Here is a 922,746-nt window from a genome sequence, read left to right as displayed (position 1 = left end):
AGTATATGAAGGTCTTAAAGAGTGTAAGTTTTCAAATGAAAATAAAATTATATCGGATAAGGAAGTGTACCCACTTGTAAAGGAGATGTTTTTTAATCCAGAATATGCACTGACGGATGGAGAGTCATATGCGGATTGTCAGCGAAGAGTAGTGAGAGTGTTAAAAGAAATATTAATGAATTTTCAAGGACATAAAATTGTAATTGGTACACATGGGCTTGTAATGACACTAATGATGAACTATTTTGATAATCAATATGGACTTGAATTTTTAATGAATACATCCAAACCGGATATATATAAGCTAGAATTTAAAGAAGAGCAATTAATGAATGTAGAGAGATTATGGAGAGAAGAATGAAATGGGGTATATGGAGTGTGTTTTAAAAATTACTTTTAAAACACACTCTTTTGCATTAAGTTGAGTTTTAAATATTTTCACTAATACGTTCTTTGTTTTTGTTATTTAAAGTATGTAAGAGTTTTTGAAATACCTTAAATGAATGCTGGAATATTGGACTTTGAATAAAAGTGTATAGAAAAGTTACGATAAAAACAGGACCTCCTAGCATGTATCCAATGACTAGTACAAAGCATTCTACAATAATTCGAGCACGGCTAATAGATAACCCAGTTTTGTCAGAAATGGTAAGCATGAATCCATCGCGGGGTCCAGCACCAATGCCAGCCGCAACGTACATGCCGCCCCCAATGCCTGTAATTGCAATACCAGAAAATAAAATGAGTAAGTTTATCCATAAATAATCACTAGCGTTTGGAAGGATTTTTGATTGTAAGAAAAAGTCCATAATAGGACCGATAAGTAGTGCATTTAAAAATGTGCCCACGTTTATATATTTTCGATCTACTAGTAAAGAGATAAGAACGAGACATAATCCACATATGACACTCCAAGTGCCAATTGTCCACCCAAATCGTTGGTAGAGAGCCATATTTAAAACTTCCCAAGGGTGTAAACCGAGGAATTTAACTTTGACTGCGAGAGCATTTCCAAGTCCAAAAAAAATTAATCCTAGGAAAAAAAGAAAATAGCGAAAGAGAGTTAGCCTCATCTTTAAAACCTCCCAATATATAATGATGTATATTACATGTTTGAATTTAAATGTACAAATGTTATGTCTTTTTATGATTTATTAAAAATATAAATGGATATATATTTTCATAGTCAAAAAAGTTAAAATATTTCATTATAAGGATTATAATAGAGAGAGAACTATAAAAGGAGTGAACGAATTTGAAACAAGAACTTATTGAAAGATTTACGAGATATGTAAAGATTGATACACAATCAAATGAAGAAAGTCATACAGTGCCTACAACACCAGGGCAAATTGAGTTTGGTAAGTTATTAGTGGAAGAGTTGAAAGAGATTGGGTTATCAGAAGTGACGATGGATGAAAATGGTTACGTAATGGCAACACTGCCTGCTAATACAGATAAGGATGTTCCTGTAATCGGCTTTTTAGCTCATTTAGACACAGCAACAGATTTTACAGGGGAAAACGTAAAACCACAAATTCATGAAAATTTTGATGGTAATGCGATTACGTTAAATGAAGAATTAAATGTTGTGTTAACACCTGAACAGTTCCCGGAATTACCATCATATAAAGGACATACAATTATTACAACTGATGGTACAACACTTCTTGGAGCAGATGATAAAGCTGGTCTTACAGAAATCATGGTCGCAATGAATTATTTAATACATAATCCGCAAATTAAGCATGGAAAAATAAGAGTAGCATTTACACCGGATGAAGAAATTGGCCGTGGACCATCGCATTTTGATGTAGAAGCGTTTGGTGCATCGTTTGCTTATACAATGGACGGAGGTCCATTAGGTGGTTTAGAATATGAGAGTTTTAACGCTGCAAGTGCCAAATTAACTTTTAGAGGGACAAATACACATCCTGGAACAGCGAAAAACAAAATGCGTAACGCAAGTAAACTCGCTATGGAATTCGATAGACAGTTACCAGTAGAAGAGGCGCCAGAATATACAGAGGGATATGAAGGGTTTTATCATTTACTCTCTTTAAATGGTGATGTCGAGCAAAGTAAAGCTTACTATATTATTCGAGATTTTGATCGTAATCATTTTGAAGCGCGTAAAAATAATATTAAAGATATTGTGAAAAACATGCAAGAGAAGTACGGCGAAGATGCAATCGTTTTAGAGATGAATGATCAGTATTATAATATGCTTGAAAAAATTGAACCGGTGAGAGAAATTGTTGATATTGCGTATGAGGCAATGAAAAGTTTAAATATTGAACCGAATATTCATCCAATTCGCGGTGGAACAGATGGATCGCAATTATCATATATGGGATTACCAACGCCAAATATTTTCACTGGTGGTGAAAACTATCACGGTAAATTTGAGTATGTTTCGGTAGATACTATGGAAAAAGCTGTTCAAGTAATTGTAGAAATCGCAAGACGATTTGAAGAACAAGCTTAAAAAGAGAACCAAGTAGTAATGAAGTGCTACTTGGTTCTTTTCTATAGTAAAAATACAAAGTGAAACTTGTTACAAGACGTTTGTAAAAGGGGGAAATGTTATGAGTGAAAATCAGTTTCATGGTTATATAGGGACATATACCAAAGCAGAGAGTAAGGGGATTTATAAATTTATACTTGATACGAACATCGGAGAACTTAAAGGGATTGAATTAGCAGCTCATATAGGAAGTCCGACATATGTAACAATTAGTCATAACAACGAGTACCTTTATTCTGTTGCGAAAGATAATGGGTTAGGTGGAATTGCTAGTTTTTCTATTCATAATAAATCCGGTAATCTAAATTCGATTAGCATGCAAGTTTTAGAAGGGGCATCGCCGTGCTATGTAAGTGTGAATCGGGAGAATAGTATAGTAGTAGCAGCTAATTATCATAAAGGAACAGTAGAGTCCTATTTAGTGAAAAAGGATAATGGAAGTTTAAATGCTGCTACGGTAATTGTAGAACATAAAGGGTCAGGACCAAATAAGGAAAGGCAAGAAAAGGCACATGCTCATTATATAGATTTTACTCCTGATGAAAAATATGTAGTAGCAGTTGATTTAGGAATAGACAAGGTGATTACATATAAAGAAAGTGATGGAGAACTAATAGAAGTTACACGGTTATCTGTAAAACATGGTAGTGGTCCAAGGCATCTTATATTTCATCCAAGTGCGCAGTATGCATATGTTATGACAGAATTAAGTTCAGAGATTATTGTACTTCAATATGATGCAAAGAGTGGCAGTTTTAAAGAAAAACAATACATTTCTACATTACCTGAAGATTTTAGAAAAGATAGTTACGGAAGTGCAATTCACATTTCTTCTGATGGCAAGTTTGTTTACGCAGCAAATAGGGGACATAATAGTATCGCGGTTTTCCGAGTGAATGAGCACAATGGAGAGCTCGCTTTTATTGAAACAGTATCGACAGAAGGGGATTGGCCACGTGATTTTTCTTTAGATCCGGATGGGAAATTTTTAATTGCAGCGAATGAAAGATCTAATACTTTGACTTTATTTGCTAGGGATGAAATGACAGGGGAGCTAACGCTTGTACAGACGGACGTAAATGTTCCAGAGCCAGTATGTGTGAAGTTTTTACATGTGAAAAAATAGATAGGTTTCCCTATCTATTTTTTATTAGGAAATTTTAATATAGCACCCGCCACAAATAAAAAGTCGCGTAAGACTCCCAATTTGTCCAATTTGATGCAAATTCTTTTATTTCATTTTTAGTCGGTTTCTTTTCGGAACCTGTTATAAATTTAATTGCATTATGCAAACCAACATCATCAATTGGAAAAGCTGAAGGGAATCGTAAACAACGCATTAAAACATAGTGAGCTGTCCATGGCCCTATACCGCGAATGCTAGTTAATTGTTTTTCAGCTTGCTTCACATCTTGTATTTGTAATAGAGATTCTTTTGATAATTTACCTTCTGTAATGAGCTGCGCGACGTCAATTAAGTATTCGCACTTTCTTGTAGTCATTTTTAATGTTGCGAGATCTTCTACATCTAAATTTGCTATTACTTCAGGTGATGGGAATATCCAATGTTTTCTACCGTTCCAATCTACATAATCACCAAAATTTTCGACTAATCTTCTTTTTAGAGTATAGGCATATGTGAGGTTGATTTGTTGACCTAGAATCCCCCAGCATAGTGCTTCAAATAAATCCGGAATTCCCAAAGTACGAAGACCGTAAAATTCTTTAATGGGTTTTTGAAGGAGTGGGTCGTGTTTAGCTAATTTATAGAAGGGAGCTAAATCAGTAGTTAAATCAAACCACTCTTTTACATAGTTAGATACGGCATCGTGTGCCCATTTTTCAGAGACATATGATTCTCCTAAAAAACGTATTTGAATATTACTATCGGCATTCAAACCAATTTCAATTAATGGATTTATGTTTTGAACAGGAATGACTTTATAGATTTTATTGTTTTCAATATGAAACATACATTCATTTTTAGAACGCGATAGATAGCGTAAGTTTTCTTGAAAACTAAATTCTTTTGGAACTACTAAAGTCAATGCGCTATTATATTCTGCTGTCATATGAATTCCACCGGTAACTTTTCTAATGTAAGCAATTCTTTCTTCATTTCTAATCCGCCTCTAAAACCAGTTAGTTTTCCATCTTTTCCTATAACGCGATGGCAAGGAATTGTAATAAGAAGTGGGTTGGCAGCAATAGCAGAAGCAACGGCACGTACAGCGTTAGGTTTTTGAATTCTTTCCGCAATCTCTGAATAAGAATGTGTCTCCCCATAAGGAATTTCACGTACCGTATTCCAAACAGCTAATTGAAATGCAGTTCCGTAAGCATCAATAGGGAATGTAAAAGTTTCTCGCTTGTTTTCTAAATACTCGATAACTTCTTTCGTATATGTTAGCAGGTAATCTGGATTGTGAGTCAATATATGCTGTGGCAGTTTTTTTCTAGCCCACAAATTTAGTTCTTCAAAGTTTTCGTTTTGAGATCCAATGAAACATAGTCCATTTTCAGTTGCAGCAATATGCAAGCACCAATTTTTATGTGTAATTAGCGCCCAATATATAGATTTATTTTTATAGGAATTCATTATTGTATCCCTCTTTCATTTCGTTCTTTTTTCGATATTCAGTAGGAGTAAATCCGGTTTTCTTTTTAAATAAAGTTGCGAAATACTCCGAGTTTTCTATCCCGACAGCAGTACTAATTTCCATAATGGATTGATTTGCATGTGAAAGGTATTCTGTCGCTTTTTTAATTCTGAATTGCTGTATATATTCTATTGGACTAATCCCTACAATTTTCTTGAAAGTGCGTTGTAGATGATAAGGGCTACCATGGCATATTTCTGCGAGTAAGTCGAGGGTTAGCACGTCACAATAATGTTTTTGGATATATTCTTTAATTTGCTCTACCCATTCTTCATTAGGTAAAGTTAGCCCGTTTGGTTTACAACGTTTACACGGACGAAAATTTTCATGTAATGCTTGCTCTGCCTTAAGAAAAATACGTACATTGTTTTTATTCGGTATTCTCGATTTACATGATGGTCGGCAAAAAATACCGGTTGATTTTACAGCGTAAAAGAATTTGTCATCATATGTGGAGTCATTATGAATAATTGCTTGCCAATACTCATTTGTTACTGTGAACTCTTCATTATGCACAGAACATCACCTCTGGCATTAGTATAACCTGAATAAAGTACGTATGTACGTATTTACGAATGTAAGAGCAAGATTACAAAGATGAAACTATGATAGGGTATCTATTTTGTGTTAGCATGAAAATTGAAAATGCACATCAAGAGGAGGAACATAGATGAAGTTGATTTCATGGAATGTAAATGGTTTGCGAGCAGTTATTGCAAAAGGTGGATTTCTAGAATATCTAGAAGAATCTAATGCAGATATATTTTGTTTACAGGAAATTAAATTACAAAGTGGACAAATTGATTTAAATCCCGAGGGATATTATACATATTGGAATTATGCTGTGAAAAAAGGCTACTCAGGAACGGCTATTTTCACGAAAAAAGAACCGATTTCTGTTACATATGGTTTAGGGATTGAAGAGCATGATCAAGAAGGACGAGTTATTACGTTAGAATTTGAAGATTTTTACATGATAACGTTATATACACCAAACTCCAAACGTGGATTAGAACGCTTAGATTACAGAATGAAATGGGAAGATGATTTCAGGGCCTATATTAAACGATTAAATGAAAAGAAATCAGTTGTTTTTTGCGGAGATTTAAACGTCGCACATAAAGAAATAGATTTAAAAAATCCAAAAAGTAACCGTAAAAACCCTGGATTCTCTGATGAGGAGAGGGAGAAGTTTACACGTACTTTAGAAGAAGGATTTGTTGATACGTATCGCTACCTTTATCCTGATCAGGAAGGAGAATACTCGTGGTGGTCGTATCGTATGGGAGCGAGAGCAAAAAATATTGGATGGCGTTTAGATTATTTTGTTGTCTCGGAAAGAATGAAAGACAAAATAACAGAGGCGAAAATTAACAGTGAAATAATGGGATCAGACCATTGTCCAGTTGAATTACATATAAATTTCTAAAAAAAGAAGTATCTCGCTAATAATAGGCGGATACTTCTTTTTAATTCAGTTTGTTAAAATTTTTCAAATCATTCTTGAAATAATTGCATATTAAATATATACTTAGTAACGATAATCATTATCATTGGAAAAGATTATCGATGGATGAAGTGTAAAAGAATTATATTTTAGGGGAAGTGAATGAGAATGAGTTCCGGATAAAATTATTAATCTAATGAAATATATGTTTGGGACAAGTTTCATGTAGTTAAGTTTTCATATAAAAATAATCTATTTACAAGTTTTGAGAGGAGATATATAAAGATGAACAAGAAGTTATTTACATTAGGGATGGTTACAGTTTTAAGTGTAGGTTTAGCAGCATGTAATAGTACGGATAAAACTTCAGGGGAACAAAAGCAACAGACAAAAGCTACGGAAACAAAAAAAGATGAAAAACGAAAAATTACATATTTAGGTAAAGAATACACAGTACCAGCAAAAGTAGACAAAATTGCGACAGCTAGTTTAGAGTCAATGGAAGATGCAGCAGTACTTGGAATTAAACCAGTCGGTGCAATTACTGTAGGTGGTAAATTACCAAAGTATCTTGAAAAAGAATTAGAGGGTGCAAAATCTGTGGGTGAAAAAATGCAACCTAATTTTGAAACATTACTTCAATTAAAACCGGATGTTATTACATCTAGTACGAAATTCCCAGCAGAAACAGCTGAAAAGTTTACGAAAGTAGCTCCGACGTTCCCGGTATCACACGTTTCAACAGATTGGGAAGATAACTTAAAGTTAATGGGAGAATTAACTGGTAAAAAAGATAAAGCAGAAAAAATTATTAAAGATTACAATGCGGACGCTGAAAAAGCAAAAGCAAAATTAGGAGATAAGTTAAAAGACAAAAAAGTACTTGTAATTAGACTAAGAGCAAATGAATTATTCCTATATCCAGAAGGAGTATACTTCAACCCTGTAATTTATAAAGATCTTGGACTAACTGCTCCAGAACAACTTAAAACTGTAAAAGCACAAGAGAAAATTTCATTTGAAAAACTTGCTGAACTTAACCCAGATTATGTTTTCTTACAATATGAGGCAAGTGAAAATAAAAACCCGAAAGTGCTAGAAGAAATTGAAAGCAATCCAATTTGGCAAAGTATGAATGCTGCGAAAGAAAAGAAAGTATTTGTAAACGTTGTAGATCCAATGGCCCAAGGTGGCACAGCTTGGAGTAAAACAGCATTCTTAAAAGAAGCAGTGAAAAATTTATCTAAATAATACAATAAGTAAGGTGCGTTGAATGATATGCAGAAAACGAATGCGGTACCAGTAACCATTTTATGTATAGCACCCATATTGATTTTATTTACAGTTATACTTTCTGTTTTATATGGGGCGAAAAACATTGATGCTGAAACAGTGTGGAATGCTTTATTTCATTTTGATTCAAGCGATGTAAATCATAATATTATTATTACTTCACGTTTACCAAGGGTAGTTGCAGCTCTTTTAGTCGGAGCATTTCTAGCCATATCAGGAGCACTTATGCAGGGGATGACAAGAAACTATCTTGCATCCCCTTCTATTATGGGTGTGACGGATGGTGCAGCCTTTGTTATTACACTTTGTATGATTTTTCTTCCGGGAATGTCATCGATTGGTATGGTTTTATGTTCAATGATTGGCTCTGCACTAGGAGCCGGTATAGTGTTTGGTTTTGGCTCACTCCTTCAAAATGGCTTATCCCCTGTTAGATTAGCAATTATAGGGACAGTTATTGGAACATTTTTAAGTAGTGTATCGGCTGCGATGGCTTCATATTTCCAAATTTCTCAAAATGTTAGTTTTTGGTTTAATGCAAAGTTAGATCAAGTGGACCCTAATATCATTAAAATCACGATACCATTTGGGATAATTGGTATAATTTTAGCACTATTAATATCAAAATCTATTACCATTCTTTCTTTAGGAGAAGAAGTTTCTATTAATCTAGGTCAGCGTACAAAACTAGTTAAAGCGATGGCAATTTTATCAGTTATTTTTTTAACAGGAACAGCAGTTGCTTTAGTGGGGAAAGTTGGTTTTGTAGGTTTAATTATTCCACACATTACGCGCTTTATAATTGGGGTAGATTATAAGTGGATTTTGCCTTGCGCAGGCGTTATTGGTGGAGTTTTCTTAGCATTATGTGACATTTTAAGTAGATTTGTAAACTATCCATTTGAAACACCAATTGGAGTCGTTACTTCCTTAATTGGAATTCCTTTCTTCCTTTATTTAATCCGTACAAGAGGAGGAGAGAGACATGCTTAAAAGTTCAAGTCAACGTTTTGGAATGACAATGGGGATTAGTATATTTTTAATATTATGTGCTATTTATATTAGTTTAACGAATGGTACGTTTGATATTACGATTACAGATGTATTTAAAACACTCTTTAGAATAGATCCAGTACCAGACCATGATTTAGTTATTTTTGAGTTTCGCCTTCCGCGCATTGTAATTGCTGGATTAGTAGGATTAGGCCTCGGTGTTGCGGGTGCTGTAATTCAAGGGATTACGAGAAATGGATTGGCGGACCCAGGTATTTTAGGAGTGAATGCCGGAGCAGGTACAGCCATCGTAATTTTCATGTTCTTCTTTCAAGGGCAATTAAAGAGCACAGACTGGGTTTCTATTATGATGATGCCGATGTTTGGTTTAGTCGGTGGGCTAGGAGCCGCTATAATAATTTATCTGTTTTCTTGGAAAAACGGTAAGTTAGACCCGCAACGTCTTTTATTAACAGGGATTGCAATTGGATCTGGATTTGGAGCGTTTTCTATGTATTTATCGCTCAAAATGAAGTCAACTGATTTCGAGATGGCTGCAGTTTGGGTGTCTGGAAGCATATATAGTGCAAACTGGAAGTATATTGTTGCTATGTTGCCGTGGCTTATCATATTAATTCCGCTTATACAAAAGAAAGCTTATTTATTAGATTTATTTCAATTGGAAGAAACGAGTATTACAAGTCTAGGTGTTTCAGTAGAAAGAGAGAAATCTATTTTACTATTAAGTAGTATCGGACTTGTGAGCGCATGTGTTGCTGTTTCAGGAAGTATTGGTTTTATTGGACTAATGGCACCGCATATAGCGAAAAGACTTGTCGGTATTCAGCATAAGCATATAATTCCTACGTGTGGAGTAATCGGAATGTTCCTTGTAATTGCTTCAGACTTTATTGCAAAAACAGTTTTCACACCTGTAGAGTTACCAGTTGGAATCGTTATTTCTATTGTCGGTGTACCGTATTTCTTATATTTACTTTATAAGGCGAAAGCGTAAGAGGAGGAATAAAAGTGAGTATTTTAAGTGCGAAAAATTTAGAGACGAGTTATGAAAAGCTTACAGTGTTTCGCGATTTAAATGTGGAAATACAAGAAGGAAAAGTAACGACAATTATAGGGCCAAACGGGTGCGGTAAATCGACATTGTTAAAAACAATGGGAAGAATCTTAAAGCAAAAGAGCGGTAAAGTATATTTGCAAGGACAGGATTTAAATACAATTCCAACGAAAGAAATTGCGAAGCAGTTAGCTTTACTTCCGCAAACTCCAATTGCACCAGGAGAGCTTAAAGTAGAAGAGTTAATTTCTTATGGACGCTATCCACATCGAAATAACGTAAATAAGTTAACTTCAAAAGATAAAGAAATGATTGATTGGGCATTAGAAATAACGAAAACTTCTGAATTTCGAACGAGACAAATTGCAAATTTATCAGGTGGTCAACGACAGAAGGTATGGCTAGCGATGGCTTTAGCACAAGAGACAGAAGTGTTGCTATTAGATGAGCCAACTACATATCTTGATATGTCTCATCAATTAGATGTATTACAAATTGTGGAGAAGTTAAATAAAGAACATAATTGTACGGTCGTTATGGTATTACATGATATTAACCATGCAGCAAGGTTTTCAGATGAAATTATTGCAATGAAGGAAGGGGAAATCGTTACAACTGGTAGCCCAGAAGAAATAATTACAAATGAAGTGTTAAAAGAAGTATTTCATATTGATGCACGTGTCATGATTGATCCGTATAATGGGTCTCCTGTTTGTTTCGGTTACGATAGCGTTGTATCTCAAGAAGAGAAAGTAGAAATATATGTAACGAGTTAAGAAGGGGGATATAAGATGAATACTACTATTGAAAAACAGCAGATTATTACATTTAATACAGAACAGTGGAAAATGTATTCAAAATTAGAAGGTAAAGAATATCAAATTCATATTTCAAAGCCGAGGCAGCCAGCACCAGAGTCAGGATATCCTGTTATATACGTATTAGATGGCAATGCCTTTTTTCAAACATTCCATGAAGCGGTTAAAATACAATCAGTTAGAGCAGAGAAAACAGGTGTTTCACCAGCTATTATAGTAGGTATTGGTTATCCAATTGAAGGGGCATTTTCAGGAGAAGAAAGATGCTATGATTTTACGCCTAGCGTAATTTCAAAAGATGCTCCTTTAAAACCGGATGGTAAACCGTGGCCTAAAACAGGAGGGGCACATAACTTCTTTACGTTTATTGAAGAAGAATTGAAACCACAAATTGAAAATAATTTTGAAATTGATAAAGAGAAACAAACGTTATTTGGACATTCTCTAGGTGGATTATTTGCATTACATATACTATTTACAAATGTAAATGCTTTTCAAAATTATTTTATTAGTAGTCCGTCTATTTGGTGGAATAATCAATCCGTACTTGAAAAAGAAGAGAACCTTATAAATGAATTAAACAATGCTAAGTTTGAAACAGGGGTATTCCTTACAGTTGGGTCACTAGAACGAGAGCATATGGTTGTAGGTGCAAATGAATTATCAGAGCGCCTTCTCCAAGTAACACATGATAAACTTAAATTTAAGTTTTATGAAGCGGAAGGGGAGAATCACGCATCTGTTGTCCCAACGTCTTTAAGTAAAGGATTGCGATTTATTAGTCAAGTGTAGAAGACGTATATGAAAAAAGGTAAGCAATTGCTTACCTTTTTTCATTATTATTTTATTGCCACGTACCCATCAATTAAAAAGCTAGTGAAAAAACGAGTGATTTGAGTAAAGCCACATTCCTCCATGATAGTTAGTAAATCTGTTTCAGAAATAGGAAACATTTCTTTTTCAAAAGAATTTTCAAATCGTTCCCAATCTTTTAATGGAATTTGATTTTGCATCATATGGTTGCGCCAAGCATTTAATTGTGCAGAAAACATACTTGTATGGGGTATACCATTTATTGAAGAGAGAAAGAATGGAGCACCGGGCTTTAAGCGACTACTAATTTCATTAAGTAACTCTTTTTTCCCCTTCATAGTTGGGATGAAGTGCAGAACAAGCATACAGGTGGCAGCGTCAAATAATGGATTGGTTAATAATGAATGAACAGTTCCATGTACAAATTGAATTTGATTTTGTATGCCTGCGTTTTCAATTCTTTTTTTAGCTAACTGTAGCATGCTTTCAGATGGATCAACACCTGTAAAATAAAAATTGCTATTTTGTTTGCCTATTGAGAGGATTTCTTGTCCACCACCAGCACCTATAATTAGTAACTTTGGATTCATATTTTCTTTAGGGAGTGTAGTAAATAAGAAATGATTCATCATTTCATATAGGGTAAAATATCCAGGGATTTTCAACGGAATTGTTCGTTCATACGTATGTACAGTACAATCATTCCAGCTCATTTTTTAACCTCCTCTTTTACAATAAAGTTTCACTTTATTATGAAATGAAATGGTTAGAGGAAACAATCCCATAAATCTGGGGGAATAAAGATGATTTATGAACAGGCAACGAAAGAAATAACAGTGTTAATGAAAAGCGAGAGCTCAACTAGACAATTCCAAAAAGGGTTTTTAAATATATTAAAAAAGTTAATTCCATTTGATGCTTCCTGCTTCACCGCTATAGACCCACGCACATTTTTATCAACCGGGGCATATACAGATCGAATAATTGAACAGCTGCATTCGCAGTTATTTATGAATGAATTTTTAGAGGATGATTACAACAAATTTAAAGATTTAGCACGAAAGGCCCCCCATGTTGGCGCGATACGTATTGTCACAAATGATAATCCGATAAAAAGCGCTAGGTATCGAAATATTTTAAAACCAGCCGGTTTTATAGATGAAGTAAGAGTGGTTTGTATGAGTAAAGGAAAATGTTTTGGACACTTAAGTTTGTTTCGAGATAATACAAGAGTATCTTTTCAACAAAATGAATGTGAGTATTTATCAAAAATAAGCTCTATTGTGGGAGATACATTAAGAAAATCATTTATAACATGTTCAGAGGAACAAGTGGAAGTAGTAGGAACGGGTACGATTATATTAAATGAAAAATTTGACCTACTATATTGGGATCAAAATGGAAAGGCGTGGCTATCCACTCTTAGAACATATGAACAATTGAATGAAGATGACGTTCCAAGGCCAATACGTGCGGTTTGTTCAAGAGTGAAAGCAAACGAATCTAATAGGGAAGCAGCAGATGAAGGGGAAATGGTAGGTATTGGTTTATCTTGTGGACAATTTTTAGTTATTCGCGCGAGTAGGTTAGAAGGTTACGGTAGTTGTAATGATGGCTATATAGTTTTGTTTGAAAGAGCGAGGCCAGAAGAAGTTTTTCCCCTTATTGCAGATTCTTATAGTCTTTCTCAAAGAGAGAAGCAAGTGATAGTAGGGATTGTTAGAGGAATGTCAACAAAAGACGTGGCGGAAGAATTGCATATTTCTACGTATACAGTTCAAGATCATTTTAAATCCATTTTTGAAAAGGTAGGGGTATGTAGTAGAAATGAACTTATATGGGAGGTTTTTTCGAAGTTTTGTTTTTCTAAAGAGAAGTAATAATAGAAAAGAATCCAAAGTCATTTAGGATTCTTTTTTTATAATTTTTTTTTAGGATAACCAAAAACATTCAAATGAACATTTGAATGTTTTTGGTTAATAAGGTATACTGTATACATAATCAAATATATACTTGAATAAGAGGTGTTACTTATGAAAGAAGAACATTGTGAACTTTGTTATCACGATGAGCAAAAAGTAAAGCATGCAAGTGACATGTTGGAGAAAGAAAATATAAGTAGTGTAGCGAAAATGTTTAAGGCACTTGCAGATGAAACACGTTTGAAAATTGCTTATGCGCTGTATACGGAAAATGAGCTTTGCGTACGAGATGTCGCAAGTATTATTCATAGCAGTATTGCAACGGCATCGCATCATTTAAGACTATTACAAACAATAGGATTAGCGAAAAAGCGTAAAGAAGGGAAACTTGTTTTTTATTCATTAGATGACTCTCACGTAAATGGATTAATTGAATTAGCGTTTAGTCATAGTAGTGAAATGAACAAGAAAGAACTTGATATGTAATCATGCATTTTCATAAAGATACTTCTTTATGAAAATGCAACTTTAAAAGGAGAGGAGATAATAAGTATGGTAAAGCTAGTTTTAATACGGCACGGACAAAGTGAATGGAATGTTGAAAATCGGTTTACAGGTTGGACGGATGTAGACTTATCAAATGCTGGTCTTCGAGAAGCAAGAGAAGCTGGAGAGATTTTGAAAGCCGATGGATTCTCATTCGATATAGCATATACATCTGTTTTAAAAAGAGCGATGCGTACTTTGTGGATTACTCTTGAGGAAATGGATTTGATGTGGATACCTATTCATAAAACCTGGAAATTAAATGAGAGACATTACGGTGCACTTCAAGGATTAAATAAAGAAGAAACAGCGAGAAAATATGGTGATGAGAGAGTAACTTTATGGAGACGTTCAACAAATGTACGCCCACCAGCTCTTACAAAAGATGATGAGAGATATGAAGCGGCACATCCGAAGTATAGAGATTTAAAAGAAAATAAGTTTCCCCTTACAGAAAATCTAGAAGATACAGAAAAACGAGTTGTTTCATATTGGGATGAAGAAATAGCCCCTAATTTAAAAGATGGAAAAAAAGTGATTATTGTAGCGCATGGAAATACAATACGAGCTTTAGTAAAACATTTAGATCAAATTTCAGATGAAGATATAGAATATGTAAACATTCCAACAGGAACACCATTAGTTTATGAATTAGATAACGATTTAAAACCGATATGTCATTATTATTTAAGGGGAAAAGGAGAAGTGATAGAAAGAAAAATAGTGTAAAATAATCATTTCTATATACCCTACCTTAGTATTGTATGAGATTAATGGAGGTAACAAATATTGTTACATTATACTGTTGTAAATAAAGAAACTTGTGAATCATGTGGATTATGCCGCTCTATAGCACCAGATATATATCAATTGGATTGTAAAAGTAAAGCATTTGGTGCATTAGATCACAATGAAGGAATAATTGGAATTCCAACTACATTTTTGAATGCAATGGTGGCAGCATATGAAAGTTGTCCGACAAATTCGATTCGAGTAGGAAAAGAGTCGTTTGAAAATCAAAAATTAGAAAATGGTATGAGAATGGATTAAAGCTGCGTTTCTATATTAATAAAAGCAATAGACAGATAGAAGTGGTGAATTTCAGAACAAATGTTAATAGATTAATAAAAGGAGGAATTTATATGGGACATCATCACGGTCACCAACATCATGGGCATTCCCACGGACATCATCATTTTGAAGAGAGTAGAGAAGGGAATAAGAAAGGTTTAATTACGGCATTAGTAATTACGGCAATTATTATGTTTCTTGAATTTTTTGGAGGACTAGTTACAAATAGTTTAGCCTTATTATCTGATTCAGGACATATGTTAAGTGATACAAGTTCGTTATTATTAAGTTTAATTGCCATTGGATTAGCAGCTAGAACAGTTACTTCTACAAAAACGTATGGATATTATCGTTTTGAAATTTTAGCTGCATTAATTAATGGAATTACCTTATTTGTTGTGGCGGGACTTATCGTGTGGGAAGCAATCGGAAGGTTTTTTGAACCACCAACTGTAGCGAGTGGTCCAATGATGTTAATCGCATCAATTGGTTTACTAGCGAATTTAATTAGTGCAGGGGCTCTTATGAGACAAGGTGATGTGAAAAATAACGTCAATTTACGTAGCGCATATTTACATGTTCTTGGAGATGCTTTAGGTTCAGTTGGTGCGTTAGTAGCTGGTGCACTTATGTCTTTATTTTCATGGTATATTGCAGATCCAATTATCTCAGTAATTGTAGCGCTATTAATTTTAAAGAGTGCATGGGGAGTAACAAAACATTCCATTCATATACTTATGGAGGGTACACCTGTTTCAATTGAGATAGAACAAGTTAAGCAAGCTATTAAAGAAGTAGAGGGTGTACGTGATATACACGATCTCCACATTTGGACAATTACATCAGGATTAGATGCATTAAGTGTCCATGTAATGATCGATAAAAAACAGGACGATCAAGAAGTGCTTCAAAATATTATTACTATGTTAAAACAGGAGTTCCATATTGAACACGCTACAATTCAAATTGAAACGCTTAAGATTAAGCATAGTGAAATGGTCATTTAATAAAATTGAACAAAAAGGCTATGGAGGAAATTCTCCATAGCCTTTTTGTTCACGTAAGTAGAATTGTCCTTTTTGAAAGTTTTGTTTCAACTTTTCGTCTAAATAGACAAAAAGTTGTCACAATTCGGTCACAATTAGCATAAACATAAAATAGACGAAATGAACTTATTTCCAAAAAGGCTTGATTCATTCCATTCATGATTAATAGAGCTGAAAAAGCATGGATTAAAAGTTCACTATATTCTCAAGGAGGTAAATCGTATGAAAACTATTCTTGCTATCGCTGGGCTTATTTGGGTTTTATCACATGGTATTCCAATTTATGAAGGAGAACAAATTCGCAGTGCTCTGAATAAAAATTTTAATGACTATCATATCATTGATCGGCAAGATAATGTTGTGACAGTTCGTGTAAATGACTGTTTTCATACGGTAACCGTTGAAGGAACTTCAGTAGTGAATGATACAAAAGTATGTGATCAGCAATAATTATATATAGGAGGAAAAAAGTCTCAATTTACACGTGTGAAAATTGAGACTTTTATATTTGTGGATGAATAATAAGCGGGGATGGACAATCCCTGCTTATTATTGTTTTTTTGAAAAAAAGAAAGGGTATCATATTAATTGAGACTGAGAAGCTAATGATGTGTTAAGAATAATCATAAAGCGAAAATATACTCATATGGGGTATCCTACATAGATATTTGATGATATAATTGGTATACTCATAAAAGCAATTGTTTTATTGGATGAAGAGAAACTTTAAGAAGGTGATAATATGGATCATAAGGACCATGAATCAGTAACACATAGATCAGAAAAAGAAAAAGAACAAATTATAAATAGATTAAAGAGAATTGAAGGCCAAGTCCGTGGTATTCAAAATATGATTGAAAATGATCGTTATTGCGTGGATATTTTAGTTCAAATTTCTGCGATTAATGCAGCGATGAAAAAAGTAGGAATGGGTGTCTTAAAAAATCATACGAGTCATTGTGTTTCAGGAGCTATTAAAAATGGTAATGGTGACGAAGCAATTGAAGAATTAATGACAGTATTTGAACGTTTTTCAAAAGCATAAAAGCCAAGCTAGTATTTGACTAGCTTGGCTTTTGTTTATATAGGAGAAGATATATAAATTCATAATTGGAGCAAAAAAATAAAGATTTTAGAAAAAAATAAAAATCATGATACAAAACCATTGATTACCTTAGGGGGGTATGGTAAGATGTAGTTGTGATTAATAAACAATGAATAAACAAGAGGAGGATTTTAAATGGAACAGTTAACATTAAAAGTTGAGGGTATGTCTTGTGGGCATTGTGTAAATTCTATTGAAAGTAATGTGAAAGAACTAAACGGTGTTGAACAAGTAAAAGTTCAATTAGCAGAAGGAACTGTTGAAGTTACTATCGACTCATCAGTTGTAACGTTAAAAGATATCGTTGCTGTAATTGAAGATCAAGGTTATGAAATTCAATAATAATTTTTAATATAGAAATAAATCGTACTTTATATGGAGTACGATTTATTTTGCTAAAAATTATACCTTATAAGGGTATATAGAGGTGAGAGACATGAATGAACAAAAAGAGGCCAATCTCCAAATATCAGGCATGACATGTGCAGCCTGTGCAAATAGAATTGAAAAAGGCCTGAAAAAAGTAGAAGGTGTTCATGATGCAAATGTAAATTTTGCACTTGAAAAAACAAAAATAATGTATGATCCCCATAAAACAAATCCACAACAATTTAAGGAAAAAGTTGAGTCGCTAGGATATGGAATTGTAAGTGATAAAGCTGAGTTTACTGTTTCAGGGATGACATGCGCAGCATGTGCGAATAGAGTAGAAAAGCGTTTAAATAAGTTAGAAGGTGTGAACGGAGCGACAGTAAATTTCGCTTTGGAATCAGCTACAGTAGATTTTAATCCTGATGAAATTAATGTAAATGAAATGAAGAGTGCAATCACGAAATTAGGATATAAATTGGAAGTGAAATCAGATGAGCAAGATGGATCAACTGATTATCGCTTACAAGAAATTGAACGACAAAAGAAGAAATTTATCATTTCGTTTATTTTATCATTCCCGTTACTGTGGGCAATGGTAAGTCATTTCTCATTTACATCATTTATTTATTTACCTGATATGCTTATGAACCCTTGGGTGCAGCTAGCTCTTGCAACTCCAGTACAGTTTATAATTGGAGGCCAGTTTTATGTTGGGGCTTATAAAGCGTTACGTAATAAAAGTGCAAACATGGATGTTCTTGTGGCACTTGGAACATCCGCAGCTTATTTCTATAGTGTGTATTTAAGTATTAGGTCGATTGGTTCTTCAGAACATATGACAGATTTATATTTTGAAACGAGTGCGGTACTTATTACTTTAATTATTTTAGGTAAATTATTTGAGGCGAGAGCAAAAGGGCGTTCATCAGAAGCTATTAAAAAGTTGATGGGACTACAAGCGAAAACTGCCACAGTTGTGCGAGATGGAACAGAGATGAAAATTTTAATCGAAGAAGTGGTAGCTGGTGATGTTGTCTATGTTAAACCCGGTGAAAAAATCCCAGTAGATGGAGAAATTGTAGAAGGAAAATCAGCGATAGATGAATCGATGTTAACAGGCGAGAGTATTCCTGTTGATAAAACAATTGGGGATGTAGTAATTGGCTCTACAATGAATAAAAATGGATTTTTAAAAGTTAAAGCAACTAAGGTAGGAAGAGATACTGCATTAGCTCAAATTATTAAAGTAGTAGAAGAGGCTCAAGGTTCAAAAGCTCCTATTCAAAGGGTAGCAGATCAAATTTCAGGTATTTTCGTACCTGTTGTAGTTGTAATTGCTATTATTACATTTGCGGTGTGGATGATATTTGTTACACCTGGTGATTTTGGCGGAGCACTTGAGAAAATGATAGCAGTACTTGTTATTGCTTGTCCATGTGCTTTAGGTCTTGCGACACCTACATCTATTATGGCGGGATCAGGAAGGTCAGCTGAGTATGGTATTTTATTTAAAGGTGGAGAACATTTAGAAGCAACGCACCGATTAGATACAGTTATTCTAGATAAAACAGGTACTGTGACAAACGGGAAGCCTGTTTTAACAGATGTAATTGTAGCAGATGGATTCCATGAAGAAGAAATACTACGTTTAGTAGGTGCGGCAGAAAAAAATTCTGAACATCCACTTGCAGAAGCGATTGTAGAAGGAATTAAAGAAAAGAAAATTGATATCCCAAGTTCAGAAACGTTTGAAGCGATTCCAGGATTCGGCATCGAATCAGTTGTAGAAGGGAAACAATTATTAATTGGTACACGTCGATTAATGAAGAAATTCGATATTGATATTGAAGAGGTTTCTAAATCGATGGAAGCGCTAGAACGAGAAGGAAAAACAGCAATGCTTATTGCGATTAATAAAGAATATGCTGGTATAGTGGCTGTTGCGGATACTGTAAAAGATACTTCAAAAGCAGCTATCGCAAGACTTAAGAAAATGGGTCTAGACGTTGTTATGATTACAGGAGATAATACACAAACTGCTCAGGCAATCGCTAAGCAAGTTGGTATTGATCACGTAATTGCAGAAGTATTACCAGAAGGAAAAGCAGAAGAAGTGAAAAAACTGCAAGCGCAAGGTAAGAAAGTAGCAATGGTTGGAGATGGAATAAATGATGCTCCTGCACTGGCTACGGCGGATATCGGTATGGCAATTGGAACCGGAACGGATGTAGCGATGGAAGCGGCAGATATTACGTTAATCCGTGGTGATTTAAATAGTATTGCTGATGCAATTTTTATGAGTAAAATGACGATTAGAAATATTAAGCAAAATCTATTCTGGGCGTTAGCTTATAACGGCCTAGGAATTCCAATTGCGGCGCTCGGTTTCTTAGCACCTTGGGTTGCAGGTGCAGCAATGGCATTTAGCTCTGTATCAGTCGTATTAAATGCATTAAGATTACAAAGAGTTAAATTGAAATCTTAAACACTTTCAGCTATAAAGCGAATTTAATATGCTTTTTTACAATAAACAATACTTTGTATAAGTATTGTTTATTGTTCGTTTAGAAGGAAAAGTCGATATAATATAGAAAGAGCAGAAGTAGAATCATATATAGTGGAAGAAACTGCTTCGAAAATAAACACGAAATAATTATCCGGATAACCGAAATAAAAGAGTTAGTTTGATAAGGAGTTTTACATATGTTTAAAGATATTAAAATTAGAACATTCCAGAAAGAGGATTTAGAGCAAGTATTACAATTGTTCTATGAAACGGTTCATACGGTGAATGCAAAAGATTATAACGAGTTACAGCTACAGGCGTGGGCCCCAGAGCGACTAGATAGAGAGAGATGGCTACAGTCTTTAGAAAAGAATATTTGTTACGTTGCTGATTATAAAGGTGTGATAGTGGGATTTGGGGATTATAATGATGATCATTACGTAGATCGCTTATTTACGCATAAAGATTATCAAGGAAAAAGGATAGCATCATACATACTACAGAAGTTAGAAAAAGAAGCAGTGAACTTGCAGCATAGGGATATATATACAGAGGCGAGTATTACAGCAAAACCTTTCTTTGAAAGCAAAGGTTTTATTTGCATAAAGGAACAAAATAAGCAGCATAATGGTCAGATTTTTATTAATTATGTCATGAAAAAAATAGCCTTCTCATAAATGAGAAGGCTATTTTTCATTATTTTACAGCTTCTTTTAGTTCTTTACCAGCTTTAAAAGCAGGTACTTTAGAAGCTGCGATTTGCATTTCTTCACCCGTTTGTGGGTTACGGCCTGTACGAGCAGCTCTTTCACGAACTTCGAATGTACCGAATCCGATAAGTTGTACTTTTTCGCCAGCAGCTAAAGAGTTAGTGATTGATTCTACTACAGTTTGTAAAACTACAGTAGCTTCTTTTTGAGAAATCTCAGCGTTTTGTGCTACGTTTTTAATTAATTCTGTCTTATTCATGTTTTTCACCTCATATGTAAATAATGCTATTTAAGTTGTTATTATAACGTATAAAACATTCGAGAACAAGTGTACGTACATATATTCGCAAAAAAAATGAAATTTGTAATATTTTTTAGGACCAATTTATAGACATTCAATTTAAGCGGATACAGATTTTTTCTTTAATGCAGTTTGCTCTTTATTGGAAGGTAGTTTCTTATTATAAGATATGAAATAAGGTAATGCTACAAATAACATACCCCCTACTAAGTTTCCGAAGAAAACAAAAATGAAGTTTGGAAAATATTCAACCCAAGTTAAATGACCAGAAAAAATTGCAGCTGGGATGACAAACATATTGGCTACAACGTGTTGAAATCCAATCGCAACAAAAGTCATAACAGGGAACCAAATACCGACAATCTTTCCGATAAATTCTTTACTTCCCATACTGAGCCAAACAGCTAAACAAACGAGCCAATTACACCCGATTGCAGAAATGAAGGCTTGCAGTGGTGTATCTTGTAGTTTAGCTTGTGCAATAGAAACTGTTTTTGCTAAAAAAGCTCCCTCCGTTAAGCCGACGATATGACCAAAAAAATAAGCGACGAATATAGCACCTATGAAGTTGCTAAACGTAACAATAACTAAATTTCGTATGAAGTGAAATAAGTCGATTTTTTTGTGAAGCCATGCCATTGAAACGGTCATCATGTTGCCAGTTACTAATTCACCGCCTGCAAGGATAACGAGTATAAGACCGATAGGGAATACGGCAGCACCTAAAAAGCTAGTAAATGATCCCCAAGATTTTGGCATTGTTCCGATAACATGGATATCAAGTAAATATCCTAATGCTATGAAAGCACCACCAAAAAAACCGAGAATTAGCATAGGGAGCAATGATAAATGAGCTTTTTTTCTTCCAGAATTAGCAGCAAGTTCCGTAATTTCTTCTGGTGTAAATACAGACATGAATAATCTCTCCTCAATAAAATGATAGAATGAATAGAAGGAACATTTTAAAGAATCTATGTATGATAAAAATATGATATGACTTCTGTATAAATTTGTAAAAGTGAATGGGGATGAAATTGGATATAACGAACATTGTTCATGTTGTCACATTAATGTAACAATAAGGATTTAAAGTGATTTTAGAGGTGAAAACATGAATACGCATCATGTAAAAAAAGAACGAAAAAAATCAATCGTAAAGATATTTATTATTAGTTTCATAAGTATATTAATGATACCAGTAAGTTTGTATTTCTATGCGACTGAAATAGAAAGAAGACTAGTAACAGTTACGTGGAATGAAATAGAAGCTCCTACAATTCCTAAAGAGTTTAATAATAAAAAAATATTGCAGTTCTCAGATGTACATTTAGGACCAGATTTTACATTGAAACAACTAGAAAATTTGGTGGAGAAGATGAATGAATTACATCCAGATATAGTAGTTTTTACAGGAGATTTAATAGATAAGTTTGGATCCTATAGTGCGGAAAGAGAAGAAGCAAAGGTTATTTTGCAGAAAATTACAGCTCCCCTAGGAAAATATGCTGTGTTTGGGAATCATGATAGAGGTGGGGGCGGTAGTTTATTTTACAAAAAGTATATGGAGGAAGCTGGTTTTTCTGTGTTAGTAAATGAAGTGCAGAAAATTAAAGCGGAAAACGGCAAGTATATTACAATATCAGGTTTGGATGATTTTTTATTAGGGAAGCCACAAATAGACTCGACTTTAAAAAACTTAAGACAACAAGATTTCAATATGCTATTAATACATGAGCCGGATGTTGTAGATAAAGTATCTCGTTATCCAGTCGATTTTCAAATGTCAGGACATAGTCACGGAGGACAAGTTCAAATTCCTTTTGTAGGTCCTTTAATTACTACAAAACTAGCTGAGAGTCATGTTGAAGGTATGTATGAATTAGAAGGGAAGAGTAAGCTGTTACATTTATACGTAAATCGTGGTATTGGGACAACCCGAATGCCTGTTAGATTTTTGAGTGTACCGGAACTTTCACTATTTGTATTGAAGCAAAGTAGTGACTGAAGTAGAACGTTTAATATTTTGAAGAATTAAGAGTACTTTTAAAGAAAGTTCTCTTTTTTTATTGATTAAATACAGAATATTATGTATTTTTTATTTAAACTGTTAAAAAGAAAGGGGAATTTCTATGATAGAAACATGGCATAAAGAATTGGAAAGTTTATATAATCAAATGGTTTCGTGGCGAAGAGATTTTCATCAATACCCAGAGCTATCGTTTCAAGAAATAGAAACACCGAAAAAAATAGCTGAAATTTTAAAAAGTTTTCATATTGATGTGAAAACAGATGTCGGGGGAAGAGGGGTAATCGGCGTAATTGAAGGTGGAATACCTGGGAAGACGATGGCGCTACGTGCTGATTTTGATGCACTACCTATTCAAGATGAAAAGAAAGTTTCATATAAATCAAAGGTTCCTGGTGTAATGCACGCTTGTGGCCATGATGGACATACAGCAACACTTTTAGGAGTTGCAAAAATATTAAGTGATAACAGAGACCAACTTTCAGGAAAAATAGTCCTTATTCATCAACATGCAGAAGAGAAAGAGCCTGGCGGAGCAATTGCCATGATTGAGGATGGTTGTTTAGAAGGAGTAGATGTTGTTTTTGGTACACATTTATCTTCTCAGATGCCTTTAGGAATTGTTGGAACGAAAGCTGGAGCAATGATGGCGGCAGCTGATACTTTTGAAGTGAAGATTCAAGGGCGAGGCGGTCACGGCGGTATGCCACATCATACTGTAGATGCTATTATCGTTGCAACACAAGTTATTAATCAGTTGCAACTTTTAGTGAGTAGAAAAGTCGATCCACTTCAATCAGCAGTTTTAACAGTTGGTACATTCCATGCCGGGCAAGCCGATAATATTATTGCGGATACTGCTACGTTTACAGGAACCATTCGAACGTTAGATCCTGAAGTGAGAGAATATATGGAGAAGGAATTTAGACGAGTTGTTGAGGGGATTTGTCAGTCCCTTCATGCTGAAGTTAATATTCAATATAAACGAGGCTATCCAATATTAATAAATCATGTAGCTGAAACACGTCATTTTATGACGGTTGCGGAACACGATCTTGGCAAAGAAAGGGTCATGGAAGTACCACCTATTATGGGCGGAGAAGATTTTGCATACTACTTAGAACATGTTCCAGGAGCATTTTTCTTCACAGGTGCTGGTAATGAAGAAATAGGGGCAACATATCCACACCATCATCCTCAATTCGATTTTGATGAACGTGCGATGTTGGTTGGTGGGAAGTTGCTTTTAAGTCTTGTGAATAGTTATTCAAGAGATGGAAAAGAATTTCTTCATCATGTAGAAGTGAAAAAGTAATTTACATAAATAAAAAACAACAATAGGTCATATAAAACCTATTGTTGTTTTTTATTATTTTTGCAAGGAAAGACTATCAAAATATGTTCTATAGTTATTAGAGAATTCAAAGTTGTTTTTTGCATCCCAATTAATAGACCAAGACATTAGGCCACGGAATGCAGGATAGCCACTCTGATTTGAAAGTTTATACTTTCCTCCGAAAGGAATTCCTTTAATGATATAATCTAAAGCTTTTTTCATTTCAGTTGGAGAAATATATCCGCCACTTGGAGCGGCCGCTGGTGCTGCAGGAAGTCCAATCATGACTTGATCCGAACGAAGAGGCGGGAAAATGTTATTTGCATTACCACCTACAGGAAAACCATGTAAGAGCATATCTGCCATAGCGACTTCGTAGTCTGCAGTACCTTGATTGTAGTTATTACCGTCCATTCCAATCCCGCTACCAGCGTTGTAGTGTTGAACGTGAATGTATGTTAGTTTGTCTTTCACTCCGTAAATAATAGGTAAATATGCACCCCAGATGCTTCCATATGCGCTATAGCCGCCTTGAACATAAGCTGTTTCAGGAGCCATGCTTAATAGGAAATCTGGACCGTAATGGTCTGAAATCGTTCGAATTGCTGAGATAAGATTCACGATTTGAGGAGTTGTTGGGTTTTTAAAATTAGTGTCATTACCGTTTAAGTAAATACCTGATTCAAGGTCAATATCTATTCCATCAAAACCGTATTTATCGATTAGAGATTGTATGGAATTAATAAAACGTTGTTTAGCAGCATTGTCAGGAAGTAAAACGACCCCATTTTGTCCACCTATTGAAAGAACTACTTTTTTTCCTTTACTTTTTAAATAGGAAATATCAGATTTGAATTCTGCATCTGTACCATACACAGGGGAAAATTCAACAGTGGAACGATCACCACCAGTTTCACCGAAAGATACATTGAGTACATCCCATTTTGGTGAAACGTCTCTTAATTTAATAATGCCAGTACCGTTATCAAAGTTATGCCAGTATCCAACGAGTAATTTTGATCCTAAATTGTTTGCTGCTTGTGCTTGAAAGGGAGCTAGCGGTAGCAGTAAGAAAATTACTAAAGTACAACAAATGAATTTGAACTTGTTTAACATATCAACACTCCTATACAAAAAGTTGTCTAGATGTATAATCTTGTTTATTTAATGGTATCTGAAAATTCATTCTCTTGTAAGGTGACTATAATTTTCTCAACAATTGTGTATGGGAAATTATTAAACCTAATGAAATAATTTTTGAAGGAGGTCGAATTACGATTGTTAAATTCAGAATATTTTGATATATTTTAAAGTATAGGATAAGATTTTTCACATAATACTCTTACGTAAATTTCAAAATTAAGTTTGGAAGGGGATGTACAAGAGTTGGATAAAAATCTTAAGAAAGACCTCAAAATACGCCACATTACAATGATTTCCATTGGTGGCGTAATAGGAGCTGGTTTGTTTGTTGGAAGTGGTGCGGTTGTGCATTCAGCAGGTCCAGGTTCTATCGTTTCATATGCATTAGCAGGACTTCTAGTTATTTTCGTTATGAGAATGCTAGGAGAAATGGCAGCTATTAATCCGACAAGTGGTTCATTTGCAACATATGCAAGAGAGGCAATTGGTCCATGGGCAGGTTATACAATTGGGTGGCTATATTGGTTTTTCTGGGTAATTGTTATTGCAATAGAAGCTACAGCAGGTGCTGGTATTATTCAATACTGGATTCCAGAAATCCCACTCTGGTTATTAAGCTTAATATTAACGATTTTATTAACGTTGACGAATGTTTTCTCGGTGAAATCATTTGGAGAATTTGAATATTGGTTTTCATTTATTAAAGTAATAAGTATTGTTTTGTTCCTTTGTCTTGGACTAGCTGTTATTTTAGGATTTGTACCAGGAACGGAAGCACCTGGCACTTCGAATTTGGTAGGTCAAGGAGGATTCATGCCAAATGGTATAAGTTCGGTGTTACTTGGAATCACCGTCGTTATATTTTCATTTATGGGATCTGAGATTGTTGCAGTGGCCGCTGGAGAGTCTGCCGAACCTGTAAAGGCAGTCAAAACAGCAACAAATAGTGTAATTTGGCGTATTCTCGTATTTTTCATTGGATCGATCGCTGTAGTTGTTACACTCCTTCCGTGGAATTCGGCGAACATACTAAAAAGCCCATTTGTGGCGGTACTGGAACATATAGGGATACCAGCGGCAGCGCAAATTATGAATTTTATCGTTTTAACAGCTGTACTTTCTTGTTTAAATTCGGGTTTATATACGAACTCAAGAATGCTTTTTTCAATGGCAGAAAGAGGAGATGCGCCAAAGGCATTTTTGAAATTGAATAGTAGTGGTGTTCCAGTTCGGGCGGTTTTATTTGGAACTTTCTTTGCTTACATTGGAGTTGTTTTTAGTTACATATCTCCAGATAAAGTATTTTTATTTTTAGTGAATGCATCTGGCGGGATTGCGTTACTCGTTTATCTCGTTATAGCAGTTTCACATTTCAAGATACGTAAAAAAATGGGGAAAGCGGAACAACAAAATTTGAAAGTGAAAATGTGGCTTTTTCCATATGTAACATATGTTACAATTGCTGCGATTATAGCAGTTTTAGTTGCCATGCTCGCAATTGAATCTTTACGTTCACAAGCGCTTTTAACAATGCTTGTTACTGTTCTTATAATAATTTCTTATTTTATTTTTAATAGAAATAAAAATAGTACATTGTTGAATCCTAAAAGTAAGAATGAGGAATCTGTTCGATTCTAATTTCTTGTTTTAGAAGAGAGTTACACCCAATCATTGCTATAAAAGAATCATATATAATCATAGAAACAAGTAATTACTATTGTCATAGTGAATATAAACTTTTTTCTTGACTTTTTATATGAAGGCGAGCAAAATAGTAAAAAAGGAAGGGGGGATGACGATGGAAGAGTACGTATTAGAGCTGTATAACTTTTTATATACGACAGAATGGCAAGATATTGTTTCATTTCTAGGAATAATGTTTTGTATGAAAATTGTAATTGTATATATGGAAGAGCAAGGTATGTTCTATTCCTTCTCATCTCCGTTCGATGTGCAGCGCGAGCCGTTGCCAAACTATGCCAAGGTAAATTACGAACAATTTCCTTTTGTGATTTTCTTTATGATTCGATTTATAACAGCAATTGTAAAGAAAAAGGAAAGTGACGATGAAGAGTGCCACTCAACTTGTAATATAGCGACTGCTTTTTAAGCTAAATACAAGGAGGAGATTTATATGTGGTTTCGATTTCTTATGATTGGTTTCTTTTCATTAACAGCAATTTCATTAATGGGATATCAAGTGTCTGAAATATATCAAGCGTATAGCAGTACGTTTTTTAACAAAAACTAATCGCATTGCTATTTGAATAATAAAGCGATAAAATCCTTCTTAAGAAGTATTGTTAAGAAGGGTTTTTTCTTTGCCCTGTCTTACTGTGTCAAACTATTGTCACATTTACACTGTGAATAATATGTTAAAATAGTGAGGTTACGTATACATATTTGAAGGAAGAGGAGTGACCATTTTGGTGGATCAATCAACGAATCAGAAAAGCTATGCTCCTATTGTGATAACGCTTTCTGTAATTGTAAATGCGATTATTTTATTTTTGTTCTTTGGACCTGTTGGCTATGAAGGAGAAGTACATTTTGATGTAACAATTTTACCAATGTTAAATGCAATTTTTAATAGCTTTACGTTCGTATTCTTATTAGCAGCTTTATACTCTATTATTAAGAAGAATGTGAAAATGCACCGTGGTTTCATCCTAGCAGCATTTACAACGACGTTGCTATTTTGTGTTTCTTATTTATCGTATCATTACTTGGCGCCAGCAACACATTTTGGCGGAGAAGGATTCATTAAATATGTGTATTTCATCATTTTAATTACACATATTATCCTTGCAGCAATTATTGTACCGCTTGCATTGTTTGCACTTGTGTTTGGTTTTACGAATCAATTAACACGTCACCGTAAAATTGTACGTTGGACGATGCCGATTTGGTTATATGTAAGTTTATCTGGTGTTATTGTTTACTTAATGATCTCACCTTATTATCAATAAAAAAAATCTCAGCCTGTAGGCTGGGATTTTTTTATTAGGCAACTATTTTTGTGAAATGAAAAAATTGTGGTATACAAAAGTATAGTTGCTTTTTATATAGAAGGGATGGTAAAGATATATGCAAAATTTTGTATTTCGTAATCCGACAAAACTTATTTTTGGTAAAGGACAGTTAGAGCAGTTAAAAACGGAAATTCCACAGTTCGGTAAAAAAGTTCTTCTCGTGTATGGAGGAGGCAGCATTAAAAGAAATGGTATTTATGATAATGTGATTTCTATTTTAAAGGATATAAATGCGGAAGTATTTGAGTTGACAGGAGTTGAACCGAATCCTCGTTTATCAACAGTAAAGAAAGGGATTCAAATTTGTAAAGACAATGGAGTCGAATTTATTTTAGCGGTTGGCGGAGGAAGTGTAATCGACTGTACGAAGGCGATTGCTGCTGGTAGTAAATATGATGGAGATGTATGGGATATTGTAACGAAAAAATCATTTGCTAGCGAGGCGTTACCGTTCGGTACTGTACTCACTCTTGCGGCAACAGGTTCTGAAATGAATGCAGGATCTGTAATTACAAACTGGGAAACGAATGAAAAGTACGGCTGGGGCAGTCCAGTTACATTCCCTCAGTTTTCAATTTTAGATCCACTACATACTTCGTCTGTGCCGAGAGATCAAACGATTTATGGTATGGTCGATATTATGTCGCACGTATTAGAGCAATATTTCCATCACGGCATGAATACAGAGTTACAAGATCGTTATTGTGAATCTGTTTTAAGAACAGTAATTGAAACAGCTCCTAAGCTTTTAAGTGATCTAGAAAATTATGAGCATAGGGAAACAATTTTATATTGCGGTACTATGGCGTTAAACGGCATTTTAGCGATGGGAGTAAAAGGAGATTGGGCAACTCATAATATTGAGCATGCAGTTTCTGCTGTTCATGACATACCGCATGGGGGCGGACTCGCGATTCTATTCCCAAATTGGATGAAGCATGTTATAGATGAAAATGTGAGTCGCTTTAAACAGTTCGCTATTCGTGTATTCGATGTAGAAACAGATGGGAAGACAGATAAAGAGGTTGCATTAGAGGGAATTGAGGCGTTACGTCAATTTTGGACTTCAATTGAAGCTCCAGTAACATTAGCTGATTACGCTATTAGAGAAAGTGAAATTGACTTAATGGCGGATAAAGCGATGGCTTATGGTGAATTCGGTAACTTTAAAAAATTAAATAAAGATGATGTTCTTGCAATTTATAAAGCTTCTTTATAAGTGAAGCGAGAGAAGAAACCTATTTGATTGTTGTATCAAATAGGTTTCTTTTTTTTGTTTATAACCGATTTTGATTGATAGTGATTATTTTTGACTGTTTATGGTTGATTTTTGTGATCGTTTTCATTATACTGTAATCAAAGAAGAGGTGAATAAAATGTTAACTCCTGAACGTCATCAAATGATATTGCAACTTGTAAAAGAGCAGAAGGTTGTTAAATTACAACAATTAGTTGAAAGAACAGAAAGCTCTGAATCGACAATTCGTCGTGATTTAGCACAATTAGAAAAACAAAGGTTATTAAAAAGAGTTCATGGTGGTGCCTCTGTTTTAACAGGAAAAGGACAGGAGCCAACGATGATTGAAAAATCATCCAAAAACATTCAAATAAAACAACAAATTGCCAAGTATGCGGCTAGTATTGTTGAACAAGGGGATTGCGTTTATTTAGATGCAGGAAGTACAACATTTGAAATGATCCCATTTTTAATAAACAAAGATGTTACTGTCGTAACGAATGGACTTATGCATATTGAAGCTTTAGTTGAAAATAATATTCGTGCGTATTTACTAGGCGGGATGATGAAGAGTAGGACGAAAGCTTTAATTGGTGCTATGGCACAGGAAAGTATGCAAAAGTACCGTTTTGATAAATGTTTCTTAGGAGCAAATGGTGTACATGAACAGCTTGGTTTTACAACTCCAGATCCAGAAGAGGCACTTTTAAAACAAATGGCATTAACATTTGCGAACGAAGGATATTTCTTAATTGATGAAAGTAAGTTCTCAGAAGTTGCATTTGCGAAAATTGCTAATGTTGAAGAAGCGAATATTATTACAAACCATTTAGAAATTGATTTAGAAAAATATAAAAGACAAACCAATGTAATTGAGGCTGATAAACAATGATCTATACAGTTACTTTAAACCCATCTATTGATTATGTAGTACAAGTTAATTCCTTCGATTTAGGCGCAGTAAATCGAGCAGAGAAAGATATGAAATTTCCTGGAGGGAAAGGCATTAACGTTTCTCGTGTTCTTCATCGTTTAGGTGTTGAAAATGTAGCGCTTGGATTTACTGGTGGATTTACCGGTCGATTTATTAAAGATGTATTACAGGCGGAAGGTGTAACAACAAACTTCGTCCAAGTAGACGGTGATTCCCGAATTAATGTGAAAATAAAAGGGCAAGAAGAGACAGAATTAAATGGGCAAGGTCCTAATGTGACAAATGAACAATTTGAACAATTAATGAAACAAATCGAAAGTATGAGGCAGGGAGATTGTGTTGTACTAGCTGGAAGTGTACCGGCGTCTATCTCAACTACTTTTTATGAATCAATCGCAGCGCTCGGAGCTGAGAAAGGTATTCGCGTAGTAGTCGATGCAAGTGGAAATGCGCTGCAGCATGTAATTAAAAATAAACCATTTTTAATAAAGCCTAATCATCATGAACTTGGTGAGTTATTCGGAGTAGAGATTTCAACAGTAGAAGATGTTTTACCGTTTGGAAGAAAATTAGTTGAACAAGGTGTAGAGCATGTTATCGTATCAATGGCTGGAGATGGGGCTTTATTATTTACGGCACAAGGTATATATGAAGCAACTGTTCCAAAAGGTGTTGTAATTAATTCGGTTGGGGCCGGAGATTCTCTCGTTGCAGGATTTGTAGGTAAATATGAACAGAAAAAAGATATTGAAAAGGCATTTCAATATGGCGTTGCAACAGGGAGTGCAACAGCATTTTCAGCTGATTTATGTGAAAAAGAAAAAGTAGAAGAATTATTGTCGCAAGTAATTGTAACTAAGCGATAGGGGGAAGTAACATATGAAAATTACAGAACTATTAAAAAGGGATACAGTTATTATGAACTTGACAGCTTCAAATAAAGAAGCTGTCATAGATGAATTAGTTGAGAAATTAGACGGAGCAAATCGTTTAAATAGTAAAGCTGAATTTAAAGAATCTATTTTAAAGCGGGAGTCACAAAGTACAACTGGCATAGGGGAAGGGATTGCTATACCTCATGCGAAGACGAATGCCGTTAAACAACCATCGATTTGTTTTGGTAGAAGTGTAAGCGGTATCAACTATGAGTCGCTTGATGGACAGCCTACACATCTGTTTTTTATGATTGCTGCGAGTGAAGGGGCGAATAATACTCATTTAGAAACGTTATCTCGTCTCTCTACGTTATTGATGGATGAAGGGTTCCGCAAGCAATTATTAGAAGCAAAGGATGAGGATGAGCTTCTCCGTTTATTTGATGAAAAAGAGAATGAAAAAGAAGACGAAGAAGTTGAAGTAGCAAAGCCGGAAGGGAATGAGCCATACGTATTAGCTGTTACAGCTTGTCCGACTGGTATCGCTCACACATATATGGCTGCGGATAGTTTGAAAGCAAAAGCAGCAGAGTTAGGAATAGCGATTAAAGTTGAAACGAATGGATCAACAGGTGTAAAGAACGGTTTAACGAAAGAGGATATTGAACGCGCAACAGCGATTATCGTTGCGGCAGATAAACAGGTAGAAATGAACCGTTTCGCTGGGAAGTATGTCATTCAAGTGCCAGTAGCTGATGGTATTAGAAAAACTGAAGTCCTTCTTAATAGAGCTGTAAAACAAGATGCACCAATCTTTAAAGGTGTCAAAGAGAATGGGAAGGCAGAAAATGTAGAGAAAGAAAAAGGGCTAGGAATTTATAAGCATTTAATGAGCGGTGTAAGTAATATGCTTCCGTTCGTTGTTGGTGGCGGAATTTTAATTGCATTAGCATTTATGTTCGGTGGAATTAAGGCGGAAGGTCCTATTGCTGAAATATTAATGAATATTGGCGGTGGAGAAAAAGGAGCCTTTTTATTCCTTGTACCTATTTTAGCTGGATTTATTGCAAGTTCTATTGCTGATCGACCTGGTTTTATGCCTGGCGTTGTCGGTGGGTTTTTAGCAGCACAAGCGAATGCGGGATTTTTAGGTGGATTAATTGCTGGTTTCTTAGCTGGATATGTTGTTTTAGGATTGAAAAGATTATTTTCAGGATTACCAGTACAGTTAGAAGGAATTAAACCTGTTTTGTTATATCCAGTCTTTGGATTGTTGATTACAGGAGTTGTTATGCAAAAAGTAGTAAATCCGCCTGTAGTAGCATTAAATGAAATGTTAACAGGATGGTTAAATGGTTTGAGTGGTACGAATGCTATATTATTAGGACTTATTTTAGGCGGTATGATGGCAATTGATATGGGTGGTCCAATTAATAAAGCGGCATTTACATTTGGTATTGCTGCAATAGAAGCGCAGAATTTTGGAGTGCACTCAGCAGTTATGGCTGGTGGTATGGTACCGCCACTTGCGATTGCATTCGCAACCACATTCTTTAAAACAAAATTTACAGAAGCAGAACGTAAATCTGGTTTAACAAATTATATTATGGGAGCATCGTTTATTACAGAAGGTGCGATTCCATTTGCAGCTGCCGATCCGGTTCGAGTAATTGTAAGTTGTGTTGTTGGTTCAAGTATCGCGGGTGCCTTATCTATGTTATTCCAAATTACATTGCCGGCACCGCATGGTGGATTGTTTGTTATCGCATTAGTGAATAAACCGTTGCTATATATTGTTTCTATATTAATTGGGACGATTGTTTCAGCTATTATGATAGGTGTTTGGAAGAAGAAAGTTAAATAAAAGATAAAAAGGGACAGCTAATAGGAGTTGTTCCTTTTTCGTTACAAAAAGTAATTTAATAATTGGATTATGATGGATTTTGGTAAAAGATGTAATGAAAAGTGATTTTTTTGTAACAAAAAAGTAATACTGTAATTTTTTCTGGAAAAAAATTCTTATACTAATTTGTGAGAAATATATGAAAACTATTGCTAATTTTGGTAGAAATACAATTCTTTAATATGGAAATTTATGTTACAAATCATTAATCGTTTATTACGAATGCTTTGTAATTGTGTGATTTTCGAAATTCTACAAAAAACTGTTGCTATAATGAGAACACGAAAACAAAGCAAATGGAGGCTATTCATGAAAAAATTATTAGGTATAGCAACAGCAGCAGTTTTTGGTCTTGGGATTTTTGCAGGTTCTGCTAAAGCGGAAACGATTGTAACAACAGATGTATTAAACGTTAGAGAAAACCCAACTGTAGAATCAAAACTTGTAGGTAAAATGTTAAGTGGAAATAAATTAGATGTTATAAATACAGAAAACGGATGGTCCAAAATTAAATTAGATGGTAAAGAAGCTTTTGTAAGTGCTGAGTTTACGAAAAGTTCTTATTATGTAACAGCAAACGTATTAAACATTCGTGCTGGAGCGAATACTGATTCAGAAATTCTTGGCACGCTTAAAAAAGATGACTTGATTGAAACGACAAATCAAGTACAAAACGAATGGTTACAATTCGAATATGGCGGGAAAGCGGCGTATGTTCACATACCATTTTTAACAGGTACAGCACCTGTTATTGAAAGAAAAGAAGTTCCAGCTCAAGATGAAGCGCCAACTAAGGTGAAAACGGCGGTTAAAAATGATACATCAGTTAAGGAGAAAGCGCCGGCTAAAAATGATACGGCAGTTAATGGAAAAGAATCAGTTAAAAGTGGAGCATCAAGTAAACCAGTAGCGCAAGCGAAGCCGGCAACTAAGCCAGTGGCAAAATCTACTGAAACAAGTGAACCTGCTGGTCGTGAAATAACAGTAGAAGCGACAGCTTACACAGCTCACCCGAGTGAAAATGGCACATATGGTGGTCGTGTGTTAACTGCGATGGGGCATGATTTAACAGCGAATCCAAATATGAAAGTTATTGCTGTTGATCCGAAAGTAATTCCTCTTGGATCAAAAGTGTGGGTGGAAGGATATGGAGAAGCAATTGCTGGAGATACTGGTGGCGCGATTAAAGGAAATCGTATTGATGTTTTAGTTGGTTCAGATAGCACTGCTGATAGTTGGGGTCGTAAATCCGTTAAAGTGAAAGTTATAAAATAATTTATTAAAATAAAAAACGGCTGCTTGAAAATGTCTAAGCGGCCGTTTTTTTATATAAGAATTATTGAAAAGGGTAAATTGTTTTACCTGTAATAATTTTATACGCGGTGCAAAATTGAGTTTGCATATACTCTGTATTTTTATTTTCTGGATGTAATGTTGTTTCTTGAAGAGTAGAATGAAAGGAACGTAGTAAACAATTTAGTGCGAAGTATAATTCTTCTTGTGAACAATTTTGTTCTTTTGTAGCAGTAGCTAAAATAAGGTCTTTTATTAATAATGGAAAATCGATAGTCGCTTGTTTCATAGTCATTGCACCCTCTCCGAGCTATTTTTTATCATGTATATGCAGAATTGGACAAGCTATGCTCTTTTTTTGTGTAATTTCATGTACTGGATTCAAAGAACTTGCAATCATGCCGTTAAAATTGGTAAGATTGGGTATAATCAATAGATGGAGTATATTACATAAAGAGAGTTGAATGATATGGGAGAAGTGCAACGTGAAAAAGTTGCTGTCATCATTGGGCCAACTGCTGTCGGAAAGACGAAATTAAGTATCGATCTTGCAAAAGCGTTGAATGGTGAGATTATTAGTGGTGATTCCATGCAAATTTATCGTACGATGGATATCGGGACTGCAAAGGTGACGACAGATGAGATGGACGGAATTCCACATTATATGATTGATATAAAAGATCCGGAAGATTCATTTTCTGTGGCGGAATTTCAAGAAAGTGTCCGTAAGTGCATTCGAGAAATTACAGAGCGCGGGAAATTACCAATTATTGTTGGTGGAACCGGTCTCTATATACAATCTGTTCTATTCGATTACCAGTTTACAGATGAGGCTGGGGACGCTACATACCGAGAACAGATGGAAAAGTTAGCATTAGAACACGGTGTGGAATATGTACATAAAAAGTTGCAAGAAGTAGATCCAGAAAGTGCGGAGCGTATTCATGCCAATAATGTAAGGCGTGTTATTCGGGCGTTAGAAATTTTTCACACGACGGGTGAAAAAATGAGTAACCAGCTCGAAAAACAAGAAAATGAGTTACTGTACGATGTTTCATTAATTGGCTTGACAATGGATCGAGAAATGCTATACGATCGCATTAACTTACGTGTTAACCTAATGATTGAACAAGGTTTATTAGAAGAAGTAAAAGGTTTACATGAAAGAGGAGTGCGGGATTGTCAATCTATTCAAGCGATTGGTTATAAAGAGATATATGATTATTTTGAGAATCGTGTATCTTTAGAAGAAGCGGTATCACAATTAAAGACGAATTCACGCCGTTATGCAAAACGTCAATTAACGTGGTTCCGTAATAAGATGGATGTCACGTGGTTCGATGTTACTGATGGTGAAAAAACGTCAGAAATTTTACGATACATAGAAGGAAAGCTACAACTAAAGTCGAATAATAGTAAGTAGAGAAAAAGAGGAGGATTCGACATGAAGCAATCAATCAATATTCAAGATCAGTTTTTAAATCAACTCCGTAAAGAGAATACGTTCGTTACGCTGTACTTATTAAATGGTTTCCAGCTTCGTGGATTAATTAAAGGATTTGATAATTTTACAGTCCTGCTGGAAACAGAAGGTAAGCAACAGCTTATTTATAAACATGCAATTTCTACATTTGTACCACAAAAAAATGTTTCAATTGAATTAGAGTAGTAATGAATTATTGTACATAACAAAAAAAGAGCGAGTTTCTCGCTCTTTTTTTTATTTGTCATAAACAATAAATAGTGAAATTTAAGCGATTCTAAATACAGTAAGACGAATGTTAGTGTTTCCTGTTGCAGGGATCGTAATCTCGTTAAGAGTAGATTGGACAGAAATGTTTGCTCCGGCAGCTAATGTTTCGATTGTAGTAAATGAAAGTGAGTCGCCTATTAGATTTGAAGAGAAGTTGTCAGTAGCAACTGCTCCATTAATTGAAATTCCTACTCCAAGTGGAGCGCATCCTGGCGCAGTTGTAGAAATAGATACGCTAATTACATAAATACCAGCGTTAATAACAGTAACTGTATTTGTGCCGTTAAAGATAATATTGTTTACGTTAATTGCAGTACTAAAAATAAAGTTATTAAATTGGAGTACTGTTTGTTGGATGTTGTTTGTTACAACGATTGTTGCTACTGGGAAGCTAGGTCCAGTAGGTCCGGTAACTCCTATACCAGTAGCACCCGTTGGTCCTTGAACACCTTGAGGTCCGGTAGCGCCCGTGTTACCTTGAGCGCCTTGAGGTCCGGTAGCACCCGTGTTACCTTGAGCACCTTGAGGTCCAGTGGCACCTGTGTTACCTTGCGCACCTTGAGGTCCGGTAGCACCCGTGTTACCTTGAACACCTTGAGGTCCAGTGGCACCAGTAGCACCTGTGTTACCTTGAACACCTTGAGGTCCGGTAGCACCCGTGTTACCTTGAACACCTTGAGGTCCAGTAGGTCCAGGAGGCCCACCAGAAGGTCCAGTAGGTCCGGTAACTCCTATACCAGTAGCACCCGTGTTACCTTGAACGCCTTGAGGTCCAGTAGCACCTGTGTTACCTTGCGCACCTTGAGGTCCAGTGGCACCAGTAGTGCCCGTGTTACCTTGCGCACCTTGAGGTCCAGTGGCACCTGTATTACCTTGAGCACCTTGAGGTCCAGTGGAACCAGTAGCACCTGTGTTACCTTGCGCACCTTGAGGTCCGGTAGCCCCCGTGTTACCTTGCGCACCTTGAGGTCCAGTGGAACCAGTAGCGCCCGTGTTACCTTGAACGCCTTGAGGTCCAGTAGCACCTGTGTTACCTTGAGCACCTTGAGGTCCGGTAGCCCCCGTGTTACCTTGAATACCTTGAGGTCCGGTAGCCCCCGTGTTACCTTGAGCACCTTGAGGTCCGGTAGCCCCCGTGTTACCTTGAGCACCTTGAGGTCCAGTAGCACCCGTGTTACCTTGAATACCTTGAGGTCCGGTAGCCCCCGTGTTACCTTGAGGTCCAGTAGGTCCAGGAGGCCCACCAGAAGGTCCAGTAGGTCCGGTAACTCCTATACCAGTAGCCCCCGTGTTACCTTGCGCACCTTGAGGTCCGGTAGCCCCCGTGTTACCTTGAACGCCTTGAGGTCCAGTAGCACCGGTAGCACCTGTGTTACCTTGAACGCCTTGAGGTCCAGTAGCGCCCGTGTTACCTTGCACACCTTGAGGTCCAGTGGAGCCAGTAGCACCTGTGTTACCTTGAATACCTTGAGGTCCAGTAGCCCCTGTGTTACCTTGAGCGCCTTGAGGTCCAGTAGCCCCCGTGTTACCTTGCGCGCCTTGAGGTCCAGTGGAGCCAGTAGCACCTGTGTTACCTTGAATACCTTGAGGTCCAGTAGCACCTGTGTTACCTTGCGCGCCTTGAGGTCCAGTGGAACCAGTAGCCCCTGTGTTACCTTGAACGCCTTGAGGTCCAGTGGAACCGGTAGCACCTGTGTTACCTTGAACGCCTTGAGGTCCAGTAGCACCCGTGTTACCTTGCGCGCCTTGAGGTCCAGTGGAACCAGTGGCCCCCGTGTTACCTTGAGCACCTTGAGGTCCAGTGGAACCAGTAGCACCTGTGTTACCTTGAAGACCTTGAGGTCCAGTGGAACCGGTAGCACCTGTGTTACCTTGAACGCCTTGAGGTCCAGTAGCACCTGTGCGCCCGTGTTACCTCTAGGTCCGGTCGCACCAGTAGCGCCCGTGTTACCTCTAGGTCCGGTCGCACCAGTAGCGCCCGTGTTACCTCTAGGTCCGGTCGCACCAGTGGCGCCCGTGTTACCTCTAGGTCCGGTCGCACCAGTAGCGCCCGTGTTACCTCTAGGTCCGGTCGCACCAGTAGCACCTGTGTTACCTCTAGGTCCGGTCGCACCAGTAGCGCCCGTGTTACCTCTAGGTCCGGTCGCACCAGTAGCACCTGTGTTACCTCTAGGTCCGGTAGGTCCAGTAGGTCCTCTGCCGAACGAAGCTGAATTAACTAGAGTAGTTTGTAACTCTGCAATTAATTTAAGGAGTTCTTGGAGTGTACAAGGATCAATTCGGAATAACTTTGTAATGTAAAGTAAATAATTAATTAAAATTTGAAGTTCAACAAATACAGCACTTGCTACGAAGGTTGGATTTTTTAATATAGTTATTAAGTTTTTAATGATGGCTAATCCTTGTGCTTTCAGAGCGGAAGTAGTGTCTAGTGAACAGATGAATTTGCTTAGTAGGTGCAATGTATCTATTAGATTCTCAATGTTTTTGGGAGATGGATTGGCGAAAAGTTTAGGGATTATTTTTATTAAATCGTTAATGATTGCACGGAATGTTCTAATTTGCGCTTTAGTAATTGGAATCGTTGGGGTAGTTGGAATTCGTCCAGCGCTAGTTGGAAAGCATGGATTGGAGTATTTATTTTGATTGTCGTTAAAGCGAGACATTAAATCTCTCCTTTCTAATAAGAATGTGAACGAAACTCATCATAGTAGATGCAGAGAGTAGTTAAATGGTCATAGTGAAATGGATTCTTTCGAGAAAAAATAAAAAAAACGCCTTATTATAGGGCGTTTTTTTTATTTTCAGCATATTGATAATATCGCTTTAGTGAAATTTTTGATTTGAAGCCAACTAATTTTATGATTTCTGGCTCTGGGGTTTGTTTTTTTATTAGGCGTAAAATAAACGTGTTCCGGAAATGTTGTCCAGAAATGCCTTTACGTAAATTGGCTCTTGCTACTTCAAGTCGGATCATTTTTTGGATAGCGATTTCTGTTAGTGCTTTTGGTGCATCGTTTTCGTATACCCATCTGTATGTTCCGCGGTTAAAATCGAATGCAACAAACAACGGGTCATTACTATGGTATTTAGGACGAACTGGTTCTGGAATACTTTTATAATATGTGTACAGTTGTTTTTTGTCTTCGATTGCTAATGTGATTGTTCTTTCTACTCCTGCGGTTGCTGGAATAGAAAGTGTATTAGTTTCAAAATGAACGTGATGCATAGTTAATGCTGTAAGCTCTTGTAAGGATAGTCCGTAGTCGATTAATATACTTAAAATGGCGATATTACGATCCATTAATAACGGACGAACGGGACGTTGTTTTTCTGAAAGTCCTTCTAATGAAGTGACTATATGCTTTAATCTTTTTTCTTCATCGGATGAAATGAAATCTTCATTACGCAATGCACGGTTTGGTTGAATAGTAATTTCCATATCATTCAATGGATTTGGAATGTTAAGAAAATGATGCATTCTATTTAATACAATAAATACACGATGCATTGTTTTCTCAGAGTAGTGTCGATTCTTTTTTAAGTCTGAAAAGTAATCTTCATAGTCTTTTGTACAAAGTGTTGCCCATATATTACTGGAAGGGAGCTTTTTGTTTTTTTCTAACCAATGTCCAAAATCTTCAATGTCATAAACATAACGTTTAATGGTTGAAGACTTTCGGCCTTTATTCAATAAAAAAATAGAAAAGGCTTGTATTGTATCATGGAATTCCGTTGTTTCCATAGTCCCACCACCTTGATTATTTCTTATATTATAGCAAACTTTTCTGAAAATAGGCATTTGCAAGAGGGACTGGAATAATAATATTTGGTGAGTGGATAAAATGAGGTGATTGTATGGAACAATCGATGCGTAAGAAAAATAACAATCAAATTAATATTGTATTAAACCATCGAAAGAAAATTTCGTTACCGGCATCAGAAAATAAAACGGTAATTTCAAGTGAAACCACTACTAAACATGAGATGTTGCAGAGAATTGAAGAAGAGATGGGAAAGCTTGTTGGGATGGATGAAATAAAAAAGATAATAAAAGAAATTTATGCTTGGATTTATGTAAATAAAAAAAGACAAGAGATGGGGTTGAAATCTGAGAAGCAAGTGCTTCACATGTTATTTAGGGGGAATCCCGGTACTGGGAAGACAACCGTTGCTAGAATGATAGGGAAATTGTTGTTTGAGATGAATATTTTATCGAAGGGGCATTTAGTTGAAGCAGAACGTGCTGATCTTGTGGGGGAGTATATCGGTCATACAGCGCAAAAGACGAGAGATTTAATAAAAAAGGCCATGGGAGGTATTTTGTTTATTGATGAGGCGTATTCTTTAGCGCGGGGGGGAGAGAAGGATTTTGGGAAGGAAGCTATTGATACACTTGTGAAGCATATGGAAGATAAGCAGCACGGTTTTGTATTAATTTTAGCTGGATATTCAAGAGAGATGAATCATTTTCTTTCATTAAATCCAGGGTTACAATCTCGTTTTCCATTTATTATTGAATTTGCGGATTACTCGGTAAATCAGCTGTTGGAAATTGGAAAGAGAATGTATGATGAGCGTGAATATCAGTTATCTAAAGAAGCGGAGTGGAAATTTCGAGATCATTTACATGCGGTAAAGTATTCGTCGCAAATTACATCGTTTAGTAATGGGCGATACGTACGGAATATTGTTGAAAAATCGATTCGTACACAAGCTATGCGATTGTTACAAGAGGATACGTATGATAAATATGATTTAATTGGGATATCAAGTATGGATTTAATGCTTGAAGAGGAGACGCACAGTACGTAAACTGTGCGTCTGTTTTTATGCATAAGTTCGTTTACTCTTTTTTTGCTTTTTCTTGGTGAGTTTTATGAAGACGTTCCATTTTAGCGCTCTTTTCGTGCGCTGAATTTGGATCATGTCCAAATTGGTTTACTGAGCTTTTTTGAGCTCCTTTATTAACATGGTTTGTCATTTGCATTCACCTCGCTTTAAAAATTAGTATAAACATTATGTAAAGAAAAACTCGTTAGAAAAGAAAAACCTCTTTACGATATGTAAAGAGGTTAGATTGCTATTTATGCATTGAGCGCTCCTTTGTATCGATGCGTCTATGCGGTAAATGCCATTTGTAATGAATAGAAACCATGCGGAAGCAAACAATTAAAATGAATAAGGTGTATAGAGCCCAATCGCTAACGATGACTTTAGCGCCAATCAAAAAACCGGCTAAAATCGTCCAAAACGCATATACATCAGCTCGAAGGACGAGAGGTTTTCTACGTGCTAAAAGATCACGAATAATACCGCCGCCAATGCCAGTTAAAACAGCAGCTACAATTGTAGCACTAATTGGTAAATTTAATTTTTGGGCGTATAGAGCTCCTTGTACGGCGAACGCTGATAAGCCGATGGCATCTGTGATGTTTTCCCACTTTTTCCAATGCTTAATTAATTTATTAGGAAAAAGAAAAATGATCGTCATTGATAATAGTGCGATTTGGAATAACATGTCTTGTTGCCAAAACGCGACGATTGGATAACCGATTAATAAATTACGAAGGGCACCTCCCCCAAATGCGGTTGCCATTCCTAAAATATATACCCCGAAAATATCATAATCCTCTTCCATTGCAACAATTGCTCCGCTTAGTGCGAAAGCGATTGTGCCTATGATGCTAAAAATCTCCCATGCCATGAATTTTCTCCCCCGCTAACTAGATGAAATGTGCTTCCTCTGCTATTATATTAGAAGGTTTAAATTTCGAAAAGGATGAGTGAACATATTTGATGGAAGAAAAAGAAAAAATCATATTAGTTGGCTGTCAATTGCCACAAGATGATGATGAAAAATTTATGCATTCCATGAAAGAGCTTGCATCGCTAGCGAAAACTGCGCGAGCGGAAGTGTTAGTATCAACGACGCAAAAGCGCCCGAAGTTTCATCCGGCGACTTATATAGGAAAAGGTAAACTAGAAGAGCTTGCAGCGTTGACGGAAGAATTAGAACCAGCTGTTATTGTTTTTAATAATGAGTTAACACCAAGTCAAATTCGGAATTTATCTTCAGTATTAGATGCGAGAGTGATTGACCGAACGCAGTTAATACTAGATATTTTTGCGCAACGTGCGAAATCGAGAGAGGGTAAGCTTCAAGTAGAATTAGCTCAATTGCAATATACAATGCCGCGCCTTATGGGACAAGGTCTTGCTTTATCACGTCTTGGTGGTGGAATTGGTACAAGGGGACCAGGAGAGACGAAGCTTGAGACAGATCGTCGTCATATTCGATCTCGTATTGATGAAATAAAGAGACAACTTGCGGTTGTTGTGGAGCATCGAAAGAGATATCGTGAGAGAAGAAAAGATAATAAAGTGTTTCAAGTTGCGTTAATTGGGTATACAAATGCAGGGAAATCTACGTTGTTTAATAGATTAACGGAAGCTGATACGTTTGAAGAAAACTTATTGTTTGCAACGCTAGATCCGACGACAAGAAAGATGCCGTTACCTTCTGGTTATACAGTGCTTTTGACTGATACGGTTGGTTTTATACAAGATTTACCTACGTCACTAATTGCTGCTTTTCGATCTACGTTAGAAGAAGCTGGGGAAGCGGATGTTATTTTACATGTTGTTGATTCTGCAGATCCTAATTATGTAGGGCATGAGCAGACAGTAAAACAATTATTGTCGGACCTTGAAATTAATCGTATTCCTATTATTACGTTATATAATAAAAAAGATAAATTGCATCAAAACTTCATTCCATTTCCGAAAAGTGATTTCTTAATGACTAGTGCTTTTGAAGAAAGTGATTTATTGCGTATAAAAGAAGCGCTAGAAACGAAGATGAAGGAAGAAATGGATGATTATCAAGTGGAAATCCCTCCGAGTGAAGGTAGGTTATTAACGCTTTTAAAGACAGAAACAATATTAACTAAAATGGAGTTTCTAGAAGATAAATTTGTATATGATTGTACAGGGTATATATTTGCTCATTCATCACTTAAGGGGCAATTAAAGAGATTTTTAGTGGAAGAAGGAGAAAATAATGTTTGATCGTTTGAAAAATGGAGAAAAAATTGCTCCAATCGTAAAAGAAGTAGAAAGTCAAATTATAGAAGTACATAAACATGTGGATGAAGTGATTGAGAGTAACCAATTTCGTGTATTAGAAAGTTTTCGTAAACACAAAATTAGCGATTCGCATTTTATTCCGACGACAGGTTATGGTTATGATGATATTGGTCGTGACACGTTAGAAAAAGTGTATGCTGATGTATTTGGGGCAGAAGCGGGTCTTGTTCGTCCGCAAATTATTTCAGGTACTCACGCAATTTCGACAGCTCTATTCGGTATTTTACGTCCAGGAGATGAACTGCTATACATAACAGGAAAACCATATGATACGTTAGAAGAAATCGTTGGTGTACGCGGAAAAGGTGTAGGCTCATTTAAAGAATATAATATTGGTTATAACGCAGTTCCGTTAACTGAAGAGGGGTTTGTGGACTTTGAAGCTGTTGCAGCTGCGATCCATAGTAATACGAAGATGATTGGTATTCAGCGTTCAAAAGGATATGCTACTCGTCCGTCGTTTACTGTTTCACAAATTAAAGAGATGATTGCGTTTGTGAAAGAGATTAAACCTGATGTTGTTGTATTTGTAGATAACTGCTATGGCGAATTTATTGAAGAAGAAGAGCCATGTCATGTTGGTGCGGACTTAATGGCAGGCTCTCTTATTAAGAATCCTGGCGGTGGAATTGTTAAAACTGGTGGTTACATTGTTGGTAAAGAGCAGTATGTTGAAGCGTGTGCATATCGTCTAACATCTCCAGGAATCGGTGCGGAAGCAGGGGCATCTTTATACAGTTTGCAAGAAATGTATCAAGGTTTCTTCTTAGCGCCGCATGTAGCGGGACAAGCGCTAAAAGGTGCGATTTTTACAGCTGCATTTTTAGGAAAGTTAGGGATGAATACATCACCAGCTTGGAATGCACCAAGAACAGATTTAATTCAGTCTGTTCAATTTGATGATAAAGATCGTATGATTGCGTTCTGTCAAGCGATTCAATATGCATCTCCAATTAATTCTCATTTCACTCCATATGCAAACTATATGCCGGGTTATGAAGATGATGTAATTATGGCTGCGGGGACGTTTATTCAAGGTGCAAGTATTGAGCTGTCGGCTGATGGTCCGATTCGTCCGCCTTATGTTGCTTACGTGCAAGGTGGGTTAACTTATTCGCATGTAAAGATTGCTATTTGTTCTGCGATTGATGCGTTAATTGAAAAAAAACTATTAACAATTTCTTAAAGGAAAGCTGTCGATTTCGGCAGCTTTTTTCGTGTGAAAGTAATGATTTGTGCCATTAGAAAAAAAATGAAAAAATTCACAAAAAAATCATGTAAGAAAATCTAACATCTATTGACACTAAACATAACATGGTATAAAATGAGAAACAGTTAAGGCGAAGGAGGAACTGAAACAATGAAAGAAGATAGACGTTCTGCTCCGCTGTTTCCAATTGGTATTGTAATGGATTTAACACAATTATCTGCACGTCAAATTCGCTACTATGAAGAGCATAATCTTATTTTTCCAACCCGTACAAAAGGGAATCGTAGATTATTTTCATTTAACGATGTAGATAAATTGTTGGAAATTAAAGATTTGTTAGATCAAGGCTTAAATATGGCCGGAATTAAACAAGTATTGCAAATGAAAGAAAATCAAACAGAAGCAGTGAAAGTAAAAGAAGAAACGAAAGAAATTTCAAAATCCGAGCTTCGCAAAATTCTTCGAGATGAACTACAACATACAGGTAGATTTAATCGGACCTCATTGCGACAAGGTGACATTTCAAGGTTTTTTCACTAAAGATAACTGATTCTGAAGGTGTTTAGAGGGACTAAGGAGGAATTTATAATGGCTAGGTACACAAAAGAAGATATTTTCCGTTTGGCGAAAGAAGAGAATGTAAAGTATATCCGTCTGCAATTTACGGACCTTTTAGGGGTAATTAAAAACGTAGAAATTCCAGTGAGCCAATTAACAAAAGCTCTTGATAACAAAATGATGTTTGATGGATCTTCTATTGAAGGTTTCGTACGTATTGAAGAATCTGATATGTATTTATATCCGGATTTAGATACTTGGGTAATTTTCCCTTGGACAGCTGAAAAAGGTAAAGTAGCTCGTTTAATCTGTGATATTTACAATGCTGATGGTACTCCGTTTGATGGCGACCCACGTAACAACTTAAAGCGTGTGTTAAAAGAAATGGAAGCATTAGGATTCTCAGATTTCAATCTTGGACCAGAGCCAGAATTCTTCCTATTTAAAGTTGATGAAAAAGGAAATCCAACATTAGAATTAAACGATAACGGTGGATACTTCGACCTTGCGCCGATGGATCTAGGGGAAAACTGTCGTCGTGATATCGTTCTTGAACTTGAAGAAATGGGCTTTGAAATTGAAGCATCTCACCATGAGGTTGCGCCAGGTCAACATGAAATTGACTTTAAATATGCAAATGCAATTCGCTCATGTGATGACATTCAAACATTCAAGCTTGTTGTAAGAACGATTGCTCGTAAACATGGTTTACACGCAACATTTATGCCGAAACCATTATACGGTGTGAACGGTTCAGGTATGCACTGTAACTTATCATTATTTAAAAATGGTGAGAACGTATTCTTCGATCAAAACGGTGATTTACAATTAAGTGACGATGCTCGTCACTTCATCGCAGGTATTTTAAAACACGCACCAGCATTTACAGCGGTAGCAAACCCAACTGTAAACTCTTACAAGCGTTTAGTACCTGGATATGAAGCACCTTGTTACGTAGCATGGTCTGCACAAAACCGTAGCCCATTAGTACGTATCCCTGCATCTCGCGGTATCAGTACACGCGTAGAAGTACGTAGTGTTGATCCAGCTGCAAACCCGTATTTAGTAATGGCTACATTATTAGCAGCAGGTCTTGATGGAATTAAAAACAAATTAACTCCGCCAGCTGCAGTAGATCGTAACATCTACGTAATGACAAAAGAAGAGCGCGAAGAAGCAGGTATCGTTGACTTACCAGCAACATTAGCGCAAGCGTTAGTTACTTTACAATCTAATGAAATCGTATGTGGCGCATTAGGTGATCATTTACTTGAGCACTTCATCGAAGCGAAAGAGATTGAGTGGGACATCTTCCGCACGCAAGTTCACCAATGGGAACGCGATCAATATATGTCTCTATACTAAGAGAGAAAAAAGCCCTAATACTACGGTATTAGGGCTTTTTCGTCATTTATCTACAGTGGAAAAACACGAATATTGTCACATTTTTTTTAGTGTCATCAGGAAGTAATTTAGTGAAAATAATTTGTGTTGACTCGTTCTGTATAAAGAACTAAAATGGCATTAACTAGAAATGTTTGTATATTAAAAAGAATAAAAATATTGTTTTTTTCTTAAGTTTTCGATGCCAATTTCAAGTTGAAGCTCATTGGTTTTAAATGAGGAGGGAAGTTATGGATAAGGAAATAAATTTGAAAAATCTATTTACTATTATACGGAAAAGAATTTGGATCATTCTATTATTTACAACTCTCACAACAGTAGCAGGAGCGATGTATACTATATATGTGAAAACACCATTATATGCCTCTTCAGCAAGGGTTATTGTTCAAGCTAATGCTGAAACGATGAATACATTGAAAGCGATGGTAAATGAGCCTGTAATATTAGAAAAAGTGGCTGCTGAATTGAATATTAACAGATCTGCAGGTGCATTAAGTGGACAAATAAGTACAGAAAGTGTGCAAGGGTCCCAGATTATGAGAATAAATGTAGTGGATATAGATCCTGTGCTTGCTCATAAAATTGCAAATACTACAGCCGCTGTTTATAAGAAAGAAGTAGCGAATATACTGAATTTTAATAATGTGAGTATATTACCAGAAGACCCAGTTCAAAAAAAATCTATGCCTATAAATATAAATCACTTTAAGACGATACTAATTGCATTCTCTATAGGTATGGTGCTCAGTATTGGATTCATTTTTTTATTGGATTCACTTGATGAGAGAATCAAATCGGAACGGCGAATTGAACAATTGTTAGATGTCCCTGTTTTGGGCGGAATATCTAAAATGAATAGAAAAAATGTGAAAGACAAATTCAGTAAAAAAAATACGGTATTATTGGGGGAGGGAACGGAGTGGCTTACAAAAATAGACGAAAAACAAATAAAGTTAAAGGAGAAAGTATAATTGTACATACCGCTCCAAGATCGAAAATTTCGGAGCAGTATCGTTCGCTTCGAACAAACCTTCAATTATCTTCATCTATTCATAAAAGCAGAACTATAGTTATTACTTCTCCGAGGTATGGTGAAGGAAAATCAACGATTACAGTTAATTTAGCAGTCTCAATAGCACAAAAAGGTGAAAAAGTATTGGTAATAGATGCAAATTTACGAACACCAACGATTCATGAAATGTTTGGATTAGAAAATACAATTGGATTAATTGATATATTGAACGGAAAAACAACTTTAGAGGGCGCCGTGAAAAAAACAGAGATGGAAAGTCTGGATGTATTAACTAGCGGACCGGTACCATTCAATCCATCCGAAGTACTTAGTTCGAGTGCAATGGATATGTTAGTTCAAAAGGCAATGGAACGATATGATACTATATTATTTGATTCTTCTCCTGTACTAGAAGTAACAGATACAAGTGTATTGGCTGATAAGTGTGAAGGTGTATTATTGGTGATCCGTTATAATCGTACTGTGAATGAAGATGCGCTTGAAACGAAAAGGGCGTTAAGTTTTACGAAAAGTAGGATATTAGGTGCGATTTTGAATGGGAAAGTATAAATAACATAAATGTACTTTAGAAAAATAAATTTAATATCCTTATATCAAGATGTTCTTTATAAAGAATTTTTTAAAGGGATAAGATGTGGTGATGTCTCCTTACCGCTATCAACGGAGGCACTCGATTATGCTGTGGGTTGTGAAAACAACCTTAGATGCGAGTCATCAAGAGTGTAATGTGAGGGAGGGTTAGATGCCCCTATTTTATTAAAGTTTCTAACTATGTGTTTTTAATAAAGAGAATATAGTTAGAAACTTTAAATTTGAAAGAGTTAAGTATGGAATTGATTAAAGGAGGAAGTTACATGACGTATCGACGGAGGATATCGTTATTGCTTTTAATGGATTCAATGATTGTGTTAAGTGCTATTTTCTTTAGTTATTTCTTTGTAAATGCTAGCTTTAGTGTTATCACTTTATCATCAATTATTAGCTCTATCACTCTATTAGTCAGTCATCATTTATTTGCTTTAATATATAAGTTGTATAATAAAGCTTGGGAATATGCAAGTATAGGAGAATTACTCATTATATGCAAAGTTGTTACATTTTCTATAATTGCTACAGCAGTTGTGCAGCAACTAATCATGCCAAAAATGTATTTTCGGCTGTTAGTTGTAACTTGGATGATTCATATTTTATTAATTGGTGGTTCACGTTTTATATGGAGAATGTATAGAGATATTTATTATGTAAAAAAGGGTGATAAAAAAAGAACGTTAATTGTTGGTGCGGGATCTGCTGGGACAATGGTTGCAAGGCAGTTGTTGAAGAATAGTGCCGCTGAATTAATGCCAGTCGCATTTATCGATGACAATGCAAAAAAACATAATCTTGATATTTGGGATATTCCAGTAATTGGTGGTATGAATCAAATTGAGTACACCGTTAAAAAACTGAATATTGAAATAATTATTTTGGCAATCCCCTCATTAAACAAAAGAGAGCAAAATGTTATTTTGAAAAGATGTTTAAAAACAGAAGTGAAAACTCAAATTCTTCCGATGTTAGAAGACTTAGTAACGGGTAAAGTATCGGTGAACGAATTCAGGGATGTTCAAGTAGAGGATTTATTAGGGCGTGATCCTGTAGAACTTGATGTGGATGTTATTTCAGATTATATAACTGACAAGGTTATTTTAGTTACTGGTGCAGGAGGTTCAATTGGTTCGGAAATTTGTAGACAAATTGCAAAATTCAGGCCGAAAAAGTTGATTTTACTAGGGCATGGGGAGAATAGTATTTATTCTATAGAAATGGAATTAAACAGAAAATATGGAGATATGAAAGGCACGTTTATTCCTGAAATCGCAGATATACAAGATGAAAAAAAGATGAATTTAATAATGAATAAACATCTTCCAAATGTTGTATATCATGCAGCTGCACATAAACATGTACCACTAATGGAGAATAATCCTGAAGAGGCTGTTAAAAATAATTTGATTGGAACTATGAATGTATCAGAGGCAGCGAGAGCACATGGAGTAGGAACGTTTGTTATGATTTCCTCTGATAAAGCTGTGAACCCGACGAGTGTTATGGGAGCAACAAAGAAATTAGCTGAGATGGTAATTCAACATAAAGATAAAATAAGTCATACAAAGTTTGTTACTGTGCGATTTGGAAATGTCTTAGGAAGTAGAGGGAGTGTTATTCCTTTATTTAAGAAGCAAATTCAAAACGGTGGACCAGTTACAGTTACTCATCCAGATATGATTAGGTATTTTATGACAATTCCAGAGGCGTCTAGACTTGTAGTGCAAGCTGGTGCGTTAGCTGAAGGTGGAGAGATTTTTGTGTTGGACATGGGAGAACCAGTAAAAATAGTCGATCTCGCTAAAAATCTCATTCGATTATCAGGAAATTCAGTGGATGAAATAGGAATAGAATTTACTGGTATACGCCCAGGAGAAAAACTTTTTGAAGAATTACTAAAAGAAGATGAAATGAATGAGAAGCAAGTTCACCCAAGAATTTATGTAGGACAAGAAATGAATGTTCGAATAGAAGAAATAGAAGAGTTTATTTCAAATTATACAGATTTAAACGAAGTAGAATTAAGAAAGCGATTGTTAAAGTTAGTAAATCAGCGTAAAACTTTAAAACTGTTAATACCTGTATCAGGTCAATAGAAAAAATTTATATAAGACGGGTGCGTGGGATGGTGTCTAAAAAAGTTCTGTTTTGTGCAACTGTAGATTATCATTTTAAGGCTTTTCATTTGCCGTATTTGAAATGGTTTTCAGAACAAGGATGGGAAGTACATGTTGCAGCGAATGGGAATATACATCTTCCGTACGTAACTCGAAAATATAATATTCCTATTCAAAGGTCACCTCTTAGTATACAAAACATCCACGCATATAAAAAACTAAAATCAATTATTGATCAAAATAAATATCATATCATTCATTGTCATACGCCTATGGGAGGAGTAATTGCTCGTTTAGCTGCTCAGAAAGCCAGGCAGCAAGGAACGAAAGTCGTATATACAGCACATGGATTTCACTTTTGTAAAGGATCACCGTATATGAATTGGTTGCTTTATTATCCAATTGAAAGAATTCTAGCTTCTCATACGGATTGTCTAATAACAATTAACCAAGAAGATTATGATTTAGCAGTTAAACATCGCTTTCCAGTGAGAGATATTAAGCTAGTTCACGGTGTAGGAATAGATGTACAACGGTTTACTCCTGTAACTGAAATTGAGAAACGAGAATTAAAGCTACAATGTGGCTATAAATCACAAGATTTTTTAATGTTTTATGCTGCTGAATTTAATAAGAATAAAAATCAAAACTTTTTAATCCATGTATTAGCACAATTGAAAAATGAAATGCCACATGCGAAGCTTTTGCTTGCTGGTGAAGGACCGTTAATGGAAGAGTGTAAAAAAATAGCTACTCAACTAGGAGTGACTAAAATGGTTCATTTTCTCGGTTACAGAAATGATATAGCTTCCTTACTACAGATGTCTGATCTTGCAGTTGCATCTAGTTACAGGGAAGGTTTGCCAGTTAATATTATGGAAGCCATGGCTTGTGGACTTCCGGTTGTAGCTACTGATAACCGGGGACATAGGGAATTGATTATTAATAATAAAAATGGTTGGATTGTAGATCGTGATGATATAAAAGCAATGGCTGACAGGATAAAGGGTATTTCTATAAATCCTAAAGTATTAGCTCAGATGGGGCAGTATGGATGTACTAGTATTAAAAATCAATATTCAGTAAATGAAGTGTTAAAGGAGAAACAAGAAATCTATACAACATTTATGGGTGAAATGGAGGATTTAAATTGGGCACTCCATTAAGAGTATTACATGTAGTCGTAAATATGAATAGAGGCGGAGCGGAAACTTTAATTATGAATTTATATCGCAATATAGATCGTTCCAAAGTTCAATTTGATTTTTTAACATGTAAAGAAGGAGTGTTTGATGAAGAAATAGTAAAGTTAGGCGGGGAAATTCATAGAATTCCATATGTTACGGATGTTGGTCATAGAGGATATATAAAAGCACTGGATAATTTTTTCACCTCTCATCAAGAATATAGAATTGTACATTCACACATGGATAAAATGAGTGGATTTGTACTTCGTTCTGCTAAGAAGGCGGGAATACCGGTTAGGATTTCACATAGCCATAGTACAAGTAGTGAAGGTGGAACTATAGCGAAGATATATAAATGGTATGCAGGAGCATTTATTGTGCCATGTGCAACACATTTTTTAGCATGTTCAATTACAGCGGCAAAATGGTTGTTTGCTGATAGGGTAAGTACAACTGAAATTTTAAAGAATGGAATTGAATGTGATAAGTTTGCATTTTCTTCAGAAATTAGAGAACAAGTAAGAAAAGAACTGAAACTTCATAAGGATGCTTTTGTAATTGGACATGTAGGAAGATTTGCGTATCCTAAAAATCATACTTTTCTAATAGATATTTTTGTTCGATTAATAGAAACTCGACCGAAATCTATTCTTTTGTTAGTGGGAGATGGTCCTCTTCGATCAGAGATTGAGAAGAAAGTAGAAAAACTGAATATAAAAGGTCGAGTCAAATTCTTGGGGATACGAGATGATATCAATCGCTTGTTGCAGGCATTTGATATGTTTATTTTTCCGTCTATTTATGAAGGGTTACCCGTTACCCTTATTGAAGCGCAAGGGGCGGGTTTACCATGTATTATATCAGACACTATTACGCAAGATGTAGATCTGGGTTTGAATTTAGTTGAACAGTGCTCTTTGTTAGATGTAAGAGAGTGGACAGGGAAATTACAAAGTATAGCGGATAGGAAGATATCGAGGGGCATTGCACAATTTACGTTAGCTGAAAAAGGATACGATATAAAAAATATTACTGGATTCACTCAAAAATTTTATGTAGCAGTATCGAGGTGATAAATTTGAAAAAACTAACGGTTTTTACCCCTACATATAATAGAGCGTATTGTCTTCAGGGGTGTTATGAAAGCTTGAAGCAGCAAACGTGTAAAGATTTTATATGGCTTATTATAGATGATGGATCTGATGATAATACAAAAGAGTTAGTGCATTCTTGGGTTTCTGAAGATTACATAGACATACGGTATTATTGGCAACCAAATCAAGGGATGCATGGTGCTCATAATAAGGCTTATGAAATGATTGATACAGAACTCAATGTATGTATTGATTCAGATGATTCAATGCCCAGTGATGCCGTAGAGAAAATCATTAATTTTTGGAATGAAAATGGAAATGAACAGGTAAGTGGGATAATTGCTCTTGATTTATATAAAGATGAGAAGCTAATTGGTTCAAAGTTACCATTACATCTTAACCGTTCTACACTTTTTAATCTCTACAATAAACATGGTGTAACTGGAGATAAGAAATTAGTATATCGTACAGAACTAACAAAGAAGTATCCATATCCGATTTTTAAAAATGAGAAGTATGTAGGTTTGGCATATAAATATTATATGTTGGATCAGAAATATGAGATGTTACTGATGAATGAAGCTCTTTGCTATGTTGAATATATGCCTGATGGTTCTTCGATGAATATGTTAAATCAGTATCGTCAGAATCCAAAAGGTTTTGCTTTTTATCGTAAGGAACTGATGAAGCTACCATTTACAAATAGGTTATTTAAATATAGGCAAGCTGTACATTATGTATCAAGTAGCTTTATAGCAAAAAACATAAGATTTATAAAAGAGTCACCATGCAAAGTGCTTACACTTTGTGCACTGCCATTTGGAGTTATCCTTTATAGTTATATAACAGTAAAAACAAGAGTGAAAGCAAATATATAGAAATTTATTTGGTAGTTAAATGAGAGGGAATAATAATGACTATACTTTGGATGAATCTTTTTATAGTGCTCATACTCGCATTTTTTGCAAGGTATTTTGCTATGCCGGTAACTACAGGAATTGTGATGTTAAAACCAAATCGATTATTGATTTTAATGGCGACTACCTCTCTTGTATTAGTATCTGGTTTTAGAAATAATATTGGTGATACGTATTTTTATATGCATGCTTTTAAAGTTACTGATTTCAATTGGGGGTATATTCGAAATAGTAAGGATGTTGGGTTTAGTATTTTACAAATGATATTAAAAGTATATACGGATAATCCCCAAGTTCTAATTTTTATAACAGCGTTAATAACAAATATATTAATAGTAGCAGTTTTATATAAATATTCAAGAATGATTGAGTTAAGTTTATATGTATATATAGCATCGGGTATGTACTTAGTTTCAATGAATGGAGTGAGGCAGTATTTAACAGCAGCAATTATTTTTACCGCCACAAAATATATTTTAGATGGGAATTGGAAAAAATATTTTTTAATAGTTCTGTTTGCATCTACTTTTCATCAAAGTGCTCTTGTATTAATTCCTATTTATTTTGTAGTCCGAAGGAAAGCTTGGTCGACAATAACATTTATACTACTCCTTCTTGCGGTGCTTATTGTGATAGGATTTAATCAATTTGCAGAAGCTTTCTTTGCGACTATAGGAGATACTCAATATGGACATTATAAGGATTTTCAAGAAGGGGGAGCTAATATTCTTCGAGTTGCTGTGGAAGCAACCCCGCTCATCCTTGCTTTTATTGGGAGGCATAAACTAAGAGAGCTTTTTCCGAAGAGTGATTATATCGTAAATATGGCATTATTAGGTCTAGTTTTTATGATTATTTCAACTCAAAATTGGATTTTTGCTAGATTCTCCATATATTTTGGATTATACCAATTGATATTGATATCGTGGGTTATAAAGGTATTTATTGAAAAGGACCAAAAGTTAATTTACTATGCAGTAATATTATGTTACTTTATTTATTTTGTATATGAACATGTTATTACTTTAGGGATAGTTTATAAGAGTAATTTTTGGGGATAAAATGTATATTTGAAAATCATTCTTAGATGGGAGTAATTTTCAATGTGTAAACTAGAACGACCTAAAAGGGTGTTGCATATCGTTAGTGCGATGGACCGAGGTGGTGCAGAGGCGTTGCTAATGAATGTATATAGGAATGTAGATAGAGAAAAGGTACAATTTGATTTTGTTTCCCATAAAAGTGAAGAATGTGATTATGATAAGGAAATAATTGCATTGGGTGGGAAAATATATCGAATATCTAGCTTAGGACAGGCAGGCCCTCTTTCGTACATTAAAGAGCTTGTTAAGGTAATGTCTAGTAATCAATATGTGGCAGCACATGCACATACTGATTACCAAGGGGGATTTGTTGCTGTTGCTGCCAAAATAGCTGGTATAAAAATAAGAGTTTGTCATTCACATAGTAATAATTGGCCGATAGGATCAGGGATGAAAGGGAAAGTTTTGTTGTTTTTTTTACGAACACTTATTGCTTATGCTGGAACAAATTATTGTGCGTGCAGTGTTGAAGCTGCACGCTTTTTATTTAATGAAAATATTGGTAATACAAAGGTAAAGATAGTGAAAAATGCAATAGATACTAATCAATTTATTAATGTAGATATACAGGATAGTAATAAAGTAAGAGAAGAATTCAACATACCAGTTGGAGCGAAGGTGATAGGTCATATTGGTCGTTTTTCTGAATCTAAAAATCATATTTTTATGTTAAAGGTATTCAAAGATGTATTAAAGTCTGATTCGAAATTTATGCTTGTTTTAGTAGGAGATGGTCCGTTACAGGATTCTATTGAGTTAGAAGCAAAAAGTTTAGGTATCTATGAAAAAATTAGATTTTTGGGGGTAAGAAAAGATATTCCAAGAATTATAAGGATGTTTGATGTTTTTCTTTTTCCATCTTTATTCGAGGGATTCGGTATTGTGGCATTAGAAGCACAATGTGCGGGGGTACCATGCGTAGTAGCAAATACAATAACTAAAAATGTTGATATGGGTTTAGGAATAATATCGTTTATTAGTTTAGATGAAAAACTGGAAATATGGTCTGCAGAAATTCATGGAGCTTTATTAAAAGAAAAATTGAATACACAAATAGTAGTTAATAAGATTTCGGAATTAGGTTTTGATATTAAGAATAATATTCCAGATTGGTTAGCGTTATATGGAGTAGAGTATAGGGAGTCATAATTAATTGTAAGTATTTATATATGATGAAGGTAAGGCTATTATTATAAAAATTTACAATAAATTGGGTGAGGGATTAGAAAATGAAAAAGAAAAAAATTCTCATTACATCATTTGATATGGCAATTGGTGGAGTAGAAAGAAGTTTAATCGGTTTATTGAATACAATCGATTATAGCAAATATGATGTAGATTTGATGTTATTTAAACACGAAGGAGAGTTTCTTTTTTTGTTGCCTAAAATGCCTAATTTGTTAAAGGAAGTAAAACAATATACTACTTTTAGAAAATCTATCAAGCAAATATTGCAAGAAGGACAAATTACAATTGGATTGACAAGAACCTTGGGGAGAATTTTAGGTGATGCACATGGGAGATATGTAAAAAGTGAAGAAGCTGGATACCTTGTTATTCAATATGGTTGGAGAATAACGTTACCCTTTATACCGAAATTGGAAGAGGAGTATGATGTAGCAATTAGTTTTTTATGGCCACATTATTTTATTGGAGATAAAGTTCGAGCGAAAAGAAAAATTGGTTGGATCCATACGGATTATTCAAATATAAAACTTAATACAGACATGGAGTATAAAATGTGGAGCAAGATGGATAATATCGTAGCTGTTTCAGAAGGATGTAGAGATTCATTTCTTAGTAGTTTACCAAATGTGAATAAAAAGGTTGAAATTATAGAAAATATACTATCTCCTGAGTTTGTGCGTGAGCAAGCTTATCAAGAAGATATTACCGAAGAAATACAGGTGAAATCAGAAAAAGTAAAGCTTGTTACGGTAGGACGGTTATCGTATGCAAAAGGAATAGATCTTGCTATGTATGCATTAAGAGATTTAGTAGATCAGGGATATGATATTGAATGGTATGTAGTTGGTTATGGAGCACAAGAAGCTGAACTTAGGAAGTTATTAGCTGAACTTAACCTGGAAAAAAGATTTTTTTTACTGGGTAAAAAAACAAATCCTTATCCATATATAAAAGCATGTGATATATATGTGCAACCGTCTAGGTATGAGGGGAAAGCTGTAACAGTTCGTGAAGCGCAAATTATTGGAAAGCCAGTACTTATTACTAATTTTTCAACTGCTAATAGTCAGGTGCGGGATGGGGTCGATGGAATAGTAACTGAGATGGGGATAAATGGGATAGCTAATGGAATAAAGAAACTTATTGGTGATAAAGAGCTGAGGGAAAAACTGGCGGAAAATACGCTTAAAGGTGAATACGGAAATCGTAATGAAATTGATAAATTATATGCATTATTTTCATAAAGCTAGAATCAATAAATGATGTTTAATATTTTGAGCGTAATAAAAACACTTTAGGGTAGTGATAGTTATGAAAAAAAAAGTTTTATTCGTCATAGATTCGTTACAAAGTGGAGGGGCAGAAAAAAGTTTAGTTTCTTTACTTTCTTTATTGGATTATGAAAAATATGAAGTGGATTTGTTAATGTTTTCTGCTAGTGGATTGTATTTGCCATTACTTCCAAAGCAGGTAAACGTATTAGATGTACCGATAGTTATTAAAAGGCAGGCGGAGAAATTTAAAAATTTAATTAAACATAAATACTTTAAAGAGTTATTTCTTAGAATTGGAGCTTCGATATCTCTTAGAAATCCATACATAAATAATAATTTACATGCAGCTCAAATAGTTTGGAGATGGGTGTCTAAAGGGATGGATAATTTAAAGGGAAAATATGATGTTGCCATAGCTTATAGTCAAGGAATGCCGACATATTTTGTGGCAAATAAGGTTTACGCAAGTAAAAAAATTGCCTGGGTGAATACAGATTATAGGTTAGCTGCATATAATAAAGATTTTGATTTGAACTATTATGAGGAATTTAATGAAATAGTAGCCGTGTCCGATGTTTGTAAGGAAGTATTGATTCAAGAAATTCCTAAAATAGAGTCAAGGATCCAGGTTGTATATGATATTATATCGCCGACTCTAATTAAATCGATGGCAAATGAGGGGCAGGGGTTTAGTGATCAGTTTGAGGGATTACGAATATTAACTATTGGTAGGTTAGTGTATGAAAAAGGGTATGAACTGGCCGTAGAAGCTTGTTATAAATTAAAGCAAAAAGGGTATAAATTTAAGTGGTATGTAATAGGAGAAGGGAATCTTCAAAATAAACTCGAGGAGATGATAAGTAAATATAATTTACACGATACTTTTATACTATTGGGTACTCACAAGAATCCATACCCTTTTATAAAACAAAGTGATATATATGTACAACCGTCAAGGTATGAAGGATATGGATTAGCGATAGCAGAGGCTAGAATATTTCAAAAACCTATAGTAGTAACTGATTTTATAACCGTTCATAACCAAATTAAAAATAGAGAAAATGGCTTAATAGTGAAGATGAATTCGGAAGAAGTGTACGAAGGGATAGAAGAAATTATAGAGGACAATTTACTGAAGAAATATTTGTGTGAGAACTTAAAGAATGAGCAGGTTGGAACGGAAGGGGAACTTAAGAAGGTGTATGCCTTATTAGAAAAATATTAACCTGAGTAAATCTAAGAATCCAAAGCTTATTAATAAGAGCGGGAAAGTGAATCTTTAATCAATGAAGATTGTATTCTATTAAATAGTAGGATAAGGTGATTCGGAGGAAATATGAAGAAGAAAATTATATTTATGGTTATAAATATGAATATAGGCGGTACGGAGAAGGCTTTGTTGAATATGGTTGCAGAAATTCCAAAAGATAAGTATGATATAACAATTTTGATGTTAGAAGAAAAAGGGGGTTTTTTGGAGTTTATCCCAGATGGGGTACATGTAGAATATTTAACAAATTACGGGGAAATAAAAGAGGTGTTAAATAAACCACCACGAGTCGTTATAAGCAGTTTTATTAGACAAGGAAAAGTTATAAAAGCTGTTCAAACAACTTTTTGGTATTTAGTATCAAAAATTATGAAAGAAAGGAGTGTTATTTTTAGATATTGTTTGCGTGATTACACTGTTATAAACAACAACTATGATATTGCAGTTGCTTATGCCGGACCTATGGATTTTATAAGTTATGTTGTTGCAAATAAAATAGAAGCTAGACGAAAGGTTCAATGGATACATTTCGATATTGAAAAGATATATTTTAACAAATACTTTGTAAGTAAAGTATATAAAAAGTTCCAGCATATTTTTGTAGTTTCTGATTTAGGAAGGGAAAAACTTACTCAAACGATGCCAGAATTAATTAATAAGACAGGAACTTTTTTAAACATTATTTCACCTGACATGATAGTAAAGATGGCAAATGAAGGAATCGGATTTTTGGATGATTTTGATGGAGTAAGGGTTCTTACTGTTGGTAGATTGAGTGTAGAAAAAGGACAGGATTTAACAATATCGGTATTAGCTAAGCTTAAAGAAGCTGGCTATAAGGTTAGGTGGTATTGTATAGGAGATGGAAAGGAAAAAGTAATGTATGAAAAACTCGTAGAAAATTACGGTATTCAAAGTGACTATATATTTTTAGGGGCAATGTCAAATCCATATCCTTTTATGAAGCAATGTGATATATATGTACAACCATCTCGTTATGAGGGATACTGCATAACACTCGCAGAAGCTAGATGCTTTAGCAATCCAATTATTAGTACAAATTTTACAGGAGCGAGTGAACAAATAAACCATAACCACAATGGATTAATAGTTCAATTTGACGAGCAGCAAATGTATGATGCAATTGTACAAATATTAGGTGATAAACTGTTGGAAGGATGGCTGAGAAAAAACATAGAAAAAGAAATGGTAGATACGAGGGATGAGTTGGAAAAGTTATATAGAATAGCAGATTCTAATGTATAACCTGTTTCATACGGGATTGTTATTATTCTTTTTATAATATTTCAAGAATATGGAACGTTAGTCGTTATGAATTGTATTGCGTGCGAAAACATCTTGGTGAGGATGTTTTTAATTTTGCTATAAAACATTTTGATGGTAGAAGGAGATAGTTATGAAGAGAGTGCTATTTATGATAAGTAGTATGAATATAGGTGGGGTAGAAAAATCACTACTTTCTTTGTTATCTGTTTTACCAAAAGACAAATATGACGTTACGGTATTGATGTTGGAGAAGAAAGGGGGATTTTTAAAACAATTACCAAGCTGGGTAAAGATAGAAGAAGCAGCTTGGTTTGAAAGTATAAAACCTAAAATTATGCAACCACCAAAGAAAACGATTAAAGAGTACTTTAAAAATAAAAGATATATTAAGGCTTTAAATTTTTTACTATCTTATATGGTATCTAAAAAATTAAAGGATAGATATGTTTTCTATAAAGAGATTTTTAAAGACATTCCACATAATAAGAATAAATATAATATTGCAATAGCATATCAAGGACCTACAGACATAATTGATTATTATGTAGTAAATAAAGTAGCTTCAGAAAAGAAGATTTCTTGGGTACATTTTGATGTTTTTCAACATCAAATTAATACCAAATTATATGAAAAATTATACGATGAGCTAGATAATATATTTGTAGTTTCTAAAGAAGCGCAAAAACATTTAATAGAGAAGTTTCCTATAGTTAAAAATAAGACAAGTGTCTTTTTTAATATTGTACTTCCGGATTTAATAAACGAAATGGCAAAAGAAAAAATAGAATTTGATAATGGATATAAAGGTATGAAGATAGTAACAGTAGGTAGACTTTCAAAAGAAAAAGGTCAAGACCTTGCAATTAAAGTTTTATCAATGTTACGTAAAGACGGATACGATGTAAGGTGGTACTGTATCGGGGAAGGGGAAAATAGAGCGTATTATGAGACGTTAATAGGTAAGTATAATTTGAAACAGGATTTTCTATTATTAGGATCAGCAAAAAATCCGTATCCATATGTAAATCAATCAGATATATATGTTCAAACTTCTAGACATGAAGGATATTGTCTCACCTTAGCTGAGGCAAAATGTTTAAAAAAACCTATTGTAACAACTAATTTTACTGGAGCATATGAACAAATAAAAAATGGGCATAATGGTTTTATCGTCGAATGGAATGAGGAAGATTTGTATAACAAAATTAAGTATCTTTTAGATCAAAAGATAATATGTGAAAAAATAACGACGAATTTGTTGACAGAAGAATTAAATAATATAGAAAATATTGATAGAGTTTTTGGATGAATTTAAATGAAGGGAGTCAATTATGAATCCTAAAATTAGTATTATAGTACCGGTATACAAGGTTGAACGATACATTCATAAATGTATTGATTCTATATTGGTGCAAACGTTTGAAGATTTTGAATTAATACTTGTTGATGACGGTTCTCCTGATACTTGCGGAGAAATATGTGATAGATATGCAGATAAAGATATGCGGATTAAAGTAATTCATAAAGAGAACGGTGGATTATCTTCTGCGAGAAATGCCGGATTAGAAAATGCAAAGGGAGATTATATAGGGTTTGTGGATAGTGATGATTGGATAGAACCAGATATGTATGAATTATTATATGGTATGTGTGTTGAACAAGGATGTGATATAGCTATTTGTAGTAGTCAAATCCATTACAGTAATAGAATTGTAACTTCAAGTAACCATCCATTTATTATTCACGATAGAAATACTGCAATGAAGACGATGTTAGAAGGGAAATTGTATGATGAAGTCGTTTGGACTAAACTATTTAAAAGAAATTTATTGGAGGATATTAAATTTCCAGTAGGTATGTCATATGAAGATACAGCATTTACGTATAAAGTTATTCATAAGTGTAAAAAAGTATGTTTCATAGGAGAACCTAAATATCATTATATAAAGCGTGATAATAGCATGATGGATCGGGCTGTAAAAGAGCTTAAAATTGACTCAGTCTTAATTTATGATGAAATGTGTAAATTTATGGAGCGATATTATAAGGAGTTATATAGCTTAGTTATATTAAAACTAGGAAATTGTTCGATGGTAGTTTTAAATTTAATATCAATGAGCGGAAGGTTTAATGAACATAAGGTTAAATATTATAAGGTTATTGGTATATTGAATAATTATTTTTATAAAACGATGAGTTTAAAAGAGTATGGGAAAAGTGTAAAGTTCTTATTGTTTGCGACTAAGCTGCATCCATTATTGTATAAATTTTTAATAAACAATTTTGCAAAAAGGGGGCAGGTATGAAGAAGTCATTGTTAAAGTTATATTATTTATATATTGGAACGAAGAATAAGGTAACCATTCAATATAACAGGATGATTACAGTGAAAAGGCAGCCTCCAACAGTGAAAACTCTTGATGAAACGCTTGACTATATTATAGGTAATAATTGTTCAGTAAGTAGATTTGGTGATGGTGAATTCGCTCTTATAAATGGAGAAAGTTTAATCTTTCAGCCGTATTCAAATGAATTAAAGGATAGACTGGATGAAATTATTAAGAGTAATAAGGTGGGGCATTTAGTTTGTATTCCGAATGTTTTTAAAGATTTAAATTGGTGCACTGAAAAATCAAGAGTATATTGGAAAAGATATTTAGAGTTAAATCGTAGCAGAATTTATAAGAGTATAAGTATGAATAAAGAATATTATGATGCATTAGTTACAAGGTTATATATAGACCATCAAGATAAGAGTATGGCTGGAATTCGCTTTGATAAAATAAAAGATGTTTGGGATGATAGAGAAGTAATTGTTATTGAAGGGGTGCAAAGTAGATTAGGGGTAGGAAACGATCTTTTTAAAAATGTTAAAACAATTGATAGGATAATATGCCCATCGAAAAATGCTTTTGCGAAGTATAGAGAAATTTTAGAGATAGCAAAGAACCAAAAAAAATCTAAATTAATATTAATTGCACTAGGTCCAACAGCTACGGTATTAGCGTATGATTTATCTTCTTATGGATATCAAACTTTAGATATTGGTCATATCGATGTAGAGTATGAATGGTTTTTGAAGAAAGCAACAGAAAAACAGCCTGTAAAAAATAAGTATATTGGTGAAGTAGATAATGGAACTAATGTGAATGCAATTAGTGACTTAAAGTATGAGAGTGAAATTATTGCCAGGGTAATATAATTTTATTATTTCAAACTTTTTGAATAGATATAGTTAATGAAGGGAATTAATCATGCGAACGATGCATTCAATCAAGAACATATCAATAAGTATATTTTCTCAAATAGTTATTGTTATTCTAGGATTTATATCGAGGAAAGTTTTTTTAGATAGTTTAGGAATAGAGTATTTAGGAATAGATGGTTTATTAATTAATGTTTTATCCATGTTAGCGTTAATTGAGGCTGGTATAGGAGCAAGTATAGTATACAATTTGTACAAACCCTTGGCAGAAAATAATCAGCATAAAGTTATAGCCCTTGTTCAATTATATAAAAAAATCTATCAGATTTTGGCAATAATTATTCTAGTGATAAGTGCGATGATATATCCGTTTTTAAGCTATTTAATGAAAGATGGGGGGGCTATATCAAATGTCGCGATAATCTATTCAATATTTGTAGCAAAAAATGTAGTCACATATTTAAATGCTCATAAGAGGTCTTTAATAAATGCGGATCAAAGGGGATATATATTAGCTAGGGTGGATCTCGTATTCCAAGTGCTAACTACTATATTCAAAATATTCATACTTCTTTATACGCAAAATTATGTATTGTATTTAATTATAGAATTGAGCATATATACAGTTCAAAATGTGGTAAACGGTAGGATTGTGAATAAGAACTATCCTTATATAAACACAAAAAAGAAGTATTCTATAGATAAAGATACGAAAGAAAATTTAATTATAAATGTAAAGGCGATGTTTTTGCATAATATTGGAGGATATATTGTATTTGGCACGGATAATATATTGATTTCTTCTTTTATAGGTCTTGCTATGGTCGGGATATATTCTAACTACACAATGATAATAAATCAATTATCAGCACTAGTAAGTCCTATATTAAATGGTATTGAAGCGAGTGTGGGGAATTTAATTGCTACTGAGAATAATGATAAAAATTATTCTATATTTAAAGTGACTTATCTAGTGAATTTTTGGATATTCTCTTTTTGTACCATATTTTTATATAACCTTTTAGAGCCGTTTATAGGGTGGTGGCTTGATAAGAAGTATTTATTAAATAACATAGTTTTTGTAGTGATATTAATAAACTTTTATTTGACAGGTATGCGGACGGCGATAGCCATTTTTAAAAATAAAGCGGGATTATTTGTACAAGATAAGTATATTCCGTTAGTTGAAGCGCTAATCAATTTAAGTTTATCCATTGTATTAGTTAAAATTTTTGGATTGGTAGGTATATTCATAGGCACGGCGATAAGTACAATTGCTACTGTACTGTGGATTCAGCCTTATATTGTATATAAAAATCTTTTTAAGAAATCGGTTTTGAATTATTTTACAACATATGTATTATATATATTTTTAACCATAGTTACAGGTTTCATTACTACGAGTATATGTAATTATTTTATAGAAGGAAGTACTTTTATTTCGTTAGTCGGAAAAGGTGTAATTTGCTTATTAGTACCAAATGTAATATACGTTTTAGTTTTTTATAAAAGTACAGAATTTAAATATATAAGGAACATCTTTAGTACGATGTTTTTACAAATTAAAAAGAAACAAAACGTTATTTAGGTATAAAAAAGTATGGACATTATACTGATTTGAATTAATAAGGAAGTATAATATTGTTGAAACCGGTTAGTATGAAATGAAACCTGATTTTAATTAGAAAACATGAATCATTAGCCCTAACATAGTATTTATATAATGCATAGTATTCTATTAAAGGGATACGTATGTAAGCAGAATATAAAATATTTATCCCAATCTACTGATATAAGTTTGAATTTTCTGGTGAAATTCAGCTTGCATCTTAGTTGGAGGTTATATATAAATCATGGCAAAATTTCAGGTGACATGTGTTTTAAAAAGTAATCTTCCTGTGTTAAGTGAGGGAGAATTTTGTTTTTGTATAGATACTAGTGAGTTATTTATTGGAACGAAAAAAGGGAATGTAAAAGTATCAACAGAGAATACATTTGAGAGGTTAGTAAGTAAACTTAAAAGCAATACATTTGGAGGTTTTAAGTCCAGAAAATCACTGGTTGGAGAAACAGAATCTGCTAATGTGGTTTCAGGCACATATTTTCTTGAGTTAGAGAGATGGAATGTTAAAAATGATGGAACGGACGCTGATAATACTTCTAAAGGGATTAATAATGCATTATTATGGGCATCCCAACAAGGATTTATAGAAGTTGTGTTACCCCTGGGGACATATTTAATTGATGAAAATACACCAATTGAGCCACAAAGCTTTATGACTTTAAACTTAGGTGGATCAACTTTAAAAATAAGAAGTAATGGATTAGTTAAATATGCAATCGTACGATATCAAAGAAATCAAAAATTTTCTCGAGTTACAAATGGAAGGATTGAAGGGGATAAAAATACACACGATTATACAACGATTCCTCATACTCATGAATGGGGGTATGGAATTGAAGTTGGAAATACGACTCCTGCTGAGGGGAGTAATATGAATTATATTTCAATAGATAATATGGAAATTTTAAATTGTACTGGCGATGGTATAGCAATGGAAAGTACATGGGGACAAATTGGAGAATATGATTTTGCTGGTACATTTGAAGTGGGTGGGATTAGTGATGTCAATGGTGCCCTAATAGTAGATGATAATAAAATTAGATCCAATTTAAAAATAGATTTACATCATAGTAGCATTATAAAATGGGGATATTTCGGTTTGTATGGAGATGGCTATGGTGGAACTGGTTCAGAAATATACACAGAATTATATGATGTGTTATTTTATAGGGCTGATAATACTTTTGTAACGGCTGCTAAGAGAGTGAAGTTTTTTGAAGAAGTGAGTGTTCCAGAAGAAGCAGATTATGCGAAAATAGTTCTTCACCAAGGTACAGTACCTACAGAAAACGGTTGTAAAATAACTGTTAGAATTCCGGAATTCTCTAAAAATGTATTTATTGAGAAATGTAAAATACATGATTGTAGAAGGCTTGGGGTAAGCGTATCTGGAGCGAAACAAATTTATATTAGAGATTGTGAAATTTACAAAATGAAAGGTACAGCACCTCAGGGAGCAATAGATATTGAAGATGGATATCGATTAAATCAATATATAAACATTGAGCGTAATAACATATATGATAATCAGGGATATAACGTTGTTGTAGTCGGTGGTAGATATATTAATATCATTCAAAATAAATTAGCTAATAATTCATTAGTAGTAGGCGAAAATGTAGAGAAAGTGATTATAAGCAATAATCACTTAAGGGAAGTTAGTTGTGTTTTAAGCGGAGAAGTAACTTTTACAAATAATCAAATGTATGCTACTCGAGTCACGATAGATCAAGGAGATAAAGAAGCGCTTATTGGTAACTGTACTTTCCATAATAGCGCATTGTTAATGGGAAGAGATACAGCATATTGTATTCAAGTCAACCAATGTGAATTTTTTAGTGATCGAGATTTATTTCATACTTTTTCACAATTGGGTGCAATAATTGGTTTCTCAGCAGAACCGCAAACTATATCAGATTGTGTTATTAAAGGAGGGGCTGTAGAGGGTACAAGTTTGACAGGCGTATCACCTGGTATGAAAAATGGATGGAGATTAAATAATATTTCTTTTATAGATACGAAACACCCGCAAGGAATCATTATGAATTTACCACCAGGAGTATATACGGGATGTAAATTTGAGAACAGTGGTACAATATCATTTGTTACAAACACTCCTCAAGCAGAATATGAATTTAATGGATGTTCATTTAGTTGGGATGCTTATAATCTGTTTACTGTTGAGTCCTCTCAAAGGATAGCGATGCTAAAAGTGAAAAATAGTAATTTTAGAGGGGGAAGATGGGGCTCAGCATTTTTTTTATGGGACATTGGGGGAAGAATAGAATTTAATAATAATGCATTTGAATACCTTAATTCGGAATCGACAGACAGTATAATTAATTTTTGGAATGAAACATTTACGAGTGAGTTTATGTTAATAGAAAATAATATATTTAGGTCAAATAAAAGTATGATAGGCTTGAATGCAATTCAGATTTCATCCTCAATCACTTTGATTTTTAAAGATAATATTGTGGACACAGTAGTTATAAAGTTAAGGGATGAACATATAAAAAAGGATAATTATATTAATGGCGTCTTTGATCCGTACGTGTAAAGTTATAGGGACTAATGGAGTAACAGATCCTTTGCAAGTAAGTAGTGATAGCGCATGGAAATATTCACTTAGGCTAGCTATGTTTAAACTATTTGATGAGATAGAAGTAATGATAGATGACGTAATTAAACAAAACAAGAGGCAACTAACTTTAGTTGCCTCTTGTTTTGTTTAATTGCATATAAAGTTTTAAATGGTCCTTCGTGTTAGGGGTATTAAACGTAAATAAGTAAGGGGGATAGTACATGAAAAGAATTTTTGATGTATGTATTTCTTTATTGTTATTATTTGTATGTTTGCTTCCTATTCTTGTAGTAGCAATCTTAGTTAAGCTGAAATTAGGGTCCCCTGTATTATTTAAACAACAGCGCCCGGGACTACATGGACAACCGTTTAATCTTTATAAGTTTCGAACTATGTTGGATAAGAGGGATAGTAATGGGGAATTACTTTCAGATCAAGATAGGCTGACTACTTTTGGGGAAATCCTTAGAAAATATAGTCTAGATGAGTTACCCCAGCTTATGAATGTTGTAAGAGGTGATTTAAGTTTAGTAGGCCCACGCCCATTATTGATGGAATACTTACCCTTATATTCTAGTAAACAGGCTAAAAGACATGATGTAAAACCAGGAATTACGGGATGGGCACAAATAAATGGGAGGAATTCGATTACTTGGGAAGAAAAGTTTGAATTAGATGTATGGTATGTAGAGAATCGTTCTTTTTTATTAGATTTGAAAATAATTGTACTTACAATAACAAAAGTATTTAAAACAGAAGGGATAAATCATGTTGGGCATGTAACAATGGGGCGATTTACTGGAGAGAAAATAGAGATAAAGGGGGAGGGGAAATGAAAATTTTGATAATTGGGTGTGGTGGTCATAGTAAGGTTGTGAAGGACATCATCTTATCAAATGAAGGATACGAGATAGTCGGTTATTTAGATGATTTATATACAGGTATAACTATTATTGATAACCTTTATTTTGGGGGAATTGAAGATGCACGGGAAATTATCAACAATTTTAATGATATAAAGCTTGTTATTGCTATAGGGAATAACAAAATGAGAAAGATAATTTCCAGAATATTAAATCAACCGGTCGGCATATATGCTACATTAATTCATAAAACAGCAATTATAAGTCCTCATGCGCATATAGGGAACGGAACGGTAATTATGCCGAATGTGGTTGTTAATGCTGATACTATCATTGGTAACCATACGATAATAAATACGGGCTCAATAATAGAACATGATAATATAATTGATGATTTTGTTCACATTTCACCACATGCTACACTTACAGGTTCTATCACAATAGAAGAGGGGGCACATATAGGAGCATCAGCTACTATAATTCCAGGTGTTAAAATTGGGAGTTGGTCTATTGTTGGGGCGGGCTCTGTTGTAATAAATGACTTTCCATCTAATTGTACTGCTGTTGGCATTCCAGCGAAGGTTATTAATGTAGTAAATTAAGAGGGGATGAAGAATAATGATAAAAAATAAGGAGAAAATATACCTTTCCTCACCGCACATGAGTGGAAATGAACAAAAATATATTCAAAATGCATTTGATACAAACTGGATTGCCCCTCTTGGCCCAAATGTAGATGAATTCGAAAGAGAACTTGCATCTTTTGTAGGAGTGAAAGGTGGGGCTGCAGTTAGTTCAGGTACGGCTGCTATTCATTTGGCTTTGAGACTATTAGATGTTAAAAAGGGAGATACAGTGTTTTGTTCAAGTTTTACTTTTGTAGCGAGTGCGAATCCGATTGTTTATTTGGGAGCTGAACCGGTGTTTATTGACTCGGAACCAGAAACATGGAATATGTCACCGCAAGCGCTAGCGCTTGCATTATATGATGCTAATAAAGCAGGGAAATTACCGAAAGCTGTCATTCTTGTTCATTTATATGGTCAGAGTGCTAAGTTAGATGAAATTCTTTCGCTTTGTAATCAATATGATGTTCCTATAATCGAGGATGCAGCAGAATCTCTAGGTTCTACATATAAAGGAAAAGCGAGCGGTACTTTCGGGAGGTTTGGGGTTTATTCATTTAATGGAAATAAAATCATTACAACTTCAGGTGGTGGAATGCTTATATCAGATGATGCGGAAGCATTAGTGAAAGCAAAATTTTTAGCGACGCAAGCAAAGGATCCAGCACTACATTATGAGCATAGTGAGATAGGTTACAATTATAGAATGAGTAATATATTAGCTGGTGTCGGGAGAGGGCAATTAGAAGTGTTAGAAGATAGAGTGAGGACTAGAAGGTGTATATTTAATCGGTATTATGAAGAATTATCTCACATACCTGGATTTTGTTTTATGCCGGAATTAGAAAATACTCGCTCGAATCGTTGGCTTACAACTATGATGATTGATGAAAAGGAATCTGGTATCTCTATTGAAAAATTATTGAAAACCTTAGCAGAAGAGAATATTGAAGCACGTCCTACTTGGAAGCCACTACATATGCAGCCACTTTTTAAAGAAAGTAAGTATTATTCTCATCAGAAAGATAATGATGTATCTAAAAGATTATTTGAAAAGGGGATTTGTCTTCCTTCGGGTTCTAATATGATGGATGAGGATCAACGGAGAGTTATTGAGGCTATTATAAATATTATATAACAGGGAATAATTCACAGAGAAACAAGTGGATTAATGTTCATTATAATGAATGTTTACGTTGTTAATTTGGTGTATATTTCCATTATTGTATTGACGTGAAAGTAATATAATGATAATTTAGATGTATCTATACCTAGGTTTATAAGTGGATTAGGATGTGTGATTGATTGGGAGTTGAAATGTATATTTTTGTTCTTTAAAAAGAATTAAATCAAGGGAGAAAAGTTGCGTTAAATAAAAAAAGAACCTTTGCGGTAACTTGTTGTATATGGGGTGGGGAAAATGAGTGCTATAACAGGTATTATTCATTTTAATGAAGAAACTATATCGATTCAGCATGGCACACAGTTAATGAGTGACTTACAAAAGTACCCTGCTGATGATATTCAAATATGGCATAAAGAAAATGCCTTTCTGGGATGTCACGCACAGTGGATTACACCAGAATCTGTTGGTGAACAACTACCCTTTTATAATTACGAAAAGCAACTGGCAATTACAGCAGATGCTATTATTGATAATCGTAATGAGTTATTTGAAAAATTACAAGTGGATTATGCAGATAGAAAAAACATGACAGATAGTGAGTTGATTTTACTCTCTTATCAGAAATGGGGGGAAGCAGCTCCAAAATATTTGGTAGGCGATTTTGCCTTTATGATTTGGGATGAGAAAAAACAAACCCTTTTTGGAGCCAGAGATTTTTCGGGAAGCCGAACCCTTTATTTTTATCGTGGTGAGGAAAAGTTTGCTTTTTGCACTAATATAAACCCGTTATTTACTCTACCATATGTTGAGAAAAAATTGAATGAGCAGTGGCTTGCTGAATTTTTAGCCATCCCGGTGAATTTTGAATCGATAGATGCTTCTTCAACGGTATATAAAACTATTGAGCAAATCCCACCTTCCCATTCTGTTATTGTGAGAAATGGGAAAGTGAAGTTATCGAGATACAATACACCAATCGTTGGAGAAAGGCTTCAACTCAAATCAAACGAAGAGTATGAAGAAGCGTTTTTAGAAGTGTATCAAAATGCGATAAGATCACGTTTACGTACTCATCATCAAGTAGGGGCTCATTTGAGTGGAGGACTTGATTCTGGTTCTGTAGCTAGCTTTGCTGCACGGGATTTAAGAGCAGCAAATAAACGTCTACATACATATAGTTATGTCCCAGTAAAGGGTTTTGTAGATTGGACGCATAGAAGTAGAGTAGCTGATGAAAGACCTTTTATTCAATCGACTGTACAGCATGTAGGAAATATTAAGGAGCATTATTTGGATTTTGAAGGAAGAAGTCCTCTATCAGAAATAGATGAGTGGCTTGAAATTCTAGAGATGCCGTATAAATTCTTCGAGAATACTTTTTGGCTTAGGGGAATCTATGAGGAGGCACGGTTACAAGGAATTGGAGTACTCTTAAACGGACAGAGAGGCAACTGGACGGTGTCATGGGGCCCGGCTGTGGACTATCAAGCTATGCTTTTGAAAAAGATGAATTTACGTCGATTTTTGCAAGAACTATATTCGTATAGTAGAAATATTGGTGTAAAGAAATCACGAGTATTTTCAGTAGTGAAAAAAAAGGCATTTCCGTTTTTGAATCGAATATCTTCATCAAAAAACCAAATTGTTTTCCCGAGGTTTATTAATCCAGAATTTGCAAATAGAATGAATGTGTTCGATAAACTTCTAGAGCATGATGTTGATATAACAGGAACCTCTATAACAGATGTATATGAAATAAAAAAAAGGCAATTTGAACAGTTATATTATTGGAGCATAACTGGTGCATACGGATCCAAATTATCATTGCGTTATTCTTTATGGGATCGCGATCCAACGAATGATTTACGGGTTGTTCAATTTTGTTTAGCTGTTCCAGAAGAGCAATACGTTCAAAATGGTTTAGATCGGGCACTAATTCGAAGAGCAACGAAAAATTTCTTGCCTGATGAAGTAAGATTGAACCAGCGCACTCGGGGTGTTCAAGGTTCTGATGGTGTTTACCGTATGGCTCATCAATGGAGTGAATTTATTGAAGAGCTTGAGCAGCTTAGTAAGGATCCTATAATTTCAGAATTCTTGGATATAGGGGTTATTAGAACTGCGATTTCTAAGATTAAAGAAGAACCCCATCCAGAATATGCATTTGATTTGGATTTTCGAATTTTAATGCGTAGTTTAATAGTATATCGATTTATGAAAAAAATTATTTGAAGGGAGGTGACATCATGAAAAAGGATTGGACAATGCCTACACTGGAAGTGCTTGATATCAATATGACAATGGCTGGACCGGGTATTAAAATACCTGATGCTGCCCAACCAGATGTTGATGAAACGATTCACCATAGCTAATTTATCAATTAGGATGCACATTGTTATTCCCTTATACAGTAAAAGTATAAGGGTTTTTTATAAAAATTTTGAAAGCTATTTGGAGTGAGAGAGTTGATGGAAACTACAAATAAAAATGTATATAAAGTTTTTGGGTTAAGAGTTTTGAGTGAAATGAAGTTGCCGGAATTACCTCAAATTAATGAACAAGAAGAGAATGTAGAAATTGTAATTCGATTAACTGATTTATCTGAGAAGTGGAGTGAACTTGCTAGCGCAAAACAAAACTTTGTAGTTGATAAAAACGTAGTTATGATTCGTATTCCTGATACTGCTATATTTTCTATACAAGGAGGAAAGCAAATATTTGTTTCACCAATGAAGGAAGCTTGTGAAGATAAGATCCGTCTTTATATACTTGGAACTTGTATGGGTGCCTTACTAATTCAAAGGGGAATATTACCATTACATGGTAGTGCAATAAATATTGATGGGAAGGTTTATGCCTTTGTAGGTAATTCAGGAGCAGGTAAATCAACTCTTGCAGCGGCTTTTTTAAGTAAAGGATACAAAATTTTGAGTGATGATGTAATTGCTGTGACAGTTTCGTCAGAGAAGACTCCAATTGTGATTCCATCTTATCCGCAACAAAAATTATGGGCGGAAAGTTTGAATGCTTTTGGAATGGGAACGGCAAGTTATAATCCATTGTTTGAGCGAGAAACAAAGTATGCTGTGCCTGTACAATCTCATTTTTTCTCTGAACCATTACCTCTTGCTGGTGTTATTGAGTTAACGAAAACAGAGGGTGAGAACGTTGAATTGATTCGAATTGAAGGACTTGAACGACTGCGTACATTGTTTTTTCACACGTTTCGTAAGTTTTTAATTACGCAATTAAAATTGACAGAGTGGCATTTCACTACTTCTACAAGTGTGATAAACCAGGTAGATATGTTTCATTTGAAACGTCCAAATAATAGGTTTACAGCGCATGAACTTGTATCAATTATATTAAAAACTATACATGGAGGAGTAATAGATGATGTATACAGAGAGAATTTCTCTAGAGTGTCAGATTGTGCAAAGTGAAGGGAATATTGTGAGTGATATGGATGGGGAAAAAGTAATGCTAAATGTTCAAAAAGGGAAATATTATAATTTGGGAGAAACAGGAGGAGAAATTTGGGAACTAATAAAAACTCCAATTATGGTTACTGAACTTGTCAGTACATTGTTGTCAAAGTACAACATTGAACGGGGCGATTGTGAAGAGCAAGTTCTTTCCTTTTTAGAGCGTTTATTTCAAGAAGGTTTAATTCAAATAAAAGATCAATCTAATAGATAGATTCGCAATTTCAAGAGAACTGTTAGGAAGGGATTAATGAATATTGTGAAAAGGTTAAGGGTATTTTTATCACTGAACATGGAAACAAAGCTTTTATTTTTAGAGGCTTTTATTTTTTTAGGATGGGCACGTGTATTAAAAAGTATTACCTTTTCCAAAGTTGCACCTTCTTTAGGGGATTACATGAACGAAACATCAGTTGCTCAAATTCAGCCACACGGGGATACACTAAAGAAGGTGTCTGAAGCTATTTCTATTATGAGTCGTTATACTTTTTGGGAAAGTCAATGCCTTGTTAAAGCTATAGCTGGGATGAAAATGCTCGAAAAACGTCACATTGAGAGTACTCTTTATTTAGGAACTGCTAAGGATAGTCATGGTGAATTAATTGCGCATGCATGGTTACGGAGCGGTTCTTTTTATGTTACTGGATCGGAAGGAATGGAGAAATTCACTGTCGTTGGATCATTTGCAAAGAGGCTAAGTGAGAACACTATTAAAGGAGAGTAAAATGGAGAAAGATTTTGGTCTTAATGTAGAGTTCATGTCTAAGGAATTGAAACTTCTTTTTGCAATTTTGAAGTTACAAGATGACGAAACAATGCAAACTTACAGTAATGAATGGTTTTCGGATATTGATTGGGAAGTATTTCTTGAGCAAGCCGTGCATCATCGCGTTTATCCGGTGATATATCAAAAACTTAAACAGGTGGACAAGGAGCTGATTCCTTCACATATTGTACAAACCTTGACTAGAAAATATAAAAGAAATACATTTCAAATGCTTTATTTAAGTGCTGAAATGGAAAGAATAAATAAATTATGTAATGAAAATGAGATTCGTACGATTTTTCTAAAAGGGCCTGTACTATCTCAGGACTTATATGGAGATCTTTCTTTACGAACATCCTGTGATTTGGACGTTCTCATCCCTATTCAAAATTTAGAAAAAGCAGAAAAACTACTTTTAGAGCAAGGGTATGTGAAAGATGATTATATTCAAACGATATTAAGTGATTGGAAATGGAGGCATCACCATATAACATTTTTCCACCCAACAAGGCGGATCAAACTTGAAATTCATTGGAGATTAAATCCCGGACCGGGTAAGGAACCTGGGTTTGAAGAGCTTTGGAAGCGAAAGAGAAAAAGTGCACTTACAAGTAATTCGGTATATATGTTAGGGAAGGAAGACTTATTTTTATTTCTTGTATCTCATGGTGCCAGACATGGTTGGTCCAGGCTACGTTGGTTAGTAGACATAAAAAAAATTGTCGATCAAGATCTTAATTGGAGTGAGATTCATAAATTAATGAGAAAATATCAAATGCTTCATTTAGGAGGACAAGCGTTAATTTTGGCATCTCAATTGCTAGGTGTACGACTAGATGAAAGAATGATGGAATTAGTAACTAAAAAACATTCGAAGCAGTTAGCGCAAGAAGCGCTGTTTTATTTCAAGCAAATGATAAACTTGCATACCGATCCTGTTCCTGAAGAAGTACTTGCTTATCATAGTAGGCATTTATTTTCACTGATGTCTAATCAGCAAAAAATTTTATTTATTATGAGCCAACTCTATCCTTATCCGATTGATGCAAAAACATTGCCGTTACCTAAATTCCTTCATTTTTTATATTTTCCTTTACGTCCGTTTCTATGTCTTTGGAGGAAAACAAAGAAGCTTGCTTTGTCATAGGGGGAACATCGATGAATCATATTATATATTTTATGAAGAAATTATATTCTTCTGCAGGGAAAATTCTGTATGTGAATTTGTTTGGTATGGTTTTAATAAGTTTACTTGAAGGGATAGGTATTATTTTATTAATTCCTATGATAAGTATGGCTGGAATAATTAATATAGGCGAGGAGACTGCTTTTATTGCACCTGTTTATAGATTTTTGCAGGATTTCCCTAAAACAACAAGCCTAATTTCTATTTTAGGTATATATATACTAATAGTGTTAGGGCAAAATCTATTACAACGAAACATAACACTAAGGGATGCGAGAACGCAACAAGCTTTTGTACGAGAATTAAGAATAGAAACATATAATATGATTCTAAAAGCGAAGTGGAGTTTTTTTTTAGAGAAAAGGAAAACAAATCTAATAAATATATTAACTACAGAATTAGCTCGCGTAAGTTATGGGGTTAATTTAATTTTACAATTGTTAGCTGTTATTCTGTTTACATTCATACAGGTGGGGCTTGCGTTTTTATTATCTCCCCAAATAACTATATTTGTTTTGGTCTTTGGCTTATTATTCTTAGTAGCTTCTCGTGCTTTTATAAAAAAAGCACGAATACTAGGCGGTAAGACCTCGAAATTAGCACAAGACTATCTTTCTGGTATAACAGATCATTTTAATGGAATTAAAGATATAAAGAGTAATACTTTGGAAGCATCACGTTTAGATTGGTTACAATCTATAACAGAAAAGATGAGTAATGAACAAATGGAGTATATGAGAATAAGGTCGAACTCTCAATTGTTTTATAAAGTTTCAATGGCTATTTTAATTGCATTTTTTATATTATTATCAGTAAGTATATTTAAATCTCAACCTACCCAATTACTATTAATCATACTCATCTTTTCGAGACTATGGCCACGATTTATGACAATTCAGTCAAATTTAGAACAGCTTGCTGCAAGCATTCCTGCTTTTAAGTCATTATGGGACTTACAAGGGGAATGTAATGAAGCAATTGAAATGCAGGATATACATCAGCAAAAACATATAAAGCTGATTTGTATAGAGCAGGGTATTGAATGTAAGGGTATTTATTTTCGATATAATAAGAAGGAGCATTTGTATGCACTTCAAAATATTAATGTGAAAATACCAATCAATAGTATGACGGCTATTGTGGGACATTCGGGAGCTGGGAAGAGCACATTAATCGATGTTTTAATGGGATTGATTCAGCCAGAGAAAGGTCAAGTATTAATAGATGGAACTCCTCTTACAAGTGAAAATTTATTGTCATTGAGACGGGCTATTAGTTATGTGCCACAAGATCCTTTTTTATTTAATGCAAGCATAAGAGAAAATTTATTGATGATTGAGCCGAATGCGAGTGAAGAACAAATTTGGACTGCATTAGATTTTGCGGCGGCAGCTGAATTTGTACGAATGCTTCCAAAAGGGCTTGATACTCTCATTGGAGATCGTGGAGTGAGACTTTCAGGTGGTGAACGTCAACGACTTGTACTAGCTCGAGCTATTTTAAGACAACCATCCATTTTAGTATTAGATGAAGCTACGAGTGCATTAGATACTGAAAATGAAGTAAAAATTCAATCAGCAATAGAAAGGTTGAAAGGAACGATGACTATTGTTGTTATTGCGCATCGGTTATCTACGATCCGCAATGCAGATCAAGTTATTGTTTTAGGAAAAGGTGAGATTGTTCAAAAAGGTGAATTTAATCAATTGGCTAAAGAGAGAAAAGGTGTATTTCGAAATTTATTAGGGTCACAAATGGAAGTGGGTTTATAGAGGAGAAAGATTGAATGAAATCTTGTATTATTGTAATTCAAGTTGAATGATAGCCCGGATAATGGTCAGTTACAAAAGGTCTTATTCGGGCTTTTATATTTGTGTTTTCTAAATTTAGGGAATAAATATAATTCAGTACCTTGCAATAAATAATACTAAGTGGTATATTATGGATAAAATAGCTACCGTTTATTGAACAGTACTAAAATGAGAAAGGGGGATTGTCCTTGAACGTTCAGTTTAAAAAAGGTGTGTTAGAACTATGTGTTTTGGCACTAGTGAAACGTAAAGATAGTTACGGTTATGAACTTGTTCAGCAAATCTCTAATAAATTTTTAATATCGGAAGGTTCTGTATATCCGTTATTACGTCGTTTAACGAAAGAGGGATATTTTCAAACGTATTTAAAAGAATCGACGGAAGGACCGCCCCGTAAATATTATCAACTAACAGAGCAAGGGGAGATGCAACTTACGTTATTAGTAACAGAGTGGCGTGATTTTGCTAAAGGTGTTCAAGAAATTATTGAAGGGGTGGAATGGGATGAGTAAAGAGCAGTTTCTTAAAGAATTATCAAGTCATCTTAGAAAGTTACCAGAAGAAGAGAGACAAGATATTTTATTCGATTATGAAGAGCACTTTCAGTTTGGGGTAGAAGAAGGGAAAACTGAATCAGAAATAATAAAGGGTCTTGGCTCTCCGAAAGTAATTGCGAAAGACTTACTTGCGATGTATCGATTTGATGAAATGAAAAAAGATCCGTCGACTTCAAATGTGACAAGAGCTGTCATGGCAGCGGTTGGACTTAGTTTGTTTAATTTTATTATCGTGTTAGGCCCGTTAGTTGCAATTATAGCTTTTATATTTTCCTTTTGGGTCGGTGGTATTGCTAGTGTAGTGACACCATTTTTCGTTATTGTAAAAGTATTTATGGGCACTTTTATATGGTTGGATCTTTTCGTTAGTATAACGTTTGTCGGAGTAGGTTTGTTGTTATGTATTGTAGCTTATTATAGTACGAAGTGGTTTAAAAGATTATGTGTACGCTATGTAGTCTGGAACTTCAAAATGATAAAAGGGGAGTAGATGATGAAAAAGATATTATTAGTAGCTATCGCTTGTATCATTATTGGAGTAATAGGGATTTCACAAACATATGAAAAAGCAGTACAAACTGCAGAAAAAGGAGATAAAGAGGACGTAATTAAAAACGAAACGCTAAAAAATGTAGAAGTTAAGTTAGATGCTGGAGATATTGTTGTCCAAAAATCTCCTGATTCCTCTTTTTATGTAAAGCAAAAAGGAGACGTAAGTAAACAGGAGATTCGTATTGCTGAAGATGGTGATACATTAAAAATCATAGGGGAAATAGAAAAAGGTGTTTCATTTGATTTTTCATTTTACAATTTCGGATTTCAAACGCCTACATTGACTATATTAGTACCTGAACGTTCTTATCAAGAGATAAAAGTAAATTCATCCGCTGGACAAATAGAAATAAGTAATGTGAAAAGTGACCGCGTAAGTGTTGAAACACTCGCCGGAGAAGTGGATTTGAAACATGTAACAGCAAAGAGTGTGGAGGGGTCTACAAAAGCTGGTGAGGTGAATTTTAAAAAAGTAATAGGGAAAGTAACAGCAAAAACGGCTAGTGGGGATATAGATATTATTGATCATGATTCTAAATATGATTTAGAGGTAAGTTCAACTGCTGGAGATGTAGATATTACTTTATTGGAAAAACCACAAGATGCAGTTATAACTGGGCAAACTGCTGCTGGAGACGTGACAATTTTTAATGAAGACAATAAAAATATAACGATTGGTAATGGTAGTAAAAAGATTAGCGGTAAAACCGCTGCTGGAGATGTTACTATTGAAACGCGTTAATAATTAATGAAACGCATTCTTTTGAATGAACGGAAATCTATCAAAATATAAAAAGAAGATAATTACCTATATAAATAAGGGAATTATCTTCTTTTTATTATTTTTAATGTAAATCACGATATACGCCAATTACTTTTCCAATAACTGACACTTGTTTTAAAATAATAGGTTCTAGTGAAGAGTTTTCCGGTTGTAGACGGAAATGATCTTTTTCTTTATAGAAACGTTTAACAGTTGCTTCGTTATCTTCTGTTAAAGCAACTACAATTTCACCGTTGTATGCAGACTGTTGTTGGCGAACAACAACTAAATCACCATCAAAGATACCGGCTTCAATCATGCTATCTCCAGAAATGCGTAACATAAACACTTGATCTGCTCCAGCAACGATACTAGCTGGAAGTGGGAAGTGATCTTCTACACTTTCGACTGCTGTAATCGGTAAACCGGCAGTAACTTTTCCGATGATTGGAACTTGAATAACAGATTGTGTTTCCGTTCGGTTGTCACCTAAAATTTCAATTGCGCGTGGTTTTGTTGGATCGCGTCGAATATATCCCTTTTCTTCTAGTCGTGATAAATGTCCGTGCACTGTAGAACTAGAAGCAAGGCCGACTGCTTGACCGATTTCACGTACGGAAGGTGGATATCCTTTTTCTTGTACTTTTAGCTTAATAAAGTCGAGAATGTCTTGCTGGCGTTTCGTTAACTTTTCCATGTTTTCTAACACCTCGTTTTCTTTCATTTTTCTTATTATTAAGTATAACATGCGAAAAAACATTCTACAAACATAAGTTCGAACGAAAGGCAAATTTATGATACACTATAAGGAAAATATAGTGAGAAAGAAGGGTTCAAAATGAATGCAATTATTTACGCACGTGTGAGCACAACAAAAGAAGAGCAGGAAACATCATTATTGCGTCAAAAAGATGAATTATTGCATTTAGCTGAGCGCTATCAAATGGATGTTACAAAGGTAATTGAGGAGCAGGCTAGCGGTTATACAATTGAACGTGATGGCATATTAGAAGTGCTAGATACAATTCGAGATGAACAAGTTGATGTACTACTTATACAAGATGAAACGCGTCTTGGTAGAGGAAATGCAAAGATTGCATTAATGCATTGTTTACATAAAGAGGGGATAAAAGTTTATACGCACACGCATAGTGGTGAATTACAGCTTTCAGATTCTGATTCGATGGTGCTAAATATAATTGGGATCGTTGAAGAGTATCAAAGAAAGATCCACAATTTAAAAATTAAACGTGGCATGCAAAGAGCAGTGGAGAAAGGATTTCGTCCAGAAAATAATTTGAAAAATCGTCATTTAAGCGTAGGACGTGAGAAAAAAGAAGTGCCAATTGAGGAAATTGTACGTTTGCGTCGGAATGAATTAACTTTTGAAGAAATTGCAGCAACACTTCGTGGTTTTGGTCATGATGTTTCAAAAGCAACTGTACATCGAAGGTATGTAGAATATACAAAGCAATTGCTTGATAAAGAGGACTAACTATTGTATGATAATAATCAGTTTTGAGTAGAAGGGGGATTCGAGATGCCAAGTCAAGAACTCATTGAACGCATTAACTTCTTAGCGAAAAAAGCAAAAGCTGAAGGCTTAACTGAAGAAGAACAACGTGAGCGCCAATCGCTTCGTGAACAATATTTAAAAGGATTTCGTCAAAATATGTTAAACGAATTAAAAGGAATTAAAGTCGTTAACGAAGAAGGCACGGACGTTACACCGGCGAAATTAAAAGCTTTAAAAAAGCAGGATAATGCAAAATTAAATTAAAAGATGGGCATAGCCCATCTTTTTTTATTTGCTAAAATTGTTATTTAATAACTTTCCAGTTTTCATTTTTCGTTGCTTCTATCCTTTTATGCTTCAATATATAGTTAGCGATAAGTTCAGACATATCTGTTGGTATGTCTTTTACTACTGGTTTATTTTGAAACATAAAGAAGTTCCCGCCACCGCTTGCACGATAATTATTCATAACAACGTCATATTCTTCATTCATATTAAGGGGAGTGCCTTTATACTGCAAAGACTCTACTCTCTCTCCAATTGGTTTTGAAATGTTTAATACATACGAAATCCCTTCCCACATATCGTAATTATAGTGTTGTGGTTTTGGTTCTATATAGGTAGGGTTTACGATGATGGTTCCATCTGCTTTTAATGTGAAATAAGAAGCAGAGAGTTCGAGAGCATCTTTTATATCCGCTCCAGTTATTCTAATTACTTTTAATGTATTTGGATAAATATAATTAGAAACGATGTCACGCATTGTTACATGTTTCGGGAAACCTGGAGATGTATTATGAAACAAACTTGTACAAGAAATTGAAACATTAGCTATATCCATCTGTATTTTATTTATGAATTCAATAAAAGGATGGTCTTGCAAACGTGTTTGCATAGCATCGGAAATTTGCATATCCCCATAAATTATTCCAATAGGTTTATCAAGCCAATTTTGTGTTTTCTCTTCATAATTGGCAACCAAGGAAAGAACATCTTGGTCTGCCGCAATTCCTTGTACGGGCAATAACTCTGAATAACTCTCTTTTTTCACCCATTTTTGTTCTGCTTTTTCGAATGTTACTGTTACTTTTCCAACTGAGTGTCCATTGCATCCGGTCTGTAAAATTGTTACACCATTAATCACGGTGTGAGCGATTTCTCGGTGTTGGTGGCCTGTTAGTAAAATATCTATGCCTTCAATTTCATGGCACATTGCATATCCTTGGTTTTCACCTGTTAAAACTTCAGTCGGTACTCCGGTTTGTAAATCACGTTCAAATCCCCCGTGATAGGCTACGACTAGTAAATCTGGTTTTTCATGTTTACGGATGTAAGAAACCCATTTTTTTGTTGTTTCAAATGCATCTTCAAATTGTAAATCTTTAATATGATGTGCTTGTTCCCAATGGGGGATGTAATGCGTTGTCACCCCTAAAATAGCAATTTTTATATTTGATTCAATATGTTTTATTATATATGGTTTCCCGAAATAAGGTTCTTTTCTGTTTTTATCTAAAATGTTTGCTGATAGATAAGGGGAATTTGCAGTAGCCACAGCATTATTTAATATATCCATTCCGTAATTAAATTCATGATTTCCGATAATTGCAATGTCATACCCTAAGTAGTTGGCTAATAAGGACATTGGGTTTTCCATATCTTTTTCGTATGTAGCGTAATGATAAGTAAATGGTGTTCCTTGAATGAAGTCCCCGTTATCAATCAGAAGAACGTTTGCATTTTGAGAACGTTCTTTTTTTATGAGAGTAGAAATTTTAGCTAAACCAATTTCTGCTTTGGAGTTATCTTGGTAGTGAATTGGATACACAGTACCATGTACATCGCTTGTTAATAAAATATTTAAAGTTACAATTTGATTTTGATTCAACGCCATTCACCTTTTCTATAGTTATCTTTCAATTAATCATATCAAATATATGAAAAGAATTTTAATGTGAATGTATAGAATGTGTAAAGATTCTGTAAATAAGCAATTATTTGTAAAAATATGTGATATATTTCTTCATGTTTATGGAAGGTTATTTTATAACAACGAAAAATGGAGGCATTAACATGTTGAAAAAAGTTTTTGCAATGAGCACAACAGTTGTACTAGCAGCGGGATTATTAAGTGGATGTGGAACGAAGGAATCAAGTGCAAGTAAAAATGAAGATACGAAAAAAGGTTATGTACCGAAGACACTAAATGTTCAATTTGTTCCTTCTCAAAATGCAGATACGTTAGAGGCGAAGGCAAAACCATTGGAAAAGCTATTAAGTGATAAATTAAACATTCCGGTAAAAGTTAGTATTTCAACGAATTACAATACAATTGTAGAAGCGATGGCATCTAAGCAAGTAGATGTAGGCTTTTTACCTCCAACAGCGTATGTGTTAGCGCATGAGAAAAAGGCTGCAAACGTAATTTTACAGGCGCAACGTTTTGGGGTAGATGATGAAACTGGAGCTCCCACAAAGGATTTAGTAGATGTTTATAAATCAGAGTTTGTTGTTAAGAAAGATTCTAATATTAATAGTGTAAAAGATTTAAAAGGTAAAAAAATTGGCTATCAAGATGTAACATCATCAGCGGGTTATGTATGGCCTGCGGCTGTATTGTTAAAAGAGGGAATCGATCCGCTAAAGGATGTGAAACCTGTTACATTAAAAGGTCATGATCAGTCACTTATTGCTCTTTTAAATGGTGATGTAGATGCAGCTGTTGTATTCCAAGATGCTCGTAATATTGTAAAAAAAGATTATCCGAATATATTCGATCAAACGAAAATAGTAAAATTTACGGAGAAAATTCCAAACGATACGATTTCTGTACGTTCTGATTTAGATGCAGAGTGGAGCAAGAAATTACAGGATGCTTTCATTGAAATAGGAAAGAATGAGGAAGGGCACAAAATCATTAAAGAAGTATACTCACATGAAGGATACGTTAAATCTGATGATAGTAAATTTGATATCGTTCGTGAATATGGAAAGAAAGTGAAAACGCAATAATACATATGGAAATGGCGACTAACTGGAAAGTGTGTGATTTCAGTTAGTTTGCCGTTTTTCAGTTATTGATAATACATAGAAGGTAGGTAAGATGTGTGATAGAGTTTCGAAATGTTTCCAAAGTGTATCCGAATGGTACAAAAGGATTGAATAATATAAACTTGAAAATTCAAAAAGGTGAGTTTGTTGTAATGGTCGGGCTATCCGGTGCTGGAAAATCAACACTTCTTAGATCGGTAAATCGCCTTCATGAAATCACAGAAGGAGAAATCATTATTGAAGGGGAGTCTATTACTGCTGCAAAAGGAAAAGGATTACGACGCATGCGCCGAGATATTGGTATGATTTTTCAAAGCTTTAACCTTGTGAAGCGATCAACGGTACTGAAGAATGTATTAGCTGGGCGGGTTGGATATCATTCTACATTGCGTACAACGTTAGGTCTGTTTCCGAAAGAGGATGTGGAGCTTGCATTCCAGGCGCTGAATAGAGTGAATATCTCAGAAAAAGCATATGCACGAGCTGATGAATTATCAGGGGGACAACAGCAACGTGTATCAATTGCTAGAGCATTGGCACAAGAAGCGAAAATCATATTGGCAGATGAGCCTGTTGCTTCGTTAGATCCTCTGACAACAAAGCAAGTAATGGATGATTTGAAGAAAATTAATGAAGATTTTGGAATTACGACAATTGTAAACTTACATTCTATTGATTTAGCGAGGCAATATGCTACTTGTATTATTGGATTACATGCTGGTGAAATTGTTTTTGATGGATTAGTAGAAGAGGCAACGGATGAAAAATTCGCTGAAATTTATGGGGACGTAGCTCAGAAAAGCGCATTATTAGAGGTGGCAGCTAAATGAATGAAGTGACGATATATTCGAAATCGATACCGAAGCCGCCGAGTAAATTGAAACATATGTTAACGGTTATTTTAGTTATTTTACTGTTGTGGGGTAGTAGTGTACAGGTCGACGCATCATTTTCAAAACTAGTAGTTGGTTTTCCGAATATGATGGATTTATTGAAGGAAATGGTGCCACCAGATTGGAGTTATTTTCAAATTATTACAACAGCAATGTTAGATACAATACGTATGGCGATTATTGGAACGACTTTAGGGGCGATTTTAGCCATTCCACTTGCACTATTTGCGGCAAGTAACGTATTTACTAGTGTATTTTTGTACAGTCCAGCTCGATTGATTTTAAATTTTATACGAACAATACCAGATTTATTATTAGCGGCGATTTTTGTAGCGATTTTTGGAATAGGACCACTTCCAGGTATTTTGGCTCTTACTTGTTTCTCCGTTGGACTCGTAGCGAAATTATTGTATGAGTCAATTGAATCAATTGATCCAGGTCCATTAGAAGCGATGACAGCTGTAGGAGCGAATAAGGTGCAATGGATAGTTTATGGGGTCATTCCGCAAGTGAAAGCGCACTTCGTCTCCTATGTACTTTATACATTTGAGGTGAATGTACGTGCAGCAGCTGTTCTAGGTTTAGTAGGAGCAGGTGGGATTGGATTATATTATGATCGTACACTTGGATTTTTACAATATCAACAAACTGCTTCTATTATTATTTATACCCTTGTTGTTGTATTGCTAATTGATTATATAAGTACAGCGTTGCGGGGGAAATTATAATGAGTAAAACGACAATAATCGTACCAAAACCGAAGAAACCGAGTATATATCGCTGGATTATTTTTATAGCACTTACAGTTATATATGTATGGGCCTTTTCAGGAGTCCCGTTAGAGGGAATAAAGAATACGGCGGGAGAAATTACAAAAGCAATTATGACAGGCGTATTGAACCCAGATTGGTCGTATGTATCTTTGCCAGATGGTGAAGATTTATTACACGGTTTAATTGATACGTTGGCAATTGCGATATTAGGTACATTTATTTCTGCTTTTTTATCTGTTCCATTTGCTTTTTGGGCGGCAACGAATATGAGTAGTGGAAAATTAACTTCAGGAACTGGGAAATTTGTACTTAGTTTTGTTCGTACATTTCCTGAATTAGTTATGGCTCTTTTATTTATAAAAGCTGTTGGTCCAGGCTCTTTTGCCGGAGTTCTAGCTTTAGGGTTACACTCTATCGGAATGTTAGGGAAACTATATTCGGAAGGAATTGAAAATATAGATAAGGGACCGACGGAAGCGTTAATAGCAACGGGTGCAAATCGGTTTCAAATACTTTGGTATGCCGTATTACCACAAGTGTTACCGGATTTTCTATCGTATACGTTATACAGGTTTGAAATTAATGTACGATCCGCTGCGATTTTAGGTGTTATTGGAGCAGGTGGTATTGGTACGCCATTAATTTTTGCACTTAGTTCACGTAATTGGTCTCGTGTGGGAATTATTTTATTAGGTATCATTTTAATGGTAATTATAATTGATTTTATTTCAAGTTCTATTCGTAAGCGGATTATTTAATTTGTTTTAAAAGCATCTAATTCAGATGCTTTTTTGTATTTTTAAAGGTTATCAAAAAGGAGATATATCAGAAATTAGTATATTTGTATAAATATACAGATAATTATATTTATTTTTAAAATAAAAACAATTAAAAAGTATGTCATATTGAATGCCCATACATTCCCTAAATCACTGTGTTTTTTATGGAAAATCAAAAAAACATCAACATATTTGTCGATACATGTTGTATAATCTTGCGTGGGAAGCTATCATATAAATGTATAAAACGTTTACTAACATACGCGAAGGGAAGAATAGCATGTCACATTCAATCGAACAACTTTCTATCAACACGATTCGCACATTATCCATTGATGCGATTGAAAAAGCAAACTCTGGTCACCCAGGAATGCCAATGGGTGCAGCACCAATGGCTTATACATTATGGACTCAATTTATGAAACACAATCCAAATAACCCAACGTGGTTTAACCGCGATCGTTTCGTATTATCTGCAGGTCATGGCTCAATGTTACTATACAGTCTACTTCACCTATCTGGTTATGACTTAACAATGGATGATTTAAAGAACTTCCGTCAATGGGGAAGCAAAACTCCAGGACATCCTGAGTATGGTCACACAGCAGGTGTAGACTCAACAACTGGTCCACTTGGACAAGGTATTGCAACTGCTGTAGGTATGGCAATGGCTGAAAGACATTTAGCGGCTAAATACAACCGTGATGCGTATAATGTAGTAGATCATCATACATACGCTATTTGTGGTGATGGAGATTTAATGGAAGGCGTTTCTGCTGAAGCATCTTCATTAGCTGCTCATTTACAATTAGGTCGTCTTGTTGTACTTTACGATTCAAACGATATTTCATTAGATGGCGATTTAAATCGTTCATTCTCTGAAAGTGTAGAAGATCGTTACAAAGCATACGGATGGCAAGTAATCCGTGTTGAGGATGGAAATGATATTGAAGCAATCGCAAAAGCAATTGAAGAAGCGAAAGCTGACGAAAAACGCCCAACGCTAATTGAAGTAAGAACGACAATTGGTTTCGGTTCTCCAAACAAATCAGGAAAATCAGCTTCACATGGTTCTCCACTTGGTGTAGACGAAACAAAATTAACGAAAGAAGCATACGCTTGGACTGCTGAACAAGACTTCCATGTAGCAGAAGAAGTATATGACAACTTCCGTAAAACAGTACAAGATGTTGGTGAAACGACGCAAGCTGCGTGGAACACGATGCTCGGTGAATATGCACAAGCATATCCAGAATTAGCAAACGAACTGCAAGCAGCAATGAACGGTCTTCTTCCAGAAGGTTGGGAACAAAGCTTACCAACTTATGAATTAGGATCAAAAGCAGCAACACGTAATTCTTCAGGTGCTGTAATTAATGCAATTGCAGAGTCTGTACCATCATTCTTCGGTGGATCTGCTGACCTTGCTGGTTCTAACAAAACATACATGAATAACGAAAAAGACTTTACAAGAGCTGATTACAGCGGAAAAAACATTTGGTACGGTGTACGTGAGTTCGCAATGGGTGCAGCAATGAACGGTATCGCACTTCATGGCGGTTTAAAAACTTACGGTGGTACGTTCTTCGTATTCTCTGACTACTTACGTCCAGCAATTCGTCTTGCAGCATTAATGCAATTGCCTGTAACGTATGTATTCACACATGATAGTATCGCTGTTGGTGAAGATGGTCCAACACATGAGCCAGTTGAACAATTAGCAGCACTTCGTGCAATGCCAAACGTTTCTGTTATTCGTCCAGCAGACGGTAACGAATCAGTTGCAGCTTGGAGACTAGCTCTAGAATCAACAAAAACACCAACTGCATTAGTGTTAACTCGTCAAGATCTTCCAACATTAGAAGGTGCAAAAGACGATACTTATGAAAAAGTAGCAAAAGGTGCATATGTAGTTTCTGCAAGCAAGAAAGAAACTGCTGATGTAATCTTAATTGCAACTGGATCTGAAGTAAGCTTAGCAATCGAAGCGCAAAAAGCTCTAGCAGCAGACGGCGTTGATGCAGCTGTTGTTAGCATGCCATCTATGGATCGCTTTGAAGCTCAAACTGCTGAGTACAAAGAATCAGTACTACCAAAAGCAGTAACGAAACGTTTCGCAATTGAAATGGGTGCTACATTCGGATGGCACCGTTACGTAGGCCTTGATGGAGATGTACTAGGTATCGACACATTCGGTGCTTCTGCTCCTGGTGAGAAGATTATGGAAGAGTATGGATTTACTGTAGAGAACGTTGTTCGTAAAGTAAAAGAAATGCTTTAATGATTTTAGAAAAATCTCTCCAGCATGGGGAGATTTTTCTATGTAATTGAGTTTTTTCGACAGGAAAAGTTTTTTCTCTCTCCGTAGTCAGACAATCATTGCAAAGCTTCTCTTATATAATGTAGGGAAAAGGTTGTCCAGATCGGGAGGGGAAAAATGAAAACGTATGAATTGTATTTAATTCAAGAGGATATTGCGAAAGCTTACTTTGGTCGTGAATATTTGTTTTTTGATTTATTTGCTCGATTTTCAGAATCTGGGTTCCTTTCGGAGAAGAAAGTATTATATAAACAAATGACGTATATTACGATGCCGTTACAAGTAATGAAAATTCATCATAAATTAGAACAAGCTTTGCGTGTTCTTGGTAAATATGAAAGAACAAATCATACTCATACGCTTTATACAGGAGCCGAATACGGAGAAATAATGGTGAAACCACAATATATTCGAATAAATACTTCTGGAAATGTATCCATGGAAACAACTTTCTTTGAGGTGCTTAGAAAGTGTGAGTTAACATTTTTAGCGATGGATTATGAAAATAAAAAGTACGGTTGGTTAAATCCTCTCAAACAAGTACGAACATATGTGTAAAAAATGTCGAATAGTATCTTGTCTTATTGAAAAGGTTTTAGTACACTGTAAGGTAGACAACATGAAGGAGGAAAAGATATGCCAATGTGGTTAGGTATTCTAGTGGGCGTAGTAGCACTAGTAGCAGGCGTGGCGTTAGGATTTTTCATTGCCCGCAAATACATGATGAATTACTTACAAAAAAATCCACCAATTAACGAACAAATGTTAAAAATGATGATGATGCAAATGGGACAAAAACCTTCCCAAAAGAAAATCAATCAAATGATGAGCGCGATGAACAAGCAACAAACAAAATAAGCGCAAAAGGGCACTCTTACCGAGTGCCCTTTTCTTTTGGTTATAAAACATATTTAAAACTTTTAAATATTCTGTATTTTTGTTACACTGAAAACATCGCTCATTTTAAGGGAGGAGGATAAATATGAAAGTGTTTTTTAATTTAGCTTGGTTTTTTAAGCAAGAAAAACGAGCGTACATAATTGGAATTATTATGTTATTTGGTGTCGCGCTTCTTGAACTTGTAGCGCCAAGAGTACTAGGGATTGTAGTAGATGAAATTAATAGTGGAACATTAACGTCTGAAAAATTGTTGAACTGGGTTATTCTATTAGTAGTTGTAGGAATTATGATGTATATATTACGTTACTTATGGCGTATTATGATTTTTGGATCTTCTTTAAAACTAGCTCGTCAACTGCGAAAGAATCTATATGAACATTTTACTAAGATGAGCCCATCCTTTTATCAATCACGTCGCACAGGCGATTTGATGGCACATGCGACAAATGATATTCAGGCGATTCAGCAAACTGCGGGGGCAGGTGTTTTAACACTCGTTGATTCATTAGCTGTTGGAGGATGTGTACTCGTAGCGATGGGATTTACAATTAGTTGGAAGTTAACGTTATTAAGTTTAATTCCGATGCCAATTGTAGCTATTTCTACAAATTATTATGGAACTTTATTGCATAGAAGATTTCATAAGGCACAGCAATCGTTTTCTGAAATCAATGATAAAGTGCAAGAAAGTATGAGTGGGATGAAGGTAATTCGCTCACTTGGACAAGAGAAAGAGGATTTACAAGCGTTTCGGAAAAAATCTGAAGATGTCGTACATAAAAATATGCTAGTTGCACGTATTGACTCGTTATTCGATCCAACGATTTCCCTAATTGTCGGATTTTCATTTTTGATCGCAATTTGTTACGGATCATTATTAGTCGTACGAGGTGAATTAACTGTAGGGGAATTAGTAACATTTACAACGTACTTAGGGACACTTGTATGGCCAATGTTAGCTTTTGGATGGTTATTTAATATTATGGAGCGTGGACGTGCTTCGTATGATCGTGTGGAGAAAATATTTTCACAAACTTCAGATGTAGTGAATAAGGAAAATGCTATACATGCTATAGCAAGTGGTGATGTTTCGTTTGCTGTTGATTCGTTTTCTTATAAAAAGAATGAACTATTAAACTTAAAAGATATTTACTTTAACTTAAGAAAAGGTGAAACGTTAGGAGTTGTAGGGCGTACCGGTGCAGGGAAGACGACGTTATTAAAATGTTTAATTCGAGAGTATGATCATTTTAATGGTGAATTAAAAGTTGGGGAGCGGGATATTCGAGATTTAACACTTCACGGTGTGCGTTCTGCAATTTCATATGTACCGCAAGATCACTTTTTATTTTCAGCGAGTATTGGGGAGAACATTGCTTTTGGAAAGGCCGATGCTACATATAAAGAAATTAGCCGAGCTGCTGATATTGCTTGTATTCATAATGATATATTTCAATTTCCAGAAGGGTATGACACTGTAGTAGGTGAAAGGGGCGTTTCACTATCAGGAGGTCAAAAACAGAGAATCTCTATTGCGCGTGCATTATTAACAAATGCTGAAATTTTAATATTAGATGATTGTTTATCAGCCGTAGATGCAAAAACAGAAGAAACTATTTTAACTGCATTGAAACGAGAAAGGGCAGAGAAAACGACGATTATTACTGCCCATCGTTTAAGTGCTATTCAGCATGCAAATCTTATTCTTGTTATTGATGAAGGTAGGGTTATGCAGCGAGGGACACATGAGCAATTAATGAAAGAAAATGGTTGGTATAAAGAAATGTACGAAAGCCAGCAGTTAGAGGCATTAGTAGAGAAAGGAGGCGTATGATGGCTGAGAAAAAACGGAGTGATTTAAGAAGGTTGCTTTCTTATATGAGGCCCTATAAAGGGTTATTGGCGTTAGCATTTTTATTTCTAGTTGGTGCAACTGTAACTGAAATGATGGGTCCTTTTTTAATTAAACAATTTCTTGATGAACACTTAGTGCCAGGTAACTTTGAACAATCAGCACTTGTAACCCTATTTGTAGTGTATATTATTGCTCATTTATTAAAAGTATTATTTACTTATTTAGACTTATTGTACTTTCAAAATATCGCTTTTAAGATTGTCCAAGATATGCGAGTTGAAGTGTATGAACATGTTCAAAAATTGTCATTAAGCTTCTTTGATCGTACGCCGATTGGTACGCTCGTATCTCGCATAACGAATGATACAGAAGCGATTAAGGATTTTTATGTTAGTGTACTATCAACATTCGTGAAAAATGTAGTCTTTTTAGTAGGGATTTTAGTAGCGATGTTTTTATTAGATGTAAAATTAGCGCTATTTTCGCTCATATTAATTCCGGTAATGTTTGCAATTATGGTGTTGTATCAACGGAAAAGTGCAGCTTTTTATTTAGAGGTACGTAATCAGCTGAGTATATTAAATGCAAAGTTAAATGAGTCCATTCAAGGTATGAATATTGTTCAGGTGTTCCGGCAAGAGAAGCGGATGAGAAAAGAATTTGAAGAAGTGAACAATAAACATTTTAGTGCTGGACGTCGTACATTGAAATTAGATGCATTACTTTTACGTCCAGCAACAGATCTTGTTCATATTGTAGCAATTGCGTTAGTACTTGGTTTATTCGGAATCGATGCTTTAAAGAGTCCTGTTGAAGTAGGGGTTTTATATGCTTTCGTTAACTATATTCATCGTTTCTTCCAACCGGTAAATGAGATGATGATGAAACTATCTTTCTTCCAGCAAGCGCTTGTTTCATCATCGCGTGTATTTCATTTAATGGATGATAAAGATTTAGCTCCTGTTCAAATGGGGAGTGAACAGCCACGAGTAGCTAACGGGGAAATTCAGTTTAAAGATGTTACTTTTTCATATGATGGAAAGCGTGATGTTTTAAAAAATATATCTTTTCATGTAAAGCCAGGGCAAACGGTTGCTTTCGTAGGGCATACTGGTAGCGGAAAGAGTACGATTATGAATTTATTAATGAGATTTTACAATATTAAATCAGGAAATATTGTAATAGACGGAGTAGATTTAGAGCAGTTTGAAGAACAAGAAATTCGAAAGAAAATCGGTCTTGTGCTGCAAGATGCATTTTTATTTGCTGGAAATGTAAAGCAAAATATTCGTATGTATAATGAAGAGATTACGGATGAAGAGATAGAGGAAGCGGCAAAGTTTGTGCAAGCGAATACGTTTATTGAAAAATTACCAGAGCAGTATGATACAGAAGTTGTCGAAAGAGGAGCTGCATTTTCTAGTGGTCAAAGGCAATTAATTGCTTTTGCTAGAACGATAGCAACCAATCCGAAAGTATTAGTGTTAGATGAAGCGACGGCAAATATTGATACAGAAACAGAGGAGGCTATCCAAACGGCATTGCAGCAAATGCGAAAAGGTAGAACAACGATAGCGATTGCGCACAGATTGTCTACAATCCAAGATGCGGATCAAATATTTGTTATGCATGAAGGGGAAATTGTAGAAAGCGGAACACATCAAGAGTTACTTAGTAAACAAGGACTTTACTACAATATGTACTTGCTACAAAATAAAGGGAGTTTGCAACAGGCCTTGTAGAATTACAAGGTCTTTTTTCTATTCTCTCAGATATTAAAATGTAATAAAATTTTCGAAATATGTGAGAGGTTTGTCGTGTCCTTTAACTAGAGTTGTACATATTGTATATAGAATAACAAAATTTGATAGGAGCTTTTATATGCAAAATAGATCCAGTTCAAATATTACGTTTATTGATGTGTCTCATTGGGAAGGAAACATTAATTGGAATGCTGTGAAGTCATCTGGCATTCCAGCGGCGTACGCAAAAGCGACGGAAGGTGTGAACTATATTGACCCGACTTTCGTTCAAAATGTACAAGCTGCGAGAAATGCGAATGTATTAATTGGTGCATATCATTTTGCTCATCCAGAACAAAATGATGCAATTTCAGAAGCGAAATATTTTGTGAGTATATTACAGAGTAATCAGACGGACTTAATTCCTGTTTTAGATTTAGAATCCCCAACGGATACTAGCAATAGTAGTTTAACGGGGGCGACTATATCGAATTGGGCAAGAAGTTTCGTAAATTATGTGAAACAAGCTACTGGGAAAGATGTAATGTTATATACAGGAATTTGGTATATTAATGAATTTGGAATTAGCGGGTTAAGTGACATTCCACTTTGGATTTCCAAATATTCTAGTATACCGCCTGTTGATGCTGGTGGATGGACAGAGTGGACAGCATGGCAGTACACAGATTCTGGTCAAATTTCAGGTGTAGGAAATTGTGATGTATCAGCAGCTGTTTCATTAGAAGCTTTACAAGGAAATGGAGCAAGTGGTGGAGGTAATGTTTCCACGCCTAATAATGCGACTCCAGTATACGGAGTTGCTGTAATTAATGGAGATAATGTGAATTTACGAAGTGGACCATCTTTACAGTCTAGTGTAATTCGCCAATTGAATCGTGGCGAATCATATGAAGTTTGGGGAGAACAAAATGGATGGCTCTGCTTAGGGACAAATCAGTGGGTATATAATGATTCAAGTTATATTCAGTATAAACATTATGTAGCAACTATTACTGGTGATAATGTGAATCTGCGAGATGCTCCATCATTAAACGGGAATGTTATAAGACAGTTACATCATGGTGAATCATATCGAGTATGGAGTAAGCTAGATGGATGGCTTTGTTTAGGGACAAATCAATGGGTATACTATGATTCAAGTTATATTCAATATGGTGTACAATAAAGTGAACTTAAAAGGTATCTCGACTGAGGTGCCTTTTATTAAAAATATATAATTTTTACAAAGTATATATTGATAGCATAGTATAATGTAATTGATATATGTTTAAAAATAATCGGAAATGAAATAAAGGAGTAATAATATGGAGTATGTGCTAATAGGTGGGATTTTAATATTATTAGCTGTAGTGTTTGTACTGTTTTATAAAAATAAACAGTTAGAATCAGAGAGTCAGCAAGTAGAGTTTGAAAAGAAACAAGCGATTGAAACGTATGAAAATGAGATTGCAGCTACGATTACAGGGCATAAAGAACAACAGGATACTTTAAAGAATATGGAACAGAAAAAATATAATGATTTACAAGTGAATACAGCTAGAGAACTTGAAAATATGCGTATGATGAAAAATCAATTGGCTGTTCAACATAGTAAAGAATGTAGTGAAATGCAAGATAAGCATAGTAGTGAAATACATATGTTTCAAAATTTAATTGCGGATTTACGAGAATATACCAAAAATGGTGCTGAAGTGAATGCGCATGAAATATTACATTATATGAAGCGAGGTTTCGTTGAGCAAGGAATAATACTAGAAGAAGAGTTTCATATTATACCGAACGTTTTTATGATACGCAATAAATATAGAGATAAACGTGACATAAATGATAATCGAATTCAACACCTTATCTTATGTAAAACTGGTATTTATCTACTTGAGACGAAAGAATGGACAGGGAAATTAATCCATGGCTTAACGAAAGAAAATGCGGGTATATATTCATTTATGATTGAGGAAATTGGTAAGTATCAACATGAAATTGAAAAAGAAGAGACATTTGAATTTATTATGGATGGAACTTCATTAACTTTGCAAGTAAGAAATGAAGGGAATCCAGCGTATAAAGCGAAAATGCTATCTCAAACTTTATATAATTGTTTGGAAGAAATGCAAGTAGATATTGTAAAGGAAAAAGTAAAACCAATTGTATATTTTGAAAATGAGAGTGGAAAAGAAGTTATTGATCTTTCTAATGAAGAATTGCCGAGATTTAAAGATAGAGAGCAAATTGTAACGTTTTTCAGAAATGAAGTTTTAACAAGTAAAGTAATATATACAGCACGAGAACTACAAAAGATTAGAGATATGATTGGCCAGATGAATTATGTTGCGAAGTGAAAAATAAAGTAAAAATTTAATTAGTGGGGGTTTATGGGCAACCCGACTTCTACCCTTTACAGCCGAATTTTGAGGTGGGAGTCTAACTGCCCGCAAATAGCGGGATAAAGTAGGTGTTATTTGGGTGGAGAAAGGTAAAAGCTCTATATTGTGGGGAATGTTGTACATTTATTTTTGTTTGCATATATTAATGTACATTGCGTTTATTGTCGTTATTGATATGGTTCATGTGTCATTGAGTGTAATGAGTATTTTGGTGGTAGTAATGCCTTTTATTTTATTAGTTATTATTCAAAAGTCTATCTTACATGTTTCGGCAAGACGTAATAAAGGTAAGAAACAACTGTTCACTATAATGATGGTAGGTCTGATTCCATTGCTAGTATGCACCGTACAATTAAGTATAAATAAATACACTTCAAATTTTAATCAGGATCGGTGGTTAAATTATGAAGAAAAACGAGTACATATGGTAGATGACCTATTACAGGAGCATAAATTGATAGGGAAATCAAACGAGGAAATTACAAAATTGTTAGGGGCCCCTACGAAAACAAGCAGTTTGGAAACGGGAATTACTACACTATACTATCTTGGGAATGAACGTGGTTTCATTCCTATAGATAGTGAATGTCTTGTTTTGCAATTTGATAAAGATGGTAGAGTTATAGAGTATAAGGTACAACGAGATTGAAATAGTGAGAGGAGAAGCTATATCTTTTATAGCTTCTTTTCTATATTCCAATATAGAAAAATTAGGCAAATAGTAGTCATTCCTATCTATACGAATGAGATAGAGTTTGTTATATTGTAAAGGGTTATTTAGTTTAGAAGTCTGCTAGATAGCCTTAAATATTTTAGATTAGGGAGGGAAGTTAACACGAATTAAGATATAAACGTGTTAAATAATTAGTATGAAAAAAGAATTTTATAATGTTTTAGCTGCATCAATTGTATTTAGTATGGTAACGATTCCGAGTTTTTCCTATGCAGACACAGTAGAAAAGACCGTAACAATTTCAACAGACGAGCAAGCATTAAAAAGTATTGAAAGCCATATGAAAGATGAAGATGGACGTGGAGAGAGCAAAGGAATAACAAATGAAGTACAAGGAGATTTTTTTGTACATATAATAGGTTCAGCATCTTTATTTGATTCTGCTGAGTTACAAAAAGCGACAGGTGTTCAGCTTTCTAATCAAGTAGTGAAAGCCGAAAAACAAAAAGGAAGCGCTTACTATATACAAACAGAATCTGGAGCTGGGTGGATACAAAGTAGTGAAGGAAATGTAGAGGTTAAGGAAGTTTATCACTTGGCAAACGAAAAATTAGTAATTAATGAAGAGACAGCTACATATTCCGCACCATTTAATTCATATAAAGACGAGAAAGTGTTACAACCGCAAACAATTATTGCAATTGGACAAGTTGGAGAGTGGTTCCAAGTCCAAATAGATAATGAGGTGAAATGGATTTATGCACCTTCAGCAAAATTTGAGGGTACAAAAGCATCTCTTATTCAAAGCACAACTCCAACTCGTACGAAACGTGCAGCGGTTATGTATACTGCACCAATAGAAGAGAAAACAACGGATATTTACGGTGTACCATTAAAGGAAATGATTTTACCAACAGGTAATGAAAATATTCGTCCAGGTTATGCGATGAAACCAAAATACATTACAATTCATGAGACAGATAATTATAGTGTTGGAGCAAATGCTAGAAATCATGCACAATATTTATACAGTCAAGCAACAGGAACGACTGATCGTTCAGCATCTTGGCATTTTACAGTAGATGATAAAGAAATTTATCAACATCTACCATTAAATGAAAATGGTTGGCATGCTGGAGATGGATCAGAAGGAACCGGTAACAGAGAATCAATTGCAATTGAAATTGCTGTCAATCAAGATGGTGATTATAATAAAGCTGTGGAAAATGCTCGCAAACTAGCAGTCTATTTAATGGGGGAATTAAATATTCCTTTAGAAAATGTAAAAAAACATCAATTTTGGAGCGGAAAGAATTGTCCGGCCATTATGATAAGGAATAATGCGTGGGAGCCATTTTTACAGGGAACGAAAGCTTATTATGATGCGAATCATAAAGATGATATAACTGGCGGTTGGTATGAAGCAGATATTCGTGAATTAGATAAAAGAGGTATTATGGTTGGAGACGGGAAGGGTTCTTACTGGCCAGAACGTCTTGTAACACGTGGTGAATTTGCGAATTTAGTTTCAAGATCATTGCAATTACCAGAGGGGAAATCGAATTTCAAAGATTTAAGCACAGCTCATCCATCGCTAGTAGATGGTATTAATCGTGCAGCTAGTGCTGGGATTATAAGTGGACGAGGAAATGATATATTTGCTCCGAATGATACGATTAAACGTGATGAAGCTGTCATTATGATTGATCGTGCATTGCAATTCAAAAATATTAAAGGTAATTTAGTTCCATTACCATTTACGGATCAAAATTTAGCGTATGATAAACAGGCGGTTCAACGTGTTTATGGGCTAGGTATCGTAAAAGGGAATGAGAATAATGAGTTTATGCCAAAAGGTTCTGCAACACGTGGGGAATCGGCAGCATTTATTAATAGAATGTTAAAAGTAATAGAGAGTAAATAATGGAAAGGCATTCGCTTTGGCGAGTGCTTTTTTATTTTTCAATATGTTATAGAAAGGTGATGTGAATTTTGACTGGAATAAGGAATGAAAGCGGAGGTGATGCATATATTTAGATGCATTGGGTAGTTTTTTGTAATTTCGTATAAAATGAAAAGGAGGTAGGACGGTGAAATCAATACCGACTGAAGTCCTGAGTAAGGAATTGATGGAAAGAGAAGGGGTTATATCTATTACAGTGATGGAATTTGAAAAGATAGAAGTGGCCGGAGTAGTTGTTTCTGGTCCAGCTGTTATTTTAATTAATCAAGATTAAGTACATATTATCAATAAAGAAAAGTAGTCAGAGCATCCGCTTAGGGTGCTTTTTGTTTGTATGGAAGTGTGTATATGATAGATAATTGGGATATTGGAGGGGAATTATGTGGCAATTATTATAACAATGTTATTAATGGGAGTTTTATTAGGATTTGTCGGAGCAGGGGGAGCAGGATTTATCATCGCGATACTCACTCTAGTATTCCATATCCCTATTCATGTTGCTCTTGCAACATCTTTAACTGCGATGGCATTTACGACATTATCTGGAGTAGTAAGTCATTACCGAGAAGGGAATGTTGTGCTTGTAATAGGCGGAGTTGTTGGGGGATTTGGCGCGATTGGTTCCTTTATTGGTTCAAAGTTTGGTTCGTTAATACCAGCACATCTGTTGCATTGGTTTACAGCTGGTATGTTATTTTTATCGGCAATTTTTATGTTTATTCGGTTGATTATGTTTCAAAAAAGATCACAGTCGTCTTTAAAAGGGCATAAAGAACTTTCGAAAGATAACGTGATTAAATGTATATTCCTCGGATTGGTGACTGGAATTTTAGCAGGTGCATTTGGTATTGGCTCAGCACCTTTTATCCAACTCGGATTAATGGTTCTATTAGGTTTAACAATCCGTCAATCTGTAGGGACGACAATGCTCGTTATATTACCAATCGCAATTGGAGGTGGGTTTGGATATAGTTCGGAAGGGTATTTAGATTATGTATTATTAGTACAAGTTTTAATCGGGACAATGTTAGGAGCATATATAGGAGCTAAGTTTACAAATTATGCACCTCGCATGCTTCTAAGATTTTCGATGATTATGACACCAATATTAGCTGGATGTATGTTGTTAGTAGATTAAAGAGAATATATAGAAATCTATTAATATATTTTACGAATGAATTATGTAAGTAATTCATATTTCTCATATAAAAGGATTTGCTTTAATATAATGAGTATAAAGTTCGAGTATTCGAAGTATTACTTGAATTATATCCCTATCCCTTTTCTAAAAATGCGAACAAGTTTTGCCCTATTCTATTCAATAGTTTATTGTATAGAAATATATTGTTCGATGACCATTATGGAACGAACATAATGGGTAAATCCCGATCCTTAAAGAGGATGCCCCTAATCTTCATGTGAAAATATGATCGGATAAGAAAGCTGGCCAATTTATGGTCAGCTTTCTTTTTGTTCAATGAGTAAGTCTTCTTTAATTTCTGTTTGCAATAATAAAGTTTTTCCGAAGCGACGTTTACATTCAGCTCGTACTTTTTGAATGGCTAGTAGCTGAGAAGTAGCAGGCACTGTGACAATGGATTGCCGAGGTTTTCGGTTTTCTTCACAAAAAACACATTCCACAACATATTTAGAAATCATAATTTCATCCTTCCGGTTTGAATTTCTAAGAAGGGACTGCTCATGAAGTTGATGTAAACTTTCGGCATCTTTTTACTTATTTCCTCTTTTTTTCAAAGGGGAAATAAAAAAGAAGGTGAATTTTAGTAGGGGAGGGATGTATATGGAGAGATGGATAGGTACGGCAGCTATTTGTATGAATGAAAGAAATGAAATTTTAATGGTATTGCAAGGAAAAGAAGGGGAAGAAAAAAGGTGGTCTGTCCCAAGTGGAGGACTTGAAAAGGGAGAAACACTAGAAGAATGTTGTATCAGGGAAGTTTGGGAGGAAACAGGCTACAATGTGGAGGTTGTAAATAAAATATACGAAAAAGAAGGTATTACATACGGGATTCCGGTGTATGTTCATTATTACTTTGTTAAAAAAATAGGCGGTAATATGAAAATCCAAGATCCGGATGAGTTAATACATGAGATTGATTGGAAAGGGATACATGAAGTTGGAAAATTATCGTTAGCTTTTCCGGAGGATTACGAGCTAATATACCGATATATAAATAAAAAAGCAAGTGTGTAGATACTTGCTTTTTTAGTGTATCCACGATAAGAAAAGTGGAACGATAACTAAACTAGCTCCAGCTGTTAAAAGCATTGATAAACTTGCAATTGTACCTTCTACAGGGCCGATTTCAAATGCTTTTGATGTTCCGGTTCCATTCGCGCTAGTACCTAGCATTATACCTTTTGCGAGCGCTGTTTTAATACGGCATATGCGTATGAGTGTAGGACCGAGTAATGCTCCAGTTAAGGCAGTTAATACAACGAAAACTGCTGTTAATTGTGACATGCCGCCAATCATTTCTGAAATAGCCATTGCAATAGGTGTTGTTACAATGTGCGGTGCTAAACTTTGTTCTATTGTAGAGTCAATTTGAAAAAAATTAGCTAGTAGTGCGGAAGTAATAACAGATAGAAAAGAACCGACAATGACATTAATTAAAATAGCAGTGCCATGTTTTTTTAATAGATCAAAATATTTATAGATTGGCCATGCGAAAGCAACTGTTGCAGGTTTTAATAATTCTGTTAGCCAATGACTACCAGATTCGTAGGTTTCGTATGGTGTATCTAATCCAAGTAATAAAGCGATTAAAATGATTGGGCATACAAGAAGAGGAGAAAGCAAACTCCAATTCCAGCGTTGATACATTTTTTTAGATACCCAATATGCGAATAGTGTTAATAGTAAACAAAGAAAGCCGATCATTGTGTTGATCCTTTCCGCTTTAATAGCAATTCTGTTAAAAGTCCTGTTACGAGAGTGACACAAAGTGTACTAATCACGATAATTAAAATGAGATCGATTCCATACTGTGATAATGTATCTTTGTAACGAATGACAGCGACTGCAGAAGGGATGAAAAATAAAATAAGTTCTTTTAATAAAAAGTCTGCACCGTCTTGTATCCATTCTTTTTTCACTATATTAAATTTTAATGAGATTAACAATAAAAAAATACCGATTATACTTCCTGGAACTGGGAGGTGTGCCTGTTTTGCAATCCATTCACCTGTCCAAGCGAAACAAAATAATAATAAAATTTGTCCGCTTAACTTCCACCATTTCATACAGTAACCACCTCTTTGTTTTTTACATAAAAATTGTAAAAAAGAATTCACAATTTCTACTATACGTTCATTCGAAATATTTGTCTAATATATAAATTATATGTTATTAATATATTAGATGTATTAATCGAAAGTGAAAAGGGTGTCCAAAATGGAATTACGGCATTTGCAATATTTTGTTGTAGTGGCAGAGGAATTACACTTTGGACGAGCAGCTGCTCGTTTACAAATGACACAACCACCGCTTAGTCAACAAATTCAGCAATTAGAAAAAGAAATGGGAGTTATGTTATTTTCAAGAACGAAGAGAAAGGTTGAATTAACAGAAGCAGGAGAAATGTTTTTAAAAGAAGTGAAAAAAGCGTTTGAACAAATTGAAAAAGCAGTAGAAGTTGCACAAAGTGCTCAAAGGGGAGAAGTTGGATCACTTTCAATTGGTTTTGTAGGTGCGGCGATATATGATATTTTACCGTCAATCGTCAGAGAGTATAGAAAGAAATTTCCGAGAGTGTCTGTAGCATTACATGAATTGTCCACACCGGATCAGGTGCATGCACTTCATGATAATCGAATTGATATTGGATTTTTACGTCCGCCAATTCCAACGCAATTACTTGAGTTAGAACCAATTCAAAAACTTTCATGTACGTTATGTTTACCGAAGGCACATCCTCTTGCTGAAAAGGACGAAATACATATCGAAGATTTAAGGGATGAACCGTTCGTATTTATTACGAGACCAGTATGGCCAGCGTTATATGATACAATTTTATCGCTTTGCCGTGATGTAGGTTTTAGTCCGCACATTGTACAAGAAGCAACGGAGTATCAAACTGTTATGGGGCTTGTAGCGGCAGGTATTGGAATTACGGTAATACCTGTATCCGCAAATAAATTGTATAGAACAGAAGTTGTATATAAAGAGTTATGTGATTCTAATTTTGTTGCAGAAATGTCAGTGGCTTATAAAAAAATGAATAACAATCCAGAGTTGTTAGAGTTTTTGAAAATTGCAAGAGAGAAAAAAAGGATTGAAGTGGAAGATGCGAAGGCTGAATAGTTGATGAAGTTACAGGATAGTCATGATAATTAAGTTATATAAAGATTCACCTCGTTAAACAAAAACGGAAATGTAACTAAAGTGCATTTCCGTTTTTTGTTTTTTTATTCAATGCTAAGGAGATCAATATGCGTGGTTTCTAGGACTAAAGGCTTAGTAAAGATTCCGATTGAAGTGCGATGTTTAAAATGTCATATTTTTATACACTAGTAGTATAGAATGCGTATGTTATGAAGCAAGGTAGGGGGAAATTATGTCTTTATTTCGGTTAGCGAGAAAAAATATACAAACATTTGCTGCCCAAAGGTTAAAACAATTTATGTGGATTGCTATGAATACAATGATTTGTTTTTTTATGATATCATTCCGATTCAATGAAGCTGTAATAAGTAAAGCGGAATATACACCTATATTTGTAAAGTGGTTTTATGCTATGTTTCTATTTATAGTTTTTGTGTGTATTTTCGTTACATATAAAATGACAACCTCTCTTTTACGGGTAAGAAGAGAGGAGTTTAAATCGTATGAAGTAGTGAAGATGACAAGAAAAGAAATGTTATGTTTATTATGTCAGGAGCAATTATTAACTTACGGAGGAGCTTTTGTTTTCGGATTAATTCATGGTATGTTATTTTTGAAATTATTTATTATTATTTTTATGAAAGCAGTAGGAATCCAAGGGATAACCAATGCACCGATTACGATGTATGCGGTAGTGATAACAGCAGTTGTTATGATAACTGTCATTATAATATCAATGTGGCAATGTTGTAGGTTTACACAAAGGTTAAAGGGTGAAAAGTCATATGAAACGAGGAGAAAGGCATGAGAAATCATGGGTTTTTCTTCATTTTACACATGTTATTAATCATGATACAGTGGGAAGAACTGAAAAAAAGAGTTAAGAAGAAAGGTTGTATGGAATGATAAATGAGCAAGCGATCGTAAAAGTTGATCGATTAACAAAGCGAATTGGTTCAAAGACGTTAGTAGAAAATATTAGTTTTGAAGTGAAAAAAGGTGAAGTAGTTGGCTTATTAGGACCAAATGGTGCTGGAAAAACGACATTAATGCGAATGATGGTCGGAATGATTCGTATGACAGAAGGAGAAGTATGGATTGATGGTCAATCTGTAAAACAGCAATTTGAAAAAACTGCTGCGAAAATTGGTGCTGTAATTGAGACACCAGAATTTTATCCTTTCTTAAGCGGCTATGAAAATTTAACATATTTCGGACGAATGAATGGAAATGTGACTGAAGAGCGTATCGATGAAGTAGTGCAATTGTTAGGAATGGGACAAGTAATTGACCGTAAAGTAAAAGCATATTCACTCGGTATGAGACAGCGTTTAGGAATTGCTCAGGCGCTTATACATAATCCAGATGTATTAATACTAGACGAACCGACGAACGGATTAGATCCTAGTGGTATACATGAAATGCGGATGTACATAAAGAAAATTGCGCATGAACAAGGAAAAGCTGTTCTTGTTTCTAGTCACTTACTCTCAGAAGTTGAATTAATGTGTGACAGGGTTATTATTATTCAGCATGGAGAATATGTCGCAACACAAAATATTCAAAGTGATAAAAAGGAAGAAACAGAAGAAATACATATACGTGTAGATGATGCGAATAAAGCGGCAGAGGTTTTAGAATACGATGTTTTAGTAAAAGAAAACGAATTAATTATAAACGTGAAAGATGAAGAAGTTCCAAATATTCTTCGTACATTGATGGAGAAAAACATTCAAGTTTATCGTGTATATGAAGAAAGAAAAACGCTAGAAGAGCAGTTTTTAGAATTAACAGGAGGAAAAGATATTGTTTAATTTAGTTTATAACGAGCTGTATAAAATATTTAAGCGAAAGCGAACGATTATTCCTTTTGCAGTTATTGCGGTATTAATTATTGGATTAGGATGGGTTACGGTAAAATATTTAGAGCCAGAAACAAAAGGGTGGAAAGCGGATTATACAGAACGCACTGTAGAAATTGAGAAAAAGCTCGGCATGAAAAAAGAGGATATTTTAACAGAAAAGTCAGGAGACGAGCTTGTAAAGGAATACCAGCTTAAAATGAAGCATTTAGATACGAATACAGCGCCAGCAAGTAGTTCTCCGCTTTCATTTATGAGAGATACAGGTTTTATCGTATTTCCAATTTTACTTCCGTTTATTCTCGTATATGCGAGTACGATTTTTGCGAATGAATATAGCTGGGGAACATATAAATTTTTAACAATTCGTCCAGCGAGCCGATTTAAAATTTTAACATCTAAGTTTTTGGCAATCGTTATATTTGCGGCATTATTATTTATATTTAATATGATTTTTTCCGTATTATGCGGGTTGATTATTTATAAATTCCAACAACCAGCTTGGGCTGAATTTGTCGTTCAAAATGGAAATATAATAAAACAAAATATTTTCGTAGAAGCAAGTAAATATTATATTTTATCTTGGTTACCAACTCTTGTGTATGCTGCATTTGCCTTTATGATTTCCGTTTTAACGAGATCGAGCGGAGGTGCAATCGGGATTTCTTTATTTCTTGCATTATCAGGGGGAATAGCGCTAATTCCGGCAGCAAGATATGAATGGGCGAAATATTTATTACCAGCGAATACAGATTTATATGGGCTTTTAAAGGGTGGAAGCTTTATTGATGGAGTAACATTCCCATTTGCTTCTTGTATGCTTCTTCTATACTTAGCTGTATTTTTAGGGGTTTCCTATACTGTATTTATAAAACGAGATTTAACAGCATAAGCAAAAGCCGTTAAGGGTAACTTAACGGCTTTTTGTTTGTAATAATTGATGAATAGCTTCTTCGGCTAATAGGGCGAAATACTCTGCGCTAATAGGCAATGCTTTTTCATCTACTGTAAAAGCTGGATGATGCCATTCATGTGTACCACTTGTTCCCATAAAGACGAATGAACCTGGTATTTCTTGTTGGTAAAAAGAAAAGTCTTCTCCTGCCATTGATGGTGTAGGAGAGGTAACGTTTAGATTCATTTTCTCTGCAATATGAATAGAAAAATCAGTGAGTACTTTATCGTTTTGAACAGCAGGAGGACCTGGATAAAATCGGAATTCTGTTTTTACACCTAATGCATCAGAAACGCCATTAATGATACGTTTCATTAATGCCGGAATCTTTTCACGTGTTTCAGCTTGGAATGTACGGACAGTTCCTTCTAATATTGCTTTTTCGGGAATAACGTTCCACGTATTCCCTGAATGAATGTTTGTTACACTTACGACAGCGTTATGAGAAGAACTAATATTTCGGCTTACAATCGTTTGAAGTGCCATAACGATTTGAGATGATGCAACGATAGGATCGACGCCGGCATCAGGCACAGCTGCATGTGTACCAACACCATGGATTTCAATTTCAAATCGATCAACTCCGGCCATTAGTGGCCCATCTTTAATACCGATTGTACCTACTGGTAAATCAGGTTTATTATGCATACCGAAAATAGCTTGCACGCCACGTAAATGCCCAGCTTCAATAACTTTGCAAGCACCATTACTACTTTCTTCGGCTGGCTGGAATATAAGGCGGACAATTCCATTAAGAGAAGCTTCTTTTTCTTTTAATAAGTAAGCCGCACCCAATACAGCAGCTGTATGAAAATCATGCCCACAAGCATGCATTTTACCTTGTATTTTTGAAGTGTATGGAAGGTCAGTTTCTTCCTGGATAGGAAGGGCATCGATATCAGCACGAAGCGCTACAACCGGTCCGTTTTTATTACCAGAAATTTCAGCGATAACTCCTGTTTCTAAATTGGAATCAATAATAGTGATATTGGCCTCGTCTAACCAATTTTTTATCGCTTTTGTCGTTTCAAATTCTTCGTATGATAGTTCTGGATTTTCATGTAAATGCCGACGAATGGAAATAAGTTTTTCTGTTAATTGATCAGGAATAGATGTCACTTATTATGCCCTCTTTCTTAAGTGAAGTATTTGTATTAATTATACAATAATAAAAGAGAGGATTCTCAAATGAAAATCCTCTCTCGTTTTATGCTGCAACTTTTTTATGAGTATGCTGTTTTCGATAACGCCCACGCATTGCGTATGCAATTTGCGGGATTGCGATACCGATTAAAATAAGTGATACACCGAACCATTGTGAAGATAGTACAGCTTCTTTTAAAACGAATACAGACATAATAGTTGTAACTGGTAGTTCTGCTGCACCAAGAATAGTTGCTAATCCAGAACCGATTTTTGGAATGCCAATTGTAAAGGCAATGGACGGAATAACGATACTAAATATTCCTAATCCTAAGCCGTATTTCCAAAGGCCTTGAGAGATCGCCCCGTTAAAAATAAATGTTGGCGGGAATACGATCATGACTAAAGTTAAAGCGCCAGCCATTAAAAGGACACCACGTGGTAAAGAAGGTACTTCAACGGCAACTTTCCCGCTTACGAAAATGTATGTTGCAAATGTAATAGCAGATAATAAGCCTAAAATGATTCCAGTCGTATCGAAATCACCAGCTGATGTTTCTAATAACCCACTTGATAAAAATGTACCTGCAAGTAAGAAGATTACTGAAATAACTTTTTCTCTTGAAGGTAATGTTTTTGTTGCGACTGCTTCAATGATAATTCCAACCCAAACGAACTGGAATAAAAGTATAATTGCAATAGAAGCTGGTACAGTTTTTAAAGAAGCGTAATAAAAAATTCCAGTAAAACTTGCAGACGTTCCTGCGACGAATAAAATTAACATTTGTTTTAGTGGAACACGATGTCTAGAAAATAGAAGTGTAATAGCAAGTAAAATAATCCAACCGAACAAATACTGGCTACCAATTACCTCTCCAAGTGAAAACCCTTCTGCATATGCAAGTTTAACAAAAATAGCTAAAACCCCATAACTACACGCTCCTAATAAAACTAAAAGAGAATAACGAAGCATGAAAAATTCCTCCCATCTATATGAAATTGTTCCGTAACGGACATATATAACTAGAGGGAAGTATACAAAATTAAAAATGAAGGGTCAAATGAAAGAAAAGTGCAAAATTTTATAGAATAATAATAAAAGTATGATATTTATGCATAATCTTGAAATTAATAATAATTAAAGTATTGTAAAATCAGCTTTATGTTGTATAAAGACAGCATTTGAAAAAAAATTTTAAGGCCAATAGGTGTGAAGTCAATTGTAATGTGCTAATCATTTGAGAAACTGTGGAACCTTTGTTATGTTAGTAACAATTAGAAAGAGTTTCATAATTCAATTGAGATTTTTCTATATAATAGAAGGGAATGAAAACGTTTTATTAGAAAATGTGTGAAAGGGTAGTTTTTCTTATTGTCATGTTGGAAAAGTGAATTCATGAAATGTCCATAGTATTTTCAATTGTTTTTGCTACAATATTGAAGAGGAGAGGAGTGGAATAATGCAAGATATTAGTATTTTTTTAGCGTTTGGAGCTGGGTTCTTATCATTTATATCCCCATGTTGCTTACCGCTTTATCCGGCATTTTTATCATACATAACAGGTATGTCGGTTTCTGAATTGAAAGAAGAAAATGCAATGCTTCGCAAAAGAAGTATGATACATACAGCGTTTTTCTTACTTGGTTTTTCAATTATTTTTATTGCAATTGGATTTGGTACAAGTTTTATTGGAGGCATCTTTACAAATTATAAAGATTTAATTAGACAGTTAGGCGGTATATTTATCATCGTGTTTGGTCTTATTATTGTCGGTGTGTTTAAACCGAAGTTTTTAATGCAAGACCGTAAATTTACGTTTAAAAATCGTCCGAGTGGTTATTTTGGTTCAGTTTTAATTGGATTGGCTTTTGCTGCTGGATGGACACCTTGTACTGGACCTATATTAGTGTCTGTAATTGGATTAGCTGCAACAAATCCAGAATCGGCAATGATTTATATGATTGCTTACATACTTGGATTTGCTATCCCGTTTTTCGTACTTTCATTCTTTATTACGAAAATGTCTTGGATTAAAAGAAATAGTATGAAATTCATGAAGATTGGAGGATACGTTATGATTGTCATGGGTATCTTCCTATATTTTAACTGGATGACGAAAATTATCGTATATTTCTCAAGTTTATTTGGTGGTTTTACCGGTTTTTAGTATTATTCTGTGAAAATGTTGGAAATACTAACGGAAAAGCATATAATAAAATTATATTTTGCATATAGCCACAAAAAAGGATGAGAAAATATGAACATAGTTCTGTTATCAAGTATCGTTGCTGTTTGTATGGCTGTCGGTGCGATGTTTATTCGTTTAAAAGCAGCTAAGAAACCTGCAACATTGAAAAAAATTATACTTCCCCCATTTTTTATGAGCACGGGAGCGTTGATGTTTGTTTTTCCTGAATTTCGATTAACTCCAGCAGAAATGTTAGAAGCAATTGGCGTCGGTTTGTTTTTCTCTATTTTTCTTATTAAAACATCTAAATTTGAAATTAGAGGACAAGAGATTTATTTGAAGCGTTCAAAAGCATTTGTTTTTATACTAATTGGATTACTTGTCGTGCGGATTGTATTTAAAACATACTTAAGCCAATCTCTTGATTTAGGACAACTTAGTGGCATGTTCTTCTTGCTTGCGTTTGCAATGATCGTTTCATGGAGAATTGCAATGTACCGTTCCTTTACGAAATTACAGAAGGAAATGGAAAAAGAAGACGGTTTTTATAACGAAAAAGATATGAAGTTAACGTGAAAATTGTACATGTATAAAATAAAAAATACAGCGTCTTTGACGCTGTATTTTTTATTGGTATTGTTAGCACCTTCTGTCCCAACCACGACGTATAAAACGTAACTTGTCGAAAATAGGGAAATAAAAAATGAAGATTATTTTGCAAGTAAAGATTTGTAATTTGAATAATCAATCTTTTTTTCTTGAAGTTTCTTAATTAAAAATTTATGGTCGCGCTTCGGTGTGGCAACGATATATCCTTGTATAATTAAATCTTGTGTAATTTTTGAAGCGTTTTCCTTTATTGCAAGTTCACCAATTTTACCGGCAATCTTTGACGTGGCAACATCACGAAATAGTTCAGGAACGGGACTTACTAGTTCTTCTAATAATTGTTTTTGTTCATCATCCCATAAATGTCTCGTTTTATTAATATAGTGCTCTTCCCAATCTAAAATGGACATACCGTCTTCTTTCGGTAATCGTTTTAAAAATTTTCTGAACATAAAGTATCCACCGATAGACATAAGTCCTAATAAAATAACAGTCCATAATACAATAAACCAACTGAACCATCCTTCGAGCAAGTGTATCCCCCCTTAATGATTGCGGTTTTCTTTTATTCATATTATAAACAGTGAGATTCATAGAAAGCAAGAACGCTTGGTCAGTTTGACCAAGCGTTATAGTTTAAACGAAGTATAGTTGTTCAACACATAAATTATTATTATCGTCTTCAACGTACTCAATAATAAGTGTGCCAACTTTACGATCTTTATCTTCAGTTGTGAAAATAGAGTAAGAAGTAAAACGCGCTGTTGATAGGCCGCTTATATGTGTAGGTAAAGAAATGTAGTCGTTATCGCGGAAGAATTCCATTAGTTCAATATCTTCAAATTCTTTTCGGTCAACTTGTTTGTTTGTATAGCGGCGTTGAAGTTGTTTTAAAGATGCATTCCAAGAAATTGCTTTTGTGTCGTATACCATTGTTCTATCTCCTTACTGTATGTAATTATTAAGAACATACGTTCTAATTTAGTATACTCTTTTTATAAGAAAAGGGAAAGCAAAAAATAATGTAAGCTTGGATTTCCAAGCTTACATTATTGATGCGTCCGTCATAATCTCTATTTTTTATTATAAGTTACATAAGAATAAGAAACAAGATGCTATATATTATGTTGATAGTTTTCAAAATTCTGTATATTATCAATGTATTATAAGAAAAGGGAATGAGAGGGATGGTATACGTAATTTCACTTCAAGGACCGATGGCAAGTGGAAAAACAACATTGGCCAAAAGCTTAGAGCGATGTGGGCTTTCAGTTATATATGAAAATCCTTATCCAATTGTAGAAAAGCGAAAAAAATTAAATTTGGATATGTGTACAAAAGAGGGGTTTAGTACAAATCAAAAAATGTTTATTGAAGCAAAAATAAAAGAGTTTCAAAATGTGAAAAGTTCAGTCGTGATTTTTGATCGTGGGCCAGAAGATATTGAATTTTATACACTCTTTTATCCGAAAGTGATAGGGAAAGAGTGGGGTATAGAAACAGAATTAAAAGATGAATTGTATAAATTAAGAGAATGTCGTTCAGATGCAATTTTTTATTTAGATGTTTCGAAAGAGAATTTGTATGATAGAAAAAATAATGATAGGGCAAGAAATCGAAGTACATTTGAGGAACAATTTAGATTAGTAGAAGTTGAAAAAGAATGGTATAAACAATTTCCCGTAACTTATGTGGACACTAATATATTATCAGTGGACGAATTAGAGGCATATTTTATAGGGTGGCTAAGGGAGAAAAGGCTATGAAAAAAATATTATTACAGCACAAGGACATGCATTTGTACCATTTGGAATAGCGATTGCCTCTTATTTTGGGGTAGCGAATGAACATAATATAAATTTTTATAGTGGCAAGGGCAATATGATGATGGAGAAGCTCTTACCAGAAAACGTGTAAAAGCTAGCAAATGCTAGCTTTTTTTACATTGATAAATCACTAACGTTTTCGGATCGCTCCATATACCGTCATGAATTGTTAATTCATTTTCTATTTCTTCTTTTAGCCATTCCTTCATTTCGGTGTGAAGGGACATATTATCAGGTATATTCAGCGACGGAAACATGCTAGAAATATAGTTAACGATTGGAGTGGAATGATGAAAAACAAGTGCATTATGAATAATTGTTTCTTCAACAATTGGAAAAACAGATTGTAATAGATCTTTACCATTTTCTAAACAAAATGGAGCGACTGCTGGTGATGTTTTCGGTAAATCAAATGCGACTAACATTTTGTTGCACATTTCAACTATACGAGGCAATGAAACTTTAGAATTTGTTGTAGCTAAAAGGGCGCCGCCGGGACGAATTACTTTATGGAATCCTTGAATTGTTTTCTCGACATCTTTCATATGGTATAACATATGTCTTGCGATTACCCAGTCATAACAATTAGCTTCGAAAGGAAGTTTACTAGCGTCACCGAGTTTCCATTCAATCGTATTATTCGTTATAGCGGCTTCAGAAATCATGGTTTTCGATTGATCAAAGCCGGTTAACTGGCCTTTATGACCATTGTTTTGCAAAAGGGAAAGGAATTTTCCATTAGCGCACCCGACCTCTAATATTTTTTCTTCCCCTTGGAGTTGTAAATGTTCAATGACGACTTCATCTACATGCACTCGTTTCTCTTCGAAATATGTATGCGTATCGATACGTGTTTGTAAATAGTTACTAACGTTGTATTGGCGTTTTACATCATTCATTTTTTCACATTCCACCTTTATGCAAAATTGCTGGATCGCATGTGTTAATACGTCTGTTTTATTTAGACTTTCGTAATGGAGTGCCGATTCAAACCTTACAAGTAATTTTTCTTCAATTCGAAAATGAATATCCTTTCGCTTCGCCACTGAAATCTCGCCCCTTTGCATCTGTTATGTACAGAGATAATAAAGTTGTTTAATTTATAATAAAGTCGTTTAAAACATAATAAAGTTGTTTAAAAAACGCCAGTCATGTTATTCAACAATCGGGCCATTTTGTTGAGTATGAAAATGTAAATTTAAGAGGGGGTAAGAAAAAAGAAATGATGATTATAATTTTTCTTTTAACAGGTTGGATATTAAGTTGGTTTAAGTTTGATAAGTTGTTTATTCAGGCATTTAAAGAGCTGTTTAACAAAGAAATCACAATTGCAAGTTATTATTTTATGTTTTTTTGTATTGGTGCACTTGGCGACTTGATTTTATTTTTCAATGGAGATTATATAATTCGTTTAGTCAGCTAAAGGGCGCTATTTTTGAAGAAACTTTAGATTTTTAAACGACTTTATGGTTATATTTTTGAGTACAGTGAAGTATCATATATAGCAAATTAAACAACTATATTTTAACCCCGTCTTAAATTTAGAACGGGGTTATGCTTGTTTTAGGTTTTAAAATTAAATAACTTTATTGTCTTTTTACATGTTAGTGAAACTATAGCACGTCTGAAAAAAATCTGTAAATAAATTGTGTACACAAGTACAAGTATGAGAGGGATAAAAAATTGCTTGAATAATATTTTAAACTATTGACGATTTAACCGTTTTCATATATTCTTAAATTAAGTAATATTCAAATAATTCAAAAGAAATGAGAGAGTCACATGCTTCTTCAAGGAACACATCGAATTGGTCGTATGGCTATGCTGTTGGCACTTGCGGATGAGAATGAAAGTCCCGTATTATCTATTCCGAAAGGTTGGAAATATTGTACTGGGAAAGTTGGTTCTATGAATTCGCAAAAAGTAGTAGCAGCAATGGAAACAGCGGCTAAGAGCAACCGAGTTATTGAAACAGATGTTTACAGAGAAACACATGCACTTTATCATGCAATTATGGAAGCTTTGTACGGAGTGACGAGAGGTCAAATTCAGTTAGCAGACGTTCTTCGTACAGTAGGACTTCGCTTTGCGATTGTGCGCGGTACACCATACGACGGAAAAAAAGAAGGCGAATGGGTTGCTGTTGCGCTTTATGGAACGATTGGTGCACCTGTAAAAGGATCTGAGCATGAGGCGATTGGTTTAGGAATTAATCACATATGATTTGCCCATAGTCTATTAGTTAGAAGGGGGCCTTATTTTTTAGGACAGGAGTCTGTCTTAAAAAGATAAGGTCCCCTTTTGCCTTTATAAGGAGGAAAAAGAATGATTACGTTAACAGGACACACATTGACAGTTGAAGAAATGAAGAGGTTGTTACTTGAAGGTGAAGGTGTAACAGCTTGTCCAAATAGTATGCAACAGGTAGCAGAGTGCCGCGAAGTAGTTGAGAAAATCGTAGAGGACGGAAAAGTCGTTTACGGTATTACAACTGGATTTGGAAAGTTTAGTGATGTGCTTATTCAAAAAGATGATGTAAAAGCACTTCAGCACAACTTAATTCAGTCACATGCGTGCGGAATAGGCGATCCATTCCCTGAAGAAGTATCACGCGGTATGTTGATTTTACGAGCTAATACGATGTTAAAAGGAGTATCGGGTGTTAGACCACTTGTTGTAAACATGCTTCTTGAGTTTGTAAATCGTAAAATTCATCCAGTCGTTCCGCAACAAGGATCACTTGGTGCGAGTGGCGATTTAGCACCTTTATCTCATCTTGCTCTCGTTTTATTAGGTGAAGGTGAAGTGTTCTACAAAGGAAAACGAGTTCATGCGATGGTTGCTCTTACAGAAGAAGGACTTGAACCTATTGAACTTGAAGCAAAAGAAGGTCTTGCGTTAATCAATGGTACGCAGGCAATGACAGCGCAAGGGGTTCTTTCTTATATAGAAGCTGAAGCAAGTGCTTATCAATCAGAATTAATTGCATCGATGACAATGGAAGGATTACGCGGCATTATTGATGCATTCGATGAAAATGTTCATAAAGCGCGTGGTTATAAAGAGCAAGTCGAAGTGGCAAGCAGAATTCGTGATATTCTTCATGATAGTAAACTTGTGACAAAACAAGGAGAACTTCGTGTACAAGATGCATATTCACTTCGTTGTATCCCGCAAGTTCACGGTGCTTCTTGGCAAGTTTTAAATTATGTGAAAGAAAAATTAGAAATTGAAATGAATGCAGCAACAGATAATCCACTTATTTTTGATGGCGGTGAAAAAGTAATCTCTGGTGGTAATTTCCACGGACAACCAATTGCATTTGCAATGGACTTCTTAAAAGTAGGGATGGCGGAGCTTGCAAATATTTCAGAGCGCCGTATTGAACGCCTAGTAAATCCGCAATTAAATGACTTACCACCATTTTTAAGTCCAGAACCAGGACTTCAATCAGGTGCCATGATTATGCAATATGCAGCGGCTTCACTCGTTTCAGAAAATAAAACGTTAGCTCATCCAGCGAGTGTAGATTCAATTCCGTCTTCAGCTAACCAAGAAGATCACGTAAGTATGGGAACAATCGCTTCACGTCATGCGCATCAAATTATTCAAAATGCAAGACGCGTTCTTGCAATTGAGATGATCTGTGCGATGCAAGCAGCAGAATATCGCGGAATTGAAAACATGAGTACAGTTACAAAAACGTTCTATCATCAAGGTCGTCAGCAAGTGCCATCTATTACAAATGACCGTATATTCTCAACGGATATTGAAAATATCGCGCATTGGTTAAAAACGAATTATTCAATAAAGGAAAGATTGGATGTAAATGCAGCACTATAAAACGAGAAAAGGGAGAGATTGAAATGGAAAAAGTACAACAAACAATTCGTGCGGCAAGAGGTACTGAGTTACAAACGAAAGGATGGGTTCAAGAAGCTGCACTTCGAATGTTAATGAACAATTTAGACCCTGAAGTAGCTGAAAAACCAGAAGAATTAGTTGTATACGGCGGAATTGGCCGTGCAGCTCGTAACTGGGAAAGCTACCATGCAATTGTTGATTCATTAAAAACGTTAGAAAACGATGAAACGTTACTTGTTCAATCAGGAAAACCAGTTGCAATTTTTAAATCACATGAAGATGCGCCTCGCGTTCTTTTAGCGAACTCAAACTTAGTACCGAAGTGGGCGAACTGGGATCACTTCCGTGAATTAGAGAAAAAAGGTCTTATGATGTACGGACAAATGACAGCGGGTAGCTGGATTTACATTGGGACACAAGGGATTTTACAAGGAACATATGAAACATTTGGTGAAGCGGCACGTCAACATTTCGATGGTTCATTAAAAGGTACTGTAACGATTACTGCTGGTTTAGGTGGCATGGGTGGCGCACAACCGCTTGCTGTAACGATGAACGGCGGTGTTGTAATTGCTATTGATGTAGATAAGCGTAGTATCGATCGTCGTATTGAAAAGAGATATTGTGATAAGTATACAGAATCATTAGAAGAAGCATTGGCTATTGCAAACGAATATAAAGAGAAGAAAGAGCCTATTTCAATTGGATTATTAGGTAATGCAGCAGAAATTTTACCTGAGTTAGTAAACCGTAATATTATCCCTGACTTAGTTACGGATCAAACTTCTGCCCATGATCCATTAAACGGTTATATTCCAGTAGGTTACACAGTAGAAGAAGCAGCGAAGCTTCGTGAAGAAGATCCAGAACGTTACGTACAATTATCAAAAGAAAGTATGAAAAAACATGTAGAAGCAATGCTTGCAATGCAAGAAAAAGGCGCGATTACATTTGATTACGGAAATAACATTCGCCAAGTTGCTTTCGATGAAGGATTAAAAAATGCTTTCGATTTCCCGGGATTCGTTCCAGCATTTATCCGTCCATTATTCTGTGAAGGAAAAGGACCATTCCGCTGGGTAGCACTTTCTGGTGATCCAGAAGATATTTATAAAACAGACGAAGTTATTTTACGCGAGTTCGCGGATAATGAGCATTTATGTAATTGGATTCGTATGGCACGTCAGCAAGTTGAGTTCCAAGGTCTTCCATCACGTATTTGTTGGCTTGGTTATGGCGAGCGTGCGAAATTTGGCCGCATTATTAATGAAATGGTGGCTAATGGTGAATTATCAGCACCGATCGTTATCGGCCGTGACCATTTAGATTGTGGATCAGTAGCATCTCCAAACCGTGAAACAGAATCTATGAAAGACGGTAGTGATGCAGTAGCAGACTGGCCAATTTTAAATGCATTAATTAACAGTGTAAACGGTGCAAGCTGGGTGTCTGTTCATCACGGTGGTGGCGTTGGTATGGGTTATTCACTTCACGCTGGAATGGTTATCGTTGCAGATGGAACAGAAGCAGCGGCAAAACGTATTGAACGCGTATTAACTTCTGACCCTGGTATGGGTGTTGTTCGTCACGTTGATGCTGGCTATGACTTAGCGGTTCAAACTGCGAAAGAAAAAGGCGTTAACATCCCAATGATGAAATAAGGAGGCAGAAACATGCTGGACACTTTACTAATAAATATCGGTCAATTACTAACAATGGATCAAGAAGATGGCTTGTTAAGACGGGAAGCGATGAATACGCTTCCTGTTATTGAAAATGGTGCGGTTGGAATTGAAAATGGTGTAATTACTTTTGTTGGAACAGCGGAAGAAGCTAAAGGATTACAAGCGAAAGAGGTTATTGATTGCGGCGGGAAAATGGTGTCTCCTGGTCTTGTTGATCCGCATACTCATCTTGTATTTGGTGGATCTCGTGAAAATGAAATCGCGCTAAAACTACAAGGAGTTCCGTACTTGGAAATTTTAGAACAAGGTGGAGGTATTCTTTCAACTGTAAATGCAACGAAACAAGCGTCGAAAGAAGAACTTGTTCAAAAAGCTAAATTCCATTTAGACCGTATGCTATCTTTCGGAGTTACAACTGTAGAAGCGAAGAGTGGTTACGGATTGGATGATGAGACAGAATGGAAACAATTAGAGGCAACTGCACAATTACAAAAAGAGCATCCAATTGATTTAGTTTCAACATTTTTAGGTGCTCATGCAGTTCCGAAAGAGTATAAAGGAAGATCGAAAGAATTTTTACAATGGATGCTAGATCTATTACCAGAAATGAAAGAAAAGCAATTAGCTGAGTTCGTTGATATTTTCTGTGAAACAGGTGTGTTCTCTGTAGAAGAATCAAAAGAATTTTTATTAAAAGCGAAAGAGCTTGGCTTTGATGTGAAAATTCATGCAGATGAAATCGACCCTCTTGGTGGTGCGGAAGCAGCGGCTGAAATTGGTGCAGCATCAGCGGACCATTTAGTTGGCGCTTCTGATAAAGGAATTGAAATGCTTGCGAATTCTAATACAGTAGCAACTTTATTACCAGGAACAACTTTCTATTTAAATAAAGAAAGCTTCGCACGCGGCCGCAAAATGATTGATGAAGGTGTTGCAGTTGCTTTAGCTACAGATTTTAACCCAGGTAGCTGTCCAACTGAAAACATTCAGCTTATTATGAGCATTGCGATGCTGAAACTGAAAATGACACCAGAAGAAGTTTGGAATGCGGTAACAGTGAACTCATCTTATGCCATTAATCGAGGCGATGTAGCTGGGAAAATTAGAGTTGGTCGTAAGGCGGATTTAGTTTTATGGGATGCTTATAATTACGCTTACGTACCGTACCATTACGGCGTAAGTCATGTAAATACAGTATGGAAGAATGGGAATATCGCATATACAAGAGGTGAACAATCGTGGAGCACGGCCACTATTTAAAGAAAAATGCAAAGTTTATCGATCGGGAAGTGACGAAATGGAGCGAAATGATTAAAGATTGGGAGGAAGGCGTAGAAATATTCGGTGCTGCCTTAATTGGAGCACCCCTTTCTAAACCATCTATTAGTCATTCAGGAGCATGTTTTGCACCAAAAACAATTCGTTCAATGTTGGATGCATATAGCACGTACGCAATTACAGAAGAACACGATATGAAAGAAAGTGTTCTTCATGATTGTGGTGATATTACGATGCATGTGACAGATATAAAAGAGAGTCATAACCGAATTGCGAAAACAGTTGGTCACTTGACGAAAGTAAATCCGAAAATGATACCAATCGTTCTTGGTGGTGACCACTCAATTAGTTTTCCGAGTATAACTGGTTTTGCAAATAGTAAAGGGAAGGTCGGCATTATTCAATTTGATGCCCATCATGATTTACGTAATTTAGATGATGGTGGTCCATCAAATGGTACACCGTTCCGTAGTTTGCTAGAAAATGATGTGATTACAGGAAAACAACTCGTTCAAATTGGGATTCGTAATTTTTCAAATGCACGAGCGTACCATGAATATGCAAAAGAGCATGGCCTGACAGTGTATACAATGAAAGATGTAAGAGAGCGAAAAATAAAAGATCTTATTTCAGAAAGTATTGAAGTATTAAGAAAACAAGATGTGACTTCTATTTATATTTCTCTTGATATGGACGTACTAGACCAAGCGTTTGCGCCAGGCTGTCCAGCAATTGGCCCTGGTGGGATGGATAGTACAACTTTACTTGATGCAATTGAATTCCTTGGTAAAGAGCCACTCGTTCAAGGGATGGATATAGTAGAAATTGATCCAACTCTTGATTTTAGGGATATGACGAGTAGAGTAGCTGCGCAAGTGATTATGAGTTTTCTTTTAGCGCGAGAAACGATTAGTAAACAGGTTAGTATATAAGCGAAAGATCGTGTGTGAAGTTTTGAAGCAACCGTTTTTGTCATTATATAAAAATACATCGCTATTTATATGTAGTGATGTGTTTTTTTGTTTTACAAGGTATATAAAATTGGAGAAAATGGGTGTGGAAATGTAACAAAATCGCGGGTTTTTTAGTGTTTCTGTACAGCTTGAATTTTTATGTGTAAATAAATTGACATAGAAAATAATTTTGTGATATTATAAAAATTTTGCTAAAAAAATAAATGTGTGTTAAGATTGAGAAGGTTACCATATATGGAGGTGGATTATTTGTTTCAAATTGGCGATAACATCGTTTATCCAATGCACGGAGCAGGTATAATTAAAGCCATAGAAGAAAAGGAAATCTCAGGAGAAAAAAGACAGTATTATGTTATAAAAATGTCGGCTAGTAATATGGAAGTAATGATTCCTATGGGGAAAATATTGAGTTCAAATATACGACCAGTTACAGATATAAAGGCATTAACAAACATAATAGATATTTTTCAGCATGGGGAATCAGATAGATTACTTACGTGGAAACAAAGGTATAAATTGAACACTGATAAAATAAAAACGGGTAAAATACAAGAAGGTGCTGAAGTTGTACGTGATTTATTACGTATGCAGAAAGAAAAAGCACTTAATGCAAGCGAAAAGAAAATGTTAGATAACGCACATGAATTTTTGATTAGTGAGCTGGGATTAATTGAAGGTATCACAGAAAATCAAATAAAAAGCTTTTGTTAAGATTCATTGTAGATAATGTATTACATCCCAAAAAAGATCTTGAATTTTTTGGGAATATAATTATAGAAAATCAATCATTTCAAAGACATTCAACTCTTTCAAACCACTTTTAGAGCATTAACCTCTTTTGTTATTACTACAATTTAATCCATTTTTATTTTTTAATTTCTTTTACGAATGTTCGAAGTTTAATTAAATAACTCGATAAAATAGTTACTTGATTTTTGCAATCCTGATTCACACTGGCACGGACGAGGAGCCGTAAGGATGAAAGAGAGGTAGGGCTTTCATTGTTTTAGGTATATAAGTTATTATTTTTAGAAGAATACTGAACCACTCCCACTTCTATTGTTAAGAGATTTTCCATATGTGAGGAGATAATAATTGTTTATTTTCTTTATTTAAAAGAGATAAACGAATTGTTAGCCTTATATGGTCAACTAAAAAAGGTTTCCTAATTAGGAAACCTTTTTAATTTTTGTTTTTATCATTCTATTTGTTTAATATTCGAATCTTTAATGGTAAAGACGTATAAATTGACGTTACTATCTAAAAGTAAGTATGATGCGATTATAGTTAGATTTTTTTAGGGGGAAGAAAAATGACAAGTTCAAATAATAAAGCGGCAAGTATTTATGAAGGAACAAATATAAACGCTTGGGGGTCTTTTGAAAATATTGAAGAAACGAAGTTATTTCATCCGATTCAAATTGGATCTTGGTCTCTTCGTAATCGCATAGCGATGGCACCGATGACGAGATGTTTTGCAAATAATGAGACTGGGGTAGTTGGTACTGATGTAGTAGAGTATTATCAAAAACGTGCTGCTGATGGGATTGGATTAATTATTACAGAAGGAATTGTCATTAGCCCGAGAGCAAAAGGGAATCCGGGAGTACCAGGTATTTATACACAAGCGCAAATTGATTCTTGGAAACCTGTTACAGAGGCAGTACATAAAGAAGGCGGAACGATTATTGCTCAAATATGGCATGTTGGACGTATGAGTCATCACGAAATAATTGGTGGTCAAATGCCGCAAGCACCGTCTGCTATTGCTGCGGAGGGTAATGTTCCGCGTTTTCGTAAACCGTTTGATACACCAGAAGCAATGACAATAGAAGAAATAAAAGAAGTTATCGGTCAATATGCACAAGCCGCAAAGAATGCGATAGAAGCTGGATTTGATGGTGTAGAAATTCACGGTGCACACGGATATTTAATTGACCAATTTACTTATGAATTTGCGAATAAGCGTACTGATAAATACGGCGGGGACTTAAAACAAAGGTTAACGTTTATGAAAGAAGTTGTTCAGGCTGTAATTGAAGCAGTTGGAGCTGATAAAACGCTTCTTCGCTTCTCTGCCTTTAAAGGTGATAATCCTACTTATATGTGGGAACATCCTGAACTTGCAATTGAAACGTTTGTAAATATGTTTAAAGAAGTTGGATTAACGATGATTCACCCTTCAACGATGAATTATACGCAAGTTATTGCTGACGGTAAGAATTTTCATCAATTAGTAAGAAAGTATTGGGATAGTACTATCGTAGGAGTAGGTAATTTGAATCCGAAAGAGGCAGAAGAAGCACTGCAAGAAGGAACAATTGATGTAGCGGCGTTCGGAAGACCATTAATCGCTAATCCAGATTTTGTGCAGCGAATTAAAAATGCTGAAAGTTTGGTTGAATATGACGCGAAAGAGCATCTTGCTACGTTAGTGTGAATAAGGATAAAAAGAGAACACATGGAGTGTTCTCTTTTTATTATGGAATTTCATATATAGGGGGAAGCGGAATGAGTGAAGCGCTACTCATTATTATTAGTATATTGCTCTTTTTGATGCTACTTTTAATTGTCTTTTTTATCATTACATTTTTTATTAAAAAACGGACGCATCATTCTATATTAAAACTGCATCCATACTTAGGTAGAATGCGCTATTTACTCGAAAAAATAGGTCCGGAATTTCGGCAATATTGGTTTGATCATGATACTGACGGAAAGCCCTTTTCGCGCTACGATTTTCAAAGTGTTATGTTTCTAGCAAAATACCGTTCTGAAATACTTGGTTTTGGATCAAAACGAGATTTTGAGGAATCTGGCTATTATATTGCTAATACATTATTCCCCACATTAACAGATGAATTAAGTGTGAATCTCACGCAAGAACGTGAGGGGAAAAAATATATGATTCATAAAGAAGGGTTATTTTCAAGAAGAGAAAAATTGACAGCGGATACAACAAACCTTTGGTTGTATGAAGAAGAAGATGCAATTATAGTGGGCGAAAATCGTAAATATCCATGGAAACTGTATGGGATGTTTGGAGCGTCAGCGACATCTTACGGTGCGATTGGAGAAAATTATATTTTATCAGCTGGGTTTGGTGCAAAAATGGCAGGTGGTTCGTGGATTAATACTGGGGAAGGGGGCGTCATTCCAGAACATTTACATACGGGTGCAAATATCGTTGCCCAAATTGGTCCGGGATTATTTGGATACCGTGACGAGGACGGGAATTTTTCGATGAAGGAATTTATGGAGAAGGCGAAAGAAAGTAATATTAAAGCGTTTGAATTGAAATTTGGGCAAGGAGCAAAAATACGTGGTGGTCATTTAGAAGGACAGAAGGTAAATGAGAAAATCGCTTCCGTTCGGAAAGTACGAGAAGGAGAAACGATTAATTCGCCAAATCGTTTTTCATTTATTAGTAGTGCCACAGAGGCTTTATATTTTATTCAAGATTTACAAGAAAACGGTGGTAAACCAGTGGGCATGAAAATTGTAATTGGTCAACAGAAGCCTTTGGAAGATTTATTAAAAGCAATGAAAGAATTAAACATCTATCCAGATTTTATTACAATCGACGGTTCAGAAGGTGGATCAGGGGCAACATATAAATCGATGGCAGATAGTATGGGGCTTCCGCTTATACCGGCATTACTTACATTTATTGATACAGCAAATCATTACGGTGTCAGGGATAAATTAAAGGTGTTTGCCTCCGGGAAATTAATCACGCCAGATAAAGTAGCGATTGCTTTAGCTATCGGTGCAGATGCCGTAAATTCAGCACGTGGATTCATGATGGCAAGTGGTTGTATTATGGCACTTCAATGTAATTCAGGGCAATGCCCATCTGGGGTTGCAACTACGAATCCACACTACCAAAAAGCATTAGATCCGTATGAGAAAAAATGGCGAGTAATGAACTATGTTATTAGTATGAGATATAGTTTGTTTTCATTAGCGGCAGCAGCAGGGGTAAAGAGCCCGCGCCATTTAACGAGAGAGCATATTGTGTTTAAAGATGAGATGGGGAAAGTAGTTCCACTTTCGGAATTGTTTCCTTCCGTAATTGGGAAGTAAATATGTAGCTGAACAAAAAATAATCAAAAAAGTCATACATTTGTATGGCTTTTTTGGTTATGGGAAAAGTAGAAATTTATTACATGAATGTTCCCGCTTTTTGGTTGCTCTTTTTCAAACAAATTATTTGATGGAGATGAGTTATCAGAATATTGTTTTTGATGAAAAAATGAAACGATATCTGCATTGACAATAAAAACTAATTAGACTATAATAAATCTCGAATTCAAGATATTTTTTGAAGGATAGTCAAAATCATAAAATCAATATTTAAAATATAATCATAAGAACTGTAGTTTTTTTGTCGATTATCTCGAATTCGAGATAATTTTTGAACTAAATGAAATGTGTTAGTTTTTTAGAGAGATACCTCAATTTTGTAAAAGATAGTATTGCGGATTGAACTTTATCATATGGACAAAATGAATAATGAATTTTAGCGAATAAACGTTTTTTGTAATGAAATAAAAAAAGGGGTGGAGAAAGTGGAAAAGAAAACGATGGGAATTCATCACATTACAGCAATCGTAGGTCACCCACAAGAAAATGTAGATTTTTATGCAGGTGTATTAGGATTGCGTTTAGTAAAACAAACAGTGAATTTTGATGATCCAGGTACGTATCATCTTTATTTTGGTAATACAGGAGGAAAGCCTGGAACAATTATTACGTTTTTTCCATGGGCAGGTGCTCGTCAAGGTATTATTGGGGACGGTCAAGTAGGCATTACGTCTTATGTCGTACCAAAAGGTACAATGGAGTTTTGGGAAAATAGATTAGAAAAATTCGACGTACCGTATACAAAAATGACTCGGTTTGGAGAACAGTATATAGAATTTGATGATCCACATGGTTTGCATATAGAATTAGTTGAAAGAGAAGAGGGCGAATTAAATAATTGGACTTTTGGGGAAGTTACGCCAGAAGTAGCAATTAAAGGATTTGGCGGTGCTGTTCTTTTATCTGCACAACCTCAAAAAACTGCTGAATTGTTAGAGCATGTTATGGGTCTTGAGAAAGTAGGAGAAGAGGGAGAGTTTATGCGGTTCCGTTCTTCTGCTGATATTGGAAATATTATCGATTTGAGATTATCAACAATTGGACGTGGGCAAATGGGTGTTGGTACAGTTCATCATATTGCTTGGAGAGCGAGTGATGATGCTGATCAATTAGACTGGAAAGAGCATGTGTCTCGCTTTGGATATGGTGTAACCCCTGTACAAGACCGAAACTATTTTAACGCAATTTATTTTAGAGAACACGGCGAAATCTTATTTGAAATTGCAACAGACCCTCCTGGTTTTGCCCATGACGAATCTTTAGAGACGATGGGTGAGGAGTTAAAATTACCGGACCGATACGAACAACATAGAAAACAAATTGAACAGACACTCTTACCATTTGAAGTGAGAAATCTAGATTAAAGTGATTGAAAGGGGAAAAGGAATATGATGAAACATGTTTTTCAAAAAGGAAAAGATACATCAAAACCAGTATTGTTATTGCTTCATGGTACAGGAGGAAATGAATTAGATTTATTACCGCTTGCAGAAAGAATTGATCGGGAAGCTTCTGTATTAAGTGTTCGTGGAAATGTATTAGAAAATGGGATGCCTCGTTTCTTCCGCCGATTAGCAGAAGGTATTTTTGATGAAGAGGATCTTGTTTTCCGTACGAAGGAATTAAATGAATTTTTAAATGAAGCAGCAAAAACATATGAATTTGATAGAGATAATATCGTAGCTGTTGGGTATTCAAATGGAGCAAATATTGCAGCGAGTTTATTATTCCATTATGAAAATGCATTAAAAGGTGCCATTCTTCATCATCCAATGGTCCCAAGAAGAGGGATAGAACTTCCTAATTTAGTAGAGAAAGCAGTGTTTATTGCTGCTGGAACAAATGATCCAATTTGTTCACCTTCTGAGTCAGAGGAATTGAAGGTGCTATTAGAAAATGCAAATGCTAATGTAACAATACATTGGGAAAATAGAGGGCACCAATTAACGATTGGTGAAGTAGAGAAGGCAACGGAATGGTATGAAAAAATGGTTTCACAGGCATAAATATTAGACTAAATCGAGTGTAAAATCATAAAGATTTTATACTCGATTTTTTTGTTGCAATTTAAGGGGTTAAAAGAGAATAGGAAAGTTATGTTAAAATATAAAGAAAATGTAGAATAATGGAGGGGGACTATTAGATGTCAAACTACGAAAATGAAGAAATGCTAACGGGAGGGAATGTCTCAAACGTATATCGTTCGGAAGATACTGTTCGACGAGAATTAAAGCAAGGCAGTACCAAAATTCATAAGCTATTAAATCATTTGGAAAACAAAGGTTTTAGTTATGCACCAAAGTTTTTAGGTATTGATGATAAAGATAGAGAGATATTATCATTTATTGAAGGAGAAGCTGGTAATTACCCTTTAAAAGAGTACATGTGGTCTAATGATGTTTTAAAAGAAATAGCGAAGATGCTCCGTCTTTATCATGATGCTGTGAGTGATTTCCCGTTATCAGATGATTGGAAACCGATGGATAATACTCCAAATACAATAGAGGTTGTATGCCACAATGATTTTGCAATATACAACATTATTTTTAATAACGAAAAACCAGTAGGTATTATTGATTTTGATGTTGCTGGTCCTGGACCCAGACTTTGGGACATAGCCTATACTCTTTACACTTGTGTCCCATTAAGTAGAGTGTATTATAAGGAAACAGGTGCGGCGGTTTATTATAATTCATTACAGCATGCAGACCGCATAAAGCAAAGAGTTAAATTGTTTTTTGAGTCCTATAAAAGTGATGGCATCGCCGAGGATTATTTGGAGATGGTACTTCTACGATTAGAAGGATTATGTAAATACATGAAAAGAAAAGCACTAGAAGGCGATATGAACTTCCAAAAGATGATAGATGAAGGGCATCTTGAACATTATGAAAATGATATTCAGTTTATTCGTAAACATGGAAAAGAGTGGATTTAATAAAATAAATCGTATACAAAAATAAAGCTCAGAGTCATATAGGGACTTTGAGCTTTTTAGTGTAGATGTTTTCCACAATAACTGAACTACTTATAATATCTTGTAGATGTATAGTTAAGAGTTTGTTACAGGATGAGCTGTAGCAATCGGTAATTGGATATCGACAGTTGTTCCTATGTTTAATTCACTGGAAATGAATAATTTCCCGTGATGCTCTTGAATGATTTTATAGCACATCATTAAGCCAAGGCCAGTTCCTTTTTCTTTCAAGCTATAAAAAGGTTCGCCAAGACGAGCCATGCGCTCTTCAGGAATCCCACAACCTTCATCCATAATGCGTATTGAAACAAAATCATTTTCTAACGAAGTTGTTTGAATGAAAATGTTACCACCATCAGGCATCGCCTCGATTGCATTTTTTAATATGTTAATCAAAACTTGTTTTAATTGATTACTGTCACATTGAATGTCAGAAATATAATCGAAATGATCCATGATGATATGAACGCTATGCATAATTGCTGTTGGTAAAATAAAAGTTACAACTTCTTCAATTAATGTTTGTACGTTGCATGTATGAATAGATAACACTTGTGGTTTAGACATCGCCATAAATTGGCTTGTTATAGATTCCATTTGTGAAATTTCACTCAACATAACGTCCACATACCATTTATTTTCCTCATTTATTTCTGGATGTAATAACGTTAAAAATCCTTTTAATGAAGTGAGCGGGTTTCTAATTTCATGGGCAATTCCAGCTGTCAGTTGTCCTACTACTGCAAGTTTTTCGGATTTCCGTAATAACTTTTCAGTTTCTTTTAGTTCGGTAACGTCTCTTCCCATCACTATAAGACCTTTGCGTGAGCCATCAGGATGGAAGAGTGGGACTTTTGAAATGCTTAAAACTAGGTCGAAATCATTTCTATGTATAATAAATTCCTCTCCGTGAAGAATTTGTCCTTTTTGCCATGTTAGTTCATCGACTTCTTCACAATGCAAAAAAGATTCGCGGTATGCTTCGTTATATTGAATGAGTTCATTATCTCTTTTTCCATGATAAGGAACGTTATGGAAATTGAAACAAGAAAGCGCATAGTCATTCGCTTCAAGCCAGCGTCCTTCATGATCCTTAAAAATAACAAATGCAGGCATTGAATTCATTAATGTGCGTAATCGTTTCTCACTCTCTTGTAATGCTTTCTCAATTCTTTCTGATTTTTCAAGGGGTTTCATAATGGCGTATACACCTGTTAAACGGTTTTTAACAAAAATAGGAACTAATTTTGTTACGACATCTAGTAAATATCCGTCTTTATGATAAATAGAGACAATATACTCTTTTTGATTGTCAGCTGCAGCATTTTTTATGTATTGTAGCACTTGATCAGAAATATGTGCTTCTAAAATAGAAGTGATTGTTTTCCGCTCTAATTCGTTAGAAGTATAACCTAATATTCTTTCCGCAGAGGGGTTAATATGTAAAATAACTCCTTCTAAATTCAATGAAATAATACTATCAGGGTTATGTTCAAAAAGAGATGCATACATTTCTGCTAAAGAACGATTTTGTATATGGTTTCGCAAGCGCTCCGATACGTTTGGGTGACGCTTTTTTTGAGTAGATGAATGTTTTTTACGACTCATAATATTTCCTCCGTACAACTAGCATCTAAAAAAGATGAATCTAGTACTAACTATAATATAGGTGCAATGTGTATTTCTATAAAAAATGGAAATTATATAATAAATTTTCTTTTTTATTTTTAGTGGAAGGTAAAAAAAGGTAGTAATAAGAGAATCTTATATTGCTTTATTAATATTTTCTAAGTTACATGAATGTATTTTCGTTATAACATTAGAATAGAAGAGGGGGAAGGAATATGAAAAATTATATTCAAGGAATTGATCATGTACAAGTAGCGGCGCCAGTAGGATGTGAAGAAGAAGCACGAGAATTTTATGGTAATAAAATTGGTATGGAGGAAATTCCAAAGCCGGAGGAATTAAAGAAGCGTGGTGGGTGTTGGTTTAAGTGTGGAAATCAAGAGATTCATATCGGAGTTGAGCAAAACTTTAATCCAGCTAAAAAAGCGCATCCAGCTTTTTATGTTTTGAAAATTAATGAATTTAAACAAGGGTTAATAAAGCAAGGTATTGAAGTAATAGATGATCATGCGCGACCAGATGTAATCAGATTTTACGTGTCAGATCCGTTTGGAAATCGAATTGAATTTATGGAAAATAAAAACTAGGTGGAGATCCATCTAGTTTTTTACACTTTTCTAAACAATCCTAATACTTCAACAGTCTCCGTAATATTAACGAATGCATGAGGATCAATTTCCGAAATCGTTAGTTTCATACTTGCTAATTCTTCACGTGAAACGACTGTCATAAGTACACGTTTTTTCTCGTTTGAATAAGCACCTTCACCATCAAGTAACGTAATTCCGCGTACTACAGTTGAAAGAAGCTTTTTTTTCATTTCTTCCGCTTGATTTGTTACAATCATAAGTGTAACTTTACGATGTTTCGTATGAACGGCATCAATTACTTTACCAGTTACATAAATTGAAAGTAAGCTTGTAAGGGCAACATCCCAAGTGAAGAAAAATCCTGCAATGACAACAACAACAGTATTTAATGCAATAAGGAATCCACCAAGTTTAATATCTCGCTTACGAGATAACAACATACCGATAATATCAAATCCACCAGTCGAACCATGGCAGTTAAAGACAAGACCGATACCAGCTCCGGCGATGACACCGCCAAATACAGATGATAAAAGTGGATCTGTTGCTACGACTTTTACTGGAACATAGTATAATGCAACAGATAATACAATTACAGAAACAACCGTGTTAAAAATTACTTTTTTTCCAAGACCTATGTATCCTAAAATAAGGATAGGTAAGTTCAATACAAAGTTAATAATACCTGTGTTTACAGGGGTTACAATCCCTAAAATAATAGCAATTCCGCCAATTCCACTACTTAAAATTTTATGGGGGATAAGGAAAAGATTAAAGGCAATTGCGATAATAATAGAACCAAAAATAACACCAAGAAATCTGACCATCTCTTTCCCGTCCTTCACTAAAAAATCATATTATTTCAAGATTATATATGAAATTGAAAGTTTTAGGTAAAAACAGTTTATTTCGGAAAATTAGATTAATCTAAACAATTTGAGTATTTGATGATTTGGTAATTTGAAAGGGGATACAGATATGAAGATAACAACATATCAACAGAAAAGTCCTTTAAAACAAGAGTGTGAGGATTCATTTTTTTGTAATGAAGATAAAATGATTTACGGTGTATGCGATGGAGCAACTCCGCTCGTCCCGTTTTGTGATGAAGAAGGACATAATGGAGCATACATCGCTTCGCATTTATTTGCAAGTCATTTTACTTCGTTACGGGAGATTAATAGTTTACAAGGTGAAGTTGCAAAGGCGAATGAATTATTGCAAAACAAGATGCTAGAGTACAAGGTTGATACGAGAAAAAAAGACCATCTGTGGTGTACATGTATTGCAGCAGTTCAAATAGAAGGCGAAAAACTTGAATATGCACAGTTAGGTGATTGTATGATCGTTGCAATACTTCAAAATGGGGCGATGAGAGTATTAACGAAAGATACGGTTCAAGGAATTAGTAAACGTGCAAAAAAGAAGAGAGAGGAAGATAGAGAAAAGGGATTACCTGTACCTGAGGAACACGTTTTTCAAGATGTTCGGGAGCAGTTAAAATACAATCGCTATCTTGCAAATATGCCAAACGGCTACTCAGTTGCAAATGGGATGAAAGAAGCTATGGATTATTTACAATATGGTGAATTACAGGTAGCTGAAGTAAGTGGGATTTTTATTTGTTCAGACGGATTGTTTCACCCAGAGTGGTCGTTAGAACAAACTGTAGCATATATAAGAAAGAATAGTATAAAAGAATATGTAGCAATCATTGAAAGGTTAGAAGGAGAAAATAGAATAAGGCCAGATGATAAAACAGTTATTATGATCGATTTGTAAGAGGAGGATGTTCATATGGAAATTAAATGTGCAAATTTAACATTTCAAAATGAGTTAGTTCCTTTAGAAAAAGTAAATAAACTGATCATCCACCATACGTCAGAAGATGGCTGGGATGTGTATAAAACTCACGAATTTCATCAAAAGGTAAGAGGATGGAGCGGGATTGGTTACAATTATTTTATTGAAGAAGATGGAACTGTAGTCGAAGGGCGAGGTTTACATATTGGAGCACATGCGAAAGATAATAATAGTGACACAATTGGAATATGTATGACGGGAAATTTTGATAAATATGATCCAAATACTGCACAAATGAATTCATTATATTCTTTATGTAAAATGTTTATGAAGCAGTTTGCCATAGAGAAAGGAAATATACTCGGCCATAGGGAGTTAGAAGGGGTTACAAAAACTTGTCCAGGAAATCGCTTTTCTATGGTAGAGTTAAGAAAAGTATTATCTTAAATATAGAGGAGTAACGAATGATGATGAACATAAAAATACCGACTGATAAAAAAGAAGAGCTTGTAGCACAAATTCAGCAATTTTTCGTTGAAGAAGATTTAGATGAAATTGGACGTTTCCAAGCAGAACGTTTAATAGAGGAAATGATAAAGTTAGTAGGACCATTTGCATACAATCAAGCAATTGGAGATGCAAGAAAACTTGTAAGTGAGAAATTAACAAATATTGAAGAAGATTTGTATGTGTTAGAGAAGAATGAAGGGAAATAAAAAAAGACTAGAAATTCTAGTCTTTTTTTATTTGATTAGCAGAAAAAAACATGGAGAAAACACGGAAAGGACATTGGAAGTACATCTTTTATTTTTAGAATATTCTTAGTTTTAAAATACTTTAGAAAGGAAGATTGTAATGAGATTAACTCCAAGAGAAATTGATAAACTGCTGGTAGTTGTTGCGGCTGATTTAGCGTATCGACGAAAGGAGAGAGGGCTTAAGTTAAACTATCCAGAAAGTATCGCTATTATTACGTATGAAATTTTGGAAGGAGCAAGAGATGGTAAAAATGTAGCGGAATTAATGGAGCTTGGAAAAAATATTTTAAGTGCTGAAGATGTTATGGATGGTATTGCAGACATGATATCAGATATTCAAGTTGAGGCAACTTTTCCTGATGGAACAAAATTAGTAACTATTCATCAACCAATTCATTAAAGGAAGTGAATGTTATGATTCCAGGGCAATATATCCTTGCGAAAGAAGACATAGTATGTAATGGAAATAAAAAAGCAACGAAAGTTAAGGTGTTAAATCAGGGAGATAGGCCGATTCAAATTGGATCTCATTACCACTTTTATGAAGTGAATGAGGCGTTAAGGTTCAATCGTAGTGTAGCAATTGGACAACATTTAAATATTCCAGCGGGTACAGCGGTAAGATTCGAGCCTGGGGATGAAAAAACGATTGAATTAGTTCCATACTCAGGGAAGCAAGAAGTATATGGATTTAAAAATAAAGTGGATGGCGATATTCAATCTTACAAAAAAAGAGGGAGATAGCATGAGTTTTAAGATGTCACGTAAACAATATGCTGATTTATATGGTCCAACTACAGGAGATTCTATTCGTTTAGCGGATACACAATTATTCGCACATATTGATCGAAATTACACGGTATATGGTGATGAAGCTGTCTTTGGTGGAGGAAAATCAATTAGGGATGGTATGGGACAAAATTCGCAACTTACAAGGGAACAGGGTGTTGTGGATGTTGTTATTACGAATGCAATTATTATTGATTATACAGGAGTATATAAAGCGGATATTGGTATAAAAGATGGAAAGATTTCAGCAATTGGTAAGAGTGGTAATCCTTCAGTTATGGATAATATTGATATCATCATTGGAACATCAACGGAAGTAATTTCTGGTGAACGAAAAATCGTTACAGCTGGAGGTATTGATACACACGTGCATTTCATATCCCCACAACAAATTGATACAGCATTAGCTTCAGGTATAACAACTTTAATTGGAGGAGGAACAGGACCGGCAGAGGGTACTAAGGCAACTACAATAACGCCTGGATCTTGGAATTTAAGAAAAATGCTAGAGGCAGCAGAAGCTTTTCCTATAAATATTGGGTTTTTAGGGAAAGGAAATAGTTCAAGTTTACCTGCCCTGGAAGAACAAATATTTGCAGGAGCTATTGGATTAAAAATTCATGAAGATTGGGGAGCGACTTCTTCAGCAATTAATCACTCGTTACAGATTGCTGATAAATATGATATTCAAGTTGCTATTCATACTGATACGTTAAATGAATGTGGTTTTGTGGAAGAAACGATAAAGGCTATTGATAATCGTGTTATTCATACGTACCACACTGAAGGGGCTGGTGGTGGGCATGCACCAGATATTATAAAGATTGCTGCACTGAATAATATTTTACCTTCTTCAACGAACCCGACCTTGCCATATACAGTGAATACGTTGGATGAACATTTAGATATGCTCATGGTATGTCATCATTTAAAAGCAAATATTCCAGAAGATGTAATGTTTGCGGATTCAAGGATTCGAAAAGAAACAATTGCGGCAGAGGATATTTTGCAAGATTTAGGGGTTTTCAGCATGATTAGCTCTGACTCGCAGGCGATGGGAAGGGTTGGAGAGGTTATTATTCGCAATTGGCAAACCGCCGATAAAATGAAAAAGCAGATTGGTAGTTTAGAGGGAGATAAAGAGTATAACGATAATAATAGAATTCAACGCTATATAGCTAAGTATACAATTAATCCAGCTATTACACATGGGATTTCAGAATATGTCGGCTCTATTGAAGCTGGGAAATATGCAGACCTTGTAATATGGGATCCTCAATTTTTCGGTGTTAAGCCAGATATGGTTTTGAAAAACGGGATGGTAGTGATGGCATTAATGGGAGACGAGAATGCTTCGATCCCCACACCACAACCATATTATGAAAAAAAGATGTTTGGTGCATATGGAAAAGCGGTACAGTCAAGTTCGATTACATTTGTATCTAAAGTAGCTTATGAGAATAATATTAAAGAAAAATTAGGTTTAAATAAAGTTGTATTACCTGTTAGAAATACGAGAGAGATTTCTAAGCAAGATATGAAGCTGAATAATGCAACACCAGAAATTGAAGTAGATCCGCAGACATATGAAGTTAAAGTTGATGGACAAGTTATTACGTGTGAAGCAGTAGATGTATTACCTATGGCTCAAAGATATTTTTTATTTTGATATAACGGAGGAGATAAAATGATTATTGAAAAAATTAATAACAACGTATGCAATATGAATGATTTTGCAAATACAAAAAAGCATCTTGATAGAATATTGATTTCTAGTGAGCTTTTACTAAAGAGGGTTCAGAAATTATATTCAGAATCTGGTTTTGAAATTGGGGTGTCTTTAGATAATGGAGAAACATTAAAGAACGGTGATATTTTATATGAAGATGAACATCGTATTGTATATATTGAAGTGTTACCAGAAGAGGTAATTGTAATTACTCCAACGTCAATAAAAGAAATGGGAATTATTGCGCATAACTTAGGAAATAGACATTTGCCAGCACAATTCGATGAAGGGTGTATGATTTTGGCGAACGACTACTTAGTAGAAGATTTACTCAAAAAGGAAGGTGTTCCTTATCAAAAAGAAAATAGAGTATTACCCAAACCGTTCAAGCATGCTTCACACAAACATATTTAACCTACTTAACCTACTCCAAATTAGTGATTCGAACTTCCCAACAGGAAGTTTTAGTCACTCTTTTGGATTAGAAACATTTATTCAAGAGGGACAAGTTACAAATAAAGGAGAATTTTTCAAATGGATTAATCGATATGTAAAAGTGCAATTAACACACACGGACGGCTTAATTTGCAAATATACTTACGAAGCCACTAAGAATAATGATGGAAAACAAATTACATTTTTAGATGATTTAATAACAGCACAAACATTGCCTTTTGAATGTAGAAGAGCAAATAGAATGATTAGTAAAAGTACTTCTAAACTATTGTGTGAACTGTTCTCATTTGCAAATTTAAATATATACAAAGAAGATGTTATGGGTAATAAATTACAAGGTCATCCGAGTATCGTATACGGAATATTAGGGGCGGAATTGAAAATGACAATAGAAGAAACGCTCTTAGTTTTCTTATATTCAAGTGTTGGAAGCATAATTCAAAATGGTGTGAGGGCCATTCCTCTTGGACAAACAGATGGTCAAAAACTATTACAAGAATGCCATGAATTGATCTGTGAATCTATTGATAGAATTCAAATACTTTCATTAGAGAATTTTGGATTGAATGATCCTGAATTCGAAATAAATCAAATGCAACATGAAGATGTAAATGTAAGAGTCTTCATGTCATAGGGAGGAAAAATAAAATGATAAAACCTATTAAAATTGGTATTGGTGGCCCCGTAGGTGCTGGGAAAACAATGTTAGTTGAAAAGTTAACAAAATATTTAAATACAGATTATGAAATTGCAGCAATTACAAACGATATTTATACGAAAGAAGATGCAAAGATTTTATTGAAAACGGGTGTTTTACCAGAAGATAGAATTATTGGTGTAGAGACAGGAGGGTGTCCACATACAGCAATTCGAGAGGATGCTTCTATGAATTTTGAAGCAATTGAAGAGCTCATGATTAGACATAGTAATTTAGATATTATTTTTATTGAAAGTGGGGGTGATAATTTAGCTGCCACATTTAGTCCAGAGCTAGTGGATTTTTCAATTTATATTATTGATGTAGCACAAGGAGAAAAGATTCCTCGTAAAGGTGGACAAGGAATGATCAAATCTGATGTATTTGTGATTAATAAAACGGATTTGGCACCTTATGTAGGGGCTGATCTTGGAGTTATGGAGCAGGATACGAAAAATTACCGACATAATAAACCATATTTTTTTACAAATTTGAAGGATGAGGAAGGCTTACAGGGATTAATAAATTGGATGCGACAAAACATCATGTTAGAAGGATTGAAGAAATGAAAGCCCCTACAGGTGTCTTAAACATTGATGTGATGGAAAAGAGACATAAAACGGTACCTATTAAGGTTTATCATAAAGATGCCTTAAAAGTAACGCAGCCAATATATTTGGACGATTATGGTAGAGCATATTACTATATCATGAATTCTGGTGGAGGTTATTTAAAAGGAGACTTTTATTCTATAAATATAAATGTTCATGAAGATGCGAAAACATATATAACAAGCCAATCAGCAACGAAAGTTTACAAGACTCCAAATAGTTATGCTTTGCAAGAATTGAATGTTTATATTGGTGAAAATGCTGTTATGGAGTATTTACCAGATCCGTTGATTATGTACAAGGATGCAGCATATAAGCAAAAAACAAATATATATATGCAAAATAATTCTACATTGATTTTATGCGATTCAGTTACGCCTGGTTGGTCTCCAAATATGGAGAAGTTCACATACCAGTATTTTGATTCGCTAACAAAAGTATATATGGAAAACAAACTTGTAGTTTACGATCATCTATTGTTAAACCCTTTCAAAGAGTCGTTAGATCAAATGGGAATATTAAATCAATATTCCCATTATGGTACTTTCATGGTTATTAATGAGAACATTACAAATGATTTAATTGTAGCATTAAAAACTTCGCTTTCTAACACTAACAATATGAAGATTGGAATATCTTCTATGCCATGTAAAGGCTTTGTCATACGCATACTTAGTCATAATACAGAGGATATGGAGTCTATATTTTTTCAGTGTCATCGTTTTGTTAGAAAGAATTGTCTGCATGAAGAATTAACATCCTATCGAAAATATTAAGTAGGAGAAGGGGATACTATGACTAATGTGGGATTATTATTTGTCGGTGCAGTTCTATTTATGAATGCACTAGCAGCTTTTAAACTCATTGATAGCAAAAGTGTAGGGTACTTCAATTTATTTGTAGGGGCATTACAAACTTTGACACCACTATATTTATTATTTACAGGAAGTCAATCTAATGAGTGGACTATCCTATCTAATGGAACTATTTTTTTATTTGGTTTTACTTATTTATATGTTGGCCTTACGAATATATTAGAACTTGATTCTTCAGGTGTAGGCTACTATTCTCTTTGGGTTGCTATTATTGCAACGGTTATGGGAATAGCGAATCAATTACATGAGAGTGGAAGTCTACAAAGTACAATAATTTGGTTCTTTTGGGCGTTCCTTTGGTTTTTATTTTTCTTGCAAGATGGGTTGAAAAAGAAGATTCATATTTATGTAGGGATTGTTTGCTTCATTGAATCTTGGATTACTGCAACGATACCAGCCCTGTTAACACTTACAAATAATACAGGCATGTTAAATGATTTTGTAATTATTTTAGTGACTATTATAACGATTGTAGTTTTTATGATGGCACTTTTCTTTTTCAAGAGTATTCAATCTAAAGTAGAAAGGGTTAGTAACTATGTGGAAAAGTGAACTGAAAAAAGCAACTAATTTTTTTGTTATTATTATATTTCTTCATGTGCTTGGAATTCTCTTATTATTACCTGCACTGTATAAAGGCAATAGCATAATTGGAATGGCTATTATTGCATATTCTTTAGGATTGCGTCATGCGTTTGATAGTGATCATATTGTCGCAATTGATAATACTGTTCGGAAATTAATTGAAAAAGGTAAAAACTCACAGGGGGTGGGGTTTTACTTCTCATTAGGACACTCTACTGTAGTATTTGTGATGATCGTATTAATTGCTTTAATTGGAAAAACAGCAAAACATGGAATGGAGAGTTTTTCTACTATAGGCGGTATTATCGGCACAATTGTTTCTAGTACATTTCTTATTATTATTGGGCTTACCAATCTGTTGTACCTTATTAAAGTGTTACGAAGCCAAGAGGATAAGCAACCAGAAAACTTAGGATTTATATATCGTTTCACGCAGCGCTTATTTAGGTTTATTGATAGTCAAAAGCAATTGTATATGATCGGTTTTTTATTTGGGCTTGGTTTTGATACAGCAAGTGAAATCGGATTAATTGCTCTTTCTACAGTAACTGCAACAAGTCAATCTATCCCGCTTGTAAGTATATTTGCTTTTCCCATTTTGTTTGCTGCAGGAATGTCGTTGATGGATACATTAGATAGTACATTCATGAATACGAATTATAAGTGGGCAATGGAAAATAGTCGAATTAGAAATTCATATAACGTATTAATTACCTCAATATCTGTTATAACGGCTTTTTTAATAGGGGGTTATCAACTATTATCTTTACTTATTGAAAGCTATAATTTACAGGGACCGTTTTGGAATCTCATTCAGGTAGTTAATTTTGATTATTTGGGTATATGTCTTGTTGTATTCTTTATTATTTCTCTTATTGTTTTCGCTGTATGGAATAGAAATGCATTTAAAGAACCACTTACAAAGAGTATAGAGAAATAAAAATATACCGTATGATATTTGGTTAATTATGTATATAAGCTGAACTAAAAAACACGTCAGATGAAAATGCATCTAACGTGTTTTTTATTATTTATGTTCCTTATATTCATGTGCTTTTTCTTTTATATTACCAACCGTATCTTTAGCAGTGCCTTTCACCTTATCCCATTTTCCCTCGGCTTGTAATTTTTTATTGTCAGTTACTTTCCCGACAACTTCCTTTACTTCACCCTTTACCTTATCAATGGCACCTTCTACTTTTTCTTTTAAACCATGATCATGTTTAGTCATACATTTCTCCTCCTTGTAGTTTGAGTAGACTTCTCTTTTCATATTGCAAGTTGAATGATGTATCTGGTAATAGCGTAACAAATTTAGTTTGAATATTCAAATGAGTAACAGGATAGAAAGGTAATTGTCATAAAATGTATACATTCGTAATAGAAAGAAAAAGAAAGTTAATTATATGTCTTTCGCAGTCCATATTGATTTTGTATAAGCAATTTTCATATGGGCACGTTCCATATTATTTTGACTGCCGCTACCGAATCTTGCTTGTCCAACTATTAAATTACAATTGGATTCAAGAGCGGTCTCAATTCGTTTTTGAATTAATACGGTATGACAACCTTTACGTTGAAATTCTGGCAAAGTAGCAGAAGCAGCTAATGAAGCAACACCTTTATTTATATAAAGTACCCCTATACTAGCAGGAGTGTTTTGAACTTCGGCTATGAAAAAATGCCATCCTGGTTTATTGTAAAGAATTTCATTATTTTGACGAACACCATTTTTTGTAAAGGACGGCATATTAAATCCACGTATATAAATATCTGCAAAAGTATGAAACTCATTTTCTTTCAGTTTGCGTACTGAAATGTTAGAAGGGGGAAGCGGAAAATCTTGTCCCGGTATACTATATAAAGCGGTATGGAAGCTAGATTGATAAAAACCTTTTTTAGATAAGTATTGAAATAGTTCATCTGTACCTTGCGCTGGTGTAATTTCAAAACGACAAGGGATTTGTAGCGATTCATAATAAGAGATGATTTCATCTATCGCATCTGTATTTGTATATGTAATGCCTTTTACCGTATTAAAAGCAGGACCAGCAATTACTTTTGATGAAAAGGCAGTAGCACTCCCGAATTTTTTCATTTGTATTTGCATTGGATTTCCGCTCATCGCTTGCAGTGCCGCTAATCTAGAAGAGAGCATATCTATTTCTGCGTTTTCAATTTCTTGTGCTGCATTGAATGTCATAATAGTACTCATAAGATTCCTCCGTCAATTAATATAGTTCATAGTACATATACGATTTTTGTTCTGAGATTCCTGTTGAAATGTAAGAGAATAAGAGGTTTTTTGGAAGGGAAATGGAAGTGAACTGTCGAAGGGAGTAGAAACAGATTAAAGGTGGTGCTCTCATGAAACAGAAAGACGTGCAGACATGCTCTCATTGCGGTTCTCATAACATAGGAGAAGGTGAGTTTATCGGTTATGCACAAATACGGAAAAAGGAGACGATGTTCACATCTTCACCAGTGGATGCTTATATTTGTACAGATTGCGGGAATATCCTTTTATTAAAGGTACGGAATTATGAAAAGTTTAAACAGAAGCCGTTATGATTGTTGAGAAGTGGTCATATCCAGCGTTGTATACGAAACGTCTTATATTAAGGGAAATTAATATGAGTGATATTTTACATATATCCGAGTATGCTTCGGATAATAAATTAACAACTTATACTGTATGAGATGAACATCGATCGTTAAATGGTACGAAAAAGTTTATTTATGAAATCATGGAACGATATGAGAAAGAAAAAGTCGCTCCTCTTGGAATAGTATTAAAAGAGAAGCAGAAACTCATAGGGACATGTGGATTTATAAGTTATGATTCAACTATACATAAATCGGAAATTGCATACACCTTGTCGCGAAAATATTGGGGGAAAGGACTAGCTACCGAAGCGGCGTTAGCTTTTTTTAGTTATGGATTTAATGAGTTACATCTTAATAGCATCGAAGCGGGATGTAATTCAGAAAATGAAGCAACTGAAAGACTAATGAAACGTTTAAATATGGAGTATGAGTGTACGATTCAAAATGATTTGTTTGTAAAAGGTAAATATCGTGATACGAAAAGGTATTGTATATCCCGAGAAAGATATAGGAATAAATGAAATATGTCATAACGAAAACTCCTTTAAATGAATAAGGGAGTTTTTTATTTCTATAACAATAATTACCTTTAATTGTTATAATTGGTTATTGAGAGGGGTTGTTTTATTAACGCCATAATCATAGAAGAAAAACAGCTAAAACGTATACAAAACCGCCATATAACATAATCGCAACCGTAAGTTGACAAAGTGCAACCGCAGGAAGATAGAGATAGGGGCAATGTTTACATACAATTTAGTTAAGAAAACAAGGGGGACACACATATGGGATTTGGTGAGAAACTTTTTAAATTAAGAAAGGAAAAAGGCCTTTCTCAAGAAGCATTAGCTGAGAAATTAAACACGACAAGGCAAGCGGTTAGTAAATGGGAAAACGGTCAAGGTTTTCCAGAAACTGAAAAGCTAATAATGATTGGAAATGTATTTGAAGTATCGCTTGATTACTTATTAAAAGAAACTGCTGAGCAAAGTAATGAAAAGGAACATGGTTATTATGTAAGTAAGGAAATGGCAGAAGGGTATATAGTATATGGGCAAAAAATTTCTAAATATATCGCATTAGGGTTTAGTTTGCTTATTTTATCTACAATACCGTATTTATTATTCAAAGAAGATCCAACAATGTCTACATTCCTTATCATTATTATTGCTGTCCTTGGAATTGGAGCGATTATGGTACCTGTAACGATAGAAGAGAGTCGATACAATGTATTGAAAAAGGAAGAACTACTATTTGATCCAAACTTTTTAAAAGAATTGACAAAAAGATATGCGACTATTAAAAAGAAATATGCTGCAGTAGTAATTGTTGGACTTTGTTTCATAGCAGCGGGTGCAATACCATTTTTGTTTGAGAAAAAGCATATCACTTCAGGAGAGTTAGTACAGTATTATCCTTACTGTGTGGTTCTTATTGCAATTGGTTTTTATCTTTTTGTTAGTGTTTTAGGAGTATTAGAAACGTACAGAATTTTAGCGGAAAATAAAGAATATAGCAATCGTTTTATCTTTAAACTAAAAAAGAAAGTGAGAGAAAAAGTGGATAATTTTTAATAGGAGAAAACGTGTTTTAATTCGTTTTTTTATTAAAAGCTAAGATAGGAGTGGAATGATGTCAAACCTTTTAGAAATTGAAAATTTGAGTAAATCATTTGGAAACAAAGTTGTTTTAAGAGATGTATCATTCAGTGTGCCGTCTGGATCAATTGTTGGATTTATTGGTGATAATGGAGCAGGTAAATCAACAACATTTAAAACAGTACTACAATTAATTTCTAAAGATAGCGGTACAGTAAAAATATTTGGTGAAGAAAATATAAATAAACATGCCAAGATTAAGGAAAAGATTGGAGTCGTATTTGATGCTATGAATCTACCGGCTCATCTTACAATAAAACAACTAAATAAGGTTTTTGAAAAGATGTTTGAATCTTGGGACATAGAAAATTTTTATCGATTAGTTCATTCTTTCTCTTTACCTACTGATGAAAAAGTAGGTGAATTCTCACGTGGGATGTCAATGAAACTATCCATAGCTGTTGCATTGTCGCATAATGCAAAATTATTAATCCTAGATGAAGCGACGGGAGGTCTTGATCCTTCATCTAGGGAGGGCGTGTTAGAGGAATTAAAAAGTTTTGTGAGTAAAAGTAATGGTGGTATATTACTTTCTTCTCATATTATGAGTGATGTAGAAAAAATAGCTAGCCACCTTATCATTATAAAAGATGGAGAAATTTTATTGAATGAAGAAAAAGATAAGGTTTTGGACAGTTACGCCATTGTAGATGTTGATGTGGAACAACTAACTTTAATCAACAAAGATATAGTTGTGGCAAAGAGGAACCATGGTTCTTATTTCAATGTACTCGTATCAGATGTATATAAATTACCAAGTGGGATTGCTCATAGAACCATCTCGATAGAAGAAATGAGTGTCTTATTAACGAGGAGTGAAAAATAAATGAGAGGTTTATTATTGACAAACTATTACCTAGTGTATCGAACTTTCTTTATGTTCATGGGAATAGCGATATTGGGAGCGGGATTCGTGTTTTATTTTGGTGATGCTTCAATGTACCGTTTAATTGCTACGTTCATTATCTTATTTGCTGCGATTCCTGCACTTGAAGTTATTAAATATGAGAGTAAGTCGGGTTATGAAAAGTATGTACTTACTTTACCGGTTACTAGAAGTAATATTGTGCAAAGTCACTATTTTTTCTATTTTTTAGTTGTAATTATTGGTACCTTATTATCTTATGGCGTATTTTATGTATATGGTTTAGTTTCAGATACACCAATTGATGATGGTATATTCAAGAGTGTTTCTTTAGGGACTTTCATCATTCTTAATGCCGGAGCAATAGCCTATCCACTCCTCTATATTTTTGGAGCAGAAAAATCTGATGCTATTACAATTGGAGGCGCATGCGGGGGACTTGTTACTTATTTTGGATTACAAAGTGTAATTGGCTATCTAATAGAACAATTTCCAATATCAAATTTAAATTCATCTGTATACATTTCAATTCTATATACAATATTTGGCGTTATCCTATATATCTTTTCTTTTTTTATTTCGGTATTTATATATCGTAAGAAGGAATTTTAATAGATTCTCTCCTAGTATTTTCTGAATTATTTCCAAAGAAATAATTCAGAAAATACAGAAAAAATATCGTAATTTTTTGTAGAAGTCTGTTATAATGAACAAAATGAAAACGCTTTAAAGGGAGGATGTAAACAATATGATGATGAATGTACCTCTAACGATTAGTTCTATGATGGAAAGGGCAGAAAAACTATTCCCAAAGAAAGAAATCATTTCACGGACGCATGATACAGTTACGACCTTAACGTATAAGCAGCTAGGGGAAAGGACACGAAGGCTTTCCAGTGCGTTAAAAAAGCTTGGGATTAAAGAAGGCGAGCGCATAGGAACGTTAGCATGGAATCATCATCGACATGTGGAAGCATATTTTGCTATTCCAGGTATTGCTTCCGTTTTACACACAATTAATATTCGTTTATCTCCTCAACATATTTCATACATTATTCAACATGCAGAAGATCGAATTTTACTTATTGATGAAGATCTCGTACCACTTGTTGAAAATATTCAATCACAATTATCAACCGTACAAGCCTACATTATTATGACTGATAAAGACGAACTTCCAAAAACTACACTGCAGCCTGTATATCATTATGAAAAGCTATTAGAAGAAGGCGATTCCAATTTCCAATTTGTAAAAGATATTGATGAAAATACACCTGCTGGTATGTGTTATACGTCAGCGACTACAGGGAATCCAAAAGGTGTTGTTTATACACATCGTAGTACAGTTCTGCACTGTATGGCACTTGGTTTAGCAGATACGACAGCTTTATCAGAAAGTGATGCGGCAATGGCTATTGTACCAATGTTTCATGTGAATGCTTGGGGACTTCCTTTTGCAGCCACTTGGTTTGGAACTAAACAAGTTCTTCCAGGACCGATGTTTACTCCGAAAATTTTATTAGAAATGATTCAAGCTGAAAAAGTAACGATAGTAGCAGGTGTGCCGACAATTTGGCTCGGTGTATTACAAGAGTTAGAAAATAATAGTTACGATTTATCTAGTATAACGAGAATATTATGCGGTGGTGCTGCTGCACCGAAAAGCGTTATTAAAGCATTTGAGCAAAAATATAATGTTCCTTTCGTACATGCATATGGTATGACTGAAACAAGCCCGCTCGTAACACTTGCACGTTTAAAAAGTTATGAAACAGAATTATCATATGAAGAGCAATTAGAAATCCGCTCAAAACAAGGATATCTTGTCCCTGGTGTAGAGATGAAAGTAGTCGGTACAAACGGTGAAGTGAAGTGGGATGGTACTGAGATGGGAGAGTTATGTTTACGAGCACCTTGGATCGCTGAAAGCTATTATAACGATGATCGTACTGTCGAAGGATTCCGAGACGGTTGGTTATATACTGGTGATGTTGTTACAGTTGATGAGGAAGGCTGCGTGAAAATTGTTGATCGTACGAAAGATGTTATTAAAAGCGGGGGAGAATGGATTTCTTCAGTGGATCTTGAAAATGCTTTAATGGCACATGATGCTATATTTGAAGCGGCTGTCGTTGCAATTCCTCATCCGCAGTGGCAAGAACGCCCAGTTGCCTGCGTTGTTCAAAAGAAAAATAGTACGGTTACAAAAGAAGAAATATATGAGTTTTTAAAACCGCAGTTTGCGAAGTGGTGGTTACCAGATGATATTGTATTTATGGAAGAAATACCGAAAACATCTGTTGGGAAGTTTTTAAAACAGGCACTTCGAAAAGAACTTGAGCATTTGCATAAAGAGAAATAATTGAATTTATATTTGTAAACCAATATTAAAAATAAGTTGACAAAAAGCTAGTGAAAAGATAATATAACTCCTATAATATGTTACCTAAAAATCATTTTAAGTTTACAAATGGGAGAAGCAAATATGAATACAAAAAACTTAGTTTTCGTCGCTTTATTTAGTTCTATTATGGGAGTGTTAGGATTAATACCCCCAATTGCTCTTGCTATTACACCAGTTCCGATTACATTACAATCACTCGGTGTTATGCTTGCTGGTGGATTGTTAGGATCACGTCTTGGTGCGTTAAGTCAGCTTATTTTCTTACTTATAGTTGGAGTTGGAGCACCATTACTTGCTGGTGGACGCGGTGGTCCAGGCGTATTTGTTGGGCCAAGTGCAGGATATTTACTTGGTTATATCGTTGGAGCGTTTGTCATTGGTTATTTAATTGAGCGTTTACGTGAAGTTTCTATAATAAAGGTATTATGTATTAATATAATTGGTGGTATTTTCGTAGTTTATGTATTTGGTATTATTGTACAAGCTTTCTTTATGGATGTTTCTATATGGCAGACGATGAAAGTAAGTGCCGTATTTTTACCAGGTGATTGCATAAAAGCGATTATAGCAGCAATTCTTGTAACGAAATTACATCGTTCATTGAAACATATTATTACGCCTGCTCTCAAGAGTGGGAAATATACAAATGCGGGATAAGAAAGAGAAGAAACACGTTTATTGCGTGTTTCTTTTTATTATTTTGTAAAGAAAGGACGTCTCAAATGGGGATTACAAAAGAATATAAAAAGTATGCCTCTTTACAAACAAATAAAATAGCAATAAAGGAAAATGATCGAGTATTAACATATAAAGAGTGGTTTGAGTCAGTATGTAAAGTAGAAAACTGGTTGAATGAAAAAGAATCGCAGAATAAAACGATAGCAATTGTATTAGAAAATAGTATGGAGTTTTTACAACTATTTGCGGGTTCCGCGATGGCTGGATGGGTTTGTGTGCCGTTAGATATAAAGTGGAAAGAGGATGAGCTCAAAGAAAGAATTGCAATTAGTAATCCGGATGTGATTGTGACAGAGCGATATAAGGTCAATGATCTACCGGATGAAGAAGGAAGAGTAATTGAAATTGATGAGTGGAAAAGAATGATAGAGAACTATCTTCCTACATATAATCCTGTAGAAAGTGTACAAAATGCTCCGTTTTATATGGGATTTACATCAGGATCGACTGGGAAGGCAAAAGCATTTTTACGTGCACAACAATCGTGGGTTCATAGTTTTGATTGCAATATACATGACTTTCATATGAAAAAAGAAGATTCTATTTTAATAGCTGGGACGCTCGTTCATTCTCTTTTCTTATACGGGGCAATAAGTGCATTGTTTTTAGGGCAAACGGTACACATAATGAGAAAGTTTGTACCAGTTCAAGTGCTATCTACTATAAGGATAGAGAATATTTCTGTAATGTATACAGTTCCTACAATGCTTGAGTCTTTGTATAAAGAAAATAAAGTAATTGAAAGTGAAATGAAAATTATTTCGTCAGGAGCGAAATGGGAAGCTGAAGCAAAAGAGAAGATGAAGAATGTGTTTCCTTATGCAAAAAGATATGAGTTTTATGGTGCGTCTGAGCTAAGCTTTGTAACGGCATTGGTTGATGAAGAGAGTGAAAGAAAACCGAATTCAGTAGGGAAACCTTGTCATAATGTACAAGTTCGAATATGTAATGAAGCAGGAGAAGAAGTACAGACAGGTGAGATAGGAACTGTGTATGTGAAAAGTGATCAATTTTTTATGGGCTATGTATCGGATGGAGCTATAATCCCGCAATTGTCCGAAGGTGGCTGGATGACAGTGCAGGATGTGGGCTACCAAGATGAAGAAGGCTTTATATATATTGTTGGTAGAGAGAAGAATATGATTTTATTTGGAGGAATTAATATTTATCCAGAAGAAATAGAAAGGGTATTACAGACACATCCAGCTGTTGAAGAAATAGTTGTGGTTGGTGTAGAAGATAGTTACTGGGGTGAAAAGCCTGTCGCTATCGTAAAAGGAAGTGCTACAAAGCAACAATTAAAGAGTTTTTGCTTACAACGATTATCATCTTTTAAAATACCGAAAGAATGGTACTTTGTTGATGAAATACCTTATACAAATAGCGGGAAAATAGCTCGCAATGCAGCAAAAAATATGATTGAAAACCGGGAGAAGATATATGAATAGAGCGGTTATTGTAGAAGCGAAAAGAACACCTATTGGTAAGAAAAATGGGATGTTGAAAGATTATGAAGTTCAGCAATTAGTAACGCCGCTTCTTACGTTTTTAAGTAAAGGAATTGAGAGAGAAATAGACGATGTCATATTAGGGAATATTGTGGGGCCGGGAGGGAATGTTGCAAGATTATCTGCTTTAGCGGCAGGACTTGGTTATCATATTCCTGGTGTAACGATTGATAGGCAATGCGGCGCTGGATTGGAAGCGATTCGCACCGCATGTCATTTCATTCAAGGCGGCGCAGGTAATTGTTATATTGCAGGAGGAGTAGAGAGTACAAGTACATCACCTTTTCAAAATAGAGCGCGATTTTCACCAGAAACAATTGGTGATCCAGATATGGGATTAGCGGCTGAGTATGTTGCAGAGCAATATAACATAACAAAAGAGATGCAAGATGAATATGCTTGTCTTAGCTATAAAAGAACGCTGCAAGCATTAGAAAAAGGATATATACAAGAAGAGATATTACCTCATTATTTTAATGGATTATTAGATGAATCTATAAAACGAGAAATGAATTATGAAAGAATGATTAAAAGAACAAAGCCCGCATTTTTGAAAAATGGTACAGTAACGGCAGGTAATTCGTGCGGTGTAAATGATGGAGCATGTGCTGTTCTTGTAATGGAAGAGGGGCAAGCCCGAAAATTAGGATACAAGCCTGTACTTCGTTTCGTTCGTAGTGCTGTAGTTGGCGTGGATCCCAATCTTCCAGGGACTGGTCCGATATTTGCGGTGAACAAATTATTAAACGAAATGAATATGAAAGTAGAGGACATCGATTATTTTGAAATAAATGAAGCATTTGCTTCAAAAATTGTTGCTTGTGCAAAGGAGTTACAAATTCCTTTTGGAAAATTAAATGTAAATGGTGGAGCAATTGCGCTCGGTCATCCGTACGGTGCATCTGGAGCTATGCTTGTGACACGTTTGTTTTATCAAGCACAAAGAGAGCATATGAAATATGGAATTACGACGTTAGGAATTGGTGGTGGAATAGGGCTTGCGCTATTATTTGAGAAAGTAGAAAACTAGAAAGGGACTAGTTTTCTACTTTTTGAGGAATATAAGCATTACTACCAGGTTTTGCTTTTATTTCATTCCAAGCAGCGATAGCATCAGCTTTTGATTTCCCTTTGTTATTTGGATCTTCGAAAAAGTCGCGAGTGAAACGATTGTATTCAAACTGCGCGCTGATAGTTGTTTTGTATGTAGGATCTTTTTTTCGTTCGTTTTCTTCATACCAAAACGTTATCGCGTCTTCATATGTTTTTCCAACATTCTCTTTAAAAAATTTTTGAAGAGCTACTGTAAAGCGGAAGTTTGCTCCGATTTTTTCTTTGAAAAAAGAACGAACATCTTCGCTACAGCGGTGATTGTTAGTAATAATCGTTTGAAGAGAAAGTTCTTTATAAGAGAGGGAAGCTTTACTCACCTTTTGACTAGAGCTGTTTTTTAATATTTTACCAGTATGTAAATAATGTGAGATACGCTCGGTTATTTCAATCTTAGAGCCACTAGCTGACAAACCATGCTCACGACAAAATGTTTGGAGTTCTGCTTTTAACCAATAAAAGTTTTGGAAATCTTCAAGTGATATAGACTTTGTTAAAGGTGGACGCATAGATGTAACAACTTCTTTCTTCCATAATTTTCTTTAATTATAAAACATATGTTCTTTTTGTAGAAGGATTAATTTGTAAATATAACGGGAAGAGGAGATTACATATGGAAAGTGTAATGCAAGTTCGTGTTACGGGAATTTTAATTGAAGATGAAAAAGTATTGCTAGTAAAGCAAAAAGTTGCTAATCGCAATTGGTCTTTACCTGGGGGAAGGGTAGAGAATGGTGAAACGTTAGCAGAAGCGATGATTCGAGAAATGAGAGAAGAAACAGGATTAGAAGTTAAAATTAAGAAGCTACTCTATGTTTGTGATAAACCAGATGCTAGTCCATCTTTATTACATATTACGTTTCTGCTTGAAAGGATTGAAGGTGAAATTACGCTACCATTTGTACATCATGAATTTGATCTTAATCCAATTCATGATGTACAAATGGTAGCGATAGAAGAATTGAGTAGATATGGTTTTTCTGAGAAGTTCATTAAACTTGCATCTGAAAAGTTCTTGAACGCAGGAAGTTATCAAGGGTTAAAACAAAATATTGGTTTGTAAACATAAGAGGAGGCTGTTATTTTAGAACAGCCTCCTCTTACTCTATAAGTTGTGTTTATTGTCGTATTTTGTTGGGAAATCGATATTTTTTATAGAATCGTTCATATAATTTCATTTACTGTACTACTGTGCACGAAGAAGAAAAGAGAAGTGGATGTCACACAGTTCAATGACATCCACTTTATAAAATAATCTACACTTCTGACTGTAAAGAAGAAACAAGTTGATTTAAAAATTCGTTCCCACTCATAATTGCTTTCCCACCACCACGAGCACTCTTTTTATTGCCTCCGCCTTTGCCTTCAATTGTAGGAAGGGAATCTTTTAAAAGTGTATTCATATCGAGTGTCACTGCTTTACCACAAGCGAGAATACATTGTAATTTGTCCTCATTTTCAATAACGAAATATGTAATTGCGTGTTCTTGTTGTTCCGTAATAATAGCAGCTAGTTTTGCGACTTCTTGCATAGAGCGATTTGTAAATGCTCGAGAGATAAGTGTTCCAGCATATATTTCTGCAGGTTGTTGTAATAGTTCATTTGCTTCTACAAATAATAGTTTTTCATTCATTGCTTGTACTGCCTTTTCGTTTTCTTTTTGAGAGGTAAGAAGTTGTGCTACTTTTGCTGGAATATCAGTGTCGCTACTGTTCAATTGTTTAGAAACATCTTTCATAATTTGTTGCTGTTGTCCCATTAATTTAAGAGAGCGCCAACCAGCGATAAATGTTAATCGTATACCACCTTTATTGCGCTCCCATCCTAGTACTTGAATAGGGCCTACTTCACCTGTATGTTTCGGGTGTGTTCCACCACAACCGTTGTAGTCATAGTTTTCGATGATAACAACCCGTATATTTTCTGTCATAGTTGGTTCTTTGCGAAGGGGGAATGCTTTGGCCTCTTCTAAGTTCATCCATTTAATACGAATAGGGTGGTTTTCAAAAACAATTTGATTAGCAATTTGTGCGGCCTTCTCAACAGTTTCTGTAGAAAGATTGGCAGTTTCTAAATCAATGGTTATAGTTTCTTTTCCAAGATGGAACCCGATTGTCGGTATGTTAAAGTGATCCCAAAAAGCAGCGGATAAAATGTGCTGAGCTGTATGTTGTTGCATATGGTCAAAACGGCGCTCCCAATCTATTTTACCTTCTACTTCTTCTGTATGTAATTGTTCTATTATGAAATGACGAATTTCTCCATTTACTTCTTCAACGTTAATTACCGGAATACCATTTAAAGTTCCAGTGTCATGTGGTTGTCCGCCGCCTGTTGGATAAAATGCAGTTTCATTTAAGACAACATATAAGTTTCCTTCTGTATCATGCTCTTGTTTTATAACTTTAGTAGTAAAGTCTTTCTTATAAGCGTCGATGTAATATAATTTTTTCTCCAATTTTCTTTCCCCTTTCGTGTTAGCTAGTTTCATTGTAAAGCAATTGAAATTAGTTTCCTAATATTTCAGAAGAAAGAAACTTTTTTTAGAATTTTCTTGCTATAATAAGAAGAAAATGCGGGGGGGAATGAAAATGCCATATGAAAACGGCGTAGATAAGTTGCTTAGTTTAAGCAGAAATATTTCCGAATTATATCGAGAATTAAATGAGATGACCCGGATTTTAACGGATTGTAATCGAGAAAGTGTGAAATTTGATCGGTTATATGTAAAGGAGTTACTTTGGAAAAAAGAAGATGTCATAGAGAAGTATGAACAATTACTCGTCCAGCTTTGTATTAATGAATGCTTTGATTTGAAAAGTGTAATTACTGGCGAATATAAGTATACATATGAAGAAGTAGAAAGCATTGTTTTAGAATTTAATGAAAAGTATAATGTAGCTATTTTAATTAAAGATGTTTGTAAAGAACTACAGTTTACATACGGAATTGATATGGAAATAACGAGAACAGCTCGGGTATAAACATCTCAAGTGTAGAAAAAGGAAAAAGAAAGCAGATCCTTTGCTTTCTTTTTTTATGTAAGAAAAGGGAGAGTAGGTTTAAAGATGAAGGGGAAGTTACAAAATATTCATCCACTTGGAATGAGTATCATTATAGGGACATTATTTGCTAGGTTTGCAACTTCAATGAGCATTCCTTTTTTAGCGATTTATTTAACGACTGTTAAAGACGTATCGGCTGGAATGACCGGTGCTATCATTGGAACGAGTGCGCTTGTTGGAGTGTTTGCTAGTTTTATTGGAGGCAATTTATCGGATCGATTTGGTCGAAAGATGATTATAATATGGTCCATGATTGTTTGGGTGTTTGTATTTATAGGATTTTCAGTTGCAGATCATGTTTTGAGTTTCTTTCTATTAAACGCTTTGAATGGATTATGTCGTTCTTTTTTTGAACCGACATCAAGAGCTTTATTATCAGATTTAACGAAACCAGAGTATCGTTTACTCGTATATAATTTGCGTTACGGTGCAATAAATGTTGGAGTAGCGATGGGTCCACTTGTTGGATTACAGATTGGAAGTGCAAAATCAACGATTCCTTTTTTAGTAGCCGCTGGAGTGTACATTTTATATACAGTTATATTAGCGTTTCAATTTAAGAAATATCCACTTGATAAAAAGAAAGTAACTACAGAAAATCCGGTCACAATGTTAAGTGCGGTTCGGATTTTGCGAAAAGACATAGTATTTTTAGTTGCTTTAGTCGGAATCATTTTGAGTAATAGTGGTTTTTCACATTTAACGACGACACTATCTCAATATTTTGCAAACGCACATATATTTCAAGATGGAGTAAAGTTGTTCTCATATATGCTAACTTTAAATGCGGTTACAGTAGTAGTTATTCAATACCCTGTTATTCAAATGTGTAAAAAGTATACGCCGTTAGCATCTATTATGGTTGGAACGTTATTTGTGAGCGGGGGATTGTTTGGATTTGGACTAGTAGAATCTATGTTAGGGGCTGCTATATGTACAATTATTTTTACATTCGGAGAAGTATTAATGTTTTCAATGACAGATGTATTTATTGATGAGATAGCTGTTTCACATTTGAAAGGGACATATTTTGGAGCTATGGGCTTTTCAGGAATTGGAGTAGTAATTGGTCCTTGGTTTGGCGGGATACTTCTCGATCATTATGGATATCAAAATGGCTTTATAGTATTTTTAACATTAGCTATATTTTCAAGCATAGCGTTCCCAGTTCTTTTAGTGACAAAAGGTTTAATGAAAAAAAGATATATTAGAAATTCTAAAATAGAAATACATGCGAAATAACATGAGCCCGAGCAAACTAAAATGTTGCTCGGGCTTATATTTATATCAATCGTTAATTCGAAAAAAGACTTTCTCTTCATGCTTATTGGCAACTTCGTTTTTGGAAATATGAATGGCTAAATATCCATTCTCTAAACAGGCTAGCATCTTGTTATAAATGATATTAGTAGGTAAAGGAACAATCCGCTGTAAAGAAGTGTTTTTATAAAGTATACAAATGTTTAGGCCTGTCTCCATCTTTTTAATGAGTACATTTTGTGCAGTTGCATTTGGTACATCTGTTTCCAAAATGTATTCTTGCTCTGTTTCACAAAGGTCAATATGAATTTGATTTGGAAAACTAAAGTTACTACAAGAATCAGAACAAAATTGATCCATCCATTCTTCGAAACCATCAACATGAAAAAGACAATCCTTCTTTTTCTTGCCCATGAAAGACACCCTCCGTAAAATCTCAATTCATACTATGTTATGCATGAATGAAATGGAGGTGAAGAACAAATAGAAAAATATAAACATTTTATGTGAAAGATACAGTGTGTGTGAATACTTTTGCTTTACATATCATGATGTGCATGATTTTTTTGACGTGAATGATTACGATTTTTAACTTTGTGAGATCCACTTAAAGGTTCGGGCTGTCCAGAAGATTGCCCTTTTTTCTCGTTTTGACGATTAGATTGATTATTGTTTTTACCCATTGTATTTTACACCTCCTCTCCCTATTTAGAATGAGAGAAGTTTGCGAATTTATACGAGAATGTTTTTTGAGAAACGGGTAAAGATAAGTAGGACTAACTCATATAGGAAGGGGAAAGTGTTATGCCATATCATAAAGATAAGCAACAGGCTTTTCAGGCTGCGCAGCAAGGGGTTGTTCAAGCGGAAAATATATTCAATAATATTGTGAAAAATGACCCGAATTACGGCCATGATTTAAAAGAGTTACGCCAAGAAGTGCAAGAGGCGTACGAACAGATTCAAAATGCACTTGAAGTAGCATCAGAAACGCAGCGTCCACAACTTGAGCAATATGAAAGTAATCTCCAAAATATTATGCGAAATGTAGATCAAATAGAAAAGTGAAAAAGGTTGTTGTGAATTCAACAACCTCATTACTTTTAGTGCTACTATGCTGAAACGAAAAATTATTCTATCAATTTTTTCTTTAATTTGTGCAGTACATATATTTCAAGTGGACAAAGTGGAAGCTAAAATGTTGTTAAGAAAAGAGCTAGAGCCAACTGGCTATGTAACATGGGAAGTGCCAAATAATGAAAAAATTATCGCAATTACATTTGATGATGGACCGGACCCAACTTATACACCGCAAGTATTAGAGTTATTACGTCAATATAAAGCGGAAGCGACTTTTTTTATGATTGGCTTTCGAGTTCAGCGTAATCCGTACTTAGTAAAGCAAGTGTTGAAAGAAGGGCATGAAATCGGAAATCATACGATGAATCATTTGTATGCGAGTAATTCATCAGATGAAAAGTTAGAACATGATATTTTAAATGGAAAGCAATATTTTGAAAAATGGGTGAAAGAACCTTTATTGTTCCGTCCACCAGGTGGATATATTAATGATGCTGTATTTACTACGGCAAAAAGAGCTGGGTATCAAATTGTTCTATGGTCATGGCATCAAGACCCTCGTGATTGGGCGAATCCAGGTACAGAATCCATAGTCAATCATGTTGTGAAAAATGCTAAAAGTGGAGATATTGTACTGTTGCACGATGGAGGAAGTGATCGTAGTCAAACAGTGGCGGCATTAGCAAAAATTTTACCTGAGCTGAAAAAGCAGGGTTATCGATTTGTAACAGTTTCGGATTTGTTACGTTATAAACATTAGAGAAAATCCCAAAAGGTATACCTTTTGGGATTTTTCGTTACTGATTCTTTTTTCGTTTCTTATTATTTTGTCGCTCTGCCGGAGTTAAAGGTTCATTTGCGAACTCTTCATTATAGCCAGTTCCTTGCCCTTGGGCGGATGCAGCATTCATTCCTGAAATAATATGATTGGCTTTTCTTTTACCCATTTTTCTCACCTCTATAATGTTTTTTATAGACGAACCATGAGTCGTTCATAGCATATATGAACGTAAAGTAAAACGCTGAAAGAGTGCTTTACTTTATAGTAATAGTATTAATAAAGAGCATGGACACTATTCAAATTTAGAAAGATAAAGAAAACTTATGATAATCCATAAGTTTCTTATTATTTACTTATTTAGAAAGTTGTAATAAGATATTATCGTAAGGTATTGAAAAGTTTGTCTACATTTTATATTCAGACAAATTAGTCACGTTTAACAGGGGGGAAACATAATGGTCAAACATAATCCATTTCAATCACGTGCAACTTTTGAACTAGATGGAAAGACGTATCATTATTATCAATTGAAAGCGCTTGAAAACGCAGGGGTTGGCAACGTATCTCAATTACCATATTCCGTGAAAGTTTTACTTGAATCTGTACTTCGTCAAGTAGACGGACGCGTAATTACAGAAGAACATGTTACAAATTTAGCGAAATGGGGAACGAAAGATGTTCAAGATATCGATGTTCCGTTTAAACCATCTCGTGTAATCTTACAAGACTTCACAGGTGTTCCAGCTGTTGTAGATTTGGCTTCGCTTCGTAAAGCAATGGCAGATATGGGCGGAGATCCTGATAAAATTAATCCAGAAATTACTGTAGACCTTGTAATTGACCACTCTGTACAGGTTGATAGAGCGGGTACAGCGGACTCGCTTGCATTCAATATGGACTTAGAGTTTAAACGTAATGAAGAACGTTATAAATTTTTAAGCTGGGCACAGAAATCATTTGATAACTACCGTGCAGTTCCACCAGCAACAGGTATTGTACACCAAGTAAATCTTGAATATTTAGCACCGGTTGTTCATGCGGTGAAAAATGCTGAAGGTGACTTAGTTGCATACCCAGATTCATTAGTTGGAACTGACTCACATACAACAATGATTAATGGTATTGGTGTTCTTGGATGGGGCGTTGGTGGTATTGAAGCAGAAGCAGGAATGCTTGGACAGCCTTCATATTTCCCAGTACCTGAAGTAATCGGTGTGAAATTAACTGGTACACTTCCAAGTGGTACAACAGCAACTGATGTTGCATTAAAAGTAACACAAGTGTTACGTCAAAAAGGTGTAGTTGGTAAATTTGTTGAGTTCTTCGGTAGTGGACTAAAGAGCATGCCTTTAGCTGACCGTGCAACAATTTCAAATATGGCACCAGAATACGGTGCAACTTGTGGATTCTTCCCAATCGACGATATTTCATTAGAATACTTACGTTTAACAGGTAGAGATGAAGAGCAAATTCGCATTGTTGAAGAATATTGTAAAGCAAACGGTTTATTCTATACAGCAGATAGTAAAGATCCAATCTATACTGATCTTGTTGAAATTGATTTAAATACAATCGAATCTAACCTTTCTGGACCGAAACGTCCGCAAGATTTAATCCCGCTTTCAAATATGAAAGAGGAGTTCCATAAAGCTGTTGTAGCACCAGTTGGAACACAAGGACTTGGATTCAATGAGCAAGAGTTTGATAAAGAAGTGAAAGTTACATTGAAAGATCAAGAAGTAACGATGAAAACAGGTGGAATTGCAATTGCTGCAATTACAAGCTGTACAAATACGTCAAATCCGTACGTGTTAATTGGAGCAGGGTTAGTTGCGAAGAAAGCAATTGAAAAAGGACTTAAAGTACCTGGTTACGTAAAAACATCGTTAGCACCAGGATCTAAAGTTGTTACAGAGTACTTAGATAAGTCTGGTTTAACAACGTATTTAGATCAATTAGGTTTCCAAACAGTTGGTTACGGCTGTACGACTTGTATCGGTAACTCTGGTCCATTAGCAGAGGAATTAGAAGAAGCAATCGCAGCAAATGATTTATTAGTAACATCTGTTTTATCTGGTAACCGTAACTTTGAAGGTCGTATTCATCCACTTGTAAAAGCAAACTACTTAGCATCACCACCACTTGTTGTGGCATATGCACTTGCAGGTACTGTTGATATTGACCTGAAAAATGATGAAATCGGTAAAGATGTAAATGGTAATGCTGTTTACTTTAATGATATTTGGCCAGCAGCTAAAGAAATTGAAGATGTAGTTCAAAGTGTTGTTACATCTGAATTGTTCAAAAAAGAATATGCGCAAGTATTTAACAGCAATGAGCGCTGGAATGAAATCCAAACTTCAAATGAAGCTTTATATACTTGGGATAATGATTCAACATACATTCAAAACCCACCGTTCTTCGAAGGATTATCTAAAGAGCCGGGTGAAGTTGAAACGTTATCAGGTTTACGCATAGTTGGTAAATTTGGTGATTCTGTAACGACAGACCACATTTCACCAGCAGGTTCAATTGGTAAGCACACGCCAGCTGGACGTTATTTACTAGAAAACGGCGTACAACCAGTCGACTTTAACTCTTACGGTTCTCGTCGTGGTAACCATGAAGTTATGATGCGTGGTACATTTGCAAACATCCGTATTAAAAACCAAATCGCACCAGGAACAGAAGGCGGATATACAACATATTGGCCAACTGGTGAAGTAACATCTATCTATGATGCTGCTATGAAGTATAAAGAAGATGGCACAGGCCTTCTAGTTATTGCTGGTAAAGACTACGGTATGGGAAGTTCTCGTGACTGGGCTGCGAAAGGTACAAACTTATTAGGTATTAAAGCAGTAATCGCAGAAAGCTTCGAGCGTATTCACCGCAGTAACTTAGTATTAATGGGCGTATTACCATTACAATTTAAAGATGGCGACAGTGCTGAAACATTAGGTCTTGTTGGTGACGAGTCATTTGAAATTCAAATTGACAAAACGGTTAGACCACGCGATCTTGTAAAAGTAGTTGCAATCGATGCAGAAGGAAAAGAGAAGCAATTTGAAGTAGTAGCTCGTTTCGATAGTGAAGTTGAAATTGACTACTACCGTCACGGTGGTATCTTGCAAATGGTTCTTCGTTCGAAAATCGAAGAGTCTAAAGTGTCAAACTAAATAATTGAAATGAATGATAAGGAAGCTAACATTTGTTAGCTTCCTTACTTTAGGTACAGAGGGAAAGGGATGAAACCAATTGGTTTCATCCCTTTCCTTTTATTATGCAAAATTGGGGGAATGACAATGAATGAATATAGAAGAATAATGTTGCCGCTGTTGCAAGAAAAGCTATTGCTAATTAGTGCGATTTGTAGCGGAATAGTAGCTGACATTTTGAATTTATCCCGTCCGCTATTTATGGGGCTAATTGTAGATAACATTATTCAGCGGGAGTTAAAAGGTGCGTATGTATATATTGCTTTGTTTGCGGGGAGTCGCTTTTTGATGTGGGTGAACAATCTGTTATTTGATTATGTAAGCTCAAAAGTAAGTCAGCGAATATTACGAGAGAAGCGTATAGATGTATTACGTCATTTCTTCTTATTACCGTTTGAAGAAAGTGAGAAGGTAAAACAAGGGGAGTTAGAAACATTAGTCGTTTCTGATATTCCGAATTGGGTAAGGTTATATGGATCTATATTAATAGAATACATCCACGCCATTGCACAATTTATTGGTGCGTTCATAGCTCTACAACATATCGATGTACAGTTCATATGGTGGATAACCCCGTTTTTATTTTTAAGTGCAATTGTTCCAATGATTATGGGGGAAAAAGTAAGAAATATTGCAAGTATTGCTCAAAAAAATCAATCAAGTGTTGTAGAGATAATGTCACAGTTTGTAAAAGGTATACAAGATTTACGTAGTTTACAAAAAGAAAAATGGGCAATTCATTTGTTTAAAGGAGTGACGGCACAATCTTATAAAACGGAAGTAAAGAAGACGATGATACAACATTGTATTGGGATAGTTGGAACGGTAATAGAAACAGGAGCATATATAGTTGTTCTTATTATAGGAGCAAAAAAAATAATAAAAGGGGATATGGAAGTCGGTTCGCTTGTGGCGGTATTAGCTACAATTGAGATGTTATTTTTCCCCGTTCGTTATGCGAGTGATTTATTGATGATGACACAAGTTGCTATTGCTTCGGCAAATCGAGTTTTTGGCTTTTTAGATATACCGGCTGAATACAGAAATGTAGAAAGAGCGATGGGAATGAAATTAACAAACGTTTCATTTCAAGAGAACGGTGAAGAGAGGTGTAGAATTAAAAATATACATTTGCAAATTAATCCTGGCGAACTCGTTATTATTGTGGGGGAAAGTGGTGCAGGAAAAACGACGCTTTTAAAGTTATTAACAGGGTTATATAAACCATCTAGTGGCAAGATTACTTATTACGGTAATAAAGCTCGTATGACTACTATATGGCAGGAACCACGTTTTTTTCGAACGACAGTAAAAGAGAATATATATTTCGGGGAAGGGGGCTTAGAAAAACAGTTAGAAAAAAATATGGAACTTGTAAATGCGAAGTCGATTATTAGGAGTTTATCTGAAGGTATTCAGACTGTACTACATAAAAGCGGTGAAGAGTTTTCGGGAGGAGAGAGAAAGCGTCTTGCATTATTGCGAGCGATTGTATCAAATCCGAATCTCATTGTTTTAGATGAGCCGACTGCGGGATTAGATCCGGGCAATCAAGAAATGGTTTGGAATCTGCTTAAAGGGCTAGAGGGGAATGTAACGAGAATTGTGACGACACATGATGTCGAGAGGGCGATGATAGCAGATCGGGTTGTTGTCATGAAGAATGGAATTATGGTGGAATGCGGGGATCCTAGAGAATTATTAACGTGTAAGTCATTGTTTAAAGAGATACTAATAAAAAGATAAGAGCTACATAGCGCTCTTATCTTTATTCACTCTTATTAAGTTGATACGTATAAGACTCAGTATCGTTAGTGCTAAACTCTTTGACTAGAGTAAGGTGATTTGTATCCGGATTATATTTGAAAATTTTGACCGTACGTTCGCTACTTAGTGATGGATTATATTCTTGAATAGCAAATGTATTTTCAGCAATCTGTGTCATATTACTGGTTGAAACGTTTTCTACGGCATCATGATTTGTAGAAATTTCAACAACTCTTTCACCGTTGAAAAATAAAAGAACGATTACTAAAACAACTAAACATATTCGTATATAGCGAAGTTCTTTACTAATAGGGTAACTAACTGTTACGATTTATTTAACCAATTATAACCAAAGCTAATTAAATATATCAGTAAGCCCTGCTAGTCAAGTGATTGGCTAGTAGTGAGGGTTAACTGCGGGCAATCCCTAAAGCTGATTGAACTACAACGTGGCTAGAAATGGTGAGCGTGAATGTTGCGAAAGCAGAAAAAATTAATCAGATGATTAAGGAGTTGACTTCTGATGATATTGGCGAAGAAAGTCAGACTGATTCCAACGCCTGAACAAGAAAAAGTGCTTATAAATCATGCTGGGGCTTCAAGATTTGCTTATAACTATTGTAAAAGAATCAGTGATAGATACTATAAGCTATTCGGAAAATCTGTTTCACAGTTAGCTTTACAGAAACGATTTACAAAGATCAAGAAACGAAAGAGATATGAGTGGTTAAATGACATCAACGCACAAGTTCCAAAACAGGCTTCAAAAGATTTTGATAAGGCGAGAAGAAATTCGTTCAAAAAGTACAAAAATGGTTATCACACTTCTTATAAATCCAAAAAAGATTTAATTCAAGGATTTTATGCCAATTATGAAAGACTGATTATAGGAAAGAAAGTAGTTGATATTCAGTCTATTGGAGAAGTGAAAACAAGCCAACAACTACCAAGAAATAAAAAACCATCAAATCCAAGAGTTACATTTGATGGTCGTCACTGGTGGATTAGTGTAGGGTTCAAAGAAGAATTCGAACCACAAGAACTAACCAATGAGTCGATTGGTGTGGACGTTGGTTTAAAAGAGTTGTTTGTAGCTTCTAATGGTACGAAAGAACGAAATATAAACAAAGATGCTAAGGTTAAAAAACTTTTGAAAAGGAAAAAGTCAGCGCAAAGAGATATGTCTAGGAGATTTAAAAAAGGTGTGAAATTTCAATCTGCCGGATATGAAAAAGCTAAAACTGAGCACCTGCGGTTATTTAGGAAAATTATGAATATCCGAAATAACCATATCCATCAAGCAACAGCTAAATTGGTGAAAACCAAACCAATGAGGATTGTTGTGGAAGACTTATCTATCTCAAACCTGTTAAAAAACAAAAAACTATCGAAAGCATTTTCATTTCAAAAATTAAACTTCTTCTTTCAATGTTTATCATACAAGTGCGAGAAGTATGGCATTGAGTATGTAAAAGCTGATAAATGGTTCGCCTCAAGCAAGATTTGCTCATGTTGTAGCGTTAAATACGACCATTCAGTTCAACCAGAAGGACAGTGGAGTTTAAAGATTCGTGAATGGGACTGTGTTGGGTGCAATAGCCATCACGATAGGGATTTAAATGCTTCGATAAATTTATCAAGATGGGTAAAATAAATGCTTGGTAATATGAGGTAACGATACTGCCTCGTGTGGAGTGTTATACCCCTCGTCCCTTCGGGGTTGCGAGAACACTTTGAAGCACTAACTTGTGTGAATTTGATTGAATTGTATAGATTTAGTTAAGTTTATCGTATCGGTTGATAAGTAATTGTAAAATATATATCCTCGCAAGTTTTGTATTTATTTCTAATTATATGGTTCATCACCATAACTTGGGGTTGAATTAAGGGAAGTTGAATTTTTTTCCATAAAAGACTGTAAACAAAGTGAAAACTCCCGTATCGTAATTGTTGTCGAGACAAACCACGAGAGGAGTTTTCACTTTGTACTCTAAGTTTATCAAAATGATTTTGCCATTACCATGTTTTTTTACAATTGCTTTGCCTTCCGAGAAAGAACCAGCTGTTTTTCCCGTTCAAGCCCCACCACAATCTGTTCTTTGTCCGATTTGTTTTGGAAAAACACATCGTCATGAATCCGCGATTCGTCGTTTGCGCCATGGCTTTGCTTGGCATATTGGTACAACTCTGAATTGAACTTGCCGTTCCTCGCCACCGTTGTACGTGCTGCGGCTTTACATTTACATATGATTATGGACTTGGGTTAATTCGTTCTTCCACGGCTTCATTTCGCCGTAAAATTGTGTGTCGTTGTCATTGGCGCACCTTGTCAGATGTGGCACGAGAATATGGTGTTCCTTATACGACATTAGAACGCTGGTTTTATTTCTATGCGCCCGAACAACTTGTTGAAGAAGAGGCGCAACACATTTGTGTAGATGAGTTTGCGATACGTAAAGGGCATTCTTATGCGACAAGCGTGTTAAATGCAGAAACTGGACGTATTTTGGCGATTGCCTCGGTCTTATCGAAGGTAACAGGAAACATCAAAGCGGTGGTTAGTGATTTTGCACCAGCCGTGGCGAATGCAATTCAATCCGTTTTTCAAGAAGCGGTTCACGTACTGGATCGCTTTCATTTAATCCAGTTTTTCACTGAAGCATTACGTAGACGCAGACGTTATTTAAATGAAGCGAAAAAGCATCACAAAGTACGTTTTATCGATCGTTGCCTTGCACGTCGTCCGCGTAATTTAACCGAGGAAGAAAGAGGATTTATCGTGCAATGTGGTGTTGTTTCAAAAATCGTTAAAACCTTGATTGCACGTGAAAAATCATTACTTGATACGATTCTTTCACCACTTTCAAATGGCATTATGGAAGGCACAAATAATGAAATTAAACTAATCAAAAGACGTGGTTTTGGTTATAGAAATGATAGTCATTTCTTCCTACGTCTTCGCTTGGAAACGGGCGTTGATTTTGTCACCCCCAACTTTCGGTGATGAACTAATTATGTGATAAAAAGGGAAATATTTCATCTAGACTATAAATATTCTAACTATTTCGAATGTGAATATTTCCAAGCTTGTCCGTATAAGCTAAAATAAGGTATATAGCATTTTGGTGATTATGTAATAAGAAGATAAACACGTAAGGGTGATATAATATGTGGCGGAAGCTTACCATTATTGTAGTGTTACTTTGTTTAGCGGGATATGCAGCTTATGAACAGTTTGGTAAAGAGGATCAAGTAATGCAAGAAAAGCCTGCCAAAAGTGAAGCTGCTATGAAAGAGATTTTCGCAAGGAACGGTATTGAAATTGGAAAGAGCGCACCAGATTTTGAATTAGCAAAGATAGATGGAACGAATGTAAAGTTATCCGATTTAAAAGGAAAGAAAGTTATTTTAAACTTTTGGGCAACGTGGTGTGGGCCTTGTCAGCAAGAAATGCCTGATATGGAGGCCTTTTATAAAGAACATAAAGAAAACGTAGAAATTTTAGCTATAAACTATACTCCTTCAGAAAAAGGAGGCGGAGAAGAAAAGGTAAGGAACTTCGCTAAAGAAAAAGGAATTACTTTTCCTATTTTATTGGACAAGAACATTGATGTGACAACAGCGTATAAAGTAATTACCATTCCAACTTCTTATTTTATTGATACAGAAGGTGTTATTCAAGATAAGTTTATTGGACCGATGACACAAAAAGAGATGGAGAAACGGATTGCTAAATTAAAATAACGGTGAAAAGGTGGAGATGGAATATAATCATTTCTGCCTTTTCTTTTTCAAGTAGTGAAAGCTTCGTGATATGATAAAAGAAATATAAATGTTTAGAGATAAAGGAGTGTCTGGAGTGGGGAATGTATCCTTACCGTTAGATTATGTTGTAATTGATTTTGAAACAACAGGATTTAACCCTTATAATGATAAAATTATTCAAGTTGCAGCAGTGAAATATTGTAATCATGAACTAGTAGATCAATTTGTATCGTATGTGAATCCAGAGCGTCCAATTCCGAGCCGAATTACGAGTTTAACAGGTATTACGAATTATCGTGTTTCAGACGCACCAACAATTGCAGAAGTATTGCCTTTGTTTTTGGCATTTCTAGATACAAATATTATCGTGGCACATAATGCTTCTTTTGATATGCGTTTTTTAAAGAGTAATGTAAATATGCTTGGACTACCTGAGCCTAAAAATAACGTTATTGATACTGTGTTTTTAGCGAAAAAATATATGAAGCATGCGCCTAATCACAAACTTGAAACGTTAAAACGAATGCTTGGAATTCGCTTAAGTTCTCATAATGCATTTGACGACTGTATTACGTGTGCGGCTGTTTATCAAAAATGTGCAGCCGTTGAAGAAGAAGGAAAAAGAAAAGCGAATAAGGAAGTACTTGATGAAACAGCGGTATTTGAAGCAGTAAAAGAAATGCTTGTACGAAATAAACGTGATATTGAGTGGATTCGTTGTATGAATGTTGGGAGTTATTTAGATATAAAAGCCTTTTACCCAATTATAAGGTTAAAGGTCAAAGGGCGAAAGAAATATGTGTTAACAGAAAAAATGGAAGACGATGTAAGAGAAATTTGTACGAGCTTAACATACGAGGCAGCATTGAAAAGTGAGATTGGCAACACGAGAATTATGATTGACAGTGTAGAGGACATTTTGAAGCTAGAGAGCTACATTGTAGCAGAATACGATTCTGTATTACGAGCGCTGGATGAATATAGAGCAAATAAAGTAAATGCGGATGAAGAAATTAAAAAATATTTAAATACGATGGTGTAAAAAATCCCATGTGCAATATATGCGCATGGGATTTTTTATCAAAACATAAAATTTTCTTACAAATCTGATTAAAGAGTTTTTCATTTGCTCATACTATGTAATAAGAAAGCGTAGAAGAAAGGGTGAGCAACATGAGAAGAAGTCGCCGTAGATCGTTTGAAGAACTTGTAAATGAAAATAAACAACAATTATTAAGCGATCGTGATGCAATGGATCGAATTGAAAAACGAATTGAAAAACGTTATGAAATGAAACTTTTTAAGCAGGCTGAATAATTCTTAACACTAGTACGATACTAGTGTTAAGGAGGCGATAGTAATGGGTAATCCGAAAAAGAATTCAAAAGACTTTGCACCAAATCAAATTGGAACACAATCGAAAAAAGCTGGTGGCAATAAAGGGAAGCAAATGCAAGACCAAACTGGCAAACAACCAATTGTTGATAACGGTTAAAAAAAGGAGAATGTCATCATTCTCCTTTTTGTGTGTTTGGATAATATTATAAAAATATTTAAAAAGCTGACTTTCGTCAGCCTTTTTTCGTAATTGTAAAGTTTTCAACGAGTAAACGCCAATTTTGTGGGAATGGTAGACCAATCTTCCAGTAACTAATACCACCAATGCCTTGTTCTTTCATTAAATTGAATTTACTTTGAATAGACCTCGAATCTTCAAACCAAACCTCGTGTTGTACGCCGTTTTCATCAAAGTAATTAAAATGTGGAGCTTGGGCTGTGAAATCATAGCGGATAGGAACATTGTATTTACGAGCAAGTGCAACAGCTGCGACAGAGCTAACTGCTTTTGCGGGTGGATTCCCTTGTTTGAAAGGGAGTTTCCAATCAAATCCATATAAATTTTGCCCCATCATAATTTTTTGTGGTGGCATTTGAGATTTTGCATATTGAAGTACTTCTTTTACAGGACCAATAGGGGAAATCGCCATCGGTGGTCCACCTTGCCAACCCCAGTCGTATGTCATAATGACGACGAAATCAACAATTTGTCCTTGTGCTTTATAATCGTGAGCCTCAAAAAATTTCCCTTTTTGATTTGAGCTCGTTTTCGGTACAAGTGTTGTACTTAATGTGTACCCGCTAGGTAAGCGTGTTTTCACATTTCGTAAAAAACGATTATACGCTTCGCGATCTTCAGGTGCCACACTCTCGAAATCGAAATGAATGTCTCGCATGCCATATTTTTCAGCTGTTTGCAAAATGTTAGTAATAAACTTGTTTTGAATTGTTGCATCGCGTAAAATAACCGAGGTCAGATCGGCACTGAAATTTCCATTTTCAATATTTGTAATAACGAGCATAGGGATGGTGTTACCTTGCGTTGCAATATTAGCGATTTTCGCTGTTTCCGTCGGTTCTTTTAAAGTGCCGTCTCTTTTTGCTTCAAAGCTGAAGTAGGCTAAATATGTTAAAAATGGATTAATAGCACGTGTAGCATTTACTAAACTTTCTTTTATCGGTATTGTTGAAGGCTGTAAATAAGCAATGGATTCTACTGCTCGTTTTGTTCCTTTCGGTATATATAATTGCTGTCCGACATGGAGAATAGATTTTAATGAAAGGTTATTAACTTTAGCTAAACTGGCGAGAGGGACGTTATACGTTTGAGAAATTCGATAAAGGCTGTCACCTGGCTGTACATAATAATTATTGCCTTTTGTATTAACGATAAGTGCCTGACCAACAACGAGTGTTTCAGCTGGATTTAGTCCATTGTCTTTTACAATTTCTTCAGGTGTAGATCCGTACTTTGATGCTAAACCATAAACACTATCACCGCTACGAACAGTTACAATTTGGATCATGTGCTTGCCCCTTTCGGTAAAAGATTCACTGTTTTTATTTTATTTTTGATTCCACTGTATTATGATTAAATGTATGCAAGGTAGCAGAAGTGAAAGAAGGCGAATAGAAATGTTTGTAGCAGAACATGAAGTTGAAATCCGTTATGCGGAAACAGATCAAATGGGTGTTGTTTACCATTCAAACTATTTAGTGTGGCTTGAACTAGGGCGCACGAAACTTATACAAGATTTAGGATTTTCATATGTTGAAATGGAGAAAGAGGGAATTATTTCTCCTGTGTTAGACTTACAAATTTCATATCGTAAAGCGATGCGTTATGGAGAAAAAGCTATTGTGAAAACGTGGGTTGATACCGTGAGCCCGCTCCGCGTTGTATATGGATATGAAATTTATAATGGTGATGGCGAACTTTGTATTACTGCAAGCACGACGAATATTTGTGCGAAAAAAGAAGGGTTCCGCCCTGTATCATTTAAAAAATTATATCCTGAGTGGTATGCGAAATATGAGGAAATTAAAAAGAAATAAAAAAGCGTGGCAGAAGCCACGCTTTTTTATTTTTCATAATTAAATTGAGGGAAATCATCACCGTCGTTAAGTGTAACTAATAAATTATGTCCATCGAAGAACCACTCATCATCGCCTTCAATAAAGAAGTTAATACCTTCTTCTTGAGTTTGAACAGCAGGGTGCGCAGGGTCATCTTTACGAATACCTAAAGAAAGTCCTTTTTGCACAGTACTGCAACCGCCGTATTGTACGAAAAGGCGTATTGTTTCACCCGATTGTAAGTTTAATTCGTTTTTATACCATTGTGCTGCTTCTTTTGTTACGGAAAGATTCATGTATAGTTCCTCCAAATTATGTTGCTTTTTCTTTTAGTATAAAAAATAACGCAAAAAGACGCTATTAATATGCTTCACGTTTTCTTTTTGCGTTATGTGGGTTACGATCTTATTTTTGCTTTTTTGAAAAGTTTGCTTTTGGTTCAGTTTTATTTATAATTCGTCCGATATTTGCACGGTGTTTATAAATAACCATACCTGCTAATAAACACATCGCAATAATGAAGATTTTATCCCCGCTAACAATGGATGCAATAACAGCAACGACAGCTGTTATCATAGAAGAAAGTGATACGTATCTTGTTGTAAATAAAAGGCTAAAAAAGACAACAGCTAATATTGCAAAAACAACTGGTGAATAGCATAATAGCACCCCAGCAGAAGTTGCAACTGCTTTCCCCCCGCGGAATTTTGCGAAGATCGGATAGACATGTCCAAGAACAGCGGCTAATCCAAACCATAGTGGGTGAATATCTGACCCGAAAATAATCGGTAGACCTGTTGCTAATGTACCTTTTAAAATGTCAGCAATTGTTACGATAAAACCTGCTTTTTTCCCTAATGTACGGAATGTATTTGTTCCGCCTAGATTACCGCTTCCATGCTCACGAATGTCGATTCCATAACCAATTTTTCCAACGACTAATGCAAATGGAATCGAACCGAGTAGATAGGCAACGATAAATAAAAGATATGTAATAACCATGAGTTCAGTCTCCTTTATACAAATGTGTTGATAAAGGGTAAAAAGAGTTTTTCCCATTTATTGTACCATACATTTGTAAAGAGCACATTTCTTTTTTATAAATGAAAAAGTCATTAATTTTTAAAAAAACTTTCACAGGAATGTTACATTTTTCACAGGAATAGAAGAACTATATGTTGTATGATTTTAATCAAAAGACAACAACATGTTGGTGGAGGGTTATGAATGTTGAAACAAAATGTACGTGGAGAAGAATTAATGAAAGTATTTGAGACAATTATCCACGGTAATGAACAAGATTTAATGCAGGAAAATGCAAATGTAGATGGTCGATCTCCAATGGGAGTAATGGGAACGTTCGCATCTGAGAGCGCAAAGTATTATGCAGTAGAAAAATTATTATCAGATCAAGTGAAAAAAGCGATAGATCAAAATATATTATATCCACATGATTTAGATTTTTATGCAACAGGAACGACGACTTGTTCGCAAATTCCGTTAGCGCAAATGCTAGCTAACGGTTTTCATACTGGACATGGACATATGAGACAACCGCAAGACATTAAAAGTGCGTTGGCGCTTTCTTCAATTATTTTTCAGGCGAATCAAAATATGCAGCACGGTGGTCAATCGTTTGCACTCTTTGATATTGATTTAGCTCCATATGTGAGAAAAACAGTAAAGAGACATAAAAAACGACTACAGTCATATCCGCTTACGAAAGAACAAATAGAGGAATTTGCATGGAAAGAGACAGAAAATGATACGTATCAGGCGTGTGAGGCTTTCGTTCATAATTCAAATAGTATGCATAGTAGGGGCGGGGGACAAGTACCATTTATTTCAATTAACTACGGTACAGACACATCGAAAGAGGGAAGACTTTTAATTAAGCAACTTTTAAAAGCGACGCAAGCTGGACTTGGTAAAGGGGAAACACCGATTTTTCCTATTCAAATTTTCAAAATGAAAAAAGGCGTGAACTTTGAAGAGTGTGATCCGAACTATGATTTATTTGAATTAGCGTTAGAAACGACCGCTGAGCGATTATTCCCTAACTTTTCGTTTTTAGATGCTCCGTTTAATGCTGTGCATTATGATGGTCGACCTGAAAGTGAAGTATGTTATATGGGGTGCCGTACTCGTGTTATGTCTAATATACATGGGGAAGAAACAGCAATTGGAAGAGGGAATTTATCGTTTACTTCTATTAATTTAGTGAAATTAGCGCTAATTAGTGGATCGAAAGAAGCGTTTTTTGAAGCGCTAAGTTATTATTTAGATTTAGGCGTTAAGCAATTATTAGAGAGATTTGCTTATCAATGTACAAAGAGAGCAAGAGATTTTCAGTTCTTATATTCACAAGGTGTATGGCGTGGTGGAGAGACGTTACAACCTGAAGATGCTGTGGCACCGATTTTAAAACAAGGGACGTTAAGTCTTGGTTTTATCGGTCTTGCAGAATGTTTAGTAGCGTTAACTGGAAAGCATCATGGAGAAAATGAAGAATCGTGGAAGCTTGGATATGAAATTATTTCCTTTATGAGAGAGAGAATGGATAAGGCGATGGAAGAACATCAACTCAATTTCTCTGTAATTGCAACGCCGGCAGAAGGGTTATCAGGAAAGTTTGTGAAAAAAGATAGAGAAGAATTTGGTGAGATTAGCGGTATAACGAACCATAATTACTATACGAATTCATTCCATATTCCAGTTTATTATAACATTCAAGCGATAAATAAAATTCGTTTAGAAGGACCTTTCCATGCCCTATGTAACGGGGGACATATTACGTATATTGAACTAGACGGAGCAGCTATGCATAACAAAAAGGCATTAAAGCAAATTGTGCAAGCGATGGCAGAGAATGGCGTTGGGTACGGTTCAATTAACCATCCTGTTGATCGTTGTAAGTGCTGTAGTTATCATGGCATTATCGGGAATGAATGTCCGAGTTGTGGGAATGAAGATGAGAATGAAATAGAAAGAATTCGCCGCATAACAGGATATCTTGTTGGAGATATGTCAAAGTGGAATAGCGCGAAACGTAGTGAAGAGATGGATCGGGTGAAGCATAAATGAAAGTTATGAATATCATTCATGATAGTGTAGTAGATGGAGAAGGATTGCGGACAGTCGTGTTTTTTGCGGGCTGTCCGCATCGTTGTATCGGTTGCCATAATCCGAAATCATGGAATGTTTGCAATGGAACTGAAATGACGGTAGAAGAAATTGTGAAAGAGATTGAAAAAAATTCATTAACCGATGTAACATTTTCAGGCGGAGATCCATTTTTTCAAGCTGCTGAAGTGAAAAAAGTAGCAAAAGCAGTGAAGGATTTGAGAAAAAATCTATGGATTTATACAGGTTACAGGTTAGAAGAGATACAGAGTGCTCAAAATAATGATATGATAGAATTGTTACATTATGGGGATGTTTTGGTCGATGGAAGATTTGAACTTGATAAAAAAGATTTAACACTTCCATTTCGTGGAAGCTCCAATCAACGTATTATTCGATTGAAAGAGTAAAAAGGCGGGATAGGTTATATGAATAAAACAGTATTACTTGTTGAAGATGAAAGAAGATTACGTGAAATTGTTAGTGATTATTTTCGTAATGAAGGCTTTGAAGTAATCGAAGCGGAAGATGGAAAAAAAGCGCTAGAATTATTTGCTGAACATACAATTGATTTAATTATGTTGGATATTATGTTACCAGAAATAGATGGTTGGTCTGTTTGTAGACGAATTAGAAAAGAGTCAGCGGTACCAATCATTATGCTGACAGCACGTTCTGATGAGGATGATACATTACTAGGCTTTGAACTAGGTGCAGATGAGTATGTAACAAAACCTTTTAGTCCGAAAGTGTTAGTAGCTCGTGCAAAGACGTTATTGAAACGTGCGGATGGAGCGGTAGGAGTATCAGAAGAAAATACTATGTCTTTAGCTGGAATAGAAGTGAATCGACTATCTAGAACAGTTTTAGTAGATGGTGAAGAAATTATATTGACACATAAGGAGTTCGAACTTCTTGTTTATTTAATGGAGAACAAAGGAATTGTGTTGTCACGTCAACATTTATTAGATCAGTTATGGGGATATGATTACTACGGTGATGACCGAACGGTTGATACACATATTAAAAAACTGCGAAATAAGCTAGGAGATAAGGCGAGGCATATCGGCACTGTTATTCGAGTAGGTTACAAATTCGAAGAATAACCTTTAAGTTACTATGCATCCCGGCTTTGGGATATAGCAAATTTACACTCTCCTTTGTAGGTGGAATGTACAAAAAATACTTTTCTTGTCTACAATGGTAGATAGGAGTATTTTTTTAATTGGATTTCACGATGAGTTCACAAGAAGGACACAAAATGTGACTATACTGAAAGTACGAATTCACCAGGGAGGGGAAATAAAACATGGGATATTACGACGGACCGAATTTGAATGAAGAGCATAGTGAAACAAGAGAAGTGAAAAAATCAGGTAGTAAAAAAGGATATTTTTTCACAGGTTTAGTTGGAGCTGTAGTCGGGGCGGTTTCGATTAGTTTTGCAGCACCGTACATGCCATGGGTGCAAAATAATAATGCAGCTGTTTCGTCATTCAATTCTAATAAACAAGTAGAAGGAACTGTAGTTCCAGTTGTAAATAAAGCGAAAAATGAAACTGATTTACCGGGAATGATCGAAGGCGCGAAGGATGTTGTTGTAGGTGTTATTAATATGCAACAAAGTGTTGATCCATTTGCAATGCAACCGACAGGCCAAGAGCAACAAGCTGGCTCAGGATCAGGTGTTATTTATAAAAAAGCAGGGAATAAAGCGTATATTGTAACGAACAACCATGTAGTAGATGGAGCAAATAAACTTGCTGTAAAACTAAGTGATGGTAAAAAGGTAGATGCAAAGCTTGTAGGGAAAGACCCTTGGTTAGATTTAGCGGTTGTAGAAATTGATGGATCTAATGTAAATAAAGTTGCCACTTTAGGTGATTCAAGTAAACTTCGTGCGGGTGAAAAAGCGATTGCAATCGGTAACCCACTAGGGTTTGATGGAAGTGTAACAGAAGGTATTATTAGTAGCAAAGAACGTGAAATTCCAGTAGATATTGATGGCGATAAGCGTGCAGATTGGAATGCTCAAGTTATTCAAACAGATGCAGCGATTAACCCAGGTAATAGTGGTGGTGCGTTATTTAATCAAAACGGTGAAATAATTGGGATTAATTCAAGTAAAATTGCACAACAAGAAGTTGAAGGAATTGGATTTGCTATTCCAATTAATATTGCAAAGCCAGTTATTGAATCCCTTGAAAAAGAAGGAGTGGTGAAACGTCCAGCACTAGGAGTCGGTGTCGTTTCATTAGAAGATGTGCAAGCTTATGCAGTAAATCAATTAAAAGTGCCAAAAGAAGTAACAAACGGCGTTGTATTAGGTAAAATCTATCCAATATCACCAGCGGAAAAAGCTGGTTTAGAGCAATATGATATAGTAGTAGCGTTAGATGATCAAAAAGTAGAGAATTCACTTCAATTCCGTAAATATTTATATGAAAAGAAAAAAGTAGGCGAGAAAGTAGAAGTTACATTCTATCGCAATGGCCAAAAAATGACGAAAACAGCTACATTAGCAGATAATTCAGCTACAAAGAATCAATAATCGGAATAAAAGAAAGTCTCTTTCATGTTGAAAGAGACTTTCTTTATCGGATATACTAAAGAAATAGGAGGGATAAATTATGATAATTGAAAACCCAACTCGTACGGAAATTGGTGAAGTATTAAAGAAAAGTAAAACGATTGCAGTTGTTGGATTATCAGATAAGCCAGAACGCACATCGTATATGGTTTCAAAAGCAATGCAAGATGCTGGGTACCGCATTATTCCAGTAAATCCAACAGTAGATGAAGTACTCGGAGAAAAGGCGGTTTCTTCACTGATGGATATTAAAGAACATGTTGATATTGTAAATGTGTTTCGTCGCTCAGAATTTTTAAAGGATGTTGCGAAAGAGTTTGTAGAGATTGATGCAGATGTTTTCTGGGCACAATTAGGAGTACAAGATGAAGATACATATAAACTTTTACAAGAAAAAGGCTACACAGTAATAATGGATCGTTGCATTAAAGTAGAGCATGTAATGACAAAATAGTATAGATTTTAAAGATAGAAAGATTGATTCAGCCCTCGCTTTTTACATAAGTAGGGCGGATGAACGAGGTGTTCATCATGAGATTTTTTAAAGGCTGTTTTTGGGGATTGTTACTTGTTATCCCATTTTGGATATTGATCATTTGGATCATGATAAAGGTTTGGAATGTATAATGTTGGAATACATATCCATTTCTCGTTGACAAACGATTATTTTTCTGAAATAGTAGCCTAGAGGAATCCTTGTGAAAAAAAACAAGGATTTTTCTATTGAAAATAGTATATAAAAGAGATAAGATAACTTGCCAAAACTATAGTCGAGGCGTTATTCTATAATAGAAACATATGTTCTGATTTGATTAGGAAAGGGGCAAGGAGTTTGGCGAAGCATCAGTTCCAATATAATGAAGATGCAATTCAAGTGTTAGAAGGACTTGAAGCCGTTCGAAAACGCCCGGGTATGTATATCGGGAGTACGGATAGCCGTGGATTGCATCATTTAGTATATGAAATAGTAGATAACTCCGTTGATGAAGCATTAGCGGGATTTGGCGACGAAATTTCTGTCGTAATACATAAAGATAATAGTATTAGCGTAATTGATAAAGGGCGAGGAATGCCTACGGGAATGCATAAGCTTGGAAAGCCGACACCTGAAGTTATTTTAACAGTACTTCATGCTGGTGGTAAGTTTGGCCAAGGAGGCTATAAAACGAGTGGTGGTTTACACGGTGTTGGGGCATCAGTTGTAAACGCCTTATCAGAATGGCTAGTAGTAACGATTAAGCGAGATGGTAGCATTTATGAACAACGCTTTGAAAATGGTGGTACTCCTGCAACGACGTTAGAGAAAATCGGGAAAACGAAAGAGTCTGGTACAACGATGCACTTCAAACCAGATACAACTATTTTCAGCACAACAAATTATAATTATGAAACATTATGTGAGAGATTACGTGAATCTGCATTCTTATTAAAAGGAATGAAAATCTCGATAAAAGATGAACGTAATGATTTAGAAGATGTGTTTCATTATGAAACAGGAATTGAGGCTTTCGTTTCATACTTAAACGAAGAGAAAGATTCGATTCATCCAGTTATATATTTCTCGGGTGAGCAAAATGGAATTGAAGCAGAGTTAGCCTTTCAGTTTAATGATGGTTACTCAGAAAACATTCTTTCGTTTGTAAATAATGTACGTACAAAAGACGGTGGTACACACGAAGCTGGATTTAAAACAGCAATGACACGTGTGTTCAATGAGTATGCTCGTAAAGTTTCTTTATTAAAAGAAAAAGACAAAAATTTAGAGGGTACAGATATTCGAGAAGGATTAGCTTCGATTGTTTCTGTACGTGTACCAGAAGACGTACTCCAGTTTGAAGGGCAAACGAAAGGGAAACTAGGTACAAGTGAAGCTCGTTCTTCAATTGATGCAATTGTATCTGAGCATTTAGCTTACTTTTTAGAAGAAAACCCGGATGTAGCTACACTTCTTGTGAGAAAGGCAATTAAAGCAGCACAAGCACGTGAGGCTGCTCGTAAAGCGAGAGAAGAAGCGCGTACTGGTAAGAAGAAGAAAAAATCAGAAGGTACTTTAAGCGGGAAGTTAACACCTGCACAATCACGTAATCCTCAGAAAAACGAATTGTATTTAGTAGAGGGTGACTCGGCTGGTGGTTCAGCAAAGCAAGGGCGAGATCGTCGTTTCCAAGCGGTACTACCATTACGTGGTAAAGTAATTAACACGGAAAAAGCAAAGCTTGCTGATATTTTTAAGAACGAAGAGATCAATACGATTATTTACGCAATTGGCGGAGGCGTAGGGAATGAGTTCGCTGTTGAAGATATTAACTACGATAAAGTTGTTATTATGACCGATGCAGATACGGATGGAGCACATATTCAAGTGTTACTACTGACGTTCTTCTACCGTTATATGAAACCACTTATTGAAGCTGGTAAAGTATTTATCGCACTTCCACCTTTATATAAAGTAAGTAAAGGAAAAGGGAAAAGTGAAGTAATTGAATATGCATGGTCTGATGAAGAATTAGGTGATGTAACGAAAAAGGTCGGTAAAGGCTACATGTTGCAGCGCTATAAAGGACTTGGCGAAATGAATGCCGATCAATTATGGGAAACAACGATGAACCCTGAAACACGTACGTTAATCCGTGTGAAAATTGACGATGCATCAAGAGCTGAGCGCCGAGTTACGACATTGATGGGGGATAAAGTAGAACCTCGCCGTAAATGGATTGAGCGTAATGTACAATTTGGTATGCAAGAAGAAGGAAATATTTTAGAAAATGAAATGATTATGGAGACGGAGGTGGAATAACATGCAGGCAGAGAAGTTTCATGACCTCCCGCTTGAAGACGTGTTAGGTGACCGCTTTGCACGTTATAGTAAATATATTATTCAAGACCGCGCGCTTCCAGATGCGCGTGACGGTTTAAAACCGGTACAAAGACGTATTTTATATTCTATGTATGTAGAAGGAAACGTACATGATAAAGCGTTTCGTAAATCAGCTAAAACAGTAGGTAATGTTATCGGTAATTATCATCCACATGGTGATTCCTCTGTATATGAGGCGATGGTCCGTTTAAGTCAAACTTGGAAAGTACGTAATGTTTTAGTTGAAATGCACGGAAATAACGGTAGTGTTGATGGGGATCCAGCAGCGGCAATGCGTTATACGGAAGCACGTTTATCACCAATCGCATCTGAGTTATTACGTGATCTTGATAAAGAAACAGTAGAATTCGTGTCAAACTTTGATGATACGAGTGAAGAACCTATTGTATTACCGGCAATGTTCCCGAACTTATTAGTGAACGGATCTACAGGGATTTCCGCTGGTTATGCAACAGAAATTCCACCGCATCATCTTGGAGAAGTAATTGATGCTACAATTATGCGTATCGATCAACCGAATAGTTCTGTGGAGGACTTGTTAACAGTTATTAAAGGACCAGATTTCCCTACAGGTGGTATTATACAAGGGATAGATGGCATTAAAAAAGCGTATGAAACAGGTAAAGGTAAAATTATTATTCGCGGAAAAGCAGAGGTTGAAACGATTCGTGGCGGGAAGCAACAAATCGTTATTACAGAAATTCCGTACGAAGTAAATAAAGCGAATCTTGTTAAGAAAATGGATGAATTACGTATAGATAAAAAGCTAGATGGAATTGCTGAAGTACGTGATGAGACAGATCGTACAGGTCTTCGTATCGTTGTAGAATTAAAAAAAGAAGCGAATGCTGAAGGTATTTTAAATTATTTATATAAAAATACAGATTTACAAATTCCATACAACTTTAATATGGTAGCGATAAATAATCGTCGTCCGACACTTATGACATTACCTAAGATTTTGGATGCATATATTGGACATCAGAAAGAAGTTGTTACAAAACGCTCACAATATGAATTAAGAAAAGCAGAAAATCGTCAGCATATTGTAGAAGGTTTAAAGAAAGCATTATCAATTTTAGATGAAGTGATTGAAACAATCCGTGGGTCTAAAGATAAGCGTAATGCGAAAGATAATTTAAGTGCGAAATTTGGATTTACAGAGGCGCAGTCAGAAGCAATTGTTTCACTGCAATTATATCGTTTAACAAATACAGATATTACAGCGCTAGAGCAAGAAGCAGCGGAACTTAGTAAGAAAATTATAGAGTTACAGTCAATTTTACAAAGTGAAAAAAGACTTTTTCAAGTTATTAAAACAGATTTGAAGAGAGTAAAGAAAACATATAGTGATAATCGCCGTGCGATAATTGAAGAGGAAATTGAAGAAATTAAAATCGATGTGGAAGTTATGATTCCGCAAGAAGATGTCATCGTTACTGTAACGAAAGAAGGCTATGTGAAACGAACAGGTTGGCGTTCGCATAATGCATCGAACGGGAAATACTTCGGTATGAAAGAGGGTGACATCTTACTTGAGCGTTTCGATACAAACACGACAGAAACCGTTCTTTTATTTACGAACAAAGGAAATTATATTTATCTTCCTGTGTATGAAATGCCAGAAATTCGTTGGAAAGATTTAGGTCAACACGTTGCGAATCTTGTTTCACTCGAGCGAGATGAATCGTTAATTTGGGCAACAGTCGTACCGAATTTTGAAGAAGAAAAACGATTTATCGTATTTGTTACACGAAACGGTATGATTAAGAAAACAGAATTAAACCAATATAAAGTGCAGCGTTATTCACGGGCATTCGTTGCTGTAAACTTGAAAAAAGATGATGAAGTTGTTGATATATTTGCGACAGATGGGACAAGTGATATTGTTCTTGCAACACATGGTGCATATGCACTTGTATTCAATGAAGAAGAAGTAAGTCCAGTTGGTGTCAGAGCAGCTGGTGTGAAAGCAATTAATTTAAAAGAAGATGACTATGTTGCTTCTGGTAAACCGTTAAATGGTGAAAAAGATCAACTTATTCTCGTTACGCAGCGAGGTGCTGTGAAACGTATAAAGGCATCGGAAATTGAGAAATCAACGAGGGCGAAGCGAGGCCTTGTAATTTTTAAAGAGTTAAAACGTAATCCGTACCGCATTGTCGGTATTGAAATTGTTCGAGATGATGAATTAGTTTACATGAAGACAGAGAAACACATTGTAGAAGAAATTGATCCGAAAGCGTTTCGAAATAAAGACCGGTATAGTAATGGTAGTTTAGTACTAGATGTTAATGATACTGGTGAAGTAATTGAAACGTGGACAAAGAAAAGAACGGAATAAAGTGAAACTTTAATTAGTGGTTTTTTTTTCCATCCCTCACTGATTATTAGCCTTCACCAATCGGGCTTTTACGGGCAGTTGGTCTCCCGCCTAACTTCCCTCGCATTCGCCTTATTTTGAGGTGGGAGTCTTACGGCGCGTTAATGCGGGATAAAGGGAGCATCTTGCTATGAATGATAGCAAGATGCTTTTTTCTAAGCAAATCATTATGTATATAAAAATAATCTTGTTATAATGATGAAATGAAATCGTTCTCATAAAGTGAAACTTTAATCAGTGGGGATTTTCTTTATCCCCACTGATTATTAGTTGAACCAATCGGGCTTTTACGAGCAGTTGATTCCTCACCTAATTTCTTTGCTTTCGCTGAATTTTGAGTTAGGAATCTTACTGCCCGTTAAAGCGGGACAAATGGAGGGGCAACATGAAAAAAATAGGTGTAGGGATTGTAGGATTTGGATTTTCTAGTACAACATTTCACATCCCGTTATTACAAACGATAGAAGAATACGATATTCGTGCTATTTTATCATCAAAAGAAGAAGTAGTGAAACAAGCATTACCAAATGCTGAAGTTGTTGGTACAATTGATGAATTAGTAAATCGAGCTGATATTGACTTAGTGGTCATTACTTCGCCGAATACAACCCATTTTCCATATGTAAAAGAAGCAATTGTACACGGTAAGCATGTTGTTGTGGAAAAACCATTCGTTGTTTCAATTGAAGAAGGAGAAGAACTTATTTCATTAGCGAACCGACATAATGTCGTTTTAAGTGTGTATCATAATCGCCGTTTGGATAATGATTTCTTAACGATAAAGAAATTATTACAAGAAAAAAGAATAGGGAATGTATACGCATATGAAGCGCATTTCGATCGTTTCCGCCCACATGTACGCGATCGCTGGAGAGAAAAGAACTTACCAGGATCAGGTATATTATATGATTTAGGATCGCATTTAATTGACCAAGCATTATCATTATTTGGGAAACCAGATGCGATAAGCGCAGATGTAATAAAACAACGACCAGGTGCAGAAGTGGATGATTACTTCCATGTTGTACTTCACTATGGAGTGAAGCGCGTTATTTTACATAGTAGCAGTTACGTAAAGCAAGCTGGACCACATTTTACACTGCATGGAGATAAAGGTTCTATCGTGAAGTATGGTATGGATTCACAGGAAGAACAATTAAAGACTGGAATAAAGCCAGGGGATAATGGTTATGGATCAGACTCTGAAGAGAATTTTGCTACTTTAGAAACAGAAGAAAGCTTAGAGCGTATTCCAACAGAAGTCGGCTGCTATGACATGTATTATAAAGGCGTGCGAGATAGCATATTAAATGGTGAAAAACTACCTGTAACTGCTCAAGAAGGTTTAGACGTTATTAAATTGATTCAATTGGCGACTGAAAGTAGTGAAACGGGTAGAGTCATTGCGGTAAAATAAAAAAAGACACGAATTTCGTGTCTTTTTTTATTAGGAATATGCGAATATGACTCATTATTTAGTTTAGTCGTTTATCATACATTAACTGGATTTGTATGCCGTAAGGATCTTCAATAATACCATATGCTTCACTAAATATATTTTTTTCTAATGGAGAGATTATTTTCACATGCTTATCGGAAATTAAATTATTATAAAATCTTTGTATTTCTTCTAAATTAGCACTTTGAATGCAAAGTGACATGTTATTTCCAACGCTATAACGTTCAGTAGGGTTCATTGTATCTTCGGCTATCATTAGCTTTGTATTCCCAATTTGTAAAACAGAGTGGGCAATATGATCTTTATTTTCACTTGTAATTTCAAAAGAACTATCTCTTTTGGCCAGTTCTTCATACGTAACAATCATTAACTTCTTGGCCTCTAAATTACGTGTATAAAAATTAATTGCCTCCTTTGCTTGCCCATTCATTGAAAGAAAAATAGCTATTTCTAATGTCATAAATATATAACTCCTTTATTAGTTAATAATTATAATATAGACTAAAAAGGTTTCAATACATGACACCTTTTATGGAGGGAAATATGAAAAAAACTGAACGAATAAATGATATGCTTATTTTCTTAAATAATAAAAGATATTTTAATTTAAAAGATTTAATGGTTAGATATGATATTTCTAAAAGTACCGCGTTGCGAGATATTCAATCATTAGAAGAAATAGGTGTACCAATATATTCTGAACTAGGTAGAAATGGGAGTTATAAAATTATAGAAAATAGTGTGTTATCACCAATATATTTTAGTGTGGATGAAATGTATGCGTTATACTTTTCGGTGCTTACATTAAATGGATACAAAACAAAGCCATTTAATATAGAAAGTATTGCGCTTGAAAATAAATTTAAACATGTATTACCTGATAATGTGAGTAAAAATATTTCAATCATGGAACGAACGCTTTCCTTTGAAGTAACAAATCATAGTAACTTTAGTCCGTTCTTAAAAGAACTTTTACAGGGGATTTTTGCTGAGCGAGTTTATCATTTAACATATTTAAAAAAAGATGAGGAGAAAGTATTGGTCGCCCAATTTATTCGAATAGAATCTAAATTTGGCCAGTGGTATGCTAAAATCTTTAATTTTGAGACAAATCATGTTCAAATAATTAGATGTGATAAAATTCTTTCTATTGTGGAAACAAGCAATACTAATTCAAAAAATCTTGAAGAATTGTTAAGTTATCTTACTAATTTTCATAGAAGGCCTGATGCAACTGATTTTATTGTCGTTGTTAATCAAAAAGGAAAAGACATTTTTGATAAAGAGAATTATCCCTCCATGAAGATACAAAAAGAAAACGAAAATTACATTATAACAGGCTATTTTAATAAACAAGAAGTTGATTTTATCTCGAACTATTTTCTGAATTTCGGTGAAACGATTATCTCAATTCAGCCTGTCATGCTAAAAGAGTTAATTTATAATAAGGTATTATCTATAAAGCAGCATTTAACTTCGTTAAGATAAAGTTAGTATTAATCATTTTATTGACATGAAAAAGCCCTTGAGATTTAAATATCCAAAGGGTTTTTTTATGATTTTGTTTGTTCTTTAGAAAAAATTATTTTTCTGGAACAGAAAGTCCGTAAAAGAACATCGTAACTATATCTTGTATATGTTTTTCTCGATCTCCTTCAAGAAGCTGTGCCCCGAAATCATCACCTAATTTAGTGAACATTTGAATGTAAAGTAACATCATTTCTTTTGAAAGGTGTGGATTAATTTCATTTTTGCGCTGTGATTGTTCTAATATTTCTAAATACCAAGGCAAGATTTTTTCGTTTTGATAACTATAAATAAATTCTCGGAGCGCTTCGTCTCTTTGCATCATTTGTAGTAACATATCAGGCTGAAATAACCCCCCCGTATTCATTTTTCTTACAATCATTTTTTGCATCATATCATGAAACGGTAATTTTGCTTCCGCAAGCTCTTTATAATATTGAAATTCAGATATTATAAATTCTTGTATAAGCTCCCTAAATAACGCATCTTTACTTCCGAAATGATTATAAATTGTAACTTGAGAAACGTTTGCTTTTTTTGCAATATGTTCTATTTTTACTTCATTAAATCCGCGTTCTGAAAATAATGTAAAGGCCGCATCTTTAATGGCACGTTTTTTCTTTTCTTTCACTTTTTCAAAGCCGTTCAATATAATCACCTCATTTAAAATATACAAGAAAAAATAATTGAAAACAATATTTTTGAAATATGGACATATAAATATTTCAAAAAGTTGTTGCGAATATGAAAGATGAGGAGTACAATAATTTTGAAATATCACATGTTAAATATTTCAAAAAATGAGGTGGGTTTATGATTTCAGTTCAAAATGTTACAAAACAGTTTTCAAATGGAAAAGGCTTGTTTGATATTACATTTGAAGTGAAAGAAGGAGAAGTTTTTGGCTACTTAGGACCAAATGGTGCTGGGAAATCAACAACGATTCGTAATTTAATGGGATTTATAAAACCGACGGCTGGTAAAGCGACAATTTTCGGATTAGATTGTTGGGAAGATGCTGCGAAAATTCAAAGAGAAGTTGGCTATTTACCAGGAGAAATTTCTTTTATTGAAGGAATGAATGGATTAGAATTTTTAAATTTGATGCAAGGAATGCGTGGGTTAAAAAATATAAAAAGACGAGATGAATTGATAGAACGTTTGCAGTTCGATGTGAAAACACCAATTCGAAAAATGTCTAAAGGAATGAAACAAAAAGTAGGTATAGTTGCGGCATTTATGCATGATCCAGAAGTGTTAATTTTAGATGAACCGACATCAGGACTCGATCCACTTATGCAGCAAATATTTATAGATTTAATATTAGAAGAAAAGCAAAGAGGGAAAACGATTCTTATGTCATCGCATATTTTCACTGAAATTGAGAGAACTTGTGACAGAGTAGCGATTATTAAAGATGGTTGCCTTGTAACAGTTGAAAATATTCATGATTTACAAGAAATGAGACGACAGGTGATAGATGTAACAGTATCAGCGCAAGAAGAAATTGAGTCACTTACACAATCAAATTTACAATTCGAGGCTGTGAAAGGGAAAACAGCATCAATTATTGTGCAAGGAAACTATCAAACTGTTTTACAAATACTTTCAAAATATAATGTAACTGCACTTCAAACAAGAGCAATGGATTTAGAACATTTATTTATGCATTATTACGATAAGAAAGAAGGGATAAAGCATGAATAAACAATTATTTTTAGCTAGTTTGAAAGAAACACAAAAAAGTATTTTGAGTTATGCGACTGGTGCAGCTCTTTATTTATGGCTATTAATTTGGATATTCCCATCGATGGTATCAGCGAAAGGGTTAAATGAATTAATAAGTGCCATGCCTGATAGTGTAAAAAAAATCGTTGGAATGGAAAGCCCAATTCAAAATGTAATGGATTTTTTAGCTGGTGAATATTATAGCCTGTTGTTCATTATCATTTTAACAATTTTTTGCGTCACGGTTGCAACGCATTTAATTGCTCGTCATGTAGATAAAGGGGCGATGGCATATTTATTAGCAACACCTGTATCCAGGGTGCAAATTGCAATTACACAAGCTACTGTTCTCATATTGGGGCTACTAATAATTGTAATTGTTACTTATGTAGCTGGTATATTAGGTGCAGATTGGTTTTTAAAAGATAATAACTTAAATAAAGAATTATTTTTGAAAATAAATGTAGTTGGAGGGCTTATATTTTTAGTAGTTAGTGCCTATTCATTTTTCTTTTCTTGTATATGTAATGATGAAAGAAAGGCACTTAGCTACTCAGCCAGTTTAACAATCTTATTTTTCGTATTAGATATGGTAGGGAAATTAAGTGATAAGTTAGAGTGGATGAGAAATATATCTTTATTTACATTGTTTCGTCCGAAAGAAATTGCTGAAGGAACATATAATATATGGCCAGTAAGTATAGGCTTAACTGCTGGAGCGCTTTGTATCTTCATAGTAGCAATTGTAGTGTTTAGGAAGAGGGATTTACCGTTGTAAATTAGAAAGTCCACTGAGAAAGTGGGCTTTTTTCGTTTTTGTAGGAAAGAGATTTCTAAAATATACATTATTTATTAACGACAATCTACAGTCTATTTATTGGAAAGTATCATTAACACTATTAAATTAGTGTATATGTAACGATAATAAATGATGTAAAAAAACTATATGGAATTTTTATGAATATTACTGTAAAAAAATAATTTTTTAATAATTTTCAATAATAACACTTTACAAATTTAAAAAAATTAGTAGAATAAGAAGTAGTAAGAATCGTCTGATAAATATATAAAGAAAAACGGAATTATCAGAAAATTCTTAAATAGCTATCGTTTAGAATTAGGGAGGGTACAAAAATGAAAAAGAAAAAAATGAAAAAACTAACAGCAGTTGTAGTACCGGTTTTAGCAATGAGCATGGCACTAACAGCATGTTCTACATCAGGTGGAGATAAAAAGACAAGCACAAATTCTAGCACTAGTGGAGATAGTAAATCAGGAGAAAAACTAGCAGCGAAACAAGTATTAAATCGAACAGAGACAAATGAAATTCCAACGATGGATACTTCGAAAAATACGGATACACTTGGTTCACAAATTTTAGGAAATACAATGGAAGGTTTATATCGCCTAGATAAAGATAATAAGCCAACCCCAGCTGCCGCGGAATCTAGTACGAAAAGCGAGGATGGCAAAAAATATACATTTAAATTACGTAAAGATGCAAAATGGTCAAATGGTGATCCTGTAACAGCGAAAGACTTCGTATTTGGATGGCAACGTTTATTAGATCCAAAAACAGCTGCTGAGTATGCATTTATCGCATTCCCAATTAAAAATGCAGAAGCGGTGAATAAAGGTGAAAAACCTGTAACGGAACTAGGAGTAAAGGCAGTAGATGATACTACTCTTGAAGTTGAATTAGAACAAGCAGTACCATACTTCTTAAACTTAGTAGCATTCCCATCGTACTATCCATTAAATGAGAAGTTCGTGAAGGAAAAAGGAGATAAATACGGTTTAGAGTCTGATACAACAGTTTATAACGGACCATTCGTTCTTACTGATTGGAAACATGAACAAGGCTGGAAACTAAAGAAAAATGATCAATATTGGGATAAAAAGACTGTAAAATTAGATGAAATTAATTACAGTGTAGTAAAAGAAGTAGCTACAAAGGTAAACCTATATGATACAGGTGCAATTGATTCTGCACTTTTATCAGGAGAATTTGTTGATAAGTATAGAAATAATAAAGATGAGTTTGGGACTTATTCACAAGTAAGCACTTACTTTATTCGTATGAACCAAAAACGTGGTGGACAAGATACACCATTAAAGAGTCAAAAATTACGTGAAGCAATTGCCTACTCTATTGATAAGAAAAATTTAGCAAATGTTATTTTAAATGATGGATCTAAACCAGCAGACTTCTTAGTGCCGAAAGGATTAGCAACTGGACCAGATGGTAAGGACTTCCAAGAAACGTTTAAAAACGGTATCAAACCAGATGCGAAAAAAGCAGCCGCTGCATGGGAAGAAGCGAAAAAAGAACTTGGAAAAGATCAAGTTACAATTGAGCTATTAAACTATGATACTGGTAATGCGAAAAAAGTTGGAGAATATGTTAAAGATCAAATCGAGAAGAATTTAAAAGGTGTAACAGTTAATATTAAACTTCAGCCGTTCAAGCAAAAACTGAAATTAGAAACAGAGCAAGATTATGATATTTCATATGGCGGTTGGAATCCAGATTATGCGGATCCAATGACATTCTTAGATATGTTTGAGTCTAAGCATTCTCATAACCAAATGAGCTTCTCTGATCAGAAGTATGATGAAATGATTAAAAAAGCTGGTGGAGAATTAATGGGTGATGCGAAGAAACGTTGGGAAGAGCTAGGACAAGCTGAGAAATTACTTCTTGAGAAAGATGTAGCAATTGTGCCTTTATACCAACGTGGTGATGCATACGTTCAAAAATCGAATGTAAAAGACGTTGTTCACCATAACATCAGTCCAGAGTATAGCTTTAAATGGGCTTATGTAACCGAGAAAGACGGGAAATAATAGAATTTAAAAAAGGCATTGCAAAAGTGGCTAATCTACTTTTGGAATGCTTTTTTTAGTGTAATTAAATAGAGAAGAATAAGGGGTATAGTATGTAAATACAGTAGATGAGGGATAAATCATACTAAATTACGGAGAAAAAATCTGAATATTTAAAATAAAACTATTTACAAACACAGAAAATAGAGTAGAATAATATTAGTTATAATTTTCTGAAAAGTAAACCCTTAGCAAGGGGTCTCTCAAGGGTTGGTATTGTACATATAATTGGGGAGGGTATAAAAATGAAGAGAAAAAAGATGAAAAAGTTAACAGCAGTTGTAGTACCAGTTTTAGCGATGAGCGTTGCATTGACAGCGTGCTCTGGGTCAGGTGGAGAGAAGAAAACGACTACTACATCTAATAGTGGGGAAGAAAAAAAATCTGATATTAAATATGCAGCGAAGCAAGTATTGAATCGTACGGAAAATCAAGAAATTCCGACGATGGACACTTCTAAATCTACTGATACGTTAGGGGCACAAATTTTAGGGAACACGATGGAAGGATTATATCGTCTTGATAAAGATAATAAGCCTATTCCAGCTGCTGCAGAATCAAGTACGAAAAGCGAAGATGGTAAAAAATATACGTTTAAACTGCGTAAAGATGCGAAATGGTCCAATGGAGACCCTGTAACAGCGAAAGATTTCGTATACGGATGGCAGCGCTTACTTGATAAAAATACAGCTGCAGAATATGCGTTTATTGCCTACTATATTAAAAATGCAGAGGCAATTAATAAAGGTGAAAAACCTGCAGCGGAATTAGGTGTAAAAGCGGTAGATGATTATACACTTGAAGTAGAATTAGAAAAACCAGTACCATATTTCTTAAACTTATTAGCATTCCCATCATACTATCCATTAAATGAAAAGTTTGTAAAAGAAAAAGGAGATAAGTTTGGTTTAGAAGCAGATACAACGGTGTATAACGGACCATTCGTTATGTCTTCATGGAAACATGAACAAGGATGGCAGCTGAAGAAAAATGATAAATATTGGGATAATAAGACTGTGAAATTAGAAGAAATTAATTACAGCGTTGTAAAAGAAGTGGCTACAAAAGTAAATTTATATGATACAGGATCAATTGATTTCACACTACTATCAGGAGAGTTTGTAGATAAATATAAATCGAATAAAGATGAGTACGGTGAGTATGCAGAATCAAGTACATTCTTCTTACGTTTAAATCAAAAGCGTAACGGACAGGATACACCGTTAAAGAGCAAAAAACTGCGTGAAGCAATTGCGTTATCAGTTGATAAAAAGGGCTTAGCAAACGTTATTTTAAATAATGGATCAAAAGCAACAGATCAATTGGTTCCAAAAGGGCTTGCGACAGGACCTGACGGTAAAGATTACCAAGATACGTTTAAAAATGGTCTGAAACAAGATACGAAAAAAGCAGCAGCTGCATGGGAAGAAGCGAAAAAGGAACTTGGAAAAGATCAAGTTACAATTGAATTACTAAGCTATGATGATGGAACTGCGAAAAAGATTGCTGATTATGTTAAAGATCAAATTGAGAAAAATTTAAAAGGTGTAACGATTAATACGAAAATTCAGCCGTTCAAACAAAAATTAAAATTAGAGTCAGCGCAAGATTATGAAATCTCTTATGCAGGCTGGAGCCCAGATTATGCGGATCCAATGACATTTATTGATATGTTTGAATCGAAGAGCCCATATAACCAAATGAGTTATTCGAATCCGAAATACGATGAAATGGTGCAAAAAGCAGGTAATGAATTATTATCTGATCCGAAGAAGCGTTGGGAAGCGTTAGGAAAAGCAGAAAAATTATTCCTTGAAGAAGATGCAGGATTAGTTCCTTTATATCAAACAGGAAGATCATATGTAATGAAACCGAATGTAAAAGGCGTCGTTAAACATAACATCAGTCCAGAATATAGCTTTAAGTGGGCGTATGTAACTGAGGATGGCGGGAAAAAATAATATAGAGGCATTTTAAAAGTGGCTAAGCTGCTTTTGAAATGCTTTTTTGTATGAATAGGAGAACAAGGCACATGGAAATTTTGAGAAATGTTGAGGGTGCTTTTAAAATTCTACTGTAGGAAATTAGAAAAGAGTTCAACAATTGGATAGATAAATGATAGCAGAGAGTTCATATTGATGAGAAAAATATAGAACTTAGTAATAGAGAAGAATAAGAGGAGGTATGTTTACATATAGTAGATGGGGGATAATTCATATAGTAGTAATAGTAAAATAACAAGTTACTATCATAAAAAAATAAACTTTTAGAATATTCTTAAAAATGCTTTACAAAACTGAAAAAAATAGTAGAATATTAATTAATAAGAATTTTCTGATAAATAAAGTTGGTAGAAATCTCTAAAAGTTAGTAGCGTACATATAATTGGGGAGGGTACAAGAATGAAGAAAAAGATGAAAAAGTTCACGGCGGTTGTAGCGCCAGTATTAGCGATGAGTATGGCGTTAACAGCATGTTCTGGGTCTTCCGGTGGGGAAAAGAAAACGACTACGACGTCTAATAATGGTGGGGAAGAGAAGAAATCCGATATTAAATATGCGGCAAAGCAAGTGTTAAATCGTACAGAAACGAATGAAATTCCGACGATGGATACTTCAAAAAATACAGATACACTTGGCTCGCAAATTTTGGGGAATACAATGGAAGGTTTATATCGCCTTGATAAAGATAATAAGCCAATCCCAGCTGTAGCAGAATCTAGTACAAAAAGCGAGGATGGTAAAAAATATACATTCAAATTACGTAAAGATGCAAAATGGTCAAACGGTGATCCTGTAACTGCGAAAGATTTCGTATTTGCATGGCAACGTCTAGTAGATCCACAAACAGCTGCTGAGTATGCATTTATTGCTTACTATCTTAAAAATGCAGAAGCAATTAATCAAGGGAAAGCAGAAGTTTCTACGTTAGGCGTAAAAGCAGTTGATGATTATACGCTTGAAGTTGAATTAGACAGACCGGTACCATATTTCTTGAACTTAATGGCATTTGCATCATACTATCCGTTAAATGAAAAGTTTGTAAAAGAAAAAGGGAAGAAATACGGTTTAGAGTCCGATACAACAGTTTATAACGGTCCATTTGTGCTTACTGATTGGAAACATGAGCAAGGTTGGAAGTTGAAGAAAAATGATCAGTATTGGGATAAAAAGACAGTGAAATTAGAAGAAATTAATTATAGTGTAGTAAAAGAAGCAGCTACTAGGGTGAATTTATATGATACAGGTGCAATTGATTTTGCACTTTTATCTGGAGAATTCGTTGATAAGTATAGAAATAAAAAAGATGAGTTTGGAGCATATTCGGAAACAAGTACGTTTTACTTACGTCTAAATCAAAAACGTGGTGGGCAAGATACACCGTTAAAGAGCAAAAAATTACGTGAAGCAATTGCATTATCGGTTGATAAGAAGGGTTTAACTAATGTAATTTTAAATGATGGTTCAAAACCAGTTGATTACTTAGTAGCAAAAGGTTTAGCAAGTGGACCAGACGGTAAAGATTTCGCAGAAACATTCAAGAATGGTTTAAAACAAGATTCCAAAAAGGCAGCAGCAGCTTGGGAAGAAGCGAAAAAAGAACTTGGAAAAGATCAAGTGACAATTGAATTATTAAATTATGATACTGGTAATGCGAAAAAAGTTGGGGAGTACGTGAAAGATCAAATTGAAAAGAATCTAAAAGGTGTAACAGTAAATATTAAACTTCAACCATTTAAGCAAAAACTAAAATTAGAATCAGATCAAGATTATGATTTCTCATATGGCGGCTGGAATCCAGATTATGCGGATCCGATGACGTACCTTGATATGTTTGAAACAAAGAATTCTCAGAACCAAATGAGCTACTCAAATTCAAAATATGATGACATTATTGATAAAAGTAAGACAGAATGGATGGCTGATGCAAAAAAACGTTGGGCAGAGTTAGGGAAGGCAGAGAAATTGTTACTTGAAGAAGATGTAGCGCTTGTACCTTTATATCAAAGTGCTAAAGCATATGTTATGCAACCAAATGTAAAGGGAATTGTGAAACATAATATTAGTCCGGAATATAGTTTCAAATGGGCGTATGTAGAAGAGAAATAATAAAAGAAAAAAGCATTTTCAAGTTGCGGTATTATAGCACTTGAAAATGCTTATTTTTCTGTGCACTATTTTTTTATGGATGAATATATGTATTATAGAAAACTCAAAGGAGAATCTCATGAAACGAAACACATACATCGATTTTCTAGCTTATTACGGAATAGGGAGTGCTCATCCTGGTGGTTTTACGTTAACGAAGCAATTGCTATCTCAATTGCCACTTAGACACGGAGCAAATGTTCTTGAGATAGGTTGCGGCACTGGGAAAACAGCGGCGTATATGACAAAAGAATTGGGTTATAAAGTGACAGCGGTTGAAAAGAATGAAATTATGATTCAAAAAGCGAAAGATAGATGGTTGTTTGATGGTTTAAATATACAATTGATTCAAGGCGATGTAGAAGGGTTACCGTGTTTAAATGATTCTTTTGAGCTTGTACTTGGAGAATCTATACTCGCTTTTACAAATAAAGAAAAGGTTATTTCGGAATGTTATCGTGTATTACAAAAGGATGGAAAGCTTGTTGTCATTGAAATGATTACCGAAAAACATATTGAGAAGAAAGAGGAGGAAAAGATTGGACAGTTATACGGTATGAAAGAATTATTAACTGAGGATGAGTGGATTCATTTATTTCAAGCAGCAAATTTTAAAAGAATTACAATTGCGGGTGGCGGAACTATTGCAGAAACAGTTGCAGGACATGTGGAAGAACCAGAGTGGAATGTATCACCGTTTATTCCGGAAGAATTGTATGAGGCGTGGGTGCAACACGAACAAGTACTGCTTATGTATCAACATATTTTAGGGCATCGGATTTTTATATGTGAAAAATAGAAAAAGAGTTGGCTAAAGATAGTCAACTCTTTACTATGTTAGATGAAAAATAATGCAGCCAAAGTAATTCCAAAAATAAAGCCAAATCCGAGTTCAAGGCCCCAGCCACCGCCGCCACAACCACCGCAACCACGACCGCCGCATCCACAGCCACTAAATCCACCATCGAATCCACCACCGCATCCAAATCCACAGTTATCACATCTGCTAATACCACCGCAAATATCACATCCGCCGTTTGAATATGCGTTATAGTACCCGAATCCTGTATCAAAAGATGAGCGCTGTTGCATTGGTTCAATCCAAACAGAATCGTTTGTTACATCTATTATTTTGCCTAAGTGAATGCGACCATCCCGATCTTCAATTCGAACAACTTTACCGAAATAACGTTGGCATGTATCATAACATCTTTTTCTATGCATGTTCTTTCCTCCTTCCGTATTACCGTAATACGATATGTAAGCAGGACAAGTGCGGCTTGTACGAATGACCTATCTATCATAATTGTTATACGAAAGGGGAAATATACGAACAGGATACATAACGAGGAGGAAGAGAAATGAAATCTACAGACCAATTTCAGACGTACGAAATTCCTTGGGAGGAATTAATAGAAGCACTGCGAGGTGAAATGAAGAAACAAGTAGGGGCGGATATTATTGATACGGTCGTATGTAATTTGAAAGATGGTTTTGAAGTGTATACATATGTGCAGGGTGATTTGGATTTCGAGTATACAGAAGCTCTTGAACGAAAATATGGAAGTGACGGGAAAATCCCTAATTTGTTAACAGTTATGCTGGTAGCTAGCATTTATAATACGGGTGAAGAGAATATACGTTTACATGCAGATCAAAAGGAAAATCCGATTGTTGAAGTATATGTGAAGAAGTAAAGAGTGCGCTAATTATAGCGTGCTCTTTATTTCTTGTATTGAAAAGAAAATCAAACTTTAATGGTGGAATTTATAGCGGGAAAAGTATGAAATCTATGTGTTATTTCAGATATATATAATAAGGAAAAAATTCGAAATAAAATATGGGAGTAGTTCATTTTTGTTTACATAATGTAATTGCTGTGAACTGTTGTCCTAAAATACAAGTCATATATCTTGTTTCCTCTCATAAATTTAAACATAGGAATTTGTCTACAAAGGTGGCGAAGCCTCATCATGAAAATTCGAATTTGTGCCACGTTCATGCTGTTTCTATTTATATGTTTACCTTTTTCAGTTTTTGCAAAAGGAGAGGAGGCAAAGGAAAGGGTCGTTTCACTTGTATATGATGATTCGGGCAGCATGAGAAATAACGATCGCTGGAAGTATGCCAATTACGCCTTGCAAAGTTTAGTTGCGCTATTAGATGAGAAAGATAAATTTTCTTACGTTCCAATGAGTAAGCCGGATGCTCCATTAAACATTTCATTAACAAAGGATCAAAGGCAAGCAGAAATTGAGGGGATTGGGGCGTGGAAAACATATTTAAATACTCCATTTAGCGCAGTAGAAACGGCGATGCAATCTATAAAAAAGGAAGCAGATATAGATGGGAAACGTGAATTTTGGCTTATTGTATTAACTGACGGGGCATTTAATGATTTGGAGAAAGATAAGATTGGCGGAAAAGAACAAATTACACAGAAGTTAGCACAGTTTAAGAAAGAGATGGATTCTAAAAAGATCTCTTTACACCCAGTCTTAATCACGATGGAAGAGGATTTAGGGCAGCAAGAGAAGCTGCAGTTAAATACGTTTAAAGAGATTTGGAAAAAAGAAATGAATGGAGTTGTCATGCCGTCTAGCGGTGAGAATGGTATTGTACAAAGTGTGAATCAAGTGGCAGCATTAGTTGCAAATCGTGATCCATTTTCTTCTGTTGAGTCGATTGTCAAAACGAAAATAGTAGGGAAAAAAGTAGAGATTACAACACCGTTTCCATTAAAGCGTATGACGCTTGTACGACAATCACCTTCTTTGTTTAATTATAAAGTTATGCAACTTTCCAAACCGTTACAATTGCAGTCTTCTTTTTCTATACATGCACCAGGAGAAGCTAAATTATTCGGAAATATAGTGCATGTAAGTACAGCGAATCAGGAAGTGATTAAGCCAGGGACATATACGATAGAAGTGGATCAGGACATTGAGAAAGAGGGATTACAAGTACTTGTTGAACCAGCGCTTAATTATACTGTTTCTACGTACGACAAAGATGATAAAGATAGAAAAAATGTTGAGAAAATGTATGAAGGTGTGACAGCTGTTATTGAAGCGAAACCTACTGAATTACCAATTCAAACTTCTTATTTCGAAGCAGAAGTAGAAATAGACGGAAAGCAGTATCCGATGAAGTGGGATGATAAAAGCCATGTGTTTTATTACGAGACACAGGTTGGTAAAGAGTTAGTACGCGGGAAAGTCCATATGAATATAAAGGGATTTTATAGACAGACGAAAGAATTCAAGATTGAACCAGCTGAAAAACCAAAATTAACACTTCAAGCTGTTACGAAAGATTATGAAGAAAAGGTAACAAATTTAGAACATAGTAAACCATTTATTTTACAGCCCCAGTTAAATGGTAAACCGATGACAGAAGAGGCTGTAAAGAAACTATTAAAATCTACTGGTGTCACATCGAATCAATCGATCAACTATGAATTAAAACAGCATGGTAGTCAAGTTTATGTTTATCCTCGACCTTATTACTCCGACACATTCAATTTTACAGATACCGGCACCGTAGAGGCTACCATCACGATCAATGATTCAAAATTACAAGAAGTAAAGGAAAAGATCGTACTGCACATTGAAAATGCGCCGTTTTTTGAGAAGTATGCGCTCGTTTTTAAATTTGTAATTCCTATTACTTTATTACTTTTAATAGTAGGAATTATTATTTTAGGATGGATTGTTCGTCCGAGATTTCATCGGAAAGCATTACTATATTACGAATGGGATCAAGAAGTAGCGAAAGATTGGCTTTATCAATCTGAACCAGAGTTACTTAAAAATAAATGGTGGAAGCACTATTTTGGCATTCCATTTCGAGCAGAAAGAAAGGCGGTGCAATCTGTAACATTAATAGCGAAAAAAGGATCGAAATCTATATTTGTAGCGAAAGAATCGCAAGTGGTTGGGATGATTATTGATGGGATGTTTATAACAGAGGAAGAGGTAGGAATGGAGCATAAGACGTTGTATCCAAATGAACTTTTAGTAATTGATAGAGGATATGGTAAGGAGATTTACCGGTACGAATGTGAATAGTAGATAGGGTGTAAGAGGGGCGGAGGAGGCCCGGCTCTCTTTATTCTTCTTTTCAAACAAGCAAGAATAGGAAGGTGGTTCACATGACATTACAAGTTCCAACAATTTTAATTGGCTTAGGTGGAATCGGTAGTACTGTCACACATCAAATATATGAAAGATTACCTGAGGAGCGTCGTAAAAAGGTAGCGATGCATGTATTTGATACAGATGTGAATACATTGAGTAAATTTGATCATATTCGGAAGTTTAAGACGCAAACGAGCTCGAGTAAAACACCGAGAGAGTATATTGCGGGAGATCCAACGATTCCAGAGTGGTTTCCGATGGATCCGACTATACTTGATAAACCGTTAACAGAAGGGGCTGGACAGTTACGCGTCATTTCACGGTTAGCGTTACGTGCTGCGATGAAAGAAGATAAACTCACATCGTTTTGGCAAGAAATCGAGAAGATTTTTCCAGTTACAAGTGATCAGACCGAATATGGTGTACGTGTCATTATTGTAACATCACTAGCCGGCGGAACAGGCTCAGGGATGTTTTTACAAATCGCATTATATTTGCGTGAGATGCTCCGGAAGAAATTGCAGCATCATAACATTTTAATTCGCGGTGCGTTTTTAATGCCAGATGTTTTAGTTAAGACGAGAACGGTTAGTGCGAAAGAGTTTGAAACTGTGCAAGCGAATGGTTATGCATCGTTAAAAGAGTTGCACGCTATTACGCTTGGATCGACTGGTGAATTATCAAAACGAGGCGGCGTAACGATTGAATTAGAATATCGTCCTGATCAAGTGGATGAGGACGGAAGAACAAACCATACGATAAAGCAGCATCATTTACCGTACAATTATTGTTTCTTATATGATTATGAAAATTTACATGGGCACCATTTGCACAATTTATCAGATTATATGGAGCAAATGGCAAATACGATTTATTTACAGTTATTTAGTCCAATGTCTGCAAATCATTTTGCACAAGAAGATAATCAAATTCAGCAATTGGCAGAATCGAGTGGGAAAGGGAGATATTGCGGAGCAGGAACGGCAAAACTTATTTATCCGTATGAGCACGTTTTGAAATACTGTGCTTTAAAATGGGCGGTGCAAGGTTTAGATGAATCTTGGCTTCATTTAGATCAACTGTTTCAAGAAAAAAAGCAAAGATACGACCAAGATGTCAAACGTGGTATGCAGCGTGAAAAGCCAGAGCGCGGGAAAAGTTATTTAGAAGACTTAGAGCATCTTGCTACTCGGCCAGAACAAGCTCATATTTTTTATAGACAAATGTACCATGAAACACGTGAAGGGGCAGAGGGTGGTAAGCTCGGTGTTGCAAAATCAAAATTGTTTTTAGATGCTGTAGAGAGTTACGTACACCGTACAGTGCAAAAAGATGAGGAATTAAACCGCCTGCAGCATGAGTGCAAAATATCGGCTGCGAAGCTTAAAATGATGGAACAAATGAAGGGGGAAGTAGCGAGAGTTGATCATGCGGTTCGTTTATATGCTTATGCCATTCCGAGCCGTGTACATGAGCATGTTACTACCCTTTTATATGACATGATTGAATCAGACCGCTTTACACCGAGTGGCTCAGAAGGACAGTCTTACCAATTAAATACATGGTTTTTAAAGAAAACGGATCCAGTTCATCCAGTTGCAGCACGTTTTATGCTGTATGAAATTCGTAAGCAGTTAGTAGAGAAGATGAATCGACTACATGAAAATAATGAACAAAAGCGTAATTTAATTCAAAACTACGATAAGAAATTTAATGTGAGTAATATTGATGGAACTGTAACGGCTGTTCGCCGCGTTGAAATTGCGCAGCAACAAGGCTGGTTTGGAAAAATGATTAATAATCAGCAGCGTTTGTTTAAAAAAGAATTTGAAGATATTGTAACGCAGTACGTACACAAATTAAGTGAGTATCGTAAAGAAATGTTGTTAGAACTCGTGTATCAATCGCTATACCAAGCAGTTGATAAAATGATTCAATATTGGGAAAGATTCTTTGATAATTTATACGAAACACGTGAAAATTTATTGTTTGAAATCCAAAAGCGAAGCAAGGAATTTGAGGGGAAAACGAACCCGACGAATGTATACGTATTAGCTGAAGAGAAATTGCAAGAAAAGATTTGGCAAGATATGCAGCAACATTTAAATTTAGGTGTATTACCGAAAGATATATCGTCCGAAATTTATATGAGCTTGTACGGGGAATATTGTCGTGATGCGAAAGCCGAAGAAATTCAGTCGAAAAAGGTGGAAGACTTCTATCGTGAACATATATTGAGTTATTGTTATGACGAACTTCAAGTGCGCTATCGTGACAAATTAGAGCTTAATATCGTTGAAGCATTGCGAAAAGAAGCAGATTTCAAGAAGCGTGATCGTGATGAATACGTTCGTGAAAAAATTGAAGATCTTTTCCATTTAGCAAGTCCGTTCATTCCGAAAGTTTCTCATCATAGAGAATTACAATATTGGGGCGTACATCCATCTTTAAAACAAGAATTGCAAGAAGAGTTATTGCAAGAAATGTTTAAAGAAAAAGATACGGTAAACGAGGCGTTTTCACCATTTGAAGTGATTTGTTATCGTGCTCATTACGGATTATCGCTACAAGATTTTCCTAAGCTTTCATCTGGACATATTGCGAATGGTTTTATGAACGATAAAGGTGATTATTTTCAATCGTATTATCGCCGCGTGAACAAATTAAATAGTAAAAAATCTAGTTTGACGCCGCATTTAGATAAATATTGGCACTTACCAGCCTTTATGCCAGACTTGAATGCAACGCAAACGAAGTTAGATTACGACAAATGTAATCGTGCTCTTCTATACGCGTATATGTATCGCTGGATTAGCTTAGTTGCTGTTGATGGACAATTCGTGTATCAATATAATGGTGTCGGCCGTAGCTTTTTAATTCAGTCGATGGGGAAAAATATTTCAAGTGAAAGTTATAAGTTGCACAGAGCATTGCTTCATAATCCGTTTATTTATGAAAACATCTTGTCACGATTTGAAGAAGAACAAGAAAAGGCAATGATACAAGGTGGACATTTATATACACATGCATTTGTATTAGGCGCTCAAGATATAAGATGGCTCCGTAAAGAGCATGTTCATAATATTTTAGATATGATTTTAATGTATGACCGTGAGGCAAAATATGACCCGACGTTAGAAGAAACATCTGACGATTTGTTAAGGTTATTCCTTGATGAAATTGAGCTGTATTTCCAAAACTATTACGGAACAGGTGCAGATATGGTTGCAAAGAAAGAGAAAGAGATGTTTATGAAACAATTGTGGGATCGTTCGTATGCGAAAGGGTATGTGGATCCAAATAGTGCGCCTTATAAAAAATGGCAAAATATATTACATGTTCCCGATGAAGAAGAAGTGCCAAAAACGAATGTATAATGAGTGAAAAGGGAATCCTTAAGAATGACAATACAACTTTAGAAATGAGGGATTCCGATGCCATTTTTAGGAAGTGTATATCAAATATTTGGATTATATCCAGAAATTTATTATGGAATGATTTCAGCAGAGCTGCAAGAAGAAGCTCGAAAGGAACATATCGATAATAGTAGTACAGAAATTGAAGCGGAAGAATAAAGCGCAGATGAACATCTGCGCTTTTTTTATTGTCTTAAGTGAAAATACTGTTTGTAATTTGCAGGAAAGTTAATTGCTCTAATAAGATGAATAGTTATTTCTATATAACAAATCGACTGATTTTATCATGTTTGCATACGGGGATTACATTGAGTTAAATGTATAAAAATGAATTTTGGAATAATGGAAATTGTATTAAAATGGGAATCGGCAGTGTTCGTGAGTGGTATCGTATATTTTGGAATGCTATTTTATTTATAATTATTCAATTCGGGTGAATTAATTATATTGTTGACAATATAATTAATCCTGTGATAAATTCAATCAATCTTCTAAAAACAAGCTTGTTTTTAGAAGATTGATTTTTCTGATTTTAAATTATGTAATTTGTGGAGTCTATATAGGGAGTGAAAGTAAAGCATGAATATTATTAATGTGTAATAGCAACAGTAATAAAGATTGTAATGAGTAAGGGATAATTTTGAAAAAGAGGTTTCTACGAATGAGTTTATTTATAAAGAAAGCAATGAATGAAGAAAAGAAAAAAGTGTTAAAGCAAACTTTAGGAGCAATTGATTTAACGCTTTTAGGAATTGGAGCAATTATTGGTACAGGTATTTTCGTATTAACAGGTATTGTAGCGGCGAAACATGCTGGTCCAGCAATTGTATTATCTTTTATGTTAGCTGCAATTGTATGTGCTTGTGTAGCCTTTTGTTATGCTGAATTTGCATCTACAGTCCCGGTCTCAGGAAGTGTGTATTCGTATACGTATATGACATTAGGTGAGATTTTTGCTTTTATAGTTGGCTGGTGTGTCATGTTAGAGTACTTATTAGCTACTTCTGCGGTGGCGGCGGGATGGTCAGCCTATTTTCAGTCATTGCTACTAGGGTTTAATATTCATATTCCGGCAATCATTGCTTCTGCACCAGGGATGGGGAATGGCGGGATTATCGACTTGCCAGCGGTTATTATTATTTTAATTGTTACATTTTTACTAAGTCGTGGTGTGAAAGAAAGTGCACGTATAAATAATATAATGGTTATTATTAAACTGGCTGTTATTTTAGTATTTATTATTGTAGGAGCAAACTATGTAAAGCCAGAGAATTGGCAGCCGTTTCTTCCTTTTGGATACCATGGTGTTATTGGAGGAGCTGCTACTGTATTTTTTGCCTTTTTAGGTTTCGATGCAGTTGCAACAGCAGCAGAGGAAGTGAAACGCCCACAACGTAACGTTCCAATTGGATTACTTATCTCTTTATGCATTTGTACAATTCTTTATGTTGGTGTTTCATTCGTGTTAACTGGAATGGTTCCATTTACGGATCTGAATGTAGCTGATCCAGTTGCATATGCACTGCGTATTGTAGGAGAGGATAGAATTGCTGGTCTATTATCAGTTGGAGCGATAGCTGGTTTAACAACAGTTCTGTTAGTTGCTATGTTCGCATTTGTTCGAGTATCATACTCGATGAGCCGAGATGGATTGTTACCAAAAAGATTTTCGAGTGTTCATAAACGTTATCAAACACCATTTTTTAATACATGGATTACGGGTATTCTTGCGGCTGTATTAGCAGGTTTATTGGACTTGAATTTGTTGGCAAATTTAGTGAATGTGGGAACGATAACAGCGTTCATATTTGTATCTATAGCTGTAATTGTATTAAGGAAGACACATCCTAATTTGAAAAGACCGTTCCGTGCTCCGTTAGTTCCATTCTTACCTATACTTGCGATAGTAAGTTGTTTATATTTAGCATTAAATCTTTCTAAAACCACTTTAATCAGTTTTGCAATTTGGGTTATTGTAGGTATTTTTATTTATTTTATATACGCGAAAAAACATAGTAAGATTAGAAATAGAGTATAAGGTATTACAATTATGGCTGTAGGCTAAAGTTTTTTTACCTATAGCCATTTTTATTTGTGCGCACCTTATTTTCGTGTTAACATAAAGCGAATTTTTTAAGGGAGAGAATAAGATGAAATGGATATACTTTATTATTATTAACGTTATAGCATTTAGTATGATGGGGCTTGATAAGCGAAAAGCAAAGAAAAAACAGTGGAGAACGCCAGAAAGTACGTTGTTTTTATCAGCTGTAGCTGGAGGAGCGGTTGGAGCTTGGATTGGTATGTATATGTTTCATCATAAGACACATAAAAGTAAATTTGTCTTCGGTATTCCAGTGCTCGTTATTATAACAGTAGGAGTGTTTTTATACATATAAAGGATTTGCAAGAGGAATGTCGAAAGAAATGCAGATTGAATATTGGTAAAGTAAGTATGTGAGACTTTATAATGAAGAAAAAAGAGAAGAGGAGAAAAAGGAAGATGGGGAGTCAAACAGCAGAGCAAAAGCAGGGGATTATATATGCAGCAGGTGCGTATACGATGTGGGGAGTCCTTCCGATTTATTGGAAATGGGTGGAGGAAGTACCGGCAGATGAAATATTAGCGCATCGCATCGTTTGGGCATTTGTTTTTATGTTGTTAGTTTTAGGAGTAACGAAGAGGTTTCGTCAGTTTGGTGGGGAGTTAGTGGCCCTTTTTAAACGACCTAAATTATTAATGTCATTAACAATTGCTTCGGTACTTATTAGTGGAAACTGGTTTGTATACATATGGGCCGTAAATCATAACCATGTAATCGAAGCAAGTCTTGGGTATTATATTAATCCACTTATAAGTATTTTACTTGGTACAGTTGTTTTAAAAGAGAAGCTTAATTTTTGGCAATATGTTGCGGTTGGTTTAGCTGGATTGGGCGTTGTTATTTTAACGATACGTTTCGGATCAATTCCATGGGTTTCTCTTTCACTTGCTTTTTCATTTGGATTATATGGATTAACGAAAAAATTATTAAATTATGATGCAACAATTGGGCTTACGATGGAAACGATGTTAGTGACGCCATTTGCACTTATATATTTGTTTATGACAGGAGTTCATGGCTTTGGTTCGTTCGGTTCTATTTCGGCAATATCAACGTTTCTTTTAATAGGGGCAGGTATTGTTACAGCGTTACCACTCTTTTATTTTGCTAAAGGAGCACAACTTATTCCGCTCTATATGATAGGATTTTTACAATACATCGCGCCGACTATTAGTTTAATTTTAGGTGTGTTCGTTTTTGGTGAACATTTCACATCTACTCATATGATTGCGTTTTTCTGTATATGGATTGCTTTATTTGTCTTTTCAATGGCGAAAACAAAGTTTCTACTACAGAAGCAACCAAAATTTATTAAAAATAAATCAGCAAAAGTGTCATAATGCGTAGTATTTTCTACGCATTTTTCTTTATACTTATATTATATAGAAATTCCATTATAGTCAGTGAGGAGCTGAAAAACATGGAAACAATTTTACATAATGATCCACTTATAGCAGCTATAATTTCTTGGTTTTTAGCACAGTTAACGAAAGTCGTTTTTAAATTAATAAAAACAGGCGAGTTTGATTTTGCTAAGTTCTTTGCTTCAGGTGGAATGCCAAGTTCGCATGCTTCGACGGTTACTGCACTTGCTACAGGTGTCGGAGTGGTGGAAGGTGTGGAGAGTCCAATATTTGCGGTTGCCGCTATTTTTGCCATTATTGTTATGTACGATGCTTCAGGAGTAAGGCTTGCGGTAAGTAAGCAAGCGAAAATATTGAATGATTTTTTTCATGGTAGACAAACAGAATATAAAAAGTTAAATGAGCTCGTTGGACATACACCGTATCAAGTTGTTGTTGGTGCACTATTAGGAATTGTTGTTGGGGTTGGGTATTGTTTGTAAGCAGAATGTGTGTAATACACGTTCTGCTTTTCTTTGTTTTCATACATATTTAGATGAGTTTTCGAATATCGTATACGGACTTAGAAAGGGTGGGTGAGCGGTGTGCTACTATATGACAAAGTGCATGAGGAGATAGAGCGGAGAACGACTGTACTTCAAACGATGCAAAGGCGAGATGGAACGTGGCAATTTTGTTTTGAAGGAGCTTTGCTAACGGATTGTCACATGATTTTTTTACTCAAATTATTAGGGCGAAATGACGAAATAGAACCGTTTGTGAAAAGGTTAGTATCTCTTCAAACAAATGAAGGGACTTGGAAATTATACGAAGATGAAAAGGGAGGGAATTTATCCGCGACGATTCAAGCATATGCTGCTTTACTTGCTTCGGAAAGATATTCGAAAGAAGCTATGAATATGAGGCGAGCTGAAATGTTTATTAAGGAACACGGGGGAGTTTCTCGTGCTCATTTTATGACGAAATTTTTATTAGCGATTCATGGAGAATATGAATTTCCTGCGCTTTTTCACTTTCCAACGCCAATCTTATTTTTACAAGATGACTCCCCCCTCAGTATATTTGGGCTAAGCAGCTCAGCGCGTATACATTTAATTCCGATGATGATTTGTATGAATAAGAGATTCCGTGTAGAGAAAAAGTTATTGCCAAATTTAAATCATATTGCAGGCGGGGGTGGGCAATGGTTTCGAGAGGAGCGGTCTCCGCTGTTTCAATCGTTTTTAGGTGATGTGAAAAAGGTAATATCTTATCCATTATCGTTACATCATAAAGGATACGAAGAAGTAGAGCGCTTTATGAAGGAGCGTATAGATGAAAATGGAACATTATATAGTTACGCCAGTGCTACGTTTTATATGATTTATGCTTTGCTTGCATTAGGACACTCTATTCAGTCTCCAATTATTGAGAAAGCTGTGACAGGATTAAAATCTTATATATGGAAGATGGACAGAGGAAGTCATTTGCAAAATTCTCCTTCTACCGTATGGGATACCGCTTTACTTAGCTATTCATTGCAAGAAGCTAAAGTTACAAATGAAAATAAGATGATTCAAAGGGCGACGGAGTATTTATTGCAAAAACAACAAACTAAAAAGGTAGATTGGAGCGTACATGCATCATCACTTGTAGCTGGCGGTTGGGGATTTTCAGATGTTAATACGACGATCCCTGATATAGACGATACTACAGCTGCCCTTAGAGCGTTAGCGCGAAGTAGAGGGAATGATAGAGTAGATGATGCGTGGGGAAGAGGCGTGGAATGGGTGAAAGGATTGCAAAACAATGATGGAGGCTGGGGAGCTTTTGAACGAGGGGTAACGAGCAAGTTACTATCGAATTTGCCGATTGAAAATGCGAGTGATATGATAACCGATCCGTCCACACCAGATATTACAGGTAGGGTGTTAGAATTATTCGGAACGTATGCACCGAATGAGTTGCTTGAAGAGCAAAAAAAGAAAGCTATCAAATGGTTAATGGATGTACAGGAACAGAATGGATCATGGTATGGAAAATGGGGGATATGTTATATATATGGGACATGGGCAACGATGACAGGCTTACGTGCATTAGGAGTGCCTTCTACTCATCCAGCGTTGAAAAAAGCCGCTTCATGGCTCGAACATTTGCAGCATGAAGACGGAGGGTGGGGAGAATCCTGTCAAAGTAGTGTAGAGAAAAAATTTATTTCTTTACCTTTTAGTACGCCGTCACAAACAGCGTGGGCACTTGATGCACTCATTTCTTACTACGATCAAGAAACACCGATTATTCGAAAAGGAATTTCATATTTGCTCGCGCAGTCTACTATGAATGAAAAATATCCTACTGGTACAGGGTTACCGGGGGGCTTTTATATTCGCTATCATAGTTATGGACATATATATCCGTTACTTGCTTTAGCGCACTACGTAAAGAAATATAGAAAATAAACCGAGAGATACTCTCGGTTTATTTTGATGGGTAGTAGGTCCCTGTTGAAAAGAATAAGGAACGTTGTAGTTCCTTATTTTTCTGTTGATTGGCGTTTTTGACGTGCATCAGCGGCATTTGCACGTGCGTTTGCTTCTAAGTCATTGTGGTCAGCGAGTTCGCGAGCGAACTCAACATCAATGCCATCGGCAGCTTTGTTTCGATCTACATTCTTTTTTTTCATTCGAAACAATCTCCTTGTGTTTTATGCGGCGTTGCAAAGTTAGTTTGACACAAATAGACTTTTTTATACAAAGAGGATTTGGAAAGCATAGAGCCGAAATATACAATATAACTAATAGAAATGGGGGATAGGGATGGACTTGTTGAATGGGAAAACAGCTGTTGTAACGGGTGCTGCGCAGGGGATTGGAAAAGAAATCGCACGAGTTTTTGCAAAACTAGGGGCCAAAGTATTAATTAGTGATGTAAATGAAGAGAAGCTACAAAAAACGACACGTGAATTATCAGATGAAGGGTATGATGTGAGTTTATATCGATGTGATGTGAGTAATCAAAATGAAGCGAAGTCGTTAATTGAATATGCGGTGCAAAAATTTGGTACATTACATATTTTAGTGAATAACGCTGGAATTACAAAAGATGCAATGTTACATAAGATGGAGAAATCAGCTTGGGAACAAGTATTACAAGTGAACTTAACTGGCGTTTTTTACTGTATGCAGCCAGCGCTTCTTTATATGAGGCAACAAGGGTATGGGCGGATTATTAATATTTCTTCTATTAGTAGGGAAGGAAATATTGGACAAGCAAATTATGCGGCTACAAAAGCAGGGGTTGTAGGTTTAACAAAAACAGCAGCGAAAGAGGTTGGAAGTTTTGGTATTACGTGTAATACGATTTGTCCAGGATTTATGGATACTGATATGACAAAAACAATACCGGATAAAGTAAAAGAGAAAATGGCTGGAGCGATTCCAGTTGGAAGAATCGGAACGCCGGAAGATATTGCAAACGCAGCTGCCTTTTTAGCATCAGAGTATGCGTCTTACATTACAGGAGAGGTATTAAATGTGAGCGGTGGGTTGCAAGTGTAAATGAATACATAATGAAAAGAACCTGACCGAGTAGGTCAGGTTCTTTCTCGTTAATTTAAGTTAATCCAAACGCTCTTCACTTCTGTATAGTTGTTCAGCGCGTAAGATCCCATTTCGCGGCCAAGACCGGATTGTTTAAATCCTCCAAATGGAGATGCTGCATCAAAGACGTTATAACAGTTTACCCATACAGTACCAGCACGTACTTTACTTGCAACATAGTGTGCTGTTTTAACATTTTCTGTCCACACACCAGCCGCTAAGCCGAATTGTGATTTATTTGCACGTTCAATCACTTCATCAATATCGTTAAAAGGTATTGCAGAAATAACTGGACCGAAAATTTCTTCTTTTGCGATCGTCATTTCGTCATTTACGTCAGCGAATACTGTAGGAGAAACGAAGTAGCCTTGATCGAATGGATTACTTCCTCCGCAAAGTACTTCAGCGCCTTCTTCAATCCCTTTTTCAATGTAGCTCATTACACGTTTTTGTTGTTCTTCGGAAACGAGAGGACCGATTGTTGTTTCAGGGTTAAGACCGGCACCTTGATTTAGTTTTTTAGAATAGAGGACGAGATCAGCCATGACATTATCATACATTTTCTTTGGGATAAATAAGCGTGATCCAGCAGAGCATACTTGTCCTTGGTTAAACATAACACCAGAAAGTGCACCAGGAATCGCGCGAGATAAGTCGGCGTCTGGTAAAATAATGTTCGGTGATTTACCGCCAAGCTCTAAAGTAACACGTTTCAATGATTCAGATGCTTGTCGCATAATTTGTTTACCGACTGGAGTAGAACCAGTAAATGCAATTTTATCAACGAGTGGATGATTAACAAGTGCTTGTCCAGCTGATTCACCGAATCCAGGAACGATATTAATAACACCTTTCGGGAATCCAGCTTCTTCAATTAATTCAGCTAAGTATAGAGCGGATAGTGGAGTTTGTTCTGCAGGTTTTAAAACGATTGTACATCCTGTAGCAAGCGCAGCTCCCATTTTCCACATTGCCATAAGAAGTGGGAAGTTCCAAGGGATAATTTGACCGACGACACCAACAGCCTCATGGCGTGTATAGTTAAAGTAATCACCGGAAACAGGAATTGTTTGACCAACAATTTTCGTCGCCCAGCCAGCATAATAGCGCATATGCTCAATTGCAAGTGGTATGTCTGCCGCCATTGTTTCACGGATTGGCTTTCCGTTATCTAACGTTTCGAGCTGTGCGAGCTCTTCTTTATGCTCTTCCATTAAATCAGCGAGCTTGTACATAAGACGGCTGCGTTCAGCAGTGCTCATGCGTGACCAAGGACCTTCATCGAAAGCCATTCGAGCTGCTACCACAGCTTTATGAATGTCTTCGCGACCAGCTTCAGCAACGATAGCGAGTGTTTCACCAGTTGCTGGGTTAGGAGTTTTAAATGTTTTTCCGGAAGCGCTTTCAATGAACGCTCCGTTCACATATAGTTTCTTTGTGCCCTGAAGAAATTTCTCTACCTTTTCATGAAGATTTACAGCTAGTTGACTCATTGTATAACCCCCTTGAAAATATAATTTAAACGCAGTACGAGACGGCGTTTATTCCGAAATCAAGGATGTGGGAACTAGATGAAAAGCCTCTACTTAAAATCATAAATAAAAAATGCTGAAAATTCAAATTTCATTTTCGTTACAATTGTAAAAAATATGTAATGAAACATTGTATTCTATATAATTACAAAAAATCCTGCGCGTTTTTGTTTTCTAGTAGGAAAAACTAGAAAAACAGTGGTACAATTATACATCGTGAGAGGAGGGGGAAAATGAAGAATTATCATGATGATCCGCGCTTTCGAGTTGCCCATAGAGAAGCGTTAATTGGTCTTGGATTAGCTATTATTAATTTTATAATATGGTATGGATTTGCTTATGGGCTTGGAAGTAAGGATCCAAGTGAATATACATATGTATTAGGTTTTCCAGCATGGTTTTTTTATAGCTGTATCGTTGGATTTATCGTAATGGTTATTTTGCTTATTTTAGTTGTTCGTTTTTTATTTCAAGATATTTCACTCGATGAGGAAGAAAAAAGTGAGGAATGATAGATGAATTGGTATGTAATAATCCCAATGATAATTTCTTTTATCGTTGTGTTTTTAATTGGTGTATATGCATCAAGACGTGTACAAGCAACCGCTAATAATAAATTTTTACAAGAATATTTTCTTGGTGGGCGTGAACTTGGTGGCTTATTATTAGCTATGACGATGATTGCTACGTACGGTAGTGCAAGTAGCTTTATCGGCGGGCCTGGTATTGCTTACAATATGGGTCTTGGATGGGTGCTGTTATCAGCGATTCAAGTTGTAACAGGATATATCGTTTTAACGGTTATTGGTAAAAAGTTTGCTATTATCGCTAGAAAGATGGAAGCAATTACGCTTATTGATTATTTAAAGGGCAGATACAATAATAAAGCGGTAGTTGTTCTTTCTGCGTTATGTATTATAATCTTTTTGTTCTCAGCAACAGTAGCCCAGTGGGTTGGCGGCGGACGATTAATTGAGTCGCTAACAGGACTTTCCTACACAACGGCACTATTTTTATTTACATTTTCTGTACTTGTGTATGTGTTAATTGGTGGATTTCGTGCAGTCGCTTTATCAGATACGTTATTAGGAATCATTATGTTAGTCGGAACAACAATCATTTTAATTGCTACTGTCATTGCTGGTGGCGGAGTTGAAAAGATTATGCAGGAACTTATTCAAATTAATCCGAATCTAATAACACCGTTCGGAGCGGATGGAAGTTTAACGAAATCATATGTCACATCATTTTGGATTTTAATTGGGATTGGTGTCGTTGGATTACCGCAAATTAGTGTGCGTGCTATGTCTTATAAAAATTCAAAAGCTATGCACCAAGCATTAATCATTGGAACGGTTGTCGTCGGTACAATTATGATTGGTATGCATTTAACAGGTGTGTTTGCAAGAGTAGTCCTTCCAGGCATAACGGTACCAGATAAAGTAATGCCGCTACTCGCAATGGAAGTGTTGCCACCTTGGTTAGCTGGAGTTTTCTTAGCTGCACCAATGGCAGCGATAATGTCTACTGTGAACTCATTATTATTACTTGTAAGTTCGTCAATTATTAAAGATATATATGTGAACTACATAAATAAAGATGCCGCGGATAGTACGATAAAGAAAGGTAGCCTATTGATTACTGGTATCGTAGGATTACTCGTATATGCTGCCGCTATTAAGCCACCAGACTTTTTAATTTGGTTAAATTTATTTTCTTTCGGTGGTTTAGAAGCAGCGTTCATTTGGCCGATTGTGTTAGGTTTATATTGGAAAAAAGGAAATGCAACTGGAGCTCTCGCATCTATTTTAGTTGGAGTAGGTTCCTATATGTTTATTCACCTTTGCTACCCTAATCCATTCGGTATACATACAGTTGTTTTCCCGATTTGCTTTGCATTTATCTCTTATATAATTGGTAGTATGGTTACGATGAAAAAAGTAGCATAAAAATATAGAAAAACGTAGGAACTTCTAATATGAAGTTCCTACGTTTTTTGTTTATACAAAATTTATCTTTTTCATTCTGTATTCCGTCATGTATTCATAAAGTAATAACAATTGATGGGATGGAGTTGAGGTCTATGAAAAAAATATTATTTTTAGGAGACCCAGGAATTGATGACTCTTTAGCAATTATGTATGGATTATTGCATCCTGATATTGAGATTGTTGGAGTAGTAACAGGATATGGGAATGTAACGCAGGAAAAGGCGACGAGTAATGCGGCGTATTTATTGCAAATGGCGGGCCGGGAAGATATACCTGTTATTAATGGAGCTAAAATTCCTTTATCTGGGGATTTTGTAACATATTATCCGGAAATTCATGGGGTAGACGGTTTGGGACCTATTAAGCCTCCTAAAACTTTTTCTCCCAATATTAAACCTTTTTGTGCATTTTTCGATATCATTGAAAAATATAAAGGAGAACTAATCATTGTTGATGCCGGCAGATCAACAACATTAGCGACGGCATTTATTTTAGAAAAACCAATGATGAAGTATGTGAAAGAATATTATATAATGGGCGGAGCTTTTTTAATGCCCGGAAATGTTACACCGGTCGCGGAAGCCAATTTTCATGGTGACCCAATTGCATCACAATTAGTTATGCAAAATGCGAAAAATGTGACATTAATACCGCTTAACGTTACATCAGAAGCGATTATTACACCGGAGATGGTGAAATACATTACGAAACATTCTAAAACGAATTTCAAGAAATTAATAGAACCGATTTTCGATTATTATTATAAAGCTTATAAAAATCTGAATCCTAAAATAACAGGGAGCCCAGTGCATGATGTAGTAACGATGATGGTAGCGGCAAATCCATCTCTTTTAGATTACGTGTATCGTCGTGTTGATGTAGATACGGTTGGAGTTGCGAAAGGGGAAAGTATCGCTGATTTTCGCCCGCAACCTGAAGCAAAAGCGTTGAAAAATTGGGTTAAAATTGGCTGGTCTTTACATTATAAAAAGTTTCTAGAGGATTTTGTGAAAATTATGACGTAGACATAATAGTAGCATACAAGTTAAAATAATGGAGATGATTGTTTAAATAATCATCTCCATTATTTTGTTTTTAAGAGATAAATAGAGAAGAGTTACACAATAGGAGAGGAATTTTACTTGAAAAAAACTATAGTATGCGCAGTGATTGTGGGTATTTTTGTTTTGCTGATATCAGGTAACTTTTTAGTGAAAAAAGTGTGGAGTTCAAATAATGATGATGCGCAGTACATAGCATCCTTTATTGAAGAACATAAAGATGAAAAGAATAGTGCACTTTTAATAAAAAGAAATGATAAAGTCGTGTATTCTGTAAATCCGGATGTTGTATTGCCAGTTGCTAGTACGATGAAGTTAATTGTGGCGCTTGAATATACGAAACAAGTTACAGAGGGGAAAATCGATCCGTCTAGTTTCGTTTCAATTAATGATGTGAATCGTTATTATGTGCCGGGTACAGATGGTGGTGCACAAGATAGATGGCAAAATTATTTGCAAAAAAAAGAAAAGATAACTGAAGGAGCGGTTTCTTTAGAAGAAGTTGCAAAAGGAATGGTTAAGTTTAGTTCTAATGCAAATGCTGAATATTTAATGGAGGTATTAGGATTAGACAATATTAATCGGAATTTACAAAGTTTAGCACTTCCTGCACATCAACCGCTATTTCCGATTGTTTCATCTTTATACATTCCGGGATATTTGCATAAAGAATTACATGTTCCAAAATATAAAATAGAGAAAAAGTTAAAAGAAATGTCTCAAGAGCAATATCGTGAATATGCTATGATTATTCATGAACGCTTAAAAAAGAAGGGACCATTATTACAGAAGGAAATTCCTCTGTATTTAGAGGAACGTTACGACAAAATTTGGTCGGATAGATTGCCGGCTGCTTCCGCTAACGATTATATGGTACTGCTTCAAAAGGCAAATCATCAAGGTGGTCTTACAGAAGCGGAAGAAAAAGTGTGGGCGAATATCGTTGAAACAGATATGAGCGCAAAGAAATATCGTAAAACATTCAGGCATGCTGGACAAAAGAATGGTTATACACCATGGACGGTAACAAAAGCAGTTTATGCAATGGATAAACGCGGAAACTGTACAGAAATTGTTTTCTTGGCAAATAATTTAAATGAAGATGACAGTGCTGAAATACGTAAACATTTAGCAAATCTACACTTTCAAGTGTTGCAAAGTGATAAGTATGATGCGACTTTTATTAAATAAACTCGGTGCTATGAGCGCCGAGTTTATTTTTATGTACAAGCACTTTTTCACCATCCTTGGGTATGATGGGTAGTAACACTTAGGCGAAAGGGGAAAAGGTGATGAAACAGAGTAAAGAAGAGTTTATTAAGAATGAAGGCGCTGATTTCCCTGGGAAAACATATGTAGATTGTGTATTACAGCACGTATTTAATTTTCAGCGTAATTATTTATTAAAAGATATGTTTCAAGTGCATAGGGCACATATTACTATGTTAACTGAAGAGAAGTTAATGAAAAGAGAAGAAGCGAAAGTTATATTAATCGCACTTAAAAAAGTAGAGGGGATTCCAAAGGAGAAGTTGCTATATACAGAGCAACATGAAGATCTTTTTTTCTTAGTTGAACATTTGCTTTCTCAAGAAGAAAAGTGTGAATTTGTAAGTAATATGCATATCGGTAGAAGTAGAAATGATATGGGTGTAACGATGTATCGCATGAGCTTAAGGCAATTTGTATTGCGGTTAATGGAACATCATTTATTGCTGCAAGAAAGTATGCTGGAGCTCGCCGGTGAACATATGGAAACAATTATGCCCGCGTATACACATACACAACCGGCGCAGCCGACAACATTTGGTCATTATATTTTGGCAATTTATGATACGATGCAACGAGATTTAGAAAGAATGAAAAAAGCGTATCATCTTTTAAATCATTCTCCAATGGGGGCAGCTGCGCTTTCTACAACAAGCTTCCCAATTAAGAGAAAACGAGTGGCACAGTTACTTGGGTTTACAAATGTAATTGAGAACTCATATGATGCTGTTGCTGGAGCAGATTATTTATTAGAAGTTAGCTCGTTACTAATGGTTATTATGACGAATACGAGTAGATGGATTCATGATTTTTTACTATTAGCGACGAAAGAATATGATGGGATTACTGTAGCGAAGCCATATGTGCAAATAAGTAGTATTATGCCGCAAAAACGAAATCCTGTTTCAATAGAACATGCCCGTGCTATTACGAGTAGTGCTTTAGGGGAAGCATTTACTGTATTTCAAATGATTCATAATACACCATTTGGCGATATTGTCGATACGGAGGATGACTTGCAGCCGTATTTATATAAAGGAATCGAAAAGGCGATTCGTGTTTTTTGTATGATGAACGCAGTTATTCGAACGATGAAAGTAGAAGAGGAAACGTTAAAAAGTCGTTCATATAAACACGCGATTACGATTACAGATTTCGCAGATGTTTTAACGAAAAACTATGAAATACCATTTCGGCATGCACATCATGCAGCAAGTGCGATTGCGAATATGTCATTGGAGCAGAAAAAGGAGTTACATGAATTAAATTTCAAAGAGATAAATGTATACTTACAAGAAAATTTGAAAGTAAATTTATTAGAAGAAGAGTGGAAAGAAATTATATCACCAGAAGCTTTTATTCAAAAAAGAAATGTATATGGTGGACCGAGTAAAAAAGAGATTGAGCGTATGATTAAAAATCGAAAAGAGTCATTTCAAAAAGAAGAAGAGGTATTTGAAAAGGAAAAACAAAGAATTTTACAAGCTGAAAATGATTTGAATACGTTAGCTTCGAACATTATTAAATCGTAAAAGAAGGATTTAATGAATTAATCGCCAATACTTAATGAAACTATAAATAGAGAGAAGAGATTGTCGATGATTCAACTACATGTATATGAAGAGATTCTTAATTTTACAGAAGAGGTTAAACCATTTTTAGAGAAGAATGAGCAGGAAAATAATCTCATATTAGGTGTATTACAAATGGTCCAAGAACCGATATTTATAGGAGTAGCAAAACAAGAGGAAGAAATTGCAGCTGTATTTCTTCAAACAGAAGAAAAGAAACAAATAATTGTTGCTACGTCTGAGATTTCGGCAGTAGCTATTAAGGAACTTGCAAAAGAGTTAACGAAAGTATATCCACATATTCCTGGATTGATTGGTAATAAAAAAATCGTACAGAAATTAGCGGAAGAGATTGCAGTGTTAGAGAATAAGAAAACTAATGTTGCAATGGAGCAAGGTATATATGAATTAAAACAAGTAAAGAAAAAGTGGAACGGAGATGGAATCTTTCGAGAAGTAAGTAGTGATGAGCTAACATTAATAGAGCAGTGGATATATCAATTTTGCGAAGATGTGAAGCTTCCTACTACGAAAGAAGAAGCGAAACAAACTGCTCATACATTAATTACTAATCGTTGTCTATTTGGTTTAGAAGTAGACGGGAAGATTGTTTCTGTAGCTGCAAAAACGAGACCGACTACAAACAATATAACAGTTAATTTTGTATATACACCGAAAGAAGCTCGGAAAAAAGGGTACGCATCTAGTTGTGTCGCTGCACTTAGTCAACGTATGTTAGATGAAGGCTACAAAACAACGACATTATATACGGACCTGGCAAATCCGACATCAAATAAAATTTATCAAGAAATTGGTTATGAGAAGATTATGGAGTCTGTACTTATATTTTTAGAGAAATAGAATGAAAAGGCACGCTATTATAGCGTGCCTCTTTGTTATTCATCAATTCGAATTACTTCACCCTGCGGGAAATTCTCAGTTTCTAGTAAGTTACGAATAGCTTTCGCAACATATTCAGGTGACAGCAGCTTTCCTTCTTCTTTTAATGCGGTGAATCGATCTAAGTTAATAAAGTCTTCCTTATTTGTTTCACGAATTTGTGCTTGCATATTTGTATCAACAACACCGGGTGCGAAAGCGACAGTTTTTACAGGATATTCTTTCTCCACTTCTTCAGTAGCTACGCACTGTGTAAACATATTTACACCGGCTTTCGTTGTACAATAAGCTCCCCATCCGAAATAAGGATTTTTTCCTGCTCCAGATGAAATATTTATAATGCGTTTTTCTACTTTCCAGTCTTTCGTATGTTTCATGAAAGTGGAAGTAAGAATCATTGGTGCGATTAAATTAATATGAACGTTCGTAATGAATTGTTCACTTTCTGACTTTTCAATAGGTTTCATTGGTGCAAGTGTTCCTGCATTATTAATTAAATGAATCGATGAGACATTGTCTTTTTGAATAGATGAAAAGACTTCGTTAAAATGAGTTTCTAAATTATGTACATCTTGAAGATCTATGGAATGGAAAATATAATTGCTGTCGTTTTGCTCTGCGAGTTTTGCAAGCTGTTTATTTTCTCTCCTAGAAATAGAGATAACGGTTGTATTTTTTTCTAACAATTGCACGGCGATTGCCTCACCTAAACCTTGTGAAGTTCCTGTTACGATAACGTAGCGCATAGTATAGTAAACTCCTCTCCATATATGTGGAATTTTGTTGGACAACGTACATTATATAGTTTGTCTACATTTTATAGTATAGAGCACTTTTTACTATAAATGAAATGAGATGATTGTGTGCCTTTTATGAATCGTTTTACAACAACAGTAACTGGTGCTGTCACGTTCACTGGGAACACGTTGGGACTAAGTCCTACATCACCTGCACCAAACAATAACTTCGGCACGATTGATGTGTTTACAACGATAAATACATCGCTTCAAGTGCCTGGATTCCCGGCAGGAACAACGAATGACTGGCCATTAAATTCTTCAAGTGCAATTTTGAACCTTCCAGCAGGGAGTAGTGTTTTATACGCAGAACTAGTATGGGCCGGCACATACCGAACCGATACAGAGGATGTTACAGCATTTTTAAATGATAATATTTCATTTACAACACCAGCAGGAACATTTTCTGTTGCACCAGATCCTGCAACTGCGCAGCAAGGTTCGGTAGGAAACCAGTTTTATTATGCTCGCTCTGCTAATGTAACGAATCTTGTAAGTGCAGGTGGGGCAGGCACATATACAACAGGTGCCGTGCCAGCTGCAAGAACTTCAGCTGATCCAACAATCAGTCGTTCAGCTGGCTGGACGCTTGAGGTAGTTTATCAAAATGCAAGTTTACCACTTCGGAATTTGTCAGTATATGCAGGTCAAGAAATTATCGATGCTTCATCCCCGCCAGTTGATGCTACTATTTCAGGATTTGCTACTCCAGCAACAGGAGCTGTTACAGGAAGAGTGCTCGTAACTGCTCAAGAAGGTGATTCTAACATTGTTGGAGATCAGCTTCGCTTTGGACCGAATGCAAATGCTACAGTCGCATTATTCGGACCGAGAAACCCCGCGAATAATTTCTTTCAATCACAAATTTGTAATGATAGTGGCAATCTAGATACGAGCGGCACATTTGGAGATTTGAATCAGCCGTTAGGAATCGCTTTAGCGGTCCGAAGACAAGGGTGGGATATTACGAATGTAGACGCCTCATCTTCTTTAGTAAACAATCAGACGTCAGCAACTGTTCGCTTTGTCACAAATGGAGATGGATACGCTGCAGCTGGTTTTGGTGTTCAAATTGATGCGACAGGTCCAATCATTAATCCTGTTAAATCGGTTAATAGAACAGTTGCAGGGGTAGGGGATACTCTCACCTATACGATTACGGTCCCGAACACAGGAACAGGAAGTGCAGAAAACGTTGTATTACAAGATAGTATTCCGAACGGAACGACATTTGTAGCAGGTAGTGTAACGGTAGGTGGAGTAACACAACCGAGTGCGAATCCAGCGAATGGAATTAATTTAGGTACAATCCCAAATAACACGCAAAGAATTGTTACATTTCAAGTTCGAATAACATCGTTCCCGAACCCAAACCCTATTCCAAATCGTGCAATGGTGTCATATCAATTCCGTCCTTTTGTCGGTAGTCCCCCTATTACAAGTACGTCTTCTTCAAATACAGTACAAACGACAGTGAATCAAGCAACTATAAGTATGCAAAAATCTGTAGACCTACAGACGGCAACGCTTAATGACGTATTAACGTACACAGTTAATGTCACGAATAATGGGAATGTTGCTGCAAACAATGTTATTTTTGTTGATAGTATCCCTGCAGGAACAACATTTGTCGCAAATAGTGTTACGGTAAATGGAGTAGCACGTCCAGGAGCGAATCCATCAAGTAGTATTAATCTTGGAAGTATTAATGCTTCACAAACGACTGTAGTGCGCTTTCAAGTTCGAGTAACATCTAATCCTCTTGTAAATCCAATTCCGAACCGTGCAAGTGTAACATTTAACTTTACTCCAGTGCCTGGCCAACAACCAATTTCAGGTCAAGCGACAAGTAATACTGTATTTACTACTATTAATATAGCTGATATAAGAACGAGAAAAACAGTGGATAGAGCTTTTGCGACAGTTAATGACGTTCTTACGTACACCGTTACAATTGAAAATACAGGAAATGTACTTGCGACAAATGTTATTTTTCAAGATCCGATCCCAACTGGAACGACTTTTATTCCAAATAGTGTGACTGTAGATGGGGTTTCACAGCCTGGAGCAAATCCTGCGACTGGGTTTACAGTAGCGAATATATCTCCAGGTGGAAGTAGGACAGTGACTTTTCAAGTACAAGTCACATCTACGCCATCAGGAGGGACGATTGCGAATCGTGGAAATGTATCGGCTAATTTCGTCGTTATTCCGAATCAGCCGCCAGTAACGATTAATAGACAAACGAATACAGTTGTAACACAAGTTAATACAGGTGGTTTAAATGTAATAAAGGAAGTGAATACAACGCAAGCGGCAGTAGGGGACACTTTAACATACACGATTGCCGTCCAAAATACAGGAAACGTTCCGTTAACAAATGTGTTTTTCCAAGACACTATTTCTTCCGCTGTTTCATTTGTTGCAAATACTGTAACGATTAATGGAGTACCGCAAAGTGGATTGAATCCGAATACAGGATTTTCTCTTCCAAATATTCCTGCGGCTCAAACCGTTGTAGTCACATTTGACGTATTAATTGTACAGGATCCAGAAAATGAAGATATTTTAAATCAAGCAAATGTAACAGCAAGTTTTCAAGTGAATCCGAGCGAACCGCCAGTAACAATCAATGTTCCTAGTAACATTGTGAATACAACTGTACAATCAGGGAATTTTGAAGTTGTGAAATCAGTCAATACGGATGTTGCAACGGTAGGGGATGTTTTAGTATATACAATCGAAGTCATAAATGCGGGTAGTGTACCAGCTACAAATGTATTTTTCCAAGATTCAATTCCACAAGGGACATTATTTATTGAAAACAGTGTATTTGTTAATGGTGTTTTACAAGAAGGGGCAGATCCAGAACTTGGATTCCCATTAAATAATTTGCCTACTGGCGCGAGTGTAATTGTTACGTTTGAAGTATTAATTGATGAAATTCCCCAAGGAAATAATGTCGTAAATAATGCGAATGTAACTGGAGATTTCCTTGTAAATCCAACAGAGCCACCGATTACTGTAACAGTACCAAGTAATACTGTTATGACAGTGGTGAATTCTTCAGGGTTAAATGTAATGAAGAGCGTAAGCGCTACTGAAGCAGGAGTAGGAGATACGTTAACGTATACAGTTCGTATACAAAATAGTGGAACGGTAGCAGCGACAAATGTGTCATTCCTTGATCCAATTCCATCTGGAACAACGTTTGTTGCGAATAGTGTAACAATAAACGGGATATCTCAACCCGGTTTAAACCCAACAACTGGATTTCCACTTGCTAATATTCCAGTAGGAGGGATGGTAACAGTTACTTTTCAAGTGACGATCACGAGTGTACCACCAAATAGAGTTCTTCCGAATAATGCGAATGTAACTGCGGATTTCCAAGTAAGTCCTCTCCAGCCACCAATTACAATTGTAACGATTAGTAATATTGTTGTGACGCGATTGAATGTAGGATCAATTAATGTAATAAAGAGTGTAAACACACCGCAAGCAGGTGTAGGAGATACGTTAACGTATACGATTCTTATTCAAAATACAGGAACTGTTCCTGCAACAAATATTATTTTTCAAGATCCGATTCCTGTTGGAACTGCGTTTGTAGCGAATAGTGTCACGATAAATGGAGTTGTTCAGCAAGGTGCAGACCCTGTGGTAGGTTTTCCAGTTCCGAATATTCCAGTTGGGCAAACCGTTACAGTTACGTTTCAAGTTATAGTGACGAGTGTCCCGAGTGGTGGAAATATTAGAAACCAATCAAACGTTACTGCAAGTTTTCTTATAAATCCAGCTAATCCTCCAATAACGACTGTTACGAATAGCAATTTCGTCGTGACGCAAGTAAACACAGCACAGTTAAATATACAAAAATCTTCATCTGTACAACAAGCGGCACTTGGAGAAATTTACACGTATTCTGTTGTCATTAGAAATAATGGAACGGTAACAGCAACGAATGTCTCTTTCATTGATCCAATTGCTCTAGAAACAACATTTGTAGCAAATAGTGTAACGATAAATGGAACTCCTCAACCTGGATTTGATCCAAATATAGGTTTTACGCTTCCTAATATAGCTGCTGGCACATCATTGACTGTAGCGTTCCAAGTAACAGTAGTTGCTCCATCCACGCGTGGAGCCGTACTAAACACGGCAGCTGCTACGGCCACTTTTTTATTAAATCCTTTACAGCCCCCTGTAACAACGACAAATTCAAGTAATACGACAGTAGTTACGATACCGTTACCTCCTCCTGGTGAAGTAACAGCAACCAAAACAGTTGACGTTGCAACTGGAGCGGTTGGGGATGTATTAACGTATACCGTGCTAATTTCAAACGTAGGAATTATACCTGTTACAGATGTGTTCTTCCAAGATGTCATACCAGAAGGAACGACATTTGTAGAAGATAGTGTAACGATAGGTGGGGTGCAGCAACTTGGTTTAAATCCAGAAATAGGATTTACAGTTACTCCATTATTAATTAATGGTGGAAGTATTGAGGTAACGTTCCGAGTGACGATTACAGAAATTCCAGATAATGAAGTCATATTAAATGATGCAGACGTTACATTTACTTCACAACCAAATCCGCAGGAACCACCGATTACGGAAACGATATTAACAAATTTAGTCGTTACGACAATTAATATAGCGTTTATTTTTCCGTTAAAACTAGTAGATAAAGAAGTAGCGACTGTAGGAGAAATTTTAACGTATGATGTATTGATTTTTAATTTTGGAACAGTGGCAGCGACGAATGTTCAATTTATAGATACTACTTCCGCGGGTGTAGCATTTGTACCAGGAAGTGTGAGCATAAACGGGGTACCAGCACCAGGATTAGATCCTTTTATCGGTTTTACAGTTCCAGATATACCTGTAGATGATTTTGTACTTGTCACATATCAAGAGATGGTAACGAGCATACCAGAAGGTGGAACAGTTGTTAACTTTGTAGATGTTACGGCTACATTTGCTGTAAGTGAAACAGAGCCGCCTATTACTGAAACAACGACAAGTAACACGACATTAACCGAAATAAATGAACCTGGTTTGAATGTTTTAAAATCAGTAAGTGAGCCAATTGTTGCAGTAGGCGATACAATCACATATACGACAGTAGTTCAAAATACAGGGACAGTGACAGCGACGAATATTCAATATAGTGATGTATTACCTTCCTCTATAGCATTCGTGCCGAATAGTGTAACGATAGGTGGTGTGATACAACCTGGGTTCAATCCTAATAATGGATTCCCACTTCCAGATATAAATTCAGGGGGAAGTGTAGAAGTCACATTCCAAGTAACCGTTGTTAGTGTTCCATCAAACGGAACAATTGCCAATACGGCAAATGTTACTGGAAGCTTTATATTAGTACCAGGAGAACCACCAGTTATAGTAAATCAGCCAAGTAACACAACGCTCACAACTGTAAATAGAGGACGCTTTAATGTTATTAAACAAGTCAATAGAGCTGCTACCTTAGTTGGAGATGTATTAACGTATACAGTGCAAATAACGAATACAGGAACAGTAACAGCTAACGATGTTCAGTTTATTGATACGATTTCAGCAGGAGCGTCATTTGTACCAAATAGTGTAACGGTAAATGGAACTCCGCAACCTGGTTTGAATCCGATTACTGGGTTTGGAATTGGCGATATACTTGTTGGCAATACGACTATAGTGACGTTCCAAGCGATAGTGACAAATATTCCATCTTCAGGAACGATAACGAATGTTGCAAATATAACAGGAAGTTTTACTTTAGTACCAGGAGAACCACCAGTTGTAGTAACAGAGCCGAGTAATACGACAATAACAAGGGTAAATAGAGGGCGATTCAATGTTATAAAAACTGTCAACAAACAGGCGACACGATTAGGAGATACGTTAACGTATAGTGTGCAAGTTACAAATACAGGAACGGTAACAGCGACAAATGTGCAATTTATTGACGTTCCATCACCTAGTTTAGAATTCGTTCCAGGGAGTGTACAGATAAATGGGATTCCACAAGTAGGTTTAGATCCTTTTGTAGGCTTTTCATTACCGGATCTTGCAGTAGGAGATAGCATACTAATCACATTTGAAGTAAATGTAATCGTAATTCCGCCTTCTAGTAGCATTATGAATACAGTGAGAGTAACTGGAGATTTTGAATTGATTCCAGGAGAACCACCGTTTACAATTACGAATTCAAGTAATACGACAGTCACACCAGTAAATAGAGGCAGTTTAGATATGCTGAAAGAAGTAGATCATCCAATTGTTGGAGTAGGAGAAACGGTAACGTACCGTGTTCGCATATTAAATACTGGTACGGCTGATGCAATGAATGTTCAATTTATTGATGTGTTATCTCCGGAAGCGGCTTTTGTACCAAATAGTGTAACGGTAAATGGAGTAGCACGTCCAGGAGTAAATCCGCAGGTTGGATTTACGATTTTAGACATTCCAGTCGGTGAGACGGCGATTGTAACATATGAAGCTACAATTACAAGTTTTCCAGATGGTGGTACAGTAGTGAACGTTGCTGGGGCATCGGCAGAATATATTTTAGTACCAGGGGAACCGCCAGTTACAGTGATGGACACGAGTAATACAGTTATTGTAACGGTAAATACTGCAATCTTATTTGTTGCAAAAGGAGCAAACTTTGAAGTAGCAATGGTAGGAGATGTTGTCACTTACGGAATTGCTGTTATAAATGATAGTACAGTTCCTGTGACGAATATTATTTTAACAGACATCATTGACCCAAATACGTTATTTATAAATGGCACGGTAACGGTAAATGATGTACCTTTTCCATTTGCCAATCCGAATACCGGTATCCTTTTAGGTGATTTTCAGCCGAATGATGCAGCAATTATTAATTTCCAAGTTGTAATAACAGGAGGGCAAATAAATAACTTAGTAACAAATACAGCTACAGCGAATGGGCTTGCAACTGTAAATCCTAATGAGCCGCCAGTAGTAGTTGAAGGCGATAGTAATACAGTTGTTATCCCGTTTATTCCTCAAAATGTTTCAACAACAGTCGTAAAAACGGCAGATCTTCAATCAGCAACAATTGGAGATGTTATTACGTTTACGACAGTTATTACGAATACGGGGGATACAGCGATACAAAATATTTGTTTTCAAGATATGTTAGATAGTAGTTTTCGATTTGTTCCTGGAAGTGTAACTGTTGATAATACGCCAGTGCCAAATGTAAGCCCAGTATCAGGGTTTCTTATAGGAAGTTTAAATCCAGGTGAAGCACGGACAGTTTCGTTCCAAGTAACAGTTCAGAGTGCACCAAGTGGTTCAGGAAATTATATTAATCAAGCGAGTATTCGCTTCGAACATCAAGTAGGCACAGTATTGCCACCTGTTACACAAATAATAGATAGTAACATAGTTGTCATTCCATTTGTTCCAACGATAGAACAAATTTGTGAAACAAACTTTAATTGTTTAGACAAAATTCCATTTCACTGTTCTCCGTGTAATCAGTTGCGAATAAATAAAAAATAAACACAAAAAGAGCATCCTGAAAGAATAGGATGCTCTTTTTGTTTAGATCAAGTAGCTTCTTCTTCGGGAGAAGTGAAAAATTCGTTGACTTTGTTGGAGAGTAGAAATGGAATAGCTCCTTTTATAACGGAAATGGCCCAGTCCCACCATGCAAGGTTTTCTAGTTTTTCAATGATTTCTTGCGAGAAACGATATCGAACTAGTTTGGCAGGATTACCAGCGACGATTGCATATGGAGGTACGTCTTTTGTAACAACACTCTTGGCCCCGATAATGGCCCCGTTACCAATTATAACACCAGATAAAATGCAGGATTGATAACCAATCCATACATCATTGCCGACTACGATATCACCTTTTGAAGAAGGATGACCAGTAATGTGTGCTCCTTCTTCGAAGAGGACATTAAATGGATAAGTTGTTATCCAATCAGCACGATGTTCACCGCCAAGTACGAAAACGACTTCTTCTCCTAATGAACAAAACTTACCTATTTTTAATTTTGTTTCATCATTCCAAGAAAAAATAATAGGGCCTACTTTACTGTAAGTATAATCACCGATATCATATTTATTATATTCAGGTTTTTGATTTAAATATAACATACCAATTTTAGCATCCTCTCTAAAGAAAGTAATGGATATGGAACATTATATGTAAGGTGAAGTAAGGCGAACTATGTTGTATGAAATGGTAATGTGCAAAAATGTTAGTAGGCAAGATGAATAAAAGGGAGTGAAATGTATGAGATACGAAATGGGATTATATAATAAACCTTTTCAGTCGATTCAATTAGGAAAAAAAGTATATGAAGTACGCTTATACGATAAAAAACGTCAACTTATAAAACAAGACGATGAAATTGTATTTACGAACCTTACGACAGCAGAAACGATGGCTGTAAAAGTAACGGAGATAAAACGATACGAAAGCTTTAAAGCGATGTACGAACAAATTGATAAAAAATTATTTGATTGTGAAGAACTTAGTATAAAAGAAATGTTAGAAAGTACATACGGAATATATACGAAAGAACAAGAAAAAGAATGGGGAACAGTTGCGATTGGTGTTGAGGTAATAAAGTGAGAAGAAATCGCGGTGCAGCTATAATTATACAAGGTGGTAAAATCGCTCTTATAAAACGTGTTCGAGAAGGTGAGATGTATTTTGTTTTTCCAGGCGGGGGAATTGAAGAAGGAGAAACGCCTGAAGAAGCAACGAAGCGAGAGGTTTATGAAGAATTAGGGGTACATATACAAGTGGAGCATCTGATTGCAAAGGTGGAGTATAAAGGTACGGAGTATTATTATAATGCCCATATTATAGGTGGAGTTTTCGGAAGTGGTAAAGGCGAGGAGTTCGAGCTGAAAGATAGAGGGAGTTATATTCCTTTATGGATGCCGGTAAATGAGTTGCCAAATTTAAATGTAAAACCTTATGATGTGGCCAAATGTGTATTTGATTATTATGGAATATAAGGTCTGACAACATACAAAAAAAACCATTGACATAGCCTTCTGATTTAAGTATTGTATTCGAGTATGTTTATAATCAGGAGGTTTATATGAGCAATCAAACTACTACACATCATGTGAAAATGACAACAGCAGATCCATCTGGAATCGGTCTATTTGGATTAGCGATGGTAACACTTGTAGCATCGTCTCAAAAGTTAGGCTTAACAGATGGCGTTTCACTTGTATTACCATGGGCAATCTTTTTAGGAGGATTTGCACAAATCTTTGCATGCATTCACGATGCAAAGCACAACAATACGTTCGGTACAACAGCATTTGGTGCGTACGGCCTATTTTGGTTAGGTGTTGGAATGACTTGGTTAATTCAACTTGGAGTATTTGGCGAAAAATTAGCCCAAACTGCAGATTCAAAACAGCTCGGTGTAGCCTTTATCGGATACTTGATTTTCACGATCTTTATGACAATTGGTGCAATGGAAACACATAAAGTATTATTTATGATTTTCGTCCTTATTGATTTCTTATTTATCGGTCTTTCATTAAGTACTTTAGGTGTTATGCCGCACGCAATGCATAATTTAGCAGCGTATTCTGAACTATGTATTTCATTATTATCTTTCTATGGTTCAGCAGCAGCTGTGTTAAATACACACTTCGGAAAAGTTGTATTACCAGTTGGAAAACCCTTTGGTATTTTTAAAAAGTAATAAAAAAGAACAGATGATTGTATAGTCATCTGTTCTTTTTTTTATGGAATAAAATAAAATAGCAAAAAATATAATTGAAATTGATTCTCATTATCAATATAATGAGAATGAGAATCATTTATTGTAAGAGGGGGATGCCAAAGTGGCGAAAATTTTAATAGCGTATGCAAGTATGTCAGGGAATACAGAGAGTATTGCTGATTTAATTAAAGTAAGTTTAGATGCCTTTGATCATGAAGTAGTATTACAAGAGATGGAAGGTATGGATGCTGAAGAATTATTAGCTTATGATGGAATCATTTTAGGATCTTATACGTGGGGTGATGGTGAATTACCATTTGAAGCGGAAGATTTCCATGATGAGTTAGAAAATATAGATTTAACGGGTAAAAAAGTGGCTGTTTTTGGATCAGGTGATACGGCGTATGAGCTGTTTTGTGAAGCGGTAACGATATTTGAAGAACGTCTTGTAAAATGTGGGGCAGAACTTGTACAAGAAGGATTGAAAATTGAATTAGCTCCAGAAGATAAAGAAGACGTTGAAAAATGCAGTGATTTTGCAATTGCTTTTGCCGAGAAGTTCTAGGAACGGGAGTGTCAACGTGGAAACAATGTTAAGTGCAACTGCTATTACAAAGTTAAGAGATGGAAAGCTTTTGTTAGCTACTACATATAATGGTTTATTCATTGAAAAAGATGGAGAATGGAAACAGGCTTTAACTGGTTTCCAAAAACGAATTCGAGATTTACATAGTGAAGGTAACGTAGTTTACGGAGTAGGAGACGAAGGAGTTTTTATTCGTAGTATGAATGGTGGAGAAACGTGGACGATCCAGCGCTTTCCAACGAAAGCAACGAGCTGGAATGTATGTAGTAATGAGAATGGAACAGTAATTGCTCATGGAGATAAAACACTGTATCATTCTAATAATTTTGGTTCCACATGGGAGACTATTCAGCCATTTCTTAATTACGGTAGTGAGGCACCATCTATTCGATCATTATTTTTATATAAACATTACTTATTTATCGGTACGAAAATACATACTAAATATGGTGGTGTTTGGCTTTTTGATTTAGAGACACGTAAATTAAAAAGGATTAAAATAGCGATGAATCAGATGATTTCTGCGTTGACTATACATAATTCCTATTTAGTAGCGGCAAGTGGATCGTGCAAGGGGATTAGCGGAAATATTTCTTTTTGCAGAATAAATGAGAGTATCGAAAGTGATAAAATAGGTTGGCATACATGTCAAAGTGAACAAAAAGCGAGTAGTTATTTAGATTTAAGTGTGGATCAACATGTGTTATATACAACGTCAACGCAAAATAAGGCGGGAATTAGCACTGTTTGCCGTGTGCTTCTTGAAGAAGGAATTGTTACAGTATGTGATTCGGTTAAAGGGCATGGTTGGCGCATTGTTAATGAAAAAGAAGGCTATGTTGTAGCTGGATCAGGTGAATTAAAAACGATGCAGTGGAAAAAAAAAGCTGTATAACTTAAAAAAAACTTTACTTTTATTATATTGGTATGATATAGTTACTTTAAACCATTTTACTTTTAATAATATAGAGATTTAAATGAGCTGTAACTTCCGAGGAGGATAGCAATGTTAAATCTCCTCTGGGGTTGCAGTTTTTTAATATATGATGTATTATTGTAAAGTGGTTGAAAATGAATATGTACATATAGGTACATTGTAGGAGGATTTTTTAAATGCAAAACGGTAAAGTAAAATGGTTTAACGCAGAAAAAGGTTTCGGTTTCATCGAGGTTGAAGGCGGAGAAGACGTATTCGTTCATTTCTCAGCTATCCAAGGCGACGGCTTCAAATCTTTAGAAGAAGGTCAAGAAGTTACTTTCGAAGTAGAACAAGGTAACCGTGGACCTCAAGCTACAAACGTAAACAAGAAGTAATTATGAAAAAAAGAAGGGCTTGCCCTTCTTTTTTTTTGCGTTTTTATTGAATATCCTCCTATGTACATGTAATAATAAGACTGAATTTTTGATTTTTATGCGAAGTTTTTCATGCATAAAGTGCATTAATAAATAAATACTGAAAATAAAGTATGTGTGTGAAAAGGAATTTAGAAAGAGGTAAATAAATTGAAAAACGCTACACACTTCATTGTGTTTGATATTGAAAGGAATTTTAGGCCGTATAAATCAGAAGATCCGTCAGAAATAGTTGATATTGGAGCTGTAAAAATAGATGTGAGTACAATGAAGGTTATTGGAGAATTTTCAGAGTTAGTAAAACCAAGTGCCCCATTAACTCGTCATACAACAAAATTAACTGGAATTACAAAGAAAGATTTAATAGGGGTAGGGAATTTCCCTCAAATTATAGAGAAATTTATTCAGTTCATCGGAGAAGATTCAATATTTGTTTCATGGGGAAAAGAAGATTACCGTTTTCTATCTCAAGATTGTACATTATACGGTGTAGAATGCCCATGTATGGAAAAAGAGAGTAGATTTGATGTGCAAAAATTTGTTTTTCAGGCGTATGAAGAATTATTTGAGCATACACCAAGTTTACAATTAGCAGTGGATCAGCTCGGCTTAACGTGGGAAGGGAAGCAGCACCGGGCTTTAGCAGATGCTGAGAATACAGCAAATATCTTTCTGAAAGTATATGGCGAGAGAGATATTAACAAGCGATACAAGAGACATGGTGAGCTTGAACTTGTAAAGAACGGAAAACTAACAGAAAAAGCGAAAAAAAGGATGCGGAAATGGGTGTTTAAAGAACTGAGAAAAAATACAGAGCGTCCTTTTGTATGGAATGCATTTGAAAGTAGTGACACGTGGGAAAGTATAACGGAAAGATATTATATAAGTGAATCAGCAGTAGAACTTCTGAAAAAACACTTTCCTACTGCGGTGAGAAAAGCGGAGCGGCAGCTTAGGTATTTGGCTGAGATGGAGAAAGTAGTAGAAGAAAGTTAGTAATAAAATTTATTTTATTCATATGTACAACTAGACTTCAGGATTAAGTTGCTGAAGTTTAGTTGGAGAATTCACGGCTTGTCCTGTATTGTTAATGGAATATTTTGTTGTTTTTAGTACGGATATACATAGAAAAGAGTGTAGTTTAATGGAAGTAATCTTTAACATTTTAACCGTTTTAGTTTTTTTGATAATATTTACCACACTATTTGCACTAATTACACTTCCTTTCATAGCAAAGAAGAAGAATTGGAAAAAGCTTAATATATCTTTAGCTCGTGGTGTATTAAAGATTAAAATCGAAGAATAAGATAAGAGTTTTATACAAGGGAGGTGTGATAGTGATAGACTTGGATATCAAAGACGTCACCGTAAAGATGGAATTAAACGGGGTCTTTTGGAATGAGGATGGGATCGCTGAAATGACGGTGACTACAAAAGCGGAGCATTCTCTTATTCTTCGTCTAGTAGTTGACTTAGAAAGTAAAACGATTCGTGCGATGAATGCCGAGATAGTGGGTGGGTTCTGTCCTCTATGTAAACAGAAAAGGAACGAATGCAGTGAACTTAATGACGTGCAAAATAAAATGGATATTTTAGAAGAAGCCTACGATTGGGTGAGAGAGCATCCGGAATATCGTTTTCAATTATCTTTTTACGAGTACAATAAATTTGAGGTAGTAAAGTGAAATTTTCATTTTAACAACATACATAATGACTAAAAGGAAAAACACCAAAAACTTATAGAAGGACTTGGTCAACTAGGAATATTGAAGTAGATGTCTCTCATGGAAATACGCTTGTACAACAAGGAAGGAATCTGCTTGATTCTACAAGAAATGTCATCTTGGACCAAAAATATTTTTTGAAAATAAGCATATTTGTTATAAAGAAGAAAAACCGATTCTTAGTAGAATCGGTTTTTAGTATAAATGTCAACTATGTCCCAAATAAAAGAGCGCTTGTTAATAGAGCTCAGTAAAAATAGGTATATGGAAGCATTTATTCGATCCCATTCGGATCATAAGAATACTGCTGTTTATTCTCAATCCGCTCAATTACGTCTTGTAATTCATCCGGCTTCAAAAACTCAATTGGAGAGAAGCCTTTCTCAAACGTAAGTGTATCAGCCTCAATCATTAATACATATCGGTCGTTTACCTTTGCAATATGTATTAGGTCTCCGAAATCAGCAAGCAAAGCCTTCACAGAGATATGATCTGCTTTTAGCTTTAATTCCACTTCAGGGGCGTGCTCGACGATTTGAGCGGTAGCTTCCATTACTTCTTCTGTTGAAAATTGTTCCATAATTTCGCGTTTCGGACTGGCAGCCCATACTTCCATCGCTTGGTCGAACTGTTCACGTTCTTCAGTACCTTCTTCAAATACATCTTCAATTTGGTCGTATACCATGTCCATTACTTGTGTTTTCATAATTTCAGGCATAGAGCGTTCGTATTCGACGAATTTTAAGAAGTCTTCAAAGTAGCGGGCGTGTGATGCTTGGTGTATTTTTAGTTCGCCAGGCTCCACCATACCTTCTTCAGGCATGTATGGGTACTGGATAGATTTCATATTCTTTGTTGTGATGGCCATTTCAACGTTACGAATAAGTGTTGATTCATCAGAAATGGAAGCAACCTTTGGTTCGAAGTCACATTTCATTACGAATACGAATGGATCATCAAAGTATTTGCGTAGTTTTGCTTGAGCGATTAAAAACACACCACCACGTACAGCGCTTGTGTCAAGGTATGTATAAACGAGAGGTTCGCTCATATCTTTGAAGTTTTCTTTTGTTTCTGCAAAGCGAATACGATTAAATAAGTTGTAATGAGGGTTTGAATCGAGTTCATGCCCTTCTTCTACAATAAAGCGACCGATCTTCGTTGGGGCTTGTTCTGTTTTTGCGTGACGTTCTACTTTTCGCTTTGAAATTTTTAATAATTCACCATTCAAAAATTCTTTTAAAGAGCTATCTTCATACTCTTCAGCGTCTAATGTTTGAAAATGTTTATAGCGCTTATCAACTGCTTCACCTTTTCCTTCTACTTGTACTACATAAAAGGAAAGAAAATTTATTTCAAAATCCATATTTATCACCTTGTTTCATTTCATTAACTCTTATCAGTATAGAGATGGAAAAAACTTTCGTCAATTTATATAAGGAAGGGGGAGCCCCTTCCTTATATATTTGTTATTTTCGAAATTAAAATCCGTCTTCTAATGCTGAAAATGGAATATTTAGCCTATTTTCTACTGTACGTAAACGCTGATTTAAGCGGTTTAATCTACGCGTATGACGCTCAACTGTGTTTTCTAGTTGACGTACTCTTTGCTCAAGCTCATTTACTCGTCTTTCTAATTGACGGTTTCCAGTACCAGGGAAAGAGATTGGAAGTTGAAATTGTCGATTTTGATCATATGGATTAACTTGTTCTGTTTGATCTATATATTGTTGGTATTGTGCCTGTAAATCATACTGAGGTTGGTAACCATATTGGTTATATGGATCATAAGGATTGTAGGGATACATAAAAACATCCTCCATTTCTTTATAATAGGTTAAATTCATCATAATGTATGTGCAAAAGCGGAGTAGTGGCACGGCAAATACCTATATACCTGAAGTGAATGATTGTTTTTACCGATAAAAGCTCGGTTTAAGTTGTTAATAATGATCACATATGAGAAAGCGGTATTGCGGTTTCTGAAGCATGCAGGTGAATAGAGAGGTGAAATGAAAGGGTGTTACATTTGTATTTCATCTGTTGAATGGTATATACTGGATGGAGATAGGTTGCATAAAAGTTACAATTTTATCAAACTCGAAAATTTATATAAATATGTATAGACATTTACAAAAGAAAAGAGTAATTTTAATAGAGTAAAAAACAACTTGTAACATTTTCTAAATATATTGTAAAATGATTGTAACAAAAGATACATAAAAATGAAATAATACATAAGAAATAATGTTGGGGAAAAGGAGAGAGTATATTGTTCCGAAAAATAAAGGGTATATTAGTAGGGGTGCTATGCGTAGCTGTAGTAAGTGGTTGTGGTACAAAAGTAAGTGATGTGGCATTAGTAAGTGATTTTGGTGGGAATGTTGTAGAGGCTAAGGCTGATGTACAGGATTCAATTAGCTTAGTGGATGGGCGTACTGGTACTGAAGTGAAAAAAATAGACTTATCGAGTTTAGGTTATTTTGAAGATGAGGCGAAATTCAAAAAATCCGTAACGAAGGTTGCAGGTGAAGTCGGGAAAAGTGTTGACAAAAAGATGGTCCCTTCACGTATAGCATCTGATGGATCATGGCAAGAAGGAAAGCCTTCTTTTGAATTAATGGAAAAAGAATTAGTAGATAAATTATTAAACGTTGGTATGTGGGATTCTTCATATCAGTTACCTATCGTTGAGAAAAAGCCTACCGCAACATTAAGTGATGCGCAAGGAAGTGGCACGGTAATTGGTAGATATGAAACGAATTTAGGTGGATCAGCAGGTGGCCGTATTGAGAATATTCGTTTGTCGGCAGCGAGCATAAATGGAGTTGTATTAGCAAAAGGAGACAGTTTCTCTTTCAATGCATTAATCGGTGATACAACGCCAGATAAAGGGTATCAATTAGGTAAAGAAATTGTAGATGGTAAATTAGTAGATGGTTATGGTGGTGGCGTTTGTCAAACATCATCAACGCTATACAATGCAGCAGATCAAGCTGGTTTGAAAATGGTAGAGAGAACTACACATTCTAAAACAGTAGGTTATGTCCCTCAGGGAAGAGATGCAACAATTGCGTATCCATATTTAGATTTAGTATTTGAAAACACGAATGATGCTCCTGTTAAGCTTTATATGGGCATTCAGGGCGGAAAGTTAGTTGCTGAAGTACATAAGATGAAATAAATATGTAGTTAAAGGATAAGAAAGTAAAATATTTATAGTTTCTATAATTGAAGCCATCTCTTCTGAATTTCAGAGGAGATGGCTTTTGTGTACAGTTTATTAAGAATAGTAAATTCATGTATTACTAGTATGTTCGAAAAAGGGTTGAGTTTAATTCTTAGTTTTCCTATTGACATTGTTTAATTTTAACTGTATTCTTCATAATAACAACTAAATAAATGGAAAAATTTATTAGTTTTCTTATCAAGAGAGATGGAGGGACTGGCCCGGTGAAATCTCAGCAACAGGCTAAAAAAGCACTGTGCTAATTCCAGCAAACGTAAAAGGCGTTTGGAAGATGAAGGGAAATGGATTAACATTCAACTCTTCTTATATGTGTAAGAAGAGTTTTTTGTTTAGAGAGGGGGGATAGCGTGAAATTTGATGTAGCGTATTTTTTAGAAAGTTTTCCGCAATTATTTAAGTATGTATACATAACTTTAGGGATTACTGTAGTTTCAATGATTATTTCTTTCTTTATAGGGATTGGCTTGGCGATCATTACAAAAAACAAAACGAAATTTTTATATCCAATTGCAAGGGTGTATATCTCTTTCTTTAGAGGGACACCGTTATTAGTTCAATTGTTTGTGTTATATTTCGGATTGCCACAAATATCTCCGGCTTTTACAGTACTTACAGCTATGCAAGCAACTTTAATTGGCCTCAGTTTAAATAATGCTGCTTATTTGTCAGAAATCATTCGAGGTTCATTAAATGCTGTGGAATCAGGGCAAATGGATGCTTGTTTATCAGTTGGAATGACAAAAGCACAAGCGATGCGACAAATTATCTTTCCGCAGGCTATTCGTGTAGCAGTGCCGTCACTTGGAAATAATTTTGTTGGATTGTTAAAAGAATCTTCGTTATCTTTTGCACTTGGAGTGGCTGAAATATTGGCACAAGCGAAAATGCTGGCGGCACAATCGTATCGTTACATGGAAAGCTATTTAGCGGTAGCGATTGTGTATTGGATTATTACAATCGTAATCAGCTGGGGACAGAAAAGGTTGGAGAAGAAACTTGATGCACCGTATTTATAAGAGAAATGAGGTGATATATGTGATCGAGTTGAAAAAATTGTATAAATCTTACAAACATAATGAAGTGCTGAGAGGAATCTCACTTACTGTAAAAAAAGGGGAAGTGGTAGTAATTATTGGACCTTCTGGTTCAGGGAAATCGACATTACTACGATGTTTAAATTTATTAGAACAACCGGATGATGGCAGTATTAGAATTGAAGATTTAGAGATTCATACGAAGAAACTTTATCAAAAAGAAATCATAAAATTACGTCAAAAAACAGCTATGGTTTTTCAAAACTATAATTTATTTAAAAATAAAACAGCATTGCAAAATATTACAACAGCATTAACGGTTGTACAGAAAAAAAGTGAAGAAGAGGCAAATGGAATAGCGAGAGAAATATTAAAGCAAGTAGGCTTAGCTGATAAAGAAGATTTTTATCCGACGATGTTATCAGGTGGACAACAGCAAAGGGTAGGGATTGCTAGGGCAATGGCTTTAAATCCAGCTGTATTATTGTTTGATGAACCGACTTCAGCACTTGATCCAGAATTAGTTAATGAGGTATTACAAGTTATTAAAGACTTGGCAAGACAACATATAACGATGGTTATTGTTACACATGAAATGAATTTTGCAAAAGAGGTGGCTGATCGCGTTATTTTTATGGCTGATGGAATTATCGTAGAGCAGGGAACGCCAGAAGAGATTTTTCGAAACCCACAAAATGAACGTACGAAAAAGTTTTTACGGCAATTAAATGCATCTGAAGAAGGAAATCATTTCGTTATTTAGGAGGAAGAGTTATGAGAAAATCGTCATTATTACTAACATTAGCATTAATACTATCTGTTGGAGCTTTGTCTGCATGTGGTTCTAATGCAGCAAGTAAAAAGACAGATGAAAAAGTAGTGAAAGTTGGGACTTCTGCAGGTCGTAGCCCATTTATATTTAAAGAGGGTGAGAAAGTAAAAGGTTTTGATGCTGAAATTATTGAAGCGGCTGCTAAAAAAGCTGGATATAAAGTAGAATGGAATGTTTCTGATTTTGAAGGATTATTCGGTTTATTAGATTCAGGCCGTATTGATACGATTGCAAATGAATTATCCGTTTCTCCGGAAAGAAAAAAGAAATATGACTTTTCGATACCGTATGTGTATTCAGGTTCTGTTTTTGCGGTGAAGAAAAATAATAATACAATTAAATCGCTAGAGGATCTAAAAGGAAAGACTGTAGGTGTTGGACTTGGTACAGCAGGAGAGCAAGAGTTAAAAGCTTTAAATAAAAATAATGCTTTTACGATTAAAACGTACTCAGAGGATCCAACGGCGGAATTGAACGAAGTAGGGTTTGGACGCGTCGATGCTTATTATAATGATAAAGTTCAAGTGGAAACAACAATAACAAAGGCGAAACTAGATAATGTCAAAGTTGGATTTGGCCCACTTGAATGGGGAGAGATTGCATTTCCATTTGCAAAAAAGAGTGAAAAGTTAGAAGATATAAACAAGGCGTTAAAAGAATTAGAGCAAGATGGAACATTAAGTGACATATCGAAAAAATGGCTAAAAGTTGATGCTACAAAAAATAAAATTAAGGTGTATTCGTTGAATGGGCCTATTGCCTATCAACTTACATAAAAAAACTAAAGGGAACTGGAGAGGACGTTATTCATGGTACAAATTCATCCGAAAACACGTATTGGTCATGTTGCATTTAAAGTAAAAGATCTAGAGCGTCAAATTGCTTTTTATGAGAATGTAGTAGGGTTAGAGGTAAGTAAGCAAGAGGGGAATAAAGCATATTTAACAGGAAAAGGTGGTAAGAATACGTTACTTGTTCTTGAGCAGTTGGAAGATGCAGCGCTACAAGAACCGCGTACGACGGGTATATATCACGTAGCCTTTTTAGTTCCGACTCGTGAAGCTTTTGCTTCGGCACTATTTGGTGTTATTCGCAATAAAAAGGTAATTGATAGTCCGGCTGAGCAAGAAGGGCGTTATACATATTCAAATGAAATTTTGCCAATTTCAAGATTTAATAGTGCAAGTGATCATACGTATAGTGAGGCGTTTTATTTACAAGATTTAGAGGGGAATGGTATCGAGATTTATGCAGATCGCCCTCGAGGTCAGTGGGGAGAAGGGCCAGGAGGAAGTACGCCACTTGATTTAAAAGAACTGGCAGTGCTCGTTGATTATGAGTTTGATGGCTTACCAGCCGAAACGGTGGTTGGACACGTCCATTTACGAATAGCTGATGTAGAAAAGTCACATGAGTTTTATGTAGAAACAGTAGGCTTTGAAGTGCAGCAGCGTGAAGATGATTGCTTATTTATTTCGGCAGGAGGGTATCATCACCATATCGGTGCAAATACGTGGAATGGAGTAAATAATCCGTATCCACCAGCACATGCAACTGGACTAAAAGTGTATACGATAGTACTACCGCATAAAGAAGCGTTAGATGAAGTGAAAGAAAGATTAATAGAAAAACAACATGAAATAAATGAAACTACAAATGGATTTACTGTAGTAGATCCAAGTGGTATTACAGTGCAGTTTGAAATAGAAGCAGTATAAAGTGAAACTTTAATCAGTGGGGGCTTTGTTCATCCCCACTGATTATTAGCCTTCACCAATCGGGCGTTTATGGGCAGTTAATCTCCCACCTAACTTCTTTGTTCCAGCTGAATTTTGAGGTGGGAGTTGTACTGCCCGTTAACGCGGGATAAAAGGAGCCAGAAAGTGTTTAATCACTTTCTGGCTTGTTTTTGATTATTTAGAGCTCAATCCAATACCTTCTCACAACATTCCCATCTTCTTCAGTGAAATCATCATCACGGAGACCTCCGTTATGTAAAATCGTTTTCTCTGAAGCAGTATTCACTTCGTCGCAAACGACAAGTGCTTTCGTGATGTTTAATTCTTTCGTTTTTTCTAATGATAACTCTAGTAACTTTGTAGCATAACCTTTTCTTCTTTCAGAAGGGCGAATACCATAACCGATATGGCCTCCAGCATTAAATAAATGCTCCGTCAAACTATGACGAATATTAACAGCTCCTACAATTTTATTTTCATTTGTAACAAGCCAATAAGTAGAATCTGGTACCCAAGTTTCAGGAATATTTATTCCGTTATGTGCGTCGTGTAATTCTCGAATCATTGCCGTGAAATTAGAAGGATTTTTTGAAATAACCCATGGAATCATCGTTTCACCGCTATCTTTCCATTCGTTATAAAAATCTAAATATTCTTCTTGTAAATCGGTAGTAGGTGCAAGTAAAGAGACGTTCATTGTTAGTAAGCTCCTTTTATTTATGTTTTATTTCACAAAAATTATGATATAAAATGAAAGCGTTTCCTTATTTTCTCAACCTCATTTCATCCAACTCATATGCCATTTTTAACTGAAAATAAGTTAGACGTTGAACTTTAAAGTTTTTTTGTATGAGAAGTAGGTTGTTTTATTTATGTTAATATTTAAAATATTAACATAAATAAGTTGAGATATTAAGTATATTTTAATGAAATGCTTTTATATCGATAAACGGATGTTTGTGATAATTTTTATTTTATCTATCTATAATGAATGAAAGGGGGAAGTGCCCGTGAGCTTACATATTGATTTTATTATACGAATCGGTGTTGCCGGTTTATTAGGAGCAATAATTGGAATTGAAAGGGAAATTCGCTCAAAAGAAGCTGGATTAAAAACACATTTCCTAGTAGCCGTAGGGAGTGCTTTAATAATGGTCGTTTCGAAATATGCTTTTTCGGATATTGTGTTTGAAGAACATATGGCTCTTGATCCGAGCCGGATTGCAGCGCAAGTTGTTAGTGGAGTTGGATTTTTAGGTGCAGGTACAATCATTATTCAAAAGCAGGCAGTGAAAGGATTAACGACAGCGGCTGGTTTATGGGCTACAGCAGGAATAGGGCTAGCAATTGGAGCAGGTATGTATGTTGTAGGGATTGGAGCGATGATTCTCGTTTTGATTGGTTTAGAGATGGTAAGTCGTATTTTTAAGGTGCAATTTTTATTTCCGCAAAATATAACGGTGCAAATGTGTATAAATAAACACGAAGCGGTACAACAAATAGTAGAGACGCTACGAGTGAAAGGTATTCCAATACTTTCATATGAAGTTGAAGCCTTACAGCAAGATACAGAAATAGTTTATAAGGTAGGAATGCAATTGAAAAATATATCGTCAGAAGAAAAGAATGCATTTATTCAGCATATGCAAACATTGCCGGAAATTACGTTTATAAAGTTAAAATCATAGTGTTGAAATAGAGGATAGATGTAGCAGGAATTTCGCTATTATCTATCCTTTTTTGACATGAATCACATGTGAAGTCAAGTGTTATTTTCGCTTTGAATGGATACATGTGTGAACGTTCCCTTCTTTTTTCTCAATACAGAATAAATAGTCAGAATAGTAAAATAATGGAGCGAGACACTAAAAAATGTAAGGTAGGGGAGAGCATGAAAGGCTATTCAAAAAAAGTTTTAGTAGGGGTAAGTTTTGCTAGTTTAATGTTAGGGAGTTTTCAAGGAAGCATATTGGCGGAAGATACTAAGGGAGAGCAAGTTTCATATCGAAATGTGCTAAAAATGGAGCCGGTTGGTGTACAACTGCCCGTGGAAGAATTAGCTCATTCATCGAAAGTATTAGAAAGCAAGTCTTTTGAGAAAAGGCTACAATTTGCTGATTTATCGCAAAGACCGCCTGAAGTAAAAAAGGAAAGTAAGCAATTAGCTGTAGCAAAAACTTATACAATTGCTGAATTAAATCAATTAAGCAATCAACAATTAGTAGATTTACTTGTAACAATCGATTGGGAGCAAATTACGGGGCTATTTCAGTTTAATAAAGACAGTCTTGCATTCTATCAAAATGATAGTAGGATGCAGGCAATTATTGATAAATTGAAGCAGCAAGGACAGGCTTATACGCAAGACGATTCAAAAGGGATTGAGACATTAGTGGAAGTTTTGCGATCAGGGTTTTATTTAGGATTTTATAATACAGAATTAAGTAAACTAAATGAACGTAGCTATCATGACAAGTGCTTACCTGCATTAAAAACGATTGCGAACAATCCAAATTTCAAACTCGGTACGTTAGAACAAAATAAAGTTGTATCATCATATGGGAAATTAATAGGAAATGCTTCGAGTGATGTGGAAACGATAACATCGGCTGCAAAGATTTTTAAGCAATATAATGATAATTTTTCTACATTGGTAGATAATCTTTCAGCTGGAAATGCGATTTACGATATTATGCAAGGTGTTGATTACGATATTCAATCGTATTTGTACGATACGAGAAAAGCACCGAAAGATACAGTATGGTACAAAAAAATAGATAGCTATATTAATGAATTAAGTAGATTCGCGTTAATGGGAACGATTACAGAGAAAAACGGATGGCTTATTAATAATGGAATTTATTATACAGGTAGACTCGGCACATTCCATAGTACAGGGACAAAAGGATTACAAGTTGTAACAGATGCGATGAAAATCTATCCTTATTTAGGTGAGCAATATTTCGTAGCAGCTGAGCAAATTACGACGAATTATGGCGGGAAAGATGCAAACGGTAACGTTGTTAATTTAGATCAAATACGAGAAGATGGGAAGAAAAAGTATTTGCCGAAAACGTATACGTTTGATGATGGTGCAATTGTTTTAAAAGCGGGAGATAAAGTGACTGAGGAGAAAGTTAAACGTTTATATTGGGCAGCAAAAGAAGTGAAGGCACAATTCCATCGTACGGTTGAAAGTGACCAACCGTTAGAAAAAGGAAATCCAGATGATGTATTAACGATGGTTATTTATAATAGCCCGGCTGAATATCAATTTAATCGTCAATTGTACGGGTATGAAACGAATAACGGCGGTCTTTATATAGAAGGAACAGGTACGTTCTTTACTTATGAACGTACGCCAGAAGAAAGTATTTATAGTTTAGAAGAATTGTTCCGACATGAATTCACGCATTATTTACAAGGTAGATATGAAGTGCCAGGACTTTGGGGACAAGGTAAGATGTATGAGAATGAGAGATTATCTTGGTTTGAAGAAGGGAATGCTGAGTTTTTTGCAGGTGCAACGAGAACGGACAACGTCGTTCCAAGAAAGAGTATTATAGGAGGACTATCTTCGAATCCAGCAGAACGTTATACCGCAGAGCGAACGTTAAATGCAAAGTATGGAACGTGGGATTTCTATAATTATTCCTTTGCTTTACAATCGTATATGTACAATAAGAGATACGATATGTTTGATAAAGTTCATGATCTTATTAGGAAAAATGATGTAACAGCATATGATGCATATCGCTCTGCTTTAAGTAAAGATGCGAATTTAAATAAAGAGTATCAAGACTATATGCAAATGTTAGTAGACAACCGTGAGAAATATAATGTTCCGTTAGTGTCAGATGATTATTTAGCAACTCATGCACCGAAACCAGTTTCAGATATTGCCGCAGAAATTACAGCGGAAGCAAAATTAAGTAATGTATCAGTAAAGAAAAATAAATCACAATTCTTTAATACATTTACACTGCAAGGAACGTATACAGGTACTGCTGCAAAAGGAGAAAATGAAGACTGGAAAACAATTACGCAAAACGTTAATGATACGTTAAAACGTTTAAGTGCAAAAGAATGGACAGGCTATAAAACTGTAACAGCATACTTTGTGAATTATCGTGTGAATGCATCAGGGCAATTTGAATATGATGTTGTGTTCCACGGTATTAATACAGAAGAAGGTGCAGTGAATAAAGCGCCGGTCGCGGTTATAAATGGTCCGTATAGCGGACATACGAATGAAGCGATCTCGTTTAAAAGCGATGGATCAAAAGATGAAGATGGGAAAATTATTTCTTATAAATGGGAGCTTGGTGATGGTACTGTAAGTAATGAACAAAATCCAACTCACGTTTATACAAAAGAAGGGACGTATACAGCGAAATTAACAGTAACAGACGATAAAGGGTTAACTAATACTGCTACAACAAGTGTAACGGTTCAAAAGAAAGAAGATAACAGTGTAGAAAAAGAGCCAAATAATTCATTCCAAACGGCAAATAAACTGCAGTTAAATCAAGTTTTACGTGCTAGTTTAGGAAACGGTGATACGAGTGATTACTTTGAAATAAATGTAGAAACTGCGAAAAACCTTCAAATTAATGTAACGAAGGAAAATAATATCGGAGTAAACTGGGTTCTTTATTCAGAAGCAGATTTAAATAATTATGTTACGTATGCACAGCAACAAGGAAATAAATTAGTAGGTAGTTACAATACGTATCCAGGGAAGTACTATTTACATGTATACCAGTATGGTGGTGGAACAGGGAATTATACGGTAGAAGTGAAGTGAAAAAAAGGGTCGCCATGAATGGCGACCTTTTTTGTTATGCGTTATACCCGAATAATTTTAGATTTTCTCCTGAGTCTGAAATTATTTTTTCGAATCGCAATCCTGCTTTTTCTAACAGCGTGCCTGAAGCAACATTATCTATAGAAGTAATTGCTACAATTCGTTTCAGTCCGAGCTTTTGTACACCGTATTCGATTACTGCAGCAGCTGATTCATAGCCGTACCCTTTTGAACGGAATTTTTCTAAAAAAGCAAAGCCGATATCAACATCTTCTAATGAATCTCTTTTAATAAGGCCGCACATACCAAGTGGAGTGAGATCTTCTTTTCGTTCAACTAAGTAAAGACCAAAGCCCATTTTATTGTACATATCGACGGGTCCGTTTAAGATGTATTTTTTTGCATCTTCTAAGTTTTTAATGCCTTTATCACCAATAAATTGAATCCATGCAGGATCATTTACTAATTCAAGAATAAACGGAGCATCTTTTACATCGAGCCAGCGAAGAGTGAGTCTTTCAGTTTCAAGAACTATCAATCTATTGCACCACCTTTAAAAGTTATAACAATTAGTATGGATTGTGCGAAATAAAAGTGCAAGTTATTTTAATTGAGAGTTACTGTTCACATAAAGTTCGATTGTTTTGTATAAAAGGATATTTTATAATTAGGATTGATTGTAAAGAGTGAGATACTTATACAATGACTCCTAGGAAACTAGGAGTTTTTACTATATAACTATCATTATTACTAAATATGACACACTACACATTCTACTCAAGGAGGTACATAATGAAGAAATTATATAATGCATCGTTTACTTATTTGATTATCGGTTTATTGTCAGGAATATTTGCTAGGGAGTATGGGAAATATAAAGGGATTTTAGGCTCTACTTTATTAAATCTTTTGCATACGCATACGTTAGTACTTGGCTTTTTCTTCTTTTTAATTGCTTTAGGATTAGCGAAAGTATTCGCGTTTCATGAAGTGAAAGGATTTAATAACTGGTTTATTTTACATAATATCGCATTAACTTTAATGTTAGGATCGCTGGCAGCGAGAGGACTTCTTCAACTAAATGGAGCGGACTTTAAAGGGTTAACTTATATTGTAGGGTTCTCTCATTCTATGATGGCATTTACTTTAGTTTGGTTTATGATTTTATTGAAAAAATCGTCTAAAATATAGTTTTAAAAAAGAACTTGTAGGGAATACTGCAAGTTCTTTTTTGTATATAAAATTTCATAAATTTAACTATTCTAATTATTTTGTATAAAAATGGTATAATTAATGTAGAGTAAATAATATAAAAGGAGAGTATGTAATGGAAATAACAATTGAGCGTTTAGTAAATGAATTAAAGGATGTACTTCCTGAAGATCAAGTAGTGGTTAATAAGACAGTAAGAGAGTTACATAGTAAAGATGAATCTTACCATAATAGTAGTTTACCTGATGTAGTTGTTTTTCCAAAAACGACGGAAGAGGTTAGAGCAATAATGAAAGTAGCGAGTGAGCATAAAAAACCTGTCATTCCATTTGGAGTAGGTTCTAGTTTAGAAGGTCATATAATTCCTTATGAAAAGGGGATTACAGTTGATTTTTCATTAATGAACAAAATACTTGAAATAAGAGAGAAAGATTTTCTTGTGAAAGTACAACCAGGAGTGACTCGTTCTCAGCTCAATAAAGAATTGAAAAAGTACGGTTTGTTTTTTAGTGTAGATCCAGGTGCAGATGCAACGTTAGGGGGCATGGCTGCTACGAATGCGAGCGGAACGACAGCGGTTAAGTATGGCGTAATGCGTGATCAAGTTCGTGATTTAGAAGTGGTGCTTGCTGATGGGCAAGTGATACATACTGGCAATTTAGCGGCGAAGTCATCATCAGGTTATCATTTAAATGGTATTTTCGTAGGATCAGAGGGTACGCTTGGATGCTTTACAGAGCTAACATTAAAAGTATACGGCATACCAGAACATGTTATGGCTGCGAGAGCATCGTTTCCAACTATAAATGATGCAGTAGAAGCTGTTATTAATATACTGCAAGCTGGCATTCCAATTGCGAGAATAGAACTTGTTGATGAATTATCTATGAAACAAGTAAATCATTATAATGAGACAAATTACAGAGAAGAACCAACACTGTTTTTAGAGTTTCACGGAAATGAAGCAGGGCTAACGCAAGATATCGAGTTTACGAAGGAAATTGTTTTTGATCATAAATGTAAAGAAGTCGCTTTTGAAACTGAAACTGCCGCAAGAAATAAATTATGGGATGCAAGGCATAATTTAGCTTATTCTTACGTGCATAGTTATCCTGGTAAAAAGCTAATGAGTACAGATGTTTGTGTACCAATTTCGGAATTAGCTGGCGCAATACAACATGCGAAAGAGACATTAGATAAAGTGGGACTTGTTGGTGGTATTCTTGGCCATGTAGGAGACGGGAATTTTCACGTGCTCTTAATGATTGATCCAAATGATAAAGATGAAGTGAAAAAAGCGGATGAAATAAATGAAAGTATTGTACTGTATGCTCTTAAGCGTGGCGGAACTTGTACAGGAGAGCATGGCGTTGGAATAGGAAAGCAGAAGTATCAAGAAGAAGAACATGGTGCGGCATTATTGGTAATGGAGAAAATAAAGAAAGCTCTTGATCCGCAAAATATTTTAAATCCGAATAAAATTTTCAAGCTAACAGATAAGGAATGATGAAGTTTGGAGAAACGAATTATACACTTTGAAGGATTGGTGGTCTTATTAGCTGCAATTTATATATATGGATTATGTGGATTTAGTTGGTTATTATTTATTGTATTACTTTTTGCACCTGATTTAGCAATGGTGGCGTACGCTATTAACAAACGTATCGGTGCACAAATATATAATCTATTTCACACATATATCATATCAATATTACTTGTTTTAATAGGGGTCTATTTAAAGATGGATACGATTTTAATGATTGGTTTAATATGGACAGCACATATTGGAATGGATCGAATGCTTGGGTATGGATTGAAGTATGAAACTGATTTTAAGGATACGCATATTCAGAGGTTATAAAAGTGATTTGAGAAGGGTGGTCAATTGAAACAATTTATTACTGTTGAGAAATATAATACACAATGGGAAAGTGAATTTTGTAAATTACAGACGTTGATTAATAACGTAATGGGAGAACTCATTTTTTCTATAGAGCACGTTGGGAGTACATCTGTTAAAGGCCTTGCTTCTAAACCGATATTAGATGTCGATGTTGTAATAGAAGATTATGATGTTTTTCCAAAAGTAATAAATAGACTTGAACAGGTAGGTTATTTTCATCAAGAAGAGTGGAGTTTTAAGGGGAGAGAGGCTTTTGGGAGAAAGGGTCAATATGTTCCGAGGGACGGGAAGAATACAATTTGGATGGAACATCATTTATATGTATGCGATAAGAATAGTGAAGAGTTAAGAAGACATGTAGCGTTTCGTGAGTATCTTCGTGGAAATCCAAACGTTGTTATTGAATATGGAAAGCTAAAGAAAGAATTAGCGGAAACGGCGGAAAATCGCTTAAATTATAGCTTAGGTAAAACGGAATTTATTGAATATGTATTAGAAAAAGCTATGAAGGATCGTTGAATAAGGGAGTTTGTATAAATAAAAAAATTGACTAAGGTGGCAGAAATCATATAATGCCACCTATTATTTTTGAAACAAAGGTTTTACTATATGCACTGACCTTATAAAACAATTATCATCTGTCCCTGCCCAATAATAAATCTCGTAAATATAATGGGAAATAAGAAGATAAGAAAAGAGGGAGCTTATGTACATACCAAAACATTTCACTATACAAGATGAAGAGACGAAGTACGAAATGATTGAACAAAATAGCTTTGCAACTTTATTTTCTCAACATAACGGAGCACCGTACGCAACGCATTTACCGTTATTGTTAAATAGGGAAACACTTACTTTATCCGGGCATTTTGCACGTCCAAATGAGCAGTGGAAAGATAGTGGAAATCAACAAGTGTTAGCTATTTTTCAAGGGCCACATAGTTACATCTCTCCGTCATGGTATGAAACAAATAAAGCAGTACCAACATGGAACTATGTTGCGGTGCATGTATATGGAGAGTTGGAAATTGTTGAAGATGAACAGGAATTAATAGATTCTCTTCAAGATTTAGTACATAAATATGAAAATCCAAAGAGCACCTACTCACTGAATAATGTAGATCCGAATTATATGGAAGGATTAAGTAGGGGAATAGTTGGGTTTAGAATAAAGATAAATAAAATAGAAGGAAAAGCGAAGTTAAGTCAAAATCATTCTGTGGAGAGAAGAGAATTAGTTATAGAAGAACTTGAGAAAGTTGGGAGTGAAGGGAGCAGGGGGATTGCAGGGTTGATGAAGAAGGGTGTTTAAAATAATGGTGGAGTGTGAATACACATTTATAAAGTGTTAATATATTGTATTTATAGATTTTTATAGTGATTTAGACGCTGTATTTATGGGGGCGATTTTCTTTAGTGTTTTAAAAAATTTACAGCATGTGTGATTAATTTAATGGATTTAATGTTAAATAAATGTTGAGAAATATTAATGAGATATTTATATCTTAATATCTATTTGTTATTATTTATGTGAGAATATTCAAAAAAGGGGGATCTTATGAACATTCCAGTGAAGGGAAGCGAACAGGTTACAAAGCAACTTAATGAATGGTATCAAGCAATGTTACAACAACAATTGTCAAAAGCAACTAATTTAAAACAAGAAATTGATAAAAATATTGATGTTTTGAAACAAGAATCAAATAAAATGTTGCAAGAACAAAATTTATTATATTATTTCTTACTAGATTTTCGTTATAAAACGCTTGTTGATAGATTTAGTATTACAAAGAGAAGCTTTGACGAAATAGATTCTTTTAAAATTCCGACGGATGGTTTCTTATCTTATTATTATCATTTTTGTAAAGCGGTATATGCTACTATAATTAAAGATTATAAAGAAGCGAAAAAATATTATGAAAAAGCAGAGTTTCTTTTGAAAGACGTTCCAGAAGAAATTGAACAAGCTGAATTTCAATCTAAGTTAGCCTTATTCTATCATAATAATAATGAACCACTTTTAGCTGTTCACTATGCAACTATTTCAAAAGATATCTTCTCTAAACACCAAGGTTATGAAAGTAATACTGCTTCTTGCGAAAATACTATTGGAATGAGTTGTGTATCTCTAAAACAGTTTGAACAGGCCGAGGAACATTTAAATTCTGCATTAAATTTATTACAAAAAAATAATGAAGAAAGATTAATTTCATTCGTGCGGCACAACTTAGGGTGGCTATATGCAAATCAAAACCTTTCTGAATTAGCTATCCGTCACTTATCAGAAGTAACAGAGAAAATACCTAATCATTTCAAAGCTGTTTTTTTACAAGCTAGGGAATATTCTAAGTTAGGTGAAACAAATGTATCTTCTATCCTTATTGAAAAAGGATTGGAACTTTGTTTAGAAGTAGAGAATGAAGAATATACACATCATTTCAATATTTTAAAAGCATTAAATAATAATGTGACTATCGAGGAATTAAAAAGGGTAATTGTTACAGGGATTTCTTATTTCAAAGAAGAGAATCTTTCTTATTATGTAGAAGAATATGCTGAGGTGATGGCAGCTAGGTTATATGAGGTGTGTGATTATAAAACGTCTAGTGAATATTTTTGTTTAAGTCTTGAAGCAAGAAAAACAAATTTAGCTAAAGGGGCGTTAAAATAATGAAGAAACTGAGTTTAATGGTAATGAGTTTAGCTGTTACAGGTATTACAGTTTTTACGATAAATACTACTCCAAAGATTCAACAAACAGCAACCGCAAATACTGTCGTCAATAAGTTACAATCGACTCACGGAGAAGGGTGGTCTCCAACGAGACCTGAGTTAGTATACTTAGAGGGAAGACAACTCTAAAGTATTATTTTAAGAGTGCTAGCTTTAGTTGATATTATTTACTGGCTTGTAAACATTAAAGGTTTACAAGCCAGTTTTTTGTTGTTAGAGCTACCTTCACATTATGTTGAAAGTAATCCGTCATAATTTTAAACTATTGTAATGAATTTTAATAAAAGATTGTTGAGGAATATAGTGAAGATATTGGAACATACAAATTCTCATTAGTTATATTAAAATGGATTCATTCTCTTCTCCTTTATTTTTTATCAACATTTGTACAATAGCTGGATTTTTATATTCGAGAATAGTTGTTCCTTATCGATGTACCTGAATATAATAAGAAAAAATGAAGATTGAATAGAAGAATTTTAATAGAACAGTTACCAAGTTAACGCATTAGGAAAGAAATAGGTAGGAAGTAAGGAGCTCTCCTTTGTTCGTGACAGCTTGTTTGGTGTATGTATCTTTTTCGCATGGGAGGAAATTGATAGAGTTGATAATATATAACTGTAATCACATAGAATATGCTAACGATATGTAATACATAAAAGAAACGCAAACTAGAGTATTAAATTACGTTTTTTTTTTCACAAGATGGAGAAAAAAGTAGAAAAGGTGTTTTTATACGAAAACACCTTTTCTACTTATAATGTTCCTTTATGGAAAATAACGAATCGTGTACTTGAATTTAGTGGGAATTACACTAATAAATAATACAATTAGGAGCAGAAAAACAGTCTTAGTGCTCTAAATCACGTCCCGCAAAAAGTCCGATAAGGACGATTCGACGGCACAGGAGGCGTGCAGTAATCCGCTTGTTCTTGAGAATATTCATAAGGATTTGCTAAAGCTTGAAGAAGTTTCTCCATTACGCTATAGTCTCCATCTTTAACAGCTGCTTCTAGTGCTTCTTCTACTCGGTGGTTTCGAGGGATGATTACTGGGTTGTTATTTTTCATTAATTTGTATGCATCATCTTTCGATTCTTTTTGTCTTTCTAACCGAGATTGCCATAGCTCGTACCATTCTTTAAATTCAGGACTTTTAAATAAAGGTGCATTTTCTAATATATTGTCAGTTAATGCACGGAATGTATTTGTATAATCTGCTTTATATTTTTCCATTGCTTTTAAAAGTTTCTCAATAAGGGATTGATCATGCTCTTCATTGCTAAATAGTCCTAATTTCTTCTTGATTCCGAGGAACCAATTGTTTTCGTACTGCACACTGAACTTTGAAATTTCATCTTGTGCAATTTTTAGTGCTTCTTCTTCATCTTCATGTAGTATCGGTATTAAAGATTCAGCTAAACGTGCGAGATCCCATGCAGCCATATATGGTTGATTTCCGTATGCATAACGGCCTTGTGTGTCAATAGAGCTAAATACTGTTCCTTGATTATAACTATCCATAAAGGCACATGGACCGTAATCAATCGTTTCACCGCTAATCGTTATATTGTCAGTGTTCATTACGCCGTGAATGAAGCCAACGAGTTGCCATTTTGCGATAAGGATTGCTTGTCTCTTAATGACTTCTTGTAGTAGTGCGACATATGGATTTTCAGTAGATTCAACCTCTGGATAATGTCTTTTTATCGTATAATCAGCTAAAGCTTTGAGATCTTCGATTGAGCCTCGAGCTGCGGCGTATTGGAATGTTCCAACGCGTATATGACTGCTTGCAACTCTAGTTAAAATAGCTCCAGGTAACTTCGTTTCGCGATAGATTGGTTCGCCAGTTGAGACTACTGCTAAACTGCGAGTAGTTGGAATATCAAGCGCGTACATCGCTTCACTAATAATATACTCACGTAGCATTGGACCGAGTGCAGCACGACCATCACCGCGGCGTGAATATGGAGTTGGACCGGAACCTTTCAATTGAATATCAAACCGTTCGCCTGAAGGAGTAATTTGTTCTCCAATTAAAAGGGCACGACCATCTCCTAACATGTTGAAATGACCAAATTGGTGCCCAGCATACGCTTGAGCTAGTGGATGAGCTCCTTCTGGAATAGTATTACCAGCTAAAATGGCGATTTCAGCGTCCTTTTTTAGTTCCTCAGGATTAAAGCCAAGAGATATTGCTAAAGAATTATTTAGTTTAATTAACTCCGGTGAGTGTACAGGAGTTGGGGGGATTTCTGTATAAAATGATTGTGGTAAAGTCGTATAACTATTATCTAAATTCCAACCTGCTTCATTATTTTTAGTCATTTTATCTCCTCCTTGTTTATTTTTTTATTATGTATTTGTACGTATGTATTCTTTGTAAAATTAGCTAAAAGTATAATATGATATTTCCCCTTGAAATCTATTGTAAGGACTTCATTGCACTATGTCTATTTAACAGCAAATAATAAAACTCCATTTTAAAAAAATGGAGTTTTATTATTATTTGATTTTTACAATTATCTTTCCTTTTGCTCTTCCAGACTCTGAATATTCCATTGCTTTTTGAGTATCTTCAAAAGGAAAAATACGATCGATTATAGGTTTGATTTGTCCAGATTCAATATACTTTGCAATTATACGTAATTGATCTCCGCTTGGTTTCATAAACAAAAACGAATATTGAGCATTATGCTTTTTTTCAAGTGCAGTAAGTTTTTTGCTTGCTAATGAAAATAAGAGTGTTTTGAAAAATCCTGAACCAAATTCTTTACCGAAGCGAGCATTCGGCATTCCTGAAACGGAAACAATGTTCCCTTCGCTTTTTATAATATCGAATGATTTTTCAAGTGTTGTACCGCCAAGTGTATCAAATACCGCATCATAATTTTTCAGTATATCTTCAAACTTTTCTTTTTTGTAATTAATAATTTCATCTGCGCCAAGAGACTTTACTAAATTTTCACCAGCTTCACTAGCAGTTGTTGCAACAGTGGCACCCATTATTTTTGCTAACTGAATTGCGAAAGTACCAACACCGCCGGATCCAGCGTGAATCAAAATCTTTTGTCCTTTTTGTAATTGCATGATGTCATGTAATGCTTGATATGATGTTAAGCCAACGAGTGGAATCGACGCCGCTTCCTCAAAAGTTAAATTTTTCGGTTTTAAGGCTATATCATCTTCATGAATGGCTATATATTCCGCAAAAGTACCGATCTTATCTTTTCTTGGACGTGCATATATTTCATCACCAACTTTAAATTGAGTCACCTTTGTTCCGGCTTTTACAATGACACCAGAAAAGTCATTACCAAGAATAAGGGGCATTTTATATTTAAGTAACAACTTCACTTTTCCATCGCGTATTTTAAAATCAATTGGGTTAATGCTAGCTGCATGAATTTCTGCGAGCACCTCATACTCATTTATTTCAGGGGTGGGCATCTCAGTCATACGCATTGGAACTTTCCCGTACTTATCAATCACCATTGCTCTCATTTCTTATACCTCCAAAGTTCAATAAAAGTTTTGCAGTAGCTTCTCAATATCTAATACAAGGTTTTTTAATAATCCTAATTTTGTACGTATGTCAATATAATAAAAGTTCTTTGTACCTTCTTTACGCATTAAAATAATACCAGCTTCTCGTAAAATCTTAAGGTGATGTGATACTGCTGGTCGAGAAAGGTGTGTTTGTTTCGTGATTTCTCCTACACGTAATCCGGTTTGACATTCCGTTTCCATGAAAACTAACAAAATAGCTTGACGAGTTTCATCGCCAATTGCTAATAATACTTTTTGAGAATCAATAAAACCTTTTTTTATAACATTTAATTGCTCTTGTTTATTCATTTCAATCACTTTACCTCCAATAAGTAGTCGAAAGGTTTAAGATGATGAACCATTACATCGATACGGTAATGCTACATGAATGTTGTATGAGCTGCAATATTGAGAAAGAAAATCGAGACGAATCTATTTTTACGTATTGAAAATTATGGAGTAGTTATTATAGGGAATAGAAAATAATGGAGTTGAAAGGTAGAAAATGATTTAACAATACGATGTCTGCCGAGGATAAAGGGTAGCCATTTAACAATAAAATAAGCGGTCGTAACCTTGTATAATTTACAAGGTTACGACCGCTTATAATGTTTTTATTATTTTTGATGTCTATATCAGAGAATAGTTCAAAGTAAAGCCTTCTTTTTTATCCTTTCATACACACACAAATTAAGTGACTTGTAGATGTATGAAAGGATAAAAGTAATTTGGGGCGTAATCTATCTATATGATAATTTAAAATGAAATATAAGTCTATATCTTTGTTGTTTTTTTGATTATATTTATGTCACTGAGCTCAGAACAATGATGTGGAGGGGAAATATATGAAATCGAATTATATACCAGTTTTAATTGTTGGAGGAGGATTATCAGGATTAGCATCTGCTTTATTCCTTGCAAAACATAAAATTGATTATTTACTGATTGAAAGGCACCCGACTACTGCAATTCATCCAAAAGCAGGTGGAATCACTTTTCGTACGATGGAGTTATTTCGAGAATTAGGTTTAGAACAAAGAATTAAATCAGCGGGTAAAGCATTAGAAAATTGCCGAGGAAGACGAGCAGTTCATACAATAGCTGAGGTGGAAAAGGAAGAATTGGCAAAAATGAGGACCGCTCAGTATGGAAACGATGAAAAGTTACTTCAAAAAATAGAAGAGATTAGTCCATCAAAACAAACGGCTTGTTATCAAATTATTTTAGAAGAGATGATGTTACTAGAAGCGAAAACATTAGGTGGGCAACTATCTTATTATCATGAATTAGTTTCATTTGAACAAAAGGAAAACGGAGTAATAGCAACGATTCGAGATCGTGACACGGAAAAAGAGAGCGTTGTTCATTGTGACTATGTAATCGCAGCAGATGGAGCGAAAAGTAAAATACGTGAGCAGCTAGGGATAAGTACCGAGGGGCGAGGTACAATCGGTGGCTATTATATGAATATTTATTTTGAAGCTGATTTAAGTGAGTTTATACAAGGAGATGCATTTGGTTTTTCTATGGTACTTCATCCGGAGGTTCTTGGTGCGCTCATTCCAGTCGATAACGTAAGAAAATGGATTTATCATGTAGCTTATGATCCAATAAAAGGGGAACGATTAGAGGATTTCTCTATAGAACGCTGTAAACAAATTATTCAAACAGCAATTGGAAGTACAAATGTTGAACCAGAAATATTAAGTGTTTTACCGTGGGAAGCGAGTGAAAGTACAGCGGTAAAATTTCAAGATAATCGCACTTTTTTAGTTGTTGATTCTGCACATATTATGCCGCCAACAGGGGGATTTGGTTCAAATACAGGAATACAAGATGCGCATAATTTAGCTTGGAAATTAGCTGCTGTTATAAAAGGGAAAGCAAAGCCAAAATTGCTAGAAACATATCATGAAGAGAGATATCCAGTTGCAAAATTAACCACGGATTATGCGAGTAGTTTATTATTTCGTGCTGCGAATAGAGAGGTAGGCAGTTTGAATAATATGGACGGTTTAGCTGTAACTGCTGGGTATCAGTATTGTTCACAAGCGATTATAGATAAATGCACTATTCCACATAGAATGGATATCGTAGAGTTTAACGGAAGACCTGGCACGCGAGCACCACACTTTTGGGAACGTATGATGGAAAAGAAGTTTCGATACTTGATTTATTAGGTAACGATTTTGTGTTATTTACTGGAGTAGAAAATAGTGCTTGGGCCAAAGGTGTACATGATGTTTCATCTAAGCTAAGAGTAAATATAAAAGTGTATCGCGTTGGTTTAAGTGGAGACTTTATTACTCAAGAAGATGTTTTTAATGAAATATATGGGATGGAGAATGGAGGAGCTGTATTAATTAGACCAGATGGCTTTATAGGATGGCGTTCGGAAAAAGAGGTAGTAAATCCAGATGTAGTGCTTGGAGAGGTAATGGATAATTTATTAGGTGACTTTTAAGTAACTACGGAAGTATTGTCCTATATGGGACAATACTTCTATTTTTTTAGCTTACAAAATAAAAATTATGTAGTGAAGAGACATTATTATTATAAAAATATATTTGAATTAATCCCCTTTCTTTTTGTTTTTATTAGAATTTTTTTAGTTTTTAGTTTTAAGTGTTGACTATTACTAGATTGGACCATTTTTTTATTGTATTATATTTCTTAGGGATTACATATTACGCTAGGGAGTGGGACTATTTGACTATTGAACCTCTTATTTTATCAAGTAAAGAAGTATATGTATTAACTGGTATGTTTGACCGTGAAACTATGATTGGAATTGAGAACCCCTTTGAAAATTGGTCAGATGAGGAAATAGACAAAGAATTAGATGTAATGCACGAGAATTGGACAAACGAAGAACTGCTCATAATAAAAGAAGATGAAACATTATGCAACAAACAACTTTTAGAATATTTTCGCATTTGTTTAACTACAGGATTTGTTATTGAAGTACAGATAAGTAAAAACAACGCTTTAGAAAAAAACATTTTCTATTTTAGTGAAAAAAAAGTTATACAAAATGTAATAACAGATGATAACGGTGATAAACAATGTACATTTAAAGAATGCGGGACACCAGATGTAGCTTGGCAATTTATATATCAAGCATTACAGCCTAAAAATACTTTCTCTCGTCCAAATTATACATTTAAAATCCCTTCTTCTGCATATAAAGAAAACATTTTAAATCAATCAAACAAGCAATTAGTAGATTACTTGAAATTTTACTTAGATGATGAAGCTTCCTTAGAGTTAGCAAACATTATACATAATCGTGAAGAGTTAAATACTGTTCAAGTTCATTATTATATAAAGGACTCATGGTCTACAGACTGTATTCAGTTTTTATATAGTCAAAACCAATATTGGCTAATCCAAAAAGTTTTAGATAATGAGCAAACACAAACGAATTTTATTTGCCTTGATACCTTTACAATTACTGAAGAGATAAAGAAAATGGTACTTTATCTTAAATCATTAGGCGGTAAAACAAGGTGAGCGGTGAAATTAAGGTTACTCCTGACCATTTAAGGAAACTGGCTTCTAATATAGAACAAACAGCTCATGAGCTATCTGAAACATATCAACGTATCAATCAGCAGTTATTTGATCTACCTTTCCAAATATCTGGAAGAGATGCTGTGTTAAATCAATCCCAATACGCAGGATCCATGTTAGCTACTATAACGACCGTTTTAAAAGAACATAGTGATTCATTAAGAAAAGCTGCTGATCGTTTTGAGAAGGCTGATCAACAAGAAGTTTCATATGGAGAAGAAGCAATTGAGATAAATTGGTTTGCACCGTTTGGTGGCGATATTGGTGATTGGAAAGATAACCCTGCAGGGTCTTCATTTACTTTACTGGGTACCGTAACGGAAGGTGCAGCTGCCTACAAATTGGCATCTTTACATAATAAAGGCTTGCGTGTAACACCCTACACAGATAGAAAAGGAAAAGAAATGGTAAGATTTCAAAATCGCACCGTACTAAAGGATAAAAATGGACTTAATGTGATAAGGCGTACAAAATTACCTTTAGCCGAAGTAAAGCAAATAGACGATGTAAAAAGACATGTTTTATCACCAAAAGAAATTCTTAAAGATTCATTGAAATTAAAAACAAATGTTTTAGGCTATGCAGCTGTAGGATGGGATGTAATTAATGATACAAAGGAAAATATTGAAAATAAAGCGTCAAAAACTAAGATAGCTGGTGATATTATTGGTGATGCAGCAATCGGGGTTGGTACAACTGCTGTAAGTGCCTTTGCGGGAGCCAAAGCAGGTGCATTGGTTGGAACTTTTTTGGGAGGTCCAATCGGAACTGTTGCTGGAGCTTGTATTGGCTTTGGTGTTTCTATAGGAGCTAGTATAATAACAGATGGAATTAAGTTTAACAAAGGTGATTGGAATCATGATGGTAAACAGGATTCGATAAAAGATAGAGTTAAATCTGGAATCGGAGCAGCTTTAGATAAAATTTTTTAGTTTTTGGGAGATTAATATGGAAAAATACCACGGAAAAAGCACAGAACAAATTATTCGGAAATTGATGCCTGGCAGTGTAAGATCGAGTGTCGTTATGGTGTGGGTAGTTATTAATTTTATGATTTTAACCCCATTTTTATTTCCTCCAACCTTTACCATATACTTATATATAATTTTACCTTTTCTTTTGACTGCTAATATATGGGGGGTATGGGTATTTTTTTGTAAACCAAATGAGCCAAGGTTGGTACACATTTTATATAATGGATTTATGGGAATAACTTTTTCTTTTGGAAGCTTTATAGTGATTCAAAAGCTTGCATATACTTTTATTAAAATTGAAACACCTCTGTTTTTTATTGTTACTTTTTTGCTTTACATTTTTACAAATTATAAATTGATTTCTATTGGAATGAAAAGTTTTTTAAAGCGATTAAACAATGAAGAAAATGGAAATATAAAAATTTCTCCAATTGTTTATTTTTCAGGATTGGGATATATTATTGGACAGATATGTATAGGTTCATTATCACAAAATGCTTTAGCGACGGTCTTAATTTTAGTCTTTTCTTTATTTGCTGTTGTGTTTAGTATATCCGGAGCGTATATATGTATATATATCGATTTAAAGAAGCAGAAAGCCAAGCTAGGTTCCTTAAATTCTTAGTGAAAAACAATTAATAAGGAGGGGCCATACAATGAATTCGCAACTTTTTCCTATAGGCTCTATTGTAATTTTAAAAGAAGGTACAAAGAAACTCATGATTTTCGGGCGGAAACAACAAGTAGAAACGGATGAGGTAAGGAAGTTCGATTATATGGGGTGTCCTTATCCAGAAGGCTATCTGAATCCAGATTTCACATATTTATTTAACCATGATGATATTCAAGAAGTTGTTTCAACCGGATATGAAGATCAAGAAGAACGTACTTTTCAAGAAAATGTATTGTCTAAAATATAATAAGAAATAATGTAAAAAAACTGTTTAAATAAGCAGTTTTTTTATATTATTTCTTATTAGTGATGCAGCAAATGGAACCTTTATTGGAGTGGAATAAGCTTGGATGTTTTTATGGAAATTAGTATGTTCACTGATGGAATCGAATTTAACAAAGGTGTTTGGAATAATGATGGTAAACAAGATTCAGTAAAAGATAGAGTTAAATCAGGAATTGGAACTGTATTAGATAAAATCTTTTAATTTTTTATGAGGTGTATAATGGACAAATATAATGGCAACAGCATAGATGATTGTATACGAATATTAATACCATTTGATATAAGAAATATTGTAGGGGCTTTTGTGTGGTTTTTTATGAATTTTATGCTACTTATCATTCTATTCATATTTCCACCGTACAATATATACTCTTACATAGCTTTACCATTTTATGTGATATGTAATCTATGGGGAATTTGGGTTTCTATTTATAAGCCTAGGCAGCCGCAATTGCAACATTTACTATACTCTGGATTTGTTGCATTAAGTATTTCATTTTGTAGTTTTATAGTTGTGCAAAAGTTAGCTTACGAATTCGTAGAAATAGAGTCTCCTTTATTTTTAATTTTATCACTTATTGCATATAGTTTAATTGGTTATAAATCTGTATTATTTTGGATTCAATATTTTACAGACCGCTTAAGAGGGACAACTAATCAAGAAGTAAAAATCCCTAAAATTGTACTTTTTTCAAGTTTAGGTTATATGGTTGGTCAAGTTATTATTGGTATTTTGAGTCAAAAGGCTATGGCTATCGTATTAATCATTCTCGCCTCATTGTTTTCCGTTGTTTTCTTAGCTCTAAGTACACATTTGTATTTTTACTTTGACTTCAAAAAACAATCTATTGCTTCAGGACATTTAAACAAATTACATTCTCAAAAGAAGCCTAAACTGTCAAGGAAGGAAAGGAGACAATCCACGGCTGCTTCGGGACATGTAAATACACCACATTCCCAAAAGAAACCTAAACTTACAAGAAAGGAGAAAAGACAATGAATTCACAACTGCTCCCTATAGGCTCTATTGTAATTTTAAAAGAAGGTACAAAGAAACTCATGATTTTTGGACGTAAACAACAAGTGGAAACAGATGAGATAAGAAAGTTCGACTATATGGGATGTCCTTATCCAGAAGGCTATATGAATCCAGATTTCACTTATTTATTTAACCATGATGATATTCAAGAAGTTGTTTCAACAGGATATGAAGATCAAGAAGAACGTACTTTCCAAGAAAATGTATTGTCTAAAATATAATAAGAAATAATGTGAAAAAACTGTTTAAATAAGCAGTTTTTTTTACATTATTCCTTAATTCCAGTTTGGATGTTTCATTCCATGTAAACTAGTACCACCTGTGACGATAATTTGTGCACCTAAACCTTGTTGATAAGCATGTAAAGGAGTTTGCCAATTACCAGGATGGGAACCACCGAAAACGAAAATTGCATCACACTGTTGTCGTGTTGATTCTTTTAGGAAAGCGATTTCGGTTATTTCTTCAATTTGTTTTTTCGTAAGATGTGGGACTTCAGGATATTTAGGGATTACCATATGAAAACCTCCTATATAGTGAAATGTTAAATTCATTATATAGCGATGTTGTTTAGTGGAAAAAGGGAAGTTTTTCATTTGACAGTTCCCCTTTTATGATAACTCTCCTATAAACAAAAGTTCTCCTTCATCATAAAATCCATCTTCATCATGAATTATCTCTTGGAAATGCAATGTTTGGATGCTGTTAGAAATTGATATTTTCCATTCATGCCCGGAGTCGGAAGCATTGGAGAGGGGAATCCATTTTTGAAATTCATTATCTCTATTGAAAAAATTTTGAAAGTAGTCATCGTTTTTAAATATGATGATTTGTGAGTTCCATAAGCTTGCTATTTTGATCATAACAACGACTCGATATGTATTTGTATCGTTCGGTTTCATTGTCATTAATTGATTCGCTTGATTTAACAGGGTTTGAATGCACAATCGCTTTACTTTCCTAGGTGTTGTACTAGAATCGATAAAAGCTTGAGAGCCTGGTAAAGGCATATGCCAGTATTCATCGTTATAGAAAGTAGACGGAAATGCTTTAGTAGAGTCTTCAATTCTTTTTATAAGAGTTTTTGTTTTTCGTTTCATTCCGCGTATTTTTTTTTCACGCATTGTTGATCATCTCCATAAATTTTTGCAAGGCAGCTGAGTGGAAAATATCTTTTCGAATAATAAAAGTAGTAGGAACCTTTCTAAAGTGATTTGGTAATGTATTTAAAGATAAACCATGTTCGTAATCTGGAATAATAGATTTCAGCATAATAGCCGTACCCATACCTGATTTTACACATGCAAGTATTGCTTCAATTGTTCCGAACTCTAGTATTCTTTTAGGTGAAATCCCTTCTTCTTGAAGCCAGTTTTCTAATAGTTTTCTGTAATAACAACCTTGACTAAAAGCGAGTAAATTCAGTTCTTCTATTGTTTTAAAGGAAGATAGAGGAGTCTTGCTAATGAGAACGAGTTCTTCTTCTCGAAATGAAAGTGTATGAAGTTCAGTATGCTGAATATTTCCAGCGATAAGAGCCCCGTCTAGTTTTCGCTCTAAAACGAGCTGAGTTAATTGGTCTGTCGTATTTGTTTCTAGAATCAATTCAACTTCTGGATACTTTTCATAATAGGTCGTTAATATAGGCGGGAGACGAACGGCTGTTGTCGATTCTGTACACCCGATTTTTAACGTGCCTTTCGGATGGGTTTCGTTACTTTGAACAGCTTGAATGGATTGATCGATTAGATGGATGATTTGTTTTGCATATGTTAATAAAATTTCTCCGTTAGAAGTTAAAGTAACGCCTTTTCCATTTCGATAAAATAAAGGCACACCTAACTCAATTTCTAGTTGTTTTATACGCATCGTTACACCTGATTGTACATAGTTTAAGTTTTTAGCAGCATGAGATATATTTCCTACTGTCGCAACTTCGTAAAAAACCGTTAAATCTTTTATGTCCATTTATTATCACCCCGAAAAAGGTATCAATTTTTTTGATGGATTCTATTATTAACACTTATTTTACATGATATCAGAACCTTCATACAATGAAAGGGATATGGGGGAGATAACGTTGATAAGTGAAGAAAAAATTGAAAAATGCAGTAGTTCTAATAAATGGATCATGTTAACTTTGGCAACGGTAGCACAGGCAAGTACAACACTTATAACATATGGATTAGGGGTACTTGCGTTATTTTGGAAAGAGAAATATGCACTTTCGAATATGCAGGTTGGGTTGTTAATAAGTGCTGTAAATATTGGTCCGCTGTTTTGTATGCTTTTTGCCGGAAGGTTACTTGATCGATATAATGAAAGAATATTAATTGGAGCGAGCACTGTATTACTTGGCGGGGCACTTTTACTTGCTCACATGGCAAGGGGCTTTATTGGGTTATTATTTGTCCTTCTTTTAATAGGAACTTTTTATAGCGTATCTCAGCCAGGGGGAAGTAAAGTAATCTTGAAATGGTTTCCGAAAGAAATGCGCGGATTAGCTATGGGAATACGGCAAGCTGGTATACCTATTGGCGGGGCATTAGCAGGAGTAACGATCCCTTTGCTTACAATTAAATTTAGTTTAGCTTATACGATAAATGTAATTGCAACTATATGTATAATAGGCGGGTTATTGTTTTTCATATTTTATAAGGAATCGTACGTACGAGAACACACGAGCCAAGAAAATGTAAGTATTTCTTTTTGGATGCAGTTAAAAAAGGTAATATGTAAAAAAGAGCTGTATCCAATTTTTATTACAGGTATTTGCATGATTTCTTTACAAATGATATTAGTCGGACATTTTATAAAATTTTTAGTCATTGAAAAATCGATAACACCTATTGTAGCAGGGAAAGTATTTTCAGTTATGCTAGTTGCAGGAATGATTGGGCGAATTATATTAGCTACAATAAGTGATACATATTACAAAGGTGATCGTCGTACACCTTTATTAATAACTGTATGTATTTCTTTTTGCTTAATTTTAGTTGTTGTAATGAGTATAAACACAATGACACTTGAGGCATTGTTTGTGATGAGCGGACTGCTAGGGTTCTTTGCGATCGGTTGGTTTAGTCTTTTTATGGTTGAAGTTGCTGAGTCTGCAAGTGAGGAATTGGTAGGCGTAACAGTGAGCTTTGCGCTTACGCTTAATCAAATTGCTATTATCTTTGCGCCTGCTTTGTTTGGTTATATAGTAGATGGAAAAGGCTACACATATGCATGGATGGGGATAGCTGCATTACTAAGCGTTTCAGCAGTGAGTTTATGTAAAAGTAAACGAATATTAAAAATGTAAATCTTTTATGAAGAAAATCTAAAGAAATGTCGTGGGAGTGACATTTCTTTTTTAATATGTTGTATAATCAAGTTATAAATGAGATTCGTTTTCATTAACGCTCATTTCCTCTTTTGAAATTACCTGTAATTTTAGCCATAATAAGCTGTTTTTCTTTTTCGTTACTTGCCCGATTTATTTTGTTTAAAAATTTTTCAGCATCATTTCCTTTTAAAATTATAATCCATTTTCCGTAATATTCAATTGAAACTATATTGTTTTTTGTTACTCGATAATGAAACATCATATCATCTAAACGATTGCGCTTATCGGTCTTTTTCAAATTAACGCCTCCATCCTTGTTAATGTGTAACGAATGTTACATAAAAAATTTAAATTAAGGTTGGATGTATCCGATTGTAAGGTGGAAATTTTGTAAAAAAGAACTACAATAGAGAGTAGTTAAAATTTGAACGTTAGAAAAAGGAATCTAGTTTAATATGAGGAATAATAGAGTAGATAGATTATAAGATATTTAAAAACTAAAAGATATAGAATAGAATGGAAAAGTATAAAGTGAAACTAGATAAAAGAGGGTTCCCATATGTTTAAGAAATGGTTAATCGCTTTCTTTGTTTTTGCTATTTTTTGTGGGAGTGTCGCTGCACTCATACATGCAAATAAAGAAAAGAAATACAGTTTGAAGGCATTTTCAAATTTTGAGGATAAAGTTGGAAATGTTCACCCGAAAGTTGATGCGAATCAGCAAAAACGTTATGATATTGCAGCAACGAAACTCGATCAATATTTAAAAGATAAAGGATTTAACGGAACGGTTCTCGTAACGGATAAAAATAATGTGGTTTTACGAAAAGGCTACGGGTATGCGAATATAAAAGATAAAGTTTTAACAACGCCAAGAACAAAATATCGCATCGGTTCCATAACGAAAACAGTAGTTGCAATATCTATATTACAGCTAAGAGAAAAAGGGAAATTGAATATTGAAGACAATGTAAATAAGTATATTCCATCGTTTCCAGCAGATAAAAACATTACGTTACGAAATTTGTTAACACATACGTCCGGGTTACCAGATCAGGGACAAGGTAGTGTTGATGCGGCATCACGTTTAAAGTTAGTAACGTGGATTGGAGCGCAAAAGTTGCAATTTGCTGCAGGGACAGGATGGAAATATACAGATTATAATTATATGGTACTTGCGTATATTGTAGAAAAGATATCGAATAAACCGCTTGCTGAATATGTGAAAGAAAACATTTTTACTCCTGTTGAAATGAATGAATCTGGTATGGGTGCAACTCTCCCTGAAGATATTTTCTTAGCAGAAGGTTACACGAAAAAAGATAATGAGTTAATAGCTGCACCCCGCTTAAAAATGAACTGGCTGTATGGTTGTGGTGAAATGTATACGACCGTTGAAGATATGAAAAGATTAGATGAGGCTATTATGGATGGAAAGCTGATTTCTAAACAAAGCGTATCAGATATGTTTACAGTATCACCTGCGAGAAAATATGGATTTAGCTTCTATATTTACCCAGATTATTATCATAACCACGGTGTATTAGCTGGCTGGAACACTTTTAATAATTTTAACTGGGATAAAAGAACGTTTGTAATATTATTCTCTAACGTACAAAATGGTATGAATGATACATTTAATCAAGAGTTTAGGAAATTAGCGAATGATTTAATAGAAGGAAAATAATTATTTAAAAATCGGTATTGATATAAAATTATCAATACCGATTTTTTTTATTTAGTGAACAAGCATGTATGAGAGGGGATTAGTATTAGAATAAATTTATGAAGGAAGTTAAATGATATGGATGTTAAATATAGGAAGTGTATTTTGTGAATGTCATCTATTTGTATTGAAATTATGTGATTATCATGCGGAAGAATAATTGGTAATTTTTACATTGATGAAAAAGCTTGAGCTTCACACTATGTTAAGCCTTACAGTATTGTAGACATGAACAGGAGGTTGAAAAATGAAAAAAATAGTAAAGTTTTGTTTAATAGCTACATTATCTACAACGATTATTAGTGGATGTTCTTTTGAAGGGAATAATGAAAATGCCAAAGGGAAAGAGAAAGAGGATAAAAAAGTAGAGGTACAGAAAAACGCTGGAAAATATACGATGCCGGATGAAAAAGATAAACATGAAGGTACATGGCTACAATGGCCTCATGAATACACATATGGTCAAGAGTATAAACAAGAAGTTGAACCTATTTGGATTAAGATGGCAAGTGCTTTAACTGAGGGTGAAAAAGTCCACATTGTTGCATATGATGAGGAAGAGAAAGAGCGAATCAATAAGCTTTTAATAGATAAAGGGCTGAATATGGATAAAGTTGATTTCTTTATCGCTCCTACTGATGATGTGTGGGCAAGAGATAGTGGACCGATTTTTGTTTATGACAATAATAAAAATCTGAAAATATTAGATCCAGCATTTAATGGTTGGGGAAAGAAAACTCCATATAAAAATGATGCCCGTATACGTGAGAATGTTAGTAAACAATTAGGGATTGAAAGAATTGATTGGGGGAAATTTGTCCTTGAAGGTGGCGCAATTGAATTAGACAGCAATGGGACTGCTTTATTAACTCGAAGCGCAGTAACGAATAAAAATAGAAATCCTGATTTATCAGAAGCGGAAATTGAAAAATATATAAGTGACCTTGGGGTGACAAACTTTATTTGGTTAGATGGAGTGCCTAATTTAGATATTACTGATTTTCATATTGATGGATTTGCTAAATTCCATGATAAATCTACAATCGTAACGATGGCAGAAGATGACTTGGCTGAATGGGGCTTGTCAAACAAAGATATGGATAAATTGTTAGATGCAAAAAATGCTTCAGGACAGAAATATAAGTACGAATACTTACCGCTTAGTAAAGATAAAGTTACTTTAGAAGGTGGAAAAACTCTAGATTATAAGGGGTCGTATATCAATTATTATGTTGGGAATACAGTTATATTGGTGCCTAACTATAATGATCCAAATGACAAAATCGCAAACGATACGATTCAGAAATTATACCCGGATCGTAAAGTAGTGGGAATTGATGTGAGAGAGCTTTATAAAAATGGCGGAATGATCCATTGTGTGACACAGCAACAACCGATTCAATTGAAGTAATCGATTATAGTTTCGTTATGTTGCTTTATAGACAAAATAGGTGAAATGCTATCTTTACTTATTTTGTCTTGTTTTAACATCTGTAACAAGATAGTAATGTGTAATTTTAATGTAACGATAATTAAATAAAACTATATTGTCATTATTGTTTTATATGGAAAAGGAGAAAAATGTTTGTGTTAAAGAATTTTAAAAGAGTATTTTCGTTTTTTCCTATCGTTCTACAGTACATTATAAATGTAGCTTTGATCTGTTTGGGAATTGTTTTAAGTGTGTTTCTTATGAAAGAAGTCATTCAATTTATACAAGAACTTAAATTAAATAGTGAGGAATCTAGTTATCATTTAATTGATAGCATTGTCGTATTTTTTTTATATTTTGAATTCATCGTAATGATTATAAAGTATTTTCAAATGAACTTTCATTTTCCATTACGTTATTTTATATATATAGGTATTACGGCTATTGTTCGTCTAATTATTATAGACCATGATAGTCCAATGGATTCATTGATATATGCTTGCGCGATTCTTGTATTAATTAGTGCTTTATTCATTGCAAATTCTAAAATAATGCGTCGTGATTTAGAAGAGTGAACGTTTGTTGTTTAAATCAAAAAAGATGTTTTATCTTTTGATAAAAAGGAGTAATAGTATTGAAAGAAATAATCTTAACCAGTTTTATAATAATAGGGTTTATGATTCTACTATTTAATTGTATACTTTCATAATTTAAAAGAATAAAAGGTTAATAAGGAAAGAGGTTTTTGTAAATATGGTTCATTACAATAATCAAAATAGTTTACATCAAATATTTACATTAAAGGGAACAGTTATAAGAGATATTTTCCCGCAAATTTTATTATATATATGTATTTCAACGATAGTAACTGTGATTAATTATTATTATGTAGAAATAAAAATTAATCAAACTCCTTGGGTAATTGTTGGAGGAGCTTTAGGGCTACTGTTAGTTTTTCGTACTAACACTGCCTATGATAGGTATTGGGAAGGTAGAAAGTTATTTGGCACGGTTGGTGCTTGTACTAGAAATTTGGCAGTTAGTTTTTTGTGTTATTGGGAGTCTGAAGGGAAAAAGACGGATCAGGAAAAATTAAAATTTTTACATTTGTTAATTGCTTTTCCAAAGATAGCGAAAGGACATTTGAGAGACGAAAAAGATTTATCCGAAATAAAAGCATTGTTTGATATTTGTTCTGAGAAGGAAAAAGAAATGTTGGCTGAGTCTATTCATTTACCGATTAGTATAGTTTTTATGTTAAAAACTATACTATCAAAAGGTTTGAAAACGGGTCAAATTCACCCAAATGCAATAATTAATATGGAAGCTGATTTGAATACTCTGCTTACGGCTGTGGGTGGATGTGATCGGATCAAAACAACGCCTATTCCTTTTGCATATTTTGCTCATATTAAAATTTTACTGCTCATATTTTGCGGGACTTTATCGATTGGTCTTGTTGATAGTCTTGGATGGTTTACAGTACTTGCAACTACGTTCATAAGTTTTGCATTTATAGGGATTGAAGCAATAGGGGTTGAAATTGAGGATCCATTTGGTCAAGATCCAAACGATCTTCCGCTAGAAGGGATTTGCATAGGGGTAGAAACACATTTAGTGAATTTATATAATCAAAACGCCCTGTTAGAAGTAATGGATTTGAATCTTGATAAAAAAATCATCTAATCCGTCATTGTGTACGGCGATTAAAGTTTTAAAATCTTGTCAAGAGTCAGTTTATGGCTTAACGACGGCTTTATATTTTTTATATAAATATATAATATTTCTCCGTGCTATAATCCATTCATGAAATGTGCACGTTTCAAAAATTGTAATGAAAAGAGAAATGAATTGGGGAATAGTTGGCTTATTGAAAACAGTTATTCAATCATTATTAAAAAGCGAGGTAAGTAATATGGAACAAAAACATAGTGGCATTATTTTTACTGCAATACCAGATGAATCGAATGAATATTATCGACCATTTTATGAAGACATTATTTATTTTAATGAATACTTAAATGAAAATAAAGCATTTACCGATCAACTTATATCTTTATCTGTTGAAGAGCAAAACTTTCATACAAACTTTTTTGAGTATGATGATATTTGGCTAAGAGATGTTGCACCAGTTGTAACAAATCATCTAGTTAAATTCAAATATCAACCAAATTACTTACCGAAAGATCAAGGACGATATTTAGATCAACAATTTAATAAATGGTTGAAAAAGAACGACTTTGAATATGTGACATCTCCATTGATATTAGACGGTGGAAATCTTATTTGGAATAAAAAAGATACCGTTATATTAACGGAACGCATATTTGATGATAATTATGATTGGACGGAAGAAGAAATTATAGAGCAACTGGAATGGGATTTAGATGTGAGTCGGGTTATTATTATTCCTGCTGAAGAGGGAGATGTACTTGCACACGCAGACGGGATGGTTAAATTTATTGATGAACATACAATGTTTATTAGTGATTTTTTAGGGGATCATGAATTTAGATATAAGGTTCAAGAGATTATTCAAGAGCAAATGCCAGAGGCTGAATTTATAGTTGTTCCTTCGTCATATACAGAGAAGGGTCAATACGATGAAGAGATAGCGTCAGCAAAAGGTTTATATATAAATATGTTAGAAACATGTGATACGCTTTACGTTCCTAAGTTTGGATTAGCTAAAGATGAGGAAGTTTTACGATATATTCAACAGCATACTGAGAAACAAGTTATTCAAAGTCATGTAGGAGAAATATCGACAATGGGAGGCGCCATGAATTGTTTAACGTGGTATTGTCCTAGTCATTTGTTACCTTCAAAAATGAAAAGGCTGAACGATCAGAATGAAGGTTCTTCAATCAGAAAAATATTTGATTGGTTTTAATAAATAAGCTTATATATAAGAAAATGTATTCAAGGGGTATTTATATGTATACAATTACTGAATTTTCACGGATTTGTAAAATGAGTACACGAATGCTAAGGCATTATGATAAAGAGGAAATATTGAAACCAGCATATGTGAATCCGGTAAATGGATATAGATATTATGAGCAAGGACAGCTTGAAATAGCGTTGAAAATTAAAAAGCTAAGGGAGTACAAGTTCCCTTTACCGAAAATTAAAATAATTCTTCAATCATCAGATCAAGATTCATTTATTAAACATATGCAATCACAAATTATAGAGTTGTCTCATGAGGTGAAACAAAATTTACAGGTTATTTCAGAAATGAATGAAATGGTAAATATGAATCATGCTTTAAATACTGCTTGTCATAGAAATTACGATATATTTATTGGAATGAGAAATGAAATAACAGTAATTGCCCAAAGACTGCAAATAAATATAGATGATATGGATGATTATTTTTATGACTTATATGAAAAAGTACAAAAGCATAACTTACAAATGGTTGGTTCGCCCTCTACGGTCTTTTATGATGAAGAGTATATTCCAAATGAAAGTGATGTTGAATTAAGGATTCCGGTCATGCATGGGAACAATAAAGATGTAGTACAAGAATATGAAATGAAAAAATTAAATCCACATCAAATCGTTACTACTATGCATTATGGAAGTTATGACTATATAGGCTACGCTTATATTGCGTTAGAAAAATGGATTGAAAGAAATGGTTATGTAATAGATGGTTCACCATATGAGGTCTACATAAAGGGACCTGAATGTGATTGTTTAGTAGAGGAGTATGTGACACAAATTTGTTTTTTAGTTATGAAAATAGACTGAGAATAAGGATTGACATTAACATTATGTCAATCCTTATTCTATTTATGTAAGTAATTCATCATAATAAAAAGGAGAAAGAATATGAAAAGAACAATCATGATTATTTGTCTGATTCTAAGTATGACATGGGTTTCAGCGTGTACTCCTGGAGTAGGAGAAGGTGAGAATGGTAGCTTCGTTCTACCAAATCAGTTGCCAAAAAATGTAGTGTTTAAAAATGGTACAATCTATACTTCAAATGACAAGCAAGACATTGTAGAGGCTGTAGCCGTTAAAGAAGGGAAAATTACATTTGTTGGTTCAAACAAAGATGTAGAAGGATTTATAAATGAAGATACGAAAGTGGTGGATTTACAAGGGCGTTTTATTCTTCCTGGTTTTGTGGACAATCACAATCATATATTTGAGGCGAAATCACCAGCAGCAGGGAATTGTAGTGTTTCACCGGATGCTGCGCTGCAAGAACAACGCTCGTATTTAAAGGCTTGTAAAAAAGATGTGAAAGATGGCGAATGGATAAGCGGAACAGGATTTAGTTTGGAAGAGCTGTTAAAAGATATGGACGAAAAATCAGAACAACAAACACCATTACAAGTTCTTGATGAATTATTTCCTAATAACCCTGTATTAATTATGGAAAGAACTTCTCATTCTGTATGGGTTAACTCAAAGGCATTGGAATCAGCAGGAATAAATAAAGAGACGAAAGATCCGCAAGGCGGAAGAATCATCCGGGATCCAGAAACAGGAGAACCTTTCGGGCTTCTGTATGATACAGCAGGGGATATCGTGATGGAAAAAGCATGGAATTCCCAGCCCAATCTCTTTGAAAAAAATTATGAAGGTTTGTTAGACGGTTTAGATGAGGTTGCGAAGAATGGTATTACTACAGTCGGCGATGGACGTCTTTATTGGAAACGAGGCTGGTTAGATGTTTGGAATAAAGTTAATGATGAGAAAAAGTTAACGTCGCGAGTAGTACTTCGTCCGTGGGTATATCCGAACTTAAATGAAGCAGAGCAAATGGAGTATTTCAAAAAAATTAAGCGTGATGATGTATCATCTAGAATGCTTATTAATCAAGTGAAGATGTATAGTGATGGAATTAGCATTAACAGCACAGCTAAAATACTAGAAAAATATAAATTTGAGTGGTTTAAAGGAACACCGTACGGTTTGAACTATATTCCAGAAGAAAAAATGAAGTGGTGGTTGAGTGAACTCAATAAAATTGGTTACGGTGCACTCATCCACACAATTGGAGATGGCGGAGTAAGAGAAAGTTTAAATGCAATTGAAGCAGCGAAAAAAGAAGGGGCGAATCAACCTTATACGCTTACACATGTGGAAATGGTAGAAGATAGTGATATAAATCGTTTTGCTAAGTTAGGTATTAGCGCTGATTTCCAAGTAGGTCATGATTTTGCAGAAGATCCTAAACAAAGCTGGGCAAGTGCGTATTTTACAAATCAACAGATGAAACGAATTATGCCGTTAGGACGCATTTGGAAAACAGGAGCAAACGTATCACTTAGTAGTGATTGGGATGTAAATGAACTAAATCCACTTGTGACGATTTCGAATGCACTAAGTATTGATGAAAAGGGCTTGTCTGATGTATACGCAGCTATTGATGCATATACAATTAAGCCCGCCAAAGCATTAGGTCTTGATAATATTACTGGTTCAATTGAAGTAGGTAAATCAGCCGATATGGTATTACTAAATGAAGATATTACTAAAATGAGTGCCGATAAGATTCCGAATGCGAAAGTTTTAGTGACGGTTTTACAAGGAGAAGTAGTGTATCACAAGGGAAAATAAAGAATCGGTTTATGAAGTAGTTAATATATTTCTGTTGACCTTAACATGATGTCAAAGTTTAGACTGAACTTACATTTGAAGAAGGGGTGAACACGTATGAGAAATATAGAAAATAGTTTGTTTTATATGCCTGCTGAGTGGGAAAATCATGAGGGGACATGGCTCCAATGGCCTCATGATAAGGCTCATAGAGGCGAAGGTTACAGATCTAAGCTAGATGATATTTGGGTAACGATGGCAAAGGAGCTTCATTACGGAGAGAATGTGCATATTGTTGTATTTGATGAGGAAGAAAAAGTACATGTACAATCGAAGTTAACTGAAGCGAATGTAGATATGGATAAAATTGATTTTTTAATTGAAGAAACGGATGATGTTTGGATAAGAGATAATGGACCGATCTTTGTAAAAGACAAGGAAGGCAATCTCTGTTTAACACACTGGGTATTTAATGGTTGGGGGGATAAATATCCGTATGAAAATGATGCTGTTATTCCGGAAAAAATAAGTGGAATGTATAGCATTCCAAAAGTTAAATCTAGTGTCTGTATAGAAGGTGGAGGAATAGAGATAAATGGAAATGGCACCTTAATGGCGGCAAAAACTTCTATTATAAATGAAAATCGAAATCCTACACTAAGTCAGGAAGAGATTGAAATAGAGTTAACGAAGTATTTGGGAGTAACGAATTTTATATGGATAACTGGTATTCGCGGAGAGGATAATTATGATGAAGATACAGATTACCATATTGATGGGGCAGCGCGTTTTGTAAATGAAAATACAATTCTTTATGAATATGATCCTTTTGGGGAGAGTGAATCCTACCTTTTGGAGGCGTACGAAAAGCATTATCAAGAATTGAGACAAGCGAGAAATATAGATGGAAATCCATTTCAGCTCATCCCAGTACCGGTGACAAGAAAAGTGGTAAAAGAAGCAGACTGTAAGGGCTCATATTTGAACTTTTATATTGGAAATGAAGTTGTATTGGTTCCTATATATGGCGATGAGCATGACAAGTTAGCGCTTCAAATCATGGAAGGGCAGTTTCCGGGAAGAAGAATTGTTGGTATTTATGTAAATGAACTGTTTGCGTATGGTGGTATGATTCACTGTGTGACACAGCAACAAGTGAATAAATGAAATGTATATTTTATATGAAAAAGCATGCAGATTCTATAATCTGCATGCTTTTTTCTATAATGCTGAAAACTCTTCAACAAGTTGGGTGAATCGATTTAATGCACTTTCAATCGGTTCTGGTGTAGTTAAATCAACGCCAGCTTTTTTCAGTAGGTTTAATGGATAGTCAGAACTTCCGCCTTTAAGGAATTCAATATAGTTTTTCTGAGCATTTGGATCACCGCTTAATAATTTATCGGCGATTTGAATGGCAGAAGCGAATCCAGTTGCGTATTTGTATACGTAAAATGGACGGTAGAAATGAGGGATTCTAGACCAGCCATATTTTACTTCTTCGTCAAATACGAGGGAGTCGCCATTATATTCTCTAAATAAGTTTTCGTAAATTTCACTAAAGACTTTGGCATTTAATGGTTTACCTTGTTCGGCCATTTCATGTGTGATTTTTTCAAATTCTGCAAACATGATTTGTGTAAAGAAAGTACCTTTAAAGCTATCGATAAAGTAGTTAATTAAATGATTACGTACGTTCGTTTCTTTTGCTTCTTTTAATAAATAATGAATTAATAACACTTCATTTACTGTAGAAGCGACTTCTGCAACAAAGATAGTATAGTGTGCAGAAATTCTTGGTTGGTATCCGTGTGAGTAATGCGTATGCATACCGTGCCCGCATTCATGAGTAAGGGTGAAAAGGCTATTTAAATCATCATGATGATTTAAAAGAATGAAAGGATGAACACCGTATACACCAAAGTTATAAGCGCCAGAACGTTTTCCTGGTGTTTCTCTCACGTCTATATAGCGTTTATCTTTAAAGTTTTTTAATGTTTCGATATATTCTTTACCTAAAGGAGCTAGTGACGCGATCATTATATCAAACGCTTCGTCGTATGGAATGTCTTGTTTTACACCTTTTACTAAATCAACACTCAAGTCGTATTGTCGTAGTTCATCTACATTTAATTTTTCTTTTCTAAGTTCATTATACGTATGTAATGATTGAATGTTTTTTTTCGTTGTCTCAATTAAATTTTCATATACTTCTTTCGGAACCATGTCGCCAAATAATGATTTTTCTAAAGCTGATGGATATTTTCGTAGCTTTGAGACAGTAACATTGTTTTTAATAGCTGCGGACAAAGTAGAAGCGATAGAATTCTTTAATTGAACGTATGGTTTGTAATAAGCTTTATAGGCTTCTTCACGATTCTCACGATTCTCATCTTCTATTAGCTTTGAATACATTCCACGTGTTAAGTTTACTTTTTCTCCATCATCAGTAGTCACTTCACCAAAAATTATATCTGCATTATTTAACATGCCAAATGTATGCTGCGGGGAGGAGAGTGCTTCACCCATTTGTGATAAAATCTCTTCTTGGTCTTTATTCAAAACGTGTTTTTTATAACGGTATAGCTCAAATAAGTCTTCTTTATAATAGTGTAAGCCTTCTGTTTCTTCTATGTAAGAATGTAATGTGTTTTCATCTACACTAAGTAAGAATGGGGAAAAGAAAGATTTAGCTGCACTTACTTTCACGTGTAATTGTGATACTTTATCGACAAGGGATTGAGCGTCAGTATCGCGTGTGTCAAGATCGGATTGTAATCGTGCATAAGCAAACATTAAAGATATTATGCTAGATATTTCTTCACTCTTTGTTAAATAAGCTAATAAACTATTGCCATCGTGAATATTTCCATTAAACTTGTGTAATTCATTCGTTAATAATTCAATTTTATGAAAATCGTTTTCCCAATCTTCAATTGTATGGTAAATATCCGTTAAATCCCATTTTTCTTTATCAGCTACTTGTAGTCGATCGTTAAGTTCTGTCATAATCATTTCCTTTCTAAATATGTAGTTATATTCCTATATAACTATGAAATACAACAAATTGCAAAAAATCCCTGCTGAAAAATAAAAAGCCTTGCCGAGAATGGCGAGGCTTTAAAAGTTATAATGTAATGCCGAACGTTGAATGAAGGAGGTTTGTATATTGCTCTTTTGTAATTGTTTCTTTTGTTTTATTTCTATTTTTCGTTACTGTAAGGCTATCTTTTGTTAATGATGCGTGCCCGTCATGAGTAAGTTTTACAACAAGAGGTACTTTGTTAAATGGTGAACCTTCATGTTCAACAATAATTTTTTGTGCTGCATTTGCTTTCGTTTCATCCACTTCTTCCAAGTAAAATGCATAACCTACTGTCCAATCATCAGTAGAAGATTGCTCTAGAAACTCATTACTTTTACGCATTTCTAAAATATAATTACCTTTTTCAGTCGTTTCTTTACGAATACGATAGTCGCCTGTTACAGAATGAACGATCTCACCTGAGAAAGGAACAGGGGAAAGGGGTAAATATGATCCGAAACCTACTTCAATTAAGTAAAGTTCATTATGATGTTGTAAAACAGTTGCGATATGCCCTGAATCTACAGCCCATATAGAATTTGCAGCGTTATAAACTGTTCCTGAAACGAGATGGACATCGAATTTAGAGTCTTTAAGGAAGTAATACATAGCCGGATTCAATTCATAACAAAGGCCGCCACGGTTGTTTATTAAAATTTTTTCTTTTAGATTTTCTTTTGATATTTCTTTAAAGTTGTTTTCGAGAATATTTAAGTTTTCAAAAGGGACAGTTTGTGCCATTGCGTACATAATGTTAGGTAAATCTTCAAATGAAACTTTGTGTTTTTCTTCTATATTTAATCTTGCAAAAAATTGTTTTTGAAAGTCGGTCATAGAAATCCCTCCGTTATGCTTTTATAGATAAATTGTAAACAATTTTGAATCCGATGTGAATTTTAAACTATGTGGGGTACTTGTGGAATAGTTGAATTCATATTTTGAAAAATAATGTGAGAGATTAAAAGATTGTTACTTTACTAACTGTAGAACGAATATTATAATAACTTTAACGAATTATGCAAACGTTTTCTTAAAGGGGATGGTGTAAATATGTTGAAAAGGATTACGGTAGTCTGTTTATTGTTTATTTTGCTTTTTCCTAATATATATGAGGGAAATAAGGCAGAAGCAGCAACAGTGAACAATGGAACATTAATGCAGTATTTTGAGTGGTACGCTCCAAATGATGGGAATCATTGGAATCGTTTGCGTTCTGATGCTGAAAATTTAGCTCATAAAGGAATTACATCTGTATGGATACCACCTGCATATAAAGGGACTTCGCAAAATGATGTAGGGTATGGAGCGTATGATTTATATGATTTGGGGGAATTCAATCAAAAAGGAACGGTGCGGACGAAATATGGGACAAAAGCACAGTTGAAATCTGCAATTGACGCTTTACATAAGCAAAACATCGACGTATACGGTGATGTAGTTATGAATCATAAAGGTGGGGCTGATTATACTGAAACCGTAACAGCTGTTGAGGTAGACCGTAACAATCGAAATATTGAAGTATCAGGTGATTATCAAATTAGTGCATGGACGGGGTTTAATTTTCCAGGGCGCGGAGATGCTTATTCTAATTTCAAATGGAAATGGTATCATTTTGACGGAACGGATTGGGATGAAGGAAGGAAATTAAATCGAATTTATAAATTTAGGGGTGTAGATAAAGCGTGGGATTGGGAAGTGTCTAGCGAAAATGGAAATTATGATTATTTGATGTATGCAGATCTTGATTTTGATCATCCTGATGTTGCGAATGAGATGAAAAATTGGGGGACGTGGTATGCGAATGAATTAAATTTAGATGGTTTTCGTTTAGATGCTGTTAAACATATTGATCATGAATATTTACGCGATTGGGTAAATCATGCCAGACAGCAAACGGGGAAAGAAATGTTTACAGTAGCTGAATATTGGCAAAATGATGTTCAGGCTTTAAACAATTATTTAGCGAAAGTCAATTATAATCAATCTGTGTTTGATGCACCGCTTCATTACAATTTTCATTATGCTTCAACAGGAAATGGGAATTATGATATGAGAAATATTTTAAATGGAACAGTAATGAAAAATCACCCTGCACTCGCAGTTACTCTCGTTGAGAATCATGATTCTCAGCCTGGGCAGTCATTGGAATCTGTAGTAAGTCCGTGGTTTAAGCCGCTGGCATATGCATTTATTTTAACTCGTGCAGAGGGCTATCCTTCAGTTTTCTATGGTGATTACTATGGGACAAGCGGAAATAGTAGTTATGAAATTCCAGTGTTAAAAGATAAAATTGATCCAATTTTGACGGCACGAAAAAACTTTGCATATGGTACGCAGCGTGATTATTTAGACCATCCAGATGTGATTGGCTGGACAAGAGAAGGCGATGGTGTACATGCTAATTCTGGTTTAGCGACATTACTCTCGGATGGACCAGGAGGATCAAAGTGGATGGATGTTGGAAAGAATAACGCTGGGGAAGTATGGTACGATATTACGGGTAATCAAACAAATACTGTAACAATTAATAAGGACGGATGGGGGCAGTTCTATGTAAGTGGAGGCTCAGTTTCCATATATGTTCAGCAGTAAATTGGTGATGAAAAAGATGAGGTAGACTGAAATATAAGTTTTCTTCTTCTTTTTTACATTCTGCATAGTTATTAAAGTATGACACCTTTACTTCTTATAAAACATATAGTATGATGATTTCAATAAATTAGATTTCAATGAACATAAAATATAAATTAATGAGAGGTGCTTTTTGTGAGTGCGGTAGGTACTAAATAGGAAAAATTTAATGAAATAAATCGGATAAGACCAGGGGATTTTTATGTACATCATACCCCTAATTTTGTCATGGATTTATTTCGAAACCTATGAAGATACCTACAATACTTTATAAAGCGTGTAATAAGGGGATTGCCATCTGTTTTTTTATGGCTTATTTCCTCATATGTTATTACACTTGCCTTGTAAATGTAAAAGCTGCGGTATCCCCGCAGCTTTTTTGTATATGTTTTTAATGTATAAAAATGGTAATTGAATAATGTAGAACTCATTGGAATCTAATGAGTAGGTATCTTCATTGATGATAAAAACCAATCATAGTGAGGAGAAACAAAATGAATACGATGACTTTTGAAAAGTTACAATATAACGAATTAATGGAAATAGTGAAATCTTATTGTGTAAGTGGATTAGGTAAGGAATTATTAAATAAATTAGAGCCGAGTACGAGTATAAAAGTAGTGAGAAATCGCTTAAATGAAACGACAGAAGCACGAGCTATAGTAGATGCAGAAGGGCATGTGCCTTTCTTCGGAATTTCTAATATCGCTAGTACGATTCAAAAATTAGAAAAAGGGATGATTTTAGATCCAGCAGAGTTAGTGAGCGTTTCAGACTTTTTACGTGGGTGCCGAAAGATTAAAAAGTTTATGCTAGATAAAGAATTTTTTGCGCCAGTATTAGCTTCCTATGCAAATTCAATGACTGAATTTAAAAGTATTGAAGAGGAAATTAACTTTTCAATTAAAGGAAATAGCATTGATGCAGCGGCTAGTAAAGAGTTAAAACGAATTCGAAATAACATTGATTCTGTAGACGGAAAAATAAAAGAACGTTTAACGAAGTTTTTAAATAGTAGTGCAAATAAGAAATATATTCAGGAATTCTTTATTAGTAAGAAGGACGATAGGTATACGATTCCAATTAAATCTTCTTATAAAAATCAAGTTGCGGGAAGTATAGTTGAAGCTTCCGCTAAAGGTTCAACTGTATTTATAGAACCGCATACGGTTACAAAGTTAAATACGGAACTCGCAAGTTGGAAAGCAGAAGAAGCGATGGAAGAGTATCAAATTTTAGCGACTTTATCAGGAATGGTATTAGAAAATATTTATCATATAAAAATTAATATGGAACTAATTAGCCAATATGATATGGTATTTGCGAAAGCGAAGTTTAGTAAATCAATCGATGGAATAGAGCCGAAATTAAACGATCATGGCTACATTCATTTAATGAATTGTAAGCATCCGCTTTTAAGTGGAAAAGTAGTACCATTAAACTTTGAAATCGGTCAAGAATACCGTAGTTTAATTATTACTGGGCCGAATGCAGGCGGGAAAACAATTGTGCTAAAAACAATTGGATTGTTAACATTAGCGACAATGTCAGGCCTTCACATCGCTGGAGATAAAGAAACGGAAATTGCTATTTTCGAAAATGTATTTGTAGACATTGGTGATAACCAAAGTATCGAAAATGCACTAAGTACATTTTCATCTCATATGAAAAATCTTTCTGAGATTATGAGGATGTCAAATAATAATACGTTACTGTTATTTGACGAAATAGGAAGCGGTACAGAACCGAATGAAGGTGCGGCGCTTGCGATATCTATTTTAGAAGAATTTTATCTTGCGGGATGTATTACAATTGCGAGTACGCATTACGGTGAAATTAAACGCTTTTCAGAAATGCACGATGATTTTATGAACGCAGCAATGCAATTTAATAGTGAAACACTAGAGCCACTTTATAAATTAGTGATCGGTAAATCAGGTGAAAGTAATGCACTTTGGATTGCGAATAAAATGAATGTGAGAGAACATGTACTGCAAAGAGCGAAAGAGTATATGGGAAATAAAGAATACGCTATAGAAAAAGTGAATGAAAGTAAGATTAGAAAACCGAAAATGGTGCAAGAAAAAAGAGAAAATGACTATGAATATAAAATCGGCGACCGTGTGAATTTGTTAGATCATAACGATTTCGGGATTGTATATAAGGAAAAAGATAATTTCTATAATGTCGTTGTATATTATAACGGTGAATTCGTTGAAGTGAATGTGAAACGTATTACTTTAGAGGTAGCGGCGAAAGAATTATACCCAGAAGGATATGATTTAAATACACTATTTGTTGATTATAAAGAAAGAAAAATGCAACACGATATTGAGCGCGGATCGAAAAAAGCGCTTCGTAAAATTGAAAAAGAAATAAGAAAGAATAGAGGATAATATAGAATGGTAACGATTAGACAAGAACAAAAAAATGATTATAGAAAGACAGAAGAAGTTGTAAAAGAGGCATTTTTAAATGAAGAATTTAGTGATAAAAAGGAACATGAACTTGTAAAACGTATTAGAGAATGTGACTCGTTTATTCCTGAATTATCAATCGTTGCAGTAGATGAGGAAATAGTCGGGCATATTATGTTATCGAAAATTACAATAGAACAAGATGGGACTACTGTAGATTCATTAGCACTTGCACCAGTTTCAGTAGCACCAAGCCATCAGAAGAAAGGAATTGGTGGAAAGCTTATTGGAGCTGCGTTAGAAAAAGCGAAAGAACTTGGATACGGGTCAGTTGTAGTATTAGGACATCCAGAGTACTATCCGAAATTCGGATTTAAAAAAGCAAGTGAGTGGAATATAAAAGCACCATTTGAAGTGCCTGAAGAAGTGTTTATGGTAATGGAATTAACGGAAAATGCTCTTGAAGGTGTAGAAGGGGTTGTACAGTATTCGAGTGCTTTTGCTGAGTAGGAGAATCGATTAAGAAATGTAATCATAAAAGATGCTATCTTTTTGTAGGGATATACAGAAAGATAGCTTTTTTTATTAAGCAGATCTACTTACGTATATTTTGCTCAATGAATAATTGAGATGGTAAAATTGATATAGAAATGTAAAGGGAGAGAATATGATGAAGAATCGAGAAACAGATAGCAATGAGAATGTAGTTACGTTATATGTTACAAGACACGGTAAAACAATATTAAATGCGAATCATCGCGCGCAAGGTTGGGCAGACTCTCCGTTAGTAGAAAAAGGTGTGGAAGTTGCCTCTAATTTAGGAACGGGATTAAAAGATGTTCATTTTGCGAATGCGTATAGTAGTGATAGCGGTCGAGCGATTGAAACTGCTAATTTAGTATTAAAATATAGTGAGCAATCAAAATTGAAACTTGAGAAAAGAAAAGATTTACGAGAATTAAATTTTGGTGTTTTTGAAGGTGAAAAACTTGAAAATATGTGGGATGTGGTTGGAAAAGCTGCGGGCGTTGCATCTCCAGAAGAACTCATGAAGTTTTCTATTCAAGAAGTGATTAATCTTATTAGAGCAGCAGACCCTACGAAACAGGCGGAAGATTGGGAATTATTTTCTACTCGCATAAAAACAGAGATTGATAAAATTAGTGAAGAAGCTGCTAAAAATGGAGGTGGCAACGTTCTAGTTGTCGTTCATGGGCTTTTGATTACTGCCTTAATAGAAATGTTAGACAGTAGTAAAACAAAACTTGGAGTGGAAAATGCTAGTGTGACGAAGATTGTATATCAAGATGGAACATACACAGTCGAGTCTGTTGGAGATATGAGTTATGTTGTAAAAGGGAAAGAAAGTGTGGAAATATAATTATATCTCAAATAGAAATAAGAAAGGGAAGCTAGAAAATCTAGCTTCCCTTTCTTATTTTGTAAATTATGGGGTTAATAAAATCTTCCCAGTACTTTTTCGGCTCTCTAATAATTCATGTGCAAGAGCACCATCTTGTAAAGAGAATGTAGTAGGACTTGCAATGTTTAGTTTTCCAGTTGTAATCCATTCGAATAATTGAGAGGAACGCTCTTTTCGCTCTTCGTGAGTCGTAAGCACATTCCAGAGATCTCCGCCGGTTAAAGTCTTTGAAGTATCCATAAGCATACGTGGATCTACAGGCGTTGGATTACCGCCAGCCATTCCGTAAAATACGACAGTACCACCAACTTTAGTCGCTTTAAAGCTTTCTTCTAATGTAGAACCTACGGATTCATACACAACATTTACTCCGGCACCATTAGTTAATTCAAGTACTTTCGTATGCCATGCTTCAGTATATAAAAATACGTGATCAGCACCAGCTAACGTAGCTACTTGTGCTTTTTCTTTTGATGATGTAAGACCGATTACTTTTCCGCCCTGTAGTTTAATCATTTGGATGAGAAGCTGACCAACACCACCAGCTGCGGCATGTACTAAAGCTATATCACCCTGTTTTATTTGATAGCTATCTTTCGTTAAATAATGTGCTGTTAATCCTTGTAATAAGACAGAAGCGGCTGTTTCAAAAGAAATAGAGTCTGGAAGTGTAATTGCTTTTTCAGATGGAACGGCAACTAATTCTGCATTTGAGAATGGAACGTCAGCAAATGCAATGTGGTCCCCGGGATTGATAGTAGTAACGTTAGCTCCTACTTTTTCAACAATACCAGCGCCTTCATAGCCTAATATATAAGGCGGGTTACCAGCGAGATGATAATCGCCGCGGCGTCTATAAATATCAGCGAAATTTAAACCGATTGCTTGCATGCGAACAAGAATTTCATTTGGATGTATGATTGGATCAGGTATTTCTTTATATTGTAGTACATCAGCGTCTCCGAATGCTTCGAAACAAAGTGCTTTCATATGGAATACCTCCATTTATATTGTTTGTCGATGTTCTTTATCATACAATACAAATGTCAATAGGCAAAGAGGATTATTTCGATAAAATCAATCGGAAATATCGATTGAAAAGAGGGATGATAAATGGAGATAAAACAATTAATTACATTTAAAGTAGCTGCAGAGACTTTGAACTTTACACAAACTGCGAAGAAATTAAACTTTGCACAATCGAGCGTAACGGCGCAAATTAAAACGTTAGAGGCTGAGCTCGGTACGCCATTATTTGAAAGATTAGGAAAACGTCTTTTCTTAACTGAAGCAGGCAGGAAGTTTCAACTATATGCTGATAAGATGATTGCACTCAGTAACGAAGCGAAAATGGCTGTGAAAGATGATGAGGAAATAGCGGGTACGTTAATAATCGGTGCACAAGAAAGTCAATGTACATATAGGCTTCCATCTATATTAAAGAAATTTAAAGCACAATTTCCCCAAATAAAGCTTATATTTAAACCTGCACATTCCAATAAAGATGCGAAGGAACAATTGATGGAGGGGAAAGTAGATCTTGTATTTATTTTGGACGAATGTAAAACAGAGGATGTTTTGCATGTGGAGCCACTTATGAAAGAAGAATTAAAAATAGTAGCTGCTCCTACGCATCGTTTACTTGAACAACCTTCCGTTTCTACAAAAGATTTAGAAAGCGAAACACTTTTACTAACAGAACTAGGTTGCTCGTATCGGACTTTATTTGAAGAGTTATTCCGTGCGGAAGATGTATACCCAGCAAATAAGATTGAATTTGTTAGTGTCGAGGCAATTAAACAATGCGTTATTGCAGATTTAGGTATAGCAGTTTTGCCAGCAATAGTAGTAGAAAAAGATATACGAGAGGGAACGATAAAGGAATTAGTCTTAAAGAATACAATCACTCCGATCTATACGCAAATTGCTTGGCATAAAGATAAATGGATGACAGCGCCATTGCAGCAATTTATTGAGGTGACGAGGGAGTCATTTCATTAACAGTTGTTATAGGTGAACCAGTAATATAGTAAACGATTAAGTTATTTAAATAGAGAAAGAGCATATTTTGAAAAAGATTAATCAAAACGTGCTCTTTATTTTTGTGTGCATTAAGTTCAGTTGTAGTAATTAACTAAGATCTGTATCAGGAGGCGTGTATCCGAGGTGACGAGCCATTGATACAATTTGGCCTTTATGGTGAAACTCATGAGTTTCTGTATGAGTTAAAAGCCATAGTGGAGTTGTACTCCAATGTTCTTTTTGCCATTTCACTTCATTTGCTATATTTTCGAGCCAACGGTCATTGTATTCATCTAAAAAGCGTTGTACAACTTCATCTACTAACTTAAACCTAGCACGGATTTTCTCGACATCTGCATGCTCAATTTCATCATCACTAGCGAATGAAAAATCTGCCCGTTTTTGCTTGAATGCGAATGTTCCAAGCCAGTATCGATAGCAATCGGCTACATGAATATGCGTCTTCATAATGCTACCGCTTCCGAAATTAGGAACCGTACTGTGCAATTTTTCTTGTGGAATTTCTTCCAAAAATGTAAATAGATTTTCCCTTGTAGAACTAATAAGATTATATTGTTGTTTTAAAACATCTAACATGTAATTACACTCCTCTTTTGTTTACTGTAATATTTGTGCAGTAAGTATTTCTATATTTATGAGGAGTGGTCCTTTTTTATTGTTTTCAGTAAGCATATTAGATGTATTTTTTAATTGTTTCTGATAGATTAAACAAGGTGAAACTTTAATAAGTTTAACATCCTTAGTTCATAATAAATTGTACATAAAAAAGGAGACGATAAAATGAATAGAATAATTGGTTTAAAACAATTTGAAATAACGCGTGGGGCATTACTTCAATTTATGGAAACGTTAGATGACAAAACTGCGGATACGCAGCCGGAGGGCTTTAACAATACAATTCGCTGGCATATCGGTCATGTGTTAACGGCAGCAGAAGTTTTCATGTTTGGAAAAGAGTTTAAACAATTACCAACTGAATATCCAGGTATGTTTGGATATGGTTCAAGACCATCTAAATGGAAAACAGAAGGGCCATCATTAGAAGTGTTAACGGTTCAATTAAAAGAACAAGCGAAGCGCATTCAAGAAATTCCAGCAGAAGCATTTGAAAATAAACTTCCAGAGCCATTTTTAGGGTTGGAAACAGTTGGAGAGCTTTACGGTATGATGCTTTATCATGAAGCAGACCATATTGGGCAAATGAAGGCGATGGAACGTCTTGTGAAATCTCTGTAGTTTTGAATTTAATTGCTTGAAAAAACGAAATCCCAGATGGATTTCGTTTTTTTGTAATTAGAAAATCGTTATCGGAAGGGTATTTAAGATTAATATCAACTTAATTAGAATCTAATATCTCAAGTTTCTTAGCTAACACCCAACCACTTAGACCATAAGATGCAAAAATGTTGTAATAAACATAATTCTCTTTTACCAATGTTTCCTCTAATTCTGTAATATTATCATAAGATATTGGCCAACCATAAGGTTTTTGTTCCTCTAATAATTTCTTATTCTCTTTAAAAAAATCTAGAAGGGGATATTCGTCTATATTAGAAATAATGCTAGAACTTAGATGAGTTTCAAAAAAGTGTGCTAAGACACCAGAAAAAATTATATTTACATTCCTTCCTGATTCAGTAAGGGTGTGTATATGAATTTCTTCTTTCTCAAGATTAACTTGGTATGAAATAATGGTATTGTCGTGAACGCTTATCATAGATTCACTCCCTAAATTATAGGCACTTGTTTTTTTGTTTATTCAATATGATTTTTTCCTTATTGTAATGTTTGAGAGAACTAGTGTGTTCAAATCTTTTGATGCATGATATTTATTTGAGTATAATGTGATGTATCATTTTATTATCCTTTCGACTGCTTCAAATGTTTGAGTTGTGTAACAATCATAATGCTAATAACAACGAGTAAAAACCATGAGCTAATTTTGCTTAAGTGAACGAGGCTCCATGTTTCCCGTTGATTTGGATATTGCCATGCTCCGAAGAAGGTAGCGATGTTTTCTGCAATCCAAATAAAGAATCCGATAAGGAAAAATGAGAGTACGAGCGGCATTTTATATGTAACGCCTCGTAATGAAAATTCCACAAATGTGCGAAAGAAAACAATGAATAAAATTAAAGTTAATACCCATCTAAAGTCATATAGAAAATGATGTGTAAAAAAATTAAAGTAAATCATTGCTCCTAGAGGTATTGCAAAAATAGCTTTCGGCCAATGATGCATTTGTAAATGCAATCTTCTCCACGCTTGGCATATGTAACTTGCGACACTCGCATACATAAAACCGCTGTAAAGCGGAACTCCGAAAACTTTTGAATACGCCTCTTCAGGATAACTCCATGAACCGAAATGTACTTTATATATTTCTAGTAAAAGGCCGATGAGGTGGAAGACAGTAATTACTTTTAGTTCATCTTTTGTTTCAAGACCTGTTTTGTACATAATCCACTGCATAAGAAGACATACGATGAGTATGAAATCATATCGGTACAGCCCTGGAATCGAAATGATTTTTGAAAGAGCAAGTGTTAAAAAAATAATGACAGGGAACAAACAGGATAATGCTTGTTCATAAGTAAAATAGAGTAGTTGTTTTACATAAAACATGTTTTCACCTTCAGGATTATTATTTGAAAAATCAAAATAATAACTTAGTATACTACAAATTTGAAAATAAAACAGTACGTCATTTTGCATGTATTTGGAAGTTTTAGAAGGGAGTTGTAATAAGTATTTTGATAGTTTAACAAAGTAAAAAAAAGTTTGCTATTTAAAAAAAGTGGGGATATAATATCTAAATGAAAATGATAATTATTATCAATAATGATTATAAATAAAAAATAATTATAAAAAAGAACTGAATATAAAGGATGAAATGAAACATGTTACATAAGTCTACTGTACATGCTGGCAATAATCGCTGGATACATATTAAGTTCATATGTTTCATGAGCTTAACAATTATATGTTTAATTGGAGCTATATTTTTAGCCGTTGCATTTGGTGCAAAGGATATCCATTTGCAAACTGTGTGGGCAGCGGTTTTTGATTATAATCCGAAATTAACACAGCATCAAATTATTTATGAATTAAGGCTCCCAAGGGTAATTGGCGCAGCAGTTGTAGGAGCTGCTTTTGCAGTCGCTGGAGCTGTTATGCAAGGGGTAACACGAAATCCTTTAGCTGATGCAGGTGTACTTGGAATAAATGCAGGTGCGATGTTTGTAGTAGCACTTAGCTTTGCTTTTTTCCCGCATATGCCGTATTCCTATTTAATGATTGTCTCCTTTATTGGAGCAGTTTTAAGTACAGTACTCATTTTTATTATTGGATCAGCAACATCAGGCGGGCTAACGCCGATGAGGTTAACGATTGCAGGGGCAGTTATGGCCGCGCTTTTACATTCGTTAAGTTCAGGTGTCGCGATTTATTATGACTTAAGCCAAGATTTAGCGTTTTGGTATGCTGGTGGTGTTGCGGGGGTTAAGTGGGAACACTTGAAATTTTTAGTGCCTATTATTCTCATAACAATTGTTTTTGCGACAGCGCTAGGGCGATCTATTTCACTCATATCCATGGGGGATGATGTCGCTACAAATTTAGGTGTAAAAACGAACCGAACGAGAATACTCGGGATGATTACGGTAGTGATTCTAGCAGGTGTTTCTGTTTCAGCTGTTGGTTCCATTGGATTTGTAGGATTGGTCATCCCGCACATTGCTAGAAAATTAGTAGGTGTTAATTATCAACTTATTATTCCTATGTCAGCATTATTAGGAGCTATTTTATTAGTTTTAGCTGATCTAGGAGCAAGAACAGTAAATCCTCCTAAAGAACTTGCGATAGGAATTATGGTAGCTCTTGTTGGAGTTCCGTTCTTCCTTTATATAGCACGTAAAGTTGGGAGGGAGTTATAAGTGAAGGATCTTTTTAGCACGGATAAAAAGAGAGCTATTACTGTAACTACAATTTTCGGATGTATAAGTATCGCTGTAATTTTGATTAGCTTAAATACGGGAACGCTGAGCATCGCACCGCTCAAAGTAATTCAAACGCTTTTTGGCTATGGTGATTTTGAGAGTGCAACCGTGCTATACGATTATCGTATGCCAAGAATTATAATCACAATGTTAGCAGGTATTGGCCTTGGGGTTTCCGGTGCGATTTTGCAAGGATTATCTCGTAATGCACTCGCAGATCCCGGGATTCTTGGATTGCATTCAGGTGCATCTTTCGGGATTATTATATTCGTTACTCTCTTTCATTCTATTAACGAGAGTGCATCGATTTTAATACCGTTATTTACATTTGGCGGAGGAGTGTTAGCTGCATTTCTTATTGTTTTGCTTGCTAGTGATCGGTCAAAAGGTTTACTTCCCATTAGACTTATTCTTGTTGGTATTGCAGTTTCAGCTGGTTTTAGTGCACTTTCGTTATTTTTCTCGCTCAAGTTAAATGATGAGACGTATACATTCGCTTCTAGGTGGTTAGTTGGTAACGTGTGGGGAAGAGATTGGATTCATGTCCTAGCATTATTACCTTGGATTTTGATACTAACTCCGTACGCATGGCTGAAATCCAAAACGTTAAATGCACTGTCACTAGGTGATAGTGTAGCAGCAGGACTTGGTGTATCTGTTCAAAAAGAACGGTTACTGCTTTTAGCTACAGCGGTAGGATTGTCTTGTGCAAGTGTATCAATGGCAGGGGGAATTGGCTTTATCGGCTTAGTTTCTCCGCATATCGCAAGAAAGTTAGTAGGTAGTACATATCAACATTTCCTTCCGTTAGCGGGCATAATTGGAATGATTATTTTAGTACTCGCGGATACGATAGGGCGATCTTTATTTGAGCCAAACTCTATTCCAGCTGGCGTAGTAGTAGCGGCTTTAGGTGCGCCATATTTTCTTTATTTACTTACAAAAACAAAATAAATACTTCAAAGAGGAGAACATATGAAAAAGAAACTTACTATTTTATTTAGCATTATGTTTATTTTAGTATTATCAGCATGTGGTCAAACGAAATCTAGTGAAGAGGCAACTAAAAAAACTGAAAAAAGTAATGATCCAAAAATTGCTTCTATGTCTATTCATTTAACGAATAACTTACTTGCATTAGGAATTACACCGGTAGGTTCTGTAATTGGTGGAGATTTAAAAGATTTCTTACCTCACGTGAAAGAACAGTTGAAAGATACGAAGAAACTGGGCGTTGTAACAGATCCGAATATGGAAGCATTACTACAATTAAAGCCATCTGAAATTTATGTGGATGAAAAATATGCTGGCAAAGATTTAGCGAAATACGAAAAAATTGCAAAAACACATACTTTTAATTTAGATGAAGGTACGTGGAGAGATCATTTAAAAGAAGTAGGTAAACTTGTAAACCGTGAGAAAGCAGCAGATAAATATATTCAAGACTATGAAGAACAATCAAAACGAGTAAAAAGTTTAATAGATAAAGAGTTAGGTAATAACGAAAAAGTAATGGCAATTCGCGTTACTGCAAAAGAATTACGTGTATTTAGTACGAAAAGACCGATGGGACCAATTCTATTCCAAGACTTAGGATTACAACCTGCAAATGGTGTAGAGAAAATTGATGGAAACCGTCCTTTCGAAGTAATTTCACAAGAAGTATTACCTGACTTTGATGCGGATGCTATTTTCGTTGTCGTAAACAGAGACGATAAAGCAAAAGCAGCATTTAAACAACTGCAAGAAACACCAATTTGGAAAGACTTAAAAGCTGTTAAGGGTAAGCACGTATACATTATTAATGATCAACCATGGCTTGACTATTCTGCTTTAGGTAACAAAATGGCAATGGATGAAGCAGAGAAAATGTTTACGAAATAATACAGTTTTGCTATTAGGAAAGGCCCTCTAAATTTGGAGGGTCTTTTTATTGTTGTTATTGTTAGAATAAATGAAAAATTATACAATGAAGTTAATTCAATGCAAGGGAGATGTGCCAATGTCAGCACTTATTGTAAGTATCCCGTTAAAAAAACAGTTTATGGAACAAGGGGATAAAGTGAAACTTTAATCAGTGGGGGTTTTGTTCATCCCCCACTGATTATTAGCCTTCACCAATCGGGCGTTTACGGGCAGCCCGACTCCCACCTAACTTCTTCGCTCCAGCTGAATTTTGAGGTGGGAGTCTTACTGCCCGTTAATGCGGGATAAATAGGCTAGAATTATTGTCCCCGCTATTTAAAAAAGGGGGAGTTTTAGATGACGATGAATCTTTTTCAAAATAAAACTATTAAATTATCAGCTATTAGAGAAGCGGATGCTGAAGTAATGGCTATGTGGCAAGAGGATAGTGAGTACTTAAGAAATGTAGATACAGACTTGGCATTCCCGCAATCGTTACATGAAATAGCGAGTGATGGGCTATTAAAGGGACGGAGATCGAATAGTGTTTCTTTCATGTTAAGAACAGTTCAAGATGATCGCTTAATTGGTTTTGTTGCAATTCACGGCATAGAGTGGAATAACAGAACAGGTCTATTAGCAATTGGTATAGGAGAGGCAAATGATAGAGGAAAAGGGTTTGGGAGAGAAGCAGTGCATCTTATTTTAAAGTATGCGTTCTATGAAATGAATCTACACCGCGTCGGTCTCGATGTTATTTCTTATAATAAAGCAGCCATTGTACTGTATAAAAAGATGGGATTTCAGATGGAAGGATGTATGAGGGAAGCAGTTCAAAGAGATGGAAAGTGTTTTGATCGTATGATTATGGGGATATTGCGTGATGAATGGATAGAGCTGCAGAACTAGCAAAAACATACAGAATAATTGTGTAGTGTAGAGTGAAAAGTTGTAATATTTGGGTAATGATGAGCGGAGGAGTGTACTAATGGAAGGTTTATCTTCATTAAGAGAGTGTTTATATCAGCTAGAGGAACGATTACTTAAACCAGGGGTTCGCACATCTCAAAAGGAGCTTAAAAAGATACTTGCCGCTGATTTTTTTGAGTTTGGGAGTTCTGGTAAAGTTTTATATAAAAATGAGGATATCGATAAAAATGGAATTGGTGTGGTAAAAATGACTTTGAGTGATTTTGAAGTACATCCATTATCCAAAGATGTAGCATTAACTACTTATCAAATATTCAATGAAATGAATAATCAACACTCTTTACGTAGTTCGATATGGAAATTTAGAGAAGGAAGATGGCAAATGTATTTTCATCAAGGTACACCTGCTAAATTTTAGTGAAGCTTTTTGTATGAAAAAGAAACTATAAAGAATAGAATTGTTGAATATATTAGTCCTTTATATATATAAAGAACTAATGAAAGTTGTCTTTCTAAAATATCTAAATTTATTCTTAAAAGGGTCTTGTTAATAAAGGTACATTCCATATTATATATGTAGTATGCAGGAGATATAACGATAATTGGCGAAATTTTACAGTGAACTGATTGAATTTATAAGGAGTTATGCGAGATGAACTTAGAAAAAAGTAAGCCAGTAAATGAAGAGGTCGCTGAATTAAAAGAACTAATTAAAGAACTACACGGAAGTGTACATCAACTTCAAAGTGAAGTGCAGCAACTAAGGCACGAAAGGCCGGTTGTTGAAGTGAGGAAAGGTGTTCAATTATCACCAGCAATCATCGGACAAATTGGTGGTATGATTTTAGGTGGATTAGCAATTATAGGTATATTTTGGTGATGAAAAAAGGTTTGTAGCATAGTGCTGCAAACCTTTTTTATTTGACGACATAATTTCATGCAATACAACTTCTACATTAAATAACGTAAATAAATGTAAGCATGTGATAACAATAGCGCAATGATCGTTAAGGGGAAACCGATTTTTAAGAAGTACATATAAGAGAACCCATGTCCTTCACGTTTTGCAATACCAGCAACGACTACGTTTGCTGATGCTCCAATTAATGTTCCGTTGCCTCCTAGGCAAGCTCCAAGTGATAACGCCCACCATAGTACTTCAATTTGCGGAGAATCGACAGATAGTCCGAGTCCTGTAGCTAAATCTTGAATAAGTGGAATCATCGTTGCGACAAATGGGATGTTATCAATTGTCGCAGATGCGATGCCAGATACCCATAAGATAAGTATAGCAGCGAAACCGATATCGCCATTTGTTACGTCGAGTACTTCTTTTGCGAGTGAAGAAATAAGTCCGATATCAATTAATCCGCCAACGAGAACGAATAGTCCAGCGAAGAAGAAAATTGTTACCCATTCAACGTGGGCAAATACATCTTCAATATCATGTTCTTTCACACCGATTAACATAAGAAGTGTAGCACCTGTCATCGCAATAACGGCAGCGTCTACATGAATAATAGAATGAAGTACAAAGCCTAAAATAGTTAGTCCTAAAATCGTAATGGATTTTAAAAGGAGGCTCTGATCTTTAATATAATCTTTTTCATTTAATGCCATTAGCTTTTCGATTTGCTCAGGCGTTGTTTTTAGTTTGTTGCGATACATGAAGTAAATAATGCCAAGTGTAACGATAGAAATAATGATTACGATTGGAGCTAAGTTTAGTAAAAAGGCATTAAAGTCTAAATGCTTATTAGCTGATCCAATCATAATGTTAGGCGGGTCACCAATTAATGTTGCTGTTCCGCCTATATTTGAAAATAGTACTTCTGAAATTAAATAAGGAACAGGATTTACTTTTAAAATACGTGTAATGGATAGTGTAACAGGTACGATTAATAATACGGTTGTTACGTTGTCCAAAAATGCAGAACCGACAGCAGTTAATAGGGATAGTAATAATAAAATGCGGATTGGTTTTCCGCCAGCTGCTTTTGCTGCTTTTATGGCTACAAATTCAAATACGCCTGATTGACTCGTAATATGTACGAGAATCATCATCCCAATTAAAAGGGTAATCGTTTCCCATTGAATATGCGATGTGAAAGCAGTATGTAAATCTACAATTCCAAAAATAATCATAATAGCAGCACCGAATAGTGCGATTACAGCACGATTCAATTTCTCAGAAATAATAAAACCGTACGTGACTAAAAATACGGCAATTGTAAAATAATATTGCCAATTTGCTACTTCATGTGCTGATTGTTCCAATCATGTCACCTTCTTTAAAGTATGTATTCAATTGTCGAAATGTATCTCGCTGTATTAATACGGGATAAAATATATTGTAGCAAATTCAAAAAAGAAAGAAAACTATTTAACAATGTGAAGGAAAAAATGTGATTTTTACATATCATATAAAGTGAAACTTTAATCAGTGGGGGTTTTTGTTCATCCCCCACTGATTATTAGCCCTCACCAATCGGGCATTTACGGATAGTTGATTTCCCACCTAGCTGACGTGTGTTCGCTGGATTTTGGGGTGGGAATCTTACTATCCGTTAATGCGGGATAAAAAATATAAAAAACACAGTGCAAATTATTAGGAAAAGTGGGCGTTGTCCTCTAATATAGAGATAGCAATTTACATTATTTTTGCGTAAAATGGTTTAAAGAGGTGAATTCCGATGGAAATAGTAAAAGATAGTTCTCTTATTCAAAATGAAATTGAACGTTTTGTAAATAAAGATGTATATATTCATTTAGAAACGACGAATGGAGCGTATGCGTCACACTTTAATGAAAAGATGATGACAGTAGGAGCATTCATTCGAAATGCAATTATTCGCTTTGAGCGTGGGAAAATAACTGGAACAAACCCATACCGAGTTGGTTTGAAAATGGATCATGGCTGGGTATATGCAGAAGGCATTACGCACTGGGAAGTAGACGATAAAGAGCGTTTATTACTAGCAGGGCATGATAACCAAGGCCGCTTAGCGGTAGCGCTTGAGCTAAGCTTAACGCCATTTAAGTAAGAAGGAGGGAAACTTATGGAGAGACATGTACTTGTTGTATTTCCGCATCCAGATGATGAAGCATTTGCTGCGGGAGGAACAATTCGCTTATTAACAGATCAAGGAGTACCTGTAACGTACGCATGTGGTACTCTTGGACAAATGGGACGTAACATGGGGAAAAACGTATTCGCTAACCGTGAAACGATTCCAAATATACGTGAAAAAGAATTAAAAGATGCATGTGAAGCGATGGGGATTCAAGATTTAAGAATGCTCGGTTTCCATGATAAAACGTTAGAATTTGAAGATGTTGATTTTGTTGCTGATAAAATCGAAGCGATTATTCAAGAAGTAAATCCATCTCGAATTATTACATTTTATCCAGAACACGGCGTACATCCGGATCATGATGCATTTGGTCGCGCTGTAGTTCGCGCTGTATCACGTATGCCTAAAGAAGAACGTCCAGCCATTCATGCGGTTGCGATTACGAGAAATCGCGAAGCAGTACTCGGTGAACCGGATGTTGTAAATAATATTAGTGAAGTATTTGAACATAAATTAGCTGCACTAGGCGCGCATCGTTCACAAACGGAAGCGATGCTAGAAGAAACGCATGCAAAAATAAAAAACAAAGACGCAGCAACATTAAAATGGCTGCAACTTGAACAGTTTTGGACTTATAAATGGGAGTAGGCTAGAAGGGTACCTTCTAGTAGCTCTTACATAGAAAAAGCGCCGTCACTTGTGATGGCGCTTTTTGTATTAAAGACTATATATTTCTTAGAGCCGTACTTCAAATTTTAAAATTAGCGTGCAGTATAGCCTCCATCAACAAGAAGTGTTGTACCATTAACAAAGCTAGCATCATCACTTGCTAAAAATAAGACAGCTTTGGCTATTTCTTTTGGTGTTCCAAGTCTGCCTTGTGGATGAAGTGAAGCTAAATATTCTTTCTGTTGAGGATTAACACTACCAAGTAAAGGGGTGTCAATATAGCCAGGGCACACCGCATTAATACGTATTCCATATTTAGCGTAGGCAGTACATAAATTTTGAGTTAATAGTTTCACACCACCTTTTGCAGAGGAGTATGCTGTTGGGGTAGGTAATGAAACAAAACTATGAATCGAACCAGCGTTAACGATGACACCGCCTGTACCTTGTTTAAGAAATTGTTCAATCGAATATTTATCAGAAAGGAATACCCCAGACAAGTTAATATCAATGGTTCTTTTCCATTTTTCATAGGACAGTTCGTTTGCCGGTGCATCATCAGCAACGCCGGCATTGGCATACATAATATCTAATTTACCGTATTTACTTACTGTCTCATGGATTAGCTGTTTAATATCTGCTTCTTTTGTTACATCAGTTTTAATAAATAATGTATTATATCCATGTGCATTCAATTCATCTGATAGGCCTTTTCCACGTTCAGAAAAGTCAGCAATAACTACTTTTGCACCTTCTTCAATAAAAAGGCGAACAGTGGATTCACCAATTCCACTTGCACCACCAGTTATGATTGCTACTTTGTCTTTTAATTTCATATAAACCTCTCCATTCATCAATGAATTTAAGTCAAATTTTTTAGTCTGGTTATATCACTATTAACCTTAAATAATAAGTAGATAGAAGAAAAAATTAGAGTTTACTTAATTGTGAGAGTACTAATTTTTTTCTTTACTTTCTTTCTTTCTTTTTTGCACTTAATCCTTTTAGAAATGATATTTAGTAATAGTGTATAAGAAGCGTATATTTTGAATTACTTAATAGATTGATATATATTTATATTGATTAAATGATTTTAGTTTGTTAAAAATGGGGAAATCGATATGAAGATTAAATTTGCTGTAATAAAAGATGAAAATTTTGATTTTAGTCTATTAGAAACAAAATTATTGAAAACCTTTAAAGAAGTGGATAGTAAAGCTGATATTGTAAAAGTTGAGGATGAAATTTTTGAAAACAATGCTATTCAAACACATTTAGTGGCAATCAGCATTAATGTTCATGGGAAAAATATCGGATATAGATCTGCTTCAGCTAGTATATTTCTTGTACTAGAGAGTTTATCAATACAGCTAGTTCATATTAATATTAGTATACATTAAGTAGCTAAAAAAGCTGATTTTTAAGAAGAGAATACTGACTATATTGAGTTTTAAATGTGAGAATGGTGATTTAAATAATAGTAATTATCGTAGGTGCTACCGCATGTTGGATTGCATCTTGTTTGTTGTTAAAAAAATAAAAAAGGCTTTAAATATGCTACAGGTCTTTATGAAACGGCATATAAAGAGTACTTAGAATACATTATTAAAGTGGAATAATGAGATTTCTTTTTATAGCACATATTATCTAAACGAAGACTTATATATAGGAGAATGGAAACGTGTAAGTAATTCAATTAGATTGTACAAATAATTTGGTGTGCGGATATACGGAATGTATTCACAGGTAAGAGGGTTGTCTCATAATATATATATAGTTTTTTCTATTGAGATGAACAGATGGTGTGAATATATGGAAGATGTTTACGCTAAAATTGACAGTCTCAAGGCGGAGCAAAAAGAAATTATGAGAGACATTCGTAATTTAGAAACGCGTACCACTATTAATGAGAAAGACATAGCAACAATCAATAAGCAATTGGAAAAAATAAGTACAAACATAACTTGGATTTTGCGAATTATTATAAGTGCAATAGTAATGTCAGTTTTGGGGTTGATATTAAAAGGGATGATTTAATCTTGTGAAATAGGACGATATAAAAGAAAGAGGGGAGCTTCCCCTTTCTTTTATGTAAATGAGAAGCTATAAATTTTCCGTTTCTTTTTTATCTGCATATTTTTCCTCTAAGGAAATTAATAGAGGAATTGATATAGTTACAAGAATGATTAAAGTGGTTATAAAAGATTTAGAAAGAGAAAAAGAACCTTCGATTAAAGGTGATAAAAACTTGAATGAAAGTATACTTGTTATTAAGAAAACTACTAAAAAGCTAAAAAGAGACACATTTTTATTTTTGATAGATGTTTCTATAAAATCTTTAAGACAGCTTATGACGACAAATATAGTTAATATAATAAGAGAAATAAAATAATGTGTTAAATTTTTCATACTAATAGTAGAGTCGTCTATTATGTAAGCAAGTAACTTAGATACTAACATACCTCCAAACAATAAAATAATAAAAGCAAGTAATCCTTCTGATATATAAGTGCTGAAATTATCTTTCTTGTTAAATAGTTTATAGTTTAGAGTAGATTGGATTATTTGAATTAGGAATAGGGTAATAATCCACACATAATATACAATTGTTAATTCTCCTGAGAATAGAGAAATTAGGAAGTTTACTATGGTCCTTAAAATTTCAATCATTACAAAAGTCCTCCTGTTTGTAAGCTTTGCGACATTAAAAAATGCTAGTCTATCGTTTGATAATTAAATCCATTAATTCAAACTATTCCTAATTATTCCATAAAAAGGTGATGGTATCAAGTTATCCTTCTAACAAATCCTCCAAGGCTCAACACTAGAAAAAGAAATGTAATATGTAATATAATTGAAAAAGCATATATTAAAATCAATGTTAATATTACCCTCCTATATGTATTAACATGCGTAATTGAGGTGTTTTCTTTGTTGTTTTATGATCGAATTTCTATAATGGCCCCTCCTGTTCCGTAGCTAAGGAAAGTCTATTCATTTCTGAGATTTTCAAAGTTATAGGAGGGTATTAAAAATGAAAAAAGTCTCAGTACCATCACTTTGGTTAATGATCATTCTTGTGGCATTTCCGCAAATTAGTGAAACGATTTACACACCGTCTTTACCAGACATTTCAAAGGCGTTGCACGTAAGTAATAATGAGGTACAGCTAACACTTAGTGTTTATTTTGCTGGATTTGCTTTAGGTGTATTTTTTATTGGATGGTTATCAGATATAATTGGTCGTCGCCCAGCAATGTTATTTGGAATTGTAGTATATGGGGCTGGAAGTTTCTTATGCTATATTGCCAATTCTATTGAATTTTTATTGTTTAGTCGTTTTATTCAAGCATTTGGAGCAAGTGCTGGCTCAGTTGTGACACAAACGATTCTTCGTGAAAGTGTCGAAGGGCATAAACGTCATGTTATGTTCGCTCAAATTTCGGCAGTCATTGCTTTTACACCAGCGATAGGTCCGCTAATTGGGGGCTTTCTGGATCAAATGTTTGGATTTAAAATGGTATTTTTAAGTTTAGTAGTTATGAGTGTCGGGATTTTTCTGTATACTTTTGTTTCTCTTCCGGAAACAAAAACGGACTCAGTAACGAATAAAATAAATGTCTTTTCAGTGTTAAAAAGATTAATTACAAATCCGAAAGTAGTAACATACAGTCTATTAATTGGAGGAGCGAATGGTGTTTTATTTAGCTACTATGCAGAAGCGCCGTTTATCTTTATTGAATACTTTCAGTTATCGCCTAGTATGTACGGATTTCTAGGAATTGTTGTTGCTTCCGCTTCTATTATTGGGGCGAAAGTTTCAAAGCGGTTACTTGCTACTTATAAACCAGAGAAAATTATATATATCGGTTGTCTTGTAATGACAGGAGGAGCTATCTTCTTAACTGTTATTAATTCATTTGGATCAAATCCAAACATAATATATATGATTGGATTTTTAGTAGCGATGTTTATATTGCTATTAGGAATTGGGGTAGCATTGCCTAACTGTTTAAGTTTAGCATTAGTAGATTTTCAAGATGTCATTGGTACAGCTGGAGCATTGTTTAGCTTAGGCTACTATGTAATTGTAACGATGACAATTTGGGGAATGAGTCAGCTTCATACGGGCTCGTTAATGGTGATGCCACTTTATTTTCTTGCTATTGTAGTTATAATGTCAGTGTTTACTAGAGTGTTTATTTTTGGTAAGCAAACTTCAAAATCGATTTGAATATGAAATCGTAAAAGAGTCTCATTTTTTAATGAGACTCTTTTATATTTTATGAACATAACTATAGGTATGAATATGTAATTAATGTTAAAATACAACAAAATTGTATAGTTATAGTTTTTAGGGAGGGTAAAAATATGTTAATGAATTTAGCATGCGCTCTACTAATCATTTCCGGACTTACAGTAGTTATACGAAAAACTTTCATTTTAAACCACTATCTTTGTAATTTAATGGCATTCTTTTGTGCTTATATGACAACATCTTCCTACGTATTAGAGCAACTTTCGTTAACAAAAACCATATTGATACTATGTTTGTTGCTGATAACTTTTATTCTTATATACTCACATTTCGAGATTAGAGGGCTCGCTTTTAACGATTATACGGTATTTAATCTAGCTTCTAGCCGAGTGAATATATTAGTGAAAGACGGGTTAACCGAAGCGAACATAGAATTTACATTGGATAAAAATAATATATATTTATCAGGATCTCCTGTTAAAATTCGAATATTGAATAGACCATTACATACAACTAATATTTTATTTAGAAAATGCCCAGAGGATATAAAGACAAAAATTAAAGGTATTATTAAGGAAAAGATAAAAGCTGAGGAGAAGAGTTTTCCTCTTTCCGGTGTATTGTTGATTGTTTTAAGTGTAGTTATATTTTTCTTAAAGTAGGAGATGGGATAGAGAATTTTTAGTTGTGAGAACGGGATAAATAAGAGATGTAGAAGCTAGTGACTTTGTTGTTTTACTAATATATTAAATTTATGTGAGAGGTGTTAATCGCATGTGTAAGCAATTACGGTACAAACTATAAATAGTGAAGTATATGCGGTATGAAACCGAGGTAGATAAGATCTTCTCGGTTATTTATATTGTAATAACATTCATACCGGAATCATATTGAATAGATGTATTTTATTGTTAATTTAGTTAAAAATTAATCAAACTAATATATAATAATTTACTGAAAAAATAATTGAACTTTTCAGATAAATGAATTAATATGAAGTGAGCAATTTTAAATTTTATAGAAAATAGGAAGATGAGGGGTTTGGGAAATTTTATAAGAGGCAAAATGAGATTTTAGGATAGCTTTAAAGTTAGTCTAAAATGACGTTTGTTTCATCATTTTCAGGGCCGAAAGGAATTAGGGTACACCATCTTACTTTAAATGCGGCTATGAATCATCTAAGAGGGGGAAATGAAGTGGCAAACAAAGAATTGAAACGAGGTTTAGAAGCACGTCATATTCAAATGATTGCTTTAGGCGGAACAATTGGTGTTGGTTTGTTTATGGGGTCAGCCAGCACGATTAAATGGACAGGTCCGTCAGTAATGCTTGCATATGCAATCGCAGGTGTTTTCATCTTCTTCATTATGCGTGCCATGGGAGAAATGTTGTATATGGAGCCAAGCACAGGTTCATTTGCGACATTTGGTCACAAATATATTCATCCGTTAGCTGGTTATATGACAGCGTGGAGTAACTGGTTCCAGTGGGTTATTGTTGGGATGTCAGAGATTATCGCAGTTGGAGCGTATATGAAATATTGGTTCCCGGATTTACCGGCTTGGATACCTGGTATTATCGCGATGGTTATTCTTGGTGCGGCCAACTTAATTTCGGTTAAGTCATTTGGTGAATTTGAATTTTGGTTTGCGATGATCAAAATCGTTACGATTTTATTAATGATTATTGCGGGATTTGGACTTATTTTCTTTGGAATTGGTAACGGCGGAGAAGCGATTGGCATATCTAATCTTTGGGCAAACGGCGGTTTCTTTACAGGTGGTTTTTCAGGATTCTTCTTTGCATTATCACTTGTAGTTGGAGCGTATCAAGGTGTGGAATTAATCGGGATTACTGCTGGTGAAGCGAAAGATCCGAAGAAGACACTTACTAGAGCAATTCAAAGTACAATTTGGCGTATTCTAATTTTCTATATTGGTGCTATTTTCGTTATTGTAACTGTTTATCCTTGGGATCAATTAAGTTCAATTGGTAGTCCGTTCGTAGCAACTTTTGCGAAAGTTGGTATTACGGCAGCTGCGGGACTTATTAACTTCGTTGTTATTACAGCGGCAATGTCTGGTTGTAACAGTGGTATTTATAGTGCTGGACGTATGCTTTATACACTAGGTGTGAATGGACAAGCACCGAAATACTTTACGAAGATTTCTAATAACGGTGTACCTTTATTCGGTACAGTTGGTGTAATTATCGGTTTAGCGGTTGGTGTTGTTTTAAGTTATATTGCACCAAAAAACTTATTCGTATATGTATATAGTGCAAGTGTACTTCCTGGTATGGTGCCATGGTTTGTTATTTTAATTAGTCAAATTCGTTTTAGAAAAGAAAAGGGAGCAGAGATGAAAGATCATCCATTCAAAATGCCATTTGCTCCTGTAACAAACTATTTAACGATTGCCTTTTTAATTATGGTATTAATCGGTATGTGGTTTAACGATGATACTCGTATTTCACTAATTGTGGGTATTGTTTTCTTAGCTATCGTTACAATTAGTTTCTATGCTTTCGGAATAGGGAAGCGAGCTCCGTTAGACGTTCAAAATGATCAAGAGGTTTCAAGTAAATAAAGATAGTAAAAAAGTCCGATTTCTTATTTAGAAATCGGACTTTTGTTATTAAAATTTCTCTAATACAATCTTCCCAATTGTACGTCCACTTTCAAGTAATGCATGTGCTTTTTTAAGATTTTCTGCATTAATTGGTGTTAACGTATCATTTAAAGTAGTTTGAAGAATACCTTCATCTAATAGCTCGCTTACTTTATTTAATAGTTCGTGCTGCGTACTCATATCACCAGTTTCATACATCGCTTTTGTAAACATAAACTCCCAAACGAATGTAGCACTTTTACTTTTTAAAATCCCCATCTCAAGAGGGTGTTCATTTTCTACGATAGAGCAAATTTTCCCTTGTGGTTTAATGATGTCACCCATCGTGTGCCAATGTTGATCAGTATTGTTTAAGCAGAAGATATAATCTACATCTTTTAGCCCAAATTCTAATATTTGATCTTTTAAAGGTTGGTGATGATTAACTATATAATCGGCACCGAATTTTTCAACCCAGTGTATGGTTTCGTTGCGGGATGCGGTTGCGATTACGTTTAGTCCAGCCCATTTAGCTAACTGAATAGCAATCGAGCCAACACCACCAGCTCCGCCGATAATTAAAATGTTTTTAAATGAATTTTCATCTTTTTTATTATAATCAATCCCTAAACGTTCAAACAAACCTTCCCATGCTGTGATGGCTGTTAAAGGAAGTGCTGCAGATTCAGCATCACTCAAAGTTTTTGGTTTTTTACCAACAATTCTTTCATCAACTAGATGGTATTCACTGTATGTACCTTGCCTTGTAATGCTTCCAGCGTAAAACACTTCATCGCCTTCTTTAAATAACGTACAACTTTCGCCAGTTTGTACGACAACGCCACTAGCATCCCAGCCAAGTATTTTTGCTATATCTTCTTTTTTATCTTTCGGAGATCGAACTTTTGTATCAACTGGATTAACGGAAATAGCGTTAATCTTTACAAGTATATCTCTTCCTGTGGCAACAGGTCTTTCAACTTCAATATCAATTAAACTGTTTTCTTCTTCAATAGGTAAGTATTCATGTAAACCAATTGCTTTCATTTTTATTCCCTCCATTAAAGTAAGAGTTTTTCTCTTTTATTATAGTAGGTAAAGTGTCATTATGTAAAAAGTTGAGTCCTTTCCATTTTGTTAAAGGCTTGTTTCAGCCTCATTTAGAACTTTGTAACTGGAGAGGAGCCATCGTTTTGATTTTATAAGCGTCGAATGAAAGGTATACTTATTTTTCCAGTGTACCTTGCAATGAACAATACCAAGTGTTATATTATACTTGTAGTTACTTGTTATAAAACAGTACTAAATAATAAACAGTAGTAGATGCCAATTAGAATAGGGTGAATGAATATTGAATGTACAATTTAAAAAAGGAGTTTTAGAACTTTGTGTTCTTGTCTTACTTGATAAGCAAGACCGTTATGGGTATGAATTAGTTCGAAGTATTTCCAATCAAATTGAAATATCAGAAGGGTCTGTTTATCCTTTACTTCGTAGATTAACTAAAGAAGAATATTTTACAACGTATTTACAGGAGTCTTCAGAAGGCCCTTCAAGGAAGTATTATACACTGACGGATAAAGGTAGAACGTATTTGTATCAACTTTTGGAGGAATGGAATGAGTTTTCACAAGGTGTCAATCAATTAATAAAAGAAGGTGTACGTAATGACGAAAAATAAATTTTTACAACAATTAAATGCATCTCTAAAAAGATTATCTGAAAAAGAGCGTACAGATATTTTAAAAGATTATGAAGAACATTTTACTTTCGGATTAGAGGAAGGGAAAAGTGAAGAAGAAATTGTAGCTTCATTAGGTTCTCCAGCTCAAATCGCCAAAGAGTTATTAGCAGATTATCATATTGAGAAAGTAACAGCAAGTGCAACAACAGGGAATGTTTTTCGGGCAATTTGGGCAGTAATTGGATTAGGTTTTTTCAATTTGTTAATCGTGCTTGGACCTGCAATTACATTAGCGGCATTGATTTTTTCAGGATGGGTTCTAGGAATCTCATTTTTAGGTTCACCATTACTTGTTCTAGTTGATACTATTATACATCCAAATACATTCTTGCTATTTAATCTTTTCGTTTCTTTAGCACTTTGTGGACTTGGATATTTCATTGTAATTGCTATGTTATTTTTAACGAAGCTAGCAAAGAATGGATTTGTTTGTTATTTAAAGTTCAATATAGCACTAGTAAAAGGTGGTTTGAAGCATGATAAATAAAAAGAGTCTTTCAATCATTGCAGGTATTATTTTCATTATTGGTATTATCGGGAGTTTATTCACTTATCGTTCAATTGCGGCAGTACCAATTTCAGAAGAAAAGGTCATTAACAATAATAATGTGTTAAGCGTCATTATCGATACGAATAACGTTCGTGTTAACATCAATCCTACAACAGATAGTAACATGAAAGTAAAATTAGATGGCGAAGTTAATCCTAACGTAAAAAGAACATTAGCTATGGATGAGAAAGATTCGACGCTTCTTATTTCTTACAAAGAAAAACAACAGAGCTGGTTCAATTTTAATATTTCTGAAGTATTGGCGCCATTAACATTAAATGTGTATCTACCCGAAAAACAATATGATTCATTAAAAGTTTCTAATAGTAATGGTTTCGTTTCTATAAAAAAATTAAACACAACGCATTTGAATGCCAATACAAACAATGGACGTGTTGAATTAAGAGAAATCAATTCGCCAAAAATTATCGCGGAAACAAACAATGGAATTATGGATTTCAAAGATATATTGGCACAAAATATTCATGTGAAATCGAACAACGGACGAATAATGCTAGACCATGTTGAAGGTGAAATAGAGGGGCAAACTAAAAATGGAAGTCTTACTCTGAAAACGAATGAACTGGATCGAAATCTCAATTTTACGACTCACAATGGAAAAATTAATATTGAAACCGAAAAAGAACCAACTAATGTTCAATTTAATGTTTCTGTCGACAATGGCAACGCGAATATCCTGAATAAATATAACGGGAATACGGTTATTGGAAAGGGAGAAAATATAATTAAATTAAACACACATAACGGAAATATTACAGTGAAAAAACAATAGCATATTATCTTTTATAATCTCAGCTCTTCACACATATAGAGGAATAATAAATAAGAAAAAGAACCGACTCCTTTTCTCAACATCTAGGTAGTCGGTTCTTTTATATTTAACATTTGTTTAAGTTTGTATCCTTTTCATATTTCAAAATACAAACAGTGGTTTTATTACTCTCGATTCTTAGGAGAGTAACGAATAGTAATTAACGATGTAAGGAGAATTTGTGAATGACTCAAAAATAATAGCTGAAACAACGAAAAGTGAGAAGGAGTTTATTTCTAACAAGAGGAATTCTTTACTGTATTGTTTTATTCAAAACTAAATGTAAAGGTGGATACATAATGACAGTAAAGAAGCTTTATTTCGTACCAGCTGGTCGTTGTATGTTAGATCATTCCTCTGTTAATAGTACGCTCACACCGGGGGATTTATTGAACTTACCTGTATGGTGCTATTTGTTGGAGACAGAAGAGGGGCCTATTTTAGTAGATACAGGTATGCCAGAAAGTGCGGTTAATAACGAAGATCTTTTTAACGGTACATTTGTTGAAGGACATATTTTACCGAAAATGACTGAAGAAGATAGAATCATAAATATTTTAAAACGCGTTGGATATGAACCGGAAGACCTTCTTTATATTATTAGTTCCCACTTGCATTTTGATCATGCAGGAGGAAATGGTGCTTTTACAAATACACCGATTATTGTGCAGCGTGCTGAATATGAGGCGGCACAACATAGTGAAGAATATATGAAAGAATGTATATTGCCGCATTTGAACTATAAAATCATTGAAGGGGATTATGAAGTCGTACCAGGAGTTCAATTATTGTATACACCGGGCCATACTCCAGGGCATCAGTCGCTATTAATTGAGACAGAAAAATCCGGTCCTGTGTTATTAACAATTGATGCATCTTATACGAAAGAAAATTTTGAAGATGAAGTGCCGTTCGCTGGATTTGATTCGGAATTAGCTTTATCTTCAATTAAACGTTTAAAAGAAATTGTGATGAAAGAGAACCCGATTGTTTTCTTTGGACATGATATAGAGCAGGAAAAGAGTTGTAAAGTGTTCCCTGAATATATATAAATAGAAAAAGTCATGGGCCTAGTAGCTCATGACTTTTTCTATTAAATAACCTTTTTAAATAAGTTATATACTTTTTTTGAATTATCTTCATTTAATTGATAATAAGTAAGGTCTACGTCATCAGGAGTGTTTTGATGGGCAATCATAACTTCACTACTGTTGTTATCTACTATCCAAATTAAATATTGTTTATAAGTTCCATCTTGGAAAGTAATCCACATGTTACAATCTACTAAATCAGAACCTTCTTCATCTAGCGTTAAATCGCCTTTTTTTGCTGTATCCATACTGTTAATGAATGTTTTTAATTCATCTGTTTTTGTAAGGAAGATAGATTTTTTTGTCTTAAGCGACTCTACATGTATATCTTTTATTTTCTGCTTTCCTAAAAAAACAGGAGGTGCATTTGGGTCCCTTTGAGTTGAAATAATAGTAGCTTTCTTCTTTGGTTTACTTGCTGTATAGAGATCTTGAATAGATTTTCCAGAGTTTAAAAACCATACGGTTCCAAAAACAATCAATGCGCTACCTATCAATAAAATGATTTTCTTAATAGGGTATTCTCCTCTCTATGGCTTCATGTGAAGAGCTTTTCTATTAATATATGATAGGTAAGCGTAAAGTATTATAGTTGAACGTGGTTATGCTTCACGGTTTTTATAGGGCGATCAACGAGTAAATTGTAAGTGAGCCCTATTAATACGAGAATTCCACCGATAATTTTTCCGGTTGATAGTTCGTGTGACAGGAAGAAATCGATGATAGTCCCCGTAAACAATTGTCCGATAAAGATGAGTAATGTTAAATAAAATGCTGATATTTTAGGAGTAATATAGTTTGATAATGAGATGACGATAACGCCTACTAATCCGCCTAAGTATACAGCGATAGGTATGGATTGTAACGTATGACTAGAAATATACAACGAATCTGAACTGAAAATTAAAAATAACATGGAGAAAAATAATCCAGTAATATAATTGAAAAATGTGCCTTCCCAATTTCCAATTTCCTTTGCTAAATTCGCGTTAATAATTCTAGCAACAACGATAGAAACACCAGCTAAAATAGCGATACAAATATATAACATTTTCTTGCCTCCATTAATAAATTGTCATGACTATAATTCCAGAAGAGATGAATAATAATCCAATTAATTTTTTCTTATCAAACTTCGAAACTTTCATTCCTAATAAACCGAAATGATCAATAACTATGGAAGCGATGGATTGACCAAGTAAGCTTAATGCAATCGTAATAGAGGCACCAAGAGCAGAGAAACTTATATTATTAAAAAGAACAGTGAATACTCCAATTGCCCCAGCGCTATATAAAAAAAGTGGAATACCTTTATCAAAATGGATTTTATTTTTGTTAAGGATTAAAACGAAAATAACTGCTATTAAACCGACAAGATGAATGACAACGCTTGCTGTATACTTGCCAATTAACTCAGATAATATCCCATTCAATGGGAGCATAATGGCAATAAGCACACCAATAAAGACAGAAAGAAAGTTATACAATGTAATATCCCCTTTTTATATTTCATATTTGTAATGACTGTATCATGCTGAAATTGTGTATTACTATGACATATGTCATAGTGAAAGAAGAAAATTTTGTTTACAATTGGGATGAGTTGTAAAGGTGGGGGACTATGAAGAAAGTATGTAATTCTAATAAATTAGCAGAGTATATGAAACAAAATAATATTGATTCATTTTTTAGTAGTGATATGAAACCATATATGGAACTTATATTTTTTAAAAAGAATGAGTTCATTTGCAGAGAAAACGAAGAGATAGATTATTTATATTTCTTTGTTGAAGGAAAAGCGAAAGCGTTTAACACATTAAGTAACGGGAAATCGGTATTATTATGTTTTTATGATAGTTTGCAGTTACTAGGAGATGTGGAGTTAATTCATTCTCAAAAGACTGCTTCAAACGTACAAGTGATGGCAGATTCGTATTGTGTTGGGCTACCTTTAGGGAAAGTGAGAAACCAATTATTTCATGATGCGAAATTTTTGAGATGTATTTGCGGTTCTTTAGCCCATAAATTAAATCGACTTTCAAAAAATAGTACAATTAATTTACTGTATCCACTTGAAAATCGACTTGCGAGTTACATGTTAGCAGCAGGGGAACGCGCTGTTCAGCACGGGAATCGAATTGTGTTTAGTGGGAATTTAACGGAAATAGCTGAATTGTTAGGGACGAGTTATCGGCATTTATTGCGTACATTAAATGTGTTTTGTGATAAAGAAATTATAAAGAAAAGCAATGGTTGTTTCGAAGTGATGAATGTAGATGTTTTGCGGGAATTGGCGGCGGATGTTTATAAATAGGAGGGGATTATAAATGATTACACCTATATTTAGAATTTTTGATATTGAAAAGGCTCAGTTATTTTACTTGAATTTTTTAGGGTTTAAACTGGATTGGGAACATCGGTATGAGGAAAATATGCCATTATATATGCAAATTTCGTTAAATGATACTGTAATACATCTATCTGAACATCATGGGGATGCTTCACCAGGCGGTGCAATTCGTGTGAAAATAGAGGATTTAAAAAGTTATTATGCTATTTTATCAAGTAAAGATTATGCGTATTCAAAACCTGATATAGAGAGAACACCTTGGGATACAATTGAATTAACTGTGATTGATCCATTTTTAAATAGAATAACATTTTATGAGGAACGGGTTTAGAAATTGAGGTGTTATAAATAATTTATCAAAGTAGGGGTTACAATGAAGAGAAAAATAGCGATGATTTCAGATATTCATGGGAATAGTCACGCTTTAAAGGCGGTATTAAAAGATATTCGAAATGATAATAAATTTAGGTGATAGTGTGTAGGGGCCGTTAGATCCTTTGGGGACAATTGAAATATTAATGAGTAACGAGATGATACATATTAAGGGGAGTTTACTTTATAGTGAACTGCTCTTTTTTATTTTGGATAGATATTGAATTATAAAAAAATAAAATGTTATGATTATGGAAACGCATGAACATATGAACATGTATTCATGTGTTTGTGAGAAGGAGGAATTGGAGTGAAAGATATAATTATCGTTGGAGCTGGTCAAGCTGGATTAACAATGGGATACTACTTGAAGCAGGAAGGATATAGTTTCTTATTACTTGAGGTGGGAAACCGAATTGGCGATTCTTGGAGAGACCGCTATGATTCTTTGCAGCTCTTCACACCAAGGGAATATAGTAGTTTACCAGGTATGATATTAAAAGGAGAAGGGAATGGATTTCCATGTAAAGATGAAATTGCAATTTATTTAGAAGAATATGCAAGGTATTTTCAATTGCCGGTACAATTACAGACTCAAGTTTTAAAAATAAGAAAAGAGAAAGAAATATTTGAATTACACACTCCTACAGAAATTTTACAATCGAAAAAAGTTATTATCGCATCAGGTGGTTTTCAGCAACCATTCATCCCCTCATTTTCACAACATCTTTCATCACATATTTTTCAAATACATTCATCACAATATAAATCACCATTACAAATTCCAAAGGGAAAAGTACTTGTAGTAGGTGGTGGGAATTCAGGCATGCAAATAGCAGTAGAACTTGCAAAAACTCATGAAGTTACAATGGCTATAAGTCATCCGTTAACCTTTTTACCGTTATATCTTTTTAGAAAAAGCATTTTTAATTGGTTAGAAAAAATGGGTTTATTGTATGCTGAAATACATACAAAGAGAGGAAGGTGGTTTCAGAAGCGAAAGGATCCCATTTTTGGTTTTGAAGGTAAGGAACTTATTCGTAGTGGAGCAATAAAACTACAGGGAAAAGTGGTAAGTTCATCAGGAAATAATATTATGTTTCAGAATGGTGGCACGTATAGTGCACAAAGTATTATATGGTCAACTGGTTTTGTTCAAGATTATAAATGGATTGAAATAGAAAAGGCAGTGAATATGAATGGATTTCCTAATCATACAAAGGGAATGAGTCCAGTAAGAGGATTGTATTATATTGGACTGCCGTGGCAATCTCAAAGGGGTTCTGCGCTTATTTGTGGTGTAGGAAAGGATGCGGTGTATTTGCTTTCTGAAATCAAAAAATAGATCAGTAGCAACAGCTACTGATCATCCATATGTACATGAATTAGGAGAGGTCAAACATTTCAAACGTTTATTAGCTTTAGTATAATAGATTTTCATGAAATAAAAAACTGAAAATTATATTTTTTTTGTTGAGAAAGTTTTTTGTATCGAAATATATAAAAAAACGGGGATTTCTATTGAAAGAAAATATGATATTTATATTTTAGTAAATTATGATATAGTCTATATAAGATTCTTTTCCTTAAATTAGTTTTTTTGTATAGTAATTACATTCGTAGTTGGAAAGGGGAAAAAATTGTGAAGTTTGATGATCAACGTCTACTAGGAATACGATTAGGTTCTGTGCTCATAACAGAAGAAAATCAATATTTAGTAATTAAGAAGAAAGATCATTATGCACTATTAAACATACATAATTTAGAATGCACACATGTCGAAGTGCAGTTAGAGCATATTGAAGAACTGCTGCATGAAGATTTCCAAGAAAGTATAACGGAAATTATCGCACCAGAACATATTAAAATTGTGGTGAAAAATGTTATATAAAGAAAGAAGCTGGGAGAATCAGCTTCTTTCTTTGTTTTACTTCGTTAATTATAAGGATAACATTTTTAAAATCTCACCAATAATCCCATCCTTTTGATGAACACCTAAATCCGAGTTCGTCATAATAACAGCGCCATTACCTCGGTGTGGATTACATACCATCATACATTGAAATCCAACACCCCAGCCAAGTGAATGAATTTGTAAGTCTTCATTAGAATACTCTAGAAAAACACCTAATCCAGTCCATTTGGTGCATCCTTGAGGAGAAATCATATCTTGTACTGTTTTTTGAGAAAGTTCCAGTTTGCTATTTCCCTGTAAGGACTGAATGATTTCAATAATTAAAGTTGATAAGTCAGTTGGTGTTGTCCAAATGCCTGAAGCTGCTGCGAATGGATAAAATGGATACTTCTCATTTGTAACGGTGCCATCTTTATTATGTCCACAAGCAAATGTGTTTAATTTATTTATATCTTCAGTAGGGAATACCGTACTATTCTTCAGTTGAAGTGGCTGAAAGATATATTCTTCAAGTAAAAGGTTGAATGGTTTTCCAGTAATATCTTCAATTAGTAGTTCGATAATACAAAAGTTTGTGTCAGAGTAGTGAAATTCGCTTTCTGGTTTATAAGTTACCTCTATAGGTACGGGGCAATATAGTGTTTTACCGGCAAGGACCTCATCCATTTTAGGTAGACCTTGTACAAGTGTATAATGTTCAAAACTATTAGGAGGATCAATCATCCCAGATTGGTGACTTAATAAGTTTCGTAACGTGACTTTTTTCTGCGAAGTAAATAGATTGGTAGGGATGTTCCAAGATGTGAGTCTATCATTTACGTCTTCATCTAAATATACGATTCCTTGATCTGATAACGTTAGTCCAAGCATTGAAGTGATGAATTTGCTAATAGAACAAGAATTGAATATGGAATTCGTAGTGACAGTTCTAGTTGTTCCAGATTCGAGTGTTCCGAAAGCAGTAGCTTCATCAAGTTTACCGTCACGTATAACGGCAAAGCTTAACCCTGCAACAGAATATTGGTTCATTTTCTCATATATATTGTTACTTTTTAAGTTCATAGTGACTCCTTTCTTTTAAAGACAGAATATTAATTTTATTATACAGTAGTAAATAGAGAGAAAAGGAAAACACTTCATCTTTTATCGATGAAGTGTTTTCTTAGTTTAAGTTAATTCGAAGTAAATGCTTTAAAAAATTTATCTCTGTACATGTACATAAGCCATGAGGCTGTTATAAAGGAAATAAAGATTTGTTTGTTTTTAATTGGTGCATTGAAAACAAGCCAACCAACTATATCAAATAACAAATGTAGTGCAATTGAAAGAACTACAAATTGTAGTAACGTCTTAAAAAATCTTTTCATAAAGTGTCCCCCTAAAATAAAAGGTTTTATCCCGCATTAACGGGCAGTAAAACTCCCACTGATTAAAGTTTCACTTTTTCAACAGTGTTGTATATTACTATTATACATTAAATGTTTCCTATGGTAAAATTTACATAAGTTACTTAAATAAAACATATGAAAGCTAGTGAGGAGGAATAGTCATGGAATTTTGGATGATCATACCGATAGCGGTCTTTGGGTTTATTTATATCGTTGAAAAATTAAATAAAATCGAAAAGAAAACGGATGCGCGTTTAAAGCGGATGGAAGATAGATTACAGCTAATTACGAAAGAAATGGGAATTATAGATAGAGAACCCGAAATTAATAAAGAGTTGCGGCAGCTTATGGAAGAAGGAAAAACAGTTACGGCAGTTAAGAGAGTAAGAGAGGCTTTTGGATTTTCATTGTTAGAAGCGAAGCAATATGTTGATAAGTTATAAAAAAGATCATCCAATTGGATGGTCTTTTTTTACTGAACCATACGTGTATTTACATAAGCAGCGATTATAACGTGGCCAATAATAATGATAGGAAATATAATTTTAACATTAGGAGTAATGAAGACACTGCCAATTGTGGCAATAACACCAGCAATTAAATTATAAAGACCAACTATTTTTGATAACTTCACTTTGTCAGGTACACGGCGTTCATTGAATCCTGATAAGAGCCAAGTGTATTGTTTTACTCCGATGAAATAAGCTAGTGCAAATGAAATGATGGCTAGTATGAATAATGATGGCGAAGCGAAGAGAGTCATTGAGAACACCTCCGTTAAAGGGCTATAAATAAATTATAGTGTAAATGTTATAATTTAACAAAATACATTTTTGATTTTAAGTTTATAAAAAATGAGATATTTACGATGAAGGGAGATTACATATGAATATTTCGGAATTCCAGCAATATGTATCGAGTTTCAGTAAAGAAAAAGGCTTTCAAGATACAACAATTGAAGAGCGTACGATGTATGCGATGGCGGAATTAGGTGAATTAGCGGAAGTTATATTAAAGCGTGATAAAATACAAGATTCGAAAAGAGAGATTGGTTTAGAAATGTTTGATGTAATTTGGAATGTATGTGATTTAGCAAACAAGTTAGAAATTGATTTAGAGAAGGCGTTTGAAGAAAAAATGATGATTAATAAAAAACGTGAATGGTAAAAGGAAGGTTAAAGAGCGCACAAAATTTTGTGCGCTTTTTATTAATGGTATGAAAAATATGTAAAAAAGATGGAACAAACATTTGAGACGAATTGTCTAATATAGGAAATAACTATTTAGTTTGAAAGAAAGGGTGGAGAAAATGAAAAAGAGTATATTATTAAAAGTAGGGTTATGTGTAAGTTTACTAGGAGCAATTCAATTTGTTAGTGTAATATCTCCAGTACAAGCAGAACGAACGGTAGAGAAAAAAGTAATAAAGAATGAGACAGGAACTATTTCAATTTCTCAGTTAAACAAAAATGTATGGGTTCATACTGAGTTAGGTTATTTTAATGGAGTAGCAGTTCCTTCGAACGGTCTAGTTCTTACTACTTCTAAAGGGTTAGTGCTTGTCGATTCTTCTTGGGATGATAAGTTAACGAAGGAATTAATAGAGATGGTAGAAAAGAAATTTAAGAAGCGCGTAACGGATGTTATTATTACACATGCGCATGCTGATCGAATTGGCGGAATTAAAACGTTGAAAGAAAGAGGCATTAAAGCGCATAGTACAGCATTAACTGCGGAACTAGCAAAGAAAAATGGATATGAAGAGCCACTTGGAGACTTACAAACAATTACGAATATGAAGTTTGGAAATATAAAAGTAGAAACGTTCTATCCAGGGAAAGGGCATACAGAAGATAATATTGTCGTATGGTTACCGCAATACAACATTTTAGCTGGAGGCTGTTTAGTGAAATCTGCGGAAGCTAAAGATTTAGGGAATGTTGCTGATGCATATGTAAATGAATGGTCCACATCGATTGAGAATGTGTTGAACCGATATGGAAATATGAACTTAGTAGTGCCTGGTCATGGAGAAGTAGGGGACAGAGGATTACTTTTACATACATTGGATTTGTTGAAATAAGAAACTGTGGGAATATAAAAGCGAGGAGAAATAATTTTCTCCTCGCTTTCTTCTAACTATATTTAAATGCGAAGCTATCAATTATGCCTGCATAAGTTACTGAGATTTTAATTCCAAGTATACAAATACCAGTACCGTCATAATTGCTATAACAACGTAAGTAACATCAAGCATTATAAGTGTCTTTAAAGTTTCAGTCATCCTAATTCACCCCTGGTATGAAAATATAACATAATCTCTTATCAATCAGTTAAGAGATTATAAAGATAACAATGCACATGAAATTTCTTAAGTATTTTCTATATAAATATATCATATAAATAATGTAAAAAATGTTAAGATGGTGTAAATGTATTGTAAATAAAGAGGTTTCCTATAAAATCTTTAATCAAAAAATTGATAGTTCTTCAAAATGAAAAAACGCTATTCTTTCTGTTGAATGATAGAATAGTGTTTTTGTATGCTTATTAGTTGCTAATAGTTCTCTAAATCAATTATCTAGCTATTTGAAAGCATCAACAAAGTTGTCCATTTTTCTGTATGTTTTTTTGATGTCAATAAAAATATTATGTCAACAATATGAACTGTCACAAATTTATATATATTATTGTGATTGATATCACATCCCTTTTTCTCAATGAGTATTATGCTTAATTTGTAACGAATGATTGGGAGAGGGTGGGATGATATGTTTTGTTATCAATGTGAACAAACGCCAACAGGCGGATGTAAAGTGATGGGTGTTTGTGGTAAGAATGAAACAATTGCAAGTTTACAAGATACGATTGTGTTTGGATTAAAAGGAATTGCTGCTTATCGTACTCATGCTGCTCAGCTAGGGTATACAGATGCATTTGTAGATGCTACAACTCAAGAAGCGCTATATATGACATTAACAAATTCTAACTTTAATGAACAAGAACATATTGATATGGCTATGAAAGTAGGGAAATCGGCTTTACGAGTAATGGAGTTATTAGATGAGGCACATACGAATCACTTTGGTGTTCCGGAGCCTGTTCAAATTACGCAGAACCATGTAGAAGGTAAGGCAATTGTAGTTACTGGTCATAATTTATTTGCATTAGAAGAGTTATTAAAGCAAACAGAAGGAAAAGAAATTAATATTTATACGCATTCTGAAATGCTACCAGCACACGGATATCCACAACTGAAAAAATATAAACATTTAAAAGGAAACATCGGTAAGGCATGGTATGATCAACGACGCCTTTTCGAAAAATTTACAGGTGCCATATTAGCTACAACGAACTGTGTTATGCCAATTAAAGGATCATACTCTGATCGATTCTTTTCATATGATATTGCAGGTTTAGAGGGTGTACAAAAAATTGAAAATGATGATTTTGCACCATTGATTCAAAAAGCGCTTGAACTTCCAGAAGTACATATGGAGTCGGATGAGCAGTTAGTAACAGGGTTTCATCATAATACAGTATTATCATTAGCTCCGGAAATTATTAATGCAGTAAAAGAAGGAAAGATTAAGCGTTTCTTTGTCATCGCAGGTTGTGATGCTCCGGGAAAAGGCGGAGAATATTATCGTGAATTAGCAACGTCGCTTCCGCCAGAAACGGTTATTTTAACAACTTCTTGCGGGAAATTCCGCTTTAATGATGTGAGTTATGGTGTTGTACCTGGTACGGAGATTCCGCGTTACATTGATTTAGGACAATGCAATAATTCAATTTCTACAGTGAAAATAGCGGCCGCTTTAGCAGATGCTTTCCAATGTGAAGTGAATGAATTGCCAGTAAGTATTGTCTTATCATGGTTTGAACAAAAAGCGGTTGCTATTTTACTTGGGCTATTTAGCCTTGGTATTCAAGATATTCGCATTGGTCCAAAGGCACCTGAATTTATTTCACCTGGTGTGCTTGATGTATTACAAGAGACATTCGGTTTAAAACTAATTACAACCGCAGCAGAAGATATGAATATGATGTTATCGTAACAAAAAGGATGTCCTATATGTAGAGTTGACTTTATAAAGAGTTTGTATGTATTCGCAAGCTCATGTATTAGATGCACAGGTGCATTAGTAGAAGAACAAAAAAAATGATCCGTCTTTTTAATAAGGAGAGCTATCTACATTCATTAACTTCGGAATATTATAACGCCCAAAATAAAAATACGGAATTTTTGTTTTGGGTATTTCCTTTTCTTAGCTGGATAGGTATGTGGTGAGATTTCTTAAGAAGAAAATAGGCAGTATCCAATAGATAATAGCGGATTTAAGAAAAAATTTAAAAATCGAGTTGACATTACATCTACATAGTCATACAATGTAGATGTAATAAGTAATACTGAATAGTGAGGTTTCTCAAAAGCTATTCAGTAAAAATTAGCCTTAGTACTCTGTGATACTGAATATAAGTCAGACAGAATAGGGGGTAAAGGAGGATCAGAATATGGAGAATTTAACTGAAATGTTGAAAGGTTCGCTGGAAGGATGTGTTCTGGAAATCATTAGCCGCCGTGAAACTTATGGCTATGAGATTACCCGCCACCTGAATGAGCTTGGGTTTACTGAAGTCGTGGAAGGAACGGTCTATACCATCCTTGTGCGATTAGAGAAGAAAAAACTTGTGAATATTGAAAAGAAACCGTCAGACATGGGACCGCCTCGCAAGTTTTATTCACTAAATGAGGATGGCCGTCAGGAGCTTGAATTATTTTGGAGAAAATGGGATTTTGTATCATCAAAAATTAACGTCTTGAAGTCAAACTAGCCTCATAAGATTAAATATTCGGCCGATATTTTGGGAGTTTCTTGTTCTGCTTTATAAAAAAGGAGGAAAAATAATATGTTGGAAATGTTCAAAAAATTAATTGGTGATAAAAAAGAGTACAAAATGATGATGGCACGGGTTGGAGCTCTGCCAGAGGACTATCAGTTTGTGTTTAAGAAAATTCAAAACTACATGTGGAATTTCTCAGCTGGTAACGGGATGGATATGCTACACATACAGTATGAACTAATCGATTTGTTTGAAGCCGGTGCGGCGGAAGGAAGACAAGTGCTAGAAATCACTGGGGAGGACGTGGCATCCTTTGCTGACGAACTAGTGGCAAACGCTAAAACTTATGTTTCCAAGTATCGTGAAGATTTGAATGAAAGTATCATGAAGCAATTGAGAAAAAAATAAATGCAACAGGTAATACCGACTGATTAGCTGGTTACAAATGTGAATTGACGCCATTGCTATTCAGTTATATTTTTAAATCAGTACTAAGTAATACGGATTATCAGTAATACTAAATAGAGGGTGTAGGCAGTCTATCTTTACAAAACATTTTTTAAGGAGGAAAAAAGCATGACCAATACAGCGATTTCTGTAAAAGGATTAAAAAAATCCTTTAAAGATAAGGAAGTGTTAAAAGGGGTAGATTTTGAAGTGCAGCGTGGCTCCATTTTCGCACTGCTGGGCTCAAATGGAGCGGGCAAGACGACGATAGTCAATATCCTCTCGACGCTGATGAAGCAAGATGGCGGCGAAGTAGGTATTTGTGGTTTTGACGTTCAGCGTCAACCGGATCATGTTCGTCAAAGTATCAGTCTGACAGGGCAGTTTGCAGCTTTAGACGGAATGCTCACGGGGAGAGAAAACTTGATAATGATTGCCAATTTGCGTGGAGTTTCTAGTCCTGCTCAAGTCGCTGATAATTTGCTTGCAAGATTCAGCCTGACTGATGCAGCCAACCAGAGGGCAGACCAGTATTCAGGTGGGATGAAGCGCCGGCTTGATATCGCCATGAGCTTGATCGGGACGCCAGCAGTCATTTTTCTCGATGAACCGACGACAGGGCTTGACCCTGAAGCGCGTATTGAAGTGTGGGATACCGTCAAGGAACTTGCCGGCGGCGGCACAACCATCTTGCTCACGACCCAGTACCTCGAGGAAGCCGAACAACTGGCGGACCGTATCGCTATCTTGCATGGCGGAAAAATTATTAAGACTGGTACTCTTACAGAACTTAAAGAGATGTTCCCGCCAACAAAAGTGGAGTATATCGAGAAGCAGCCGACATTGGAAGAAATTTTCCTTGCGATTATTGGCAAAAAGGAGGAGATGTAAATGAAGAGCAAAACAGGGGTATTATTAGGGCGCTTAATGCGCAACATCATGCGCAGTCCAGATACAATTATTACGGTAGCGATTACGCCGATTATGATGATGCTGTTGTTTGTCTACGTATTTGGCGGCGCCATAAAGACAGGAACGGATAACTACGTCAATTATTTATTGCCGGGAATCTTGCTGATGGCTATCGCATCCGGTGTCGCTTACACTTCCGTACGGTTGTTTACGGATGTAAAGAGCGGGCTGATGGCACGTTTCATTACTATGCCTATTAAGCGTTCGTCGGTATTATGGGCTCACGTATTAACATCACTTGTTGCTAATGTGCTTACTATCGTGGTGGTTATTCTTGTTGCGCTCTTAATGGGCTTCCGTTCCAGTGCTAATATTCTGGATTGGCTCGCGGTAGCTGGAATACTCGGGATGTTTACGCTGGCGCTGACATGGTTGGCTATCATTCCTGGGTTGACAGCGAAGTCTATGGAAGGGGCGACAGCCTACTCGTACCCACTAATTTTTCTGCCCTTTATTAGTTCGGCCTTTGTTCCTACCGAAACTATGCCAAAAATTGTTCGTGCGTTCGCTGAAAACCAGCCTGTGACTTCAATCGTGAATGCGATTCGTGCCCTCTTATATGAAGGGACTGTTGGCAACGATATTTGGATTGCACTTGCTTGGTGTGTGGGCATTATGGTTATCGCTTACTTCTTCGCCGGCAAAGCATTTAAACGTCAGTTAGGGTAACACCACCAGTTCGGTGCACAATGGCAACTAAACCTTCTGGAATAATATATATATGGGAAAATGGATTTAAATCACATTAATCTTAGTTATTGCTATAATTGTTAGTATTCTTACTGGTTATGCAGTTGGTACGTAAGTAGGTTCAGACGTTGAGAAAAAGCAGACTGAGAGAGTTAAAAGGGAAGAGATAATATTTTGACCTCAATTCTAATTGCCATATAATAAATGCAATTTTTATACATGAAAAGCCCACCTATTTCCGTAGGTGGGCTATATCTTTACTACACAATTCGAAAGTATACTCTCTTTTTCTAAATATGTAATTATGCATATTTAGAAAAAACTACACTTAATAAATATTACATATAGTAAATGGAAACTTATGGTGTAATTCTTTTAACAGGCTCAACATGATAACCATTATATAAGGTGCGTAGGCTCCTTTGGAAAAGTTCTTCTTTTCTGAAAAATGAATATTAATTCGTTATATGTAATAAAAATTCGTGAAAATGATTTTATGTTTTCTAAATTTATTCCTTTACATCAATGTGTATTATTTATTACAACAGCTTCATGTCAAAGATAAGATGTGAAAGCAAAGGGAAATATAAGTATCTTTATAACGAGTTCCTAATATAATCAATGTGTTAACGAAAGGAACTCTGTATTATGTTTATTTTTCTATTAACTAATACAGCTTCAAAAAATAGACACAATTGATACATACCAATTGTAATTTATTATCTATTCATAATTCTGTTTATTCTGTCTTTCTAAAAATAAAAAAATATTAGACTCGCAAATATAAACGTTATAATGAGGGCGTCGAGAGGTAACCGATTACCTACGAAGAAAATATCAAACATTTTAAAATTGGACAGACTGAAACGATTAATTACAGAAAGGTGTGTGACCAGAAGGGGGATTTCTTCAAAATAGTTTAGTAGCAGTGGACATCGTATTAGCTGGTGTAAACAATATCATCAATGGAAGTATAGGGTTGGAGGATAAATGCCTCGCACATTAAGAGAGACAGCTTTAGGTGGAATCGTTTACAATATGGTGCATCAAGTAAGCGGTTCATTTTTTAAGAATGGTCTATATTCTTAAGCCTAAAAAGAGACGTAAAAATAGGATACAAGGGGGATTTATTATATGAATGGGAATACTGCAAAAAAAATAGAATTTCAAGCTGAAAATACTGCAGTGAAAAATGAGAAATATCTAGATCCTAAAAAGTGGCATAAACAAGATACTACCTGGGCATTGAGCCTTTTTGGAACAGCAATTGGAGCAGGGGTGCTCTTTTTACCGATTAATGCAGGTTCAGGTGGTTTATTATCATTACTACTAATTACATTGCTTGCATATCCAGTTATGTATTACTCACATAGGGCACTTGCTAAAATGATTTACACTTCTAATTCTGCTGATGAGGGGATTACAGGCACAATAAGAGAGTATTTCGGAAATAAGGCAAGTATCATTTTTAACATCGTATATTTCGGCTCAATTTATACAATCGTATTGATGTATTCGGTTGCGCTTACAAATACCGCAAGTAGTTTTATCGTGCATCAATTGCACATGCCGGAGCCTCCAAGGGCCATTTTATCTCTTGTATTAGTGCTCGGCCTTATTGCTATACTAAATTTTGGTCAAGATATTACTGTGAAAATCATGAGTATGCTCGTATATCCTTTCATAGCTTCTCTACTTTTCATCGCAATATCTTTAATTCCACAGTGGAATACGTCAATGCTTAGCTTTTCAAGTGTTTCTACTGCTTCAACAGGAACAGGATATTTTGGAACGATATTAATGATTTTACCAATCATCGTATTCTCATTTAATCATTCACCTATGATTTCATCATTTGTTGTGAAACAGAAGGCTACGTATGGAATAGAAGCTACTGATGCTAAATGTGCACAAATACAAAAAGTTTGTTATATCATGACATTCGTTGTAGTTATGTTCTTCGTTTGGAGTAGTACACTGAGTTTGACTCCAGAGGATTTAAAAATGGCAAAAGAGCAAAACTTATCAATCCTTTCATATCTTGCTAATGAGCTTAATTCGCCTGTAATCACTATTGCAGCTCCAATCATTGCTTTTGTGGCTATTACAAAGTCTTTCCTTGGCCATTATATAGGAGCATTTGAGGTAATGCGTGACGTGATTATGAAGTTCGGTAAAACACGTGGAAAAGTTATTGAAGAAAAAACAATTAAGACAATGATCCTTACTTTTGTCGTATTAACATGCTGGTTTGTCGCTTATACAAATCCAAGTATTCTTGGAATTATTGATTCTCTGAGCGGTCCATTAGTTGCTGCTATCTTATGTCTATTACCGATGTATGCGATTAGTAAAGTACCAGTACTAGCTAAATACAAAGGGAAAATGAGCAATGTATTTGTCATTGTTGTAGGTATACTTACTGTCCTAGCAAGTATTAAGTCATTATTCTAATTCGCTATTGTTAGTTCAAGTGCTAAAATAGTGGGATATGAAAAAAGAATGAAAGAGATTATGGATAAGATACGTCCATATTCTAATTTTAAACAAGCTGTTTTATGAGGGTTAAACTCTAATATAAAAAGACATGAACAAAGATTAGTTCATGTCTTTTTTTTGTGTTGGCGTTATTCTTAGAAGAGCGTTTCAAGTAGCGGTAGCGAATAAAATGTTTTTACTAGGTATTTAAATAGAGGTAACTGGCATCTAGTCAAACTCAATATTATTTTGGGTTTAACTGGCCACTGCTTATGGGCAGTATAAACATAATCTCTCTTTTAAACCTTCTAACACTTCTTCAGGAACTTCCCTGATTTTGATATCTTTACCTAGGAAAAGTAGCCAATTTGTTATTTCTATCAATTCATCGAGATTGTTAACATTGATAAAAGTTTTTAGAATGGCTGTGGATTGGTAAGGATTTGTATAGGAAATAGAAATTTTTATAGGATGATATTTTTTGAACTGGGTAATCGCTTTTGGACCAAGTTCAAGTACAAGGTTGATTGCTTCGTCCCTCTTACTTAGTTTTTCTGAAATTTTTTTCTTACTTAATCTGTTTTTCGGCGTATAGGTTTCGACATTAATGAGATGATCAACGAGAAACATCTTCTTTTTTTCTTCTTTTATGTCAAAGCCTTCAATTATCCAATGGCTTTTTTCTTGATAAAGGTGCAGTAGATAAATTGGATAAAACTTGGTTTCCTCCTCTTCTTTTACGGTAATCAATAAATGGCTATCTAAAAGAAGGATTTGGATGAGTTTTTCTAACATAGGATGGGGGAGGTCAGAAAGCTCAAGTAGGTCAGGATTATGAGGGTTAGTCCCTTCAAAAAGCAAGATTTGATTTAAAAGAACAAGGTCATCCTGTTGGATTTCTGAGATGAGTCCTAGTAGTTTTTCGGCTAAAGACTGACGACTCTTTAGATAGGGAAGTTGTTGATTTCTTGTGGCCATAAAGGCAATAAAAAGAGCTTTGACCTCATTATCAGTAAAGCGAACAACGGGCAAGATAGAGTTATGCATGACAAAATATCCTCCATCCCTGCCAACTTCAGCGACGAGCGGCATCCCCATGGCTTCAATTTCTCTAATGTCTCTAATAGCTGTCGATCGTGAGATGTTAAATTCTCGTATGATTTCAGAAATTGTAAAGTGGGAGCGGTTGTTAATATAGCGCATGATCGTATTAATCCGTTCAACTTTTTTCATGTTGGTCTCCTAAACAGTATCATTTTTTGACATGATTTAAAGATATTATAAACTCATCAAGTGAAAAGATAAATCGTTTGATCAATTTAAAAGTGAGGAAGGTTTTAAATATGAAAAATTATACAATAGAAGAAAAAGATAGCTTTATCGTGTTAGGTATTGGAACTGAACTTAAGAGCCACTATACAGACTTTGCGGGCATAAACAAGGAAAAGGCAGACTTTTGGCTGGCTGTCGAACAAGATGGAAGGTTGGACACTTTAAAAGCTTTAGCTACAAATGATTACATTTTTTCTGTGAGTGAAGCGGTGAATAACAAGATGATGTATTACGCTGGTGTCATGACAGAGGAAACGATACAAGAAGAGTCTAGAGTTATCCAGTTTCCGAGGGGAGAATACCTAGTAGTTAAAGGGGAAGGCGATACAGCTGAGGAGCTAAGTAATAAGCTTACTGGTATTGCATTTGGTCAAGCATTAGCAGAAGTAAAAGATTTTTCCTATGTTGGTGGGCCAAATACAATAGTTGAGATGGGGCAGCGAAACGGCTTAGTATTTGGTGAAATATGGATTCCAGTTGTTAGGAAGTAAAGTATTAAAAGGAGAGATGGAATTGTCCGATATCGTTGGTTTTAAAAACGTAACTACAGATGGCATGGAGTCTTCACCTGTAGCAGAAGCACTTGCTGGTTTACGTGCCCATGAAGCACGTTACTTTATGAATAAATACAAGCATGAATTTACGGTTGTACCAGCTAGTGAAAGCGAGAAGACTCTTGATTATGTGAACCGCATTTTGAAAGAAGAACGTGATATTGAGTTTGCGGAAAAACCTTTAGAAACATCGTGTTTTCAAGTGGAAAATATTAAATTTGCCTATGTCTTCTATGAGGATGGTCTTGCAGTCAACGTCATGTATACGTTGGATAACCCAAAGAAGCGGGCTGTTGGATTTAAGCTTTCTGAGGGAATGGAGATACCAACGGAGTTAGTAGAGAAGTTTAAGTTTGCTAGACAGAAGTCTAAACTTGCTGGAACAATTCGAGGTTCGTTTTTTGTAATTAAAGGAGAATATATTGCAAGTTGAAGAATCAGTCATTTGTTGTATTGAGTTATTCTTTTAAAAGGCGCGATTAAGGCTAACAATCTTGAATTGTTAGCCTTTTTTTACATAAGTAAATAATATTTACAGTCTGCTACACACTACGTTCTTATAAAATGAAACAAAGGGAAATTACTGTAAGGGGGTGGTGGGGTGAGCAAAAAAAGGCTATTTGAGTTATTCTTAGTAACTTTTGCTTTACTATTCCTTCATGTAAGCGCATTTACTAATGAAAAATTGAATGATAAATTTGGTAACTTTACCTTCTTTGTTGTATTTCTCATGTTTTATATCAACGTTGCATTTATAGAACGGTATTTTGATGATATACAAAAGTGGATTCGAAATATCACATTTCTTCTTGCCCTGTTAGTAGTAACTTTAATATCACTATGGATAGGTTACTTTTAAAACCTTGTGATCACGAAAGTCCCCCAGTTTTAAAAAATGGAGGACTTTTCATAGTCTTCTAAATACAGTGAATCCCGATAATAATACGCTATGTTAACCTTATATGAATAGGCATACATTAATCTTTTTCTCCTCAATCATGATAAAATGGACGATAAGAAATTTATGTAAGGTAAAGGGGTGGAAGATTCATGGTCAGTTTTAGCACTTTGCTAGCTTTTGCAATTGTTTCACTTAGTATGGTTTGTTCACCTGGGCCTAACATGATTTATCTCATTTCTCGCTCGATTACGCAGGGGCGTATGGCAGGATTCATTTCTCTTTTGGGTATCATGCTTGGCTTCATAATTTATATAATTGCAACAATGTTCGGACTTACAGCCCTTTTCCTAGCTGTTCCGTCTCTCTATGAAGCAGTTAAGTGGGCAGGTGCTGCTTACTTACTCTGGCTCGCATGGAATTCGATTAAGCCTGGTGCTACATCTATTATGGAACCTCGTACTATTGCTATTGAGCCGCCACGGAAATTATTTTTAATGGGACTTATGACAAATCTGCTGAATCCTAAGATTGCTATTTTGTATGTGTCACTTCTACCTCAATTTGAAGATCCTGAGAAAGGATCGTTGCTTCTACAAGGTGCAGTTCTGGGCTTTACACAAATAACGGTTAGCTTTATAGTCAACCTCCTAATTGTATTTACAGCAAGTAGAGTTGCCAAATGGTTTGGCACACGCCCAACGTGGCTGCGAGTGCAGCGTTGGCTTATGGCAAGCGTCTTGACAGGTCTTGCTGTACGTCTTGCTTTTGAACGTCGACAGTAAGAGTCTTCTTGGGGAAAGTTACTATCTTTTTGGAACGATTGTAAGGGGAATAAGAATGATATTAAAAATAAAGCCAGCTACTGTATGTTCTTACTTTTACCTAACGTTTTTTCAAAAATGCTAGTAGATGCTGTTTCTTTTTTTAGAGGATACGGTAGGAATACCGTATTTTTTATTATAGGGGAATTTTGTTTTGTTAGCTTGAGAGCAATGTGAAACCTAAAATAATATGATCATATTATTTTAGGTACTTTTTTTATAATATAACCATATTATAAAGAGGAGGGGGAGATGAATGCCTAAAATAGTTGATCAAATACAAAGGAAGAATGAGATAGCCACCGCTACTTGGCGTGTAATATTAGAAAAAGGTATTGATAAAGCTTCCATACAGCAAATCGCTGATGAAGCGAACATGTCGGTTGGCCTTGTTCAGCATCATTTTTCGTCTAAAAATGCATTAATTTACTATGCAATGAATTTAGTATTGAATCGAATGGAAGAACGGGCGAAAACTCGTACAAGTGAATTTAAGGGAACGAAAGAAGAAGCACTTAGAAGGTTAATGAAATTTATTATTCCTTCTAATAAAGAAGAAATGTTGGAAGGTAAGGTTTGGATTACATTTCTAGGGATATCTTTTAGTTCCCCGAAACTTATTGAACTTCGGAAGAAAATGGATGATCATACGAGATACCTTATGGGAATCATTCTAGATTTAATGGAGGATCTAGGCTATGTCACACAAGGTTACAATAGAGATTTTGAATTAGAAATACTGTATGGATTTATCGATGGACTAGTAATCCATGTTCTTCAAAAGCCAGAATTGTATCCAGAAGAAAAAGTAAATCAACTTATTGAGTATTATTTAATAGAAAAAAAGAAGGATTGATCGCATGAATAAAGTTTTCATTATTATTCTTGTAGTCGTTATTGTATTGATTCTTAGGCAGCTTATCCCTAAGAAAGTAGATAGCTTTGATCTACTCGGTATACCAATCATGGCTATAATTAGAACTTATATCGGTCTTCCAAATAGATTGGATTTTATAATAACAATTGAATTAATTAGCTTGCTTATATTAGGAGCGATAGTTGGTTATTGGCAAGCTAAGAGGGTGAAAGTTTTTCATCATAACAATCAATTATGTAGTGTTGGAGGCTATTCGTATATTATTGGATGGATTATTATGCTTTTGGGAAGGATTGTTATTTTATTGTTGTTCAACCTTAATTCTCTCGTATCAACATTTCATGCGGGACAGGAACAGTTTACGAGTGAAGTAATTAAAGTTCTTTCGCACGCTGGAGATTGGTTAATATGGTCTACTATTCTTGCATCTTCCATCATGTATACTGTCACCTTATATAAGGATCACACGGATATCAAGAAATTAATACATGATCGTTTTAAAGAAATAAAACAACGAATAAAATATTAATTTAACTAATTGTTGTTATATGGGCCATTGCCACATGCCCATCAACTTAAGAAAACAAATTAGCCCCAAAACGAAAAAATGAGCTTTTTTGTTACAAATTAGCACAAAATCTCGTTCTGGGGATAGCTGTATTTTCTTAGCTTAATAGCGATAATACAAAATGATTACAACAGTATTAACAGGGCGCTTTTTTAAGTACAGGAGATTATTAACAGGTGGAGAAAATGTTGAAGATGTACAGACAGATAAACATAGTCCATATGAACAAAATGAATTGCAGCAAACCCTAGAAAAGTACGATTCGAAGAAATTTGAGTTATAAAAAGAAAATAGATAAATATAGTGAAAATAGATAAATTGACAAGAGAAAAGCACTTTGTGTATATCACAGGTGCTTTTTATTTTCATTTTGATATAGGGCTTGAATTAAATTTTTACAATAAAATATATAAGGTAAAAAGGGGGGAGTTCATTGCACAAAGTTATTTATGGAATATTAATTTTAATTTATACTTTGTATTCATTTTTTGTAAGTGATGGAAGTGAAGTAAGGTTTATTATGCTGTTAACTATAGTACTTATCTTTTCTGTAGTTTTAGAAAAAGGAAATGCAAACAAAACGACTGATTAAAGGTCGTTTTGTTTGCATTTTTTAAATTGGATATTAAAGTCCAGATGTTTTAGGGATAGCACCGAATCGCCATCAAGCTTAAAGAACGATTTATCCCCAAACAATAAATACGAACAACATGCATAAAATTTTCGTTCTGGAGGTGGTATGAGATTTTGATTTGATGGAGATTTGACGCTACCCCTATAAAGGTATAGTTTTCGTACTTTCATATACAATCATGTCACTTAAGTAATGTGAGCGTCGCTGCTATTACATTGTCCACAAATGAACGTTGGGGGCGAGATTTCATCATAACCGTTAGACCGATTAACGATACAATCAGTGCCTGTGCCAAAGACTTTGCATCTGTGTTGACTTCCAGCTCACCTGATTGAATTCCTCGTTCGATCGTCTCCTGAAAAATGACGGCGAGGTACATTTGATGTTCTCTGGTCAAAATTTCAAATCTCTCATCATGAGGTGCTAGTTCAACCATTGTATTGATACAAAAACAACCTTTACTAAGATCCCCTGCGTATTCTTCATTGACGACATCGGCAAAGAAAATAGAAAATGCCTCTTTTACAGAGGAGTGACTTTGAAGCCTATTTCGTATATCAGAGGCCCGAGACATTGTATACCTGCGAAGTGCGGCTTCAAACAATTCTTTCTTATCTCCAAAAGCCGAATAAATACTAGGGCGTTGAATGCCCATTCTAGAAGTAAGATCACTTAATGAGGTAGCCTCATATCCCTTCTCCCAAAATAACTGCATTGCTGCATCTAAAACTTGATCCTCATCAAATTCACGAGTTCTTGCCATTAAGAATTCTCCTTCTCAAACTTTGATTTTATTAATTGTTTTAGGATAGGTGTGTAGGTAATTACAATTGTTTTTTTTTTGTTACCAAACAGTATGTAATTAATTATATAATTAGCCCTTCTTCATGTCAAATCAAGCTCCATTCATTTAATGCAACATTAACTTTAGTGAAAAAAACGTTGACATCATGAATGAGGCTAAGTTATATTTACCAGTAATCATATTGTACTGAACAGTACGTTATGATCGAAAATCTAATGTGATTGGAGGTTAAGGTATGTTTAAAACAGAGACAAATATAGAAGATGATCCACTCTACACTAAGATAAGTCATAAATCTTCCATAACAAAACCTAATTTGAATCAACAGCCATCCATGTCTCACGCTTTGGCATTATTGTTTGCGACTGCCTGTGGAATGTCTGTTGCCAATATTTACTTTGCACAGCCGTTGCTTGATCAACTATCTAATGAGTTTAGTATTAACCATTCCATTATTGGTATTGTTATTACCGTTACACAAATTTTTTATGGAGTGGGCTTACTGCTACTCGTACCACTTGGAGATTTGCTAAACCAGCGACGTCTAATTGTCGGTCAGATGCTATTATCTACAACAGCTCTGGTTATAGTTGGTACTGCTTCCTCCAGCATGGTACTTTTCGCAGGTATGGCTTTGGTGGGTCTGCTTGCAGTTGTGACACAGACTCTCGTGGCGTTTGCAGCGACCATCGCTTCCCCTACAGAAAGAGGACGTGTCGTTGGCATTGTAACAAGTGGGATTGTTATTGGCATACTTCTTGCACGTACTTTTGCTGGTATATTAACAGATGTTGCGGGATGGCGTTCTGTATATCTATTTTCTGCTGCGCTCATGCTTTTGATGGTTTTTATGTTTATAAAGATGTTGCCCAATGTTGAGCGCGAGGTAAAATCGCTATCTTACCCTCAGTTGATTAGATCGGTGCTTGCTTTGTTTATTCAAGAACGAACGTTACGCGTTCGCTCTGTTCTAGCCATGCTGATTTTTGCTGATTTCAGCATTTTGTGGACTTCACTAGTACTGCCACTTAGTACACCTCCAATTGCTCTATCTCATAGTGCAATTGGCGCATTCGGTCTTGTAGGTGTGGCTGGAGCCTTAGCTGCGGCACGGGCAGGGAAATTAGCCGATCAAGGTTACGGACAACGAACGACAGGTATTGCTTTAGCTCTATTATTGATTTCATGGTTGTTCATCAGTTATATAGAGCAGTCATTAATCGCATTAGTGATAGGGATAGTTCTACTTGATTTGGCCGTACAGGCAATACATGTCACGAATCAAACCATGATCCTTCCATTGCATACAGAAGCACGGAGTCGACTTACTGCTGGATATATGGTGTTTTATTCTATCGGCAGTGCTGGTGGTTCAATTGCGTCGACTCAAATATACGCACACTTTGGCTGGGGAGGGGTTTCCTTACTCGGAGCCTCTGTCAGTGCTTTCGCTCTTCTTTTTTGGGCTATGACCAGACGAGTTAAGATTTCATGAAATAAACGTGTGTTAGCCAATATGAGAAACACGTTACTACCATAAAGGAAATGATTAATTTTTTTGACTTAAAATCTAATTGGACTAGGAGAGATAACAAATGGAAATAGGTATTACGTCTTTTGTAGAAACGAAACCAGATGTACATAGTGGTGAAGTGATAAGCCACGCACAGCGATTACGTGAAGTTGTTGAAGAAATCGTTCTTGCTGATCAAGTAGGACTTGATGTGTTTGGTGTTGGTGAGCACCATAGGAAGGATTATGCAGCATCCTCTCCAGCGATGGTTCTATCAGCCGCGGCACCACAAACGAAAAAGATACGGCTCGCGAGTGCAGTAACTGTGCTTTCTTCAGCTGATCCTGTGCGCGTTTTTCAGGATTTTTCTACACTGGATGGCATCTCAAATGGACGCGCAGAGATTATGGCGGGTCGCGGTTCCTTTATCGAATCTTTTCCATTGTTTGGCTATAACTTGAAAGACTATGAAGAACTGTTTGAAGAACATTTGGACCTACTGCTCAAAATACGTCAGTCCGAAAAAGTGACTTGGGAAGGCGGACATAGACCAGCAATCAATAATTTAGGTGTGTATCCAAGACCTGTTCAAAATCCTTTACCGATATGGGTTGGTAGTGGTGGGAATCAGGAATCTGCTATCCGTGCCGGTTTTCTGGGATTACCACTTATGCTGGCGATTATTGGTGGTAGCCCAATGCACTTTGCACGAATTGTACAGCTATATAAGAAAGCGGCGGCTCACGCTGGTCATGATGTATCAAAACTTCAGGTGGGATCTCATTCAATTGGATTTGTTGGAGAGAATACGGAATTAGCAGCAGATACATTTTTCCCTTCCACTCAGGCAGGCATGAATAAACTTGGTAAAGAGCGGGGGTGGCCTTATTATGATCGTTCCAGCTTTGATGCTGCACGAAGTTTTGAAGGGGCGTTGTATGTTGGTGATCCAGATACAGTCGCTGAAAAAATCATACATCTTCGTAAGCATGTAGGGATTACACGCTTTATGATGTATGTACCATTAAGTACCATGCCACATGATCAAGTCATGCGTGCCATAGAATTGCTTGGAACAGAAGTTGCCCCTCGTGTACGAGAGGAAATTGCCAAATGGGAAGCTGAAGGAGAACAGGAGACACATCTATTCCGTTAATCATTCCATAAGAATTGAATCAAGTCTCATTATTTACCTGGAGGAATTTATATGAAAATTGACAGTCGAGTATTACCAGAATTAAAACAGGCTTTCTCACAATTTCCAGGCTTTCAATTAGAGGAGAATTTAGAGTCGAGTCGAAGTCTCTTGTCGAATCCACATTTGGAAAAATCAGAACTTGTACACATGACCAAGCGAATGATTCCTCGCGCTGCCGGCGAGATGTTAGTTAAAGTTTACGAACCAGTTGAGAACAATCTTGATAAACTTCCAGCTATGCTGTGGATTCACGGTGGTGGATACGTAATGGGACACCCTGATATGGACGATGTTTTGTGTGAACGCTTTGTTCAGACTGCTAAATGCGTTGTTGTGTCTGTCGATTATCGACTTGCTCCCGAACATCCTTATCCAGCGGCTATCGAAGATTGTTATGCAGGCTTGGTTTGGATGACAAATGAGGCAGACTCGCTTGGCATTGATGTGAATCGAGTTGCGATCGCCGGTGCAAGTGGAGGCGGTGGACTAACAGCAGCGCTTGCGTTAATGGCTCGGGATAAAGGAGGTCCATCTATTATTTTTCAGATGCCGCTGTATCCGATGCTTGATAGCCACAACATAACACCATCAAGCTATGAGATTATAGAAGACAATGCAACATGGAATAGATCAAACAATTTAACGGCTTGGAATATGTACTTGGGAAAGAAGAACGATACTAACGAACCATCTCCCTATGCCGTACCTTCGAGAGCAGACAACTTAGCAGGACTACCGCCAACTTATACATGTGTAGGTCAACTCGATTTATTCCGAGATGAAATTATTGAATATGTAACACGACTTGCACAAGCAGGAGTAGATGTTGAATTTCATCTCTACCCCGGCTGCTTCCATTGCTTTGAAGTACTTGTGCCTGAAGCCGAAGTGAGTCAGCGTGCCAGTCAGAATTATTTTGATGCGATGGCACGGGCGCTTCATCCATAACTTATCTTAGTTCAGTCATCGGGGTGTTCAACTGAAGGCATGAGTGATAGCTCTAAATTTATTCGATGAGTAGAGATTACAGAAAGAAGTACAAATAGTGCCACCATATACTTTAAATTTTGCCCCTTACTCATTGATTAAAAACAGGAAATATTTCAAAGTTGGAATAGTTAACCAAGGTTTCAAAATAGTGTGCTAGCAATTCAACTTTTTTACTGCGATTACGATGATAAGCACAATCAACACTTTGGAGCGTTTTTTTTCGTAAGCCGAGTTACTTTTTTAATCGCATTCATACTAAACAGCAGCAGGAAAGGGCGCCAATTGAACATTGGCACCGTTTATAAGAAGCGATAGACTGCATCCTTAGCTGGATCTTCATTTCAAGCTCGGAAAAAATAGAATTAAGTTCTTTTGGTAGTTGATGATATTGGTTATTTTGAGCTATTGTAGTTAAGGCACCTCTTCTGTGGTAGTGATTTCTAGGTAATCTCACTATACCAAGGATCGAGGTGTTTTTCATTTTACTCAAGTTGTACAGTACACAATTGATAGACTCTAAATTCAATATAGCTAAATCTCCCCGCTTATTTTATAGGTGCGAAAGTTGAGTTATTTGATTCCCATCTTAATGAAGAAGTATTGAAATATATTTCTCCATTAGAATGGGAACACATTAATATTCTAGGAAAATACCGATTTAGTATAAAAGAAATTGCATCATTAGACTCCCTACAATCACTACAAACAACTTAACAGTTTCTCTTAGAGTACCGGAAATCGGCTTTTTCTTATGAAATTTTGCTTAGCGTACGAAATTCGCGTTTTGATGGTGCTCCCCCATTATGTTGAAAAGGAAAAGAACATCTGTGGAACTAGTGGTGACAATAGAGTTGTTCCACAAATGAGACAGAAGAATAGTGTGCTCTATCTGATAAAATTGGGATATTATGATTATAGAAACTGCAGTTATTGAAAATAGAACAAATAAAAGCTAAATAACAATAATATAATCTCTTTTCTAGATATGCCTTTATCAAGAATCAAAAAACTTAATACCACTTAGTACAAAAGCATCAGAACTTGGGCTATAACCAACTAACTTTCTTGTTCCTTCAATATCAATTCGTTTAAACCTGTTGTTAGATACACCATGTAAAATTGAAAATGGAGGTAAGTTCTTTGCCGTCATCGACTTTAAGAGAAGGTCCATAAAATCTTCTGGGCTTAAGTATGCACTCATATCTCTAGCTGTTAGTGGTTTACCATATGGATTATAATCATCATATGCACCTATACGAATAGCAAGACTTTGTAACCCTTCTTCATAAGCAAAGTAAGAAGCAACAGCCTCTGCAAAACACTTACTTACCCCGTACATATTTTTGGGTCTCGTGGGTGAATAAGTATGTGGTTGATAATCCAAAGGATAGCCTTCAATTGTTTGAGCACTGGAAGCAACTATCACTTTGGATACATTATTATCACTAGCAGCTCTAAAAATATTATAGGTTCCCTTTATATGATTTTCTAATAAGGAGCCATAAAAATCAGCATTTGGCGAAGGATTACCTGCCAAGTGTATAACTATATCTATACCTTTCGTAAATTCTTGACAAGCAGCTAAATCAGAAACATCTAAATATATGATTTCATGATTTGTATCTTTAAAAGTTTCTAAAGCAGATAAGTTAATATCTGCTAGCCGTAACTGGTAATTCCCTTGCTTATCTAGGAATCTTGTAACATCTTGGCCAATCTTACCTGCAGCACCTGTAACTAAAATTTTTTGCATTTCACTTCATCCTTCCATAAAAAATACATCCCTTGTCAAGGGTCATATAATAGAGCATGCACTTATTGTATGTTGGTAATGGCATTAAATAAAACGAAGAAATATAATGGAGACATGAATAAAATTCATGAGGAGGACCATAGTGACTTTAACAAAATATGAAATATTTAACAAAGTGGCAGAACTCAATAGTTTTACAAAAGCTGCAGAAGTGTTAGGTTTCACCCAATCTGCTGTAAGTCATGCAATTAGCAGTTTGGAAAAAGAGTTTTCCTTTCCTTTATTTATTCGTAATCACTCTACTTTAACATTGACCAAAAATGCAGAGGAGCTTTTAATTACCGTTCGGAAAATTTTATACTATAACAACATGCTGAAGCAGGAAGTAGCCGCTATCAATGGGTTCCAAAAAGGAACAGTAAGAGTGGGGGTTTTTTCGAGTATTTCTAAAAACTGGATTCCTGGTATTCTTAAAAAAATGGAGGGAAAGTTTCCAAATATTGAAATCGAATTACTGGAAGGAAACTATGCTGAGGTTGAGGATTGGTTACAAAACGGGAGATTAGATTGTGGATTTATTAATAATGATACTTACTTTGAATCCTTTGAAAAATCCTTTGAAATCGTACAATTGAAGAGGGATCGACTTTTATGTGTTGTATCTAACCAATCCCCATTATGTAAGGAAAACCAAGTATCAATGCAACAAATAGAAAATGTACCTTTTATTATGCCAACATATCAGTGTTATGATGATATTCAAAAAATATTTAGGGAGAATAAAGTTAGCCCCAATATTCGATTCGAAAATATGAATGAATACTCAGTGATCTCCATGGTGGAGAATAATCTAGGAATTAGTATATTGCCAGAAATGATTATACCGACATCAAAAATTTCTTTTGCAGCAATTCCACTTGAAAGTGATAGCTATCGAACTATTGGATTAGCTATAAGAAAACCAACCTCACTCGCGACTAAGAAATTTTCTGAGATTACTAAAAGGTGGGTATCATTTGAATCAACTTAATTTTGCCAAAATCTGAGTTATTTAAACTGATATGGTTCTTCTTGAACGGAGCAGATTAATTCAATAAGCAATGAGAAAAGTTATATATTATGTGTCGATGTAGAACTATAATATACAAAAATCAGGAGGTGATTATATAGTAATATATAAATTTTACGACAGAACACCCTAATAACTTTGACTAATTACTAAACCTATATGAATCTTTATGATGGAATTCACTTAAATTAACAAGTAATGATTTGGAACGAATGTGCAATCAAAGTTGATACGCCATACACATTTGATGGAAAATAATTAGTGGGTATGGGACGTGTTATTTCAGATGGTGTAATTACTGGAGTAGTTTGGGAAATATGCGTTCTATCAATCTATCTGTCCGAAGGAATCGCCGCCATGTACAAATCGCGCTGGGCAATTGAATCATTTTTCCGCTGGATTTAGCAGAATTTGAACGTTCCCGTATTGTTTGGCACAACATCCAATGCGTTGTTCAATCAGTTATTCACAGCTATAATTGCCTATGCTTTGCTGAAATTTCTTCGTGCACAAGGCCAAAAGACAAAATAAACGCTTGTCATTTGCAGGTTTCACACGCCTGTTTCTTTGTGAAGCCTCGTCAATTGAGTGGCAAATTAGTTTGAAAGAAACACTTGAATTCTACAGGTCGATAAATCAAGAAACTGTATTACTTTGGTTAATCAACATACGTGTTAATTTATAGTATAATGATTGCTTGAAATAATGCGGTGGAAAACAGGGAAAAGAGGGAACCGATGCCTACTATACTAGTTGCTGACGACGATGCGAACATTCGCGAACTCGTCTGTTTATTTCTACGCAACGACGGATTCGCAACAGCTGAAGCAGCGGACGGCAAGGAAGCACTGGCCGTCTACATCTCAACGAATGTCGATCTTGTCGTACTTGACATTATGATGCCGATTATGGATGGTTGGACGTTAAGCAAGGAGCTCCGAAGAGCCAATCCTGATCTACCTTTACTTATGCTGACTGCGAGAGGAGAAACATGGGAGAAAGTGAAAGGTTTCGAACTTGGGACGGACGATTATTTAACCAAACCATTCGATCCGTTAGAGTTGACGGTTCGTGTTAGGGCACTACTCAAACGATACAAGATTGGCTCCACGCAGAAGATCCATTTCGGGAACGTCATCCTTGATCGACAGACCTATAAGGTGATGAACGGGACGGAGTCGCTTACGTTGCCGCTAAAGGAGTTCGAATTGCTGTATAAGCTCGCTGGAACACCCGGACAAGTCTATACGCGCGTGCAGTTGATCGATCAGATTTGGGGTATCGATTACGCCGGAGATGATCGAACGGTAGACGTACATATTAAACGGCTGCGTGAACGGTTCGCGACAACACCCGATTTTCGGATCGAAACGGTGCGCGGGCTTGGGTATCGGCTTGAGGTTTATGAATGATCAGATCCTTATATATACGTGTTGTCCTGACATTTTTAGTCTCCATCATCGGGGGCACGATCATTTCTTTTTTTGTGTCAACTTGGATATTCGAAGATAAATTGAACGAAAATGCTCAAATCAACTTACGTAACTTTGGCCAAGACATCGTCCGGATTTACAAGACCTTTCCGTTACGTGAAGCGGACTTGTTCGTAAGTGAAATGAAGCAGCTCGATTCTTATTATATTCGAATCTACGAAGCAACGGGTCAGTTCAAGTCTTACGGTAAACTTCACGGACACAAACCTGCGCCTGTGACGATGGAGCAACTAAAGAAAGTATTAGATGGAGGTGTTGTTCAGGACACTCCTAATGGTATTGCCACGGTCCTCTTAGGGTTGCCGTTGAAAACGGAAATGGGAACGAAAGCGATATTTTTGGAAGCGCTCGCCCCTCCTTCAGCCTCTTTTGTCACAAAGTGGGCATTGGTCTTTGCAACATGTTCGTTGATTGCAGGAAGCTTATTGATTCTAGTTGCCTCTGTATTCCTGGTAAGACCGATAAAAAAGCTGACAAAAGCGACCAAGCGGATAGCATCTGGAGATTTCAACGTCAAGTTGAATATTAAGCAAACGAGTGAGCTGGGTACTTTGGCTCGCAGCTTCGAAGAAATGATGCACGATCTGCAGCAACTTGAGCAGATGCGCAGGGAATTCGTAACGAACGTGTCGCACGAGGTTCAGTCTCCGCTCACTTCGATATCCGGTTATGCTCTAGTGCTTAAGCAAGTTGACCTTTCAGAATACGAACGAAGCCGTTATCTTGATATTATCATCGCTGAAGCGAAAAGGATGTCCAAAATGAGCGATAACCTGCTAAAGCTGAGTTTTCTTGAATCGCAGTCAAAGCAACTGCGACTCGTCACACTCAGCCTCGATGAACAAATCCGACGGATAATCGTGGCGCTCCAGCCACAATGGTCTGCTCGCGATATACATTTCGAGCTTGATTTACAGACAGTTAAAGTAACGGCTGATCATGACCTGTTAAATCAGGTATGGACGAATATCCTCAGAAATAGCATCAAATTTTCCGAGGATGCCGGCGTGATTAACGTAAGCATCAAACAAGATATCAAAAACGTGACAATCCTAATATCCGACACTGGTATTGGTATTCACCTTGACGACCAGAAGCGTATATTCGATCGTTTTTTTAAGGCCGATCGTTCCCACAGTCGTAAGTATGACGGAAGTGGTATGGGACTCGCTATCGTTAAACAGATCGTGTCGCTTCATCAAGGTGACATCCGAGTGAAAAGTGAACTTGGTCAAGGAACGACCTTCATTGTCACCTTGCCAATCACTACACCAACAGATTAGTTAGATTCATTCTCTATGCTACGACTCATATGCAAGCTTACTTGCATATAGAGCTGTAGCATTTTTTTTGGCAGTTCATATTCAGTTCATATTGTCGTCATGGTGAGTACATCTTCATTGGTTAAGTTTTCATTACAGGCACATGAAGGAAGGCAAACAGATCAGGACAGGAGAAGATGAAAGTGACACAACAAGAGGAAAAGAAAATGCTGAGGGGAATGAAAATAAAGAAAGTGCGAAACATCTTACTTAAAATCATAGGAGCAATCGTTCTAGTCATTGTACTTTTTTTAGGTATTGTTTATATCGTAAATGTGATGAGTAGTCATTCGGAGCAAAAACGAATAGTGCCCTACGGGCAGCACGTATCTGTAGACGGGAAAAACATGAATGTGTTAATTCAAGGCGAGGGCGAGGAAACGATCGTGCTCCTGCCTGGTTATGGAACAGCTACTCCAGGGCTTGATTTTAAGCTTCTTATCGATGAATTATCTCCATTTTACAAAGTTGTTGCGGTAGAGCCTTTCGGTTATGGATTAAGTGATGAAACTGTAAAAGAGCGAACCACGGAGAATATGGTAAGTGAAGTTCATGAAGCTCTACAGCAGCTTAATATTAACAGATACATGCTCATGGGCCACTCCATTACAGGTATTTATGGAATTGATTATGTGAACAAATATCCAAACGAGGTGACTGCATTTGTCGGAATCGATAGCAGTGTTGCAACACAACCGGGTATGGATAGCAATTTCCCATTAAAAACGTTTGCATATCTCAAAAAATCAGGTCTCTTAAGATTGGCTATGAAAATCAGTGCTGACCCCTATGCTGGACTGGCATTTGATGAAAAAACCGTAGAGCAAATGAAAATGATTTCGAATAAAAACATGTATAATGACACAACCTTGAATGAGATGGATCATATTTCGTCTAATTTTAAAGGGGCTCAAGGTTTAATCTTCCCTAAATATCTTCCACTTCTTCTCTTTGTACAAGCGAATAATGAAGATGTAGCAGGATGGATACCTCTGCATGAAGGGCAAATCAAAGACTCGGTACATGGAAAAGTAGTAACCATGGATGGATCACATTATTTACACCATACCAAATTCAAAGAAATCGCTGAAAACGTTAGACTATTTATGAAAGAAGTAAAGTAAGTGTTCAGAGAAAGGTTCATCCGTTATTTTATGCATTTGTCTACAGTCTGCAAGACCATCATTTCGATGGTCTTTTTTATGTCCAAACAGTTGTATATTTCCAAACCAAGATTATACTTTCGCCTGAAAGACATTGGGTTGCATTTTCATATTAACTAACGAGGTAGGTGTGCGACCGAGCCTAGGTCGTATCATATAACGGGTGGGATTCCCGTCGAGTAAGAACTAGCCATTCGCTCGTAGCGAGTCTTGGAGGGCTAAAGGTAACTTTAGTCTTTAAGCGTTAACAGTTAGGTGGCGGATTTGCTTTACTGATCGTTCTATTCATCCTGTTAATCATTATAGGATGTAGTTGTTGGGGCGGCGGTAGCGGCGGATTCGGTTACTATAAAAAGGGGTACTCATAAGAGTGTCTTTTTTCTCAATATAAGAACTCTAAGAATATGATATTATTTTAATGCAAATTCCCTTTTGTGCAATGAGATAGTAGTGCCCAACAAAAAACCCACCTATTTCCGTAGGTGGGCCTTATCTTTATTACACAATATCAAAGTATACTCTCTTTTTCTCGTAAATTTTATGTAATTATACATATTTGTAAAAATTACATAAAATAAATATTACATGTAGTAAAATATAAATTGTGGACACGTTCTATAAAGCTGATTCTCCGATTAGAAGGCGTAACACATCTCAACCATATAGGTGTGGTGTGGCGTTGCGTTGCTTTAATCTAGCCAAACAAACGATCTCGATTCTCTTGTATTTGTACACTAACAATCTGTTGAAAATAAATGATTCTGTTTTATAGGACGTGTTTACTTAATGTCCAATACATATTATTAAATTAAAGTGGTTCAAGTCGGAGGAAGGCACCTTAGGGTGTCTTTTCTTTATGGGGTCTCACAACATCGGTATCTGACTTATTTTTTATGTTTATCATGCAATTTTTTGTTGTTGCATTTATTTTTATTAGCTTGATAGCGATGTGGCGGTACCCCATTAATAGAAAACTACTGCAAGAGTTATAGTTTTATGTTTTCATTTCCCTTTTGGCATTTATCTTTTAATCAGATGAATGCTTTTTTTAGTACATAATAAAAAAATAACCAGAAAAACTGTCACAAAATCCGTTTTTCTGGTTTCTCTATAATACAGGCATCAAATTGAAAGTGAGGTTTAAACTAACATGTTAACCATAGAAAATGAAGAAAGTCATGCTTCTGATATACCTTTTGAAGATTTATTTAAGCAGTACTATGCTTATGCTGTGAAGCAGATTATATGGATTGTTAAAGATCAATCTATCGCTGAAGAGTTAGCACAAGAAGTGTTTTTACAATTATATCGTAGCGACTGGAAAGTAATTGAAAACATACCTGGATGGTTGATTAAATCTTCTACTATTTATACGCGTTGTTACTATACGCTAAGGAATAGTAATAAAAAGATGATGCCGATAAAACTATATAAAAACCAAAAGAATCCTAAGATGGGGAATGTTTTATGAAAATTAAGCATGGTAAACCTCCTTGGGTATATAAAGGATTATAATACATCGTTGGTCTATTTAGAATACTAACCATGAATTGGATGGCATTAGGCATGGTTAAACTAATAGAAATGATACATTAAACATATTTAATGAGTCTGCTAGGTATAAAGATAATTGATAATCATACAATGATATGGAAGGGCCTTTTCTAACGTGTTAGTTACCTCAACGTATATGTATCTCTTGGCGCCTGGGCGAGGGTGCTTTTTTTATTGCACATTTATAATATGGACAAGCATAATATTATGTAACAGGACGAGTTCTTCGTGTCCTATTCAATGCTCAGGATAAACCCCAATTCACATTGAGAGCACCAATAGCGAGGGTACTCTCTTTTTATGGAATCTACATTTATTTTTATGCCTAATGAATTCGCTAAGTGGATACTATTTCATGTAAAATGGTGATTTTATTTATATTCTGGATAGATTTCTTGCGAAATATGTAACTAGAGCCGTATTTAAATTGAAATATGATACGATAGTTGTATATATACATTTAGATGGTAAGAGGGGATAAAAGTTGATGAAAAACCATATAAAAGTAAATGGAAAACTCCTTCAAACAAATATATACAATTTTAATTTTTTTGGAGGCGTTCTTCAATAAGTTTTGCTTTTTCATTCACTTTTGTTGTATATGTGAAATCACCGTAACAATATGGATATCTAAAATTTTGTTTATTTCCACCACAAGTGTATGTAGCTGGATTCTGATCAACTTTCAACTTAGAAAACTGTTTAGCTGTATCTTCCGAGTGTTGTTTAGCTTCTTGATTGGCAATAAAATCAATATAGCCTGGCCCCATATTATAGCTTTGAATAATTGTATCCATGCTAACACCTTTTTCTTCTCCATATCTATACATTTGAACAAAGTGCTTTACCCCTTGTTTAATGCTCAAGTTTATCTCTTGGATTTCATTTGGCTTTAATCCAAGTGATTCGGAAGATTGCATAGGGTCGTTGCCCTCACCCCTACTCTCGTGGTACATAATTCCTAGTAAAATTGCTGTTTTTTCTCCCAAATTATATTTTTCTAATTCTTTTTTCATGATGGGCTCATATTGCAATAAACGTTCCTCGGTAGCAAACGCTTTATTTTTTTGAGTATTGGTTTTGTCATTAAAATATAGTATCCCGATTATTGTTCCTAACCCTAAAATACTAATAAAGAATAATATAATAGTTTGTACTTTTCTCTTATTCTTCAAATATTACTCCTCCTTTTACAAGAAACCCTATTTTCAATGGTGGCTGGTTATTAAAAAAATTCAATAATTCTCTATTTCCCAGCTTTTTTAGACTCGAAAATTTTTTTCTAAATGCTAAGTTTAATAGAAAAATTTAAAGATAAGGTAAAGATAAGATAAAGATAAAATAAAGTCCATTTTTTAGGGTATCCATTATGTGTTCTAAAGGCTCCAGATTCAAGAGATATATTATCTACATAACCCATAAGAGAGAAGGAGGTAAGCAAAATATCACTTGAAACAGACATAATTCTTTCTTTATTAGATATAAAACTGTGGATGGCCCATCATTCGGAAATTAGTCGCTTAAAAATAAAAAAAAAATTAAAATCAGAACCGTACCTCAATAAGTCTTCAAGTGTTAATAAAAGAAAACTATATAAGGTGAGGGAATAAAGATTCAACACCAATGATTATCAATAATTGAAGTGCTAATGATTATAATAAAAAGAACCTTCAATAGGTTCTTTTTTATAGTTGGTAAATATGTTATCAACAATAGATGGTAATAAAGATAGAAATTTAGACACTTTTTATTAATGGGCTAAGTTTTCTTAGGAAGAAATCTATTTCTCATGACTGATCGCTAGATATAACAGGATATATCATTTATTAATTTTGGTGGGTGATTTAGCTTTTTGAGTTTACCACACTAAAATTTAAATTTTGTTTAGGGACAAAATGTTACATTCTGAATTAACAGAAAATTAAGGCGGTAAAAATCCTATTAAATCTTTTATCAGGTAACTCATATTTCTTTGGCCTTATTTTCATGGTATTACCGAACGTTTATATGTCTCTAAGGGAAAGAAATACTTTAAGTTTTATTACCATCTAATGTTTGATTAAGATGGTAACATGAAAATAAAACGTTTACAACTAGAAAATAAAGAAAAAATATAAAAATTCGACTTTTTTCGACATTATTACTATGAGAGAAAGAATCTAAATTAAGTAAATCTTATATTTAGAGGGGATATTTACCTTATACATAACGGTTAAAACATTTGCAAATGTTTCACGAGTAATTAAAAACGTCGAATATAAAATTATATTGTGACAATTTTAAACGAACATACTTTATAATTCATACTTAGACTAATAAATTAATTACTAATAAATTAAATACGCTATATTTAATAGAGTATAATACGGAATATTTAACTTTAATGTTCCATATTATATATAATTATGAATCATTTAACATATTTGTTGCGGAAAATTTTGACATAAGATATTTTAAATATTAAGCACAGAAACATTTCAAAGAAAAAGAGCTATTTTAAAATGTACCCTAAAAACGTTTTTCCTAAAAAGTAGTAAAATTTTGCAAAACGTTTCTGTGCCTAATTAGATGAAAATAATATAATAAATTGTTTAAAAGAGATAAAAATAAGTTACTTTTATGGAGAAATATACATCTCATACTATTAGAATTATGTCAAATTGTAGTTTGCAAATTACATTTCAAAGTATAAAAGGGGCATTTATTGCAGCTCGAATATCTATTACTGATTTATTGCATAAAAAAGTAGCTGCACAAAAGTACAGCTACTTTTTTCTTGAAAACATTATTATGCAAATAGCATACTTAACGTAAACTTGCGCTTAACGGTACTTGTGAATAAATTGTGAAATTGCTGCTCTATGTTTCTAACTAACATTTTTGCACCAGAACCATATAAAAAGAGGACGAATAGTTACGTCTTCTTTTTATATGGTTATATTAGCTACAAAATAATATCATTTAAATAAATCTTCTATTATATTAGCAGGGGATAGTGATAGAAAAGTGTGTTCCTTTTCCTAGTTCACTTTCTATCTCTATATCTCCGTTTAATTCTTTAATAATACTGTACGCAATCATAGTACCAAGCCCAGTACCTTTTTCTGTTGTTGAATAAAATGGCAAGGCAATACGTTTTATTTGTTGGGAAGACATTCCTATTCCTGTATCAATAATATCAATTACAATATTACCTTTTATTTTTTGTATATTTATTTGTAATACGCCACCATTTTTCATAGCCTCAATTCCATTTTGTATGATGTTGGTTAGACATATTTTAAATTTTTCAGTATTAGCATTTATGTAAAGGGAATCTGTTGTAATATGCTGTTTTATTTCAACATTATATGAAAGAGCGAGTGGTGAAATATTATCTTTCACTTGATTTAATATGTAATTAATATCTAGTTCCTCTTTTATAATGTTTTGTGGTTTGGTTAAAGATAAATAGTTATTAATAGTAGATTGTATTTGCTGCATTTCAAGTAACATAATTTCTAAGTACTTATCTTGGGACATCTTAGCACTCTCATCTTCATTTAGTAATTGAGTGAATCCACGTACCGTGGTCAGTGGATTATGAATTTCATGCGCGATCGATGCAGCTAGTTCGCTAGCTATATAAAATTTTTCTGCTCTTTGCATTCTTTCTTTTATTTTATATTTCTCGATCATTCCTTCTATTAAATAAACTGATAATAATACTGTGAAAATATTTATGATTATATAATTGAATAAAAATTCAATGAGAGTAGAGTCAATTTTAACACCTGTATTTATTTGCGTTACAATACCGCAGATAGAAAGGGAAGTTGTACATATCAAAATAAGTAGAATACTTAATAATATCTTCTTTTCCTTGAAATAAGTAGGTGACAAGTAACGAAACATGATTGTAATAACAGAAATAATAGTAAAGATAATAAATGATGGGAAGACTCCGCTTCCACCTAAGTAAAATCTATAAGAAAGATATAAAACTCCAATACAAATAATGCTCTTTGTATTTCCATATAGAAAAACTAATATAATGGGAATAAAACGTAAATCATAAATGAACCCAGCGTGTAAATGAAAAGGAAAAGTCATACAAAAAATAATTGCAATGGAGGAAAGTACAGAAATTAATATATTATTACATGCCATTTTTTCTTTATGTTCTAGCCAAAATACTTGGTAACTAAGGATACAAATAATAATAATAAATGTATTTAATAATAGTGTAGGAATTCCCATAGTTTATACCTCTCTGAGAGTTTGTAAGTAGGATTATGTATGTGTTTAATCTAGGTGTTTGATTTTATTAGATTTTCTATCTTTAAAAAAGAAAAGGAAGGGCACTTGAAAAAGTGCTTTTTTACCATTTATATTAAAATCGATGAGGAAGATAGAAATAAAAAGTTACTTTTACTTATGAACAAAAAAATTGAAAGTAGCCCTTGTATAGGTAAAAGATAAAGAAAATTACAGAAATAGTTACGTTTCTCTGGAGTGAATATTCCGAAAAAACATTGTGTATGGCGAAATCCATTTTATAACCTTCGCCATATTAACATGTAACTTATTAAATTACAAAGAAAAAAATTAAAAATTATTATTTTTTTGTTATTTTAATTTATTTAAAAACGTAAAAGTATTCAAGAGGTTACCATTGAGATGCTAGGGTACTTAGACCAATATTCGAACTTAGTAATAACGTTGTTACTTTTATACTAATATTCTTAATACTAATTTTAGTATAATTAATTGATTGAAAGTTCTAATAATTATCTACGTGCCCCTTTTTTTATATCATTTTATATTAAATACAATGATATTTATTGTCACATAATAATGCAAATTTCCAGTAAACTAATAGAAAAAATCCTATAAAAACATAATTTACTATCTTTTATATAAACATTGCAGGTGTAAATGCAATAAAATTTCATTATTAATACATATATTCAATCTGAAAATATCTGTTTACATATTAAAATATCTTTGTAGTGGTCCTTCATGCCAAGAATCGTTTCCGTACTCCAACTACCGTTATTCTAGTATTTTACCAAGTTTCTTATTTTGCTAAGGTATCCTAATATTGTTACTTTTGTGAAATGGAATATTTTAATATTATAATTTATAGTGGTTGTTGAGAAAATAAATAATTTGTAAAAATAATATAATATTTGTAACTTTATGTCTTATAATATGAAATATCTTCGTTGTGATTATTTTAAATATTTGAATAATACATCGGATTCATTTTATCTAGGGAGGTTTTAAAATTGGGGAGAAGAGTTGTTAAAAGAGTTTTTGCATTATTATCAGTACTAGCATTATTCTTTAATGTGTTTCTACCGAAGGCAAATGCGGAGGTTATGACGCATGAAAAGTATTCAATGAACTGGAGTTATAGCAACAGTTTAGGTAAGTACATTCGAACTGAAATTATTAAAAATTCAAGCGGTCAAATTGCTTATTGTTTAACTCTTGGCTTAAAATCACCAAATGGTGAAGATCTTCCTGAAATGGGGAAAACAGATAATGTAGTATATAGGGTTCTATTAAATGGTTTCCCACAAAAAAGTATAGAACAACTGGGAGTAGCTAATAAGAATGAAGCACATTATGCAACTCAGCTTGCGGTTTGGAATGCATTAGGTCAACTTGATGTAAATGAATTAAAGCATGAAAATAAAAATGTTGAAAAAGCGGCTAAGACAATTATTAATGCTGCAAATACAAGTGAAGATACTCAAGATATTTTTATGAATGTGATTCCTGCTGAAAAGCAAAAGGCAGAATTAAAGGGTGAGTTTTTTGAAACAAACCTATACACAGTACAAACAAATGCTAAGAGTGGTTCTTATAAAGTAGTAGCGAAAAATGCACCTAATGGAGTTAAAATTGTTAGTGAAAATGGAGAAGTGAAAGATCAGCTTTCACTTGGGGAAAAATTCCGTATCCAAATTCCTAAAGATACAAAAACAGGTGAATTTAATCTAAGTGTTGCTACAAATTTAACTAAAGTTCAAGCAATTGCTTATCGCGGTACTGATACTGTTCAGAATGCTACAGTGCTACTAGAAAGAAATGAGGAAAAGCTTAGTAGTGACCTTGCAGTAAATTGGGAAGCTGCTGGTTCTTTAAAAATTAAAAAGGTTGGGGAAAATGGAGAAATATTAGCTGGTGCAGTATTTGAAGTCTTTAATGCAAATAATGAATCAGTTGGAAAAATCACGACGGGTGCTGATGGTACTGCAGAATTAAATAACCTACCAATTGGTACCTACATAGTAAAAGAAATTAAAGCACCAACAGGTTATGTTTCAGGTGATAAACCACAAACTATTGAAGTTAAGACAGGGGAAATAGGAGCTGTTCAAGTAGTAAACAACAAAGTAAAAGGTAACATCGAAATAAAAAAACTTAGTGATTCAGGTAAGATGTTACCTAATGTTGAATTCACGGTCTTTACTGAAGATGGAAAAGAAGTGAAAAAAGTAGTAACAAAAGAAAATGGAATTGCAAATGTTGATGGTCTTACGTATGGTAAATATTATTTCTTAGAGACAAAAACACCTAATGGATATATTGGAAATAAAACAAAGTATCCTTTTGAAATTAAAGAGCACAATAAAACACTTACTTTTACAGTGGAAAATGCAGAAGTGAAAGGTAGTGTGAAATTACTAAAAGTAGATAATGAAGATATCAGTAAAAAATTAGAAGGTGCAGTATTCGAGCTAAAAGATGCAAGCGGGAAAGTAATTGGGGAATATAAGACAGATAAAAATGGTGAAGTTAACGTCAAAGATTTAGCGTATGGTAAATATTCATTTGTAGAAAAGGCTTCTCCAAATGGTTACGTTCTTATTACAGAACCGATTGTGTTCGAAATAAAGGAACACGGAAAAATTATTGAGCTATTAGCAGTTAATCATCTTATCAAAGGTAATCTAGAAATTACAAAAGTTGATGTAGCTGATGGAAACAATAAGCTTCCGAATGCAGAGTTTACTATTTATAATGAAGCAGGAAAAGAAGTAGTTAAAGGGAAAACAGACGATAAAGGTATCGCGAAGTTTGAAAAGTTACCATTTGGAAAATACACATATAAAGAAACTGTTGCACCAAAAGGTTATGTATTGAATGAAGAAATATTCTCTTTTGAGATCAAAGAGAATGGTCAAATCATTAAACATATTGTCAAAGATGAAAAGATTCCATCAGTAAAAACAACAGCTACTGATAAAACCGATGGTACAAAAGAAATGCACACTTCTAAGTCTGTAACAATCCAAGATAAAGTGGAATACAAAGACCTACAAGTAGGTAAAGAGTACACTTTAAAAGGTAAATTAATGGATAAAGAGACTAATAAACCATTAGTTGTAAATGGTAAAGAAGTAACTGCTGAAACTAAGTTTACACCAAAAGAAGCAAACGGTTCTATTACACTAGATTTCACTTTTGATGCAACTGGTTTAGAAGAAAAAGAAGTAGTAGTATTCGAAGAGTTACTGAAAGACGGAAAAGTTGTTACTACACATGCTGATATCAATGATAAAGGTCAAACGGTTAAGTTCGTTAAGCCATCAGTAAAAACAACTGCTACAAACAAAGCTGATGGTGGAAAAGAGATTCATTCAAAGGATTCTATCACTATTCAAGATAAAGTAGAGTATACTAACTTAGTTGTTGGTAAAGAGTACACTGTAAAAGGTAAATTAATGAACAAAGCTATTAACAAACCATTATTAATTGATGGTAAAGAAATAACAGCAGAGACTAAGTTCATTGCAAAAGAAAAGAATGGTTTTGTAACATTAGACTTTACTTTCGTTGGTGCTGAACAGCAAGGAAGAGAAGTAGTTGTGTTTGAAGACTTATTGCATGAAGGTCAAGTAATTGCAACTCACGCTGACATTAACGATGTAGGTCAAACAGTTCGATTTGTAGAGCCTTCTATTAAAACGACAGCTACAAACAAAGCTGATGGTTCTAAAGAGTTAGACGCTTCTAAATCTGTAACAATCCAAGATAAAGTGGAATACAAAGACTTAATCGTGGGTAAAGAGTACGTTGTAAAAGGCAAACTAATGGATAAAGCAACAAAAAAACCATTATTAGTTGATGATAAAGAAGTAACAGTAGAATCTAAGTTTACTGCAAAAGAAAAAAATGGTTCTATCACACTCGATTTCACATTTAATGCATCTGCATTACAAGGTAAAGAAGTGGTAGTGTTTGAAGAATTGTATCAAGATAATGTCTTGGTTGCTATTCACGTTGACATCGAAGATAAGGGTCAAACGGTGAAATTTAAAGAAGTAAAACCGGAACAACCAAAACCAGAACAGCCAAATCAAGATAAAAATACTCCAACATCAGAGCAACCTAAAGAGCAACCACAACCTAAGAAAGAAATTCAATCTAAAATTGGATGGTTACCCCAAACAGGTGCTGACCTTACAAGTTGGATCTCTATGGCTGCAGGTGCATTATTGTTAATTGTTGGTGGAGTGATTTTCCTAAAACGTAAAAATGCATAAAAATTAAAAAATAAGCACATCTGTTTTTTTACAAGATGTGCTTATTTTTATGTTAATAATTTAGTCCTATTTACAGTATTTTAATCTATTTGCTTATTTTTGAGTTGTTGTAATAATTCCCTGTTTTCTTTTCCTTAGCTTCCAAAGTGTCAGCTTCTAAATTCACTGTGAGACAAAATCCCTTAGCTATTTCAAAAGGTCTCATAGAGAACTGGGGGATATAATGCTCTTTTTTTACAAACTGTGTTTTTTCTGCCGTGATAAAGCAACAAATCCTTTCCTGCTATCATTATAGAGATAATTTTATCAAAAAAAGAGAGCGTTATCTCTTCAATTTAGATAAATGGGACACAAAGTAGTATGGTGTGACAGAAGTGGCTTTGGCCTTACTGAAATGTTAAAGGGAATTTTCATTCATATAGATTGTTTTAAAAAAGGTGCGAAGTCAATTCTATGACTTTGCACCTTTTTATTTCACTTGAACTTTGTTTAAGCGCGTTTATCTACTCATTGTTAAGCGTGAATTGCGTTTAAAATCGACACTTTATTCGTAGTAAATAATACATAATTTTGTTTTACAGTTCTAATTAATATACGATCAGTTGTCCCATATGCTGTTCCGATACGGATTGCACTTGGTTCTTCAACACCCGCATAGGTAGCATCTTCGGTAACCTCAATCACATCACGTAATGGAATCGTGACCTCCGCAAATTGCCATGAAATAATTAACTCTTCTTTTGTTTTTTTGACATCAATACCTAGCATTATACCAAGACCTTTCTATAATAGAATGCTACACTTCTTATCTTGTTATACAAATTTTTAGATTATTTTTCTACATGTATGAATAGAGCTGATATTTTAAGGGTGCCAAAAGAAAGGGAAGATATACTATCAATCTATTAAGGAATGCGTTATGAAGAAAAGTTCACAGGGAATTAATATGGATTTGATATGGTTGAAGTATGATGAATGAGTAACAGTAGGAGTTGCAGGAAGGAAATGAATGATGAGACTTAAATTAGTAGGAACCTTAACTTGTATAGTAGTAATGTTAGGTATCTTTATCATTTACACCAATATATCTATTGGTAAAGAACCCTATAAGACAAACCATGAAACTAGTGAAAACTCCATAAATAAAGAAAAAAATAGTAAGCAAAATGGGACCTCAAATAAGATAGCAAGTTCCTTTGCTAGTATACAGGCTGTAGTAAATAAGGAATATGGTTTACCCGAAGACTATATGCCAGAGGATTTAGTTGTACCAAATGTACCGTTCTCATTTAGTGGAACGGTAGAAAAGAGTCATCTTCGTAAAGAAGCAGCGGAAGCGTTAGAAAAACTATTCCTTTTAGCTAAGCAAGATGGGATCCAGTTGAATGCTGTTTCAGGATTTCGTTCCTATGAGTATCAAAAAGGTCTGTATGCCAACAATGTTAAAAAGAAAGGGCAAGAGCATACGGATCGCTTCTCTGCAAAGCCAGGGCATAGCGAACATCAAACAGGGTTAACGATGGATGTTTCTTCTAAAAGTGCGAACAATGAACTAGAGCTATCCTTTGCGAATACGAAGGAAGGAAAATGGCTGAAAGAAAACGCGCATCGTGCAGGGTTTATCATTCGTTATCCTAAGGGGAAGGAAAGTATTACGGGTTATGCATATGAACCTTGGCATATTCGCTATGTAGGAGATATTGCTGAAAATATATATAAGGAAAAACTGACTTTAGAAGAATATATGAATCTGTGAAAATAGAATTGAAGAGTTAAATTGTATTCATTGTTTATGAATGCTACTTTTTCTATTAAAAAGCCTAATTTCTCAATGTTTTGTAGAGAAATTAGGTTTTTTTCATCACTTCATTAGAGTTTTTTTAGGCTTCGTTCGTTGGTATACTTCACACAATATTATAAAGGAAATAGAACTTACTGAAGATAACATATGAATGTTTTATAAATGTATCAAAAAAGTGAACAAAATCGTTATTTTGCACAACAAGATAGTCAGCGTAATGAAATAACTGCTTGTAAAAAAAGAAGCCCTATAGGAAATATTACAGGGCTTCACCAAGTTGAGTTATGTCGTATTCACAAGGGATTTTAACATGATATTTGTGTTGAATAAACTGGCAAATGTGTCCAAGTAATTTGGAGCTATTTTATAAAAAAAGAGAAGCGCTTAATCAGGACGCTCCTCTTAATGCCAATACACAATAACTATCCCATTATACTGTATAAGCGTAAAATATTTAACAATTACCTTCATGGTAAATATTTCATTTTGTCTTAGTACCTTTAAATCACGAAAAAAGGTTCCGCTGTTTCCAACAGAACCTTTCCTAAAATGGCAAAGAGTAACTCTTACCTTACTCTTTGTTCATATACTACAGGAGTTTTAATGAAAATCCAAGGATCCTTATATTGAGAAATAAAGAAGAATCATTCTAAAGAATCTTATCTTTGTTATAAATATAAGAGCAGTTAGCAAAAGCTAACTGCTCAATACAAGGAGATACAGAGAAAACTAAATGGATTTTGGCATACAGCCTATCAACATTATGGACATAATATTGATTTTTATTCGAAGGAATTCATGTTTTACAAATCAGATTATGATAGTCGATATTCTCCATATTGACCAGAAAAGAACCAAGAATTCTAGTGAAATTCCAAGTGTTTTTTTCCTAGTTTTTTGAAATTCTTTTACTAAATAGCCAATAGCGCTAATTGCTAGAAGAATGAAAAGAATAAGTTCTAGTGTAACTGGCATTTGATCTACTCCTAATCTATTATTTTAATTTAGTATATAACGATTATAAGATATTTTTTTGTGGTTAGTGGTGAGAAATTAAACAAAACCATCTCTTTACGAAAAAAGGTCCTGTTGTTTCCAACAGAACCTTTCCTAAAATGGCAAAGAGTAACTCTTACCTTACTCTTTGTTCATATACTACAGGAGTTTTAATGAAAATCCAAGGCTCCTTATATTGAGAAATAAAGAAGAATCATTCTAAAGAATCTTATCTTTGTTATAAATATAGGAGCAGTTAGCAAAAACTAACTGCTCATCTCCAAGGGGGAACAAGGAGAAAAATCTAATGTCATCTATATTATTGACGGAATATTGAGTTTTACTCATAAAAAACTACGTTTAACTTAATGCATAACCCACAATCAAAGTTAGTGTTAAAAACACTGATAATAACAATGTTAGTAAGACTGTTGCTACACTCCTAAGCATCGCAATCCAATTATTTATCTTAGAAAATCCTATAATGCCAGCAAAAAAAGTTCCTATTGTTAAAAATAGTAATATAAATAAAGGGTGAATGTGTAATGAATCCGTGAAAAATTTGAATAATTCAAGTGGAATTTCAAAATATAAACGGAATAGTCCAACGCAAATCAAAGAGCATATAAAGGACCATAGATTGAGGTTATGCTTCATAGCTTTCTCCTATGTTTTCAAAATAGTTTTACTCAATTTTAATGGGAAATGAAGGAAAAAGATAGAGGTTATAAATTAGAATCAATTTTTTAACAAAATAATCCTTTTAATAAAAAGCGAGGAATAACAATGGGACTCGGAAACCGTGGGATGGCATTTGAAATGCTTATCAATCTAGCGAATGAAATGTATCATAGAAACAATTAAAGAAAAAAGGCGCTTCTATTAAGTCGTTAAAAGACAATTGGTTTGATACTACAAGCGATAATCCATACAGCACTTTCCGACTCACTGTAATGGCTGGTGTTAATCAGTTAGAACGTGACCTAATTCGAATGCGGCAACGAGAAGGTATTGAACTAGCTAAAGAGCGTGGTGTTTATAAAGAGCGCCCTAAGAAGTACGATGATGATAATCCTAATATGGAACATGCTTTAGATCTGCTTGCAAACCGAAAGGAAAACAAGCTTACAGTAAAGAAGATATGTGAAGTTACAGGTGTAAGCCGCACGGTTCTTTATGAGAGAGCAAAAGAAAAGGGAGTTATGTAGATTTTAAAGCAGCGAATCCGCTGCTTTTTTATTTTATCAAATAAATTGTTTTTGAGTAGAAATGAAAATAGGGGTTTGCCTTAAACATTTATTATTAATCAAGAATATGAGTATAGAAACAGGTTTAAATTTTGTAATGGTGGAGGGGATTGTTGTGGACATAACTCAAAGTGTGGTAAGAATAGTGGTTAATGGGAAAGACCTTCCGTTCACTTCAGTTCAAACCTCTGCATGGAATCATGGACCTGTAAATGATTTAATCGTTTCGACGAATCAGAGAGTGAATGAGCTTTATCAATTCATATGGTCACAAGTACCAGTTACGATCTCGGTGTATTTTCTTCAAGGGGAGGACTTAATGAGATTCGCTAGGATCGCTGGAATTAATGAACGTGTAACGGGAGAATATATCATTTCATTTGGGGATAAGAAGAATTCAAAGTAGCTTAACAGCTGCTTTTTTATTTTGCATAGAAAAAGGAACCATAATAGGCTCCTTAATTTGATTCAGAAGTTGTGTAGTTTTTCTTGATGATATCTTTTATGTTGATAATTAAGGATATAAGGAATCCAGCAGCTAGGATACCGTTTACCCAGTAATATGTATTCTCGGATGTAAATTTATTATAAAAGGAATCGATATTATAATACACTAAGCCTGCTGAAATGACGGTAGAGATTACTAACGTACCAAAACTTTTCATGACGCTGCCCTCCTATTCTGAAATTTTAGACTTTTAATACAATTATACATTTAAATAAAGAGGTTTACAAAGGAATTACCATAAGGAGGAGTTATAACGAGTTTCTTCCAATTGATGGTTTTTATTTTTGAAAAAATAACTATTTTATAAAAAATATTTTTTTGACCCCCATAAAATTATTTGTTCCTTCGAATATATATAAGTAGAAGAAAAAGCTAAAATTACCAAAAATATAGCGAAGAGTTATTCAAAGATTGCAGCTAAAATAGAAAAGAGCAAGAAGAACAAGTGGTATTGCAAAAGAAAACAAGAAAGTAATACAAAATACAGACTTCACTTTAGTACAAGTGGAAAAAATAGTCATATAAAAAAATCGGCCTCGAAAAATATGAGCACCAGCAAGTAGACAAGCCCAAAGAAAAGTACTAAGAAAATGTGGTTAAATGGTCACTTGTTTAGTGACCATTTTGCTATTTGAAGCAGAAGGAGGCAGGGAGATTACTAGTGTTGAGTTTAGTAATGAAAATCTTAAAAAAAACGAAAATAGAAGATATCGTATTTAACATACAAAACAACGGTGGAGATAAGGAAGCTTTTATCGTACAGTATCAGCCGTTTATTAGAAAATCAATATCGTCTGTCTGCCGCAGGTACATTACAGAGCAAGATGATGAATATAGCATTGGGTTATTTGCATTTAACGAAGCAATTGAACAGTATTCATATAAAAAAGGAAAATCTTTTCTAGCGTTTGCTGATCTTCTTATAAAAAGAGATGTAATTGACTATATACGCAAGGAGTCTAAGCATAATCTTGTCTTTTTAAAAGAAGATAAGCAAGAGGAAATGTTAGAAATGCAAGTGTCGCTTACGGAGTATATGAAAGAGATGGAAAATAGTAACCGTAAGGAGGAAATTCTTCATTTTCAAAGTGTACTAGCTGAGTTTAAAATCACATTTTCAGAGCTTGCTAAGGAATCTCCTAAGCATCGTGATACGCGTGAGCACTTAATAGAAATTGTAAAGATTATTATAAAAGACGAGAAAATGATGGAAGAGCTGTTCCGAAAGAAAAAGTTACCCCTTAAACATATTGAACCACGTGTTAGGGTAAGTCGTAAAACGTTGGAGCGACATAGAAAATACATTATTGCGATGTGTATTATCTTTGCAAACAACTATACATATATTCTGGATTACATAAGAGGGGAGAAGCATGATGAATAAAGGAATTGTGATGGATATAAAGAAACATAACGTAGTTGTTTTAACTCCAAATGGAGAGTTTATTACGTTTAAAAGAAAAGTACACTCTTACATGATTGGAGAGGAAATCTCGTTTAACGAACAAGAGCAAAGAGCACCGCGTTTTTCAATGCCACCTTTCTTAAAGCCTACAACAGTAATTGTTGCTGGTTTTCTATGCGTATTGCTGTTTTTCTACAATCAACCAGAAGAAAAAGTGTTTGCTTATGTCTCAGTTGATATAAATCCAAGTTTAGAGGCGAGCGTAACGGAAGATCTTCGTGTTATAGATTTGCGGGCTTGTAATGATGACGGAAGGCGTATTTTAAAAGAAATGAAAGGGTGGGAAAATAAGCATCTGCAAGATGTGATACGCACTATTATAAAGCAGAGTCAAAATGATAAGTACTTAACGAATGATAAGCAAGTTATGCTAACAGCTGTTACAAAGGACAAGTCGCTAGAACCACAGTTGGAAAAGGCTATGCAGGAATTAAAGAAAGAGTATGAGATAAAACATGTTACAGTCGAATATCAAAGCAGTACGATGCAAATGCGGGAGGATGCCAAGAAAGCAGGGGTTGGAACGGGCGTTTATATAAAACAAGAGAATGAGAAGCAAAAATCGCTTACTCCACCTGCACCTCCTTCTAATCAAGAACAACAAAAGTCATCTTCTGATGCATCATCGGACGCATCTCCTGTAAAAGAAGAAAGCAACGAGAAGAAAGAGCATATAGAACAAAAGCAATCTAAGGAACAACAACCGAAGCAAATAAAAGAAAATAATGGGAATCAGCAAGAGAACAACGGAAGAGGATCACAAGGAAATAATGGAAATGGGCAAGGAAACAACGGCAGAGGGTCACAAGGAAATAATGGAAATGGGCAAGGAAACAACGGAAGAGAGTCACAAGGAAATAATGGAAATGGGCAAGGAAACAACGGAAGAGAATCGCAAGGGAATAAGGGGCATCAGCAAGAGAATAAAGGAAGAGAATCGCAAGGGAATAATGGAAATGGTCAAGGGAATAATGGAAATGGTCAAGGGAACAACGGAAGAGAATCGCAAGGGAATAATGGAAATGGTCAAGGGAACAACGGAAGAGAATCGCAAGGGAATAATGGGAATGGTCAAGGGAACAACGGAAGAGAATCGCAAGGGAATAATGGGAAGCAGCAAGGGAACAACGGAAGAGAATCGCAAGGGAATAATGGAAATCAGCAAGGGAACAACGGAAGAGAATCGCAAGGGAATAATGGGCAAGAGAACAACGGAAGAGGATCACAAGGAAATAGTGGGAATCAGCAAGAGAACAACGGAAGAGGATCACAAGGAAATAATGGGAATCAGCAAGGGAACAATGGTAGAGGGTCTCAGTAAGGAAAGTTCCTCCACATAATATCGAGTGAAAGAAAAATCTATAGAATATTGAACAGAGGGATTCCTTCCATCTGAAGGGATTTCTTAATATTTTTTAAAATGACGGACATAAAATCGTATATCCTTTCGAATTATATATATGCATATCATTAATAGTTATATAAAAGGGGAGAAAAAATATGAAAGAAATGTATGAAGAAATCACTGAAGTATTAAAGGTATTGGCGCATCCTGTCCGTTTATCATTAGTAAAGATAATGCTTGCAAAAGGTCCTATTAACGTAACGACAATGTATGAAACATTACAAATGCCTCAAAGTACAATTAGTCAACATTTATCTAAATTAAAAGCTACTAAAGTCGTTACAGGTACTCGGAAAGGATTAGAAATTTATTATGAAGTAACAGATAATCGTACAAAAGCGATATTATTAAGCTTGGCTTAAAGGGTAACTGTTTAGATTTCAAAATTAAGTAAGCAATTCAGCGACTATAATTTTCTTATTAACATTAGTCGTATGTGTTGTTGTTTTTAATTTGTTTAATACATTTCTTTATTAGGGTCTTGCCGTATCACTATCAAGCTAAAGTTTAAATGGATTATAAAAATGAAAGTTTTCTTATTAGGGTCTTTTTGTTAGCTTGATAGTGATGTGCCATTCCCACTAGTATGTAAAGAATTTGGTAGTTTTTTTAGTCATGTAATCTTTTAATCTGATGGTCTTTTCCCCATTCAAATAGTTCATCCATAATTTGCATTAAAGATTTTCCATGTTCGCTTATTGTGTACTCAACCTTTGGTGGTACTTCTTGATATACAGTACGATGGATAATCCCATCAGCCTCAAGTTGCCGAAGTTGCTGTGTGAGAACTTTTTGTGTAATGTTTGGAATTTCTCGTTTTATTTCATTTGTTCGCATTTTTCCATCCGCCAAAACACATAAAATATGAATTTTCCATTTTCCACCGATCACGTCGAGTGTCGTTGCGATTGGGCAATTATCATTTTGATTCATATAACACCTCCAAAGGTACTTTAAGGTTCCTATAGCACTTTAAAGTACGTACTTTTCAATTATATGTGACTCACTCATACTAATACGTAAAGGATTGAATAATTTAAAAAGGGGATGGAAGATGATGAGAACACTTGTAATTGTAGCACACCCTGATATTGAAAAATCAAAAATTAATAAAAGATGGATCGAAGAACTTGAGAAACATTCGGATGAAATAACGGTGCATGAATTATATAAAGCGGCACCAAATTGGGAGTTTAATATTGAAGAAGAGCAAAAGCTATTAGTAGAACATGACAGATATATATTTCAATTTCCGCTTTATTGGTACAGTTCACCACCATTATTAAAAAAATGGTTCGATGATGTATTAACATATGGATTTGCCTACGGATCAAAAGGGGATAAAGTGAAGGGGAAAGAATTTGGTGTAGCTATTTCTATAGGTGGGTTAGAAAAAGACTATAAAAATAGCGGAATTACAATGGATGAATTAACGAAACCATTCCACGCTACGAGCTTATATACAGGAATGGAATTTATACCATCATTTTATTTATATGGTGCGGAATATGAAATCAGTGATGAAGAGATTGACAAAAGTGCACCTGAGTATGTGAAATATGTGATGAATAAGGAGTATTCTAATATATAAGGAGAAATAGCCATTTACTTGTTAAGTAGATGGCTATTTTTGTTTATCCCGCATTAACCGCCCGTAAGGTGTGGACTAATAATCAGTCGGGATGAACACCTCACATCGACTAAAGATTCACTTCATTTAAATTCACTAAGTTTAATCTTTAGTAAATTAATAGTTAATCTGGTAAAATAAAATCCTAACATATATAAAGGGGAGTTTTACTTGAGAACGATGCGACAATTATTACAAAAAAGAGCAATGCAGTCACCAAATTTGGAAGCGCTTATCGGTGGAGAGAAAAGGTATTCGTTTCAGCAGTATAATGAACGAGTAAATCAGCTTGCACATTATTTGTTACATACCGGTGTGAAAAGAGGGGATCGTATAGGAATTCTATGCAAAAATAATCATCCGTTTCCAAGCGTTATGATGGCAAGCTTAAAAATTGGAGCGGTATTTATTCCGCTTAATCATCAGCTTACTGCTTATGAATTAGAATCGATTGTAAAAGAAGCGAGATTAAAAGTATTAATTATTGATGATGAATTTAGTGAAGTTGTATTAAAGATTAATGGAGTTAAAGAAATTCCTTATGTAATTGAGACGACAAAAGAAGGGTTTGGCTTATTTGAATTAAAATTAAAGGAACAGCCAATAACAGAGCCGAATGTGGAAGTTCATGAAGATGATGATGCTATTTACTTATTTACTTCAGGAACGACTGGACAGGCAAAAGCATGTGTAATTGGTCATAAAAACTTACACCATTATTTTACTGAAATTGCGGGGCAAAGAGAAATTCCAGCAGGTGAACGCTTTTTATCAGTGCACCCATTGTTTCATATGAGTGGTGTGCTTTCTATTTTAAATTGTATTTATCATGGCGTTACGATGGTCTTTTTAGCTGATTCGAATCCTACTCTTATTTGGGATAAGATTGAAGAAGAGAAAATTACTACGATGCTTGCGTTCCCAGCTGTTTATAGTTACATGCTTGATGAATTAGATAAAAAAGAGCGCAACATTTCGGCCTTTAAAGTAGCGCAAAGTGGTGGTACAAAGGTGCCAGAAACACTCATTCAAAAATATATGGAAAAAGGCATTTATATGGTGCAAGGTTATGGGAGTACAGAAGGTTGGGTAGTAACTTCTTGGCATCCAAATATGGGAAAAGAAAAAATGTCTTCTGTAGGGAAAACTTTGAAACATGTAGAGCTGAAAATTGTTCATCCAGAAACAGGTGATGAGCTAACAACAAATAAAGTTGGAGAGATTCACGTGAAAAGCCCGTACATGTTTAAAGGATATTGGAATAATGAAGAGGCAACAAAGAAGGTAGTAAAAGATAATTGGTTTAACATGGGTGATGCCGGTATGATAGATGATGATGGATTTCTACATATTATGGGAAGATATAAAGACGTTATCGTACGCGGTGGTGACAACGTATATCCAGATCAAGTAGAAGATGTAATTCATGAAATAAATGGCGTTTTAGAAGTTGCAGTAGTTGGGATTCCAAATGACTTTTGGGGGGAGGTTCCAACAGCTTACATTGTAAAGGACATTCAAACGTCTTTAACAGAAGAAGAGATTATTCAGCATTGTAAAGAAAAACTAGCAAGCTATAAAATACCAGAAGTTGTATTTATGGACGAATTACCGAAAAACGCTTTAGGGAAAGTGTTGAAGAGGGAATTAAGGGATGTTTTTCTTGTGAAATAAAAGGTTATTAAATAATGAAGAATCCAGTTATGTAAAAAGCATAACTGGATTTTTGTTTATAAAAAACATAATGATTTACTAGATTTTGTATTTTGTGTAAGATAATAAAGAATATTCAATTAACAATTAAAGGAAGAGATATAAATGAAGCTGCCACTATTACAAGTAGAGACAGAGAGACTGATTATTCGTCCGTTTCAAAAAGAGGATTATGAAAGTTGGTTAGATGGATTCAATAAGAGGTTACCATCTCAATATAAATACGATGATGGCTATCATGACATGTCGTCTTCAACGAAAGAATGGTTTACGGAATGGATAAGAGGATTTGATGAGGCGGCACGACGGGATGAAATGTACGTATTAGGCATATTCCGAAAAAAAGATGGAGCGAATATTGGAAAACTAGAGCTTATTAAAATTTTACGTATGGATTATCAATGGGCAATGATGGGTTATTCTATTCATAATCAATATTGGAAAAATGGATACGGAGTAGAAAGTGTAAAATCTGCACTACCGTTATTTTTTAATAGTCTTCAATTTCATAGAATCGAATTACATATACATGTTGATAATGAGCCATCCGTTCGTCTTGCGGAAAGAGCCGGATTTTCCTTTGAATGTAAGAGGGAAGCATTTTCGCAGGAAAATGGTAGGTGGGTAGATTTTCTTATTTATTATAAAAATAAGGAGATGAGTATATGAGAGTACTTATTACAGGTGGAAATCGTGGATTAGGGTTACAGTTAGTGAAAGTGTTTCATGAAAATGGACATATTGTTTATCCGCTAGTTAGAAGTGTGGAAGCGATAGAACAGTTAAAACAGATGTTTTCTTCTAGATGTTTTCCTATATTAGCAGACTTATCGATTGATGAGAGTACGGAGCAAATTAAAAAGCAGCTTGAGGAATATACAGAGTATATTGATCTAGTTATAAATAACGCTGGCATTACTGGGAAAGAGACTGAGGTTTTACATACAAATTCAGAAGAGTTAACGGACTTATTTAATATTCATTGCTTAGGTGTAATTCGAGCTGTAAAAGGTACATATGTGACTTTAGCTAAATCGGATCATCCGAGAATAATAAATGTGTCCTCTCGATTAGGTTCATTGCATAAAATGGCGAACAAAGAGTTTCCACAAGGTAAGTTCTCATATTCATATCGAATTGCTAAAGCCGCACAAAATATGTTAACGCTCTGCTTACAACAAGAGTTTGAGAATAAAGGAATTCGTGTAACCGCAATTCACCCTGGAAAATTAAAGACTGACATTGGTGCCTTTGATGCGAATATGACTCCGGCTGAAGGAGCACAAAATATATATGATTGGGTAATAGATTCAAATGAGAAGGTTTCAGGGAAGTTTATTGAGCCGGGTGTAGGTGAAATAAAGTGGTGAAGTACGATCTTACAGTTGTTCAAAATTTATTTGGTCCTTCGAGAAAAGTATTAAATGGTTTACCAAATGCAGTAACGATTGAAGAAATAGAAGAAGATGTTTTTTATAGCGCACAAACTTACAAAGAAAAGGTAAGTAGATTTGAAGAAGTTTGTTTTAACTGGGAGTTAAAAAGAGCGAGTATTGTATTAAACAAAAGGTTTAGTAGTTATAACGCAAGTGTACAAGTGTTACTTGATGAGGGCTTTGATTTGTACGCGACAAAGATAGAAGTGTGTAGAGAGTTGAACAATATAGAGGCGCTTGAAAAACAATATACATATCGCTCGATAGAAGAAGGGACATTATCGGAAAGAGAATTCACATGCATTTGGGAGCAATGTATGTTGGAATCAGGAAATCGACCGTCAATTCTGAATGTCGATGAACATTTGCATTCAGTGCAAACAGAGTTAGGTAAAGGTTGGGAAAAGTCATGCATTGTTTTTTATGATAAAAATGAGCCGATTGGTTTGTCCATACCGCATATAGAGCCTGGAACAGAAAGTGAAGGACGTTTATTTTACTTTGGGGTAATGCCTTATTATCGCGGGAAAGGAATTGCTTCCCAACTGCATCTTCAATCTTTACATATGTTAAAGGAAATGGGGGCTACTTATTACATCGGAAGCACACATACTTCAAATGAAAAGATGCAGAGGATATTTTGGAGAAATAATTGTGTGATAAAAACGGAGATAGAGAGTTATTATAAATTATTTAAAAAGGGTTAGGAGATAGGTAAATGAAGAACATAAACGTATTTCATCACCTTATTCTGGAACGATTGAAGATCCAGTGACAGGAACAGCTTCAGGTGTAATGGGAGCCTACTATGCGACGTATTTGGAGAAAGATTTTGACCATGAACTGGAGTTAATCGTTGAGCAAGGACAGGAAATAAATAAAGATGGTCGTGTAATGGTTTATGTAACGAAAGATGTAGAAAATGATAACTTACAAATTGATATTGCTGGAACAGCGGTGTATGTAAAAGAGTTTGAAATTTCAATATAAAAGAATGAAGCCCAGTATATAACCGGGACTTCTTCTTACCTGTTCAACACTTCAATATACGAAGCATCCCCAGCTGTTCTAATAGTAGAGCGGAAATTATTGTTTTCTAACGTTTCAGCAACTTGTTTTAATTGCTGTGCATCATCATGATGAATGAGTAAACTATCTGCACCACTTTCTTCTATATGAATATGCTCAACATTTCCAATCGCTTCATGTATAGCTTTTAAAAATTCAGGTTTCATATTGTCCTCCTATATGTATGTAACGTCGTTAAATAGTATTTCCTTATTTTTGAAATATAAAAGTAAATGAAAGGAGAAATGAAAATGAATATAACGCAGTTTAAAGAACATATTACATCACTTTTTGAAGAGCACCTTAATAAATACGGTGATGACGAGTATGGCTTCACTCACATTAGTAAAGAGGAATTTCACAAAATAGGTTACACGACAAATTTGACGCTAGAGACAATTGAAGAAGCATATAGAAATGGTGTCGATATGATAGTTACACATCATGCACCGTGGAGTTTTCTATTCGGTATGGAAGAGGCTTGTATTGAGAAATTAAAAGAATATGAAATGAATCATTTTTGGATTCATTTGCCGTTAGATTTTGTAAAGTTTGGCACGTGTACGTCGTTATTTAATGAAATTGGGATAGATACAATACTGGAATATTCCACGTATGAGGAAGAAGAGCTACCGGGAATAGGAGAATATAAAGAAGCGATTCCGTTTTCAAATTTAGTTGAAAAACTTGAAGAGAGAATGGAAGAGAAAGTGAAGAGCTGGAAAAATCATGACAGGCCAGTAAAACGGATTGCGATATTAACAGGTGCAGGAAACAATACAAATCTTATTGAGCGTGCGCTAGAAAAAGGTTGTGATACGTACATAACGGGAGAAAAAACATTATATACAGTGCAACATGCGAAATTTAAAGGCATCAATTTGATTGTAGGAAGCCACACATTTACAGAAGTATTTGGTGTAGGAAGTTTGGCTCGTAAGTTAAAAGAAAGAGATCGTGCAATAGAGATTATTAGATTAAATGAAGAGCATTTGGAGTGAGGGAAATGGTAACTATATGCGCAAATTATGGGGAATCAAAAGTGAGGTTAACGTGGAAAAAAGATTGTATATTGCCAGAATACGAAAGAATCACGAGTGTTCACGGTTTTTGTTTTCATAATAATAATAATAAGGTTTTACTGATAGACCATGAGCAGCGTGGTTGGGACTTTCCTGGTGGGCATATAGAAGAAGGGGAACTACCAGAAGAATGTTTTAAAAGAGAAGCGTGGGAAGAAGGTTATGTAAAAGGAGAATGTACTTTATTTGGATATATTATCGTTGACCATAGTGATAATCCAAATTGGAATGAAAATAGTCCGTATCCAAAAGTAGGGTATCAGCCGTTCTACCGGATGGAGATTAATGAAGTGCATAAGTTTGACGGTGAGTATGAATCCGATAAAAGGATGTTTGTTAGAGTAGAAGAGAGTGCAGCGTATCATTATAAATGGAATGAATTATATGATGAAATCTTGAAGGAAGCCGTTTTGATAAAATGAAAATTAATTTCTGCAATATTAAGATGTTAGAAGGGATTCTCTTGCGATTGTCAAATAATAGTAAAGTTGTCTTTCGAATTGGGGGAATCTTCGGAATTAAAGGGTGAGAGAATGGACATTTCAATAATTGCTGCACAACTAGTTAAGGAGAAAGTTATTTCACATGATCCAAATAGCGTAAAAGCGTTGAACGGAGGAACGACAAGTACTGTATATTTGTTGGACGAAAAATATGTAGTAAAGCTGAATGAAGCGGAAGTAATACGTGAAGAAGCTAATTTTCTTTCATTTTATGAGGAGAATAGTTTATTTTCAAAGCTTTTGTATAAGGAACCTTTACATACATATTTCGTGTATTCTTTCCTTGAAGGTAATACTTTGTGTAAACAAGGATATAAACGAAGTACGCTTCGTACACTTGTAAAAGAAGTTATCAATAAGTATAAAATGGTTCCAGAGGCAGAAGGCTGGGGATGGAAAGAAAGTCCGGTTCAATGTTGGAATGAATTTTTAACGGCAAATGTGATGGAAGCTTATGAAAATGTAAGACGTTACATAAGTGAGGAAGATTATAGAATTGTTCTTAAACTAGCAAATAGGGATGCCGGAGTAAATCAGCCATTTTTATTACATGGTGATTTCGGATTTCATAATTTTATATTTCGGCAGAATAGGTTACATGGGGTAATTGATCCGTTACCTATTTTAGGAGATCCTTTATATGATTTAATTTATGCGTTCTGTTCAACTCCGGAAGATGTAACGAAAGAAACGATTGATTATGTGATGAAGCAATGTGTATTTCATAAAACAGAACGAGATTTATACGAAGAAATAGTAATAGGATTATATTTGCGTATAGATACATGTGTAAGACACCACCCGAAAGATTTAGAAGATTACTTAATAGCTTGGCGTTATTGGATGGGCGAAATTGAGCCGGCTTTATAGTACAAATAGTTTGGGGGAGATAGTGAAATGAACATAGCAGAAGCAAAACGAGATTTAGCACAAAGAACGAAAAAAGGATTTCCAGTTATAATAGCTGGTATTTTATTTTGGGTTGTAGCGAGTATAACGGGTGTTCTTCTTTCAGAAAAGCAAGTTGTGTGGGTGTATTTAATTGGTATGGGGTGTGTGTTTCCTTGCGGCCTAATGATAGCTGCCATATTAAAAATTGATATGTTTGCGAAAGGAAATCCGCTCGGGACTTTAGCAGGAGTAATTGGCGGGATAAATGTATTAAATATTCCGTTTGTGTTACTTGCCTATTTTCAATTTCCAGAGTGGTTACCTTTTGTAGTAGCGATGTTAATAGGTGTTCATTTTGTACCGTACGTATGGATTTATGAAAGTAAAAGTTATGGTTTACTGTCAGTAGGGACCGTATTCGTAACGTCAGTTTGCGGGATTCTTTTTGCTGACAATGGATTTACTGTAATTCCATTGTCAGTTACAGCTGTCTACTTACTAACTCTAATAGGTTTATTAATTGAAAATAAAAAAATAGATCATTATCAACAAAAATCAGCTTAATAAAAATATATGGATAGGGGGAATTATTATGAAAAATTTCGTTTGTACAACGTGCGGCGTACAGTATGCAGCGAGTGTGGAAGAACCGGTAAGTTGTGTTATTTGTGATGAGGAGAGACAATATGTGAATCCGAAAGGGCAGTCTTGGACGACTTTAGAAAACTTGCGAACGAGTGATACATATAAAAATGAAATAATAGAAGAAGAGCATAGACTTTATAGCATTACGACAAAACCTAAATTTGCGATCGGTCAAACAGCATTTGTCATAAAAACAGATTCCTATCGTTTATTATGGGATTGTATTACTTATTTAGATGAAACGACAATTGGGAAGATAAAAGAGTGGGGCGGGTTAGATGCGATTGCACTATCTCATCCTCATTATTATTCGATACAAGTAGAATGGGCAGAAACGTTTGATGTACCAATTTATATACATGAAGACGATAAAGAGTGGGTAGTACGCCCGAGTAGTCGTATTATTTATTGGTCTGGTGAGTCTTTACAATTAGCGGACGGAATTACTATTCATCGTCTCGGAGGACATTTTAGCGGCGGTTCTGTATTACATTGGGAAGAAGGAAATGATGGGAAAGGTATTTTATTAACAGGTGATATTATTCAAGTCGTAGCGGATCAGCAGTGGGTGAGTTTCATGTACAGCTATCCAAACTTAATTCCATTGCCAGCGAGAAAAGTGGAGGAAATGGCGAATCGAGTGAAGCCATTACAGTTTAATCGTTTATATAATGCTTTTCACGGAGTAGTGAAAGAGAATGCAAATGAGGCAGTGGAACGTTCTGCTGAAAGATATATTAAGGCGGTAGAAGGAAAGTTATTTCGTACGTGAAAGGAGAATTAGCTCTATGAAAACGTTAGTATGCTTCGGTGATAGTATTACAGCTGATGAAACGTTTTTTGATGGAACGCCAAGGTTAACACCGCGTCTGCAAGAGATGTTTCCAAATTGGAAGGTGGTAAATGCGGGGGGTCCGGGCGATAATACGTTCGATGCGTTACATAGGGTTGAAGATGATGTACTATCACATAAACCAGACTTTGTAACAGTTTTTCTTGGTACGAATGATTCGGTGTTATTTGATCCAGTGCCATTACAATCTTACAAAGAAAATTTAGAGAAAATTGTAAGTGCGATTTCATCAGAAAAAGTATTACTTATTAGTCCTGCACCAGTTGATGAAGCAAGGCAACATAATAGAACGAATGAAGTACTCGGTCAATATGCAAATGTGGTTGAGGAAGTGGCGAAAGAAACAGGTAGTCATTTTCTAAATTTGTACGCTGAAATGATTCAAGAAAAGGATTATAAGAGATTTGTAGAAGATGATGAAAAGGACGGTTTACACTTCGGACCACAAGGTTATGAATATTTAGCGAAGTTAATTTGTGAAAAGTTAAAAGGGATTTTGTAGGAAGCAAAGCGTGGGCGCTTTGCTTTTTTGTTCGCGTATTTCCTCCTACAATGCAGTAGCTTTTATTATGCTAATTATATTTCATAGTAGCACATGTAAGAATGAAATGAATAAAGTGAAATATAATTAGACCTTACCAATTGGGTTATTAAGGGGAGCCCGACTTCGACCTAACTTTTTTGCTCTTGCCAAATTTTGAGGCGGTGCACTCAAATAGCGGGATAAAATGTACTTTAAAGAGGTGGTTAGCCGTAACACTATGAGACATTCGTACAAAAGAAAATGATTTGTTCCGCTAATGGAATGTATCCAAGACTTAACAGTTGATTAATTGAACTGTAAAGTTTAAAATTACAGTATAGTTTTTAGAAGTGAGTTGCTATTTTTTGTGAAAAACAGATAAATTAAATATTCTCGAATGAATAATATAACGTGTATTTCATTCTGAACTGTAATTTTTTTAAATACATTTCAATAATCTATATAATAATTTAAAAAGTAAAGGAGTGTGTAAAATATGGTGATTTTATATACGACAGCAAGCTGTAGTTCATGCCGAAAAGCAAAAGCATGGCTTGAAGAACATCAAATTGATTATACCGAAAAAAATATCGTATCAAATTCTCTTACAGTCGATGAACTTAAATCCATTCTTCGTTTAACTGAAGATGGTGCTACTGAAATTATTTCAACTAGATCTAAAACTTTTCAGGAATTAAATATAAATATTGAGGCGCTTTCGCTTAATGAGTTTTATAAATTAATAATTGAGTATCCTCAAATGTTACGTCGTCCAATTATGCTGGATGAAAAAAGATTACAGGTTGGTTTTAATGAGGAAGAAATTCGCAAATTTTTACCGCGTAGCGTTCGAACATTTTTGAATATAGAATTGCAAAAAATGGCTAATTAATAAGTAATATTTTGAAAGGAGGAAACAGAAGTGATTGAAGTATGTGTTACAGTTAATTATAAAGATAGAAACTATCACACAAATGTTATTGTGAGTAAAGATACGATTTGGACAAAAATTAAACAATTGGCAGAAGAACAAGTTAAGAAACAGTGGACTGTTTAAATTTATTTGCAACTTAAAAAGCTAAATGAAGTTAGGAGATATAGGGGAGTTCTGATAGAATATAAAGGAATTTATTTTTTCATGCTAAGCATGCTTCTTATATATTTTAACGTTTGACTAACCTATCTGTAATATTTATGGCTACAGTATGTTACTAAACGAGAAATCATATTTTTTATCGTAGGAGGACAACAATGAACAGCGACTTTACCTTGGCCATTCACAGTTTAACTTATTTAGCTTTACAGCCAGATCGGATGTCAACAAGTAATGCTATTTCCGAAAGTGCAGGTGTTCATCCAGTACGCATTCGCAAAGTGCTAAGTTTGTTAAAAAAACATAAGTTTATACAATCAAAAGAGGGAACGGGTGGAGGTTTTATTTTTGCCCGTGATTTAAGTGAAATTAATCTTTGGAATATGTATCAAATAACCTCTGAAGGGGCATTGCAGCCGAAGTGTCCAGAATCAAATGATCAGTGTATTGTAGGTTCGAACATGCGGAAAGTTCTTTTTGCTATTTTCTTAGGTGCGGAAGAACATCTAGGTGAATATTTAAAGAATTATACAATGAAAGAAGTTGTTGATCTTATTAATCAAGAACGTTAAGCGGCTTAATTATTATGTAGCCGTGAGTTCTTAAAAAATAAATGTAATAAAAAACATTACAGTTTAAATTGGTTTTTATATCTTTTTTATCGTTACAAAAAATATTTATAAGCAGGTGAAAAAGTATGATGTCAAATAATAATCATGTTTTAAAAGTGGGAGATTGGGTTCGTGGAATATCAAATGAGGGTGAATTCATAGTTGGTTACATTGTATCACTTGATGAAGTGGAGGGTGTAGTTACAGTTAGCATTGTGAAACGTGACGACAAGTACACAATGAACGAAGCGATTTTACTCTTTAGTAAACATGTTAACAAACTCCCTGAATCAAAGGTAATAAATAAGGAGCAAATCCTTTATCTTATAGACCTTGCATTATTAACAGGGGATGAAGAATGGTTTATTGAGCTCTCTGCAAAATTAAACTTGATAAAAGAGCTAGTTAATGAGGGGTTTTAAAGATTACATTATTCGTTTTTAATAGGTTGGATCGTGCAATAAGCAATAATAGGATCTAAAAGGAAATGAAATAAAACCCATTCAATACAAACATAGAAATACCCCTGAAGAAGAGTTGAAAAAACTAAAATTAAGATGACATTGAAGTGATTCGTTTGCCCACTCCTAACAATGATAATGATGTAAATAAGCTGTCCATATGGGCAGCTTATTTTATTTTTTCGTTTAGCGAAGATTTTTGCAAAATGTTAGCGGTTCTCTTATTTTCATCAAGTTAAAATATGTATTTTCCTAAAAATGTATATGAATGCAATATTGATAATATACAACCTAAAAATTGGTTTATGTATTTAAAAATAAATTTCTTTTTAACCACGTTAATTATTTATTAGAATATCTTTTTCAAGTCAAAATAAAATTTTTAGATAAAGAAGAATATAAATATTTTTAAAATGAGTAGCTTGAATAAACAATATTTTACTGTGTTTTTTGCTGATTAATTCCGTTATAAGCGATAGGAACAAGGGTTGCATGCTAACTGTAAATTATTATCCATGTAAAATTATATCCATTAAATATTTCTGGAAATATAAAAATATTAATTTTATAAATATACACGTTATAATGAGGGCGTCGAGAGAAATTTTATGATCTCTGGAGAAAATATAAAAAATGCGATTAATAGAAAGAAAGGCGTGTGATTAGAGGCGAAATGTATGTAAAGTGCTTCAGTGGCTTGTGTAATCAATACCATAAATGCTGCCGAAGTTATGAAAGTGATGTATAGAATTGAGAAAGAAATGCCTCATAAATGAAGAGAGGCCGGTTTATCTAAAATTACTGTTACAAGTAAGTAAGAGAAACCATTAAAGTAACACACTGTTATTAGAAATGTTGCAACGTATTTATGAAGTCTATTCAATATTGTTCTCTTAAGCGGTCTTTATATAAAGAGCGGATAGTACGAGTAAACTTTTTTGTGAACGCTAACATTTATGTTAGGACGCTAACTAGCGAATGTTTCAATTTGGATTCATTATGATGAAGGACATACAATGTGGGGCAACTTGTATGGAATTTATTTTCCGAAAAAAGGGAATGTTCGTTAGCTATAAAGAGATACGCAAGAATAGGATACAAGGGGGAGTTATTATATGAACGGGAATACTGCAAAGAAAATAGAAATTCAAGCTGAAAATATCGCACTAGAAAATGAGCAATATGCAGATCCGAAAAAGTGGCATAAGCAGGATACTACATGGGCATTGAGCCTATTTGGAACTGCAATTGGAGCAGGGGTGCTCTTTTTACCGATTAATGCAGGTTCAGGTGGTTTATTATCATTACTACTAATTACATTGCTTGCATATCCAGTTATGTATTACTCACATAGGGCACTTGCTAAAATGATATACGCTTCTAATTCTGCTGATGAGGGGATCACAGGTACAATTAGAGAGTATTTCGGAAATAAAGCAAGTATCATTTTTAACATCGTATATTTCGGTTCAATTTATACAATCGTGCTAATGTATTCGGTTGCGCTTACAAATACTGCAAGTAGTTTTATCGTGCATCAATTGCACATGCCAGAGCCTCCAAGGGCTATTTTATCACTTGTATTAGTTCTTGGTCTTATCGCTATACTGAATTTTGGTCAAGATATTACTGTAAAGATCATGAGTATGCTAGTGTATCCTTTCATAGCTTCTCTACTTTTTATCGCAATATCTTTAATTCCACAGTGGAATACGTCAATGCTTAGCTTTTCAGCTGTTTCTACTGCTTCAACAGGAACAGGATATTTTGGAACGATACTGTTGATTCTACCGATCATCGTATTCTCATTTAATCATTCACCTATGATTTCATCATTTGTTGTAAAACAGAGAGCTACGTATGGAATAGAAGCTACTGATGCTAAATGTGCGCAAATACAAAAAGTTTGTTATATCATGACATTCGCTGTAGTTATGTTCTTCGTTTGGAGTAGTACATTAAGCTTGACTCCAGAGGATTTAAAAATGGCAAAAGAGCAAAACTTATCAATCCTTTCATATCTTGCTAATGAGCTTAATTCACCTGTAATCACGATTGCAGCTCCAATCATTGCTTTTGTGGCTATTACAAAATCTTTCCTTGGCCATTATATCGGAGCATTTGAAGTAATGCGTGACATGATTATTAAGTTCGGTAAATCACGTGGGAAAGTTATTGAAGAAAAAACAATTAAGACAATCGTCCTTACTTTTGTTGTATTGTCATGCTGGTTTGTTGCTTATACAAATCCAAGTATTCTTGGACTTATTGATTCTCTAAGCGGTCCATTAGTTGCTGCTATCTTATGTCTATTACCGATGTATGCAATCAATAAAGTACCAGTACTAGCTAAATACAAAGGGAAAATGAGTAACGTATTTGTTATTATTGTAGGTGTACTTACTGTTTTAGCAAGTATTAAATCATTATTCTAATTCACGATTGTTAGTTCTAATGCAAAATAAAATAGAACGATTTTGGGACAGACTTCTCCGTTTGGAGAGTTTGTCCTTTTTTAATGCGTAACAATTTTATCTTATTGATTTTATGAGATATTTCCGCATAATTGTAACTAAGGGAGATGATTCCAAGTTGAGTAAGCTGAATATAAGCACAACAGTTTCAGGAGATATAATTGTTACCCATCTTATTGGCAAGATTAAAACAGATGATGTTTATGAATGGTTTAATGGCTTCGAGCAGGTTTGTCAGCAATTCATTTCCGAGGGTCGGAAATACAAATTGCTGGTAGATAGAAAAGGGTACACGCCAGATCATTTTTCTGTTCAAAAAGCATGGAAAGATAAGTTTTTCAATGAAACGATTTTGAATCACAGTAAGGCAATTGCTTTTCTCCTTGAAGAAGGGGAGATACTGAATTATTTACAACAGTCCAATACAAAAGAATCTGTGAAATTTTTTGATGATTATGAACAAGCATTAGTTTGGTTGAATGGATATCCCATATGAAATTGTTAGCGAACCAGTTGCCTAAGTAACTGGTTTTTTTATGCTTGTAAGAAATATCCGGAAGAAAACTTCTATACGAGATGTTTAGTACGAAAGGACATACTTTTTTAAGGCGTTAAATATAATTCATAATAGCACCAAGAAGAAAAGAATACGCTTTACGGTATTAGTTATATGGAAAGGCTGTACGATAGAGTCACAGAAATTCAAAAATATCAATGTGGCATAAAGTGAGTAAGGGGGATAAACATATGAGCGCTTCAAATTTGAATGAAATAAGTAAGCAAATTTTAATAGAGGAGGAAACACTTCAATTTTCCTCTTTTACAAATGAAGATGCACTGCAAATAGGTTTATTTATCGTTGAAACGGCGAGGCAAGAAGGGAAATTGATTGCTGTTGATATAGCGAAAAATGGTGTGCAACTATTTCATTTCAAGATGACAGGGACAACTGCGGAAAATACGCAATGGATTGAGCGTAAAAAACGAGTTGTTTCTTTGCATAATCATAGCTCGTATTATATGCAGATACAAAGTGAAATAACGGGCGTTCCATATAATGAAAAGTATCTTTTAGATAGGTCGGATTATGCTGCGTTTGGTGGCTGTGTTCCTGTCCAAATAAAAGATGTAGGAGTTATTGGAATGATAACAGTTTCAGGATTACCACCAGAAGAGGATCATGAATTAGTTATAAGGGCAGTTAAAAATCATTTGAAACAATAGTAAAAAGGCAAAATCGAACAAGAATATGTTCGGTCTTGCCTTTTTATTATTCAGTTCATGAACATATTTCTAATAAGATGTTACGGAATTAAAATCTTTAATTCGAGACACTTTTCTTGACGATAATAATCTATGTAGTTAATATGATAGACATAAAATAACTTAATTACTTTTAATAATTAAGTTATTTTATGTAAGTTATAATGAGTAAGTAGGATTTGGGGAAAATGCTTTGAATTGCCACTATTAATATTGGGGACAATTAGAAAGCGACAAATATAAAAAATTAGAAGTTAAGAAGTAAGATTGGATCAACAATAATAGTAGCTTCTGGACAATGCATTTTTACTAAGGTGACAATGACTATACATCACGAGGGGGACTGAAATTGGAATCAATGACCTTTGTTTTATTTGGAGCAACAGGAGATTTAGCTAAAAGAAAAATTTACCCCGCGCTATATAACTTATATAGAGATCAAAAGATTCCAAAGCCAATATCCGTTATTGGGCTTGGAAGACGTGAAGTATCTCATTTAGATTTTCAAAAAAGAGTAAAAGAATCCATAGACACTTTTTCTCGTCGCAAAGATGAAGGTACTCCGAAAATAGAAGATTTTTTAGAGTATTTTCGTTATTGTCCGTTAGATGTGAATAAGCCAGAAGATTATAAAAGGTTATTACAAGTAGTTCGTGAAAGGGAAGAAGAACAAAATATACAAGGGAATAGAATGTTCTACCTTTCAGTTACTCCTGACTTCTTTGAGACCATTGCTTTAAATATTAAGGAAAGTGGACTCGATGGAACGGATGGATGGAAGCGCCTAATGATTGAGAAACCGTTTGGTCATGATCTTACATCTGCCCGAGAGCTGAATGATAAGCTTAGTCGAACGTTTGAAGAAGACGAAATATACCGTATTGATCATTATTTAGGTAAACCGATGATTCAAAACATTGAAGCACTTGAATTTGCAAATCCTGTTCTCCAATCGATTTGGAATAAAGAACATATAGCGAATGTACAAATAACAGCTAGTGAAACGGTTGGGGTAGAAGAAAGGGCAGCATATTATGATCATGCAGGAGCCATTCGCGATATGGTTCAAAATCATATGTTGCAAATATTAATGATGACTGCTATGAATCTGCCGGAAAAGATAAATGCATGTGAAATTCGTGAGGAAAAACGAAAGGTAATGGAAACTCTTCGTAAAGTGAAAAAAGAAGACGTTCAGAACCATATCATTCGCGGACAGTATGCTTCAGGGGAGATAAAAGGACAACAAGTTGTAGCGTATAGAGAGGAACCAGGAGTAAATCCTTCTTCTCAAACAGATACATATGTTGCGGCTCGCTTATGGATTGATAACCCATTTTGGACTGATGTTCCTTTTTACATACGAACAGGAAAAAGAATGAAAGAAAAGTCTACTCGTATTGTAATTGAGTTTAAAAATACATTAAAACAGCAATATCAAGATAGTAATCCAAATGCAGAGCCTAATTTGTTAATCATTGAAATTAGCCCAAATGAAAATGTTTCACTCCAATTAAATAGTAAAAATCCATTGAACAATGGAGAGCTAGAACCGATCCGTATTCATTTTACTTGTGAGCAAACAGGAGTGGGAATACCTGAAGCCTACGAAAGGCTTATCTATGATGCTGTATGTGGAGATTCTACATTCTTTGCACACTGGAGAGATGTTGAATTGTCATGGGAATGGGTGCAGCCAATCCTTGAAGCGTTCGAAGAAAACTTGTTACCTCTTCATGAATATGAGTCTGGCTCGTATGGTCCGGATGCTGCTCATGCTCTATTACAAGAAAGTGAATTTAAATGGTGGTTAGATGAGGGATTGAAAAAATAAGTACATTCTTATAAGTAAAGCAATATGACAAAAGATATTCATCATTTTATTAACATGTATTTATGATGAAAGGTAATTCAAGGAGGAATTGTATTATGAGAGTAGGATTAATTGGTTTAGGTAAAATGGGATTAAATTTAGGGAAGAATTTAATTGATCATAAACATGAAGTAGCTGCATTCGATTTAAATACGAGTGCAGTGGAAGAAATGAAAGCGTATGGGGCTACAGGTACGTCTAGTTTAAACGAACTTGTTCAATCATTAGAATCACCAAGAATTCTATGGGTTATGGTTCCGCACGCTGTTGTTGATTCTGTTATTAATGAGGTTACACCGCTGTTATCAAAAGGAGATATTTTAATTGAAGCTGGGAATTCACATTATAAAGAGTCTATTCGCCGATATGAGCAACTAAAGACAGATGGCATTCACTTTATGGATGCAGGAACTTCTGGCGGAATGGAAGGTGCTCGTAATGGTGCTTGTTACATGATCGGAGGAGATCAAGAAGCTTGGGACATCGTTGAACCTATTTTCCGAGATACAGCTGTAGAAAATGGATTCTTATATGCAGGAAAAGCTGGTAGTGGTCACTTTTTAAAAATGATTCACAACGGAATTGAATACGGAATGATGGCTGCCATTGGTGAAGGATTTGAGGTTTTAGAGAAGAGTGAATTTGACTACGATTATGAAAAAGTATCAAGAGTATGGAACAACGGTTCAGTCATTCGTTCATGGTTAATGGAATTAACTGAAAATGCATTTTCTAAAGATGCAAAACTGGATGAAATTAAGGGCGTTATGCATTCTTCTGGTGAAGGAAAATGGACAGTAGAAACAGCATTAGACCTTCAAACAGCAACTCCTGTTATCGCAATGTCTCTATTAATGCGCTACCGCTCATTAGACAATGATACATTTACAGGAAAAGTTGTAGCAGCACTGCGCAATGAATTTGGCGGACATGCAGTAGAAAAGAAATAAAAATTTTAAAATTATAACTCGTTAGCGTTTAAAAAATGGAGGGAATGAATTATGAAGTTTTTTATTGATACTGCAAATCTTGAGGACATAAAAAAGGCATATAAACTAGGGGTTTTAGCTGGCGTTACAACGAATCCTTCTTTAGTAGCGAAAGAGGGCATTAAGTTTGAAGACCGTATTGCAGAAATTTGTCAGGCAGTACCTAACGTTGAATCTGTTTCGGCAGAAGTAACTCCAGATGTTGTTGCAGCTGAAGAAATGATCTCTCAAGCAGAAGAACTAATTAAAATTAACGGTGGTGATAAAAACATCACGATAAAACTTCCGATGACACTAGCAGGATTAGAAGCTTGCCGCTACCTTACTGAAAAAGGTGTGAAAACGAACGTTACACTTATTTTCACTGTGAACCAAGCTCTTTTAGCTGCTCGAGCAGGTGCAACGTACGTCTCTCCATTTTTAGGACGCTTAGATGATATTTCTGAAGATGGCGTATTATTAGTTGCTAAAATTGCTGAATTATTCGATGTTCATCAATTAGATACACAAATTATTGCGGCTTCTGTCAGACACCCAGACCATGTCACTCGTGTAGCGATGGCAGGTGCTCACATTGCAACAATTCCTTATAAAGTCATTGAACAACTTGCTATGCACCCATTAACAGATCAAGGTATTGAAAAGTTTGCTGCGGATTGGGCGAAAGCGCCTAAGTTATAATGAAATGAAGATTTCACTTTTCAAAATAGCACTATAGTTATGAAAAGGACCTCCTTATGAGAGAGAAGTTTATTAAAACGTAGCTCTCATAAGGGAGCGTCTTTTTTGTATACATCATGGTGCTCTTTTGTTATAGGAATAATTTGAAAGGGGTTACATAGTGAGCTCGAAATATATGATTGGTGTAGATATTGGGACAACTAGTACAAAATCAGTTTTGTTTTCGATTGATGGATCAGTTATTGCAAGTCATGGGATTGAATATCCTTTATATTCTCCCGCACCAGAAACAGCAGAACAAGATCCAGAAGAGATTTTTCAAGCGGTCATACATACGATTAAAGAAACTATACAATCAAGTAATGTGCAGCCAGTTGATATTCTTTGTGTTTCTTTTAGTTCGGCAATGCATAGTGTCATTGCTGTAGACGAAGCAGGGAAGCCGTTAACGAGATGTATCACTTGGGCAGATAATAGAAGCGCAAGCTGGGCAGAAAAAATAAAGAATGATATGAATGGTCATGAAATTTACCTTCGTACTGGAACACCAATCCATCCTATGTCACCACTTTCGAAATTAGTTTGGCTTAAGAATGAACATGATGAGTTGTTTGCAAAAAGCTATAAATTCATCTCTATTAAAGAGTATGTTTTCTATAAGTTATTTAAGGAATATGTAATTGATTATTCTATTGCATCAGCAACAGGAATGTTCAATTTGAAATTTTTAAAATGGGATGAGGCAGCTCTTCGTGTCGCAGGAATTACCGATAAAAAGCTATCTACAGTTGTTCCAACGACGCACAGTTTAATAGGGATAAATGAAGAACTTGCAAGAGAGATGAATGTACTTGTTACTACTCCTTTTATAATCGGTGCGAGTGATGGGGTACTATCGAATTTAGGTGTAAATGCAATAGAACCTGGAGTAGTTGCTATTACAATTGGTACGAGCGGTGCAGTGCGAGTTGTCACAAATCATCCTGTAACGGATCCGAAAGGTAGGACTTTTTGTTATGCGTTAACTGAGGACCTTTGGGTAATTGGTGGACCGGTTAATAATGGTGGTATGATTTTTAGGTGGGTTCGCGACCAATTATGTACGTTAGAAGTTGAGCATGGGAAGCGTTTAGGAAAAGATCCATATGAAGTGCTTACGGAAATAGCGGCAAAAGTGAATCCTGGATCTGATGGTTTATTATTTCATCCGTATTTAGCAGGCGAAAGAGCTCCTTTATGGAATGCAAATGCGCGGGGATCTTTCTTTGGGCTTGGACTACATCATAAGAAAGAGCATCTTATACGTGCTGTTTTAGAGGGAATCATTTATAACTTGTATACAGTTCTTCTTGCGTTAAAAGAACTAATTGGCGAACCGAAAAAAATTCAAGCGACAGGTGGTTTTGCAAGGTCAGAACTTTGGAGACAGATGATGGCAGATATTTTTCATCAAGACGTATACGTTCCTGAAAGTTTTGAAAGCTCTTGCCTAGGAGCGGCAATCCTCGGTTTATATAGCTTAGGTGAAGTAGATACATTACATGTAGTTTCTAATATGGTAGGTGCCAATTTTTATCATGAGCCAAACATGGAAAGTGTGGAGAAATATAAAGATTTAACACCGATCTATATTCGTTTGGCCCGTCACTTGGAAGAAGAATATGAAAGTATAGCAGCTTTTCAGAAAAAGTGGGTTTAGAGGCTATTTGGCAGAAAAATATGGTAGCGTATAAAGAGGTACTCCGATTTTTTAGGATATTCTTTCAATGAATAATAGTTTTAGGTTGCTTAGTAAGAAGTGTGATGAACAAAAACTATAGGGAGAGGGTTATGAAAATGACGGATAACAAAGAGTTTATTGGATATGTTGGAACTTACACGAAAGAAAATAGTGAAGGAATATATACTTTTACTTTACATACGGAAGCGCAAAAAGTTAGTAATGTAACACTTGCGGCTAAGCTGGATAACCCTACATATGTAACGATTAGCAAAAATAATCAATATCTCTATTCTGTTGTAAAAGAAGGAGAAGCTGGTGGTGTAGCTGCTTATTTGATTAATAGTCATACTGGAGAGCTAGAGGAACAAAATAGACAAGTAGTAGAAGGGGCTTCTCCTTGTCATATTAGTGTGGATAGTGGAAATCAAACGGTAGTTACAGCGAATTACCATAAAGGAACGATTGAGTCTTTTGAAGTAGATGAAGAAAATGGAACTGTAAATCCTGCTTCATCTATTATGGCACATGAAGGTTCAGGTCCAAATAAAGAAAGACAAGAAAAACCACATGCACATTACGCGGGATATACTCCTGATGAAAAATATGTGGTAGGTGTTGATTTAGGGATTGATAAAATAATTACATATGGAATAAAAGATAGTACATTAAAAGAAGTGAATAGCTTGTCTGTGAACCCAGGAAGCGGTCCGAGACATATTGCTTTTCATCCAAATGGAAAGTACGCTTATGTGATGACTGAACTTAGTTCGGAAGTCATTGTGTTAACATATTATCCGGAAGAAGGATCCTTTACAGAGTTGCAGTATATTTCTACAGTTCCAAAAGAATTTGATGGAAATAGTCAAGGAAGTGCTATTCATATTTCTTCTGATGGCCGTTTTGTATATGCGGCGAATCGTGGGTATAATAGTATCGCTGTTTTCAGTGTAAATCAAAACTCAGGTGAACTTATATTTGTTGCACATACATCTACAGAAGGAAATTGGCCGAGGGACTTTGTGTTAGATCCTACTGGAAAATTTCTTATTGCTACAAATGAAAAGTCACATAATCTTGTGCTATTTTCAAGAAATGAAACGACAGGGAAGTTAACACTGTTACAATCTGATGTTGTTGTACCAGAGCCTGTTTGTGTTAAGTTTTTAAATGTTTAATTTGTGATTGGTAGAATTTCTATATACCCCAGAAACAGAAAAAAGCAAAGCGATATCGCTTTGCTTTTTTCTATTTCTTCTTCGGTCTACGTACTAACTCGCCGCCACAATTTGGGCAAACGTTTTGTCTTTCCTCTGTACATGGTGCACAAAATGTACATTCATACACGCATATGTATGCTTCAGAATCAGGCTGAAGGGAATGGTCGCAAATTTGACAGTTTGTTTTCATTTCTAATGCCATCGTAATCCTCCTCGTTATTTGAAAGTTCTTAATTTAATTATAATTAATATTGTAGTGGGTGTCCTTTTTAAATGAAAAGAAATAGACGGATTATGTTGTTGTTTGAAAAGAAATAGGTCCATTTGTTTTAAAATTGATTATTTAGTGCAGTTGGAATATTATGAAATAGTCAAAAGACAACAGACAACAGGGGGTATATATTTTGACTAATCATAACGACTATTTTCGTGTAGAAGAGGATGTAAATTACAATAGTTTAAAAGCGGATTGTGAAAAATGTTTTGGATTATGTTGTGTAGCATTACCGTTTGCAGCATCAATAGATTTTGCGGTGAATAAAGATGGTGGTAAACCTTGTACAAATTTACAATCAGATTATAAATGTAGTATACATAGAGATCTTAGAGGAAAAGGGTATAAAGGTTGTACAGTATTTGAATGTTTCGGTGCTGGACAAAAGATTTCTCAAGTTACGTTTAAAGGAATTGATTGGCGGAAAGATGCTCAGCATGCGAGAAAAATGTATGATGCTTTTCCAGTTATGCATCAGCTTCATGAAATGCTGTGGTATTTGAATGAGGCTATTCTATTAAAGTCGACGCAAACAATTCATAAAGAGCTGAAGGAAGCAATTGAAGAGACAGAGCGTCTTTCTAATTTAAGTCCAGATGAGTTAATGGAAGTAAATGTGCCATTACACCGTGCAGAAGTGAACATTCTCCTTTTAGAGACGAGTGAATTAGTATGGAAGGAAATGAATGTTGCACGTAAAAAACGAATCAGTCACCGCGGAGCAGACCTTATGGGAGCGAATCTGAAAAAGAAAGATTTACAAGGAGCAAATTTAAGAGGGGCGTACCTTATTGCGGCTAATTTACGAGATGCAAATTTAAGGGGAGCGGATCTCATCGGAGCAGACTTGCGAGATGCAGACATTCGCGGGACAGATTTTACAAATAGTGTTTTTCTTACGCAAGTTCAAATTAATGCGGCGAGAGGGGACAAACATACGAAATTGCCGAAAGTGTTGTCTCGTCCAGCACATTGGACTGCGTAAATTGCATGTAGTGGAGTACAAAGTAGTATACCAATTTGTATAGGATTCCATGATCAAGACCCAATTATGCGAACAGGCAGAGACTAAGTCTCTGCCTGTTTTTTTATACTATTTTTGCTTTTCAAAAGTAGTAATTATAACACTGCATATAATAAGGATACCACCAATGAAAAAGTTACTGTTTAACGTCTCATTTAACAGGAGCCAGCCAAGTAGCGAACCGACGATAGGTTGAAAGAAGAAAAATAATGAGCCAATGCTAGCATCCATTAATTCTAACCCTTTATTCCAAAGAAAAAATGCACCTGCGGTTGAGACGATTCCTAAATAGAGTACGCCTAATAATACGTACATGTTTATATGTTCAATAGGACTTGATTGGAGTTCCCATACCATGCACGGTGTAATGAAAAAGAGTGAAAAGAATATTGCATGCGTTGTAATAATTAAAGATGAAAATCGAGCGGAAGCGATTTTTACATAAATGGATAGTAAAGCCCACGTAATAGCGGCTCCAACTAAAATGATTGTACCGATAAAATAGGAGCCGATTTCAATATCCCATCCGATAACGATAATGACACCGATTGTCGCTATTATAGTTGATAAAAGTCTACGAGCAGTTAGTTTCTCTTTTAAAAGGAGCGCTGCAAATATAACCATAAATGCAGGGGTAGCTGATGTCACTAAGGAGCCTGTATGAGCATCGGATAATTTCGTTCCGATAAATTGACATGTGATTGAAATGAAATACCCGATGAATCCAATCCAAGCAAATAATAGCCAATCTTTTTTGTGGATGGGTACTTTTTTCTTTTGCTTTTTTTCAGTTGTTTTCAAAATCACATATAAAACAACAAAAGCGATAATAAAACGTAGCCAAACGAGTGTAAGTGGCGGAATAAAGTCGAGTACGTATTTACTAACGACGTACATACCGCCCCAAATACTTGCTGCTAGAGATAAACATATAGCTCCTAAAATTGTTTGTTTCATTTGAATTACCTCCGTCTATTTTTAGGGTTATGATTTATTCCCTAAGACGAGGCATAGTGCACTTGTTATATGAATGCCCGTCTTAGATTATAGACGGACTACAGGTTGATCGTTTTCGAATGAAGTGTTGTAGTACATGAGCGCATTCCTCCTTCATAATTTTATAATGATATTATAACTTAATTTTCAGTTTATTGGGATGTTAATTGTACGGAGTTGATTCTTTAGAAAATGGTGGTTGTCGAAGAAAGCATAGTATATGGTAGAAAAACATATTTTAAAAATAAAAGAAACCAATTACATAACTGATAAGTATATTAAGAGTAGGATGAAAAAGTAGATTAATAGAGAAAGAGGAGGAGATTATTATAACTACAACCGTTATTTCTCATTTTTACAATGAAGAGTATTTATTACCGTGGTGGCTTATGCATCATACGAAACTGTTTGATCATGGTATTTTAATTAATAAAGGTTCTACAGATCGCTCTGTGGAAATTTGCAAAAAGTTCGCACCGCATTGGGAAGTGCGAGATTCTGAAAATCCAGAATTTGATGCACTAGCAACAGATCGTGAAGTAATGGGGGTTGAACAAGAGGTAGAAGGGTGGAAAATAATTTTAAATACGACTGAGTTTCTTTGTGTACAAGATAAAGAGCAGTTCTGGAAATCACTAAAAGACTTAGGAGGGAGGATGTACTGGTTAGAAGGCCTTATAATGGTAGAAAATCCAAACTATAATTATCCAAAACTTAGGTATAGTATTTCTCTAATGAAACAGCGATTTCACGGTTACTTGCCTGAAGATTGGGAGCTGTGGAGAAGAGGGAGGTTCATTCACAATCACGAATATGGAAGTTATACGGCTGGAAGACATTTAACTATGCATGAGTCTATGAATTACCCACCTTTTGCATGTATTGTATGGTTTGGATTTAGTCCGTGGAATGATGCGATCAAAAGGCGCAAATTACAAATCGGGCCAACTCTTTCTCAAGGTAGTATACATGCGGGAATGGGGACGCATCATATTATTACACCTGAAAGATTAGAAACATGGTATAGAGAACTAGCGGGAGGAACAAAGGATCTGCGTTTCAGTGATGCATATCGTTATGCTTTTTTATAAATGATTCCCACCAAAAAATAGTTTCCTCAATTCCTGTGTTTAGATCGTAAGTTGGTAGCCACTTTACTTCAGTTTTTAAACGTTCCACATTAACGCCGACAAATAAAGGTTCATCTTTAGGAAAAGGGATAGCACCTAGTTTAATTAAATTTTCTTTTCCTATCTTTTTGGCAATGATAGAAGCTAATTCTTTAATTTGTACAGAGTGACCAGAAGCGATATTTATCGTACCTGTAACGTTACACTGTAATAAGGTCACAAGAGCGTCAGCGACATCACTCACATGGAGAAAATCTCGAGATTGATTTCCATGTGTACATAGTGCTTCCTCGTTTTTTAATAATGAAGTGATAATGTTAGATACAAGTCGATTACCATGTTCGTAAGGGCCATACATATGAAAAATTCGGCCCCAACACATGCTGAGGCCGGTTTGTTTTGCGTACGATTGTAACCAGGAGTGCAATGCATTTTTACATAATGAATAAGGTGTTTTATAGGAAAGAAGCGGTGAATCTTCAAATAATACACCGTTAAACCACTCGTACTCAGCACCGGTACCTGCTACAACTACTCGTTTTCCACCACATGTTGTGAAGTGTTGGATTAAAGAAATACTGGACTGGAGCCAATAATAATTATTGATGGATACATAGCATTTGGGCGGCACTGCTTCCCAAGCTAAATGAAAAAGGTAAGTAGGTTTAATTTCGTAAATGAGTTTTTTTACTTCTTCATCGCGAAGTAAGTTTACTTTATGCCAATCGCAAGAAAGGTGAGAAGGCTTATTTGTATGGAAAGTGGCGTGCACTTCATAGCCCTTTTGTATAAGAGAATTTACAACATATTTACCAATCCATCCACTACCGCCTGTTACAAGGATTTTTTTCATGGCTCAATTACCTCAACTTCTGGAATCGTTACTAAAAATTTGCCGCCCCATTCACGAATGAAAGAGCATTCTTTCATAATTTCGTCTTTCAAATTCCAAGGAAGTATGAGAATGTAATCAGGTTTTGTACGTTTTATTTCTTCAGGAGATTGTATTGGAATGCGGGTTCCTGGTAGAAGGAGACTTTGTTTGTGAGGGTTTTTATCTACAGTATAATTTAGAAATTCTTTTCCTATCCCGCAATAATTTAAAAGGGTGTTTCCTTTAGCTGGAGCGCCGTAACCGATAATTTGTTTGTTTAAAGCTTTTGCTTCGATAAAAAACTTTAAAATACTTATTTTCAATTGTTCTATGCGTTTAGAAAAAAGGAGATAGCAATCTAAAGTATCTAGCCCGTAATCTATTTCTTTTTGGATTATATTTGTAACACTGGAATGGATAGTGGATGAGTCACTGTGATGGTTTACAAAAATACGCAATGAACCACCGTGCGTTGCAAGTTCTTCTACCTCGACAATTTGTAAATGATGATGAGCTAAAACTTTTTGAAGACTTATAAGAGAGAAGTAAGAGAAGTGCTCATGATAGATTGTGTCAAACTGTTTAAAGGATATGAGGTTTAATAAGTGCGGGAATTCAATTGTTATCGTGCCATCTTGTTTTAATAATGTTTTTAAACCGGCAACAAAATCATGCAAGTTTGGAACGTGTGCTAATACGTTATTTGCGACGATTAAATCAGCTTGTGGTAATTTTTTTGCTAAGTCATTGCTGAAAAAATTCACTTCAGTAGGAATTCCTTTTTGGATAGCGATTTCTGCTACATTTTTTGCTGGTTCAATTCCTAACGTTTTGATATTTTCTTTTTGAAAGTATTGTAATAAGTACCCGTCGTTACTTGCGATTTCAATCACTTTCGAATGGTTTGTTAAGTTGAAACGCTTAATCGCCATTTCTACATATTGCTTAGCGTGTAGTAGCCAACTGGAGGAATAAGAGCTAAAGTATAAATAATCATGAAAAATATTGTGGGGAGATTCAAATTCATCTAATTGTACAAGTAAACAAGAGTTACAAACAAACGTGTGTAGCGGATAAAATGGCTCCATTTTATAGGAGTGTTCTGGAGCTACAAATGAGTTAGCGAGAGGAGAAACGCCTAAATCTAAAAAAGTATTTGTTAGTAATGAGTGGCAAAAACGGCATTTTTTCTGTTCCATTTTATAGCCCCCTTATAAATTTTTGAATGCATTGATTTGTTGTCGCGTGAATGATTCTATATTTTCACCGGATGCATATTTTTCGTACCATTCAACGGTCCAAGCGATAGCATTTTCTGTGGATAGCTTAGGAGTCCAGTCCAGTTTATTTACTGCTTTTGTACTATCGAGTGTTAAAATAGGTGATTCATAAGGAGTATTTATAGTGGGAGAAAGTATTGTTAATGGTTTATTCCATAATTTTATTACAGATTGAATGACATCATGGACGGTTCTGTTAGCCTCGTTAATTGGTCCGAAATTCCATGCTTCTGCATACTCTTTATGCTTCCAAAGTTTCTCAGCTAAAAGGATATATCCATGTAAAGGATCCAAAACATGTTGCCACGGTCGGATAGCATTTTTGTTTCGAATACTTAAAGGACGGTCTTGTAAATATGCACGAATGATATCTGGGAATAAGCGATTTTCTGCCCAATCACCACCACCGATGACATTGCCTGCTCTTACTGAGGCGAGTGAAAGGGTGTTCGTGTGAAAAAAAGATTTTTGATATGATGTTGCAACTAATTCAGCGCAAGCCTTACTAGCACTGTATGGATCATAGCCCCCTAAACGGTCGGATTCTACAAATGCTCGATTACCGCTCCCATCATTCGCATAACATTTATCACTCGTAACATTAATAATGAGACGTACGCTTTCGACGTACTTTGCTGCTTCTAATACGTGAACAGTGCCTAAGACGTTTGTTTTAAATGTATCAATAGGATCTTTGTATGAAGTGGTGACGATTGGTTGAGCTGCTAAATGAAATATCATATCAGGTTTGTGCTGTTTTATGGCATGGAATAAAGAATCGTAATCTGTAATGTCTCCTTCAATTGTAATGCACTCTTTTGCTGCGTTACATTGTTCAAAAAGGTTAGGAGTGGAGGGAGGGTGAGAAGAGTAGCCGATTACTTCTACACCTAAAGAAGTTAAAAAAAGGGTGAGCCATGAGCCTTTAAAGCCAGTATGTCCTGTAATAAATACTTTTTTCTTATTCCAAAAAGATGATGAAGTCATATTACCAGACCTTCCATGGAGCGTCATTATTTTCCCATAGCTCGACTAATTTATTTTTATCGCGCAATGTATCCATGGGATGCCAAAAACCAGTATGCTGAAATGCTGCCAGTTCATTTTTGTTTACTAACTGAACTAAAGTTTCGGTTTCCAAAACAGACTTATCTCCACTAATGTAATTGAAAATATCATGATTTAAAACAAAAAATCCACCGTTAACCCATCCACCATCACCTAGTGGTTTTTCTTGAAAGGATGTGACAGATTGTTTATCTAAAACGAGAGAACCAAATCTACCAGGAGGTTGTACGGCTGTAACAGTAGCCATTTTTCCGTGTTTTTTATGAAATGCAATAAGTTCTTTTATATTTACATTACTTAATCCATCACCATAAGTGAGACAGAAAGGTTCGTCTCCAACATAATTTTTTATCTTTTTAACTCGTCCACCTGTTTCGGTATTTAGACCAGTATCAATTAATGTAACTTTCCATGGTTCTATAGGATGAGAATGGCTAGTAATTGTGTTATCGCTTAAATGTATTGTGAAATCTGACATGTGTAAGTTGTAATTTAGAAAAAACTCTTTAATTGCATATCCTTTATAGCCTAAGCAAATAATAAACTCAGTGATCCCATAATGGCTAAACAAACTCATAATGTGCCATAGAATAGGTTTTGTTCCAATCTCAATCATAGGTTTTGGTTTTAAATGTGTTTCTTCCCCAATTCTTGTACCGTATCCACCAGCAAGAATAACAGCTTTCATTTTTTCCTCCTAAAATAAAAATTTATAATATATACAGTATTCATATTTTATGCAAATGAGATTGTTTTTGATTAAGCGGATGAAATGGTGTGAGGTGATGACCATGCAAAAAACATTATGGTTTAAACTTTGGAAATAATTCTTGATATTCAGGATTATTACGGAGGTCTTGAGTTACGTTACTAAGCTCTAAAAAACGTGTTTCCAGTTCTTCAGGAGATTGACCGTAATGTGTTTGGAGTCCCATTTGAACACCTATTTTTGAAAGGGTAGGTGTAATTTGTAATTTTCTTGCCTTTGACTGTTCATTCCAAGGGCTAAAATAAAATTTTAAAATAAATGAAGGATAGTCATAAACTATATTCCCGTGCCGCGAATAATGTCTACCAGGTAAATATGCACCATCTAGATGATTGTGAATAAATCTCCAGGCACATCCGAGTTTTGGGTTATAAGGGAAGACGCCGTGGTATCGTTGTTCTACTAATGGGATAGAGTATCTTGGCTTTGAATAATTGTACTTATGGCTATCTATCATTAAAATCATTCTAATCGCATACATATTTTGTCCTAGTGCATGAAGAGATGAGAAAAACTCTTCTGTATTATTACAACAAAAGAATTCAGTAGTATTTAAAACGATTTTCCAACCTGAAATTTCTCTTTCAATTCCCATCACTTCAATATCAGTATTTGTTGGATCAAACTCAAGAAATCTGGAATCTCGCACTTCCCAGTGGGGTGCGAATAATTTACAAATCTCTACGGAACGATCAGTAGAACCTCTATTAATTAATATGCCGTGATCAAATATTTTTGTATGATGCATAAGCCACCATGGAAGTAGGTATTCTTCATTATAAAAATGAGAAATGATAGTTTTTTTAATATTAATCTCCTCCTATACAAGCAATCGTTATTAGTAAGGTATGCTGTTAAATAAGAAAGGTTGAAAGGAAAAAGCTGTATAGTTATAGATTAATTGTTTTTATTAATAAAGGATGAAATTTAGAAATTTGTGAATGATAACCATCACGTTTGACTGTACAGTTTATGTATTGTATGATAATAGTAATATAAACAAGGGGGGAAGATCGTTGGGAAGGTGTATCGAATCGGACAGTTGGCTCTCATGGCTCACGTGTCGAAACGAACGATTGATTATTATACGAATCTAGGTATCTTAAAAGCGGAGCGATCTCAATCTAATTATCGCTATTACGACGAAACAGCATTTGAGACATTACAATTTATTGAGAAGTGCAAAGAAATGCATATGCCGCTTTGTGAGATTAAAGAGAAGATCGAGGAGAAGAAGCTGCTCGGTATCAATGAACACGTTTCGAAACATGTGAATGAAGTGACAGACCATATTCATAGATTAGAAGCAGAACTAACAGAGTTAAAGCCTCTTTTAGATGAATTGACTGATTCACAACGTGAAAAAATATCGAAATCTTTATCTGGTCAAACGACAGCTTTAATACAGACACTTGCTCTATTATTATAGAATAAGTGAAATCCGACCTCTTTAATTTTTGTATCGGGCTATGTTTTCTAACGAACAAATAAGAAAACATTATAGTATACAGGAGGTGGACACCTTAGTTTTTTAACTAAGGGGATTCATTGGAAATATTTAATTTAGTCATGGTTGCGATTTTAATCGCATTTACTGGATTTTTCGTAGCAGCAGAGTTTGCGATTGTTAAGATACGTTCAAGTCGCATTGATCAGCTTGTTGCGGAAGGGAAACGCGGTGCGTTAGCAGCGAAAAAGGTAACAACAAATTTAGATGAATATTTATCTGCTTGTCAATTAGGTATTACAGTTACAGCTATGGGATTAGGTTGGTTAGGTGAACCGACAATCGAAAAGTTATTACACCCGTTATTTGAGAAATGGAACATAAATCCTTCTATTTCATCAGTATTAACTTTTGGTCTTGCTTTTATGCTAATGACATATTTACACGTTGTAGTAGGGGAATTAGCTCCGAAAACGCTGGCAATTCAAAAGGCTGAAAAAGTAACGTTGTTATTGGCAACTCCGTTAATGATGTTCTATAAAATCATGTATCCATTTATTTGGGTATTGAACGGTTCAGCTCGTGTTATAACTGGTTTATTCGGTTTGAAACCAGCTTCTGAACATGAAGTAGCTCATACAGAAGAAGAATTACGTCTTATTCTTTCGGATAGCTATGAAAGTGGCGAAATTAATCAAGCTGAATACAAGTATGTAAATAATATCTTTGAATTTGATAATCGCATTGCGAAAGAAATCATGGTACCGCGTACAGAAATCGTTGGTTTCTATCTTGAAGATTCAGTAGAAGAACACATGAAAGTAATCCAAAATGAACGATACACACGTTATCCGATTTTTGGAGAAGATAAAGATGATATTATCGGTATGGTCAACGTAAAAGATTTCTTTATTCGATATATGAACAACGATCAAGAAGATTTATCATCGATTCGCACGTATATGCGTCCGATTATTGAAGTTATGGAAACGACTCCAATTCATGATTTATTACTGCAAATGCAGAAGAAGCGAATTCCAATGGCTGTTTTATATGATGAGTACGGAGGAACAGCTGGAATTGTAACGCTTGAAGATATATTGGAGGAAATCGTCGGCGAAATTCGTGATGAATATGATGAAGATGAAGCACCACCAATTCAACATGTGAACGAGTATCATAAAATTGTTGATGGAAAAGTGCTTATCTCAGAAGTAAAAGATTTGTTTGGATTACACATTGAAGAAGACGATGTGGATACAATCGGTGGATGGATTATGATGCAAAATCATGAAATCGAAGAAGGACAATACGTTGAAGCAGAAGGCTATGAATTTAAAGTGTTAGAAAAAGATGCTTATCAAATTAAACGTGTTGAAATTCAAAAAATGGAACAAGAACAAGAGAAAGCAGCAACTGTGTAAGTTGCTGCTTTTCTTCTGACACATAATAAAATGTGAAATTAGGAGCGGATATTTTGATTCAAGTAGCCTTACGTGTATATCGATTACAATTGTATACGATCTTTAGTGGTTTACTACTAATGTGGGCGGTTACTCCGTTTGGGAAACAAGTGACAGGGTTCGGTATCGGTTTAGCAGTTAGCGCATATTGTCTTTGGCTATTAGCTCGCAGAGTGGAGAAATTAGGAAGAAGTATCGTGATGAAAGAAAAGGCTCCTGGATTAGGAGTTCTAAACCGATTTGCAGCCGCAATATTAGGGGCTATCATTATGTTTGAAATTGAGCATGAAATGGAAATGTGGGCATTCGGTACTGGAATATTGGGTGGACACTTTTTAATGATTGCGAATTTAGCCTATGCAAATATGCAGCTAGTAAAAGAAGAAGAGAAGCAAAAGGAAAATGCTTCGAAAAACATAGAACTCTGATGAAAGGGACCTAATCAGGTTCCTTTTTTGCGTTTAAAAATAAATGATATAATACGAATGATTTACTGGTACTTATCGAATTTATGCCAAACATAATACGCTTATTTTTGGGGCATTTCAATAGTATGAAAAAAAATTAAAAAAAATTAAAAAACCCATCGATTTCTAAAGCTTATGTATGTTATCATGACAAAAGAATTTGCGAAAGAGGTGGATACCAATGTTACAAGCTTTACTTATTTTTGTGCTTCAAATTATTTACGTTCCAACTTTAACAATCCGTACGATTTTGCTTGTAAAGAATCAAACAAGATCCGCTGCAGGTGTAGGATTGTTAGAAGGGGCTATTTACATTGTCAGTTTAGGTATTGTGTTTCAAGATTTATCAAATTGGATGAACATTGTTGCCTATGTCATCGGCTTTAGTGCGGGACTATTATTAGGCGGTTATATAGAAAATAAATTAGCAATTGGATATATTACGTATCAAGTTAGTTTGCTAGACCGTTGTAATGAATTAGTAAATGAATTACGCCATTTTGGATTTGGCGTTACAGTATTTGAAGGTGAAGGAATAAATTCTATACGTTATCGCTTAGATATCGTTGCAAAGCGTTCTAGAGAAAAAGAACTGTTAGAAATTATTAATGAAATTGCACCAAAAGCATTTATGTCTTCTTATGAAATCCGTTCGTTTAAAGGTGGATACTTAACGAAGGCGATGAAGAAGAGAGCGTTGTTGAAGAAGAAGAAAGATGAACATGCATCGTAAAAAAAAGGAGTAGTATGGCTTAAAAATAAGTTTATAACCATAATCCTATATGAATACGAAAATGTAAAAGAGAGGAATCTATTTTTTGAAAAATTCCTCTCTTTTTTTATGATTTCTCGTATAATTCTAAAAAAATTATGTATGATTATTTTTTATTGCTCTTTCTCAAATTAACAATTAGCCATATAGATTGAATAATTATCGGTAATATAAATGCAATTAATAAAACGATAAATGCCACTAATTTAAGCTCTGGTGTTTGAGTAACACCAGCACCATCAACCTCTCTTAGCCAAATGATAGCTGCCAATATCCCAAAAATGGTAATCCAAAATATGTTACCAATCCACCAAAAAATCCATCGTCTTTTCATATTAGCACCTCTTATATTTACCCTCTGTTAAAAGTATATTTTCGGTTGTTATATTTAAATGAAATAACTATAAAACTACTTTTTTTCAACTGTATATCTAACTTGTTTAAAGGTTGCCATGTCTCCATCTTCGTTATCATCTTTCGTTTGCAAAAGTTGAACTCTTGGCTTGTAGTCTGTCCTATGAGCGTGCTCGATATCTTTAATGTTAAGTTTGTAGGATTCACCATTATTTATTTTTTTTTCCAATACTTTTTTATTGGCAACATAAATAAAAGTTACTTTATTTTCATCAATACCTTCAGTCTTAATTTCTAATTCATTATCTTTTGTTGTAATCGTTGGTGTTAATAATTCAATACTGCCGCTTCCGGTTTCTAAAGAATTTTCTACTATAGTTGAACATCCGGATAAAATGATTCCGATGAATAGAAGAACAATTAATTTCTTTTTCATAACATCCCCCAATTTCAAGTGATTTTTGATTTTGGTATTGCTAGACTGCTAGTGTGGAACGTAAATGTTTAGCTAGCACTTTTTATTGTACCATAATATGTAAATTAATATAGGTTATATATCCAATTTAAGGGAGAGTGAAAAGTTTACTTATTGTTGAGAATCAGTATTTTTACAGTAGGTATTTATTTTCTTTACAAAGCGGTGTTGATAAAATCATTACGAATTGGATATCCAAATATATGATGAAATGTAGACAGGAGAAAGAGCTTAATACGAAGCAATCTTATTTTTATAGAAATTACAATTTTTACATATTAAAATAATGATAGGGAATAGATGAATTCATTCACTTCGGAGGTAGTTACTTGAACATTAACAAGAAGGCAATTGAAATGTTTGAACAAAATGAATATGAGGAAGCAATGGAAGAGGAAGTGGATATTCCGAAAGGGTATTTTGATATTGTATATTCCATTTATGCATTAGGTTGGACTTCAGATTTAGGAAAAACGTTGGAACTGATTCATTCATATGTAAAGCCAGGAGGAAGCTTTGTTTTTAGTTGGGAGCATCCGGTATATTCAAATTTACAATATGGTACAGAAGAAATTGCTTTTAAGTCTTCTTATCATGAGGAAACTCCTATTACGTTTGAAACATTTAAAGGAGAAAATGTACAAGCGACATTATATAAGAGAAAAATAAGTACATACATAAATGAGTTAAATAGAGTGGGATTTACAATTGAGAGAATAGAAGAGCCTGAACCGTCTCGTGTATTTGATGAAGAAGTAGCTACACCTTCTACGAAATATTATTCTTTATATAAAGCTAGAATGGTACCAACTACTTTTATTATTAAGGCGAGGAAGTAAAATGCTTTATAAAAAGAAGCCTATCATTTCAAATAAATGAAATGATAGGCTTCTTTATTTTTAAAAAATGAGGTCAAAGATGTACTTTTCATATAAAAATGCATTTCATATAAAAAGTGTAATTATTTTGGGGAAGGGGGATTGTTGTGCGTCATCATAGAAAGTGCAAAAAATTTGGAGTGGCACTGCCTCTTCCACTTGAAGGAGCAACAGGCCCTACTGGTAACAGTGGTCCAACAGGCCCAACTGGAGGGCATGAAGGTCCGGTCGGGCCTCCGGGAATCACTGGACCTAGAGGAGCAACTGGTCCACAAGGTCCTCAAGGTATTCAAGGAATCCAAGGTCCACAAGGGATAACGGGGCAGGCAGGAGCAACTGGATCGACGGGAGTAACAGGTCCACAAGGTCCACAAGGAATTCAAGGTCCACAAGGTGCCACGGGAGCAACCGGAACAACCGGGGCAACTGGAGTAACAGGTTCTCAAGGAATTCAAGGAGTGCAAGGTCCACAAGGAGTGACCGGATCGACTGGAGCAACTGGATCGACTGGTTCAACAGGTGCGACTGGACCGACAGGGATACAAGGAATAAGAGGAGTAACCGGTGCAACCGGTTCAACCGGAGTAACGGGTCCAACAGGTGCGACTGGCCTAACGGGCTCAACCGGAGCAACTGGATCATCCGCTATATCAACAGGTGGTGGGTATTTCTTTTCTACATCAACAAGTACAATTGTAGCAAATGCCAACATTCCAATTAATTCAGGATCTACTGTATATGGAACTGGTGTATCTTTAACTAGTGCTACAACTGTCACAGTATCCACATCAGGAATATATTTAGTAAGCTACTATTTCCAAGGGGATGCAAGTGGTGGGAATGAGACAGTATCTGTCAGATTGCTATTAAATGGAACTCAAGTAACAGGGAGTTTTATACAAAATGTAACGACATCAACTGTAGTAATCGAACCAGCTATTTCAAATACACTTCTTGTGAATGTCGCGAGCGCAAATTCAACGTTAATATTACAAAATGGCCCATTAGGTGTTGGGCATGTGACCACTATAGCAGGCACGATTACAGCAAGTTTAAATGTAGTGAGGATATTATAAAAAGTATAGGGAATATAAAAAACACAAGGAATGTCTTTATAGACACACCTTGTGTTTTTTAATATTAAATAAACATTTTCTTTATCTTTTCGGTTGAAAAATATGCTGAAAGAAGTATTTGTGATGTAAGTTATCTACAACTTTATTTGCTTGATATGTGCGGTGTTGTTCGAGTCGAAGTCTTTGCTCCATCATTTTTATTGCGTGATCTGATAAACGTAACATTGTACCAGTCTCCTTTTCTATAAATATAGTTTTCTGATTGATATCGATTCCATATTTATAACTAAGGAGGCAAAGTGTGTAACATAGGCAAAAAGCACCTTCCTCTCCCATTACGCTTACGAGGTTAGCTGTCGGACTCGGGAAGTGAGAGTTTCCCTACTTAAAAAAGATTCGCCCCAAGTAGCATAGCTACAAAAATGGTTCCCCCGCTCCAAAATTTGGATTCAGCAAAAGGTTGTATAAAGTAAAAAATAACATAAATAAATAATTAAGTCAAACTATTTTTTGTTTTCTGTCTTTTTAGTTGCGTAAGGATCATGCCATCAGGTAGTGTTGTATCTGTTACTTCAATGAAGCTGTGTTTTTTATATAATGCGAGAGCTGGAGTATTGGCTTTACCTGTTTGTACAATGTATGTCATTGAAGACGAGAACATGTTAAATATATAAAGTAGCAGTTTCGTTGCGATTCCTTTTTGAAAAAAATTGGGCAATACAACTAATCTGTGGATATCGATTAGTTCTTCTTCTTGTATAAAAGAAATAAAGCCGACGAGTTTATTTTCAGAGAAATATCCATAGAATGTTTCATCACAATTTTGAATATCGTTTACAGTATCATATAAACGAGGTATTGCAGTACTGTTTAAAAAGTCTGCTTCAATTTTATAAGCTGGAAGTTGAACATTTAAAATGGATGTTGCTACTTCATAAGAAGTGGGAAGTAATTTATGAATCATAGATAATAACGCCTCCTTTAAATATGATATATTAATATAATTGATTTGTGGGTAAGTTTGACAATTTTTTTCTTTTTTGCATATAATATATGTATCTCCATACATAAAATGTTCGTAGGTATATTTCTATAGTAGGATATGGTTAGCGTAGATAAATACGTAATCTTATATAAGAGTTTAGCTACTCTTATATTTGATAATACAAACTATAATAGAAATGAGGGACTAAAAATGGGATGGATTATTACATTAATAGTTGGTGCTATTATAGGAATAATTGCTAGTTCTATAACGGGTAAAAATTTTCCAGCTGGTATGTTTGGAAATATAATTGCTGGTTTACTAGGAGCTTGGTTAGGTAGTAGATTATTTGGATCTTTTGGGCCATCATTTGGTGGGATTCATGTCGTGCCAGCATTATTAGGTGCAATTGTGTTAATTCTTATTGTATCATTTGTAGTAAAAGTTGCAAGAAAATAAAGGCTATTACTGATTGTTTTATAAAGCCCTTTTAGGGCTTTTCCTAATTAGAGAGGTGGTACATTTGGAGAAAGTAAATATAAGAAAAAGAGATAAGTTGAAAAAGTTTTTTAAAGAACAAAATTATTTAGCTGTACTACTTGGATTCGCGTTGCTGTTTGTAAATATATTATTACTTACAAAAATATCATTCGTCTTTACACCGTTCGTCGTATTTTTAAAAACAATCTTTTTCCCAGTATTATTAGCGGGAGTACTATTTTATATATTGCATCCATTCGTTTCTCTTTTAGAAAGAAAAGGTGTGTCGAGAATTGTGTCAATTGCCTCGATATATATAATTGTTCTTGGATTATTTGTTTTTCTTGCGGTCACGGTTATTCCAATTATTAAAGATCAAGTAAATGCTTTAATAGATAACTTGCCATATTTCGGGCATGAAATCGAAAGGGCAGCACGTAAATTTGGAGAAAGTAATGTAATTGGTAGAATGCAGGAAAGTTTAAATGTTGATTTTGCTAATATTGTAAAAGATTCTACAATGAACTTTACAAAATCATTATCATCAGTAACAGGAAATGTAACTGGATTTTTAAGTACAATTACTGAAGTTGTTTTAACATTTGTAATGGTTCCATTTATTTTGTTCTATCTTTTAAAAGATGGTGAGCAATTACCGAATCATTTTTTAAAGTTTATATCTGAGCAAAGACAACCAGCTGCGAAGAGAATACTAGATGATATGCATTATGCGATTAGTTCGTATATTAGAGGACAAATTATTGTTAGTTTATTTATCGGTATTATGCTATTAATCGGTTATCTTATTATTGGTATTAAATATGCGGTACTACTTGCTATTTTAGCGATGATTGTAAATATCGTTCCGTACGTAGGACCAATCATTGCAATTACACCAGCTTTAATTATCGCATTTATCGACTCGCCATCAATGGTGTTAAAAGTAATTATCGTTATGATGATTGTACAATTAGCAGAAGGTAAATTTATTTCTCCGCAAGTCATGGGGAAAAAGTTAGATATTCACCCGATTACTATTATATTTATCATTTTAACTGCGGGAAATTTATTTGGAATTATGGGGATTATTTTAGCAATTCCAGGGTATGCGATATTAAAAGTTTTAGTTACGCACGGTTATAGATTTGTGAAGTTGAATACGTGAAAAAAGAGCTAAAACAGAGAAACCTGTTTTAGCTCTTTTTCATTAACAATTGATTTGTGTATTGGCGTGCCCATTGATCAGCTTCTAATATATCATCGAGTGAAGGATCTTTTACGTTATGATGAGCTTCAACTGTATTGTAAATTGTTTTTTCGATATCGAAAAATGCAATTTCATTTTTAAGAAATAGTGCATTTGCAATTTCGTTCGCTGCATTTAATACGGCTGGAGTTGTACCGCCAATTTTTCCGCATTCAAATGCATATTGTAGACAGGGGAACTTCTCTAAATTTGGTTTTTCAAAATGCAAACTACCAATTTCTAATAAATTTAATTTTTCATAGGATGAAGGTAGTCGAGTAGGGTAGTGAAACGCATATTGAATCGGCATTCTCATATCAGGAGCACCGAGCTGTGCCATGACTGATCCATCAATAAATTCCACTAAAGAGTGAATGATACTTTCTTTATGAATCATAACATCAATTTTTTCATAAGGAATATCGAATAGCCACTTAGCTTCCATCACTTCAAACCCTTTATTCATTAACGTGGCAGAATCTATCGTTAGTTTTGCGCCCATTAACCAGTTTGGGTGTTTTAAAGCATCCTTCGCTTGTAATATTTTCATTTCTTCACGTGTTTTATCACGAAAAGCGCCGCCAGAAGCTGTAACAATTAATTTTTCGATTTCCTTATTATTTTCCCCATTTAAACATTGGAAAATGGCTGAATGTTCACTATCAACTGGAATTAGGCGGCATCCGTTTTGTTTCGCTAGTTCGGTGACGATATGTCCAGCTGCAACTAAAGTTTCTTTGTTAGCGATAGCGATATCTTTCTTCGCCTTTAATGCTTCAATTGTTGGGAGTAAACCTGAAACACCGACAACTGAACTTAATACAAGATTTGTATCAGGATGGGTAGATACTTCAAGTAAACCATCAGTTCCATATGTAATTTTTGTATTTGTTGAAATACGAGAACGTAATGTGTCCGCTAATTCTTTTGTCGCTACGCTTACAATACGAGGCTGAAAAGATTCGATTTGTTTTTCGAGAAGATCGATATTATAATTTGCGGTTAAACCGACGATTTTAAAATGTTCAGGATGAGCGGAAACGACATCTAATGCAGATGTGCCAATGGATCCTGTTGAACCTAAAATGGATATATATTTTACCATGAAAAAACCTCCAAAGTTGTTTCGAGTATTTCTGCAAACCTATATATTATTAGACAATTAAGGTGGAAATTCCTGCTATATAAAACAGAAAATCAGGGTTTAATTGGAAAGGAAATGTGATAAACTGTAAAAAAAACTAAAAAGCAATGAAAGAGAAGAGTACATATTCAAAACTTTTCAGAGAGCTGATATTTGGTGGGAATCAGTAAGTGATGAATATGGAATGGGCTCTGGAGCTTCTAGCTTAAATGAGTAGGCGAAGACGGTTACTTCACGTTAAGAAGTTGAAGTGAGCTATAATATAGCTAATTAAGGTGGTACCGCGGGAGTCTCTCGTCCTTTTTTTAGGATGAGGGGCTCTTTTTATTTTGAGAAAGGAGGAGTTAGGATGAGCGAGAAAATTATGTTAACAGGAATTAAACCAACAGGTTACCCGCATTTAGGCAATTATATTGGTGCGATTAAACCTGCATTACAAATGTCAAAAAACAAAGAAGGAAAAGCGTTATATTTCATAGCAGACTATCATGCGTTAAATGCTGTGCATGATCCAGCAAAGTTCAGTAGTTACACGAAAGAGGTAGCAGCTACATGGTTATCACTCGGACTTGGAGAAGATGTTATTTTCTATCGACAAACAGAAGTGCCAGAGATTCTAGAATTAGCTTGGATATTAGCTTGTCTAACTCCGAAAGGACTTATGAATCGTGCCCATGCATATAAAGCGAAGGTAGAGCAAAATAAAGAAGCGGGATTAGAAATTGATGCAGGTGTGAATATGGGATTATATACGTACCCGATTTTAATGGCGGCTGATATATTATTATTTCAAGCTACTCATGTACCTGTCGGAAAAGATCAAATTCAGCATATTGAAATTGCTCGTGACATTGCGACGTACTTTAATCATACATTTGGTATGACATTTACGCTTCCAGAGTATGTCATACAAGAAGAAGGGGCAATTTTACCGGGACTTGATGGAAGAAAGATGAGTAAAAGTTACGGAAATGTTATCCCATTATTTGCAGAGCAAGAAAAACTTAGAAAGTTAATATTTAAAATAAAAACAGATTCCTCACTTCCGAATGAACCGAAAGAACTAGAAACGTTATTTATGATATATAAAGAATTTGCGAAGGAAGACGAAATTCAGGCGTTACGCGAAAAGTATGAGACTGGAATCGGATGGGGCGATGTGAAAAAAGAGTTATTCCGCGTTGTAAATCGTGAACTCTCAGGACCTAGGGGAAAATACGGAAATTATATGAATGATCCACATTTACTATATGAAGCGTTAGAAAAAGGTGCTGAGAGGGCGCGGGCTATTGCGAAGGTGAATTTGGTGGAAATTAAAAAACAGATTGGATTTGAGAGGGGACGCTGAGCGCTCCCTTGTTTTTTTCTATGTGAATCTTAATTATTTATTCGTTTTATCTGCATGTAAAATGAGGGATTCGCATTTTTTACTGAATTTATTAATTGCATATTAATAAAAATATGTTAATATAGGGTTACTTATTAAACATGTTTAATAAGTAACATTAAAGTCACTTATTAAACTAATTTAATAAGTTTGGTTCATTCGATAACGAAGGAGATGATTAGATGAAAACTGAGAAAGAAAAGATGTTGGCGGGAGAAATGTATATTGCGGATGACGAAGAATTAGTAGCTGATAGGATTGAGGCAAAACGTTTAACACGCCTTTATAACGAGGCGATGGAGACTGGTGATGAAAGCCGCTTTACCTTGTTAGAGCAGCTTTTAGGTTCTTCAGCTGACGGAAAAACCCACATTAATCCTGATTTTCGTTGTGATTACGGCTACAATATCCACATTGGAAAGAGCTTTTTCGCAAATTTCAATTGTGTTATTTTGGACGTTTGTGAAGTTCGAATCGGTGATAATTGTATGTTTGCACCTGGTGTCCATATTTATACGGCCACTCATCCTTTACATCCGGTAGAGCGGAATTCTGGAAAAGAATATGGAAAGCCTGTAAAGATTGGTAACAATGTTTGGGTTGGTGGGGGAGCTATTATTAACCCTGGTATTTCAATTGGAGACAACGCTGTAATTGCTTCAGGGGCAGTTGTGACAAAAGATGTACCTAATAATGTAGTAGTTGGTGGTAATCCAGCCAAAGTTATGAAAATGATAGACTTATAGAAATCATTTTTCACGGATGCATGAATAAACTGGTGTCGTATCGTATAGACAATGTGAAAGGTGTTTCATATGAAGAAAAATAGTGCGTATAATCATACAAAGACATTACTTGCCTCTCGAAATGCTCTTTTTCTCTTATTTGCTTTGCCAGGTGTCGCGTTTGCTACATGGATTTCAAGAACAGCAGCTACTCGAGATATGTTAGCAGTGTCAAATGCAGAAATGGGCTGGATTTTATTCGGGCTATCTGTCGGTTCAATAATTGGTTTACTGAGTGCAAGCCGCTTCATTGACTGTAAGGGAGCTAGAGACGTTATTATAGGCAGTATGTTTTTTATGATTGTTGGATTGATTTGTTTAGGTATAAATATTTATTTTGTTTCTAGTATGGGGGCTTTTAGTAGCTTACTAGTATTTGGAGTAGGCTACGGATTGGCGGAAGTCGCATTGAATGTAGAAGGTTCTTCCATTGAGCAGAAATTAGGAACAACTCTTCTTCCGAAATTCCATGGCTTTTTTAGTGTAGGAACTTTAGTAGGCGCGCTCAGTGGTTCTGTCGCAGCGTCGCTTCACATCCCGATTCTGTATCAGTTTCTTGCGATTTCGGTCGTGTTTGTATTACTTGTATGTATGGTGTATCGTTTTCTTCCGCATGGAACAGGAAAGAAGGAGAAATCGTGGAACAAAAGGAGAGAGAAGCATACGACCTTACGTATGGAAAAAAAGGTGCTTTTAATTGGTCTTTTTGTACTCGGAATGGCATTTGTAGAAGGTAGTGCAAATGATTGGCTACCTATCGTGATGGTAGATGGACACGAGCAAAGTATAGTGGCAGGTTCTATTATGTACACAATTTTTGTATTAGCAATGACGTTAACTCGTATGTGTAGCAGCTATTTCCTTGATCGATTCGGTCGTGTCGCTGTCGTACGTGCCACCATTATGATGGCGATTCTAGGAATTTCAATCGTAATATTTGGGAGTAATTCGTATTTTCTAGCATTTGGTGTAGTACTGTGGGGGATTGGTGCAGCGCTAGGGTTCCCAATTGGTCTGTCAGCTGCTGGAGATGACCGTGAAAATGCGACTTCTAATGTTGCTGCAGTTTCTATAATCGGTTATACAGCATTTTTAGTCGGACCACCATTCTTAGGTATACTGGGGGAAGCATTCGGGATACGCAATGCCTTGTTAGCTGTTTTATTATTTGTTCTCTTGTCTGGAATTATATCGTCTGTTACGAGAGAGAATAAATCGAGCTAAATAAGGAGTGCATGCCAGCGGAAATGTATCATCTCTATTGCTTTAGAAAATGATGTATGATATATTGTCAACGCAACTTATTAAAAGTGTTTAATAAGTATGTTGATTAAGGTGGTGAGCGATTTGAGTGAACAATTTGTTACTCAAAAATCGATTAAAGAGACGATCCTTCGCGGCATTCGTACAGCTCTTCTAGAGCAAGGTAGTGCAACGAAAGTTGAACTTAGTAATACATTAGAAATCAGTTTTCCAACTGTGAGTAAATTTATAGAAAAAATGAAACAAGACGGTGAAGTCACTTTAGTCGGTTTAGATGATTCAAGTGGCGGAAGAAGAGCGAAACGATATGCGTATAATCCGGAATATATGTTAGGTCTAGCGATATTTTTAGAAAAAAATGAGACAAACTATACAATTTTCAACTGTTTAGGGGAAGTAAAAGAACAAGGAAGTACTTCAAGTGTATTAATTGATACTGGCGTAAATCTATTATCTAAACATATTGAAAGTCTTATAGCTACATTCCCGAAAATAAGCTCTATATCAATTGGTGTGCCTGGTTCGGTTGATAATGGTCGTATTTTTTATATACCTGGTTATGAAAAGTTCCAAAATTTTAATTTGAAAAGTCATTTGGAGGATCTGTTTTCTATACCTGTAGTAATAGAAAATGATATGAATGCCGCAGTCCTTGGCTATTATAAAAATACTGGAAATAATGATAAATCATCTCTTGTATATTTGTATTCAGGTCAAAACGGCCCAGGGGCGGGAATTATGATAAATGGAGATGTGGTACGAGGGAGTACCTTTTTCTCAGGGGAGATATCTTTCGTTCCACAGTATGATAATAAAAACTTCTTACAATCTTTGAGAAGTGAAGATGCAGTAAGAGATTCAAATAATCCAGAGCAATATAATATAGATGCCATTACTCGTTTAATAGCTACATGTATAGCTATTATTAACCCTCATGCCTTTATCTTCTGTGATGATGAATTGAATCAATTCGTAATAGATCAAATTGTAAAAACTTGTCCGAAGTACATTCCGGCAGAACATATTCCGAAAATAACAGTGAGCGATTGGAAAGAAGATTATTTATATGGATTAAAAAGTCTTGGACTTGATCTGATGATAACAAGAACAAGCAAAGAAAATTAAATATCAAATTGTTGGTTGAATACTGTAAAAGAAAAGGTGTCGATTATGAACATTGAACATGTAGCAATTTGGGTAAATGATTTAGGAGGAATGCGTGATTTCTATAAACAGTACTTTGGTGGTGAAGAAAATAGCTTATATCACAATTCGAAAAAGCAGTTTGAATCTTATTTTATAACTTTTGAAGGTGGAGCGCGTCTAGAACTTATGAGACAAGTAGGGATAGACGGTAAAACACAAGTACAAACAATAGGATATGCGCATATTGCTTTTTCTGTAGGTAGTAAAGAAAAAGTGAACGAATTAACTAATACATTAAGAGAAGCAGGATACCCTGTGTTAAACGGCCCGCGTACTACAGGGGATGGTTACTATGAAAGTGTAGTAAGTGATCCTGAAGGAAATCAGATTGAGATAACAATCTAACATTATATTTATTAATAACTGATAAAAAATAAAACTTTGTTGTTCCCCAAAATGTTTACGAGAAACCTATTATTTCTTCAGAAAGGGGGACATAACAGTGAGTGAATTCATTTTTATTTTCTGTATATATCCATTGCTTATTTTTATTTTTTCAATAGCTGGGACATATAAATTAGGTGCATTTTATGTGATGCCAATGGTAATATTTCTTATTTTTCTTATGTTAAATGTTACATTGTATGATCCATCATTTTTCTTTTGGGTGGGCATGTATACTATTTTTTCATTCATTACTTCTTATATAACACTCTTATTTGTAAGGGGATATACAGCTGTAGAAAGTGAACGTTAATATCATTTGGTTATTTTTGGGGGAATAGGGATTTATGCTGAACGATAACAACCTCATTTCGCGTTATCATGACGGGAAATGAGGTTGTTTTATTTCTATATACAATATGTAATGTTTTTTAATTGGAGTGCTGAAACTCCCTAATAATACGTTCAATAACTGGATGAAGAGTAATAGGTAACTCATCAAGCGGAAAGAAGCGTAATTCTTTTGACTCAGTTTGATCACATATAAGCTGACCGTGGAATTCTCGGCAAATATAAACAACGAGTACACCATGTACTTGATCGCCGTTTGGATAGATTTGAAAGAAATCAGGTCCTGAGTATGTACGGAATAGTTCTGGATTTTTAATGATAAGTCCAGTTTCTTCATATACTTCTCGTTGTAAAACGTCTTCTAACGTTTCGTTATATTCTAAGGCGCCACCAATAATGCCCCAGCGATTAAAATCTGTACGGAGCTGCAATAATATTTCATTTTTCTCATTTAATATAATGGCGTGTGATCCGATTAAAATGAGTGGATGATTTCCTACTAGATTTCTCATGTCTTCAATATAGCCCATAATTCTTCTCCTTATATTTAATAATAATTAGGCAGTTCTTTTAACATTTTTTCTGTTTTACGTGCTGTAAATGCTAAGTTATGATCATCTTTTGTTCTAAAAAATAATGTGCGTAAAAAGATTTTAATGTTTGCGCATAAAATACAATACTCATTAAGGGAAAGGCGTTTTCTAATTTGAGGAAGCCTTTTTATTTTTTTATAAATAATTGAAATTAACTCATCTTGCGGGAAGTCATGATATAGCATAGATAGTAACGGTGTAACAATTCGTTCATCTTCATTATTATGAAAAAGATCCGATGGGATGAAAATTTTATTTAATAAACAATGAATTAATTCCTCGTACCATTCAAAGGTCGTATAGGAATTGTGAACAATTTCAGAAAAGGCATCAGATACGTGGGCAAGACAATGAGCCCATCCTTTATTTTCAATATAGCCTCGAAAATCCATTTCTAAGTTTGTGTATGTAATGAGTTTGTTTTTTATTTCTTCGATATCCTCCTCTGTAAAAAAGTAGTGCGAGTTAGCGAATTGGAGTATTAATGCAAGTAACGAAACAGTATAAGAACGTGTGAAAACCCCATCTGTAAGTGGGGAGTGAATGTCACAATATAAATACTCATCACTTAAACAAGTTTGTAGAAGTAATTTCAACTGATCATCCATAAGGAATTCATGATGAATGAAATGTGCAAAACATTTATATATAAGTTGGTAACGAACGTAACTATCAGTTGTTCCGATATACTGAAGCATATTGAGCGTTAACTCATTAATATCTATATGTTGCAGTTGCGTATAGTCATTTTGTTGTATAAGCTCTAACTGTTGTTGCAGCGCTGTAATATCCAATGGAGAACCTCCTCCGCACTTTAAAGATGCGATGTTTTCTAGTATTCTATATATTCAAGGACAATCCTGCTCATGCAAGGAGAACAAGTAGAAATTCGAGTATGACATAGATGAGGGAAGTATATGATGACTATAGAACAGTTAGAAAAACATTTTAAAATAAGAAAAAATGCTTCTTCTATAATGATAAAAGAAAATGATGCAGAGGTTTTTACAGAAGAGCAATTAGAAGAGATAATGCAATATTGCGTTGCTGAAGCTGAAAAAGATGGAATAGAAGAATTTCAATTTGAGATTTCTTCAAAAAGCCCAAATTATGATGTGTATAAGAAATGTTTCGAAACGTATTCATTTGAATATATTACTGAAAACATGATTGTATTTAAGGATATATATGAAGTGGAAGATATAAAAAATGATATTGATTTTAAGCTTATTGAAGAGATGGGCGAAGACGCTTTTTATTCACTGTGGAATGAAGTGACGGGAGAACAAATCGATTATGAGCAATTTGTAAATACGATGCTACAAGAAATAGGTGGGCAATGGAAAGAACATTGTTTAACAGCAAGTATCGATGAAGAGCCAATAGGAATTGTAATCCCGCATATTGAAAGAGGTACGTTAGAAGAAGGAAAACTTATGTATTTCGCAGTCGCTCCAAATATGCGAAATAAAGGGTATGAAGCAGCATTCTTTACAGGGGCAATGTTTGTCTTAAAAGAAATAGGCGCATCTTATTATATTGGCGAGACAAATGTACAAAACGAGTGGATGAAGGATGTCTTTGAAAAGAACGGATGTCAGCAGCTGAGCTCTACTGAGCGATATGTGAGAAGGTTTTAGAAGGATGGATGGCTTACTCTCTCGAACTCATTTAGCGGGAATCCGTGTACAACTTATGAACAAGTAAAAGAACTTTTTGCATGTTTGTAAGATAAAAAGAAAAATCGAAACGACAAAGTAAGCGTTCCTATAATACAATAGAGAAGGATTAGACTATACGAAGAAAGCGTTGGTGAAAGTATGAAGCAACAAAGAAATTGGCTACAAGCAACTGTAGAACGAAATGAAGATAATACGTTACATATAAAGTGGGAAAATAATATAGAAGAAGTTCGTATTTATTGGAGTACTTCACCAAATCATATTGAAGAAAATGGAGAATTACTTGTAACAGTAAGTGGGGATTCAGCATGTACAATTGAAAACCCGAGTGAAAATGAGCGTCCATATTTTAGGTTAGTAGGAAGTAATGGACAAGCAGTGACAGTAGCTGAGCGTAGATTACCATTACAAGGTGCGTTTAACTTCCGTGATATGGGAGGATATGAAACGACTGAAGGCCGTAAAGTAAAATGGGGTAAATTGTATCGTTCTGAAGAATTAGCAGGATTAACAGAATGGGATATCGAGTATTTACAGAAGTCTAGCTTAAAATTAATTTGTGACTACCGTACAGATTTTGAAGTGAAGCATAAGCCGAACCCAAGTGTTACAGGTGCTCGTCAAGTGTGCTTACCAGTTATGCAAGACTTGGCGAAAGACTTGAATATAAATGAATTTTTCCAAGTTGGTGACCTTTCTATGTTAGGGAAACCAGGCGAGTATCTTGTGAAAATGAATCAAGATTTCGTAAGTGGTAATGAAGCATTCGTGAGCTTCTTAAAACTGGCGCAAAACCCGGAAAACTTACCGTTAGTAAACCACTGTACAGCTGGAAAAGACCGTACAGGATTTGGCTCAGCATTATTATTACTTTTACTAGGTGTACCGGAAAAAACAGTAATGGAAGACTACTTACTAAGTAACGGTTTCCGTGAAAAGTTAAATGAAAAAATGATGGCCTTTTTAGGTGCGAAATTACAGAACGACGAAAGTAGAGCAATATTAGGTGCAATGTTTGAAGCACGTGCTGAGTATTTACAAGCTGCGATTGATGAAGTTAAAAAGCAATATGGATCAGTGGAAGCATACGCTGAAAAAGCTCTTGGCTTTACGAAAGAATCGTTAGAGGAAATGAAAGTGTTATTGCTAGAAGATAAAGTGAAACTTTAATCAGTGTGGGGGCATCCCCACTGATTATTAGCCTTCACCAATCGGACTGCCCGTTAATGCGGGATAAATAATGAGGAGGGAGGCTGATTGGATTAGCCTCCTTTTATTATTGTTGCTATAATTAAGCTATGAGAATATAGGAATTGAGGCGAACATCATGAAATACAAAGTAATACTATTCGACGTAGACGATACATTATTAGATTTCCCTAAAACAGAAAGAAACGCATTACATAACGCGTTTGTACAATTTGGCATGCCTACAGGGTATAATGATTATCTTGCAAGTTATAAAGAGATTAGTAATGGATTATGGAGAGATTTAGAGAATAAAATGATTACGCTAAGTGAATTAGCGGTAGATCGATTTAGACAATTATTTGCTCTTCATAATATAGAAGTAGACGCGCAGCATTTTAGTGACGTATACCTTGAAAACTTAGGTAAAGAAGTACATCTTATAGATGGTGCAGTGCAATTATGTGAGAACCTTCAAGATTGTAAGTTAGGTATCATTACGAATGGATATACAAAAGTGCAACAATCTAGAATTGGAAATTCGCCTTTATGTAACTTCTTTGATCATATTATTATTTCTGAAGAAGTCGGCCATCAAAAACCAGCGCGTGGGATTTTTGATTATGCTTTTGAGAAGTTTGGGATTACGGATAAATCAAGTGTACTAATGGTTGGAGATTCGCTAACTTCTGATATGAAAGGCGGAGAAGATTATGGTATTGATACGTGTTGGTATAATCCGAGTCTGAAAGAAAATACGGCAGGCGTTAAGCCGACCTATGAAGTGGAGAACCTGCTACAAATTTTAGAAATTTTAGGAATTTTAGAAATTGCGGAAGTGGCGGAAGAAAAGGTAGCTTCATTTTAATAGAGTTAAGATTTTTCGATTAGTTGATATATATTAAGTTACGGTAGATATATTTGAAAAATCGTTCATATAAGTTCATATACTATGATATGGAACAAAAAAGATGGTACCAAGTCAAAATAATTTTACTGAAAGAAAACAGAAATAACACAAAATAATATATTTAGCTGTTTGTAATTGGTCATTACAAACAGCTAAAAAAAACGATTGCCTCTTAGGATCCAAGCAATCGTTTTTTTTATTTTTTTCGGAGATGAAATTTGTATTTTTATACCCTATCTCCATCAAGTTTAAAAAATGTTTGTTCCCCAGTAATGGAAAAAATGAATTTAATTCTCATAAATAACTGTAAAGTGGTAAAAATTTCGTTTTGGGTGTAATTCAAAATCTTAAGTTAATGGGCATGGAGTGGAACCCTTTCCTTGTTTAGACCGGATATCCGCCTGTTGGCGGTGGCCAAGCACTAAATAATCTGCGAATCAGCACAATTTCTCCTAAATGGTAGGAGTTATGAGATGCAATATTCCGTAGAACACCGCCAGGGGTTTCACCAGGCCATTCCTCCAATGTTTTGTCCAATTGAACAGTTTGGGCGATCGTGCATGCCTGTTCAATCCCTTGAAGAAAATACTGAATAATCTGTTGCCACTCTTCCTCACTGCCAGGGCATTCTTCTTCAGGCCAGCTCTCTTTTACATGGGCAGGCAATGTAGGATTCTTCCCCTGAGCGGATAATAAGAGAAAATCTTGCCAATAGGTCATGTGTTTTACTAATTGATAAATAGAATAAGGCAGTTCCTCTCTGCGTTTTCCCGCAAGCGCCACGTCTATATCCGACAAAGCATTCTTGATGGGAAGATGTCCTCGTTCTCCTCTTAACGATTTTACTAATGCCTGGCTAAACGCTTTATTTGATTGCTCCATAATAACTGACTCCCATCCTGTTTTATTTTCTAATTTGCTGATTTTATGATTCCGTCTTTTTTATATGTACTAAATAAATTATAGAAGCTTTACGACTATTAAGAGAAAGTAAAATAAGGCAAGAATCACTGACTTCTTAACGTACAGGAAATCGTAGGTTTTTATTTAATTAGTACCTTAATGTACAATTGTATTAACAGATAAATCAAAGGTTCGAATGACAACATTCAAGTCTGCGTTAATGTCAGCCACTTTTGATTTTAGCGTTTCCGATCCCTCCTGAATTTTATCCAATTGATTTTATTGTGAATGAACTATGAGTTGATTATAATAATTAGAGTGAACTCTAAGTCAAGAAAAAAATAATAAAAGGATAGTTATTCTATTATGAGGGAGTTCGCGAAGCAAAAATAGCGCTACTATACTAAGGTCATTCACGTGTTATAATGCGATAATTAAATATTCATATATACATAGTTTCTCAGAGTGATGCGATGTCATGTATGAGCTGTGTAACAACTAGAGGTGAGTGAAGGATGTTAACGTTTTTATTTGAGTTAGACAAGGCTATCCCGCAGAAGGATGAGCCACGGTATGCCGCGTATGCAAATGGCTTTATTGAAGGGGATTTAACAATTCGCGTGAGTGACAGCGTATTTTTTCAGAAGTCATGCATGAAGGTTGCAGAGCTTGGCATTTATTTAGGACAGTGGATGGAACAAGTGCAACATGGACAGAAAGAACAATTGAATTATGAAACGAGTGACCGTGAGGAAGTAATTCTCGGATTCGTATATGAAGAGGAAGATCAGTGGAGAGTTTTTTCCAGTTGGCAGCAATTTGAACTTCAAGAGCGTATATCAACTACAACATTAGTAGAGAGCGTTCAACGCTATTTATATGAGCTAAATAAGGAACTGCGCGCGATAGGATATCCTGTGACGTTTGATCAGTACTTAAGAGGAGAGCGAATGATGCAGCTTTCTTATAAACGACTGTGTGATAGTAAAGCGGATACGACTTCGATAGAGGTTTACAATGGAAGCGAAGGAGTAGGCGCAGTACGGGGCTATTATAAAAATACGTTGATGAAAGTGCTAGACTTCATTCCGAAAGTCGGTAGTAATATCATTTATGAAATAAAGGATAGTAAGAACAATATTCGCGTCATTGCAAAGGATGTAAGTAGGCAGCGTCAAAGAAGGATTTTAGTAACGTACATCGATAATAATGATGCAGAGCATGAAATACTTGTATGTGACGGAAAGTTATTAGATGCAAATTTCTTATTTACTTTTACATATAAGACAGAAGAATATGTTGTTCACAAAACTTCAATTGGGCTTGGAAAATTATTACGAAACGGCTATGTAATCGCAGATTGGAATATTCGTCTTGAGGAAGATATGTATTATATCGAGATGGATGTATATGATGAGGATTATATAGAGGATCAATACTTACTGTTAGGTGTATTTCATGCGGTTTTGTATGGGTGATAAATGAAAAGTACTGGTATTCTTCATGGGAAGGATACCGGTATTTTTTATGTGGTTCTGGTGTGAAGATTGCATTTTGTCGCTTTTCTTTTTTTAGGAATTTACAGTTATAACATCTCATATTTTGTTTATAATTGTAAATAGTTATTAAAATGTATAAATGTTATTTCTTTTTTAATAAATAAAAAATATAAAAAGGAAAAAATAATGCAACTTTATAACACGCTTATTCGTGTTATATATGAAAGGAGGAGGGGGATGGAAATTGAAGAAATATATAAGGTTTATATAAACGATGTGTACCGGTATTTATTTTCCCTTTCTCGTAGCCATCACGTAGCGGAGGACTTGATGCAGGAGACTTTTTATCGGGCGTATCTTTACCTAGAAGACTATGAAAACCAAAAGGTAAAATCATGGCTTTTTAAAGTGGCATATCATACGTTTATTGATTTTGTAAGGAAAGAGAAAAAAGTAGCTTTTGTAGGAACGGAGGAATTAGAGACAATACAAGCAGGGGAATCTACAGAAGAGTATGTAGTCGCAAAAAATAGTTATGAAAAATTAATTCAGATTATTCATACTTTACCAGTGGTAGAGGCACAAGCTATTTTATTATGTGACGTACATCAATTAACGTACGAAGAGGGTGCTACTGTATTAGATTTAAAGGTAAATACTTATAAAAGTCACATATTTCGTGGGAGAAAGAGATTAAAAGAATTGTTAAAGGAGGAAAAGAGTCAAAATGACAAATGATAAACCTCATTCTGAACAAGATGATTATAAAGAATTGTTACAAGAAGCTCTTCATCAAAGACCAGATTCACTTCCTGATGGAAAACAGCAGCAAGTGTTGAAAATAGGTAAAAAAAGAGCTCGAATTACGAATGTGTTGATTGTATTTACTTTTTTATTACTTATTCAACCTATTTTATATATATCTACACTTTTATATTATACATTGGCACCTACAAACGCGATGGAGATACGGAATGTAGTAAATCAAACATTAAGTGTAACAGAACCTAATGTATTTATGAAAGAAAGGGACATGGAGCAAACATTGTTACCGCTTAGTTTACAATTGCATTTTGATTTGTATAAAAGGGTAGGAAAGAAAGATATTCGAATAGGAGAAGAGAAAACAGATTATTTATTAAGTAGAGCAACGAAAGTAAGCCGTGAATATACAACAGATGAAAAAATTCCGGAAGTCCCATATATAGATAACGAGGTATTATCTCATCCTAATAATTATAATGTGTCTTATAATAGTAGCGAGGAAGCTCAGGTATTAAAAGGTCTTCCACAAGAATCTGTTGTAGAAGCATTTGTATCTTTTAGAGAATTATTAAGTGTACAAGAGGTAACGGATACGTTTCCTACTATTGATATCGTTTGGTATGCCGTGAATACAGGATTAGAGGAGAAGCAAAAGAATGATGAGGGTCAGTATGTTGCCCCAATCGGTTTTCCAGCAGATATGATTTCAAGTCCAAGTGGTCCTTTTTTAAGTGACTCACCTCATGAGGAACAATTTATTGATGTGTTAAAGTCATTACGGAAGCATGAAGATTTAGCGGTGAAGCTATCTAGAGCGAAAACATTAGAGTTGTCACAGCGCATTTCTTTCCTTGAAAAAAATGGGATGAAAACATACGGGGCAGTTGTAACTGGACCTAAAGGAGAAGTTGAAAAATTGATGAGCCATGAAAAAGTTAGAAACTTGAAAGTAGGTGAAGCGAGATTATGGAATTGGCATTCTTAAAAAAAAGAAAGAGTCATATTTATAAACAGGAAACGTGGATGGGTATTATTTCATTAATTATTGCCTTTCTAGCGTTATTGTATTTGAACATTACATTGCTTATTCAAGAAATATTTATAGGCGAAGGTTTTCGAGAAATAGTTGGAGCTGGATTGATGTGTTCAGTCGTAGGCATGCTCACAAAAAGCAAAAGTCGAAAATATGCATTGTGGGCATGTAGTTTATTTGTTTTTATGTTACTGTTTGCTGTATTTGGATTTATACTAGGTTGGATGATAAGCTTTACGCCATAAATATGTGGAAAAGAGCGAATATAGATTCGCTCTTTTTTAATGTGTAAAAAGTAAACTAGATAAGAGAAGAACCTATCAAATTTGAAAGGAGAGCACTATGCATCTAGGCTGTGGTTTTGTTGATATGTTTTCCGCTCACGATTCAGTATTATATATTAAACTTGGTGCTCTTTATTAATCCTCAAAAATAAAAACCTCATCAATCGTACTATGTAGTGCCCTTGCTATATCGTGAGCAAGCTGTAAGGAAGGGTTATACTTTCCTTTTTCAAGATGGCTAATCGTTTCACGACGTACACCAACCTTTTTCGCTAAATCTTCCTGCGTCATATGTACTTTGGCACGGTATTCTTTTATCTTCGTTACGAACGCCATGGTGCATCTTCCATTTCATCAACTGGTTTATCGTAAAAGAAGGTAGAGAATCCGAATGTAAGAATGAGTGTGCTGAAAATAAGAGCAATATCAATCTCTTGTAGTGTAGGATTCGGAAATAACATTTCAATAAAGATAATGATAGCGGTAGTTAATAACGTAATGATAAAGGCGTTGCGGCAAGATTTATTGACGATTTGTTCAAATAGTTCATCGTGTTGAACTTTTCTATACGTCGTGAAAAAGGAGAAGAAACAAAACATAGTAAACAATCCTTTTTCATAAAAAAATCCGAGAAACCCAAAGAAACCGAGAAATCCTAAATATTTTATCCAAGTCGTTTTCATGATAGATTCTCCTTTCGATGTTAGAAATAAAGTGAAACTTTAATCAGTGGGGGGTGTTCATCCCCCACTGATTATTAGCCTTCACCAATCGGGCGTTTACGGGCAGCAGGGCTCCCACCTAACTTCTTTGCTCCAGCCGAAATTTGAGGTGGGAGTCTTACTGCCAGTTAATGCGGGATAAATCACTATATGTTATAAATATATCACATATGGAAATTCATAGTAATAATAGTTTTGCGATTTATTTCATAATAATAGTAAAAAAGGTTAAATATTCTGTAAAATAAAAAGGGAAATATCGTAAAATGGATGTAAGGAGGGGGAGGACGAAATGTTAACTGGGATAATGATCGTTATATTACTTGTAGTTATTACTGTAATTGGAACGGTGTTAATTGGGCGAAATGGTGATGCGAATTATAGTAAAGCGACAAAAGGAAATATTAAACGACTTACGATGATTTATATAATACTAGCTGTTGTTTTAATTGTTGGATTAGGAGTTTATATTTATTTTAAAGGTTAAAAAAACTGAAAAATGTAAAAATCTATAAATATAAGTATGCTATAATGTTAATATAGTTAATTGGTAATTAAGGAAAGGATTGGATGTAATGATCGAAATTTTGAATGTGTCAAAAAGTTATAATGGATCTACCTATGCAGTAAAAGATTTAAGTTTATCTGTACCGAGCGGAGAAATCTTTGGGTTTTTAGGACCGAATGGTGCGGGTAAATCAACGACAATTAAGATGATTACTGGTATTCATGGGGTGGACAAAGGAACCATTACAATCAACGGTAAAGATATTATGAAAAATCCGATGGAAGCGAAGAAAACATTTGGCTATGTTCCAGATAGCCCGGATATGTTTTTACGATTAAAAGGGATTGAATATTTAAACTTTATGGCTGATATGTATGAAGTACCGAAGGAAGTAAGACAAGAACGAATAGAGTCATTAGCGAAGAAGTTTGATCTGTACAATGCTTTATCTGATCAAATTCAAAGTTATTCACACGGTATGAGACAAAAGATTGTTATTATCGGTGTGCTCGTACATGAACCAGATGTGTGGATTTTAGATGAACCGTTAACAGGTCTTGATCCGAAATCTGCATATATTTTAAAAGAAATGATGAGAGAACATGCTGATAAAGGGAAGATTGTATTTTTCTCGACACACGTATTAGAAGTAGCTGAAAAAATATGTGACCGCGTCGCGATTATTAATAAGGGAAATCTTCAGTTTAAAGGGAATTTAAATGAAATGAGAGATCATTTTGAATCCAATGAATCACTTGAAAAAATGTTCTTGGAGATGACGGGCAATGAGTAAAATTTGGACGTTAACGAAAGTATTATTGAAATTAAATTATGCAGATTTCATAACAGATAAAAAGAAAAGATGGGCGTATTTATTTTCATTTGCAGCCATTTTATTTGTAGGTTTTTTAATATTCGGTTCGATGACCCATGGAATATATGAAGGAATGATACACCTCGGACAGGATCCAGGAATTGTTATTGCGATGGGATTAGCAGTTGCTAGTATATGGGTATTTTTGATGAGTATTATGAACATTTTAACAGTGTTTTACTATAGTAATGATGTTGAAATGTTGCTACCGTTACCGTTAAAACCAGCGCAAATTATTTCGGCAAAGTTCTTTACAGTGTTAATTACACAATACGTAATGAGCTCGTTTATTTTATTGCCTATCTTTATTACTTACGGTTTAAAGAGTGGGGCTTTCATTACATATTACATTTATATGATTGTCATTTACTTATTCTTCCCGATCATTCCGCTAGTTTTAGCTTCGTTAATTATGACAATTATTATGAGGTATACGAATATAGCGAAAAATAAAGATCGAGGAAGTATATTTATTGGAATCGTAAGTATACTATTTATCGTCGGAATCAATGTATTTATGCAATGGAGAAATAAAAGTGCAGTATCTGGAGCTGGAGATTCAGTTGCGAATTATCTTACAAATAATCAATCCTCCCTTTTTATACAAATGACAAATTATTTTCCGACTACATATTTTGGTGCAATGGGATTAGTAGAAAATGCATCGTGGAAGGGAATATTATACGTACTAATATATATTCTTATTTCTATCGCATTTTTCGGTTTGTTTTATTACATTGCAGAGCGTACATATTTAAAAGGGGTTATTGGACTTTCAACGAGTACAGCAAAGAAAGAGGTAATTTCAGCAGAAGGCTTACAGAAATCAACAGTACAAAGTTCTCATTTAAAAGCATATGTGAAAAAAGAATTTAAAACGTTATTCCGCACGCCACAATTTTTCTTAAATTGTATTGTGCAAACTTTCGTTATGCCAATTATGCTGTTCTTTGTTTTGTTTGTACAAGATGGAAATTTAAAATGGATTACAGGGTATATTGATAATCCAGAATCAGCAGGTTTCGCAATTGGTGTTGGCCTTTGTGCATCCTTATTTTTAATGGGGAGTAACGTTATTGCAACAACGTCATTCTCACGAGATGGAAGCTCTTGGTTTGTTAATCGCTACTTACCAGTAAAGGCTTCGGATATCTTTTTTGCGAAAGCGATAACGGCCTGGTTAATTAATGTAGTCATTTTAGGAGTATTCGGTATTACAATGGCATTTGTAGCAGGTATTTCGCCAGTCTTCATGATACTTTGGTTCTTACTAAGTGCGAACGGTTTATTGTTAATTAATTTAATCGGTACACGCTGGGATGCACAAACTGCAGATATTCATTGGGATACAGAACAGAAATTATTTAAAAGTCGATATACAACTTTGTGGAATTTTTTAGCTAATATCTTAATAGCTTTAGTTATTGTAGCGGGTGTAAGTGTATTATACTTCTTCCTTCAAGTAGGACTTTGGATTATGTTTATCGTTTTATTTGTAATGTTTACGATTGTAAATTATATCTTTATTAAAATTTTAAAATTAGGCGCTGAGCGTATATTGTCAAATATTAATTAAAAAGGTAGATCCTCTGTATTCGTGCAGGGGATTTATCCATAGATGGAGGAGAAAAGGTGAAGAAAATAGCAATTGTAACAGGGGCAACTCGTCTGAATGGAATTGGTGCAGCTGTATGCAAGGTGCTTGCTCAAAATGGGATAGACATTTTTTTCACGTACTGGCCTCGGTATGATAAAGCGATGCCATGGGGAATGAATGATCAAGAGCCCTTTTTGTTGAAAAAGGAAATTGAAAGTTACGGCGTTCGATGTGAAATGGCAGAAATCAACTTATCGCAGTCTTATTCGCCTAATCGTGTATTGTATATGGTATCAGAACGTTTAGGGGATCCATCTATTCTTATTAATAATGCGGCGTATTATACTCCTACGAAAATTGAAGAGTTAGATGTAGAACAGCTAGATAAACATTATACGGTTAATGTTCGTGCTCCTATGCTATTAAGTTCATTATTTATTAAACATTTTTCACTTAAAACGAGTGGAAGTATTATAAATCTTACTTCTGGGCAGTCATTAGGCCCGATGCCAGATGAACTAGCATACGTAGCAACGAAAGGAGCAATAGAAGCATTTACAAAGTCAGTTGCACCAATTGCTATGGAGAAGGGGATTACAGTCAATGCTGTTGATCCAGGACCAACGAATACAGGATGGATTACAGAGGAATTACAGCATCATTTAGTATGGAAATTCCCGCAAGGAAGAGTTGGAGAACCGGTGGATGCGGCACGCTTAATTGCTTTTTTAGTAAGTGAAGAAGCGAAGTGGGTTACTGGGCAAGTCATTCATTCGAACGGTGGTTATTCATAAAAATACTATGTTAACAATTGTTGAGAAATAAAAAAATTAGTAATTATTTAGTTTTTTGTATAAATAAAATGTCAAGAAAGATAAAAAATTGATAGGGGAGTATGTTGTCATTTGTAGATTGTAAATCTTCATGTGACAACATATTCTTTTTCTTTTGCTACAGAGGAGGAAAATGTAGTAGAAAAAACTCGAATATTAAAATAAATTTATCGTTTTTTGTACGTATTATTATGAAGATTACTGTCGGAAAGATGGTGATTCGTATGAAAAGGGATTTTTTAAGGGGAAATAGAATCGTAAAGAGAAGGATAAAATTGTAAACATAGGGGGATTTTTATGAAAATGAAAAAGGTCGCTATCGCATCAGTAGCAATTGGTACAATGCTTACAATGGCAGCTTGTAGTACCTCCACAGATAAAGATGCAGCGAAGAAGGATCAGGCAACTGCACAAAATGAAGAGCAATCGAAAACGACAAGTGCAGATGAAGCGTCAAAAACAACGAAAGATACTGAAAAAGACACAAATACTTCTTCGAATGAAAAAACAGATAAGGATGCAAAAAATACAAAGGAATCATCAGGAACAGAAAGTAACGGCAAAACAACAAAAGAAAAAGAAACGACAGGAAAAACGAATGATCAAACTACTAGCGGAAAAACAACAGATCAAAGTACAAGTACAAACAACAACGGAAAAACAACAGATCAAAGTACAAGTACAAACAATAACGGAAAAACAACGAAAGATCCGAAGAAAAGCGTCGCTGTGAAAACAAATGTAAAAGAAGTCGTTACATTAATTGAAAGCTTGGACAAGCAATTAGCTGCAAATCCTAAATTAGAAACAGTTAATAAACTTGGAAAACAAATTAATGAGAAGTGGGATGTCATTGAAAAAGAGTTAGAAGCATCACATCCGACTGAATATAAAACAATTGGCCAAAGTATGTATCCGTTAATTGTAGGAGCGGAGAAAGAAAAGATCGATATTAATAAAATGAAGTCATTAACGACGAAAACGAAAAAAGATTTAAATCAATTATTAACGAAGCTTTCATAGTTTCAAAAGCCTACTCGAGTGAGTAGGCCTTTTTAGTTTGTTGTACATTTTCGTTTGGTGTTAAGAAATAAAGACTTCATTTAAAAGGAACATCACAATGATAAAAAAGAGTGATAACTATTAAAGATATTTTTTGATAGGGAGTCATATAAAACGCTCCCTTGTATTTATATTTGCAATTTAGTAGTTTTTAAAGTTCATTATTTTCTACAAAAATTTCATTTTGTAGAAAAGGAGAATGAATTGAGATGTACGATAAAGAGGAAGTTTATGATGAAGAAATTGCACCAGTATCGCAGAAAATCCTAGAAATATGTAAACGAGAAGAACTTCCAATGGTCGCACAATTTTATTTAGCGGAAGAGTCTCCATACAGTGGCTGTTCAACCATTATATTGTTCGTCAGCAATTGTTCAGGGAGAACATAATGAAGAAGGCATTCAGCAGTTACAATCAATTGCTCAAATTATGAAATACGGAACAAATGGACCACCAGTAGTAATGACGGCAATGATTCGAAAATAAAAAAGCAGCTAACAAAAGCTAGCTGCCCGACTCTCCAAGGGGGAACAAGGAGAAAATCTAATGTCATGTATAGTATTGACGGAATATTGAATTTTATTCAAGGGGGGCTTATTTTTAAATGTAATTTAGGGTTGGTTCCAGAAAAGTGACATACCACAAAAATATAAAATTATTAAAAGGACAATTACTATGAAAGCAATTAAAGAAACTTTCTTCCATAAATTTTTCATCAGTAGACCTCCTTTATGAAGAATATTAACACGTTTCCAGAATCTGACCAAAATAATCCTTTTACTCAAAAAAAATCGCTTGTATACTAAGAGGCAATCTTTTTTGAGTTGTTTGTAATGGCTAATTACAGGTTTTAAATGCTATTTAGTGTTATCTCTACTTTCCAAAACCTGCTCCATATTATTAGTCGCCCATTCCATCATTAAAAGGATAATTGGACGTAATGACTCGCCAAGTTCAGTTAACGAATATTCTACTTTAGGAGGTACTTCACGATATACCTCCCGATGTACGATGCCATCTGCTTCAAGTTCTCTAAGTTGAAGTGTTAGCATTCTTTGGGTGATATTAGGTTTTAATCTTTTTAATTCATTAAATCGTTTCTTACCATCTAATAAATGATAAAGAATAACACCTTTCCATTTCCCGCCAATAACCTCGACGATAGCTTCTACTGGACAAGAATATTTATTTAAAAATGGATAATTTACATCATCTTCTTTTGAACTAATCATAAAAAGACTCTCCCTTAACAATAGTATCTTTTTTGATACTATAGCACATAAATGTGCGTACTTGTATCATTGTTACTTTAAAAATATAATTTGGTTAAATAATAATTTAATGAAAAGGGGATCTTTTATGACTAACACAAAACAAAATACAAAACAAAAAATTATTGAGGCTTTTAACTTTAGACATGCATGTAAAGAATTTGATCCTATGAAGAAAATTTCAGAAGATGATTTTAAATTTATTTTAGAAACAGGAAGATTATCTCCTTCTTCTTTTGGATATGAGCCTTGGAAATTTATTGTGGTACAAAATAAAGAATTAAGAGAAAAACTATTACCATATTCATGGGGAGCAGGTGGGCAACTTTCAACAGCAAGTCATTTTGTCATTGTTCTTTCAAGAAACATCAAAGATATGCACTATGATGCAGAATATATTCAGCACATGATGAAAGATATTATTGGATTGCCTGAAGAAGCCCAAAAAATGAGATATGAATTCTTCAAAAAATTCCAAGAATCGGATTTTAAATTGTTAGACTCCGAACATGCTGTATTTGATTGGTCATCAAAGCAATCTTATATTGCTTTAGCTAATATGATGACTAGTGCAGCTCAAATCGGTATTGATTCTTGTCCAATGGAAGGATTCGATAAAGAAAAAGTAGATTCTTTACTTCGTCAAGAAGGAATTTTAAAAGATGATAATCTTGAGGTATCAGTTATGGTTGCATTTGGATACCGTAAAGGAGAACCAAAATTTAATAAAACAAGACAAACTATGGATACTATTGTTGAATGGATTTAATAAGATAAATTTGTATCCATATAACGAAAAAAACGCTACCCTTTCTATAGAAAGGATAGCGTTTTTTTATGTCTGTTTTTAAATTTAGCGAGAATGCTTTGTGAATAGTTGAAGTGCTTTTTCAGGTACATAGAATTTCTCGTTGCTTTCTACAACGATGCCTCCTAATTCATAATCTTTCCCACCAATATATATAATGCTTTTATTAACAAACAATTTGGCCTCCGTATTATTGCGTTTTACTACAAGCACCGGGTTTCGTGCATCTTTTTTGTCAATCGTTACAGTTGCACCAATTTGTTTAAAGGATGTTTCAGCATCTAAGAATAATTTCTTAGATAATTCTCCTAATTGAAAGCCCATTGCTTTGGCCATTATTTTCGCAATGTCTGTATTTTGGACTAAACCGTATGGCTTTTGAGGACCGTAAGAGTATAAGAATACATCTTCACCCGTATGACCACCAGTTGTAAAACCGATGTTCGCACGGTTGGCCAATAATTTAGTAAGGATTGGACCTACATCAGTTTTCTTTTGTGCAGCTTTTAACAGCTCTTTTTCATTATCAGTTAGGTCGTCTAAACCGTAAAGTGCAGCGACCTCTTTTATATTAGATAAATCATCTTTTAGTTTATTTGTAGCACCTTCAAGTGTCATTTTCGCCTTTTTCAGTGGGGCAATGTAAGCTGATACTGGTGTAGTATCATAGCCTTTTGTGGTATTGCTGTTGCCAATGGAAATACCGCCATTACCATGATCCGCTAAAGCAATGACCATAGTGTTACCGTCTTTCTTCGCAAATTCTAATGCTTCTGTAACTGCATCATCAAATGCCAATACATCGCTAATCATCCCGATTGGATCATTTGCATGTGCTGCCCAATCTGCCTTACTACCTTCTACAAATAAGAAGAAACCATCTTTATCTTTTGATAATGTTTGAATTGCTTTTCTCGTCATCTGGGAAAGAGTTGGCTGCTTAGGATTGGTTATTCTACGATCCATATCGAACGCAAGGGCAGTATTAGAGAAAGAACCCCAGATTTTATTTGATTTGGAGTTTAATAACGCATCTTTTGTTTCGACAAAGTCGTACCCTTTGTCTTGAATCACTTTTACTAAATCTTCGTTGTCTTTACGAATTCCGTTGCTTGTCGTAGGCTGAAGTGCTGCTTTTCCACCACCTAATACAACTTCTATATTTTGATACACTTGCTGTTCACCAAGTACTTCGAAATCTTTACGGTTAACGTGGTGGGCAGAGAAACTAGCCGGAGTAGCATGTTGAATTTCTGATGTAGCAATGATTCCTGTCGCGCGGCCGGAACGTTTTGCGCCTTCTAAGACGTTGGCAACTGGACGAAACTTGCATTCTTCTTTCACTGGTTCTAAGCCAGGTGAATTCACAACAGAAGGTAATACGCCCACGTAGCCTGAATTTGATTTATTTCCTGTCGCTAAAGCTGTGGCTGCTGGTGCAGAGTCCGTAATAGCCGATTCTGCTGAGTATGTACGAACACCTCCGGATACAATTTGATCTAGCGCAAGAGGTGAACCTTTATACCACCGGGCTAATGTTGTAGCAGAAGAACTTGTCCCATCTATAACCATGAAAATCACATTTTTAGGTTGCTTTCCTGCTTTTTTCGCCTCAGCTTTTACCTCGTTATCGTTCATTATGATTCCTGTTGCTAATGTAAATAGTGCTACCGTTCCCGCTAATGTTAGTCCCATTATTTTTTTTCGAAGAGTAGTCATTGTGGTTCCTCCATAGGTCGTTTTCGATATCCCAATCTAACGTTCGTATGTAAACAAGATTTATTATTAGTAGTACCCCATTGCAACGAAACTAACAATAACTATGGAGTCGAAAAGTTCAATTTAAGCTACTTCTTCAGCAAAATATTCTCTTCATATAAAACTTCTTTGCATCCTTAGTTACATGGTCTTTCCTATAAAAAGAATCTTCTCTTTATTTTAGGGGAAACATTAAAAAAAGGATGGTGGGGACATGACAATTGATCGAGTTTGTACAATTGGGCCAGCGAGTAATAATGAAGAAACGTTAGCGCAGTTAATAAACAATGGTATGAAAATTGTTCGGTTAAATTTATCACATGGTACGCATGAAAGTCATAAAGACATCATTCGTTTAGTAAAATCGTTAGACGATTCTATTAAAATTCTAGGGGATGTACAAGGTCCTAAAATAAGATTGGGTGAAATGAAAGAGGAACAAATTACACTTGAAGCAGGGGAGTTATTTACTTTACATACCAATCCAGTGCAAGGGAATAAAGAAGAAGCAAGTGTTGATTATGTGGGGATTGCGAATGACGTAAAAGTTGGAAGTAGAATTCTTATTAATGATGGAGAAGTTGAGTTAATCGTTGAAAAGATAAGTTCGGAAAAAATAGAAACGAGAATAAAAACAGGTGGCAATATTTCCTCTCATAAAGGGGTGAACTTACCAGGTACAATTGTTAGTTTGCCAGCTATTACGGAGAAAGATAAAAAAGATATTCAATTTCTTTTAGAAGAGGAAGTTGATTTTATTGCGTGTTCTTTCGTTCGAAAACCTAGTCATATAAAGGAAATACGAAGTTTTATACATGAACATAAAGAAACTTCCCCAAATTTAATTGCAAAAATAGAAACGATGGAAGCAATCGAGAATTTTCAAGACATATGCAAAGAAGCGGATGGCATTATGATCGCAAGGGGAGATTTAGGTGTGGAATTGCCGTATCAATTTATTCCGCTTTTGCAAAAAATGATGATTCGTGAGTGCAATCGAACGAATACATATGTCATTACGGCGACACAAATGCTTCAATCTATGGTAGATCATTCTATTCCTACAAGAGCTGAGGTGACAGATGTATTTCAAGCTGTACTGGACGGGACGAATGCTGTTATGCTTTCTGCTGAAAGTGCGTCAGGAGAGCATCCAATCGAAAGTGTGAAAACGTTACGTCGCGTTTCGGAATTCGCTGAGCATGTAAAAAAAGACGGTCCTTTTGCGATGAAAGATGTATTGGAATTGCTGCATAAGTCTCTTTAGTTTATATAGAAGGATTTATCTCTCATCCTAAAAACGTACGGAAAGGAATCAGGATAGGAGGTGCTATTTTAGTATTTACTTACAGATTGAAAGGTGGCATTCCAGCTGCCTATATGAAAGAACCATTATGGAACATGGAGGTCTTTCGGAAATCTAAAGAAGGATTTTAAATTAATTAATCCAGTTATCTCATTTAAAATATGTTCATTCCTATTCATAAATGATATCCTTATAGTTGAATACTTTTGCTGAATCAGCAAGAATTTGTTGTTCTTTCTGTATGAATTCAACTTTTTTATGGAAAGATATGTTAGTAAGTGTGCAATTTGAACGTTTTATTTTTTAGAGTATGATAGGAGGAGAATGAATATGGAAGCAATTGAAGTAGGCGAAATTTTTAGTCTTACCGATGAGAATAATGAAGAACAGGAAGTTGAAGTGCTTGGAGCGATGGATGTCGAAGGTGCAGAATACATTGCGGTTGCCTTTGTAGAAGACATTCAAACAGAAACTGAGGAAGACATTGATATCTTCTTTTTAAAAGTAGAAGAAGATAATGAATTCTCATACATAGAGAATGACGAGGAATTTGAAAAAGTATCTGCGGCGTTCGAGAAGATTATGGACGAGCAAGAACAAGAATAATAATAAAAAGAGTTAGACAAAAGAGGGAGATGCATATCTGCCCTCTTTTTTTGTATATGGTTGAAAATTACATTTATAGAAATCAATAATTATATTATGTAAACTGAATGACTCTTTATTTATGCACTAGAAAAACCACCCAAATGAGGGTGGCGCTTATTATATATAGTTATTAAATGTGTTATTTTCCAAGGAAGAGAGGGGAATCTTCACTTCAGTACCTTCCTTCATATTACGCAATACAACTGTTTCTGTAGATAGTTCCTCTTCACCAATTATTAGCACATACGGGATGTTTTCTTTATTTGCATAATTAAGGGCACGTTTCAATTTACGTCCGGCTAGTTCAAGTTCGACTTTTAAAGAAGTAGTAGAGCGCAATTGCTGGGCAATTTGTAAGCATTGTAATTCTGTCCCGAGTGGGATGATAAATAAATCCGCTGTAGATGATATGGTTTCTTTCTGTGATAGTGCTGTATAAATAACGTCTAAACCGAATGAAATACCGACTGTTGGATAGTTCATATTATCACCACGGAATGCTCCGATAATATTATCGTATCGACCACCGCTACCGATGCTAGATGTAATCGTGCCATCTTTTAGAAAGATTTCATACACAGTGCCTGTATACATTGTGAGTCCTCTTGCTAAAAACGGATTGAATATCGTATTTTCATTTATTCCGAGAGCGAGTAAGTATTGCTGTAGTTGTTGTAGTTCCTCTACTCCATCGGCGACAAGTGTATTATTGAAAGTGTCTTTAAAGTCGGCTATAGGGAGCTTTAGGCAAGATAAAACAGTATTACATATTGTATCGGCCATTTCTACAGTAATCCCGCGCTCCAATACATCTTTTCGTACACCATCAATCCCAATCTTTTCGATTTTATCCAATGATAAAATTACGTCACTCGTTAGTTCAGTAGGGATGTTAATAGACTGGAGAATACCGTTTAACAATTTTCGGTTATTATATTGGATCGTTACTTCTAAGTTTAACGTTCGGAACAGCTCAAACGCCATGCTCATGAGTTCAGCTTCCGCCATGACTGATTCTACACCGACTATATCAACGTCACATTGAATGAACTCACGGAATCTTCCTTGTTTAATTGGCCCATCTCGAAATACTTTCCCAATTTCATAGCGTTTAAAGGGTAGGCGGATGTTCGGATTCATCGCCACGACTTTTGCGAATGGAATTGTTAAATCATAACGTAAGGCAAGATCGCGTTTTCCTTGATCCTTAAGTGTATATATTTCTTTTAAAATTTCATCGCCACCACCGTACTTGTAAGACATAAGCTCATACATATTTAACGTCGGTGTCTCTAACGGTTTACAGCCATAACGTTCAAACGTATCTTCACAAGCTCTTTTAATTTTATTTCGTAGTACTTGTTCCTCTGGTAAATAGTCTTTTGTCCCTTTTACATTTTTCATTTCCACCATAATCACTCCTCTTTTAAATTAAAAAAAGCTATGCGGGTATAAAAATACCCACATAGCTTTATGAACGCTTCGTGGGTCAACAGGAAAAGCCCTGTACCCACGAAGAAAAATTTTTCTTCGGATACACGGCGTTACGTATGATGATGAAGTTGGAAAGACGTATTAAAAGTTCGCATTAAAATCTCTCCTTAACATAAGTTTTTCCAAATTATATCAGATTAATTTGGAAAAATCAATATTTTCAGTTTTGAAGAATACGTGAAGTTATGTAGGAGAAATTGAAAAGAGTGTATAATAAAAGAAAATTTAATAATATGAAATAACTTTTTAAGGAGAACACTATGAAAAAAGATAAAACAAATGCGATGCGAATATTAGAAAAAGAAAAAATTGAATATTCGATGATGTCATATGATCCGGACGATGGGAAAATTGATGGCGTATCAGTTGCTGGGAAAATTGGTAGAGAAGTGAGAGAAGTATATAAAACACTTGTCGCTCAAGGGAATAGTAAGGATTATCATGTGTTCATTATCCCAGTAGATGAGGAACTAAATTTAAAAGCAGCCGCAAAGGCGGTCGGTGAAAAGAAGATAGAAATGATTCCTGTTAAAGATATTACGAAAGTTTCAGGGTATATTCGCGGTGGTTGTTCACCAGTAGGAATGAAGAAATTATTTTCTACATGTATTGATGAAAGTGCCCAATCACTTGAAACAATCATTGTAAGCGGCGGGAAAATCGGCGTGCAAATTGAGCTTAAAGTTGAAGATTTGATGAAAGTGACGAGAGCGCAGTTTGGTGAGATAACGAAATAAGTATACATAGGAAAAGAAGTTCTAATTTTATTAAATTTAGATAAAGATTTATAGGATAATTAGTCCATTATGAGGGCGGATTATCCTTTTTTATTTACATAATGAATGAAATAAAAAGAGATTGAATTTTTAGTTTAATAAGTATAATATGGATGTGTAATTTTAATCATTTGTTTGGCTTTAGGAGGAGTACAATGCCTCGTTTCAAGGACTTTAAATAAACAAGCAGAGTTACTTTTAAAGATAGACAAAGGACGGGAAAGTGTTTTAATGAGGGTTCAAGAAATACCCATAAGAAAGCACATATTGGGGGATGCCAGTATTTTGGAAAACCCCACGCTAAGAGTATGCAAGATTTTATACAGTTTTTTGGCTAATCCAGTAACAAACAAGAACCCTAAAACCGTGCCAGGATAGGAATGTATAAAAAAATGTATAGATTCATAGAACTAAAAAAGAAGGTTCCCTTGTGAGAGCAGGGTTCTTCTTTTTCCTTGCTACTGATAATGAGACGTTATGTTAACCAAGTATGCATACAATATACAACCAAAATCAAACAATATATCACTTCTCTCATATGGTAAAATAGGGAAAAAGGAGATGGGAGAAAAAATAAGGGAGGGGTATAAATGAAATATATTAATGGATTATACATATCACTTATATTAATAATGTTTATTAATTTACTTAATACTACAATATTTGAAAATAAATATTCAGGGATAACAATGTATCTTTCTTCCATTATATTCATAATTGGGAGCGCATTTTTCGGAAGTGCAAAACGGCTTAAAATTAGTGAGAAAAAATAAACCATTTAGGAGGTGACAATCATTAATGAAACAACAAGAACAAGTTATCTTTCGTGAGGTTCAGCGATCCCAAATTTGGGTATGGATACTCATATTAGGGATTTCCATACTGATGTGGTATGGATTTATTCAACAAATTATTCTTGATATCCCGTTTGGAGATAAACCAGCTCCTAATGGTGTATTAATTGTTATGTGGTTGTTTTTCGGGATTGCCTTTCCTGTATTAATGCTTGGAGTATTGAAACTGATCATTGAGGTCCGTGAAAAAGGTCTTTATGTTCGTTTTGTTCCTTTTCATTTTCATTTTCAATATAAGCAGTACCTTTTCAAAAATATACATCATTATGAATGCATTACTTACAGTCCACTAAAACGATTTGGGGGATGGGGAATTCGTTTTAACCTTAAGAATGAAAAAGCCTATAACATGAATGGAAATAAGGGTATAGAGTTAAAGTTGCAATATAACACAGTAGTAATCGGCACTCAAAAACCAGACGAATTAAAAAAAGCACTGGACTCAGTACAAAAAGTATAATGAAAATTAATATTCAACAAACGGGCGCAATTCAAGAATTTGTACTAGGTATACCTACTTTAAAAATAACTTAAATTTACTTCCACTTTCGAAAACTATGCAAATAAGTTGTTCACTGGATTCTCATAGAAAACTGTGGTGAGATGAAATTTTTGATTTTGAAGCACTTCAAAATCTTAGCTAGATGGCTATGTATCGGTACCCCACAATAAAAAGGCAGGAACATATCAAATATGTTCCTGCCTTTGATTTTATTAAGTTTAATATCTATGACCTAAATATAATAAAATTTGGAGCTTCTTTTATTTTAGAGAGATGTTTCCTAACAGTTGATTTTGTTAACGAAAGTCGACTTTAAATCTATATTTTGTGTGAAATAAAGTACATATAATAAAAGTATGAGGTGATACAGTGAGAGAAATTCATATTCATAAAATCATTGCGGATAAGAGAAAAGAAAAAGGAATTACACAGGAAGAGTTAGTGGCGTATATCGGTATTACGAAAGCATCTGTTTCCAAATGGGAGACTGGGCAGAGTTATCCGGATATTACATTTTTGCCACTGTTAGCATCGTACTTTAACATAAGTATAGATGAATTAATCTGTTATACACCGCAAATGGAACAGGAAGATATTAAAAATTTATATCATAGACTAGCGGAAGCTTTTAGTGAAGAACCGTTTGATGAAGTAATGATGGAGTGCAGGGAAGTGACAAAAAAATATTATTCTTGTTTTCCATTATTGATTCAAATGGGGCTACTTTTTATTAATCACCACATGTTAACAGAGGATATGGATAGAAGAATTGAAATTTTAGAAGAGGCAATGTATCTCTTTAGCCGAGTGCAGGGAGAAAGTGAAGATGTTTCTCTTGTGAAAGAGGCGGCATCTTTTCAAGCAACTTGCTATCTTATACTCAATAGACCAAATGAGGTGCTTCAATTACTTGGCGAAACGATACGACCTAATTTTCCAGAGGAAGATTTAATCGCACAAGCGTATCAAATGCTTGGAAATACTGAGAAGGCGAATGAAATGATGCAAATTAGTATGTACCAACATTTAATACAACTCGTTGCGACAATACCGAATTATGTAGTAGTAAATGCCTCAAACGCTGAAAAGGTAGAGTAATTGTCTGTAAAAGATCGGTTGTTGTAGGTTAATCTAGTTTAGTATATGGGTTATGAGTTTTTTAGCGTCGTTATCCATTTAGGAATGATGAATCCTAACTATTTAAGTTGTAAAAACGAACATTTTTATTATTTTTATTAAAAGTGTTCACTTTTAGATTGTGTATACACTAAAAGTTTGTTATATTATCAATATAATAATTTTAAATAACATCACTCGTATATACTCGGTAATATGGTCCGAGCGTTTCTACCTAGTTCCCAATGAAAGAACTGGACTACGGGTTAAAGTATTCGGTCATTCGGTGTATTGAGCCGCTACCGTTCTATAATTTAGCAATGGCCTTATCTTTTGCTTAATTAACTTTGACTACCGTAGTTCTAGAAAGTAGAGATTTTTCTACAATTTCTAGAGCTTTTTTCTTTGGACCAAAACATCGAGTATAGAAAACAACAAGAGAAAGAGGAGATTATTTATGAAGAAGAATACGTTGAAAAAATGTGCTGCCCTAGTAACTACTGTTGCATTGTCATTCTCAATACTTGCGGGATGTAATGCGGGTCCAAAACAAGTTGAGGCAAAAAGTAATCAAAAACCAATCTTAATTCAAGGTCCAATGCCAATAGAAGCTGAAAAATTTGCAAAAAGGTTAAAAAATGTGAAAGAAGAAAAATCTGGAACTTTTACCTTTTATAAAGGAACTGTAGACAATTATCCTGTAATCGTTGCGAAAACAGGTAAAGGAATGGAAAATACAGCAGCCGCTACAGCAGTGGCTATTGAAAAATATAAGCCTATAGCGATTATTAACCAAGGAACATCAGGTGGACATGATCCTAATTTAAACGTATTTGATATTGTTTTAGGAAAACAAGTCGCGAATATAGGGTCATTAAAAACAACAAATATGGATGAGAACCAAGGGATTGAACCGGCAAAATGGATATCTATGGACTTAATGGCTTCTGAAGGAAGTGCAGGAGAAGATCCAAATGCTGAGAAAATCCGATACTATGAGGGAGATAAGGATTTACTTGCAGCAGCTAATGCAGTGAAAGATAAATATACAAAAGGTAAAGTGGTGGAAGGTACTATAGGTTCAGCAGACGTTTGGAATAATGAAGTTGATAGAATTAAATGGTTCCATACAAAATACGGTACATCTGTAGAAGAAATGGAAGGTGCAGCAGCAGCGCAAATCGCAAAAGCTTATGACGTACCATTCTTAGGGATTCGCGTATTATCTAACAATAAAACAAACGGCGGAAAATACAACCCAAATACCGCAGCGGCAAATCAAGAATATGTATATGAAGTAGTTAAAAAGTATATAGATTCGATACCAAATAAATAGTAGTAGTTCTGTCTCAATATAAAAATGTTATCATTACTGCACAATGTGTTGTGAACTCAGAATTACCAAAGTTTCTTTAATTAAAATAGATTGGTGCCTTACATGGTATCCAATCTATTTTTGTACTTATTCTACAGAGGAAGAAGGGTTTTACACAAAAAATAAAGACAGTTATAGAAAAAAGAAAAGTCGAACGATTTATCAAATATGCATAATTGCATAAAAAAATTGAAATTTATAAGTTAACATTAAACTACTTTTTAATTGTAAAGAATATTTTAATAATCTTTACTAGAGAAGGATATTCCTTGTGAAAAGTAGATAAACAAAAAGTGTGGAAATAATACAGACTCAATAGAGTTTTGTATTAAATAAAAAGAAAAGGATGGGTATGGCTTTCTAAAAGTTTTTGGGGGCTAGAAAGCATTTTTTAGTTAATAGCTTCAAATTATATTTTAAAGGGGAAATGGGTATATGAAGTTTAGAAATACAAGGCTTGCTATGGTTACACTATCTTCATTTTTTATTTTAGGTACTGCATCTCTATCATTCACAGATATCATACACGGTGAAGTAGCTTCTGCATCACCACAAGAGATTATTGTAAAAAGCTATGACGATACATATTATAATAATGCAATAGGAAAAATGGGTTTAGAATTAAAGAAGGAACTTCATAATATTATTGATGATCATACAAAGTTATCATACAGTGCGGTTTGGGAAGCACTAAGAGATACTGATGAAGATCCAAATAATAAAAACAATGTGCTACTCTTATATACTGGGCGTTCGCAAGGGAAACTTACGAATGGTTCAGGAGTTGATAATTGGAACCGAGAGCATGTTTGGGCAAAATCTCACGGTGATTTTGGAACGACTGCAGGAGCTGGAACAGATTTGCATCATTTAAGAGCGACGGATGTATCTGTAAATAGCTCACGTGGAAATCTGGATTTTGATAATGGTGGTGTGAATCATTCAGAAGCGACAGAATGTAAGTACGATAGTGATTCTTGGGAACCTCGTGATAGTGTAAAAGGAGATATCGCTAGAATGCTATTTTACATGGCTGTTCGTTATGAAGGAGACAACGGCGAAATAGACTTAGAATTAAATGAAAAGGTGAATAACAATAAAGATCCATACATGGGTAAACTATCCGTTTTACTAAAATGGAATGAACAAGACCCTGTCGATGATTTAGAGCGAAAGCGTAATGAAGTGATTTTTACGAAATATCAACATAATCGTAATCCTTTTATTGATCATCCAGAATGGGTAAATAAAATTTGGAATTAAGATTTTTAAAGAGTTTTTAGTGAAATTATACTTTGACAGAAGGGATTGATCATTATGATCAATCCCTTCTTATCTTTATGCTAGAATAAATGGTTTTCATAGGAGTGGAATAGATGATAATAAAGCTTTTTACTTAAAGCAATAGTTTCAAGTGGTAAGCTTTATTTTCCTTCATTTGTATATGACTTTCACCGCACATACAAATTCTTGCAACATTAGACAGGGAAACGAAAATAACCCAAGAATATGTTATATAGAAGGAATAAGGAAAAGAGGGGAAAAAGATGTGGAAAACTACGGATCTATGTGATGAATTTGAAAAGGAATTACAAATATGTCGCCAGTCTTTTCGGTCTTTCGGGAAGAAAAAACAATTCTATGGGAAAATCGCAACGGTAAAAGTGAAGGATGATAATGTACTAGTGAAGGAAGGATTGCAAACATTACCAGAAGGAACGGTATTAGTTGTTGATGGCGGAGCGTCTACGAATTGTGCGTTACTTGGTGATAATTTGGCAGCTATTGCGGAGGAAAGAAAGCTAGCAGGGATTATTGTGAATGGATATGTTCGTGATTCTAGTGAACTAAAGAATATAGATATTGGTATTTTAGCGTTAGGGACGATGCCAAATAGAAGTATAAAAGAAGGAAAAGGAGAGCGTGGTATTTCATTGCAATTTGGACAAGTAGAATGGAAGCCAAATGAATATGTGTATGCGGATGAAGATGGCGTCATTATTAGTGAAAAGAGTTTGCATCGTTAAAGGTTAGTAAGTTACTATTCTTAGAAAATAAATCAGATAAAGCATGGACAAAATTCTTTGTCAATAGTAAAATAATACAGAAAATCAAAATTTGTAGAATGTATAGGTTTATCGTATTTACGATAAAGTGAAATTTTAATCAGTGGGGATTTTGTTCATCCCACTGATTATTAGCCTCACCAATCGGGCATTTACGGGCAGTTGATCCCTACCTAACTTCTTTGCTTTCGTTGAATTTGAGGTGGGGGTCTTACTGCTCGTTAATGCGGGTAGGAGGTGTTGTACATTCTTGTTCGACACTTACAAAAAGAGAGTGTCAACCGCATACCCTTAAAGGGTCTTTTTTGTGTGAATGTTAGTAAAGGGAGGGAATTTTGGGATGGCAATGTTAAAGAAATGGCTGCTTACATCATTAATGGCAGTGGCACTTGTATTTGTTTCTTTTGCGAATACAGTACATATTACGTTTGCTGAAGGAAAGACAGCGAAACTTGCAATTATTGGTGAATCACAAAAAGGAATTATGTTATGTCCGAAAGAAGTTTCCATTGAAGATGGAGAAACAGCTTTTAGTTTGCTACAAAAAGTTATGGGTGACAAAGTAACATCTGAAAGTATGTCATTTGGAACGTATATAAAGGGCATCGATGGATTAATGGCCGGAGCAACGAGCGGTTGGTTGTATGATGTAAATGATAAATCTGCAGAAGTTGGGGCGGATAGTTATAAATTAGAGTCTGGGGATGTTGTTGCATTTCGTTACGTTGCAGACTGGAGCAATATGAGTCAACAAACGTTGCAACAAACGTTAGATAAATTTGGCACTTGTAAAACTGTAGAAGAGCCAAAACCAGAGGAACCGAAAACAGAAAAGCCAAATGGTAAACCAGAGGAACCGAAAACAGAAAAGCCAGATGGTAAACCAGAAGAACCGAAAACAGAAAAGCCAGATGGTAAACCAGAGGAACCGAAAACAGAAAAACCAGATGGTAAACCAGAAGATAAAGTAACAGAACAACCAAAGGAAGAGAAAGTTGAAATTCCAGCAGCACAATTAAACGAAGCGATTTCTAAAACATCAGAAAAGATGTTACAAGATGGAATTGGTAGTGATTGGGTTGCGATTGGACTTGCTCGTTCAGGTGTAAATGTTCCGCTTGAAACGAAAATAAACTATGTTAAGCCAGTAGCTGAAAAGGTTAAGAAGCGTTTAAATCGTTTTTCAGCAACAGATTTAGCTAGAACGATTATTATGATGAATGCAATGAATGTCGATCCTACAAAGGTAGAGGGACAAAATTTAGTACAAAATTTATTTGAATCAGATAAAGTGAATTCTGTTACAGGATACGCATTTACATTACTTGCATTAGATACAAAGAAATATGAGATTCCGGCCGAAGCAAAATGGAATCGAGCTGCTTTAGTACAAGCACTTTTACAAGCGCAGCATACAGACGGTGGCTGGACATATGATAGTTCAAGTAGTAAAGAAAGTGCTAGTAACGTTGATGTAACAAGTATGGTATTAGCAGCATTAGCTCCTTATCAAGATCAAGCAGATGTAAAGCCAGCTATTCAAAAAGCTGTTGATTATTTATACAAGCAGCAGCTAGGTAATGGTGGTTTTGCCGCTGATGGACAAGAGAATTCTAATAGTACTGCACAAGCAATTATTGGACTATCGCTAGTTAAAGATGTAGATCACGATCGTCTTAATAAAGCAGTACAAAATTTAATGTCATACCAGCTTCCAAATGGTGAGTTTAAATGGTTACCAAGTGATCAAAAAGGTAGCGGAATGGCTACAGAGCAAGCATTTTTAGCTTTACTTCAGTTTAAAGATCTTGGAAAATCGATTTATGATTGGTCAAATGTAGTAGAGAATGAAATTGATACGAAACCAATTGTAGAGCCAGAGACAACTGTAGAAGAAAAAGAAGTTGTAGAACAGCCGAAACAACAAGAAGAGTTACAAGAACAACCAAAAGATGAAAATCTAAAAGTTGTTGTAGATAACGAACGAGTTAATAAAGAAACAAACAAGAATAAGAATCAATTACCACAAACAGGAGCATCTTCTCATAGTGCAGCTACACAAGTAGGTATGGGTGTATTATGTATCGCTTCTGCATATGTATTATGGAGACGTAAAGCAGCTTAACAAAAATTAGGAGCAATCATTTGCTCCTAATTTTATTATAAAAGTGAGGGCTAATAATGAGTGGGGATGAACAAAATCTCCACTCATTAAAGTTTCACTTTAATATGAAAGGTGAGGGACAGCATGAGTAAGATGAAATGGTTCATTTCTTTAGTTCTTTCATTGGGATTATTAGCCGGATGTGAAGAAACGGCTGTAAAACCTGAGAAGAAGGCAGAACCGAAGCAAGAAGAGCAAAAAGAAGTAGCGAAACAGGAAGAACAAAAAGATGTACCGAAACCGGAAGAGAAGCAAGCTGAACCGGAACAAAAACCACAAGAAGAGCAGAAAGATAAACAAGAACAAAAAGTAGAAGAGAAACCGAAAGAAGAAAAAGCGCAGGAACAACCTGAAGTAAAGAAAGAAGAGAAACCAAAGGAACAGCCTGCTGCAAATAAACAACCAGAGCAACAAAAAGTACAAGAAGAGAAACCCCAGCAACAGAAAGCGCCAGAAGTAAAAGAAGAGGCGAAGGTTGTTAATCAGCCGAAAGAAACACCGAAACAGGAGCAAAAGGAAGATCCGAATAAAGAGGAGAAAACGATACCGACTCCGGTAGTACCAACTCCTGAACCACCAAAACCAGATCCAGTACTAGTACCGAAACCGCAATCGAAACAAGTTACTATCTCCGTAAAAGGTCATGAAGGATACTTATTAGGTGCGAAAAAGGTTGATGTACAAGAAGGCGACACAGTTTACAGTGTGCTAACGGGCACAGGACTAGAGGTTGATGCAATGGGCTCTAAAGGTGATATTTATGTAAAAGGTATTAATGATTTATACGAGAAAGATATTACTACTACTAGTGGCTGGAAATATCGTGTGAACGGTGCTTTTCCAAACTATAGTGCTGGTGTAGTTAAAGTAAAACCAGGCGATACAATTGAGTGGGTGTTTGTATTAAAATAGGAAAGGATCTTCGGTAAAGGACTATGAAAATAAGCTTTTCTTCTTTACATCCTTTTGTTAATTTTTTCTATTATATTGGGGTGATGATACTATGTATGATGTGTCTTCATCCTCTATTTTTAATTGGAGCGATTATACTAATAGTAATCTTAAATATAGTACAAGGAAATGGCGAGAAAATAAGAAACATGCTGCCAAGTACTATCGTATTCTTTCTAATGGTAATTTTATTTAATTCTTTATTAACGCATAGAGGGGCGACTACGTTATTTTGGTTAGGAGATAGCCGGATTAAGCTTGAGGCAGTTATGTTTGGGCTTGTTATGGGGTTATTATTAGTTGCGATTATGTTTACGTTTGCTTCTTATAACGATATTATTTCGAGTCATAAATTTTTATATTTATTTTCGAGAATTTCACCGAAAGTAGCATTGTTAACGATGATTACAGTGAGGTTTGTTCCTTTGTTTATTAGGCGGTTAAAGAAAATTACACTCGTCCAAAAAACGAAAGGTGTGCAATTAGATTCAGGTTCACTCATTGAGCGTATAAAAAATGGAATGAAATTACTGCAAGTGTTATTAGTTTGTTCGTTAGAAGATGCACTTCAAACGGCAGATTCTATGCAAGCTCGTGGGTTTGGTGTAACGAAGCGTACGACATATATTCGATATAGAATGGAAAGACGTGATTTGTATACGCTAAGTTATTTAGTTTTTCTATTAATAACTTCATTTATATTTAGTTATTATGGCGGTGGGAAATTGATTATCTATCCGAAAGTGGAATCAATACTGTTCCAGCAATACGATGGAATGATGTTTTTCCTATTTATGATGTTTATTAGTTTACCGATTATGATGGAAGGAAGGGAATCGATATGGTGGCGCATGCAGAAATAAAGAATTTATCATTTATATATGCTGATGAAAATGAAGAAGCGTTACAGCATATTTCTCTTTCTGTTCAAAAAGGAGAATTTATAGTACTTGCTGGCGGTTCAGGTTCTGGGAAGACAACTTTATTAAAACATTTTAAAAAGGAATTACTGCCAATTGGCACGCGTTCAGGAGAGATATTTTATGATGACGTTTTATTAGAGGAAGTACCTGATTTATTATCTGCACAAGACATTGGTATGGTATTTCAAAACCCAGAAAATCAGCTCGTAATGGATACAGTGATTCAAGAATTAGCATTTTCTTTAGAAAATATCGGGTTACCATCACATATTATTCAAAAAAGAATAGCGGAACTTATTAGCTTTTTAGGATTTCAAGATTTGTTACATCAATCTGTTCATACTTTATCTGGTGGTCAAAAACAACTAGTAAATTTAGCAGCAGTATTAGTCATGCAGCCGAAGTTATTATTACTGGATGAACCGACAGCGCAGCTAGATCCGATTGCTGCAAAAGAGTTTTTAGGATTATTAAAACGTATTAATGAAGAACTTGGAATTACGATCGTTTTAAGTGAACATCGTCTGGATGAAGTGATACCACTTGCAACACGCGTTATTTGTATGAATAACGGCCGAATCGTTTATGATGGTAGTCCTAAAACGGTTATAGCTAACATGTGGGAAGTTGAAAAGTTCCGTCCATTTATCCCGCAAATTCCAAGATTGTTTTTAGAGTGGAATGTAGAAGATATTCCGTTTACAGTGCGAGAAGCGCAAATGAAAATGAATGATTTTTCAGCGATATCATATAGGGGTGGGCAAGTAGAACAGTGTGAAAAGCAAGAAGTGATCTTAAGTGCAGAACATATATCTTTTCAATATGAGAAAAATAGTCCCCTTATTTTACGAGATTTAACAGTGAACATCGAAAAAGGAAAATGGACAGCTCTAGTTGGGAAAAACGGAACCGGGAAGTCTACACTGTTAACGATTTTAGCAGGATTACAAAAAGCTAGAAGAGGGAAAGTAAAGTGGAGTGGAAAAGTGATACATAAAATTGATTCGAAAGAACGATTTAAAAGTATAGGATATGTATCGCAGCACCCATACTATCATTTTACATTTGATACAGTGTGGGAAGAAGTGTATGAACGTGCAAGTGAATTATACGGAGAACAAGGAAAAGAAATAGCAGAAAATATGCTAAAACAGTTTTGGTTATATTCGCTTAAAGAACGTCATCCGCATGATTGTAGCGGCGGGGAACAACAATTACTCGCATTATGTACAACGTTATTATCAAAGCCGACTTTATTATTGCTTGATGAACCGACAAAGGGTAACTAACTGTTACGATTTATTTAACCAATTATAACCAAAGTTAATTAAATATATCAGTAAGCCCTGCTAGTCAAGTGATTGGCTAGTAGTGAGGGTTAACTGCGGGCAATCCCTAAAGCTGATTGAACTACAACGTGGCTAGAAATAGCGAGCGTGAATGTTGCGAAAGCAGAAAAAATCAATCAGATCGTGCAAGGTTAAATCCTAAACACTAGAACAATGGGTCTTCCGCCTCGAATCATCTAAGTCAAAATGGATAAGATGAACGTTCAACGACTATCTCGTATAACTGACGAGAGTACATCACAAGCCTATGGTGGTGGAAAAATCCTCTATCTCTAAGTAGATAAACATATAGTCTGCGCTCATGTGAAAACATGAGAAGTTCATAAGAGAACTGGCTAAGGAATTGCGCCCTTAGTTGAACAAGATAAATTTTATTGAATCTATCAAACTTCATTGAAGATATAGAACGTATGTGCTATGTTTGGTTCGATGAGGTGAGAATCATAATGAAATTTTCACGAGTTAGTCAAGTATCAGAATTAACAGGTTTGCATCCGAGTAGTCTAAGGAGAATGCTGGTGGAACACGCTACTATTCAGAAGAACAAATCTTTCATTAAAGGAGTTAAATTCTGATGATATTGGCGAAGAAAGTCAGACTAATTCCAACGCCTGAACAAGAAAAAGTGCTTAGAAACCATGCTGGTGCTGCAAGATTTGCTTATAACTATTGTAAAAGAATGAGTGATAGATACTATAAGCTATTTGGAAAATCTGTTTCACAGTTAGCTTTACAGAAACGATTTACAAAGATCAAGAAGCGAAAGAGATATGAGTGGTTAAAAGACATTAATGCACAAGTGCCCAAACAGGCTTCAAAAGATTTTGATACGGCGAGAAAACATTCGTTCAAAAAGTACAAAAATGGTTATCACACCTCTTATAAATCCAAAAAAGATTTAATCCAAGGATTTTATGCCAATTATGAAAGACTGATTATAGGAAAGAAAGTAGTTGATATTCAGTCCATTGGAGAAGTGAAAACAAGCCAACAACTACCAAGAAACAAAAAACCATCAAATCCAAGAGTTACCTTTGATGGTCGTCACTGGTGGATTAGTGTAGGATTCCAAGAAGACTTTGAATTACAAGCACTAACCAATGAGTCGATTGGTGTGGATGTTGGTTTAAAAGAGCTGTTTGTAGCTTCTAATGGTATGAAAGAACGAAATATAAACAAAGATGCCAAGGTTAAAAAACTTTTGAAAAGGAAAAAGTCAGCACAAAGAGATATGTCTAGGAGATTTAAAAAAGGTGTAAAAATTCAATCTGCCGGATATGAAAAAGCGAAAACTGAGCACCTGCGGTTATCTAGGAAAATTACGAATATCCGAAATAACCATATCCATCAAGCAACAGCTAAATTGGTGAAAACCAAACCAATGAGAATTGTTGTGGAAGACTTACCTATCTCAAACCTGTTAAAAAACAAAAAACTATCGAAAGCATTTTCCTTTCAAAAATTAAACTTCTTCTTTCAATGTTTGTCATACAAGTGCGAGAAGTATGGCATTGCATATGTAAAAGCTGATAAATGGTTCGCCTCAAGCAAGATTTGTTTATGTTGCGGAGTAAAATACGACCATTCAGTTCAACCAGAAGGACAGTGGAGTTTAAAAATACGTGAGTGGTGTTGTGTTAGGTGCAATAGCCATCACGATAGGGATGTAAATGCTGCGATAAATTTATCAAGATGGGTAAAATAAATGCTTGATAATAGGAGGTAACGATACTGCCTCGTGTGGAGTGTTATACCCCTCGTCCCTTCGGGGTTGCGAGAACACGATGAAGCACTAACTCGTGTAAATTTGATTGAATTGTATAGATTTAGTTAAGTTTATCGTATCGGACTAGATCCATGGAAAAAGGAAAGAGTAGGAGAGCTATTTAAGCAGTTGCAAAAAGAAGGTACAACAATTGTAATGGCAACACATGATATTGAGTTTGCAGCGAAATACGTTGATCAGTGCATGATGTTATTTGACGGGAAAGTCATTATGAATGATGCACCGAAAGAGTTCTTTAGTGGTAACTTCTTTTATACAACATCTATTAATCGATTCATCCGTAGAGAGTTGCCATTTGCATTAACGTGGGAGGATGTGTACGAAGCGTGTCCAAACGATATGTTGCATTCATAATATTTATTTTTGCCGTTGTAATATGTACACTACTCTTTACGACTCTGATTATGGACGGGTATTACATGGTAAGTAGCTTGTTTTTATTAGCTGTCATTATGCTACCTTTCTACGTCCGTTTTGAAAGGAAGGCGTTTGTTTCACGTGAAATTGTTATCGTTGCTGTGTTAGCGGCGATTGCAGCGGTTAGCCGGGTACCATTTTCTATTTTACCAAGTGTACAACCGACTTCTTTTGTCATTATCGTTTCTGCAATTGTTTTTGGGAGTGAAACTGGCTTTATGATTGGGGCAACGGCGGCTATTGTATCTAACATTTTTTTAGGACAAGGTCCGTGGACGCCGTGGCAAATGTTCTCTTGGGGCATGATAGGGTTTATAGCTGGATTACTTCGAAATACATTTTTGATGAAAAAACTATGGGGACGACTCATATATGGATTTATCGTTGGATTTTTATTTGGCTGGATTATGAATTTTTGGGGACTTCTTGGTTTTATACAGGAAGCAACGTGGGAAACAATTATTGCCTACTATATCGCAAGTTTTTACTTTGATCTGAGTCACGCAATATCGAATGTTATTTTCCTTCTGTTATTTAGTACGTCATGGATTACGATCCTCACAAGATTTAAAAAGAAATACGGTATATTAGATGAGCATAACGTGACATAGAAAAGCATACTCATATAAGGTAGGGTCGCGACTTACATATTTGTTTGCCTCTTTCATGCTTCTTACATATTGTAAGGAGCATTTTTTATTGTCAAAAAATAGATCTAATATATATCCGTTATTATATGAAATTATTTGTATAATAGTAGGTGAGAACTATTTTCAAGAGGGAGGTGTATAGTTAATGAAGTTAGTTATTCCGAAGCAACATGGAGCATGGGCGATGCTTGTCATACCATTTCTATTAAGTGTATTACTTGGTAAACCTACTTTTTATCATATCCCATTGTTTTTAGCCTGGTTCTTTATCTATCTAGCCACGTATCCATTTCTCATGTACATAAGGCAAAGACGAAAAAAAGAATTTCTACACGCTACAATTGTTTATTTTATCATTGCATTTGTATTTGGGATGATTTCTTTATTATATGAATGGCGAATTCTTTTATTCGCAGTATTAATGATTCCATTGTTTATTGTAAATATGTATTACGCTCATCAAAAAAATGAACGAGCATTACTAAATGACATTTGCGCGATTATAGTGTTTTGTATAGGCGGCTTAATAAGTTATTATTTCTCCATGAAATTTATTGATAGAACAGCATTATTCATTGCGCTTATTTCATTTCTATATTTTTTAGGAAGTACCTTTTATGTGAAAACGATGATTCGTGAAAAAAATAATCCGAAGTATCGTTTTATATCTTGGGGATACCATATTGTATTAACAGTAATTGTATTTGCTATAAATCCATGGTGTTCACTCATATTTGTACCAAGTGTAATTCGGGCCATTATGTTGTATGGCAAAAAGATTTCTATATTAAAAGTAGGGATTTTAGAAATTGTTAATTCTGTATATTTTTTAATAATAACGGTAATAATGATGAAGTATGCCATTTGAAAAAACTTCCCATCTTTTGATGGGAAGTTTTCATTCTTGTTCTAAAATGTGAACGGTATAATCACATCTTTGTAATGCCTGCTCTACAGCGTAAAGGGATTGTTCAATGCGTGCGCGATTAAAATCTTCTTCAACAGTTTGTAATGCATCTTCTAAACAATGTTTCGCTTCTTGTAAGGAATGAAAAGAATCTTGTACGTATCCACGAGCATTCTTTTTCAAAGTAGTAGCCTCCTTTTGTACATCTTTTTGTAGTATGAACAATAAAGAAGAAAATATGATTTTTTATATGTATCCCGCTATTTGTGGACAGGAAAACGTCTATGTCAAAATTTAAAGAAGTGGGAGTCGGGCGGTCCGTAAATGCCCGATTGGTGAAGACTAATAATCAGTGGGGGATGGACCACTCCCCATTGATTAAAGTTTCACTTTATTTGACAATTATAATAAAATTGCGTATAGTAAGATTTAAGTGAATATTTTCTTATCCAGAGAGGTGGAGGGACTGGCCCGATGAAACCCAGCAACCGCGATGCAGGTGCTAATTCCAGCAGAACATATTTGTTCTGGGAGATAAGACGAAGATATACGTAACTTCTTCTTATCGGAGAGGTTTTTTTGTTGCAAAAAAACCGATTACGAAAACATATAATAAGAAGAAAGGGGTTGCGAAGTACTGTGACACTCGAAAAATACGTAAAACTGCGTAGTACAGTTTATGAATATATGATAGAGCAAGATAAGCCAATATCATTGTTAGATATTCAAGAACATATCGTTTCGCATCATGAAGGAAAATTCACTAAAAAAATGTTACATCAATTTTATTTATCAAGACTATTAGATGAACTCAAACTGGATGGGAAAATTACTTTAGCTGATGATGAATATCGCTATGCTGAAAAAGGGGTATTTTATAAGGCGGGAAAAGGGAGCTGAGCTCTCTTTTTTTTGAAGTATGTAGAGTAAAAGACTGCTAAAGCAGCCTGATACAAGGGAATGGTGTTGAGTGTGTAGTGTCAAAGATTGAATGTGCCTGAAAGAGGCACTTCATATCGGCTGCAAATGAAAAGAGACACCTCCGCCGAATAGGTGTCAGTCGTTTTGTCACGTAGACTCGCTACTTGACAGTTATTAGAATAACATGCAGGATTTTGGAAGTCAAAAGGGAATTAGAGGAAGAGGTGTTGTGATGTATGCATACTTATTAAAAGATATAATGAAATGGATTCCAAAGTACATTATAGATAGAGGATATGAATATTATGAAGAGGGACATGTAGAAGATGTTGAAATACACGACAAGAAAGTATTTGCTTTCGTTACTGGAAATGCAGGGAATTATGAAGTGATTATTGATCTTGAAGATTTTGCAGAAAGCAGCTGCGAGTGTCCTTATGAAAATTATTGTAAACATATGGCGGCAGTTGTGTATGAAATTCAAGGTGCTGGTGAGAGTACAGTTAAAGAGCAATTGAAAGGTTTAGAAAAAGAAGAGTTACTAACAGTATTAAATCGTTTGTTACAAAGTTCGAAAAATGTGCAAATTGTAGAGAAGATGTTAAAGAAGGAGAAACTTTAACTAAAGAGGGAGTTGTTTTGTAGTGAACGTACTAATTATATATGCTCATCCTAATCCTTCAAGCTTTAATGGGGCAATTTTAGAGCATGTGCAAAAAGGACTTGAGGAAACAAATCATTCTGTTACGCTACTTGATTTATATAAAGAACAATTTGATCCAGTGCTTGTATTTAATGAAGAGAAGAAAAGACGTGATTTACTAAATGAAGAAGAGACGAAGCGATATAGAGAATTAGTGCAGAAAGCGGATATTCTTCTTTTCATATATCCGATATGGTGGTGGGGCATGCCTGCTATTTTAAAAGGATTTATCGATCGTATTTTTATAGCTGGATTTGCTTATAAATATGAAGGAGCTTTACCGAAAGGGTTATTGAAAGGAAAGAAAGCATGGGTTATTAATACGTTAGACTCACCGTTATGGTACGTGGCACTATTATATCGATCAGCGGATTGGATTATGATGAAAAGAGGGGTTTTACGTTTTTGTGGTATTGGCAATATAAAACGTTCTACTTTTCAATCTGTGAAAACGAGTAAAGTAACGAAGCGTGAAAAATGGCTGTTACAAATAGAAGAAGCGGCTCGTACATTATGAATGAAATCGATCGTATTATAAAGTGTTGCAATTATGATGACGAACTTTTGCGTACGTATATTAATTGTTTAGTCCAATTGAAGAAATACAGCGAAACGTTTCAACAAATTCAAATACAATTAAGAAATGATTATTTAATAAGAGGGATTTGTGAAAGAGAAGTTGATGAGGTGATAAAGGGAAGTAAAGAATATGAAACATATTTTCTTCCTAAAGTATTGCAGTGGAATTTCCTTAAGAACAATCCTCATATGATTGAAAAAGTATGTGAAGATTTGTTTACATATGAAGCATTAAATCATGCAGGTAGAGTGGAGAAAGGTAATAAGCTGTATAGATAATGAATGATTTATTATATAAAAAAGCTAGTATAAAACTAGCTTTTCGTTTAAATAAATAAGAAACATAGACTAATGATAAATCCTGCATATAGTAAGTTAACAACACAAAATCCCATAATATCACGCGCGCTTAAACCAGCTATCGCTAATGCCGGTAATGCCCAGAAAGGTTGAATTAAATTTGTCCAAGCATCGCCCCATGCAATTGCCATCGCTGTTTTCGCGGCAGGTACACCAAGTTCAGCGCCAGCTGGAATCATAATTGGTGCTTGCACTGCCCATTGACCGCCTCCAGATGGAACGAAAATATTTACAATGCCAGCACTTAAAAATGTAAAGAGCGGGAATGTGGTTTCATTTGAAATACTAATAAAGAAAGTAGAAATAGCTCCTCCAAGCGAAAGACCTTCACTATTTACTCCAATCATCATCCCCATAATTCCAGCATAGAACGGAAACTGAAGTAAAATACCTGAAGCACTCTTAGTTGAGTCAGAGAAAGCGCGAATATATTGAATCGGAGTACGGTGGAAAATAAGACCGGCAATTAATAACATAAAAATAACGATATCAAGTGTAAGGTTAAAGCCTTTCGTACTAAAATAGTTAAAAATATAAATAAGACCTAATAATCCGATGCAAAGTGTAATAATCATACTATTTTCCATTTTTTCAGCGAACGTATTGTTCCCTACTTCTTGAGCGGCAGCTTCTTCATGGAATACGCTAGGATCTACAGTAATTGTATGCTTTTCATCTGGATGCATGGCCCGGTTAATGAGAGGCATCGTAACGAGAAAAATAATAACTGGCACGAGTGCGTATGGTGAGAATAACGTTTCTGTTATTGGAATCGCTTCTTTAATACTTCCAGCTGTCGTTTTAATTAACGTTTCGCCGCCAGTTGCTAACGTAAGAGGGATAGAAGCAGACAGACCTGCATGCCAAATGAGAAATCCAGAGTAGGAAGAAGCAATTGCTAACCTATAATCTAAACCTTCTAATTGTCTTGCCACTTCTTTTGCATATAAAACAGATACAACAATACCAAATCCCCAGTTTATGTATGCTCCTAGTAAACTTACGATTGAAATTGCAATAATACCTTGTCCATTTGTTTTCGGTAATTTCGCTGCTCTCGTTAATCCTTTTTTAATAAGAGGAGCGTTTGCTAATGCAGATCCTGTCACGAGTACAAGAGCCATTTGCATAGAAAAGGCGAGAAGTCCCCAAATGCCATTGCCCCAATGCGTAATCATTTCGACCGGTGTTTGGTGCGTGGCAAACATGCCGAAGAAGATAACGAAAACAGTTAATAAAAATGATAAAATAAACGGTTCTGGTAAGAAACGCTGCACAAGGGCAACACATCCATTTGTAAATGAACGAAACAAAATAGATCAACCTCCTTATGTATGTTTATTACAATGTTCGAGGTTGTTTGGGGGATAACCTTTAATTTACGGAAAATTCAGACATTCAAGATGATTGTAATTTATTGATAGATTGATATTATTAATAAATGGATAGGCTTATACTAAGTTGGATAGATTAAAAAAGTGCACCTCCGATTGTTAGACTGTGTCTAATAATCGGAGGTGCACTTTTTTATTTACCTTATTGAACTAAAGCATCTGTTAGCATAATAGCAAATGATTAAAATCCACTATTTCTCCCAAAGCTCAATCAATCGCCCTTCAGGATCTTTAATCCAAATAAACTTTCCAAATTCACTAATCTCTTCTTTCTTTTCAAGAGGTACGCCAATTTGTTCAAGATGCTGAATAGTCTCGTTTAGATTATGTACTTGGAAATTTAACATCACTTGTTGTTCTGTAGGAAAATAACTATCATTCTCGGCAAAGAAAGAAAAGATAGTCTCAGTTCCTAATTCGGGTTTAATCACAGTCCCGTTCCAATTTTCTATTTCAATCTTCAACACTTCACTGTACCATTTTTTTATAACATCAAGATTTTTAGTTCTCCAAAATATTCCTCCGAAACCTTTTATCATCGTATTTAACTCCTATCTATCTTTAAATTTTTAATGACATAAGTTCAACCTTCAATAAAACGCAGTGCACAACGGGAATGGTGATCGGTAAGATCTTTTGCAAATTGTTGATTCGGAAATCCTCTGTGAAGCAATCTCAACCCGCCTGAAGTTAAGGATATATGATGATGGAATCGATAGAATAACATCCTGTTGGGGTCGAGAGTATCATTCTTTAAATATCGATAATAATCCCCAAATCGGAACTGCAAAAAACTGTGCTCATGCTCAATATCAAAGAACTCGGCTCCTTCGATATCAATCAAATAAGGTTCTAGTTTGTCATTAATTAATACATGATCAGGGCCGAGTTCCCCATGTATAAATCCATAACGACTTCTTGGTTCAATTTTTGATTCAAGCTCGTACAATGTATCGAGTAGATTGCTATGACTAGCCCTGATGCTGTCAATATGTTGGTATGCGTAATCTAAATCTCTTTTTGCATTCTTTATTTGCAAGTGATGACATTTTTCCGTGTTGATCCCACTTTGATTCGCTTTCCCATGAGTAAGTCTCTCGTTGGCATGCATGTCTGCCAGCATATCTCCTATCCGCTGAAACACTTTATCTTTAACATATGAATCGGAATGTTGAAAATAAACTTCTGCCTTTTGTCCATTTACATATTCAACGAGAGCATAATCATAAGGATAACGGTTTCTTTCCTTATTCAGATCATATAGAAGGGGGGTTTGAATTCCTTGTTGAATTAAATACTTGTTATTTAATTCAAATAAATCACTACTATAGGAGTGCTCATGTATATCTCGGTTTGCTATTTCTTCTTGAAAATAATTCATAGTAAGATCCCAAACATACAGAACGCAGGAAAATCCATTGCTGCAGTCAATCTTATAGACTACCTTTTGTGCACCGCCATGCATTTTCGTTACACTAGAAACCAAATAATTGGTACCAAAGACTTTTTGCATATACTCCTGTAAATCAGATTGATCAAGGTGACAAGTGATTCTCAATGAATAACACCCCTTTTCTTAGGTTTTGCTGTCAATCAAACTATATAAAAAATCTAACCAAAAGTATAGACTGTTTATTTATAATTTGTTATGATGTTAGATTGTGTCTGGAAAAATAGTCATATAAAAACCCGTTGGAGCTTCAATGTTTTTTTGATGAAATCATTCTTACTTCTCAAATACCTCGCCACACAAAAACTTAAAATGTATTACAATGAATCTATACGATTTTTAATCCTTCTTCTTTTCACTAACTTTACCATTATTTTCAATTGAGTATTACTGCCCCGTCAGTTTAAGTAAAAAACCTTCACAATCTCAATGATATATTCAAACTCGAATAATCTAATTTCCTGAAAACGTTCCTCAACAATCTCGCCCTTTAGTGGAGTAACTTTATTGCTACTCAGCAGTTTCTTAATACGTCTTTCAGTTCAGATTTTCTTTTCACTATAAAAACCTCTCTTTAGATAAACAGATCTAAAGGGACAAAACATCGCGTCTTTTAAATAAACACCGTGACTTTATTTAAAAGCGATATTAAACATATTCTTCAAATCCTGGAAGCATATGTTTGCCGCAAATGAAAAGAACCATAAGCTTGCCAAACGGAAAAATTATAATTTTGATAGCTGTCGTCATTTTTTATTCATATATTGGAATTGATTTTCATAATGCGGAAAAATAGGGGGATTTATATGTCAAAGTGGCAATCTAAAGAACAATTGGTTCAATTATTAAGCAATCTTGTTGAAATTCCTAGTATTACAGGTTCAGAAGCTGAAGTTATATTGCCAGACTTTGTTGTAGAACAATTATCTGACTTACAGTATTTCAAACAAAATCCGCATCATTTACAAAAAAATCCGACGGGGGATGGACGATATTTTGTTACAGCCCTAGTAAAGAAAAGTGATAGTACGAAAAATACTGTAATTCTTGTTAGTCACTTTGATGTTGTAGATGTACAGGATTATGGAGTGTGGAAAGAAGATGCATTTAACCCTAAAAAATTAACATCTATGTTTTATTCTCATAAAGATGAGTTACCAGATCATGTACGTGAAGATATTGAACAAGGAGATTGGCTATTTGGTAGAGGAACGATGGACATGAAATGTGGTCTAGCTTTACAAATGGCGATGGTTGAGCAAGCTTGTGAAGGAAGATTTGATGGGAATGTTCTTTTATTGGCTGTTCCAGATGAAGAAGTGAACTCTGTAGGGATGAGAGCTGCTGTTCCAAGATTATTAGACTTAGCAAAAGAACATGACTTAGAGTATAAAACGGTCCTAAATTCAGAGCCTATGTTTTCAAGACATCCTGGTGACCAAAATAAGTATATTTATACTGGTTCTATTGGGAAGGTGTTACCTGGTTTCCTTTGCTATGGAAAAGAGACACATGTAGGCGAACCTTTTGCAGGATTAAATGGGAGCTATATGGCTGCATTATTAACAGCTGAATTAGAGTTGAATACGGACCTTTGCGATATTGTAGATGGTGAAGCAAGTCCTCCACCAACTAACTTGCTTCAAAGAGATTTAAAGGAGGATTATTCTGTACAAATTCCTCATCGTGCAGTCACGTTATTTAACTTGTTTTTACTAGAAAAAACGATGACAGATGTAGTTTCATTGTTACGCCAAAAAGTAACGAAAGTAGCAGAGAAAATCGAAGAATCGTATGAGGAGCGAGCGTATCATTTTTCTAAGTATAATCCGTTCATACCGCCGAATCTTAAAGTAAATGTATTAACGTATGAAGAGCTTATCGCTTATGCAATTGAACAACATGGAAGAGAAAAAATAGATGAAATTCAATCCGATATTATAAAAAATAGAGAAGATAAAGATGATCGTGCAGTAACTATTGATTTAGTAGACAAATTATCTATCTTATGTAAAGAAAAGGCTCCAATGATTGTACTTTTCTTTGCGCCGCCATACTATCCAGCTGTGAGTTCACGCAACAATCCTTTAATTAAAGAGGTAGTTGTAGAAATGGAAAAGTATGCCCACTATAATCATAGCATTACATTTGAAAACCAAAATTATTTTGGAGGAATTTCAGATTTAAGCTATGTGGGCTTACAAAACCCATTGGATTCAATGAGTTCTCTTGTAGACAATATGCCATTATGGGATAAAGGTTATTCGATTCCACTAGAGGAATTAGAAGAGTTTGACGTTCCAGTATTAAATATGGGACCAGTAGGAAAAGATGCACATCAATGGACGGAGCGTCTGGACGTAAATTACGCATTTGAAACGTTATTAGATATGTTACCTATATGTATTGAAAAACTACTTGTTTCTAATAAAGTTACACAGTCATAGTGTTTGCATAAGAGCGAGAAAAGGACCGTAGTGATACGGTCTTTTTTTCGTAATGAATAGTTTGAAACCTTAGATTTATGAAATTGTGATGTAAGAATTCTCCTTAAAATAGATTCGCAATAAACTATTTAGAGAGAGTAGATATGGCTTGTACACTTTTTGTAACGATATTTGCCGAGTTTTTGTATAATATAATTATGTGAAGTTAACATAACTTATTGTATCAATAATATATATTTGCGTAGAATATCCATTTTAAGGTTTTGAAGTACCCCCTAAATGAAAATTTTATTTCGCTCAAGTTAGTTACTTAGTGAAGTCTGCTCATTTTTTTCGTATTAGGGAAGAATGTACTTTTTAACTTGATGGGTATGGGGTAGTACCCCTTGTAGCAAAACCGGAGTGGGAATGATGAGTATAAATAGTTTTGTGAGATTGATAAAGGACGAATTATTAAAAGAGGTAAGCATAAGAAGTGAGGATGAATTCGAGCCTATAGTAGTTAAAGATATTCCTAGACTTTGGAAGTGTTTAGGGACAGGTAATTATGCCGCAGTATTTATGCACAAAGAATACAAAGATTGGGTAGTGAAAGTTTACGCGCGAGAAGGAGAAGGAATTGAAAAAGAGTCAGAAGTATACCGAAGAATCGGAAATCATCCTTCTTATTCGAATCTTATATATAAAGGAGGAAATTTCATAGTATTGAAACGTTTAAAAGAAATTACCTTATACGATGCTATCCATAAGGGGATTAAAATTCCTAAGCAGGTAATCCTTGATATCAATGAAGCTATAGAGTATGCAAGGGAGCAAGGATTAACTCCTTGTGATGTTCACGGAAAAAATGTGATGATGGAAAATGGAAGGGGATATGTAGTCGATGTATCTGATTTCTTAAAAACAAAAGAAGATAGTAAGTGGAGAGACTTAGAAAAGGCATATTTTACATTTTACTTGCCTTTCATTTATAAATTGCCTTTCCCTGTTAAAATACCGTATTTCATGTTAAACATTGTTCGACGTTCATATAGAAAATATAAGAAGCTTACAAAGAAATTCAAATTGTAAAAGGACCACATACTTATCTTTAGGTTAGATAAGTGAACCACTAGTAAACAAAAGGACCGTACATTTTAGATATGTCTAATATGTACGGTCCTAATTTTATAACTTCATGAAGTAATTTATTTATAAAATGATTGTAACAATAGAATATACCCATTTCAGTACATTTCATTTTAAACATATTGATGTACTATAGTTCTAAACAAATCACAATAATGGATTAGAAGGGGAATAAACTATGTACACAGACGCAATTGAGTATTAAAATTTCAATCTAATTTACCTTTGCATAGATGCAGGTATCAATTAGTTTTTTACCGTCAGCTGAAAGATCTTCATTACGTAATATCCCTTCAAGCTCAAAACCTAGTTTTTCAGGGATCGCACGACTTTTAGTGTTAGTAGATTCACATCTTATTTCAATCCTTCTAAATTTGAGTAACTGAAATCCAAGGTTTGTTAACTCACTTACTACCTCTGTCATATATCCATTGCCACTAAATTGCGTGTTAATCCAGTATCCAATTTCACATTTAGAAATCTTCCAATTAATTCCGTGAAGGCTAGCGGTTCCAATAAAATCATTAGTATCCTTATGATAGATAAGATAGCGAAAGCTTTCTCTTTTTAAAAAATCTATATGGGCATTTCTCAGGATAATTTCCGTTTCTTCAACAGTAGGAATTGACTGAAATAAAAGCAACCATTGTTTTAACTCATTAATTGAATCCTTAATAGCTTGGTGTACGACATTCCCGTCACCAGCTTGAAGTGGTGCTCGAAGAATTAGTCTGTCTGTTTCTATTTGTAACGGAACATCTAATAAAATAGAATTCATATCATTTCTCCTCTCGAAAACTTTAAATTATGACAGAATGAAACTTATATAATAAAAAAACTTTCACCCAAAAGAAATAATTCTTGAGGACGAGAGTTGCAATTTCGTGGTACGTTATTATGATAAATAAATTAAAAAACACCCTATCTCACTAACAGGAGATCCCGTCACAGCATCACTATAAATTATTATAGAACCGTGCGAAACTCCTAGTCTTTCTTCATTAAGAACTTGATATGCAGCAATACAGTAAAGCTTATCTCCCATAAAGGGACCTCCTAAAAATTAGTGAACAATAAATGTATATTCAATTAATTACTTGGAAATCCCTTTTCACATATTGAAAACTAAACTGCCAGTTGGTACAAAAAATGGCTACCGAAGCAGCCTTAGGTTATTCAACTAATGATTGTAGAAGGAATGAGTGTCGCATTTATTAATCCCGATTTATTTGATTAAAAAATTTACTTCTATGCAGATGGCGAAACAGAATTAATGAGAAGGTCTAGCCGCGATATTGCTGAAAGGAGAGCCGATATCAATTATTTAAGGCGGTCTCATGCAGAACGTCGGATTCAGTACGAAGTGTTTATGCATCCATACAGTCAATGTTTTGATATTATTATCAAAAATTCCGATGAAGCAATATGTCTAGAAAAAAATACATTTGAGTTTTATAGAGTGTAAATGCAAATACTCTATTTGTTATGTTTATTATGAGGGTTCATTTTCATTATTTGGCTCCCAAATGAAGCAACTTTAGTATTCACTCAAAAATCCATTGTCTATGAAACAACTAGATTTTTAAACGGCTTTAATAGACAACTGCCATTTACATAGACAGATGTCTATTGTATTTTTGGCGGCAAGATTAAATAGCTTTTTTGTTACTTTACAATAAAGTATACTTAATATCAGTAATTCATGTAATTAGGAGTGATTTCTATATTTAGGGAAAATGCAAAAAGGTTACTTCTGTCATTAGTAACAAATCCAATACTAATAATTGTATACGGCATTTTTTGTTATGAGTTAGCCTTATACTGTAAGTACGGAAGGATGAATTATAATATTTATATTTTGTTATTATGTATAGTACTTTTTATATCCATGACTACATTTACTACAATGCGGGTGATAAAAAATAGAGAATATGAATCTAAAAAATTAACTAATTCAATAGCATGGAGATCCATTTCTATTATCATTATTGTTGCAATTACATCATTTTATGGGATGCAGATTTATAAAAGTGCAATAAATTACAATGGCAAATTGGCATGGTTTATAGAAAGGTTAAAACATGAAAGGTCAGTTAAACTTAAACATAATAATATATATGAATCTGGAGTAGAAGGTATTTTTGAAGATATAAATAAAAAATATCCTTTGCCAAAGAAATTGTATATGGCAACTGATTTTGATCTTACATTTCATTCAGATGGAACAATCACAGCGTTTGATACATTTGTTTATGGGAAAAATGTTGATGGGAAAGAAGAAACTTATTTAATCTCTTATAATAAGAAGAAATCAGAAGATATTACTATAATACGAGACGGGTATGCAAAGCCTGATTATGATGATGATAAATTAGTAGAACCTTTAATTAAAACGGTTAAGGCGATTCCAGTTAAGCAAACGGTTAGAAAGTGGAATGAAAGTAAGTATGGGTTGATTTATTATGGAAAAAGAAATTGGGGATCCAATACAGAGGGAATTATTAATATTACTGAGGATGGTAAGGGGCAGAGTCTTAAAGAAGCAGCTTCTGAAATCATTGGATATACTGTATCTATATTTGTCCCTGGAAAAGAGAAAGAGCTAGTACCTGCTAGATATAACTTAATATGTGACGCAAGTTGGAGTAAATCAAAGACGCCTCCAAATGAAGATAGGCTTAAAGAGAAGAAACAACAAGATTTAAAGAATGAAAAAGAACAGTTTTTCCTATCAAAAGAAGTTGGTTATAAACTAAATATGACAGATAAAGCATTAGGGAGCGCCTTTTATTCATTAAGCAAGACTAGTGATGAAGGGGAAACATGGGAGGTTATCAATCCAGACCCATTTAATAGGGGGATTGGTAGTGTATCAGGAATCACTTTTATAAATGATAAACTTGGGTTTTTAGGAGCAGTTAGACCTTCTGGTAATGAGGGAGAGTTATATCGCACAGATGATGGGGGGGGATCTTTCAAAAAGGTAGAATATCCGCCGCATGAAGTCAAATTAGATCATACACAGTCCACAATAAGTCCTTTTGATTCTCCTAGTATGCCATATGAGAAAGATGGGGTTTTTAATATGTTAGTTGGACAAGGGGCAGATGGAGACTACAATGGCGATAGTAGTGTACTTTATCAATCAAAAGATAACGGAGAGACATGGGAATTTGTAGAAGAAGTGAAAAAGAAGCCCGTAAATCTTTAGATGATCTTAAGGCTTGGATACAATAATCTGACTTATTAAAATCTCAAAAGGATTTTGTTGATACGTTACCTGAAAAAGAAGCAAGTATCTCTAAACTACAGGAAAGTAAAAAATAAAGAAAAGAGGTTACCTAAAAGTAACTATTCAGCGACTTTTGGGACAACCTCTTCTTTTCGTTGTGGATTTTTAAGAAAATTTAGAATAGAATAAAAATATAGTCATCTACCTATTATTCACTAATGAAAAGAAAAGGGGGTAGCGAAATGCAACTGAAGTATGGGAAGCACATTAATATATTATCTATTGTTCTAACTTTGTTCTCTTTTTCCGTAATTGTAAGTTTCTCTACCTGGTTGAGTGGATATTCAATTCCCAACCTTTCTACAATGCTTAAGGTAACAATGTGGAGTGCATTTATTCTTGGAATTATAGGGTTTAGACAAGAGAAAAGCGCACTAGCGATTATAATTATGGGAATATGTGCCTTTGCTCTAGTCGTTCTATATACTTATGCGGTTATAAGTTTTCTTGAGCATTAAACACCATAAAAAAGAAACGAACATTTTTGTTCGTTTCTTTTTTGGGATGATTATTATAAAATAGCCTCTTCTAATGATTGAGTGCTGAATCCAAGAATTGATTTTTGAATGTTATTTTCATGATCTTTTACAATAATATATGGAACGCCCTGTACGTTAAAGGATTCAACCTCTTTTTTTTCTTCTGGGGTATTAGAGGGGGACCACCCACATTTTTTACTGAAAAAGAAATTGTATTTATAAAGCGAAAAAAACGCTATTCTTTTTGTAACAATATACAGAAACGCCATCCTTTCCTATGATTCTACAGAAAGAATAGCGTTTTTTTCATTTTAGGGGGCATTTCTTTTTATTAGTTTGATAGCGAGGTGACGATACCCCTTTATTGTTTTTCAGACTTCGCTTGTTCTAAAATGTATGCTTCTTCTTGTTCCGGTGTCGCTAATTCGTATGCTTTACCAGTGCTGTTATTGTCCCATTCCCATAATAAATTATGTTCCTCAACCGATTGAGAGAAATCGCCTTCATACCAACGAACCAAAATCTTAAGGTACTGTTCTTTATGTTGTAAGGTTCCACTATTACTTTCATCAATCGCTTGACGTACTTTTTCGATGTTTTCTGGAGTCATTTTGATAAATCCTTGCTTTTCGTGGGATAATACTTTTTGATGAGTCATTTTGTGCATTGCATTGATTATATGACGATCAGAGTTGAGGTCAAGTATTACCTCTTCCCCTTTAATTCTCTCAGTCTGCTTTTCCTTAACGTCTGAACCTGCATACGTACCGACTTTGTAGCCAGTAAAAATACCAACTGCTATAGCAATAACTAAGGTTGATGTGATTTTAATCCACTTTTTCAAACATCTTCCCCTCCTTTTATTGAAGTGTACCATAAAAGAAGAACTGTATGCCCATATCTATCTGTGAGGTCTACATAACGCATCATTATCAATAGTCAACGATGTATAAAATTTTCGTTATGGGGGTAGCTAAAAATATTAGCTTGATAGCGATGTGGCGGTACCCCTTAATGGGCATCTTTTTCATATTCAGCAATGAATTTCATAGTATACTAATATTTAGGTGTTTATATTGGGAGGATTAAAATGATGAAGAAATCAGTATTAGCAGTTGGTTTATCGGTTGCAATGTTAGCGGCTTGCGGCGAAAAAGAAGTGGTTCAAAAAGAGAAGCCAAAAGCACAACAAACAACTGCGAAAACAGAACAACCAAAAGATGAGCAAACACGAATGATGAAAAGTTTTGAACGTAGAACCAAAGAAATTAAAGAATATTTCGGCGGTACTGTTACAGCGGTTGAATTAAAAAAAGAAAATAACTTGTATGTCTTATATGTTTTCGTTGACAAAACAGCATTGTCAAATGCAGACGAAGGCCTACGGGAAAATTTCGGCTACAGAACGAGAACAAAGTTAAAAGACGCCGTTGCGCAGAGTGGCTTGCAAGAATACGGCAAAACAACCATAAGATACTTCACATCAGACAATAAAACAGAAATTGAATTTGAATAAGTATTCCTGCGGGAGTGCTTTTTTATTTTATTTGCAGGAAATTATCACCATTTGTCGAATTATATAAGCTGAAGGGTGATAAAAATGAGTCATAGAAATCTTTTTATGCTGGCAATGAATACGTAAAAACAAAAACATTCACTTATAACGGTTAATAGGAGGAATTATCATGAAAAAATTAGCTGCAATTGCATTAACAGGAGCTTTAGCTTTAGGCGGTTTAACGGTTATGAACATTAACACACCTGAAGCACAAGCAAGTGAAGATTGTCATTACATCTGTGGTCCTAGCGAAACGGTGAATGGTGTTACAGTTCAAGTTCACGCTACGGAATACACTTTTGGTGGAAACGTAATTGCAAGAATTACAAATAACCGAGCTGAGGACATTCATTATAATGTCAGCATCGAAAAGAAATATGGAGACAATTGGGGAGAATATGATACTTTCTTCCATTGGCAAAATCAATGGGTTCCAGCTGGAGCAAATGATGAAATTTCAACTTTCACAGGATATGGAGAAAACATTTACAACAATGGAACATACCGTTATAAAGTTGAAATTGTAAGTGCTGACGGTTCTGTAGATACAATTTACACAGCAGCAATGACGGTAACAGGGCGATAGCTCATGACTGAGCTTCATTATTTATGATTGTATTTTCAATAATATCATTGATAATTGCGTTGATAGTATTAAAATAAGCTCTTCGGAGCTTATTTTTTTATATAAAAATTGAATATTAATATTCTATTATTGAGTTTTATCCTCTGTTCATAAACATAAGATTTTCTGGACAGATGTCTCTTAACGTACAGAAAACGCTTAAAATATGTCCGGATTGTGTCTAAACGTACAATTTTCCCGAAATGGTATGGTGAGACCACATCCATCAACTTAAGAAAAGTAAACACCCCAAAAACAAAAAAATGAGCTGATTTCTCAAAAAAACTAACTGTAGAGAAAGAAAATTTTCATTTAGGGGGTACTTCAAAACCTTGGTCTGATGGGCTTTTTTCTTTTTTCTAAAGATCCAGTGTAAGTTCTTTAAATATTTTCATACCAGATAAACCCTATTGGGTTTTAATTTTTTGGATTACGCTACATGCTTGTGAGGCATAGAAAGGCTATATACGACGCCTAAGATATCAAAGACGGTTTTCTTCTCATACCTATGGGATTTTCGTCTGTTTTTCTGTAAGAGATCAAACAGACGAAACAATATCTTTGTTAATTCTTTGGTGTCTTTTTGTAGAGATTCATAAATAAGTAACAAATAATCTTTTATGATATAAATCGCTTTATATTCGCTTAATTCTCGTTTCTTCTTGATGAGAATTAATTGGCACATTTGAGACACAGAGGCTATTTTGAACGTAAGGGATTTGTAAGGAATAGGTAAGGAAAAAGAGAATTTCATTGTGTATGATGAAAATATAAAGAAGCATGAAAGGAGGAACAGATATAACTTATATATGAAAAACAAACCAGTTAATAAGAGTGTTTTATGGAAAAGAAATAACTTCTGAGGTTAACATACATGCAAAAAGAGGGATTTACCGTTTGTTAGGACAGAATGGAGCTTGTAAAAAATAATCATTATGAAGATGATTACGAATTCAATGTTGACTTTTTATCATCGGTAGAGATGATAGCTGTGTGGTGAGTATGAAATATCAAGCAACCACCTATACAATATGAATAGAGGAGAGGAATGCCTTATGAAAACACGTAGTCAAATTACATTTGCAAGTCTGGCTCTTTTAATAGCTGGAAGTTCCCTGTTATACACAACGCCAACCTCAATTGTAAAAGCAGAGCCCACTCAAAATGTATCTAGTTCGTTACAAACAAATACTCAACGAGATCGTACTTCCGTCAAGCAAGCAATGCGGGATACATTGCAACTTGGATACCCGGGGATACTTGCTAAAACTTCTGAGGGTGGAAAAACTTGGGGTTATGCCGCTGGGGTAGCGGATCTGAGCAGCAAGCAACCAATGAAAACAGATTTTCGCTTTCGCATTGGCAGTGTGACGAAGACGTTCATCGCAACGGTTTTACTTCAATTAGCTGGAGAGAACCGCCTGAATCTAGACGACTCCATCGAAAAATGGTTGCCTGGTGTCATTCAAGGAAATGGATATGATGCTAAACAGATTACTATCCGTCAGATGTTGAATCATACAAGTGGCATCGCTGAATACTCAAGGTCAAAAGAAGCTGATTTTACGCATACAAAAAGATTGTATACCGCTGAAGAGCTAGTGAAGATTGGACTTTCGATGCCCCCAGACTTTGCCCCAGGAAAGGGCTGGTCTTATTCAAACACAGGATACGTATTACTGGGTATCCTTATTGAAAAAGTAACCGGAAACAGTTATGCGGAAGAGATTGAAAATCGGATTATTGAACCGCTTGAATTGTCGAATACATTCCTACCTGGCAATTCAAGCGTTATTCCAGGCACTAAGCATGCCCGTGGATATGTCCAACCAGACGGAGCAAGTGAGCTAAAAGACGTTACTTATTTTAATCCAAGTATAGGTAGCTCGGCTGGAGATATGATTTCTACTGCTGACGACTTAAACAAATTCTTTTCTTACTTGCTCGGGGGTAAATTACTGAAAGAACAGCAACTAAAACAAATGCTTACTACAGTTCCTACAGGAAAAGAAGGAATCGATGGATATGGTCTTGGAATCTATGAAACTAAGCTTCCAAACGATGTCTCGATATGGGGACACACAGGTGGCATTCTAGGGTTTACTACTCTTGTTGGAGGTAAACTTGGAGGCAAGCATACGTTGGTCGTCAATTGGAATAGTTTGGGTAGAGCTGACAGTCCTAATCCTTTTAAAAATATTTTACTTGCTGAATTTAGCAAGTAGGCAAAAAAGAAAAACGGATAAATTTTGTCATATTTTTTATAGTTAAACAAATAAGTGATGAATTCGATTACTTATCTAAGGAGGTAATTCTCTCATGAAAAATAAACTATCTGGGGTGTTAGCCGCTACATTAGCGCTAACGATGATCCTACCAACAGGGGCGATAGCATCTTCAAGCAGTAAGACTCCGGTTGTAGCTAACCAAGAAGTTGCTAACCAAGAACTGGAGAAGATTGCGGCAGAGAAGGCTGCGCTACTCACGAAGTCCTATGGGACGACTAGCGTGCAGTATGCGCTAATTGATAATGGTAAACTTATTTTGTCGGGTCAGACAGGCAAGAACGATATGGAAGGAAAACAGCGGCTGAACAAAGATACTCTATATGGGATTGGTTCAGTCAGTAAAATGTATGCAACAGCGGCTGTAATGAAATTGGTCGACGAAGGAAAAGTCGATTTGGATGCTCCTGTCGTCCACTTTGTTCCTGATTTCAAGATGAAAGACGAGCGGTACAAACGCATTACGCCACGTATGCTGTTAAACCACTCCTCCGGTTTGCAAGGTTCCACGTTAAGTAATGCATTTTTATTTAACGATAATGATACCTATGCCCATGATGTCTTGATGCGGCAATTGTCCAACCAAAGCTTGAAGGCGGATCCTGGCGCGTTCTCGGTATACTGCAACGACGGCTTTACGCTGGCCGAGATTTTGGTGGAAAGAGTCAGCGGTATGAGCTTTACCGAATTTATACATCAACGGTTTACAGAACCCTTACAGCTGAATCATACGAAAACGCCGCAGGATAAATGGGAAGACGATAAGCGGGCTGGACTCTATTTTCCGGCGTACCAAGGGAAGCTTCCCATTGAATCGGTGAATGTGATTGGTTCGGGAGGGATCTCTTCCACGGCAGAAGATATGGTACGATTCTCACAATTATTTATGGGACAGGGAAAAGGGATCCTCTCTGATAAGGCAGTCAAGGCGATGGAGCAAGAGGAATATAAAAAAGGAATGTGGCCGGGGGATGGAGGTAATATTTTCAACTATGGTCTTGGCTGGGATAGTGTGAAACTATACCCATTCAGTGAATATGGGATAAAAAGCATGGCTAAGGGCGGCGATACAACACTGCAACATGCTATACTGGTCGTGCTTCCGGAACAGAAGATGGCAGTGGCTGTGTTGTCATCCGGCGGCCAAAGCTCTACAAATCAACTACTGGCAACTGAATTACTGCTCGCCGCGCTTAAAGAGAAGGGCTCAATTAAGGACATCAAGCCAAACAAATCCTTTGGCAAGCCGGTCAAGGCCAAGATGCCTCAAGACGTGACGAAGAAAGCGGGCTTTTACGGCAATAGCGAAAGTCATTTCAAAATAGAAATTACGAAGAATGGAGAACTGTTCTTACCATCTAATCGAGAAGAAAAATATGTATATACTGCGAATGGAAGCTTTATTAATGAGAAGGGTACTTCCAAGCTCAACTTCGTCACTGAGAAGAATGGAAGCACTTATTTGAAGGAGAGCACATATAAATCGACGCCAGGCTTAGGGCAAAATGTGATGACTCACTATTTAGCCGAGAAACTAGAAGACAACGTGCTATCGAAGAAAACCGCTGCCGCATGGGCGAAGCGGGAAGGCGTCAAGTTCTATCTCGTGAACGAGAAATTTAGTTCTATTGAATATCTCGTTCAACCGAAACTTATTACCACACAAATTACTCGCAAGGAAGACCTGGAGGGCTATTGGGACGGCAGAAAAATTACAGGTCCGAACACCGCGGCGCATCAGCTCCAGATCCCCGTGATGAATGGCCGTGATACGACGGAAACTCATTTCTATACAGAAGGCGGCAGTGAATATATGGAGATGGCCGGATTGTTATATGTAAGTGGATCCAACGTAAAACCGCTTGATGCAGGCCAATCATCCAAAGTTACGCTACAAGCAAATGGGCATGCGAAATGGTTTACGATTCCACAAGCGACAGCAGGGAAAACGATGAGCGTGACGTTGTCATCGAAGAGTTCATTCGCGGTGTATGATGAGAAGGGAGTATGCGTCAATTTTACCGTTGTGAGCGGCAATAACAAAGTAAAATTGCCGAAAAACGGATCGGTTGTATTTGCTGGCGCGCCGAACTCGGAATTTGCAATCACGTTGAACTAGCTACAATTCAAGATGGACTTCAACAAAACCAGTACGACACAGAAAAGGTGTTTTGCTGGTTTTGTTTGTATTTACGCATTATCTTTACGAAGAGGCTTTCCACGAATAATATCACGCTCAAACTCTGCAAGAACAGCTATCATACCAACTTTTTAGCTGTTAAGAAACTTTGCAACAGAACCAGACATGTACTCCTTCATCACTAAAAACAGCCAGTTTTGATTTTAAATTTTTTTATTTATTGACTATGAAGTAACCACATAGTTTATAGTATGAATATTATTCCTTATAGGAGGCAATATAATTAGATGGATAGCTATAAGTTAACTAAAAGTGATGTAATTAAGATTTTTAATACTACGAAAGAAACACTTCGATTCTATGAAGAAAAAGGATTAGTTCAGCCAAAGGTAGGTAAAAATAACTATAGATTGTATGGAAATGAAGACCTACAAAGAATTAGCCAAATCTTCTTTTGTAAAGATATGGGTTTTTCAATTGAAGAAATTGATTTAGTAATAAATAAGAGAAATATAATAAACAATATGAATATCTTACAGAACAAAAAAAATGAAATTGAAACTGAAATTCATCGATTTATGGAAGTGCAAAAGAAAATTACTAGGCTCCTAGATCTCCTTCAAAATAGAAGCAGAAATTTCAATAAAATTCAGAGTGTCTATTTTGAAGAAAGAAAATATTATCACATCAAAGGAGAAAATTTTAATAGTGTAAAATCCTTTTTTGATAAATTCCGTTCTATTTTTAAGCAAGGTGAACTTTTTCAAGAACAATTTATAACAATGTGTCCAATTAAGAATTTCTTCAATGATGATTTGGGACTTTCAGTTTATTATCCTGTTTTGAATGATACAGAGATCGAGCATGTTGATATTCTTAGTATACCTGCAGGTAATTATCTTTGTGTTGATTACGTATGTACAGAAGGGCATATGGATGAAGCACGACGTCAAATATATACAAACATTAAAGACTATATAAAGAGAAATGGTTTACAGTTTAGATCATGTGATGTAATTGAATCAGATTTACACGGATTGAATCTGTTTTACCCAGAAGGACAGATAATTATGAATATGCAAATTCCTGTTGAAGAAAAATCGAAACACCAAGAGAAATGAGCATTTATTTATGCAACACAATTTACAAGAAAATTGGAAAAATCGGCTCTTTTATCAAAATGTGTTTAGTATGATTTTTTTAAAAAGTGCTGGTAGTCCACTTACTATAAAATCATAGAATCTCTTTAAATTAATACAAACTAAAGCCAATTTGCTTAGCGTGGGTTTTATGTCAATTGGTTGGCGGGGCCCCTACTATAATTGGGGTCTGTGTACATGCCCATCAAATTAATCTATTTTAATACTCCATTGCCATCAAGCTAAGACTTTAAAGTACTCTTTAAATGGAAATTTTGTGTTTTTTATAGCACCGAAGTTCATTTTTATCATTTTGGGGAAGAATGTGTTTCTTAACTTGATAGCGATGGGGTAGCACCACATCGCTATCAAGCTAAGATTATGCAAAGTCAATTTTAGGCGAGATTGTTTCTTTTTTCTAAAGGGCAAGTATAGGTGATTAAAAGATTTGCATACGAAATAAACCCTAACGGGTTTCATTTTTTGAATTAAGCGGCTTGATTATCAGACATGGTACAATTGTAAACGACACCTAATATATCAAAGACCGTTTTTTTCTCATATCGATGAGATTTCCGCCCGTTTTGCTGTAGGAGATTGAACAAGCGAAGTAACACCTTTGATAGCTCTTGGGTGTTTTTTTGTATAGTTTGGAATAAAAGAAGAAAATAGTCTTTGATCATATATATGGCTTTATACTCACTAAGCTCTCGTTTTTTCTTCATTAGGAGCAATTGTCGCATTTGAAACATGATAGAAGAACAGAGTAGAATGGCAATCAATTGACCATATAAATGGCACTCCAATCGTTCTGGTTTTATCTTTTTACAATGATGAATTTGAAAGAATGACTTCCACGTTTTAAATAAAATTTCGATTTGCCAACGTAAAGAATACCAATCATGTACTTGTCCCGTCGGGACAATATCTGTAGGGGTGTTTGTCATATATACATTGATACCACTGAGTCGTTTACTACGAGGAGAATACTTCATTCCTTTCTTTTTTTCTCTTACAATTTGATCTTGTAATCGTTTTTGTTGCTGTTGTTTTGTTAATCGATGAACAATTACACGAGCTGACATTTTATCAATCATTCCTGCATAAGCATCAGCTATTTCACATGTTTGTCCTGGTTGAAGGGAGTTCATTAACGTCTCCATATCTATCTGTATATACTCTGTACCTTTCTTAATTCTTCCATCTTGAAAATAATCAGGGGTAGGATTTTTTTGATAAATACGTGTATTCGACTTGATACGAGAGATATAGTAGGCCTCCTTATCTTGTATATATTGAAGGTCTTTCAAACGAAAATAACCTAAATCTCGGATACATAAATCATTCGCTGTCACAGTTGGGGCACACAGAGAGCCGTAAGTGCGATCAAGTTGTTTACCTGGGCCTGTATGAATATGTAGGAACTGTCCACTTAACAAATCATACTCAAGTTGAATTTTTATTCCAGCTGTATGGCTGCATCCTCCTGCACCTGGATAAACCGATGAAAATACATCTGGGAGTTGAAATGCAGTTGAATCTAAAATACGAATACGCTTGAAAACAGAAGTGTATGGCGAAGAAATCGGCATAGATGCGTCCATTTTTTTGTTTAGTAGTTCAGCTAGTAGGCGTTGTAAAAGTTGGACAGCCGCCTCATTAAACCGTTGATTCAGTCCTTCAGGACTGATGAGCACTTCTGTTGATGCTTCTAAACAGCTACATAACTGAGTTAAAGAGGTTTTAGCGACATTTTGACTAATCCATACACATAAAGCGACTAAGTCTTTTGCTTGGTACTTACTGGTTCGTTTTACAAAACCAACATCTCTAGCAAGATCTCGTAAGAAATTCGGAGATAAGAAGCTTTGAATTTCTTGAGCAAACAGTTGTAATTCGTCAGACACAGAAACAGACATAAAAAACGCCATCCTTTCCTATGATTCTACAGAAAGAATAGCGTTTTTTCTACTTTTAAATAGTCTATTAAGAGTTACTTCTTGAAACGAATATATGACTTATTTGGTAAACGATAGGATATAAGAAAACCAGAAAGATTAACGGTTTATTATGCATATGGTTAAAATTCCATGTTCCTTCTGATAAAAATAAAGTACCTAAAGTTAATACATACATTACAAAACAACAAATTGATAAGCTTTTCTGTCTGATATGTAAAAACATTTCATCAATAAAATTCTCACTCTCTTTTTTCCCTTTCAAAATTCTCTTCATAAATAATGATTGCAAAATGATTGTTGCTACAAATAACGAAGTTATAGAGAGCTGTTGCTTATCATACCATTCAAAAGCAAGTAAACCCATAATCACAATGTATAAACAAGTAAATAAGATATTAATTCCATTTTTCATTTGTTTCTTCTCCTTATCTAGCTTTAATAAATAAATAATTGATCAACTGTTACACCAAGGGATTTAGCTAAATTAAAAGCAAGTTCCAATGTAGGATCATATTTGTTATTCTCAATCGCATTAATCGTTTGTCTTGAAACACGACATAATTTAGCTAAATCTTCTTGGGAAAGCTTTTGCTCTTTACGTAAAATACGAATTATGTTCTCCATTTTTATGAACATCACCTCTAATTTTGTCAAAAACTTTTTACATTTCCAGTTTATATAAATCCACCATAAATATCAAAAGTTTTTTACATTTATATAAGTAAAAAAACGATAATCCTTCTACAATTTAGATAGAAAGAATATCGTTTTTTTCATTTTAGGGGTATTTTTATTTGTTAGCTTGATGGTGATGGGGTAGCACCAACAAAACACAAATTTCGTACGCTACGACAGCGTAACGATTTTATGCTACCAGTAAAAAACTGATTATTGAGAGCTCATAATCTGCGGGGGAGGGACACCCCCGTGAATTTAAGTTTCACTTTATAAAAAAGTAAGGGCCGGTACTGCTTGTTATTTGACTATTACTTTCCCATCCATTCCTTTCAAGTAGTGGAACCGACATATTAGTTCATATGTACCGGGAGTTTCAGGTTTTACGGTAATTGTTATTTCTTTTCCTGACGGGACTTCGGCGTCAATTCCGAGCTTTTTCACCGTAAAGGTGTGATCTCTATTTCCTTTGTTTTTCAATAGTAACGTCGTCGTTTTCCCAACCGGAACAGTGATGATACTCGGATTAAAGTAATCATCATTCAATTCAACCTCAATAGGCTGTCTCACAACGTCGGATTCGGCAAATACACGGAGCGAACCTAAAGTAGTCATAACTACAATCGTCGCAAGTGAAATGATTAATCCAGTTAATAGCTTTTTCACAGACATTCGTAATCCCTCCTTTCCTAAGCACTAGTGTTTTCAAATTACTAAAATATTATCAATATAAATGGGGTTTAGGCGTGGCTTAAATAGTAATTCTTTCGGCAACTCCTACTAACCAAGTACTAACTGGAATAGGATTTGGGTAAATAAAAAAAGCCTCCACTACTGTGGAAGCTTCTCCAAATGATGTGCAATATCAATATACATATCGGAATAAACCGAATGGATTTCATTACTAGGCGCAGCGTTAGAAGAGAAGTGGACGATTACCATACTTGCTTTCGGATCGATGTAAAGGGTTTGTCCGTAACTGCCTAACACTTCGAAAGCACCTTGTTCATTGTGCGGAATCCACCATTGATTATGATAAGAAATGGAAGCACCATGACCAATTGCGAGCTCACCTTCTTGTACATTTTTCACACTTTCTGTAATAGAAGAAGGGACGATTTGATTTCCGCTATATTGACCATTATTTAATAGTAATTGTCCGAACCTGGCCATATCTCTAGCAGTTGCATTTAAGCCAGCGCTTGCTTGTTCTACTTTTGTTTCATCTGTAACGTAATAAGCGTCTTCTTCCATACCAATGTGAGACCAAATTCGTTCGCTTACATTTTCAGCTAACGATTTCCCTGTAATCGTTCGGATAATCCAAGCGAGTGTTTCAGTTGATCCGTTATTGTAAGAAAAAGCTGAACCAGGTGGTGCAGTTTCTTCTGCTTCTAGTAACATATCATAAATTTTCATAGGCCCCTCGTAATTTTTACCTCGGGGTAAAATATTACTAGCTAAATATAGTTGTGCATCTTGATTTTCTAGTCCTAGCTGCATATATCCGTGAGTAGGGTATTCAGCGGAAACTTGCATGTCCAGTAATTGCTGAAGTGTTGCTTTTCCAAACGGTGTATTTTTTAATTCTTTTATGTAAGTGTCAGCTGTTTTCTCTACATCAATAAGATTTTCTTCAGCGAGAGATTGTATGATTGCACCAGTAAACACCTTTGCTAATGATGCCATTCCATGAGGTTCACTCTCGTTATATCCATTGAAATATCGTTCATAAACAAGTTGACCATTATGTACAACGACAAAAGCATCTGTTTTGTTTTCGTCTAAAAGTTTTTTTAGAGGAGTCGTACTTCCAAATCTACGCTCCACAGCAAAATCGTCTAAGTTTTGTAACGCGGTAGGGAAGGGAGCAACTTGGTCAGGGATGTTTTTTACTTCATTTATTAAAGTGAATTCTTTCATATGTGTATACGACCAGCGTAAGTAAGGATCGTCCAACCAGTTTTCTTTTGTGACATTTGCTTTAGTGGGGGGCGCTTTATTATTTTTAAAAAAAGTAAACCCAAGCCCTGTAACTACGAATAGTAATACTAGTAACAGTAATAGCAGGGGAGATTTCTTTACATTCATATAGGTACCTCCTTTAGTTTCTATTATAAGTATACGCTCGTCTTAAAATAAATACAAAATAAGGAAAGTAAACGGGTAAGTTTACTTTCCTTATGAACGTTAAGCAGATATTTGTCCGTCTGTACTTTGTTTCTTGAATTTTTGTTTTCGTCCGTGTAATCCATAATATAGAAGTAAAGTGAACGCAACGATAATAGCTGCGATAAAATACATATTATGATAACTTGATTTGGCAGCGACTATACCTAAAATGAAAGAACCGAAGCCAATGCCACTATCAAAGAACGAGTAGTAAGTAGCTGTCGCAGAACCACGTCGATGGTTTGGAGCGGCAGAAATTGCAATCGTTTGGAAACTTGGAATTAATGTTCCGTATCCTAAACCGATTAACATACCTGCGCCAAGGAACCAAAATGAAGTTTGCGCTTGGCTTAAAATGAACATCCCAATTGTGAAAATAATAATAGCGGGATAGATAAGTACATTTTCACCAAAACGATCAAATATTTTCCCTGTAAATGGACGAGAAATGACCACAACAAGTGCGTATAAAATAAAGAAGTAACTTGCAATTTCGCTTAAACCGAGCTCTTTCGCATAAATAGGAATAAAGGATAAAATGCCACTATAAGAAAAGGCTAAAACAAATCCTGTCAGAGCGATTGGAATAGAAGATGGTTCAATTAAGTCTTTCCATTTCATTTTTTCTCGTTTTTGTTTGTTTACTGGTGCTTCATGCGGAATATTGACTAGTAATCCTAATAAAAATGCGAGTAATGAAAATACTGAACAAACGATAAATAGTACAGTAAATGAAAAATGAGAAATAATTGTTAAACCTAAAAAAGGACCAATTACCATCGGTAGACTCATAAATACGCCGTAATAAGCAAGTGCTTCGCCGCGTCTATGAGCTGGTGCTACATCAGTTACAATTGTTCCAGTTGCTGTTGTTGCCATTCCGAATCCAATACCATGTAAGAAGCGAAGGGCAAGTAATAAAAATAAACTTTGCGTACCGAAATACATAACGGTAGCGGCTAAAAATAGTGAAAGTGAAATAAATAATATTTTCTTTCTTCCTAAATCATCGAGCCATTTTCCTGTGAATGGTCTACATAAAACAGATGAAATAAGAAAAACAGTTGCAACTAAACCAATTTCCTCAGGTTTTCCTTTTAGGCTGTCTATAACATAGACAGGCAGAGTAGTCATAAGCATGTAAAATGTTAAAAAGAGAAACAGACTACTAAAACAAGTTCCGAGGAAATCCTTCGTCCAAAGTTTTTCACTTTGCATCGTCATCCCTCCATATTAATGATCTAAATTTTTGATAATTTGTTGTAACAATTGAAAAGCTTCATGTAAGTCTTCTTCTTTAATACCTTCTAGCGTCTTTTCTTCAAAGGAATCAACTTCTTCTTGCCATACTGGAATCATTTTTAGTGCAGTATCAGATAATGAAATCAACTTTTCACGGCGATCTTTTCCTTCAGTACGAATAATCCAGCCCATCGTTTCCATACGTGTTAACGTACGAGTCATCGTTGGTGATTCAACATTTAAATATTGACATAATTCTGTTTGGGTACAAGATCCAGTTTGATTAATGCGGAAAATAACAGCCCATTGCGCACTAAATAATCCTGTTGGAGATACACGTTCATTAAATTTCTTCGTAAACTTACGAGAAGTTTGACTGACAATGTGGAAAAAATGTTGTTTTTCGTCCATGTATTTTGATCCTTTCAAATTAGTTACCTAGCTAACTATATACTTTTTTATAATAATTGTCTAGTAATAGACATGTTGAGTTATGTAAAAATTTCGTATAGGCTTTATGTTGAGAACGTACATTCTGTATGTTATTCTTTAAGTAAGTAAAGAATTTTCTTTCTATTAAATAGAATGGGGGAACTTGTGATGATTAAGCCTGCAACAATGGAGTTTGTTTCACTATCGAACGGAGAAACGATTGCGTATCAGGAAGTTGGAAGGCAAAATACAGAAATTCTTGTACTCATTCACGGGAACATGACATCGTCACAACACTGGGATTTAGTTATTGAAAAGTTGCAAGATCAATACCATATTTACGCTCTTGATTTAAGAGGATTTGGCCAATCAACATATAATCAATCGATAGATTCTTTACAAGACTTTGCAAGAGATGTAAAACTATTTATCGATCAATTAAAACTAGAAAAATTTTCATTAATGGGCTGGTCAATGGGCGGTGGTGTTGCGATGCAATTTACAGCGAATCATCCAACATTTGTCGAAAAGTTGATTTTAGTAGAATCAGTGGGAATGAAGGGATATCCAATTTTTAAAAAAGATATTAACGGGCAACCGATTGTATCAAGTTTAGTAAAGACGAAAGAAGAAATCGCGCAAGATCCAGTACAAATTGCTCCAGTGCTAGATGCGATAAAAAATATGAATAAATTATATTACCGTACAGTATGGAATCTATTAATATATACACATAATCAACCTGAACCGGATCGTTATGAAAAGTATTTAGATGATATGTTAACGCAACGTAATTTCGTAGATGTGAATTATGCGCTCATTACATTTAATATTTCGGATGAACATAACGGGGTTGTAGAGGGAAATAAGCAAATTCATCATATTAAAGCTCCAACACTCGTCATACAAGGTGACAGAGATTACGTCGTACCGCAAGTAGTCGGTGAGGAATTAGCAAAACATTTGCCAAATGCAGAGTTGAAGATATTAGAAGATTGCGGACACTCACCGTTTATAGATTGTTTAGATGTATTTATAAAACATGTTGAGGATTGGTTAGACAATAAATAATTCCCGAAATATAAAACTTGCATATACTATAGCATTTGTATGTATAAGGGGAGAGAGTCAATGCATAATCCATTTTTAATATATCATTCTCCATATAATGATTATCCATATATAAAAATGATTATAAATCCGATGTATATGCAAGTTTCACCAGCTGTAGTTCCTTTGCAAGTGCAGCAATCAATGGTCCATACACATCCGATTTTATTTGGGCCTTCATTTTATGAAAATCCATATTTTAAGCATTTTCATTACAATGTGAAAGCGCAAGTATGGGAAGGATAAGAAGCTAAAAGGTTCATTCTTTTAGCTTCTTTTTTATTATGAATATTCGTACACGCATTTGAAGAAACAGTTTATAATGAAAAGTGGAAAGCGTGAGAAGGAGAGGGAAAGGGATGTCGATGCGTTTTACTTTTTGGATTATGGTTGGAATTGTAGCAATCTCAGGTTTGTCACAAGGGATGCTTTTACCTGCCATTGCAATGATTTTTGAACAAGAAGGGGTTAGTTCAAGTATTAACGGTATTCATGCGACGGCATTATATATTGGGATATTAGTTATTTCACCGTTTCTTGAAAAACCGATGCAAAAGTTTGGAATGAAGCCAATTATCGTTATTGGTGGGTTTCTCGTTATTATTTCATTATTCTTTTTTACACAAACTTTTTCATTTTGGGTATGGTTCGTTCTTAGATTTCTAGTTGGAGTCGGAGATCATATGCTTCATGTCGGAACACAAACATGGATTACGACAACATCAGACCCGAGTAAAATAGGTAGACAAGTATCGATATACGGTGTATTCTTCGGAATTGGTTTCGCAGTTGGCCCGTATTTAGCAAGCACTGTTCAGTACGGTCTTGCAACACCATTTATCGTATCTACTATACTTTGCTTAATAGGATGGCTTTTACTACTACCAACGAAAAATGCATTTCCAGCACAAGATGAGGCAAAAACTGAAAGTGAATCATCCTTTTCTCGTTATAAACAAGTCGTTGGATTAGCTTGGATTGCGCTAATTGGTCCGCTCGCATACGGCGTACTTGAAGCGATGTTAAATAGTAACTTACCAGTATACGCGCTTCGTAAAGGATGGTCTGTATCGGAAGTTTCCTTCTTATTACCAGCATTCGCAGTTGGAGGTATTATTACACAAATCCCGCTCGGTATATTAAGTGATAAATACGGAAGAGACCGTATTTTAACGTGGACGTTCAGTGTAAGTACGGGCATTTTCCTACTTGCAGCAGTATTTGATCAATATTACTGGATCGTCTTTGCATGTATGCTTATAGCAGGTATGGTCATTGGCTCGTGCTTCTCACTAGGGCTTGGATTTATGACAGATTTATTACCGAGACACTTACTACCAGCGGGTAATATATTATCCGGAATCGCCTTTAGTATAGGAAGTATTATGGGACCTGTATTAGGAGGCGTATTTATAGAAAAAATACAGTATACAAGCTTTTTTATTGCGGTTATGATTATAATGGGAATTCTCGCAATGGTATATATGGTCTACATGAAGAATCAATTCGCATCAAGAAAAATAGAAAGTAGGTTAGGGCATGACAAAACAACCTAATAAAAAGAAATTTGAAGTACTCGAAAACGAAACAATTACAGACTGCTTAGCACGTATGGAACAAGAAGGCTATGCACCGTCTCGTCGCATGGAAGAACCAATCTTTCATGAAGTGAAGAAAAACGGCAAAACAGAAGTTGAACCATGCGGTAGAAAAATTGTTTTTGAGGGGAAATTGAAGTAATCAAATAACAGATTTTCTTTTTGATACAGAACAAGCCATCTAATTCATCCTCTATGAATTGGATGGCTTGTTTTTTTACACTTGATCAGTGAAGGAAAATATATTTTCTGGGAAGAACGAAAAGACATGCCCAATTCTTCTAAATCCTGTTTTCTAGACTGTAGCTTCATGTAGAAAACTTTGCAACAGAGCCTTTATTTATTGTTTTTGCTAAAACTTATGTACAATTCACAGTGCGAAACAACACATATAAAATGCCACTTCCTTTTTCATTTCTCCTAATTGGCTTCTTTATATGGATCGCAGAAAATATTGCTACTTTTTTCGTATATTGATAAAATAAGTTCTTGGGTCTTACTTGTTGTTATCAGTATAATGATTGTCGCTCAACTTAAAGAAATTAGTTACACAGATTTCGCACTATCTAAAGAGGGGACGGCAGCGATTCCCTCTTTTTGGAGCCACTCACAAACGTAAAGCAAGAGAGGAGGCTATATGAACTATTCTCCTCTCTTGTTTAGATTAACCAGCTACTACAATTGGAACAGGTATATCAAGTTCAATATCTGGAGGATGTTGATTGGAACCTAGTCGACATCCTGGTGGATAATGTTTTTCTAGCAATCTATCAATTCTGATGGAATCGATAGATTGTTAGAAAGTGGAAAAAATATCCGTATATTCCGAAGCAGATGTAACAGAGTGTCCTTCCATAATTAAGTGTAAAACCAAAATACGTTGTTTTAAAAAGTTATTTGTTAGAACTGGTTATAAGTAATAAAACAGAAAAGAGGATTACATGTTACATAATTTACAGAGAAGTAAAAGAATTTTTTTATTATGTCTTATTTTTTTAGTGCTTTTAACCGCTTGTGGTAATACGGATGTTAAGACATCTAAAGCTTCATTACCACCGGCTCAATCAAATATAGATAAATCCTTAAAAGCACCAAATTGGGTAGATAAAAGTCCTATTCAACAATCTCCTAATTTTACGGAAGATAAAAAAGTAAAATCGGTTGTGAATTTAATAGCAACGGGTGATAATTTATACCATGACGCAGTAATTAAAGATGGCAAACAAAAAGACGGTTCATATGATTATAACTATATTTATGAAAATATCAAAAAAGCTGTTAAATCAAGTGATCTTGCTATAGTGAACCAGGAGACCCCGATTGCAGGAAATAATTTAAAAGTACAGGGATATCCTACTTTCAATACACCTGAAGAAGTAGGTCAATCTTTAGTGGATACTGGATTCAATATAGTGACTCAAGCGACAAATCACGCTATGGATATGGGTATTAAAGGTGTTGCGAATACAAGAGAATACTGGAAGAAATATCCGGATGTTATCCCGGTAGGCATTAATGAGAGTCAAAACGAGCGCAATGAAATAAAAACGATTACAAAAAATGGGATTCGTTTTGCATTACTTAATTATACATATGGTACGAATGGAATTAAAATTCCAGCTGATAAGTCTTGGGCATTAAATTTAATTGATAAAAAAGCGATACAAAATGATGTGGAAAAGGCAAAGAGTAGTTCTGATATGGTGATTGTTATGGTGCATTGGGGAGTTGAATATACCTCTACACCTTCAAAACAACAAAAAGAAGTTGCTCAATATTTAACAGATTTAGGTGTAGATGTAGTAATTGGAAATCATCCACATGTAATTCAACCAATTGAGTGGAAACAAAATAAAGATGGACATCAAACGCTAATCTATTATTCTCTTGGAAATCTTATTTCTGCTCAAGAAAAATTAGAAACATTGGTTGGAGGATTATCTTATATACAATTTGTTAAGTATGAAGATAAAACTTTTGGTATACGACAAGCGGCACTCGTACCGACAGTAACCGACTATGCTGATGGTAAGAAACAATTTAAAATTCAATTTTTAAAAGATTATTCGGATGAAAATTCTAAAAATCATGGGATTAAAAAATTTGTAGGTCCCGTTTCTTTGAAGGATTTCAAGGATATTCCTAGAGATGTGTTGGGAAATTGGTATAAAGACTAATAAACAAAAAGGGAATGAGATACAATTAAAAAATTTATAATTTTAGCATTGGTATTGACATTGGGATGGAGCCTTGCTGCTTGTAGTGGAAAACAAACATCTCAGGAAACTACTAATAATAACGATAAAAATAAAAATGAGATAAATGCGAATAAAAAAGATGTTTTACCTATCTCTGATCTTAATGATTGGAGAATTATTCTTGTAAATAGAGAACATATGTTATCAAAGGAACTAGGGATTGAATTAACAAGTATCACTCAAAATGCTAAGCCAAATATGAAAATCGATAGCAGAATTGCAACTTCCTATCAGGATATGGTAACAGCTGCAAAAAAAGAGGGAATCAATCTTTATTTAAGATCAGGTTATCGAGCTATAAAATTACAACAAACTTATTATGATGCTTCAGTTAAAAGCTATAAATCTCAAGGTTTGTCGGATAAAGAGGCTAGTGCTAAGGCATTGGAATATCTTCAGTATCCTGGTGCAAGTGAACATCACACTGGATTAGCATTAGACATTATTTCAGTTGAATGGCAGAATACTGTAGAAGATTTAAATGCAAAATTTGAAACGACTGATGCATTCAAATGGTTAGATAAGAATGCTGCAGAGTATGGGTTTATTCTCCGCTATCCAAAAGATAAAGAGAATATTACTGGCATTAAGTATGAGCCATGGCATTATCGTTATGTAGGAAAAGAAGTTGCTGTTTATCTAAAAGAAAAAGGATTAACTTTAGAAGAGTATTGCGAAAAAATTAATCCTAGCAAGTAAAAATACAATTTGCTTCTATTAAAAAGCCAGTGGACATATTTCCTTTCCTCAAAGGAAAAAATTATGTACTGCTACGGGAAAAGGCGGATCTAGAGGATGTGTGAACCTTCCTTCTAGTATTGCGAATACTGTGTATAATAATTTAAGCACGTATGAACCGGTTATCGTGTACTAGTAAATAGCAACTTCGTGTGAAGCGATGTATGTATGAAGAACTTAAATGTATAAAAGAAGCAGTGAAAAAGGATCTGATATTCATATCAGATCCTTTTTCATTCGTAACATAGAATAGTTGATTACTGTATCTGCTTAACTAAGCTTTAGAGACTGCCTGCTTTCGAGATGTTACAACATTAACCTCGCCATCTTTTTTGTTTTGGATGGTCGCTTTTCTTAGCTTACTAGATATGTGGAGGTAGCCGGAACACTGCGCTTGGCAGTGTTTTTTATTATTTCTGCACATAAATATATAGTCATATTGATCCCAGTTTCTTTAGGATTCCCAATATTTAAAGGGGACGATGTTAAATTTACAATGAGACTAGATAAGAATTTACATATTAGTCCAGATGAGGCACAATTTAAGGAATGTACAAGGAAATTAAAAGAAGCGATTGATTCAGGCAAGATTCCAAAAGAATTGTTTTCTCCAGGTCAATTAGCTCAAATAAATGCTGGTAAGGCAAGAATAAAAGGATTAACTTGGCATCACCATCAAGTCCCTGGCAAGATGCAATTAGTTATTTCAAAAGTACATAAAGTAAATCACTTAGGTGGAAATAAATTATGGGGAGATGGAATTAGATGAGAAAAGTAGAGTGGCAATTTGCTGATGCAACTGTAAGTGAAGATTTTGTAGAGGAAATTGGTAATGAAATAGGTGTTAAATTTCCAAACGATTATATAAAATGTGTAGCTGTGAATAATGGTGCTAATGTGGAACCAGAAATATTTAATGTGAATAATAATGATAATATTCCAGATTTGATAGAAAAGTCAGCAGCGAGTGATATTGAAATTCAAGCAGTAGAAAGTCGCATGAATGTTACATTACCTAATGTATATAAGGAATTATTGAGATGTACAAATGGCTTTTCAATCGGTGGTGGGTTACTTATTTATGGTACGGAGCATATTGCAGCAAGGAACGAGGTTTGGGAAGTAGATGAGTATGCGATGGGCTATGTCTCAATTGGTGATGACGGTGGTGGTAATGTATTTTTAATGGCTCAACATGCAGAGGAAGAAGAGGTGGTAGTAATTGATTCTGGGGACATGAATCCAAGCCATGCTACTGTAATTACCGCTGATTTTAAAAAATGGGTAAGTAGTGGTTGCGTAAGTGAAATTGAACAGAAAACAACAAATAAGTCATCTGATATTTGTAATATAGTGTTAGTGAAAATTCCTAGTGAAGGTTTGAAGGATTTAATAAGGATAAAGAACGTATTAGGGCTTGAGATTTCCGCATCAGATTTGCTAAAGGGTTCAAAAAATCCTCCTTGTATATTAGTAGAGAAATTTCCATATGGTAAGGCGAAAAAACTTATTGAAAAATTAGCAATTGATAGTACTATACTGCGTATAGAAATGACTGGGAAAAACAGTTAATGTTAGAGGGTAACTTTCATATTATTAGAGAAATCGATATGGATCCAAGAGAGTAAATAGGGAGAGTTAAAAATGATTATAAATGATGCAGTTTTTGGTGAGATTGAGTATACATATGGATGGGTTAAGGACATTACCGTTGAATTTTGTGGAAAAGAAGTTGAAATAGCATTGATAGTGAAAGGTGGAGAAGACGGTAAGTTTGATGAAGGACAATATACTGCTTATAATTCATTATTGCAAAATTGGGAACAACTGCAGCAAGGTTTTTTACAAGTGATTTTAGACTATTACAAGCAAGAGCGTCAACAATTAGGGTATGATATTGGATTTAATGAAAATTATCCGTATATCGAAACAATTGACCAATTACTTAGGAGAATCACTTTAGTTGGAATTGTAGTCCCATATGGAGATATTCATGAAGAGCGAGATATTGGGATAACTTTCGATTGTACGTGGGATACAGAGAATGGATTAGGAATACGTTTACTAAATGAAAAAGTAACTGAAGTGGGGTATCAAGACGTTGCCATTTAAATTTTTATAGGAGGTAAAAATCTTTGTTTGTAAGGTGATTTTCATGTGGGAGTATATTATAGGAGGCAGAATTATATGGGAAATATAGAATGGAAGTATGCGGATGATTCGGTTACTGAAGAATTTGTTAGAAAAATAGGAGGATTAATGGGAATCAAGTTTCCAAAAGACTATATTGATTGTGCAAAGGAAAATCACGGTGCTAATGTAATGCCATATTGTATGGATGTTGAAGGAATAGAAAGAGTCTTTGGCTCGTTACTTTCATTTGATAAGGAGAGTAGTGATTATATTGTAAACGATTACCATAATTACCGTGTCACTTTGCCTAATGGTGTAGTTCCTTTTGGGATTGATCCAGCAGGAAATTTAATTTGTTTTGATTATAAGGATCATGAAGAGCATCTTAATATTGTAAATTATCTCGTTCAGAACGGTATTGATATTACTGTAAAGTATACAGGGGATACTATGAAAGATATGGGAGCTTATGAATTTGCTATTGAAAGAGGACAAGTGGAAATCGCTGAATATTTAAAAATGTACACTTGAGATGGAAGCCACATATTGATGTAATAGAAAAGTATGGAACACTTACATAGAATGAATGTTTCGGGTTTGTTCCTTTTCTTGGGTTAGATATTTGTTTAATAAATGAAGAAATAACAAGAATAGGTTATTAGGATGTCGCGATTTAAATAGAAAAATGAAGACGTCAATCCGTTATAAAACTATTAATATGATGTTATAAGTACATCGTATTAATAAAGGTTAAGAAGGGTTGTATTATGGTTGAAAGTAAGAACACCCTAGCGAAGAGCTAGGGTGTTTGTGTTATATAGTTTCACCATATGCTTCCGAATTAGGAGCAGGAGTAATCAACGAACCTTTTGTAGCGTTTCCTATAATAGAATGAAAGTGTTTAACGTTTAAATATAGGAAGAAAAACAATTAAGCTTTTATTTTATTTAAAATGGATACTCTATTAGTAGTGAATAATAAATAATTTTGTTTTACTGTCTTAATTAAAATACGATCAGTTGTACCATATGCTGTTCCAATTCGGATTGCGCTTTTTTCTTCAACACCAGCATATGTATTATCTTCCGTTACCTCAGTGATTTCACATAATGGAATATGAATTTTAGAGAATTGCCATGAAATAATTAGTTCATCTTTTGTTTTTTCAACATGAATACCTAACATATTACCAGAACCTTTCTATAATAAAATTTCACTCGTACTATTTTATTATACAAATTTATAAATTATATTTCTATTTTTTTACAGAGAGTATACAATTAACAACGAGAAAATGTTCATTATTACTTTCATTCCTATTATAACGAATTCTACAATAGAAAACAGAACGTATATTTGGTATAATCAAAATATACTATATGAAACGATATACATGAGTTTGAGGTTTATGAAAAAAGGTAAGTAATACATAATAATACATACGCTATAGGATTCAGTTCATGTTATACAAATCAATCGTTAGAAAGGAAAAGAAGTATGAATCAAATTTCATTCGAAGATTTATTTGAAGAAGAAAACAAACCAGAAAAGGTGGAGGTAGCTGAGATTTCCGTACCTTTATCGCCCTTACAAAAGGATATTTTAGAGTTAATTAATTCTGAAGAAATAAGTGCACTTGAGTTATGCGAACAATTAATACGAGCTGGTAAAATATCAGATGAAAGATTCACAACGAATAAGCCTAAAGCATATGGGCAAGTATGCTTACTATTAGAAGGGTTTGTTAAAGAAGAAAAGCTTATTTTTGTCAAAAGTGATGAGAAAAGAGATAGAGTATATAAATTGAAAGACGAAGATTCTAACGAATAAAATGTATAAAGTATAGTAATGAAATAAGGAAGTCCTCATATTTATGTTGAAAGCTTATTTTCACATAAGCGTGGGGATTTTTTTGAGGGAGGATGTATGAAAGATTGGGAGTATAATGAATTATTTCATGCAATTCGGGAGGCGTATGAAGAGTTATTAGATGAAGAGAGAGGGTATCGATATGCTATAGCAAAACTAGTGGATGAATTTGATAATGTAGGAAAGATTGAAGATGTTATCGTTGATACTGCCATAGGAGAAATAGCAGTCGATCATCATATGGTCTTTGTTGGGCGTATTAAAGGTATAACAAAGAGGCTAAGTATGTTTAACCTTCAAGAGGTAGAAGGTGAATTGACAGTAGAGGAAATAAAAGATTTATCGATAAGAATAAATAATGTTATAGAAGGATTAAAAAATGTAAAGGTTGCTTATAAATCTTCGATTGAATAGTTCATGGAGACATAGTTAGACAAGAGAACAGAAATATAGGAGGTGATGTTATGGAGGAGAAAAGTATAAATAAAACAATAAGAAATGCTATTAAGCTTGGTGATATTAATGAAGTAAAACATCTAATAGGTGATAATCCAGAATTTTTACATTCAATGACACCATTTGGTACGTGGTTACATGTTGCAGCAAAGAAAGGGCATATCGAAATTGTTCAGTATTTGATTAATAAAGGGATAGATATGAATGCTAGAGGCGGTACATTTGATGCTTCTGCATTAAATTTGTCCGCAGGAGCAGGACATTTGGAAATAGTAAAATATTTAGTAGAGTCTGGTGCCGAATTGGATGTAAGTTTAGCAAAAAGAAATCCACTATTTGGAGCAATTTATGGCGGACATAAAGAAGTAGTGGAGTTTCTAGTTGAAAAAGGAATAGATATTTCAATTAGATATACTGGAGAAAACTTTAAGAATATGAATGCTTATGAATATGCTGAAGAATTCGGACAAACAGAAATTGCTGCATACATAAAGCGTAAGATGGATAAGAGATAATAAAGATTGTAAAAGGGATAAGACTAAGAATAAAGAGATTAATAGGGGCAGTGATAAATGAAAATAGTTACATAACCTTGTTCCTAATAAAGGGGGGATTAAAATGAAACCGAATTATTTTACAATCGCAATGTATCCCAGTAGCATTTAACGAAGAAGAGATATTAAATCGTCTTTTAGATGTATTTGAGTCAAATGAAAAATTTGCTCCTACTCATTGGGGGAACTGTGAAACAGTGAAGATAGAATATAACCGTCAGGAAATTATAGAAAAAGTAATTTCGGAGCGTAGAGTATCTGAAGTTCACCTGTATCGTGATAAAACAGTGCACTAGTAACTCTAAAATCAACCATTATGTATATTTTGGAGTTACTTGACGGTTAACTCTACATCAGTAGAGTTAATAAATTATTTAAATAAAAAACTGTTAATATACAACTAGAATTAATGACGGGTTATATTCACTTAAGAATATAACCCTATTTATTAGAACCAGTAGTATATAAGGAGATTATCCCACGGGTTATTTGCAAATATTAGACGAGGAATATTTGACGCTGTAAAAGAAAAAACATTGACTCTTATATCATTATTGATGTTGTCCTCAATTTTCCTCATGTAGCACTTGAAAATCAGTAACAAGTGAAACGATTTTTCCTGCTTCATCGATTCCCCAATAGGAAGGATAAAATCCATCTCCATAACCTGAACGGAATATAATGATATTACTTCCTGTTTCCTCACACACCACGCAATTTCCCCAATCTTCATCATGTTCTGTTAGTATGTCATCTATAAGATCATCATACAAACTAGTAAATTCTTCTCCTAGTTCTTGTTGTAACCTATCTTCTATTTCTTCTAACTTACCAATTGCTTCAACATCTGCAAAGCACCCTAAGCCTGTATCAACTGGGTAACCAAAAATATATCCGTCTTCCAGTTCACTTACATTTTGTCCTGGTTTTGTTGCCATCTTCCATCCTACCGCTTTTGACTCCGACAATTTCAATTCAGCACCAGCAATGACTCCATCTTCCTTATGCCACCAAGCAACAATTGGATATGTACCTGGCTGAATTGTTTGTTCGAAGTGATTTTCATTAAAAATAAGAGGATCACAAGCAACAATTTTACCTGAAGTAACTTTCAACTGTTCTAGTGCTTCGGAACGCAGGGCCTCACTATCCGGTTTAGATAATTCACGTAATAACTTTGACATAATGTTTCTCTCCCTTTCCTTTTAAAATATTTGTTGGTGCTGCCTCCCATATATTTTTACATGAGTTACATTTGTGTTCTGTGGTATTTCTAGCGCCTTTGTATGTTCCTATAACTTCGATATTATCGCCATGAACTTCTAAAACCTCTGCGGCATATCGTACCCGCATTTTTCTAATAGTTCCGCAACATATTCTTCATGCGTTTTACGTTTTCGGATACATTGCTCCCCCGTACAAGTGTAGATGGAACAAACCTTTATTCATTGAAAAATATAACAAATGAATTTGACTTTAAAATTAGACCCAGTTTTGAGGATGTAAATAATAATCCACCCGTTGATTATATTATTTTAAGGGTGAAAATGCATTAATTAAAAATTCAATAAAAGAAGATCGAACTAGATAGTCTTTCTAGATTGATCTTCTTATTTTATATTCTCAAGGGATATTTCCCTTCACTGCAACTCATTGCAATATGTCTACTTCTGTGACACATTACACAATTGTACAGAGATAAAGTAATATGAAAAATAATATAAAGATTTTAATTTAATCCTATATATTTTTTATAAATTCTAAAAGTAAATCCCTTATTTTTGGTATGATTGACAGAGATTATTTAATTTCTTATGAATATTCTTGAAAAGGGAGTCATGCTGTATGAAATCAATAAATGTAAATGGGAATATATATTATATTGAATCTGTTCCTTTTGAAGATAAGAGTGAGCAGGATGAAGAAGGATACTACGAATATTTTTACAAAGGAGTCAATTTATCGTTTCACTCGGACAAAGAAATAATTAAAGCCCGAATTTATGACGACGAAGAAATAATATATTTCTTAAAAAATCCATTTCTTGCTTTTGGTAAAGATTTTGAAGCTATAAAAGTATATATAATTAAAGAATATGATGTAAATAAATTTAAAATTCCAGGTGAAAAAAAAGCCTATATAGAATTATAGCTATAATTCTATATAGGCTTTACCATGACCAATTATAATAAAACAGGAAAACTCACAAAGTACTTATGCCTGTGGGCGATGAAAGGAATGTATTCGAAATTGAGTAAATCAAGTGAAATAAGTAGATTTGAAAATAGATTCTCAGAAAATGTGATTGAAATAGCAGCTGTCACAGGGGCATTAGGAATCGGTGCATCAAAAGGCGGTGACAACATTTTGTGGACTGCGTCAATTGATTTGATTGCGTGGAAAGGCTTACATAACAATGAAACGATTACAAAAGAAGACATACGACTCGCATGGTTGGTTGATGATGCAGAATGGAGAAAATCAAAAGACATTTTGACAGCAAATACAGTTGTAACATTACAGGTGCGCAAGTCAGAAAATTCATTGATGCTTGTTAATGTTTTGGAAACACCATATAAAGATGATGAGTTGGAAGTCATCTTACAAGATGCAATGAAACCGCTTTTTTATCATGATGAGATGTTGGGTGTGTTTGAACTTGATAAAAGAGTGAAAACTTTTGAAAAGAGAATATCTTGGGCTGGTGAAGAATGTCATTTATATTTTGATTGGAGTGAAGACAAACATATGATGAAGTCTGCACTGGAAACAGCATATGTACTTTTCAAAGAGCAAGATGAATGGAAAATGAAAATGAAAATGTACGCTGCAAAAGAACTGGTAGAGTTAGCAAATGAATGGCTACAAGATGATGATGAAGCAGAAATCGACGAAATTACAAAAGAAATGTTCATTAATTCCATCACATTAAGCAGCTTAAGCGTTTATTCAGAAGGGGATTTTGAAATATTCTTTTCGGATGGAGATATATTTTGGGGACATTCTATCATTGTAAGCGGAAATATTCATGAGGGGCTCTCTTCGGCTGAGATTGCAGGATAAAGTGAAACTTCCATCAGTGGGGATTTTTCTTCATCCTTACTGATGGATTATTTGAACCACTCGGGCACTTACTGCCCAAAAGTAGCGCGATAAATTGTTATAATTTTTGATTATTAGACGTTTTCTTCTCGTCTATCTCTTCTCTTATTAAGTGAGAACTCCAAACCTCTTTAATAATTAATGAAATTTAGGGTTTACATATACGGTGGAACTTGCATAGATGTTTTAAATATTCCCTTAGAATCTGATGTGGATACGTTACTTGATAGTTGGTTATCTACAATGAAATATTTAGAACCAGCACAAGCAATGGCTATACCAAGTTTTGATGAGGATCGGAGGGGTGTATCCTTTTCTCCAAATGTTTCTTGGAAGGATTATCTGAAAAGTTAAAAGAAACGAGGTCTTAATTAGACTGGAATTTACATAGAAGCTCAGATGATGCAATAAGTTATTTCTGATAAACGTGATGTGATTTGTTAGGAGGTGAAGTTAAATGAGAAATGACTTAACATGGCCAGTACCGGATGAGCCAGTTTCAACAGAATATATAAACAATGTGGGAAAAGAGATAGAGTTTATATTTCCAAGTGACTATGTAGAATGTGCTACAAATAATAATGGTTCGGCTGTGTTACCTTATAAATTTGAAATAGGCACGATAACAAAGGTATTGGGAACTTTACTTTCTTATGATGTGGATAGTAGCGAATATATCGTTAAAGTATATAATCAGTATATTTCTACTCTACCAAATGCATTGGTGCCATTCGCATTTGACCCAGCAGGAAATTTAATTTGCTTTGATTATAAAAATCATGAAGAAGATCCAATTGTCGTCTTTTGGGAACATGAGGGAGCAAGGGAAAAGGAAACATTGATGGAAAGTGAAGGGATTACGGCTGAGGAAGCAGAGGAAAGAGCAAGAGAAAATGTATTCTATATTGCTAATAATTTTACGGAGTTTTTAAATAAGTTACATGATTAATAATATTATCCATATAAAATGGTTCGTATAAATGTAAGCAGCAATAAAAGGCGGGAGAATTATGGAATTAGAGCATTTAAAAAAAGATATTTGGTATGGAGAAATTTCTAATCATACAATTGAAACTCTTAAGTCTAACTTAAGGGATAGTGCAACAGAGACAGAATCCTTTATTTTAATTAACGAATTGTTAAAGTTAGGTGATTTCTCCGTAAAGAGGTTACTAATTGAACTTATGAATAGTACTCGAAATGAGCTTGTTTTACATTTATGCACTAGACTATTTTGTTCAGTAGCTACTCACGATGATTTATTAGAAATGAATAATTTGAAATTCCTTTCAAGTGCTTCAGAGGATGGAGTTCATAATTTTGTAGTAAGTGCTGGTGAAACTCTTTCATATCATGTAGTACCATATCTTTTAGCGTTACTAGAAGAGTGGGAAGATACCTTTGTTGAAAAAGCTATAAGAAATGAACTTTCATGGATGCTTGGAATTGAGGACGAGTATTATGAAGTATCGTTAGAAGAATTTAATGAAGCTTATTCTGGTTTTATCGAAAATAACGATACGCAAGAATACTATTATCGTAATAGACTATCTTTTCCTGGAGATTTGGCAAAGGAGTTAGTTTCGGAAGTTATGAGTTCTTTAAGAGATAGAAATACTTATAATGTTGTTACTATACCTTCCGTTTTATCAATTTGGAGTGGAATCAAATGTCCAATTCAATACGATACGATAATAACAAATGAAAAAAATAGAGAGTTGATGTCATATATTGATGTTTTAACAAAGAAAGAATGGAAGATTGGTAAAAAGTATTTTTATGGACATGTAGTCGTATAAGAAAACGATACATGTGATGAATATAAAACATTCTATGGCACCCTGTTAAGGAGTGATTTTTACTATAACGGAAAGCTTTAATTGTTGTTTAGGGGTGAAAAAATGATACTACCAGAGGAGTTTCGAGAGAAATGGGATGTTAATAAAGATGGCCCACTTATTACATTTCCTGAAAAAGAATTAATAAACAAAAACTGTTCAGCTGAAGTGAAACGATTTTTGTCTATAGGAGGCTTACCGGAAACACCGCCACCGTATTTAGAATTTACTTCATCTCAGTCTTTCGTAAGGTCTATTATAAATGTATTTCATATGCCAGAAGAGTTTCGAAAATATTGGTATTTAGGAACAACAAGTTCTGGAAATCCAATTTGTATAATTGAAAAACAAGAAAATATAGTGTTTCTAAATAATAGTGATACGTATAAAGAAGTGTTTATGAATTCTTCTATACAACAATTTGCAGCATGTTTATTAGTATATTCAAAAATGATTGATAAGGCAGTAGAGATAAATGGTGAGGATGCCTTTATCGATAATAATATACCAGAGTGTACAATAAGTTGGTTGAAGGAAGAATTGAAAAAAATTGATGATAAGTGTATGGAAAAGGGTTCTTTTTGGTGTATTGAAATTGAGAGCTTATATGAATAATTGGAAGTGAAAAGGAGGATATTCCGATATTTTTATAGGCAGTAAAAAGTTATTCTAAAAGGGGTATGTTGGGTGAATCATAGACGCAAGAAAAAGAAACCGAAACAAATAAGAAAAGAAGCTGTTCAGATAAAACCGATAGTAGAAGAAGAAAAAACACTAAAGAAGAGTAGCAACAAGTTGGTCGATATTCTCCTAGGTATTCTTCTTTTCCCAATTCTTATATGGGCTGTCTTGGAAGGTTGTACAACACAAGTAAGCAAAGGGAAGACTTTCCTTATTATCGTTTTCTTTCTCTTAATTGCAGTAGGGTTATCTATGATAGGAAACAAATAAGGGGGAGTTCAGATGTTTAAGAAGAAGGAGAAAAAAACATTTACGTTAGACTTGTAAACACACAAGGGGAAATCATTCGAGAGTTTGATTGTACAGAAAAAGACTTGCGGAAAGTAAAAGAAAATGGTGCTGAAATTCGTGTGGTTGGAGATAACTCATATGAGATGGTAGCAACCGATGAACAACTAGAAAAACTAGCAAGAGCCGAAGCGGAAATCGAAGCAGAAATTAAGGCGTGGGAAGACGCTTTAAATGAGAGTTTGGATGAACGCGAAGAAAGAGAAGCAAGACAAAAGGAATTGAAAGAAAAGAATAAATGGAGTACAAAGAAGAAAGTGACCGTATTTGGGCTGATATTCTTTGTATTTATTGGATCACCTATTATCGAAGGGTATCAGAATAGTAAATTAGTTGAAGAAGGTACATCATTACATGCAGAAATAGTAGGTAGGCATGTAGAGGAGGAATTCATATTTACACACCCAACATTAGTAGTTGAGGTAGACGGTAAAAAGCATAATGTATGGGTAAGTGAAGAGACATATAACGGAGCAGAGTGGTTAGGTAGACTAAAAGTCATCAAAACAAAAGATGGTAAAGTTGAGAAAGACCCTAGATATGAAGGCGAAGACTTAATCACGAGTTATTAAGGGACTAGATAAGATTCCTATAGGGGTAGAAGGAAATGGTTCACTCAGTACATTTTGAAGGTGGAGATGAATTACTTTTAAATGGAGAATTAAAGGAAGTTGGCCAACGTTTTATATGTTTTTGAAAGAATATTTCAAATGTTAAATGTTGATAGGAGTTAACAATAAGCAGGGACACCTTAGTAATAAGCGCGAGAGGAATGACGGATAAATGAGAGTGAACGATTCAGTTTTTGGAGAGATTGAATATAATTATGCTTGGGCTAAGTGTATGCCTATAACTTTTATAGGTAATGTAACTGAGATTCATTTGATGATAGATGGTGAAGAAGATGGAGTGTTTGATGAAGGGCAGTATGTAGCGTATCAATCATTAATAAAAAATTGGGAAGAGGTACAAATAAGTTTACTACAGTCTATATTAGATTATTACAAACAAAGGCGATGTGAATTAGGATATGATATTGGAGTGCGAGAAAATTATCCATTAGTTGAAACAACTGATCAAATACTAGAGATGATCGGTTTAGAGGGTATTGTTGTTCCGTATGCAGATATTACGGAAGGACGAGAGGTTGGAATTACATTTAATTGTACGTGGGATATAGAAAATGGTGTAGGAGTTCGTTTATTAAATGAAAAGATAATGGAAGTAGGTTATCAGGATATTATTTTTTAATATAAGTTAAAAGTAAATGAGGGGATATATAACCTGAATGAAAAAGGTGTCAATCTTTATCGAATTGACACCCAGATACGAATCTGTTTAACATCTTACATACTTACGTTTGAAACCAAGTCTTCCTCTATCAAGTTCTTTCTGAATACTCTCTGTAGCATTTAGCAAACTGCTTTTTTTATTATCACGTTTGACTTCAACTATACCAACTTCTTTTGCAATCTCGACTGCTTTTTCGTGTAGTGGTACATATGAAATTGCCACGGTGTTTAGGAAATTATTCATAGCGGATTTTGTTCGTTCTGGCGAATCATGGATCGTATCTTTCACCATTTTAAGCATATCGGAAATTTTACTTTCGGAAAACTCATTGTCTTTGCGATTTCCTAAAAGCCAGCAGTAGCAACTCCAGCCTGCAGACATTGTAAGCTCATCCCCACTTGCAATCCATCTATCAGCAACATCTTGTGCAATATTTGACTCTGATAAAGTTACTGCCACTACATAATCGGATAGCATATAAAAATATGCCCCGTCCATCCAGCGATCAAAATCAGACTCACTCATAGCTTTTGGATCTGCAATAATACCTGCAAAGTACATAGCATCGTAGTTACCTGTGGCATAAAGTTTCTCAGCCAACTCTTGATTTAATTTTATTTTCTTAGCGATTGGTTTCATAGCACCTGTAGCTACGCCAAAAACTGGCTCGTGTGCACCGTTAGATATGTATATTTTTTTCGTTCTTTCCTTACCGAGGGATTCAAGCTCTTGCATAACTGTTTTAAAATCCATAGCTGTGCACTTCCTTCCTTAATATAAAGATCATTTTAATTGTAATTATCTAGTTTATATTTTTTATCGAGTCTTCCATACTTCTCAAATTTAATACTCATCTTATGTGAGTAGGATGTCTACTTTCTATAATTCCTTTGCAATTCAGTTTGTGATTTTGACCTTCCATCTAGTTATAATTATGAGAATATTACATTAAGGTAAACGGGAAAGAGACAAAATAGATGTATAACTTTCCGCATAGGTTTTTAAAGTGGGAGAATGCAAATAATATTTTATCTTTGGCACTTTCTCTGTAGTGTTATGTTATTATTTGGTAATGGGGTAAATGGAAGTTAAAGTTAAATATGTGAGGTTGGTTACAAATGATAAAGAAATTTACTAGAGTAGTATTAACGGTGGTTATACCAATCAGTCTTATTGCGGGGTGTGGAACTGCTGAAAAAACTGAAGCAAAAGAGCCGAAAGCGGTACAAGCGGAGAAAAAGGATTATACGGATTACTCATACGGTAGCAAAGGTATATTAGTAAGCGGAAAAGCGAAAGAACGTCTACAATACGAGGTTGGATATATGGATGATAACAAGTTAATTGGAATCGATGAAACTATTGAGGACTGTATTATTTTAGATAATAAAGATGAAGCAAGCCACATTTGGAAACAAATAGAGCGCGGATCTATTATTGAAGTGCAATATGGTAAGGACCGCAACGACATCGTAGGCGTACAATTAGTAGGAGATCGTAAGCCATACGAAATTAGTGATAAGTTTGATCGAAATACGATAAACGAGATTGTTGGACAAGTTAAAGGTAATTTGTAATAGAGGTATTTCGCTAGTATATGATCTATTATCATGACATGGCGAATCGCATACATAAAAGTTTGGAATCAACGGCATTTTTAATATGAAAATGCCGTTGATTTATTTTAAAAAGTGAATGGTATTCTATAGTCTTGTAGAAAAATACATATTAGAAAATATACAAATGAATTATTTTTCTTTTAGTTGTGACGATTGCCGTAAGGTCATTGCCCAAAATAAAAGAGCACAAGCACTAACGGATGCACCTAATATACAAACTCCGTTCCATCCGTAGCTTGCATAAATGTTTGTGGAAAGAATTGCACCTGTTGCACTGCCGATAGAATAAAAAATCATGTAACTGGCAGTGAGGCGACTTCTTGCTTCTGGACGCACTGTGAAAAGTATACTTTGATTGGTGACATGTACAGCTTGCACAGCTAAATCTAAAAGGATAACACCGATAACTAGTAGGAATAGAGAATGGTTCATTAATTTAATGAGGAGCCATGAAAGTAATAATAAGGATAAGGCTATGCCAGTAGTTCTCTCTCCGAATCCGCGATCAGCAAGTTGTCCGGCTTTAGTGGCAGCTAATGCACCAGCAACTCCAGCAAGACCAAATGCTCCGATAGCTGTATGGGATAGATTATATGGTGCAACACTTAGAGGTAAAACTAATGAAGTCCATAAAATACTGAATGAAGTAAAAATAAGCAATGCTAATATTCCGCGAATACGTAAGATCCTTTCTTCTACAAATAATAAGAGAACAGAACGTAATAATTTACGATAGGTCATAGCTGTTTTTTTATGTTCAAGACTAGGTAAATTACGATATAACAAACCAATTACGAAGAGCATAAGTACAGCAGAGGTAAGATAAACGGAACGCCATCCCGCTAGATCTGTTAATGTTCCGGCAAATGTACGTGCAAGGAGTATACCTATTACAACGCCACTTGTAACGAAACCTACTATGCGTCCACGTTCTGATGGATTAGCTAAAATGGATGCATATGCGACGAGTGTTTGCGTAACAGTCGCAAGAATTCCGACTAAGGCCATACCTATAAAAAGTACGGTACTGGAAGGAGCGACTCCGACCACAATTAAAGCGAAAACGGATAAAAGCATTTGAACAATAATAAGTCTTTTTTGGTTTAACAAATCACCAAGTGGAACTAATAAAAGTAATCCGAGTGCATAACAAACTTGAGTAATCGTAATAACGACACCAATAGTTGAATGGTTGATTTTAAACGCATTTGATAAAGAATCAAGTAGAGGATGAGCGAAGTATATATTCGCCACAGCCATCCCGCAAGCTATTGAAAATAATAGAGTTATATAGCGGGGCATGATTGTATTAATAGGTGATTGGAACTGATCATTATTCTGTGTAAGCGCAGTTGTCATTTTTTCTTTAGCATCCATAATATCATCTCCTTTTGTTTTTAAAATAATTTACCGAACGGTATGTTATTTCGTAAGTCAAATATAATCAAGGATAAGTTGATATGTCAAGTTAATTGTAAAATAAATTCAGTTTCTTTTGACATATCATTTATAATTTAATACGATATATAATATACTGATTAGTACATAAAAACGTGATTTATAATTTAGAAAACAGGTGAAAAAAGAGGAGGGATTAAATGGCTCGACTACGTGAATTTGATAAAGAAAAAGCTTTAGATGCTGCTATGCAACTTTTTTGGGAGAAAGGATACGCTGCTACTTCATTAAGTGATCTAACTGCTAAAATGGAAATACAAAGACCGAGTTTATATGCGGCATTTGGTGATAAAGAAGGGCTATTTGAAGCTGCATTACGGAGATACACGAATTTACACGCAGCTAGCATTCGAACAAAACTTCAAAAAGAACAATCTGTAAAAGAGGCCATTCGTATATTTTTTGAAAATATGGTGGAAGAGGAATATAAAAAAGAATCAAATAAAGGCTGTTTTTGTATTAACACAATGGTTGAGATTGCCCCTCATAATGAAAAATTTGAAGTGCTGACTAGAGAACATCAAATGTATCTTTCAGTTATATTTCAAGAATTAATTACTAAAGGAATTCAGTCTGGAGAACTGCAAAGTGATGTGAATGCTAAAGCATTGGCACAAACGCTAGTCACTTCATTAATTGGATTAACGGTGTTAATGAAATCTCGCCCAGAACGTTCAGTTGTAGATAATTCGGTATGTATCATATTATCGTTACTAAAATAAATGTAACAGAATTGTATTTCAATCAACTATGTCGATTATAGACACTTTTATTTATAAGCTTTTAACTTTAAGTACTGAATTGTCTACGAAGGCAACAAGTGCTTTTTATTTTCGTGTAAATATGAGCAGGTGAATCATAATGGTTGTCTGCAATATATGAAGATTGTTGGAGACATTTGTAATTAGGAATCGGATAAGAGAGGAATGAAAACACTATATAAGCCCCTTCAAAGCCCCTCATAAGCACCTACCAAGTAATAAATCACTAAGAAAAAATAAAAACAAAAACAAAAACAAAAACAAAAACAAAAACAAAAACAAAAACAACTACAAGAACAAAACAAGCGCGAAAAAATAAAACCGTCGTTGTAGTAGTTAAAAAAATTTGGAACTCGAATGCCAAAACTGTTACCTCATTCCTATATTTATATTGAAGGATTGGAATTTTCCTTTTTACTAGTAAAGAGCGGGAGGAAAACTGATGGCGGTGTACCGTAATGTGCAGGTGAACTTTTGGCAAGATGAATTCATATTAGATTTAACGCCAGAGGAGCGTTATTTTTACATATATTTGTTAACTGGTACGAAAACGAAGCAATGTGGAATTTACGTATTACCGAAGCGTGTGGCAGAACTGGAAATAGGCTACAGTATGGAAACTGTTGAGAAGCTGTTAAATAGATTTGTTGAATACGGAAAGATTTTATACGATGCGGAAACGAAAGAGTTATACATACTAAATTGGCTACACTATAACCCTATTTTAAATACAAATGTAGAGAAGTGTGTGTTACGTGAGTTAAAGACTGTAAAAAATAAAGAGTTCATACATATATTTTTACGTAAATGTCTTGAAGAAGAATGCAAGATTCCATTATTACTTCAGTATTTTGGTATGCCAGAGGAAGAGATTGATAGTAATTCACAACAAGTAATTATTCAAGAGAAGGAAGAGGTAGAAAGAGTAGAGGATGCCACTCCGCATAGTGAAGTTTATAAATTTTACGAACAAAACATTAGTAGTCTATCTCCATATATCGCGAAGGAATTAAAGGAATGGATGCAAAGAGTTTCAGGAGATAAAGTACTAGAGGCACTTAAAATTGCGTTTGAAAATAATAAGGGGACACTTGCTTATGTAAAGGGTATCTTGAGGAATTGGTGTAGCGAATATAGTGGAGAAAAGTGTGTAATGGGAAGTTTAGAGAGAAGGAGAAGTGTTTTGAGTAGTGTTTTTTAATTTACATAAATTTAATGCAGAATATACGTTCGTATACGATGGGTTGTATGCTATACTACAATTAAATAAGGGTATTTTTATAATAGATAAAAAGATGCGGGGGAACAAAGTTTGACTACTAATACATCTCAGTTGTTTCAATATATTCATATGACAGAAGAACAGGAACAATTATCATCACGTTATTTAGAAACGAGAGAAGAAGAGATTTTAAATAATATTCAACTAACGACAATTAGAGATCAAAAAAGAGGCGATTTTGCCGAGCGATTTATAAATGATTTTAGAAAAGTATATAAACAAGATCCGGATTTCTTTCGGTTATTTTATTATTTGCTAGGGGAGCAATTGTTAAATGTTCTTATAATAAGGTTTAAATATGTGAATTTTTCTAATATGAAGGTTTATTTAGAAAAAAGTGAACTTCCTTTGGAGAAACTTGTAGCAAGTGCATGCAAATATTTATCCAATATTTCAAGTTATGTGGATGAAGCATATGTTTTTCTTAGAGAATTAATAAGCGAGAATCCGAACTATATAGAAGAGCAGTTGTCAGCTTTATCAATAAAGCAGCAATTATCGCTACTTCTTGTAATGTTTGAAGTAGATTATGAGAGATTCCGTACATATAGCTCTTTATTGGACGAGAGATTAGAAGAACATGCTGAATTTATATTGAATTTGAATGGAGAAAAGGAAAAGGTTGAAGCTGTTGAACGGTATATAAAGGGTGAAAGTGATAGGGAATTATTTGTAGGTGGGGCTTTACCAGAATATATTTGGCGGCTATTATTTAGTATTCATAAGTATTCAAATGTTGCGAGGCGATATGTTGAAATCTTAGCGAAGAGAAACGTTTTGGGTTTTATGAACCATGCTACGCGTTATATGTGTCAAGCTCTCGGTCAGCTTCAAAACTACAAAAGAACAGGTAGTGTAAATAAGAAAACATATGATGAAATTCAAAGTTTTTGTAAACAGTTTTGGATTTCTGAGGAAAGATTTTTTGCGCACCGTCTGAGGCAACATGATTTAAATAATGAAGAATTTTGTAAGACGTATGAATATGAATTGCTATGCTTCATGGCGAAAGAAAATCCTGAATTTGTTCAACGTACTTTGCATTATTTAAGTAAAATTAATTATCTCATCATCGCACGAATGTTAGCTGGAAAAGGACATGAGCTAAATAGAGGGAAAATGCGAGAAGAATTTTTTGTGGCTGCTTTGCAAATTAAATTGTCTACAGTGCGGGATAAATATCGTGATTATTTAATAGGGAAAGTGTCATTTGAGGATATGAAGCAAATACTTAAAAATCCTAAGTATAGAAGTATGTATTGGGGGATGCCAGTATTAGAGGTTGCACTCCTTTGGGATGTAGATGATGTAGCGAAGAGGGAAGCTGTACTTACACTGCAATTCGGAGATGAATATAACGTTAATTTATACGAACTTCTGTACGAATGTTCTGTCAGAGGGATAGAACCGAAACAAGTATTAGAAGATCTTCTTTCGTATGGATTAAGTCAGGAAAAGCTTATCACTTATGCAGTTGAACAAGCTGCATGCTATAGTGAAGAGAGAAACAAGGCGAAGGAAGCGCTTGTTCATGTCATTGTAAAAGAACAAGCATACATAATTGAACGATTTGATGAGTATTCTGCTGTGGCAAAAGCATATATTTTAGAAGAGTTAGCAAGGGATAACATGGTTGAAATGCGTCCAATTTTAATCAAAAGCTTAGGCGCTTCATCTAAAAAAATGCGTGAGTCTGTAGTTAAACTTCTTTCAAAAGATGTAGAAGCGGCAGAAAATGTAGCAGTTGAACTTAATAATAAAAAGAAAATTGTTCGTGAAAATGTGATGAAAATACTACTAGAGTATAAGGTTGGGAAATATATGCAACTGGTACAGGAAGCTTTGCAAGAAAAGAAGAACGCCTCTTTTATTGAGAAGTTTGCTCCGTTACTTGAAGTGGGGAGAAACTCAGAAAATATAGAAGAACTTTGTAGTCGTATAGTAACGGAACAAAAAAGAAATGCACTTCTGCAATTGATTGGGGACGAACCACAAATTCAAATGAAATAGCAGACGCAACAGTTCCGTTAGCTTATATACAGCAGTATATTTCAGATTCTGTTATTGAGAAGAAAGAGGCAGCTGAAGTAATTGGTAGTACTTTAAATGAACAAGACTTGAAAGAGTATGTACAAGTAATATATCAAATATGGATTTCTCAAGATGCAGATGTGAAGAAACGGGGAATCCTTTCATTATATGGAATGTTTAGTGATGACAAAATGGTAGGCATACTTAAAAAGAAAATTGATGAATGGGTCCTTCATATGAGAGGAAAGATTGCAGCGGATGCTGTTCGCGCTCTGGGGTTGTCCTCATCTAAGCTTGCGCTTGTGTCTATTCATGCGATGGCATTTAAATATAAGCATAAGTTAGTGCGTAATGCGGCAAAAGAAGCACTAAGTCTTGCTGCGAAAACACGTGGTATAACGGAAGAAGAGCTGGAAGATCAATTGGTACCAAACCTTGGTTTCAATATACGTTGTGAAAAGAAGATTGATTTTGGAAATAGATTTTTTACTGCTATTTTAACTTCAGAGTCAAAAATTGAATTAGCGACAGAAGAAGGAAAACGTATGAAGTCACTTCCAAAGCCAAATGCAAAAGATGATGTAGAAAAAGCTGAAGAAGCTAAGAAAGAGTTAGCCGCTTTAAAGAAAGAGCTTCGAAGTGCTCTTTCCATGCAGAAACAACGTTTGGAAACTGCTCTATCACTAAAGCGCTATTGGTCATACGATACGTGGAAGCCGGTATTTATGGAAAATCCAATTATGAAGCAATTTGCCATTTCACTTGTTTGGGGTGAATATACGGAAGGAAAGTTGCTGAGAACGTTCCGTTATGCGGCGGGTGATATGTTTTATTCAATGATAGGAGAGCATCATGAGCTTTCACCTGGAACTGTTATTGGTTTAATTCATCCGTTAGAATTATCCGAGGTGGAAAAGGAAGTGTGGAAAGAGCAACTGACAAATTCCGGAATTGTTCAGCCATTCCTACAAATTGAACGTCCAGTGTTTGTAGTAGAGGAAAATGATGAGGTTGATGTTGAGAGATTTGGCGGTATTTTGTTAAATGGTCGCTCGTTATTCGGTAAGATGACGACACTTGGATGGACTCGCGGATCGGTTCAAGATGGCGGTGTTTATTATACGTTTTATAAAGAAGACACTAGAACTGGAGTAGGAGCGGAACTTTCATTTAGCGGAGCGCCAATTGGATATGAAGGTGAAGAAGAAGTATGTGTATTTGAAATTCAATTTTATAAGGCAGGAAAAGTGAACCACGGTTCATATGAATACGACGAAATTGATGATGAGAGACGCATTGTACCAAAACAAGTAGATAAGCACTTCTTTAGTGAAATGTTATATGATGTGCAATTAGCGACCGATTCAAATCTTGGTCATAATGAAAGCTGGCGTAGCGGACGATAAGAAAAACCCCCTTCATTGATAGGAAAATGAAGGGGGTTTTTCAATTTTTCTAAAAGGTTCTTTCACAATAGAAGCGAATAGATTGAGAGAGGAGGGATTGTATGGAAGTCGTCATAAAAAAGAAACGAAATAGGGGAAAAAGAATTTTTATTTGGTCTAGTAGTATCGTTCTTTTTTTGTTTATTTGCGCTATGATTTTTTTGAACATATATACGCTTAGTTCTGTGCCAAAGATAGATGGAACGATAAAACTTGAGGATTTACAACATGCTGTTGCGGTGAAACGAGATAGTAAAGGTGTACCACATATTAAAGCGGAAAATGCGCATGATTTATATTTCTCACAAGGGTATGTACAAGCGCAAGATCGTTTGTTTCAAATGGATTTAAGTAGAAGACAAGCTTCTGGTATGTTAAGTGAAGTTGTAGGGGAAGCAGCTGTTGATCGAGATAAATTGTTTCGAACGCTCGGTTTACGGCGAGCAGCCGAAGCGTCTGTTAGTCAATATGATGGAGAAGCGAAATATGCCCTGCAGTCATTTGCTGATGGGGTGAATACTTTTATACGTGAAGCGAAGGCCGAAAAGAAATTGCCAGTGGAGTTTACTCTATTAGGTTATGAACCTGTTGAATGGTCAATTGTGGACTCTTTAACGATTGGAAAGTATATGGCGTTTGATTTAGGAGGACATTGGCACGGACAAGCATTTCGATATTGGGCGTTGAAAAATCTTCCGGAAGAGCAAGCAAATGAGCTATTTCCTACATATCCGAAAGATGCGCCTAGATTGCTAGCTGAATTGAAAAATACAAATGTGGACGTAGCACAAAGTTTTTCAAAGACAGTTATTCCACCAGAGTTTAACGGTAGTAATAACTGGGTTGTGAGTGGTGAAAAGAGTGTATCTGGTAAGCCAATTTTAGCGGATGATCCTCATTTATCTCTTGCGACACCTTCTATTTGGTATCAATCGCAACTTGAAATGAAAGATTTACATGTGAGTGGCGTTATTTTCGCAGGAGTACCAGGCGTTATATTAGGACACAATGACAAAATAGCATGGGGCGTTACGAATACAGGTCCCGATGTGCAAGATTTATATATTGAGAAGCGAAATCCTAATAATGAAAATGAATTTTTGTATAAAGATAAATGGGAAAAGGCTACGGTTGTTGATGAATCTATTAAAGTAAAAGGCGGGAAAACAATTCCGTATAACGTTACGGTTACGAGGCATGGTCCAGTTATTTCAGAGTTTGCGGATAAAGGAAAAGAGAAAACAAAAACAGTATTCGCTTTGAAATGGACTGCTTTGGAGCCTTCCGCTGAATTAAAGGCTGTATTAAATATGAATAAGGCGAAAGACTGGAATGAGTTTGAAACTGCTCTTCAAGATTTTCATACACCAACTCAAAACTTTGTGTTTGCATCAAATGACGGAACCATTGCTTATAAAGCGAACGGAAATATACCAGTGCGTAAAAAAGGCGATGGTAGTTTGCCTGTACCTGGATGGACAGATGAATATGAATGGGAAGGGTATATTCCGTTTAATCAGCTTCCGAAAGTAATAAATCCAAAACAAGGGTTTATTTCAACTGCGAATAATAAAATCGTTGATGACGCTTATCCGTACCATATTAGTAATACGTGGGCGCAGCCATATAGGCAAATGCGTATTCAAGAGTTTTTACAAGAGAAGGAAAAGTATACGGTGAAAGATTTAGAAGATTTACAGATGGATCAAAAAAATTTATATGGGAAAGAGTTTACTCCTATATTGTTAAAAGAGTTAAATAAAGCATCTTTAAATGAAGTAGAGAAAGAAGGCGTAAAACAATTAACAAAGTGGAATTTTTACGATAGTAAAGATGAAGCGGCACCATTAATATTCCATTTGTTAATGAAAGAGATTTCGAATACGCTATTTTCAAAAGAAATACCGAAAGATGTGATGGAGTTATTTGAAGGGAAGTCACAAGTAGTTGATGAATTGATTCGAAAAGAAGTAGCAGGAGAAAATAGCGCTTGGTTTACGAAGTACGGAGGCTTCACAGAAGTTGTACATACATCGTACGAGAATGTAATGAAGAAATTACAGAAGGAATATGGACCGAATGTTGCGGAGTGGAAGTGGGGCGATTACCATCAACTTGCTTTTACACATCCAATTTCGAGATCATCTAGTATATTAGCATTACTCGCATTTAATCGTGAGAAACCAGTTCCAATAGGTGGAAGTCAAGTTACCGTTCAAGCAGCGAGTTACGGAGATAACGGTATTGTAAATCATGGGGCATCTTGGAGATTTGTTATTGATACGAAAGATATGTCAAACGGTTATCATATCGTAGGGCCAGGACAATCAGGAAACTTTAGAAGCGATTGGTATCATGATCAAATAGATGATTGGGTGAACGGTGAGTATCATACGACTACATTGAATACAGATGGGATAGAAGGGAAAGTGTTAAATTTACAGCCGAAGTGATAATATTTCCACTGATGAAAACTGTTAAATTAGAACATAATCAAGTTCTTAAATAATTTTAAAAGCCTACTATCAGTTAAATTGATAGTAGGCTTTTGTATTTTAGAGGATAATATTCAATGATTTTATTATGACAAAACAGTAAGTGTTTTAACATTTACTTATACGATAACGGCCCTTATGTACTCTGTTACAAAAGAAACCACACAAAGCGTTCTGTTTCTTTGTTACTCATTTTTATACACCGCAAAACATTTTGTTATTCAATAATTCCAATTTCTAGAGCCTTTTGAACAGCTTCTTCTTTGTTACGGACTCCTAGCTTTGTATAAGCTGTGGAAGCATAATTTCTGACCGTACCACTCGATAAATATAATCTTGATGCTATGGTAGTGTATCGAAGTCCTTTTGCTACTAGCTGCAATATTTCTATCTCTCTAGCTGTTAGTTCATAAGCGATTGCTTTTGATTGTGGTGTCTCTTTTTGCTCATCAAATTTCTCAAATATTTTGTGAGACATTCCTTGATCAATCAGTGTCCCACCTTTGTGAATAAGTCGGATCGTATTAGCTAGCTCCAACGTTTCAATAGATTTGAGTAAAAAACCATCCGCACCGTTGCGAAGCGATTCCAACGCCTGCTCGGTATCTTGAAAAGTTGTAAAAATCAATACGCGGATATGTGGCCATTGTTGCTTAATCTTTTTGGTTGCTTCGATTCCATCCATATGCTGCATATCTAAATCCATAAGTATAACATGGGGTTGAAGGCGCCCACACAAATCGATGGCTTGATTGCCATCCTCAGCCAAACCGACTACATTTAAATCTTCATATCTATCGAGTAATGTCCTCAAACTTTCCCGAACAAATGGCTGGTCGTCTACAATTAACAAACGAATATGTCCATCTTTTATTTCAGTCTGTCGCGGTATGGTACATGTAACAAGCATTCCTTCCTCTGGCTTTGTATATACAGACAATTGACCTTGCAAGTTCATTGCCCGCTCTTTCATCGCATTCATACCGAAGCCTTCCTGCCATTCTACATTTCCTTTTCCATTATCTTGAACTTCTAACCTCGTATATTGTTGTTCAAATTGCAATGAAACTATAATTTCAGTCCCCTGACCATGACGTACTGCATTCGTAAGGGACTCCTGTAAGCAACGAATGAATGCGATCTTCGCTTGCCGAGACAGTTGATATTCCTCTCCGAATGTCTTCAAACTTACATTTACCTGAGCGTGCTCCTGAAATTCGGCTCCAAGATTTTGTAGAGATTGAATTAAGGAAGGCGATTGACACGGAGAATCCATTTGATGTAGGTAACCTCTCACGTCCTCGATGCTTTTACGTCCCATTTCAAGCAGAGAATCTAGCCTCTGTATACCCATTTCAGTAGAAATTTCGGTACGCAATGTTTCCATCCCCATAATAATAGAAGTATAAGCGTGACCAACTGTATCATGAAGCTCACTCGACAGTCTGTTCCGTTCTTCTGCCAGTGTAATACGTTCAATCTGAGACATATATTGCTCAAGTACCGCGTTTTGTTTACGAATCGCTTCATTTTGCTTATGATTGACGATTAATAAATGGAAAGCGAAGCCCATTACATAAGCAAGTCCATAGTAGGTAACCAAAATCCAATAGCTATTACTTGGCGCAACCGCATAGAAAATTCCAGTTGTTATAAAAACTGTTGTTGGAGCTGTCCAATAATAGGACAAATGCTTACTATTCGCAGCAATCAGAAAAGCCGATATCAGAAATGTAACGTTAGCTTCCGGAAATAAAGAGGTTAAATATATACACAGTCCACCATATAGCAGTATTTCTGTGAACAAGTAATATTTGTAATTGAACAGTAAGGCTACCCATGGAATCGAGAAGGTAAGAACCTCCCAAAAAATAACAATCCAAAGTGGCAATGTTAAACTATCCTGAAAATCTAATGTGGTTATGGCGATAGAGACACTAACAAGTATACGGACTCCTAACATAATCCAATCGTACCAAAACCAATACTTAACCATATCTAACAAGTCATTTACCCCCTAAGTAGCCTACCTTTTTACTTCATATATTATAATTTAATCCTTCATGCCTATTATACTTTTAAATTTAAAACTGCGATACTACGCACAGATTGCAAACTTCTATCGATTTAGTTGCCGAATCATGCTACGTGTATAGCCCCCAAGTTTCTTTGTCAAACCATCTACTATTCTAATACTTATGGCGGTAAATACTATACCCATAAACATTACAAAGAGGGACTTGGCAAAAGTATCTATCTGTATGAATATAATATTCATTTCGATGTATTGATACAGTAGTGGTGCCAACAGCAACATAAGTGGCATTACATAAAAAATGATTGCACTAATGAGACTGAAAATGCCAATCACTAATTTCTGCATTAACCAAAAGACAGCAGACCAAGTGCGACGATCTGTAAGCACTAATTTCACCTGAGTCCAGTTCGATGTATCCATTTTTATACTTTTATCGTAAGAGTCGGTCGAAATATTGGTATAAATTTTCGTCTGTATACGCTCGAATTGGATAAAAGGTGTAGTAGTCTGTAGTACACGTATAACTAGTGGAATCCCAATTACCGTAAATGAAAGGGTGAAGCTGAATAGCAGAGCTATTAGGTAAAAACAAAAATAAAACAAGCCTGTAACGAAAGTTAGCAATAAAAAATAACCATTCTGGATGAATCTTGATTTCATAAAGTTCATCGCTCCTATCTATGTAATAACCGGATTATACTGCTTTTTTTGTCATTCTCACTAGTGTAAAAGTGTCATATGACAGTTTTAAATGATGTTAAAAAGAGGAGAGTAACCTACTTCTGGTTAAAAAAGTTGCTTTTATTAATCTCCACAAAACAATCCCTTCTTGCAGATGCAAGAAGGGATTGTTTTGTACTTTTATTTAATATGAGATGGACTTGTTTTTCGAATGTGAAAAATAATATCAAATTGCTCAAGCAATGATTTATCAAAGTATGCCGATTCGTTTGGGAAGATTTGTCCCCCTATACTTAGTAATGGTCTTTTTGCTTTAACCCATTTCTCTGCTTGTCCTTTAAGGTGACGGTTATCCAATAAAAACATGTTATATGGTACTTTTCCAAGGGTATAATTAAAACTATTTACATTTTGTGGAATATCACGTGTTGTAATCTTACCTCCAGTGGAAGGGTCATATTCGCTGTATAAGGTGAAATTCCCCTCCGTAGTTGTACTACCAATTGTGACATAATTATTGTCTAAACGTTCCTTCAAAAACTGCCCCGCAACATAAGGGTATAATTTCTCATCGATAATTCCTTTAGCTATATGAATATTGTGTCCCCATACCATCGTTTTACCACCCAATGTCTCTTGTGCCCACATTGCATGATCTGCCAAGTATTGCTCATGTAGCTTTAACATACTTGGATAGTCGTTAGGAATTAGCATTGTGGTAAATTTTTCTATTGCACTTGCCGTTGCTTTCGCCCAGATGTACTCGGGTAAAACTATTTCTGTGTTGGCTTGATTATTCTCATCTTTTAGTAATCGAGCTACTTTCTCAGCGTTTGCTTTGAACTTTTCTTTTATTTCAGGAGCAAGGTTCATATATTCCTGTGTACTTCCATTAAAAGCCGACAATTCTTTATAGTTTTCTTCTACTTCTGCCAGCAAATCTGGTCGATGCAGCCTTACATAATCAATTACTTTATTAAAGCAACCTTGGTCCAATTCCTTTAAGTCGAGCCCGATAAATTGGATCTTTTTTTTATTGGATGGATCAGCATTATAATCTTTCATCCACTCAATCATGGCTATGATTTCATCAGTAGGATATAACAAGTTTAAAAATTCCCTAGGGTTTCCTTTTCCTGTTTGGATATATTCATTTAGCTTTAAGCCGTTTCCCCAATCTTCTTCCATTGTGAAATTTGTAAAACCCATCTCAGTAACCAAATATTTCACAAGGCGAAACTTCATAGTGAAAATTTCAGAGCTTCCATGAGTATTCTCTCCTAATCCTACATATTGTGCGCTCCCAATCATTTTCTTAAGTGGTTTTAAATCCTCAAATGATTTTGACGGCTCTATCGTTTTTAATGGGTAAGCCTGTGATTGTATTGATTTAACTATATTTTTTTGGATTGATTGACCTGAATTTTCGACTGCTACTGTTTGAGCCTTTCCTACTTCTACACATCCTGTGACTAATAAAGCTGTACTAACCATTGCAATTATTCTTTTCTTATTCATTTTTTCCACCTCAATTGAATTATTTGTAAAAACAAGATTGATTCATTGTACTTGCACGAATCAATTGCCTTAATTCAATTGTTATTTATTCCATATCATATTTTCTAGTTACATATTGTCATAAGGTTAATTGACACAGGTCATATGCTAATCATTACACTTTTGTACTATCGGTTATGACAACTTATAAATAATAATTGCATGGATGAGTCGCAAGTAAAACTAGATTATGAATTGGGGAGGGATTTTAAAGATGAATGAATCTGTATACAAAAATATTTTTATTCTAAGTTGTGTCTGTAGAAATGACAAGAAGTAAATTCGATAAACAAGTGAATGAAAAGGGAAGGGCGGATTAAAATGAGATTACACGCAAAATCGTTCCACAATAAAGATAAAATCCAACGTGCTAAAATAGGACTTCAACTCTTTCTGAGTATCTTAATCATTACTTCTATTATCCTAAATGTAGTAGTAATAATTACGAAAAGTATGCCGCTTATTGTGGTATATATGTTTACCCCAGCATTATCTTCTATTTTGACTCGCATAATACTGAAAGAAGGGTTTAAAGATGTATCTTTTAGTCTCGGTAACTTAAAGATATGGAAGGGGATTGGTTTTGCTCTGCTAATCCCTATGATTATTTGCGGAATTACTTATTCTATCGCCTGGTTGAGCGGAATTGCGGGGTTTCAGCATCCCGAAGGTGGTATGTTAGAACCAATCTACAATATGCTTGGACTTCAGTATGTAACGGCACCATTCAGTTTCATTTATCTAGTAGTATTGAGCGGCATTTTCGGAAGTTTGCTTGGCTTAATCCCAGCTTTGGGAGAAGAAATGGGGTGGCGAGGTTATATGCTCACAAGGCTAGTCGATGCAGAGTTTTCACGGCCCATCCTTATTAGTGGATTGATTTGGGCAACGTGGCATGTTCCAATTGTTATTGCTGGCCTATATGTAGCGGGACCATCTGTCGTTCTTTCAGTACTTGGTATCTATCTTTGTATTGTGCCATTCGGTTATATTACAGCTTATTTACGACTTATCACAGGTAGCATTTGGCCTTCGGTTATCATCCATGCTACTTGGAATGCCATTATTCAAGGACCTTTCACACGTGCAAGTACAGGATATCAAACTGAGATTTGGATTGGAGAATCTGGCTTGATAACCGCCCTTATTATCTTGATTACGGCAATAATTGTGTCTCGGATAATAAGATTTACTAAATATAGATTTTTCACATAAATTTTTAAAAAAAGATTGTGAATCAGAAAAACGGACTCTCAGATTGCTTTTTAAGGATTTTTAGTGGTCGTGTGAATGTCATATGTATCGATAAGGATTAAATTTCACACGATTAAAAACAGGGTGTTTAAACGCTGTTTTGTTTTTATTCGTGATTTTAAATCTGAAATACTGAAGCCAATGTAATACAATTTCATTGGCTTCAGTATTTTGATTCTTAACTAAAAATAGAGTGGGAAATTAAGGGTGTCATATATATTAATTAAAAGTAGCATACAAAGAATGCTTAAGTGACATTTCTTTTGTTATAGAATAAACAAATCCTGATATTGCAGTAACTATTATTTTGAGGTCAATTTACTGTGAAATAAGTGTCTAATGTCTACTATTACTTTGGATTTATGTTACTGCACCTCATAATTAGAGGTGTTGTTTTTGTTAATTAATAGCCATTGTACTTAGAAAATAAATAATATGTTTATGTGATGGAGTAATAAAGCTAGGTAGCATAAAGACTGATACTACAAAGATTAACAACATATAAAAAAATTATTTATATGTTGTGTCACCGCTGCTATTCCTAATAATTTTGGAATCTATTTATTTCTTCCGCTTTTGCGGAAACTAAAACTAATGTTGCGACCAGTAATATAGTGCCAATTAGATAAAAATAGTTGGACCTATATCGTCAGTATTTTTAATATTCCATTCGCTTTTTGTGTTTTCTATTTTTATTTTTGTACTGATGATAAGACCTTTCCCTCAATTAGATCTTTAAATAACGTAGACCTATTTGGTGCTTGAATTTCTTCCAACGTGAATTTTTCGAAGCATAGTGGTTCAGAAATAGCTTTATCATTTTCATCTGCTGTTAAATTTTCGACTTCTTTATTATCTTTGTAAAAAATTTGGAATACAGCAGTTTATCAGTTTTATATTCGAATTTGCAGCATCCACTTTTTTAATCTCAGTTTGTCCAAGTGATTGAATTTTTGGCTGTTAGTTCTTACGGTGATACAGTATCTCCTTGGACTTTCACTGTATTTTTAATCTTTTTTCCAGCTTGTCCCTCGCATGGAGTACCATTGTATGCCACTCTGTATGTGTCACATTCCAAAATTCTTCGTTTTCTTTTCCTACATTAAATTTACTTTTGTCTGTATCAAATGTATCTGTCACTGTTTAGCCTACTATTTGTAATGTACCTGGGGCATATTCTAGTCCGTCTGGCAATGTATCCGCAAAGGCTAGATTTTTCGCAGGATTAGCAAGAAGCTATTACTTACTAGAGTTGTATACTCCAATCATCCCTTGTTTCTGTATTTTGTAGGTTCTTCACTGTTTTCTCAAGTTCTATGATTAGATCTTGGAGAATTAAGAAACGACCTCAGCTCATTTCATTGTCGTTTAGAAAATTATAAGAAAAGAATCTATTTCTTTCACACTTTTCCTAACTACTCCGATATTTAGATGCTACTTACAAATAAATAATATATGATTTTCATAAAAAAAATATAGTAATATTTTGTCGTGAATTGTACTAATTTGATATTTTATAGTAATATTTTGTCGTGAGTTATACCTGACGAAAAATAATTTATGAACCTATACAGGAACGCTGTAAAAATTTATCAGTAATCTAATTAAGAGGAGAAGGTAATGAATAATTCTATCGATATACAACACTTGTGTGATCTTGCACATAAAGCCTTTAATGTACCTGTTCACATTTTATCCACAGACAAAAAAATCTTATATCATTCTAATTCTGAGGATATTTGTAGTCCTTTTTATTCTTCTAAAGAAGAACATCTTAGTGACATTTATCAAGAAAATGATCCCTATAATTTGCCCCTTTTCAGATGTAACAGTTATCTTGAAAATTTCATCCTAATTCATATAGAAAATCATGATTATATAAAAGGGACTATAATAATTGGCCCCACTATACATCCAAAGGGATCGGATGATGTAACCTTTAAACTTCGAAAAGAATTTAACTCAAATAATAATATTCAAGAAAGACTAACCTACTTTCAATCCCTACCTGAGGTTAAAAAAACTTCTTTAATTGATATGGGAATTTTATTGCATTACATGATTTCCAATGAAAAGTTAGATGTTGATATTGTTGTAGAAAAAAATAAAGTGTTAGAGGAAGTTCCCTATAAAATTGTGAAACCTGATCTATATATTTTAAAACGTCAACAAAATAAACCAAAAACTCACAACATGGCATTAGTACATAATTATTTTTCAGCAATCAAAGAGGGAAATAAAAAGAAGTTGTTGCAATATATGTATGCAGTTTCGCAGGAAGATACTGAATTAATTTTAACAGCGGATCCACTCAGAAACCAAAAAAACCATGGGATTATTGCGATTACTTTAGCTACTCGATATGCGATAGAAGGTAATCTCCCACCAGACATTGCTTTTGCTCTTAGTATTTTGTATATCCAAACCATGGAACAACTAGATAACGTGGACTCTGTAAGGCGATTGTCAGGAGATGCTTTACGTACTTTTGCAGATCGGGTGAAAGAATTCAATGCGCAAAAATTTTCAAATGCGGTTACTACATGTATGAATCATATTAGTAAAAATGTTTACGATGGAATATCTCTCAATGAACTCGCTAATCATTTGGATATTACCCCTACTTATTTATCTAAATTATTTAAAAAAGAAGTTGGGATTCCTTTAAGTGAATTTATTCAAAGGGAACGAGTGGAAGAAGCAAAAAAATTATTAACACTCACTACATATCCACTATCAGATATTTGTGCCTGGCTTAATTTTAACGACCAAAGTTATTTTACAAGGGTTTTCAAAAAATCAACTAACATGACACCTAGACAGTATCGTGAAAAATATACCGTAATATAAGCTTAGTATCAGTTTCTTGTGAAAAAACTTTAATATACGCGCAAGTAACTCTAAAACTTGAGCATACTGTTTCTTTTACTCTAGAAAGAGTATGTGATTGATCTAGAAAAGGAATATGTATTCAAATAGATCTTGAAGAGTCCATGAAACATTTAGTGAAGCCAAAGGACAAGGGTAAGATTTATAACATGTTGTTAATTTTAAAGAGTACACTATCCATTATTTTTCTAAGGAGACAAAAAAACAGAAGGCTGCAAAGATTCTTTTCGAGAAAGCTTTGCGGCTTTTTTTATATTTTAAAACCCATAGTTATAACGAGGAATAAGTTTATAGATTAATATCTTCATGTTAAGTATTTAATAATGGTGATATTAGGGACTATTACATAAAGTTTAACATTATAACATATATCACTTGATATATCTATATTATATGTAATTATACATAACCAAATAAAGGGGAAAAAGTATAAAAAAACCTATTAAATTATTCTATAAGTATTTTTTTAAAAATAAAATTGCTTGGTTGAGCTAAAATGGTTATTTATTAACCGTATACACTTTAATTTGTAATCATTACAATTACAGAGCTGTAATTCCTAATTAATTATATCAGTATAATTTTTTAGGATTGTATTTTTACTTAATAGTTAAATTATCGAGCTCAATCGACAAAATTTTGCTATTTACGCATTGGAAATTTAATGTTTTAATGAACAACATAACTGGTATGACCACACAGAAGGGAGAAGAGCAAGCTAATAGAGGTTATTAAACTTGCAAGTAACATTATGTTGTAGATATTTTTCTTAATAATCAGTCTATTTTTAAGATATTTAGAATCTCAAAAATAGTATTTTTGTAAAAATGGGTTTTAAGTTTCTACATAGCAAAAGTGAATTTATTCCGCTATAAAAGTATAAGCAATGTACAGTATAATTTCATCTTTTGTAGTCTTGTAAGGCTCTTGCTGACAAAACTAAAAACCATATTATGAAATTGATATTAAAAAAGTCATGACGGGATTAACTCAAGAATCAATGGTTTATTTATCTTCACGGTTCTGTAAGTTAACCAGCCGCTCTAGGGGGAAGTATTTTACTACTCATTGGGCAGCTAATCCAAATATAGCTGATGAATTTTTATCGTTTATTATTTGAAAAATAAAGTATCTAAATGAGAGGGAAGTAAAATCCTTAGATCCTATTAGAAGTAAATAATAACGATAACACCCTATCTAAAAAACTTCTCCTTCCTCATGCGTGTGTAAGGAGTGAACCTAGCGATAGGTCGTACAAGCTATATGAATCAAATTATAAAAAACAATGGTAAAGGAGTGTACGGAATGAAAAATAAAATAATGACAGGATTTTTAATAACATCCATTGTAACTGGAGCAACTATTCCTATCAATACTCTCGCAACACCAATCGTTCAAGCAGAAACTCAACAAGAAAACATGGATATTTCTTCATCATTACGAAAATTAGGTGCGCAATCTAAATTAATCCAAACGTATATTGATCAATCTTTAATCAGTCCTAATGTACAGCTAGAGGAAGTCCCAGCTTTAAATACAAATCAATTCCTAATCAAACAAGATATGAAGGAATGGTCATCGGAACTCTATCCACAGTTAATTCTATTAAATTCAAAAAGTAAAGGATTTGTAACAAAATTTAATAGTTATTACCCGACATTAAAATCGTTTGTAGACAATAAAGAAGATAGAGAAGGGTTTTCGGATAGACTTGAAGTTCTTCAAGATATGGCTATGACGAATCAAGAAAATGCGCAACGACAAATTAATGAATTAACAGATCTTAAATTACAGCTTGATAAAAAATTAAAAGATTTCGATACTAATGTGGCAACTGCGCAAGGCATATTAGGTACAGATGGAACAGGAAAAATAGATCAGTTAAAAAATGAAATATTAAATACTAAAAAAGCAATTCAAAATGATTTACAACAAATTGCATTAATACCAGGAGCTTTAAATGAGCAGGGATTTGCTATATTCAAAGAAGTTTATAGTCTTTCAAAAGAAATTATTGAACCGGCTGCTCAAGCAGGGATGGCAGCGTATAACAAAGGAAAAGAAATTAACAACTCTATTCTAGAAGCAGAGAAAAAAGCAGCGCAAGAAGCGAAAGAGCAAGGTAAAACTGCTCTAGAAATTGAATCAGCCAAAAAAGCAGCTCGTGAAGCAATTGAGCGAAGCAAACAAGGTGAAATAGCTGCAGCTGCAGCCACAAAAACGCAAGAATATGACCTGATGAAAGCCATTGATACTGAAAAGATTAAGAAAACACTTGGTGTCTTCGCTGAAGTAAATAAACTAACAGCAGAACAGCGAGCATATTTAGATGATTTAGAGAAACAAAATCAAAAAATATATGATTTAACAACGAAACTATCAATAGCAGATTTACAAAAATCAATGCTTCTTCTTACACAAAATGATGTGCATACGTTTGCAAATCAAGTAGATGTAGAACTTGACCTACTAAAGCGCTATAAAGAAGATTTGGATCTAATAAAAAATAACATTACAAAATTATCTACTAATGTTGATGCAACTAACGAGCAGTCTCAAAAAGATACATTAAGACAATTAAAAAATGTAATAAGTTACCTTGAAGAACAGGTATATAAATTTTGATATTACGTTTTTGAAAAAACTATAAAGATTATAAGAATCTAGCGAAAGAAGGAGAATAGTTATGAAAAAATTCCCATTCAAAGTGCTAACTTTAGCCACTCTGGCAACGGTTATAACTGCTACTACTGGTAACACTATTCATGCATTTGCACAAGAAACGACCGCTCAAGAACAAAAAGTAGGCAATTATGCTTTAGGTCCCGAGGGACTGAAGAAAGCATTGGCTGAAACAGGGTCTCATATTCTTGTAATGGATTTGTACGCAAAAACAATGATTAAGCAACCGAATGTAAATTTATCTAATATCGATTTAGGATCAGAAGGAGGGGAGTTGCTCAAAAATATTCACCTTAATCAAGAACTGTCACGAATCAATGCGAATTATTGGTTAGATAAAGCGAAGCCACAGATTCAAAAAACAGCTCGTAATATTGTAAATTACGATGAACAATTTCAAAATTATTACGACACTTTAGTAGATACTGTACAAAAGAAAGATAAGGCAGGTCTAAAAGAGGGCATAAGTGATTTAATTACTACAATTAATACAAATTCAAAAGAGGTTACAGATGTAATTAAGATGCTACAAGACTTCAAAGGGAAACTATATCAAAATTCTACAGATTTTAAAAATAATGTTGGTGGTCCAGATGGGAAAGGTGGATTAACTGCAATATTAGCAGGTCAACAGGCAACGATTCCGCAACTTCAAGCTGAAATTGAGCAACTTCGTTCTACTCAGAAAAAACATTTTGATGATGTATTAGCATGGTCAATTGGTGGTGGATTGGGAGCAGCTATTTTAGTTATTGCAGCTATTGGAGGAGCAGTTGTAATTGTTGTAACTGGTGGTACAGCAACACCAGCTGTTGTTGGTGGACTTTCAGCTCTTGGAGCAGCTGGTATCGGTCTAGGAACTGCGGCGGGTGTCACGGCATCTAAGCATATGGACTCCTATAACGAAATTTCTAACAAAATCGGAGAATTAAGTATGAAAGCAGATCGTGCTAATCAAGCAGTTCTTTCGCTTACTAACGCGAAAGAAACATTGGCATATCTATATCAGACTGTAGATCAAGCGATATTATCTCTAACAAATATTCAAAAGCAATGGAATACAATGGGCGCAAATTATACAGATTTACTGGATAATATCGATTCTATGCAAGACCACAAATTCTCTTTAATACCGGATGATTTAAAAGCTGCTAAAGAAAGTTGGAATGATATTCATAAAGATGCAGAATTCATTTCAAAAGATATTGCTTTTAAACAGGAATAGAACTGAAAATTAAAACCTAAATTGGAGGAAAATGAAATGATAAAAAAAATCCCTTACAAATTACTCGCTGTATCGACGTTATTAACTATTACAACCGCTAATGTAGTTTCACCAGTAACAACTTTTGCAAGTGAAATTGAACAAACGAACAATGGAGATACGGCTCTTTCTGCAAATGAAGCGAGAATGAAAGAGACCTTGCAAAAAGCCGGGTTATTTGCAAAATCTATGAATGCCTATTCTTATATGTTAATTAAAAATCCAGATGTGAACTTTGAAGGAATTACTATTAATGGATATGTGGATTTACCTGGTAGAATTGTACAAGATCAAAAGAATGCAAGAGCACATGCTGTTACATGGGATACGAAAGTAAAGAAACAGCTTTTAGATACATTGACGGGCATTGTTGAATACGACACAACATTTGACAATTATTATGAAACAATGGTAGAGGCGATTAATACAGGGGATGGAGAAACTTTAAAAGAAGGGATTACAGATTTACGAGGTGAAATTCAACAAAATCAAAAGGTTGCACAACAACTAATAGAAGAATTAACTAAATTAAGAGACTCTATTGGACAAGATGTTAGAGCATTTGGAAGCAATAAAGATCTCTTGCAGTCGATTTTAAAAAACCAAGGTGCAGATGTTGAAGCCGATCAAAAGCGTCTAGAAGAAGTATTAGGATCAGTAAACTATTATAAACAATTAGAATCTGATGGGTTTAATGTAATGAAGGGTGCTATTTTGGGTCTACCGATAATTGGCGGTATTATAGTGGGAGTAGCAAGAGATAATTTAGGTAAGTTAGAGCCTTTATTAGCAGAATTACGTCAGACCGTGGATTATAAAGTAACATTAAATCGCGTAGTTGGAGTTGCTTATAGTAATATTAATGAAATGCACAAGGCACTTGATGATGCTATTAACGCTCTTACTTATATGTCCACGCAGTGGCATGATTTAGATTCTCAATATTCGGGCGTTCTAGGGCATATTGAGAATGCAGCTCAAAAAGCGGATCAAAATAAATTTAAATTCTTAAAACCTAATTTAAATGCAGCGAAAGACAGTTGGAAAACATTAAGAACAGATGCTGTTACATTAAAAGAAGGGATAAAGGAATTAAAAGTGGAAACTGTTACTCCACAAAAATAGGGAAATATTAATTCTGTTGCAAAGTGAACCATAACATAGAGAGTCTATGATTACACTGTTAAACAGTAAAGCGATAATTAATAAATCCTTATATATTAAAAAGGCGGAGTCTCATTAAAGACTTCGCCTTTCACTTATATATAAGTTTTATCCAAATAAAAAGATAGCCATGTAGTTTACTTGTTTTTAAAAATTTGTAACAGAATCGATTAATAGGGGACAGTTTATATAGATTCGCTTAATAATATCGAATCTATGCAACTACATCGTCTTTTAATAAGAATAGGACTTGAAATCATACTCTATACAGGAGGAATAAGAAAAGATGAAAAAAAAACCTTATAAAATACTGGCTGTATCAGCATTTTTAATTATGACAACTACCTATGCAGTCACACCAGTAGCAACCTTTGCAATTGAAACTGAACAAACGAACACTGGAGATATGTCTCTTTCAGCAAATGAAGAAAAGATGAAAAAAACTGTACAAGATGCTGGGTTATTTGCAAAAGCTATGAATGAATATTCTTATTTGCTAATTAATAATCCGGATGTGAGTTTTGAAGGAATTTCTATTAATGGGTATGCAGATTTACCTAGTAAAATTGTACAGGATCAAAAGAATGCAAGAGCACATGCTGTTACATGGAATACAAAAGTAAAAAAACAGCTTTTAGATACATTGACCGGCATTATTGAATACGATACAAAGTTTGAAAATTATTATGAAACATTAGTAGAGGCGATCAACAATGGAAATGGGGATACTTTAAAAAAGGGGATTACTGATTTAAGGGGGGGAATTCAACGAAACCAAAAGTCTGCAAAAGCATTAATAGAAGAATTAACTAAATTTAAAAACGCTATTGGAGAAGATGTTAGAGTATTTGGAAGCCATAAAGAGACCTTGCAATCGATTTTAAAAAACCAAGGAGCTGATGTGGAGACTGATCAAAAGCGTTTAGATGAAGTTTTAGGACAAGTAAACTATTATAAGAAATTAGAATCTGATGGATTAATAATGGTGAAAATACCTTTTATCCCCACGCTTATTTCTGGTGGCATAATGATAGGTACTGCTAGAGATAATTTAGGTCGATTAGAGCCTGCTTTAGCAGAATTACGTAAAAATGTAGATTATAAAATTACATTAAATCGTGTAGTCGGAGTTGCATTTCATAATATTAGTGATATGCATAGTACGATTGATAGTGCTATTACTGCTCTTACTTATATGTCCACACAATGGGATGATTTAGACTCTCAATATTCGGGCGTACTGGGGCATATTGATAAAGCTGATGAAAAAGCTGATCAAAATAGATATAAATTTTTAAAGCCTAACTTGAATTCAGCTAAAGATAGTTGGAAAACATTAAGAACAGATGTTGTCACATTACTAGAAGGCATAAAAATTGCAGAGAAGAAAGAACAGGATTTTATGAATCTACTTCGTCCATCAAACGTTTTTTACTTTTATAAAAAAATCCATAACGCATACACTTTTGAAATAAAGACTGGAACAAATGCACAAAATGCGTCTTATAAAGTTATGAATTTAACTAAAAACACTGTTCATCATATGTGGAGTGGAGGTGCTAATACAAGCATGTGGGCTGACTGGCTTTCATTCAATCCAAATGATGAATTTGCGGTGGTAGCAGTAGTGGATGGGAAAGAATATGTTGTGTATAAAGACAAAGTAGAAAATATAATGAACTGAACCCAAAAAAATGCATTAATTGGGGATGGTACACTAAACTAGACACCAAGTTAAGTGAAAAATTGAACGGCATAAGGCTCCTTATTTCCTAGAACACCTAGCTAAAGCAAAAGAATTTGTACAGCAAAAAAAGTGAATATTGAATCAAGGCGCTGGTTGCTTTATCATTTTAGCCAAGAAGACTCCTTCCTCAAGGAACGCGAAGTGAGTAGGTGGGGGATGAATTGGCTTCGGATAAGGGATGGCAGGAAGCTATCTTAATTGTTCGACATACATAAACTGTTACTTCACTACCTATCGAATGTACGTTTGTTGTATAATAGAACCATATCGAAATGGGGGTGAAACGAATGATGATTAATAAAGGATTTAAATTTCGTATCTATCCAAATAAAGCACAAGCGACCCTAATCAATAAAACGATTGGTTGTTCTCGTTTTGTATTCATTCCACCAGTACACCCTTGTAATCTTCTAGATAACATTCAAACAAACGCAATTTCGCGTTGGTCTTTATAACATGCATGTCTTGGTAAAGTTTTGCATTTTTTATTGATTTGCAATAGAAAACGTTGATTTTATGCCTATCTCAGCAAATAAAAAAGTAGAATAGAGAAATTTCACTTAGCGAGTGAAAAATGATTCACCTAGGGATAGCATCAGGATTTTGCGGATCTACAATGTTAAGGTAAGAATCCTTGTCTCAAAAGTCTTATCGTCGTTAAATCTTTCGTTTTTAATTCAGCAAACAACTTTACGTTGTAAATCCGCATTTTCGGGACGCTACCCCTTATTGAACTAACGCATCTGTTCGTTTAAGTGTAACTCTTCACAATTACTTGATATTATATAGGTGAATAGAAAGATAAATTAAAATTTAGTTTCGTAGTTGTAAAAGGAGGTTATTTATATTATTCTCTTATAATTTTCCAAAAAGGAGAGTTTATGAAAAAGATTATTGTTTTTGTATTAACGATATTTATATTATTCTCAGGATTCGCAACACAAAGTTATGCGTTGTCAGATTCGCAATCTGCGGCAATACAAGCGTTGCTAGATGATGCCTGTCGTATATCAGGTGTGCCGGGAATGTCAATCTCAATACTTGCTGATGATGAAGTGTTCTACTTTTCTTCAGGGTATGCAGACCGTGAAAAGGGGTTGTCTGCAAGTGAAAATACACTCTATGAGTTAGCCTCGGTCAGTAAAGCTTTTACCGGTATGGGTATTATGCTGTTGGAAGAGCAAGGGCTGCTCTCAATGACTGACCCTGTCCAAAAATATTTACCTTGGTTTACGTTAAAGTATCAAGGGAAACCTGTTGATATGCAAAGTCTTACACTAAATAACTTTCTTCACCATACCAGTGGTCTAACAAATATTAGGCATACTCAAAATATTCCACAAGGCAATACACCGGATATGTTGCAAAAGACTGTGGAAATGCTCGTGGATGCTGAATTGGCGTTCCCTCCCGGTGAACAGTATGACTATGGAACCGTTAATTATGACGTATTGGGTTTGGTTATTGAGATTGTGTCGCGACAAAGCTATGAAGACTTTATGAAGGAACAGGTATTTCAGCCGTTAGGTCTTCACCAGACGTATGTTTATAAAGAAGATGCTCAAGCCACTGGACAGTTGGCACAGGGCTACCGTTCTTCCTTTTTTATGACAACTCCATTTAAAGCTCCGGATTATGCTGGGAATAAACCCGCAGGCTACATCATTTCTAATACAAAAGATATGGCGCGTTGGATGGGCATACAGATGGGTATCGTGCAGGACATACCCGAAATATTTCACACGGTTATCGAAAAATCACATAGGGGTGATATGTCTGTTTCGGCTGTCAACGGTATGTATTATGCGGCAGGCTGGTCCGTAAACGCCGAACAAACGATTATAGAACACACTGGGGGCAATCCAAATTTCAGAACCGAAGTAGCCATACTGCTAAATGAACGAACAGCCGTCTCCTTGCTGAGCAACGGCGCAAATACCAATATAAACATGGTACTAAAAGTTAAAGATATATTAGAAGGCAATCTAACTCAGTCATATGAAATAAGCGGCACACAGCTTTTGGATATCATTTTGTCGTCTATCACAATTATTCTTTGCCTATTGGCCGTTTTGCTATTTCTCTTAGGATTACGCAGAAGGAAAACGAATGAGCGGCAGCCAATGACAAAAAAGAGAATAACCGTAACAGTTATTTTCCTGATCGCTACGATTGCCCTGGGTATACTGTGCTGTGCTTTAGATTGGTCAACAATACTTATTTGGCAAACATATAGTGTTCTTACAGCTTTGATTTCGTCAGCATTATTAACAGCAAGCATTACATGGTTTGTATACACTCACCGATAAAATACCTCGCTCCCAAGATAAGCATAATGTTAAGTAATTAAATTTCAATTTATCGGTATGCTTAATTTGAAAAACATAAGACACTTCGGTGTCTTTTTTAATATCATCGACAATTTTCCCAGTCAAACCTAATTACTATTGCTTCCACTAACCTGCTCCGTTCGTGGAATAAAGATTTTTAAACAACTATAATATTTTTTAAATGACTTTATTGTAAATTAAACAACTTTATTATTTCTGCACAATAAACACCTTATTTTTGGGGGATTTGAATCAATATGATACTGTTTACATGTACTGTCATGTAGGGAATTATATTTTTTGCACCTGAACTGTTTGTACTATTTGTAGGATTTTCTGTTTTTTTGTCGAATGTATCTTTAATGCAAGGAGGGACATTACATGATTATTAAAGACTATTTCATCAATCTTTCTATTTTTTCTTTATTAGTTAGCGCAGCGATATTTATTCAAGTGTTTTTGATTCATTCCAGACGATATTTCGAAAAATTCTATGGAGGGATTATTGCAGTTACTTTGATGCTCTTTTCTTTTCCATACATGGGATTTTCCTACGATCTTCGAGTTGTTCCTCTTATTCTATCTTTTATTTACTTTGGTCGCATTGCTGGTTGGATTACGTTAATTAGCATTATTATAATGCGTATCTTTTACATTGGAGGTTACTGGGAACCTCCTGTGATTGCTTATTTAGGTTTGGGTATCCTATTTGTTACTTTTAAAACATATTTTAAAAACCTTCATCCTTTTAAAAGTGCATCTTTATATTTTTCTGTTTTTGTCGGAATAAAGTGGTTAGTTGGTGTATTCTTTAATACTATGTTACTTTACACTGGAGGCTTATTATATATAGCTTTAGGGCTTTTAATTGGGCTATTTCTTATGGAAGCCTACCAGAGATTATATTATTTAACACAGGACTTATCTAAAATGAATCGGGAATTAAAAAAATCCAAGCAAGAACTCACAGATACCGTACATGAGCTTCAAGGAGGGATTTTTAAATTTAAAAAAGTGGGTAAGCACTTTATACACACTTTATGTGATGGACAGTTTTATTATCAAAAAGGATTTTATTCTGAACAGGTGGTAGGGAAAAGCTTACGGACTATTGATGCTTCTATTGTTCCACCACATTTAGTTCCACAATTGATGAAGTATTATCTTCAGGCATGGGAAGGGAAAGAAATTATATTCGAATTACCCTGGCCAGATGATAAAACGATTATTCTTATTGCACTTAGGCCGATTAAACGAAATGGACAAGTTATTGAAGTTGTTGGTTCTACAGTCGATATAACCGAAAGGAAAAAGGTAGAATCAGAATTAAGAGCTACCAAAGAATTACTAGAATCATTTATAAAGCATAATGTAGATGCTATTACCATTTCTGATCGAGAAGGGCATATTTTACAAGCAAATAAAGCTTATGAAAAGATATTTGGATGGTCATTACAAGAAATCATAGGTAAGAGATTACCCTGTGTACCAGATTTCTTAATGGAAGAATCACTTAAAAATATTCAGAAAATTCTAACAGGGGAATCCGTAGTTACCAGATTAGAAACTGTTAGACGACGTAACGATGGAAGTCTTCTTGATGTCAGTCTGACAGTTTCTCCTATACTAGACGTAAGAGGAAATGTGATAGCTTTATCTGCAATATGTAGAGACATCTCTGAAAGAAAACAAGCAGAAAGAGAACGACATCGATTACACCAACAATTAAAAGATAGTGAAATGAAGTACCGTGCACTAATCGAACAAGCAACTGATGCAGTATATGTAGTAGAGCTGAATGAAAATCATGTTCCAAGTCGATTCATTGAGGTAAATCCTGTTGGTTGTAAAAGATTTGGATATAGTAGGGAAGAGCTGCTCTCGTTACCATTTCCAAATGTAGTACCACAAGATTCTAAAATGATTGTAAGGTTGTTAGAAAAAATTAGAGAGGGACAAACTTCCTTCACTTTGCAAGATGAATATGTTTTTCCGACAGGAAAAATAATAACAACTGAGTTTAGTGTCCGTGTTTTTAACTTAAATGGTAAAAAAGTTTTCCTAAGTATTTCTCGTGATATCACTGAACGGCTAAAAACAGAAGAATTACTACGGAAATCTGAAAAACTTGCTGTCGTAGGACAATTAGCGACTGCAATGGCTCATGAAATTAATAATCCATTAACCGCGATGAAAGGGTTTATACAATTACTAAAATCAACGGAAACTGAGAATAATCGGGGTTATATAAATATAGTATCATCAGAGATTGAGCGTATAGAAAGTATTACTAATGAATTTATGGCGGTAGCCAAACCACAGGTGGTAAAGATACAACCTAGTGATATTAGTGTGCTAATGGATCAAGTTTTAATGCTACTGCAACCTCAAGCAATGATGAATAATATAAAAATTAGAATTGATTTTACACCTGATATTCCACTGATTCCATGTGAAGGAAATCAATTAAAACAAGTATTTGTTAATATTATAAAAAATGCAATTGAATCCATGCCAACGGGAGGAGAAATTTTGATTCAATTTGATAAACTTGATAATAATCAAATAAGGATTCGCTTTATCGATCAAGGGTGTGGGATTCCAAAAGAACGTATACCATATTTAGGAGAACCTTTTTACAGTATTAAGGAAGAGGGAATCGGCTTAGGATTAATGGTCTGTTATAAAATTATTGAAACACACCAGGGGAAGGTATTTATTGAGAGTGAAGTGAATAAGGGGACTATAGTTGAAGTCACTCTCCCAATTTGCACACTTCAAAATTAATACATTCTTTTACTGAAATTTTATAAGTTAGTGAGCAGTTAGCTTTGGCTAGCTGCTTTTTTGTATATATTGTAATCGATTCTTCATATTACGGCTTTTTGATGTTTCATATATAGATTTTACAGCTTTTAAAAACTCTGTAAGTGTTTTGTAATATTTACGAGAGACTTTTTTAACAGTTATGAGAGAGAAAAGAAAGATTTGTTATATATGATGAAATTAATCTTACTAGTAGGTGTTCTAATTGACCTAGAAACCAAGGAGGAAAAATAACAATGAAACAATTGAAGCCAGCAATTAGTGTATTAGGTAGTGTATCGATGGCATTGACTTTAGCATCTCCTGCTTTAGCAGATGTAAAACAACCGAATCCAGGAGGTACAGTTGAAATATTCAAAGAGAATGCAAATGCAAAAAAGAAGATAAGAATTTCACGCTTGGATCTGATGGGGAAATAGGTTCGCTCATTACACAAAACATTGAAATGGCAAACAATAATTGGGACAAAGATGGTATTTCTAACGACTTAGAGATTAATGGATATAAAATTGAATTCAATTCACAAACTGGAAAAAATGAAGCGAAAGCATGGGATCTCGAGAAGGATAAAGGGAAACCAAAATTTATATCGAATCCTATGAATGCAAATACGGATGGTGTAAATTAGTGGATATTACCAAAGTATTACTTTAAGTTAAGATTATAAAAAGAAGTTCCTTTTTTCTGAAAATGAATATTAATGCAAAATTAATGATTAATATTCGGAAATGATTTTATAGTTCACTAATTTAATACTTGCTATCTATATTAATCATTTATTGTAACAGCTTTCATGTCCAAAATTAAATGTTTCAACAAAGGATAATATAAGTATCATTATAATGATTTTCCAATATAATCAATGTGTTAATGAAAGGAACTCTGTGTTATTTTTGCTTTTCTACTAACTAATACAGCTTCAAACAAGGGACACAATTGCTACATGCTAAGTGTAATCTATTACCCATTCAAGATTCTGTTTATTCAATCTTTCTAAAAATAAAAAAATATTGTACTCATAAATATACAAGCTATAATGAGGGCGTCGAGAAAGAATTTATTACCTCTAGAGAAAGTATCAAACCTAGTTTTTTTGCAAAAATCCTAATGACATTGTAAGTAACCTTTTAAATTTGGACATACTGACATGATTACTCTAAGAAAGGTATGTGATCAAAAGGAAAAGTGTATTTGACATGATAATGAAAGCGTATTCAATAGGGTCTTGTTTTGAATCAATCATTTTAATAACTTAGATTCAACTGCAATTAAAAATAATAAATTATGGGGGTGCTTATATGAACATGAATGTAGCATCTATTAAAGAAAAAAAGGTTGTTAAATACAAAAGTTGTTTTGATGTGATTGGGCCCATAATGATAGGTCCTTCAAGTTCACATACTGCAGGTGCTTTGGCTATTGGAACGGTAGCCAATAAATTATTTCAAGGTCTTCCAAAAAAAGTCGTGGTAAGGTATTATGAATCATTTTCTGAAACCCATAAAGGCCACGGAACTGATTTTGCAATTATTGCTGGGATATTAGGATTTGCTGCCGATGACAGCAAAGTGCCAGATGCTATTGAAATAGCAGAATCTAAAGGAATTGAAATTACCTTTATTGAAGAAGCAGGTGATAGTCCTGCTGGCCATCCAAATACGGCAGATGTATATTTAGAGGATGAAAATCGAAGTATTAGAACGATGGGGATTTCGGTTGGCGGTGGATTAATTGAAATCAAACATGTTGAAATTGACGGATTTAGCTTAGACCTGCAGGGGCCATTGCCAGTTATTATTGCAATTTCCGAAAGAGCTGACTTTGAATTTGTTTTACGCAGGATTTTTAAACAATATGATGTAGAAATTAATAACTTTCATAGTTTAGAAGAAAATAGGAAATATTTATATGCATTCGCATTGGATTCGCTATTGTCTGGTAATGTCCAGGAGGAATTAGGAAATTTAAGCAATATAGCTAAGCTCATTATTCTTTAGTTACATTAAGGAGTGAAAAAATATGTATATGGCCATAAAAGAAATTGTGGATGCAACTAATAAAAGCCAAAAGACAATTTATGAATTAGCAATTGAACAGGAAATTGAACAAACTAAATCTACTTATGAAGAAGTTTGGAGTAAAATGGAACGAAATTTAGCGACTATGCAAAATGCTATAAATAAAAGTATCGAGGGCGACGGTGTATTTTCTCCAACTGGTTTAACCGGAGGTGATGCTGTTAAAATTAAAAACTATCGAGAAAATAGGAAAACCCTTTCTGGAGATTTGATGGTGTTAGGAATCCAAAGTGCTATCGGTGTTAATGAAGTAAATGCTGCATTAGGAGCTATTTGTGCAACTCCAACAGCAGGTGCGAGTGGGACGATTCCGGGAGTACTATTTAGTATTAAAGATACGTTGGAGTTAAGTCATGAAGATATGATTCATTTTCTATTTACTTCAGCGTTATTTGGAACGATAGTCGCAAACAACGCTTGTATTTCAGGAGCGTACGGAGGATGTCAAGCTGAAGTAGGCAGTGCCTCAGCAATGGCGGCTTCAGCTGCGGTTGAAGCTGCAGGTGGAACGCCACAGCAATCTTCTGAAGCTTTTTCGATTGCATTACAAAATTTACTCGGTTTAGTTTGTGATCCGGTCGCTGGTTTAGTAGAAATTCCTTGTGTAAAGAGAAACGCCATTGGAACTGCAAATGCTTTAGCAGCAGCGGACATCGCATTAGCCGGCGTAAACAATATCATCAATGCTGACGAAGTTATTGAAGCGATGTATAGAGTTGGAAGACAGATGCCTCGCGAATTAAGAGAGACAGGTTTAGGTGGAATTGCAGCTACACCTACAGGGATTGCAATTAAAAATAAAATCTTTGGAGAGAAATAATAAAATCAATGAACAATTATCGGGTATATTGTGAAAAAGTTAACAATCTATTCTCTATTGTTCGCCTAAGGATGTCTGTATATTGGGGGAATTACTAATAAAATATACTACTATATAATTGAAACATTTTGTAAGTGGTAACAACCCCGTCAAGTTGATGCTTCGCTAATTTTTTGATTTTGATTAACTTAGAAGAAGGATATACGATGTGGCGCACTTTATAAGCAATTCATTTTTCAAGAACGGTCTATATTCCAATGCCTTAAATAGAGAAGTAAGAATAGGAAACTAGGAGGAATTATTATATGAATGGGAATACTGCAAAAAACATAGAATTTCAAGTTGATAATACTGCAGTAAAAAATGAGAAATATCTAGACCCTAAAAAGTGGCATAAACAGGATACTACCTGGGCATTGAGTCTATTTGGAACAGCAATTGGAGCAGGAGTACTCTTCTTACCTATTAATGCAGGTTCAGGTGGTTTATTATCATTGCTGTTAATTACCATACTTGCATACCCTGTTATGTATTACTCACATAGGGCGCTTGCTAAAATGATATACGCTTCGAATTCTGCAGACGAGGGGATTACAGGTACAATAAGAGAGTATTTCGGAAATAAAGCAAGTATCATTTTTAACATTGTATATTTCGTCTCAATTTATACGATCGTGCTGATGTATTCGGTTGCACTTACAAATACTGCAAGTAGTTTTATTGTGCATCAATTGCACATGCCGGAGCCTCCAAGGGCCATTTTATCACTTGTATTAGTACTCGGTCTTATCACTATACTAAATTTTGGTCAAGATATTACTGTAAAGATAATGAGCATGCTAGTATACCCTTTCATTGTTTCTCTACTTTTTATCGCAATATCTTTAATTCCACAGTGGAATACGTCAATGCTAAGTTTTTCAAGTGTTTCTACTGCTTCAACTGGAACAGGATATTTTGGAACAATATGGATGATACTACCGATCATAGTATTCTCGTTTAATCATTCTCCTATGATTTCGTCATTCGTTATGAAACAAAGAGCTACGTATGGAATAGATGCTACTGATGCCAAGTGTGCTCAAATACAAAAAGTTTGTTATATCATGACATTCGCTGTTGTTATGTTCTTTGTTTGGAGCAGTACTTTAAGTTTGACTCCAGATGATCTTAAGGTGGCAAAAGAACAGAACTTGTCAATCCTATCATATCTTGCTAATGAGCTTAATTCGCCAGTAATCACTATTGCGGCTCCTATCATTGCATTTGTGGCTATTACAAAGTCTTTCCTTGGCCATTATATAGGAGCGTATGAGGTAATGCGTGACATGATTATCAAGTCAGGTAAAAAACGTGGGAAAGATATAGGAGAGAAAACAGTTAAGACAATGATTCTTACTTTTGTCGTATTAACATGCTGGTATGTTGCTTATGCAAATCCAAGTATTCTTGGACTTATTGATGCCCTTAGCGGTCCGTTAGTTGCTGCTATCTTATGTCTATTACCAATGTATGCGATCCATAAAGTACCAGTACTAGCTAAATACAAAGGGAAAACGAGCAATGTATTTGTCATTATTATAGGTATCCTTACTGTCCTAGCGAGTATTAAGTCATTATTCTAATTCACTATTGTTGGTTCTCATGCAAAAATAGTGGGATATGAAAAAAGAACGAAAGATTCCTAGCGGAATTGAATCTTATATTGTTAAACCAAAGAGATTATGGTTTTGGACAAACTTCTCACATTGGAGTGTTTGTCCTTTTTTAATCATATGCATAACTTCTATTTGGTCGCAGCATGGCATATAAGATACTTAGAAGTACAGCGGCAGAGTTCGGATTAGATGAGATAGGTACACATACATTACGTAAGACATTCGGATATCATATGTACATGCAAACAAAGAATATAGCCTTGTTAATGGAGATATTCAATCATTCATCCGAAAGAGTTATATTAAGATACATAGGTGTGAACCAAGATGCAATGGATAAGGCAATGATTAGGTTTAAAATCTAATCATTGCTTCTTTCTTTTTAATTGTATACAGTTACTCATTTTTATTGAGTTGTGTAACTCGAAAGAGCAATTAATATAAAGTTATGAATATTAAGGGATTTGGTGTTTGGCTTAGTTACTCAAAATATAAGATATGGGTAACTGCAGGTATCAAGGTATAAAATAGTGTATATACATAAATATAAAATATAAGGGGGAGGTAATTGTAATTCATGTTAAATGAAGAACTATTAGAAGTAATAATTAAATATAGAAGGAATACAGGAAGAAATCCTGATATGTTAAAGTTAAATCCAACTTATTTTAAAAATATGCTAGAAGAGTTGAGTTATCCAAAGTGGATTATTAAAAAGAAAATGACAGAAATGAAAAAAAGTATATTCGGTGTACCAGTGGAATTAATAGATGTAGTGGAAAGATTTGAACTATGAAAAAGTGGCAGAGTCGTGACCGCTTTTTGTCAGGAAATATGCCGGTTATTTTGGGATTTTCGTGTTATATTTGTATTGTGAGAAGTGGCGGAAAACACAACTCACTATGTTATTTTTAAAATTCTAAACGGTTCGTAATGATGGCACATAAATCCGAAATCAGCAGATGATACTGATTGAATGTGACCGTTATTAAGGAGAGATTTTGCTCTTTTTCCAGTTACTTAATATTGTTACATAGATAAGTATAAACAAAGTTAGGTGGTTGGAATAAGAATAAAACTTCATTTACCGTAATTGAAGTACAAATTAATACTTAATGAAAAAAGCATTCATTAGGGTGCTTTTTATTTTACAAAAATTATATAAGTCGTGTGAGAGTTGAAAAAATAGTATATTATCTTTCCTAATGTACATATTAAGTAAAGCGTTTAATATCGTACATAAAAGGCGGGGTAATATGAGTGAAAATAAGAAAAATGAAGAATTGAATAAGGTGAAGAAGTATTATTTTAATGAGGATAATCAGCCAGTAGCTGGTATAGAGTTAACTTTGCCGCCTGATATAGGAAGCATGTTAGACCCGAAATCAGATGATGATGTTGAAAGTAGAGATATTGATAATGAATAAATTTAATCTAAGCATCCATTAGGTGCTTTTTATTTTGAAGGAAGATGAAGGAAAGGAGATGCGTTTAATGGATGAAGTTAAAATAATTAAAGTAATTGAAATAGAAGGAAACAAAATACAATTTATCACCGGCAAGGTTTGGGCTGAACCTTCATGTGACTATGTTCCGATTCCTAGTGAATATCTTGTTAAATAGAAGTGAAAATAGGAGTTTTCCTTAAACATTTATTATAGTCAGGAATATGAGTATAGAAAAAAAACTGATTTTATTAATGCTGGGGGTAATTGATGTGGATATAACACAAAGTATGGCAAGAATAGTGGTTAATGAGAAAGATCTTCCGTTTACTTAAGTTAGAACTACTGCATGGGATATTGGACCTGTGAATGATTTAATTGTTTCAACTAGACAGAGAGTGAATGAGTTTCACGAACTTATGTGGTCGCAGGTGCCAGTTATGCTCACGATGTAATTTATTCAAGGGGCGGATTTAATGAGATTTGCCACGATTATTGGAATTGATGAAAGGATACGTGGAGAATATATATATATCATTTCTCATGGGGATAAAACGAATTTAAAGTAGCCTAATAGCTCCTTTAAATTTGTTTTATAAATATGATTCGTTTAGCATCCATTTGGGTGCTTTTGATTTTGGAGGAGAATGAAGAATCAAACTAACTAAACAAGAACAAACAGCTATTATTGGCAATTTAATAAATCATGCTATTGGTTTGGAGTTAGTAAAGGAACACATTGCACCGCTGAAATTAAAAAAGGCTGTAGCTTTGTATAATGAAATTAGTGATGATATGACACCGAAACAAACAAGAGAATCACTTATTAATGTATTGGATAAAACGATTGATGTATTCTTAGTGAATAAGGAGTGAGGATAGATGTGTGAACATAAGTATCAAGTGTTAGATAGCGAGACTACTTCTTTCTATATTAAGCGGGGTCTTGTGGACTAAACGGTTCGGTTGGCGTAAACTGTTCATTCAACACCGTATTCCCTTGCTGAATTACTCTCGCAAAGTTAATGCCCCATGTGTTTATGATAGCTGGACGGATAGGGTCTACCGGTTGCGTCACCCGAACTACGTATATAGGATCTTGCGGTTGTATCGGATCAGTTGGGCTAAACACCCTTATACTAAACAGCTGTCGAGGTGGAATCGTAAATGTAACCGGATCAACAAACGGAGTTACTCCTTCGGGTTCGCAATAGATGCAGCCGCCGTTACGCACTTCGCCGTTACCATCGTCGTTAATTAACTCTCCACAAAGGTATCCATAAGAAGGGTATACATCACCATCACAAGTATCTTGATAATTCTGTACCGCATGGTTACGGTCTGTGGTTCGTCTGTTTGATTAAGTGCAGAAACTTGAATGAAGTCTGTGTTTGCGTTACGGAATAAAGGTCCAGATGTTAACGTTTGGTAGCGAGATTCAAAATAACAATCACAGTCGCATTTTTTACGCTTCTTACGATAGCACTTATGTGAACGGTCGTAATAATAGTTTGACATAAAAATCACGTACCGCCTTTTTAGTACATGCTATGCAGAAAATGAAAGTTGTGTTTGGACAGTAAAGTGTGGATGTGTAGATAGGGGAAAATGAAAATAGAAAAACCGCCTATTTAAACGACGGTTTTTATTTTAACGATATTAAAATTTACTTTTAGATAACGCCTTTAATATAGGATTCATAATTTTACTAAATAAACGAACTGCTTTAAAAATAGACCTCATAATCTTCATGGTATTGTTTCCTAATTTCAGATTTTCTATTTCAAAGTCTGATATTCCCGGCTATATTTGGAAAACTGTATGTTTTTTATCTTAAATCGATTATATCTATAAAATCAAGAAAAATTCTGTTATAGGATGCATCAGTGCAAGTTATTAAATTCTTTATCGGATTTATGTCAGTTACAGTCATATATCTAGTAAGCAAATGACCATCTCTATAATAAGTAATCAATATCTTCTCTTCAGAAAGGAATGAACATATTAACTTGTTTTCAATAATTTCTTGTTCGTCTTGGGTTAATGTAGGACGCTCCACTTTTGATTGTTTTTTTACAATCTTACCAATACCGATGACTTTCTTCGGTATCGAAGCGAATTGAGTCCGCTTAGCCGTTCCTATTTCTTTTGGCATATTTGTATCGTTCATGCTGTATATCTCCCTAATTGCTATTAATAACTGTATGATTATATCAAACTTTAGAGATGTTGGTATTGTTTATAAAAAAATATAGTGTATCTCTAATGGGGTTCATATTAAATATAGAACCCAAATCTTTTTTTAATCCAACTAAATTACAAATTGTTTTTTGTAGACTTGTAATATTTACTATACATTTGTATAATTCTACATCGGGATTGATAAATGTTAGATTGAGTTTGGGCAGAGGAATATTTAAAGAATATTTGCTTGGAAGGAAGGAGTAATTAATGGCGGTTATAGGTGCTTTTAGTTTTGTAGCGTGTTTATTGTTGTTATTAGCAGGAATTGTATTTAAAGTAAAGAAAAAGGGTAAGGCAAAGAACATGTTCTTATTCTCATTAGCAGCATTTATCTTATTTGTTGTAATGATAGTTATGTCACCAGCTCCAGATAAATCAGCTACAGCGAAAAATGCAAAAGAAAGTGTAGAGTTTAAAATAGTTAAAGATATCAAGTTTAAAAAGACTGAGCAACGTCAAGTTAGAGTAACTACAGAAAAAACATCCGAAAAAGATCTGGAAGAAATCACAAAAGAAATTCAAGAGCTATATAAAGGAAAAGGATTAGATTCTTTGCATTTATTCATACATAGTCCTAAAGGTGATACTTTCGGAGAATTTAAGGCACATTCATTTATTGCATACACTCAAAAAGGTGCAATTCAAGTTGGATTAGAAAAGCCAAACACATATAGAATTGAAACAAACTAAATGAAAGAAAGAGAGTGTAAGTTCGTGCATACACTCTCTTTCTTTTTTAGTTATTAGTTTTCAATTAGTACAAATTATGTTGAATTAAAATAGTTCAGCTCACTATCCTGTTTTATATTATAAAGAAGAAATTAAAAAATGGGGATTTTCGCTAACCCTCAGTTGGATTCAACCTTGGTATCTGGTCTGATCACTAAATGAATAGCGAAAGAGATGATAAATAATGGGTTACAAAATAGAAGTAGAGGTGATAACAAATGAAAAAAATACTATTAGTTACGTTTTTGCTTATTTTCGGAGTTGGTTCTTGTACAGTTATAAAATTCATAGATGCAGTGAATCCCGTATGGGCTATGTCGTCTCAAGAACAACAAGAAATTAAAGATAAAGCTAAGAAGGCTACAATTGAATACTTTAAGAAAGAAAAAAATGTTGATGTTACTATAACAAATGCTGAATTTTCAGGTGAAATGGGAGGTTTAAAGGTTTTTGTTGATGGATACATCTCTAATGATAAAAATAAGGGTTTTTCTGTTAAGGTATCTACTCATATGGATTATGAAGTAAAAGAATTCTTTGTAGAATAAAAAAGAGACCTAGTTATATAGGACTCTTTTTTTACTTACTTCATACCGAAAAACAAAGGGTATGGGTATACTTTCCTGTTTGATATTTGTTTTGTTTAAAATATTGTTCGTATAGGAAGCGAATAAGCTTCCTATACGAACCACATTACATATTAATAATTTAGAAGGTTTTAAAAATAAAGAGGTGGTTTTTAAATGTATAGTGAGTCAATATATTATCCTTATATAAATTATGATCAATACTTCGATCGTCAATTCCCTGGTCCTCAGATTCCAGGTATACCTGGAATGCCAGGTTTTCCGGGTGTACCAGGTTTTCCGGGTGAACCAAGTTTTCCAGGACAGCAAAGTTCACAAGCTCCAACATCTCCTCCCCCATCATTTATTCCTCAACAATCAACGGCTTCACCATTTGCTGTTGATCCAGGAGCAATTTCATTATGTTTATTTCGAAATACTTATATATGGCTTAGTAATGGTGAACAGTTTTGGTATTTCCCAATTTTTGTAGGACCAAGGTCTGTTGCTGGTTTTAGATGGAACGGTAGGTTTTGGGTTATTTTTGGAGTTGATACGAGAAGGATTATTTCATTTACATGTTTTTAAAAATTATAGAGTAACGATAGAGGTTTAATTATATAAACAAAAGAGGTATTTGAATGAAAAAATTTCAATCATTTGATGGTACAATAACTATGATTAACGATTTTGTAACAGGATCAAACGAAGATATAGGATGTAATAAATTAATGTCCGTAGATAATGGTTATGGGAATCTAATAAATTTTGTAGTGAAACCAAATACGTATTTTATCGACTATGCAACGGTAGTAGTAGGAGATAAAGTAACTGGGTTTTACGATGCCAATGCTCCTGCTCCTCTCATTTTCCCACCACAATTTCAAGCGATTGTTATGGCAAAGTATACACCGCATCAAAATGTAAAAGTGGACTATTTTAATGAACAGTTGGAGAGTAGTGATGGGAAATTAAAATTAAATATTTCTCCTTCTACTCAAATTTTATTAACAAATGGTCAAATCTTCACAGGTAATCTTGTAAATCGAAATTTAATAGCTATTTATAGTTTTACAACAATGAGTATACCAGCTCAAACTACACCATATAAAATCATTGTTTTGTGTCAAAAGTGATTTCTATTCTAAAGGGTCTCTCGGTTTATCAAACTACAATCCTAAGTTGATCAAACTGTTTCCGTTCTTAAGTTGATGGGCATGTATGGTGATCCCACATCCATCAACTTAAGAAAAGCAAATACCTCAAAACAAAAAACACACTCGTTCTGATTAGGAACGAGTGTGTTTAGGTTATCTGAAAGGTACAAACTTCCATGTACTAGGTTTTTGTGTTTTTTCACCTAGTACAATCCAACTTTTCTCTGCATTTATATTCTCATAATTTAATGGATAACCATCTGTAAAAATATTATATTCTGTAGGGTTATCCGGGTTAATTTTAATTTTAAAGTCTGCTAGACTATCAGATTTCTTAGCAAGGTGAACCCAACTAGAATATTTGGACCAATTTAAATATTGATATTGATCATAATTAGAATGCTTCATGCGAAGGTATACGCTTTCACCGTGGTGTAGCTTTGCATCATTATCTTTATAAAATACAAATTCTATAGGTGTACCAGATAAAGCATTGTTCTTATTATTTGCAAGTAAAACATAATCGTAACGATTTGCTACATACCATTCAAACATTAGACCTTGAAAAGGAGATTCACTTGGTACGATATAATAGTTTTTCCCTGCTTCTATAACATTTCCTGCTATATCATAGATTTGTGCAGTTTCTAAACTTGGAGCTTGTACATTTTTAGTAAACGTTTTAAACCAAAGATTTAGGAAACCTGCTGTATTACGCTGAGATTCTCCTAAGCTTCGCTGCACAGCTGGGGTAACCATTTCTTGCCACAATTGCGCCTTACCGCTATTGTAATACTCAAATGTTTTATCATTAGCGATATTTTGAATTTCAGGTTTAGCTACTCGGGCTGCATAATCAATCCATTCTTCAGGTGTAGATAGAGAGTCGTTATAATTCCCTCCAGTAGTGACTGCAAATTGATCTTGAATGGTTGTAACATAATTTTCAAAATAGCTATGATATTTTATAGCCCCCGTATCAATTGCGGTAAAATTTGCTGCATGCATAGGTTGTGTCGCATCTGTAAAGTAGTGCGTGGCTACCCCTAAGTAATAGAAAGCTTTTTCATAGTCTTTATTTCGTAAATGTTTTCCAGATTCTTGAACTTATAGATATTTGAAAAAAAGGAGTAAAATCCGTCTCAAAATGAAAAGAATTCTTATCTTATTGAGCCGAAAGGGGAAATTGCGAAGTTATATTTTAAAATCTGTATTAGAATTAAAAATCACTGTATGTTCACATAAACAAAGTACAATAAAGAATACTTTTTCCAGGAATATAGGAAACATTCTTTTTCAATATAAAAACAATCAAGTTTTGGGTAAAGCACAACCTATTTAGTCTTAAGTGGTTAAAGTTACCCGTATTGCATTGAAATTTTTTTAACATGTATTTATATGCTAGCTATACCCTATAAGCAACCATGTAATCAATACTAAAATGTATAGGTGAATGTATCTGCAACTAAAAGATATTCATACTGATGAAAGGTGCATGATGCATTTTGTTGGATGAACATAAAAGAATTATAAAAAGGGGGAAAAATAAACACTCTACAACTTCGCACGAAATAACAATTTAATGAACACTTGGATAATATACGTATCTCTCTCTTCTTTATTTTTTAACTAAAAGAATTAATTATAGGTATAATATTCATGAAGTAATTATTACTTTGTACACAGTTAAGAATTTATTTGTATGATGGTTTGATTTTTGAAAAAAGAACAAAGAAATTATTAACTATAAAGGTAAATAATGAAGTAAATGTGAAATTAATAAAAAAAGCGAATATAGATAAAAATTTTTTTATATGAAAAAATAGATGTGATTAGATTATCAGAGAAAATTCAATAACTTCAATTGTGAAAAGATAAAAAAGGAGCGGAAATACGCTCCTTTTTTATTTATCTTACTATTTTTAGGGGAATTATATGGATAAGACTTTTATTAATGGAAATGTATTTAATTTTTTTCTGGAATATATGTGAAATGTTGTATAAAATAATCAAGAAAGTCAAAAATTATGGGGGGAAGTTGTGAAAAAAAATAAGAGTTTAATAAGTTTTTTAGGAGTGTGTATCATGTTGTTTTCTTTTTGTTTCCAGGGAAATGTACAGGCAGATGTAAATACTGTTCAATCCGGAAAAATAAAATCAGGAAACGTAACGGTATGGGAAGTAGGCAATGTAGAGAAAGTGTTAGCTGATGTAGAGCGCTTGAATTTAAATACGGTGAATGTACCGGTCCAAGTTGATATTCCGAATGTGAATTCTGCTAATATGGTAATTAATCAGGCGCAAAAGAAACAAGCTATTATTTTAATTCAAGAATTATTAAAGCGTAATATTCAAGTTATAGTGGAACCATTCCCATTTATTCAGCAAGGAAATATTGGAGAAACAGAGTGGAACCCTAGTAATATTAACGATTTCTTCTGGAATTGGAAAACGGTTGTTTTACAAGATATTTTTAATTCCATTACAAGTAAGTATAATATTTATGGGCTGAAAATCGCTTCTAATTTCGTGAATATGGAATATGCAGAAGGATACTGGAGCGATACAATTGATTTTGTTCGTAAACAGTATAAAGGAAATGTTTTGTATCAAATGAATTGGTGGTTAACTGCAAGCTTTGATCCTTCTTTTGAGGCGAAATTTAAAGAGAAAATAAATCGTCCGTATTTAAAAAAGGTGGACATTGTAAGTATTGATAGTTGGTTTGAAGTTTCAGGAAAAAGAAATCCATCATACGAAGAAGTAAAACAAAGCTTATTTGCGACGACAGTATACAATCGTGGCCAAAATGTCATTCAGCAACTTGAGACATTACATAAAACAACTGGAAAGCCAGTTTATTTTGGTGGATTTAATGTGCCAGCACGTGAACTTGGACTACAAAGCCCGTGGAACCCAGATGTTACGAATGTGTTTTCGAAAGATGTACAACTTAACGGGTGGCGTGCTTACCGAGATGTATTAGAAGCGAAGCCATATTTTAAAGGTTTTTCAATTTGGTTTATCGGATCTAATGATAGTAATCATTCATATCAAATACATAGTAAAGAAGCAGAGACAGTTATTAATGGCTGGTATCGAAAATAAATTTTATAAAATAGGTAAGTTTTAGAATCTATTACATATATTTTAGTGAAAGGCCTTTCACCATCTTATCACCTAGGGGGCAATCATAATGAAATTTTTGTCATACCTTACAGTAATTTTGGTGATTCTTGGCGGTTTGAATTGGTTGTTTGTGGCGTTAGATTATAATGTAGTTGAGAAATGGTTTGGTTCTATGCCGGCGCTTGTGGATACTATTTATTGGCTCTTTGGTCTTTCAGCTATTTATCAAATTTTCGATCGGTTCTTTACGAGTAAGTAGCTATTATACTTAATTACTAGAGTGTTAAGTACGATTATGTACTTAACACTTTTTTGTATGTTTATAAAAAGCAGGGTGCACATGCAAGCGATTCCATTGCGTCTTGCACCGTAATAACGGAAAACAAATTGACCGTGTATTGTATATAGGTTATAATTCAGAAAGTTTAAAAAATAATAAAAATGAGAAATAGGGAGGTTATCTGGGTGATGGAGAGAGTGTATAATTTTTCAGCAGGACCATCTATACTCCCTTTGCCAGTTTTAGAGAAAGTGCAAAAGGAGCTTGTAAATTATAACGGGACAGGCATGTCTGTTATGGAAATGAGCCATAGATCTTCTTATTTCCAAAGTATTATTGATGAAGCAAGTAGCTTACTTCGTGAATTAATGAACATTCCTGATGAGTATGAAGTTTTATTTTTACAGGGCGGTGCGTCATTACAATTTTCTATGATACCGTTAAATTTAATGAGTACGTATAAAAAAGCTGGGTACGTACTGACAGGTTCATGGTCTAAAAAGGCGCTGCAAGAAGCCGGAAAAGTAGGAGAAGTACAAGTGATTGCTTCTTCTGAAAAAGAGAAGTTTACTACAATTCCTAAAATGGATGATTTACCAAATGATGAAGAACTAGATTATGTACATATTACAACGAACAATACAATTGAGGGGACAAAATATGTGGATATTCCACATTTAGAAAGAGTGCCGCTCGTTGCGGATATGTCCTCAAATATTTTATCAGAACAATATGATGTTACGAAGTTTGGTCTCATATATGCGGGTGCGCAAAAGAATTTAGGGCCAGCGGGTTTAACGATTGTAATTATAAAAAGAGATTTAATTGGCAGTGCAAATAGTACTTGTCCTACGATGTTAAACTATGAAACTTACAGTAAAAATAACTCCCTATATAATACACCGCCAACCTTTAGTATTTATGTAGCAAAACTTGTACTAGAGTGGTTGAAAGAACAAGGCGGGGTATCTGCGATTGAAGAACAAAATAGAATGAAATCTTCACTTCTTTACAATTTTTTAGATGAATCTAAATTGTTTACTTCACCAGTTGATCCCACGTATCGGTCACTTATGAATATTCCGTTTACAACACCGTCAGAGGAGCTTAACAATCAGTTTTTACAAAAATCGAAAGAGCGCGGTTTCGTTACGCTAAAGGGACATCGTTCAGTCGGCGGTATGCGCGCTAGTGTTTACAATGCGATGCCAACCCAAGGTGTACAAGAATTAGTAGACTATATGAAGGAATTTGAGCTTGAAAATAGATAGGGAGATGGGGATATGTTTCGTGTTCAGACGTTAAATCAAATTGCCGAAAAGGGTTTGCAAATTTTTGATGGGAATCGCTATGAAATTGGAGACAAAGTAGGTCATCCAGATGGTATTTTACTTCGAAGCTATTCTTTACATGAAGAAGAGTTTTCAGAAGATTTAAAGGCAATTGCAAGAGCTGGTGCCGGTGTAAATAATATTCCTGTTGAGCGTTGTACGGAAAAAGGGATTGTAGTATTTAATACGCCAGGGGCTAATGCGAATGCAGTGAAGGAACTTATTATCGCAAGCCTTATTATGTCTTCCCGTAATATTATAAACGGAGTGAGCTGGACGAAAGAGTTGGATGGAGAAGAAGTACCACAGCTTGTTGAAGCTGGGAAGAAGCAATTCGTTGGGTCAGAAATTGCAGGGAAACGTTTAGGTGTTATCGGTCTTGGCGCAATCGGTGCTTTAGTTGCGAACGATGCGTTAGCTTTAGGGATGGACGTTGTCGGATACGATCCGTATATATCTGTTGAAACAGCATGGCGTCTTTCTACGCAAGTACAAAGAGCGTTTAGCTTAGATGAAATTTTTGCAACTTGTGATTATATTACACTGCATATTCCACTTACGAATCAAACGAAGGGGATTGTTGGTGAACACGTTATAGAGACGATGAAAAAAGGAATGCGTCTATTCAATTTCTCAAGAGGAGAACTTGTAGATGAAAATGCTCTTCAAAAAGCGTTAGAAGAAGATATTATTACACATTACGTAACAGATTTCCCGAATGAAAATGTTATAAAGATGAAAAATGTAACAGCGACGCCTCACCTTGGTGCATCTACGTCTGAGTCTGAAGAGAATTGTGCAGTAATGGCAGCTCGTCAATTACGTGAATATTTAGAGACAGGTAATATTCGTAATTCAGTAAACTATCCAAACGTAGAGCTTCCTTACATTGGAAAAAAACGAATTACAATTATGCATCAAAATGTACCAAACATGGTAGGACAAATTACAAGATGTTTAGCAGAACATCATATTAATATTGCGGATATGATTAATCGTAGTAAACATTCTTGGGCGTACACAATGATTGATATTGATAATGGTATTGATGATATAATTAAAGAGAATATTGTGGAAAATATACGGAAAATTACAGGTGTTGTAGCAGTTCGAATGATTGTGTAAAGGAGAGAGAAATTTGGCAAATATCCGACCGTTTCGGGCCATCCGCCCAGTAGAAGAAAAAGCAGTGCAAGTTGCAGCTTTACCTTACGATGTATTAAATAGTGAAGAAGCAAGAGAAGTTGTAAAAGGGAATCCATATTCTTTCTTACACGTTGATAAAGCCGAAATTGATTTAGATCCAGCACTTTCACCGTACGATGATCGCGTATATGAAAAAGCGGGTGAAAATTTAAAGCAATTTATACAAGAAGAAGTGTTCGTTCAAGATGAGGAGCCAGCGCTTTACATTTATGAACTGACGATGCAAGGAAGAACACAGTCAGGCCTTGTCGTTTGTACATCGATTGACGAGTATGAAGATGATACAATTAAAAAACATGAAAGAACGCGTCATGAAAAAGAACTTGATCGTATTCGCCACGTAGATGTGTGTGACGCAAATACGGGGCCAATCTTTTTAACGTATCGTACAAAAGAAGAGGTGAAACGTTTCATTGCAAGCTGGAAAGAAGAACATGCGCCAATCTATAAATTTACAGCAGAAGATGGTGTTAGGCATGTTGCGTGGAAGATTGCAGATGAAGAAGTAATTGCAAATTTAGTAAACGCATTTGAAGATATTCCTAGTCTTTACATTGCAGATGGACATCACCGCTCTGCATCAGCTGCAAAAGTAGGGCTAATGCGAAGAGAACAATATCCGAATTACACAGGAGAAGAGGAATTCAATTTCTTCCTATCTGTTTTATTCCCTCATGATGAATTATCAATTTGGGACTATAACCGGGTTGTGAAAGATTTAAATGGTTTATCAGTCGAGCAGTTTTTAAAGCAAATTACGCAGTACTTCTATGTAGAAGAAGCAAATGGTTCTCCGTATAAACCAAATGAACCAAAATCATTTGGCATGTATGTAAACGAGAAGTGGTATAAGCTCACTGTGAAAGAGGAAACGTTTGATGCGAATGATCTCGTTAAAGGTTTAGATGTATCTATTCTGCAAGATCATTTATTAAGCCAAGTACTTGAAATACATGATCCACGATCTGATTCACGCATTGATTTTGTCGGAGGAATCCGCGGATTAGAAGAATTAGAACGCCTTGTAAATAGCGGTGAATATAAAGCAGCGTTTTCATTATATCCGACATCAATGGAAGCTTTATTAGCAATCGCAGACGCAGGGGAAGTTATGCCGCCAAAATCAACGTGGTTTGAACCGAAACTGCGCAGTGGGTTGTTTGTTCATTCGTTAAAGTAAATATAGACTTCTACAGTTTGGAAAAACCGAAATGATTTTTAATTTCGGTTTTTCTTTTGTAACAAATGGAACGTCAGTTTAATTAATTGTGGACTGTTTTTGAGGAGGGGTATCGATGAAATTGCAAGTAGGCGAAAAAATCACCTTTGAGCGAACTTTTACAAAAGAAGATGTTGTTTTATTTACAGAAGTATCTAAAGATGAAGGTGTTCATCATGTCACACCAGATGAGCAGGGGAGATTTGTTGTACAAGGGCTGTTAACATCAACGCTGCCTACAAAAATTGGCGGTGACTATAACGTACTAGCTCGCAAGATGGATTTTGAATTTTTACGTCCTGTTTTTAGCGGTGATACAATTCGTTGTGACGTAACTATTGAACAATTTGAACCCGATGAAAAACATCGTACAAAAATTATTGCGATGTTTACATGTAGGAATCAAGTTGGAAAAGAAGTGTTGAAGGGGAGTTTTTCTGGGAGTATTCTTTAAATTGGTAGGAAAAGGAATTAATGAAAAGATGTAATCATTCAATGGGGGAATTGGAAACAAAAATACACCTAGTTAATAGGTGTATTTTTTAGACGTGAAAACCACATATGTATTGGAGATTTCTCTCGGGTACAGTGTATCACAATAGAAATCATGTATATACATAATATTCTTTACATCGAATGGTTTTCTTGTGAATATATAGAAACAGTAATCTAAATAGATTTTAATTTTGTTAACTTACACACCTGTACCATGTTCAGAATTAGCAGGGGCGCCGCCATAATCTCCAACGCTTTCTAATTGAGGAGCAGGGAAATGTGTATGCCCTTCTTGCTTAGGAGCCCCACCGGTGTCACCGATGTTTAATGCAGGAGCGCCTCCAGTATGTCCGTCAGATAAAGAAGGTGCTGGTGGGGAAGGGAAGTGAGTATGTCCAGCTTGGCTTGTGAAACCTGCATTTAATCCAAATGCAGCAATACCCGTAAATGCAATACCTAAAGCGATTTTACCAATTGTTTTTTTCATTTCTTTAACCCTCTTTCATTTGATTTTTTTGCTACTGTACTATTAAAAAAGTATAAGCTTGCTTTCTCATGTTGTTGTTTGTTATAAAACGCAAGAGCTAGTTTTTCAAGATACTCAGAAACATAGATATATAAAGATTCTTTATTGAAGTATTCAATTCCTTCTAAAACAATCGGCTCAATTTTGTCTAATTCAGTTTGATTCGTGAAAGCTTCTAATATAGCAAAGTGATGTTTGTGCTCTTCATTACCAAGTTCAGAAATAAGTTGTTTCCCTATTTTAATGTAGTGGTTTGCTTTGTCTATAAGTCCTAATTTTTCATGTTCTTGTGCAAGTAAGAATATAGCTTTGTAGTGAGATGGGATTTTTTCAACAACTTGTGTCAAGTGACGAATCGCTTCTTCAGAAAGATTCTGGCTAGCATATAGATGACCTAGATTACCGCGCACATACAGTTGTAATGATTCTTCATTTAATTTTTGGAGAATATCTAACGCTTTGTTATAGCTTTCCTCAGCTTGTTCAAAGTGTCCTACGTCTACATAAGAAGCACCAAGTACACTTAAACAGGATGAAATATTTCTTTCACATCCGTGTTGCATTTCAAAAATTTCTAATGCTTTAGAAGCGTTTACAATCGCAAAACTTGGTTGTTGTTGGTGACAATGATAAGCAGCGTATCGGTAATAGAAATCAGCTTGTTCAATTTGACTGTGTCCGGATAGAAGTGCCTGTGCTTTTAAGAAATATTCTTCTGCTTCTTGATAATGATTAATTGCTGCAAAATGAATCGCTTTATAATAATGATATAGATAAGATAAGTGTTTATCTTCTGGTTTTTCCTGGTCTTCTATGATTTGAAAACTATCTTTCGTGATTGATAGTCCATCTGTCAGAGCTGTATGTCGGAACTGGAGTAATGCGTAATATAAGTGATAAAGTGGAATCGTTTCTGTTTCTTTCAAAAGCATTTCTTCATGTTCTTTTTTAGCTTCTTGAAACTGAATTTGTGCAATCTTAACGTTTTGCGTTAAGATTGCATGGTACCAAGCTTCTAAATGTTTTGTTGTATATGTATGTCCCTTTAATGAAATGTTCATATTAGCCCCCTTGTATATTTTTCTATATAATTGTAACTATAATGGTAACACAATTAAAAGTAATTATATGGAATTTTTTCTTGATAAATAATATTCTGAATTTTTTAAAAAAATAAACCTGTCAATCCTTGTGTTTTTATGATGTTGTCCATGTTTTTGGGGGAAAGGGATCACAATTGACTATAGAATCTTAATAAAATGATGTCACATGCACAGTACTAAAATAAAAGTTGAGAAAGTATGCATGAGGTGTCAATAGGATGAAAAGATAAACCTCCTAGTTACATAGTGAAGTGAACCCCGAAAACGGGACACCTATCAAAACACCTAAACCATCTGTTCCCTAAATTCTTTAGGGGATAGGTGGTTTAATTTTTCTTGAATTCGCACACAATTGTAGTAATGAATGTATTCTAGCACAATCTTTCGCACAGTTGTGTTGGATACTTTTGTTATCTTTTGTGAGTAGAAAGCTTCACTTTTTAAATGACCAAAGAAGCTTTCCATGACGGCATTATCATGGCAATTTCCTCTCCGGGACATGCTGGTGATAATGCCGTTTTCTTTGGCACATGCTTGAAATTCCTTCGCTGTATAATACTCCCTTGATCTGAGTGAAGGATCACATCTTTTATTTTTCTTCCTCGCATTGCTTGTTTTAATGTCTTCATCGCTAATGTTAGTGTTTGTGACTCACTGATGACATAACTAATAATTTCACGATTAAAGGCATCCATAATCGTCGATAAATACAAGGTACGCTCTCCAAATAATAAGTAAGTCACATCTGTGAACCACTTTTCATTTGGGGCTGATGCTTCAAATTGACGCTCCAATCGATGAGGAGCTACCACTGGTTCCGCACCATTCATATATTTCTTTTTCTTTCGACGCACTTTTGAGAGTATATGATATTGTCTCATAATCCGTAATACTTTTTTATGATTCACACACAGTCCCATTTTTCGAAGAGTGGCGGTCACTCTTCGATATCCATACCGCAATTTATGCCTAAGGCAGATTTTCTTTACTTTCTCTTCTATCTCGTCTTTAGGGCGTTCGGCTATCTGTAACCAACGATAAAATGAGGAACGTGGTAACTCTAATACTTTACACAGTTCTTGTACGGTTATTTTTGTTTTTAATTCATTCCATAGGGTAATAACGGTATGTGGTTTCAGCTCCTTAGGGTAATAACGGTATGTGGTTTCAGCTCCTTTCGATTTCCAGATACTTTCCCCATACAAGTAATTTTGTTTTTAAATGTTTATTTTCTAATCGTAGCTGTTCCAATTCACTTAGCTCTTTTGACCCTTTTCCATAAGAATATTGTTTTCCTACAGGTTGTTGAAAACGATATGTTTGATCTGTACGATACCATTTCATCCATGTCTTAATTTGGGAAACATTTTTAATGCCGAGTGTCTCCATAATGGTACGATTTGAATAACCATCCTTTTTCATCTCAATCACTTTCCACTTTATTTCTTCTGGGTAATGAACTCTTGTCTTCAAACGAAAAACACCTCCATTGAATTTGCATACTTAGTATGCGAATTCAGGAGGTGTTTTTTTCATGTACCACTATTCGGGTTCACTTCATAGCTAGGGGGTTTATGTTAAATAGTCTCACCGTGAGCTTCTAGTTTCGGAGCAGGGAAATGTTCGTGTCCTTCAAGCTTAGGAGCGCCGCCAGTATCGCCACGTGAATCTAATTTAGGAGCAGGCGTATCACCACCATTTAAAACAGGGCCGCCAGTATGACCATGATTTTCTATTTTCGGAGCAGGAGGTCTACCATGATCATAAGCAGGAGCCCATGAATCTCCATGTGAATCTAATTTAGGAGCAGGAAGATCCCCATGTCCCTCTAATTTCGGGGCAGGAAGATCAGCATGGCTCTCTTGTTTAGGAGCAGGAAGATCCCCATGTCCCTCTAATTTCGGGGCAGGAAGATCAGCATGGCCCTCTTGTTTAGGAGCAGGAAGATCCCCATGTCCCTCTAATTTCGGGGCAGGAAGATCAGCATGGCTCTCTTGTTTAGGAGCAGGAAAATCCCCATGTCCCTCTAATTTCGGGGCAGGAAGATCAGCATGGCTCTCTTGTTTAGGAGCAGGAAAATCCCCATGTCCCTCTAATTTCGGGGCAGGAAGATCAGCATGGCTCTCTTGTTTAGGAGCAGGAAAATCCCCGTGTGCAGCCTTTACAACGCCGCCATCCCCAATATTTATACCAAAAAGACCAAAGCTAAACACTGATAACCCTACAACAGCTGTACTAATTTTTCTTTTCAATCTATATCTCTCCTTTTATTATGTTTTTTCATTTTGTCTAAACGTGATAGAGAAAATGAAACGAATCGTAAAAAATCACCAATTATATTACGATATACGAATAATTCTGTGTAATATTTTGTAAAACCTCCTTGGAATTTGAATTTTTTGAAAATAAAATTCGACATAGTTCATTTTTAAATTAGTTGAATAGATTTTGATTGAGTTTTTATAAAGCGATTCGCTAACTTTAGGACTGAAAGCAGCTCTAAATTTCTATATACCGTGCTCATAAGGTTATTTTAGCTTTGAATTAAATTAACTATTATAATCCGAGAATTTAATTCTCTTGCTGTATATTTAAAAATTACAGTATGCAACATTGTATGAAAAAGATGGTTGCTATTTTTCGTAATTTGTAACTGTAATGGTTACATGTTGGTTGTATCCAATCTAAAAATATAATCATCATGAATGGAGAGGCTATATATAGATGTGGTTCTAGAATAAAGTTGAATGAATATCTTATATTAAAATAAAGAAAGTCCACTGTTTAATTTGAATATTCTACGATGTAATGGTGAGGATTTATCCGTCATTAACGGGCAGTAAAACTCAGACCTCGAAATTTAGCGAATGAGAGAAAGTTAAATGGGAGTCGGGCTAACGGAAAAAGCCCGATTGGTGAGGGTTAATAAGAAGTGGGAGGTGGCCCCACTTCTTTATTCCACGCCACTCTCTAAAATAGAGAAAGACTCATTTTCACAATTAATTTCTGCCATCGCACCGTAAGGTAAAATAAACTTTGGTTCGGTATGGCCAAAATTTAAATTATAAAGAATCGGCAAATCTTCTAAGTTATGTTCTTTCATAACTTTCAATATTTCGTGTTTATATTCTTCATAATATGTTTCGTCTTTTGGTTTACCAAAAATAATGCCCTTTGCTTTTTGCAGAATGCCTTGCGCTGCGTAATTTCGTAACCAATACTTTATATAACTTGGTTCTGGATGATCTTCAGAGGTTTCAAAGAAAAGGATACTATTCTCCCAATGTTTTTTCTCAGGCCAAAGTTCCGTTCCTTTTGCAAATTCCAGTACTTCTATACAACCACCAATTAAACGCCCTTGTACAGTGATAGAGCCTTGAAGTAGCTCATATCCGTTGTTTTGTTGCATTGTACGCCTTTTATCTTTATTTATCTCTATCCATTCTAAACGCTCACTCGTCCATTGATGAGCTGGTTCAATCTCGCCAATATTCTCATTTGAAAAGAGAGTTCGATTTACCATTTCAATTGTATATGGATCCATCTCTAAATTTTCGGCAAAATCGGTTAAAATTGCTGGACCGTAAAAAGAGGAGATTCCTGCTTTATGACAAAACAAATGTGAAACGGTAACGTCAGAGTATCCCATAAAAATTTTCGGGTTTTCACGTATCGCATTAAAATCCATATAAGGAAGTAAACGGATGCTATCTTCACCGCCAATATTCGCAATAATGGCTTTCACGCGCGTATCTTTAAATGCTGTCATTAAATCTTCCGCACGAGCCTCTGGGGTGTTATAAATGAATTCGCTGCCTTTTAAACTATTTGGCATTGGGACAACTTTCAGACCGAAAACTTCTTCTAATCTTTTTACTCCTTGTTCATATCGCCATCTTATCTCAGAATCACCTGCTCCTCCCCACGAAGGACTTACTGTTGCCACAATATCTCCTGCCTGTAATCTCTTTGGTTTTATTAACATTTTAACTCCGCTCCTACATAATGTAATGGACTACGATTATACAAACTGTAGCATTGAAAAAATATGATGCATCACATTAATTTCTTCGTTATCAATCCGTTTACCTGCTGGTATTCAAGAATTTAGCACTCGTGTTGAATATAGGAATAATCGATTTATATTTGAAAATTACAGTATGCAACATTGCATAAGAAAGATGGTTGCTATTTTATATAACCTGTAACTATAATAGTTACAGGTTGGTCGTATCCAATCAAAAAAATATAATCATCATGAATGGAGAGGTTACATATGGGTATGAAAAAAATAATTTTAGCAGGTGCTTTAGGGATCGCAGCATTATCAGGAACGAATTTACCAGGATTAGAACTATCAAAAGCGAGTGCCGCTTCTATTGAATCGAATTTCTCGACGTTAGAAGGGCGAGTAGTAGAAGTAGATAACGGTGTAATTGTCGTAAAATCTAAGCAATATGAGGAGCCTGTAAGTGTATATATAGATTCCCTTTCAAATGTGAAAGTAGGGGATGAGGTTAAAGCTACTGGATCTATGATGCGTAATTTTACTGAATATATGATTGCAAATACAGTTGAAAATACGTCAAATAAATTAGGTATGCACATGAAAGAAGATGGTTCTCCTGATTATGTAATTGGGGAAGTATCAAAAGTAGGAACGATGGAAGATGAAGGAGATAGTTCTACTAAATATGTCGTAGTTGAGTATCCATCGCTAAACGGGAAAAAAGATATTATTGATGTTTTCTTAACGAAGGAACAAGTATTTAATACAGGTGAGAAAGTAAAAATTGATATGAAGTATGTAGGATGGGGCGGAATTTCTATTAACTACAACACAACGGATCATATCGAAAAAGTTCATGAAGTAAAGAGCAACGTTGAAAATAATGAGGATGTATGGATCTGGTCTTAATAAGGCGAGTATAAGTCGTTATTTGCAATTTACTCCAAACAATAAATGTAAAAACTAAATGTATCATGCAGTACCCATCGAATGATCATATGTATGACAATTCGATGGGTACTTTTTTGTTTTATGTTTTTTTGAGAATAACGGATTTCCGATTAGAATATGATGTTAATACTGGAGCGAAGGTGAAAAAAACAATATGGAAAGAGGTGTTTAAGGGTGGAGCAAGATGAGGTTTATTTAAGAGCTAAAAAAAGGGTAGAGAATTTACAAGCGTTTTATATTCATTTAACGGTTTATATACTAGTGAACTTAATGCTTTTTATTATAAATATAAGCTCTGATTCAAGTAAATTATGGTTTTTATATCCACTTGCAGGTTGGGGGATCGGTATCGTTATACACGGTTTGACAACTTTTCCAGTTGGGATATTCGGAAAAGAGTGGGAAGAACGAAAGATTAAAGAATATATGGAGAAAGATAAGTAAATTTATTTCTGGAATGTATGAATATAAATCTCTTTGATCAAATGTTTGATGCGAAGTCTATTCTATAGCTTCGCCTATTTGTTTTGTATTCGAAGTTTGTGCGAGTGAGTGTTCCTATTCATTTTTTTAGCATCAACTGCATGTGAAATCAAAACTTTACTTGTAGTACATAATAAATAATGTTGTTTTACTGTTTTAATTACATGTGGATATAGGATGAAGTTGATTTATTACCCTATATTAAAATAAAAATAAACCACTGTTCGATTTGAATATTCCACGATATAATGGTGAGAGTTTATGGCAGAATAAATATTTACATAAGAAGTGAGGTACGGTATGAAAAAAAGAACGACAGACATTATTTTTATTATTATTGGTGCATTTCTTTTTGCGTTAGGTGTGAATTTGTTTGTTATTCCGAACGAGTTTGGTGAGGGCGGGGTAACAGGTATCACGATTATTACGTACTATTTATTTGAATGGTCACCAGGCTTAGTTAACTTAATTTTAAATGCGATTTTGTTAATAGCTGGTTATAAATTTTTAAATAAGATTACAACAATTTATACGATTATCGCTGTAGTTACGAACTCGCTATTCCTTCATTTAACAGAAGGTTGGACGATTGCTTCGGATGAAATGCTTGTAAATGCCATTTTCGGAGGAATATTTATTGGGTGCGGGATTGGTCTTATTATTCGTGTTGGCGGAACAACAGCAGGTACTACCATCTTAGCAAGGATGACGCATAAATATTTAGGATGGAGCATTAGCTATGGTTTACTGTTCTTCGATTTAATTGTTGCGTTTTCATCTTATTTCATCATTGGTGCAGAAAAACTGATGATAACAATTATTATGCTATATGTAGCAACGAAAGTGATGGAGTTTGTAATTGAAGGTTTAAATCCGAAGAAAGCCATTACGATTATTTCTGATAACCCGAATGAAATTGCCGGGAAGGTAACTACCTTAATGGGCAGAGGGGTTACTGTGTACTCAGGTCATGGCTATTACACGAAAACGCCGAAGGAAATTCTTTATATTGTTATTAATAAGCAAGAAGTAGTGAAGCTAAAACGGATTGTTCAAACTACGGATCCGGCTGCGTTCATCGCTATACACGATGTTCGTGATGTGTTCGGAGAAGGATTTGTTGATATTTCTAAAGCTTAGTAAGAGTTAGAATTAGTTTTTAAAAAGGCAGAAAATGAGCAATATTTTTTATTGAAATAATCTTAATGCGAAAATATGAGAATCTATTTTGATCACTTAATTATCAAGACCTAAATTTTTAAAAACAAATAAATTCAAGGACATTATATATTTTATATGACTAATATGTAATGTCCTTTCTTATTCCACAATGATACCCGTTTGTTGACGATTAATTTTCATTATGCTTTTTGTGCCGAGTCCAATGCTTTTTTTAATTCGTCTGGTTTTTGAGTGCCGATTACCACTGTGTTATATTTCAACTTTAACTCTATACCTTTCTTTCCATTCATGTTATAGGCCGTTTCACCCTTAAGGTTAAAACGAATTCCCCATCCTCCGAATCTTTTTAGTGGACTGTAAGTAATGCTTTCATAGTGACATATATTTTTGAAAAGGTACTGTTTATATTGAAAATGAAAAGGAACAAAACGAACATAAAGACCTTTTTCACGGACTTCTATAATCAGTTTCAATACCCCAAGCATTAATACAGGAAAGGCAATCCCAAAAAACAACCACAAAGCAATTAACACACCATTGGGAGCTGGTTTATCTCCAAACGGGGTATCAAGGATAATTTGTTGAATGAATCCATACCACATCAGTGCTGCGATCCCAAATATGAGTATCCATACCCAAATTTGTTGTGGTCGCTGAACCTCACGAAAGATAATACGTTCTTGTTGTTTCATTAATAATTGTCACCTCCTAAATGATTTATTACAGGGAATCCTTTTTGATCCAGTAATATGTATCCTTTGTTGTTATTCTCTATGAGAACCTCTTGTACTCTCATAGCACTTCACCCCTAAAAAAATTAACGCTCAGTCTAAAGACCTCACAACGCTTTCCGTTATGAGATACGTTAGCTACCTAAATTATACAAACTCTTCAGAATTCAGTATATATATAGTTTTATTTTTATTATCTGTATAAGTAATCTAATGTTTATAAGAAAAGAGGATATATACTCATATATTGAACGTAATATCCTCTTCTTAGTTTAGTCTATTTAAAATCTATTTCAAAATGGATTCTTTTTATTTATCGTAAAATATTGGCTTGTAGGTATTATTTATGAACCTTTATTCCAAAGCTACATTATCATACGATCTGTTGTACTGTATTGCGGTTCTAATGCGTAGTATCTTTGATAACCTCAATAATTTCACGTAATGGATTTTAAAATTTAGCTCATTGCCATGAAAAAATTAATGCTGTAATTGTTTTTCTTTTTCTTGCAAAAAATCCAATTGTTTCTTAATGTAAGGATGTAGAAGGATGAACAAGAGAGGGTTTAATGAAGATGATACATATTTTATTAGCTGATGATGATAAACATATTAGAGAGTTATTGCATTACCATTTACAAAAAGAGGGGTTTAAAGTTTTTGAAGCGGAAGATGGAAAGGTAGCGCAAGGCGTTTTAGAGAAAGAAAATATTCATCTTGCGATAGTAGACATTATGATGCCGTTTGTTGATGGCTATACGTTATGCGAAGAAATCCGGAAGTATCATGATATACCTGTTATTTTATTAACTGCAAAAGATCAGCTAGTAGATAAAGAAAAAGGATTCATTTCTGGTACGGACGATTATATTGTAAAACCGTTTGAGCCAGCTGAAGTCATTTTCCGTATGAAAGCATTATTGCGTCGTTATCAAATGCTGAGTGCTGATATTATTACGCTGCACGGTACAACAATTGACCGAAAAGGGTTTGAAGTGAAGTGTAACGGTCAGACGATTTTGCTTCCATTAAAGGAATTTGAATTATTATCACAACTTGCTAGTTATCCTGGAAGAACATTCTCGAGAGAAGAATTAATTGAATTAGTATGGGGAATGGATTTTGAAGGAGATGAACGAACAGTTGACGTTCATGTGAAGAGGCTACGAGATCGTTTTTCAAAACGAACAGATGATTTTCAAATTACGACAGTACGCGGACTCGGTTATAAGTTGGAGTTGAAATAAAATGAAATCACTATATTCTAGATTTGTTTTTATGACAGTCGGTATTATGCTTCTTAGTAGTATTATCGGTTTTTTATTAACGAACGTATATTATCAAGTGAAGTTAAAACCGTACAATAGTGAAAAGATTTTAATGTATGCTAAAGAAGTAAAATCATTATACGAAAAGCAAAGTGAAGAGAATAAAGAGGCATACTTACAGTCTATTGCGAAGTTAGGGTATGAAATTTATATTGTAGATGACGAAAATCATGGAAAGCGTATTGGGAATGCGTTTCGTAAGATAACAATTAGTGATGATACCGTTCATAAAGTATTGCAAGGTGAGACGTTTAATGGCGTTTCCACATATCCAACGCGCCTCTTTATTACAGGATTTTTCGATAATGAATTAATTAATAGTGTCGGTGTACCGCTAAAACACGATGATAAACAGTACGCTTTATTCATTCGCCCTGATATTCAGCAACAATTTGGTGAAATGAGAATTTTTCTAGCGGTATTACTTGGTTTCATCGTTGTATTAAGTATCATTTTTATAGCGATCGCAGCAGGGTATATTGTTCGTCCTATTCGAACATTTACGAAAGCGACTCAAAAGATTGCAAGTGGTGAATATGATATCGAATTAGATGAAAATCGAAAAGATGAAATTGGTACGCTAGCAACTAATTTTCAAAAGATGACGAAGAGTATTAAAGAATTAGATCAAATGAGACAAGAGTTCGTTTCTAACGTTTCTCATGAATTCCAATCTCCACTTTCTTCGATACAAGGTTTTTCGAAAACATTACAATCGGAGAATATGAGTGAAGAGGAAAGAAAACGTTACTTGAAAATTATTGAGGGTGAAAGTAAGCGGATGTCTAGTTTATGTAAACAGTTACTTACGCTTGCTTCATTAGATAAAGAAGAGAAAGTTCTACAAATGAAAGAGTTTCACTTACAAAAGCAAATTAAAGACGTCATTTTTATGCTCGAATGGAAATGGCGGGAAAAAGATATCGCTGTTGAGTTTGATGTGCCAAACATCGTCATAAAAGGTGATGAAAACTTACTTCATCAAGTATGGAGTAATATTTTTACGAATAGCATTAAGTTTTCAAACGATGGCGGAACCGTTGAATTTGTTGTAGAAGAATTAGAATCTAGCGTTATAATCTCTATATCAGATAACGGAATTGGTATGGAAAAAGAAGAAATGGATCGTATATTTGATCGTTTTTACAAAGTAGATACAGCAAGAGCGAGAAACGTAGAAGGTAGCGGTTTAGGGTTATCAATTGTGCAGAAAATTGTTGAACTGCATCAAGGAACCGTTTCGGTATATAGTACGAAAGGGGAAGGGACGACTGTTCGGGTTGAGCTTCCGAAATAAATGGAAGAGGCTGTTTCGGAACGGCCTCTTCTTTTTGTCATTTTTTGTCGGTAAGTCGATAAAATCGAAAAATCGCTGATATAAATTTCACGTACTATCTCCCTATTATAAAGCCGCACCTTTCCCACGTTCTTCCTTAAACCGAACTCCAAAAGTATCCGCTGTAATCTCATCAGCTTCCGGTAATGAACGTAATTTCGGATGTAACAGCCATACGAGAGAAATGAATAAAATTCCGATGCTAGCGAGTGCGAAAATGAGTTGGCTACTATATACATTTGCAGTGTATCCACCAATTAAAGAACCGAACGGCATAGCGATTGTACCCATACTTCGCATGACTGAATTGATGCGTCCAAGGTATTGATTTGGAGTTGCCATTTGACTGATCGTCGCAAATAATACGTTTATCGCACCAATTGGTATCCAAGCTAAGCCGAATAAAAAAATAGATAACCATTGAAACGGTACAATCGTAGAAAGAAACCAAAAGAAAGCGCCAGCCGCAAAGCTAATAATAGAGACACGGCCAACATTACGTTTACCAACCCATGAACTGAATAGTGCTCCAATTAAACTACCGGCTGATATAGCAGCTAAAAAGAAGCCGTATAATTTCACACCACCTAAAGAATCAGCGAAAGAAGGGAGTATTGCCATCGTCATACCAATTGAAAAATTAGCGACAACTGAACCGATTAAGAATACTCTCATTAAAGAACGAAAGACGATTGAAAAGCCTTCTTTTAATTCGGAGAAATATTGTTTGACCGAAAAGGATTTGTTGCTTTCAGCAGGAAAGTCTACATTGGTTTCTGTTTGTTTCGGTATTTTTAATGAAATAAATAAAAGCGCAGTAATCGCGAATGTGAAGGAGTCGATTACATATAAAGTGATTGCGCCAAGTAGAGCGACTAATATTCCAGAAAGAGTCGTGCAAATTAAATCAATGCCTTGATACGCAAATGAAAAGAGTGAATTTCCTTTTAATAATTGTGTTTTATTCAGTAGAAGTGGTAAAGCTTTCGATTGTGCGGGATAGGCGAATTGTTCGATAAAGGATACGATGGGCATGATGATGAGTAGTAGTTGAACTGTTAATAGATCGAAGTAGTGTGTAATAGGAATAATTAATATAAGAATGCATTGCAAAACTTGTGTGATTACGAGGGTGTTTTTTATTGACCATCTATCAACGAATGGACCAGTAAGAAATTGAAGTGCAGAAGGTAATAACGTAAGAAAACCAGCTAATCCAGAATAAAAAGGATTACCACTCAGCTCATATACGAGCCACATCGCTGCTACATAATACAAACTATCTCCTATGTTTGTAAAAATTCTCCCTAAAAATAATAAGAGGAAATTCCGGTTTTTTAATACGTCCACTTTATCTACTCCTTTATAATAAATTTATTCGGTAAAATAAATTTGACCGTCTCGGTAAAAAAAATCGTATTACGATTTTTCTTCTTTTTTCACAAATCGTTGCATTGCTCGTTCGTCGATTTGCAGTGCAGTAGTAGAAATGTAATAAGATTTACTATTTGGATCTTTATCCGCGTCTTTTGTGATCTCGTTTAATTCAGACATCACTTCATAAAACTTTTTCACCCACACTTGAAATTGGTCTGGCGTGGCATCAAATTCCCAGCAGGATGAAACGTAATTCCATTCAGCTGGGTCTTCGCTTACTTTTCGTAATGTAAAAGCTTCTTCTGGTGCAGCGAGAATATGAAGTTTCGTTCTTTCCGTCATTTGTAAAAAAATTTGGCGACCTGATTCGCTTAATAATTCTAAATGAGGTAATAAATCTGCGGCAGGAGTGAAGCCTTTCGCGACAGATTGATAAAACTTTTGAACGATGCCATTTTTTTCTTCTGTATATACGATTTCTATAAAACCATTCTTTTCTAATTCTTTTAAATGATAATGAATTTTCGCCCTTGAAATGCCGAATTTCTCAGATAGTAGTTGCCCTGTATAAGGACGTTCGCATAGACGCATCATCATTTCGACTCGTAGTGGATCGCTCATTGCTTTTAGTTGGCTATAAGTAGTTAGTGTGAACATGGGCTTCAACATAATCAACTCCTCTAATTAAATTACTCGGTCAATATTATTTGACTGAATTGTATCAAGGATTTTGGTTATTTTCAATACTTTCTGAAAATTTAATTCTTCCTCTGTAATCTTCCGTTCATATTCCGTTCATATTTCTTTTTTATGATAAGTGCATAGAAAGAAAGAGGAAGGAGCGAGCGAAATGTTTTTAGCTCTGCGTGAATTGAAACAATCAAAATTAAGATACGGATTAATCGGACTTATTATGGTTTTATTATCATTTTTAGTCCTTGTTATTTCAGGATTAGCAAATGGATTATCATATGATAATGCTTCATCGATTCAAAATATGGAGGCAAATAAGTTCGTTTTAGCAGATGATGCGGAAAATAAATTACTTCGTTCACAAATTAAGAAAGATGATGTAGATAACGTAGTAAATCAAGTGGGCGAGAAAGAGGCAGTTCCGTTTCGTGTGAAAGTTTCAACGTATGAAAAGAAAGATAGTTCGAAAAAGGTTGATATCGCTATTTTCTCAAGTGAACGCGATACATTTTTAGAACCGAATATTGTAAAAGGTGAGAAGTTAGGTACAGCAAACAACGAAATGGTTGCCGATGAATCAATTAAAGAAAAAGGTATCGATATTGGGGATACAATTATTGATCCTGTTTCAAAGAAAGAATTTAAAATCGTTGGATTTACGAAAGATCAAATGTTTAGCCATACACCAGTCGTTTATGTAAATGAAGACGTATGGGGCGCTATTTCACAACCAAACCAAAAAGATTATAGTGCAATTGCGCTTAATACAGATAAAGAAATTAAAAATGCACATGTTATCGACAAAAAAGAAGTATTACAAAGTATTCCAGGATTTAAAGAAGAGCAAGGAACATTAACGATGATCATTGCGTTCTTACTTGTTATCGCTGCGTTACTAATCGGTGTATTCTTCTACGTAATTACGTTGCAAAAAACACAGCAATTAGGTGTACTAAAAGCAATCGGTACGAAAAATTCTTATTTAGCAAATAGCTTAGTCGTGCAGGCATTATTCTTATCAGTCGTTGCGATGGTAATCAGTATTGTTCTTGTACAAGGATTAGAACAAATTTTACCAGCGGGTATGCCGTTCTTATTAACAACACCGATGATTGCACAATATGCAGCAATCTTTATCGTCATTAGTATTTTAGGAACACTTATTTCGTTATATCAAGTGTTAAAAGTTGATGCATTAGAAGCAATTGGAGGCGGGATGTAATGACTTCATTATTAAAATTAGACAAAGTAAGTAAAGTGTACGGAGAAGGGAATACGGAAGTAACAGCCCTTCATCCGATGTCGCTTGATGTGAAAGCTGGAGAATTTATCGGAATCGTCGGTCCTTCTGGATCAGGGAAAAGTACGTTATTATCAATTGCGGGTGCTTTACTATCACCGTCAAAAGGGGATATTTACATTCGTGAGCAAAATATTACGAAGTTATCAGAAAAAGAAATGACAGACATTCGTTTGAAAAAAATCGGCTTCATTTTCCAGTTTGCAAATCTTGTTCCATATTTAAATGTAAAAGAACAATTGCTTTACATTGCAAAGCTAAAAAAAGAAAACAAACAAGAATCTGAAAAGCGTGCGGATCACTTGCTAGCAGCATTTGGATTATCTGAAAGAAAAACTCATTATCCAAATCAACTATCGGGCGGGGAAAAACAAAGGGTAGCAATCACTCGTGCTTTCATGAACAACCCAGATTTAATATTAGCGGATGAACCAACTGCAAGCTTAGACTCAAAACGCGCACGTGAAGTCGTGGAAATGATGAAACGTGAAGTGAAAGAAAGTCAAAAAGCAGCAATTATGATTACGCATGATGAAAGAATGCTTGATGTATGTGATCGTATATTGACGCTTAGAGATGGAAAGTTAATATAAAGAAAAAAGGCCAACCGTACATATATGTGCGGTTGGCCTTTGTATGATTATTTTAAAATAGATATAATGGCTTTATTTTGAGAATAACGTTTTAATTTTATTGCGTGTTACTAATAAAATTCCACCTAGAATAGATAACATACCTAAAGCCATATTACTTGATTGCTCACTACCAGCGTTAGGAAGTTCTTTAGCATTGTTTTTCGCTGGAACAGTAGAAGGTGTAGTAGTGTTATTATTCACTGTCGTTTGTTTAGGTTGTGATACTTCATTAATTTTGTTATCTACATTTTGCTTTGTTGTATGTAACTCAGCTAATTTGTCATCAATTTTTTTCTCAGTATGTTTAAAGTCGTTTATTTTAATATCTAAGTCTTGTTTTTTCTTTGATAAATCATCTGAAACAGTTTGTTTCGCTTGTTTCATTTCGTTTATTTTATTTAGTAAATCTTGTCTAGCTTCTTGTAATTCAGCAAGTTTGTTTTTTACATCTTGTTTAGCTAGTTCTAAGTTAGCGGAAAGACTATCTAAATTGCCTTTAATTTTCTTCAGTTCCTCTAACGTGTTACCTGTATTCGGCTTATTTTCTTTAATTTCAGCTAGTTTGTCCTCAGCAGTTTGTTTCGCTTTCTTTAACTCAATTAATTTTTCATCTACTTGTTTTTTAACTTCCTTAAGTTCATTAACCTTCTGATCGATGTTTTCTTTATGCTGCTTAATTTCATTCACTTTTTCATCAACACTTTGTTTATGTTCTTTAATCTCATTAACCTTTTCATCAACAGTTTGCTTATGCTCTTTAATTTCAGCAACTTTATCTTCTACTTGTTTTTTATGCTCTTTAATTTCAGCGATTTTATCTTCGGCGATTTGTTTGTCTTGCTGAAGTTTTGCATCTAACTCTTGTTTATGTTGTTTAATCTCGCCAATTTTTTCATCTGCAACTTGTTTACGTTCATGTAGTTCATTAACCTTTGTATCAACATTTTCCTTAACTTGGTTAAGTTCATTTAATGTTTGATCCACATTTTCTTTGTGTTGCTGTAATTTCGCATCTAACTCTTGTCTATGTTGCTTAATTTCAGCTAAGCGATCTCCCGTACTTTGCTGGGGAGTAGCATCAGTTACTTCCGCATGAGCAGAGTTTGCGCCAGCAATCATTGCTAAAGCTAGTGTAGACGCAGCGATTGTTTGTTTTGTTTTCATATTTTTGTACCTCTTTTCTTTCATATGCATGAGCTGTTTTGTGTAAAATTGAGCATATAGAAGTAGATTATTTTATTATTATATACCATGTTCGGCGCCTAGAGGAAGTATTTGCATAATAATCTATGATTATGTGATTCTTATAGTCTTTTATTTTGGGATAGGGGACAAATCTTCAGCAAGATGAACAATTTCTTCTATAGTAGATTTCACATCTTTACTATCGCGAATAACAAACAAATAATCAGCCTCATTTTCTACAGGATCTACTACATCTTCATGTTGAGATTCAGCCTGTTGCCGAACGAGTACTTCTTTGAAACTGGAATAGTTACCTCTAAATATATTTATACTTCGCTTACTACGAGCTACTCTTTCATAAAGAATATCATCTGGAATGTCAAAACGAACGAGTATGCGTACATATTCCTCTTCCTTAAACAGCTCATTCAGCAAATACATCCGGCCGTTTCGGCTTCTATTTGAGTTGCAAATGATAAGGTGTAAATTTGTATGTTCTTTTGCATAATCAACAATGAATTTCGAAAGAGCGTGCTTAAATGTATTAGGGCCTTCAGCCGGCTGCAATTTTTCATAATGTGTGTTAATAAATTCGGCTTGGTTGTCTTGATCCATAACGAAAGAGTGGGGTAACTTTTTTTCTAGTTCTTTAGCAAATGTTGTTTTTCCACTGTGGGTTTTTCCTACTGTAATAATGACTAATCGTTTCATATTGGCCTCCATATGTATTGTTATAATCTGGAATGTTCGGTGTGAATCGACAATTTTCCTGCCGGAGAAAATACAAAGTGGCTGAGTAGTAATGGGCTGAAAATTTCACCAAAAAACTTATTTATCCAATAATCCCCTAATGTGAAAAGTGTGATTTGATGTTGTCCTAACTCAAATGAACTAAAAAATATTCTGTTTAGAAAGGGGCGACAATGCTATCGTTATTGAAATATATTATGGAAATGTGCCTGGTGAAAAGGAGGTCTAGAACAAATATTAAAAATAGCTGTTAATAATAAAAAGGTAGGAAACATATACCCTTTATTGTTAAGTACAGCCTTTCATAATCTATGTTGAATCAATTGGAAAATTCATGGAAAAGTGTTATGGTTTATTTGGGAGCTGCACATTATTTATGTTCAGTAAAAAAGGGGGATTAAAGTGAGGGCTAAAATTTTTAACGGCAGGCATATAGCCAATAGCAAGGATCAAGAATTTGTTGTTTTTATTATTGGTATGCGTATTAATAACCTATTAAAATTTTGGAAGTGGATACCAGTTTTTAATGCTATGGGACCTATGATTAAAGAATTATATCAAAATCCACAATGGGGTTTCTTACATACAGAATTCTTATTTAGTTGGAGAAAAGTAATCTTAATTCAATACTGGAAGGGATTCGACGAATTAGTAAACTATGCTCACGGAAAAAACCATTCATATGCTTGGAAATCATACAATAATAAGATTAAAGATAATGGGAGTGTCGGTGTTTTTCACGAGACATATCAAATAGAAAAAGGTGCTTCTGAAGCAATCTATGTTAATATGCCAAAAACAGGTTTATCTAGAGCTACCGAACATATACCAGTATCTCAGGATACTAATACTGCTCAAAAAAGAATGGATAAATAATTCAGGAAATTTCGTATGTAGTTTCGATTTTCCTGCCAGAGAGTATACAAAGTGTCGGAGTGGTAGTAGGCTGGGAACTTGACAAAAAAACTTATTTATGCTATAATTTACCAACATAAAAATAAAGTGTATAATAGGGTTCTCCTGGCCAGGGGGACCCTATTTTTGTTGTGAAAATGAAGGAGTGTATGTGCGTGAAAAAAGGTGAAGCAATTGTAACGTCGTTAGTATCAGCTTTCGGAAGGGCGTATCATAGTGAATTTGATAGTTCTAAAATCTTTGATGATTATGTAGCTAAAGATTTCATTCCACAAAAAGAACGTAACGATATTGAAACGAATATGGTTCAAGGAATACATTTTTTCAATACAGACATTGCAGAGAAGTTTCAAGATAATCCACAAGAAATATTAAAATGGATTACACAAGTTCAATTATCACCAACACCTTTGGCACGTGCAGCATATTGTGAAAGAGTGCTATTACATGAAATTACATTAGGCGCGAAGCAATACGTCATACTCGGTGCAGGCTTAGACACGTTTAGTTTTAGACACCGAGAATTAGAAAATAAAATAGAAATATTTGAAGTGGATCATCCTTCTACGCAAGAGTTTAAGAAGAAAAGAGTGAAGGAAGCAGAACTTGAAATGCCAAATAATCTTCATTTTGTTTCCATGGATTTCACGAAAGGTGTTTCCTATGAACAGTTACGTAATGAAGGATTTGAAAATAAAAAGACGTTCTTTAGCCTTTTAGGTGTTACGTATTATTTAACGAAAGAAGAACTTTCCAGTTTAATAGAATATTTATTCGAGATAGTTCCAGCAGGAAGTTCTATCGTTTTCGATTATCCTGATGAAAACTTATTTACGGAAAAAGGATTATCCAATCGAGTTGAAAATATGATAAAGATGGCTGAGATAGGCGGAGAACCGATGAAATCATGTTTTTCTTACGGAGAAATGGAAGCACTGTTAGAGAAATCGGACTTACTCATTTATGAGCACTTATCACCAGAGGATATTCATAAAATGTATTTTGAGGGACGAAACGATTATTTAGAAGCTTTTGAGACGGTGCATTATGTACATGCGGTGAAGAAGTAGAGAATTAGTAGGCATGGGGAGAAATCTCTGTGTCTTTTTTTGTGGGAAAAAGGAAATGGGGTGTAGTGATGGGAAGTATTAATTGGAAGGGAAATTCGATAATTTACAGAATATGCAATATGAATGTAAAAGTTTAAGTAGCAATGATAAAGGAGAACGTAATGTACACAATTGGACAAGTCGCTAAATTTTTAGATGTATCTAGAGATACTTTGAAGTTTTATGAGGAAAAAGATTTGGTCAAGCCAAAGCAAAATATTGAGAATGGATATAGAAAATATAATCATTTTGATATATATGATATAACAACGGTCAATTTCTATAGGGAAATGGATATCGAAATAAAAAAAATTCAGGAATTAAGAAAAAGTAAGAGTATAGAGGGAATAAAATCATTGTTAGAAGAGAAAGAACAAGAAGTTTTAGAGGAGATAGAATATAAAAAACTTCTTTTAAAAAAGCTTCAAATTGTAAAAGAAGATTGCGAAAAAACAACGCAATTCTTAGGGAAATACGTAGTAAAAGAAATGAAGCCATTAGAAGTAAACGGAGAAATAGAGCATTTTACTGCATATGATGAATATGAATCTTTGAAAAAGAATACGGATAGTTTAAAAAAAGCAGTTACTTTAACATCTTTACGAAGAGTTATAAGTTTTAATAAAGAAGGTATTATAGAAGATAAATTTATAATTGTAAGAAAAGTAGAAGACTTTGATAAAGGATTAGAAGGGGAAATTCTATCGCATCCAAAATGTATTTATACAGTTATTGAAGATGGAAGATGGGCAACTGGTGGGAAAAGTATTGATCATAATGTGGAATCCAGTTTAAGAAAAGCAGCAATAGAACAAGGGCATGAACTTTTGGGGCTAGTGTATATAAATATATTACTTACCACATATGAAGATGAAATTGAGCGTATATTTTTAGAGGTTTATGCACCTGTAAAATAATGAAGGTATGTATTGACCTGTGAGTAACCCCCAGGTTTAAGCTGAAAGTATCTGTGAATATAACTACTATTATGTTTACGAAATACTTAGTTTGAAATGGGGATTTTGCATGAATAGGGAAAAGAAACTCAAAAAACCAGTAGCGAGTTTTATCGTACTAACCAATATCATTTTTCTGCCACTTTTTTTGCTTGTAGGTGCTATAAGTATACTAGGATTCCCAGCATGGGTTTTTGATGTAATGTTTTGTATATCGTCTTGGTCCTCAACTTTTGCTTTTGCCGTGCTATTTAAGAAAATCTATCCGGGGCAGAGCTTTATACAGTTTGTAAAAGAGAAATTCAAGAATAAACTTAAATTTTCTGTGATTCTTACTACAATTATGATTCAAGCCTTCATATTTTTGATAATTTTATTTCTCGTATCTAAAAATAGTAAAGTAGACTCTATTTTTACTGTCACTTCATGGGGAACGCTAATCTATTTCTTTGTTAAAAACTTTCTTGCGGGGCCATTGGGAGAAGAACTAGGATGGAGAGGATTTGCACAAATTGAGCTTCAAAAGAGGCATTCACCACTAAAAGCTTCGCTAATTATAGGATTTTGGTGGGGGATGTGGCATCTACCTATTTGGTTTACTACAGGATTTGTAGGCATGGACCTAATTAAATATATTCTATTTTTTATGATCTCTATCATATCTATAAAAATCGTCATGACTGCATTTTATAATTTAAATCAGAATTTAATTATCCCAATCATCATTCATCAATTTTTTAATTTCTTTATTGGTATTATAAAAGGAAACTTAATCGATTTAATTATGTATAACGCGATTTTTTATTTAGTAGTTGCAGTTTTTCTGATTATTATAAATCCAAAGAGGGCTCTGTATGGAGCGGAAGATATAAATAGCAGGAATGGAAAGTATTATAGGGCATAGTGATGCATTTATGAAAGACAAGGAAAGCAAATTTAGTGATGGTAGATATGTTTGTTTTATGCAGTATCACTTAAAGCTCCGCCAATTTAATTATATAAATTATTTTTTTATGGAAACAAAAAAGGGAAAAGAAGATGTTCAAATGAGTTGTATGTACACCCCATATGTGTATATTTGCTGCTCAATAAACTATCCTCTCGCGTAAGTTTGTACCACATTTTCACTTTTATTTACAAAAAATACTATTAAATATTTTTGGATAATTGTTATAATATAATTAAATTGATATAAAAGTTTTTTCTAGAGTATGTATTTGAAGAATTCTCATGCAAAAAGAGCAAGTTCTCAAGTAGAGAGCTTGCTCTTTTTTGAAGAAAAATAGGATTAGAAGTACATAAGGAGATAGCAGAATTTTATAAAAAAACTTTCTGTATGTATCCACAGCAATGTTTAGATGTAAAGGATTTTTAAATTTATAAAAAGATTAAGAGGCGATAGAGAATGAAAAGATATATTAGAATAAAAGGAATTGGCACATATCTTCCAAAACGCAAAGTAGATTCTTTTGAAATAGATCGTATGCTAGATGTGCCAGAAGGCTGGACATTAAAAAAAGCTGGGGTAAAAACACGATACTATGTTGATGGTGAAACATCTTCTTATATGGGTGCTGAAGCTGCAAAAAAAGCTGTAGAAGATGCTCAGCTAACGTGGGATGATATCGATTGTATCATCTGCGGAAGCGGAACGATTCAACAGGCAATTCCTTCTACTGCATCACTTATTCAAGAACAGCTTGAACTACAGCATTCTGGTATTCCATGTTTTGATATCAATTCAACATGTCTAAGTTTCATAACAGCACTTGATACAATTTCTTACGCAATGGAATGCGGGAGATACAAAAATGTTGTTATTATTTCTTCTGAAATTTCTTCTGTTGGATTAAATTGGGGACAAAATGAAAGCAGCATTTTATTCGGTGACGGTGCGGCAGCTGTTGTCATAACAAAAGGTGATCATACATCTTCTATTATTGCTTCCCATATGGAAACATATAGCTCTGGTGCGCATTTATCAGAAATTCGTGGCGGTGGAACGATGATTCATCCTCGCGAGTATAGTGAGGAACGAAAAGAAGACTTCTTGTTCGATATGAATGGAAGAGCCATTTTTAAACTATCTTCTAAGTATTTGTTGAAGTTTATTGACAAGCTACTTATGGATACTGGTTATACTCTAGCCGATATTGATTTAATTGTTCCTCACCAAGCAAGTGGACCAGCTATGAGACTCATTCGTAAAAAATTAGGGGTTGATGAAGAGCGTTTTATGACCATTTTTGAAGACTACGGTAATATGATTTCCGCATCTATTCCAGTCGCTCTTTTCGAGGCGATTAAGCAAAAGAAAGTGCAACGTGGAAATAAAATACTATTATTAGGTACTTCTGCAGGACTTTCAATCGGGGGCATCCTTCTTGAATACTAAGAAAACAGTATTAATTACAGGGGCACGTGCACCAGCAACTCTGCATGTATGCAGACTGTTTCATAACGCTGGACATACCGTTATTATTGCAGATAGTATTCCTTATCCATTAAGTAAAGTTTCAAAGAGTACGGATTACTTTTATGAAATTCCTTCTCCAAAGTGGAAAACAAAAGAAAGTATCCGTGCGCTACTATCCATTATTAAACGTCACAATGTGGATTTGCTTATTCCTACTTGTGAAGAAGTGTTTTATATATCTAAATATAGAGAAGAATTAAGCGCATTTTGCCATGTATTAGTAGATGATTTTCAAAAGCTATCATTACTGCATAATAAGTGGGAATTTATTCAGTTCGTAGCGAATTTAGGGTGGCAAGTACCTGCAACATATAGAATAGATGATGAAGAAGCGATAAGTTCAATGATGCATAAAACACCAGCTCATACTCCTTTTGTACGAAAACCGATTTTTTCCCGGTTTTCTGATAAAGTGGAATTTATTACAAAAGAGGATGCTCTAAAAGAAAGCATGATAGATAAGTCGAATTATATTATGCAAGAGTTTATACGAGGGACGCAGCACTGTTCCTACAGTATTGCACAATCTGGGAAAGTGTTAGCTCACTCTACGTATAAAACGGAATTTACGGCAGGCTTAGGCGCTACCATTGCTTTTCAGCATATGGATCATCCTAAAATTGATCAGTTTGTTACACATATTGTAAAAGAGCTAAATTTCTCAGGACAAATTGCTTTTGATTTTATCGTTACAGAGGATGGAGATGCGATTCCGATTGAATGTAATCCACGTACTACAAGTGGATTACATTTATTCGATGAGGAAATATTGCCGGCCTTCTTTCATGAAAAGGTAAACAATACACTCATTCCAAGACCGAACTCTGAGTGTGCAATTCGGTTAGCGATGCTTCTATATGGATTTCCTTATTTAAAAAGTAAACAAAAACGTAAGCGATGGTTAAAAGTTCTATGCTCTTATCCAGATATCGTTTATCGTCACAATGATTGGAAACCATTTTTTTATCAGTTTTTTAGCATGTATAAATTGTGGCGTGAAAGTTATAAACAGGAACGGACTATTTTAGAGCAAACAACATATGACATATCGTGGGATGGTGAAGATTTATGAAAATGCTAGTAACTGGTGGAACGGGCTTTCTAGGACAAAAACTCGCCTTTCGACTGAAAAATATGGGCTATGAAGTAACGGCAACGGGAAGAAATAAAACAATCGGTAAGGTATTAGAACAAAATGGAATCGAGTTTGTTCATTGTCCTCTTGAAGACAGGGATCGTGTGCTACAAGTTTGTAAAGGTAAAGATTATATCTTTCATAGCGGCGCACTTTCTTCCCCTTGGGGCAAATATGAAGATTTTTATAATGCGAATGTGTTAGGAACGAAACATATTATTGAGGGATGTCAAAAGTACGGTATAAAACGCTTGATCCACGTATCAACACCAAGTATTTATTTCTATTATGATGAGCGACAAAATGTAGTAGAAAACGCGAAACTTCCTAATACATTTGTAAATCATTATGCAACAACGAAGAACATGGCTGAACAAGCTATTGATCAAGCTTTCATGCATGGTTTACCAGTTATTACAATACGCCCGCGCGCTTTATTCGGACCAGGAGATAACGCGATTCTTCCGCGTCTTATTAAAGTATGTGAAAAGGGTGCTTTACCGAGGATTGGTACTGAAAATGTTCTTGTTGATATTACGTATGTTGAGAATGTTGTAGATGCTGTACTTCTTTGTATGCATTCCCCAAAACATACATTAGGGCAAAAGTACAATATAACAAATGACGAACGTGTAAATTTATATGAGGTCATAGAAAATGTAATGAAGCGTCTTGATAAGGAAGTAAAATATAAAAAAATTTCCTACAAAACCGCTTTTTCACTAGCTGCTATACTAGAAGGAATCTCAAAAACTATTTTATTTGGAAAAGAACCTATTCTCACAAAATATACTGTTAGTGTCCTTTCAAAAAGCCAGACATTAAATATCGATAAAGCTAAAGAAGAACTAGGGTATGCTCCGAAGATCAGTATAGAAGAAGGAATTACAAAATTTGTAGACTGGTGGAAAACACAATGAAAATCAAATCTTTAAAGCTATATGATACAGGATATTGCACACATCCAGAAAAAATCGCATATTCCAAGGGCAGTTGGAAACAAATCTGTTTTCCAGCTACAGTAGGATTACTCCAGCATCCAGTATTAGGATATATTTTATTTGATACTGGATATGCGGGACATTTTAAAGAGGCAACAAAAAAATTCCCTTACTCTGTATATGCAAAACTTACGCCTGTTCATTTCACGGAAGAGCAATCTATTAAAGAGCAACTTCTTCTTGATGGTATTCAGCCAGAAGAAATTAAATATATTATTCTATCTCATTTTCATGGCGATCATACAGCTGGTTTACCTGACTTTCCAAAAGCGAAAATATTAACCTTCGCAAAAGCTTATGAGGATATTAAAAAGAGAAGTAAATTTGGTGCTCTATTAAAAGGGTGTCTAAAGGATACACTGCCGATAGATTTAGAGGAAAGAATGTCATTCATTGATCAAACTCCATCCCTTAACTTACCTTCTACATATGGAAAGTTTGAAGAGGGGTATGATGTATTTGAGGATGGCTCATTATTTGCTGTTGACTTAACAGGACATGCAACGGGACAATTCGGTTTATTCGTCCATTTACAGAGTGAAAAAATTGTCTTTCTTTGTGCAGACGCAGTGTGGCTAAGTAAAACGTATCAAAACCTTGTATTTCCTAGTAAGGTTGCCAACCTTTTAACTAGCGATCCAAAATCTTACCGAAAGAATATTGAGAAGTTACACCATTTATCACAAACATCACCTGAGATTGAAATTGTACCAACTCATTGTGAACATACATGGGATAAAATTAAAGCAGGGGTGTACTATGAATAAACTACGAATTCTCAAGCAATACTTGAAAATAAAATATGGCTCGAGATTTTCAAGTCGTAAACAGTTGGAACAGTTTCATAAACAACAAATAGAAAAACATCTTTTGTTCACGATAGAGGCGTCTCCTTTTTATCGCCAATTATATACGCCTTTTTTAATTGAAATTCAAAAGGGGGATTTGTCTGCACTCCCCATTATTGATAAAGAAGTAATGATGGAACATTTTGATACATTAAATACAGCCCATATTTCAAAGGAAGAAGCGTTTCATGTAGCATTTGAAGCAGAAAAGACCCGGAATTTTTCACCAACCATTCGTAATATAACTGTTGGTTTATCATCAGGAACTAGTGGAAATCGTGGGGTTTTTCTCGTTTCTGAGGAAGAACAAACGTTGTGGGCTGGATCGATTATTGGAAAGGTGCTTCCTTCTAGCATTTTACATAAACACACGATTGCTTTTTTCTTACGTGCAAATAGCAATTTATACGAAGCGACAAAAAATAAGCGAATCTCATTTCATTTTTTTGATTTACTAGATTCGTTTCAGCAGCATATTACGCGATTAAATGAAATACAGCCCTCTATTTTAATTGCACCTCCGTCTATGTTACGGAAAATCGCTGACTGGCAGCAAGAAGGACTCATTACGATTTGTCCCAAAAAAATTATCTCTGTAGCAGAAGTGCTTGAAGATATTGATAGAGAGTTTATTTGTGCAACTTTCAAGCAGACAGTACACCAAGTTTACCAATGTACAGAAGGTTTTCTTGCTACCACCTGCAAGGAGGGGACATTACACATTAATGAAGATCTCGTTCATATTGAAAAAGAATACTTAGATCAAGAGAAAGGGATATTCGTTCCCATTATTACTGATTTCATGAGGAAAACACAGCCGATTATACGCTATCGTCTCAATGACATATTAATTGAGAAAAAAACGCCGTGCAGCTGTGGTTCACCTTTCTTAGCATTAGAACGAATTGATGGTCGATGTGACGATATATTTATTGGAATAAGTGAATTGGATAATAAAGAAATATCTATTTTTCCAGATTTCATTAGAAGAGCAATTTTGTTTGCATCTAGTGACATTCAAGAATTTAAAGTAATACAGCATAGCGTAGACAAAATTGAAATTAAACTTAAAGCACTCCCTGAAAATCTGGAATTATGTAAATCAAATGTAATGAAAGAGTTACATACACTATGGTCTACTAAAAAGTGTGCGATACCACAGTTCTTCTTTTCACATTACGATATTCAAGTATATGATAAAAAATTAAAAAGAATAGAAAGTCTTGTAAGGCGTGGTGAACATAAATGATTCAGTTACATGATGTTCATTCCTCGCATAGCATTGATTGGGAATCGAAAAAAGATGGAGCATATGTGCGAGATAGTTTCCTGCCTCTTTTTCAAAAGGGCGTTACAGCATTTATTGAAAATGTTAACACGCAGCTCTTCCTATTAGAAATTGATGATCTCATCTTACCAGTTACTCTTAATAACGCAGAGTTCGAAAATTCATATGTATGTTCTCCTTATACACATTACGTATCTTATGCGTTAGAAGAGCTATGGGAGTTGAAAAAACCGTGGCTAGAGAAGCTATTAACCTATCCGCTTCATCTTATGGGAAGTTGGTTACGACGAACGAATATTAATAAAGTAATTGTCGTAAATAATTGGATGCTTTCAACAAATCTTTATCACTCTATCAACGAACGACAAATCGAACAAATTACGAATCTATTTGTTGAGAAATTTTCAGAGCATACAATTTTATTTCGTTCTTTAAATAACGAATTATATCCCGTAACGACAGAAGCACTATCTACAGTAGGTTACAAGAAAATTATGTCTCGTTCTATATACTTATTTGATCCGAAACACTATAAAAAAATGAATCGAAAAAAACGAAAAGACTTATTAAACGATAAAAGTTTATTAGAGAAAAGCAATTATGAAATCATTGCGAATGAAGAATTAACAAAGGAGGATATTTTACAAATTTCCCAGCTATACAACCAACTATATATTGAAAAATATTCCGCCCATAACCCAATGTTTACACCCGCTTATTTATGGAATGCTCTTCAGCATCGTTTATTTGAGATAAAGGCCATAAAAAAAGGGGATACAATTGATGGTGTTATTGCTTATTTTATTAGGGATGGAGTTATGACAACGCCGATCCTTGGCTATAATACAAACTCTGACCAGCAACAAGGTTTATACCGTATACTTTCCCTCCTTATTACAATGGATTCTATCGAAAAAGATTTAATTTGTCATTGTAGTGCTGGGGCTGGAGAGTTCAAAAGAAATCGTGGTGCAACACAGCAGATCGAATACAGTTATGTGTATAACGCTCATTTACCACCTAGCCAACAAAAGGTATGGAAAGTATTAATGTGGATATTAAATACATACATAGAACCGATGGCAAAAAAACATCGCTTTTAAACAAAAAAACTTTTATGATTGCTTGTTACTAGGAACTCTTTATTTAAGTGTAGCTGCAATACCCACGTTATGGAATTTATATAGTATATTTTTAATGATCTATTTTATATTTATCGTTTGGATGAAAGAGAGAAGTGCTTGAAGAGTAGTTCTCTTTTTTATTAAGTTTTTGAAACATCGCATTATATACATACAGTAAAGAAGTAGAAGATTAGTAGGCATGGGGAGAAATCTTTATGTCCTTTTTTATGAGGATTTTTAATTTTAAAAATAAATTGTAAAAAATAATTTACAATTTGTAAAAAATAAATTACAATTAGCTCAAGAGGTGTTACTATTGTTGCATAATAAAATTGTAGTTTGTCGAGCAGAAAAAGGTTGGACCCAAGAAGAACTGGCAACAAGAGTGGGAGTTAGTCGTCAAACTATCGCTACTCTTGAAAAGAATAAATATAACCCTTCTCTAATTCTTGCCTTTAAAATCGCAAATGTATTTGAAAAGCCGTTAACCGACGTATTTGATTATCTAGAGGAGTGATACATATGTTGTTGTTAAAAAGTTTATTATTTGGTTTAATAGTGATAAGTAAGATGTATGTAATAAAATTTCAATCAAGTGATGAAGCAAATGACGAAAGAGGAAGAGAAATTCTATATAAAACAAATAATGTTTTGTACAATATTCTATATTTAGGTATCCTTTCCATTATTGTTTTACAATTAATTGATATTATTCCTTTGAACTTTCTACCTGATTTGTTATTATATTTTGCACTTTCATTAAGTGTGTTAGGCAGTATTTTTATATTTATCAACAGAAACAGTAAAAATTACTAATACGAGTTAAGTGTTTAATCTTGTTCTGTTAGTTGATTGAACAAAATTTTTTTTAGTAAGCTACATAAAATAATCAATCTTTTTCATGAAAATTTAAGGAAGCCAAAAGAACCCCACACATTTCAATCAAAATGTGTGGGGTTCTTCTTTTTATAAAATAAATATTTGTAGTGTGGAATATATCCAATTGATTAACCAAACTAGTATTTTAGGGTCTTTAAGTGAAACAATACATATAACTTCATATCAATCTTGTTAATGAATTTCATTGCCCTCGGATAAAGGACAATAGTAGATCTTTGATTTTTATTACAATTTTGTAAGGTTAAGTAATGAAAATCGATAGAATGGGATATTAGAATGGGGTACTCTGATTGATGGATAGAATATTCTGAAAAAAGGGGTAGAGCAAATGAAGAATAGACAAAAAGCATCGATAATATGCAAAAGTATTTTATGTTTAATGATTTGTATATTCATTACGAATGAAGTATGGTTTACAAATGTGGTGAGGGCAGAATCTGGCACGTTGAATGATAGGAGTATAGAGGATTTCAAAAAAAAGCTGGATGAACAGGTCCCAAAATGGCAGGAGAATTATGAGGTACCAGGGGTTGCAATAGGGATTGTACATGAGGGGAGTATTGCTTATACACTAAACTACGGTTATGTAGATAAAAAGACAAAAAAAGCGGTGAGTGATGATACTTTGTTTCAGGCTGGTTCCATATCTAAAAGTCTTACAGCATGGGGAATCCTACATCTTGTAGATGAAGGTCGTTTATCACTAGATGATCCCGTTGAAAAATATCTAACTAAATGGAAATTACCTAATTCAGAGTTCAATAATAATGAAGTCACAATAAGAAGATTGTTAAGCCACACAGCAGGGCTTTCTGCACATAAAGGATACCTTGGGGTTGCACCCGGGAAACATCTTGATTCTATCGAGGAGTCTCTATCTGGAAAAGGATGGTTTAATGAGCCAGTGGAGATTACCAAAAACCCCGGTGCAGAAACAATTTATTCTGGTGGTGGATATACAATTTTGCAACTTGTTATTGAAGAGGTTACCGGAATACCTTTTGATCGTTATATGGAGGAACAAATTATGAAACCTGTAGGAATGAAATCTAGTTCATTCCTACAACGTCCTGAAAATCCTAATCTTTCGAAAGCCTATGGGTATTTTGGAGAGGAACTCCCTAGTTACCAATTTACCGAACAGGCTGCTGCAGGTCTTAAGACAAATGTTACCGATATGATGACATTGATACTTGCAAGCATGGATGCAAATAATAAAGGTAATGGTGTCATCAAAAGTGAACGTGTTCAGGAAATGCAAAAGCCGGTATTAGGGGAGAGCGGTTTAGGTGTATTTGAAAAAAAGTTATCTAATCAATGGAAATTAATTTATCATTCTGGTGACAATCGAGGCTGGCATTCTTTTTATGGTTTCATTCCTAATACAAAGGATGGATTGGTAATTCTTACGAATAGTGAAGGTGGTATAGACTTACGACAGGATATTTACCACGCATGGATTGAATATGAAACTGGAAAATTACCTGAAAGTCACTTCTCTCTAGCTGAGCAAAGAAAAAACAACTCAATTATATCAATTGTTATTGGAGCTGCACTAGGTGTATATTTGTTGCTATTTTTGATTAGATTGTACAATGGTAGAGGAACCTTCATTTTTAAGCACGAGAAGAAACCTTACATAAGATTAGTGGTTAGGGTATTTTTACTTATTATTACCGCTATGCTCGTATTTTTTGCTGCCTATTTGTGGAGGATTTTAAGTTTAAATTCTGGTAATACAATAAATTTTATTCTAATAATGGCGTGGATTATAACATTATTAATTAGTGGATTTTTCCCGAAAATTAGAAGGACTAAAAAACAATAATTAGACAGCAAATAATTAAAATATATATTTTTATATAAATACTTAAGGGTTTATAAGGGGGACCACCCCATATGTCTATTAACTTAAAAATATTAACTACTCAAAAGAGTAAAAACACTATTCTTACTAAAAGAATAGTGTTTTTTCATTGTTTAAATAGGATTTCATCTGAATTTAATGGAGGCTCTTCCTACAAAAGCAGTAGAAATTTTATTTGAATTTACTACTTCAGTTCGATATATCATGTTTTAATTTCGATAGAATAGTAAATAGGTATAACAGATATGGAGATACATACTTCAGATTTAAAATTACAGTAACTACTTAACCCGTTGTTACCAATACAAATACAGAAAGGAGCAAGTAGAATGATACAGAACATATATGAAACTCATTTACATGTAAGAGATTTAGAAAAGGCGATAGATTTCTATCAAAATAAGTTGGGGTTAGCATTAGCAAGAAAACTATCCAAAAGAAAGGTGGCCTTCTTTTGGGTAGGAGAAAGTAAAAAGCAAATGCTTGGACTATGGGAAGTACATAATATTGAAGATTTTGAGATAAAACACTTTGCTTTTGGTGTAGATTTAGAATTTCTAAAGACTTCTAAATTGTGGTTAGAGAATCGTGGAATAGAAGTGGTGGGAAGCCAAGGGAAAGGAAATCAAGAGCCAATTGTCCAAAGGTGGATGCCAGCTGCAAGTGTATACTTTCTGGATTGTGATGGGAATAAATTAGAGTTTATTTCTATGTTACATGATGATCCAGATGAATTAGAATATGCATCTTATTTAAGTGAGTGGGAGCGGAGCACCAAGAAAAATAAATGAGATTGTATCTATAAAAGGGGAAAAACGTTATTTTTTTGTGAAAAATATACAGAAAAGATGGACGTTTTACTTTACCAGAGTTATTCGGATTAAATGAAGAGAACTTAAAAAGATAGAGTATTGTGTTGCGGTTATATAATTTAGATTAAAACACAACGTACCTAACTAAGAGATTTATCGTATAAATTTACATTTATTTAATGTTAGTGAATAGAGAGCAAGATTGGCGCGCTTCGGTAATTGTGGAGTGCGAAAAAAAGACAAAATCTCTTAAAAAACACTTAATTTTTTACTTCATCAATCTTTACAATCCCTCTCTATAATATGAATTGGACAAGCACCTAAGAGAAAGCAGAATATGTCAGATTATACATTCTATTATTAGGGAGAGAATTTGTATGAAAAAGACAGTAGCTTCATTGGCTGTTATGGCAGCTTTATTACCGACACTTTCGATGCATGCGGAAGGGAAAGAGCAAGTTCGAAAATCAGCTACAACTTTTAACGTTATTAGTGACATTCAAGGAGATTTAGGGGACTTTGATCACGTGTTAAAAGATATGAACAAAGTGACGCCACTTTCTAGAGCGCTTATTATGAATGGGGATATAACGCCAACTGGACAGCAGTTACAATATGATGATGTAAAGCGTGTGTTAAACAAGAATAAGCATCCGGAAAATGTATGGTCAACTGTTGGGAATCATGAATTTTACGCTGGTAAATGGACAGCTGATGGGAAACTCTCTCAAAATACATGGCCAAATGGTGTAACGGAAGAAACATTGTTTAATAGATATTTAAAATTTAGCGGACAAGATAAGGTATATCATAAAAAAGAATTAGACGGTTATCCGCTTTTATTTTTAGGAACTGAAAAATATATGAAATACCACGATTCAAAAATGTGGGATGAAGTATATATGAGTGATGAGCAATTAGGATGGCTAAAACAAAATTTAGAAGAGTATAGTCAAAAAGATAAAAATAAGCCAATTTTCATTTTCTCTCATCACGTTTTACCTGATTCTGTATCCGGATCAAGACAATCACCATATTTACAAGACTATTTAAACATGGATAAATTGTATGATGTATTAAAAGACTACCCGCAAGTTGTTTTCTTTACGAGTCATACGCATTGGGATTTAAACTTGCCAGACTGGGCTGGTAAAAAGAAAATTACAGGCGGAGACGAAAAAGGATTTACGGTTGTAAATACGGGCGGAATTGAAACTGGTTGGATGTCGGCTGGACCAAATGGTGGCGAGAAGACTGCGCCGGATGGATATTCTTTCAAACAAGGATTACAAATAAAAGCATATGGTAACGATGTAGTCGTAACGGCTTATGATTATAAACGTGATAAGGATATTAAGAAGTTATTAATTAGTGGTGCAAAAATCGCACAAATGGCACCAAATGTAACCGCTGATGATAAAAAAAATATAATCGTTGGTGCCACTGAATATATGGAGTACTCTATAGAAGGAACGAATGAGTGGCATACGTATTATACAGCAAATCCGCCAAAATTTGATGGGGACAAGATTGTATATGTACGCCATAAAGGAGAAATGAATTTAGAAGCAGGATTAACGCAGCTTCTTCGTTTTTCGGCAAATAAGTGATTGGAGAGAGCCCACATTTAAATGTGTGGGCTCTTTTTTGAGTGATGAGAAATGGATTTTGTAAGCCGTTTTTTGTCGGTAAGTCGATATTCTATGTTGAATGCCAGTAAAAGTAAAATATCGCCTATATAATTTCATTTACTGAATTTCGATACATTTTTAATCCAGAAAGGTGACTTCATCATTTTTCCATGTAATAATAGTATGGTTACATTTACTGTGAAAGAGTATAAAAGGAGCGTTATTGATGAATTTAGCTAAATTTCCGAGAAAAAAATATACAGAATCATATACACCAATTGAAAAATTAAACAATTTTTCTGAAGCACTTGGTGGGCCAACTATTTATTTTAAACGAGATGATTTACTTGGTTTAACAGCTGGCGGTAATAAGACGAGAAAGTTAGAGTTTCTAGTTGCGGATGCACAGGCAAAGGGTGCAGATACGTTAATTACAGCTGGTGGTATTCAGTCAAACCATTGCCGTCTAACACTTGCAGCTGCGGTAAAAGAAAAAATGAAATGTATTCTTGTGTTAGAGGAAGGGCTTGAGCCAGAAGAAAAGCCAGACTTTAACGGAAACTATTTCTTATATCATTTATTAGGTGCTGAAAACGTAATTGTTGTGCCAAACGGAACAGATCTTATGGAAGAGATGCATAAAGTAGCGAAAGAAGTAAGTGAAAAAGGAAATACACCATATGTCATTCCAGTTGGTGGATCGAACCCTACTGGCGCAATGGGATATATTGCTTGTGCGCAAGAAATTATGGCGCAATCATTCGAGCAAGGAATTGATTTCAGTTCAGTTGTTTGCGTAAGTGGTAGCGCTGGTATGCATGCTGGTTTAATTACTGGTTTTTCCGGAACGCAAAGTAAAATTCCTGTAATCGGAATAAATGTAAGTAGAGGAAAAGCGGAGCAAGAAGAGAAAGTAGCAAAACTTGTAGATGAAACTTCAGCTCACGTAGGTATTCCAAACTCTATTTCACGCGAAGCAGTTACATGCTTTGATGAATATGTAGGACCAGGATACGCTTTACCAACACCAGAAATGGTAGAAGCAGTTCAATTACTTGCGAAAACAGAAGGTATTTTACTTGATCCAGTTTATACAGGGAAAGCAGTAGCGGGACTAATCGATTTAATTAGAAAAGGTAAATTTAATAAAGAGGACAACATTTTATTCGTACATTCAGGTGGTTCGCCAGCTTTATATGCGAATACTTCTCTATTTGCGTAAGTGTAAAAAGCATTGGGTATCCAATGCTTTTTGTTTTGAATTAATGTTGAAGTTTGATACAATTTCGTGAATATGCGATGATTTTTCAACATTCAACGGTAAACAACGATATATAAAGGAGATTGATGTATGACAGAATTTTGGGAAGCAAGTTTTATAGAAAATCAAATGATGTGGGGATTTGAACCTTCAGACTCTGCAATTTTGACGAAGGACATTTTCCTTGAAAAGAAAGTGAAGGATATATTGATTCCTGGTATTGGGTACGGTAGAAATGCAAAGGTTTTTATTGATAACGAAATACAAGTAACAGGTATTGAAATTTCAAAAACAGCGATTGAATTGGCGAGGGAAAATGAACTTAATGCTGATTTCTTCCATGGTTCAGTTACGGATATGCCTTTTGATAACAAACTGTATGATGGCATATTTTCTTATGCACTTATTCATTTGTTGAATAAGGATGAGAGAGAGAAGTTTATTAAAGATTGTTATAGTCAGTTAAAACCAAACGGATATATGATTTTTACTACTATTTCTAAAGATGCCCCAATGTTTGGGAAGGGGGAACAACTTGGTAAAGACTACTTCGAGATAATGGAAGGGGTAAAAATGTACTTTTATGATGTTGACTCGGTACAACAAGACTTTGGAAAATATGGACTGATAGAAACTACGGAAATTTTGGAGCCGCATAAAAATATGGCAAGTAAACCTCCATTTAAATTTATAATGATCAAATGTCAAAAAACACTATAATTACAATTGTGTAAAAAATAGTGAAAGGTTACTTAATAAGCTTGATGTGTAAGCTACTCACTAATTATTCTTTAAAGGCGAAGTAAGGGAAGTCAAATGGCATCCCTTACTTCGCTTAATTTAGTTTAAAACATGTTTTAAACTTCTAACGAATTATTTGTTATATAATGGAATTGTTGAAGCGTGAGAGGGGTGATTATATGAGTACAACATTAAGAGGGGTCATATACACAATACTCAGTATTTCTATAATATTAATAATTTTTTTAGGTTACGGATTATATTTGTATTTTAAGTGAAATGATAACCGAACCAAAGGAAAGATAAAATAATTGCTGTATTAAATAACGTAAAGGTTAAACCGATAATAGATAAAATTTTCTTTTCGGTGCGACTACAAAATGAGATAACTGCTAATATAATTGCTATAACAGCGGAAGTTAATATGAAGTACGCGAAAGGAACCACATATTCTACTCCAACTCTGTCTAAAATAGGTGAGAAGAGAAAGAGATTAATAGTAACGAATATACTTATAATGAGAAACGTATAACTTTTCCAAGTGTATGTTTTCAGTTGCATTGAATAGCATTCCTTCCTTATTAATGTTTATATGTAAAATTAAAAGGTACCTTTTATTAAAAAGAGGGGGACTAATATGCGAATTAGAAATTTAACTTTAGTTATTGTTTTTATGTGTATATTCATAGTAACCGGCTGTTCAAATATACTAGGAAATGAAGGTCAAAGAATCGAAGTGCAAAAACGTGTTGGTGATGATAATTATGAGGATTTGAAAGTAGTTACAGACAATAATCAAGTGTTGCAAGTAAAGAAAATATTAAATGATATTCATTTTGAAAATAAAAAAGTGGAAATGTCTCGTTCAGCTGATTATCACTTTGTTTTTCAATTTAAAAATCCGAAAATAGAGGCGAAAGCTGTGTTGTATCAAATTTGGATAAGTCCTAATAAAGATAAAGTAGAAGTTATGGCGGGGGATAATCGCTATGCTCAATTAGAAGGGAAAAATGCAGCCACTTTGTTTGAGATTGTTACGGGAGAAAAGTTAGTTGAATAAAAGTATATGGCACTTAACTTTTTCAGATTTATTGTAATGATTCACTACTTGTAAGGGATTATTCAGTGTGTCTTTCTATTAAAAAGTCTAAATTTGATCAATTAAATGCGATAAAATCTTTTTAAAAATAATGAAATTTTAGGAAAAATAAGGTACACTAGTCAATGGTTTTAGTTTAAAATCGATTGACGTTAATGTATACGGGGGAAAGATTGATGAACAATAATCCAATAAATGAATCAGTTGAAGAAGTTGAGAGAAAACGAGTAAGATCAAGCAAACGTTTTACAAATTGGAAGTTTATTGCAGCGGGTGTTGGTGTAATTGTACTTCTCATTGGAGGAATGAGTTATTATCAGGCAACTCACTTCAATTCAAATGTTACGATTAATGACACAAAAGTCGGTGGTCTGAACGCTGATCAGGCAATACAGAAATTAAAAACATCTGGACTAGAAAACAAAGTCTATGTTGATCAACAACAAATTTTAGATGAAAAAGATACAAAAACGGAACTTACGGAAAAAGATTTTCCTCAAGTTAAGAAACTATTAAAAAGCCAGTGGACATTTTTCCCTTCCTCAAAGGGAAAAAATTATTCAGTGCTACCGGAAAAGGCGGATCAGTATCGTAGTGAAACGATGAAAAAACTTGTAGAAGAAAAGCTCATCTCTATGAATGAAAAATTACAAGCGCCTCAAGATGCTATGGCGAAGCTCGAACAAGGAAAGATTGTTATCTCGAAAAGCGTTGAAGGAAAACAGTATGACGTTACGAATCTATTGAAAGATTACGACAAGCAGAAATATAAAAGCGAAATTCATCTGAAGTCTACATACATAAAGCCTATTAAAGAAGACGATCCGATTGTCAAAAAAGAGGAGAAAGCACTACAGAATCTTCTTGGGCAGTCTGTTGAGTATAAAGTGCAGAATGAAGTGTATCCTTTAAAAGCGAAAGATTTAATTCAAAATGCCTCTATGTCAAAGGATATGAAAGTTACAATCGATGCGAGCGACATTAAAAATAAGATTGCTGAAATTAATAATGCTAAATCAACATTAAATAAAAATTTCAGCTTTAAAACCCATTCCGGTTCGGTCATATCAGTAAAAGGACAAGGCTACGGCTGGGCACTAGATGTTGAAAAAGAAACAAAACAAGTTCAACAAGCTTTTGAAAAGGGTGAAAAATCGCTATCTGCTTCTAATATCCATGGAAATGGTTGGGAGAAGGAAGGTATCGGTTATGAAACAACATCGAATAATGGCATCGGAGACACGTATGCGGAAGTTTCAATTGCAGATCAACAAATTTGGATTTATAAAGATGGGAAATTAGTCGTCACAACAAATGTAGTAACTGGTAAACATAGCACGAGTGAAGATACATCACCAGGTGTGTGGTACGTTCTATATAAACGAACACCATACACGCTGAAAGGCAGCGCAGTAGGTAAAGCTGATTATGCAGTTAAAGTAGATTACTGGGTTCCATTCACAAATAGCGGCCAAGGATTCCATGATGCAGGCTGGCGAAAAGACTGGGCAAATAATGCTTATTTAACAGGGGGATCAGGCGGGTGTGTTAACCTTCTTCCTAATGTAGCAAAAACTGTATATGATAGTTTGAACACTAATGATCCAGTTATTGTGTACTAGAAAATAGCTACGTATCAAGAAATAAATAAAGCAGGAAATCTTATCTGATGGTACATGAAAAAACACCTCTTGAATTCGCATATTTAGTGTGCAAATTCAATGGAGGTGTTTTTTGTTTGAAAACAAGAGTTCATTGCCTATAAGAAACGAAGTAGAAAGAGATTGAGATGATAAATAGATATTCAAATAGTCAATAAAATTGACACTGAATATCATTTTCATTTATTATGAAATCGTCGCATGTAATTGGACATGATTTTTGTGAAAAAGTTTACTTTTTTATTAATATAATAGATTTCTATTAAGGTGTCCCATTTAAGAATTTAAGCGTAGGAAAGGGTAAAATAAAAATGAACTGGAAAAAAGGCGGATTATGGATTATTATTTTTTTCATTGTAAAAGGTACGATTTCTACACTTTTAATAGTTACAGGTGCTAAATATTTTGATTTATCATTTATGCAAATTTTCGTACTAATACTGATCTTATTACTGATTTCTCTCATAAGTCGAAAATTGCTGCATAGACATAAACAAAACAAAAAGCAAAAAGAGCTAAATATATAATGAAGCCCCAGGGACCTTTGGATTTCTGGGGTTTTACTATATATTTAGCTTCTTACTATTTGTGGAAAGTAAAACTCACAGTTCAAAATTTAGGTGGTACAGAAGTTTGTTGGGAGCTGATTAAAGTTTCACTTTATTTCATAGTGCATGATCTATGTTGATTAAAGGAAGTCACTGAATTTGTTGCTACAATTATTAAACAAGGACTGAAGAGAGCTTTTTAATCAATCTGTATTCTAAAGCTAAAACCGAGCATACATTATGCTCGGTTTTCAATAGGTAGTTTAAATGTAAAAGTACTGCCTTCTCCTAATTCACTTTCAACGGTAATTTCTCCTCCGTGTAGTTCTATAATCCATTTTACCATCGACAATCCTAAACCTGTGTTTCCATTGTTTGAAGATGTTCGTGCTGCGTCAACTCGATAGAAGCGGTCCCATATATTCACAATATGTTGCTCGCTGATGCCTATGCCATTATCGGAGACTTTACCTATTATGTTGGTTTCATCCCGGAACAGTTGCATATTCACAGTGCCGTTCGCTTTGCTATAAGCAATCGCATTCGTTAGTAAATTCATTAATAAACGCATCATCAATGTTTGATCTGCTTTAATAAACAGGTCTTCCTCTATATTTGTTGTTATATTAATCGAAGCTTCTTGAACCATTAATGAAAGCTCTTCTACAACGATTTCCGTTAATTCACTCATATTGATACATTCAAATTGAAAAGTATTATGCTTTTCTTGGTCAGCTCGTGCTAATAATAAGAGTTGCGAGATTAACGCGGACATTTTACGCGATTGCCTTAAAATTACTTCTAACGATTCTTCCATTTCTTTCGGATTATTCCTCTGCGATAAAGCGTATTCGCATTGCGAAATAATAACAGATGTTGGTGTTCTTAATTCATGAGATGCGTCAGATGTAAATTGTTTTTCACTTTCGAATGATGTCTCCAATCGCTCAAACATTTTGTCAAAGGTTTGTGCTAAATGATACATTTCGTCTTTCGATGAACCTTGTAAATTAATTCTCTTCGAAAGGTCTTTACCATCACCAATTTCATTGGCTGAATCACTTATTTGTTGTACAGGTCGAAACGCTCTTTGCGTAATAAAATATCCTCCCGCTGCTGCAATGAGAATAAGTAATGGAAATGAGATGAGTGTTACCACAATAAGCGTATTCATGGTCGATGATAATTGATTCATGGTCATTATGCCACGAACCCAGACTTGCTCATCGCCGCCTACATTATGGAGAAAATCATATACTATCCATTCCTTATTACTGTCTTTAATGGTTTGTATTTCATCGGATTTAAGCGATACCTTTTTATTAAAGGTTGTTGGATTATGTCCTGCCAGCAGCTCACCTTGTTTACTATAAATGATGATATTTACTCCATCTTCTAAGGCTTCAAATTCATCGTCAATCTTTAACTGCCCATGCTTATATTCGATATCTTCAACACTTTCTTTTACTGTGCTCTTCAATTGATTTTTCATATTAAAAAGCAAAACTTTATCTGAAGAAGTTAAAATAAAAGCTAACACGAGTGCCATAATAATTACAACTAGCCCCGTATACCATAGGGTCACTCTCATTTTTATTGATAGTCTTTTCATGATTCTACTCGCAATACGTAACCAGTTCCTCGTACTGTATGAATTAACTTCGTTTCAAACTGGCTATCAATTTTTTTGCGAAGATAGCGGACGTAAACATCAATAATATTCGATCCACCTTCATAGTCGTAATTCCACACATGTTGCTCAATTTTATCTCGTGTCAACACAACTTCTTTATTACGAATCATATATTCTAAAATGGCAAATTCTTTACTGGAAAGAGTGATAACCTGGTCTCCTCTTGTTACTTTATGCATATTGCAATCCACCACTAGGTCAGCGATTTCAAACACATTAGATGTATTTCCTGTGTTTCTTCGCATCAACACTCGAATTCTTGCTAACAGTTCATCAAAAGCAAACGGCTTTACTAAATAATCGTCCGCACCTAAGTCGAGTCCTGTTACGCGATCATCAATTGTATCTTTAGCTGTAAGAAGCAAGACAGGAGTTGTATTATTGTCCGCACGTAATCTTTGTAATACTTGTAAACCATCTATTCCGGGAATCATAATGTCAAGCACAATCAAATCGTAGGTAGCCATGCTTATATAATCCAAAGCATCTTCTCCATTCCCACATCCATCGACACTATAATATTCTGCATTTAATCGTTTTACCAATATATTTTGTAAGTCTTTTTCATCTTCGACAATAAGAACTCGCATTAACATTCTCCTTTTCTTCTTATTTATATGTATCACTATAATTTCAAAACATTAAAGAAAGATTAGAAACTATTTAATTATATCATTTTATTTTTTTGCGCATTAATCTTCCTTTAATGTTTGTTCAGTAATATAAAGACATGGATAAGGTGCACATGTAAAGGGAGGAGAACATAATGGGAAAATGGATGATGATTGGAGCAATGTCTTGTTTATTCTTAACAGCTTGTTCGACTCAAGCTGATAACGATACAGAAGTACAACAACTGAAAGTAGAAAACGATACATCACAAAAAGAAGGTACGCAACTACAACAAGAACCACACAAAACAGGGCCTGCTATGAATGATACTAAGCAAACACAAGATTTCAAAAACGAAGTCACATCTATTGTAGAAAAGGCAAATAATACGAAACCAGTTGGAGCAAAAGAAGATAACTTAAATACGTACTTAGCAGCAAAAAAAGAAATTGACCAATTAGATGACAAGATAGATCTATCTGATGATCAGCTAGAAGCAGATTTTCACGCTGGAACGATAACTGTTGAACAATATCAAATACAAGAAAGAGAACAAGATATACTTGAAGATCAATTAGAGCAAGCAGAAAATGTACTTGAAGCAAGATTTGGAATAAATGATTAATTATTAAGGAGTGGATGGAAATGTTAAAACATAAAAAGAAAATAATTATAAGTGTAATTGCTATTTTAGTAAGTGGTATTGCTATTGTTGGTGGATATTATGGTATGGGCTACAATTATGCGAAAAAGAATGAAAACTATACAGAGAAACAAGTTCGTGAAATTTCTTTAGCTCATACAAATGGAGAAATTATTAATGTGAAAAAAGAATTCGAATTAGAAGATGACAACTTAGCACAATCAAAATTTGAATATGAAGTGGAAATCAAGACACCTGATAATCTGTTAAATATTTTAAAGGTTAGTGCTAGAACAGGTACAATAGAAATCAATAGTGAAGATTAAAAAAATATCGCGTATTTGAAAAAATACAATAAGCTGCCCATATGGGCAGCTTATTTACATAATTCTCGTTAACAGTAGTCAATGATGCATATAATTTTCGTTTTGGGGGTAATTGCTTTTCTTAGCTTGATAGTGATGGGATGAGCTTCCGATTGTGGAAAATCTCCAGGCTTCTATTAGTTGGTTAGTGGAAGAAAAATTTGTTCCACAGCCCGTAAGTTATTATAATACATAAAAATTAAATTCTTCTTCTGCAATTCATTCAAATCGGCCAATCTCCGCATCTTTTGAATTCCCTGAAAGTGCTAAACTTAAGCAAAAAAATTAACCATCCTATGCAAGAAAGTTTAGATAGCTAAAAGCATATGTTTTATTGAAAGGGTGTGATTGAATTATGGAACGGACGAATTGGGGAATTGGAGGATTAGTATTTGTTGGCTGCATGTTTCTTGGCGGAGGAGTGGGATCTATATTAGGCGATACTCATGCTGGATGGCTAATAGGAATGGGCGCTGGATTTATTGGGATGGCTTTAACGAGACTGGTCAGAAAGTAATATAACGGGATTCTTCTTATGATGAACAATGTAATTAATTAATGGCATAAGAGCTCTATAAATTATAGTTAGAACCTTATCTTTAGTATTTGTCTTTTCTAAATTTCTCCATACATAGATACGATTCTCAAGTTGGAGGCGGGCACCTTAGGGTGTCTTTTTTATGCTCTTTAAAAATGTTTTAACATATAATAGCCGAGTTAATTCAAGTAATCAAGCTAATAGATTTCGTTAGATTGCTATCATCTTTTTTGTAATAGAATAGATTCATTACCGTTTCAGACCGATGTATTCATTCATAACCTAACAGTAAAAGGGGGATGATTAAAGGCATGGCGATTAATGATGAATTAATTTGTCAACAGTTTGCAAGAATTATCGGTGGCCAAGAAGGATTCGCCGGTGGAAAATGCGTGGCAACAATAAATCGGGATGAAATACAAGCAACTATCTTAGGAAAACGTTTTAGAGTAACAACTTCCTTCTCATTCGAATCAAGAGATAATAAAACTGGACAGGCATTATGTCTAGGTCGGATAGCGCTCTTACAAAAAGAAGTTACTGAATTTGTTGCTACAATTATTAAACAAGGAATAATCGTTTCGTCTATACACAATGAGTGGTTATGTGATGAGCCGAATTTAATTTACGTTAATATCGAAGACGTTGATGATCCGCTAAGTTTCGCAAGGAAAGTTAGAAGAGCGTTATGCAATTAACCAATTTATTTAGTTAAATGAGCAATATAAAAGGATCTTTAATTGAAAGATCCTTTCATACATAAGATGAAGGTTTTCCCTTGTATTTTATTAATTAAGTTCGCTTGACTAGCAAACGAACTTGGAGGGAGTACTGGAACCATACAATAAATACATTGAGGGGGCATGTTTGAGCTATGGACCTATCCTCCCGTTCTAATTAACTAAAAGAAGAATTTTCCCATACCGATTAGACTACTAAGCATTCCGATTCCATTCATGGTTCCTTTTCCTGCTGTCAGTAAGTTTCCAAGCATTCCTGGCTGCCCGCTATTCCCCCATCCCATGGGATTTATCTGTCCTCCCCATCCTGGAGAATTTCCAAAAACACCCCAGTTATTATTGGTATTAAAATTAAAAGCTTTGGCTGGCGGTGATAGTAAAGCGGCAATATGACCTTGTGCGAACATCCCTGTATGATTGAATGGTTGGGGCCAGGGGATGGGAGGTTTTTGAAAATTAAAACCTGCATGGCCTGGTAATAGAGCCCAATTAGCAGGATGTCCTTGGGGTATCATCCCTGCATAATGGATTGGCTGACCTAAAGGGAAGGGAGGGGGCTCGGGAGTGAAACCTGTATAATTGGCTGGTGAATCCCAACCAAATGGATAGACTCGACAACTCAAATTCTCAGGAACCTTCAGACCATTCATTTCCTCAGCTTTAGTTATTTGGGGCTGTGAATATAATGATGACATTGAAATTTGGTTATTATATTGCTCCCCGTTTCCATTTGAATTCAAATACCAATATTGGTGCATAAGCTTATTCCCCTCACTTTAAAAATGTAATGTTAGACTTAGCCTATGTAATATTCCTTTTTATGGATGGTTACATAACTAGATTTACAAGCCCGTATTTAAAGGAATGGGTGTGTGGTCTTGTTGATTTATTCCGCTATTTGTGGACAGTAAGACACCGTCCCCTCAAAATTCAGCGAAAGCAAAAAAGTTAGATGGGGGGCTTTTAGAAGGGTATTTTCAGTTGCTCCTTTTGTTTATTTCAGCCTAATTTAATTTCGGTTAACAAACGTGTTTATAAAGGTTTAATCAACAAAAAAAATTAAAATGTTATGTTGAGCAAGTAGAATTGCTAAAAAGAGAATACCCATTCGAAGAGTTTGGCAAAATACTGCAAGGACAATGTATTCTTGTGCAGATATGCAAAAGATTTAAACGAATCAATGGAATTTATAATGAAGGGGCAAATGAATATATGAGTGAAACATTACATAAAAGAAAACCACCATATTTAATGCTTGTAATCCTTTTTATTGGGGCATTTGTTTCATTTCTAAATAACTCGCTTTTAAATGTGGCCTTGCCATCAATAATGAAGGATTTAGATATTAAAGATTATTCAACGATCCAGTGGCTTTCTACAGGGTATATGCTTGTAAGTGGTGTATTAATTCCGGCATCAGCATTTTTAATAACCCGCTTCTCCAATAGGAGCTTATTTATTACATCTATGGTGATTTTTATTCTTGGTACGGCCTTAGCGGCTTTAGCACCGAACTTTAGTTTATTACTTACTGGCCGGATGGTTCAAGCAGCAGGTTCTTCAGTCATGGGGCCTTTGTTAATGAATATTATGCTAGTAAGCTTTCCAAGAGAAAAAAGGGGGACAGCAATGGGGATTTTTGGATTGGTTATGATTACAGCTCCAGCAATTGGACCGACACTATCAGGTTATATTGTAGAGTATTATGACTGGCGTTTGCTTTTTGAAATGATTTTACCGTTAGCAATCATTAGCTTACTGTTAGGGATTTGGAAATCTGAGAATGTCATGAGACAAAACAAAAATGTAAAACTTGATTATCTCTCATTATTATTATCTTCTGTCGGTTTTGGCGGTTTGTTATATGGATTCAGTTCTGCAAGCTCTGACGGTTGGACGAATAAAGTTGTCTTAACGACCTTAATCATAGGCGCTATTGCCCTAATTACTTTCATTATCCGTCAATTAAAAATGAATGAACCGTTATTGGATTTACGTGTTTACAAGTACCCAATGTTTGCACTTGCGTCTGTAATTGCAATTGTCAACGCAGTGGCCATGTTTTCGGGTATGATTTTAACCCCAGCTTATGTACAAAATGTCCGCGGTATTTCACCGCTGAGCTCTGGGCTGATGATGCTTCCAGGTGCGGTAATAATGGGGATTATGTCACCAATTACAGGTAAACTATTTGATAAATATGGCCCTCGTATTCTTGGTATAGTAGGACTTTCCATTACAGCCGTTTCAACTTATATGCTAGCAAACCTGCAACTCGATTCTAGTCACACACATATTATTCTTATTTACACATTGCGGATGTTTGGGATGGCGATGGTGATGATGCCACTTATGACAAACGGACTTAATCAATTACCAACTCGCTTAAATCCGCACGGTACAGCTGTTAATAATACAGCTCAACAAGTGTCCGGTTCGATTGGTACTGCTATTCTTGTTACGATTATGAATTCTGTAACAAAAACAAAAGCTGAAAGTCTAATGGTTGATGTAGATCCTACAACCTTCACAGAGGCTACGAAGGCAATGTTAACTCAGAAGGCTTTATTATCCGGAATTCAATATTCATTCTATGTAGCGCTTGGCATGAATGTTGTTGCACTACTATTAGTTTTTTTCGTTAAACGTGTAGATACAAGTGCGGAAGCTGTGGAGAGGTTAAATCGGTAGAGTAAAATAAAACTTAAGATCATGATTCCTATAAGTTTTTGCTGTTTAGTTAGACTATGAAGAAATGCAAATTTCTGCTGCTAAGGCGCTGGTATTTAAACTTGGAAAAGGACCAGTGAAATAATTATATATAGTAAAAAGGATCTGATATTCATATCAGATCCTTTTTCATTAGTAACACAGTATACTTGCTTATCGTATTTGTTTGAATTGACATTAGGAACTACTGGTTTTCCCAATACTACAATCTTTAGCTCTCAATTTGTGATAAACATTATAATAATACGCTTCATTTTAATTTAGTATTTTCTCTGCAAGTTATAAATCTAATATCAACAAACAACTTAGATTACCAACCTTATAAGCAATATCATAATCGTGAATAGTTCGGGAAAAGATAAAATAAGGTAATCAATTACATATCTTTATCCCAGGCGATTCATTGCTATCTTCTTTTTATTGAATGGGATATTTTATTTCATGCTTTTTTGAAAGGGTGTTTTTAATGGATAAAAAAGTATCTGCCATTCCTCAACCGAAAACATATGGATTGCTGGGGAATCTCCCATTAATCGATAAAGATAAACCGACCCTATCCTTTATCAAGATAGCGGAAGAGTATGGTCCCATTTTTCGAATTCAAACTTTAAGTGATACCATCATTGTCGTTTCTGGACATGAACTAGTAGCAGAAGTCTGTGACGAAACAAGATTTGATAAAAGTATAGAGGGTGCTTTAGCGAAAGTTCGCGCCTTTGCTGGAGACGGATTATTTACAAGCGAGACTCACGAGCCTAACTGGAAAAAAGCTCATAATATTTTGATGCCTACATTCAGCCAACGAGCAATGAAAGATTATCATGCTATGATGGTCGATATTGCTGTACAACTCGTTCAAAAATGGGCACGGCTTAATCCGAATGAAAACGTAGATGTTCCGGAGGATATGACTCGCCTTACATTGGATACAATTGGTCTATGTGGTTTTAATTATCGATTTAATAGCTATTATCGTGAGACCCCTCATCCTTTTATTACTAGCATGAGCCGTGCTCTAGATGAGGCGATGCACCAATTACAGCGGCTGGATATAGAAGATAAACTCATGTGGAGAACGAAACGTCAATTTCAGCATGATATTCAATCCATGTTTTCTTTAGTAGATAATATTATTGCTGAACGTAAAAGTAATGGAAATCAGGAAGAAAATGATTTACTTTCCCGTATGTTAAATGTGCATGATCCGGAAACTGGTGAAAAATTAGATGATGAAAATATTCGTTTCCAAATTATCACTTTTTTAATAGCTGGGCATGAAACAACAAGTGGATTATTATCTTTTGCAATCTATTTTTTATTAAAGAATCCAGATAAATTGAAAAAAGCCTATGAAGAAGTAGATAGGGTTTTAACAGATCCCACTCCAACATACCAACAAGTTATGAAACTAAAGTATATCCGGATGATTTTAAATGAATCGCTACGTCTATGGCCTACTGCTCCAGCATTCAGTCTCTATGCAAAAGAAGATACAGTGATTGGTGGGAAATATCCAATTAAGAAAGGAGAAGATCGTATTTCTGTTCTGATTCCACAGCTACATAGGGATAAAGACGCGTGGGGAGACAATGTGGAAGAATTCCAACCTGAACGATTTGAAGAGCTGGATAAGGTTCCTCATCATGCTTATAAGCCATTTGGAAATGGTCAACGAGCATGTATCGGTATGCAGTTTGCACTTCATGAAGCCACACTTGTAATGGGAATGCTTCTTCAACATTTTGAATTAATTGATTATCAAGACTATCAGCTGGACGTAAAACAAACATTAACGCTAAAGCCTGGTGATTTTAAAATTAGGATTCTACCCCGAAATCAAACTATTAGCCATACTACTGTTCTTGCGCCTATAGAGGAGAAACTGAAAAACGATGAAATCGAACAGCAAGTTCAGAAGACTCCTTCTATTATTGGGGCCGATAATCTTTCGCTTCTTGTTCTGTATGGATCGGATACAGGGGTAGCGGAAGGTATTGCAAGAGAACTAGCAGATACAGCTAGTTTAGAAGGTGTTCAAACGGAAGTGGTAGCTCTTAATGATGGAATTGGAAGTCTGCCAAAAGAAGGGGCGGTTCTTATTGTAACTTCTTCTTATAATGGAAAACCACCAAGTAATGCAGGGCAGTTTGTGCAGTGGTTGGAGGAATTAAAACCAAATGAGCTAAAAGGTGTTCAATACGCAGTTTTTGGTTGTGGAGATCATAATTGGGCGAGTACTTATCAGCGAATTCCAAGATACATTGATGAGCAAATGGCTCAAAAAGGAGCAACAAGATTTTCGACACGTGGAGAAGCAGATGCAAGTGGTGATTTCGAGGAACAGCTCGAGCAATGGAAACAAAGTATGTGGCCTGATGCGATGAAGGCATTTGGATTGGAACTTAACAAAAACATTGAGAAAGAACGCAGTACATTAAGTTTACAATTTGTTAGTCGTCTTGGAGGATCTCCTCTTGCGCGAACATATGAAGCAGTTTATGCATCTATATTGGAAAATCGTGAACTTCAATCACCTAGCAGTGAAAGAAGCACGCGACATATTGAGATATCCTTGCCAGAAGGCGCTACGTATCAAGAAGGTGACCACCTTGGGGTGCTGCCAATTAATAGTGAGAAAAATGTAAGCCGGATTTTAAAACGCTTTGGATTAAGCGGGAAGGATCAAGTCATATTGAGCGCAAGTGGACGAAGTGTAAATCACATACCTTTAGACAGTCCTGTTAGTTTATTTGACCTTCTTAGTTATAGTGTAGAAGTTCAAGAAGCAGCCACTCGAGCACAAATACGAGAAATGGTGACATTCACAGCATGCCCTCCTCATAAAAAGGAATTGGAATCATTATTGGAAGAGGGAGTTTATCATGAACAAATATTAAAGAAACGTATGTCAATGTTGGATCTTCTTGAAAAGTATGAGGCTTGTGAAATCCGATTTGAACGCTTTTTAGAACTTCTTCCTGCGCTCAAACCGCGTTACTATTCTATTTCAAGCTCTCCACTCGTTGCACAGGATCGTCTGAGCATTACGGTTGGTGTTGTTAATGCACCTGCATGGAGTGGGGTAGGGACATATGAAGGAGTCGCTTCTAATTATTTAGCTCAGCGTCATAATAAAGATGAGATTATCTGTTTCATTCGAACGCCACAATCAAACTTTCAATTACCTGAAAATCCAGAAACACCAATTATCATGGTTGGGCCAGGTACTGGAATTGCACCATTCCGTGGATTCTTGCAAGCGCGTCGTGTTCAAAAGCAAAAAGGTATTAACTTAGGACAAGCACATCTATATTTTGGTTGTCGTCATCCTGAAAAGGATTATCTCTATCGTACAGAACTAGAAAATGATGAAAGGGATGGATTAATCTCTTTACACACAGCTTTTTCTCGCCTAGAAGGATATCCTAAAACATATGTACAGCATTTAATAAAACAAGATAGAATCAATTTAATTTCGTTATTAGATAATGGGGCTCATCTTTATATATGTGGTGATGGAAGTAAAATGGCTCCTGACGTAGAAGACACCCTTTGTCAAGCATATCAAGAAATTCATGAAGTCAGTGAACAAGAAGCAAGGAATTGGCTGGATCGTGTACAAGAAGAAGGGCGATATGGAAAAGATGTTTGGGCCGGAATCTAAATTCTTCTTAATTAGATAAGTAATATTTAATTTACGAACTTCTTTCGACTAAGTATAACTTTAAACAAAATAAACTGCTTTATAAAAACCCTGTATTTTTTATTGAATATGGGGTTTTCTTATTTTTAAATAAAAGGGACGTATATGTTGATTCAAAATCCAACAATCTTTATGCTTTATATACACAACATGAATAAAAGGATGACAAAATTTTTATGGTTAGTATGATAATTTGGAAACAGAAGTCAGCTTAATCTATGAAAACCTTATAAGAGGAGTGATGTAAGTGAAACAAAATGTTTACGATAATCCGAATTTCTTCAAAAACTATACAGCGTTGCGTGAAAGTGGAATAAACGCTAATGACTTCATAGAACAGCCAGCAATCAAATCATTAATTCCATGTTTGAAAGGGAAATCGGTATTAGACTTGGGTTGCGGTGATGGTCATTTTTCAAAGTATTGTATAGAAAATGGTGCAAAAAACGTAATAGGTGTAGACATATCCAAAAATATGATTGAACGTGCTAAAAAGTTAAATCAGGATGATAACATAGAATTTATGTGTCTTCCTATGGAGGATATGGGACTAACCAATCAAAAGTTCGACCTGATTATAAGTTCTCTCTCTATACATTACATTGAAGATTACTCGGCAATGATTCAAAAGATTAATGAACTATTAAAAAGCAGTGGTGAATTTATCTTTTCAACTGAACATCCAATAGCAACAGCTCGCAAAGGAAGCAAACATTGGATAAAAACTGAGGATGGTAATAAATCACACTGGGCATTAGATAATTATCAAGAAGAAGGAATCAGAGTACACAACTGGTTTGTTGACGATAGTGTGGTTATTTATCATAGAACTGTTGCTACATTAATAAATACTTTAATTGAACACGGGCTTTCGCTGGATAAAATAATCGAACCGCAATCAACTTTGGCAGGGATAGAGACAATGCCAGATTTAATAAACGAATCGCGAAGTCCATCTTTTATTATAATCAAGTCAAAAAAAACAAAATAATATTTTAAAATATTTACCGCAATCTGGGAGCTTTTATTGAATTACGAAAACAGCCGTTTCACTAAGGAATGGCTGTTTTTTTTAAGAACATAACCGAAAGCCGTTAAACTGTATGCGTTCAAGTTGCTATCATTTTGTAATTATTTTATAAAAGGGGTTGTGAAAATACAGGTGAAATTTCAAATGAGTGCAGGAATAATTGCAGTACTCATTTAAGGTATTATCTGCATCCGAATTGAAAATATTGAACATAGGAGTGAGTGGAAATGGCATATTTATTACAAGTTGATTTTCCGTTTGAAGGTCCTTTTGGTGAAGAAATGGAAAAAGTATTTTGGGATTTAGCAAAAAGTATTAATGAAGAAGAAGGATTCCATTGGAAAATATGGACGGAGAATCAAGAAACGAAAGAAGCTGGAGGCATCTATGTATTTGAAGAAAAACAAGATGCTGAAAAATATGGAGAAATGCACAAGAACAGACTTCAAGCATTTGGTGTTAAAGATATTAGAGTGAAAATTTTTCACATTAATGAAGAGTTAACTAAACTGAATCATGGTTATAGTAAATAATAAGGGACACGGAATTCAAAGAAGGAGGGGATAATCCCTTCTTTTTTGAATTCTTCCTTTATAAAAAAATCCCTATATAGATAGGGATTTGTGTATCGGCATACAGTTCCTTGGAAAAGGTAACATATGAGAGTTCTTGAATTTGTGAAATTGACGAGAAAGTACTGTGAAAAAAGTTGTATTGAAATAATTATTTATAAAAGGGTACGCCCCTTACTGGGAGGTAAGGGGCACAGGAAATGCAAATTTATTTGTAATTTGATTATAATATATATACCCATCTATACACGTTGCAAAATTATGAACATAACTAATATTTAGTAACTAGGAATAACGAAGGTTGTATGACTTAAGCTGTTTTTATATGAATGCTTATAATGATTTACATAAATGGATAGAAAAAAAGGGATACTCAAGATCATTAACGGAATGGCACTTAGAAATATATCATAGCTGGGAAGATCCTAAAGAATTAGTTGTAGAGTTATTAGATACAGTTGAATAATAAAAGTTGAAATACGGGTTCTTCGGCCAAAGGATGCCTTGATGGAGGAACGAAAAAAAGCTCAAGTTCTCTATTTTAACGAATTTACCGAAAGTCATCTCCCACCTACCGCTGGGCTATCGCCCTTCACGCGCCTCTGGACGGAGAATTTTTTCGGTAAATTCGTTAAAATGTACCCTATAGAATAGAAACTTAAAAAAGTCTATTCTATAGGGTACAGATTAATCTATCGCCTTTTTTATTTTTTATTAAAAAATAAATTTAAATCAGTTTTATCCGTATCATAAGCTAATGCTTCAGCAATACAATCTTGAATAATTTCCAATTTAGCTTTTTCAAAGAATGGTACTGAAAAAATATAATCCGATCCTGCTCTTTGAATAATCAATACATTTTGCATACCACTACCTAAAATACCAATTCCAATTAATAGTAAAATAAGTCCGAATATAAAGTTATTTCCTATGGTACTAAAGGAAAAAAGAATAATAATCAATCCTAATATAATGGGTTTTATTCTATACTGAGAAGAAATCATTGTAGAACTAATATTTTTCAAAGGAATGCTTTGATTATCTTTTCCAGCAGGAATAAACCCTAATATAGTGTTTCCAGTGGATACTTTTACAAATCTTGAATCAACTGAAACAAACCCTTTAATCCAAAAAAACAAAAGTGACAAAGAAAAATCTGTTTTTTTTCTCCATTTTAACCTCCTAAAATGTAAAATATTCAATTTATGAAAATAGTATATCAAATTTCCCGTAAATTGGGAATAGCGCAATTTGTTCTTTGTAGGTAATACTTTTTTTCTTTGTTGCTTGTTCCTTCAACCTTTTCACGGTTTGTTTTTTTGTTAATATTCCATTTATGAAAAGGATAATATTTAATAGGATTCTTCCAACAAAAACGGAAACTCCTTGTATCTTCCAATTCTTTATTAGGATTACATAAAGGATTGGAAGTAGTATAAGGGCCAAAATCCTGACTCCTTTTCTATCTCCCCGTCTCAAAAAACTCAATCCATTCTCCGTCAGGGCCAGCGAAGAATATGTAACGTGTTCCATCTGGCAATGTTTCGATTTCTTCGCCTAGTAAAAATGTTACTTTGTGGCTTTCTAGTCTTTTGATTTCATCTTCTAATGAATCCACTTTAAAGCAAATGTGATGTACTTTTCCTTCTGCCGGAAGGGAAGAGTTGTAACCTTCAATTAGTTCAAGTATCGTTTCTTTCGATTCTTCCACACCTAAAAAAGCGAGTTTTAAGTCTGGATTTGGGTGCCCCATACGTTTAATGAGCTGTAAGCCGATTACTTCTTCATAAAATGAAATAGATGTTTCTAATTTTGCAACCATAAGTCCAACGTGTTCTATTCTTCTAACTGGCATGTAGATTCCTTCCTTCTTTCTGAAAATTATATACAATATATTATTGAAAATTGAGAAAATAAGCAAGATAAAAACCTTACAAATTTTAGCGTGTTATATGGTATAGTGAGAAAGTATGTTTGGGGAGAAGGAAGGAGATTATACGATGAATACAACTACTCAAACTCCTTCATTATCGGAAACAATGAAAGAGTGGCATTATGCATTAGCATATGAAATTAAACATTGGAAAACGATAGGTGGTAGTAAAATTTCTATCATGAACGGTCGTTTTTTATATACAGATTATGAAAGTACAGTATACGTATTTCAGCTTATTTCGGAAGTAAGCTTACCTGAAGGTTCACCAATTCGAATTGAGTTCGATGGTGAGGAAGCGACAGGGGAAGTATTATCTGTACATGGATTAGAAATAGAACTGAAATTAAATGATTATATACAAGGTGAAATACGAGAAGCGGTTTTATACAGTGAACCGTGGCAATTGTTAGAACAACTACAAGAGCGATTGAAAGAGGCACATAAAGATAAGCTAAAACGTAATCGTATAAAGCGTCTTGTTGATGGGACGAGCAGTCCGAAACATATTGAAAAGATGAAAAATACGAAAAATGAATTGGCGTATCGTTCTTTTTACAATCCAACAACGTACGTGTGGGGACCACCGGGAACAGGGAAGTCGTACAATTTATCACGTATTATTTCGGCTCATTATCAAAAAGGAAAATCGGTACTTGTGTTAGCTCATAGTAATGCGGCAGTAGACGTATTAATGAGCGAGGTAACGAAGCAAATTGAGAAGAAAAAGAAATGGACGCCTGGCGAAATTGTTCGTTACGGTTATAGTCAACATGAACATATACGAAATCATGAAACGTTACTTGCATCGAAGTTAGTTGAAACGACGAATGGATCTTGGGGAGAAGAAAGACTCTATTTAGAAGAGACACGACAAGATCTTCGTGAAAAGATTTTATCATATAAAGCGACTTCTGCTGATAAGAAGCGTATACAAGAGATTGAAAGTGATCTTCGAAAGCAAAAAGCGAAAATTAAAGAAGTAGAAAAAGAATACATTGAAAATGCGAAAGTAATCGGTGCGACTTTATCGAAATGTGCAATTGATTCACTTATTTATGAGCGTACGTTTGATTTAGTTGTCGTAGATGAAGTGAGTATGGCTTATGTTCCGCAAATCGCATTAGCTGCTTCACTTGGGAAACGTATTGTCGTTTGTGGTGACTTTTTACAGTTACCTCCGATTGCGATGGCGAACCATGAACTCGTTCGAAAATGGCTCGGTGAAGATATGTTTTATCATGCAGGGATTGTTGATTCTGTAAATAAATCAGAAGCACATCCGAACCTTTTTATGCTGCAGGAGCAAAGACGTATGCATACGGATATATCGAAGTTTACGAATTCATTTATTTATAAAAATAGAGTGTACGATCATCCATCTGTTTCAGAGCGTAAAGAACTTGCGAAACTGCAACCGTTCGCAAATGAGGCGAGTGTTTTATTTGATACGAGCTTAATGGGAGCCTTTTCTTTAAAAGACGCTGCTTCCGGTTCTCGTTTTAATATTATGTCTGGTTTAGTAGCGATGCAAATGATGTTAATTGGATTGTTAGACGGTGTTCAATCTATCGGTGTAGTTACGCCTTACAGGGCACAGTCCCGCTTTTTATCAACGTGCATTAGAGAAATGTTGCAGAAAACGAAATATCAAAACATACCAGTTTTAGCGGCGACAGTTCATAAGTTTCAAGGGTCTGAAAGAGATATGATGATCTTTGATACGGTTGATAGTTATCCGCAAGAACGACCTGGCGTGTTATTCTTTGACCATAAAAATCATCGCCTCGTCAACGTTGCAGTGACAAGGGCGAGAGGGAAGTTCATTCAATTATCAGATTGCCACTACATGCGTAAAAATCTTTCGAGAAAACAAGCGTTATCGCAATTAACAGCTCATATAGAACGTCACGGAGATGTGTATGATCGCACGACATCAAGACAATTGTGGGAGCGGAAAATTTCGAAACGTTTACGCTGGTTTATGGAAATGAATTTTGAAGAGCCGAAAGGGTTATTGAAAGATATTTTAGCCGCAAAACAAAAAATTATCATTTCCCTTCCAAGTACAAGGCAAGTAGATAAACGAGTATGGCAAGCGTTAATGCGTACGAATGCGCAAATAACGGTGTATAGTGATGGACCAGTTCCATTAAAAAATGTAAAATTACAAAGGCAAAACAAAGCGTTCCCGTTTATAGTAATCGATGATGAAATCTTTTGGGCAGGAGCACCTCTTACATCTCAAATGATGTTTGAAGGTAGTATGGAATTTCCGTACATATGTGCAAGATTACAAGCACCTGAAACAATTGGCGTATTAAAAGGGTTTTTAGATATTCGGTAAATTCAGATAGGAATTCCTTGACTTTTGCCTGGAATGAACTTAGAATGAAAATAATTTAATATAATTTTATGAAAATTCTTATCACGAGAGGTTGAGGGACTGGCCCTATGACACCTCGGCAGCGGATTCTTTATGAATACTGTGCCAATTCCAGCAAGGTAACTTGAAAGATAAGAAAGAAGCTCATTTTGACTGTATATACAGAAGCCTCTTTCTATCTTTTAGAAAGAGGCTTTTTTACGTGAAAATAAAAGGAGGAAGAAAAATGGGAGCGACAGGAGTAACGTCACAAAGAAAAACAATTGAAGAGAGTATAGAAAGAAATAAGGAAAAGTACATAGAAACAAGTCATAATATTCATGCGAATCCGGAGATTGGTAACCAAGAATTTTACGCATCAAGAACGTTAAGTTTGTTGTTAGGAAGCGCAGGATTTCAGTTGCAGCACAATATAGCTGGACATGAAACAGGTTTTATCGCGCGAAAAAGTTCAGGAAAACAAGGGCCAGTTATCGCATTTTTAGCTGAGTATGACGCTTTACCAGGACTCGGTCATGCGTGTGGTCACAATTTAATTGGCACAATTAGCGTTGCGGCTGCGATCGCATTATCAGAAACGCTTGAAGAAATTGGCGGGGAAGTTGTCGTGTTTGGTACTCCAGCTGAAGAAGGAGGACCAAATGGTAGTGCGAAAGCGAGTTATGTAAAAGCGGGGTTATTTAAAGATATTGATGCGGCACTTATGATTCATCCGAGCGGAAAAACAGCGCCAACGAGCCCTTCACTAGCAGTCGATCCACTTGATTTTCATTTTTACGGAAAAACAGCTCATGCCGCAGCTTCACCGGAAGAAGGAATTAACGCATTAGATGCGATTATTCAGCTGTATAACAGCATTAATGCACTTCGCCAACAACTTCCGTCAGACGTGAAAATTCATGGCGTTATTACTGAGGGCGGAAAAGCACCTAACATTATTCCTGACTATGCCGCAGCAAGGTTCTTCATCCGCGCAGCAACGAGAAAAAGATGTGCGGAAGTAACAGAGAAAGTAAGAAACGTCGCACAAGGTGCAGCATTAGCAACAGGTACGAAAGTGAAAATTCATCAATTCCAAAATGAAATCGATGAACTACTCGTAACAAAAACATTTAATGACGTCGTAGCCGAAGAATTAGAATTACAAGGTGAAGACGTAAATCGTAAAGAAAGATTTGGCATCGGCTCAACAGACGCAGGAAACGTAAGTCAAGTCGTACCGACAATTCATCCGTACATTAAAATCGGACCAGATGACTTAATTGCGCATACGAATGAATTTAGAGAAGCAGCACGTTCAGAACTTGGAGATAAAGCGCTAATCACATCGGCAAAAGCACTAGCAAATACAGCGTATCGATTAATTACAGAAGAAGGTTTGTTAGAGAAGGTGAAGGAGGAGTTTAGGGAGGCGCGGAAGAATCAAGGATAGGGAAGAAGGAGAATTATACTCGGGATTTTTTAGTAGGAAATTGAATGAAAAAAGAACCAGCCTATGGCTGGTTTTATTATATTATAAAAGAATTTTTCCACATACACTTCATATTTCTACCTTAGTACCCTCTTATCAGAACGACAATTTCTCTTCAAATTCACTCTTTAAAACAATTAAAGGAGATGATAATCCAAATTGCATTAAGGAGTCTAAAAATGTAGCGAGAGAATCCATCGAATCGCTCATGACCTTCATCATATAATTAAACTCCCCGCTAATTCGATATAAATCAGTTACTTCGGGAGCGGCATTACAAAATTGGATGAAATCAGAGCATTGACTCGTTTTGAACATAATGAATGCTTGGATGTTTTTATTAATTTTGGAAGGCTCAAATTTCGTTCGGTAAGCAGCTATAACCCCTTGATCTTCAAGCTTGTTAATGCGTTCTTTTACAGCAGGCTGCGTCATGGATATAATACGTCCTATTTCTGAAACAGAAATTCTCGCATTTTCATACAACAAGTTCATAATTTTATGGTCAATTTCATCTAGTTTTACTGCGTTTTGCATTGGATAACTCCCCTTTTTATTTTCTAAATTAAATCGTAAATTATAACTATAATATCATAAGTGAAGGAACTAAATTACCTATAAATCTATATTTAAAATTAGTAGTATTTGCTTAAAAATATAAGTGTAGGATTTATTAAACGGAAATTTAGGAAGGGTGGAAAAAATGAAGAATCTTGATGGGAAAGTAGCGTTAGTAACAGGGGCGAGTCGCGGTATTGGTCGTGCGATTGCGATGAGATTGGCAAACGACGGTGCATTAGTTGCAATTCACTATGGCCGAAATAAAGCAGCTGCAGATGAAACAATTAGTGAGATTGAATCAAATGGAGGAAAGGCATTCTTAATTGAAGCGGATTTCAATTCAATTGATGGTATCAAAAAGATAGTAGAACAATTGAAGAATGAATTACAAATAAGAGTTGGTACATCAGAGATTGATATTTTAGTAAACAATGCAGGGATAGGTACACAAGGAACAATTGAAAATACGACAGAAGAAGTTTTTGATGAAATTATGTCTGTAAATATTAAAGCACCGTTCTTCTTAATTCAGCAAACATTACCGTTATTACGAGCGGAGGCGCGAGTTATTAACATTTCATCAGCTGAAGTAAGACTTGGTTTTGCAGGGTCCATTGCATATGGTTTAAGTAAAGGGGCACTAAATACGATGACACTTCCTCTAGCTAAACATCTTGGAGAAAGAGGTATAACAGTGAATACAATTATGCCTGGATATACGAAGACAGATATAAATGCGAAATTGCTAGATAATCCGGAAATACGAAATTTTGCTACGAATTCATCTGTGTTCGGACGAATAGGGCAAGTTGAAGATATTGCAGATGTAGTAGCATTCCTTGCTTCTTCTGATAGCCGCTGGGTAACAGGGCAAATTTTAGATGTTTCTGGAGGATTTTGTTTATAGGGGCACTACTTCATACCCATAAAGCTAATATTTTCATATCCCCCTAAATTAAAATTTTCTTTCTCTACAGATAGCTATTTTGAGAAGCCGCTCATTTTTTCGTTTTGAGGGCATTTCTTTTTCTTAAGTTGATGGGTATGTATGGTGACCCCTATTAGACGATAGTGAATTCACAATTTCGGGGTTCAGTTCCACTTTATTCAAAATAAGATTTTTTTGCAGTAAAATCAATGTTAGTGGAACTTTTTTAATCAAACTTTTTTCTAAATTAAAATAAATCCTTGTAACATTTAAATTAGTACTATATAGTTCTAGTTATGAAAAAGGTAAAATTAATGAATCAAAAACGTGTGATTGAAGTAGCTGCAACATTATTTTTAGAAAAAGGGTTTGCTTATACAAGTATGGATGAATTAGTACGTGTAAGCAAAGTTTCAAAGTCTAATGTGTATTATCACTTTTCTAATAAGGAAGTATTATTAGAAGGGGTCGTTGATTATTGGATTGAAATGTATCAATCTGCAATTGATGACGTACTTTCTCAGAACCAATTTTTAGTTGAAGATCGTATCCAACTGTTTTTAAAGCAATTATCACAAGGAGTTCAGTCGAGAGAGTATAAGGGGAGCTGTCCATTTATTACTCTTTATATTCAAAGTCCTAAACAGGCCACGCAAATAAAAGAAAAAATAGGTCTTTTTTTTACAGGATTACAAAAGAAAGTTTCTCTATTACTTAAACAAGGGGTAGAGAATGGAGAATTCAGAAACACGATTAATATTGATGAGGTTGCATCACTTTTTATTACAAATCTTGAAGGAGCGTTATTTATTTCAGAAACATTGAAGGATGCAACTGTAATTACGAAAACAGCAGATCATTTTTTAAAATTGCTTCGATAAAAGAAGCATTTTTTTTACATCAAATTAGTACTAATTAGTACTAAAAAGGGGATTTTATATGAGAACAGTATTTTTAACTGGTGGAACAGGCTTTATTGGAAAGCAATTAGTAAAAGAATTAGCCAAAGAGGATGTTAAAATTCTTCTTTTAGTAAGGTCGAAAAGTAAAGCAATACGCATTTTTCAAGAAAGAGGCATCTTAAAAAAGGCAGTTATGCACTTTATTGAAGGTGATTTGACGAAAATAGATTTAGGTCTAAGTGCTGAAGATAAGGAGAGGGTATTGAAAACGGATGTGATTATTCACGCAGGAGGCCCCATGGATATTCAAGCGGCAAGTAAAGAGGCAGCTTCCGTATTTTTAAATGGCGCCAAACACATTAGTGAATTAGCTAAAAGCATTCATCAATTGAAGGGCTTGCAACAATTTATTCATGTTGTAGGTTATATGAGTCCCTTTGATGATAAAAATAGCAAGATTGCAATTGATGTGTTTAAAGAAGGAAACAATTATTTGAAAATAAAAAATCCATATGAGAGAACAAAATTTTTAGCAGATCTTTATATCCGTCACCAGGCATCAGCAGTAGGTTATCCGCTTTCTGTAATTAATCCGCCAACTGTAGTCGGTAGTAGTAAAACAGGAAGTACAGAGCAGATAGCAGGATTAGGTTTGCTTGTGATGAGTATGCGAAGAGGGCTCATGCCAGTGATTCCTGGAGGTAAGGGATATAGGTTACCACTGATTTCAAACGATGAGCTTGCGAAGTTTATTGTGCAGGTTTTCAGATTGGAACAACCGACTATTCAAACATATACACTTGTTGAAGACAAACAGCACGATCAGAACATTGCTGAATTATTAAGTATTATGTCGGAAAGTATGAATATGAGGGCACCAAAAATCTCTGTCCCAATGCCACTTATGAAAGCAATTATGAATAGTGGAGTAAGTAAAATAACAAAAATTCCTTCTGATGGACTGAATTTTATTACAAAACGAAAATTTTCAAATGTTTCAGCGAAAAAAATTATGGGAGGAGATTGGTTTAAGAAGACGAGTGTAATGAAATTTTTCCCTGCCGTAGTAGCTGATCTGGATTATCGAATGATGTATCAAAATGGCCAGCATAATCATTTATTTAAACGAACATTATGCGATAACACTACCCTTTACCAATTACAAGGAGAGGGTAAACCGTTTATTTTATTACATGGTTTATTGAGTGATGGAGAGGATTTATTTCCTTTAGCACAAGAGCTTCATGAAAAAACTGGTCAACCTGTATGGATCTTGGATCTTCCAGGTTTGGGACGTTCTCCTTTTAAACAAGAGAAAAATCTTCTAGATATCTATTTGAATGTAGTGAAAAAGTTATTGGAGAAAGCTACTAATGGTGCACATCTAATTGGCCATTCATTCGGTGCGTTTATTCTTCTGGAAGCATTGGTACAAGAGTACATAGATAAGAAGTATTCAATCACTTTACTTCAGCCAGCTGTTGCTAAAAAAAATGCTAAATCGCTAAATGTTCCCCAATTTATGAACAAATGGACATTAAAATTGGCAACTACTAATTTGATAGGGCGTTATTTATTAAGTAATGGTTTGTTTGAAAGTATGGAGAGCATCCCTGAACATTATATCGAAAAAATAAGTAACAGTTTTACTTCTCCTAGAATTTTAAATACTACGGTTCAGCTTAACAGTTTACTACTGAAAAACGATCAAGGTGATTTCAATGAAGTAACAAAGTATAATCTTCACATTATTTGGGGGGAGTATGACAGAGGCTATTCTGCTCCATCGCATCTTGGTAAGGTTGATTTTGTTCCATATGGCCATCATTTTCCTCTTAGCCATCCGAGTGAAACGGCAACATTAGTAATAAAAAATAGTAATACTAGCAGATGAGAGTGTGGGATAAATAAACAGTGTGTAGTAAGATCGTTGTGTCTTTGAAATAAAATCGTACTGTGTGGGGCCCACCCCATCACTATCAGACTAAGAAACGCAAATACCTCAAAACGAAAAAATGAGCATTTTGTTACAAGATAGTACAAAATTTCGTTCTGGGGGTGCTATAAAATTTTAGCTTGATGGCGATGTGGTGCTACCCCATGCCCATCAACTTAAGAATTTAGAACTCCCAAAAAAAATTATGAGTTTTTTGTTACAAGTTATCACAAAATTTTCGTTTTTTGGGTAGTTTTATTTTCTTAGCTTGATTGCGATGAGCGGTACCCCATAAAGGCCCCTGATACATAATTGATGTTCTGCCATTTGTAGAAAACAATCTACTTATACCATTTTAACAAGAAGAAATATCTCGTCCATGTTGTAATATTGGCTTAGGTTAAGCTTGTGAAAAAACATATTCATGTATAATACAATTGATGTATGATACATTAGTTGTAGGAGGGTGACCTATTTGAAAAGAGAAGATGCCTTAAAACTAAGAACAGATATTAAGAAAATGATTATAATAACTGGGGTTTTTGAATCTCAAAATTTGCCCAATGGACCATTTGAAAAACCTTTACCAACTTCTCAAATGATGGCGTTAGAGGAACTAGAGGTGGAAAAACTAACTGTTTGGCAACTATCCAATAAACTTAGATTAGAGACTTCAACTGTAAGTAGATTGGTAGATAAGTTAGTAAAAAAGGGGCTTATTTATCGTGAAGTAAATGAAAAAAATAGAAGAGAACTTTTTCTGCACCTCACAGAAAAAGGTCACATAACTGTTAATTGCTTAAGAGAGCAATCCATTACATTTTATCAAAGTATTCTCAATAATTTATCAGAATCAGAACAAAAAATAGTTGTGGATGGTTTTGAATTATTTATTGATTCTATTTCTAAGCCTTTTGATTAGAGTGAGGTAAGTCATAACATTTGGAGGATAAAATGAGTTTGCATTTTGAACGTCCTATTATTGAATTAAAAGAGAAATTTGATGAATTAAAGAAAATTATGAAAGAAAATAATGTAGATTTATCGTCAGAAATTCATGAATTAGAAAAACGTTTAAATAAAATGCAAGATAAAATTTATTCTAATATTACACCTTTTCAACGAGTTCAAATTGCAAGGCTACGTAACCGACCCACGACATTGGACTATATACCTTTATTGTTTACAAACTTTCTCGAACTTCATGGTGATCGATTATATGGTGATGATAAAGCAATGATAGGTGGTATTGCAAAATTTAAAGGGATGCCCGTTACGGTTATTGGTCATCAAAGAGGTAGAAATACAAAGGAAAATATAGAAAGAAATTTTGGAATGGCACATCCAGAAGGTTATAGAAAAGCGCTAAGACTTATGAAACAAGCTGATAAATTTAATCGCCCTATTATTACATTTATTGATACAATAGGCGCCTATCCAGGGAAAGGGTCTGAAGAACGTGGAATTTCTGAAGCGATAGCTCGAAATCTATTTGAAATGGCTACACTTAAAGTACCAATTGTTTGTATTGTAATTGGAGAGGCATCAAGTGGTGGAGCTCTTGGCATTAGTGTCGGTAACCATATCCATATGTTAGAGTATTCATGGTACTCGGTAATTTCGCCAGAAGGAGCAGCATCTATCCTATGGAAGGACGCTAAGTATGCTCCAGAAGCTGCTGAACATATGAAAATTTCAGCAAAAGATTTAAAACATTTGGGAATTATTGATGAAATCATTCCTGAAATTAAAGGTGGAGCACAAAATGATATAAAATCACAGGCAAAAATGATTGAATCTGTAATCGAATCATCTCTAAAAAAATTGATACTATTATCCTCGGAAGAGCTTATACAACAGCGGTATGAAAAGTATAGACAAATAGAGAATTATAAATGAAAATATTTAAAGTCCGTATTACATTTCGGAGGATTCTCGCAAAAAAAATTTAAATATTTTGTAAGTAACCTCTTAAACTGGGATATGCTTATACTATTACTCTACAAAAGATGTGTGATCGGTATGGAAAAGGAAAATTTGTTCAAATGGAAGCATTATCACATACCCATCAACTTAAGAAATTGATTGTTCCCCAAAACGAAAAAATGAGCTGAATTCTCATAAGTAACTGTGAAAAGGTGGAAATTTCGGTATAGGGGTATCTCAAAAGCTTAGGTTGATGGCAATGGGGTCCCGCCACATCGCTATCAAGCTAAAAAAATAGGTCACCCCCAAAACGAAAAAAACATGTTAAATTCCCATAGATAACTATCTTATATTAATTACATAACCTAGTGTGTGATATAATAATATAAAGATATTATATTTAAAGGGGGGATTCAAATTGGTTAAAAACTTACCTTTACTACTAGTGATTTTAATACTTGGTGTAAGTTCTTCTACATTAAGTACGACTGGATACTTTTCTCCAGTTATAGAATGGTCTTTAATGATTATAAGTATTATTTTAAACATTACTGCAGTGATAGGTTTATCACTACACGTTCTTGTATATCAACCTATGAAAAGATTTGAAACAAATTTAAAAGAGACCTTCAAATAAAATAATTATATTTGAGGTAATACCACATCGCTATCGAGCTAAAAAAATGTATCCATAAAAAGAAAAAATACGCTATTCTTTCTGTAGAATCATAGGAAAGGATGGCGTTTTTTATGTCTGTTTCTGTGTCTGACGAATTACAACTATTTGCTCAAGAGATTCAAAGTTTTTTATCTCCAAATACCTTACGGGATCTTGCTAGAGATGTTGGCTTTGTACAACGAACCAGTAAGTATCAAGCAAAAGATTTAGTAGCTTTATGTGTATGGTTGAGCCAAAATGTAGCTACGACTTATTTAACTCAGTTATCTAGCTGTTTAGAAGCATCAACAGGAGTACTTATCAGTCCTGAGGGACTGAATCAACGATTTAATAAGGCGGCCGTCCAACTTTTACAACACCTACTAGCCGAACTACTAAGGAAAAAATTGGCCGCATCTATGCCGATTTCTTCTCCATACACTTCTGTCTTCAAGCGTATTCGTATTTTAGATTCAACTGCATTTCAACTCCCGGATGTATTTTCATCGGTTTATCCAGGTGCAGGAGGATGCAGCCATACGGCTGGGATAAAAATTCAACTTGAATATGATTTGTTAAGTGGACAGTTCCTACATATTCATACAGGTCCAGGTAAACAACATGATCGCACTTACGGCTCTCTGTGTGCCCCAACTGTGACAGCGAATGATTTATGTATCCGAGATTTAGGTTATTTTCATTTAAAAGACCTTCAACATATACAAGATAAAGAGGCCTACTATATCTCTCGTATCAAGTCGAATACACGTATGTATCAAAAAAATCCTAACCCTGATTATTTTCAAGATGGAAGAATTAAGAAAGGTACAGAGTATATACAGATAGATATGGAGACCTTAATGAAATCCCTTCAACCAGGACAAACATGTGAAATGGCTGATGCTTATGTAGGAATGATTGATAAAGTGCCAGCTCGTGTAATTGTTCATCGGTTAACAAAACAACAGCAACAAAAACGATTACAAGATCAAGCTGTAAGAGAAAAAAAGAAAGGAATGAAGTATTCTCCTCGTAGTAAACGACTCAGCGGTATCAATGTATATATGACAAACACCCCTACAGATATTGTCCCGATGGGACAGGTACATGACTGGTATTCTTTGCGTTGGCAAATCGAAATTTTATTTAAAACGTGGAAGTCATTCTTTCAAATTCATCATTGTAAAAAGATAAAACCAGAACGATTAGAGTGCCATTTATATGGTCAATTGATTGCTATTCTACTCTGTTCTTCTATCATGTTTCAAATGCGCCAATTGCTCCTCATGAAGAAAAAACGAGAACTGAGTGAGTATAAAGCCATATATATGATTAAAGACTATTTTCTTCTTCTATTCCAAACTATACAGAAAAAAACCCAAGAGCTATCAAAGATGTTACTTCGTCTGTTCAATCTTCTACAGCAAAACGGACGGAAATCTCATCGATATGAGAAAAAAACGGTCTTTGATATATTAGGTGTCGTTTACAATTGTACCATGTCTGATAATCAAGCCGCTTAATTCAAAAAAGTGAAACCCGTTAGGGTTTATTTCGTATGCAAATCTTTCAATCACCTACACTTACCCTTTAGAAAAAAGAAACAATCTCGCCTAAGATTGACTTTGCATAAGCTTAGCTTGATAGCGATGGGGTCCCGCCAACAAGACACGAATTTTGCATGCTAAGCAAAAAAACAATAAGCTGTCCACATGGACAGCTTATTTACATAATTCTCGTTATCAGAAGTTCATTATTTACAGGTTAAACTCATTGAAATTTGTCGATCTACAAAGCCAAATTCTTTGTATAATTCTCTTGCAAAGTTCTTTGCATGAACATTTAATCGTATTTCTTTATGTCCTTTTAAAGACAATTCATCTATACCTGCCTTCATCAATTTCTTTGAAAGTTTTTGACCACGATACTCTGGTAAAATGTATAATTCGTAAATGAATCCTACACTCTCTTGTGAAAAATAATCTTTACCACTGCCAATTAGAATCCATCCTTTTAAGTCGTCATCATCTTTGGATACTAGGTAGTATGCTCCTTGTTCTAATGTTGTTTGTACAATCTCTTTTACTCGTTCTTGTGTAGGTTTAAAGGTCTTGGCCGTTCCTTCGTATAGAGCATTATCTGATTTTGCTAGAATTTCATTCAGATCATTTTTACTAGCTTGTTTAATCATATTTCCCCTCCTTTTTTTACATAACGCACGTTAGCGGAAGTCAAAATGTTACGTTACAATGATTACAATAGGGGGCAAAATTTCCTCTCCTAATTTTCCTACCGCATTTTGGACAAGTTACCACTCGACTTTCACTTGTTTGAAGTTCTATCTTACTTATTGCTATTACTCGTAAGGCAGCCATCCCTCCTATTAGAAGAAGCGTAATGAGCATTTCCATTTTTCTTGTTCTCCTTTCTTTTCATTACAGTTACCTCTAATTATTTTCTAAGAGGTTTTGTGATTTTACATTTTTCCGATGCTTACGCAGATGTAACGAACCCATCAATAAATTGCTTAGACTTAATGCTATGAGTACCCATGTAATTGCTATTCTTATACCTTCTACATATTGTCCATACGCAACTTATCCAGAAGCCACGGCTAGCATGAAACATGAAATACTCATCCATAAATGATTGACCTGTCTTTTCATGATGAAACCTCCACCTTTTTTCCTTATTGTACCATTTCGAAAAAGTGATGTGCTGTGTTTTTTGGATTGTATATTCCATACAAGTATAGTTAACATAACGTCCTATTGTCGGTAGCAAGTTTTTCATAAACTCCTTGTTTTTACTAAATTTTTTGTCTCTATGTCTATCTATCTCTTACACAAGATTTTATACATCATTGATATAGCGGGGATTCTAGGGATCTTCGCTATTCTTTTTTGCATAAAATCTTGTATGAAAAAGTAGTTAGACTAGCGTGTTTTACTCCGGTTCATTTCAAAATACAATTGAAAATTCATCTTTAAATTAAAAAAGAAAGTGTTACCTATATATATTAATAACTTCGAAATATTGTATAACAGATAATTTTTATTGTGCTAACGAATCAGGATAGTGTGGCGACTGACCAACTAAATAGTTGCTTATCCTCAATTATTAGAAGGGAAGTTCTATCATTTCGCGAATTTATTAGACATAGACGAGCGCTATAATTTTCTATATGTACATAAAGAGGTGAATACGCATGAATCAAAGACCTTCAGAAGAAGAATACGCCGGGAACTCCGGCGAATATATCCGTTTGGTGCCGGACGGTAACATCATCGATATTCTGTTCGCCCAGGAAAAGCAAATGACCGAGCTCCTGGCATCGTTGACCGAAAGCCAGGCCGCATATCGGTATGCGGAAGGAAAATGGACGCTGAAAGAAGTCGTGGGCCACATTGCAGATGCGGAACGCGTCATGACCTACCGCCTGCTCCGGTTCGCAAGAGGGGACCAGACGTCTCTGACTGGTTTTGATCAGGAATTGTTCATGCCTCCTTTCGGAAGTTGGACAACCGAGCAATTGGCCGAAGATTACCGGGCCGTACGGCAATCAACGATCACATTGCTGCGCGGGCTACCGGCGGAGGCGTGGACCCGCAAGGGCACAGCCAACAACCTAAGCATTACGGTGCGCGCCCTCGCGTACGGCATCGCAGGACACGAACTTCATCACATGGGGGTCATCCGAAATCGGTACTTGAGTTAATCTTCGGCTGAGGCCTTTGGAATGGAACTAACACCTCTCATCCAACCTTAGATACCGTTCTTATTGGGGTCCCGCCCCACAACCATCAACTTAAGGATTTAGACTATTTTTGAAATTAAAAGCACATTACTATTCTCTTATGTTAATGAGAAAGGGTGACGTGCTTTTTATGAATATGTACCAAAAACAAGAGTTATCTTTATTTGCCGAAGAGTTATATCGATTTTTTTCATTTGGGGGTATTTGTTTTTCTTAGCTTGATGGTGATGGGGCACTACGCTATAATGGTCAAATTAAAATTTAAAACAGTTATAGAGACTCCATTCCTCGGAAACATTGTAACTATTAAGTTGTAAAAAGAACCGTAGTTTTTTATTTTTGAAAAGGCTATGGTCCTTTTTAGTTGTAGCAAAGATATGATGTGAGGAGGTTTTTGTAAATCAAAAAAAATTGATTAATTAGTTGCATAATAAATTAATCAGCGTATATATTATAAATATCAAAAAAAATTGATGAAGGGAGAGGAAACTACAGTGGCACAGGATTTTAAGTTATATGAGAAAAAATTCAAAGCGTTGGCCGATCAGAAGCGTTTAGAGATTATGTATGAACTTTGCCAGCGAGGCCAGACTTGTGTATGTGATTTAACAGAAGTTTTTGAAATGACGCAATCTAAGTTGTCGTATCATTTAAAAATCTTATTAGATGCAGGTTTAATTGTAAAAGAAACAAAGGGTACGTGGAGTTATTATGATTTAAATGATGCGGAAGTAAATAATTTATTATCAGAAGAATTATGCTGTATCTTTAGAAAAACAGGCAAAGGTAGTTGCTGTTAAAATTTTGCACTATTAATCAAAAAAAATTGATTAATAACATGTAAAGAGGAGGAAGAAGCTATGAGATATGTTCACGTTGGGATAAATGTTACGAATTTAGAGAAGTCTATTGAATTTTACGAAAAGGTATTTGGCGTATCACCAGTAAAGGTGAAAGTAGATTATGCAAAATTTTTATTAGAGACGCCAGGACTTAATTTTACGCTAAACGTACGAGATGAAGTGAAGGGAAATCAGGTAAATCATTTTGGTTTCCAAGTGGATACAGCTGAAGAAATTACATTTCATAAAGAAAGATTAGAAAAAGAAGGGTTCTTTGCACGTGATGAGATGGATACGACTTGTTGCTATGCAGTTCAAGATAAGTTTTGGGTAACGGATTTTGATGGGAACGAGTGGGAATTCTTTTATACGAAAGCACATAGTGATGTTCATAAAATTGAAGATTCATCTTGTTGCACGACTTCTAACGTAGTAGAAAAAAATTCTTGTTGTTAATAGGAGATGGAAAATAAAATGAAACGTTTATCTTTTCTAGATCGATATTTAACACTATGGATTTTTCTAGCTATGGCTGTAGGGATTGGTTTAGGGTTTGTGTTTCCTAGTGTAGTAGACGGACTAAATACATTACAAGTTGGAACAACGTCTATCCCGCTCGCTGTCGGTTTAATTGTCATGATGTATCCACCATTAGCGAAAGTTCGTTACAAGGAAATGGGCCGAGTATTTAAAGACGTAAAAGTATTGGTTTTATCTTTAGTACAAAACTGGATTATTGGGCCTGTACTTATGTTTGTTTTAGCAATTATTTTTCTTCCTGATAAGCCAGAATACATGGTCGGACTCATTATGATTGGTTTAGCACGCTGCATTGCAATGGTGATTGTTTGGAACGACCTTGCAGATGGGGATAAAGAGTATGCAGCAGGTTTAGTAGCTTTTAACTCCGTATTCCAAATGTTATTTTTCTCCGTTTATGCATACGTGTTTGTAACAGTCATTCCAGAATGGTTAGGGATTGAAGGGGCTATTGTCGATATTACAATGGTAGAAGTAGCGAAATCAGTATTTATCTATTTGGGAATTCCTTTTATAGCAGGTATGTTAACACGTTTTGTACTCGTTAAGTTAAAAGGAAGACAATGGTATGAAAAGGTGTTTATACCTAAGATTAGTCCACTTACATTACTTGCATTACTATTTACAATCATCGTTATGTTCTCTTTAAAAGGGGAAATGATTGTTAGCGTACCATTAGATGTAGTAAGAATAGCAATTCCGTTATTAATCTATTTTATTGTAATGTTTTTTGTTTCTTTCTTTATGGGAAGAAAAATTGGTGCAAACTATCCGGTGACTACAACGTTAGCATTTACAGCAGGTAGCAATAACTTTGAGTTAGCAATTGCTGTAGCAGTTGGTGTGTTTGGTATTCATTCAGGCGCAGCATTTGCAGCTGTTATCGGGCCTTTAGTTGAAGTACCTGTAATGATTGCACTTGTAAACGTCGCTTTTTGGTTTAAGCGTAAATATTTTAATGATCAACCAGTATAATTTAAAAATAAAGGCGGAAAACAACATGAAAAACAAAAAGACAATCTATTTCTTATGCACAGGAAATTCATGCCGAAGCCAAATGGCAGAAGCATGGGGCAAACAATATGTAGGCGATAAGTGGAATGTATATTCTGCAGGAATTGAAGCACACGGAGTAAATCCAAATGCTATTAAAGCGATGAAAGAAGTAAATATCGACATAACAGATCAAACATCAGATATAATTGATGTAAATATTTTAAATAACGCTGATTTAGTTGTTACCCTTTGTAGTCATGCGGATTCTGTTTGTCCTTCGACACCTCCGCACGTAAATCGTGTTCACTGGGGATTTGATGACCCGGCAGGAAAAGAATGGTCTGAATTTCAACGTGTTCGCGATGAAATTGGGGAACGTATAAAACGATTTTCTGAAACAGGGGAGTAAATAAAGGAAAGAGTCAATTTTCTATTGTATAGGGGATTGGCTCTTTTTCTATACATAGTCACTACTGCATTGGTTTACAACAACTATCTCAACGAATGCAGAATATTATGTAAGAATGATATAGTTAGAATGGTAGTCTGCCTCTATTAAATTTATATATAGAAAAAAACACTATTGGTAATTAACAATGAATAAAATTTTGGTTTTTAGAGTAATCGAGATAGTAATCATAAAAAATAGCGTGTAATAAAAATTTTTTCACATGAAAGGAAAAAAGGGTGAAACACATAATAAAAGACGTATTAATAAATTATTTTAAAGAAATTCATTCACTAGCAGTGGAAGAAGAGCTACATAAAAATAGCTGGAATACAGATCTACACTATAAAATTATGGTGAATGGGAAGCGATATTCCGCACGGTTTATCAATAGCAAGCGAACAATCAATCCAGCTTTTGGGGCGTTATCAAACAAACAACTGATAGAGCAAGTACGTTTTACGTATTATTTACGCGAGCATGGAGTCCTTTTTATGCAAATTAATAAAAATAGGTCAGGGGAGTCATTTACATTAGTCGCTTGGAATGATGAACAATACCGATTTATATTGTCTAATTGGATTGAAGGAGAACATATTACACTCTGTACGGAAGCTATCGCAGAAGCATTTGGAAAGGAAGCAAGAAAGGTTCATGATATTTCTAGTGCATTTCAAAGCGCGATTTTTCAGAAGAAATCTCATTTGGATGGGTATGTTGAGTTTATTAATATGTTAGAAAGCAAGACAAGCGCATGTAAGGAATTGCGGGAGTATATAGATCTTGCTAAATATCATATAGACTGCGCATATACGAGTGAATTAGAGTTTATTGTACAAACAGACTTAAATCCTTTGAATGTTTTATGGGGCTCAAGTCAACAGGTAAAGGGAATTGTAGATTTTGAATCTATTAGTTATGTTGACCGTATTGAAGGGTTAGCCTTTTTAATAAAATGGTACTCTCGAACGAAAGGAATACAGTCGCATAAAGTATGTCCGGAAGTTGCTAGAGCATTTTTAGAAGGGTATAAAGCTAATAATATTTTAACTTCAAATGATTATAAAAGACTTTCTTCGTTGCTATGGTTATCCGGTAGTTTAAATTGGAACTTCGTTAAAAAGACGATGAGCCTATTAGGTGACGGGAGAGAATTAGAGGAACATTTGAAAGTTTATAGAGTAAGGGGAGAAAGGTTGTCTTCATTGTTTTAATTTGTAGATAACATTTCTTCTCTTTTGGGATTTATAAAACAACGCATATGAGGTGTTCTAAAAATGAAAATACAAATTGTATTGTTTGACGGATTCGGAGAGCTTGTCTCCTTTGCACCTTTTGAGGTATTGAAAAGAGCGATAGAAGAAGGGGCTCCGTTTACGGTTGAGTTAGTTTCTAGTGAACAAAAACAAGAAGTTACTACCTCGTTTGGAGTTACGGTGAAACTACATGATTTTTTACGAATGGATAATCGCCCAGATTTGTTAATTGTACCTGGTGGTGGTTGGAATCATAAAGCTGAACATGGGGCACGAAAGCAAGCAGAACTTGGTAATTTGATCAAAATGATTAGAGAGATGCACGATGAAGGAACAATTGTTGCTGGAGTTTGTACAGGAGGTATGTTACTAGCTATATCCGGTATATTGAATGATAAAAAGGCAACAATGCATCGTTTGGCGCAGAATGAAATTCGTACATATGGGGCCGAAATTCTTCCTTACAGAATTGTGGATCAAGGCGATATTATTACTGCAAGAGGAGTTACTTCAGGACTTGATTTAGGACTTTGGATCACGGAAAGGTTCGCAAGTCCCAAAATTGCAGCTGCTGTTGAATATAGAATGGAATACGAGAGGCGAGGTGTTGTTTGGAAGTGATTTGAATTCTTTTTTATTGGCGTAATAATAGGGTGCTTGCTGTAGTGAAGTGAATCCGAATAGTGGTACATGAAAAAACACCTCCTGAATTTGCATATTAAGTATGCGAATTCAGGAGGTGTTTTTCGTTTGAAGACAAGAGTTCATTACTCTGAAGAAATAAAGTGGAAAGTGATTCAAATGAAAAAGAATGGGTATTCAAATCGTACCATTATAGAGACACTTGGAATTAAAAATACTACAATTGTGTGCGAATTCAAGAAAAATCAAACCACCTATCCCCTAAAGAATATAGGGAACAGGTGGTTTAGGTATTTTGATATGTGTTCCGATTTTGGGGGTCACTTCAAAAAAAGATAAGTGCTTTTTATTTTTTAGCAACCAGGTAAGACAATCTCCACATTAAAATCAAAATATATATAAGAACTATCTCGACGAATGCTTACTAAAGTTGCTGTACCATTTACTTGTGAAAGTCCATTTACACATAATAGAGGTAAAGATCCATCACAGTTATAGCAAAGAACATTGTTTATTTGTACAACATCATTTAAATATGCACTAAATCCTGTTCTTGGACCTGTACATGGAAAAAATTGAGCTGGAAATCCAAAATAGAATGGTAAATTTCCAACTGCAGTAATTTGAGATACAGAAACATTACATTCTATAACACCACAAGGAGTAGTTACAGATGCTTGAGCATCACATTGAGCAACATTAAGTTTTAAATAAAATGGATCTGTAATTACAGGGAAAGTATCACCAACATGTAATGGCTCTGGAAAAATAATTGATGAAGGATTACTCGTACCGGCCGTTAATCTAATTGTCCCAGAAGTATTTATGACGTTTTGACAAGGAGTAGAACAGTCTAATAATTGTTCTACATCTGATGTACTTTCATTATCTATCTGAATTTTTTCAGAAGTGTTTAAAACTTGATTTAATTCCTCCATTTTTTCACACACCTTTAATTCATTTTTAATCTGCCTTAATAAAAAATGAAATTAAATAAGAATTAGTACATGTATCACTTGTTTTTGGATGTGAGGTATTAGTTCCTAAATAAAATTTTTCTTTTTCTGCAGTGGATTTCTTATAAAATGAAATCAATCATAGAGTGCCTTGCTCCGACTTGAACAATCTTAATTTTACATCAAATCGCTATCAATCTAAGAAAATAGAGCTACCTCCAGAATGAGGTTTTGCCCTAACTTGCAATAAAAAAGCTCATTTTTTCGTTTAAGGTGGATCTGTTTTCTTAAGTTGATGGGCAGGTGACGGTACCACATTTAAAGAAATTTAGTTTTGTTAGCTTAATAGTAATTCAATTTTAAACTTTTCACTTTACTATTATTAGATTTGTTAGAAGGGGTATCATTTATTTGATATAATTAATGGATGTGAATCAAGAAATAGAAAGAAAGATACTTCTAGTGATTTTATACTTAAAATGTAGGGAGATTGAACAGAGTTATGGGGAATGAAAAAGAAATTAGTTCCGCTAAATTAATATGGAAGATGACGCGCCCGCATACTTTAACGGCGACGTTTTCTCCTGTGATTTTAGGAACAGTAGCATCACTTTATGTTGCAGAAATTCATTGGCTTTTATTTATTACGATGATGAGTGCGTGTTTAGCATTGCAAATAGCAACGAATTTATTTAACGAGTACTATGACTTCAAACGTGGATTAGATACCGCTGATTCTGTTGGGATTGGTGGCGGAATTGTCCGTCACGGATTGAAACCAAAAAATGTGTTAACAGTTGCACTTTTATTGTATGTAGTAGCAGCAATTATTGGAGTTTATATTTGTATGAATAGCAGCTGGTGGTTAGTCGTCATTGGTTTAATTGGGATGGCGGTTGGCTATTTATATACAGGCGGTCCATTACCAATTGCGTACACTCCGTTTGGAGAATTAGTTTCTGGATTGTTAATGGGGACATGTTTTGTACTCATTGCTTTCTTTATTCAAACAAATACGATAACGATTGAAAGTGTATTGATTTCCATTCCAATTGGAATTTTAGTAGGTGCAATCAACATGTCGAATAACATCCGAGATATCGAAGAAGATATTAAAGGTGGAAGAAAGACGTTGGTAATCCTCCTTGGGAGAGAAAAAGCAATAGTAACACTAGCTGTAGCCTTTTTCATTGCTTATTTATGGATTGCGGTGATTGTATTGATGGGTTATATAAGCCCTTGGGCATTAGTTATGTTCCTAGGTTTGAGAAAGCCAATCTCTGCAATTCAAAGTTTCCAAAAAGGAGCAAAGGATCCTGGATATATGCGCATCGCAATGAAATCAACAGCGATGACAAATACGATTTTTGGCTTCTTATTATCAGCAGGATTATTAATTAGTTATCTGTTTTAAATAAAAAATATTGTTAAGTAAATTAACCCCACTTTTTCAATTTTAGTATAGAGAGAGTGGGGTTTTTATTTTGATTTTGTTTAACGTTAAGAACATTCTCATTTGAAATGCAAATACCAATAAATTGCAACTTCATCACTTGTCATATCCAAACCTTTATAAACAAGAAAATCAAATCCACCAATTACAAATCCACATTTTTCATAAAATTTACATGCTGCGACATTATTATTTTGCGTTTCAAGCATGATCCCGGGCATGTTGCCTTCTTTTGCCCATTGCTTTGCTTGATCAACTAAATTTTTACCAACTCCGAGTGTACGATATTTTTTATCCACCGTGATATCTTCTATGTAAGCATAGTGATTCCAATTCTTTTTCAATACTATGAATCCAATGATTTGGTTATGTAACAGTGCTATGTAAATTACTTGATTAGGCTTATTCATATATTCATTGTACGCCAGTTCTTCATTATCATTTTGTAAATAACTTTTTTCATAACTCGGAACGTCTTCTACTGTATATTGTATGCGTCTATTTCCTTTTGAAAGAGAAAGAATTAACCGAGCATTCACTATAAAACTGTCATCAATCTCCGGGAAATTATCTAAATCATTTGTTTCTAACTCTCTAATTACAAGGCTCATCGTGATACCTCCAAATAATAGTATTTCTTCTGGTTCTTTATGTGATTCAAATTCATTCCAATTACAAAATTATAATAGCATTTCAATAGTAAGGCTATCTCTGCATTTTATCTTTATACTGTCACGCTATTATCTTGATATAACTATGTTGTATGTAGTAGTGACGGAAATAGTGAAAGATTTCTAATTGGTTAACATATAAAATGAACTATTTCTTCCTAACAATAAAATAAATCGTGGAGAAGATAAAAGATGCAAAGAACAATATTAATCGTAGAAGATGAAGATATTTTACGTGAGATTATGAAGAAAATGATATTAAATATAAACTATTAATCAAACCAACAATAGATGCAGATGGTAAGGTAAATTACATATTTGCTATGACATCATTGCAACCAGTTGATGAAGCTGTGCAAATGATAAAGGATTATTATGTATATTTAATTCTATTTGTACTGATTTTAATTGTTTTGACATCGTTCTATTACTCAAAGAAAATTGCCAAACCACTATTACAAATAAATGATACTACAAAAAAATCGCAGGCTTAGATTTTTCAGAGACGATACCTATTACTACAAAGGATGAAATAGGTGATTTATCACAAAATATTAATACACTTTCTAAAGCGTTGCATTCGTATATTCATCAATTGCAGCAAGATATAGAGAAAGAAAAGCAATTAGAAAATACACGTAAAGAATTTATTGCTGGTGTTTCACATGAGTTAAAAACACCTTTAAGTATTATGAAGAGCTGTATTTCAATTTTGGAGGATGGTGTTGCTAGTAATAAAAAGGATTATTACTTTAAAGCAATGTCAAAGGAAGTAGATAAAATGGATATGCTCATTATTGATATGCTGGAGTTAGCAAAATTCGAATCTGGTACGTATAAAATGGAAATGGATGTTTTCCATATTGACGAGATGATTGATTATATATGTGAGCAATTAACTTCGGATATAACAGCTAAGCAATTACATGTGCATAAACAACTTTCTAAAATTGAAGTTGTTGCAAATCCACATCGAATAGAACAGGTGGTTACTAACTTTATTACGAATGCGATTCGTTACACACCAGAACATGAGGATATTATTATTTCTACAATAGAAGAGAATGAACGTGTAAAAGTATGTGTAGAAAATAAAGGAGCACATATTGAACTAGAACATTTAGAGAAAATATGGGATTGTTTTTATCGAGGAGATACGTCCCGTCAACGCTCCAAAGGTGGAACCGGATTGGGACTTGCTATTTCAAAAAAAATATTAGAGCTGCATGGCGCGGAATATGGTGTTTCGAATACAGAAGATGGCGTATCATTTTTAAACAAAATCGACATTATCTGCATTTTATCTTTATCAGCATTCATTACTATTTTCATTAGAAATGGAATGAAAAGCTGATAAGGAGATTGTTAAAATGAAAAAAAGAGCGATATTGCTTTTACTTATTATAATAATAATGGGTACAGGCGTTAGTTTCATACATGCTAAAGGGTACAAAAACATATCAAAAGAGGATTTACGATTAAGAGGAAAAACAATTGTAATTGATCCGGGGCATGGTGGAGGAGATAGAGGGACGAAAGGAAAGCAATTTGGAACGATTGAAAAAGAGCTTAATTTAAAAGTAGCACAAAATATAAAGAAAGAATTAGAAGAAAGAACGGATGCAAAAGTTATATTGACACGTGAACAAGATATGAGTTTACTTCCAGAAACAAAGCAAAAGGAAGAATTACAAGCGCGTGTTAAAGTAGTGAAAGACCATTCGGCGGATCTTTATATTAGCATTCATCATGATGCTTTTGAGGATACAAATGTAAAGGGAATAACAACTCATTATGGATCTAATAAAAGGAAAGATAAAAAATTAGCTAAGATTGTACAAGAAGCTATTTTTGATCAAAATATAGACAGCAGAGATAGAGGCGTTCATGGCAGTGATTTTCTTGTCTTACGAGAAAATCCTTCTCCGGCTATCCTAATAGAATTAGGGTTTACATCTAATGCGAGTGATGAAAAAAGAATGAATTCAGAAGAATTCCAAGCAAAATCGCAAAAAGGAATTGTGGATGGCATTATTAATTATTTTACGATGTAATAAAATAGGCAAATAGAAAAATACTATTCTTTCTAAATCTTAATTAGGAAGAGTAGTATTTTTTATTTTTGGTGTATATCCAGTTTTTAAATTAAAAACAAATATTTTTCTAAAGAGTGGATGCAATACGCTATTCTTTAACTGATTTCGACATTATCTGCATTTTATCTTTATCCATCTCTATTAATCTATTTATTGTAAACACCGGTTGAAACTAATGATTCAGCCTTATAAATAATGAATATGAAAATTAATAGGGAAAGGATCGAAAAATAATGAAAGAATCACAAAGTAAGAAAAAAAAAGTCGATTAACTAAGGTAATAATATCTCTAGGAGTTGTTTTAGCAACGACCTTTTTCACTTTCTTTTTAATTGGAAAATGGCACTCTATCCCAGCGAAGGGAGTAGCTAATGAAAGTATGAAACAAGTTAATACGCAACAACAAGAAAAGAAAAAGGAAACATCACCAGCAAAACAAAAAAGACCTGATGGAAAACCGGTAGGAAAAGTTGTTTATTTGACATTTGATGACGGTCCTAGCGAATTGACTGGGAAATTTTTAGATGTACTAAAAGAACAAAATGTTGCCTCGACATTTTTTATGCAAGGTAGCAATTTACAAAATACAGGTTTTCAGGAAAATGTAAAAAGAGCGGTAAAAGAAGGACATTATATTGGTGCTCATAGTATGACACATAACAGTGATAAGCTATACAAAAAAGGACAATTTGTACCGGAGATGAAAGAAACGTTAGCTCTTATCCATAATATTACGGGTACAACTCCTAAACTAGTTCGTCCGCCATATGGATCTGCACCAGGATTAAAGGGTGAGGAAATTCGTAATCAAATTGTAGAAGCGGCAATAAAAGTTTGGGATTGGACAATAGACTCAAATGATTGGAAATTAAAAGATAATCCAACTCAGATTATCGAAAATGTAAAGAAACAGACAACAGAAGAAGTAGAAGTTGTTTTAATGCATGAAAAGGCGCAAACCTTACAAGCTCTTCCTGAAATTATTAAATTTTATAAAGAGCAAGGATATGAATTTGGTGTATATAATGACGAGGATCATTTTCGTTTAAACTTCCAGAAAGATCAACGTCTATAGTATAAACTTAGTTATCTTAAAAAGGTGTTTTTATTACTAAATCAATAACTAAGCCAAAAGCTGATTTCCTATACGATAAGGAAATCGGCTTTTTCTTTATAAAATTTTACTTAGCTTATGAAGCTTACTTTTTAAAATAATATATTGAATTTATGTTAAAACGGCATTTCAGGGCTCGTATTATTTTTTCTAAACTTATTAGTTAAGATTATTCGACAATTATAGTAATAATAATTAAAGTATAGAATATACACATCTTAGGGAGGGCATATATGTGAAGAAGTGGTTGAAAATTGTTCTGTACTCTTTACTAGGTATTTTACTTATGGGAAGTATTGCTTTTTTGACTTGGTCTCAGTTTACTTATAAACCAACGAAAGAGGCTTTGTCGTTAGTGGATGATAAAAAAGATGAAGAGAATATAGTATTTGGAGAGAAAGGTGCTAAAATAGGGGTTATTTTTTATCAAGGAGCTAAAGTAGAAGTTGAGGCTTATAGTTACTTAGGGGAAGCTCTTGCAAAAGATGGGCATTTTGTAGTAATGCCTAAGTTACCATTAAACTTAGCGATACTTGGAATCAATGCAGTAGACAGTGTAATTGAACAGTATCCTGAAGTTCAAAAATGGTATGTTGCGGGGCATTCAATGGGGGGAGCTATGATTTCTAAGTATGCTTTTCAACATGAAGACAAGGTAGACGGGATCATTTTCTTAGGTTCGTATCCTGCAGATGATTTCTCTACTAAATCGCTTCCGATGTTATCAATTTATGGGGAAGTAGATGCTTTAGCAACCGTAGAAAAAATAGAGAACAATAAAAAGTTAATGTCAAAGAATACAACTATGTACATGATAAAAGGCGGCAATCATGCTCATTTTGGCATGTATGGTGAGCAAAAAGGTGATAATGCGAGCTTAATTACGTCAAAAGCACAACAAGATGAAACAGTGAAAGTAATTGAAGAATGGTTATTAAAACAATGATAGCGAATGTAATAAATTTACCGAAAGGATTCTCCCATCTCAAGCATGTGTAGGAAGATAGCCTAACGGTAGGTGGGAGAGATAATAAAGAGCCAACTCGTACGAATTGGCTCTTTTATTTATTTGCTATCTCCAATTGTCCCCTTATTTTCTCCGGAATGTCCTTTTCAGAAATAATGTCGTAGGAATAGACATACTTACCTTTCACATGAATTTTTAAGTAAGTTTTTCTTATAAAATCATTAGGAGTGTTCGTTCCTATTTTATATTCCTTCTCATTCCTTAATTCATCAACACCTTTTAGCGAGTACATAGCTCTTCCTTTATGATGGTAATCTGGAACGCCATATTCCTCCGCAATAGCGTATACATTTTTTTCTTCAGCAATCGGATTAAATCTGTCTAAATCTCCGCGTAATATGAAAGGTAGTAAGTATATAGGGAGGCCTATTCCTAGTATGCAAATTACAAATTTCTTCATGATCGTTTCTCCTCTTGTTCATTTACATGATTCAGTATAAAAAAAAAATCTTATAAATATAGAGGGAAATTCCTTAAGATTTTCTTAATAAAGTTTAACCGTGTGAAAAAAGATTAACTTGAGCATTAAGCTTACGGAATGAATAGCCAAATAACCTGTTTTCTTTATTTTTTGATGGTAGGTTATTTGGTTTTATATTGGTATGAGTGAATTAAGAAATAAGTGGGATTTAGGAACTAGAATAAATTTATCTTACAGTAATAAGAGAATTATCTAAATAAATTATAGTGAGAACAATTAAAGAAAGCATCTAGTCGGGTGCTTTTTCTTTTGGAATAGAGAATCCCATGGGCAGTTACATGTAATGCAGCGCTGTGCTTCTATGTCATTGGAAAATCCAATGATAAAAAAAGAGGGAGAAGGCATTTTTTATTGAAGTTTGTTAATGATAGCTTTTTAACTTGAGAGGGGGATCGTAAAATAGATTATTAATCTCTTTGATAATTTTTATTTTCCTTATAGTTGGCATACTGTATTAGAAATTTTTAATTTTGAAAGGAGAATCAATAATTATGGGTAAGAAAAGAAGAATAAGTAATAAGTTATTACTTGTCAGTGCAATTTGTACAATAACAATTCCCTCAGTCTCATATGCGGAGGAAGTAATTTCACCTGAAAATTTTACGAGTTCTTCAAGTTTGTATGAGGGACGGAATACGGAAGTATTGAAAACAAGCTTATATCCTGATACATATAATTATCTGTTTAACCACCAATTTATTTCGAAATTAAAGGAAGCAAACACAACTATAAAAAAAGTAGACAATAGTGATGATGAAAATCCTATTATATCTACTACTCTTTCATTTATTCGCCATATGAATAGTGAAGATTATAAATCTGCATTTGATTTAACCTCAAGGTCATTACAGAAAATAATATCCAAAGAATGGTTGAAGAGCTATTGGGAGGGACTGCCAGTTCAATTACAAGCAGGTTCTTTTATAGAAATTGGAGAGGTTACACAAAAAGAGACAAATCCTGTTCATACAAATGTGGAGATTCAATTAGTTTTTGAACAAATGACTGTACCGTTACTAATAAAACTAGATCCATCTGGAAAAATAGACGATTTTCAACTCAGCATGTCGTTTAGTCCTGTTGCAGAGCGTCCATCATATAGTAAGCCTGAATCATTTGTTGATAAAGAAGTAGTAGTTGGAAGTGGTGCATTTCCATTACCAGGAACATTGTCTGTTCCAAAAGGAAAGGGTCCTTTCCCAGCGGTTATTCTTGTTCAAGGATCTGGAGCAACTGATCAGGATGAAACAGCGTTTGCTTTAAAACCATTTCGCGATTTAGCTGAAGGTCTTGCATCGAAGGGAATTGCTGTCCTTCGCTATAATAAACGAACATATGAACATGGGTTGAAAACACAATTCAGTCCCTTTTATACAGTTGATAAAGAGACAACAGATGATGCTCTTCTTGTAACTCAATTTCTTAAAAATGAGCCTCTAATAGATAAGAATCAAATTTATATTCTGGGTCATAGTCAAGGTGGAATGATGCTTCCGAAAATGATTGAAAAAGACCAAAATCAAAATATTGCTGGGGCAATTGTAATGGGAGGGCCAGCTCGTACGATCCAAGACGTTGTTTTAGATCAATTTGAGTACCTTTTTTCTATTGGAGCAATGAACCTAGAGGAATATAAATTCTACAAATCGCAATTTGAATTATTAAATGATCCCAATTTCTCTAGTCAGAATCCCCCAAAAGATTTTTACTTAGGATCAGCAGTATTTTGGGATTCTATCCGGAAAATTAAAGCAGCAGAAATGTCAAAAGAACAAAAGACACCGCTTCTTATTATTCAAGGAGAAAGAGACTATCAAGTTCAATCAAAAATCGAAATTCCTCTTTGGAAAGAACAATTAAAAGAACGAGATAACGTTGATTATCGACTATATCCAAAGTTAAATCATTTCTTTACAGAGGGTGATGGGGAAATAAGTAAGCCGGATGAATATTATAGTCCTGCTAATATACCTGAGTATGTTATAAATGATATTGCTGCTTGGGTGCAAGGAAGATCGCAATTAAATTAGCAACCATATGTTTTAATAAAGACTTTCTTTCTGTAATCAAAATAGAAACATTTTTATTAGGTTATATGTTTTTTAAAAGCACTCTTTGAAAAGGAGTGTTTTTATATTTTCCTTTGATTTAATTAACGAAAAAAATATTTCGTACTCCTTTTGTAACTTTTTCTAAATAGAAATTTTCTATAAAATAAGGGGCTTGCCTTCCAAACAAATCGTTATTTGTAACGCTTTTATTAAAGTAAAGTTCTCGTGACATCGCTTTGATATTCAAAAACATTAATAACCTATTGTATTAAGTTTTTTGAAAATTTAGGTTTAACATCTTTAAAATAGGTGTATTACATATTACATAACAACTAAATAAAAAATCTAAAGGAGGAAAGATACCATGCATAAGAATGAAAGAAAACCGGTGGTTCATGAATATCAAAATGAACAGGAAGTAGTTATGAAAGTAAAAGAGCTTGAATTGCAAGGGATTCGCCAAGATGACATTTATGTCTTAGCACATGAAAAACATCTAACAAAAAGGATTGCGGATGATACAAACACAAATACAATTGGAGTAAAAGAACAAGGATTGGGCACAAGTATTATCAACTTTTTCTCCAAAAAAGGGGACGAACTCCGAAATCAAATGGAAGAAATGGGGTTGTCGAAGGAGGAAGCTAACCTATATGAAGAAAAATTAGATCAAGGGAGAATTTTACTCCTAGTAACAGCTGAAACACAAATGGCGAGTGATAGGCAGCCGCAAAACTATCATTCGCTCTAATAGATTGCAACATCTGATAAATAGGTAAGGTAATGCTAATTTCCTATTTCAAGAAAAGATTTAAATAGACTATATTTTAGGCTGTAGCATTGAAGAAAATAAAAGTAGAGAAGGATGAGAAAAATGAAACATATAATATTTAAATATGCTTTGATTGGGATTACGACCGGAGTCATGGTCTCCCTATTAAAAAAAGAAAATCGGAAAGCTATACAAACAAAAGGAAAAAGCGTAAAAGACAAACTACAAGAAGGAAACATAAAGGAAACATTGGAGAAGGTAACTGAGACAAGTAAACAATTCTCTGTAACTGCAGCTAATGTTGCAAAACAAACATTACCACATTTGCTTACAGCCACACCGGTTGTCATTTCTACTATTAAAGATTTAACAGAAAACGAAAATGACAAAAAGAAAAAAGATGAAAAGGATTACGAAATAAATCAAAATAGTAAGGACATAGACGGTGAAAAAAAGAAAAATGAAAAGAAATCTATGAAAGAAGGGAAAGAAGAGAGTGCTTAGATTTAATTCTAAAAAGAGAAAGTGAGGAAAAAAGTATGAAATCTCTGTATGCAATTGATGTAGGAATTGGCTTTACCAAGCGGGCATATCGAAAGGATGTAGATTATGAGGTGACGATTAAGAGTGAAGCTTCCACACTAGCCCCTGTACCTAATCATGCTGAAAGTGAAGATTTAACAAAGGTGAGTTTTATAGACTTAGACTTTGCATACTACATGGGAAATGAAGCACATCAATCTGACGCTTCATTTCTTCCTCCATTTGACGAAGAAATAGAAAATTATTATGAAAGCGAACAGTTTAAACAACAAATATTTGGTTGCATTGCAAAGGATTATAAAGAAAATGTCGTGTTACCTTTAGTTGTTACCGGGCTTCCCGTTACTTGTTTTGGTAGTCAGCATGAGCAATTACAAAATGTATTAAAAAAAGAAACTTCCGTGCAAATTGATGGGAAATTTATTAATATTACGGTGGAAAATGCTTTGATTCTTCAGCAACCGGTCGCTTTACATGCCTATTTCTTAAAAGAGGGAATCATTCAGGAACGAGATCGTATCTTAATTATTGATGGTGGATTTCGTACATTAGAAATGACAGATATGAAACAGAATGTCATTTTAAATCATTATGAGACAAAACTAGGATGTAGCAAGCCTTTGAAAAATATTAAGAATATCCTGCAGAATCATGCGGGGGAAAGTAATCACTTGCATATTAACGACATGCCAAAAATATTAGAAAAAGGATATGGAGGTCGAGAAGAAAATCCTCAGACAAGTCAGGTTGATACTTTGATTCAAAAAGAGTTGGATAAACACTTCCAAGACGTTATGCGTGTATTACAAGAACAGACCAGTATGAAACTATTATTTGGACAGGAGGAATAGTAGATATCCACAAAAAACGAATTGAAAAAATGCAAGGTGAAATTTCTTCTTTCCGTATGGTAGACGCTTCGAAAGAGGCTGCACTTCATGGATACTATATGATTGGAAGTCAAGTATTTGACGACATCACCAATCAATCTGCATATGAATCTAAATTATAATAACGACCGAAATGGAGTTCGTTGAATAGACGTGCCAAATTATGTAGCTTCTTTTCCACATATAAAAAATTCTTTATAAGAAAAGATAAAAAGTGCTTGTATAGAGGAAATGTTTAAAATTGAGAATACAAATAACTAATATATAGGGGGTCTTCCTTGTAACAGAATAAGACCTCCTATGCCATTTATTTTGTAATTTAGATGATTTAAAAACTTTTCCTCCAAGACATGAATACCTATATACAAATTTCATTTTACGGATATTATTCGATCAAACATAAAACTATTCAGAAAGGAAGAATAATATGGAATGCATAAAAATGCCGAAATGGAATTGGTATCATGTGAAAACTAGTGAGCTTGAAAAACTTTCTTCTATAATCCCTCGTGATGTAACATCTTATTTCTCTCAATTTGTAAAGAAAATAAGTTCTCCTTGTGAAAATGGATTATATGTTTATACGTTATCACCAAGTTAAACTTGTGTATATGGTTCGTTTTTATATGATCAAGATAAAAAGGACGCCAAAATTCAAAAATTTCTTCATTATTTCGTAGCTCATGGAATATTGATAACGGTCCAGGAAAAAGAGGAAGAGGATTTCCAAAAGTTAATACATAATTTCCCTATGGGTACAAAAAATTGTAATAGTTCCGCTGAAGGATTATGTGCCATCTTATCAATGTTTATATCTCACTATTTGCGAGAAGTTGACTATTTTGAAAACCATTTTAGAAATGTATTATGGGATTTTTATCATCATAATAACATAGCAGTTTTAGAAAAAATTTATCATATTCGTCATGAATTATTTATGAACACACATGTGTTTCGTTTAATACAAGAGGTGTTACAAGGCTTGGAGGAAGCTTGGTTAGAAAATATAACAAAAACTCTTTGTTATAAACAAACACACTTGAAATTAGAGCGTGGATTACAACTTGTTAAAGAGTATCAAGAAGAATTAGACACGATGATTCATTTACAAGAAGTGGTTTCTTCTCATCGTGGGAATGAAATTATGAAAGCTCTTACTGTATTAACTGCTGTGAGTACGCCTTTGACAGCCTTAGGAGCATTGTGGGGTATGAATTTTAAATACATGCCTGAACTAGAATGGAAATATAGCTATTTAATCGCTCTCTTATTTATTATTTTCACAACAGGGGGTATGTATTTATATATCCGAGTCAAAGGATGGACAGGTGATTTATTACGAGTAAAGAAAAAGAAATCTTTTTTTAAATCTAATTAGTCCTGTTTTTAAAAAATATGATAGATATTAACCTAGATATATGGTTAGTAATATTTATTAATTGGGGTAGTGCCATATATCCACCAAGCTAATATTTTGATGTCCACCAAAACAAAAATTTTATCTCTTCACAGATAGTTGTCTATGAGAATTGAGGTCATTATTTTGTTTTTGGATATTTGCTTTTCTTAGCTTGATGGCAATGTGGTTCTACCTCTTATAAATGTTACAAAAATCTTTCAAATAGCTCTAACTTGCACAATGCTTCCCGTTAATATAATACGCTGATTCTGTGAAAACCGTAAATACAACCTCTACTTCTGGAAGTCCAAAATCCATTACATATGTAGTAATGGCCTTGGCAAATCGATCACGAATTTCCTGTCCACGCTCGAACCATTTCACTTCAATAAGAGGAAACGCTTCTATTTCTTCTCCATTGAATACAAACGTAGAACTTGGTAGTTCCAACGTAAAATTATCCGTACCACACTCACAGATCTCTGCGAGCTCTTCTACTAATGGCTTGCTTATGCGTTTTAATTGTTCAGTAGTAATTCCACGAAACACAACATGCGGCATGTGAATCCCTCCGTTAGATAGCTTTATATTTGCTCACATCATAACACAATTTATTTTGCTGTACTAACATCTATTGGTACATTTCAATGACATTCTTAAGAATAATCATATGTTATTGAAGCAATACATGTATTGTAACTATTTAAAATATTTGAGAGCTCGGTAATTGGGTAAATAAAAAAAGCCTTATCATTCTCCCTGTAAGGAGGCATGAGGGGAGGCCTCTATTAGGAAAGGGATGGTACGCTTATATATTTTAAAAAGAAAAGACATCCTAAGATGCCTTCCTCCGACTTGATAACCACTTTAATTTTAATAAAATTGGATTCCCATCCGAATACTATTTTACCACGTTAAGTAATGTTGGTCATTGAGAAAGTCAAATACGTAGCGTTCATATATAGTGACCTCTAGGAGTATGCAAGATTTAATACAGTTTTTTTATTGATCCAACAACAAAAAAGAACCATAAAACCGTGCCAGGATAGGAATGTATAAAAAATGTATAGATCGATAGAAAAAGAAAGGAGGTTCCCTTGTAAGGGGAAGATTCCTCCTTGTCCTTACTACTGATAATAGGACATTATGTCGACTCGATATGAATAGAATATACACTCACAGATCATAACAAATTATTCTTACGAATGGTATAATTAGGAGAAGAAGGTTGAATTTCTAACTTTCAATAAAGCTGCTTAACAGTAGACTAAATAAATGAAAAACAATATATTTATAGGTTAGTAACCAGATCTTGTTAAGTCGTATGTCCTATTTTTAGTTTAGCGTTGCCCAGAATGTACACCAATTAATCTCGCGAATTACAAGAAAACTATTATTGAAATGAGGCGTGCATTGTGAAGTTGGACGTGAATGAGTTAGCAGAGTATCTTGCCAATAATCCTTTCCGAGTAGAAGGAGTATATCGTTATGCTAAAAATCCAGGTGTGCCTTATGCTGAGTCTACAGACTATTTCCCAGGATTTGTATTTCCGCTTACAGGGAAGACGCAATTTCAATTTAATGGTACGCCGTATACCCTTTCCCCAGGAAAAGTTATACATGGGGGTGCAAAAATGACATTAGCCCATAAAATGCTTGGTGAAATAAACTGTTACTCCTTACGCTGGCAAATTGAACTTATTTTTAAAACATGGAAATCATTTTTTGTATTCATCACTGTAATTCTGTAAAATTAGAACGACTAGAATGTCACTTATACGGACAATTAATAAGTATCCTTCTTTGTTCCTCCACCATTTTTCAAATGCGCCAATTACTCCTCATCAAGAAGAAACGAGAATTAAGTGAATATAAAGCAATTTATATCATCAAAGATTATTTTCCACTTATTTATCAATCTTTACAAAAAGACACCCAAGAATTAACAAAGATTCTCTTTCGTCTGTTTAATCTCTTACAGAAAAAAGGACGAAAATCCCATAGGTATGAGAAGAAAACAGTCTTTGATATCTTAGGCGTCGTATACAACTTTTCTATGTCTCACAGTCATGTAGCGTAATCCAAAAAACTGAAACCTGATAGGGTTTATTTGGCATGCAAATCTTTAAAGAACTTACATTGGTCTTTAGAAAAACGAAAAAATTTCACGTGAAATTAAACTTATATTAGCTTAGCTTGATGGCGATGGGGTACCACCCACATTTTAACGAAAATATACGCTAAGTAAATTTTGAAACAAAAAATCCAATTTTTACCCAGTTAAGAAAGGGTATATCGGCTCGTTAATATTTAGCAGTAATTTCGTACTGTGTGCATAAAGATCTTTCCGTTATCGCTCACTTAGATAGAATCCAGCTTCACTTAGTTTTCTACCAATAATTTGAAAAAATAAGTTTAACGGCTTGATAATTAACTTTAAATGATTTATATTTGTATTGAATGATAGTATTATCTATCAAAAATGACTTTATACAGAGAAAGGTGTGATTGAAATTGTTAAACGCCTCATTGGTGGAAAGCCTATAGGTGCAGCATTGAAAAGGTTGGGAAGCAATGAGTGAGCTTTCACAATAAAGAACGCTATAAATTTATGTAGTGCTTGATACCCTTGGATTGGATTATTTGGTAAAAACACCGAAACTCATTAAAATATATTTTCGTATAGTAACTACATTAATTTCAAGAGATAAATAATGAATTGAAAAATCTATTGGTTGTTATCGTGTCTTGATGAAAAACGTAAAAATAGACAAGAGAAAATCCTGAAAAACCTATTCACAAAGTATGGTATGAAGGCAAGCTAGTAAGGGGAATTCAAAAATTATTGGATAAAAGCGAGGTAAATAATATGACTTTTGAAGAAAAATTACAAGCATATGCAGAACTTACGGTGAAAATTGGTGTCAATATTCAACCAGGGCAATACTTATTAGTCAATACATCAGTGGATGCATTGGATTTCGTTCGTTTAGTTGTGAAAGAGGCCTATAAGGCTGGGGCAGGGCGTGTTCATGTTAATTTTTCTGATGAGGAAATGGATCGTGCTTACTTTGATTATGCCTCAGATGAGGAATTTAATCGTTTCCCAGAATGGATAGTCAAAATGAATGATGAGCTGATTGAACGTAAAGGCGCACTATTAATAATAGATGCTACAGACCCTGATAAATTTGCAGGTATTTCAGCTAATCGTCTAGCTACCTATCAAAAGGTATCAGGAGCTGCTCTAGGAAACAATCGCAACGCCGTAATGAAGGATTTAATAGCTTGGTCGATGGTAGCAGTTCCTTCATCAAAGTGGGCATCGAAGGTGTTCCCGAATTTAGCAGTTGAGGATCAAGTACCAGCATTATGGGAGGGTATTTTTAAAACTGTTCGTATCGGTGAAGGCAATGCTGTTGAAAAATGGCGTGAACATGTAACAAATTTAGAATTTCGTGCGGTCCTACTGAACAATAAAAAATATGCGAAGCTTCACTATACAGCACCAGGTACTGATTTAACAATTGCATTAGCACCAGAGCATAAATGGATTACTGGAGGTGGTAAAACGCCAGATGATACTATCTTTATAGCTAATATGCCGACGGAAGAGGTTTATACGTTACCGATGAAACAAGGTGTAAATGGCTATGTAAGCAATACAAAACCATTAGTTTATCAAGGGAATATTATCGACGGTTTTAAACTGACATTTGAAGAAGGAAAAATTATTAAAGCTGAAGCACAGATAGGATATGATTTATTACAGGAGCTTATTAATGTGGATGAAGGCTCTTGCTATTTAGGTGAGATAGCACTTGTACCACATGAATCGCCAATTTCAGCATCGGGGATTTTATATTTTAATACATTGTTTGATGAAAATGCATCGAACCATTTAGCGATTGGTAAAGCTTACCCAACTTGCTTAGAGGATGGAAGGGATTTAGAAAACGATCAACTCGAAACGTTAGGTGCAAATATTTCAGTAACACATGAGGACTTTATGATTGGCAGCAGTGAGATGGATATCGATGGTATTTTACCAGATGGAACTGTAGAGCCGATTTTCCGTAAAGGTAGCTGGGCATTTTAAGTTTTTAATTTGAAGAAAGGAGTATATGAAACGATTATTAAGCATAGTTGGTGCAACTATATAGGTGTTTCATATGTTTTTGTTCGGATTGAAAATTACCTCTTTAATTAGAAGTAAAATGCATTTAAAGGAGATAGGCCAATGAATTTCTGGGAAATCGTTTTGATAGTTGTGAATTTTAGTCTATTGAGTTGGATACTGTTAATAGGCAGAGAAACGAAAAAGTGGTCTAAATTAGCTACTTTGGTTGCTGTTGTAATGGTTACAGTTCAGCTATTGGTAGAAGGTTTTAGATGGCAGATGATTCCGGCATATGCATCCCCAGTTATCTTGATTTTATGCTATTTATTAGCTGGGTGGAAAAAGGACTTTAGAAGCCGGGGTATATTCATAGTTGAAACTTTGTTGTTTTGCATCTATTTGTCTGTAGCAGTTGCGCTACCCTTACTTATGCCAGTATTTTCATTTGAAGAACCAACTGGCCCACATAGGGTCGGTACGAAGGTATATCATTGGATTGATCATCAGAGAAATGAACCATATTCGAAAAATCCAACCGATCGGCGCGAACTGATGGTGCAAATTTGGTATCCTGCAGCTGAAAAAAGCAAGGGGGACCAAGAACCTTATATTCGTAATATAAATGAGCTCTCCAAGGGATTGGAAAAAACATTGTCCATTTCTGCATTTGCATTCAGCCACTTGGAATTGGTAAAATCTCATTCGTTTATGAATTTACAACTCTCAGACTCAGAGAATCATTATCCCATATTACTTTTCTCTCATGGTTTTAATGGTTTTCGTAATCAAAACACGTTTGAAGTTGAGGAGTTGGCTAGTCAAGGCTATATTGTTCTAAGTATCGATCATACCTTTGATACTGCAGCTACCGTCTTTCCAGATGGTCGAGTTGCTTACGTACAGCCCTTCAATTTAACTGATGCCGCAGGGGATAGCCACATAAAATTATGGGAGGAAGATGTCACCTTTGTGCTTAATCAGATAGAGAAACTTAACCAAAACGATGAGACCGGCTTCTTTACAGGAAGGCTTGATACCTCACGAATTGGAATGTTTGGGCACTCTTATGGTGGAGCTACCGCAGCACAAATACTTGCAAAAGATTCTCGTGTCAAAGCAGCTATCAATATGGATGGCGCTTTGTATGGGGAGATTTTACCTGAAAGTGGGATTGGAAAACCATTTCTGCTCATGAGTGCAGTAGAGCCTGATGAAGCAGATCCCGATAAAGTGACGGAGCGATATGGGCGTGGGTTAGCTGGCGGTGGTATGTCAATGGTCATTCCTCATACAGATCATACAAGCTTTACTGATTTACATTTGTTTTCCCCACTGTTGCAGAGCCCAGGTGAAAATCCAAAGGAAGTTCATCGCATTATCAACGAATTCAGCCTGGCATTTTTTGACCAGTATGTAAAACAGAAGGATGATGGCTCAACCCTTAAAAGGCTGATGACCAAATACCCGGAAGTGAATTTTAAAGTAAACCGATAACTTTATGCAGAAAGTACCTTCATTATAAAATATTCAGTAATTAAATGAAGTGCAAATGGATTCAATATCAGTAGAAAAATTACTGTAATTATTAATTCTTCATGAAAAAATGCTGGGAAAATTAGCGAGAAGGATAACTGTATTAGTGAAAAAAATAAAATATCACAAGGGAACATCGTGATAAATAGCTTAAGAAACCCAGCTAATGTGATCATTTTCTCTACTAAGAAAGCGACTCGTACCAATTCCTTTGGCTTTTGTATTTATTACATCAAAAAATTAATTTCTTCATCGTCATCTAAATAATGAAATGCTAAAAATGAAACATTCAAAGTACTATCAGTTTCAGTAATATAATTCTTTTGGAAAGCTACATTCAGCAGCTGGACACTTTGTTTGAGATTGTTTATCATAATATCAAATGATATATTTATCTATCAAAAAATGACGACTTTATATATAAAAAGGGAGAGATTGACGATGAAGAAAGACTTATCAACGTTAAAGGAAGCGAGATTTAACGCAATTCTTGATTCGGCTACTATATTGCTTGTTGAAAATCCTACTGCTTCGATGAATGAAATTGCGGAATATGCGGGAATTGGCATTGCTACACTCCATCGCTACGTCGAAAGCAGAGAGAAATTGATGCTGTTCTTGGGTCATCGGGCTATACAACTGGTAAGTGATACCGTAAACCAAATCCCACTGGATGAGGAAAGAAGCGAAAACTATATTCCAGAACTCATTGAAGCATTAATCCCTTTAGGTGACAAAATCTATTTTCTAGGTCATGATGCATCTGTATTTAACAACAAAGAATTAGGTGAAGCTGAAGAGAAGCTGAGGGAACCTATACGACGCGTTATTGAGTTGTTACAACAAAGAGGTTACTTTCAGCAAACGGTTAGCAGCGAATGGATTTTGAATACGCTTTATGCCTTAGTTTTCCATACCTGGGAACAGGTACATGAAGGAAATGTGGCTAAAAAATCTGCTGCAGGGCTTGTTTTAAATACATTTTATTATGGTTTCAAAGCTAAGGATGAGTCGAGAGGGAAGTGAAATGATACAAATCCATGATAATTAACATCAATAATATAGAAAGCGAAAAGGAGTACTGGGAAATGAATCAAATCTCTATTGTAAAGGCTGTTCATCAATCCATAGTCGGTGCCCAGCTAAATGTAATGGCATTGGAATACATGGCGTTTTCACTTGCAGGATCTGAGGAGAAGAACACAGTCGAAGAGACATTTTCTAAGCTATGGCGGCAGGGGAACAACCGTTTCAGTCATCAATACGCTTATGAAGCTCAAATGGACGGGAAAACTTTAGGGATGATTACTTGCTATCCCATCCCCGTTTTAAATCGTCTTGCCGGGCCCACTTTTAAACAGCTGCTTTCATTCCGAAAGTTGGGTTTTATTTTTTATAACATTCTGAATATCGAAATGCTTTATTCCATGATTACCTTGAAGGAGGGAGAAGATGATGAGTTTCACATCGGAACAATCGCCTTATTGCCCGAAAGTCGGGGACTGGGGATAGGTACCAGACTACTTGAGTTTGCCGAGGAACAGGCTTCCCTGCAAGGCTTTGACAAATGCTCTCTGACGGTAAAGAAAGAGAACCAACTTGCCATTAAATTGTATCAGAGGTTAGGCTACCAGATTACAAGTGAAATTAATAAACCAAAGTTATCGTTGTACAGAATGGTCAAAAACGTAGAACCTTACAACCATTTATAAAAAAGTTGTACCGTATTAGGATAGTAACAGGGCTACCGCCACATCACTATCAAGCTAAGCTCATTCAATGTCAATTATAGTAGAGGCCGTTTCTTTCGAAATAGAGTAGATAAGTGGTTAAAAAAAGCAACCATCTATCTAAAGCGAGTGATAGAATTCGGTACAATTGAAGCGATTAATGGTTGTGTGAAGGCTAGAATGGGCATTGCTGTCATGGTCAAATCAATCATGGTTGATTTACCTGAGAAATATTCTAAAGTACCAACTTATTATATTATGAGAAAAGATGTACGTTTTTCGGCTGTTTTACAGAGATTTGTTGAGATGAAAAATGAAAAAACTATGTAACCTAATTTTGATTATTGAAGATTGTTTTAGTACGCATAAAATGTAGAACCCCATATCCATCAACTTAAAAAGTTTATTACGACCCCAAATAAGATTTTTGTACATTTTTACCCAGAAATATCAATTTTACTGTTTTTGAGGTGTTTTTTTCACTAGCTTGATAGCGATGTGTTGCTACCCCATATATAAAAATAAAACTAATTTTAGGTATTTATATAATTTGTAAAATATGCCGTTGAATATCCAAATAAAAACCCAGTAATATCATACATAGGTACCGATATTACTGGGCTTTATGAGTTTAACATTTTGTATGTTTTATAAAACTAATTTTCTTTCGGAAGTACAATTCTTTTATACAATTGAACTGTAATCAAATAGTAAATTAAGTAAATTACTACGAAAATGACAAGTGGCAACCAAATTCTGAAATACGGATCAATCAAAAGCGGACCGAACATGTTCATACCAACTAATATATGAGCAATACCCACAATTGCCGGTACTAAGAATATGAAGAATAACTCTTTATAAATCGATTGTGTTAATAACCCCCGGCGGACACCGATTTTACGAAGCATTTGATAACGTTTGCTGTCTTTCGATGCGCCAGATAGAATTTTAAACATTAGGCAACTTGCCATCATTGCTAAGAACGCAATTCCAACGAAGAAGCCCATAAACATGAATCCACTGGCCATACCATGACTCTGATTATACATTTGATACGTACTACCTAATTCTTCCACTTTCACATTTTTATATTTCGCTACCTGTAATTCATCAAGCTTTTTCCATTCTTTTAAGTGTGCTCCAAAATCATCTGTTTTCCCAATAAACACAGTATTTTCTTTAGCCTTCATACTATCGTATATGTTTGGGTCTATAATTTTTATTTCATGATCAGGATACATATAAGTTGGCTGGATTGTGAAGAAAGCTTCTTTCCATTGTTTTGTTTTCGTATCATCGTTATACAGTTTATATAGTTGTTTTGGCAATGTAAATGCATCCTTAGGAAATTCCTCTGAAACTTTCATCTTCTTCCTATTTTCACTATCTTGTGCTAAAGGACGATTTTTCTCTACATCTTCTTTTATATAATACACATACTGATCATCTACTTTGTAGCGATATTCAAACTTCTCTTGAAATAAGATGCCACTCAAAATTTTCTTTTCTTCCGCTGTTGGATTATGAACGACTGAATCGTAAACTTTTTCTTTATCAGTCGTCTTTAGAACATTATTTTTAAATGCCATACCACACGCAATTCCACCAGCGCCAAGAGCCACTAGGATTGCTACCGTTGCAAGCACCCGTGTTAGGCTATTAATTCGGAAATTCAATTGTGCAAAAGTAAAAGCATTCAACCCTTTTTCACGACGTTTTTTATTACTCTTTATCTTGTTAAGCATAACTGGGAGAAGTGACCCAAATAACATGTAAGTACCGACTGTTGCTGTGATTAATCCAATACCCATGAATTTAGGTACGGTTAATAGCTCTTTTTCCTGTAAATGTGCTATATGGATCAGTGATGCATACCCAATACCTAGAAAAATCAGACCAAGGAATGCAACTACACCTGTCATTTTTCCTTTTACAGCGATACGCTCTGTTTTTGCATCTGCATGTACAAGTTGTAATACAGAAATACGAGATAATTTCATACTATTCATGATTGCTGATACTATAAATAGTGCAAAGAAAAAGAGGCAAGTAACAGTTATAGATGGAATATAAAATGCTTTATAATCTTCACCAGAGAATTCCAACTGCTTCATTAATAACTGACCAATACCTTCTGCAAGCCCTACACCAACTGCGATTCCGATTGCAAGAGATGCGGCACCTATTACGATTGTTTCGATAAACATAAGTGAGGTAACTTTATGCTTTTTTGCCCCTAACATCATATACATACCAAATTCTTTTTGGCGAAGAGATAATAAGAAAGAATTTGCATATAAAATATAGAAAAACGTTACAATTGCTAATAAAAAGGAACCGATTTGGAATGCAATTGCAACCGTAACAGCATGTGGATTGGATTCAAGGAACGCTTTATTTAGTGATAACGTTTGAAACATATAAAAAGTTGAAATAGAGACAATAAGACCAACAAGTAAAACAATGTAATCTTGCAACTTACTTTTTAGGCCTGACATAGAAAGCTTAAATAACATGATTGAACTTCCTTCCTTACGCTTTTTGTGTGCCTAAGTTTGCAAGCACGTCTAAAATTTCTTTATAGAATTCTTCACGGGTACCACCACGATAAATTTCTTTATATAACTCACCATCTTGAATGAATAAAATACGCTGACAGTAACTTGCGCTGTAAGGATCATGCGTAACCATCATAATAGATACACCTTGCACTTTATTTAAGCTTGTCATGGCATCAAGTAAACTCGTTGCATTTTTAGAATCAAGAGCTCCTGTTGGCTCGTCCCCTAAAATAATTGCTGGTTCATGAACTAACGCGCGCGCTGCTGCTGAACGTTGCTTCTGTCCACCAGATACTTCAGATGGATACTTTTGAAGTATTGCTGAAATGCCTAACATAGCAGCTACTTTTTCTACTTTCTGTCCAATATTTCGTGATGAAACACCTTGAAGGGAAAGTGGAAGAGCGATGTTTTCGTAAATAGATAAGTTCTCCAATAAGTTAAAGTCTTGGAAAATGAATCCTAACTTTTGTGAACGGAAATCAGAAAGTTCACCTTGTTTCATTTTCGTAATATCTGTTCCTGCAATTTCAACAACGCCGCCCGTTGCTTTATCTAACGTTGAAATTACATTTAATAATGTCGTTTTACCAGAACCAGATGGCCCCATAATACCGACAAACTCATCCTCTTGAATTGAGAATGATACACCTTTTAACGCGTACGATTGATTCTCACCTTTTTTACCGTACAATTTTTGAATGTTTTTTACATCTACAACTGGTTTTATCATATATATCCTCCTATGTTTGTTTTTTCATTTCTTTAAAATAAGCTGCTATTCATATTTGCTACTAACAAAATAGTCATGTTGCATCTACCTTTTCCATAAGGCTGTCACGATGTATCCAATTGAAAGCCGTAAAGAAAATTTTATTTTTAATTTCTCCACCCACCTCATTGCTTTGAATACATACATGATAAACTATGAAAATTAGGAAACACCCTGTAAAATCCTTAAGAATTCTTAAGTTTTATACAAAAAAGCTTATGGAACCTGTAATTCCATAAGCCAATCTATTTGATGGGATGTTCAACAATAAAGGATATCCAACCTTCTTTATATTCTGCATGTATATTACCATGATGAAGTTCAACAATTCTTTTTGAGATAGCAAGTCCCAGTCCATTGCCTTTATCATTTTTTCTTGCCTTATCACCCCTGAAAAATCTTTCAAACAATTTATTAGGGTCGCTAACAGGTGGCTTCTCGACTTTATTCGATACTTTCAAAATTGCTTTATTACCTATTAGTTCAAGACAGACGGATAATTCCGATGGTTTCATGCTGTACTTTATCGCATTCATAAACAGATTTTCATATACACGTACCATTTTTTCTACATCCATGAAAATAGGTATTGTTTCTTCCGTTATTGATTTTTGAACGATTAAACTTTCCTTTTCAAATATAGGAATGTATTCTCCAACTATTTGCTCCAACAAACCTGATACATCAACTTCATTAAAGTTTAACTTAGCATCTATGCCTGATAAACGAGTATATTCAAACAGCTCATCAATTAAATATTTCAGTCTCTGTGACTTTGAATAAGTGGTTTCAAGGTATTCCTGTAATTGTGTTTTACTGTTGTATTGCCCTCTTTTTAATAAATCTATATAGCCAATAATAGATGTTAACGGTGTGCGTAAGTCATGAGATACATTGGTTATAAGTTCATTTTTTGTACGTTCTAATCGTCTTTCTTGTTCAAATGTATTTTCCAATTCCTTGGACATATAGTTGATATTTTGAGCAAGTTGGGTCAATTCGTCCTTCCCCTTAATCCCAATTGTCAAACCCAGTTTTCCATTTGCAATATCATTTACATTATCCGAAATGAGCTTCAAATATACTATTTTCTTTCGAACCAATATCAAAAAAATTATTATAAAGTTAAAGATTGCGAACGCGAATAAGAACAACAATGCCAAATTGAATTCAAACATACCAAATTCTTCGTGTTTTACAAAAAATGGATCTATGACGTATACCAAAATGAGGATTGTTAAACCAAATGAAATAAAAAAACTAACTGCAACAGCACCAAGAAGTTTTATAATGATCTTATTTCTAAAACTAACATTCTTCATATTTTATATCCAATTCCCCAAACAGTTTTAATATAAATAGGATGTTTAGAATCCTCTTCAATTTTGTCTCTTATTTTTGTAATATGCACCATGACGGTATTATCCGATTTATAAAAAGCATCTTTCCAAACTGCTTCATATATTTTTGCTACACTCAGGACAATCCCTTTGTTACGGGCAAGTAGTTCGAGTATATCAAACTCTTTTGGAGTTAGCCTTGTTTCCTTGTCACTTACCCATACTTGACGTGTATCTGTATTCACGGCTAAATCACCAATTTCTAGGACACTTTTATCATTATCTGTATTTGTATTATATTTTTTAAACCTTCTTAATTGAGATTTTACCCTAGCGATTAATTCCAATGGGTTAAACGGTTTTGATAAATAATCGTCGGCACCAGAGGCTAGACCCTGAATTTTGTCTATATCCTCTGATTTTGCAGATAGCATAATGATAGGCATATTGCGGTCTTCCCTAATCTTCATGCAAGCTTCAATACCATCCATATCTGGCATCATAATATCTAAAATAATAAGATCAAATTCCTTTTCTTCTAACAGTTGTAAAGCTTCCATAGCATCTTCTGTCTTTTGAGTTTTCAGTCCTTCATTTTCCAAATAAACAGAGATAAGATTTCTAATCTCTTTATCATCATCAACAATAAGAATTTTTGAATCCATATTATTCCTCCACATTTTTTCTCATATTGAACAACTAAAGACATAAGCAGGAGAGACATTTCTATCTTACTTTCTTCAAATTAATCCCTTCAATTATTTTGTCTCCAATAAACCTTGAATTTGAAAGGGCTGCAACAACTGAGTTCTAGTTCATTATATACATGAAATAAGAAAGTTAACTATTTTCATACTTAACCCCTCACAGGTTTGAATTCATAATCATACACTAGCATCCAAATCTTAAGAAAAAGGGGAAAAAGTTCTTAAGAATTCTTAAGCTTTCTACAGCATTTTGTCATAAGAATATATGGTGAAAGGGAAATTAAGTTGTCTTAGTTTAAAAAAGGCAGAAAGGATAATGAATTGAATGGATAAATGGGAATGTTTAAAGCAACAAATAAAAGAAAAGTATAAAAAGCATAATGTAGATAGGCCCTTTGTTCTTGCGATAGATGGTTTAAGTGGTGCTGGGAAAACGACACTAGTACATCAACTAAAAAATATCTTAGATAATATAGTAATTATCCATATAGATGATCATCTTGTTGAGAAAGCTAAGAGGTATAATACAGGGCACGATGAATGGTTTGAATATTATCAGTTACAATGGGATACTAATTATCTAAAAGAACACTTATACGACAAATTGTATCAAAATGAAAAGTATCTTTGCCATTTTACAACAAGGAAAAAGATACATTTACACAGAGAACGATAAAGATAACACCTAAAAGTATTGTAATCATTGAAGGCATTTTTCTTTTGAGGGAAGAATGGAAAACATTTTATGATTACGTAGTATTCTTAGATTGTCCTAGGGATATAAGATACGAGCGTGTACTTCATCGTGATACATACATAGGGGATTTGGAAGAGCGATTAAAGAAATACCAAAATAGATATTGAGTAGCAGAAGATTATTATTTAAAAAAGCAACAGCCTTTAGAATTTGCTCATTACGTTCAACAACTAGAGGGGGCTAATTAATAATTATTCGCTATTCTAGAGAATAAGCGTATTCAAATTTCATTATTTAATGCTTACAAAAAGAGCACTAAAAATCAGTGCTCTTTTTTATATTTAATTGGGGGTCTCATCGCATGTCTATCAAGCTAATATTTTGAAGTATCCCAAAACGAAAATTTTATATTACTACAACAGTTATTTATGAGAATTTAGGTCATTTTTTTCGTTTTGGGGAATAATGAATTTCTTAGCTTGATGGTGATGGGGTAATACCCCAATAGGGAGAATATTGTATTAGGGGGAGGAATTTGACGTGTGTTATTTATGAGAGGCTCATTGTACATATACATGTGTACAATGATTGGGACATTCATATTTCTAGAAAACTTGAAAAAATGTCTTGATAAAATGGCAACCGTTTGCTAGTATGCCAGAACAGTTCGTCTGTATTAAAGAAATGATACAGGAGCAAACGAAAGTCCCGCGTCCAATTTTAACGCAAGATGCAAAAAAAAGGATTGAAAATAAGCTGTTAATTTCATATTTAGGTGAAGAAGAGGTTTTACTTACATATTATAAAGAGGGCTATCTATATAAAAATTACATAACAGTAGCTGATATAAATCCATTAAATAAGACGATTACTTGTACCGATGCTTTTCATAATCAAAGGATGTTTAAGTTTGTTGATGTAATTGAAGTGAATTAGAGGGGGAGAAATAAAAAATCATCTCTTCCTAACTTAATTATATCATGTAAATCACGTTCGAAATAGACTGTTTATTCTTATTTACTACTGCTACAATCAAGAACACATGCACAGTAAGGAGAGATGTTACATGAGTTCTTTCGTTCTCGATTTTCAGGAAATAGAAAAAACGCAGCTTTCGCTCGTTGGCGGAAAAGGATTGAATTTAGGGGCATTATCAAACATTCAAGGTATACAAGTGCCAGAAGGTTTTTGTGTTACAACGGTAGGGTATGAAAAGGCCATCGAGCAAAATGACGAGCTTCAAACTTTGTTGCAGCAGCTAACAAAGTTGAAAATGGAAGAGCGAGCCCAAATTGGTGGAATTAGTAAGAAGATTAGAGAAGTCATTATGGCAGTAGAAATCCCTTCTGAAGTAGTGGAAGCGGTAGCTCATTATCTCTCACGTTTTGGAAATGAACATGCGTATGCCGTGCGTTCTAGTGCTACGGCTGAAGATTTACCGTATGCCTCATTTGCTGGTCAACAAGATACGTATTTAAATATTATCGGAGAAGAAGCGATTTTGCAGCATGTAAGAAAGTGCTGGGCTTCTTTATTTACAGAGCGAGCAGTTATGTACCGCATGCAAAATGATTTTGAACATAATCAAGTTTCTATATGTGTTGTCGTTCAAAAAATGGTTTTCCCTGAGGCTTCGGGAATTTTATTTACTGCTGATCCGGTTACTTCTAACCGAAAGGTAGTATCAATTGATGCCAGTTTTGGACTTGGTGAGGCGTTAGTATCAGGACTGGTCTCTGCCGATAATTATAAAGTAAAAGAAGGCGAAATTACTGGAAAGATGATAGCAACTAAAAAATTAGCTATTTATGCTTTAAAAGAGGGCGGAACGGAGACGAAACAGATTGATCCGGCTCAGCAAAAAATTCAAACATTGTCTGAACAACAAATTTTACAACTAGCACAGATCGGAAGACAGATTGAAGCTTATTTTGGTTGTCCGCAAGATATTGAATGGTGTTTAGTGGATGATACATTTTATATTGTCCAAAGTCGCCCAATCACGACCTTATATCCAATACCAGAAGTAAATGATGGGGAAAATCATGTGTATGTATCGGTTGGTCACCAGCAAATGATGACCGATCCCTTGAAGCCATTAGGGATGTCTTTATTCCAGTTAACATCTTTTGGACAGAGGTTTCAAGCTGGAGGAAGGTTGTTTGTTGATGTTGCACAAAGATTGGCTTCGCCTACTAGTAGAGAACTTTTATTAAATATGATAGGGAATTCGGAACCGCTTATTAAAGATGCATTAACGACTGTAGTCGAGCGAGATGATTTTATTACATTGTTACCAGATGATGAAAAAGAAAAGAGTGTTGGTAAAAGTGGACCACCTGGAAGTACGCAACCACAAGTCGAAAACAATCCAGCAATCGTTACGGATTTAATAGAAATGAATCAAGCATCAATTGAAGAGTTAAAACGAAACATGCAAACGAAATCAGGGGTGGATGTACTTGATTTTATTTTGGAAGATATGCAGCAATTAAAGAAAATATTATTTCATCCGCAAAGTATGGCTGTCATTATGGCAGGTATGGATGCTTCAACATGGATCAATGAAAAAATGGAGCAATGGCTAGGCGAAAAGAATGCAGCAGACACACTTTCTCAATCAGTACAAAACAATATTACGTCTGAAATGGGGCTAGCATTACTCGATGTTGCTGATGTGATTCGGCCATATCCAGAAGTTATTGCGTATTTACAACATGTAGAAAATGATAACTTTTTAGATGAATTCGTTCAATTTAAAGGCGGAGAAAAAGCTCGAGATGCCATTTTAACTTTTCTAAATAAATACGGAATGAGATGCAGCGGAGAAATCGACATTACGAAAACGCGCTGGAGTGAAAAGCCAACAACCATTATCCCGATGATTTTAAATAATATAAGAGATTTTGAAGATGGTGCTAGTAAACGGAAATTTGAAGAAGGACTGCAGGAAGCTTTGAAAAAAGAAGAAGAGTTAGTAGATCGATTGCAGCATTTGCCGGATGGTAAACAAAAAGTAGAAGAGACGAAGCGAATGATTCGTAACATCCGAAATTTTATCGGTTATCGTGAATATCCAAAATACGGTATGATTAATCGCTATTTCATATATAAGCAGGCAATATTGAAAGAAGCCGAGCAACTCGTGCAAAATAAAGTTATTGATGAAGTAGAAGATATATACTATCTAAATTTTGAAGAACTTCACGAAGTTGTCCTTACGAATAAACTAGATTACGAGCTTATTCATAAACAAAAAAATGATTACAAATTATATGAAAAACTAACGCCTCCACGTGTAATGACGTCTGATGGAGAAATCATTACTGGGAAGTACAAACGAGAAAATCTCCCGGCTGAAGCAATCGTAGGTCTGCCTGTTTCTTCAGGAGTGATTGAGGGGAGAGCACGCGTTATTTTAAATATGGAAGATGCGAATTTAGAAGATGGAGATATATTAGTTACTGCCTTTACTGACCCTGGATGGACACCATTGTTTGTGTCTATAAAAGGGTTAGTCACCGAAGTTGGCGGATTGATGACACATGGAGCAGTTATTGCACGTGAATATGGATTACCAGCAGTTGTCGGAGTAGAGAATGCTACGAAACGAATAAAAGACGGACAGCGAATTCGGGTACATGGAACAGAAGGGTATATTGAAGTGTTGTAATGAAATAAAAGATCATCCGCTATTATAGTGGATGATCTTTTATTATATAGCGGACTTATTTCTTTAAACCAGCCGCATAAAAAGGTCCATGAACTGCGATTGTTGATAAAATACGAGCAATCTCCTCAGGTGTTTCTTTTTGTCCATTATTTAACCATTGCTGAATGACACCTATATGAGCAGATGCCATATAAGAAGCTAAGTATTGGCTTGGGACAAGTAAATTCTCCTTATTAATGAGAGGACCATTCGTATCTTCAAATAGTGTTTTCCACATAAAGTCTTTCAGTTTCGTTTGGAAAGATAAATCTCCTTTTGGGCTTAGTACAGCTTTCATAAAATCACTATTTTCATTTAGAAATTCAAGAATAGAAGCGATAAGTATAAATGGCATTGTTGGGGAAGGGCTTGATCCAAGATCAGCAATAACTTCCGGTAATCTCTGTTTAGCAATGCTAGAAAATTCATACATAATTTCTTCTTGGCATTTTGTCATTAAATCAAATTTATCTTGGTAATGTGTATAAAATGTACCACGATTTATGTTTGCTTTCGTAGTAATATCTTTCACTGTTATGGCGTCAAAACCTTTTTCCTCAATTAATTCCACTAATGCATTTCGTATGGCAGTTTTCGTACGAATAACACGTAAATCTAAATTACTATCGCGCAAAGTATGTCCCTCCTTAATTTTAGCCAACACATTTCAAGGATGTGTCTTATAACCGACACATTCACGATTTTTGATTATTGTATAAGGTTCAACTCGAACATATAATTCAAATATAAATAAACAACACGTTGTTGGTTATTATAAATCAAATTAAAGGAGGAGAAAAGAAAATGTTTAAAAACAAACTTTTATTGTTATCTCCAGTTATTGCACTACTTGTTGTTTTTATTTTTTCATTAACATTATTTCCAACCGTTCAACCTAAGCCGAAAAACTTACCAATCGCAATTGTAAATGAGGATCAAGGAGTAGAAATTCCGAATCAACCGAAGATGAATATGGGGCAAACGATTGTTGATAATATGAAAAAGACATCAAAATCAGAGGAAGAACCTGCGGTAAAGTGGGTAGAAGTGCAAAATAAAGAAGAAGTTCAAAAAGGCTTAAATAATCAAGAATATTATGCAGCATTGGTTATTCCGAAAGACTTTAGCACAAAACAAGCATCATTACGAACACCACAGCCATCTTCGCCAGAGGTAGAAATATTCATCAATCAAGGAATGAATACAGCAGCATCAACTATGGCAGGACAAATGTTAAATGCGATCGTTGATAATATGAACAATATTGTTCGTACACAACTATTAGAAGGATTGAAAGCAAAAGGAGCTACATTAACAGCAGACCAAGTTTCAAATGTAGTAACACCTATTACGAAGAAAGTGACAAATGTGAATGAAATCGGCAAAAATAGTGCGAACGGTAACTCGCCAATGTCTTTATTCCAGCCGTTATGGATTGCAAGTTTAGCGAGCGCAGCAATTATCTTTATTGCGATAAGTAAAACGCAAGTGGGTACAAGAAAAGAGAACTTCGTATTGAAACTAAAACAAATAGTAACAGGAGCAATTGCTACACTTGTAATTGGGTTTGGTCTTACATGGATAGCTGATGGAATGGTAGGATTAAATATCCCGAATTTCACGGATACGGCTCTGTTCTTATCCATTACTTCTTTTTGTTTCTTCTTAATGATTTCTGCGGTGCTTTCATTAGTTGGTTTAAAGGGAATCGGGTTATTTGCACTGTTACTTTTCTTTGGTGCACCGCTATTGGCGCTAGCACCTGAAATGATGTCTCCATTTTATCAAGACTGGGTGTACGCATGGTTGCCAATGCGATTTATGATTGAAGGGCTTAGAGAAATATTCTTCTTTGGAAAAGGATTAGCTTGGAATACTCCTCTAACTGTACTCGTTTGGATTGGTGTAGTAAGTATGGTTATCATACTTGGAACAGCTTTAAAGCGTAGTGCAGTAAAGGGGCATAAAACGGAATTAAATGCTTAAAAATAAAAACCGTTTCACTCGTAGTGAAACGGTTTTTTGTGATGAAATCGATAGGGAAATAATTCAATGATAGATAGGCTTTTTCGATGTTTTAAAGGTGAGTGAAGAACTAGTATTTGCTGTCCCTTTATATATACATGCTCCTACTATTTCAAAATGCATAAAATGTTATGCGAAATAATGGAGGGGATACGATGTATAATTCGAATTATGATAATTGGTATAGACAGAATGATAAGCTAATTAGTGATATTGAAAAAGCTATAAACGGAGAGTATAGCGCTATAAGTTGCTATGCAAAATTAGCTAATATGGCTCCAAATCAAGTAGAACAAAAACAAATTCTTGAAATCCGTAATGATGAAATAAGGCATTTTCATCATTTTGTACAAATCTATACGAATTTAACTGGCAGACAGCCGAAACCACAGATTACGGAAAATTGCCCTAATACGTACTTACAGGGATTAGAGTTCGCTATACAAGATGAGCAAAAGACCGTAGATTTTTACTTGGAAATTTCAGATGACGCAGCAGATGCATCTATGAAAGAGTTATTGCGCAGAATAGCTGCAGATGAACAAAATCATGCGGTGTGGTTTTTATATTATTTTGTGAAGTCGAAGTGAGTGTTAAAAATGAATGGCTGATGTGCTGAACATATTAGAAATTATTTTAAAACGCAGTGCAACAATTGAATAAGATATGTAAATGTAAGCAGAAGGAAACCGTTTCACTAGTAGTGGAGCGGTTTTTTATGATGTGCATAGGTATCGACAAAATATAGTAATTATATTTGATATATAATGTATGAAACAAAAATAAATAAGCTAGGAGCAGACATATGAAAAGAGGGATTACAGTAGATATTCTAGATGGATATGATAATTTACTTTGGAAAGTGTTAAAGCCAATTGATATTACTGCATTTGATTGGCAAGTCATGGGAAGGGAGGAAGCTTATATAATAATAGGGAATGAATTAGGTCCAGAATTATTTTCAGAAGATAACGAGATCATGGAAGGATCAGAATTAAAAAAGCTAATAAAAGATAACATATATTATCTTTTATTTGTAGACTTAAAAGCATATCCAAAAGGGAAAGTACTAGGAGAAATTGAAACATATGAAGAATTTAAGAAGAGTAAGTGTGAAGTAGTCGTATTAGTAGCGGATGGTGATTACATACAAATTTATGCAAAAAACCAAGAAGAGATTGAAATGATATATGAAAACGCACTGAATCAAGGATTTTATGTAGAATATATTACAGATGAAAATGATGGAAGGACTCGTATGTCAGTATGGTAGCAATTTGAAAGGGGAACGGCAATATGGAGAGAAATATAAGTAAAGAATATACAATTCGAATTGCTACTGAAGATCAAAGTGATAGTATTATCATTTTATTAAAAGAAGTAGCACAATGGCTACAATATAAAGAAGTGGATCAGTGGCAGTATCTTTTAGGAGAGGAAGCTACGGCTGAAATACTAGAATGTATAAGAGAGAAATATACATATGTTGTTATGAAAGAAGATGAAATAGTTGGTACGGTTACAGCTTCTCCTAAACAAAATGAATGGGATGAACATATTTTTGGAAAAGAGGAAGTTTCTAATTCATTATATATTCATAGATTTGCGGTGAAACGGAAGTATAAGGGGGATGGAATAGGAGAATGGATTATACGGTGGGTAGAAGAGAATGTGCAACATGACAAAGAGTATTTGAAGTTAGATTGCGTCCGGCATAATCGTATATTGAATGATTTTTATAAGAGAAGTGGTTTTGACTATGTTGGCAGTACGGATGGACTTAGTAAGTTTCAAAAGAAAAGAGGAGAGTGAATGAATCAAATTAACGTAAGTTTAGTTGCAAAGTTAATACAACAACAATTTCCCGAATGGGCCCATTTAGAAGTGAAACCTGTAAAGTTTAGTGGGCATGATAATAGGACGTTTCACTTAGGGGATGAGATGAGTGTAAGATTGCCAAGTGATACAGCATATGCACCGCAAGTAGAGAAAGAAAATAAGTGGCTACCTATATTAAGTAAGGAGCTTTCTTTACCAATTTCTACACCAATTGCGAAAGGGAAGCCATCTGAAGCGTATCCATGGCCTTGGTCTATTAATAAGTGGATAGAGGGAGAAACAGTCACGAAACAAAATGTCCGTGACTTAAATGAATTTGCGGTGGACTTAGGAGCATTTTTAATAGAGTTACAATCAATTGATGCGAGTAACGGGCCATTAGCTGGAGAACATAATTTTTACCGAGGCGGGCTTATATCTGTATACGATGAAGAAACGAGAGTGGCTATTGAAAATAATAAGGATGTTTTTGATGAGACATTGTTAAAGCATCTTTGGGATTTAGCACTTAGGTCAACATGGGATCGCAAACCAGTTTGGGTTCATGGAGATGTAGCGCCAGGTAACTTACTTGTTAAAGAAGGAAAACTTTGTGCCGTAATTGATTTTGGTATTTTAGGAGTAGGAGATCCGGCTTGTGATGCAGCGATGGCATGGACATTTTTTGATAAGAATAGTAGAAACGTATTTAAAGAAGTATTGCGCATAGATGAAGGAACGTGGAATAGAGCGAGAGGATGGGCACTTTGGAAGGCGTTAATTACATATGATGCGAATAAGACTAGTAATAAGATAGTGGCAGAAGAATCTTATCGTGTAATTCAAGTAATTGTGGATGATTATAAGAGGTAATAGAAAAAGCTTATTTTGATTGTATATTTCAAAATAGGCTTTTTTGCATGATTAAATATTCAGAATTAAAAGAAGGGATCTGGCATTATTATACAGAATATTTAGATAATTGGAGGTGTCGAATTTTGAATGAAATTGAATTAAAAAGTAATGTAATTAAGACAGGGCGAGAGAGGGGGATTATACTTCGGTTTATACTCGCAAGTTTAGTAGGTGTGTTTATGTTTTTCGTACCAGTTACGATAAACGGTGCTTCGTCTATTATGATTGATCATATCGTATCGTGGATAAGAGCTACGGTTCCTTCGGTAGTACCTTATTATGCACTGCTTGTTATGGTAATTGGTGCGATTTATCCATTTTATACGAAGAAGTGGAATGCATCTATCGTAGACATTTGTTTTTCTTTATTAAAAGTAGTTGGTGTTGTTTTTGGCATATTATATTGTTTGAAAATAGGGCCAGATTGGTTCTTTGCGCCAGATGTTGGACCGTTTTTGTATGAGAAGTTAGTTATATCAGTAAGTTTACTCGTACCAATTGGTTCGGCATTTTTAGCGTTATTAGTCGGGTACGGATTACTTGAATTTATCGGTACGTTTTGCCGTCCAATTATGAGACCTTTATGGAAAACACCAGGACGGTCAGCAATTGATGCGGTCGCTTCCTTTGTGGGGAGTTATTCGCTTGCACTTCTTATTACGAATCGAGTGTACAAAGAAGGAAAGTATACGACGAAAGAAGCAGCAATTATCGCTACAGGTTTTTCTACAGTATCTGCAACATTTATGATCATCATCGCAAAAACATTAGACATTATGCATTTATGGAATGTTTATTTTTGGACTACTCTTGTTGTAACATTCATCGTGACCGCTATCACCGTAAGAATCCCGCCTCTTAGTAGAAAACCAGATACATATATTACGAAAGAAGGGTTCCCAGAGCCCGTTTATAAAGAGAAAATGTTAGAGCGAGCTTGGGAAGATGCATTAGAAGTATCGAAATCTGCGCCAAGTATTATGAAAAATATCGCAGTGAATTTAAAAGATGGATTTATAATGACGATGGGGATTTTACCATCTATTATGTCAGTAGGATTAATTGGTATCGTCTTGGCAAAGTTTACGCCAATATTTGATTGGATTAGTTATATTTTCTATCCATTTACATGGTTACTGCAGCTTCCAGAAGCGGAACTAGCTGCAAAAGCAGCATCAGTTGGTATTGCAGAAATGTTTTTACCTTCTCTTTTAGTTGTAAGTGCACCACTCGTGACAAAGTTTGTTATTGCGGTTGTGTCCGTTTCATCCATTTTGTTTTTCTCCGCATCAATCCCTTGTATATTATCGACAGATATTCCGTTAAAAGTATCTGAACTTATTATTTTATATGTGCAAAGAACGATTTTAACGTTGCTTATTATTACACCGATTGCTTATTTATTGCTTTAAAAATGTAGCCTTAAGTTTCTGAAGTTATGCCATTTTCCGATTATTCAAATCAGAAAATGGCATAACTTTAATTATGTTCTATAGTAACTCCAGCTGTTTTTTCATAAATAACGTATGAGCTAAGTAAATAATCATACCAATACTTGTGATTAAAACTCCTGCGAGTAGAAAAACTTTATCCATAGGGCTAAAAGTGAGCCTAATGTAGGTGAAATAACCATAGCAACGTGCACCAGTGCATTTGCGGTACTAATTACTTTTTCCATTAATCTTGCAGGGGTTTAGATTTGAAGTAAGTAACTATAGCATACAGAGATAGAAGCGATAAATATACCAATAAAAACCCAAATGATTAACGATAAAAATAAATTACTCGATAAAAAGCCGAACCCTCCAAGTCCAGTAAGGATCAACATTCCTCCAAGTAATATAGCTGAACCGTTTAAGATATTCATTTTGTTTACTGTATTTCCCTATTTTCCAATGGTTATAGCTCTGACTAAAGCGTCTAACCCAACGATACTTATAAAGATTCCAAACAAACTATCACGTATGTCCATTTCTTTTGCCAATAAAACAACTAAACTATCAAATAAAAAGGTGACAAAAAATACTATAGCGTTAAATAGTATTAAAAGTGTTAAAGCTTTCTTGGACCAGATAAAAACAAAGCCTTCGCGGAAATCGTTCCAAAACCCACTGACTAAAGCACCACTTTATCGTAAAACATAGGTTTGTGAAATGTTTTTAATCCATTCGTATTATTAAGTAACGATGTGGTATTACTTTAGTTTTCGAATATTCCTTGAAAGGAATATTCCTATTTGGTTATAATCGATTCAACAGGAAAAAAATATTAGTGATGATATTGATGTGTTATAACCGGAGACCATCACTTAACGAGGTGAGTGATATGTCGGGGAAAATTCCGGGCGTGAATATGACGACGTTGAGCGCTTTATCTGAACCGAATCGTATGAATATCGTTGAACTCTTGCGTGACGGTCCCTTAACCGTTGGGGAAATCGCCGAACATTTGGGATTAAGACAACCACAAACTTCGAAACACCTAAAAGTGTTAAGCGATACAGGGATTGTGGAAGTGCAGGCTGAAGCTAATCGCCGGATTTACAAGCTCCGACCTGAGCCTTTCCAAGCACTTGATTGTTGGGTACAGTCATTTAAGCGTGTGATGGAAGAGAGATTCGATAATTTAGATGAGTATTTGAAGGAATTGCAAAACAAGGAAAAGTCATAAAATCAGTTCATATTTAAGGAGGAATTAACATGTCAAACAATACAATGGTATCAAGAGTAGAGAACGATCGGGTATTAGTACTGGAGCGCGTTTTCGATGCGCCGCGCGATTTAGTATTCAGTATGTTTAAAGAACCAGAGCATTTGAAACATTGGTGGGGACCAAGAGGTTGGGAAATTCCAGCATGCACTGTCGACTTCCGTCCGGGAGGCGTTTGGCACTACTGTATGAAGTGTGTCAATCAGAACTTGGAGCAATTTTTTGGTATGGAATCATGGGGAAAAGCAGTCTATAAAGAGATTATTGAGCCAGAGAAAATCGTCTACACTGATTACTTTTCAGATGCTGAAGGCAATGTAAATGATTCTATGCCGTCAACCGAGATGACATTGGAATTCATCGATTTAGGTGGAAAGACAAAGCTAATAAACCGTGCTGAATATGTTTCCGAAGAAGCCCTTAAGACCGTTATGGACATGGGCATGCTACAAGGTATCACCGAAACTTGGGATCGTTTGAATGAGCGATTGGAGTCGCTGAAATAGATTTTTGCACCGCAACTTTATTTTCGGTGATAATTAGGTATAAGTGTATGGAGTTTAATAAAAATTGTTTATAAAGGAGCGTTAAAATAAATGATTAATAATGTTGGTCAAATCATGTTATATGTGAATAACCAAGATGAAGTGAAGGAATTCTGGACAGAAAAAGTAGGATTTATTGTCATTTCAGAGGAAGATAACGGTCAAGGAATGCGATGGATTGAAATTGCTCCAACTAAAGAAGCTGAAACAAGTATTATTCTCCATAATAAGGAGCTAATTGCTAAAATGCAGCCGGAGTTAAATCTTGGCACACCTTCTTTAATGTTCTTCTCAAAAGAATTCGATCGTTTATATAGTGATTTAGTAAACAAAAACGTTACAGTCGGAGAAATTGTAAATATGCCTTCAGGTAGAATATTTAATTTTGCAGATAGCGAAAATAATTATTTTGCGGTAATGGAAAAGAAGTAAATTTCAATTCAATTTATGAGTGCGATGCTTGAATAAAGGCATCGCATTTTTTATTTTAAAGATATATTTTATTCCTTAACATAAATATAATTATATGTTCTTATATAACAATTAAACAGTAATGGGGTATGATATAGTTACAACAAAGGGGGCTTACAAATGGAAATTATTCACGAAAGAGCAAAGTTACGGTTAATGGATAGCAATGATGTCGAAAAAATGTTTTCAATCGTGGAAGGAAATCGAGACATTTGGGCGTATTTAATCTCTAAAATGGATACTGTTCAAGATATGCAGCAATATGTTCAAAAGGCGATAAAAGCTTATGGGGCAGGGAAGGATTTGCCATTTGTTGTTGTGGATCAAAAGACAAATGAAATAGTAGGGAGTACACGCTTATATAACATTTCAGTTGAAGATAAGACGGTGGAATTAGGGAAAACGTGGTATGACCCAAGTGTGCAACGTACGAGTATGAATACGGAATGTAAGTACATGTTATTACAATATGCTTTTGAAAAGTTGCATATGCGGAGGGTACAAATTAAGACGGATGCACGAAATGAAAAAGCACAAAGAGCAATTGAAAGACTCGGCGCAGTAAAAGAGGGTGTACTTAGAAACGAAAGAAAATTACCGAGTGGGCATATTAGAGATGCAGTTGTATATAGTGTTATTGCAAGTGAATGGCCAGCTGTAAAGGAACGGTTATTAGAAAAATTAGAATCGTATAAAGAAAAACGATAATTCATATTAAGAAAGGTGTATTGATCGTCTAGTTGAAAAATATACCTTTTTTCTTACAAAATAGTTACTTCTTTTGTTTCATCATTCCATTATGATAAAAAATTCGTTACAATGTAGTTGTATGGTAATAAACTTATAAATTACATAAATGTAATGAAAACCGCAAACGAAAAATGAATTGATAATCCTCAATTTTAAATGAAAACCCTTTAATGCATATATATGATAAGAAAAATTCCTTCTTTTAAACAAATTCAAACAAAATGATTTGATATATACGTTTTTATATAGAAGTATGGATGATGTACGGAGGCAGTTATAAATGAAAGAAAATAAGAAAAGTAAGAAAAGAAGAATCTTGCAAGTATTCTTGCTTATGATTTGTTCTATTATTTTATATGTAAGTTATGCAGCTTACGATATTTGGAGTTATCGCTTTAAAACAGATGATGGTGTGAAGACAGATGCTGGTATCGTGCTGGGAGCAGCTTCATGGAACGGAAAACCATCTCCTGTATTTAAAGAAAGAATTAATCATGCAATTTCCTTATATAAGAACGGTAATATTAAAAAGATTATTTTCACAGGTGGTACAAAGTTTGAGGCAGAGCTTGAGGAAGCGCGTACTGCTAGAGTGTATGCACTGAAAAATGGTGTGAAAGAAGAGGATATTCTAATTGAAACAAAATCCCTTTTCACAGAGGACAATTTAAAGAATGCAAAGCAAGTTGGAATAGAGAACGGAATACGCACATATACGATTGTGAGTGATCCACTTCATATGAAACGTGCAATGAAAATTGCAAAACATATTAAAATTGAAGCGTATGCATCACCAACTCCAACGTCAGCGTATAAAACGCTAGATACAGAAATCCCTTTCTTTTTTAAAGAATTATGCTCGTATATTGGATATGTAACCTCCTTGCCATTAAAGGCATTGAAAGGGGATTAATATAAGAAAAGAACCTATCTTTTTTATAGGAACTTTTCTTATTGTTCAAAAGCATTGTATTTTTATCGGAATAGTGAAACAATAGAGAAGTAACTTCATATAATCATAATGACAAAATGAACGGTTTATGAATCGGACATAAAGGAGATTATGTATGGCACTCTCATTTGTTGAAACAGAAGAACAATCTTTAGTTATTGAGAAAATAAATAAATTGATTCCGAAATTCATGGAAAGGGAGCATCAACTAAGTGAATTAGGATCATTTCCGTATGAAAATATTAATAATTTGAAAGATATCGGATATACGAAATTAACGTTGCCAAAAGAATTGGGAGGCAATGCGATTTCTTTATATGACTTCGTTTTATTTCAAGAGAAAATAGCAGAAGGCTGCGGTGCTACCGCATTATCGATTGGATGGCACCTTGGCATTGTAAAGGAATTAGCTGAAAATCGTTCTTGGAATGAGGAAATGTTCACTTGGTTTTGTGAAGAAGTACGTAATGGTGCGCTTTTTAATCGAGCAGCGACAGAGCCGAATACAGGTAGTCCTACGCGCGGCGGGAAACCAGAGACGTTAGCTGTCAAAAAAGGTGAGAAGTGGATTATAAATGGAAGAAAAACGTTTACGACAATGGCACCAGTACTTGATTATTTTATCATTTCAGCAAGTATTGAAGGCCAGGAAGATATCGGAGAGTTTGTCATTCCAAAGAATACGCAAGGCGTGACAATTGAAGAAACGTGGGATAGCATCGCAATGCGAGGAACTGCGAGCCATGATCTCGTTTTACAAAATGTAGAGATACCAGATCGCTTTTTCACTGATATAAAGGGTTCAAAAGTTAAAGCTAAGGGTATTGGCTGGTTGCTACATATACCAGCATGTTATTTAGGAATTGCACAATCAGCAAAAAATTATGCAGTTCAGTTTGCGGTATCATACAAGCCAAACAGTTTAAATCATTCTATAAGTTTATTACCGAATGTTAGAAGGTTAGTTGGAGAATTAGAACTTGAGCTTATGCAAGCTCGTGTCTTTTTATATCAAATTGCGAAAAAATACGATGAGGCAGAAGATAAATTATCATTGCAAGCCGAACTAGCAGCTGCAAAATATGTTGTAACGAACGCGGCGATATCTATTGTAGATAAAGCAATGCGTATTGTCGGGGCGAAAAGTTTATCAGAAAAAAATCCGCTTCATCGTTATTATTTAAACGTAAGAGCAGGACTACACAATCCGCCGATGGATGATGCAACACTATCTATGCTGGCGGATGCAGCGTTTCGGTCGTAATGAAGAAATATAAAGTCTGTTCCGTTCAGGAACAGGCTTTTCGTTGTAGGTGAATCGGTATTCTATGTTGAATCGTTGATATAATTCCATGTATTATGTCATTGTTCAAAGAAGAGGGAATTCTCGTTTTACAAAATAAAAAGGCTATTCTTTTGATAAGAGGATAGCCTTTTTATTTTGTTCTATTGTGGCTGCACTTCAAGATTCATACTACTTTCAGAACCGTCTTGATTATGTGCAAATAATGAATACTCACCTGGTAAAGGATTGGCGATGAGTGAACGTAAAGGAAAGGATTCACTTTCATTTGGCTGTAACGTGTGTTTGACTAAACGATCTTCTTTGAATTTAATTGAATAGGTAAAACTGTTTGTACTAGTATTTTTAATTGCAATATGTAAGTCACCTTGGCCACTAAAGTCAAAGTCTGTACCAGTATCGCCTCTGAATACAGTTGAGTTATTAAATGAAGATGAACGAAAGGTTTGAGTTTCTTCTTTATTGCTTGATGAAAGGGTAATCGTTTCTGTTTCTATACTTGAAGTTGAGGAATCTAGTTTTGTATTTTGTTTTGTTAATAAAGTAATCGCGCAAAGTGATGCAATTACAATAAATGAACTAGAGATAACGAACCTTTTTTTTGTAAGAATCATATATTCATCTCCTTTTATGGAAATATAAGAATGTATAATTTTAAGAAAAACATAACATATATGATATTTATTATCAATTCAATAAATCTTTCTTTTCATTCTTCTTTTTATAGTTTTATAGTGGAATGCTATGTTTCTTATTTCACCTACTGTATAATAAGAAAAAAGTACGAAAAGAGGTTATCTCATGCTAGAGGTTATTGCAACTTGTTTAGAAGATGTGAAGCGAATTGAAAAGGCTGGTGGAAATCGAATTGAACTCATTTCATCATATACAGAAGGTGGTTTAACACCGAGCTATGCTTTTATAAAAAAAGCAGTAGATGCAGTGCAAATACCAGTTCATGTTATGATTCGTCCGCATGCGAAGTCTTTTACATATACGGAAGAAGAAATTGAAATGATGAAAGAAGATATTGTAGTTGCTCAAAATCTTGGAGCTGCTGGTGTTGTATTAGGTGTATTAAACGTACAAAATGAAGTTGATGAAAAGAAATTAGCAGATATATTATCTGTTGTGGATGGAATAAATGTAACGTATCATCGTGCGATAGATGATACAGAAAATCCAGTAGAAGCGATGAAAGCTTTGAAAAAATTCAATAAAGTTACTCACGTGTTAACTTCAGGCGGACAAGGAAATGTAGTAGATAATATTCCGGTGCTTCGAGAGATGAAGAAGGAAAGTGAAGGGAATATACAGCTTGTTGTCGGAAGTGGAGTAACGAAAGAGAATGTAAAGCAATTGCTAGATGAAACTGGAATTTCTCAAGCTCATGTCGGTACAGCGGTAAGAGAAGGGAAATCATGTTTTTCTGAAATTGATCCTAATTTAGTACAAGAATTAGTTCAAATAATAAAATAAACACTTAAGAAAGAGGAGAAACGATGAAGGAAAATACGAAGAAAGAATTATTCTCATGGGCTAAAACGATAGGATTTACCCTTGTATTAATCGCTATTATTCGCGGTGTTTTATTTACACCTTCATTAGTACAAGGGGAATCGATGATGCCCACTTTAGAAAATAACGAACGAGTTCTCGTGAATAAGATTGGTTATAGTATAAGTGGATTAGACCGTTTTGACGTTATCGTCTTCCACGGAAAAGAAGGGTACGATTTAGTAAAACGAGTAATTGGTTTACCGGGTGATACAGTTGAGTATAAAGATGATGTTTTATATGTAAACGGAAAAGCGATGGAAGAACCGTATTTAAAAGAATTTAAAGAAAAGGCGTCTGGTCGTGTATTAACTCCTGATTTTACGTTAGAACAAATCACAGGGAAAACGAAAGTGCCAGAAGGCCAAGTGTTTGTTTTAGGAGATAATCGTGAAGTTTCTAAAGACGGTCGTATGTTTGGATTTATTTCAGAAGATGAAATTGTCGGAAAAGGACAAGCTGTTTTCTGGCCGTTGAAACAAGTGAGAGCGTTATAAAGTAAAGCGAAAGTATGGGAGAAATATTCTTCCATACTTTTTTTGTTTGTAAAAAAAATATTGATAGAATTGAAAGAATATTTTATAATTTTAAATTATATGTTTGTTTCGAAAAACGGAATTGAAGTTCCGAAATTCGGAACGAGAAGGAGATAGGATGAGTATAAATAAAACGGCAGTTAAGACAATGGATATTTTAGAGTTGTTTTATGAGCATGAGGAGCTAAGTTTGACAGAGATGGTTCAGCTTACGAATATGCCGAAAACATCTGTTTATCGTTTAATTGGTTCGTTAGAAGAAATGGACTTTTTACAAAAAACAGAAAAGGGAAAGTATCGTCTCGGAGTCGTTTTTTTACGATTTGGTCAACTTGTTTCACAACGGTTATCCGTAAGAAATATCGCGATTCCTTATATGAAAGAGCTTAGGGATAGTTTAGGGCAGGCAGTAAATTTAATTATTCAAGATGGTAATGACGCAATTTACGTTGAGAAGATGGAGGGAGTTCAGCCAGTACGTGTTTATACGGCGGTTGGAAGAAGGGCACCACTGTATGCGGGTGCATGTCCTAGAATTTTACTATCGTATTTTTCTGAGGAAGAGAAAAGAAAGTACGTAGAGGAAACGGATTTAAAGCAGTTTGCAGATGGAACAATCGTGAATAAGGAGCATTTGTTAGAAGTATTACATATGGCGAAAAAAGAAGGGTACACAATTAGCTACTCTGAATTAGAAAATCATACAGCGGCTATAGCAGCTCCAATTTTTGCAAGTGATGGAACGGTTGTAGCCGGCATTAGTATTTCGGGATTAGCAATTGAGTATAGCGAAAGTAACATTTCATATTTTACTGCGAAAGTGAAAGAAACAGCATACCGCATTTCGAAAGAACTCGGCTTTTTGGCATAGAAAGAGGGAGTGGGATGAAATTTTCTGCGTTAGGGGATCAAGCAATTATTGTTACATTTGGTGAAGAAATTGGGATGGATATATATGAAAAAGTGCAACGGTTATTTCAAGCGCTAAGGCGGCATCCATTTGCAGGAATGGTTGAATGCGTTCCGTCGTTTACTTCATTAGCGGTGTACTACAATTTGTACGAAGTATGGATGAAAAATGATAGAAATATAAGACCATATGATTACGTTTGCCAGTATATACGGGAGCTGTCTGATTCATATAAAGAAGAAGTGAACCGAGATGTGAAACATATTTCTATACCAGTGTGTTACGGGGGAGAATATGGACCAGATTTAGAAGAGGTTGCGCATTATCAAGGATTACAAGTAGAGGATGTTATTCGAATACATAGTGAAACAACATATTTCGTGTATATGTTAGGTTTTACACCTGGGTTCCCGTATTTAGGCGGATTACCGAAAGAACTAGAAACACCTAGAAAAGAAACACCTAGGTTACAAATTGCTCCTGGTTCAGTAGGTATTGGCGGAAATCAAACAGGTATTTATCCGCTAGAAACACCAGGAGGCTGGAATATTATCGGCCGAACACCTATTTCTCTGTTTAATCCAAAAGAAGAAACACCAACATATATTCAAAGTGGTATGTATTTACGGTTTATACCAATAACAAAGGAAGAGTACGTATCGCTTGAGGGGGCTAAAGAATGGATGTAGAGGTTTTGCATGCAGGAATGTTTACAACAGTCCAAGATTTAGGACGATCTCATTATCAACAATACGGTGTACCTGTTGGCGGGGCTATGGATAAAAATGCGCTCAGGATGATTAATATGTTAGTAGGTAATGAGGAGAATGAGGCTGGACTCGAAATTACAATAATGGGACCTAAATTGTTAATCAAGAAAACGACTTTGCTCGCGATTGGCGGTGCGGATATGGAACCGTTGTTAAATGGAGAACGCATTCCATTATGGCGCCCTATATTAGCTGAAGAAGGAAGCATGCTTTGTCTCGGAAAAGCGAAAAGCGGTTGCAGGGCGTATGTGACTTTTGCGGGTGGTATAAATATTGATCGTACGATGGGAAGTAAAAGTACTTACATACGTGCTGCTCTTGGCGGTATTGAAGGGAGAATGCTGAAAAAAGGAGATTATTTTCAAATTGGTACAGGGGCAGAAGTTGCAAGTCGTTTCATTCAAAATTTACAAGAAGAAAAGCGTATAAAAAAGAAGTGGGCAATTTGTAACAATGCTTTACCAAAATATAAGAAGTATCCTATTCTTCGCGTCATAACAGACTTTGAATATGATCAATTTACAGAAGAAAGTATAAAGTCGTTTTTTTCGAAAGAGTATAAAGTGTCCAATTATGCTGATCGCATGGGATATAGGCTTGACGGAGATGTTTTAAATAGAGTTGAAGAGATAGAAATTTTATCGAGCCCAGTTACATTCGGAACAATTCAAGTACCAAATGGTGGACAGCCTATTATATTAATGGCGGATAGACAAACGACAGGTGGTTATCCGAGAATTGGAAATGTAATTTCAGTAGATTTACCTCTTCTAGCGCAGCTGAAACCAGGAGACTATGTAACTTTTGAAAAAATAACTATGGAAGAAGCTGCACAATTATATATAAAGCAGGAAACAAGTATGAGTCTATTAAAGAAATTCATCGCTTTACGAAGCTGAGATTAGGAGGAAAACATCGTGACTACGATCGATTTAAACTGTGATTTAGGAGAAAGTTTTGGAGCTTATAAAATGGGGAATGATGATGAAATTCTTCCGTTCGTTTCCTCTATAAACGTTGCTTGTGGTTTTCATGCTGGTGATCCGTCCGTTATGAGGCAAACGGTTGAAAAAGCTCTGCAGCAAAATGTAGCAATAGGGGCACACCCTGGATTTCCTGATTTAATTGGATTTGGAAGAAGGAACATGCATGTTTCAGCAAGTGAAGTATACGATTATGTTTTATATCAAATTGGCGCATTAGAAGGATTTGTTAAAGCTGCTGGAGGGAAAATGCAGCATGTAAAACCGCACGGTGCCTTATATAATATGGCGGCAACTAATTCGGAAATTGCAGATGCAATCGCAAAGGCAATTTATCATATTAACCCTGGATTATTACTTTACGGATTAGCGAATAGTGAGGCGTTTATAAAGGCAACAGAAAAATATAATATAACTCTCGTACAAGAAGCTTTTGCTGATCGCACGTATAAGCAGGATGGAACTTTAACGAGCCGTACAGAAGAAAATGCTCTTATAAAAAATGAAGATGAAGCAATAAAACAAGTACTTCAAATGGTGAAGGAAGGGTATGTAGAAGCAGTTAATGGAGGAAAAGTAGCAGTTCAAGCGCAAACGATATGTTTACACGGGGATGGAGAGAAAGCAGTCCAATTTGCGGAAAAAATATACAGAACATTCAAACTCAATGGCATTTCTATATGCGCATCAAATAAAGTGAAACTTTAATTAGCGGGATTAAAAATGAGAGGAAGTGTTAAAATTGATTAAATTAATTGGGATACTACTTGTTGCAGTTGGGTTTTTATTTAGACTAAATACACTGTTAGTAGTAATGGTTGCGGGTATTGTTACTGGTATGGTTTCAGGCTTAAGTTTTTATGATGTGATTAGCATGTTCGGTAAATTTTTCATAGAAAACAGATATATGTCTATGCCAATCATATTAACTTTACCGGTAATCGGAATTTTAGAGCGTTATGGTTTAAAAGAAAGAGCAGAAGCACTTATAACGAAATCAAAAGGAGCAACAACTGGAAGAGTATTAATGTCATATTTTACGATAAGAGAATCATCAGCAGCACTTGGACTGAATATTGGTGGGCATGCACAAACGGTAAGACCGCTTGTTGCGCCGATGGCAGAAGGGGCTGCGCAAGGTAAATATGGTAAACTCCCTGAAAAATTGAGAGAAAAAATTAAAGCAAATGCAGCAGCTGCGGAAAACACAGCTTGGTTTTTCGGAGAAGATATTTTTATCGCAACTGGTGCCATTTTATTAATGAAAGGGTTCTTCGATTCAGTAGGTATGCATGTCGGTGTATGGGATATGGCGCTTTGGGGCATTCCAACTGCGATATCTGCCCTTATTGTGAGCTGGATCAGGTTTAGAAGGTTTGATAAGTATATAGAGAAAACAATGAAAGCAGAAGAAAAACAAGAGAAGGAGGCTATATAAGATGAACATCATAACAATGGATACAATTTATTATGTATTAGGTATAATCGTTGCATTTATCGCCGTTCGTATTGCATTTGATCGTGAACATCCAAACCGATTCGGTTCTAGTTTATTTTGGGCATTGTTTGCAGTTACATTTTTATTCGGAAATGTAATCCCTTCGTTTTATGTTGGCTGTATTGTGCTTGTTATGGTTGTTTTGGCTTCATTAAATAAAGTAACAAAATCCGAGGAGAAAGAAGTACCAGTACAAGAACGTGTGAAACATGCTGAGAAATTAAAAAATAAAATTTTTATGCCTGCAATATTAATACCTATTTTTACAATTATCGGAACGTTAACGTTAGGAAAAATCAAATGGGGAAATGTCGCCCTTGTTGATCCAGATAAAGTAACATTAGTTGCATTAGCGTTAGGAGCATTACTCGCATTCATTGCGGCGATGCGTATTACAAAATCAAAAATAACAACGCCTGTTCAAGAAGGAAGTAGGTTACTACAAGCAGTTGGTTGGGCAGTTATTTTACCACAAATGTTAGCAGCACTTGGCGGTATTTTCGCGAAGTCTGGCGTGGGACAAGTTGTTTCAGATTTAGTCGGACAAGTGTTACCGACAGAGTATCCATTCGTTGCTGTTATGGCGTATTGTTTAGGAATGATGCTCTTTACAGTCGTAATGGGGAATGCCTTCGCGGCGTTTGCAGTAATTACTGGCGGAATTGGCTTACCTTTAATTGTACAAATGCACGGAGGGAATCCAGCTATTATGGCAGCACTCGGTATGTTTGCTGGATATTGCGGAACGCTGCTTACTCCAATGGCGGCAAACTTTAATATTGTTCCGGCGATGCTTTTAGAATTGAAAGATAAAAATGCAGTCATTAAAGCGCAAGTACCAATTGCTCTTTCAATTTTTATCATAAATATGTTTATAATGTACGGCCTTGTATATCGTTTCTAATTAGGAGAGTGAAACTATGAAAACAGTATTAGTAACAGGATTTGATCCGTTCGGGGGAGAAAGTATCAACCCAGCTTGGGAAGTCGCAAAAAGTTTGCATGAAAAAACAATCGGAGAGTACAAGATTATTAGTAAACAAGTTCCAACCGTATTTCATAAATCAATAAGAGTATTAAAAGAGTATATAGAAGAGTTGTCGCCTGAAATGATTATATGTATTGGACAAGCTGGGGGCAGACCAGATATTACGATAGAGCGTGTAGCAATTAATATTGATGATGCAAGAATTGCTGATAATGAAGGGAATCAGCCGGTGGATATGCCGGTTGTAGAAGAAGGCCCTATTGCGTATTGGTCTACACTTCCGATGAAAGCAATCGTGAAAAAACTTCGCGAAGAAGGTATACCGTCATCTGTTTCACAAACTGCAGGTACATTCGTTTGTAATCATTTATTCTATGGACTCATGCACGAACTAGAGAAGAACGATAAGAAAATAAAAGGCGGATTTGTTCATATTCCGTTCTTACCAGAACAAGCGAGCAACTATCCAGGTCAACCGAGTATGTCACTTTCTACTATTAGTAAAGGTATAGAATTGGCAATTGAGGTAGCGATGGAAGTTGAGGTGGATATTGTGGAAATTGGGGGTACGACGCATTAAATAGTAGTAGATTAAAGAGGGCTGATGCAGCCCTCTTTGTGTGTTTGTATTTTGTAATTGAAGATGCAGTATAGAATATAAAGGGAAAGGTTGCAATGGGAGTATTCTAACAAATATGGAATTGTTCCAAATAAAAGGGAACTTTTTAAATAGTTTCTTAATGATGTAGAATTTTCGTCTATATGAATGGATAAAAAGTTAAGTTCTGATAAACTCAAAGACATACAAAGTAATGATTTTAAAATGGTGTGATAAAAATATCACACCATTTTTATGTAAAACAAACAGAGTGAATTTTTTTCCATTAGTAAAGTATAACTGGGTAAGAGATAATCATCAGAATTGTTAATTGTACTATGATTTTTCAAAACTGATAAATTTAAATATAAGTACGGTAAGAATGCGATGTTTATCTAACTTTTACAAAAAAGAGTAACCCATTTGGCTACTCTTCACATAGAAACTTGTATTTGTTCATTTCAATAAGAGACCGTTATTGAAGTCCCTTCATGAAATTTTGGATTTTTGATGATAATGTAAACAGCAGGATGCTAACTAAAATGGAGATAGCACCAATAATACCAAAGTAAATTGCTTCTGTTGCAGGATTATACAGTTTAACAACTTGGGCATTTATTGCTTGCGCAGACGCAGTTGATAAGAACCATAAGCTCATGGTTTGCGAAGAGAAAGCAGCTGGAGCCAGCTTCGTCGTTATTGATAACCCTGAAGGAGATAAACAAACTTCTCCAATTACAATTAAAAAGAAGCTAAGGACTAACCACATAGGATTCACTAAAGAGTGAGTACCGTTGATTAAAGCCGGAATAATCATAACTAAGAATGATAAACCTGCAAATAGCAATCCAATAGCGAATTTTTTTGCCGTTGAAGGCTGCTTCTTGCCTAACTTTATCCAAACCCATGCAAAAATCGGGGCAAGCGTTACGATAAAGATTGGACTTAATGATTGGAACCAAGCGGAATGCAATGTAATTCCATTGAACTGTAATTGAGTTCGTTGATCCGCGTATGTCGCTAAGATAATAGCACCTTGTTCTTGTATAGACCAAAATATTGTAGCTGCAATAAAGAGTGGTATATACGCAAGAAGACGAGATTGCTCTACTTTTGTTGTTTTAGGACTACGATACATATAAATGAAATAATAGGTTGGAATAACAATCCCTAAGATACTAATCAGGAATGTAAAACGATTTATAGTTAACAACCCAGTTGGAATTGTAACCACACCTAGCAATGTTAATACAACTAGACCAACACTGAAATACTTAATAGTCTTTTTTCTTTCCGAATCTGATAATGGATTAGGTACTTGCGTACCGACTAGACCAAGGTTTTTCTGTTTTGTTCCAACAAATACCCCTAACCCAATTGCCATACCAATTGCCGCAACTCCAAAACCAAGGTGGAAATTATATTGCTGACCTAATGTTCCGACAACTAAAGGTGCAAGTAAGGCACCTAAGTTAATACCCATGTAGAATATACTGAACCCTGAGTCACGACGCGCATCTGTTTCACTGTATAAACTTCCTACGATGTTCGATATGTTAGGCTTTAACAACCCTGTTCCTAGAACTAAGAAGACCATAGAGATAAATAACGCACTTTTACTACCCGGTAAAGCTAAAATAAGATGGCCAATCATAATTAAAACGCCACCAAAGAATACGGTTTTACTTGGACCAAATAAACGATCCGATATCCATCCACCGATAATACTAGACATGAACAGTAAGGAACCGTAAATTGCCATTATCGAGGTTGCGGTAGATTGTTCAATTCCTAATCCACCTTTTGCGACTGAATAGTACATATAATACAGTAAAATAGCTCTCATTCCGTAATGAGAAAATCTTTCCCAAAACTCAGTGAAGAATAAAGAGAATAATCCTTTTGGATGCCCAAAAAATCCTGTTTGAGGAATACTTTGAACAAGTTCGTTTTTTTCTTTCATAATGTTAATATTACCCCTTGTTAATTTTTTATATTATACAAGTATAACTTAAGAGGCTCCCAGTAGTCCATAACTATCTAAGCCTACCGATGAAGAAAAGCAGCCTTCTGGCTGCTTTCTAAATGATAACTTTATTTTAATTGAACAGTAGTTATCTTTGAAACTTTAATTACACCCAAAAAAGTTGGGGGTTAATTCATGCAATGAAGTAAGTAAAATGAATTGTACAACAACTATTGTAAACAACTGGTATAATAAGTTTAGGAATATACTTAGAGGTGATTTTTGTGCAATTTGAAGAAGTACGTTCAATTTTAGAAAAAGCGAAGAAAATTACAGTGTTAACAGGTGCTGGTGCAAGTACGGAAAGTGGTATCCCAGATTTTCGTTCAGCAAATGGATTATATGCTGATGCGAATGTAGAGATGTATTTGTCGAGAGGCTATTATAATAGAAATCCGAAAGAGTTTTGGAAGCATTATAAAGAAATCTTTCAAATTAATACGTTTCATCAATATAAACCAAATCGAGGGCATCACTTTTTAGCGGAGCTAGAAGAACAAGGGAAAGACATAACGATTTTAACGCAAAATATTGATGGTTTGCATCAAGTAGGTGGTAGTAAACATGTAATTGATTTACATGGAACACTTCAAACTGCACATTGTCCGAAGTGTAAAACGGGATATGATTTACAATATATGATTGATCATGAAGTACCGCGTTGCGGGAAGTGTAATTTCATTCTAAACCCAGATGTTGTTTTATACGGAGATACGTTACCACAATATCAAAATGCAATAAAACGTTTATATGAAACAGATGTACTTCTCGTAATGGGAACGTCATTAAAAGTGCAACCTGTCGCTTCATTCCCAGAAATCGCAAAGAGAGAAATAGGCGCAACAACAATTTTAGTAAATGAAGAGTTAACAGGGCAAGAATACAATTTTGATTTTGTTTTTCAAAATAAGATTGGTGAATTTGCCAAAGGGTTATCTTCGATTAAATAAGTTTTTGTTTTCGTAAAGAAACTGAGGTGAATGATGTCCACCTCAGTTTTTTTGTATGAATTATATTCATGTTATTGCGTATAAGGGGAATGGTAATAAATAGGATGAAAAAATCGAAAACTGAAAATTAAATCTTTTATTTCTTTTGTAATTAATATAAAATTCTATATATAGCATATAAATAAATTTAATACATAATGGTTCATGCGTAGAAATGTTAATAGAATGAAGCGAGGGAGCAAAATGAGACAGAAAAAGGAGAAACAGAAACAGTCGAAAAAGAAAAAGACTCATATTCCATTTCGGTTAAATGTACTATTTTTTATCGTTTTTCTTTTATTTTCAGCTATTATTATTCAATTAGGTAAAGTACAAATCATCGACGGAGAAACGTATCGAAATGAAGTGAATAAAAAGGAAGATATAACGGTGAGTACTCCAGTTCCGAGAGGGAAGATGTTTGACCGGGAAGGGAAAGTTATTGTAAATAATAAACCGTTACGAACTGTTACATATACGAAGATGAAAGGAGTGGACTCAAAAGAGGTTTTAATAGTGGCAAGAAATTTAGCAAAGCTAATTGAAATGCCGCAAGAAGATATGGACAAGTTAACAGAGACAGATAAAAAAGATTTTTGGATGCAGTTAAATGAAAAACGTGCAGCAACAAAAGTAACGAAAGAAGATGAGAGTAAATTTAGGAAACAGGAAATAGAAGGGAAAGACTTAGATAAGAAAGTAGAAGAGTTGAGACGAGAAAGAATTACACAAGAAGAATTAAACGAGCTTTCGAAAGAGGATATAGAAGTACTAGCAATTAAAAGCAAAATGAATGCGGGATATAAAATGACGCCACAAATCGTCAAAAAAGATGTAAGTCAAAATGAATATGCAGTAGTGAGTGAAGGATTATCGAGCTTGCCAGGCGTAGATACGACTGTGGATTGGGAGCGCGAATATCCAAATGACAAAATACTACGTTCTGTACTTGGTAGTGTTTCTACTGAGAATGAGGGATTACCAAGGGAGCAATTAGACTATTATTTAGTGCGAGATTATAACCGAAATGATCGTATTGGTAAGAGTTACATCGAAAAACAATACGAAGATGTGTTACATGGAACGAAAGAACAGTCTAAAAATATTACGGATAAAGCTGGAAATATTATTCGGACTGAAAAAGTGACAAAAGGAAAAAGTGGAAATAATTTAATGTTAACAGTTGATATGGATTTACAGAAAAAGGTGGAGGAAAGTCTTGAAAGGAATTTAAGGGCATTTCATTCTTCTGAACCGATGATGGATCGTGCATTCGTCGTTATGATGAATCCGAAAAATGGTCAAATTCTATCATTAGCAGGAAAGAAAATTGTAAATAAAGATGGCGGGATGCAAATAGAAGACTACGCTTTAGGAACGATGATAAGTTCTTACGAGTTAGGATCAACGGTGAAAGGAGCTACGGTATTAGCGGGATATCAAACAGAAGCTATTAAGCCATATACGCATTTCTTTGATGCACCAATGTACTTTAAAGGAAGTTCGAAGCCGAAGAAATCGTGGAAAGACTTTGGAGATATTGATGATTTAAGAGCATTGCAAGTTTCATCCAATGTCTACATGTTTAATACGGCGTTAAAGATTGCGGGGATTGATTATGTACCAAACAATCCGTTAGATATTAGGCAAGAAACATTCAATAAAATGCGCTATTACTTTAGACAATTTGGTTTAGGTGTACCAACCGGTATTGACCTTCCAAATGAATCGATTGGTCAAATGGGTAGAACAGATAATATACCTGGTTTTTTACTTGACTATGCCATTGGACAATATGATACATATACGCCGCTTCAGCTTGCGCAATATATGTCAACGATTGCAAATGGTGGTTACCGAATGAAACCACAAATTGTACAAGAAATTAGAGAGCAACCGAATAGACCAGAGGAAGTCGGGAAAGTTATGCAATCGATGGAACCAGTCGTGTTAAATCGAGTGGATATGGATCTTTCATATATAAATCATGTGAAAGAAGGGTTTAGAAGAGTTTTCCAAGAGGTAGATGGGACCGGTGCTGGAACTTTTAAAGGTTTACCGTATAAACCGGCTGGGAAAACAGGAACAGCAGAAACAGTGTACGGTGGAGAAAGTGATATTGGAAGAGATGAAAACAACTATCGAAAAAAATGTTATAATTTAACTCTCGCCGGGTATGCGCCATATGATGCTGATCCGGAAGTTGCTTTTTCTGTTGTTGTGCCATGGGTAAATAATGATAAATCAGGTATTAATTCTGCAATTGGTAAAGAGGTTTTGGATGCATATTTTGATTTAAAAACGCAGAGATCGGGTGTAAGTCCAGTCCCAGTAACACAATAGCCGAGTAAGGCACAGTAAAAAATTCAAATTGTAGTATATCACTGCGCAAATGAACAGGTGCAGTGATATATTTTTGAGTTAAAAAGTGTTTTGATAAGGTGGGAATGGATATGAAAGAGGAGAATAAGAGAGGTTGGGGAAAGTACATACTATTTATATTTGTCCTAGTAGTAACGTACCAGTCTTTCACTTTATGTAAAGTGGAAGGAAAATCAATGCAGCCAACTTTACATGAAGAAGACTACGTATTTGTAAATAAAGCTACGGTACATTTTTCTAGCTTACAGCACGGAGAAATCGTCATTATTAAGGAAGAGGATGAGTCGAAATATTATGTGAAACGTGTAATAGGGCTTCCTGGTGACATAATTAACATAACGAATGGAACTGTATACGTAAATGACAAAAAGCAAGATGAACCTTATATAAATAAAGATTTATATAACAATACACAAGTGTTTTATAATTTTCAAAAGACAAAGATTCCGCCAAATAAGTTATTTGTAATGGGAGACAATCGTGAACAAAGTAAGGATAGTCGAAATGGTTTAGGATATATTGAAGAAGATAATATAATAGGAAAAGTGGAATTTGTGTACTATCCTTTTTCGAAAATGAAAATCATAAAATAAGTGGGGATTCACAAAACCCCACTTATTAAAGTTTCACTTTATCTTCTTTAAAAAACCTTTTGGATTAAATGATATGAAAAACTTATGTTTAGATTCATCGATTATGAAATTGCTATTTTTAGTTAAAAACTCTTCCACAGCTTCCATTGGGCCAGGTCCCCAATCAGGAAGGAGAGGATTTCCGTTAATACTTGTATCTTCTACAATAATGTAACTGCCAGTGGTTACAATAGATTTATAAAGTAAGAGTTCTTTCGATACATGTTCTTTACTATGATCAGAATCTAAAATAACTAAAATCACATCATCAGGTTTGCGCATACTTAATATTGATTGGACGGCCTGTACAGAAACAGATGAAGCTGTTAAATACGTAATTCGATTATGGGATGGCCGATTTGGTTGCGGAGTTATATCGATAGTAAGTACGTGACCTTTTCCAATTAAATCTAACATAGAAGCTAAAAACAGTGCACTACCACCGTGAAAAGTTCCGCATTCAATAATTAAATCAGGCTTTAATTCGTATAATATTTCTTGATATAAAAAGAGATCAGAAGGAAGTTTGCAGATTGGAACCCCGAACCAGTGTGTACCATGTAACCAAACGTTGCTGTCGTAATATTGTTTTAGAAATTCGCTACTAATGTTATCGATTTTGAATTCTCCTTTCTAAAAAGGATTCTTTCATACGTAAAGAGTTTACGTATGAAAGTTGTACTATATATTATGTGGTAAGGGATTATAAGGCGAGTGTTTTCACGTGAAAATAAGCCAAATAACACATGTGGAAAATGAATTGCTTGCAAAAGAAGATGTAAATGAAAGGAAATGATCGTATGTATAAGTACACAATTTGCTTCATTAGAAAAGGAGATAGAATACTTTTACTAAATAGAAACAAGAAGCCGACAATGGGAATGTGGAATGGTGTCGGAGGGAAAATAGAAGAGTATGAAACGCCATACGAAGGAGTCATTAGAGAAACCTTTGAGGAAACAGGAATAGAGCTTCCAAGTGTAACGTATAAAGGGAATGTTAGTTTTAAAGTTAAAGACGAACCTTTGGGTAGTGAGGGAATGTATGTATTCCTAGCTGATTTACCAGATGGAGTACATATTGATACGCCAGTAAGCACTCATGAAGGTATATTAGAATGGAAGTCAATTGATTGGATATTAGATGGTGATAATAGAGGTGTAGTTAGCAATTTGCAAAGATATTTACCAAGAGTATTAAAAGAAGAAAACAATTTAGAGCATACATTCACATATGATAACCGGAATATTATTGATTACACAACTACACTTTTGACAGAAGATGATACGAAAAAACGATATGAAAAACATCTCATTTCTCAATAGGATAAGATGTGTTAAAATAATAAGAAAAAGCCAAGTCCTTTATTGGGACTTGGCTTTTTTGTAGGGAATGCTAATTCAAATTTTACTCTACATAATTTGCTTTAATAATAAAGCGGTGTTGCTTCACATCGAAATATCCTTTTTGCAAGATGATCTCATGTATGCGATATAATTCCTCGTTATAGCTTTCTACTGTAAAATCAGGAATTTGCCACGGAATTGCTTGCAAGTAATAGACAACAGCACCGACATCATAAAAACGCTGAAGAGGGAATTCTTCTTTCGCTTCTAAAATAGTAAATCCATTTTGTTCTAATTCACTACATGCCGTTTCGAGTGACCAACTTGAAAATTCGCTATTCAGCGGTGTGCCAAACTGCTCATTCAGTTCCGCACAATCAAGACCACCGACTTGTTGTGTAAGAAATGTTCCATTGATGGAAAGACTTCTTTTCACTTCAGAAGCAGAATAGGATTCATGTTGATTCACAATTAAATCAAACTGACCATCTTGAAATGGTAAAGCAGTATCATCAGTCACTTCTACGACTATAACTCCTAAAGGTTCTAATTTCTTTCGTGCAATTGGGACATTCGGAGCATAGCCCTCAGTCGCATAAATAGTTGACGGGAACGGTTGTAACATAGATAAAAACTCTCCGCCACCAGTCCCCATATCTAGCATTGATTTTGCACGTTGCATAAGCTGGAAAGCAGTGCTACCGTATGACCATGATAGGGGCTCGCTATTCATACGGCCAGTTTCTGAAATGAAAGAGAAATCCCAGCCGCTAAAGTTAGTCTTTGCACTTTCTAATAGTGCTGAAAATAATGGATCACGTTTCATATTGTTGTCCTCCTATTTCGTTAATAAATGATATAGTAAGAAAAGAAAAAGGGAGGACCTCTTATTAAAGTGGAACGGTTTTATGTTTCGTGTTCGAATAGATTCATATAAATTAGCTCCTTACGAGAATGGTTATTTATATATTCGGGAGTATCGAGTGAAAATCCTTTGAAATTATAGGGGAAGGCAGTTGTTTAATGAAAAATTGGATGGAGTTTACAGACAAAGAGTACGACCAAATATGGGATAGGGTATATAGTGATTTTGAGTTTTCGCCAAGTCCCTTTATAACATATGATATTTCTCATTACTTCAGAGAGTCGGTAGATTTAGATGTATATGACGACCTGGAAGAAAAAGCATTACTAGTTTTTAAAGAGAATACGGTATCGAATGAATATATAATGGCACTTGATTGGCAACATGAATGTTACTGGGTAAATCCACATTTAAAGTTTGATAGAAATGAATTTGATGAGTGGACAATCCCGATTTTTCCAAATGGAGATTATTATTTCTTTATTCAGAAGGACTTTAAGTGGGGCTATTTAGGGCATCCGTGGGAGGAGAGTATAACGATATTTGGAAAAGAATTAATAGATGCTTTTGATCAACATAAACCGGAAATATTTCATAAGATTTTAAGGCAGGGTTAATGTTTAAAAAAGAAAAAACGTTTATACTTCCAAATGAAGTATAAACGTTTTTATTATTAGCTGTTTTCATATAGATTGTTGCTTTCTTTACAAATACTTAAAAACAAAAATCTTTTGGTAAAGTGCCATTTTTTATTACCGTTCTTAATCCATGTTTCATAATCCAAGGATTAACAGGATGGTTTTTATCGAGTAATTCTCGCAACCATCGAAAAACGAGTTCTTTATCTTCTTTCGTAATATCATTAATGTGATTGGCTACAGATTTTTGAACATACTTAGAAGGGTCATTCATTAATGGCTCAAGAAGCTTTAAATTATTTCTGAAGTCACCTTTCAAAGCTCCTATTTTTTTTGCCCAAGGAAGTCTTGGCCTAGTACCTTCTGAAGCTAATCTTCTAATGTGGCTGTTTTCATCACGTAACCATTGCTGCAATATGTCTAAGGTTTCTTCATGGTATTTTTCAAGATAAGGACGAATGGCATATTCAGCAGTATTTCTTTTTGTTATTTCATACATTGCGTTGAATGAGGAGTCAAAATCGTTAAGCCCATATTTTTCAACGTATTTTGCGATAGGCATATACATATAACCCTTTGTAAATGTGCCGACTTCTGTTGTATTTTCTGGTCCTAATGTTTTCAGTAATATATGTATTGCTTCATTAAAATCTTTTTGTAATGCATTGTGTAATTCATCTGCTATTACTTCTATACGTTGCTTTAACTCTAAATTTTCAACTTTATATGTTACGGAATCTACAAAATTTTTTTTAGAGAAATTAGGAACGTGTTTAGAAATAGAATCAGCCATTTTTTCTGCTAATTCTTCGTTAAATAAAAATTTTAACGGAACATATTTACCCATTTTTTCACCCCATTGGTCGGATAAAAACAATGTTTATTTTTTAATCGACAACCCATACACCAACGTCTCACTTGGAGTCGTAATACTAAAACCAGTTGTTTTATAATCAAGTTTTAACGTACCACCAGTGTAGTCTTTCGTGAATGAGTCCATTTGTATAATAAGCTGTTCATCTTCATATACAACATCATCCGCATTATATGTATCCCAAATTAAATCAACATCAACAAAAATGCTGCAAGAGTTTGTCATAGTTCCTCTAATGCGAATGATCTTTTTGTCTTCACGTTCTAGTCTATGTATAGCTGCTTTTGCTTCATCAGTAATACGAATGTTCATGTAATCCCAACCTTTATTTATATTTCCTCTATTATTGCAAAAACAGGAGAAATAGGGAAGGGAGAAGCATTGCATTAAAAAAACGAGCAAACAATTTTGTTTGCTCGTTTTACTTTATTTCAGTTCACATTTATCAAGTGGAATGACTTTCGTTTTCTTAGTAAATTTATAACCTAACCATAGTACTAAGAAGAGTGGTAAACCGATGTAAGAAACGAGTACACCGTTCCAGTCGATAGATGCTCCTGTAAATGCTCCGTAGTTTTGACCTAAAATAACAATAACACAAAGTGTAAATGCAAAGATTGGACCGAACGGGAACCATTTCGCTTGATATGGTAAATCTTTCAAATCTTTCCCTTGTGCAATATAGGCTTTACGGAAACGGTAATGACTAATAGCAATCCCTACCCAAGCAATAAATCCTGACATCCCTGAAGCATTTAATAACCAAATGTATACAACACCGTCACCGAATAAAGAAGCGATGAAAGCGACGCTACCAACTACTGATGTTGCGATTAATGCGTTAACAGGTACACCGCGGCTATCTAATTTTCCTAAGAACTTTGGTGCTTTTCCTTGGCGAGCTAAATCCCAAAGCATACGAGTTGATGCATACATTCCAGAGTTACCAGCAGAAAGTACTGCAGTTAAAATAACAGCGTTCATAACAGAAGCAGCGAAGGCAACGCCCGCTTTTTCAAATACAAGTGTAAATGGACTTACTGTAACATCGCTTGCTGCAAGGCTTTCAGTCGTATAAGGAATTAATAAACCGATAACGAGAATTGCTAAAATATAGAATAATAAAATGCGCCAAAAGATAGAACGAATTGCTTTCGGAATATTGCGTTCTGGATCAGCAGTTTCACCAGCAGCTACTCCTAATAATTCAGTTCCTTGGAATGAGAAACCAGCAGCCATAAATACACCGATAATTGCCATGATTCCGCCATTAAATGGTGCATCTGCAACAGTGAAGTTTTTAAAGCCAACAGATTCGCCGCCCATAATTCCAAAAATCATCATAAAACCGACAATTAAAAAGATAATAATAGTAACTACTTTAATAAGTGCGAACCAATATTCAGATTCACCAAAACCTTTAACAGATAAATAGTTTAAGAGAAAAATAATAGCTAAACAAAGTCCACTCCAAATAAGAGAAGGGGTATCTGGGAACCAAAATTTCATAATTAATGTTACGGCCGCTAGTTCAGCTGCAATCGTAATCGCCCAGTTATACCAATAGTTCCATCCAAGTGCAAAACCAAGTGATGGATCAACAAATTTTGTTGCATAAGTACTAAAAGATCCAGTAACAGGCATGTAAGCCGCGAGTTCTGCTAAGCTTGTCATTAAAAAATAAACCATAATTCCAATTGCGGCATATGCGACTAATGCACCGCCAGGACCAGCTGAATGGATAACACCACCACTGGCAAGAAATAATCCGGTACCGATTGTACCACCGAGAGAAATCATCGTAAGGTGACGAGATTTTAATCCGCGTTTTAATTCACCTTGTCCTTGTGTAGTTTGCGTTTTAGAGGTAGATTGATTTGTTGCGCTATTCATGTTCAACACTCCTTTTCTTGTAGGTTAGGAAGGAGCGGGGGAGAAAAATACAAAAAACCGCCAAAGGAATTAGGCGGAACGTTTCACAAATAACCACCCCATCATACCCTTCCGTTAAGATAGCACACCACGTTTACACGGTAATTTTGTAAACGTGACAGTTCTGTTCCTTTCGGAGACAGCCCCAGCTCATATTTCCAGAGAAGAAATATAAACTTCGGCAACTTTTCCTTTCAAACGGAGTCAGTGACATTCGCTGTGTCTCGTCCATTTTACTTTTAAAAGTCGCAACCTCTACCTCATCGGATTGATGAGGATTTATATATTGCTAAGATATTTAATATATGGCAATTGTAATGACTTTCTGAATATATTGCAAGGAATTTTGTTAGGAAAAGTCAAAAAATATCGGTTATTGTATAGGAAACGCTTGCAAAACTCCACCCGAACCTACTATTATGTAGCAATAAGCAAAGAAAAAATTGTTATACAAATGTTTCGCAAAAAATATTGAAAAACCCTTTAAAATTAAAAGAAAATTCAGAAAATATAATTCGACATAACTATCAGAAGGGGATTATTCCTTAAATTCGTTTCAAAGAATAAGTATAAATTCGATAAATAGAATGAATATTCTTTTTATTTCTGATAAAATTGAGGTATTGTTTAATTGAAAAGGGGATATCATTATGAAATTAGAAACGGAAAGATTATATATAGTACCGTGTACAGAAGAATGGATTCAAATTGCGGATAATCAAGGATACAATAGTGGTCCGCATATTGTAGGACATATAGAAAATATGAAACGAGATGCGGCTTCATTACCGTGGGGACCGTGGTATGTTATTCGGAAAGAGGATGATGTTGTTCTAGGTGATATAGGATTTAAAGGGAAACCGAATGAGCAACATACGGTAGAAATTGGTTACGGATTTATTGAGAAATATTGGAATAAAGGGTATGCAACAGAAGCAGTTAGTGAATTAATGAAATGGGCTTTTCAAACAGGGGAAGTGGAAACGATTATAGCGGAGACACTCCTTGATAATTATAGCTCTATTCGTGTCTTAGAGAAATTACATATGAAAAGAGTAAATAGTACTGAAACGATGGTCAATTGGAAAATAGAAAAATAAAAAATACCGCTCGAAGTAAATCGGGCGGTATTATTATTAATTATGGTAGCATTTGTTTTTGATCTTTCGGATAGCCGGCTGTCGATACGTTAGAACGATTGGAATGATTACGAACAGCAATAAAAATAGATATAATAACGACAAGACCAACTGCAACGTAAGAAAGTGAAATAATAGTTGGATCTACTTTAAATGTAGTAAGCAGTGTACGTATATTCGTAAAGATAATAAGTCCGCCAACGAGTACGCCAAGTAAATGAGAAGGAACGATGCGTACTAACCATGCGGCGATTGGTGCGGCAACAATACCACCAAGCATGAGGGCAAATACCCAAACCCAGCTTACTTGTTCCCAGCCAAGTGAAATGAAAAAGCCAATCGTTGCAGCGAGTGAAACAGGAAATTCACTCGTATCTACAGATCCAATAACTTTTCTAGCTTCATTTCCTCTTGCAAGAAGAACAGGTGTCGTAATCGGCCCCCAACCACCGCCGCCAGTTGAATCGACGAATCCAGCGAATAAGCCAAGTGGTACAAGTTGTTTAGCAGACATACGCTTATTTGAAGAAACAATTTGTTTTTGAATGATGAATCGTAATAAAATATAAACCCCTAAAGTAAATAAAAATATGGAAATGTACGGTTTAATTACATCACCAGGTAAATTGCTTAAAAAACATGCCCCAATAAATGCGCCAATTGCTCCTGGTAATGTAAGTCTGGAAACTGTATATTTATCAACGTTTCCAAATTTGATATGAGATGCACCAGAAGCGGCGGTTGTAACGACTTCAGCTAAATGAACTGATGCGGAAGCTACAGCTGGTGCGATACCAAACATTAATAATAGTGAGGTAGACGTTACCCCGTACGCCATACCAAGTGCGCCATCAATCAATTGAGCGAAAAATCCAATAATAGCAAAGACAATTAATTTCTGCATAAATAATCCCCCTGTAATAATAAATGAAAAAGACACTTTTCCCGTATGAGAAAAGTGCCTTTGGTTTTTCCAATCAGCAATAATTAAATTTGTTTTATTATAATACACATTAATCGTATAAATCAACTGGGTTTTAAAGTTTTTTGAATTGAACGAAAGAAAAATAAAATATACAATAAAAGGATGGAGAGAAAGGGGAGAAAGACTATGTTAGCATTTGATCATCTCGTTCACGCAGTGCATTGTACACCGGAGGAAGCGGCAAAACAAATGCAGGAGCATGGATTTCATACTGCATTAGGCGGTGAGCATACGACTTGGGGTACTTGGAATAGTTTATGTTATTTTGATTTATCATATATAGAATTTTTAGCAGTTCAGCATGAAGAAAAAGCGAAAGAAGCAGAAAATCCATTAGTACAAGAAACAGTGGTGAAATTAAAAAATGGAGAAGGGATGCTACAAATCGCAATTCGAACAGATGCAATTGAAGAACTAGCAGTTAAATTTAGTAAGCACGGCTTACATACGATAGGACCATTTGAAGGGAAACGGATGAGAAAAGATGGCCGGCTTTTAGAATGGAAAATGTTATTTGTAAAGCAAGAAGAGAATGGACCGAAATTACCATTCTTTATACAGTGGAATGAAACGGATGAAGAAAGAAGAAACGATTTACGTAAAATAGGAACGATCACTGAACATAAAAATAAAGTACAAGAAATTGAAACGATTCATTATACGGTGAAAAATGTTCGAGAAACAGTGCGGAAATGGAAAGAAGTAATGGAGCTAACTGCAAATTCAATCATACAAAATGAAGAATGGAATGCTGAGTGTCAAAGTGTATCGTTTGGTGATGTTCATGTGCAGTTTTGTGAACCAGTTGGAGAAGGGCTAGTACTAGAACGTTTGAAGCATCATGGCGAATATCCATTTGCAGTGGAGTTTAAAGGGGAAAATAAACGAGAGTATGAAGTGTTAGGTAGTTTGTTCGTATATTAATAGAGGTGAGTTTTGTGGAAGAAATGTTAAGAGAGATAGAAAGAAAACTAGAGTGGTCACGTATTGTAAAATGTACAGCTATTACAAAAGGTTTTTCACATGAAGAGAAGTATAAAATTGACCTAGAGAATCGAGAAACTTATTTTGTAAAAGTGTGTGATTCTTCTAATTATGAACGAAAACAAGAAGAATATATGTATATGAAACAATTGGAGTTATTACATATTCCAACGCCGAAGTTAATTCATTTCATAAAACTTGAGGGATTAAATAAATGTGTTCAAGTATTTGAATGGACCCAAGGTGTAAATGGTCAAGAGAGCTTAAGCAAGCTATCGGTGGAAGAACAGTATAATGCAGGAAGAAAAGCAGGGGAAATATTAAAGAGAATTCACTCGATAGAAAGAGAAAGTGCAAGTAATAAATGGGAAATATTTAGGTGGAATAAGTATGAAAGGTACATAGAGGCATTAGCAGATTATGAGGTGAATTTTCTGGATTTGAAGCCAGTATTAACCTTTGTAGAAAATCATAAAGACTTATTGAAAAATCGGCCTATCACATTTTTACACGATGATTACCACCCAGCAAATAGTATGATTCATAATAATGAATTTATCGTTATCGATTTTAGTGGATATGATTTTGGCGATCCAATACACGATTTTTACTACAAGAATAAGCAAACCATTTGCGGTTGGACAAGTTCACGGTTATTGCGGAGGCGATCCGTCAATCCACTTTTGGAAACTGTATTCATTATATGCAGCGATGACATTCCCAGCGGATATCGTATGGACAAACCGAACTACACCACATTTAGTAGAGGATATGAAAGAAAGATTGAACCGAATTATAGAAGATCATAATCATTTTTCATCTTATATTCCAAAATGGTATCAATCACAACATGAGGATATAATAAACAATAAATAACGGAGGGATTCATTTGGATAAAATTGCGGTAATTTCAGATATACATGGTAATATTCCGGCATTAGAATCAGTACTGAAAGATATTAAATTAAGAGGAATCGAACGTATTATTTGTCTTGGAGATTTAGTAGGAAAAGGTCCGCATTCTAGCGAAGTAATTGAAATCGTTCGTAAAGAATGTGAAGGAACCGTAATGGGAAACTGGGATGATTTCATTACAAAACCGACTGAATTTGAAGCGTTAAAATGGCATCAAAAACAATTGTCAGAAGAACAAAATGAGTATTTAAGAAGCTTACCATTTTCAATCGAGTTTTATATGAGTGGGAAACTGATTCGTATGTTCCACGCTTCACCGAGAAGTTTGTATGAAAGAATTCAACCACATGCAACAAGAGAAGAGCGTATTAGTATGTTCGAAAATAGTGAGCTCACAGAGAATATAGAAGGGGAAAGAAAACCAGATGTCGTTTGTTACGGTGACGTTCATCAGGCGTATGTGCAAAATTTTAGAGGGAAAACGTTATGTAATGCTGGTAGTGTAGGTAATCCACTTGAAATTACACAAGCTTCCTATTTAATTTTTGAAGGAACATACAATGAAAAAGAAGCAGCAAGCTTTTCCATTCAACTCGTACGTGTACCATATGATATTGAACTAGCCATCAGACTAGCAGAAGAACTCGATATGCCAGAAATTGAAGAATACAAACAAGAGTTACGGACGGCTTTATATCGAGGGTTTAAGGGGAAATAAGGAAAATATAAATCAATAAAAATATATCTATCATAACTTAAAATATATCAACGATTTTTTTAAATATATCGATTTACCAACAAATAGCGATGAATTTAATTTACTGCAATTATATTATGTAAACAATATACAGGAGGGAATGTCATGCTCCGAAAACAATACATGAAAGAAATTGCTGATCATATTTTAAATTTAAATTTAACTCATCCAACAAGAGTTGGAGTGAGTGGTATTACAGCTTCAGGAAAGACAACATTTGCAAACGAACTGGCAGAGGAAATGAAAAATCGGGGAGTACAAGTAATACGCGCCAGCATTGACGATTTTCATAACCCTAGAGTGATTCGCTATACACAAGGCAAAGAATCAGCAAGAGGGTATTATGAAGATGCACACGATTATACAGCTTTCAAAGAAAGGCTATTAAAACCTTTAGGACCTAACGGGAATTTACAGTATGAAACGATTTCTCATAACTTAATAACGGACATCCCTGTACATAATACGCCGCTAGTGGCCTCGCCAAATATGGTGCTAATAGTAGATGAAACATTTTTATTGAAAAAAGAAATTGAGTATCTATTTGACTATAAAATTTTCATAGATACAGATTTTGAGATTGCGAGAAAACGTGGTGCAGAGCGCGAGACTGAGGCTTTTGGAAGTTATGAAGAAGCAGAGAAAATGTTTATAAACAGATATCATGCGGCTTGTAAGATGTATATAGATGAGCATAATGCGAAAGAATGTGCAAATGTTATATTTCAGAATAGTAATTTTGATGATCCGGTAGTTGTATTTAAAGGAATTTAAAATCTTTTATATAACAAAAAGTTCGTGAAAGGGGATGCGTCGGGTGGATAAAAAAGATAATCCGAACGATTGGCCTGTATGGGCGAATGAGTCAGTAGAGATAGTTAATGCAAATCCTGATTGGCAAGATAAAGGCCGATATGAAGAACGGCAACTTTATGAACTGCTTACTCCTCTCGGTATTAGCAAAGTAATACATATAGGAAGTACATCCATACCTGGTTTACCTGCAAAACCTATCATTGATCTAATGGCTGAAACAGACTCATTTGATAGAGTGCTCGATATTTCAGCAAAATTGGCTATATATGATTGGCATTATGTAGGCCCGGAATTAGATGAAAGACCTTGGAGAAGGTTCTTTGTGAAAGTGAAGAATAATAGGCGTGTAGCTCATCTGCATTTGATGGTTAAAGGAACTGAACGATGGGAGCAACAACTTTTATTTCGTAACCGCTTACGAGAAAATCCACAATTAGTTTATGATTATTCAAATCTAAAGCAAGAGTTAGCAAAAAAGTTTAACCAAGATAGAGAAGCATACACAAAAGCTAAAACAGAATTTATTAAACAAGTTCTAAAATGATTTAATTTTTGATTGTAACTACGTTTGAATATAAATGAAAAAAATACTTTATTTTATAGCCTAAACTTACATGAAATGCATGTAAACAAAGTGAGAAGCTTTGGTGTTCCAATGTATTTCCTTTTATTTCTCGGGAGAAATTTATATAATTGAATCAAGTTCATAGAAAGATAGGGACTAAAACTATATTAAAAGTCGACTTAATTTATGAGGGGAATTACAGGGGATAAGGCGAAAATAAGTTGAAAAACGTAAAAAGGGGACAGGGAATATAATGACAGAAGTGCTAGAACTAAAAGAAGAATTACAACAAATTCAAAATAATAATTATGCTGTGCCAGAAGACGTAGACGCATATCCATATGCACAGTGGATGTTAGATTATATCGGATCACCTGATGCTGAATTACGTGATGATTTGATTTATAGTACGCTTCACAAATGGATTACAAATGATGTATTTAGACAAAAAGAATTACGAGGATTAATGTTACAAGCAATTAGTCCTGATTATTTATTTTATAAAATTGGTGAAAAGGGCACAGATTCTGTTTTTAAACGTGCGTTCTCTGTTTTAATTCCACCACTTATTTTATCTGTTCATGAAAGAGAACCATTGTTATCTGAAGAACAACTGTACAGTGTAGCAGAACAAGTTCTGGAATATGTCTATTTAGAAGAAGATGTAAGGGGTTACGTAGAAGGAAAAGGCTGGGCGCATTCTACTGCACATGCGGCAGATGCACTAGATGCTTTAGCACGTACAATACAAAATCGTGAGTTTTCATATGCAATACTAGCTGCTGTTCGTCAGAAGATTCGATTGAATGACTACGTATACATACACTTTGAGGATGAGAGATTAGTAACGCCAATTATGTCGTTGCGTAACCAAAATATTTTAACTGAAGAAGAGTGGAGCAATTGGCTACATAGTATAGCAATTGTTGAAGACATCCCGCATCCTCAGCATGATATTTTAGTACAAAATATTAGAGCTTTCTTAAGAAGTTTATATTTCAGAGTTTTAGAGAAAGAGGGAAGCACGACCTTTACAGATGATATATTGGAGACTTTGGAGAAATTGCGTAGGTATTAAAAATGACCAATACTTTAGAAACAAAGAGAAAATAATAATTTTCAAAAATTTATTAGAAATTTATTTTTACATTGTACCCTTTCAGTATAAGTTGAAAGGGGTGTCAAATGAAAAAATTATTGAAGATAGGAAAGATTATATTTTTTGTGTGTATTAGCATTATTTTTCTTGGAATAGGCGCTGTATTTATATATCATAACTATCAATTAAGAATGGAATCGAAATTAATTAATAATGAAGGTGAACTTGTTAATTTCAATAATAAAAATGTGAATGTTTATAATGAGGGGAGCGGGAAGGATACGTTTGTATTTATGGCCGGATCTGGAATTGCCGCTCCTGTTTATGAATTGAAAGGCCTATATAGTAAATTTTCGAAAGAAAACAAGATTTCTGTAATTGAGAGAGCTGGTTATGGATACAGTGATGTTTTTCATGATGATAGAGATATTGATAAGATATTAGAACAAACGAGAAAAGCGCTTATTAGAAGTGGAAATAAACCTCACTATATTTTAGTGCCACACTCTCTATCGGGTATAGAGGCTATTTATTGGGCACAAAAATACCCAAGTGAAGTAAAAGGGATTATTGCGTTAGATATTGGTTTACCTAATCAGTACGTAACTCATAAAATAGACGAGGTTGATTCATTAAGAATAAAAGGAATGAATATTTTAACGAAAATTGGTTTTCAGCGATTAGTTCCTTCTATTACTTATAATCCCGAAGTAATTCAGCAATCCTTTTTAACCGAACAGGAAAAAAATATTTATAAAGCGCTCTCATATAAACAAGCTTTTAATGATGATATGAAGCAAGAACTTTTACAAAGTTACAATAACAGTAACAAATCTAATTCCTTATCATTCCCAAAAGAAACACCAATTTTATTTATAGATGCGATTGCTAGGGAAAATAAAAACTCGAAATATACAAAGCAAAAAAACAGAGATTATGAGGAGTTTGCTAGCAAGTTATTGATAGCTGATGTGAAAAAAATTGAAAGTACACATAGTATTTATTTACACGCTCCTGATGAAATATACAAACTTGCTACGGATTTTATTAATAATAAAGTACTGAAGAACTAAGCTATTGTTATTTTAGTGATGGAAGGTCTATATAATGAAAGAATATAACATATTAATTGTTGAAGATGATTTGATGATAGGAGATTTATTACAAAAAATTTTGCAGCGTGAGAAGTATAAAGTGTATTGGGAAAAAGAAGGAAAGAATGTTCTTGATGTAATTCATGAAATAGATTTAGTCATAATGGATGTTATGTTACCAGGTGAAGATGGTTATCAAATTACAAAGAAAATAAAAAATCTAGGATTAAATATTCCAATCATATTTCTATCAGCTCGGAATGATATGGATAGTAAACTAAAAGGTCTTATCATTGGAGAAGAATACATGATAAAACCTTTTGATCCTCGAGAATTATTGTTAAGAATTCAGAAAATGTTAGATAATCAATATGGTACTTTCACGCAAATTAAACATTTATTTATAGATGCAGAATATAAAAGGGTTTTCATTAATGGTTTGCGTGATGAAGTTGTGTTTACAGCGATTGAGCGTAAAATATTTTTCTATTTGTATGAAAATAGGGATAGAATTCTAACAAAAGAACACTTCTTTGATTACTTATGGCAACTCGAAGATAGAAATCAAAATATCATGAACGTACATATAAAGAAAATTAGGACCAAAATCGATGATAAAACAGGTAACATTATTCAGAACATATATGGAGAAGGGTATAGATTAAATACCTTTATGAAGAAATGAAATTAAAGAAGAAATATCAGTTACTACTATTCTCCGCTATTGTTAGCGTACCACTGTTATTGTTGTCGATTAGTATCTTTGTATCAGTTATTTATAATGTTGTCTTTAAAACTAAAAACAAAAACATTCCTTTTCACGAATCCTTTGCATATCCTACTATGTTAATCATATTTTTATTATCACTATTAGTATTAGCTTTTTTATTTTCAAAATCGATTAACTCATTATTAAATAAAATTAATGTATTAAATCAAACGATTCGAGATTTAGCAAGTGATAAAAAAATCCCTAATATAATAGATGTCAAAATCGATGATGAGATGGGGGAACTGATTAAATCAGTAAACTTGCTTATAGAAAGAACGACTTATCGAGAATTAGAACTACAACAACAGGAACAAATAAAAAAAGAACTATTAAATAAATTACGGCATGATATTAATACACCCTTAACTGCGGTTAGATTACAATTATATTATTTAGAAGGTGAGTACGAGGAACAAGCACCAGTACTTGAATCACTGTATGAGCAGATACAATATATAAGTAATTTAACTAACGAATTTAATATTCAATCTACAGAGACCTTAGAGAATACTTATATTGTGAACGATGAAGTGAATATACATAATTTAATAGAAAATATGATGAAAAAATGGAGCTATTTGTATAGCATTCATAAAATTGAATTAGTATATAATCCACAAGATAAAGAGTTGATATGGGATAGTAATGAGTTATGGATTCAAAGGCTATTCGATAATATTTTTCAAAATGTGCTTAAACATTCACAAGCTAAAAAACTCAAAATCATTATAGATGAAGATATTGTTTCCTTTAGAGATAATGGAATTGGCTTTGATATAAATGTCAAAGGAACGGGGATAGGATTAAAAAATATTGAAGATATATCAAAGATGTTCAATATAAAATACACTTTACAATCAAATAGTGAGGGGACGATGCTTTCTTTTAAAAACACTCAAAAAAATATATAAATTTCATTTTGAATTTCTAGTTTAAGCTTTATTAATAACGCCTATCATGTCGTTACGGAACCCAAACCTTTTTACTGAAGCAGAGGGGGATACTGCCTTTACAGATGATATATTGGAAACTTTGAAGAAATCGCGTAGGTTTTAAAAAAGGGGGAATATTTGGTCCATCACTCGATCCCATCATAAATGAGCATTTCAGCAAAGAATAAGAATTAAAAAAACGATCTTTTCTGTAGGTTCCTACAAAAAGGATCGTTTTTGTAGTTAAATTGAAATTTCAGACTAAATAAGATTGCTGTTAAAATAGAATGTTGATTTCTGCCGAGTGCTTTGGAATTTATGCAGTACTTCTGTCTTTTCGAGAAGATTTCTTTCTTCAAGTTTTGTTGCAATAAAACGATATATTACTTTTATTAGACTAGAAAAGAGCACTTCCATCTTGATAAGAAGTTTATAAATAATAAATTATTGCTGATAAGATAAATACAAATAATACATAGTTAAATATTTTCGCTGTGCCATTCATTATTTTCACTATATTACTTAATAATCCAATTGTACAAAGACTGAATATCACCATTGTGGATCCTATAAAGTCAATTGAATAACATTGATATATAGATGTTATATTTTAAACAATTTATATAAAATTACAATAATTTAATGTGAATTATTTTCGTATCAAAGGGTACACCGTTTGAAGTGGCGTGATTTCTATGAAAAACAATGTGTCAAAAAGTTGGAGATAACATTTTGAAGTAGGGGTACCTCCACATGCCCATCAACCTAGCAGAAGAGCTTGTCCCAAAAATGATAAAAACGAACTTTGTTTCTACAAAAGACATAAAACAATAAACACGTACTTCATATTTACTTTTGTTGTGGACGATAAAAAGCATCTACCAATTGATTATACTCGCTTCTTGAAATTTCTTTATTATATAGTTTAATTAATAACTCTTTATGCGCCTTCGAAAACGCTATTTTATCAATAAATTTTGGATACATACGATCATTTTCTCCCTGTCTGATAAATTATTCTGTTGAATTCCGTCTATTTCCCCTGAATATTTTAAAAAATAAACCAACAATGTTTTATGAAATATTACATATCGAAATGATTGGACATTTTATAAGCGCTTACTATTACGAAAATGACAACAACCCTTCATTTCTCCTATGAAGAGGGTGAAGCAAAAACATTAAACTATTATATTTAAAGTTTAATCTACATGAATCGACATGGAAAGACTTTTTTAGACGAAATTATACATAATTTTATGTAATTGTACATATCCAAATAAAGTAAAAATGTATTTAAAGTATCATTGGTCTTAATATCTCATGGCACTGGTGGTTCACCATTAGTTTATCGAACGATTGCTCGTCACTTGGCTCGTAACGGATTTGTTGTGGAAATGCTTGAGCATCCATTCAATAATCGAAACGACAATACAGTGGAAGGTACAGTCGATAATCTAACTATTAGGCCAAAACATATTTCTATGGCGATTGATTGGTTCTTTAATAGTGAAGATTTTACAAAGGTTTTAAAACCTGATTCTGTTTCAGTCATCGGACATTCTATGGGAGGATACACAGCATTAGCAGCATCAGGAGGAATATCAACCTCTTTCCCTTATGAGTCTTTTGATGAGAAATCTCATCTTATCAATGTTACACCTGATTACAGAATAAAATCTTTAGTTCTTTTAGCGCCAGCTTCAGTTTGGTTTAAAACAAAAGGGGCTTTGGAAGGCATAAACATCCCTATTTTGATGCTTGTTGGGGAGAAAGATCGATTTACACCTTATTTTCATGCGGAAATTATATTGAACGGGATAACTGACAGTACTAAAATTCAACATAAAATAGTTGAGAACGCAGGACATTTTTCGTTTCTTAGCCCGTTTCCAAAAGAAATGACGAATGCGTCTTTTCTTCCGTCGCAAGATCCACCTGGTTTTAATCGAGAATATTTCCATCATGAACTAAATGAAGAGATTACAGAATTCTTATTAAAGAATATACAATAATAAGAGACGTTTGATAAAGATTAGGACTATGTATCTGAAAAAACAATTGATCTATTCACAAAGCATTCTCGTTAAACAAATGGAACCATAAATTTTCTCATTTTACTTTCCTGATCCTACATGAACATGTAGAAACTGACCACTTGGTAAAGCATACTCTAGTTGAAATTTTACACTAGCATTTTGGCTACTCCGATCCAATCCTGATATGTAGAAGCAAATTCATAAAATCTTAAAATATTTTATAATACAGTGTAAAGATATGGTGAAAATAGATTGTTTACAAAGTTGGAATTTTGCTTGAAGAACAAAATTGCTGCTGAAGTAAATAGTGGTATAAATCCTTTTAAACTATACACAATAAAAATACTGAAAAGTCTTTTCGAGGGGAGTCAATGTTGTGTTTTCTATATTTAAATTTTTAAAACAAGGACGTTATTCTATAAATGATTCGGAGAACAGAAATTCAAATGTTCAGAAAGAAACTATGGGAAATCATAATATCAGCTGTGACTTATTCCAAAACACAAATGATCTTCAAAAGCTTTTTCAACAAGCTCCTGATTTGGTAATTCGTCAATTTCAACTAGTAAATAAATCAGAAGCCGCTTTGATATACTTATCTGGATTAACAGATAAACAATCTATTCATAATAATATACTGCCCCCTTTGATGCATAACCCATTTGATGTTAGTAATGGTCTACCTGTCACAATAGGAGAAATTCAAACAATCAATACTTGGAATCAAGTCGAAAATGCTATTTTTCAAGGGGATAGTATTTTATTAATTCACGGTCAAAACACAGGGTATCAACTAAATACAAAAGGATGGCCACAAAGAGATATAACAGAACCTAGAAATGAAATATCTCTAAAAGGGACGCATCAAGGGTTTGTAGAAACATCTAGTCAGAATATAGCTTTAATACGAAGATATATTCCTAATAGAGAGTTAGTATTAAAAGAGGTTTTAATTGGAAGTAGAGGGAAGACCAAAGTATCTATTTTATATTTAAGAGATGTAGCTTCTCAAGATGTACTTAAGGAATTGGAAACTAGATTTCAAAATATTAAGGTGGACTCGATTATTAATACTGGCGAAATAATTGAATTTATTGAAGATAATCCATATTCACCCTTTCCGCAGTTTATCTTGACCGAAAGACCAGATTCAACTGTATCACACATCCTTCAGGGGAGATTCGCCATTGTTGTGGATCGAAGTCCAAATGTTTTGATTGCCCCCATAAATTTCATTTCCTTCTTTCAATGGGTAGATGACTACAACACACGTTGGTTAGTATCTTCCTCTGTTCGATTACTACGTTTTATAAGTTTTTTTATAGCCTTATTGTTACCTGCAACATATGTAGCGTTTATTTCATTTAATTATGAAGTTATTCCTGTACAGCTCTATTTATCAATTGCAGAATCGAGAGAACGCGTTCCGTTTCTTCCGGTGATAGAAGCTTTACTTATGGAGATTACCTTAGAAATGATGAGAGAGGCTGCCCTTCGTTTACCCACTCCCATTAGCCAGACCGTAGGGATTGTTGGAGGTATTGTGATTGGACAAGCTGCTGTTCAAGCAGGGATTGTGAGTAATATCATGATTATTATTGTTGCTATTACAACTATAGCTTCTTCTATTGTTCCTAATTTTGAAATGGGTTTGGCAATAAGATTACTGCGTTTTCCTATGATGTTATTAGCTGCTTTATTTGGAATTGTAGGAATTATTATCGGCTGGATGACTATAATTGCACATCTTATAAGTTTAGAGTCTTTAGGTACTCCTTATGGTAGTCCTTTGTCACCTTTTCGAATATCAGGTATGAAGGACACGTTCGTTCGCTTTCCTTTGTGGTCAATGAAGAGAAAATCTAAAAATATTACGAAGAATCACAAAGAAACCAATCCTGATAAAGGGTGAAAATATGAAAAAATATGCATATAATGACATCACTGTCATGCAATACATCTTTATTATTAATGCCTCACAAGTAGGAACTGGAATTCTGTCCCTTCCAAGGGTACTTGCAGAAAAAGCTGGAACAGATAGCTGGATAGCACTATTTATTGGTTGGTTTTGCGCTATGACTGCCAGTATTTTGCTAATTCAAACAGCCAAACACTATCCAAATGATACCTTATATGAAATTCTTATTCGATTGTTTGGGAAAATCATTGGTACCATGGTAATTATTCTTTATATGATATATTTTGCTTTTTACGCATGGACAGTTCTAATTAATGGCATGCTTTATATTAAGGGCTGGCTTCTTCCAAAAACACCCGACTATATTATTTTGTTTCTATTCTCTATTCCAACCTTTTTGGTTGCACGCAATGGTGTTCGGATAATAGGTCGATACTGCGAATTATGCTTTTATATGACAATGTGGATTCCATTTTTTTTCTTCATACCATTAAAAGATAGCAATTGGTTACACTTTCTTCCAGTATTAAAGGAGGGTTGGAAACCTGTCTTTTCGGCTGTTCCGTCTACTATCTTTTCCTTTATAGGATTTGAAATTGCATTTTTTCTTTATCCTTTTTTGCAAAAAAAGCAATATGCAACGCAAGGAATTATTATAGCAAATACCTTAACATTTATATTTTATCTATTTACTATCCTTATCTGCTTTTCGTACTTCAGTCCAGATGCAATTTTAGAGTTTAATCAACCTGTACTAAACTTGCTTAAAGTTATTGAATTTCGTTTTTTAGAACGGTTTGATATGATTTTATTGGCTATTTATCTAATTGTCGTCTCTACTGCATGGATTCCTTGTGCATACGGTGCTGTATTTTGTTCTAGTCAACTAATTGGAAAACAAGATCATACTCTTCATGTAGCTATTTTATTATTGGCAGTAATTATAGTAACGTTTTGGATCCATCCCTCATGGAATGAATCTGAACTATTTCAAAAGCTTACATCGAAAGCTGGACTTGTATTAGCTTTCTTATTCCCTGTATTTTTATGGATATATAACTTAATCCACAAAAAATACTTTCGGAGGGAAGCACATTGAAGCAGAAAATATTATGCAGTGTTTTAATTCCGCTAATATTGCTCACTGGGTGTTTAGACCAAATGAATGTAGAAGATGTTACACTCACGCTTATACTGGGTTTAGATTTGGACGAAAATGATAATTTGAAAGTATACTTATCCAGTCCTGTTTTCAATAAAGAAGCCAAGATTAAAGAGGAACAATATGGTGTGAAATCTGTTACAGTGCGAAACTCTCGTGAAAAATTCGACACCATGGCTATGGCTTTGACATCGGGAAGCAAGACACAACTTATTTTGATTGGTAAGCGACTTTTAAAACAAAAGAAGTGGGCGGATTATTTAGATCCTTTTTATCGAGATCCCAAAAATACGGTTACTACAAGAATTGTTGCTGTGGATGGACCTGTTTCAGACATAATTTATTATGCTCCCAAAAATAAACCACGTCTTCCTATATATTTGGCAAAATTAATTGAGACTGCACATAGAAGAAATATTACTGTAAAAACTACTCTTCAAGATTTTCATAACCAAACAAAAGAAAAAGGAATGACGGCGAGTGTTAGCGCACTTAAAAAGAATAACAATATAAAGTTGATAGGTTCAGCATTACTTGATGAACAGAATAGATATAAGCTAACTATTACACCAAAAGAAAATTTATTATTAAGTATCTTACAGAATCACATACAGGGAGAATTTCCATTTACTATTGCCGTACCGCTACAATCTGAAAGCAAAGAAAAACATTGGTTAAGCTTTAATACTCAAAGTACCAAAGTAAAAACAAACGTACAATACAAAAATCATTTTATGTTTAATATAAATGTACATATGAGAATTTCAATTTCAGAACGACTGTTTCCTTTTAATGTTAGGAATGATGGAGAAAGATTAGAAAGAAGCATTGAAAAACAGTTAAAAAGTGATTTAGAACGTTTAATAAAGAAAATACAAAAAGCAGAAATTGATCCTATAGGATTGGGGTTGTATGCACGAGCTTATACATATAAAGATTGGAAAAGAGTCCAAAAGAAATGGGGAAAAGCATTATCGAAGGCTGATGTTAAAGTTAATGTACATGTTAAAATTGGTGGAATGGGTACAATCAAGTAACAAGAACTCAGAGTAATAATTTTTTTTAGAAACTTCCTGGGTAGCATCACATCTCCATCAGCTTAAAGGTTCATAGCGCCCTTAGAACGTACTTTTTTGTTAGTCTGTAACAAAAAAGTACATTTTTTTCTTTTTTGGGGTGTTTACTTTTCTTAAGTTGATGCGCATGGGTCACCATACCATTTCGGGGAAATTGTACGTTTAGACACAATTTGGACGCAAATTAACCGATTCCCTGTACGTTAAGGAATCGGTATTTATAATACAGGTTAAAATAAGCAGCACTGTAGACTAATTGCTATGGTGTTTTAGCAGATGAAATAACCCATACTTTATATAGCTAAGGTTCATTATTTACGTCTATTTCTGTATGAACTTTAAAATGAGGGACCTCAGCCAATAGAACATAGGCAATCTTATAATCAGGTGTTACATAACCATCATAAACACGTCCATATATTTCATTCCCGATTGAGTCCGTCCATACTTCAGCTTCTCTCAATGTCTCAAATATAATGTTTTCACTATTCCATTTGATATTCATCTGAACAGCTCTATTTCTTAAATGTTTTCGATATAATATTATCGGTTTTGAGTATCTTATATTGAGAGGTACTCTATAAAGTTCTAAAATAAATTTGTAATAGATTGAAAAATTATGATCCGGGTTATCTTTTTGAGGGAGTGTATTTTTGTGAACTTGATGGAAGAAGTACATAAAACCAATACCTTCCAAACATACTAATAAAATATTTTGGAGGTGAGTTTTATGGATAAAAAAGACTTTCAAAAAGTTTATAATGAATACTTACATCAAGGAGAAGAGCAAGCTCAATTGGAAGTAGTCCAGGACCAGGAAGTCGATTCGGGAGCAGAACAAATTGTTGCCGTTCGTAAAAATGATGATGGGGATTTAATTGCTTTTAAGACAAGTAGCGGGAGAGAGTTAGATTATATTACTGCTCTTAGTGAAGCGAAATCAGGGAAGTTAGTTCATGTGGACGTATTTCATAAGTATGGTAGAGATATTATACGTAGTGAACCTGATGGAATAAAGGAAAATAACTTAGATAATTTACCTTCATTTTAAACAGGTAAACCTCAAGAAGAGAATGTTCATTTGGATATTCTCTTCTTTGTTTTGCGAAGTTTTCCTTGCAAATAGACGGTTCATTTTTAAAGTGCGACTATACTTTTAAAGAGCACTCTAAACTTCTCTTTATCTTCTGCTGTAAATGGTTTCGGTCCCTTTGTACGTTTACCGCTTTTTCGAACCATTGCACTTAAATACCGTGTTTGTAACAATTGTTCAATGTTTTCATTCGTATACTTATAGCCTTTATGGTGTAGAACGATACAGCCTTTTGCTAAAGCTAGCGAAGCAAGACCATAATCTTGCGTTACGATTAAATCTTCTTTTTTGGCTAATTGCATTATTCGGTAATCCGCAGCATCTGCTCCGGAATCAACATAAATTGTTTCTACACCTTTTGGTTGTTCCGCATTAGAATAATGAGAAAAGCTAGTAACGAGGGTAACGGGAATTTCTGCATTCGTAGCCTCTAAAATAATTACATCTTTTACAGGACAAGCATCTGCATCAACGTAGATCTTCATTTTATCACTCCTATGAATAGGTTCGTGTTGATAATAATGGTAGATTTTGCTTTTGTCAAACGAGACTTCTTTACATAATGTTATTTCCCACAAACCAAAATAGCCTCACGCAAACGAGAAATACCTTTTTCAATTTGATCAATATTCACTTTCCCGTAAGATAAACGAATATAACCGTCTTTAGCACCGAAAATACTACCCGGCATAAAGGCAATTTCTTGTTTTAAGCTTTGCATAATGAGTTGTTTTTCATTTATCGGTTCGTTTAATTTTCCCCATATGTATATACCACCGGTCGGGTTTGAAAAAGAGATTTTATCGTGAAGTTGCTCGTTTAGGGCGCGAACGATAATGTCTCTTTTTTCTGCTAGTTGTTTTCGTAACGGTACGATATGCGACTGAAATGGTACAGTTTCGAAAAATTGTTGTATAAGCCACTGCGGGAATATACTCATTCCTAATTCCATTTGGTGACGCGCATCTGATAATCGCTCTATGACAGACTGCGGAGCGACAAGCCAGCCAACTCGTAACCCTGGTGCAATCATTTTAGATAAGGAATGTACATAAATGACTGTTCCATTTTCATCAATTGATTTCAAAGTAGGACAAGGTTGTTTCTTTTCTAGCGTAAGTAAACTGGATGGATCATCTTCAACGATTGCAATTCGTAGGTCTGCGCAAAGTGATAACAGTTTTTTTCTACGGTTTGGATGCAACATTGTGCCCGTAGGATTTTGGAAGTTTGGATTTAAAAAGATCATTTTTATACGATGCTTTCTATATAATTCTTGCACATCGTCTGGATTAATACCGTGTTCATCGACAGGTAACGGGAAAATACGAATACCTGCTGATTGGAATAGCGGTAATGAATAACAGTGTGATGGACTTTCGAAAGCGACCGCATCACCTGGGTTTAATAAACATTGTACGATAAGGTGAAGTGCTTGTTGGGCGCCGGATGTAATCATAATCGATTGTTCGGTCGCTTCAACTTTTAAATATTCCTTCATATATTTTACTACCGCTTGTCTTAGCGGGAGATACCCCTGGGGATGATCGTAACTTAATGACTGCGTTAACGGTTGTTCTCGCAAAATTGTTTGTAGTTGATCGTGAGGATAGAGATTACAACCGAGCTCTCCGTTTGCGAAATCTATAATGTTCTCATTTTGTTGTACTTCTGCCCGAATATGGCGAAGTAACGGTAAGTTTGGTAAGAAAGTACCACCTTCTACGAAATTTCTCCAATTCGGCGTTAATGTTGGAGAAACGCCCCACATATGTGTACTCACACGTGTACCTTTACCAGTCGTACTTTCTACAATTCCCATAGCACGTAGTTCATTATAAGCAGTCGTTACCGTACTTCGGTTTACATTTAACTGCGTAGCTAATTTCCGTTCTGAAGGGAGGAAGCTACCTGGGGGAAGTTCTCCGTATGTAATACGTTTTTCAATAAAGTCAACAACTTGCTGATAAATTGGGATTTTACTGTCGTTATCTAGCTTCCATTCCATACAAACGCCTCCGAAAATCTTATATACATTAAGTATAACAAATTGGCTGGGTAAAAAAACAGCCAATTGGACGGTGTTATATCCAGCCAATTTTACTATGCTAAATAGGGAAGGGGAGATTCGGATGAAACGATGGCAAATGGAATGGCTCCTAGTATCAGTAGCATTAGTATGGGGAGCAAATTATACAATTGGAAAGTATGGCGTGGCATATATGTCATCCATTCAATTTAATAGTTTACGATTTTTAGTAGCATCACCGGTATTATTACTTATTACATTTTTAATGGAACGCTCATTACGTATTGAAAGAAAAGATTGGTTACGATTACTAGCAGTCGGTATCGTTGGAACGACAATGTATCAAACGATGTTTATGCTATCTGTGAAATATACTTCAGCAACGAACGCCTCATTATTAATTGCGATGTCACCTATATTTACAGGGATATTAGCAGTATTGCACAAACAAGAACGTTTTTCGATGAAAGTACAAATTGGTTCAATAGTAGCGTTTATTGGTGCAGCATTCGTTTTATTAACAGGGCATACGGGAGGAGCTACATACGAGTATGCGTGGCTCGGAAATGTAATTGGATTAGTCGCAGCAATTGCGTGGGGATGGTATCCCATTTTAGCGCAACCACTTATCACAAAATACTCCGCAATGAGAGTCACATCATGGTCTACTTTAATTGGAATTGTACCTCTCGTTATATACTGTTTATTCAACGTAAATACATTAACGTGGCCAGTAGATACGCCAAGCTGGGGATCACTAGCATATTCAATCGTCTTTGCGACAATCTTCGGACTTGCAATGTGGTATGTCGGTATTAGTAAAATCGGTTCAACGAAAGTAATGGTTTATATGTATCTCGTACCATTGTTCGCAGTTATCTTTGCAGCTGTAACAATTGGAGAGCAAATCAATATGATGCAACTTGTTGGCGGTCTTATTATCTTTATCGGTTTATATGTTGTAAAAAAAGGCGGAATCAAAAAGACAGCTCTCAATTTGAAAAAAGTAAGCTAACAGTAAAAAGGATCTCTTTCACATAGAAGGAGATCCTTTTTTATTTAGTAGTAAAAGTGCTTGTTCAACAGCCCATTTTGATGATCATGAATTAAATGTTCTATAGCAAGCGATGGAGACATCCATTGTAAAATATGGTCTTATTCATGAACTTCAACTGCATGAATCTTCTTTTTCGGCATAAAAATATCGTGCTGCATTACCGATAGAACGATCAATTTCAATCGCCCAACCTAATTCCTCTAGTAATTCACGATGTAAACATGCTTCTTTCGTTTCCGTACTTTCCATACCGTCACCAGGTAAAAAGTAATGTTCTCCTTTTTCGATGATAGCTATTTTTGAGCAAGTATTGTTAAAAATAACCGCATAGCAACTAGGCCGTAATACATACTGGACGGTAGGGTTTTTAGAGATAAATGTCGGTTTCGAAATCATAAAACACGACCTTTCTCTATAAAATACATAAAAGGGATATTAAGGTAAATCCAGAATTATGTAAGTATAATCTTATATGAGTGGAGTGATATCAACATGATAAATCGAAAGTGTTCACGATGTAAAGAAATAACAGGTACATTGCATGGTGGTAAAAAAATTAAAGAAGAATTTCTATGTGAAGACTGTTTGCAAAAAGGAATTGCGAGTGGGGAAATCGAATTATCACAAGTGGAGCAAGAACAAACCTCGTATCTTTCTATAAAAATATTAAAAATAATGAGTGTTATTTATTTAATAGTATCTATTATAACTGCTTTTTTTGCTGGAGCACTTATACAGGATCCAGGGCTTGGTGGAATATCATTTTCAATAACAGGTGCAGTTGGTGTTATGGTAATTGGATCGATATTCCAGTCTGTTCTTGTATTTTCAGGTATTTGGGTATTCATTCTGTTAGTCGAAACGGTTATTAAAATATATGAAAAAATGAAGTGAGTGAGAGGGAGAAATACATGCGAGTAAGAAATATTCAAGGGGAAGATTATGTAAAGATTCATTCTGTATTAAATGATTGGTGGGGCGGAAGAGATATGGCTAGTATGTTGCCGAAGTTGTTTTTCGTCCATTTTCAAGAAACGAGTTTTATCATTGAAGAAGATGGCGAAACGTTAGGTTTTCTATGTGGTTTCTTTTCACAAACGCATAAAGATGAAGCGTACGTTCATTTTATCGGTGTAAATCCGAAGTTTAGACGAAAAGGAATCGCATCGACGTTATATTCTTATTTCTTCGATAGCGCTCGTGCAAATAACCGTAAAGTTGTAAAAGCAATTACGTCACCAGTTAATAAAAAGTCAATTGAATTTCATCAAGAAATCGGATTTCGAATTGAAGCTGGGGATGATGAGATAGATGGTGTATCCGTACATACAAATTATGATGGGAACGGCGGGAGTAGAGTTTTATTTTTAAAAAATGTGTAAAGTAGGCTGACGTAAAGTTAGTCTTTTTGTTGTGAGGAGGGATAAATGTGGAGAGTTCTCAAAGTAGAAACGAGTATTTACGACGTGTTTATAAAGTGCAAGACTATATAGAATCACATATAAATGATTCACTTTCAATTGAAGATTTAGCTAATGTGGCAGGCTTCTCAAAATTTCATTTTCATAGAATTTTTAAAGGGATGATGGATGAGCCGTTATCTCGGTATGTGAATCGTTTGAAATTAGAGAGGGCAACACACCTTCTTACTTATCGTACAGATATGACGATTACAGACATTGCGTATTACTTCGGGTTCACAGATTCAGCAGTTTTCTCCCGGACATTTAAAAGTTATTACGGAGTAAGTCCGTCTCACTATAGAAATCACAATAGCAAGAATTGCAAAGACGTAAGTGAAACTTCTCAATACAATGAATGTAAGAAGGTTCGAGGAAATGTTGAAATTGTAACAGCGGACAACGTAAACGTCGCATACATAAGACATGTAGGTACATATAAAGAGTTAGCTATAGCTTTTTCAAAAATGATAGAAAAACTATTTCGTTACGCCACAGAGCAAAACTATCATGTATTCGAGGATACGAAAGTATTAACAATTTACCACGATCATCATGAGTTTACAGAAGACTATCAGTTAAGAACAAGTCTATGTATAACAATTCCGAATGAGTCCGCAGTAGAAACGAGCGACATTGGAATAATGGTAATACCTTCAGGCAAGTATGCGGTAGGTCATTTTGAAATATTCCAAGATGAATATAAAGGAGCATGGAATTTCTTATACGGTGAATGGCTGCCAAATAGCGGATATAAGCCGAGAGATTCGTACCCTTTTGAAGTATATAGAAATGATCCAAGGCAGCATCCCGAACATAAACATATAGTTGATATATATGTACCTATCGAACTTTTTTAATCATATATTAAGGGGGAAGAATGATGAAGACTGCTGAACAGTTAGATTGGATTATAAAAGAAAACTATAAAAATATAAATGGTGTATTAGTTGTACAAAAAGGTAATGTTACTTTTGAAAATTATTATAATGGTTACGGTCCAGATGATGCATGTCATGTAGCATCAGTAACAAAAACGATAATCTCCGCGTTAATTTGGGTATGTGTAAATAAAGGGTATATAAAAAGCGTTGATCAAAAAGTAATAGAATTTTTCCCAGAATATAATTGTAATTCATCTGAAATAACAGTACGACACCTTCTTACGATGACAGCGCCACATCCTTTCGTAGATTGGCAGGAACCGTTAGAAGAATTATGCACACAAAAGGATTGGGTGCAGTATACGTTAAATAGGGTAGGGAAAGGCGGAGAAATTGGATTTTTTAAATATTCATCTGCAGGAGCTCATTTATTATCAGCAATTATTACGAGCGCAACAGGAAAAAGTGCGCGTGAATTTGCGAATGAATACTTATTTCAGCCGCTTGGCATGAGAGAAATTCCAAACTACAATATGAAATCTTTTGAATTCGATGACTTATTCGGAAAAGATGTGAAAGGATGGGTTCACGATCCAAATGGTATTTCGACGGGCGGCTGGGGACTAACGTTAACAGTTAAAGATATGGCTAAGTTTGGACAGATGTATTTGAATGAAGGTATTCATAATGGAAAGGAAATTCTTTCAAAATCGTGGGTACAAGAATCAATAGCGATGAATTCAAATCAATACGGTTACTTATGGTGGTTACGAGAAGAAGAAGGTGTCTATTCATACTGTGCAATGGGCGATGGTGGGAATATGATTTGTTGTATTCCGGAGAAGGAATTGGTGGTGGTGATTGCATCTGAGATTATACCGGAAGCACAGGATAGATGGAGATTAATCAAAGAGTGTATATTTCCTTATTTAAAAGTTTTACAAAAGTTACAATAGGAGAAATAGTTATACTTGCTATGTTCTACATAATTGAAATAAGTGCTGTGAGAACGGAGTCGTTCAATTAAAATTAGAAAACTTCAACACCTATACGATTATTGAATAATTGAAAGGTGTTGAAGTACTTAATGAGCTAATTAAGGTACATTAAACTGAAACACTTTTTTTAATTGTTAACTATTTTTTAACTTTTCGATGTATAAGATACATAATGCAGAGCGCAATTGCTAAAAAGATAAATTTAATTAACGCCATTAGGCTGGCATCCCACTTGTTTTGCAATCCATCTGTTAAAAAAAATACATTAAACATACCATGTAAAATTGCGGGTGGTAGTACAGAACGACCGTACTCTCTCGTGTACGTCAAAATTATAGATAATATAAATAATAACGATAGATAACTTAATATTCCTACAAACCATAACTCATAGTTTTTATAAAAGAGTGCTACTGGTAAATGCCATAAAGACCAAAGTGAAGCTGTAATTATTGCGGTTTGTATTAATGAATATTTTTTTCGTAAATAGTAATGAAGATTCCCGCGCCAAATAATTTCCTCTAAAAATGCAGACAAAGCTGCAATTGTAAGACCAATGAGTAGGAGAAATCCCAATTCATTGCAGTGATTAAATAAGAACTTTATATTATAAATATAAAAATAGAAATGGAGAAATAGACCTAGAAGTAGTGGGAATAAAATGGAGAAAATTAGTGATTTTAATGTTGGACGTGAAATGCTAAATGTATGGAAAATTTCTTGTTTCTTATATGCTTTTTGATATAAAATAACGGCTAACAACGGAACAACCATCGTGAAACCCAAATAACTACGACCATTTTCTATGTTTAGCAAAAAGATATAAAAGAACGATGTGAGAGAATAAATGTAAAATGTTGAATGATAAACTATGTTTTTATTAATATTTATCACCTACCTAAGTACGTATAATTTGTTAATCAAATATTGGATATTTTAATTATATATGAAATGGAAATAGACAGAATGAATATTTTCATATTGTTGATTCTAGTAATAGAGAAGGGGATTAAATTATATCCCTTTTTTTGCTAGTATAGTAAGAGATAGAAAGAGATTTCACTAGATGGATAAAAGACGTTGTTTGAAAGGTGAGGGTATGATGACAAAGTCTAATGTTGTAGAAATCATTTCAGCTTTAGTAGCTATTATCGGTGTGTATGTACTAATAAATGCACCAGAAATGGGGAGTAAGGCAACAAGTGAATCTGTTGCAGAGCAGGGCGGTCATATGGATACAAGTACGTATTTAGCTTTATTACAAGGATACGGAAATTCTTATACAATTCTAGGCGCGACTTGTTTATTTATGGGGTTGCTCAGTTTAATTTCGATCATTTCAATTCAAGTATATAAAAGTAAATAGAGGTTGAAAAAACAATGCTCCTGCCAAATTGACAGGAGCATTGCTCGTATAAATAAGTATTTTCGTAGATGTGTACTTATCACTATGACTTAGTTGAAATATTTTTCAACCCCTCTTTATCGTCTTCATTACTGTCGAATTCGATAAAAAGTTATGTCACAAGTTGCAAATTTAGATGACGTTATATTAACTATAGAAAAAAATGAAAAATACCCGTAACTTTTTACAAGGGAAAATCGTTAAACAAAAGAAAAGGTTTTTAATCATGCGCTTGATTGAATGGGGGAAAAAGAATGAAGATTCTAATACTGGGCGGTACACGTTTTTTAGGAAGGGCTTTCGTAGAAGAGGCTTTGAATAGAGGGCATGAAGTTACATTATTCAACCGTGGAACAAATAAAGAAATTTTTCCTGAAGTAGAGCAGTTAATCGGTGACAGAAATGATGATGTTTCAAGTTTAGTAAATCGAAAATGGGATATGGTCATAGATACATGTGGATTTTCTCCTCATCACATTAGGAATGTAGGAGAAGTACTTAAAGATAATATAAAGCACTATACATTCATCTCAAGCCTTTCCGTATATAAAGATTGGATCCCGCATCACATAAAAGAAGATTATAAATTACTACCTGAACCACCAAGTGATAAGGTAAAAGCTGTAGAGAATGGTGAAATATCTCCTTATGAGTATTACGGTGCGCTTAAAGTATTATGTGAAAAAGAAGCAGAGAAGTATTGGCCGGGGCGTGTTTTACATGTAAGAGCAGGACTTCTTTCAGGAATGTTTGATTATACAGATCGGCTTCCATACTGGATTGGGCGTTTAGCAAAGGGAGGAGAAGTGTTAGTGCCTGGAAGAAAAGACCATCCAGTACAGTTCGTTGATATAAAAGATGTCGCAAGCTTTGGGCTAAACATGGCAGAAAATAATAAAGCGGGTACATTTAATGTAACGGGTCCGAATTATGAATTGACGATGGAAGAACTATTAAATACGTGTAAAAAGGTAACGAATAGTGATGCTGAATTCGTTTGGGTAGATGAATCGTTTATGCATGAGAATAAAGTACAGCCATGGACGGAAATGCCATTGTGGCTTCCAGAAACTTTTTCATTAGAAGGTGAAACAGATCCGTGGAAAGGTGGATTTTCTATTAATATAGAGAGCGCAGTTAAAGAGGGTCTTACTTTTAGAAGGTTAGAAGACACAGTTACAGACGTGTATGAGTGGATGAGAGAAACGAAAGATAGGGAATTAAAGGCAGGTATTTCAATTGAAAGAGAAAAGGTGCTGTTAGATAAGTGGTATGAAATAAAGAGAGCTTAAATAGGAATCTTATGAAAAAAGGACTCTGTCTATTGGTTAAACAGAGTCCTAATATTAGTCTACCACTCAATCGGTTCTTCCCCGTACATTTCCCATAGCTTAGGAAACATCTTTTTCAAACCTTCTTCGTCATCTTCATCCCAGTCTAACTCGATATCAACTTCCTCAAATTCTTCATTTGATAAGACATGGTATAGTGTAAAGTATGTATCATCTTCATCCCCAGTCTTCTCCAAATATACTTCTTGTCCGAAATATAGCGTAAGTTCTTCTATTTCTGGAACATCAAACTCGCTCAAATTTTCTAATACAGGAATTAACCGTTCTGGATCTTCAATACACGCTTCGTATGTTTCTTTTCCTTGATATAATAACCACCCGCGGAAGTAATCAAAACTATCATCCGAACAACCGCCCATAATTATATAAGCAGCCGCCCATAAGTGAGACGTATAGGAAGCTTTTAAAATATGGTGCATATGTGTGTCAAAAGCTACAATTTCATGTACTGTACGTTTGGCGATATGAGAAGTGAGCCATTCTATTTGTTCTTCTTGGTTTTCGCCTTTCGATTTTGCACGAGCGAGTAGTTCCCAAAATTCTTCTTCTGTTATCGTTTTTTCTTTTATGTAATCTTCCCCTAGAATAGGGTCGGTATATCCTTTTTTTCGTTTGGAAGCGATTAGTTTGTTAGCTTCTTTTATGCATTCTTCTTCTGTTTCAAACTCTTTCGCTTTCACACTACCAGCTGTGCCAATTTTTCCGTAAAACACAACGTAGTCTCTATCTTTCACAACGATTTTCCAAAACTTATTTGATTTCTCAGTTTGCTGGATTAATAACGTTTCCATTCGTACCCCCATATTGCTTTTCTAGTATGCATTGTGATTGTAACATATGTATAAATACCTGTAATGACAAAAAGGTAAGTGTAGTTTTCGGAAAGTTCGAAAATCATTGAATGAAATAGAAAAATTTAGTAATCTTATTTGTACAGCACATACATAATAGTTTTGTAATGATACATTGGAGGGGTTTGTTGTGGATCTTACGTTTAAAGTAGAGGAAACATGTTTTAATTACCGAGTCGGAGCAATTTGTAAACAAGGTAGTAAAATACTTATCCTTCAAGATGAAGGTGAAGAGTATTGGTACGTACCAGGCGGAAGAGTGAAAATGCTAGAAAATAGTGAAGATGCATTAAAACGAGAGCTTGCAGAAGAACTAGGCGTACCTATTGAAGTGAAGAGATTAATATGGTCAGTAGAAAACTTCTTTACACTTTCTGAGCGAAAGTTTCATGAGATTAGTTTTTATTATGAAGTAGAATTGCATGAATTACCTGCAAATGGGGCGGATCAATATATTCTTGAAGAAGCAGGTAGAAAATATTTATTTAAGTGGGTGCCGGTAGAAGAGTTACATGCATATAACTTACAGCCAGCGTTTATAAAAGATAAAGTAAAGGATGTATCAGTTCATACAGAACATATCGTTTTACAAAAGTAAGCGTGCTTGGAGGGGAAAACGGTGAAGGGGACTAAAAAGGAAATACATATAGACGACAAAGTCATTCGTTACACACATATCGAAAAAGGTTCTAATACAATTTGTTTTATGTTCTCAGGTTCAGGCTACAATTATGACAAGCCGTTATTTTATTATGCAACGATGCTTATGCTTGAAAATAAAATAGATGTAGTACATATTCATTATTCCTACGATGGACAATTAATGGAAAAACCAATGGAAGAAATAACGAAAGTAATGATGGATGATATTAATCCTGTCATTATTGAAGTGCTAAAAAGTGGGCAATATAGCAATTCGATGTTTTTAGGAAAATCACTCGGAACAATCCCGATTGCGAATGATTTAATGAAGAGAGAAGAATTTCTACGGTCAAAAATGATGTTGCTTACACCAGTACTAACTTTTGATTCTATTTTTGATTCGATCTTACATAGTCATCACGAAGGGCTTTTAGTAATTGGAGATAAAGATCATCAATATAATGCAAATCAAATAAATCAGTTACATAAAACGAATTTACAGATTGAAGTTGTCAAAAACGCTAACCATTCTGTAAATGTTGGAGAATTTGAAACCGAGAATTCGATCGAAGCGATAGCAAAAATAATAGAAAAACTTAAAGAAGTTGTTAGGAAAAACTAACCTATCAATACATGCAAAAAGAGGTGCGAATGGCACCTCTTTTTTATTTAATAAGCCTTCAAAACACGAAGAAAATAATCCCTCCGATTTAGCGGATTAAAGTCAACACGTTTTCGAGTAGGAAAGGGAGCCGTAAGTTTTGTGAAACCAGTTGGCTTTGTTATAAAGATACCTTCTCCTTCAGTAAATGAATGGAGCATTCGTTTAAAATCCTCTGTTTTTGCAACAGGTAATGATCCTGTTAAATGGTAAGAATCATTATGCAACGTAGGCTCTGCAAAAGTTGCTGGGATAGCAGCTAGTTTATACATTGCGGTACTAATTGCGTGCTCTGGTACAGTTAATTCAAATTCGTTTAATGGCTCATATACACATGTTTTGGCTTGTTTTAAAGCATCCATTAATACGAGCGGTGTTAAATTTCTAAAGTCACTCGCTGTTGTAACAGGACTGGCATAGCCGGTATGTGTTAATGTGACGATAATGTCCGTAACTTCCCATCCAAATAAACCTTGTTTTAACGTTTGAAATACTGTATCTTCAATCGCTTTATGAAATGCTAAAGGCAGTGATCCAAGTTCAACACCTAAGTTATACGTTATGCCAGAGTTAAGCGCGCCACGTTCAACTTTGAACCCAATTGTTGCGTAAAAAGGATTTTCTTTTTCACTCATTACTTCAACGCTATTCCCTAAGTCAATTGGTTTTTCAATACATACAACTCGCGTGTTTGAAAAGGTAACTTGTAGACGGTATTTTTCATAAAGTGTTGTTTCAATAACTTCTTTTTGCACTTCACCGAAAAGGCGAATATATAGTTCATTATGAACATTGTCTTTCCAAACCTTAATGAGAGGATCTTCTTCGCATAGCTCCATAAGTGCAGCGTATAAATCATGAATTCGTTCTTTAGGCACTGCTTCAATAGCAGCTTCCATTTGTGGTTCGGCAAAGTGAATATCCTTTATATAATCCGTCCGCTTACCGATAATATCACCAATTTTAATATTCGTAAGTCCCCACACTTTGCAAAACTCTCCGCTTTGAACAGTAGAAGATTGAACGGCATCTCCATTATGAAACATGCACATTTTTTTAATCTTTTCCTTATGTGGTAGAGACTCTCCACGCTGTATATCAACATATTTTCTAACGTGTAAACAACCAGAAAATAGTCTTACGTAAGCAATCTTTTCGCCAGAAGATTCACGTTCAATTTTAAAAACAACACCGGATAATGTTTCATCTTGTGCCGATTTAGTAGCTGGAATTAAGGCTGAAATATTTTTAAGTAATTCAGTTACTCCGATACCTGTCATTGCTGAACCAAAAAAGATAGGAAACACATTTGCTTGCTGTATTTGCTTTTCAAGTTCTTTTCTTAATAGTGCATCCGGTATTATTTCGTTATTTACATATGACTCAAGCAATGATTCGTTAAATGGTGCTAATCGTTCAATACAATCGTCATAGGATTTATATTCAATAATCCGAGCGTCCTTTGTACCTTCGTTTTCTACAGAGTAGAAGGGGGATGCTTCATTTGAAAGAAGCTCTTTTATTTGTTTCACAACTTTTTCAGTATTTGCGCCACTACGGTCTATTTTATTAACAAATAATATAGTAGGTATGTTTAATTTCTGTAATGTCCGCATTAAAATCTTCGTTTGTGCTTGCACACCTTCAACGGCAGAGATAACTAAAATCGCACCGTCTAAAACGCGGAATGATCGCTCCACTTCAGCGATAAAATCAGCATGTCCAGGTGTATCAATAACATTTACTTTTAAATCATCAATAAAGAAAGAAACGACAGATGCTTTAATCGTAATTCCGCGTTGTCTTTCTAATTCCATTGAGTCAGTTTGCGTATTACCACTATCTACTCGGCCAATTTCTTTAATCACATTCGTCTCATAAAGAATTCGCTCAGTCAAACTCGTCTTGCCAGCGTCTACGTGCGCGACAATCCCTATATTTATTGTTGTCATATATAAATATCCTCATTTCATTTTCCATTTTCATTTCCTCATTTCTATTTGTGTATTGCCGCATTACAATCACTCTCCAGTCATTTGAATTATTACTATTATAATGTAATTTACATTTTTTGTAACATCATAAAACGTCTTATTTTGGAAAAATATTAATAGACGAATTTCAAAAAAATAAATAGTGAAAACAAAATGCTTGCATTATAAATCGATATAGATTATATTAATTGACATATCAACTATTGATACATCAAATATTTTTGTTTTGCATGTAAAGGAGGGGTAATTTGACAAGTTCATGCTCAAAAGAAGCAATAATTTTATATAAATTACACTTTCTAAATAAAGAAGTAAGTTCGAAGTTTGAAGGGTGTACGGGTATGAGTCAATCTAGACTAGAGCTTATACTTCAGTTATATGAAGTAGATGAAATTAGTCAAAAAGCACTTCAGCAAGAAGTGAATATTGATAATGCCGCGATTACGAGGCATTTAAAACAGCTGGAAGCAAACGGAATGATTACAAGACGTAAAAATCCAGATGATAACAGAATTACGTTAGTTTCTCTTACAGAAGAGGGGCGAAATAAAATTCAAGTGTATCAAGAGGAAAAAGAGCGTTTCGCTACTTCAGCATTTAAAGGATTAAGTGAAGAAGAACGCGACAATCTTTTAACGATGTTAGACCGCATTCAAGAAAATATAAAAGAACTTTAAAAAAGGGAGAATACAGCTATGACTAACTCAGTAAAAACAAATGATTTTAACGAAATTTTAACAGGACGTCGTTCAATTCGTAAGTACGATCCTTCAGTAAAAATTAGCAAAGAAGAAATGACAGAAATTCTTACAGAAGCAACACTTGCACCATCTTCAGTAAACATGCAACCATGGAGATTCCTTGTTATTGAAAGTGACGAAGCAAAAGCAACACTGGCTCCACTTGCAAAATTCAATCAATCTCAAGTAGAAACATCTTCAGCGATGATTGCTGTATTTGGTGACTTAAACAACTTTGATAACGCAGAAGAAATTTACGGTACAGCAGTAGAGCGCGGACTTATGCCAGCTGAAGTAAAAGAAGATCAAATGAAAAAACTTTCAGGTTACTTCTCAATGGTTACACCAGAAGTAATGAAAGATACTGTACTAATTGACGGTGGTCTTGTAGCGATGCAATTTATGTTAGCAGCACGTGCTCACGGCTATGATACTTGCCCAATTGGTGGATTTGAAAAAGACCAAATCGCAGAAGCTTTCGGATTAGACAAAGAGCGTCACGTACCAGTTATGTTAATTTCAATCGGAAAAGCTGCTGACAGTGGTTATCCATCAGTACGTCTTCCAATTGAAAAAGTTGCTGAGTGGAAGTAATTTTATAAAAAAACAGAAATAAGTGAGATATGAGAGGGGAAACACCATGATTATTATTCACGCAATATTTCAAGTAGATCCAGCAAAACAACAATCATTTTTAGAAGAAATTCAGCCACTACTTCATGGTTCAAGAGAAGAAAGTGGAAATGTATCTTACGATTTATATAAAGATACTGAAAAAGAAAGTGTTTATACGATGGTAGAAGTATGGAAAGATGAAGCAGCAGTTGCGAGTCATAATACGAGTGAACACTTCACATCTTTCGTTAGTAAAGCATCACAGTTTTTAACTGCTCCGCTTGATATAAAGGTTTATAGCGGTGAACTAGTAAAATAATATGGTTATAGAAGATGACTTTGGCGTATGCTGAGGTCATCTTTTTTATTTACTTATATTTAATTGCATGTTAATGTATACTTAATTTTTTAATATCTCTACCAATGGAAAAAGAATATACAAGCTATATGGAACTCTTTGTAGAGTATTGCTTCTTTAATTGTTCATGAGTATATCTTTGTTTTATTAATATAGAATGAAAAAAGGATACGCTAGAGCTAAACGATTAATGGGTAGCATGTTAATAAAAAATTACATGAGTTTAGTAAAAACTTATAATTTATTTTTAAGGGTGTGAAAATATAATGAAACCGGTATTGAAAAGCATACTTATTTCCTTTGCTTTTTCTGCAGTAGGGATGTGTTGGTTGCTGTTCATGTTATTTAGAGGAGGCGGAGACTGGTTATTGTCTTGGATAGGTGTATTAATGGCATATTTATCTTTATACACTTTAATAGATTTATATTGTAAAAATACATACGAAAAAACATTAAATATAGTGCTTATAAAATCAACAGTTACTACCTTTAGTTTTGGAGTATTAGGAATCATATTTGGTATAATACACGAGCTATTAACACCATGGAGTCTCAGTTTAATGGTTTGGTATTGGTTGCTAACTCTACTTTTATTTTTAACGACCATAATATTATTAGTTATTTTAGTATTTGTAAATCGTAAAGATCAAAATTTCCCCGGGGTATATAGATTACTTATACTTCTAAATTTACTTCTTACGTTAGGACCAGTATTGTGGCCACTATTTCTTACTATTATTGGAAATGGCATGAACGCTAGTGCAGGATGGTAAAAGTGAATGAAATAAAAATTTGATATAGGGTTTTAAGTATGTAAAAGAACGTGTTCTGATAAATTGAAAACACGTTCTTTTTTATTGTTAATCTTAATATGAACTCCTTAAATTTATAAGATAATTCGATTGGGAAAAAGATATGTTACTGGAACAAACATATATGTACCTTTGAAACGAACACAATTAATGAATCATCTTAAAAATAATAAAGACGAGGTGAAATGAAAATAAGGGCAGTTAAGTGGCTGTCCTTATTTTATATGCCCTTTTTATTTTCATGCATAGCTCTTTCTCAGTTTATCGTATCAAAATTTGAACGTAAGTATTTCGTAAGGAATGGATAAGAAAAAAGAGAGTTTTATCATATAGGATTAAAGTATAACTTGAATTAATCCTATATTAATAGAGGAGAGGGAGTCTTATGAAAAAATGTAATTCAATTAAGTTAGCAAGTTTGGCAGTTTTATTAGCGGGTACTACTCTATTCACACCAGGTTTTACTGTGAAAGCAGAGTCTGTTCAAAATTTATCTAGTCCGTCACAATCACATGATCAAAAGAATCGGAATGGTTGGAAACAAGTAATGCAGGAAACAGTACAGCTTGGAACCCCAGGAATATTAGCGAAGACGTCTAACAATGGAAAGATTAGTAGTTATACTGCTGGCGTCGCGGATTTAAATACAAAGAAAACAATGAAATCGGATTATCGTTTTCGGATTGGGAGTGTGACGAAGACTTTTACCGCTACGACTGTTCTTCAATTAGTAGGAGAAAATCGCGTGCAACTTGACGATCCAATTGAAAAGTGGCTACCGGGTCTCATTCAAGGAAATGGGTATGATGGCAATCAAATTACGATACGTCAACTTTTGAATCATACGAGTGGTATAGCTGAATATTTAAAGTCAAAAGACGCTGACATAATGAATTCGAGAAAAACGTATACAGCAGAAGAAATAGTGAAAATAGGACTTTCTCTACCCCCAGATTTTTCGCCAGGTAAAGGATGGGCGTATTCAAACACAGGATACGTAATATTGGGAATGCTTATTGAAAAAATAAGTGGCAATAGTTATGCAGAAGAAATTGAAAAACGAATTATTGAACCTTTGAATCTGTCAAATACGTTTTTACCAGGGAATTCACCCGTTATTCCAGGAAAGGATCATGCTCGTGGGTATATGAAAATAGACGAAACAAGTGAATTGAAAGACATGACGTATTATAATCCGAGTTTAGCTAATGCAGCTGGAGATATGATTTCAAATGCGGACGATTTAAATACGTTCTTTGCATCTTTACTCGGTGGTAAGTTACTGAAAGAACGCGAGCTAAAAGAAATGCTTACTACAGTTCCTATAGAAGGAAAAGGTCTTGGTGATGGATATGGTCTTGGGATCTATGAGACGAAACTTTCAAACGGTGTTTCAATTTGGGGTCATGGAGGGTCGATTCCTGGATTTACAACTTTTGTTGGCGGAGTAATTGGAGGCAAACATACATTGGCTGTCAGTATTAACTCTTTAGGTGCGATTGATATTTTAACACAGTTTAATAAAATGATGCAAGTTGAATTTAAGAAATAGATGAAAAGAAAGCGAATGGAATCCGGCTTTAGTTGTAAATAAAAGAGATGCTTTTTAATTTTGCAAATAAGGACAGTATTAGCATTCATGGTATGGCAGCAATCAAGTATATGTAGAACATAAATACGGATACAAGTGTAATTCAATCTTATAGTCTAGTATAAAAAAGATGTCAGTTGCATGACATCTTTTTTATTTTGGATCAAAGAGATATATTATAAATTTCGAAAATTGTTATTTTTGTAATCATTCCATATAATAAAGAGTATAGGGGATATACAGGGGAGTTAGGAATGGATAATACTTTAGTTAGTTAATTATTTTTGTTTTAATAAATAAAAGTAAATTGATGTGGAGTGAAATACATTGGGACAAAATCAGTTTAGATGGAGTAACACACAATTACGAGAACATGTTGAAGTAATAGATGGCACAAGAAGCCCGCACATTTTATTCAAGAATGCAACATATTTAAATTCCTATATGCGCGAGTGGGTGCAAGCAAATATTTGGATCTATGATGACCGCATTATATATGTAGGAGAAAAACTACCAGAGCAACTACACGAATGTGAAGTCATTAATTGTGATGGAAAGTATGTAGTTCCTAGTTACATAGAACCGCATGCACATCCATATCAATTATATAATCCTGAAACTTTAGCAAATCATGCGATGCAATTTGGTACAACAACTTTCATTAATGATAATTTAACTTTGTTTTTCACATTACAACGGGAAGTAGCGTTTCGTTTATTAGATGAATTTAAAAAGATTCCAGCAAGTATGTATTGGTGGTGTCGTTTCGATGGACAGACTGAACTACAGAATGGGGAATCTTTATTTAATAGTGAAGAAATAATGGAATGGCTGAAGCATGAAGATGTTCTTCAGGGCGGCGAGTTAACAGCATGGCCGAAACTATTACATGGCGATGATGAAATGTTACATTGGGTGCAGGAAACGAAACGATTACATAAAAAAGTGGAAGGGCATTTCCCAGGAGCATCTGAAACGACTTTAGCGAAGTTAAAACTGTTAGGTACAGATTGTGATCATGAAGCGATGACAGGGCAGGAAGCTTTCGCGCGTCTTATGCAAGGTTACACTGTTTCCCTTAGAAACTCTTCTATCCGTCCAGATTTAGAAGTTTTACTGAAAGAATTGCTGGAATTAGGTGTCAAGCAATTTGATAGATTCATGTTCACAACAGATGGTTCACATCCGTCATTTTATGAAAACGGAATGACGAATAGGATGATAGAAATCGCGATAAAGCAAGGAATGCCAGTAATTGATGCCTATAATATGGCAAGCTATAACATTGCTCGTTATTATAATATGGAGCATTTACACGGCGCGATCGCGACAGGAAGAATTGCAAATATTAATATTTTGGAAAGTAAAGAAAATCCGATTCCAATAAGTGTAATTGCAAAGGGGAAATGGATGAAGCGTGACGGAATAAACAAAAATGCATCATTACATATAGACTGGAGTAAATTCAAAGTAACTCCATTATCATTAGACTGGTCTTTAAAGAAAGAAGATATGATTTTTTCTGAAACAACAGGTATAAAATTATTAAATGATGTTATTTCAAAACCATATGTAACTGAAATCGACTTAAACGGTGAAGAACTTTCTATTGAGCATGATGAATGTTTCCTTATGATGATTGCTCGTGATGGTACTTGGCGAGTGAATACAGTTGTAAAAGGCTTTGCAAATAAATTAGGAGGCCTTGTTAGCTCCTATTCCGGTACAGGTGACATCATCCTCATTGGAAAGAGTAAAGAAGATATGCTTACAGCTTTTCATAGGGTAAAAGAGCTTGGCGGGGGAATGGTAATAGCTGAAAAGAATGAAGTATTACACGAAATAGCATTACCATTGCTCGGGATTATGTCTAATTTAAAAATGAGTGAATTAATACAGGAAGAAAAACAGATGGTGAAATTGCTACAAGAGCGTGGCTACGCGTATGACGATCCGGCATTTACGATTTTATTCTTTTCTGCGACGCACTTGCCTTTTATACGAGTAACGCCTATAGGATTATATGATGTGAAAAGTAGTAAGGTACTTGCTACGCCGATTAAATGTTAAATATAACCCCCCTATAAAAATCAATTTTATAGGGGATTTATTATTTACAGCATAAGAATAGAATCACCTCAAAAACAAATAATATAGTATCTAAATCATTTGAGGTGATACTTAAATATGAAAAAACTATTGTATGTTTTAAGTGTATTTATTTTGCGCGTATCTATACAGCATGTGGTACATTCTCAGTCAAATGCACCAAGGTTATCTTCAGATTGTCTGGAAGAAAGTAAAATTCGTGATGAAAAGTATGTGAAAAACATTATGAAATGACATTATATCTACATTTGATTTAAAGATTGATGAAAATAGTTTTTGGGAAATTAGTAAAAGAGACCTAGAGGCTGCGCATTTGATGTATGGCGGAAGGGAAAATGATTCTTATTATAATTCGCTAACTAAAGTTTATGATAGTGGTGGATATAGGGGAGAGCCTAGATTATTTGTGAAGGCGCAAGAAGCATTTTTACTTTATAAAGAAATAGACGATACTAATGTAATGAAACGCCTAAACCTTGAAAAAGGGGAATGGATTGTTACCGAAACGAAAAAGAAGCAAGGGAAAATCGTGGAATACAGACCATTACAATGTGAAAAAGATTATCTGAAAAAGAGAAATGAATACCATAATATAAAATGATGTAACGAAAATCTTGAATGGGAAAGTTTTCGTAAATAAATGTAAATTGGTCGATAGAAATCACTAGTAAGTTCGCCATAAAAAAACGTCATTTTCATCATTAAAAATGACGTTTTTTATATTTTTAAAGCCTTTGCATCGCACTCTCAATCCTATTCACCAAATCAGCTGACACTTTATGAAAATACCCCAAAACTACCTTTTTAATATCCTCAGATATAACTTTCAAATCACTAGCTAAGTTTTCGGCAAGATGTTCTTTTTCTATCGGTTGTAACTTCGCATAAAATTCACCAGCCTGCTTAAAGTCATCTTGTTTAGTTATAGAAGTCCTTTCGAGTTTACCTTCAATGTACCTTCCGTCACCGCTTGTTATTTGGTTAGCTGGTGTCCAATCTTGCTGCTGGTTAACCTGTAATTTACGAAATTCAGCCCCAATTCTTCTTCTTTGAGAATCACTATAAATGTTAGCACGGCCTTGCAGTATTTTATCATCAGATAATTCTGTGCCGTCTAGTAAATTAGAAGGGGAGAAGGCGACTTTTTCTACTTGTTCCATATAATTATCAGGATTTTTATTTAATACCATTTTGCCTACTGGTATTAGGGGATACTCTTTTTCATCCCATACTTTTGTATCGTCTAAAGGATCATAAGAAAGATTTGCTTCATCCTTAGGGTCCATAAGCTGAACATATAGGCCATATTCCACCGGTTTGCCACCCGCAATCGCATCGTATAAATCTTTACCAGCGTAATCAGGATTTTCAGCGGCTAGTCTATTTGCTTCTTCGCGACTAATGTATTGTACACCTTCAAATGGGTACCAATGGTATTTAACGTACTTTCTAATACCTTGAGCATTTCTCCAAACATATGTATTTACACTATGTCCTGGAATGTGGCGAAGACTTTTTATCGTACCAGCATCAGAGTATAAACGTACAATAAAATGAATCGATTCAGGCGCTCTTGCTACAAAGCCCCAAGACCTATCAGGATCAATTAAATTATTTTTAGGTGAAGGTAAGAATGCTTTAATAAATTCTGGGAAACGCATCGGATCACGAATAGAAAAGACGGGAATGTGATTACATATAAGGTCAAAAATGCCTTCTTCTGTATAAAATTTTGTAGCAAAGCCACTTACATTTCTAGATGTATCAGGTGTTCCTTTTATACCGACAGCTAAAGAAAAGCGAACCATAACAGGAACTTTCTCATTAGAATTTTGTAAAAATATTAGTTTTGTATGCTCAGACATCGGATATATCGTTTGGAAATAACCAAATGCACCAAATCCTTTTACATGAACAGGTCTTTCTAAAATTTTTTCATGAATGAATTCTTGTAACGCCTCGTGCAGTACACTATCTTGCTTTAAAATAGGTCCACGTGAACCAACTGTTTGAGAGTGAAGTTTAGCTGGTTCATTAAGTTCTCGATCTTGGTTAAAGTCTTCTCCTGATAAAGATTGCCTCTGTTTATCATATTTTTCATTCATCGATTTAGCCTCCAAATTTTTTTCGTCGATTGTTACTAAATATGATTCTTTAGCCTTGATTATGTATTACATACAAAGTTCAAATTGGTAACATACCGCTAGATGAAAAAAACGCACATGCAGTGGACCTGTTGAAATAGAAGAAATTATGGAAAAATGAATATCGGGAAGAAAATTACTATTAAAATTACAATCTTAAAAATGAATTTATACATGACTTTATAGAGAATGAACATAAATAAACAGGGAAAATAACTAGGAGGAATTTAAAATGTCGGATTGGTTTCAATTAGATAAAGAATATATGATGCCTACGTATTGTCGTACGAAGGTTGCAATAGAAAGAGGAGAAGGGTGCAAGCTTTATGATGTGGATGGTAAAGAGTATGTAGATTTATTTTCTGGTGTCGGAGTGAACGTATTAGGGTATAATCACCCGAAAATCGTGCAAACGACAATGGAACAAGTTACGAAATCTCTGCATCTTCCGTTTCATTTTTTAAACCCAGTTGCGATTGAGTATGCAAAGAAATTAGTTGAGTGCTCTTTAAAAAATGGAAAAGTCTTTTTTACAAACTCTGGTACGGAAGCGACAGAAACAACGTTGAAATTAATTGATAAATATAGAGCGAATACGCATGAGGAACGTGAAGGAATCGTAGTGCTGAAGAATAGCTTCCACGGGCGTACGTTAGGGGCACTTCATTTTACGAGACAAGAAAGTGTATATCAAAATTTCCCTAAAACATCGATTCCTGTATATGAAGTAGAGCGCGAGAATATAGAGCAATTAGAAGAAACAATTGTTAAAGAAAATCCAATTGCGATTATGCTAGAGCCTGTATTAGGTAGCGGGGGGATATACCCTTTATCGGGTGAATATTTACATGGTGTTCAAAACTTATGTGATAAATATAATGTCATTCTTATCGTTGATGAAGTTCAAAGTGGTATGGGGAGAACTGGTAAACTATTTGCTTATCAAAATTTCAATATTACACCGGATATTATTCAAATTGGTAAGGGAGCAGGAGGCGGGATACCGCTTGGCGGAATTGTTGTAGGTGAAAAGTTATGTGATGTATTTGCACCAGGAGATCACGGCACAACGTTTGCTCATTCTTCAATGGGAACGGCTTTAGGGTTAACGGTTTTAAATACATTGATTGACGATGGTTTAATGCAAGAAGCGTATGAAACATCACACTATCTAAATGATAAATTGCAAGAAATTCAGAAAGAAAATTCTTATTATATTCAGGAAGTACGTCATGCTGGAATGATGTTTGGAATTAGTTTGAATGATAAGAATGAAAATGTTAAGAAATTACAGGTGGAGCTAATGGAGAAAGGAATGTTAGTTGATGTTACACAAGGGAACATCATCCGTTTACTTCCTCCATATATAATTACTAAAGAAGAAATTGATGCATTTATTTATGAGTTTATCTCCTGTATTCATAGCTTATCAGCTATAGCGAGTGTTTAAAAAACTTTATAAAAAAGCACCTTATTTTTAATTCAAATAGGAAGAAAATAGGGGTGAAAAAAATAAATTTAGATATTAAAATAAAAAGCTGAAAAAGGTACTCGTATAGCGCCTTCTTCAGCTTTTTAAAATAGTAAATTACTTAATCTAGGAAGCATCTCGTTGGACAAATAATTAATTATGTGAAACAATAATAACAGATAAGGAGACGTTGCTTTTCCTTAAGTGCTTCGTATTGAATTTATTCTAGTAAGAGAAGGTGTGCTTAAAGAAGTTAAATTAAATAAGGGGCTGTTTTACTATATGCAACAAAATAATGATTTAAATTTTGAACCTCAAGACGTTAATATTGTCAATTCTAAACAAGCGAAAAAAGCAGTTATTGCTACTGGCATTGGGAATGCAATGGAGTGGTTTGACTTTGGATTATACGCGTATTTAGCGGTAATATTAAGTCAATTATTCTTCTCAGGTGTGGATAATAGTGGTTTGCAACTTGTATTAACATTTGGTACATTTGCGGCGGCCTTTCTCGTTCGACCAATCGGAGGTATTTTCTTTGGTAGAATAGGAGATAAATACGGCCGAAAGATTGTTTTAAGTACAACTATTATTTTAATGGCACTTTCTACATTATTCATCGCATTACTACCAACCTATGAACAAATTGGTGTATGGGCACCAATACTACTTTTAATTGCTCGAATGATTCAAGGCTTCTCTACAGGCGGCGAATATTCAGGAGCAATGGTTTATATCGCAGAATCTTCTCCAGATAAAAAGCGTGGTATACTCGGTAGTGGTCTTGAAATTGGAACACTCTCAGGTTACATTGCTGCCTCGGTAATTGTTACCATTTTGACGTTATTATTAACAGATGAGCAAATGCTCAGCTGGGGATGGCGTATTCCTTTCTTAATTGCTGCACCAATTGGTTTGGTCGGTTTATATTTACGACGTCATTTAGATGAATCTCCAATCTTTCAAGAGATGGAAAAAGCACAAGAGGAATCTGAAGACAACGAACAATTTTCGTTTATGGATATATTAAAATATCACAAAAAAGACTTCTTATTAAGCACAGTAATTGTTGCCTTCTTTAACATTACAAACTATATGATCCTTTCGTATATTCCTTCTTATTTAACACAAGTACTAAAAGTCAAAGAAACAACGGGCTTATTAATTATTTCAATTACGATGGCACTTATGATTCCACTGGCACTTTATTTCGGTAAATTAAGTGATAAAGTAGGTAATAAACGAGTAGTACAAATTGGCTTACTTGGTTTAGCATTATGTTCAATTCCAGCATTTTTATTAATTGGTAACGGACATATTGTAGCCATGTTTGCGGGTATTTTCATTTTAGGTTTCTTCCTTAGTGTATATGAAGGAACATTGCCTTCGTTATTACCAGCACTCTTTTTCACCGATGTACGTTATCGTGCGCTTTCTATCTCCTTTAATATTTCTGTATCTATATTCGGTGGTACAACACCGCTCGTATGTTCATACTTAGTTCATGCTACTGGTAATCCACTAGCACCAGCATTTTATTTAACAGGTGTAAGTGTAATTGGATTAATTGTGTTTAGTGTACTGTTTGTCACAACCTCAGGACGTGCACTAAAAGGTTCTTACCCTACTGTAGAATCGAAAAAAGAAGCACATCAAATTGCTAAAGAGGATCCTGAAGAAACACTTTGGTGGCATGAAGAATCTTTAGAAATTGAAGCAGGAAAAAAAGCATAATTTGTGAAAAGCAACGTGGACTTTTACACAAAAAGACTCCTAGTTTAATAGGAGTCTTTTTGTATACATCATTTTCTCTTCTTCTTCAAACTCTTCTGATACGCATAAAGCTTATGAACCTCTTCCTTAAATTCATGCAGAAGTACAGTGTTTTCACCATTTGAATAACGAACTGCATTATACGCGTCTATAATAATATGACTCTGAATATTTACCTCTTCTTCATCATTAATTCTTTCTAGCCAAGCTTCAACAGTTTCTCCTCGTTCTCGGTTTAAAGGAGGAGATAGCTTGCTCTCGAGTTTGAAAATTTCTTTCCGAATTTCGTTATTTGGTGGTTTATTTCGTTTGAAGCGTTTTTGGTTAATGCCTTCTTTATCAGTAATGATTGTAGATTCAAAGACAGGCATATTTGGTAAACTTAAATGTTTTCGTTTTTTTACTATTTTCCAAACGACGTAAATAGCGATGGCTGTACAGGCTATTATTGTAATGCTATTTATGAGAGTTGGATCAAAAGGACGCTGCCCCAATTCCTCTTTAATTTGAGGATCTTTTAAATTTCCTTTATTCGACCAAAAGTCGTCTGTATCTTTTAATGCAGCTGCCGAGAACAATGGATTTAAAGCATAACCAAATCCTAAGGCAACTACTTGTATGATATAAGAAAAAAGAAGCCGAATATAAGGAAATACCGGAATAAGTAAAGCGCTAATTATTCCAATCGTAATAATAGAAGTGAAACGTAATAGCTGTTGATTACGATTGGAACCTGTTAACCAAAATGTAATCATAATGTGTAAAGTTAATAGTAACAATTTCCACAATGGCGGAAAGGGGGCATAAAATATAGCTGAAACGACAAACCATACAATACCGCCTAACGATTTTTGTACTGGATATCCCGGTCCAACAGAGTGTACGATAAAGAAAAACAGTGGTAATAATATTGTGCCTAAAATAGAGAAAGGTAGAAATAAAGAACAACCGATTATTTGAATAACTAACAGTAGTACAAAACCTGTTGTTTTTTTATTCATAAATTTATGAATAAAAAATACTCCTACATAACCGGTCACTAAAAATATAGCAATACCAACTAGTTCGTCCCTTTCTGTTAATAACGAAAGGAGGAGGAGCAGAATAAAGTCATTAACGTGATAGAGCCAAGTTTTCAAGCTTTTCCACCATCCCTTCATTATTAATGAGGAACGTAGGCTGAGATAGAAGAGGGAGCTCCTTTTTCTGCAAACCAATGTATATCATTGTAGATGAGCGTTCCCTTTTTCTCGTTACATAGTGAAGAAATCCTTGTTTCGGAAGTAGCGTACTATCATCTGAAATACGTGCTAATTCTTCTAACGCTTTGGCGTAATGTGTTTGTCCTTCGTTTAATGGTAAAAGCAAAGGGCCACCTTCTGCTAAAACGCTAATAAATAACTCAAACGGAATTTGATGCTTCGTTGCGAATTGACAAATGTACGTTGTAAATGAAATAAGGTCTTCTACATTTTCTTTCCAACCAAACCCACGATCAGCAGCTAAAGAAAGACAAATCGTCCAACTATAATTTTTTACAGGTTCATATTGCTTCGCTTGTAACGCCTGCATTTTAGCAGATGCTTTCCAATGAATAGAGCGGAAAGATTCACGTTCATATCGTTTAACACCGATAATGGATGTTTCATCATTGTAAAAAGAGAAATTCGTTCGATACGAACCTGTTAATAGTTGCTGAAGTTCTTGTAAACCGGCTACCTCTTTAGGAGAAGGGTACACAATAATTTCAGTCTTTAACTTATCGAAAACAGGTAAATGTACAGTTAAAAGATGAAAAGGATCTTTTAAAACACATTCGAACTGTTCAATTTGAAACACACCACGCTTCGTTGCGGTTAATGTTAAATCCCATTTTTGTGCTGAATGAGCAGGTTGTGAAAATGGGAAAGAAAATAACGTTTTCGATATTTGTTCAATCCCTTGATCCTTATGCGGTATAAGAGATGAATTTAAATGAAAATAACAAACGCCGTTAACGAGTGGTATATTTGCACCATTTTTTAAATGAATAAAAAACTGTCCAGATTCATCAGGGAAAAGCCGAGTTGTTTGTTTTTCATTTATAACTTGAAATCTTTTCTCTATGTAAGCGACATATTTATAAATGAAAATCGCAAATAAATAGTAGAAGAAAAAGAGAAACATAATAATTCGTTGCGGCAGAAAAAACGTAAATAGTATAGCGCCTGGCACAGTTAATTGAATAATATGGAGTTGAAAAAATAAAGGTACAGTTACAACGCGCTGTCCATTCATGCTTGTTCAATCTCCACAGGTACGTCAACTTCTTTTAAAATCCTTTGCGTGATTTCATTTTTTGTCGTGCGTAAGGCACCTTCCATTGATAAGACGATACGGTGATTCCAAACAGAAGGAACTAAAAATTGTATATCTTCAGGTGTGCAATATTCTCTGCCGCGTAAAAAGGCTAGTGCTTGAACGGCACGTACTAAAGCTAATGTAGCACGCGGGCTTACACCGTTAGCAATGTAATCATGATTTCTTGTAGCGTGAGCAAGCTTAATAATGTAATGTTCTAACGGTTCTGATACGAAAATTTCTTTCACTTGTTTCTGTGCTTCTAAAATGTCTTCTAAAGAAATGACAGATGTGACGCTTTCTAACGGTGCATTGTTACGAAAACGGCGCATCATTTTTAATTCATCTTCAGGAGACGGATAACCAATTGAAATCGTCATTAAAAAGCGATCAAGTTGTGCATCTGGAAGAGGGAAAGTTCCTTGTGATTCAATCGGATTTTGCGTCGCAATAACAAAGAACGGTTTCGGAAGAGGAGTAGACTGCTTTTCAAGCGTTACTTGTCGTTCTTCCATCGCTTCTAACAAACTAGATTGTGTTCTCGGCATCGCGCGGTTAATTTCATCTGCGAGTAGTATATTTGTCATAACTGGTCCAAGTCTTAATTCGAATTCACTAGTTTTTGGATTGAAATATTCAATACCTGTTACATCACTCGGAAGTACATCAGGGGTAAATTGAACGCGAGAAAAATTACCACCAATGCTTTTAGAAATTGTTTTTGCTAGTAATGTTTTTCCAGTGCCAGGTACGTCTTCAAGCAGTACATGTCCATCAGCAAGCAGTGAAACGAGGAGTAAATCAATTACATTTTCCTTACCGACAAAAACAGATCCTATGTTTTCTTTCAATTTAGTTATCATATGTATCATTCCTTTCAAAATATAAGCGGATATTTCTATATTTTAACAAATTATTCAGAAAATTGATATGATTTTTTAATTCAAAGAAATGGATATTTAATTTTAATATTACACTTGCATATTTTGGAATATGATTATACAATATCGCTATACGATATATCGCGAGTCGATATATCATGAAGCGATGTATCGGAGGTAGTTATAATGAATGCGAAAGCGCAAAAATACATTCCATTAACTGAGGCGACATATTACATATTGTTGTCACTTGTAAAGCCAATGCATGGTTATGGAATTATGCAAATGGTAGAAGAGATGACAAATGGGGAAGTAAAGCTCGGTCCTGGTACTTTATATGGGAATACTACGAAGTTATTAAAAGAGAAATTGATTGTTGAAGTTGCCTCTACAGACAGAAAGAAGTGCTACGAGTTAACACCATTTGGTAGAGAAGTGTTAGAGCTAGAGTATAACAGACTGCAGAGATCTGTAAGGAATGGAAACAGTATATTAGGGGAGTGAATGGAAGATGGAGACAAAGAAGATATTCAAACCTTTCGCGGTATGGAGCGTAGAAAAAGAAGAAGCTTTTTTACGGAATATGCACCAACAAGGCTGGGCATTACAAAAATATAATATAATGTATACATTTAAGAAAACTAAGCCGAAAGATGTAATATATAAAGCAGATTTTAGATTGGATTATAAAGATTCAAAAGAAAAACAAAAAGAATATATTGAAATATATGAAATGTGTGGATGGAAACATGTAACGAGTTTTACAAAATGGAATTATTTTTGTAAAGAAATGGAAGAAGAAAATGAGTTACCTGATATATATTCAGACAAGGAAACGAAGATACAAAAACTTACTGAGTTGTTACAGTTCATTGCAATTATGTTTGCAATGTTAATTCCAGCGCTGTACTTATGTTTTTTTGGAGTATCAGAATCTGGATTATATAAAGGTATGATAGGATTTTTTGTTTGTATATATTTATATATATTTATTAATTTATTTTGGAAAATTAAAAAGTTAAAAAAGGAAATATTGTAACAAATCGTGAAATTTTTAAGAAGATGATTTCGTATTATGATTTATGGGAATCATCTTCTTTTGTTATGTAAAAAATTCTTTTTGTTCACTCTTTTTTACATAATAAAAGACTGTATATTTAAGGCATAGAACTAACAGTTATAAAGATAGTACTAGTAATAATACCTAAAAAAATCATAAATGATGAAGAAACGATTAATAATAATGAACTACTGATTAATACTATTTTATTAGAGTTTTGATGTTTAAAGTGGTAATAAAGTAAAAAGCCGCAAACAGTAGAAACAATCCATATAGCTAGACCGTAAGGAGTTGTTATCTTCTTCCAATCGAAAATCCAAAAGTAAAAAATACCTATGTGACAAGTTAATAGTAGAAATGTAGATGGAATCATTAACTTTTTATTTAAAATCATTTATTTCACCTCTCTTATGTAAATATTACCAGAAGAGTATGGAGTTTAAAATATAATATGGAAGTGAATAAGGTTTTCACTTAAAGAAACTACGAGATGAGTAAGAGATATTTCTAAATCAATTTTCATTTGCATGGGAATTTAATTGGAAAAAGAACCATATAAAATTATGAAGGGAGGAGAGTCATAAAATGCAGAGAATGAACAATTATTTTCGTGCTCGTGCGAGTATGGTATACATGATGACTAATAATGAAGTAATGAATCACATTGTTGCTTTTCATATGGATACGAATGGAATGCTCACCTTTGTGGGTTCTTACCGAACTTACGGAAGAGGTACTGGTATAAAGGAAGTTTCTACAGAAACGGCAAACGATGGTATAGATCCTCTAGCATCACAAGGTTCTCTGACTTTGTCCCGTGATGGTCGTTTCCTATTTGCAGTTAACGCAGGCAGTCATAGTATCAGTAGTTTTATCATAGCAGATAACGGGGTGCCGACTTTCGTGGATGTAAAGCCATCAGGAGGTGCTCAGCCCAATAGCATTGGTGTGTATGATAATCTTCTCTATGTCTCCAATGTAGGTAATGCTGCAAACAATTTTGCATCAAATATTACTGGATTTCACATAGATGATAAGGGAAACCTTACACCTATTCCACGATCCACTCATGCTCTCAGTACCTTTAATGCTCAGCCCGCACAAGTTCTCTTCACCCCGGATGGTAGTAAAATTGTTGTCTCCGAGCTTACATCAAACCATCTCAGTGTCTTCCATGTAAATAAAGATGGTACGGTCACAGGACCAATTGTTAATGATTCTTACGGTAAAGGCCCATTGGGTGCTTACTTTCTATCGTCCGGAATTCTCTTAGTTACAGAAGCAGTTTCAAATGCGTTGTCATCTTATTCATTGAGCAATGACGGTACTCTTCATGTAATCAGCGGCTCTGTACAAAACGGATATAAAACTGCCTGTTGGGTTATAACAACGAAGGATGAACGTTTTGCCTACACTACGAACACTTTAAGTGGCACCATCTCCACCTACCAAATCGCCCCCAATGGAGTACTGTCAGTAGTAAGGCATATTACTAGTACACCGCCGGGGACAGCACCGGGTCTTCCGATGGATGTTGGAGTGAGTAAAGATGGACGACATTTTTACACCCTTAATGGAAATCAGGGCACAGTGTCAGTATTTAATATTCAAAGTGATGGTAGTCTAGTAAGGTTGCAGGTTGTTGCTTCATCAAATTTTCCTTACTTTGGGTCGCAAGGCTTAGCTGTTCTTTGATTCTATTGGGCCGCTATATTTGTGTGGAAAAGAAAAATATATGACGGTGTATGAATAGTAGACATGTAGATGAATTAGGGACCTTTGATTAAACAGCAATTGTCCACCTTGCTTACGTAAAACGGAAAAACCCCCTATAGAAAATTGATAGGGGGTAGGGAAATGTTTAAGAGAAAGACTGATTTTGCGCAGGTTTTATAAATTGTTCTGGGTTTTCAACAAGCCCACATACAGCACATTGGACGCGGTAAGTAGGTCCTTGATAAGCCATATGAAAAGCGTTCATCGTTTCATTCGTGTATTCTTCTTCTACATGACCAGTTTGTGGATTTAATTTTACTGGTTTTACTTGTTGCTCGAGAATATTAAAGCGAGTTCGGTTCGTTTTACAACTTGGACAAAGCATTGGTTCCATATGTATACACCTCCATTTGTAGCATTTCTTAAGCGGTATGATTTTATGCAAGTAAAAAAACTTTCTCAACATAAATAGGTATTTATTATATTTAAAATTCAGAAAAAATAAAATATAATAAATGTAAGAACTGGTTATGTCCAAACCAAATCTCCTGTTTTATGCCAATAAGCTGGGGGGCCGAGAAATCGGCCTCATTTTTTTGTGCTCATCTCAATAAGGTACAAGGTTTTTAAAAACATTTGTCGAATTTTTAGAGGTGAAGGTTAAGGGGGAATAATTATGAACTTAAAAATGAAATACATTATTTTATATGTAGAAAAGTTTGAGCAATGTCATCAGTTTTATAAAGAAATTTTAAGATTGCCAATAAGAGCAGAGCACGGTACATATATTGAATTTGAAACAGGAGCAACAATTTTAGCGATGAATACACGAGAGGATGTTAAGGAGTTAACGGGACTACCTCTTACAGAAGGTGTACTACAATCTTCTCATTTTGAGTTAGGGTTTGTTGTAGAAGATGTAAAGGGAACGATTGAGAAATTAAAAGAACAAGGGGTTAAAGTTCTAGTTGAGCCAATCGTAAAACCGTGGGGACAAACAATTGCTTACATTGCCGATCCAGACGGTAATTATATTGAAATTTGTAGTTCATTAGAATAGAAGGAGAAAAAGAGGATGGGGTTTCCAAAATTAGAGACAGAACGTTTACTATTAAGAGAACTTACACTATTAGATGCAGAAGCGATGTTCCATTATTTTTCAAAAGAATCCGTTATTCGTTATTTCGGAATGGACTCTTTCGAAAATATTGAGCAAGCGAAAACAACTATTCAAACGTTTAGAAAGCGTAATGAAGAGGGAAGTGTATTTCGCTGGGGAATAGAGAAGAAAGGAACGGATCAATTAATTGGTACGTGTGGGTTTCATTTAATTAACAAGCATCATAAACGAGCTGAAATTGGTTATGAGCTAGATGATACATATTGGGGACAAGGATACGCAACCGAAGCACTGCAAGCAATGCTAGCTTACGGATTTGAAACGTTGCATTTTATAAGAATTGCAGCTGTCGTATATATAGAAAATGAAGCTTCCCGTAATTTATTAAAAAAATCCGGATTTCAAGAAGAAGGATTACTTCGAAAATATATGATTCAAAATGATGTTGCTCATGACACGGTCGTTTATTCATTATTAAAAGAAGATTGGCAAAAGTAATGAGCACAAATGAGATAATGAAGGTTATTAAGGACCATAAAGATGAGCGATTTATATTAGGTATAGACGGACTAAGTCGTTCGGGTAAAACAACGTTGGTTAAAAAATTAGAAGAAAATATGAAACGAAATGGAATCTCGTTTCATATTTTTCATATTGATGATCACATAACCGAGCGTAACAAGCGATATAATACTGGATTTGCAGAATGGTATGAGTACTATAACCTTCAATGGGATATCGATTGCTTGCAGCAAAACTTATTTCAAAAGTTACAAAGTGACATGCAATTAGAGTTGCCATACTATCATGATGAAACAGACTCATGTGAAATGAAAGAAATACAGCTTCCTTTAGTAGGTGTAATAATTGTAGAAGGGGTTTTTCTTCAACGAAAAGAATGGAGAGATTTCTTTCATTATATGGTGTATTTGGATTGTTCAAGAGAGACGAGGTTTCTACGTGAAAGTCCGGAAACGCAGAAGAACCTTCCAAAGTTTCAAAGTAGGTATTGGAAGGCTGAGGAGTATTATTTGGAAGTGGAATTGCCGAGGGAGAGAGCGGATTTAGTAATTACAAAATGAAGTTAAGTATCAAGAAATGCATGAAAAATTTGATAGCAAGATGAAAACCGCATTATCAGAGGGGAAAATGAAAGATCTTACGCCTGTAATGTTAAGCGATAATAAAGTTGTTTAAAAAATAATAAAATCCTTTAAAAAATAATAAAGTTCTTTAATTCTTATAGAACTAACCATGCAGGTTAGCTCTATAAAAAAATTCAATTTATTACAAAGTGTAGAAAAGCATAATTTTTCAAAGGCAAAGCAAGAATGGGTATATTATGGAATGGTAGACAATAAGTTAACTGTCATCTATGTTGCCATGAAAGAGTTTAAATGGCATGAACTACAATTTGTAGGGCAGTTTATGAGTTCACAACAAAGAGAACGCTATAATATCATATTAAAATAAAAGAGGGGTAGAACATGCCATTCCATATAGGTAGTGCAAGAGCAGGTTTTACTAAGGTAAGTGGTACTAGGGGTAGGTGCATTCTATAAGTATTTAGGATATAGAGAAAACGGTAAAGATGTAATGGAACGACACGAAGCTTATGTTGAGGATATTCATGTAGAAACTGTAACGAAATACGGTAAAGTATACTGGAATACGATTGATAGTGAACTAGAATATGCAAAAAAAAGATTAGTGAACTAGGATATACAGAAAAGGAAACTCTTAGAGATGTATAACTTAGGGCAGATAGATGTTTGAGAGACTATGGTTACGCTATAAAATAGTAGACTTTAGGAGAAATAAATCTATTTAAAGGGGTACCAAGGATGGGGAAATTCAAGAAAGACCAAAAAGTAGTTGCACTTACATTTGAGGGGTTAACGCCATGTACCATTGTAAGAGTTGGTTGGATTTTTATTACGGTACAGGTAGAGGAAACAAAACATTTGTATTCGATTACAAAAGGTAAGATAGTTCCTTTAGAAGAAGACAAATACTACTTATTAGAAGAGTGTATAAATGAAGAAGGTAACTTTGAAATAGGCGATGTGTTTGGTATTATTGATTCATCGAACTTAGAAAGTGTAAAGAAAGAATTTGCTAACAACGGTGAATTCGAGAAGAAAGATGGACAATATTATACAAGACTTAAAACAGGTAGTGAGTTACTGAAACAATACTTCAACTAATATTTCACAAAGGAGTATGCAATATGATTGAGATGAAACAGGTAAAAGTAGGGAGAGACCAAAAGGAGTCTCTTTTTGTTTTAAATGGTGAAGGTGACATTATATTAAGTACAGAGAAAAGGTCCATCTTAAACAGTTGGTGTAATCTATTAGGGATAGAGATACCGACTAATGTAAAAATAACAGAAGTAGACAATGTACATATAACTACATATCAAGTAGAGAAGACTGTCATGTGTAAGGAATTTATAGATAAGAAAGAAGTACCTTTAGGGGTATCTCCTTGTCTAACCTTTGTACCTATGAAAGACTGTGATGAATACATGGAAGTAATTGCTTACGTACATATTGACGAGAAAGTCACAACAATCTATATACCGCATGAAACTTCAAATGTATTTGTAGAGTTGTATACAGGAGAAGTAGACACTAGTGTAAAGTTACCATTTTTAAATTATAATTTCTAATTTCTAATAGGATGGTAGGAACATGATTCCAAATATAGAACTAGGTATCAAAACGGTAAAGGGTCAAGACTTAAAATTAGGTGATATATTAAGTGCAGATGGGTTAATAGACACAGTTGTAGTAATAGACGAAGAAGGTAACTTACATACACAAGTAAATAGTGAACCATCAATGGCATTCGAGTTAGAAGGTTTTATCATAGTAGAGTGAAAATGACCTAATTTTGATATTTACAGACATATTTCAAGTGGGAAAATATGCTCAACTCACCCTATCAATAATTACAATGGGATTATCTGCTTACATTTGCTTGAACAAAAAGATGAAATGAGGCTTTCGATAAAAGTGAATAATCTTATTTATGTTAGGTATATAGACTAATAAAAAAATTTTATATTTTATTATTGGGAGGACGAAATAATGGATTTGGTAAACAAATTTTTAAACGGCTTGAGAGCAGCATTATCAACAGATGATCTCGAGGCACTAAATAAAGCGTACGGTGCTACAAAAGATGATATTGATACATTAAGGTCAGAATATCCAAATTGTCCAGAATCACTAATCTCTTTACTTGAAAATATTGATGGTACATATTGGCGGAAATATGGAGAAAACAAAGTTGCGGTATGTATTTTAGGCTCAGATGTTGAAGAGTATCCATATTATTTGCTTTCTACACAGCAGATGCTCGAAAGTTCAAAAGAAGAAGAAGACGTCTCTTATCTTTTAGAATACCAAGATGACGAGGATACTGTTGATTCTAAGATAAATCCAAAAGGACTTCTCCCTGGCACTTATATTCATTTTTCAGACTGTATGAACAATGGTGGAACATCAAGACTCTATATTGATTTTAACCCTTCTGATGAAGGTGTATGTGGTCAAATAATTCGTTTTTTGCACGACCCTGATGAATATGAAGTGATTGCAAACAGCTTTAATGAGTATTTACAGAATCTTATTGATGGTGATTTTAATTTTCTAGAAGAAGAATCTCAATAATTTGTGAAGAATTACACTTCAACTAATGGGAGCTTTAGTTGAACAAGATTTAAACAAATTTATTATTTATATTTGTCTACAAACTCATTTAAAAGGTTAGAAATTAAACAACTTTAAAGAGCCTTACTACAATATGATTTGTAGCGAGGCTCTTATATTTTTAAATCAGAATTAAATAACATTATTATCACTTTACATGTAATTGAAAAAGCTGGTATATTCGAAAAGATTGAAAAAAAGTCGATTGAAGAAAAAGATGGTTTATATACTGTTGTTCTTGTAGCAAAATATAGTAAAGAACAACGTACCTTTATCATAACTTATAACGCTAAAGAAGAAATAGCAGGTTTATATATTAAATAAAAAACAGATACAGTGGAAGTTTCCACTTTATCTGTTTTTTGTTTTAACCAAATTATGGTTATTCGCGCTAATATGAACACATAGCTATATAAAAGGGGTGGGTATTATGAAAACCGAAATAGTTCCCAAAAAGAAGTACAGTATAATAAGCTATATATCTTTACTCATCGGAATTATGTGTTTTTTATTCGTTTTTATAACTCCGACGAGAATAGCGAATGCGGGAAATATAGTTGGAGATTATGTAACGATTGCTCTTACAGGTGTAGGTATTATACTTTCAATAATCACAATGACGAAAAAAACAGAGAAAAAGGGGATAGCTATTATTTCATTAGTACTGTCCGCATCATTTTTTATATTTTGGATCATCGCAATTATTTTAGTTTTGACGGGTCAAGTTAGCTTCGCGCCGTAATGAGCAATAAAAAGAGTCCTTCATTAATAGAAGGACTCTTTTTATTCGGTATCTTCAGGTTGATATTCTAAAATATCCCCAGGTTGGCATTCTAATGCTTTACAAATAGCATCTAAAGTTGTAATTCTAATTGCTTTTGCTTTTCCATTTTTTAATATAGAAAGGTTAGCCATTGTAATTCCAACCTTCTCCGAAAGCTCTGTTACACTCATTTTTCTTTTAGCTAACATTACATCAATATTAATTATTATTGCCATGTTATTCACCTCAGACCGTTAAATCATTTTCTGATTTTATATCTATCGCATCTTTTAAAAGTCTTTGGAGAACGGCAGCAAAGACTGCGATAACCATTGAAGCAAAGATTAGGAGCATGCCAAGTATAATAATACCAGGTGCGTCATCTCTCTCTGCTACAAGATAGAAGAGTGGCATACCTACCACATATAAAATACTGATTGTTACTGCGCAGTTTTTTATCTTTTTTAAAGCCCTAACAGATAATTTCGAGAAAGCGTTACCCTTGTCAATGAAGCTTACAAGTTTAAAGGCTTGATATAGAGCAAAATAAAAAGGTATCACGGTTGCATATAGATTGATTAAAACAAGATATTTTATAAATGCAATATCCGGGAACAATTCCGCTGCATATTTCCCTATGTTAGGAACTAAAAATATACATAAAGCAAGAACAGGGATTCCAATCAGAATAATAGCTGTCTTTAAAAAGAGTGTTGATCCTTGTTTCATATGAAGCACCTCATTTATTAATTATCTATTTAATCTAACATGAAATTTATCGTTTAACAATAAATTTTTATTTATTATAATCTTGTTTTTATTGCTAAACCAATTTGAATTTTAGATGAAAATAAAAAGTGCACTCTTTATAAAAAAGGGCGCCAAACAAATAGATTTCCTGAAATAAAAAAGTATGATGAATATGGTGATATATATCATTGTTCCTTTGACGGAATATAGTGAAGATAATCGTTCCTTCTTTCTGTAAATGATGTTATGTTAAAAGTAACGATTAAGTCTTTCTTATCCCGCCTTTAGAATTTATTCAACTGCTACAAGTAATTGAATAGTAAAACGCCCGATTATCCTTTAGATTACGGGAAATCAGCTTTTTATATACAAGATCGCTTAGTGCACGTTATCAAGACATAAATTCAAAAAACGTTTAAAATATCAAGCTCTTAACATATTGTATATAACTAATATGTTAGGAGCTTTTATTTTTGATAATGATTATTACAATTACTATTACGATAGTTGATTAACCATACTTTCTAAAAATTTGTCTGCTTTTTTTGATGTATCCGGCGTATGATAACCGATCGTAAATGTAAGCCTTCCATTATATGAGCTTACTCTCATTGTAAAGGATGGTGCATACATAATAGGTGATGACATATAACCGTCCTCAGCTTGAACTTCACCAAACTAAATAAGTGCATTTGCTATCACCCTAAAAAATTTATACCCTGAACATAATACCTACTACTAACAATTTTGATTCATTTCTGTTATAATATGAATTAGCAACATAAAGGAAAGGAATTAGAAAAAATGACCTTACAAAATACTAAAAATTTAAAAAAACAAGTTGCTCCTTTTGAAAAATCAACGGCAAAAAAAAGTGTTTGGCAAATCATCAATACGGTAGTGCCATTTATTATTTTATGGTACCTTGCTTATAAAAGTTTGTCCGTTTCTTATTGGTTAGCATTAGTCCCAGCTGTGTTAGCCGCGGGATTTATGACACGGGTTTTCATTATTTTTCATGATTGTACCCATCATTCTTTCTTTAAAAGCCGTCGTGTAAATAGAATAGTAGGGACATGTATGGGTGTTTTAACTTTATTCCCGTTTGATCAATGGGGGCATGAGCATTCCGTTCATCACGCTACAAGTGGTAATTTGGATAAGCGAGGTACAGGAGATATTTGGACACTTACAGTGAATGAATATTTGGCAGCGCCATTTAGACTCCGTTTAGCATATCGTTTATATCGCAATCCATTGGTTATGTTTGGGTTAGGTCCGATTTATGTTTTCCTGCTTAAAAATAGATTTAACAGAAAAGGTGCTAGAAAGAAGGAACGCATGAATACCTATTTGACGAATGTTTTAATCGTTGCGTTAGTAGGGTTACTTTGCTGGACACTCGGATGGCAATCGTTTCTTTTAGTACATGGTTCCATATTCTTAATAGCAGGTTCAATAGGTATTTGGCTGTTTTACGTACAGCACACATTCGAGGATTCTTATTTTGAAGAAGATAAAGAGTGGGAATATGTGAAAGCGGCAGTGGAAGGAAGTTCTTTTTATAAACTACCTAAAATCTTGCAATTTTTAACTGGTAATATTGGATTTCATCATGTTCACCATTTAAGTCCAAGAGTACCTAATTATAAATTAGAAGAGGCACACAATAATACGCTTCCTTTAAAGAATGTACCAACGATTACTCTTGCTACAAGTTTGCGGTCACTCCGTTTCCGTCTTTGGGATGAGCAAAACAACAATTTTGTTAGCTTTAAAGAAGTTAAAAATTTAGTGAAAAATAATGTTTCTATTCCAGTGAAATCAGAACTATAACTTCATCAAATATGACTGACTCCCCTTAATCATTTTCGATTTAAGGGGAGTTTTTGTTTAACTAGTAGATGCACGATATGGAGAAAACTTAAATGATTTAAATTGTAATTGCGGAGGATTAGGAAACAGGCATTAATAAAGGAGACAGTAAATATGTTATGTTAACAATGTGAAGCGTTAGATACCACAACTTTTTTAATGAATATCATGCTTCGTCTCTGAGAATATTTCAATAGACAGGAAATGATGTAAACGTAATACCAAAAGTATCTTAATCTGCAAAACAAATAACAATAAGAGTTATGAAGTTATTTTGAGATAATAAAATGTAAAACGGACAAACTCAATTATTCATGAATTTGTCCGTTTATCTTTTAGTGGAAACAGGGGAGTATGTAAACCACATGTGCATAAAGTGTAAAGCTGTTTAAAGATTTGTGCATTCAGCTAATCTGGTCTTTTTTACAGTTGTTACTTTTTAGTTTGACCGGATAGTTCAACAGACTTTTGCGTACAACGCTGCATAGCTGAAATGATGGCTGTTCGTAAGCCTTTTTCCTCTAATGTTGCTACAGCTTCTATAGTTGTTCCGCCAGGGGAACAAACCATATCTTTCAATGCACCTGGATGCATTCCTGTTTCTAGTACCATTTTTGCAGAGCCTAACACAGCTTGAGCTGCGAATTTATATGCTTGATTTCTTGGCATACCATCTAATACAGCTGCATCTGCCATTGCTTCTATAATCATATATACATATGCTGGCGAAGAGCCACTTACAGATGTTACAACATCCATTAATTTTTCACTTACGATCTCCGTTTGACCAAAACTATTGAAAAGGATTAATACATCTTCTAAATCTTTTTCTGTCACCATTTCATTAGGACATAGCGCAGACATTCCTTCTCCAACAAGAGCAGGTGTATTAGGCATTACTCGTACAACCTTCAACTTTTTATCAAAAGCATCTTCAGTACTTTTAATGCTTTTCCCTGCAGCGATCGTTACGATGATAACATCGTTTTTTATCACTTCTTTTATTTCGTTAATTATTGATGCGTATAGGTCTGGTTTAATTGATAAAATTAAAATATCAGCATTTTTAGCTACTTCATTGTTGTCAGTTGTTGTAGTTAGCCCATATTTTTCACTAGCATGTTTTAAATTAGTAGTGTTTAAATCTGAACAAATGATTTTATTTGAAGACACTATATTTTTGTTTATCATCCCGCCAATCATAGCCATTCCCATATTTCCGCATCCGATGAATCCAATTTGTTTGTCCATAATAACTCAATCTGGCTCCTTTTATCATAAATTATATCGGTTTCAAATTATTATTCTAAAATAACAATAACATCCAAGTGCAATATAAAGAAACATTCTAAGAGAATACGTTCTTTTTTGCAATACAAAAAATAAAGAAATCAATTTTATTCTGTACTAAACAAGTGCATTCTCAATTATTTAATATTTTATGTTATTTACTATTTGGTAACGTTTAAAAGCATGTTGGAGAATAGGTATAGTTATATCAACTTTTTCTAGATATGGTGATATTCATAAGTGTGTACATAATTTCATACTTAAAGCTTGTCGCTCTATTCATTTTGCAAAATACCTCTTGACACAAAAACGAAATATATAGCATAATATAAAAAATCAAATGGAAAATCGTTGAAGGGAAATAGTACATATGTCTTCTTGCGAAAGAGAGTGGAATTCACCGGCTGAAAGATTCCTCGTATAGAATGTATCGAACCTATCCCTGAGTCTTAAATGAAAGTTTAGGCGTACGCCTGCGTTATAGGCGCCAAGTGGATATCTGTGTATATCAATTAAGGTGGTACCGCGGAACAATGACCGTTTCGTCCTTTTTATTTTATTAAGGGCGAAGCGGTCATTTTTATTTTGCCCTCTAATACTATAGGTGCAGCATTGATGAGGATAGACATAGCTGCAAACTGTATAAATAAAAGTGTAATTTATAAAAACTTTGATTTTAGACTTGGGGGATAAAAAAGTGAAAAAACAACGAATTGTTGTAAAGATTGGGAGCAGTTCCTTGGCAGCAAGTCATGGAGGCATCTCTAAAGAACAACTTTCAGATCACGTTGCTGCATTGGCACGATTGAAAGAGGAAGGGCATGAAGTTTTGTTGATTACATCTGGGGCAGTCGCTGCAGGTTTTTCTGCTCTAGGGTATTCTAGTAGACCTGTTACAATTAAAGGGAAACAGGCTGCTGCTGCTGTCGGACAAAGTTTATTAATGCAGGCATACACGGAGGAATTCCGTAAATATGGTATCGTTACTGCACAACTTTTACTAACGAGAAGTGATTTTTCTAGAAAAGAACAATACAGTAACGCTTACGCTACTTTAGGAGAGCTACTAAACCGTTCCGCTCTTCCAATAATCAATGAAAATGATTCCATTTCTTTAGAAGAGCTGACGTTCGGTGATAATGATATGCTGTCAGCTTTAGTAAGCGGACTTGTTTCGGCAGATATGCTCATGATTTTTACCGATGTGAACGGTTTATATGACCAAAATCCTCAGAAAAATGCGGATGCGAAAAAATATCATTTCCTTCCTGAGGTAACGGAAGAAATTGCTTCTCTTGCAGGAGATGCTGGCTCAAAACTTGGGACTGGCGGTATGAAATCAAAAATCGATGCTGCAAAGACGGCACTATCTCTTGGAGTGAGTGTATTTATCGGAACGGGATGTGGACAGGAGAAGTTTTTAGATGTTATGAAGGGCAAAGGTGATGGAACATATATCGGGAATGCTCCTCAAAAAGTGATTAAGATGAACAAGCAATGGATCGCCTTGCATTCGCTTGTTAGCGGACAAATTGAAGTAGATGCGGGGGCAGCCACTGCCATCATTCAACATGGAAAGAGTTTACTTCCTGCTGGTGTTACTAGTGTGTCTGGATTTTTCCAAGTGGATGAAGTCGTGGAAGTAATTACGCAACAAGGGCGCGTAATAGGAAAAGGACAATGCACATATAGCGCAGAGGAACTAAGGAATTTAAAAGGTATGCAAAGCCAAGATATTCAAGCAAGAGGCGAAAGGCATAATTATGAAGTCATCCATAGGGATCATTGGGTTTCATTTTAAGAATAGCGAGGGCAGAGTCCACTGCTCAAATTCTTTAATTCCATAGGCGGGAAACAATTAGTTGGTGGAGATAAACGGGTCTTGAATTTTTACTTATTAACTTTTTAAAAGGAGGAAATAAAAATGAATGAAGTGGTGGCAAAGGGGAAAAAGGCGAAAGAGGTTGCTCGAGAACTTGTTCTTAAATCTACGAGTCAAAAAAACGAAGCACTTGCTGCGATTGCTGATCAGATGATAGTAGAAACAGCTTATATTTTAGAGGAAAACAAACGGGATATTGAAGAAGGGAAGGCAAAAGGATTTTCTGATTCTCTTCTTGATCGTCTTATGCTGAATGAACAGCGTATCATTGATATGACTGAAGGTATTAAGCAACTAATTGATTTACGTGATCCTGTTGGAGAATGTGTTAGTGCATGGGAACGACCAAATGGACTGTCTATTCAGGAGATGCGCGTACCACTTGGTGTTGTCGGAATGATTTACGAGGCAAGGCCGAATGTGACAGTGGATGCTGCTACAATTTGCTTAAAAACAGGAAACGCAGTAATACTACGTGGTAGTTCTTCTGCTATTCATTCTAACAAAGCCATCGTTAGCGTTATTCACCGGGCGCTCAAACAAACAAGCTTGCCTTCAGAAAGTGTGCAGCTCATAGAAGATACAACGCGCGATAGTGCAAAGCAGTTGTTTACATTGAATGAGTACTTGGATGTTCTTATCCCAAGAGGCGGCAAGCAGTTAATAGATACTGTAGTGAGAGAAGCATCTGTTCCAGTACTTGAAACAGGTGCGGGAAATTGTCATATTTTTATTGATGAAACAGCGGATAAACAAATGGCATTTAATATTATTATAAACGCAAAAACGCAGCGTCCATCTGTATGTAATGCAATAGAAACGATTGTACTTCATGAGAAGTGGGCGCAGCAATTTGGTAGCGAGCTGTTTTCTTCTTTGAAGGAAAGAGGCGTGGAGCTACGTGGAGATAGTAAAGCATTGGCAATTGATTCTTCTATTGCATTAGCTTCAGAAGAAGACTGGGAAACAGAGTTTTTATCTCTCACACTGGCAGTTAAAGTGGTTTCCACTACGGAAGAAGCGATTCATCATATAAATACGTATGGATCCATGCATTCCGAAGCGATTATTACAGAGAACGAGGGAAATGTCAGCAAGTTTTTCACATCTGTTGATGCCGCGGCACTTTATCATAATGCATCGACTCGTTTTACAGATGGATCTGAATTCGGATTCGGTGCAGAAATTGGCATTAGTACACAAAAGCTACACGTAAGGGGACCAATGGGGCTACCTGCATTAACTTCTACAAAATATGTGATTCGTGGAAATGGTCAGATTCGAAGATAAAAGACACGCAATTAGTTTTATATATGAGTAAGGACAGTAAGGGACGATGTTCCTAGTGTCCTTTTTTTATGCATAATTTTAGATTGTTAATAAAAGGTAGTTTAAGGAACTTACCTAAAAAATGAATGCTTAGCTTAGTAAAAGGTCGTGGATGAAGAAAACAAAAAACTAAAAAAGACAATGCCATTTTACTTGGTAAATTGTCAAAATTGTAGACGTAGTAAAGGAGGATCGGCGCATTTTGAAAAAACAAGCTAAGACAAAAATACAATAAGCTGCCCATATGGACAGCTTATTTACATAATTTTCGATATAGGGAAGTTATTGTATTTAATTTATTCAATACTTATTATTGCTCTATAAGTAAATAACGTTAATTCATTGACCTTGCGATTTCTAGCATTTTTTCCTTTGGTAATCTTGTACTTTGCATTTTTACATATGTTCCAGCTTGTGTCCAACAGAGTAAACCACCTGTAATGAGTTCTCCATTCTTGTCCAGTGTTCCACTATTTCCCCATGCTGAAAAATAACCTTTATTTCCGTTAATCAAAATTTGTTCAGCATGGGTGAAGTCTTTATCAGATAATGGAATTCTCCTACTCAAGTGAATAGCAACCATTAGCTTTGTATCCTTGCTATCCATATAATGTAGGCTTATCCAAGGAGATGTTTTTGTATCTAATGTCCAATCATCTGGAATCTTTTTTGGAGATAAAATAGTGAAATTAACTTTTTTCTGTATTTCTGGAATAGTAGTGCTGTTGTGATTATACTTAATTTCTTTAGCAATGATTGTCATTGGGTAACTAATTAAAAGTATTAAGGTAATGAATAAACGAAATGGAGCTATCAATTTATTACCTCGATTCTAATTTGATTTTCTGACAGGTAGTATTTCCAAACTATTATTTTTTATTAAATAACCTGTCTCTTTTGTTTAACGAGGAATCATGTATATTTCATACATATTCAGTTAACGCATCATTATCGGTAGAGAGGAAAAAGAAGGACCCTGTAAAGTAGTATTCAATTTTTTGGATGAATATAGAGCGACCTAAATAAAAGGAGCCTCTATCAAAAGTTACTTAGTAATTTTTGATAGAGGCTGTTAATTATAATACTTAATTGTAGTTATATATCTTTAACATATAGTGAGTGTCTTTTATTTTAAAGATTATTTACCATACAAATAGCCCAACGAGCATAGCGCTTAATAAGGAAACAGCCATTCCGCTAACAAGAAGCTTCCAAACATTTTTACCGATTATTGATGATTTTTCCCCGCCAAATAATGAATTGTAAGTTCCATAAATCATACCTACTGTACTAAAGTTTGCAAAAGAAGCTAGAAATGTAGTTGCAACTGCAATTGTATGTGGCTGTAAAGATTTTAGATTTGATTTTAAATCCATCATTGCAACAAATTCATTCGTTGTTATTTTTATCCCCATCAATTCAGCTACATACATAGCATCTTTGCCTGTTAAACCGAGTAAAAAAGCAAAGGGACTAAAGATAATAGAGAAGATTTTTTGAATTGTTAAATCTGTTACAAAAAAGCTCAAAATACCATTTAAACATGCTGTTAATGCTACATACCCAATTACCATCGCTAAAATAACAATAACCATATTCATCCCAACTAACATACTGTTTGAAATAGTAGAAAAGAAATCTTTTTTTTCATTTTTTGAAGGTGAATAAATAACATCGTCTTCTTTAGTAACTTCTACAGGATTTAAAACATTAGCCAAGATTAATGCGTTAATACAGTTTAAAGGAATAGCGCTGAAAATATATGTTGCTGGAACCATTGATAGATAAGCACCAAGAATGGATCCGCTGACGCTACTCATACTCATAATTCCAAAAGTCAACAAACGATTTTCTTTTAACACAGATAATTGATCACGAACAACTGCAAGTGCTTCCGTATTTCCTAAAAACATCATTTGAATGGAAAAGAAGCTTTCTAACTTTGGTAAACGAGAAATCTTTGAAATGATTGCACCAACTTTATCGATAATCCAAGTTAAGATTCCAAAATACGAAAGAATATCAAAAAAAGTGATAACAAAAATGATAGGAAGTAATGCGCTAAAGAAGAAATCAACTGTTTGATTTTCCATAGCTGAAGGAAATGCAAATCGAATTCCTTCATTCGCACATGATAGTAGCCAACTGAAAAATGACGCAATTTTATTAATGATAATACTGCCCAATTTCGTGCCTAACATAAACCACGTAATAAAAAGCTCCAATATTATTAGAATAACGATTGGTCTCCATTTTATTTTTCTTTTATTAGGCGAACATAGGAAAACGATTAATATTACAATGAAAATCCCTAACATATTTAATATGAAATGCATGTCAACAACTCCTTGAGGCTTATTATTTGTATATAAAAAAGCCCCTATTCTTCCAAATTTGGATTATGATCAGAAGTTATGAAGAATGTAAATTATGTTTGGGATTAGTCTATTTCAATTTATGTAGTAAAAATTAATGTTTTTTCGCTTTATAAAGGATATGTATTAATAAGGTAAAGCAACAAAATAAATCTATTGGTAGAACGAAGGACAATTAATAGCTGCATCCATTTTTAAATTGTTTAGGTGAAATACCAGTATATTTTTTAAAGATCTTTGTAAAATGACTTTGGCACGCTGAATATATTCATTTAGAGAAATTCTAACTTCCTTTTTGAAAAGGGAAGATAGATAACTTGGATTTAATGTGACTATTTCTGCTAGATGGGATAGTGATGCTTCTGAAATGATGAACTATATGCTGAACTATATGCCATTACGAGCATTAGTGAACTTTAGCGCAGGTGCTTTTACAGAAGAAATGTTGAATGAAATAATTGGGCTATTGAACGATGCACAAATGAATTAATAAGCGGTGAATGCAAGGAAGTTAGGCGGGAGATAATGGTCCGTAAATGCCTAATTAAAGTTTTACTTTATCCATTGAACATTCTTTGTTGAATTTTAATTAAGCTTAATAAATCATTGCAGGACGTTTCTCCAGCATGCAAAAAGGCAAATGAGAGTTAGAATCTCATTTGCTTTTTTTGTACTTATTCTGCTAAATGTAGAATCATATGCTTGTCTATCATCTTTAATCATTGCTTATAAATATGAACGATGAGATGGCCATGAACCTTGGAGTTTACGAAGTTGTATAATTTGACCTGTATGATAAGCATCATGCAATAGGATATTCAGATATTGTTGCCAAACTGGTAGAGACGGACTTGGTTGATCCAGTTCTGCTTCTTGAAGGGATGTTAATGAAGATCGTAAGGCATCATGTACTTGGAGCGTTCGCTTCACTGTTTGTTGCCAAGCATCATCATCATTAGGTCCACCTTGGACAAACGTGTCATCATTATTTTGTGGAGCAACAAATGTGTCATCTTGATGTAAGCGGGAAAGTAAGCGCTCTTTAAAGATTAGTAAATGGTTTGCATTTTCCCAAATCGTATTACTGGCCGTTCCTTCTGGGTGCCAACATGCTTGTGCAGCAGTAAGATTCTTTAACGCTTCTGATATCGGTGGATACCATTCTTCTTCGTAAAAAACTTGCTTGACCCCATTTTGTAATATTTCTTTTTTACCCATTCGTATAGCCTCCTTAACTATGAGATAGACCAACAATAAGTGTTAGATAAATTAGGTAGAAACGTACCTACTTATCATCTGATTGATGTTTAGAAGGTTCTAAAAGAACAATACGGCGCCGTTGTAGTAATTGCAGAAACAAACTTAGGCTTTCTAAATCATTTTTCTTACTGCAATAAATTCTCCTTTCTCTTAAATAAACCTGCCTCATAGTTGAACAAGAAAATTAACTGTAGCTTAAATTTAAAAATTTGTAGCAATATAAAGTTTCAGAAAGTTTTAAAATTCTAAAAAATTAGAAGGTATAATTCGATAAATATAGAATTTAATACATAGCAAATAAGGAGGAGATAAAATGGAAGTCTTTCACGTAACGAGTAGAAAGAGGGAAACGTACAACGTTCAAATGAAGTATTCGATACTTTTCGAATGTGCACTTGGCATTGCGGCAATTACTCATAAGAGGTTAATCGATACTCTTGAAAAGACTCAAAGTGAATGGGAAGAAATTAGAAAATCGTTACCTCATGAAATGATAGAACATTTACAATTTGTCGAGAGGCATAATACGTGGAAAGCGTTGCTACAGTTACTGTATGATGGAGATTTTACGGATTTAACTCAGTTTATTCATAATATCAATTCGTTATCGGAAGTAGATTTTAAATATGTGTGTTTACCGTTTTTAGGAGAAATCCATCAAGAAAAAAGACGTTTAGCCGCAAGCGGAGAAGCATCTGTAATACACGAACTAAAGGAACTGACACATGATCATCAGTTTTTCTCTACGTATATAGAGTTTGTATGTCATGCCGATGTGCGTGAACTAAAAACGCATTTAATTGCCGTTATGACAGGGTGGTATGACAGTGTTGTTAAAAAAGAGGCAGAAAAAATTGTTTCTATACTAGAGCGAGATTATGAAGCGAAAAATGAAATGAATAAAAAGATGCAACCGGAAGAGTTTGTAGAGTGGGCAACAGGTGGCGTTACATATATGCCAGAGCCAAGTGTTCATCACGTACTTCTTATCCCGCAAATTACATACAGACCGTGGAACATAGAAGCTGATATTGAAGATACGAAAGTGTTTCATTATCCAGTCGCAAATGAAAGTATACATCCAGAAGATCCGTATGAGCCGAGTTATTTTTTAGTTCATAAACATAAGGCGCTCGGGGATGAGGCAAGGCTTCGTATTGTAAAACTACTATTTGAACAAGAGCGTACGCTGCAAGAAATAACGGAAAGATTACAACTAGGAAAATCGACAGTACATCATCATTTGAAACTTTTACGTTCAGCAAAGTTAGTTGATATTCAAGACGGAAAATATGTGTTGCGAAAGAAAGCAGTGCAGTCTTTAGCGAAAGAATTAGATGCATTTTTGAATAGATAATATACAACGAGAATGTACATAAAGGGAGGAATTTAATAGAAAAGTTGGTGAGCTATAGTGAAGAGTGTATTGAAAAACCGTTCATTCTTTTTTATGTGGATAGGTAGTGCGATTTCGGAATTAGGCGGGGCTTTCGGGACGTTATGTAATTCAATTCTCGTTTATGAATTAACAGGATCAAAAACAGCATTAAGTAGCATGTGGTTACTATATTTTATCCCGTCTCTCATATTGCAACTTATAAGCGGTCCATATATTGATAAATGGAGCCGAAAGTGGATTATGATTTTTTCACAATGGATGCGGGCATCTGTTTTCTTACTGCCTTTGGCGATGCTAGTTACTAGCAGTATAGAAGTTTGGCACATTTACGTTGTCCAAATTATAGTTGGTCTCATTACGCCTCTTTATACCCCTGCGAGCCAAGCGATTACACCAACTGTTGTGAATAAAGAGCAGCTTCAAGATGCAAATGCGTATATAGATGGAATGACTCGTCTTATGATGTTTGTAGCGCCAGTATTAGGTGGTATCGTCATTCATTTTATTGGAATGAAGCTTACATTATTTTTTGTGTGCGTTTGTCTATTTATAAGTGGAGGATTATTACTTTTCATTACAGAAAAGAGGATAAAGCAAGAACTTCGAAAAACGTGGCTAGAAGAGTTTCTTCACGGCTTTACATACTTTTTCACAAAACCAATAATCGTTTGGCTCGGTATATTTCTTACTTTCGTTCAATTTGGAGTTGGGGTAACGATGGTTACAAACCTACCTTATATAAAAGATGAGCTGTCAGCGGGATATGCGGAGTACGGTTACTTCATGGCAGGTTTCCCACTTGGCTATGTAGTTGGATCAATATTAGTCGGAAAAGTAACATATAAAAGCCGGCGAATACTTATGCTTGGAGGATTGTTTATAGGTGGCCTTACATACATTTCTTTAGGGTTCAATCACAGTATTATAATTGCGGTAATTATTGAAGTAATTGCAGGTATTTGTATTTCATTTTTCAATGTTCATAATACGACGATATGCCAACAAACTGTCCCAAGTAATATGATAGGAAAAGTATTTTCAGTGCGATTATTTTTCATACGATCGGCAATGCCATTAGGTGTGTTATTAGGGGGAATACTGAGTGAAATGTGGGGAGTGAGAGTACCATACTTTATCATTGGCTCGATTATATGTGTCACTTCTTTAATAGGAATATTGCTTCCGTATTTCAAATTTTTAGATGAGGCGATTGAGGAGAAATCTGCATAATGCTAAAGATTCGAAACTTTATAATTGAAAATAATTATCATAATCAATTATAATAGAAGAATACTAGTATTCGTATTACAAAGAGGGAGTGGAATATATGTTTATCGAAACGAAGACATTTACAGTAAAAGAAGGTACATCTAATATAGTTGTAGAGCGTTTCACAGGAGAAGGAATTATTGAAAAATTTGAAGGATTCATCGACTTAAGTGTTCTCGTTAAAAAAGTAAGACGCGGAGACGAAGAAGTTGTAGTTATGATTCGCTGGGAATCGGAAGAAGCATGGAAGAACTGGGAAACGAGTGAAGAGCACTTAGCTGGACATAGAGCGGGCCGCGGTAAGCCAAAACCAGATCATATCATTAAGGTTGAGCACGGGGTTTATTATGTGAAATCATCGAAATCGGCTTATCAACAGTCGTAAGAATACATTTGTTTAATTATATTCTTTCGAATAAATAACCATCTATCTGCTTACTGATAGATGGTTATTTATATTGAATAAAGAGAATGATTCACATGTGATGTAAGAAGAATTAACGGACAGGTTAAAACTAGAAATGTTATAATATAAACTCGATCAGTGAGTAAGATTAGGAGGGACAGTAATGATTCAATCGATAGTTCATATTGCATTAGTAGTAAAAGACTATGACGAGGCAATAGAGTTTTATACAAAGAAACTAAATTTCACATTAGTTGAAGATATTTATCAGCCAGAAGAAAACAAACGTTGGGTAGTGGTATCTCCTCCAGGTTCAGTCGGCACCACAATATTACTAGCTAGGGCATCTAAACCTGAACAAGAGCCCTTTATTGGTAACCAATCAGGTGGTAGAGTTTTTCTTTTCTTAAATACTGACGATTTTTGGAGAGATTATAATGAAATGATTTCAAGAGGAATAGAATTTGTGAGAGAACCGAAAGAGCAATCATATGGAATTGTGGCAGTGTTTAAGGATTTATACGGGAATTTATGGGACCTGCTGCAACTAAAGGATAATCACCCAATTGCACAAAGAATTAAGTAGATTACTACGATTGACAGCCTTTATCGGTAAATTGAGATTCCGTGTCGAATCGTTCATATAATTTCATTCATTGTATTCCAAATGTTGCATTTTAAAAAACGTTCTAGACTATACGGAACACTTGAATATCTTTCCTTACATATGTAAGTGTTATTAATATGAGTATATATACCCTCTGCTTAAAAGGAGATGAGTGAATGAAGTTGAATCATTTAAATCTATGTGTTGATGATTTATCAGAAGCTAGACATTTCTTTGAAACATTTTTTGATTTTCAATTTTTGGAGCAAAAGGGAAAGGCACTTGTAGTAATGAGTGATGAGAGTGGATTTATACTTGTGCTAAGTGATCCAAAAGCATTTAAGGGGAATAAGGAAGTTATGTATCCTGAAGCTTTTCATATTGGTTTTTTAGTGGAAACTTCAAGTGAAGTTGATCAATCATATAATCGTTTAGTAGCTGGTGGCATTGAAATAGACAAGAAACCGTATTCAATGAGAGGTAGTAGTTATGGTTTTTATTTTACAATGTTTAATGGATTGTTAATTGAAGTATCTTGCCTTGACTATAGAGATGGTAAGAAAGTCTCAAAACTGAATGGCACTCATCAAGAATAATTCTTTGAAGGTGTATATATAGCCCCTTATCCAGTTTGGAAAGGGGCTTGATCATTTTATTCGCTTATTTAATGGAACACCAAAGTAAAAAATAAGCATCTTTTAGTCAAAACCCCCACTGATTAAAGTTTCACTTTATTAATCTAACCGAATTTCAAATTCAAGCATAGCTTGATCTTTCATAAATGGCATACTTTGTCCTTTAAATAATAAGCTAATTTCAGAGAGATTATTAGGAAGAGTAGGGGAAACTACAAATTGGTAGCTCACATGTCCATCTGTTCCAGTCCATCCTTCTGCCCAGCAATCGTATGTATCATTTATCGATAATTCAACAAGGCTATGTGTATTATTCTCATTAAGTGTATTGTTTTTTGGATCCCATTCCTTATATAAATTAATTACACTAGCGTTAGAATATTGACGAATAAAGGTTACAGTATACACAGTTTCTTTATGTTCATAAGTTTTTAAAACGGGTATATGTTTTTTAAACTTAGTCGGTTCGACGCGAGGTTTAAACTCATCTTCGTCCATCATAGATGAGAATAATGAATTTAAATAATCGGGATATAACCCGTTCTGCTTTGCCCAATTAGAAATGGCTTCATCTGGTGGGAAACCCGGATTCCCATTCGAAAGTTCTTTCCGTTCTTTTAATAAAGAGCAAATTTTTTCATCAATAGAAGATAAGCGTTCATCATAATGATCAGTAGGGTGTTCAAAAGGCATTCGTTGCATAATTATTCCTCTTTTTCTTTATTTTGTTTTCATATTTTATTATAATTGAAACAATTCTCATTTTTTACAATATAATCAATTAATTTAAATATTTAGAAAAACAGGATGTTTATGTGTTAAAATAAATATAGAAAACCATTTATTAACTATCGGCAGGTTAATAGAAAAAGGGTGTAAATAGTTAATAATGTCACAATTAAAATGCAACTAGATAGTTAGGAGGAATGATTATAATGGATACTACACAACAAAACAGTAATGCATGGGATAAGAAGGTTGAAGAAGGTTCTAGATACACTCAACCTGTAAGTAGTGAGGTTATTGAAAAAAGTAAATCAGGTGAATGGGAAATCACAGTCACCACAGAAAAATCAGTTCCTAGAGATTGGTTTCCAAAGTCATTAGAGGGATTAAAGATACTTTGTTTAGCATCAGGTGGAGGGCAACAAGCACCAATACTGGCTGCTGCTGGAGCAGATGTAACAGTTACTGATATATCTAAGAAGCAATTGGAACAAGATGAAATGGTGGCGGAACGGGATGGATTAACTTTAAAAACAGTACAAGGAGATATGTCAGACCTTAGTGATTTTGAAGATGAATATTTTGATATTGTCGTAAATCCTGTTTCTAATTTGTTTGTAAAAGATGTTCATCTTGTATGGAATGAGATTTCAAGGGTTTTAAAGAATAAAGGTATTCTTATTTCTGGATTTACAAATCCTTTACTATGGATTTTTGATGACAACCAAGAACAAAAAGGTATTTTGGATGTTAAACATTCAATACCTTCATCAACATTGGATTATTTACCAGAGGATGAAGTTCAAGATTATATTAATTTAAATCAAACAATAGAATACGCACATACTCTAGAAGATCAAATCCAAGGTCAAGTTGAAGCTGGTTTTGTTATAACGGGTTTTTACGAGGATGATTTTGGTGGAACAAGGATATTAGATAAGCATATTAAAACTTTTATTGCTACAAAAGCTATAAAGTTAAAGGGTGATTAAAATTTTTGGCTCGTTAGTCGAAGAAGGAAACTTGAAAACAGTAAAAGTTCAATGTATGTCAAAAAGGATGGCAAGTGCCATCCTTTTCCTTGTGTAGTTTGAGTGTCAAAACAAGTTTTACTCCTCTTAACTGAACCCGTTATAATAAATAGTCCATCTTTTCACATTAATTTTTCACATCATTATATAGTTCCAGCGCCTCTTTCACATTCAATCTATTTTTTACAATGCCATGAATCGCTTGAATCATCGCAGTTGGATGTTCGGATTGCCATATGTTTCGGCCCATGTCTACTCCGATTGCGCCTTCTTGCAGCGCATTGTACGTAATGTTTAATGCGTCTTCGATTGAATCTAGTTTCGGTCCGCCCGCGATTACGACTGGAGCAGGGCATGTGCTTGTGATTTTTTCGAATCCTTCGCAGTAGTACGTTTTTATAATATCAGCTCCCATTTCAACACATACGCGGGAGGCGAGTGCTAGAAAGCGAGCTTCACGTTTTTGTAGTTCTTTCGCAACGGCGGTAATACCGAGTACTGGCAGGCCGTAATCGTGAGCTTCAGAGACTACGTTTGCGAGATTTGAAACAGTTTGTGTTTCATAGTCTGATCCAACAAAGACAGATACGCCGACGCCAATTGCGTTTTGTTTTACTGCTTCTTTCACAGGTGTAACAATTGTTTCATTCGCTAAATCTTTGCCTACTACAGTTGCCCCGCCTGATACACGCATAACCATCGGTGTGTTGCAGTTTTCAGGAATACAGGAACTTAATACGCCTCGTGTTAAAAAGAGGGAATCAGTATATGGAAGCAAGTTTTTAACTGTTTCTAACGGTTGTTCAAGTCCGTGAATTGGCCCTAAAAAGTAGCCGTGATCTATCGCTAACATAACCGCTCTGCCGTCAGGTAAAATTGTGTTTAATCGATTTTTAAATCCCCAAGTCATTAGGAATCACTCCTTCGTTAATGTTGGATTTTCAGTTTGTACAGTATCTTTATTTGGTAAATGTGGTGACTTTATAAAAACAGCTTTAAAAGGCTTATCAGAATGGTTAATAAGATAATGGGATTCATGAGGTCGAACTTGCAAGACATCCCCTTGTTTGATCGGAACTCTCTCGTTATTCACATAGAAATCTATTTCGCCTTCTAACGCATAGAAGACCTCTTCGCACGTTGTATGATAGTGATTTTGAAACTCTTGCCCAGGCTGAATCACGACTAGGCCAAGATCGATATTTGGACCTTGTATTAAATATTTAGGCCCGTTATCACCGAAGCGATAGGAGAAATCATTTTCATTCGCTTTTAACATACATTTCACTCCTTTATGTAATGTGTTACAGAGCACCGGGTGCAATCCACATATGTGAGGTGAGCCCTTTATCGGCTAAAGCGAGCTGACTGTTATACACAGTTTTCCATGTTTCATAGAATTCCTTATATAGTTCATGATTTTCAGTGACTGGCTCAAATGTTTTTTCCCACTGTACAAACTGTTCGGCAGTCGCTGCCATAGATGAATATATGCCAGCACCAACCCCAGCAGCAATTGCAGTTCCTAAAGCTGCCGCTTCTTTTACAACTGGTACTTTCACTGGGATTCCAAGAACGTCTGAAAGAATTTGCGGCCAAAGTTTTCCTTTAGCAGCGCCGCCAGCAAAAATCACTTCAGAAGGAAAGTTACCTGTGAGAGCCTCTATTAATTTCAAGTTGCCGAATGTAACGAAGGCGGCATTTTCTTCTATTGCCCGGAACATTTCTTTCTTCCCACATTTATCAGCATCTAAGCTCAAATTTAAAAAGGATGGTGCAGCATGTCGCCAAGAAATATAATTCATTACATTTGAAAAAGTGGGGATTATGCCATGTGAGCCTACAGGAACTTCTTTCGCTTGTTCTTCTAGTAATTCATAAGCATCTACACCGAGTTTTTCAGCGAGCCGTTTTTCTTCATGGCAAAAGGCATCTCGAAACCACCTCATAACAAGGCCAGGGAAGAAAGCAATTGTTTCGTATTGCCATAGGTTAGGAATGACGTGGCAATTAACACGAATCGCCGCATTTGGATCAGTTTCTGGTTTTGTTATATTTACTTCTTGTTGCCAAAAACTGCCTCCGCATATAAATGTTTGTTCAGGCTTTACAACTCCAGTTCCAAGCGATGCCATTTGTGCATCTCCGCCGCCAGCAACGACCGGTGTTCCTTCATGTAATCCTGTTAACTCAGCACTTCGTTTTGTGATATTCCCGATAACTGTACCAGCTTCATTTACTTTTGGAGAAAAGGCTAGAGTAAGACCGCATTGCTCAGCAACCCAGTTATCCCAAGCTCTATTTTGTAAATCGAATATACCGGACGTACATCCATTTGAAGAATCAATTTGCAGTACGCCGCACAATTTATATAAAATCCAATCGTTTAACATCGTGAAAGAATGAATGTTTCTGTACACGTCTGGTTCATGCTTTTTTATCCAAAGTAAGCGAGGTAAAGCACCTAATGAAAAAGTTTGACCGGATTTTCTATATAAATCTTCTTCAATTTCGGAACGGATTTTTTTTAGTTCACTAACTTCCGCTGACGCGCGGCCATCAACATTTGCACAAGCCCATATTTCTTGCCCGTTTTTATCGTATAAAACAAAGCCTTCACGCATACTCGTTGCACTAATACCTTTAATAGAAGAGGGGGGCGTATTACTTTTTTGAAGTACTTCTTTCGTACATTTTTGAACGAGCTGCCAGTTTTCAGTTACATCAAAATTCATAGAACCAGGGTAACGACTATCTGATTTATGAATCCATTCTTTTTGACTAACAGCAAGTTGATTACCGTTTAAATCAAAAAGAACTGCTCGAATGCTCCCTGTACCAGCGTCGTAAGCTAATAGAGTAGACATTGAGAGTCACCTTCCTTTCTTAATAAGGAGAGGGCAGTTTCTTCATCGGTAATTAATGTATGAATGAACTTTCCTTTTAAGGCGCCGTAAATTGCAGCTATCTTTTCCGTACCGCCAGCTACACCAACGACATGTTTCATATTTTGAAGAACAGAGAGTGGTGTGCCGATAAGACGGTTATGATGGGGAAGTTCTAATTGTTTTCCGTCAGTATTATAAAATTGCCCTAAAATATCTCCAGCCCCGTGTTGACTACGTATATAAGTCATTTCACGTAGTGTTAATTTTTCTTCTTTCACAATTGTGGCGTCTTGAGATAAGCTGCCAATGCCAACTACTGCTGTATGAGCGAGTGAAGCGACGTGAAGCATATCTTTCACGCTCGGTTCAGATAGAATAATTTGCGTCATTTCGTTTGTAGATGTTAGAAAAGGGGTAGGAATAATATGAAGATCACCTTGCATGTAGTTTAAATAGCTTTGGTTTCTTGGAACATAGTGATTTACGCCTCCTGTAAGAGTAACGATTGAAAGATTCATAGAGCTATCAAAATGAATGTTTTCTAGCATTTTACTTATCGTCTCTCCCCAGCCAATCCCAAGTAAATCTCCTTGTTGCAGATGAGTTTCTAAATATTGTGCGGCAGCTTTTCCGAGTGAAAATGCATAATCTTCTGCTGGCGTTGGAATAACGAAAGCATCTTTTAGATGGAATTTTTTCATAAGGTCACGTTCGATGCTTAAACAGTGCAAACCAGTACCTTTTACGTGAAATGTGACGACACCTTCCGTCCGTGCTTTATCTAACAACCGAACGACTTTATTTCTTGAAATGTGAAGAAGTGAAGCAATTTCTTGCTGGGTTAATTGATCTTTATAATAGTACCAAGCTACTTTTGTTAACAAATTGTCTTCAAAGTTGAGCTGTGACATACTCTTCATCCCTTTCAACAATTGACCACTGCTTAAACATATGTGCTCGTTATTTTGTTTATTCCAGTTGAGGCGATAAATAGCCCAGTGAAAAAAGTGTTCTAGATATGAAAAAAGAAATATACAATGCTACAAAACAAGTAGAACAAAAAATCATTTTCTCAAAAAATGTTCTGCATAAAGGCAGGTGACAACATGTGGAGAGCGTGCCCTTATTACAAGTTACAAAGATGAGTAAATCATTTGCAGATCAACTCGTATTAAAAGAAGTCAATTTACAATTAGAGCGTGGAGATATATACGCTTTAGTTGGAGGAAATGGTGCCGGGAAATCAACGTTAATGAAAATATTAACGGGTTTGTATTCATACGATGCTGGCAAAATGTATGTGAAAGGGGAAATACAACAGTTTTCAAACACAGCAGAAGCACATCAACATGGCATATATTTAATACCACAAGAGCCACTCATCTTTCCGCATATGACAATTGAAGAGAACATTTGTATCGGAATGAAAGCGAAAAAGAAAGAACTTAGAAATAAAATTAATAAGTTGCTAGAAGGCTTAGGTTGGAACATTCAACTTCATGAGCTAGGGTTATCGTTATCCATTGCCCAGCAACAATTAGTAGAAATATTGAGGGGATTAATAAGAGAAGCTGAGATTCTTATTTTAGATGAGCCAACATCGACATTAACAACTCACGAAATTAAGAGTCTTTTTGTGTTGATGAAAAGTTTAAAAGAAAAAGGAATTGGCATGATTTACATTACGCATCGTTTTCCAGAAATCTTTGAAATTGCGAATAAAGTAGCGATTTTGCGTGACGGAATGATTGTAAGTCAAGGGGATGTATCAAGCTATACATATGACATGCTAATGGAGGGGTTATTACCGAAAGGTTATAAACTTGAGGAGAAGAAAGAAATCACGCAAGAAGAAATAGAGCATTCGGAAAAAGTATTAGATGTCACGAATGCGTCTAGTTATGCGTTTCAAAATGTATCATTAACTGTACACGCTGGAGAAGTTGTCGGGATTGCAGGTATCGTCGGATCAGGTAGGACTGAATTAGCTGAATCAATATTTGGATTAATGCCTTTGAAATCAGGTTCCGTTTTATTAGAGGGAAAATCCATTACGAAGTATTCGGTACATAAGCGAATAAAGGAAGGTATGGTGTATGTACCGGAGGACCGGGCAGGGAATGGCATTTTTTCAATTGCGTCTGTGAAAGAAAATATAACATCTGCATCTTTAAACAGTATGAGTAGCTTCTTTTTAAATAGCAAAAAAGAAAGCGCTTTATCTGAATTGTATATAAAACAGTTTAGAATTGTTGTCCCTCATATGAATGAAGAGCTGACGTCTTTATCAGGTGGGAACCAACAGAAGGTCGTGCTAGCGAAATATCTTGCATGTAATCCGAAAGTGATTATTCTTGATGAACCGACCCGTGGTATTGATGCGAAAGCAAGATTAGAAGTATACGAAACGATACAAAGTTTGAAGAGAAAGGGACTTGCGCTCATATTAATTTCTTCAGATATGGAAGAAATCGCTCAATTAGCGAATCGTGTTTATGTGATGAGAAACGGAGGATTCGTCTCTCGTTTGGAGAAGAAGGAAATTTGTATTGATGAAGTTACACGCCTTGCGTACGGAGGAAAGGGAGGTGTAACGGAGTGAACCGTTTATTTAAAATGCATGAGACGTCTATTATTATTTTATTACTTCTTTACATAGCCTTCGTTGGAGTAATGAATCCTAGTTTTGTTCAGTTTAGCTCTTTATCTTTAATTATGAAATCAAGCGTTATTTTAGTTATTTTGGCAATTGGTCAATCTTTCGTATTGTTTACGAAAAACATAGATGTATCAGTAGGATCTATTATGGGATTAAGCGCTGCGGTTTGCGGGATGTTGTTAACAGATGGATACAGTGCCTTTATTTCAATATTTGTGGCAATTATACTTGGTGCTCTTATTGGTATGGTAAATGGAATTGGCGTTACGAAATTTCGAGTGCCAGCTATCATTATGACATTAGGAATGCTCGGTATTATTAGAGGTGCAATGTTACTATTCACGGGCGGAAAGTGGATTGAAGATATTCCGAATGAGTATAAACAAATTTCTTCTATTATGATGTTAGGCATTCCGGTAACGGTATGGACCGTTCTTATCATATTACTACTACTATATTTCTTTTTAATGAAAGTACAAATTGGAAGATATTTTTATGCTGTCGGTGATAATGAAGATGGTGCAAGGCTTATTGGAATACATGTAGATAAAGTGAAAATATACGCGTTTATCATATCAGGCATAAGCGCTGGGCTCGCTGGATGTATATTCGTAATGAATATTGGATTCGTTCCAAATCAAACAGGTACAGGGATAGAATTGCAAGTTATCGCCGCTGCTGTTTTAGGTGGTATACATTTAAAAGGAGGAACAGGTTCTATATTTGGAGCGGCATTAGGTGCATTTTTTTTAGAAGTGATAAGCAGTTCACTCGTCTTTTTAAAAATACCTGCATTTTGGAATAGTGCTATTTCAGGATTTTTACTTTTACTCATCATCATATTAGATAGTGTCTTGAAAAAATGGAAGAAACTCCGGCAACTAGAAGAAAGAAGGGTGAATCTATGAGGGGAATACGTAGTTTATATAGATGGGAAGGGGTTCTTCTCATATTGCTTCTCGTAGAACTCATTCTCTTTAGTTTCATAAATAGTGATTTCTTAAACATTAGTAACCTCCTTTTTAGTATGAACGATTTCCTCATTATTTCAATCGCGGCTATTCCGATGACATTTGTCATTGTAACTGGCGGAATTGATGTATCAGTAGGATCTATTATGGGGCTTACTTCGATTCTTATCGGAGCACTTTGGATGAATGGCATGCCTATACTGTTGGCCGTTATCATTGCGCTCGTAATAAGTTGCATAGCGGGCGGATTAAATGGACTTATTATAAAAATGACAGATGTAGAACCTCTTGTCGTTACACTTGGAACGATGTTTTTATATGCAGGAATCGCCCTTGTTATTTCAGGTGGTTCGGGTGCAGCGGGCTATGAAGGAATAAGTGGTTTACCAGATTCGTATGTGCAAATGGCAAATGGTAGTTTTATCGGTATACCTAATCTATTATGGCTCCTTGTCATTTTAACGATAGTATTTACGATATTGTTTCACCGTACAACATATGGTCGCTACGCAAAATTAACTGGCGCAAATGAAAGTACGGCGAGATATTCCGGCATTCGAACGAAGAAAGTAGTAATTATTGCTTACGTACTTTCTGGGTTAGGAGGTGGATTAGGAGGAGCTTTCTTAACAGCTTATTTCGGTTCAGCTCGTGCAGATATTGGAAGTGAAACGATTTTGCCAGTAATTACGGCAGTTGTATTAGGCGGTACACTTATTACAGGCGGAAAAGGGAGTATTATTGGGACAGTACTAGCGAGTATTTTTATAGGACTCATGCAGTACGGTTTACAAATGACGGGCTTAACGAATGAACAATCTAATGTAGTAATAGGTATTATCCTTATTGTTTCTGTTATTATGAGACATTTTAAATTACAACGATTCACTACGGGGAAAAGAAGGAATTTGCATAAGGGGGAAATGTCATGAAGAGAAAACTGGGGATTTTTATTATTATGTGTATTTGTTTAATCGGTTTAATTGCTTGTTCTAGCCAAACAGCGGACAAGAAAAAAGCAGATGATGTGAAATTTGCATTCATTCCGAAATTAACGGGAGTTGGCTTCTTTACATCAGGCGGTGAAGGTGCAAAAGAGATGGGAGATAAGTTAGGTGTACAAGTGAAATATGATGGACCTTCTGAAGCGAGCGTATCAGGGCAAGTAAAATATATAAACAATTTTATTAATCAAAACTACGATGCAATTATGGTTTCATCTACGTCAGTTGATGGTCTCTCGCAATCATTACAACGTGCAAAGAAAAAGGGGATGACCGTATTAACGTGGGATTCTGATGTGAATCCGAAAGACCGTTCGTTTTATATTAGCCAAGGTACACCAGACCAACTAGCAAAGTTATTAATAGAAATGACATCTAAGCAAATTGGAGATAAAGGGAAGGTCGCATTCTTTTATTCAAGCCCGACTGTAACAGATCAAAATCAATGGGTAACGAAGGCGAAAGAGATTATTAAAGAAAAATATCCGAATTGGGAAATTGTAACGACGCAATACGGTGAAAATAATGCGCAAAAATCTTTATCGGTAGGGGAGAGTATTTTAAAAACTTATCCAGATATTAACGCAGTAATATGTCCAGATGCAACAGCACTACCAGCAATGGCGCAAGCAGCTGAGAATTTGAAAATGGATAAGAAAGTAGTCGTAACGGGATTTTCGACACCGAACGTTATGCGTGATTATGTAAAACGAGGAACAGTACAACAATTTGGATTATGGGATGTAAAACAACAAGGTGCCCTCGCAACGTATGTTGCAAATGAAATTGTTGTAAAAGGGAAGAAGTTAAAAGTCGGGGATAGCTTTGAAGTAAAAGGAATCGGAAAAGTGAAAGTAGAGCCGAACTCTATTCAAGGGTATGATTATGAGGCAGAAGGAAATGGTATTATCGTATTACCTGAACGAGTTGTATTTACGAAGGATAATATTGATAAGTATACTTTCTAGTAGAAAATAAAAACGTCCGAATATATCGGACGTTTTTATTATGTCGTTTTTTTAATCTATTCATTAATTGTGAACAGCTTCTTTTTCATTTAACCCAAGTGTGCGTCCTGTTGAAGCGTGAAGCTCTTGGAACAGTCTTGGATTTTCCGTAAGTGACACGCCGTAAGAAGGGACCATTTCTTTTATCTTTGGCTCCCATTCTAGTATACGTTCTGGGAAGCATTTTTCTAATACTTCAAGCATAACGTGAACAGCAGTAGAAGCACCTGGAGAAGCGCCAAGTAACGCAGCGATTGATCCGTCATTTGCACTAACAACTTCCGTACCAAATTGAAGTGTTCCTTTCCCACCTGCATCAGTATCTTTAATTACCTGCACACGTTGTCCAGCAACGACAGTATCCCAATCTTCACTTTTAGCGTTCGGAATAAACTCACGTAATTCTTCCATACGCTTTTCGTGTGATAACATAACTTGTTGGATTAAGTATTTTGTTAATCCCATTTCTTTTACACCGGCTGCTAACATCGTTAAGACGTTATTCGGTTTTACAGAACCAATTAAATCAAGGTTTGAGCCAGTTTTTAAGAATTTAGGTGAGAAACCTGCAAATGGTCCAAACAGTAAAGCTTTTTTGTTGTCTATATATCTTGTATCAAGGTGAGGTACAGACATTGGCGGAGCACCAACTTTAGCTTTTCCGTATACTTTTGCATGATGCTGCTCTACAATTTTTTGGTTTTTACATACCATAAATAGTCCACTTACTGGGAATCCTCCAATATGTTTTGACTCAGGAATACCAGTCTTCTGAAGTAGAGGTAGGCTACCGCCACCGCCGCCGATAAAGACGAATTTTGCAGTATGGTGTTCGATTTTACCACTATTCATATCATGTACTTTTACTTCCCACAAACCGTTCTTCGCACGTTTAATATTTTCGACACTATGTTTGTAGTTAAGCTCCACATTTTTAGTTTTTAAGTAATCAAATAACATACGTGTTAGCGCACCAAAGTTAACATCTGTTCCAGAATCAATTTTTGTTGCAGCCATAGGTTCATTAGAATTACGACCTTCCATAATGAGTGGAAGCCATTTTTTTAATGTGTCAGGTGCATCAGAAAATTCCATTCCTTGGAATAGAGCGTTTTTTGAAAGCGCTTCAAAACGTTTTTTTAGAAACTCTACATTTTTTTCCCCTTGCACCAAACTCATATGAGGTAGTGGCATAATAAAATCTTGTGGATTACGAATTAAGTTTCTTTTTACAAGATAAGCCCAAAATTGTCTTGAAAGTTGAAATTGCTCATTTACTTTTACAGCTTTACCAATATCTATAGACCCGTCAGATTTTTCGGATGTATAGTTAAGCTCACATAGCGCAGAATGTCCTGTACCAGCATTATTCCATTCGTTAGAACTTTCTTCTCCGGCATTAGCGAGTTTTTCAAATACTTTAATTTCCCATTCAGGTGCCAATTCTTTAAGTAATGATCCTAACGTTGCGCTCATAATTCCTGCGCCAATTAAGATAACGTCTGTTTTTTGCTGCATGTTGCTCATGATAATCTCTCCATCCCCTATATTGGCAAAAAAGAGTAGGTGTTTTTATATCTAAGCCGTAAAAAGAAAACACCGCCTAGGCCCCACCTAGGTATTTACCTTTTTTGTCTCAATTATATAACCATCTCATAGTCTATTATAATAATTAATAGACTAAAATATCTAGTGTTATCTGATAATTTTAAACTATTTAACGTTTTATTTCATAGAATTCTTCTGTCATAAGGATAAAAAGCATAGTAGTAAAGCGGAATTTGGAGAAGAATTCCATTTTGATGTTATCTCAAAAAAACTTCTATTTTTATGTTTTATCTTTGAAAACTAGTAAAATTCTATTTTTGTAACATCTAATTTGAAAAAATAGAGTAAATAACAAATAAATGATAAGATTATTCTGAAAAAAATAAGGAGGGATACCAATGCTTACAAAAGAACAAGTCGCAAACTTATTTTGAAATTTTTCTGTGAATGAATGTAAAGGATCTAGTGACTTATACGAATATTTATCAATAAAAATTTCTGAAGATGAGGAAGTTCTTACGTTAGCTTCCTACGCACAACCTGGTCAACCAGTCCCAAACTTATTATTAGGTGCAGTCCATTATTTATTGTTAAAAGGAAAAGAGCACAGTTTAAAAAACTATTATCAAAGTTTAGTTGAAAATGCTGATATAAATTTTGAAAATGCCTTTTACCAATTTAAAGATTTTTGCCATGTATATCGAGAAGAAATTATCTCTTTATTACAACCGAAACTTGTTCAAACGAATGAAGTAAGACGATGTGCCTATTTATATCCAAGTTTCTGTTACATATTTAATAAAGTGAACAAACCATTGGCGTTAATAGAAATTGGTACAAGTGCGGGATTACAACTATTTTGGGATCAATATCGTTATTCATATGGAACGGAAGAAATGTATGGAAATAGACAATCAAATGTTCATTTACAATCAGAAATAAAAGGGGAGAAGAAGCCCTCCTTTTTAGAACAAAGTCCACCTGTTATGGAAAGAATCGGACTAGATTTACATGTGAATAATTTAAATGATGAAGAAGATTATTTATGGTTACGCGCGCTTATTTGGCCAGAACATAAAGAAAGACTTGAACTATTCTATCAAGCAGCAACGCTTGTAAAAGAAAAATCAGTACAATTAATTGAAGGGGACGGTGTAGCACTTCTTCCAGCCATTGCAAATCAAATAAGGGAAGATGCTGTAATCTGCATTTTCCATACACACGTCGCAAATCAAATACCTGAAAATGTAAAACATAAGCTAGAAAAACAAATTAAAGAAATAGGTGCAAAACGTGATGTATTCCACCTATATAACAACATGTGGGACCGTGACCTTCATATTGATTATTATATTAACGGAAACGAATATTGTGAAACTGTTGGGGAAACGGAAGGGCATGGGAGATGGTTTAGTTGGGGGCTTGGGGATAAGCCGCTTTGTTAATGTAATCCTATATAGGATGGGGCCATTTTGTTTTAAAATTAATTTTTTTGATTAATATGATAATAATTTATGATAACTTGTATATAAGGATAAAATAAAAAGGATGATAAGCATGCAAAAGAGACCAGAGGCAAATGAATATAACCCGTATTATTCAACGTACATAAACTTAATACCAGATGGAGATATCATACATATTCTAGAGCAACAAATGAAGGAAACGAATCTTTTATTGAAGGATATTTCTGATAGTGAGGGACATTTTAGATATGCTCCTAATAAATGGAGTATCAAAGAAGTAATCGGTCATATTGCGGATACTGAACGTATCATGGCGTATCGATTGCTTTCCATAGCAAGAGGCGAGACAGCAGAACTTCCTGGATATAACGATGATATGTATGTTCTTAGAGCAGCTTTTGATAAGCAATCTATGCAAGATCTTCTTGAGAATTTAATAGTTGTTCGCCAATCTACTATGCATTTGCTTAAAAGTTTAGATAAAGAAGCTTGGTTACAAAGGGGAATTGCGAACAATTCTGAAGTCACGGTTCTTGCATTAGCAAACATAATTGCTGGTCATGAGCTTCATCATCGTCAACTTGTAAAAGAACGTTATTTGGGTTCTAAGGCATATCCAGCATGTTAAAATATGAAAATAAAAAGAGAATGATTCATAGGGAATTTCTGAATTATTCTCTTTTTATTTTTCTGCGTATCAGTGGAATTATAAATGTTTTTTTACAAGGTCTATTCCTTCTCGTTGATGCTAATAGGGGGCACTATACATGCCCATCAAGCTAAGGGTGGGTATTGGGGTTTGTGTAGCAATGGAACCAAATCACGCAATAAGCATTAGCGAACATTAGAAATAGTAAAAATGCCACTTTTTCCTGTTAAAACGAGGTGATTTTAAATTTCAAATTCTTCTTTTACAACAGTCGCTAGTCCATCAATTGATTTACGTAAATCTGTTTCCCCTTGTGCAAGATATACTTTTTATATTGTGATTTCTGACAGCTTATTTATTAGTAAATTCATCGGGAGTCCAAGTAGCGATTTCATTTCCAGGTGCAGCAACTACAAACCAATCCTCAAATTGGACCCCAGCTTGCCAGCATTCATAGTGATCATGAAAACCATTTACAAACATGATTTGCCCATTTTTAAATGTAATAATTAAATGCGGAGTTGCCTTACCTAGTTGTATGTCTGTAACTTTTTTTCTTCTCATTTCAAATATTATCTTATATTCTTCTTCCTCAGTATAATCGTCAAATTCACCCTCATTAGATGGATATTTTTCAGGTGGAGTATGAAATAAACACCATTTCGATTCGATGTTGACATATAATTGCCCGTCATAATCAACGGTGGCTTCAAAATCTGTAAAATGAATCTTTATAGTTGCTGGAGAAATACCAAATTGCAATCCATCAACTTGTGCTCCTATGAAGAGATGTTTTAATACATTTTCAGCATAAAGTTTGTCTTCTTTGTTCATTATACGAATCCTCCTTTCTGTAAAATATACAGCATGTCTTTATTGTAATAAATAAATTTTTATGTAAAATGAACCTTTTGTGAGAAACGGGCGAATATAGTGTGAAAGATCATGAGAGGGTAACGTAATTTTGGATGAAGTAGAATTAAAAGAATGGCTGAATAAAATGGAGTCTGGAGACCAAGAAGCCTTTCGAGTTATTTATAAATTAACAAGTAAAGATATTTATAGACAGTAGTATTTTTATTAGGGAATCAAAAGCAAGATGTCAAAATTGATGAATGTACAGCTTGTTAAATAGTTCAATATTTTTGATTTTTCTATGGCTGCATAAGTATGATGTTTGTAGGAGGGGATCATATGAGTATACACAAAAAAATCATAGCGATTTCAGGAAGTATTAGGGAAGGATCATCCAACACAAACATATTAAAAACTTTAGCAGCATTTATTCCAGAAGGTATAGATTACACTATTTATAATGGGATAGAGGAACTACCTCATTTTAATCCGGATGTAGATCGAGTTGGAGCACCGGTTGTTGTTGAAGAATTTCGAAAGACATTAAGTGAAGCACATGCACTTATTATTTGTACACCAGAGTATGCAAAAAGTATTCCAGGAGTTTTGAAGAATGCTTTAGAATGGCTTGTTTCATCAGCGGAACTTTATAAAAAGCCAGTGGCTATTATAACAGCTTCACCATCAATTGCGGGAGGGGATAAAGCCCATGAATCTTTATTACTTACACTAGGTATGCTAGATACAATTGTCGTTCAAAATGGCTCGTTATTAATCCCATCTGTGCGAACTAAATTTAGTGATGATGCAAAAGTAACAGATGAGGATACAAAGAAAGCTCTTATCTCTTTAGTTCAAAGTGTAGTAGACGAGATAAAGAAATAGTGATTTAGTTCGTATTAAGGTGAAAATGGGACTTTTATAATAAAAAAAGATAAAGGCAATGCTACGGTTAGTTCAAATGTAGCATTGCCTTTTTATATAGTTAAATATATGTACTCAAAATCTCCCCAGGCAATCCATCAATCTCGCAAACTTTTTCAGATGTAAAACCAACGTTTAGTAAAATCTTCCGAGAGGGGGTATTGCTCGGATCGATAATTGCTTTTAGTACGTTTACATCTGTCTGCTTCGCTATTTCAATTAATTCTCTTGCAATATAACTACCATATCTTTTTCCCCAGTGCTCTGGCAAAATCATATACCCAATTTCAGCTTCTTTTACATTATCCTCATTTACCGTAACATGTCCAAGGCCGATAAATTCATTTGTTGCACTGTCATAAACTTTATAAGACCCAAACAGTTTATGCTTTTCATTGCGCCTTAACAATTTTTCATAGTCGTTTTGTGCCTCTTCTAGCGGAATAGCACGCTCTGTAATTTGTGCCATCACTCTTTCATTTGATACGAGCTGGAAATATGGATTAAAATCTGTTGCTTCAAATTTTTTGAAATGTAGTTTATGCATCGGATTCCTCCAAACGAATTTTTAATTGTTCTTCAGAAAAGATAAACGATTGTTAAATAGTGATTTCTATTTGATTGCCTTCCGGATCACTAATTACACTTTCGTAATAGCCATCTCCAGTGAAACGTGGTCCATTTAATAAAGGATAACCCTCATCTTTTAATGTTGAAGTTAATTCATTTACACGTTCTTCACTTCCAACTGAGAATGCCATATGTGCATAGCCAGTTATATTAAGATTAGGCTCATTTTCAATACCTTTTTTACGCATAAGTTCAATCCTCGCTCCAGATTCGAACGTAATAAAATAAGATTCAAAGTGTTTCGCTTCATTATGATATAAAGAGTTTGCTTTACCGTTAAAGTGCTTTGTATAGAAAGTACGCATTAATTCTAAATCATTTACCCAAATTGCTATATGTTCGATTTTCATTCGTTTCACCAATCCTATCTTTATGTAAATTTTAAAATATGTACTCTGTAATAATTAGCGAAATTCAACAACACTAATTAGATGTTCACTTTATTAAATTTGCATGCATATTGCAAGAAATAAGAATGGACGTTAGGAAAAAGCGGATTGTAATGAAAAAATTTTATTAATGGTATTAGATAATTTTTAAGTCATAACATGCATACAATGTCTAATTAAGTGAATTACGTACGTCAAAATTTCAAATAAGGAGGGACATTTGTGGGGCAATTTGAACAAATGGTGATTGCCGGTATTTCCATGTCTTTTATACTGTCTATTATGATATTAGGGTCTACATATTATAATCCTCGCCTTTGGTTAAATGATTATCCGAAAGATATTCAAAAAGTAGTTTTGCCAAAATCGATAAATGAAAAAAAACAAACGTTTTATTTCGGAATTATTTACAATATTATTCTCTTCGGAACGCCTTTAGTTTCTACATATATACTACATCACCATGGGAAATTATTGTATATTGAAGCCTATTTACATACTTTTGGGATTGTAATGATTTTCAATTTAGTAGATTTATTAATAATCGATTGGCTTATATTTTGCTGGATTACTCCGAGGTTTGTTGTTATTCCTAGTACTGAGGGAATGAAAGGATATAAAGACTATAAGTTTCACTTAAGAGTTGCAATAGCTGGAACGCCATTTTTAGCAATTGTAAGTTTATTTTTGGCAGGAATTGCGACAACTATCTAGTGTGAAGTAGAAGGTCATGAAGAGTTTATAGAAGATAAGTAGATTTATAATGTATAGAATTAGAAATGAAAATTTGATAATATTGGAGTGGGAAGTTTTAAAAACAGTATATTAAGTGGTATTAATATACTGTTACAAATGTTTTGATACTCTGTGGAATTCCCTAATTTTATGGAAGCATTTGATAGAACTCAAAAAAACGCAATGGAGGCTAATATGAAAAAAATAATTGGCGCAGCAACAGCAACAGTTCTTGGATTGGGGGCTTTTACCACATCTGCTATCGCAGAAACTATCGTAACAGCGGATGTACTCAACGTACGTGAAAAGCCAACTACGGAATCAAAAGTTGTCGAAAAAGTAAAAGAAGGACAAAAGTTAAAGGTCATACATACTGAAGAAGGATGGTCAAAAATTGAGTTAAATGGTAAAGAAGTATTTGTAAGTTCGGAGTTTACAAAAGATATTTACCATGTAACAGCAAACCTATTAAATGTACGTACTGAAGCAAACACAGAATCAGAAATTCTTGGCAGACTGAAACAAGATGATGTAATTGAATCAACACATCAAGTAAAAGATGGATGGCTGCAATTTGAGTATAAAGGAAAAACAGCTTATGCAAATGTTTCTTTCCTATCAAGTACAGCACCAATTGAAAAGAAAGCTGAAGAGAAAACGAAGCGAGTAGCGAAAGTACAAAAAGCAGTTAAAGCAAAGGAAGAAGTAAAAACGCATAAAGAAGCAAAAGTACAAGAAATAGCAAAAGCGAAAGAAACAACAAAAGAGCAGAAAGAAGTGAAGGTAAAAGAAATAGCAAAGCCTAAAGAAGAAGCGAAAGTAACAGAGAGAGTAAAAGTTAAGGAAGAAACGAAAGCAGAAGAAATAGTAAAGCCTAAAGAAGAAGCAAAAGTAAAAGAAATAGAAAAAGAAGAAGCGAAAGCGCAAGAAATAGCAAAGGCTAAGGAAGAAGCAAAAGCACAAGAAATAGCAAAGGCTAAGGAAGAAGCAAAAGCACAAGAAATAGCAAAAGCTAAGGAAGAAGCAAAAGCACAAGAAATAGCAAAAGCTAAGGAAGAAGCAAAAGCACAAGAAATAGCAAAAGCTAAGGAAGAAGCAAAAGCACGAGAAATAGAAAAAGCAAAAGAAGAAGCAAAAGCGCAGGAAATAGCAAAGGCTAAGAAAGAAGCGCAAGCAAAAGAAGCAACAAAGACACAAGAAGTATCTAAAAATAACACACAGTCTGCTAAACGTGAATTAACGGTAGTAGCGACAGCATATACTGCTGATCCAAGTGAAAATGGTACATATGGTGGACGCGTTTTAACTGCGATGGGTCATGATTTAACGGCAAATCCTAATATGAGAATTATCGCAGTAGATCCGAAGGTAATCCCATTAGGATCTAAAGTATGGGTAGAAGGTTATGGAGAAGCTATTGCTGGTGATACTGGTAGTGCTATTAAAGGAAATCGTATTGATGTTTTAATGGGTTCAAAAAGTAAAGCTATGAACTGGGGAAGACAAACTGTTAAAGTAAAAGTTTTATAATAATGGTTATCCAAATAGAAGTCAGTTCTCTTTATTGAGACTGGCTTTTATTTTTTACCTTAATGCGATTCATTGGAAAAATTTGAAGGATATGTAAAAGGGTGAAACCTTAATTTTGCTGCTGAGTACCGTGAGCAGTAAAAGTAACCCTATTGAATTATATAATCCTTATTTGTATTTCTGACAACCATATTGTTCTTCTATCACTATTAAAATACAATTAGATAAATAGTCATAAAATAGTAATTGTTTTATTTGGTCTTATACTAGGGTTTATAACGTTCCAAATCCCTATAGTGTCAGAATGGATACAGAACTCAGTCTTCTTGTAAATTGTTATTATTTTATTATCGTATTCATACTAAAAAGATAACGGTGATAAGAATGAGAAAAATGATGATTAGCAACAATAAAAAATGTTTTATGTACCGAAAGTTATTAAAAGATTAGTATCGAGGATTACCTTTATAAGCGAGAAGAGGATAGAATATGACAATGGAATTATATGGCGAACATTGGGATGGAATAAAAGGGTATAGAGTAATGGAAGGGAAAGATTCATATAATCATTATTTCGGTGGTCAAGATTGTGAAGTACCATTGTGTAAGTTATGCGGTGAGAAAATGCATCAAATTTTTTGTTTTGATTTGAAAGATGAGAAACTTGCTGAACTTAAAAATGCTGAATTGATTGTATTACCATTTATCTCTTGCTTGAATTGTGCGATGGTGTGGGAGCCGCAATATTTTCAATTAAGTAATGGGGGCAAAGCGGTACAAATAATAAAACAAGACAATACGGAAGAGTGGATTATGGAAGCTGAGTATAAGCTACCGGTCAATCTTCCAAAAACTAATGTAAAGCTAACGAATATGAAAAATGAAGATATACCTACTGATGAAGATAGTTACTGGGAAGCTTTTGACTTATTCGGTTCGGAATATATATGTAGATTGTTAGGAGCGCCTTTATACGATGAAGTTCCAGAAGATTTGGGATGTCCAGCTTGTTCTAAAGAGATGAAATATGTTGCTACAATTACACAAGATCTTGAAGAACGGGAACTTATTTCAGTAGTTGATTTTCAGTTTGGGGAAATGAATATATATTATTACTTATGTAAAGATTGTTCCGTTATGAAAACTGAAATACAAGGAACATAATAAAATAAGACTGACAAATGATTCAGTCTTATTTTTGTTGTGTAACGTCATTAAGAATAGTGTGAAATACATCTTTTTGCGTGAAATCATCTGTAAATACAGTTTCTCTAGCAACTTCAATTGTATCGTGAGGATTATACCATTTCCGTAATGCATCCTCACCAAATTCATGCCTTTTTCCCCTTGTGTTATGGCGTCTAATTGTTTCCTCTAATGATAAATCGAAGTAATATGTAAACGTATTTTCATCAAAAAAATGTATTAATTCTTTCAGCATATCACCGTATCTACGACTGCTCAGTATACCTTCTAAAATAACAAATTCACATTTTCCTTTTCCGTACTTCGTAATTTCAAATAATAAATCATGAGATAAGTTACCTATTGTATCGTGAACTTTTAGCATATCTCTGCGCACAACGTCTTGTGAGATTAGAAGTGTTCCTTGCCCGAAATGTTCTTGCATTTCCTTTGCGATTGTTGTTTTGCCACTTGCGGAGTTTCCACGAAGAATGATTAATGTCGATTTCAAAGTCTCATCTCCTATGTGTTTTTATTAGACAATTTTCAGTAGGGCTATACTAGATTTTTAGAATAAACTCGTTTACAGAGCTTATTTTAGCTTTGTAAACGAGTGGTGTTATGCGAAGAGTTATTGTACGAATGTATTTTGTCCAGATGCAATTTTCCACGTATCTTTTTCTTTAACCATAACATACATAGCGAGGCTACTTTGTTCATTTTCTATTATCGTTCCTTCAGAAGTTGTTGGATATTGTTTAATGTGTACGATAGCTACATCGGAACGTATGAAATGAATGTCTTCAATTTCATACTGTGCATAAGAGTTGTGAAGTGGTCCTGCTAAAAGAATTTTGTGAGCTTCATTGATTTGTTTCCAGCCCGAGAGGCGAATTCCTAAGACATTTACCCATGAAGCGTGTAATGTAAAGTGACGATCAAGTTCATCGGCATCATGTTTATTGAATGCAGCTTCAACTTCATGAATGGTTTGTTCAATGTGCTTTATCCCTAATTGTAATTCTTCTTTGGAATTATAGTATTTAGTCATGTGAATTCCTCCAATTTATTGTTTATTACTTTTATTTTATTACGGGAAAATCACATTATCCTCCAACGATAGTAGTATTTATTTTAATTAAAATATAGGCGGAAGTATGATTTGTAGTAAGGGGAATAAAATGAATTTTTCGGTAATTGAATAAGGTTAAGTATATAATCAATGTAATGGATCATAAAGAGGGATGTTAAATAGAGTAAGTAACAAAAAAGTCTCAGTCTTTTTGGAAGCGAGACTGGGTATGCACTCTTTTTGCATTTCTTGTTATGCAATTCATACTTTTCTTCTGTGAATTAAACTCATGGTGGTCTCCGAAATTTAGTGAAGGGGGGTTATTTGAAAGAATTATGAACTCACAGTTCTTTACAGAAACATTTGCTCCGTATAAAACTTCACAATTTAACTTGTATACAGTATTTTTTTATCATTGCATTACTACTATATGCGCATTAATAGGCACAATTAAAGATTTAACATCAAGGGAAAATACAAAGATTTAAGCTATTAACAAAGAGGTGTAATATGCTATTTCAAAAAGAAAATTTATCGGTTAGATACGTAATAAAAAACGATGCACCTATCATTTCAAAATGGCTAACAGACCCAGAAGTCCTGCAGTATTACGAAGGACGAGATAATCCGCAATCTGTAGAAAAGGTGCTTGATCATTTTATACATCATCCAAACGGTCATGAAAAAAGATGTTTAATAGAATTTGATGCCGTTCCAATCGGTTACATTCAAATGTATCCTGTTGATTCTGAATGGAAAGCTTTATATGGATATGAAGAATCACAAAATATATGGGGCATGGACCAATTCATCGGTGAGCCAGTGTATTGGGGAAAAGGAATTGGCACAAAACTTGTTCAATCAGCAAGTGCATACATTATGGAGAGTTTAGGAGCAGAAGCGATAGCGATGGATCCTAGAGTAAATAATGAACGTGCGATAAAGTGTTATGAAAAATGCGGATTTAAAAAAGTGAAGGCTTTAAAGGAACATGAATTGCATGAGGGGAAATTAGAAGATTGTTGGATGATGGAATATAAACAATTATAATGATTTATGAAAGGGCTTATACAAACAAAGGGAGCTGTGTGAGATGAAAAAAGCATTAATAGTTATTGATGTGCAAGCTGGTATGTATACAGCGGGAATGCCAGTATATAATGTGGAAAGGTTTTTACAAACATTACAAGAACTTATTGGGGCATGTCGTTCAAATGATATTCCAGTTATTTATGTACAACATAACGGGCCGAAAGATCATCCTTTGGAAAAAGGTACAGATGGTTGGAAAGTGCATGCGGCAATCGCACCACAAGAGGGTGATAGTATCGTTGAAAAGACGACACCAGATTCATTCTATAAGACAAACTTAAACGAAGTGTTACAAGAAAAAGGAATTGAGCACGTAATAATTTCAGGAATGCAAACAGAGTACTGCGTGGACACGACAACGCGCAGAGCATGTAGTGAAGGGTACAAAGTAACGTTAGTGAGTGATGCGCATAGTACGTTTGATACTGATGTATTACGTGCTGAAGATATTGTGAAGCATCATAACGTAGTGTTTGGAGCATTTGCGGATGTTGTTGCATTTAAAGATTTGAAAGTGGAAGCGTAAGTGGGAAAGTGGCTGTCTCTAAAAGAGTGGCCGCTTTTTTATTTGAAAACAAGTTGTCGAAGTGAGTCGATAAAACGATTTCAAATAAAAAAATGCCGGAAAATTTCGATTTACGGTCGATATAGATTGAGAGAATCATTTGCTACGTGTTGATTAATCCAAATACATAAAGCGACCAAATCCCGAGCACCGTACTTACTTTTACGTTTTACGAAACCCGTCTCCTGCGCGAGCTGTTGAAGGATGTTTGGAGATAGAAATCACTGTAGTTTTTCAGCGAATAAATGAAACTCATCTTGAATCGATAGAGTCATACAAAACACCATTCTTTCTGTATATTTCTAAAAAAATAGCATCTTTTTTGATTATATGCATACAAATTAATCTTAGCTTGATAGCGATGTGGTGCTATCCCTTGAAGAAAAAATTCACTATCACAATCCGTATAATTAGTGTTTTGCACTTCTCTACTAAATACACATCTACAAATTAGACATTCCCCTGTTCCTATACTTTATTATGACTCCTTAGGCAGTTTTATCTGTTTTAAATACCCAGTGTAGAAGAGTGAGTTGATAATCTGGTATCATCAACTCAAAAATTTTGCCTATAAAAGGGGCGGCAATTAGTGTACCGATTCTAATTGAGCCTAATGATTGAATGAAAATTACACATATTGTACCAGCCACACAAATATTTATTAAATCGCTTGAAATTTTGGCTTTACCGAATTTTAAATTAAATTTTTCACTAATTGCATAAGTTAACGCATCGTACGGCATTAATGGGAGTTTCGCTGGTGTATAGCCCATATAAAAAGCTCACTTCTCATATAAAAATAGATGAGGAGTGTTTTTTTTATTATGAATAATGACAGATTATAATAATTAGAGTTATAAGAGATGTGATTTTTAGTATATTTTTCTCTGTTGGTGTATATATGTTGTTTTTATTCTTTTTGGATTTCAAATGAAATTTCTTTAGCTGCTTCTAAAGCTATTTTTTTCGCTTCTGTTTTAAAATTGGCTGCTGCTAAAACGTATCCACATCGATGTCCCATTGATGAAGGTGGTTTTAAGATAGTTCCTTTTTTAGGTTTTATATAAACTTTCTCTACACCACGATATTTAGAACTACGGTTTTTCCCTGTAACTCGAATTAGCTTTCCTTTAGATTTAACTGTTAGGTAATGAGCGTACACATATTTATAATGTTTTTTATTTAGTGAAGGTTTATTTCCTAACATTAACTGAATAGTCTCTTGCACTAAGTTGATTCCATGTCCAATTTCAATTATGTCATTCATTGCTCCACCTGATATTCTGGGATTTATCTCAATTAATTTCCAAATATCTTTTATTCTCCGGAGTTCTAGATGACACGCTCCATTTTTCATATTAAAAGCCTGAATAACAGAATTAACTGCATTGAAAAGACTATTATATAGTCTTTTGTCTACCTGTCCTAGTAAAGAATAACCAGTAACAATAAAGCGTTCAAAAAGTGTAATTTCTTGTTCAATTACTGCTATAATATGGACTTTTCCATCTTGAACTAAAATTTCAACTAAGTACTGAGGTCCATCTATATATTCTTCAAGTAGAATTTCTTCATTAGGTAGTTTTTTTAAAAGACTTTGTATAGATAAGATTAATTGATCTTTATTTTTTACTAATAATACATCTTTGGATCCTGTTGATTTAGGGGATTTTACAATAAGAGGGAAATTCATCTCTTTAGTTTTTTCAAGAAAAGATGATAATGATTCTGTTGGTTTGTAAATTAAATATTTGAGTGAGATTGGTAATTCTTTAAGTACATTACGAGTTAATATTTTGTTTTCCATACGATAGATAGCTTTAGTAGATACAGTATGTGAGTTTGAGCAAAATTTTTCTGATAAACGCGCAGCCACATAAACATAAGGGTCAATAAAACTAAATATCCCTTTTATGTTTTTTCCTGATTTATTTAATTTTTCAATTGTTGTAATCATATTATCATAATCATGTATATCAGTGAAAATCATCTGATGTACATCAGGGAATATAGTGCGTTCATTAATAAATTTTGTTTTTTTAGTTAATAAAACAGTAAAGAAATTAAGTTTTTCAGCTGCTTTGATTGCTTCCCTACTTGATCCAGATTTATTTGTTTCAATGAAAACGATAGTATCCATTTTATGTCACCTTAACCTTTATCATTTATCATTTTATAAAACCTGAGGTTTATTATTTCTATAGGTAGAATATTAAAATGAGGTTAAGCTTGTTCTGGATTTTTCGAAAAATGGTTGAATGAGGGAGAACATGAATATATATATTATGAATTTGATATTTGTTTTGAAAAAAATCTTTAGAAAGAAGGGAAGAAGAACTAACATGACTATAATTGGTATGCTTCATCATCGGAAAGATCCGAATGACGTAAAGAAAGCATATACTTACGCTGCTGTAGCTAAAGCTGAAGGTGTGGACTTTTTTTATTTTACTTTAGGGAAAGTAAATTTAGAAACGAAGAAGATTTTAGGTAAAACTTATGAAAATGGTAAATGGATGGAACAAGAATTTTCTTTTCCAGATGTTATTTACAATGCAAGTGTTCATGTTAGTGATAAAAATCAGCAAATCTATGATTATCTACATGAAAAAGTTCCTTTTACAAGTCATTCAATTGGAAATAAATTAAGTGTATATAACAGAATAAATAGAGCGAAAAAATTTAAGCAATATCTTATTCCTTTTTATGAATTAAATGATGTTAATAAGTTTTTTGACATGATTAATCGTTATGAAAAACTTATTATTAAACCTATTTCTGGACATCAAGGTAGTGGTATTGTTTTCATTGAAAAAAATGGGATGAATTACAGTATGAATGAGTCAGAACAAATTTCATCTATTAATAAAAAACAATTACGGAGCTTTATATCTGATAAGATTCAAGAGCAAGGCTACATAATTCAACAGTTTATTTCATGTCAAATGAAATCTGGTCATGTTTATGATTTTCGATTGCATGTTCAAAGAAATGGGGAAGGCAGGTGGGTTGTTACTTCTATATTCCCGAGAATAGGTCCATTAGGAAGTATTGTATCAAATATGGCTAAGGGTGGTTATAGTACTTATTTAGATGTTTTTTTAAAAGCGGAGTTTGATAACGATTGGTATAATATTAAAAGGTATTTAGAACGATTTGCAGTAACTTTTTCTAACCATTTTAATTCTTTATTTAGGGATGTATTATTTGATGAGTTAGGAATTGATGTAGGGATTGATAAAGATCAAAAATTGTGGTTATTTGAGGTGAATTGGAGACCAGGGGTACCTAATATATTTAATCTTGAACTAGATGTAGCTAGAAATTTAATTCACTATGCTAGATATTTGGCTGATAAATCTAAATAAGAAAAGGAAATAGAAAAATATAATCAAACCTAGAAACCTTTATATACCAATGTTTCTACTAATCTCTCTTTCTATATCTCCTATAAGTTTTTTCGCCATGCATCAAAATTTGGCGGATGCTGGACTGTCGCCAAGCCAACGTACCTAATACGAGGAAAATACCGGAACCTGGTAATACATCTTTCATTGTGGGCGGGGGCACATATTTATAAAAAAAATACGCTTGTCCAATCCATTATCATTCTCCAGTCATTTAATATTACAAAGGGGGGAGAATATGGAAAACAATGAAAAAATCACGTTTCGATTTGTAAAAAAAGATGGAGAAGAAATTAATTTGGGAAATCTTGCTGATAAACGAAAAATTGTCATTGTCATTAATAATCAGATTACATTTGCACCGAATACAACACAAATTGCCAGTGGAGCCGGACAAAATAGTGCAGCAGGAAGTAATGCAGCAATCGATTCATCGAATACTCGACAGCAAGAAACGGTGGGCGCTGGAGGCGAAGCCATAAATAAGGGAATTAGTGGGGACCAGATTGAGTCGCATAAAATGAAAAAAGAAACTTCGGATGAAGAGGTGGAATTTGTACTTATCGTCAATAATCAAATTAATAAAACCCGTAAGGAACAGGCTGGTGCTACTCAAGTGGCAAGTGGTGGTGGAGAAGACAGTGCAGCGGGAACCAATGCTGCCATCGAAAGTTCTAATACTAAACAGCAACATGCAGTGGGAGGCGGAACGGATAGTTCGGCAGAAAATGCAGGTGAAGAAGGCGACCAAATAGAAAAATGCGATTAAAGAAAAGGGCAGAATCTGGATCTTCGGATACAGATTCTGCCCTTTTCTTTAATTAGTTATTACAGTTAAGATGGTTTACTCTCGATAAACACTGTTTTTTACTTTTTTAGAAGGGGTAGCACACATGCCATGCTCATCAACATAAGCGTTTTATTACACCAAAAAACAAAAAAATGTACAATATCTCTTGGAGATATCAATTTATTCATTTTGGGGTATTTGCTTTTTTTAGCTTGATGGCGATGGAGCTCCTTCATCAAAACATTACTTCTTTTTATCTTTATCCAACACATTCTGTTCTTCAGCAAACTCTGTACCATATGCAAACCGGCGATTAATTCGAATGTTGTCATTGTTGTGCCTTGTGTGGGAATTAGAAAAGCGATGGACGATTACTTCTGATAATGTAAAGACGATGGCAGAAAGGATACTGCCCCATGCAATTTGCATGTAGTTGTCTAATAAAATATTACCGAAAATCCAAACGCTTAAATACGTAAGTAAGAAATCCGTCATAATGGCAGCGGAATTGCCAATTCGATTTAAAATAATTTTATCAACAAACATATAAGAAACGATTGTGACGAAGAGACTAAAAGAAATGATTTGGACGAGCGTTGCTGGGAAAAATAGAGCTAGTCCGATACTAAAAGCGATGATGCATGATATAAATTTGATAAGTATTACAGTAATATCATTCAATATTTACACCTCCCATTTATACATAGTTTTACAATAAATGCAGGAGTTCATACATTGGAACGGTTTAATTTATATAAAACTTTATCATGCTGAAATTTTATCTAAATATTAAAAAAATAATCAAAAAATGTTATAGTGAAATGAGAGCGTATGACATTTTTAGGTAAGGGGGAATCCGGGATGTGGATAACTTCAGAAGTAGAAATTCCAGATGAGTTAATCGATCACCTTGAACAAGGTAAGTTAGTATTATTCGTTGGAGCAGGAGTTTCTATGAAGGGGAAATCAAACTTACCGAATTTCGATGATTTAGTTGATGAAATTTCGAAAGCTTTATATGTCGAAAGGCGTGAGATGACAGAACCCCACGATTATTATCTCGGTAAAATTGCGAAAACGAAAGATGTGCATCAAGTTGCAAGAGACCTCGTTAATATAGAAAAATCAAAACCAAATCCATTACACTATGCGATTCCAAGGCTGTTTCCGTTAGATACGGATGTTCGAATTGTAACGACAAACTTTGATCAACATTTTACGTCTGTAATTACAGAAATGAATAGAGAGCTGAATATTTATTATGCACCTGCTTTGCCGACAGGGAGAGCGTTTAAAGGGTTGGCTTACATACATGGGAATGTAGAACAAGAGAAAGAAGCTTTAATTTTAACGGATGGTGATTTTGGAAGGGCTTACTTAACAGAAGGGTGGGCGAGACGATTTTTAGTTGATCTATTCTCAAATTACACTGTTTTATTCGTTGGGTATAGTCATAATGATCCTGTAATGAAATATTTAGCAACAGGCTTACCACCGAGTACAAGGCGTTATGCTTTCGTCGCACAAGGTGATAATACATATCATTGGGAGCATTTAGGGATAAGACCGATTGTGTATCCGAATAAAGCAAATAATCATCAAGCGCTTGTGAAAGCGGTGAAGCGGTGGGCGGAATTAATGGGGGATAATTATATTACGAAAAGAATGCGTATTCGTGATATTGTAACCGTTCCTCCATCAGTAGAGCAGGAGCAATTATCCTATATAAAACAGTCAATAAAAAAAATTGAAACCGTTCGGTACTTCGTTGAATTTGCTCGTGATTATGAATGGGTGGAATGGCTTGAAGCAGAAGGGAAACTAAGAAATTTATTTCTGCTTACAGCAAATTATGATGAAGTAGATGAATTGCTTGCGGAATGGTTAGTGGAGCAATTTCTATTTAGTCATCAAAAAGAACTATTTCAATTGATTTTTAAAAATCATTCTAAAATATCCCCGTTATGGTGGCGAACAATTTGTACTTACTTAAACGAAACGAAAGAAACGATGGACCCTTTGTTGTTTGCAAGATGGACATTGCTTTTATTAGAAACAGCAGAGAAAGATAGTAGCTCTATTGAAATGATCACATATTTATTGCAAAAATGTTCTTTCCCTGAGCATAAAGAAATTGGCTTGTTGCTATTAACGTTTATTTTAGACGGGAAACTTAAATTGAAGCGTGTAAGAAGATGGGGAAATGATACGCAAGAGTCGATTGAACTCGAGGAATCGAGTCGTATACCAATGCCTATTTTTTCTCATGTGGAGCGAATTTGGAAAGAGAAAATGAGACCACATATTACTTACTACGCAAATCCGATTATGGTTACGGGGTTAGAAAAGATACAACTATTGTCATTAAGACAAAATGCACTGAAAAGAAGAGATAGAGAAATTTCAGAGCAGGAGTTACAGCAAAATGATTTTACATTTTTAATTCAAATTGTAAAAGAGTGTCTTACATATTTATGTGAAAACAATGAGAAAAAAGCAAATCATTATATTACAGAAATGATAGAAACTGATAGTGTACTTCAAAAGCGAATTGCAATTGAAGCAATGATTAATAATGTTTTCGTTACAGCGGATGACAAACTGAAGTGGCTGTTACATGTAGATGTTCTGTTAGATTTCACATGTAAACATGAAGTGTTTCAACTTTTAAAGAATTATTACGCAGATGCTTTAGAGGAAACGAAAGAAGAAGTAATTCAACATGTATTAGAGTATCTTGCAGAAGAGAGGGCGTTTGATGCTTGTCTTGTATTAGACTTACTATTCACGTGTGATTCGAATAGTAAGTGTACGGCGGAAGGATACGAGCTAATGAAACAGAAACACCCCCATTTTTCTTCAGATCTATACAGTGTTCCAAAGAAAGAGGCAAATGAACAACGTATTACATGCAATGTAACAGCTGATGGATTACTGCAGCTGAAAGACGATGAAATAATGGAGCAAGTTCGGCATTTTTCAAGAGACGGTGTTTTTGAACAACGCCATTTTTTAGAGATGTTATCAAAAGCGTGTAAATTGAATGTAGAGTGGAGTATTTCGTTTGCTTATCAACTAGTAGGCGTGCACGAAATTAGTAATGAAGTATGGTTTGTATGTATTAGAGAATGGCGAAATAATAGGAATTTAACGAGTGAGCAAATTCAAAGGATTATTCCGTTATTGCAGAAGTTTTCTCGAAATACTACTTTTCATTGGCTAATTAGTAGTTTTCTATATGAAATTAGCAATCGATTAGAAGAGCTAGAAGAAAACAGTATACGGGTTATAAAGCGCTTTGCTTTTTCAGTATTTCCACATGTTATGAGAGGGGAAACAGATTTTAAAATTGGAAAACAAGAGTTTTACAATGAGTCTATACAGCATCCTGTTGGGAAGATGACAGCTGTATTGCTAAAACTGTTAGCGTACGATCACTTATATGATCGCAATGTATATGAATATTTATTTTTATTTGAAGAACAGGTAAGGGGTACTTCGGAACGAACGAACTTTATGTTAGCTCGTTTAACAGCAGATATTACGTTTTTATACCATATTGAGAAGCAATGGTGTCGGAAAAATGTACTACCTTACTTAGATTTAAAGAAAGAAAGTGAGCTTACAAAATATGCGTGGGCGGGATTATGTTATACGCAAATTAATGTACCTTTGTTTACAGAAATAAGACGATATATTAAGTATGCAGTAGAACATTTAGATGCACTACATCCATATACGAGAGAAGCATTTTTAAAATGGCTTAGCTTTGTATTTATTAAATGCGTATTATATTGGGAGCAAAAAACAGATTGGTTATATCCACTTTTGATGCAAGAAAACGAAGAGAATAAAATTAAGTTTATGCAGTATTTATGCTACTACGTAAAAACGTTAAGTGGTAAGGAACAACAAAAATTTTGGACAGCGTGGCTTAGTGTGTTTTTAAGAGAACGTCCGAAAATGGGCTTAATAACAACGAGAGAATACATGATGCTTTTACGTATTGTTTTATGCATGGATGAGGTTTTAGAAAAAGGATTAAATATTATTTCTAGTAAATTTCAAGGTGTGGAAGGACAATCTAATCAAGAAGAAATGAAACAGTTGTTTATAGAGATACTTGAAAAGAAAGAACGTATGAAAGCGTATAAAGAATTGTATGCAAATGTGTTTTTTACTTTACTTCAGACGTGTCAAGAAGCCGATTTACTTGAAAGTGAGATCATACAAATAAAAGAACTATTAACCAGGTATGAAGTAGAAAGACATGTATTAAATTTAATCGAAAATGAAATAATTCGCATCGGAATCGTAACGGAGAATTTACAAGAGGAATCATAGGGCGGAAGTGGAATTTTTAAAAAATATATAAAAAGTTATTGACAGTGTTTTGAAAAGCGTTCTATAATACGAATCATACTTATTCAATTTCAAAAACATTTGAATAAACAAAGTGCAATGAAGAGATCACAGTAGTGGTTAGTCTTACTGTAACAGAGAGCTGGTGGTTGGTGTGAACCAGTACAGGGATAATCATGAATTACAGTCTTGGAGCATCTTTTTCGTAGTAAAGATAGTATTGTCTTTATGAAGGAAAAGCGGTCAATTGATCGTTAACAGTGAAGAGAGGTAGACGGAAAGTTAGTCTACAACTAGGGTGGTACCGCGATAAATATCGTCCCTACTGATTTATTCAGTAGGGACTTTTTGTATTTTAGTGGTCCAACTTGAAAATAAAATAGTCATGCATTGAAAGGAAAAGCAGTAGTTGTTGTTTCCCTGTAACAGAGAGCTGGTGGTTGGTGCGAACCAGTACAAAAACAAGAGCGAATTACAGTCCTGGAGCATCTTTTTCGTAGTAAAGATAGTTATTGTCTTTATGAAGGGAAAGACGGTCAGATGATCGTTAACAATGAAGAGAGGTAGGCGAAATAAGTCTACAACTAGGGTGGTACCGCGATAAATATCGTCCCTACTGATTGAATCAGTAGGGCTTTTTTGTACAAAAAAGTGGCTTATTAACTAGTAGTTAGTGTCTTTATGGTAATTATTAGTTTAAAATAAGAAGAGGTATCGATTCCACTTTAAATTTGTATAATTAACCAGTTCAGAAAATAGAGAATTTTTTATTCTCTTACTATACTTTTAAAACATTAGAGGAGGATTTCCAAATGGCAAATCATGAATTAGATCAATTACGTAAACAGGTAGATGAAATTAACTTACAATTATTACACCTATTAAACAAACGCGGTGAAATCGTTCAAAAGATTGGGGAGCAAAAACAAGTACAAGGTACGAAACGCTTTGATCCAGTACGTGAGCGTGAAGTACTTGATATGCTTGCAGAGCATAACGAAGGACCATTCGAAACGTCAACGATTCAACATATTTTCAAAACGATTTTCAAAGCAAGCTTAGAATTACAAGAAGATGATAACCGTAAAGCATTACTAGTTTCACGTAAAAAGAAAAAAGAAAATACAATCGTTAATGTGAAAGGTGAATTGATTGGAAACGGAACACAAACGTTCATCATGGGACCTTGTGCGGTAGAAAGTTTAGAGCAAGTTCGCCAAGTAGGGCAAGCTATGAAAGACCAAGGCTTAAAATTAATGCGCGGTGGTGCTTTCAAACCGAGAACATCTCCATACGATTTCCAAGGTTTAGGAGTAGAAGGTTTACAAATTTTACGCCAAGTAGCAGATGAGTTCGACTTAGCGATTATTAGTGAAATTTTAAATCCGAACGATGTTGAAATGGCGCTAGAATACGTTGATGTAATTCAAGTTGGAGCACGTAACATGCAAAACTTCGATTTACTACGAGCTGTAGGTAAAGTTAACAAGCCAGTATTACTAAAACGTGGGTTAGCAGCAACAATTGATGAGTTCATTAATGCAGCGGAATACATTATTGCACAAGGTAATGACCAAATTATTCTTTGTGAGCGCGGTATTCGCACATACGAGAGAGCGACACGTAACACATTAGATATTTCAGCAGTACCGATTTTAAAGAAAGAAACACATTTACCAGTTATCGTTGACGTAACACATTCAACTGGACGTAGAGATTTACTATTACCAACAGCGAAAGCAGCACTTGCTATTGGAGCAGATGCAGTAATGGCTGAAGTTCATCCAGACCCAGCAGTTGCGTTATCAGATTCTGCGCAACAAATGGATATTCCAGAATTCCATAGATTCATGGATGAGTTAAAAGGTTTCAAAAATAAATTATCTTAATTCCATATCATAAATGCACTGAAGAGGAAACAGTAGTGCTTATCTCACTGTTAAAGAGAGCTGATGGCCGGTGTGAATCAGTACAAAGGTAAGCATGAATTACAGCCTTGGAGCATCTTTCCCGCCAACTTTTGGAGAGAAAGACGGTCAAACGATCGTTAAAGAAGAAGAGAGGTAGACGAAAGAAGTCTACAACTAGGGTGGTACCGCGATAAACATCGTCCCTACTGAGCGCTCAGTAGGGACTTTTTTGTACAAAAAAATAGTAAAGGGGCAAGAGAAATGAGATATATTACAGCTGGAGAATCACATGGGCCGCAGTTAACAGTTATTTTAGAAGGTGTACCAGCAGGTTTAACATTAACAGCGGAACATATTAATAAAGAATTATTAAGAAGACAAAAAGGGCATGGGCGCGGAAGACGCATGCAAATTGAAACAGATACAGTTGAAATTGCAAGTGGTGTACGTCACGGAATGACACTTGGTTCACCAATTACGTTAATCGTAAAAAATGATGATTTCAAACATTGGACGAAAGTAATGGGTGCTGAACCAATTTCGGAGCAAGAAAGTAAAGAAATGAAACGTACTATAACGAAACCACGTCCAGGACATGCGGATTTAAACGGGGCAATTAAATACGGCCATCGTGATATAAGAAACGTATTAGAGCGCTCTTCTGCAAGAGAAACGACAGTTCGTGTTGCTGCTGGTGCAGTTGCGAAACAAATTTTGAAAGAATTAGGCGTGGAAATTGCAGGGCATGTTCTTGAAATTGGTGGGGTACAAGCGAAGCGTATTTCAAACTTACCAATTGAAGAAATTCAAACGATAACTGAAAATTCACCAGTTCGATGTTTAGATAAAGAAGTAGAACAAGAGATGATGAATGCGATTGATGATGCGAAAAGTAGCGGAGATTCTATAGGCGGTATTGTCGAAGTCATTGCAGAAGGAATGCCAATTGGAGTTGGTAGCTACGTTCATTACGACCGCAAATTAGATGCAAAACTTGCCGGTGCTATTATGAGCGTGAATGCGTTTAAAGGTGCTGAGATCGGAATTGGTTTTGAAGCGGCAAGACAGCCGGGAAGTAAAGTACACGATGAAATTTTATGGGATGAAGAAAAAGGATACACGAGAAATACGAATAATGCCGGCGGTTTAGAAGGCGGTATGACAACAGGTATGCCAATTGTCGTAAGAGGCGTAATGAAGCCAATTCCTACATTATATAAACCGTTAGCAAGCGTAGATATTGATACGAAAGAAGCGTTCCAAGCGAGTATTGAGAGATCTGATAGCTGTGCAGTACCAGCAGCAGGTGTTGTAGCTGAAGCTGTCGTTGCATGGGAACTTGCCGGTGCACTAGTCGAGCAATTCGGAAAAGATCGCATGGAATTACTAAAACAAAATATTTCGCAACATAACAAATACGCAAAAGAATTTTAATGAAAAGGTGGATTTAACATGCGAGTAAAAGATCAACTATCATCATTACAACCGTATAAACCAGGTAAATCACCAGAGCAAATGAAAGAAGTATACGGGAATCATTCATTTGTTAAGTTAGCATCAAATGAAAATCCATTTGGCTGTTCACCTCGTGTTTTAGGAGAATTACAAAAATCGTGGCAGGAACATGCTTTATATCCTGACGGAGGTGCTGAAGTACTCCGTCAAACAATTGCAGAGAAATTACAAGTGCAAATGGAACAAGTGCTTTGTGGTAGTGGACTTGATGAAGTCATTCAAATTATAAGTCGTGCAGTGCTCTGTAAAGGAGATAATATCGTAACTGCTGGCGCGACATTTCCTCAGTACCGTCATCATGCAATTATTGAAGGCTGTGAAGTGAAAGAAATTTCTTTAAAGAACGGTGTATATGATCTAGATGAAATTTCTTCAGCAGTTGATGAACATACAAAAATCGTATGGATTTGTAATCCGAACAACCCGACAGGCACATATGTGAATGAGCGAAAATTGACTCAATTCATTGAAAGCATTAGTGAAAATACGTTAATTGTCATTGATGAAGCGTACTATGAATACGTAACAGCAAAAGATTTCCCTGAGACATTACCGCTTCTAGAAAAACATAACAACATTCTTGTACTTAGAACGTTTTCTAAAGCGTACGGATTAGCTTCTTTCCGCGTTGGTTATGCGATTGGACAGGAAGAGTTAATCGAGAAATTAAATGTCGTACGTTTGCCATTTAACGTATCTTCATTAGCGCAAAAAGCAGCGACGATTGCTTTTAACGATGAAGCGTTTATTGAAGAAATAGTTCGTGTTAATACAGAAGGATTACAACAATACGAGAGTTTGTGTACGGAAAATGAAATTCCATTTTATCCGTCGCAAACGAACTTTATCTTCTTGCCGGTAGATGATGCTGGGGAAATTTATGAAGCTTGTGCGCATGCAGGGTTTATTATTCGTCCGTTCCCAAATGGCGTCCGTATTACAATCGGAACTAGGGAACAAAATGAAGGAGTGATTTCAGTGTTAAAACAACACTTTGAAAATAAAAAAGGTAAGTCTCGAGATGAGACAAATGTGTAAAAAGGTAGTATTAATCGGTACTGGATTAATAGGAGGCTCTCTTGCATTAGCGATTAAAAAAGAGCACGATGTAACGATTATCGGTTATGACATATTTAAAGAGCAAGTAGAGCGCGCAAAAGAATTACATGTAGTTGATGAAGTAGCAGTAGATTTACAGCGTGCATGTGAGGAGGCAAATTTAATTGTATTTGCCTCTCCAGTTGAAGAAACGAAAAAGTTGTTACACAAACTTGCATCATTTCATTTACGAGAAGATGTCATTGTTACCGATGTAGGAAGTACGAAAGGGACAATCATGAATGAAGCAGAAGCTTTATTAACAAAGAAAGTTTCATTTATCGGCGGTCATCCGATGGCAGGTTCTCACAAAACAGGAGTTGAAAGTGCAAAGGCACACCTTTTTGAAAACGCATTTTACATTTTAACGCCAATGAATCACGTGCAGGCGGATCAAGTAGACGAGCTAAAAGAATGGTTAAAAGGAACAGGCTCTCATTTTCTTGTATTAAATACAAAAGAACATGATTATATAACAGGAATAGTTAGTCATTTCCCACATTTAATTGCAGCAGGATTAGTAAAACAAGTTGAGAAACATGCTGGTGATAATCCGCTTATTCATCAACTAGCGGCAGGCGGATTTAAAGATATAACACGTATTGCATCAAGTAGTCCGAAAATGTGGAGTGATATCGTAAAGCAAAATCGCGGGCATTTATTGGAACTATTAGAAGAATGGATTTCAGAAATGGAAGAGCTATATAAGACGGTTTCTAAAGGAGATGCAGGAGAAATACAAAGTTATTTTGCAGATGCGAAAGAATATCGTGACTCTTTACCAGTTCGAAAAAGAGGGGCGATTCCTGCCTATCACGACTTATACGTCGACGTTTTAGATAAAGTAGGGGCATTAGCCCATATCACAAGCATTCTAGCAGAAGAAGAAATTAGTATTACGAACTTGCAAATATTAGAAGCGCGAGAAGGATTGCTCGGAGTTTTACGAATTAGTTTCCAAAGAGAAGAGGATCGAACGCAGGCAAAAATTGCGCTCGGAAAAGAAGAATACCAAACGTATGAAACAATTTAATGAGGAGGGTGACAACGTGAAAGAAAAAACAGTACAAACTGTAAATAACGGATTGAATGGCACAATTACAATCCCTGGAGATAAATCAATTTCCCATCGCGCTGTCATGTTTGGCGCAATCGCGGAAGGTAAAACAACAATTAAAGGATTTCTTCCTGGTGCGGATTGTTTAAGTACTATTTCTTGTTTTAAAGAAATGGGAGTAGAGATTACACAAAATAGAGACGAAGTTACGGTAATTGGAACAGGATTAGAAGGTTTACAAGAGCCAAAAGCTGTATTAGATGTTGGTAATTCTGGTACAACGATTCGATTAATGTCAGGAATACTTGCAAACACACCATTCTTTTCTTGCGTGCAAGGTGATGCTTCAATTGCGAAGAGACCGATGCAACGTGTAACAAATCCACTAAAGCAAATGGGTGCAAAAATTGATGGCCGAAAAGAAGGAACGTTTACGCCGCTCACAATACGAGGCGGGAATTTAAAGGCGATTGAATATACTTCACCGGTAGCAAGTGCGCAAGTGAAATCAGCTATTTTACTTGCAGGCCTTCGCGCAGAAGGTGTAACAGCTGTTACAGAACCTCATATTTCCCGCGATCATACAGAAAGAATGCTTGAGGCGTTTGGCGTTACAGTAACTCGCGTGGGGAAAACAGTGAAACTAGCAGGAGGACAGAAGTTAACCGCAACAGATGTTCAAGTGCCAGGTGATGTATCATCAGCGGCATTTTTCTTAGTAGCAGGTGCAATTATTCCAAATAGTAAACTACTATTACAAAATGTGGGAATGAATCCGACTCGTACAGGTATTATTGATGTTCTTGAGAAAATGGGCGCTACGTTTACTGTAGAGCAGATTAACGAAGGAGCATCAGAACCTGCTGCAAATATTACAATTGAAACATCGCCGCTGAAAGGAATCGAAATCGGTGGAAATATCATTCCACGACTGATTGATGAAATCCCAATTATCGCTTTAGCGGCAACACAAGCAGATGGAATTACAGTCATTAAAGATGCACACGAGCTAAAAGTGAAAGAAACGAATCGTATCGATACAGTCGTTGCTGAACTAACGAAACTAGGAGCTCGTATTGAAGCGACCGACGACGGAATGATTATTTACGGTAAATGTAAGCTAAAAGGAAATACAGTACATAGTCACGGTGATCACCGCATTGGAATGATGCTTGCGATTGCCGGCTGTATAGCTGAAGGAGAAACAACGATTGAAGATGCAGAAGCAGTAGGTGTATCGTATCCTACATTTTTTGAAGAACTGCAAACGTTAGCTAAATAAATTGATGAGAAGCAGATGCGTAATGTATCTGCTTTTTTATGTTAGATTGTTTCTAAATCGATATCTTTTGTTGAAACATCCTCGTAATTTCACTTACCGAACTATAATAGTTTGAATTGTGGTATAATTCGAACGAAGGATGGAGGAGAAATATATGAACGTTATACAATTAAAAGAAGATAAGTTTAGAGAAGCATTACGTTTATCAGAATATGCTTTTCAATATAAAGCAAATGAAGAATGGATAGAGCAGAAAATTGCAAGAATGAAGGAAAGCCATCAAATATACGGTATTATGGAAGGAGAAGAGTTAGCTGCAAAGTTGCACTTAATTCCTTTTCATATTTACATAGGAAAAGAAAAGTTTAAAATGGGCGGCGTTGCGGGGGTAGCGACGTATCCGGAACATAGAAGAAGTGGATATGTAAAAGAGTTACTTCAGCATTCACTGCAAACTATGAAAAGAGATGGATATAGTGTATCGATGTTACATCCATTTGCCGTTTCATTTTATCGTAAATACGGCTGGGAACTTTGTGCGAATCGAATCGTATGTCAGATGACAAAGAGCGATTTAATAATTAAAAAACAAGTGAATGGTACAGTGAAACGTTTTAGTAAAGATAATCATCCAGAAGAAGTAGAGAATCTATATGAAACATTTGCAGAACGATTTTCTGGTATGTTAGTTCGCGGACGTAAATGGTGGTTACAAGCGGTGTATCATGATTTAACATTGGCAGTTTACTATGATGAAAATAAAACGGTAGCTGGTTACATTTTATACAAAATAGAGAATTCTAAAATGAAAGTAGAAGAATTTGTCCCATTACATAATGAAGCAAGAATTGGTCTTTGGAACTTCATCTGCCAACATGATTCTATGATTAAAGATCTAGAAATGATACTAAGTGAAAAAGAACCATTGTTATATACATTGCAAGAACCGCGAGTGAAGGCAGAACTGAAACCATATTTTATGGGTAGAATTGTAGATGTGGAGCAGTTCTTAAATCAATATGAGTTTAATTGGAACAGTGCGCAGCAAGAAGTGATCTTACAAATTACAGATTCATTTGCACCTTGGAATAACGTAACTGTGAAACTTGCAAATCATGAAGTAACAATTATAAACGAAGAGACATTGCATAAAGGAATTAGACTAGATATCAATGCGTTATCTACAATAATGTTTGGCTACAAACGTCCGTTAGAGCTAAAAGAACTTGAATTAATTAGCGGAAGCGAAGAGGAAATACGAGTATTTGAGAATTTAGTACCGGTACGAGAAGCATTTATTTATGATTTCTTTTAATTCACATATATGAAATCGAGCTGTCCAAAATAAAATTTTTGGATGGCTTCCTCTTATGTTGTCAGTTTTTGTCGGTAAGTCGATATATCTTAAAAATCGCGGATGTAATTTCATTCACAAGCATGGGCTATAAAAATTCTGTATTACTTTGTCACGCACTTGACTTTTAATCCGTGTAATTTATAATTAAAAACGGAATGAATTTTCATTCCTGAAAATTGAGGTGAGCAAAATGGCTAAAAATAAACAAGAGGATATTTTTGATGCTGCTATAAAACTTTTCGCAGAGCGTGGTTACGATGGTACGACAATTCCGATGATTGCTGAAAAAGCAAATGTTGGCGCTGGTACTATTTATCGCTATTTTGAAAATAAAGAGGCACTCGTTAACTCACTATTTTCAAAGAGCATGTTGCAATTATCTGAAATACTAAAAACTGATTTTCCTGTTGAAGCAAATATTCGTGAACAGTTTAGTCATATTTATAACCGTTTATTTGAATTTGCGAGAAACAATGTGGATGCTTTTCTTTTTACAAATTCTCACTGTGATAGTTATTTTCTTGATGAACAGAGTAACAAAATATTTGACGATTTTATAGGCTTCTTTATGAATATTATAGAAGATGGAATCGCAAAAGGTTTGCTCCGTCCATTGCCTCCAGTTGCTTTAATTATTATTGTATATCAACCGCTAGAAAAATTAACTAAAGTAATGGCAACAGGGCAATTAGAATACTCAAAAGAATTAGTAAAAGAATTGGAAGAAAGCTCTTGGAATGCTATTAGAATCATTTGATTCTATAGCTCTATAAGGATAGGAATGAACATTCATTCCTAAATAGATATATAAAATGAGAACAGGAGATGATATATCCGTACAACTAAAGGAATGAATATTCATTCCTTTAGAGGTAGGTAAATAGATTTAAAAATAATTTAATAGAATAATAGGAATGAACGTTCATTCCGAATGCAACATGAAATTCTAAAAGTAGGAGATGATTCATATGAGCAAATTAAAAAGTTGGAGAAGTTTATCTTTTCTATTATGGGTAGTTATTACTATTACAATGGTCGTAACGATGCCTAATATGGATAAGTTAGTGAAAGAAAAAGGGCAAATTACGATTCCTAATACAGAACAAAGTAGTATTGCTGACAAGATGATAAAAGAGATGGATAAAGAAGGTGTTGAAAAGTACGAAATTATAGCCGTTTTTAATAGTGGTAATAAAGCAGCTTTAACTACTGAGCAAAAAGAGGAAATAACAAAAACAATCAATGCGTTACAAAGTGAAAAAGAGCAATTAGGAATTAAGGAAGTTGTTTCACATTTAGATAATAAAGACTTGGAAAAACAGTTAATTTCTAAAGACAATACGACTATTTTAACGCAAATATCGGTAGATAAAAAGCATGGTGAAATATCAAAAGTTGCAAATGTACTTCATAATAAAATTAAACCGAAAGGAGTTAAAACGTACTTAACAGGAAGTGATTTAATAGCGGGTGATTTTCTTACATCCTCTCAAGAGGGCGTGAAAAAGACAGAAGTTATTTCAATCATTTTCATTCTTGTAGTATTAATCATTGTATTCCGTTCACCAGTTGTTCCGATTGTTTCTCTTCTTACAGTTGGTGTATCGTATTTAGTCTCAATGGGGATTATTTCTCATCTTGTAGATCAATTTAATTTTCCGTTTTCTAACTTTACGCAAGTATTTGTAGTTGTCGTACTGTTTGGAGTGGGAACAGATTATAACATTTTATTATATACGAGGTTTAAAGAAGAATTAAGTAAACAAGAAAATGCATATTTAGCTACGAAAGAAACATTTAAATCAGCAGGTAAAACCGTTTTATATAGCGGAATTGCAGTGCTAATTGGTTTTGCATCACTTGCTTTAGCAAGTTTTAAATTATATCAATCTACTTCAGCGGTAGCAATTGGTGTCGCAGTATTACTACTCGTATTAACCACTTTAAATCCATTTTTCATGGTGCTATTAGGAAAAGGAATGTTTTATCCAGTTAAAACATTTAAAGGACATGAGGATAGTCGTTTATGGGGATTCTTTGCGAAAAATTCAGTAGCAAGACCATTTATCGCTTTAATTATCGTATTCGTGATATCGATTCCATTCGTATTAAAATATTCTAACACGCTTAATTACAATGATTTATTTGAAGTGGATAATAAATATGAATCAAAAATGGGGATTAACGTAATAGAAGAGCATTTTTCGCCTGGTTTTTCTTCACCAAGTACGTTAGTCATTCAATCGGATAAAAAGTTAGATGAGGCGAATTCTTTACAAACTTTAGATGAACTTACTGATAAAATCTCGAAAGTTAAAGGAGTCTCAGAAGTATATTCACCGACGCGTCCAACTGGAGATAAGATTAAAGAATTATATATAAATAAACAAGCCGGAGAATTGAATACAGGCTTAGGAGATGCAAATGGTGGCATAAAAGAAATTAATGAAGGATTAACTGATGCGAAAGATAAAATGGGTAGTAATGATTCAAATAGTCTTGCAAATGTTCAAAAGTTAATTGATGGAACAAATGAAGCGAAAAATGGCGTATCAGCATTAGGGACAGCTTTAAATCAATTATCGAATGGAATAAACAATGGAGCACAAGGAGTGAAGCAAATAGAGGATGGGCTAGCATCATTAAACGGAAATATCAATGCCCTGTCAAATGCAACTTCGCAGCTTCATGCTGGTTATGCTCAGTTAGAAAAAGGTTTAAGTTCGTACGATCAATATTTCGGAAGTATTTCTCAAGCGATTGATGGTGCGAAAAAAGGATATGAACAAATTGAAACGTTAATGAACAATTTCATTCAAACAAAACCAGAATTAGCAAATGATCCTAATGTGCAGCAAACATTAGGAATTGCAAAAGAAGCTCAGAAGCAATTGAGTGTTCTTTCAAATGAATTAAATCAATTAGCGACGCAGCACAAAGCAGCGATGAGTTCATTTAAAGAAGCAAATCAATCATTATTAAAAGTAGATAATGGTTTAAAGGAAATGAACAATGGAGTAACGCAACTACAAAAAGGAGCTGCTGAACTGAAAAATGGATTGAACGAAGGAGCTACAGGTTCAAAACAAATTTCGAACAAATCGGCTGACTTACAATCTGGATTAATGAAAATAAACGATGGGCAAGGACAGTTATTAACTGGACTGAAAGATTTACAAGAAAAGATGGGGCAATTGCAATCAGGTTTATCTAAAAGTACAGAGGGGTTAGGAAAAGTAAGTAACGGTCTAGGTGACGCTCAAAAATATTTAGGAGAGTTAAATGAGTCGAAAAGCTCTGAGAAATTTTATATTCCGAAAGAAGTTTTAGAAGGAGAAGATTTCCAAAAAGCATTGAATACGTACATGTCACATAATAGAAAGATTGCTAAAATGACAATTATTTTAGACGTAAACCCGTATTCAAAAGAAGCGATGCCTATCATTCAAGAAATTAATAAAACGATAGATGGTACGTTAAAGGGAACAGAACTAAATGATGCGAAAAAAGCAATTGGCGGGACAACAGCTAGAAACGTTGATTTAAAAGAAGTAACCGGGCAAGATTTCCTACGTACTGCTACGATTATGTTATTAGGGATTTCGCTTGTATTAATCGTGATTACACGCTCATTCTTAAACTCAATCTTTATTATTGGGTCGTTAATTTTAGCGTACTTTGCATCACTTGGTATAAGTGAACAAATTAGTGCACATGTATTAAACATAGGGTCATTAAGCTGGAATGTTCCATTCTTTAGCTTCATTATGATTGTCGCTTTAGGAGTGGATTATAGCATCTTCGTTATGATGCGATACAATGAGCTAGAAGGGGATTCAGTAACGAAAATTGTAAATGCATCTCGTCACATAGGAGGAGTCGTATTATCAGCGGCACTTATTTTAGGAGGGACATTTGCAGCGTTAATTCCTTCAGGAGTATTGACACTTATACAAGTAGCATCCGTTGTTGGCGTTGCTCTTTTACTATTAGCTTTAATTGTAATGCCGATATTGTTACCTGCTTTAATAGGATTGACGAATAAATTGAAGAGTTATAAAGAGAAAATAATGAATACGAAATAAGAAAAACCTGTAGGGAATGTTTTCTCTACAGGTTTTTTGTATATAAAATATGAAATGAAAAAATGATTCAATGTATTACAGAATGAGAAGCGAATAGGGATATTAGAAAGAGGTCGATGATATACAAAAAATAGCTAGGGGAATGGATAAAAACTATTCGATTTCGTTGTAGAAAGCTAATCAACCGTTGCTATTCATCCAGCTTCTACTATATAATAGCTATAGTCTACAATAATTGAGTCGTAATATGCGATTTTTTAAGACAATCGGTGAGAAAACGCTGAAATAAGCGGTATTAGTAGGAGGACACAAATGATTACAGTAAGTAACGTTAGTTTGCGTTTCGCGGATCGCAAATTATTTGAAGATGTTAACATAAAATTCACGCCAGGTAATTGCTACGGTTTAATTGGAGCAAACGGTGCTGGTAAATCAACATTTCTAAAGATTTTATCTGGAGAAATTGACCAATCAACAGGTGACATACATATTACGCCAGGTGAGCGTCTAGCAGTATTAAAACAGAATCACTTCGAATATGAAGAGTTCCCTGCACTAGAAACCGTAATGATGGGTCACACACGTCTTTATAAAGTAATGCAAGAGAAAAATGCAATTTACATGAAAGAAGACTTTAGTGATGAAGATGGCATGCGTGCTGCAGAACTTGAAGGTGAGTTCGCTGAGCTAAACGGTTGGGAAGCTGAGTCAGAAGCTGCAATCCTTCTAAAAGGATTAGGTATTGGTGAAGATATTCATGATAAAAAGATGTCTGAATTAACAGGGGCAGAGAAAGTAAAAGTATTACTTGCTCAAGCTTTATTCGGTCAACCTGACATTCTATTACTAGATGAGCCTACCAACCATTTGGACTTAAAAGCGATTCAATGGTTAGAAAACTTCTTAATGAACTTTGAAAATACAGTTATCGTTGTATCCCATGACCGTCACTTCTTAAATAAAGTATGTACGCACATGGCTGACCTTGATTTCGGTAAAATTCAATTATACGTTGGTAACTATGACTTCTGGTATGAATCAAGCCAATTAGCATTAAAACTAACGCAAGATTCTAACAAGAAAAAAGAAGAAAAAGTAAAAGAGTTACAAAACTTTATTGCACGCTTTAGCTCAAATGCATCTAAAGCGAAACAGGCAACTTCTCGTAAAAAATTGTTAGATAAAATTACATTAGATGATATTAGACCATCATCACGTCGTTATCCGTTCGTTGGTTTCACACCAGAACGTGAAGTAGGAAATGACCTATTAACAGTTGAAGGTATTTCGAAAACGATTGATGGCGAAAAAATATTAGATAATGTGAACTTCACTTTAAATAAAGGTGATAAAGTTGCATTTATCGGACGTAACGATATTGCGATGACAACATTATTTAAAATTCTTATGGGTGAAATGGAGCCAGATAGCGGTTCATTCAAATGGGGTGTAACAACATCTCAAGCTCATTTCCCAAGAGATAACTCTGAGTACTTCGAGAACAGTGATTACACTTTAATTGATTGGTTACGTCAGTTCTCTCCACAAGATGAGTCAGAAAGTTTCTTACGTGGTTTCTTAGGCCGTATGCTATTCTCTGGTGAAGAAGTAAAGAAAAATGTTTCTGTTTTATCTGGAGGAGAAAAAGTTCGTTGTATGTTATCTAAAATGATGTTAAGCGGTGCAAACGTATTAACACTTGATGATCCGACGAACCATTTAGACCTTGAGTCTATTACAGCATTAAACAACGGTTTAATCACATTTAAAGGAACATTACTATTCACTTCTCATGACCATCAGTTCGTACAAACAATTGCAAACCGTATTATCGAAGTAACGCCAAACGGTGTAGTTGATAAGGTAGCAACGTATGATGAGTTCTTAGAAAGTCAAGAACTTCAAAAACAAGTTGATGCAATGTACAAAGGTCAATAATAATTGATTAAAACCCTCGCTTTCTATTATGAGAGCGGGGGTTTTTTTTAGTAAACAAATATTCGTTTTAATATAAAGTGGGGGGAGGATTAAAATGGATAATTATTCAAAAATAACATTAGCGATGGTAAGAAATTTTTGAAGCGTGGATAAACCCTGAAATGATGAAGAAATGGTTTTTTACATTGGAAGGGACGGATAAAGTAACGGGAAATACTCCTGAAGTAGGAGGGAGTTGGGAAATTATTGATCATCGTGGCGAAAAAGATTATCGAGCAATTGGGGAATATATCGAAATGAATCGTCCTAAAAAAATTAGTATTTACATTAAAAACGCCGCAGTTTAGTGAATTATTAGATAAAATCACAGTTGAAATAAAAGAGAAACAACAAGGATTTAAAATGATATTTTCACAAAATATAATCGTTGCTCATGAAGAAGATTGGACAAAATATGATGTTGAAAAAGCTTTAAAGGGGTGTCATGCTGGCTCTGAGCATGATTGGAATGTAATATTCATGGGACTGAAAGAATTGGTTAAAAGAAGAGGGGATAGCTACAAAGGGTGATAAACGGTAGTCGAAAAAATGTAGTTTGAGCAAATTGCCCAAACTACATTTTTTATTTTATGAAATTGGGTAGTTTACATGAATGTACCAAAATTGGAGATAGATTAGTTTGCAAATGAGGAAATAAAGGATTATAGTTTGTGGAGTCATAATTAGTGGATGGGCCCCTGGGAGAAAACAGGAAATGTTACAAATGTGTTTTGTTAAATAGAAACCAAGGTCAAAATGTTTAAAAAGAAATAGTTGAATAAATAAAAGCTACAAATTATAATTACTAATATTCTTCATATAGTTAAACAAATAAAATCTATTTGAAGAAGAAAAATTGAATAGAGAGACAGACTTATATAAAATAAGCCTTGGATGATCAAAAGAGGTGGAGAGATGCAACAATTTTTATTAAAGAGTAAACGAGTATTAAGTAATCATTTTGGATTTTTCGTATTTGCCGTTATTTTAATTTGGTTAAAAACATATGCCGCATATGTGACAGAATTTAATTTAGGGATATCGAACACAATCCAAAAGTTCTTACTGTTTTTCAACCCGTTAAGCTCAGCAGTTCTATTTTTAGGGCTCGCATTATTCGCAAAAGGGAAACGAGCTTACATTTGGTTAATTATTATTAATTTGCTAATGTCTATACTTTTATACGCAAACGTAGTATATTATCGCTTTTTCAGCGACTTTATTACGTTCCCGACATTAACACAAACGAATAACTTTGGAGATTTAGGTGGTAGTATTTTTGCATTGCTACACTTATATGATCCACTATATTTCTTAGATACAATCATTTTAATTGTTTTAGTAGCAACGAAATTTGTAAATCCTAAACCAATTCGTGTTGCGAAGCATAAATTATCTCTAGTATTTGTAGCAGGTATTTTATTCTTTAGCGTTAACTTAGGTCTGGCAGAATCTGACCGTCCTGAGTTATTAACTAGAACGTTTGACCGCAATTATATCGTGAAATATTTAGGGGCGTACAACTTTACGATTTATGATGGTATTCAAAGTGCGAAAGCATCAACAGAACGAGCATTAGCGGATGGAGATAATATGACAGAAGTTAGAAACTATCTTACATCAACTTATGCAAGTCCAAATCCTGAGTATTTCGGTAAAGGAAAAGGAATGAACGTAATTTATATTCATTTAGAGTCATTCCAAAACTTTTTACTAAACTATAAACTAAATGGTCAAGAGGTTACACCATTCTTAAACTCATTTACAAAAGATGCGAATACGTTATACTTTGATAACTTCTTCCATCAAACAGGGCAAGGTAAAACATCTGATGCGGAGTTCATGTTAGAGAACTCAATGTTTGGATTACCGCAAGGATCTGTTTTTACAAATAAAGCTCATAACACGTATCAATCAGCACCAGCTATTTTAGGTCAACAAGGATACACATCAGCAGTGTTCCACGGTAACTACAAAACGTTCTGGAACCGTGATGAAATTTATAAATCGTTTGGTTTTAATAAATTCTTTGATGCGTCATACTATGATATGAACGAAAAAGATGTAGTAAACTATGGCTTAAAAGATAAACCGTTCTTTAATGAATCAATTCCGTTATTACAAACGTTGAAGCAACCGTTCTATTCGAAGTTCATTACGTTATCGAACCATTTCCCTTATCCGATTGATAAAGCGGAAGCAACGATTGAACCAGCTAAAACAGGTGATTCATCAGTAGATACGTACTTCCAAACAGCACGCTATTTAGATGAATCTGTAAAAGGATTCATTGATTACTTGAAACAATCTGGTTTATACGATAACTCAATTATCGTTATGTACGGTGACCATTACGGTATTTCAGATAATCATAGTGCAGCAATGTCTCAAATAATGGGTAAAGAAATGAACTCATTTGAAAATGCTCAATTACAACGTGTACCATTAATCATTCGCGTACCTGGAATGGAAGGCGGCGTACAACATCAATACGGCGGAGAAATTGACGTTCTACCAACCTTATTACACTTACTAGGTACAGATACGAAAAATTATGTCCAATTCGGATCAGATTTATTATCACCAGAGCATAAACAAGTCGTTCCGTTCCGTAACGGTAACTACGTAAGTCCAACAGTTACTGCACTTAACGGCAAATACTATGATACAACGACTGGGAAACCTGTAGAATTTACAGATGAAATAAAACAAAATGAACAAATGGTTCAAAAATCACTAAAATACTCCGACCAAGTTGTTAACGGTGACTTATTACGATTCTACACACCAGAAGGATTTACACCGGTAGAACCTTCTAAATATAACTATAACAATCGTGATAAAGATAAAACGAAGGTGAAGACGACAGAAGACGGGGAAACGAAATAAATAATAAAAAATCCTACTCGTATAGAAAACGAGTAGGATTTTTTGTTTTAAGATTTACTTTCGGATTTTTGGAGTGCTACTTTTTTAGGCATAAAACATGCAATAATCAAAGCTACAAAGGATAAGACTAACATAAATACGTAGGCATCACTTGAGCTGAAGATAGAAGCTAATTTCGTTACTTGCATAGCTGATATGCTTCCATTCTCACTAGATAACTGTGAAGTATGTGAAGTGGATTGAATTGTATACACAGTGATAATGACTGCTGTTCCTATAGCACCTGCTAATTGACGTACGGTATTATTCACTGCGGAACCATGTGAACCCAGTTCTCTTGGTAAAGCGTTTAAACCTGCTGTATTTAAAGGCATCGAAATGAAACTTAGTCCAATGCGTAGAATAATGGTACGAACCATTAAATACATATAAGTGGTGGATTCGGTTAAATCAATTACACCCCACATCGATATAATGATACATATTAAACCTGTAATAAAGAGTGGTTTTGCCCCGTATTTATCAAACATTTTACCTGTGATAGGTGATAATAAGGCATTAATTACAGCGCCGGGTAATAGAAGTAAACCTGATTCAAAAGCAGTGAAACCTCGTCCATTTTGCAAGTAAATCGGTAAAAGAATTAAATCAGCATACATAATCATCGTAATGAGTACGTTAATGACTGATGTAAGAGTGAAAATTTTATACTTAAATACGGATAAATTTAATAGTGGATCGCTAGACTTTATTTGACGTAAACAGAATAGAGTTGTAACAATTATTCCGATGATAATTGTAGTAATAACAACTGGATGATCCCATCCTTTACTTCCTGCACTACTAAATCCGAATATGATACAACCAAAGCCAATCGTTGATAAAATGACACTTACGATGTCTAATTTTGCTTTTGTTGTTTCAGCAACATTCATTAAATATTTAAGTGCGAGAATAATAACAATGCATACAAAGGGAGCTAATCCAATAAATAGCCATCTCCATGATACATATTCAATAATAAAGCCAGATAATGTTGGGGCGATGGCTGGCGCAAAAATTATGGCGAAACCGATGGTTCCCATAATACTGCCACGCTTTTCACTAGGGTATAAATATAAAATAACTGTCATCATTAGTGGCATAATAATTCCTGCCCCAACTGCTTGAATCATTCTTCCTGTTAACAAAGTGCCAAAATTCATGGCGCATGCACACAAAACAGTCCCAATAAACAAAGAGAGCATCGAGCTAATAAATAGCTGCCTTGTAGTAAATCGTTTCATTAAAAATGCAGTAATTGGCACGAGAACGCCATTTATGAGCATAAAGCCTGTTGATAGCCATTGTACGGTTGCAGCTGTAACATCAAATACTTCCATTAAATTACTCATCGCTACATTTAATAGCGTCTGATTTAATGTTGATAAAAAACAACCGGAAATGAGCACAATTAATATAATTTTTTTATTTCTTTCTGATATTTCCTTTTGCATTGGTAAACTCCTTCATTGTTGTCTTGATTTATCGACATTGTGTCGATAAAATTAATGGTAACAAAATAAATTTTCTTTGACCATGAACAGTTTTGTTGAAAATGTTCACTACTCGACATAGAAGGTATGCACTGTCGAGTAAGTAAAGAGAAAATCTATAAAGGAGTTTCAAAATGTCTACACCTAAAAAAGAAGATCCTCGTACAGTTCGTTCAAGAGCAATGTTTAAAAATGCTGTTTTTTCTCTCCTATGTGAGAATCCTAGTATTTCAAGTTTAACGGTTCAAAAAGTCGCAACAAAAGCAGGATTAAACCGAACAACCTTTTACTTACATTATCAAGATATTCAAGATTTACTAGACCAAATCACGAATGAGATTTCAAATGAACTTTCAAATAAAATAGCTGATTTAATACATGCAAAAGATTTATCAGAAAAACAAAAGCTAACACAATTACTTGATTATTTATATATCCATCGAAATTATTTATTTATATTATTTAAAATGAATCAATTTGAGGAGCAATTATTTTTATTTTTAAAAGAGTTAATAGAAACGAGAAGAGAGAATACGAAAAAGGATTTACCAGACGATTATGTTGCAGTTGATATTAAAACAGCTTCATTAGTAGGTATTATCATGTGGTGGATAAGGAATGGACTTCACTTTAGTTCAGATTATATTGCAAATCAAATTTATTTTATGTATAAAGGGTAATAAATGCAAACAATTTATCCGTATTAAAAAAAGATTAAAATAACCTAGTATAATTTAAAGTATCGGGATTAATAAAAATTTATAAAACAAAAGATCCAGAGATAGAAGGGGGATATGCATGAATTTTCAAAATGAAAAAATATCATTACATTTAGAGGTTGTAAATTACCAATATGCAGATGCAAAAGACGAGTGTGATAGAAATTGGTTAAGAGTAAAAGCGAAACTATCAGAAGAAAATAAAGTTTTTGAAACGATGGATCCTTTTTTACAAACATACGATTTACAGTACATGATAAAATGGTTTGAATCTTTACCAAACCCTAAATATAACGAACTAGATTTCATAGAACCAAATTTAGCGTTGGAATTTATGGGGGGAAAAGCAGGGGAGTTTAACATTGTTATTCGCTTATCGCTGGAACTTAACCCCACATGGTGTAAGGAAGAAGAATACGAATTTTTTATCGGTATAACTCAAGAGGATAGGGAGAATATTATTCGTTCTATTGAAGAGCAACAAAGGAAATTCCCAAAACGATAAAAAAAGACTTGATAACCTACAAGAGGGAATCAAGTCTTTTTATTACATACGATTATCATGCCAGAAGTTTAATGGGAAGTGTTCGTTCTCATTATAGGCTTCTAATTCATATCCTCTTTCTTTCAGCCCTTTAATAATACCAGGTACTGCTTTAACTGATTGTGGATGAATATCATGCATTAGAATAACTTCTGTTGGGTTTGTAGCACCATGTAGAACGTTTTCTACGATTTTAGCAGATGCAGCGTCTACTTGCATTTTGTTGTATTTCCAGTCTAATGAATCAATTGTCCAATCCCAAACTTTTAAACCATTTTCAACAACTTTGTTGCGAAGAGCTTCATTTAACCCTGGCATTGAGCCGTAAGATGGACGAGTTAATACTGGAGATTTTCCTAGAACGCCAGCGATTAAGCCTTGGTCTTCTTTCATTTCATCAACGTAATGACCTTCTGTGTAAAGTTTCTTGTAGTTATGAGTCATACTGTGCATCCCAACATAGTGGCCTTCAGCATCTTCACGTTTTACAAGATCAGGGAAAGCTTTTACGTTTGAACCAATTAGGAAGAATGTTGCTTTTGCATTTTCACTCTTTAACATATCTAAAAGCTCAGCTGTGTATTTTCCAGGACCATCGTCAAATGTTAAGTAAGCGACTTTTCTAACTTGCCCGTTATAGTGCTTTGGAGCTTCTTTCGGAGCAAGGGACGTTTGAATTTCACTTACAAGTTGAACAGATTTCGCTTCATCCTCTGTACTTGCTAGAGCGATATGTGTTGATCCGTAAGCAGCTTCGTATGTAAATAATACCCCAGCGCAAATCAACAGAGCCCTTTTCACTAAAGTTGTCATCCGAATTCCATTGTGCATAATTTTCCTACTCTCTATAAAAGTTCTACTCTACTATATTAGCAATTTTAGAGGGGGAAATGCAAAAAAACTTTTTTACAAGCGCAAAAAAGTTTGTTAAAAAGCATGTAAGATTTCACTGTTTTGCAGGTTTGAAAAAATGAAACAAGAATTAAATGAATGGAACTGCATGTAATAATGGTTCATTCACGTTTTTTGTTTTAGAAAGGGAGGAAAAGTATGAAAAAATTAGCTTGTTTACATGCTCATCATTCAAATATTGAATACATTGACCGAGCATTGCAATCTTTTGGAATCGAAATACTCCATTTTGTAGATCCCATCTTATCACGCATATTAAAAAAAGATTGCGATTTTGAAAAAGAACAAGCACGGAGTAATTTAAAAGATATTATAAAGTATATAGCCAAAAGTGATGTAGATACACTTTTATTAACTTGTACAGATTATATTACGCTATTAGATGAGAATTTCAAAATAGACATACCTATATTGAAAATTGATGAGCCATTTTTTGAAATGATTTGTCATATTGAAGAGCCACAAACAATACTTTTTACAAATAATCGTACGGTTTCAGGAACGATGGAACGTTTAAAACAATACGCTCGGCAGAATAATAAATCCATACATGTAAAAGTAGAAGTGATAGAAGGGATATTTGAGTTAATTATGCAAGGTCGTAAAGAAGAGCATGATGTTAAATTAGAAAAGTATTTATATGAAATTATGAAAGATAGAAACGAAATGCTTTCAGTTGCACAATTATCTATGGTAGACGCTACTACAAGGGTAGAAAATATAATAGGAAGGAACATAATAAATCCGTTGAATGCGCTTGTGGAGTATTGTATACAGAGTGTGAATGAACAACCGTGTGAAAAATAAGGAAGAGGATGTTTTTTATTTTAAAGAACATCAATAAAATTTCACATACCGTATTTTAAAAATAAATATAGGAAAACCAAAAAATAATGTAGAATATATCGTACATACATATGTGAAGGCAACAAAATATATAAAAGAGGTGGATCTATGTTACTTGAAGAAGTAATGCAGCAACTAGAAGAGTATGGGACAGAACAAACTCGTAAGACGTATAAAAACCACGGAGCGAAAGAGCCGTTATTTGGAGTTAGTTTTGCAAGTTTAAAATTGTTAAAAAAGAAGATAAAAAAAGATCATGATTTAGCAATCTCATTATGGGAAACGAAAAATATGGATGCAATGACTTTAGCAACGATGATTTTAGATCCGAAGAAACTAATGTCAGAACAACTAAATAGATGGGTTCAGGATGTTGATTACTATTGTTTAATGGATGTTCTTATGACAGCTATATGTACGTCACCAATCGCGATAGAAAGAATGGAAGAATGGACGAAGTCTGATGATGAATGGATTGGAAGAGCAGGTTGGTCATTATTAGCAAATATAGCGATTAAAAATAAAACGTTACATGATGAATTCTTCACTCCGTATCTAGAAGAAATTAAAGCAAATATACATAATGAAAAAAATAGAAAAAAAGAAGCGATGAATAGTGCTTTAATCGCGATAGGGATTCGAAATGAAGCTTTAGAGCAACAAGCAATTGAAATTGCACGTGAAATTGGAAAAGTAGAAGTTGATCATGGTGCAACGTCATGCAAAACACCAGACGCAGAACCGTATATAAAAAAAGCGAGAGAAAGAGCTGAAAAAAAGAAAGTGAAATAAGAAAAGGGGAACGGTTATGAAACCAATGGAAGCGGCACAAAGCATAATTACATCACAATTTTCGAATTGTGATGTTGCTTTACTAGGGGGAAGTGTTGCTAGAGGAGAGGCTACAAAAACATCTGACCTTGATATTGTAATATTCGACCAAAGTTTGTCATCTTGTTATAGAGAATCTTTCTATAGTAATGGCTGGCCTGTTGAAGTATTCGTACATAATTTTGAAACGTATAAAACCTTTTTTAAAAGTGATTGTGAGCGTGGGAGACCTTCATTACCTCAATTAGTTTCAGAAGGGATTGTGCTAAAAGGAAAAGATGAAATTGTAGAGATACTTAAAAGAGAAGCGAATGATTTATTAAATAAAGGACCAAAAAAATGGACAGAAGAAACGATGAAGCAGAAGTGTTATTTTATTACGGATACTTTGGATGACTTCATTGGTGCAACAAAGAGAGAAGAAGAATTGTTCATTGCCAATTTATTAGCTGATTTAGTACATGAATATGTTTTAAGAGTAAATGGTCAATGGCTTGGAAATTCAAAATGGTTTATTAGGGTGTTAAGAAGGTATGACGAGCAATATGCAGAACATTTTGTAGCGGCTTTTGATCATTTTTATAAAACAGAGGAGAAAAATGAATTAATTACTTTTGTAGAAAACACGCTAGATCAATACGGAGGAAGAATGTTCGAAGGATTTTCTATAGGGAAATGAAAAGGGGATAGCAAAATGAATGTACCATTCGTTCAATTAAGAGAATTGACACAAGACGATGTAGAAGATCGATATCAATGGTCATTAGATACAGAAGTAACAAAACATTTAGTTGTACCAGATCAATATCCACCGTTCACTCGTGGCGATACGAGAAGATGGATTGAAGCATGCATAAGTCGAAAGAATGGTTATGAACAACGAGCTATCGTTACAAAGGAAGGTATACACATTGGATGGGTAGACCTAAAAAACTTTGATAATACAAATAAAAATGCTGAACTAGGGATTGCAATTGGAAATAAAGAATATTGGGGTAAAGGATATGGAATGGCGGCCCTATACAGTATGTTACAAATCGGTTTTTCTGAATTCAAATTAGAAAAAATTTGGCTACGAGTAGACGAAGATAATTTACAAGCTAGAAAGAGTTATGAAAAAGCAGGATTTGTTTGTGAAGGAATAATGAGAAATGATCGGTTACGTAAAGGGAAGTTCATTCATCGCTATCGTTATAGTATGTTAAAAGAAGAATATCAATCTTTATTTAATAGTCTATAAAAATGTTATGTAAACTAAAAAGGGGATGGGGAAAATGATTCGATTACTTACGAAAGAAGATGCGGAAAAATATTGGGACTTACGTTTACAAGCTTTACAAGTAAATCCAGAGGCATTTGTAACAACTTATGAAGAGGCGATTCGCCAGGAAAATCCTATTAAGCGAGTGGAAAGTAATTTAACAGCTACTACTAGTCGTACATTTGGTGCATTTAATGAAGGAAATCATTTAGTTGGAGTTGTCACTTTACTAACAGAAGAGAGAGAGGCGTATAAACATAAAGGTCATATCGTTGCGATGTATGTAGATGCACAAAACAGGCGGAACGGATTGGCACGTGAGTTAATAACAAATGCCATTCAAAGAGCGCGAGATATAAAACTAGAGCAATTGACATTAGGTGTTGTATCTACAAACGAACCAGCAAAAAAATTGTATGAATCAATGGGCTTTAAAACGTATGGAATTGAAAAAAGAGCTATAAAGGTGAATGGTGTGTATAGTGATGATGAAAATATGGTGTTGTTTCTTTAAAGGAAGGATATTATCATGAAAGATCTCCATTTAGAAAAAGATATGAACCCCAACGTGGCAATTTTGTATGCAACGGTTACTGATACATTTAAACGATTGCAAAGGTTAGTCGAAGGTATTGAAAAGAACGAACTATCCTATAAAGAGTCTGAAAATAATGAAAATAACATTGGACAGCTACTTCAGCATTTAGCAGTAGTCGATTTACACTGGGTGTACCGTTTAAAAGGAGAGGGAGTTCCGCCTGCACTTGAAAATAAATATGGACCAATGTTGAATGAAATGGGAAAATTGCCTAGTTTAAGAAAGTAAAAATTACAAGAATTAATGCAAGATTATGAAGCTGTGCAACATATGTTTTATGAGGAATGTATGAAACTAACAGAAAATGATTTAACACGAGAAGTTTTTTATGAAAAGGGAGAAAATGCGACTATAAGGTGGGGAATATGGCATATAGCCGATCATAATCGGTACCATCAAGCTCATATTAGTCGATTACGAAAGTTATATAGAAGTAGACCGCATGTATGATTAAATTTTTGAATATTAATTATATTCATTTTGTTATATAGTAGAAAAAGAAACTATATAAGGGGTTTTATAATGAAAGCTATTGCAGTAGGGATATTGGCATCGTTTTTCTTTGCCTTTACCTTTGTGTTAAACCGGTCGATGGATTTAGGGGGCGGGAGTTGGATTTGGAGTGCATCACTACGGTATTACTTTATGGTTCCAATGCTACTACTTATTGTCATGTATAGAGGGAATTTAAAACAACTCTTGCAATATATGAAAAACAATCCGAAAGAGTGGTTGTTATGGAGTATTGTAGGGTTTGGTCTCTTTTATGCACCGCTTAGTTTCGCGGGTGCGTTTGGACCGGGGTGGCTTGTCGCTTCGACTTGGCAAATTACAATAGTTGCAGGGATTTTGTTAACACCATTTTTTGCGGTAGACCCATTACATAAAAAACTTCCAATGAAAGAATTAGTAATGTCAGGCATTATTTTATTCGGTGTTGTTCTTATGCAAGTAGAACACGCTTCTTCTTTAGGGATTCGTGAAACCATTTTATGTGTGGTTCCTGTACTCATTGCTGCGTTTGCATATCCACTTGGAAATAGAAAAATGATGCAAGTATGTAAGGGCGAATTAGATGTCTTCCAACGAGTTCTCGGTATGACATTAGCAAGTTTACCATTTTGGTTTTTACTATCTGGTTATGAAGTATCAACAGGCGGACTACCGTCAAGTAGTCAAGTTTTCCAATGTTTTATTGTAGCAGTTAGTTCAGGGTTAATCGCAACGGTATTATTCTTCTTTGCGACAGATCTTGTAAAAGATGATCCGCAAAAATTAGCAACAGTCGAGGCGACACAGTCTGGTGAAGTTTTATTTGCATTAGTAGGAGAGCTGCTCTGGTTATCGGCTCCAATTCCGTCTTCTTTATCGTGGGTTGGAATGAGTCTTGTAATTGTCGGAATGATACTTCATAGTTATGTAGCTGTAGTTGTGAAAAAAGAAGAGAAAATAACGGCATAAAAAGATTAGCTCTTTTTCAATAAAGAGCTAATCTTTTTTCATGAGAAAGGATGGAGATAGGATGTTACAACGTGTTGAGCATTTAGAAATAGATCCCATTAAAAAAGTATTAAAGCATGCGACCGGTCCGAGTGAAGCAAGCTTATTTAAAGCAGTTTCAATGTATAAAAATGATCAGGCAGTGCTATATAAATATGGGAATAAGGGTTGCATAGGTATAGCGCTAATTCATACAAATAGAGCGAGAATGTGTCACATAGCTGTTGATGAAAAATATCGCAATCAAGGAATTGCACTTCAAATGATTAAAGAAATAATTAGGGAATATGAGTTAACATATATTGAGGCTGAGACAGATACAGAGGCAGTCGGATTTTACAAGAAATGTAACTTTAAGATTGAAAGCTTGGGAGAGAAATATCTGGGGGTAGAGAGGTTTTATTGTTATTTAGAGAATGAATAAAATAAATAGCTCATCATTTGTGATGGGCTATTTCATATTAGTATAAATTAAGATTGCTAGATTGAAAGTTTTTGATTGTGTTTACCTTTCTATATTTATTTTAAATTAATATACAATAATTTAACTGTTTCCGATATGATAAAAACGACAGAGGTATAGTAATTGGAATGATTAAGTTAAAAATTAAGAAAAATATGATAATATATGTATGTATTAGTTTAAAGCAAAATGGGGGAACAATCGTGAAAATGAATGACATAGTGGCGAATACACAATTTCCAAATACAATCGAAACAATTACAAATGATTTAAAAGCATTAGGGATAGAAAAGGGAATAACAGTTATTGTACATTCTTCATTAAGTTCAATCGGTTGGATATCAGGCGGTGCAGTTGCCGTAGTAGAAGCGTTAATGAAAGTTGTTACAGAAGAAGGAACGATAATTATGCCGACGCAATCTTCGGATTTATCCGATCCAAAACATTGGTCAAGACCACCTGTACCAGAAGAATGGTGGCAAATTATTCGGGATAACGTCCCAGCATTTGATCCACGTATAACACCAACAAGGGCAATGGGAGAAGTAGTTGAATGTTTTCGTACATATCCGAATGTATTGCGCAGTAATCATCCACTCAGTAGTTTTGCAGCATGGGGGCAACACGCAGAAGAAATTACAGCGAATCATTCACTTTCCATAAGTTTTGGTGAAGAATCGCCATTACGAAAAATATACGATTTAGATGGATACATATTATTACTTGGTGTTGGTTATGACTCTAATACGTCTATACATTTATCTGAGGTACGTACAGGTGCACGCGAGTTAATAAAGGTAGGAGCACCTATTATAGAAGAAGGTGTAAGAGTATGGAAAGAATTCGTTGAAATGGATTACGATTCTGATACGTTTGTAGAAATCGGAGTTGAATATGAGCTTAAAGGAACAGTTACGCGTGGGAAGATAGGGAATGCGTCGTGCCGTTTTATGAGGCAGCGTGATGCAGTTGACTTTGGAACAGAGTGGTTTCGTGCGAAAAATCAGTAAGGGATGGTTATTATGCAGGAGAAAAAAGTATTAATTACGAGCGGCGGCTGCCTAGAAAAATGGGATCAAGTACGTGGACATACAAATTTAGCAAAAGGTACGATTGGAAGAATTATTGCGGAAGAGCTAATGACAAAGGGCGCACATGTAATATATTTGCATGGCTATTTCGCTGAGAAGCCAATGGATGTAAATAACCAATTAGAATTGCACCCATTTGAGGGGATTATTGATTTACAAGATAAGATGAAAAGTATTATTACACATGAAAAAGTAGATGCAGTTATTATGGCTGCTGCTGGCTCAGATTGGGTTGTCGAAAAGATTTGTGATCAAGATGGAAATGTTCTTAATATGAACGGAAAGATTTCAAGTGACATCGCTCCAATTATTCATTTTCAAAAAGCGCCAAAAGTATTAAAACAAATAAAGAGTTGGGATCCAGAAACGATACTCGTTGGCTTTAAACTTGAAAGTGACGTAAATGAAGCAGAACTTATTGAAAGAGCAAGTAAAAGAATGGAAGATGCAAAAGCAAGTGTAATGGTAGCAAACTCACCGCATTCTTTATATTCTCGCGGTGCTGTGCATCACGTTATTGGACAAGACGGTAATGTGAAGTTATGTAATGGGAAAGATGAAACTGTAAAAGAAATTGTCAATATGTTAGAGCATTTATGTAATCGTATCACTGCGATGTAAATTTAAGCTTTTAGAAAGAGATGCAGTCGCATAGTATGTAATGGAGTTAATATTAAATTAGTGGGGGAACTTAGCCCTCACTAATTATTAAATTGAGTCAATGGAATAAATAGGCCATTAGCTGCTCGTAAATGTGTAATACATGATATATGCATAATGAACATTTTGTGAGGAGTGGATTGTATGGAACATTTATTAAAGCAAGCTATTAAACTTAGAAATGAAAAGAAATATGCGCAGTCTAGAGAGATACTTATAGGATTAACAAACTTTACGAGGGATGCAGAAGTACTATATCAATGTGCTTGGATACATGATGTAATGGGTCTTGAAACGGAGGCGGTTCCGTATTATGAACAGGCAATTGCGAACGGACTTGATGGTGAATCCCTTTGCGGTGCGTATATCGGTCTTGGCAGTACGTATCGTTGTATAGGGGAATATGATAAAGCGATTACTTTATTAGAAGCAGGGATAAAGAAGTTCCCGGAAAATGACGTGATGAAAGTGTTTTTATCATTAGCAAAATATAACGTAAACGAACATGAAGAAGCGATGAAATTACTGTTAGAGACAGTTGTGAAAGTAGATGAGATAAAAGAATTTGAACGTGCTATTTCATTTTATAAAGACCATTTAAATGAGGTTTTTGAATAGAGGAGAGAAGGAATGAATCCATCAATTTCAAGAAGGAAAAAAGGCATTTGGATTGGACTCGTATCTTTAATTATGTTATCAAACTATTTATTGTATGCCCTGCCAATAGTGCCAGCTGCCCCGAAAGAAGTAGTCCTCGGTTCATTATTAGATTTTATGTTTGTAATTCCAGTCATCACATATTTCTTTATTATACGGAAAAGATATTCGTTAACGTATATGTTTCCTGTAGTTATAGCTGGATATGTATTCGCAAGATTTATAATTCCTAGTGATTATTTACAAGCTTTTTCATTTGTTTCGTATGTAATAGTTGCTGGAGAAATTGTGTTCGTATGTTTTGAACTGTTTCTTATATATAAAATTATAAGAGTACTTCCTAAAATAATAAAACGATATAAAGAATATAGAAGTGAGTATTCTTCATTTTCTTATGCGATTGATGCAGCGTTTGATGCTACTATGAAAAGAAGTAAGGCTGTAAGTATCATTCTTACTGAGTGTAAATTAATCTATTATGCATTTTTATCGTGGCGTGAAAAAGTACCAGATGATGAATGCACATATTCCTATCACAAAAAGACCGGCGCTATAGGTGTTTATATTATGATTATTCACGCAACAGTAATTGAAAGTATCGGTTTTCACTATTTACTGCATCAATGGAATCCAGTAATAGCTTGGATTTTACTCATACTAAACGTATATGCGATGATTTATTTTTTAGCTGAAATACAAGCGATGCGTAAAAATCCAATTGTCGTAACAGAAGAACAAGTTATCATTCAAATTGGATTAGGAAAGAAAGTTGTATTGCCATTTACACAAATTGATAATAGTGCATTCTACAAGGGGGAATCCCTAACAGCAAAAGAAGAAAAAGAGGTGCTGGATGCAACTGTTATGGAGTTCATAAAAGAACCTGCTACTTTTGAAATAACGCTAAAAGAGCCAGTGAAAGTGCAGTTGTTGTATGGATTTACTAAAACAGTAAGTCGTGTTCACTTAAATGTTGATGAGAAACGAAAATTTTATGATGCGGTTACTGAAAGGTTAAAACATATGAATGGTGGATAGTGAAAAACTCCTTCTAAATAAGAAGGAGTTTTATTGTGTAATTGTAGACCGTACACTTCTTTATCGCTATATAAACGGATATAATTAAGACTAGAAATAGCATAAGGGGAAACAAAAAATGAATAAATTACGAACACCTAAAAGTGAAATTATAGAAAGAAAAATCCGATATGACTCGACAATAGTAGATCACAATTGCTTAATACTTGAAAAGAAATCGCAAAGTATCGTGTTATTTTATGAGGTTCAGTATTCATTTACGATGAATACAAATGATTCGAGTTTAACAATCCCAAAAGGAAGTTACACCATTGCATACTACTGGGAAAATCGTCCGTACAATTTATACATATGGAGAGATAAGAACGGAATGTATTTAGGCGCTTATTTTAATGTTGTAAAAAATACGCAAATAACAGACGAACTAGTGTCATTTGAAGACTTAATTATTGATATTATGGTAATGCCAAGTGGAGAATGTTTTATTTTAGATGAGGATGAGTTACCTGAGCCCTTAGAGAGTTTTGAAGGTGGCTATGTGGATGAAGCTCTTTATGTATTAAAGGAAATAATTCAAAAGTCGCTTCCTCAAATGATTGTAGAGACAGAAATGGTGCGGCTAAAATAAAGTTTAATCGATTTGAAAAGAGAATACGTGTTTAATGAAAATGAGTAGTCTCAAGTTATATGATCTAACTTTTTTGATAAATCTAAGGTTAGAAGCATATTTCTTGGGATTACTCTTTTTTTGTAGGAATTTTGTTGCTTAGTTTCTAAATTGATTTTTAAATTTATCAAATAAGATTGACTGAATCAAGTTCAGTCGTTTATGATTGAATCAGATTCAGTCGTGGTAAAAAACATAGTAGGAGATGACGTATGAAAAGAATATCAAAAGAACCCGATATAAGACGCCAAGAGTTAATGGATATTGGTTTTGAACTATATATGAAAAATGGTATGGGAGGATTTAGCATAAAAGATGTTGTTAGTCGGGCTGGTGTAGCAACAGGGTTGTTTTACTATTACTTTAAATCTAAAGAAGATTTTGTTGATGAGACTTTAAATAGCTTCATTGTGAAAAATATGGAGTTAATTGAAGAAATACTTATTTCAAATGAACGGTCTGTAATGCAGAAGATGAAAGATTCTCTAGATATATTTTGGACATTTATTGAAAAATTAGCACCCTATAAAAATGTGAGTTCGTTTCAGACGGAACAACATTTTCAACTGGAACAGAAATTATTCACACGAATTCAACCATTAATTCGACAAGTAATTGAAGAAGGAGTGAAAACGGGGATTTTTTATACTGACAACTCCTCATTAGCTTCTGGATTTATTTTATACGGTCTTAGCAGTATTGCTCATTCAGAAGTAAAGTTGAATCTAGATACGAAGCAAGAAATGGTTAATTTAGTATTAACTACACTACGATACGATCAAAAAGAAGGTGAATGTATATGAAGATTATTATCGATGGAAACAATATTTCGCAAGAGCAACTTACAAAATGGAAAAGAGAACGTATTAAAAAAGCATTAAATACATTAGGACATAAAGGGCCTGAAATAAATGATACAGACGTCATGATAAAAAAGCTAACGGAAGTAAAGTTGGAATATTCATATAATGAAATGTATGATAAACTGAAATCAAAACTTAGATTAAGTGGAATAGGTATGCGTATCTGTACTGTTTTATCTGGTGATAGACGAAAATTTTCAAAAACAAGCATCTATTTAGATGGGATTACAGCAGAAGAAGCTATAAATGGAATTGATAGTTTTATGCTTGAACAATCACGTGAAAATAATCAAGTGAATTTATCGGCTTGTCCTGATCACTATGTACTAAGCCCCTTTGGGGAAAATGAATTAGAGGTTATCGAAACTACAGGTAATTCTCCGTTCCCAGTTCAATTTTTCATTGTTTTTGGTGACGAAACGGGATTGAAAACACCTAGAGATAAGTCTTACCAATACCAATCAACAGGTGTTGCACGTATGAAAGATGGTACTATTATTGGTGGAGTTCGGCATCAATTTAAAGATATTGATACTGGGATAGAAGTAAGTCTAGTTGTTGAGTTCCCAGCACTTTGTCCTAATAGTCTTATTAAATCACATCAAATGCATTTAGCATGTGAGTTTTCTTATTGGTTACAGCGGATTAAGGACCATAAAAAATAGTAAGTGAAAAATACCTTTCAAATAAAGAAATATACAATTTTTATGAATATAAATCGAACTGTATTTCAAACAAACAGTAACGATGTTCAAACGAATCATATGTGTCTTTAAATAAAGACTAGTTAACTTATAGGAAATGTTTTTATAATATGTAGTTAATTCTATAACGTATCGCTGATTGGAAAAATCGAATCCATTCATTTATATGAATCAGTTCAAGGAGGGGGAAGAAGTGGCAGAACTGTTATTCCCTTTATTAAAAGACGAGAAGCAACAAGAAAATAAAATCGTTGGTGAAATGATAGCTGATGCATATGCTTTAAAAAAATAGTGAGAAATAAAAAACGCGCAAGTTTTTAAGCTTGCGGGTTTTCATCGTAAACAATTAATAAATATGATAAAATTAAGAGGTAACTTATGGTACGGTTGGTTGTTCAATTATCACTTCTCCAAAGTAGGAGGGGGGTGATAATAAGTGAGTGAAATTGCGTTGTTATTGCAAGGTGGACTGTTTCTCATTGCATTGTTAACGTTTATTGTCGTCTTAATTGACAAGCTCAAAAAATAACAACCCACCTATGCCTATAGAAAGTGGGTTGTTGTGTTTGTACGAAACAAATAGGATAAATGAACAATCCAATCTGCTAAGTTACGTGGACTAGTGTGTAGCCGCACACTAGTCTTTTTTATTTATATACAGGTTTTAATTGTTTTATGTGATTGTATTGTTCTTTTCACACTCATTATAACACAGTGTCTTTTCATGAAGAAAGGAGACCGTATGTTCCTATATGGATTAAATAGAACGTGTAGTTTCTTTAAATAGCCCATCCATATACTGTTTTAAACTTTCCACAAAAAATCCTTTTTTGTCTACATTATTTACGCCGACAATTGGTGATGGAAGATTGTATCTTTTTTCTGATAAATGAACAACAACATCAAAAATATCAAATAGGCGAATGAAGCAGAATAGACCGTCTTTATCACTAAGTAAAATAAAGTAATGGTTTTCGCTCGTTGTATTTAATGTATTCCATAAAGAGCTTTTGCTTAAGTCACGAACGATACTCTTTTCCTTTAATTCCATGAAATCGGCATTTAATAGAATGGTAGAAATATCAATCGCATCTGGATCGTCAAAGTAGCCATCAATTGTTTGTACAGCAAAAGTATAAGCCATTTTTAATACACTCATTTTATATTTACGGTTATCTAAAAGCAATTCACGTTGAATAGAACTAGCTACTTTTGTTACGCGCTCTTCTTTCCAAATTTCATTATGTAATGAAATATCGTGCTTTTTACATAGTTTCATAATTAATGCATTGGAATAAAGTATCTCATCACTTACTTCGACTACATCTGTCTCAGCGGCTGCTAGCTCCTCACCATGTTCATTCGTATAGAGAGGGGAATCGATTTGTTTTTTCATTTGCTCAATCTTATATTGACTTAATTTATGTCTAATTAAAGGACGATCAATATTTGTTGTCATATGTTCATGACATGAATCACAAATTGAATTTATGAAATAATATCCACATAATATCTCTGGAATGACATATTGTTCACTAAGTTCTTTCGTATCTTTTCTGCAAATGATGCATTGTGTCATATTTATCACCTTTACCTGCAAATTTGTCTGTAATCTCATTGTAGTGTATTTAATGGGATTTTGGAATATTGTAAAGGAAAATATTATGTGAAATCTAAGTTTAATTTGGTACAATGAAGAGAAGTGCTAGTTTAAAGGAGGACGTTTTTTTGAAATCGAAAGTGCACTTTTGGACATTAGAAGTGCTGATGGTTGTAGGAATTATATTTATTTGCACAAAAATATCGTTTCTATTTCAACCGATTGGTATCTTCATATCAACATTATTTTTCCCAATTTTAATCGCGTTATTTTTATACTTCATATTTAACCCATTGTTAGTCTTTTTGGAGAATAAAAAAGTACCTAGAGGTCTAGCGATTTTACTACTGTATCTTTTTATCATCACATTAACTGGAGTTGCTATTGGAGTAGTTGTTCCAACCATCTCACAACAGTTAATGGATTTAGTAAAAAATATGCCGACTTACATAAAAGAGGGAAAAGTATACATACAAGATCTATCCCATCATAGATTATTTGAATGGCTATCTACACAAAACTACGTTTCCATTGAGACAATTGAGAAAAATGCAATTGAATACTTAAAGGAAATACCAAACACACTTACGTCGAGTGCAACGGCTTTATTTGGTATTATCACGAACGTGGCGTTAGTTATCTTTACAGTACCGTTCATTTTATTTTATATGTTTAAAGATGGACATGCATTTCCAGGAAAAGCTGTTAGTGTATTACCAGAGTCTTACCGTGAAGAAGGACTTCGTATCATAAAGGAAACGAACGAAACATTATCTGCATATATTCAAGGTCAAGCGCTCGTTTGTATGTTTATTGGTGCCTTTACATTTACTGGTTATTTAATCATCGGTTTACCGTATGCTTTCGTTTTAGGAATTATCGCAGCATTTACAAATATAATTCCGAACTTAGGTCCATTTATCGGAGCAGCACCAGCTGTCATTATAGGTCTGTTCGTATCTCCGATGCAAGCTCTGTACGTAATTATTATAGTAACAATCGTACAACAGTTTGAAAGTAACATCATTTCACCGCGTATTATGAGTTCAAAATTAAATATCCATCCGTTGACAATTATCATCCTTATTTTAGGGGTAGGTAATTTCGCGGGAATTATCGGAATGATTTTAGCAGTACCAGCTTATGCGGTAACAAAAACAGTTGTTTCGAACTTAGTGAGATTGTTTAAGACGAAACGAAGTAAACGGAAATAGAATATGTTGAGAAAGATACACCGCTTAATAAAAAGGGGTGTATCTTTTATTTTTTAGTGTATGAAATACTTATTATTGTATATTTTTTACACATCAAATCAGGCGGTGAATTTTTGTTAAATGAACTATGTGGAATCCCTCTGAACTATCCAAATCATTTCTTTACACCGCGTTATTAACATCATAATCGACTCCTTTCATTTCTAATATAAGTTCAAACAATTATAGGTGAGTGTAGTACTTGCTTCTACGATCACGAATTTCATCTATAATCTTTTTATACTGTTCCTCTTGTTTTACTTCATTTGCAGATATAGTTTCTTTTTGAATCGTAATGGTTAAAAAGAAAAGGTGAAACTTCATACATGAATTCCTCCTTTCGAATAGGAATTACAGGTGACTACAATAATGACTTTGTCGTTCTTTTACGTTGTACATAGCCTGCTCAATTTGTCGGTCATGAAGCATATCAGACTCAGACAGTTTGTTTTTTTGAATGGTAATTGTTAAAAATAATACTCTGAATTTCATTGGATATTACCCCTTTATAATTTATTTAGTAAAGACGATTGTAATAAGAGGACTGACGCTCTTTCACATCATCCATAATATTTTTAATTTGTTGTTCACGAGAAATTTCATCTTTTGAAAGTTTACGCTTTTGAATGGTAATCGTTAAAAAGAAAGCTTTAAATTTCATTAGGATATTACCCCTTTATAATTTATTTAGTAAAGACGATTGTAATAAGAGGACTGGCGCTCTTTCACATCATCCATAATGTTTTTTATTTGTTGTTCACGAGAAATTTCATCTTTTGAAAGTTTGTTTTTTTGAATGGTAATCGTTAAAAAGAAAGCTTTAAATTTCATTAGGAAATTACCCCTTTATAATTTATTTAGTAAAGGCGATTGTAATAAGAGGACTGACGCTCTTTTACTTCGTCCATAATAATTTTAATTTGTTGTTCACGTAAGATTTCAGCTTTTGAAGATTTACGTTTTTGAATGGTGATAGTTAAAAAGAAAGCTTTGAATTTCATTAGGATATTGCCCCTTTAAAAAAAATTTTAATACATTTGTGTATAATACGAACTTTTAATGTCCGTTATTTTATCCATAGTTTGTTTTAATTGTTGTTTACGAAAGATTTCAGCTTCAGATAACGTTTTTTTCTGAAGTGCTGTCGTAAAAAAGAAAATATGAAAAGTCATGGACGAATTCCTCCTTTCGAAAAGGAATTACAGGTGATCGCAATAAAGCACTTGGCGCTCCTTAACATCATTCATAGCTTTTGTAATTTGCTCATTATGAAGAATTTCAGCTTTGGAAAGTGTATTTCTTTGAATCGTAATACTTAAAAACAATACGCTAATAGTCATCGAATGTTGCTCCTTTCTTTAAAAAATAATGTATGAGACTAAAAAATCGCACGAAAAAGCCACAGGAAGATATCGTTTTCCTATGGCTGGGCGTGAAAAAGCCACAGGAAAGTATACGACCTCCTGTGGCGAATTTATGAATTAATAGAAATAAAGTACGATTTTCAATTCTCCGTTAGGGTGGTCGAATTCATATTTAATTGTCCGAAAAACACAGGTGCAGTTAACGCTAAAGTTAAAGCATGTAATTGTAATTTCATCATTTCCTTCGACCTCCTTTTAGAATATTTTTCTTACGTTAGTAATTATATACAATTAATGGATAATTGTAAACGTAAAAAGTGAAAATTTTTAATTTTGATTAAAATGCGTATATTTAAAAGGGCTTTTTAAAGGATACATTGTATGGATTGGATAATAAATAGAACGTGGGGGTGTCTAATGAAGTATATGAATAGAATAGCAGGTATTATGCTAACAATTTTATTAGTTGTTACTGCTTGTTCTAATGGGGAGAAAATAAAAGAAATATCACATATTGAACCTGGGGCTTTTAAAAAATATACGGGGACATACGTTGGAAATAATTCCGATGTGTTTGCGATTGTTAAAAACTTACCTGGTGGTGAAACAGTTCAAAGTATAAATTTGAAAAATGAGAAGATCGCGGTGAAATACGGTGAGAGAAAGAACGGTAACTTAACAGAAGATATCATTGAGACGTATTGGTTTGACGAAAAGGGTACGATGAAAAAGAACTTTCTCTTTAATGCTATTTATCTTGCAGTTTTAGTACCGAATGCGAAAGGGTATGAGTTTCAGATTGAAAATCAAAGTTTTGCATTAAAAAGAGAAGAACTTTTACCCATACTGTATAAAGAATTTAATGATTTGCCAAAGGATGATCTTATATGGAATAAGGGAATCGTAATGAATTTCTTTTACGGTAATCAAGAAAAAATAGAAAAGCTAGTTAATAATAAAGATTTTCGAAAGCAATTTTTTAATGAACATCCTGTGCGGGAATTTAAGTGATATGGAGGAAGATGTGGTTATTTTATGATTGAAAATACGGATATTTTTTAAAGGGAGTCATTCAGTATCGAATGATTCTTTTTTTTGATGAAAATTATGGAAAAAAATATACCGTTGTGCTATGGTTAATTACATAAGTAATGAACCTATGAACCTATGAACCTAAGGTGGTGAAATCGTGAAACCTACTCTAGAACAAAATAAGTTAATATACATACAAATTGCAGAAACAATTGAATCTGATATTTTAAAAGACATATTACTTGAAGAAGAACAAGTTCCGTCGACAAATCAATTTGCGAAGATGTTACAAATTAATCCGGCTACAGCTGCAAAAGGAGTAAATCTACTAGTAGATGAGGGGATTTTATATAAAAAGAGAGGGATCGGGATGTTTGTTACAAAGGGAGCAAAAGAAGTCGTACTAAAAAAAAGACAAAATACTTTTATGACCGAGTATTTACCTAAAGTGTGGGAAGAAGCAAAAGTACTAGAAATATCAAAAGACGAATTGATGGACATGATACACAAAATTACGAAGGAGGGGAAAGAGGGATGATTGCACTTGAAACGAAAAACTTGTCTAAAAAATATAAAAAGAAATTAGCTGTTAACGAAGTAACTATTTCATTGGAAGAGCATAAAATATATGGTTTGCTTGGAAGAAACGGAGCGGGGAAAACAACTTTATTAAACATACTCGCAGGTCAGATTATTTCAAGTAGTGGAAGCGTATCTGTATTTGGTGAAAATGTATTTGAAAATAGTAAAGCGATGCGAAATATTTGTTTCGTAAAGGTGAAAGAAAACATTAATTTAAGTAGTAAGGTAAAAGATGTTTTTTATTTGTGTAACATGTTTTATGAAAATTGGGATCAAGAATATGCTGAGGAACTTATTAAAAAATTTCAATTGAATGCAAAAGAAAAGTATTATGATTTATCCCATGGTATTCAAACAATTGTTGGTATTATTAAAGGTTTAGCTAGTAGAGCACCAATTACTATTTTTGATGAGCCGACTACCGGTTTAGATGCAGCACATCGAGAGTTGTTTTACGAATTACTATTGGAAGATTATAGTGAATATCCACGAACAATCATCTTATCAACACATTTAGTTGAGGAAGTGTCCCATGTTATAGAAAATGTAATCATATTAAAAGAAGGATCATTAGCTGTTCAATCCTCTGTGGAAGATTTTTTAGAAAAAGGACACATAATATCAGGACATAAAGATAAAGTGACAAATTTTTTAATGGGGAAAAATGTTGTAAAACAAGAGTTGTATGGGAATAAAGAGATTTCTGCGATATGGGGAGATCTTTCTGCTAGAGATTATGAGCTGATAGAAACTGAAGGGTTAGAAATAGACAGAGTAACACTGCAAAAACTATTTATTTATCTAACAGATAATGAGGTGAAATGAAAATGCTTTTAAAACAATTAAAGTTACATATGAAATTTCATTATAAGGCTATTCTTATCTTTTGGTGTGTGGCATTACTTATAAAATGGACAACAACTGCAACTGATATAAAGGGACTAAAGGTAGCATTTTTACATGATATATTCAATAATTCATCTATTGCAAACGCAATATTTATTGTGGCAAGTGTTTTTCTTGTTCAAGATGACATATTTCGTACAGTTGTCTCATTTGGCGTTACTAGATTACAATTCTTTATTGGTTCAGTATGTTTTATCATATTACAATCAGTAATTTTTTCATTTCTACAAGTTTTGCTTTTACAAGGTACATTTTATGAAACGAAACATATAAATTTAGGAGCACATACAATCGAACAATTCTTTGCACAGTTCGTGTTCTATCTATTATTAGCTAGCTTATTTCAATTAACAACTATTTTTCAGAAAAGATTTAATTGGATAGGCTTTGCTTTTAGTGTGATTTTTTTCTTGGGGTTGACGAGTACAATTTATGGTAAGGTAGGTTTGAAAGAATTGGTATTTATTGATAGTAAATCGTTACTTGATATACCCAATTTTATATCAATTTCGATAGTACTTATTTTAATATACTTTATAATTAGCGCTCTATTTATTCGTAAAGTTTCTTTTGAGGATACGATTTAAGCACAAATACTTTAAGAGAGAAGGAAGACTGTATGGGAGATACTTCTTCACTAATAACCGTCTTTTTATGCGTGGCACTGCTAATTTTTTGGCGACGATATCGTTCTATGTATAAGCCGATAAAGGGAACGGGAAAACGTATTTTGTGGCCATTACTATTTTTAACACCGGGTATTTTATTGTTTTTTGGTCCAGTACATCCAGCTATATTACAAGTGACTATAGCAGGATCCATTGGGGTGATTTTCGCAATCCCACTTATATTTCTAACAAACTATGAGCGAAGAGAAGACGGAAACATTTATACGAAAAAAAGTGCTGCCTTTTTAATTACTTTTATCGGAATTGTTATTTTAAGATATAGTTCAAGACAATATATCGTTGGCTTAGATCCGCAAATAATTGGTTTATTATTTTACGTCGTTGCGGTGTCTTATATTATTCCGTGGAGAATTGCTTGTTATATAAAATTCAGGAAAGTTTGGCGCGGGAATAGTAATCATGTGATATAAAAATAAAAACTTCTCATTTGAGAAGTTTTTATTTTTATGGGCTATTTGCTTGTAATACAAGTTTCGAAACATCTTTAACAGAACCTATTTCAAATGCCCTCATACGAGCATTTACTGCACGTTTAAATTGCTCTGTTTGAGGTGTCGCTCCTGTAACAGTTGGGAGAAAACATAGCACAGAGTTAGCAACTGAAATAGCGAAGGATATTCCTAGTTTTCATGAGAAGTTAAATTGTGTAATTGATAGAATTAGTGTGGAACGAATTGGTGAGAATGGAGAATCAATTATTGAATTTGAAGTACCATTGCAAAAAAGCTGACAAAAGTCAGCTTTTTTATTTCGAACTATGAAGTAAAGCACCAATTGCACCACTATAACCGCCGTCTTGTAAAAAGACTGGTATTTTGTTTTGATATTCTGTATAGCTACTAATAATATTTTGAAGATGTACGTTATTACATAGAGTAGAACCGATGTAAATGATATGGTCAATATTTTTTGCTTCGGCGAATTGAAGACTTAATGCTGTGACGACTTCACCGACAAGTCCTTGAACGGTAGCTAGTATATCTGAACTACTATAATTTGAGTCTGTAATGGTCGCTTTTCCGAAATTGCTAGCAGTTAAGTTATTATCAAGAGGGGAGAGAATCCCGCCATAAATATCTCCAACTGTAATATCTAGACTGTTTCTTGAACCAATTTTCGTAAGCGGAATCACGTCTTCAAAATGATCTATATTTGTTAATAGTTTTGAAAGACCCATAATAGTACCACCGCCAACTCCAGTTCCACCAGCGCGAACATATTGCTTGTCGTGAACATAGTGAATGGAAGTACCTGTACCGATATTTGTTAATACAAAGCTGTTTATAGCACGTTTTTCTTCTTTTAGTATGTATCGTACTCCTGCTAAAGTAGCTTCAAACTCGTTTAATTCTACTATTTTATATGAACTTGAAAGGAGTTGTTCTAACTGTGTAGCTTTACCACCTGTAATGCATAATTGTGTAATTGAATTATTATTATGAAGCCATTCTTTAATTCTTTCATGTTCATATGAATAAAATTTTTCAAAAACTAATTTGTTCATTTCGTTAAAGTAAGCAATTTTTGTTAATGTTCCCCCAGCATCAATACCAACAACATTCCGCATTTCCCTACCCCTTACTATGTAATCTGTTTAATCAGCTTGATATATTAATAGCTTTTCAATGGTAACGATTGATTGACCGTTTACAGAGGCAATTCCTTTCCCAAGAACAAAGCCTCGTCTGTTACGTGTTAATTCATAATGTAAGTCAAGTTTATCACCGGGATACGCATTTTCATGAAATTCCACCCCATCTAAAGAGGAGAGGAAACCAAGTCCTTCAGATTCACCTGTACTTACAAAAGCACTAAGTTGAGCCAGTGCTTCTACAATTAGCATATGAGGCATATAGTTTTGATTTTCATTAATAAACCACTCGTTATTTGTGATCAGTTTGTATCCTGTAGCTGATTGAGATTCTTTAACGTTTGTAATTTTATCAATCATTAAAAATGGATAGCGATGGGGAAGAGTATCTTTAATATTCATATCGTACCTCCAGGAATAATAATACCCCTGCTAAAGTTAAGCAGGGGAGTTATTATTAATTCTTAACTAATTCTTCTATTTTTTCAATAGAGAAAATACCGCTATTTTTAATGTTTTCAACTGCTTCTTGTAATACTACTTTATCTTGAACAAGTGCAATACGTACAAAACCTTCGCCATGAGGACCAAATGCATGGCCTGGTGTGACAACGACATTTGCACGATCCATAAGTGCATAAGCGAACTCTAGCGAAGTCCACCCTCTCGGAATTTCAGCCCAAACGAACATACTTCCAGCTGGTTTATTGACATTCCAACCGAATTTGCGGAATCCGTCCACTAAAGTATCTCTACGTTCTTGGTAAATTCCACGGTTTTTTTCACAAAATGCAGCGCCGTGTCGTAATGCAGCGGATGCAGCTTTTTGAATTGGTAAAAACACACCGTAATCTGTATTAGACTTAAATTGCGTAAGCGCGCTGACAATTTCTTCGTTACCAATCATATAACCAATACGGCTACCAGCTAAACTATAACTTTTAGATAAAGAATTAATTTCAACGCCAACTTCTTTTGCACCAGGTACAGATAAGAAGCTAATTGGCTTTTGACCATCAAAATAAAATTCAGCATAAGCAAAATCATGGACAACGATAATATTATGTTTTTTCGCGAATGCGATTACATCTTTAAAGAAATCTTCATGTGCCATTGCTGGAACTGGATTTCCTGGGAAGTTCAAAATCATCATCTTTGCTTTATTGGCGATTTCTTCAGGGATAACTTCTAAGTTAGGTAAGAAATCATTTTCTTTTTTTAATGGCATGTAGTAAGATGTTGCACCGGCCATTTGAATTCCTGTTTCATAAGCTGTATATCCTGGATCAGGAACTAGTATTATATCTCCCGGATTTGCAAAAACCATAGGTAAATGAACGAGTCCGTCTTGTGAACCCATTAATAATAAAACTTCTTTTTCAGCATTTAATATAACGTTATGAGTGTTGTTGTAATATTCAGTTACAGATTCGTGAAATTCTTGAATACCAGATAATGTATATCCGTAACTTTCTTTTGCACTTGCTGTATGTACCATTTCTTCTCTCACAAAATCAGCAGGAGGCATATCAGGATTCCCGATACTTAAATCGATCATTTTATGACCTGCTGCAATTTTCTCTTTTTTATAGGCCCCTAATTCACTAAATATAGAAGATTGGAATGCTTTCATTCTAGTTGCTAAAGTGTAAGTCATCAAAACCCCTCCTAAAAACAGTGTTTTCTTTCTGCATTTTTAATTATTCTGAAAACACATGTTTACATTTTATCATTTTTTTATGAAAATTAAAACGATTGACAAATTTAGAGGGAGGATAATAAGGGGAAATATAAAAATAACGTAGAAAATATTTTCTACGTTATAAATGAAGATTAATTGTTTGTTTTTTTATATGTACATGTGTTTTCAGTTGTAAAAAAGTATACATTTAATTCATTATCGACAACTTTTAAAGATTGATCCGATGTAAACGAGTTACCATAATCAATACGATACACGTTAGAATTTTTAACAAACGATCCTTTAAATAAATCCTCTTTTTTATTTGTTGTTTGCATTTCCACTAAATTGTGAACAACCTTTTCTTTCTTTTCTTCTTTCACAACTGTTTCAAATTTATAATATACAGGGCATTCACCTTTTTTATTATCAATGACTTCCCAAGAGCCGTATATATCATTATTGCTACATCCACTAAGTAGAACGATTAATATAGGGAAAATAAATAGAAACTTTTTCATTGTGTACTCCTTTCTTATTCGTTTTTATAAACGTGCGAATACGATAGGAATATTGTAAAAAATAAAGTTTAAATTTTCATAAAGAATTTTTAAATTTCACATAAAAATTTGGAGAAAGGTGAGATTTTTAAAATGAAAAGGCATGAATCTAGTGTAATGCTAGATTCATGCCTAGTACTCTATCTTATGTTATGTTTTTTGAGGATAAATGAAGCGGAAAGAAGAATGACAATTCCATTTACAATATATACATTTAAAATAACGAAGACTAGGTTAGCTACTCCCAAACCACCTTTATCGAATATAGATGTGAGTGCTGTAGTAGTCAAAAAGATAATGGGAGTTAACAATAAAAATAGGAAACCTGCAACAATCCTTCTTTTAAAGTTATTTTGAGATAAGGAAATGGCTAAAAAATTAAGGACGCCAAACATGACCAATGAAAAAAGAAGGATAATTAATAATTGGATGCCATAAGACATTTCCACAGCTCCTTTTTGAAAAATCTATAATTTATTTTATTCGAAAGTAGTAGGGGATACTCCTTTAAATATTTGAACTACATAAAGAAAATAGATTTTAATCCTTGAAATTCAAAAAGAATGGACCCAGTAAAATACGGGATCCATTCTTAAGAAGTATTAGTTTTATATATTCGCAGATTGTGACGTTTGTTTTTTAAATTGTTTCTGCTTAGATAAGGAAATAAAAATAATCAACAACGAAATAACTCCGAAGATGAGAACCATATATTGTAACCCAATCGTATCTAAGAAGAAGCCAGTTCCAAGTAAGACAATTTGGAACATAACTCTTTCAAACATATTACGGAATGAGAAGAGACGTCCGTGATAGCTTTTTTCGACTTTCGTTTGGAAAATTGTCGACATAATAGGGAAGAAGCAGCCTACACTAAATCCAAACAAACCAAATGAGGCAAGTGCCATCCATTTAATATCGCTAAAGAACAACGAAAGGTGTGCAAAAGCGGTACAAATTGCGAAGAAGTATAGTAACTTTTCAGGTTTGAAATGATCAGATAAACGTTTAATAACGAAGGCACCTAACATAAATGCTACACCTTCAATTGTATATATGAATCCTTTAATCGTTGGGTCATGTTGCATTTCGCTAATGTTAATAACCATTAAATTGAATCCAGCTATAAATAATAGAGGGATAATACTTAATATAAGTGCTGTAAAAGCAATAGGAATTCCTTTTAAAATACGAAATACTTCCATAAAACTATTATCTTTAGCTGATTGTTTACTTGATGTAGCGGATTTTTTATCTTCAAATTGTAGGAAGAAAGTTGAGAGGAATAATAAAGCGTATGCTGCCATTGAGAAGGCATACATATACTGTAAACTCATTACAACTAAAAGAATGCCACCTAGTGAAGTACCTGCAATACGAGCGATTGTACCGATATTCATATGTACACCGTTCATTTGTAATAGCTCATGTTCATTAACGATGAGTGGAATTACAGATTGTAATGCAGGGAAATAAAATGCCGCGGAAATTTGAAGTGCAATCATAAATGCAATCATGAAAGCGATACTTTCATATTGAATAGCGAAAAACATGAAAATAACACTAATAACACGACCAAATCCAGCGTAAAGAAGAACTTTCTTTTTTTCATATTGATCAATGACACGCCCAGCCATTGGGCCGACTAGAACACCAGCTAACAGTCCGATAAATAATATAACGGATTTCATAAAATCAGAAGGGACGTATTTTTGCATAAATTCAAGATTACCAAGAATACCAAGCCATAACCCTAGACCAGCAATAAACTCCCCAATTAATACGATCCAAACATTTTTATTACGCCACATAATTTAAACCTCTCAGTCTTTTAAAATTAACAACTCGTATATAAAACCTCCTAATTTATTCATTATTTTTTAACGCGCTTTTTTTAGAGTCAGAGTCTATATTACGTGTTTCATTAGTGAATTTCAATCTTTTTGATTTGTTGAAAATTTGATTAATTATATGATGAAATAAGTAATTCAAAATGTGAAAAACTCTTGATTAAATACAAATTGAAAATAAAGAAAAACATAGAGAAAATAAAAAAGTGAGAACGTAGTTACTACGTCTCACTTTTCTCAAATGCAACATCAAACAATAGATTCCTTTAGCAACACTTATGATCTTGTCCAATAGCTAAACCACTAAAAGATAGAGGGCCAACAACGTCTGCACTTGCAGCATTTGTTAGATTTTCCACAGTTAATGAATATTCGTGAGTCCCGCAGCTTACATCTTTATCAATAGCTTGAAATGTTTGAGCGTAGAATTGCTCTGAATCTGTAGATTCAATACCTACTTGCGTGTTGAAAATTTCAGTGTTGTCACGGAAAATTCTAAATAATATTTGTGATATATCAGTTATACCTTTAACTCCAACTGTAGCGATTAATTCTACTCGATTATTACGTGAATCGCTTCTTGAAATTTTTAATTTAATATTTGCTAGAATTGCTTTGTTTGGGGAATGAGGAATTACAAAAGTTGTTTCACCTGTTTTATTTATTGGTTGAGTAGCTTGGTAATCAATGATATGAGTCATGTTCGTCACCTCCTCATATACTAAAATATGAAAGTAACGATGAATTAGCTTGGACATATACTATAAGATGTTAATAGAATTGAGGAGTAATGTTGAATAAAGAGAGATAATATAAAAGCATCAAGAAAAAACCAAATTATGAGAGTCATTTTTTGATGCTTTTCATACTTTAGGCAGAATATTCTTCTTTACGTACTTCGAAGAATTCATTCCGGCGTAAGTAATTAAAAATTTTTTCCGAAACCTCTTCTTCATGAGACACTAAGAATCGTTGATCAAAAGCATAGAAAGATTGACCTTTAATTAGTTTTACGTAGTATATTTTACACGCCTCCTTTAAATTAGGATTCTTAAATACTTTATATTATGATGACCTATCTGGTTGTTAATAATACTTAAAGTTTCAAAGGGGAGAAGTATAAATTCAAAAAAACATTGAAATAGCTTACAAATCTGTAATGTTTTTGTCACCTTTACCGATAGTTAAAATTAACCAGTATCTTCTATACTACAAATAGGTTCCATAAAACAAGGGGGTAGAAAGATGGAGGAAGTAATTGGAGAAGTTGTAGCAGGGATTTGTGAATTTGTAGTTGAAGTTACGGTGGATGTTTTAGGAGATTTAGTTTCCGGAAATGATGAAGAGAAAGAAACATTATAAAATTTGTAAAAAGGTTTAAAGATAAACAATGTGTAAAAGCTGATTTCTAAAGGGAAGTCAGCTTTTATATTTTTTACATTATATTAATAATATCTAAATATTAACCTGTTACGATATTAATGAAATCAATAAAGGAGCTGACCGATATGAATATGCCGAATTCTAGATGTGATGTACCTGATTCTAATACGATTGTAGCGAATATAAATGAAAAAGAATATCACTTTATAGTTCGTATACATCCACTTGCAGGAAAGATGATAGCGCTATTTGAAAATGGGAAAGAATATGGATTGCTTGATAAGGAAATCGCTAGTAGGGATAAATTTATTAGGTCAGAGCTTACTAAGTTGAAGCATTTCAACATAGATATTCTTTATGATAGTCCTGGGTGGATATGGATTGGCATGGACCAATATGGATTGCATGCAAGAGAGGCTACTAATAGCGAAGTAGAAGTTATTGTGAAGTTACAGGGGGATTAGACGTGTAAGAAGATCCTCAAATTTAAGAGATACTTTGTGGGGTTGTGGGATAATTCCCCATAACCTTTTTTGTTTTGTGCTTAAAAATAAAAGAGTTAAATTTTTTTGATAGAAGGTCTCTAGTACAAGAGACGAGACTAAACTAAAAGAGGATTTGAAATTATATAAAGAGAACTTATAAATTAAATATAATACTTTATAGAAAGAAGATGATAAAAGTGAGTAAAGAAGAACTTGTGAAACAACAATTTGGTAGTAATGCAGAGAAGTATGTGAAAAGTAAAATTCATGCAAAAGGACTGGATTTACAATATGTAGTTCAGCAAGTTGAAACTCGTCATAATACTCGTCTTCTTGATATTGCTACTGGTGGTGGACATGTTGCTAATTTGTTAGCCCCAATGTTCAAAGAGGTAGTCGCTCTTGATTTAACAGAAAAAATGTTAGAAAAAGCAAAAGGTTTTATAGAAGGGAACGGACATGAAAATGTATCATTTGTAGCAGGACATGCAGAAAGGTTACCATTTGCTGATGAATCCTTTGATACAATTACATGCCGAATTGCAGCACATCACTTTGTTGATCCTTTGCAATTTATTTTTGAAGTAAATCGAACGTTAGAAGATAATGGGTTATTTATATTAATTGATAACGTTTCACCAGAAAATAATGAGTTTGATACATTTTATAACTTTATCGAAAAGAAGAGAGATCCAAGCCATGAACGAGCTTTGAAAAAAACAGAATGGATTACTTTATTAGAAAAACATGGTTTGCAAATGCAGTCATGTCATACTTTTGACAAGAAGTTCGATTTTGATTGGTGGTGCGATATGATGGATGTTCCTATGCAAAAACGTGTAAAGTTAACAGAGTGTATGATGAAAACATCAAATGAAATGCAAGAATTTTTCGAAATTCAATCTGAAAACAATAAAATAGAATCGTTTTATACTGAAATGGCACTGTTCGTATGTAAAAAAAGTTCAACATTAAAAAGATAAATTTCTTGCAGTCTTTCTGATGTACGATATACTTAGTACAGAGAAAATGAGAATTGAGGAATAGTAATAATGATTCGTGTACGTATTGAGGGAACTGAGGAAGAGATGCTTGAATTTTTAGAGAAAATGCCTGACATTCCTGGGTTTGAAAAAACACATATGAGAAAACCGAGAAAAGGGAATAATCCGAAATATGATTCAAGCAAAAGTATACTAGCATATTTATCTTATAAAAAGATTGAAGTCGCCAATAAATAGGCGGCTTTTTTTATTATCTCTGTTTCACCGCCTTGTCTTTTTCGCATAATAATGATAGTAGATTATGCTGGAGAGGGGTGAGGAAAGTTAATAAAAAAATAATCTTTTTCGGAGATTTTGGTATTGATGATGCAGTGACGTTAATTTATGCGAATAAAACATGCAAATTAGATATTATAGGTATCGTTGCAGAGTATGGAAATGTGTCAAGAGAAATTGTAACGGAAAATGTTTATTTTTTAGAAAGATACTATGCTACAAAAGTGAAGATTATTGAAGGTGCCAGTAGACCGATGACAGCTGAAGAACCTTTGTTTTTCCCTGAAATTCATGGGGATCACGGTTTAGGTCCAATTATTCCACCGAAAATGAGAATTTGTGACAGAGAAAATTTTTGTGAATTGATTAAATTAATTGAGCCTTGTCCAGAAGATATTATTATAGTCGCGACGGGACGATTAACAACACTTGCAACATTATTTTTATTGTACCCCAATTTAATGAATCGAGTATGTTCTTATTATATAATGGGCGGTGCTTTTCTATTTCCGGGAAACGTTACACCTGTATCAGAAGCTAATTTTTACGGTGATCCAATTGCCGCGAATATCGTTATGAAATATGCGCAGAATGCTACAATATATCCGTTAAATGTAACGCAGCGTGCTCTTATCACCCCTGAAATGGTCGATATTATTGATAAAGAAGGAACAGGGCAGGCGAAACTCATAAAGCCAATGATCGATTTTTATTACGAGAACTTTTACAAAAAAGAATATCCAGGTATTGCTGGGAGTCCGATTCACGATTTACTTCCGTTCATTTCATTTATAAATGATGATATTTTTGAATATAAAAAATCAGCAGTTTGGATTAGTACGACGAATGATGTAACGAGAGGTCAAAGTGTTGCAGATTTTAGAAAAATAGCTGAGCCAACGACGTTTGATAATCGTCCTATACAAAAAATTGCCGTTGAATTTAATTATCAAGCGTTTAAAGACGAATTTATGAGAACAATATTGAAGCCAGATTGTCCTTAAAAGGGTGAGCAGATTTGAATGATTTTCATAAGACGAATAACTTACGAAAAATGTAACATAACTAATGGTAAGCAATTGTTTCTGATTATAATTTTTATTGGTCAATTATAAAGGAGGAAATGATATGATTTGGTCTTTAATCGTTGGTGGTATATTAGGATGGTTTGCAAGTTTAATTACTGGGAAGGATGTACCTGGTGGTGTAATCGGTAATATTATTGCAGGTATTGTCGGTTCTTGGCTTGGTACAGCGTTACTTGGTAAATTCGGACCTGTTATAGGCGGATATGCGATTGTTCCGGCTTTAATAGGCGCCATTGTTTTGATTTTCATCGTAAGCTTTATATTCCGTGCAATGCGGAAATGAATACAGGGGACTGTTTACATTTGTAAGCAGTCCCTTTGTATTATGTTGTCTAATCTGTTATGCTACTGTTATACAATCAGGAGGTGTCAGCATTGAAATCATTTACAGTAAATTTTCATCAAGAGGATAATGCAAAGGCAACAACAGTACATAAATTAAGTGAAGAGGACTTCGAGAAAGCAACAGAAAAAGGTACTCGTCATCTATTTGATTTAGATACAAACGTTGGTTTCTTCGTATTCTTTGATGCTGAAGATACAGAAGGAAACGAGCAATACTTAATGTTACAATATGAAGGAGATCATGAAGAACCAAGTGCTTGCTACGGATTTGATTTGAAATTGTTCTATCAATTTTTAGCACTATACTTAAATGATCTTGAATTCCAAGGTGAGACAAATGAAGAAGAGGAAGAAAATGGTCCAATTCATCATTTAGCGCACTTACTTTACCATATCGTTGAAGACGGTAAATCTATCGAAGTGTAAAAATACATATTTGAAGCTGTCCTTTAATAGGGCAGCTTTTTTAATTATATAAATAGGTAATCTTAGTAGGTGTAGTTTTATATTTCTTCCATGTTTCACCCGCAACATTTCAGTTATAATTGGCGTAACTAAATTCATGGAGGCTATTTCTGTGCTCGTAGATGTAAAACATTTTATAAAAGCAGTAGGATTAACTGTTATCACATCGTTAAGTGGGGACAATACATTTACTCACAATTTTAAAACTGTAAAAAGCACTTTCACTACATACATAAAGAAGTTAAGATTAACCTTTTAATTTTATTTTTATAATTTAAATAGACACATTACTTAGGGGGGATAATTTGTTTACAATAGAAAATTACACAAATTCTTTAAAAAAAGGCCTCGAAGAAAAATCGGATGATTTGATTCGAAATATAAAAGAGACACTTCAGTTTAATTATTATGAAGGGATAGATATATTAGATTTCACAGCTTTTGTTCAGTCATTTGAAATGTCCGTTGTCATGTTTTCGATGGATAGAGGAGCAAATGAAGTTTTTTATGAAGGAAAGGATAGCAGTGTCTTTTCTGGTAGTCACGATTTGATAGATGATGTAGAATATTATAAATTCCATGATGACGAATCAGACGAATTTTGGGAGTTTTATGAAGAAAACGATGAAGCATTATCTGAAATTGAAACGAAAGCTATAGTGGAATGGTTTGCGATGTGCTGGAATAAAGCAGGTGGTACGAGCGTTAAATTACCGTCTTACTTTAGTTTTCATGATTATGATGAATGCTTTGATTTACATAACAGCAAATGGATTTCTGACGGCGACAAATGGTTTGATTAAATTTCAGAAACCCCAAAAATATTAAACCAGCAGGGAATGATTATTCACTCCCTGCTGGTTTTTTGCATTTAAAGGAGCCTTTGTGACAGTGTATTTTAAGTTATAGAAAAAAGATATAACGAGTAAGGAGAGAAGGTGTATACAAGGAGATGAATAAGATGATTAACAATACAATTCCAAGCTTTTTGAAGCTTTTGGAAAGCGATGATATAGGATTACATGACTTGAACAAATATTATGATATGCACCCAGAGGCATTCGAAGAGTATTTTAATTATCATTGTCCTAAGACGGAAGAACGTCTTTCTAGTACAATTAAAAAATATCCTGAAAAACTAAAAGACATCCGTATTATTTCGGAAACTTTACCATCTATTATTCAAGAAATTAGTGAGGAGTATCACATTCAATTTGGTTTTAATATAGATTTGACTTTTCATCTATTTGTAGGTGGATTTGGTTCTAATGCATTTGTGGAAAGGGAGATTATTGGGGATATATTTTTTGCGGCTGAGAAATTATCTCCTGTAAGGGAGCACCTCCGTGTTATCGTTGCTCATGAAATCGGACATATATATCATAATGTAGCATTACAAGAGAGTGGAATGGATTGGACTAAAGCAGAATGGAATGATGCCCCGGTAAGTTTATATCGTGAAGGGGTCGCGACCTATTTATCACAACTAATAGTTAAAGGTTTAAGTGAGTCCGTTTACTATTCATATAGTAGTAATGGTGATTCATCGTTACAATATTATAAAGAAATTGAAGAGAACATTAAGAAACGTTTTTTACAGGATTATGTTGAAGGATGGACAGTTGAAAAAGAGAAAGAATGGTTCCGTCTATCAGGAGGGACTTATTTCGGATACAACCGACTCGGTTATTTTTTAGGAAAATCATATATAGAGTATATGGTCCGTACTTTCGGAGAAACGGAAGCACTTACTTTTTGGGGGAAAAATAATTTGAGGAGTAGTGTTATGGAATGGTTACAAAAGTGAATATATTGAAGAGGGAGGTTGAAAATGATGAAAGTATATATGAAAGTACTTATATTTTTCCTAACTTTAACGTGTGTAGCGGCTTTAACCGCATGTACTAACGCTGAGGAAAAGAAGCAAACTAATTCAACATCAGAAAATAGTACGGAAAAAAAGAGCGATACGTCAGAAAAGAGTAAAAAGAATGAAGAGACTGCTCCCAAAAAAGAGAATGAACCTGTGGAAAAACCAAAAGGTCAAGAATCGGTAAAACCTTCAACGGAGTCTAATACGAAAAATACAGTGCTTAATCAAAAATCAATTAACCATGTAAAAGATTTATTTGAGCAAGCGAAAGAAGGTAAAGTACCTAACGTACCATATGCAGCTCATACAGGAGATATTGAAGAAATAGAGAAGGCATGGGGAAAGGCAGATAAGACTGAGCAAGCAGGAAACGGGATGTATGCAACTTTTACAAGTAAAAATGTAGCATTTGGCTTTAATAAAGGATCACAAGTCTTTGACGTACGCTCTTACCATTCAGAGCTCAAATCGATTACGTTACAAGAAATCGAAAAGGCTTTAGGAAAACCAGCGTCTGTTAAAGAAAATGGTAATGATAAAATTTATGTTTATAAAGTAAATGACCAGTTTGAATTGAAATTCGTAATTCCAAAATCGACTGGTAAAGTACATCATATTTCTGTGTTCTCACCGGAGGATAGTATTAATAAAATGGCAGGTTAAATGAAGAGCTGTTCCTATAGGGACAGCTCTTTTGTTTTGTTTCTTTCTAACGATTGAACAAAAAAAGCTTGAATGATACCACCGATTATTAATAAGAAGGCACAAATATAAAATAGAGTACTACCGCTTAATTTACTTAATAACAATGCACCTACAAAAGGCCCGCAAGTCCTTGAAATATCCCAATGTATACCGTATATAGAAAAATATAATCCGCGTCTATGACTTGGAGCGATTTGTGAAACGAATCGTAGTAAGTGATTCAAAGCTATACTTTGCCCAATTACTAAAAAGAGCAATGTGAAGAATAATGACCATATTGTTGTGGAATAACCGTAGCCAATCGCAGCTAACGTATAGCAAGTATAGGAAATAACAATGATTTTAGGCATAGAAAACTGTTCAGACCATTTCACAAGGGAAATTTGGAGAATCACTTCCATGACAGCTTTACAAGTTGAGATAAACACGAGTACAAATAGAAAATTTGGAAATACACTTTCGGCGAATATACGATAATTTGATTCGGTTTGGGCGTAGAAAAAACTAATCGGTAGCGTAGAAACCATAAGTCCAAACACAGCGTAATGCTTTGAAATAAATTGTTTTGGCGAATATACTTCTTTAGTTTTATTAACGTTTTTCATGAGTGGAGCTGTTTCAGGAAGCTGCGTCCAAACGAGAATAGCATATAGCGTAAGGGCTACACCTTGCAAAATAAATAAATACTCAGGGTGACTAGTATAGAAAAAGGCGCCGATTAATGGGCCAATTACAGAGCCGATTGCTCCCGTAGTATGCAGAACAGCAAATATTTCTGCCTGTTGTTCTTCCTTCGTTAAGTCAGCGATTTGTGCTCGCTGTGCCGGAATATATAAAGAGCGTCCAATACCATTTACTACATACAATAAGGCGAAAAAGGCGACCGATTCAGCAAAAACGAAGCCGCTTACGGCAAAAGCTTGTAAAAGTAATCCGAGTACCATTATTTTCTTTCGGCCGTATTTATCTGTTACACCCCCAGCGATTAATGTAAACACAATATCAGCGAGAGGCTGTAATCCGAAAAGAAGCATTGTAACGATGACATTACCATTTAACGCTTTATTAACGTGAACAATAAAAATGATAGCTAACATCGCTTCAGTCGTTCGGACTAACAATTCACCGAACAATCGAATGAGAATAGGCTTATTATAACGTTTTAAAAGATACTTCATTTTTATTTCCTCCTTTCTATATTGAAATGATAAGATGGAAGCCAGAAATGAAAAAGGGTAGAATGAAAGAGGAAGATTTTTCATCTTTTAGGGGGCGTTTTATGATTATTTTGGAGCAATATATGCACCTGTGGCTCCAGTATGGAAATGGGAAAGCAGAGGGAGAACAATTAGAAATAACAATACAAAATATATCTGAAACTTTATTTTGTACAGAGCGAAATAGTAAATTAATCATAAAAAAATTAGAAGAATTTAATTGGATTATGTGGTTTCCAGGCCGAGGGAGAGGAAATCGTTCAAAGTTGTTATTTCAAAAACATCCACTTTCTTTAATTTTAGAAAGAGGAAAAGAAATAACGAAACAAGGGGACGTAAAAAGTGGAAGTGCATTTATTGAAAGATATAGCTCGTATTTTCCATCACTTCAAACGCAATTTCAAACGTGGATTGATTCGATATTCGGTTATCAAGTCGAAAGGACATCTAAAGGGAGAAGAGATGTGCTACGTTTGCAAGTCCAAATGAATCTAGATATTGCATTAGATCCTGTATACGCTACGATGCGTTCGGAATGTCATATGGTAAAACATATATACGACACGTTAGTGTATATAGACGGAAATACAAACAGTGTAGAGCCAAGACTTGCGTTTTATTGGGAATATGATGACCAGAAATATATATGGACCTTCTACTTACGAAAAGGTGTTCAGTTTCATAACAGGAAAGAATTTACTGCTTATGACGTTGTACATACATTTAAACGATTCTTGAAAGCGAAAAATAATCCGCATGCGTGGATGTTACAGCACGTTGAAAGTTTACATATTCTTGATGACTACATTGTGCAGATTCGTTTATCTACAGATAATAAGCTGTTTTTACATGCTTTAAGTACAGAACAGTGTTCTATTGTAAATGAAGATGGAGATGGAAGGTTAATCGGTACTGGACCGTTTCGATTATGTGAAAAGAATGAGGATGTATTCGTATTAGAAGCAAATGATTTATATTTTCGCGAGCGACCATTTCTCGATCGAATTGAATTATGGAATGTAGAGCACAGCGTAAATACGTGCGATATTTTAGCGAAAGCACACTATAACAATATAGAAAAGCATCATAAAGAACTAACTAGACTTGAGTCGAATGTAACATACATTACATTAAATACCGCAAAAGAAGGACCTATGCAAAACACGATGTTTCGGAAAGCTCTATATAAAATCATTCATAGCAATGCACTTATCGAGGAATTGCAAGGAGCGCGCGGAGAAATAGCAGAAGAATTGGTTCTAACAAAGGGTGGCACTATACATATAAATGAGGACATATATACGCTTATTAAAGAGAGCTCTTACCGTAATGAAACACTGCGACTATATACATTTACAGAACAAGATCATGTTGAAGACTCATATTGGATACAAAAAGAGTGTGCGAAGTATGGCGTCACTATTGAAGTCATTTTTCTTGAAACAAAAGAGTTATTGCAAGCAAGTACGATACAAAAGGCTGATATAATACATGATAGTGCGACAATTAGTGAGCGTATTGAAGAAAGTTTACTATATATGTTTCTTACAAAAAACAGCTTTATTCATCAACATAGCAATATAAAATTTAACGAAGTATTGCAGTCTTATTTTATAGAGAATCAATTAGAGAAACGGATGACACTGTTACACAATATTGAAGACACATTGTTACGCCAAATTCATATTATTCCTTTATATCGTAACAAACAGCAAGTAAGTTCACACGAAAAAGTGCAAAATATAATGATTAATCCACAAGGTTGGATCGATTTTTATCAAATATGGTTTAAGCCTTGATATATAAAGGTTCTTATGCATTTTAGTAAGATGTGTAAGAACCTTTTTTGTATGGAAATGAAGTTTGTTTTGCACATTTTTACGCTACATGTTATAAAAGTTCATTTACAGCGTAACAGTGTTATGTTACATTGTTGTTAGGAAGGAGTGATATACAGTTGATTACAGATTTAATTTCAAAAAAAGATTTATTAGAGTTAACTGGTATTTCATACGGACAGTTATATAGGTGGAAGAGAAAAAATTTAATACCGGAAGATTGGTTTGTACGGAAGTCAACGTTCACAGGTCAGGAAACATTTTTTCCAAAAGAAAAGATATTAGAGCGTATTGATAAAATTCAAACGATGAAAGAGGATCTATCGCTTGATGAATTGGCAAATATGTTTTCACCAAGCGTAACAGAGATTCTTTTAGCAAAGGAAGATCTCATTCGTAAAGAAATTACATCAGAACCTGTTTTACAATTTTTCATGGAGCAAACGAACAAAACGGCAGATTTTCAATTTGCAGATATTCTTTATGTATACGTGTTAGAAGAACTTCTTCAATCAGGAGACGTTAGCTTAGAAGAAGGGAAAATGGTTTTACAAGTTTTACGTGAAAATTATGAAGCGATTAAACATAAAAATTGTGACTTAGTTATTATTCGGAAGTTAGGGATTTCTACATGTTTCTTAGTATCAAGCGTTGAGGATTTAATTTTTGAAAAGGGAACAAAGATTGTTTTACGTGTAGCAATTATGAAATATACCGAAGCATTAAAAACTAAACTGTTGTAGTGGAGGAGAAATAATGCGTACAGAAAATTTAATTATAAACGGATATGGTTCATCAAACGGTGGAGAGTTTCATAAAGTGCAACTAAATGGAAAAGGAACTGTTAATGGAAACGTTGAGTGCGACCAATTTGAATGTAATGGTTACGGAATTGTTACTGGTGATTTGAAAAGTAGCGATGCGAGAATTAGCGGATCAGGTAAAGTTGAGGGTACAGTTAGTGCGGAAATGATGCGAATCGATGGGAAAGGGACAATTACACAAGATGTAAAGGCGACCACTTTAAAAATTGCAGGAAAAGGGACGATAGGTGGTAATGTAACTGGTGAAGAATTTAAAATCAATGGTCAAGCGACGATTGATGGTAATTGTGAAGTTGATATTTTTTCTTCAGAAGGGCAATTTACAGTTGGTGGATTATTAAGCGCAGATGAAATTAATATAAATATTCATGGTACATGTAGAGCGAAAGAAATTGGTGGCCAAACCATTAAAGTAAAACATAGATTGAGTGCTTTTAGTAGACTATTTAAAACAGTATTTGGCTTACAGTTAGAAGCTGAACTGCTAGAAGGTGACAATATCGATATTGATTATGCTCACATTAAAACAGTAAGGGGAAACAATGTTACTGTAGGGCCGAACTGTGAGATTGAACTAATTGAATATACTGGGGTTCTTACTGTTGATAAAAGTGCAAATGTAAAAGAAATTAAGCAAGTTTAAGTTTAAAAGGGAGAGAGGAATCGGTATGGAAAATCAACATAGTCTTACTGTAAATGGATCAGGTAGCTCAGCAGGTGGAGATTATAACAAAGTAAAGATACGCGGCGAGGGAACAATCTCTAATCATATGAGTTGTAATGATTTTAAAACGTATGGTACGAGTGAAGTACGTGGCAATATGAAAGCGAAAAATTATGTCGTGTATGGAGATAGTGAAGTACAGGGGAATATGGAGGCGGAATATGTAAAAGTATATGGCAATGCCCAAGTACAAGGCGACGGACAAATTAATAAAACAAAAGTTAGAGGTATGATAGAATTTAAAGGGAAGCTATCCGGTGATTTCGTAGATGTGAAAGGCGCTTTAAATGTAAAGGGAGATATAGAAGTAGAGGAATTATTACTAACTGGTGGTCTTGAAAGTGATGGTTTGCTTAATGCTGAAAATATTGAAATCTCACTTCGTTATGAAGGAAGTAAAGTGAGAGAAATCGGTGGGAAAAAGATTACAGTACGTAAAAAAGCGAGATTTATTCCTTTTACAAGTCATGCAGGAAGCCTTCAAACATCAATTATTGAAGGGGATGATATTTATTTAGAACATACAATAGCAGACGTAGTAAGAGGAAATCATGTTATAATTGGCCCTGGCTGTGAAATTAGTGTAGTAGAATATCACACTAGTTTTAATCAGAAAGGTAATGCAGTCGTAAAAGAACATAAACAAATATAAGTAGTATGAGGGAGAGCAAGGTTATGGTTGAGAAGAATAATAAGCTCGGTTTTGTTGTGGCGGGCTTATTGCTAGGGATTTTAATGGCATCAATGGATAATACCATTGTCGTAACAGCGATGGGAACAATCGTTGGTGATTTAGGAGGTCTTGAAAACTTTGTATGGGTTGTTTCTGCATATATGGTTGCAGAAATGGCAGGTATGCCGATTTTCGGTAAACTATCAGATATGTATGGTAGAAAGAGATTCTTTATTTTCGGTTTAATCGTCTTTATGATTGGTTCGGCACTTTGTGGTACTGCTGAAAATATTACACAGTTAGGTATTTATCGTGCCATTCAAGGTATTGGCGGCGGGGCACTAGTGCCGATCGCATTTACTATCGTTTTTGATATTTTCCCTCCAGAAAAGCGCGGGAAAATGGGTGGTTTATTCGGAGCAGTATTTGGTTTATCAAGTATTTTCGGGCCATTACTTGGCGCATATATTACGGATTATATTAGCTGGCACTGGGTGTTTTATATTAACTTACCACTTGGAATTTTAGCACTTATTTTTATTACATTATTTTATAAAGAGTCACGAGTTCATAGAGAACAAAAGATTGATTGGTTTGGCGCAATTACTTTAGTTGGTGCAGTAGTTTGTTTAATGTTCGCCTTAGAATTAGGCGGACAAAAGTATGATTGGGATTCTAGCTTTATTTTAAGTTTATTTGCTGGGTTCGCTATTTTAGTAATTGCTTTTATTGTTATTGAACGAAAAGTAGAAGAACCAATCATTTCATTTGAGATGTTTAAACAACGTCTATTCGGAATGAGTACAATCATTGCCTTATGTTACGGGGCGGCATTTATGTCAGCAACTGTGTACATTCCGTTATTTATTCAAGGTGTATACGGTGGTACGGCAACAAACTCAGGATTATTGTTATTACCAATGATGTTAGGATCAGTAGTTACAGCGCAGTTAGGTGGATTTTTAACATCGAAACTTAGCTACCGAAACATTATGATTATTTCTGCTGTAATTATGCTAATCGGATTATTCTTATTAAGTACATTAACGCCAGAAACAAGTCGTATATTATTAACAATTTATATGGTTATTATCGGTTTTGGAGTTGGTTTCTCATTCTCTGTACTAAGTATGGCTGCTATTCATAACTTCGGTATGGAGCAACGCGGTTCTGCGACTTCAACGAGTAACTTCATTCGTTCATTAGGTATGACACTTGGTATTACAATCTTCGGAATGATTCAAAGAACTGGTTTCCAGGATCAATTAGAAGAATCGTTTAAAGGTATGAGCGGGGGAATGAATACAAACGCTTTAGGAGATTCAAGAGCTATTCTATCAGAATCGGCAAGATCTCAAATTCCGCCGCAAATATTAGATAAAATTATTGAAGCTCTCTCTAGTTCAATCGTTCAGACATTTATGTGGGCGTTAGTCCCCGCAAGTTTAGCGTTCGTATTCGTTTTCTTTATGGGAAATGAGCGCATGGTATATAAAAAAGAACAAAACAAGGTGAAAAGTGAAACATCAAAAGCATAAAGAAAAAGCTCCTTTCAATTTTGAAAGGAGCTTTTTCTTATGTACGGAGTCGAATTAGCCTTCGATAATTTCGTATTCTTCGTCTGCTAATAATAAAATTTGTGTTTTCTTACCTTTGTTTTGAACTTCGATTACATCATATGTACCTAAGTCTCTTAGCTTGCTTTGAGAAGCGTTAACCATAACTTCCATAGAATCAATTAAGATATCTTCTTCAACGTATGATTCAGGTAATGCCATATCTTCAGTATCTAATACACATGTATATAGATTTTGTAAGTTCTCAGCAGTTGGGTTTTGTTCCTCAACATCAATGATGTTTTTTACTGCTTCCATATTTTCTTCTTTTACTTGATATACTTTAATTTTAGTCATTGTTTTAATCTCCTTTATTACGTAATCTTAGAGGCTGCATCTCATTATAACGCTTTTTCATTGAAAGATGAAATTGTTATATGTATTTATAGTAAAAATTATGTGTTATTACTTATTATTGGTGTAATTTCCATATTGATGTTAGGCGTAACTAATTATATCCTTACGTTAAAATTATATTGTCCAAGCTTTTCATATATCCCGCTCATATTATGTGTATTAGATAAAAACATATAGGGAAGGGATTGAATGTAAGTGGATTGCGAGCCGAAACGAAATTGTCAATGTTGTCAAAATAGTATATGTGAATTTTTGAAAAGTTTAGATCCTTATTCTAGGATTGAGAGTATCACAATAGACGGAAACGAAATAGTTGTATCATATTTCATTTCATTTAATGAGATAAAAGGTATAGTTTCATTTGCACAAGAAGACAATGAGGTAATATTTGTAGATTGTTCAAGGATTGATGCGATTCGAATAGGAAAAGTGTGTAGTTGTAAAGCGAAAGTTAAATTTATTGAAGAGGATTTTAGTCTCCTTGGAAATGTTTGTCCACAGTGTTTAACGGAGGGAAGTACACTCTTTTTCGATTTTTATAATTCTGAATTGAATTTATCTCTACAAGCAAAAACAATTGATGCGCCTAGATGTATTGAATTTACAGATGAACTTGGGAATGTAGTAAAGCAAATTACAATAGTAGGTGAAGCGATTGTTTCTAAAGATTTTGTTCAAGTGCCAGAACTACTAGATTTCCGATTGCTTTTATCGCATCCAGCTGGGGATCCTTTGAACTATGGATTGCTATTTATTAATTTCCCTGATGTTACTTTTATTATTATTTTAGTATCAAGCGGATACCTTTCCATTTCGAACTGTTTAAAAATAGAGAGTGGAACTGGCAATGCCGAAATAGAAGAGATGAAAAAAATGATAGTGGATGACAATAATACGTACAAGTCGATTATTAAGTTGACCAAAATATATAAAAATGGTGCGACGGAATCTTTTATTTCTAAGAAGGAGCTATAACGTACCTATTGATTAATCCTCTTAAAATATACGAGGCGGATTGTAGTAACGGAAGAAATCGCTTTGTTAGTATGGATGTTAGAAGTAAATAGGATGGCTAGTTGTACTAATAATTGCTATTTGTAATTTAAATATAGTGACGGAGGAACATACAATATTGGTAAAGCAATTAAGAAAAGGGCTATTAAAGCAGCCCTTTTCTTAATTATGTAAAATAGCTATTGGTAGTGTTTATTGAGTTTACATAGTTATTCAAAATTGATATCAAGTTTAATCAAGAATTAATTTATTTACTAAATTCTTTTTGAGCTCCCATATAGCTTCCGATGATATTTTGATAACTTGGAAGATGCTTAGCAAGTAAAGCTCCAAAGCCTTCAACATCATTTCGCCAGTCACGCTGTAATTCTGCTGCAACGCTAAACCAATTCATTAGATGGACTCCTCCGTGAGCCATGCGCATAAGGGCAGCATCAGCAACTTGTTTACTAAAAGTTCCAGATGCATCCGTTACAACAAATACCTCATACCCTGCATTTATAGCTGATAGAGCTGGGAACGCAACACAAACATCAGTAACGACACCTGCGATAATTAACTGTTTTTTACCGGTTGCTTCAATAGCTTTTACAAATTCATCATTGTCCCACGCGTTAATTTGTCCAGGACGCGCTATTTTAGGCGCATTTGGAAATAGTTCGATTAATTGCTGCATGAGTGGACCATTAGGACCGTCTTCGAAGCTAGTTGTTAAAATAACAGGTAAATCAAAAAACTTAGCGGTATTCGCAAGAGCTAAAACATTATTCTTGAATTCATCAACACCATAGTCACGCACTAGACTGGAAATAAGACCTGTTTGATGATCCACTAGAAGAACCGCGGCATCACTTTTTGAAAGACGAGAATACAAATCAGACATTTAATAATCCCCCTTAAAAAGTTTATTTATAAATCAATCTTACAGTTATTAATCTTGATTTGGTATACATGCAAAAATTTATCAATAAATAGGTTTCATTAGAATATTAAGATGCTTTTATTTTATGTTGAGGAATTACAAATTTTTCGTTTTGGTGAACAATGTATTTATTGAGTAAATAGTAATGTTTTTACCTGTAAATAGAAAATGAGATATGAGGATTAAAATGAATCTGAAAATAGCAATTCTTGATTGGTAAATCATTTCAATGAAATTAGATGTTATAATAAAATTGAATTTATGTATAATTTATAATCATTTGATATTTTAGAGTTGAGTTTCATAGACATTTACTTAGAAAATAAATAAGTGTGTATAAGAATACTAATAAAAGTTAACTCATGAAAATGTTGAGTCTAGTTGATTTTAAAGAAAGCGGGAATGTAAATGATATATGAGGCAAAAATACATACAAGAAAAAAATTAGTTTCTATGTTCGAGGATTTTAATAATGTTGTTCTACTTTCTTATTTACAAGGACATATGGGCAATGCCTGGGTGAACGATCTTGAAAACCCGACAGTAGCGCAAATTACGGTAGGGATTTTCACATTTTACGCTGGGGATCCAAATGCAAAAGAGACAGAAGAGTTATTACGTAACATCCCTGAAAGAATTTTAGTAATCGTAAATAGTGATCAATGGAAAAAGCGTTTAGAAACATTCCATGAAAGAAAAATAGATAAGTTTTTACGATATAAATTTAAAAGAAATGCAGAAGTGTTTAATCGCTCAAAATTACAATCTTTTATAACTGCACTTCCAAAAGGATATGAATTAAGAAAAATAGATGAGCATATCGCAAATAATCCAACATTACACAACGTTTCTGAAGATTTTACAAGTCAATTTCGATCAATAGATGATTATGTAAATCGAGGTATAGGTTATAGCATTTTGTATAATGGAGAAGTCGTATGCGGTGCATCATCATATAGTATTTATAATGATGGTATTGAAATTGAAGTTGCTACTGATCTTGATCATAGAAGAAAGGGATTGGCAACTGTAGTTTGTGCGACCTTAATATTGGATTGTTTAGAAAAGGGGAGGTATCCAAACTGGGACGCAGCGAATAGTACTTCTGTCAAATTAGCAGAAAAGCTAGGGTATGTTTTTGATAAGGCATATGATACTTATTTTGTAAATAATAAGTGAATGAACGGGAGCGTGTACGGATTGTACAATGTCATAAGACTAGTAAATTAACGTTTAGTAGTCTTATTTTTTATAATTGCAAACAAAAACTAAACTATCCAAAGATAAAAAGGTATTAAAAGAGATGTTAATAAATGAAATTAAGGGAAAAGAATGACGACAAGATTGGTTTCCTAAGAAGAGTTGATAAATTTTAGTGAAAAATTTGAGAATAAAACAATGATATTAATGATAAGGATGAAGGGATTCCGCAAGAATTTGGGTATAAAAACCGACTTTTTTTAGTCGGTTTTTATTTTTTTCAACAGTAGAGTGATACTAATATTGATTTTTCTTCTATTACTAGTGAATATAATTAACACATCAGTTCCTACTTCCACGATGAGGGTTCAGAAATTCTCTTTTTATATAGGTAGATAATCATAAAGGCTTAATATATTAAGTTATGTGTGTTTAACTAACAATAAATTTGCTATTTTTTTGTAAATGATGAAAGTAACTATTATACAAACCCACGCATTAATAGAAGAGATACATATACAGTATAGAGAGTTAAAAAACTCCAAAATATTGTATAAAGGAGATTATAAAATATGAGCGAACAATGCCCAATTAATGTACCATGTCAGGTAGATGGACAAACTCAAACGCCATTAAGTGATGCAGCTGCAACACCAATTCTTACTCCAGGAACACCGATTGTAAAAATACCAGTTGTATTAGCAGAAAGAACAATTCAAATTGTTGTAGAATCTGATATTTCATTAGATCCTCCAGCAACTGAGATTAAACGTGTGTTAAAAAATGTATTTTTAACACAATGTAAGTTAGTTCCTGTAGCATTTACTCCAGTACCAGGTACAAATTACCGCCGAGTTACAAGAGCAAAATTATTTGTACAAGGATATATTCGTAAAAATATTGAATATGCAAATGATGAGTGTAATGGAGTGCTATATGATCGTATTGCAAATGTTCCATTTTCTGGTTTTGCAGATTTAACAGCAGCTGATTTTCTATCACAAGCTGTAGTAGCTTCTTCCTCAGATACTACATCTCACTTTATTAATCCTAAAAATGGTGATTTACCACGTTTAGACAAATACTTCTTCGAAAATACAGTTTTTTATAATGAACAACCATATTGTGAATTAGTAAGCGCACAATTTTTCGAATTAGACTTTTCACCTTGTCCAACAGAATTAAACGAGCCATTTGGAACTCTTCGTGAAAAAATTGTACTAGATCTTACTTTAAAAGTTTTACAAGTACAACAAGTACAAGTATAAGACTAAAAAAGCATTGTCTTTAATAAAAAGACAATGTCTTTTTTATTATTATAAAACATATATAATGATGGAATGGTCGCGTACAAAAAGCATATTTTTATGAATTTCATCAGATGGGGGGATGGTGATGAATAAGCCATGGGTTGGTAAGGAAATATGGAACAAAGTTTACAAATGGAAAATGCTGAATGTTCAAGATGATTCGCGCGAAATAAGAGAAAAAAAGGAAAGTAAAGAAACAGAGTCAAAAAAAGAAGATAAAGCAATGGGAATAGAGGAAGAAAGTAAAGAAACAGAGTCAAAAAAAGAAGATAAAGCAATGGGGATAGAGAAAGAAAGTAAAGAAACAGAGTCAAAAAAAGAAGATAAAGTAATTGGAATAGAGAAAGAGAGTGAAAAAACTGGATTAACAAAAGAAAATAAAGCGATTGGATTAGAGGAAGAAGAGGTGAAAATTGAATCAGTAAAAGAATATGAAGAAAGAGAATTAGAGAAAGAAGAAATAGCAATTGAATCAAACAAAGAAAGTGAAGAGACTGAACCAGCAAAAGAAAATAAAGTGATTGGATTAGAGAAAGTAGAAGTAGCAAATGAATCAGAGAAAAAAAGTGAAGAAACTGAATCAAAGAGAGAAAGTATAGGTTTAGGATCAAAAATAGAGACTTCAGTGCATTCAATGGTAGTGAAAACGCCATTTTCTATTATTTCAGAAGTGTCTAGCTTTAAAGTATTTCCAAAAATAAATGTGAAAAATCAAGATGCATTTGTATTTCGAAATGAAAAAGATGCGGAGGGGCGTGAATTAGATTCTAAGTTATTAACTACAGTGCAACAGTATCATTCGGAGGCTTATTGTAAATTAGTTTTTTTAAATCTTCATGAAAAGAGAGTGCTTGTTGAATTATATAATCAAAAAGTTAAAGGGAATAATGAAGAGAATAAGGTAGAGACATCTTCATGGATTCCTATTCACAGCATAATATTAGAGAGTGAAAATGGGGGAGAAGTAAGTAATTATATAACAGCGAGACTACCAATAGAAATAGGAAGATATAAAGGTGAAATTAGTTTACGAGAAAAAGTTATATTTAAAGAAAAAGTCATAGGAATAAAAGAGGTGGAACAGGAGATTATTTTGACAAAAACCGAATTTTTAGTACCACAAGTAAAAAAGAATGGACAAAATACATTTAAAGTTGAAAAAGGGAGCTTATTGGTAGAAGGATATATATATCAATGTATTGAATACATATCAGAACAAAGTACATTTCATGACAATGTGTATCAGTTAGTACAAAATATTATATTGGAATTAATCATTCAAGTGATACAAGAACAGGAAGTACAAGTGCGAATTACATAAAAATGATTATATTCCCTTGATTAGCTCATTATTTTTATTCGTAGCGTATCGATGCGTATTCTTTTGTAAATCATTCAGTGCTATAGAATATCCTCCAAACAGTTTATCTTCAATGAATTCATTTTCATATTTATGAAGGATGATATTGTTGCTAGCTAGGATAGTTACTTAATCGTATGAATTTCTTCAGGTTTATGCTTTAAAAAAGTGCTAACAAGTTTGTAAACGTTCTTGCTAACACTTATTTAAAACGGACATAAAATTGGCGTAAATGTTGTTTGATTAATGAAGCTAATTAAATAACATAGATAATTACATCTTATAACCTAGGGTGTAATGTAAAGTATATTCACTCCTTTTTTACAAAACTCACAATTTAAATAGTAAAACATGTTTATCGTAATTTTCCAAACACCAATTATATTTTTTTAGAATAATTGGGTGGACAACTTCTTTCGTAGTATCGACTTCAGTATAGCCGTATTTTTTATAAAAGCTTTCTAGTTCTTCAAAAGGAAGACAATACACATTTTGTATTTGTAATTTTTTCGCAGTTTGTACTAAAAATGAAACGAGTTTCCCAGCTAATTGTAGACCTCTAAATTTAGGGAGAATAAAAATTCCGCCCATTTCAATAGTACCTTCATCTATTTGGACTAAACGTCCAACACCTGCATACTCGTTGTTATATGTAATGATCGCAGCTGTGTCTCGTGTTAAATCACTTGGTACAAATCCTATCGATTCATAGTGATTATTAATCCATTCTAAATCATTAGATGTAGCTAGTTGAATACTCATATGTATCCTCCCTCAGAAAAAATGTAATATTCTCATTATACACAGTGTAATAACTTGTAAAAAGAGGTTAAAATGAAATCATTTTTATTTGCAGTTCAAGTTTTGAATAATAGTGCATACAATATAAAGTCTTTTCCTTTCTTCATTTAAGTTTTACGTATATAATTTAAAAGTAATATTTTTATTTTATTTTTTTATATATTTATAACAGAATAGAGGTTTAAAAATGGGCGTTAAAATCATTACGGATAGTGCGGCGGATTTACCGGTAGAATTGCTGCAAGCATATGATATTGATTTAATTCCACTCCGTGTATATGATGAAGCAGAAACAGAGTATTTAGATGGGGTTACATTAAAATCGGTTACATTACTGCAAAAAATGAGAGAAGGCGCAGTTTATAAAACGTCATTGCCTTCACTTGAAACATTCCAAGAAAAATTTGTTTCCTATGCAAAAGAAGGTAACCCTTGTATATATTTAGCTTTTTCATCTGAATTGTCTGGTACATATCAATCGTCAGTTCTCATTAAAAAAGAAGTGAAAGAAACATACACTGATTTAGATTTAGAAATTATCGATACAAAATGTGCCTCACTCGGTCAGGGTATTGTCGTATTAGAGGCTGCAAAAATGGCAAAAGAGGGCGCATCAAAAGAAGAAATATTAAACCGTGTCGCTTTTCTAATGGAGCATATGGAGCATATCTTCACTGTAGCTGACTTACAGTACCTTGTTAGAGGTGGACGTTTAAGTAAAGTAGCCGGTTTCATCGGTGGTTTGCTAAACATTAAGCCAATCTTAAATGTGGATGAAGGAAAACTTATACCACTTGAAAAGGTACGAGGGAAAAAGAAAGTATTAAGCCGAATTGTTGATATTATGGAAGAGCGCGGGAAAGACCTTAAAGGTCAAACAATCGGTATGACTCACGGTGATGATTTAGAAACGGCCGAAGCATTAAAAGCATTAATTACTGAAAGATTTGGCTGTGAAGTATTTATCGTAAATACAATTGGAGCCGCAATCGGAGCGCATACAGGACCAGGTGCGTTAACATTGTTCTTCTTAAATGAAGTAGAGTAAAGGATTGATCTTTTGATCAATCCTTTTTTCTTTAAATTAAATATAGAATTTATTATTTATGAGTGCTTTGTTTTTTAGGTAAGAAGGTATAAAGGAAACAAGTGAAGGCTAGTATTAAACTAAATGTTTCAGTATCATCAACTACTAAACCATTGTTCCACTGATAAAGGAAGGATGCTAGTATTAAAAGAGTTGCGGATCCTCCAGAATATCTTACTATTTTTCGTGTTGAATGGTTTTTAGGTTTTATAATCATATTTGTCATCCTTTCGTATTTACTGAATAATTCGACAAACTAATTGTATGTAGGAACGAGCCATTATCTAAACTTAGATAAAAGGATGCAGGGAATTATTATTTATCAACTGATAAGAACGTTTGTTCTTTCGTGTGTAGATTTATGGTATAATTTATCTAAATCTACTATTAGAATGGGGATTAGATGATGGGAGAAAATAAAATTATTAATGATTTTAAAGATTATTCAATATGGATAACCACATTGAAAGGTATGAAAGAAGAATTGTGGACAGCGCCAATATCAGAGGGGAAATGGACTATTGGTGAGATTGTATCTCATATTATGAATTGGGATGACTATCTTTTACGTGAGACATTATCATCAGTGAGAGATAGACAGGGAATGGAGTTCCCTGACTTTGATACATATAATAAACAAGCCTCTAATTATGCAAAGTCAGGTATATCTAAGATAAAACTTCTTGAAGAAGCACAAGCTAAAAGAGATTTACTTGTTCAAGAGCTTAACCGACTGTCTATTGGAAAGCTAAAGGAACATTTAACTGCCAATGGAGTATCATATTGTCCTCATACTGGAATGCCGTACTCTCTAATATATATTATTAAAGAATTCGTAGATCACGATAACCATCACAAAAGGCAGATTATTAATTTTTTAAATGAAAATCAAGTTGTTAACTGATAAAGAAAGATCCCGCGAATGATACTTGCGGGATCTTTAATTAATTATAATTTAACATTCATTTGTTTCAATAAAGTTTTCGGATCACCTTTTACATAATAAAAATGTGGATTATTCTCATCATCGTAAAGCATAATGTAAGGTTTTTCATTAAGTGGGAGAAGGATGAGTACTTCATCGATTGTTGTATGTAACCATTGATTTGTAATAGGAACAGGTTTCGATAATGGGATTTTTATCATATGTCCATCTTTCGGAACGACATTTAAGTTTTTGAACGAGCCAGTAATGGATTTAGCATATTGAACAGCTTCTTTTTGAATAGCTGGATCTAAAGATTGTTTTTGAACGACCATTTCTTTTTTACAATCAAATACTTCAATTTGTTTATTTGTATTTGCGAACGCATTTGTTGATAATAAAAAGAAGAGAAGAGTAATGACTCCTATTTTTTTGAACATGAAACAACACCTCACACTTACTATACCCTCAAACGTTGTAAATATTTTTATGTCACATTGATGTAACAAAGAAGTTGTATGATAAAATTGATATTTGTTTATAAGTAATGGAGGAAATGTAATGAAAGTATTAATCGCAGATGATGAACAAGATATGCTGAAAATTTTAAAAGCGTATTTTGAAAAAGAAGGCTTCGAAGTTTTATTAGCAAAAGATGGAGAGGAAGCACTTCAAATATTTTATGATGAGAAAATTGACTTAGCTATTTTAGACTGGATGATGCCGAAAAGTAGTGGTATTACTGTCTGTCAGGAAATAAAAAAGAATTCGAGTGTAAAAGTATTAATGCTTACTGCGAAAAGTGAAAGTGAAGATGAATTAGCAGCTCTTCAAAGCGGGGCAGATGAGTATGTGAAAAAACCATTTCACCCAGGAGTGCTAATTACGCGAGCGAAAAAGCTTGTACAGCATGAAGATGTTATTCAAGTTCAAGATTTAAAAATAGATTTCACCAAAAATAAAGTATATAAAAATGAGAAAGAATTAGACATTACAAAGACAGAATTACAATTAATAAAGTGCTTTTTAAATCACAAAGGCACGATTTTAACGAGGAAAAAGTTGTTAGATATCGTCTGGGGATTTGATTATTTTGGGGAAGAGCGAACGGTTGATACGCATGTAAGAAGATTACGTAAAAAAATAGGAGAAAATATTATAAAGACACATCGCGGTTTAGGATACAGTTTGGAGGAAGAGTGTGAATAAACTCGGTAAAAAGTTATTTTTCAGCATCTCTTTAACAGTCATCCTTATTTTTGCCATCTCTTTATTATTAATTAACTATTTTTTACCAAAATATAATGTGCACAAAACACGCGAAAGCTTAGAAGGCATTACAGCGCAAATCCAGTCAATACCGCGTAAAGAACTGGATGATGCTATAAATCATATTGAAAATGAAGGTAATGTTACGATTGCGTATACATCAATAAATAGTTCAGAAGATGCTATTAATGAAGAATTACGCATGCAACTTACAAAAAAGAGAGTTGCATTGAATAAACTTTGGATTACAAAAGAAGAAATTACGAAAGTGAAGAACATCGGACAATCGAATAAAATATATGATCAAGAAAAGATAAAATCTAGTTTTTTTGCGAAATACATTGCGAAAGATGATATGTTGATTTTAGTAGGAGTTTCTATCGCACATTCCAATGAAGTAATTAAAACGCTTAACTCATTTTATATATACATTTTGGGATTCTCACTATTTCTTATTATCGTGCTCGTCTGGATTTTTTCAAAAACAATCACTACACCACTGAATGAATTGAGTGATGTCGCAGAAGATATTTCACGTCTGAAATTTAAACGGACGAAAGTTAAAACGAATGATGAAATAGGTGATTTAGCAAATAGTATAAACATTATGAGTGATAAATTACATGAAGCACATCAAGATTTAACAGATCGAAATGACCACTTAAAACGATTTATGGGCGATGTAACTCATGAATTAAAAACACCAATCGCATTAGTAAAAGCATATTCTATGGGAATAAAAGACGGTTTAGATGATGGCACATATGTTGATACAATCATTAAACAAACAGATCAAATTTCAAATTTAATTGAAGAGTTATTGCGATTTTCTAAACTAGAAAGAGATATTTTACAAAAAGAAGAATTCCCTATTGAACCACTAGTACAAAGTATAATAGATAAGCATAAGATTGAACTGGAGTCGAAAGAAATCAAGTTGCAAGTGGACTATAGTGTTGGTGACACGATTGTTTATGCTGATTTAAATAAAATGAGAATGGTCTTTCAAAATTTAATTTCTAATGCGATAAAATATACAACGAATCAAAATATAAAAATCATATTAGAAGAGAAAAATGGCATTGTGTATTTTCAAATTCAAAATGGTATTGCTGCTGAGGGAATTAAAGAGATAGATAAAATTTGGGAGCCTTTTTACGTATTAGAGTCTTCTCGCAGTAAAGAAAAATCAGGTACTGGATTAGGATTAGCGATTGTAAAAAGTATATTAGAAAGACATGGTTTTGAATACGGAGTTTCGGTAGAAGATGGAGAAATACAATTTTATATGTATATAGAAAGGAACTAATTGTTATTAGTTCCTTTTCTATTATCTTGAAAGATTCGAATGTTTTACAAAATTCTCAACTTTCTACGAAATATAAACTGAATTTTCTGCATTTTTAATGTATAGTAAAAGAAGGAATATATGGGGAGGGAAGGGCATGAGGAAAAAGAAATTAGCAATAACACTTTCAGCTATATTATCTTTAACAATTACTTCAGGAGTTTCTAGTATGACTGCACATGCAGAAAATGAAGGGAGCTCTGTAAAAGGGAGTGATATTAAGTTAAATGGTCAAGTTTCAGAAGCTTTAACTCCAAACACAAAAATTCAATTGGAAAATGGGATGACAAAACCAATCTATTCTCTTGATGAAGCAATTATTGAAAATTTATTTGTAGAGACAGAAGTCGATAGTGATAGAGATGGTAGGAAAGATCGAGTATCGATTAAAGTTATGCGTCCAAAGACAGAATCAAATGTAAAAGTTCCTGTTATATATGAAATGAGTCCATATCGATCTGGATTAAAAGATGTGCCTGTTTATAATGTTGATGAAGAATTGTATGCGTATGAAGGAAAACCGTATGGGGCAGTTAATCTTGGGTCGTATGGTAATTATTATGTTCCGAGAGGATATGCAGTTATTTTAGGCGAAAGTATCGGAACTGGAAAATCAGATGGATGTCCGACAACTGGAGATGAACAAGAAATACTAGGGACGAAGTCTGTCATTGATTGGGTAAATGGGCGTGCAAAAGCATATACAGAGGATGGTAAGGAAGTAAATGCAAATTGGTCTACGGGAAATGTAGGAATGACAGGAGTTTCTTATAATGGTACGTTACCGAATGCTGTCGCAACGACAGGAGTGGAAGGGTTAAAAACAATTATTCCAATCGCAGCGATTAGTAGCTGGTATGATTATTATCGTGCAAATGGGGCGGTTATTGCGCCAGGTGGATATCAGGGAGAAGATACAGATAATATGGCAGAAGCAGTACTAACAAGAAAGAACCCTGAAGTTTGCGGGCAAATTATTAAAGAACTAACAGCTGGACAAGATCGTAAAACAGGCGATTATAACGATTTTTGGGATAAACGTAACTATGTAAAAGATGTTAAGAATGTGAAGGCTAGTGTGTTTGTTGTTCACGGTTTAAATGATTGGAATGTAAAAACGAAGCAGTTCGCACAGTGGTGGGAAGCTCTTGGCAAAAATAATGTTCCTCGTAAAATGTGGTTACATCAAGGTGGACATGGCGGAACATCAAGTAATAACTGGCAACAAACCCAAAATAAATGGTTCGATTATTGGTTATATGGAATTGAAAATGGAATTATGGATGAACCGATGGTAGATGTACAACGTGAAAATAAATCGTGGCAAAAAATAAAAAATTGGCCAGATCCAGCAGCTGTACCATCAAAAGTCCGTATGTATTTAAGTAATAAAGCAGTCAATCTACCATTAAGTATGGGATCAGTAAACAATGTTTTCTCATTAGTAGATGATGCTAAAATAAAGTCAAATCAACTAGTAGAAAACCCTGAGTTAGAAATAGCGAATCGATTAGTATATACAATGCCTGTACTGCAAAAAGATATACGAATAAGTGGTACGCCTAAAATTTCAATAACAGGAAATATTGATCGATCTGTTTCAAATTTAACAGCTTTACTTGTTGATTATGGCGGAGCGAGGCCTGAAATTGTAACGAGAGGTTGGATGGATCCGCAAAACTTAAATAGTATAGAAAATTCAACAGCGATTCAACCTGGTAAAGATTACACATTTACATGGGACATGCAGCCAGATGATTATGTATTTAAAGCAGGGCATCAAATGGGGGTCGTTTTAATCGCAAGTGATTACGATTATACAATTAGACCGAAAGCAGGAACGAAGCTAACGGTGAAATTGAGCGAAGTGACATTGCCGATTGTGAAATAAATAGTTTTTGATAAAGAGCTTACTATAGTAAGCTCTTTGTTTATAATCGGAATTTTCAACTTTTATATGTTCAATCGCGAGGAAATATTATACAATGTAAATATATTACATGGAAAGTGAGTGATAAATTATGACAGTCAGCTCTTTCGAATTCTCATTAAAATTTGAGGTACGGAAAGATTAAGTAAATTAGAATCTTCCGTACACATAAAACGGAGGAGAAAATAAATGTTTAGTTTTTATAGTACACTTTGTACAGAACTATATGATTTTACAAAACCTGTCGGTTATTCTTTAAATGGTGATATTGAGTATTACCAAGAACGTTTAAATAATTGTGGGGGAAGAATTCTCGAAGCGGCAGTAGGATCAGGGCGTGTCATTATTCCACTTCTTGAAGTTGGATTTAAAGTTGATGGGATAGATTATTCAACTGAAATGCTAGATTCTTGCCGTAAGCGTTGTAAAGAGAGAGGCTTAAACCCTAATTTATACCAAGGAAGCTTACAACAATTTTCATTACCATATAAATATGAGGCGATAATAATTCCTACCGGATCCTTTTGTTTAATTGAAAATCGTGATGATTCTATAAACGCTTTGAAATGTTTTTATGAACATCTTAATCCAGGTGGGCGTTTAATTGTAGACCTTGGACTTCCGTATGATTGGAAGACGGGTGAGATTCATACATCGACTTTTTCCTTACCAAGCGGAGACGGGATTACATTAGAAAATAAATCAATTGAAATAGATTGGCTTAACCAAGTAACTGTATCATATTTAAAATACGAAAAATGGAGTAAAGGAAAGTTAGTACAAACTGAACTACAACGTTTTGCAATGCGGTGGTATGGAATAGAAGAGTTTAAACTCCTTTTAGAAAGTATAGGTTTCACTGACATTACTTGCTCTGCTGACTATGTTTATGAAAAGCAACCGTCAAATGCAGAACAAATTATTACTTTTGAAGCTGTACGAAAGTAATAATATAGGAACTATTCATGAAAATAAGGCAATCGACACAACATCGACTGCCTTATTTTCAATTTTAGGATATGTTTTATTTCATTGTTTATAGAGAAAAATCGGAGGAAAACAAATGAAATTCATCTTAATATTTGGCCCGCAAGCAGTCGGGAAAATGACAGTCGGACAAGAATTAGCGAAACTAACAGATTTGAAAAATTTTCATAATCACATGACCATTGATTTAGTAAGTCCATTTTTTGATTACAGTACAAAGGAAGCAAAAAGATTAGTAAGTTTGTTTCGTAATGAAATATTTGAAGAAGTGTCTAAAAGTGATTTATACGGAATGATTTTTACATATGTATGGGCATTTGACCTTCAATCGGATTGGGAGTACATAAACCATGTAGTAAGTATTTTTGAATCAAAAGGCGCAGCAGTATATTTTGTAGAGCTCGAGGCAGAATTAGATGAAAGATTAGAGCGAAATAAAAGTCCACATAGACTAGAGCATAAACCGAAAAAAAGAGACATTGAATGGTCTGAAAAAAATTTAAAAGAAACGATGAAAAAACATAGATTAAATTCATTTCATGATGAAATTGAAAAAGAAGAGTACATAAAAATTAATAATACTCATTTGAGTGCTAAAGAAGTAGCTGTAATGATTAAGGAAAAATTCCGATTGTAAAATACTTAAATGCTGTTACGTTTTCATTGTCCAAGCATTCTCCTACTAACTACATATACTATTTATATTAAGGACGGTCACTAATTTATTGAGAAACCGTCATTTATATATAAATGACAACTTTGGAAGGAGGTAAGAAAAAATTGGAAAATGAACAGCCAGGAAGAATTGAAAATCAAGTGTATTCTAATCGAGTTGTAAGATCAGAATTTGATAAGCATTGGGAAACTTGTATTTCAAAAAGTGGTTATGTAATCTATGTAGCGACAAGTGATCATGCTGAAGTAATAGTACTTCTTTCAGATGGTTCAAGTAAATTGTTAATCTTCGAAAAAGGCGGAAAAGTAGTAGTGGGTGGTGGTGGAACAAGTCATTACAGCAAACCGCATATTGCAAGAAATATTTAATGTGAAAAATATTAATCGAGAAGATGCTGGTAGCCTTATAACCTTTAATTTATATATAAAAATACAAATCATAAAGTAAGTTTTTTTAGATTCTGGCGTTTTTTGTAACAAAAATAAGATGAAAAAGATCTTTAACGTATAAAGGTCTTTTTTGTTTTATTATAGCAGGGATATACTGTATACATAAAAAAGTGTAGTGAAAAACAATCAGCCTTTCATGTACTATACATGAAAGGCTGATTGTTTTTATGTGTTGAAGGAGTCTTTTACAAGAATTGTAGTTTTTAGATTGATAGTTAAAACTGTAACAGCTTATGTATAATTAATATCATTTTGTCAAATGAATGTCACATAAAAGTCTTATAGTGTATATAGAAAGTGAAACATATACAAAGCAGGAGATGAAATGATGAAAAAGGCACTACAATATATATTCATATTATTTACGTTAGTTACTTTAAGTTATGTAATTTATATTAACTATGAAAAGCAGAAAGAGATTAAAAATAATAAACAAGTAATTAGTGAAGTTGCAAAGAGGTATGATATTCCAGATTGGATACCATTATCTATTGCTGATCATGAAACAAAATTTGATCGAAAAGCGATAGGGGATAACGGAACATTTTTCGGATTATTCCAATTACATCGTGGTGGATTAGCACCAGCGCAATTATCGGAAGAGAGTTTAGTGGATTCGCGTATAAATACAACGATAGCAATTTCAAGTATGGTCAAATCGTATGAACGTGGTGTGAAAAAAGGACTGCAGGATTGGGAGTTGCTTAAATATGTTGCTAATACATCAGGGTGGCCAGGAAACTTAGGGGGAGAATGGACAGATAATAATACGAAATATAATAAAGGGCTAGAACAATCATATCAATTATATAAAAAAGAGAAGTAGATATAAAAAGGCATTTTCAATTTGGGGAAATGTCTTTTTTATGTTATAGTATAAAAGTGTTTGGGTGTTATGTTATTTCGATATATCTTCAAATTTGTTGTGTAGTATTTTTATATTAAATAACTACTAAAATCATTTTTTTATATAAGGAGTAAGAAGTAGGGATATGAAAAATATAGATTTTATACTAGAAAGTGATGAAACATTAAAACCGTCAGAACGATTAGTGCTATTATTATTAGAGAAGCATAGAATGTTATATACGAACGATCTATTAGCTCTTTCAAATTTATCATATAAAACATTAACAGATTCACTAACAGCACTCGTTTTAAAGTCTTATGTTTTAAAGGATACAGGTAAGGGAAGAAGGCAGAATTGTTATAGATTAGTATGATAAGAGTACTGCTATAGATTCTTGCTATATATGTATTTTTCAAATGTAAGGATAAATTCCATTTTTATTTTCAAGTGATAAAAAACTATTAATTTAAGTAAATAGCCGGTTTTGAATATATAAAGAGTTCATGGCTGCTAAATATATAATTTCATTTCATTTTTATTAATGTTTATTAGTTGTAAGTGAAAATGATATTTTTTTAAACAAATATAAAAATGAAATTCAAAAACAATCTACTCATTAGAGTGGGTTGTTTTTTTATTAGGATAGCGAATTATAAAAATAATATTATTATGTAAACTTAATTATTTAGAAAGGAACATGTGATTATTAATGGAATTTATTAAGGGGTACTCAACATTTGTATACATGGAGGTTCATTATGGAACAAATCATATCAATATCACAAGCAGTCATAAGAGGGGAAAAAGAAAAGGTAGTAGAAATCATTAATACGGATCCAAGTGTTGTTAACTCATTTAGTGAAGATGGATGGACACCGCTTCACTTAGCTGCTTATTTTGGACAGAAAGAAATTGCAAGTTTCCTTTTAGAACAGGGAGCAGAAATACATATTAGAGCAAAAAACGAAAATGAAAATACACCTCTTCAAGCAGCAATTGCGAATAAGCAAAGCGAGCTTGTAGCTTTCTTAATTGAAAAGGGATCAGATGTGAATGCTGTGCAAAGTGGTGGCTGGACAGGACTTCATGAAGCGGCGTTATTAGGAAATGAAGAAATCATTATATTACTTCTTGAAAATGGTGCTAATAAAATGATTAAGAAAAATGATGGAAAAACCGCATATGATATTGCTTTAGAAAAAGGGTATGAATCCCTATTACATCATTTGCAAGAGGAAGTGAGCTTATGATTAGCCACTGGAATGTAGGGATTTTTCTTTTTAATGAAGTGGAAGTGTTAGATTTTGCGGGTCCATTTGAAGTTTTTTCCGTTACAGCAACAAGTGAAGGTCAACTATTTACAGTTCATACTGTTAGTCAAGATGGAGAAATGATTACAGCGAGAAATGGATTAAAGGTACAACCGGACTATAGTATCGAAAACTTGCCTCCAGTTGATATTTTAATTATTCCTGGTGGGTTAGGTGTTAGAGAAAACGAAATGAAAAATGAAATAATAACAAATTGGATCCGCGAGCAAATGAAAGAAGTAAAGTTAATGACTTCTGTTTGTACCGGTGCGCTTTTACTTGCGAAAGCTGGATTACTCGATGGCTTCAAAGCGACAACACATTGGGCAAGTATTGAAAGTTTTAGAAATGATTTTCCGAATGTGGAAGTATTAGAGAATGTAAAGTTTGTAGATGAGGGGCATATTATTACGTCTGGAGGAATTTCAGCTGGAATTAATATGTCATTTCACATTGTGAGAAATTTGTTGGGTGCTCGGGTTGCTGAAGAAACAGCGAAGAGGATGGAATATGATATAGATTTAAAGTATTAAAAGTAAAACAAGACCAGCAGTTGGATATTTCCAGCTGCTGGTCTTGTTTTATATTGACTGAATATGCGCTAATTCCTCATCTGTAAGAATCGGACGGATAGACGAGTCTGCATTTTCTTTCGCTTGTTTTTCTGTTTTTGCGCCAGGAATTGCGATCGATACCGCTGGATGAGTGAGGACATAACGAAGTGCAAGTTGCCCTAAGGTTTGATTTTCATTTGAGAGTAATCGTAGTTTCTCTACTTTTTGTAAATCTTCTTGAAACCACTTTTCTTTTGGCCATTCTTTGCGTAAATCTCCGTCAAGAAAAGTTGTTTTATTTGTAAATTTTCCAGTTAATATCCCCATTTTTAAAGGGCCGCGTATAACAGCTCCTAAATTGTTCTCCTGTAGGTAGGGCAGTATGTCGTTTTCCGGTTTTCGGTTTAATATGTTGTAATCAAGTTGCACAACATCAATTTCATTGTTTTTATTGAAGTGTTTTATATATTGTATGTCGTGAGTTGAAACACCAACAGCTCTTACTTTTCCGTCCCGTTTTAATATTTCAAATGCTCGTAAAAATGATTCTGTTTCTTCTTGTTTATCCCACCAAATGTGACAGAAATAAACATCAATATAATCTGTTTCTAGGCGCAGTAAGCTAGTTTCAAATACTGCGATCACTTTTTCTGCAGTATTATAAACAGGCTCTCCACTTGGATCATAGTGATGCCCAATTAAACCGCCTTTCGTTGATAAAACGATATTATTGCGGTGCTCTCTTATCGCTTGAGTTACTAACCTTTCACTATGTCCTAATCCGTATACATCAGCAGTATCAATAAAGTTTACGCCACATTCAATTGCTTTCTTCATAGCGGTTATAGATTGTTTGTCGTTAACAGGACCCCATTCATCGCCGCCAATCGCCCACGCTCCAAAGCCAATTTCAGAAACAGTAATTCCAGTTTTACCTAATGTACGGTAGTGCATCATTTTTCCTCCTTGTAAGCATGTTATAACATCGGTATGCAAAACTAGAATTTATATGTGTAAAAATGTTTTCTACAATTGGGGAAAAAGAATAACATAAACTACTATTTTATAGCAGCATAAATAAAAATTCTCATTTTAAATACAGAGATGTCGTCGAACGCTATCTCTAATTGGTTAATTTGTGAGATTTTTTTGTGAAGGAGGTTATTTTATAAGAATAGAATTTAAGTTAGTAAGAGATCGTGCCTATGGTAGTGAGAAAATATGGGTTAGGGGGATTTGAAAATGAGGAAACTCAAAAGAGTCAATGTTCCTAATATACCAGAGCAACTATCACAGCCTAACGACAAGCGAACTATAAATAAGAAGAAGTTAAGGCGTTTTATTTTCATGTTCATTTTTATTGCTGCGACTACTTTGTACGTTCAATATATTTTAACGAAACAACAAGAAGTAATTAATGGCAAAAAAAATACAATAACAAATCAAAAGAAACAATTAGTTTCTTTAAAGAAAGATCAAGGTTCTTTAAAGATTAACATTGAGAATTTAACCGATAATGAAGAAGAGATTTTAAAGTTTGCTAGAAAAGAGTATCAATTTTCTAAGTCAAACGAAACAATATTCGTATTGCCAAAGTGAAGTGGTGGAACAGTTAGCGATAGCTAACTGTTTTTTGATGTATGAGGGAAAAGTTGTTTGTAGTGTGAATGTCATGGTACAAGGAGAAATGACATATTGTAAAAATGAGAAGTTTGAGCCAATTTTAATTGTTTTAAGAGATTTTCATAATTATGGAATATATGTCAAAATAAATATTGTTAAAATTCTGTCAATTGTATATAATACAAGGTAAGCGGATACATTTTTTAATCAACGTTGAGTTAACAGCTTATACGTCTGTTAAGAAAACCGTTATCCTCGTATAAGAAAGGAAGATAGCTGTGTACGCTTCAAATACAATTTACGTCGTAGGGGATGCGAAAGCACCTCAAAATAATCCCATTACCGAAAAGTTCAAAAGTTATTTTGTAGCATTTGTACTTGAGAAGGATACAGGGGAAATTGTAGATGCAGATTGCTCAGTCACAATTGCATTAACATCTCAATTTGTTAAATATTTGTTTCTACATAAAAATATTAATGACCCAGCATTAGTAACAGAAATAAAAAATCGGTACTTCGGTTCGTGTCAAAAGGCGCTACTTGTAGCGCTAAAGGATGCACAGAAAAAATATAATCAGATCGCTGCTTTGTCTACCCATTCATAGACAAAATCCAGCCGTAAGAATCTTCTTATGGCTGGATTTTTTTGTTTCGCATTAACGGAAAAGCCACCCGGATATTAAAGTATCACTCTATAAACAATGAAAGGATGAACAAAATGAAAATTACCGATGTGAAGGTAAACCGCCGACATGTAAAGCTTCATACACCGTTTAAAACTGCGCTTCGCACTGTAACGGAAATCGAAAGTATAGATGTGTTTATTCATACAGATGAAGGGATTGTTGGAAAAGGAGCTGCTGCAGCAACACCGGTTATTACAGGTGATTTTGCCAACGGGATTGAGGAAGCGATATTAGGGCCAATTCGCTCCGTATTAGTTGATAAAGATGTGCTGCAATTTCAAACGTTATTGTTACACATTCAAATGAGCTGTATAGGAAATACAAGTGGGAAAGCGGCGGTAGATATGGCTTTATACGATGTATATTGTCGATTTCACAACATACCGTTATATGCATTGTTAGGTGGGAAGAAAGAGATTTATACTGATATTACAGTAAGTGTTGATGAGCCTTTATTAATGGCAAAAGAAGCGAAAAAGCATATCGAAAAGGGATTCCAAACATTAAAAATTAAGGTGGGTAAAGAGGCACATTTAGATTTAGAACGCATAGAGGCAATTCGAAATGTAGTACCAAAGAATACGACGTTACGTTTAGATGCAAATCAAGGATGGAAACCGAAAGAAGCGGTTTCTATTATTAGAGAAATGGAGAATAGAAATTTAAATATAGAATTTGTAGAACAACCAGTTCATGCGAAAGATTGGGAAGGATTAAAGTACGTGAAGGACAATGTACAAACGCCTATTATGGCAGATGAAAGTATGTTTTCGGCAAGAGACGCATTAAAGATTGTCCAAGGAGGATATGCAGACCTACTTAATATTAAATTAATGAAATGCGGCGGCATACGAGAAGCATGGAAAATTGCGGATATTGCGGAAGTAGCAGGTGTGAAATGTATGGTCGGAAGTATGATGGAATCTTCACTTTCAGTTAGCGCTGTTGCCCATTTAGCTGCGGCTCATCCGAATATTCATTACTTTGATCTTGATGCACCGTTATGGTTAGTAGAAGAGCCAGAAGGGATGACTTACACTGGTCCAAAGGTAAACCTGCATTCTAGAGTGAATATACAATCTTAGAAGTAGTACCTAGTAAACTATCTTATAAGGGGGATATATATGAAAAAAGTAGGAACTGCATTTTTAACAACTTTATTTATATTTTCATCGTTTACTTCGGTGAATGCTGAAGAGAAGAAGGATAGTAAAGCATTTATAGATGTATCTGCTGCAACGTTATGGACTGCACCAGATTCATTACGACCAATTGATGCACCGAGTGCGACAAATCCAGTTGATTTATGGAAGTGGACGAAATCAATGACGCTAGATGAGAAGCTTTGGTTAACGAGTGCAAATAAATTAGAAACGCAAGCGCTACTCGGTCAAGAAGTAACAGTAATTGATAAAAAAGGTGATTGGGTAAAAGTACTAGTGCACGGACAGCCAACGCCGCGAAATGAAGAAGGGTATCCAGGGTGGATGCCTGAAAAACAATTAACGTATAATCAGGAATTTGCAGATAAAACAAACGAAGCTTTTGTATTAGTAACGAAACCGACAGCAATTGTATATATTAACCCTTCTGAAAAACATAAATCGCTAGAAGTCAGTTATAATACGCGTTTACCGCTATTAAGTGAAGATACGATCTCATACCGCGTATTGTTACCAAATGGTCAGAAGGCGTGGCTACGGAAAAATGATGGAACTGTTTACCATTCTCAAAATGATATTCCGACTCCAACCGCTGATGACTTAATAAACACCGGAAAAATGTTTTTAGGATTACCGTATATATGGGCTGGTACAAGTGGTTTTGGATTTGATTGCTCTGGATTTACACATACGATTTATAAATCACATGGCATTATAATACCGAGGGATTCTGGGCCACAATCAAAAGCAGGAATTGCGGTTGATAAAGAAAACCTACAAAAGGGCGATTTAATATTCTTTGCACATAATCAAGGAAAAGGTAGTGTTCATCACGTTGCCATGTATATTGGTGATGGAAATATGATTCACTCTCCAAAGGCTGAAAGATCGGTAGAAATTATACCGCTAAATACACCAGGATATATAGAAGAATACGCTGGTGCTCGTCGTTACTTACCTTAAAAAAGATAGGGGGGCTTTATATGAAAAAGGTTGTTCACTACTCATTAGTTAGTACTCTACTTGTATCTTCATTTTTAGTAGGCTGTGCTAAAGAAAAAACAGCTACAAAGCCGAAAGATGAGAAGAAAGTATTACAACTACTAGAAACGGGTGAAATTCCATCATTAAATTCAGGGAAAGTAACAGATGCGGTATCATTTAACGTTTTGAATAACGTAATGGAAGGGTTATTCCGTTTATCGAAAAATGATGAAGTGATTCAAGCGGGAGTACAAAAATATGAAGTGAGTAAAGATGGTAAGACATATACATTCCACTTACGTGATGCGAAATGGTCTAACGGAGATCCAGTAACAGCTCATGATTACGTATATGCTTGGAAGCAACTTATAAATCCAGATACAGCCTCTCAATATGCATATATCGCGTACGATGTGAAAAATGCGGAGAAGATAAATAAGAAACAATTAGGCTTAGAAGAATTAGGTGTGAAAGCAAAGGATGATAAAACGTTCGTTGTAGAGCTGGAACATCCTGTACCGTATTTTACGAAACTACTCATTTTACCATCTTTCTATCCAATTAATGAAAAATATGCGAAGGAGCAAGGTGATAAATACGGGTTAGAGGCAAATAAAGCGATATATAATGGGCCGTTTACATTATCAGAGTGGAAGCACGAAGCGAGCTTTACAATGAAGAAAAACGATAAATATTGGGATAAAAAAGAAGTGAAGTTAGATGAAGTAAACTATCAAATTGTTAAAGAAATTTCAACTGCGGTAAATTTATATGAGACAGATAAAGTTGATAGAGCTGTCATTTCAACAGAATTCGTAGATAAATATAAAAATAATAAAGATTTGAAACAATATACAGATCCGGTTATGTATTTCTTCCGTTTCAATGAAAATGTGCCGATTCTTAAAAATAAAAATGCACGTCTTGCGCTAAGTACAGTGTTTGATAAAAAGGGCTTGGCGACATCATTTTTAAATGACGGATCAGTTGCTGCGAATTATTACGTACCAAAAGGATTTTTAAAAGGACCAGATAAGAAAGATTTTAGAAGTACGGCAGGTGAGTTTAATAAGACGGATGTAAAGCAAGCGAAAGAATATTGGGAAAAGGCGAAGCAAGAGACAGGCACAAATGAAGTGACGTTAGAACTATTAAACTATGACTTAGAGAACTTTAAAAAGGTAGGCGAATATATTAAAGAACAGCTTGAGAAAAACTTACCGGGGCTAAAAGTAAATGTGAAATTACAACCACATACGCAAAAATTAGCGTTAGAGAAGAAAAAAGAATACGAAATGTCGTTATCACGTTGGTTACCTGATTATCCAGATCCAATGACATACTTAGAAGTTTTCCTTTCGGGAAGTACCGTAAATAATACAGGATATGCAAATCCAGAATATGATGCGTTAATTAAGAAGATTAAAACAGAATTAGGTAATGATGAAAAAGCTCGTTGGAAAGCACTGCAAGATGCGGAAAAAGTGCTCCTTGATGATGCGGTAATTGCACCAGTATTCCAGCGCGGTCTTTCTTACTTACAAAAACCATATGTGAAAGAATTATATGTACATCAATTCGGTCCAGCTACAAGTTTAAAATGGGCAGATGTACAAAAATAAAGTGATGGAGAAACAGACTTCACGTATGTGATAGTCTGTTTTTTCTTATAGATTCAAATGAATTATAGACATTTTATAAGTTTTTTCATAGCTTAAAAATAAAATTATTACATAAATTCCAGTGTGAAATTTATGTAGAATCTTGTATAATTAACATGTTTCTTTGGAAACATTTTCTTTCTCTATGAATGTATGAATTTGCAGAGAAAAGAGAGGAATACATACATGTATACAATAGATAAATAGAATGGGACATGTATAGAAAAAAGGAGAAAAATGATGACGTGTCATAAACAAGGGTTACAATTTATTAGCAATAGAAAGAGGAATAAACGATGAAGATGAAGCATGCTTTCGGACCAATTATTTTAGCCTGTGTACTCTTTTTCATTGTATTGCTTATTCCATCTAAGAGTTTAGTGTCACTAATAAGCGATAAAAAGATAGAAGATGCAGCAACTTCCTTACAAAAAGAGAAATTACAAAGTGTTTTCTTGCAACAGAAAATGTTAGAGAATTCGCAGTATTTACCGATGTATGGTTCATCAGAGTTTTTACGAATGGATGCATATCATCCATCTAACTATTTTAGAGTAAATCCAGCAGGTTTTACTCCATTTTTAATAGGGACTGGTGGTACGCAAAGCTTGGCTCATATATTAAATATGACGTCTACAATGGATGAATTAGAAGGTAAAAAGGTAGTCTTTGTTCTTTCACCACAATGGTTTACAAAAACCGGTGTATCACAAGGGGATTTTACAAATAATTTCTCCAAACAACAAGCCTATCACTTTATTTTTAATGACGAAATAAAGCCTGAAATGAAGAAAAAAATCGCGAAACGTTTACTAGATTATAAAGTTGTTCGTAAGGATGCGATATTAAGTAGTTCGCTAGAAAGTATTGTATATAACGATACAAAACATAACATAAAAGCTGGACTAGCTAAACCGCTAGCGTATATGTACCGGAACATTTTAGATCATCGAGATTTATTTAACTCTCTATTTAAGATCGAACCGATGAAAGAGGAAACAAATATGGGATTACGTTCGCTTTCTTGGGAAGATGCACGTAAACATGCGGAACAAGAAGGTAAAGTAGGATCCACAACAAATACATTCGGAATTGAAAATCCATATTATTATAAACATAATTTAAAGAAAAAATTAAAAGGTTTAAAAAACTTTAGAGCAAATGAATCGTATGATGATTCACCAGAATATGATGACTTACAAATTGTTTTAGATCTTTTCAAAGAAAAAAATGTAAAACCACTCTTTATTTCTGTGCCTGTAAACGGACCGTGGTATGATTACGCTGGTTTCCCAAAAGAACGTCGTGATGTGTATTACAATAAGGTTCGCGATCAAGTTGAGAAAGCAGGATACCCAGTAGTCGATTTTTCTAGCCATGAATATGATAAGTATTTCTTAAAAGATACGATTCATTTAGGCTGGAAAGGATGGATCTATTTTGATGAAGCAGTGCAGAAGTTTTACTCTGAAAAATAATGCATAAACAATAGAAACAGGAATGGCAATAAAGCCGTTCCTGTTTTTTAGTATAGAGGATTTTGGTGTGGGCAATTTGGAAAGGCGTGTATATCTTGAATTTGTCTAAAGTCATAATGTTTCATGGCGAACTGGGCTTGGTAAAGGTATTCATAAACAAATAATTGATTATTTTGAACGCCGCATAAAACGCCGGATGTCCCTTGCCCATTAATGAGAGAAACACCAACAGGGCGTCCGATTAAGTATGGTGCTTTTTGCTGCCAATGCATAGGGAATCAATCCTTTTTGAGTTACTATACGTATTTTATAGTGGAATTGTTGCTTATCCATGTAAATCTTAGACTGGAGGGGTTTTTATGTAATGTCTAGAAGTTATATATGAATCGATTATTAGTGTGAAAGAGGAAGGAATGAATTATGGAGAAAGAAAGTATTCTAGAAAAAAAGTTAAGTCTAATAGATTGGTGCCAAACGTTGAAGTATGTAACTAATGATGTATGGTTTAAACCTTTTAGAAAAGGTTCATGGGGAACCGCGGATGTGATTTCACATTTAATCGTTTGGGATGAGTTTTTAATGAAGTTTAGAATTCCATACTTTATAAGCGGACAATCTGTATCCAATGTTCCAACAGGTGTTGAGGAAATGAATGAGGGTGCAATAAAATATGCGAGATCCGGTATTTCAAAAGAAGAACTATTAGATCAATTCAGCTTTACTCGTAAACAATTAGTTGATCAAATTAATCAAATTCCTGCCCAGAATTTTAATGGTGACTATCAATTCGGCACAAAAAGAGTGAGGTTAAACGATTATTTTCCATCACTCATTCAGCATGACTTAAAGCATAAAGAAGAAATAATGCAATTTATAATATATAAACAAGCCTATAATAAAAAAACGCTATAATTCTACATGAATTTATAGCGGTTTTTATTATAATCTTAAGCAAGATTTTTACGTTTTTTTGTCCACTTTTTTATTACGAAATATAAAAGTATAAGTACAACACCACCGATAGCGAACGATTTCACATACGGTCCAGCAATATCGTTAATATTCTCCCAATTTTCACCTAGTTTCTCACCTAAATAAATGAAAATGATAGACCAAGGGATGATCGCAAGTGCTGTTAATGTAGTGAAACGTAGTAATGGCATTTTTGTAATACCAGCAGGAATTGATATCGCATGACGAACGATAGGAATGAAACGTGCAGTGAAAATTACGCCAGTTCCGTAACGATTAAACCAATCTTCAGCAGCATCCATTTGTTTTTTATGTATGAAAATATACTTACCGTAACGTTCTAATACAGGGCGACCACCATATCGACCAATCCAGTAAACAAAGATTTGGGCAATAACACCACCAATTGTACCGAATATAACTGCGCCTACAAATGAGATACTACCATTGAATACTAAGTATCCCGCATAAGCAAGGACAATCTCACTTGGAATAATTTCAATCATAAGTCCAAGCATTATGCCCCAATAACCTAATCCCTCAAAAAATGTTAATACTGAATGAATAAAACTACTTAACATTGTTGCACCTTCTAATTTATGAATTTTGAATATAAGCCCCTTTATTTAACAATATAAAAGGTTCACTATATGTAGATTATACCTTATTTATATAGGGGATTGCCATTTCAATTCTTTTATGTCTCTCATAAGTATTATAGTAAAGGATATAAGCCCAGTTTTCATGAAGAGATAATGAAAAGATTATTAAAAATTTCTCATAAAAAAATAGAAGCATTTCTGCTCCTATTTTTTACGGTTTCACTTCTAAATTTTGTAAAAATAAAGTTGCTGTTACGTAACGTTTCGCTAACATTTGTACATATGCGGTATGTACAGAAAGGGTGGCGATAATAATGGCGTTACGAATTGCTTCGCGTTGTTCGTTGTTAACCTGATCGAAATTGCTTGCAATTTTATCAGCTCTTTCTTTCACGATATTTTCAATTGTATGGATTGTGTCTGTTGCATTTAATTGTAAGCAATTCCCTTGATTGAGTTCTTCAAATAGAGAAGAGTATGCTCCGTACAAATGAACAGGATTGATTAAGTCATCACTTCGATCGGCCGGGTCATTTACGATGAGTCGTAATAGTTTGCGAATAGATTCAAAATCAAGCGCTGTTTTTAAATCTTCGACAATGAATAGTAATGCTGCTTGTTCGATTGAGTATTTCTTCCCTTTTTGAGGGGAGCCAATCATTTCTTTTATATCTCGTTTCACCCAGTTTTGCATAGCAGTTACAGAGAAACTCGTGTTTTCAATCTGATTGCCAAGCGCAACTATTTCATTTAAAGAAAAACCGACATCCGTATCGTCAATCTTAATCAATTTTTCAAAAATAGGTGAAAGTGCGGTTGTAATAAAAGCAGTAACGCTTTGTCCGCTTTCAATATCTTTTTTATGTGACTTTGCCCAAGCTTCTTGTAAAATGCCGAGAGGCTTCTTCGTATTCCATCCTCTTAGTGATAGAAGGAGCGTTGCCATTTCGTTTCGTGTGAGATGAAATGTTTCCATCTTTTCACCTCCAAAATTATAAAAAGTTCTTATGAACTTATAATATGTTTTGTTTCATTTAAAGTCAATTCCGTTTTGCTTAATTTTTCCTATGTCATGAAATTGTCGTAAGTAAATAATGCTTGCATATTTCGACAAAAGTTCATATAATAAGTTCATAAGAACCTTTAAAATGGTTTTAAAATAAATCTATCATTCTGAATTTACTAGAAAGATAGATTTCACATATATCTATATAAAAGGAGAATGGATATAATATGTTGAAAAAACTTGTAGCAGTAATGACAGCATTCATGGTTATCTTTGGGGCTAGTAGCTTTATGTTCGTAGATCATGCGGCAGCGAAAAGTTACAAATCTGGTAAAAAATCATATACACCAAGTTCAGGTCAAAAGTCAAAAGTTGATTTAAACAAAAAAGATTCTAATGTGAATTCACAAAAAACGACAACTGATTCAAAAACAAAAGCAACAAACACAGCGCCAAAAAGTAATAAAGGTGGCTTTATGAAAGGCCTATTACTAGGTGGTCTTGGTGGTTTACTAATGGGTAGCTTATTTGCAAATATGGGAGCACTTGGTTCTGTATTAGCGTTTATGGTAAATATGTTAGTAATGGCTGGTATCGTAATGTTAGCAGTTCGTGCATTTAAATACTTCAAAGATCAACGTAAGAAAAAGGCAGATGAAGTAGCATGGAAACAATAAAAATTTCTGAACAAGAACTTATAAATGCACTTTGCGTATATATCGCTGAAAAACGACAAGTTGGTCCAGAAGAAGTTTCAGTTGAACTAATGTATGATGATGACTACGGTTTCTCTGCAGAAGTAGAGGTAAATGGTCGCCAGCAAATTTTAATTCAAGCAAACTTAATCGAAGCACTACGCTTGTTGCTTGATCGAGAATACAACGTCAATTCATTTGCAGCAAGATTGCAACTTGAATTAGATGATGAAGAAGGCATCTACGCATTAGCGAAATTTAATAACTCGGACGAGTAGTGAAAAGAGCTGTTGAGAGTAATCTCAGCAGCTCTTTTTAGTATGTGCATATGTAGAAGAATAATCACGCCAAAGTTCATTCATCTTCCGTCTACCAACATCAATCATTGGATTAAATTGAATCGCTGCTTTTTGACGAACAGAGTGAACGTTTTGAATTGCTTGTTGTAATTGTTGGTCGACTACGTCAAGTTTCTCACTTGCATGTTTAGCGACAGATAGACCTGCAACTGTCCCTTGCACCATCGCGATTTTTCCGCTTTCAATACCAGTAATATTTCCAGCTACAAATAAACCTGGAAGAGGGGTTTCCATTTCTTCTGAATGAAGTGGAACATGTCCGCCTAATTCTGGAATGTAATGGAAAGGGCATCCTGCTACAGCGGCAAGCTCAGCAAGCGGATATAAACCTCCGGCTATACAAACGAAGTCTGCCTCATAGATCTTTTCTGATCCGTTAATAATATTCCCTTTAGAGTCAATGTTAGCAACACGTACACCCTCTACTTGATCTGTACCGATAATTTCAAGTGCAGCTTTACGAAGATGAAGCGGCGTCCCGTTTATTTTCATGCCGCTATTTGGATAAAATGTTAATCCAGCTTTTCGAATCCAATCATATTTCATAAAACGGCTACCTATACGTAGGAAGGGAGATGGGGCGAGGTGAGCCGCATTTAAGAGCGATTTTAAAACTTCTTCTGGTTCACCGGCCTTTTGGCTTAACTCGCTTTTTTCAGGGATTACAATATGATCCACTGTGATGCCAGCTAATTGCAATTCGTTTAAAATGGCGAATGACAAAATATTAGCACCGATAATGATTCCCTTTTTACCAACTTGAACGCGGTGAACATTTGTCATAACTTGAGCTGCGCCAATTGACATAACCCCTGGAAGTGTCCAACCGGGTAGGGGAATAGAATACTCCGCAGCCCCAGTAGCAATTAGTACGAACGGTGCTTCTAACGTACCGATATTTGTATGCACGAACCAACAACTCTCATCTTTATCTAAATTATATACGGAAACACCGCACCGAATATCGACTGAAAGGGATTTTGCTTCTTCGTGAAGACGTTTTGATTCTTCTATTCCGTTCCACCATTCCCCAGTAGGCTCTTGATGCAACTGTCCTAACAATCTCCCGCCCGGCTTCATAAATTCATCAATAACAAGTACGTTAAGTCCAAAACGTGCACAAGAGATGGAAGCTGATAATCCTGCTGGTCCTGCACCAATAATAATTACATCGATCATCGCTTTTTCACCATCTCTCTCACGATATTTGGATGCTGTTTTCCGCTGTCAACAACCATATCGTTTTCAACTACAGTTAAGCAAGCTCGTACATTCGTTTGATTGTTTACAGTCACGCGGCATTCAGAACAATGCCCGATATTACAATAAATACCTCGCGGAGTTCCGCTATCTTCATGTACTCTTAACGTTCTTATTCCGTTTGCAAGTAGAGCGGCCGCTATCGTTTCATGTTCATATGCTTCGTATTGTTGACCGTTAAATTGAAAAGTGATGTGCTGATTATTATTTAAATTACCTAAAATAGGGTGATTTGTAATTCTACTCATGATTTTCACCTACCGCTCCAAAAGTAACTGCACGCACGGGTGGTTGATATTTTAATGGAATTTCATTTTGGGATATGTTAGGATTCGCATTTTCTACCATTCGTTCTATCGTCATTCTACATGTTCTACCGCCGCAAAAACCCATACCAGCACGTGTTCTTAGTTTTAGCTCACGAGCTGAGCAATTATATTCAGCAATTGTCGATTGAAGTTGTCCGTATGTAACTTCTTCACAACGACAAACAATTAAGTTCTCTTTATTCGTCATATGTATTCCTCCTCTAGTTCGGTTTACATAAATTATTATGCAAAAACTATGCCAATATAGAGGAGGAGAGGGGTTATTGTAACCCTAGTCTTTTTAAACGGTTATATAAAGTGGCCCTCGTTACGCCAAGTTGTTTCGCACATTCTAATTTATTACCATCTAAAATGCGTAAAGCTCTTTCAATTACCTTTTTCTCGTGCTCATCCATTTCTTCTTGTAAAGAAAGAATCGTATTATTGTTGCTGATTAATAAGGAATGAGCCGTATGATTGTCTAAAGTATCATTTGTATGAAACGGTAAATATTCTTGTTTTATAATGCCGTCTGTCGCAAATACGACGAGTCTTTCAACTACGTTGCGGAGCTCGCGAATATTACCAGGCCAATTGTAATGAAGCAGTTCATGCATAATATTTGAAGGTAAGTCTCGAATAGGCCTGTTATAGTTTATTGAAAAATCGTTTAAAAAGGAGTACGTCAATTCGATAATATCCTCTCGTCTTTCGCGCAGCGGTGGAATAAGCAAGCTAACTACATTTAAGCGATAGTATAAATCTTCTCGGAAAGTTCCTTTTCTCATTTCTTCTTGTAAATCACGGTTTGTAGCAGCGATAATGCGGAAATCAATATTTATTTCTTTTTCTCCGCCAACTCGGTAATACTTTCGTTCTTGCAGTACACGTAAAAGCTTCACTTGCATATCGAGCGGCATTTCACCTATTTCATCGAGGAACAAAGTACCGCCTTGTGCGAGCTCTATTTTACCTTTCTTACCTTTACTATTTGCACCAGAAAACGCCCCGCGCTCGTAACCAAATAATTCACTTTCAAATAACGCTTCTGGGATTGCGCCGCAGTTAATTGAAATGAAAGGGGCATTTGCTGTCTCACTTGCTTCATGAATTGCTTTCGCAAACACTTCTTTTCCAACTCCGCTTTCTCCGAGTATTAAAACCGTGGATTTCACTGAACAAACCTTTCTAGCTAATTGAATCGTTCTTTGTATAACAGGGCTTTTTCCATTCATCGCAAGGAAAGGATCGGATGTATCTTTATATTTTGCTACTTCTTGTTCTAAACGGTGCATTTCATGCGACATATTAAATAGTTTTTCATTTAATACGACTTGATTTGTAACATCCGTTTCTGAAACGACTGCTCCAATAATTTTATCGTTGCAATAAACTGGGTTTGAATTAATTAATACGAACAAATCTGGACGTGGCTGATGGAACTGAGCAATTATGCTTTTTCCGTCATGTAATGATTGCAGAATTTCTAAATCTTTATAATCAAAAAAACGGGTGATGGGTTGTCCGATAATTTCATTATGGTTCACTGAAAAAATCTTTTCAGCGCCATCTGTCCAAGTACGAACGCATTCTTTATCGTCGATGACTGTAACAGAAGAATCAGACGTTTGAATAACAGTGTTATAAAAAGCTAGTAGTTCATTGTAATACTTATAAAGAAAAGGAATCATTTGCTGAGCAGTTATACAGCATAAAGGCTCTTGATTTTCTTTAATGATGACAACGGCTAGTTCATGAGAAAATGCGTCGATTAAAGTAGTGAAAGAGTCAACTTCATAAATAACTGCGCAACTACATTCTTCAGTAGATGAAGGAAGGTAATAAAAATTTTCACCTTCCTGTTTCATGTGCTGAATGGTGCTTGTACGATCAATTGATAAAATTTTTATAAACTCTTTTATTGTTGGAAATGAAAATGTCATAGTGTCCTCCTGGTATGTATAAAAATTTAGACAGTGATAAAGAAATAATACACCTATTTACGATAAATTTAAAATATTTTTACAAATAAAAATTATTTCATATAAATAGTTCTGTATGTAGAGTTGGCACACCAATTGCATGAATAAAAAGTGAGAGATTTAGGAGAAAGGAGGAGTGCTATATATGAGGCACTGTGACGTTTTAATAATAGGTGGTGGAATTATAGGATGTTCTATCGCTTATTACACTTCAAAATACGGAAGAGGCGTAACGATCATTGAAAAAGGAGAATTTGTAAGTGGAACGTCTTCACGGTGTGACGGGAACATTTTGGCGATTGATAAAGACCCAGGGTTTGATAGTCAAATGTCGTTAGTAAGTCAAAATTTAGTAACTGAATTAAGTGAAGAATTGGAGCACTCATTTGAATATAGAGCGCCAGGAAGCATTCTCGTTTGTGAATCAGACGAAGAGATGGAGGCAGCGCAGCAATGGGTAAATCGTCAAAAAGAAGCTGGATTACCGTTTCGAATGCTTGATAGGCAAGATATAAAAGAAGAATCACCATTTTTTGCAGATGATTTATTGGGTGGTTTAGAATGTGCAACGGATTCAACTGTAAATCCATATCTTCTTGCTTTTTCACTTCTTGCAGAATCGAAGAAATTTGGTGCAAAAGCTTTTAATCATACAGAAGTAAAAGAAATGAAAAGAGATATAGATGGTTCCTTTATTGTAGAAACAACAAATGGGACGTTTACTGCGAAGCAAGTGGTGAACGCAGCCGGTGTGTGGGCTCCTAAAATCGGACAGATGTTAGATGTGAATATCCCAATTGAACCGAGAAAGGGACATATTATTGTAGCTTCAAGGCAACAACACGTAGGTTGCCGTAAAGTAATGGAATTTGGTTATTTAATTTCTAAATTTGGCGGAAAACGAAAAGTGGATGCTTTAACTGAAAAATACGGGGTGGCACTTGTATTTGAACCGACAGAAAGCCAAAATTTTTTAATTGGTAGTAGTAGAGAGTTTGTAGGCTTTCATACGAGGATTAACAATGAGGTTATTAAATGTATTGCGAATAGAGCAATTCGTTTTTATCCGAAAATGGCAGATATGATGGTGATTCGTTCATATGCTGGATTACGCCCGTGGACAGAAGATCATTTGCCAATCATTTCAGGAGTGGAACATATTCCGAACTACTTTATAGCAGCAGGACATGAAGGTGATGGAATTAGTCTTGCGGCAGTTACTGGGAAAGTGATTGAAGAGTTATTAAATGAAAAAGAAACAATCATTCCTATTGAACCACTTCGTTTGAGTCGTTTTACAGAAAGGGTGTTAAACGGATGAGGTCACAAAGAGTCTTTACGACAATTGATACACATACGGGCGGGAATCCAACAAGGACATTAATTAGCGGACTTCCTAAGTTAACTGGAAAGACAATGGCAGAGAAGATGTTACATATGAAAAAGGAGTATGACTGGATTCGTAAATTGTTAATGAATGAGCCACGTGGTCATGATGTAATGTCAGGAGCACTATTAACAGATCCGTGTCATCCTGAAGCTGATATAGGTGTTATATACATAGAGACAGGTGGATATTTGCCGATGTGTGGCCACGATACAATCGGTGTATGTACAGCTTTAGTTGAATCAGGTTTAATTCCAGTAATTGAACCGGTTACTTCTTTAAAGCTAGATACACCAGCTGGCTTAGTTGAAGTAGATATTTCTGTTCAAGATGGGAAAGCGAAAGAAGTCTCCTTCTGTAACATACCAGCTTTTTTACTGAAAAATATTTCTGTACACGTCGAAGAAATTGGAACTGTAGAGGCTGATATTGCGTATGGAGGGAATTTTTATGCCATTATCGATGCGAAGTCAGTAGGTTTAGAGTTAGTACCAGAAAACGCATCTACAATCATTGATAAGGCTATTCATATTAGAAATACAATTAATGAGAAGTTTGAAATCATTCATCCAGAGTATTCGTTTATAAGAGGATTAACACATGTTGAATTTTATACAGATCCTACTCATGAAAGTGCGCATGTGAAAAATACAGTTGTTGTTCCGCCAGGAGGAATTGATCGATCTCCATGCGGCACAGGAACATCAGCGAAGTTAGCTGTATTATATGCTCATAAAAAAATTGATATCGATGAAGAATTTGTTCATGAGAGTATTGTAGGTTCTTTATTTAAAGGGTGTGTTATGAATACAACATATGTAGAAAATATTGAAGCTGTAGTAACGAAAATTACGGGATCAGCTTGGCTTATGGGTATGCATAGATTTTTTTACAATGAAAAGGATCCACTTAAAGAAGGCTTTTTGCTAATTCCGCCGATGGAACATGAAACGGAGGATGTAAAATGAACATTCAAAAAATGTATACAGCAGTAGACGTACACGTAAATGGCGAGGCATTTCGTGTAATGAAAGACGTACCATGTAAATACTACTACAGTTTGGAGCAATTAAACGAACAATTTTCAGGTGAATTAGCAGAAGAAATGAAGCTTTTATTAAATGAACCACGTGGTTTTATCGGTTTAAATGGATGTATTGTCGTTCCTTCTATTCATAATGAAGTGGATGCAGCTGTATTGTTTTTTAATCATGAAGGATCCATTCCTCTTCATTACGGAGGCATTGTCGCAGTAATAACGATGTTACTAGAAAGCGGGTATTTAAAAAAGAGAGAGTCTAATCAATACAAAATCGAAACGCTATCTGGCATATTTTCAGTGAATGCATATGTAGAGAATGATGAAGTTGTATCTGTTTCGTTTGAAAGCAAACTATGTTATATGATTGAGAAAAATTTAAAGGTTGGTAATATAAGTTACTCTCTCATACAGGCAGATAAAGTATATGCAGTTGTAGAAAAGGATACGTATTCGCCAGAAATCAGTATTGAAAACATCTCTAAATTAAAAAAATGGGGTGAAGCTACACTTCAAGCTATACAAAAACAGTCATTAATAAAAAGACTTATTTTAGTAGATTCTATGCAAAAAGAAAAGAACCATATAAAGTCGATTACATTTCATGAAGATAACTTTATAGTACGTTCACCAGGTTTTGTTTCTACTATTGTGTCTTATGTTCATACATTATTTAAAAATGATTATATAGCGGATAAACCTTTTAGAAATGAAAGTATTTTTAATAGCTTTATAACAGTAGAAAAAGTGAAGAAAGAAGAACTCGGATACATTTTTCGATTTGAAAGTAGAGGGTTTATTACAGGTATGCAAACATTTATATTAGATCCTACTGATCCGTTTCCAACAGGTTTCTTATTAAAATAATATGTTAAAGGGAGAGATAAAGATGCAAAAAATTAAAGGGGCATTTCCAGTATTAATAACACCGATGGATGAATTTCAAGAGATTGATTGGAAAGGCGTAAAACAAAACGTAAACTACTTTATTGAGCAAAAGGTAGCTGGAATTATTATTAATGGAAGTACAGGGGAATTTGTTAGTTTATCAAAAGAAGAACGATTTAACATGGTAGAAACAGTATTAAAAGAAGTTGATGGCCGTATTCCTGTCATTGTTGGAACTGCTGCAGAGACGACGAAAGAAACGATTGAATATACGAAACATGCAGAAGCGCACGGAGCGGATTGCGCATTAATTATAAACTCTTACTATTGTAAACCGAAGGAAGAGGAGATTTATTTTCATTTTAAAGAAATCTCAAACGCTGTAAATATACCAATTATGCTATACAATAACCCATTTACTTCTGGTGTTGATATGAGCACAGAGTTAATGCTCCGTATTGGAAAAGAGTGTAAAAATGTTACACATATTAAAGAATCTAGCGGAGATATTCGAAAAGCGAGAGATTTAGTAAGACAAGGTGAAGGTGCTTTCCAAGTCTTCTGCGGATCTGAAGATTTAGTTATGGAATCTTATTTAGTTGGTGCATCGGGATGGGTTTCAGTAGCCGGAAATATCGTTCCAGGACTCGTTACGAAAATGTATGAGCATTTTCAAAATGGTGAATTAGAAAAAGCCTGGGAAATAAACGATGCTATTTTACCTCTTTGCGCGTTTCTTGAAGGATCAGGAAAATATGTACAAATCGTTAAACGCTCAATGGAATTACACGGGCAAGCGGGGGGACCTTCTCGTTATCCAAGACTCGGATTAACTGAAGAAGAAGATCAAAAACTTCAAACGATTATTTCAAAAATTGCAGCTCATGCAGCTGTTTAAATAAGGAGGAGATCATATATGTTAACGACAAACATTGAGCTGAGACCAAAAGTGAAAGCGTTTTTAAATGAAGAAATTAAAATGTTTATTAATGGTGAATTTGTTCCTTCCATTAGCGGGAAGACATTTGAGACATACAATCCAGCAACAGAAGATGTTCTGGCTGTCGTATGTGAAGCGCAAGAAGAGGATATTGATGTCGCAGTAAAAGCAGCAAGATCTGCATTTGAATCAGGACCTTGGGCAGAAATGACTACCGCTGAAAGAGCGCACCTTATTTATAAATTAGCAGACTTAATTGAAGAGCATGGAGAAGAATTAGCGCAGTTAGAAGCTTTAGATAATGGGAAACCCTATCAAGTAGCACTGGATGATGATATTGCAGCGACTGTAGAAAATTATCGTTATTATGCGGGATGGGCTACGAAAATTATCGGGCAAACGATTCCGATTTCAAAAGATTATTTAAATTACACACGCCATGAACCTGTTGGCGTTGTAGGGCAAATTATTCCTTGGAATTTTCCGCTCGTTATGTCTTCTTGGAAAATGGGAGCTGCACTAGCAACAGGTTGTACAATCGTATTAAAACCAGCAGAGCAAACGCCTTTATCTTTACTATATACAGCGAAGCTTTTTAAAGAAGCTGGTTTTCCAAACGGTGTTGTAAACTTTGTACCAGGTTTCGGCCCTGAAGCAGGATCGGCAATTGTAAACCATCATGATATTGATAAAGTAGCTTTCACAGGTTCAACAGTTACAGGGAAATATATTATGCGTCAATCTGCAGAAACAATTAAACATGTAACGTTAGAACTTGGTGGTAAGTCACCAAACATCATTTTAGAAGACGCTGACTTAGAAGAAGCGATTAACGGTGCGTTCCAAGGCATTATGTATAATCATGGTCAAAATTGTAGCGCAGGATCTCGAGTTTTCGTTCATCGGAAACATTATGAAATAGTAGTAAATGAACTTGTGAAAATGGCAAATAACGTGAAGCTAGGGGCAGGTATGGAGGCGGAAACTGAAATGGGACCGCTCGTATCTAAAAAACAACAAGAGCGTGTGCTAAATTACATTGAACAAGGAAAATCTGAAGGTGCTACTGTTGCAGCTGGTGGTAAACGTGCATTTGAAAAAGGTTATTTTGTACAGCCAACAGTATTCACAAATGTTACAGACGATATGACAATCGTTAAGGAAGAAATTTTCGGACCAGTTGTCGTTGTACTCCCGTTCGATTCGACAGAAGAAGTAATTGAAAGAGCAAATCGCTCGTCTTACGGGCTTGCTGCGGGCGTATGGACACAAAATATTAAAACCGGACATCAAGTTGCCAATAAATTAAAGGCAGGAACAGTGTGGATTAATGATTATAACTTAGAAAATGCAGCTGCACCATTTGGTGGATATAAGCAATCTGGTATCGGACGTGAATTAGGTTCATACGCCCTTGATAACTATACAGAAGTGAAAAGTGTTTGGGTAAATATAAAGTAATAGAGAGTCTAACTGTTAATAAATAGAGGGATGAAATAATGAGAGATGCGGACAACTGGAAGGTTTAATAATAGTTGTCCGTTTTCTTATATATAAAATTGCTTTTTCAAAAGAATTATAAGGGGGATTTGGATGGAGCAGTTAGTAGAATGGTTAGTAGGGCAAGTTTGGAGTATTGGCTTAGTTGTTTTCGCATTAGGAGCAGGAGTGTATTTCACAATTGCAACTCGTTTTTTACAAATTCGCTATTTTAAGGAGATGATTAAACTATTATTTGAAGGGAAGAGCTCGGAGACTGGGATATCATCCTTTCAAGCATTTTGTTTGGCGTTATCAGGTAGGGTTGGAATTGGTAATATCGCAGGAGTAGCGACAGCTATCGCTTTCGGCGGACCTGGAGCTGTATTTTGGATGTGGGTGATGGCATTATTAGGAGCAGCTAGTGCATTTGTTGAATCAACATTAGCACAAGTATATAAAAGTAAAGTAGGCAATGAATACCGTGGTGGTACGCCATATTTCATTGAGAAAGGCTTGAAAATGAAATGGTTTGCGGTTATTGTAGCGGTCGTTGTAACACTATCATATGGCATTTTATTACCAGGTATTCAATCGAGTAGTATCGCAGTTGGATTTGAAAATTCTAATGGTATTAGCAAATATATAACTGGTATATTGTTAGTCGTATTATTAGCAGCTATCATTTTTGGTGGCGTAAAGAGAATTGCGGGCGTTTCTCAAATGCTAGTTCCATTTATGGCAATTGGTTATGTAATTGTTACATGTATCGTATTAATTGCGAATGTAACGGAAATTCCAAGTATGTTTGCTTTAATTTTCTCAAGTGCTTTTGGTGTAAATGAAATGTTTGGCGGCATCGTCGGCGCAGCTATTGCATGGGGTGTAAAGCGTGCTGTATTTTCAAATGTTGCTGGTGTTGGAGAAGCAACGTATAGCTCTGCCGCTGCTGAAGTATCTCATCCTGCAAAACAAGGGCTAGTTCAAGCGTTTTCTGTATATATTGATACAATTGTAGTATGTACAGCGACAGCTCTTATGATATTAATAACAGGTATGTATAATGTAATACCTGAAGGGAAAAGCGCTATTGTAAAGAATATGGGAAATGTAGATGCAGGTCCAATCTATACACAACAAGCAGTTGAAACTGTTATGACAGGATTTGGTCCATTATTTATTTCAATCGCAATCTTCTTTTTTGCATTTACAACTTTACTCGCGTACTACTATATCGCTGAAACGACACTCACTTATTTAGATCGTGACCTCAAATATAGCTGGTTAAAACCAGTTTTGAAAATTGGGTTTTTAATTATGGTTTACATCGGTAGCGTAGAATCAGCTTCGCTATTATGGAACCTTGGAGATTTAGGAATCGGTAGTATGGCATGGTTAAACTTAATCGCGATTCTATTATTAAGTAAAACGGCATTAAAAGTGTTAAAAGACTATGAAACGCAGAAAAAAGAAGGGAAAGATCCAGTGTTTGATCCTAAAAATGTGGGAATTGAAGGTTTAACATTTTGGGAAGAAAGAAGTAAAGAGGTTGAAAGGAAAAATTCTAAAGAAAAAGTGTCAGTAGATAATGGGCTGAAACTGTAGATGTGCAAATTTCAAAGTAAAATAAACTGAAAATTCATTCTATTTTTTAAAGTAAATATTTGTATATGTCCTTTATTTTATCTCATACTAAAGTAAGTGTGAATAAAATGAATGGAGGATATATGATGGAAAATCAACAATATGGCTCTATAAATGATGTATTACTTGATTATAAAGAAGGTATAGGGAATTTTACGCAACAAATCCCTGAAATTGCAGAAACATATAACGCTTTTACACAAGCATGTTTTCAGGAGGGTACATTAACTAAAAGAGAAAAGCAGCTCATTGCATTAGGGATTAGTTTAGCAACAAAAGACGAATATTGTACGATTTATCATACGAAGGGCTGTATTGACCAAGGATGTTCTGATAAAGAAATTTTAGAAGCTTGTGGTGTTTCAGCCGCGTTTGCTGGGGGAGCTGCAATGAGTCAGGCAGTAACCTTAGTACAAGAATGTCTGGTGGAATTGAAACATCAAAATCATTAAACAAGAAAAAGCCCTCCTTAAAATATTCTTTTAAGGGGGACTTTCTAGTTTAGTCTAATTTTTTTGAAAGAGTTTCAATTGTTTCATATAGTCGATAGCTTTTGTTTTATTACTCTGTTTAGAAACATAGTGTGCCTCGTTTAAATTTCTATAAAAACTATTAAATATTTCTTCAGAAAGTATGCCGTCAGAGATAGCTTTTTTTACTGCACAGTGTGGTTCATTTGTATGCGAACAATTAGAAAATTTACATTTCCGAGATATACCCGCAATATCTTCATATCCAAAATCAAAGTTACCTTTATGTTCTATCAAGTCAAATCCCATTTTAATATTCTATATTTTTATAAATCGATGTCTCTATATTAGGGAGAAGTGTGTATATGCTCTTACCAATTAAAGATTCTAATTCTTTCTTAATTGCATAGAATCCCTTCCAATGTAAAGAAGTATGAGAGGTTGTGCCATGACGTAAACCAACTGAAATCAATCTTTTTTCAAGAGTAGTAAAGCCTTCCGCATCAGCAAGTGCGTCACAAAGGGTAATCACCTTATTGTATAAGTCGTAGTCACTGTTTTCATTTAATATTTCAATTAATCGGCTTTCCGTATAATCAGGAACAATGCTCCACTCTGCCGCGATATCTAAATGCTCATTTTTGCAAGGAAATGAATGCGTCACACATATAATGGCGTTTCCTGTATACCCTAAATCATTCATATACATATAACCATCATAGGAATGAATAACAGATTTAGTAAAACCTTTATATCTTCCTATGTCATGCAGGAGGGCAGCGTTGTATGCTATATCAGCATCTAGGTCGTACCCATTATTAATAAGTTCAACAACTATCTTTTCAGTTGCAAGGGCAACATTACGTGAATGATCGAACCACGGACCTGGGTTTTGTTCATATGCCCACTGGAGTAATTCTCTTGCATATGTCCTATCTAATATATATTTCATATAGGTATCCTTTCTTTAAAAAATCATATATTTAATAATTTCATCTTAGAATTTCATTATTCCTTCTTTAAAAGTTGTTACAATGAAACAAAAGGGGGAAAAGGAATGCGAAGTATAGTAATAGAAGAAATTAAACGACTTGATGAAGACATTGAAGAGCTTTCTGAACTGTTGAAAACTGTAGTAAATGATGGGGCGTCAATTGGTTTTTTACCTCCACTGGAACAAAAAGAAGCAACAAATTATTGGCAAACTGTATTAGCACCAGAAGTGATATTGTATGTTGCTAAAATAAACAATGAAGTGGCAGGGAGTATTCAATTACATTTAGTTACAAAGCCTAATGGGATACATAGAGCTGAAATTTGCAAGTTAATGACTCATCCGAATTATAGACGAAATGGTATTGGGCGTTTACTTATGCAAAAAGCAGAAGAACGGGCAAAGCGAGAAAACAGATCTCTTTTAGTATTAGATACTAGAGAAGGGGATTCTTCCAATAGATTGTACAAGTCATTAGGCTTTCAAGAATCCGGTAAAATACCGGGGTATGCAATTTCTCCGAATGGTGAGTTAGATGCAACGGTTATTTATTATAAAATGATTTAGTATTTTTATTTAAAAAGAGGGATATTTTCAAACCACAAAGTTGTTATTAGGTCTGAGTATTGATTTATAAAAAGATTGATAAACCCCTGTATAATAGGGGTTTTCTTTTCATTCATTAACTTTATATTGAATGTTCAATTTGAGGGCCAATTTGTATAAGGTTTTAATAGGTTTATAAGAGGTATTATTTAAATAGGAATTTTGAAGTCTTTTGGTGAATATTAAATGTTAATCTAAAAGATGGAGGTTGCTGTGATGTTGAAACTGTTTCAATATAACTGGCAAGTTCGTGATGATTGGTTTACATTGTGCGAAGACATGTCGGCTGAAGAACTGGTAAAGAAACGGGTCGGTGGGTTCGGCAGTATACTACATACCCTATTTCACATTGTAGATGTGGAATATATGTGGATCTTAGGTTTGCGAGGTGAACCAGTGCCTGAGGAGCCATTGTTTGAAGATTATGCTAGCTTGCAAAAAGTGAAAAATCTTTCGGATCAATACCACGAGAAAGTGAAGCCATTTGTGACCTCTTGGACAAATGAAATGGATTCTCGGAAACTTTCAGAAACTGATTTCAATGAAGAACCGATTAGCTCTAGAGACGCCCCAATCAGGCGCCGAGTCATTGAATGTACACACGGAGAGATAATACGTCATGTCATTGTCCATGAAATCCACCATATCGGCCAGTTATCTATATGGGCACGTGAGATAGGAAAGGAGCCAGTTTCCGCAAATCTGAGAGGGAGAGGGCTATTTGATAACTAGACTACCTTTGCCAATTTCGTAATTTATTTATAAACGAATGGTTTAATTGAGTATATTTAAAGCGTGTTTAGATCAATCTTTTTCAAAACACACTTTTTCTTTGTATTATTTTATCTAGGTTTATAGAGTTAATGTAATCAAACTTTTTTCGAAGCTACACTGTGATATATAATTGTAAGTAATTATTAACTACTTTAACGCCGTTTGTATTTTCAGACGGTGTTATAAGTATTTAACAGTAAAACGACAAAATAAATAATAGATTTGATAACTGGTAATTAAAATGCGTGAAGAATTGATATTTTTGTAGCTAGAAGAATTTGAGAAAGTTTTTAGAGGGTTCTTTTAGTAATACTCTTCCACTTATAATGGATGTAGAGAAGATGACTAGGCAACTATAGTTATTTTCATTTCATTTTTGGGAAGGGGATGAAAGAATGAAAAAGACAAGTTTACAAAAGGTGAAGAAGGTTATATTAAGTGGCGGGATATTACTTACGGGGGTATTAACATTTGGATTTTCAGAAAAGGCTTCAGCACATGGGTATGTAGAATCACCAGCGAGCCGATCTTATTTATGTAAGCAAGGGGTAAATGTAAATTGCGGTCCAGTTCAATATGAACCACAAAGTGTAGAAGGAATAGGGGGTTTTCCGCAATTAGGACCTTCTGATGGACAAATCGCAGGAGCTGGCCATTTTCCTGCTTTAGACGTTCAAGCAGTTGATAGGTGGAAGAAAGTTACGTTAAACGGCGGGATGAATACATTCAAGTGGAAACTAACCGCTCCTCATAGTACGAAAGAATGGAAATACTACATTACAAAGAAGGATTGGAATCCAAATATGCCTTTAACAAGGTCTAGTTTAGATTTAGTGCCGTTCTATGTAAAAAATGATGGCGGAGTTAGACCGGGGACAACAGTAACGCATGAAGCAAATGTACCAACTGACCGTAATGGCTACCATCTTATTTTAGCTGTTTGGGAGATTGCGGACACTGGAAATGCGTTTTATCAAGTTATTGATGTGAACCTTGTGAATAATGGTTTAAATTCCAATTTTGCTTTTAACAATGTAGTGCAAGTTCCTAAACTATTTTAAATTAAATATACATTTTGATCATCTAATTCATTTTAGATGATTTTTTTTATGAAAAATATAGAAGAAACTGCAATTATTTATAAAAAAATGTGTCTAAAATATTGTCATATTTGCTTCTTTAAGATATCCTTTTCATGAAGAGGTGGAAAACATGGAAAAAGTACTAGTTTTCGGGCATAAAAACCCAGATACAGATGCAATTTGTTCTGCGATTGCTTATGCAGAATTGAAAAAAGAATTAGGAATGAATGCTGAGCCTGTACGTTTAGGCGAAATCAGTGGTGAAACTCAATTTGCGTTAGACTCTTTTAAAGTAGAAGGACCGCGTTTTGTTGAGACAGTAGCAAACGAAGTGGACAACGTTATTTTAGTTGACCATAACGAGCGTCAACAAAGTGCTAACGATATCGAATCTGTTCGTGTGTTAGAAGTTATTGACCATCACCGTATTGCTAACTTTGAAACAAGCGATCCTATTTACTACCGTTGTGAGCCAGTTGGATGTACAGCTACAATCTTAAACAAAATGTACAAAGAAAATGGCGTTACAATTCGTAAAGAAGTTGCTGGTTTAATGTTATCTGCAATCATTTCAGATTCTTTACTATTCAAATCTCCAACTTGCACAGAACAAGACGTAGCAGCAGCTCGTGAATTAGCGGAAATCGCTGGTGTAGATGCAGATAGCTACGGCTTAGAAATGTTAAAAGCTGGTGCTGATTTAAGCGGAAAAACAATGGAGCAATTAATCTCTCTTGACGCTAAAGAATTCCAAATGGGTAACGCGAAAGTTGAAATCGCACAAGTAAACGCTGTTGATACAAACGACGTTCTTGTACACCAAGCAGAACTTGAAAAAGTTATCACTACAGTAGTAGAAGAAAAAGGTTTGGACCTATTCTTATTCGTTGTAACTGATATCTTAACTAACGATTCTGTTGGTCTTGCGATTGGTAAAGCAACAAACGTTGTTGAGAAAGCTTACAACGTAACATTACAAAACAACACAGCTACTTTAAAAGGTGTTGTATCTCGTAAAAAACAAATCGTTCCTGTATTAACAGAAACATTCCAAGCTTAATATTATTGAGTATGGATAAAAGAAAGGACAAGTAGTCATATTGGCTACTTGTCCTTTTTATTATAAAATTACAGAAGAGCCTATTGGATGGAAATAAAAAAGGATAGCAATAGCTATCCTTCTTATCATTTATTCATAAGATCGTTTCTTATTTATATAAAATGTGATAATAGCTGCAATAATGAAAATAGGTATTGCGTACGCTTGCCCAACAAAGAATTTCCAACCTACAGTATTATAGCCCTCAGATGCTGGAATGATAATCGCGATGATACAAACAATAATATAAGCTAATAATGCTGGGAGTATATTTTTCATAGTTGTTCACCTCCTTTTTATACTATATTTATATATTGTGCTATTGAATAGAGATTGGGAGATTAAGTGTACTTGATTTTACGAAATCTTTACAAATTCACTAAAGGATGAGGAGTCTGCATGCTGTATGAAAGTGACTTTAGTACGGTGTGTTTATGTAATAATACATATGCTTAATAGACTGTTCTGAAATAAATTAAACCAAATATAGGATATAATGTAATTTTATCTTTCGAGATAAGTATATAGTATTCTGTAAAAAAATGTACTGAAAAATTGATATTTCATAAGAAATATAGAATCGAGGTAAGAAATAACGATGAAAAGGTTATGCATAATTCCATGCGGAAAGAAGAAAATTTGGGATAAGTACTCAGATTACGGAGAGGCAGAGGCAAAAGATGTATATATTAGTCCATTCGGAAAAGCATGTCAGGCGTATGCAACTGAGTTTTTCGAGAATTGGGTTATATTATCAGCAAAGCATGGATTTTTAAGACCAAATGATATTGTAAAGGGAAATTATGATCTTGCATTTGATTCAAATAGTAATGAGATTATTAGCATAGATCAATTAAAACAACAGATGATTGATAAAGATTTACTTCAGTTTGATGAAATAGTATTACTTGCAGGGAAGAAGCATAAAAAAGTTGTGACGAAGCTATATCCAGAAGAAATCATTACATATCCATTAGAAGGGTGTAAAGGAATTGGGTATATGTTGCAGAGGTTGAATGGGGCAGTGGAAGCGCAGAAGGAAGTATAGGGATAAATTAGTAATATAGATTCAAATTATACCAAATTAATACATTTAAAATAGACTAGTAAACAAGCCTTTTTACGTTTTTAAACATAGAATATGATGAACGCTATTGAGGGGAGAGTCATATTCATGTGTAATAATTGTGGTTGTAGACGCAGAGATTGTAATAGATTTTGGGATGATTTAATGTTTGGAAGATGTAGACGCAGAGATTGTGATGATTGTGGTTGTAGACGTAAACGTGACTGTGATTGTGATGATTGCCGTCGCAATCGTAAACGTGACGACGATGATGATAAATGTCGTAAGTGGTAATATTTTAAAAAGAGTACTTCGAAGTAAGTACTCTTTTTGTGTATAAACCTTTTAAATTCCATCTTGAACAGATTTTTTTTCAATTTCCCATGAATCCTGTTTTATAATCTTTAAAGCTACATTAGTACCATTAGATTCCTTATAAAAGATATATCCGTGGTTTGATTTAACGTAAGTTAAAGGCTCGCCAATGCAATCTTTAGAACAAGATGTGTTGATAAGTTCAATTAAGGATAGTTCGCTAGGATCGGTTTTACTAGCATCTATAAGTGTATCAAGGTTTGTTTTACGAAAACCTTGTAAGTTTACATCGAAATTCTTTTCTATTTCTCCAGTAACGCTAGTATTCATTACTTCAACTGAATTTTTCTTTTCTAGAAGAAAACCATTTCCATAAAGGAATTTTGTATATCCAAGCCAGGCGATTAAAAATAGTATAAAAAACATACCAGTTGTTTTAAGTTTTCGAAGCCGTTTACTTACGATTGATTCTGAATATTTCATTCAGCCTAATCCTCCAATGTTTTTATTTTAAAGTATGCTTGGGTATATATATTTAGAAGGAGATGAAAGTTAGAGAGTTACTGATTCAAAAAAAGAAAGCATCTGAAGTTAGGTGCTTTCTTTTTGAATACTGTCCGCTATCTGTTAGTTACTTGTTTCATAAGCGGTCTTATTTCTTTAACAGGTGGTTTTTTATCATAGGCATCAACGTAAGAAAAGTAATAATTTAAGTTTCTAAGAAGTCCCTTTCCTATTTTTGTGCTTAAGAAGGGGAATACTTGTCCAGTATAATCATCGAGAGATTTACAATAGTATTTTTCATCTAAGTATATGCTGTATTTACATGTTAGTTCTACTAATGAGTTACCTTCATCATCAAATACTTCTTTAGAATCAATAATGTCTATTAATGCGAATTTTTCATTCAGATAAACTTTCTTCTTTTTCTCGTGCTTATTTGTGAGAATAAATACGAGACCAATTGCGTTAATCAAACTATTTCCTCCTATAAAAAACGGATATTAATAAAATATATCGATATACGTTAAATGTAAAGAGGAGTAGTGAAATATCATTGATAGAAAACTAAACAAGCCGATTTGTTTTTTCAAATCGGCTTGTTTTTATTGAAATACTTGCGGAAATTGTTTTACGATTGCGTCTGTTATCATGTCGGCCATTTCTAATGCTTCTTTTTCAATTTTATCGTATAGTTTTACACTGGCATCATAATCTTTATTTAGGAAGGCAAGTGCTTCCGCTTTCGTTAACGCTAAATGCTCATAAAACATTTTTCTAAATTCTTCTTTTTCTATATGTGGATTGATACTAGTTAGAAACTCAACAATTTCGTCTCCATTAGCGTACCATTTCTTTTCTATAGCGGCCGCTTCGTTTTGATCACCAGCTTTTGCGGCTTTAACAAGATCAGCAGCGATTGTTAAGTGGTCTTTAATTAATGCACTATATTTTTTTACTGCATTTTCTCCGTAGAATGGTTCAAGTGATAGCCCCATGTGTGTTGCATTTTGTAGAAGACGTCCAACGGTAACGTTTACGTCGGGCAAGTTAAAGATGATGCCTATAATGGCTAATCGTGTCCAAGCAACGTGTTGTTCCCATAAAGAACGCATATATCCTTTTAGAAAGTTTTCGTTTTTACTAACTCGGTAATTTCGTACAAATGAATCGAAGTTTCCATTAGTGATATGATAAGGGGAGTAATACGATTGCCAATAAGTATACATAAATAGTTACACTCCTTTGAACATGTATATCTCACAATATGATAAACGTTATTTTTAAGTTACGTGTCCAAGAGATTTTTTGAGAGTTGGAAAAGGAGAAAGTTGAAGGGGAATAAAAAACACATTTATGATATATATGAATAAAAAGAATTTTAAAATAATAGAGGTCCTGCAAGGGAAATTGCAGGACCTCAAAAGGGTATTGCCGAGATGTCGGACTCGACTACGTAATATTAACATAAAATTCTTTCGAAAAAACCTGGTAAATGTGTCCAAATGAGAAGGGTGCTTTTTAATAAAGTTAAAGGGATCTGCTTCCCGCGGCAGATCCCTTTAACTAGATAATGTTGATGAGCAAAAACTCATCTAGAGTACTTTTATAGTAACAAATGAAATTCACTTTGTGTATTGAGAAAAAATGAATTGCTTGTATGAATGTAGCGGATTTATATTTTGCTTTTTGGAATTATAATCATTTGTGGAGAGCGGAATAGGGTTCTAAAATGGAGAAAAGACTTTTCAGCCAGGCTACGATACATTGCAATATGTAAGTATAAAAAAAGACCTGCTAATTTAAGCAGGTCAACATAAGGGGTTTATCTAACAGATTATTATATATGGTAACAACTGTATTGTAGTAAGTCTATAAGTTATATGTTGAGAAAATTTGTTTGAATGATATATATTTGGCACATGTATTAACGTTTAAAAAGTTGAGAAAGGAAATTCATAAGCTTGCTATAAGAAAATAAGGGCTGATACTTATAAAATGATTCATATTTCCACGCATCATTATTAGAGAATTGGAGTTGTTTATTTGATGCTTTAGGTTTGTTGGAATTATTGTAACGACTCTTCATAATTTAACCTCCTCAAATTCATATGTATACGATTAGTAGTATTCTAGGAAGGTAAATTAAATGAATATTTATTTTGAAATTCTTTCTTCTTGTGTACTAGATTTGTTTTTTTATGTTGGAAAACGTAGGAAGCAAATAGAACTCAAATACTTATAAAATTCAAAGTGGCGAGAATCAGTTTGATGATATAATGGGAATAGATGAAAGATAAAGAAAAGCAGGTGACTCTTTTTTGTTTACAAAAGCACAAGAACTTTTAGCGTCTTATTTCGGTTATTCGTCATTCCGAAGAGGACAAGATGAAACAATTAAAAATGTATTAGATGGGAAAGATACAGTCTGTATTATGCCTACGGGTGGTGGTAAGTCAATTTGTTATCAAATTCCCGCATTAGTATTCGAAGGAACGACATTAGTTATTTCACCTTTGATTTCACTTATGAAAGACCAAGTAGATACATTAGTACAAAACGGTATTTCAGCGACTTATATTAATAGTTCTATTTCTATTACAGAAGCAAATCAACGAATTCAATTAGCGAAACAAGGCCATTATAAGTTACTTTATGTGGCGCCTGAGCGTCTTGATTCAATGGAATTTGTTGATCAACTTATCGATATGAAAATCCCGATGATTGCAATTGATGAGGCGCACTGTATTTCGCAGTGGGGACATGATTTCCGTCCTAGTTATTTACATATACATCGCATATTAGATTATCTTCCAGAAAAGCCGCTCGTATTAGCGTTAACTGCTACGGCAACACCACAAGTTCGTGAAGATATTTGCAACACGCTTGGAATTAATCAAGAAAACACGATTATGACAACGTTTGAGCGCGAGAACTTATCATTCTCTGTCATTAAAGGACAGGATCGTAATGCTTATTTAGCGGATTATATTCGTCAAAATCAGAAGGAATCTGGGATTATATATGCAGCTACAAGAAAAGTTGTCGATCAGTTATATGAAGATTTAGGGAAAGCAGGAGTTTCTGTATCGAAATATCATGCTGGTATGAGCGACCACGATCGAAATGAACAGCAAGAACTCTTTTTACGAGATGAAATAAGTGTTATGGTGGCAACATCTGCATTTGGAATGGGTATAGATAAATCGAATATACGTTACGTTATCCATTATCAACTTCCAAAAAATATGGAAAGTTACTATCAAGAAGCAGGACGTGCTGGTCGTGATGGATTAGATAGTGAATGTATTTTGTTATATTCTTCTCAAGATGTGCAAGTACAACGCTTTTTAATCGATCAATCAACTGGAGAATCACGTTTTTCAAATGAGCTTGAAAAACTCCAAAATATGACCGATTACTGTCATACAGAACAATGTTTACAATCATTTATTTTGCAATACTTCGGAGAAGAGCCGAAGGAAGATTGTGGTCGCTGCGGTAATTGTACGGACGACCGTGAAAGTATCGATGTGACGAGAGAATCCCAAATGGTACTATCTTGTATGATTAGGACGAACCAACGATTCGGAAAGCAAATGATTGCACAAGTATTAACTGGATCTAAAAATAAGAAAGTCATTGAATTTAATTTTCATACTTTGCCAACGTACGGTCTTTTATCAAACCGTAGTGTAAAAGAAGTCAGTGAGTTTATTGAGTTTTTAATTTCAGATGAGTTAATTGCAGTTGAACATGGTACGTATCCAACATTAAAAGTAACGGAAAAAGGAAAAGAAGTATTACTTGGTAAAGAGAATGTTTTACGCAAAGAACGAGTAGAAACGAGACAAATTGTTCAAGACCATCCTTTATTTGAAGTGCTTCGTGAAGTGCGTAAAGAAATTGCACAAGGAGAAGGTGTACCACCGTTCGTTATTTTCTCTGACCAAACGTTAAAAGATATGTGTGCGAAAATGCCACAAAGTGACTCCGAACTCCTAACTGTAAAAGGAATCGGAGAACACAAACTTGTGAAGTACGGGTCTCACTTCTTACAAGCAGTTCAGCACTTTATTGAGGATAACCCAAACTATGCGGAAACAATTAAGACTGAAGTTGTTTCAGAGAGTAAAAAATCAGGAAAAGCGTCAGCGAATTCTCATTTAGAAACGTATGAAATGTATAAACAAGGCATTGATCTAGATGAAATTGCTAAAGAACGTAGCTTATCAAGACAAACAATTGAAAATCATTTAATTCGCTGCTTTGAAGATGGAATGGAAGTAGACTGGAACAGTTTTGTTCCTGCAGAATATGAATCACTGATTGAAACTGCCGTGCAAAATGCAGAGGGTGGTCTGAAATCGATTAAGGACCAACTTCCAAATGAAGTGAGTTACTTTATGATTCGTGCTTATTTACAAATTAGAAAGTAGAGACATATAAAGGGGATAGGGATTTATGCATCACGTTTTCGTGTATGGCACGTTAAGAAAAGAGCAAACGAATGCTCATTTTATGCAAGGTGCAATATGCATCGCAGACGAAGCATGGACGTATGGTAAATTATTTGATACATACGAAGGGTACCCTGCGATGATTTGTTCAAATGAGGACAAAGTATACGGAGAAGTTTATGAAGTAAATGATGATGTTCTGCAAAAGTTAGATGAACTTGAAGAATACACAGGTAATACAGAGAGTGATTTATATGACCGAATCACCGAAACGATTTATTTAGGTGATAGAGAAATACGTGCATTTGTGTATATTGCTCAAGATAAAGAGATGCTAAAGAAAGTCATCATTTCTGGTGATTGGGTGGAGTATCAACAAGGAAAATAAAAGCAGCTATAGAGCAGATAGTGGAATCGACCATTATCTGCTTTTTATTTTGATAAATCATAAATATAGAGAAATAAAAATGGTTTTTTTCATGGGTGTCAGAAATTTAGTTTCTCACCTGTAGCAGAAAAATCTAGTGCAGGAGGAGAATAATAATGAACGAATTAAATGTGAAGGAATTTTACCAAAAACAATTCGAACTGTCGAATTACGATATCAATACAGAAAGCTGGTTAGAGCAGGTTGCTAAAGAAGTTCAAGAACAAGTTGGTCATCCATTTCAAGCGATGTTAGAACTAGGAGCAGGAAATGGTAGATTTGCAAGGGCGATGTCTAGGTTACAAGTGAAAATGACTACGGTTGAACTTGTACCAGAGTTAGTTATGTTTGCAAAAGAACATTCTACTAATAATATAGATATTCATTGCGCTGATTTTTATAAAATTAACTTTGAAGAAAAGTTTGATGTTGTTAGTTATTTAGACGGATTTGGTGTAGGAACAGATGATGAGCAATTGATTCTATTAAAACGGATTAAAAATTGGATGAAGGATGATGGATGTGCACTTATTGATATTTATCAACCATTGTATTGGAAAAAAGTAAGTGGACAAGAAATGTCCTTAAGTGTAGCTATGCGAAAATACGAATATGATAGTATAAATGAAAGAATGTTAGATCATTGGTGGGACCCTAATTATCCAAATGATGTAGTAACACAGTCTTTACGATGTTATACGGTAGATGAGATTAGCAATCTATGTGCTGAAGCTGGTTTAAGTATTATGGGATTCTTCCCTGGGGGAGCATATGATTTTGAAAAACGAAAATATAAAGAATTGGCAACATTAAATGAATGTTTGGCATATCGAATTAAATTAAAAAAGAGTAGGGATTAATCTCTACTCTTTTTTAATTTAGAAAATTCTTACTAAAACTATTGACTTTATGAATGGATTTTTAATACAATTATATTTCGACTGAAAAAATTGGAACGGACAGGAGGGAATCATCAAATGAACAACATTTTTGACGAAGAGTTACAAAAAATGAAAGATACTTTAAGTACGATGGATGATCAATTAGAACAGCTTGAAAAAATCCCGGTTTATTATGGAGAAGATTTTAAAGAGCAAATTCTTGAAAGTATGAGGGAGTCTAATAGACAAAGCTTACGTATTGGTGTACATGAGCCGTATTTTGGAAGATTAGACTTTCAGGAGGATGGCAAGGAAGACGTAATGCCGATTTACATCGGTAAAGTAGGTGTTTCAGATAAAGATACGATGAAACCAATTGTAATTGATTGGCGTGCACCTGTCGCAAGTATGTTTTATTCATTTACCGGTGGTGAAGAATTAGCATTTTATCATTCACCAGACGGATTAGTAGAAGGCGATGTTTATTTAAAACGAAACATTTCGATTCGAAAGAGAGAACTAGAACGTGTTGTTGATACATATGTGAAAGGAAATGAAGATGTCTCACATGCTGATGATTTTCTTCTATATCGATTAGGCGAGAATAAAGATAATAAATTGAAAGATATCGTTTCGACTATACAATCGGAACAAAATGATATTATTCGTGCGGAAAGAAACTTACCATTATTAATTCAAGGGGTTGCAGGGAGCGGAAAAACAACGATCGCTTTACATCGCCTTGCTTTTTTAATTTATGAATATCGTGAACAACTTGAAGCGGAGAGAATGATCGTATTCGCTCCAAACAGTTTGTTTTTAGACTATATTTCGAGTGTACTTCCTGAGTTAGGGGTAGGAAATATTAGTCAAACAACGTTTCCAGATTGGGCATTACGTACGTTAGATGGTTCGGTGAAACTAAAGCAGACAGAAGAAAAATTGAAAGAAGCTTTTTCAATTAATCGCGATGAAAAAAAGGTTATGCTCGGAAAATTAAAAGGCACGCTGGAATTTAAGTCGTTTATTGAAGAAAGAATGATTCAATTTGAAAAAGAATTAGTACCGACAAAAGATTTTGAGGCATGGGATAAAGCAGTTATTCCAGTGGAAGACGTTAAAAAATGGATACAAGTTGAATATAAACATTATCCATTAAAGAAAAGAAGAGAACGTTTAGTCGGCCGAATGAAGCGCTGGATTGAAATTGAACTTAAAAAGTTTGGAGAAACAAACGAGAAAAAGTTACTAAAAAAAGAAGCAACAAAGAGATTAAACACATATATGAATTTTTGGCCAAAAATGAGCCCACTTTCACTATATAGTTCGATGATGAAGAGTAAAGAAATACTCGAAGTATTACCTGAAGAACTTGTTCAAGAAACAGAAAAGAATTGCCGTAAAAAAGAAGTATATGTAGAAGATTTACCAGCTTTAATTTACATACACCATCGCATAAATGGAATTGAAATCGGACAGAAGTTTCATCACGTCGTTATTGATGAAGCACAAGATTTTTCACCATTCCAAGTGTATGTATTAAAAGAAATTACACTAGGTAATTCTTTCACCATATTAGGTGATTTATCTCAAGCGATTTATGATTATCAAGGAATTGAAGACTGGAATGCTTTTAAGGAAGTATTCCAAGAAACAGGTTATTATGAACTGACGAGAAGTTATCGTTCTACAAAAGAAATTATTGAATTCGCGAATGAAATAATTAAAAATGCAGAGATTCCAGTGGGACTCGCAACTCCAGTTTTCCGTAGCGGTGAAGACGTGAAAGTAATTCCGTCAGAGGACCAATTTACTGAAGTTTTAAAGACATTACAGCATTTGCAAACTGAAGATGTGAAAACAATCGCGGTAATTGGAAGAACAGACGATGAATGCCGTGATATATATGAGAAGTTAACAAATGCAGAGTTGACTGTTAATGTCATTGAAGCAGATCAAAGCAAATATGAAGGTGGTATTTCGGTAGTACCTGTATATTTGGCGAAAGGTTTAGAATTTGATGCCGTACTTCTAATCGACGTTGATGAGGAACATTACAAAAATACAAAACATGATGCGAAATTATTGTATGTCGGATGTACGAGATCGCTTCATGATTTATGGATTTTCCATAGTGGGGAAGCGTCGCCATTAATTAAGGGATTAAAATAAATAAAAAAGAGGATTTTCTAGTAATAAACAGAAAAACCTCTTTTTTTCTATATAAAGATATAGGAGGAATGGATATGATTACAAAAGTAATAACAAAAAGAAATTGGGGAATCGCGAAAAACATTGGAGAGATTAATGAAGCTTCACTTAAAGAAGAGGGATTTATTCATTGTTCATTATTAGACCAAGCTTTAAAAGTTGCTCAAAAACATTTCAATCATGAAAAAGATGTTTTATTACTTACAATAGATCCATCTCTTGTAAAAGCAGAAATAAAATATGAACTTGCTTCAAACGGTCAAGAATACCCGCATGTATATGAAGTAATTAATGTTGAGGCGATTGTAGAGGTTGTCCCATTTTCTAAAGAAAAAGGAGAGTTTATATTACCAGAGGTACATAGTTAAAAGTATTAATGGTATTTAAGTTTGTTAGTAAGCTGCAAGAAAATAAGAAAAGCACAAATTATATAGTTTGTGCTTTTCTTATTTTCTGATTTTTATAAAAATATATTGTTTTTGTCACAACTATACTGTACGATACATAGTATAAAACACATACTGTATGACATATAGTAATGGAAATGAGGTGGGTGAATGGATACTTTATTAAATTCATTAATTACTGAGCTAAGGAGAGGGACATTGACATTAGCGGTTTTAAGTCAACTAAGAACGCCGCAATATGGATATTCGCTTGTCCAATTATTGGAGCAATCAGGAATCATGATAGATCAAAGTACTTTATATCCACTACTTCGCCGATTAGAAAAGCAGGAGCTAGTGACGAGTAGTTGGGATAAAACGGAGAGTAGACCTCGTAAGTACTATGTTTTAAGTGAATATGGATTAAATATATTTTTGCAGTTGAAAAAGGAATGGATAAAGGATTCAAAAGAACTTTATAACTTATTAAAGGAGGAGGACGAGAATGAGTTTGATTGATATGTACGTCCAAGAAGTTGCGAAGAGATTACCTGAAAAAAATCGTGAAGATATTACGCTTGAGCTACGGTCGACAATAGAGGATATGTTATCAGACGATTATAATGAAGATGATGTGAAGAGCGTTCTCGAAAAATTGGGGAGCCCGGTTTCATTGGCTAATGGGTATTTGGATAGACCGATGCATTTAATTGGACCACGCTATTTTGATGTATATACGACGCTATTAAAAATGATTATACCAATTGCAGCTGTTATCGCACTCATTGCAATGATTGCAGAAAATTTTATAGGCTATACTGGTGATCAAGCAGTATTAAATGTTATTTTACAATTGATAGGTAAAGGCATTGGGGAAATTGTCGAAGTAGGCCTCCATGTATTTTTCTGGTTGACACTTGTATTTGCTATTTTAGAAAGAACAGATAAAGACAAAGGTACCCAACCGTTGACGACAAGTTTAAAAAAATGGACTCCTGATGATTTGAAAAATATCTCGTATGTTCCAAAGAAAAAGTCGATCTCAAAGTTTGAAGTTTTTGGAGGTTTGATGTGGACAGCAGTTTGGGCTACCCTTTACTTTTATGCGAATCATCTTGTTGGCGTATATAATGGTGCAGCAGATGGACTGAAATTTGTCGCACCAACTTTCAATCAAGATGTTTTACTTCAGTATTGGCCAATCGTTGTAATCATGATCGTTTTCGAAATAGGTATATCTCTTTATAAGTTAGTGCAAGGACAATGGACGCAAAAATTGGCAATTGGGAATGCAATCCTACAGTTAGCTGCAACAATAGTATTCATTGTAATTGTAGTAAATCCTCATTTATTTAACGAAGGATTCATTATGTATGTGGCAAATGTGTTTGCAATTTCTCCAGAGGAATTTAAAACGTGGTTAATTGGTGGAGGGATAATTATCTTCATATTATCTGCGGTACTAAATGCAATTGATGGTTTTCGAAAATCTAGAATTCGGTTGTAAAAATAAGTTTGAATTATTATTAGGTAGATCAGTTGAAAGAAAGGTACAGAGAAATATCATTATGAAAGGAAGAAAACAATGATAAGGGAAGCAATGAAAAAAGATGTAACATTTATTTTAGATATTTATAATGATGCAATCCTTAATTCAACAGCTGTATATGCGTACAAACCTGTAACCCTTGAAAATAGAATAGATTGGTATGAACAAAAAAAGGCTGATGGCTATCCAATTTTAGTCTACGAGCTAGATAATAAAGTAGTAGGATTTGCGACATTTGGCCCCTTTAGGGCATGGCCTGCCTATAAATATTCAGTTGAACATTCTGTGTATGTTGATAAGGAATATAGAAAAAATGGAGTTGGGTCCTCTTTAATAGAAGAATTAATTACAATAGCAAAAGAAAGAGAATATATGACCTTAATTGCTGGAATTGACGCAGAAAATGAGAAAAGTATTGCCTTGCATCAAAATTATGGATTTGTTCATGCCGGAACAATACAAAAAGCTGGTTATAAGTTTAATAGATGGCTGGATTTAGCCTTTTATCAATTGGAGCTTAACGGGCCTGAAAATCCTATAGAAGAATAGAGATATTTATTACGGTACAAATAAATTTAAAAAGAAATTGTATATATTTCAAAAGATAGTATGAAGAAATCTCATGCTATCTTTTTATATTCACCAACATAATTAAACAAAAAAAGGTTTTTTACATTTTATATCGAATTTTCAGAGGTGATAAAACAATATAAAAATAGAGATGAATATATATGACAGGTGGATTGCCCACAGCTACAATAAATATTGGTATAATGGGAATGTTTAATAAATTCCTGTTTCTTTATGTAATTGGAGGAAAAGATTTACCCGAGCGAGTTCATAATATAGAGGTTGATGAAACTATTACAACAGCTTTGAAATACATATACAAAGCATATAGTGAAAGCATGCTAGGAGTGAGCGATTGAAACGAAACTTAAAGACTTCAACAATTATTATTCTAATTGTAACGATTATTGCTCTTGAAGTTGGAATTGCACTATACGATCACACGTTGTCATTAGATACAATTTACTTTGCAGCGATTCTTATTTGTATTGTATTGCTTTTTGGCACACGTGTTTCTGAAGAGAAAGAAAGTACATCGAAACAAAGACGAAGACAAACAGCTTTTATATTTTGGCCATCTATTTTATTATTAATTGCTAGTTTTGCCGTTATAAGTTATGTGAGAACAGGCTATGTCTCTGTACCAGGCATAATTGGTTTTTCATGCTTTGTTACATATGCTGGATTTATATTCATCAGTATATTAAAGAGAAGAAGTAAAAATTAAATGTAGCTTACTAAGTTGAAAGGAGGAAATATATGAAAAGCATAGAGAACGGTACTCGCACTGAAGGTGAATACATTAAAAATAAAGTAATTCAATATAATATGTCTATCTTAACAGATGAAGTAAAACAGCCCATGGAACAAGTAAGTTTTGTAGTGAAAGATGAGGAAGGGAAAATCTTTGGCGGCGTTACAGGAACGATGTATTTTTATCATCTTCATATCGATTTTTTATGGGTTGATGAATCGGTTCGTCATGATGGTTATGGAAGTCAACTGATACATAAAATCGAAGACATTGCGAAGGAAAAAGGATGTAGACTCATATTACTAGATTCATTTAGTTTCCAAGCACCAGAATTTTATAAAAAGCACGGCTACCGAGAGTATGGTGTCGTTGAAGATCACCCGAAAGGGCATAGTCAGCACTTTTTAGAAAAGAGATTATAATAATGTTATGTAAACTGTTTGACAGGAGAAAGAAAATGTACACGTATAAATTACAACATGAACAACCAATCTGTGCAGAGAAAATAAAGAAGCTTTATGATTCAGTCGGCTGGTGGCCGGAAAGAAAAGAAATTGATATTGAAAAAATGTTAAAGAATAGTATAGCAATTGGAGTATGGGAAGAAAATGAATTAATTGGATTTGCTAGAGTCATTTCAGATGGTGTTTTTCGAGCGTACATAGAAGATGTTGTCGTACATGAAAGTGTAAGAAATAAAGGTATTGGAGAGAATATGCTTACAATATTACTGGAAGAGATATCTCATATTGATATTGTTAGTCTATTTTGCGGAGAGAAACTAATAAAGTTTTATGGTGAACAGCAATTTAAAGCGACGAAGCAAATTGTGATGCATCGTAATCAAATAGTGGAAGAATAAGAGGTGCCAGAAGAATGAATGCAACGAGAGAGTATTGTTTATCGAAAAGAAAAGCGACAGAAGATTCTCCGGATGGCTGGAGTGCAACATGTATGAGGCTCAATAATAAAATATTTGCGATAGTGAACCATGAAGAAGGTGAAAAAGCTGCAATTACATTAAAATGTGATCCAGAACTCGCATTAAGAATAAGAGAAGATTACCCAGAAACAATAATTCCTGGATATCATATGAACAAAAAGCATTGGAATACAGTGTACATACATAAAGATGTAGGACAAGAACAAATTAATAAGATGATAGATTGGTCGTATGAGTTAGTACTGCAATCATTTTCAAAGAAAAAGCAGCAAGAGTTATTGGATTAATATGTATTAGGAGTGGATGTAATGAAAGACTCAATCAAAGATACGTATGATAAATTAGCGAGTACATATAAAGAAAATCTAGATTTGGCAAATCCATATAACAGTTATTATGAAAGACCAGCGATGATGGAGATTATTCCAAAGAAACTAGAAGGGAAGAGAATACTAGATGCTGGATGTGCAGCTGGATGGTATACTTCTCAATTCGTAGGAAGAGGAGCAAACGTTACAGCAATTGATGTAAGTTCTGAAATGGTAAAAGCCGCAAAGGAAAGTACAGGTGATAAAGCAACATTTCTTTGTCATGACCTTCAAGAAACATTACCATTTGAAGATAATTCTTTTGATATGATTGTAAGTTCGCTTACTCTTCATTACTTGCAAAATTGGAGTAATGTATTTCAAGAGTTTCATCGCGTCCTTAAAACAGGTGGTTTATTTGTGTATTCCGTTCATCACCCATTTATGGATTTTACAAAGTTTCCGTGTGAAGATTATTTTAAAACGCAATTGTTAGTAGATACTTGGCGGAAACCTAATATTACAATTGAAGTAAGTTTCTTTAGAAGGTCACTTCAAGATATTATAAATGAAACAACGAGTAATTTTGTATTAGAAGAGTTAGTCGAGCCGAAACCGATTGAAAAGATGAAGGAAGTAGATGAAAAATCATATTATTATTTAAACACTAACCCGCATTTCCTTATTATAAAAGCGAAGAATACAAAGTGAAACCGTATATAAATAGCTAGTAAAATGATTATATTTTACTAGCTATTTGCAGTTTTACATTATATATTAGGAGATTTTGAAATGAATACGAAACGAAATAGATTACTATATGCAATGTTTACTATAGTTGTTATTATTTTAGGCCTTAGTTCAAGAAAGTTTGCTTTTGCGTTACCTGATTTATTAAATGATTACTTAGGTGATGCTTTATGGGCGTTAATGATTTTCGTTGGATTCGGATTTTTGTTTCCTAAAATAGAAACGAGGAAATTAGCTTTTATTAGTTTGATATTTTGCTACGGGATTGAAATTAGTCAATTGTACCATGCGGAATGGATAGATAGCATTCGAGCAACGACTTTAGGTGGACTCGTATTAGGTTACGGATTTTTATGGAGTGATCTAGTTGCTTATACAATTGGTGTTGGGATTGGAATGTTTTGTGAGTTTATGCTACGGAAGAAATAAGTGACTTTAAAAAGGGGGATTTGTACATGAAGGATATATTAGAAATTGCAAAGTTTTGGTTTCAAGATAAAGGTGTCACAGCTACTGAAATTCAACCAAACGTAACGAAGATTCATTGTAATAATAAGGCGTATATTTTAAAGGGAAAGGGATCGATAAAACAGTTTCTAGTTGAACTAAATGTATTAGAACAGCTTGATGAAAAAGGAGTTAAAGTACAAAAATTAGTAAAAACGAGAAATGATGAAAGGTACGTATTGTATAAAGAGAAGAATTATTGTTTGTACGAATATGTTGCCGGAAGTGTACTAGAAATCAAAGATACAGAAAAGCTAAAAGTGCTAGGAAGCACAATTGGAGAGGAAATGGCTAATTTACATCACGAACTAAATTCAGTGAATAGTGCTAACGAGTTAATAAAAAGAGAGTTATATAAAGTGGTATACGAATGGGCTTTACCGAATTTAGTAAAGAATGAGCATGTTCATCAGGATGTAATTCAAAAAATGGATCAAATACATACAGCTTTCAAGGAAACGGTTCACTCATTACCGAAACAAATTATTCATCGCGATATGCACTTATCAAATGTAATCTTTAGAGAAAGTGATTTTCAAGGGTTTATCGATTTTGAGCTTCTAGAAGAAAACGTTAGAGTATTCGATTTATGCTATTGCTGTACAAGTATTTTAAGTGAGATATTTAGTGATGAAACATTAAGAGGGAAATGGTTACAAATTGTAAGTGAAATTTTTAAAGGATATTATAAGCAAAACATTTTAACGAGAGCAGAACTACAATCAATTTGGTATGTAATGCTTTCAATTCAAATTATATTTATTACTTATTTTGTTCAGTTAAAAGATTTACTAAAGTTAAATGAAGAGATGTTTTTATGGATTTTTGCTAATAAGGAAGATATTGAAGAATCTATAGAAAGAAGCGTACTCATATGAAAAAAATTATATTAATAGGTTCTGGTGGTTCAGGAAAATCTACATTAGCAAAACAGTTAGGGAATAAATTAAATATTAAGGTGCATCATCTTGATGCACTATTTTGGAAACCAAATTGGGAGGGTGTACCGAAAGAGGAGCAAAGAACGGTTCAAAATGAATTAGTTAAAGGGGAAAAGTGGATTATTGATGGGAATTATGGCGGGACAATGGACATAAGAATTAACGCAGCTGATACAATTATCTTTCTTGATATTCATAGAACAATTTGTGTTTATCGTGCTTTTAAAAGAATTGTGCAATATCGGAATAAAACAAGACCGGATATGGGGGCTGGATGTGAAGAAAGATTTGACTTGCAATTTTTCAAATGGATATGGGAATATCCTAAAACGAAACGACCTTCAATTTTAAAGAGGCTAAATCAATTGAGTAAGGATAAAGATGTTATTATTTTAAAATCTTCAAATGAAGTAAGACTATTTTTAGAGAAGCACGATACCATAAATAGTTAGATTATAAAAAGAAGTAACATGGGGGGATAGGATTGAATAGATTCATTGGCCCGGTTGACTCTAATATGGTGAAAATTCCAACAGGAAAAGTAGAATTAAGAGATGATCGAATAAAAAAAGAATGGCAAGTTCAAATAAAACCATTTCTTCTTGCAAAGTATGTTGTAACAGCGGAATTATATTACGCAATTACGAATCGTGCACTAAATGGTAATGAAAATGGTAATAAACCTGTTGTAAATATTTCATGGCATGATGCAATTGCTTTTTGTAATTTACTGTCTAAAATAGCAGGGTTTACAGAGTATTATTCTATACAAGATGATGGGAAAAAGGTTAGTTGTAACTTGCATTCAAATGGCTATCGATTACCGTCTGAGGCAGAGTGGCAATATGCATGTAAAGCAGGTACGACGGGATATACGTATGGGGAACTTCAGAAAATAGCGTGGTATAATGAAAATTCAAGTGGGCAAATTCATGACGTCGGTAAAAAAGAGCCGAATGCATGGGGACTTTATGATATGTTAGGGAACGTTTGGGAATGGTGCTATGATTTGTATGATGAAACAGTGTACGGGTCATACCGCATTTTTCGTGGTGGTAGTTGGGCTGAAGCAGCTAGAGGTTGCGGTGCCACTTGTCGCCGTCGTAGTCATCCTACGTTTCATATAGATGATCTCGGTTTTAGGCTTGCTAGGTCAATTTAGCAGGAAAATGATACATATAACTCCGTAAAGAGTATGGAAAGTATCCATACTCTTTACAACATAGAAATTTTAAAATTTAAGGAGTGTTTTGAATGGCACGTGTTTTATTCATTAACGCTGGATCAGAAGGACATATAAATCCAACATTACATGTTGTAGAAGAACTGATTTCTCGCGGTGAAGAGGTAGTTTATTTTTCAATAGAGGCTTTCAGGGAGCGTATTGAGAAGACAGGTGCTACTGTACGAACGATTGATGATGAAAAATTTATAAAAGCATTTCTTTCCGGTGGTCGAAATTATTTACAGGAAAGAATAAACGGCCTTCTACATACAGCTGATATTGTAATACCTAGTGTTCTAGAACAAATTGAAGGTGAACATTTTGATTATATTATTCATGATTCGATGTTTGGCTGTGGTCGCTTAATTGCCCAAATTCTTAATCTTCCAGCCATAAATTCATGCACATCTTTTGCACAAGATGAAAAATCATTTAAACAAATGTTAGACCATCTTTCTAAAAATATCCCACTGGAAGTTCAGGATAGAATACATAATGATTTTGAAAACTTAACTAATGGAATTACAGAAAAATATGGTGTTAATATAAACTCACCGTATGAAGTTTTCTGTAATCCAGCTTCACTTACTATTGTGTATACAATTAAGGAGTTCCAACCTTTTGGGGATACATTTAATGCAACATTCAAATTTGTGGGACCATCTATCTCTACACAAGTGAAAAATGAAGGTTTTGATTACACTTCAATTGAAGAAAAAAGCCTGATTTACATTTCATTAGGTACTGTTTTTAATGAAGCGCTTGATTTTTATAAACTTTGTATGAAGGCGTTCGAGAATAGTAAGCATACACTTGTTATGTCTATTGGCAACAAAACGGAAATAAGTGATTTAGGTAATATCCCTAAAAACTTCATTGTGAAAAACTATGTACCACAAACTGAACTTCTCAAATATACGAAACTATTTATTACACACGGCGGTATGAACAGTACGCATGAAGGGATATATAACGGTGTTCCACTCGTTGTAATTCCGCAAAGTGCAGATCAGCCAGTAATCGCAAGGCAAGTTGAGAATCTCGGAGCAGGGGTTACATTACAAATGCAAGGATTAACGGAGAGTCAACTACGTGAGAGTGTAGATCTAGTATTAAATAACTCTTCATTCAAAGAAACTGTTTTGAATATGAAGGAGTCTTTCCGAAAATCAGGTGGGTATAAGCAAGCTGTTGATGAAATTTTTAAATTTACAGGCTGTTATTAAAACTATACATGTGAAAGGGTGTCTATATTAAATGATATAGACACTTTTATGTTATATGAAGCGAGGAATTGATGAAATGGAAAGAATGAAAATACTAGATGTAAATTTTGCTGATATGACAGCTACACCATTTTTTCAAGTGGAGGCGAAAAATAGAATTAGATTCGATATAGAATTATTTGAGAGTAATTTGAGAGGATTAAGAGGGATTTTGACTGAACTTTTTAAAAGTCCTGATACGATTGATGTTTCATTTATTTCCGGTTACATAACATATGGTAAAAGTAAGAGAATAAATGAGAAAACAAAAATTGGGAGGTTCATGAAGATTAAGAATTGGACAGAAACGAAAGTAGACGTTGATGATCTTGAAAGTACAATCATATTTACTACGATTAAAGGTGTACATGAAGATGAAGTATATAAGTATTGCAAGTATGTCGTTAATGGTGGTCAGCAAGCGTATATTTTTTTTTATAACGATACTTATTTATTGTATATAAGTACAGACGTTATTGACATTGTTTCACCAGATACAAGTTTAATAGAAAAGTTAAAACTTCAATACAGTGAAGAATATGATAAGTTTTATGAAACTATATTGACGGATTCGGAAATGTTTACAAGTGATAAGTAATTTCAAAGTATTGATAGAAAGATATATGGAAAATGGAGATGGCACGTTGTTTTAAAATAATGTGATCTCACATTGCCATGCGTTTTAAGTTAACGATGAAGGGTTTCAAGACGACTTGGTGCAATTCATCCATATATATACCTAAAATTTTTCATTACAAGTACTACAATTTCTATTGCTCACTTTTACTTTATAAATTTAGGATGTAGTTTTACGTGTTAGTAGTAATTTCACTGTTTCTGCACAACTTCTGCACACATTTAGGTGATTTCTATGTCATGATATATTCAGTAAGTGAAATATATCACAAGAAATGAAATGTTTCTTTACGACGGTGTATGCATATTTACGTATACACGAAATAAGGTTGACTCTTGTTATTCTTTTACATCAAAGCCCACATTACACTACGAAGTATAACAAGAAGGGGACAGGAACATGAATAATCGATTTTTAAAACAACTACAAAACTTGAAAATGAACAAAAAAAGTATAGGAGCTGTTGCATTAACAGCTGGAATTATCGGCACGACACTTATCCCTCAAAATGCATACGCGCACGGCTTTGTTGAAAAGCCTGGTAGCCGTTCCGCTTTATGTAGTCCAACTTATGGTGCTCTAAATGTAAACTGCGGAAGTGTTATGTATGAACCACAAAGTTTAGAAGCTCCAAAAGGATTCCCACAAGGTGGCCCAGTTGATGGGCAAATCGCTTCTGCAGGTGGCAAATTTGGCGGTATTTTAGATCAACAAGCAGCGGATCGTTGGTTTAAAAATACAATCACTGGTGGGGAAAATACATTTACTTGGAAGTATACAGCGCCTCACTTAACAAGCAAATGGCATTACTATATTACAAAAAAAGGATGGAATCCAAATAAAGCACTAACAAGAGCAGACTTTGAGCCGATTGGCACTGTACAACATGATGGTTCTGCAGCTTCAAATAATTTAACTCACAAAATCAATGTACCTACTGACCGTAGTGGATATCATGTGATTTTAGCAGTATGGGATGTAGCTGATACAGTAAATGCATTCTATAATGTAATTGATGTTAACCTCATCAACGATGTGAAACCAGACACAGAAGCTCCAAGTATTCCAAATGGACTTCAGACGCAAAAAGTAACAGCAAATAGTATAGAACTAACATGGAACACTTCTACGGATAATGTAGGGGTGAAAGGATATCAAGTTTTCCGTAACGGAGAGATGATTGACACTGTACTAGGCACTCATTTTATTAATAAACAATTAAAACCAAGTACAGAATACACTTATACTGTAAAAGCAATTGACGCGGCTGGCAATGTATCGAAAGAAAGTACAGCGCTTACAGTGAAAACGACAGTTGAGGCTCCTGATACAGAAGCACCAACACAACCAAAAGGATTACATAGCATGGGAACAACAGCGTCAAGTGTGGATCTAATGTGGAGTCCATCTGATGATAACGTTGGTGTAGACTATTACGATATTTATAGAGAAATAGAAGGAACAATGAAAAAAATTGCAACATCCAATACGACTTCTTATATGGATAAAAATTTACTCGCTAATACTACTTATAAATATGCAGTGAAAGCAGTGGATGTAGTTGGAAATGAATCCGTACAAAGTGATACGTTCACAATTACTACAAAAACTGAAAGCGCTTCATATGAAGCGTGGAATGCAAAGAAAGCATATAAAAAGGGAGATAGAGTTTTACACAAGGGAAAAGTGTATGAGGCAGTCCAGAATTATGAAGGACATGGGGATCCAAACTGGATTTTTGCTTTATCCTTATGGAAAACAGTGTAAGCTTTACCTTAAAATGAAATGAAAGATGATGGGCTTTGATACAAAAAAAGGAAGCTTGAGAATTAACTTTTCTGCTTATAAAAAAGACGACGTATTCAGCGTCGTCTTTTTGTATTAATCTAGAATATTCATCAAAGAGACTTTCAAACGAATACGCTACAGAAAGGTTACTATACGAATACATAATGTAGAATCATATAGTAACCTTTCTATTATGATAACACTTTCGTCATAAGAATATGTGGAATTCCATCTTCCATAAATAGGTCGGAAGAAGTTTGATAGCCTAATTTTTCATAAAACCCTTCAGCTTGTGTTTGACCGTGTAGTTTAACTTTGTTTGCTTCTTTGTTATGAGCAATCTCTTCTAACTTTTGAATGATTACTTTGCCTAATCCGTATTTGCGATAGTCTTTTAAAATACAAATTCTTTCTAGTTTACCCATTCCGTCAACGAATTGTATACGGCCAGTTCCTACAGGAAGTTCATTATAATAAACTAATATATGTTTGCATGCCTCGCCAATTTGGTCATATGTATCGAATTCATCTTCAAGTGGGACACCTTGTTCTTTTACGAACACTTCTTTTCGAATGTGAAAGGCAGTTTCTAAATCTGTAAGTTCTGTTATAAGTTTGGATTGCAAATTGTTCAGTCCTTTCTAGTGTGATATGAATGTGTTTTCATAGTATATCATAATGTAATACTATAAAAGAAAAAACTGACTTGCAAAAGTCAGCCTTTAAAATGCTTAATATTCTTTTATACCGTTTTTTGTTCCGATGATCGCTTTGCTCGTCATATTGATAAATAATCCTGTTTCAACTACACCGGTAATCATCTTTAACTCTGTATGTGTATCATTTGGATTCAATATTTTGTTTGGAAAAATACAATCAATAATTAAATTGCCGTTATCAGTTATAAATGGTCCGCCATCTTTCATACGTAAACGTGTTTCGCATCCTAAAGATTGAATTCTCTTTTCAGTTTGCTTCCAAGAGAAGGGGATGATTTCAATAGGAAGTGGAAAGGTACCTAAATGTGAAACGAGTTTGGATTCATCTGCAATAATTATAAGCTTTTCAGAGGAGGTAGCGACAATTTTTTCGCGAAGTAATGCACCACCGCCACCTTTTATTAATTGTAAATCATTATTGATTTCATCTGCACCATCGATTGTAAGATCGAGTATGTCGATTTCATTTAAAGAGATTAAAGGAATAGCTAGTTGTTTAGCTAATACTTCAGTTTCTTTTGACGTTGGTACAGCTTGAATGGATAAACCTTCTTGCACACGTTCACCTAACTTTTGTATTGTCCAATATACAGTTGAACCCGTACCAAGTCCAACCTTCATTCCATCTTTTACAAAGCCAGCAGCATATTCACCGGCTAGCTGTTTTAAATTCATCCTTTTACTCCGCCGGGCGTGATCCAGCATCTAAACCGGAATTTTCAACTGTAAGTATAGGGCGAACGGTAATATCTTTATGTACACGCATTTGGCACGATAATCGTAAGTGGTCTTCAATTCCTTTTTCCGTAATAGCTTGTTTTTCATCATTTGTCGCCTCACAAAAATCACCTGCAATGACTTCAACTCTACAAGTTGTACATCTTGCTTTGCCACCGCAACGATGAAGAATGTGTACACCGTTATCTTCAAGTGCTAAGACTAATTTCGTTCCTTCTTTAATATCAAAAGTTCCGGTACCTTCAACTGTTAATTTTGGCAAATTGATTCCTCCTCATGTAAAATGCTATATAACATATTTATGACCCGTATTCATGAACATAAACATAAAATTAATTATAAGCCCCGTAACTTTTTTATTTGTTCAATCGTTTATTAAGTAAGCGCTGAAAAGGAGTGGTTATTTTGTGCACAAAAGTAACTCAGGTTTTAAAGGATCATATCGATATGAATCATTCAAATATAAATTTTTTAATTACACATTATGCAGAGGTAAAAAGATACTGTACGTTTTTGACGAAAAACAAATGGGATGGGGAAGACCTTGCCCAAGAAGCAATTTGCAAAGTTCTTCAAAAGTATAGTGAGAAGGAAATTTGTATAACGCTTCTGTATAAAATTGCTCGAAATCAATGGTTAGATCAAATGAAATCAAAATCCGTTCAAGAAAAGTTAGAACAGCAAAATACATTTGAAGAACCACATGGAAAAATTGCAGATTTGCATGAAATGGTAGGGAAAGTATTGTCTTCGTTAAATGTGCAACAATCCGTAATTTTATTATTGAAGGATGTTTTTCAGTATAGTATCGCGGATATTGCAAAAATATGCTCTGTATCAGAAGGGGCAGTGAAAGCATCTTTATTTAGGAGTAGAAATAGGCTGAAAACTGTAAATGAAGAAGGCATTGAAATAGTGGAGTACACGGATGATGTTGAAATCGTTGTAACTTCTATTCGAGAAGAAAGACCTGAATTGTTGACGAAACTTCTCCCAACAATAGATTTCACTAAGTTACCATCAATACAACCAGTGTTATTCTTCAGTATGAAACAATCTTCTTCTTACAGTTGTATGCTTAATGCGGCATAAAACAGATGGAGGGATTTATAATGAGTGTAATTCCTTACGTAATAGAACAAACGAAATTAGGAGAACGCTCCTATGATATATATTCAAGATTATTAAAAGACCGAATTATTATGATTGGTTCAGAAATTAACGATCAAGTTGCAAGCAGTGTAGTAGCACAATTATTGTTTTTAGAAGCGGAAGATGCAGAAAAAGATATATTCCTGTATATCAATAGTCCGGGTGGTTCAACGACAGCGGGATTTGCAATATTAGATACGATGAACCTTATTAAACCAGATGTGCAAACACTTTGTATGGGCTTTGCGGCATCATTTGGTGCGCTTTTACTATTAGCTGGCGCAAAAGGAAAAAGATTTGCGCTCCCTAACAGTGAAATCATGATTCATCAACCGCTCGGCGGTGTAAAAGGGCAAGCAACGGAGATTGAAATTACAGCAAAAAGAATATTAAAGTTAAAACATGATATTAACAAAATTATATCTGATCGAACAGGGCAACCAGTAGAAAAGGTAGCTCATGATACAGAAAGAGATTATTTTATGACGGCAGTAGAAGCGAAGGAATATGGAATTGTTGATGCAGTTATTGAGAAAAAATAACGTAAAACAGGCTAGAGAATATACTAAATTCTCTAGCCTGTTTTTGTCATTCTTTATTCTTTTATCCATTCATCAACTAAAGCTTGATTCTTTTTTATCCATTTTCGAGCAGCTTCTTCTGGATCTTTCGTTTTATTTAACATGACCATTAACGTACCAAGTTGTTCATCGTTCATTTTCCATTGATCAAAGTATTTCACAATATCCGGATGAGCTTTTTCGAAACCTTTACGAACGGAGTAATAAATGTCATCTTTTTCACCATATACTTTCTTAGGGTCTTTTAAATATTTTAAGTCAAATTCTGAAAAGCCCCAATGAGGATTCCAAAGCGTAACAGCGATTGGTTTCTTTTTAGTATATGCCTTCTTTAGTTCGCTCATCATCGCAGCTTCTGAAGATTGGACAAGTTTTAGTTTTATATCATATTCCTTTATTGCTTTATTCGTTAAATTCATTAGGCTACTACCAGGTTCAATCCCAACAATTTTATTATCTAGTTCATCTTTATGTGCATTTAAATCTTCAATACTGTTAACGTTTTTCACATAAGAAGGGACGACTAAACCAAGCCCAGTACCTTCATACCATTTTGATTTTAAGACGAAGTCATCTTTGTAACGGGCATTTAATGGTTTATCCGTAACAGGAAGCCATACTTCTAGATTCGCATCAACATCACCACGTGCGACGCCAGTCCATATCGCAGCTTTTTCTAAATACATGAGTTCAACTTTATAGCCTTTTTCTTCTAATAAAACTTTCCACATATTTGCGGTTGCGATATTTTCTTTCCAACTTGTTACACCAAGTTTAATTTTTCCTTTCGAATTTGCATTTGTTGCATTACAAGAAGTGAAAATCATACTAATAAATAGTAACAGACTTATAATCCATATTTTTTTTCGCATTCAAAACCTCCTGTGAAGCTTTTGCTTTTTATAAATTAATCTATAAGTGAACCTTCTTATTATGAACGGAAACAAGAATTTTTAAAGAAATCTTATATATGTCATTTTTATGTAATATTTCTCTGTAAAATCGCAACACTATGTAAATAGATGGGTAGAAAAGGAGTAGTGACATGGATAATACAAAGGTACGTGTTGAAAATGTAACAAAAGTCTTTGGGAAACATCCGCAACGAGCGCTTACCTTATTAAAAGAAGGAAAAAGCAAATCCGAAATTTTAAAAGAGACAGGAATGAACGTTGGTGTGAAAAAGGCAACGTTTGAAGTATACACCGGAGAAATTTTCGTTATTATGGGTTTATCCGGTAGCGGGAAATCAACGCTAGTTCGAATGCTAAATCAATTAATCAAACCGACAGCCGGGCATATATACATAGATGGTGAAGACATCGCAACGATGGGAAAAGAAGAATTGCGAAGAGTAAGAAGGACGAAAATGAGTATGGTTTTTCAGAAGTTTGCTTTATTTCCACATCGCACGGTAATACAAAATGTTGCGTACGGGTTAGAAATTCAAGGAGTTCCAGTAGAGGAACGAGAAAATAAGGCGTTAGAATCGCTACAGTTAGTAGGACTCGATCATCATAAAGATAATTACCCTAGTCAACTTAGTGGTGGTATGCAGCAGCGTGTTGGAATTGCAAGGGCACTAACGAATAATCCAGATGTATTACTAATGGACGAGTCATTTAGTGCATTAGATCCACTAATTCGAAAAGAAATGCAAGATGAATTGTTAGAGTTACAAGATAAAATGGAAAAAACAATTATTTTTATTACACATGATTTAGATGAAGCTCTTCGAATTGGTGATCGTATCGCATTAATGAAAGATGGAGAAATTGTCCAAATTGGAACACCGGAAGAAATTATGATGAGCCCTGCAAATGAATTTGTAGAGAAATTCGTGGCGGATGTGAATTTAGGAAAAGTAATTACGGCAGAATCTATTTTAAAAAGACCAGAAACGTTATTAATCGATCGTGGGCCGCGTGTAGCTCTGCAAATTATGAGAAATGCAGGTGTTTCTACGGTATATGTTGTGAACAAAAAGTATGAGTTTTTAGGTATTTTAACAGCGGATGATGCAAGTAAAGCAATGAAAAAACAATGGCCAATTGCTGATTTATTACTTAACGATATTCCACACGTTTATCTAGATACATTACTGGAAGAAACGTATGCAAAAATGGCGGAGATGAAATATCCATTACCCGTAATTGATGAAAAGAAAAGGTTGAGAGGAATTATTAAACGTGAAAGTGTCATTCAAGCTCTTGCAGGAAACATCGAGGAAGAGGTGAAAGACGATGAATAATATTCCGCGCATTCCATTAGGCGAATGGGTCGATTCATTTGTTGCAAGTTTATATGAGCACTTTGAAGGCTTGTTCCGAGGATTCTCCTATATTATCGGTGGATTTGTTGATTTACTCACTAATTTTTTAACAATAATACCAGCCATAGTGATGATTATCATCTTATGTTTCCTCATTTGGTACACAACGAGGAAATTATCTTTAGTCATTTTTACGCTCATCGGATTATTATTTATTTTAAATATTAACTACTGGGCACAAACGATGCAAACATTAGCGCTCGTACTTACGTCAGTTATTATTTCAATTATTATCGGAATTCCCATTGGCATTTTAGCATCTCAAAATGAACGTTTCTCAAAATTTTTAAAACCGACATTAGATTTTATGCAAACAATGCCGGCATTCGTCTATCTCATTCCCGCGATAACATTTTTTGGAGTAGGCGTTGTACCAGGCATTATTGCTTCCGTTATTTTTGCTATGCCACCGACAATCAGATTTACAGACTTAGGAATTAGACAAGTTCCAGAAGATTTAATTGAAGCTGCGAATGCGTTTGGCTCTACCGCATCACAAAAATTATTTAAAGTACAATTACCGCTCGCAACGGGAACGATCATGGCTGGCGTGAATCAAAGTATTATGCTTTCGTTATCAATGGTTGTAACAGCTTCACTTGTAGGAGCGCCAGGACTTGGCGTCGATGTATATCGCTCTGTAACACAAGTAAATATCGGAATGGGATTTGAAGCTGGACTAGCTATCGTCGTGATTGCGATTATATTAGACCGAATTACGCAAGGGTTTTATACAAAAAGAAAATAATTCAAAAAACACACTTTATACTACAAAGTGTGTTTTTTGAATTCGAATTACATCCGAACAATAACAGAACCTCCAGCTGGTGCACAAACTTGGTTTTGCTGTTGTTCCATTGATTTTATTAATTGATTATTTTCTTCGATTAATGAGATTAATTTAGCTAATTGGCTTTCAAGGCTTGCGATGCGCTGCATCATGTATTGCGAATCATAATGCAGTGTATTCCTTACTGGATGGGGGGAGTAAGCATATTGTTGATTTATATTTGGATTCCAATGAGGATACATTTGAATCGTTCCTCCTTCAATAAATTACTGATCTTTCTTATAGTAAATGCCTATGTATATGTAATGGTGACTTAAAAATTCTTTCAAACGAAGAGGATTATGTAGGGGGAATGGAAAAGTAATAAAGTACATTTTTTGGAAATTTTCAAGCGGAATAGCAAATATATTAGTAGACAGCAAAGTTCATGTAAATGGATATTATATGGGGAGAAATTATGAGAGGAGATACTATTTTGGCTAATAATAAAAAAAGAAATGATGCTATGACAATTGGTGTCGCTATAGGTGTTGTAATCGGTGTAATTCCTGGTGTATTTAATGATAATATAGCAATCGGAATAGCGATTGGGATTGCAGTTGGAATGGGGATTACGCTTTTGAAGAAATAATGAGTTGTAAATTATTTTAATGTGAAAATTCTCATTTCAAGAGATTGAATTTTCGGAATATAAAACCTATTCTTCCTTTTTTTATGATATTATATATGCAAAGGATGGTGATGGATATGCCAATAAACAATCAAGCAGAACAAAACTGCTTCATTTGTGAAAAACATAAAGGGAACATTACAGTTCCAGGTGGAGCTATTTACGAAGATGAACTCATTTACGTTGGACATGTCCATTGGGATGCAGAAGAAACATATCTTGGTTATGTAATGATTGATATAAAGAGACATGTACCTGGTCTCGCTGAATTAACTGAAGATGAGGCAAAGGCATTTGGACTGATAACAAGTAGAGTAAGTAAAGCGCTTAAAGAAAGCAAAGGTGCAGAACATATTTACAGTTTCGTTTCAGGTAATGGTGTACCACATTTGCATATGCACATTATTCCGCGTTATCCAAATACACCAAAAGAGTTTTGGTCACCGACTGAAGTAGCAAATTGGACTGGTGCACCACATGGAGATTCAGAGAAAATTAAAAAACTATGCGAAAGAATACGAAAGTATATGGTAAATGAGTATGCATACAACAAATAATGCACAATATTCATGGGTTGGAAGTAGGGAAATGTGTTTAGACGAAGCTTCAGTCAAGCAATATGGTGATATCGTACTTGGTAAATACGGTGGGAATATAAGTGCCGGAGCAAAAAAGAATGAAGACGGTGCATTAGTTTGGTCGAATGGTGATTGGGAATTTACCGTTATATTAGACGGACATAATAGTGCAGAAAGTGTTGATTTAGTAGTAAGTACGATTCAAGCAGAATATGAAAATATAAAAGTAATTATGAATGAACTGATTGAAACAGTATTTCGATCTGTTGAAAATCATATACTTACAATTTTTCAATCCTCCTCATTTAAAGAAAAGTGCAAAAGAGTAAAAGGTGAAACAGCTTGCTTAATATGTGTAAGAAAAGAAAATTACATATGGTGGCTATCTATTGGTGATTGCCTAGTTTATGTATTTCATGATGAATTACATAAATTAGGACAATATACATTAAACCAACGTCAATTTTATGAATGGATTGGTAATGTAAACACGTTTGATTTACCCGTTCCATGCTATTCTTCAGGAATTCGTGAACTACGTACTGGAAAGAATCGAATTGTAATGGTGACAGATGGGGTATTAGAATGCGGGGAACGCCGTTATGAAATGCCATTAAACCTATACAGTGATATGAATAAAAATAATATAGAGCTTAAAGAAAATGTTCACAATATTTTAGAACACGTTCATCATCAATTAGGACGAGATAGTGCGACCATTATTAGTTGGGATTATGAAAATGATGCATATGCTACGTATCCGAGTGATCAGCCGGAGAAAATTAAAGTGAAAAAATAAAAAGGAGAGGGTTTTCTGTCAGTTACAAAAATATCCTTATTAATTTTATGGGTGCTATCTTTATTGGTTTTTGAAAGAATAGCGAGAAGACAGTTAAATATACCGAAACAAAAAGGATGGAATAACCAATATGTGAATGATACACATAAATGGGGAAATAGAATTATTATTTCCTCTTATATAGTTGTTATTGCTATAAGCACTTTTCTTCCAAATCGTATATATATGGGCTGTGTACCTCTTTTGTTTTTTATTACGTTATATGGATTTCAATCATATATGGAGTGGAAATATGATAAGGAATCGCGGGAGTTTTTGATTTCATTATTAGGAGTTACAGCATTAATAATAACAGGGTTCATACTATATTTCTTCTTTTAATATAGTATAAATTTAAAGGAAGAGGGAGAGAAGAAATGAAAACCCCTTTCTTACGTGCAGAATCGATCATTTTTAATGAAGATCATTCAAGAATACTCGTTCAATAACCGTTAATATAGTCCACTTTATTTTAAACAATTCAATGAAGTAATAGGAGGAATGATATTGAGAACCTATACATTTTGGATTATAATTTTTGGTTTTTGTATAGCGGGCTACTTTTTGGATCGATTTTTAAGAAAAAAATTGAATATGCCAAAGAGCGGGTTTTGGGGATATAATAAATATGTAAATAGCTTACATAAAAAATTGGAAATAGGACTGCTTTTTGTTTATTTAATAATTAGTTTTATTTACATATTTAAATTCGAAAGCACTAATATTTGGTTTATCATTTTCACTTATTTAGGGGTTACGTGGATCCTAAGGACATGGATGGAATGGAAGTATGATAGAGAATCGAAAGAATATATTTTTTCGATAATTGGATTATTTGCATTTATTTTTATGACTTCGATGCTATTTTACTTCGTTCCACCTGCTGCATAATAAAATGATTATTGATGGTACATATAATGAAATCATGAATTAAATAATAACCATTTATCCGTTCGATGATAAATGGTTATTATTTACTTTACAGTTACATCTTCTTAAAGCTCCTCAATACAAGAAACTCCCACAATCTCCAAGGAAGAACCTTCTTCGCAAAGATCATAAATTTTACACCTTTCCCAATTGGATATCGTAATGTAGTACGCCTTGCTTCAGCAATTTCTACGATTTTATTTGCAACATCCATCGGATTACCAAGTGTATCGTTGCCATTGTTTATGTGCTTTTGTATTTTATCCATATATTCTTTGTAAGGAGAGGTTGTATCAGATTGGTTTTCAGCTAATTGTTTACCAACTTCCCATATATTCGTGTTATAAGAACCAGGTTCAAGTAAGGCAACGTCTATTCCGAAAGGCTTTACTTCTAAGCGAAGGGATTCACTCCAGCCTTCTAATGCATATTTTGAAGAAACGTAAGGAGATAGACCAGGGAATCCTACTTTCCCGCTAATACTGCTTATATTAATGATTTTTCCGCTTTTCTGTTCTCTCATATATGGTAAGGCAAGCTGAGTGATTGATATAGCTCCAAAAAGATTTGTTTCAAATTGTTTACGGTAGTCCTCCACTGGGATTTCTTCGATAAAGCCCCCATTTGCATATCCTGCATTATTTATGAGAATGTCTATTCTGTTTATTTCGCTTAAAAATAATTGGAAGTTATGTATAGAACCTTGATCTGTTACATCTAATTGTTGAACTTTTATATTTTGTTGTAAGTGGAGTTTAGTAGCTTGAGATATTAAGTCTATTTGTTTCTCAATATTGCGCATTGTAGCAATGACAAAATAGTCTTTTTTTGCAAGTTCAAGTGTCGTTAAAAGTCCGAATCCACTTGATGCTCCTGTAATAATCGCGATTTTTTTATTCATTGTTCGCTCGCTTTCTTTTTCTTTTATCATAACGAGTTATAAAGAGAAAATCTATTTATTGTATAAAGATATTTGATATAATTGAAAATAATTATCAATTAAATTTTGGTTTTTACATAAAAGGAGTGTGGGTTTCATGGAGACTAACGGTTTTCATGATATTTTTCATAAATATTTTTATGGTTTACAAGTTGTAGAGGAAAGACATATGAATGTTCCAAAAACAATAGGTATGGGTGAAATACGAAGATGGACTTCATTTTCAGGTATGGAAATTGTGTTATCAAATTATCAATTTCATAATAACCATCGCATCCAGTTTGCATCTGATGCAGCAATGGTGGAGCTTAATTTTTGTTTACAAGGGTTCGGAGGAGTGCAAGTTGGTCATTCTTCGTATGAATTAATGACTGGAAATAGCTATTTATATTTTATGAATGATTTTGATGTAGTATTTGAATATGAAAAAGAAACGCCTCTATATTCATTAGCGATTGGGATTCCTGTACAATTGTTTAATCATTTCATGATGAATAATGCTATTGAAAAAAGTCTTGATTTTCATTCTATATTAGGAAATCAATCTTTTAAAAAGTTTCAAAATCCAATTGACTCTATAACATCTAGTCTTATTAAGAGAATGATAGAGCATCCCCAAAAGGATCGTATTAGTCAACTAGAATTAGAAAGTAAAGCGCTCGAATTGCTTTCTATACATTTTGGGAGAGTGTTGTTTAATGATTGTGACGCAAATAAAAGGAGTCAATTATCAAAACAGGATTTGAATAAAATAAAACAGGCTGAAGAAATTTTACTTCAACGAATGGAATCACCCCCATCATTATTAGAATTAGCTAAAATAGTAGAGTTAAATGATTATAAATTAAAAATTGGGTTTAAAGAATTATTTGGGATGTCCACATTTGCATATTTACGAGAAAAGCGTATGGAACATGCGATAGATTTATTGCGTTCGGGAAATAGTAATGTGACCGAAACGGCATTTGCAGTTGGATACAATAATGTCAGTCATTTTTCAGAGTTATTTCGTAAAAAGTATGGAATGAATCCATCAGAACTTTTACGTATTTATTAACGTAAAAAAGGAATAATCCGCTATACCGTAAATTCCTCCGTCATTTGGTAGTTGCTTTTTGTAATGGTCATTATAATTACAAACAACATCCAATTGGAAATAACTTTTTATGGAGGAATTTAAATGAAAGAACGGAATGAAAGTCATTTTTGGATATTTGTATTAACAGGAATGTTTCTTATTATAACAACGACGGGTTTTGCACGTATGGCATATGGAATTATATTACCGTTTATGCAAGAAGGACTCCATTTATCTACAGCTCAAGCAGGTATGTTAGGAACTATACTCTTTTTAGGGTATTTATTAACAGTCGGAACATCTGGAATACTTACTATCCGTTTTGGAGCAAAATCAGTTTTATTAATAGGGAGTTGGCTCATCGTTATAAGTTTAATAGGATTATCATTTGTTCCTTCAGTTTGGATAGCTGCTATTTTTATGCTATGTTCTGGAGCTGGAAGTGCTCTTGTATATACACCACTCATGTCAATAACAGTAGGATGGTTTCCAGAAAAAAGAGGAACTGCAATGGGGCTATTATTAAGCGGTGCTGGCATAGGCATGCTATTTAGTGGAATAATCGTTCCTTATATAGTACGTACATTTCCAGAGTATAGTTGGCGTGGTTCATGGCTTTTGTTTGGCGTTATTACATGTATTGTTGTATTCGTTGCCTCAATTGTTTTGAAAAATCCAGAAGTTACTGAAGATGAGGGGGAAAGGAATAATAAGTCGTTTTTATGGAAAACGAAAGAGTTATACATCATTGCATGGATGTATTTTATTGTGGGCGTTGTTTATTTAATTCCAAATTTATATCAAACTAGTTTTATGATTAATAATGGTATTTCGGCATCAATTTCGGGAACTGTTTATGCGATTGCAGGAATGTTTTCAATCGTAGGAGCTCCTGTCTGGGGATTGATTTCGGATCGGATTGGTATAAAGAAGACGTTATGTATTGCACTTTTATTAGCTGTAATAGGTGATATGATTCCAATTATATTTGGACATACCATTGGCTTTATCATGTCGGCAATTATTTGGGGTTCCAGCCTCGGAGGTATCCTTTTATTAATTCAAGTTGCTGCTTCAAAGCAAGTATCTCCGAAATATGTCTCAATGGCAATTAGTTTTATATCCGTTTTCTATGCAGTTGGTCAAATGATTGGACCAGGACTTGCAGGATGGATTATCGGGGAAAGTGGATATACAACAGCTTATGGATTAGGTGCTTTCGGTTTCTTTATGTGCATATGTTTGGGATTAAGGCTAAAAAGAGGGGATCTGGCAAACTCAGCGTATATAGAGAAGTGAGTATTGTCTTGAAATGAATCTTTTTAATGGGGGGAAGTAAAGTGTTCCATGTTAAAGACGTATTAGCAGATCAGTTATTAGCAAATGCGAATGATCCCAGTTGGTATATTCCATTTTCAGATGCAGTTAAGGATTTATCTGAGAGAGAAGCTTTCTGGAAACCGAATGAAGAGTGTAATAGTATAGCTGAAATTGTACAACATTTACTGTATTGGAATACGACGTGGCAAACTAGGTACAAAGAATCAAATGTTAATGCTGTGCCCGCTATTGGTGATAATAACAAAAGTTTTATGCTTTCAGATAATCAATCATTTGAAGAGTTAAGAGAAAAACTATTAGAGAAACTGTTACAATGGCAAAGTCTCATAAATGAAGACAAGGTTGAAAGTGATGTAATTGGATTTCCTGTATCTGCGAAGTGGTGGGAAGTATTAGCTAATGTAACGACTCATAACGCGTATCACATTGGTCAAATTATTTACATTCGGAAATTACAGAAGAGTTTTGATAATGAATAAGATAATAATTCTCAAATTAGGTGAACAAAAGTGGACAAAACGAGACAGATGTCTCATTTTGTCCACTTTTTTATTATGAAAGAAAAGAGAAAACCTGTTAAATCAGGAATTAGAATTTGGCACAGTACTTGCAATATAAAAGATGAACAAGAAAATAGGAGGGCTGGACATGTTAAAAACAACTGAAAGTAAAGGGAATGAAATTACGAAAGAACAAGCTCGTTGGATGTATGAAAAAATGTTAGAAATTCGTAAGTTTGAAGACAAGGTGCATGAATTGTTCGCGCAAGGCGTTCTGCCAGGTTTCGTTCATTTATACGCTGGTGAAGAAGCAGTAGCAGTTGGTGTATGTGCCCACTTAACAGATAGTGACAGTATTACAAGTACGCATAGAGGTCACGGCCATTGTATCGCAAAAGGTTGTGATTTAAATGGCATGATGGCCGAACTTTTTGGGAAAGCGACAGGGTTATGTAAAGGTAAAGGTGGTTCAATGCATATTGCCGATTTAGACAAAGGAATGCTTGGTGCAAATGGGATTGTAGGCGGAGGTTTTCCACTTGCTTGCGGTTCAGCATTAACAGCTAAATATAAAGGAACGAAAGATGTAAGTGTTTGCTTCTTCGGTGACGGAGCAAATAATGAAGGAACATTCCATGAAGGGGTTAATTTAGCAGCGATTTGGAAGTTACCAGTTATTTTTATCGCAGAAAATAACGGTTACGGTGAAGCAACAACATTTGAATATGCTTCTAGTTGTAACTCTATTGCTGATCGTGCAAAAGCATATAACATTCCGGGTGTTCAAGTAGATGGAAAAGATCTATTAGCAGTATATAAAGCGGCGGAAGAGGCTGTTGAGCGTGCACGTAATGGCGGTGGCCCAATTTTAATTGAATGCATGACATATCGTAATTACGGTCATTTTGAAGGAGAAGCACAAACGTATAAAACAGCGGAAGAAAAAGAAGAACATTTAAATGAAAAAGATGCGATTGTGCATTTCCGCAAGCATTTAATTCATGAAGCTTTATTAACGGAATCCGAACTTGTGGATATGGAAAAGGCAGTAGATGAAGCAGTACAAAAATCAATTGAATTTAGTGAAAACAGTCCATATCCGGAAGATGAAGAATTATTAAAAGATGTATACGTTTCTTACAAATAAGAGGAGGGTGAAAAATAATGAATAGAACAGTAAGTATGTCAACTGCAATTAATGAAGCGATGAAAATATCAATGCGTCGTGATGAAAACGTAATTTTAATCGGAGAAGATGTTGCAGGCGGTGCACAAGTGGATCACTTGCAAGATGATGAAGCATGGGGCGGTGTACTCGGTGTTACGAAAGGACTTGTACAAGAGTTTGGTCGAAATCGTATTTTAGATACTCCAATTTCAGAAGCGGGTTATATGGGAGCGGCGATGGCAGCTGCTGCAACCGGTTTACGTCCGATAGCTGAATTAATGTTTAATGATTTTATCGGTAGTTGTCTTGATCAAGTATTAAACCAAGGTGCAAAGTTCCGCTATATGTTCGGTGGAAAAGCGAAAGTGCCAGTTACAGTACGTACGATGCACGGTGCTGGATTTAGCGCAGCGGCACAGCATTCACAAAGTTTATATGCGTTATTTACGAGCATTCCAGGTATAAAAGTTGTCGTTCCTTCCAATCCTTATGACGCAAAAGGCTTATTATTAGCGGCAATTGAAGATGACGATCCAGTAATCTTCTTTGAAGATAAAACACTTTACAATATGAAAGGCGAAGTACCAGAAGGGTACTATACAATTCCTTTAGGAAAAGCAGATATTAAACGTGAAGGTTCTGATGTAACAATCGTTGCAATTGGAAAACAAGTTCATACAGCACTTGCAGCTGCAAAGCAATTATCGGAAAAAGGACTCGAAGTAGAAGTAATCGATCCACGTTCTTTATCACCGCTGGATGAAGATACGATTTTAGCATCTGTTGAAAAAACGAATCGCCTGATTGTTATTGACGAAGCAAATCCAAGATGTAGTATCGCAACAGATATTGCGGCAATTGTAGCGGATAAAGGATTCGATTTGTTAGATGCACCTATTAAACGAATTACAGCACCACATACACCAGTTCCGTTTTCGCCACCACTTGAAAAGTTATATTTACCAACGCCGGAGAAAGTAATTGAAACTGTATCAGAAATGATCGGAGACCAATCTTTATTACGTGTGTAATGAAACGATGAGAAGGGAGAGAGAAACATGGCTGTAGAAGTTGTAATGCCGAAGTTAGGTATGGCGATGAAAGAAGGTATTATTACGAGCTGGAATATTAAAGCAGGTGATAATGTAGAAAAAGGTGAACTAATTGCTAGTATTAACTCGGAAAAAATCGAAACTGAAATAGAAGCACCAGCTGATGGAACTGTTCTTGATATAGCTGTAAGTGAAGATGAGGGAGTGCCGCCGGGTACTGTAATTTGCTACATCGGTAAACCGGACGAAAAAGTAGAAGTTCATGAAAACATACATGTTGTAGAAGAAAAAGCATCTAATCCAGAACCTAAAAAGGTACAACATCCAGAACCATATGCGATAGATGTGACGAAGCAAAGAGTTAAAATATCTCCAGTAGCAAAGAAAATTGCAAAAACTGAAAATCTCGATATTAGATCATTAATTGGTACAGGACCTGGCGGAAGAATTACAAAGGTAGATGTATTAAAGGCGCTTGAAGAAAGAGTAGCAATTCCAGAAGTACTTGAACAAGAAGAAAGTAAAGTCATTCCTATTACTGGTATGCGAAAAGCAATTGCGAACCGTATGCATGCAAGCTTACAAAATAGTGCGCAATTAACATTAACGATGAAAGTAGATGTTACAGATTTAGTTGCTTTACATAAAGAAATAGCGGAAGTTGTACAAAAACGATACGATAACAAACTAACTATTACTGATTTCGTTTCTCGTGCTGTTGTATTAGCGCTTAGAGAGTATAAAGAAATGAACAGCGCGTATATAAATGATGCCATTCATCAATTTGAACATGTTCATTTAGGTATGGCGGTCGCGTTAGAAAAAGGATTAGTCGTTCCAGCTATTCGCTTTGCTAATAATCTATCTTTAGTAGAGTTATCTAAAGAGATTAAAAATGTGGCACAAAAGGCACGAGCAGGCAGTTTAAGTAGTGATGATATGCAAGGGACAACATTTACAATTAGTAATTTAGGTAGCTTCGGGATTGAATATTTCACACCAGTATTAAATACACCTGAAACTGGTATTTTAGGTGTAGGTGCAATTGAACATGTTCCTGTATATAAAGGGAAAAAATTAAGAAAAGGAAGTATGTTACCTTTAAGTTTAACATTCGATCATCGTGTATTAGATGGTGCACCAGCAGCTACATTTTTACGCACAATTAAAAGTTATTTAGAAGAGCCTGTAACAATTCTTTTATAAAGAGAAGGTGAGAAAATGAGTAATTTAGTTGTTATTGGGGGCGGACCTGCTGGTTATGTAGCGGCAATTACCGCGGCTCAAAATGGAAAAGATGTCACTCTTATTGATGAATCTGATCTTGGTGGGACTTGTTTAAATGTCGGTTGTATGCCTACGAAATCATTGTTAGAAAGTGCGGAAGTGCATGACATTGTGAGAAAAGCGAATAATTATGGAGTTACACTTAACGAAGGAAGTATATCAATTGATTGGAAGCAAATACAGGCGAGGAAATCACAAATCGTAACGCAGCTCGTCCAAGGAATCCAATATTTAATGAAGAAAAATAAAATAAAAGTTATACAAGGTAAAGCGAAATTTGAAACGGATCACCGTGTGCGAGTTACACATGGTGATAAAGAAGATGTAGTAGTTGGAGACCAGTTTATTATAGCGGCAGGATCAGAACCAACTGAATTACCTTTTGCTCCATTTGATGGGAAGTGGATTTTAAATAGTAGTCATGCAATGTCCCTAGAAAATATACCAAAATCATTATTAATCGTTGGCGGTGGTGTAATAGGTTGCGAGTTTGCAAGCATTTATAGTCGTCTTGGAACAAAAGTTACGATTGTTGAAATGGCATCGCAATTATTACCTGGTGAAGATGAAGATATCGCACAAATTTTAAGGGAGAAACTAGAAAATGATGGTGTAAAAATATTTACAGGAGCGGCTTTAAAAGGATTAAATAATTATAAGAAGCAGGCTTCATTTGAATATGAAGGAAGTATCCAAGAAGCCAACCCGGAATTCATTCTCGTTTCTGTCGGTCGAAAACCACGTGTACAAGAATTAGCTTTAGAAAAAGCAGGCATTCAATTTTCAAATAAAGGAATTTCTGTGAATGAACATATGCAAACAAACAAATCACATATTTACGCAGCGGGTGATGTGATTGGTGGAATACAGCTTGCTCACGTTGCCTTCCATGAAGGAACGACAGCGGCATTACACGCGAGCGGAGAAGATGTGAAAGTAAACTATCATGCTGTACCTCGCTGTATTTATACAGCTCCAGAAATTGCTAGTGTCGGTTTAACAGAAAAAGGAGCAAGAGAGCAATACGGTGACATCCTCATCGGAGAATTCGCATTTACAGCGAACGGAAAAGCGCTTATTATTGGAGAACAAACGGGGAAAGTAAAAGTTATTGTGGAACCTAAATATCAAGAAATTGTAGGGATTTCTATTATCGGTCCTCGTGCAACCGAACTAATCGGACAAGGAACGGTGATGATTCATACAGAAGTAACCGCTGATATAATGAGAGATTATATTGCAGCACATCCAACTTTATCTGAAGCAATCCATGAAGCATTATTGCAGGCAGTAGGACATGCTGTACATGCTTGAAGGTAAAAAGACCAGTCTAATAGGACTGGTCTTTTTAGTAAATAATATTTAAGTAGCAATATGTATAAAAAGATACTAGAAAAATCACTATACTCTCATGTTTTTTTTATCGATGAGAGTATAGTGATTTTGAAACTTCTTCACTTATTTAATTAAAATGCCCTGTTACTATTTAATTTCAATAGCTGAAGTAATATCGTTCCAATCGGCAGCTAAATTAGCAGTTTGACCATACCAATCAGAGTGTCTAAAGGAGACACCTTTTCCATATCCTTGAGTTGAAGAATGTTCCCATAGCGTTGTTGAATAACTTGCAGAAGGTGAAGCTGTACTTACAGAAGAAATTCTGTCGTTCCAGCTAGAAGGTAGGTTTTTAAAGCCACTGCTCCAATAAATATACTGTCCACCTTTATTTTGATGCTCATAAAAATCGGTACTACCAGCACCACTACCTAAAGGGTTAATTTTATTTTTAAGTGCCTTTTTATCCTTTTCAATAAAAGCATTCAATGTTTCTCTGCTAGTAAAGCCATAAGCTAACCAATCTCCATTTTCATTTTGCTTAGGTAGTACCATAGTAATTTGGATGTCTTTTTTTGATTGATCGCTTAATTTTGTGAATGAATTAACATTCTTTTCATCAACTTTTAAATAATCAAATGATTTAATTGTATTATCTTTTTCTGCAGCACTTACTACTCCTAATCCTCCAGTTAATGCAAAACCTGCTACTAATGTCCCTGCTACTAATTTCTTCAACATATAACCATCCCTTTTTGTTTAGATTTTTGTACAGGTAAAACTTGTACATGTAAAATGTATTCTAATTTCATATTTTTGTAAATATTCTGAAGTTTTAGAAATAATAGGCGGAATATTTACAGTTTTGCATTTATTCTTTAGAAAAAATAGCTATTGGAATGATATAATAAATAGATATATTGCCTTTGTTGGATGTTGAAATGTTTTAGGAGAGATATCATTGAAATATTTTACAAGAGATTGGTATAAAGAAATGCAACTTTCAGGATTTGTACATTTCATAGAATCAATAGAAAAATGTAAAGAAATAGATCCCGATTATTTACAAAGTTTGAAAGATGAAGTAGAAGAAAGGAAAGAAGATTTATTAAATTATCTTCCTGAAACGCTACATTCATACTTTTATAACAACACTATTGATTCAGAATATCCCCCTAATGAATTAAAGAAACTTTTGTTAGAGTGGACAGCAGATTATGAAAAAAGAATGACACAATTAGATCAATCATACTTAGAATATTTTAATTCGATTAAGAAAAAACTTCCGTCAAACGTTGTTCAATTACATGAATTCTCACTGCATGATAGTGTGATTAAAGTAGTAAAGTGTAAGTCAGAATATACTTTGTCTATCGTATTAGATTGCACTGGTACTTTTAGTGATTTCAATAAACTTCAAGTTTTTTTACAGGAGTGACCAAATGTTCTATACCTGAAAATTTTGAAGGTGCTTGGTGGCTATACCATGAAATAGAGCTTACTGAAGACGGTTTCGAACTGGGTGTTTTATTTGACTGTCCATTTAGAGAAGTGACGATTTGTGCAACGAATTTATTACTTGAAAAGAAATAATATCATGCCTTTAAATTACAAATGTTTGACATGATGAAAAAATGAAGATATTGTAGATACATGAAGTCTGCAATAGGAGCCGTATTATGAAATATTCTAAAGCTACAAATTACGCTCTTCACACAATGCTTTTTCTGGCAAAGGCTACGCCAAATAAGTTAGTTAGTGTTCATCAGTTAGCGGAAATGCAGAATGTTTCACCAACATACTTGTCTAAAATACTAACTAAATTGACGAAGGAAGGCATGATTCATTCATCATCAGGACCTAAAGGTGGTTATTCACTTAGCAGTAATTGGGAAGATATCTCTTTTTTAGATATTATACATGCTATTGAAGGAAAAACATCATTGTTTGAATGCTGTTTACATCAGGAACCTGGATGTTTAATTAATGAAGTAATGCTTGCGGCAGAGGAAAAAATGGAAGAAGAGTTACGAAATCAAAAAATCGTAGATCTTGCGAAAAAAATAAATGTGGATTTTTAATCCGCTTTTATTTTTAAGTTAATTAAGGATAAAAAGACTCTTTAATATCTATAATTATAGTTAATGAGTTAAGCTTATTCATGGAGGATGTTTATTTATGAAATGTTTTGACTGTGCAGTAATAGGAGCAGGTCCAGCAGGGCTTAATGCAGGTTTAGTTTTAGGGAGAGCTCGTAAACAAATAGCGTTATTTGATAATAAAACGAATAGGAATCGTGTAACGCAAAAGTCTCATGGATTTATTACACGTGACGGGATTAAACCAGAAGAGTTTAAGGAATTAGGGTTAAATGATTTGAAGAAGTATCCATCGATTCATTATTATGAAAAAACAGTTTTAACGATAACGAAGCAATCGACTGGTTTATTTGAGATTATGACATTAGATCATAAAAAATATTTGGCGGAAAGAGTTTTATTAGCAACAGGTATACAGGAAGAATTTCCATCCATCCCTAAAGTACGGGAATTTTATGGAAAAAGTTTATTTAGTTGTCCGTATTGTGATGGATGGGAATTAAAAGACCAACCTCTTATTATTATTTCTGAAAACGAAGATTATACGTTGCATATGACAAAATTAGTTTATAACTGGTCTACGGATTTAGTAATTGCAACAAATGGTAATGAGTTAAGTACGCCTTTCATGGATGAACTGTGTAATAAAAATATAAGAGTTATTACAGAGCCTATTCGTTCAATACAAGGTGAAGAGGGTTATTTAAAGCGAGTAGAGTTTCATTCAGGTTGGCACATTGAAAGAGCCGGTGGATTTATAGTACCTACTTTTTTTAGGCCAAATCAATTTTTAGAACAACTTGGTTGTGAACTGCAAAGTAATGAAACTTTTGTAATAGATGATTTTGGTCGTACTTCAGAAAAAAATATTTACGTAGCAGGAGAAACAACGACTCAAGGTCCATCGTCGTTAATTATTGCTGCATCACAGGGAAATAAAGCGGCGATTGCTATTAATAGTGATATTACAGATGAGCGGTTCTAACTAGCATTTAGAAGGAGGAGAAGAAGATGAATAACATGTGGGATGATCGATTTAAATCGGATGAATATTATTATGGGGAAGAACCTAATACGTTTATTCAAGAACAAGCATTTCGTTTAGCAAATTATACTAAAGTAATAGCTTTCGCAGAGGGAGAAGGTAGAAATGCTGTTTTTCTAGCAAGAAAAGGCCATGAAGTGACTGCTATTGACTACTCTGAGAGTGGATTAGAAAAAACAAAAAAATTAGCCGAGAAGTATGACGTAAACGTGCATACAAAAAAGGTAGATTTATTAACTGATGGTTTGCCAGATAATGAATTTGATGCGGCAATTATGGTATTTGGACATTTTCATACTGACAATCAAAAAATGGTATTGAATAAAATGATTTATATGATTAGGCCTGGTGGATTAATAATGTTTGAAGTTTATTCGAAAAAACAATTAAATTATGGTACTGGTGGGCCGAAAGATATTGATATGCTGTATGAGCCAATTGATATTCTTACTTGGTGTGAAGGGCATGAGGTTATTCATTTCTTTAATGGAGAACAAGAGCGAGTTGAAGGGAAAGGACATACTGGTTTAGCTCATGTTATTCAAGTTGTTATTAGAAAATCAATATAAATGTTATTGGATGTTGAATACTTGAATGTAAAAAGACCAGTCATTTAAGACTGGTCTTTTTATTTAGATACTAGATTATCAAGCTTCCAATATGTATTTGTTAATGGAGCAACTTTACTATCAATATACAAATACATGTTATTTAAGTCTTTAGGAGAAGTTTTCATTTCAAATACAACGTCAGTAGTTAAAGAGAATTCGTGTGGAACATTTTTATAGTGCTCGTCACCTATCGGATGAGCTTCACCTTCATATTTCTGACCAGTTTTTTCATTTTGTATGAAATATTTTATTTCCGAAAGATCAATAGTTTGTCCATCGTCTCGAACATTATTAATCATAACACGAGTTGTTAGGCGCCACTCTTTGTTTATTTTTTCAAATTTTGCATTTTCAACTGTTGCTCTATAGTATCCGTTTTTAAATATTTCCCCATAATGCATTGCATTCTTTTCGAGAGCGCTCTTTTCTTGTTTTGGTGTAGCACTGCTATTACATCCTGCCATGATTCCTGTAAATATTAATGCTGTACAAGTTACCTTAATTAAAGATTTCATAGTAATTCCTTTCTGTATTGAAAAGTGAAACATAGGAATAATTTTACATCAGTAGGAAAATAAATGGAAGTTTTTTTGTGGAATATGCAAATATGCATGTATTTGGTATTAAAATTAATGAAATAGAAAGAGAGAAAAAACCCGCATAAAGCTGGGGAAATAAGAATTGAAAATATTGTAAAACGGAAGAAACGTGCATATAATTAACATGAAGTTTAAATTTCAGAATCTTCAATAATGGTGGTGGTAACATGTTTACTGAAGAGCGTCGAGAGAACATTTTAGAATTGCTTAAGAAAGATGGAAGAGTAGTCGCAAAGGATCTTGCTGAAATATTTGATATGTCTATTGATTCTATAAGGAGAGATCTATCTATTATGGAGAAGGAGGGGGTATTAAAAAGAACGCACGGAGGTGCAATTGAACTTGCAAGAGTGAGGAACTTAGCCGTAGAGCCATCTAAACGTTATAGTAATGGCTCTATATATGAGGACGCAATCGCTAAAGTTGCTGCATCTTATATACAAGAAGGAGATTCTGTTTTTATTGGTGGGGCTTCAATTCATTGTGCCATGTTAAAATTTTTACCCGAAACATCATTCACAGTTATTACGAATTCTATAGAGATAGCTAGTTCGTTACGAGAATATAAGAACATAGAAGTGTATTTAATTGGTGGTAAGGTAAAACCTTCAGGAAATATTACTGATACACTTGCCTCTGAATTGATTAATAGTTTTACTATTGATCTTTATTTTTCTACAGGTGGTGGAGTTTCATTACATGGTATAAGTACTGCAACACCGGAAGTTGCTCATTTTGGAAAAACAGTAAGCAAAATCGCTCGAAGAAATATTTGTTTAGCTCCTCATAATAAACTCGGAATAGACTGCTTTATAAAAGGAGAGTCACTTAAAGAAATTGACCTTATAATAACAGATGAAGAGGCTAGTAAAGAAACTATTCAAGAATTTGAGAAACAAGGTAAACAAATTGTAATAGCGCCAATAGACTGCATGTAAAAGGAGTTTGAAATGATTATAAAAGGACAAGAGTTTCATATAAATGGATTAACTTATACAGTTCGTTCTGCAGCTGAGACAGATGCAGAGCAGCTATCGAAAATAAGAGTACAAATCGATGGAGAAACTGAAAATATGGATAGAGAAGAAGGTGAGGGATTTATAGATACGAAAGGTTTCCAGGAAATAATAAAAATGGATAGTGAAAAAACGAGAAATCTCTTTTTAGTTGTGGAAGTTCATAACCGTATCGTTGGATTTTCGAGATGTGAAGGATCGGACTTAAAGAGATTGTCTCATAAAGTAGAGTTTGGCATTTGTATTTTAAAAGAGTTTTGGGGATATAGAATGGGTAAGAGCCTATTACAACAATCTATTAATTGGGCTGATGCAAATGAAGTGAAAAAGATAGCGTTACAAGTGTTAGAAATAAATGCAAAAGCAATTCAGCTTTATAAAAGATTAGGCTTCGAAGTAGAAGGCATTCTGAAAAATGATAAGAGGCTGTCGGACGGTAATTATTACAATACGTTTGTAATGGGTAGGGTGAATAGTACTTTTCATAAAAGAGGTGAAGAAGTATGTTTTACAGAAGGAAGTACTATGTAGTAAAAAATGAATTCATAAAAATATTTAATGATCATTTCAATGATACTAATTTACCTAATCAATTAAAATATGGTTCGCGTTTAATAGGAAGCTGGATGAAAGATAATAATGATGGTACGACTGATGTATTTGCAATATGGGAATATGATAGTTATGAAGATTATGAAGAAATTGAAACTAAAGTTAGAAGTGATAAGATGCATGTTAGAAGAATACATGATTGGTATGAAAAGCATGGCGGGAAAGAATATGTTTTACGAGAGTACATAGTAGAGATGAAAAATGAAGAGTTACTATGTACTGTAAAATGATAGGGAGTGAAGCCTAATGGAGATTAAAACGAAATTATATATTAGTCTAGCATCCACTATTTTATTCGCAATAGCGATGATAATTTTCTTTATAAATAACAATCCGCAAAAGTGGTTTTGGTTATGTATTTTCTTTGGATCTATTATACAAAATATAGTGCTACTAAAAAAGAATAAAAAAGTGCATTGAAATATTCGAATTTTAAACATACCCGTATCTTTTTCTAATTATGTTGAAAACACTATTTCTCCTGTTCGATTGAGTCTTCACATCATGGGTAACTTCAATTGCCCATGCGATTGAACGTGAATTAGCATTCAAATACATCAAAATAAACTATATTTAATTCACCGCTTTTTAGATGAAATTGCTAGTGATGAAGAAGTTGTTATTTGTAATCAATTTTCAAAATATAAATGGACGGAAAATATGCGAAACGTAAATATCATTTTATTACAGACAATGATGGGAAATCAAAATAAATTGAGTTACAAAACGGAAATGTTTCATTAGCTGCAAAACTATTAGATGTGCCACGCAGTACATTTTATAAACGTATGCAAAAATTTAGGCTATAAAAGTAGATTTTTGTAATCTACTTTTTCTTTATGGGCTCACGTTCTGTCGGAATGTGCGCTTGCCAGGGAAATAATAGAATAATTAGAAAGAAGATTTCCTGAAGGGGGTTAGCATGTGAAGTATATTGAAATTGGAATCGGGAATAGGTGGTTCATTCGAACGGAAACCGAAAATAAAGATGGAACTGAATTCGAGGAACGAGGAATTATTAAACCTATTTATTTTGAGTCTTTATATGTACGGATTTGGTTTCGGAAAACGTGTTTTATTTTTGATACGAAAGAGGGCTTTAAGAAAGTAAGAAAAAGTAGAGCTGAGTATAAGTTTATTGTTGGAATGGTGAGTAGGTTAAAACAATAGAATCACACAGGGGGGTGTTTTTATGATTAGAATTATCACATTCATACTCGCTTTTATTATAATGGGCTATTCTATTTACAGTTGGAATGATGATTCGAAGCAAAGTATGCTCATTTTACAATTACTTTTAGGTTTTATGCTTGCCGGTATGGGGATACAAAACGTTAAGAAGGATGAAAAAGAGAATAAGAATATGGGGCTTTTGCTATTACTTACATCACTTTTTTGTATTATTGTATCGTTAATAAAATATTTTAAATAAACCGTTACTAAGCATATTGAGTAACGGTTTTTTGAGGTTATAATGTGCTATTTATATAACCCCGTCGTATACATTACCGTTAAATTATGTACAATTTCTTCTAATTCTAGTTCTTTATCATTTTGCACGATTGTCCAAAGAAACGTTTCATTCATAGAGAACCAGCCGCATGCGACAATCTCTTTATTTAACTCATTTCGTACTAATTCATTTTCCTGGGAATGAGTAATGTCTTGTATAATCCGTGTTACAAAGCGTTCGCGAATCTCATCCCATTTTTGACGTATTTCTTTTGAGGTTCTTATTGCTTCTTCAACAACTTGTAATATAGCTCTTTCTTCTTGTGCTAACTGTAAAAAAGCGCGCACTTGATTCTGAATCATATCTCGTGCTTCGGCCTTTGTTTGAGGGGAAAAAGAGCGATCAGCAATATCATAAAAGCGATTCATAACATCTTCCATCAAAACGACGAGGAGAGCATCTTTGTTTTTAAAATATACATATGCTGTTCCATAACCAGTTTCTGCATGTTTAATAATTTGCGTGATTGTAGTTTTCTGAAATCCGTTTTTTATAAACATAGTATAACCGGAATGTAATAGTTTCTTTTTTGTTTCTAAGGAGCGGTGTTTTCTTGTTGAAAGAGTAGAATTTTTCAAGGAATCACCTCTTTATACTGAAATATCTGAAAATATAATTGTATTGTAAAAGAAGTTCGTATATAAAGTCAACTGACATAATATCGTTGACGTTATATCAATTTAAGTGATATATTTCAATTAGTTAGAATAAAAAGAAAATTAAAAGAAGGTGACACCATGTATAAAGAACCATTTCAACCAACTTATGAGTATGCGCTTGAATGTGATAAACATGATGAACTGAAAGATTTTCAATCTGAATTTTATAAAAAAGAAGGAACAATATATTTAGATGGTAACTCTTTAGGGTTGCTTTCAAAAAGAGCAGAGAAATCGTTACTTACCTTGCTAGATTCATGGAAAGAGTTTGGGATTGATGGATGGACTGAAGGTGAGCATCCATGGTTTTTCCTTTCGGAGAAATTGGGTGAATTGACAGCACCTCTTATTGGATCTTTACCGGAAGAAACGATTGTAACCGGTTCCACGACTGCGAATATACATCAAGTTATTGCGACGTTTTATGAGCCAAAAGGAATACGAACAAAAATTCTTGCGGATGAATTAACTTTTCCGTCAGATATTTATGCACTTCAGAGTCAAATTCGTTTAAAAGGCTTAGATCCAGATGAACATTTAGTACGAGTGAAAAGCCGAGATGGAAGAACATTTTCTGAAGATGATATTATTCATGCGATGACCGATGATATCGCTTTAATATTATTGCCTTCTGTACTATATAGAAGTGGACAAATTCTTGATATGAAGCGATTAACAGCTGAAGCTCATAAACGTGGTATTCATATCGGTTTTGATTTATGTCATTCAATCGGCTCCATTCCGCATCATTTTAAAGAGTGGGATGTAGATTTCGCTGTATGGTGTAATTATAAATATTTAAATGCAGGTCCTGGTGGTGTTGCAGGCCTTTATGTAAATAATAAACACTTTAATAGACTCCCAGGATTATCTGGTTGGTTTAGTTCTAGAAAAGATAAGCAATTTGATATGGAGCATTCATTAACAGCGGCTGACCATGCTGGAGCTTATCAAATAGGGACACCTCACGTATTAAGTACTGCACCATTAATCGGTTCTCTTGAAATTTTTAAAGAAGCTGGTATTGAAAAGTTACGTGAAAAATCATTACATATTACGAGATATATGCTTGATTTAATTGAACATGAATTAAAAGGCTTTGAATTTACAATTGGAAATCCATTAGAGGATGAAAAACGAGGCGGGCATATTTATTTAGAACATGCCGAGGCGGCACGTATATGTAAAGCGTTAAAAGCAAATGGGGTTATTCCAGACTTTAGAGCTCCAAATGGAGTTAGACTTGCGCCTGTTGCTTTATACAATACGTATGAGGAAGTATGGAATTCTGTACAAATCTTAAAGAACATTATGAAAAATGAAGAATATAAAAACTTTGAAAATAAGCGAGAGGTTGTGGCGTAAGCATGAAAACATCGCAGTGGATTGATATTTCACAACCGCTAAATAATGATATCGCGACATGGCCAGGGGATACACCGTTCTCGTATGAAGTTTCATGGTCAAAAGAAGACAGTGGTTCAGTAAATGTCGGAAAGTTAACGATGAGTATCCATACAGGTACTCATATTGATGCACCTTTTCATTTTGATAATGACGGTAAGAAGGTGTTGGATTTAGATATTCAAGTTTATGTTGGTCCAGCACGGATCATTGACGTTTCTAATCTTGAAAGCATCGGGAAAAAGGAATTAGAAAACTTTCATTTAGAAGGTGTAGAACGATTGTTATTACGTACATCTTCACATGGTAAAGCAAATGAATTCCCAGATGTAATCCCGCATTTACGCGCAGATATTGCAGCCTTTCTTTCTGAAAAGGGAATTCGTTTAATCGGGGTGGACGTACCATCTGTTGATCCTTTAGATGATAAAGAACTAGCAGCGCATCATCAATTATTTAAACATGGAATTCATATTTTAGAAAATGTCGTACTAGATCACGTAGTAGACGGCGATTACGAACTTATTGCATTACCACTTGCATTAACAGATGCGGATGGGAGTCCAGTTCGAGCTGTTATTAGACCAATATAAGTAGAAATGAACACAAAGGGGCGTTTGGCTAATATGAAAGAAAATGAAAAGGTAATTATGGAAAAAGGGATTCATACGGATTTTAAGGAGAATATGACGTACGGAGAGTATTTACAGCTAGATAGCTTATTATCTAGTCAACAAAGATTATCAGATCATCATGATGAAATGTTATTTATCGTCATCCATCAAGCGAGTGAGCTTTGGATGAAACTAATTTTACATGAATTGAATGCAGCGATTGAATCTATTAAACAAGATAAATTACCACCAGCCTTTAAAATGTTAGCACGTGTATCAAAAATTCAGTCGCAAATTATTCAATCTTGGGATATTCTTGCGACATTAACGCCATCAGAATATATTGAGTTCCGCGATTCACTTGGTCAGGCTTCAGGTTTTCAATCGTATCAATATCGAATGATTGAATATGCACTTGGTTATAAAACACCACATGCATTAAAAATTTATGAAAAGGACCCAGAATTACATGCTCGTCTTCATAAAGCACTTCATGCACCAAGTTTGTATGATGTGGCGATACAAGCCCTTGTTAAAGAAGGATTTCCAATTCATAAAGATGTGTTAAATCGTGATGTTACGCAGCCTTACGAAGAGGATGCAACTGTAGAAGCGGCTTGGATAGAAGTATATGCGGACGTGCAGAAATATTGGGATTTATATCAGCTTGCAGAGAAATTAATCGATATTGAAGACTGGCTACAACAATGGCGTTTCCGTCATATGAAAACGGTAGAACGAATTATTGGTCATAAAATGGGAACAGGTGGCTCTTCTGGCGTATCTTATTTAAAGCGAGTGCTTGATCAATGCTTCTTCCCAGAGCTTTGGAACGTTCGAACGAAATTATAAAAATAAACTTGTCAGCTATTAAATGCTGGCAAGTTTATTTTTTTGTTTTAATAACAAATATGATTTAATAGAGAGAACGAGATGAACTACAAATATTACATAACCGTTTAGATGGAGGAAGATTTCTTGAATTTCGAGCAATTACAAAATAAATTTGAAAAGAAAAAGGTTAATACATTTCTTGTTTATCAAAAGGGGGAATTAACGACTGAGTACTATAAAACGATAGACTGTGCAAATGACTTATTTAAAATTAATTCGATTACAAAAAGTATCGTATCTATATTAATTGGTATCGCAATTGATAAAGGATTTATAAATAATATACATACACCAATCACAACATGGATTCCCAATGTACCGGAGAAAAAAAGGGAATTAACACTGTATCATTTATTAACGATGACAACAGGAGAAGATTGGCAAGAATTCGGCAATGGGGTTGTTTTCCCAAATGACTTTGTGGAATCAGACAATTGGGTGCAATACATTTTAGAAAAGCCGTTCATTGAAGAAATGGGTACGAAAATGAATTATAATTCAGGTTCTTCTCACTTACTTAGTTACATCATTCAAGAATCAACTGGAATGTCGACGGAGCAGTTCGCGAAAAAGTATTTATTTGATCCATTAAACATTACGGAATATGAATGGCAACAAGACCCGCAAGGTGTATATGTCGGGGGATTCGGTATGAAAATGAAATCTATAGATTTATTAAAGTTAGGAAAATTATGTTTGCAGAATGGATATTCGAAGGGAAATGAAATTATATCATCGAAATGGTTAGAGCAATCAAGTACAGCTCTATTTGAAACGTATGAACATGTCGGGGCATATGGATATCACTGGTGGGTGTTAAATAACGAAAGATTTCACATACCGTATTGTATGTATTTTGCTATGGGATACGGAGGGCAATACATTATTATCATTCCACAGTTAGAGATCGTAGCAGTAATTAGTAGTCACATGCCTAAACGTGGCCTCGTACCATTAAAGTTATTTATAGAACATATAAAAGAGAATTCCAATCATAAATAAGAAGAGACAGGAGGTGTTTTATGAGAAGTGCAAAAATGATAGCGATATTAAGATTGTTTTTAAGTCTTTTAGCGTTTAGTGCACTTGTTACTCAATTTGTTACAAGAGCACAAGTGAAACCGTTCAATCCAGTTAATTTTTTTAGTTACTTCACAATTGAAAGCAACATTTTAGTGGCGGTAATTCTTCTATTAAGTAGTTTAGGGACAACCCTATTTGGACGTTCGGAGCAGTTTGGAGTTCTTCGAGGTGCAGCTACAGTATACATACTGACTACAGGGCTTATTTATTTTTTGTTATTAAGGGGATTAGAAGAGTCACTTCAAACACCAATACCGTGGGTAAATACTGTGCTTCATTACATCATGCCATTAGCGATGATTTTAGATTGGGTTATAAATCCACCTACGAAGACCATTACATGGAAACAGGCTGCGAGTTGGCTTGTTTTCCCGCTTTTATATGTTGTCTATAGCTTAATACGAGGTCCATTCGTTAATTGGTACCCATATCCGTTTTTAGATCCGAGAATAGGGGGATATGGTAGAGTGTTTTTATATAGTATAGGGATAGCAGTTGTTATTGGAGGTATTTGTGGATTGGTGAAAATGTTAGGGAATCGATCTTTAAGTTTAAAACAATAACTTTCATTATTAAATGTGTATGAATAAACCCCTCTGTTTTAAGTAAAACAGAGGGGTTTATTTGTTCTACCGATTTGTTTTGTGAAAGGACATCTTTAAAAATTTCTCTGTTTTCGTATCGAATTCTACATCAACAAAAACACCATATTCTTTCCCACCTTCACGCAGCCACAGCTTAAATTTTTCAACTGTTATTTGAACAGTTTTTGGTTTTCTACCTATATGAAGGTAATCAATAATCTCTGCTTTCGGATATTGTTCTTTCGTTTTTTCAACGGCCAGTTTACCCCATTTTGCATAGGGTGGCTGTGCGTGAACTATAGATTGACCAGTATATATAGTTGAACATGTTGTTATTAAAAAAATTATAAATGCTGTGCGTGCGAAGAAATGCCTCATAATAAGCTCCTTTTGTCTTTTTTTATATTATTTACATATTTCTTTAAGCATATAAGTTTGGATTTTTTTGTCTTCTTTACATAAAAACGAGGGTTTTACAAAACATAACCATGAAATCATTTCCGTAATTAAGGAGGGAAATACATGCGTCAAAAAGCTGTTTTCAAGATAGCGATTTTGCTTGTATTTGTGGGACTATCTTTGATGGTCAGTAGTATACAAACCAAAAATGTAGAAGCCTTTTCTAATCAAGTGATTCAAAGGGGAGCTTCTGGAGAAGATGTCATTGAACTGCAAACTCGTTTGAAATATAACGGATTTTATACGGGGAAAGTTGATGGTGTTTTCGGATGGGGTACATATTGGGCACTTCGAAACTTTCAGCAAAAATTCGGATTACCAGTTGATGGTTTAGCGGGTGCTAAAACGAAGCAAATGCTTGTAAAGGCAACGAAGTATGATAAGTCGACCGCTAATAAAGATACTACAACTAATAAAGGGAACAGTGGTGGAGGTACACAGGAAAATAAGCCGCCAAAAAGTACAGGGACAAATGTTCCAAACGGTTATTCTCAAAATGACATTCAGTTAATGGCAAACGCTGTATACGGAGAATCCCGTGGTGAGCCGTATTTAGGACAAGTTGCAGTAGCTGCGGTTATTTTAAACCGTGTCACAAGTGCATCATTTCCAAATACTGTTTCAGGAGTAATCTTTGAGCCGAGAGCATTTACAGCAGTAGCAGATGGACAAATATATTTAACGCCAAATGAAAATGCGAAAAAAGCCGTATTAGATGCGATCAATGGATGGGACCCAACTGGGAATGCATTATATTATTTCAACCCAGATACTGCGACAAGTAAATGGATTTGGACTCGTCCACAAATTAAAAAAATTGGTAAGCATATTTTCTGTAAATAGAGCGGAGGTGGAAACATGTTACGAGGTATTATCATCGTATTGTTAACAGTAGGTGTAGTCGGAACAGGGTATTGGGGCTATAAAGAGCATCAAGAGAAAAATGCAGTATTAATTCGAGCGGAAAATAGTTATCAGCGTGCGTTTCATGATTTAGCATATGAAGTTGATTTATTACACGATAAAATTGGAACAACACTGGCGATGAATTCACGTTCCTCATTATCGCCAGCTTTAGTAGATGTATGGCGTTTAACAGCAGAGGCTCGTTCTGATGTAGGACAATTACCTTTAACATTAATGCCATTTAATAAAACGGAAGAGTTCCTTGCGAATATCGGTGATTTTAGTTATCGTGCAGCGGTTCGTGATTTAGAAAAAGATCCGTTAAATGATCAAGAATATAAAACGTTACAAGGTTTATATTCAAATGCAGCAAATATACAAGATGAACTGAGAAAAGTGCAGCATCTTGTATTGAAAAATAATCTTCGCTGGATGGATGTAGAAATGGCTCTTGCGTCAAACCAAGACCCAGCAGATAACACAATTATCGATGGATTAAAGACGGTAGAAAAGAATGTAACCTCATACTCGTCCACAAACTTTGGACCGACTTTTACAAGTGCACAAAAGAATAAAAAAGGCGGATTTGAGGCAAAAGGAAAGGCGATTTCGAAAGAGGAAGCGGAAAAAATCGCGAAATCATTTTTAAACTTAAAAGGGAATGAAAAAGTAGAAGTTGAGAAAAGTGGAAAAGGTGCAAAAGAATCATTCTACAGTGTGAAAATTCAAGATCCAGCAACGAACAATGAGTATTATATGGATATTACTGAAAAAGGCGGATATCCAATTTGGGTAATGAACAACCGAGAAATTAAAGAGCAAAAAATTAGTTTAAATGATGCAGGAAGTAAAGGATTAACATTTTTAAAGGATCACAAGTTTACAAATATGGAGCTGTTTGATAGCTCTCAATATGATAATATCGGTGTGTTTACGTACGTTGCAAGTGAAAATGGAGTGCGTATTTATCCAGAAGCAATCCAAATGAAAATTGCTTTAGATGATGGGTCGATTGTTGGTTTTTCCGCAAAGGAATATTTAGCATCACATCAAAAACGAACGATTCCGAGTGCGAAGCTAACCGCTGCTGAGGCGAGAAAGAAAATTAACCCCGATGTAAAAGTTATGGAAGAACGTAAAGCTGTAGTAGTAAATGACTTGCATAATGAAGTACTTTGTTATGAATATATTGGTACTTTAGGGAAAGATACGTACCAAATTTTTATTAACGCAAATAGCGGTGCAGAAGAAAAAGTGAAGAAGATGCAAGCTGTTGAGAAAATTTATGATTAAACATCAATGATAAAGTGGTGAAAATAATGAAAATCATTATATATATGTTAATGCTTTGTTTCGTTATTACTGGATGTAGCATTGGAAAAAAAGACAATCCTAATGAAAAGCCAGAACAAAAAAATGTCTCGATGAAAAATGTTACGTATACAAATAAATCAAATAAGCCAAATGAAAAAGCAGCTGATCATCTGGCATCTTTAGCTGCAAGTATACCTGGTGTAAACGATGCGACAGCAGTAGTAGTTGGGAAGTATGCTGTTGTAGGTATTGATGTGAAAGCGAAACTTGATCGAACTTGCGTTGAGTCAATTAAGTATTCTGTTGCAGAGAGTTTGAAGAATGACCCAAACGGTGCAAATGCAGTCGTTGTTGCAGATCTCGATACGTATGAACGACTAAAACAAATAGGGAAGCAAATTAAAAAAGGTAAAACTGGTGAAGGTATACTTGATGAATTAGCAGCAATTGTTGGCCGAGTAATGCCGCAAGTTCCAAATGATATGATTGAAAATAGAGAAACGAATCCGATTAAAGATAATGATAAACAATTACCAAA

General features: G+C 34.6%; 937 protein-coding genes, 57 pseudogenes, 6 riboswitches and 5 other annotated features (2 of these 1005 only partly in view). Of the genes and pseudogenes, 743 read left to right on the top strand and 251 right to left on the bottom strand.

Annotation, left to right across the window (positions count from 1 at the left end; all coding sequences use genetic code 11):
- Positions 1 to 361: the 3' portion of a histidine phosphatase family protein gene (locus MKY90_RS18795; protein WP_341092273.1), read on the top strand. The gene continues 215 nt to the left of window position 1, outside the view; 361 of the gene's 576 nt are visible here — the last part of the coding sequence; the start codon falls outside the window, past its left edge; its stop codon occupies positions 359 to 361.
- Between the two features lie 67 nt (positions 362 to 428).
- On the opposite strand, the gene MKY90_RS18790 is transcribed toward MKY90_RS18795, so the two are convergent.
- Positions 429 to 1,073, bottom strand: coding sequence for a YczE/YyaS/YitT family protein (locus MKY90_RS18790; RefSeq protein WP_002128666.1), 645 nt, complete (start codon positions 1,071 to 1,073; stop codon positions 429 to 431).
- A 182-nt stretch (positions 1,074 to 1,255) separates the two neighbouring features.
- Between MKY90_RS18790 and pepT the strand changes: the two genes are divergently transcribed.
- Both pepT and MKY90_RS18780 read left to right on the top strand, forming a co-directional pair.
- Positions 1,256 to 2,488 (top strand): peptidase T, encoded by a 1,233-nt coding sequence (pepT, locus tag MKY90_RS18785; protein WP_002128664.1) that lies wholly within the window; start codon positions 1,256 to 1,258, stop codon positions 2,486 to 2,488.
- Positions 2,489 to 2,588: 100 nt separating this feature from the next.
- On the top strand, positions 2,589 to 3,653 hold the full coding sequence (locus tag MKY90_RS18780; RefSeq protein ID WP_002128663.1) for a lactonase family protein: 1,065 nt from the start codon (positions 2,589 to 2,591) through the stop codon (positions 3,651 to 3,653).
- A 34-nt stretch (positions 3,654 to 3,687) separates the two neighbouring features.
- On the opposite strand, the gene MKY90_RS18775 is transcribed toward MKY90_RS18780, so the two are convergent.
- The 3 genes from MKY90_RS18775 to MKY90_RS18765 are packed head-to-tail and all read right to left on the bottom strand — an operon-like array spanning position 3,688 to position 5,703.
- Positions 3,688 to 4,599 (bottom strand): DNA-3-methyladenine glycosylase family protein, encoded by a 912-nt coding sequence (locus MKY90_RS18775; protein WP_098168937.1) that lies wholly within the window; start codon positions 4,597 to 4,599, stop codon positions 3,688 to 3,690.
- On the bottom strand, positions 4,596 to 5,126 hold the full coding sequence (locus MKY90_RS18770) for a methylated-DNA--[protein]-cysteine S-methyltransferase (RefSeq protein WP_215599415.1): 531 nt from the start codon (positions 5,124 to 5,126) through the stop codon (positions 4,596 to 4,598). The genes MKY90_RS18775 and MKY90_RS18770 overlap by 4 nt, the downstream gene beginning before the upstream one ends.
- Complete coding sequence (locus MKY90_RS18765) at positions 5,113 to 5,703, bottom strand: bifunctional transcriptional activator/DNA repair enzyme AdaA (protein WP_098168935.1); 591 nt, start codon at positions 5,701 to 5,703, stop codon at positions 5,113 to 5,115. The genes MKY90_RS18770 and MKY90_RS18765 overlap by 14 nt, the downstream gene beginning before the upstream one ends.
- 154 nt (positions 5,704 to 5,857) lie before the next feature.
- Here MKY90_RS18765 and MKY90_RS18760 point away from each other — a divergent pair, with 154 nt between their 5' ends.
- The 6 genes from MKY90_RS18760 (at position 5,858) to MKY90_RS18735 (ending at position 11,605) form a co-directional block, all read left to right on the top strand.
- Positions 5,858 to 6,616 (top strand): exodeoxyribonuclease III, encoded by a 759-nt coding sequence (locus tag MKY90_RS18760; protein WP_341092265.1) that lies wholly within the window; start codon positions 5,858 to 5,860, stop codon positions 6,614 to 6,616.
- A gap of 303 nt (positions 6,617 to 6,919) precedes the next feature.
- Complete coding sequence (locus tag MKY90_RS18755) at positions 6,920 to 7,885, top strand: iron-hydroxamate ABC transporter substrate-binding protein (RefSeq protein ID WP_002014659.1); 966 nt, start codon at positions 6,920 to 6,922, stop codon at positions 7,883 to 7,885.
- A 27-nt stretch (positions 7,886 to 7,912) separates the two neighbouring features.
- A complete protein-coding gene (locus MKY90_RS18750) occupies positions 7,913 to 8,920 on the top strand; it encodes a FecCD family ABC transporter permease (RefSeq protein ID WP_002014660.1) in 1,008 nt (335 codons plus the stop codon).
- On the top strand, positions 8,913 to 9,935 hold the full coding sequence (locus MKY90_RS18745) for a FecCD family ABC transporter permease (protein WP_341092263.1): 1,023 nt from the start codon (positions 8,913 to 8,915) through the stop codon (positions 9,933 to 9,935). The genes MKY90_RS18750 and MKY90_RS18745 overlap by 8 nt, the downstream gene beginning before the upstream one ends.
- Positions 9,936 to 9,949: 14 nt before the next feature.
- On the top strand, positions 9,950 to 10,771 hold the full coding sequence (locus tag MKY90_RS18740; RefSeq protein WP_002014663.1) for an ABC transporter ATP-binding protein: 822 nt from the start codon (positions 9,950 to 9,952) through the stop codon (positions 10,769 to 10,771).
- Positions 10,772 to 10,786: 15 nt separating this feature from the next.
- Positions 10,787 to 11,605 (top strand): alpha/beta hydrolase, encoded by an 819-nt coding sequence (locus MKY90_RS18735; RefSeq protein WP_341092259.1) that lies wholly within the window; start codon positions 10,787 to 10,789, stop codon positions 11,603 to 11,605.
- 47 nt (positions 11,606 to 11,652) lie between these two features.
- On the opposite strand, the gene MKY90_RS18730 is transcribed toward MKY90_RS18735, so the two are convergent.
- Positions 11,653 to 12,339, bottom strand: coding sequence for a class I SAM-dependent methyltransferase (locus MKY90_RS18730; protein WP_078203093.1), 687 nt, complete (start codon positions 12,337 to 12,339; stop codon positions 11,653 to 11,655).
- Positions 12,340 to 12,429: 90 nt separating this feature from the next.
- On the opposite strand from MKY90_RS18730, the gene MKY90_RS18725 reads away from it, so the two are divergent.
- The 10 genes from MKY90_RS18725 to MKY90_RS18680 all read left to right on the top strand — a co-directional run bounded on the left by MKY90_RS18725 (position 12,430) and on the right by MKY90_RS18680 (position 20,871).
- Positions 12,430 to 13,506: a helix-turn-helix transcriptional regulator gene (locus tag MKY90_RS18725; protein WP_016096283.1), complete on the top strand. Its 1,077-nt coding sequence runs from the start codon at positions 12,430 to 12,432 to the stop codon at positions 13,504 to 13,506.
- 153 nt (positions 13,507 to 13,659) lie between these two features.
- The gene (locus MKY90_RS18720; protein ID WP_002066747.1) at positions 13,660 to 14,034 is read left to right on the top strand and encodes an ArsR/SmtB family transcription factor; all 375 of its coding nucleotides are present in this window, start codon (positions 13,660 to 13,662) and stop codon (positions 14,032 to 14,034) included.
- A gap of 66 nt (positions 14,035 to 14,100) precedes the next feature.
- A complete protein-coding gene (gpmA, locus tag MKY90_RS18715) occupies positions 14,101 to 14,823 on the top strand; it encodes a 2,3-diphosphoglycerate-dependent phosphoglycerate mutase (RefSeq protein WP_078203092.1) in 723 nt (240 codons plus the stop codon).
- Between the two features lie 60 nt (positions 14,824 to 14,883).
- Positions 14,884 to 15,144: a ferredoxin gene (locus MKY90_RS18710; RefSeq protein WP_002066749.1), complete on the top strand. Its 261-nt coding sequence runs from the start codon at positions 14,884 to 14,886 to the stop codon at positions 15,142 to 15,144.
- A 92-nt stretch (positions 15,145 to 15,236) separates the two neighbouring features.
- The gene (locus MKY90_RS18705) at positions 15,237 to 16,172 is read left to right on the top strand and encodes a cation diffusion facilitator family transporter (protein WP_002167777.1); all 936 of its coding nucleotides are present in this window, start codon (positions 15,237 to 15,239) and stop codon (positions 16,170 to 16,172) included.
- 261 nt (positions 16,173 to 16,433) lie between these two features.
- Positions 16,434 to 16,661 (top strand): hypothetical protein, encoded by a 228-nt coding sequence (locus MKY90_RS18700; RefSeq protein ID WP_002190443.1) that lies wholly within the window; start codon positions 16,434 to 16,436, stop codon positions 16,659 to 16,661.
- A gap of 292 nt (positions 16,662 to 16,953) precedes the next feature.
- Positions 16,954 to 17,256: a metal-sensing transcriptional repressor gene (locus tag MKY90_RS18695; RefSeq protein ID WP_002014668.1), complete on the top strand. Its 303-nt coding sequence runs from the start codon at positions 16,954 to 16,956 to the stop codon at positions 17,254 to 17,256.
- Positions 17,257 to 17,451: 195 nt separating this feature from the next.
- Positions 17,452 to 17,658, top strand: coding sequence for a copper chaperone CopZ (gene copZ, locus MKY90_RS18690; protein WP_002033654.1), 207 nt, complete (start codon positions 17,452 to 17,454; stop codon positions 17,656 to 17,658).
- A 94-nt stretch (positions 17,659 to 17,752) separates the two neighbouring features.
- A complete protein-coding gene (locus tag MKY90_RS18685; RefSeq protein ID WP_098168932.1) occupies positions 17,753 to 20,173 on the top strand; it encodes a heavy metal translocating P-type ATPase in 2,421 nt (806 codons plus the stop codon).
- Positions 20,174 to 20,391: 218 nt separating this feature from the next.
- Positions 20,392 to 20,871, top strand: a complete 480-nt coding sequence (locus MKY90_RS18680) for a GNAT family N-acetyltransferase (RefSeq protein ID WP_002033656.1) — start codon at positions 20,392 to 20,394, stop codon at positions 20,869 to 20,871.
- Positions 20,872 to 20,890: 19 nt separating this feature from the next.
- Here MKY90_RS18680 and MKY90_RS18675 read toward each other — a convergent pair whose 3' ends face one another.
- Together MKY90_RS18675 and MKY90_RS18670 are read right to left on the bottom strand one after the other, a co-directional pair.
- Positions 20,891 to 21,163: an HU family DNA-binding protein gene (locus tag MKY90_RS18675; RefSeq protein ID WP_002033657.1), complete on the bottom strand. Its 273-nt coding sequence runs from the start codon at positions 21,161 to 21,163 to the stop codon at positions 20,891 to 20,893.
- A 141-nt stretch (positions 21,164 to 21,304) separates the two neighbouring features.
- Positions 21,305 to 22,120 (bottom strand): formate/nitrite transporter family protein, encoded by an 816-nt coding sequence (locus tag MKY90_RS18670; RefSeq protein WP_002014675.1) that lies wholly within the window; start codon positions 22,118 to 22,120, stop codon positions 21,305 to 21,307.
- A 196-nt stretch (positions 22,121 to 22,316) separates the two neighbouring features.
- Between MKY90_RS18670 and MKY90_RS18665 the strand changes: the two genes are divergently transcribed.
- Together MKY90_RS18665 and MKY90_RS18660 are read left to right on the top strand one after the other, a co-directional pair.
- Entirely contained in the window at positions 22,317 to 23,210 is an 894-nt protein-coding gene (locus tag MKY90_RS18665) for a metallophosphoesterase (protein ID WP_002167779.1), read from the top strand.
- A 124-nt stretch (positions 23,211 to 23,334) separates the two neighbouring features.
- Positions 23,335 to 24,546: a M20 metallopeptidase family protein gene (locus MKY90_RS18660; protein ID WP_002167780.1), complete on the top strand. Its 1,212-nt coding sequence runs from the start codon at positions 23,335 to 23,337 to the stop codon at positions 24,544 to 24,546.
- A gap of 54 nt (positions 24,547 to 24,600) precedes the next feature.
- On the opposite strand, the gene MKY90_RS18655 is transcribed toward MKY90_RS18660, so the two are convergent.
- The gene (locus MKY90_RS18655; RefSeq protein ID WP_078185578.1) at positions 24,601 to 25,683 is read right to left on the bottom strand and encodes a chitinase; all 1,083 of its coding nucleotides are present in this window, start codon (positions 25,681 to 25,683) and stop codon (positions 24,601 to 24,603) included.
- A 270-nt stretch (positions 25,684 to 25,953) separates the two neighbouring features.
- Between MKY90_RS18655 and gabP the strand changes: the two genes are divergently transcribed.
- The 8 genes from gabP (at position 25,954) to MKY90_RS18615 (ending at position 34,966) form a co-directional block, all read left to right on the top strand.
- Positions 25,954 to 27,348 (top strand): GABA permease, encoded by a 1,395-nt coding sequence (gene gabP / locus MKY90_RS18650; RefSeq protein ID WP_000360102.1) that lies wholly within the window; start codon positions 25,954 to 25,956, stop codon positions 27,346 to 27,348.
- 160 nt (positions 27,349 to 27,508) lie between these two features.
- Positions 27,509 to 27,820 carry a hypothetical protein gene (locus MKY90_RS18645; RefSeq protein ID WP_002087964.1) on the top strand — a complete coding sequence of 104 codons (312 nt, stop codon included), beginning with the start codon at positions 27,509 to 27,511 and terminating at the stop codon, positions 27,818 to 27,820.
- A 316-nt stretch (positions 27,821 to 28,136) separates the two neighbouring features.
- Positions 28,137 to 28,679, top strand: a complete 543-nt coding sequence (locus MKY90_RS18640) for a DUF420 domain-containing protein (RefSeq protein WP_000228316.1) — start codon at positions 28,137 to 28,139, stop codon at positions 28,677 to 28,679.
- A gap of 118 nt (positions 28,680 to 28,797) precedes the next feature.
- The gene (locus MKY90_RS18635; RefSeq protein ID WP_002128630.1) at positions 28,798 to 29,961 is read left to right on the top strand and encodes an iron-containing alcohol dehydrogenase; all 1,164 of its coding nucleotides are present in this window, start codon (positions 28,798 to 28,800) and stop codon (positions 29,959 to 29,961) included.
- 157 nt (positions 29,962 to 30,118) lie between these two features.
- On the top strand, positions 30,119 to 30,871 hold the full coding sequence (locus tag MKY90_RS18630; RefSeq protein WP_002128628.1) for a DeoR/GlpR family DNA-binding transcription regulator: 753 nt from the start codon (positions 30,119 to 30,121) through the stop codon (positions 30,869 to 30,871).
- Complete coding sequence (gene pfkB / locus MKY90_RS18625) at positions 30,868 to 31,779, top strand: 1-phosphofructokinase (RefSeq protein WP_098168929.1); 912 nt, start codon at positions 30,868 to 30,870, stop codon at positions 31,777 to 31,779. Before MKY90_RS18630 ends, pfkB begins: the two co-directional genes overlap by 4 nt.
- Before the next feature lie 13 nt (positions 31,780 to 31,792).
- The gene (locus MKY90_RS18620) at positions 31,793 to 33,652 is read left to right on the top strand and encodes a PTS fructose transporter subunit IIABC (protein WP_098168928.1); all 1,860 of its coding nucleotides are present in this window, start codon (positions 31,793 to 31,795) and stop codon (positions 33,650 to 33,652) included.
- A gap of 348 nt (positions 33,653 to 34,000) precedes the next feature.
- Positions 34,001 to 34,966 (top strand): 3D domain-containing protein, encoded by a 966-nt coding sequence (locus MKY90_RS18615; RefSeq protein ID WP_002014694.1) that lies wholly within the window; start codon positions 34,001 to 34,003, stop codon positions 34,964 to 34,966.
- A gap of 61 nt (positions 34,967 to 35,027) precedes the next feature.
- Here the strand turns inward: MKY90_RS18615 and MKY90_RS18610 are convergent, their stop codons facing one another.
- Positions 35,028 to 35,273, bottom strand: a complete 246-nt coding sequence (locus MKY90_RS18610; protein WP_002014695.1) for a hypothetical protein — start codon at positions 35,271 to 35,273, stop codon at positions 35,028 to 35,030.
- Positions 35,274 to 35,453: 180 nt separating this feature from the next.
- Here MKY90_RS18610 and miaA point away from each other — a divergent pair, with 180 nt between their 5' ends.
- On the top strand, positions 35,454 to 36,407 hold the full coding sequence (miaA, locus tag MKY90_RS18605) for a tRNA (adenosine(37)-N6)-dimethylallyltransferase MiaA (RefSeq protein WP_002185122.1): 954 nt from the start codon (positions 35,454 to 35,456) through the stop codon (positions 36,405 to 36,407).
- A 21-nt stretch (positions 36,408 to 36,428) separates the two neighbouring features.
- Complete coding sequence (gene hfq, locus MKY90_RS18600; RefSeq protein WP_000813896.1) at positions 36,429 to 36,653, top strand: RNA chaperone Hfq; 225 nt, start codon at positions 36,429 to 36,431, stop codon at positions 36,651 to 36,653.
- 81 nt (positions 36,654 to 36,734) lie between these two features.
- Here the strand turns inward: hfq and MKY90_RS18595 are convergent.
- Positions 36,735 to 39,403, bottom strand: a pseudogene (locus MKY90_RS18595) (Gly-Xaa-Xaa repeat protein).
- Positions 39,404 to 39,519: 116 nt separating this feature from the next.
- Positions 39,520 to 40,482 (bottom strand): tyrosine-type recombinase/integrase, encoded by a 963-nt coding sequence (locus tag MKY90_RS18590; protein WP_002128613.1) that lies wholly within the window; start codon positions 40,480 to 40,482, stop codon positions 39,520 to 39,522.
- A gap of 113 nt (positions 40,483 to 40,595) precedes the next feature.
- Here MKY90_RS18590 and spoVK point away from each other — a divergent pair, with 113 nt between their 5' ends.
- Complete coding sequence (gene spoVK / locus MKY90_RS18585) at positions 40,596 to 41,552, top strand: stage V sporulation protein K (protein ID WP_098167666.1); 957 nt, start codon at positions 40,596 to 40,598, stop codon at positions 41,550 to 41,552.
- 31 nt (positions 41,553 to 41,583) lie between these two features.
- Here spoVK and MKY90_RS18580 read toward each other — a convergent pair whose 3' ends face one another.
- Positions 41,584 to 41,721: a hypothetical protein gene (locus tag MKY90_RS18580; RefSeq protein ID WP_002087943.1), complete on the bottom strand. Its 138-nt coding sequence runs from the start codon at positions 41,719 to 41,721 to the stop codon at positions 41,584 to 41,586.
- A 99-nt stretch (positions 41,722 to 41,820) separates the two neighbouring features.
- Positions 41,821 to 42,444 carry a trimeric intracellular cation channel family protein gene (locus tag MKY90_RS18575; RefSeq protein ID WP_002014478.1) on the bottom strand — a complete coding sequence of 208 codons (624 nt, stop codon included), beginning with the start codon at positions 42,442 to 42,444 and terminating at the stop codon, positions 41,821 to 41,823.
- Between the two features lie 92 nt (positions 42,445 to 42,536).
- Here MKY90_RS18575 and hflX point away from each other — a divergent pair, with 92 nt between their 5' ends.
- The 34 genes from hflX (at position 42,537) to MKY90_RS18405 (ending at position 79,243) form a co-directional block, all read left to right on the top strand.
- Positions 42,537 to 43,808 carry a GTPase HflX gene (gene hflX, locus MKY90_RS18570; protein WP_002069969.1) on the top strand — a complete coding sequence of 424 codons (1,272 nt, stop codon included), beginning with the start codon at positions 42,537 to 42,539 and terminating at the stop codon, positions 43,806 to 43,808.
- A complete protein-coding gene (locus MKY90_RS18565; protein ID WP_002128611.1) occupies positions 43,801 to 45,072 on the top strand; it encodes a methionine gamma-lyase family protein in 1,272 nt (423 codons plus the stop codon). The genes hflX and MKY90_RS18565 overlap by 8 nt, the downstream gene beginning before the upstream one ends.
- Positions 45,073 to 45,246: 174 nt before the next feature.
- Positions 45,247 to 45,636: a transcriptional repressor GlnR gene (glnR, locus tag MKY90_RS18560; RefSeq protein ID WP_002014475.1), complete on the top strand. Its 390-nt coding sequence runs from the start codon at positions 45,247 to 45,249 to the stop codon at positions 45,634 to 45,636.
- Positions 45,637 to 45,684: 48 nt separating this feature from the next.
- Complete coding sequence (glnA, locus tag MKY90_RS18555; RefSeq protein WP_002014472.1) at positions 45,685 to 47,019, top strand: type I glutamate--ammonia ligase; 1,335 nt, start codon at positions 45,685 to 45,687, stop codon at positions 47,017 to 47,019.
- 269 nt (positions 47,020 to 47,288) lie between these two features.
- Entirely contained in the window at positions 47,289 to 48,029 is a 741-nt protein-coding gene (locus MKY90_RS18550) for a YveK family protein (RefSeq protein WP_002137825.1), read from the top strand.
- Positions 47,978 to 48,640 (top strand): CpsD/CapB family tyrosine-protein kinase, encoded by a 663-nt coding sequence (locus MKY90_RS18545; protein ID WP_098167667.1) that lies wholly within the window; start codon positions 47,978 to 47,980, stop codon positions 48,638 to 48,640. Before MKY90_RS18550 ends, MKY90_RS18545 begins: the two co-directional genes overlap by 52 nt.
- 305 nt (positions 48,641 to 48,945) lie before the next feature.
- The gene (locus MKY90_RS18540; RefSeq protein ID WP_098167668.1) at positions 48,946 to 50,775 is read left to right on the top strand and encodes a polysaccharide biosynthesis protein; all 1,830 of its coding nucleotides are present in this window, start codon (positions 48,946 to 48,948) and stop codon (positions 50,773 to 50,775) included.
- 29 nt (positions 50,776 to 50,804) lie between these two features.
- A complete protein-coding gene (locus tag MKY90_RS18535) occupies positions 50,805 to 51,962 on the top strand; it encodes a glycosyltransferase family 4 protein (protein ID WP_098167669.1) in 1,158 nt (385 codons plus the stop codon).
- Positions 51,947 to 53,056 (top strand): glycosyltransferase family 1 protein, encoded by a 1,110-nt coding sequence (locus tag MKY90_RS18530; RefSeq protein WP_078185569.1) that lies wholly within the window; start codon positions 51,947 to 51,949, stop codon positions 53,054 to 53,056. Before MKY90_RS18535 ends, MKY90_RS18530 begins: the two co-directional genes overlap by 16 nt.
- Positions 53,057 to 53,061: 5 nt before the next feature.
- Entirely contained in the window at positions 53,062 to 53,955 is an 894-nt protein-coding gene (locus MKY90_RS18525) for a glycosyltransferase family 2 protein (protein WP_078185568.1), read from the top strand.
- A gap of 35 nt (positions 53,956 to 53,990) precedes the next feature.
- Positions 53,991 to 55,055: an EpsG family protein gene (locus tag MKY90_RS18520; protein ID WP_012261453.1), complete on the top strand. Its 1,065-nt coding sequence runs from the start codon at positions 53,991 to 53,993 to the stop codon at positions 55,053 to 55,055.
- A 42-nt stretch (positions 55,056 to 55,097) separates the two neighbouring features.
- Entirely contained in the window at positions 55,098 to 56,246 is a 1,149-nt protein-coding gene (locus MKY90_RS18515; protein ID WP_078185567.1) for a glycosyltransferase family 1 protein, read from the top strand.
- Between the two features lie 80 nt (positions 56,247 to 56,326).
- A complete protein-coding gene (locus MKY90_RS18510; protein ID WP_012261451.1) occupies positions 56,327 to 57,529 on the top strand; it encodes a glycosyltransferase in 1,203 nt (400 codons plus the stop codon).
- 67 nt (positions 57,530 to 57,596) lie between these two features.
- Positions 57,597 to 58,784, top strand: coding sequence for a glycosyltransferase (locus MKY90_RS18505; protein WP_012261450.1), 1,188 nt, complete (start codon positions 57,597 to 57,599; stop codon positions 58,782 to 58,784).
- A gap of 111 nt (positions 58,785 to 58,895) precedes the next feature.
- A complete protein-coding gene (locus MKY90_RS18500; protein ID WP_078185565.1) occupies positions 58,896 to 60,095 on the top strand; it encodes a glycosyltransferase in 1,200 nt (399 codons plus the stop codon).
- A 151-nt stretch (positions 60,096 to 60,246) separates the two neighbouring features.
- Positions 60,247 to 61,425 (top strand): glycosyltransferase, encoded by a 1,179-nt coding sequence (locus MKY90_RS18495; RefSeq protein ID WP_098167672.1) that lies wholly within the window; start codon positions 60,247 to 60,249, stop codon positions 61,423 to 61,425.
- A 22-nt stretch (positions 61,426 to 61,447) separates the two neighbouring features.
- Positions 61,448 to 62,422, top strand: a complete 975-nt coding sequence (locus MKY90_RS18490) for a glycosyltransferase family 2 protein (RefSeq protein WP_061689942.1) — start codon at positions 61,448 to 61,450, stop codon at positions 62,420 to 62,422.
- Positions 62,419 to 63,318, top strand: a complete 900-nt coding sequence (locus MKY90_RS18485) for an SP_1767 family glycosyltransferase (RefSeq protein ID WP_078185563.1) — start codon at positions 62,419 to 62,421, stop codon at positions 63,316 to 63,318. The genes MKY90_RS18490 and MKY90_RS18485 overlap by 4 nt, the downstream gene beginning before the upstream one ends.
- 52 nt (positions 63,319 to 63,370) lie before the next feature.
- Positions 63,371 to 64,909, top strand: a complete 1,539-nt coding sequence (locus MKY90_RS18480; protein WP_098167673.1) for a lipopolysaccharide biosynthesis protein — start codon at positions 63,371 to 63,373, stop codon at positions 64,907 to 64,909.
- A gap of 265 nt (positions 64,910 to 65,174) precedes the next feature.
- Positions 65,175 to 67,505, top strand: a complete 2,331-nt coding sequence (locus MKY90_RS18475) for a right-handed parallel beta-helix repeat-containing protein (protein ID WP_098167674.1) — start codon at positions 65,175 to 65,177, stop codon at positions 67,503 to 67,505.
- The gene (locus tag MKY90_RS18470) at positions 67,480 to 67,680 is read left to right on the top strand and encodes a hypothetical protein (protein ID WP_002137801.1); all 201 of its coding nucleotides are present in this window, start codon (positions 67,480 to 67,482) and stop codon (positions 67,678 to 67,680) included. Before MKY90_RS18475 ends, MKY90_RS18470 begins: the two co-directional genes overlap by 26 nt.
- A 70-nt stretch (positions 67,681 to 67,750) precedes the next feature.
- The gene (locus tag MKY90_RS18465; protein WP_078185604.1) at positions 67,751 to 68,365 is read left to right on the top strand and encodes a sugar transferase; all 615 of its coding nucleotides are present in this window, start codon (positions 67,751 to 67,753) and stop codon (positions 68,363 to 68,365) included.
- Positions 68,362 to 68,994 carry an acetyltransferase gene (locus tag MKY90_RS18460; protein ID WP_078185603.1) on the top strand — a complete coding sequence of 211 codons (633 nt, stop codon included), beginning with the start codon at positions 68,362 to 68,364 and terminating at the stop codon, positions 68,992 to 68,994. The genes MKY90_RS18465 and MKY90_RS18460 overlap by 4 nt, the downstream gene beginning before the upstream one ends.
- A gap of 16 nt (positions 68,995 to 69,010) precedes the next feature.
- On the top strand, positions 69,011 to 70,156 hold the full coding sequence (locus MKY90_RS18455) for an aminotransferase class I/II-fold pyridoxal phosphate-dependent enzyme (protein ID WP_078185602.1): 1,146 nt from the start codon (positions 69,011 to 69,013) through the stop codon (positions 70,154 to 70,156).
- A gap of 282 nt (positions 70,157 to 70,438) precedes the next feature.
- Positions 70,439 to 72,376, top strand: a complete 1,938-nt coding sequence (locus tag MKY90_RS18450; RefSeq protein WP_012261441.1) for a lasso peptide isopeptide bond-forming cyclase — start codon at positions 70,439 to 70,441, stop codon at positions 72,374 to 72,376.
- Positions 72,377 to 72,390: 14 nt separating this feature from the next.
- Positions 72,391 to 72,516, top strand: coding sequence for a paeninodin family lasso peptide (locus MKY90_RS18445; protein ID WP_040963111.1), 126 nt, complete (start codon positions 72,391 to 72,393; stop codon positions 72,514 to 72,516).
- Between the two features lie 93 nt (positions 72,517 to 72,609).
- Entirely contained in the window at positions 72,610 to 73,587 is a 978-nt protein-coding gene (locus MKY90_RS18440) for an aldolase (protein ID WP_078185600.1), read from the top strand.
- Entirely contained in the window at positions 73,538 to 73,843 is a 306-nt protein-coding gene (locus MKY90_RS18435) for a lasso peptide biosynthesis PqqD family chaperone (RefSeq protein WP_012261439.1), read from the top strand. The genes MKY90_RS18440 and MKY90_RS18435 overlap by 50 nt, the downstream gene beginning before the upstream one ends.
- Positions 73,844 to 73,879: 36 nt before the next feature.
- Positions 73,880 to 74,353 carry a lasso peptide biosynthesis B2 protein gene (locus tag MKY90_RS18430; protein ID WP_061689952.1) on the top strand — a complete coding sequence of 158 codons (474 nt, stop codon included), beginning with the start codon at positions 73,880 to 73,882 and terminating at the stop codon, positions 74,351 to 74,353.
- Position 74,354: 1 nt separating this feature from the next.
- Positions 74,355 to 75,542 (top strand): nucleotidyltransferase domain-containing protein, encoded by a 1,188-nt coding sequence (locus MKY90_RS18425; RefSeq protein ID WP_078185599.1) that lies wholly within the window; start codon positions 74,355 to 74,357, stop codon positions 75,540 to 75,542.
- A gap of 11 nt (positions 75,543 to 75,553) precedes the next feature.
- Positions 75,554 to 77,353, top strand: a complete 1,800-nt coding sequence (locus MKY90_RS18420; RefSeq protein WP_098167676.1) for an ABC transporter ATP-binding protein — start codon at positions 75,554 to 75,556, stop codon at positions 77,351 to 77,353.
- A gap of 227 nt (positions 77,354 to 77,580) precedes the next feature.
- Complete coding sequence (locus tag MKY90_RS18415) at positions 77,581 to 77,904, top strand: PadR family transcriptional regulator (RefSeq protein ID WP_002185126.1); 324 nt, start codon at positions 77,581 to 77,583, stop codon at positions 77,902 to 77,904.
- Positions 77,897 to 78,439, top strand: a complete 543-nt coding sequence (locus tag MKY90_RS18410) for a DUF1700 domain-containing protein (RefSeq protein ID WP_012261435.1) — start codon at positions 77,897 to 77,899, stop codon at positions 78,437 to 78,439. Before MKY90_RS18415 ends, MKY90_RS18410 begins: the two co-directional genes overlap by 8 nt.
- Positions 78,440 to 79,243, top strand: coding sequence for a DUF4097 family beta strand repeat-containing protein (locus tag MKY90_RS18405; RefSeq protein ID WP_002014437.1), 804 nt, complete (start codon positions 78,440 to 78,442; stop codon positions 79,241 to 79,243). It abuts the gene before it with no gap.
- A 103-nt stretch (positions 79,244 to 79,346) separates the two neighbouring features.
- Here MKY90_RS18405 and lexA read toward each other — a convergent pair whose 3' ends face one another.
- Positions 79,347 to 79,961: a transcriptional repressor LexA gene (gene lexA, locus MKY90_RS18400; RefSeq protein ID WP_002087894.1), complete on the bottom strand. Its 615-nt coding sequence runs from the start codon at positions 79,959 to 79,961 to the stop codon at positions 79,347 to 79,349.
- A 141-nt stretch (positions 79,962 to 80,102) separates the two neighbouring features.
- Here lexA and MKY90_RS18395 point away from each other — a divergent pair, with 141 nt between their 5' ends.
- Together MKY90_RS18395 and MKY90_RS18390 are read left to right on the top strand one after the other, a co-directional pair.
- Positions 80,103 to 80,759, top strand: a complete 657-nt coding sequence (locus MKY90_RS18395) for a YneB family resolvase-like protein (protein ID WP_002128580.1) — start codon at positions 80,103 to 80,105, stop codon at positions 80,757 to 80,759.
- 45 nt (positions 80,760 to 80,804) lie between these two features.
- Positions 80,805 to 81,044 (top strand): DUF896 domain-containing protein, encoded by a 240-nt coding sequence (locus tag MKY90_RS18390; RefSeq protein ID WP_002014431.1) that lies wholly within the window; start codon positions 80,805 to 80,807, stop codon positions 81,042 to 81,044.
- A 40-nt stretch (positions 81,045 to 81,084) separates the two neighbouring features.
- On the opposite strand, the gene MKY90_RS18385 is transcribed toward MKY90_RS18390, so the two are convergent.
- Complete coding sequence (locus MKY90_RS18385; protein ID WP_078185597.1) at positions 81,085 to 82,668, bottom strand: bifunctional metallophosphatase/5'-nucleotidase; 1,584 nt, start codon at positions 82,666 to 82,668, stop codon at positions 81,085 to 81,087.
- Between the two features lie 185 nt (positions 82,669 to 82,853).
- On the opposite strand from MKY90_RS18385, the gene MKY90_RS18380 reads away from it, so the two are divergent.
- The 15 genes from MKY90_RS18380 to MKY90_RS18310 all read left to right on the top strand — a co-directional run bounded on the left by MKY90_RS18380 (position 82,854) and on the right by MKY90_RS18310 (position 99,272).
- Positions 82,854 to 83,792, top strand: coding sequence for a phosphate/phosphite/phosphonate ABC transporter substrate-binding protein (locus MKY90_RS18380; RefSeq protein ID WP_002137777.1), 939 nt, complete (start codon positions 82,854 to 82,856; stop codon positions 83,790 to 83,792).
- A gap of 95 nt (positions 83,793 to 83,887) precedes the next feature.
- Positions 83,888 to 84,661 (top strand): phosphonate ABC transporter ATP-binding protein, encoded by a 774-nt coding sequence (gene phnC, locus MKY90_RS18375; protein ID WP_098167677.1) that lies wholly within the window; start codon positions 83,888 to 83,890, stop codon positions 84,659 to 84,661.
- A complete protein-coding gene (gene phnE, locus MKY90_RS18370) occupies positions 84,658 to 85,452 on the top strand; it encodes a phosphonate ABC transporter, permease protein PhnE (RefSeq protein ID WP_002137773.1) in 795 nt (264 codons plus the stop codon). Before phnC ends, phnE (MKY90_RS18370) begins: the two co-directional genes overlap by 4 nt.
- Positions 85,452 to 86,255, top strand: a complete 804-nt coding sequence (gene phnE, locus MKY90_RS18365; RefSeq protein WP_002066554.1) for a phosphonate ABC transporter, permease protein PhnE — start codon at positions 85,452 to 85,454, stop codon at positions 86,253 to 86,255. Before phnE (MKY90_RS18370) ends, phnE (MKY90_RS18365) begins: the two co-directional genes overlap by 1 nt.
- Positions 86,256 to 86,556: 301 nt before the next feature.
- On the top strand, positions 86,557 to 88,557 hold the full coding sequence (gene tkt, locus MKY90_RS18360) for a transketolase (protein ID WP_002033482.1): 2,001 nt from the start codon (positions 86,557 to 86,559) through the stop codon (positions 88,555 to 88,557).
- A gap of 156 nt (positions 88,558 to 88,713) precedes the next feature.
- Complete coding sequence (gene sirA / locus MKY90_RS18355; RefSeq protein ID WP_002014415.1) at positions 88,714 to 89,154, top strand: sporulation inhibitor of replication protein SirA; 441 nt, start codon at positions 88,714 to 88,716, stop codon at positions 89,152 to 89,154.
- 78 nt (positions 89,155 to 89,232) lie between these two features.
- Positions 89,233 to 89,454, top strand: coding sequence for a YneF family protein (locus tag MKY90_RS18350; protein ID WP_001132292.1), 222 nt, complete (start codon positions 89,233 to 89,235; stop codon positions 89,452 to 89,454).
- 124 nt (positions 89,455 to 89,578) lie between these two features.
- Positions 89,579 to 91,330, top strand: coding sequence for an ABC transporter transmembrane domain-containing protein (locus MKY90_RS18345; RefSeq protein ID WP_002033485.1), 1,752 nt, complete (start codon positions 89,579 to 89,581; stop codon positions 91,328 to 91,330).
- Positions 91,330 to 93,093, top strand: a complete 1,764-nt coding sequence (locus MKY90_RS18340) for an ABC transporter ATP-binding protein (RefSeq protein WP_098167678.1) — start codon at positions 91,330 to 91,332, stop codon at positions 93,091 to 93,093. Before MKY90_RS18345 ends, MKY90_RS18340 begins: the two co-directional genes overlap by 1 nt.
- A gap of 139 nt (positions 93,094 to 93,232) precedes the next feature.
- Positions 93,233 to 94,279 (top strand): GH25 family lysozyme, encoded by a 1,047-nt coding sequence (locus MKY90_RS18335; protein ID WP_078185596.1) that lies wholly within the window; start codon positions 93,233 to 93,235, stop codon positions 94,277 to 94,279.
- Positions 94,280 to 94,418: 139 nt separating this feature from the next.
- On the top strand, positions 94,419 to 95,453 hold the full coding sequence (locus MKY90_RS18330) for a nuclease-related domain-containing protein (RefSeq protein ID WP_098167679.1): 1,035 nt from the start codon (positions 94,419 to 94,421) through the stop codon (positions 95,451 to 95,453).
- A gap of 124 nt (positions 95,454 to 95,577) precedes the next feature.
- On the top strand, positions 95,578 to 96,147 hold the full coding sequence (locus MKY90_RS18325; protein WP_341092224.1) for a hypothetical protein: 570 nt from the start codon (positions 95,578 to 95,580) through the stop codon (positions 96,145 to 96,147).
- Positions 96,148 to 96,367: 220 nt separating this feature from the next.
- A complete protein-coding gene (locus MKY90_RS18320; protein WP_098167680.1) occupies positions 96,368 to 98,095 on the top strand; it encodes an S-layer homology domain-containing protein in 1,728 nt (575 codons plus the stop codon).
- Positions 98,096 to 98,261: 166 nt separating this feature from the next.
- Positions 98,262 to 98,408: a BC1881 family protein gene (locus MKY90_RS18315; RefSeq protein WP_002014405.1), complete on the top strand. Its 147-nt coding sequence runs from the start codon at positions 98,262 to 98,264 to the stop codon at positions 98,406 to 98,408.
- A 108-nt stretch (positions 98,409 to 98,516) separates the two neighbouring features.
- Positions 98,517 to 99,272 carry a sulfite exporter TauE/SafE family protein gene (locus MKY90_RS18310; RefSeq protein ID WP_002137766.1) on the top strand — a complete coding sequence of 252 codons (756 nt, stop codon included), beginning with the start codon at positions 98,517 to 98,519 and terminating at the stop codon, positions 99,270 to 99,272.
- A 320-nt stretch (positions 99,273 to 99,592) separates the two neighbouring features.
- On the opposite strand, the gene MKY90_RS18305 is transcribed toward MKY90_RS18310, so the two are convergent.
- Complete coding sequence (locus tag MKY90_RS18305) at positions 99,593 to 99,793, bottom strand: DUF3903 domain-containing protein (RefSeq protein WP_002167816.1); 201 nt, start codon at positions 99,791 to 99,793, stop codon at positions 99,593 to 99,595.
- A gap of 142 nt (positions 99,794 to 99,935) precedes the next feature.
- Here MKY90_RS18305 and MKY90_RS18300 point away from each other — a divergent pair, with 142 nt between their 5' ends.
- A complete protein-coding gene (locus MKY90_RS18300) occupies positions 99,936 to 100,349 on the top strand; it encodes an NUDIX hydrolase (protein WP_002142750.1) in 414 nt (137 codons plus the stop codon).
- Between the two features lie 12 nt (positions 100,350 to 100,361).
- On the opposite strand, the gene MKY90_RS18295 is transcribed toward MKY90_RS18300, so the two are convergent.
- Complete coding sequence (locus tag MKY90_RS18295) at positions 100,362 to 101,039, bottom strand: LrgB family protein (RefSeq protein ID WP_063219759.1); 678 nt, start codon at positions 101,037 to 101,039, stop codon at positions 100,362 to 100,364.
- Complete coding sequence (locus MKY90_RS18290) at positions 101,036 to 101,401, bottom strand: CidA/LrgA family holin-like protein (protein WP_000872360.1); 366 nt, start codon at positions 101,399 to 101,401, stop codon at positions 101,036 to 101,038. Before MKY90_RS18290 ends, MKY90_RS18295 begins: the two co-directional genes overlap by 4 nt.
- Positions 101,402 to 101,552: 151 nt before the next feature.
- Here MKY90_RS18290 and alsR point away from each other — a divergent pair, with 151 nt between their 5' ends.
- The 4 genes from alsR (at position 101,553) to MKY90_RS18270 (ending at position 105,236) form a co-directional block, all read left to right on the top strand.
- Positions 101,553 to 102,461 (top strand): acetoin biosynthesis transcriptional regulator AlsR, encoded by a 909-nt coding sequence (gene alsR, locus MKY90_RS18285; RefSeq protein ID WP_002128558.1) that lies wholly within the window; start codon positions 101,553 to 101,555, stop codon positions 102,459 to 102,461.
- A gap of 253 nt (positions 102,462 to 102,714) precedes the next feature.
- Entirely contained in the window at positions 102,715 to 103,290 is a 576-nt protein-coding gene (locus MKY90_RS18280) for an FtsX-like permease family protein (RefSeq protein ID WP_063219757.1), read from the top strand.
- Positions 103,291 to 103,384: 94 nt separating this feature from the next.
- On the top strand, positions 103,385 to 104,296 hold the full coding sequence (locus MKY90_RS18275) for an ABC transporter ATP-binding protein (protein WP_002014392.1): 912 nt from the start codon (positions 103,385 to 103,387) through the stop codon (positions 104,294 to 104,296).
- Complete coding sequence (locus MKY90_RS18270; RefSeq protein ID WP_002128553.1) at positions 104,289 to 105,236, top strand: ABC transporter permease; 948 nt, start codon at positions 104,289 to 104,291, stop codon at positions 105,234 to 105,236. Before MKY90_RS18275 ends, MKY90_RS18270 begins: the two co-directional genes overlap by 8 nt.
- A 21-nt stretch (positions 105,237 to 105,257) precedes the next feature.
- Here the strand turns inward: MKY90_RS18270 and MKY90_RS18265 are convergent, their stop codons facing one another.
- On the bottom strand, positions 105,258 to 106,418 hold the full coding sequence (locus MKY90_RS18265; protein WP_063219756.1) for a M20 peptidase aminoacylase family protein: 1,161 nt from the start codon (positions 106,416 to 106,418) through the stop codon (positions 105,258 to 105,260).
- 88 nt (positions 106,419 to 106,506) lie between these two features.
- Positions 106,507 to 107,415, bottom strand: a complete 909-nt coding sequence (locus MKY90_RS18260; RefSeq protein WP_002128551.1) for an EamA family transporter — start codon at positions 107,413 to 107,415, stop codon at positions 106,507 to 106,509.
- A 487-nt stretch (positions 107,416 to 107,902) separates the two neighbouring features.
- Between MKY90_RS18260 and ccdA the strand changes: the two genes are divergently transcribed.
- Positions 107,903 to 108,610, top strand: a complete 708-nt coding sequence (ccdA, locus tag MKY90_RS18255) for a cytochrome c-type biogenesis protein CcdA (protein WP_001152684.1) — start codon at positions 107,903 to 107,905, stop codon at positions 108,608 to 108,610.
- A 90-nt stretch (positions 108,611 to 108,700) separates the two neighbouring features.
- The gene (locus tag MKY90_RS18250) at positions 108,701 to 109,207 is read left to right on the top strand and encodes a CcdC family protein (protein ID WP_002014224.1); all 507 of its coding nucleotides are present in this window, start codon (positions 108,701 to 108,703) and stop codon (positions 109,205 to 109,207) included.
- 134 nt (positions 109,208 to 109,341) lie between these two features.
- On the opposite strand, the gene MKY90_RS18245 is transcribed toward MKY90_RS18250, so the two are convergent.
- Together MKY90_RS18245 and MKY90_RS18240 are read right to left on the bottom strand one after the other, a co-directional pair.
- Positions 109,342 to 109,773, bottom strand: coding sequence for a DUF2621 domain-containing protein (locus MKY90_RS18245; RefSeq protein ID WP_016092107.1), 432 nt, complete (start codon positions 109,771 to 109,773; stop codon positions 109,342 to 109,344).
- Positions 109,774 to 109,876: 103 nt separating this feature from the next.
- The gene (locus MKY90_RS18240; RefSeq protein WP_000262392.1) at positions 109,877 to 110,173 is read right to left on the bottom strand and encodes a hypothetical protein; all 297 of its coding nucleotides are present in this window, start codon (positions 110,171 to 110,173) and stop codon (positions 109,877 to 109,879) included.
- 254 nt (positions 110,174 to 110,427) lie between these two features.
- On the opposite strand from MKY90_RS18240, the gene MKY90_RS18235 reads away from it, so the two are divergent.
- Positions 110,428 to 111,006 (top strand): AAA family ATPase, encoded by a 579-nt coding sequence (locus MKY90_RS18235; RefSeq protein ID WP_063219755.1) that lies wholly within the window; start codon positions 110,428 to 110,430, stop codon positions 111,004 to 111,006.
- A gap of 4 nt (positions 111,007 to 111,010) precedes the next feature.
- Positions 111,011 to 111,157: pseudogene (locus MKY90_RS30450) on the top strand (DJ-1/PfpI family protein); the annotation flags it as partial.
- 13 nt (positions 111,158 to 111,170) lie between these two features.
- On the opposite strand, the gene MKY90_RS18230 reads toward MKY90_RS30450, so the two are convergent.
- Positions 111,171 to 112,112 (bottom strand): class I SAM-dependent methyltransferase, encoded by a 942-nt coding sequence (locus tag MKY90_RS18230; protein ID WP_063219754.1) that lies wholly within the window; start codon positions 112,110 to 112,112, stop codon positions 111,171 to 111,173.
- A 176-nt stretch (positions 112,113 to 112,288) separates the two neighbouring features.
- On the opposite strand from MKY90_RS18230, the gene MKY90_RS18225 reads away from it, so the two are divergent.
- The 12 genes from MKY90_RS18225 to MKY90_RS18170 all read left to right on the top strand — a co-directional run bounded on the left by MKY90_RS18225 (position 112,289) and on the right by MKY90_RS18170 (position 125,951).
- A complete protein-coding gene (locus MKY90_RS18225; protein WP_078185589.1) occupies positions 112,289 to 112,489 on the top strand; it encodes a hypothetical protein in 201 nt (66 codons plus the stop codon).
- Positions 112,490 to 112,848: 359 nt separating this feature from the next.
- Positions 112,849 to 113,289, top strand: a complete 441-nt coding sequence (gene hutP, locus MKY90_RS18220) for a hut operon transcriptional regulator HutP (RefSeq protein WP_000926519.1) — start codon at positions 112,849 to 112,851, stop codon at positions 113,287 to 113,289.
- 102 nt (positions 113,290 to 113,391) lie between these two features.
- Complete coding sequence (gene hutH, locus MKY90_RS18215; RefSeq protein WP_063219752.1) at positions 113,392 to 114,909, top strand: histidine ammonia-lyase; 1,518 nt, start codon at positions 113,392 to 113,394, stop codon at positions 114,907 to 114,909.
- Positions 114,910 to 114,932: 23 nt separating this feature from the next.
- Positions 114,933 to 116,591, top strand: a complete 1,659-nt coding sequence (gene hutU / locus MKY90_RS18210; protein ID WP_002033512.1) for a urocanate hydratase — start codon at positions 114,933 to 114,935, stop codon at positions 116,589 to 116,591.
- A 12-nt stretch (positions 116,592 to 116,603) separates the two neighbouring features.
- Positions 116,604 to 117,875, top strand: coding sequence for an imidazolonepropionase (gene hutI / locus MKY90_RS18205; RefSeq protein ID WP_000887529.1), 1,272 nt, complete (start codon positions 116,604 to 116,606; stop codon positions 117,873 to 117,875).
- On the top strand, positions 117,854 to 118,825 hold the full coding sequence (hutG, locus tag MKY90_RS18200) for a formimidoylglutamase (protein WP_098167681.1): 972 nt from the start codon (positions 117,854 to 117,856) through the stop codon (positions 118,823 to 118,825). Before hutI ends, hutG begins: the two co-directional genes overlap by 22 nt.
- A gap of 291 nt (positions 118,826 to 119,116) precedes the next feature.
- Entirely contained in the window at positions 119,117 to 119,578 is a 462-nt protein-coding gene (locus MKY90_RS18195) for a CarD family transcriptional regulator (protein ID WP_170935206.1), read from the top strand.
- A gap of 601 nt (positions 119,579 to 120,179) precedes the next feature.
- Positions 120,180 to 121,307 carry an alkene reductase gene (locus MKY90_RS18190; RefSeq protein ID WP_002066589.1) on the top strand — a complete coding sequence of 376 codons (1,128 nt, stop codon included), beginning with the start codon at positions 120,180 to 120,182 and terminating at the stop codon, positions 121,305 to 121,307.
- 71 nt (positions 121,308 to 121,378) lie between these two features.
- A complete protein-coding gene (locus tag MKY90_RS18185) occupies positions 121,379 to 122,953 on the top strand; it encodes an FMN-binding glutamate synthase family protein (RefSeq protein ID WP_098167682.1) in 1,575 nt (524 codons plus the stop codon).
- 485 nt (positions 122,954 to 123,438) lie between these two features.
- On the top strand, positions 123,439 to 124,377 hold the full coding sequence (locus MKY90_RS18180) for a ring-cleaving dioxygenase (RefSeq protein WP_002167825.1): 939 nt from the start codon (positions 123,439 to 123,441) through the stop codon (positions 124,375 to 124,377).
- Between the two features lie 27 nt (positions 124,378 to 124,404).
- Entirely contained in the window at positions 124,405 to 125,019 is a 615-nt protein-coding gene (locus MKY90_RS18175) for an alpha/beta hydrolase (RefSeq protein ID WP_063219777.1), read from the top strand.
- A 137-nt stretch (positions 125,020 to 125,156) separates the two neighbouring features.
- Positions 125,157 to 125,951, top strand: a complete 795-nt coding sequence (locus MKY90_RS18170; protein WP_063219749.1) for a phosphotransferase — start codon at positions 125,157 to 125,159, stop codon at positions 125,949 to 125,951.
- A gap of 114 nt (positions 125,952 to 126,065) precedes the next feature.
- On the opposite strand, the gene MKY90_RS18165 is transcribed toward MKY90_RS18170, so the two are convergent.
- A complete protein-coding gene (locus MKY90_RS18165) occupies positions 126,066 to 127,598 on the bottom strand; it encodes a BA3702 family sensor histidine kinase (RefSeq protein ID WP_098167683.1) in 1,533 nt (510 codons plus the stop codon).
- A 236-nt stretch (positions 127,599 to 127,834) separates the two neighbouring features.
- Here MKY90_RS18165 and MKY90_RS18160 point away from each other — a divergent pair, with 236 nt between their 5' ends.
- On the top strand, positions 127,835 to 128,206 hold the full coding sequence (locus MKY90_RS18160) for a VOC family protein (protein WP_002087825.1): 372 nt from the start codon (positions 127,835 to 127,837) through the stop codon (positions 128,204 to 128,206).
- Positions 128,207 to 128,226: 20 nt separating this feature from the next.
- On the opposite strand, the gene MKY90_RS18155 is transcribed toward MKY90_RS18160, so the two are convergent.
- The gene (locus MKY90_RS18155; RefSeq protein ID WP_000251329.1) at positions 128,227 to 129,036 is read right to left on the bottom strand and encodes a YitT family protein; all 810 of its coding nucleotides are present in this window, start codon (positions 129,034 to 129,036) and stop codon (positions 128,227 to 128,229) included.
- Positions 129,037 to 129,187: 151 nt separating this feature from the next.
- Here MKY90_RS18155 and MKY90_RS18150 point away from each other — a divergent pair, with 151 nt between their 5' ends.
- From MKY90_RS18150 to MKY90_RS18095, 12 genes are all read left to right on the top strand, one after another.
- Positions 129,188 to 129,991: a protein phosphatase 2C domain-containing protein gene (locus MKY90_RS18150; protein ID WP_044443636.1), complete on the top strand. Its 804-nt coding sequence runs from the start codon at positions 129,188 to 129,190 to the stop codon at positions 129,989 to 129,991.
- 15 nt (positions 129,992 to 130,006) lie between these two features.
- Positions 130,007 to 130,459, top strand: a complete 453-nt coding sequence (locus MKY90_RS18145) for a peptidoglycan recognition protein family protein (protein WP_002033528.1) — start codon at positions 130,007 to 130,009, stop codon at positions 130,457 to 130,459.
- 17 nt (positions 130,460 to 130,476) lie between these two features.
- A complete protein-coding gene (locus MKY90_RS18140) occupies positions 130,477 to 130,728 on the top strand; it encodes a DUF2164 domain-containing protein (protein WP_002087817.1) in 252 nt (83 codons plus the stop codon).
- Positions 130,729 to 130,867: 139 nt separating this feature from the next.
- Positions 130,868 to 131,170 carry an urease subunit gamma gene (locus tag MKY90_RS18135; protein WP_001241327.1) on the top strand — a complete coding sequence of 101 codons (303 nt, stop codon included), beginning with the start codon at positions 130,868 to 130,870 and terminating at the stop codon, positions 131,168 to 131,170.
- 14 nt (positions 131,171 to 131,184) lie between these two features.
- Positions 131,185 to 131,514, top strand: a complete 330-nt coding sequence (locus tag MKY90_RS18130; RefSeq protein WP_098167684.1) for an urease subunit beta — start codon at positions 131,185 to 131,187, stop codon at positions 131,512 to 131,514.
- Between the two features lies 1 nt (position 131,515).
- Entirely contained in the window at positions 131,516 to 133,228 is a 1,713-nt protein-coding gene (ureC, locus tag MKY90_RS18125; RefSeq protein WP_002128526.1) for an urease subunit alpha, read from the top strand.
- A gap of 18 nt (positions 133,229 to 133,246) precedes the next feature.
- A complete protein-coding gene (locus MKY90_RS18120; protein WP_000582803.1) occupies positions 133,247 to 133,702 on the top strand; it encodes an urease accessory protein UreE in 456 nt (151 codons plus the stop codon).
- Positions 133,680 to 134,378 carry an urease accessory protein UreF gene (locus MKY90_RS18115; protein WP_002128524.1) on the top strand — a complete coding sequence of 233 codons (699 nt, stop codon included), beginning with the start codon at positions 133,680 to 133,682 and terminating at the stop codon, positions 134,376 to 134,378. Before MKY90_RS18120 ends, MKY90_RS18115 begins: the two co-directional genes overlap by 23 nt.
- Before the next feature lie 14 nt (positions 134,379 to 134,392).
- A complete protein-coding gene (ureG, locus tag MKY90_RS18110) occupies positions 134,393 to 135,010 on the top strand; it encodes an urease accessory protein UreG (RefSeq protein ID WP_000594929.1) in 618 nt (205 codons plus the stop codon).
- Positions 135,007 to 135,828 carry an urease accessory protein UreD gene (locus MKY90_RS18105; RefSeq protein WP_098068994.1) on the top strand — a complete coding sequence of 274 codons (822 nt, stop codon included), beginning with the start codon at positions 135,007 to 135,009 and terminating at the stop codon, positions 135,826 to 135,828. The genes ureG and MKY90_RS18105 overlap by 4 nt, the downstream gene beginning before the upstream one ends.
- 18 nt (positions 135,829 to 135,846) lie before the next feature.
- Positions 135,847 to 136,479: an AmiS/UreI family transporter gene (locus MKY90_RS18100; RefSeq protein ID WP_098167685.1), complete on the top strand. Its 633-nt coding sequence runs from the start codon at positions 135,847 to 135,849 to the stop codon at positions 136,477 to 136,479.
- Complete coding sequence (locus MKY90_RS18095) at positions 136,466 to 137,452, top strand: HoxN/HupN/NixA family nickel/cobalt transporter (RefSeq protein ID WP_002128522.1); 987 nt, start codon at positions 136,466 to 136,468, stop codon at positions 137,450 to 137,452. The genes MKY90_RS18100 and MKY90_RS18095 overlap by 14 nt, the downstream gene beginning before the upstream one ends.
- Positions 137,453 to 137,539: 87 nt before the next feature.
- Here the strand turns inward: MKY90_RS18095 and MKY90_RS18090 are convergent, their stop codons facing one another.
- Together MKY90_RS18090 and MKY90_RS18085 are read right to left on the bottom strand one after the other, a co-directional pair.
- Positions 137,540 to 137,743 carry a CsbD family protein gene (locus MKY90_RS18090; RefSeq protein WP_002137730.1) on the bottom strand — a complete coding sequence of 68 codons (204 nt, stop codon included), beginning with the start codon at positions 137,741 to 137,743 and terminating at the stop codon, positions 137,540 to 137,542.
- A 171-nt stretch (positions 137,744 to 137,914) separates the two neighbouring features.
- Positions 137,915 to 138,727: a GNAT family N-acetyltransferase gene (locus MKY90_RS18085; protein WP_098167686.1), complete on the bottom strand. Its 813-nt coding sequence runs from the start codon at positions 138,725 to 138,727 to the stop codon at positions 137,915 to 137,917.
- 152 nt (positions 138,728 to 138,879) lie between these two features.
- Here MKY90_RS18085 and MKY90_RS18080 point away from each other — a divergent pair, with 152 nt between their 5' ends.
- The 9 genes and pseudogenes from MKY90_RS18080 to MKY90_RS18040 all read left to right on the top strand — a co-directional run bounded on the left by MKY90_RS18080 (position 138,880) and on the right by MKY90_RS18040 (position 147,322).
- Positions 138,880 to 139,083, top strand: coding sequence for a hypothetical protein (locus MKY90_RS18080; protein WP_002146302.1), 204 nt, complete (start codon positions 138,880 to 138,882; stop codon positions 139,081 to 139,083).
- A pseudogene (locus MKY90_RS18075) lies at positions 139,080 to 139,640 on the top strand (GNAT family N-acetyltransferase). The gene MKY90_RS18080 and the pseudogene MKY90_RS18075 overlap by 4 nt, the downstream one beginning before the upstream one ends.
- Before the next feature lie 264 nt (positions 139,641 to 139,904).
- The gene (locus MKY90_RS18070; RefSeq protein ID WP_002146304.1) at positions 139,905 to 140,693 is read left to right on the top strand and encodes a helix-turn-helix domain-containing protein; all 789 of its coding nucleotides are present in this window, start codon (positions 139,905 to 139,907) and stop codon (positions 140,691 to 140,693) included.
- A 58-nt stretch (positions 140,694 to 140,751) separates the two neighbouring features.
- Entirely contained in the window at positions 140,752 to 141,603 is an 852-nt protein-coding gene (locus MKY90_RS18065) for an ABC transporter ATP-binding protein (RefSeq protein WP_098167687.1), read from the top strand.
- Entirely contained in the window at positions 141,604 to 142,254 is a 651-nt protein-coding gene (locus tag MKY90_RS18060; RefSeq protein ID WP_002146309.1) for an ABC-2 transporter permease, read from the top strand.
- Between the two features lie 136 nt (positions 142,255 to 142,390).
- The gene (locus tag MKY90_RS18055) at positions 142,391 to 144,004 is read left to right on the top strand and encodes a long-chain fatty acid--CoA ligase (protein ID WP_098167688.1); all 1,614 of its coding nucleotides are present in this window, start codon (positions 142,391 to 142,393) and stop codon (positions 144,002 to 144,004) included.
- Positions 144,005 to 144,127: 123 nt separating this feature from the next.
- Positions 144,128 to 144,703, top strand: a complete 576-nt coding sequence (locus MKY90_RS18050; protein ID WP_001093321.1) for a biotin transporter BioY — start codon at positions 144,128 to 144,130, stop codon at positions 144,701 to 144,703.
- Between the two features lie 65 nt (positions 144,704 to 144,768).
- A complete protein-coding gene (locus MKY90_RS18045) occupies positions 144,769 to 146,232 on the top strand; it encodes an acyl-CoA synthetase (RefSeq protein WP_098167689.1) in 1,464 nt (487 codons plus the stop codon).
- Positions 146,225 to 147,322: an acetyl-CoA C-acyltransferase gene (locus MKY90_RS18040; protein WP_002142717.1), complete on the top strand. Its 1,098-nt coding sequence runs from the start codon at positions 146,225 to 146,227 to the stop codon at positions 147,320 to 147,322. Before MKY90_RS18045 ends, MKY90_RS18040 begins: the two co-directional genes overlap by 8 nt.
- A gap of 7 nt (positions 147,323 to 147,329) precedes the next feature.
- Here MKY90_RS18040 and MKY90_RS18035 read toward each other — a convergent pair whose 3' ends face one another.
- The gene (locus tag MKY90_RS18035) at positions 147,330 to 147,911 is read right to left on the bottom strand and encodes a DUF6434 domain-containing protein (RefSeq protein ID WP_002033539.1); all 582 of its coding nucleotides are present in this window, start codon (positions 147,909 to 147,911) and stop codon (positions 147,330 to 147,332) included.
- A gap of 104 nt (positions 147,912 to 148,015) precedes the next feature.
- Here MKY90_RS18035 and MKY90_RS18030 point away from each other — a divergent pair, with 104 nt between their 5' ends.
- Entirely contained in the window at positions 148,016 to 148,465 is a 450-nt protein-coding gene (locus tag MKY90_RS18030; RefSeq protein WP_341092196.1) for an NUDIX hydrolase, read from the top strand.
- A 193-nt stretch (positions 148,466 to 148,658) separates the two neighbouring features.
- Here MKY90_RS18030 and MKY90_RS18025 read toward each other — a convergent pair whose 3' ends face one another.
- Positions 148,659 to 149,861: an alanyl-tRNA editing protein gene (locus MKY90_RS18025; RefSeq protein WP_176523416.1), complete on the bottom strand. Its 1,203-nt coding sequence runs from the start codon at positions 149,859 to 149,861 to the stop codon at positions 148,659 to 148,661.
- 133 nt (positions 149,862 to 149,994) lie between these two features.
- On the opposite strand from MKY90_RS18025, the gene MKY90_RS18020 reads away from it, so the two are divergent.
- Together MKY90_RS18020 and MKY90_RS18015 are read left to right on the top strand one after the other, a co-directional pair.
- A complete protein-coding gene (locus MKY90_RS18020; RefSeq protein ID WP_002137716.1) occupies positions 149,995 to 150,387 on the top strand; it encodes a hypothetical protein in 393 nt (130 codons plus the stop codon).
- Between the two features lie 84 nt (positions 150,388 to 150,471).
- Positions 150,472 to 151,710: an MDR family MFS transporter gene (locus tag MKY90_RS18015; protein WP_061676016.1), complete on the top strand. Its 1,239-nt coding sequence runs from the start codon at positions 150,472 to 150,474 to the stop codon at positions 151,708 to 151,710.
- A gap of 45 nt (positions 151,711 to 151,755) precedes the next feature.
- Here the strand turns inward: MKY90_RS18015 and MKY90_RS18010 are convergent, their stop codons facing one another.
- Positions 151,756 to 152,142: an Hsp20/alpha crystallin family protein gene (locus MKY90_RS18010; RefSeq protein ID WP_002033545.1), complete on the bottom strand. Its 387-nt coding sequence runs from the start codon at positions 152,140 to 152,142 to the stop codon at positions 151,756 to 151,758.
- A 125-nt stretch (positions 152,143 to 152,267) separates the two neighbouring features.
- Entirely contained in the window at positions 152,268 to 152,411 is a 144-nt protein-coding gene (locus MKY90_RS18005; RefSeq protein WP_002014281.1) for a small acid-soluble spore protein P, read from the bottom strand.
- Between the two features lie 121 nt (positions 152,412 to 152,532).
- On the opposite strand from MKY90_RS18005, the gene MKY90_RS18000 reads away from it, so the two are divergent.
- A complete protein-coding gene (locus MKY90_RS18000) occupies positions 152,533 to 152,796 on the top strand; it encodes a hypothetical protein (protein ID WP_002014282.1) in 264 nt (87 codons plus the stop codon).
- Positions 152,797 to 152,842: 46 nt separating this feature from the next.
- Positions 152,843 to 153,568, top strand: coding sequence for a polysaccharide deacetylase family sporulation protein PdaB (gene pdaB, locus MKY90_RS17995; RefSeq protein ID WP_080683322.1), 726 nt, complete (start codon positions 152,843 to 152,845; stop codon positions 153,566 to 153,568).
- Positions 153,569 to 153,605: 37 nt separating this feature from the next.
- On the opposite strand, the gene sspO is transcribed toward pdaB, so the two are convergent.
- On the bottom strand, positions 153,606 to 153,755 hold the full coding sequence (gene sspO, locus MKY90_RS17990) for a small acid-soluble spore protein O (protein WP_002033549.1): 150 nt from the start codon (positions 153,753 to 153,755) through the stop codon (positions 153,606 to 153,608).
- Positions 153,756 to 154,044: 289 nt separating this feature from the next.
- Here sspO and acnA point away from each other — a divergent pair, with 289 nt between their 5' ends.
- Together acnA and MKY90_RS17980 are read left to right on the top strand one after the other, a co-directional pair.
- Complete coding sequence (acnA, locus tag MKY90_RS17985) at positions 154,045 to 156,768, top strand: aconitate hydratase AcnA (RefSeq protein WP_061676017.1); 2,724 nt, start codon at positions 154,045 to 154,047, stop codon at positions 156,766 to 156,768.
- A 69-nt stretch (positions 156,769 to 156,837) separates the two neighbouring features.
- Entirely contained in the window at positions 156,838 to 158,553 is a 1,716-nt protein-coding gene (locus tag MKY90_RS17980) for an ABC transporter ATP-binding protein (RefSeq protein WP_341092190.1), read from the top strand.
- A gap of 22 nt (positions 158,554 to 158,575) precedes the next feature.
- Here MKY90_RS17980 and MKY90_RS17975 read toward each other — a convergent pair whose 3' ends face one another.
- Entirely contained in the window at positions 158,576 to 158,905 is a 330-nt protein-coding gene (locus tag MKY90_RS17975; protein WP_078204935.1) for a YmzC family protein, read from the bottom strand.
- A gap of 192 nt (positions 158,906 to 159,097) precedes the next feature.
- Here MKY90_RS17975 and MKY90_RS17970 point away from each other — a divergent pair, with 192 nt between their 5' ends.
- The 7 genes from MKY90_RS17970 (at position 159,098) to sspN (ending at position 163,834) form a co-directional block, all read left to right on the top strand.
- The gene (locus MKY90_RS17970) at positions 159,098 to 160,228 is read left to right on the top strand and encodes an RNA-guided endonuclease InsQ/TnpB family protein (RefSeq protein WP_341092188.1); all 1,131 of its coding nucleotides are present in this window, start codon (positions 159,098 to 159,100) and stop codon (positions 160,226 to 160,228) included.
- Between the two features lie 329 nt (positions 160,229 to 160,557).
- A complete protein-coding gene (locus MKY90_RS17965) occupies positions 160,558 to 160,770 on the top strand; it encodes a hypothetical protein (RefSeq protein WP_078205708.1) in 213 nt (70 codons plus the stop codon).
- A 139-nt stretch (positions 160,771 to 160,909) separates the two neighbouring features.
- A complete protein-coding gene (locus MKY90_RS17960; RefSeq protein ID WP_141506976.1) occupies positions 160,910 to 161,578 on the top strand; it encodes a transposase in 669 nt (222 codons plus the stop codon).
- A gap of 164 nt (positions 161,579 to 161,742) precedes the next feature.
- Complete coding sequence (locus MKY90_RS17955) at positions 161,743 to 162,318, top strand: TlpA family protein disulfide reductase (protein WP_002190375.1); 576 nt, start codon at positions 161,743 to 161,745, stop codon at positions 162,316 to 162,318.
- A gap of 115 nt (positions 162,319 to 162,433) precedes the next feature.
- Complete coding sequence (locus MKY90_RS17950) at positions 162,434 to 163,381, top strand: 3'-5' exonuclease (RefSeq protein WP_002190374.1); 948 nt, start codon at positions 162,434 to 162,436, stop codon at positions 163,379 to 163,381.
- A 131-nt stretch (positions 163,382 to 163,512) separates the two neighbouring features.
- A complete protein-coding gene (locus MKY90_RS17945; protein WP_002014298.1) occupies positions 163,513 to 163,656 on the top strand; it encodes an FbpB family small basic protein in 144 nt (47 codons plus the stop codon).
- 43 nt (positions 163,657 to 163,699) lie between these two features.
- Complete coding sequence (sspN, locus tag MKY90_RS17940) at positions 163,700 to 163,834, top strand: acid-soluble spore protein SspN (RefSeq protein WP_000527988.1); 135 nt, start codon at positions 163,700 to 163,702, stop codon at positions 163,832 to 163,834.
- A gap of 76 nt (positions 163,835 to 163,910) precedes the next feature.
- Here sspN and MKY90_RS17935 read toward each other — a convergent pair whose 3' ends face one another.
- A complete protein-coding gene (locus MKY90_RS17935) occupies positions 163,911 to 165,203 on the bottom strand; it encodes a glycosyl hydrolase family 18 protein (protein ID WP_002066644.1) in 1,293 nt (430 codons plus the stop codon).
- A 109-nt stretch (positions 165,204 to 165,312) separates the two neighbouring features.
- Between MKY90_RS17935 and MKY90_RS17930 the strand changes: the two genes are divergently transcribed.
- Positions 165,313 to 165,732 carry an acyl-CoA thioesterase gene (locus MKY90_RS17930; RefSeq protein WP_000495812.1) on the top strand — a complete coding sequence of 140 codons (420 nt, stop codon included), beginning with the start codon at positions 165,313 to 165,315 and terminating at the stop codon, positions 165,730 to 165,732.
- Between the two features lie 26 nt (positions 165,733 to 165,758).
- Here MKY90_RS17930 and MKY90_RS17925 read toward each other — a convergent pair whose 3' ends face one another.
- Complete coding sequence (locus tag MKY90_RS17925; RefSeq protein WP_002033558.1) at positions 165,759 to 166,049, bottom strand: HesB/YadR/YfhF family protein; 291 nt, start codon at positions 166,047 to 166,049, stop codon at positions 165,759 to 165,761.
- A gap of 109 nt (positions 166,050 to 166,158) precedes the next feature.
- Positions 166,159 to 166,755 (bottom strand): glycerol-3-phosphate 1-O-acyltransferase PlsY, encoded by a 597-nt coding sequence (gene plsY / locus MKY90_RS17920; RefSeq protein ID WP_002014306.1) that lies wholly within the window; start codon positions 166,753 to 166,755, stop codon positions 166,159 to 166,161.
- 225 nt (positions 166,756 to 166,980) lie between these two features.
- Here plsY and MKY90_RS17915 point away from each other — a divergent pair, with 225 nt between their 5' ends.
- The 8 genes from MKY90_RS17915 (at position 166,981) to MKY90_RS17880 (ending at position 178,144) form a co-directional block, all read left to right on the top strand.
- Complete coding sequence (locus MKY90_RS17915; RefSeq protein WP_098168402.1) at positions 166,981 to 168,837, top strand: anaerobic ribonucleoside triphosphate reductase; 1,857 nt, start codon at positions 166,981 to 166,983, stop codon at positions 168,835 to 168,837.
- Positions 168,834 to 169,286: an anaerobic ribonucleoside-triphosphate reductase activating protein gene (nrdG, locus tag MKY90_RS17910; protein WP_002128495.1), complete on the top strand. Its 453-nt coding sequence runs from the start codon at positions 168,834 to 168,836 to the stop codon at positions 169,284 to 169,286. Before MKY90_RS17915 ends, nrdG begins: the two co-directional genes overlap by 4 nt.
- An 18-nt stretch (positions 169,287 to 169,304) precedes the next feature.
- Entirely contained in the window at positions 169,305 to 169,982 is a 678-nt protein-coding gene (locus MKY90_RS17905) for a response regulator transcription factor (protein ID WP_002185181.1), read from the top strand.
- 203 nt (positions 169,983 to 170,185) lie between these two features.
- Positions 170,186 to 171,427 (top strand): S1C family serine protease, encoded by a 1,242-nt coding sequence (locus tag MKY90_RS17900; protein ID WP_002014311.1) that lies wholly within the window; start codon positions 170,186 to 170,188, stop codon positions 171,425 to 171,427.
- 79 nt (positions 171,428 to 171,506) lie between these two features.
- Positions 171,507 to 171,920: a CoA-binding protein gene (locus tag MKY90_RS17895; protein WP_063217629.1), complete on the top strand. Its 414-nt coding sequence runs from the start codon at positions 171,507 to 171,509 to the stop codon at positions 171,918 to 171,920.
- 378 nt (positions 171,921 to 172,298) lie between these two features.
- On the top strand, positions 172,299 to 174,263 hold the full coding sequence (gene parE / locus MKY90_RS17890) for a DNA topoisomerase IV subunit B (RefSeq protein ID WP_063217630.1): 1,965 nt from the start codon (positions 172,299 to 172,301) through the stop codon (positions 174,261 to 174,263).
- A 1-nt stretch (position 174,264) separates the two neighbouring features.
- Positions 174,265 to 176,688 carry a DNA topoisomerase IV subunit A gene (gene parC, locus MKY90_RS17885; RefSeq protein WP_098168401.1) on the top strand — a complete coding sequence of 808 codons (2,424 nt, stop codon included), beginning with the start codon at positions 174,265 to 174,267 and terminating at the stop codon, positions 176,686 to 176,688.
- 424 nt (positions 176,689 to 177,112) lie between these two features.
- The gene (locus MKY90_RS17880) at positions 177,113 to 178,144 is read left to right on the top strand and encodes an oxidoreductase (RefSeq protein ID WP_098168400.1); all 1,032 of its coding nucleotides are present in this window, start codon (positions 177,113 to 177,115) and stop codon (positions 178,142 to 178,144) included.
- Between the two features lie 58 nt (positions 178,145 to 178,202).
- Here the strand turns inward: MKY90_RS17880 and MKY90_RS17875 are convergent, their stop codons facing one another.
- Positions 178,203 to 178,646, bottom strand: coding sequence for a VOC family protein (locus tag MKY90_RS17875; RefSeq protein WP_002142698.1), 444 nt, complete (start codon positions 178,644 to 178,646; stop codon positions 178,203 to 178,205).
- 59 nt (positions 178,647 to 178,705) lie between these two features.
- On the opposite strand from MKY90_RS17875, the gene MKY90_RS17870 reads away from it, so the two are divergent.
- The gene (locus MKY90_RS17870; RefSeq protein WP_098168399.1) at positions 178,706 to 179,674 is read left to right on the top strand and encodes a helix-turn-helix transcriptional regulator; all 969 of its coding nucleotides are present in this window, start codon (positions 178,706 to 178,708) and stop codon (positions 179,672 to 179,674) included.
- Between the two features lie 94 nt (positions 179,675 to 179,768).
- Here MKY90_RS17870 and MKY90_RS17865 read toward each other — a convergent pair whose 3' ends face one another.
- A complete protein-coding gene (locus tag MKY90_RS17865) occupies positions 179,769 to 180,362 on the bottom strand; it encodes a TetR/AcrR family transcriptional regulator (protein WP_063219663.1) in 594 nt (197 codons plus the stop codon).
- Positions 180,363 to 180,526: 164 nt separating this feature from the next.
- Between MKY90_RS17865 and MKY90_RS17860 the strand changes: the two genes are divergently transcribed.
- The 6 genes from MKY90_RS17860 (at position 180,527) to MKY90_RS17835 (ending at position 189,274) form a co-directional block, all read left to right on the top strand.
- On the top strand, positions 180,527 to 181,420 hold the full coding sequence (locus MKY90_RS17860) for an ABC transporter ATP-binding protein (protein WP_098168397.1): 894 nt from the start codon (positions 180,527 to 180,529) through the stop codon (positions 181,418 to 181,420).
- Entirely contained in the window at positions 181,413 to 182,219 is an 807-nt protein-coding gene (locus MKY90_RS17855) for an ABC transporter permease subunit (protein WP_098168396.1), read from the top strand. The genes MKY90_RS17860 and MKY90_RS17855 overlap by 8 nt, the downstream gene beginning before the upstream one ends.
- Before the next feature lie 356 nt (positions 182,220 to 182,575).
- A complete protein-coding gene (locus tag MKY90_RS17850; RefSeq protein ID WP_098168395.1) occupies positions 182,576 to 184,288 on the top strand; it encodes a peptide ABC transporter substrate-binding protein in 1,713 nt (570 codons plus the stop codon).
- Positions 184,289 to 184,572: 284 nt separating this feature from the next.
- On the top strand, positions 184,573 to 186,288 hold the full coding sequence (locus MKY90_RS17845) for a peptide ABC transporter substrate-binding protein (RefSeq protein ID WP_133116707.1): 1,716 nt from the start codon (positions 184,573 to 184,575) through the stop codon (positions 186,286 to 186,288).
- A gap of 441 nt (positions 186,289 to 186,729) precedes the next feature.
- A complete protein-coding gene (locus MKY90_RS17840) occupies positions 186,730 to 188,436 on the top strand; it encodes a peptide ABC transporter substrate-binding protein (protein ID WP_016092063.1) in 1,707 nt (568 codons plus the stop codon).
- 118 nt (positions 188,437 to 188,554) lie between these two features.
- Positions 188,555 to 189,274, top strand: coding sequence for a class I SAM-dependent methyltransferase (locus tag MKY90_RS17835; protein WP_341092162.1), 720 nt, complete (start codon positions 188,555 to 188,557; stop codon positions 189,272 to 189,274).
- Positions 189,275 to 189,312: 38 nt separating this feature from the next.
- Here MKY90_RS17835 and MKY90_RS17830 read toward each other — a convergent pair whose 3' ends face one another.
- Positions 189,313 to 189,699 carry a hypothetical protein gene (locus MKY90_RS17830; protein WP_002128474.1) on the bottom strand — a complete coding sequence of 129 codons (387 nt, stop codon included), beginning with the start codon at positions 189,697 to 189,699 and terminating at the stop codon, positions 189,313 to 189,315.
- A gap of 137 nt (positions 189,700 to 189,836) precedes the next feature.
- Between MKY90_RS17830 and MKY90_RS17825 the strand changes: the two genes are divergently transcribed.
- From MKY90_RS17825 to MKY90_RS17785, 9 genes are all read left to right on the top strand, one after another.
- Positions 189,837 to 190,172 (top strand): hypothetical protein, encoded by a 336-nt coding sequence (locus tag MKY90_RS17825; protein WP_002190357.1) that lies wholly within the window; start codon positions 189,837 to 189,839, stop codon positions 190,170 to 190,172.
- A 276-nt stretch (positions 190,173 to 190,448) separates the two neighbouring features.
- Positions 190,449 to 192,545, top strand: coding sequence for a vWA domain-containing protein (locus tag MKY90_RS17820; RefSeq protein ID WP_341092159.1), 2,097 nt, complete (start codon positions 190,449 to 190,451; stop codon positions 192,543 to 192,545).
- A gap of 83 nt (positions 192,546 to 192,628) precedes the next feature.
- On the top strand, positions 192,629 to 195,991 hold the full coding sequence (locus MKY90_RS17815; RefSeq protein ID WP_341092156.1) for a tubulin-like doman-containing protein: 3,363 nt from the start codon (positions 192,629 to 192,631) through the stop codon (positions 195,989 to 195,991).
- A gap of 57 nt (positions 195,992 to 196,048) precedes the next feature.
- Positions 196,049 to 196,189: a hypothetical protein gene (locus tag MKY90_RS17810; RefSeq protein WP_002066460.1), complete on the top strand. Its 141-nt coding sequence runs from the start codon at positions 196,049 to 196,051 to the stop codon at positions 196,187 to 196,189.
- A 502-nt stretch (positions 196,190 to 196,691) separates the two neighbouring features.
- A complete protein-coding gene (locus MKY90_RS17805) occupies positions 196,692 to 198,068 on the top strand; it encodes an APC family permease (RefSeq protein WP_341092153.1) in 1,377 nt (458 codons plus the stop codon).
- Positions 198,069 to 198,180: 112 nt separating this feature from the next.
- On the top strand, positions 198,181 to 198,429 hold the full coding sequence (locus MKY90_RS17800) for a DUF1294 domain-containing protein (protein WP_016092058.1): 249 nt from the start codon (positions 198,181 to 198,183) through the stop codon (positions 198,427 to 198,429).
- 104 nt (positions 198,430 to 198,533) lie between these two features.
- Positions 198,534 to 199,475 (top strand): EamA family transporter RarD, encoded by a 942-nt coding sequence (rarD, locus tag MKY90_RS17795; protein WP_002014350.1) that lies wholly within the window; start codon positions 198,534 to 198,536, stop codon positions 199,473 to 199,475.
- 80 nt (positions 199,476 to 199,555) lie between these two features.
- A complete protein-coding gene (locus MKY90_RS17790; RefSeq protein WP_000447809.1) occupies positions 199,556 to 199,981 on the top strand; it encodes a divergent PAP2 family protein in 426 nt (141 codons plus the stop codon).
- A gap of 102 nt (positions 199,982 to 200,083) precedes the next feature.
- Complete coding sequence (locus MKY90_RS17785; RefSeq protein WP_098168394.1) at positions 200,084 to 201,937, top strand: terpene cyclase/mutase family protein; 1,854 nt, start codon at positions 200,084 to 200,086, stop codon at positions 201,935 to 201,937.
- 74 nt (positions 201,938 to 202,011) lie between these two features.
- On the opposite strand, the gene MKY90_RS17780 is transcribed toward MKY90_RS17785, so the two are convergent.
- Positions 202,012 to 202,161, bottom strand: coding sequence for a YfhD family protein (locus tag MKY90_RS17780; RefSeq protein ID WP_002128468.1), 150 nt, complete (start codon positions 202,159 to 202,161; stop codon positions 202,012 to 202,014).
- 133 nt (positions 202,162 to 202,294) lie between these two features.
- Between MKY90_RS17780 and fabG the strand changes: the two genes are divergently transcribed.
- Positions 202,295 to 203,035 (top strand): 3-oxoacyl-ACP reductase FabG, encoded by a 741-nt coding sequence (gene fabG / locus MKY90_RS17775; protein ID WP_341092148.1) that lies wholly within the window; start codon positions 202,295 to 202,297, stop codon positions 203,033 to 203,035.
- Positions 203,036 to 203,085: 50 nt separating this feature from the next.
- On the opposite strand, the gene dhaS is transcribed toward fabG, so the two are convergent.
- Positions 203,086 to 204,570 (bottom strand): aldehyde dehydrogenase DhaS, encoded by a 1,485-nt coding sequence (dhaS, locus tag MKY90_RS17770; protein WP_002014355.1) that lies wholly within the window; start codon positions 204,568 to 204,570, stop codon positions 203,086 to 203,088.
- A 272-nt stretch (positions 204,571 to 204,842) separates the two neighbouring features.
- On the opposite strand from dhaS, the gene MKY90_RS17765 reads away from it, so the two are divergent.
- The 6 genes from MKY90_RS17765 (at position 204,843) to MKY90_RS17740 (ending at position 211,362) form a co-directional block, all read left to right on the top strand.
- Positions 204,843 to 205,121 (top strand): YhdT family protein, encoded by a 279-nt coding sequence (locus MKY90_RS17765; RefSeq protein ID WP_002014357.1) that lies wholly within the window; start codon positions 204,843 to 204,845, stop codon positions 205,119 to 205,121.
- Between the two features lie 3 nt (positions 205,122 to 205,124).
- A complete protein-coding gene (panF, locus tag MKY90_RS17760) occupies positions 205,125 to 206,558 on the top strand; it encodes a sodium/pantothenate symporter (RefSeq protein ID WP_002087740.1) in 1,434 nt (477 codons plus the stop codon).
- 134 nt (positions 206,559 to 206,692) lie between these two features.
- Positions 206,693 to 207,625 (top strand): nucleoside hydrolase, encoded by a 933-nt coding sequence (locus MKY90_RS17755; RefSeq protein ID WP_033708028.1) that lies wholly within the window; start codon positions 206,693 to 206,695, stop codon positions 207,623 to 207,625.
- A gap of 117 nt (positions 207,626 to 207,742) precedes the next feature.
- Positions 207,743 to 208,852 carry a serine hydrolase gene (locus tag MKY90_RS17750; protein WP_098168392.1) on the top strand — a complete coding sequence of 370 codons (1,110 nt, stop codon included), beginning with the start codon at positions 207,743 to 207,745 and terminating at the stop codon, positions 208,850 to 208,852.
- A 101-nt stretch (positions 208,853 to 208,953) separates the two neighbouring features.
- Positions 208,954 to 210,462 (top strand): argininosuccinate lyase, encoded by a 1,509-nt coding sequence (gene argH, locus MKY90_RS17745; protein ID WP_098168391.1) that lies wholly within the window; start codon positions 208,954 to 208,956, stop codon positions 210,460 to 210,462.
- Between the two features lie 66 nt (positions 210,463 to 210,528).
- Positions 210,529 to 211,362: a GNAT family N-acetyltransferase gene (locus MKY90_RS17740; RefSeq protein ID WP_016127398.1), complete on the top strand. Its 834-nt coding sequence runs from the start codon at positions 210,529 to 210,531 to the stop codon at positions 211,360 to 211,362.
- A gap of 35 nt (positions 211,363 to 211,397) precedes the next feature.
- On the opposite strand, the gene MKY90_RS17735 is transcribed toward MKY90_RS17740, so the two are convergent.
- Positions 211,398 to 212,147 (bottom strand): (S)-benzoin forming benzil reductase, encoded by a 750-nt coding sequence (locus MKY90_RS17735; protein ID WP_341092142.1) that lies wholly within the window; start codon positions 212,145 to 212,147, stop codon positions 211,398 to 211,400.
- Between the two features lie 117 nt (positions 212,148 to 212,264).
- On the opposite strand from MKY90_RS17735, the gene MKY90_RS17730 reads away from it, so the two are divergent.
- Positions 212,265 to 219,737, top strand: coding sequence for a DUF7507 domain-containing protein (locus tag MKY90_RS17730; RefSeq protein WP_341092139.1), 7,473 nt, complete (start codon positions 212,265 to 212,267; stop codon positions 219,735 to 219,737).
- A 47-nt stretch (positions 219,738 to 219,784) separates the two neighbouring features.
- Here the strand turns inward: MKY90_RS17730 and MKY90_RS17725 are convergent, their stop codons facing one another.
- Positions 219,785 to 220,342 carry a CatB-related O-acetyltransferase gene (locus MKY90_RS17725; protein ID WP_341092136.1) on the bottom strand — a complete coding sequence of 186 codons (558 nt, stop codon included), beginning with the start codon at positions 220,340 to 220,342 and terminating at the stop codon, positions 219,785 to 219,787.
- A 139-nt stretch (positions 220,343 to 220,481) separates the two neighbouring features.
- Here MKY90_RS17725 and MKY90_RS17720 point away from each other — a divergent pair, with 139 nt between their 5' ends.
- The 8 genes from MKY90_RS17720 to MKY90_RS17685 all read left to right on the top strand — a co-directional run bounded on the left by MKY90_RS17720 (position 220,482) and on the right by MKY90_RS17685 (position 225,567).
- A complete protein-coding gene (locus MKY90_RS17720; RefSeq protein WP_002128458.1) occupies positions 220,482 to 220,823 on the top strand; it encodes an ASCH domain-containing protein in 342 nt (113 codons plus the stop codon).
- Positions 220,820 to 221,215, top strand: a complete 396-nt coding sequence (locus MKY90_RS17715) for an NUDIX hydrolase (protein ID WP_002128457.1) — start codon at positions 220,820 to 220,822, stop codon at positions 221,213 to 221,215. The genes MKY90_RS17720 and MKY90_RS17715 overlap by 4 nt, the downstream gene beginning before the upstream one ends.
- Before the next feature lie 86 nt (positions 221,216 to 221,301).
- Complete coding sequence (locus MKY90_RS17710) at positions 221,302 to 221,922, top strand: acetate uptake transporter (protein ID WP_000070943.1); 621 nt, start codon at positions 221,302 to 221,304, stop codon at positions 221,920 to 221,922.
- 142 nt (positions 221,923 to 222,064) lie between these two features.
- Complete coding sequence (locus tag MKY90_RS17705; protein ID WP_001062757.1) at positions 222,065 to 222,508, top strand: flavodoxin; 444 nt, start codon at positions 222,065 to 222,067, stop codon at positions 222,506 to 222,508.
- A gap of 16 nt (positions 222,509 to 222,524) precedes the next feature.
- Positions 222,525 to 223,424: a WD40/YVTN/BNR-like repeat-containing protein gene (locus MKY90_RS17700; RefSeq protein ID WP_002087724.1), complete on the top strand. Its 900-nt coding sequence runs from the start codon at positions 222,525 to 222,527 to the stop codon at positions 223,422 to 223,424.
- A 218-nt stretch (positions 223,425 to 223,642) separates the two neighbouring features.
- The gene (gene cspB, locus MKY90_RS17695; RefSeq protein WP_001179147.1) at positions 223,643 to 223,843 is read left to right on the top strand and encodes a cold shock-like protein CspB; all 201 of its coding nucleotides are present in this window, start codon (positions 223,643 to 223,645) and stop codon (positions 223,841 to 223,843) included.
- Between the two features lie 189 nt (positions 223,844 to 224,032).
- Positions 224,033 to 224,878: an exonuclease gene (locus MKY90_RS17690; RefSeq protein WP_063219682.1), complete on the top strand. Its 846-nt coding sequence runs from the start codon at positions 224,033 to 224,035 to the stop codon at positions 224,876 to 224,878.
- 341 nt (positions 224,879 to 225,219) lie between these two features.
- Entirely contained in the window at positions 225,220 to 225,567 is a 348-nt protein-coding gene (locus MKY90_RS17685; RefSeq protein ID WP_141506975.1) for a hypothetical protein, read from the top strand.
- Between the two features lie 313 nt (positions 225,568 to 225,880).
- Here the strand turns inward: MKY90_RS17685 and MKY90_RS17680 are convergent, their stop codons facing one another.
- Both MKY90_RS17680 and MKY90_RS17675 read right to left on the bottom strand, forming a co-directional pair.
- Positions 225,881 to 226,972, bottom strand: coding sequence for a DUF3900 domain-containing protein (locus tag MKY90_RS17680; RefSeq protein ID WP_002014380.1), 1,092 nt, complete (start codon positions 226,970 to 226,972; stop codon positions 225,881 to 225,883).
- 115 nt (positions 226,973 to 227,087) lie between these two features.
- Positions 227,088 to 227,414 (bottom strand): hypothetical protein, encoded by a 327-nt coding sequence (locus MKY90_RS17675; protein ID WP_002087720.1) that lies wholly within the window; start codon positions 227,412 to 227,414, stop codon positions 227,088 to 227,090.
- Positions 227,415 to 227,878: 464 nt separating this feature from the next.
- Here MKY90_RS17675 and MKY90_RS17670 point away from each other — a divergent pair, with 464 nt between their 5' ends.
- From MKY90_RS17670 to MKY90_RS17650, 5 genes are all read left to right on the top strand, one after another.
- On the top strand, positions 227,879 to 228,790 hold the full coding sequence (locus tag MKY90_RS17670) for a VanW family protein (RefSeq protein ID WP_002128453.1): 912 nt from the start codon (positions 227,879 to 227,881) through the stop codon (positions 228,788 to 228,790).
- Positions 228,791 to 229,027: 237 nt separating this feature from the next.
- Positions 229,028 to 229,134: riboswitch (SAM riboswitch) on the top strand.
- Positions 229,135 to 229,203: 69 nt separating this feature from the next.
- Positions 229,204 to 229,872, top strand: coding sequence for an amino acid ABC transporter permease (locus tag MKY90_RS17665; RefSeq protein WP_002066492.1), 669 nt, complete (start codon positions 229,204 to 229,206; stop codon positions 229,870 to 229,872).
- Between the two features lie 19 nt (positions 229,873 to 229,891).
- Positions 229,892 to 230,653 carry an amino acid ABC transporter ATP-binding protein gene (locus tag MKY90_RS17660; RefSeq protein WP_165689470.1) on the top strand — a complete coding sequence of 254 codons (762 nt, stop codon included), beginning with the start codon at positions 229,892 to 229,894 and terminating at the stop codon, positions 230,651 to 230,653.
- Positions 230,654 to 230,664: 11 nt separating this feature from the next.
- Entirely contained in the window at positions 230,665 to 231,498 is an 834-nt protein-coding gene (locus MKY90_RS17655; RefSeq protein ID WP_341092130.1) for an amino acid ABC transporter substrate-binding protein, read from the top strand.
- Positions 231,499 to 231,531: 33 nt separating this feature from the next.
- Positions 231,532 to 232,440 (top strand): VOC family protein, encoded by a 909-nt coding sequence (locus MKY90_RS17650; protein WP_078185278.1) that lies wholly within the window; start codon positions 231,532 to 231,534, stop codon positions 232,438 to 232,440.
- Between the two features lie 199 nt (positions 232,441 to 232,639).
- Here the strand turns inward: MKY90_RS17650 and MKY90_RS17645 are convergent, their stop codons facing one another.
- Entirely contained in the window at positions 232,640 to 233,158 is a 519-nt protein-coding gene (locus tag MKY90_RS17645) for a GNAT family N-acetyltransferase (protein WP_098168386.1), read from the bottom strand.
- A gap of 313 nt (positions 233,159 to 233,471) precedes the next feature.
- On the opposite strand from MKY90_RS17645, the gene MKY90_RS17640 reads away from it, so the two are divergent.
- Together MKY90_RS17640 and colA are read left to right on the top strand one after the other, a co-directional pair.
- Positions 233,472 to 234,149: an MgtC/SapB family protein gene (locus MKY90_RS17640; RefSeq protein WP_063219687.1), complete on the top strand. Its 678-nt coding sequence runs from the start codon at positions 233,472 to 233,474 to the stop codon at positions 234,147 to 234,149.
- Between the two features lie 203 nt (positions 234,150 to 234,352).
- Positions 234,353 to 237,268, top strand: coding sequence for a collagenase ColA (colA, locus tag MKY90_RS17635; RefSeq protein ID WP_078205532.1), 2,916 nt, complete (start codon positions 234,353 to 234,355; stop codon positions 237,266 to 237,268).
- Positions 237,269 to 237,302: 34 nt separating this feature from the next.
- Here the strand turns inward: colA and MKY90_RS17630 are convergent, their stop codons facing one another.
- Positions 237,303 to 237,806 carry a GNAT family N-acetyltransferase gene (locus MKY90_RS17630; RefSeq protein WP_002033615.1) on the bottom strand — a complete coding sequence of 168 codons (504 nt, stop codon included), beginning with the start codon at positions 237,804 to 237,806 and terminating at the stop codon, positions 237,303 to 237,305.
- Between the two features lie 254 nt (positions 237,807 to 238,060).
- On the opposite strand from MKY90_RS17630, the gene MKY90_RS17625 reads away from it, so the two are divergent.
- The 7 genes from MKY90_RS17625 (at position 238,061) to MKY90_RS17595 (ending at position 243,245) form a co-directional block, all read left to right on the top strand.
- Positions 238,061 to 238,459 (top strand): DUF2871 family protein, encoded by a 399-nt coding sequence (locus tag MKY90_RS17625; RefSeq protein WP_002033617.1) that lies wholly within the window; start codon positions 238,061 to 238,063, stop codon positions 238,457 to 238,459.
- Positions 238,460 to 238,595: 136 nt separating this feature from the next.
- On the top strand, positions 238,596 to 239,987 hold the full coding sequence (locus MKY90_RS17620; protein ID WP_078205530.1) for an FAD-binding oxidoreductase: 1,392 nt from the start codon (positions 238,596 to 238,598) through the stop codon (positions 239,985 to 239,987).
- Between the two features lie 6 nt (positions 239,988 to 239,993).
- Positions 239,994 to 240,341 (top strand): DUF4260 domain-containing protein, encoded by a 348-nt coding sequence (locus MKY90_RS17615; protein WP_012261366.1) that lies wholly within the window; start codon positions 239,994 to 239,996, stop codon positions 240,339 to 240,341.
- 24 nt (positions 240,342 to 240,365) lie between these two features.
- Positions 240,366 to 240,902, top strand: coding sequence for a GrpB family protein (locus MKY90_RS17610; RefSeq protein WP_012261365.1), 537 nt, complete (start codon positions 240,366 to 240,368; stop codon positions 240,900 to 240,902).
- A 187-nt stretch (positions 240,903 to 241,089) separates the two neighbouring features.
- A complete protein-coding gene (locus MKY90_RS17605) occupies positions 241,090 to 241,695 on the top strand; it encodes an FMN-binding negative transcriptional regulator (protein ID WP_215599439.1) in 606 nt (201 codons plus the stop codon).
- A 246-nt stretch (positions 241,696 to 241,941) separates the two neighbouring features.
- The gene (locus MKY90_RS17600; RefSeq protein WP_002128443.1) at positions 241,942 to 243,054 is read left to right on the top strand and encodes a response regulator aspartate phosphatase; all 1,113 of its coding nucleotides are present in this window, start codon (positions 241,942 to 241,944) and stop codon (positions 243,052 to 243,054) included.
- The gene (locus MKY90_RS17595) at positions 243,054 to 243,245 is read left to right on the top strand and encodes a Phr family secreted Rap phosphatase inhibitor (RefSeq protein ID WP_002165311.1); all 192 of its coding nucleotides are present in this window, start codon (positions 243,054 to 243,056) and stop codon (positions 243,243 to 243,245) included. The genes MKY90_RS17600 and MKY90_RS17595 overlap by 1 nt, the downstream gene beginning before the upstream one ends.
- A gap of 734 nt (positions 243,246 to 243,979) precedes the next feature.
- Here the strand turns inward: MKY90_RS17595 and MKY90_RS17590 are convergent.
- The 3 genes from MKY90_RS17590 to MKY90_RS17580 all read right to left on the bottom strand — a co-directional run bounded on the left by MKY90_RS17590 (position 243,980) and on the right by MKY90_RS17580 (position 246,985).
- Positions 243,980 to 245,446 carry a protein adenylyltransferase SelO gene (locus tag MKY90_RS17590; protein WP_341092119.1) on the bottom strand — a complete coding sequence of 489 codons (1,467 nt, stop codon included), beginning with the start codon at positions 245,444 to 245,446 and terminating at the stop codon, positions 243,980 to 243,982.
- Positions 245,447 to 245,623: 177 nt separating this feature from the next.
- Positions 245,624 to 246,622, bottom strand: a complete 999-nt coding sequence (locus tag MKY90_RS17585; protein WP_063219691.1) for an NADP-dependent oxidoreductase — start codon at positions 246,620 to 246,622, stop codon at positions 245,624 to 245,626.
- An 18-nt stretch (positions 246,623 to 246,640) separates the two neighbouring features.
- The gene (locus MKY90_RS17580) at positions 246,641 to 246,985 is read right to left on the bottom strand and encodes an ArsR/SmtB family transcription factor (protein WP_078205528.1); all 345 of its coding nucleotides are present in this window, start codon (positions 246,983 to 246,985) and stop codon (positions 246,641 to 246,643) included.
- 527 nt (positions 246,986 to 247,512) lie between these two features.
- Here MKY90_RS17580 and MKY90_RS17575 point away from each other — a divergent pair.
- The 8 genes and pseudogenes from MKY90_RS17575 (at position 247,513) to MKY90_RS17540 (ending at position 253,432) form a co-directional block, all read left to right on the top strand.
- Positions 247,513 to 249,131, top strand: a pseudogene (locus MKY90_RS17575) (FAD-dependent oxidoreductase).
- A 245-nt stretch (positions 249,132 to 249,376) separates the two neighbouring features.
- A complete protein-coding gene (locus tag MKY90_RS17570) occupies positions 249,377 to 250,180 on the top strand; it encodes a hypothetical protein (RefSeq protein WP_040963105.1) in 804 nt (267 codons plus the stop codon).
- Positions 250,177 to 251,172 (top strand): WXG100 family type VII secretion target, encoded by a 996-nt coding sequence (locus tag MKY90_RS17565; RefSeq protein ID WP_012261360.1) that lies wholly within the window; start codon positions 250,177 to 250,179, stop codon positions 251,170 to 251,172. Before MKY90_RS17570 ends, MKY90_RS17565 begins: the two co-directional genes overlap by 4 nt.
- A gap of 16 nt (positions 251,173 to 251,188) precedes the next feature.
- Positions 251,189 to 251,839, top strand: coding sequence for a hypothetical protein (locus MKY90_RS17560; RefSeq protein WP_341092114.1), 651 nt, complete (start codon positions 251,189 to 251,191; stop codon positions 251,837 to 251,839).
- Between the two features lie 31 nt (positions 251,840 to 251,870).
- Positions 251,871 to 252,134: a DUF4176 domain-containing protein gene (locus MKY90_RS17555; protein ID WP_012261358.1), complete on the top strand. Its 264-nt coding sequence runs from the start codon at positions 251,871 to 251,873 to the stop codon at positions 252,132 to 252,134.
- Between the two features lie 120 nt (positions 252,135 to 252,254).
- Positions 252,255 to 252,374 (top strand): annotated as a pseudogene (locus MKY90_RS17550) (type VII secretion protein); the annotation flags it as partial.
- 18 nt (positions 252,375 to 252,392) lie between these two features.
- Positions 252,393 to 253,172: a hypothetical protein gene (locus MKY90_RS17545; protein ID WP_445661550.1), complete on the top strand. Its 780-nt coding sequence runs from the start codon at positions 252,393 to 252,395 to the stop codon at positions 253,170 to 253,172.
- On the top strand, positions 253,169 to 253,432 hold the full coding sequence (locus tag MKY90_RS17540; protein ID WP_098168578.1) for a DUF4176 domain-containing protein: 264 nt from the start codon (positions 253,169 to 253,171) through the stop codon (positions 253,430 to 253,432). Before MKY90_RS17545 ends, MKY90_RS17540 begins: the two co-directional genes overlap by 4 nt.
- A gap of 57 nt (positions 253,433 to 253,489) precedes the next feature.
- Here MKY90_RS17540 and MKY90_RS17535 read toward each other — a convergent pair.
- The 3 genes and pseudogenes from MKY90_RS17535 to MKY90_RS17525 form a co-directional block, all read right to left on the bottom strand.
- Positions 253,490 to 253,729 (bottom strand): annotated as a pseudogene (locus MKY90_RS17535) (hypothetical protein); the annotation flags it as partial.
- A 93-nt stretch (positions 253,730 to 253,822) separates the two neighbouring features.
- Entirely contained in the window at positions 253,823 to 254,335 is a 513-nt protein-coding gene (locus MKY90_RS17530) for a DUF3916 domain-containing protein (RefSeq protein ID WP_098168576.1), read from the bottom strand.
- Complete coding sequence (locus MKY90_RS17525; RefSeq protein WP_098168575.1) at positions 254,328 to 255,179, bottom strand: LysR family transcriptional regulator; 852 nt, start codon at positions 255,177 to 255,179, stop codon at positions 254,328 to 254,330. The genes MKY90_RS17530 and MKY90_RS17525 overlap by 8 nt, the downstream gene beginning before the upstream one ends.
- Before the next feature lie 112 nt (positions 255,180 to 255,291).
- Here MKY90_RS17525 and MKY90_RS17520 point away from each other — a divergent pair, with 112 nt between their 5' ends.
- The gene (locus tag MKY90_RS17520; protein WP_098168574.1) at positions 255,292 to 256,518 is read left to right on the top strand and encodes an MFS transporter; all 1,227 of its coding nucleotides are present in this window, start codon (positions 255,292 to 255,294) and stop codon (positions 256,516 to 256,518) included.
- A gap of 94 nt (positions 256,519 to 256,612) precedes the next feature.
- Here the strand turns inward: MKY90_RS17520 and MKY90_RS17515 are convergent, their stop codons facing one another.
- Positions 256,613 to 256,840: a hypothetical protein gene (locus tag MKY90_RS17515; protein ID WP_098168573.1), complete on the bottom strand. Its 228-nt coding sequence runs from the start codon at positions 256,838 to 256,840 to the stop codon at positions 256,613 to 256,615.
- Positions 256,841 to 257,101: 261 nt separating this feature from the next.
- On the opposite strand from MKY90_RS17515, the gene MKY90_RS17510 reads away from it, so the two are divergent.
- The 8 genes from MKY90_RS17510 to MKY90_RS17475 all read left to right on the top strand — a co-directional run bounded on the left by MKY90_RS17510 (position 257,102) and on the right by MKY90_RS17475 (position 266,429).
- Entirely contained in the window at positions 257,102 to 258,229 is a 1,128-nt protein-coding gene (locus tag MKY90_RS17510) for a serine hydrolase domain-containing protein (protein WP_098168572.1), read from the top strand.
- Positions 258,230 to 258,515: 286 nt separating this feature from the next.
- Positions 258,516 to 259,679, top strand: coding sequence for an agmatine deiminase family protein (locus MKY90_RS17505; RefSeq protein ID WP_002142629.1), 1,164 nt, complete (start codon positions 258,516 to 258,518; stop codon positions 259,677 to 259,679).
- A gap of 176 nt (positions 259,680 to 259,855) precedes the next feature.
- Positions 259,856 to 260,275, top strand: coding sequence for a phosphate-starvation-inducible protein PsiE (gene psiE, locus MKY90_RS17500; protein ID WP_016100895.1), 420 nt, complete (start codon positions 259,856 to 259,858; stop codon positions 260,273 to 260,275).
- 178 nt (positions 260,276 to 260,453) lie between these two features.
- Complete coding sequence (locus MKY90_RS17495) at positions 260,454 to 261,386, top strand: bestrophin family protein (RefSeq protein ID WP_002087673.1); 933 nt, start codon at positions 260,454 to 260,456, stop codon at positions 261,384 to 261,386.
- A gap of 229 nt (positions 261,387 to 261,615) precedes the next feature.
- Complete coding sequence (locus tag MKY90_RS17490; RefSeq protein ID WP_063218608.1) at positions 261,616 to 262,593, top strand: agmatine deiminase family protein; 978 nt, start codon at positions 261,616 to 261,618, stop codon at positions 262,591 to 262,593.
- 44 nt (positions 262,594 to 262,637) lie between these two features.
- Positions 262,638 to 263,459: a MerR family transcriptional regulator gene (locus MKY90_RS17485; protein ID WP_078205245.1), complete on the top strand. Its 822-nt coding sequence runs from the start codon at positions 262,638 to 262,640 to the stop codon at positions 263,457 to 263,459.
- An 81-nt stretch (positions 263,460 to 263,540) separates the two neighbouring features.
- Positions 263,541 to 265,283, top strand: a complete 1,743-nt coding sequence (locus MKY90_RS17480; protein WP_078185502.1) for an amidohydrolase — start codon at positions 263,541 to 263,543, stop codon at positions 265,281 to 265,283.
- A gap of 96 nt (positions 265,284 to 265,379) precedes the next feature.
- A complete protein-coding gene (locus MKY90_RS17475; protein ID WP_078185503.1) occupies positions 265,380 to 266,429 on the top strand; it encodes an agmatine deiminase family protein in 1,050 nt (349 codons plus the stop codon).
- A gap of 54 nt (positions 266,430 to 266,483) precedes the next feature.
- Here the strand turns inward: MKY90_RS17475 and pepF are convergent, their stop codons facing one another.
- Both pepF and MKY90_RS17465 read right to left on the bottom strand, forming a co-directional pair.
- Positions 266,484 to 268,271, bottom strand: a complete 1,788-nt coding sequence (gene pepF, locus MKY90_RS17470) for an oligoendopeptidase F (protein ID WP_063218601.1) — start codon at positions 268,269 to 268,271, stop codon at positions 266,484 to 266,486.
- A 118-nt stretch (positions 268,272 to 268,389) separates the two neighbouring features.
- Complete coding sequence (locus MKY90_RS17465) at positions 268,390 to 269,181, bottom strand: arylamine N-acetyltransferase family protein (RefSeq protein WP_098168569.1); 792 nt, start codon at positions 269,179 to 269,181, stop codon at positions 268,390 to 268,392.
- Between the two features lie 216 nt (positions 269,182 to 269,397).
- On the opposite strand from MKY90_RS17465, the gene amyS reads away from it, so the two are divergent.
- From amyS to MKY90_RS17445, 4 genes are all read left to right on the top strand, one after another.
- Entirely contained in the window at positions 269,398 to 270,939 is a 1,542-nt protein-coding gene (gene amyS, locus MKY90_RS17460; protein WP_341092091.1) for an alpha-amylase, read from the top strand.
- Between the two features lie 533 nt (positions 270,940 to 271,472).
- A complete protein-coding gene (locus MKY90_RS17455; RefSeq protein WP_061689240.1) occupies positions 271,473 to 273,374 on the top strand; it encodes an endonuclease MutS2 in 1,902 nt (633 codons plus the stop codon).
- Positions 273,375 to 273,380: 6 nt separating this feature from the next.
- Entirely contained in the window at positions 273,381 to 273,905 is a 525-nt protein-coding gene (locus MKY90_RS17450) for a GNAT family N-acetyltransferase (RefSeq protein ID WP_063218598.1), read from the top strand.
- 160 nt (positions 273,906 to 274,065) lie between these two features.
- On the top strand, positions 274,066 to 274,776 hold the full coding sequence (locus MKY90_RS17445; RefSeq protein WP_061689242.1) for a histidine phosphatase family protein: 711 nt from the start codon (positions 274,066 to 274,068) through the stop codon (positions 274,774 to 274,776).
- A gap of 66 nt (positions 274,777 to 274,842) precedes the next feature.
- On the opposite strand, the gene MKY90_RS17440 is transcribed toward MKY90_RS17445, so the two are convergent.
- Positions 274,843 to 275,808 carry a quinone oxidoreductase family protein gene (locus tag MKY90_RS17440; RefSeq protein ID WP_078205241.1) on the bottom strand — a complete coding sequence of 322 codons (966 nt, stop codon included), beginning with the start codon at positions 275,806 to 275,808 and terminating at the stop codon, positions 274,843 to 274,845.
- 123 nt (positions 275,809 to 275,931) lie between these two features.
- Between MKY90_RS17440 and MKY90_RS17435 the strand changes: the two genes are divergently transcribed.
- Positions 275,932 to 276,819 (top strand): LysR family transcriptional regulator, encoded by an 888-nt coding sequence (locus MKY90_RS17435; RefSeq protein ID WP_063218594.1) that lies wholly within the window; start codon positions 275,932 to 275,934, stop codon positions 276,817 to 276,819.
- A gap of 129 nt (positions 276,820 to 276,948) precedes the next feature.
- On the opposite strand, the gene MKY90_RS17430 is transcribed toward MKY90_RS17435, so the two are convergent.
- Positions 276,949 to 277,437, bottom strand: coding sequence for a DinB family protein (locus tag MKY90_RS17430; RefSeq protein ID WP_063218593.1), 489 nt, complete (start codon positions 277,435 to 277,437; stop codon positions 276,949 to 276,951).
- A gap of 204 nt (positions 277,438 to 277,641) precedes the next feature.
- Between MKY90_RS17430 and MKY90_RS17425 the strand changes: the two genes are divergently transcribed.
- On the top strand, positions 277,642 to 278,097 hold the full coding sequence (locus MKY90_RS17425; protein WP_063218592.1) for a DinB family protein: 456 nt from the start codon (positions 277,642 to 277,644) through the stop codon (positions 278,095 to 278,097).
- A gap of 100 nt (positions 278,098 to 278,197) precedes the next feature.
- Here MKY90_RS17425 and MKY90_RS17420 read toward each other — a convergent pair whose 3' ends face one another.
- Both MKY90_RS17420 and MKY90_RS17415 read right to left on the bottom strand, forming a co-directional pair.
- Positions 278,198 to 278,578 carry a hypothetical protein gene (locus MKY90_RS17420; RefSeq protein ID WP_063218591.1) on the bottom strand — a complete coding sequence of 127 codons (381 nt, stop codon included), beginning with the start codon at positions 278,576 to 278,578 and terminating at the stop codon, positions 278,198 to 278,200.
- Between the two features lie 143 nt (positions 278,579 to 278,721).
- A complete protein-coding gene (locus MKY90_RS17415; protein WP_063218590.1) occupies positions 278,722 to 279,486 on the bottom strand; it encodes a DUF817 domain-containing protein in 765 nt (254 codons plus the stop codon).
- A gap of 275 nt (positions 279,487 to 279,761) precedes the next feature.
- On the opposite strand from MKY90_RS17415, the gene MKY90_RS17410 reads away from it, so the two are divergent.
- The 6 genes from MKY90_RS17410 (at position 279,762) to MKY90_RS17385 (ending at position 284,574) form a co-directional block, all read left to right on the top strand.
- Entirely contained in the window at positions 279,762 to 280,796 is a 1,035-nt protein-coding gene (locus tag MKY90_RS17410) for a FecCD family ABC transporter permease (RefSeq protein ID WP_063218589.1), read from the top strand.
- Complete coding sequence (locus tag MKY90_RS17405) at positions 280,797 to 281,813, top strand: FecCD family ABC transporter permease (RefSeq protein ID WP_201034179.1); 1,017 nt, start codon at positions 280,797 to 280,799, stop codon at positions 281,811 to 281,813.
- A gap of 21 nt (positions 281,814 to 281,834) precedes the next feature.
- On the top strand, positions 281,835 to 282,743 hold the full coding sequence (locus tag MKY90_RS17400) for an iron-hydroxamate ABC transporter substrate-binding protein (RefSeq protein WP_215599446.1): 909 nt from the start codon (positions 281,835 to 281,837) through the stop codon (positions 282,741 to 282,743).
- A gap of 378 nt (positions 282,744 to 283,121) precedes the next feature.
- Positions 283,122 to 283,673 (top strand): GNAT family N-acetyltransferase, encoded by a 552-nt coding sequence (locus MKY90_RS17395; RefSeq protein ID WP_002128401.1) that lies wholly within the window; start codon positions 283,122 to 283,124, stop codon positions 283,671 to 283,673.
- 79 nt (positions 283,674 to 283,752) lie between these two features.
- Entirely contained in the window at positions 283,753 to 284,112 is a 360-nt protein-coding gene (locus MKY90_RS17390; RefSeq protein WP_002128400.1) for a nuclear transport factor 2 family protein, read from the top strand.
- Between the two features lie 234 nt (positions 284,113 to 284,346).
- Positions 284,347 to 284,574: a hypothetical protein gene (locus MKY90_RS17385; protein ID WP_002111012.1), complete on the top strand. Its 228-nt coding sequence runs from the start codon at positions 284,347 to 284,349 to the stop codon at positions 284,572 to 284,574.
- Between the two features lie 71 nt (positions 284,575 to 284,645).
- Here MKY90_RS17385 and MKY90_RS17380 read toward each other — a convergent pair whose 3' ends face one another.
- Positions 284,646 to 285,971 (bottom strand): ArsB/NhaD family transporter, encoded by a 1,326-nt coding sequence (locus tag MKY90_RS17380; protein ID WP_341092076.1) that lies wholly within the window; start codon positions 285,969 to 285,971, stop codon positions 284,646 to 284,648.
- Between the two features lie 416 nt (positions 285,972 to 286,387).
- Here MKY90_RS17380 and MKY90_RS17375 point away from each other — a divergent pair, with 416 nt between their 5' ends.
- A complete protein-coding gene (locus tag MKY90_RS17375) occupies positions 286,388 to 286,738 on the top strand; it encodes a YojF family protein (protein WP_000407039.1) in 351 nt (116 codons plus the stop codon).
- Between the two features lie 15 nt (positions 286,739 to 286,753).
- Positions 286,754 to 287,416 (top strand): bacillithiol biosynthesis deacetylase BshB2, encoded by a 663-nt coding sequence (bshB2, locus tag MKY90_RS17370; protein ID WP_000439465.1) that lies wholly within the window; start codon positions 286,754 to 286,756, stop codon positions 287,414 to 287,416.
- Positions 287,417 to 287,529: 113 nt separating this feature from the next.
- On the opposite strand, the gene MKY90_RS17365 is transcribed toward bshB2, so the two are convergent.
- Positions 287,530 to 288,273, bottom strand: coding sequence for an SDR family NAD(P)-dependent oxidoreductase (locus MKY90_RS17365; RefSeq protein WP_002087632.1), 744 nt, complete (start codon positions 288,271 to 288,273; stop codon positions 287,530 to 287,532).
- Between the two features lie 285 nt (positions 288,274 to 288,558).
- On the opposite strand from MKY90_RS17365, the gene MKY90_RS17360 reads away from it, so the two are divergent.
- Together MKY90_RS17360 and MKY90_RS17355 are read left to right on the top strand one after the other, a co-directional pair.
- On the top strand, positions 288,559 to 288,837 hold the full coding sequence (locus tag MKY90_RS17360) for a hypothetical protein (protein WP_063218586.1): 279 nt from the start codon (positions 288,559 to 288,561) through the stop codon (positions 288,835 to 288,837).
- A gap of 412 nt (positions 288,838 to 289,249) precedes the next feature.
- Positions 289,250 to 289,474 carry a hemolysin XhlA family protein gene (locus tag MKY90_RS17355; RefSeq protein WP_002066432.1) on the top strand — a complete coding sequence of 75 codons (225 nt, stop codon included), beginning with the start codon at positions 289,250 to 289,252 and terminating at the stop codon, positions 289,472 to 289,474.
- 66 nt (positions 289,475 to 289,540) lie between these two features.
- Here the strand turns inward: MKY90_RS17355 and MKY90_RS17350 are convergent, their stop codons facing one another.
- The gene (locus MKY90_RS17350; RefSeq protein ID WP_341092073.1) at positions 289,541 to 290,107 is read right to left on the bottom strand and encodes a DUF5823 family protein; all 567 of its coding nucleotides are present in this window, start codon (positions 290,105 to 290,107) and stop codon (positions 289,541 to 289,543) included.
- Between the two features lie 364 nt (positions 290,108 to 290,471).
- Here MKY90_RS17350 and MKY90_RS17345 point away from each other — a divergent pair, with 364 nt between their 5' ends.
- The 3 genes from MKY90_RS17345 (at position 290,472) to MKY90_RS17335 (ending at position 294,283) form a co-directional block, all read left to right on the top strand.
- Positions 290,472 to 291,671 carry a multidrug effflux MFS transporter gene (locus tag MKY90_RS17345; protein ID WP_341092070.1) on the top strand — a complete coding sequence of 400 codons (1,200 nt, stop codon included), beginning with the start codon at positions 290,472 to 290,474 and terminating at the stop codon, positions 291,669 to 291,671.
- 137 nt (positions 291,672 to 291,808) lie between these two features.
- Complete coding sequence (locus MKY90_RS17340; protein ID WP_341092067.1) at positions 291,809 to 292,357, top strand: hypothetical protein; 549 nt, start codon at positions 291,809 to 291,811, stop codon at positions 292,355 to 292,357.
- Between the two features lie 534 nt (positions 292,358 to 292,891).
- Entirely contained in the window at positions 292,892 to 294,283 is a 1,392-nt protein-coding gene (locus MKY90_RS17335; protein ID WP_002190277.1) for an amino acid permease, read from the top strand.
- A gap of 48 nt (positions 294,284 to 294,331) precedes the next feature.
- On the opposite strand, the gene MKY90_RS17330 is transcribed toward MKY90_RS17335, so the two are convergent.
- Entirely contained in the window at positions 294,332 to 295,351 is a 1,020-nt protein-coding gene (locus MKY90_RS17330; RefSeq protein ID WP_098168563.1) for a zinc-binding alcohol dehydrogenase family protein, read from the bottom strand.
- Positions 295,352 to 295,655: 304 nt separating this feature from the next.
- On the opposite strand from MKY90_RS17330, the gene MKY90_RS17325 reads away from it, so the two are divergent.
- The 4 genes from MKY90_RS17325 (at position 295,656) to aiiA (ending at position 298,482) form a co-directional block, all read left to right on the top strand.
- Entirely contained in the window at positions 295,656 to 295,985 is a 330-nt protein-coding gene (locus MKY90_RS17325) for a PadR family transcriptional regulator (protein WP_002199791.1), read from the top strand.
- On the top strand, positions 295,972 to 296,535 hold the full coding sequence (locus tag MKY90_RS17320; protein ID WP_078205233.1) for an HAAS signaling domain-containing protein: 564 nt from the start codon (positions 295,972 to 295,974) through the stop codon (positions 296,533 to 296,535). The genes MKY90_RS17325 and MKY90_RS17320 overlap by 14 nt, the downstream gene beginning before the upstream one ends.
- The gene (locus MKY90_RS17315; RefSeq protein ID WP_002190271.1) at positions 296,525 to 297,391 is read left to right on the top strand and encodes a DUF4097 family beta strand repeat-containing protein; all 867 of its coding nucleotides are present in this window, start codon (positions 296,525 to 296,527) and stop codon (positions 297,389 to 297,391) included. Before MKY90_RS17320 ends, MKY90_RS17315 begins: the two co-directional genes overlap by 11 nt.
- Positions 297,392 to 297,729: 338 nt before the next feature.
- The gene (gene aiiA, locus MKY90_RS17310; protein ID WP_215599448.1) at positions 297,730 to 298,482 is read left to right on the top strand and encodes a quorum-quenching N-acyl homoserine lactonase AiiA; all 753 of its coding nucleotides are present in this window, start codon (positions 297,730 to 297,732) and stop codon (positions 298,480 to 298,482) included.
- Between the two features lie 41 nt (positions 298,483 to 298,523).
- Here the strand turns inward: aiiA and MKY90_RS17305 are convergent, their stop codons facing one another.
- From MKY90_RS17305 to MKY90_RS17295, 3 genes are all read right to left on the bottom strand, one after another.
- Positions 298,524 to 299,003 carry a hypothetical protein gene (locus MKY90_RS17305; RefSeq protein ID WP_098168584.1) on the bottom strand — a complete coding sequence of 160 codons (480 nt, stop codon included), beginning with the start codon at positions 299,001 to 299,003 and terminating at the stop codon, positions 298,524 to 298,526.
- Between the two features lie 104 nt (positions 299,004 to 299,107).
- Complete coding sequence (locus MKY90_RS17300; RefSeq protein WP_002014128.1) at positions 299,108 to 299,572, bottom strand: DMT family transporter; 465 nt, start codon at positions 299,570 to 299,572, stop codon at positions 299,108 to 299,110.
- A gap of 13 nt (positions 299,573 to 299,585) precedes the next feature.
- The gene (locus tag MKY90_RS17295) at positions 299,586 to 300,008 is read right to left on the bottom strand and encodes a DMT family transporter (protein WP_098168560.1); all 423 of its coding nucleotides are present in this window, start codon (positions 300,006 to 300,008) and stop codon (positions 299,586 to 299,588) included.
- A 134-nt stretch (positions 300,009 to 300,142) separates the two neighbouring features.
- Between MKY90_RS17295 and yeiL the strand changes: the two genes are divergently transcribed.
- The 4 genes from yeiL (at position 300,143) to MKY90_RS17270 (ending at position 303,134) form a co-directional block, all read left to right on the top strand.
- Positions 300,143 to 300,835 carry a transcriptional regulator YeiL gene (yeiL, locus tag MKY90_RS17290; RefSeq protein ID WP_002165330.1) on the top strand — a complete coding sequence of 231 codons (693 nt, stop codon included), beginning with the start codon at positions 300,143 to 300,145 and terminating at the stop codon, positions 300,833 to 300,835.
- A gap of 13 nt (positions 300,836 to 300,848) precedes the next feature.
- On the top strand, positions 300,849 to 301,202 hold the full coding sequence (locus tag MKY90_RS17285; protein ID WP_002033400.1) for a glyoxalase superfamily protein: 354 nt from the start codon (positions 300,849 to 300,851) through the stop codon (positions 301,200 to 301,202).
- Between the two features lie 351 nt (positions 301,203 to 301,553).
- Positions 301,554 to 302,588 carry a flavin-containing monooxygenase gene (locus MKY90_RS17275; RefSeq protein ID WP_215599450.1) on the top strand — a complete coding sequence of 345 codons (1,035 nt, stop codon included), beginning with the start codon at positions 301,554 to 301,556 and terminating at the stop codon, positions 302,586 to 302,588.
- A gap of 297 nt (positions 302,589 to 302,885) precedes the next feature.
- A complete protein-coding gene (locus tag MKY90_RS17270) occupies positions 302,886 to 303,134 on the top strand; it encodes a hypothetical protein (protein ID WP_002087603.1) in 249 nt (82 codons plus the stop codon).
- Positions 303,135 to 303,182: 48 nt separating this feature from the next.
- On the opposite strand, the gene MKY90_RS17265 is transcribed toward MKY90_RS17270, so the two are convergent.
- Together MKY90_RS17265 and MKY90_RS17260 are read right to left on the bottom strand one after the other, a co-directional pair.
- A complete protein-coding gene (locus tag MKY90_RS17265) occupies positions 303,183 to 304,220 on the bottom strand; it encodes a serine hydrolase domain-containing protein (RefSeq protein WP_215599451.1) in 1,038 nt (345 codons plus the stop codon).
- Positions 304,221 to 304,330: 110 nt separating this feature from the next.
- On the bottom strand, positions 304,331 to 304,525 hold the full coding sequence (locus MKY90_RS17260) for a hypothetical protein (protein ID WP_002087600.1): 195 nt from the start codon (positions 304,523 to 304,525) through the stop codon (positions 304,331 to 304,333).
- A 182-nt stretch (positions 304,526 to 304,707) separates the two neighbouring features.
- Here MKY90_RS17260 and MKY90_RS17255 point away from each other — a divergent pair, with 182 nt between their 5' ends.
- Positions 304,708 to 304,989: a hypothetical protein gene (locus MKY90_RS17255; RefSeq protein WP_000397708.1), complete on the top strand. Its 282-nt coding sequence runs from the start codon at positions 304,708 to 304,710 to the stop codon at positions 304,987 to 304,989.
- A gap of 29 nt (positions 304,990 to 305,018) precedes the next feature.
- Here MKY90_RS17255 and MKY90_RS17250 read toward each other — a convergent pair whose 3' ends face one another.
- Complete coding sequence (locus MKY90_RS17250; protein WP_002190266.1) at positions 305,019 to 305,309, bottom strand: DUF3784 domain-containing protein; 291 nt, start codon at positions 305,307 to 305,309, stop codon at positions 305,019 to 305,021.
- A gap of 122 nt (positions 305,310 to 305,431) precedes the next feature.
- On the opposite strand from MKY90_RS17250, the gene MKY90_RS17245 reads away from it, so the two are divergent.
- From MKY90_RS17245 to MKY90_RS17210, 8 genes are all read left to right on the top strand, one after another.
- A complete protein-coding gene (locus MKY90_RS17245; RefSeq protein ID WP_012261329.1) occupies positions 305,432 to 305,713 on the top strand; it encodes a MazG nucleotide pyrophosphohydrolase domain-containing protein in 282 nt (93 codons plus the stop codon).
- Between the two features lie 142 nt (positions 305,714 to 305,855).
- Positions 305,856 to 306,629 (top strand): BcII family subclass B1 metallo-beta-lactamase, encoded by a 774-nt coding sequence (bla2, locus tag MKY90_RS17240; RefSeq protein ID WP_341092049.1) that lies wholly within the window; start codon positions 305,856 to 305,858, stop codon positions 306,627 to 306,629.
- A gap of 688 nt (positions 306,630 to 307,317) precedes the next feature.
- Positions 307,318 to 308,604 carry a hydroxylamine reductase gene (hcp, locus tag MKY90_RS17235; protein ID WP_002137545.1) on the top strand — a complete coding sequence of 429 codons (1,287 nt, stop codon included), beginning with the start codon at positions 307,318 to 307,320 and terminating at the stop codon, positions 308,602 to 308,604.
- Between the two features lie 457 nt (positions 308,605 to 309,061).
- Positions 309,062 to 309,382, top strand: coding sequence for a PadR family transcriptional regulator (locus MKY90_RS17230; RefSeq protein ID WP_002128372.1), 321 nt, complete (start codon positions 309,062 to 309,064; stop codon positions 309,380 to 309,382).
- A 75-nt stretch (positions 309,383 to 309,457) separates the two neighbouring features.
- Positions 309,458 to 309,799, top strand: coding sequence for a DUF1048 domain-containing protein (locus MKY90_RS17225; RefSeq protein ID WP_002014108.1), 342 nt, complete (start codon positions 309,458 to 309,460; stop codon positions 309,797 to 309,799).
- Between the two features lie 168 nt (positions 309,800 to 309,967).
- Positions 309,968 to 310,729 carry an ABC transporter ATP-binding protein gene (locus tag MKY90_RS17220; RefSeq protein WP_002033389.1) on the top strand — a complete coding sequence of 254 codons (762 nt, stop codon included), beginning with the start codon at positions 309,968 to 309,970 and terminating at the stop codon, positions 310,727 to 310,729.
- Positions 310,730 to 311,479, top strand: coding sequence for an ABC transporter permease (locus MKY90_RS17215; protein ID WP_002014105.1), 750 nt, complete (start codon positions 310,730 to 310,732; stop codon positions 311,477 to 311,479).
- A gap of 1,155 nt (positions 311,480 to 312,634) precedes the next feature.
- Positions 312,635 to 313,954: an aromatic amino acid transport family protein gene (locus MKY90_RS17210; RefSeq protein WP_016100936.1), complete on the top strand. Its 1,320-nt coding sequence runs from the start codon at positions 312,635 to 312,637 to the stop codon at positions 313,952 to 313,954.
- Between the two features lie 294 nt (positions 313,955 to 314,248).
- Here MKY90_RS17210 and MKY90_RS17205 read toward each other — a convergent pair whose 3' ends face one another.
- Positions 314,249 to 315,211, bottom strand: coding sequence for a helix-turn-helix transcriptional regulator (locus MKY90_RS17205; RefSeq protein WP_098168557.1), 963 nt, complete (start codon positions 315,209 to 315,211; stop codon positions 314,249 to 314,251).
- 110 nt (positions 315,212 to 315,321) lie between these two features.
- On the opposite strand from MKY90_RS17205, the gene MKY90_RS17200 reads away from it, so the two are divergent.
- The 8 genes from MKY90_RS17200 to MKY90_RS17165 all read left to right on the top strand — a co-directional run bounded on the left by MKY90_RS17200 (position 315,322) and on the right by MKY90_RS17165 (position 319,623).
- A complete protein-coding gene (locus MKY90_RS17200; protein WP_098168556.1) occupies positions 315,322 to 315,801 on the top strand; it encodes a GyrI-like domain-containing protein in 480 nt (159 codons plus the stop codon).
- A complete protein-coding gene (locus MKY90_RS17195; protein WP_341093279.1) occupies positions 315,788 to 316,297 on the top strand; it encodes a phage tail protein in 510 nt (169 codons plus the stop codon). The genes MKY90_RS17200 and MKY90_RS17195 overlap by 14 nt, the downstream gene beginning before the upstream one ends.
- 168 nt (positions 316,298 to 316,465) lie before the next feature.
- The gene (locus MKY90_RS17190; protein WP_098168554.1) at positions 316,466 to 316,723 is read left to right on the top strand and encodes a DUF3963 domain-containing protein; all 258 of its coding nucleotides are present in this window, start codon (positions 316,466 to 316,468) and stop codon (positions 316,721 to 316,723) included.
- Positions 316,724 to 316,914: 191 nt separating this feature from the next.
- Entirely contained in the window at positions 316,915 to 317,547 is a 633-nt protein-coding gene (locus MKY90_RS17185) for a LysE family translocator (RefSeq protein WP_002066409.1), read from the top strand.
- A 295-nt stretch (positions 317,548 to 317,842) separates the two neighbouring features.
- Positions 317,843 to 318,442, top strand: coding sequence for a TetR/AcrR family transcriptional regulator (locus tag MKY90_RS17180; protein ID WP_098168553.1), 600 nt, complete (start codon positions 317,843 to 317,845; stop codon positions 318,440 to 318,442).
- A 4-nt stretch (positions 318,443 to 318,446) separates the two neighbouring features.
- The gene (locus MKY90_RS17175) at positions 318,447 to 318,992 is read left to right on the top strand and encodes a hypothetical protein (protein WP_098168552.1); all 546 of its coding nucleotides are present in this window, start codon (positions 318,447 to 318,449) and stop codon (positions 318,990 to 318,992) included.
- Positions 318,993 to 319,152: 160 nt separating this feature from the next.
- Positions 319,153 to 319,314 (top strand): hypothetical protein, encoded by a 162-nt coding sequence (locus MKY90_RS17170; protein ID WP_341092036.1) that lies wholly within the window; start codon positions 319,153 to 319,155, stop codon positions 319,312 to 319,314.
- Between the two features lie 150 nt (positions 319,315 to 319,464).
- On the top strand, positions 319,465 to 319,623 hold the full coding sequence (locus MKY90_RS17165; RefSeq protein WP_000549711.1) for a hypothetical protein: 159 nt from the start codon (positions 319,465 to 319,467) through the stop codon (positions 319,621 to 319,623).
- A 223-nt stretch (positions 319,624 to 319,846) separates the two neighbouring features.
- On the opposite strand, the gene MKY90_RS17160 is transcribed toward MKY90_RS17165, so the two are convergent.
- Entirely contained in the window at positions 319,847 to 320,428 is a 582-nt protein-coding gene (locus MKY90_RS17160; protein WP_048543769.1) for a TetR/AcrR family transcriptional regulator, read from the bottom strand.
- Positions 320,429 to 320,705: 277 nt separating this feature from the next.
- Between MKY90_RS17160 and MKY90_RS17155 the strand changes: the two genes are divergently transcribed.
- The 3 genes from MKY90_RS17155 (at position 320,706) to MKY90_RS17145 (ending at position 324,129) form a co-directional block, all read left to right on the top strand.
- Positions 320,706 to 321,965: an MFS transporter gene (locus MKY90_RS17155; protein WP_002087566.1), complete on the top strand. Its 1,260-nt coding sequence runs from the start codon at positions 320,706 to 320,708 to the stop codon at positions 321,963 to 321,965.
- A 100-nt stretch (positions 321,966 to 322,065) separates the two neighbouring features.
- The gene (locus MKY90_RS17150) at positions 322,066 to 323,139 is read left to right on the top strand and encodes an LLM class flavin-dependent oxidoreductase (RefSeq protein WP_016091903.1); all 1,074 of its coding nucleotides are present in this window, start codon (positions 322,066 to 322,068) and stop codon (positions 323,137 to 323,139) included.
- A 51-nt stretch (positions 323,140 to 323,190) separates the two neighbouring features.
- Entirely contained in the window at positions 323,191 to 324,129 is a 939-nt protein-coding gene (locus tag MKY90_RS17145; RefSeq protein ID WP_016091902.1) for an alpha/beta hydrolase, read from the top strand.
- Between the two features lie 1,036 nt (positions 324,130 to 325,165).
- Here MKY90_RS17145 and MKY90_RS17140 read toward each other — a convergent pair.
- The gene (locus tag MKY90_RS17140) at positions 325,166 to 325,924 is read right to left on the bottom strand and encodes an NAD-dependent epimerase/dehydratase family protein (RefSeq protein WP_085312018.1); all 759 of its coding nucleotides are present in this window, start codon (positions 325,922 to 325,924) and stop codon (positions 325,166 to 325,168) included.
- A gap of 142 nt (positions 325,925 to 326,066) precedes the next feature.
- On the opposite strand from MKY90_RS17140, the gene MKY90_RS17135 reads away from it, so the two are divergent.
- From MKY90_RS17135 to MKY90_RS17100, 7 genes and pseudogenes are all read left to right on the top strand, one after another.
- Positions 326,067 to 326,954 carry a LysR substrate-binding domain-containing protein gene (locus MKY90_RS17135; RefSeq protein ID WP_063217444.1) on the top strand — a complete coding sequence of 296 codons (888 nt, stop codon included), beginning with the start codon at positions 326,067 to 326,069 and terminating at the stop codon, positions 326,952 to 326,954.
- Positions 326,955 to 327,100: 146 nt separating this feature from the next.
- A pseudogene (locus tag MKY90_RS17130) lies at positions 327,101 to 327,344 on the top strand (GNAT family N-acetyltransferase); the annotation flags it as partial.
- Between the two features lie 386 nt (positions 327,345 to 327,730).
- Positions 327,731 to 328,405 carry a response regulator transcription factor gene (locus MKY90_RS17120; protein WP_002185294.1) on the top strand — a complete coding sequence of 225 codons (675 nt, stop codon included), beginning with the start codon at positions 327,731 to 327,733 and terminating at the stop codon, positions 328,403 to 328,405.
- On the top strand, positions 328,402 to 329,769 hold the full coding sequence (locus tag MKY90_RS17115) for a sensor histidine kinase (protein ID WP_098167787.1): 1,368 nt from the start codon (positions 328,402 to 328,404) through the stop codon (positions 329,767 to 329,769). The genes MKY90_RS17120 and MKY90_RS17115 overlap by 4 nt, the downstream gene beginning before the upstream one ends.
- 182 nt (positions 329,770 to 329,951) lie before the next feature.
- Positions 329,952 to 330,932 carry an alpha/beta hydrolase gene (locus MKY90_RS17110; protein ID WP_098167788.1) on the top strand — a complete coding sequence of 327 codons (981 nt, stop codon included), beginning with the start codon at positions 329,952 to 329,954 and terminating at the stop codon, positions 330,930 to 330,932.
- Between the two features lie 293 nt (positions 330,933 to 331,225).
- Positions 331,226 to 331,339: pseudogene (locus MKY90_RS17105) on the top strand (YjcZ family sporulation protein); the annotation flags it as partial.
- Between the two features lie 782 nt (positions 331,340 to 332,121).
- Positions 332,122 to 332,337: pseudogene (locus MKY90_RS17100) on the top strand (hypothetical protein); the annotation flags it as partial.
- A 730-nt stretch (positions 332,338 to 333,067) separates the two neighbouring features.
- Here MKY90_RS17100 and MKY90_RS17095 read toward each other — a convergent pair.
- Positions 333,068 to 333,700, bottom strand: coding sequence for a lysozyme family protein (locus MKY90_RS17095; RefSeq protein WP_002035240.1), 633 nt, complete (start codon positions 333,698 to 333,700; stop codon positions 333,068 to 333,070).
- Positions 333,701 to 335,144: 1,444 nt separating this feature from the next.
- Between MKY90_RS17095 and MKY90_RS17090 the strand changes: the two genes are divergently transcribed.
- Entirely contained in the window at positions 335,145 to 335,339 is a 195-nt protein-coding gene (locus MKY90_RS17090) for a hypothetical protein (RefSeq protein WP_033732005.1), read from the top strand.
- A gap of 168 nt (positions 335,340 to 335,507) precedes the next feature.
- Here MKY90_RS17090 and MKY90_RS17085 read toward each other — a convergent pair whose 3' ends face one another.
- Positions 335,508 to 336,764, bottom strand: coding sequence for an ATP-binding protein (locus MKY90_RS17085; RefSeq protein WP_002185304.1), 1,257 nt, complete (start codon positions 336,762 to 336,764; stop codon positions 335,508 to 335,510).
- Between the two features lie 1,031 nt (positions 336,765 to 337,795).
- Here MKY90_RS17085 and MKY90_RS17080 point away from each other — a divergent pair.
- The gene (locus tag MKY90_RS17080) at positions 337,796 to 341,065 is read left to right on the top strand and encodes a VaFE repeat-containing surface-anchored protein (RefSeq protein WP_341092023.1); all 3,270 of its coding nucleotides are present in this window, start codon (positions 337,796 to 337,798) and stop codon (positions 341,063 to 341,065) included.
- 513 nt (positions 341,066 to 341,578) lie between these two features.
- Here MKY90_RS17080 and MKY90_RS17075 read toward each other — a convergent pair.
- Positions 341,579 to 341,833, bottom strand: a complete 255-nt coding sequence (locus MKY90_RS17075; RefSeq protein WP_002035246.1) for a SunI/YnzG family protein — start codon at positions 341,831 to 341,833, stop codon at positions 341,579 to 341,581.
- A gap of 244 nt (positions 341,834 to 342,077) precedes the next feature.
- On the opposite strand from MKY90_RS17075, the gene MKY90_RS17070 reads away from it, so the two are divergent.
- Entirely contained in the window at positions 342,078 to 342,821 is a 744-nt protein-coding gene (locus tag MKY90_RS17070) for a M15 family metallopeptidase (RefSeq protein ID WP_033709884.1), read from the top strand.
- Between the two features lie 1,401 nt (positions 342,822 to 344,222).
- Here MKY90_RS17070 and MKY90_RS17065 read toward each other — a convergent pair.
- Positions 344,223 to 344,519: a hypothetical protein gene (locus MKY90_RS17065; protein ID WP_235711987.1), complete on the bottom strand. Its 297-nt coding sequence runs from the start codon at positions 344,517 to 344,519 to the stop codon at positions 344,223 to 344,225.
- Positions 344,520 to 344,648: 129 nt separating this feature from the next.
- Here MKY90_RS17065 and MKY90_RS17060 point away from each other — a divergent pair.
- The 3 genes and pseudogenes from MKY90_RS17060 to MKY90_RS17050 all read left to right on the top strand — a co-directional run.
- Positions 344,649 to 344,717, top strand: a pseudogene (locus MKY90_RS17060) (Holliday junction resolvase RecU); the annotation flags it as partial.
- 5 nt (positions 344,718 to 344,722) lie between these two features.
- Positions 344,723 to 345,070 (top strand): annotated as a pseudogene (locus MKY90_RS17055) (recombinase family protein); the annotation flags it as partial.
- 61 nt (positions 345,071 to 345,131) lie between these two features.
- Positions 345,132 to 345,515, top strand: a complete 384-nt coding sequence (locus tag MKY90_RS17050) for a hypothetical protein (protein WP_407707983.1) — start codon at positions 345,132 to 345,134, stop codon at positions 345,513 to 345,515.
- 52 nt (positions 345,516 to 345,567) lie between these two features.
- Here the strand turns inward: MKY90_RS17050 and MKY90_RS17045 are convergent, their stop codons facing one another.
- The gene (locus MKY90_RS17045; protein WP_215599458.1) at positions 345,568 to 345,774 is read right to left on the bottom strand and encodes a hypothetical protein; all 207 of its coding nucleotides are present in this window, start codon (positions 345,772 to 345,774) and stop codon (positions 345,568 to 345,570) included.
- 504 nt (positions 345,775 to 346,278) lie between these two features.
- Here MKY90_RS17045 and sigI point away from each other — a divergent pair.
- The 3 genes from sigI to MKY90_RS17030 all read left to right on the top strand — a co-directional run bounded on the left by sigI (position 346,279) and on the right by MKY90_RS17030 (position 348,849).
- Positions 346,279 to 347,001 carry an RNA polymerase sigma factor SigI gene (sigI, locus tag MKY90_RS17040; protein WP_002099727.1) on the top strand — a complete coding sequence of 241 codons (723 nt, stop codon included), beginning with the start codon at positions 346,279 to 346,281 and terminating at the stop codon, positions 346,999 to 347,001.
- A complete protein-coding gene (locus MKY90_RS17035; protein WP_341092019.1) occupies positions 346,994 to 348,403 on the top strand; it encodes an anti-sigma factor domain-containing protein in 1,410 nt (469 codons plus the stop codon). The genes sigI and MKY90_RS17035 overlap by 8 nt, the downstream gene beginning before the upstream one ends.
- Before the next feature lie 179 nt (positions 348,404 to 348,582).
- On the top strand, positions 348,583 to 348,849 hold the full coding sequence (locus MKY90_RS17030; protein WP_000661861.1) for an ArsR/SmtB family transcription factor: 267 nt from the start codon (positions 348,583 to 348,585) through the stop codon (positions 348,847 to 348,849).
- 247 nt (positions 348,850 to 349,096) lie between these two features.
- On the opposite strand, the gene MKY90_RS17025 is transcribed toward MKY90_RS17030, so the two are convergent.
- Positions 349,097 to 349,420 carry a winged helix-turn-helix transcriptional regulator gene (locus MKY90_RS17025; RefSeq protein WP_002033301.1) on the bottom strand — a complete coding sequence of 108 codons (324 nt, stop codon included), beginning with the start codon at positions 349,418 to 349,420 and terminating at the stop codon, positions 349,097 to 349,099.
- A 124-nt stretch (positions 349,421 to 349,544) separates the two neighbouring features.
- Between MKY90_RS17025 and MKY90_RS17020 the strand changes: the two genes are divergently transcribed.
- From MKY90_RS17020 to MKY90_RS16995, 6 genes and pseudogenes are all read left to right on the top strand, one after another.
- Positions 349,545 to 350,078, top strand: coding sequence for an NAD(P)H-dependent oxidoreductase (locus MKY90_RS17020; protein ID WP_141506924.1), 534 nt, complete (start codon positions 349,545 to 349,547; stop codon positions 350,076 to 350,078).
- Between the two features lie 210 nt (positions 350,079 to 350,288).
- Entirely contained in the window at positions 350,289 to 351,791 is a 1,503-nt protein-coding gene (locus MKY90_RS17015; protein WP_098167795.1) for a class I adenylate-forming enzyme family protein, read from the top strand.
- 144 nt (positions 351,792 to 351,935) lie between these two features.
- Entirely contained in the window at positions 351,936 to 352,499 is a 564-nt protein-coding gene (locus tag MKY90_RS17010) for a GNAT family N-acetyltransferase (RefSeq protein ID WP_215551954.1), read from the top strand.
- Positions 352,496 to 353,200, top strand: coding sequence for an SDR family NAD(P)-dependent oxidoreductase (locus MKY90_RS17005; protein WP_098167796.1), 705 nt, complete (start codon positions 352,496 to 352,498; stop codon positions 353,198 to 353,200). The genes MKY90_RS17010 and MKY90_RS17005 overlap by 4 nt, the downstream gene beginning before the upstream one ends.
- On the top strand, positions 353,197 to 353,973 hold the full coding sequence (locus tag MKY90_RS17000; RefSeq protein WP_141506922.1) for a GNAT family N-acetyltransferase: 777 nt from the start codon (positions 353,197 to 353,199) through the stop codon (positions 353,971 to 353,973). The genes MKY90_RS17005 and MKY90_RS17000 overlap by 4 nt, the downstream gene beginning before the upstream one ends.
- 22 nt (positions 353,974 to 353,995) lie before the next feature.
- Positions 353,996 to 354,256 (top strand): annotated as a pseudogene (locus MKY90_RS16995) (PhzF family phenazine biosynthesis protein); the annotation flags it as partial.
- A gap of 35 nt (positions 354,257 to 354,291) precedes the next feature.
- On the opposite strand, the gene MKY90_RS16990 reads toward MKY90_RS16995, so the two are convergent.
- Positions 354,292 to 354,501, bottom strand: a complete 210-nt coding sequence (locus tag MKY90_RS16990; protein WP_000801639.1) for a hypothetical protein — start codon at positions 354,499 to 354,501, stop codon at positions 354,292 to 354,294.
- An 84-nt stretch (positions 354,502 to 354,585) separates the two neighbouring features.
- Here MKY90_RS16990 and MKY90_RS16985 point away from each other — a divergent pair, with 84 nt between their 5' ends.
- From MKY90_RS16985 to MKY90_RS16900, 18 genes are all read left to right on the top strand, one after another.
- Positions 354,586 to 355,335 carry a Nif3-like dinuclear metal center hexameric protein gene (locus MKY90_RS16985; RefSeq protein ID WP_098167798.1) on the top strand — a complete coding sequence of 250 codons (750 nt, stop codon included), beginning with the start codon at positions 354,586 to 354,588 and terminating at the stop codon, positions 355,333 to 355,335.
- A gap of 5 nt (positions 355,336 to 355,340) precedes the next feature.
- The gene (locus tag MKY90_RS16980) at positions 355,341 to 355,838 is read left to right on the top strand and encodes an NUDIX hydrolase (RefSeq protein WP_341092013.1); all 498 of its coding nucleotides are present in this window, start codon (positions 355,341 to 355,343) and stop codon (positions 355,836 to 355,838) included.
- Positions 355,839 to 355,949: 111 nt separating this feature from the next.
- Positions 355,950 to 356,789, top strand: a complete 840-nt coding sequence (locus tag MKY90_RS16975; protein ID WP_002185321.1) for a phosphotransferase family protein — start codon at positions 355,950 to 355,952, stop codon at positions 356,787 to 356,789.
- A gap of 27 nt (positions 356,790 to 356,816) precedes the next feature.
- Positions 356,817 to 357,374 carry a DUF7010 family protein gene (locus tag MKY90_RS16970; protein WP_002014046.1) on the top strand — a complete coding sequence of 186 codons (558 nt, stop codon included), beginning with the start codon at positions 356,817 to 356,819 and terminating at the stop codon, positions 357,372 to 357,374.
- A 28-nt stretch (positions 357,375 to 357,402) separates the two neighbouring features.
- Positions 357,403 to 358,227, top strand: coding sequence for a hypothetical protein (locus MKY90_RS16965; RefSeq protein WP_002167930.1), 825 nt, complete (start codon positions 357,403 to 357,405; stop codon positions 358,225 to 358,227).
- A gap of 16 nt (positions 358,228 to 358,243) precedes the next feature.
- Complete coding sequence (locus MKY90_RS16960) at positions 358,244 to 358,810, top strand: SGNH/GDSL hydrolase family protein (RefSeq protein ID WP_002128326.1); 567 nt, start codon at positions 358,244 to 358,246, stop codon at positions 358,808 to 358,810.
- A gap of 517 nt (positions 358,811 to 359,327) precedes the next feature.
- Complete coding sequence (gene spxA / locus MKY90_RS16955) at positions 359,328 to 359,723, top strand: transcriptional regulator SpxA (RefSeq protein WP_000236196.1); 396 nt, start codon at positions 359,328 to 359,330, stop codon at positions 359,721 to 359,723.
- A gap of 30 nt (positions 359,724 to 359,753) precedes the next feature.
- Positions 359,754 to 359,888, top strand: a complete 135-nt coding sequence (locus MKY90_RS16950) for a BA3454 family stress response protein (RefSeq protein ID WP_000573513.1) — start codon at positions 359,754 to 359,756, stop codon at positions 359,886 to 359,888.
- 194 nt (positions 359,889 to 360,082) lie between these two features.
- Entirely contained in the window at positions 360,083 to 360,496 is a 414-nt protein-coding gene (saiR, locus tag MKY90_RS16945) for an Rrf2-family transcriptional regulator SaiR (protein ID WP_001083471.1), read from the top strand.
- 125 nt (positions 360,497 to 360,621) lie between these two features.
- Positions 360,622 to 360,957 carry an IDEAL domain-containing protein gene (locus tag MKY90_RS16940; protein WP_000987460.1) on the top strand — a complete coding sequence of 112 codons (336 nt, stop codon included), beginning with the start codon at positions 360,622 to 360,624 and terminating at the stop codon, positions 360,955 to 360,957.
- Positions 360,958 to 362,111: 1,154 nt separating this feature from the next.
- On the top strand, positions 362,112 to 363,431 hold the full coding sequence (locus MKY90_RS16935; protein ID WP_098167800.1) for an aromatic amino acid transport family protein: 1,320 nt from the start codon (positions 362,112 to 362,114) through the stop codon (positions 363,429 to 363,431).
- A 112-nt stretch (positions 363,432 to 363,543) separates the two neighbouring features.
- Entirely contained in the window at positions 363,544 to 363,966 is a 423-nt protein-coding gene (locus tag MKY90_RS16930) for a SpoIIAA family protein (RefSeq protein WP_078178710.1), read from the top strand.
- 251 nt (positions 363,967 to 364,217) lie between these two features.
- Positions 364,218 to 364,694, top strand: coding sequence for a heme-degrading domain-containing protein (locus MKY90_RS16925; protein ID WP_001276579.1), 477 nt, complete (start codon positions 364,218 to 364,220; stop codon positions 364,692 to 364,694).
- Between the two features lie 388 nt (positions 364,695 to 365,082).
- The gene (zwf, locus tag MKY90_RS16920; RefSeq protein ID WP_341092009.1) at positions 365,083 to 366,567 is read left to right on the top strand and encodes a glucose-6-phosphate dehydrogenase; all 1,485 of its coding nucleotides are present in this window, start codon (positions 365,083 to 365,085) and stop codon (positions 366,565 to 366,567) included.
- Positions 366,568 to 366,662: 95 nt separating this feature from the next.
- The gene (gnd, locus tag MKY90_RS16915; RefSeq protein ID WP_002014034.1) at positions 366,663 to 367,556 is read left to right on the top strand and encodes a phosphogluconate dehydrogenase (NAD(+)-dependent, decarboxylating); all 894 of its coding nucleotides are present in this window, start codon (positions 366,663 to 366,665) and stop codon (positions 367,554 to 367,556) included.
- A 51-nt stretch (positions 367,557 to 367,607) separates the two neighbouring features.
- On the top strand, positions 367,608 to 368,276 hold the full coding sequence (gene fsa, locus MKY90_RS16910) for a fructose-6-phosphate aldolase (RefSeq protein ID WP_000667685.1): 669 nt from the start codon (positions 367,608 to 367,610) through the stop codon (positions 368,274 to 368,276).
- Positions 368,277 to 368,433: 157 nt separating this feature from the next.
- Entirely contained in the window at positions 368,434 to 369,975 is a 1,542-nt protein-coding gene (gntK, locus tag MKY90_RS16905) for a gluconokinase (protein ID WP_033708043.1), read from the top strand.
- A gap of 137 nt (positions 369,976 to 370,112) precedes the next feature.
- Positions 370,113 to 371,174: a lactonase family protein gene (locus tag MKY90_RS16900; protein WP_063226242.1), complete on the top strand. Its 1,062-nt coding sequence runs from the start codon at positions 370,113 to 370,115 to the stop codon at positions 371,172 to 371,174.
- 70 nt (positions 371,175 to 371,244) lie between these two features.
- Here the strand turns inward: MKY90_RS16900 and MKY90_RS16895 are convergent, their stop codons facing one another.
- Positions 371,245 to 371,418 (bottom strand): DUF1272 domain-containing protein, encoded by a 174-nt coding sequence (locus MKY90_RS16895; protein WP_001162783.1) that lies wholly within the window; start codon positions 371,416 to 371,418, stop codon positions 371,245 to 371,247.
- Positions 371,419 to 371,620: 202 nt separating this feature from the next.
- Between MKY90_RS16895 and MKY90_RS16890 the strand changes: the two genes are divergently transcribed.
- Positions 371,621 to 372,475, top strand: a complete 855-nt coding sequence (locus tag MKY90_RS16890; protein ID WP_002128319.1) for a pentapeptide repeat-containing protein — start codon at positions 371,621 to 371,623, stop codon at positions 372,473 to 372,475.
- A 108-nt stretch (positions 372,476 to 372,583) separates the two neighbouring features.
- Here the strand turns inward: MKY90_RS16890 and MKY90_RS16885 are convergent, their stop codons facing one another.
- On the bottom strand, positions 372,584 to 373,471 hold the full coding sequence (locus tag MKY90_RS16885; protein WP_098167801.1) for a DMT family transporter: 888 nt from the start codon (positions 373,469 to 373,471) through the stop codon (positions 372,584 to 372,586).
- 368 nt (positions 373,472 to 373,839) lie between these two features.
- Here MKY90_RS16885 and MKY90_RS16880 point away from each other — a divergent pair, with 368 nt between their 5' ends.
- Positions 373,840 to 374,601, top strand: a complete 762-nt coding sequence (locus MKY90_RS16880; protein WP_341093273.1) for a glycosyltransferase family 2 protein — start codon at positions 373,840 to 373,842, stop codon at positions 374,599 to 374,601.
- On the opposite strand, the gene MKY90_RS16875 is transcribed toward MKY90_RS16880, so the two are convergent.
- The 5 genes from MKY90_RS16875 to MKY90_RS16855 form a co-directional block, all read right to left on the bottom strand.
- Positions 374,570 to 375,493, bottom strand: a complete 924-nt coding sequence (locus MKY90_RS16875) for an NAD-dependent epimerase/dehydratase family protein (RefSeq protein ID WP_215599462.1) — start codon at positions 375,491 to 375,493, stop codon at positions 374,570 to 374,572. The two genes, MKY90_RS16880 and MKY90_RS16875, sit on opposite strands and share 32 nt — an antisense overlap.
- Positions 375,490 to 376,713, bottom strand: a complete 1,224-nt coding sequence (locus MKY90_RS16870; RefSeq protein WP_215599463.1) for a class I SAM-dependent methyltransferase — start codon at positions 376,711 to 376,713, stop codon at positions 375,490 to 375,492. Before MKY90_RS16870 ends, MKY90_RS16875 begins: the two co-directional genes overlap by 4 nt.
- A gap of 12 nt (positions 376,714 to 376,725) precedes the next feature.
- A complete protein-coding gene (gene rfbG / locus MKY90_RS16865) occupies positions 376,726 to 377,781 on the bottom strand; it encodes a CDP-glucose 4,6-dehydratase (protein ID WP_078422312.1) in 1,056 nt (351 codons plus the stop codon).
- Between the two features lies 1 nt (position 377,782).
- Complete coding sequence (rfbF, locus tag MKY90_RS16860) at positions 377,783 to 378,550, bottom strand: glucose-1-phosphate cytidylyltransferase (protein ID WP_002014025.1); 768 nt, start codon at positions 378,548 to 378,550, stop codon at positions 377,783 to 377,785.
- Between the two features lie 115 nt (positions 378,551 to 378,665).
- On the bottom strand, positions 378,666 to 379,439 hold the full coding sequence (locus MKY90_RS16855; protein WP_078176817.1) for a glycosyltransferase family 2 protein: 774 nt from the start codon (positions 379,437 to 379,439) through the stop codon (positions 378,666 to 378,668).
- Positions 379,440 to 379,655: 216 nt separating this feature from the next.
- On the opposite strand from MKY90_RS16855, the gene MKY90_RS16850 reads away from it, so the two are divergent.
- From MKY90_RS16850 to MKY90_RS16835, 4 genes are all read left to right on the top strand, one after another.
- Complete coding sequence (locus MKY90_RS16850) at positions 379,656 to 380,060, top strand: MerR family transcriptional regulator (protein ID WP_078178706.1); 405 nt, start codon at positions 379,656 to 379,658, stop codon at positions 380,058 to 380,060.
- Positions 380,061 to 380,179: 119 nt separating this feature from the next.
- On the top strand, positions 380,180 to 381,502 hold the full coding sequence (locus MKY90_RS16845) for a hemolysin family protein (protein ID WP_002128314.1): 1,323 nt from the start codon (positions 380,180 to 380,182) through the stop codon (positions 381,500 to 381,502).
- Positions 381,503 to 381,555: 53 nt separating this feature from the next.
- Positions 381,556 to 381,969, top strand: coding sequence for an ATP synthase subunit I (locus MKY90_RS16840; protein WP_002084378.1), 414 nt, complete (start codon positions 381,556 to 381,558; stop codon positions 381,967 to 381,969).
- Positions 381,970 to 382,189: 220 nt separating this feature from the next.
- Positions 382,190 to 382,741 (top strand): DUF2179 domain-containing protein, encoded by a 552-nt coding sequence (locus MKY90_RS16835; RefSeq protein ID WP_002014015.1) that lies wholly within the window; start codon positions 382,190 to 382,192, stop codon positions 382,739 to 382,741.
- Positions 382,742 to 382,886: 145 nt separating this feature from the next.
- Here the strand turns inward: MKY90_RS16835 and MKY90_RS16830 are convergent, their stop codons facing one another.
- Together MKY90_RS16830 and MKY90_RS16825 are read right to left on the bottom strand one after the other, a co-directional pair.
- Entirely contained in the window at positions 382,887 to 383,114 is a 228-nt protein-coding gene (locus MKY90_RS16830) for a DUF3923 family protein (protein WP_002167942.1), read from the bottom strand.
- A 75-nt stretch (positions 383,115 to 383,189) separates the two neighbouring features.
- Positions 383,190 to 383,570 (bottom strand): hypothetical protein, encoded by a 381-nt coding sequence (locus tag MKY90_RS16825; RefSeq protein ID WP_002128312.1) that lies wholly within the window; start codon positions 383,568 to 383,570, stop codon positions 383,190 to 383,192.
- Positions 383,571 to 383,989: 419 nt separating this feature from the next.
- Between MKY90_RS16825 and MKY90_RS16820 the strand changes: the two are divergent.
- Together MKY90_RS16820 and MKY90_RS16815 are read left to right on the top strand one after the other, a co-directional pair.
- A pseudogene (locus MKY90_RS16820) lies at positions 383,990 to 384,448 on the top strand (methyltransferase domain-containing protein); the annotation flags it as partial.
- A 146-nt stretch (positions 384,449 to 384,594) separates the two neighbouring features.
- Positions 384,595 to 385,563: a collagen-like protein gene (locus tag MKY90_RS16815; protein ID WP_341092004.1), complete on the top strand. Its 969-nt coding sequence runs from the start codon at positions 384,595 to 384,597 to the stop codon at positions 385,561 to 385,563.
- A gap of 81 nt (positions 385,564 to 385,644) precedes the next feature.
- Here the strand turns inward: MKY90_RS16815 and MKY90_RS16810 are convergent, their stop codons facing one another.
- Positions 385,645 to 385,788, bottom strand: a complete 144-nt coding sequence (locus MKY90_RS16810) for a hypothetical protein (RefSeq protein ID WP_000945246.1) — start codon at positions 385,786 to 385,788, stop codon at positions 385,645 to 385,647.
- A 97-nt stretch (positions 385,789 to 385,885) separates the two neighbouring features.
- Positions 385,886 to 386,028: riboswitch (cyclic di-AMP (ydaO/yuaA leader) on the bottom strand.
- 28 nt (positions 386,029 to 386,056) lie between these two features.
- Positions 386,057 to 386,527, bottom strand: a complete 471-nt coding sequence (locus MKY90_RS16805) for a GNAT family N-acetyltransferase (RefSeq protein WP_078422310.1) — start codon at positions 386,525 to 386,527, stop codon at positions 386,057 to 386,059.
- A gap of 231 nt (positions 386,528 to 386,758) precedes the next feature.
- On the opposite strand from MKY90_RS16805, the gene MKY90_RS16800 reads away from it, so the two are divergent.
- Complete coding sequence (locus MKY90_RS16800) at positions 386,759 to 387,007, top strand: GlsB/YeaQ/YmgE family stress response membrane protein (RefSeq protein ID WP_002014007.1); 249 nt, start codon at positions 386,759 to 386,761, stop codon at positions 387,005 to 387,007.
- Positions 387,008 to 387,071: 64 nt separating this feature from the next.
- Positions 387,072 to 388,193 (top strand): AI-2E family transporter, encoded by a 1,122-nt coding sequence (locus tag MKY90_RS16795; protein WP_002128308.1) that lies wholly within the window; start codon positions 387,072 to 387,074, stop codon positions 388,191 to 388,193.
- Positions 388,194 to 388,221: 28 nt separating this feature from the next.
- On the opposite strand, the gene MKY90_RS16790 is transcribed toward MKY90_RS16795, so the two are convergent.
- Positions 388,222 to 389,379: a 1-deoxy-D-xylulose-5-phosphate reductoisomerase gene (locus MKY90_RS16790; protein WP_002014005.1), complete on the bottom strand. Its 1,158-nt coding sequence runs from the start codon at positions 389,377 to 389,379 to the stop codon at positions 388,222 to 388,224.
- 137 nt (positions 389,380 to 389,516) lie between these two features.
- Positions 389,517 to 389,723, top strand: a binding site (T-box leader).
- A 5-nt stretch (positions 389,724 to 389,728) separates the two neighbouring features.
- Between MKY90_RS16790 and MKY90_RS16785 the strand changes: the two genes are divergently transcribed.
- From MKY90_RS16785 to MKY90_RS16760, 6 genes are all read left to right on the top strand, one after another.
- A complete protein-coding gene (locus tag MKY90_RS16785; RefSeq protein ID WP_078203911.1) occupies positions 389,729 to 390,766 on the top strand; it encodes a tryptophan--tRNA ligase in 1,038 nt (345 codons plus the stop codon).
- Between the two features lie 221 nt (positions 390,767 to 390,987).
- Entirely contained in the window at positions 390,988 to 391,551 is a 564-nt protein-coding gene (locus MKY90_RS16780; RefSeq protein ID WP_002033363.1) for a maltose acetyltransferase domain-containing protein, read from the top strand.
- Between the two features lie 69 nt (positions 391,552 to 391,620).
- Positions 391,621 to 392,814, top strand: coding sequence for an MFS transporter (locus MKY90_RS16775; protein WP_341092001.1), 1,194 nt, complete (start codon positions 391,621 to 391,623; stop codon positions 392,812 to 392,814).
- Positions 392,815 to 392,937: 123 nt separating this feature from the next.
- Complete coding sequence (locus tag MKY90_RS16770; RefSeq protein ID WP_078422309.1) at positions 392,938 to 393,978, top strand: ROK family transcriptional regulator; 1,041 nt, start codon at positions 392,938 to 392,940, stop codon at positions 393,976 to 393,978.
- 45 nt (positions 393,979 to 394,023) lie between these two features.
- Positions 394,024 to 394,404: a VOC family protein gene (locus MKY90_RS16765; protein ID WP_098167806.1), complete on the top strand. Its 381-nt coding sequence runs from the start codon at positions 394,024 to 394,026 to the stop codon at positions 394,402 to 394,404.
- A 97-nt stretch (positions 394,405 to 394,501) separates the two neighbouring features.
- On the top strand, positions 394,502 to 394,756 hold the full coding sequence (locus MKY90_RS16760; RefSeq protein ID WP_002167951.1) for a YbeF family protein: 255 nt from the start codon (positions 394,502 to 394,504) through the stop codon (positions 394,754 to 394,756).
- A gap of 118 nt (positions 394,757 to 394,874) precedes the next feature.
- Here the strand turns inward: MKY90_RS16760 and MKY90_RS16755 are convergent, their stop codons facing one another.
- Positions 394,875 to 395,324 (bottom strand): NUDIX hydrolase, encoded by a 450-nt coding sequence (locus tag MKY90_RS16755; protein WP_098167807.1) that lies wholly within the window; start codon positions 395,322 to 395,324, stop codon positions 394,875 to 394,877.
- 17 nt (positions 395,325 to 395,341) lie between these two features.
- Positions 395,342 to 396,181, bottom strand: a complete 840-nt coding sequence (locus MKY90_RS16750) for a DUF2785 domain-containing protein (protein ID WP_002013997.1) — start codon at positions 396,179 to 396,181, stop codon at positions 395,342 to 395,344.
- A 123-nt stretch (positions 396,182 to 396,304) separates the two neighbouring features.
- On the opposite strand from MKY90_RS16750, the gene MKY90_RS16745 reads away from it, so the two are divergent.
- The 3 genes from MKY90_RS16745 (at position 396,305) to MKY90_RS16735 (ending at position 399,125) form a co-directional block, all read left to right on the top strand.
- Positions 396,305 to 397,027: a GNAT family N-acetyltransferase gene (locus tag MKY90_RS16745; protein WP_078185436.1), complete on the top strand. Its 723-nt coding sequence runs from the start codon at positions 396,305 to 396,307 to the stop codon at positions 397,025 to 397,027.
- Between the two features lie 180 nt (positions 397,028 to 397,207).
- Positions 397,208 to 398,239, top strand: a complete 1,032-nt coding sequence (locus MKY90_RS16740; RefSeq protein ID WP_002128296.1) for a tyrosine-protein phosphatase — start codon at positions 397,208 to 397,210, stop codon at positions 398,237 to 398,239.
- Positions 398,240 to 398,396: 157 nt separating this feature from the next.
- Positions 398,397 to 399,125: a YjjG family noncanonical pyrimidine nucleotidase gene (locus MKY90_RS16735; RefSeq protein ID WP_098167808.1), complete on the top strand. Its 729-nt coding sequence runs from the start codon at positions 398,397 to 398,399 to the stop codon at positions 399,123 to 399,125.
- A gap of 426 nt (positions 399,126 to 399,551) precedes the next feature.
- On the opposite strand, the gene MKY90_RS16730 is transcribed toward MKY90_RS16735, so the two are convergent.
- A complete protein-coding gene (locus MKY90_RS16730; RefSeq protein ID WP_098167809.1) occupies positions 399,552 to 400,049 on the bottom strand; it encodes a DinB family protein in 498 nt (165 codons plus the stop codon).
- Between the two features lie 536 nt (positions 400,050 to 400,585).
- Here MKY90_RS16730 and MKY90_RS16725 point away from each other — a divergent pair.
- The 4 genes from MKY90_RS16725 (at position 400,586) to MKY90_RS16710 (ending at position 403,612) form a co-directional block, all read left to right on the top strand.
- Positions 400,586 to 401,548, top strand: coding sequence for a tubby C-terminal domain-like protein (locus MKY90_RS16725; protein ID WP_002185363.1), 963 nt, complete (start codon positions 400,586 to 400,588; stop codon positions 401,546 to 401,548).
- 258 nt (positions 401,549 to 401,806) lie between these two features.
- Positions 401,807 to 402,307, top strand: coding sequence for a sigma-70 family RNA polymerase sigma factor (locus MKY90_RS16720; RefSeq protein ID WP_002066381.1), 501 nt, complete (start codon positions 401,807 to 401,809; stop codon positions 402,305 to 402,307).
- Positions 402,297 to 403,319, top strand: coding sequence for an anti-sigma factor (locus MKY90_RS16715; RefSeq protein ID WP_098167810.1), 1,023 nt, complete (start codon positions 402,297 to 402,299; stop codon positions 403,317 to 403,319). The genes MKY90_RS16720 and MKY90_RS16715 overlap by 11 nt, the downstream gene beginning before the upstream one ends.
- Positions 403,301 to 403,612 carry a hypothetical protein gene (locus MKY90_RS16710; protein WP_098167811.1) on the top strand — a complete coding sequence of 104 codons (312 nt, stop codon included), beginning with the start codon at positions 403,301 to 403,303 and terminating at the stop codon, positions 403,610 to 403,612. The genes MKY90_RS16715 and MKY90_RS16710 overlap by 19 nt, the downstream gene beginning before the upstream one ends.
- A gap of 174 nt (positions 403,613 to 403,786) precedes the next feature.
- Here the strand turns inward: MKY90_RS16710 and MKY90_RS16705 are convergent, their stop codons facing one another.
- Both MKY90_RS16705 and MKY90_RS16700 read right to left on the bottom strand, forming a co-directional pair.
- Positions 403,787 to 403,987: a helix-turn-helix transcriptional regulator gene (locus MKY90_RS16705; protein WP_002084410.1), complete on the bottom strand. Its 201-nt coding sequence runs from the start codon at positions 403,985 to 403,987 to the stop codon at positions 403,787 to 403,789.
- Entirely contained in the window at positions 403,975 to 404,334 is a 360-nt protein-coding gene (locus MKY90_RS16700) for a DUF3796 domain-containing protein (RefSeq protein WP_002128288.1), read from the bottom strand. The genes MKY90_RS16705 and MKY90_RS16700 overlap by 13 nt, the downstream gene beginning before the upstream one ends.
- Before the next feature lie 331 nt (positions 404,335 to 404,665).
- Here MKY90_RS16700 and MKY90_RS16695 point away from each other — a divergent pair, with 331 nt between their 5' ends.
- The 6 genes from MKY90_RS16695 (at position 404,666) to MKY90_RS16670 (ending at position 409,733) form a co-directional block, all read left to right on the top strand.
- Entirely contained in the window at positions 404,666 to 404,860 is a 195-nt protein-coding gene (locus MKY90_RS16695) for a hypothetical protein (protein ID WP_002142517.1), read from the top strand.
- Positions 404,861 to 404,948: 88 nt separating this feature from the next.
- The gene (locus MKY90_RS16690) at positions 404,949 to 405,674 is read left to right on the top strand and encodes an ABC transporter ATP-binding protein (RefSeq protein WP_002033261.1); all 726 of its coding nucleotides are present in this window, start codon (positions 404,949 to 404,951) and stop codon (positions 405,672 to 405,674) included.
- Positions 405,667 to 407,331 (top strand): putative ABC transporter permease subunit, encoded by a 1,665-nt coding sequence (locus tag MKY90_RS16685; RefSeq protein ID WP_002167957.1) that lies wholly within the window; start codon positions 405,667 to 405,669, stop codon positions 407,329 to 407,331. Before MKY90_RS16690 ends, MKY90_RS16685 begins: the two co-directional genes overlap by 8 nt.
- 56 nt (positions 407,332 to 407,387) lie before the next feature.
- Positions 407,388 to 408,146, top strand: a complete 759-nt coding sequence (locus tag MKY90_RS16680; protein WP_098167812.1) for an SDR family oxidoreductase — start codon at positions 407,388 to 407,390, stop codon at positions 408,144 to 408,146.
- A gap of 336 nt (positions 408,147 to 408,482) precedes the next feature.
- Positions 408,483 to 409,208 (top strand): hypothetical protein, encoded by a 726-nt coding sequence (locus MKY90_RS16675; RefSeq protein WP_002185367.1) that lies wholly within the window; start codon positions 408,483 to 408,485, stop codon positions 409,206 to 409,208.
- Positions 409,209 to 409,583: 375 nt separating this feature from the next.
- Positions 409,584 to 409,733 (top strand): hypothetical protein, encoded by a 150-nt coding sequence (locus MKY90_RS16670; protein WP_165689474.1) that lies wholly within the window; start codon positions 409,584 to 409,586, stop codon positions 409,731 to 409,733.
- Positions 409,734 to 410,104: 371 nt separating this feature from the next.
- Here the strand turns inward: MKY90_RS16670 and MKY90_RS16665 are convergent, their stop codons facing one another.
- On the bottom strand, positions 410,105 to 410,479 hold the full coding sequence (locus tag MKY90_RS16665) for a winged helix-turn-helix transcriptional regulator (protein ID WP_078185441.1): 375 nt from the start codon (positions 410,477 to 410,479) through the stop codon (positions 410,105 to 410,107).
- Positions 410,480 to 410,606: 127 nt separating this feature from the next.
- Between MKY90_RS16665 and MKY90_RS16660 the strand changes: the two genes are divergently transcribed.
- Positions 410,607 to 411,287 (top strand): NAD(P)H-dependent oxidoreductase, encoded by a 681-nt coding sequence (locus tag MKY90_RS16660; protein ID WP_098168886.1) that lies wholly within the window; start codon positions 410,607 to 410,609, stop codon positions 411,285 to 411,287.
- 84 nt (positions 411,288 to 411,371) lie between these two features.
- Here MKY90_RS16660 and MKY90_RS16655 read toward each other — a convergent pair whose 3' ends face one another.
- A complete protein-coding gene (locus MKY90_RS16655) occupies positions 411,372 to 413,045 on the bottom strand; it encodes an alkaline phosphatase (protein WP_098168887.1) in 1,674 nt (557 codons plus the stop codon).
- A gap of 253 nt (positions 413,046 to 413,298) precedes the next feature.
- Between MKY90_RS16655 and MKY90_RS16650 the strand changes: the two genes are divergently transcribed.
- Positions 413,299 to 414,351, top strand: coding sequence for a pyruvate kinase (locus MKY90_RS16650; protein ID WP_098168888.1), 1,053 nt, complete (start codon positions 413,299 to 413,301; stop codon positions 414,349 to 414,351).
- A 363-nt stretch (positions 414,352 to 414,714) separates the two neighbouring features.
- Positions 414,715 to 414,996: a DUF1292 domain-containing protein gene (locus tag MKY90_RS16645; RefSeq protein ID WP_002013967.1), complete on the top strand. Its 282-nt coding sequence runs from the start codon at positions 414,715 to 414,717 to the stop codon at positions 414,994 to 414,996.
- 159 nt (positions 414,997 to 415,155) lie between these two features.
- Here the strand turns inward: MKY90_RS16645 and MKY90_RS16640 are convergent, their stop codons facing one another.
- On the bottom strand, positions 415,156 to 416,451 hold the full coding sequence (locus MKY90_RS16640) for a histidine--tRNA ligase (RefSeq protein ID WP_078422365.1): 1,296 nt from the start codon (positions 416,449 to 416,451) through the stop codon (positions 415,156 to 415,158).
- Between the two features lie 341 nt (positions 416,452 to 416,792).
- Here MKY90_RS16640 and ybaK point away from each other — a divergent pair, with 341 nt between their 5' ends.
- The 15 genes and pseudogenes from ybaK to MKY90_RS16565 all read left to right on the top strand — a co-directional run bounded on the left by ybaK (position 416,793) and on the right by MKY90_RS16565 (position 432,329).
- Entirely contained in the window at positions 416,793 to 417,269 is a 477-nt protein-coding gene (gene ybaK / locus MKY90_RS16635) for a Cys-tRNA(Pro) deacylase (RefSeq protein WP_002128271.1), read from the top strand.
- A gap of 629 nt (positions 417,270 to 417,898) precedes the next feature.
- Complete coding sequence (locus MKY90_RS16630) at positions 417,899 to 418,081, top strand: hypothetical protein (RefSeq protein WP_002128270.1); 183 nt, start codon at positions 417,899 to 417,901, stop codon at positions 418,079 to 418,081.
- Positions 418,082 to 418,106: 25 nt separating this feature from the next.
- Positions 418,107 to 418,622, top strand: a complete 516-nt coding sequence (locus MKY90_RS16625; protein WP_098168889.1) for a DUF6141 family protein — start codon at positions 418,107 to 418,109, stop codon at positions 418,620 to 418,622.
- A 411-nt stretch (positions 418,623 to 419,033) separates the two neighbouring features.
- Positions 419,034 to 419,759 (top strand): annotated as a pseudogene (locus MKY90_RS16620) (helix-turn-helix domain-containing protein); the annotation flags it as partial.
- Between the two features lie 199 nt (positions 419,760 to 419,958).
- Positions 419,959 to 420,062, top strand: a riboswitch (purine riboswitch).
- Between the two features lie 175 nt (positions 420,063 to 420,237).
- Complete coding sequence (locus MKY90_RS16615; RefSeq protein ID WP_002128267.1) at positions 420,238 to 421,116, top strand: 5'-methylthioadenosine/S-adenosylhomocysteine nucleosidase; 879 nt, start codon at positions 420,238 to 420,240, stop codon at positions 421,114 to 421,116.
- A 474-nt stretch (positions 421,117 to 421,590) separates the two neighbouring features.
- Entirely contained in the window at positions 421,591 to 422,418 is an 828-nt protein-coding gene (locus MKY90_RS16610; protein ID WP_002033283.1) for an endonuclease I family protein, read from the top strand.
- Positions 422,419 to 422,702: 284 nt separating this feature from the next.
- On the top strand, positions 422,703 to 423,182 hold the full coding sequence (rraA, locus tag MKY90_RS16605) for a ribonuclease E activity regulator RraA (protein WP_002190176.1): 480 nt from the start codon (positions 422,703 to 422,705) through the stop codon (positions 423,180 to 423,182).
- A 379-nt stretch (positions 423,183 to 423,561) separates the two neighbouring features.
- A complete protein-coding gene (locus tag MKY90_RS16600) occupies positions 423,562 to 425,346 on the top strand; it encodes a DUF4430 domain-containing protein (RefSeq protein WP_215599469.1) in 1,785 nt (594 codons plus the stop codon).
- A gap of 123 nt (positions 425,347 to 425,469) precedes the next feature.
- Positions 425,470 to 426,297 (top strand): DUF4430 domain-containing protein, encoded by an 828-nt coding sequence (locus tag MKY90_RS16595; RefSeq protein ID WP_002013950.1) that lies wholly within the window; start codon positions 425,470 to 425,472, stop codon positions 426,295 to 426,297.
- 23 nt (positions 426,298 to 426,320) lie between these two features.
- Positions 426,321 to 427,199 (top strand): energy-coupling factor transporter transmembrane component T, encoded by an 879-nt coding sequence (locus tag MKY90_RS16590; protein ID WP_033710053.1) that lies wholly within the window; start codon positions 426,321 to 426,323, stop codon positions 427,197 to 427,199.
- A pseudogene (locus MKY90_RS16585) lies at positions 427,178 to 428,542 on the top strand (ABC transporter ATP-binding protein); the annotation flags it as partial. The gene MKY90_RS16590 and the pseudogene MKY90_RS16585, both read left to right, overlap by 22 nt.
- 640 nt (positions 428,543 to 429,182) lie before the next feature.
- On the top strand, positions 429,183 to 430,313 hold the full coding sequence (locus MKY90_RS16580; protein ID WP_215551969.1) for an RNA-guided endonuclease InsQ/TnpB family protein: 1,131 nt from the start codon (positions 429,183 to 429,185) through the stop codon (positions 430,311 to 430,313).
- A gap of 141 nt (positions 430,314 to 430,454) precedes the next feature.
- Positions 430,455 to 430,748 (top strand): annotated as a pseudogene (locus MKY90_RS16575) (ABC transporter ATP-binding protein); the annotation flags it as partial.
- A complete protein-coding gene (locus MKY90_RS16570) occupies positions 430,721 to 431,422 on the top strand; it encodes an ECF transporter S component (RefSeq protein ID WP_063219357.1) in 702 nt (233 codons plus the stop codon). The pseudogene MKY90_RS16575 and the gene MKY90_RS16570, both read left to right, overlap by 28 nt.
- 184 nt (positions 431,423 to 431,606) lie before the next feature.
- Entirely contained in the window at positions 431,607 to 432,329 is a 723-nt protein-coding gene (locus MKY90_RS16565) for a YwiC-like family protein (protein ID WP_063219356.1), read from the top strand.
- 30 nt (positions 432,330 to 432,359) lie between these two features.
- Here the strand turns inward: MKY90_RS16565 and MKY90_RS16560 are convergent, their stop codons facing one another.
- Positions 432,360 to 432,551, bottom strand: a complete 192-nt coding sequence (locus tag MKY90_RS16560; RefSeq protein WP_002084448.1) for a hypothetical protein — start codon at positions 432,549 to 432,551, stop codon at positions 432,360 to 432,362.
- Positions 432,552 to 432,810: 259 nt separating this feature from the next.
- Positions 432,811 to 432,909, top strand: a riboswitch (SAM riboswitch).
- Between the two features lie 38 nt (positions 432,910 to 432,947).
- Here MKY90_RS16560 and MKY90_RS16555 point away from each other — a divergent pair.
- From MKY90_RS16555 to MKY90_RS16540, 4 genes and pseudogenes are all read left to right on the top strand, one after another.
- Complete coding sequence (locus tag MKY90_RS16555) at positions 432,948 to 433,268, top strand: hypothetical protein (RefSeq protein WP_002110869.1); 321 nt, start codon at positions 432,948 to 432,950, stop codon at positions 433,266 to 433,268.
- A 205-nt stretch (positions 433,269 to 433,473) separates the two neighbouring features.
- Positions 433,474 to 433,911 (top strand): SWIM zinc finger family protein, encoded by a 438-nt coding sequence (locus MKY90_RS16550; protein ID WP_002066108.1) that lies wholly within the window; start codon positions 433,474 to 433,476, stop codon positions 433,909 to 433,911.
- Positions 433,912 to 433,933: 22 nt separating this feature from the next.
- Positions 433,934 to 434,509, top strand: coding sequence for an NAD(P)H-dependent oxidoreductase (locus MKY90_RS16545; protein ID WP_098169146.1), 576 nt, complete (start codon positions 433,934 to 433,936; stop codon positions 434,507 to 434,509).
- Positions 434,506 to 434,857, top strand: a pseudogene (locus MKY90_RS16540) (group-specific protein). The gene MKY90_RS16545 and the pseudogene MKY90_RS16540 overlap by 4 nt, the downstream one beginning before the upstream one ends.
- A gap of 40 nt (positions 434,858 to 434,897) precedes the next feature.
- Here MKY90_RS16540 and MKY90_RS16535 read toward each other — a convergent pair.
- The 3 genes from MKY90_RS16535 to MKY90_RS16525 all read right to left on the bottom strand — a co-directional run bounded on the left by MKY90_RS16535 (position 434,898) and on the right by MKY90_RS16525 (position 437,838).
- On the bottom strand, positions 434,898 to 436,244 hold the full coding sequence (locus tag MKY90_RS16535; protein WP_098169145.1) for a short-chain fatty acid transporter: 1,347 nt from the start codon (positions 436,242 to 436,244) through the stop codon (positions 434,898 to 434,900).
- A gap of 272 nt (positions 436,245 to 436,516) precedes the next feature.
- On the bottom strand, positions 436,517 to 436,864 hold the full coding sequence (locus MKY90_RS16530) for a VOC family protein (RefSeq protein ID WP_002033235.1): 348 nt from the start codon (positions 436,862 to 436,864) through the stop codon (positions 436,517 to 436,519).
- Between the two features lie 44 nt (positions 436,865 to 436,908).
- Entirely contained in the window at positions 436,909 to 437,838 is a 930-nt protein-coding gene (locus tag MKY90_RS16525) for a phosphotransferase (protein WP_002185385.1), read from the bottom strand.
- A gap of 743 nt (positions 437,839 to 438,581) precedes the next feature.
- On the opposite strand from MKY90_RS16525, the gene MKY90_RS16520 reads away from it, so the two are divergent.
- Positions 438,582 to 440,222, top strand: coding sequence for a M20/M25/M40 family metallo-hydrolase (locus MKY90_RS16520; RefSeq protein ID WP_098169144.1), 1,641 nt, complete (start codon positions 438,582 to 438,584; stop codon positions 440,220 to 440,222).
- A 402-nt stretch (positions 440,223 to 440,624) separates the two neighbouring features.
- Positions 440,625 to 441,293: a serine/threonine protein kinase gene (locus MKY90_RS16515; RefSeq protein ID WP_141507043.1), complete on the top strand. Its 669-nt coding sequence runs from the start codon at positions 440,625 to 440,627 to the stop codon at positions 441,291 to 441,293.
- A 271-nt stretch (positions 441,294 to 441,564) separates the two neighbouring features.
- Here MKY90_RS16515 and MKY90_RS16510 read toward each other — a convergent pair whose 3' ends face one another.
- Both MKY90_RS16510 and MKY90_RS16505 read right to left on the bottom strand, forming a co-directional pair.
- Positions 441,565 to 442,128 (bottom strand): GNAT family N-acetyltransferase, encoded by a 564-nt coding sequence (locus MKY90_RS16510; protein WP_098169142.1) that lies wholly within the window; start codon positions 442,126 to 442,128, stop codon positions 441,565 to 441,567.
- A gap of 117 nt (positions 442,129 to 442,245) precedes the next feature.
- On the bottom strand, positions 442,246 to 442,395 hold the full coding sequence (locus MKY90_RS16505; protein ID WP_176523476.1) for a hypothetical protein: 150 nt from the start codon (positions 442,393 to 442,395) through the stop codon (positions 442,246 to 442,248).
- 132 nt (positions 442,396 to 442,527) lie between these two features.
- Here MKY90_RS16505 and MKY90_RS16500 point away from each other — a divergent pair.
- The 3 genes and pseudogenes from MKY90_RS16500 to MKY90_RS16490 all read left to right on the top strand — a co-directional run.
- Positions 442,528 to 442,815: pseudogene (locus MKY90_RS16500) on the top strand (uridine kinase); the annotation flags it as partial.
- A gap of 249 nt (positions 442,816 to 443,064) precedes the next feature.
- Positions 443,065 to 444,561 (top strand): WD40/YVTN/BNR-like repeat-containing protein, encoded by a 1,497-nt coding sequence (locus MKY90_RS16495; RefSeq protein ID WP_341091966.1) that lies wholly within the window; start codon positions 443,065 to 443,067, stop codon positions 444,559 to 444,561.
- A gap of 263 nt (positions 444,562 to 444,824) precedes the next feature.
- Positions 444,825 to 445,100, top strand: coding sequence for a hypothetical protein (locus MKY90_RS16490; protein WP_002084476.1), 276 nt, complete (start codon positions 444,825 to 444,827; stop codon positions 445,098 to 445,100).
- Positions 445,101 to 445,482: 382 nt separating this feature from the next.
- Here the strand turns inward: MKY90_RS16490 and MKY90_RS16485 are convergent, their stop codons facing one another.
- Positions 445,483 to 445,965: a PRK06770 family protein gene (locus MKY90_RS16485; RefSeq protein WP_002190159.1), complete on the bottom strand. Its 483-nt coding sequence runs from the start codon at positions 445,963 to 445,965 to the stop codon at positions 445,483 to 445,485.
- A 246-nt stretch (positions 445,966 to 446,211) separates the two neighbouring features.
- Here MKY90_RS16485 and MKY90_RS16480 point away from each other — a divergent pair, with 246 nt between their 5' ends.
- Together MKY90_RS16480 and MKY90_RS16475 are read left to right on the top strand one after the other, a co-directional pair.
- Positions 446,212 to 446,637: a hypothetical protein gene (locus tag MKY90_RS16480; protein ID WP_088039811.1), complete on the top strand. Its 426-nt coding sequence runs from the start codon at positions 446,212 to 446,214 to the stop codon at positions 446,635 to 446,637.
- 169 nt (positions 446,638 to 446,806) lie between these two features.
- Positions 446,807 to 447,265, top strand: a complete 459-nt coding sequence (locus MKY90_RS16475) for a hypothetical protein (RefSeq protein WP_098169034.1) — start codon at positions 446,807 to 446,809, stop codon at positions 447,263 to 447,265.
- Between the two features lie 469 nt (positions 447,266 to 447,734).
- Here MKY90_RS16475 and MKY90_RS16470 read toward each other — a convergent pair.
- Positions 447,735 to 447,992, bottom strand: a pseudogene (locus tag MKY90_RS16470) (IS4 family transposase); the annotation flags it as partial.
- Positions 447,993 to 448,359: 367 nt separating this feature from the next.
- On the opposite strand from MKY90_RS16470, the gene MKY90_RS16460 reads away from it, so the two are divergent.
- From MKY90_RS16460 to MKY90_RS16450, 3 genes are all read left to right on the top strand, one after another.
- Entirely contained in the window at positions 448,360 to 449,529 is a 1,170-nt protein-coding gene (locus MKY90_RS16460) for a serine hydrolase domain-containing protein (RefSeq protein WP_341091960.1), read from the top strand.
- A gap of 94 nt (positions 449,530 to 449,623) precedes the next feature.
- Positions 449,624 to 451,708: a serine hydrolase domain-containing protein gene (locus tag MKY90_RS16455; protein WP_078185779.1), complete on the top strand. Its 2,085-nt coding sequence runs from the start codon at positions 449,624 to 449,626 to the stop codon at positions 451,706 to 451,708.
- 308 nt (positions 451,709 to 452,016) lie between these two features.
- The gene (locus MKY90_RS16450) at positions 452,017 to 452,850 is read left to right on the top strand and encodes a MerR family transcriptional regulator (protein WP_061675234.1); all 834 of its coding nucleotides are present in this window, start codon (positions 452,017 to 452,019) and stop codon (positions 452,848 to 452,850) included.
- 506 nt (positions 452,851 to 453,356) lie between these two features.
- Here the strand turns inward: MKY90_RS16450 and MKY90_RS16445 are convergent.
- From MKY90_RS16445 to MKY90_RS16415, 7 genes are all read right to left on the bottom strand, one after another.
- Positions 453,357 to 454,787 (bottom strand): IS4 family transposase, encoded by a 1,431-nt coding sequence (locus MKY90_RS16445; protein WP_341091957.1) that lies wholly within the window; start codon positions 454,785 to 454,787, stop codon positions 453,357 to 453,359.
- A gap of 67 nt (positions 454,788 to 454,854) precedes the next feature.
- Positions 454,855 to 455,241: a hypothetical protein gene (locus MKY90_RS16440; RefSeq protein WP_341091954.1), complete on the bottom strand. Its 387-nt coding sequence runs from the start codon at positions 455,239 to 455,241 to the stop codon at positions 454,855 to 454,857.
- Between the two features lie 23 nt (positions 455,242 to 455,264).
- Positions 455,265 to 455,453, bottom strand: a complete 189-nt coding sequence (locus tag MKY90_RS16435) for a helix-turn-helix transcriptional regulator (RefSeq protein WP_002165486.1) — start codon at positions 455,451 to 455,453, stop codon at positions 455,265 to 455,267.
- Between the two features lie 351 nt (positions 455,454 to 455,804).
- Positions 455,805 to 456,176: a cupredoxin domain-containing protein gene (locus MKY90_RS16430; protein WP_098168124.1), complete on the bottom strand. Its 372-nt coding sequence runs from the start codon at positions 456,174 to 456,176 to the stop codon at positions 455,805 to 455,807.
- Positions 456,177 to 456,335: 159 nt separating this feature from the next.
- The gene (locus tag MKY90_RS16425) at positions 456,336 to 457,595 is read right to left on the bottom strand and encodes a serine hydrolase domain-containing protein (RefSeq protein WP_341091949.1); all 1,260 of its coding nucleotides are present in this window, start codon (positions 457,593 to 457,595) and stop codon (positions 456,336 to 456,338) included.
- 99 nt (positions 457,596 to 457,694) lie between these two features.
- On the bottom strand, positions 457,695 to 458,894 hold the full coding sequence (locus MKY90_RS16420; protein WP_002128166.1) for an MFS transporter: 1,200 nt from the start codon (positions 458,892 to 458,894) through the stop codon (positions 457,695 to 457,697).
- Positions 458,895 to 458,909: 15 nt separating this feature from the next.
- Entirely contained in the window at positions 458,910 to 459,329 is a 420-nt protein-coding gene (locus tag MKY90_RS16415; RefSeq protein ID WP_002033056.1) for a MarR family winged helix-turn-helix transcriptional regulator, read from the bottom strand.
- Between the two features lie 174 nt (positions 459,330 to 459,503).
- On the opposite strand from MKY90_RS16415, the gene phaZ reads away from it, so the two are divergent.
- The 11 genes and pseudogenes from phaZ to MKY90_RS16360 all read left to right on the top strand — a co-directional run bounded on the left by phaZ (position 459,504) and on the right by MKY90_RS16360 (position 467,718).
- Positions 459,504 to 460,421 (top strand): intracellular short-chain-length polyhydroxyalkanoate depolymerase, encoded by a 918-nt coding sequence (phaZ, locus tag MKY90_RS16410; RefSeq protein WP_002013809.1) that lies wholly within the window; start codon positions 459,504 to 459,506, stop codon positions 460,419 to 460,421.
- A gap of 60 nt (positions 460,422 to 460,481) precedes the next feature.
- The gene (locus MKY90_RS16405; protein WP_063218235.1) at positions 460,482 to 460,706 is read left to right on the top strand and encodes a hypothetical protein; all 225 of its coding nucleotides are present in this window, start codon (positions 460,482 to 460,484) and stop codon (positions 460,704 to 460,706) included.
- 113 nt (positions 460,707 to 460,819) lie between these two features.
- A complete protein-coding gene (locus tag MKY90_RS16400; RefSeq protein ID WP_002128162.1) occupies positions 460,820 to 462,016 on the top strand; it encodes an MFS transporter in 1,197 nt (398 codons plus the stop codon).
- Positions 462,000 to 462,200 carry an NETI motif-containing protein gene (locus MKY90_RS16395; RefSeq protein ID WP_000166305.1) on the top strand — a complete coding sequence of 67 codons (201 nt, stop codon included), beginning with the start codon at positions 462,000 to 462,002 and terminating at the stop codon, positions 462,198 to 462,200. Before MKY90_RS16400 ends, MKY90_RS16395 begins: the two co-directional genes overlap by 17 nt.
- Before the next feature lie 194 nt (positions 462,201 to 462,394).
- Positions 462,395 to 462,677 (top strand): annotated as a pseudogene (locus MKY90_RS16390) (DUF817 family protein); the annotation flags it as partial.
- Between the two features lie 322 nt (positions 462,678 to 462,999).
- On the top strand, positions 463,000 to 464,235 hold the full coding sequence (locus MKY90_RS16385; protein ID WP_063218236.1) for a CapA family protein: 1,236 nt from the start codon (positions 463,000 to 463,002) through the stop codon (positions 464,233 to 464,235).
- 48 nt (positions 464,236 to 464,283) lie between these two features.
- The gene (locus MKY90_RS16380; RefSeq protein WP_033709263.1) at positions 464,284 to 465,015 is read left to right on the top strand and encodes a M15 family metallopeptidase; all 732 of its coding nucleotides are present in this window, start codon (positions 464,284 to 464,286) and stop codon (positions 465,013 to 465,015) included.
- A 439-nt stretch (positions 465,016 to 465,454) separates the two neighbouring features.
- Complete coding sequence (locus MKY90_RS16375) at positions 465,455 to 465,823, top strand: HNH endonuclease (protein WP_265325028.1); 369 nt, start codon at positions 465,455 to 465,457, stop codon at positions 465,821 to 465,823.
- A gap of 149 nt (positions 465,824 to 465,972) precedes the next feature.
- Complete coding sequence (locus tag MKY90_RS16370; RefSeq protein WP_098168151.1) at positions 465,973 to 466,626, top strand: SMI1/KNR4 family protein; 654 nt, start codon at positions 465,973 to 465,975, stop codon at positions 466,624 to 466,626.
- A gap of 72 nt (positions 466,627 to 466,698) precedes the next feature.
- Positions 466,699 to 467,166, top strand: a complete 468-nt coding sequence (locus tag MKY90_RS16365; protein WP_063218243.1) for a DUF2004 domain-containing protein — start codon at positions 466,699 to 466,701, stop codon at positions 467,164 to 467,166.
- Positions 467,167 to 467,241: 75 nt separating this feature from the next.
- Complete coding sequence (locus MKY90_RS16360; protein ID WP_098168128.1) at positions 467,242 to 467,718, top strand: SMI1/KNR4 family protein; 477 nt, start codon at positions 467,242 to 467,244, stop codon at positions 467,716 to 467,718.
- A gap of 399 nt (positions 467,719 to 468,117) precedes the next feature.
- On the opposite strand, the gene MKY90_RS16355 is transcribed toward MKY90_RS16360, so the two are convergent.
- The gene (locus MKY90_RS16355; RefSeq protein ID WP_000900619.1) at positions 468,118 to 468,372 is read right to left on the bottom strand and encodes a SunI/YnzG family protein; all 255 of its coding nucleotides are present in this window, start codon (positions 468,370 to 468,372) and stop codon (positions 468,118 to 468,120) included.
- Between the two features lie 312 nt (positions 468,373 to 468,684).
- Between MKY90_RS16355 and MKY90_RS16350 the strand changes: the two genes are divergently transcribed.
- The 4 genes and pseudogenes from MKY90_RS16350 to MKY90_RS16335 all read left to right on the top strand — a co-directional run.
- Positions 468,685 to 469,017 (top strand): DUF3895 domain-containing protein, encoded by a 333-nt coding sequence (locus MKY90_RS16350; protein ID WP_063218247.1) that lies wholly within the window; start codon positions 468,685 to 468,687, stop codon positions 469,015 to 469,017.
- A gap of 96 nt (positions 469,018 to 469,113) precedes the next feature.
- Positions 469,114 to 469,470 (top strand): Imm3 family immunity protein, encoded by a 357-nt coding sequence (locus MKY90_RS16345; RefSeq protein WP_215599476.1) that lies wholly within the window; start codon positions 469,114 to 469,116, stop codon positions 469,468 to 469,470.
- 50 nt (positions 469,471 to 469,520) lie between these two features.
- Positions 469,521 to 470,027 carry an ankyrin repeat domain-containing protein gene (locus MKY90_RS16340; protein WP_098168129.1) on the top strand — a complete coding sequence of 169 codons (507 nt, stop codon included), beginning with the start codon at positions 469,521 to 469,523 and terminating at the stop codon, positions 470,025 to 470,027.
- Positions 470,028 to 470,130: 103 nt separating this feature from the next.
- Positions 470,131 to 470,359 (top strand): annotated as a pseudogene (locus tag MKY90_RS16335) (hypothetical protein); the annotation flags it as partial.
- Between the two features lie 273 nt (positions 470,360 to 470,632).
- Here MKY90_RS16335 and MKY90_RS16330 read toward each other — a convergent pair.
- Complete coding sequence (locus tag MKY90_RS16330; RefSeq protein WP_063218251.1) at positions 470,633 to 471,250, bottom strand: DUF4241 domain-containing protein; 618 nt, start codon at positions 471,248 to 471,250, stop codon at positions 470,633 to 470,635.
- A 661-nt stretch (positions 471,251 to 471,911) separates the two neighbouring features.
- Here MKY90_RS16330 and MKY90_RS16325 point away from each other — a divergent pair.
- The 10 genes and pseudogenes from MKY90_RS16325 to MKY90_RS16280 all read left to right on the top strand — a co-directional run bounded on the left by MKY90_RS16325 (position 471,912) and on the right by MKY90_RS16280 (position 477,286).
- Positions 471,912 to 472,217, top strand: coding sequence for a hypothetical protein (locus MKY90_RS16325; protein ID WP_048566054.1), 306 nt, complete (start codon positions 471,912 to 471,914; stop codon positions 472,215 to 472,217).
- 78 nt (positions 472,218 to 472,295) lie between these two features.
- On the top strand, positions 472,296 to 473,129 hold the full coding sequence (locus MKY90_RS16320) for a DUF2262 domain-containing protein (protein ID WP_078204991.1): 834 nt from the start codon (positions 472,296 to 472,298) through the stop codon (positions 473,127 to 473,129).
- Positions 473,130 to 473,330: 201 nt separating this feature from the next.
- A pseudogene (locus tag MKY90_RS16315) lies at positions 473,331 to 473,522 on the top strand (hypothetical protein); the annotation flags it as partial.
- A 103-nt stretch (positions 473,523 to 473,625) separates the two neighbouring features.
- The gene (locus tag MKY90_RS16310) at positions 473,626 to 474,117 is read left to right on the top strand and encodes an SMI1/KNR4 family protein (protein ID WP_341091938.1); all 492 of its coding nucleotides are present in this window, start codon (positions 473,626 to 473,628) and stop codon (positions 474,115 to 474,117) included.
- Between the two features lie 61 nt (positions 474,118 to 474,178).
- Positions 474,179 to 474,967 carry an Imm47 family immunity protein gene (gene imm47, locus MKY90_RS16305; protein ID WP_141506956.1) on the top strand — a complete coding sequence of 263 codons (789 nt, stop codon included), beginning with the start codon at positions 474,179 to 474,181 and terminating at the stop codon, positions 474,965 to 474,967.
- Between the two features lie 102 nt (positions 474,968 to 475,069).
- The gene (locus MKY90_RS16300) at positions 475,070 to 475,621 is read left to right on the top strand and encodes an SUKH-4 family immunity protein (RefSeq protein ID WP_063218256.1); all 552 of its coding nucleotides are present in this window, start codon (positions 475,070 to 475,072) and stop codon (positions 475,619 to 475,621) included.
- A 72-nt stretch (positions 475,622 to 475,693) separates the two neighbouring features.
- A complete protein-coding gene (locus MKY90_RS16295; RefSeq protein ID WP_063218257.1) occupies positions 475,694 to 475,957 on the top strand; it encodes a hypothetical protein in 264 nt (87 codons plus the stop codon).
- A gap of 104 nt (positions 475,958 to 476,061) precedes the next feature.
- Positions 476,062 to 476,607 (top strand): hypothetical protein, encoded by a 546-nt coding sequence (locus tag MKY90_RS16290; RefSeq protein WP_063218258.1) that lies wholly within the window; start codon positions 476,062 to 476,064, stop codon positions 476,605 to 476,607.
- A 32-nt stretch (positions 476,608 to 476,639) separates the two neighbouring features.
- Positions 476,640 to 476,752 (top strand): annotated as a pseudogene (locus MKY90_RS16285) (SMI1/KNR4 family protein); the annotation flags it as partial.
- A gap of 66 nt (positions 476,753 to 476,818) precedes the next feature.
- Complete coding sequence (locus MKY90_RS16280) at positions 476,819 to 477,286, top strand: DUF6985 domain-containing protein (RefSeq protein ID WP_098168131.1); 468 nt, start codon at positions 476,819 to 476,821, stop codon at positions 477,284 to 477,286.
- A gap of 87 nt (positions 477,287 to 477,373) precedes the next feature.
- On the opposite strand, the gene MKY90_RS16275 is transcribed toward MKY90_RS16280, so the two are convergent.
- Positions 477,374 to 478,081 (bottom strand): DNA alkylation repair protein, encoded by a 708-nt coding sequence (locus MKY90_RS16275; protein ID WP_063218260.1) that lies wholly within the window; start codon positions 478,079 to 478,081, stop codon positions 477,374 to 477,376.
- A 365-nt stretch (positions 478,082 to 478,446) separates the two neighbouring features.
- Here MKY90_RS16275 and MKY90_RS16270 point away from each other — a divergent pair, with 365 nt between their 5' ends.
- Complete coding sequence (locus tag MKY90_RS16270) at positions 478,447 to 478,905, top strand: hypothetical protein (protein ID WP_078204993.1); 459 nt, start codon at positions 478,447 to 478,449, stop codon at positions 478,903 to 478,905.
- Positions 478,906 to 479,076: 171 nt separating this feature from the next.
- Here MKY90_RS16270 and MKY90_RS16265 read toward each other — a convergent pair whose 3' ends face one another.
- A complete protein-coding gene (locus MKY90_RS16265) occupies positions 479,077 to 480,324 on the bottom strand; it encodes an MFS transporter (protein WP_215599479.1) in 1,248 nt (415 codons plus the stop codon).
- A gap of 221 nt (positions 480,325 to 480,545) precedes the next feature.
- Between MKY90_RS16265 and MKY90_RS16260 the strand changes: the two genes are divergently transcribed.
- From MKY90_RS16260 to MKY90_RS16245, 4 genes and pseudogenes are all read left to right on the top strand, one after another.
- Positions 480,546 to 481,127 carry a TetR/AcrR family transcriptional regulator gene (locus tag MKY90_RS16260; RefSeq protein WP_002190148.1) on the top strand — a complete coding sequence of 194 codons (582 nt, stop codon included), beginning with the start codon at positions 480,546 to 480,548 and terminating at the stop codon, positions 481,125 to 481,127.
- A gap of 481 nt (positions 481,128 to 481,608) precedes the next feature.
- Positions 481,609 to 482,367, top strand: a complete 759-nt coding sequence (locus tag MKY90_RS16255; protein ID WP_098168133.1) for a DnaD domain-containing protein — start codon at positions 481,609 to 481,611, stop codon at positions 482,365 to 482,367.
- Between the two features lie 111 nt (positions 482,368 to 482,478).
- Positions 482,479 to 485,885, top strand: a pseudogene (locus MKY90_RS16250) (DUF4132 domain-containing protein).
- 101 nt (positions 485,886 to 485,986) lie between these two features.
- Positions 485,987 to 488,377, top strand: a complete 2,391-nt coding sequence (locus MKY90_RS16245; RefSeq protein WP_215599480.1) for a penicillin acylase family protein — start codon at positions 485,987 to 485,989, stop codon at positions 488,375 to 488,377.
- A gap of 259 nt (positions 488,378 to 488,636) precedes the next feature.
- Here MKY90_RS16245 and MKY90_RS16240 read toward each other — a convergent pair whose 3' ends face one another.
- From MKY90_RS16240 to MKY90_RS16230, 3 genes are all read right to left on the bottom strand, one after another.
- Complete coding sequence (locus MKY90_RS16240) at positions 488,637 to 490,424, bottom strand: hybrid sensor histidine kinase/response regulator transcription factor (protein ID WP_341091929.1); 1,788 nt, start codon at positions 490,422 to 490,424, stop codon at positions 488,637 to 488,639.
- A gap of 114 nt (positions 490,425 to 490,538) precedes the next feature.
- The gene (locus MKY90_RS16235) at positions 490,539 to 491,117 is read right to left on the bottom strand and encodes a sensor domain-containing protein (protein ID WP_341091926.1); all 579 of its coding nucleotides are present in this window, start codon (positions 491,115 to 491,117) and stop codon (positions 490,539 to 490,541) included.
- A 201-nt stretch (positions 491,118 to 491,318) separates the two neighbouring features.
- Entirely contained in the window at positions 491,319 to 492,656 is a 1,338-nt protein-coding gene (locus MKY90_RS16230) for an erythromycin esterase family protein (protein ID WP_341091924.1), read from the bottom strand.
- A gap of 360 nt (positions 492,657 to 493,016) precedes the next feature.
- Between MKY90_RS16230 and MKY90_RS16225 the strand changes: the two genes are divergently transcribed.
- Entirely contained in the window at positions 493,017 to 493,910 is an 894-nt protein-coding gene (locus tag MKY90_RS16225) for a CPBP family intramembrane glutamic endopeptidase (protein WP_098168138.1), read from the top strand.
- 1,035 nt (positions 493,911 to 494,945) lie between these two features.
- Here the strand turns inward: MKY90_RS16225 and MKY90_RS16220 are convergent.
- On the bottom strand, positions 494,946 to 495,089 hold the full coding sequence (locus MKY90_RS16220; RefSeq protein ID WP_000132593.1) for a hypothetical protein: 144 nt from the start codon (positions 495,087 to 495,089) through the stop codon (positions 494,946 to 494,948).
- A 480-nt stretch (positions 495,090 to 495,569) separates the two neighbouring features.
- On the opposite strand from MKY90_RS16220, the gene MKY90_RS16215 reads away from it, so the two are divergent.
- The 18 genes and pseudogenes from MKY90_RS16215 (at position 495,570) to MKY90_RS16130 (ending at position 515,728) form a co-directional block, all read left to right on the top strand.
- Entirely contained in the window at positions 495,570 to 496,799 is a 1,230-nt protein-coding gene (locus tag MKY90_RS16215; RefSeq protein WP_098168139.1) for a helix-turn-helix domain-containing protein, read from the top strand.
- A gap of 1,344 nt (positions 496,800 to 498,143) precedes the next feature.
- A complete protein-coding gene (gene hblC / locus MKY90_RS16210) occupies positions 498,144 to 499,463 on the top strand; it encodes a hemolytic enterotoxin HBL lytic component L2 (RefSeq protein WP_341093269.1) in 1,320 nt (439 codons plus the stop codon).
- A 61-nt stretch (positions 499,464 to 499,524) separates the two neighbouring features.
- A complete protein-coding gene (hblD, locus tag MKY90_RS16205; RefSeq protein ID WP_002128070.1) occupies positions 499,525 to 500,745 on the top strand; it encodes a hemolytic enterotoxin HBL lytic component L1 in 1,221 nt (406 codons plus the stop codon).
- A 36-nt stretch (positions 500,746 to 500,781) separates the two neighbouring features.
- Complete coding sequence (gene hblA, locus MKY90_RS16200; protein WP_000591974.1) at positions 500,782 to 501,909, top strand: hemolysin BL binding component B; 1,128 nt, start codon at positions 500,782 to 500,784, stop codon at positions 501,907 to 501,909.
- 325 nt (positions 501,910 to 502,234) lie between these two features.
- On the top strand, positions 502,235 to 503,632 hold the full coding sequence (gene hblB / locus MKY90_RS16195) for a hemolysin BL regulatory component HblB (protein WP_341091920.1): 1,398 nt from the start codon (positions 502,235 to 502,237) through the stop codon (positions 503,630 to 503,632).
- Between the two features lie 350 nt (positions 503,633 to 503,982).
- A pseudogene (locus MKY90_RS16190) lies at positions 503,983 to 504,114 on the top strand (helix-turn-helix domain-containing protein); the annotation flags it as partial.
- A gap of 462 nt (positions 504,115 to 504,576) precedes the next feature.
- Positions 504,577 to 506,004 (top strand): serine hydrolase domain-containing protein, encoded by a 1,428-nt coding sequence (locus MKY90_RS16185; protein WP_341091917.1) that lies wholly within the window; start codon positions 504,577 to 504,579, stop codon positions 506,002 to 506,004.
- A gap of 402 nt (positions 506,005 to 506,406) precedes the next feature.
- Positions 506,407 to 508,812 carry a PAS domain S-box protein gene (locus MKY90_RS16180; RefSeq protein ID WP_341091915.1) on the top strand — a complete coding sequence of 802 codons (2,406 nt, stop codon included), beginning with the start codon at positions 506,407 to 506,409 and terminating at the stop codon, positions 508,810 to 508,812.
- 275 nt (positions 508,813 to 509,087) lie between these two features.
- Positions 509,088 to 509,470: pseudogene (locus tag MKY90_RS16175) on the top strand (binary toxin-like calcium binding domain-containing protein); the annotation flags it as partial.
- 679 nt (positions 509,471 to 510,149) lie between these two features.
- Positions 510,150 to 510,848: an L-serine ammonia-lyase, iron-sulfur-dependent subunit beta gene (gene sdaAB / locus MKY90_RS16170; protein ID WP_098168142.1), complete on the top strand. Its 699-nt coding sequence runs from the start codon at positions 510,150 to 510,152 to the stop codon at positions 510,846 to 510,848.
- A 22-nt stretch (positions 510,849 to 510,870) separates the two neighbouring features.
- Positions 510,871 to 511,749 carry an L-serine ammonia-lyase, iron-sulfur-dependent, subunit alpha gene (sdaAA, locus tag MKY90_RS16165; RefSeq protein WP_098168143.1) on the top strand — a complete coding sequence of 293 codons (879 nt, stop codon included), beginning with the start codon at positions 510,871 to 510,873 and terminating at the stop codon, positions 511,747 to 511,749.
- Between the two features lie 305 nt (positions 511,750 to 512,054).
- Positions 512,055 to 513,374, top strand: coding sequence for an aromatic amino acid transport family protein (locus MKY90_RS16160; protein WP_341091910.1), 1,320 nt, complete (start codon positions 512,055 to 512,057; stop codon positions 513,372 to 513,374).
- Positions 513,375 to 513,541: 167 nt separating this feature from the next.
- Positions 513,542 to 513,772, top strand: a pseudogene (locus MKY90_RS16155) (tyrosine-type recombinase/integrase); the annotation flags it as partial.
- 212 nt (positions 513,773 to 513,984) lie between these two features.
- The gene (locus MKY90_RS16150; RefSeq protein ID WP_098168145.1) at positions 513,985 to 514,203 is read left to right on the top strand and encodes a hypothetical protein; all 219 of its coding nucleotides are present in this window, start codon (positions 513,985 to 513,987) and stop codon (positions 514,201 to 514,203) included.
- 460 nt (positions 514,204 to 514,663) lie between these two features.
- Entirely contained in the window at positions 514,664 to 514,834 is a 171-nt protein-coding gene (locus MKY90_RS16145) for a hypothetical protein (protein WP_098168146.1), read from the top strand.
- Between the two features lie 34 nt (positions 514,835 to 514,868).
- A complete protein-coding gene (locus tag MKY90_RS16140; RefSeq protein ID WP_176523431.1) occupies positions 514,869 to 515,030 on the top strand; it encodes a hypothetical protein in 162 nt (53 codons plus the stop codon).
- A 76-nt stretch (positions 515,031 to 515,106) separates the two neighbouring features.
- Positions 515,107 to 515,405, top strand: a pseudogene (locus MKY90_RS16135) (hypothetical protein).
- Between the two features lie 101 nt (positions 515,406 to 515,506).
- Complete coding sequence (locus MKY90_RS16130; protein ID WP_098168147.1) at positions 515,507 to 515,728, top strand: hypothetical protein; 222 nt, start codon at positions 515,507 to 515,509, stop codon at positions 515,726 to 515,728.
- A 58-nt stretch (positions 515,729 to 515,786) separates the two neighbouring features.
- On the opposite strand, the gene MKY90_RS16125 is transcribed toward MKY90_RS16130, so the two are convergent.
- Together MKY90_RS16125 and MKY90_RS16120 are read right to left on the bottom strand one after the other, a co-directional pair.
- Positions 515,787 to 516,086 (bottom strand): hypothetical protein, encoded by a 300-nt coding sequence (locus MKY90_RS16125; protein WP_341091904.1) that lies wholly within the window; start codon positions 516,084 to 516,086, stop codon positions 515,787 to 515,789.
- A 594-nt stretch (positions 516,087 to 516,680) separates the two neighbouring features.
- Positions 516,681 to 517,022 (bottom strand): YolD-like family protein, encoded by a 342-nt coding sequence (locus MKY90_RS16120; RefSeq protein ID WP_098168148.1) that lies wholly within the window; start codon positions 517,020 to 517,022, stop codon positions 516,681 to 516,683.
- Positions 517,023 to 517,303: 281 nt separating this feature from the next.
- Between MKY90_RS16120 and MKY90_RS16115 the strand changes: the two genes are divergently transcribed.
- From MKY90_RS16115 to MKY90_RS16100, 4 genes are all read left to right on the top strand, one after another.
- Positions 517,304 to 517,786: a hypothetical protein gene (locus MKY90_RS16115; protein WP_098168149.1), complete on the top strand. Its 483-nt coding sequence runs from the start codon at positions 517,304 to 517,306 to the stop codon at positions 517,784 to 517,786.
- A gap of 257 nt (positions 517,787 to 518,043) precedes the next feature.
- Positions 518,044 to 518,373 (top strand): hypothetical protein, encoded by a 330-nt coding sequence (locus tag MKY90_RS16110; protein WP_098168150.1) that lies wholly within the window; start codon positions 518,044 to 518,046, stop codon positions 518,371 to 518,373.
- Positions 518,374 to 518,568: 195 nt separating this feature from the next.
- Positions 518,569 to 518,979, top strand: a complete 411-nt coding sequence (locus MKY90_RS16105; protein ID WP_341091900.1) for a collagen-like protein — start codon at positions 518,569 to 518,571, stop codon at positions 518,977 to 518,979.
- A 53-nt stretch (positions 518,980 to 519,032) separates the two neighbouring features.
- Positions 519,033 to 519,527 (top strand): hypothetical protein, encoded by a 495-nt coding sequence (locus MKY90_RS16100; protein ID WP_098666394.1) that lies wholly within the window; start codon positions 519,033 to 519,035, stop codon positions 519,525 to 519,527.
- 174 nt (positions 519,528 to 519,701) lie between these two features.
- Here the strand turns inward: MKY90_RS16100 and MKY90_RS16095 are convergent.
- Positions 519,702 to 520,649, bottom strand: a pseudogene (locus MKY90_RS16095) (zinc dependent phospholipase C family protein); the annotation flags it as partial.
- A 939-nt stretch (positions 520,650 to 521,588) separates the two neighbouring features.
- On the opposite strand from MKY90_RS16095, the gene MKY90_RS16090 reads away from it, so the two are divergent.
- From MKY90_RS16090 to MKY90_RS16065, 6 genes are all read left to right on the top strand, one after another.
- Positions 521,589 to 522,656 (top strand): glycoside hydrolase family 113, encoded by a 1,068-nt coding sequence (locus MKY90_RS16090; protein WP_341091894.1) that lies wholly within the window; start codon positions 521,589 to 521,591, stop codon positions 522,654 to 522,656.
- A gap of 88 nt (positions 522,657 to 522,744) precedes the next feature.
- Positions 522,745 to 522,936 (top strand): DUF378 domain-containing protein, encoded by a 192-nt coding sequence (locus tag MKY90_RS16085; RefSeq protein ID WP_002084566.1) that lies wholly within the window; start codon positions 522,745 to 522,747, stop codon positions 522,934 to 522,936.
- A gap of 209 nt (positions 522,937 to 523,145) precedes the next feature.
- The gene (gene serC, locus MKY90_RS16080; RefSeq protein WP_063218029.1) at positions 523,146 to 524,228 is read left to right on the top strand and encodes a 3-phosphoserine/phosphohydroxythreonine transaminase; all 1,083 of its coding nucleotides are present in this window, start codon (positions 523,146 to 523,148) and stop codon (positions 524,226 to 524,228) included.
- A gap of 12 nt (positions 524,229 to 524,240) precedes the next feature.
- A complete protein-coding gene (locus MKY90_RS16075) occupies positions 524,241 to 525,413 on the top strand; it encodes a phosphoglycerate dehydrogenase (RefSeq protein ID WP_341091890.1) in 1,173 nt (390 codons plus the stop codon).
- A gap of 13 nt (positions 525,414 to 525,426) precedes the next feature.
- Positions 525,427 to 526,674 (top strand): DUF1015 domain-containing protein, encoded by a 1,248-nt coding sequence (locus MKY90_RS16070; RefSeq protein ID WP_341091887.1) that lies wholly within the window; start codon positions 525,427 to 525,429, stop codon positions 526,672 to 526,674.
- 115 nt (positions 526,675 to 526,789) lie between these two features.
- Complete coding sequence (locus MKY90_RS16065; protein ID WP_341091884.1) at positions 526,790 to 527,167, top strand: enoyl-CoA hydratase; 378 nt, start codon at positions 526,790 to 526,792, stop codon at positions 527,165 to 527,167.
- Positions 527,168 to 527,407: 240 nt separating this feature from the next.
- Here the strand turns inward: MKY90_RS16065 and MKY90_RS16060 are convergent, their stop codons facing one another.
- The 5 genes and pseudogenes from MKY90_RS16060 to MKY90_RS16040 form a co-directional block, all read right to left on the bottom strand.
- Positions 527,408 to 527,695: a hypothetical protein gene (locus MKY90_RS16060; RefSeq protein ID WP_078214105.1), complete on the bottom strand. Its 288-nt coding sequence runs from the start codon at positions 527,693 to 527,695 to the stop codon at positions 527,408 to 527,410.
- Complete coding sequence (locus MKY90_RS16055; RefSeq protein WP_098169161.1) at positions 527,692 to 528,795, bottom strand: tetratricopeptide repeat protein; 1,104 nt, start codon at positions 528,793 to 528,795, stop codon at positions 527,692 to 527,694. Before MKY90_RS16055 ends, MKY90_RS16060 begins: the two co-directional genes overlap by 4 nt.
- A gap of 327 nt (positions 528,796 to 529,122) precedes the next feature.
- Positions 529,123 to 530,310: pseudogene (locus tag MKY90_RS16050) on the bottom strand (IS3 family transposase).
- A 305-nt stretch (positions 530,311 to 530,615) separates the two neighbouring features.
- Positions 530,616 to 531,089, bottom strand: a pseudogene (locus MKY90_RS16045) (hypothetical protein); the annotation flags it as partial.
- A 701-nt stretch (positions 531,090 to 531,790) separates the two neighbouring features.
- Positions 531,791 to 532,822 (bottom strand): S66 family peptidase, encoded by a 1,032-nt coding sequence (locus MKY90_RS16040; protein ID WP_098169106.1) that lies wholly within the window; start codon positions 532,820 to 532,822, stop codon positions 531,791 to 531,793.
- 291 nt (positions 532,823 to 533,113) lie between these two features.
- Between MKY90_RS16040 and MKY90_RS16035 the strand changes: the two genes are divergently transcribed.
- The 3 genes from MKY90_RS16035 to MKY90_RS16025 all read left to right on the top strand — a co-directional run bounded on the left by MKY90_RS16035 (position 533,114) and on the right by MKY90_RS16025 (position 535,420).
- Complete coding sequence (locus tag MKY90_RS16035; protein ID WP_003190350.1) at positions 533,114 to 533,755, top strand: F0F1 ATP synthase subunit alpha; 642 nt, start codon at positions 533,114 to 533,116, stop codon at positions 533,753 to 533,755.
- A 216-nt stretch (positions 533,756 to 533,971) separates the two neighbouring features.
- Positions 533,972 to 534,241, top strand: a complete 270-nt coding sequence (locus MKY90_RS16030) for a 2TM domain-containing protein (RefSeq protein ID WP_002033083.1) — start codon at positions 533,972 to 533,974, stop codon at positions 534,239 to 534,241.
- A gap of 339 nt (positions 534,242 to 534,580) precedes the next feature.
- On the top strand, positions 534,581 to 535,420 hold the full coding sequence (locus tag MKY90_RS16025; RefSeq protein ID WP_000747487.1) for a YitT family protein: 840 nt from the start codon (positions 534,581 to 534,583) through the stop codon (positions 535,418 to 535,420).
- Positions 535,421 to 535,641: 221 nt separating this feature from the next.
- On the opposite strand, the gene MKY90_RS16020 is transcribed toward MKY90_RS16025, so the two are convergent.
- Positions 535,642 to 536,154, bottom strand: coding sequence for a DUF6141 family protein (locus MKY90_RS16020; protein ID WP_002033084.1), 513 nt, complete (start codon positions 536,152 to 536,154; stop codon positions 535,642 to 535,644).
- Positions 536,155 to 536,762: 608 nt separating this feature from the next.
- On the opposite strand from MKY90_RS16020, the gene MKY90_RS16015 reads away from it, so the two are divergent.
- Together MKY90_RS16015 and MKY90_RS16010 are read left to right on the top strand one after the other, a co-directional pair.
- Complete coding sequence (locus MKY90_RS16015) at positions 536,763 to 537,440, top strand: response regulator transcription factor (protein ID WP_000781971.1); 678 nt, start codon at positions 536,763 to 536,765, stop codon at positions 537,438 to 537,440.
- Position 537,441: 1 nt separating this feature from the next.
- Positions 537,442 to 538,818 (top strand): sensor histidine kinase, encoded by a 1,377-nt coding sequence (locus MKY90_RS16010; RefSeq protein ID WP_098169107.1) that lies wholly within the window; start codon positions 537,442 to 537,444, stop codon positions 538,816 to 538,818.
- Positions 538,819 to 538,923: 105 nt separating this feature from the next.
- Here the strand turns inward: MKY90_RS16010 and MKY90_RS16005 are convergent, their stop codons facing one another.
- Together MKY90_RS16005 and MKY90_RS16000 are read right to left on the bottom strand one after the other, a co-directional pair.
- Positions 538,924 to 540,207, bottom strand: a complete 1,284-nt coding sequence (locus MKY90_RS16005) for an MFS transporter (protein ID WP_341091872.1) — start codon at positions 540,205 to 540,207, stop codon at positions 538,924 to 538,926.
- A gap of 69 nt (positions 540,208 to 540,276) precedes the next feature.
- Positions 540,277 to 540,903 carry an ArsR/SmtB family transcription factor gene (locus MKY90_RS16000; RefSeq protein WP_141507032.1) on the bottom strand — a complete coding sequence of 209 codons (627 nt, stop codon included), beginning with the start codon at positions 540,901 to 540,903 and terminating at the stop codon, positions 540,277 to 540,279.
- Positions 540,904 to 541,084: 181 nt separating this feature from the next.
- Here MKY90_RS16000 and MKY90_RS15995 point away from each other — a divergent pair, with 181 nt between their 5' ends.
- Both MKY90_RS15995 and MKY90_RS15990 read left to right on the top strand, forming a co-directional pair.
- On the top strand, positions 541,085 to 542,149 hold the full coding sequence (locus MKY90_RS15995) for an ABC transporter permease (protein WP_071731913.1): 1,065 nt from the start codon (positions 541,085 to 541,087) through the stop codon (positions 542,147 to 542,149).
- Positions 542,149 to 542,820, top strand: coding sequence for an ABC transporter ATP-binding protein (locus tag MKY90_RS15990; RefSeq protein ID WP_088030825.1), 672 nt, complete (start codon positions 542,149 to 542,151; stop codon positions 542,818 to 542,820). Before MKY90_RS15995 ends, MKY90_RS15990 begins: the two co-directional genes overlap by 1 nt.
- Before the next feature lie 72 nt (positions 542,821 to 542,892).
- Here the strand turns inward: MKY90_RS15990 and MKY90_RS15985 are convergent, their stop codons facing one another.
- Positions 542,893 to 544,056 carry an LPXTG cell wall anchor domain-containing protein gene (locus tag MKY90_RS15985; protein ID WP_341091867.1) on the bottom strand — a complete coding sequence of 388 codons (1,164 nt, stop codon included), beginning with the start codon at positions 544,054 to 544,056 and terminating at the stop codon, positions 542,893 to 542,895.
- Between the two features lie 120 nt (positions 544,057 to 544,176).
- Entirely contained in the window at positions 544,177 to 544,770 is a 594-nt protein-coding gene (locus MKY90_RS15980) for an AAA family ATPase (RefSeq protein ID WP_176523475.1), read from the bottom strand.
- Positions 544,771 to 545,199: 429 nt separating this feature from the next.
- Between MKY90_RS15980 and MKY90_RS15975 the strand changes: the two genes are divergently transcribed.
- From MKY90_RS15975 to MKY90_RS15895, 17 genes and pseudogenes are all read left to right on the top strand, one after another.
- Positions 545,200 to 545,673: a DUF4188 domain-containing protein gene (locus MKY90_RS15975; RefSeq protein WP_341091864.1), complete on the top strand. Its 474-nt coding sequence runs from the start codon at positions 545,200 to 545,202 to the stop codon at positions 545,671 to 545,673.
- A gap of 188 nt (positions 545,674 to 545,861) precedes the next feature.
- Positions 545,862 to 546,782 carry a class I SAM-dependent methyltransferase gene (locus tag MKY90_RS15970; RefSeq protein WP_341093266.1) on the top strand — a complete coding sequence of 307 codons (921 nt, stop codon included), beginning with the start codon at positions 545,862 to 545,864 and terminating at the stop codon, positions 546,780 to 546,782.
- A gap of 161 nt (positions 546,783 to 546,943) precedes the next feature.
- The gene (locus MKY90_RS15965; protein ID WP_098169112.1) at positions 546,944 to 547,738 is read left to right on the top strand and encodes a MerR family transcriptional regulator; all 795 of its coding nucleotides are present in this window, start codon (positions 546,944 to 546,946) and stop codon (positions 547,736 to 547,738) included.
- A 109-nt stretch (positions 547,739 to 547,847) separates the two neighbouring features.
- Entirely contained in the window at positions 547,848 to 548,681 is an 834-nt protein-coding gene (locus MKY90_RS15960; RefSeq protein WP_098169113.1) for a CPBP family intramembrane glutamic endopeptidase, read from the top strand.
- A 501-nt stretch (positions 548,682 to 549,182) separates the two neighbouring features.
- Complete coding sequence (locus MKY90_RS15955; RefSeq protein ID WP_341091857.1) at positions 549,183 to 550,172, top strand: beta-ketoacyl-ACP synthase III; 990 nt, start codon at positions 549,183 to 549,185, stop codon at positions 550,170 to 550,172.
- Positions 550,162 to 551,325 carry an ATP-grasp domain-containing protein gene (locus MKY90_RS15950; protein ID WP_341091854.1) on the top strand — a complete coding sequence of 388 codons (1,164 nt, stop codon included), beginning with the start codon at positions 550,162 to 550,164 and terminating at the stop codon, positions 551,323 to 551,325. Before MKY90_RS15955 ends, MKY90_RS15950 begins: the two co-directional genes overlap by 11 nt.
- A complete protein-coding gene (locus MKY90_RS15945; RefSeq protein WP_063218006.1) occupies positions 551,322 to 552,308 on the top strand; it encodes an NAD-dependent epimerase/dehydratase family protein in 987 nt (328 codons plus the stop codon). Before MKY90_RS15950 ends, MKY90_RS15945 begins: the two co-directional genes overlap by 4 nt.
- Positions 552,305 to 553,156 carry an MBL fold metallo-hydrolase gene (locus MKY90_RS15940; RefSeq protein WP_063218005.1) on the top strand — a complete coding sequence of 284 codons (852 nt, stop codon included), beginning with the start codon at positions 552,305 to 552,307 and terminating at the stop codon, positions 553,154 to 553,156. Before MKY90_RS15945 ends, MKY90_RS15940 begins: the two co-directional genes overlap by 4 nt.
- A complete protein-coding gene (locus MKY90_RS15935; RefSeq protein ID WP_341091850.1) occupies positions 553,149 to 554,486 on the top strand; it encodes a F390 synthetase-related protein in 1,338 nt (445 codons plus the stop codon). Before MKY90_RS15940 ends, MKY90_RS15935 begins: the two co-directional genes overlap by 8 nt.
- On the top strand, positions 554,483 to 555,628 hold the full coding sequence (locus MKY90_RS15930; RefSeq protein WP_341091847.1) for a hypothetical protein: 1,146 nt from the start codon (positions 554,483 to 554,485) through the stop codon (positions 555,626 to 555,628). The genes MKY90_RS15935 and MKY90_RS15930 overlap by 4 nt, the downstream gene beginning before the upstream one ends.
- A gap of 337 nt (positions 555,629 to 555,965) precedes the next feature.
- Entirely contained in the window at positions 555,966 to 556,166 is a 201-nt protein-coding gene (locus MKY90_RS15925; protein ID WP_000903049.1) for a helix-turn-helix transcriptional regulator, read from the top strand.
- A gap of 5 nt (positions 556,167 to 556,171) precedes the next feature.
- On the top strand, positions 556,172 to 556,465 hold the full coding sequence (locus tag MKY90_RS15920; protein WP_341091842.1) for a hypothetical protein: 294 nt from the start codon (positions 556,172 to 556,174) through the stop codon (positions 556,463 to 556,465).
- 412 nt (positions 556,466 to 556,877) lie between these two features.
- Complete coding sequence (locus tag MKY90_RS15915; protein WP_063218001.1) at positions 556,878 to 558,377, top strand: serine hydrolase domain-containing protein; 1,500 nt, start codon at positions 556,878 to 556,880, stop codon at positions 558,375 to 558,377.
- A 368-nt stretch (positions 558,378 to 558,745) separates the two neighbouring features.
- Positions 558,746 to 559,203 (top strand): annotated as a pseudogene (locus MKY90_RS15910) (VOC family protein).
- 402 nt (positions 559,204 to 559,605) lie between these two features.
- Positions 559,606 to 560,838, top strand: a complete 1,233-nt coding sequence (locus MKY90_RS15905) for a DUF4073 domain-containing protein (protein ID WP_215599492.1) — start codon at positions 559,606 to 559,608, stop codon at positions 560,836 to 560,838.
- A gap of 247 nt (positions 560,839 to 561,085) precedes the next feature.
- Positions 561,086 to 562,081: a D-cysteine desulfhydrase gene (locus tag MKY90_RS15900; RefSeq protein WP_002013704.1), complete on the top strand. Its 996-nt coding sequence runs from the start codon at positions 561,086 to 561,088 to the stop codon at positions 562,079 to 562,081.
- A gap of 129 nt (positions 562,082 to 562,210) precedes the next feature.
- Positions 562,211 to 562,840 (top strand): class I SAM-dependent methyltransferase, encoded by a 630-nt coding sequence (locus MKY90_RS15895; RefSeq protein WP_098169122.1) that lies wholly within the window; start codon positions 562,211 to 562,213, stop codon positions 562,838 to 562,840.
- A 291-nt stretch (positions 562,841 to 563,131) separates the two neighbouring features.
- On the opposite strand, the gene MKY90_RS15890 is transcribed toward MKY90_RS15895, so the two are convergent.
- The gene (locus tag MKY90_RS15890) at positions 563,132 to 563,422 is read right to left on the bottom strand and encodes a hypothetical protein (protein ID WP_078205403.1); all 291 of its coding nucleotides are present in this window, start codon (positions 563,420 to 563,422) and stop codon (positions 563,132 to 563,134) included.
- Positions 563,423 to 563,498: 76 nt separating this feature from the next.
- Here MKY90_RS15890 and MKY90_RS15885 point away from each other — a divergent pair, with 76 nt between their 5' ends.
- The 3 genes from MKY90_RS15885 (at position 563,499) to MKY90_RS15875 (ending at position 566,148) form a co-directional block, all read left to right on the top strand.
- On the top strand, positions 563,499 to 563,921 hold the full coding sequence (locus MKY90_RS15885) for a hypothetical protein (protein ID WP_098169123.1): 423 nt from the start codon (positions 563,499 to 563,501) through the stop codon (positions 563,919 to 563,921).
- A gap of 215 nt (positions 563,922 to 564,136) precedes the next feature.
- Positions 564,137 to 565,582 carry a L,D-transpeptidase family protein gene (locus MKY90_RS15880; protein ID WP_341091834.1) on the top strand — a complete coding sequence of 482 codons (1,446 nt, stop codon included), beginning with the start codon at positions 564,137 to 564,139 and terminating at the stop codon, positions 565,580 to 565,582.
- Positions 565,583 to 565,932: 350 nt separating this feature from the next.
- A complete protein-coding gene (locus tag MKY90_RS15875) occupies positions 565,933 to 566,148 on the top strand; it encodes a hypothetical protein (RefSeq protein WP_046954849.1) in 216 nt (71 codons plus the stop codon).
- Positions 566,149 to 566,407: 259 nt separating this feature from the next.
- Here the strand turns inward: MKY90_RS15875 and MKY90_RS15870 are convergent, their stop codons facing one another.
- On the bottom strand, positions 566,408 to 567,781 hold the full coding sequence (locus tag MKY90_RS15870; RefSeq protein WP_098169125.1) for a sensor histidine kinase: 1,374 nt from the start codon (positions 567,779 to 567,781) through the stop codon (positions 566,408 to 566,410).
- Entirely contained in the window at positions 567,778 to 568,452 is a 675-nt protein-coding gene (locus MKY90_RS15865) for a response regulator transcription factor (RefSeq protein WP_098169126.1), read from the bottom strand. Before MKY90_RS15865 ends, MKY90_RS15870 begins: the two co-directional genes overlap by 4 nt.
- A 176-nt stretch (positions 568,453 to 568,628) precedes the next feature.
- Here MKY90_RS15865 and MKY90_RS15860 point away from each other — a divergent pair, with 176 nt between their 5' ends.
- From MKY90_RS15860 to MKY90_RS15845, 4 genes are all read left to right on the top strand, one after another.
- A complete protein-coding gene (locus MKY90_RS15860) occupies positions 568,629 to 569,099 on the top strand; it encodes a hypothetical protein (protein ID WP_078185550.1) in 471 nt (156 codons plus the stop codon).
- A 20-nt stretch (positions 569,100 to 569,119) separates the two neighbouring features.
- Positions 569,120 to 569,443: a PepSY domain-containing protein gene (locus tag MKY90_RS15855; RefSeq protein ID WP_141507037.1), complete on the top strand. Its 324-nt coding sequence runs from the start codon at positions 569,120 to 569,122 to the stop codon at positions 569,441 to 569,443.
- A gap of 394 nt (positions 569,444 to 569,837) precedes the next feature.
- Positions 569,838 to 569,999 (top strand): hypothetical protein, encoded by a 162-nt coding sequence (locus tag MKY90_RS15850; RefSeq protein WP_002190108.1) that lies wholly within the window; start codon positions 569,838 to 569,840, stop codon positions 569,997 to 569,999.
- A gap of 320 nt (positions 570,000 to 570,319) precedes the next feature.
- Positions 570,320 to 570,718: a DUF1259 domain-containing protein gene (locus MKY90_RS15845; RefSeq protein ID WP_002033128.1), complete on the top strand. Its 399-nt coding sequence runs from the start codon at positions 570,320 to 570,322 to the stop codon at positions 570,716 to 570,718.
- Between the two features lie 203 nt (positions 570,719 to 570,921).
- Here the strand turns inward: MKY90_RS15845 and MKY90_RS15840 are convergent, their stop codons facing one another.
- A complete protein-coding gene (locus MKY90_RS15840; RefSeq protein WP_098169128.1) occupies positions 570,922 to 571,518 on the bottom strand; it encodes a hypothetical protein in 597 nt (198 codons plus the stop codon).
- Between the two features lie 454 nt (positions 571,519 to 571,972).
- Between MKY90_RS15840 and MKY90_RS15835 the strand changes: the two genes are divergently transcribed.
- The 5 genes from MKY90_RS15835 (at position 571,973) to MKY90_RS15815 (ending at position 579,261) form a co-directional block, all read left to right on the top strand.
- Complete coding sequence (locus tag MKY90_RS15835; protein ID WP_063217989.1) at positions 571,973 to 573,451, top strand: DHA2 family efflux MFS transporter permease subunit; 1,479 nt, start codon at positions 571,973 to 571,975, stop codon at positions 573,449 to 573,451.
- 505 nt (positions 573,452 to 573,956) lie between these two features.
- Positions 573,957 to 577,154 (top strand): bifunctional P-450/NADPH--P450 reductase, encoded by a 3,198-nt coding sequence (gene cypD, locus MKY90_RS15830; RefSeq protein WP_098169129.1) that lies wholly within the window; start codon positions 573,957 to 573,959, stop codon positions 577,152 to 577,154.
- A 286-nt stretch (positions 577,155 to 577,440) separates the two neighbouring features.
- Positions 577,441 to 578,184 carry a class I SAM-dependent methyltransferase gene (locus tag MKY90_RS15825; RefSeq protein WP_341091826.1) on the top strand — a complete coding sequence of 248 codons (744 nt, stop codon included), beginning with the start codon at positions 577,441 to 577,443 and terminating at the stop codon, positions 578,182 to 578,184.
- Between the two features lie 266 nt (positions 578,185 to 578,450).
- On the top strand, positions 578,451 to 578,756 hold the full coding sequence (locus tag MKY90_RS15820; RefSeq protein WP_098169131.1) for a monooxygenase: 306 nt from the start codon (positions 578,451 to 578,453) through the stop codon (positions 578,754 to 578,756).
- Between the two features lie 340 nt (positions 578,757 to 579,096).
- A complete protein-coding gene (locus MKY90_RS15815; protein WP_098169132.1) occupies positions 579,097 to 579,261 on the top strand; it encodes a regulator in 165 nt (54 codons plus the stop codon).
- Positions 579,262 to 579,499: 238 nt separating this feature from the next.
- Here the strand turns inward: MKY90_RS15815 and MKY90_RS15810 are convergent, their stop codons facing one another.
- Together MKY90_RS15810 and MKY90_RS15805 are read right to left on the bottom strand one after the other, a co-directional pair.
- The gene (locus MKY90_RS15810; RefSeq protein ID WP_341091821.1) at positions 579,500 to 579,943 is read right to left on the bottom strand and encodes a hypothetical protein; all 444 of its coding nucleotides are present in this window, start codon (positions 579,941 to 579,943) and stop codon (positions 579,500 to 579,502) included.
- Positions 579,944 to 580,257: 314 nt separating this feature from the next.
- Positions 580,258 to 580,650 (bottom strand): VOC family protein, encoded by a 393-nt coding sequence (locus MKY90_RS15805; protein WP_098169133.1) that lies wholly within the window; start codon positions 580,648 to 580,650, stop codon positions 580,258 to 580,260.
- 115 nt (positions 580,651 to 580,765) lie between these two features.
- Between MKY90_RS15805 and MKY90_RS15800 the strand changes: the two genes are divergently transcribed.
- Complete coding sequence (locus MKY90_RS15800; RefSeq protein ID WP_341091818.1) at positions 580,766 to 583,075, top strand: AAA domain-containing protein; 2,310 nt, start codon at positions 580,766 to 580,768, stop codon at positions 583,073 to 583,075.
- A 75-nt stretch (positions 583,076 to 583,150) separates the two neighbouring features.
- Positions 583,151 to 583,252: riboswitch (SAM riboswitch) on the top strand.
- A gap of 88 nt (positions 583,253 to 583,340) precedes the next feature.
- Positions 583,341 to 584,546 (top strand): M20 family metallopeptidase, encoded by a 1,206-nt coding sequence (locus MKY90_RS15795; RefSeq protein WP_098169135.1) that lies wholly within the window; start codon positions 583,341 to 583,343, stop codon positions 584,544 to 584,546.
- A gap of 135 nt (positions 584,547 to 584,681) precedes the next feature.
- On the opposite strand, the gene MKY90_RS15790 is transcribed toward MKY90_RS15795, so the two are convergent.
- The gene (locus tag MKY90_RS15790) at positions 584,682 to 585,122 is read right to left on the bottom strand and encodes an Lrp/AsnC family transcriptional regulator (protein WP_001178566.1); all 441 of its coding nucleotides are present in this window, start codon (positions 585,120 to 585,122) and stop codon (positions 584,682 to 584,684) included.
- Between the two features lie 166 nt (positions 585,123 to 585,288).
- Between MKY90_RS15790 and MKY90_RS15785 the strand changes: the two genes are divergently transcribed.
- The 7 genes from MKY90_RS15785 to MKY90_RS15755 all read left to right on the top strand — a co-directional run bounded on the left by MKY90_RS15785 (position 585,289) and on the right by MKY90_RS15755 (position 593,019).
- Positions 585,289 to 586,053, top strand: coding sequence for an SDR family oxidoreductase (locus MKY90_RS15785; RefSeq protein WP_141507039.1), 765 nt, complete (start codon positions 585,289 to 585,291; stop codon positions 586,051 to 586,053).
- 335 nt (positions 586,054 to 586,388) lie between these two features.
- Positions 586,389 to 586,955 carry a TetR/AcrR family transcriptional regulator gene (locus MKY90_RS15780; protein WP_001072320.1) on the top strand — a complete coding sequence of 189 codons (567 nt, stop codon included), beginning with the start codon at positions 586,389 to 586,391 and terminating at the stop codon, positions 586,953 to 586,955.
- A 58-nt stretch (positions 586,956 to 587,013) separates the two neighbouring features.
- The gene (locus MKY90_RS15775) at positions 587,014 to 588,870 is read left to right on the top strand and encodes an alpha/beta fold hydrolase (protein WP_098169137.1); all 1,857 of its coding nucleotides are present in this window, start codon (positions 587,014 to 587,016) and stop codon (positions 588,868 to 588,870) included.
- 517 nt (positions 588,871 to 589,387) lie between these two features.
- Positions 589,388 to 589,834: a MarR family winged helix-turn-helix transcriptional regulator gene (locus MKY90_RS15770; RefSeq protein ID WP_000817662.1), complete on the top strand. Its 447-nt coding sequence runs from the start codon at positions 589,388 to 589,390 to the stop codon at positions 589,832 to 589,834.
- A gap of 32 nt (positions 589,835 to 589,866) precedes the next feature.
- Positions 589,867 to 590,811 carry an acetyl-CoA carboxylase carboxyltransferase subunit alpha gene (locus tag MKY90_RS15765; RefSeq protein WP_063217980.1) on the top strand — a complete coding sequence of 315 codons (945 nt, stop codon included), beginning with the start codon at positions 589,867 to 589,869 and terminating at the stop codon, positions 590,809 to 590,811.
- 445 nt (positions 590,812 to 591,256) lie between these two features.
- The gene (locus tag MKY90_RS15760; protein ID WP_098169138.1) at positions 591,257 to 591,475 is read left to right on the top strand and encodes a hypothetical protein; all 219 of its coding nucleotides are present in this window, start codon (positions 591,257 to 591,259) and stop codon (positions 591,473 to 591,475) included.
- 113 nt (positions 591,476 to 591,588) lie between these two features.
- Positions 591,589 to 593,019, top strand: a complete 1,431-nt coding sequence (locus MKY90_RS15755) for an IS4 family transposase (RefSeq protein WP_215599495.1) — start codon at positions 591,589 to 591,591, stop codon at positions 593,017 to 593,019.
- 230 nt (positions 593,020 to 593,249) lie between these two features.
- Here MKY90_RS15755 and MKY90_RS15750 read toward each other — a convergent pair whose 3' ends face one another.
- The gene (locus MKY90_RS15750) at positions 593,250 to 593,687 is read right to left on the bottom strand and encodes a GNAT family N-acetyltransferase (RefSeq protein WP_016094626.1); all 438 of its coding nucleotides are present in this window, start codon (positions 593,685 to 593,687) and stop codon (positions 593,250 to 593,252) included.
- Positions 593,688 to 593,989: 302 nt separating this feature from the next.
- Positions 593,990 to 594,289 carry a hypothetical protein gene (locus MKY90_RS15740; protein ID WP_098168591.1) on the bottom strand — a complete coding sequence of 100 codons (300 nt, stop codon included), beginning with the start codon at positions 594,287 to 594,289 and terminating at the stop codon, positions 593,990 to 593,992.
- Positions 594,290 to 594,704: 415 nt separating this feature from the next.
- Between MKY90_RS15740 and MKY90_RS15735 the strand changes: the two genes are divergently transcribed.
- The 9 genes and pseudogenes from MKY90_RS15735 (at position 594,705) to MKY90_RS30445 (ending at position 600,267) form a co-directional block, all read left to right on the top strand.
- Positions 594,705 to 595,214 (top strand): DinB family protein, encoded by a 510-nt coding sequence (locus MKY90_RS15735; protein WP_063217978.1) that lies wholly within the window; start codon positions 594,705 to 594,707, stop codon positions 595,212 to 595,214.
- A 512-nt stretch (positions 595,215 to 595,726) separates the two neighbouring features.
- Positions 595,727 to 596,053 carry an arsenical resistance operon transcriptional regulator ArsR gene (gene arsR / locus MKY90_RS15730; protein ID WP_161939634.1) on the top strand — a complete coding sequence of 109 codons (327 nt, stop codon included), beginning with the start codon at positions 595,727 to 595,729 and terminating at the stop codon, positions 596,051 to 596,053.
- A gap of 60 nt (positions 596,054 to 596,113) precedes the next feature.
- Positions 596,114 to 596,551 carry an ArsI/CadI family heavy metal resistance metalloenzyme gene (locus tag MKY90_RS15725; RefSeq protein ID WP_063217977.1) on the top strand — a complete coding sequence of 146 codons (438 nt, stop codon included), beginning with the start codon at positions 596,114 to 596,116 and terminating at the stop codon, positions 596,549 to 596,551.
- Positions 596,552 to 596,569: 18 nt separating this feature from the next.
- Complete coding sequence (arsB, locus tag MKY90_RS15720) at positions 596,570 to 597,610, top strand: ACR3 family arsenite efflux transporter (protein WP_098168592.1); 1,041 nt, start codon at positions 596,570 to 596,572, stop codon at positions 597,608 to 597,610.
- A 25-nt stretch (positions 597,611 to 597,635) separates the two neighbouring features.
- Complete coding sequence (arsC, locus tag MKY90_RS15715; protein WP_061674483.1) at positions 597,636 to 598,040, top strand: arsenate reductase (thioredoxin); 405 nt, start codon at positions 597,636 to 597,638, stop codon at positions 598,038 to 598,040.
- A gap of 278 nt (positions 598,041 to 598,318) precedes the next feature.
- A complete protein-coding gene (locus tag MKY90_RS15710; RefSeq protein WP_098168593.1) occupies positions 598,319 to 599,293 on the top strand; it encodes a phosphotransferase in 975 nt (324 codons plus the stop codon).
- Positions 599,294 to 599,356: 63 nt separating this feature from the next.
- A complete protein-coding gene (locus MKY90_RS15705) occupies positions 599,357 to 599,956 on the top strand; it encodes a DJ-1/PfpI family protein (RefSeq protein WP_098168594.1) in 600 nt (199 codons plus the stop codon).
- 129 nt (positions 599,957 to 600,085) lie between these two features.
- Positions 600,086 to 600,220 (top strand): annotated as a pseudogene (locus tag MKY90_RS15700) (IS3-like element ISBt2 family transposase); the annotation flags it as partial.
- Positions 600,205 to 600,267: a hypothetical protein gene (locus tag MKY90_RS30445; protein ID WP_350200069.1), complete on the top strand. Its 63-nt coding sequence runs from the start codon at positions 600,205 to 600,207 to the stop codon at positions 600,265 to 600,267. The pseudogene MKY90_RS15700 and the gene MKY90_RS30445, both read left to right, overlap by 16 nt.
- Positions 600,268 to 600,330: 63 nt before the next feature.
- Here the strand turns inward: MKY90_RS30445 and MKY90_RS15695 are convergent, their stop codons facing one another.
- A complete protein-coding gene (locus tag MKY90_RS15695) occupies positions 600,331 to 600,915 on the bottom strand; it encodes a hypothetical protein (RefSeq protein ID WP_003190019.1) in 585 nt (194 codons plus the stop codon).
- Between the two features lie 520 nt (positions 600,916 to 601,435).
- Here MKY90_RS15695 and menA point away from each other — a divergent pair.
- Positions 601,436 to 602,347 (top strand): 1,4-dihydroxy-2-naphthoate polyprenyltransferase, encoded by a 912-nt coding sequence (gene menA / locus MKY90_RS15690; RefSeq protein ID WP_098168595.1) that lies wholly within the window; start codon positions 601,436 to 601,438, stop codon positions 602,345 to 602,347.
- A gap of 98 nt (positions 602,348 to 602,445) precedes the next feature.
- On the opposite strand, the gene satA is transcribed toward menA, so the two are convergent.
- Positions 602,446 to 602,997: a streptothricin N-acetyltransferase SatA gene (gene satA / locus MKY90_RS15685; RefSeq protein WP_098168596.1), complete on the bottom strand. Its 552-nt coding sequence runs from the start codon at positions 602,995 to 602,997 to the stop codon at positions 602,446 to 602,448.
- Positions 602,998 to 603,249: 252 nt separating this feature from the next.
- Between satA and MKY90_RS15680 the strand changes: the two are divergent.
- The 5 genes and pseudogenes from MKY90_RS15680 to MKY90_RS15660 form a co-directional block, all read left to right on the top strand.
- Positions 603,250 to 603,330: pseudogene (locus tag MKY90_RS15680) on the top strand (DNA-binding response regulator); the annotation flags it as partial.
- Positions 603,297 to 604,411, top strand: a pseudogene (locus tag MKY90_RS15675) (sensor histidine kinase); the annotation flags it as partial. The pseudogenes MKY90_RS15680 and MKY90_RS15675, both read left to right, overlap by 34 nt.
- Before the next feature lie 16 nt (positions 604,412 to 604,427).
- Positions 604,428 to 605,111 carry an N-acetylmuramoyl-L-alanine amidase family protein gene (locus MKY90_RS15670; protein WP_098168598.1) on the top strand — a complete coding sequence of 228 codons (684 nt, stop codon included), beginning with the start codon at positions 604,428 to 604,430 and terminating at the stop codon, positions 605,109 to 605,111.
- 421 nt (positions 605,112 to 605,532) lie between these two features.
- On the top strand, positions 605,533 to 606,228 hold the full coding sequence (locus MKY90_RS15665) for a polysaccharide deacetylase family protein (RefSeq protein WP_142343738.1): 696 nt from the start codon (positions 605,533 to 605,535) through the stop codon (positions 606,226 to 606,228).
- 274 nt (positions 606,229 to 606,502) lie between these two features.
- Positions 606,503 to 607,213 carry an alpha/beta hydrolase gene (locus tag MKY90_RS15660; RefSeq protein WP_098168600.1) on the top strand — a complete coding sequence of 237 codons (711 nt, stop codon included), beginning with the start codon at positions 606,503 to 606,505 and terminating at the stop codon, positions 607,211 to 607,213.
- 115 nt (positions 607,214 to 607,328) lie between these two features.
- Here MKY90_RS15660 and MKY90_RS15655 read toward each other — a convergent pair whose 3' ends face one another.
- Positions 607,329 to 607,694, bottom strand: coding sequence for a YxeA family protein (locus MKY90_RS15655; RefSeq protein WP_201031352.1), 366 nt, complete (start codon positions 607,692 to 607,694; stop codon positions 607,329 to 607,331).
- 572 nt (positions 607,695 to 608,266) lie between these two features.
- On the opposite strand from MKY90_RS15655, the gene MKY90_RS15650 reads away from it, so the two are divergent.
- Entirely contained in the window at positions 608,267 to 609,805 is a 1,539-nt protein-coding gene (locus MKY90_RS15650; protein ID WP_002165492.1) for an alpha/beta hydrolase, read from the top strand.
- 118 nt (positions 609,806 to 609,923) lie between these two features.
- Here MKY90_RS15650 and MKY90_RS15645 read toward each other — a convergent pair whose 3' ends face one another.
- On the bottom strand, positions 609,924 to 610,079 hold the full coding sequence (locus MKY90_RS15645; protein ID WP_098168602.1) for an acyl dehydratase: 156 nt from the start codon (positions 610,077 to 610,079) through the stop codon (positions 609,924 to 609,926).
- A 111-nt stretch (positions 610,080 to 610,190) separates the two neighbouring features.
- Here MKY90_RS15645 and MKY90_RS15640 point away from each other — a divergent pair, with 111 nt between their 5' ends.
- From MKY90_RS15640 to MKY90_RS15625, 4 genes and pseudogenes are all read left to right on the top strand, one after another.
- Positions 610,191 to 610,577 carry a general stress protein gene (locus MKY90_RS15640; RefSeq protein ID WP_061688574.1) on the top strand — a complete coding sequence of 129 codons (387 nt, stop codon included), beginning with the start codon at positions 610,191 to 610,193 and terminating at the stop codon, positions 610,575 to 610,577.
- A 123-nt stretch (positions 610,578 to 610,700) separates the two neighbouring features.
- The gene (locus MKY90_RS15635) at positions 610,701 to 611,102 is read left to right on the top strand and encodes a peptidase U61 (protein WP_098168603.1); all 402 of its coding nucleotides are present in this window, start codon (positions 610,701 to 610,703) and stop codon (positions 611,100 to 611,102) included.
- A gap of 35 nt (positions 611,103 to 611,137) precedes the next feature.
- Positions 611,138 to 612,153, top strand: a pseudogene (locus MKY90_RS15630) (ParM/StbA family protein).
- Positions 612,154 to 612,458: 305 nt separating this feature from the next.
- Positions 612,459 to 613,409, top strand: a pseudogene (locus tag MKY90_RS15625) (magnesium transporter CorA family protein).
- 249 nt (positions 613,410 to 613,658) lie between these two features.
- On the opposite strand, the gene MKY90_RS15620 reads toward MKY90_RS15625, so the two are convergent.
- Positions 613,659 to 613,991, bottom strand: a complete 333-nt coding sequence (locus tag MKY90_RS15620; RefSeq protein ID WP_001120967.1) for a DUF1904 family protein — start codon at positions 613,989 to 613,991, stop codon at positions 613,659 to 613,661.
- 854 nt (positions 613,992 to 614,845) lie between these two features.
- Between MKY90_RS15620 and MKY90_RS15615 the strand changes: the two are divergent.
- From MKY90_RS15615 to MKY90_RS15585, 7 genes and pseudogenes are all read left to right on the top strand, one after another.
- Positions 614,846 to 615,100, top strand: a pseudogene (locus tag MKY90_RS15615) (AraC family transcriptional regulator); the annotation flags it as partial.
- Between the two features lie 3 nt (positions 615,101 to 615,103).
- Positions 615,104 to 615,510: pseudogene (locus tag MKY90_RS15610) on the top strand (transposase); the annotation flags it as partial.
- Between the two features lie 789 nt (positions 615,511 to 616,299).
- Entirely contained in the window at positions 616,300 to 617,529 is a 1,230-nt protein-coding gene (locus tag MKY90_RS15605; protein ID WP_341091791.1) for an aminopeptidase, read from the top strand.
- Positions 617,530 to 617,670: 141 nt separating this feature from the next.
- Entirely contained in the window at positions 617,671 to 619,044 is a 1,374-nt protein-coding gene (locus MKY90_RS15600; RefSeq protein ID WP_341091789.1) for an alpha/beta hydrolase family protein, read from the top strand.
- A 480-nt stretch (positions 619,045 to 619,524) separates the two neighbouring features.
- Positions 619,525 to 620,109, top strand: coding sequence for a TetR/AcrR family transcriptional regulator (locus tag MKY90_RS15595; protein ID WP_098168605.1), 585 nt, complete (start codon positions 619,525 to 619,527; stop codon positions 620,107 to 620,109).
- Between the two features lie 62 nt (positions 620,110 to 620,171).
- Complete coding sequence (locus tag MKY90_RS15590; protein WP_098168606.1) at positions 620,172 to 620,795, top strand: GNAT family N-acetyltransferase; 624 nt, start codon at positions 620,172 to 620,174, stop codon at positions 620,793 to 620,795.
- 42 nt (positions 620,796 to 620,837) lie between these two features.
- Positions 620,838 to 621,143 carry a LysR substrate-binding domain-containing protein gene (locus MKY90_RS15585; RefSeq protein WP_341093264.1) on the top strand — a complete coding sequence of 102 codons (306 nt, stop codon included), beginning with the start codon at positions 620,838 to 620,840 and terminating at the stop codon, positions 621,141 to 621,143.
- A 326-nt stretch (positions 621,144 to 621,469) separates the two neighbouring features.
- Here the strand turns inward: MKY90_RS15585 and MKY90_RS15580 are convergent, their stop codons facing one another.
- From MKY90_RS15580 to MKY90_RS15565, 4 genes are all read right to left on the bottom strand, one after another.
- A complete protein-coding gene (locus MKY90_RS15580; RefSeq protein ID WP_098168607.1) occupies positions 621,470 to 623,332 on the bottom strand; it encodes an FtsX-like permease family protein in 1,863 nt (620 codons plus the stop codon).
- A gap of 16 nt (positions 623,333 to 623,348) precedes the next feature.
- Entirely contained in the window at positions 623,349 to 624,110 is a 762-nt protein-coding gene (locus MKY90_RS15575) for an ABC transporter ATP-binding protein (protein ID WP_098168608.1), read from the bottom strand.
- A gap of 284 nt (positions 624,111 to 624,394) precedes the next feature.
- Positions 624,395 to 625,471, bottom strand: a complete 1,077-nt coding sequence (locus MKY90_RS15570; RefSeq protein WP_341091782.1) for a HAMP domain-containing sensor histidine kinase — start codon at positions 625,469 to 625,471, stop codon at positions 624,395 to 624,397.
- On the bottom strand, positions 625,468 to 626,154 hold the full coding sequence (locus MKY90_RS15565; protein WP_098168610.1) for a response regulator transcription factor: 687 nt from the start codon (positions 626,152 to 626,154) through the stop codon (positions 625,468 to 625,470). The genes MKY90_RS15570 and MKY90_RS15565 overlap by 4 nt, the downstream gene beginning before the upstream one ends.
- 367 nt (positions 626,155 to 626,521) lie before the next feature.
- Here MKY90_RS15565 and MKY90_RS15560 point away from each other — a divergent pair, with 367 nt between their 5' ends.
- From MKY90_RS15560 to ppsA, 4 genes are all read left to right on the top strand, one after another.
- Positions 626,522 to 626,872, top strand: a complete 351-nt coding sequence (locus MKY90_RS15560) for a uridine kinase (protein ID WP_235711992.1) — start codon at positions 626,522 to 626,524, stop codon at positions 626,870 to 626,872.
- On the top strand, positions 626,824 to 627,060 hold the full coding sequence (locus MKY90_RS15555; protein WP_235711993.1) for a hypothetical protein: 237 nt from the start codon (positions 626,824 to 626,826) through the stop codon (positions 627,058 to 627,060). The genes MKY90_RS15560 and MKY90_RS15555 overlap by 49 nt, the downstream gene beginning before the upstream one ends.
- 487 nt (positions 627,061 to 627,547) lie before the next feature.
- On the top strand, positions 627,548 to 627,829 hold the full coding sequence (locus MKY90_RS15550) for a YolD-like family protein (RefSeq protein WP_063218536.1): 282 nt from the start codon (positions 627,548 to 627,550) through the stop codon (positions 627,827 to 627,829).
- 130 nt (positions 627,830 to 627,959) lie between these two features.
- Positions 627,960 to 630,566 carry a phosphoenolpyruvate synthase gene (ppsA, locus tag MKY90_RS15545; RefSeq protein ID WP_341091778.1) on the top strand — a complete coding sequence of 869 codons (2,607 nt, stop codon included), beginning with the start codon at positions 627,960 to 627,962 and terminating at the stop codon, positions 630,564 to 630,566.
- Positions 630,567 to 630,621: 55 nt separating this feature from the next.
- Here the strand turns inward: ppsA and MKY90_RS15540 are convergent, their stop codons facing one another.
- A complete protein-coding gene (locus MKY90_RS15540) occupies positions 630,622 to 631,239 on the bottom strand; it encodes a TetR/AcrR family transcriptional regulator (protein WP_002084688.1) in 618 nt (205 codons plus the stop codon).
- Positions 631,240 to 631,409: 170 nt separating this feature from the next.
- Here MKY90_RS15540 and MKY90_RS15535 point away from each other — a divergent pair, with 170 nt between their 5' ends.
- The 6 genes from MKY90_RS15535 (at position 631,410) to MKY90_RS15510 (ending at position 636,775) form a co-directional block, all read left to right on the top strand.
- On the top strand, positions 631,410 to 632,591 hold the full coding sequence (locus MKY90_RS15535; protein WP_098168612.1) for a YhgE/Pip domain-containing protein: 1,182 nt from the start codon (positions 631,410 to 631,412) through the stop codon (positions 632,589 to 632,591).
- Positions 632,592 to 632,785: 194 nt separating this feature from the next.
- Positions 632,786 to 633,220, top strand: coding sequence for a ferritin-like domain-containing protein (locus MKY90_RS15530; RefSeq protein WP_098168613.1), 435 nt, complete (start codon positions 632,786 to 632,788; stop codon positions 633,218 to 633,220).
- A 215-nt stretch (positions 633,221 to 633,435) separates the two neighbouring features.
- Positions 633,436 to 633,903, top strand: a complete 468-nt coding sequence (locus MKY90_RS15525) for a DUF2691 family protein (RefSeq protein ID WP_002084693.1) — start codon at positions 633,436 to 633,438, stop codon at positions 633,901 to 633,903.
- Positions 633,904 to 633,926: 23 nt separating this feature from the next.
- Positions 633,927 to 634,442, top strand: coding sequence for a GNAT family N-acetyltransferase (locus tag MKY90_RS15520; protein ID WP_002084694.1), 516 nt, complete (start codon positions 633,927 to 633,929; stop codon positions 634,440 to 634,442).
- A complete protein-coding gene (locus MKY90_RS15515; protein ID WP_098168614.1) occupies positions 634,443 to 635,321 on the top strand; it encodes an aminoglycoside phosphotransferase family protein in 879 nt (292 codons plus the stop codon).
- A 125-nt stretch (positions 635,322 to 635,446) separates the two neighbouring features.
- Positions 635,447 to 636,775, top strand: a complete 1,329-nt coding sequence (locus tag MKY90_RS15510; RefSeq protein WP_098168615.1) for a YjiH family protein — start codon at positions 635,447 to 635,449, stop codon at positions 636,773 to 636,775.
- Positions 636,776 to 637,056: 281 nt separating this feature from the next.
- Here MKY90_RS15510 and MKY90_RS15505 read toward each other — a convergent pair whose 3' ends face one another.
- Positions 637,057 to 637,230, bottom strand: a complete 174-nt coding sequence (locus tag MKY90_RS15505; protein ID WP_234803729.1) for a hypothetical protein — start codon at positions 637,228 to 637,230, stop codon at positions 637,057 to 637,059.
- Between the two features lie 458 nt (positions 637,231 to 637,688).
- Between MKY90_RS15505 and MKY90_RS15500 the strand changes: the two genes are divergently transcribed.
- The 6 genes from MKY90_RS15500 to MKY90_RS15475 all read left to right on the top strand — a co-directional run bounded on the left by MKY90_RS15500 (position 637,689) and on the right by MKY90_RS15475 (position 642,054).
- On the top strand, positions 637,689 to 638,033 hold the full coding sequence (locus tag MKY90_RS15500) for an ArsR/SmtB family transcription factor (protein WP_000014568.1): 345 nt from the start codon (positions 637,689 to 637,691) through the stop codon (positions 638,031 to 638,033).
- A gap of 29 nt (positions 638,034 to 638,062) precedes the next feature.
- Positions 638,063 to 638,578, top strand: coding sequence for an SRPBCC domain-containing protein (locus tag MKY90_RS15495; protein ID WP_002013656.1), 516 nt, complete (start codon positions 638,063 to 638,065; stop codon positions 638,576 to 638,578).
- Between the two features lie 90 nt (positions 638,579 to 638,668).
- The gene (locus MKY90_RS15490) at positions 638,669 to 639,049 is read left to right on the top strand and encodes a VOC family protein (protein WP_002033018.1); all 381 of its coding nucleotides are present in this window, start codon (positions 638,669 to 638,671) and stop codon (positions 639,047 to 639,049) included.
- Between the two features lie 159 nt (positions 639,050 to 639,208).
- On the top strand, positions 639,209 to 639,796 hold the full coding sequence (locus MKY90_RS15485; protein WP_063218543.1) for a GNAT family N-acetyltransferase: 588 nt from the start codon (positions 639,209 to 639,211) through the stop codon (positions 639,794 to 639,796).
- Between the two features lie 322 nt (positions 639,797 to 640,118).
- Positions 640,119 to 640,751: a YdcF family protein gene (locus tag MKY90_RS15480; RefSeq protein ID WP_061688505.1), complete on the top strand. Its 633-nt coding sequence runs from the start codon at positions 640,119 to 640,121 to the stop codon at positions 640,749 to 640,751.
- 154 nt (positions 640,752 to 640,905) lie between these two features.
- Complete coding sequence (locus MKY90_RS15475; RefSeq protein ID WP_016101111.1) at positions 640,906 to 642,054, top strand: acyl-CoA dehydrogenase family protein; 1,149 nt, start codon at positions 640,906 to 640,908, stop codon at positions 642,052 to 642,054.
- 182 nt (positions 642,055 to 642,236) lie between these two features.
- Here MKY90_RS15475 and MKY90_RS15470 read toward each other — a convergent pair whose 3' ends face one another.
- Positions 642,237 to 642,707, bottom strand: a complete 471-nt coding sequence (locus MKY90_RS15470; RefSeq protein ID WP_016101112.1) for a hypothetical protein — start codon at positions 642,705 to 642,707, stop codon at positions 642,237 to 642,239.
- 187 nt (positions 642,708 to 642,894) lie between these two features.
- Here MKY90_RS15470 and MKY90_RS15465 point away from each other — a divergent pair, with 187 nt between their 5' ends.
- From MKY90_RS15465 to pcp, 9 genes are all read left to right on the top strand, one after another.
- Positions 642,895 to 643,572: a copper homeostasis protein CutC gene (locus tag MKY90_RS15465; protein WP_341091770.1), complete on the top strand. Its 678-nt coding sequence runs from the start codon at positions 642,895 to 642,897 to the stop codon at positions 643,570 to 643,572.
- A gap of 23 nt (positions 643,573 to 643,595) precedes the next feature.
- On the top strand, positions 643,596 to 644,147 hold the full coding sequence (gene lepB, locus MKY90_RS15460) for a signal peptidase I (protein ID WP_002013664.1): 552 nt from the start codon (positions 643,596 to 643,598) through the stop codon (positions 644,145 to 644,147).
- Between the two features lie 157 nt (positions 644,148 to 644,304).
- Positions 644,305 to 645,057, top strand: a complete 753-nt coding sequence (locus tag MKY90_RS15455) for an IclR family transcriptional regulator (RefSeq protein ID WP_016101114.1) — start codon at positions 644,305 to 644,307, stop codon at positions 645,055 to 645,057.
- A 14-nt stretch (positions 645,058 to 645,071) separates the two neighbouring features.
- A complete protein-coding gene (gene pxpB, locus MKY90_RS15450) occupies positions 645,072 to 645,785 on the top strand; it encodes a 5-oxoprolinase subunit PxpB (protein WP_078184901.1) in 714 nt (237 codons plus the stop codon).
- Positions 645,776 to 646,765 carry a 5-oxoprolinase subunit C family protein gene (locus MKY90_RS15445; protein ID WP_016101116.1) on the top strand — a complete coding sequence of 330 codons (990 nt, stop codon included), beginning with the start codon at positions 645,776 to 645,778 and terminating at the stop codon, positions 646,763 to 646,765. Before pxpB ends, MKY90_RS15445 begins: the two co-directional genes overlap by 10 nt.
- Positions 646,766 to 646,783: 18 nt before the next feature.
- Positions 646,784 to 647,557: a 5-oxoprolinase subunit PxpA gene (pxpA, locus tag MKY90_RS15440; RefSeq protein WP_016101117.1), complete on the top strand. Its 774-nt coding sequence runs from the start codon at positions 646,784 to 646,786 to the stop codon at positions 647,555 to 647,557.
- Between the two features lie 34 nt (positions 647,558 to 647,591).
- Positions 647,592 to 648,287, top strand: a complete 696-nt coding sequence (locus MKY90_RS15435) for a DUF969 domain-containing protein (RefSeq protein ID WP_000593391.1) — start codon at positions 647,592 to 647,594, stop codon at positions 648,285 to 648,287.
- A 1-nt stretch (position 648,288) separates the two neighbouring features.
- The gene (locus tag MKY90_RS15430; protein ID WP_016101118.1) at positions 648,289 to 649,251 is read left to right on the top strand and encodes a DUF979 domain-containing protein; all 963 of its coding nucleotides are present in this window, start codon (positions 648,289 to 648,291) and stop codon (positions 649,249 to 649,251) included.
- 16 nt (positions 649,252 to 649,267) lie between these two features.
- Positions 649,268 to 649,915 (top strand): pyroglutamyl-peptidase I, encoded by a 648-nt coding sequence (gene pcp / locus MKY90_RS15425; RefSeq protein ID WP_016101119.1) that lies wholly within the window; start codon positions 649,268 to 649,270, stop codon positions 649,913 to 649,915.
- A gap of 493 nt (positions 649,916 to 650,408) precedes the next feature.
- Here the strand turns inward: pcp and MKY90_RS15420 are convergent, their stop codons facing one another.
- A complete protein-coding gene (locus tag MKY90_RS15420; protein WP_016101120.1) occupies positions 650,409 to 651,896 on the bottom strand; it encodes a peptide MFS transporter in 1,488 nt (495 codons plus the stop codon).
- A gap of 287 nt (positions 651,897 to 652,183) precedes the next feature.
- Between MKY90_RS15420 and MKY90_RS15415 the strand changes: the two genes are divergently transcribed.
- The 3 genes from MKY90_RS15415 (at position 652,184) to lepB (MKY90_RS15405) (ending at position 655,923) form a co-directional block, all read left to right on the top strand.
- Entirely contained in the window at positions 652,184 to 652,909 is a 726-nt protein-coding gene (locus tag MKY90_RS15415) for an NAD-dependent protein deacylase (RefSeq protein ID WP_016101121.1), read from the top strand.
- Positions 652,910 to 653,134: 225 nt separating this feature from the next.
- Positions 653,135 to 655,291: a peptidoglycan D,D-transpeptidase FtsI family protein gene (locus tag MKY90_RS15410; protein WP_172796639.1), complete on the top strand. Its 2,157-nt coding sequence runs from the start codon at positions 653,135 to 653,137 to the stop codon at positions 655,289 to 655,291.
- Between the two features lie 110 nt (positions 655,292 to 655,401).
- On the top strand, positions 655,402 to 655,923 hold the full coding sequence (gene lepB / locus MKY90_RS15405; protein ID WP_098168620.1) for a signal peptidase I: 522 nt from the start codon (positions 655,402 to 655,404) through the stop codon (positions 655,921 to 655,923).
- A 33-nt stretch (positions 655,924 to 655,956) separates the two neighbouring features.
- Here the strand turns inward: lepB (MKY90_RS15405) and MKY90_RS15400 are convergent, their stop codons facing one another.
- The gene (locus tag MKY90_RS15400) at positions 655,957 to 656,580 is read right to left on the bottom strand and encodes a cephalosporin hydroxylase family protein (RefSeq protein ID WP_080118273.1); all 624 of its coding nucleotides are present in this window, start codon (positions 656,578 to 656,580) and stop codon (positions 655,957 to 655,959) included.
- Between the two features lie 182 nt (positions 656,581 to 656,762).
- On the opposite strand from MKY90_RS15400, the gene MKY90_RS15395 reads away from it, so the two are divergent.
- Complete coding sequence (locus MKY90_RS15395) at positions 656,763 to 657,287, top strand: NUDIX hydrolase (RefSeq protein WP_061688515.1); 525 nt, start codon at positions 656,763 to 656,765, stop codon at positions 657,285 to 657,287.
- Between the two features lie 82 nt (positions 657,288 to 657,369).
- Here MKY90_RS15395 and MKY90_RS15390 read toward each other — a convergent pair whose 3' ends face one another.
- A complete protein-coding gene (locus tag MKY90_RS15390) occupies positions 657,370 to 658,134 on the bottom strand; it encodes a class I SAM-dependent methyltransferase (protein WP_061688494.1) in 765 nt (254 codons plus the stop codon).
- Between the two features lie 197 nt (positions 658,135 to 658,331).
- Between MKY90_RS15390 and MKY90_RS15385 the strand changes: the two genes are divergently transcribed.
- Positions 658,332 to 658,790 (top strand): DUF2716 domain-containing protein, encoded by a 459-nt coding sequence (locus MKY90_RS15385; protein WP_098168621.1) that lies wholly within the window; start codon positions 658,332 to 658,334, stop codon positions 658,788 to 658,790.
- A gap of 97 nt (positions 658,791 to 658,887) precedes the next feature.
- Here MKY90_RS15385 and MKY90_RS15380 read toward each other — a convergent pair whose 3' ends face one another.
- The 3 genes from MKY90_RS15380 to MKY90_RS15370 all read right to left on the bottom strand — a co-directional run bounded on the left by MKY90_RS15380 (position 658,888) and on the right by MKY90_RS15370 (position 661,578).
- Positions 658,888 to 659,658: a DNA alkylation repair protein gene (locus MKY90_RS15380; protein ID WP_098168622.1), complete on the bottom strand. Its 771-nt coding sequence runs from the start codon at positions 659,656 to 659,658 to the stop codon at positions 658,888 to 658,890.
- A 33-nt stretch (positions 659,659 to 659,691) separates the two neighbouring features.
- Entirely contained in the window at positions 659,692 to 659,997 is a 306-nt protein-coding gene (locus MKY90_RS15375) for an iron-sulfur cluster biosynthesis family protein (protein WP_002013598.1), read from the bottom strand.
- 114 nt (positions 659,998 to 660,111) lie between these two features.
- Positions 660,112 to 661,578 carry an amino acid permease gene (locus MKY90_RS15370; protein ID WP_002013597.1) on the bottom strand — a complete coding sequence of 489 codons (1,467 nt, stop codon included), beginning with the start codon at positions 661,576 to 661,578 and terminating at the stop codon, positions 660,112 to 660,114.
- 112 nt (positions 661,579 to 661,690) lie between these two features.
- A riboswitch (Lysine riboswitch) is annotated at positions 661,691 to 661,883 on the bottom strand.
- Positions 661,884 to 662,267: 384 nt separating this feature from the next.
- Here MKY90_RS15370 and MKY90_RS15365 point away from each other — a divergent pair.
- Entirely contained in the window at positions 662,268 to 662,717 is a 450-nt protein-coding gene (locus MKY90_RS15365; RefSeq protein ID WP_002127978.1) for a GNAT family N-acetyltransferase, read from the top strand.
- A 40-nt stretch (positions 662,718 to 662,757) separates the two neighbouring features.
- Here the strand turns inward: MKY90_RS15365 and MKY90_RS15360 are convergent, their stop codons facing one another.
- Complete coding sequence (locus tag MKY90_RS15360; protein ID WP_002127976.1) at positions 662,758 to 663,660, bottom strand: sulfite exporter TauE/SafE family protein; 903 nt, start codon at positions 663,658 to 663,660, stop codon at positions 662,758 to 662,760.
- Positions 663,661 to 663,867: 207 nt separating this feature from the next.
- On the opposite strand from MKY90_RS15360, the gene MKY90_RS15355 reads away from it, so the two are divergent.
- The 9 genes and pseudogenes from MKY90_RS15355 to MKY90_RS15315 all read left to right on the top strand — a co-directional run bounded on the left by MKY90_RS15355 (position 663,868) and on the right by MKY90_RS15315 (position 671,654).
- Entirely contained in the window at positions 663,868 to 664,665 is a 798-nt protein-coding gene (locus MKY90_RS15355) for a VOC family protein (RefSeq protein ID WP_002032964.1), read from the top strand.
- Between the two features lie 14 nt (positions 664,666 to 664,679).
- Positions 664,680 to 665,601, top strand: a pseudogene (locus MKY90_RS15350) (aminoglycoside phosphotransferase family protein).
- Positions 665,602 to 665,614: 13 nt separating this feature from the next.
- Positions 665,615 to 666,358, top strand: a complete 744-nt coding sequence (locus tag MKY90_RS15345; RefSeq protein WP_002013591.1) for a metallophosphoesterase family protein — start codon at positions 665,615 to 665,617, stop codon at positions 666,356 to 666,358.
- A 144-nt stretch (positions 666,359 to 666,502) separates the two neighbouring features.
- Entirely contained in the window at positions 666,503 to 667,171 is a 669-nt protein-coding gene (locus MKY90_RS15340) for an AAA family ATPase (RefSeq protein ID WP_341091758.1), read from the top strand.
- Between the two features lie 43 nt (positions 667,172 to 667,214).
- Positions 667,215 to 667,757: a GrpB family protein gene (locus MKY90_RS15335; RefSeq protein ID WP_002168100.1), complete on the top strand. Its 543-nt coding sequence runs from the start codon at positions 667,215 to 667,217 to the stop codon at positions 667,755 to 667,757.
- A 274-nt stretch (positions 667,758 to 668,031) separates the two neighbouring features.
- Positions 668,032 to 668,856, top strand: coding sequence for a DUF2785 domain-containing protein (locus tag MKY90_RS15330; protein WP_033730745.1), 825 nt, complete (start codon positions 668,032 to 668,034; stop codon positions 668,854 to 668,856).
- Between the two features lie 107 nt (positions 668,857 to 668,963).
- Positions 668,964 to 669,950, top strand: coding sequence for an alpha/beta hydrolase (locus tag MKY90_RS15325; RefSeq protein WP_341091756.1), 987 nt, complete (start codon positions 668,964 to 668,966; stop codon positions 669,948 to 669,950).
- A gap of 34 nt (positions 669,951 to 669,984) precedes the next feature.
- Entirely contained in the window at positions 669,985 to 670,656 is a 672-nt protein-coding gene (locus MKY90_RS15320; protein ID WP_003190126.1) for a response regulator transcription factor, read from the top strand.
- The gene (locus MKY90_RS15315) at positions 670,653 to 671,654 is read left to right on the top strand and encodes a sensor histidine kinase (RefSeq protein ID WP_033734115.1); all 1,002 of its coding nucleotides are present in this window, start codon (positions 670,653 to 670,655) and stop codon (positions 671,652 to 671,654) included. Before MKY90_RS15320 ends, MKY90_RS15315 begins: the two co-directional genes overlap by 4 nt.
- 870 nt (positions 671,655 to 672,524) lie before the next feature.
- On the opposite strand, the gene MKY90_RS15310 is transcribed toward MKY90_RS15315, so the two are convergent.
- Positions 672,525 to 672,662, bottom strand: a complete 138-nt coding sequence (locus MKY90_RS15310) for a hypothetical protein (RefSeq protein ID WP_000283272.1) — start codon at positions 672,660 to 672,662, stop codon at positions 672,525 to 672,527.
- A gap of 320 nt (positions 672,663 to 672,982) precedes the next feature.
- On the opposite strand from MKY90_RS15310, the gene MKY90_RS15305 reads away from it, so the two are divergent.
- Positions 672,983 to 673,690 (top strand): alpha/beta hydrolase family protein, encoded by a 708-nt coding sequence (locus tag MKY90_RS15305; protein WP_002185512.1) that lies wholly within the window; start codon positions 672,983 to 672,985, stop codon positions 673,688 to 673,690.
- Between the two features lie 105 nt (positions 673,691 to 673,795).
- On the opposite strand, the pseudogene MKY90_RS30440 reads toward MKY90_RS15305, so the two are convergent.
- Positions 673,796 to 674,021, bottom strand: a pseudogene (locus MKY90_RS30440) (IS4 family transposase); the annotation flags it as partial.
- 69 nt (positions 674,022 to 674,090) lie between these two features.
- On the opposite strand from MKY90_RS30440, the gene MKY90_RS15300 reads away from it, so the two are divergent.
- The 3 genes from MKY90_RS15300 to MKY90_RS15290 are packed head-to-tail and all read left to right on the top strand — an operon-like array spanning position 674,091 to position 677,831.
- On the top strand, positions 674,091 to 675,626 hold the full coding sequence (locus MKY90_RS15300) for a spore germination protein (RefSeq protein WP_002120381.1): 1,536 nt from the start codon (positions 674,091 to 674,093) through the stop codon (positions 675,624 to 675,626).
- 4 nt (positions 675,627 to 675,630) lie between these two features.
- A complete protein-coding gene (locus MKY90_RS15295) occupies positions 675,631 to 676,731 on the top strand; it encodes a GerAB/ArcD/ProY family transporter (protein WP_341091753.1) in 1,101 nt (366 codons plus the stop codon).
- Positions 676,728 to 677,831 carry a Ger(x)C family spore germination protein gene (locus MKY90_RS15290; protein WP_002168107.1) on the top strand — a complete coding sequence of 368 codons (1,104 nt, stop codon included), beginning with the start codon at positions 676,728 to 676,730 and terminating at the stop codon, positions 677,829 to 677,831. Before MKY90_RS15295 ends, MKY90_RS15290 begins: the two co-directional genes overlap by 4 nt.
- 340 nt (positions 677,832 to 678,171) lie before the next feature.
- Here MKY90_RS15290 and MKY90_RS15285 read toward each other — a convergent pair whose 3' ends face one another.
- The gene (locus MKY90_RS15285; protein ID WP_033712249.1) at positions 678,172 to 678,369 is read right to left on the bottom strand and encodes a hypothetical protein; all 198 of its coding nucleotides are present in this window, start codon (positions 678,367 to 678,369) and stop codon (positions 678,172 to 678,174) included.
- Between the two features lie 231 nt (positions 678,370 to 678,600).
- On the opposite strand from MKY90_RS15285, the gene MKY90_RS15280 reads away from it, so the two are divergent.
- Positions 678,601 to 678,921 (top strand): DUF3892 domain-containing protein, encoded by a 321-nt coding sequence (locus tag MKY90_RS15280; protein ID WP_002120371.1) that lies wholly within the window; start codon positions 678,601 to 678,603, stop codon positions 678,919 to 678,921.
- 86 nt (positions 678,922 to 679,007) lie between these two features.
- Here MKY90_RS15280 and MKY90_RS15275 read toward each other — a convergent pair whose 3' ends face one another.
- Together MKY90_RS15275 and pdxR are read right to left on the bottom strand one after the other, a co-directional pair.
- Positions 679,008 to 679,448, bottom strand: coding sequence for a YaiI/YqxD family protein (locus MKY90_RS15275; RefSeq protein ID WP_002120370.1), 441 nt, complete (start codon positions 679,446 to 679,448; stop codon positions 679,008 to 679,010).
- 80 nt (positions 679,449 to 679,528) lie between these two features.
- Entirely contained in the window at positions 679,529 to 680,971 is a 1,443-nt protein-coding gene (gene pdxR / locus MKY90_RS15270; protein WP_063225763.1) for a MocR-like pyridoxine biosynthesis transcription factor PdxR, read from the bottom strand.
- Positions 680,972 to 681,095: 124 nt separating this feature from the next.
- Here pdxR and MKY90_RS15265 point away from each other — a divergent pair, with 124 nt between their 5' ends.
- Positions 681,096 to 682,007 carry a DMT family transporter gene (locus MKY90_RS15265; RefSeq protein ID WP_002120365.1) on the top strand — a complete coding sequence of 304 codons (912 nt, stop codon included), beginning with the start codon at positions 681,096 to 681,098 and terminating at the stop codon, positions 682,005 to 682,007.
- Positions 682,008 to 682,025: 18 nt separating this feature from the next.
- Here the strand turns inward: MKY90_RS15265 and MKY90_RS15260 are convergent.
- Positions 682,026 to 682,445, bottom strand: a pseudogene (locus MKY90_RS15260) (NUDIX domain-containing protein).
- Between the two features lie 96 nt (positions 682,446 to 682,541).
- Here MKY90_RS15260 and MKY90_RS15255 point away from each other — a divergent pair.
- From MKY90_RS15255 to MKY90_RS15240, 4 genes are read left to right on the top strand one after another with little or no spacing between them, the layout of a single operon-like run.
- Positions 682,542 to 682,943, top strand: coding sequence for a DUF3980 domain-containing protein (locus MKY90_RS15255; RefSeq protein ID WP_098168623.1), 402 nt, complete (start codon positions 682,542 to 682,544; stop codon positions 682,941 to 682,943).
- Between the two features lie 17 nt (positions 682,944 to 682,960).
- Entirely contained in the window at positions 682,961 to 683,431 is a 471-nt protein-coding gene (locus MKY90_RS15250; RefSeq protein WP_078184913.1) for a GNAT family N-acetyltransferase, read from the top strand.
- A 47-nt stretch (positions 683,432 to 683,478) separates the two neighbouring features.
- Positions 683,479 to 684,369 carry an AraC family transcriptional regulator gene (locus MKY90_RS15245; RefSeq protein WP_002120356.1) on the top strand — a complete coding sequence of 297 codons (891 nt, stop codon included), beginning with the start codon at positions 683,479 to 683,481 and terminating at the stop codon, positions 684,367 to 684,369.
- Between the two features lie 23 nt (positions 684,370 to 684,392).
- Positions 684,393 to 685,349: a serine hydrolase domain-containing protein gene (locus MKY90_RS15240; RefSeq protein ID WP_098168624.1), complete on the top strand. Its 957-nt coding sequence runs from the start codon at positions 684,393 to 684,395 to the stop codon at positions 685,347 to 685,349.
- A 180-nt stretch (positions 685,350 to 685,529) separates the two neighbouring features.
- Here MKY90_RS15240 and MKY90_RS15235 read toward each other — a convergent pair whose 3' ends face one another.
- Positions 685,530 to 686,285, bottom strand: coding sequence for a CPBP family intramembrane glutamic endopeptidase (locus tag MKY90_RS15235; protein ID WP_098168625.1), 756 nt, complete (start codon positions 686,283 to 686,285; stop codon positions 685,530 to 685,532).
- A 172-nt stretch (positions 686,286 to 686,457) separates the two neighbouring features.
- Between MKY90_RS15235 and MKY90_RS15230 the strand changes: the two genes are divergently transcribed.
- Positions 686,458 to 686,757, top strand: coding sequence for a hypothetical protein (locus MKY90_RS15230; protein ID WP_000361375.1), 300 nt, complete (start codon positions 686,458 to 686,460; stop codon positions 686,755 to 686,757).
- A 293-nt stretch (positions 686,758 to 687,050) separates the two neighbouring features.
- Positions 687,051 to 688,088, top strand: a complete 1,038-nt coding sequence (locus MKY90_RS15225; RefSeq protein ID WP_002013566.1) for an SDR family oxidoreductase — start codon at positions 687,051 to 687,053, stop codon at positions 688,086 to 688,088.
- A 59-nt stretch (positions 688,089 to 688,147) separates the two neighbouring features.
- Here the strand turns inward: MKY90_RS15225 and MKY90_RS15220 are convergent, their stop codons facing one another.
- On the bottom strand, positions 688,148 to 688,939 hold the full coding sequence (locus tag MKY90_RS15220) for a DUF4240 domain-containing protein (protein WP_098168626.1): 792 nt from the start codon (positions 688,937 to 688,939) through the stop codon (positions 688,148 to 688,150).
- 190 nt (positions 688,940 to 689,129) lie between these two features.
- Between MKY90_RS15220 and MKY90_RS15215 the strand changes: the two genes are divergently transcribed.
- Complete coding sequence (locus MKY90_RS15215; RefSeq protein WP_002013562.1) at positions 689,130 to 689,597, top strand: NUDIX hydrolase; 468 nt, start codon at positions 689,130 to 689,132, stop codon at positions 689,595 to 689,597.
- Positions 689,598 to 689,618: 21 nt separating this feature from the next.
- On the top strand, positions 689,619 to 690,263 hold the full coding sequence (locus MKY90_RS15210) for an alpha/beta hydrolase (RefSeq protein ID WP_098168627.1): 645 nt from the start codon (positions 689,619 to 689,621) through the stop codon (positions 690,261 to 690,263).
- 47 nt (positions 690,264 to 690,310) lie between these two features.
- Here the strand turns inward: MKY90_RS15210 and tet are convergent, their stop codons facing one another.
- Complete coding sequence (tet, locus tag MKY90_RS15205; protein ID WP_088045037.1) at positions 690,311 to 692,254, bottom strand: tetracycline resistance ribosomal protection protein; 1,944 nt, start codon at positions 692,252 to 692,254, stop codon at positions 690,311 to 690,313.
- Positions 692,255 to 692,544: 290 nt separating this feature from the next.
- On the opposite strand from tet, the gene MKY90_RS15200 reads away from it, so the two are divergent.
- From MKY90_RS15200 to MKY90_RS15170, 7 genes and pseudogenes are all read left to right on the top strand, one after another.
- Positions 692,545 to 692,973 (top strand): MarR family winged helix-turn-helix transcriptional regulator, encoded by a 429-nt coding sequence (locus MKY90_RS15200; protein WP_000204168.1) that lies wholly within the window; start codon positions 692,545 to 692,547, stop codon positions 692,971 to 692,973.
- 18 nt (positions 692,974 to 692,991) lie between these two features.
- Positions 692,992 to 693,630, top strand: coding sequence for a nitroreductase family protein (locus MKY90_RS15195; protein WP_000185377.1), 639 nt, complete (start codon positions 692,992 to 692,994; stop codon positions 693,628 to 693,630).
- Positions 693,631 to 693,676: 46 nt separating this feature from the next.
- Positions 693,677 to 693,970: a putative quinol monooxygenase gene (locus MKY90_RS15190; protein ID WP_000583822.1), complete on the top strand. Its 294-nt coding sequence runs from the start codon at positions 693,677 to 693,679 to the stop codon at positions 693,968 to 693,970.
- Positions 693,971 to 694,275: 305 nt separating this feature from the next.
- Positions 694,276 to 694,782 carry a DUF3902 family protein gene (locus tag MKY90_RS15185; RefSeq protein WP_002127948.1) on the top strand — a complete coding sequence of 169 codons (507 nt, stop codon included), beginning with the start codon at positions 694,276 to 694,278 and terminating at the stop codon, positions 694,780 to 694,782.
- 424 nt (positions 694,783 to 695,206) lie between these two features.
- Positions 695,207 to 696,373: a serine hydrolase domain-containing protein gene (locus MKY90_RS15180; protein WP_098168759.1), complete on the top strand. Its 1,167-nt coding sequence runs from the start codon at positions 695,207 to 695,209 to the stop codon at positions 696,371 to 696,373.
- A gap of 366 nt (positions 696,374 to 696,739) precedes the next feature.
- Positions 696,740 to 698,482, top strand: coding sequence for an adenine deaminase C-terminal domain-containing protein (locus MKY90_RS15175; protein WP_098168758.1), 1,743 nt, complete (start codon positions 696,740 to 696,742; stop codon positions 698,480 to 698,482).
- A 117-nt stretch (positions 698,483 to 698,599) separates the two neighbouring features.
- Positions 698,600 to 699,122, top strand: a pseudogene (locus MKY90_RS15170) (hypothetical protein).
- Positions 699,123 to 699,246: 124 nt separating this feature from the next.
- Here MKY90_RS15170 and MKY90_RS15165 read toward each other — a convergent pair.
- Positions 699,247 to 700,626, bottom strand: coding sequence for a catalase (locus MKY90_RS15165; RefSeq protein ID WP_098168757.1), 1,380 nt, complete (start codon positions 700,624 to 700,626; stop codon positions 699,247 to 699,249).
- 271 nt (positions 700,627 to 700,897) lie between these two features.
- Between MKY90_RS15165 and MKY90_RS15160 the strand changes: the two genes are divergently transcribed.
- Positions 700,898 to 702,115, top strand: a complete 1,218-nt coding sequence (locus MKY90_RS15160) for an aspartate aminotransferase family protein (RefSeq protein ID WP_098168756.1) — start codon at positions 700,898 to 700,900, stop codon at positions 702,113 to 702,115.
- A 303-nt stretch (positions 702,116 to 702,418) separates the two neighbouring features.
- Positions 702,419 to 703,870, top strand: a complete 1,452-nt coding sequence (locus MKY90_RS15155; RefSeq protein ID WP_012261183.1) for an MFS transporter — start codon at positions 702,419 to 702,421, stop codon at positions 703,868 to 703,870.
- Between the two features lie 68 nt (positions 703,871 to 703,938).
- Here MKY90_RS15155 and MKY90_RS15150 read toward each other — a convergent pair whose 3' ends face one another.
- From MKY90_RS15150 to MKY90_RS15140, 3 genes are read right to left on the bottom strand one after another with little or no spacing between them, the layout of a single operon-like run.
- On the bottom strand, positions 703,939 to 705,048 hold the full coding sequence (locus tag MKY90_RS15150) for a DUF4018 domain-containing protein (RefSeq protein ID WP_098168755.1): 1,110 nt from the start codon (positions 705,046 to 705,048) through the stop codon (positions 703,939 to 703,941).
- Positions 705,023 to 706,186 (bottom strand): DUF58 domain-containing protein, encoded by a 1,164-nt coding sequence (locus MKY90_RS15145; protein WP_002168123.1) that lies wholly within the window; start codon positions 706,184 to 706,186, stop codon positions 705,023 to 705,025. The genes MKY90_RS15150 and MKY90_RS15145 overlap by 26 nt, the downstream gene beginning before the upstream one ends.
- The gene (locus tag MKY90_RS15140; protein WP_003190194.1) at positions 706,183 to 707,112 is read right to left on the bottom strand and encodes an AAA family ATPase; all 930 of its coding nucleotides are present in this window, start codon (positions 707,110 to 707,112) and stop codon (positions 706,183 to 706,185) included. Before MKY90_RS15140 ends, MKY90_RS15145 begins: the two co-directional genes overlap by 4 nt.
- A gap of 204 nt (positions 707,113 to 707,316) precedes the next feature.
- Here MKY90_RS15140 and MKY90_RS15135 point away from each other — a divergent pair, with 204 nt between their 5' ends.
- Entirely contained in the window at positions 707,317 to 707,634 is a 318-nt protein-coding gene (locus tag MKY90_RS15135) for a PadR family transcriptional regulator (protein WP_000991891.1), read from the top strand.
- 7 nt (positions 707,635 to 707,641) lie between these two features.
- The gene (locus MKY90_RS15130; RefSeq protein WP_098168754.1) at positions 707,642 to 708,169 is read left to right on the top strand and encodes a DUF2812 domain-containing protein; all 528 of its coding nucleotides are present in this window, start codon (positions 707,642 to 707,644) and stop codon (positions 708,167 to 708,169) included.
- Positions 708,170 to 708,287: 118 nt separating this feature from the next.
- Here MKY90_RS15130 and MKY90_RS15125 read toward each other — a convergent pair whose 3' ends face one another.
- Positions 708,288 to 708,584 (bottom strand): hypothetical protein, encoded by a 297-nt coding sequence (locus tag MKY90_RS15125; protein WP_016127184.1) that lies wholly within the window; start codon positions 708,582 to 708,584, stop codon positions 708,288 to 708,290.
- A 191-nt stretch (positions 708,585 to 708,775) separates the two neighbouring features.
- On the opposite strand from MKY90_RS15125, the gene MKY90_RS15120 reads away from it, so the two are divergent.
- The gene (locus tag MKY90_RS15120) at positions 708,776 to 709,885 is read left to right on the top strand and encodes a lactonase family protein (protein WP_002013536.1); all 1,110 of its coding nucleotides are present in this window, start codon (positions 708,776 to 708,778) and stop codon (positions 709,883 to 709,885) included.
- A gap of 166 nt (positions 709,886 to 710,051) precedes the next feature.
- Here MKY90_RS15120 and MKY90_RS15115 read toward each other — a convergent pair whose 3' ends face one another.
- A complete protein-coding gene (locus MKY90_RS15115; RefSeq protein WP_002013535.1) occupies positions 710,052 to 710,300 on the bottom strand; it encodes a hypothetical protein in 249 nt (82 codons plus the stop codon).
- 282 nt (positions 710,301 to 710,582) lie between these two features.
- Between MKY90_RS15115 and MKY90_RS15110 the strand changes: the two genes are divergently transcribed.
- The 11 genes and pseudogenes from MKY90_RS15110 to MKY90_RS15065 all read left to right on the top strand — a co-directional run bounded on the left by MKY90_RS15110 (position 710,583) and on the right by MKY90_RS15065 (position 715,487).
- Positions 710,583 to 710,966: a VOC family protein gene (locus tag MKY90_RS15110; protein ID WP_098168752.1), complete on the top strand. Its 384-nt coding sequence runs from the start codon at positions 710,583 to 710,585 to the stop codon at positions 710,964 to 710,966.
- A gap of 15 nt (positions 710,967 to 710,981) precedes the next feature.
- Positions 710,982 to 711,524 (top strand): GNAT family N-acetyltransferase, encoded by a 543-nt coding sequence (locus tag MKY90_RS15105; RefSeq protein ID WP_002032891.1) that lies wholly within the window; start codon positions 710,982 to 710,984, stop codon positions 711,522 to 711,524.
- Positions 711,524 to 712,108: a kinase gene (locus MKY90_RS15100; RefSeq protein ID WP_063218331.1), complete on the top strand. Its 585-nt coding sequence runs from the start codon at positions 711,524 to 711,526 to the stop codon at positions 712,106 to 712,108. The genes MKY90_RS15105 and MKY90_RS15100 overlap by 1 nt, the downstream gene beginning before the upstream one ends.
- Positions 712,098 to 712,199, top strand: a pseudogene (locus tag MKY90_RS30435) (DUF3887 domain-containing protein); the annotation flags it as partial. The gene MKY90_RS15100 and the pseudogene MKY90_RS30435, both read left to right, overlap by 11 nt.
- A gap of 360 nt (positions 712,200 to 712,559) precedes the next feature.
- Positions 712,560 to 712,745, top strand: a complete 186-nt coding sequence (locus MKY90_RS15095) for a hypothetical protein (RefSeq protein ID WP_234803731.1) — start codon at positions 712,560 to 712,562, stop codon at positions 712,743 to 712,745.
- A 125-nt stretch (positions 712,746 to 712,870) separates the two neighbouring features.
- Positions 712,871 to 713,233, top strand: a complete 363-nt coding sequence (locus tag MKY90_RS15090; RefSeq protein WP_002032883.1) for a hypothetical protein — start codon at positions 712,871 to 712,873, stop codon at positions 713,231 to 713,233.
- Positions 713,234 to 713,256: 23 nt separating this feature from the next.
- Positions 713,257 to 713,700 (top strand): hypothetical protein, encoded by a 444-nt coding sequence (locus MKY90_RS15085; protein WP_002032882.1) that lies wholly within the window; start codon positions 713,257 to 713,259, stop codon positions 713,698 to 713,700.
- A gap of 22 nt (positions 713,701 to 713,722) precedes the next feature.
- The gene (locus MKY90_RS15080) at positions 713,723 to 713,911 is read left to right on the top strand and encodes a hypothetical protein (RefSeq protein ID WP_016101154.1); all 189 of its coding nucleotides are present in this window, start codon (positions 713,723 to 713,725) and stop codon (positions 713,909 to 713,911) included.
- A 210-nt stretch (positions 713,912 to 714,121) separates the two neighbouring features.
- On the top strand, positions 714,122 to 714,706 hold the full coding sequence (locus MKY90_RS15075) for an SMI1/KNR4 family protein (RefSeq protein ID WP_098168751.1): 585 nt from the start codon (positions 714,122 to 714,124) through the stop codon (positions 714,704 to 714,706).
- Positions 714,707 to 714,904: 198 nt separating this feature from the next.
- Positions 714,905 to 715,069, top strand: a pseudogene (locus tag MKY90_RS15070) (DUF3887 domain-containing protein); the annotation flags it as partial.
- A gap of 106 nt (positions 715,070 to 715,175) precedes the next feature.
- Positions 715,176 to 715,487, top strand: a complete 312-nt coding sequence (locus MKY90_RS15065) for a hypothetical protein (RefSeq protein WP_098168750.1) — start codon at positions 715,176 to 715,178, stop codon at positions 715,485 to 715,487.
- A 41-nt stretch (positions 715,488 to 715,528) separates the two neighbouring features.
- Here the strand turns inward: MKY90_RS15065 and MKY90_RS15060 are convergent, their stop codons facing one another.
- From MKY90_RS15060 to MKY90_RS15050, 3 genes and pseudogenes are all read right to left on the bottom strand, one after another.
- Positions 715,529 to 715,744, bottom strand: a complete 216-nt coding sequence (locus MKY90_RS15060; RefSeq protein WP_000974615.1) for a helix-turn-helix domain-containing protein — start codon at positions 715,742 to 715,744, stop codon at positions 715,529 to 715,531.
- A gap of 10 nt (positions 715,745 to 715,754) precedes the next feature.
- Complete coding sequence (locus MKY90_RS15055; protein ID WP_002032872.1) at positions 715,755 to 716,237, bottom strand: DUF2975 domain-containing protein; 483 nt, start codon at positions 716,235 to 716,237, stop codon at positions 715,755 to 715,757.
- Positions 716,238 to 716,756: 519 nt separating this feature from the next.
- Positions 716,757 to 716,936, bottom strand: a pseudogene (locus MKY90_RS15050) (hypothetical protein); the annotation flags it as partial.
- A 126-nt stretch (positions 716,937 to 717,062) separates the two neighbouring features.
- On the opposite strand from MKY90_RS15050, the gene MKY90_RS15045 reads away from it, so the two are divergent.
- Positions 717,063 to 718,094 carry a fatty acid desaturase gene (locus MKY90_RS15045; protein ID WP_002013512.1) on the top strand — a complete coding sequence of 344 codons (1,032 nt, stop codon included), beginning with the start codon at positions 717,063 to 717,065 and terminating at the stop codon, positions 718,092 to 718,094.
- A 471-nt stretch (positions 718,095 to 718,565) separates the two neighbouring features.
- On the opposite strand, the gene proC is transcribed toward MKY90_RS15045, so the two are convergent.
- Positions 718,566 to 719,384: a pyrroline-5-carboxylate reductase gene (gene proC, locus MKY90_RS15040; RefSeq protein WP_063218334.1), complete on the bottom strand. Its 819-nt coding sequence runs from the start codon at positions 719,382 to 719,384 to the stop codon at positions 718,566 to 718,568.
- A gap of 381 nt (positions 719,385 to 719,765) precedes the next feature.
- Positions 719,766 to 719,976: a binding site (T-box leader), on the top strand.
- Positions 719,977 to 720,120: 144 nt separating this feature from the next.
- On the opposite strand from proC, the gene proB reads away from it, so the two are divergent.
- Complete coding sequence (gene proB / locus MKY90_RS15035) at positions 720,121 to 721,224, top strand: glutamate 5-kinase (protein WP_098168749.1); 1,104 nt, start codon at positions 720,121 to 720,123, stop codon at positions 721,222 to 721,224.
- A gap of 123 nt (positions 721,225 to 721,347) precedes the next feature.
- Positions 721,348 to 722,595, top strand: coding sequence for a glutamate-5-semialdehyde dehydrogenase (locus MKY90_RS15030; protein WP_078184932.1), 1,248 nt, complete (start codon positions 721,348 to 721,350; stop codon positions 722,593 to 722,595).
- A 373-nt stretch (positions 722,596 to 722,968) separates the two neighbouring features.
- Here MKY90_RS15030 and MKY90_RS15025 read toward each other — a convergent pair whose 3' ends face one another.
- From MKY90_RS15025 to MKY90_RS15015, 3 genes and pseudogenes are all read right to left on the bottom strand, one after another.
- Positions 722,969 to 723,451 (bottom strand): DUF4367 domain-containing protein, encoded by a 483-nt coding sequence (locus tag MKY90_RS15025; protein ID WP_063218337.1) that lies wholly within the window; start codon positions 723,449 to 723,451, stop codon positions 722,969 to 722,971.
- 325 nt (positions 723,452 to 723,776) lie between these two features.
- Positions 723,777 to 724,970, bottom strand: coding sequence for a nucleoside transporter C-terminal domain-containing protein (locus MKY90_RS15020; RefSeq protein ID WP_341091735.1), 1,194 nt, complete (start codon positions 724,968 to 724,970; stop codon positions 723,777 to 723,779).
- 214 nt (positions 724,971 to 725,184) lie between these two features.
- Positions 725,185 to 725,381, bottom strand: a pseudogene (locus MKY90_RS15015) (helix-turn-helix domain-containing protein); the annotation flags it as partial.
- On the opposite strand from MKY90_RS15015, the gene MKY90_RS15010 reads away from it, so the two are divergent.
- Positions 725,338 to 725,499 carry a hypothetical protein gene (locus tag MKY90_RS15010; protein ID WP_176523458.1) on the top strand — a complete coding sequence of 54 codons (162 nt, stop codon included), beginning with the start codon at positions 725,338 to 725,340 and terminating at the stop codon, positions 725,497 to 725,499. The pseudogene MKY90_RS15015 and the gene MKY90_RS15010 overlap by 44 nt on opposite strands.
- A 236-nt stretch (positions 725,500 to 725,735) precedes the next feature.
- On the opposite strand, the gene MKY90_RS15005 is transcribed toward MKY90_RS15010, so the two are convergent.
- Positions 725,736 to 726,227, bottom strand: coding sequence for a DinB family protein (locus MKY90_RS15005; RefSeq protein WP_016127176.1), 492 nt, complete (start codon positions 726,225 to 726,227; stop codon positions 725,736 to 725,738).
- Positions 726,228 to 726,582: 355 nt separating this feature from the next.
- Between MKY90_RS15005 and MKY90_RS15000 the strand changes: the two genes are divergently transcribed.
- From MKY90_RS15000 to MKY90_RS14980, 5 genes are all read left to right on the top strand, one after another.
- A complete protein-coding gene (locus MKY90_RS15000) occupies positions 726,583 to 727,626 on the top strand; it encodes an ArsR/SmtB family transcription factor (protein ID WP_002032857.1) in 1,044 nt (347 codons plus the stop codon).
- Between the two features lie 57 nt (positions 727,627 to 727,683).
- Positions 727,684 to 728,898 (top strand): MFS transporter, encoded by a 1,215-nt coding sequence (locus MKY90_RS14995; RefSeq protein WP_063218340.1) that lies wholly within the window; start codon positions 727,684 to 727,686, stop codon positions 728,896 to 728,898.
- 97 nt (positions 728,899 to 728,995) lie between these two features.
- Complete coding sequence (gene hmoA, locus MKY90_RS14990) at positions 728,996 to 729,322, top strand: heme-degrading monooxygenase HmoA (protein ID WP_000469495.1); 327 nt, start codon at positions 728,996 to 728,998, stop codon at positions 729,320 to 729,322.
- 184 nt (positions 729,323 to 729,506) lie between these two features.
- Entirely contained in the window at positions 729,507 to 729,929 is a 423-nt protein-coding gene (locus tag MKY90_RS14985) for a VOC family protein (RefSeq protein WP_341091733.1), read from the top strand.
- Positions 729,930 to 730,126: 197 nt separating this feature from the next.
- A complete protein-coding gene (locus MKY90_RS14980) occupies positions 730,127 to 730,546 on the top strand; it encodes a VOC family protein (protein ID WP_044438236.1) in 420 nt (139 codons plus the stop codon).
- A gap of 138 nt (positions 730,547 to 730,684) precedes the next feature.
- Here MKY90_RS14980 and MKY90_RS14975 read toward each other — a convergent pair whose 3' ends face one another.
- Positions 730,685 to 731,287 (bottom strand): chorismate mutase, encoded by a 603-nt coding sequence (locus MKY90_RS14975; RefSeq protein WP_098168745.1) that lies wholly within the window; start codon positions 731,285 to 731,287, stop codon positions 730,685 to 730,687.
- 233 nt (positions 731,288 to 731,520) lie between these two features.
- On the opposite strand from MKY90_RS14975, the gene MKY90_RS14970 reads away from it, so the two are divergent.
- Complete coding sequence (locus MKY90_RS14970; protein ID WP_341091731.1) at positions 731,521 to 732,303, top strand: class I SAM-dependent methyltransferase; 783 nt, start codon at positions 731,521 to 731,523, stop codon at positions 732,301 to 732,303.
- A gap of 166 nt (positions 732,304 to 732,469) precedes the next feature.
- On the opposite strand, the gene lsrF is transcribed toward MKY90_RS14970, so the two are convergent.
- From lsrF to MKY90_RS14950, 4 genes are read right to left on the bottom strand one after another with little or no spacing between them, the layout of a single operon-like run.
- A complete protein-coding gene (gene lsrF / locus MKY90_RS14965) occupies positions 732,470 to 733,252 on the bottom strand; it encodes a 3-hydroxy-5-phosphonooxypentane-2,4-dione thiolase (protein ID WP_002032842.1) in 783 nt (260 codons plus the stop codon).
- A gap of 6 nt (positions 733,253 to 733,258) precedes the next feature.
- Entirely contained in the window at positions 733,259 to 733,621 is a 363-nt protein-coding gene (locus MKY90_RS14960) for a cupin domain-containing protein (protein WP_000909986.1), read from the bottom strand.
- Positions 733,622 to 733,646: 25 nt separating this feature from the next.
- Entirely contained in the window at positions 733,647 to 735,209 is a 1,563-nt protein-coding gene (lsrK, locus tag MKY90_RS14955) for an autoinducer-2 kinase (protein WP_063218344.1), read from the bottom strand.
- Complete coding sequence (locus tag MKY90_RS14950) at positions 735,194 to 736,141, bottom strand: sugar-binding transcriptional regulator (RefSeq protein WP_063218345.1); 948 nt, start codon at positions 736,139 to 736,141, stop codon at positions 735,194 to 735,196. Before MKY90_RS14950 ends, lsrK begins: the two co-directional genes overlap by 16 nt.
- A gap of 197 nt (positions 736,142 to 736,338) precedes the next feature.
- On the opposite strand from MKY90_RS14950, the gene MKY90_RS14945 reads away from it, so the two are divergent.
- From MKY90_RS14945 to lsrB, 4 genes are read left to right on the top strand one after another with little or no spacing between them, the layout of a single operon-like run.
- Positions 736,339 to 737,832, top strand: a complete 1,494-nt coding sequence (locus MKY90_RS14945) for a sugar ABC transporter ATP-binding protein (protein ID WP_341091729.1) — start codon at positions 736,339 to 736,341, stop codon at positions 737,830 to 737,832.
- Positions 737,829 to 738,797: an ABC transporter permease subunit gene (locus MKY90_RS14940; protein WP_002142273.1), complete on the top strand. Its 969-nt coding sequence runs from the start codon at positions 737,829 to 737,831 to the stop codon at positions 738,795 to 738,797. The genes MKY90_RS14945 and MKY90_RS14940 overlap by 4 nt, the downstream gene beginning before the upstream one ends.
- Positions 738,794 to 739,792, top strand: coding sequence for an ABC transporter permease (locus MKY90_RS14935; RefSeq protein ID WP_002189993.1), 999 nt, complete (start codon positions 738,794 to 738,796; stop codon positions 739,790 to 739,792). The genes MKY90_RS14940 and MKY90_RS14935 overlap by 4 nt, the downstream gene beginning before the upstream one ends.
- Positions 739,789 to 740,832, top strand: coding sequence for an autoinducer 2 ABC transporter substrate-binding protein LsrB (gene lsrB / locus MKY90_RS14930; protein WP_098168742.1), 1,044 nt, complete (start codon positions 739,789 to 739,791; stop codon positions 740,830 to 740,832). Before MKY90_RS14935 ends, lsrB begins: the two co-directional genes overlap by 4 nt.
- A gap of 63 nt (positions 740,833 to 740,895) precedes the next feature.
- Here lsrB and MKY90_RS14925 read toward each other — a convergent pair whose 3' ends face one another.
- On the bottom strand, positions 740,896 to 742,398 hold the full coding sequence (locus MKY90_RS14925; protein ID WP_088035417.1) for a malate:quinone oxidoreductase: 1,503 nt from the start codon (positions 742,396 to 742,398) through the stop codon (positions 740,896 to 740,898).
- Between the two features lie 464 nt (positions 742,399 to 742,862).
- On the opposite strand from MKY90_RS14925, the gene MKY90_RS14920 reads away from it, so the two are divergent.
- Together MKY90_RS14920 and MKY90_RS14915 are read left to right on the top strand one after the other, a co-directional pair.
- Complete coding sequence (locus MKY90_RS14920) at positions 742,863 to 743,864, top strand: DUF2332 domain-containing protein (RefSeq protein WP_341091726.1); 1,002 nt, start codon at positions 742,863 to 742,865, stop codon at positions 743,862 to 743,864.
- Positions 743,865 to 743,976: 112 nt separating this feature from the next.
- Positions 743,977 to 744,513: a DinB family protein gene (locus tag MKY90_RS14915; RefSeq protein WP_016101170.1), complete on the top strand. Its 537-nt coding sequence runs from the start codon at positions 743,977 to 743,979 to the stop codon at positions 744,511 to 744,513.
- Between the two features lie 263 nt (positions 744,514 to 744,776).
- Here MKY90_RS14915 and MKY90_RS30430 read toward each other — a convergent pair.
- Together MKY90_RS30430 and MKY90_RS14910 are read right to left on the bottom strand one after the other, a co-directional pair.
- Positions 744,777 to 744,851 (bottom strand): annotated as a pseudogene (locus MKY90_RS30430) (hypothetical protein); the annotation flags it as partial.
- Between the two features lie 34 nt (positions 744,852 to 744,885).
- A complete protein-coding gene (locus MKY90_RS14910; RefSeq protein ID WP_063218351.1) occupies positions 744,886 to 745,368 on the bottom strand; it encodes a hypothetical protein in 483 nt (160 codons plus the stop codon).
- Between the two features lie 130 nt (positions 745,369 to 745,498).
- Between MKY90_RS14910 and MKY90_RS14905 the strand changes: the two are divergent.
- Positions 745,499 to 745,638, top strand: a pseudogene (locus MKY90_RS14905) (sigma-70 family RNA polymerase sigma factor); the annotation flags it as partial.
- A 90-nt stretch (positions 745,639 to 745,728) separates the two neighbouring features.
- A complete protein-coding gene (locus MKY90_RS14900) occupies positions 745,729 to 746,274 on the top strand; it encodes an NADPH-dependent FMN reductase (protein ID WP_002189990.1) in 546 nt (181 codons plus the stop codon).
- Between the two features lie 100 nt (positions 746,275 to 746,374).
- Here MKY90_RS14900 and MKY90_RS14895 read toward each other — a convergent pair whose 3' ends face one another.
- On the bottom strand, positions 746,375 to 746,860 hold the full coding sequence (locus MKY90_RS14895) for a GNAT family N-acetyltransferase (protein ID WP_063218353.1): 486 nt from the start codon (positions 746,858 to 746,860) through the stop codon (positions 746,375 to 746,377).
- Between the two features lie 52 nt (positions 746,861 to 746,912).
- Positions 746,913 to 747,293 carry a VOC family protein gene (locus tag MKY90_RS14890; protein WP_063218354.1) on the bottom strand — a complete coding sequence of 127 codons (381 nt, stop codon included), beginning with the start codon at positions 747,291 to 747,293 and terminating at the stop codon, positions 746,913 to 746,915.
- Between the two features lie 261 nt (positions 747,294 to 747,554).
- On the opposite strand from MKY90_RS14890, the gene MKY90_RS14885 reads away from it, so the two are divergent.
- From MKY90_RS14885 to MKY90_RS14875, 3 genes are all read left to right on the top strand, one after another.
- Positions 747,555 to 748,046, top strand: coding sequence for a nitroreductase (locus tag MKY90_RS14885; RefSeq protein WP_098168738.1), 492 nt, complete (start codon positions 747,555 to 747,557; stop codon positions 748,044 to 748,046).
- Between the two features lie 216 nt (positions 748,047 to 748,262).
- Positions 748,263 to 749,597, top strand: a complete 1,335-nt coding sequence (entB, locus tag MKY90_RS14880; RefSeq protein ID WP_341091721.1) for a cell wall-binding protein EntB — start codon at positions 748,263 to 748,265, stop codon at positions 749,595 to 749,597.
- A gap of 489 nt (positions 749,598 to 750,086) precedes the next feature.
- A complete protein-coding gene (locus MKY90_RS14875; protein ID WP_078184944.1) occupies positions 750,087 to 750,761 on the top strand; it encodes a hypothetical protein in 675 nt (224 codons plus the stop codon).
- 28 nt (positions 750,762 to 750,789) lie between these two features.
- Here the strand turns inward: MKY90_RS14875 and MKY90_RS14870 are convergent, their stop codons facing one another.
- Both MKY90_RS14870 and MKY90_RS14865 read right to left on the bottom strand, forming a co-directional pair.
- Positions 750,790 to 751,293: a kinase gene (locus MKY90_RS14870; RefSeq protein WP_341091719.1), complete on the bottom strand. Its 504-nt coding sequence runs from the start codon at positions 751,291 to 751,293 to the stop codon at positions 750,790 to 750,792.
- Between the two features lie 120 nt (positions 751,294 to 751,413).
- Positions 751,414 to 751,833, bottom strand: a complete 420-nt coding sequence (locus tag MKY90_RS14865; protein WP_061674140.1) for an SgcJ/EcaC family oxidoreductase — start codon at positions 751,831 to 751,833, stop codon at positions 751,414 to 751,416.
- Positions 751,834 to 752,063: 230 nt separating this feature from the next.
- Between MKY90_RS14865 and MKY90_RS14860 the strand changes: the two are divergent.
- From MKY90_RS14860 to MKY90_RS14850, 3 genes and pseudogenes are all read left to right on the top strand, one after another.
- Positions 752,064 to 752,342, top strand: a pseudogene (locus tag MKY90_RS14860) (YfzA family protein); the annotation flags it as partial.
- A gap of 22 nt (positions 752,343 to 752,364) precedes the next feature.
- Positions 752,365 to 752,904, top strand: a complete 540-nt coding sequence (locus MKY90_RS14855; protein WP_078184946.1) for a GNAT family N-acetyltransferase — start codon at positions 752,365 to 752,367, stop codon at positions 752,902 to 752,904.
- Positions 752,905 to 752,947: 43 nt separating this feature from the next.
- Complete coding sequence (locus tag MKY90_RS14850; RefSeq protein WP_341091716.1) at positions 752,948 to 753,472, top strand: cysteine hydrolase family protein; 525 nt, start codon at positions 752,948 to 752,950, stop codon at positions 753,470 to 753,472.
- A 128-nt stretch (positions 753,473 to 753,600) separates the two neighbouring features.
- On the opposite strand, the pseudogene MKY90_RS14845 reads toward MKY90_RS14850, so the two are convergent.
- The 3 genes and pseudogenes from MKY90_RS14845 to MKY90_RS14835 form a co-directional block, all read right to left on the bottom strand.
- A pseudogene (locus MKY90_RS14845) lies at positions 753,601 to 753,786 on the bottom strand (IS4 family transposase); the annotation flags it as partial.
- 213 nt (positions 753,787 to 753,999) lie between these two features.
- Positions 754,000 to 754,284, bottom strand: a pseudogene (locus MKY90_RS14840) (hypothetical protein); the annotation flags it as partial.
- 137 nt (positions 754,285 to 754,421) lie between these two features.
- Positions 754,422 to 755,651: an ATP-grasp domain-containing protein gene (locus tag MKY90_RS14835; RefSeq protein WP_078184948.1), complete on the bottom strand. Its 1,230-nt coding sequence runs from the start codon at positions 755,649 to 755,651 to the stop codon at positions 754,422 to 754,424.
- Positions 755,652 to 755,781: 130 nt separating this feature from the next.
- Between MKY90_RS14835 and MKY90_RS14830 the strand changes: the two genes are divergently transcribed.
- Together MKY90_RS14830 and MKY90_RS14825 are read left to right on the top strand one after the other, a co-directional pair.
- Positions 755,782 to 756,879 (top strand): YheC/YheD family endospore coat-associated protein, encoded by a 1,098-nt coding sequence (locus MKY90_RS14830; protein WP_078184949.1) that lies wholly within the window; start codon positions 755,782 to 755,784, stop codon positions 756,877 to 756,879.
- Between the two features lie 277 nt (positions 756,880 to 757,156).
- Entirely contained in the window at positions 757,157 to 757,687 is a 531-nt protein-coding gene (locus MKY90_RS14825) for a hypothetical protein (RefSeq protein WP_341091714.1), read from the top strand.
- A gap of 264 nt (positions 757,688 to 757,951) precedes the next feature.
- On the opposite strand, the gene MKY90_RS14820 is transcribed toward MKY90_RS14825, so the two are convergent.
- On the bottom strand, positions 757,952 to 758,389 hold the full coding sequence (locus MKY90_RS14820; RefSeq protein WP_078184951.1) for a YndM family protein: 438 nt from the start codon (positions 758,387 to 758,389) through the stop codon (positions 757,952 to 757,954).
- A 150-nt stretch (positions 758,390 to 758,539) separates the two neighbouring features.
- Here MKY90_RS14820 and MKY90_RS14815 point away from each other — a divergent pair, with 150 nt between their 5' ends.
- The 13 genes from MKY90_RS14815 to MKY90_RS14755 all read left to right on the top strand — a co-directional run bounded on the left by MKY90_RS14815 (position 758,540) and on the right by MKY90_RS14755 (position 779,240).
- Positions 758,540 to 762,052, top strand: coding sequence for a DUF4020 domain-containing protein (locus MKY90_RS14815; RefSeq protein ID WP_215599528.1), 3,513 nt, complete (start codon positions 758,540 to 758,542; stop codon positions 762,050 to 762,052).
- A 108-nt stretch (positions 762,053 to 762,160) separates the two neighbouring features.
- Positions 762,161 to 762,397: a binding site (T-box leader), on the top strand.
- Between the two features lie 54 nt (positions 762,398 to 762,451).
- Positions 762,452 to 762,688: a binding site (T-box leader), on the top strand.
- A 194-nt stretch (positions 762,689 to 762,882) separates the two neighbouring features.
- Positions 762,883 to 763,959, top strand: coding sequence for a bifunctional 3-deoxy-7-phosphoheptulonate synthase/chorismate mutase (locus tag MKY90_RS14810; protein WP_002013433.1), 1,077 nt, complete (start codon positions 762,883 to 762,885; stop codon positions 763,957 to 763,959).
- Between the two features lie 9 nt (positions 763,960 to 763,968).
- Positions 763,969 to 764,188: a binding site (T-box leader), on the top strand.
- Between the two features lie 53 nt (positions 764,189 to 764,241).
- Positions 764,242 to 765,414: a chorismate synthase gene (gene aroC, locus MKY90_RS14805; protein ID WP_002013434.1), complete on the top strand. Its 1,173-nt coding sequence runs from the start codon at positions 764,242 to 764,244 to the stop codon at positions 765,412 to 765,414.
- Between the two features lie 18 nt (positions 765,415 to 765,432).
- Positions 765,433 to 766,533 (top strand): histidinol-phosphate transaminase, encoded by a 1,101-nt coding sequence (gene hisC / locus MKY90_RS14800; protein ID WP_098168374.1) that lies wholly within the window; start codon positions 765,433 to 765,435, stop codon positions 766,531 to 766,533.
- Positions 766,526 to 767,626, top strand: coding sequence for a prephenate dehydrogenase (tyrA, locus tag MKY90_RS14795; RefSeq protein WP_002084896.1), 1,101 nt, complete (start codon positions 766,526 to 766,528; stop codon positions 767,624 to 767,626). Before hisC ends, tyrA begins: the two co-directional genes overlap by 8 nt.
- 16 nt (positions 767,627 to 767,642) lie before the next feature.
- Positions 767,643 to 768,932: a 3-phosphoshikimate 1-carboxyvinyltransferase gene (gene aroA, locus MKY90_RS14790; protein ID WP_098168373.1), complete on the top strand. Its 1,290-nt coding sequence runs from the start codon at positions 767,643 to 767,645 to the stop codon at positions 768,930 to 768,932.
- A 154-nt stretch (positions 768,933 to 769,086) separates the two neighbouring features.
- Positions 769,087 to 770,247, top strand: coding sequence for a GNAT family N-acetyltransferase (locus MKY90_RS14785; RefSeq protein ID WP_002200142.1), 1,161 nt, complete (start codon positions 769,087 to 769,089; stop codon positions 770,245 to 770,247).
- Between the two features lie 232 nt (positions 770,248 to 770,479).
- Positions 770,480 to 771,046: a TetR/AcrR family transcriptional regulator gene (locus MKY90_RS14780; protein WP_002110452.1), complete on the top strand. Its 567-nt coding sequence runs from the start codon at positions 770,480 to 770,482 to the stop codon at positions 771,044 to 771,046.
- 211 nt (positions 771,047 to 771,257) lie between these two features.
- Positions 771,258 to 774,374 carry an MMPL family transporter gene (locus MKY90_RS14775; RefSeq protein ID WP_341091711.1) on the top strand — a complete coding sequence of 1,039 codons (3,117 nt, stop codon included), beginning with the start codon at positions 771,258 to 771,260 and terminating at the stop codon, positions 774,372 to 774,374.
- A 312-nt stretch (positions 774,375 to 774,686) separates the two neighbouring features.
- Entirely contained in the window at positions 774,687 to 776,312 is a 1,626-nt protein-coding gene (locus MKY90_RS14770; RefSeq protein WP_002032778.1) for an ABC-F family ATP-binding cassette domain-containing protein, read from the top strand.
- 161 nt (positions 776,313 to 776,473) lie between these two features.
- Positions 776,474 to 776,659: a hypothetical protein gene (locus MKY90_RS14765; RefSeq protein WP_002127856.1), complete on the top strand. Its 186-nt coding sequence runs from the start codon at positions 776,474 to 776,476 to the stop codon at positions 776,657 to 776,659.
- Positions 776,660 to 776,714: 55 nt separating this feature from the next.
- Positions 776,715 to 776,882: an ATPase gene (locus MKY90_RS14760; protein ID WP_341091707.1), complete on the top strand. Its 168-nt coding sequence runs from the start codon at positions 776,715 to 776,717 to the stop codon at positions 776,880 to 776,882.
- A gap of 384 nt (positions 776,883 to 777,266) precedes the next feature.
- The gene (locus tag MKY90_RS14755; RefSeq protein WP_002136891.1) at positions 777,267 to 779,240 is read left to right on the top strand and encodes an LTA synthase family protein; all 1,974 of its coding nucleotides are present in this window, start codon (positions 777,267 to 777,269) and stop codon (positions 779,238 to 779,240) included.
- Positions 779,241 to 779,287: 47 nt separating this feature from the next.
- Here the strand turns inward: MKY90_RS14755 and MKY90_RS14750 are convergent, their stop codons facing one another.
- Positions 779,288 to 780,736, bottom strand: a complete 1,449-nt coding sequence (locus MKY90_RS14750) for a DHA2 family efflux MFS transporter permease subunit (protein ID WP_098168371.1) — start codon at positions 780,734 to 780,736, stop codon at positions 779,288 to 779,290.
- A 173-nt stretch (positions 780,737 to 780,909) separates the two neighbouring features.
- Between MKY90_RS14750 and MKY90_RS14745 the strand changes: the two genes are divergently transcribed.
- Complete coding sequence (locus MKY90_RS14745) at positions 780,910 to 781,455, top strand: TetR/AcrR family transcriptional regulator (RefSeq protein ID WP_098168370.1); 546 nt, start codon at positions 780,910 to 780,912, stop codon at positions 781,453 to 781,455.
- 118 nt (positions 781,456 to 781,573) lie between these two features.
- The gene (locus tag MKY90_RS14740; RefSeq protein ID WP_341091702.1) at positions 781,574 to 781,999 is read left to right on the top strand and encodes a WapI family immunity protein; all 426 of its coding nucleotides are present in this window, start codon (positions 781,574 to 781,576) and stop codon (positions 781,997 to 781,999) included.
- Positions 782,000 to 782,041: 42 nt separating this feature from the next.
- On the opposite strand, the gene MKY90_RS14735 is transcribed toward MKY90_RS14740, so the two are convergent.
- On the bottom strand, positions 782,042 to 782,869 hold the full coding sequence (locus MKY90_RS14735; RefSeq protein ID WP_002127847.1) for a peptidoglycan-N-acetylglucosamine deacetylase: 828 nt from the start codon (positions 782,867 to 782,869) through the stop codon (positions 782,042 to 782,044).
- 219 nt (positions 782,870 to 783,088) lie between these two features.
- Between MKY90_RS14735 and MKY90_RS14730 the strand changes: the two genes are divergently transcribed.
- From MKY90_RS14730 to MKY90_RS14650, 17 genes and pseudogenes are all read left to right on the top strand, one after another.
- Positions 783,089 to 783,757: a hypothetical protein gene (locus MKY90_RS14730; protein WP_098168368.1), complete on the top strand. Its 669-nt coding sequence runs from the start codon at positions 783,089 to 783,091 to the stop codon at positions 783,755 to 783,757.
- 147 nt (positions 783,758 to 783,904) lie between these two features.
- Positions 783,905 to 784,588, top strand: coding sequence for a DNA alkylation repair protein (locus MKY90_RS14725; protein ID WP_341091699.1), 684 nt, complete (start codon positions 783,905 to 783,907; stop codon positions 784,586 to 784,588).
- Between the two features lie 16 nt (positions 784,589 to 784,604).
- A complete protein-coding gene (locus tag MKY90_RS14720) occupies positions 784,605 to 785,306 on the top strand; it encodes a nucleotidyltransferase domain-containing protein (protein WP_215560552.1) in 702 nt (233 codons plus the stop codon).
- 15 nt (positions 785,307 to 785,321) lie between these two features.
- On the top strand, positions 785,322 to 785,867 hold the full coding sequence (locus tag MKY90_RS14715) for a GNAT family N-acetyltransferase (protein WP_113709996.1): 546 nt from the start codon (positions 785,322 to 785,324) through the stop codon (positions 785,865 to 785,867).
- Between the two features lie 34 nt (positions 785,868 to 785,901).
- Positions 785,902 to 786,402 (top strand): GNAT family N-acetyltransferase, encoded by a 501-nt coding sequence (locus tag MKY90_RS14710; protein WP_151304420.1) that lies wholly within the window; start codon positions 785,902 to 785,904, stop codon positions 786,400 to 786,402.
- A gap of 15 nt (positions 786,403 to 786,417) precedes the next feature.
- A pseudogene (locus MKY90_RS14705) lies at positions 786,418 to 786,936 on the top strand (DinB family protein).
- Positions 786,937 to 787,008: 72 nt separating this feature from the next.
- Positions 787,009 to 787,947: a DMT family transporter gene (locus MKY90_RS14700; protein WP_002013410.1), complete on the top strand. Its 939-nt coding sequence runs from the start codon at positions 787,009 to 787,011 to the stop codon at positions 787,945 to 787,947.
- Between the two features lie 61 nt (positions 787,948 to 788,008).
- On the top strand, positions 788,009 to 788,410 hold the full coding sequence (locus tag MKY90_RS14695) for a GNAT family N-acetyltransferase (RefSeq protein ID WP_002127840.1): 402 nt from the start codon (positions 788,009 to 788,011) through the stop codon (positions 788,408 to 788,410).
- Between the two features lie 248 nt (positions 788,411 to 788,658).
- Positions 788,659 to 789,459: an aminoglycoside N(3)-acetyltransferase gene (locus tag MKY90_RS14690; RefSeq protein WP_341093262.1), complete on the top strand. Its 801-nt coding sequence runs from the start codon at positions 788,659 to 788,661 to the stop codon at positions 789,457 to 789,459.
- A gap of 12 nt (positions 789,460 to 789,471) precedes the next feature.
- Entirely contained in the window at positions 789,472 to 790,161 is a 690-nt protein-coding gene (locus MKY90_RS14685) for a phosphopantothenoylcysteine decarboxylase domain-containing protein (protein ID WP_341091694.1), read from the top strand.
- A gap of 183 nt (positions 790,162 to 790,344) precedes the next feature.
- On the top strand, positions 790,345 to 790,818 hold the full coding sequence (locus tag MKY90_RS14680; protein WP_002013416.1) for a tetratricopeptide repeat protein: 474 nt from the start codon (positions 790,345 to 790,347) through the stop codon (positions 790,816 to 790,818).
- Between the two features lie 12 nt (positions 790,819 to 790,830).
- Positions 790,831 to 791,895 (top strand): hypothetical protein, encoded by a 1,065-nt coding sequence (locus tag MKY90_RS14675; RefSeq protein ID WP_341091692.1) that lies wholly within the window; start codon positions 790,831 to 790,833, stop codon positions 791,893 to 791,895.
- Positions 791,896 to 792,013: 118 nt separating this feature from the next.
- A complete protein-coding gene (locus MKY90_RS14670) occupies positions 792,014 to 792,523 on the top strand; it encodes a DUF402 domain-containing protein (RefSeq protein WP_001038143.1) in 510 nt (169 codons plus the stop codon).
- A gap of 251 nt (positions 792,524 to 792,774) precedes the next feature.
- The gene (locus MKY90_RS14665; RefSeq protein ID WP_002127831.1) at positions 792,775 to 793,365 is read left to right on the top strand and encodes a TetR/AcrR family transcriptional regulator; all 591 of its coding nucleotides are present in this window, start codon (positions 792,775 to 792,777) and stop codon (positions 793,363 to 793,365) included.
- Complete coding sequence (locus tag MKY90_RS14660; protein WP_033729212.1) at positions 793,362 to 794,090, top strand: hypothetical protein; 729 nt, start codon at positions 793,362 to 793,364, stop codon at positions 794,088 to 794,090. The genes MKY90_RS14665 and MKY90_RS14660 overlap by 4 nt, the downstream gene beginning before the upstream one ends.
- 217 nt (positions 794,091 to 794,307) lie before the next feature.
- Positions 794,308 to 794,421: pseudogene (locus tag MKY90_RS14655) on the top strand (alkanesulfonate monooxygenase); the annotation flags it as partial.
- A 144-nt stretch (positions 794,422 to 794,565) separates the two neighbouring features.
- Positions 794,566 to 794,658, top strand: a complete 93-nt coding sequence (locus MKY90_RS14650; RefSeq protein WP_001289318.1) for a putative holin-like toxin — start codon at positions 794,566 to 794,568, stop codon at positions 794,656 to 794,658.
- A gap of 228 nt (positions 794,659 to 794,886) precedes the next feature.
- Here the strand turns inward: MKY90_RS14650 and MKY90_RS14645 are convergent, their stop codons facing one another.
- Positions 794,887 to 795,708, bottom strand: a complete 822-nt coding sequence (locus MKY90_RS14645; RefSeq protein WP_000189680.1) for an HNH endonuclease — start codon at positions 795,706 to 795,708, stop codon at positions 794,887 to 794,889.
- Positions 795,709 to 795,857: 149 nt separating this feature from the next.
- Between MKY90_RS14645 and MKY90_RS14640 the strand changes: the two genes are divergently transcribed.
- Entirely contained in the window at positions 795,858 to 796,943 is a 1,086-nt protein-coding gene (locus MKY90_RS14640) for an AI-2E family transporter (RefSeq protein WP_000837889.1), read from the top strand.
- 222 nt (positions 796,944 to 797,165) lie between these two features.
- Here MKY90_RS14640 and MKY90_RS14635 read toward each other — a convergent pair whose 3' ends face one another.
- Genes MKY90_RS14635 through MKY90_RS14605 form a run of 7 tightly spaced genes read right to left on the bottom strand, consistent with a single transcriptional unit; the run spans position 797,166 to position 798,322 of the window.
- Entirely contained in the window at positions 797,166 to 797,306 is a 141-nt protein-coding gene (locus MKY90_RS14635; RefSeq protein WP_002065956.1) for a YrzI family small protein, read from the bottom strand.
- Between the two features lie 27 nt (positions 797,307 to 797,333).
- On the bottom strand, positions 797,334 to 797,474 hold the full coding sequence (locus tag MKY90_RS14630; RefSeq protein WP_000672237.1) for a YrzI family small protein: 141 nt from the start codon (positions 797,472 to 797,474) through the stop codon (positions 797,334 to 797,336).
- Positions 797,475 to 797,499: 25 nt separating this feature from the next.
- Complete coding sequence (locus MKY90_RS14625) at positions 797,500 to 797,643, bottom strand: YrzI family small protein (protein WP_002013394.1); 144 nt, start codon at positions 797,641 to 797,643, stop codon at positions 797,500 to 797,502.
- Positions 797,644 to 797,669: 26 nt separating this feature from the next.
- Positions 797,670 to 797,813 carry a YrzI family small protein gene (locus tag MKY90_RS14620; protein WP_113769283.1) on the bottom strand — a complete coding sequence of 48 codons (144 nt, stop codon included), beginning with the start codon at positions 797,811 to 797,813 and terminating at the stop codon, positions 797,670 to 797,672.
- 26 nt (positions 797,814 to 797,839) lie between these two features.
- Complete coding sequence (locus MKY90_RS14615; RefSeq protein WP_000668987.1) at positions 797,840 to 797,983, bottom strand: YrzI family small protein; 144 nt, start codon at positions 797,981 to 797,983, stop codon at positions 797,840 to 797,842.
- A 27-nt stretch (positions 797,984 to 798,010) separates the two neighbouring features.
- Entirely contained in the window at positions 798,011 to 798,154 is a 144-nt protein-coding gene (locus MKY90_RS14610; RefSeq protein ID WP_000142704.1) for a YrzI family small protein, read from the bottom strand.
- 27 nt (positions 798,155 to 798,181) lie between these two features.
- Positions 798,182 to 798,322 carry a YrzI family small protein gene (locus tag MKY90_RS14605; protein ID WP_000156202.1) on the bottom strand — a complete coding sequence of 47 codons (141 nt, stop codon included), beginning with the start codon at positions 798,320 to 798,322 and terminating at the stop codon, positions 798,182 to 798,184.
- Between the two features lie 441 nt (positions 798,323 to 798,763).
- Between MKY90_RS14605 and MKY90_RS14600 the strand changes: the two genes are divergently transcribed.
- The 5 genes from MKY90_RS14600 (at position 798,764) to MKY90_RS14580 (ending at position 801,965) form a co-directional block, all read left to right on the top strand.
- On the top strand, positions 798,764 to 799,357 hold the full coding sequence (locus MKY90_RS14600; protein WP_098168362.1) for a DUF4825 domain-containing protein: 594 nt from the start codon (positions 798,764 to 798,766) through the stop codon (positions 799,355 to 799,357).
- A gap of 178 nt (positions 799,358 to 799,535) precedes the next feature.
- Complete coding sequence (locus MKY90_RS14595; RefSeq protein ID WP_000805182.1) at positions 799,536 to 799,916, top strand: GntR family transcriptional regulator; 381 nt, start codon at positions 799,536 to 799,538, stop codon at positions 799,914 to 799,916.
- A complete protein-coding gene (locus MKY90_RS14590) occupies positions 799,913 to 800,785 on the top strand; it encodes an ATP-binding cassette domain-containing protein (protein WP_002168178.1) in 873 nt (290 codons plus the stop codon). The genes MKY90_RS14595 and MKY90_RS14590 overlap by 4 nt, the downstream gene beginning before the upstream one ends.
- On the top strand, positions 800,782 to 801,453 hold the full coding sequence (locus tag MKY90_RS14585) for a DUF4052 family protein (RefSeq protein WP_176523435.1): 672 nt from the start codon (positions 800,782 to 800,784) through the stop codon (positions 801,451 to 801,453). The genes MKY90_RS14590 and MKY90_RS14585 overlap by 4 nt, the downstream gene beginning before the upstream one ends.
- Before the next feature lie 32 nt (positions 801,454 to 801,485).
- Positions 801,486 to 801,965, top strand: coding sequence for a CcdC family protein (locus MKY90_RS14580; protein ID WP_098168360.1), 480 nt, complete (start codon positions 801,486 to 801,488; stop codon positions 801,963 to 801,965).
- Between the two features lie 34 nt (positions 801,966 to 801,999).
- On the opposite strand, the gene MKY90_RS14575 is transcribed toward MKY90_RS14580, so the two are convergent.
- Entirely contained in the window at positions 802,000 to 802,143 is a 144-nt protein-coding gene (locus MKY90_RS14575; RefSeq protein WP_157354806.1) for a hypothetical protein, read from the bottom strand.
- On the opposite strand from MKY90_RS14575, the pseudogene MKY90_RS14570 reads away from it, so the two are divergent.
- Positions 802,118 to 802,285 (top strand): annotated as a pseudogene (locus tag MKY90_RS14570) (2'-5' RNA ligase family protein); the annotation flags it as partial. The gene MKY90_RS14575 and the pseudogene MKY90_RS14570 overlap by 26 nt on opposite strands.
- A gap of 15 nt (positions 802,286 to 802,300) precedes the next feature.
- Here the strand turns inward: MKY90_RS14570 and coaW are convergent.
- The 8 genes from coaW to MKY90_RS14530 all read right to left on the bottom strand — a co-directional run bounded on the left by coaW (position 802,301) and on the right by MKY90_RS14530 (position 808,260).
- Complete coding sequence (gene coaW / locus MKY90_RS14565) at positions 802,301 to 803,122, bottom strand: type II pantothenate kinase (protein ID WP_002127820.1); 822 nt, start codon at positions 803,120 to 803,122, stop codon at positions 802,301 to 802,303.
- Between the two features lie 27 nt (positions 803,123 to 803,149).
- On the bottom strand, positions 803,150 to 803,548 hold the full coding sequence (locus tag MKY90_RS14560; RefSeq protein ID WP_002127819.1) for a 3-hydroxyacyl-ACP dehydratase FabZ family protein: 399 nt from the start codon (positions 803,546 to 803,548) through the stop codon (positions 803,150 to 803,152).
- Between the two features lie 55 nt (positions 803,549 to 803,603).
- The gene (locus MKY90_RS14555; protein WP_141506970.1) at positions 803,604 to 804,803 is read right to left on the bottom strand and encodes an LL-diaminopimelate aminotransferase; all 1,200 of its coding nucleotides are present in this window, start codon (positions 804,801 to 804,803) and stop codon (positions 803,604 to 803,606) included.
- 176 nt (positions 804,804 to 804,979) lie between these two features.
- Positions 804,980 to 805,348, bottom strand: a complete 369-nt coding sequence (locus MKY90_RS14550) for a hypothetical protein (protein ID WP_002127817.1) — start codon at positions 805,346 to 805,348, stop codon at positions 804,980 to 804,982.
- Positions 805,349 to 805,527: 179 nt separating this feature from the next.
- Complete coding sequence (locus MKY90_RS14545; RefSeq protein ID WP_000120186.1) at positions 805,528 to 805,830, bottom strand: hypothetical protein; 303 nt, start codon at positions 805,828 to 805,830, stop codon at positions 805,528 to 805,530.
- 165 nt (positions 805,831 to 805,995) lie between these two features.
- On the bottom strand, positions 805,996 to 807,198 hold the full coding sequence (locus MKY90_RS14540) for an MFS transporter (protein ID WP_002032512.1): 1,203 nt from the start codon (positions 807,196 to 807,198) through the stop codon (positions 805,996 to 805,998).
- Between the two features lie 305 nt (positions 807,199 to 807,503).
- Positions 807,504 to 807,938, bottom strand: a complete 435-nt coding sequence (exsC, locus tag MKY90_RS14535; RefSeq protein ID WP_002127816.1) for an exosporium protein ExsC — start codon at positions 807,936 to 807,938, stop codon at positions 807,504 to 807,506.
- A gap of 169 nt (positions 807,939 to 808,107) precedes the next feature.
- On the bottom strand, positions 808,108 to 808,260 hold the full coding sequence (locus tag MKY90_RS14530; protein WP_078179002.1) for a YqbF domain-containing protein: 153 nt from the start codon (positions 808,258 to 808,260) through the stop codon (positions 808,108 to 808,110).
- A 485-nt stretch (positions 808,261 to 808,745) separates the two neighbouring features.
- On the opposite strand from MKY90_RS14530, the gene MKY90_RS14525 reads away from it, so the two are divergent.
- The 10 genes from MKY90_RS14525 to MKY90_RS14480 all read left to right on the top strand — a co-directional run bounded on the left by MKY90_RS14525 (position 808,746) and on the right by MKY90_RS14480 (position 814,819).
- A complete protein-coding gene (locus MKY90_RS14525) occupies positions 808,746 to 809,084 on the top strand; it encodes a hypothetical protein (RefSeq protein ID WP_002127815.1) in 339 nt (112 codons plus the stop codon).
- 218 nt (positions 809,085 to 809,302) lie between these two features.
- On the top strand, positions 809,303 to 810,088 hold the full coding sequence (locus MKY90_RS14520; protein ID WP_098168358.1) for a class I SAM-dependent methyltransferase: 786 nt from the start codon (positions 809,303 to 809,305) through the stop codon (positions 810,086 to 810,088).
- 69 nt (positions 810,089 to 810,157) lie between these two features.
- Complete coding sequence (locus MKY90_RS14515) at positions 810,158 to 810,346, top strand: DUF3970 family protein (RefSeq protein WP_098168357.1); 189 nt, start codon at positions 810,158 to 810,160, stop codon at positions 810,344 to 810,346.
- Between the two features lie 77 nt (positions 810,347 to 810,423).
- Complete coding sequence (locus tag MKY90_RS14510; RefSeq protein WP_002013369.1) at positions 810,424 to 811,389, top strand: nucleoside hydrolase; 966 nt, start codon at positions 810,424 to 810,426, stop codon at positions 811,387 to 811,389.
- A gap of 124 nt (positions 811,390 to 811,513) precedes the next feature.
- On the top strand, positions 811,514 to 811,756 hold the full coding sequence (locus tag MKY90_RS14505) for a GlsB/YeaQ/YmgE family stress response membrane protein (RefSeq protein ID WP_002013368.1): 243 nt from the start codon (positions 811,514 to 811,516) through the stop codon (positions 811,754 to 811,756).
- A gap of 92 nt (positions 811,757 to 811,848) precedes the next feature.
- Positions 811,849 to 812,244: a hypothetical protein gene (locus MKY90_RS14500; RefSeq protein WP_002084959.1), complete on the top strand. Its 396-nt coding sequence runs from the start codon at positions 811,849 to 811,851 to the stop codon at positions 812,242 to 812,244.
- Between the two features lie 151 nt (positions 812,245 to 812,395).
- Positions 812,396 to 812,542, top strand: coding sequence for a chorismate mutase (locus MKY90_RS14495; protein ID WP_098168356.1), 147 nt, complete (start codon positions 812,396 to 812,398; stop codon positions 812,540 to 812,542).
- A gap of 46 nt (positions 812,543 to 812,588) precedes the next feature.
- Entirely contained in the window at positions 812,589 to 813,086 is a 498-nt protein-coding gene (locus tag MKY90_RS14490; RefSeq protein WP_002168189.1) for a hypothetical protein, read from the top strand.
- 158 nt (positions 813,087 to 813,244) lie between these two features.
- Positions 813,245 to 814,090: an aminopeptidase gene (locus MKY90_RS14485; RefSeq protein WP_098168355.1), complete on the top strand. Its 846-nt coding sequence runs from the start codon at positions 813,245 to 813,247 to the stop codon at positions 814,088 to 814,090.
- A 24-nt stretch (positions 814,091 to 814,114) separates the two neighbouring features.
- Complete coding sequence (locus MKY90_RS14480; protein ID WP_003189720.1) at positions 814,115 to 814,819, top strand: YjgB family protein; 705 nt, start codon at positions 814,115 to 814,117, stop codon at positions 814,817 to 814,819.
- A 14-nt stretch (positions 814,820 to 814,833) separates the two neighbouring features.
- Here MKY90_RS14480 and MKY90_RS14475 read toward each other — a convergent pair whose 3' ends face one another.
- Positions 814,834 to 816,039 carry an MDR family MFS transporter gene (locus MKY90_RS14475; protein WP_098168354.1) on the bottom strand — a complete coding sequence of 402 codons (1,206 nt, stop codon included), beginning with the start codon at positions 816,037 to 816,039 and terminating at the stop codon, positions 814,834 to 814,836.
- Positions 816,040 to 816,101: 62 nt separating this feature from the next.
- On the opposite strand from MKY90_RS14475, the gene MKY90_RS14470 reads away from it, so the two are divergent.
- The 5 genes from MKY90_RS14470 to MKY90_RS14450 all read left to right on the top strand — a co-directional run bounded on the left by MKY90_RS14470 (position 816,102) and on the right by MKY90_RS14450 (position 821,675).
- Positions 816,102 to 817,877: an SgrR family transcriptional regulator gene (locus MKY90_RS14470; protein ID WP_098168384.1), complete on the top strand. Its 1,776-nt coding sequence runs from the start codon at positions 816,102 to 816,104 to the stop codon at positions 817,875 to 817,877.
- A 158-nt stretch (positions 817,878 to 818,035) separates the two neighbouring features.
- Positions 818,036 to 818,659: a YhbD family protein gene (locus tag MKY90_RS14465; RefSeq protein ID WP_002189908.1), complete on the top strand. Its 624-nt coding sequence runs from the start codon at positions 818,036 to 818,038 to the stop codon at positions 818,657 to 818,659.
- Positions 818,660 to 818,672: 13 nt separating this feature from the next.
- The gene (locus tag MKY90_RS14460) at positions 818,673 to 819,383 is read left to right on the top strand and encodes a bactofilin family protein (protein WP_002189907.1); all 711 of its coding nucleotides are present in this window, start codon (positions 818,673 to 818,675) and stop codon (positions 819,381 to 819,383) included.
- A gap of 25 nt (positions 819,384 to 819,408) precedes the next feature.
- Positions 819,409 to 820,116 (top strand): polymer-forming cytoskeletal protein, encoded by a 708-nt coding sequence (locus MKY90_RS14455; RefSeq protein WP_016101229.1) that lies wholly within the window; start codon positions 819,409 to 819,411, stop codon positions 820,114 to 820,116.
- 23 nt (positions 820,117 to 820,139) lie between these two features.
- Positions 820,140 to 821,675: an MDR family MFS transporter gene (locus MKY90_RS14450; protein WP_012261118.1), complete on the top strand. Its 1,536-nt coding sequence runs from the start codon at positions 820,140 to 820,142 to the stop codon at positions 821,673 to 821,675.
- A gap of 54 nt (positions 821,676 to 821,729) precedes the next feature.
- On the opposite strand, the gene MKY90_RS14445 is transcribed toward MKY90_RS14450, so the two are convergent.
- On the bottom strand, positions 821,730 to 822,050 hold the full coding sequence (locus MKY90_RS14445; protein ID WP_002032538.1) for a hypothetical protein: 321 nt from the start codon (positions 822,048 to 822,050) through the stop codon (positions 821,730 to 821,732).
- Between the two features lie 255 nt (positions 822,051 to 822,305).
- Between MKY90_RS14445 and MKY90_RS14440 the strand changes: the two genes are divergently transcribed.
- On the top strand, positions 822,306 to 823,085 hold the full coding sequence (locus tag MKY90_RS14440) for a BC_2878 family exosporium-associated protein (protein ID WP_098168353.1): 780 nt from the start codon (positions 822,306 to 822,308) through the stop codon (positions 823,083 to 823,085).
- A gap of 286 nt (positions 823,086 to 823,371) precedes the next feature.
- On the opposite strand, the gene ycaC is transcribed toward MKY90_RS14440, so the two are convergent.
- Complete coding sequence (gene ycaC, locus MKY90_RS14435; RefSeq protein WP_098168352.1) at positions 823,372 to 824,007, bottom strand: isochorismate family cysteine hydrolase YcaC; 636 nt, start codon at positions 824,005 to 824,007, stop codon at positions 823,372 to 823,374.
- Between the two features lie 447 nt (positions 824,008 to 824,454).
- Between ycaC and MKY90_RS14430 the strand changes: the two genes are divergently transcribed.
- The 3 genes from MKY90_RS14430 (at position 824,455) to MKY90_RS14420 (ending at position 827,877) form a co-directional block, all read left to right on the top strand.
- Complete coding sequence (locus tag MKY90_RS14430; RefSeq protein ID WP_002013350.1) at positions 824,455 to 825,225, top strand: GNAT family N-acetyltransferase; 771 nt, start codon at positions 824,455 to 824,457, stop codon at positions 825,223 to 825,225.
- A 593-nt stretch (positions 825,226 to 825,818) separates the two neighbouring features.
- Entirely contained in the window at positions 825,819 to 826,514 is a 696-nt protein-coding gene (locus MKY90_RS14425; protein WP_002013348.1) for a CsxC family protein, read from the top strand.
- Between the two features lie 127 nt (positions 826,515 to 826,641).
- Entirely contained in the window at positions 826,642 to 827,877 is a 1,236-nt protein-coding gene (locus MKY90_RS14420) for a BC_2427 family protein (RefSeq protein ID WP_098168350.1), read from the top strand.
- 369 nt (positions 827,878 to 828,246) lie between these two features.
- Here the strand turns inward: MKY90_RS14420 and MKY90_RS14415 are convergent, their stop codons facing one another.
- The gene (locus MKY90_RS14415; protein WP_098168349.1) at positions 828,247 to 828,678 is read right to left on the bottom strand and encodes a GNAT family N-acetyltransferase; all 432 of its coding nucleotides are present in this window, start codon (positions 828,676 to 828,678) and stop codon (positions 828,247 to 828,249) included.
- A 226-nt stretch (positions 828,679 to 828,904) separates the two neighbouring features.
- Here MKY90_RS14415 and MKY90_RS14410 point away from each other — a divergent pair, with 226 nt between their 5' ends.
- Positions 828,905 to 829,765: a DegV family protein gene (locus MKY90_RS14410; protein WP_098168348.1), complete on the top strand. Its 861-nt coding sequence runs from the start codon at positions 828,905 to 828,907 to the stop codon at positions 829,763 to 829,765.
- 445 nt (positions 829,766 to 830,210) lie between these two features.
- Positions 830,211 to 830,708, top strand: coding sequence for a DinB family protein (locus MKY90_RS14400; RefSeq protein WP_098168346.1), 498 nt, complete (start codon positions 830,211 to 830,213; stop codon positions 830,706 to 830,708).
- Positions 830,709 to 830,752: 44 nt separating this feature from the next.
- Here the strand turns inward: MKY90_RS14400 and MKY90_RS14395 are convergent, their stop codons facing one another.
- A complete protein-coding gene (locus MKY90_RS14395; RefSeq protein WP_141506968.1) occupies positions 830,753 to 831,169 on the bottom strand; it encodes a hypothetical protein in 417 nt (138 codons plus the stop codon).
- Positions 831,170 to 831,290: 121 nt separating this feature from the next.
- On the opposite strand from MKY90_RS14395, the gene MKY90_RS14390 reads away from it, so the two are divergent.
- The 10 genes from MKY90_RS14390 (at position 831,291) to MKY90_RS14345 (ending at position 840,081) form a co-directional block, all read left to right on the top strand.
- The gene (locus MKY90_RS14390) at positions 831,291 to 831,938 is read left to right on the top strand and encodes a response regulator transcription factor (protein ID WP_000865958.1); all 648 of its coding nucleotides are present in this window, start codon (positions 831,291 to 831,293) and stop codon (positions 831,936 to 831,938) included.
- The gene (locus MKY90_RS14385) at positions 831,931 to 833,307 is read left to right on the top strand and encodes a sensor histidine kinase (RefSeq protein WP_002168206.1); all 1,377 of its coding nucleotides are present in this window, start codon (positions 831,931 to 831,933) and stop codon (positions 833,305 to 833,307) included. The genes MKY90_RS14390 and MKY90_RS14385 overlap by 8 nt, the downstream gene beginning before the upstream one ends.
- A gap of 136 nt (positions 833,308 to 833,443) precedes the next feature.
- Complete coding sequence (locus tag MKY90_RS14380) at positions 833,444 to 835,237, top strand: Xaa-Pro dipeptidyl-peptidase (RefSeq protein WP_098168344.1); 1,794 nt, start codon at positions 833,444 to 833,446, stop codon at positions 835,235 to 835,237.
- 228 nt (positions 835,238 to 835,465) lie between these two features.
- A complete protein-coding gene (locus MKY90_RS14375) occupies positions 835,466 to 836,224 on the top strand; it encodes a class I SAM-dependent methyltransferase (protein WP_002127787.1) in 759 nt (252 codons plus the stop codon).
- Positions 836,225 to 836,339: 115 nt separating this feature from the next.
- Complete coding sequence (locus MKY90_RS14370; RefSeq protein ID WP_002127786.1) at positions 836,340 to 836,900, top strand: AAA family ATPase; 561 nt, start codon at positions 836,340 to 836,342, stop codon at positions 836,898 to 836,900.
- Positions 836,901 to 837,043: 143 nt separating this feature from the next.
- On the top strand, positions 837,044 to 837,307 hold the full coding sequence (locus MKY90_RS14365; RefSeq protein WP_002127785.1) for a hypothetical protein: 264 nt from the start codon (positions 837,044 to 837,046) through the stop codon (positions 837,305 to 837,307).
- A 406-nt stretch (positions 837,308 to 837,713) separates the two neighbouring features.
- Complete coding sequence (locus MKY90_RS14360) at positions 837,714 to 838,214, top strand: invasion protein (RefSeq protein WP_098168343.1); 501 nt, start codon at positions 837,714 to 837,716, stop codon at positions 838,212 to 838,214.
- A gap of 166 nt (positions 838,215 to 838,380) precedes the next feature.
- Positions 838,381 to 838,611 carry a hypothetical protein gene (locus MKY90_RS14355; RefSeq protein ID WP_000789035.1) on the top strand — a complete coding sequence of 77 codons (231 nt, stop codon included), beginning with the start codon at positions 838,381 to 838,383 and terminating at the stop codon, positions 838,609 to 838,611.
- 385 nt (positions 838,612 to 838,996) lie between these two features.
- Positions 838,997 to 839,488 carry an ankyrin repeat domain-containing protein gene (locus MKY90_RS14350; protein ID WP_002127784.1) on the top strand — a complete coding sequence of 164 codons (492 nt, stop codon included), beginning with the start codon at positions 838,997 to 838,999 and terminating at the stop codon, positions 839,486 to 839,488.
- Positions 839,485 to 840,081 carry a DJ-1/PfpI family protein gene (locus MKY90_RS14345; protein ID WP_002168209.1) on the top strand — a complete coding sequence of 199 codons (597 nt, stop codon included), beginning with the start codon at positions 839,485 to 839,487 and terminating at the stop codon, positions 840,079 to 840,081. Before MKY90_RS14350 ends, MKY90_RS14345 begins: the two co-directional genes overlap by 4 nt.
- A 48-nt stretch (positions 840,082 to 840,129) precedes the next feature.
- Here MKY90_RS14345 and MKY90_RS14340 read toward each other — a convergent pair whose 3' ends face one another.
- Positions 840,130 to 841,056, bottom strand: a complete 927-nt coding sequence (locus MKY90_RS14340) for an aldo/keto reductase (RefSeq protein WP_341091671.1) — start codon at positions 841,054 to 841,056, stop codon at positions 840,130 to 840,132.
- A gap of 288 nt (positions 841,057 to 841,344) precedes the next feature.
- Here MKY90_RS14340 and MKY90_RS14335 point away from each other — a divergent pair, with 288 nt between their 5' ends.
- The 7 genes from MKY90_RS14335 to dltD all read left to right on the top strand — a co-directional run bounded on the left by MKY90_RS14335 (position 841,345) and on the right by dltD (position 847,697).
- A complete protein-coding gene (locus tag MKY90_RS14335) occupies positions 841,345 to 841,701 on the top strand; it encodes an FtsB family cell division protein (protein WP_078179081.1) in 357 nt (118 codons plus the stop codon).
- Positions 841,640 to 841,915, top strand: a complete 276-nt coding sequence (locus MKY90_RS14330; protein WP_002127780.1) for a hypothetical protein — start codon at positions 841,640 to 841,642, stop codon at positions 841,913 to 841,915. The genes MKY90_RS14335 and MKY90_RS14330 overlap by 62 nt, the downstream gene beginning before the upstream one ends.
- 88 nt (positions 841,916 to 842,003) lie before the next feature.
- Positions 842,004 to 842,330 carry a DUF3870 domain-containing protein gene (locus tag MKY90_RS14325; protein ID WP_341091668.1) on the top strand — a complete coding sequence of 109 codons (327 nt, stop codon included), beginning with the start codon at positions 842,004 to 842,006 and terminating at the stop codon, positions 842,328 to 842,330.
- Between the two features lie 113 nt (positions 842,331 to 842,443).
- A complete protein-coding gene (locus MKY90_RS14320) occupies positions 842,444 to 843,496 on the top strand; it encodes a dipeptide epimerase (RefSeq protein ID WP_078179082.1) in 1,053 nt (350 codons plus the stop codon).
- A 39-nt stretch (positions 843,497 to 843,535) separates the two neighbouring features.
- Positions 843,536 to 844,537, top strand: coding sequence for a C40 family peptidase (locus MKY90_RS14315; RefSeq protein WP_341091666.1), 1,002 nt, complete (start codon positions 843,536 to 843,538; stop codon positions 844,535 to 844,537).
- A 20-nt stretch (positions 844,538 to 844,557) separates the two neighbouring features.
- Positions 844,558 to 846,180 carry a peptide ABC transporter substrate-binding protein gene (locus MKY90_RS14310; protein ID WP_078179084.1) on the top strand — a complete coding sequence of 541 codons (1,623 nt, stop codon included), beginning with the start codon at positions 844,558 to 844,560 and terminating at the stop codon, positions 846,178 to 846,180.
- Between the two features lie 335 nt (positions 846,181 to 846,515).
- Positions 846,516 to 847,697: a D-alanyl-lipoteichoic acid biosynthesis protein DltD gene (dltD, locus tag MKY90_RS14305; protein ID WP_002127775.1), complete on the top strand. Its 1,182-nt coding sequence runs from the start codon at positions 846,516 to 846,518 to the stop codon at positions 847,695 to 847,697.
- Positions 847,698 to 847,744: 47 nt separating this feature from the next.
- Here the strand turns inward: dltD and MKY90_RS14300 are convergent, their stop codons facing one another.
- The gene (locus MKY90_RS14300; protein WP_078179085.1) at positions 847,745 to 847,969 is read right to left on the bottom strand and encodes a hypothetical protein; all 225 of its coding nucleotides are present in this window, start codon (positions 847,967 to 847,969) and stop codon (positions 847,745 to 847,747) included.
- A 148-nt stretch (positions 847,970 to 848,117) separates the two neighbouring features.
- Here MKY90_RS14300 and MKY90_RS14295 point away from each other — a divergent pair, with 148 nt between their 5' ends.
- Positions 848,118 to 848,609, top strand: a complete 492-nt coding sequence (locus MKY90_RS14295; RefSeq protein ID WP_098632519.1) for a DinB family protein — start codon at positions 848,118 to 848,120, stop codon at positions 848,607 to 848,609.
- A gap of 35 nt (positions 848,610 to 848,644) precedes the next feature.
- On the opposite strand, the gene MKY90_RS14290 is transcribed toward MKY90_RS14295, so the two are convergent.
- Together MKY90_RS14290 and MKY90_RS14285 are read right to left on the bottom strand one after the other, a co-directional pair.
- Positions 848,645 to 849,250, bottom strand: a complete 606-nt coding sequence (locus MKY90_RS14290; protein ID WP_002032601.1) for a DedA family protein — start codon at positions 849,248 to 849,250, stop codon at positions 848,645 to 848,647.
- Positions 849,251 to 849,482: 232 nt separating this feature from the next.
- Positions 849,483 to 850,247 (bottom strand): DUF1836 domain-containing protein, encoded by a 765-nt coding sequence (locus MKY90_RS14285; RefSeq protein WP_016127125.1) that lies wholly within the window; start codon positions 850,245 to 850,247, stop codon positions 849,483 to 849,485.
- Between the two features lie 257 nt (positions 850,248 to 850,504).
- Between MKY90_RS14285 and MKY90_RS14280 the strand changes: the two genes are divergently transcribed.
- Positions 850,505 to 850,954: a hypothetical protein gene (locus MKY90_RS14280; protein ID WP_002032604.1), complete on the top strand. Its 450-nt coding sequence runs from the start codon at positions 850,505 to 850,507 to the stop codon at positions 850,952 to 850,954.
- Complete coding sequence (locus MKY90_RS14275; RefSeq protein WP_002127770.1) at positions 850,942 to 851,250, top strand: YxcD family protein; 309 nt, start codon at positions 850,942 to 850,944, stop codon at positions 851,248 to 851,250. Before MKY90_RS14280 ends, MKY90_RS14275 begins: the two co-directional genes overlap by 13 nt.
- A 24-nt stretch (positions 851,251 to 851,274) precedes the next feature.
- Here the strand turns inward: MKY90_RS14275 and MKY90_RS14270 are convergent, their stop codons facing one another.
- From MKY90_RS14270 to MKY90_RS14255, 4 genes are all read right to left on the bottom strand, one after another.
- Positions 851,275 to 852,510: an NAD(P)/FAD-dependent oxidoreductase gene (locus MKY90_RS14270; RefSeq protein WP_002127769.1), complete on the bottom strand. Its 1,236-nt coding sequence runs from the start codon at positions 852,508 to 852,510 to the stop codon at positions 851,275 to 851,277.
- Positions 852,507 to 852,839: a (2Fe-2S)-binding protein gene (locus MKY90_RS14265; RefSeq protein ID WP_033713751.1), complete on the bottom strand. Its 333-nt coding sequence runs from the start codon at positions 852,837 to 852,839 to the stop codon at positions 852,507 to 852,509. Before MKY90_RS14265 ends, MKY90_RS14270 begins: the two co-directional genes overlap by 4 nt.
- Complete coding sequence (locus MKY90_RS14260) at positions 852,832 to 853,107, bottom strand: (2Fe-2S)-binding protein (protein ID WP_003189776.1); 276 nt, start codon at positions 853,105 to 853,107, stop codon at positions 852,832 to 852,834. The genes MKY90_RS14265 and MKY90_RS14260 overlap by 8 nt, the downstream gene beginning before the upstream one ends.
- 73 nt (positions 853,108 to 853,180) lie before the next feature.
- Complete coding sequence (locus MKY90_RS14255) at positions 853,181 to 854,842, bottom strand: sigma-54 interaction domain-containing protein (protein ID WP_016101252.1); 1,662 nt, start codon at positions 854,840 to 854,842, stop codon at positions 853,181 to 853,183.
- 184 nt (positions 854,843 to 855,026) lie between these two features.
- Between MKY90_RS14255 and MKY90_RS14250 the strand changes: the two genes are divergently transcribed.
- The 7 genes from MKY90_RS14250 to MKY90_RS14220 all read left to right on the top strand — a co-directional run bounded on the left by MKY90_RS14250 (position 855,027) and on the right by MKY90_RS14220 (position 862,710).
- Positions 855,027 to 856,202, top strand: a complete 1,176-nt coding sequence (locus tag MKY90_RS14250; protein ID WP_016101253.1) for an NAD(P)/FAD-dependent oxidoreductase — start codon at positions 855,027 to 855,029, stop codon at positions 856,200 to 856,202.
- Positions 856,199 to 857,236 carry a proline racemase family protein gene (locus tag MKY90_RS14245; protein WP_016101254.1) on the top strand — a complete coding sequence of 346 codons (1,038 nt, stop codon included), beginning with the start codon at positions 856,199 to 856,201 and terminating at the stop codon, positions 857,234 to 857,236. Before MKY90_RS14250 ends, MKY90_RS14245 begins: the two co-directional genes overlap by 4 nt.
- Positions 857,233 to 858,174 (top strand): proline racemase family protein, encoded by a 942-nt coding sequence (locus tag MKY90_RS14240; RefSeq protein ID WP_002127764.1) that lies wholly within the window; start codon positions 857,233 to 857,235, stop codon positions 858,172 to 858,174. Before MKY90_RS14245 ends, MKY90_RS14240 begins: the two co-directional genes overlap by 4 nt.
- Before the next feature lie 22 nt (positions 858,175 to 858,196).
- Positions 858,197 to 859,093, top strand: a complete 897-nt coding sequence (gene dapA / locus MKY90_RS14235; protein WP_341091660.1) for a 4-hydroxy-tetrahydrodipicolinate synthase — start codon at positions 858,197 to 858,199, stop codon at positions 859,091 to 859,093.
- Positions 859,094 to 859,111: 18 nt separating this feature from the next.
- Positions 859,112 to 860,596, top strand: coding sequence for an aldehyde dehydrogenase family protein (locus MKY90_RS14230; protein WP_033729263.1), 1,485 nt, complete (start codon positions 859,112 to 859,114; stop codon positions 860,594 to 860,596).
- Between the two features lie 132 nt (positions 860,597 to 860,728).
- Positions 860,729 to 862,219 (top strand): alanine/glycine:cation symporter family protein, encoded by a 1,491-nt coding sequence (locus tag MKY90_RS14225; RefSeq protein WP_215564396.1) that lies wholly within the window; start codon positions 860,729 to 860,731, stop codon positions 862,217 to 862,219.
- Positions 862,220 to 862,344: 125 nt separating this feature from the next.
- Positions 862,345 to 862,710, top strand: coding sequence for a carboxymuconolactone decarboxylase family protein (locus MKY90_RS14220; RefSeq protein ID WP_078203341.1), 366 nt, complete (start codon positions 862,345 to 862,347; stop codon positions 862,708 to 862,710).
- Between the two features lie 54 nt (positions 862,711 to 862,764).
- Here the strand turns inward: MKY90_RS14220 and MKY90_RS14215 are convergent, their stop codons facing one another.
- Positions 862,765 to 863,037, bottom strand: a complete 273-nt coding sequence (locus tag MKY90_RS14215; protein WP_033713265.1) for a hypothetical protein — start codon at positions 863,035 to 863,037, stop codon at positions 862,765 to 862,767.
- A gap of 1 nt (position 863,038) precedes the next feature.
- Positions 863,039 to 863,680 (bottom strand): HD domain-containing protein, encoded by a 642-nt coding sequence (locus MKY90_RS14210; RefSeq protein ID WP_341091655.1) that lies wholly within the window; start codon positions 863,678 to 863,680, stop codon positions 863,039 to 863,041.
- Between the two features lie 105 nt (positions 863,681 to 863,785).
- Here MKY90_RS14210 and MKY90_RS14205 point away from each other — a divergent pair, with 105 nt between their 5' ends.
- The 4 genes from MKY90_RS14205 (at position 863,786) to ppaC (ending at position 867,244) form a co-directional block, all read left to right on the top strand.
- A complete protein-coding gene (locus MKY90_RS14205; RefSeq protein WP_048516846.1) occupies positions 863,786 to 864,289 on the top strand; it encodes a GNAT family N-acetyltransferase in 504 nt (167 codons plus the stop codon).
- A gap of 255 nt (positions 864,290 to 864,544) precedes the next feature.
- Positions 864,545 to 865,060 (top strand): DinB family protein, encoded by a 516-nt coding sequence (locus MKY90_RS14200; protein WP_002168219.1) that lies wholly within the window; start codon positions 864,545 to 864,547, stop codon positions 865,058 to 865,060.
- A 437-nt stretch (positions 865,061 to 865,497) separates the two neighbouring features.
- Positions 865,498 to 866,163 (top strand): lytic polysaccharide monooxygenase, encoded by a 666-nt coding sequence (locus MKY90_RS14195; protein WP_063226209.1) that lies wholly within the window; start codon positions 865,498 to 865,500, stop codon positions 866,161 to 866,163.
- A gap of 151 nt (positions 866,164 to 866,314) precedes the next feature.
- The gene (gene ppaC, locus MKY90_RS14190) at positions 866,315 to 867,244 is read left to right on the top strand and encodes a manganese-dependent inorganic pyrophosphatase (protein ID WP_002032629.1); all 930 of its coding nucleotides are present in this window, start codon (positions 866,315 to 866,317) and stop codon (positions 867,242 to 867,244) included.
- A 129-nt stretch (positions 867,245 to 867,373) separates the two neighbouring features.
- Here the strand turns inward: ppaC and MKY90_RS14185 are convergent, their stop codons facing one another.
- A complete protein-coding gene (locus MKY90_RS14185) occupies positions 867,374 to 867,562 on the bottom strand; it encodes a DUF4017 family protein (protein WP_002012993.1) in 189 nt (62 codons plus the stop codon).
- A gap of 319 nt (positions 867,563 to 867,881) precedes the next feature.
- On the opposite strand from MKY90_RS14185, the gene MKY90_RS14180 reads away from it, so the two are divergent.
- Both MKY90_RS14180 and MKY90_RS14175 read left to right on the top strand, forming a co-directional pair.
- Positions 867,882 to 868,331 carry a DUF6884 domain-containing protein gene (locus tag MKY90_RS14180; protein WP_002012995.1) on the top strand — a complete coding sequence of 150 codons (450 nt, stop codon included), beginning with the start codon at positions 867,882 to 867,884 and terminating at the stop codon, positions 868,329 to 868,331.
- Between the two features lie 126 nt (positions 868,332 to 868,457).
- Positions 868,458 to 868,643 (top strand): hypothetical protein, encoded by a 186-nt coding sequence (locus MKY90_RS14175; RefSeq protein ID WP_002085081.1) that lies wholly within the window; start codon positions 868,458 to 868,460, stop codon positions 868,641 to 868,643.
- Between the two features lie 51 nt (positions 868,644 to 868,694).
- On the opposite strand, the gene MKY90_RS14170 is transcribed toward MKY90_RS14175, so the two are convergent.
- From MKY90_RS14170 to MKY90_RS14160, 3 genes are all read right to left on the bottom strand, one after another.
- Positions 868,695 to 869,147 carry a hypothetical protein gene (locus MKY90_RS14170; protein ID WP_002012998.1) on the bottom strand — a complete coding sequence of 151 codons (453 nt, stop codon included), beginning with the start codon at positions 869,145 to 869,147 and terminating at the stop codon, positions 868,695 to 868,697.
- Positions 869,148 to 869,284: 137 nt separating this feature from the next.
- Complete coding sequence (locus MKY90_RS14165) at positions 869,285 to 869,641, bottom strand: hypothetical protein (RefSeq protein ID WP_002012999.1); 357 nt, start codon at positions 869,639 to 869,641, stop codon at positions 869,285 to 869,287.
- 129 nt (positions 869,642 to 869,770) lie between these two features.
- On the bottom strand, positions 869,771 to 870,394 hold the full coding sequence (locus tag MKY90_RS14160) for a hypothetical protein (RefSeq protein ID WP_002127750.1): 624 nt from the start codon (positions 870,392 to 870,394) through the stop codon (positions 869,771 to 869,773).
- A 1,092-nt stretch (positions 870,395 to 871,486) separates the two neighbouring features.
- Between MKY90_RS14160 and recQ the strand changes: the two genes are divergently transcribed.
- The 21 genes and pseudogenes from recQ to MKY90_RS14055 all read left to right on the top strand — a co-directional run bounded on the left by recQ (position 871,487) and on the right by MKY90_RS14055 (position 888,746).
- Positions 871,487 to 873,604 carry a DNA helicase RecQ gene (recQ, locus tag MKY90_RS14155; protein WP_002013002.1) on the top strand — a complete coding sequence of 706 codons (2,118 nt, stop codon included), beginning with the start codon at positions 871,487 to 871,489 and terminating at the stop codon, positions 873,602 to 873,604.
- A gap of 25 nt (positions 873,605 to 873,629) precedes the next feature.
- The gene (locus tag MKY90_RS14150) at positions 873,630 to 874,013 is read left to right on the top strand and encodes a gamma-glutamylcyclotransferase family protein (RefSeq protein ID WP_002127749.1); all 384 of its coding nucleotides are present in this window, start codon (positions 873,630 to 873,632) and stop codon (positions 874,011 to 874,013) included.
- A gap of 155 nt (positions 874,014 to 874,168) precedes the next feature.
- On the top strand, positions 874,169 to 874,912 hold the full coding sequence (locus tag MKY90_RS14145) for a class I SAM-dependent methyltransferase (protein WP_002127748.1): 744 nt from the start codon (positions 874,169 to 874,171) through the stop codon (positions 874,910 to 874,912).
- Positions 874,913 to 875,029: 117 nt separating this feature from the next.
- On the top strand, positions 875,030 to 877,105 hold the full coding sequence (locus MKY90_RS14140; protein ID WP_078178862.1) for a HelD family protein: 2,076 nt from the start codon (positions 875,030 to 875,032) through the stop codon (positions 877,103 to 877,105).
- Positions 877,106 to 877,179: 74 nt separating this feature from the next.
- Complete coding sequence (locus MKY90_RS14135; protein WP_078178863.1) at positions 877,180 to 877,512, top strand: DUF952 domain-containing protein; 333 nt, start codon at positions 877,180 to 877,182, stop codon at positions 877,510 to 877,512.
- Positions 877,513 to 877,701: 189 nt separating this feature from the next.
- Entirely contained in the window at positions 877,702 to 878,049 is a 348-nt protein-coding gene (locus tag MKY90_RS14130; RefSeq protein ID WP_002013008.1) for a PadR family transcriptional regulator, read from the top strand.
- Positions 878,036 to 879,037, top strand: a complete 1,002-nt coding sequence (locus MKY90_RS14125) for an HAAS signaling domain-containing protein (protein WP_078178864.1) — start codon at positions 878,036 to 878,038, stop codon at positions 879,035 to 879,037. The genes MKY90_RS14130 and MKY90_RS14125 overlap by 14 nt, the downstream gene beginning before the upstream one ends.
- A gap of 78 nt (positions 879,038 to 879,115) precedes the next feature.
- Positions 879,116 to 879,628 carry a GNAT family N-acetyltransferase gene (locus MKY90_RS14120; protein WP_341091652.1) on the top strand — a complete coding sequence of 171 codons (513 nt, stop codon included), beginning with the start codon at positions 879,116 to 879,118 and terminating at the stop codon, positions 879,626 to 879,628.
- A gap of 179 nt (positions 879,629 to 879,807) precedes the next feature.
- Positions 879,808 to 880,008: pseudogene (locus MKY90_RS14115) on the top strand (serine hydrolase); the annotation flags it as partial.
- Positions 880,005 to 880,376 (top strand): hypothetical protein, encoded by a 372-nt coding sequence (locus tag MKY90_RS14110; RefSeq protein WP_215564386.1) that lies wholly within the window; start codon positions 880,005 to 880,007, stop codon positions 880,374 to 880,376. The pseudogene MKY90_RS14115 and the gene MKY90_RS14110, both read left to right, overlap by 4 nt.
- 32 nt (positions 880,377 to 880,408) lie before the next feature.
- Entirely contained in the window at positions 880,409 to 880,825 is a 417-nt protein-coding gene (locus MKY90_RS14105; protein ID WP_341091649.1) for a GNAT family N-acetyltransferase, read from the top strand.
- Positions 880,826 to 880,860: 35 nt separating this feature from the next.
- The gene (locus MKY90_RS14100; protein ID WP_341091645.1) at positions 880,861 to 881,265 is read left to right on the top strand and encodes a GNAT family N-acetyltransferase; all 405 of its coding nucleotides are present in this window, start codon (positions 880,861 to 880,863) and stop codon (positions 881,263 to 881,265) included.
- A gap of 14 nt (positions 881,266 to 881,279) precedes the next feature.
- Positions 881,280 to 881,633: an MmcQ/YjbR family DNA-binding protein gene (locus MKY90_RS14095; RefSeq protein ID WP_003189824.1), complete on the top strand. Its 354-nt coding sequence runs from the start codon at positions 881,280 to 881,282 to the stop codon at positions 881,631 to 881,633.
- Between the two features lie 21 nt (positions 881,634 to 881,654).
- Positions 881,655 to 882,365, top strand: a complete 711-nt coding sequence (locus MKY90_RS14090; protein WP_341091643.1) for a class I SAM-dependent methyltransferase — start codon at positions 881,655 to 881,657, stop codon at positions 882,363 to 882,365.
- Between the two features lie 81 nt (positions 882,366 to 882,446).
- Positions 882,447 to 882,833 (top strand): ribosomal maturation YjgA family protein, encoded by a 387-nt coding sequence (locus MKY90_RS14085; protein ID WP_003189827.1) that lies wholly within the window; start codon positions 882,447 to 882,449, stop codon positions 882,831 to 882,833.
- Positions 882,834 to 882,859: 26 nt separating this feature from the next.
- Positions 882,860 to 883,789, top strand: coding sequence for a phosphotransferase enzyme family protein (locus tag MKY90_RS14080; protein ID WP_003189829.1), 930 nt, complete (start codon positions 882,860 to 882,862; stop codon positions 883,787 to 883,789).
- Positions 883,786 to 884,304, top strand: coding sequence for a DNA topology modulation protein (locus MKY90_RS14075; protein WP_033734054.1), 519 nt, complete (start codon positions 883,786 to 883,788; stop codon positions 884,302 to 884,304). Before MKY90_RS14080 ends, MKY90_RS14075 begins: the two co-directional genes overlap by 4 nt.
- A gap of 32 nt (positions 884,305 to 884,336) precedes the next feature.
- On the top strand, positions 884,337 to 885,014 hold the full coding sequence (locus MKY90_RS14070; RefSeq protein WP_033734055.1) for a formylglycine-generating enzyme family protein: 678 nt from the start codon (positions 884,337 to 884,339) through the stop codon (positions 885,012 to 885,014).
- A gap of 92 nt (positions 885,015 to 885,106) precedes the next feature.
- A complete protein-coding gene (locus MKY90_RS14065) occupies positions 885,107 to 886,303 on the top strand; it encodes a macrolide family glycosyltransferase (RefSeq protein WP_341091639.1) in 1,197 nt (398 codons plus the stop codon).
- 76 nt (positions 886,304 to 886,379) lie between these two features.
- Complete coding sequence (locus tag MKY90_RS14060) at positions 886,380 to 886,940, top strand: phosphatase (protein ID WP_341091637.1); 561 nt, start codon at positions 886,380 to 886,382, stop codon at positions 886,938 to 886,940.
- Positions 886,941 to 887,378: 438 nt separating this feature from the next.
- The gene (locus tag MKY90_RS14055) at positions 887,379 to 888,746 is read left to right on the top strand and encodes a lytic polysaccharide monooxygenase (RefSeq protein ID WP_341091636.1); all 1,368 of its coding nucleotides are present in this window, start codon (positions 887,379 to 887,381) and stop codon (positions 888,744 to 888,746) included.
- Positions 888,747 to 888,958: 212 nt separating this feature from the next.
- Here MKY90_RS14055 and MKY90_RS14050 read toward each other — a convergent pair whose 3' ends face one another.
- The 3 genes from MKY90_RS14050 to MKY90_RS14040 form a co-directional block, all read right to left on the bottom strand.
- On the bottom strand, positions 888,959 to 889,393 hold the full coding sequence (locus MKY90_RS14050) for a GNAT family N-acetyltransferase (protein WP_341091634.1): 435 nt from the start codon (positions 889,391 to 889,393) through the stop codon (positions 888,959 to 888,961).
- Between the two features lie 105 nt (positions 889,394 to 889,498).
- Entirely contained in the window at positions 889,499 to 890,161 is a 663-nt protein-coding gene (gene rpiA, locus MKY90_RS14045; protein WP_098168322.1) for a ribose 5-phosphate isomerase A, read from the bottom strand.
- A gap of 4 nt (positions 890,162 to 890,165) precedes the next feature.
- Complete coding sequence (locus tag MKY90_RS14040; protein WP_002189833.1) at positions 890,166 to 890,486, bottom strand: 2Fe-2S iron-sulfur cluster-binding protein; 321 nt, start codon at positions 890,484 to 890,486, stop codon at positions 890,166 to 890,168.
- 143 nt (positions 890,487 to 890,629) lie between these two features.
- Here MKY90_RS14040 and MKY90_RS14035 point away from each other — a divergent pair, with 143 nt between their 5' ends.
- Positions 890,630 to 891,316: an RNA polymerase subunit sigma-70 gene (locus MKY90_RS14035; protein WP_002127730.1), complete on the top strand. Its 687-nt coding sequence runs from the start codon at positions 890,630 to 890,632 to the stop codon at positions 891,314 to 891,316.
- Between the two features lie 20 nt (positions 891,317 to 891,336).
- A complete protein-coding gene (clpP, locus tag MKY90_RS14030) occupies positions 891,337 to 891,918 on the top strand; it encodes an ATP-dependent Clp endopeptidase proteolytic subunit ClpP (protein ID WP_002136712.1) in 582 nt (193 codons plus the stop codon).
- 53 nt (positions 891,919 to 891,971) lie between these two features.
- Here the strand turns inward: clpP and MKY90_RS14025 are convergent, their stop codons facing one another.
- Positions 891,972 to 892,829: a glycine betaine ABC transporter substrate-binding protein gene (locus tag MKY90_RS14025; protein WP_341091631.1), complete on the bottom strand. Its 858-nt coding sequence runs from the start codon at positions 892,827 to 892,829 to the stop codon at positions 891,972 to 891,974.
- Positions 892,830 to 893,002: 173 nt separating this feature from the next.
- On the opposite strand from MKY90_RS14025, the gene MKY90_RS14020 reads away from it, so the two are divergent.
- Complete coding sequence (locus tag MKY90_RS14020) at positions 893,003 to 894,208, top strand: quaternary amine ABC transporter ATP-binding protein (RefSeq protein ID WP_002013036.1); 1,206 nt, start codon at positions 893,003 to 893,005, stop codon at positions 894,206 to 894,208.
- Positions 894,201 to 895,037 (top strand): ABC transporter permease, encoded by an 837-nt coding sequence (locus tag MKY90_RS14015; protein ID WP_002127727.1) that lies wholly within the window; start codon positions 894,201 to 894,203, stop codon positions 895,035 to 895,037. Before MKY90_RS14020 ends, MKY90_RS14015 begins: the two co-directional genes overlap by 8 nt.
- 47 nt (positions 895,038 to 895,084) lie before the next feature.
- On the opposite strand, the gene MKY90_RS14010 is transcribed toward MKY90_RS14015, so the two are convergent.
- Complete coding sequence (locus MKY90_RS14010) at positions 895,085 to 895,321, bottom strand: hypothetical protein (protein WP_002085127.1); 237 nt, start codon at positions 895,319 to 895,321, stop codon at positions 895,085 to 895,087.
- A gap of 215 nt (positions 895,322 to 895,536) precedes the next feature.
- Here MKY90_RS14010 and MKY90_RS14005 point away from each other — a divergent pair, with 215 nt between their 5' ends.
- The 5 genes from MKY90_RS14005 to MKY90_RS13985 all read left to right on the top strand — a co-directional run bounded on the left by MKY90_RS14005 (position 895,537) and on the right by MKY90_RS13985 (position 898,056).
- A complete protein-coding gene (locus MKY90_RS14005; RefSeq protein ID WP_098168320.1) occupies positions 895,537 to 895,710 on the top strand; it encodes a septum formation initiator in 174 nt (57 codons plus the stop codon).
- A 104-nt stretch (positions 895,711 to 895,814) separates the two neighbouring features.
- On the top strand, positions 895,815 to 896,306 hold the full coding sequence (locus MKY90_RS14000; RefSeq protein WP_078185648.1) for an HIT family protein: 492 nt from the start codon (positions 895,815 to 895,817) through the stop codon (positions 896,304 to 896,306).
- Positions 896,290 to 897,126, top strand: a complete 837-nt coding sequence (locus tag MKY90_RS13995) for a PP2C family serine/threonine-protein phosphatase (RefSeq protein WP_341091629.1) — start codon at positions 896,290 to 896,292, stop codon at positions 897,124 to 897,126. The genes MKY90_RS14000 and MKY90_RS13995 overlap by 17 nt, the downstream gene beginning before the upstream one ends.
- Before the next feature lie 63 nt (positions 897,127 to 897,189).
- On the top strand, positions 897,190 to 897,507 hold the full coding sequence (locus MKY90_RS13990; protein WP_341091628.1) for a DUF4181 domain-containing protein: 318 nt from the start codon (positions 897,190 to 897,192) through the stop codon (positions 897,505 to 897,507).
- Positions 897,508 to 897,672: 165 nt separating this feature from the next.
- On the top strand, positions 897,673 to 898,056 hold the full coding sequence (locus MKY90_RS13985) for a DUF4181 domain-containing protein (RefSeq protein WP_078185625.1): 384 nt from the start codon (positions 897,673 to 897,675) through the stop codon (positions 898,054 to 898,056).
- 94 nt (positions 898,057 to 898,150) lie between these two features.
- Here the strand turns inward: MKY90_RS13985 and MKY90_RS13980 are convergent, their stop codons facing one another.
- Entirely contained in the window at positions 898,151 to 898,996 is an 846-nt protein-coding gene (locus MKY90_RS13980; RefSeq protein ID WP_341091625.1) for an oxidoreductase, read from the bottom strand.
- Between the two features lie 136 nt (positions 898,997 to 899,132).
- Between MKY90_RS13980 and MKY90_RS13975 the strand changes: the two genes are divergently transcribed.
- From MKY90_RS13975 to lpdA, 7 genes are all read left to right on the top strand, one after another.
- Positions 899,133 to 900,092: a helix-turn-helix domain-containing protein gene (locus tag MKY90_RS13975; RefSeq protein WP_098168316.1), complete on the top strand. Its 960-nt coding sequence runs from the start codon at positions 899,133 to 899,135 to the stop codon at positions 900,090 to 900,092.
- Between the two features lie 123 nt (positions 900,093 to 900,215).
- Entirely contained in the window at positions 900,216 to 901,412 is a 1,197-nt protein-coding gene (locus MKY90_RS13970; protein WP_098168315.1) for an MFS transporter, read from the top strand.
- 41 nt (positions 901,413 to 901,453) lie between these two features.
- Positions 901,454 to 901,933 carry a DinB family protein gene (locus MKY90_RS13965; protein ID WP_063219097.1) on the top strand — a complete coding sequence of 160 codons (480 nt, stop codon included), beginning with the start codon at positions 901,454 to 901,456 and terminating at the stop codon, positions 901,931 to 901,933.
- 169 nt (positions 901,934 to 902,102) lie between these two features.
- Positions 902,103 to 903,101 (top strand): acetoin:2,6-dichlorophenolindophenol oxidoreductase subunit alpha, encoded by a 999-nt coding sequence (gene acoA, locus MKY90_RS13960; protein ID WP_341091622.1) that lies wholly within the window; start codon positions 902,103 to 902,105, stop codon positions 903,099 to 903,101.
- 17 nt (positions 903,102 to 903,118) lie between these two features.
- A complete protein-coding gene (gene acoB / locus MKY90_RS13955) occupies positions 903,119 to 904,153 on the top strand; it encodes an acetoin:2,6-dichlorophenolindophenol oxidoreductase subunit beta (protein ID WP_098168314.1) in 1,035 nt (344 codons plus the stop codon).
- Between the two features lie 27 nt (positions 904,154 to 904,180).
- The gene (locus MKY90_RS13950) at positions 904,181 to 905,380 is read left to right on the top strand and encodes a dihydrolipoamide acetyltransferase family protein (protein WP_341091619.1); all 1,200 of its coding nucleotides are present in this window, start codon (positions 904,181 to 904,183) and stop codon (positions 905,378 to 905,380) included.
- A gap of 15 nt (positions 905,381 to 905,395) precedes the next feature.
- The gene (gene lpdA, locus MKY90_RS13945) at positions 905,396 to 906,775 is read left to right on the top strand and encodes a dihydrolipoyl dehydrogenase (RefSeq protein WP_098168312.1); all 1,380 of its coding nucleotides are present in this window, start codon (positions 905,396 to 905,398) and stop codon (positions 906,773 to 906,775) included.
- Between the two features lie 168 nt (positions 906,776 to 906,943).
- Here the strand turns inward: lpdA and MKY90_RS13940 are convergent, their stop codons facing one another.
- On the bottom strand, positions 906,944 to 907,537 hold the full coding sequence (locus MKY90_RS13940; RefSeq protein WP_061674243.1) for a hypothetical protein: 594 nt from the start codon (positions 907,535 to 907,537) through the stop codon (positions 906,944 to 906,946).
- 220 nt (positions 907,538 to 907,757) lie between these two features.
- Here MKY90_RS13940 and MKY90_RS13935 point away from each other — a divergent pair.
- The 4 genes and pseudogenes from MKY90_RS13935 to MKY90_RS13920 all read left to right on the top strand — a co-directional run bounded on the left by MKY90_RS13935 (position 907,758) and on the right by MKY90_RS13920 (position 910,509).
- Positions 907,758 to 908,389, top strand: a pseudogene (locus MKY90_RS13935) (DUF4085 family protein).
- Positions 908,390 to 908,475: 86 nt separating this feature from the next.
- Complete coding sequence (locus MKY90_RS13930; protein ID WP_063219096.1) at positions 908,476 to 908,877, top strand: Rrf2 family transcriptional regulator; 402 nt, start codon at positions 908,476 to 908,478, stop codon at positions 908,875 to 908,877.
- Between the two features lie 97 nt (positions 908,878 to 908,974).
- Positions 908,975 to 909,880, top strand: coding sequence for an NAD(P)/FAD-dependent oxidoreductase (locus MKY90_RS13925; protein WP_063219095.1), 906 nt, complete (start codon positions 908,975 to 908,977; stop codon positions 909,878 to 909,880).
- Positions 909,881 to 909,906: 26 nt separating this feature from the next.
- Positions 909,907 to 910,509: a class I SAM-dependent methyltransferase gene (locus MKY90_RS13920; RefSeq protein WP_063219094.1), complete on the top strand. Its 603-nt coding sequence runs from the start codon at positions 909,907 to 909,909 to the stop codon at positions 910,507 to 910,509.
- 59 nt (positions 910,510 to 910,568) lie between these two features.
- Here the strand turns inward: MKY90_RS13920 and MKY90_RS13915 are convergent, their stop codons facing one another.
- Positions 910,569 to 911,066, bottom strand: a complete 498-nt coding sequence (locus tag MKY90_RS13915) for a hypothetical protein (protein ID WP_098168311.1) — start codon at positions 911,064 to 911,066, stop codon at positions 910,569 to 910,571.
- A gap of 251 nt (positions 911,067 to 911,317) precedes the next feature.
- On the opposite strand from MKY90_RS13915, the gene MKY90_RS13910 reads away from it, so the two are divergent.
- From MKY90_RS13910 to MKY90_RS13880, 7 genes are all read left to right on the top strand, one after another.
- Complete coding sequence (locus MKY90_RS13910) at positions 911,318 to 912,088, top strand: DeoR/GlpR family DNA-binding transcription regulator (RefSeq protein WP_098168309.1); 771 nt, start codon at positions 911,318 to 911,320, stop codon at positions 912,086 to 912,088.
- 12 nt (positions 912,089 to 912,100) lie between these two features.
- Positions 912,101 to 912,697 (top strand): GNAT family N-acetyltransferase, encoded by a 597-nt coding sequence (locus MKY90_RS13905; RefSeq protein ID WP_341091614.1) that lies wholly within the window; start codon positions 912,101 to 912,103, stop codon positions 912,695 to 912,697.
- The gene (locus MKY90_RS13900; RefSeq protein WP_341091612.1) at positions 912,670 to 913,008 is read left to right on the top strand and encodes an NIPSNAP family protein; all 339 of its coding nucleotides are present in this window, start codon (positions 912,670 to 912,672) and stop codon (positions 913,006 to 913,008) included. Before MKY90_RS13905 ends, MKY90_RS13900 begins: the two co-directional genes overlap by 28 nt.
- Positions 913,009 to 913,024: 16 nt before the next feature.
- Complete coding sequence (locus MKY90_RS13895; RefSeq protein WP_341091611.1) at positions 913,025 to 913,198, top strand: hypothetical protein; 174 nt, start codon at positions 913,025 to 913,027, stop codon at positions 913,196 to 913,198.
- 293 nt (positions 913,199 to 913,491) lie between these two features.
- Entirely contained in the window at positions 913,492 to 913,587 is a 96-nt protein-coding gene (locus MKY90_RS30425; RefSeq protein ID WP_078185647.1) for a helix-turn-helix domain-containing protein, read from the top strand.
- Positions 913,588 to 913,702: 115 nt separating this feature from the next.
- The gene (locus MKY90_RS13885) at positions 913,703 to 913,948 is read left to right on the top strand and encodes a DUF3977 family protein (protein WP_000873838.1); all 246 of its coding nucleotides are present in this window, start codon (positions 913,703 to 913,705) and stop codon (positions 913,946 to 913,948) included.
- Between the two features lie 22 nt (positions 913,949 to 913,970).
- On the top strand, positions 913,971 to 914,210 hold the full coding sequence (locus tag MKY90_RS13880; RefSeq protein ID WP_002085155.1) for a DUF3953 domain-containing protein: 240 nt from the start codon (positions 913,971 to 913,973) through the stop codon (positions 914,208 to 914,210).
- A gap of 47 nt (positions 914,211 to 914,257) precedes the next feature.
- Here MKY90_RS13880 and MKY90_RS13875 read toward each other — a convergent pair whose 3' ends face one another.
- The gene (locus tag MKY90_RS13875; protein WP_063219089.1) at positions 914,258 to 914,869 is read right to left on the bottom strand and encodes a TetR/AcrR family transcriptional regulator; all 612 of its coding nucleotides are present in this window, start codon (positions 914,867 to 914,869) and stop codon (positions 914,258 to 914,260) included.
- A gap of 159 nt (positions 914,870 to 915,028) precedes the next feature.
- Here MKY90_RS13875 and kynU point away from each other — a divergent pair, with 159 nt between their 5' ends.
- The 5 genes from kynU (at position 915,029) to MKY90_RS13850 (ending at position 919,508) form a co-directional block, all read left to right on the top strand.
- Positions 915,029 to 916,315 carry a kynureninase gene (gene kynU, locus MKY90_RS13870; protein WP_341091608.1) on the top strand — a complete coding sequence of 429 codons (1,287 nt, stop codon included), beginning with the start codon at positions 915,029 to 915,031 and terminating at the stop codon, positions 916,313 to 916,315.
- Positions 916,316 to 916,317: 2 nt separating this feature from the next.
- A complete protein-coding gene (gene kynB, locus MKY90_RS13865) occupies positions 916,318 to 916,947 on the top strand; it encodes an arylformamidase (RefSeq protein WP_002032714.1) in 630 nt (209 codons plus the stop codon).
- 33 nt (positions 916,948 to 916,980) lie between these two features.
- Positions 916,981 to 917,820 carry a tryptophan 2,3-dioxygenase gene (gene kynA, locus MKY90_RS13860; protein ID WP_000661975.1) on the top strand — a complete coding sequence of 280 codons (840 nt, stop codon included), beginning with the start codon at positions 916,981 to 916,983 and terminating at the stop codon, positions 917,818 to 917,820.
- A gap of 126 nt (positions 917,821 to 917,946) precedes the next feature.
- Positions 917,947 to 918,864 carry a serine hydrolase domain-containing protein gene (locus MKY90_RS13855; protein ID WP_340851527.1) on the top strand — a complete coding sequence of 306 codons (918 nt, stop codon included), beginning with the start codon at positions 917,947 to 917,949 and terminating at the stop codon, positions 918,862 to 918,864.
- A gap of 20 nt (positions 918,865 to 918,884) precedes the next feature.
- Positions 918,885 to 919,508, top strand: a complete 624-nt coding sequence (locus MKY90_RS13850; RefSeq protein WP_215575840.1) for a Pr6Pr family membrane protein — start codon at positions 918,885 to 918,887, stop codon at positions 919,506 to 919,508.
- A gap of 66 nt (positions 919,509 to 919,574) precedes the next feature.
- Here the strand turns inward: MKY90_RS13850 and MKY90_RS13845 are convergent, their stop codons facing one another.
- Positions 919,575 to 919,907, bottom strand: a complete 333-nt coding sequence (locus MKY90_RS13845) for a DUF3889 domain-containing protein (RefSeq protein ID WP_215599561.1) — start codon at positions 919,905 to 919,907, stop codon at positions 919,575 to 919,577.
- A gap of 144 nt (positions 919,908 to 920,051) precedes the next feature.
- Here MKY90_RS13845 and sleB point away from each other — a divergent pair, with 144 nt between their 5' ends.
- The 3 genes in view from sleB to MKY90_RS13830 are tightly spaced (at most 26 nt apart) and all read left to right on the top strand, a layout consistent with a single transcriptional unit that may run on beyond the window.
- Positions 920,052 to 920,831 (top strand): spore cortex-lytic enzyme, encoded by a 780-nt coding sequence (sleB, locus tag MKY90_RS13840; RefSeq protein ID WP_113936330.1) that lies wholly within the window; start codon positions 920,052 to 920,054, stop codon positions 920,829 to 920,831.
- A 15-nt stretch (positions 920,832 to 920,846) separates the two neighbouring features.
- Positions 920,847 to 922,187, top strand: coding sequence for a germination protein YpeB (gene ypeB / locus MKY90_RS13835; protein ID WP_215599563.1), 1,341 nt, complete (start codon positions 920,847 to 920,849; stop codon positions 922,185 to 922,187).
- A gap of 26 nt (positions 922,188 to 922,213) precedes the next feature.
- On the top strand, positions 922,214 to 922,746 hold the 5' portion of the coding sequence (locus MKY90_RS13830; RefSeq protein WP_341091604.1) for a YhcN/YlaJ family sporulation lipoprotein. Its footprint extends 64 nt past the window's final position; the window shows 533 of its 597 coding nt (coding positions 1-533); it begins with the start codon at positions 922,214 to 922,216; the stop codon falls past the right edge of the window.

It is taken from the genome of Bacillus sp. FSL P2-0099 (assembly GCF_038007445.1).
GTDB classification, from domain to species: Bacteria; Bacillota; Bacilli; order Bacillales; family Bacillaceae_G; genus Bacillus_A; species Bacillus_A mycoides.
This window is presented reverse-complemented; position numbering and strand designations above follow the sequence as displayed.

What these genes read in the sequence shown, in the direction of transcription:
- MKY90_RS15380 (WP_098168622.1), bottom strand. Translation starts at nt 659,658, where the DNA reads ATGGGTAAATATGTTCCGTTAAAATTTTTATTTAACGAAGAATTAGCA.
- ycaC (WP_098168352.1), bottom strand. Translation starts at nt 824,007, where the DNA reads ATGTCTGATTTGTATTCTCGTCTTTCAAAAAGTGATGCCGCGGTTCTT.
- entB (WP_341091721.1), top strand. Translation starts at nt 748,263, where the DNA reads ATGAAAAAAATAATTGGCGCAGCAACAGCAACAGTTCTTGGATTGGGG.
- MKY90_RS17820 (WP_341092159.1), top strand. Translation starts at nt 190,449, where the DNA reads ATGAAAATTCGAATTTGTGCCACGTTCATGCTGTTTCTATTTATATGT.
- hblD (WP_002128070.1), top strand. Translation starts at nt 499,525, where the DNA reads ATGAAAAAATTCCCATTCAAAGTGCTAACTTTAGCCACTCTGGCAACG.
- MKY90_RS18160 (WP_002087825.1), top strand. Translation starts at nt 127,835, where the DNA reads ATGAAAAATTATATTCAAGGAATTGATCATGTACAAGTAGCGGCGCCA.
- MKY90_RS17210 (WP_016100936.1), top strand. Translation starts at nt 312,635, where the DNA reads ATGAATGGGAATACTGCAAAAAAAATAGAATTTCAAGCTGAAAATACT.
- MKY90_RS16550 (WP_002066108.1), top strand. Translation starts at nt 433,474, where the DNA reads ATGCAGGATTTTGGAAGTCAAAAGGGAATTAGAGGAAGAGGTGTTGTG.
- MKY90_RS17185 (WP_002066409.1), top strand. Translation starts at nt 316,915, where the DNA reads ATGGTCAGTTTTAGCACTTTGCTAGCTTTTGCAATTGTTTCACTTAGT.
- MKY90_RS14410 (WP_098168348.1), top strand. Translation starts at nt 828,905, where the DNA reads ATGGGCGTTAAAATCATTACGGATAGTGCGGCGGATTTACCGGTAGAA.
- MKY90_RS13900 (WP_341091612.1), top strand. Translation starts at nt 912,670, where the DNA reads ATGTTTTACAGAAGGAAGTACTATGTAGTAAAAAATGAATTCATAAAA.
- MKY90_RS15230 (WP_000361375.1), top strand. Translation starts at nt 686,458, where the DNA reads ATGGATAAAAGACGTTGTTTGAAAGGTGAGGGTATGATGACAAAGTCT.
- MKY90_RS15835 (WP_063217989.1), top strand. Translation starts at nt 571,973, where the DNA reads ATGAGTGAAACATTACATAAAAGAAAACCACCATATTTAATGCTTGTA.
- MKY90_RS14750 (WP_098168371.1), bottom strand. Translation starts at nt 780,736, where the DNA reads ATGCAAAAGGAAATATCAGAAAGAAATAAAAAAATTATATTAATTGTG.
- MKY90_RS17430 (WP_063218593.1), bottom strand. Translation starts at nt 277,437, where the DNA reads ATGTTAGATGTTTTAAAACAACAATATAATCTTATTAGTTCTACAAGG.
- MKY90_RS14555 (WP_141506970.1), bottom strand. Translation starts at nt 804,803, where the DNA reads ATGACTTACACTTTAGCAACTAGAATGAAAGCATTCCAATCTTCTATA.
- MKY90_RS17895 (WP_063217629.1), top strand. Translation starts at nt 171,507, where the DNA reads ATGATAATTGAAAACCCAACTCGTACGGAAATTGGTGAAGTATTAAAG.
- MKY90_RS14630 (WP_000672237.1), bottom strand. Translation starts at nt 797,474, where the DNA reads ATGAAATTCAGAGTATTATTTTTAACAATTACCATTCAAAAAAACAAA.
- MKY90_RS15185 (WP_002127948.1), top strand. Translation starts at nt 694,276, where the DNA reads ATGAAACCGGTATTGAAAAGCATACTTATTTCCTTTGCTTTTTCTGCA.
- MKY90_RS16025 (WP_000747487.1), top strand. Translation starts at nt 534,581, where the DNA reads ATGAAAAAAAGAACGACAGACATTATTTTTATTATTATTGGTGCATTT.
- MKY90_RS18065 (WP_098167687.1), top strand. Translation starts at nt 140,752, where the DNA reads ATGTCAAACCTTTTAGAAATTGAAAATTTGAGTAAATCATTTGGAAAC.
- MKY90_RS14760 (WP_341091707.1), top strand. Translation starts at nt 776,715, where the DNA reads ATGATATTTTCACAAAATATAATCGTTGCTCATGAAGAAGATTGGACA.
- MKY90_RS18250 (WP_002014224.1), top strand. Translation starts at nt 108,701, where the DNA reads ATGAACATAGTTCTGTTATCAAGTATCGTTGCTGTTTGTATGGCTGTC.
- MKY90_RS14025 (WP_341091631.1), bottom strand. Translation starts at nt 892,829, where the DNA reads ATGCGAAAAAAAATATGGATTATAAGTCTGTTACTATTTATTAGTATG.
- MKY90_RS16445 (WP_341091957.1), bottom strand. Translation starts at nt 454,787, where the DNA reads ATGTCTGTTTCTGTGTCTGACGAATTACAACTGTTTGCTCAAGAAATT.
- MKY90_RS14875 (WP_078184944.1), top strand. Translation starts at nt 750,087, where the DNA reads ATGACAATGGAATTATATGGCGAACATTGGGATGGAATAAAAGGGTAT.
- MKY90_RS17390 (WP_002128400.1), top strand. Translation starts at nt 283,753, where the DNA reads ATGGAAGGTTTATCTTCATTAAGAGAGTGTTTATATCAGCTAGAGGAA.
- MKY90_RS14250 (WP_016101253.1), top strand. Translation starts at nt 855,027, where the DNA reads ATGAGGCACTGTGACGTTTTAATAATAGGTGGTGGAATTATAGGATGT.
- hfq (WP_000813896.1), top strand. Translation starts at nt 36,429, where the DNA reads ATGAAGCAATCAATCAATATTCAAGATCAGTTTTTAAATCAACTCCGT.
- MKY90_RS16020 (WP_002033084.1), bottom strand. Translation starts at nt 536,154, where the DNA reads ATGAAACAACAAGAACGTATTATCTTTCGTGAGGTTCAGCGACCACAA.
- MKY90_RS16055 (WP_098169161.1), bottom strand. Translation starts at nt 528,795, where the DNA reads ATGAACATTTCATTAAAGGGACATACATATACAACAAAACATTTAGAA.
- MKY90_RS14545 (WP_000120186.1), bottom strand. Translation starts at nt 805,830, where the DNA reads ATGTCTTATGGCATCCAATTATTAATTATCCTTCTTTTTTCATTGGTC.
- MKY90_RS18660 (WP_002167780.1), top strand. Translation starts at nt 23,335, where the DNA reads ATGATAGAAACATGGCATAAAGAATTGGAAAGTTTATATAATCAAATG.
- MKY90_RS15055 (WP_002032872.1), bottom strand. Translation starts at nt 716,237, where the DNA reads ATGAAACAAGGATCAACACTCTTTTTAAAGACAGCTATTATTCTGATT.
- MKY90_RS14400 (WP_098168346.1), top strand. Translation starts at nt 830,211, where the DNA reads ATGGGAGAAAATAAAATTATTAATGATTTTAAAGATTATTCAATATGG.
- MKY90_RS18145 (WP_002033528.1), top strand. Translation starts at nt 130,007, where the DNA reads ATGGAAATTAAATGTGCAAATTTAACATTTCAAAATGAGTTAGTTCCT.
- MKY90_RS14525 (WP_002127815.1), top strand. Translation starts at nt 808,746, where the DNA reads ATGAATATGCCGAATTCTAGATGTGATGTACCTGATTCTAATACGATT.
- MKY90_RS16455 (WP_078185779.1), top strand. Translation starts at nt 449,624, where the DNA reads ATGAAAAATAAACTATCTGGGGTGTTAGCCGCTACATTAGCGCTAACG.
- MKY90_RS16940 (WP_000987460.1), top strand. Translation starts at nt 360,622, where the DNA reads ATGATGTCAAATAATAATCATGTTTTAAAAGTGGGAGATTGGGTTCGT.
- MKY90_RS16630 (WP_002128270.1), top strand. Translation starts at nt 417,899, where the DNA reads ATGAAATATATTAATGGATTATACATATCACTTATATTAATAATGTTT.
- MKY90_RS18520 (WP_012261453.1), top strand. Translation starts at nt 53,991, where the DNA reads ATGACTATACTTTGGATGAATCTTTTTATAGTGCTCATACTCGCATTT.
- MKY90_RS16015 (WP_000781971.1), top strand. Translation starts at nt 536,763, where the DNA reads ATGAAGATGATACATATTTTATTAGCTGATGATGATAAACATATTAGA.
- hutH (WP_063219752.1), top strand. Translation starts at nt 113,392, where the DNA reads ATGATTACGTTAACAGGACACACATTGACAGTTGAAGAAATGAAGAGG.
- MKY90_RS14755 (WP_002136891.1), top strand. Translation starts at nt 777,267, where the DNA reads ATGCAACAATTTTTATTAAAGAGTAAACGAGTATTAAGTAATCATTTT.
- MKY90_RS14685 (WP_341091694.1), top strand. Translation starts at nt 789,472, where the DNA reads ATGCAGGAGAAAAAAGTATTAATTACGAGCGGCGGCTGCCTAGAAAAA.
- MKY90_RS15090 (WP_002032883.1), top strand. Translation starts at nt 712,871, where the DNA reads ATGGGGAAATTCAAGAAAGACCAAAAAGTAGTTGCACTTACATTTGAG.
- MKY90_RS13920 (WP_063219094.1), top strand. Translation starts at nt 909,907, where the DNA reads ATGAATAACATGTGGGATGATCGATTTAAATCGGATGAATATTATTAT.
- MKY90_RS17215 (WP_002014105.1), top strand. Translation starts at nt 310,730, where the DNA reads ATGAAGAGCAAAACAGGGGTATTATTAGGGCGCTTAATGCGCAACATC.
- MKY90_RS17065 (WP_235711987.1), bottom strand. Translation starts at nt 344,519, where the DNA reads ATGAAGCATAACCTCAATCTATGGTCCTTTATATGCTCTTTGATTTGC.
- MKY90_RS16430 (WP_098168124.1), bottom strand. Translation starts at nt 456,176, where the DNA reads ATGTCTGTGAAAAAGCTATTAACTGGATTAATCATTTCACTTGCGACG.
- MKY90_RS16930 (WP_078178710.1), top strand. Translation starts at nt 363,544, where the DNA reads ATGAGATATTTCCGCATAATTGTAACTAAGGGAGATGATTCCAAGTTG.
- MKY90_RS16060 (WP_078214105.1), bottom strand. Translation starts at nt 527,695, where the DNA reads ATGAAAAAAACAATTGGTAAAATCGCTTTAGGTATTGCATTTACGGGT.
- MKY90_RS17845 (WP_133116707.1), top strand. Translation starts at nt 184,573, where the DNA reads ATGAAGAGAAAAAAGATGAAAAAGTTAACAGCAGTTGTAGTACCAGTT.
- MKY90_RS17925 (WP_002033558.1), bottom strand. Translation starts at nt 166,049, where the DNA reads ATGAATCTTTCCGTAACAAAAGAAGCAGCACAATGGTATAAAAACGAA.
- saiR (WP_001083471.1), top strand. Translation starts at nt 360,083, where the DNA reads ATGAACAGCGACTTTACCTTGGCCATTCACAGTTTAACTTATTTAGCT.
- MKY90_RS16625 (WP_098168889.1), top strand. Translation starts at nt 418,107, where the DNA reads ATGAAACAACAAGAACAAGTTATCTTTCGTGAGGTTCAGCGATCCCAA.
- MKY90_RS14835 (WP_078184948.1), bottom strand. Translation starts at nt 755,651, where the DNA reads ATGGATACTATCGTTTTCATTGAAACAAATAAATCTGGATCAAGTAGG.
- MKY90_RS17260 (WP_002087600.1), bottom strand. Translation starts at nt 304,525, where the DNA reads ATGAAAAGATTTTTTAAGACGTTACTACAATTTGTAGTTCTTTCAATT.
- MKY90_RS18550 (WP_002137825.1), top strand. Translation starts at nt 47,289, where the DNA reads ATGGATAAGGAAATAAATTTGAAAAATCTATTTACTATTATACGGAAA.
- MKY90_RS14735 (WP_002127847.1), bottom strand. Translation starts at nt 782,869, where the DNA reads ATGCACAATGGAATTCGGATGACAACTTTAGTGAAAAGGGCTCTGTTG.
- MKY90_RS18345 (WP_002033485.1), top strand. Translation starts at nt 89,579, where the DNA reads ATGAAAGTGTTTTTTAATTTAGCTTGGTTTTTTAAGCAAGAAAAACGA.
- MKY90_RS18770 (WP_215599415.1), bottom strand. Translation starts at nt 5,126, where the DNA reads ATGAATTCCTATAAAAATAAATCTATATATTGGGCGCTAATTACACAT.
- MKY90_RS17360 (WP_063218586.1), top strand. Translation starts at nt 288,559, where the DNA reads ATGAAGATTAAATTTGCTGTAATAAAAGATGAAAATTTTGATTTTAGT.
- MKY90_RS14810 (WP_002013433.1), top strand. Translation starts at nt 762,883, where the DNA reads ATGGCAAATCATGAATTAGATCAATTACGTAAACAGGTAGATGAAATT.
- MKY90_RS15005 (WP_016127176.1), bottom strand. Translation starts at nt 726,227, where the DNA reads ATGGGTAAAAAAGAAATATTACAAAATGGGGTCAAGCAAGTTTTTTAC.
- MKY90_RS17600 (WP_002128443.1), top strand. Translation starts at nt 241,942, where the DNA reads ATGAACATTCCAGTGAAGGGAAGCGAACAGGTTACAAAGCAACTTAAT.
- MKY90_RS16385 (WP_063218236.1), top strand. Translation starts at nt 463,000, where the DNA reads ATGTTACATAATTTACAGAGAAGTAAAAGAATTTTTTTATTATGTCTT.
- coaW (WP_002127820.1), bottom strand. Translation starts at nt 803,122, where the DNA reads ATGCGGAATGTTGTTGGTATTGATGCTGGGGGAACATTAACAAAAATT.
- MKY90_RS16360 (WP_098168128.1), top strand. Translation starts at nt 467,242, where the DNA reads ATGGGAAATATAGAATGGAAGTATGCGGATGATTCGGTTACTGAAGAA.
- MKY90_RS17735 (WP_341092142.1), bottom strand. Translation starts at nt 212,147, where the DNA reads ATGCGCTACGTTATCGTAACAGGAACTTCACAAGGTTTAGGTGAGGCA.
- MKY90_RS18685 (WP_098168932.1), top strand. Translation starts at nt 17,753, where the DNA reads ATGAATGAACAAAAAGAGGCCAATCTCCAAATATCAGGCATGACATGT.
- MKY90_RS18665 (WP_002167779.1), top strand. Translation starts at nt 22,317, where the DNA reads ATGAATACGCATCATGTAAAAAAAGAACGAAAAAAATCAATCGTAAAG.
- MKY90_RS14540 (WP_002032512.1), bottom strand. Translation starts at nt 807,198, where the DNA reads ATGTGGCGTAATAAAAATGTTTGGATCGTATTAATTGGGGAGTTTATT.
- MKY90_RS16365 (WP_063218243.1), top strand. Translation starts at nt 466,699, where the DNA reads ATGATTATAAATGATGCAGTTTTTGGTGAGATTGAGTATACATATGGA.
- MKY90_RS17315 (WP_002190271.1), top strand. Translation starts at nt 296,525, where the DNA reads ATGATAAATAAAAAGAGTCTTTCAATCATTGCAGGTATTATTTTCATT.
- MKY90_RS17120 (WP_002185294.1), top strand. Translation starts at nt 327,731, where the DNA reads ATGCCTACTATACTAGTTGCTGACGACGATGCGAACATTCGCGAACTC.
- lpdA (WP_098168312.1), top strand. Translation starts at nt 905,396, where the DNA reads ATGAGTAATTTAGTTGTTATTGGGGGCGGACCTGCTGGTTATGTAGCG.
- MKY90_RS17355 (WP_002066432.1), top strand. Translation starts at nt 289,250, where the DNA reads ATGGAAGATGTTTACGCTAAAATTGACAGTCTCAAGGCGGAGCAAAAA.
- MKY90_RS16715 (WP_098167810.1), top strand. Translation starts at nt 402,297, where the DNA reads ATGACAAATGATAAACCTCATTCTGAACAAGATGATTATAAAGAATTG.
- MKY90_RS14220 (WP_078203341.1), top strand. Translation starts at nt 862,345, where the DNA reads ATGGAAAATCAACAATATGGCTCTATAAATGATGTATTACTTGATTAT.
- MKY90_RS14345 (WP_002168209.1), top strand. Translation starts at nt 839,485, where the DNA reads ATGATTAGCCACTGGAATGTAGGGATTTTTCTTTTTAATGAAGTGGAA.
- MKY90_RS16270 (WP_078204993.1), top strand. Translation starts at nt 478,447, where the DNA reads ATGATAAAGAAATTTACTAGAGTAGTATTAACGGTGGTTATACCAATC.
- MKY90_RS17605 (WP_215599439.1), top strand. Translation starts at nt 241,090, where the DNA reads ATGTACATACCAAAACATTTCACTATACAAGATGAAGAGACGAAGTAC.
- MKY90_RS14455 (WP_016101229.1), top strand. Translation starts at nt 819,409, where the DNA reads ATGGAAAATCAACATAGTCTTACTGTAAATGGATCAGGTAGCTCAGCA.
- MKY90_RS16895 (WP_001162783.1), bottom strand. Translation starts at nt 371,418, where the DNA reads ATGGCATTAGAAATGAAAACAAACTGTCAAATTTGCGACCATTCCCTT.
- MKY90_RS15750 (WP_016094626.1), bottom strand. Translation starts at nt 593,687, where the DNA reads ATGATTAAACAAGCTAGTAAAAATGATCTGAATGAAATTCTAGCAAAA.
- MKY90_RS13975 (WP_098168316.1), top strand. Translation starts at nt 899,133, where the DNA reads ATGGAGACTAACGGTTTTCATGATATTTTTCATAAATATTTTTATGGT.
- MKY90_RS14645 (WP_000189680.1), bottom strand. Translation starts at nt 795,708, where the DNA reads ATGACACAATGCATCATTTGCAGAAAAGATACGAAAGAACTTAGTGAA.
- MKY90_RS18165 (WP_098167683.1), bottom strand. Translation starts at nt 127,598, where the DNA reads ATGAGTCGTAAAAAACATTCATCTACTCAAAAAAAGCGTCACCCAAAC.
- MKY90_RS18225 (WP_078185589.1), top strand. Translation starts at nt 112,289, where the DNA reads ATGATGATTATAATTTTTCTTTTAACAGGTTGGATATTAAGTTGGTTT.
- MKY90_RS14200 (WP_002168219.1), top strand. Translation starts at nt 864,545, where the DNA reads ATGTTGAAACTGTTTCAATATAACTGGCAAGTTCGTGATGATTGGTTT.
- MKY90_RS16260 (WP_002190148.1), top strand. Translation starts at nt 480,546, where the DNA reads ATGGCTCGACTACGTGAATTTGATAAAGAAAAAGCTTTAGATGCTGCT.
- MKY90_RS18035 (WP_002033539.1), bottom strand. Translation starts at nt 147,911, where the DNA reads ATGCGTCCACCTTTAACAAAGTCTATATCACTTGAAGATTTCCAAAAC.
- MKY90_RS15195 (WP_000185377.1), top strand. Translation starts at nt 692,992, where the DNA reads ATGACTAACTCAGTAAAAACAAATGATTTTAACGAAATTTTAACAGGA.
- MKY90_RS16885 (WP_098167801.1), bottom strand. Translation starts at nt 373,471, where the DNA reads ATGAAACAAACAATTTTAGGAGCTATATGTTTATCTCTAGCAGCAAGT.
- MKY90_RS15645 (WP_098168602.1), bottom strand. Translation starts at nt 610,079, where the DNA reads ATGTTTTTGAATATCAAAGCGATGTCACGAGAACTTTACTTTAATAAA.
- hflX (WP_002069969.1), top strand. Translation starts at nt 42,537, where the DNA reads ATGGAAGAAAAAGAAAAAATCATATTAGTTGGCTGTCAATTGCCACAA.
- MKY90_RS14355 (WP_000789035.1), top strand. Translation starts at nt 838,381, where the DNA reads ATGAAAAATATAGATTTTATACTAGAAAGTGATGAAACATTAAAACCG.
- MKY90_RS16460 (WP_341091960.1), top strand. Translation starts at nt 448,360, where the DNA reads ATGAAAACACGTAGTCAAATTACATTTGCAAGTCTGGCTCTTTTAATA.
- MKY90_RS17455 (WP_061689240.1), top strand. Translation starts at nt 271,473, where the DNA reads ATGAATACGATGACTTTTGAAAAGTTACAATATAACGAATTAATGGAA.
- MKY90_RS14010 (WP_002085127.1), bottom strand. Translation starts at nt 895,321, where the DNA reads ATGTATCCTCATTGGAATCCAAATATAAATCAACAATATGCTTACTCC.
- MKY90_RS16665 (WP_078185441.1), bottom strand. Translation starts at nt 410,479, where the DNA reads ATGATTAGTTCAAAAGAAGATGATGTAAATTATCCATTTTTAAATAAA.
- MKY90_RS18580 (WP_002087943.1), bottom strand. Translation starts at nt 41,721, where the DNA reads ATGACAAACCATGTTAATAAAGGAGCTCAAAAAAGCTCAGTAAACCAA.
- pcp (WP_016101119.1), top strand. Translation starts at nt 649,268, where the DNA reads ATGAAAACAGTATTAGTAACAGGATTTGATCCGTTCGGGGGAGAAAGT.
- MKY90_RS17860 (WP_098168397.1), top strand. Translation starts at nt 180,527, where the DNA reads ATGATTTCAGTTCAAAATGTTACAAAACAGTTTTCAAATGGAAAAGGC.
- MKY90_RS17945 (WP_002014298.1), top strand. Translation starts at nt 163,513, where the DNA reads ATGAGAAGAAGTCGCCGTAGATCGTTTGAAGAACTTGTAAATGAAAAT.
- MKY90_RS15330 (WP_033730745.1), top strand. Translation starts at nt 668,032, where the DNA reads ATGACAGAAGTGCTAGAACTAAAAGAAGAATTACAACAAATTCAAAAT.
- MKY90_RS18235 (WP_063219755.1), top strand. Translation starts at nt 110,428, where the DNA reads ATGGTATACGTAATTTCACTTCAAGGACCGATGGCAAGTGGAAAAACA.
- MKY90_RS14245 (WP_016101254.1), top strand. Translation starts at nt 856,199, where the DNA reads ATGAGGTCACAAAGAGTCTTTACGACAATTGATACACATACGGGCGGG.
- MKY90_RS16065 (WP_341091884.1), top strand. Translation starts at nt 526,790, where the DNA reads ATGAAATTGCAAGTAGGCGAAAAAATCACCTTTGAGCGAACTTTTACA.
- MKY90_RS18095 (WP_002128522.1), top strand. Translation starts at nt 136,466, where the DNA reads ATGTGGAAAAGTGAACTGAAAAAAGCAACTAATTTTTTTGTTATTATT.
- MKY90_RS15955 (WP_341091857.1), top strand. Translation starts at nt 549,183, where the DNA reads ATGAAAAGATATATTAGAATAAAAGGAATTGGCACATATCTTCCAAAA.
- MKY90_RS18335 (WP_078185596.1), top strand. Translation starts at nt 93,233, where the DNA reads ATGCAAAATAGATCCAGTTCAAATATTACGTTTATTGATGTGTCTCAT.
- MKY90_RS14315 (WP_341091666.1), top strand. Translation starts at nt 843,536, where the DNA reads ATGAAAAAAGTAGGAACTGCATTTTTAACAACTTTATTTATATTTTCA.
- spxA (WP_000236196.1), top strand. Translation starts at nt 359,328, where the DNA reads ATGGTGATTTTATATACGACAGCAAGCTGTAGTTCATGCCGAAAAGCA.
- lsrB (WP_098168742.1), top strand. Translation starts at nt 739,789, where the DNA reads ATGAAGAGAAAACTGGGGATTTTTATTATTATGTGTATTTGTTTAATC.
- MKY90_RS18000 (WP_002014282.1), top strand. Translation starts at nt 152,533, where the DNA reads ATGCCATATCATAAAGATAAGCAACAGGCTTTTCAGGCTGCGCAGCAA.
- amyS (WP_341092091.1), top strand. Translation starts at nt 269,398, where the DNA reads ATGTTGAAAAGGATTACGGTAGTCTGTTTATTGTTTATTTTGCTTTTT.
- MKY90_RS14335 (WP_078179081.1), top strand. Translation starts at nt 841,345, where the DNA reads ATGAGGAAACTCAAAAGAGTCAATGTTCCTAATATACCAGAGCAACTA.
- MKY90_RS17115 (WP_098167787.1), top strand. Translation starts at nt 328,402, where the DNA reads ATGATCAGATCCTTATATATACGTGTTGTCCTGACATTTTTAGTCTCC.
- MKY90_RS17450 (WP_063218598.1), top strand. Translation starts at nt 273,381, where the DNA reads ATGGTAACGATTAGACAAGAACAAAAAAATGATTATAGAAAGACAGAA.
- MKY90_RS16180 (WP_341091915.1), top strand. Translation starts at nt 506,407, where the DNA reads ATGATTATTAAAGACTATTTCATCAATCTTTCTATTTTTTCTTTATTA.
- MKY90_RS17655 (WP_341092130.1), top strand. Translation starts at nt 230,665, where the DNA reads ATGAGAAAATCGTCATTATTACTAACATTAGCATTAATACTATCTGTT.
- MKY90_RS15045 (WP_002013512.1), top strand. Translation starts at nt 717,063, where the DNA reads ATGACCTTACAAAATACTAAAAATTTAAAAAAACAAGTTGCTCCTTTT.
- MKY90_RS15475 (WP_016101111.1), top strand. Translation starts at nt 640,906, where the DNA reads ATGGCACTCTCATTTGTTGAAACAGAAGAACAATCTTTAGTTATTGAG.
- MKY90_RS17830 (WP_002128474.1), bottom strand. Translation starts at nt 189,699, where the DNA reads ATGCATAGAAAAAGATGTTATGATACATGCCAACGTTATTTCGGTAAA.
- MKY90_RS15960 (WP_098169113.1), top strand. Translation starts at nt 547,848, where the DNA reads ATGAATAGGGAAAAGAAACTCAAAAAACCAGTAGCGAGTTTTATCGTA.
- MKY90_RS14005 (WP_098168320.1), top strand. Translation starts at nt 895,537, where the DNA reads ATGAGAGGAGATACTATTTTGGCTAATAATAAAAAAAGAAATGATGCT.
- MKY90_RS16120 (WP_098168148.1), bottom strand. Translation starts at nt 517,022, where the DNA reads ATGAACGATACAAATATGCCAAAAGAAATAGGAACGGCTAAGCGGACT.
- cypD (WP_098169129.1), top strand. Translation starts at nt 573,957, where the DNA reads ATGGATAAAAAAGTATCTGCCATTCCTCAACCGAAAACATATGGATTG.
- glnR (WP_002014475.1), top strand. Translation starts at nt 45,247, where the DNA reads ATGAAAGAAGATAGACGTTCTGCTCCGCTGTTTCCAATTGGTATTGTA.
- MKY90_RS15160 (WP_098168756.1), top strand. Translation starts at nt 700,898, where the DNA reads ATGTCGGATTGGTTTCAATTAGATAAAGAATATATGATGCCTACGTAT.
- MKY90_RS17250 (WP_002190266.1), bottom strand. Translation starts at nt 305,309, where the DNA reads ATGACTCTCTTCGCTTCGCCATCATTATTCATACTAGCCATCATTTCA.
- MKY90_RS15310 (WP_000283272.1), bottom strand. Translation starts at nt 672,662, where the DNA reads ATGTATCCAAAATTTATTGATAAAATAGCGTTTTCGAAGGCGCATAAA.
- MKY90_RS17480 (WP_078185502.1), top strand. Translation starts at nt 263,541, where the DNA reads ATGAAAAGAACAATCATGATTATTTGTCTGATTCTAAGTATGACATGG.
- MKY90_RS18465 (WP_078185604.1), top strand. Translation starts at nt 67,751, where the DNA reads ATGAAAAGAATTTTTGATGTATGTATTTCTTTATTGTTATTATTTGTA.
- MKY90_RS15930 (WP_341091847.1), top strand. Translation starts at nt 554,483, where the DNA reads ATGATTCAGTTACATGATGTTCATTCCTCGCATAGCATTGATTGGGAA.
- MKY90_RS18055 (WP_098167688.1), top strand. Translation starts at nt 142,391, where the DNA reads ATGATGATGAATGTACCTCTAACGATTAGTTCTATGATGGAAAGGGCA.
- MKY90_RS17560 (WP_341092114.1), top strand. Translation starts at nt 251,189, where the DNA reads ATGGAAAAATACCACGGAAAAAGCACAGAACAAATTATTCGGAAATTG.
- MKY90_RS18275 (WP_002014392.1), top strand. Translation starts at nt 103,385, where the DNA reads ATGATAAATGAGCAAGCGATCGTAAAAGTTGATCGATTAACAAAGCGA.
- MKY90_RS15060 (WP_000974615.1), bottom strand. Translation starts at nt 715,744, where the DNA reads ATGGCAATAATAATTAATATTGATGTAATGTTAGCTAAAAGAAAAATG.
- MKY90_RS17005 (WP_098167796.1), top strand. Translation starts at nt 352,496, where the DNA reads ATGAGAGTACTTATTACAGGTGGAAATCGTGGATTAGGGTTACAGTTA.
- MKY90_RS18100 (WP_098167685.1), top strand. Translation starts at nt 135,847, where the DNA reads ATGACTAATGTGGGATTATTATTTGTCGGTGCAGTTCTATTTATGAAT.
- MKY90_RS15280 (WP_002120371.1), top strand. Translation starts at nt 678,601, where the DNA reads ATGGATAAAAAAGACTTTCAAAAAGTTTATAATGAATACTTACATCAA.
- MKY90_RS16525 (WP_002185385.1), bottom strand. Translation starts at nt 437,838, where the DNA reads ATGCAAAAAGTCTTTGGTACCAATTATTTGGTTTCTAGTGTAACGAAA.
- MKY90_RS16435 (WP_002165486.1), bottom strand. Translation starts at nt 455,453, where the DNA reads ATGGAGAACATAATTCGTATTTTACGTAAAGAGCAAAAGCTTTCCCAA.
- MKY90_RS18490 (WP_061689942.1), top strand. Translation starts at nt 61,448, where the DNA reads ATGAATCCTAAAATTAGTATTATAGTACCGGTATACAAGGTTGAACGA.
- MKY90_RS15565 (WP_098168610.1), bottom strand. Translation starts at nt 626,154, where the DNA reads ATGGATTCAAAAATTCTTATTGTTGATGATGATAAAGAGATTAGAAAT.
- MKY90_RS15705 (WP_098168594.1), top strand. Translation starts at nt 599,357, where the DNA reads ATGAAAATACAAATTGTATTGTTTGACGGATTCGGAGAGCTTGTCTCC.
- MKY90_RS16230 (WP_341091924.1), bottom strand. Translation starts at nt 492,656, where the DNA reads ATGAATAAGAAAAGAATAATTGCAATGGTTAGTACAGCTTTATTAGTC.
- MKY90_RS18675 (WP_002033657.1), bottom strand. Translation starts at nt 21,163, where the DNA reads ATGAATAAGACAGAATTAATTAAAAACGTAGCACAAAACGCTGAGATT.
- MKY90_RS18760 (WP_341092265.1), top strand. Translation starts at nt 5,858, where the DNA reads ATGAAGTTGATTTCATGGAATGTAAATGGTTTGCGAGCAGTTATTGCA.
- MKY90_RS16400 (WP_002128162.1), top strand. Translation starts at nt 460,820, where the DNA reads ATGTCGATGCGTTTTACTTTTTGGATTATGGTTGGAATTGTAGCAATC.
- MKY90_RS14925 (WP_088035417.1), bottom strand. Translation starts at nt 742,398, where the DNA reads ATGAGCAACATGCAGCAAAAAACAGACGTTATCTTAATTGGCGCAGGA.
- MKY90_RS14780 (WP_002110452.1), top strand. Translation starts at nt 770,480, where the DNA reads ATGGCTAAAAATAAACAAGAGGATATTTTTGATGCTGCTATAAAACTT.
- MKY90_RS14290 (WP_002032601.1), bottom strand. Translation starts at nt 849,250, where the DNA reads ATGTTAAGTAGTTTTATTCATTCAGTATTAACATTTTTTGAGGGATTA.
- MKY90_RS18015 (WP_061676016.1), top strand. Translation starts at nt 150,472, where the DNA reads ATGAAGGGGAAGTTACAAAATATTCATCCACTTGGAATGAGTATCATT.
- MKY90_RS18410 (WP_012261435.1), top strand. Translation starts at nt 77,897, where the DNA reads ATGAGTAAAGAGCAGTTTCTTAAAGAATTATCAAGTCATCTTAGAAAG.
- MKY90_RS18485 (WP_078185563.1), top strand. Translation starts at nt 62,419, where the DNA reads ATGAAGAAGTCATTGTTAAAGTTATATTATTTATATATTGGAACGAAG.
- MKY90_RS17905 (WP_002185181.1), top strand. Translation starts at nt 169,305, where the DNA reads ATGAATAAAACAGTATTACTTGTTGAAGATGAAAGAAGATTACGTGAA.
- MKY90_RS15535 (WP_098168612.1), top strand. Translation starts at nt 631,410, where the DNA reads ATGTTTAAAAACAAACTTTTATTGTTATCTCCAGTTATTGCACTACTT.
- MKY90_RS15080 (WP_016101154.1), top strand. Translation starts at nt 713,723, where the DNA reads ATGATTCCAAATATAGAACTAGGTATCAAAACGGTAAAGGGTCAAGAC.
- MKY90_RS16720 (WP_002066381.1), top strand. Translation starts at nt 401,807, where the DNA reads ATGGAAATTGAAGAAATATATAAGGTTTATATAAACGATGTGTACCGG.
- MKY90_RS15325 (WP_341091756.1), top strand. Translation starts at nt 668,964, where the DNA reads ATGAAAAAATTATTGAAGATAGGAAAGATTATATTTTTTGTGTGTATT.
- nrdG (WP_002128495.1), top strand. Translation starts at nt 168,834, where the DNA reads ATGAAAGTTATGAATATCATTCATGATAGTGTAGTAGATGGAGAAGGA.
- ybaK (WP_002128271.1), top strand. Translation starts at nt 416,793, where the DNA reads ATGAAAAAAGATAAAACAAATGCGATGCGAATATTAGAAAAAGAAAAA.
- MKY90_RS16330 (WP_063218251.1), bottom strand. Translation starts at nt 471,250, where the DNA reads ATGTCAAAGTTATTACGTGAATTATCTAAACCGGATAGTGAGGCCCTG.
- MKY90_RS17415 (WP_063218590.1), bottom strand. Translation starts at nt 279,486, where the DNA reads ATGTTTTATGTAAAACAACTACTCTATTTTACTTATGAACAAGCATTA.
- MKY90_RS18010 (WP_002033545.1), bottom strand. Translation starts at nt 152,142, where the DNA reads ATGGGCAAGAAAAAGAAGGATTGTCTTTTTCATGTTGATGGTTTCGAA.
- MKY90_RS14580 (WP_098168360.1), top strand. Translation starts at nt 801,486, where the DNA reads ATGGGAGATACTTCTTCACTAATAACCGTCTTTTTATGCGTGGCACTG.
- MKY90_RS14015 (WP_002127727.1), top strand. Translation starts at nt 894,201, where the DNA reads ATGAATAATATTCCGCGCATTCCATTAGGCGAATGGGTCGATTCATTT.
- MKY90_RS17765 (WP_002014357.1), top strand. Translation starts at nt 204,843, where the DNA reads ATGAAGAATTATCATGATGATCCGCGCTTTCGAGTTGCCCATAGAGAA.
- MKY90_RS15915 (WP_063218001.1), top strand. Translation starts at nt 556,878, where the DNA reads ATGAAGAATAGACAAAAAGCATCGATAATATGCAAAAGTATTTTATGT.
- MKY90_RS14970 (WP_341091731.1), top strand. Translation starts at nt 731,521, where the DNA reads ATGGATACTACACAACAAAACAGTAATGCATGGGATAAGAAGGTTGAA.
- MKY90_RS14985 (WP_341091733.1), top strand. Translation starts at nt 729,507, where the DNA reads ATGATTCAATCGATAGTTCATATTGCATTAGTAGTAAAAGACTATGAC.
- MKY90_RS18645 (WP_002087964.1), top strand. Translation starts at nt 27,509, where the DNA reads ATGGAAGAGTACGTATTAGAGCTGTATAACTTTTTATATACGACAGAA.
- MKY90_RS17435 (WP_063218594.1), top strand. Translation starts at nt 275,932, where the DNA reads ATGGAGATAAAACAATTAATTACATTTAAAGTAGCTGCAGAGACTTTG.
- MKY90_RS16580 (WP_215551969.1), top strand. Translation starts at nt 429,183, where the DNA reads ATGATATTGGCGAAGAAAGTCAGACTAATTCCAACGCCTGAACAAGAA.
- MKY90_RS18405 (WP_002014437.1), top strand. Translation starts at nt 78,440, where the DNA reads ATGATGAAAAAGATATTATTAGTAGCTATCGCTTGTATCATTATTGGA.
- MKY90_RS14690 (WP_341093262.1), top strand. Translation starts at nt 788,659, where the DNA reads ATGAATGACATAGTGGCGAATACACAATTTCCAAATACAATCGAAACA.
- MKY90_RS15785 (WP_141507039.1), top strand. Translation starts at nt 585,289, where the DNA reads ATGAAGAATCTTGATGGGAAAGTAGCGTTAGTAACAGGGGCGAGTCGC.
- MKY90_RS17725 (WP_341092136.1), bottom strand. Translation starts at nt 220,342, where the DNA reads ATGTTATATTTAAATCAAAAACCTGAATATAATAAATATGATATCGGT.
- bla2 (WP_341092049.1), top strand. Translation starts at nt 305,856, where the DNA reads ATGAAAAAGAGTATATTATTAAAAGTAGGGTTATGTGTAAGTTTACTA.
- MKY90_RS14900 (WP_002189990.1), top strand. Translation starts at nt 745,729, where the DNA reads ATGAGTATACACAAAAAAATCATAGCGATTTCAGGAAGTATTAGGGAA.
- MKY90_RS16710 (WP_098167811.1), top strand. Translation starts at nt 403,301, where the DNA reads ATGGAATTGGCATTCTTAAAAAAAAGAAAGAGTCATATTTATAAACAG.
- MKY90_RS14715 (WP_113709996.1), top strand. Translation starts at nt 785,322, where the DNA reads ATGAATGTACCATTCGTTCAATTAAGAGAATTGACACAAGACGATGTA.
- MKY90_RS14680 (WP_002013416.1), top strand. Translation starts at nt 790,345, where the DNA reads ATGGAACATTTATTAAAGCAAGCTATTAAACTTAGAAATGAAAAGAAA.
- MKY90_RS17385 (WP_002111012.1), top strand. Translation starts at nt 284,347, where the DNA reads ATGAACTTAGAAAAAAGTAAGCCAGTAAATGAAGAGGTCGCTGAATTA.
- MKY90_RS16830 (WP_002167942.1), bottom strand. Translation starts at nt 383,114, where the DNA reads ATGAAAAGACGATGGATTTTTTGGTGGATTGGTAACATATTTTGGATT.
- MKY90_RS17825 (WP_002190357.1), top strand. Translation starts at nt 189,837, where the DNA reads ATGAAATCTACAGACCAATTTCAGACGTACGAAATTCCTTGGGAGGAA.
- MKY90_RS16075 (WP_341091890.1), top strand. Translation starts at nt 524,241, where the DNA reads ATGTTTCGTGTTCAGACGTTAAATCAAATTGCCGAAAAGGGTTTGCAA.
- MKY90_RS16615 (WP_002128267.1), top strand. Translation starts at nt 420,238, where the DNA reads ATGAAGAAGAATACGTTGAAAAAATGTGCTGCCCTAGTAACTACTGTT.
- tyrA (WP_002084896.1), top strand. Translation starts at nt 766,526, where the DNA reads ATGTGTAAAAAGGTAGTATTAATCGGTACTGGATTAATAGGAGGCTCT.
- MKY90_RS17755 (WP_033708028.1), top strand. Translation starts at nt 206,693, where the DNA reads ATGAAAAAAATATTATTTTTAGGAGACCCAGGAATTGATGACTCTTTA.
- MKY90_RS18565 (WP_002128611.1), top strand. Translation starts at nt 43,801, where the DNA reads ATGTTTGATCGTTTGAAAAATGGAGAAAAAATTGCTCCAATCGTAAAA.
- MKY90_RS15695 (WP_003190019.1), bottom strand. Translation starts at nt 600,915, where the DNA reads ATGGAGGAATTAAATCAAGTTTTAAACACTTCTGAAAAAATTCAGATA.
- MKY90_RS15765 (WP_063217980.1), top strand. Translation starts at nt 589,867, where the DNA reads ATGAGTTTGCATTTTGAACGTCCTATTATTGAATTAAAAGAGAAATTT.
- pfkB (WP_098168929.1), top strand. Translation starts at nt 30,868, where the DNA reads ATGATCTATACAGTTACTTTAAACCCATCTATTGATTATGTAGTACAA.
- MKY90_RS16085 (WP_002084566.1), top strand. Translation starts at nt 522,745, where the DNA reads ATGAAATTTTTGTCATACCTTACAGTAATTTTGGTGATTCTTGGCGGT.
- MKY90_RS17645 (WP_098168386.1), bottom strand. Translation starts at nt 233,158, where the DNA reads ATGAACGTCTCTTTACTTGCACCTACTACCGATTTACAAGAAGAATAT.
- MKY90_RS17145 (WP_016091902.1), top strand. Translation starts at nt 323,191, where the DNA reads ATGAAAATTGACAGTCGAGTATTACCAGAATTAAAACAGGCTTTCTCA.
- MKY90_RS15145 (WP_002168123.1), bottom strand. Translation starts at nt 706,186, where the DNA reads ATGAATGGACAGCGCGTTGTAACTGTACCTTTATTTTTTCAACTCCAT.
- MKY90_RS15190 (WP_000583822.1), top strand. Translation starts at nt 693,677, where the DNA reads ATGATTATTATTCACGCAATATTTCAAGTAGATCCAGCAAAACAACAA.
- MKY90_RS13970 (WP_098168315.1), top strand. Translation starts at nt 900,216, where the DNA reads ATGAAAGAACGGAATGAAAGTCATTTTTGGATATTTGTATTAACAGGA.
- rraA (WP_002190176.1), top strand. Translation starts at nt 422,703, where the DNA reads ATGTGGAAAACTACGGATCTATGTGATGAATTTGAAAAGGAATTACAA.
- MKY90_RS18495 (WP_098167672.1), top strand. Translation starts at nt 60,247, where the DNA reads ATGAAGAGAGTGCTATTTATGATAAGTAGTATGAATATAGGTGGGGTA.
- MKY90_RS15855 (WP_141507037.1), top strand. Translation starts at nt 569,120, where the DNA reads ATGTTAAAACATAAAAAGAAAATAATTATAAGTGTAATTGCTATTTTA.
- parC (WP_098168401.1), top strand. Translation starts at nt 174,265, where the DNA reads ATGCAGGCAGAGAAGTTTCATGACCTCCCGCTTGAAGACGTGTTAGGT.
- MKY90_RS17875 (WP_002142698.1), bottom strand. Translation starts at nt 178,646, where the DNA reads ATGACATTAGAAATAGCTATTTTTCTTTCAATGAATGGGCAAGCAAAG.
- MKY90_RS15115 (WP_002013535.1), bottom strand. Translation starts at nt 710,300, where the DNA reads ATGGAACCAATGCTTTGTCCAAGTTGTAAAACGAACCGAACTCGCTTT.
- MKY90_RS18460 (WP_078185603.1), top strand. Translation starts at nt 68,362, where the DNA reads ATGAAAATTTTGATAATTGGGTGTGGTGGTCATAGTAAGGTTGTGAAG.
- MKY90_RS14170 (WP_002012998.1), bottom strand. Translation starts at nt 869,147, where the DNA reads ATGAAATATTCAGAATCAATCGTAAGTAAACGGCTTCGAAAACTTAAA.
- MKY90_RS16705 (WP_002084410.1), bottom strand. Translation starts at nt 403,987, where the DNA reads ATGGCGTTCGTAACGAAGATAAAAGAATACCGTGCCAAAGTACATATG.
- MKY90_RS16730 (WP_098167809.1), bottom strand. Translation starts at nt 400,049, where the DNA reads ATGGAGCAATCAAATAAAGCGTTTAGCCAGGCATTAGTAAAATCGTTA.
- MKY90_RS18115 (WP_002128524.1), top strand. Translation starts at nt 133,680, where the DNA reads ATGCTTCACACAAACATATTTAACCTACTTAACCTACTCCAAATTAGT.
- MKY90_RS17010 (WP_215551954.1), top strand. Translation starts at nt 351,936, where the DNA reads ATGAAGCTGCCACTATTACAAGTAGAGACAGAGAGACTGATTATTCGT.
- MKY90_RS14105 (WP_341091649.1), top strand. Translation starts at nt 880,409, where the DNA reads ATGAAAAGCATAGAGAACGGTACTCGCACTGAAGGTGAATACATTAAA.
- sleB (WP_113936330.1), top strand. Translation starts at nt 920,052, where the DNA reads ATGCGTCAAAAAGCTGTTTTCAAGATAGCGATTTTGCTTGTATTTGTG.
- MKY90_RS18185 (WP_098167682.1), top strand. Translation starts at nt 121,379, where the DNA reads ATGAGTGAAGCGCTACTCATTATTATTAGTATATTGCTCTTTTTGATG.
- MKY90_RS16700 (WP_002128288.1), bottom strand. Translation starts at nt 404,334, where the DNA reads ATGAAAACGACTTGGATAAAATATTTAGGATTTCTCGGTTTCTTTGGG.
- MKY90_RS17525 (WP_098168575.1), bottom strand. Translation starts at nt 255,179, where the DNA reads ATGGACATAAAAGATTTAACGGTTTTTTACGAAGTTGCGACAGTAGGA.
- MKY90_RS18750 (WP_002014660.1), top strand. Translation starts at nt 7,913, where the DNA reads ATGCAGAAAACGAATGCGGTACCAGTAACCATTTTATGTATAGCACCC.
- MKY90_RS15560 (WP_235711992.1), top strand. Translation starts at nt 626,522, where the DNA reads ATGGATAAATGGGAATGTTTAAAGCAACAAATAAAAGAAAAGTATAAA.
- MKY90_RS15885 (WP_098169123.1), top strand. Translation starts at nt 563,499, where the DNA reads ATGCGAATTAGAAATTTAACTTTAGTTATTGTTTTTATGTGTATATTC.
- MKY90_RS14980 (WP_044438236.1), top strand. Translation starts at nt 730,127, where the DNA reads ATGAAGTTGAATCATTTAAATCTATGTGTTGATGATTTATCAGAAGCT.
- aiiA (WP_215599448.1), top strand. Translation starts at nt 297,730, where the DNA reads ATGACAGTAAAGAAGCTTTATTTCGTACCAGCTGGTCGTTGTATGTTA.
- MKY90_RS16225 (WP_098168138.1), top strand. Translation starts at nt 493,017, where the DNA reads ATGAGATTACACGCAAAATCGTTCCACAATAAAGATAAAATCCAACGT.
- MKY90_RS15995 (WP_071731913.1), top strand. Translation starts at nt 541,085, where the DNA reads ATGTTTTTAGCTCTGCGTGAATTGAAACAATCAAAATTAAGATACGGA.
- MKY90_RS18475 (WP_098167674.1), top strand. Translation starts at nt 65,175, where the DNA reads ATGGCAAAATTTCAGGTGACATGTGTTTTAAAAAGTAATCTTCCTGTG.
- MKY90_RS15340 (WP_341091758.1), top strand. Translation starts at nt 666,503, where the DNA reads ATGCTCCGAAAACAATACATGAAAGAAATTGCTGATCATATTTTAAAT.
- MKY90_RS18655 (WP_078185578.1), bottom strand. Translation starts at nt 25,683, where the DNA reads ATGTTAAACAAGTTCAAATTCATTTGTTGTACTTTAGTAATTTTCTTA.
- MKY90_RS18085 (WP_098167686.1), bottom strand. Translation starts at nt 138,727, where the DNA reads ATGAGTACTATTATGACATTCAATGCAGCACAAGAAATTGAAAACGCA.
- MKY90_RS18450 (WP_012261441.1), top strand. Translation starts at nt 70,439, where the DNA reads ATGAGTGCTATAACAGGTATTATTCATTTTAATGAAGAAACTATATCG.
- MKY90_RS16145 (WP_098168146.1), top strand. Translation starts at nt 514,664, where the DNA reads ATGAGTGAAAATAAGAAAAATGAAGAATTGAATAAGGTGAAGAAGTAT.
- MKY90_RS17400 (WP_215599446.1), top strand. Translation starts at nt 281,835, where the DNA reads ATGAAAAAGAAACTTACTATTTTATTTAGCATTATGTTTATTTTAGTA.
- MKY90_RS14210 (WP_341091655.1), bottom strand. Translation starts at nt 863,680, where the DNA reads ATGAAATATATATTAGATAGGACATATGCAAGAGAATTACTCCAGTGG.
- MKY90_RS16425 (WP_341091949.1), bottom strand. Translation starts at nt 457,595, where the DNA reads ATGAATGTAAAGAAATCTCCCCTGCTATTACTGTTACTAGTATTACTA.
- MKY90_RS17350 (WP_341092073.1), bottom strand. Translation starts at nt 290,107, where the DNA reads ATGATTGAAATTTTAAGGACCATAGTAAACTTCCTAATTTCTCTATTC.
- MKY90_RS16565 (WP_063219356.1), top strand. Translation starts at nt 431,607, where the DNA reads ATGAAGTTAGTTATTCCGAAGCAACATGGAGCATGGGCGATGCTTGTC.
- MKY90_RS14450 (WP_012261118.1), top strand. Translation starts at nt 820,140, where the DNA reads ATGGTTGAGAAGAATAATAAGCTCGGTTTTGTTGTGGCGGGCTTATTG.
- MKY90_RS14310 (WP_078179084.1), top strand. Translation starts at nt 844,558, where the DNA reads ATGAAAAAGGTTGTTCACTACTCATTAGTTAGTACTCTACTTGTATCT.
- MKY90_RS15600 (WP_341091789.1), top strand. Translation starts at nt 617,671, where the DNA reads ATGAATTTCTGGGAAATCGTTTTGATAGTTGTGAATTTTAGTCTATTG.
- hutP (WP_000926519.1), top strand. Translation starts at nt 112,849, where the DNA reads ATGCTTCTTCAAGGAACACATCGAATTGGTCGTATGGCTATGCTGTTG.
- MKY90_RS16185 (WP_341091917.1), top strand. Translation starts at nt 504,577, where the DNA reads ATGAAAAAGATTATTGTTTTTGTATTAACGATATTTATATTATTCTCA.
- MKY90_RS16265 (WP_215599479.1), bottom strand. Translation starts at nt 480,324, where the DNA reads ATGGATGCTAAAGAAAAAATGACAACTGCGCTTACACAGAATAATGAT.
- MKY90_RS14670 (WP_001038143.1), top strand. Translation starts at nt 792,014, where the DNA reads ATGAATAAATTACGAACACCTAAAAGTGAAATTATAGAAAGAAAAATC.
- MKY90_RS17840 (WP_016092063.1), top strand. Translation starts at nt 186,730, where the DNA reads ATGAAGAAAAAGATGAAAAAGTTCACGGCGGTTGTAGCGCCAGTATTA.
- MKY90_RS17320 (WP_078205233.1), top strand. Translation starts at nt 295,972, where the DNA reads ATGACGAAAAATAAATTTTTACAACAATTAAATGCATCTCTAAAAAGA.
- arsB (WP_098168592.1), top strand. Translation starts at nt 596,570, where the DNA reads ATGAAACGTTTATCTTTTCTAGATCGATATTTAACACTATGGATTTTT.
- MKY90_RS15935 (WP_341091850.1), top strand. Translation starts at nt 553,149, where the DNA reads ATGAATAAACTACGAATTCTCAAGCAATACTTGAAAATAAAATATGGC.
- MKY90_RS17155 (WP_002087566.1), top strand. Translation starts at nt 320,706, where the DNA reads ATGTTTAAAACAGAGACAAATATAGAAGATGATCCACTCTACACTAAG.
- MKY90_RS15870 (WP_098169125.1), bottom strand. Translation starts at nt 567,781, where the DNA reads ATGAAAAGACTATCAATAAAAATGAGAGTGACCCTATGGTATACGGGG.
- MKY90_RS14020 (WP_002013036.1), top strand. Translation starts at nt 893,003, where the DNA reads ATGGATAATACAAAGGTACGTGTTGAAAATGTAACAAAAGTCTTTGGG.
- MKY90_RS15385 (WP_098168621.1), top strand. Translation starts at nt 658,332, where the DNA reads ATGAAAAATTGGATGGAGTTTACAGACAAAGAGTACGACCAAATATGG.
- MKY90_RS14460 (WP_002189907.1), top strand. Translation starts at nt 818,673, where the DNA reads ATGCGTACAGAAAATTTAATTATAAACGGATATGGTTCATCAAACGGT.
- MKY90_RS17180 (WP_098168553.1), top strand. Translation starts at nt 317,843, where the DNA reads ATGCCTAAAATAGTTGATCAAATACAAAGGAAGAATGAGATAGCCACC.
- cspB (WP_001179147.1), top strand. Translation starts at nt 223,643, where the DNA reads ATGCAAAACGGTAAAGTAAAATGGTTTAACGCAGAAAAAGGTTTCGGT.
- MKY90_RS18320 (WP_098167680.1), top strand. Translation starts at nt 96,368, where the DNA reads ATGAAAAAAGAATTTTATAATGTTTTAGCTGCATCAATTGTATTTAGT.
- MKY90_RS15755 (WP_215599495.1), top strand. Translation starts at nt 591,589, where the DNA reads ATGTCTGTTTCTGTGTCTGACGAATTACAACTATTTGCTCAAGAGATT.
- MKY90_RS15595 (WP_098168605.1), top strand. Translation starts at nt 619,525, where the DNA reads ATGAAGAAAGACTTATCAACGTTAAAGGAAGCGAGATTTAACGCAATT.
- MKY90_RS15775 (WP_098169137.1), top strand. Translation starts at nt 587,014, where the DNA reads ATGAGAACAGTATTTTTAACTGGTGGAACAGGCTTTATTGGAAAGCAA.
- MKY90_RS14605 (WP_000156202.1), bottom strand. Translation starts at nt 798,322, where the DNA reads ATGACTATTAGCGTATTGTTTTTAAGTATTACGATTCAAAGAAATACA.
- clpP (WP_002136712.1), top strand. Translation starts at nt 891,337, where the DNA reads ATGAGTGTAATTCCTTACGTAATAGAACAAACGAAATTAGGAGAACGC.
- yeiL (WP_002165330.1), top strand. Translation starts at nt 300,143, where the DNA reads ATGAAGAAAGTATGTAATTCTAATAAATTAGCAGAGTATATGAAACAA.
- MKY90_RS17800 (WP_016092058.1), top strand. Translation starts at nt 198,181, where the DNA reads ATGAAATGGATATACTTTATTATTATTAACGTTATAGCATTTAGTATG.
- MKY90_RS16745 (WP_078185436.1), top strand. Translation starts at nt 396,305, where the DNA reads ATGATGACTATAGAACAGTTAGAAAAACATTTTAAAATAAGAAAAAAT.
- MKY90_RS15550 (WP_063218536.1), top strand. Translation starts at nt 627,548, where the DNA reads ATGCCAGAACAGTTCGTCTGTATTAAAGAAATGATACAGGAGCAAACG.
- MKY90_RS18330 (WP_098167679.1), top strand. Translation starts at nt 94,419, where the DNA reads ATGGAGTATGTGCTAATAGGTGGGATTTTAATATTATTAGCTGTAGTG.
- MKY90_RS16395 (WP_000166305.1), top strand. Translation starts at nt 462,000, where the DNA reads ATGACAAAACAACCTAATAAAAAGAAATTTGAAGTACTCGAAAACGAA.
- MKY90_RS14060 (WP_341091637.1), top strand. Translation starts at nt 886,380, where the DNA reads ATGGAAAGAATGAAAATACTAGATGTAAATTTTGCTGATATGACAGCT.
- MKY90_RS15850 (WP_002190108.1), top strand. Translation starts at nt 569,838, where the DNA reads ATGGAACGGACGAATTGGGGAATTGGAGGATTAGTATTTGTTGGCTGC.
- MKY90_RS15490 (WP_002033018.1), top strand. Translation starts at nt 638,669, where the DNA reads ATGATTAATAATGTTGGTCAAATCATGTTATATGTGAATAACCAAGAT.
- MKY90_RS15900 (WP_002013704.1), top strand. Translation starts at nt 561,086, where the DNA reads ATGAATTTAGCTAAATTTCCGAGAAAAAAATATACAGAATCATATACA.
- phnE (WP_002137773.1), top strand. Translation starts at nt 84,658, where the DNA reads ATGAATGAAGTGACGATATATTCGAAATCGATACCGAAGCCGCCGAGT.
- MKY90_RS18535 (WP_098167669.1), top strand. Translation starts at nt 50,805, where the DNA reads ATGGTGTCTAAAAAAGTTCTGTTTTGTGCAACTGTAGATTATCATTTT.
- MKY90_RS16640 (WP_078422365.1), bottom strand. Translation starts at nt 416,451, where the DNA reads ATGGTGGAAATGAAAAATGTAAAAGGGACAAAAGACTATTTACCAGAG.
- MKY90_RS17815 (WP_341092156.1), top strand. Translation starts at nt 192,629, where the DNA reads ATGACATTACAAGTTCCAACAATTTTAATTGGCTTAGGTGGAATCGGT.
- MKY90_RS17780 (WP_002128468.1), bottom strand. Translation starts at nt 202,161, where the DNA reads ATGAAAAAAAAGAATGTAGATCGAAACAAAGCTGCCGATGGCATTGAT.
- MKY90_RS17545 (WP_445661550.1), top strand. Translation starts at nt 252,393, where the DNA reads ATGGACAAATATAATGGCAACAGCATAGATGATTGTATACGAATATTA.
- MKY90_RS15920 (WP_341091842.1), top strand. Translation starts at nt 556,172, where the DNA reads ATGTTGTTGTTAAAAAGTTTATTATTTGGTTTAATAGTGATAAGTAAG.
- MKY90_RS18380 (WP_002137777.1), top strand. Translation starts at nt 82,854, where the DNA reads ATGTTGAAAAAAGTTTTTGCAATGAGCACAACAGTTGTACTAGCAGCG.
- MKY90_RS15390 (WP_061688494.1), bottom strand. Translation starts at nt 658,134, where the DNA reads ATGAAACGTGATCCATTATTTTCAGCACTATTAGAAAGTGCAAAGACT.
- MKY90_RS18735 (WP_341092259.1), top strand. Translation starts at nt 10,787, where the DNA reads ATGAATACTACTATTGAAAAACAGCAGATTATTACATTTAATACAGAA.
- MKY90_RS15875 (WP_046954849.1), top strand. Translation starts at nt 565,933, where the DNA reads ATGAACTGGAAAAAAGGCGGATTATGGATTATTATTTTTTTCATTGTA.
- MKY90_RS17475 (WP_078185503.1), top strand. Translation starts at nt 265,380, where the DNA reads ATGAGAAATATAGAAAATAGTTTGTTTTATATGCCTGCTGAGTGGGAA.
- acoB (WP_098168314.1), top strand. Translation starts at nt 903,119, where the DNA reads ATGAATAGAACAGTAAGTATGTCAACTGCAATTAATGAAGCGATGAAA.
- MKY90_RS18695 (WP_002014668.1), top strand. Translation starts at nt 16,954, where the DNA reads ATGGATCATAAGGACCATGAATCAGTAACACATAGATCAGAAAAAGAA.
- MKY90_RS15500 (WP_000014568.1), top strand. Translation starts at nt 637,689, where the DNA reads ATGTCGGGGAAAATTCCGGGCGTGAATATGACGACGTTGAGCGCTTTA.
- MKY90_RS18420 (WP_098167676.1), top strand. Translation starts at nt 75,554, where the DNA reads ATGAATCATATTATATATTTTATGAAGAAATTATATTCTTCTGCAGGG.
- gpmA (WP_078203092.1), top strand. Translation starts at nt 14,101, where the DNA reads ATGGTAAAGCTAGTTTTAATACGGCACGGACAAAGTGAATGGAATGTT.
- MKY90_RS17225 (WP_002014108.1), top strand. Translation starts at nt 309,458, where the DNA reads ATGTTGGAAATGTTCAAAAAATTAATTGGTGATAAAAAAGAGTACAAA.
- hcp (WP_002137545.1), top strand. Translation starts at nt 307,318, where the DNA reads ATGTTTTGTTATCAATGTGAACAAACGCCAACAGGCGGATGTAAAGTG.
- MKY90_RS14975 (WP_098168745.1), bottom strand. Translation starts at nt 731,287, where the DNA reads ATGCAACGAATGCCTTTTGAACACCCTACTGATCATTATGATGAACGC.
- MKY90_RS15120 (WP_002013536.1), top strand. Translation starts at nt 708,776, where the DNA reads ATGCAGAGAATGAACAATTATTTTCGTGCTCGTGCGAGTATGGTATAC.
- MKY90_RS15790 (WP_001178566.1), bottom strand. Translation starts at nt 585,122, where the DNA reads ATGCAAAACGCAGTAAAACTAGATGAAATTGACCATAAAATTATGAAC.
- MKY90_RS14770 (WP_002032778.1), top strand. Translation starts at nt 774,687, where the DNA reads ATGATTACAGTAAGTAACGTTAGTTTGCGTTTCGCGGATCGCAAATTA.
- MKY90_RS18780 (WP_002128663.1), top strand. Translation starts at nt 2,589, where the DNA reads ATGAGTGAAAATCAGTTTCATGGTTATATAGGGACATATACCAAAGCA.
- arsR (WP_161939634.1), top strand. Translation starts at nt 595,727, where the DNA reads ATGAAGGGAGAGGAAACTACAGTGGCACAGGATTTTAAGTTATATGAG.
- MKY90_RS16935 (WP_098167800.1), top strand. Translation starts at nt 362,112, where the DNA reads ATGAACGGGAATACTGCAAAGAAAATAGAAATTCAAGCTGAAAATATC.
- MKY90_RS14240 (WP_002127764.1), top strand. Translation starts at nt 857,233, where the DNA reads ATGAACATTCAAAAAATGTATACAGCAGTAGACGTACACGTAAATGGC.
- MKY90_RS17540 (WP_098168578.1), top strand. Translation starts at nt 253,169, where the DNA reads ATGAATTCACAACTGCTCCCTATAGGCTCTATTGTAATTTTAAAAGAA.
- MKY90_RS14560 (WP_002127819.1), bottom strand. Translation starts at nt 803,548, where the DNA reads ATGAATATTAAAGATACTCTTCCCCATCGCTATCCATTTTTAATGATT.
- argH (WP_098168391.1), top strand. Translation starts at nt 208,954, where the DNA reads ATGAAACAGAGTAAAGAAGAGTTTATTAAGAATGAAGGCGCTGATTTC.
- MKY90_RS18350 (WP_001132292.1), top strand. Translation starts at nt 89,233, where the DNA reads ATGCCAATGTGGTTAGGTATTCTAGTGGGCGTAGTAGCACTAGTAGCA.
- sdaAA (WP_098168143.1), top strand. Translation starts at nt 510,871, where the DNA reads ATGTATATGGCCATAAAAGAAATTGTGGATGCAACTAATAAAAGCCAA.
- MKY90_RS15265 (WP_002120365.1), top strand. Translation starts at nt 681,096, where the DNA reads ATGAAACGATGGCAAATGGAATGGCTCCTAGTATCAGTAGCATTAGTA.
- MKY90_RS17445 (WP_061689242.1), top strand. Translation starts at nt 274,066, where the DNA reads ATGAAGAATCGAGAAACAGATAGCAATGAGAATGTAGTTACGTTATAT.
- MKY90_RS14175 (WP_002085081.1), top strand. Translation starts at nt 868,458, where the DNA reads ATGTGTAATAATTGTGGTTGTAGACGCAGAGATTGTAATAGATTTTGG.
- MKY90_RS14855 (WP_078184946.1), top strand. Translation starts at nt 752,365, where the DNA reads ATGCTATTTCAAAAAGAAAATTTATCGGTTAGATACGTAATAAAAAAC.
- MKY90_RS15125 (WP_016127184.1), bottom strand. Translation starts at nt 708,584, where the DNA reads ATGATTTTAAATAAAAAGTTAATGATTCCATCTACATTTCTACTATTA.
- MKY90_RS18610 (WP_002014695.1), bottom strand. Translation starts at nt 35,273, where the DNA reads ATGAAACAAGCGACTATCGATTTTCCATTATTAATAAAAGACCTTATT.
- MKY90_RS16960 (WP_002128326.1), top strand. Translation starts at nt 358,244, where the DNA reads ATGAAAACGTTAGTATGCTTCGGTGATAGTATTACAGCTGATGAAACG.
- MKY90_RS13940 (WP_061674243.1), bottom strand. Translation starts at nt 907,537, where the DNA reads ATGTTGAAGAAATTAGTAGCAGGGACATTAGTAGCAGGTTTTGCATTA.
- MKY90_RS15000 (WP_002032857.1), top strand. Translation starts at nt 726,583, where the DNA reads ATGGAAGTCTTTCACGTAACGAGTAGAAAGAGGGAAACGTACAACGTT.
- MKY90_RS15860 (WP_078185550.1), top strand. Translation starts at nt 568,629, where the DNA reads ATGGGAAAATGGATGATGATTGGAGCAATGTCTTGTTTATTCTTAACA.
- MKY90_RS17175 (WP_098168552.1), top strand. Translation starts at nt 318,447, where the DNA reads ATGAATAAAGTTTTCATTATTATTCTTGTAGTCGTTATTGTATTGATT.
- MKY90_RS17300 (WP_002014128.1), bottom strand. Translation starts at nt 299,572, where the DNA reads ATGTTATATATTTGTATCGCTATTTTAGCTGGTGTTTCTATCGTTGTT.
- MKY90_RS16510 (WP_098169142.1), bottom strand. Translation starts at nt 442,128, where the DNA reads ATGAATTCTATTTTATTAGATGTTCCGTTACAAATAGAAACAGACAGA.
- menA (WP_098168595.1), top strand. Translation starts at nt 601,436, where the DNA reads ATGGGGAATGAAAAAGAAATTAGTTCCGCTAAATTAATATGGAAGATG.
- hblB (WP_341091920.1), top strand. Translation starts at nt 502,235, where the DNA reads ATGAAAAAAAAACCTTATAAAATACTGGCTGTATCAGCATTTTTAATT.
- MKY90_RS17395 (WP_002128401.1), top strand. Translation starts at nt 283,122, where the DNA reads ATGACGATGAATCTTTTTCAAAATAAAACTATTAAATTATCAGCTATT.
- MKY90_RS14260 (WP_003189776.1), bottom strand. Translation starts at nt 853,107, where the DNA reads ATGACGAATAAAGAGAACTTAATTGTTTGTCGTTGTGAAGAAGTTACA.
- MKY90_RS15505 (WP_234803729.1), bottom strand. Translation starts at nt 637,230, where the DNA reads ATGAATATCTTAAACGGTTCAGCTATATTACTTGGAGGAATGTTGATC.
- rfbG (WP_078422312.1), bottom strand. Translation starts at nt 377,781, where the DNA reads ATGACTTCATCATCTTTTTGGAATAAGAAAAAAGTATTTATTACAGGA.
- MKY90_RS16975 (WP_002185321.1), top strand. Translation starts at nt 355,950, where the DNA reads ATGGACATTTCAATAATTGCTGCACAACTAGTTAAGGAGAAAGTTATT.
- MKY90_RS15220 (WP_098168626.1), bottom strand. Translation starts at nt 688,939, where the DNA reads ATGGAAACGTTATTAATCCAGCAAACTGAGAAATCAAATAAGTTTTGG.
- MKY90_RS17255 (WP_000397708.1), top strand. Translation starts at nt 304,708, where the DNA reads ATGGAATTTTGGATGATCATACCGATAGCGGTCTTTGGGTTTATTTAT.
- MKY90_RS14740 (WP_341091702.1), top strand. Translation starts at nt 781,574, where the DNA reads ATGAATTTTCAAAATGAAAAAATATCATTACATTTAGAGGTTGTAAAT.
- kynU (WP_341091608.1), top strand. Translation starts at nt 915,029, where the DNA reads ATGTATAAAGAACCATTTCAACCAACTTATGAGTATGCGCTTGAATGT.
- MKY90_RS14055 (WP_341091636.1), top strand. Translation starts at nt 887,379, where the DNA reads ATGAATAATCGATTTTTAAAACAACTACAAAACTTGAAAATGAACAAA.
- MKY90_RS16775 (WP_341092001.1), top strand. Translation starts at nt 391,621, where the DNA reads ATGAAGAAAAATAGTGCGTATAATCATACAAAGACATTACTTGCCTCT.
- rfbF (WP_002014025.1), bottom strand. Translation starts at nt 378,550, where the DNA reads ATGAAAGCTGTTATTCTTGCTGGTGGATACGGTACAAGAATTGGGGAA.
- glnA (WP_002014472.1), top strand. Translation starts at nt 45,685, where the DNA reads ATGGCTAGGTACACAAAAGAAGATATTTTCCGTTTGGCGAAAGAAGAG.
- MKY90_RS14950 (WP_063218345.1), bottom strand. Translation starts at nt 736,141, where the DNA reads ATGTCACAGCTCAACTTTGAAGACAATTTGTTAACAAAAGTAGCTTGG.
- MKY90_RS16900 (WP_063226242.1), top strand. Translation starts at nt 370,113, where the DNA reads ATGACGGATAACAAAGAGTTTATTGGATATGTTGGAACTTACACGAAA.
- MKY90_RS17850 (WP_098168395.1), top strand. Translation starts at nt 182,576, where the DNA reads ATGAAAAAGAAAAAAATGAAAAAACTAACAGCAGTTGTAGTACCGGTT.
- MKY90_RS16350 (WP_063218247.1), top strand. Translation starts at nt 468,685, where the DNA reads ATGAATCAAATTTCATTCGAAGATTTATTTGAAGAAGAAAACAAACCA.
- lexA (WP_002087894.1), bottom strand. Translation starts at nt 79,961, where the DNA reads ATGGAAAAGTTAACGAAACGCCAGCAAGACATTCTCGACTTTATTAAG.
- MKY90_RS14000 (WP_078185648.1), top strand. Translation starts at nt 895,815, where the DNA reads ATGGTGATGGATATGCCAATAAACAATCAAGCAGAACAAAACTGCTTC.
- MKY90_RS17625 (WP_002033617.1), top strand. Translation starts at nt 238,061, where the DNA reads ATGAAGAAATTATATAATGCATCGTTTACTTATTTGATTATCGGTTTA.
- MKY90_RS16150 (WP_098168145.1), top strand. Translation starts at nt 513,985, where the DNA reads ATGTTAAATGAAGAACTATTAGAAGTAATAATTAAATATAGAAGGAAT.
- MKY90_RS17855 (WP_098168396.1), top strand. Translation starts at nt 181,413, where the DNA reads ATGAATAAACAATTATTTTTAGCTAGTTTGAAAGAAACACAAAAAAGT.
- MKY90_RS18020 (WP_002137716.1), top strand. Translation starts at nt 149,995, where the DNA reads ATGCCATATGAAAACGGCGTAGATAAGTTGCTTAGTTTAAGCAGAAAT.
- aroC (WP_002013434.1), top strand. Translation starts at nt 764,242, where the DNA reads ATGAGATATATTACAGCTGGAGAATCACATGGGCCGCAGTTAACAGTT.
- MKY90_RS15180 (WP_098168759.1), top strand. Translation starts at nt 695,207, where the DNA reads ATGAAAAAATGTAATTCAATTAAGTTAGCAAGTTTGGCAGTTTTATTA.
- MKY90_RS18040 (WP_002142717.1), top strand. Translation starts at nt 146,225, where the DNA reads ATGAATAGAGCGGTTATTGTAGAAGCGAAAAGAACACCTATTGGTAAG.
- MKY90_RS17595 (WP_002165311.1), top strand. Translation starts at nt 243,054, where the DNA reads ATGAAGAAACTGAGTTTAATGGTAATGAGTTTAGCTGTTACAGGTATT.
- MKY90_RS16690 (WP_002033261.1), top strand. Translation starts at nt 404,949, where the DNA reads ATGATCGAAATTTTGAATGTGTCAAAAAGTTATAATGGATCTACCTAT.
- MKY90_RS15865 (WP_098169126.1), bottom strand. Translation starts at nt 568,452, where the DNA reads ATGCGAGTTCTTATTGTCGAAGATGAAAAAGACTTACAAAATATATTG.
- MKY90_RS16000 (WP_141507032.1), bottom strand. Translation starts at nt 540,903, where the DNA reads ATGTTGAAGCCCATGTTCACACTAACTACTTATAGCCAACTAAAAGCA.
- MKY90_RS18435 (WP_012261439.1), top strand. Translation starts at nt 73,538, where the DNA reads ATGATGTATACAGAGAGAATTTCTCTAGAGTGTCAGATTGTGCAAAGT.
- MKY90_RS17490 (WP_063218608.1), top strand. Translation starts at nt 261,616, where the DNA reads ATGGAACAAAAACATAGTGGCATTATTTTTACTGCAATACCAGATGAA.
- MKY90_RS15525 (WP_002084693.1), top strand. Translation starts at nt 633,436, where the DNA reads ATGAAAAGAGGGATTACAGTAGATATTCTAGATGGATATGATAATTTA.
- MKY90_RS15620 (WP_001120967.1), bottom strand. Translation starts at nt 613,991, where the DNA reads ATGCCGCATGTTGTGTTTCGTGGAATTACTACTGAACAATTAAAACGC.
- MKY90_RS18755 (WP_002014659.1), top strand. Translation starts at nt 6,920, where the DNA reads ATGAACAAGAAGTTATTTACATTAGGGATGGTTACAGTTTTAAGTGTA.
- MKY90_RS15420 (WP_016101120.1), bottom strand. Translation starts at nt 651,896, where the DNA reads ATGAAAGAAAAAAACGAACTTGTTCAAAGTATTCCTCAAACAGGATTT.
- MKY90_RS17870 (WP_098168399.1), top strand. Translation starts at nt 178,706, where the DNA reads ATGACACCTTTTATGGAGGGAAATATGAAAAAAACTGAACGAATAAAT.
- MKY90_RS14730 (WP_098168368.1), top strand. Translation starts at nt 783,089, where the DNA reads ATGAAAAAATTAGCTTGTTTACATGCTCATCATTCAAATATTGAATAC.
- arsC (WP_061674483.1), top strand. Translation starts at nt 597,636, where the DNA reads ATGAAAAACAAAAAGACAATCTATTTCTTATGCACAGGAAATTCATGC.
- dhaS (WP_002014355.1), bottom strand. Translation starts at nt 204,570, where the DNA reads ATGAGTCAACTAGCTGTAAATCTTCATGAAAAGGTAGAGAAATTTCTT.
- MKY90_RS17140 (WP_085312018.1), bottom strand. Translation starts at nt 325,924, where the DNA reads ATGCAAAAAATTTTAGTTACAGGTGCTGCAGGTAAGATTGGCCAAGAT.
- MKY90_RS15990 (WP_088030825.1), top strand. Translation starts at nt 542,149, where the DNA reads ATGACTTCATTATTAAAATTAGACAAAGTAAGTAAAGTGTACGGAGAA.
- MKY90_RS14130 (WP_002013008.1), top strand. Translation starts at nt 877,702, where the DNA reads ATGGATACTTTATTAAATTCATTAATTACTGAGCTAAGGAGAGGGACA.
- fsa (WP_000667685.1), top strand. Translation starts at nt 367,608, where the DNA reads ATGAAGTTTTTTATTGATACTGCAAATCTTGAGGACATAAAAAAGGCA.
- MKY90_RS15580 (WP_098168607.1), bottom strand. Translation starts at nt 623,332, where the DNA reads ATGTTATTTAAGCTTTCTATGTCAGGCCTAAAAAGTAAGTTGCAAGAT.
- MKY90_RS18080 (WP_002146302.1), top strand. Translation starts at nt 138,880, where the DNA reads ATGAAACAGAAAGACGTGCAGACATGCTCTCATTGCGGTTCTCATAAC.
- MKY90_RS14915 (WP_016101170.1), top strand. Translation starts at nt 743,977, where the DNA reads ATGCAAAAGAGACCAGAGGCAAATGAATATAACCCGTATTATTCAACG.
- MKY90_RS17555 (WP_012261358.1), top strand. Translation starts at nt 251,871, where the DNA reads ATGAATTCGCAACTTTTTCCTATAGGCTCTATTGTAATTTTAAAAGAA.
- hblC (WP_341093269.1), top strand. Translation starts at nt 498,144, where the DNA reads ATGAAAAATAAAATAATGACAGGATTTTTAATAACATCCATTGTAACT.
- MKY90_RS17025 (WP_002033301.1), bottom strand. Translation starts at nt 349,420, where the DNA reads ATGAATCAAAATGATAATTGCCCAATCGCAACGACACTCGACGTGATC.
- MKY90_RS14215 (WP_033713265.1), bottom strand. Translation starts at nt 863,037, where the DNA reads ATGGGATTTGACTTGATAGAACATAAAGGTAACTTTGATTTTGGATAT.
- MKY90_RS14865 (WP_061674140.1), bottom strand. Translation starts at nt 751,833, where the DNA reads ATGACTAAATACTATAATTCCAAAGAAGAATTACAATTAGGGATAAAG.
- MKY90_RS14550 (WP_002127817.1), bottom strand. Translation starts at nt 805,348, where the DNA reads ATGAAAAAGTTTCTATTTATTTTCCCTATATTAATCGTTCTACTTAGT.
- MKY90_RS16275 (WP_063218260.1), bottom strand. Translation starts at nt 478,081, where the DNA reads ATGGATTTTAAAACAGTTATGCAAGAGCTTGAATCCCTCGGTAAGGAA.
- MKY90_RS14135 (WP_078178863.1), top strand. Translation starts at nt 877,180, where the DNA reads ATGATTACAAAAGTAATAACAAAAAGAAATTGGGGAATCGCGAAAAAC.
- MKY90_RS18260 (WP_002128551.1), bottom strand. Translation starts at nt 107,415, where the DNA reads ATGCTTCGTTATTCTCTTTTAGTTTTATTAGGAGCGTGTAGTTATGGG.
- MKY90_RS14370 (WP_002127786.1), top strand. Translation starts at nt 836,340, where the DNA reads ATGAAATTCATCTTAATATTTGGCCCGCAAGCAGTCGGGAAAATGACA.
- MKY90_RS17590 (WP_341092119.1), bottom strand. Translation starts at nt 245,446, where the DNA reads ATGACTAAAAATAATGAAGCAGGTTGGAATTTAGATAATAGTTATACG.
- MKY90_RS14620 (WP_113769283.1), bottom strand. Translation starts at nt 797,813, where the DNA reads ATGAAATTTAAAGCTTTCTTTTTAACGATTACCATTCAAAAAAACAAA.
- MKY90_RS15795 (WP_098169135.1), top strand. Translation starts at nt 583,341, where the DNA reads ATGGGAGCGACAGGAGTAACGTCACAAAGAAAAACAATTGAAGAGAGT.
- MKY90_RS15430 (WP_016101118.1), top strand. Translation starts at nt 648,289, where the DNA reads ATGAACATCATAACAATGGATACAATTTATTATGTATTAGGTATAATC.
- MKY90_RS18150 (WP_044443636.1), top strand. Translation starts at nt 129,188, where the DNA reads ATGAAGATAACAACATATCAACAGAAAAGTCCTTTAAAACAAGAGTGT.
- MKY90_RS14230 (WP_033729263.1), top strand. Translation starts at nt 859,112, where the DNA reads ATGTTAACGACAAACATTGAGCTGAGACCAAAAGTGAAAGCGTTTTTA.
- MKY90_RS15740 (WP_098168591.1), bottom strand. Translation starts at nt 594,289, where the DNA reads ATGAAAAACTTGCTACCGACAATAGGACGTTATGTTAACTATACTTGT.
- MKY90_RS18005 (WP_002014281.1), bottom strand. Translation starts at nt 152,411, where the DNA reads ATGGGTAAAAACAATAATCAATCTAATCGTCAAAACGAGAAAAAAGGG.
- MKY90_RS17900 (WP_002014311.1), top strand. Translation starts at nt 170,186, where the DNA reads ATGGGATATTACGACGGACCGAATTTGAATGAAGAGCATAGTGAAACA.
- MKY90_RS16035 (WP_003190350.1), top strand. Translation starts at nt 533,114, where the DNA reads ATGGGTATGAAAAAAATAATTTTAGCAGGTGCTTTAGGGATCGCAGCA.
- MKY90_RS14360 (WP_098168343.1), top strand. Translation starts at nt 837,714, where the DNA reads ATGATGAAAAAGGCACTACAATATATATTCATATTATTTACGTTAGTT.
- MKY90_RS14380 (WP_098168344.1), top strand. Translation starts at nt 833,444, where the DNA reads ATGAGGAAAAAGAAATTAGCAATAACACTTTCAGCTATATTATCTTTA.
- MKY90_RS16405 (WP_063218235.1), top strand. Translation starts at nt 460,482, where the DNA reads ATGCATAATCCATTTTTAATATATCATTCTCCATATAATGATTATCCA.
- MKY90_RS17160 (WP_048543769.1), bottom strand. Translation starts at nt 320,428, where the DNA reads ATGGCAAGAACTCGTGAATTTGATGAGGATCAAGTTTTAGATGCAGCA.
- MKY90_RS18070 (WP_002146304.1), top strand. Translation starts at nt 139,905, where the DNA reads ATGGGATTTGGTGAGAAACTTTTTAAATTAAGAAAGGAAAAAGGCCTT.
- MKY90_RS17585 (WP_063219691.1), bottom strand. Translation starts at nt 246,622, where the DNA reads ATGAGAGCAATGGTGATTGATAAGTACGGGAAAGTTCCAATGCGTATG.
- MKY90_RS14825 (WP_341091714.1), top strand. Translation starts at nt 757,157, where the DNA reads ATGGAAAACAATGAAAAAATCACGTTTCGATTTGTAAAAAAAGATGGA.
- MKY90_RS16590 (WP_033710053.1), top strand. Translation starts at nt 426,321, where the DNA reads ATGAAAATAAGCTTTTCTTCTTTACATCCTTTTGTTAATTTTTTCTAT.
- MKY90_RS17420 (WP_063218591.1), bottom strand. Translation starts at nt 278,578, where the DNA reads ATGATAAGCGTTCACGACAATACCATTATTTCATACCAAGTTAATCTT.
- MKY90_RS14720 (WP_215560552.1), top strand. Translation starts at nt 784,605, where the DNA reads ATGAAACCAATGGAAGCGGCACAAAGCATAATTACATCACAATTTTCG.
- MKY90_RS14375 (WP_002127787.1), top strand. Translation starts at nt 835,466, where the DNA reads ATGTTTAGTTTTTATAGTACACTTTGTACAGAACTATATGATTTTACA.
- MKY90_RS14270 (WP_002127769.1), bottom strand. Translation starts at nt 852,510, where the DNA reads ATGATCGATGTAATTATTATTGGTGCAGGACCAGCAGGATTATCAGCT.
- MKY90_RS15650 (WP_002165492.1), top strand. Translation starts at nt 608,267, where the DNA reads ATGGGTAAGAAAAGAAGAATAAGTAATAAGTTATTACTTGTCAGTGCA.
- MKY90_RS15940 (WP_063218005.1), top strand. Translation starts at nt 552,305, where the DNA reads ATGAAAATCAAATCTTTAAAGCTATATGATACAGGATATTGCACACAT.
- MKY90_RS13880 (WP_002085155.1), top strand. Translation starts at nt 913,971, where the DNA reads ATGATTAGAATTATCACATTCATACTCGCTTTTATTATAATGGGCTAT.
- MKY90_RS18340 (WP_098167678.1), top strand. Translation starts at nt 91,330, where the DNA reads ATGGCTGAGAAAAAACGGAGTGATTTAAGAAGGTTGCTTTCTTATATG.
- MKY90_RS17085 (WP_002185304.1), bottom strand. Translation starts at nt 336,764, where the DNA reads ATGGGAATTCCTACACTATTATTAAATACATTTATTATTATTATTTGT.
- MKY90_RS17980 (WP_341092190.1), top strand. Translation starts at nt 156,838, where the DNA reads ATGAAACCAATTGGTTTCATCCCTTTCCTTTTATTATGCAAAATTGGG.
- MKY90_RS13895 (WP_341091611.1), top strand. Translation starts at nt 913,025, where the DNA reads ATGGAGATTAAAACGAAATTATATATTAGTCTAGCATCCACTATTTTA.
- MKY90_RS16965 (WP_002167930.1), top strand. Translation starts at nt 357,403, where the DNA reads ATGAAAAATTTCGTTTGTACAACGTGCGGCGTACAGTATGCAGCGAGT.
- MKY90_RS16790 (WP_002014005.1), bottom strand. Translation starts at nt 389,379, where the DNA reads ATGGTAAAATATATATCCATTTTAGGTTCAACAGGATCCATTGGCACA.
- MKY90_RS18725 (WP_016096283.1), top strand. Translation starts at nt 12,430, where the DNA reads ATGATTTATGAACAGGCAACGAAAGAAATAACAGTGTTAATGAAAAGC.
- MKY90_RS16160 (WP_341091910.1), top strand. Translation starts at nt 512,055, where the DNA reads ATGAATGGGAATACTGCAAAAAACATAGAATTTCAAGTTGATAATACT.
- MKY90_RS14625 (WP_002013394.1), bottom strand. Translation starts at nt 797,643, where the DNA reads ATGAAATTTAAAGCTTTCTTTTTAACGATTACCATTCAAAAGCGTAAA.
- MKY90_RS18280 (WP_063219757.1), top strand. Translation starts at nt 102,715, where the DNA reads ATGTCTTTATTTCGGTTAGCGAGAAAAAATATACAAACATTTGCTGCC.
- MKY90_RS18775 (WP_098168937.1), bottom strand. Translation starts at nt 4,599, where the DNA reads ATGACAGCAGAATATAATAGCGCATTGACTTTAGTAGTTCCAAAAGAA.
- MKY90_RS17930 (WP_000495812.1), top strand. Translation starts at nt 165,313, where the DNA reads ATGTTTGTAGCAGAACATGAAGTTGAAATCCGTTATGCGGAAACAGAT.
- dapA (WP_341091660.1), top strand. Translation starts at nt 858,197, where the DNA reads ATGCAAAAAATTAAAGGGGCATTTCCAGTATTAATAACACCGATGGAT.
- MKY90_RS15945 (WP_063218006.1), top strand. Translation starts at nt 551,322, where the DNA reads ATGAAAATGCTAGTAACTGGTGGAACGGGCTTTCTAGGACAAAAACTC.
- MKY90_RS16530 (WP_002033235.1), bottom strand. Translation starts at nt 436,864, where the DNA reads ATGATAAAAGGTTTCGGAGGAATATTTTGGAGAACTAAAAATCTTGAT.
- MKY90_RS14830 (WP_078184949.1), top strand. Translation starts at nt 755,782, where the DNA reads ATGAATATATATATTATGAATTTGATATTTGTTTTGAAAAAAATCTTT.
- MKY90_RS16925 (WP_001276579.1), top strand. Translation starts at nt 364,218, where the DNA reads ATGAGCGCTTCAAATTTGAATGAAATAAGTAAGCAAATTTTAATAGAG.
- MKY90_RS15780 (WP_001072320.1), top strand. Translation starts at nt 586,389, where the DNA reads ATGAATCAAAAACGTGTGATTGAAGTAGCTGCAACATTATTTTTAGAA.
- MKY90_RS13925 (WP_063219095.1), top strand. Translation starts at nt 908,975, where the DNA reads ATGAAATGTTTTGACTGTGCAGTAATAGGAGCAGGTCCAGCAGGGCTT.
- MKY90_RS15805 (WP_098169133.1), bottom strand. Translation starts at nt 580,650, where the DNA reads ATGCCAGTTAGAAGAATAGAACACGTTGGACTTATGGTTGCAAAATTA.
- MKY90_RS15140 (WP_003190194.1), bottom strand. Translation starts at nt 707,112, where the DNA reads ATGATAACTAAATTGAAAGAAAACATAGGATCTGTTTTTGTCGGTAAG.
- MKY90_RS17050 (WP_407707983.1), top strand. Translation starts at nt 345,132, where the DNA reads ATGAAAATAGGGGTTTGCCTTAAACATTTATTATTAATCAAGAATATG.
- MKY90_RS16300 (WP_063218256.1), top strand. Translation starts at nt 475,070, where the DNA reads ATGATACTACCAGAGGAGTTTCGAGAGAAATGGGATGTTAATAAAGAT.
- MKY90_RS17495 (WP_002087673.1), top strand. Translation starts at nt 260,454, where the DNA reads ATGGTTCATTACAATAATCAAAATAGTTTACATCAAATATTTACATTA.
- MKY90_RS15410 (WP_172796639.1), top strand. Translation starts at nt 653,135, where the DNA reads ATGAAGCGAGGGAGCAAAATGAGACAGAAAAAGGAGAAACAGAAACAG.
- MKY90_RS18575 (WP_002014478.1), bottom strand. Translation starts at nt 42,444, where the DNA reads ATGGCATGGGAGATTTTTAGCATCATAGGCACAATCGCTTTCGCACTA.
- MKY90_RS16755 (WP_098167807.1), bottom strand. Translation starts at nt 395,324, where the DNA reads ATGGGCTATATTGAAGACATGAGAAATCTAGTAGGAAATCATCCACTC.
- MKY90_RS18470 (WP_002137801.1), top strand. Translation starts at nt 67,480, where the DNA reads ATGGCGTCTTTGATCCGTACGTGTAAAGTTATAGGGACTAATGGAGTA.
- MKY90_RS14590 (WP_002168178.1), top strand. Translation starts at nt 799,913, where the DNA reads ATGATTGCACTTGAAACGAAAAACTTGTCTAAAAAATATAAAAAGAAA.
- MKY90_RS14415 (WP_098168349.1), bottom strand. Translation starts at nt 828,678, where the DNA reads ATGAGTATTCAACTAGCTACATCTAATGATTTAGAATGGATTAATAAT.
- MKY90_RS16010 (WP_098169107.1), top strand. Translation starts at nt 537,442, where the DNA reads ATGAAATCACTATATTCTAGATTTGTTTTTATGACAGTCGGTATTATG.
- MKY90_RS18590 (WP_002128613.1), bottom strand. Translation starts at nt 40,482, where the DNA reads ATGGAAACAACGGAATTCCATGATACAATACAAGCCTTTTCTATTTTT.
- ppsA (WP_341091778.1), top strand. Translation starts at nt 627,960, where the DNA reads ATGAGTTCTTTCGTTCTCGATTTTCAGGAAATAGAAAAAACGCAGCTT.
- MKY90_RS14160 (WP_002127750.1), bottom strand. Translation starts at nt 870,394, where the DNA reads ATGTATACTTATTGGCAATCGTATTACTCCCCTTATCATATCACTAAT.
- MKY90_RS14505 (WP_002013368.1), top strand. Translation starts at nt 811,514, where the DNA reads ATGATTTGGTCTTTAATCGTTGGTGGTATATTAGGATGGTTTGCAAGT.
- MKY90_RS14095 (WP_003189824.1), top strand. Translation starts at nt 881,280, where the DNA reads ATGAATGCAACGAGAGAGTATTGTTTATCGAAAAGAAAAGCGACAGAA.
- pdxR (WP_063225763.1), bottom strand. Translation starts at nt 680,971, where the DNA reads ATGGAATGGAAGCTAGATAACGACAGTAAAATCCCAATTTATCAGCAA.
- MKY90_RS16805 (WP_078422310.1), bottom strand. Translation starts at nt 386,527, where the DNA reads ATGATTCATAAATTACTTCCCACTTCTTATGAAGTAGCAACATCCATT.
- MKY90_RS14255 (WP_016101252.1), bottom strand. Translation starts at nt 854,842, where the DNA reads ATGACATTTTCATTTCCAACAATAAAAGAGTTTATAAAAATTTTATCA.
- MKY90_RS14815 (WP_215599528.1), top strand. Translation starts at nt 758,540, where the DNA reads ATGACATTTTTAGGTAAGGGGGAATCCGGGATGTGGATAACTTCAGAA.
- fabG (WP_341092148.1), top strand. Translation starts at nt 202,295, where the DNA reads ATGGACTTGTTGAATGGGAAAACAGCTGTTGTAACGGGTGCTGCGCAG.
- MKY90_RS15135 (WP_000991891.1), top strand. Translation starts at nt 707,317, where the DNA reads ATGAATGCGAAAGCGCAAAAATACATTCCATTAACTGAGGCGACATAT.
- MKY90_RS15570 (WP_341091782.1), bottom strand. Translation starts at nt 625,471, where the DNA reads ATGAAGAATGTTAGTTTTAGAAATAAGATCATTATAAAACTTCTTGGT.
- MKY90_RS15845 (WP_002033128.1), top strand. Translation starts at nt 570,320, where the DNA reads ATGATTAAAGGCATGGCGATTAATGATGAATTAATTTGTCAACAGTTT.
- MKY90_RS16355 (WP_000900619.1), bottom strand. Translation starts at nt 468,372, where the DNA reads ATGTTAGGTATTCATGTTGAAAAAACAAAAGATGAACTAATTATTTCA.
- phaZ (WP_002013809.1), top strand. Translation starts at nt 459,504, where the DNA reads ATGGGGGAACTTGTGATGATTAAGCCTGCAACAATGGAGTTTGTTTCA.
- MKY90_RS17710 (WP_000070943.1), top strand. Translation starts at nt 221,302, where the DNA reads ATGAGCAATCAAACTACTACACATCATGTGAAAATGACAACAGCAGAT.
- MKY90_RS17880 (WP_098168400.1), top strand. Translation starts at nt 177,113, where the DNA reads ATGAAAAAAATAGGTGTAGGGATTGTAGGATTTGGATTTTCTAGTACA.
- MKY90_RS17970 (WP_341092188.1), top strand. Translation starts at nt 159,098, where the DNA reads ATGATATTGGCGAAGAAAGTCAGACTGATTCCAACGCCTGAACAAGAA.
- MKY90_RS14225 (WP_215564396.1), top strand. Translation starts at nt 860,729, where the DNA reads ATGGAGCAGTTAGTAGAATGGTTAGTAGGGCAAGTTTGGAGTATTGGC.
- MKY90_RS17505 (WP_002142629.1), top strand. Translation starts at nt 258,516, where the DNA reads ATGAAAAAAATAGTAAAGTTTTGTTTAATAGCTACATTATCTACAACG.
- MKY90_RS17220 (WP_002033389.1), top strand. Translation starts at nt 309,968, where the DNA reads ATGACCAATACAGCGATTTCTGTAAAAGGATTAAAAAAATCCTTTAAA.
- hmoA (WP_000469495.1), top strand. Translation starts at nt 728,996, where the DNA reads ATGTTTATCGAAACGAAGACATTTACAGTAAAAGAAGGTACATCTAAT.
- MKY90_RS14080 (WP_003189829.1), top strand. Translation starts at nt 882,860, where the DNA reads ATGAAGGATATATTAGAAATTGCAAAGTTTTGGTTTCAAGATAAAGGT.
- MKY90_RS16100 (WP_098666394.1), top strand. Translation starts at nt 519,033, where the DNA reads ATGAAAAAATTTCAATCATTTGATGGTACAATAACTATGATTAACGAT.
- MKY90_RS17020 (WP_141506924.1), top strand. Translation starts at nt 349,545, where the DNA reads ATGAGAACACTTGTAATTGTAGCACACCCTGATATTGAAAAATCAAAA.
- MKY90_RS16110 (WP_098168150.1), top strand. Translation starts at nt 518,044, where the DNA reads ATGAAAAAAATACTATTAGTTACGTTTTTGCTTATTTTCGGAGTTGGT.
- MKY90_RS14390 (WP_000865958.1), top strand. Translation starts at nt 831,291, where the DNA reads ATGAAAGTATTAATCGCAGATGATGAACAAGATATGCTGAAAATTTTA.
- MKY90_RS17340 (WP_341092067.1), top strand. Translation starts at nt 291,809, where the DNA reads ATGTTAATGAATTTAGCATGCGCTCTACTAATCATTTCCGGACTTACA.
- MKY90_RS15375 (WP_002013598.1), bottom strand. Translation starts at nt 659,997, where the DNA reads ATGAACATTCGTATTACTGATGAAGCAAAAGCAGCTATACATAGACTA.
- hutU (WP_002033512.1), top strand. Translation starts at nt 114,933, where the DNA reads ATGGAAAAAGTACAACAAACAATTCGTGCGGCAAGAGGTACTGAGTTA.
- MKY90_RS16310 (WP_341091938.1), top strand. Translation starts at nt 473,626, where the DNA reads ATGAGAAATGACTTAACATGGCCAGTACCGGATGAGCCAGTTTCAACA.
- MKY90_RS16610 (WP_002033283.1), top strand. Translation starts at nt 421,591, where the DNA reads ATGAAGTTTAGAAATACAAGGCTTGCTATGGTTACACTATCTTCATTT.
- plsY (WP_002014306.1), bottom strand. Translation starts at nt 166,755, where the DNA reads ATGGTTATTACATATCTTTTATTTATCGTTGCCTATCTACTCGGTTCG.
- MKY90_RS16740 (WP_002128296.1), top strand. Translation starts at nt 397,208, where the DNA reads ATGAAGCAACAAAGAAATTGGCTACAAGCAACTGTAGAACGAAATGAA.
- MKY90_RS15520 (WP_002084694.1), top strand. Translation starts at nt 633,927, where the DNA reads ATGGAGAGAAATATAAGTAAAGAATATACAATTCGAATTGCTACTGAA.
- MKY90_RS15355 (WP_002032964.1), top strand. Translation starts at nt 663,868, where the DNA reads ATGTTAGCATTTGATCATCTCGTTCACGCAGTGCATTGTACACCGGAG.
- MKY90_RS14695 (WP_002127840.1), top strand. Translation starts at nt 788,009, where the DNA reads ATGTTACAACGTGTTGAGCATTTAGAAATAGATCCCATTAAAAAAGTA.
- MKY90_RS18720 (WP_002066747.1), top strand. Translation starts at nt 13,660, where the DNA reads ATGAAAGAAGAACATTGTGAACTTTGTTATCACGATGAGCAAAAAGTA.
- MKY90_RS15225 (WP_002013566.1), top strand. Translation starts at nt 687,051, where the DNA reads ATGAAGATTCTAATACTGGGCGGTACACGTTTTTTAGGAAGGGCTTTC.
- MKY90_RS16255 (WP_098168133.1), top strand. Translation starts at nt 481,609, where the DNA reads ATGGCGGTGTACCGTAATGTGCAGGTGAACTTTTGGCAAGATGAATTC.
- MKY90_RS14515 (WP_098168357.1), top strand. Translation starts at nt 810,158, where the DNA reads ATGATTCGTGTACGTATTGAGGGAACTGAGGAAGAGATGCTTGAATTT.
- MKY90_RS14710 (WP_151304420.1), top strand. Translation starts at nt 785,902, where the DNA reads ATGATTCGATTACTTACGAAAGAAGATGCGGAAAAATATTGGGACTTA.
- MKY90_RS18190 (WP_002066589.1), top strand. Translation starts at nt 120,180, where the DNA reads ATGACAAGTTCAAATAATAAAGCGGCAAGTATTTATGAAGGAACAAAT.
- colA (WP_078205532.1), top strand. Translation starts at nt 234,353, where the DNA reads ATGAAAGGCTATTCAAAAAAAGTTTTAGTAGGGGTAAGTTTTGCTAGT.
- MKY90_RS15800 (WP_341091818.1), top strand. Translation starts at nt 580,766, where the DNA reads ATGTTTGGGGAGAAGGAAGGAGATTATACGATGAATACAACTACTCAA.
- MKY90_RS16765 (WP_098167806.1), top strand. Translation starts at nt 394,024, where the DNA reads ATGAACATTGAACATGTAGCAATTTGGGTAAATGATTTAGGAGGAATG.
- MKY90_RS15980 (WP_176523475.1), bottom strand. Translation starts at nt 544,770, where the DNA reads ATGGAGGCCAATATGAAACGATTAGTCATTATTACAGTAGGAAAAACC.
- MKY90_RS15275 (WP_002120370.1), bottom strand. Translation starts at nt 679,448, where the DNA reads ATGAAGATCTACGTTGATGCAGATGCTTGTCCTGTAAAAGATGTAATT.
- tet (WP_088045037.1), bottom strand. Translation starts at nt 692,254, where the DNA reads ATGACAACAATAAATATAGGGATTGTCGCGCACGTAGACGCTGGCAAG.
- MKY90_RS15840 (WP_098169128.1), bottom strand. Translation starts at nt 571,518, where the DNA reads ATGCACCAATATTGGTATTTGAATTCAAATGGAAACGGGGAGCAATAT.
- MKY90_RS15250 (WP_078184913.1), top strand. Translation starts at nt 682,961, where the DNA reads ATGCGAGTAAGAAATATTCAAGGGGAAGATTATGTAAAGATTCATTCT.
- MKY90_RS17935 (WP_002066644.1), bottom strand. Translation starts at nt 165,203, where the DNA reads ATGATCCAAATTGTAACTGTTCGTAGCGGTGATAGTGTTTATGGTTTA.
- MKY90_RS15100 (WP_063218331.1), top strand. Translation starts at nt 711,524, where the DNA reads ATGAGCACAAATGAGATAATGAAGGTTATTAAGGACCATAAAGATGAG.
- MKY90_RS16660 (WP_098168886.1), top strand. Translation starts at nt 410,607, where the DNA reads ATGACTAACACAAAACAAAATACAAAACAAAAAATTATTGAGGCTTTT.
- MKY90_RS14765 (WP_002127856.1), top strand. Translation starts at nt 776,474, where the DNA reads ATGATGAAGAAATGGTTTTTTACATTGGAAGGGACGGATAAAGTAACG.
- MKY90_RS15480 (WP_061688505.1), top strand. Translation starts at nt 640,119, where the DNA reads ATGAAAGAAAATAAGAAAAGTAAGAAAAGAAGAATCTTGCAAGTATTC.
- MKY90_RS15640 (WP_061688574.1), top strand. Translation starts at nt 610,191, where the DNA reads ATGCATAAGAATGAAAGAAAACCGGTGGTTCATGAATATCAAAATGAA.
- MKY90_RS17090 (WP_033732005.1), top strand. Translation starts at nt 335,145, where the DNA reads ATGGAGAAATATACATCTCATACTATTAGAATTATGTCAAATTGTAGT.
- MKY90_RS15985 (WP_341091867.1), bottom strand. Translation starts at nt 544,056, where the DNA reads ATGCATATGAAAGAAAAGAGGTACAAAAATATGAAAACAAAACAAACA.
- MKY90_RS17265 (WP_215599451.1), bottom strand. Translation starts at nt 304,220, where the DNA reads ATGAACTTAAAAAGTAACAATATATATGAGAAAATGAACCAATATTCT.
- miaA (WP_002185122.1), top strand. Translation starts at nt 35,454, where the DNA reads ATGGGAGAAGTGCAACGTGAAAAAGTTGCTGTCATCATTGGGCCAACT.
- MKY90_RS15635 (WP_098168603.1), top strand. Translation starts at nt 610,701, where the DNA reads ATGAAACATATAATATTTAAATATGCTTTGATTGGGATTACGACCGGA.
- MKY90_RS14475 (WP_098168354.1), bottom strand. Translation starts at nt 816,039, where the DNA reads ATGAAGTATCTTTTAAAACGTTATAATAAGCCTATTCTCATTCGATTG.
- ypeB (WP_215599563.1), top strand. Translation starts at nt 920,847, where the DNA reads ATGTTACGAGGTATTATCATCGTATTGTTAACAGTAGGTGTAGTCGGA.
- MKY90_RS15315 (WP_033734115.1), top strand. Translation starts at nt 670,653, where the DNA reads ATGAAATTAAAGAAGAAATATCAGTTACTACTATTCTCCGCTATTGTT.
- MKY90_RS13950 (WP_341091619.1), top strand. Translation starts at nt 904,181, where the DNA reads ATGGCTGTAGAAGTTGTAATGCCGAAGTTAGGTATGGCGATGAAAGAA.
- MKY90_RS17285 (WP_002033400.1), top strand. Translation starts at nt 300,849, where the DNA reads ATGATTACACCTATATTTAGAATTTTTGATATTGAAAAGGCTCAGTTA.
- MKY90_RS15155 (WP_012261183.1), top strand. Translation starts at nt 702,419, where the DNA reads ATGCAACAAAATAATGATTTAAATTTTGAACCTCAAGACGTTAATATT.
- MKY90_RS15395 (WP_061688515.1), top strand. Translation starts at nt 656,763, where the DNA reads ATGTATAAGTACACAATTTGCTTCATTAGAAAAGGAGATAGAATACTT.
- MKY90_RS18680 (WP_002033656.1), top strand. Translation starts at nt 20,392, where the DNA reads ATGTTTAAAGATATTAAAATTAGAACATTCCAGAAAGAGGATTTAGAG.
- MKY90_RS17465 (WP_098168569.1), bottom strand. Translation starts at nt 269,181, where the DNA reads ATGACCGACTTTCAAAAACAATTTTTTGCAAGATTAAATATAGAAGAA.
- MKY90_RS16345 (WP_215599476.1), top strand. Translation starts at nt 469,114, where the DNA reads ATGAAAGATTGGGAGTATAATGAATTATTTCATGCAATTCGGGAGGCG.
- MKY90_RS18170 (WP_063219749.1), top strand. Translation starts at nt 125,157, where the DNA reads ATGTCAAACTACGAAAATGAAGAAATGCTAACGGGAGGGAATGTCTCA.
- MKY90_RS18155 (WP_000251329.1), bottom strand. Translation starts at nt 129,036, where the DNA reads ATGGTCAGATTTCTTGGTGTTATTTTTGGTTCTATTATTATCGCAATT.
- phnE (WP_002066554.1), top strand. Translation starts at nt 85,452, where the DNA reads ATGAGTAAAACGACAATAATCGTACCAAAACCGAAGAAACCGAGTATA.
- MKY90_RS17230 (WP_002128372.1), top strand. Translation starts at nt 309,062, where the DNA reads ATGGAGAATTTAACTGAAATGTTGAAAGGTTCGCTGGAAGGATGTGTT.
- MKY90_RS15530 (WP_098168613.1), top strand. Translation starts at nt 632,786, where the DNA reads ATGTATAATTCGAATTATGATAATTGGTATAGACAGAATGATAAGCTA.
- MKY90_RS16340 (WP_098168129.1), top strand. Translation starts at nt 469,521, where the DNA reads ATGGAGGAGAAAAGTATAAATAAAACAATAAGAAATGCTATTAAGCTT.
- pdaB (WP_080683322.1), top strand. Translation starts at nt 152,843, where the DNA reads ATGCTGAAACGAAAAATTATTCTATCAATTTTTTCTTTAATTTGTGCA.
- rarD (WP_002014350.1), top strand. Translation starts at nt 198,534, where the DNA reads ATGGGGAGTCAAACAGCAGAGCAAAAGCAGGGGATTATATATGCAGCA.
- kynA (WP_000661975.1), top strand. Translation starts at nt 916,981, where the DNA reads ATGAAAGAAAATGAAAAGGTAATTATGGAAAAAGGGATTCATACGGAT.
- MKY90_RS14180 (WP_002012995.1), top strand. Translation starts at nt 867,882, where the DNA reads ATGAAAAGGTTATGCATAATTCCATGCGGAAAGAAGAAAATTTGGGAT.
- MKY90_RS14850 (WP_341091716.1), top strand. Translation starts at nt 752,948, where the DNA reads ATGAAAAAAGCATTAATAGTTATTGATGTGCAAGCTGGTATGTATACA.
- MKY90_RS18105 (WP_098068994.1), top strand. Translation starts at nt 135,007, where the DNA reads ATGAAAGCCCCTACAGGTGTCTTAAACATTGATGTGATGGAAAAGAGA.
- MKY90_RS17200 (WP_098168556.1), top strand. Translation starts at nt 315,322, where the DNA reads ATGAAAAATTATACAATAGAAGAAAAAGATAGCTTTATCGTGTTAGGT.
- MKY90_RS18515 (WP_078185567.1), top strand. Translation starts at nt 55,098, where the DNA reads ATGTGTAAACTAGAACGACCTAAAAGGGTGTTGCATATCGTTAGTGCG.
- acoA (WP_341091622.1), top strand. Translation starts at nt 902,103, where the DNA reads ATGTTAAAAACAACTGAAAGTAAAGGGAATGAAATTACGAAAGAACAA.
- MKY90_RS17510 (WP_098168572.1), top strand. Translation starts at nt 257,102, where the DNA reads ATGTTTAAGAAATGGTTAATCGCTTTCTTTGTTTTTGCTATTTTTTGT.
- MKY90_RS16480 (WP_088039811.1), top strand. Translation starts at nt 446,212, where the DNA reads ATGATGAAGAAATCAGTATTAGCAGTTGGTTTATCGGTTGCAATGTTA.
- MKY90_RS14085 (WP_003189827.1), top strand. Translation starts at nt 882,447, where the DNA reads ATGAATACGAAACGAAATAGATTACTATATGCAATGTTTACTATAGTT.
- MKY90_RS14895 (WP_063218353.1), bottom strand. Translation starts at nt 746,860, where the DNA reads ATGCATAAACTACATTTCAAAAAATTTGAAGCAACAGATTTTAATCCA.
- MKY90_RS15890 (WP_078205403.1), bottom strand. Translation starts at nt 563,422, where the DNA reads ATGCAACTGAAAACATACACTTGGAAAAGTTATACGTTTCTCATTATA.
- MKY90_RS16835 (WP_002014015.1), top strand. Translation starts at nt 382,190, where the DNA reads ATGTTACAAGCTTTACTTATTTTTGTGCTTCAAATTATTTACGTTCCA.
- MKY90_RS15240 (WP_098168624.1), top strand. Translation starts at nt 684,393, where the DNA reads ATGAAGACTGCTGAACAGTTAGATTGGATTATAAAAGAAAACTATAAA.
- MKY90_RS14430 (WP_002013350.1), top strand. Translation starts at nt 824,455, where the DNA reads ATGATATATGAGGCAAAAATACATACAAGAAAAAAATTAGTTTCTATG.
- lepB (WP_002013664.1), top strand. Translation starts at nt 643,596, where the DNA reads ATGAAGGAAAATACGAAGAAAGAATTATTCTCATGGGCTAAAACGATA.
- MKY90_RS14120 (WP_341091652.1), top strand. Translation starts at nt 879,116, where the DNA reads ATGATAAGGGAAGCAATGAAAAAAGATGTAACATTTATTTTAGATATT.
- sirA (WP_002014415.1), top strand. Translation starts at nt 88,714, where the DNA reads ATGAAAACGTATGAATTGTATTTAATTCAAGAGGATATTGCGAAAGCT.
- MKY90_RS18705 (WP_002167777.1), top strand. Translation starts at nt 15,237, where the DNA reads ATGGGACATCATCACGGTCACCAACATCATGGGCATTCCCACGGACAT.
- MKY90_RS14725 (WP_341091699.1), top strand. Translation starts at nt 783,905, where the DNA reads ATGTTACTTGAAGAAGTAATGCAGCAACTAGAAGAGTATGGGACAGAA.
- MKY90_RS16785 (WP_078203911.1), top strand. Translation starts at nt 389,729, where the DNA reads ATGAGGGGCTCTTTTTATTTTGAGAAAGGAGGAGTTAGGATGAGCGAG.
- MKY90_RS14745 (WP_098168370.1), top strand. Translation starts at nt 780,910, where the DNA reads ATGTCTACACCTAAAAAAGAAGATCCTCGTACAGTTCGTTCAAGAGCA.
- MKY90_RS16215 (WP_098168139.1), top strand. Translation starts at nt 495,570, where the DNA reads ATGAATAATTCTATCGATATACAACACTTGTGTGATCTTGCACATAAA.
- MKY90_RS17245 (WP_012261329.1), top strand. Translation starts at nt 305,432, where the DNA reads ATGAATATTTCGGAATTCCAGCAATATGTATCGAGTTTCAGTAAAGAA.
- MKY90_RS15065 (WP_098168750.1), top strand. Translation starts at nt 715,176, where the DNA reads ATGAAAACCGAAATAGTTCCCAAAAAGAAGTACAGTATAATAAGCTAT.
- MKY90_RS13845 (WP_215599561.1), bottom strand. Translation starts at nt 919,907, where the DNA reads ATGAGGCATTTCTTCGCACGCACAGCATTTATAATTTTTTTAATAACA.
- MKY90_RS18290 (WP_000872360.1), bottom strand. Translation starts at nt 101,401, where the DNA reads ATGAAATGGTGGAAGTTAAGCGGACAAATTTTATTATTATTTTGTTTC.
- panF (WP_002087740.1), top strand. Translation starts at nt 205,125, where the DNA reads ATGAATTGGTATGTAATAATCCCAATGATAATTTCTTTTATCGTTGTG.
- hblA (WP_000591974.1), top strand. Translation starts at nt 500,782, where the DNA reads ATGATAAAAAAAATCCCTTACAAATTACTCGCTGTATCGACGTTATTA.
- pxpB (WP_078184901.1), top strand. Translation starts at nt 645,072, where the DNA reads ATGAAATTTTCTGCGTTAGGGGATCAAGCAATTATTGTTACATTTGGT.
- satA (WP_098168596.1), bottom strand. Translation starts at nt 602,997, where the DNA reads ATGAGCCTTGTAATTAGAGAGTTAGAAACAAATGATTTAGATAATTTC.
- MKY90_RS16980 (WP_341092013.1), top strand. Translation starts at nt 355,341, where the DNA reads ATGGTAACTATATGCGCAAATTATGGGGAATCAAAAGTGAGGTTAACG.
- MKY90_RS16650 (WP_098168888.1), top strand. Translation starts at nt 413,299, where the DNA reads ATGACAATTGATCGAGTTTGTACAATTGGGCCAGCGAGTAATAATGAA.
- MKY90_RS14185 (WP_002012993.1), bottom strand. Translation starts at nt 867,562, where the DNA reads ATGAAAAATATACTCCCAGCATTATTAGCTTATATTATTGTTTGTATC.
- MKY90_RS13930 (WP_063219096.1), top strand. Translation starts at nt 908,476, where the DNA reads ATGAAATATTCTAAAGCTACAAATTACGCTCTTCACACAATGCTTTTT.
- MKY90_RS15820 (WP_098169131.1), top strand. Translation starts at nt 578,451, where the DNA reads ATGGCATATTTATTACAAGTTGATTTTCCGTTTGAAGGTCCTTTTGGT.
- MKY90_RS16105 (WP_341091900.1), top strand. Translation starts at nt 518,569, where the DNA reads ATGTATAGTGAGTCAATATATTATCCTTATATAAATTATGATCAATAC.
- MKY90_RS17835 (WP_341092162.1), top strand. Translation starts at nt 188,555, where the DNA reads ATGAAACGAAACACATACATCGATTTTCTAGCTTATTACGGAATAGGG.
- tkt (WP_002033482.1), top strand. Translation starts at nt 86,557, where the DNA reads ATGTCACATTCAATCGAACAACTTTCTATCAACACGATTCGCACATTA.
- imm47 (WP_141506956.1), top strand. Translation starts at nt 474,179, where the DNA reads ATGGAATTAGAGCATTTAAAAAAAGATATTTGGTATGGAGAAATTTCT.
- MKY90_RS15575 (WP_098168608.1), bottom strand. Translation starts at nt 624,110, where the DNA reads ATGATAAAACCAGTTGTAGATGTAAAAAACATTCAAAAATTGTACGGT.
- MKY90_RS16780 (WP_002033363.1), top strand. Translation starts at nt 390,988, where the DNA reads ATGAAAACTGAGAAAGAAAAGATGTTGGCGGGAGAAATGTATATTGCG.
- MKY90_RS17345 (WP_341092070.1), top strand. Translation starts at nt 290,472, where the DNA reads ATGAAAAAAGTCTCAGTACCATCACTTTGGTTAATGATCATTCTTGTG.
- gnd (WP_002014034.1), top strand. Translation starts at nt 366,663, where the DNA reads ATGAGAGTAGGATTAATTGGTTTAGGTAAAATGGGATTAAATTTAGGG.
- MKY90_RS17170 (WP_341092036.1), top strand. Translation starts at nt 319,153, where the DNA reads ATGATTACAACAGTATTAACAGGGCGCTTTTTTAAGTACAGGAGATTA.
- copZ (WP_002033654.1), top strand. Translation starts at nt 17,452, where the DNA reads ATGGAACAGTTAACATTAAAAGTTGAGGGTATGTCTTGTGGGCATTGT.
- MKY90_RS17680 (WP_002014380.1), bottom strand. Translation starts at nt 226,972, where the DNA reads ATGGATTTTGAAATAAATTTTCTTTCCTTTTATGTAGTACAAGTAGAA.
- MKY90_RS17620 (WP_078205530.1), top strand. Translation starts at nt 238,596, where the DNA reads ATGGAAATAACAATTGAGCGTTTAGTAAATGAATTAAAGGATGTACTT.
- MKY90_RS18700 (WP_002190443.1), top strand. Translation starts at nt 16,434, where the DNA reads ATGAAAACTATTCTTGCTATCGCTGGGCTTATTTGGGTTTTATCACAT.
- hisC (WP_098168374.1), top strand. Translation starts at nt 765,433, where the DNA reads ATGCGAGTAAAAGATCAACTATCATCATTACAACCGTATAAACCAGGT.
- MKY90_RS13995 (WP_341091629.1), top strand. Translation starts at nt 896,290, where the DNA reads ATGCATACAACAAATAATGCACAATATTCATGGGTTGGAAGTAGGGAA.
- rpiA (WP_098168322.1), bottom strand. Translation starts at nt 890,161, where the DNA reads ATGAATTTAAAACAGCTAGCCGGTGAATATGCTGCTGGCTTTGTAAAA.
- MKY90_RS18135 (WP_001241327.1), top strand. Translation starts at nt 130,868, where the DNA reads ATGAGATTAACTCCAAGAGAAATTGATAAACTGCTGGTAGTTGTTGCG.
- MKY90_RS17915 (WP_098168402.1), top strand. Translation starts at nt 166,981, where the DNA reads ATGTTGAAACAAAATGTACGTGGAGAAGAATTAATGAAAGTATTTGAG.
- MKY90_RS18635 (WP_002128630.1), top strand. Translation starts at nt 28,798, where the DNA reads ATGCAAAATTTTGTATTTCGTAATCCGACAAAACTTATTTTTGGTAAA.
- MKY90_RS18745 (WP_341092263.1), top strand. Translation starts at nt 8,913, where the DNA reads ATGCTTAAAAGTTCAAGTCAACGTTTTGGAATGACAATGGGGATTAGT.
- MKY90_RS16115 (WP_098168149.1), top strand. Translation starts at nt 517,304, where the DNA reads ATGGCGGTTATAGGTGCTTTTAGTTTTGTAGCGTGTTTATTGTTGTTA.
- MKY90_RS13850 (WP_215575840.1), top strand. Translation starts at nt 918,885, where the DNA reads ATGAGAAGTGCAAAAATGATAGCGATATTAAGATTGTTTTTAAGTCTT.
- MKY90_RS18480 (WP_098167673.1), top strand. Translation starts at nt 63,371, where the DNA reads ATGCGAACGATGCATTCAATCAAGAACATATCAATAAGTATATTTTCT.
- MKY90_RS16320 (WP_078204991.1), top strand. Translation starts at nt 472,296, where the DNA reads ATGAAAGGAATGTATTCGAAATTGAGTAAATCAAGTGAAATAAGTAGA.
- MKY90_RS17045 (WP_215599458.1), bottom strand. Translation starts at nt 345,774, where the DNA reads ATGAAAAGTTTTGGTACGTTAGTAATCTCTACCGTCATTTCAGCAGGC.
- MKY90_RS15735 (WP_063217978.1), top strand. Translation starts at nt 594,705, where the DNA reads ATGAATCAAAGACCTTCAGAAGAAGAATACGCCGGGAACTCCGGCGAA.
- MKY90_RS15030 (WP_078184932.1), top strand. Translation starts at nt 721,348, where the DNA reads ATGAATGAAGTGGTGGCAAAGGGGAAAAAGGCGAAAGAGGTTGCTCGA.
- MKY90_RS17150 (WP_016091903.1), top strand. Translation starts at nt 322,066, where the DNA reads ATGGAAATAGGTATTACGTCTTTTGTAGAAACGAAACCAGATGTACAT.
- acnA (WP_061676017.1), top strand. Translation starts at nt 154,045, where the DNA reads ATGGTCAAACATAATCCATTTCAATCACGTGCAACTTTTGAACTAGAT.
- MKY90_RS15020 (WP_341091735.1), bottom strand. Translation starts at nt 724,970, where the DNA reads ATGCATTTCATATTAAATATGTTAGGGATTTTCATTGTAATATTAATC.
- MKY90_RS17075 (WP_002035246.1), bottom strand. Translation starts at nt 341,833, where the DNA reads ATGCTAGGTATTGATGTCAAAAAAACAAAAGAAGAGTTAATTATTTCA.
- MKY90_RS15465 (WP_341091770.1), top strand. Translation starts at nt 642,895, where the DNA reads ATGCTAGAGGTTATTGCAACTTGTTTAGAAGATGTGAAGCGAATTGAA.
- MKY90_RS18300 (WP_002142750.1), top strand. Translation starts at nt 99,936, where the DNA reads ATGGAGAGATGGATAGGTACGGCAGCTATTTGTATGAATGAAAGAAAT.
- MKY90_RS14285 (WP_016127125.1), bottom strand. Translation starts at nt 850,247, where the DNA reads ATGGAAACATTTCATCTCACACGAAACGAAATGGCAACGCTCCTTCTA.
- MKY90_RS17440 (WP_078205241.1), bottom strand. Translation starts at nt 275,808, where the DNA reads ATGAAAGCACTTTGTTTCGAAGCATTCGGAGACGCTGATGTACTACAA.
- MKY90_RS18090 (WP_002137730.1), bottom strand. Translation starts at nt 137,743, where the DNA reads ATGACTAAACATGATCATGGTTTAAAAGAAAAAGTAGAAGGTGCCATT.
- MKY90_RS17720 (WP_002128458.1), top strand. Translation starts at nt 220,482, where the DNA reads ATGAGATACGAAATGGGATTATATAATAAACCTTTTCAGTCGATTCAA.
- bshB2 (WP_000439465.1), top strand. Translation starts at nt 286,754, where the DNA reads ATGGAGAGACATGTACTTGTTGTATTTCCGCATCCAGATGATGAAGCA.
- MKY90_RS14775 (WP_341091711.1), top strand. Translation starts at nt 771,258, where the DNA reads ATGAGCAAATTAAAAAGTTGGAGAAGTTTATCTTTTCTATTATGGGTA.
- MKY90_RS18425 (WP_078185599.1), top strand. Translation starts at nt 74,355, where the DNA reads ATGGAGAAAGATTTTGGTCTTAATGTAGAGTTCATGTCTAAGGAATTG.
- alsR (WP_002128558.1), top strand. Translation starts at nt 101,553, where the DNA reads ATGGAATTACGGCATTTGCAATATTTTGTTGTAGTGGCAGAGGAATTA.
- MKY90_RS14300 (WP_078179085.1), bottom strand. Translation starts at nt 847,969, where the DNA reads ATGCATTGGCAGCAAAAAGCACCATACTTAATCGGACGCCCTGTTGGT.
- MKY90_RS18240 (WP_000262392.1), bottom strand. Translation starts at nt 110,173, where the DNA reads ATGGTATACGACACAAAAGCAATTTCTTGGAATGCATCTTTAAAACAA.
- MKY90_RS15165 (WP_098168757.1), bottom strand. Translation starts at nt 700,626, where the DNA reads ATGAATGAAAAATATGATAAACAGAGGCAATCTTTATCAGGAGAAGAC.
- MKY90_RS16875 (WP_215599462.1), bottom strand. Translation starts at nt 375,493, where the DNA reads ATGAAAAAAATCCTTGTAACAGGCGGTAGTGGATGGATTGGTAAATAT.
- MKY90_RS13905 (WP_341091614.1), top strand. Translation starts at nt 912,101, where the DNA reads ATGATTATAAAAGGACAAGAGTTTCATATAAATGGATTAACTTATACA.
- ppaC (WP_002032629.1), top strand. Translation starts at nt 866,315, where the DNA reads ATGGAAAAAGTACTAGTTTTCGGGCATAAAAACCCAGATACAGATGCA.
- MKY90_RS15670 (WP_098168598.1), top strand. Translation starts at nt 604,428, where the DNA reads ATGAAAAAAAGAGCGATATTGCTTTTACTTATTATAATAATAATGGGT.
- MKY90_RS16985 (WP_098167798.1), top strand. Translation starts at nt 354,586, where the DNA reads ATGAATATAACGCAGTTTAAAGAACATATTACATCACTTTTTGAAGAG.
- MKY90_RS18540 (WP_098167668.1), top strand. Translation starts at nt 48,946, where the DNA reads ATGACGTATCGACGGAGGATATCGTTATTGCTTTTAATGGATTCAATG.
- sspO (WP_002033549.1), bottom strand. Translation starts at nt 153,755, where the DNA reads ATGGGTAAAAGAAAAGCCAATCATATTATTTCAGGAATGAATGCTGCA.
- MKY90_RS14785 (WP_002200142.1), top strand. Translation starts at nt 769,087, where the DNA reads ATGAACGTTATACAATTAAAAGAAGATAAGTTTAGAGAAGCATTACGT.
- MKY90_RS15605 (WP_341091791.1), top strand. Translation starts at nt 616,300, where the DNA reads ATGACTTTTGAAGAAAAATTACAAGCATATGCAGAACTTACGGTGAAA.
- MKY90_RS14125 (WP_078178864.1), top strand. Translation starts at nt 878,036, where the DNA reads ATGAGTTTGATTGATATGTACGTCCAAGAAGTTGCGAAGAGATTACCT.
- MKY90_RS18455 (WP_078185602.1), top strand. Translation starts at nt 69,011, where the DNA reads ATGATAAAAAATAAGGAGAAAATATACCTTTCCTCACCGCACATGAGT.
- ureG (WP_000594929.1), top strand. Translation starts at nt 134,393, where the DNA reads ATGATAAAACCTATTAAAATTGGTATTGGTGGCCCCGTAGGTGCTGGG.
- MKY90_RS14265 (WP_033713751.1), bottom strand. Translation starts at nt 852,839, where the DNA reads ATGAGTAGAATTACAAATCACCCTATTTTAGGTAATTTAAATAATAAT.
- MKY90_RS14635 (WP_002065956.1), bottom strand. Translation starts at nt 797,306, where the DNA reads ATGAAGTTTCACCTTTTCTTTTTAACCATTACGATTCAAAAAGAAACT.
- MKY90_RS14100 (WP_341091645.1), top strand. Translation starts at nt 880,861, where the DNA reads ATGTACACGTATAAATTACAACATGAACAACCAATCTGTGCAGAGAAA.
- MKY90_RS16505 (WP_176523476.1), bottom strand. Translation starts at nt 442,395, where the DNA reads ATGGGAGATAAGCTTTACTGTATTGCTGCATATCAAGTTCTTAATGAA.
- MKY90_RS14935 (WP_002189993.1), top strand. Translation starts at nt 738,794, where the DNA reads ATGAGGGGAATACGTAGTTTATATAGATGGGAAGGGGTTCTTCTCATA.
- MKY90_RS16245 (WP_215599480.1), top strand. Translation starts at nt 485,987, where the DNA reads ATGGAAGTCGTCATAAAAAAGAAACGAAATAGGGGAAAAAGAATTTTT.
- spoVK (WP_098167666.1), top strand. Translation starts at nt 40,596, where the DNA reads ATGGAACAATCGATGCGTAAGAAAAATAACAATCAAATTAATATTGTA.
- MKY90_RS18505 (WP_012261450.1), top strand. Translation starts at nt 57,597, where the DNA reads ATGAAAAAAAAAGTTTTATTCGTCATAGATTCGTTACAAAGTGGAGGG.
- MKY90_RS16475 (WP_098169034.1), top strand. Translation starts at nt 446,807, where the DNA reads ATGAAAAAATTAGCTGCAATTGCATTAACAGGAGCTTTAGCTTTAGGC.
- MKY90_RS18390 (WP_002014431.1), top strand. Translation starts at nt 80,805, where the DNA reads ATGCCAAGTCAAGAACTCATTGAACGCATTAACTTCTTAGCGAAAAAA.
- MKY90_RS16645 (WP_002013967.1), top strand. Translation starts at nt 414,715, where the DNA reads ATGAATATGGAAGCAATTGAAGTAGGCGAAATTTTTAGTCTTACCGAT.
- MKY90_RS15665 (WP_142343738.1), top strand. Translation starts at nt 605,533, where the DNA reads ATGAAACAAGTTAATACGCAACAACAAGAAAAGAAAAAGGAAACATCA.
- MKY90_RS17810 (WP_002066460.1), top strand. Translation starts at nt 196,049, where the DNA reads ATGCCATTTTTAGGAAGTGTATATCAAATATTTGGATTATATCCAGAA.
- MKY90_RS16520 (WP_098169144.1), top strand. Translation starts at nt 438,582, where the DNA reads ATGTCAAAGTGGCAATCTAAAGAACAATTGGTTCAATTATTAAGCAAT.
- MKY90_RS17030 (WP_000661861.1), top strand. Translation starts at nt 348,583, where the DNA reads ATGAAAGAAATGTATGAAGAAATCACTGAAGTATTAAAGGTATTGGCG.
- MKY90_RS18790 (WP_002128666.1), bottom strand. Translation starts at nt 1,073, where the DNA reads ATGAGGCTAACTCTCTTTCGCTATTTTCTTTTTTTCCTAGGATTAATT.
- hutI (WP_000887529.1), top strand. Translation starts at nt 116,604, where the DNA reads ATGCTGGACACTTTACTAATAAATATCGGTCAATTACTAACAATGGAT.
- MKY90_RS16685 (WP_002167957.1), top strand. Translation starts at nt 405,667, where the DNA reads ATGAGTAAAATTTGGACGTTAACGAAAGTATTATTGAAATTAAATTAT.
- MKY90_RS15255 (WP_098168623.1), top strand. Translation starts at nt 682,542, where the DNA reads ATGATAAATCGAAAGTGTTCACGATGTAAAGAAATAACAGGTACATTG.
- lsrF (WP_002032842.1), bottom strand. Translation starts at nt 733,252, where the DNA reads ATGACTTGGGGATTTAAAAATCGATTAAACACAATTTTACCTGACGGC.
- MKY90_RS18730 (WP_078203093.1), bottom strand. Translation starts at nt 12,339, where the DNA reads ATGAGCTGGAATGATTGTACTGTACATACGTATGAACGAACAATTCCG.
- MKY90_RS14275 (WP_002127770.1), top strand. Translation starts at nt 850,942, where the DNA reads ATGGAAACAATAAAAATTTCTGAACAAGAACTTATAAATGCACTTTGC.
- MKY90_RS16040 (WP_098169106.1), bottom strand. Translation starts at nt 532,822, where the DNA reads ATGTTAATAAAACCAAAGAGATTACAGGCAGGAGATATTGTGGCAACA.
- MKY90_RS18295 (WP_063219759.1), bottom strand. Translation starts at nt 101,039, where the DNA reads ATGATCGGCTTTCTTTGTTTACTATTAACACTATTCGCATATTGGGTA.
- MKY90_RS16440 (WP_341091954.1), bottom strand. Translation starts at nt 455,241, where the DNA reads ATGAAAAATGGAATTAATATCTTATTTACTTGTTTATACATTGTGATT.
- MKY90_RS15655 (WP_201031352.1), bottom strand. Translation starts at nt 607,694, where the DNA reads ATGAAGAAATTTGTAATTTGCATACTAGGAATAGGCCTCCCTATATAC.
- MKY90_RS15590 (WP_098168606.1), top strand. Translation starts at nt 620,172, where the DNA reads ATGAATCAAATCTCTATTGTAAAGGCTGTTCATCAATCCATAGTCGGT.
- MKY90_RS16420 (WP_002128166.1), bottom strand. Translation starts at nt 458,894, where the DNA reads ATGCAAAGTGAAAAACTTTGGACGAAGGATTTCCTCGGAACTTGTTTT.
- MKY90_RS18620 (WP_098168928.1), top strand. Translation starts at nt 31,793, where the DNA reads ATGAAAATTACAGAACTATTAAAAAGGGATACAGTTATTATGAACTTG.
- MKY90_RS17955 (WP_002190375.1), top strand. Translation starts at nt 161,743, where the DNA reads ATGTGGCGGAAGCTTACCATTATTGTAGTGTTACTTTGTTTAGCGGGA.
- MKY90_RS15370 (WP_002013597.1), bottom strand. Translation starts at nt 661,578, where the DNA reads ATGAATAGCGCAACAAATCAATCTACCTCTAAAACGCAAACTACACAA.
- MKY90_RS15130 (WP_098168754.1), top strand. Translation starts at nt 707,642, where the DNA reads ATGGAGACAAAGAAGATATTCAAACCTTTCGCGGTATGGAGCGTAGAA.
- proC (WP_063218334.1), bottom strand. Translation starts at nt 719,384, where the DNA reads ATGGACAAACAAATTGGATTCATCGGATGCGGAAATATGGGAATGGCT.
- MKY90_RS16280 (WP_098168131.1), top strand. Translation starts at nt 476,819, where the DNA reads ATGAGAGTGAACGATTCAGTTTTTGGAGAGATTGAATATAATTATGCT.
- MKY90_RS15965 (WP_098169112.1), top strand. Translation starts at nt 546,944, where the DNA reads ATGTACACAATTGGACAAGTCGCTAAATTTTTAGATGTATCTAGAGAT.
- MKY90_RS17790 (WP_000447809.1), top strand. Translation starts at nt 199,556, where the DNA reads ATGGAAACAATTTTACATAATGATCCACTTATAGCAGCTATAATTTCT.
- MKY90_RS15725 (WP_063217977.1), top strand. Translation starts at nt 596,114, where the DNA reads ATGAGATATGTTCACGTTGGGATAAATGTTACGAATTTAGAGAAGTCT.
- MKY90_RS15470 (WP_016101112.1), bottom strand. Translation starts at nt 642,707, where the DNA reads ATGATTCTTACAAAAAAAAGGTTCGTTATCTCTAGTTCATTTATTGTA.
- MKY90_RS16725 (WP_002185363.1), top strand. Translation starts at nt 400,586, where the DNA reads ATGTTAACGTTTTTATTTGAGTTAGACAAGGCTATCCCGCAGAAGGAT.
- MKY90_RS14480 (WP_003189720.1), top strand. Translation starts at nt 814,115, where the DNA reads ATGATGAAAGTATATATGAAAGTACTTATATTTTTCCTAACTTTAACG.
- MKY90_RS14195 (WP_063226209.1), top strand. Translation starts at nt 865,498, where the DNA reads ATGAAAAAGACAAGTTTACAAAAGGTGAAGAAGGTTATATTAAGTGGC.
- lepB (WP_098168620.1), top strand. Translation starts at nt 655,402, where the DNA reads ATGAAAGAGGAGAATAAGAGAGGTTGGGGAAAGTACATACTATTTATA.
- MKY90_RS16450 (WP_061675234.1), top strand. Translation starts at nt 452,017, where the DNA reads ATGGATAGCTATAAGTTAACTAAAAGTGATGTAATTAAGATTTTTAAT.
- MKY90_RS15455 (WP_016101114.1), top strand. Translation starts at nt 644,305, where the DNA reads ATGAGTATAAATAAAACGGCAGTTAAGACAATGGATATTTTAGAGTTG.
- MKY90_RS15895 (WP_098169122.1), top strand. Translation starts at nt 562,211, where the DNA reads ATGACAGAATTTTGGGAAGCAAGTTTTATAGAAAATCAAATGATGTGG.
- MKY90_RS17485 (WP_078205245.1), top strand. Translation starts at nt 262,638, where the DNA reads ATGTATACAATTACTGAATTTTCACGGATTTGTAAAATGAGTACACGA.
- MKY90_RS14065 (WP_341091639.1), top strand. Translation starts at nt 885,107, where the DNA reads ATGGCACGTGTTTTATTCATTAACGCTGGATCAGAAGGACATATAAAT.
- MKY90_RS14280 (WP_002032604.1), top strand. Translation starts at nt 850,505, where the DNA reads ATGTTGAAAAAACTTGTAGCAGTAATGACAGCATTCATGGTTATCTTT.
- MKY90_RS16655 (WP_098168887.1), bottom strand. Translation starts at nt 413,045, where the DNA reads ATGACTACTCTTCGAAAAAAAATAATGGGACTAACATTAGCGGGAACG.
- MKY90_RS14665 (WP_002127831.1), top strand. Translation starts at nt 792,775, where the DNA reads ATGAAAAGAATATCAAAAGAACCCGATATAAGACGCCAAGAGTTAATG.
- MKY90_RS15105 (WP_002032891.1), top strand. Translation starts at nt 710,982, where the DNA reads ATGGGGTTTCCAAAATTAGAGACAGAACGTTTACTATTAAGAGAACTT.
- MKY90_RS13915 (WP_098168311.1), bottom strand. Translation starts at nt 911,066, where the DNA reads ATGAAATCTTTAATTAAGGTAACTTGTACAGCATTAATATTTACAGGA.
- MKY90_RS15360 (WP_002127976.1), bottom strand. Translation starts at nt 663,660, where the DNA reads ATGCAGAAATTAATTGTCTTTGCTATTATTGGATTTTTCGCTCAATTG.
- sspN (WP_000527988.1), top strand. Translation starts at nt 163,700, where the DNA reads ATGGGTAATCCGAAAAAGAATTCAAAAGACTTTGCACCAAATCAAATT.
- MKY90_RS18030 (WP_341092196.1), top strand. Translation starts at nt 148,016, where the DNA reads ATGGAAAGTGTAATGCAAGTTCGTGTTACGGGAATTTTAATTGAAGAT.
- MKY90_RS14910 (WP_063218351.1), bottom strand. Translation starts at nt 745,368, where the DNA reads ATGAACAAAGAAGACAAACTTTATGCTGAAAATGTATTAAAACATCTC.
- MKY90_RS17740 (WP_016127398.1), top strand. Translation starts at nt 210,529, where the DNA reads ATGATTCAACTACATGTATATGAAGAGATTCTTAATTTTACAGAAGAG.
- MKY90_RS14320 (WP_078179082.1), top strand. Translation starts at nt 842,444, where the DNA reads ATGAAAATTACCGATGTGAAGGTAAACCGCCGACATGTAAAGCTTCAT.
- MKY90_RS15515 (WP_098168614.1), top strand. Translation starts at nt 634,443, where the DNA reads ATGAATCAAATTAACGTAAGTTTAGTTGCAAAGTTAATACAACAACAA.
- MKY90_RS14150 (WP_002127749.1), top strand. Translation starts at nt 873,630, where the DNA reads ATGCATCACGTTTTCGTGTATGGCACGTTAAGAAAAGAGCAAACGAAT.
- MKY90_RS14145 (WP_002127748.1), top strand. Translation starts at nt 874,169, where the DNA reads ATGAACGAATTAAATGTGAAGGAATTTTACCAAAAACAATTCGAACTG.
- MKY90_RS15365 (WP_002127978.1), top strand. Translation starts at nt 662,268, where the DNA reads ATGAAATTAGAAACGGAAAGATTATATATAGTACCGTGTACAGAAGAA.
- MKY90_RS18140 (WP_002087817.1), top strand. Translation starts at nt 130,477, where the DNA reads ATGATGATGAACATAAAAATACCGACTGATAAAAAAGAAGAGCTTGTA.
- MKY90_RS14090 (WP_341091643.1), top strand. Translation starts at nt 881,655, where the DNA reads ATGAAAGACTCAATCAAAGATACGTATGATAAATTAGCGAGTACATAT.
- MKY90_RS16800 (WP_002014007.1), top strand. Translation starts at nt 386,759, where the DNA reads ATGGGATGGATTATTACATTAATAGTTGGTGCTATTATAGGAATAATT.
- MKY90_RS16695 (WP_002142517.1), top strand. Translation starts at nt 404,666, where the DNA reads ATGTTAACTGGGATAATGATCGTTATATTACTTGTAGTTATTACTGTA.
- MKY90_RS15445 (WP_016101116.1), top strand. Translation starts at nt 645,776, where the DNA reads ATGGATGTAGAGGTTTTGCATGCAGGAATGTTTACAACAGTCCAAGAT.
- MKY90_RS18615 (WP_002014694.1), top strand. Translation starts at nt 34,001, where the DNA reads ATGAAAAAATTATTAGGTATAGCAACAGCAGCAGTTTTTGGTCTTGGG.
- MKY90_RS18060 (WP_002146309.1), top strand. Translation starts at nt 141,604, where the DNA reads ATGAGAGGTTTATTATTGACAAACTATTACCTAGTGTATCGAACTTTC.
- MKY90_RS18120 (WP_000582803.1), top strand. Translation starts at nt 133,247, where the DNA reads ATGATTATTGAAAAAATTAATAACAACGTATGCAATATGAATGATTTT.
- MKY90_RS17410 (WP_063218589.1), top strand. Translation starts at nt 279,762, where the DNA reads ATGTTACATAAGTCTACTGTACATGCTGGCAATAATCGCTGGATACAT.
- MKY90_RS15295 (WP_341091753.1), top strand. Translation starts at nt 675,631, where the DNA reads ATGAAAAAATATGCATATAATGACATCACTGTCATGCAATACATCTTT.
- MKY90_RS14420 (WP_098168350.1), top strand. Translation starts at nt 826,642, where the DNA reads ATGAATAAGCCATGGGTTGGTAAGGAAATATGGAACAAAGTTTACAAA.
- MKY90_RS15085 (WP_002032882.1), top strand. Translation starts at nt 713,257, where the DNA reads ATGATTGAGATGAAACAGGTAAAAGTAGGGAGAGACCAAAAGGAGTCT.
- MKY90_RS14700 (WP_002013410.1), top strand. Translation starts at nt 787,009, where the DNA reads ATGAAAGCTATTGCAGTAGGGATATTGGCATCGTTTTTCTTTGCCTTT.
- MKY90_RS16415 (WP_002033056.1), bottom strand. Translation starts at nt 459,329, where the DNA reads ATGGACGAAAAACAACATTTTTTCCACATTGTCAGTCAAACTTCTCGT.
- MKY90_RS17530 (WP_098168576.1), bottom strand. Translation starts at nt 254,335, where the DNA reads ATGCGTGAAAAAAAAATACGCGGAATGAAACGAAAAACAAAAACTCTT.
- MKY90_RS18670 (WP_002014675.1), bottom strand. Translation starts at nt 22,120, where the DNA reads ATGTCTGTATTTACACCAGAAGAAATTACGGAACTTGCTGCTAATTCT.
- MKY90_RS14615 (WP_000668987.1), bottom strand. Translation starts at nt 797,983, where the DNA reads ATGAAATTCAAAGCTTTCTTTTTAACTATCACCATTCAAAAACGTAAA.
- MKY90_RS14675 (WP_341091692.1), top strand. Translation starts at nt 790,831, where the DNA reads ATGAATCCATCAATTTCAAGAAGGAAAAAAGGCATTTGGATTGGACTC.
- sdaAB (WP_098168142.1), top strand. Translation starts at nt 510,150, where the DNA reads ATGAACATGAATGTAGCATCTATTAAAGAAAAAAAGGTTGTTAAATAC.
- MKY90_RS16675 (WP_002185367.1), top strand. Translation starts at nt 408,483, where the DNA reads ATGAAAATGAAAAAGGTCGCTATCGCATCAGTAGCAATTGGTACAATG.
- MKY90_RS17070 (WP_033709884.1), top strand. Translation starts at nt 342,078, where the DNA reads ATGAGACTTAAATTAGTAGGAACCTTAACTTGTATAGTAGTAATGTTA.
- MKY90_RS18445 (WP_040963111.1), top strand. Translation starts at nt 72,391, where the DNA reads ATGAAAAAGGATTGGACAATGCCTACACTGGAAGTGCTTGATATCAAT.
- dltD (WP_002127775.1), top strand. Translation starts at nt 846,516, where the DNA reads ATGAAGATGAAGCATGCTTTCGGACCAATTATTTTAGCCTGTGTACTC.
- MKY90_RS18500 (WP_078185565.1), top strand. Translation starts at nt 58,896, where the DNA reads ATGAAGAAGAAAATTATATTTATGGTTATAAATATGAATATAGGCGGT.
- MKY90_RS17675 (WP_002087720.1), bottom strand. Translation starts at nt 227,414, where the DNA reads ATGTATCCCTACAATCCTTATGATCCATATAACCAATATGGTTACCAA.
- MKY90_RS14470 (WP_098168384.1), top strand. Translation starts at nt 816,102, where the DNA reads ATGAAAGAGGAAGATTTTTCATCTTTTAGGGGGCGTTTTATGATTATT.
- MKY90_RS14350 (WP_002127784.1), top strand. Translation starts at nt 838,997, where the DNA reads ATGGAACAAATCATATCAATATCACAAGCAGTCATAAGAGGGGAAAAA.
- MKY90_RS15110 (WP_098168752.1), top strand. Translation starts at nt 710,583, where the DNA reads ATGAACTTAAAAATGAAATACATTATTTTATATGTAGAAAAGTTTGAG.
- serC (WP_063218029.1), top strand. Translation starts at nt 523,146, where the DNA reads ATGGAGAGAGTGTATAATTTTTCAGCAGGACCATCTATACTCCCTTTG.
- MKY90_RS15905 (WP_215599492.1), top strand. Translation starts at nt 559,606, where the DNA reads ATGAAAAAGACAGTAGCTTCATTGGCTGTTATGGCAGCTTTATTACCG.
- MKY90_RS13980 (WP_341091625.1), bottom strand. Translation starts at nt 898,996, where the DNA reads ATGAATAAAAAAATCGCGATTATTACAGGAGCATCAAGTGGATTCGGA.
- MKY90_RS14600 (WP_098168362.1), top strand. Translation starts at nt 798,764, where the DNA reads ATGAAGTATATGAATAGAATAGCAGGTATTATGCTAACAATTTTATTA.
- MKY90_RS17375 (WP_000407039.1), top strand. Translation starts at nt 286,388, where the DNA reads ATGGAAATAGTAAAAGATAGTTCTCTTATTCAAAATGAAATTGAACGT.
- MKY90_RS15075 (WP_098168751.1), top strand. Translation starts at nt 714,122, where the DNA reads ATGGATTTGGTAAACAAATTTTTAAACGGCTTGAGAGCAGCATTATCA.
- MKY90_RS16870 (WP_215599463.1), bottom strand. Translation starts at nt 376,713, where the DNA reads ATGGAACAGAAAAAATGCCGTTTTTGCCACTCATTACTAACAAATACT.
- MKY90_RS16490 (WP_002084476.1), top strand. Translation starts at nt 444,825, where the DNA reads ATGCAACTGAAGTATGGGAAGCACATTAATATATTATCTATTGTTCTA.
- MKY90_RS18630 (WP_002128628.1), top strand. Translation starts at nt 30,119, where the DNA reads ATGTTAACTCCTGAACGTCATCAAATGATATTGCAACTTGTAAAAGAG.
- MKY90_RS14485 (WP_098168355.1), top strand. Translation starts at nt 813,245, where the DNA reads ATGATTAACAATACAATTCCAAGCTTTTTGAAGCTTTTGGAAAGCGAT.
- MKY90_RS18130 (WP_098167684.1), top strand. Translation starts at nt 131,185, where the DNA reads ATGATTCCAGGGCAATATATCCTTGCGAAAGAAGACATAGTATGTAAT.
- MKY90_RS14585 (WP_176523435.1), top strand. Translation starts at nt 800,782, where the DNA reads ATGAAAATGCTTTTAAAACAATTAAAGTTACATATGAAATTTCATTAT.
- exsC (WP_002127816.1), bottom strand. Translation starts at nt 807,938, where the DNA reads ATGACTCATATCATTGATTACCAAGCTACTCAACCAATAAATAAAACA.
- ureC (WP_002128526.1), top strand. Translation starts at nt 131,516, where the DNA reads ATGAGTTTTAAGATGTCACGTAAACAATATGCTGATTTATATGGTCCA.
- MKY90_RS18395 (WP_002128580.1), top strand. Translation starts at nt 80,103, where the DNA reads ATGAATGCAATTATTTACGCACGTGTGAGCACAACAAAAGAAGAGCAG.
- MKY90_RS16600 (WP_215599469.1), top strand. Translation starts at nt 423,562, where the DNA reads ATGGCAATGTTAAAGAAATGGCTGCTTACATCATTAATGGCAGTGGCA.
- MKY90_RS14295 (WP_098632519.1), top strand. Translation starts at nt 848,118, where the DNA reads ATGGAGAAAGAAAGTATTCTAGAAAAAAAGTTAAGTCTAATAGATTGG.
- MKY90_RS14425 (WP_002013348.1), top strand. Translation starts at nt 825,819, where the DNA reads ATGAGCGAACAATGCCCAATTAATGTACCATGTCAGGTAGATGGACAA.
- MKY90_RS17650 (WP_078185278.1), top strand. Translation starts at nt 231,532, where the DNA reads ATGGTACAAATTCATCCGAAAACACGTATTGGTCATGTTGCATTTAAA.
- MKY90_RS17035 (WP_341092019.1), top strand. Translation starts at nt 346,994, where the DNA reads ATGAATAAAGGAATTGTGATGGATATAAAGAAACATAACGTAGTTGTT.
- MKY90_RS14660 (WP_033729212.1), top strand. Translation starts at nt 793,362, where the DNA reads ATGAAGATTATTATCGATGGAAACAATATTTCGCAAGAGCAACTTACA.
- MKY90_RS15880 (WP_341091834.1), top strand. Translation starts at nt 564,137, where the DNA reads ATGAACAATAATCCAATAAATGAATCAGTTGAAGAAGTTGAGAGAAAA.
- MKY90_RS14340 (WP_341091671.1), bottom strand. Translation starts at nt 841,056, where the DNA reads ATGCACTACCGTACATTAGGTAAAACTGGAATTACTGTTTCTGAAATT.
- MKY90_RS17330 (WP_098168563.1), bottom strand. Translation starts at nt 295,351, where the DNA reads ATGAAAGCAATTGGTTTACATGAATACTTACCTATTGAAGAAGAAAAC.
- MKY90_RS16990 (WP_000801639.1), bottom strand. Translation starts at nt 354,501, where the DNA reads ATGAAACCTGAATTTTTAAAAGCTATACATGAAGCGATTGGAAATGTT.
- MKY90_RS17205 (WP_098168557.1), bottom strand. Translation starts at nt 315,211, where the DNA reads ATGAAAAAAGTTGAACGGATTAATACGATCATGCGCTATATTAACAAC.
- MKY90_RS18305 (WP_002167816.1), bottom strand. Translation starts at nt 99,793, where the DNA reads ATGATTTCTAAATATGTTGTGGAATGTGTTTTTTGTGAAGAAAACCGA.
- MKY90_RS18510 (WP_012261451.1), top strand. Translation starts at nt 56,327, where the DNA reads ATGAAAAAGAAAAAAATTCTCATTACATCATTTGATATGGCAATTGGT.
- MKY90_RS14960 (WP_000909986.1), bottom strand. Translation starts at nt 733,621, where the DNA reads ATGTTAAAAGCGAATGAAAATGATTTCTCCTATCGCTTCGGTGATAAC.
- MKY90_RS14205 (WP_048516846.1), top strand. Translation starts at nt 863,786, where the DNA reads ATGCGAAGTATAGTAATAGAAGAAATTAAACGACTTGATGAAGACATT.
- MKY90_RS16810 (WP_000945246.1), bottom strand. Translation starts at nt 385,788, where the DNA reads ATGTTACGTTTATCAGATCACGCAATAAAAATGATGGAGCAAAGACTT.
- MKY90_RS15495 (WP_002013656.1), top strand. Translation starts at nt 638,063, where the DNA reads ATGTCAAACAATACAATGGTATCAAGAGTAGAGAACGATCGGGTATTA.
- MKY90_RS15485 (WP_063218543.1), top strand. Translation starts at nt 639,209, where the DNA reads ATGGAAATTATTCACGAAAGAGCAAAGTTACGGTTAATGGATAGCAAT.
- lsrK (WP_063218344.1), bottom strand. Translation starts at nt 735,209, where the DNA reads ATGTCTACTCTATTAGCTTACGACGCTGGTACAGGGAGCATTCGAGCA.
- MKY90_RS14610 (WP_000142704.1), bottom strand. Translation starts at nt 798,154, where the DNA reads ATGACTTTTCATATTTTCTTTTTTACGACAGCACTTCAGAAAAAAACG.
- MKY90_RS14075 (WP_033734054.1), top strand. Translation starts at nt 883,786, where the DNA reads ATGAAAAAAATTATATTAATAGGTTCTGGTGGTTCAGGAAAATCTACA.
- MKY90_RS13910 (WP_098168309.1), top strand. Translation starts at nt 911,318, where the DNA reads ATGTTTACTGAAGAGCGTCGAGAGAACATTTTAGAATTGCTTAAGAAA.
- MKY90_RS18430 (WP_061689952.1), top strand. Translation starts at nt 73,880, where the DNA reads ATGAATATTGTGAAAAGGTTAAGGGTATTTTTATCACTGAACATGGAA.
- MKY90_RS15970 (WP_341093266.1), top strand. Translation starts at nt 545,862, where the DNA reads ATGTGCGTGAAAAAAGGTGAAGCAATTGTAACGTCGTTAGTATCAGCT.
- ccdA (WP_001152684.1), top strand. Translation starts at nt 107,903, where the DNA reads ATGCAAGATATTAGTATTTTTTTAGCGTTTGGAGCTGGGTTCTTATCA.
- MKY90_RS16970 (WP_002014046.1), top strand. Translation starts at nt 356,817, where the DNA reads ATGAACATAGCAGAAGCAAAACGAGATTTAGCACAAAGAACGAAAAAA.
- MKY90_RS14890 (WP_063218354.1), bottom strand. Translation starts at nt 747,293, where the DNA reads ATGAAAATCGAACATATAGCAATTTGGGTAAATGATTTAGAATTAATG.
- MKY90_RS16235 (WP_341091926.1), bottom strand. Translation starts at nt 491,117, where the DNA reads ATGAAATCAAGATTCATCCAGAATGGTTATTTTTTATTGCTAACTTTC.
- MKY90_RS17805 (WP_341092153.1), top strand. Translation starts at nt 196,692, where the DNA reads ATGAGTTTATTTATAAAGAAAGCAATGAATGAAGAAAAGAAAAAAGTG.
- MKY90_RS14140 (WP_078178862.1), top strand. Translation starts at nt 875,030, where the DNA reads ATGAACAACATTTTTGACGAAGAGTTACAAAAAATGAAAGATACTTTA.
- MKY90_RS18175 (WP_063219777.1), top strand. Translation starts at nt 124,405, where the DNA reads ATGAAACATGTTTTTCAAAAAGGAAAAGATACATCAAAACCAGTATTG.
- MKY90_RS17365 (WP_002087632.1), bottom strand. Translation starts at nt 288,273, where the DNA reads ATGAAATTAAAAGACAAAGTAGCAATCATAACTGGTGGTGCAAGTGGA.
- kynB (WP_002032714.1), top strand. Translation starts at nt 916,318, where the DNA reads ATGAAAACATCGCAGTGGATTGATATTTCACAACCGCTAAATAATGAT.
- MKY90_RS16595 (WP_002013950.1), top strand. Translation starts at nt 425,470, where the DNA reads ATGAGTAAGATGAAATGGTTCATTTCTTTAGTTCTTTCATTGGGATTA.
- MKY90_RS15320 (WP_003190126.1), top strand. Translation starts at nt 669,985, where the DNA reads ATGAAAGAATATAACATATTAATTGTTGAAGATGATTTGATGATAGGA.
- pepF (WP_063218601.1), bottom strand. Translation starts at nt 268,271, where the DNA reads ATGACAGAACTTAACGATCGACTACAAGTAGCTGATAAAGAAAAATGG.
- MKY90_RS14395 (WP_141506968.1), bottom strand. Translation starts at nt 831,169, where the DNA reads ATGTTCAAAAAAATAGGAGTCATTACTCTTCTCTTCTTTTTATTATCA.
- MKY90_RS18045 (WP_098167689.1), top strand. Translation starts at nt 144,769, where the DNA reads ATGGGGATTACAAAAGAATATAAAAAGTATGCCTCTTTACAAACAAAT.
- MKY90_RS17425 (WP_063218592.1), top strand. Translation starts at nt 277,642, where the DNA reads ATGAATAGAATAATTGGTTTAAAACAATTTGAAATAACGCGTGGGGCA.
- MKY90_RS14445 (WP_002032538.1), bottom strand. Translation starts at nt 822,050, where the DNA reads ATGACTAAAATTAAAGTATATCAAGTAAAAGAAGAAAATATGGAAGCA.
- MKY90_RS16325 (WP_048566054.1), top strand. Translation starts at nt 471,912, where the DNA reads ATGAAATCAATAAATGTAAATGGGAATATATATTATATTGAATCTGTT.
- MKY90_RS16735 (WP_098167808.1), top strand. Translation starts at nt 398,397, where the DNA reads ATGAAATACAAAGTAATACTATTCGACGTAGACGATACATTATTAGAT.
- MKY90_RS16825 (WP_002128312.1), bottom strand. Translation starts at nt 383,570, where the DNA reads ATGAAAAAGAAATTAATTGTTCTTCTATTCATCGGAATCATTTTATCC.
- MKY90_RS18050 (WP_001093321.1), top strand. Translation starts at nt 144,128, where the DNA reads ATGAATACAAAAAACTTAGTTTTCGTCGCTTTATTTAGTTCTATTATG.